The sequence below is a fragment of the Raoultibacter phocaeensis genome (genome assembly GCF_901411515.1).
Classification (GTDB): Bacteria; Actinomycetota; Coriobacteriia; order Coriobacteriales; family Eggerthellaceae; genus Raoultibacter; species Raoultibacter phocaeensis.
This window is the reverse complement of sequence record NZ_CABDUX010000001.1, coordinates 634,385-1,557,130: the sequence shown is the minus strand read 5'-3', so window position 1 is coordinate 1,557,130 and position 922,746 is coordinate 634,385. Positions and strand designations below refer to the sequence as shown.

The 922,746-nt window shown below is 58.9% G+C and carries 728 protein-coding genes, 13 tRNA genes and 3 riboswitches (2 of these 744 only partly in view); of the genes, 329 read left to right on the top strand and 412 right to left on the bottom strand.

Going from position 1 to position 922,746, the window contains the following annotated elements:
• Window positions 1-323, bottom strand: partial view of a MurT ligase domain-containing protein gene (locus FJE54_RS06185; RefSeq protein WP_255467250.1) — the 5' end (the start) only. The gene continues 1,156 nt to the left of window position 1, outside the view; only the first 323 of its 1,479 coding nucleotides appear in the window; its start codon is at window positions 321-323; its stop codon lies beyond the left edge, outside the window.
• A 592-nt stretch (window positions 324-915) separates the two neighbouring features.
• On the opposite strand from FJE54_RS06185, the gene FJE54_RS06180 reads away from it, so the two are divergent.
• Window positions 916-2,061, top strand: coding sequence for a polysaccharide deacetylase family protein (locus FJE54_RS06180; RefSeq protein ID WP_255467249.1), 1,146 nt, complete (start codon window positions 916-918; stop codon window positions 2,059-2,061).
• Window positions 2,062-2,308: 247 nt separating this feature from the next.
• Here FJE54_RS06180 and FJE54_RS06175 read toward each other — a convergent pair whose 3' ends face one another.
• The 8 genes from FJE54_RS06175 to rarD form a co-directional block, all read right to left on the bottom strand.
• Entirely contained in the window at window positions 2,309-3,010 is a 702-nt protein-coding gene (locus FJE54_RS06175) for a pirin family protein (protein WP_139651831.1), read from the bottom strand.
• On the bottom strand, window positions 2,988-3,581 hold the full coding sequence (locus FJE54_RS06170) for a MarR family winged helix-turn-helix transcriptional regulator (RefSeq protein ID WP_139651830.1): 594 nt from the start codon (window positions 3,579-3,581) through the stop codon (window positions 2,988-2,990). Before FJE54_RS06170 ends, FJE54_RS06175 begins: the two co-directional genes overlap by 23 nt.
• 330 nt (window positions 3,582-3,911) lie before the next feature.
• Complete coding sequence (locus tag FJE54_RS06165; protein ID WP_139651829.1) at window positions 3,912-4,790, bottom strand: DUF2797 domain-containing protein; 879 nt, start codon at window positions 4,788-4,790, stop codon at window positions 3,912-3,914.
• A gap of 219 nt (window positions 4,791-5,009) precedes the next feature.
• The gene (gene larC / locus FJE54_RS06160; protein WP_139651828.1) at window positions 5,010-5,561 is read right to left on the bottom strand and encodes a nickel pincer cofactor biosynthesis protein LarC; all 552 of its coding nucleotides are present in this window, start codon (window positions 5,559-5,561) and stop codon (window positions 5,010-5,012) included.
• Window positions 5,562-6,347: a nickel pincer cofactor biosynthesis protein LarB gene (gene larB / locus FJE54_RS06155; protein ID WP_139651827.1), complete on the bottom strand. Its 786-nt coding sequence runs from the start codon at window positions 6,345-6,347 to the stop codon at window positions 5,562-5,564.
• A gap of 2 nt (window positions 6,348-6,349) precedes the next feature.
• Window positions 6,350-7,138 carry an ATP-dependent sacrificial sulfur transferase LarE gene (gene larE / locus FJE54_RS06150; RefSeq protein WP_180326592.1) on the bottom strand — a complete coding sequence of 263 codons (789 nt, stop codon included), beginning with the start codon at window positions 7,136-7,138 and terminating at the stop codon, window positions 6,350-6,352.
• Window positions 7,135-8,295 (bottom strand): aldo/keto reductase, encoded by a 1,161-nt coding sequence (locus FJE54_RS06145; protein ID WP_139651826.1) that lies wholly within the window; start codon window positions 8,293-8,295, stop codon window positions 7,135-7,137. Before FJE54_RS06145 ends, larE begins: the two co-directional genes overlap by 4 nt.
• 389 nt (window positions 8,296-8,684) lie before the next feature.
• Window positions 8,685-9,665: an EamA family transporter RarD gene (rarD, locus tag FJE54_RS06140; RefSeq protein WP_139651825.1), complete on the bottom strand. Its 981-nt coding sequence runs from the start codon at window positions 9,663-9,665 to the stop codon at window positions 8,685-8,687.
• A 239-nt stretch (window positions 9,666-9,904) separates the two neighbouring features.
• On the opposite strand from rarD, the gene FJE54_RS06135 reads away from it, so the two are divergent.
• On the top strand, window positions 9,905-10,603 hold the full coding sequence (locus tag FJE54_RS06135; RefSeq protein ID WP_255467248.1) for a putative ABC transporter permease: 699 nt from the start codon (window positions 9,905-9,907) through the stop codon (window positions 10,601-10,603).
• Between the two features lie 22 nt (window positions 10,604-10,625).
• Here FJE54_RS06135 and FJE54_RS06130 read toward each other — a convergent pair whose 3' ends face one another.
• Window positions 10,626-11,684: a lactonase family protein gene (locus tag FJE54_RS06130; protein WP_139651824.1), complete on the bottom strand. Its 1,059-nt coding sequence runs from the start codon at window positions 11,682-11,684 to the stop codon at window positions 10,626-10,628.
• A 337-nt stretch (window positions 11,685-12,021) separates the two neighbouring features.
• Here FJE54_RS06130 and FJE54_RS06125 point away from each other — a divergent pair, with 337 nt between their 5' ends.
• The 4 genes from FJE54_RS06125 to FJE54_RS06110 all read left to right on the top strand — a co-directional run bounded on the left by FJE54_RS06125 (window position 12,022) and on the right by FJE54_RS06110 (window position 15,485).
• Complete coding sequence (locus FJE54_RS06125; RefSeq protein ID WP_139651823.1) at window positions 12,022-12,711, top strand: YhfC family glutamic-type intramembrane protease; 690 nt, start codon at window positions 12,022-12,024, stop codon at window positions 12,709-12,711.
• A complete protein-coding gene (locus FJE54_RS06120) occupies window positions 12,708-13,139 on the top strand; it encodes a DUF3887 domain-containing protein (RefSeq protein WP_139651822.1) in 432 nt (143 codons plus the stop codon). Before FJE54_RS06125 ends, FJE54_RS06120 begins: the two co-directional genes overlap by 4 nt.
• A gap of 174 nt (window positions 13,140-13,313) precedes the next feature.
• Window positions 13,314-13,389, top strand: a tRNA-Thr gene (locus FJE54_RS06115).
• Window positions 13,390-13,649: 260 nt separating this feature from the next.
• Entirely contained in the window at window positions 13,650-15,485 is a 1,836-nt protein-coding gene (locus tag FJE54_RS06110; protein ID WP_139651821.1) for a P-loop NTPase fold protein, read from the top strand.
• Window positions 15,486-15,635: 150 nt separating this feature from the next.
• Here FJE54_RS06110 and FJE54_RS06105 read toward each other — a convergent pair whose 3' ends face one another.
• The 10 genes from FJE54_RS06105 to FJE54_RS06060 form a co-directional block, all read right to left on the bottom strand.
• Complete coding sequence (locus tag FJE54_RS06105; RefSeq protein ID WP_139651820.1) at window positions 15,636-15,842, bottom strand: hypothetical protein; 207 nt, start codon at window positions 15,840-15,842, stop codon at window positions 15,636-15,638.
• A gap of 40 nt (window positions 15,843-15,882) precedes the next feature.
• Window positions 15,883-17,823: a hypothetical protein gene (locus FJE54_RS06100; protein WP_139651819.1), complete on the bottom strand. Its 1,941-nt coding sequence runs from the start codon at window positions 17,821-17,823 to the stop codon at window positions 15,883-15,885.
• 1 nt (window position 17,824) lies between these two features.
• Window positions 17,825-18,160, bottom strand: coding sequence for a hypothetical protein (locus FJE54_RS06095; RefSeq protein WP_139651818.1), 336 nt, complete (start codon window positions 18,158-18,160; stop codon window positions 17,825-17,827).
• Window positions 18,157-18,756 (bottom strand): hypothetical protein, encoded by a 600-nt coding sequence (locus FJE54_RS06090; protein ID WP_139651817.1) that lies wholly within the window; start codon window positions 18,754-18,756, stop codon window positions 18,157-18,159. The genes FJE54_RS06095 and FJE54_RS06090 overlap by 4 nt, the downstream gene beginning before the upstream one ends.
• 253 nt (window positions 18,757-19,009) lie before the next feature.
• Window positions 19,010-19,930: a ParB/RepB/Spo0J family partition protein gene (locus tag FJE54_RS06085; protein WP_139651816.1), complete on the bottom strand. Its 921-nt coding sequence runs from the start codon at window positions 19,928-19,930 to the stop codon at window positions 19,010-19,012.
• On the bottom strand, window positions 19,927-20,445 hold the full coding sequence (locus tag FJE54_RS06080; protein WP_139651815.1) for a ParA family protein: 519 nt from the start codon (window positions 20,443-20,445) through the stop codon (window positions 19,927-19,929). Before FJE54_RS06080 ends, FJE54_RS06085 begins: the two co-directional genes overlap by 4 nt.
• Window positions 20,364-20,732: a ParA family protein gene (locus FJE54_RS06075; protein WP_139651814.1), complete on the bottom strand. Its 369-nt coding sequence runs from the start codon at window positions 20,730-20,732 to the stop codon at window positions 20,364-20,366. Before FJE54_RS06075 ends, FJE54_RS06080 begins: the two co-directional genes overlap by 82 nt.
• Window positions 20,733-20,743: 11 nt before the next feature.
• Window positions 20,744-21,763: a hypothetical protein gene (locus tag FJE54_RS06070; RefSeq protein WP_139651813.1), complete on the bottom strand. Its 1,020-nt coding sequence runs from the start codon at window positions 21,761-21,763 to the stop codon at window positions 20,744-20,746.
• Complete coding sequence (locus tag FJE54_RS06065; protein ID WP_139651812.1) at window positions 21,744-22,037, bottom strand: hypothetical protein; 294 nt, start codon at window positions 22,035-22,037, stop codon at window positions 21,744-21,746. The genes FJE54_RS06070 and FJE54_RS06065 overlap by 20 nt, the downstream gene beginning before the upstream one ends.
• Window positions 22,024-22,293 carry a helix-turn-helix domain-containing protein gene (locus tag FJE54_RS06060; RefSeq protein WP_139651811.1) on the bottom strand — a complete coding sequence of 90 codons (270 nt, stop codon included), beginning with the start codon at window positions 22,291-22,293 and terminating at the stop codon, window positions 22,024-22,026. The genes FJE54_RS06065 and FJE54_RS06060 overlap by 14 nt, the downstream gene beginning before the upstream one ends.
• Before the next feature lie 174 nt (window positions 22,294-22,467).
• Between FJE54_RS06060 and FJE54_RS06055 the strand changes: the two genes are divergently transcribed.
• Window positions 22,468-22,836 carry a helix-turn-helix domain-containing protein gene (locus tag FJE54_RS06055; protein ID WP_139651810.1) on the top strand — a complete coding sequence of 123 codons (369 nt, stop codon included), beginning with the start codon at window positions 22,468-22,470 and terminating at the stop codon, window positions 22,834-22,836.
• Here the strand turns inward: FJE54_RS06055 and FJE54_RS16430 are convergent.
• Window positions 22,730-23,059, bottom strand: coding sequence for a hypothetical protein (locus FJE54_RS16430; RefSeq protein ID WP_139651809.1), 330 nt, complete (start codon window positions 23,057-23,059; stop codon window positions 22,730-22,732). The genes FJE54_RS06055 and FJE54_RS16430 overlap by 107 nt on opposite strands.
• Window positions 23,060-23,247: 188 nt before the next feature.
• Between FJE54_RS16430 and FJE54_RS06045 the strand changes: the two genes are divergently transcribed.
• Entirely contained in the window at window positions 23,248-23,472 is a 225-nt protein-coding gene (locus tag FJE54_RS06045; RefSeq protein ID WP_139651808.1) for a hypothetical protein, read from the top strand.
• A 19-nt stretch (window positions 23,473-23,491) separates the two neighbouring features.
• On the opposite strand, the gene FJE54_RS06040 is transcribed toward FJE54_RS06045, so the two are convergent.
• Entirely contained in the window at window positions 23,492-23,755 is a 264-nt protein-coding gene (locus FJE54_RS06040) for a hypothetical protein (RefSeq protein ID WP_139651807.1), read from the bottom strand.
• Window positions 23,756-23,913: 158 nt separating this feature from the next.
• On the opposite strand from FJE54_RS06040, the gene FJE54_RS06035 reads away from it, so the two are divergent.
• Window positions 23,914-24,363, top strand: coding sequence for a single stranded DNA-binding domain-containing protein (locus tag FJE54_RS06035; RefSeq protein WP_139651806.1), 450 nt, complete (start codon window positions 23,914-23,916; stop codon window positions 24,361-24,363).
• Between the two features lie 397 nt (window positions 24,364-24,760).
• On the opposite strand, the gene FJE54_RS06030 is transcribed toward FJE54_RS06035, so the two are convergent.
• The 4 genes from FJE54_RS06030 to FJE54_RS06015 form a co-directional block, all read right to left on the bottom strand.
• Entirely contained in the window at window positions 24,761-25,162 is a 402-nt protein-coding gene (locus FJE54_RS06030) for a hypothetical protein (protein ID WP_139651805.1), read from the bottom strand.
• A 149-nt stretch (window positions 25,163-25,311) separates the two neighbouring features.
• Window positions 25,312-26,091 carry a class II glutamine amidotransferase domain-containing protein gene (locus tag FJE54_RS06025; RefSeq protein WP_139651804.1) on the bottom strand — a complete coding sequence of 260 codons (780 nt, stop codon included), beginning with the start codon at window positions 26,089-26,091 and terminating at the stop codon, window positions 25,312-25,314.
• Complete coding sequence (locus tag FJE54_RS06020; protein ID WP_139651803.1) at window positions 26,082-27,332, bottom strand: hypothetical protein; 1,251 nt, start codon at window positions 27,330-27,332, stop codon at window positions 26,082-26,084. Before FJE54_RS06020 ends, FJE54_RS06025 begins: the two co-directional genes overlap by 10 nt.
• A gap of 327 nt (window positions 27,333-27,659) precedes the next feature.
• Complete coding sequence (locus FJE54_RS06015; RefSeq protein WP_139651802.1) at window positions 27,660-27,887, bottom strand: hypothetical protein; 228 nt, start codon at window positions 27,885-27,887, stop codon at window positions 27,660-27,662.
• A gap of 489 nt (window positions 27,888-28,376) precedes the next feature.
• Between FJE54_RS06015 and FJE54_RS06010 the strand changes: the two genes are divergently transcribed.
• The 15 genes from FJE54_RS06010 to FJE54_RS05940 all read left to right on the top strand — a co-directional run bounded on the left by FJE54_RS06010 (window position 28,377) and on the right by FJE54_RS05940 (window position 46,025).
• A complete protein-coding gene (locus FJE54_RS06010) occupies window positions 28,377-28,856 on the top strand; it encodes a YraN family protein (RefSeq protein WP_139651801.1) in 480 nt (159 codons plus the stop codon).
• Window positions 28,857-29,218: 362 nt separating this feature from the next.
• Complete coding sequence (locus tag FJE54_RS06005; protein ID WP_139651800.1) at window positions 29,219-29,962, top strand: hypothetical protein; 744 nt, start codon at window positions 29,219-29,221, stop codon at window positions 29,960-29,962.
• A 429-nt stretch (window positions 29,963-30,391) separates the two neighbouring features.
• Window positions 30,392-32,488, top strand: a complete 2,097-nt coding sequence (locus tag FJE54_RS06000) for a type IV secretory system conjugative DNA transfer family protein (RefSeq protein ID WP_139651799.1) — start codon at window positions 30,392-30,394, stop codon at window positions 32,486-32,488.
• A 14-nt stretch (window positions 32,489-32,502) separates the two neighbouring features.
• Complete coding sequence (locus FJE54_RS05995; protein WP_139651798.1) at window positions 32,503-32,748, top strand: hypothetical protein; 246 nt, start codon at window positions 32,503-32,505, stop codon at window positions 32,746-32,748.
• A 10-nt stretch (window positions 32,749-32,758) separates the two neighbouring features.
• Window positions 32,759-33,667, top strand: coding sequence for a conjugal transfer protein TrbL family protein (locus tag FJE54_RS05990; RefSeq protein ID WP_139651797.1), 909 nt, complete (start codon window positions 32,759-32,761; stop codon window positions 33,665-33,667).
• A gap of 2 nt (window positions 33,668-33,669) precedes the next feature.
• On the top strand, window positions 33,670-34,035 hold the full coding sequence (locus tag FJE54_RS05985; protein WP_139651796.1) for a hypothetical protein: 366 nt from the start codon (window positions 33,670-33,672) through the stop codon (window positions 34,033-34,035).
• A gap of 14 nt (window positions 34,036-34,049) precedes the next feature.
• Window positions 34,050-34,604, top strand: coding sequence for a hypothetical protein (locus FJE54_RS05980; RefSeq protein WP_139651795.1), 555 nt, complete (start codon window positions 34,050-34,052; stop codon window positions 34,602-34,604).
• The gene (locus FJE54_RS05975) at window positions 34,601-35,263 is read left to right on the top strand and encodes a TraC-like domain-containing protein (RefSeq protein WP_139651794.1); all 663 of its coding nucleotides are present in this window, start codon (window positions 34,601-34,603) and stop codon (window positions 35,261-35,263) included. Before FJE54_RS05980 ends, FJE54_RS05975 begins: the two co-directional genes overlap by 4 nt.
• The gene (locus tag FJE54_RS05970; protein WP_139651793.1) at window positions 35,260-37,128 is read left to right on the top strand and encodes a VirB4 family type IV secretion system protein; all 1,869 of its coding nucleotides are present in this window, start codon (window positions 35,260-35,262) and stop codon (window positions 37,126-37,128) included. The genes FJE54_RS05975 and FJE54_RS05970 overlap by 4 nt, the downstream gene beginning before the upstream one ends.
• Before the next feature lies 1 nt (window position 37,129).
• Window positions 37,130-39,139, top strand: coding sequence for a C39 family peptidase (locus FJE54_RS05965; RefSeq protein WP_139651792.1), 2,010 nt, complete (start codon window positions 37,130-37,132; stop codon window positions 39,137-39,139).
• An 863-nt stretch (window positions 39,140-40,002) separates the two neighbouring features.
• Window positions 40,003-40,557 (top strand): hypothetical protein, encoded by a 555-nt coding sequence (locus tag FJE54_RS05960; RefSeq protein WP_139651791.1) that lies wholly within the window; start codon window positions 40,003-40,005, stop codon window positions 40,555-40,557.
• Window positions 40,554-40,928 carry a single-stranded DNA-binding protein gene (locus FJE54_RS05955; RefSeq protein ID WP_139651790.1) on the top strand — a complete coding sequence of 125 codons (375 nt, stop codon included), beginning with the start codon at window positions 40,554-40,556 and terminating at the stop codon, window positions 40,926-40,928. Before FJE54_RS05960 ends, FJE54_RS05955 begins: the two co-directional genes overlap by 4 nt.
• Entirely contained in the window at window positions 40,897-45,243 is a 4,347-nt protein-coding gene (locus tag FJE54_RS05950; protein ID WP_139651789.1) for a SpaA isopeptide-forming pilin-related protein, read from the top strand. The genes FJE54_RS05955 and FJE54_RS05950 overlap by 32 nt, the downstream gene beginning before the upstream one ends.
• Window positions 45,244-45,466: 223 nt before the next feature.
• Window positions 45,467-45,736, top strand: a complete 270-nt coding sequence (locus FJE54_RS05945) for a helix-turn-helix domain-containing protein (protein WP_139651788.1) — start codon at window positions 45,467-45,469, stop codon at window positions 45,734-45,736.
• Window positions 45,729-46,025 (top strand): helix-turn-helix domain-containing protein, encoded by a 297-nt coding sequence (locus FJE54_RS05940; protein WP_139651787.1) that lies wholly within the window; start codon window positions 45,729-45,731, stop codon window positions 46,023-46,025. The genes FJE54_RS05945 and FJE54_RS05940 overlap by 8 nt, the downstream gene beginning before the upstream one ends.
• A gap of 244 nt (window positions 46,026-46,269) precedes the next feature.
• Here FJE54_RS05940 and FJE54_RS05935 read toward each other — a convergent pair whose 3' ends face one another.
• From FJE54_RS05935 to FJE54_RS05825, 24 genes are all read right to left on the bottom strand, one after another.
• Window positions 46,270-46,998 (bottom strand): DUF4013 domain-containing protein, encoded by a 729-nt coding sequence (locus FJE54_RS05935; RefSeq protein ID WP_139651786.1) that lies wholly within the window; start codon window positions 46,996-46,998, stop codon window positions 46,270-46,272.
• Window positions 46,999-47,138: 140 nt separating this feature from the next.
• Window positions 47,139-47,414, bottom strand: coding sequence for a hypothetical protein (locus tag FJE54_RS05930; protein WP_139651785.1), 276 nt, complete (start codon window positions 47,412-47,414; stop codon window positions 47,139-47,141).
• 4 nt (window positions 47,415-47,418) lie between these two features.
• Complete coding sequence (locus tag FJE54_RS05925; protein ID WP_139651784.1) at window positions 47,419-47,649, bottom strand: helix-turn-helix domain-containing protein; 231 nt, start codon at window positions 47,647-47,649, stop codon at window positions 47,419-47,421.
• A 29-nt stretch (window positions 47,650-47,678) separates the two neighbouring features.
• Window positions 47,679-48,722: a DUF5067 domain-containing protein gene (locus FJE54_RS05920; protein ID WP_139651783.1), complete on the bottom strand. Its 1,044-nt coding sequence runs from the start codon at window positions 48,720-48,722 to the stop codon at window positions 47,679-47,681.
• A 75-nt stretch (window positions 48,723-48,797) separates the two neighbouring features.
• Window positions 48,798-50,039, bottom strand: a complete 1,242-nt coding sequence (locus tag FJE54_RS05915) for an InlB B-repeat-containing protein (protein WP_139651782.1) — start codon at window positions 50,037-50,039, stop codon at window positions 48,798-48,800.
• 42 nt (window positions 50,040-50,081) lie between these two features.
• Entirely contained in the window at window positions 50,082-50,669 is a 588-nt protein-coding gene (locus FJE54_RS05910; RefSeq protein WP_139651781.1) for a hypothetical protein, read from the bottom strand.
• 22 nt (window positions 50,670-50,691) lie between these two features.
• Window positions 50,692-51,285, bottom strand: coding sequence for a hypothetical protein (locus FJE54_RS05905; RefSeq protein ID WP_139651780.1), 594 nt, complete (start codon window positions 51,283-51,285; stop codon window positions 50,692-50,694).
• Window positions 51,286-51,289: 4 nt separating this feature from the next.
• Entirely contained in the window at window positions 51,290-52,189 is a 900-nt protein-coding gene (locus tag FJE54_RS05900) for a DUF5067 domain-containing protein (protein WP_139651779.1), read from the bottom strand.
• Window positions 52,190-52,205: 16 nt separating this feature from the next.
• Window positions 52,206-52,493, bottom strand: a complete 288-nt coding sequence (locus tag FJE54_RS05895) for a LysR family transcriptional regulator (RefSeq protein WP_139651778.1) — start codon at window positions 52,491-52,493, stop codon at window positions 52,206-52,208.
• Between the two features lie 62 nt (window positions 52,494-52,555).
• Window positions 52,556-52,819, bottom strand: coding sequence for a hypothetical protein (locus FJE54_RS05890; RefSeq protein ID WP_139651777.1), 264 nt, complete (start codon window positions 52,817-52,819; stop codon window positions 52,556-52,558).
• Between the two features lie 53 nt (window positions 52,820-52,872).
• Window positions 52,873-53,184 (bottom strand): hypothetical protein, encoded by a 312-nt coding sequence (locus FJE54_RS05885; RefSeq protein ID WP_139651776.1) that lies wholly within the window; start codon window positions 53,182-53,184, stop codon window positions 52,873-52,875.
• A gap of 42 nt (window positions 53,185-53,226) precedes the next feature.
• Window positions 53,227-53,385 (bottom strand): DUF5679 domain-containing protein, encoded by a 159-nt coding sequence (locus FJE54_RS15975; RefSeq protein ID WP_180326591.1) that lies wholly within the window; start codon window positions 53,383-53,385, stop codon window positions 53,227-53,229.
• Window positions 53,382-53,717, bottom strand: a complete 336-nt coding sequence (locus FJE54_RS05880; protein ID WP_139651775.1) for a hypothetical protein — start codon at window positions 53,715-53,717, stop codon at window positions 53,382-53,384. The genes FJE54_RS15975 and FJE54_RS05880 overlap by 4 nt, the downstream gene beginning before the upstream one ends.
• A gap of 47 nt (window positions 53,718-53,764) precedes the next feature.
• Entirely contained in the window at window positions 53,765-54,544 is a 780-nt protein-coding gene (locus FJE54_RS05875) for a class C sortase (RefSeq protein WP_139651774.1), read from the bottom strand.
• On the bottom strand, window positions 54,537-55,457 hold the full coding sequence (locus tag FJE54_RS05870) for a class C sortase (protein WP_139651773.1): 921 nt from the start codon (window positions 55,455-55,457) through the stop codon (window positions 54,537-54,539). Before FJE54_RS05870 ends, FJE54_RS05875 begins: the two co-directional genes overlap by 8 nt.
• Before the next feature lie 17 nt (window positions 55,458-55,474).
• Complete coding sequence (locus FJE54_RS05865) at window positions 55,475-56,893, bottom strand: SpaH/EbpB family LPXTG-anchored major pilin (RefSeq protein WP_180326590.1); 1,419 nt, start codon at window positions 56,891-56,893, stop codon at window positions 55,475-55,477.
• Window positions 56,894-57,028: 135 nt separating this feature from the next.
• Window positions 57,029-61,492, bottom strand: a complete 4,464-nt coding sequence (locus tag FJE54_RS05860; protein ID WP_180326589.1) for a carboxypeptidase-like regulatory domain-containing protein — start codon at window positions 61,490-61,492, stop codon at window positions 57,029-57,031.
• Entirely contained in the window at window positions 61,473-62,030 is a 558-nt protein-coding gene (locus FJE54_RS05855) for an Rrf2 family transcriptional regulator (protein WP_180326588.1), read from the bottom strand. Before FJE54_RS05855 ends, FJE54_RS05860 begins: the two co-directional genes overlap by 20 nt.
• 388 nt (window positions 62,031-62,418) lie before the next feature.
• The gene (locus FJE54_RS05850) at window positions 62,419-63,273 is read right to left on the bottom strand and encodes a tyrosine-type recombinase/integrase (protein WP_180326587.1); all 855 of its coding nucleotides are present in this window, start codon (window positions 63,271-63,273) and stop codon (window positions 62,419-62,421) included.
• A gap of 416 nt (window positions 63,274-63,689) precedes the next feature.
• Window positions 63,690-64,358: a hypothetical protein gene (locus tag FJE54_RS05845; RefSeq protein WP_139651768.1), complete on the bottom strand. Its 669-nt coding sequence runs from the start codon at window positions 64,356-64,358 to the stop codon at window positions 63,690-63,692.
• 649 nt (window positions 64,359-65,007) lie between these two features.
• Window positions 65,008-66,006, bottom strand: a complete 999-nt coding sequence (locus FJE54_RS05840) for an Abi family protein (protein ID WP_139651767.1) — start codon at window positions 66,004-66,006, stop codon at window positions 65,008-65,010.
• Window positions 66,007-66,012: 6 nt separating this feature from the next.
• Window positions 66,013-66,717 carry a hypothetical protein gene (locus FJE54_RS05835; protein WP_139651766.1) on the bottom strand — a complete coding sequence of 235 codons (705 nt, stop codon included), beginning with the start codon at window positions 66,715-66,717 and terminating at the stop codon, window positions 66,013-66,015.
• A complete protein-coding gene (locus FJE54_RS05830; RefSeq protein ID WP_139651765.1) occupies window positions 66,714-68,177 on the bottom strand; it encodes a site-specific integrase in 1,464 nt (487 codons plus the stop codon). Before FJE54_RS05830 ends, FJE54_RS05835 begins: the two co-directional genes overlap by 4 nt.
• A 323-nt stretch (window positions 68,178-68,500) precedes the next feature.
• On the bottom strand, window positions 68,501-69,619 hold the full coding sequence (locus FJE54_RS05825; protein ID WP_139651764.1) for an IS1249 family transposase: 1,119 nt from the start codon (window positions 69,617-69,619) through the stop codon (window positions 68,501-68,503).
• Between the two features lie 986 nt (window positions 69,620-70,605).
• Here FJE54_RS05825 and FJE54_RS05820 point away from each other — a divergent pair.
• The 3 genes from FJE54_RS05820 (at window position 70,606) to FJE54_RS05810 (ending at window position 77,190) form a co-directional block, all read left to right on the top strand.
• Window positions 70,606-75,156, top strand: coding sequence for a cell wall-binding repeat-containing protein (locus tag FJE54_RS05820; protein ID WP_180326586.1), 4,551 nt, complete (start codon window positions 70,606-70,608; stop codon window positions 75,154-75,156).
• A gap of 493 nt (window positions 75,157-75,649) precedes the next feature.
• A complete protein-coding gene (locus FJE54_RS05815) occupies window positions 75,650-76,825 on the top strand; it encodes a PucR family transcriptional regulator (RefSeq protein WP_139651762.1) in 1,176 nt (391 codons plus the stop codon).
• 179 nt (window positions 76,826-77,004) lie between these two features.
• Complete coding sequence (locus tag FJE54_RS05810) at window positions 77,005-77,190, top strand: hypothetical protein (protein WP_139651761.1); 186 nt, start codon at window positions 77,005-77,007, stop codon at window positions 77,188-77,190.
• An 84-nt stretch (window positions 77,191-77,274) separates the two neighbouring features.
• Here the strand turns inward: FJE54_RS05810 and FJE54_RS05805 are convergent, their stop codons facing one another.
• The 3 genes from FJE54_RS05805 to FJE54_RS05795 form a co-directional block, all read right to left on the bottom strand.
• Window positions 77,275-79,401, bottom strand: coding sequence for an EAL domain-containing protein (locus tag FJE54_RS05805; RefSeq protein ID WP_139651760.1), 2,127 nt, complete (start codon window positions 79,399-79,401; stop codon window positions 77,275-77,277).
• A 293-nt stretch (window positions 79,402-79,694) separates the two neighbouring features.
• Complete coding sequence (locus FJE54_RS05800; protein WP_139651759.1) at window positions 79,695-80,060, bottom strand: VOC family protein; 366 nt, start codon at window positions 80,058-80,060, stop codon at window positions 79,695-79,697.
• A gap of 94 nt (window positions 80,061-80,154) precedes the next feature.
• Complete coding sequence (locus FJE54_RS05795) at window positions 80,155-83,625, bottom strand: ATP-binding protein (RefSeq protein ID WP_139651758.1); 3,471 nt, start codon at window positions 83,623-83,625, stop codon at window positions 80,155-80,157.
• A 303-nt stretch (window positions 83,626-83,928) separates the two neighbouring features.
• On the opposite strand from FJE54_RS05795, the gene FJE54_RS05790 reads away from it, so the two are divergent.
• Window positions 83,929-85,824 carry an MDR family MFS transporter gene (locus FJE54_RS05790; RefSeq protein ID WP_139651757.1) on the top strand — a complete coding sequence of 632 codons (1,896 nt, stop codon included), beginning with the start codon at window positions 83,929-83,931 and terminating at the stop codon, window positions 85,822-85,824.
• A gap of 84 nt (window positions 85,825-85,908) precedes the next feature.
• Here the strand turns inward: FJE54_RS05790 and FJE54_RS05785 are convergent, their stop codons facing one another.
• The 4 genes from FJE54_RS05785 to FJE54_RS05770 all read right to left on the bottom strand — a co-directional run bounded on the left by FJE54_RS05785 (window position 85,909) and on the right by FJE54_RS05770 (window position 89,683).
• Window positions 85,909-86,091, bottom strand: coding sequence for a hypothetical protein (locus tag FJE54_RS05785; RefSeq protein ID WP_139651756.1), 183 nt, complete (start codon window positions 86,089-86,091; stop codon window positions 85,909-85,911).
• A gap of 128 nt (window positions 86,092-86,219) precedes the next feature.
• Entirely contained in the window at window positions 86,220-86,921 is a 702-nt protein-coding gene (locus tag FJE54_RS05780; protein ID WP_255467247.1) for an acetate uptake transporter, read from the bottom strand.
• Window positions 86,922-87,212: 291 nt separating this feature from the next.
• A complete protein-coding gene (locus tag FJE54_RS05775; RefSeq protein WP_180326585.1) occupies window positions 87,213-88,133 on the bottom strand; it encodes a tyrosine-protein phosphatase in 921 nt (306 codons plus the stop codon).
• Between the two features lie 146 nt (window positions 88,134-88,279).
• Window positions 88,280-89,683: a Sapep family Mn(2+)-dependent dipeptidase gene (locus tag FJE54_RS05770; RefSeq protein WP_139651754.1), complete on the bottom strand. Its 1,404-nt coding sequence runs from the start codon at window positions 89,681-89,683 to the stop codon at window positions 88,280-88,282.
• Between the two features lie 103 nt (window positions 89,684-89,786).
• On the opposite strand from FJE54_RS05770, the gene FJE54_RS05765 reads away from it, so the two are divergent.
• Window positions 89,787-89,870, top strand: a tRNA-Leu gene (locus FJE54_RS05765).
• Between the two features lie 311 nt (window positions 89,871-90,181).
• Here the strand turns inward: FJE54_RS05765 and FJE54_RS05760 are convergent.
• Both FJE54_RS05760 and FJE54_RS05755 read right to left on the bottom strand, forming a co-directional pair.
• Window positions 90,182-91,498 carry a serpin family protein gene (locus FJE54_RS05760; protein ID WP_139651753.1) on the bottom strand — a complete coding sequence of 439 codons (1,317 nt, stop codon included), beginning with the start codon at window positions 91,496-91,498 and terminating at the stop codon, window positions 90,182-90,184.
• 284 nt (window positions 91,499-91,782) lie between these two features.
• Window positions 91,783-92,598 (bottom strand): YaaA family protein, encoded by an 816-nt coding sequence (locus tag FJE54_RS05755; RefSeq protein ID WP_139651752.1) that lies wholly within the window; start codon window positions 92,596-92,598, stop codon window positions 91,783-91,785.
• A 524-nt stretch (window positions 92,599-93,122) separates the two neighbouring features.
• On the opposite strand from FJE54_RS05755, the gene FJE54_RS05750 reads away from it, so the two are divergent.
• Genes FJE54_RS05750 through FJE54_RS05735 form a run of 4 tightly spaced genes read left to right on the top strand, consistent with a single transcriptional unit; the run spans window position 93,123 to window position 96,629 of the window.
• The gene (locus FJE54_RS05750) at window positions 93,123-93,626 is read left to right on the top strand and encodes an RNA polymerase sigma factor (protein WP_139651751.1); all 504 of its coding nucleotides are present in this window, start codon (window positions 93,123-93,125) and stop codon (window positions 93,624-93,626) included.
• A 5-nt stretch (window positions 93,627-93,631) separates the two neighbouring features.
• A complete protein-coding gene (locus FJE54_RS05745) occupies window positions 93,632-94,435 on the top strand; it encodes a hypothetical protein (protein WP_139651750.1) in 804 nt (267 codons plus the stop codon).
• Between the two features lie 9 nt (window positions 94,436-94,444).
• Window positions 94,445-95,395, top strand: coding sequence for an ABC transporter ATP-binding protein (locus FJE54_RS05740; protein WP_139651749.1), 951 nt, complete (start codon window positions 94,445-94,447; stop codon window positions 95,393-95,395).
• Window positions 95,388-96,629 carry an ABC transporter permease gene (locus FJE54_RS05735; RefSeq protein ID WP_139651748.1) on the top strand — a complete coding sequence of 414 codons (1,242 nt, stop codon included), beginning with the start codon at window positions 95,388-95,390 and terminating at the stop codon, window positions 96,627-96,629. Before FJE54_RS05740 ends, FJE54_RS05735 begins: the two co-directional genes overlap by 8 nt.
• 68 nt (window positions 96,630-96,697) lie before the next feature.
• Here FJE54_RS05735 and FJE54_RS05730 read toward each other — a convergent pair whose 3' ends face one another.
• The 10 genes from FJE54_RS05730 to FJE54_RS05685 all read right to left on the bottom strand — a co-directional run bounded on the left by FJE54_RS05730 (window position 96,698) and on the right by FJE54_RS05685 (window position 111,628).
• Entirely contained in the window at window positions 96,698-98,155 is a 1,458-nt protein-coding gene (locus FJE54_RS05730; RefSeq protein WP_139651747.1) for a helix-turn-helix domain-containing protein, read from the bottom strand.
• 184 nt (window positions 98,156-98,339) lie between these two features.
• Window positions 98,340-100,160, bottom strand: coding sequence for a flavocytochrome c (locus tag FJE54_RS05725; protein WP_139651746.1), 1,821 nt, complete (start codon window positions 100,158-100,160; stop codon window positions 98,340-98,342).
• Window positions 100,161-100,704: 544 nt separating this feature from the next.
• Window positions 100,705-102,246 carry a catalase gene (locus tag FJE54_RS05720; protein WP_139651745.1) on the bottom strand — a complete coding sequence of 514 codons (1,542 nt, stop codon included), beginning with the start codon at window positions 102,244-102,246 and terminating at the stop codon, window positions 100,705-100,707.
• A gap of 286 nt (window positions 102,247-102,532) precedes the next feature.
• On the bottom strand, window positions 102,533-105,028 hold the full coding sequence (locus FJE54_RS05715; RefSeq protein ID WP_139651744.1) for an FAD-binding protein: 2,496 nt from the start codon (window positions 105,026-105,028) through the stop codon (window positions 102,533-102,535).
• A 222-nt stretch (window positions 105,029-105,250) separates the two neighbouring features.
• Window positions 105,251-106,717, bottom strand: a complete 1,467-nt coding sequence (locus tag FJE54_RS05710; protein ID WP_139651743.1) for a helix-turn-helix transcriptional regulator — start codon at window positions 106,715-106,717, stop codon at window positions 105,251-105,253.
• Window positions 106,718-106,873: 156 nt separating this feature from the next.
• Complete coding sequence (locus FJE54_RS05705) at window positions 106,874-107,812, bottom strand: beta/alpha barrel domain-containing protein (protein WP_139651742.1); 939 nt, start codon at window positions 107,810-107,812, stop codon at window positions 106,874-106,876.
• 212 nt (window positions 107,813-108,024) lie between these two features.
• Window positions 108,025-108,843 (bottom strand): TM2 domain-containing protein, encoded by an 819-nt coding sequence (locus FJE54_RS05700; RefSeq protein WP_139651741.1) that lies wholly within the window; start codon window positions 108,841-108,843, stop codon window positions 108,025-108,027.
• Window positions 108,844-109,060: 217 nt separating this feature from the next.
• The gene (locus FJE54_RS05695; protein ID WP_139651740.1) at window positions 109,061-109,927 is read right to left on the bottom strand and encodes a TVP38/TMEM64 family protein; all 867 of its coding nucleotides are present in this window, start codon (window positions 109,925-109,927) and stop codon (window positions 109,061-109,063) included.
• 23 nt (window positions 109,928-109,950) lie between these two features.
• A complete protein-coding gene (locus tag FJE54_RS05690; protein WP_139651739.1) occupies window positions 109,951-110,892 on the bottom strand; it encodes a PRC-barrel domain-containing protein in 942 nt (313 codons plus the stop codon).
• 118 nt (window positions 110,893-111,010) lie between these two features.
• Window positions 111,011-111,628: a YtxH domain-containing protein gene (locus tag FJE54_RS05685; RefSeq protein ID WP_139651738.1), complete on the bottom strand. Its 618-nt coding sequence runs from the start codon at window positions 111,626-111,628 to the stop codon at window positions 111,011-111,013.
• A gap of 233 nt (window positions 111,629-111,861) precedes the next feature.
• Between FJE54_RS05685 and FJE54_RS05680 the strand changes: the two genes are divergently transcribed.
• Window positions 111,862-112,248: a helix-turn-helix domain-containing protein gene (locus FJE54_RS05680; RefSeq protein ID WP_139651737.1), complete on the top strand. Its 387-nt coding sequence runs from the start codon at window positions 111,862-111,864 to the stop codon at window positions 112,246-112,248.
• Window positions 112,248-112,871, top strand: a complete 624-nt coding sequence (locus tag FJE54_RS05675; RefSeq protein WP_139651736.1) for an ATPase — start codon at window positions 112,248-112,250, stop codon at window positions 112,869-112,871. The genes FJE54_RS05680 and FJE54_RS05675 overlap by 1 nt, the downstream gene beginning before the upstream one ends.
• A gap of 83 nt (window positions 112,872-112,954) precedes the next feature.
• Here FJE54_RS05675 and FJE54_RS05670 read toward each other — a convergent pair whose 3' ends face one another.
• The 6 genes from FJE54_RS05670 to FJE54_RS05645 form a co-directional block, all read right to left on the bottom strand.
• Window positions 112,955-113,938 carry a D-alanine--D-alanine ligase family protein gene (locus tag FJE54_RS05670; protein ID WP_139651735.1) on the bottom strand — a complete coding sequence of 328 codons (984 nt, stop codon included), beginning with the start codon at window positions 113,936-113,938 and terminating at the stop codon, window positions 112,955-112,957.
• 27 nt (window positions 113,939-113,965) lie between these two features.
• Complete coding sequence (locus FJE54_RS05665; RefSeq protein ID WP_139651734.1) at window positions 113,966-115,231, bottom strand: aminotransferase-like domain-containing protein; 1,266 nt, start codon at window positions 115,229-115,231, stop codon at window positions 113,966-113,968.
• 4 nt (window positions 115,232-115,235) lie between these two features.
• On the bottom strand, window positions 115,236-115,739 hold the full coding sequence (locus tag FJE54_RS05660) for a cyanophycin synthetase family protein (protein ID WP_255467246.1): 504 nt from the start codon (window positions 115,737-115,739) through the stop codon (window positions 115,236-115,238).
• Window positions 115,736-116,530, bottom strand: coding sequence for a hypothetical protein (locus tag FJE54_RS05655; RefSeq protein WP_139651733.1), 795 nt, complete (start codon window positions 116,528-116,530; stop codon window positions 115,736-115,738). The genes FJE54_RS05660 and FJE54_RS05655 overlap by 4 nt, the downstream gene beginning before the upstream one ends.
• A 21-nt stretch (window positions 116,531-116,551) precedes the next feature.
• A complete protein-coding gene (gene serS / locus FJE54_RS05650; protein WP_139651732.1) occupies window positions 116,552-117,832 on the bottom strand; it encodes a serine--tRNA ligase in 1,281 nt (426 codons plus the stop codon).
• Between the two features lie 215 nt (window positions 117,833-118,047).
• Window positions 118,048-120,642: an ATP-binding response regulator gene (locus tag FJE54_RS05645; protein WP_255467245.1), complete on the bottom strand. Its 2,595-nt coding sequence runs from the start codon at window positions 120,640-120,642 to the stop codon at window positions 118,048-118,050.
• Window positions 120,643-120,821: 179 nt separating this feature from the next.
• Between FJE54_RS05645 and FJE54_RS05640 the strand changes: the two genes are divergently transcribed.
• Together FJE54_RS05640 and FJE54_RS05635 are read left to right on the top strand one after the other, a co-directional pair.
• The gene (locus tag FJE54_RS05640; protein ID WP_139651731.1) at window positions 120,822-121,028 is read left to right on the top strand and encodes a DUF6724 family protein; all 207 of its coding nucleotides are present in this window, start codon (window positions 120,822-120,824) and stop codon (window positions 121,026-121,028) included.
• A gap of 130 nt (window positions 121,029-121,158) precedes the next feature.
• Entirely contained in the window at window positions 121,159-122,031 is an 873-nt protein-coding gene (locus FJE54_RS05635) for a PfkB family carbohydrate kinase (protein ID WP_139651730.1), read from the top strand.
• 187 nt (window positions 122,032-122,218) lie between these two features.
• Here the strand turns inward: FJE54_RS05635 and FJE54_RS05630 are convergent, their stop codons facing one another.
• From FJE54_RS05630 to FJE54_RS05620, 3 genes are all read right to left on the bottom strand, one after another.
• Complete coding sequence (locus tag FJE54_RS05630; protein ID WP_180326584.1) at window positions 122,219-122,719, bottom strand: helix-turn-helix transcriptional regulator; 501 nt, start codon at window positions 122,717-122,719, stop codon at window positions 122,219-122,221.
• A gap of 434 nt (window positions 122,720-123,153) precedes the next feature.
• Window positions 123,154-125,070, bottom strand: a complete 1,917-nt coding sequence (locus FJE54_RS05625; protein ID WP_139651728.1) for a serine/threonine-protein kinase — start codon at window positions 125,068-125,070, stop codon at window positions 123,154-123,156.
• A 248-nt stretch (window positions 125,071-125,318) separates the two neighbouring features.
• Complete coding sequence (locus FJE54_RS05620) at window positions 125,319-126,254, bottom strand: LysR family transcriptional regulator (RefSeq protein ID WP_255467289.1); 936 nt, start codon at window positions 126,252-126,254, stop codon at window positions 125,319-125,321.
• A gap of 289 nt (window positions 126,255-126,543) precedes the next feature.
• Between FJE54_RS05620 and FJE54_RS05615 the strand changes: the two genes are divergently transcribed.
• Window positions 126,544-128,094: a flavocytochrome c gene (locus tag FJE54_RS05615; RefSeq protein WP_139651726.1), complete on the top strand. Its 1,551-nt coding sequence runs from the start codon at window positions 126,544-126,546 to the stop codon at window positions 128,092-128,094.
• A 125-nt stretch (window positions 128,095-128,219) separates the two neighbouring features.
• Here FJE54_RS05615 and FJE54_RS05610 read toward each other — a convergent pair whose 3' ends face one another.
• Together FJE54_RS05610 and FJE54_RS05605 are read right to left on the bottom strand one after the other, a co-directional pair.
• Window positions 128,220-128,738 (bottom strand): helix-turn-helix domain-containing protein, encoded by a 519-nt coding sequence (locus FJE54_RS05610; protein ID WP_255467243.1) that lies wholly within the window; start codon window positions 128,736-128,738, stop codon window positions 128,220-128,222.
• A gap of 58 nt (window positions 128,739-128,796) precedes the next feature.
• Window positions 128,797-129,615 carry a HipA domain-containing protein gene (locus FJE54_RS05605; RefSeq protein WP_139651725.1) on the bottom strand — a complete coding sequence of 273 codons (819 nt, stop codon included), beginning with the start codon at window positions 129,613-129,615 and terminating at the stop codon, window positions 128,797-128,799.
• Window positions 129,616-129,799: 184 nt separating this feature from the next.
• Between FJE54_RS05605 and nrfD (FJE54_RS05600) the strand changes: the two genes are divergently transcribed.
• The 9 genes from nrfD (FJE54_RS05600) (at window position 129,800) to FJE54_RS05560 (ending at window position 138,912) form a co-directional block, all read left to right on the top strand.
• On the top strand, window positions 129,800-130,870 hold the full coding sequence (gene nrfD, locus FJE54_RS05600; protein WP_255467242.1) for an NrfD/PsrC family molybdoenzyme membrane anchor subunit: 1,071 nt from the start codon (window positions 129,800-129,802) through the stop codon (window positions 130,868-130,870).
• A gap of 22 nt (window positions 130,871-130,892) precedes the next feature.
• The gene (locus FJE54_RS05595; protein WP_255467241.1) at window positions 130,893-131,867 is read left to right on the top strand and encodes a slipin family protein; all 975 of its coding nucleotides are present in this window, start codon (window positions 130,893-130,895) and stop codon (window positions 131,865-131,867) included.
• A gap of 63 nt (window positions 131,868-131,930) precedes the next feature.
• Window positions 131,931-132,329 carry a GntR family transcriptional regulator gene (locus FJE54_RS05590; RefSeq protein ID WP_139651723.1) on the top strand — a complete coding sequence of 133 codons (399 nt, stop codon included), beginning with the start codon at window positions 131,931-131,933 and terminating at the stop codon, window positions 132,327-132,329.
• Between the two features lie 619 nt (window positions 132,330-132,948).
• Entirely contained in the window at window positions 132,949-135,501 is a 2,553-nt protein-coding gene (locus tag FJE54_RS05585) for a molybdopterin-containing oxidoreductase family protein (protein ID WP_139651722.1), read from the top strand.
• Window positions 135,501-136,124, top strand: coding sequence for a 4Fe-4S dicluster domain-containing protein (locus FJE54_RS05580; protein ID WP_139651721.1), 624 nt, complete (start codon window positions 135,501-135,503; stop codon window positions 136,122-136,124). Before FJE54_RS05585 ends, FJE54_RS05580 begins: the two co-directional genes overlap by 1 nt.
• An 18-nt stretch (window positions 136,125-136,142) precedes the next feature.
• A complete protein-coding gene (nrfD, locus tag FJE54_RS05575; protein WP_139651720.1) occupies window positions 136,143-137,369 on the top strand; it encodes an NrfD/PsrC family molybdoenzyme membrane anchor subunit in 1,227 nt (408 codons plus the stop codon).
• A 66-nt stretch (window positions 137,370-137,435) separates the two neighbouring features.
• A complete protein-coding gene (locus FJE54_RS05570) occupies window positions 137,436-137,795 on the top strand; it encodes a hypothetical protein (RefSeq protein ID WP_139651719.1) in 360 nt (119 codons plus the stop codon).
• Entirely contained in the window at window positions 137,796-138,239 is a 444-nt protein-coding gene (locus tag FJE54_RS05565) for a DUF4405 domain-containing protein (RefSeq protein WP_139651718.1), read from the top strand.
• Entirely contained in the window at window positions 138,229-138,912 is a 684-nt protein-coding gene (locus tag FJE54_RS05560) for a TorD/DmsD family molecular chaperone (RefSeq protein WP_255467240.1), read from the top strand. The genes FJE54_RS05565 and FJE54_RS05560 overlap by 11 nt, the downstream gene beginning before the upstream one ends.
• An 84-nt stretch (window positions 138,913-138,996) precedes the next feature.
• Here FJE54_RS05560 and FJE54_RS05555 read toward each other — a convergent pair whose 3' ends face one another.
• Complete coding sequence (locus FJE54_RS05555) at window positions 138,997-139,716, bottom strand: hypothetical protein (RefSeq protein ID WP_139651717.1); 720 nt, start codon at window positions 139,714-139,716, stop codon at window positions 138,997-138,999.
• Window positions 139,717-139,982: 266 nt separating this feature from the next.
• On the opposite strand from FJE54_RS05555, the gene FJE54_RS05550 reads away from it, so the two are divergent.
• Together FJE54_RS05550 and FJE54_RS05545 are read left to right on the top strand one after the other, a co-directional pair.
• The gene (locus tag FJE54_RS05550) at window positions 139,983-141,191 is read left to right on the top strand and encodes an IS110 family RNA-guided transposase (RefSeq protein ID WP_139650972.1); all 1,209 of its coding nucleotides are present in this window, start codon (window positions 139,983-139,985) and stop codon (window positions 141,189-141,191) included.
• 449 nt (window positions 141,192-141,640) lie between these two features.
• Complete coding sequence (locus tag FJE54_RS05545) at window positions 141,641-143,197, top strand: GMC family oxidoreductase (protein WP_139651716.1); 1,557 nt, start codon at window positions 141,641-141,643, stop codon at window positions 143,195-143,197.
• A 229-nt stretch (window positions 143,198-143,426) separates the two neighbouring features.
• On the opposite strand, the gene FJE54_RS05540 is transcribed toward FJE54_RS05545, so the two are convergent.
• The gene (locus FJE54_RS05540) at window positions 143,427-143,963 is read right to left on the bottom strand and encodes a glutathione peroxidase (RefSeq protein ID WP_139651715.1); all 537 of its coding nucleotides are present in this window, start codon (window positions 143,961-143,963) and stop codon (window positions 143,427-143,429) included.
• Window positions 143,964-144,242: 279 nt separating this feature from the next.
• Here FJE54_RS05540 and FJE54_RS05535 point away from each other — a divergent pair, with 279 nt between their 5' ends.
• The gene (locus tag FJE54_RS05535) at window positions 144,243-145,022 is read left to right on the top strand and encodes a hypothetical protein (protein ID WP_139651714.1); all 780 of its coding nucleotides are present in this window, start codon (window positions 144,243-144,245) and stop codon (window positions 145,020-145,022) included.
• Between the two features lie 170 nt (window positions 145,023-145,192).
• Here the strand turns inward: FJE54_RS05535 and FJE54_RS05530 are convergent, their stop codons facing one another.
• Window positions 145,193-146,197, bottom strand: coding sequence for a formamidase (locus FJE54_RS05530; RefSeq protein WP_139651713.1), 1,005 nt, complete (start codon window positions 146,195-146,197; stop codon window positions 145,193-145,195).
• Window positions 146,198-146,324: 127 nt separating this feature from the next.
• Complete coding sequence (locus FJE54_RS05525; RefSeq protein WP_139651712.1) at window positions 146,325-146,864, bottom strand: AmiS/UreI family transporter; 540 nt, start codon at window positions 146,862-146,864, stop codon at window positions 146,325-146,327.
• A gap of 275 nt (window positions 146,865-147,139) precedes the next feature.
• Here FJE54_RS05525 and FJE54_RS05520 point away from each other — a divergent pair, with 275 nt between their 5' ends.
• The 3 genes from FJE54_RS05520 (at window position 147,140) to FJE54_RS05510 (ending at window position 149,250) form a co-directional block, all read left to right on the top strand.
• The gene (locus tag FJE54_RS05520; protein ID WP_139651711.1) at window positions 147,140-147,406 is read left to right on the top strand and encodes a type II toxin-antitoxin system RelB/DinJ family antitoxin; all 267 of its coding nucleotides are present in this window, start codon (window positions 147,140-147,142) and stop codon (window positions 147,404-147,406) included.
• Complete coding sequence (locus tag FJE54_RS05515) at window positions 147,403-147,765, top strand: type II toxin-antitoxin system VapC family toxin (protein WP_139651710.1); 363 nt, start codon at window positions 147,403-147,405, stop codon at window positions 147,763-147,765. Before FJE54_RS05520 ends, FJE54_RS05515 begins: the two co-directional genes overlap by 4 nt.
• Before the next feature lie 177 nt (window positions 147,766-147,942).
• Window positions 147,943-149,250 carry a trigger factor gene (locus FJE54_RS05510; protein ID WP_180326582.1) on the top strand — a complete coding sequence of 436 codons (1,308 nt, stop codon included), beginning with the start codon at window positions 147,943-147,945 and terminating at the stop codon, window positions 149,248-149,250.
• A 190-nt stretch (window positions 149,251-149,440) separates the two neighbouring features.
• On the opposite strand, the gene FJE54_RS05505 is transcribed toward FJE54_RS05510, so the two are convergent.
• The 17 genes from FJE54_RS05505 to FJE54_RS05425 all read right to left on the bottom strand — a co-directional run bounded on the left by FJE54_RS05505 (window position 149,441) and on the right by FJE54_RS05425 (window position 168,452).
• Window positions 149,441-150,187, bottom strand: a complete 747-nt coding sequence (locus tag FJE54_RS05505) for a formate dehydrogenase accessory sulfurtransferase FdhD (RefSeq protein ID WP_139651708.1) — start codon at window positions 150,185-150,187, stop codon at window positions 149,441-149,443.
• Between the two features lie 9 nt (window positions 150,188-150,196).
• Window positions 150,197-151,366 carry an iron-containing alcohol dehydrogenase gene (locus tag FJE54_RS05500; protein ID WP_139651707.1) on the bottom strand — a complete coding sequence of 390 codons (1,170 nt, stop codon included), beginning with the start codon at window positions 151,364-151,366 and terminating at the stop codon, window positions 150,197-150,199.
• A gap of 11 nt (window positions 151,367-151,377) precedes the next feature.
• Window positions 151,378-151,866: a hydrogenase maturation peptidase HycI gene (gene hycI / locus FJE54_RS05495; RefSeq protein ID WP_139651706.1), complete on the bottom strand. Its 489-nt coding sequence runs from the start codon at window positions 151,864-151,866 to the stop codon at window positions 151,378-151,380.
• Window positions 151,859-152,290, bottom strand: a complete 432-nt coding sequence (gene hycH, locus FJE54_RS05490; RefSeq protein ID WP_139651705.1) for a formate hydrogenlyase maturation protein HycH — start codon at window positions 152,288-152,290, stop codon at window positions 151,859-151,861. Before hycH ends, hycI begins: the two co-directional genes overlap by 8 nt.
• Before the next feature lies 1 nt (window position 152,291).
• Complete coding sequence (locus FJE54_RS05485) at window positions 152,292-153,074, bottom strand: NADH-quinone oxidoreductase subunit B family protein (RefSeq protein WP_255467239.1); 783 nt, start codon at window positions 153,072-153,074, stop codon at window positions 152,292-152,294.
• The gene (locus tag FJE54_RS05480; protein WP_139651703.1) at window positions 153,067-153,597 is read right to left on the bottom strand and encodes a formate hydrogenlyase complex iron-sulfur subunit; all 531 of its coding nucleotides are present in this window, start codon (window positions 153,595-153,597) and stop codon (window positions 153,067-153,069) included. Before FJE54_RS05480 ends, FJE54_RS05485 begins: the two co-directional genes overlap by 8 nt.
• A 13-nt stretch (window positions 153,598-153,610) precedes the next feature.
• Window positions 153,611-155,347 carry a hydrogenase large subunit gene (locus tag FJE54_RS05475; protein ID WP_255467238.1) on the bottom strand — a complete coding sequence of 579 codons (1,737 nt, stop codon included), beginning with the start codon at window positions 155,345-155,347 and terminating at the stop codon, window positions 153,611-153,613.
• A gap of 10 nt (window positions 155,348-155,357) precedes the next feature.
• Window positions 155,358-156,926: a hydrogenase 4 subunit F gene (locus FJE54_RS05470; RefSeq protein WP_139651702.1), complete on the bottom strand. Its 1,569-nt coding sequence runs from the start codon at window positions 156,924-156,926 to the stop codon at window positions 155,358-155,360.
• A 3-nt stretch (window positions 156,927-156,929) separates the two neighbouring features.
• A complete protein-coding gene (gene hyfE, locus FJE54_RS05465) occupies window positions 156,930-157,583 on the bottom strand; it encodes a hydrogenase 4 membrane subunit (protein WP_139651701.1) in 654 nt (217 codons plus the stop codon).
• Between the two features lie 9 nt (window positions 157,584-157,592).
• Window positions 157,593-159,050, bottom strand: coding sequence for a hydrogenase 4 subunit D (locus FJE54_RS05460; protein WP_139651700.1), 1,458 nt, complete (start codon window positions 159,048-159,050; stop codon window positions 157,593-157,595).
• An 18-nt stretch (window positions 159,051-159,068) separates the two neighbouring features.
• Entirely contained in the window at window positions 159,069-159,998 is a 930-nt protein-coding gene (locus FJE54_RS05455; protein WP_139651699.1) for a respiratory chain complex I subunit 1 family protein, read from the bottom strand.
• A gap of 12 nt (window positions 159,999-160,010) precedes the next feature.
• Window positions 160,011-162,035 carry a hydrogenase 4 subunit B gene (gene hyfB / locus FJE54_RS05450; protein ID WP_139651698.1) on the bottom strand — a complete coding sequence of 675 codons (2,025 nt, stop codon included), beginning with the start codon at window positions 162,033-162,035 and terminating at the stop codon, window positions 160,011-160,013.
• Window positions 162,026-162,514, bottom strand: coding sequence for a 4Fe-4S dicluster domain-containing protein (locus FJE54_RS05445; RefSeq protein WP_255467237.1), 489 nt, complete (start codon window positions 162,512-162,514; stop codon window positions 162,026-162,028). Before FJE54_RS05445 ends, hyfB begins: the two co-directional genes overlap by 10 nt.
• Before the next feature lie 135 nt (window positions 162,515-162,649).
• Window positions 162,650-164,836, bottom strand: coding sequence for a formate dehydrogenase subunit alpha (fdhF, locus tag FJE54_RS05440; RefSeq protein WP_139651696.1), 2,187 nt, complete (start codon window positions 164,834-164,836; stop codon window positions 162,650-162,652).
• A 14-nt stretch (window positions 164,837-164,850) separates the two neighbouring features.
• Complete coding sequence (locus FJE54_RS05435; RefSeq protein ID WP_369406386.1) at window positions 164,851-165,396, bottom strand: 4Fe-4S dicluster domain-containing protein; 546 nt, start codon at window positions 165,394-165,396, stop codon at window positions 164,851-164,853.
• 616 nt (window positions 165,397-166,012) lie between these two features.
• Complete coding sequence (locus tag FJE54_RS05430) at window positions 166,013-166,393, bottom strand: helix-turn-helix domain-containing protein (RefSeq protein WP_139651694.1); 381 nt, start codon at window positions 166,391-166,393, stop codon at window positions 166,013-166,015.
• 388 nt (window positions 166,394-166,781) lie between these two features.
• Entirely contained in the window at window positions 166,782-168,452 is a 1,671-nt protein-coding gene (locus FJE54_RS05425) for an amidohydrolase (protein ID WP_180326581.1), read from the bottom strand.
• 426 nt (window positions 168,453-168,878) lie between these two features.
• On the opposite strand from FJE54_RS05425, the gene FJE54_RS05420 reads away from it, so the two are divergent.
• Window positions 168,879-170,102 carry a putative antibiotic biosynthesis monooxygenase gene (locus tag FJE54_RS05420; protein ID WP_139651692.1) on the top strand — a complete coding sequence of 408 codons (1,224 nt, stop codon included), beginning with the start codon at window positions 168,879-168,881 and terminating at the stop codon, window positions 170,100-170,102.
• A gap of 72 nt (window positions 170,103-170,174) precedes the next feature.
• On the opposite strand, the gene FJE54_RS05415 is transcribed toward FJE54_RS05420, so the two are convergent.
• From FJE54_RS05415 to pdxS, 4 genes are all read right to left on the bottom strand, one after another.
• Window positions 170,175-170,666 carry a response regulator transcription factor gene (locus tag FJE54_RS05415; RefSeq protein ID WP_180326580.1) on the bottom strand — a complete coding sequence of 164 codons (492 nt, stop codon included), beginning with the start codon at window positions 170,664-170,666 and terminating at the stop codon, window positions 170,175-170,177.
• 393 nt (window positions 170,667-171,059) lie between these two features.
• Window positions 171,060-172,046, bottom strand: coding sequence for a sigma 54-interacting transcriptional regulator (locus tag FJE54_RS15970; protein ID WP_180326579.1), 987 nt, complete (start codon window positions 172,044-172,046; stop codon window positions 171,060-171,062).
• Window positions 172,047-173,047: 1,001 nt separating this feature from the next.
• The gene (pdxT, locus tag FJE54_RS05405) at window positions 173,048-173,677 is read right to left on the bottom strand and encodes a pyridoxal 5'-phosphate synthase glutaminase subunit PdxT (protein WP_139651689.1); all 630 of its coding nucleotides are present in this window, start codon (window positions 173,675-173,677) and stop codon (window positions 173,048-173,050) included.
• Window positions 173,678-173,787: 110 nt separating this feature from the next.
• Window positions 173,788-174,693 carry a pyridoxal 5'-phosphate synthase lyase subunit PdxS gene (pdxS, locus tag FJE54_RS05400; protein ID WP_139651688.1) on the bottom strand — a complete coding sequence of 302 codons (906 nt, stop codon included), beginning with the start codon at window positions 174,691-174,693 and terminating at the stop codon, window positions 173,788-173,790.
• A 311-nt stretch (window positions 174,694-175,004) separates the two neighbouring features.
• Here pdxS and pdxR point away from each other — a divergent pair, with 311 nt between their 5' ends.
• The 3 genes from pdxR (at window position 175,005) to FJE54_RS05385 (ending at window position 179,361) form a co-directional block, all read left to right on the top strand.
• Window positions 175,005-176,567, top strand: a complete 1,563-nt coding sequence (gene pdxR, locus FJE54_RS05395) for a MocR-like pyridoxine biosynthesis transcription factor PdxR (protein ID WP_139651687.1) — start codon at window positions 175,005-175,007, stop codon at window positions 176,565-176,567.
• Window positions 176,568-177,058: 491 nt separating this feature from the next.
• Window positions 177,059-178,192, top strand: coding sequence for an aminotransferase (locus FJE54_RS05390; protein WP_139651686.1), 1,134 nt, complete (start codon window positions 177,059-177,061; stop codon window positions 178,190-178,192).
• Window positions 178,193-178,200: 8 nt separating this feature from the next.
• Window positions 178,201-179,361, top strand: coding sequence for an aminotransferase class I/II-fold pyridoxal phosphate-dependent enzyme (locus tag FJE54_RS05385; RefSeq protein ID WP_139651685.1), 1,161 nt, complete (start codon window positions 178,201-178,203; stop codon window positions 179,359-179,361).
• A gap of 84 nt (window positions 179,362-179,445) precedes the next feature.
• On the opposite strand, the gene FJE54_RS05380 is transcribed toward FJE54_RS05385, so the two are convergent.
• From FJE54_RS05380 to FJE54_RS05345, 8 genes are all read right to left on the bottom strand, one after another.
• A complete protein-coding gene (locus FJE54_RS05380; RefSeq protein ID WP_139651684.1) occupies window positions 179,446-179,925 on the bottom strand; it encodes a 4Fe-4S dicluster domain-containing protein in 480 nt (159 codons plus the stop codon).
• The gene (locus FJE54_RS05375) at window positions 179,922-180,509 is read right to left on the bottom strand and encodes a 4Fe-4S binding protein (protein ID WP_139651683.1); all 588 of its coding nucleotides are present in this window, start codon (window positions 180,507-180,509) and stop codon (window positions 179,922-179,924) included. Before FJE54_RS05375 ends, FJE54_RS05380 begins: the two co-directional genes overlap by 4 nt.
• Before the next feature lie 37 nt (window positions 180,510-180,546).
• Window positions 180,547-182,973, bottom strand: coding sequence for a formate dehydrogenase subunit alpha (fdhF, locus tag FJE54_RS05370; protein ID WP_139651682.1), 2,427 nt, complete (start codon window positions 182,971-182,973; stop codon window positions 180,547-180,549).
• A 4-nt stretch (window positions 182,974-182,977) separates the two neighbouring features.
• Window positions 182,978-183,559 (bottom strand): 4Fe-4S dicluster domain-containing protein, encoded by a 582-nt coding sequence (locus FJE54_RS05365; protein ID WP_255467235.1) that lies wholly within the window; start codon window positions 183,557-183,559, stop codon window positions 182,978-182,980.
• 1 nt (window position 183,560) lies between these two features.
• The gene (locus FJE54_RS05360; RefSeq protein ID WP_139651681.1) at window positions 183,561-184,415 is read right to left on the bottom strand and encodes a bifunctional 5,10-methylenetetrahydrofolate dehydrogenase/5,10-methenyltetrahydrofolate cyclohydrolase; all 855 of its coding nucleotides are present in this window, start codon (window positions 184,413-184,415) and stop codon (window positions 183,561-183,563) included.
• A gap of 8 nt (window positions 184,416-184,423) precedes the next feature.
• Complete coding sequence (locus FJE54_RS05355; RefSeq protein ID WP_139651680.1) at window positions 184,424-185,038, bottom strand: cyclodeaminase/cyclohydrolase family protein; 615 nt, start codon at window positions 185,036-185,038, stop codon at window positions 184,424-184,426.
• Between the two features lie 136 nt (window positions 185,039-185,174).
• Window positions 185,175-186,842: a formate--tetrahydrofolate ligase gene (locus FJE54_RS05350; RefSeq protein WP_139651679.1), complete on the bottom strand. Its 1,668-nt coding sequence runs from the start codon at window positions 186,840-186,842 to the stop codon at window positions 185,175-185,177.
• Window positions 186,843-186,999: 157 nt separating this feature from the next.
• Window positions 187,000-187,767, bottom strand: coding sequence for a type III pantothenate kinase (locus FJE54_RS05345; RefSeq protein WP_139651678.1), 768 nt, complete (start codon window positions 187,765-187,767; stop codon window positions 187,000-187,002).
• A 102-nt stretch (window positions 187,768-187,869) separates the two neighbouring features.
• Between FJE54_RS05345 and FJE54_RS05340 the strand changes: the two genes are divergently transcribed.
• From FJE54_RS05340 to FJE54_RS05325, 4 genes are all read left to right on the top strand, one after another.
• Window positions 187,870-188,565: a response regulator transcription factor gene (locus tag FJE54_RS05340; RefSeq protein ID WP_139651677.1), complete on the top strand. Its 696-nt coding sequence runs from the start codon at window positions 187,870-187,872 to the stop codon at window positions 188,563-188,565.
• 96 nt (window positions 188,566-188,661) lie between these two features.
• Entirely contained in the window at window positions 188,662-189,621 is a 960-nt protein-coding gene (locus tag FJE54_RS05335; protein WP_139651676.1) for a sensor histidine kinase, read from the top strand.
• A 4-nt stretch (window positions 189,622-189,625) separates the two neighbouring features.
• Entirely contained in the window at window positions 189,626-190,336 is a 711-nt protein-coding gene (locus FJE54_RS05330) for a gamma-glutamyl-gamma-aminobutyrate hydrolase family protein (protein WP_139651675.1), read from the top strand.
• 259 nt (window positions 190,337-190,595) lie between these two features.
• A complete protein-coding gene (locus FJE54_RS05325) occupies window positions 190,596-192,011 on the top strand; it encodes a helix-turn-helix transcriptional regulator (RefSeq protein ID WP_139651674.1) in 1,416 nt (471 codons plus the stop codon).
• 128 nt (window positions 192,012-192,139) lie between these two features.
• On the opposite strand, the gene FJE54_RS05320 is transcribed toward FJE54_RS05325, so the two are convergent.
• The gene (locus tag FJE54_RS05320) at window positions 192,140-193,564 is read right to left on the bottom strand and encodes an SLC13 family permease (RefSeq protein ID WP_139651673.1); all 1,425 of its coding nucleotides are present in this window, start codon (window positions 193,562-193,564) and stop codon (window positions 192,140-192,142) included.
• A 658-nt stretch (window positions 193,565-194,222) separates the two neighbouring features.
• On the opposite strand from FJE54_RS05320, the gene FJE54_RS05315 reads away from it, so the two are divergent.
• The gene (locus FJE54_RS05315) at window positions 194,223-195,665 is read left to right on the top strand and encodes an SLC13 family permease (RefSeq protein ID WP_139651672.1); all 1,443 of its coding nucleotides are present in this window, start codon (window positions 194,223-194,225) and stop codon (window positions 195,663-195,665) included.
• Window positions 195,666-196,343: 678 nt separating this feature from the next.
• Here FJE54_RS05315 and FJE54_RS05310 read toward each other — a convergent pair.
• The 4 genes from FJE54_RS05310 to FJE54_RS05295 form a co-directional block, all read right to left on the bottom strand.
• Entirely contained in the window at window positions 196,344-197,039 is a 696-nt protein-coding gene (locus FJE54_RS05310; RefSeq protein WP_139651671.1) for a hypothetical protein, read from the bottom strand.
• Between the two features lie 101 nt (window positions 197,040-197,140).
• A complete protein-coding gene (locus tag FJE54_RS05305) occupies window positions 197,141-197,476 on the bottom strand; it encodes a 4Fe-4S binding protein (protein ID WP_139651670.1) in 336 nt (111 codons plus the stop codon).
• A gap of 4 nt (window positions 197,477-197,480) precedes the next feature.
• The gene (locus FJE54_RS05300) at window positions 197,481-199,721 is read right to left on the bottom strand and encodes a molybdopterin-dependent oxidoreductase (protein ID WP_139651669.1); all 2,241 of its coding nucleotides are present in this window, start codon (window positions 199,719-199,721) and stop codon (window positions 197,481-197,483) included.
• A 195-nt stretch (window positions 199,722-199,916) separates the two neighbouring features.
• Window positions 199,917-200,351: a rhodanese-like domain-containing protein gene (locus FJE54_RS05295; RefSeq protein WP_139651668.1), complete on the bottom strand. Its 435-nt coding sequence runs from the start codon at window positions 200,349-200,351 to the stop codon at window positions 199,917-199,919.
• A 168-nt stretch (window positions 200,352-200,519) separates the two neighbouring features.
• Between FJE54_RS05295 and FJE54_RS05290 the strand changes: the two genes are divergently transcribed.
• A complete protein-coding gene (locus FJE54_RS05290) occupies window positions 200,520-201,329 on the top strand; it encodes a 4Fe-4S dicluster domain-containing protein (RefSeq protein ID WP_139651667.1) in 810 nt (269 codons plus the stop codon).
• Window positions 201,330-201,392: 63 nt separating this feature from the next.
• Here the strand turns inward: FJE54_RS05290 and FJE54_RS05285 are convergent, their stop codons facing one another.
• The 12 genes from FJE54_RS05285 to rlmD form a co-directional block, all read right to left on the bottom strand.
• Window positions 201,393-202,079, bottom strand: a complete 687-nt coding sequence (locus tag FJE54_RS05285) for a biotin transporter BioY (protein WP_139651666.1) — start codon at window positions 202,077-202,079, stop codon at window positions 201,393-201,395.
• An 85-nt stretch (window positions 202,080-202,164) separates the two neighbouring features.
• Entirely contained in the window at window positions 202,165-203,634 is a 1,470-nt protein-coding gene (locus FJE54_RS05280; protein WP_255467234.1) for an MATE family efflux transporter, read from the bottom strand.
• Window positions 203,635-204,004: 370 nt separating this feature from the next.
• Window positions 204,005-205,450, bottom strand: a complete 1,446-nt coding sequence (locus tag FJE54_RS05275) for an IS3 family transposase (RefSeq protein ID WP_139651430.1) — start codon at window positions 205,448-205,450, stop codon at window positions 204,005-204,007.
• Between the two features lie 518 nt (window positions 205,451-205,968).
• A complete protein-coding gene (locus FJE54_RS05270; RefSeq protein WP_139651665.1) occupies window positions 205,969-206,796 on the bottom strand; it encodes a biotin--[acetyl-CoA-carboxylase] ligase in 828 nt (275 codons plus the stop codon).
• A 12-nt stretch (window positions 206,797-206,808) separates the two neighbouring features.
• A complete protein-coding gene (folP, locus tag FJE54_RS05265; RefSeq protein WP_139651664.1) occupies window positions 206,809-208,128 on the bottom strand; it encodes a dihydropteroate synthase in 1,320 nt (439 codons plus the stop codon).
• Between the two features lie 3 nt (window positions 208,129-208,131).
• On the bottom strand, window positions 208,132-210,576 hold the full coding sequence (ftsH, locus tag FJE54_RS05260) for an ATP-dependent zinc metalloprotease FtsH (protein ID WP_305001848.1): 2,445 nt from the start codon (window positions 210,574-210,576) through the stop codon (window positions 208,132-208,134).
• Between the two features lie 54 nt (window positions 210,577-210,630).
• The gene (gene hpt / locus FJE54_RS05255) at window positions 210,631-211,182 is read right to left on the bottom strand and encodes a hypoxanthine phosphoribosyltransferase (protein ID WP_139652231.1); all 552 of its coding nucleotides are present in this window, start codon (window positions 211,180-211,182) and stop codon (window positions 210,631-210,633) included.
• Window positions 211,183-211,401: 219 nt separating this feature from the next.
• The gene (locus FJE54_RS05250) at window positions 211,402-212,211 is read right to left on the bottom strand and encodes a nucleoside triphosphate pyrophosphatase (protein ID WP_369406385.1); all 810 of its coding nucleotides are present in this window, start codon (window positions 212,209-212,211) and stop codon (window positions 211,402-211,404) included.
• A gap of 22 nt (window positions 212,212-212,233) precedes the next feature.
• Window positions 212,234-213,352, bottom strand: coding sequence for a tRNA lysidine(34) synthetase TilS (gene tilS / locus FJE54_RS05245; protein WP_139651663.1), 1,119 nt, complete (start codon window positions 213,350-213,352; stop codon window positions 212,234-212,236).
• Between the two features lie 132 nt (window positions 213,353-213,484).
• Window positions 213,485-214,441 carry a cysteine synthase A gene (gene cysK, locus FJE54_RS05240; RefSeq protein WP_139651662.1) on the bottom strand — a complete coding sequence of 319 codons (957 nt, stop codon included), beginning with the start codon at window positions 214,439-214,441 and terminating at the stop codon, window positions 213,485-213,487.
• Between the two features lie 52 nt (window positions 214,442-214,493).
• The gene (locus FJE54_RS05235; protein ID WP_180326578.1) at window positions 214,494-217,094 is read right to left on the bottom strand and encodes an EAL domain-containing protein; all 2,601 of its coding nucleotides are present in this window, start codon (window positions 217,092-217,094) and stop codon (window positions 214,494-214,496) included.
• A 39-nt stretch (window positions 217,095-217,133) separates the two neighbouring features.
• Window positions 217,134-218,369 carry a 23S rRNA (uracil(1939)-C(5))-methyltransferase RlmD gene (gene rlmD / locus FJE54_RS05230; RefSeq protein ID WP_255467233.1) on the bottom strand — a complete coding sequence of 412 codons (1,236 nt, stop codon included), beginning with the start codon at window positions 218,367-218,369 and terminating at the stop codon, window positions 217,134-217,136.
• Window positions 218,370-219,223: 854 nt separating this feature from the next.
• Between rlmD and FJE54_RS05225 the strand changes: the two genes are divergently transcribed.
• A complete protein-coding gene (locus tag FJE54_RS05225; protein ID WP_139651430.1) occupies window positions 219,224-220,669 on the top strand; it encodes an IS3 family transposase in 1,446 nt (481 codons plus the stop codon).
• Window positions 220,670-220,970: 301 nt separating this feature from the next.
• Entirely contained in the window at window positions 220,971-221,345 is a 375-nt protein-coding gene (locus FJE54_RS05220) for a phage holin family protein (protein WP_139651658.1), read from the top strand.
• A 221-nt stretch (window positions 221,346-221,566) separates the two neighbouring features.
• On the opposite strand, the gene FJE54_RS05215 is transcribed toward FJE54_RS05220, so the two are convergent.
• The 4 genes from FJE54_RS05215 to FJE54_RS05200 all read right to left on the bottom strand — a co-directional run bounded on the left by FJE54_RS05215 (window position 221,567) and on the right by FJE54_RS05200 (window position 225,182).
• Window positions 221,567-222,184, bottom strand: coding sequence for a DivIVA domain-containing protein (locus tag FJE54_RS05215; protein ID WP_180326577.1), 618 nt, complete (start codon window positions 222,182-222,184; stop codon window positions 221,567-221,569).
• A 41-nt stretch (window positions 222,185-222,225) separates the two neighbouring features.
• Complete coding sequence (locus tag FJE54_RS05210) at window positions 222,226-223,398, bottom strand: iron-containing alcohol dehydrogenase (protein ID WP_139651656.1); 1,173 nt, start codon at window positions 223,396-223,398, stop codon at window positions 222,226-222,228.
• A 21-nt stretch (window positions 223,399-223,419) separates the two neighbouring features.
• Complete coding sequence (locus FJE54_RS05205; RefSeq protein WP_139651655.1) at window positions 223,420-224,214, bottom strand: ZIP family metal transporter; 795 nt, start codon at window positions 224,212-224,214, stop codon at window positions 223,420-223,422.
• A 245-nt stretch (window positions 224,215-224,459) separates the two neighbouring features.
• Entirely contained in the window at window positions 224,460-225,182 is a 723-nt protein-coding gene (locus tag FJE54_RS05200; RefSeq protein WP_139651654.1) for a tyrosine-protein phosphatase, read from the bottom strand.
• A 731-nt stretch (window positions 225,183-225,913) separates the two neighbouring features.
• Here FJE54_RS05200 and FJE54_RS05195 point away from each other — a divergent pair.
• Window positions 225,914-229,069 (top strand): ABC transporter ATP-binding protein/permease, encoded by a 3,156-nt coding sequence (locus FJE54_RS05195; RefSeq protein WP_139651653.1) that lies wholly within the window; start codon window positions 225,914-225,916, stop codon window positions 229,067-229,069.
• A gap of 137 nt (window positions 229,070-229,206) precedes the next feature.
• Here the strand turns inward: FJE54_RS05195 and FJE54_RS05190 are convergent, their stop codons facing one another.
• On the bottom strand, window positions 229,207-230,961 hold the full coding sequence (locus FJE54_RS05190) for an FAD-dependent oxidoreductase (RefSeq protein WP_139651652.1): 1,755 nt from the start codon (window positions 230,959-230,961) through the stop codon (window positions 229,207-229,209).
• 320 nt (window positions 230,962-231,281) lie between these two features.
• On the opposite strand from FJE54_RS05190, the gene FJE54_RS05185 reads away from it, so the two are divergent.
• The gene (locus FJE54_RS05185) at window positions 231,282-232,202 is read left to right on the top strand and encodes a LysR family transcriptional regulator (protein ID WP_255467232.1); all 921 of its coding nucleotides are present in this window, start codon (window positions 231,282-231,284) and stop codon (window positions 232,200-232,202) included.
• Between the two features lie 124 nt (window positions 232,203-232,326).
• Entirely contained in the window at window positions 232,327-233,640 is a 1,314-nt protein-coding gene (locus FJE54_RS05180; RefSeq protein WP_139651651.1) for an NCS2 family permease, read from the top strand.
• 203 nt (window positions 233,641-233,843) lie between these two features.
• On the opposite strand, the gene FJE54_RS05175 is transcribed toward FJE54_RS05180, so the two are convergent.
• From FJE54_RS05175 to FJE54_RS05140, 8 genes are all read right to left on the bottom strand, one after another.
• The gene (locus FJE54_RS05175) at window positions 233,844-234,362 is read right to left on the bottom strand and encodes a ferritin (RefSeq protein ID WP_139651650.1); all 519 of its coding nucleotides are present in this window, start codon (window positions 234,360-234,362) and stop codon (window positions 233,844-233,846) included.
• A gap of 651 nt (window positions 234,363-235,013) precedes the next feature.
• Entirely contained in the window at window positions 235,014-235,385 is a 372-nt protein-coding gene (locus FJE54_RS05170) for a cytochrome c3 family protein (RefSeq protein WP_139651649.1), read from the bottom strand.
• A gap of 3 nt (window positions 235,386-235,388) precedes the next feature.
• Complete coding sequence (locus FJE54_RS05165) at window positions 235,389-237,101, bottom strand: FAD-binding protein (protein WP_139651648.1); 1,713 nt, start codon at window positions 237,099-237,101, stop codon at window positions 235,389-235,391.
• Window positions 237,102-237,439: 338 nt separating this feature from the next.
• Entirely contained in the window at window positions 237,440-245,413 is a 7,974-nt protein-coding gene (locus FJE54_RS05160) for a cell wall-binding repeat-containing protein (protein WP_139651647.1), read from the bottom strand.
• A gap of 111 nt (window positions 245,414-245,524) precedes the next feature.
• A riboswitch (cyclic di-GMP riboswitch) is annotated at window positions 245,525-245,607 on the bottom strand.
• 879 nt (window positions 245,608-246,486) lie between these two features.
• The gene (locus FJE54_RS05155) at window positions 246,487-248,139 is read right to left on the bottom strand and encodes an ABC1 kinase family protein (RefSeq protein ID WP_139651646.1); all 1,653 of its coding nucleotides are present in this window, start codon (window positions 248,137-248,139) and stop codon (window positions 246,487-246,489) included.
• A gap of 101 nt (window positions 248,140-248,240) precedes the next feature.
• Entirely contained in the window at window positions 248,241-248,570 is a 330-nt protein-coding gene (locus FJE54_RS05150) for a hypothetical protein (protein ID WP_139651645.1), read from the bottom strand.
• Window positions 248,567-248,842 carry a type II toxin-antitoxin system Phd/YefM family antitoxin gene (locus FJE54_RS05145; protein WP_180326576.1) on the bottom strand — a complete coding sequence of 92 codons (276 nt, stop codon included), beginning with the start codon at window positions 248,840-248,842 and terminating at the stop codon, window positions 248,567-248,569. Before FJE54_RS05145 ends, FJE54_RS05150 begins: the two co-directional genes overlap by 4 nt.
• 262 nt (window positions 248,843-249,104) lie before the next feature.
• The gene (locus tag FJE54_RS05140; RefSeq protein ID WP_139651643.1) at window positions 249,105-250,754 is read right to left on the bottom strand and encodes an FAD-dependent oxidoreductase; all 1,650 of its coding nucleotides are present in this window, start codon (window positions 250,752-250,754) and stop codon (window positions 249,105-249,107) included.
• A 278-nt stretch (window positions 250,755-251,032) separates the two neighbouring features.
• Between FJE54_RS05140 and FJE54_RS05135 the strand changes: the two genes are divergently transcribed.
• On the top strand, window positions 251,033-252,490 hold the full coding sequence (locus FJE54_RS05135; RefSeq protein ID WP_255467231.1) for a LuxR C-terminal-related transcriptional regulator: 1,458 nt from the start codon (window positions 251,033-251,035) through the stop codon (window positions 252,488-252,490).
• 140 nt (window positions 252,491-252,630) lie between these two features.
• On the opposite strand, the gene FJE54_RS05130 is transcribed toward FJE54_RS05135, so the two are convergent.
• From FJE54_RS05130 to FJE54_RS05095, 8 genes are all read right to left on the bottom strand, one after another.
• A complete protein-coding gene (locus FJE54_RS05130; RefSeq protein ID WP_139651641.1) occupies window positions 252,631-253,857 on the bottom strand; it encodes an ornithine cyclodeaminase, nickel-pincer nucleotide-dependent in 1,227 nt (408 codons plus the stop codon).
• A 482-nt stretch (window positions 253,858-254,339) separates the two neighbouring features.
• Window positions 254,340-254,972 carry an exopolysaccharide biosynthesis protein gene (locus FJE54_RS05125; protein ID WP_139651640.1) on the bottom strand — a complete coding sequence of 211 codons (633 nt, stop codon included), beginning with the start codon at window positions 254,970-254,972 and terminating at the stop codon, window positions 254,340-254,342.
• A gap of 174 nt (window positions 254,973-255,146) precedes the next feature.
• The gene (locus tag FJE54_RS05120; protein ID WP_139651639.1) at window positions 255,147-255,494 is read right to left on the bottom strand and encodes a 4Fe-4S dicluster domain-containing protein; all 348 of its coding nucleotides are present in this window, start codon (window positions 255,492-255,494) and stop codon (window positions 255,147-255,149) included.
• Between the two features lie 11 nt (window positions 255,495-255,505).
• The gene (locus FJE54_RS05115) at window positions 255,506-258,028 is read right to left on the bottom strand and encodes a molybdopterin-dependent oxidoreductase (RefSeq protein WP_139651638.1); all 2,523 of its coding nucleotides are present in this window, start codon (window positions 258,026-258,028) and stop codon (window positions 255,506-255,508) included.
• 131 nt (window positions 258,029-258,159) lie between these two features.
• A complete protein-coding gene (locus FJE54_RS05110) occupies window positions 258,160-259,557 on the bottom strand; it encodes an SLC13 family permease (protein ID WP_180326575.1) in 1,398 nt (465 codons plus the stop codon).
• Window positions 259,558-259,713: 156 nt separating this feature from the next.
• A complete protein-coding gene (locus FJE54_RS05105; protein WP_139651636.1) occupies window positions 259,714-260,982 on the bottom strand; it encodes an MFS transporter in 1,269 nt (422 codons plus the stop codon).
• Window positions 260,983-261,114: 132 nt separating this feature from the next.
• Window positions 261,115-261,462 carry a 4Fe-4S dicluster domain-containing protein gene (locus tag FJE54_RS05100; protein WP_139651635.1) on the bottom strand — a complete coding sequence of 116 codons (348 nt, stop codon included), beginning with the start codon at window positions 261,460-261,462 and terminating at the stop codon, window positions 261,115-261,117.
• A 65-nt stretch (window positions 261,463-261,527) separates the two neighbouring features.
• On the bottom strand, window positions 261,528-263,984 hold the full coding sequence (locus FJE54_RS05095; RefSeq protein WP_139651634.1) for a molybdopterin-dependent oxidoreductase: 2,457 nt from the start codon (window positions 263,982-263,984) through the stop codon (window positions 261,528-261,530).
• A 357-nt stretch (window positions 263,985-264,341) separates the two neighbouring features.
• Here FJE54_RS05095 and FJE54_RS05090 point away from each other — a divergent pair, with 357 nt between their 5' ends.
• A complete protein-coding gene (locus tag FJE54_RS05090) occupies window positions 264,342-265,787 on the top strand; it encodes a response regulator transcription factor (RefSeq protein WP_139651633.1) in 1,446 nt (481 codons plus the stop codon).
• 80 nt (window positions 265,788-265,867) lie between these two features.
• Here the strand turns inward: FJE54_RS05090 and FJE54_RS16425 are convergent, their stop codons facing one another.
• The 4 genes from FJE54_RS16425 to FJE54_RS05070 form a co-directional block, all read right to left on the bottom strand.
• Entirely contained in the window at window positions 265,868-266,113 is a 246-nt protein-coding gene (locus tag FJE54_RS16425) for a zinc-ribbon domain-containing protein (protein WP_139651632.1), read from the bottom strand.
• Window positions 266,089-266,589 carry an FKBP-type peptidyl-prolyl cis-trans isomerase gene (locus tag FJE54_RS05080; protein ID WP_218971895.1) on the bottom strand — a complete coding sequence of 167 codons (501 nt, stop codon included), beginning with the start codon at window positions 266,587-266,589 and terminating at the stop codon, window positions 266,089-266,091. Before FJE54_RS05080 ends, FJE54_RS16425 begins: the two co-directional genes overlap by 25 nt.
• 62 nt (window positions 266,590-266,651) lie before the next feature.
• A complete protein-coding gene (locus FJE54_RS05075; protein ID WP_139651631.1) occupies window positions 266,652-267,140 on the bottom strand; it encodes an oxidoreductase in 489 nt (162 codons plus the stop codon).
• Complete coding sequence (locus tag FJE54_RS05070) at window positions 267,140-269,494, bottom strand: molybdopterin-dependent oxidoreductase (RefSeq protein WP_218971894.1); 2,355 nt, start codon at window positions 269,492-269,494, stop codon at window positions 267,140-267,142. The genes FJE54_RS05075 and FJE54_RS05070 overlap by 1 nt, the downstream gene beginning before the upstream one ends.
• A gap of 860 nt (window positions 269,495-270,354) precedes the next feature.
• Between FJE54_RS05070 and FJE54_RS05065 the strand changes: the two genes are divergently transcribed.
• From FJE54_RS05065 to pknB, 5 genes are all read left to right on the top strand, one after another.
• Window positions 270,355-271,809: an FHA domain-containing protein gene (locus FJE54_RS05065; RefSeq protein ID WP_139651630.1), complete on the top strand. Its 1,455-nt coding sequence runs from the start codon at window positions 270,355-270,357 to the stop codon at window positions 271,807-271,809.
• 54 nt (window positions 271,810-271,863) lie between these two features.
• A complete protein-coding gene (locus tag FJE54_RS05060; RefSeq protein WP_139651629.1) occupies window positions 271,864-272,277 on the top strand; it encodes an FHA domain-containing protein in 414 nt (137 codons plus the stop codon).
• Window positions 272,277-273,506 carry a Stp1/IreP family PP2C-type Ser/Thr phosphatase gene (locus FJE54_RS05055; protein ID WP_139651628.1) on the top strand — a complete coding sequence of 410 codons (1,230 nt, stop codon included), beginning with the start codon at window positions 272,277-272,279 and terminating at the stop codon, window positions 273,504-273,506. The genes FJE54_RS05060 and FJE54_RS05055 overlap by 1 nt, the downstream gene beginning before the upstream one ends.
• Window positions 273,503-276,304: an FtsW/RodA/SpoVE family cell cycle protein gene (locus tag FJE54_RS05050; protein ID WP_139651627.1), complete on the top strand. Its 2,802-nt coding sequence runs from the start codon at window positions 273,503-273,505 to the stop codon at window positions 276,302-276,304. The genes FJE54_RS05055 and FJE54_RS05050 overlap by 4 nt, the downstream gene beginning before the upstream one ends.
• Window positions 276,305-276,383: 79 nt before the next feature.
• Window positions 276,384-278,381: a Stk1 family PASTA domain-containing Ser/Thr kinase gene (gene pknB, locus FJE54_RS05045; protein WP_139652226.1), complete on the top strand. Its 1,998-nt coding sequence runs from the start codon at window positions 276,384-276,386 to the stop codon at window positions 278,379-278,381.
• A gap of 237 nt (window positions 278,382-278,618) precedes the next feature.
• Here the strand turns inward: pknB and FJE54_RS05040 are convergent, their stop codons facing one another.
• Window positions 278,619-279,653, bottom strand: a complete 1,035-nt coding sequence (locus FJE54_RS05040) for an IS1595 family transposase (RefSeq protein WP_139650786.1) — start codon at window positions 279,651-279,653, stop codon at window positions 278,619-278,621.
• 480 nt (window positions 279,654-280,133) lie between these two features.
• Here FJE54_RS05040 and FJE54_RS05035 point away from each other — a divergent pair.
• A tRNA-Arg gene (locus FJE54_RS05035) sits at window positions 280,134-280,209 on the top strand.
• A 103-nt stretch (window positions 280,210-280,312) separates the two neighbouring features.
• On the opposite strand, the gene FJE54_RS05030 is transcribed toward FJE54_RS05035, so the two are convergent.
• The 3 genes from FJE54_RS05030 to FJE54_RS05020 all read right to left on the bottom strand — a co-directional run bounded on the left by FJE54_RS05030 (window position 280,313) and on the right by FJE54_RS05020 (window position 283,771).
• Window positions 280,313-280,681: a PH domain-containing protein gene (locus tag FJE54_RS05030; protein ID WP_139651626.1), complete on the bottom strand. Its 369-nt coding sequence runs from the start codon at window positions 280,679-280,681 to the stop codon at window positions 280,313-280,315.
• Between the two features lie 96 nt (window positions 280,682-280,777).
• Complete coding sequence (locus FJE54_RS05025) at window positions 280,778-282,187, bottom strand: helix-turn-helix transcriptional regulator (RefSeq protein WP_139651625.1); 1,410 nt, start codon at window positions 282,185-282,187, stop codon at window positions 280,778-280,780.
• 105 nt (window positions 282,188-282,292) lie between these two features.
• Entirely contained in the window at window positions 282,293-283,771 is a 1,479-nt protein-coding gene (locus FJE54_RS05020) for a helix-turn-helix transcriptional regulator (RefSeq protein WP_180326574.1), read from the bottom strand.
• Between the two features lie 178 nt (window positions 283,772-283,949).
• On the opposite strand from FJE54_RS05020, the gene FJE54_RS05015 reads away from it, so the two are divergent.
• Window positions 283,950-285,560 carry an FAD-dependent oxidoreductase gene (locus FJE54_RS05015; RefSeq protein WP_139651623.1) on the top strand — a complete coding sequence of 537 codons (1,611 nt, stop codon included), beginning with the start codon at window positions 283,950-283,952 and terminating at the stop codon, window positions 285,558-285,560.
• A gap of 277 nt (window positions 285,561-285,837) precedes the next feature.
• On the opposite strand, the gene FJE54_RS05010 is transcribed toward FJE54_RS05015, so the two are convergent.
• Both FJE54_RS05010 and FJE54_RS05005 read right to left on the bottom strand, forming a co-directional pair.
• Window positions 285,838-287,148 carry an FAD-dependent oxidoreductase gene (locus FJE54_RS05010; RefSeq protein WP_139651622.1) on the bottom strand — a complete coding sequence of 437 codons (1,311 nt, stop codon included), beginning with the start codon at window positions 287,146-287,148 and terminating at the stop codon, window positions 285,838-285,840.
• 966 nt (window positions 287,149-288,114) lie between these two features.
• Window positions 288,115-288,399, bottom strand: a complete 285-nt coding sequence (locus tag FJE54_RS05005) for a twin-arginine translocase TatA/TatE family subunit (protein ID WP_139651621.1) — start codon at window positions 288,397-288,399, stop codon at window positions 288,115-288,117.
• 661 nt (window positions 288,400-289,060) lie between these two features.
• Between FJE54_RS05005 and FJE54_RS05000 the strand changes: the two genes are divergently transcribed.
• Complete coding sequence (locus tag FJE54_RS05000) at window positions 289,061-291,532, top strand: S8 family serine peptidase (protein WP_139651620.1); 2,472 nt, start codon at window positions 289,061-289,063, stop codon at window positions 291,530-291,532.
• Between the two features lie 21 nt (window positions 291,533-291,553).
• On the opposite strand, the gene FJE54_RS04995 is transcribed toward FJE54_RS05000, so the two are convergent.
• The 7 genes from FJE54_RS04995 to FJE54_RS04965 form a co-directional block, all read right to left on the bottom strand.
• Window positions 291,554-292,402 carry a 4Fe-4S binding protein gene (locus FJE54_RS04995; RefSeq protein WP_139651619.1) on the bottom strand — a complete coding sequence of 283 codons (849 nt, stop codon included), beginning with the start codon at window positions 292,400-292,402 and terminating at the stop codon, window positions 291,554-291,556.
• A complete protein-coding gene (locus FJE54_RS04990) occupies window positions 292,399-293,073 on the bottom strand; it encodes a 4Fe-4S dicluster domain-containing protein (RefSeq protein WP_139651618.1) in 675 nt (224 codons plus the stop codon). Before FJE54_RS04990 ends, FJE54_RS04995 begins: the two co-directional genes overlap by 4 nt.
• A gap of 79 nt (window positions 293,074-293,152) precedes the next feature.
• Window positions 293,153-293,830, bottom strand: a complete 678-nt coding sequence (locus tag FJE54_RS04985) for a TorD/DmsD family molecular chaperone (RefSeq protein ID WP_139651617.1) — start codon at window positions 293,828-293,830, stop codon at window positions 293,153-293,155.
• A gap of 58 nt (window positions 293,831-293,888) precedes the next feature.
• Window positions 293,889-294,767 (bottom strand): dimethyl sulfoxide reductase anchor subunit family protein, encoded by an 879-nt coding sequence (locus tag FJE54_RS04980; RefSeq protein WP_139651616.1) that lies wholly within the window; start codon window positions 294,765-294,767, stop codon window positions 293,889-293,891.
• 2 nt (window positions 294,768-294,769) lie between these two features.
• Window positions 294,770-295,342 carry a 4Fe-4S dicluster domain-containing protein gene (locus FJE54_RS04975; protein ID WP_139651615.1) on the bottom strand — a complete coding sequence of 191 codons (573 nt, stop codon included), beginning with the start codon at window positions 295,340-295,342 and terminating at the stop codon, window positions 294,770-294,772.
• Entirely contained in the window at window positions 295,342-298,242 is a 2,901-nt protein-coding gene (locus FJE54_RS04970; RefSeq protein WP_139651614.1) for a molybdopterin-containing oxidoreductase family protein, read from the bottom strand. Before FJE54_RS04970 ends, FJE54_RS04975 begins: the two co-directional genes overlap by 1 nt.
• 472 nt (window positions 298,243-298,714) lie before the next feature.
• Window positions 298,715-299,992: a radical SAM protein gene (locus tag FJE54_RS04965; protein WP_139651613.1), complete on the bottom strand. Its 1,278-nt coding sequence runs from the start codon at window positions 299,990-299,992 to the stop codon at window positions 298,715-298,717.
• A 636-nt stretch (window positions 299,993-300,628) separates the two neighbouring features.
• Between FJE54_RS04965 and FJE54_RS04960 the strand changes: the two genes are divergently transcribed.
• Together FJE54_RS04960 and FJE54_RS04955 are read left to right on the top strand one after the other, a co-directional pair.
• Window positions 300,629-301,093, top strand: a complete 465-nt coding sequence (locus tag FJE54_RS04960; RefSeq protein ID WP_255467229.1) for a MarR family winged helix-turn-helix transcriptional regulator — start codon at window positions 300,629-300,631, stop codon at window positions 301,091-301,093.
• 174 nt (window positions 301,094-301,267) lie between these two features.
• Window positions 301,268-301,362, top strand: a riboswitch (glycine riboswitch).
• A 126-nt stretch (window positions 301,363-301,488) separates the two neighbouring features.
• Entirely contained in the window at window positions 301,489-302,991 is a 1,503-nt protein-coding gene (locus FJE54_RS04955; protein ID WP_139651612.1) for an alanine/glycine:cation symporter family protein, read from the top strand.
• Window positions 302,992-303,061: 70 nt separating this feature from the next.
• Here FJE54_RS04955 and FJE54_RS04950 read toward each other — a convergent pair whose 3' ends face one another.
• The 6 genes from FJE54_RS04950 to FJE54_RS04930 form a co-directional block, all read right to left on the bottom strand.
• Complete coding sequence (locus FJE54_RS04950) at window positions 303,062-304,258, bottom strand: SHOCT domain-containing protein (RefSeq protein ID WP_139651611.1); 1,197 nt, start codon at window positions 304,256-304,258, stop codon at window positions 303,062-303,064.
• A gap of 12 nt (window positions 304,259-304,270) precedes the next feature.
• Window positions 304,271-304,828 carry a heavy metal-binding domain-containing protein gene (locus FJE54_RS04945; RefSeq protein ID WP_180326573.1) on the bottom strand — a complete coding sequence of 186 codons (558 nt, stop codon included), beginning with the start codon at window positions 304,826-304,828 and terminating at the stop codon, window positions 304,271-304,273.
• A gap of 16 nt (window positions 304,829-304,844) precedes the next feature.
• Window positions 304,845-305,102: a hypothetical protein gene (locus FJE54_RS15965; RefSeq protein WP_180326572.1), complete on the bottom strand. Its 258-nt coding sequence runs from the start codon at window positions 305,100-305,102 to the stop codon at window positions 304,845-304,847.
• 195 nt (window positions 305,103-305,297) lie between these two features.
• Window positions 305,298-306,788, bottom strand: a complete 1,491-nt coding sequence (locus FJE54_RS04940; RefSeq protein ID WP_255467228.1) for a hypothetical protein — start codon at window positions 306,786-306,788, stop codon at window positions 305,298-305,300.
• A 130-nt stretch (window positions 306,789-306,918) separates the two neighbouring features.
• Window positions 306,919-307,518, bottom strand: coding sequence for a hypothetical protein (locus FJE54_RS04935; protein ID WP_139651608.1), 600 nt, complete (start codon window positions 307,516-307,518; stop codon window positions 306,919-306,921).
• 71 nt (window positions 307,519-307,589) lie between these two features.
• Window positions 307,590-308,330, bottom strand: coding sequence for a flagellar protein FliS (locus FJE54_RS04930; RefSeq protein ID WP_139651607.1), 741 nt, complete (start codon window positions 308,328-308,330; stop codon window positions 307,590-307,592).
• Between the two features lie 420 nt (window positions 308,331-308,750).
• Here FJE54_RS04930 and FJE54_RS04925 point away from each other — a divergent pair.
• Together FJE54_RS04925 and FJE54_RS04920 are read left to right on the top strand one after the other, a co-directional pair.
• A tRNA-Met gene (locus FJE54_RS04925) sits at window positions 308,751-308,827 on the top strand.
• Window positions 308,828-308,920: 93 nt separating this feature from the next.
• Complete coding sequence (locus FJE54_RS04920) at window positions 308,921-309,715, top strand: amidohydrolase family protein (protein ID WP_139651606.1); 795 nt, start codon at window positions 308,921-308,923, stop codon at window positions 309,713-309,715.
• A gap of 13 nt (window positions 309,716-309,728) precedes the next feature.
• Here FJE54_RS04920 and FJE54_RS04915 read toward each other — a convergent pair whose 3' ends face one another.
• The 3 genes from FJE54_RS04915 to FJE54_RS04905 form a co-directional block, all read right to left on the bottom strand.
• Complete coding sequence (locus FJE54_RS04915) at window positions 309,729-311,057, bottom strand: hemolysin family protein (protein WP_139651605.1); 1,329 nt, start codon at window positions 311,055-311,057, stop codon at window positions 309,729-309,731.
• Window positions 311,058-312,281: 1,224 nt separating this feature from the next.
• Window positions 312,282-313,886: an FAD-dependent oxidoreductase gene (locus FJE54_RS04910; protein ID WP_180326571.1), complete on the bottom strand. Its 1,605-nt coding sequence runs from the start codon at window positions 313,884-313,886 to the stop codon at window positions 312,282-312,284.
• A 187-nt stretch (window positions 313,887-314,073) separates the two neighbouring features.
• Window positions 314,074-314,685, bottom strand: a complete 612-nt coding sequence (locus FJE54_RS04905) for a hypothetical protein (protein ID WP_139651603.1) — start codon at window positions 314,683-314,685, stop codon at window positions 314,074-314,076.
• Window positions 314,686-314,895: 210 nt separating this feature from the next.
• On the opposite strand from FJE54_RS04905, the gene FJE54_RS04900 reads away from it, so the two are divergent.
• Entirely contained in the window at window positions 314,896-316,383 is a 1,488-nt protein-coding gene (locus FJE54_RS04900) for a response regulator transcription factor (RefSeq protein WP_139651602.1), read from the top strand.
• A gap of 172 nt (window positions 316,384-316,555) precedes the next feature.
• On the opposite strand, the gene FJE54_RS04895 is transcribed toward FJE54_RS04900, so the two are convergent.
• Window positions 316,556-317,515 carry a LysR family transcriptional regulator gene (locus tag FJE54_RS04895; RefSeq protein WP_139651601.1) on the bottom strand — a complete coding sequence of 320 codons (960 nt, stop codon included), beginning with the start codon at window positions 317,513-317,515 and terminating at the stop codon, window positions 316,556-316,558.
• Between the two features lie 293 nt (window positions 317,516-317,808).
• Here FJE54_RS04895 and FJE54_RS04890 point away from each other — a divergent pair, with 293 nt between their 5' ends.
• Entirely contained in the window at window positions 317,809-319,392 is a 1,584-nt protein-coding gene (locus tag FJE54_RS04890) for an FAD-dependent oxidoreductase (protein ID WP_139651600.1), read from the top strand.
• 170 nt (window positions 319,393-319,562) lie between these two features.
• Here FJE54_RS04890 and FJE54_RS04885 read toward each other — a convergent pair whose 3' ends face one another.
• The 10 genes from FJE54_RS04885 to FJE54_RS04840 form a co-directional block, all read right to left on the bottom strand.
• A complete protein-coding gene (locus FJE54_RS04885; protein WP_139651599.1) occupies window positions 319,563-319,832 on the bottom strand; it encodes a type II toxin-antitoxin system RelE/ParE family toxin in 270 nt (89 codons plus the stop codon).
• Window positions 319,825-320,115: a hypothetical protein gene (locus FJE54_RS04880; protein WP_139651598.1), complete on the bottom strand. Its 291-nt coding sequence runs from the start codon at window positions 320,113-320,115 to the stop codon at window positions 319,825-319,827. Before FJE54_RS04880 ends, FJE54_RS04885 begins: the two co-directional genes overlap by 8 nt.
• 373 nt (window positions 320,116-320,488) lie before the next feature.
• On the bottom strand, window positions 320,489-321,265 hold the full coding sequence (locus FJE54_RS04875; RefSeq protein ID WP_139652224.1) for a dimethylarginine dimethylaminohydrolase family protein: 777 nt from the start codon (window positions 321,263-321,265) through the stop codon (window positions 320,489-320,491).
• Window positions 321,266-321,420: 155 nt separating this feature from the next.
• A complete protein-coding gene (locus tag FJE54_RS04870) occupies window positions 321,421-322,779 on the bottom strand; it encodes an RNA-binding domain-containing protein (RefSeq protein ID WP_139651597.1) in 1,359 nt (452 codons plus the stop codon).
• A gap of 166 nt (window positions 322,780-322,945) precedes the next feature.
• Window positions 322,946-324,424: a basic amino acid/polyamine antiporter gene (locus FJE54_RS04865; RefSeq protein WP_139651596.1), complete on the bottom strand. Its 1,479-nt coding sequence runs from the start codon at window positions 324,422-324,424 to the stop codon at window positions 322,946-322,948.
• A gap of 117 nt (window positions 324,425-324,541) precedes the next feature.
• On the bottom strand, window positions 324,542-327,433 hold the full coding sequence (gene menC / locus FJE54_RS04860) for an o-succinylbenzoate synthase (protein ID WP_139651595.1): 2,892 nt from the start codon (window positions 327,431-327,433) through the stop codon (window positions 324,542-324,544).
• 69 nt (window positions 327,434-327,502) lie between these two features.
• Entirely contained in the window at window positions 327,503-328,342 is an 840-nt protein-coding gene (gene menB, locus FJE54_RS04855) for a 1,4-dihydroxy-2-naphthoyl-CoA synthase (RefSeq protein ID WP_139651594.1), read from the bottom strand.
• Window positions 328,343-328,441: 99 nt separating this feature from the next.
• Window positions 328,442-329,287: a 2-succinyl-6-hydroxy-2,4-cyclohexadiene-1-carboxylate synthase gene (gene menH / locus FJE54_RS04850; RefSeq protein ID WP_139651593.1), complete on the bottom strand. Its 846-nt coding sequence runs from the start codon at window positions 329,285-329,287 to the stop codon at window positions 328,442-328,444.
• A 66-nt stretch (window positions 329,288-329,353) separates the two neighbouring features.
• Entirely contained in the window at window positions 329,354-331,246 is a 1,893-nt protein-coding gene (gene menD / locus FJE54_RS04845; RefSeq protein ID WP_139651592.1) for a 2-succinyl-5-enolpyruvyl-6-hydroxy-3-cyclohexene-1-carboxylic-acid synthase, read from the bottom strand.
• On the bottom strand, window positions 331,239-332,651 hold the full coding sequence (locus FJE54_RS04840; protein WP_139651591.1) for an isochorismate synthase: 1,413 nt from the start codon (window positions 332,649-332,651) through the stop codon (window positions 331,239-331,241). Before FJE54_RS04840 ends, menD begins: the two co-directional genes overlap by 8 nt.
• Before the next feature lie 311 nt (window positions 332,652-332,962).
• Between FJE54_RS04840 and mscL the strand changes: the two genes are divergently transcribed.
• Entirely contained in the window at window positions 332,963-333,415 is a 453-nt protein-coding gene (mscL, locus tag FJE54_RS04835; RefSeq protein ID WP_139651590.1) for a large conductance mechanosensitive channel protein MscL, read from the top strand.
• A 550-nt stretch (window positions 333,416-333,965) separates the two neighbouring features.
• Here the strand turns inward: mscL and nrdD are convergent.
• The 5 genes from nrdD to FJE54_RS04810 all read right to left on the bottom strand — a co-directional run bounded on the left by nrdD (window position 333,966) and on the right by FJE54_RS04810 (window position 338,926).
• Entirely contained in the window at window positions 333,966-334,316 is a 351-nt protein-coding gene (gene nrdD, locus FJE54_RS04830) for an anaerobic ribonucleoside-triphosphate reductase (protein WP_139651589.1), read from the bottom strand.
• Window positions 334,317-334,550: 234 nt separating this feature from the next.
• Window positions 334,551-334,820, bottom strand: coding sequence for an ACT domain-containing protein (locus tag FJE54_RS04825; protein ID WP_139651588.1), 270 nt, complete (start codon window positions 334,818-334,820; stop codon window positions 334,551-334,553).
• Window positions 334,821-334,969: 149 nt separating this feature from the next.
• Window positions 334,970-335,545 carry a GTP cyclohydrolase I FolE gene (folE, locus tag FJE54_RS04820; protein WP_218971893.1) on the bottom strand — a complete coding sequence of 192 codons (576 nt, stop codon included), beginning with the start codon at window positions 335,543-335,545 and terminating at the stop codon, window positions 334,970-334,972.
• A 905-nt stretch (window positions 335,546-336,450) separates the two neighbouring features.
• The gene (locus FJE54_RS04815) at window positions 336,451-337,116 is read right to left on the bottom strand and encodes a cytochrome c3 family protein (protein WP_139651586.1); all 666 of its coding nucleotides are present in this window, start codon (window positions 337,114-337,116) and stop codon (window positions 336,451-336,453) included.
• Between the two features lie 127 nt (window positions 337,117-337,243).
• Window positions 337,244-338,926 (bottom strand): FAD-dependent oxidoreductase, encoded by a 1,683-nt coding sequence (locus tag FJE54_RS04810; protein WP_139651585.1) that lies wholly within the window; start codon window positions 338,924-338,926, stop codon window positions 337,244-337,246.
• A 337-nt stretch (window positions 338,927-339,263) separates the two neighbouring features.
• Between FJE54_RS04810 and FJE54_RS04805 the strand changes: the two genes are divergently transcribed.
• Entirely contained in the window at window positions 339,264-340,805 is a 1,542-nt protein-coding gene (locus FJE54_RS04805; protein WP_139651584.1) for a helix-turn-helix domain-containing protein, read from the top strand.
• A 9-nt stretch (window positions 340,806-340,814) separates the two neighbouring features.
• On the opposite strand, the gene FJE54_RS04800 is transcribed toward FJE54_RS04805, so the two are convergent.
• The 7 genes from FJE54_RS04800 to FJE54_RS04770 form a co-directional block, all read right to left on the bottom strand.
• Entirely contained in the window at window positions 340,815-341,507 is a 693-nt protein-coding gene (locus tag FJE54_RS04800; RefSeq protein ID WP_139651583.1) for a peptidylprolyl isomerase, read from the bottom strand.
• Window positions 341,508-341,682: 175 nt separating this feature from the next.
• Window positions 341,683-342,543 (bottom strand): nitrogenase iron protein, encoded by an 861-nt coding sequence (gene nifH, locus FJE54_RS04795; RefSeq protein ID WP_180326570.1) that lies wholly within the window; start codon window positions 342,541-342,543, stop codon window positions 341,683-341,685.
• Between the two features lie 161 nt (window positions 342,544-342,704).
• Window positions 342,705-344,285 (bottom strand): nitrogenase component 1, encoded by a 1,581-nt coding sequence (locus FJE54_RS04790; protein ID WP_139652222.1) that lies wholly within the window; start codon window positions 344,283-344,285, stop codon window positions 342,705-342,707.
• Complete coding sequence (locus tag FJE54_RS04785; protein WP_255467225.1) at window positions 344,278-345,828, bottom strand: nitrogenase component 1; 1,551 nt, start codon at window positions 345,826-345,828, stop codon at window positions 344,278-344,280. Before FJE54_RS04785 ends, FJE54_RS04790 begins: the two co-directional genes overlap by 8 nt.
• A gap of 10 nt (window positions 345,829-345,838) precedes the next feature.
• Window positions 345,839-346,960 (bottom strand): ABC transporter substrate-binding protein, encoded by a 1,122-nt coding sequence (locus FJE54_RS04780; RefSeq protein ID WP_139651582.1) that lies wholly within the window; start codon window positions 346,958-346,960, stop codon window positions 345,839-345,841.
• A 72-nt stretch (window positions 346,961-347,032) separates the two neighbouring features.
• Window positions 347,033-347,905, bottom strand: coding sequence for an ABC transporter ATP-binding protein (locus FJE54_RS04775; RefSeq protein WP_139651581.1), 873 nt, complete (start codon window positions 347,903-347,905; stop codon window positions 347,033-347,035).
• Complete coding sequence (locus FJE54_RS04770) at window positions 347,902-348,948, bottom strand: FecCD family ABC transporter permease (protein ID WP_255467224.1); 1,047 nt, start codon at window positions 348,946-348,948, stop codon at window positions 347,902-347,904. Before FJE54_RS04770 ends, FJE54_RS04775 begins: the two co-directional genes overlap by 4 nt.
• A 161-nt stretch (window positions 348,949-349,109) precedes the next feature.
• Here FJE54_RS04770 and FJE54_RS04765 point away from each other — a divergent pair, with 161 nt between their 5' ends.
• Window positions 349,110-350,324 (top strand): molybdopterin molybdotransferase MoeA, encoded by a 1,215-nt coding sequence (locus tag FJE54_RS04765; protein WP_180326569.1) that lies wholly within the window; start codon window positions 349,110-349,112, stop codon window positions 350,322-350,324.
• 113 nt (window positions 350,325-350,437) lie between these two features.
• Here the strand turns inward: FJE54_RS04765 and FJE54_RS04760 are convergent, their stop codons facing one another.
• A complete protein-coding gene (locus FJE54_RS04760) occupies window positions 350,438-351,904 on the bottom strand; it encodes a helix-turn-helix transcriptional regulator (RefSeq protein WP_139651578.1) in 1,467 nt (488 codons plus the stop codon).
• A gap of 427 nt (window positions 351,905-352,331) precedes the next feature.
• Between FJE54_RS04760 and FJE54_RS04755 the strand changes: the two genes are divergently transcribed.
• Together FJE54_RS04755 and FJE54_RS04750 are read left to right on the top strand one after the other, a co-directional pair.
• Entirely contained in the window at window positions 352,332-352,781 is a 450-nt protein-coding gene (locus FJE54_RS04755; RefSeq protein WP_255467223.1) for an FMN-binding protein, read from the top strand.
• 171 nt (window positions 352,782-352,952) lie between these two features.
• Window positions 352,953-354,416 carry an FAD-dependent oxidoreductase gene (locus tag FJE54_RS04750; protein ID WP_180326568.1) on the top strand — a complete coding sequence of 488 codons (1,464 nt, stop codon included), beginning with the start codon at window positions 352,953-352,955 and terminating at the stop codon, window positions 354,414-354,416.
• A gap of 265 nt (window positions 354,417-354,681) precedes the next feature.
• On the opposite strand, the gene FJE54_RS04745 is transcribed toward FJE54_RS04750, so the two are convergent.
• From FJE54_RS04745 to FJE54_RS04675, 15 genes are all read right to left on the bottom strand, one after another.
• On the bottom strand, window positions 354,682-355,470 hold the full coding sequence (locus FJE54_RS04745) for an exodeoxyribonuclease III (protein WP_139651576.1): 789 nt from the start codon (window positions 355,468-355,470) through the stop codon (window positions 354,682-354,684).
• A 66-nt stretch (window positions 355,471-355,536) separates the two neighbouring features.
• Complete coding sequence (locus tag FJE54_RS04740) at window positions 355,537-355,944, bottom strand: type II toxin-antitoxin system VapC family toxin (protein ID WP_369406383.1); 408 nt, start codon at window positions 355,942-355,944, stop codon at window positions 355,537-355,539.
• Complete coding sequence (locus FJE54_RS04735) at window positions 355,941-356,324, bottom strand: hypothetical protein (protein WP_139651575.1); 384 nt, start codon at window positions 356,322-356,324, stop codon at window positions 355,941-355,943. Before FJE54_RS04735 ends, FJE54_RS04740 begins: the two co-directional genes overlap by 4 nt.
• Before the next feature lie 212 nt (window positions 356,325-356,536).
• Window positions 356,537-357,391: a PHP domain-containing protein gene (locus tag FJE54_RS04730; RefSeq protein WP_255467222.1), complete on the bottom strand. Its 855-nt coding sequence runs from the start codon at window positions 357,389-357,391 to the stop codon at window positions 356,537-356,539.
• Entirely contained in the window at window positions 357,388-358,197 is an 810-nt protein-coding gene (locus FJE54_RS04725; RefSeq protein ID WP_139651574.1) for a phosphonate C-P lyase system protein PhnL, read from the bottom strand. Before FJE54_RS04725 ends, FJE54_RS04730 begins: the two co-directional genes overlap by 4 nt.
• Window positions 358,194-359,696: an alpha-D-ribose 1-methylphosphonate 5-triphosphate diphosphatase gene (locus FJE54_RS04720; protein ID WP_255467221.1), complete on the bottom strand. Its 1,503-nt coding sequence runs from the start codon at window positions 359,694-359,696 to the stop codon at window positions 358,194-358,196. The genes FJE54_RS04725 and FJE54_RS04720 overlap by 4 nt, the downstream gene beginning before the upstream one ends.
• 73 nt (window positions 359,697-359,769) lie before the next feature.
• Window positions 359,770-360,714, bottom strand: coding sequence for an ATP-binding cassette domain-containing protein (locus tag FJE54_RS04715; protein WP_255467220.1), 945 nt, complete (start codon window positions 360,712-360,714; stop codon window positions 359,770-359,772).
• Complete coding sequence (locus FJE54_RS04710) at window positions 360,711-361,565, bottom strand: alpha-D-ribose 1-methylphosphonate 5-phosphate C-P-lyase PhnJ (RefSeq protein WP_139651573.1); 855 nt, start codon at window positions 361,563-361,565, stop codon at window positions 360,711-360,713. The genes FJE54_RS04715 and FJE54_RS04710 overlap by 4 nt, the downstream gene beginning before the upstream one ends.
• A 4-nt stretch (window positions 361,566-361,569) precedes the next feature.
• Entirely contained in the window at window positions 361,570-362,739 is a 1,170-nt protein-coding gene (locus FJE54_RS04705; protein WP_139651572.1) for a carbon-phosphorus lyase complex subunit PhnI, read from the bottom strand.
• A complete protein-coding gene (phnH, locus tag FJE54_RS04700) occupies window positions 362,739-363,434 on the bottom strand; it encodes a phosphonate C-P lyase system protein PhnH (protein ID WP_139651571.1) in 696 nt (231 codons plus the stop codon). The genes FJE54_RS04705 and phnH overlap by 1 nt, the downstream gene beginning before the upstream one ends.
• Complete coding sequence (gene phnG, locus FJE54_RS04695; protein ID WP_439653127.1) at window positions 363,431-363,844, bottom strand: phosphonate C-P lyase system protein PhnG; 414 nt, start codon at window positions 363,842-363,844, stop codon at window positions 363,431-363,433. The genes phnH and phnG overlap by 4 nt, the downstream gene beginning before the upstream one ends.
• A 48-nt stretch (window positions 363,845-363,892) precedes the next feature.
• On the bottom strand, window positions 363,893-364,765 hold the full coding sequence (locus FJE54_RS04690; RefSeq protein WP_255467219.1) for a PhnE/PtxC family ABC transporter permease: 873 nt from the start codon (window positions 364,763-364,765) through the stop codon (window positions 363,893-363,895).
• Window positions 364,762-365,616: a PhnE/PtxC family ABC transporter permease gene (locus FJE54_RS04685; RefSeq protein WP_255467218.1), complete on the bottom strand. Its 855-nt coding sequence runs from the start codon at window positions 365,614-365,616 to the stop codon at window positions 364,762-364,764. The genes FJE54_RS04690 and FJE54_RS04685 overlap by 4 nt, the downstream gene beginning before the upstream one ends.
• Window positions 365,617-365,678: 62 nt before the next feature.
• Complete coding sequence (gene phnC, locus FJE54_RS04680) at window positions 365,679-366,515, bottom strand: phosphonate ABC transporter ATP-binding protein (RefSeq protein ID WP_139651568.1); 837 nt, start codon at window positions 366,513-366,515, stop codon at window positions 365,679-365,681.
• Between the two features lie 213 nt (window positions 366,516-366,728).
• Window positions 366,729-367,832 (bottom strand): phosphate/phosphite/phosphonate ABC transporter substrate-binding protein, encoded by a 1,104-nt coding sequence (locus tag FJE54_RS04675; RefSeq protein WP_139651567.1) that lies wholly within the window; start codon window positions 367,830-367,832, stop codon window positions 366,729-366,731.
• Window positions 367,833-368,774: 942 nt separating this feature from the next.
• Here FJE54_RS04675 and FJE54_RS04670 point away from each other — a divergent pair.
• Window positions 368,775-369,932: an Mbeg1-like protein gene (locus FJE54_RS04670; RefSeq protein ID WP_139651566.1), complete on the top strand. Its 1,158-nt coding sequence runs from the start codon at window positions 368,775-368,777 to the stop codon at window positions 369,930-369,932.
• A gap of 49 nt (window positions 369,933-369,981) precedes the next feature.
• On the opposite strand, the gene FJE54_RS04665 is transcribed toward FJE54_RS04670, so the two are convergent.
• Window positions 369,982-370,911 carry a DUF6179 domain-containing protein gene (locus tag FJE54_RS04665; protein ID WP_139651565.1) on the bottom strand — a complete coding sequence of 310 codons (930 nt, stop codon included), beginning with the start codon at window positions 370,909-370,911 and terminating at the stop codon, window positions 369,982-369,984.
• The gene (locus FJE54_RS04660) at window positions 370,892-371,548 is read right to left on the bottom strand and encodes a DUF6323 family protein (RefSeq protein ID WP_139651564.1); all 657 of its coding nucleotides are present in this window, start codon (window positions 371,546-371,548) and stop codon (window positions 370,892-370,894) included. The genes FJE54_RS04665 and FJE54_RS04660 overlap by 20 nt, the downstream gene beginning before the upstream one ends.
• A gap of 397 nt (window positions 371,549-371,945) precedes the next feature.
• Here FJE54_RS04660 and FJE54_RS04655 point away from each other — a divergent pair, with 397 nt between their 5' ends.
• Window positions 371,946-372,923 carry a LysR family transcriptional regulator gene (locus tag FJE54_RS04655; RefSeq protein WP_139651563.1) on the top strand — a complete coding sequence of 326 codons (978 nt, stop codon included), beginning with the start codon at window positions 371,946-371,948 and terminating at the stop codon, window positions 372,921-372,923.
• A 53-nt stretch (window positions 372,924-372,976) separates the two neighbouring features.
• Here the strand turns inward: FJE54_RS04655 and FJE54_RS16420 are convergent, their stop codons facing one another.
• The 19 genes from FJE54_RS16420 to FJE54_RS04565 all read right to left on the bottom strand — a co-directional run bounded on the left by FJE54_RS16420 (window position 372,977) and on the right by FJE54_RS04565 (window position 396,695).
• Window positions 372,977-373,147, bottom strand: a complete 171-nt coding sequence (locus FJE54_RS16420; RefSeq protein WP_369406382.1) for a hypothetical protein — start codon at window positions 373,145-373,147, stop codon at window positions 372,977-372,979.
• Window positions 373,148-373,428: 281 nt separating this feature from the next.
• Window positions 373,429-374,685 carry an MFS transporter gene (locus FJE54_RS04650; RefSeq protein WP_139651562.1) on the bottom strand — a complete coding sequence of 419 codons (1,257 nt, stop codon included), beginning with the start codon at window positions 374,683-374,685 and terminating at the stop codon, window positions 373,429-373,431.
• Window positions 374,686-374,776: 91 nt separating this feature from the next.
• A complete protein-coding gene (locus tag FJE54_RS04645; protein WP_139651561.1) occupies window positions 374,777-376,030 on the bottom strand; it encodes an MFS transporter in 1,254 nt (417 codons plus the stop codon).
• A gap of 20 nt (window positions 376,031-376,050) precedes the next feature.
• Window positions 376,051-376,371, bottom strand: a complete 321-nt coding sequence (locus tag FJE54_RS04640) for a zinc-ribbon domain-containing protein (RefSeq protein WP_139651560.1) — start codon at window positions 376,369-376,371, stop codon at window positions 376,051-376,053.
• A gap of 110 nt (window positions 376,372-376,481) precedes the next feature.
• Complete coding sequence (locus tag FJE54_RS04635) at window positions 376,482-376,823, bottom strand: oxidoreductase (RefSeq protein WP_139651559.1); 342 nt, start codon at window positions 376,821-376,823, stop codon at window positions 376,482-376,484.
• A 12-nt stretch (window positions 376,824-376,835) separates the two neighbouring features.
• Window positions 376,836-379,337, bottom strand: coding sequence for a molybdopterin-dependent oxidoreductase (locus FJE54_RS04630; protein WP_139651558.1), 2,502 nt, complete (start codon window positions 379,335-379,337; stop codon window positions 376,836-376,838).
• 38 nt (window positions 379,338-379,375) lie between these two features.
• Window positions 379,376-379,828: a hypothetical protein gene (locus FJE54_RS04625; RefSeq protein ID WP_139651557.1), complete on the bottom strand. Its 453-nt coding sequence runs from the start codon at window positions 379,826-379,828 to the stop codon at window positions 379,376-379,378.
• A gap of 114 nt (window positions 379,829-379,942) precedes the next feature.
• On the bottom strand, window positions 379,943-381,445 hold the full coding sequence (locus tag FJE54_RS04620) for an MFS transporter (RefSeq protein ID WP_139651556.1): 1,503 nt from the start codon (window positions 381,443-381,445) through the stop codon (window positions 379,943-379,945).
• Between the two features lie 140 nt (window positions 381,446-381,585).
• Entirely contained in the window at window positions 381,586-382,890 is a 1,305-nt protein-coding gene (locus FJE54_RS04615) for a trigger factor (protein ID WP_139651555.1), read from the bottom strand.
• Between the two features lie 384 nt (window positions 382,891-383,274).
• Entirely contained in the window at window positions 383,275-383,514 is a 240-nt protein-coding gene (locus FJE54_RS04610) for a hypothetical protein (protein WP_139651554.1), read from the bottom strand.
• Window positions 383,515-383,627: 113 nt separating this feature from the next.
• A complete protein-coding gene (locus FJE54_RS04605; protein ID WP_139651553.1) occupies window positions 383,628-383,855 on the bottom strand; it encodes a hypothetical protein in 228 nt (75 codons plus the stop codon).
• Window positions 383,856-383,864: 9 nt separating this feature from the next.
• Entirely contained in the window at window positions 383,865-384,200 is a 336-nt protein-coding gene (locus tag FJE54_RS04600; RefSeq protein WP_139651552.1) for a 4Fe-4S dicluster domain-containing protein, read from the bottom strand.
• Window positions 384,201-384,212: 12 nt separating this feature from the next.
• Complete coding sequence (locus FJE54_RS04595; RefSeq protein ID WP_139651551.1) at window positions 384,213-386,537, bottom strand: molybdopterin-dependent oxidoreductase; 2,325 nt, start codon at window positions 386,535-386,537, stop codon at window positions 384,213-384,215.
• A gap of 870 nt (window positions 386,538-387,407) precedes the next feature.
• The gene (locus FJE54_RS04590; protein ID WP_139651550.1) at window positions 387,408-388,526 is read right to left on the bottom strand and encodes an SLC13 family permease; all 1,119 of its coding nucleotides are present in this window, start codon (window positions 388,524-388,526) and stop codon (window positions 387,408-387,410) included.
• Between the two features lie 213 nt (window positions 388,527-388,739).
• On the bottom strand, window positions 388,740-392,456 hold the full coding sequence (locus FJE54_RS04585) for a phosphoribosylformylglycinamidine synthase (RefSeq protein WP_139651549.1): 3,717 nt from the start codon (window positions 392,454-392,456) through the stop codon (window positions 388,740-388,742).
• A gap of 107 nt (window positions 392,457-392,563) precedes the next feature.
• On the bottom strand, window positions 392,564-393,217 hold the full coding sequence (locus tag FJE54_RS04580; protein WP_255467217.1) for a hypothetical protein: 654 nt from the start codon (window positions 393,215-393,217) through the stop codon (window positions 392,564-392,566).
• A 90-nt stretch (window positions 393,218-393,307) separates the two neighbouring features.
• A complete protein-coding gene (locus tag FJE54_RS04575; protein ID WP_139651548.1) occupies window positions 393,308-394,180 on the bottom strand; it encodes a phosphoribosylaminoimidazolesuccinocarboxamide synthase in 873 nt (290 codons plus the stop codon).
• A gap of 85 nt (window positions 394,181-394,265) precedes the next feature.
• Entirely contained in the window at window positions 394,266-395,858 is a 1,593-nt protein-coding gene (locus FJE54_RS04570) for a sensor histidine kinase (protein WP_139652214.1), read from the bottom strand.
• A gap of 126 nt (window positions 395,859-395,984) precedes the next feature.
• Complete coding sequence (locus FJE54_RS04565) at window positions 395,985-396,695, bottom strand: response regulator (protein WP_102380233.1); 711 nt, start codon at window positions 396,693-396,695, stop codon at window positions 395,985-395,987.
• Window positions 396,696-396,931: 236 nt separating this feature from the next.
• Between FJE54_RS04565 and FJE54_RS04560 the strand changes: the two genes are divergently transcribed.
• Complete coding sequence (locus tag FJE54_RS04560; protein WP_255467215.1) at window positions 396,932-398,320, top strand: Tat pathway signal protein; 1,389 nt, start codon at window positions 396,932-396,934, stop codon at window positions 398,318-398,320.
• A gap of 88 nt (window positions 398,321-398,408) precedes the next feature.
• Here the strand turns inward: FJE54_RS04560 and FJE54_RS04555 are convergent, their stop codons facing one another.
• The 11 genes from FJE54_RS04555 to FJE54_RS04505 all read right to left on the bottom strand — a co-directional run bounded on the left by FJE54_RS04555 (window position 398,409) and on the right by FJE54_RS04505 (window position 410,364).
• The gene (locus FJE54_RS04555; protein WP_139651547.1) at window positions 398,409-399,743 is read right to left on the bottom strand and encodes an RNA-binding domain-containing protein; all 1,335 of its coding nucleotides are present in this window, start codon (window positions 399,741-399,743) and stop codon (window positions 398,409-398,411) included.
• 314 nt (window positions 399,744-400,057) lie between these two features.
• Window positions 400,058-401,404, bottom strand: coding sequence for an adenylosuccinate lyase (purB, locus tag FJE54_RS04550; protein WP_139651546.1), 1,347 nt, complete (start codon window positions 401,402-401,404; stop codon window positions 400,058-400,060).
• Between the two features lie 42 nt (window positions 401,405-401,446).
• Window positions 401,447-402,118: a potassium channel family protein gene (locus FJE54_RS04545; RefSeq protein ID WP_139651545.1), complete on the bottom strand. Its 672-nt coding sequence runs from the start codon at window positions 402,116-402,118 to the stop codon at window positions 401,447-401,449.
• An 11-nt stretch (window positions 402,119-402,129) separates the two neighbouring features.
• Complete coding sequence (locus FJE54_RS04540) at window positions 402,130-402,789, bottom strand: potassium channel family protein (protein WP_139651544.1); 660 nt, start codon at window positions 402,787-402,789, stop codon at window positions 402,130-402,132.
• A 152-nt stretch (window positions 402,790-402,941) separates the two neighbouring features.
• Window positions 402,942-403,736 (bottom strand): CMP-2-keto-3-deoxyoctulosonic acid synthetase, encoded by a 795-nt coding sequence (locus FJE54_RS04535; RefSeq protein WP_139651543.1) that lies wholly within the window; start codon window positions 403,734-403,736, stop codon window positions 402,942-402,944.
• A gap of 350 nt (window positions 403,737-404,086) precedes the next feature.
• Window positions 404,087-404,515 (bottom strand): PspC domain-containing protein, encoded by a 429-nt coding sequence (locus FJE54_RS04530; RefSeq protein ID WP_139651542.1) that lies wholly within the window; start codon window positions 404,513-404,515, stop codon window positions 404,087-404,089.
• Complete coding sequence (locus FJE54_RS04525) at window positions 404,515-405,471, bottom strand: PspC domain-containing protein (protein WP_139651541.1); 957 nt, start codon at window positions 405,469-405,471, stop codon at window positions 404,515-404,517. Before FJE54_RS04525 ends, FJE54_RS04530 begins: the two co-directional genes overlap by 1 nt.
• 63 nt (window positions 405,472-405,534) lie before the next feature.
• A complete protein-coding gene (locus tag FJE54_RS04520; RefSeq protein WP_139651540.1) occupies window positions 405,535-406,908 on the bottom strand; it encodes a hemolysin family protein in 1,374 nt (457 codons plus the stop codon).
• A gap of 26 nt (window positions 406,909-406,934) precedes the next feature.
• Complete coding sequence (gene trhA / locus FJE54_RS04515) at window positions 406,935-407,627, bottom strand: PAQR family membrane homeostasis protein TrhA (protein ID WP_180326646.1); 693 nt, start codon at window positions 407,625-407,627, stop codon at window positions 406,935-406,937.
• Window positions 407,628-407,781: 154 nt separating this feature from the next.
• Complete coding sequence (locus tag FJE54_RS04510) at window positions 407,782-409,872, bottom strand: PH domain-containing protein (RefSeq protein ID WP_255467214.1); 2,091 nt, start codon at window positions 409,870-409,872, stop codon at window positions 407,782-407,784.
• Window positions 409,873-409,875: 3 nt separating this feature from the next.
• Entirely contained in the window at window positions 409,876-410,364 is a 489-nt protein-coding gene (locus FJE54_RS04505) for a PH domain-containing protein (RefSeq protein WP_139651538.1), read from the bottom strand.
• 605 nt (window positions 410,365-410,969) lie between these two features.
• On the opposite strand from FJE54_RS04505, the gene FJE54_RS04500 reads away from it, so the two are divergent.
• The 3 genes from FJE54_RS04500 (at window position 410,970) to FJE54_RS04490 (ending at window position 413,954) form a co-directional block, all read left to right on the top strand.
• Window positions 410,970-411,794, top strand: coding sequence for a type II secretion system protein (locus tag FJE54_RS04500; RefSeq protein ID WP_139651537.1), 825 nt, complete (start codon window positions 410,970-410,972; stop codon window positions 411,792-411,794).
• 167 nt (window positions 411,795-411,961) lie between these two features.
• Window positions 411,962-412,405, top strand: a complete 444-nt coding sequence (locus FJE54_RS04495) for a GatB/YqeY domain-containing protein (RefSeq protein ID WP_139651536.1) — start codon at window positions 411,962-411,964, stop codon at window positions 412,403-412,405.
• A 214-nt stretch (window positions 412,406-412,619) separates the two neighbouring features.
• On the top strand, window positions 412,620-413,954 hold the full coding sequence (locus tag FJE54_RS04490) for a purine-cytosine permease family protein (RefSeq protein ID WP_139651535.1): 1,335 nt from the start codon (window positions 412,620-412,622) through the stop codon (window positions 413,952-413,954).
• A gap of 238 nt (window positions 413,955-414,192) precedes the next feature.
• On the opposite strand, the gene FJE54_RS04485 is transcribed toward FJE54_RS04490, so the two are convergent.
• Together FJE54_RS04485 and FJE54_RS04480 are read right to left on the bottom strand one after the other, a co-directional pair.
• Complete coding sequence (locus tag FJE54_RS04485) at window positions 414,193-414,435, bottom strand: hypothetical protein (protein ID WP_139651534.1); 243 nt, start codon at window positions 414,433-414,435, stop codon at window positions 414,193-414,195.
• Window positions 414,436-414,813: 378 nt separating this feature from the next.
• On the bottom strand, window positions 414,814-416,328 hold the full coding sequence (locus FJE54_RS04480; protein ID WP_139651533.1) for an FAD-dependent oxidoreductase: 1,515 nt from the start codon (window positions 416,326-416,328) through the stop codon (window positions 414,814-414,816).
• A gap of 278 nt (window positions 416,329-416,606) precedes the next feature.
• Between FJE54_RS04480 and FJE54_RS04475 the strand changes: the two genes are divergently transcribed.
• Entirely contained in the window at window positions 416,607-418,058 is a 1,452-nt protein-coding gene (locus FJE54_RS04475) for a response regulator transcription factor (protein ID WP_180326567.1), read from the top strand.
• Window positions 418,059-418,808: 750 nt separating this feature from the next.
• On the opposite strand, the gene FJE54_RS04470 is transcribed toward FJE54_RS04475, so the two are convergent.
• The 3 genes from FJE54_RS04470 to FJE54_RS04460 all read right to left on the bottom strand — a co-directional run bounded on the left by FJE54_RS04470 (window position 418,809) and on the right by FJE54_RS04460 (window position 422,425).
• Window positions 418,809-419,642 (bottom strand): nitrilase-related carbon-nitrogen hydrolase, encoded by an 834-nt coding sequence (locus FJE54_RS04470; RefSeq protein WP_139651531.1) that lies wholly within the window; start codon window positions 419,640-419,642, stop codon window positions 418,809-418,811.
• Between the two features lie 102 nt (window positions 419,643-419,744).
• Window positions 419,745-421,328 carry a hydantoinase/oxoprolinase N-terminal domain-containing protein gene (locus FJE54_RS04465; RefSeq protein WP_255467213.1) on the bottom strand — a complete coding sequence of 528 codons (1,584 nt, stop codon included), beginning with the start codon at window positions 421,326-421,328 and terminating at the stop codon, window positions 419,745-419,747.
• The gene (locus tag FJE54_RS04460) at window positions 421,325-422,425 is read right to left on the bottom strand and encodes an S-methyl thiohydantoin desulfurase family protein (protein WP_139651530.1); all 1,101 of its coding nucleotides are present in this window, start codon (window positions 422,423-422,425) and stop codon (window positions 421,325-421,327) included. Before FJE54_RS04460 ends, FJE54_RS04465 begins: the two co-directional genes overlap by 4 nt.
• A 321-nt stretch (window positions 422,426-422,746) precedes the next feature.
• On the opposite strand from FJE54_RS04460, the gene FJE54_RS04455 reads away from it, so the two are divergent.
• The 3 genes from FJE54_RS04455 to FJE54_RS04445 all read left to right on the top strand — a co-directional run bounded on the left by FJE54_RS04455 (window position 422,747) and on the right by FJE54_RS04445 (window position 425,418).
• Window positions 422,747-423,706, top strand: coding sequence for a DUF1177 domain-containing protein (locus tag FJE54_RS04455; protein WP_139651529.1), 960 nt, complete (start codon window positions 422,747-422,749; stop codon window positions 423,704-423,706).
• 18 nt (window positions 423,707-423,724) lie between these two features.
• Complete coding sequence (locus FJE54_RS04450) at window positions 423,725-424,402, top strand: AroM family protein (RefSeq protein WP_180326566.1); 678 nt, start codon at window positions 423,725-423,727, stop codon at window positions 424,400-424,402.
• 71 nt (window positions 424,403-424,473) lie between these two features.
• A complete protein-coding gene (locus FJE54_RS04445; RefSeq protein WP_139651527.1) occupies window positions 424,474-425,418 on the top strand; it encodes an aminopeptidase in 945 nt (314 codons plus the stop codon).
• 115 nt (window positions 425,419-425,533) lie between these two features.
• On the opposite strand, the gene FJE54_RS04440 is transcribed toward FJE54_RS04445, so the two are convergent.
• Complete coding sequence (locus tag FJE54_RS04440; RefSeq protein ID WP_139651526.1) at window positions 425,534-426,085, bottom strand: pyridoxamine 5'-phosphate oxidase family protein; 552 nt, start codon at window positions 426,083-426,085, stop codon at window positions 425,534-425,536.
• Between the two features lie 381 nt (window positions 426,086-426,466).
• Between FJE54_RS04440 and FJE54_RS04435 the strand changes: the two genes are divergently transcribed.
• From FJE54_RS04435 to FJE54_RS04400, 8 genes are all read left to right on the top strand, one after another.
• The gene (locus FJE54_RS04435; RefSeq protein WP_139651525.1) at window positions 426,467-427,084 is read left to right on the top strand and encodes a 4Fe-4S dicluster domain-containing protein; all 618 of its coding nucleotides are present in this window, start codon (window positions 426,467-426,469) and stop codon (window positions 427,082-427,084) included.
• Window positions 427,081-427,890 carry a 4Fe-4S binding protein gene (locus tag FJE54_RS04430; RefSeq protein WP_180326565.1) on the top strand — a complete coding sequence of 270 codons (810 nt, stop codon included), beginning with the start codon at window positions 427,081-427,083 and terminating at the stop codon, window positions 427,888-427,890. Before FJE54_RS04435 ends, FJE54_RS04430 begins: the two co-directional genes overlap by 4 nt.
• A 44-nt stretch (window positions 427,891-427,934) precedes the next feature.
• Window positions 427,935-430,511 carry a molybdopterin-containing oxidoreductase family protein gene (locus FJE54_RS04425; protein WP_180326564.1) on the top strand — a complete coding sequence of 859 codons (2,577 nt, stop codon included), beginning with the start codon at window positions 427,935-427,937 and terminating at the stop codon, window positions 430,509-430,511.
• A gap of 2 nt (window positions 430,512-430,513) precedes the next feature.
• Window positions 430,514-431,080, top strand: coding sequence for a 4Fe-4S dicluster domain-containing protein (locus FJE54_RS04420; RefSeq protein WP_139651522.1), 567 nt, complete (start codon window positions 430,514-430,516; stop codon window positions 431,078-431,080).
• Window positions 431,081-431,082: 2 nt separating this feature from the next.
• Window positions 431,083-431,949: a DmsC/YnfH family molybdoenzyme membrane anchor subunit gene (locus FJE54_RS04415; protein WP_139651521.1), complete on the top strand. Its 867-nt coding sequence runs from the start codon at window positions 431,083-431,085 to the stop codon at window positions 431,947-431,949.
• A 72-nt stretch (window positions 431,950-432,021) separates the two neighbouring features.
• Complete coding sequence (locus tag FJE54_RS04410) at window positions 432,022-432,735, top strand: TorD/DmsD family molecular chaperone (RefSeq protein ID WP_139651520.1); 714 nt, start codon at window positions 432,022-432,024, stop codon at window positions 432,733-432,735.
• 165 nt (window positions 432,736-432,900) lie between these two features.
• A complete protein-coding gene (locus tag FJE54_RS04405; RefSeq protein WP_139651519.1) occupies window positions 432,901-433,614 on the top strand; it encodes a response regulator transcription factor in 714 nt (237 codons plus the stop codon).
• A complete protein-coding gene (locus tag FJE54_RS04400; protein WP_180326563.1) occupies window positions 433,607-434,899 on the top strand; it encodes a sensor histidine kinase in 1,293 nt (430 codons plus the stop codon). The genes FJE54_RS04405 and FJE54_RS04400 overlap by 8 nt, the downstream gene beginning before the upstream one ends.
• A 122-nt stretch (window positions 434,900-435,021) precedes the next feature.
• Here FJE54_RS04400 and FJE54_RS04395 read toward each other — a convergent pair whose 3' ends face one another.
• From FJE54_RS04395 to FJE54_RS04375, 5 genes are all read right to left on the bottom strand, one after another.
• Complete coding sequence (locus FJE54_RS04395; RefSeq protein ID WP_139651517.1) at window positions 435,022-436,662, bottom strand: FAD-dependent oxidoreductase; 1,641 nt, start codon at window positions 436,660-436,662, stop codon at window positions 435,022-435,024.
• Between the two features lie 217 nt (window positions 436,663-436,879).
• Window positions 436,880-437,890, bottom strand: a complete 1,011-nt coding sequence (locus FJE54_RS04390; protein ID WP_180326562.1) for a LysR family transcriptional regulator — start codon at window positions 437,888-437,890, stop codon at window positions 436,880-436,882.
• A 143-nt stretch (window positions 437,891-438,033) separates the two neighbouring features.
• Entirely contained in the window at window positions 438,034-439,062 is a 1,029-nt protein-coding gene (cydB, locus tag FJE54_RS04385) for a cytochrome d ubiquinol oxidase subunit II (protein WP_180326645.1), read from the bottom strand.
• 8 nt (window positions 439,063-439,070) lie between these two features.
• Window positions 439,071-440,525: a cytochrome ubiquinol oxidase subunit I gene (locus FJE54_RS04380; protein ID WP_139651514.1), complete on the bottom strand. Its 1,455-nt coding sequence runs from the start codon at window positions 440,523-440,525 to the stop codon at window positions 439,071-439,073.
• Between the two features lie 576 nt (window positions 440,526-441,101).
• Window positions 441,102-443,282, bottom strand: coding sequence for an FAD-dependent oxidoreductase (locus tag FJE54_RS04375; RefSeq protein ID WP_139651513.1), 2,181 nt, complete (start codon window positions 443,280-443,282; stop codon window positions 441,102-441,104).
• A 185-nt stretch (window positions 443,283-443,467) separates the two neighbouring features.
• Between FJE54_RS04375 and FJE54_RS04370 the strand changes: the two genes are divergently transcribed.
• Complete coding sequence (locus tag FJE54_RS04370; protein WP_139651512.1) at window positions 443,468-445,135, top strand: helix-turn-helix transcriptional regulator; 1,668 nt, start codon at window positions 443,468-443,470, stop codon at window positions 445,133-445,135.
• A 426-nt stretch (window positions 445,136-445,561) separates the two neighbouring features.
• On the opposite strand, the gene FJE54_RS04365 is transcribed toward FJE54_RS04370, so the two are convergent.
• From FJE54_RS04365 to FJE54_RS04345, 5 genes are all read right to left on the bottom strand, one after another.
• Window positions 445,562-445,840 (bottom strand): molybdopterin-binding protein, encoded by a 279-nt coding sequence (locus FJE54_RS04365; RefSeq protein WP_139651511.1) that lies wholly within the window; start codon window positions 445,838-445,840, stop codon window positions 445,562-445,564.
• Window positions 445,841-445,849: 9 nt separating this feature from the next.
• Window positions 445,850-446,662: a molybdopterin-dependent oxidoreductase gene (locus tag FJE54_RS04360; protein WP_139651510.1), complete on the bottom strand. Its 813-nt coding sequence runs from the start codon at window positions 446,660-446,662 to the stop codon at window positions 445,850-445,852.
• A gap of 9 nt (window positions 446,663-446,671) precedes the next feature.
• Window positions 446,672-448,339 (bottom strand): molybdopterin-dependent oxidoreductase, encoded by a 1,668-nt coding sequence (locus tag FJE54_RS04355; protein ID WP_139651509.1) that lies wholly within the window; start codon window positions 448,337-448,339, stop codon window positions 446,672-446,674.
• A gap of 116 nt (window positions 448,340-448,455) precedes the next feature.
• A complete protein-coding gene (locus FJE54_RS04350; protein ID WP_139651508.1) occupies window positions 448,456-450,012 on the bottom strand; it encodes a Fic family protein in 1,557 nt (518 codons plus the stop codon).
• A gap of 334 nt (window positions 450,013-450,346) precedes the next feature.
• Complete coding sequence (locus FJE54_RS04345) at window positions 450,347-451,792, bottom strand: IS3 family transposase (protein WP_139651507.1); 1,446 nt, start codon at window positions 451,790-451,792, stop codon at window positions 450,347-450,349.
• 676 nt (window positions 451,793-452,468) lie between these two features.
• Here FJE54_RS04345 and FJE54_RS04340 point away from each other — a divergent pair.
• Both FJE54_RS04340 and FJE54_RS04335 read left to right on the top strand, forming a co-directional pair.
• A complete protein-coding gene (locus tag FJE54_RS04340) occupies window positions 452,469-453,821 on the top strand; it encodes a magnesium transporter (RefSeq protein WP_139651506.1) in 1,353 nt (450 codons plus the stop codon).
• A gap of 108 nt (window positions 453,822-453,929) precedes the next feature.
• Window positions 453,930-455,210, top strand: coding sequence for an NRAMP family divalent metal transporter (locus FJE54_RS04335; RefSeq protein WP_139651505.1), 1,281 nt, complete (start codon window positions 453,930-453,932; stop codon window positions 455,208-455,210).
• A 103-nt stretch (window positions 455,211-455,313) separates the two neighbouring features.
• On the opposite strand, the gene FJE54_RS04330 is transcribed toward FJE54_RS04335, so the two are convergent.
• Window positions 455,314-455,853 (bottom strand): RrF2 family transcriptional regulator, encoded by a 540-nt coding sequence (locus FJE54_RS04330; RefSeq protein ID WP_139651504.1) that lies wholly within the window; start codon window positions 455,851-455,853, stop codon window positions 455,314-455,316.
• Window positions 455,854-456,488: 635 nt separating this feature from the next.
• Here FJE54_RS04330 and FJE54_RS04325 point away from each other — a divergent pair.
• Together FJE54_RS04325 and FJE54_RS04320 are read left to right on the top strand one after the other, a co-directional pair.
• Complete coding sequence (locus FJE54_RS04325; protein WP_180326560.1) at window positions 456,489-457,133, top strand: 5-formyltetrahydrofolate cyclo-ligase; 645 nt, start codon at window positions 456,489-456,491, stop codon at window positions 457,131-457,133.
• Between the two features lie 130 nt (window positions 457,134-457,263).
• Entirely contained in the window at window positions 457,264-458,700 is a 1,437-nt protein-coding gene (locus FJE54_RS04320) for a helix-turn-helix transcriptional regulator (RefSeq protein ID WP_139651502.1), read from the top strand.
• Between the two features lie 183 nt (window positions 458,701-458,883).
• Here the strand turns inward: FJE54_RS04320 and FJE54_RS04315 are convergent, their stop codons facing one another.
• From FJE54_RS04315 to FJE54_RS04305, 3 genes are all read right to left on the bottom strand, one after another.
• Entirely contained in the window at window positions 458,884-460,431 is a 1,548-nt protein-coding gene (locus FJE54_RS04315; protein ID WP_139651501.1) for an FAD-dependent oxidoreductase, read from the bottom strand.
• Between the two features lie 272 nt (window positions 460,432-460,703).
• On the bottom strand, window positions 460,704-462,377 hold the full coding sequence (locus tag FJE54_RS04310; RefSeq protein WP_139651500.1) for a Na+/H+ antiporter NhaC family protein: 1,674 nt from the start codon (window positions 462,375-462,377) through the stop codon (window positions 460,704-460,706).
• 333 nt (window positions 462,378-462,710) lie between these two features.
• Window positions 462,711-464,453 carry a putative bifunctional diguanylate cyclase/phosphodiesterase gene (locus FJE54_RS04305; RefSeq protein ID WP_139651499.1) on the bottom strand — a complete coding sequence of 581 codons (1,743 nt, stop codon included), beginning with the start codon at window positions 464,451-464,453 and terminating at the stop codon, window positions 462,711-462,713.
• Window positions 464,454-464,719: 266 nt separating this feature from the next.
• On the opposite strand from FJE54_RS04305, the gene FJE54_RS04300 reads away from it, so the two are divergent.
• Both FJE54_RS04300 and FJE54_RS04295 read left to right on the top strand, forming a co-directional pair.
• Window positions 464,720-466,000 (top strand): GGDEF domain-containing protein, encoded by a 1,281-nt coding sequence (locus FJE54_RS04300; protein ID WP_180326559.1) that lies wholly within the window; start codon window positions 464,720-464,722, stop codon window positions 465,998-466,000.
• On the top strand, window positions 465,997-467,241 hold the full coding sequence (locus FJE54_RS04295) for a GGDEF domain-containing protein (RefSeq protein ID WP_139651497.1): 1,245 nt from the start codon (window positions 465,997-465,999) through the stop codon (window positions 467,239-467,241). The genes FJE54_RS04300 and FJE54_RS04295 overlap by 4 nt, the downstream gene beginning before the upstream one ends.
• A gap of 87 nt (window positions 467,242-467,328) precedes the next feature.
• On the opposite strand, the gene FJE54_RS04290 is transcribed toward FJE54_RS04295, so the two are convergent.
• The 13 genes from FJE54_RS04290 to FJE54_RS04230 form a co-directional block, all read right to left on the bottom strand.
• Window positions 467,329-468,864: a sodium:solute symporter family protein gene (locus tag FJE54_RS04290; RefSeq protein WP_139651496.1), complete on the bottom strand. Its 1,536-nt coding sequence runs from the start codon at window positions 468,862-468,864 to the stop codon at window positions 467,329-467,331.
• Window positions 468,865-469,135: 271 nt separating this feature from the next.
• On the bottom strand, window positions 469,136-470,377 hold the full coding sequence (locus FJE54_RS04285; RefSeq protein WP_139651495.1) for a phenylacetate--CoA ligase family protein: 1,242 nt from the start codon (window positions 470,375-470,377) through the stop codon (window positions 469,136-469,138).
• Between the two features lie 210 nt (window positions 470,378-470,587).
• On the bottom strand, window positions 470,588-471,787 hold the full coding sequence (locus FJE54_RS04280; RefSeq protein WP_139651494.1) for a hypothetical protein: 1,200 nt from the start codon (window positions 471,785-471,787) through the stop codon (window positions 470,588-470,590).
• Window positions 471,788-471,827: 40 nt separating this feature from the next.
• Complete coding sequence (locus FJE54_RS04275; RefSeq protein WP_139651493.1) at window positions 471,828-472,394, bottom strand: helix-turn-helix domain-containing protein; 567 nt, start codon at window positions 472,392-472,394, stop codon at window positions 471,828-471,830.
• 10 nt (window positions 472,395-472,404) lie between these two features.
• Window positions 472,405-473,136, bottom strand: coding sequence for a PRC-barrel domain-containing protein (locus FJE54_RS04270; protein WP_139651492.1), 732 nt, complete (start codon window positions 473,134-473,136; stop codon window positions 472,405-472,407).
• A 75-nt stretch (window positions 473,137-473,211) separates the two neighbouring features.
• A complete protein-coding gene (locus FJE54_RS04265) occupies window positions 473,212-473,967 on the bottom strand; it encodes a sortase (protein WP_139651491.1) in 756 nt (251 codons plus the stop codon).
• Window positions 473,964-474,833, bottom strand: a complete 870-nt coding sequence (locus FJE54_RS04260) for a class C sortase (protein ID WP_180326558.1) — start codon at window positions 474,831-474,833, stop codon at window positions 473,964-473,966. Before FJE54_RS04260 ends, FJE54_RS04265 begins: the two co-directional genes overlap by 4 nt.
• Complete coding sequence (locus tag FJE54_RS04255; RefSeq protein WP_255467212.1) at window positions 474,826-475,668, bottom strand: class C sortase; 843 nt, start codon at window positions 475,666-475,668, stop codon at window positions 474,826-474,828. Before FJE54_RS04255 ends, FJE54_RS04260 begins: the two co-directional genes overlap by 8 nt.
• A gap of 147 nt (window positions 475,669-475,815) precedes the next feature.
• Window positions 475,816-477,657, bottom strand: a complete 1,842-nt coding sequence (locus tag FJE54_RS04250; protein WP_139651488.1) for a SpaH/EbpB family LPXTG-anchored major pilin — start codon at window positions 477,655-477,657, stop codon at window positions 475,816-475,818.
• Window positions 477,658-477,798: 141 nt separating this feature from the next.
• The gene (locus tag FJE54_RS04245; protein WP_139651487.1) at window positions 477,799-481,161 is read right to left on the bottom strand and encodes a SpaA isopeptide-forming pilin-related protein; all 3,363 of its coding nucleotides are present in this window, start codon (window positions 481,159-481,161) and stop codon (window positions 477,799-477,801) included.
• A gap of 323 nt (window positions 481,162-481,484) precedes the next feature.
• Window positions 481,485-481,895: a hypothetical protein gene (locus tag FJE54_RS04240; RefSeq protein WP_139651486.1), complete on the bottom strand. Its 411-nt coding sequence runs from the start codon at window positions 481,893-481,895 to the stop codon at window positions 481,485-481,487.
• A gap of 262 nt (window positions 481,896-482,157) precedes the next feature.
• Complete coding sequence (locus FJE54_RS04235; RefSeq protein WP_139651485.1) at window positions 482,158-482,754, bottom strand: 2-oxoacid:acceptor oxidoreductase family protein; 597 nt, start codon at window positions 482,752-482,754, stop codon at window positions 482,158-482,160.
• Entirely contained in the window at window positions 482,747-484,780 is a 2,034-nt protein-coding gene (locus FJE54_RS04230; RefSeq protein ID WP_139651484.1) for a thiamine pyrophosphate-dependent enzyme, read from the bottom strand. The genes FJE54_RS04235 and FJE54_RS04230 overlap by 8 nt, the downstream gene beginning before the upstream one ends.
• 309 nt (window positions 484,781-485,089) lie before the next feature.
• Between FJE54_RS04230 and FJE54_RS04225 the strand changes: the two genes are divergently transcribed.
• Window positions 485,090-485,416 (top strand): TFIIB-type zinc ribbon-containing protein, encoded by a 327-nt coding sequence (locus FJE54_RS04225; RefSeq protein WP_139651483.1) that lies wholly within the window; start codon window positions 485,090-485,092, stop codon window positions 485,414-485,416.
• Window positions 485,417-485,549: 133 nt separating this feature from the next.
• On the opposite strand, the gene FJE54_RS04220 is transcribed toward FJE54_RS04225, so the two are convergent.
• The 5 genes from FJE54_RS04220 to purE all read right to left on the bottom strand — a co-directional run bounded on the left by FJE54_RS04220 (window position 485,550) and on the right by purE (window position 500,454).
• Window positions 485,550-496,031 (bottom strand): isopeptide-forming domain-containing fimbrial protein, encoded by a 10,482-nt coding sequence (locus tag FJE54_RS04220; protein WP_180326556.1) that lies wholly within the window; start codon window positions 496,029-496,031, stop codon window positions 485,550-485,552.
• A gap of 568 nt (window positions 496,032-496,599) precedes the next feature.
• Window positions 496,600-497,562, bottom strand: coding sequence for a PRC-barrel domain-containing protein (locus FJE54_RS04215; RefSeq protein ID WP_180326555.1), 963 nt, complete (start codon window positions 497,560-497,562; stop codon window positions 496,600-496,602).
• Window positions 497,563-497,648: 86 nt separating this feature from the next.
• Complete coding sequence (locus FJE54_RS04210; protein WP_139651480.1) at window positions 497,649-498,776, bottom strand: VanW family protein; 1,128 nt, start codon at window positions 498,774-498,776, stop codon at window positions 497,649-497,651.
• Window positions 498,773-499,702: a hypothetical protein gene (locus tag FJE54_RS04205; RefSeq protein WP_139651479.1), complete on the bottom strand. Its 930-nt coding sequence runs from the start codon at window positions 499,700-499,702 to the stop codon at window positions 498,773-498,775. Before FJE54_RS04205 ends, FJE54_RS04210 begins: the two co-directional genes overlap by 4 nt.
• Before the next feature lie 281 nt (window positions 499,703-499,983).
• Window positions 499,984-500,454, bottom strand: a complete 471-nt coding sequence (gene purE / locus FJE54_RS04200; RefSeq protein WP_139651478.1) for a 5-(carboxyamino)imidazole ribonucleotide mutase — start codon at window positions 500,452-500,454, stop codon at window positions 499,984-499,986.
• 420 nt (window positions 500,455-500,874) lie between these two features.
• Here purE and FJE54_RS04195 point away from each other — a divergent pair, with 420 nt between their 5' ends.
• From FJE54_RS04195 to FJE54_RS04160, 8 genes are all read left to right on the top strand, one after another.
• Window positions 500,875-501,702 carry a helix-turn-helix domain-containing protein gene (locus FJE54_RS04195; RefSeq protein ID WP_139651477.1) on the top strand — a complete coding sequence of 276 codons (828 nt, stop codon included), beginning with the start codon at window positions 500,875-500,877 and terminating at the stop codon, window positions 501,700-501,702.
• Between the two features lie 374 nt (window positions 501,703-502,076).
• Window positions 502,077-502,769: a 4Fe-4S dicluster domain-containing protein gene (locus FJE54_RS04190; protein WP_180326554.1), complete on the top strand. Its 693-nt coding sequence runs from the start codon at window positions 502,077-502,079 to the stop codon at window positions 502,767-502,769.
• A 2-nt stretch (window positions 502,770-502,771) separates the two neighbouring features.
• On the top strand, window positions 502,772-504,901 hold the full coding sequence (locus FJE54_RS04185; protein WP_139651475.1) for an aldehyde ferredoxin oxidoreductase N-terminal domain-containing protein: 2,130 nt from the start codon (window positions 502,772-502,774) through the stop codon (window positions 504,899-504,901).
• Between the two features lie 35 nt (window positions 504,902-504,936).
• On the top strand, window positions 504,937-505,398 hold the full coding sequence (locus FJE54_RS04180) for a hypothetical protein (protein WP_139651474.1): 462 nt from the start codon (window positions 504,937-504,939) through the stop codon (window positions 505,396-505,398).
• Window positions 505,391-506,629: an aminotransferase class V-fold PLP-dependent enzyme gene (locus FJE54_RS04175; RefSeq protein ID WP_139651473.1), complete on the top strand. Its 1,239-nt coding sequence runs from the start codon at window positions 505,391-505,393 to the stop codon at window positions 506,627-506,629. Before FJE54_RS04180 ends, FJE54_RS04175 begins: the two co-directional genes overlap by 8 nt.
• 12 nt (window positions 506,630-506,641) lie before the next feature.
• Window positions 506,642-507,250 carry a hypothetical protein gene (locus FJE54_RS04170; protein WP_139651472.1) on the top strand — a complete coding sequence of 203 codons (609 nt, stop codon included), beginning with the start codon at window positions 506,642-506,644 and terminating at the stop codon, window positions 507,248-507,250.
• 247 nt (window positions 507,251-507,497) lie between these two features.
• Window positions 507,498-507,785 (top strand): type II toxin-antitoxin system Phd/YefM family antitoxin, encoded by a 288-nt coding sequence (locus tag FJE54_RS04165; protein ID WP_139651471.1) that lies wholly within the window; start codon window positions 507,498-507,500, stop codon window positions 507,783-507,785.
• Entirely contained in the window at window positions 507,785-508,081 is a 297-nt protein-coding gene (locus FJE54_RS04160) for a type II toxin-antitoxin system RelE/ParE family toxin (protein ID WP_139651470.1), read from the top strand. Before FJE54_RS04165 ends, FJE54_RS04160 begins: the two co-directional genes overlap by 1 nt.
• A gap of 103 nt (window positions 508,082-508,184) precedes the next feature.
• On the opposite strand, the gene FJE54_RS04155 is transcribed toward FJE54_RS04160, so the two are convergent.
• Both FJE54_RS04155 and FJE54_RS04150 read right to left on the bottom strand, forming a co-directional pair.
• Window positions 508,185-508,919: an ABC transporter permease gene (locus tag FJE54_RS04155; RefSeq protein WP_139651469.1), complete on the bottom strand. Its 735-nt coding sequence runs from the start codon at window positions 508,917-508,919 to the stop codon at window positions 508,185-508,187.
• Window positions 508,919-509,776: an ABC transporter ATP-binding protein gene (locus FJE54_RS04150; RefSeq protein ID WP_139651468.1), complete on the bottom strand. Its 858-nt coding sequence runs from the start codon at window positions 509,774-509,776 to the stop codon at window positions 508,919-508,921. Before FJE54_RS04150 ends, FJE54_RS04155 begins: the two co-directional genes overlap by 1 nt.
• 398 nt (window positions 509,777-510,174) lie before the next feature.
• On the opposite strand from FJE54_RS04150, the gene FJE54_RS04140 reads away from it, so the two are divergent.
• Together FJE54_RS04140 and FJE54_RS04135 are read left to right on the top strand one after the other, a co-directional pair.
• On the top strand, window positions 510,175-510,798 hold the full coding sequence (locus FJE54_RS04140) for an RNA polymerase sigma factor (RefSeq protein ID WP_139651466.1): 624 nt from the start codon (window positions 510,175-510,177) through the stop codon (window positions 510,796-510,798).
• Window positions 510,791-512,644 (top strand): hypothetical protein, encoded by a 1,854-nt coding sequence (locus tag FJE54_RS04135; RefSeq protein ID WP_139651465.1) that lies wholly within the window; start codon window positions 510,791-510,793, stop codon window positions 512,642-512,644. Before FJE54_RS04140 ends, FJE54_RS04135 begins: the two co-directional genes overlap by 8 nt.
• 174 nt (window positions 512,645-512,818) lie before the next feature.
• Here FJE54_RS04135 and FJE54_RS04130 read toward each other — a convergent pair whose 3' ends face one another.
• Complete coding sequence (locus FJE54_RS04130) at window positions 512,819-513,745, bottom strand: LytTR family DNA-binding domain-containing protein (protein ID WP_139651464.1); 927 nt, start codon at window positions 513,743-513,745, stop codon at window positions 512,819-512,821.
• Window positions 513,746-514,011: 266 nt separating this feature from the next.
• On the opposite strand from FJE54_RS04130, the gene FJE54_RS04125 reads away from it, so the two are divergent.
• Window positions 514,012-514,950 carry an AEC family transporter gene (locus FJE54_RS04125; protein ID WP_180326553.1) on the top strand — a complete coding sequence of 313 codons (939 nt, stop codon included), beginning with the start codon at window positions 514,012-514,014 and terminating at the stop codon, window positions 514,948-514,950.
• Window positions 514,951-515,131: 181 nt separating this feature from the next.
• Here the strand turns inward: FJE54_RS04125 and FJE54_RS04120 are convergent, their stop codons facing one another.
• The gene (locus FJE54_RS04120) at window positions 515,132-518,413 is read right to left on the bottom strand and encodes a cell wall-binding repeat-containing protein (protein ID WP_180326552.1); all 3,282 of its coding nucleotides are present in this window, start codon (window positions 518,411-518,413) and stop codon (window positions 515,132-515,134) included.
• Between the two features lie 384 nt (window positions 518,414-518,797).
• Window positions 518,798-519,433 (bottom strand): TetR/AcrR family transcriptional regulator, encoded by a 636-nt coding sequence (locus tag FJE54_RS04115; protein WP_139651461.1) that lies wholly within the window; start codon window positions 519,431-519,433, stop codon window positions 518,798-518,800.
• A 192-nt stretch (window positions 519,434-519,625) separates the two neighbouring features.
• Here FJE54_RS04115 and FJE54_RS04110 point away from each other — a divergent pair, with 192 nt between their 5' ends.
• The gene (locus FJE54_RS04110; protein ID WP_139651460.1) at window positions 519,626-519,823 is read left to right on the top strand and encodes a twin-arginine translocase TatA/TatE family subunit; all 198 of its coding nucleotides are present in this window, start codon (window positions 519,626-519,628) and stop codon (window positions 519,821-519,823) included.
• A gap of 63 nt (window positions 519,824-519,886) precedes the next feature.
• On the opposite strand, the gene FJE54_RS04105 is transcribed toward FJE54_RS04110, so the two are convergent.
• Window positions 519,887-520,774 carry a LysR substrate-binding domain-containing protein gene (locus tag FJE54_RS04105; protein ID WP_139651459.1) on the bottom strand — a complete coding sequence of 296 codons (888 nt, stop codon included), beginning with the start codon at window positions 520,772-520,774 and terminating at the stop codon, window positions 519,887-519,889.
• A 155-nt stretch (window positions 520,775-520,929) separates the two neighbouring features.
• On the opposite strand from FJE54_RS04105, the gene FJE54_RS04100 reads away from it, so the two are divergent.
• Window positions 520,930-521,922 carry a TDT family transporter gene (locus tag FJE54_RS04100; RefSeq protein WP_139651458.1) on the top strand — a complete coding sequence of 331 codons (993 nt, stop codon included), beginning with the start codon at window positions 520,930-520,932 and terminating at the stop codon, window positions 521,920-521,922.
• 39 nt (window positions 521,923-521,961) lie between these two features.
• Here FJE54_RS04100 and rsgA read toward each other — a convergent pair whose 3' ends face one another.
• The 17 genes from rsgA to FJE54_RS04015 form a co-directional block, all read right to left on the bottom strand.
• On the bottom strand, window positions 521,962-522,933 hold the full coding sequence (gene rsgA / locus FJE54_RS04095; protein ID WP_139651457.1) for a ribosome small subunit-dependent GTPase A: 972 nt from the start codon (window positions 522,931-522,933) through the stop codon (window positions 521,962-521,964).
• A 1-nt stretch (window position 522,934) separates the two neighbouring features.
• A complete protein-coding gene (locus FJE54_RS04090) occupies window positions 522,935-523,534 on the bottom strand; it encodes a hydrolase (RefSeq protein ID WP_139651456.1) in 600 nt (199 codons plus the stop codon).
• A 68-nt stretch (window positions 523,535-523,602) separates the two neighbouring features.
• Complete coding sequence (locus FJE54_RS04085) at window positions 523,603-525,129, bottom strand: TrkH family potassium uptake protein (protein ID WP_139651455.1); 1,527 nt, start codon at window positions 525,127-525,129, stop codon at window positions 523,603-523,605.
• A 417-nt stretch (window positions 525,130-525,546) separates the two neighbouring features.
• Window positions 525,547-528,174 carry an ATP-dependent chaperone ClpB gene (clpB, locus tag FJE54_RS04080; RefSeq protein ID WP_139651454.1) on the bottom strand — a complete coding sequence of 876 codons (2,628 nt, stop codon included), beginning with the start codon at window positions 528,172-528,174 and terminating at the stop codon, window positions 525,547-525,549.
• Window positions 528,175-528,243: 69 nt separating this feature from the next.
• The gene (locus FJE54_RS04075; RefSeq protein ID WP_139651453.1) at window positions 528,244-528,627 is read right to left on the bottom strand and encodes a heat shock protein transcriptional repressor HspR; all 384 of its coding nucleotides are present in this window, start codon (window positions 528,625-528,627) and stop codon (window positions 528,244-528,246) included.
• 4 nt (window positions 528,628-528,631) lie between these two features.
• A complete protein-coding gene (locus FJE54_RS04070) occupies window positions 528,632-529,582 on the bottom strand; it encodes a DnaJ C-terminal domain-containing protein (protein ID WP_139651452.1) in 951 nt (316 codons plus the stop codon).
• A gap of 104 nt (window positions 529,583-529,686) precedes the next feature.
• On the bottom strand, window positions 529,687-530,448 hold the full coding sequence (locus FJE54_RS04065; RefSeq protein WP_255467211.1) for a nucleotide exchange factor GrpE: 762 nt from the start codon (window positions 530,446-530,448) through the stop codon (window positions 529,687-529,689).
• A 2-nt stretch (window positions 530,449-530,450) separates the two neighbouring features.
• Window positions 530,451-532,355 (bottom strand): molecular chaperone DnaK, encoded by a 1,905-nt coding sequence (gene dnaK, locus FJE54_RS04060; protein ID WP_139651451.1) that lies wholly within the window; start codon window positions 532,353-532,355, stop codon window positions 530,451-530,453.
• 442 nt (window positions 532,356-532,797) lie between these two features.
• Entirely contained in the window at window positions 532,798-534,048 is a 1,251-nt protein-coding gene (locus FJE54_RS04055) for a Fic family protein (protein WP_139651450.1), read from the bottom strand.
• Window positions 534,049-534,200: 152 nt separating this feature from the next.
• Complete coding sequence (locus tag FJE54_RS04050) at window positions 534,201-534,389, bottom strand: 4Fe-4S binding protein (protein ID WP_102375904.1); 189 nt, start codon at window positions 534,387-534,389, stop codon at window positions 534,201-534,203.
• 468 nt (window positions 534,390-534,857) lie between these two features.
• Entirely contained in the window at window positions 534,858-535,775 is a 918-nt protein-coding gene (locus FJE54_RS04045) for an ATP-binding cassette domain-containing protein (protein WP_255467210.1), read from the bottom strand.
• Window positions 535,775-536,827: a glycine betaine ABC transporter substrate-binding protein gene (locus FJE54_RS04040; RefSeq protein WP_218971891.1), complete on the bottom strand. Its 1,053-nt coding sequence runs from the start codon at window positions 536,825-536,827 to the stop codon at window positions 535,775-535,777. Before FJE54_RS04040 ends, FJE54_RS04045 begins: the two co-directional genes overlap by 1 nt.
• Window positions 536,814-537,476, bottom strand: coding sequence for an ABC transporter permease (locus FJE54_RS04035; RefSeq protein WP_139651449.1), 663 nt, complete (start codon window positions 537,474-537,476; stop codon window positions 536,814-536,816). The genes FJE54_RS04040 and FJE54_RS04035 overlap by 14 nt, the downstream gene beginning before the upstream one ends.
• On the bottom strand, window positions 537,477-538,088 hold the full coding sequence (locus FJE54_RS04030) for a 4Fe-4S binding protein (RefSeq protein ID WP_139651448.1): 612 nt from the start codon (window positions 538,086-538,088) through the stop codon (window positions 537,477-537,479).
• Window positions 538,089-538,177: 89 nt separating this feature from the next.
• Window positions 538,178-539,242 carry a hydrogenase expression/formation protein HypE gene (gene hypE, locus FJE54_RS04025; RefSeq protein WP_139651447.1) on the bottom strand — a complete coding sequence of 355 codons (1,065 nt, stop codon included), beginning with the start codon at window positions 539,240-539,242 and terminating at the stop codon, window positions 538,178-538,180.
• A gap of 127 nt (window positions 539,243-539,369) precedes the next feature.
• Window positions 539,370-539,792 carry a nickel-responsive transcriptional regulator NikR gene (nikR, locus tag FJE54_RS04020; RefSeq protein WP_139651446.1) on the bottom strand — a complete coding sequence of 141 codons (423 nt, stop codon included), beginning with the start codon at window positions 539,790-539,792 and terminating at the stop codon, window positions 539,370-539,372.
• Between the two features lie 3 nt (window positions 539,793-539,795).
• Window positions 539,796-540,050 (bottom strand): dynein gamma chain protein, encoded by a 255-nt coding sequence (locus FJE54_RS04015; protein ID WP_139651445.1) that lies wholly within the window; start codon window positions 540,048-540,050, stop codon window positions 539,796-539,798.
• A 118-nt stretch (window positions 540,051-540,168) separates the two neighbouring features.
• On the opposite strand from FJE54_RS04015, the gene FJE54_RS04010 reads away from it, so the two are divergent.
• Complete coding sequence (locus FJE54_RS04010) at window positions 540,169-540,792, top strand: hypothetical protein (protein ID WP_139651444.1); 624 nt, start codon at window positions 540,169-540,171, stop codon at window positions 540,790-540,792.
• A 416-nt stretch (window positions 540,793-541,208) separates the two neighbouring features.
• On the opposite strand, the gene FJE54_RS04005 is transcribed toward FJE54_RS04010, so the two are convergent.
• Both FJE54_RS04005 and FJE54_RS04000 read right to left on the bottom strand, forming a co-directional pair.
• A complete protein-coding gene (locus tag FJE54_RS04005) occupies window positions 541,209-542,243 on the bottom strand; it encodes an IS1595 family transposase (RefSeq protein WP_139651443.1) in 1,035 nt (344 codons plus the stop codon).
• A gap of 251 nt (window positions 542,244-542,494) precedes the next feature.
• Window positions 542,495-543,910 (bottom strand): phosphohexomutase domain-containing protein, encoded by a 1,416-nt coding sequence (locus FJE54_RS04000; protein ID WP_139651442.1) that lies wholly within the window; start codon window positions 543,908-543,910, stop codon window positions 542,495-542,497.
• 548 nt (window positions 543,911-544,458) lie between these two features.
• On the opposite strand from FJE54_RS04000, the gene galE reads away from it, so the two are divergent.
• Window positions 544,459-545,586 carry a UDP-glucose 4-epimerase GalE gene (gene galE / locus FJE54_RS03995; RefSeq protein WP_139651441.1) on the top strand — a complete coding sequence of 376 codons (1,128 nt, stop codon included), beginning with the start codon at window positions 544,459-544,461 and terminating at the stop codon, window positions 545,584-545,586.
• Between the two features lie 60 nt (window positions 545,587-545,646).
• Here the strand turns inward: galE and FJE54_RS03990 are convergent, their stop codons facing one another.
• Window positions 545,647-546,891: a Fic family protein gene (locus tag FJE54_RS03990; RefSeq protein WP_180326551.1), complete on the bottom strand. Its 1,245-nt coding sequence runs from the start codon at window positions 546,889-546,891 to the stop codon at window positions 545,647-545,649.
• Window positions 546,892-547,184: 293 nt separating this feature from the next.
• Between FJE54_RS03990 and FJE54_RS03985 the strand changes: the two genes are divergently transcribed.
• Both FJE54_RS03985 and FJE54_RS03980 read left to right on the top strand, forming a co-directional pair.
• On the top strand, window positions 547,185-549,677 hold the full coding sequence (locus tag FJE54_RS03985; protein ID WP_139651439.1) for a molybdopterin-dependent oxidoreductase: 2,493 nt from the start codon (window positions 547,185-547,187) through the stop codon (window positions 549,675-549,677).
• Window positions 549,678-549,688: 11 nt separating this feature from the next.
• Window positions 549,689-550,255, top strand: a complete 567-nt coding sequence (locus FJE54_RS03980) for a 4Fe-4S dicluster domain-containing protein (protein ID WP_139651438.1) — start codon at window positions 549,689-549,691, stop codon at window positions 550,253-550,255.
• A 119-nt stretch (window positions 550,256-550,374) separates the two neighbouring features.
• Here the strand turns inward: FJE54_RS03980 and FJE54_RS16385 are convergent, their stop codons facing one another.
• On the bottom strand, window positions 550,375-551,949 hold the full coding sequence (locus tag FJE54_RS16385) for an LCP family protein (RefSeq protein WP_305001717.1): 1,575 nt from the start codon (window positions 551,947-551,949) through the stop codon (window positions 550,375-550,377).
• 159 nt (window positions 551,950-552,108) lie between these two features.
• Complete coding sequence (locus tag FJE54_RS03970) at window positions 552,109-552,759, bottom strand: HAD family hydrolase (protein WP_139651437.1); 651 nt, start codon at window positions 552,757-552,759, stop codon at window positions 552,109-552,111.
• 278 nt (window positions 552,760-553,037) lie between these two features.
• On the opposite strand from FJE54_RS03970, the gene FJE54_RS03965 reads away from it, so the two are divergent.
• On the top strand, window positions 553,038-553,454 hold the full coding sequence (locus tag FJE54_RS03965) for a hypothetical protein (RefSeq protein WP_139651436.1): 417 nt from the start codon (window positions 553,038-553,040) through the stop codon (window positions 553,452-553,454).
• 27 nt (window positions 553,455-553,481) lie between these two features.
• Here FJE54_RS03965 and FJE54_RS03960 read toward each other — a convergent pair.
• From FJE54_RS03960 to FJE54_RS03950, 3 genes are all read right to left on the bottom strand, one after another.
• Window positions 553,482-553,555: transfer RNA gene (locus tag FJE54_RS03960), tRNA-Gly, on the bottom strand.
• A 310-nt stretch (window positions 553,556-553,865) separates the two neighbouring features.
• Window positions 553,866-554,498 carry a phosphatase PAP2 family protein gene (locus FJE54_RS03955; RefSeq protein WP_180326550.1) on the bottom strand — a complete coding sequence of 211 codons (633 nt, stop codon included), beginning with the start codon at window positions 554,496-554,498 and terminating at the stop codon, window positions 553,866-553,868.
• A gap of 167 nt (window positions 554,499-554,665) precedes the next feature.
• On the bottom strand, window positions 554,666-555,286 hold the full coding sequence (locus FJE54_RS03950; RefSeq protein ID WP_139651434.1) for a helix-turn-helix domain-containing protein: 621 nt from the start codon (window positions 555,284-555,286) through the stop codon (window positions 554,666-554,668).
• A 376-nt stretch (window positions 555,287-555,662) separates the two neighbouring features.
• Here FJE54_RS03950 and FJE54_RS03945 point away from each other — a divergent pair, with 376 nt between their 5' ends.
• The 5 genes from FJE54_RS03945 (at window position 555,663) to ku (ending at window position 563,017) form a co-directional block, all read left to right on the top strand.
• Window positions 555,663-556,385 (top strand): DUF5131 family protein, encoded by a 723-nt coding sequence (locus tag FJE54_RS03945; protein WP_139651433.1) that lies wholly within the window; start codon window positions 555,663-555,665, stop codon window positions 556,383-556,385.
• Between the two features lie 123 nt (window positions 556,386-556,508).
• Complete coding sequence (locus FJE54_RS03940) at window positions 556,509-558,854, top strand: hypothetical protein (protein ID WP_139651432.1); 2,346 nt, start codon at window positions 556,509-556,511, stop codon at window positions 558,852-558,854.
• 260 nt (window positions 558,855-559,114) lie between these two features.
• Window positions 559,115-559,909 carry a MerR family transcriptional regulator gene (locus tag FJE54_RS03935; RefSeq protein ID WP_139651431.1) on the top strand — a complete coding sequence of 265 codons (795 nt, stop codon included), beginning with the start codon at window positions 559,115-559,117 and terminating at the stop codon, window positions 559,907-559,909.
• Window positions 559,910-560,457: 548 nt separating this feature from the next.
• Entirely contained in the window at window positions 560,458-561,903 is a 1,446-nt protein-coding gene (locus FJE54_RS03930) for an IS3 family transposase (RefSeq protein WP_139651430.1), read from the top strand.
• A 301-nt stretch (window positions 561,904-562,204) separates the two neighbouring features.
• Window positions 562,205-563,017: a non-homologous end joining protein Ku gene (ku, locus tag FJE54_RS03925; RefSeq protein WP_139651429.1), complete on the top strand. Its 813-nt coding sequence runs from the start codon at window positions 562,205-562,207 to the stop codon at window positions 563,015-563,017.
• Window positions 563,018-563,139: 122 nt separating this feature from the next.
• Here ku and FJE54_RS03920 read toward each other — a convergent pair whose 3' ends face one another.
• A complete protein-coding gene (locus tag FJE54_RS03920; protein ID WP_139652207.1) occupies window positions 563,140-564,789 on the bottom strand; it encodes an FAD-dependent oxidoreductase in 1,650 nt (549 codons plus the stop codon).
• 212 nt (window positions 564,790-565,001) lie between these two features.
• On the opposite strand from FJE54_RS03920, the gene FJE54_RS03915 reads away from it, so the two are divergent.
• Window positions 565,002-566,483 (top strand): helix-turn-helix transcriptional regulator, encoded by a 1,482-nt coding sequence (locus FJE54_RS03915; RefSeq protein ID WP_139651428.1) that lies wholly within the window; start codon window positions 565,002-565,004, stop codon window positions 566,481-566,483.
• A 144-nt stretch (window positions 566,484-566,627) separates the two neighbouring features.
• Here FJE54_RS03915 and FJE54_RS03910 read toward each other — a convergent pair whose 3' ends face one another.
• Complete coding sequence (locus FJE54_RS03910; RefSeq protein WP_139651427.1) at window positions 566,628-567,620, bottom strand: LCP family protein; 993 nt, start codon at window positions 567,618-567,620, stop codon at window positions 566,628-566,630.
• A 74-nt stretch (window positions 567,621-567,694) separates the two neighbouring features.
• Window positions 567,695-568,804: an LCP family protein gene (locus FJE54_RS03905; protein ID WP_255467208.1), complete on the bottom strand. Its 1,110-nt coding sequence runs from the start codon at window positions 568,802-568,804 to the stop codon at window positions 567,695-567,697.
• Window positions 568,805-569,277: 473 nt separating this feature from the next.
• On the opposite strand from FJE54_RS03905, the gene FJE54_RS03900 reads away from it, so the two are divergent.
• The 4 genes from FJE54_RS03900 to FJE54_RS03885 all read left to right on the top strand — a co-directional run bounded on the left by FJE54_RS03900 (window position 569,278) and on the right by FJE54_RS03885 (window position 573,365).
• On the top strand, window positions 569,278-569,541 hold the full coding sequence (locus FJE54_RS03900; protein WP_139651426.1) for a hypothetical protein: 264 nt from the start codon (window positions 569,278-569,280) through the stop codon (window positions 569,539-569,541).
• A gap of 4 nt (window positions 569,542-569,545) precedes the next feature.
• Window positions 569,546-569,833 carry a hypothetical protein gene (locus FJE54_RS03895; RefSeq protein WP_139651425.1) on the top strand — a complete coding sequence of 96 codons (288 nt, stop codon included), beginning with the start codon at window positions 569,546-569,548 and terminating at the stop codon, window positions 569,831-569,833.
• Window positions 569,834-570,610: 777 nt separating this feature from the next.
• The gene (locus FJE54_RS03890) at window positions 570,611-572,434 is read left to right on the top strand and encodes a DUF6020 family protein (RefSeq protein ID WP_139651424.1); all 1,824 of its coding nucleotides are present in this window, start codon (window positions 570,611-570,613) and stop codon (window positions 572,432-572,434) included.
• Window positions 572,415-573,365, top strand: coding sequence for a glycosyltransferase family 2 protein (locus FJE54_RS03885; protein ID WP_255467207.1), 951 nt, complete (start codon window positions 572,415-572,417; stop codon window positions 573,363-573,365). The genes FJE54_RS03890 and FJE54_RS03885 overlap by 20 nt, the downstream gene beginning before the upstream one ends.
• Before the next feature lie 281 nt (window positions 573,366-573,646).
• Here the strand turns inward: FJE54_RS03885 and FJE54_RS03880 are convergent, their stop codons facing one another.
• From FJE54_RS03880 to FJE54_RS03835, 10 genes are read right to left on the bottom strand one after another with little or no spacing between them, the layout of a single operon-like run.
• A complete protein-coding gene (locus tag FJE54_RS03880) occupies window positions 573,647-574,480 on the bottom strand; it encodes an LbetaH domain-containing protein (protein WP_180326549.1) in 834 nt (277 codons plus the stop codon).
• Window positions 574,481-574,539: 59 nt separating this feature from the next.
• Window positions 574,540-575,283, bottom strand: a complete 744-nt coding sequence (locus tag FJE54_RS03875) for an SDR family NAD(P)-dependent oxidoreductase (RefSeq protein WP_139651421.1) — start codon at window positions 575,281-575,283, stop codon at window positions 574,540-574,542.
• Window positions 575,284-575,291: 8 nt separating this feature from the next.
• Window positions 575,292-576,503, bottom strand: a complete 1,212-nt coding sequence (locus FJE54_RS03870; RefSeq protein ID WP_139651420.1) for an acyl-CoA reductase — start codon at window positions 576,501-576,503, stop codon at window positions 575,292-575,294.
• On the bottom strand, window positions 576,490-577,530 hold the full coding sequence (locus tag FJE54_RS03865; protein WP_139651419.1) for a LuxE/PaaK family acyltransferase: 1,041 nt from the start codon (window positions 577,528-577,530) through the stop codon (window positions 576,490-576,492). Before FJE54_RS03865 ends, FJE54_RS03870 begins: the two co-directional genes overlap by 14 nt.
• Window positions 577,523-578,941, bottom strand: coding sequence for an AMP-binding protein (locus tag FJE54_RS03860; RefSeq protein WP_139651418.1), 1,419 nt, complete (start codon window positions 578,939-578,941; stop codon window positions 577,523-577,525). The genes FJE54_RS03865 and FJE54_RS03860 overlap by 8 nt, the downstream gene beginning before the upstream one ends.
• On the bottom strand, window positions 578,925-579,164 hold the full coding sequence (locus tag FJE54_RS03855) for an acyl carrier protein (protein WP_139651417.1): 240 nt from the start codon (window positions 579,162-579,164) through the stop codon (window positions 578,925-578,927). The genes FJE54_RS03860 and FJE54_RS03855 overlap by 17 nt, the downstream gene beginning before the upstream one ends.
• A gap of 15 nt (window positions 579,165-579,179) precedes the next feature.
• On the bottom strand, window positions 579,180-580,142 hold the full coding sequence (locus tag FJE54_RS03850) for a Gfo/Idh/MocA family protein (protein ID WP_139651416.1): 963 nt from the start codon (window positions 580,140-580,142) through the stop codon (window positions 579,180-579,182).
• Window positions 580,142-581,263, bottom strand: coding sequence for a DegT/DnrJ/EryC1/StrS family aminotransferase (locus FJE54_RS03845; RefSeq protein WP_139651415.1), 1,122 nt, complete (start codon window positions 581,261-581,263; stop codon window positions 580,142-580,144). The genes FJE54_RS03850 and FJE54_RS03845 overlap by 1 nt, the downstream gene beginning before the upstream one ends.
• Entirely contained in the window at window positions 581,245-584,127 is a 2,883-nt protein-coding gene (locus FJE54_RS03840) for a CDP-glycerol glycerophosphotransferase family protein (protein WP_139651414.1), read from the bottom strand. Before FJE54_RS03840 ends, FJE54_RS03845 begins: the two co-directional genes overlap by 19 nt.
• 19 nt (window positions 584,128-584,146) lie before the next feature.
• Window positions 584,147-587,995 (bottom strand): bifunctional glycosyltransferase/CDP-glycerol:glycerophosphate glycerophosphotransferase, encoded by a 3,849-nt coding sequence (locus FJE54_RS03835; protein WP_139651413.1) that lies wholly within the window; start codon window positions 587,993-587,995, stop codon window positions 584,147-584,149.
• A gap of 312 nt (window positions 587,996-588,307) precedes the next feature.
• On the opposite strand from FJE54_RS03835, the gene FJE54_RS03830 reads away from it, so the two are divergent.
• Window positions 588,308-590,959: a bifunctional glycosyltransferase/CDP-glycerol:glycerophosphate glycerophosphotransferase gene (locus FJE54_RS03830; protein ID WP_139651412.1), complete on the top strand. Its 2,652-nt coding sequence runs from the start codon at window positions 588,308-588,310 to the stop codon at window positions 590,957-590,959.
• Here the strand turns inward: FJE54_RS03830 and FJE54_RS03825 are convergent.
• From FJE54_RS03825 to FJE54_RS03765, 14 genes are all read right to left on the bottom strand, one after another.
• On the bottom strand, window positions 590,956-592,107 hold the full coding sequence (locus tag FJE54_RS03825) for a CDP-glycerol glycerophosphotransferase family protein (RefSeq protein ID WP_139651411.1): 1,152 nt from the start codon (window positions 592,105-592,107) through the stop codon (window positions 590,956-590,958). The two genes, FJE54_RS03830 and FJE54_RS03825, sit on opposite strands and share 4 nt — an antisense overlap.
• Entirely contained in the window at window positions 592,107-593,300 is a 1,194-nt protein-coding gene (locus FJE54_RS03820; RefSeq protein WP_139651410.1) for a CDP-glycerol glycerophosphotransferase family protein, read from the bottom strand. Before FJE54_RS03820 ends, FJE54_RS03825 begins: the two co-directional genes overlap by 1 nt.
• Before the next feature lie 25 nt (window positions 593,301-593,325).
• The gene (locus FJE54_RS03815; RefSeq protein WP_255467206.1) at window positions 593,326-594,270 is read right to left on the bottom strand and encodes a zinc-binding dehydrogenase; all 945 of its coding nucleotides are present in this window, start codon (window positions 594,268-594,270) and stop codon (window positions 593,326-593,328) included.
• A gap of 74 nt (window positions 594,271-594,344) precedes the next feature.
• Window positions 594,345-595,058 (bottom strand): IspD/TarI family cytidylyltransferase, encoded by a 714-nt coding sequence (locus FJE54_RS03810; protein ID WP_255467205.1) that lies wholly within the window; start codon window positions 595,056-595,058, stop codon window positions 594,345-594,347.
• A 34-nt stretch (window positions 595,059-595,092) separates the two neighbouring features.
• Window positions 595,093-595,899 (bottom strand): ABC transporter ATP-binding protein, encoded by an 807-nt coding sequence (locus FJE54_RS03805; RefSeq protein ID WP_139651408.1) that lies wholly within the window; start codon window positions 595,897-595,899, stop codon window positions 595,093-595,095.
• A complete protein-coding gene (locus tag FJE54_RS03800) occupies window positions 595,889-596,707 on the bottom strand; it encodes an ABC transporter permease (protein ID WP_255467204.1) in 819 nt (272 codons plus the stop codon). Before FJE54_RS03800 ends, FJE54_RS03805 begins: the two co-directional genes overlap by 11 nt.
• 91 nt (window positions 596,708-596,798) lie before the next feature.
• Entirely contained in the window at window positions 596,799-597,785 is a 987-nt protein-coding gene (locus FJE54_RS03795; protein WP_139651407.1) for an LCP family protein, read from the bottom strand.
• A 58-nt stretch (window positions 597,786-597,843) separates the two neighbouring features.
• On the bottom strand, window positions 597,844-598,971 hold the full coding sequence (locus tag FJE54_RS03790) for a glycosyltransferase family 4 protein (protein ID WP_255467203.1): 1,128 nt from the start codon (window positions 598,969-598,971) through the stop codon (window positions 597,844-597,846).
• Between the two features lie 153 nt (window positions 598,972-599,124).
• Window positions 599,125-600,186, bottom strand: a complete 1,062-nt coding sequence (locus tag FJE54_RS03785; protein ID WP_180326548.1) for a glycosyltransferase family 2 protein — start codon at window positions 600,184-600,186, stop codon at window positions 599,125-599,127.
• Window positions 600,187-600,290: 104 nt separating this feature from the next.
• Window positions 600,291-601,280 carry a glycosyltransferase family 2 protein gene (locus FJE54_RS03780; protein ID WP_139651405.1) on the bottom strand — a complete coding sequence of 330 codons (990 nt, stop codon included), beginning with the start codon at window positions 601,278-601,280 and terminating at the stop codon, window positions 600,291-600,293.
• A 111-nt stretch (window positions 601,281-601,391) separates the two neighbouring features.
• Window positions 601,392-601,679 carry a hypothetical protein gene (locus tag FJE54_RS03775; RefSeq protein ID WP_139651404.1) on the bottom strand — a complete coding sequence of 96 codons (288 nt, stop codon included), beginning with the start codon at window positions 601,677-601,679 and terminating at the stop codon, window positions 601,392-601,394.
• Between the two features lie 484 nt (window positions 601,680-602,163).
• Window positions 602,164-602,292 carry a hypothetical protein gene (locus FJE54_RS16240; protein ID WP_255467202.1) on the bottom strand — a complete coding sequence of 43 codons (129 nt, stop codon included), beginning with the start codon at window positions 602,290-602,292 and terminating at the stop codon, window positions 602,164-602,166.
• A 353-nt stretch (window positions 602,293-602,645) separates the two neighbouring features.
• Complete coding sequence (locus tag FJE54_RS03770; RefSeq protein WP_139651403.1) at window positions 602,646-604,223, bottom strand: flavocytochrome c; 1,578 nt, start codon at window positions 604,221-604,223, stop codon at window positions 602,646-602,648.
• Between the two features lie 521 nt (window positions 604,224-604,744).
• A complete protein-coding gene (locus FJE54_RS03765; protein ID WP_180326547.1) occupies window positions 604,745-606,319 on the bottom strand; it encodes a helix-turn-helix transcriptional regulator in 1,575 nt (524 codons plus the stop codon).
• Window positions 606,320-606,493: 174 nt separating this feature from the next.
• Here FJE54_RS03765 and FJE54_RS03760 point away from each other — a divergent pair, with 174 nt between their 5' ends.
• The gene (locus tag FJE54_RS03760; protein ID WP_255467201.1) at window positions 606,494-608,023 is read left to right on the top strand and encodes a GNAT family N-acetyltransferase; all 1,530 of its coding nucleotides are present in this window, start codon (window positions 606,494-606,496) and stop codon (window positions 608,021-608,023) included.
• A 440-nt stretch (window positions 608,024-608,463) separates the two neighbouring features.
• Here the strand turns inward: FJE54_RS03760 and FJE54_RS15960 are convergent, their stop codons facing one another.
• The 4 genes from FJE54_RS15960 to FJE54_RS03745 form a co-directional block, all read right to left on the bottom strand.
• Complete coding sequence (locus tag FJE54_RS15960) at window positions 608,464-608,613, bottom strand: DUF5679 domain-containing protein (RefSeq protein WP_180326546.1); 150 nt, start codon at window positions 608,611-608,613, stop codon at window positions 608,464-608,466.
• Between the two features lie 177 nt (window positions 608,614-608,790).
• Window positions 608,791-611,991, bottom strand: coding sequence for a zinc-binding metallopeptidase family protein (locus tag FJE54_RS03755; RefSeq protein WP_180326545.1), 3,201 nt, complete (start codon window positions 611,989-611,991; stop codon window positions 608,791-608,793).
• 64 nt (window positions 611,992-612,055) lie between these two features.
• On the bottom strand, window positions 612,056-613,348 hold the full coding sequence (locus FJE54_RS03750; RefSeq protein ID WP_139651401.1) for a LemA family protein: 1,293 nt from the start codon (window positions 613,346-613,348) through the stop codon (window positions 612,056-612,058).
• A gap of 39 nt (window positions 613,349-613,387) precedes the next feature.
• Window positions 613,388-616,519 carry a helicase C-terminal domain-containing protein gene (locus FJE54_RS03745; RefSeq protein ID WP_139651400.1) on the bottom strand — a complete coding sequence of 1,044 codons (3,132 nt, stop codon included), beginning with the start codon at window positions 616,517-616,519 and terminating at the stop codon, window positions 613,388-613,390.
• A 115-nt stretch (window positions 616,520-616,634) separates the two neighbouring features.
• Between FJE54_RS03745 and FJE54_RS03740 the strand changes: the two genes are divergently transcribed.
• Window positions 616,635-617,279 carry a hypothetical protein gene (locus FJE54_RS03740; protein ID WP_139651399.1) on the top strand — a complete coding sequence of 215 codons (645 nt, stop codon included), beginning with the start codon at window positions 616,635-616,637 and terminating at the stop codon, window positions 617,277-617,279.
• A gap of 216 nt (window positions 617,280-617,495) precedes the next feature.
• Here the strand turns inward: FJE54_RS03740 and FJE54_RS03735 are convergent, their stop codons facing one another.
• Entirely contained in the window at window positions 617,496-618,452 is a 957-nt protein-coding gene (locus tag FJE54_RS03735) for a D-alanine--D-alanine ligase (protein WP_139651398.1), read from the bottom strand.
• Between the two features lie 454 nt (window positions 618,453-618,906).
• Here FJE54_RS03735 and rlmN point away from each other — a divergent pair, with 454 nt between their 5' ends.
• Complete coding sequence (gene rlmN, locus FJE54_RS03730) at window positions 618,907-619,941, top strand: dual-specificity RNA methyltransferase RlmN (RefSeq protein ID WP_139651397.1); 1,035 nt, start codon at window positions 618,907-618,909, stop codon at window positions 619,939-619,941.
• Between the two features lie 86 nt (window positions 619,942-620,027).
• Here the strand turns inward: rlmN and FJE54_RS03725 are convergent, their stop codons facing one another.
• The gene (locus FJE54_RS03725) at window positions 620,028-621,098 is read right to left on the bottom strand and encodes a ParB/RepB/Spo0J family partition protein (RefSeq protein ID WP_139651396.1); all 1,071 of its coding nucleotides are present in this window, start codon (window positions 621,096-621,098) and stop codon (window positions 620,028-620,030) included.
• A gap of 52 nt (window positions 621,099-621,150) precedes the next feature.
• Window positions 621,151-622,140: a ParA family protein gene (locus tag FJE54_RS03720; RefSeq protein WP_369406381.1), complete on the bottom strand. Its 990-nt coding sequence runs from the start codon at window positions 622,138-622,140 to the stop codon at window positions 621,151-621,153.
• Between the two features lie 204 nt (window positions 622,141-622,344).
• Here FJE54_RS03720 and FJE54_RS03715 point away from each other — a divergent pair, with 204 nt between their 5' ends.
• Window positions 622,345-622,746: an endonuclease domain-containing protein gene (locus FJE54_RS03715; protein WP_139651395.1), complete on the top strand. Its 402-nt coding sequence runs from the start codon at window positions 622,345-622,347 to the stop codon at window positions 622,744-622,746.
• A 126-nt stretch (window positions 622,747-622,872) separates the two neighbouring features.
• On the opposite strand, the gene rsmG is transcribed toward FJE54_RS03715, so the two are convergent.
• The 8 genes from rsmG to FJE54_RS03675 form a co-directional block, all read right to left on the bottom strand.
• Window positions 622,873-623,565 carry a 16S rRNA (guanine(527)-N(7))-methyltransferase RsmG gene (gene rsmG, locus FJE54_RS03710; RefSeq protein ID WP_139651394.1) on the bottom strand — a complete coding sequence of 231 codons (693 nt, stop codon included), beginning with the start codon at window positions 623,563-623,565 and terminating at the stop codon, window positions 622,873-622,875.
• A 124-nt stretch (window positions 623,566-623,689) separates the two neighbouring features.
• Window positions 623,690-624,247 carry a Jag family protein gene (locus tag FJE54_RS03705; RefSeq protein WP_139651393.1) on the bottom strand — a complete coding sequence of 186 codons (558 nt, stop codon included), beginning with the start codon at window positions 624,245-624,247 and terminating at the stop codon, window positions 623,690-623,692.
• A 66-nt stretch (window positions 624,248-624,313) separates the two neighbouring features.
• On the bottom strand, window positions 624,314-625,102 hold the full coding sequence (locus FJE54_RS03700) for a YidC/Oxa1 family membrane protein insertase (RefSeq protein WP_139651392.1): 789 nt from the start codon (window positions 625,100-625,102) through the stop codon (window positions 624,314-624,316).
• Between the two features lie 48 nt (window positions 625,103-625,150).
• Window positions 625,151-625,393, bottom strand: a complete 243-nt coding sequence (gene yidD / locus FJE54_RS03695; protein ID WP_180326544.1) for a membrane protein insertion efficiency factor YidD — start codon at window positions 625,391-625,393, stop codon at window positions 625,151-625,153.
• A 9-nt stretch (window positions 625,394-625,402) separates the two neighbouring features.
• Window positions 625,403-625,741: a ribonuclease P protein component gene (rnpA, locus tag FJE54_RS03690; protein WP_139651391.1), complete on the bottom strand. Its 339-nt coding sequence runs from the start codon at window positions 625,739-625,741 to the stop codon at window positions 625,403-625,405.
• Between the two features lie 15 nt (window positions 625,742-625,756).
• A complete protein-coding gene (gene rpmH, locus FJE54_RS03685) occupies window positions 625,757-625,891 on the bottom strand; it encodes a 50S ribosomal protein L34 (protein ID WP_041239173.1) in 135 nt (44 codons plus the stop codon).
• A 648-nt stretch (window positions 625,892-626,539) separates the two neighbouring features.
• Window positions 626,540-628,168, bottom strand: a complete 1,629-nt coding sequence (gene dnaA, locus FJE54_RS03680) for a chromosomal replication initiator protein DnaA (RefSeq protein WP_139651390.1) — start codon at window positions 628,166-628,168, stop codon at window positions 626,540-626,542.
• A 176-nt stretch (window positions 628,169-628,344) separates the two neighbouring features.
• Window positions 628,345-629,100 carry an ATP-binding protein gene (locus FJE54_RS03675; protein ID WP_255467287.1) on the bottom strand — a complete coding sequence of 252 codons (756 nt, stop codon included), beginning with the start codon at window positions 629,098-629,100 and terminating at the stop codon, window positions 628,345-628,347.
• 1,104 nt (window positions 629,101-630,204) lie between these two features.
• Here FJE54_RS03675 and dnaN point away from each other — a divergent pair.
• The 5 genes from dnaN (at window position 630,205) to gyrA (ending at window position 637,995) form a co-directional block, all read left to right on the top strand.
• On the top strand, window positions 630,205-631,305 hold the full coding sequence (gene dnaN / locus FJE54_RS03670) for a DNA polymerase III subunit beta (RefSeq protein ID WP_139651388.1): 1,101 nt from the start codon (window positions 630,205-630,207) through the stop codon (window positions 631,303-631,305).
• A gap of 18 nt (window positions 631,306-631,323) precedes the next feature.
• On the top strand, window positions 631,324-632,460 hold the full coding sequence (recF, locus tag FJE54_RS03665) for a DNA replication/repair protein RecF (RefSeq protein WP_139651387.1): 1,137 nt from the start codon (window positions 631,324-631,326) through the stop codon (window positions 632,458-632,460).
• Window positions 632,461-632,497: 37 nt separating this feature from the next.
• A complete protein-coding gene (locus tag FJE54_RS03660) occupies window positions 632,498-633,061 on the top strand; it encodes a DUF721 domain-containing protein (RefSeq protein WP_139651386.1) in 564 nt (187 codons plus the stop codon).
• Window positions 633,062-633,217: 156 nt separating this feature from the next.
• Complete coding sequence (gene gyrB, locus FJE54_RS03655; RefSeq protein WP_139651385.1) at window positions 633,218-635,164, top strand: DNA topoisomerase (ATP-hydrolyzing) subunit B; 1,947 nt, start codon at window positions 633,218-633,220, stop codon at window positions 635,162-635,164.
• A 230-nt stretch (window positions 635,165-635,394) separates the two neighbouring features.
• Window positions 635,395-637,995: a DNA gyrase subunit A gene (gyrA, locus tag FJE54_RS03650; RefSeq protein ID WP_218971903.1), complete on the top strand. Its 2,601-nt coding sequence runs from the start codon at window positions 635,395-635,397 to the stop codon at window positions 637,993-637,995.
• A 404-nt stretch (window positions 637,996-638,399) separates the two neighbouring features.
• Here the strand turns inward: gyrA and FJE54_RS03645 are convergent, their stop codons facing one another.
• Window positions 638,400-638,903, bottom strand: coding sequence for a bifunctional nuclease family protein (locus FJE54_RS03645; protein WP_139651384.1), 504 nt, complete (start codon window positions 638,901-638,903; stop codon window positions 638,400-638,402).
• A gap of 130 nt (window positions 638,904-639,033) precedes the next feature.
• Between FJE54_RS03645 and FJE54_RS03640 the strand changes: the two genes are divergently transcribed.
• The 20 genes from FJE54_RS03640 (at window position 639,034) to FJE54_RS03550 (ending at window position 658,546) form a co-directional block, all read left to right on the top strand.
• A tRNA-Ile gene (locus tag FJE54_RS03640) sits at window positions 639,034-639,110 on the top strand.
• Window positions 639,111-639,226: 116 nt separating this feature from the next.
• Window positions 639,227-639,302: transfer RNA gene (locus FJE54_RS03635), tRNA-Ala, on the top strand.
• 285 nt (window positions 639,303-639,587) lie between these two features.
• Window positions 639,588-639,716 carry a hypothetical protein gene (locus FJE54_RS16235; protein ID WP_255467199.1) on the top strand — a complete coding sequence of 43 codons (129 nt, stop codon included), beginning with the start codon at window positions 639,588-639,590 and terminating at the stop codon, window positions 639,714-639,716.
• 355 nt (window positions 639,717-640,071) lie between these two features.
• A complete protein-coding gene (locus tag FJE54_RS03630; protein ID WP_139651383.1) occupies window positions 640,072-640,638 on the top strand; it encodes a J domain-containing protein in 567 nt (188 codons plus the stop codon).
• Window positions 640,639-640,778: 140 nt separating this feature from the next.
• Window positions 640,779-642,590 carry a translational GTPase TypA gene (gene typA, locus FJE54_RS03625; protein WP_139651382.1) on the top strand — a complete coding sequence of 604 codons (1,812 nt, stop codon included), beginning with the start codon at window positions 640,779-640,781 and terminating at the stop codon, window positions 642,588-642,590.
• Window positions 642,591-642,960: 370 nt separating this feature from the next.
• A complete protein-coding gene (locus FJE54_RS03620) occupies window positions 642,961-644,238 on the top strand; it encodes a peptidylprolyl isomerase (RefSeq protein WP_139651381.1) in 1,278 nt (425 codons plus the stop codon).
• Between the two features lie 18 nt (window positions 644,239-644,256).
• Window positions 644,257-645,072: an ABC transporter ATP-binding protein gene (locus tag FJE54_RS03615; RefSeq protein WP_255467198.1), complete on the top strand. Its 816-nt coding sequence runs from the start codon at window positions 644,257-644,259 to the stop codon at window positions 645,070-645,072.
• Between the two features lie 74 nt (window positions 645,073-645,146).
• A tRNA-Ser gene (locus tag FJE54_RS03610) sits at window positions 645,147-645,238 on the top strand.
• Between the two features lie 137 nt (window positions 645,239-645,375).
• Window positions 645,376-645,468 (top strand) — tRNA-Ser (locus FJE54_RS03605).
• 498 nt (window positions 645,469-645,966) lie between these two features.
• A complete protein-coding gene (locus FJE54_RS03600; protein ID WP_139651380.1) occupies window positions 645,967-646,500 on the top strand; it encodes a hypothetical protein in 534 nt (177 codons plus the stop codon).
• A gap of 470 nt (window positions 646,501-646,970) precedes the next feature.
• The gene (gene rpsF / locus FJE54_RS03595) at window positions 646,971-647,264 is read left to right on the top strand and encodes a 30S ribosomal protein S6 (RefSeq protein WP_139651379.1); all 294 of its coding nucleotides are present in this window, start codon (window positions 646,971-646,973) and stop codon (window positions 647,262-647,264) included.
• A 64-nt stretch (window positions 647,265-647,328) separates the two neighbouring features.
• The gene (locus tag FJE54_RS03590) at window positions 647,329-647,784 is read left to right on the top strand and encodes a single-stranded DNA-binding protein (protein WP_139651378.1); all 456 of its coding nucleotides are present in this window, start codon (window positions 647,329-647,331) and stop codon (window positions 647,782-647,784) included.
• A 23-nt stretch (window positions 647,785-647,807) separates the two neighbouring features.
• Complete coding sequence (gene rpsR, locus FJE54_RS03585; protein WP_139651377.1) at window positions 647,808-648,068, top strand: 30S ribosomal protein S18; 261 nt, start codon at window positions 647,808-647,810, stop codon at window positions 648,066-648,068.
• Between the two features lie 15 nt (window positions 648,069-648,083).
• The gene (gene rplI, locus FJE54_RS03580) at window positions 648,084-648,737 is read left to right on the top strand and encodes a 50S ribosomal protein L9 (RefSeq protein ID WP_139651376.1); all 654 of its coding nucleotides are present in this window, start codon (window positions 648,084-648,086) and stop codon (window positions 648,735-648,737) included.
• Window positions 648,738-649,272: 535 nt separating this feature from the next.
• A complete protein-coding gene (dnaB, locus tag FJE54_RS03575) occupies window positions 649,273-650,694 on the top strand; it encodes a replicative DNA helicase (protein WP_139651375.1) in 1,422 nt (473 codons plus the stop codon).
• Between the two features lie 35 nt (window positions 650,695-650,729).
• Window positions 650,730-651,998 (top strand): metallophosphoesterase family protein, encoded by a 1,269-nt coding sequence (locus tag FJE54_RS03570; protein ID WP_139651374.1) that lies wholly within the window; start codon window positions 650,730-650,732, stop codon window positions 651,996-651,998.
• Window positions 651,998-654,187, top strand: coding sequence for an ATP-binding protein (locus FJE54_RS03565; protein ID WP_255467197.1), 2,190 nt, complete (start codon window positions 651,998-652,000; stop codon window positions 654,185-654,187). The genes FJE54_RS03570 and FJE54_RS03565 overlap by 1 nt, the downstream gene beginning before the upstream one ends.
• 108 nt (window positions 654,188-654,295) lie before the next feature.
• A complete protein-coding gene (locus FJE54_RS03560) occupies window positions 654,296-655,615 on the top strand; it encodes an adenylosuccinate synthase (protein ID WP_139651373.1) in 1,320 nt (439 codons plus the stop codon).
• A 167-nt stretch (window positions 655,616-655,782) separates the two neighbouring features.
• Complete coding sequence (gene purD / locus FJE54_RS03555) at window positions 655,783-657,063, top strand: phosphoribosylamine--glycine ligase (protein ID WP_139651372.1); 1,281 nt, start codon at window positions 655,783-655,785, stop codon at window positions 657,061-657,063.
• A 175-nt stretch (window positions 657,064-657,238) separates the two neighbouring features.
• Entirely contained in the window at window positions 657,239-658,546 is a 1,308-nt protein-coding gene (locus FJE54_RS03550) for a coproporphyrinogen III oxidase family protein (RefSeq protein ID WP_139651371.1), read from the top strand.
• 189 nt (window positions 658,547-658,735) lie between these two features.
• On the opposite strand, the gene FJE54_RS03545 is transcribed toward FJE54_RS03550, so the two are convergent.
• Window positions 658,736-659,770: an IS1595 family transposase gene (locus tag FJE54_RS03545; RefSeq protein WP_139650786.1), complete on the bottom strand. Its 1,035-nt coding sequence runs from the start codon at window positions 659,768-659,770 to the stop codon at window positions 658,736-658,738.
• A gap of 716 nt (window positions 659,771-660,486) precedes the next feature.
• On the opposite strand from FJE54_RS03545, the gene FJE54_RS03540 reads away from it, so the two are divergent.
• Window positions 660,487-661,191: a DUF4179 domain-containing protein gene (locus FJE54_RS03540; RefSeq protein WP_139651370.1), complete on the top strand. Its 705-nt coding sequence runs from the start codon at window positions 660,487-660,489 to the stop codon at window positions 661,189-661,191.
• A gap of 24 nt (window positions 661,192-661,215) precedes the next feature.
• Window positions 661,216-663,381 carry a hypothetical protein gene (locus FJE54_RS03535; RefSeq protein WP_139651369.1) on the top strand — a complete coding sequence of 722 codons (2,166 nt, stop codon included), beginning with the start codon at window positions 661,216-661,218 and terminating at the stop codon, window positions 663,379-663,381.
• A 114-nt stretch (window positions 663,382-663,495) separates the two neighbouring features.
• On the opposite strand, the gene FJE54_RS03530 is transcribed toward FJE54_RS03535, so the two are convergent.
• Window positions 663,496-663,726: a hypothetical protein gene (locus FJE54_RS03530; protein ID WP_139651368.1), complete on the bottom strand. Its 231-nt coding sequence runs from the start codon at window positions 663,724-663,726 to the stop codon at window positions 663,496-663,498.
• 160 nt (window positions 663,727-663,886) lie between these two features.
• On the opposite strand from FJE54_RS03530, the gene FJE54_RS03525 reads away from it, so the two are divergent.
• The 9 genes from FJE54_RS03525 to FJE54_RS03485 all read left to right on the top strand — a co-directional run bounded on the left by FJE54_RS03525 (window position 663,887) and on the right by FJE54_RS03485 (window position 676,855).
• Window positions 663,887-665,977 (top strand): hypothetical protein, encoded by a 2,091-nt coding sequence (locus tag FJE54_RS03525; RefSeq protein WP_139651367.1) that lies wholly within the window; start codon window positions 663,887-663,889, stop codon window positions 665,975-665,977.
• Window positions 665,978-666,388: 411 nt separating this feature from the next.
• Window positions 666,389-667,438 (top strand): leucine-rich repeat protein, encoded by a 1,050-nt coding sequence (locus FJE54_RS03520; RefSeq protein ID WP_139651366.1) that lies wholly within the window; start codon window positions 666,389-666,391, stop codon window positions 667,436-667,438.
• Between the two features lie 269 nt (window positions 667,439-667,707).
• Complete coding sequence (locus FJE54_RS03515) at window positions 667,708-670,254, top strand: leucine-rich repeat protein (protein WP_139651365.1); 2,547 nt, start codon at window positions 667,708-667,710, stop codon at window positions 670,252-670,254.
• Window positions 670,255-670,303: 49 nt separating this feature from the next.
• On the top strand, window positions 670,304-670,885 hold the full coding sequence (locus FJE54_RS03510; RefSeq protein ID WP_139651364.1) for a hypothetical protein: 582 nt from the start codon (window positions 670,304-670,306) through the stop codon (window positions 670,883-670,885).
• 97 nt (window positions 670,886-670,982) lie between these two features.
• Window positions 670,983-671,582, top strand: coding sequence for a hypothetical protein (locus FJE54_RS03505; protein ID WP_139651363.1), 600 nt, complete (start codon window positions 670,983-670,985; stop codon window positions 671,580-671,582).
• 118 nt (window positions 671,583-671,700) lie between these two features.
• The gene (locus FJE54_RS03500) at window positions 671,701-672,231 is read left to right on the top strand and encodes a hypothetical protein (RefSeq protein ID WP_139651362.1); all 531 of its coding nucleotides are present in this window, start codon (window positions 671,701-671,703) and stop codon (window positions 672,229-672,231) included.
• A 21-nt stretch (window positions 672,232-672,252) separates the two neighbouring features.
• Window positions 672,253-674,916: an InlB B-repeat-containing protein gene (locus FJE54_RS03495; RefSeq protein WP_139651361.1), complete on the top strand. Its 2,664-nt coding sequence runs from the start codon at window positions 672,253-672,255 to the stop codon at window positions 674,914-674,916.
• Entirely contained in the window at window positions 674,913-675,242 is a 330-nt protein-coding gene (locus FJE54_RS03490; RefSeq protein WP_180326542.1) for a LysR family transcriptional regulator, read from the top strand. Before FJE54_RS03495 ends, FJE54_RS03490 begins: the two co-directional genes overlap by 4 nt.
• A complete protein-coding gene (locus FJE54_RS03485; RefSeq protein WP_180326541.1) occupies window positions 675,239-676,855 on the top strand; it encodes a bifunctional diguanylate cyclase/phosphodiesterase in 1,617 nt (538 codons plus the stop codon). The genes FJE54_RS03490 and FJE54_RS03485 overlap by 4 nt, the downstream gene beginning before the upstream one ends.
• A 111-nt stretch (window positions 676,856-676,966) precedes the next feature.
• Here the strand turns inward: FJE54_RS03485 and FJE54_RS03480 are convergent, their stop codons facing one another.
• Entirely contained in the window at window positions 676,967-677,605 is a 639-nt protein-coding gene (locus FJE54_RS03480; RefSeq protein WP_139651358.1) for a hypothetical protein, read from the bottom strand.
• A gap of 23 nt (window positions 677,606-677,628) precedes the next feature.
• On the opposite strand from FJE54_RS03480, the gene FJE54_RS03475 reads away from it, so the two are divergent.
• Window positions 677,629-677,904, top strand: a complete 276-nt coding sequence (locus tag FJE54_RS03475; protein WP_139651357.1) for a DUF4143 domain-containing protein — start codon at window positions 677,629-677,631, stop codon at window positions 677,902-677,904.
• A gap of 53 nt (window positions 677,905-677,957) precedes the next feature.
• Here FJE54_RS03475 and FJE54_RS03470 read toward each other — a convergent pair whose 3' ends face one another.
• A complete protein-coding gene (locus FJE54_RS03470) occupies window positions 677,958-678,140 on the bottom strand; it encodes a hypothetical protein (protein WP_180326540.1) in 183 nt (60 codons plus the stop codon).
• 826 nt (window positions 678,141-678,966) lie between these two features.
• On the opposite strand from FJE54_RS03470, the gene FJE54_RS03465 reads away from it, so the two are divergent.
• The 9 genes from FJE54_RS03465 (at window position 678,967) to FJE54_RS03430 (ending at window position 701,225) form a co-directional block, all read left to right on the top strand.
• Window positions 678,967-683,457: an InlB B-repeat-containing protein gene (locus FJE54_RS03465; RefSeq protein WP_139651356.1), complete on the top strand. Its 4,491-nt coding sequence runs from the start codon at window positions 678,967-678,969 to the stop codon at window positions 683,455-683,457.
• Between the two features lie 384 nt (window positions 683,458-683,841).
• Window positions 683,842-685,428 (top strand): leucine-rich repeat domain-containing protein, encoded by a 1,587-nt coding sequence (locus FJE54_RS03460; protein WP_139651355.1) that lies wholly within the window; start codon window positions 683,842-683,844, stop codon window positions 685,426-685,428.
• Window positions 685,429-685,481: 53 nt separating this feature from the next.
• Entirely contained in the window at window positions 685,482-691,328 is a 5,847-nt protein-coding gene (locus FJE54_RS03455; RefSeq protein ID WP_180326539.1) for an InlB B-repeat-containing protein, read from the top strand.
• Window positions 691,325-691,885: a flagellar basal body-associated FliL family protein gene (locus FJE54_RS03450; RefSeq protein ID WP_139651353.1), complete on the top strand. Its 561-nt coding sequence runs from the start codon at window positions 691,325-691,327 to the stop codon at window positions 691,883-691,885. The genes FJE54_RS03455 and FJE54_RS03450 overlap by 4 nt, the downstream gene beginning before the upstream one ends.
• 103 nt (window positions 691,886-691,988) lie before the next feature.
• The gene (locus tag FJE54_RS03445; protein WP_139651352.1) at window positions 691,989-692,636 is read left to right on the top strand and encodes a hypothetical protein; all 648 of its coding nucleotides are present in this window, start codon (window positions 691,989-691,991) and stop codon (window positions 692,634-692,636) included.
• Window positions 692,637-692,823: 187 nt separating this feature from the next.
• Complete coding sequence (locus FJE54_RS03440; RefSeq protein ID WP_139651351.1) at window positions 692,824-693,447, top strand: hypothetical protein; 624 nt, start codon at window positions 692,824-692,826, stop codon at window positions 693,445-693,447.
• A 22-nt stretch (window positions 693,448-693,469) separates the two neighbouring features.
• Window positions 693,470-699,004 carry an InlB B-repeat-containing protein gene (locus FJE54_RS03435; RefSeq protein ID WP_139651350.1) on the top strand — a complete coding sequence of 1,845 codons (5,535 nt, stop codon included), beginning with the start codon at window positions 693,470-693,472 and terminating at the stop codon, window positions 699,002-699,004.
• Window positions 699,001-699,600 (top strand): LysR family transcriptional regulator, encoded by a 600-nt coding sequence (locus FJE54_RS15955; RefSeq protein ID WP_180326538.1) that lies wholly within the window; start codon window positions 699,001-699,003, stop codon window positions 699,598-699,600. Before FJE54_RS03435 ends, FJE54_RS15955 begins: the two co-directional genes overlap by 4 nt.
• Before the next feature lie 89 nt (window positions 699,601-699,689).
• The gene (locus FJE54_RS03430) at window positions 699,690-701,225 is read left to right on the top strand and encodes a bifunctional diguanylate cyclase/phosphodiesterase (RefSeq protein WP_180326537.1); all 1,536 of its coding nucleotides are present in this window, start codon (window positions 699,690-699,692) and stop codon (window positions 701,223-701,225) included.
• 725 nt (window positions 701,226-701,950) lie between these two features.
• Here FJE54_RS03430 and FJE54_RS03425 read toward each other — a convergent pair.
• Both FJE54_RS03425 and FJE54_RS03420 read right to left on the bottom strand, forming a co-directional pair.
• Window positions 701,951-702,628, bottom strand: a complete 678-nt coding sequence (locus FJE54_RS03425) for an ATP-binding protein (RefSeq protein WP_139651348.1) — start codon at window positions 702,626-702,628, stop codon at window positions 701,951-701,953.
• Window positions 702,629-702,652: 24 nt separating this feature from the next.
• Entirely contained in the window at window positions 702,653-703,471 is an 819-nt protein-coding gene (locus tag FJE54_RS03420; RefSeq protein ID WP_139651347.1) for an AlbA family DNA-binding domain-containing protein, read from the bottom strand.
• A 1,248-nt stretch (window positions 703,472-704,719) separates the two neighbouring features.
• Between FJE54_RS03420 and FJE54_RS03415 the strand changes: the two genes are divergently transcribed.
• The 25 genes from FJE54_RS03415 (at window position 704,720) to FJE54_RS03295 (ending at window position 737,119) form a co-directional block, all read left to right on the top strand.
• On the top strand, window positions 704,720-706,018 hold the full coding sequence (locus FJE54_RS03415) for an ATP-binding protein (protein WP_139651346.1): 1,299 nt from the start codon (window positions 704,720-704,722) through the stop codon (window positions 706,016-706,018).
• A 144-nt stretch (window positions 706,019-706,162) separates the two neighbouring features.
• A complete protein-coding gene (locus FJE54_RS03410; RefSeq protein WP_139651345.1) occupies window positions 706,163-706,381 on the top strand; it encodes a hypothetical protein in 219 nt (72 codons plus the stop codon).
• Between the two features lie 392 nt (window positions 706,382-706,773).
• Window positions 706,774-707,376 carry a hypothetical protein gene (locus FJE54_RS03405; protein WP_139651344.1) on the top strand — a complete coding sequence of 201 codons (603 nt, stop codon included), beginning with the start codon at window positions 706,774-706,776 and terminating at the stop codon, window positions 707,374-707,376.
• Window positions 707,377-707,495: 119 nt separating this feature from the next.
• The gene (locus FJE54_RS03400) at window positions 707,496-713,540 is read left to right on the top strand and encodes a leucine-rich repeat protein (protein WP_139651343.1); all 6,045 of its coding nucleotides are present in this window, start codon (window positions 707,496-707,498) and stop codon (window positions 713,538-713,540) included.
• 23 nt (window positions 713,541-713,563) lie between these two features.
• Window positions 713,564-714,145: a flagellar protein FliS gene (locus tag FJE54_RS03395; RefSeq protein ID WP_139651342.1), complete on the top strand. Its 582-nt coding sequence runs from the start codon at window positions 713,564-713,566 to the stop codon at window positions 714,143-714,145.
• 100 nt (window positions 714,146-714,245) lie between these two features.
• Window positions 714,246-714,956: a hypothetical protein gene (locus FJE54_RS03390; protein ID WP_139651341.1), complete on the top strand. Its 711-nt coding sequence runs from the start codon at window positions 714,246-714,248 to the stop codon at window positions 714,954-714,956.
• Window positions 714,957-715,040: 84 nt separating this feature from the next.
• Window positions 715,041-715,616 (top strand): hypothetical protein, encoded by a 576-nt coding sequence (locus FJE54_RS03385; protein ID WP_139651340.1) that lies wholly within the window; start codon window positions 715,041-715,043, stop codon window positions 715,614-715,616.
• Between the two features lies 1 nt (window position 715,617).
• On the top strand, window positions 715,618-719,151 hold the full coding sequence (locus FJE54_RS15950; RefSeq protein ID WP_180326536.1) for an InlB B-repeat-containing protein: 3,534 nt from the start codon (window positions 715,618-715,620) through the stop codon (window positions 719,149-719,151).
• Window positions 719,148-719,465, top strand: coding sequence for a LysR family transcriptional regulator (locus tag FJE54_RS03375; RefSeq protein ID WP_139651339.1), 318 nt, complete (start codon window positions 719,148-719,150; stop codon window positions 719,463-719,465). The genes FJE54_RS15950 and FJE54_RS03375 overlap by 4 nt, the downstream gene beginning before the upstream one ends.
• Window positions 719,466-719,467: 2 nt before the next feature.
• Window positions 719,468-721,009, top strand: a complete 1,542-nt coding sequence (locus FJE54_RS03370; protein ID WP_180326535.1) for a putative bifunctional diguanylate cyclase/phosphodiesterase — start codon at window positions 719,468-719,470, stop codon at window positions 721,007-721,009.
• An 836-nt stretch (window positions 721,010-721,845) separates the two neighbouring features.
• Window positions 721,846-722,208 (top strand): Hpt domain-containing protein, encoded by a 363-nt coding sequence (locus FJE54_RS03365; RefSeq protein WP_180326534.1) that lies wholly within the window; start codon window positions 721,846-721,848, stop codon window positions 722,206-722,208.
• A 290-nt stretch (window positions 722,209-722,498) separates the two neighbouring features.
• Window positions 722,499-726,788, top strand: coding sequence for a prepilin-type N-terminal cleavage/methylation domain-containing protein (locus FJE54_RS03360; protein ID WP_139651336.1), 4,290 nt, complete (start codon window positions 722,499-722,501; stop codon window positions 726,786-726,788).
• A complete protein-coding gene (locus FJE54_RS03355; protein WP_139651335.1) occupies window positions 726,785-727,477 on the top strand; it encodes a hypothetical protein in 693 nt (230 codons plus the stop codon). Before FJE54_RS03360 ends, FJE54_RS03355 begins: the two co-directional genes overlap by 4 nt.
• Window positions 727,474-727,878, top strand: a complete 405-nt coding sequence (locus FJE54_RS03350) for a hypothetical protein (protein ID WP_139651334.1) — start codon at window positions 727,474-727,476, stop codon at window positions 727,876-727,878. The genes FJE54_RS03355 and FJE54_RS03350 overlap by 4 nt, the downstream gene beginning before the upstream one ends.
• The gene (locus FJE54_RS03345; RefSeq protein ID WP_139651333.1) at window positions 727,875-728,537 is read left to right on the top strand and encodes a hypothetical protein; all 663 of its coding nucleotides are present in this window, start codon (window positions 727,875-727,877) and stop codon (window positions 728,535-728,537) included. The genes FJE54_RS03350 and FJE54_RS03345 overlap by 4 nt, the downstream gene beginning before the upstream one ends.
• Window positions 728,527-730,221 carry a GspE/PulE family protein gene (locus FJE54_RS03340; RefSeq protein WP_139651332.1) on the top strand — a complete coding sequence of 565 codons (1,695 nt, stop codon included), beginning with the start codon at window positions 728,527-728,529 and terminating at the stop codon, window positions 730,219-730,221. The genes FJE54_RS03345 and FJE54_RS03340 overlap by 11 nt, the downstream gene beginning before the upstream one ends.
• Before the next feature lie 8 nt (window positions 730,222-730,229).
• Window positions 730,230-731,276, top strand: a complete 1,047-nt coding sequence (locus FJE54_RS03335; RefSeq protein ID WP_139651331.1) for a type IV pilus twitching motility protein PilT — start codon at window positions 730,230-730,232, stop codon at window positions 731,274-731,276.
• Window positions 731,276-732,484 carry a type II secretion system F family protein gene (locus FJE54_RS03330; protein ID WP_139651330.1) on the top strand — a complete coding sequence of 403 codons (1,209 nt, stop codon included), beginning with the start codon at window positions 731,276-731,278 and terminating at the stop codon, window positions 732,482-732,484. Before FJE54_RS03335 ends, FJE54_RS03330 begins: the two co-directional genes overlap by 1 nt.
• A 111-nt stretch (window positions 732,485-732,595) precedes the next feature.
• Window positions 732,596-733,006: a type II secretion system protein gene (locus FJE54_RS03325; protein WP_139651329.1), complete on the top strand. Its 411-nt coding sequence runs from the start codon at window positions 732,596-732,598 to the stop codon at window positions 733,004-733,006.
• Window positions 733,007-733,047: 41 nt separating this feature from the next.
• The gene (locus FJE54_RS03320) at window positions 733,048-733,977 is read left to right on the top strand and encodes a prepilin peptidase (protein ID WP_139651328.1); all 930 of its coding nucleotides are present in this window, start codon (window positions 733,048-733,050) and stop codon (window positions 733,975-733,977) included.
• 61 nt (window positions 733,978-734,038) lie between these two features.
• Window positions 734,039-735,031 (top strand): pilus assembly protein PilM, encoded by a 993-nt coding sequence (gene pilM / locus FJE54_RS03315; RefSeq protein ID WP_139651327.1) that lies wholly within the window; start codon window positions 734,039-734,041, stop codon window positions 735,029-735,031.
• Window positions 735,032-735,033: 2 nt separating this feature from the next.
• Complete coding sequence (locus FJE54_RS03310) at window positions 735,034-735,624, top strand: hypothetical protein (RefSeq protein WP_139651326.1); 591 nt, start codon at window positions 735,034-735,036, stop codon at window positions 735,622-735,624.
• On the top strand, window positions 735,617-736,216 hold the full coding sequence (locus FJE54_RS03305) for a basic helix-loop-helix domain-containing protein (protein ID WP_139651325.1): 600 nt from the start codon (window positions 735,617-735,619) through the stop codon (window positions 736,214-736,216). The genes FJE54_RS03310 and FJE54_RS03305 overlap by 8 nt, the downstream gene beginning before the upstream one ends.
• A 289-nt stretch (window positions 736,217-736,505) precedes the next feature.
• Window positions 736,506-736,581, top strand: a tRNA-Phe gene (locus tag FJE54_RS03300).
• Between the two features lie 148 nt (window positions 736,582-736,729).
• A complete protein-coding gene (locus tag FJE54_RS03295; protein WP_139651324.1) occupies window positions 736,730-737,119 on the top strand; it encodes a CdiA C-terminal domain-containing protein in 390 nt (129 codons plus the stop codon).
• A 911-nt stretch (window positions 737,120-738,030) separates the two neighbouring features.
• Here FJE54_RS03295 and FJE54_RS16230 read toward each other — a convergent pair.
• On the bottom strand, window positions 738,031-738,384 hold the full coding sequence (locus FJE54_RS16230; protein WP_255467196.1) for an FAD-binding protein: 354 nt from the start codon (window positions 738,382-738,384) through the stop codon (window positions 738,031-738,033).
• A gap of 18 nt (window positions 738,385-738,402) precedes the next feature.
• Window positions 738,403-739,779 (bottom strand): FAD-binding protein, encoded by a 1,377-nt coding sequence (locus FJE54_RS03290; RefSeq protein WP_255467195.1) that lies wholly within the window; start codon window positions 739,777-739,779, stop codon window positions 738,403-738,405.
• Between the two features lie 143 nt (window positions 739,780-739,922).
• Between FJE54_RS03290 and FJE54_RS03285 the strand changes: the two genes are divergently transcribed.
• The gene (locus FJE54_RS03285) at window positions 739,923-740,816 is read left to right on the top strand and encodes a LysR family transcriptional regulator (RefSeq protein ID WP_139651323.1); all 894 of its coding nucleotides are present in this window, start codon (window positions 739,923-739,925) and stop codon (window positions 740,814-740,816) included.
• 130 nt (window positions 740,817-740,946) lie between these two features.
• Here the strand turns inward: FJE54_RS03285 and FJE54_RS03280 are convergent, their stop codons facing one another.
• Complete coding sequence (locus FJE54_RS03280) at window positions 740,947-742,413, bottom strand: helix-turn-helix domain-containing protein (RefSeq protein WP_180326533.1); 1,467 nt, start codon at window positions 742,411-742,413, stop codon at window positions 740,947-740,949.
• Between the two features lie 528 nt (window positions 742,414-742,941).
• Between FJE54_RS03280 and FJE54_RS03275 the strand changes: the two genes are divergently transcribed.
• The 3 genes from FJE54_RS03275 to FJE54_RS03265 all read left to right on the top strand — a co-directional run bounded on the left by FJE54_RS03275 (window position 742,942) and on the right by FJE54_RS03265 (window position 745,496).
• Complete coding sequence (locus FJE54_RS03275) at window positions 742,942-744,336, top strand: molybdopterin-dependent oxidoreductase (protein WP_139651321.1); 1,395 nt, start codon at window positions 742,942-742,944, stop codon at window positions 744,334-744,336.
• 13 nt (window positions 744,337-744,349) lie between these two features.
• Window positions 744,350-744,850 (top strand): hypothetical protein, encoded by a 501-nt coding sequence (locus FJE54_RS03270; protein ID WP_139651320.1) that lies wholly within the window; start codon window positions 744,350-744,352, stop codon window positions 744,848-744,850.
• Between the two features lie 73 nt (window positions 744,851-744,923).
• Window positions 744,924-745,496, top strand: coding sequence for a molybdopterin-binding protein (locus FJE54_RS03265; RefSeq protein WP_139651319.1), 573 nt, complete (start codon window positions 744,924-744,926; stop codon window positions 745,494-745,496).
• A 76-nt stretch (window positions 745,497-745,572) separates the two neighbouring features.
• Here FJE54_RS03265 and FJE54_RS03260 read toward each other — a convergent pair whose 3' ends face one another.
• Complete coding sequence (locus tag FJE54_RS03260; protein ID WP_139651318.1) at window positions 745,573-746,796, bottom strand: ATP-binding protein; 1,224 nt, start codon at window positions 746,794-746,796, stop codon at window positions 745,573-745,575.
• 244 nt (window positions 746,797-747,040) lie between these two features.
• On the bottom strand, window positions 747,041-750,073 hold the full coding sequence (locus tag FJE54_RS03255; RefSeq protein ID WP_180326532.1) for an EAL domain-containing protein: 3,033 nt from the start codon (window positions 750,071-750,073) through the stop codon (window positions 747,041-747,043).
• A 276-nt stretch (window positions 750,074-750,349) separates the two neighbouring features.
• Between FJE54_RS03255 and FJE54_RS03250 the strand changes: the two genes are divergently transcribed.
• From FJE54_RS03250 to FJE54_RS03195, 12 genes are all read left to right on the top strand, one after another.
• Window positions 750,350-751,843: a response regulator transcription factor gene (locus tag FJE54_RS03250; RefSeq protein ID WP_180326531.1), complete on the top strand. Its 1,494-nt coding sequence runs from the start codon at window positions 750,350-750,352 to the stop codon at window positions 751,841-751,843.
• 270 nt (window positions 751,844-752,113) lie between these two features.
• On the top strand, window positions 752,114-752,590 hold the full coding sequence (locus tag FJE54_RS03245; RefSeq protein ID WP_139651315.1) for a hypothetical protein: 477 nt from the start codon (window positions 752,114-752,116) through the stop codon (window positions 752,588-752,590).
• Between the two features lie 53 nt (window positions 752,591-752,643).
• Window positions 752,644-754,218: an FAD-dependent oxidoreductase gene (locus FJE54_RS03240; RefSeq protein ID WP_180326530.1), complete on the top strand. Its 1,575-nt coding sequence runs from the start codon at window positions 752,644-752,646 to the stop codon at window positions 754,216-754,218.
• 355 nt (window positions 754,219-754,573) lie between these two features.
• Complete coding sequence (locus tag FJE54_RS03235) at window positions 754,574-755,152, top strand: QueT transporter family protein (protein ID WP_255467194.1); 579 nt, start codon at window positions 754,574-754,576, stop codon at window positions 755,150-755,152.
• Between the two features lie 138 nt (window positions 755,153-755,290).
• Complete coding sequence (locus FJE54_RS03230; RefSeq protein WP_139651313.1) at window positions 755,291-756,613, top strand: glycosyltransferase family 2 protein; 1,323 nt, start codon at window positions 755,291-755,293, stop codon at window positions 756,611-756,613.
• An 886-nt stretch (window positions 756,614-757,499) separates the two neighbouring features.
• The gene (locus FJE54_RS03225; protein ID WP_139651312.1) at window positions 757,500-758,414 is read left to right on the top strand and encodes a sulfite exporter TauE/SafE family protein; all 915 of its coding nucleotides are present in this window, start codon (window positions 757,500-757,502) and stop codon (window positions 758,412-758,414) included.
• 48 nt (window positions 758,415-758,462) lie between these two features.
• Window positions 758,463-759,803, top strand: a complete 1,341-nt coding sequence (locus FJE54_RS03220; RefSeq protein ID WP_139651311.1) for a sensor histidine kinase — start codon at window positions 758,463-758,465, stop codon at window positions 759,801-759,803.
• A gap of 302 nt (window positions 759,804-760,105) precedes the next feature.
• The gene (locus FJE54_RS03215; protein WP_139651310.1) at window positions 760,106-762,799 is read left to right on the top strand and encodes a cell wall-binding repeat-containing protein; all 2,694 of its coding nucleotides are present in this window, start codon (window positions 760,106-760,108) and stop codon (window positions 762,797-762,799) included.
• The gene (locus FJE54_RS03210) at window positions 762,742-763,389 is read left to right on the top strand and encodes a cell wall-binding repeat-containing protein (protein WP_180326529.1); all 648 of its coding nucleotides are present in this window, start codon (window positions 762,742-762,744) and stop codon (window positions 763,387-763,389) included. Before FJE54_RS03215 ends, FJE54_RS03210 begins: the two co-directional genes overlap by 58 nt.
• Before the next feature lie 93 nt (window positions 763,390-763,482).
• Window positions 763,483-763,911: a MarR family winged helix-turn-helix transcriptional regulator gene (locus FJE54_RS03205; RefSeq protein ID WP_180326528.1), complete on the top strand. Its 429-nt coding sequence runs from the start codon at window positions 763,483-763,485 to the stop codon at window positions 763,909-763,911.
• A 111-nt stretch (window positions 763,912-764,022) separates the two neighbouring features.
• Entirely contained in the window at window positions 764,023-766,986 is a 2,964-nt protein-coding gene (locus FJE54_RS03200) for a cell wall-binding repeat-containing protein (protein WP_180326527.1), read from the top strand.
• Window positions 766,987-767,249: 263 nt separating this feature from the next.
• Window positions 767,250-768,146: an acetamidase/formamidase family protein gene (locus tag FJE54_RS03195; protein ID WP_139651306.1), complete on the top strand. Its 897-nt coding sequence runs from the start codon at window positions 767,250-767,252 to the stop codon at window positions 768,144-768,146.
• Between the two features lie 74 nt (window positions 768,147-768,220).
• On the opposite strand, the gene FJE54_RS03190 is transcribed toward FJE54_RS03195, so the two are convergent.
• From FJE54_RS03190 to nrfD (FJE54_RS03180), 3 genes are read right to left on the bottom strand one after another with little or no spacing between them, the layout of a single operon-like run.
• A complete protein-coding gene (locus tag FJE54_RS03190) occupies window positions 768,221-769,192 on the bottom strand; it encodes an SPFH domain-containing protein (RefSeq protein ID WP_255467193.1) in 972 nt (323 codons plus the stop codon).
• Complete coding sequence (locus FJE54_RS03185) at window positions 769,182-769,628, bottom strand: GntR family transcriptional regulator (RefSeq protein ID WP_255467192.1); 447 nt, start codon at window positions 769,626-769,628, stop codon at window positions 769,182-769,184. Before FJE54_RS03185 ends, FJE54_RS03190 begins: the two co-directional genes overlap by 11 nt.
• Window positions 769,629-769,674: 46 nt before the next feature.
• On the bottom strand, window positions 769,675-770,565 hold the full coding sequence (gene nrfD, locus FJE54_RS03180; RefSeq protein ID WP_139651304.1) for an NrfD/PsrC family molybdoenzyme membrane anchor subunit: 891 nt from the start codon (window positions 770,563-770,565) through the stop codon (window positions 769,675-769,677).
• Between the two features lie 319 nt (window positions 770,566-770,884).
• Here nrfD (FJE54_RS03180) and FJE54_RS03175 point away from each other — a divergent pair, with 319 nt between their 5' ends.
• The 6 genes from FJE54_RS03175 to FJE54_RS03150 all read left to right on the top strand — a co-directional run bounded on the left by FJE54_RS03175 (window position 770,885) and on the right by FJE54_RS03150 (window position 777,950).
• Window positions 770,885-773,668: a molybdopterin-dependent oxidoreductase gene (locus FJE54_RS03175; protein ID WP_139651303.1), complete on the top strand. Its 2,784-nt coding sequence runs from the start codon at window positions 770,885-770,887 to the stop codon at window positions 773,666-773,668.
• Window positions 773,669-773,671: 3 nt separating this feature from the next.
• Window positions 773,672-774,250, top strand: coding sequence for a 4Fe-4S dicluster domain-containing protein (locus FJE54_RS03170; RefSeq protein WP_139651302.1), 579 nt, complete (start codon window positions 773,672-773,674; stop codon window positions 774,248-774,250).
• A complete protein-coding gene (locus FJE54_RS03165; RefSeq protein ID WP_139651301.1) occupies window positions 774,247-775,113 on the top strand; it encodes a TorD/DmsD family molecular chaperone in 867 nt (288 codons plus the stop codon). Before FJE54_RS03170 ends, FJE54_RS03165 begins: the two co-directional genes overlap by 4 nt.
• Before the next feature lie 321 nt (window positions 775,114-775,434).
• Entirely contained in the window at window positions 775,435-776,148 is a 714-nt protein-coding gene (locus FJE54_RS03160) for a LytR/AlgR family response regulator transcription factor (protein WP_139651300.1), read from the top strand.
• A gap of 241 nt (window positions 776,149-776,389) precedes the next feature.
• Entirely contained in the window at window positions 776,390-777,289 is a 900-nt protein-coding gene (locus FJE54_RS03155; protein ID WP_139651299.1) for a DNA-processing protein DprA, read from the top strand.
• Window positions 777,282-777,950: a type I phosphoribosyltransferase gene (locus tag FJE54_RS03150; protein ID WP_139651298.1), complete on the top strand. Its 669-nt coding sequence runs from the start codon at window positions 777,282-777,284 to the stop codon at window positions 777,948-777,950. The genes FJE54_RS03155 and FJE54_RS03150 overlap by 8 nt, the downstream gene beginning before the upstream one ends.
• Window positions 777,951-777,978: 28 nt before the next feature.
• On the opposite strand, the gene FJE54_RS03145 is transcribed toward FJE54_RS03150, so the two are convergent.
• The 3 genes from FJE54_RS03145 to FJE54_RS03135 form a co-directional block, all read right to left on the bottom strand.
• Window positions 777,979-779,157, bottom strand: coding sequence for an MFS transporter (locus tag FJE54_RS03145; RefSeq protein WP_180326526.1), 1,179 nt, complete (start codon window positions 779,155-779,157; stop codon window positions 777,979-777,981).
• A gap of 753 nt (window positions 779,158-779,910) precedes the next feature.
• Window positions 779,911-780,681 carry a nigerythrin gene (ngr, locus tag FJE54_RS03140; RefSeq protein ID WP_139651296.1) on the bottom strand — a complete coding sequence of 257 codons (771 nt, stop codon included), beginning with the start codon at window positions 780,679-780,681 and terminating at the stop codon, window positions 779,911-779,913.
• 224 nt (window positions 780,682-780,905) lie between these two features.
• The gene (locus FJE54_RS03135; protein WP_139651295.1) at window positions 780,906-782,588 is read right to left on the bottom strand and encodes an FAD-binding protein; all 1,683 of its coding nucleotides are present in this window, start codon (window positions 782,586-782,588) and stop codon (window positions 780,906-780,908) included.
• A 195-nt stretch (window positions 782,589-782,783) separates the two neighbouring features.
• Between FJE54_RS03135 and FJE54_RS03130 the strand changes: the two genes are divergently transcribed.
• From FJE54_RS03130 to FJE54_RS03105, 6 genes are all read left to right on the top strand, one after another.
• Window positions 782,784-784,253, top strand: coding sequence for a helix-turn-helix transcriptional regulator (locus tag FJE54_RS03130; protein WP_139651294.1), 1,470 nt, complete (start codon window positions 782,784-782,786; stop codon window positions 784,251-784,253).
• Between the two features lie 169 nt (window positions 784,254-784,422).
• The gene (locus tag FJE54_RS03125) at window positions 784,423-786,165 is read left to right on the top strand and encodes a phosphoglucose isomerase-related protein (protein ID WP_139651293.1); all 1,743 of its coding nucleotides are present in this window, start codon (window positions 784,423-784,425) and stop codon (window positions 786,163-786,165) included.
• 104 nt (window positions 786,166-786,269) lie between these two features.
• On the top strand, window positions 786,270-788,807 hold the full coding sequence (locus tag FJE54_RS03120; protein WP_139651292.1) for a carbamoyltransferase HypF: 2,538 nt from the start codon (window positions 786,270-786,272) through the stop codon (window positions 788,805-788,807).
• 89 nt (window positions 788,808-788,896) lie between these two features.
• Complete coding sequence (locus tag FJE54_RS03115) at window positions 788,897-789,196, top strand: HypC/HybG/HupF family hydrogenase formation chaperone (RefSeq protein ID WP_139651291.1); 300 nt, start codon at window positions 788,897-788,899, stop codon at window positions 789,194-789,196.
• Window position 789,197: 1 nt separating this feature from the next.
• A complete protein-coding gene (gene hypD, locus FJE54_RS03110) occupies window positions 789,198-790,274 on the top strand; it encodes a hydrogenase formation protein HypD (RefSeq protein ID WP_139651290.1) in 1,077 nt (358 codons plus the stop codon).
• A gap of 513 nt (window positions 790,275-790,787) precedes the next feature.
• Window positions 790,788-791,318, top strand: a complete 531-nt coding sequence (locus FJE54_RS03105; RefSeq protein WP_139651289.1) for a hypothetical protein — start codon at window positions 790,788-790,790, stop codon at window positions 791,316-791,318.
• A gap of 141 nt (window positions 791,319-791,459) precedes the next feature.
• Here the strand turns inward: FJE54_RS03105 and FJE54_RS03100 are convergent, their stop codons facing one another.
• Window positions 791,460-792,212, bottom strand: a complete 753-nt coding sequence (locus FJE54_RS03100) for a hypothetical protein (RefSeq protein ID WP_139651288.1) — start codon at window positions 792,210-792,212, stop codon at window positions 791,460-791,462.
• 30 nt (window positions 792,213-792,242) lie between these two features.
• On the opposite strand from FJE54_RS03100, the gene FJE54_RS03095 reads away from it, so the two are divergent.
• Window positions 792,243-792,572 (top strand): hypothetical protein, encoded by a 330-nt coding sequence (locus FJE54_RS03095; protein WP_139651287.1) that lies wholly within the window; start codon window positions 792,243-792,245, stop codon window positions 792,570-792,572.
• A gap of 120 nt (window positions 792,573-792,692) precedes the next feature.
• Here FJE54_RS03095 and FJE54_RS03090 read toward each other — a convergent pair whose 3' ends face one another.
• On the bottom strand, window positions 792,693-793,901 hold the full coding sequence (locus tag FJE54_RS03090) for an FAD-binding protein (protein ID WP_180326525.1): 1,209 nt from the start codon (window positions 793,899-793,901) through the stop codon (window positions 792,693-792,695).
• A gap of 87 nt (window positions 793,902-793,988) precedes the next feature.
• On the opposite strand from FJE54_RS03090, the gene FJE54_RS03085 reads away from it, so the two are divergent.
• The 4 genes from FJE54_RS03085 to FJE54_RS03070 all read left to right on the top strand — a co-directional run bounded on the left by FJE54_RS03085 (window position 793,989) and on the right by FJE54_RS03070 (window position 800,386).
• Window positions 793,989-795,494 carry a helix-turn-helix transcriptional regulator gene (locus tag FJE54_RS03085; protein ID WP_139651285.1) on the top strand — a complete coding sequence of 502 codons (1,506 nt, stop codon included), beginning with the start codon at window positions 793,989-793,991 and terminating at the stop codon, window positions 795,492-795,494.
• Between the two features lie 647 nt (window positions 795,495-796,141).
• Window positions 796,142-797,170, top strand: coding sequence for a type II toxin-antitoxin system antitoxin SocA domain-containing protein (locus tag FJE54_RS03080; RefSeq protein ID WP_139651284.1), 1,029 nt, complete (start codon window positions 796,142-796,144; stop codon window positions 797,168-797,170).
• A 53-nt stretch (window positions 797,171-797,223) separates the two neighbouring features.
• Window positions 797,224-798,513, top strand: a complete 1,290-nt coding sequence (locus tag FJE54_RS03075) for an amidohydrolase family protein (RefSeq protein ID WP_139651283.1) — start codon at window positions 797,224-797,226, stop codon at window positions 798,511-798,513.
• A gap of 427 nt (window positions 798,514-798,940) precedes the next feature.
• On the top strand, window positions 798,941-800,386 hold the full coding sequence (locus FJE54_RS03070; protein ID WP_139651282.1) for an IS3 family transposase: 1,446 nt from the start codon (window positions 798,941-798,943) through the stop codon (window positions 800,384-800,386).
• Between the two features lie 316 nt (window positions 800,387-800,702).
• On the opposite strand, the gene FJE54_RS03065 is transcribed toward FJE54_RS03070, so the two are convergent.
• Entirely contained in the window at window positions 800,703-802,079 is a 1,377-nt protein-coding gene (locus tag FJE54_RS03065; RefSeq protein ID WP_139651281.1) for a sensor histidine kinase, read from the bottom strand.
• On the bottom strand, window positions 802,036-802,755 hold the full coding sequence (locus FJE54_RS03060; protein ID WP_139651280.1) for a response regulator transcription factor: 720 nt from the start codon (window positions 802,753-802,755) through the stop codon (window positions 802,036-802,038). The genes FJE54_RS03065 and FJE54_RS03060 overlap by 44 nt, the downstream gene beginning before the upstream one ends.
• A 159-nt stretch (window positions 802,756-802,914) precedes the next feature.
• Here FJE54_RS03060 and FJE54_RS03055 point away from each other — a divergent pair, with 159 nt between their 5' ends.
• Genes FJE54_RS03055 through FJE54_RS03040 form a run of 4 tightly spaced genes read left to right on the top strand, consistent with a single transcriptional unit; the run spans window position 802,915 to window position 805,927 of the window.
• Window positions 802,915-803,151, top strand: a complete 237-nt coding sequence (locus tag FJE54_RS03055) for a hypothetical protein (RefSeq protein ID WP_139651279.1) — start codon at window positions 802,915-802,917, stop codon at window positions 803,149-803,151.
• A gap of 27 nt (window positions 803,152-803,178) precedes the next feature.
• Complete coding sequence (locus tag FJE54_RS03050; RefSeq protein WP_139651278.1) at window positions 803,179-804,084, top strand: efflux RND transporter periplasmic adaptor subunit; 906 nt, start codon at window positions 803,179-803,181, stop codon at window positions 804,082-804,084.
• A gap of 8 nt (window positions 804,085-804,092) precedes the next feature.
• A complete protein-coding gene (locus tag FJE54_RS03045; RefSeq protein WP_139651277.1) occupies window positions 804,093-804,770 on the top strand; it encodes an ABC transporter ATP-binding protein in 678 nt (225 codons plus the stop codon).
• Window positions 804,767-805,927, top strand: a complete 1,161-nt coding sequence (locus FJE54_RS03040) for an ABC transporter permease (protein ID WP_139651276.1) — start codon at window positions 804,767-804,769, stop codon at window positions 805,925-805,927. Before FJE54_RS03045 ends, FJE54_RS03040 begins: the two co-directional genes overlap by 4 nt.
• Window positions 805,928-806,003: 76 nt before the next feature.
• On the opposite strand, the gene FJE54_RS03035 is transcribed toward FJE54_RS03040, so the two are convergent.
• Window positions 806,004-806,216, bottom strand: coding sequence for a helix-turn-helix domain-containing protein (locus FJE54_RS03035; protein ID WP_139651275.1), 213 nt, complete (start codon window positions 806,214-806,216; stop codon window positions 806,004-806,006).
• Between the two features lie 182 nt (window positions 806,217-806,398).
• Here FJE54_RS03035 and FJE54_RS03030 point away from each other — a divergent pair, with 182 nt between their 5' ends.
• A complete protein-coding gene (locus FJE54_RS03030; protein ID WP_139651274.1) occupies window positions 806,399-806,686 on the top strand; it encodes a helix-turn-helix domain-containing protein in 288 nt (95 codons plus the stop codon).
• A gap of 70 nt (window positions 806,687-806,756) precedes the next feature.
• On the opposite strand, the gene FJE54_RS03025 is transcribed toward FJE54_RS03030, so the two are convergent.
• Entirely contained in the window at window positions 806,757-807,035 is a 279-nt protein-coding gene (locus FJE54_RS03025; protein ID WP_139651273.1) for a helix-turn-helix domain-containing protein, read from the bottom strand.
• 88 nt (window positions 807,036-807,123) lie between these two features.
• Here FJE54_RS03025 and FJE54_RS03020 point away from each other — a divergent pair, with 88 nt between their 5' ends.
• The gene (locus FJE54_RS03020) at window positions 807,124-807,342 is read left to right on the top strand and encodes a helix-turn-helix domain-containing protein (protein ID WP_139651272.1); all 219 of its coding nucleotides are present in this window, start codon (window positions 807,124-807,126) and stop codon (window positions 807,340-807,342) included.
• Window positions 807,343-807,735: 393 nt separating this feature from the next.
• On the opposite strand, the gene FJE54_RS03015 is transcribed toward FJE54_RS03020, so the two are convergent.
• From FJE54_RS03015 to FJE54_RS02990, 6 genes are all read right to left on the bottom strand, one after another.
• Window positions 807,736-808,296 (bottom strand): 4Fe-4S dicluster domain-containing protein, encoded by a 561-nt coding sequence (locus FJE54_RS03015; protein WP_139651271.1) that lies wholly within the window; start codon window positions 808,294-808,296, stop codon window positions 807,736-807,738.
• Between the two features lie 10 nt (window positions 808,297-808,306).
• Window positions 808,307-810,826, bottom strand: a complete 2,520-nt coding sequence (locus tag FJE54_RS03010) for a molybdopterin-containing oxidoreductase family protein (protein WP_139651270.1) — start codon at window positions 810,824-810,826, stop codon at window positions 808,307-808,309.
• 165 nt (window positions 810,827-810,991) lie between these two features.
• Entirely contained in the window at window positions 810,992-811,681 is a 690-nt protein-coding gene (locus tag FJE54_RS03005) for a response regulator transcription factor (RefSeq protein ID WP_139651269.1), read from the bottom strand.
• Window positions 811,674-813,368: an ATP-binding protein gene (locus FJE54_RS03000; protein ID WP_139651268.1), complete on the bottom strand. Its 1,695-nt coding sequence runs from the start codon at window positions 813,366-813,368 to the stop codon at window positions 811,674-811,676. The genes FJE54_RS03005 and FJE54_RS03000 overlap by 8 nt, the downstream gene beginning before the upstream one ends.
• 143 nt (window positions 813,369-813,511) lie before the next feature.
• Entirely contained in the window at window positions 813,512-814,630 is a 1,119-nt protein-coding gene (locus FJE54_RS02995; RefSeq protein WP_139651267.1) for an IS1249 family transposase, read from the bottom strand.
• Between the two features lie 230 nt (window positions 814,631-814,860).
• Window positions 814,861-814,937, bottom strand: a tRNA-Arg gene (locus FJE54_RS02990).
• 415 nt (window positions 814,938-815,352) lie between these two features.
• On the opposite strand from FJE54_RS02990, the gene FJE54_RS02985 reads away from it, so the two are divergent.
• Window positions 815,353-816,702: a citrate/2-methylcitrate synthase gene (locus FJE54_RS02985; protein WP_139651266.1), complete on the top strand. Its 1,350-nt coding sequence runs from the start codon at window positions 815,353-815,355 to the stop codon at window positions 816,700-816,702.
• 186 nt (window positions 816,703-816,888) lie between these two features.
• Here the strand turns inward: FJE54_RS02985 and FJE54_RS02980 are convergent, their stop codons facing one another.
• Both FJE54_RS02980 and FJE54_RS16130 read right to left on the bottom strand, forming a co-directional pair.
• Complete coding sequence (locus FJE54_RS02980) at window positions 816,889-818,415, bottom strand: putative bifunctional diguanylate cyclase/phosphodiesterase (RefSeq protein ID WP_218971890.1); 1,527 nt, start codon at window positions 818,413-818,415, stop codon at window positions 816,889-816,891.
• A complete protein-coding gene (locus FJE54_RS16130) occupies window positions 818,415-819,074 on the bottom strand; it encodes a PAS domain-containing protein (RefSeq protein ID WP_218971889.1) in 660 nt (219 codons plus the stop codon). The genes FJE54_RS02980 and FJE54_RS16130 overlap by 1 nt, the downstream gene beginning before the upstream one ends.
• Before the next feature lie 359 nt (window positions 819,075-819,433).
• On the opposite strand from FJE54_RS16130, the gene FJE54_RS02975 reads away from it, so the two are divergent.
• On the top strand, window positions 819,434-820,342 hold the full coding sequence (locus tag FJE54_RS02975) for a PGN_0703 family putative restriction endonuclease (protein ID WP_139651265.1): 909 nt from the start codon (window positions 819,434-819,436) through the stop codon (window positions 820,340-820,342).
• Between the two features lie 166 nt (window positions 820,343-820,508).
• On the top strand, window positions 820,509-821,393 hold the full coding sequence (locus FJE54_RS02970; RefSeq protein ID WP_139651264.1) for a CPBP family intramembrane glutamic endopeptidase: 885 nt from the start codon (window positions 820,509-820,511) through the stop codon (window positions 821,391-821,393).
• Between the two features lie 3 nt (window positions 821,394-821,396).
• Here the strand turns inward: FJE54_RS02970 and FJE54_RS02965 are convergent, their stop codons facing one another.
• Window positions 821,397-824,114 carry a cation-translocating P-type ATPase gene (locus FJE54_RS02965; RefSeq protein WP_139651263.1) on the bottom strand — a complete coding sequence of 906 codons (2,718 nt, stop codon included), beginning with the start codon at window positions 824,112-824,114 and terminating at the stop codon, window positions 821,397-821,399.
• Window positions 824,115-824,385: 271 nt separating this feature from the next.
• Here FJE54_RS02965 and FJE54_RS02960 point away from each other — a divergent pair, with 271 nt between their 5' ends.
• Together FJE54_RS02960 and FJE54_RS02955 are read left to right on the top strand one after the other, a co-directional pair.
• On the top strand, window positions 824,386-825,171 hold the full coding sequence (locus FJE54_RS02960; protein WP_139651262.1) for a glucose-1-dehydrogenase: 786 nt from the start codon (window positions 824,386-824,388) through the stop codon (window positions 825,169-825,171).
• A gap of 684 nt (window positions 825,172-825,855) precedes the next feature.
• A complete protein-coding gene (locus FJE54_RS02955; RefSeq protein WP_180326524.1) occupies window positions 825,856-826,797 on the top strand; it encodes a CapA family protein in 942 nt (313 codons plus the stop codon).
• A 180-nt stretch (window positions 826,798-826,977) separates the two neighbouring features.
• Here the strand turns inward: FJE54_RS02955 and FJE54_RS02950 are convergent, their stop codons facing one another.
• The 5 genes from FJE54_RS02950 to FJE54_RS02930 all read right to left on the bottom strand — a co-directional run bounded on the left by FJE54_RS02950 (window position 826,978) and on the right by FJE54_RS02930 (window position 831,066).
• Complete coding sequence (locus FJE54_RS02950) at window positions 826,978-828,528, bottom strand: FAD-dependent oxidoreductase (protein ID WP_139651260.1); 1,551 nt, start codon at window positions 828,526-828,528, stop codon at window positions 826,978-826,980.
• Between the two features lie 191 nt (window positions 828,529-828,719).
• The gene (locus FJE54_RS02945; protein WP_180326523.1) at window positions 828,720-830,174 is read right to left on the bottom strand and encodes a response regulator transcription factor; all 1,455 of its coding nucleotides are present in this window, start codon (window positions 830,172-830,174) and stop codon (window positions 828,720-828,722) included.
• A gap of 109 nt (window positions 830,175-830,283) precedes the next feature.
• Complete coding sequence (locus tag FJE54_RS02940; RefSeq protein WP_139651258.1) at window positions 830,284-830,664, bottom strand: hypothetical protein; 381 nt, start codon at window positions 830,662-830,664, stop codon at window positions 830,284-830,286.
• Between the two features lie 13 nt (window positions 830,665-830,677).
• The gene (locus FJE54_RS02935; RefSeq protein ID WP_139651257.1) at window positions 830,678-830,926 is read right to left on the bottom strand and encodes a hypothetical protein; all 249 of its coding nucleotides are present in this window, start codon (window positions 830,924-830,926) and stop codon (window positions 830,678-830,680) included.
• Between the two features lie 52 nt (window positions 830,927-830,978).
• Window positions 830,979-831,066, bottom strand: a tRNA-Ser gene (locus FJE54_RS02930).
• A 140-nt stretch (window positions 831,067-831,206) separates the two neighbouring features.
• Here FJE54_RS02930 and FJE54_RS02925 point away from each other — a divergent pair.
• Together FJE54_RS02925 and ispE are read left to right on the top strand one after the other, a co-directional pair.
• Window positions 831,207-831,725 carry a nucleoside deaminase gene (locus tag FJE54_RS02925; RefSeq protein ID WP_255467191.1) on the top strand — a complete coding sequence of 173 codons (519 nt, stop codon included), beginning with the start codon at window positions 831,207-831,209 and terminating at the stop codon, window positions 831,723-831,725.
• Between the two features lie 113 nt (window positions 831,726-831,838).
• Complete coding sequence (ispE, locus tag FJE54_RS02920) at window positions 831,839-832,780, top strand: 4-(cytidine 5'-diphospho)-2-C-methyl-D-erythritol kinase (protein ID WP_139651256.1); 942 nt, start codon at window positions 831,839-831,841, stop codon at window positions 832,778-832,780.
• Window positions 832,781-832,792: 12 nt separating this feature from the next.
• On the opposite strand, the gene FJE54_RS02915 is transcribed toward ispE, so the two are convergent.
• Complete coding sequence (locus tag FJE54_RS02915) at window positions 832,793-833,401, bottom strand: DUF308 domain-containing protein (RefSeq protein ID WP_139651255.1); 609 nt, start codon at window positions 833,399-833,401, stop codon at window positions 832,793-832,795.
• A 473-nt stretch (window positions 833,402-833,874) separates the two neighbouring features.
• On the opposite strand from FJE54_RS02915, the gene rd reads away from it, so the two are divergent.
• From rd to FJE54_RS02895, 4 genes are all read left to right on the top strand, one after another.
• Window positions 833,875-834,033, top strand: coding sequence for a rubredoxin (rd, locus tag FJE54_RS02910; protein WP_139651254.1), 159 nt, complete (start codon window positions 833,875-833,877; stop codon window positions 834,031-834,033).
• A 23-nt stretch (window positions 834,034-834,056) separates the two neighbouring features.
• Window positions 834,057-834,515 carry a rubredoxin-like domain-containing protein gene (locus tag FJE54_RS02905; protein ID WP_139651253.1) on the top strand — a complete coding sequence of 153 codons (459 nt, stop codon included), beginning with the start codon at window positions 834,057-834,059 and terminating at the stop codon, window positions 834,513-834,515.
• Window positions 834,516-834,517: 2 nt separating this feature from the next.
• On the top strand, window positions 834,518-835,015 hold the full coding sequence (locus tag FJE54_RS16380; protein WP_139651252.1) for a 4Fe-4S dicluster domain-containing protein: 498 nt from the start codon (window positions 834,518-834,520) through the stop codon (window positions 835,013-835,015).
• 116 nt (window positions 835,016-835,131) lie between these two features.
• On the top strand, window positions 835,132-835,686 hold the full coding sequence (locus tag FJE54_RS02895) for a LemA family protein (RefSeq protein ID WP_139651251.1): 555 nt from the start codon (window positions 835,132-835,134) through the stop codon (window positions 835,684-835,686).
• 184 nt (window positions 835,687-835,870) lie between these two features.
• Here FJE54_RS02895 and FJE54_RS02890 read toward each other — a convergent pair whose 3' ends face one another.
• Window positions 835,871-836,440, bottom strand: a complete 570-nt coding sequence (locus tag FJE54_RS02890; RefSeq protein WP_180326522.1) for a TetR/AcrR family transcriptional regulator — start codon at window positions 836,438-836,440, stop codon at window positions 835,871-835,873.
• Between the two features lie 228 nt (window positions 836,441-836,668).
• Here FJE54_RS02890 and FJE54_RS02885 point away from each other — a divergent pair, with 228 nt between their 5' ends.
• The 4 genes from FJE54_RS02885 (at window position 836,669) to FJE54_RS02870 (ending at window position 843,555) form a co-directional block, all read left to right on the top strand.
• Window positions 836,669-839,563 (top strand): molybdopterin-dependent oxidoreductase, encoded by a 2,895-nt coding sequence (locus FJE54_RS02885; RefSeq protein WP_139651249.1) that lies wholly within the window; start codon window positions 836,669-836,671, stop codon window positions 839,561-839,563.
• A 13-nt stretch (window positions 839,564-839,576) separates the two neighbouring features.
• Complete coding sequence (locus FJE54_RS02880; RefSeq protein ID WP_139651248.1) at window positions 839,577-840,209, top strand: 4Fe-4S dicluster domain-containing protein; 633 nt, start codon at window positions 839,577-839,579, stop codon at window positions 840,207-840,209.
• Window positions 840,206-840,805, top strand: a complete 600-nt coding sequence (locus tag FJE54_RS02875; protein ID WP_139651247.1) for a TorD/DmsD family molecular chaperone — start codon at window positions 840,206-840,208, stop codon at window positions 840,803-840,805. The genes FJE54_RS02880 and FJE54_RS02875 overlap by 4 nt, the downstream gene beginning before the upstream one ends.
• Before the next feature lie 294 nt (window positions 840,806-841,099).
• Window positions 841,100-841,183, top strand: a riboswitch (cyclic di-GMP riboswitch).
• Between the two features lie 92 nt (window positions 841,184-841,275).
• Entirely contained in the window at window positions 841,276-843,555 is a 2,280-nt protein-coding gene (locus FJE54_RS02870; protein WP_139651246.1) for a response regulator, read from the top strand.
• Here FJE54_RS02870 and FJE54_RS02865 read toward each other — a convergent pair.
• Window positions 843,552-844,553 (bottom strand): NADPH:quinone reductase, encoded by a 1,002-nt coding sequence (locus tag FJE54_RS02865; RefSeq protein WP_255467190.1) that lies wholly within the window; start codon window positions 844,551-844,553, stop codon window positions 843,552-843,554. The genes FJE54_RS02870 and FJE54_RS02865 overlap by 4 nt on opposite strands.
• Window positions 844,554-844,811: 258 nt before the next feature.
• A tRNA-Ser gene (locus tag FJE54_RS02860) sits at window positions 844,812-844,902 on the bottom strand.
• A gap of 72 nt (window positions 844,903-844,974) precedes the next feature.
• On the opposite strand from FJE54_RS02860, the gene FJE54_RS02855 reads away from it, so the two are divergent.
• The 8 genes from FJE54_RS02855 to FJE54_RS02820 all read left to right on the top strand — a co-directional run bounded on the left by FJE54_RS02855 (window position 844,975) and on the right by FJE54_RS02820 (window position 853,235).
• Window positions 844,975-846,969 carry a DUF2207 domain-containing protein gene (locus FJE54_RS02855; protein ID WP_255467285.1) on the top strand — a complete coding sequence of 665 codons (1,995 nt, stop codon included), beginning with the start codon at window positions 844,975-844,977 and terminating at the stop codon, window positions 846,967-846,969.
• A gap of 254 nt (window positions 846,970-847,223) precedes the next feature.
• Complete coding sequence (locus FJE54_RS02850; RefSeq protein WP_139651244.1) at window positions 847,224-848,348, top strand: murein hydrolase activator EnvC family protein; 1,125 nt, start codon at window positions 847,224-847,226, stop codon at window positions 848,346-848,348.
• A 182-nt stretch (window positions 848,349-848,530) separates the two neighbouring features.
• A complete protein-coding gene (locus FJE54_RS02845) occupies window positions 848,531-849,160 on the top strand; it encodes a TetR/AcrR family transcriptional regulator (protein WP_139651243.1) in 630 nt (209 codons plus the stop codon).
• The gene (locus FJE54_RS02840; protein ID WP_139651242.1) at window positions 849,157-850,188 is read left to right on the top strand and encodes an ABC transporter ATP-binding protein; all 1,032 of its coding nucleotides are present in this window, start codon (window positions 849,157-849,159) and stop codon (window positions 850,186-850,188) included. Before FJE54_RS02845 ends, FJE54_RS02840 begins: the two co-directional genes overlap by 4 nt.
• The gene (locus FJE54_RS02835) at window positions 850,181-850,978 is read left to right on the top strand and encodes an ABC transporter permease subunit (RefSeq protein ID WP_139651241.1); all 798 of its coding nucleotides are present in this window, start codon (window positions 850,181-850,183) and stop codon (window positions 850,976-850,978) included. The genes FJE54_RS02840 and FJE54_RS02835 overlap by 8 nt, the downstream gene beginning before the upstream one ends.
• 170 nt (window positions 850,979-851,148) lie before the next feature.
• Complete coding sequence (locus FJE54_RS02830; RefSeq protein ID WP_255467189.1) at window positions 851,149-852,081, top strand: DMT family transporter; 933 nt, start codon at window positions 851,149-851,151, stop codon at window positions 852,079-852,081.
• Between the two features lie 193 nt (window positions 852,082-852,274).
• Window positions 852,275-852,790, top strand: a complete 516-nt coding sequence (locus FJE54_RS02825) for a shikimate kinase (RefSeq protein WP_139651240.1) — start codon at window positions 852,275-852,277, stop codon at window positions 852,788-852,790.
• A 76-nt stretch (window positions 852,791-852,866) separates the two neighbouring features.
• On the top strand, window positions 852,867-853,235 hold the full coding sequence (locus tag FJE54_RS02820; protein WP_255467188.1) for a tRNA-binding protein: 369 nt from the start codon (window positions 852,867-852,869) through the stop codon (window positions 853,233-853,235).
• Window positions 853,236-853,352: 117 nt separating this feature from the next.
• Here the strand turns inward: FJE54_RS02820 and FJE54_RS02815 are convergent, their stop codons facing one another.
• Complete coding sequence (locus FJE54_RS02815) at window positions 853,353-853,958, bottom strand: cytidylate kinase-like family protein (protein WP_139651239.1); 606 nt, start codon at window positions 853,956-853,958, stop codon at window positions 853,353-853,355.
• Between the two features lie 217 nt (window positions 853,959-854,175).
• On the opposite strand from FJE54_RS02815, the gene FJE54_RS02810 reads away from it, so the two are divergent.
• The 8 genes from FJE54_RS02810 (at window position 854,176) to FJE54_RS02775 (ending at window position 864,215) form a co-directional block, all read left to right on the top strand.
• Complete coding sequence (locus tag FJE54_RS02810; RefSeq protein WP_139651238.1) at window positions 854,176-855,636, top strand: MATE family efflux transporter; 1,461 nt, start codon at window positions 854,176-854,178, stop codon at window positions 855,634-855,636.
• 266 nt (window positions 855,637-855,902) lie between these two features.
• A complete protein-coding gene (locus tag FJE54_RS02805) occupies window positions 855,903-858,533 on the top strand; it encodes a molybdopterin-dependent oxidoreductase (protein WP_139651237.1) in 2,631 nt (876 codons plus the stop codon).
• Between the two features lie 18 nt (window positions 858,534-858,551).
• Entirely contained in the window at window positions 858,552-859,112 is a 561-nt protein-coding gene (locus FJE54_RS02800) for a 4Fe-4S dicluster domain-containing protein (RefSeq protein ID WP_139651236.1), read from the top strand.
• 71 nt (window positions 859,113-859,183) lie between these two features.
• Window positions 859,184-859,945, top strand: a complete 762-nt coding sequence (locus FJE54_RS02795) for a TorD/DmsD family molecular chaperone (RefSeq protein ID WP_139651235.1) — start codon at window positions 859,184-859,186, stop codon at window positions 859,943-859,945.
• 71 nt (window positions 859,946-860,016) lie between these two features.
• Complete coding sequence (locus FJE54_RS02790; RefSeq protein ID WP_139651234.1) at window positions 860,017-861,672, top strand: ATP-binding protein; 1,656 nt, start codon at window positions 860,017-860,019, stop codon at window positions 861,670-861,672.
• Window positions 861,673-861,675: 3 nt separating this feature from the next.
• Window positions 861,676-862,362, top strand: coding sequence for a response regulator transcription factor (locus FJE54_RS02785; protein WP_139651233.1), 687 nt, complete (start codon window positions 861,676-861,678; stop codon window positions 862,360-862,362).
• A gap of 193 nt (window positions 862,363-862,555) precedes the next feature.
• The gene (locus FJE54_RS02780; RefSeq protein WP_139651232.1) at window positions 862,556-863,884 is read left to right on the top strand and encodes a Y-family DNA polymerase; all 1,329 of its coding nucleotides are present in this window, start codon (window positions 862,556-862,558) and stop codon (window positions 863,882-863,884) included.
• Window positions 863,877-864,215 (top strand): hypothetical protein, encoded by a 339-nt coding sequence (locus tag FJE54_RS02775; RefSeq protein ID WP_139651231.1) that lies wholly within the window; start codon window positions 863,877-863,879, stop codon window positions 864,213-864,215. Before FJE54_RS02780 ends, FJE54_RS02775 begins: the two co-directional genes overlap by 8 nt.
• 7 nt (window positions 864,216-864,222) lie before the next feature.
• On the opposite strand, the gene FJE54_RS02770 is transcribed toward FJE54_RS02775, so the two are convergent.
• The 3 genes from FJE54_RS02770 to bfr form a co-directional block, all read right to left on the bottom strand.
• Window positions 864,223-865,389 (bottom strand): type II restriction endonuclease, encoded by a 1,167-nt coding sequence (locus tag FJE54_RS02770; protein ID WP_180326521.1) that lies wholly within the window; start codon window positions 865,387-865,389, stop codon window positions 864,223-864,225.
• Window positions 865,382-866,560: a DNA (cytosine-5-)-methyltransferase gene (dcm, locus tag FJE54_RS02765; RefSeq protein WP_139651229.1), complete on the bottom strand. Its 1,179-nt coding sequence runs from the start codon at window positions 866,558-866,560 to the stop codon at window positions 865,382-865,384. The genes FJE54_RS02770 and dcm overlap by 8 nt, the downstream gene beginning before the upstream one ends.
• Before the next feature lie 156 nt (window positions 866,561-866,716).
• Complete coding sequence (gene bfr / locus FJE54_RS02760) at window positions 866,717-867,181, bottom strand: bacterioferritin (protein ID WP_139651228.1); 465 nt, start codon at window positions 867,179-867,181, stop codon at window positions 866,717-866,719.
• A 376-nt stretch (window positions 867,182-867,557) separates the two neighbouring features.
• Here bfr and FJE54_RS02755 point away from each other — a divergent pair, with 376 nt between their 5' ends.
• On the top strand, window positions 867,558-868,964 hold the full coding sequence (locus tag FJE54_RS02755) for an MFS transporter (protein WP_255467187.1): 1,407 nt from the start codon (window positions 867,558-867,560) through the stop codon (window positions 868,962-868,964).
• Here FJE54_RS02755 and FJE54_RS02750 read toward each other — a convergent pair.
• Window positions 868,961-869,449, bottom strand: coding sequence for an NYN domain-containing protein (locus FJE54_RS02750; RefSeq protein WP_180326520.1), 489 nt, complete (start codon window positions 869,447-869,449; stop codon window positions 868,961-868,963). The two genes, FJE54_RS02755 and FJE54_RS02750, sit on opposite strands and share 4 nt — an antisense overlap.
• Before the next feature lie 157 nt (window positions 869,450-869,606).
• On the opposite strand from FJE54_RS02750, the gene FJE54_RS02745 reads away from it, so the two are divergent.
• The 10 genes from FJE54_RS02745 to FJE54_RS02700 all read left to right on the top strand — a co-directional run bounded on the left by FJE54_RS02745 (window position 869,607) and on the right by FJE54_RS02700 (window position 880,657).
• Window positions 869,607-869,993, top strand: a complete 387-nt coding sequence (locus FJE54_RS02745) for a metallopeptidase family protein (RefSeq protein ID WP_255467186.1) — start codon at window positions 869,607-869,609, stop codon at window positions 869,991-869,993.
• Between the two features lie 234 nt (window positions 869,994-870,227).
• Window positions 870,228-871,460, top strand: a complete 1,233-nt coding sequence (locus FJE54_RS02740; protein ID WP_180326519.1) for a CoA transferase — start codon at window positions 870,228-870,230, stop codon at window positions 871,458-871,460.
• 142 nt (window positions 871,461-871,602) lie between these two features.
• Window positions 871,603-872,880, top strand: coding sequence for an MFS transporter (locus FJE54_RS02735; RefSeq protein WP_139651224.1), 1,278 nt, complete (start codon window positions 871,603-871,605; stop codon window positions 872,878-872,880).
• 157 nt (window positions 872,881-873,037) lie between these two features.
• Window positions 873,038-874,363, top strand: a complete 1,326-nt coding sequence (locus FJE54_RS02730) for an MFS transporter (RefSeq protein WP_139651223.1) — start codon at window positions 873,038-873,040, stop codon at window positions 874,361-874,363.
• Between the two features lie 12 nt (window positions 874,364-874,375).
• Entirely contained in the window at window positions 874,376-876,064 is a 1,689-nt protein-coding gene (locus tag FJE54_RS02725; protein ID WP_139651222.1) for a class I adenylate-forming enzyme family protein, read from the top strand.
• 114 nt (window positions 876,065-876,178) lie between these two features.
• Entirely contained in the window at window positions 876,179-877,339 is a 1,161-nt protein-coding gene (locus tag FJE54_RS02720) for an acyl-CoA dehydrogenase family protein (RefSeq protein ID WP_255467185.1), read from the top strand.
• Between the two features lie 9 nt (window positions 877,340-877,348).
• Window positions 877,349-878,116: a putative electron transfer flavoprotein FixA gene (gene fixA / locus FJE54_RS02715; RefSeq protein WP_139651221.1), complete on the top strand. Its 768-nt coding sequence runs from the start codon at window positions 877,349-877,351 to the stop codon at window positions 878,114-878,116.
• 11 nt (window positions 878,117-878,127) lie between these two features.
• Window positions 878,128-879,018, top strand: coding sequence for an electron transfer flavoprotein subunit alpha/FixB family protein (locus tag FJE54_RS02710; RefSeq protein WP_139651220.1), 891 nt, complete (start codon window positions 878,128-878,130; stop codon window positions 879,016-879,018).
• Between the two features lie 65 nt (window positions 879,019-879,083).
• Entirely contained in the window at window positions 879,084-880,376 is a 1,293-nt protein-coding gene (locus FJE54_RS02705; RefSeq protein ID WP_139651219.1) for an FAD-dependent oxidoreductase, read from the top strand.
• Window positions 880,373-880,657, top strand: a complete 285-nt coding sequence (locus tag FJE54_RS02700; protein WP_139651218.1) for a ferredoxin family protein — start codon at window positions 880,373-880,375, stop codon at window positions 880,655-880,657. Before FJE54_RS02705 ends, FJE54_RS02700 begins: the two co-directional genes overlap by 4 nt.
• A 141-nt stretch (window positions 880,658-880,798) precedes the next feature.
• Here the strand turns inward: FJE54_RS02700 and FJE54_RS02695 are convergent, their stop codons facing one another.
• Entirely contained in the window at window positions 880,799-881,716 is a 918-nt protein-coding gene (locus FJE54_RS02695) for a MerR family transcriptional regulator (protein ID WP_180326518.1), read from the bottom strand.
• Window positions 881,717-881,975: 259 nt separating this feature from the next.
• Between FJE54_RS02695 and FJE54_RS02690 the strand changes: the two genes are divergently transcribed.
• Window positions 881,976-883,142 carry an iron-containing alcohol dehydrogenase gene (locus FJE54_RS02690; protein ID WP_139651216.1) on the top strand — a complete coding sequence of 389 codons (1,167 nt, stop codon included), beginning with the start codon at window positions 881,976-881,978 and terminating at the stop codon, window positions 883,140-883,142.
• 232 nt (window positions 883,143-883,374) lie between these two features.
• Here the strand turns inward: FJE54_RS02690 and FJE54_RS02685 are convergent, their stop codons facing one another.
• The gene (locus tag FJE54_RS02685) at window positions 883,375-883,818 is read right to left on the bottom strand and encodes a MarR family winged helix-turn-helix transcriptional regulator (RefSeq protein ID WP_139651215.1); all 444 of its coding nucleotides are present in this window, start codon (window positions 883,816-883,818) and stop codon (window positions 883,375-883,377) included.
• 214 nt (window positions 883,819-884,032) lie between these two features.
• Here FJE54_RS02685 and FJE54_RS02680 point away from each other — a divergent pair, with 214 nt between their 5' ends.
• From FJE54_RS02680 to FJE54_RS02660, 5 genes are all read left to right on the top strand, one after another.
• The gene (locus tag FJE54_RS02680; protein ID WP_139651214.1) at window positions 884,033-884,461 is read left to right on the top strand and encodes a universal stress protein; all 429 of its coding nucleotides are present in this window, start codon (window positions 884,033-884,035) and stop codon (window positions 884,459-884,461) included.
• 173 nt (window positions 884,462-884,634) lie between these two features.
• A complete protein-coding gene (locus tag FJE54_RS02675; protein WP_305001581.1) occupies window positions 884,635-884,979 on the top strand; it encodes a DMT family transporter in 345 nt (114 codons plus the stop codon).
• A gap of 242 nt (window positions 884,980-885,221) precedes the next feature.
• Window positions 885,222-886,883: a bifunctional metallophosphatase/5'-nucleotidase gene (locus FJE54_RS02670; protein ID WP_180326517.1), complete on the top strand. Its 1,662-nt coding sequence runs from the start codon at window positions 885,222-885,224 to the stop codon at window positions 886,881-886,883.
• Window positions 886,884-886,994: 111 nt separating this feature from the next.
• The gene (locus FJE54_RS02665) at window positions 886,995-888,524 is read left to right on the top strand and encodes an MDR family MFS transporter (RefSeq protein WP_255467184.1); all 1,530 of its coding nucleotides are present in this window, start codon (window positions 886,995-886,997) and stop codon (window positions 888,522-888,524) included.
• 44 nt (window positions 888,525-888,568) lie between these two features.
• Window positions 888,569-889,906, top strand: a complete 1,338-nt coding sequence (locus FJE54_RS02660; protein WP_139651211.1) for a glycoside hydrolase family 30 protein — start codon at window positions 888,569-888,571, stop codon at window positions 889,904-889,906.
• 41 nt (window positions 889,907-889,947) lie between these two features.
• Here FJE54_RS02660 and FJE54_RS02655 read toward each other — a convergent pair whose 3' ends face one another.
• Entirely contained in the window at window positions 889,948-892,002 is a 2,055-nt protein-coding gene (locus FJE54_RS02655) for a DUF2207 domain-containing protein (RefSeq protein WP_139651210.1), read from the bottom strand.
• 112 nt (window positions 892,003-892,114) lie between these two features.
• Here FJE54_RS02655 and FJE54_RS02650 point away from each other — a divergent pair, with 112 nt between their 5' ends.
• From FJE54_RS02650 to FJE54_RS02630, 5 genes are all read left to right on the top strand, one after another.
• Entirely contained in the window at window positions 892,115-892,702 is a 588-nt protein-coding gene (locus FJE54_RS02650; RefSeq protein ID WP_255467183.1) for a xanthine phosphoribosyltransferase, read from the top strand.
• Between the two features lie 73 nt (window positions 892,703-892,775).
• Window positions 892,776-894,230, top strand: a complete 1,455-nt coding sequence (locus tag FJE54_RS02645) for a uracil-xanthine permease family protein (RefSeq protein WP_139651208.1) — start codon at window positions 892,776-892,778, stop codon at window positions 894,228-894,230.
• Between the two features lie 49 nt (window positions 894,231-894,279).
• Complete coding sequence (locus FJE54_RS02640) at window positions 894,280-895,152, top strand: TIGR04282 family arsenosugar biosynthesis glycosyltransferase (protein WP_180326516.1); 873 nt, start codon at window positions 894,280-894,282, stop codon at window positions 895,150-895,152.
• Window positions 895,153-895,236: 84 nt separating this feature from the next.
• Window positions 895,237-895,536 (top strand): nucleotidyltransferase family protein, encoded by a 300-nt coding sequence (locus FJE54_RS02635; RefSeq protein WP_139651206.1) that lies wholly within the window; start codon window positions 895,237-895,239, stop codon window positions 895,534-895,536.
• The gene (locus tag FJE54_RS02630; protein ID WP_139651205.1) at window positions 895,523-895,900 is read left to right on the top strand and encodes a HepT-like ribonuclease domain-containing protein; all 378 of its coding nucleotides are present in this window, start codon (window positions 895,523-895,525) and stop codon (window positions 895,898-895,900) included. Before FJE54_RS02635 ends, FJE54_RS02630 begins: the two co-directional genes overlap by 14 nt.
• Here FJE54_RS02630 and FJE54_RS02625 read toward each other — a convergent pair.
• The gene (locus tag FJE54_RS02625; protein WP_139651204.1) at window positions 895,890-896,525 is read right to left on the bottom strand and encodes a cysteine hydrolase family protein; all 636 of its coding nucleotides are present in this window, start codon (window positions 896,523-896,525) and stop codon (window positions 895,890-895,892) included. The two genes, FJE54_RS02630 and FJE54_RS02625, sit on opposite strands and share 11 nt — an antisense overlap.
• On the bottom strand, window positions 896,522-897,211 hold the full coding sequence (locus tag FJE54_RS02620; RefSeq protein WP_139651203.1) for a Crp/Fnr family transcriptional regulator: 690 nt from the start codon (window positions 897,209-897,211) through the stop codon (window positions 896,522-896,524). Before FJE54_RS02620 ends, FJE54_RS02625 begins: the two co-directional genes overlap by 4 nt.
• Window positions 897,212-897,333: 122 nt before the next feature.
• Here FJE54_RS02620 and hcp point away from each other — a divergent pair, with 122 nt between their 5' ends.
• The 7 genes from hcp (at window position 897,334) to FJE54_RS02585 (ending at window position 906,597) form a co-directional block, all read left to right on the top strand.
• A complete protein-coding gene (gene hcp, locus FJE54_RS02615; protein WP_139651202.1) occupies window positions 897,334-898,983 on the top strand; it encodes a hydroxylamine reductase in 1,650 nt (549 codons plus the stop codon).
• A gap of 373 nt (window positions 898,984-899,356) precedes the next feature.
• Window positions 899,357-901,039 carry an ATP-binding protein gene (locus FJE54_RS02610; RefSeq protein ID WP_180326515.1) on the top strand — a complete coding sequence of 561 codons (1,683 nt, stop codon included), beginning with the start codon at window positions 899,357-899,359 and terminating at the stop codon, window positions 901,037-901,039.
• A complete protein-coding gene (locus FJE54_RS02605; protein WP_139651201.1) occupies window positions 901,032-901,736 on the top strand; it encodes a response regulator transcription factor in 705 nt (234 codons plus the stop codon). Before FJE54_RS02610 ends, FJE54_RS02605 begins: the two co-directional genes overlap by 8 nt.
• A gap of 275 nt (window positions 901,737-902,011) precedes the next feature.
• Window positions 902,012-904,492, top strand: a complete 2,481-nt coding sequence (locus FJE54_RS02600) for a molybdopterin-containing oxidoreductase family protein (RefSeq protein WP_139651200.1) — start codon at window positions 902,012-902,014, stop codon at window positions 904,490-904,492.
• Between the two features lie 11 nt (window positions 904,493-904,503).
• Window positions 904,504-905,169 (top strand): 4Fe-4S dicluster domain-containing protein, encoded by a 666-nt coding sequence (locus FJE54_RS02595; RefSeq protein ID WP_139651199.1) that lies wholly within the window; start codon window positions 904,504-904,506, stop codon window positions 905,167-905,169.
• A 67-nt stretch (window positions 905,170-905,236) separates the two neighbouring features.
• Window positions 905,237-905,926: a TorD/DmsD family molecular chaperone gene (locus FJE54_RS02590; protein ID WP_139651198.1), complete on the top strand. Its 690-nt coding sequence runs from the start codon at window positions 905,237-905,239 to the stop codon at window positions 905,924-905,926.
• A complete protein-coding gene (locus tag FJE54_RS02585; RefSeq protein ID WP_139651197.1) occupies window positions 905,923-906,597 on the top strand; it encodes a hypothetical protein in 675 nt (224 codons plus the stop codon). Before FJE54_RS02590 ends, FJE54_RS02585 begins: the two co-directional genes overlap by 4 nt.
• Window positions 906,598-906,932: 335 nt before the next feature.
• Here FJE54_RS02585 and FJE54_RS02580 read toward each other — a convergent pair whose 3' ends face one another.
• Window positions 906,933-908,024, bottom strand: a complete 1,092-nt coding sequence (locus FJE54_RS02580; RefSeq protein WP_255467182.1) for a VIT1/CCC1 transporter family protein — start codon at window positions 908,022-908,024, stop codon at window positions 906,933-906,935.
• Between FJE54_RS02580 and mazG the strand changes: the two genes are divergently transcribed.
• From mazG to FJE54_RS02525, 11 genes are all read left to right on the top strand, one after another.
• The gene (gene mazG / locus FJE54_RS02575) at window positions 908,023-908,865 is read left to right on the top strand and encodes a nucleoside triphosphate pyrophosphohydrolase (protein WP_139651196.1); all 843 of its coding nucleotides are present in this window, start codon (window positions 908,023-908,025) and stop codon (window positions 908,863-908,865) included. The genes FJE54_RS02580 and mazG overlap by 2 nt on opposite strands.
• Before the next feature lie 131 nt (window positions 908,866-908,996).
• On the top strand, window positions 908,997-910,781 hold the full coding sequence (locus FJE54_RS02570; protein WP_180326514.1) for a sensor domain-containing diguanylate cyclase: 1,785 nt from the start codon (window positions 908,997-908,999) through the stop codon (window positions 910,779-910,781).
• Between the two features lie 118 nt (window positions 910,782-910,899).
• Window positions 910,900-911,616 (top strand): GTP pyrophosphokinase, encoded by a 717-nt coding sequence (locus FJE54_RS02565; RefSeq protein ID WP_139651194.1) that lies wholly within the window; start codon window positions 910,900-910,902, stop codon window positions 911,614-911,616.
• Window positions 911,617-911,840: 224 nt separating this feature from the next.
• On the top strand, window positions 911,841-912,536 hold the full coding sequence (locus FJE54_RS02560) for an ATP-binding protein (protein WP_139651193.1): 696 nt from the start codon (window positions 911,841-911,843) through the stop codon (window positions 912,534-912,536).
• 151 nt (window positions 912,537-912,687) lie between these two features.
• Window positions 912,688-915,030 (top strand): ROK family protein, encoded by a 2,343-nt coding sequence (locus tag FJE54_RS02555; RefSeq protein ID WP_218971887.1) that lies wholly within the window; start codon window positions 912,688-912,690, stop codon window positions 915,028-915,030.
• 520 nt (window positions 915,031-915,550) lie between these two features.
• Window positions 915,551-916,699, top strand: coding sequence for a serine/threonine protein kinase (locus FJE54_RS02550; RefSeq protein WP_139651180.1), 1,149 nt, complete (start codon window positions 915,551-915,553; stop codon window positions 916,697-916,699).
• 258 nt (window positions 916,700-916,957) lie between these two features.
• On the top strand, window positions 916,958-918,112 hold the full coding sequence (locus FJE54_RS02545; protein ID WP_139651191.1) for a DMT family transporter: 1,155 nt from the start codon (window positions 916,958-916,960) through the stop codon (window positions 918,110-918,112).
• Between the two features lie 173 nt (window positions 918,113-918,285).
• Entirely contained in the window at window positions 918,286-918,846 is a 561-nt protein-coding gene (locus FJE54_RS02540) for a hypothetical protein (RefSeq protein ID WP_139651190.1), read from the top strand.
• Between the two features lie 190 nt (window positions 918,847-919,036).
• On the top strand, window positions 919,037-920,383 hold the full coding sequence (locus tag FJE54_RS02535) for an MFS transporter (RefSeq protein WP_139651189.1): 1,347 nt from the start codon (window positions 919,037-919,039) through the stop codon (window positions 920,381-920,383).
• A 17-nt stretch (window positions 920,384-920,400) separates the two neighbouring features.
• On the top strand, window positions 920,401-920,988 hold the full coding sequence (locus tag FJE54_RS02530) for a TetR/AcrR family transcriptional regulator (protein ID WP_139651188.1): 588 nt from the start codon (window positions 920,401-920,403) through the stop codon (window positions 920,986-920,988).
• Between the two features lie 282 nt (window positions 920,989-921,270).
• Window positions 921,271-922,746 carry the 5' portion of an amino acid permease gene (locus FJE54_RS02525; protein WP_255467181.1) on the top strand. 213 nt of this gene lie beyond the right edge of the window, so only the first 1,476 of its 1,689 coding nucleotides appear in the window; its start codon is at window positions 921,271-921,273; its stop codon lies off the right edge, out of view.

Here is a 922,746-nt window from a genome sequence, read left to right as displayed (position 1 = left end):
ACCCCCCAATCGGCCCGCTTGCCATGGAGAAGCGCCGTTGCTACGCCGCTGTCGAGGTTCGCTCCCGTGCGATTGCAGATAACGCGCATACCAGCCGTTTCTAGCGCGTCGGCGAGCAGGTTGGTGACGGTGGTTTTGCCGTTCGTGCCGCACACGACAACCGAGCCGCGTTCGAGCTTGCGCGCAAGGTCAGCAATGAGGTGCGGATCGACGTACAGGGCGATCTTGCCGGGGAAGTTGGCCGCTGGTCGCTTGAACACGCGCTTGAGCCCGAAGGTGCTTACGGCGCTGATCCCCCGAGCGAGTGCAAGCTGCAAACCCATACCGCATCCTTTCTTCTTTGGAAGCATCAAGTATAAACGCTCCGCCCAAAGCACTGGGGCTTCCACATAATTTTCAGGTAGAATGAAATTGAAGATGAGATAGTAGCTTTCCGAATCGTCCTTTATACTGGACACGGACAAAACCCGACGAGCATCCGCAAGAAGGGGAAACACGATGCCGGAAGCGCCGCACAATCGCTCGAACGATCGCCCCCCTTCGGGGCGCGGCCAGGGTCGCCCCCCTTCCTCAACCGAGCGGTTCACGGTCGACGGACGACCCGAGCGCAAAAGCGGCTCCGCTGCGGAAAGATCGGCGCACGCTTCGGGGCGGACGAGATCTCCGCACGCCGAGCAGAGCGCAGCTTCGTATGGCCGCGATGCCGACACCTACCGCAGGCGCATGCAGGCCGACCGCATTTCAAGACCCGAACAAGCGGCCGGAGCAAGACAGCAACAAGGCCAGAGGCAGCACGTCGCAGCAAGACAGCACCAGGGCCAACGGCAAGCAGCTCCCCCCAGGCAGCAGCGCACGCCCCAAGGACATGCGCAGTACGAAAACGCCAACCGGTATCGGTCGCAGGCAAGAGGCGGTTTGTCGTTTCCGTGGAAGCCCGCTTTGGCGGCGCTCGTCGTGCTCGTCTGCATCGTCGGGGGCGTGTTCTTCTTCATGCAATCGAGACCCATCGCCGTAACCGTCAACGGCCAGCACATCGAACTCGGGGACGGGAAGAATATCGAGGCCATCATCCAAGCCGGTTACGCAACGCCCAAAACCGGCGATTTCGTCGCGGTCGACGGCGAGGTGCTCGAAGCGGGAAAGGGCGAAGCGTTCACCGCCTATGTCAACAGCAAGAAGGTCGATGATCCGCAAACGAAGCTTTCCGCCGGCGACATCGTACTCGTCTCAGACGGCGCGAACACGATGGAGCCTTCGCAAGACACCGTCGAAACGGTACCCTACGAAGTGGTGCAGGAAGGCAATGGGCCACTCCATGTAATCGAGGGCGAGGGCATCGACGGCAGCAAGACCACGAAAGTCGGCGACATCTCGGGCAAAACCTTCGTCGAAGACATCGCGCCGCAGAACCCCGTGTGCCGCCAGTACTACCCTGATACCGGCGGAGAAAAAGTAATCGCGCTCACGTTCGACGACGGCCCCTGGCGCGACACGACCGAACAGGTGCTCGATATTCTCAAGGAAAACGACGTGAAAGCTACGTTCTTCACCGTTGGCAATCGCATCGACGACAATGGCAAGGCCCTTGTTAAGCGCGCTTACGACGAGGGACATCAGATCTGCACGCACACGTTCGATCACGCAAGCGGCGATGGCAAAGGCGTAGATCTGGGCCTCATGTCCGCCGAGCAACAGATAGAAGAAGTCACCAAAGGCTACGATGCCATCCGCGAAGCCATCGGCGCAGATCCGAGCACCGTCATCCGCACCCCGGGCGGCAACTTCGGGGCAGAGGTTCAGAAGAACCTCGCACCGCACATCTCGGCCGAAATCGGCTGGAACATCGACAGTTCTGACTGGCGGCTGCCCGGTGCCGAAGCCATCGCCGAACAGCTGAAGGGCGCATGGCCGGGAGCCGTGATCCTCTGCCACGACGGCGGGGGCGACCGCTCGCAAACTGTCGAAGCCATCAGAGACGCCATTCCTTACCTGAAGGAGCAGGGCTACCGTTTCGTCACGGTCGACGAAATGCTCGCGTACCCGGCGAAAGCGGAAGGGTAGAGGAAGTTCTTGGCACTTGCAACAGGCCCCGATCCCACAGAGGATCGGGGCCTGTTTTCGACTCCATGCCTGCCGTACCAAACTAGGATAGCAACCTTGACGTAAGAACCCTTGGGCAGAGGTGCCGAACGAGTTGGCTTATGTGCGCGTCAAGCGCGCCGTGGCAGTGCGGCATTGGGCTTGGGGCTTCCAACCCGCACCGCCGTGGCACGCTGCCGATTCAGCGATCGGCAGCGCAGGCGATACGCTAAGACTGGTGCATATCGAAAAGGATGTAGTGCGACTTGGTTTTCGCGGTAAGCACAACCTGGCTTTCACCGGTTATCTCGGCGGCATCGCGCTCTTCGAGCGCATGGCCGTTCACCGCACCTTCGCCTTCAATCTGGATGAGGTACGCTTGCCGACCGCGCGCAAGCTCGTATGCGACCTCTTTGCCGTCGTCGAGGCTGATGACCGACACCTTCATATCCTGATTGATCTTCACCGGTGCCGACCCGTTCTGACCCGACGCGATCTGAAGCCACGTATTCTCGCGATCTTCCCATGCGAAGTCATAGTCGCCGTAATTCGGCTCGTAACCCTCTGCGTCCGGATAAATCCAAATCTGCAGGAAGCGAAGCGGTCTGTCGGTGCGGTTGAACTCGCTGTGCAGGATGCCTTTACCAGCGCTCATGTACTGCACTTGGCCCTTGGTAAGCGTTCTGCCGTTGCCGAGACTGTCTTTATGGGTGAGCTCGCCGTCGACCACGTAGCTGATGATTTCCATATCGTTGTGCGGATGGGTCGGGAACCCTCCCCCTGCGTCGAACACGTCGTCATTGACCACGCGCAGCGCGCCGAACTGGATGTTATCGGGATTGTAGTATTCGGCGAACGAGAAATGAAACAGGCTGTGCAGCCATCCGCGCTCGCTTGTTCCCATATCGTTATGGCTTATGACCTTGATCATGCTTTATCTTCCTTTCGGTGCTTTGAGCTTGCCCGACCTTCTTCAGCAGTTCGATGATGGTTTCGATATCATCGTCGCCGAGCTCGGACAGCGATGCGCCGAGCGCTTTCATGTGTCGGGGAAAAAGCTCTTCGATGAGGCTCTTACCGCACGCAGTCAGCTCGACGATGAACGACCTGCCATCGTCGGGGTTCACGGTTCGCGCCACATAGCCGAGCTTTTCGAGGTTGCGCACCACGACGGTAATGCTGCCGCCCGTCGAAAGCACCGCGTCGATGATTGCGTTCACCGTAAGCGGGCCTTTATGCATAAGCGCCTCGAGAACCTCGAACTGCGAGAACGTAATACCGTACTCTGCGACGAGCTTGCGACTTGTGCGGTGTGCGATCTCGTAGCTTCTACTGAGCGCGATCACCAGTGCGCCGTCGAGCCGTTCACGCTTTGCGGAGGCGCTGTGCGTTTCGGTGCGTTTCGCGCCCGGCCCGCTCGGCCTGCTCGGTTCGATCGGCCCGCTCGACTCACTCGGCTCGCGATGCTCGTTCAACCTGCTCGGCTCGCGTTTCGTGCCCATCGTTACCCTTTCGCCTCCGTTGCCCGCTTGGTTGGTCTCCTTTGGTTCGTTTAGTAATATATCACTAATTAGTACTAAATTATAGATGGTACCAATGGCGTCACATTTACGTCACATCGCCATCATGGCAGGCTCATATGCGCAGATCAGGTGTAAAGAATATGACCGATGCGTATCGGGAAACCAGGACTGGCAGGGCCCCGTATGGTACCTGATTTCGATCTGGTGCTCTGCGGAGCCGTGCCGGTATCGGCTTGACGGCGGAAGTTGAGCCCCCACCTGGGCCTCTACCGGACATCGCGGGCGACCCCGTGCAGCCAACGTCGTCCTTTAGAAAAGCGACCCCTGCTCAGGTGGTGCCGAGTACTCCCAAAGCACTTCGCCTTCGCGAAGCTCGATCCTGTGGGACACGTAGCTTTTGAGGGGCGCCGCGTACACCCTGCCCTGCTGACGCATGAGCGCGATGGTTCCCACCATGCCGACGCATTCGCCTGCAACCATCGTGTCTGACGGGTTGTCGGGCGCATTGACCGTCCCTTGGAGAATCGAGGTATCGCGGCAGTAGTAGCGATCGAGATCGATCGGCTCAGTCGGGTCGATCCTAAACGTCTCGCGCACCGTCTTTTCCATGAGAGCGCACGCTTCGTCGTGGTTATGGGTCTCGGATGTCAGCAGGCGGAGCTTCACGCTCGGCAGCAGGCTTTCGTAGATGCCCGGAGCAGAACACAGCTTCGCTTCCCACTCGCGCGCTTCGTATGCGCTCGCGCAATGTTTGAGGATCATCGCCGACCGTGCGCCCTGTTCGAGCAGCCTGAGCTCTCCGCGCGCCTCCGATGTGATGCCAACCTTCAAATGCTGGGGCGAAAAGTACGCGAGATAGACGATATGCGGAGTTTCATTGTAAGCGCGCTGCTGCGCCGAAATGCCGCCGCCGTGGTAGAACGAGGGGTTGAACCCGGTTTTTTCGGCGCACGCGGGACACGAGGTGTCCTTATGATCGGCGGGAAGCTCCTGGCGGCGCTCGCACATCGTGCGCCCCTTGCTCATGAGGTCATACGCACCCACGCAGAAGCGCTCAGGATGCTTAACGATAGTGAACGTTTTTCCTTCAGGGGAAAGCATCGTGCGCTTCCCCGCATCGAGATCGTCGACGGCAAGGTACGGGCCGTCGAATCCGACGCCGAGCAGCGAGAGTATCTGGGTTCCCACGGTTGTTCCTTCCTGCGGCGCGCGGAGCGCGCACGAATCTTTTCATGCTTTAAGTAATATGCGGTTTACTTTTTCAGTGCATATGATACCTGAGAACATACGATACGTACGGAAGAAATGCCCCGCTCAACAGAATACGTACGAATAAGACGCTCGATCCGCACCGGACGACACCGCGCAAGCGAGCATCCGAAACGCGGATTGCGCTCCGAACGCACGTTATTCGAACCGATCGACGAAATGGTAGATGACGGCTGCCGAGGTGGGCGTACAGAGTTCGCCTTCGAGCAACTCACTGCATACGGGAATGCCGCGCGCGATGATGGCGGCGGTTGCAGGTGCCGGAATGTCGAGCACGCCGTGCGCGCACTGCACCGTGCCGCTGCCGGTCTGTACGCACGTTGCGGTGATCTCATCGGGATCGAGTGCTTCGACAGCGAGGCAGATGCCGAGCACGTTTTCAATCGCCTCGCCGTTACCGACTTCGTGGAAGTGCGTTTCCTCGACAGCGCACCCGTGCGCCGCAGCTTCGGCTTCGGCAAGGATGCGGTAGATCGCATGCATGTCTTGCTTAACGTGATCGCTTACCATAAGGCCGTCGATCGTCGCATCGACTGCGCCGAGATCGTGGTGATGCATCAGAGGAACGCCTGCCCGTCGGGTACGTTCGGCGAGTACCGACCGATGCTCTTCGGAAAGGCGGGCAAGCAGATCATCGAGGATAGCCTGCCTTGTGGCCGTGCGGGTCAGGTCGAAATGCAACGTGTTCATCTATCGTCTCGCTTTCACGTGGTTGATCATATGGGCCTGGTACCCGGCACCGAATCCGTTGTCGATGTTGACAACGGAAATGCCGCTCGCACATGAGTTCAGCATAGCCAGCAGCGCTGCCACTCCCCCGAAGCTCGCACCGTATCCGACACTCGTAGGCACAGCGATGACCGGACACGACGCCATGCCGCCGATCACGCTCGCAAGCGCACCCTCCATACCCGCCACCGCGACGATCACGCTTGCGTCGGCGACATCGTCGGCATGCGCGAGCAGGCGATGGATGCCCGCCACGCCTACATCGTACAGGCGCTTTACAGTATTCCCGAGCATCTCGGCTGTGATGGCCGCCTCTTCGGCAACCGGCAGGTCGCTCGTTCCCGCAGCAGCAACGACGATCACTCCGATGCCATCAGGTTCGGGCATGGCACCGACGATGCCGATACGGGCTGCGGCGCGATACTCGAGCGAAGGACCTGTGTCATCCTGTGTCGAATAGAGGAAGTCGGCCACGGCGATCGCCTTCTCTTCATCGAGCCGAGTGATGAGAATGCGTTTTTGCCCCGCCTCGAGCATGGCACCGCAGATGCCTGCTATCTGCTCGGCGGTTTTCCCCTCGCCGTAGATCACCTCCGAAACGCCTTGGCGGATGCCGCGGTGGTTGTCGACCGTCGCATAGCCGAGCTCGGTCACAGGTGCAACCTTAAGCTCATGCACCGCCTCGTCAGGAGAAACCTCACCCGAGGCAACCCGTGAAAGCAGCTGTTCCAAATCGCGTTGCTCCATGCTCAGCACGACCTTTCCCGTTGATTTGCGATGCCGCCTTCGCTCGATCCAGGCTCGCCGCCTGCACAAGCGCGCTTGGCGTTTGCCGTGTTTCCGCTCGATCCGAACTCGCCGGATGCAGAAGCGCTTTGACCATCCGCAGCATCGACGCTCAATCCGAGCGCGCAGGCGACACGGTCGATCTCTTCGCGGGTGATTCGGGTTCCTTCGGGGACCTTGGTGGCAAAGCAGGAGAAATTCGGCTTGTCAGCCGTCGAAAGGCCAATGGCCCGCGAGCGCTCGCGGATGTCGTCCTTCGTGAGGCCCGCCTCGCGCAAAGGCGATCGCACACCCAGCTCGTCAAGCGCCCGGAACCCCGGGCGACGCGCCGGATCGTCGCTCGCGTTCGTGCCATCGACGAGCACCGTCCTGCCGTCGCGGGCCATATAATCGAAAATCGTTCCGAAAAGGTAGCGCTTGCACAGGTAGCATCGATCCCACGGATTCGCGCAGATTTCGTCGCGGCTGAACACGTCTGCCTCGATGAGCTCGAAATCGGCACCGGTCTCTTCAACGACGCGACGCGCGTCTTCGACCTCGAACGCAGCCTGAAACGCAGACTTGACCATGTACGCTTTCACATCGGCACCGGCTCGCATCATCTCCGCAAGCAGATACGACGAATCGCAGCCGCCCGAAAAGGCAAGCCCGTAGCGTTCGTTTGGATCGAAGGCAAAGGGGGCTTCACCCGAACAGCCCGATCGGCCTTCGCCCGAAAGACCTCCGTTTACGTGCATCATATCGTTGCTCATGCGGAAGCCTTTTCGAACAAGTCGACCGCCGTATGCATTTTCTCGACGATGCTCACGCCGAACGGGCAGTTGCTCTCGCAAGCCCCGCACTCGATGCATTCGCTTGCCGTATGGTCGAGCAGCGCATAATGATCGCGCAGCGTATCGGGAACCACTTCTTGCGGAAGCGCCAGATCGACAAACTTGTTGACCTGGGCGATGTCGATGCCGCTCGTGCACGGCGCGCAGTGTCCGCAGTACATGCAGCTTCCCTCGATGGAAGTGCGAGGGCCGCCTGCGATGATTGCGCTGTAATCGCGCTCTGCATCGGTCGCCTTTGCGTACGTGAGCGCCGCATCCATCTCCTCAAGCGTTGACAGCCCGACGGGAACCGACGCAACAGCGGGGCGCGTGAGGCAGTAATGGATGCACTGCACCGGCGTCATTGCTTGACCGAACGGCGAACGTTCGCCGTCGAGCAGCATGCCCGCACCGAGCGCCTTCATCACGGTGAGCGCCACTCCTTCGGTTTCGCACCGGCGGTAAAGTTCCTCGCGCTGGGGATCGATGCCGGTGAGGTCGCGATCGTAGGTACCTTCGGCGAAAAACGAGTTCACGTCCTCGGTGGCGGGCAGCATGTCGTAGGCGGGGTTTATACTGAAAAGCATCACATCGATGAGTCCTGTGCCGACCGCGCGTAGCGCCATTTCGGTGTTATGCGTGGACATGCCGATGCAGCCGATGATCCCGCTCTCTTTCAGCTCCTGTGCGTAAGCGAGCACAGGCCCGCCGAACACCGCATCGAAATCAGCCGGCTCGTCGACGTAGTGGATCATGCCGATATCCACAAATCCGAGTTGCATGCGAGAAAGAAAATCCTCGAACGAAGAGCGGCATACCTCGATATCGCGCGTCCGGTAGTACTGGCCGTCTTTCCACGCCGAACCGATATGGCCCTCGACGACGAAACTCTCCCGCGGATAGCGCACAAGTGCTCTGCCCACGTTCGTGCGTACATCAGGATTGGAATTGTAGATGTCGATGAAGTTCGCGCCACCCGCGATTGCACGGTCGATCAACGCTTCGCAGGCATCGTAGGGCTTGTTCTCGAAACCCTCTCCGCCGATGCCGACTACGCCTACCTCGATGCCGGTCCGTCCTAAAACTCGTTTTTCCATGGATGCTCGTCTTTCGCTGTGCGTCGTTTGCGTTCATTGTATCGCGCTGTGTACCCGCTTCGAAGATGCCGCTAAGAAACCTGCGCGTATTCCTTGTCGATCTTGGTTCCCTGGGGGAATATCTCGGTGCATTGGCTCATCGCACGCTCCTCTTGGTTTTTGCATGGGTGCGCCCGCCCGATTGCAGATGCGCTGGACATCGGGCAGGTTCTCGCGTGCACCCATTGAACTCCCTGGAGTACGCTCCAAGTCAAGGGGCCTTCACAAAATGACGAAAACTGCGGTGAGGAACGGGGTTCGTCGAACCCGCAATGCGCCTTACGCAAAACCGCGAGTATCTGAAGAAAACATCCCTCGACCGGCATACTGAACGGAACACGAAACGGCCGTCAGGCGGAACGGCGAGCACTGCGCCTCGCCCGCCGCACGAACGGTTCGATGCTCACGATGGCGATACCCGCCCACACCAGCGCGAAGCATACCGCATGGGCAAACGTGAAGGCTTCGCCGAACAAAAACACCGCCGAGATGAGCGCAAGCGTAGGGCCGATGTACTGCATGAACCCGAGGATGGTCATCGACACACGATTCGCCGCCGCTGAAAAGAGCAGAAGAGGGATGGCCGTAAGAACGCCCGCTCCAACGAGCAGGGCTGCAAGCAGGGTTTGATCGGTCACGGCCATCGGCGAGGGCATGGGAGGCGTGAACTGCCACAACGCGGGAAAAGCGAAACCGATCGCAAGGATCGCAATGCCGATTACGCCTGTAAGCAGCGATTCGAACGCCATACCGGGAAGCGCTTCGTAGCCGCCGCGCTTCTTCACCGTGCCGTACACGGCAAACGAAATCGCAAGTGCGAACGAAATCCAAATAGCGCCGCCGTGCGCTACGATGAAGAACACCACGCCCGCCGCTGCGAGCGCCGTGGCGATCTTCTGTCCGGTCGTCAGCCGCTCCTTGAATACGACGATGCCGCAGAATATGTTCGCGAGGGGACACAGATAATAGCCGATGCTCGTCTCGAGCACATGGCCGCTGTTGACCGCCCATACGTAAATGCCCCAGTTGAGCGAAACGATGATGCCCGAAGAAAGAAACGTCTTGACCGCCCGCGGATCTCGCGCAAGGTACAAGAACCGAACGCGTTTCACCAGCACACACAGCGCGAGGATGAACACCGCCGCCCACACCATGCGCCACGCGAGCACCTGAAACGCAGGGATGCCCGAAAGGAGCTTCCAGTAGATGGGCATAAGACCCCAGATGATATGGCAGAACAGAGCTTCGAGAAAGCCCGTCCTATCTGTTTTCTGCTGCTCTTGCTCCACGCCGCCCATCCGTCTTCCGCAGATCGTTAAAGCCCATAGCATACCGCTTTTTGTCCTTGCGCACACGTGGTTTGAGCGGCCCTTGCGCCGAAGGCAGGAAAGGGCGGGCGATGCGATGCGCACTGCGGCGAGAACCCGCAGATCATGCTCCGATTTCGTTCAACGCACGGCGGCTCCCTGCGAATCTTAATGAAATCTTTAACGTACCTTGACACTTTTCGAAGATCTATCTCGCAGTATGGTACAAGCAGACAGCATCGCACAAGAAATAGGAGCTCTTCATGGAAGCCGGCATGACCACGCCATCCCGTACCGCACATTCAACCGTCGAGGGAATCCTGCCCTTATTCTGGCTTTTCGTGATCGGCTCGGTTGCTGGCCTTGCAATCGAAACCGTATACCACGCGATCGCGTTTGGCGGATACGAGGATCGGGCGGGGCTGGTCTGTGGGCCGTTTTCCCCTATCTACGGCACTGGCGCGGTCATGCTCACCATTGTGGCGAACTGCCTCACCCATGCGAACTCCCTCGCTGTGTTCGGCATGTCCGCCCTTGTAGGCTCAGCAGTCGAGTTCGCAACGAGCTGGCTTATGGAGGTGCTCTTCGGCGCTATCGCTTGGGATTACAGCGGCACCTTCGGCAATATCGATGGACGAGTAAATCTGGCATTTGCGCTCATGTGGGGCACACTCGGCCTTGCGTGGACGCGCATCGTCATGCCGCTTATGAGTCGCACGTCGCAACGCATCGACTGGCGCAGCACGGCGGTTCGAGCCCTGAGCATTGCGAGCGCGGTGTTCATGGTGCTCAACATCGCTCTCACGGTGCAGGCTTTGGCGCGCGAAAGCGCCCGCATGGATCACGTGCCCCCCGCAACGCCGATCGACCATTTTCTCGACCAGCAGTTCCCCTCAACCTGGATGCAGAATAGGTTCGAGAACATGAGCATATACGGCTCGACGCTGCGCGAACGCATGTGACGTAGCTTTACAGGGAGGAAGCCTATTTTCGCCAAACAGCACAGGTTGGGTTGGCGATCGCGCATCGGGCGACTTCGCCTGCAAGCAAACCGTTCGCCTTGTCGACCTCGAACACCACGACTTCGCAGCTGCGCTCGTTGGCGACGGCAAGTAAGGTGCCATCGGGCGAAAGCTCCATATGACGGGGCCACGAGCCTCCCGAAGATACCTCCGAGAGCTTGACGAGTGCGCCTGATTTGTCAACCGAGAACACGACGATTTGGTTGGGACCGCGCACCGATGCATACAGGTAGCGGCCATCAGGCGAGAACAGAACATGGGCCGCAAGCGCCTCTCCCCCGAATTCGTCAGAAACGAGTCGATAGGAATCGAGCTGCTCCCAGCTCGAAAGGCTCGCGCCATGGCGCCGGTACATGATGAGGTGATTGCCGAGTTCGGTGATGAGCGCCGTAAAGGGAAGCGTGGGGTGATGGGCAACCATCCGGGGGCCTTCCCCGGCAGAAACGTGCAGCACTTCCGCACAAGCAGCTGGCTCGAGCCCGTGTTCGCCGACGGCATAGGACATGAGCGCGTCGGTGCCGAGGTTGACCGAGATCAATGCGGGGGCGTCGGGGGCGAATCCGACCATGTGCACATGGGGGCCTTCCTGCCGCTCGGAGTTGGGACCATGGCCGCTTTGCTGAACCGAATCCATACCGCTTCCGAACAGGCCGTCGGAAAGGATATGGCATCCCACGATCGATCCGCTCTCGTAATTCGCTCCGTACACGTACGGCATGCGCGGATCGAGCGCGATCTGACAGGTTCCCGCGCCGTGCGTGCGATACGTGTCGCGCAGAACAATCGGCCCGTCGCCCTGCGTGGCGAACATCGATACCTGCGCGCATTCCGATTGCTCGTTAGCCGCATAGAGAACGTCGCCGGCCGATACCAGATACGAAGGATTCGCCGTTTCTGCATTCGCTTGCACGATCGAACACGAACGACGGGCTTTGTCGAGCGCGAGCAAGTAGATTCCGCACTCGCCTTCGCTCGGGGGGTACGAACCAACATAGAGCCGGTACTCGTTTTGCTCGCCCATAAGATCGCTTTGCCTTTCTGTCTACGGTACGCTACGCAGTTCGATCTGCGGATACTCTAAATTCACGTAGCAAGCATACGCGCGCCCGTTCAGAGCGGCCCAAATGGAAGGGAAACCTTTGCCATGCGGTCAAACAATGGTTATCTATCATAGGTAAACGCCCATGTGCGGGCGATTTGGCCAATGAGCAAATGCGCATCGTAAAACCGCTCAACAGATAGCGCTACGGCGAAGCTTTCCCGTCGTTCATTCTTTTGTTATACTCAAGATATAACAATCGCGCTTGGGACCCGAGCCTGTGCGCGAGGCATCGGGTCATCGATACAGGAAGGCTTCCATGGGAACGCTTGCCGCGATCGGCAACATACTCATCTGCTTTGGAATTCCGCTGGGGGCTCTTGCGTACTATCTCGCGCGCGACAAGCGCTGCGCGATCGCTTTCGGCCTTGGCGTGATCGGTTTTCTCGTATCCCAGGTGCTTATTCGCCTGCCCTTGCTTTCGATGCTCGGCCAAACTGCATGGTTTACCGTCTTCGCCGCAACCCAACCGCTCGTATACGCGCTCGCCCTTGCGGCGTCGGCGGGCTTGTTTGAGGAAACGGCCCGTTTTCTGTTGCTGCGCACTCAACGCAAGGCACCGTTCGATTTGAAGATCCCTCTCGCATACGGTCTGGGCCACGGCGGGCTCGAAGCTGCGCTCATCGGACTCAACAGCGTTGCGCTGCTGGCGCTTCCCGACCAACTCGCGATGGCCGGTCCCGCCATCATCCTTGCCGGTATCGAGCGCATCGGTGCCATCATGGTACAAGTCGCACTTTCTGTTATCGTTTACGTTGCCGTAAAACGTCGCTCTGTCGTACCGTTTTTGGCTGCGCTGTTTTTCCATACGCTCGTTGACCTCGGTGCACTGTCCGCTTCGATGCCAAGTGTATCTCCCTGGGCATTCGAAGCGGTATTTCTGCTCGTAGCGATACTGTTTCTGCTGGTTACTGTTCGATGGGCACAATCAAGGAGGACTGATGTATGAAAAAGCGTTTAGGAGTACTGGTAACGATGGCGGCTTTGGCGTGCGCCCTTTGCCTGATAGGTTGCTCATCGAGTGGATCAGGCTCGGATGTGCAGGAGGGCTTACCTGACTGGGCGAACGAAACCCAGCTCACTGAGCAAACGCGCGAGCTGATAGACCTGTACACCGCGCGCGACTTCGATGCCGTCGCAGAGAAATGCGAGCCCCTTGGGCTTTCAGCCGAAGATTTCGCTCAAAACGGCGATCCGATCCTCGATCAACTCGGTGCGTTCAAAGATTTCGGCGATGTGGCGTATCTCAACGGCAAAGCCAAAGACGGAACCCCCTACGCCACCGTCGTGCAAATCGCTAACTACGAGAACGGGCCAGCGCAATACACGATCAGCTTCAACGAAGATGATTCGATTTCAGGGTTCTACATCAAGTAAGCTTCTACACGATAAACGGCGATCGAGAACCACGTACCCTGTTCTAGCCGCTACACTGTTTCCGCACCATCGCCGTACCGTCTGCGATTCGTGGATTTTCCTGCGGAATCGCGCTTGCGGATAGGGCGCTGTTTCGCTATACTTCTTGTTCGCGCTTCACGTGTGAAGCGGTGCGCCAACGTGGCTCAGCTGGTAGAGCAACGCACTCGTAATGCGTAGGTCAGCGGTTCGAATCCGCTCGTTGGCTCCAGAAAATGTGCAGGTCAGACGGTGTTTTTCGTCTGGCCTTTTTTCTTTTCAGCGGCTTTTCGACGCCGGGTAAAATCCCGGGTAAAAAGCAGCTTTTTGGGCGAATCCACAGTAAGCACACATTTCGGGCCCATTATAAGCGATGGATCATGCAAGTCGGAACGGTATGGACTTCGAACGCCAAACGGCGAGTCTCGGTTAGTTCGAGCACGCTTTGATGGAGAAACGGGGCTACTGGATCCTGGAAAATGGAGGGGCTTTATGAACGAAGATTCCGTAAAGACCATGGTACGAGACTATCTGGAAGACACCGACAAGTACGCTTTCATGATCGAAGGCGCCTGGGGCAGCGGAAAGACTCACTTCGTCGAACATGGCTTGAGAGATGCGGCCGAAGGCTACAGGATTGTCAGGGTCTCTTTGTTTGGAACTAGCTCAGCGAGCGACCTATACGACAGGCTTTATCTAGGCATCATTAACGAGTACGCCAGTGGAGGCGAAGGTGAAGGTCGCAAAGCGATTGTGGCCGAGTTTGCTCGCGATGCAGGTTTGTCTTTTTTGGGAGGAGTAGCAAAAAAAGCCAAGAAGGAATTGGGCATAAGCTATGAAATAGGAACAAAGGCATTGGCGGAGTTTCTACTCGGGTCGTCGATGCTGCTCGTCTTCGACGATCTAGAGAGATGTCTGATTTCCGAACGGGAATTGTTCGGCATCGTGGATTCGTTGGTGAATGGAAAATCCCGAAAAGTTATTCTCGTATCCAATGAGGCTCACAGGGAGTCGGATCAAGATGACGCGAATAGCCACAAAGCCCTGATGGAGAAGTTGGTCTGGAGAAGATGCACGTATGAGCCCCCTATGGAGGAGATCGTTGGCAACATGATCGGCGCGGAGCTCAGCTCGATTGACCCAAGCGCAGAGAAGGTTTTTTTGAAAGCTCTTGCAAATGCGAAATGCACCAATATACGCACTGTAAAACGTCTTCGTCGATTAATGGGTGATTTGGGGAAAACCGACTTTTTCATGAATCCCGCCGACCGGAGCATTCGCATGTCAGTGTTTCAAGATGTATGCTCGTTCTCGATACGCGCAGCGGAGGGATACTTCCCTCAGCCTTCTGACGTTACGCCCGCGGATCCTGCCGACATAGTGTCCTCGATGGAGTCCGCTCATCGAGCAGACTCCTATCGTAGGTACGAGTCCCTCGCTTTCATTCGAGCACATTTCGAGTGGCATCAGAAGTTGGACGGTAACCAGATGGAAAGCTGCCTGGGTTCATATCGGGAAGCATACTACCCGGAAAGCGAAAAGGTTCGCGATGCCGTCGAATGGATGGACCGATGGAAGAGCCTTATGTTTAGGAACGATGACGTCCCTGCAATGATTGCATGCTTTAAGAAGGCGATTAACCCTCAAGATGGATCTCTCGGACTTCCGTTTGAGAGATACGGTGAGTTGCTCAGAATAGTCAAAAGCATCGGCGAGGCGTTCCCCGACATCCACGATGGAAGCCTGAAAGACTTCACGCAATACATGAAGGAAGCCATAAGAAGAAATCCTGACAAGGCCATGGCATCGGTATGCAGCAATCCCTTTGATTGGCAGGACAGAAGATTCGCGTCACCTCCCATTCCAGGCTTGGAGCCTTTGGAGGAGATAGACGAGCTTCGAGACTTCGCAATGAAATTATCTTTGGAGGACACGGTTGACTCCCTTAACCGATCTCTGAGAGACGATCCAGATAGCTTTACGATGCAATACTATTCTGTTCTTGAAAAAGAGCGCATTGACATAGAAAGGATGGCGATTGTCCTAGCTGGAGTGGAGGAAGCCGCGCTCGCATCAGCCATGCCTTCAATGAGACCGGAAAGCTTACGCAAACTGCATGAGGTGTTTAACGCGAATGGAATGGCGGGCGCCTTTGCCTCAAGAACCCTTTCAGAAGGCAGCTGTAAAAGACTCTCTCGCTGGGCCAAAAAACTAGCAGAATTAACGAAAATAGAATCATCGGAAGAATACGCTGTCCGCAAGTATCTTGGATATCTAAAAAACGATCTCTACGACCTTGCTGAAAGCATGCATTCTGGCACCGATTGATAAAGCTGCATAGAGCAGAGACTTGTCACGCTGCGTCCTCTAAAGATGCTCACGATTCGTTAGCGTGCGACAACGTACTCGATCTATCGTCGGCAGCTCTTGCCTATAATGTCTTTTCAATCGCTGCTGACTGGATGGACGATGGCGATTTCAATGCGTCACGTCCTTATTGTGCCGCCGGTCGGCGCAGTCTTTGAGGTACTCGAGAAGGCCGCTCTCGAGGATGAACTTCCGCCTGTGCACGTTGATGGCGTGCCCCGACTCGTCGATGAGCTTCGACGCGATCGGCCTGCAGAGCCCCGTCATCTCCGAGACGTCCTCGATGGTCAGCAACCTGTCGTTCAGTATTCGCTTCATGATGTCTTTCCCTTCTTCCGGAGTCGGCCCTCGCAGGCCCTCACCTCAAGCCCCTCTCGAGGGCTTTCCTGTCCTCCTGGCCCTCCGACCAGCGGGCGTCCATCCCCGGACTGCGCCTGACGGTCCCTCCGCATAACTCCTGGTCGTGCTGGCTTCTGAGATAGCGCTCGAAAATCGACGCCACCCCGAAGAGCAGGTCCGGCCGCTCGGCCTCCTGGGGCCCGGCCGGGCCTCGCAGGGCGGCGAAGGGGTCCTCCCTTGCCCGAGCATGCACCCTCTCCGCCACTGCTGCCAACGTCTGCCTCTCGCCCGAAGCGCGCACGGCGTGCTGGGCTTCCAAGTCGTGGATACCCTTGGAGCAGCAGATGGCCGCCGCGCGCTCGTCGATGCGGCGCTGCATGGCCGGCGCGGCGACGATGCGCGCGGCGGCCTCCTCGCAGCTCCTCTTGACGTCGGCGGGGGCGTCGCGGAAGCCGGCCGCGCTCGAGCACGCGAGCGCGAAGGCGGCCCTGGCCGACTCCACGAGCTCCCGGCACCCCGAGCGCGACAGTCCCGTTCGCGCGGCGAGATCGCGCTCGGCCCGGAAGGACAGCTCGGCAGGCGACATCAGCCGCCTGTCCTGCTCCTCTCGCAGCGACTCCCGCGCGGCGAGCGTCTCCCGGGCGCGCCTGGCCTCGACCTTCCAGCCAGCCCCCTCCTCGGGCAGCTCCCTCGCCCTCCGCTCGATCCGGGACCGCTCCAAGGAGAGCTCTTCCGAGCGTCGGCGGAGCTGCTCCTCTACCTCGAGCCGGTTCGAGTAGTCGACGACGCCGAAGTTGCCCTTGGCGGCATCCCGGAGCATGATCGAGACGGCCCGATCCCTCATAGCGGCCATGTTCGAGTCGATGTAGCGCACCCGCTCGCGATCCCAGGCCCGCCTGACCTCGCCCCTGTCGGAGAAGCGGGCCGTGCCGTCGACGAACGCCTTGTCGGAATACCCTTTGATGTTCGCCGACACCTCCCAGGTCTGTCTGTACCGCTCCCGCAAATCGGACATCCCCGGGGAGTTCCTGGCGAGGAAGGAGTGGATGTCCTTGGCGATGGCCACGGCCCGGCGGTTGCGCGACAGCGCTCCGGAGCCGCCCTCGAGCGCCGACGCGAGCCTCCGTCGCATCACATCGAGTTCGGCGCGCTTCCCATCGTCCAAATCGTCCCGCATGAGGCGCGCAGGCTCGAGCTCGAGCCTTCGGGACTGGGCCTCGACGCGGGCCCACCTGGCGGCGTCGAGGCGCGCGCCGACGAGGACCTGCACCTTGAGGTTGATGGCGTCGCGCAAAAGGGCCTGCATCTCGTTGCGCGGCTCCATGGCCCGCCTCATCGCGTAGGCCCGCACGATGGAGCCGCCCTCGAACGTGGCCTTCCGACCGACCGTCGTGCCGAACTTGAAGTCGCCGGCCGCCGACCACGTGAACACGTGGACATGGACGGACTGCCGCGCGTCGGTGTGGTAGGCGGCGGCCCACCGCACGTCCTCGCGCCGCTCGACGACGCCCCAGCGCATCACGTTGTCGGTCCACGTCGCGCGCATCATCCGCTCGAAGTCGCGCTTTGTGGCGATGCCGAGCGCACCGGCCTCCGACCGCTTCACGGCCACGAGCGACTCGAGTATGTAGGAGCCCGACGCGGCGGCCGAGCCGACCACCGCCTCCTTCGAGAGGGGGCCGTGCTGGCCCCAGAGCGAGGCGTCGGCCATGAGCCCGTCGCCCTTGCCGGCCCAGCGGCCCTCCCTCGTCGCGTAGTCGACGCGGTCGCCGAGCTCCCTCTCGCACCAAAGCCGTCTCGCCAGCCGCATGTCGTCCTCCGTCGGCGCCCGGTCGATGCCTCCCTTGCCCTCCCATTGCGCCTGCCTCAGGTAGTACTCGAAGGGCCGGCAATGCCCGGCTCCGAGAGGGTCGTGCCGGATAACGACCGCCGACGCCTTCACGTCCTCCCACCACGCCATGCTACCCCTCCGTCCAATCCGTATCCCCCGCCCCGGCCACATGGCCCTCGAGGTCGTCGAGCCTGTCCATGAGCGACACGTACAGCAGGTCGATGCGCTCGGAGACGAACGACTCGATCTCGTGCTCGGCTCTGGCCGACACGGCCTCCGCCACGTCGTGCACGAGGTCTGCGAACACCGACGCGTACCGGCCCTCCTGCGCGAAGGCCAGCCCTATCTCGAGCAGCCTCCTGCAGGCCTCCGACGGGCTGGCCCCGTCCTCGAGGGAGCGGGCGTACCCCTCCACCTCGGCCTTGAGGGAGGCCGGCACCCGCACCGAAATAACCTCGAGCTTCATCTTCCGCCCAGCCTCTCCGCCATGTTGCCCACCATCTCGTCCCATTGCTCCTCCGTGCAGCCGAACGCCGACACGGGGTCGACCCCGGCCCTGCCTATGCTCGCCGCCATCGCCCGCCAGAAGTCAGGCTGCGAGTCGCGCTGCATGAGGCCGCCCGCCCCCCAGAACCAGGCGAGCAGCGCGTTGGTGCCCGTCCCGGCGAGCACGCCGACCGCCTCGTCCGGCCACCCCACGCCGTCGCCGCGCCCCTCGCGGAGCATCGCGGCCAGCACGGGCAGCGCGTAGCAGAGCAGGGCGAGCGACGCGCACGAGGCCTGGACCGACTTGCCGATGTTCTTGCGCTCCACGCCGATCATCGACTGGGCCCTCTCCAGGCTCGCGCACGCGCGCTCCGCCGACTCCTCGAGCCTGCGCGCCATGCCGGCGGCGCGCTCGTCGACCGCGTCCATGAGCTCCGACGCGCTCAGGGGCGCCTCCAGCCCCCGCCTTACTGCGGCCTGGAGCTCGGCCGACGGCTTCGAGCCGCGCTCGGCCGCGCGCCGCAGAAGAAGCTCCTCGACGTCGTCCGGAAGCTTCACGCAATGCTGGCGCGCCATCGCCGGACACCTCTTTCCACCTGCGTAGGATATCCCGGCGAGCCTGCGAGGCTATCCGGGCCGGGCCGCCGTATACGGCCCCCGGAGCCGGCGCGCATGCGCCGGCAGCGCCCTTCTCCAGGGCTTTTCGGCACGCCGAAAATGCTCGCCGTCGCGCAGGCGACTACGGGCCTATCCTGTAACCGGGGCAAGGCCCCCTCGAGGGCCCCCGCGGCGGGCGTCTCCAAGCGTGCGCGCTCCATCCCTTCCCTCCCTAGAACGTGGATCCGAGCCTGCGGACGAGCGAGCGGACGGCGGCCGTGTACTCCGGCCTGCAGGCGACGCCGGCGTCCTTGATGTCGACGGCCCGCCCGAGGGCCCGCTCGGCCTTGGCGAGCTCCGCGCAGAGATCCTCCGCGCTGTAGCCGCGCACGTCCCTGATCGCCCGGCGGACGGCGGCTGCCGACATCCCGGGGTCGAGCTCGAGCGCGTCGAGGAGCGCCGCCTGCCCCTGCGCGTCGAGCTCGGCCGCCGCGCTAGCCACCGAGGCGGGAAGGCCCATGGAGTCCAGGACCTGCCCGAGCGGCACGCTGAGCCCTTGGGAGCGCCTTCCCGCGGCGTCGGATGCCGCCTTGATGGATCGCTTCACCTCCGTCGGGGAGATCGACCGGCCGGTCTGGCGCTGCACGATCTCGGCCACCGCCTCCACCGTGGTGGTGCCGCGGTACGCGTCCGGATCGGCCGCCCGCGCCGCCGCCACCTCCTCCTTGAGCACCAGCAGACGCCTTCCGCGCTCCTCGGCCGTCTCCCCCGGGCGGAACATGTTGGTGACGGCGACGAGGGCGCGCGCCTTGGCGTCGCTGCAGCGCACGTCCACGTTCACGGGGATCGACCGGTACTGGGACTTGCCCTGGGAGGCGAGCAGCTTGTACGCCTCCTTGCGGTGGCGTCCGGATATCGCCTCGTAGCGGCCGCCCTGCTTGGGGCGCACGAGCGGCAGCTGCCCGAGCCCGTCGGCCTCGATGGAGCCGGCCAGCCACTCGACGTTGCCGCGGTCGAGCGGCTCCATCGCCGGATGGTCGTCTATCAGGTCGACGTCCACGACGCGCACTTCGTAGGCGCCGGGGTCCGCCGCCGCGCGCAGGCTCGCGAGCCTGCCCGAGGAGGCCTTGTTCACGGGTCCTCCGACCGTCATCGCGCCACCTCCCCTTCGATCTCCCTCGCGAGGCTGAGGTAGTCGACGGCGACGTTGTTGGCGGCCCACGCCTCGCCGACGCCCATCTTGCGGTTCGCCGCCTCGTCCGCCTTGACCGAGTCGCGGATGTACGTCTCGAGCATCATGTCTCCGAGCGCCTCCCTGAGGTTTGCCAGCCCCTCGGTGTCGTTGGTGGTGCGCTCGCGGACGGCGATGGCGAGGACCTTTATGGGGCACGGCTCCATGTCCATGTCCTCGCGCTCCTCCCTGACCGACATGATGGCCTTGATGAGCCTCTCCTCGTGATCGCCCCCGAACATCGTCGGCGCGATCACGAGGTCCGCCGCGACGCACGCGTTGCGCACCTCGTTGTCGATCTGCGACGGGCAGTCGATCAGGACGTAGTCGGGCCGGTTCGACATCTTCGAGAGGGCTATGGCGAGCCTGGCGTGGTTGGGAAGCTTCTCGTTGCTGCAGTGCCTGGCGAACGCCTCGGACGAAGGGACGATGCCCACCCCTCCCAGCCCGTGGGAAAGGCCGCCTCCTCCATCTCCAGCCTGCGCCCGCACTCGCCGGGGACGAGCACGTTCGCGATGCCGCGGTTCTGCACGAGCGAGGCGTCCGCGACGGTCTCGCCCGTGTCGGGATCGTGCTCGAACCAGTGCGACAGGCTCGCCTGCTTGTCGAGGTCGACGAGCAGGACGCTCCGACCGAGCTCGCACCCGAGCGCGTAGGCCGTGTTGTAGGCGGTCGTGGTCTTGCCCGACCCTCCCTTGTTGTTCCATATGGCTATGGTCTTCATTTCCGTTCCTTTCAGGGGCGCTTGGACAAGCACCCCGCCTTGTCTCTCATCCATCGCTCGTAGGCGAGCTTCTCGTGGGACTTGACGAACGCGTCCCACTCCCTCTGGGCCCCCTCGCGCTCCTCGCGCGTGCCGGTGTCGTTCGCCACGTCGAGCGCGCGCTTGCGCGAGATGTACCCCGGCTGGTCTTTAAGGTACGTGCCGAGGAGCCTGGCCGAGGGCATCTTCTCCGGAAGGAAGAAGGCGACGCCGCCGGCGTTGGCCGGATCGAGCATCTTGGCGATGTTGGGGTAGAACTCCGGAAGCCTCCCCGACGCGCGCAGCGCCTCCTGGTACGCGGCGAGCGCCGCCTCGATCACGGGGTAGGTGTAGCCCCTTGCGAGGAGCCTGCGCAGGCTCGCCTTCGCCTTCGCGGTCACCCACTCCGAGTCGTTGCGGTTCACGGCGATCCGCAGAAGCCCGTCGACCATCGCGTCGACCCCGTCCGGGGCCCCCTTTACGGAAGGTCGGACGGATGGGGGTGAAGTACATTCCTTTTGGTTTTGAGAATCGCCTTCGTGCTTGCCTTTGTCGTTCATTACTTTATTTAGGCACGGCTCTCCAAACGCTTCAAAACCGGCGCTTGAGGGCCCCGCGCTCAACTGATCTGACCCGCCGCCTGTCAAGGGCCGGTTTTCGGCGCCTTGAACCACCTGGGGATTCTCCCCTCCCTCGTTTTCCACAATCGCCTCCTGGGAGAGCCCGTAGACGTCGTAGACGTACTCGTAGCGGTTCGAGGAGCCCTTGCCGGGAGGCAGCTTCGTCACGCGCAGGTAGCCCGCGGCCTTGAGCTCGTCCATGCACCCTTTGACGGAATGCCTCCCCTCGCCGGTCATGGCCGAGAGCCCCCGCACCGAGAAGTCCCAATCGGGCGGGCACGACAGCATCATCGCGAGCACCCCCTTGGTCTTCGCGCTCAGCCGCCCGTCGCGCAGCATCGCGTTGTGGATGTGCGTGTAGGGATCCGGGTGGTTAACCCTGAAAACGGCCATTCGGGGCCTCCGAGGCCGCCGTCGGGCGGGCGCCCTTGCGGCAGCGGTCGATGAAGTAGTCGCGGGCGAGCGGGACGCACACGAGCTTGTTGCGCCCGCGCGGGATGTGCGGGATGGGGTTCGGACCTTTCAGGAGCTCGCGCACGTAGTCTTCGGGGAGCCCGAAGTGCTCGGCCGCGAGCTCGGGGCAGAGGAAGAGGGGGACGTTCGAGTCGCACTCCCCGCACCGGGGGCAGCCCCCGTAAACCGCTTCGCACTTTTTAACGGATGCCATGGCCCGTCCTTTCCTCCGTCTGCAGCCAGCGGGGGCGCTCGGCCCCGAGCCTGGCCCTGCCCGTCAGGTCGTCCAGGGACATGCCGAGGATGTCGGCGAGCGCCTTGGACTCCGTCAGGCTCCATTCGCGTATGCCCCGCCTCTTCCACGAGAAGGTGTTGGGCGCCATGCCCATCAGCCCGGCGAACGCCTCCTGGGTGATCGACTCCCTCTTCATGTAGAGCGTGATGGCGTAGTCGATGTTCGGGTAGTACATCCGCATCTCCAAACGCTACGGTTGCCTTAACATTGGTTCCAGATTCTATGCCGTTTCTTAACATTTGATTAGCCTTTCGGTAGGATTCGTAACTTTTGGGAAGTTCTTTTTAATCATCGCTTCTATCGAGCTCGCTTTTGTTAACCTTGCACTCATGATCGTGAGGAGGCAGACATGGAGATCGGCGAGATACTCGAGTCGCTCATGCGGGAGCGGGGCATGACCCAGGCGGAGCTGTCTCGGGCGTCGAGCGTGTCGGAGGCATTGATATCCGACTACCGGCACGGTAAGAAGAAGGCCGTCAGCAAGCCGACGCTGCTCAAGCTGGCCGATGCGCTCGACGTGACCACGGACCGCCTGCTGGGAAGGGACGGCTCGGGAACCGTCTCGTACCTGGACGAGAGGGCCCGCGGGCTCTGCCGCGGCTTCGACCGCCTCAACGAGGAGGGCAAGGAGGCCGTCCTGGAGATGCTCGAATTCCAGCTGGGCAAGAACGCGAGGGGCAGCGCGCGCTCGCCAGAAACGAATGCCGGATGTCGCTAGTTCTCTTTTCCGGCTCTCGGCTGGAGAGTTCGCGAATGCTGGTCGGCTCCCTCCAAGTGTCGGTATCCCCTTGTGCGGGCACAACGCGCGCATGGGCTTCCGGAGGACAACGGCGAACCACGCCCTCGGCGATCAGATGATTCAAGCCGGCGCCTTCCGGGACATCGCGGGCGTCCCCTGCGGCGCCCCAGTTCTCGACTTGAGCCAATAGGGTCACTTTCATAAACCTCACCTCCCCATCATCAACAAAAATGTTGATAATACTATATCAATCTTTTTGTTGATGCGCAAGCATATGCGAAAAAGATGGTCACCGAATCCCCTGATCTCCAAAGCGGCTATCCCGCGCACAATGGAATCGTTGACTGGGGCGCATCCCTCGGATACGATTTACATAACGAAGGGAGCCTTATGAAAGCCGCCGATGCAGTGCGCACGATAGCGCGGGAGTCCGCAAAGAGTCTCGCCGATCTTGCCAGGGACGAGGGTATATCCCCGCAGGCAGTGCATAGAAGACTGGAGGGCGGGTGCACGGTCGCGACGCTGTGCAAGATGCTCGGAGCGCTCGACTACGAGGTAGTGGCCATGCCGAAGGGGTCGGAGGCGCCCGAAGGATCCGTCCGGATCGAAGGCTAGCCGGACCGGGCCCTCCTTCTCAGTCCTTCGCGAACCTCGGGTTGAAGCCCGGGCGCCTGTCGGCGACCAGCGTCTCGCGCTCGACCTCGTAGCGGTAAAGGAGCCTGACCGCGTCCCTCACCACGCCGCTCAGGTCGCAGCGGCCTCCCCGAGCCTCGCAGATGGCCTTGATCCGTTCCAGGTCGTCCGCATAGAACGACACGTTCTTGCCCTGTCGCCTCTCCTCCTCGCTCTTCCTCGGCCGGCCCGTCCGGCCGTGCGAGTCCGTTCCGAAAGAGTCCATAGAGCCCCCTTGCAATCTGCGTGCCGAGTTTCCGTGGCACGGATAATAGCACGAGGCCCATCCCCACGCGCAAGCCCGCCCGCGCGCCCCGGCGCCGCTACGATCATGGCGTCCATTCGAGCAAGCGCTTGGGCAGCGCACCGATGAAAGGGAGCACTATGAGCATGATGAGCGGTGTGGCGCACGGCCGACTCGCCAACGGCGCGTCGGTCAAGGAGTTCGGCAACGGCAGCGGGAAGGGGGTCGTCGAGTTCACGCTCGTCTTGAACGACTCGTGGGTCGACAAGGATTCAGGCGAGAAGCGGGAGAAGACGGGCCTCGTGAACATGCAGACGAAGGCCATGAAGGTCGAGCACTGCGCGAAGCTCGCCGGGCGCATGACCACGGGGCGGACCGTGACGGCGAAGTTCGCCATGCGGCCCAACCCCTACGTCACCGGCGAGGGCAAGACGATCCTGAACCGCCCGAAGATCGAGTGCGACTATCCGGAGGTCGCGTACGACTCCAGGGAGGACAAGCTCTTCCTCATGCGCAAGGCGATCGAGTCCGGCCAGGTGGAGTCCGCCTATGCGGAAGCCGAGCTGGCCTCGGAAGACTTCAGCTTCTGAGCGGTCTCGGCCGGAGGGCGCCCCGGGACGCGCGGATGCGGCCCCGATCCTGGACGAGGGGTTCGTGGACGACGCCCTGGCGGCTTTCGCCGACGAGATCGTGAGGGGCCTGAGGATCGCCGCCGAGGCGATGCCGAGGGACGGACCGGGCAAGGGTCGGTACTTGCCGCCCTAGCCGCGGGCGACCAGCGGCAGGCGGGCTGCGCGCCGAACCGACGCAGCAAGGGCGAGATCCCCGGGATCCCGCCCTTTTTTGCGCCCGTCCGCGCCTCGCAGGCCCGTCGGATCCTCCCCGCATACCCGGCCCCGCCGCGCGGCTTCCGCTCTGAGCGGGAGGAGCGCGGCGGGGCCGGCCGGGCCGGGGCCCGGCCTGCGCGCCCGCCTGCGCGCCTGCGCGTCACGGGCGCGCGGGATCGCCTCCGCCTCCGAGCTCGACGACGGGCAGGGACGGCTCCGCGCCGCCCCAGACCGGGCAGATGGTGAAATCCGCGACGACGGCCTTCTCCAGCACGTCCCGGACGAACCCGTCGTCGCCCTCCCATGCGAGCCGAACCGACTCTTCCGCCGCCAGCTCGTCCTCGGCCTCGACCGATGCGAGCGCTCGCATGACCAGCTCAACCTCGACCAACAGCCTCCCCTCGCCGCAGCCCTGGCCGGGCTGCGCGCCCTCCAGGAGCCCCTCCAGCTCGCGCATCGCCGAGTCCATGAACTCGAGCCGGTCGCTCCAGCTCGAGCCCTCCTCGAAACGCCCGTAGTCGGCGAGTATGCCCCTGATCTTCTCGATCTCGATCGCTTCCATGGTCTCTCCTATCCGCTTCGTTCGGTCGTCTTTCGCCCCGCCAGCCGCACGGCGGGCGGGAGGTGCAGGAGGGGCCGGCCCCTCCTGCCGGGGGTCCCGGGGCGAGCAGCCCCGGCGGGGCCGGCCGCCGAGCGCGGCCGGCCCGCTCGCTACGGCGCGAGCAGTCCCTCGCTCACCGCCTCCGCCTCGAAGGCGCTCCTGCAAAGCGGCGCGTCTTCGAGGCACCATTCGGCGTAAGGGCACAGGGAGCAAGGCTCGAAAAGGCCGAGGCGCGCCATGTCGGACAAGGGCGCGCCGTCATAGCCTCCCATGCCGCCGAACGAGTCCGCCGCCGATGCGAAGCGCGAGACGTGGTTCAGGTTGGAGAATGCAAGCCCCTCGCGCTCGTGCCAATCCCCCACGGTCGCCACGTTGCCCGCCCCGTCCATCAAAAGGAAGCGCGAGCCTTGGGCGACGCCGCCGAGCAGGCCCGCCACCGACTCGTTGCAGACGAACCCGTCGCACAGGGCCTTGAGGGGGTTCAGCACGTTCTTCGCGAACGCCATGCTGTCGGACACGCTCCCGGAGGTGGCGAGTCCGCGGAGCACGCCGTTGTGCATGAACCCCACGTCCGCGCGCGCCTCCGTCCTGCGCATCGCCGCATAGTCCGCTTTGACAGGGAACGGGTGGCAGCAGCCCGGCTTCACCTTGCCATGCGTCGCGATGCGGAAGTGGAAGGCCACGGGCGCCTCGGCGAGCGCGCGCCCCTGGGCCGCCCCGGACAGCGCGCTCGCGAAATCCGCCCAGCGCATGAACCCCTTGAGGATGGACACCTTCCCTCCCTCCGGGAACATGAAGCCCGCCCCGTCGGGGTTGGTCGCCCAGCAGTCGGCGAGCGTGTCCATGGAGGGCATCGCGGCCCCCGCTTTCTTGTAGACGATCACGCACATTTCGAACTCCTTTCGACTATCAGTTCCTTCTCGACCAGGTACGCTTCCAGTTCGGGCGCTCCGCACGGGCAGCTGTCCATGACGGCGTCGCACAGGTCGTACCATGTCATGCGCCCCAGCTGGCTCGGGTTGCGCTCCTTGAGCGCGCAGCACAGCCCGGCCGCGAACTGGAGGGTGGCGAGCAGGGTCTCCGGCTTGAGCGTGCCCCTGAACATCCGCATCTCGATGGTCGCCTCGTTCTGCACGTTGACGTCGAGGTAGCGCGTCCTGCGCGCGTTCTCGCTCGCGAGGCGGGCCTGCGCCAGCCACCCGCCCGAGCACGCCGGAACCTCGCTCCGCCTCGCCCACTGGGCAAGCTGCTCCGGGCGGCGGCGGGAGAAGATGGCGAGGGGTTCGTGGAATCGGCAGAACACCTCTATCATCTTCGACTCGGCCATCACGCGGGCCACCCGGCCCTCTCCGAAGAAGTCCCGGTTCACGTGGACGTGGAGGCCGCAGGTGCGCGCGTCGTGGCTCCGCAGCCCCTCCTGAACCGCCGAAGCGCACACGTGCTCCCACATCGCGCGCCCCTCGTCGCCGAAGAGGACGAGGGGGCTTATGGGATGCGTCACGAGTTCCGCGCCCATGTGCAAGCTGCCGTCGCTCTTGAAATAGAACCAGTCCTCGCCGTAGCGCTCCTGGATGCGCGCGATGGCGGCCCTCGGGTCAGCGCCGTCCATCTCAAGCTCGACGCCCAGCACGAGCGAGCCGTCCCCCTCCCCCTCGGCTCGGCGGAACAGCGGGCGGGGCTTGTAGCCGTAGGGGTGGACGGGGCGCCCCCTTCTAGCCGCGCGGCAATCCCAGCACACCGTGTCCCCGCCGTCGCTCGACGCGTTCTCGACGCGAACCATCGTCCCGCACTCCTCGCATCGCAGGTAGCGCCGCGCGCACGAGGGGCAGACGACGCGGCCCGACTCCACGGTCTCCCCTTCGTCGTCGTGCCATCCTCCGCAGTCGAAGCAGCGGTAGCCCTCGAGCTGCGCGCACTCCCTGCACATGCGCCGGCCGCTCCCTCCTAGCTCGATCATGGTCTCGCGGGGCCGGATGCGCCCGCATTGCGGGCAATCCTCATAGAACTCGTCCAGGCAGTCGGGGCACACGCCCTCCATGCCGGTCGAGCCGGCGGGAAAGCCCTCCCCGCAGTGTCGGCAGAACGAGATCATGCTCGGCGTGTTACCTGGATCGGTCCTTCTTCTCGGCATCTGTCCTCTTCCTCTCTCTCGGGGGCGATGCCTTGATAAATGCCGACGGCCGCGAGCTCCGCGAGCGGCCTTGCCGGGCGGCCCCCCGGCCGTCAAGGGAGGAAAGCGAAGGCGCAGCCCGCAGCTTTCTCGGAAAAGTTCCCGCAGGGCAGTTTTCCGAGAAAGTTCGCGCCCTTGACGGGCGGGAGGACCGTCTGGCAGGCTGGTAAAGGCAAGGTTCGCCCGCCCGCGCGCTCGGCTGAAGGCCCTCCTCGCGCCGACCGCCGGCCGCTGCGCCGTTGCAGGGCGGATCCCCCGGCCGGGACGGCTCCGCCCGCAAGGGGCCCATCATGCGTGCGCGAGGACGACGAGCCCGATAGTCGGCAGGCTGCACCAGGACACGTCGGCGAGGCGCTTGCCGTCGCGCACGAGCCACGACCGGGCCTCCTCGTCCACGCACACGATCGGATGGAGGCGAAGGTGCTCGTAGCGGCCGTCGCCGCACTCGATCAGCGAGCCGACGAGCGCCTCGACGAACGAGGCGCGGTCCTGCTGCTCGAAAGCCGAATCTTGCATGGCTCCTCCCATCGCCCGCTTTCCGCCCTTCCCCCGCGCCCGCCTCCGCGGGGGCCCTTCGCAACCGGCGCGCGGCCGCAGCCTGCGCCAAGGGCGGAAGGGGAACCCGCAGGGCCCGAGTTTCCGGCGCAGCCGGAAAGTTTCCCCGCCTTTGCGCGGGCGAGCACGCGCGCGACCCTGCGCAGGGCCCCGGGAAGCGGGCGCGCGAAAAGGAGGGGGAAGGGGAAGGGGGCCTCGAAGGCGTCGACGGGAGTGGCCCAAGTTGGGCCACTCGATCCACCTGGGGATTCGCGGCGCGTGCCACCTTATGCGGTACCCGGCGGGAACCGGGGACGAGGCGCGCGGGGACGCCAGGCGGAGAGTAGGATCGAGATGGCCCCCATGAGGGGAGCACTTTGACAAGAGCAGAGCATCGGTTGGCAGCGCCCCGAAAACCCCGGGGCCGAGCGCCCCGTCCAGATAGAGAGACGTCGACAGAAAGGAACAGAGATGAGCCCGACGATGACGATGGAGAAGGAGCGGCGATGCGCCGCAAAGGACGGGGATCGGGACGGCTTCCGGATCCCGCCGATCGAGCGCCCCGTCTGCGAGGAGCTCGATTCCCGCGGGCGCGAGGCGGCCGCAAGGTTCTTGGAACGACGCGGCTACGAGGTGGTCGCGAAGAACTGGACGTGCGCGGCGGGCGTTGCCGACATCGTCGCCATGGACGGGGATGATTGCATCGTGTTCGTGGAGGTGAACGTGGGCTGCGGCGCGGAGCAGGGCATGCCGCGAGAAGGAAGCGGCGAGGCCGAGCGCGATCGGAGGGAGAGGGTGGCGGCCCTGTACCTGCAAGATTCCGAGGTCGTCGACGTCCTCATGCGGTTCGACACGGTGTCGATCGACGTCCTCTCCCACGAAAAGGCCGTGATCAGGCACCATATCAACGCCTTCGATTCCTGCCGATGCTGCTGCCCGATGTCAGCGTGACCGGGCAAGGGTCGGTGCTTGCCGGGCGGGCTGCGCGCCCCAGAGCCGACGCAGCGAAAGGGACGAGCCTCCATGGCCGTCCCTTTTTTGCTTTCGGGCGCAACCGTATCCGGAAACGGGTCCGATTCCGCAAACCGCAGCGCCCCTATCTGGCTGAACGCCCCTCGTGCCACGCTCCCGCGAATCGGCACCGTCCCGCGTGCCGCGGCGAGGCGCCGACGGGCCGGTGTTAGCATCTGCTCGTCCGCATCGCGGACCGCACCTTCAAATCGCCATACGACTTGGCGCCCACGGGAATCATCGCGGGCGCCTGCCGGCATCCGCGTTCACATAGACACGCACGCAAGCAGAAAGGAAGAGAGATGGCGTTCAAGATGATGTGGAAGCTGGTGGCGCACTACCGTCGGGAGAACGAGAGGCTGGCAGACTCGAACTGCGACCTGATGCGGCAGCTGGAGGACGCGCAAGCACGCTCGAAGGCGCTGCAGAGGGAGCTGGACGATCTTTCGAGATCGAACGGCAGGCACGACGAGGCCGTGATCCGGCTCAAGAGGGACAGGTCCGCGCTTGCCGAGGAGCTCGAATCCAAGAAGGTCGAGGCGGCGAGGTACAAGTCCCTCTACCAGCTGGCGACGGCCGGGGACGGCCAGGCCGAGGACGTGCCCAAGCTCAAGGAGGAGCTGTCCGAGCTCCGATGCCGCAGAGCCGCCAAGCTCAAGGACGTCGGGGTGGAGTCCCTGGCCAGGCAGGTGTCCGGGGCGGCCCTCTCGGGCAAGGGGCGCACGATCGTCACGCTCGTCGACTCGGCCGGATCCACCGTGCTCGAGCTGTCGGGCAACGTGTTCGGCCCCGAGGGCGGGACGCGCTCGGCGGCGTGCAGCTTCTCGGGGGCGAAAGGCGGCCTGCTCCGCATGGAGCCGGCGGACCAGACGCTCTTCGAAGGCGGCAGGATCCAGAAGGGGAGCCACGAGGCGCTCAAGGCGTACCTTGCCGAGCACGCGGACACGGTCGTCTTCGACGCCGACTACTGGCCGGAGCTTTCGAAGAAGGCAACCGGCGAACAGCGGCCGAAGCGTTTCGCGAACCCCCAAGTCATCGTGGCGTAGGCGAAGGAAAGACCGGGGCAGGGTCCGTACTGCCCGCCCGACCCGAGGGGCAAGACCGGGCATGGGCTGCGCATGCACCGACGCAGCAAGGGGCGAGATCGCGAGATCCGCCCCTTTTTTGCGCGCCGAGAGCGCTCCCCGAAGCCGGAGGCGCCCGACCGTGGTCGATCGGTAAACGGCACAGGGGAAACATACGCCTCCCGCGCCTTCGACGAGCTGCGAAAACAGAGCCACTTCGGAAGGTATGGGTAAGCGTTGGAGATTCCCGGGCGCTTTTCAAGGCGTTTCCGGGGGCTCGGACGCCATCGGAGCTGCCCGGACGCGGTCGGACGCGAAACCCCCTCGAAGCCCGGCGCCGGCGTGGAAAAGGCCGCGCGGCGATCCGATGTAACCTCGTCGCGTTGAGGGCCGCAGAGACGAGGAGGACGGATGAACGGCACTGGGCGCAGGGGCTCGGACGCGGTCGTCGGCATTGCCGGCGCCGCGGCGCTCGCATGGTGGGGAGTCCCCGCCGCGGCATCGGCCGCAGGCACGGCCGCGAGCCTCGCCTCCCGAGGCGCCCTCGAGGCCGGACCCGTCGTCGATGCGGTCGCCGCCGTGCTCTCGAACCCCGCGAACCCGTGGCCGGCGTACTTCGCCCAGACGGGGTTCGACGCCCAGGCCGCGCTCTGGGCCGGCTACGCGGGCATGGCCGTACTCTACGCGCTTCCCGTCCTGCGCAGGTCGCTCGGCCCCAGGCCCGACGGCGACGACTTCCGCTCCCGCCAGCCCAAGGCGCTCGAGTCGGGCGAATGCGGGTCCTCCCGCTTCAACGAGTCCCCCCGCGACTTGAGGCGCACGACCGACAGTGTCCGGGCGAGCAGGACCGCCCGGCTCGATCGGACCGGCATCTACCTCGGCTGCGGACAGGGGCGCTACTACTACGTCGGCGGCATCGTCCACATGCTCGTCGCGGGGCAGACGGGGGCCGGCAAGACGCGCAGGTGGCTTCTTCCCGCGATGGAGCTTCTGAGCCGGGGAACCCGGGAGGCCTTCGTCATAGCGGACCCGAAGGGCGAGATCTACGCCGCCATGAAGGCGCTGCTCGAGGAGCGCGGCTACGCCGTCTGGAGGATCGACCTCAAGCAGGCCGCGTACTCGGACGGCTACGACCCCCTCGCCATCGTGCGCGAGGCGTGGGACGCGCGAGACTACGCGCGGGCCGAGTCCTACGCGCGAGACCTCGCCGTGACCTTCGTGCCCGACGACGTGCTCACCGGCGACAACATGTACTTCTGGCAGGGCGCCCGCTCGGTCATCGCGGCGGTCATCCTCTATCTCGTGTCCCGGCCGGTCCCCGCGGCTTACCGGACCATGGCCAACGTCTACCGCATCATCTCGGAGTTCGGCGAGCCCGTCCCCGTCAACCCCAAGAACCCCGAGGGGCGCTGCTTCGTGCCCCTGAACGAGATGCTCGCCGAGCTCCCCTTCGGCCACCCGGCCAGAAGCGCGCTCGCCGAGGCGAGGCACGCCGCCGAGGACAACCGGCAGGCCCTGTTCTCGACGGCGCTCTCGGCCATCAAGGCGTTCGGGGACGCCAACATCGCGCGGACGACCTCCTCGGCCGACGTCGACCTCCGCTCGCTCGCGAAGGGAAGGAACGCGGTGTTCCTCATCCTCGACCCCGACAAGCCCGCCTACCATCGCATCGCGACGCTGTTCGTCTCCCAAAGCCACCAGGTGGTCCACGAGGAGGCGGACAGGCTCGGCGGGCGGTGCCCGTACGATCTGACCTACATGCTGGAGGAGGCGGCGCAGCTGCCGGCCATACCGAACCTGTCGGGGCACCTCGCCATCGACCGCTCCTACCGCATCAGGTGGTGCATCGTCGTGCAGGACTACGGGCAGCTGCGGGAGAAGTACCGGGACACGTGGACGTCGATCCGCTCGAACTGCACCTACAAGATGCTTCTTCAGTCCGACGACGTCGAGTACACGCTGCCCTACTTCAGGGACTGCCTGGGGAAGACGACCGTGGCCATGTCGGGCAGCTCGGCCTCGACGAGGCTGTTCAGCATCGTCCCCAACTCCACGTCGGACTCGCAGAGGAGCGGAGCGGCCGACCTGATGCCCGTGAGCGACCTCACGCACTGGTCGGTCGAGCAGGGCGCGCTCGTCGTCCGCCCCAGGCGCTACGCGACCGTGTACCCCCTCCCCGACCTCGCCGACACCCCGTCGGGGAGGATGCTCGGGGACGGCAGCGAGGAGGAGAACGCCCGCCGCGCCGAGCTCGCCCTCAACCCGGACTTCGGACCCGTGCGCGCCGAACCCCTCGCGTTCGTGCCGGGGATGCCGGACTACCCCGAGCGCACCCTCTACGGCCCCGAAGAGCTCGAGCGCGCCCAGCAAGCGTTCGTCAAGGGCCTGGGCGCGCGCCGCGCGAAGAGGCTCGCGAGGCAGACCAAGCCCTCTCCCGAAAAGGCGGAAGCGCCTCGGGAGGGCGCCGCAGCAAAAGGGGGCGGGCGCGCCGCGCGCCCGCTCGGATAGGGAAAGGAACCCGCATGGACGTGCTCTTCTCCGTCCCCCAGACGATTCTGAACAACTCCATAGGGCAGCTGCAGTCGCTCGGCGTGACCATCGCGGTGATCGTGTTCATCGTTGGCGTGATCATCATGAAGGTATCGACCTCGGACGCGGGCCACGGCCGGGGCATGAAGATCATGCTGTTCGCGGCGGTCGCCGTGATACTGATCGCCATCGGGCCCTCGTTCGTGCAGGGCATCTACAGCGCCGCCGGCGGGGCGTAGGGAGGCGGCCATGTCCCTCGCCAAGCTCATGATGGCGGCGGTGCTCACGCTCGCGGGCGACTTCCTCGCGTTCGTCGGCGACGCCTTCGGCTGGGTGCTGGAGTCCGCCAACACGCTCTACGCCAACCCGCAGGTCGCCGCTTGGACGCTCATGGCCCAGGCCGTCGCGTTCGCCTCGGTCGTCGTGGTGCGCATCGTCTACGGCGTCGGCGAGGGGCTCATGCTCTGGGGCGGGAACCGGCAGGTCTCGACGGGCCAGTACGCATTCAAATCGATCATGTCGCTCGTCTTCGTCATGGTGGCGCCGAACCTCATGTACTGGATCTGGGACGTCGGGGCGACCCTGCTCGCCGACACCCGCGCCACCGTCGGCGACTTCTCGATGGCGGCGGCCGTCGAGGCGGTCAAGGGCGGCCTCGTGGACAACCTGCTCGCGGACACCGCGGCCTTCTTCGCCTCTCCGGGGATCGTCACGGCCTCGCTCGTCGTGGTGCTCGTCCTCGTCGTCGTGCTCTGCGTCAACCTGTGGCGGTTCTGCAAGCGCCAGGCGACCATGATGATCCTCTCGATGGCCTCCCCGTTCGTGGCCGTCTACACGGGCACGACCGACACCTCTCAGTTCTCGGACATCGTCAAGTCCATGGCGGCGCTCGCCGTGGCCCAGTCCATGCAGTGGGTGCTCCTCGTGGTCGGCCTGTTCTGCGTGAGCCAGGGGCTCCTGGCCTCGACGACGCTCGACGGCGCGAGCTTCCCGCTCCTCTTCCTCGGGATCGCCGTCATGTCCGCGGCGACGGCGATAGACACCGTGCTCCAGAAGTTCACCGAGGCGCGCGGGCCCTCCGGGGGCTCGATGTTCGCCGTGCTCGGCGTGCGCACGGCGGCCGGCGCCGTCCGCAGCCTCGCAAGAGCGGGGAGGTAGCCATGGACCAGTCGTCGCAGGTGTACGCGTTGATAACGGGCACCGTCACGCCCGCCGCGCTCGGCCTCGTCGTCCTCGCGGCCGTCGCGGCCCTCGTCATCTCCATCATCCGCCATCTGAAGTCCGACGTGTTCGACGAGGACAACGCCAACCTCGCCGCGAACGTCGTGCGCATCGCGCTCGTCGTGGGCTTCATCGGGCTGCTCCCGAGGCTCGCGATCGAGATCGAGAGGACGGTCGAGTCGGACCCGGGGAACGCCTACCTGTCGCAGCTCATGGAGGCGGCGGCGAAGAACGACCCCGACGCCTCCTGGCACGACGACCCCGGCTACGGGGGCGGGTTCGGCGGCGGAGGAGGCGCGCGATGAGGAGGAGGAGGGGCATGGAGCAGAAGACGTACCGGGTGTTCCGGCCCATCAAGGGCCGCGCCGAGGTGGCGCGCGGCGTATCGGTGGGCGCCGCCGCGCTCGTGGTGGCCGTGGCGATGGCCGGGGCGTTCGTCGCGATGCCGTGGGCCAACTCCTTCACGGTGCCGGCGGAGAGGCCGCTCAACGCCCAGGAGAGGGCGGCGCTCTCCCAGGAGTACGCCTCCAAGCTGTCCGCGTTGAAGTCGGCGGAGGCCGCCGACGCGGCCGGCGCCGCGCTCTCCTCCGAAATGAGGGCGCGGGCGGCCGAGGCGCGGGCGGAGGGGCTCGACGCGTCGATGGGCCCGGAGGACGTCTCGGCGCGCATCGACGGCAGGACGGTCGAGGGGGCGGAGCCCGCGATCCCCGCGGCGTGGTCGTTCGCGATCTGCGTCCTCGCGCCCTCGGCGCTCGCCCTGGGGGCGGTCGCCCCGATAGAGGGCCATCCCCTGCCCGCCCACCTGGCCAAGTACGCCCGGAGCAGGTCGCGCGCGGGCCGGTACGTCTACCGAGAAGATTGGAGCCGACGATGATCGATTTCCTCACGCCGCCGTCGAAGAGGCGCGGCGGCCGGTCCCTCGGCGCGTGCGCCCAGGAGAGGGTCCCGCTCGCCAACGTGATGGGCTGCGCCGTCCTGCGAAGCGACGGGGCCGTCGTCTCCGCCGTGTCGGTGCGGGGGGCGAACCTCACGGGCCTCACGGAAAGCGAGCGGGAGAGGCTCGCGAGCGTCACCGAGGGCGCGCTCGGCGCGGACGCCTCGCGGCCGTTCGCCATCCTCGAGATGCCCCGACCGGCCGACCGCTCCGCGAACCACGAGCGCGTCCTCGCCAGGCTCGGCGAGCTCGAGCGCGAGCGAAGGGGCCTCGCAGGAGGTAAGGCCCCCGAGGGCGCGGGCTGGAGCCGCATCGGCGAGGCCGACGCGCTTTTGGCGGACGTCCGCGGCTACTGGCTCGGCGCCTCGCCCGACGCCGGCGAGGCCAAGTACGAGCGGGACGTGTACGTGGCCGTGGAGACGGCGCCCGGCCCCGACGCCCTCGGGAAGGCCTCGGCGCGCGCCGCCGACCTCGCCGAGAGGATCTCCCGATGCGGGTTCTCGGCCGAGGTCGTCTGCGACTCGGCGGCCCTCGCCATGGTGAAGAGGTACGTCTGCCCCAACGAGCCGACCGGCACCTCGGCGGGAGGCGCGCTGTGAGGCGCCCGGAGAGGGGGGCGGGCGCGCCGAACCCCGTCGTCCTGAACGCCGTCTCGCCGTCGCAGATCGCCACCGTCGACGCCGCGGGCCGGCTCATGATGGACCGCATGGTCGTCGACGACAGGCTCGTCCGCGTGCTGTACGTCGCCGGCCGGGGATACAAGACGGAGCAGCGCGTCGGGTGGATGGAGCCGCTTCTGGGCAACCCCGCCGTGTCGGTGACGTTCCGTTTCGAGCCCCTCGGCGAGGGCGGCCTGCTGAAGAGCCTCGCGAACCAGGACAAGAACCTGGGCGCGGGGCTCAGCGTCGGCGCCCGTGACATGGTGGAGGCCGTGCGGATGGAGCACGAGCGCGCGCTCGGGGAGCAGGCGGCGTCGCGCGTCATCGAGGGGGGCGAGCGGTTCTGGAACATGGCGACCTACCTCGTCCTGAGGGCCGGGTCGGAAGACGAGCTCGAAAGGCTCGACCGCGACGTGCGCGGGGCGCTCGCGAACGCCGGGTTCGCCGCCAAGACCGCCTTCAACGCGCAGGAGGACGCCTTCTGGGCGGCGAGCCCCCTCATGGTGCGCGACCCGCACACCTTCGGGCCGGCCGCGGCTCCCGTCCCCACCGAGACGATCGCCGGGGGCCTGCCCTTCGCCGCCATAGGCCTCAACGACGGGGCGGGCCTGGTGGTGGGCACCGACGAGCAGGGCGGCGCCGTGGTCATCGACCCGGCGACCTCCACCGACGACCGCGCCGCCGCGCACATGATATTCGTCGGCAAGACGGGCTCGGGGAAGTCGACGCTGCTGAAGCGCTTCGTCCACTACTGCGTGAGCGTGCTCGGATGGCGCGTGCGCATCGTCGACCCCGAGCGCGAGTTCAAGAAGATGTGCGGCGACCTCGGCGGCGCCTGGGTCGACCTGGGCATCGGCGGCGCCGGCATGACCATCAGCCCCTGGGAGCTGCGGGTGCCGCCCATGGTCGTCGACCCTTCGGACCCCGACGACCTCGGAGAGAGCCCCGAGGCGAGCGCGCTGTCGTACCACATGCCGTTTCTGGTCGAGTTCTTCGGCCGCGCCCTGGAGCTCACGGAGGACATGAGGAACCTCGTCGAGTACGCGGCCTCGAAGGCCTACGAGGGCTACGGCATCGACTACTCGACCACGATCGCCGAGGTGGCCGAGGGCCCCGGGCGCGCCTACCCCTGCATGGGCGACCTCGCCGGGTTCCTCGAAAGCTACGCGGAGGGCCTCGCCGCCGGCCGAGAGAGGGACAACGCCGAGCGCGTGCTCGCGAAGCTCAGGAAGCTCACGGGCGGGCCCTACGCGCGCCTCTGGGAGGGCTCCACCTCGGTCCCGGCCGATGCGGGCCTCGTCGTGCTCGACGCCCTCAAGATGCCCGAGGACCGCGCCCTGGCCGAGGCCCAGTACTACAACGCCTTCCGCTGGCTGCAGTCGCAGTCCGACGCCAACCGCGGGAGCGGGAAGAAGATGCTCACCGCCGTCGAGGAGGCCCACCTCATCACCATGCGCTTCCCGCAGGCCGCGGGCATCGTGGCCGAGGGCTTCTTGCGCGGGCGCAAGTACGGTTCGTTCTGGGCGGTCTCCTCGCAGCAGATCTCGCACTTCCTGCAGGCGCTGGACGAGACCGCCGGCCAGGCGATGTTCGACCAGGCGACCTACCGGTTCGTCGGGCAGACCGACGGCAAGAACCTGGAGGACGCGGCGCGGCTGCTCCACCTGCCCGAGGAGACCGTCCTCAAGATCGAGCGCCTCGACAAAGGCGGCTTCTTCGCCCGCGTCGGATCCTCGAGCATCTGGATGAAGAACGAGCTCGACGACTACGAGCGCGGCCTGTTCGGCAAGGGAGGGGGTCGCTGAGATGGGCGTCCCGGCAGTCGCGAAGGCCCTCGGCGCCCTGTCCTCGCTGCTCTCGCCGTCCGCGGAGGGAGGGCGCGCCGGCGGCCTCGCGGCGCTCGCGGCGGGGGCCGCGGCGCTCCCGATCCTTGCCGGGTTCGCGCTCTTGAGCGCGCCCATCGGCCTGTGGGACGTCGCGACCGACGCGGCCGGCGGGCGCTTCGCCGACGCGGGCGGCGGGTCGGTGCTCCTCGGGGTGCGGGGCGGGGGCATCGAGGCGGACCGCGTCCGGCACTACTCCGAGGAGCAGGAGAGGCTCGAGCGGTGGGCGCGCGGGCGCTGGCCGGACGAGGAGGGATCGAGCGTCTACGAGCTTCCCAGCTGGCAGTGGCTCTGGGCGCTCGACAGCGCGATGTCCGGCAACGACTTCGGCCTCGTCGAGTCGAACAGGGCGCGCTACGAGGCGGTCCATGAGCGCGCCCTCAAGGCCGTCCGGCAGACGCGTGTCGACCTGGTCCCGCGCGAGAGCGCGGACGAGCCCGACGGGGCCGAGGGCCTCGGGGCCTCCTTCGACGAGGAGGCGGGCGTCTGGAGGTGGACCGAGGAGGTGGCGAGCACGTACTGGCGCGTCTCGTGCCGGACGTTCGCGGACATGTTCGCCTCGTCCGGCGGGGCGGAGCTCGGATCGCTCTCGCAGGAGTTCAAGTACTACGCCGCCCACGAGAGCGCCGACTACGGAGGAGGCTGGGGCGACGGCGGCAACGCCCTCGGCTACTACCAGTTCGACCGCCGATACGGGCTCGACGGCTTCATAGCCTTCTGCCTCTCCGAGGCCCCCGGGGCCTTCCCGATGCTGGAGCCGTGGTCCGCAGGCCCCATCGCCCAGGGCGACCCGGCGCTCGAGAGGTCCTGGATCGCCGCCTACGCGGCCGACCCGGCGCTCTTCGCCGAGCTCCAGGACCGCTACGAGTACGATAGCTACTACCTGCCCGGAGAGCGGCTGCTCGGCGAGATGGGCTTCGCGTCGCTGCCGTCCCGGCGCGACTGCGTCAAGGGGCTGGTGTGCGGGCTCGTGAACCTCAACGGGCCCGGAGGGGCGCGGCGCTACTTCGAGGCGGCTGCCCTCGACGACTCGATGAGCGACGAGGAAGTGGCCAGGGCGCTCTGCGGAGCCATGATCGCGAACCCTCCGGGCAACGCCCCGCAGGCGTACGCGAGCCGCTACGCGGCCGAGCTCGAGGAGGTGCTCGACTGGCTCTCGCGGCCCCCCGAGGGCGCGCCCGGAGAGCCCGGCTCCGAGGCGTGGGCCGACCCGCTGTTCACCGCCTCCGAGAAGCAGGAGCTCGCAGGCTCCTACCTGCGGGCGCTCAGATCCGTCGAGGTCGACGCCGCCGGGCGCATCACGTTCAGCGAGCGCGCCTTCTACGAGCTCGTCTCCGGCGGCCCGCCGGCGTTCCAGGGCGAGTGGGTCTACTACAACCAGGGCGACCCCCAATGGCAGAGCCCCGACTACCTGGTGGGAGGCGGGACGATCGGCTCGTCGGGATGCGGCACGACATGCCTCGCCATGGTGTGGGCGACCTACTCGGGCGACCGCTCGATCGACCCCTTGACGGTGCTCTCCATGGGACGGGAGCGGGGCGTCCTCGACTCCGCGAACCTGCTCTACCCCTCGCAGATCCCCGGCGCCTCCGAGGAGTTCGGGCTGAGGGGCTACCACGCGCAGTACGCGCAGGAGGGCGACTGGGAGGCTGCGGCGGACGCCATCGGGCGCGGGGGCTGCGCGATCGCCAACATCGCCTCCTCGGGGCCATCGGAGGGCTACGCCTTCGCCACGTCGGGGCATTTCGTCGTGTGGGCCGGCCTGTCGGAGGACGGGCGGACGGCGTACCTGGCCGACCCCGGCTCCCGCAGCGCCACGTGGTCGGAGATCGAGGACGCCGGCGAGGCGAAGCTCGACATCCCCCTCGAGCTCCTGAAGTCGCTCGTCGCGAAGGCGCCCTACCCCCAGCTCGTGATACTCGAGCCTATGTAGCTGCAACCGGAAGGAGAACGATATGGGAAACGATGCCGTGGCGGTCCTCGCAGCCCCCGAGAGGGCGGGCGAGGTGACGGGGGCCATGGGGAGATTCGGCCCCGCGGCGGTTCTCGCCTGGACGGAGGGCGCCGACGTCGCCTCGACGCTCTCGGCCCTCGCGCGACGAGGGTTCGCCGTCGCGGTGGTGGACGACGAGTCGATGCCGGAGGGCGGACCTTCCGAGGAAGGCGTCCTGGACTACGTGTTCAGCCCGGAGGGCACCATGAGAATCGTGTTCCTCGCGTCGCCGTCCAGGCCGGCCGACGACCCGTACCTCGGAAGGCTCGTCGCCGCGGGGGTCCGCGACATCGTCGTGCCTTCCGCCGGCCACGTCACAAGGACGGTGCTGCCGCGCAGGATCGAGGCCCCGGCGCTGCCGTCCGACGTCGCGGGGTGGGCGGAGGAGGCGCCTGCCCGCCGCAGGCCCAAGCGGCCCGCCGTTCGGCCGCAAGAGGCGCCCGCGCCCCTCCCTGCCCCCGGCGCCTCCCGCGCGCGAGGCCTCCGAGGATCCTGGGAGCCGGAGCCTGCGGCGGCGCTGGCCGGGGGGAGGGAAGGCGCCGAGGACGCGCCGACGGCGGAGTTCGTGGACTACGGGCTGCTCGCCGCGAAGGTCCTCCCTCGCGAGGGAGGAGATCCGGGAAGTCGCGGCCGAGGCGGCCGCCGAGGCCGTCGCCTCCGCGCTCGCCGATGGCGCGAGGCCCAGGCCCGCACCACGCAAGCGTACGCTCGCGGTAGCCGGGGTGCGCCCGGGAGCGGGGGTCACGCACGCCGCCTTCGCCTGCGCCTTCTGGCTCGCCGCGCAGAAGGCGAGGTGCGCGCTCGTGCTCTCCGACGGCGACGAGTGGGCGCTGTACGCCTCGAGCGTGGTTGCGAGGGCCGAGGACCGCTTCAGGCTCCGGGGCGTCGACGTCTTCCGCGGCTGCGCGCCGAGCGCCGCGAAGGGCGACTACGATGCGGTCGTGGTCGACTGCGCGGTCCTCTACTACGGCCGCGACGTGCCGGAGCCCAACATCGCGGCCTTCAACCTCGCGGACGCCCGCGTTATCGTGACGGGCACGTCCCTGCCCGAGGCCGCCGACCTGAAGAGGTTCGCGTCGGAGGCCCCGCGCGACGCCGCCTCGTCGTCGGTCTGGGCCTTCGCCGACTCCAACGCCAAGGCCATGGACCGCACGGCCTCGTTCCTGAAGGACGCGCTCAAGGCCGAAGGGCTCAGGTGGGCCGCCATGCCCCACTCTCCCGATTTGCTGGACGTGGAGGCGGACCTGCCCGACATGGGCCCCTTCTGCGGCGAGCTCGCGCCGAGACGGCGCGGCCAGGGCAGGCCGGCCTTCAAGAGGAAGGGCGCCTCCGAGGCGAAGGGGGGCGGCGAATCATGAGGGACGAGAACCTCGCGGTCGTGTCGGGAACGGTCACCGCGGAGCCCACGTTCGGAGCGACGGGTGGCGGCGTCCCGGTCGCCAACGTCCGCGTCGTCGCCGTCACCGAGCGGGACGACGGGAGCTCGGCCGCGCCGCAGAGGGACTACTTCAACTGCTCGTACTACGCGCCCGACGCCCCGGAGAGGTTCGCCGGGGTCGCCCCCGGCGACAGGGTCTGCCTCGTCGGCAGGATCCGCAGCAGGCGCAGCGTCGGCGCGGACGGGTCGAGCGCGTACCACGCGACGCTGGTGGCGTCGGCCGTGAGCATCGAGAACGACGGCAGGAAAGGAGAGGGCAATGGAACGGACGGAAGCGGGAACGGCGCATAGGCGCTCGCCGAGGGAGCGCGGGAGGAGGGCGCGCGGGCTGGCCGCCGCGGCGCTCGCGCTTATCGTCGCGCTGCAGGGGGCGGCCTTTCCCCCGGCGGCGCGGGCGGACAGCTCCGTGACGGTGTCGAACACGGGCTCCGAGCTCTACGACGGGTTCGGGACGAACTACTTCAGGGCGGACGGGCACCTCGCCTTCTGCACCCAGCCCAACCTCGGCACCCCCGACGGACGGTACGCCTACGACGAGACCAAGGGGTCGGACAGCAGGGGCGCGGCGATCATATGCACGGCCATGATACTCGCGGAGCACGCGGTCGGGGAAGGCTACGGGAGCCGCAACGACGTGGCCGAGGTTGCCTCGCCGCTCTGGCAGCAGACCAGGCGCTGCCTCTCGATGCACAACGAGGACGACAGCTACTACGCGCGGCTGCACGTCATGCTCTCCTACGTGTTCGCCCAGGCATGGAACGGATGGTGCGACCCCTTCAACGGGACCAGCAACCGCGGCGAATGGGAGGAGCAGAGCAGGGCCTTCCACGAGCTCTGCTCGGCGATCGTCGACGGGGACGCGGTCGACGGCGTCGCGCCCGAGGCGGTCGAGGCCCTGCGCGACTGCGCCCGGCAGGCCACCGTCGGGGTCACCCGGGGCAACGGCAGCCAGTGCATCGCATGGCTCAAGTCCGCCCCCTTGGGCGGCTTCATCGAGCTGGTGAAGGAGAGCTCCGATCCGGGCGTCACGGACGGCAACCCGTGCTATTCCCTCGCAGGGGCCGTCTACGACGTGTTCAAGGCGTCGGGCGAGTGGGTGTGCTCGATCACGACGGACGAGAACGGGCGCGCCGGCACGGGGAGGATGCCCTACGGGGACTACTACGTGCAGGAGAAGACGTCCTCCAAAGGGTTCCAGCTCGACAGGGACAGGCACCATGCCACGCTGTCGGGGCGCACGGCCGCCGTCCGCGTCGCGGAGGTGCCCGGGCTCGACCCCGTCGCCGCCCTGCTCGGGAAGTTCGACGGCGAGAGGAAGTTCAACGGGAGCGCGAACCTGCCCCAGGGAAGCGCCGTTCTCGCGGGCGCCAGGTTCGAGGTGAGCTGGTACCCGGGCTACGTTCGGGGGATAGCGCCCGACGGCGAGGGGACGCACGACTGGAGGGTCGAGGCCGTCGACGGCGTCGAGGGGAACTGGGCGGCGGACTGGCCGTCCATCGCCCAGACGGCGCCCGGCCGCACCTGGACGATCACGACCGACGAGGACGGCTGGGCCACGATCCCCTTGGAGGAGAGGTTCGAGAACTCGCTCGGGCAGGTCGGGCTGCCCTACGGCACCCTGGTCGTCCGGGAGGTCGCCGCGCCTGCGGGGTACCTCCCCAACTCCACGGCGTACGTCCGCCAGATCGAACCGGGCGCCTCCGCGCCCAACGTCTCGACGTACGACATGCCGGAGGTTCCCGAGCAGGTGAAGAGGGGCGACGTCTCGCTCGTGAAGTTCGGCGAGACGGAGACGGACGAGGACAAGCAGCCGGAGGTCAAGGTGCCGCTCGCCGGCGTCGAGTTCGAGATCGCGAACCTCAACGGGAACCCCGTCATCGGGCCGGACGGCAAGGAGGCGGCCGAAGGCGGGGTCGTGTGCACGATCAGGACCGACGACGCGGGATGGGCCTCCACCGAGACGCTGCGCGCCCAAGGGGCGTCCGGCTCCCTTCCCGTTGGGCGCTACGAGGTGCGCGAGGTAGCCTCCACCGTGCCGCAGGGCTACAAGCGTGTCGACCCCTTCGAGGTCGAGGTCGTCGACGACGGGCAGGTCCTGCGCTACACGCTCGAGGACAAGACGGGCACCGCGATCCGCGTCGTCAAGCAGGACGCGGAGACCGGCAGGCAGGTGTCCGGCCGCATGACGTTCCGCGTGCTCGACGAGAGCATGGACGTCGTGACGCTCACCTCGCACTATCCCACCGTCACGGTCCACTCGGCCTTCACGACCGACAGCCGCGGCGCCTGCGTCCTTCCCGAGAAGCTCGCGCAGGGCCGCTACTACATCCAGGAGGCGCAGAGCCCGGAGGGCTACGTGCTGAGCCCCGACCCGGTGCCCTTCGCCGTCGACTCCTTCACCGTGGGCGCATGGGACGAGCCGATCGTCGTGACGGTCGCGAACAGCCCCCAGAAGGGGACGATCGCGATCACGAAGACCGACTCCGAGACGGGCGGCGCGATCGCGTCGGGCACGGCGACGTTCGCCGTAGAGGCCGCCGAGGACGTGGTCACGCCCGACGGGACGCTTCGCGCGGTCAAGGGCGAGGTCGTGGCAGAGGTCTCGACCGACGGGACCGGCACGGCGCGTACCGGCGAGCTCTACCTCGGCCGCTATCTCGTGCGCGAGACGGCCGCGCCCGCCCCCTACCTGCTCGACGGGAGCCCCGTCGAGGCGGTGCTGTCCTATGCCGGGCAAGAGGTCCCCGTCACCTCCGCCGCCGTCTCGGTTCCCGACGAGCAGGCCCGCGGGACGATAGAGGTCGTCAAGACCGACGCGGAGACGGGCAAGACCGTGCCCTTGGCGGGAGCCGAGTTCGACGTGGTGGCGACGGATGACGTGCTCGCCGGCGACGGCGCCGTCCTGGTAGAGGCGGGCGAGGTGGTCGAGCGCCTGGAAACCGACGGCTCCGGGCGCGCCGAGACCGGGCCGCTCTACCTGTCCGCCTACGAGCTCGTCGAGCGCGCCGCCCCCGAAGGCTACGTACTCTCCGACGAGCCGGTGAGGGTCGAGCTCGCCTACGCCGGCCAGTCGACGCCCGTCGTGAAGGCGTCCGCCGAGTACCCCGACGAGCCGCAGAAGGGGACGATCGCGCTGCGCAAGCACGACTCCTACAGCGGGAATCCGCTGCAGGGCGCGGTCTACGAGGTGCGGGCGGCGACGGACATCGCCACCCCCGACGGCACCGTCCGCCACAAGAAAGGGGAGGTCGTCTCGACCATGGAGACCGACGCCGAAGGCGTCGCCCGCTGCGACGAGCTCCACCTGGGCACGTACGAGGTCGTCGAGACGAAGCCCCCGGCGGGCTGCGCCCTTCCCGACGGCGACGAGGGCATCGTGGTGACGCTCGCGTACGCCGGCCAGGAGGCCGAGGCCTTCGAGGAGCGCGTGGGCGCCTACGACGCGCCCACGGAGGCGGACGTCGTCAAGACGCGCACCGGCACGGGCGAGCCGCTCGAAGGGGTCTCCTTCGCATGGTGGCCCGCGGAGGCGGAGATCGACGTAGACGCGCCGGAGGGGGCCGGCGCCGTCGGGATCGCGGTCGAGGCCCCGGAAGGCGTCGATGTCGCCGGCGTCTCGCTCGTACCCACCTCGGGCGGATCCGACGACGCCGGAGGAGCCTCCGACGAGGTCGCGGGCCGGGAGGCGGTCGGCTTGGAGGGCAAGGGAGGAGCCTGGATCGCCGAAGCGCCCTTCGGCAGCTACGAGCTGAGGGCCGCCATCTCGAGCGAGGAGGGCGAGCCGGCCGAGTTCGACATCGCGTCCGTCGACCTCTCGGCCGAATCCGACACCGCCGTGCTGCGCGCGTCTGCGTCGTGGGAGGGCGGGCCCGGCGCCGAGGCCCGAACCCTCGCCTGGTCGGTCGAGGAGGCGGACGTGCTCGTGGCCCCCGAGGCCCTGGAATCGGGCGCGACCGACGAGGAGGGCCGCATCGAGGCCCGCTACCTGGAGCCGGGCATCTGGAAGTTCCGGGAAACGGAGGCCCTGCCGGGATACGTGCTCGACGAGGATGTCCGCGAAGTCGTCGTCGACGACGGCGGTCGGATCGAGGGGAAGGCGCGCTTCGAGCTGGCCCTCGAGAACGACTTCACCAAGGTGCGGGTGTCGAAGCAAGACATCGCGGGCAAGGGAGAGCTCGCCGGGGCCGAGCTCGAGATGCGCGACGAGGAGGGCGCCGTCGTGGACTCGTGGACTTCGGACGGAGAGCCGCACATGATCGAGGAGCTGCCGGCGGGCGGTTACGTGCTCGTCGAGCGCGCGGCCCCCAAAGACTACGGGCTGGCCGAGGACGTGGCGTTCACGGTCGAGGAGACCGGGGAGGTCCAGCACGTGACGATGTACGACGAGGCGATCCCCGGGACCTTGGCGGCCCTGCTGCCGAAGACGGGCGACCCGCTGCCCTCGTGGGCGTGGCTCCTAGGCGCGGCGCTCGCAGCCGCAGCGGTCCTCGCGATCGCGGGGCCGCCGATCGGGCGCGGTGACAAGGATCGCCGGGAGCCTGGCAGCGGCGACGGAGAGGATGCGGCGGCGAGCGCCTCTCTGGGCGAGGGACGGCCCCGCCGGTAGGCGCGAGCCCGGAGGGAAGCCCGCCCCCTCCGGGCGCAATCCCTTTGGAGGATACGGAGATCGGGCTGAGCCCCCTCACGATCATGAGCCGCAAACCGCGAAAAGTGAGTCTGCGGGTCAGATTGGTTAGCATGAAAACCCGAAAGCCGAGCCGTGACATACAATGGAGGGACGGCCAAGTGAAATTGGCTTTCCATCTGGCAATATGGAAGGGATGGGAGGTATGGAGATGTACTACCCGAACCTCGATCTGGCTCTGACCGTGTACATGAAGCGGGTCGGCATGACGCAAAGCGACCTGGCCAAGGCGATGCCCATGTCAAGCAACAGCTTCAGCTGGAAACGGCGGGGCATTCGGGACTGGACCCTCCCCGAAGCGGTCAAGATAGCGGACATGGTCGGCATGTCGCTCGACGACCTGACGGGAAGGGGACCTTCGAGAAGAGCCGGGCGCCAGGAAGCCGTGCAGTGGAAGGATCCGAAGCATGGCTAGGAGCGGGCGAGGCGACCGGGGATACTCGGCTGCAGGCGAGGCGAAGAACCTCGAGAAGGCCTGCCTCGAGGCCGATCCCGAGAGGATCTACCTGCCGATGCTCGAGGGACTGCCCTACATGATGAACACCCGCCAGGTAGCCGAGGCCCTGAACGTCACGGCCCAGGAGATCCGCAAGCTGCTCAACGGCGGCGAGCTCAGGGGCACGAGGGTGGGAACGACCTGGATCGTCCCGAAGCCGCAGCTGCTCCGCTACCTGTACGAGAACCACAACTACCCTCGGGATTAGGGAGCCTGCCGAAGAGGCCGACCTGCTGGACGAGAGCACGGCCAACCGAATACCATCGTTTTTTCGAAGACGCCGAAAGGCGCCTTTCTCGTCTTATGGCAAAGATTACGAAATGATCATGTTTGAAAACCAAGGCAGACAGAAAGCCCGACACGGCAAAGAGCGCTGCCGTCGCATCAAGCAAATATGCGAGGGCAGCGCTCTTGCAAATGACGAGATAGCTCGGTCTGGCGATCCGCAACCCTTATCTTCCCATCGGCACCTGCCATTCCAGCGGAGCCTGCGGCTGCGTCCAGTGCGGCGCGAAGCGCGCCACCCAGTGGCCGAACGCGCGGAACACGACCATCTGCATGCAGGCGGAGAGGAGCATGACCGCGTAGGCGATCAGGGCGCCGACCAGGAAGAAGGCCCCCACTCCGAGGAGGACGGCGGGGGCGGCCATCTCCGACCCCGTGCCCGCGAAGCCCGCCGCCGCGAACATCGGCATGATCGCCAGGAGCGCGATCGGCACGGCCACCACCGAGACCGCCGCCGACGAGATCAGCGACGGCGCCCACCAGGCGAGCATGGCCTGCCCCATGCCCGCCCGGAAGCGCGCCCATATCTCCGAGAGGTCGAACGCGGCCCCGAAGCGGCCGGTCAGGCCGATGCGCAGGAAGGCGGCGTACAGGAGCGGGTACAGGACCACCATGGCCGCGAGGGCCAGCAGGCCGAGGATCGGCACGAGGGCGACCAGCCCCACGACCGCGCCCGCGATGAAGCCCACCGCGAGGACGTAGAAGCCGAGCGCGAACGAGCCGTCCCTGAACGTCCCCTGGGGAAGCGCCTCGCGCCGTCCGCGCGCCGCGTCGCATCCCCACAGGAGCAGGTACCCGACGGCGAAGAAGTTCAGCACCGGCACCATCATGACGAGCGCGAGCAGCGCCGCCTTGCCGAGCCAGCCTTTCGAAGCGCGCACGTCGGCCCATGCCATCGACAGGACGCTCGGGACCGGCGGCTGGGCCGGCCGAGGGGCCGGCGGAGGGCAGGGAGCCTGTCCGGCGTATCCCGGAGGGGGAGGCGGCGGGCAGTCCCGAGGCCCTCCGCCGACGTTCGGGTCGTTCTCGTTCTCAGTCATCTCTCGTCCTTTCCTCGGCGCCCGTCGGCGCCCTCGATTCTGGTCCGGTCCAGCGCCTCGGCCAAGGCTCGCCTCGCGGACTCGCAGTCGCCGCGCGCGACGTAGCCCGGGCACAGGTAGGCGCCCGCCTCGTTCCATTCGTCGATCCCGAAGGCCTCGGCGTCGTCGATCCTCCTGATCGCGCTGGCGCAGAGGCCGGGAGCGGCCCGCAGGCTCGAGACGAACGTCGGCGAGGTCCTCAGCACCAGGTAGTCGAGCAGCCCTATCTCCACGGCGCTATCCCTCCCCTCCGGCTTCCCGGTCGAGCCCGGCGCGGACCTCCTGGCCGAGCGGGGTGGGGACGACGCCCCACGGCGCCCTGACGAACAGGTCCCCGCCGAGCTCACCCTCGAGGTCGCGCACGCGCCGGAGGGCCCCCTGGTACGAGATGCCGAGGCACCTCGCCGCGGCGGCGATGGATCCCTTCTCGTATGCGGCCGCGAACACGGCCATGCGCTTGTCGCGCATCTCCCCCTCCTCCCCGAGGGCCCGCCGGCTTACGCGGCCAGCTCCTGCTCCTCGTCGATGATGCCCTCCAGCTCGCTGGAGAGCGCCTCGGTGTTGGCCAAAAGCTCGTCTATCGTGTAGGCCCCTTCGAATACGGCCTGCTTGGCGTAGTGGTACTGGTCGTAGACGACGATCTCGACGTCCGACTCGGCGTCCCCGAGCTCCCAGCCGACGAACACCGGCACGGTCTCGCCGGGCGCGATGGACTCGTAGTTGAACGCGTCCGCGCCCCTCAGGTAGGCGGAGTAGAGCTCCCGGCCGCCCTGGGACGCGGTCGCGCCGAGAGCATCGGAGAACGAGACCGTCTCGTCCGACTCGTTCGTGAAATCCCCCACGAGGACGACCACCGGGGCCTCCGAGTACTCGTCGAGACCCACAACCGCCGTGTCCACCTCGAACGCGTACTTGGACGAGACGTCCGCCCCGCCGGCGATGATCACGTCGTCGGGATCCGCGGCCGAGCCGCCTGCAGATCCGCCAGACGGGTCCGCTTCGGAGCCTCCCCCGGTCGAAGGCCCCTGCGTCGCGGCCGGGGGCTCCGGCAGCGGGTCGGAGCCCTCGTGGATCCCCGCGACCGAGACCGCCCACACGCCCATGGCGATCGCCGCCGCCCAGACCAAGGTCCACAGGGCGCCCAAGCCGATGCCGACGAAGCCGCACACCCGGCCCGCCTTGGCGCGGCCGGCCCTGGGATCGCCCCCGCCGTCCTCGCCGAGCAGCTTCCGGTACGACCCCGCGACCAGGACGGCGGCTGCGCCCAGGGCGATGCCGAGCAGGGGGGCGGCGCACAGCACGATGGCCGCGATGCCCAGGGCGAGCGCGGCGGTCGCCTTCCCCGCGCCCGGCAGGGGCGCGGGCGGGGCGGCGGAAAAGGGCGGAGGAGCCGTCGCAGGCTGCCCGACAGGTGGCGGCGGGGCCGCCCCCCGTCGGGCTTCGGATTCTGCGAGGGGCCCGGGAACCCAGCCTTCCTCCTGGGCGCCACCGACCGAGGCCGGGACGTCGCCGCCGCCCGCCGTCGTCTCTCTGTCTTCCATGGTTCGCTCCGATCCGCCGCTTCGCAGCGGCATTGCCATGAGGTCCTCCTCGCGTCTCGCCTCGGGAAGGATTCGTCACTCGTCGTCCGCTGCGCCTCCCGGCCCCCGCCGGCCGAGCGCCGAGGACGCCGCGAGCGCGGCCGCGGCCGCTGCGGCCGCGGACAGGGCCGCCGGGACCGCTGCGGGGTCGCCCGTCGCCGCGAGCCGCTCTCCCGTCGCTTTCGCGTTCGCCGTGCCGTTCGACGGCCTGCCGTCCGGCTCCGAGGGGGCGCCGGCAGCCGGCTGGCCGCCGTCGCCGACCGGGGGCGCCTCCGTCCATTGCGCGACGAGCTCGAGCGACGCGACGGAGTCGTCCCCCGCGAGCGATTCGACCGAGTCGTCGGGCGCCACCGGCCTGCCCTGCCAGGCCCAGCCCGCGAAGGCGAAGCCCTCCCTCGTCGGATCGGCGCCCGAAACGGGCAGGATCCCCTTGTCGGAGAACCCGACGACCCGGCCGGCCACGGTCGCGGCGCCGTCCAGGGTGCCGCCGGCCAGGTCGTAGGACACCGCGCACTCCCTCGCCTCCCATACGGCTTCGAAGTCCAGGTCGGCCCGCTCCATCCACAGCGTCGGCTCGTACCACGCGGGCGGGCCGGAGGCGGGGCCGTCCATGTCGCGCCAGCCGACCAGCAGGTGACCCGGCCGGGAGACGGCGGGCGGCTCGCCGCGCTCGTCCAGGTAGTGCCGCTCGTACACGGCGACGACCTCGCTGCCCGAGCCCCTGTCGGCGTGGAACGAGATCGTGTAGACGGGCGCCGGGGCGTACTCGTAGCGGAAGGCGAGCGGGAACGCCACCGGCTCGACCAGCCTCATCTTGAGGTTGAAGGCGTCTCCTCCGATCTCGGACTGCCGGAAATGCAGGGCGGTCGCCCCGAGATCGAAGTCCCATGCCAGCAGGGAGGGCTTGCCCTCATCCTCGTCGTAGCGCGCGACCTCGGCGAAGCCCCCGGCGCCGTCGGAGACGGTCACGCGCAGAAACTCGCAGTCCCGGTGCGCGGGCACGCCTGACACGCTCAGCCAGGAGGGCTCCGCCGTCGAGCCGACCGTCACCGAGGCGCGCGGCGGGTCGTCCCTCGTCGCCTGCGGTATGTTCGACGACGTCGGTTGGTCCGGGTGCGTGATCCTCACGCACCCGTTCTCGGCCTCCACGCTCGCCGTCCCGGACGGATCGGCCCACGCCGCGCCCCGGGGCGCCAGCGCTCCCGCGCAGGCCGAGGCCAGCGCGGCCGCCCCCAGGGCCGCGAACGACCTCCTGCTCATGCTCGCATCCTTCTGCATCGATCTTCCTCTCTCCCGCGGAACGCCTCGTCGCCCGGGCCGCTACATCCCGAACATCTGCATGAGCGCGGCCTCGAATCCCGCGCCCGGCTCCCACGTGCTCCCGTTCAGCGCGTAGGGCAGGGTTATGGTCGTCGTCTCCAGGGGCGCCTCGGCCATCGCCTCCATGAACAGCTTGCCCACCGTCGACTCGTCGGCCCCTTCGGCAGGCGCGCTCTCCGCATAGCCCTCGACCTTGGCGTTGAACGCCTCGCCGACGGCCGCGAGCGACTTGCACGTGGTCTCGACCTCGACGGTCGCGGCGGAGCCGGACACCTGCACCTCTCCCACTTGGTAGTCGAAGCCCTCGAGCAGCGCCCGGGCGAGCCCCTCGCCGTCGACGCCGTACTGCTCGAGGCCGGCCGAGCCCGCGGCCATGCCCTCCATGACGTCGTCCCACGCCCCGCCCTCCATGGCCTTGATCTCGGAGAGCTCGGACTCCACGCCGCTGCGGATCAGCTCCTCCGGCGGCTGGCCGCAGCCGGAAAGCCCGGCCGCCAAGGCGACCGCCGTCGCCAGAGCCAGGGCGGCGAGGGCCGCCCTGGCAAGGATCGTCCCGTTGGCCAGGTTCTCGTTCTTCGCGTCTTCCATGTTCTTTCCTTTCCCGATAGGTTCATCTTCCTTGCTCGCTCCGCCCGCCGGGCGCCGCCAGCGCCCGGGCGAGCTCGTCCTCGCAGCCCTCGGCCGGGACCCACGAGCCGCCCTCCAGCTCGAAGGGGAGCTCTGCGGCCACCGTCTCCAAGGGGGCTTCCCTCACCGCCTCCAGGATCAGCTCGCCCGTGCGCTCGGCGGCCTCCTCGGGCGTGGCCGAGAGGAAGGCGTCGCTTCCCCGGTACTCGGCGAACGCGGCGGCGAACGAGGGCATCGCGCGGCCCATGGACTTGCGGGTCACGTCGACGTGTACCGTCGCCCTCGCGCCGTCCACGTCCGCCCCGCGGACCTCGAAGGACAGGCCCGCGAGCAGCTCCCGGCAGAACTCGGCCGCGTCCACCCCGTAGCGCTCGGTGCCCGCCCGTGCGGAAAGCGACGCCGCCGCGGCCTCGAAGGCCGGGCCGTCGAGGCTCGCGACGCCCTCGAGCTCGGCCGCCGCTCGTTCCTCGACCGCGCGCTCGGAGGCGCCGGCCGGCGCGCAGCCGGCGAGGCAGGCGAGCGCGATCGCCGGTGCGAGGAGGGCACCGGCCGCGCGGCGGCATGCGGGGCGGGCCATCCCCCTACGCCTTCGCGCCGGCGTCCGCGGCCGGGGCCTTGCCGGCCCCGGCGAGCTCGATGGTCTTCTCGAGCACCGTGCGCTGGTCGTAGCTCTCCCAGTCGACGGCCCTGAGCTCGACCGGCGAGCCCTCGTCGAGCAGCTCCCAGGCGGCCTGCACCTCGACGCTCGCGCCCTTCTTCACCTTGGCCGTCCTGTTCCCGTCCCTCTCCTCGTCGTAGGAAGGGTGCCGGTAGGGCAGGTAGCCCTGCTTGAGCTCCACGTCGCCCTGGTACAGCTGCACGTCGGCCGCGCTGCTGAACGACCTCGGCTCGTCGGCGTTGTTCGTGAACGTGAAGTCCACCACCACGAGGCCCTTGCCCTCGCCGTCGTCGGCGACCGTCGCGCCGCCCACCTCGAGGTCGAAGCCCGCCTCCGACTCGACCTTCTCGATCCGCGCGGGGTCGAGCGTCTCCCGGTAGAGCTCGACGGTCGACTTGCCGTCGGCCGTCGCGGGCGCGACGACGACCTCGACGGGATCGTCGCCCCTGAGCTCGAAGGCGACCTGGCTCCTGCCTTCCGCTCCGGGGGCCAGGTTCCCGCCCTCCGTCGGCAGCGCGCCCGGCACCTCGGGGGGCAGGTAGCCCTGCGGCAGCGCGGTGGCGCCCTGGGACGCGGTCGCGCAGGAGTACCCCACGTACCCGAGGGGCACGCTCTCCGCCCCGTTGTTCCTGACCGCGAGGTCCGCGACGAGCATCCTCTTGCCGTCTCGGCCCCCCGTCGTCCACGTGCGCTCGACGCGCACGTCGAACTCCGGGCCCGCGCCTCCCGCCGCGCAGCCCGAGAGGGCCGCCGGCGCGGCGATCGCGGACGCGAGCGCCAGGGCGGCGAACGACCGCCGCGTCATCGCCCTTCCTCTTTCCATGCAGATCTTCCTTTCACTAGTCGTTGCGGGGCCTCGGTTCCGGCCCGCGCAGCGAGGAGCCGAACGACTCGCACAGCTCGAACGCCTTGAGCGCCGTCCTCGCGTAGGGGAGGAGGGCCCGCGCCGCGTCGGTGGGGCGCGCGCCCCTCCCGCTTCGGTCGAAGAGCGTCCTGCCCAGCTCCCCCTCGAGGTCGCTCATGGCCTTCGAGACGTTCTGCACCGACATCCCGTTGCGCTTCGCGGCGCCCGAGAGGCTCCCCTCGTCGCATACGTCCGCGAACAACCTCAGCTGCCTTATCTTCATCGGCCTGCCCTTCGTCTTCCAGGCGCCGGGGCGCCGCTTCGGCGGCGCCCCGGGCGGGTCCTCTACAGGTACGCCCCGTAGGTCGCCATGATGCCCGCGAACACGACGGCGTAGAACGCGATCCACGCCACGATGCCGATGGCCATGCCCACCGCCGAGCTCACGATGGCCGACTTCTTGACCGCCGGGGCCTTGTCCTTGTTGACGAGCCAGGCGACGAGCACGCCGATGAGCATGAGGAAGAAGCCGAGGGCTCCGTAGCCGAACTTCGCCCCTCCCGAAAGGGCGGGCATCTCGACTTGGTACTGCATTGGTTCGTTCTCCATTTGGATCTTCTCCTTAGTTTCGCTTGTCAGATCGGTTCTCTGCGCTCCGGCGCCTAGTCGAGGATCGCGGCCGTGCAGGACAGCAGCTCGGACGCCGCGATCCCGGCGAGCGCGAACGCGTTCAGGATGCAGCCGATCGCCGCGGCGCCGGCGGCTTCGTGCGCGGCACCGACCGACCTGGATCGGCCGACGAGCCACGACGCGAGCACGCCTGCCGCGGACAGGGCCAGCCCGAGCGCGAAGAACGCGGCCCTGGCGGCCGTCGGCATGCGCGCGGGCGCCGCCTCGGGGGCGGGCCCTTCGCGCCCCGGCTCCTCGGGCTCCTCGGGTTCCAGCTCGACGAGCAGCCTCGACTCGTTCTCCACGTCTCCTCCTTCGAGGGCTCCGGGGCGGGCCCGGGGCCCCGGCTACTTCCCGTCCGGCACCGCGCCGATGCGGCAGATCGTGGATCCGCAGGCCGGGCAGGTCCCCTTCATGATGTCCTTGCCGTTGCTCGTCTTCCCCGCCTTGGGGTCGAGCATCCGCTTCTTCTCCTTGCACTTCATGCAATACGCTTCAATCGTCATTGCTTGCCCTTCCTTTCTTCTTCCACGTTGCCGGCGCCGTCCGGCGCTTGGCCTTCCTCGATGCGCGCGAGCCAGCGCCTGCCCCTCGAGGTGATGCGGTACGCGTTCTCCCTCTGCCCTCCGTTGGGGAAGTACCGGGCGTGCACCGCGAGCATCCCGTCGGCCTTCAAGGCCCTGAGGCTACAGCGCATGCGGCACTCGGTCGTGCCGAGTGCCTCGCTCAACGCCGAATAGGACAGCGATATCGAGCGGGCGTCGGCCCCCCTGCTCCTCAAAAGGCCGAGCACTCGGGCCTTCCTCTCGTCGAGCTCCCTCTCTGCGGTCCTCGCCATCTCTCCTCACTCCTTACGCGATCGACTTCCTGCACGGTCGGGAGCCCTCATTGCACCCGCTCGCAGCGCACGAGGTAGCGCTGGTAGTTGTACGGGGGAGGGTGGCAGGTGACCAGGGTCACCAGGTCCCTCCCGGGCTGTATGAGCACGGCGTCCCGGTCGCTCGGGTCGATGATCTCGATCTCGGCGACCTCGTAGGCGAGCTCGCCGAACGGGTTCGTCACGTAGACCCGGTCGCCGGGCTCGAGCAGCTGGACGTCCCGGAACATCGCCGCCGTCGACATGCCCCGGTGGCCCGCGATGACGGCGTTCGTGTCCGGGCCCCCGATGGGGACGGACGTCTCGCCGAGCAGCGCCGCGCCGCGCGCCATGTTCTCCGGGCTCGCGCCCAGGTACACGGGGACGAGCAGGTCCATCTTCGGCACCTCCAAATACCCGATCATATCCTCGTCGAAGCCGTAGCCCGCCAGGTCTATGGCGGGCTGCTCGTACGAGAACGGGTCCCGCAGCCCGTCCTGCCCCTCGGCGAAGATGCGCTCGTTGTAGGCCCTCAGGTCCGCCAGCAGCCGGTCCAGGTCGCGCCCCGATGCGCTCGCGCCGCCCGGGCCCGCCCCGCCGTACTCGGCGTCGTAGCGGGCGACCGCCTGCTCGGCGCCGGCCCGGTAGAGCGCCTGCATGGCGAACGGGTAGCCGATCGCGCCGACGCCCGCCGCGATCAGGAGGACGGCGAGCGCGAGCGTCGCCGCGCTCCTCCGCGGCGCGTCCGCGCGGCTCGGCGGCGTGCGCCGCGCGCCGTGCCGCGCCGAGCCTCTCTCCCGCCTATCCAACCCGGCCCCTCCCCGTCCGCCACACCGCCGCCGTGGCGGCGGCCCAGCCCGCGAGCAGCAGGAGCGTCCACCAGGGGAAGGGGTTCGCGTACGCCTGGTCGGCGACGGCCCCCTCGGCCTCGTAGGGCACCCGGGTCCCGCGCACGAGCAGCCGGTGCGAGTTGATGCCGTAGGGGGTGCAGGTGACGAGCGTCACGTGGTCCTCGCCTTCGGCGCGCGCGAGCCCCGCCGTGTCGGAGGGCTCCACCACCGAGATCCGGTCCACCTCGTAGGCCAGCGTCCGCCCGTACACGCGCACGAAGAAGCGATCGCCCTCGGCCAGCTCGTCGAGGTCGTCGAACAGCCTCGCCCCCGGCAGCCCCGTGTGGGCCGACAGCACGCTGTGGGCGCCCTCGCCGCCGATCGGCAGCGAGGTCTGGGGCAGGTGCCCTGCGCCGAGCCGGAGCACCCGCTCGCTCGTCCCGTGGTAGACGGGGAGCTCCACTCCGATGGACGGGATGGACAGGTAGCCCATGATCCCGTCGTACACGTCGAGGATGCCCGCGTAGTCCTCCGCGAGCGACCCCGACCCCTTCTCGGACGAGGCAGGCGCCCCGCCCGAGAAGGGGTCGGCGGGCGTCGCCGCCGCGAGCCCCTCGTTGTAGGCCTGCGCGAGCGCGAGCTGGGCCTCCTGCTCCTGCGAGGGGGCCTCCTCGACCGCCTGCAGGTACGTGCGGACGCTCGCCTGCTGCCCCTCGCGCGCCTGCCACTCCGCGAGCGAGGGGTAGGCGAGAAGCGCTGCGCCCGCGAGCAGCAGGAGCGAGAAGGCGAGGTTGGCCAGGCGGTTCCCCGAGGGGCGCCGCCCGGCCCGGGCGCCTGCGCCCTGCGGGCCCGGCCGGACTTCGTTCGTTGCCTGTTTGGCCGGTCGCCTCACGGACGCGCCTCCTCGGCCTACGCGGCGCTGCGCTTGCGGGAGCGCACGACCAGGTACACGCCGCCGCCGATGAGCAGGATGCCCGCCGCGGCGAACGGGATCACGCCCATGCCGCCGGTGATGGGCAGCAGGAAGGCGTCCTCGCCCTTCATGGTGTTGGTGATGGACAGCTCAACGTCGTAGCCGCCGTCCTTGGCGACCGTGAACTCGGTGTAGGTGCCGTCGGCCGGGGTCTCGTAGCCGGCGGGCGCCTTGACCTCCTTCAGGTAGTACGTGCCCTCCGCGAGGTCCGCGAAGGCGATCTTGCCGTTGGCGTCGGACGTCTGGGTGCCGAACGCGGCGACCTTCACGTAGTTGCCGCCCGCATCCTTGGTGTAGAGCTCGAACTCGGCGCCCGCGAGGACGGCGTTGTCCTTCTTGTCGACCTTGGTGAGGTCGAGGTCGCCGAAGCCGATCTCGGGATCGATCGGCGGGTTCGGGCCGTCGGGGCCGTCGGGGTCGACGGGGTTGGTGCCCGAGTCGCCGCTCACCGTGGCGCCGAGCGAGTTCGTGTAGTCGACGTGCGCCTGGTTCGGGATCGGGTTGCCGTCGATGGCGACGATCTCCGTTTGGAACTTCACCCAGATGGAGTCGCCCGCGGCGACGGCCATGCCGTTGAGCGCGGCCGCGTCGATGGTCCAGGTGACCTTCGCCCCGTCGATCGCCTCGGTGAAGGCGACGTCCGTGGCGCCGGGCTGCGTGGCCCCCACGCCGACGGTCGCGGAGCCCGCCACGTAGGCGAGGCGGCTGTCGATCGTGTCGCTGATGACGAGCTTCTTGCCCGTTTCGTAGTCCTCGGGCACGCCCATCTTCACGTACCAGTCGACCATGTCGCCCACCTGCGCGCCGGGTTCGACATGCCCGCCCTTGTCGACGGGCGGGGCGCCCTCGACGGTGTTCTTGGGGTACACGTGCACCGTGCTCGCCAGCGTGCCGTTGATGTTCATGGGCAGGCGCACCAGGAACGGCGCCGCCTTCGTCGCGACCGCGAGGTTGTCGGTCTCCTCCACGTAGTACAGGCCCTCGTCGAGGCCGGTGAAGCTCGCCGTGCCGTCGGCGGCCGTCGTCTCGGCGCCGACCGGAGCCGCGCCGGCGCCGAGGTAGGCGTCCTTGTTGGCGGCGACCTTCTCGGCCGTGATGTCGGCGTCGGCCTCGTGGCCGGCGACGACCTTGTAAGCCTTGAACTCGACGTTCTCCAGCGGCTGGGCTCCCGCCGGGGGCGTGATCTCCGTGCCGTCGCCGGCGGTGCCGCCGGTCCAGCTCGTGTCCTGGTACTTGTGCACCTCGATGCCGTACGTGCCGGCGCCGAACGCGGCCGCCGGGAGCATCAGGCAGGTCATGGCCGCGGCGAGCGCGAACGCCGCCGCCCGCTTAGGTAGCGATGATGTTTTCATCATGCCGCCTCCTCCTTCGTTTCGTTGTCGTGTCTCTCTTCGCGCCTGCGGCGCCTCCGAGGGCCGCAGGCCTTCCATGTGATCGCCGGGTCGTCAGCCTCCTCGACGGGCACCACCTCCTTACGGACGCTCCGACACCTAGCGGCTGCGGGGGAGACGGTTGCGGCGCAGCCGCAGCGCGAGCGCCGCTCCCGCCATCAAGGCTATGCCCGCCGCAGCGAAGGGAGCCGCGCCGGCCCCGCCCGTCACCGGGAGCTCCGTCGGGTCGGAGATGGGCCCAAGGTCGACGAACCCCGCGTTGACGTGTCGCACGTCGAAGCGCTCGAACGAGACAGCCGTCTGGGCGGTGGCGGGATCGAACTTCGACGAGTCGGGGTCGGCCGGGTCGCCCGACGCCACCAACTCGTAACGGCGGGCAGGCTCCTTAGCCACTTCCAGCGCATAGGCGCCGTGGCTGGGCACGGCCAGGTCGTACGTGCCGTCTTCGGCCGTGACGGCCGACAGCTCCTCGCCGGTCACGGCGTTCGTCGTGGACACTTTCGCGCCGGCCAGCGGCGTGCGCTCCTCGACCGGGGCGGCGGGATCCGCCAGGGTCGAGGCGGCAGGCTGCGACCAGGCGTAGCCGGTAGCGTGGAAGTCGATCAGCGTGTAGGAGTTGAGGGCGCCGTAGCCGCCCGACCCCTTGTACCAATCGGCGGAATCGCCCATCTTGAAGTTGTAGTAGATGCCTCCGTAGGCGATGAGGTCCCCAACTTCCGCCTTAAGCTCGCTCTCGTAGCCGATAACGGGGAAGCGCTTCTCGCGGGGAGCAAGCTCGGGGATCTCGATGCGGATCATCGTAACCGCCGACCAATCGGACACGGCGGAGGCGTCCACGTACGTGCCGACGAATGCGCCCGTCAGGTCGTACGCAGGCGCAGCATCGGTCGAATACGTGACGATCGCGCCGTCGCCCGCGTTGGACACCGGGCCGGTCAGGCTCAGGGAGCAAGCCGAGGGCGACGATTCCTTCGTCACCAGCCCGGAGCCATCCTGTGCTTGGTACTTCACGATCGAACCCTCCTTGGGCACGGGAACGTACACCACCCAGTCCTTGGTGGGATGGTCGATGTGCGATACGATCGAGAGCCGCTGCCCGAACGGGTCGTTGTCGTGCCCCTCCACGTCGACGGACGCGGTCGCATCCGCAGAGGCCAGCGAGTTCGCGCCCACTTCGGTGGCCTCCAGTATCTGGAAGTTCGCCCTGTAGGGGGAGGAGAGGTGGAGCTGCGTGCCGCCCGGCAATCCCAGGTCGCCTGTGTCGTCGGGAACCGTGTTCTGCAGGACGACGGGGCTGTAGCCCGCCTCCGGCTCGCCCGTGCTCTCGTTGAAGTCGGTCCAGACCTCGCTTACGGGCGTGTAGCCCGAGCCGGGGGTGGCCCAGGGTGCCGCGCGCAGGTCGAACTGGAACCTGGTGAGGGTGTCCGTGCGGGAATCGGACTTCGTCCCTACGGAGTCGAGCACGTAGTCGGGGAGGACCACCTTGACTATCGTCGAGCCGTCGGAAGCAACGTGCGTCGTCACTTCGGGATCCCCGAACGAGATGGCGCTCCCCCCGGTCGCCTTGAACGTGCTGTCTTGGAAGGAATAGGAGCTGTCTACCCTGAAGTAGTACACGGGGTTCTTGATCTGATACTCCCCGCCGTACGTCACCGAAGGCTGCGCTCTCACGGTGCAGGTGAACGAATCACCCTGGTAAACCTTGTACGAGGAGGTGAAACCCTCGAACTCGTTTCCCGTGAGGTATGCCGTCGCCTTCGATGAGAACGAGACGCTCGCCCCTTGACGTTCGTACGCGGGCAGGTCGTCGGCTGAGCAGGTGGCCACAATGCGGCACGATGCCGCCGTCGCGGGGAACTCCTCGCCGGAGAAGAACCTGTGCGGATACGTGTCGCCGTCCGGCGTCGTTATAAGACTGACCGTGCACGCGCTATAAGCATCGTAGTATTTATCGGTCGGGACAAGCCTCAGGGAGGTCAGGTACTCGTTCTCAGAGAGCACGCCGGTAAGGTCTACCGTAAGGCTATTGCCGCCCGCCTCGCGCTCTTCGGAGTGCAGGTTCGTCGTATACACGCATTTGAATCGGAATCCGTTGCCGCCCGTGTCGATCTTCTTTACCAGGGAGAGCAGCCGGGAATCGGTTCCCGCAAAGTCGATGGACATGTTCCAGTACTGCTTTTTCCCGGTGCCCGCCGCAAGCTCGACCTTCCCGACGACGGCGTTTCGCTTCTCGTCGTAGGAGCCGAGCCATTTGGGCATGTCGTCCGGGGAGAACGTGGAGGCGGAGCTGTCCGCAACGTTCATGATCTGCTCCGAAGACGCGCGCACGAACTTCGTGCCTGCGGCCCAGCTGCGATCGGGCGCCCCGTCGGCAGAGAACGTCGCGCCCGTTGAGAAGACGCGCCCCTCCAGGTCCGTCCCGTCCGACGGAAGGGTGGCAGGCACGCGGCTGCTGGATTTCAGTTTGACATCGTAGGACAGGTTTATCCCATCGAGCGTCCCGAAGTCGATGGCGAGCCCTGTGAGGTACTCTCCTTCGGCCAAGGGGATGGGCACCTCGACCTCGTCGATCAGACCGCCGATGTCGGCGACCCTGATGGAGCCCGTAGCGCCCGAGCTGGTCGCGTATTCGACGAGCTGCTTGTTGGAACCTCGCGTCATCCTGATCATATCGCATACGCCGAGCACGGCTGGATCATCTATGGCGAGCCTCGCGTTCTGGTACAGCATGGTCGAGTTCGAGCCCTTCAGCGTGTATTGCGCTACGGTTTGATCAGACTCGCCGATGATCGGCTGGCTTTCTCCCTGCCAGTCGATGAACGAGAGGTCGTCGCTCGCGACTCTGATGGATTGCTGGAGGTTAAGGCTGGCGTGGCTCGCTTCGGGCTCGGACGTCCCCGAGGCGGTAACGCCGTAGTAGGCGCTCGCCCCCAGAGGGGATCCGTCCGCGTACGCGGTTCTGACGTCGACGACGAACCCGCTTTCCGTCTCGTACCTCGAACCGCCGACAGGCCCGCGGTAGATGGCTTTGACGACCCATTCGCCGTCGGGCGAGAGCGACGGTATCTCGGCGGCTTCGATCTGCCGGCCCAGATTGGTCTCGTAGTTCCAGTCGACCCCGTCGCCGTCGGGCTGCCCGCTTTTCAGGATGACTTCGTCCGTGATGGTGTAGATCACCTCGGCCTCTTTCATCCAAAGGACGGAGGCGATATGGTCGGGCGGCGCTACGTAGCACGTCACGCTCGCCTTCACGTCTTTCTCGCCCGTTCTTGCTTGCTGCTGGAAATGCGCGGAATCCCAAGAGGCGTTTATCTTCCTCCCCGACACGGCCGTGTCTAGCTTGAGGGTTTTGCCCGCGCTCCAATCGACCGTCGAGTCGTCCCGTGCCGACACGATATCGAGATCCGATAGGTACACTTCGTTGGAATACGCCCTGTCGGAATGGTAGCGCAGCTGATACGAGACCGATTTGTCTCCTCTATAAGCCGGGTTAAAGGAGCTCTCGTATTTGTCGGGCTTGTAGTAGAAATGATCCTGATCCTCCCCGACAAGCTGGGGATTCCCTCCGAACGAAACGTTGACCACGGCATCGAGGTCGAACACGTCACCGGACGACGTTTTCAATTGTTTAGGGACTGCGAGCGCGAAGTCGGCATCGGTGGCAGTCAGCTTTCGCTTCGACAGATCGAGGGTGTACTCCACGTTCGCCGAACCGGACGATCCTTTGACGGCATCCGCGGTAAGCGATGGGTTCTTCACCGAGACCGTATAGCCCGGAGCAGGAAGCTTTTTCGTCTTCATTTCGAACGTGCTCGACTCAACAGGAGTCGTTGCCCCCTGGGCTGTGTAAGAATTGATCGCGAAGGGGGAGACGACATCCGCTTGGGATGCTTTTTGGTAAAGCTCGATGTCGCGTACGCGCAACTTGATATCGAAAATGGTGTCGAGGGAGACATCATCGTTCAAGGTGACCAGCAGCTTTTCGCTGTACGGCTCGCTGCTGACGACGCGTTGGACGGTCGCCGACTCCAAGGATTCGGGCCATGCCGTCATCGTGAACTCATAGGGAATCTCTATCTCGAACCAACGACCCGATGCGCTGGGATCGGGATGGTAGATGACCATGAGGGTGACGTCTTCTTGGAAAAGGTAGTTGTCCGCATCGACGCCCGCGTCGATGCTCGCCTGAGACAGGCGTATCTCGCCCATGCCGGACGCCGCTGTCGCAACGGCCTTTGCAGGGCCGGAGCCTTCCTCGCTGCCGCCCTCTGAAGAAACCGTAGCCGGCTCTTGCGGCACGACATCGTCAGACTTCTCTGCAACTCCGTCCTCGTTCAGGCTTGAAGGCGGGGAAGCCTGCTCCGACTCGGCGTTGCTCTGCTCGGGTGAAACGCCCTCCGCGCTCTCGGGCGGAGCCGCCGAAGGGGCCTCGGAGGCGTCCGCCGCGTACGACAGCTGCACAGGGCCGGCGAGCGCGAGGGCGAGCAGGACGGCGAGCGCCGACCTGCCCGCCATGCTCGGCGAGGGCCTCTCCCTCCTTTTGCTAATCGTTGTCGGTCTCATAGTCCCTCTCCTTTCTTTTCGGTGGCTCTGGGATGCCCTGAACACGGACAGCGTGCGGGTCGGGCGCCGCGGCGCACGCAGGAAAGTCATCGGGGACGGCCGGGCCTTCCCGCCCGAACACCAGCCGCTCGAGCGTCGCCTCCCGAAGGATCCCGTCCACGCGGAGGTTCACGAGAGCCAGGGATCGCACGGCGAAGGCGAGCCTCTCGGCGCCCCGCTCGGAAACGGGGTCGGAGCCGAGCTTTCGGTAGGAAGGGGGCGCCTCGTGAGGGGTGCAGGAGATGGCGGCTTCGCGCTCGCCCATCGCCTCTATGATGTCGAGGAGGGAGACATCCTCGGCTGGCCCAGCCATGCAGTAGCCTCCCTCATGTCCTCGCGCCGAGCGGATCAGCCGAGCTCGGCGGAGCTTCGATACCACCTGCGCGATCATAGCTGCGGGTATTCCGGTGAAGGCCGCGATGTCCTTCGCGCTGCGCGTGCCGCCGTAAGAGGCGAGGCACAGGACGATGAGCACGGCGTATCTGGTCGTTGTCTTCAAAGTGCTGCTCGGCCTTCCCCGGGCTGCTACATAATGCCGATTATGTAGCAGCCGGAATGGGTGCGAAACGCCTCGGCGTTAAGAGCGTGCCGTTTCGAGGTTTGGGCAAAGGCATTTTTGCGCAGAGTTGCCCACCTTGATCGCCGAAGGCGAAGCAGCGATAGCCCCGTTTAGAGCCGGGGTCTAGTTGGCGTGCCCGAAGGCGGGAATCAACGCGTTGCCGGGCGCGCCTGTAAGGCTCCCGTTGAAAAAACGTTTTCTATTTGTCTAATCTTTTGATATGATGCCGGTAGCTTATATTTCGCCAAGGGTGCTCCATGGCGAAAAGACATACGAAATTCGAGCGGGCTGCTACATAATCGGCATTATGTAGCAGCCCGCTCGTTCGTCAGGCCACAAGGCCCAGGTGGGCCAGCTGCTGCCGGCACTCCCTCCCGGACGTCATGGTGTATATCTTGGTGGTGGCGAGGCTCGAGTGGCCGAGCACGTCGCTCAGGGCGCTGATGTCCTTGTGGGCCGAGTAGAACGTGCGGGCGAACAGGTGGCGCAGGTTGTGCGGGTAGACCTTCGCGGCGTCGACGCCGGCAGCCTCTCCGAGCGACTTCATCCTCTTCCACACGTAGGTGCGGTGCAGCGCGACGCCGTTTTTCGAGCGGAACAGCGCGCCGGAGCGGATGCCCTCCCGCTCGGCCAGGGCCTCGAGGCCCGATTTCAGCTCCTCGGGTATCCACGCTATGCGGGCCTTGCCCTTCATGTTGATGCTCACGAAGCCGTCGGCCAGCGCCTCCGCCGTCACGAACTTCAGCTCGCCGACCCGCATGCCGGTGGAGCACAGCGTCTCGAGCATGAGCTTCGCCTTGCCGTCGCCCTGTTCCTCGGCGGCCGCGAGGAGCTCGAGGTAGTCGTCCCTCGTGAGCTCCTCGCTGGTGCCGAGGTACGTGCGCCTCTGGATCCTCAGCTGCTTGATGGAGAGCTCGGGCTTGCCGAGGAACTTGAAGAAGCTGTTGGCGGCGGCGATCATGGAGTTGACGCTCGCCGGGGCGTAGCGCTCCACGAGGTCGGACTTGTACATGAGCGCCGACTTCTTGCTGAGGCTCGGCACGGGCGACGAGGACACGAACTCGAGCATGCGCCGCACGTCGCGGGTGTACTTGCTGACGGTGTTCGGCGCCAGCTCGCGCTCGACGAGCCAGTCGCGGTACCTGCCCAGCAGGGCGTTTTGGAACAACCGCGGGATTAGCATGGGCGACCTCCTTCTGTCGGTTTTTCGCGGCACCTGGGAGGCTACATCTTCGAAGCTGCTGGGTACATCGCGCAACATGGCTGCCGCGCCTTTTGCAGCCGGATATCCGCCGCTCGGTTACCACGCCGACAAGCAGCCCCGCGCCGACCTTGGAAGCACTTTAGCCGACGGGGACATGCGGTTGGAAACTTCATAATTTGGTTGAATGCCGGAGTAGCGCGGCGGAATAGGCTTCGGGGCAGAGGTAATCCCACCGATCGCGCCAGACTATGGCTGCCGTGCATCTTGACGAGTTCGGCACGAGCTCCGCAAGGGTTTCAGGCCGCGGTCTGCCGTCCCCGAAGCGAGGGCATCCTCCTGAAGCAAGATCCCGCCGGCCGCAGGGCCGACGGGATCTTTGCGGTGCCTGGCGAACATCACCCCCGCGGCTTGATGCGGGCCGTGTCGCCGCGCACGTAGTTGTTGGGGTTCCAGCTGAAATCGCCGCCGTGGTCGTACCAGGCCACGTAGGGCATGTCCGGGTATGCGACCTTGCGCCTGCCGTCCGGCATGTCGACCCACACGGGGATGCGGCCCTCGTCAGGTTGACCGAATCCCACGACGGGGAACGCCTCCCACTTCTCGCGCACGCCGTCGCGCAGCCACACCTCGTCGCCCAGCCGCAGCTCGCCCACGGGAACCTCCACCGAGTCCAGGAACCCGCCGAGCCGCAACCGCTCGGGCATGGCCTCGTCGAAGGCGCGCAGCATCTCGTCGAAGTCGTACACCAGCTGCTCCTCGCAGCCGGCGCTCTCGTGGATGCGGTCGACGATCTTCCAGCCTTCGATGACGTAGATGCCGTTGTCGCCGGGGTCCATGCGCCTGTCGGTGGTGTACCTGCCCAGGCCGAGCGAGAGCGATCCCCCGAAGAAGTTGCCCATCACCTGGCACAGGCGCGCCCAGCCGTAGTCGTCCTCGCTCGGCGGGCAGTAGCCTTGCAGCTCGCAGTACCTGAGCAGCGGGCCCACGGTGTCGCGCCCCCCGTTCCAGTGCAGGTAGAGCCCGAACTTGCGCTCGCGCGTGGTGATGACGGCCTGATTTCCCATGACGATCTCCTGTCGTTTCGCGGCGCCCCTCCTTTTCCGGGGCGCCTCCTCGGGGATGCGTCCGCCCGGTGCCGTCTCGGGGAGCAAGGGGGAAAGCGAAAAACCGCAGGCCTGAGCTTCCGCTGGGCAATACAGGTTTCAGGCGAAAGGTTTTTCGCGGCCCTTGCTTCCCGAGACGGCACCGGGCAGCATGCGCCCGAGGCGGTGGCCGGGGGAAGGAGGGGCCGGGTCAGGAGGAGTGCCAAGGGAGGCGGGCATCGCCTTGCGCTGGCGAGGCTTTGGGACATCGGGGACGCCGGACACGAGCCCCTGGCAGGTGCGCAGGCGCAAGGACGGCGACGGCGTTGTCCGGAGAGACGAAAGCACGTGGCTTGACTACAGGCAGATTCGATCGTTTGAGTACGACAGGGGCGAGTGGTACTTCCGGGGAGCTAACGCACGACATGGCGGGCGGCAGCCTCCTTGCACCATTCCAGGAAAGGGTCCGCGCGGAGATCGGGCTTGGCGATCTTCAGGAGCGGCGACCAGCCGGGAGTCCGGCTCTATACCGCGGAAGATGCCCACACAAAATCGGGGCAGAACTGCTTTCGCAACTCTGCCCCGCAAAAACGCCTGAAACGCTTTTTTTATCTGAACTCATTATGGCACGCTAGAACCATGCGTCAAGGAGTTTTTCCAGAAAGTCAAACGAGGACCGGATCGTGTCGTTCTTCTCGTAATACTCAGAATGCTCGCCTATCTTCCCTTTGAGTTTCGCCATCGACTCCTTCGCGTTCTCCCAGCACGTGTCGCCGACGACGAACCGGTTGTACGCCCATAGGAACGTCGCCATCTGCTGCAGGCGGGGGTTCCTCATCTTGGCCGAACGCGCGCGCTTGCCGAGACTCGTTCTCGCCACCGCCGCGCTCACCGTCTTCGATGTGGCGAGAGGGGTGCTCTTTTCGCGAAGGCCCACGAGCATGTTGGACGAGTGGGCGGCGGAGTTTCTCAATGCCTTCACCTGCCGCAGTAAGTAATGCTCCTCGGCCATGGCCTGATCGCCCCATCTCTGGGAGCAGAAGAGGTAGAAGTCGATGAGAGTGCCAAAGCTGACCAGCTCGAGGAGCACCCACACCGGCATGTCGTCGCAGTACTTCTCTACCAAATCGGAGCTGCACGGGTCAAAGCGCGCCATGCCCAGCTCTCGCTCTCGGCGCTTCCTTTCGGCAGGAGTGAGATGCGACAGGTAGTCAGCGACTATCGAGTAGCCGTCCTCTCCGGCATTCGATCCCACTCGGCTCACAACCTTCACCTTGGCGAAATGCTCGATGTCGAGGGTCATGGGCAAGAACGCGTAGCGCATGTGCTGGTCAACGGATGCGAGGTCTTGAAGATAGGCGAACTCCAGATTGGCGTACTCCCCATCGCGCGCTCCTCCGTCCCTGAGCGGGAAGAGCTTGCGGTAGGAGATGAGCTTGAAGAAGGTGTTCTTGTCCGCAAGGTAGAGCATGGCCTCAGCCTCGCTCGTGATGTTGAACCCTACCCCCTTCCTCTTCAGGTGATCGATCTGGGCTTCGGGATCGAGTTTCGGTTTGGCGTGCTCCATATGCGCGTCGGCCTTTCGCGGATCCGCTCCCGCCCTCGTCGTGCGTTTAGATTGCGGCTCCATTATAAGCTACTCCTCCCACGACCACGATCCGTAGGCGCCGTGGTCGGCACCGGCGAGCAGCTGGCTCCGCTGATGCTCCTCCATCGCCGAGGCGTCGGTGCTATGGAACGGGCACGAGCCGCACTTGTACCCGTGGACCCAGCGCGTTTCTGGAGGCTCCGGCTGGGCGGGCTCCGAAGGCGGCGGGACGGGCTCGGGCTGCGGATCCGGCTCCGCCGGCGAAGGGTCGGACGCTGGCTCGGCAGGCGCGGAGGAGGAAGGAGCCCGCGAGGGCTTGCCTTCAGCTGGCGCCCGCTTCGCAGGAGGAGAGGGCGAAGCCGCTGCAAGCGCTTCGAAGCCCTCCTCCTGCAGGCTCTGTTCTTCGCTTTCGATGGCTCCGTCCAATCCGGCCGGCTGTGCCTCAGCCTCGGGCCGATCCTCGTCTGCAATGTGAGAGGTGCTCTTGGCAACTCCGTCCTCGACCGCCTCTTTCGTTGGCGTCTGACCCAGGATTCGGTCCCCCTCCGTCCGCACAGAGCCCTCGCTATCGACAGGGGCCTCGAAAAGGACAGCCACGGCGATCACGGCGCACAGCAGCACGGCACCCGCGAGAATCGCCGCGCACCTCTTGCAGGTGCCTTTCCGGAACAGTCCTTTTTTCTCCGCAGGGGCGCCGTCCCGCCCGCATCCCTCTCCCTTTGCGATCCTTCTCACATCACCACTTCCTTTCATGTATCGAGCTTACACGTTTCGCCACCCCCGATGGCGGCCCTATGCCACGCGGCTCCCCGGCCCCCTCCGCCCGGGTCGCCCACGCCCGTCGGAGCTTGGACGGCTGCCGGGATCCCGATCGGCGCGGTAGGCGGAGCGGGGAGCACTCCTTGCTGCTGGAGCGCTTGCAGGAGGTCGACGAGCTGGGCGAGCGCCCCTAGGTCAAGGTTCGCGGGAAGCGCGGGGGTCGGCATGGCCGGTGCCGTCACCTCGCCTCTGACAAGCTTCGCGAATCCCTCGGCGGCTTGGTACTCGTTTTCCAGCATGGGGTGCGTGTAGTACTTCAACGATGTCCTCGGATCCGAGTGCCGCAGCCTCGACTGGAGGGTCCTGGCATCGACCTTGAGCACGCCGACCAGCTCCGTCGCCTGGATGTCGCGGAACATGTTCGGGCACAGTCCGACGTAGCCGCGTCCCCTCGTGATCGTCTTCCCATCCCGCTCGAACGTCTTCGTCACGACCGTGTACTCCCCGAAGCCGTTGTCGACGCAGAAGTTCCTGAACCAGCGACCGTAGTTGGTCGGGTCGAACCGGCCGCCAAGGCTGTTGGAGGCGATGGGGGTCTCGGGGGTCTGCTCCACCCCGATTCTCTCCAGCTCGTCTTTCTGGATCCTCTTCCAAGTGAGGAGCATCGCAAGCAGCTCGCTGTCGATCACGACCCAGTCGCGGCTGGCCCTGCTCTTCGGCCTCCTCAGCTGCAAGTCATTGGAGTATTGCTCGCCGATGAAGAGCCGGCTGGCCTCCTCGTCGAGGAATTTCCAGCTCGACCCGTACATCTCGGCGGGCCTGATGCCGGTTCTCAGGAGCATCTGGGCCCCGATCACCTCGCCGCACATCGGTAGGGTGCGCAACGCCGTGTTGAACTTCACGAGCCTCTCTGGATCGAGGTAGTCCTTCGGCTCCGGCTCCGGCTTGGGCACCACGACGTCGTCGGCCGGGTTTCTGCGGATCTGCCCCTCCTTGACCGCCTCCTTCAGTATCTGGCGGAGGCGCTTGTTGATCTGGTACAGTTCCTTGTCGAACCTGCCGGAGTCCCTCGCGTCCTTGTAGGCGGTTTTGATCACGCCGACCGTCAGGTTCTTCAGCTTGACGTTCGGAAAGAGCCTCTGTATGTTGCGCACGTCGGATCGCTCACGGTCGGCGGTCCTCGGCGAGCCGTGGGTGCCCTCCCTCAGCAAAAGCCATCTCTCTGCGTAGGCGCCGAGGTAGGCGACATCCTTGTCGGGAATCCCGTACTCCTCCAGCTCGATCCGGTAGGCCTCGAACTGGCTTCGCGCTTCCCACTCCTCCTCGCAGTAGAAAGTGCGCTTGGGAGTGTAAAGGTACTTGCCCGGGCGGTCAGAGTCGGGGCCGAGCGAGAAGCGGCCGCGCCATACGCCGTCGGCGACGTGCTCGAGATGTCCTTTCCCCTTGATCTTCATGTTCCCCGAACTTGCCTCTCGACCTCTTGCGGACAACCGCGATTTTCTTTTACCCGCAGAGTGTATCGCGGTAAAAAATAGGGTCAAAAGCGCTTGGCAACCGAAGTCAATTCAATTCAAATTAGCTTAATGAACTGGGGAAATTTAATAATGATTGATGGTTCGTTTTTCAGGTTTACGTTACCTGGAGGTGCTCGTAATGCGTAGGTCAGCGGTTCGAATCCGCTCGTTGGCTCCAGAAAATGTGCAGGTCAGTCAAGGAAACTTGGCTGGCCTGTTTCTTTGTTTTAGGCTTATAGGACAAAACGTGTGCCCTAGCTTTATCAGTCGTAGTCCATCTTATAACCCCCACTCGAATGAAGCTCGTGCCATGCGACAGCAGTTCCCCATTGGGCGATTGCAGATTCGGTGTCGTTTGATCCTTCAAGCGAGCGATACAGATCGGCTATGGAGCCATCGGTTGGCATCTCTTGCAAGATGGCCGCTGCCGAGGGCGGGTTTTCGGTATGCATGAGGCACCACCACGACACGGCCTTGATACGTCTGTCGATCTTCATGCCGCGGTGGCATCGAAGCATCGCGCGCAGCTGTGCATTCACCCCGCCTTCGATCAGGTTCGTGGTAGCAGGAACGCCGCCTTGCTCGAGCAGGCTCTCATCGATGTAGGTGAACAAGACGTTTGCACGGACAAGCTTCTCGAGTCCTCTCCGGGCGCGTCTGAGCCTTTCGTGCCTGTACTGCATCCTCCCCTCAACCATGGTCTTCTGCTTGAGATAGCTCTCCCACCGCGAGCACCACATGGCAAACTCCGCCGTCCATGCCGCGGCTCCGTCGGCGTCGGCAACGTGCAAAAGACCCTTGGCGACGCCGTAGAGCTCGACTCCCGCCTGAAGCTTCGGTCTTGTCGTAGTTTGCCGTTTCACCTGGCAAAAGGCATGGAAGGTGCATCGCTGCACGCGGGTATGCGGCCACACCGCACGTCGCGCCTTCTCGAATCCGCTTCCCCCGTCGGTCGCTACGACATCGGGCGGAGCGATACGGGCCATGAGGGCCGCCCATGCGCCTGAGTTCTCGCTTCTTGCCGCATGCCATCCGATAACGTGGTCTTTCGTGCAGGCGATGAGCACTACGGCATTTCTGCCAAGCCAAATCCCGTCTACGTATACGACGTGGTGGATCTCGTCGCACGCAGGGGCTATCGGCCATATCTTCCAGAACCTTTCGGCCGCTCTTCTGAAGCTGCGTCCCTGCCCCGGCATCCCGGCTTGGGTCTTTGCAGACAAGAGCCACCCGAGAAAGGCGTCGAGCTTCTTTGCGCCGCTGTCTATCTTGCGCGTTTTAGTCGCCTTGCAGGACATGCACTGCCACCTCTGGGAGCCGGCAGCGGTCTTGCCATGGCGCTTCATATTGCCCCCGCACACAGGACATCTTTGGGAAGTCATCGCCCTATTGAACCAAAAAGCGACCCGAGTGCGGGGCTTAAGTGCTCCGACCTGCGCTGTCAAGCGGATTCGGGGCACACGTTTCGTCCGACCTCGAAGTTGCGCCGAGACAACTCCACGACCAAAAACAACTCTTGCATCAGCGATTACACGGTGATTCGGGGCACACGTTTTGTCCTATAACCCGTAAAATATGATCAATGAGGTCATATACACAGTAAACACACGGTTTTTAGCGCCCTCGGAGCCCGTAAATGCCACTGCACGAAGCGCGCAATAACGCGGCATAAACGTGCACGGACGATTCATGCAATGCTCCAATCGAATGAGTGGCCATGCCCTCATGCTCACCATGGGGGGCAGGCGACACGACGATGGCGGACTCTGGCGTCTGGACGATACGGGGGACAGCCGAGAAGAGGGATGCGCCAGATCGAGCATGCCTATCAGCAGCGATAGAAGCGGGGGTCCGGAAGACTGCGTCTACCAGGCCGTAGCCGAGCCATTTGGAGACGACTCGCGGATCGCCGCGGAGAAAGTCGCAGCCACAAACGAACCGGGCGTACACGTCGAGGCCTATCGAAATAACATAGTACATGAGCGAGCCCCTTCCGTTCATGTGGAATCTGGCCATGAGCCTAGTATCGGCCCTGATCACGAAATGAATACCAGCACGAGCAGGAGCCCACGATGCTTTACTCATATCGCCTCTAGAACCATCGCCCATCGGACGCAAACACCACCGACCGAAGCATTTATCGCGATCCTGTTTCGAAGTCTCCGACCGTAAGCTCCGAGAAGCGTTTCTTGAAAAAAGAAAACCCTTTCCAACCTGACAGCCCAATCGTCTATTGCGCTTATCATCGTATCGAGAGCTTCCACCAGATCAGTCAAAAAATACCGCCAGCGCGCTCTATAGCAATCAATGGGTATCTTTATACTGTATGATGCTGAATGATTATAGCGAACACACTAAAGGGGATAATATGAGGAGCGCAAAACACTTCAAGACACCTCTACTTGTATTATTTAGCGCATGCCTTTTGATAGGCGGTATTTGCGCGAATACCGCCTCTGCATATGCAGACATGGCTGCTGACAGTGGTTTTATCGTCCCGGTAAAACAGAAGACCAATGTGCCGGAAGATTATGTCGGCATCTACACGGCAGATGATTTGAATAGCGTACGCAACGATCTAAAATCCAATTATATTCTAATGGATGACATCGATTTATCTGGTTGGGGGAATTGGCAACCGATCGGATTGAGCGTTGACGCCTTAAACGCATTCGAAGGCCATTTTGACGGAAACGGTCATGTTGTGAAGAATATGACTATCAACGCAAGGGATACCGATTATTCTCTTCCCGCTTCCTCTCACAAAGACGGTGCTGCGCCTCATTTCGGTTTGTTCGCTCGTTTTTTCGACGAAGGAGTTTGTAATCTTGGAATGGTTAACTGCAGTATAACTATCGAGACGAAGTCAAAGGTTTTGGTCGGCTGTATCGCAGGTCGGGCGTCTAGTGATCTCAATGCATCACGCCAAGAAGGTTCGCTCGATAATTGTTACGCAAGCGGGGAGATTGCAGTAACGGGAAATTCCACCGAAGAATACAAATTCCCGGATGCTTACATTGGCGGCATCGCCGGAGCAATAGACAATAACGAAGTCAACTATTGTCGAAGCTCAGTCAATATCTCTGCCTCCATGTACAGCGTTAACGGTAACTACAGTTCAGGCGTCGGTGCTAGCGTCATCGCCGGCGGCATCGCGGGCAATAATGCCGCGTCTTCTTTTAGCTCCATAAATACTGGCTCTCTTTACGCAAAAGCTGTCTGCATCGAAGGCTCAACCAGTATCGATGCAGCTGGCATTAACGGTTCAGGCGATTGTAATCGCTGCATCAATGCAGGCGATATCACTGCAGAAACCACAGCAGGAGATCTAACGCTATGCCAAGTCAGAGGTCTTGCTAATTACTATAGCGCTTATGACAGTTGCAATATTGGCGATATATCCGTTTCAACTAATAAGGACTATCAATTCAAAGTCTCTGGTGCCTCTAACTTTTCTTACAGATGCTATAGCACAGGAAACATCACTACGTCGGGCCCCGTTTACGTCGATTATATCGGTGGTGCAGAAGAAACCGACTATTGGGGCAATCCTGGCCAAAGCTATTATCTGGATACGGCTGTGCTACAGGGGATATATGAAACGTCGACAGGAGTTCCACTCTCTTCAAATGCCATGCAGCAACAATCTTCATTCGTCGGTTGGGATTTCGAAACCGTATGGCAAATGGGCTCGGGTGACTACCCCTACCCCATCCTTCGCATGCTTGCTACTACGCCCCCCGACGACCCCGATACCCCGAAACACTTCGCAACGGATCCGCTCGTGCAGCTTGCAACCTGCGAGCTGGCTGCGTTCAATCCCGGTTCTTCGTGGGTTGGTAAGACGGTCGACGATTTCCTGGCGTCCGCCCCCTTCCAAGCGAACGACAAGGCGATCTGGAAAGGGCAGGACCAACAATACTCGGACTTCTTCTCTTCCGTACTGAAGGGCTACGAATTCGCAAGCGCGAACGGCGAAGGTCCGAAGAAGCACGTGGCTTTGAAAGACCCTGCTACGGGAGACATCGTCTTGGCGCTCGACCCGAAGGGCATCATCACCTACGCCAGCAGCTTCAACTCGCTTTTGCAGAGCGAAACAAAAGGGTGCTTCGACGGCGCCATGGAGGTGTGCCGAGAGGTAAAGAACGCCAATCCGGAAGCCCCGATCCATGTGACGGGCAGTTTCCTGGGCGGTATGGCGGCATCGTACGCATCGATCACGTCAGGCAGCCCTTGCAACGTGTTCAATGCTTCCGCCGGATACGGCGCCAAGCTATCCTGGCTCACGCAGGGCGAATTCGTGGACGGGAACAACTTCGAGGGGATCGACCGCCCTATATGCACCAACTACTACGCCTCTTCAATGAGACTTCTGTACGGGTATGGGACAGATGTTCTCTCTTCCGTTGAGGTGGATGCGAATCCAGGCGGATCGAAGTACCGGCTGAACTCGCTGTACGAAGCGGCGGAAGACGGTTTTGCGCTGTGCTCGGGAACTTCCATCTTTCCAGCTGCTGAGGCCAAAACCTTTTACGTTGCCGATGCGGAAGCCGTTCTGGAGTCAGTCAAGGAATCGGTCAACAACCTTGACAGCGGAAAGCCGGACCTTTCCTTCGCGACGAAGAACACCCAGATTACTTTGGGAACGACGGGGAAAGACGTAAAGCTGACGGGCATGGACGATGCCCTGGGTCCATACAATATGTTCCTTCCCCAGATCATGTACACCGGCTCTGGCCAAGGCGATACCATGCGCGGCGGCCAAACGGCCGACATCTTCGTTGCCGGCGCCGGCTCCTCCCGCTTCACGGGCAACGAGGGATCCGACCTGTACGTCATCGGCGACGGCGCCGACGTCCACATCAGCGACACGTGCGCGTCGGACGGAAACGTTCTCTGCAAGGGGCTTATGGGCGTCATGAAGACGATCGTTTTCACCAACCTCGAGCAGCCAAGCAAAGTAAAGGAAGGACTTGAAGACGTCCTCGACTCAGCGGTTGAGATCCTGACCGACACGAAGCAGGACACCATCGTATTTCGCAATTGCTCGTTCGACGATATGGAAATTTCGCTCGTTGACGCTTCGTTCCCGAACACCGATTACTACGAGATCAAGGCAGGCAGCAGCACCGTCCAGGTGCAAAAGCGCTTCTTCCTGAAGCGCGATTTCCTGCTTGTGGATGCCAGCGCTAGCGGCGAAAACGCCCGCAAGGCGGAGGGTAAGAACCTCGAGGCGTTGTACAAGGAAAAGAACGGAATTGCCAGAGAAGCCTCGCTTGGAGTATACGAAGCGGAGCCGACAGTAGACGCCTCCAACGTTGTCACCGTCCATCTCCAAGGCGTCGATGCGACAGTCAGCGTACGAGACGTAACAAGCGGCAACGAGCTCTTCGCGCTCAGCTCGGCCGAAGACCTCGACTATTGCGATGCATACGGAACCTACACCAGCTGCGCTGAAACGGGCTGCGTCGACGCAGCCTATGATGCCTCGAAAGTGAATATGGTTCTGACGGGCGGAGAGGTATCGCGCATCGCCACGAACACGACGGTAGGGGACATGGAGAGCAGCGTCTCCTACAGGGACTGGGTTTTTCCGAGCGAGCACAACGAGGTTGAGGTGAGAGCCGACGGCGAGGTACGACTCGTTGAGCACGCCAACGGGTCTGAAAATCAGCTTGGTACCGATACCGTTACGGCGGATGATATCGAGAATTCCACCTCGACAGAGGCGAAGGATATCGCTTGGGCGACCATTTCGGAAATACCGGATCAGATATGGACGGGAACCCCCATCGCCCCAACCATTGAGGTGTCTTACGAGGGGATGCCCTTGGAAGAGGGGATCGACTATAGCCTTTCCTTCGAAGGCAATGGAGGTGTTGGCAAAGCGACGGTTATCGTCATCGGCAAAGGACTTTTCACGGGAGAGAAGCGCCTTTCTTTCACCATTTACGCTCCCAATCCCGATCCCCAGCCACAGCCGGCTACCGTCTCCCGCCTCGGCGGCGCAGACCGCTATGCTACCATGGCGCTCGTCTCGCAGGCGGCTTTCCCTGAAAAAGGGTCGTGCGGGACGGTCATCGTGGCGCGCGGCGACGACTTCCCCGACGCTCTCGCGGCAGCGGGGCTCGCGGGCGTGCACGGCGGGCAGGTTCTTCTCACCCAGACGTCCTACCTGACGGCCGACGCCAAAGCGGAGATCAAGCGTCTAGGCGCGGATAGGGCCTTTGTGATTGGAGACAAACACTCCGTTTCAGACAAAGCTTTCGGCGAAATCAGATCCCTCGTCGGAGGAAACGCCTCCCGACTGGGCGGTGCCGACCGGTACGAGACGGCGCTCAAGATCTACAAGGCGGGATCGGGCGGCTGGGGGAAGACGGCCATCGTCGCAATCGGAACCAAGGCCCCCGACGCGCTTTCGGCCTCCCCCGTCGCCTACGCGATGAAAGCGCCGATCTTCCTCGCTGATGGAAACGGCAACCTCTCGCCAGCCGTGCTCGGCGAGATCGCGGGGGGAGGGTTCGACACCGTGCTCATCATGGGGTCGAAATACTCGGTATCCGCCTCTGCCGAGAATTCGCTGAAGAAGTTCGCCGACACGATCCGGTTCTCCGGCAGCGACCGGTACGAAACCTCGCAGCTCGTCGCCGACTGGGCCCTCCGCAACGGATTCACGTGCAGGAACGTCGTCGTAACGGCAGGATACGACGGCAAGTTCGCCGACGCCCTCGTCGCCTCGTCCCTAGGCGGGATGAGCGCATCGCCGCTTCTTCTGGCGGATAACGGCTCCGTCGCCGATCGGCAGATCTCGAAAGTGATAAAACCCAACAAGGGGAGCATCTCGAAAGCCTACGTGATCGGAGACAAAAACAGCCTCTCGAATGCAACCTATACAGCCATACAGAGGGCTGTCTCATGATAGACAGTTAAGGAAAACCTTAGATCGAACAGGTCAGTCAAGGAAACTTGGCTGACCTGTTTTACTTCTTCCTGCCGATACAGAACACGTACCCGGAGCACTCTTGGTACTTCGAGAACAGCTCCACTTCGTAGCGATTCTCCGCAACGAACGCCTCGACGGTTTCATTATCGGGATATCTCTCTTCAAAAGCTTCCCGAGCGCCGCTTCACGCGGGATGAGATACTCGTCCGTCCAGCAGGTTTCCGACAGCGAAAACCGCATCGTGCAGCACGCCGATATTGTGCTCGACCTAATCCAATCCGCTTCCGTCGCACGACTAGAATTAAGCAAGTCGAGTACGGATGGCTGGTCGTCTTTCATAGTGCATAGCTCCTCTCGCGAGCATTTGATCATTCTCAGCATATCGCTCCTCGGACACCGCACACCGTAGCATCAATGGGTATGATGAAGCAAGACAGCCCGTCTGCCAACCAGCCTGAAAGGAGTCCGCATGATCACGGTTGCAGACATACTCGCGCTCCCCGCCTTCGAATGGGTAGAACCCATTGCGCGCTGCCCCGGTGCCGAAGCGCGCGAGGTGCGCAACGTGGGCATCCTCGACTGCTCCCCCGACAAAGATGACGGATACCTGTCCTATATACCCGGCGAGTTCATCGTAACGAACCTTGGTTTCGCCCAAGATGATCCCGAGCTGTCCGAACGATCGCTCTTGGTTTTGATCGAGCGCGGCGTATCGGCTATCGCCTTGAAAAAAGTGTACCGCCCCATCGTAAGCAAGCGCGTCTGTGCGGCCAGCCTTGAGGCGGGCGTGCCCCTGTACTTCTACGACGGAGGCTACCATGAAGTAGTGGCTTATCAGGCGCTTGACCTCATCGGCCGCGATGGCGAGCAGTCAAGTAAAGGACGCATTCTGGACAACCTGCTTTCAGGCCATGATCCCCAAGCAACGCGTGCGGCTCTCTTCGAGCTCGCAGGCACTACGGGATCGACCATGCAGTGCATCGCCGTTGCCCCTCGTGCACTCGATGATTGCTCGCTGTACGCAACGCTTGATGCACTCGCTGCCGTACTGGTCGATTTCCAATACGATTGGGATGTGGTGGATACGGCGTTCGCCTTTCGCTACCACGGCGCGCTGCTCGCATTCGTTTCCTACACGCAGCCGCCTGCACGCGTCCGTTCACGTTCAGAGGGCGATCTTATCGCACGCATACTCGCCATAGGCCCGGTAGCGCTCGGGGTAGGCGAGGAAACGCCGCTCTCTGACGGCGACATAAGCGTACGTGAAGCGCTTGCCGCGGTCAAAACCGCGCGCATCGAGGGAGACGACGTCGTGCGTTGGGCCGATTTGCACCATGACGCTTTTCGCGCCGCAGCAAATGAAAGCCGTCTGTTTTGGCGTACGGCGGCGCTACATCGCGCTCTTCTTGAAGAATGCGACGATGCCAACGGCACGGAGCTTGCGATGACCTGCGAAGCCGTAGCGCGAGCGTACGGCGATGTGCGCCGTGCAGCCGAAACCCTCCACCAGCACCCGAACACCATTCGCTACCGTTTGCGCAAGGCGAAAACGGTGCTGGGAATGGCCGATTCCCCCGATCGGGAATTTGTTTTCTTGCTGGGTCTCGTATTTTTAGATCAGACGAATCCCCTCGTACAGCACTGAGCAACCTGCAAAAGTAGACGGCCTCAAGCCGCGTCTTCCACAGCGCTCGCACATTCCCGAATAGTACACTCCCGTTTTGTCCAATCGGACAAAACGAATGGCCGAGCTTTTCCGATTGTCTCAAAGCTCCTTTCTTTTCGACGCATAAGCTAAGGGCATCGAAAAGAAAGGAGCACCTTATGTTTGGAGATCTGAACGAGGAAGCCACAACCGCCTTACTGTCTTTAGAGTCCGGCGACCTGTCGTACTGCCTCAAGCTTGCAAAGCGCTTCGAGCACCTCGGTATCGAAAGTGAACAGGCCAGCAACGCGCTGTGCACCCTCGTTGCAAGCGACGCGCTCGAAACCATCTACCAAGCGGGATAAGGCTCACAGGGCGAATGCCACGCATTGCAATGAACGTCGGCACAAGATACGCCCGTCTGCTGCACAAGACGCGGATTCGAAACACTACCTCATGAAGCGTCGCTCGAATTCTTCGATGGGCTTAGGCTTTCCTATGCTATAGCCCTGCGCCCGCGTACAGCCCGCCTCGCGAAGCGCGGTCAACTGCTCTTTCGATTCGATGCCTTCGGCAACCGTCTCGATGCCCAAGCCGTTGCACAAATCGACGAGGTTCTGAATCACCTGCATCGTGCGGGCTTCGGTACCGAGGCCCCATACGAGCGACTTGTCGATTTTCAGCACGTCAAACTCAAGTTGGATAAACAGCTGGTAGTTGGCGTTATCGACTCCGAAATCGTCGATGGCGACGCGAAAGCCCGAACTCCTCAGCCCGTCAGCAACGTCGTGCAGCAACGCCTCGCTTTCTTCGCGCGCCGATTCGGTGATCTCGATTTCGATGAACGAAGGATCGAGGCCGTACGATGCCACCGTATCGGAAATCCGCGCAACGAACCCCTCGTCGCCGATCGTGCGCCGCGAGAAGTTCACTGCCAACGGCACGGGGTTTCTTCCCTCGCGCTGCCATCGCGCAATCGTTTCGCACGCTTTCGAAAGCGCGAAGAAATCGACTTCGGCGATCTCGCCCATATCTTCGAGCGCGGGTATGAACGAGGACGGAAGCGCCTGCATGCCCCGTTCTCTATCGCAAAACCGGATGAGAGCTTCTGCACCGAGTATTTCGCCTGTAACAGCCGACGCCTGAGGCATAAGGTGAATGCTCAGCAAACCCGCTTCTGCAGCGCACTTCGCCCCGCCTGGGCGCAACAGCGTGCTCACTGCAGCATCGGAGGCCAGATCGACACCCAGATCGGTTGCCCGATGGCGGCCCCGTTTCGCGCTGCGCATACGGTCGCCCGCAAGATCGAGCAGACCCGCCGTGCTGTCGCACGCGCCATGCCACGCAGACCCGAGGGAAGCATGAATACCCTCGTCGCCGAGGCGCTGCATTGCCCGCACGGACAAATCGGCGAACTCCTCGTATCCGATGGGCGTTGAAACAGCGCAGAACTCGTCATCTCCTACGCGGTACACCCCCTCGCCGAACACACTGTGCAGGCACCGCGCGGTGTCAGACAAAAGCTCGTCGCCCGCTGATCGCCCCAGCTCGCGGTTGACAATCGAAAGCCGATCGACATCGATGAGCGCCATCCCGATGCACTCGAACCTGCCTCGATCGTAATCACGATGGAACGCAGCGCGCGAACGTGCACGGGTGAGGGGATCGTTCCACGTGAGCTCGTCGAGCTGTCGCTGCGTTGCAGCTCGTTTCATGTTCGCCGCTACGAAATACGTCAGACCGACAAGCTGCATTTCGATCGCTTCGAGGCCTCCGACCGCAGGGTTGTCGATCCCGAGATAGCCCGCAAGTCGGCCGTCGATTTCGATCGGAACCGCCACAAGCGAAACGATGTCCTGGGCAACCAACACAGCACGCTCGTCGGCGCGGTCGTCGGGAAGTTCGCGTACGTCTTCGATCACAGCCGCTTCGCCCCCCTTAAACCTCGCAAGCCAATGGTCGATAAGGGAAAGCGGCATATTCTGCAGCTCGCTTTTGTGCGGCTGCACGCCTGCGTTGCACCATTCGTACGTGTTCGACATGCGCTCCCCTTCGATTTCGAACACATACGCCCGATCGGCGCATAGAAACGTTCCGAGCTTGCCGAGCACTTCGTCAAGCGCGAGCGAGAACCCGGTCTCCCTCTCGAGAAGCTTGGCGCTTTCAACGACCATGGCGTTCGCCTCGGCCTGAAAGCGAAACAACTCGCTTTCCCGGGTGCGATCGGTGATGTCGAATGCGATCTCCAGTCGCACGGCACGGCCATCCCAGTCCAGCAGCTTATCGCGCAGCAGATAGTGTCCGCCCGTCGTTTCGTTCGTATGCTCCCACTCGTAGAACGTTTCGAACCCGAGACGATCGTTCGTGCAAAACGAGCAGGGCTCGCTCTTTCCCTGAAGCACTTCGTAACAAGGTTTTCCCACGATGTCGGTGCCGAACAGCTCGACGCCGGCCTGATTGAGGTACACGAGTTCATAGGTTTCGGCATCGCACATGTATACGAGCTCCGATAAGCCCGCAAGAACCGAATCGAAAAAGACCTTGTCGTGCTCGTTCACTCCGCGCGCGATCGTCATCGCTTACCACCTCGGGTACACGAGCCGGCGCACGGGCGCCCAGCTCTGCGCAAACGCATCGGCCGTCAAACGGATGCACCGAGATTCCGATGACGATCCAATTCCAAGCGCACGACATACGCATTCGCTAACCAATCGGATAATAGTATCTTTCAAGATCGGCCCTCGTCAAGGCACCCCAGCTATTTGTTGATCTTCTGCCTGCCTTTACGCCTCGGGGACGCTTCGGCTCGAAAGCATGCCCCTAATGCTGCCTGCACAAGAGAAAACGATGCATCCCGCGGCGCAGCTGCCTACAACGGCACAACTTCGAGCCAGCATCCGTCGGGGTCGGTTATGAAGTAAATGCCCATGGCCTTATTCTCGTGCACGATGCAACCCATGCTCTCATGCAGAGCGCGGGCGGCTGCCATATCGTCTACCGCAAACGCAAGATGCGTATCGTTCGTACCGTTGTCGTACGGCTCCACGCGTCCTTTGTTCCACGTAAGCTCCAAGCGGAAATCAGTCGTATCGTTTCCCAAGTATACGATGGCCCAGCTACCGTCATCGGGATCGATGCGATCCATCTCCGTCAAGCCCAAAGCCTTCTCGTAAAACTCCATCGACGCCTCTATATCGAGCACATGGATGCACTCGTGAACCATCTTTGCTTTCATGTCGCGTCCTTCCTGTGCCGCTGATCGTATACGTTGCGCTTGAGTTACGGCCCTCGTCAAACTATAGCACTTCGACCTGCGCACACGGTTCACCTCATCGCAAGTACTTTCTCATTTTGGCCGACAAATCGTCGATGTCGATCGGCTTGCCCAGATGGTCATCCATTCCAGCCGCGAGGCATCGTTCTATGTCTTCTCTGAATACGTTGGCCGTCATGGCGATGATGGGAACCGCCTTGGCTTCGGGCGTGCCAAGCGCCCTGATCGCTTTAGCGGCCTCGTAGCCGTCCATTTCGGGCATATGGATGTCCATGAGGATCGCATCGTAGCGACCTTGATCGCGCGTGAACAGCTCGAGCGCTACTTTGCCGTTTTCTGCACTATCGATCGCTACCGACGTATCGGAAAGCAGCGTGATGACGATCTCGCGGTTGACGGCGATATCCTCCACAAGCAGCACGCGCTTGCCCGCGAAGGCGCCGTCGCGCAACACGTCGTGGCTCGGAGCATCGTCTGCCATCGCAGCGATTGCACCGGTGGGCTTTGCCGATCCCTTGCCCACGTGCACAACGAACTGGAAATTAGATCCCTCGCCGAGAACCGAGTCGACCCAGATGTGTCCATCCATCATCTCGACGATGTCCTTCGAAATGGCGAGTCCGAGCCCCGTGCCGCCGAAACGTCGCGATATGCTCGCATCGGCCTGCTCGAACGATTCGAACAGCACCGTCTGCTGTTCGGGAGAAATGCCGATGCCCGTATCACGAACGCTGAACCCCAGCGTACACGAATCGCAGTCCTCTTCAACCAGATGCAGGGAAAGGGATATGTGCCCCTCTTCCGGCGTGAACTTCACCGCGTTCGAAAGCAGGTTCGTGATCACCTGCGCTAAACGCTGTTCGTCGGCAACCACGGCTACGGGCACCGCCGAGTCGACCTCAACCGTGAGCTTTTGGCGGCGTTCGTGCACTTTGAAGGTGATCACGCCGAGCGCCCTGCCGATAAGGTGCTCGATCGTGAAATCGGAAGGAGTGAGTGTGAATTTGCCCGAATCGATCTTGGACATGTCGAGGATGTCGTTTATGACACCGAGCAAGTGGTTCGAGGCATCGGCTATCGTGTCGAGGCAATGCCGGGTGCTTGCTTCGTCTTTACTCGATTTCGCTATCTCGGTCATGCCGATGATCGCGTTCATCGGCGTGCGTATCTCGTGCGACATGTTCGCCAAAAAACTCGTTTTCGCCTTCGAGTTCTCCTCGGCTTTATCCTTCGCTTCGCGCAGCTCGTTTTGCGTGCACTCGATTTCGGCCATCTTCGCCTTGATTTCCCGCAGGTCGCGCGTGTAACCGATGACGACGTTCGCGTTCTTGTACCGCACGCGCACAAGCGTGATCTCCGCAGGAACCAGCTCCCCGTTCGGTTTTCGGTGAAGCCACTCGAAGACGCAGCGGCCCTCCGTAAACGCCCTGCGTATCATCCGCTTCGAAGCGTCGATTGACCGCTCGCCGTTGGGCTGGTACTCGGGCGAAAGCTCGTCGAACCGCGCAAGGTACTCCTGCTTGCATGTGAGACCGAACAACGTGACGGCCTCCGCGTTGCAATCGACGGCTTGGGGCTCCTCGTTCCAAAACGTTGCGCATAAAGGCGTTGCATCCATCATGACAAGCGCCCGCTCTTCGGCTTCCTCCAAGCTCTTGCGCAACAGAACCGACGACATGAGGGCGGCGATGGCCTGCATCGTTTCTGCATCGCCTTCGTCTAGGGGAGAAAGGAACGGCGGCTGTTCGACGATACGCCCCGAAACGAGCACATAGGCGAGCTCGCCGCGCTGCACCACAGGCAGCGATACGAAATACGGAAGGGACAGGGCTCTGCGCACCTCGTCGAAGCATGCCGCATCGGATTTTGCATTGACGATCACGGTACGACCGATATCGGTCATAGGAGCCGGCAGCGCAAGCTTTTCTGACGCGACGGCTTTCCGCTCGTCCTCGGGATAGCCCTGCAACACCACAGGTACGAACCGGCCATCTAAAACAGGGGCAAGAACAACCGTGCGCTGCATGTTGAGCGTTGCATTGATGCGCTGCGCCGCCGAGGTGATCACATCCTGCGCATCGTCGCGTTCGAGCAGTAACCCCATCAGATCGGACATGAGCTGAAACCCGCGGCGCTTCCGTTCGAGTTCGTAGCGCGCCACGATCGACTGAGCGTCGAGCGCGAGCGCTTTTGCGGCGCTTTGCTCGCACAAAGCCCTCATCGCATCACCTGATACGTCGCCTTCGGGACCGTGCGTGCGGAAACCGTCACCCTCGAGCATGGGCACGCGGCGCACACTGCGCTTTCGCCCGCCCCCTCGCGCAGAGCTCACGGAGAACAGGCAGAACACGCCCGTCCAATCGAGACCGCGCGGCTCTCCGCCGAGGGGCGCCACCTCGACACCCGCGTACATGCCGAGCAACGGAACGCGGTCGGCCACCACCCGCTGCACCACCAGGGCGTCTTCCCTATCGATACCGCCGTAACCCGCACAGCGGCCAGCGCAGTCGATATACAGCGCGAACACCGGTTCGCGATCGTCTAAACCGCTGAAGAGCGTCTCGATCTTCGGCTCCATATAACCGAGATCGAGCGAGCGGTACATGATCTGGAACTTCGTACCAGGCACCATATCGGGCTCGAACATAACGATGCCGCGCCGCTCGTAATCGACGCCGAAGCACATCCTGCTTGCGTAGTCGTCCTCACCGTAGTCGATCCAACTCGACCCATGGTTGACGCCGAACAACAGAAAGAACGGATACTGGTCGGGAACAAGCTCCGGGCCCAGCAACCCGTCCATGAAGTCGAGCGCCGCAACGCCGTTTATCTCGAGGATCGTCGGACCGTCGGCTTTTGTGACGGTGTAGCATCCCGATGCGGGCCGGCACCCGTGCATGATGGCGGTATCGATGCGAATATCGTCGGAAAACGAGAGGGCGAGCGCATGGCAGCGACCTAGATCGTTCCCTACGAATTGTATGACCGGACTGCATACGTGGTCCCCTTGCATTCCGGCACCCGCGAGGTTCGGCAGGAAGCCGAGTTCCTCCTTCATGCCTTCGAGGAGCCATGTGGCCATGAACAACTTCATGCGAGGGTCGGAATCGTCGATTGCATCATAGAACAGCAGAACCGAATCATCGGGCCTAACGCCCGATTCCTTGAGCTGTGCACCCAAACGCGCTCCGACAGCCCGCTCGCCTTGATCGAGTCCAGGCTCGCACAGTGCATCGCACGTTGCTCCCTCAAGCCAGATGCAGGCGATGCCTACCTGGTCGCCCGCATACCCGAACCGGTCGTTGGTGATGACGCCCACCGCACCTCCCCCGTACAGCGGCACTTTCTCGCCCACGATCGCGGCGACCGCATTCCTCAGCTTCCGAACGTCGTGGGATGCGGTGCAGAAAAGCAGCACCATGTCGCATGCGTCGTCACGGACGGCATTCGACTGCGCGGCTTGCGCCGCCTCAGTTCCCGCTACGGTGCTGTCGGGAGCATCGCTAAAGCCAACACATACCTGCATGGCTCACCTTTCCTTGCATCACGCTGCCCTGTGTAAAGCCGATCGAAGGCTGCTACGGGTATCATGATTGGTAAGAACTTCAGTTATTAATGATAAACGTTATTAATCGCCGTGCAACTGGTTTCGATCCCAAAACGACCATATCTAATTCATACGCTCACGTTAATTGGGGCGTAGTATTGGGCGGTTACACGAAAACGGCAGCGGTATACCAAGGGGATCCAGAACCCAGGCGCGCAAGCGCCTTTTCTATCTGTGGATACAGGCACATCATCACCGCTGCGCAGAAACGAAGGAGCACGTATGGGATTAAGTCGCAAGCAGATCATGATGTTGGCCGTGTTGATGTTCGGCACGTTTGTCACCGTTCTCAACCAGACGGTTGTTACCCCGGCGCTTCCCTCGGTCATGACCGAGATGAACGTCGATGCAGCAACCGCGCAGTGGCTCACAACCGGATTCACGCTCGTCAACGCCATCATGATTCCCATTACGGCTTACCTCACCGATCGGTACTCCACACGCAACCTGTTCGTAGTCGCGATGGGCATCTTCACCGCAGGAAGCCTGCTCGCCGGGTGGGGGCCTTCGTTTCCCATACTCTTGGCGGGCCGTTTGCTGCAAGCAGCTGGTGCAGGCATCCTCATGCCGATGGTCATGACCGTGCTCATGCTGACCTTTCCCATCGACAAGCGCGGCAGCGCGATGGGCATATTCGGCGTTGTCATCGCATTCGCTCCCGCCATCGGGCCAACCGTTGCAGGCCTGATCATCGACAACGCGAGCTGGCACGACATGTTTTTCATCATCGCCGGGCTCTCGGCACTCGTCATCGTCTGCTCGCTGTTCGTGCTCAAGCGCACTCCCGCCCCCGACAAGCAGACCACGCTCGACAAGCCTTCGGTCGTCCTTTCGTCGCTCGGCTTCGGGTGTCTGCTGTATGGGTTCAGCGTAATCGGATCGTACGGAATCAGCATCCAAGCGGCTGTGGCTACGCTCGTTGGCATCGTGTCGCTCGTATTCTTTTTCCGTCGTCAACTCAAGATGGAAAACCCGATGCTGCAGGTTCGGGTGCTTGCCAACCGCAAGTTCCTCATCGGTACGATCATCGGCATGGTCGTGCAGGCGTCGTTGCTGGCCGCAGGCATCCTTCTGCCCATCTACCTGCAATCGCTCATGGGCTACTCGGCCACCGTTTCGGGCCTCGTCATTTTGCCCGGCGCCATCGTCATGGGTGCCATGGGACCCATCGCTGGCCGCCTGTTCGACAAGCACGGTCCGCGCGTGCTGAGCCTTGTCGGCCTTTCGTTGCTCACGATCACCACGTTCGCGATGGCGTTTCTCGGCGACAGCACGGGTGTGGTGTACCTCACAATCCTCTACACCGTGCGCTTGTTCGCGCTCGCGCTTGTGAACATGCCCATCACCACGTGGGCTATGAACGCGCTCGACAATTCGCTCATCAACCACGGCACCTCGGTCAACAACACGTTTCGGCAAGTTGCCGGCTCGCTTGGAACCGCCGTCCTCGTATCGGTCATGACGATCGCAACCAACGCGGGCGCAGGCTCGCTCGACACCGTCCATGCAAGCATCTTCGGCATCAACATGGCATTCGCCGTTGCTGGATTTTTGTGCCTGATCGGGCTCGTACTCACCATCGCGTTCGTGAAGAACAAGCCCGGCGAGGCAGCCTCGACCGATACCGACAACGCACGCCGTACAGTGCTCGAAAGCATCATGAAACGCGACGTATACGTGCTCGACTCCGACGCCACGGTGATCGATGCCATGAAGCTGCTCGTCGACAAGCACATCAGCGCTGCTCCGCTCGTCGATGCCGGAGGCACGGCGGTCGGCTTCGTGTCGGACGGCGACATCATGCGCCACCTCTCCAAACGAAGCCCAATGTACGTCGACCCGGTGGTCATGATCATGCAGATGGGGCGCGACAGCGAGAAGTTCGACGACAAGCTGCGCGATCTCATGGAGATGAAGGCGAAAGACATCGGCGCGAAAGGCATCATCGGGGTGGACATCCATGCGGACCTTCCCGAAGTGTGCCGCGTGCTCGGCGAGAACCACCTGAAGAAGGTGCCTGTACTCGAAGACGGTCAGATCGTCGGCGTGATCAACCGCTCGGACATCACGCAGTACTCGATGAAGTCCTACCTCGAAAACGCTCCCGCAGCAGCCTGATGAGCTGGATGCGCTTCCCGAACCAATGCGAAGAGCGAAGCGCATCGTGGTGTCCATACGCATACTGCACCGACCGAAACGCACTTACTTCTCTGCCCTCTCGGGATGCCCGTGCTCTTTTTGCCACGAGTCCCATTGGCTGTAGCAAATTGCAGCACGTTGCTTTTGATCGGGCCATTTCTCACGATCCTCGTCGGTTATCTCTTCCATACAGCGCGAGATGAACGTCTCCTTCTTCTCGTTTGCCCTCGGTTCAGGTAATGGCATGGGTACACCTCCTATACATAGTTCATTCCAGCGTTTCCAGCATAGGATGAAAATGTGAGGATGGCCTAACGAAGCAGGAGCGCATCAGGTGCGATTCGATAACGCATCGAAAACAATCGTTGATCTTGTTACTTATTTTTTACCCAGAACGCCGTTCCGAGCGGCAGGAACTCTTCGCCGAAATGCTTGTTGAGCACGTTGGCCCCCGCGCCGTAAAAACTCAAGAGCGAGATAGCGAGCTCGCTTACCGCTGCCAGCATATGGGTTGCTTCGCGCGCGATGCCGAAGGAACTGAGTGCAAGCCCGATGAACAGAAAATCGATGGCAAGAAAGATAAGGAAGAGAACCTTCGTCGTCCTGAGCGCGCCGATTGTCATGAACGCGGTGAGTATCAAGTACGCCGTGAACGCAACGCCTGTCTGGCTCGGATCGAATGCAAGCGCCGCCTGCTCGCCGAACATGCCGCTCGAAACCGCCCACGAAAACGCCATGGCGCACCAGAAGAACCCGTATGCGATGAACGCCGTGCCGCCGAACACGTTGTTCTTTTTGAAGTCGAACACGCCGGCTATGAGCTGCATACATCCTCCGAGAAAAATCGCCCAGCTCATAACGCCGGTTACGCCCTCGGTTATCCCGAACTTCTGAGAGCATGCCACAAGCGTGATCACCGCAAGCCCGAACAGGCCCAAGGCGCTCGGATCGGCTAACTGGTCTTTCGATTGCACAGGTTGCTCGGCTACAGCAGCCGGCACAGTAGACCGTTCGCCTGCGACCGCTGATTGCGCAGGTTGTTCGCTCGTTATCGATTGCGCCATTCTCTCACTCATAGCAGTCCCCCATAATTCCTAGCAGAGTTGTCAAAAAAAGTTTCCGCTATGATACGGGGTTATCCGCCAAAATGTACGACAATACCTGATTTGCCACCGAGCGCACCGATTCGTCGGTGTGCGCATTGAGCGTCGGTACCGCTCGCGCTTGCTCGGAGGCTGCATCAAGACCGACCTCTGATGGCCCCCAGGCGGGAAAAGACCGAGGACGTAGCAGCCTATACGCGCCGCAGGCGTGGCAACCTGCACGCGTCGCAGCGAGCAATGGCGCAACCTAAGGGGTATGTTTCGCTATTTCCCGAGGAACTTCGCGCGCAACGCGTCGGCTTTCTCGGGTGTTATCCCGAGCGCCTCTTCGAGGTACGCGTCGAGGTTGCCGTAGCGTTCGTTCACCGCATCGAGGGCGGCACGCAGGAACCGTTCGTCGGCGGAGTTCAGCACGCGGACGCCTTCGTCGAGCTTGCCGGCCATCCCGTAGGCGGAAAGCGAATCGAGGATTTCCTGCGTGCGGGTTTCCATGTACTTGTTCGTAGCGAGGTAATCGGCAAGGATGCTCTCGTAAGGCACGCCGAGCACGTGAAGCAGCAGCACCGTTGCAAGTCCTGCGCGGTCCTTACCGGCAGAGCAGTGCCAAAGCACCGAACCCGTCGCGGGAGATAGTTCGCTATCGTCGTCGATCGGATCGGTGCCGATGGGCGGTTCGTTCTTCAGGAGTTCTTCGAAAAAGCGCCGGTACCCCTGCATGCTCTGCTCGTTGAGCAGCATGCTCGGATAGATGTCGATCATGAGGCCAGCAGGATCGGTATCGATGACCTTGACGGCTTTGAGCAGGCCCTTGATCCCGCCTTCGCGCGTGATTCCAAGGGCTTGGGTGTTGAGGATGGGGATGTCGAGGAACTCGACGCCGTCGAACAGATCTTCCGGATCGGGATTCTTGAGGCGCTCTTCCTCGGTGCGCAGGTCGATGACCTTCGCAAGCCGGTACTCGTCGGTGAGCGCAGCGGCATCGTGTTCGGTGGCTCCCGACAGAGCGCCTGAGCGGATGAGCATTTTCGGCAGAACCGCTCTACCGTCTTCAGTTTTGATACCGCCGAGGTCGCGCGTGTTTGCAAGCCCCTCGAGTTCGATGTGCCCGTCGCCGTCGACGACGGCGCCGTCGGGCAGCGCATCTTCTTCGAGGGCGATTCCCTGCATCGTCGGTATCAAATCCATGGTAATCCCTTTCTCATAGCGCGCCGACCAGCCAAAAAGGCACGGTCGGCGCGCAACCATCTTCGCCATGACTGCCTGCACAGTCCACACGTGTACGGATGCGCGATGCTGTGCAAGCCCTTAGGCTTAGCACTTCGCATATCCGCCTAGAAATCGATCTTCATGAGCCGATCGATCGTGAGAATGTATATTTTGAGCGCCGATTTGAGCATGTCCTCGCTCACGCCCTCGTTCGCGCTGTGCTCGCCCGCAATCCAATCGGGATGCTCGAGCCATGGCATGTTCGGGCCGAAGCTCGCTCCCGAGGTAAACTCGCGTGCATACGTGCCGCCGCCGATCGTGAAGGGCTTTTCGTGCATGCCCGTTGCATCGTTGAACGAATCGAGCAGCGCCTGGATCATCGGCGAATCGGGTTCAACCAGAAACGGCACCATCAAAAGCGTGTTGTCGAACTCTGCACCGATTTTCTTCGCACGCGCGCCGAGCTTTTCAATGAGCTCGTCAGCAGTAATCGACGTGGGATAGCGGATGTCGATCGTCTGAACGATCCGATCGCCGTCTTTTTCCACCGTGCCGCCGATGAGGGTCAAAGGCCCGAAGTGTTCGTCGGAGGTTTTCACTCCCACGCCGCTGCCATCGCTTGCGGAAAGCAGATCGTGTTGCAGCGTGAGAAACGCCCGTTCCTCATCCGAGCACAGGTTGTTTTCGAGCAGGTAGTCAACGATGAGCCCGATCGCATTGATCGTTCCTTCGGGCTTAGAAGCATGGCCGCCGATACCTTTCGCGTCGAGGCGCGCGTTTCCGTTCACATCCGACACGGTAATGCGGTCGGTGTCGGCGAGCGTCGAGGGATCCGCCTTCACGATGGCGTAGGCTTCCGCAGGCACCGCGTTCGTTGCATTGCCGCCGCCGAAATCCACGATCATGGCGTCTCCACCCATCGGCACGCTTTCGAAGCGGCCATCGAATCCGCCCTTTTCGCCGTAGCAGACGGGGAAATCGGCATCGGGCGTGAAGATGAACGCGGGGTCGGCAACATGCTCGCGGTAGTACGCCACGTCGCGCATGCCGCTCTCCTCATTCGCGCCCATGATCATGCGGATCGTGTAGGGAAGCTCGATGTTGTGCTGCGGGAAGAAATGCATGGCGTACATCGCCACGACGCTCGGACCTTTATCGTCGAGCACGCCGCGGCCGATGAGGTAGCCGTCTTTACGCGTGACCTGGAACGGCTCGAAGTTCCAACCGGACCCGGCAGGCACCACGTCGAGATGGCCGATGATGCCGATCTGCGTGTCGCTTTTCCCGGGAAGATCGGCGAACGCAATATGGCCGTCCATGTTGGTTGCATCGTATCCGAGCTTCTCGGCAAGAGCCACTCCGGCTTTGAGCGCCTCGGCGGGGCCTTCGCCATACGGGGCTCCCGGGGCGGCATGGTCGAGGTCTTCGGTGCTCGGTATGCGCACAAGCGTGTCAATATCTTCGACGACCTGCTCCCACACCTCGTCGATGTACGCATCGATCTTCGCGTTCAGCTCTTCATGCTCCATGCCGTCCTCCTGTCGCGTATGCCTGCAAAGGTTTGGGAATTACCCGTGCAGGTCTCGTTTCTTCTTGGCGGTAGCTCGCGCTTCCGCTATACTACTTGCTTGCGCCCGAGTGGCGGAATGGCAGACGCGGCGGTCTCAAAAACCGTTGTCGAAAGACGTGCGAGTTCGACTCTCGCCTCGGGCACCATACCGCATCCGATCGAACCTGCAGCACACGCTTGCGGGTTCGTTTTTCATTACGGCCATCAAAACGCAAGCAGCCCCGCTTTGGGGCTGCTTTCATTATGCGACGCAGCGTGTGCGCCCGACCCATTTGTTGCCGAGATGCAACGAGCGGTTACGGATGCCCCACCTACCCGCAGAAAACCGATACGGGAACCGACGTTACGAATCGCTCGCCATCGGGTTTCCTGCGACAATACGATGCTTGTGCCGTACGCGCCCTCTCACCGCAGGATTCTCACCAGCAGCACGACACCTTCTGCCGCACGCGCCCGTTTACACCGCGGGATTCTCGCACACGCCGATGAAGAGCGGTACACCCTGCGATGAGGTGATCTCGAACAGGAACGGTCGGTCGAGTGTGAACTCGATTTCCTTCAAGCTGTCGGGTGCCGCCGACATCTCGGATATACCTATGTCGGTATACGCGCTCGCCTCTGCCCCGTTTTCATCCCACATGATGTAGCTCTCCTGCTTGATGTAGGAAATGAAAGCCGGCACCTCGGTCAGGTTCGAGAAGTCAGCCGTGTCTGAGAACGGGGTTTTCATGCCGAGCGACTCGAGGGGCGGAATCAGGTCGAACGAGGTATCGAACGTTGCCTTGGGAACGGTGTAGGTGATGTAGCCGATATCCTCGGCATCCTTCGTGAACGCCTCTTCGAGAAGCGCTTCGTTGGAAAGGATGTCGGCCGGATCCGTTTCCTCGGCAGGAAGCACGAACGTCATGCGCGCTCCGCCGACGAAATCAAGGCTCGCACGCGTGTAGCGATCGGTTTGCACGTACTCGCGCGGCTTGTCGAGCCGTTGCGTCATGAACTCGGCCCCCGTGTCACCCCCAGCTGCATGGAAAACGTCTTCCTTAGTCGATGAAGCATCGAACTGGTCGGACCACGAACCCTTGAAATACACCGTGTTGATGATCGACATGAGCTGGTCTTCGCGCGTTTGAACCTGAGGCTCGATCGTATCGTTGGTGTTGGCCGCAATCCAATCGGCAATAGCCTGATCGGCTTCGGGGGTGCCGAACTGCACCGAAAACGGCGTTGCATAGAATTGCTGCGTGGCCGTATCAATGAAGTCCTGCTTGAATTCATCGCCCTCGCGCATCCAGATGGAGTTCGCCAAATCGATCTTCGAGAACGGATCGCCGTACAGGACGCGATAGAGATTGCCCGCCTCGCGTGGTACCGCTGCAGGATCGGGCGCTCCGAGCACGGCGTTCATCTCGTCGGCCGTTTGTCCGGCTGCGCCCTGCGTGGCAAGCGCGAGAGCATAGTAGAGGCTGATGGGCGAATACGTGCTATTCTCATCCGCATCGGCGAGTACCGCCGCAGCGGTTTTGTACGAGAACCCGGAAAGCGATTCGATGAAGGCGGGATCGAGCGGGTTCTCGTCGAGCGTTTTCATCCAGGCGTCGGGATCGTCTTCTGAGGATTCTGCGGGAAAAGCAGGCAGCGCCACCGCGTACGCATCAGCCGAGCCGGCGGGTTGCGCGCCTCCTTGAGACGGTGCTTCCGCATTCGAGCACGCGGCGAGCAGCACGGCGCTCGCCACGCATGCAATCGCGCCGAGCGCGATTAGGCGTCGTTTCATAGGTTGTCTCCCTTCTGACAAAAAACACCCTACCACAGATACGACCCGCCACCGCATATTGTCGGAACCGAATTTGGCGGTCAGGGTGCTAACACTTCGTGCGCACAACGATGCGAGCGCAAGGGACGCACCGACGCTTCGGGGATGCGAGGCGCGTGCGCAGGTCCGCCAGATGCGTCGCCACGGGCGCAGCCCCATGCGCCTCTTGCGCCTGCATCTTTCAGGACAAATCGTCGAAATGCCGCCGAAAAGAACCAGGGACCCTCGCTGTAGCTCCTACCGGTTCAAACGCGCGGCTCCTCGAACACGTAGGTGTGCTCTTCGGACAGATCTTCCCGATAGCGATAATTCGCCACATCGAACGCCCGCACATCGCCTGCGCGCTCGATACGCCGCTCGGCACACCATCGCACCATCGAGCCCCGCGCCGCCTTGGCCGCAGTCGCCCGCTGCTTGAGCCTTCCCTGTTCGATGCGACCGAATAGGCACGTTACAACGTGCAACCCACCTCCGAGCCCACAGGACGGTTGACGCGCCTGCGTTTTCCCCTGTCCTCTTTCCCGAGCATTCAGGTGCGGAAGCACTGCTTTGGCGTACTCGACTGATGCGAGGTTGAGGATTTCGCCTTCATCTTCCGCCACCGCATTCGCCAGATCATCACCCCAGTATGCGTACAGATCGCGTGCACCGCCGACTGAAAGGTTCGCCTGCATTTCAAGGCGGTACGGCACCACGCCGTCGAACGGGCGCAGCATGCCGTAAAACCCAGAAAGGATGCGCAGGTGCTCTTGCAGGTATTCGAGCTGGCTCTGCTCCATAACCGCGGGCGCCATATGCTGGTACTGGATGCCTTCATACGAGAACACCGCAGGACTCAGGCCACCCTCGAGCCCCCGCACATCCATAGTACGAAAGCGCTCGAAGTTGAGCTCGGTGAGCGCATCGCTCGTGCGCCACAGCTCCTTCGCCTCGTCGTAGGTAAGCGTTTTGACCGCCCGCATGAGCTCTTCGGCCCGATCGACGAAACGCGGAAGGTCGCGCCATGCGAACACGTCATCGGCGTTGTTCATCTTTTTCGCCGGCGATACGAGTATCTTCACAGGAAACACCTCCGAACCGAGTCTGTTTGCGATCCGTTCATTTCGATGCCGTTTTCGTTTGCCTCGGTCACAATCTTCCTTTCAGCACGGTTGGGCATTCGGACAGACGAACTGAGGGATGGCGGCAACCGATACCGCAGCCCCATACGAGCGCAACCGCTTTTATGAGTGTAGGTAAATATCATTTGTTTGCATAGGTGCAACAAGCGCTTTTAAGCGATTAACCAAACGGGGCTCGAATACGGTCATGAAGTCTCGGGAGCTCTGTCGCAGCACGTCGTACCGCAATGCTTTAGTATGGTTGCACCAACCACGCCGTCTTGAGCGAACGTGTGCGCGAAACCGCGATCGGCCTTCGCCGCAACGGATACGTACCCCCGTGCCGTCATTCGGCTGCGCATGCCCGTGCTACCGTAACGGTTTCGCCAAATGCAACCGACTTGTGATGCGGTTTCAAAAAAATCGAGAATCGGGCGCACATGCGCCCCCCTTGCTTCGTTAGAGATATCAGGAGGTGAAAAAGCTTGGATCAATCGGATTGCGGAAACACAGGGAGTGCAGAAGCAGCGCGCTTCGCTGAGCTGCATTACGACGACGTGTTTCGCTACTGCTATCGACACATCGGCTCGCGGGAAGATGCACAGGACTTGACTCAGGAAACGTTCCTGCGTTTCGTCCGCAGCGGATCGCGTTATACCGAACGCGGCAAGCCCCTCGCGTATCTGTACACGATCGCCCGCAACCTGTGTGCGGATCGCCACCGCATGCAAAAGCCGGGCACGGTCGAACTCGACGAACGCATCGCCGATCCGCACGTCGAATCCGAGGGCTTCGAGCTTGCCGAGATGATCTCACGGCTTCCGGAAACCGATAAGGAGATCATCGCCCTGAAGTACGACCAAGGCCTTTCGATCATCGAGATAGCCGCCCTTCTCGGGCTTTCCCGCTTCGCCGTATCTCGAAAACTCGCAAAGGCGCTTGCAGCACTTAAACGCTGGATCGAAGATGCCGAACAGAATCGAGAATGATGCAAATGGATACCCGTAAGCTTGAACGAAAGCTCGAATCGCATTTCGAAGCGACGCGCATCGAGCCCGACCCCCACAAGAAAGCCGCAACGGTGGCTGCAATTCGCCGTGCGGCGACACCAGAGAGCACCGCACGCACGCGAAATGCGCATGCCGACGGCGTGACCTTTGCGCGTTTCGTCCAAGGACAAGTGCGCTTCATCGGTGCGCGCACATGGATCGCCCAAGCGGCACTGTTGGCTTTCATGTTTCTCGCTTGCACCTGGACCAACGGCGGACTCGAGAGCTCGCCGATCGTCGCCGCCTTCGGTGCTTTGACGGTGGTCGTCGGATTACCCGAACTATTCAAGAGCAGCGATGAGAACGTTGCCGAACTGGAGTACGCCTGTCGGTTCGATTGTCGGCACGTCACGTTATCGCGCCTTATCATCCTCGGACTTTCGGACATCGTCATGCTTACCTGCGCGATGATCGCCGTCCCCGCTTTGTCGGGAATGCAGCCCGTCGAGGTACTCCTGTTCGCCTGCATACCGTATTTCGGCACCTGCGCGCTCGGCTTTTGGATAGCGAACCACGTCAAGCGCGGCACGAGCACGCAGCTTTCCCTCGTGCTGGGCTTAGCTATCGCGCTTTCCGCATCTGCCGCATGGCAATCGCTGCCGAAAGTCTATCTCATGGCGTCGACGGGAGTCTGGGCGGCGCTGTTCGGCATTGTCGCCGTAGTAGCATTTCTGCAAGCGAAAGAGTACCTCACGCGCGTCGGGGCAGGACTCGATCACCTCAAGCCACTATCCGTTCGTTCTTCATAGGAGACCCTCATGGAACTCAAACTCGACCGGCTTACCAAGCAGTTCGGCAGCGCCATCGCGGTCGATCGCGTAAGCGTGACCTTCTCACCGGGCGTGTACGGCCTGCTCGGAGCCAACGGAGCCGGGAAAACCACGCTCATGCGCATGATCTGCGATGTGCTCAGCCCGACATCCGGACAAGTGCTTTACGACGGACAGGATATCTCGAAGCTCGGCGAAGTCTATCGGAACAAGCTCGGCTACCTTCCGCAGGATTTCGGATATTATCCCGATTTTTCCGCTCTCGACTTCATGCTCTACCTCGCAGCGCTCAAAGGATTCGATCGCGCGCACGCAAAGCGCCGCTCGCTCGAACTGCTCGAACTCGTCGGATTGGAATCCGTGGCGAAAGCAAAGATCAAAACGTTTTCGGGAGGCATGAAACAGCGGCTCGGCATCGCGCAGGCCGTCATCAACGAGCCGGAGGTTCTTGTGCTCGACGAGCCGACCGCCGGCCTCGATCCGAAAGAACGCGTGCGCTTCCGAAACCTCATTTCGGGCTTCTCTCAAGACAAGATCGTCATCCTCTCGACGCACATCGTCTCGGATGTCGAATACATAGCCGACGACATATTCCTCATGAAAAGCGGGGCCATCATGCACTCCGGATCCCCCGAAGAGGTCGTACGGCAAATCGAGGGCAAGGTGTGGGAATGTCGAACCGATCCGCGCGGAGCGGATTCGATGGCAACCAAGTACACCATCGGGAACATCCATTACGACTCCGACGGCCTTGCCGTGCTGCGCATCGTTTCGGATCTGCCGCCGACAAACGACGCCCGACCGCTTCTGCCCACCCTCGAAGATTTGTACTTGTACCTGTTCAGCGACCAGATAGACTACGGTTCCCCGCTGCCAAAGCGGAAGAGCGCCCTACAGGGTGATCCTCAGCCGGAAGCGAAAGGAGGACGCGATGCGTGATCTCATCGGTTTCGAGCTGAAGAAGATACTCGCACGCAAAGTCACCCTCGTATCGGTGCTCGTGCTGCTCGCGTACATGGTTCTTATTTTCTCCCTCAACGTCATCCAGCAATCGGCTGTCGACAACGAGGGCAATCCCGTTACGGGGCTTGCGGCGATCGCCCAGACGAAGGACATCGAGCAGCTCCACGCAGGGCCGGTGACCGACGAAGATGCAACAGCGATGATCCGCGGTTACCAGAGCTTCTTTGAGAACGGGAAGCTCAAAGAGGAGATCGAGCAGTCGGACGAGCTTATGAGCGAGTACCTCGAATACGAAAACACCCATGGCCCGTGCCTGTACCTCGTGCTGTCGCCGTGGATGGTCGGGTTCGAGCTACCGAGCGCCGTCGCCCCGCGCATCGACACTTCGGATACCGTCGACCTGTATGGGATGAAGGCCGCCAAACTGAGTGCGGTGTTAGACGAAGGAATGAACGGTACATGGACGTATAGCGAGGCCGAGCGCGCCTATTGGATCGAAAAAGCCTCGGCCGTATCCGCACCGCTCGAATACGGTTACGCAAAAGGATGGGAGCAGATTCTCGCGTGCACCGGCTTTCTGTTCTTCTGCATTATCGCCGTCGGCATCGGAGTCACCCCGGTATTCGCAGCGGAATATCGCGATAAGACCGATTCGGTGATCCTCGCAACACGCTATGGCAAGAGCAAGCTCGTCGGTGCCAAGATTATCGCCGCATTCGCCTTCGCAACTGGGGTGTTCGCGCTCAGCGCCGTTATCGCACTGGGCATACCGCTTCTGTGCTATGGCACCGACGGAGCGGACCTGCCGATTCAGCTGACCTCGCTTACCGTACCATACGACGTGACGATGGCTCAGGCCGTAGGCGTATGCTTCGGCATAACGTACTGCATCGTGCTGGGCATCACGGCATTCACACTGCTCCTTTCGGCGAAGCTCAAATCCGTGCTGTCCATCTTCGCAATCATCGCAGCGCTCGTCATCATACCGAGCTTCATCCCGAGAACACCGTCGGGAATCGTGAACCATATCCTCTACTTTATGCCCATGAACAGCATCGACTTTACCACATTGTTCTTGCAGCTCGCATCGTATCCCCTCGGGCCGGCGGTTCTCGATCTGCAGTCTGCAACGATTCTCCTGTACCTGCTCGTCGTGCTTGTTTGCGTTCCCTTGGCCGCCCGAACCTTCAAACGGCATCAGGTTTCGTAAGGCCGAACGCCCGCGCCGTCCATTGGTGGCGCGGGCGTTCGCGGCGCAATACCTGCACCCACAACGCATCACTTCTCGAATGAATCGAGCAACTCAAGCAGCTCTTCGCGATTGCCGGTTCCCGTTTTGGCGTAGATGTGGTTGAGGTGGGTTTTCACCGTACTCTTCGATATGAAGAGTTTCTTTTCGATATACGCCCCGGAATGCCCCGTCGCCCATATGGAAAGGACTTCTTCTTCGCGGGGGGAGAGACCGAAGCTCCGGGACACCTCGGCAACTCTGAAGCCGAGATCGCTCCCGCCGCCCGTGCGAGCGCCCGCAAACCCTTTGCCCGAAAATGGCGAACCCATGATCACGAGCAGCGCCGCCATGAGAGAAACGAGGATAGCGATTGTAAGCGCCTCCTGCGTCGGAAGCGCATCGGCGGCGACTTGCCCGAGGCAGCTTCCCAACCATTGCGCGAAGCGCATGAGGGCAAGACACAAAAGCGCGGAAACGCCATCCTTTATAATGGTGTCAATCATAAGAAACCATACGAGGTATTTCACCAGCTCTGCACCCACAAGCGCAACGCAGAACGTCGTGCTTCCCCCAAGTGGGTCGATGCCCGAAGGCAAGAGCGACGCGAGCGCCATAAGGGGAAACGCAATGTAAAACGCAATCAGGGCGTTCTTGCGGTAGAAGAAAAACGCGAGCGCGATGGCAACGAGGCAGCCGAGGGCCGGAACCCCCGCCACAGCGACATGGCCCGCGTCGGATGCCGCGAGGCCACCCATGACGCCGCCGATTCTCGTTGCACCGTAACTGAAGTACGCAAGCGCAATCGCCACGACGAGCTTCCAAGGAATTCCTGGAAGCAAACTCTTCAACCCGGCTGCACGTCCCGCTTTGAGCGATATATCGTTTCGTTCGGAATCAACAGACATCCCAACGGCTCTACAGCCCTGCGTGCCACGGGAGTCAGCTTCGCCCGAAGGCAACTCCGACGGTTCGTTTCTGCGCTTGTTCGCAACGAGCAAACATGCGAATGCTCCGAACGGAAGCGCTGCCGAAACGCCGAGGGCGGGCAGAACCGGCATCAACGATACGATTGCGAACAGAATGAACCCGAACAGATACGCAAGTCCCGCGCAGAGCGCCGTACGCGATACGCCCTGCATGGTCAACCGCTCTTCCCACCCAAGGCGCAGCGTGCTGCCGATGCCACTCAAAGCGAAACCAGCAATCATGTACTCGAACGGAGCGCTCTGGTAGCCGACCAGCGCAGTTGCCACCACAGCAACGCTCGAGAGCACGGCGAAAACACCGAGCAGCGCCTTTCGTTTTTGCAGCGGTGCCGTTTTTCCAACGGAGAGAACGAGCAGCAAAGCGGTGAGCGCCGTCATCGCACCCTGCCACACGAACAGGTTTCCGACAAAAGCGCCTTGGTGTGCGCCTCCGAACAGAAGCGATCCGTTCCAAAACACGAAACTCCATGCGATATAGCAGGCGAGTCCCGCACTATCGAGCAGCACGCTTTTGCTCATGATCAGGCGCGTATTCGGAGGACTTACCGTCGACGAACCATCCCGCCTTTTTTCGGCCGGATTCAAGGAATCTTCCACTGATGGAACGGAGCTCTGCATGAGCAAATCATAGACGATGAGGCCTCGCTGTCAAGCAGCAGGGCCCGCCGAAACCGACAGGGCCCTGCTGCGCCTCACCGCCTCGTTACACGAGCGATGCCGCATTCGCACCAGCGATACGACCGAACACGAAGATGTCGGTGATGGAGCACGATCCGAGGCGGTTCGTCCCCATCTTGTGTCCTGCCTGCTCGCCTGCGGCGTACAAGCCGACGATGGGATTGCCTTCGGTATCGAGCACCTGCGCATCGGCGTTGATTCGCAAACCACCCATCGTGTAATGGACCGAAGGCTTGTAAGCCATGATGTAATAAGGTCCGCCCTCGATCGGATTCAATGCAGCCCGGTAGTTGAAATCAGGATCCGAACCGTCGGCGCAGTATTGGTTCCATTTCTCGACGGTTTTCTCGAGTTCGGCCGCGTTGATGCCGAAGGGTTCGCACGCCTCAGCAATGGTCTCGCCTTTGGTAAGAAGGTTGCGCACCGTCAAGCTGTCCATCTCGGAGGCGTTCACCGTAGCGATGTCGGTTGCATCGAGCCCTTCCTGATTGAAGATCATGTACCCGATGCCATCGGTTTGTTCTTTGATGGCATTTGAAATGACATCGCGTCGCTCCATCTCTTCGACAAAGCGGTCGCCCTCCTTGTTGATGCAGATGGCGCGGTTTTCCAGACGCATGTTACCCACGTACAGCAGAGCTCCGGTTTGCGTGTCGCAGGTAGGATAGGTTTGGATGTATTGCATGTCGATGAGCTCCGCGCCGATCTTCTCGGCCATCACGTGGCAATCGCCCGTTGCGCCCACCGAGTCGGTGGAGAGAATCTTCTCGTCCATCTCAGGGTTGTACTTCATGCGCATTTCGACGTTGGAGCCGAAACCGCCTGCCGCGAGCACGATCGCCTTGCACGAGAAATCATAGGCATCGCCCGTGGCGAGATTGGTCGCCTTGAGACCTGTAACAGCGCCGGTCGAATCCCGCACAAGCTCCTCTGCTTTCGTATTGCGGCATATCACGAGGTTCTTGAGACCCTCGGCACGCCGTTCGAGCTTGCAGATGATGCCGCTGCCTTCGTTGCCTTCGGGGATAAGGGCACGCGATACCGAGTGGCCGCCGAAGAAGCGCTGGTAAGGCTGCCATGAAACGCCGCCTTCGAAGACGAGCCATTCCATCGCGTTGTACGCGCCGTTGCAGATGACGTTCACAAGCTCGGGATCGCCCACATTGTCTCCGCCAACGATCATGTCTTCGGCCATCTTCTCAACGCTGTCTTCTATTCCCTCTTTAGCCTGGAACCAGTTGCCTGGAACCGCCATAGCGCCACCCGAGAGAATCGTGTCGCCTCCCGTAATCCCAAGCTTTTCAAGGAGCACAACCTTCTTGCCCGATAAGGCAGCCGTAAGCGCCGCCGCATAGCCCGCTCCACCAGCACCGACAACTACGATGTCGACATCGGTTTCAAGGTTTTCGGGAGCGAGCGGCACCGCATGGTCGCGCTTCTTCCACTCACTCGACTTCATACCCGAAGCGTCGATCGCATCGGAAACCGCCGTGAGAAACGCCATGCTCGTTACCGTCGCCCCGGTTACCGTATCCACGTTGAGCGTTTGGCTGTTTACGATGAGATCGGAGAGAACGTCCATCGCCTCGGTGCCGACGCCGTACGATTCACGCTCTTCGATAACGTCGATGCGCGAGATGGCGTCGCCTTCAGTGATGACTTCGACCGTCAGGTTGCCACCCTTGCCGTTTGCGGAGCCCCTCCACGCTCGCATTCCTTCGCCTTCGACGGCGTTCGCGGCTTGCTTCGATTCCCCGCTCGGCGCGCACCCGGCAAGCGCAAGCGTTCCGCCTAGCGCAGCAATCGCTCCTGCGGTGATGAAATTCCTTCGCGATAGGTTAGACATAAGTGCCCTCCTTGGTAGATGATCTTCCGAATTTCCCTTGTGTTCGGATGGCTGTACCCTATACCGCACTGCACAAACTGCCATCGCCGCAGAGGTTCGAATGCTGGTTCAATGCGTTTTTCTCCCCTCGAACCTCAGGTACGATGGCGGTTGATCTGGGGCTTTTTCTCGAAATCTGACAAACGCATACGCGCGCACGGTACATCGCGCATGCATACCGCCAAAAACGCGTAGGGTACGATTGTAGGCATCCCGAGCATTCAAACGCCCGTACATACGTCGCATTCGCAACGTTCGAAGCCCCTTTCGCGGTAAGGGCGCGAAAGGGGCTTGCACGGAAAGCTCCTCGGGAAGAAGGAGCAGGAAGGGCGGGTAGCGGCCGGATCGAGGGAGTTGGATCCGGCCGCATGTGCTATGCGTCGGCATACTCGCTTTGTGCGGGTAGCGCCGACGACGGGCCTTGCCTCGACCGATTCCATGCCCAAAACTCAGCAGAAACGGGACATCCTTTTTGATGCTCGAAGAGGATAGGCCAAGGATCTACTTAGCGGATTGCCCCGCCCTTCTTCGCGGCAGGTACCTGCTGACCGGTTGCGGCCATACGCTCTTCGTGCGTCATGCTCGCGAGCCGAACCACCTCGTCAACCGACAGGCCAAGTGCTTCGGCCAAGCGCGTGCCGTACTCGGGATCGGCCTTATAGCAGTGGGCCGCGTGACGCAGCTTGATGTTCTCGGTGACCGGCGCGATATCGGCTGCGGTATTTGCGATGAGCGCGGCACGCTTGTCCTCTTCCATCAAACGATAGAGATCGCCTGGCTGATAGAACGTGTCGTCGGTCGGATCGTCCTTCGGGTCCCATGCGTCCATCGGTCCGAACAGGTCGAGCGGCGGCTCGGCTGCATCGGCCTGCTGCTGCCACTGGCCGTAGCTGTTCGGCTCGTAGCCGATCGTGCCGCCGAAGTTTCCGTCGGTACGCATCTGTCCGTCACGATGGAACTCGGCATACGGGCACCGCGGTTTGTTGACGGGAATATGATTGTGGTTCACGCCCAAACGGTAGCGCTGCGCATCGCCGTACGCAAACAGGCGGCCTTGGAGCAGCTTGTCGGGAGACAAACCGATACCCGGCACAAGATGCGTGGGAGCGAACGCCGCTTGCTCGACCTCGGCGAAGTAGTTTTCGGGATTGCGGTTGAGCTCGAGGATGCCGACTTCGATAAGCGGAAACTCTTTCTGACTCCACGTTTTCGTGATGTCGAAGGGGTTCTCTTTGTAGTTCTTCGCCGTCTTTTCGTCCATGAGCTGCACGCAGAAGCGCCACTTCGGGAATTCTCCTCGCTCGATGGCCCCGAACAGATCGCGCTGATGGCTTTCGCGATCGCCCGCGATCAGCGCGGCGGCCTCCTCGTTTGTGAGGTTCTTAATGCCTTGCTCGGTCTTGAGATGGAACTTCACCCAGGTGCGCTTGTTGTTCTCGTCGATGAGCGAATACGTATGGCTGCCGAATCCGTGCATGTGGCGGTAGCTTGCCGGGATGCCGCGGTCGGACATAACGATGGTCACCTGATGGAGCGCCTCAGGCAAGCTCGACCAGAAATCCCAGTTGCTCTGCGGCGAGTGCATGTTGGTATGCGGATCGCGCTTGACCACGTGGTTGAGGTCGATGAACTTCTTCGGATCGCGCAAGAAGAATACGGGCGTGTTGTTGCCGACCAGATCCCAGTTACCGTCGGGCGTGTAGAACTTCATAGCGAACCCGCGGATGTCACGCTCGGCGTCGGCAGCACCCCGCTCGCCCGCAACGGTCGAGAAGCGCACGAACACTTCGGTTTCGGAGCCGGGCTCAAACACCTTCGCTTTCGTGTACTCGGTGATGTCGCCGGTAACTTTGAACGTTCCGTACGCTCCCGAACCTTTGGCATGCATGCGGCGTTCGGGAATAACCTCGCGATCGAAATGCGCGAGCTTTTCGATCATCCAGTTGTCCTGGAGCATCATGGGGCCGCGCTCCCCCGCCGTAAGCGTATTTTGGTTATCGGCAACGGGATTGCCGACCTCGTTCGTGAGTTTGGTGGTGTCCGACATCGTAGGATTCCTTTCCTCGGCGCTCGCGGTGCCATGAGCGACGGTCCTGTTTGTTACTGGTAGTGTATCAGGATTGGAACCACTTATTGATATTAATTATCAATAAAGATATTGTACTCATAAAATCATCATCGATGCAGCCGCATGCTGCTTTTGAGCCGACGTGATGAAGCAACTCGACACTCGGACCCCTGAGGTGCCTGCTATGCCAAAAAATCGGGTAGTCGACTACTCATCGACCACCCGATCGCAATACACGTACCAAGCTCCTGTACCTCAGTTCACTTTAACGTGCCGACGATTGAGCTTCCACGTCTACCAGCGCAGGGCTCACATAGGTAAACCCGCCGTACTCATCGTTGATGTACTGCGCCGCATTCTTACCTGCCAAGCGGCCGCTCGTCCACAGCCAGCCTTGAGCCACTCCTCCGAAGCCAACGTAGTTGCGGTTGGGATTCAGGAGCACACCCATCGAATCGACCCCGATCGCATAGAGACCTGAGATGGGCGTCGCATGATCGTCCTTCAGAACCCTGATATCCGTATCGACGTCCAAGCCCCCGCACGTCGAGAACGAGGTGTTGAATATCTGGATCGCATAATAGGGACCGCTGGTGAATTTGGTCAGGTACTGAGGGTCTTTCCCGTACACAGTATCGCTTCCGCCCTCGCATAGTATGTTGTATTCCTCGACGGTCGACTCGAGAACCCCGCCGTCAATGCCAATCTGGCTCGCAAGGTCGGCGAGCGTCTCACCCTTCCATGCGATGCCCTCCCCAACGGCGTATCCAAGGCCCTCATACACCTCTGGAACGGGCATGTCTGCGGGAATGTCACCCTGCGCACAGTATCCTTCCCATTTGTATATCTTGTTGAATCCCTCGCTTGCGATTTCCTTAAGCACATCGTCTGACAAGATTGCGTAATAGTAATTGCCCGACGCGAAACACGGCCACGACTCATGATCCTGATCGTCGGCGAAGCTTTCGTACTTTGCCTCGTTCATGTAGCGCCTGCCCTCTTTGTCGATAGCCACCACATTCGCCGAAATGCCGCAGGCGATCGGAATGTTGTTGAGCGTCCACGATTTATACCTGCCCGTACGGCCATCGAGCACATCATCATAGAAGTTGATGGGGTACTGGTGGAGCCAATGATCGATGCTCACGTGCATGATGTTCGGACTCATGCCGATGTTGTAGGTTCCTGCCCCGATGTCGAGCGCCGCCTGTATCATCAGCCCAGTATCCTGATCGGTGCCGATCCGCTTGCGCTCGCCGCGCCACCTCTCGTCAAGCAGCGCGTCAACCATATCGGCATTCGCGCTGAATCCGCCCGTGTTCATCACGACGGCCTTTGCATGAATGGTGTATTCTTTGCCCGTAGCGTGGTTTCGTGCCTTGACGCCAACAACCTTGTCCCCCTCAGTAAGAAACTCGTACCCTTCCGTCTCGAGAAGGTATGCGCCACCCTGCGCGGCAACCTCGGCGAGCATCTGCTTGTAATAAGTATCGAGCACGGCACGCCGGTCTTCGTACGTGCCCACATCGGCATTCGAAGTCAAAGCCACGTTGTAACTCGTCAAACCTCCCGTAAATGGGTTCTTTTTGCCCATATCGCCGAATATCCAACCCATATCGAAAAGCCAATCGACGGTGCGCCCCGACTCTTCGAAATACATATCGATCAAGTCTTCTTTCGCCGTCTGCTTACCGTCCGTAGTTGTGAATTGCTTCCATGTCGCCTTGAAAGCTTCCGCATCGACGAAAGGCTCGCCTGAGTTTTTCGCAACCTGATACTCGGGCGGGTTGATCGCGCAGCCCTCGTGCGTCAACGCCGACTTGCCGCCGTATTTTCCTGCACGGTCGATTCCGAGCAAGCTCACACGGCCTCCCCCGTTGAGCTCCTGTATCGTCTCGCAAGCACTTTTCATTGCCGCAATGCCGCCCGTCCCCATGCCGACCACCAGCACGTCAACATCGAGTTCTTCGGTCTCCCCTGCTTCTTTCTTTTCCGGAGCAATTTGGAACATGCTGACTGCGGCGGCATTCGATCCGCCCGCCACAAGGGCTTCCTGCAATGCTTGCTTGATTGCCGATTTAACCGCATTGCTCGACGCAGTGGCACCAGAAACAGCATCAACCGCGATCGACTGGTTCTCGATAATGCGCGGGAAAAGCAAATCCTTAACGCTTTGGAGGATGACTTCCGTTTCCCCGTGCTCGAACCGATCGGTTGGCACATCAATCTTGAGAATCGATGTTTCGTTCACGGTAATAGTGACCGGTAGATCCCATATCTGCCAATACCCCTTGGCTTTGCCGGTGTATTCGCCCGGCGCCATAATGACCTCCATCGAGCCAGACGAACCCATCGCTTCGTTGTATGCGAGAGTCGAAGCATCCTGAATAGCAGAGGAGGTAAAGGTGGCTCCTGCCACCGTATCGACTTGAATGCTTTCGGTATCGATCATAGTTTGCTGCATCGTTGTTATGGCCCGACCTCCGCGATTCGGTGTCTCGAATTTTCCCTCGATGGCGGCACCTTTCACCGCACCGCTTCCAGTATCCACCGTCAGCTCCACCGCAACATCGCCGCCGTAGCCAGGTGCGGTTGCAGATGCGGTAACCGTACCGCCCGATGCCGTCGCACCCTGGGTGCTGCATCCGGTTAAGGACACGATTCCTGTGCCCAGCGCACCAGCACCGATCAGCCCAGCCGCCGCACCTTTCAAGAACCCGCGCCTCGAGACACCCGTCCGTGCTTCGTAGACTTCTCCCATGGTCTCCTCCTTGTTTGCGGTTGATTATCCGGACATCGGCAAACCGAAGTTCACGTATCCGTTACCGAAGGAGACTATGCAGTTTCGACCATCAAGCTGCATCGACCAGCCGCATGGATTTTGGCGGAAACCCTTGAGATGCTTTCTAGACCAGCTGAGTCTAGACGCTTTTGATCAGGTTCGATACCCTTTACTTGATGGCATCAAAAGCCTGACACGCGGCTATTTTTGGAATTCTTCGACCATTTCAATGAGCTCTTGCTGGGCGTGCACACCGAGTTTTTGGTACACGTGCGTCATATGAGTATGGGCCGTTCCTTTCGAGATGTGCAGTTTTGTCATGATGACCGACAGGTTTCTCCCTTTCGCCATAAGCAGCAGTACCTCCGTTTCGCGAGGAGTGAGCTTATAGACAGCAGCCACATCACGTGCACTCCGCTCGAGTGTCGATTCATGCGATCGGACGCTTTGATCCATCGGCAACGCGTTGAAGAGGTTATCTATCGTCCTTTCAGGAAACAGCCAGAAGAAGCAGACAATCAACGCAAGAATGAGAATCGGGACGAACGTAGCAATCTGGATGACCTGAGCATCGAGTGCCCCGAGCGCAAACGTCGCAAGGACGAGCCCCAGCGCATACCCGAGGTTTTTTGCCGCAGCAAGGAACCCAAAGTAGCGCAACGGGGAAAAACCAAATACCTGCACCGTCTTCGCAATCAGTATCCAGGTAAGGATGTCGAAGAATTTGCGCCTGACACTCGAAACCATGAGAGCGATCTCGCCGAACGTAGCAGGCGAAATGAGGTAGAGCACGAACCCGATAGCCGTAATGGGGAGAATGAGACGAAAGAGAGCAACGGCACTGATTGGCTTTATGAGCAAAAACGAGCAGAGAAGGATAAGCGCCGCGAGCAAGTTAGCCCAGAACCGTATCTGCGATGCTATTTCGGAGGGCAAGGCATCGTAGGTGATTGAAACGACGAGGTTGTAGATGAGGGAAAAAACCAAGCAGCTCAAGAGAATGTTCCCAAGTGCCCTTTTGCTTCGCCTGCGAATATCGCCGTCACCCGTACTCTCCACATCGGTTTTGCCCGCATCCCGATCAATCTCTTTCACCTCGCTTTCGGGAGCTTTGGCGAGCAGGAACGCGACCATCAATCCGAACAGCACAAACGAAACAATAAAGAAACCAGCATGGGGCAGCAAGCCCATTGCTATGCCGAGCAGCGAGGAAACCGCCATGACGAACAACGTGTAAATCTGAATGCCAGACGACGGCAGCTTCGTAAACTTGATTCCCCACACCGTTTCGAAGAACCCGCAGATTCCACCCACGAGGACGAAACCGAAGAAAAATAGCGCATCGATGGATTCGAGCTTCCCGAGCATAACGCACACCATGCCGAGCACCCCCGCCGCCGTACATGACAAAACGATAGAGGTACGGCGGTTGACAGTCCAGCCCGACAAACCGTCTTTCGCCAGCAAAGCTACAAATATTGCGACTGCGGCCGCAGACAGATACAGCACGACCTGAAGGCTAAAGGATGCTCCCGACGTCCATATCTCATTCGCCGAATAAGCAAGAAACCCCGTCACCCACGCGCGGCAGAAGCCGAATCCCAAAAGATCCCATCGGAAGGGAACGAGCACGTTTCCTATTGGTTCTTTTGTTTCGAATACCTTCAAGAACACCCACCTCGTCTCAGACGATCCCGAAGTGCAATGCTAGCACAGAAGTCAAGTCTGCGAATGGCTCACTCATTGCGTAAAGCAACAGCAACGAAAAAGCCCCCTTCCTGAGGAAGAGGGCCTGGCAGCTAAACCACCGATTGAAAGAATGCTCTACAGCGAGAAATCCTCATCGCCGTTGAAGATGTCGAGCGCATCCTCAACCGACATGTCGGCGAGCGTGATGGCGGAAATGGCCTTCGTCAGACGCACCGCCTCATCAAGAGAACGCTGATGGATATTGCGTCCCGTGGCGTTACCGCAAGCGCCGCCCACGTGGATCTGGTCGTAAAGCTGAGTGAGGAACGTCTCGGCATCAACGGTCGAGCCGCCGGCGCACACAAGTCCGCATCTGCCGGAAGCCATCGAAGCGACCTTGAGCGCTTCGGCTGGAGCGGTTCCATCTTCGGGCTTCGGAGGATTCACCTTTACGAAGTCTGCGCCGAGGCAGAGCGCCACACCGGCAGCACCGGCGATGAGCGCAGGATCCTTTTCGGCCGTGACTGCTTTGCCGCGCGGGTAGATCCATAAGACGACGATGAGGCCATTGGCGTGAGCCTGAGCAATAAGTTCGCCTGCCTCGGCCATCATGGTGGCTTCGAACTCGGAGCCCAGATAGATGGTGTAGCCGATGCCCACGATGTTCACTCCCGCTTCGCGCATGGCGAGCACGGCATCGAGATCGTAGAGCTGGGGCGAATAGGGATCTTCCTGTTTGGTACCGACGATGTTGGTCTTGGAGTTCATCTTCACGAGATAGTTGATCTCGGGATAATCGGCCGCGTACTGAGCGATGAGGCCGCGCTGCCCGGCCAAAACGCCGCATACGCCCTGGCTTCCGATTTCGAACAGATGCTCGGGTTTCGCATCGGCGATATCGATGCCCTCACCGTAAAAGTCCGCATTCAGGTGCTCGATCTTCTGATCGCACGCAAACAGCATGAGACGACCCGTCCCGCGCGTTGCCTTCATAAAGTTGTCGATGTACTCTTCCCGCGACTCCGGCATCACGTCGACCGGCACCTTCACCTGATCACGAGTGATTTTGGGCATATCTTCCTCCTTTATAGGAAATCCCTGTAGGAACTTGAAACCATAGCGCCAATTCTATAGGAAAAGCCCCCGTATCGAGGGCTTTTCACAAGAAATATCGGGGACAAGCAGCTGATCGATGGAAATCGGCTGATCAAGGCTGATTCCCAGAAACCGTCGAACTCAATACCGAACAAGTTCGGACGCGACCGTTTCCGAGTACCCTCGACCTCTTAAAACCATTCTCGCTTGTTGAACACGTAGATCTGCTCGAATTCGCTCTGGGACTTTATAAGGTAGAGGATGCCTTCGATGAATGCGATAACACCCATGACCGCAGCGGCCAAGCCGAACGTGAACAACCCGCCCAAAATGGTGACGGCGAGCATGATGAATCCTGCCGTATTGTACCCGAGGTAGAACTTATGAATGCCGAGCGAACCGAGGAAAATGGCCAGCAACCCTGCCGCCACATGGTCTTTCGAGCTTACGACGGGCGCATACGGCTGCTGATAGTAGTACTGCTGCTGGGAATGCGCGTCATAAGGGTTCTGCGGCGGCGCGTATTGGGTGTTATACCCGTACTGGGTGCTGTAGCCGTCCTGCTGGGGCTGCTGCCAATAGTATCCGCCTTGAGGCTGTTCGCCCGCCGACTGCGCCTGACTCTCGTACGAACCTACCGGAGGAGGCGGGGGCGTCTGGTTCTCGCAAGAGCCGACCGCCTCTTGAGGCACAGATTGGGACTGCTCGTCAGGGGTATAGGGAACCCAGTTAGGATCTGCGTTCGAAGCATCGGGAGCAGGCACCGGCTCGGCTTCAAGCTCGATCGGGCCACTCGCGACTACCGTTGCCTCGACGACTTCAGCCTCGATTGTTTCGCTTTCCGCAGCGACGGGTTCTTCGTCGGCTTCTGCCTGCTCGGCGGGGCCTTCCTCAAGCGAAGCCTTCGCCTTTGCGGCATCGAGCCTCTCTTGAGCCGCACGCAATTCGGCTTCGGCGGCGGCTATTTCATCAGCAATCGATGGCTTTGCATCGTTGGTGTTAGTATCCATGATGGACCTTTCTCATTCGAGTTGTTGCCACCATGATACCGAGCGGTATACGCTCTGAGTGGTTCCGTCATGGTATCGTTAACCATGTTCCATGCCCGACAAACTCATTAACGCAAACGGCGTATTTCTTAAGATTTATGATCGAAGGCACACAAGGCGACCGCGGGCACTACAGCGCACGAATGCGCAGGCGGTCAGCGCTTTGTCAAACGAGCAATCAATCCTCTTTGTGCTTGGATGCTTTGCCCACAACTTCCATGATCTTATCCTTGAATACGATGCCGATCACAGCGATGACCGCAGCGACAACGAAGATGATGACGCTTTCCCAAATACGTCCGTCGATCAGGCCATCTGCTGCATACGTCGACACGATGACGCCGGGGATCCGTCCGATGTTGGAAAGCACCACGAAATCCCGCATGCGCATATCGGTAAGAGGGACCAGGTACGTGAACACGTCTTTCGGCAAACCGGGAATCAAAAACAGGATGAACACGATCATCTTGAGCTTGCCGGTTTTCTCGAACGCACGGAATTTCTCGAGGTACTTCGTCGGCACCATGCTCTGCACGAACGGTGCTCCGAGCTTGTGCACGAGTGCAAAGATGAACGCGCTCGATATGATGCATCCGATGAGAATGATGAGCGCACCGAACCAGGGGCCGTACAGCATACCCGCTGCCACCTGGGTGACCTCACCGGGAATAAAAGCAACGACGATCTGCAGAAACTGCAGGCCAAGCAAAATGAACACGCCCACAGGCCCCGCGCCGCGTACCTTATCGATCACACGCTCCACGCCACCCGGTTCGAACAGCTCTTTGATGTAGGGGAATATGAGCACGCAGACAAAGAGCATGACTAGGAAGAAAGCGATGAGGCCGGCGAACTTGATGATGTCGCCTTTTTCAAACGACTTGGTGCCGATCTTCACCGTCTGGTGCGCGCGCTCTTCAAGCTCCTCTTTCTTCTCGTGGAGCTCTTCTCTCTTTTCGTGAACGTCTTCCTTGAGTGCATGAAGCTTGCCCGTCGAGCCCTGCTCTTCGCGGTTAGGTGAATCACTGGTGCGTTTTTGCGTCATATACCTGTTTCTTTTCCGTTTGATCAATCGTCGTGGCGTGCTTTATCGTATTCCTCTTTGAAGGCCGAGAACATACCTTTGGACTTTTTGATCTGCTTGCCGACCGCCTTCGCTCCCTGGTTGACGGCCTTGCCGATCTGCTCGCTCGCCGACTCGGTTTCGACCGTCTCGCCATCAAGCGCCTTTTTCTTTTTCTCGGCGGCGCCGCTTTCCTTCTGGAATTCGTCCTTGAAACCGACGAATCCCTCTTTGGTCGCTTCGGCGCGCTCGCCGACCGCTTTCGCGCCCTTGTTGACCGCATCGCCCGTTTTTTTCACGGCCATGCCTGCTTTGTCTGCAGCGACCGCCGTTGCAGCACCCGCCTTTTCGGCAAGTCCGCCCTCGGCCACGATGTCTTTCGCTTCGTCGGATACGAGGATCGCGCCGTATTCGGTCGTCTCGGTCTGTTCGCTTTCACGACCGGTCTGCGCAATGGCCGCACCCATACCACGGCGAAAACCCGTGATGAGATCGGCGGGGATAACGCGTTTGCCCAGAAGCGTGTTCGAAGTGGCGCCGCCGTCGGTTTCGATGCTTTCCACCGCACCGGTGAGTCGATTGAACGTTACCGTGCCCACAAACCCGAATTCGGTTCCGTCCTCCGACAGAATGGGCAAGCCGATCCAAAGCACGCAGGAATCCCAATCGACGCCGAGCTTTTTGCACGCAGCACGGTCCGTCGCATCGGGCTCGTTGCGTATGCACAGACGCCCATCGATGAGATCGTAACCGTCGATCGAGACGAACTTGTCTTTACGGCGGAACATCCACAAAAGGTCGGGGCGTTTCACAATGAATCCGATAACGCGCTTCTCTTTCGGATGAAACACGAGACGGCGTACCTTGCCGATACGCCGCGTTCCGTTCTTGCCACCGATCACGCGAGTGCCGATGATCTCGTTCGAAGTATATGAGTTTTTCGCCATGCTTCAGTTTCCAAAGGGCACCCGTATGCGGATGCCCTTATTTCTCGTGAACTTACAGGACGCACCGAAACCGATGCGAATCGCTGCTGCACCAGGCTGTATGGCCCGTTGCGATGCGCTATTTGTCGTCAGCAGCGTCTTTCGCGGCAGCCGCAGCATCGGATACCGCGCCGGCAGCCTTGTCGACCGCATCGTCTGCGGCATCGGCCACCTTATCCTGCACGGGAGTACCCGCATCGCTGCCGGAGATCTTCACGGCTACGGAGTCAAGCGCGTCGTGCGCCTTGTCGGCCACGTTCTGGGCGGCGTCTGCGGCCACGGGAATCTTGTCGTTCACAGCATCGTGTGCTGCTTCAGCGTTTTTAGCAACCTGCGATGCAATGCGCTGACGGGCCGCTTCGATCTTTTCGCGAAGCTCGTCGTTCTTTTCGGAGAACACCGGCTTAACGTTGCTGGCAGCTTCTTGAACCTTCGAAGATGCAGCGCTTACGACCTCCTGGCCTTTTGCTGCTGCATTCTGGTACACTTCCTGGCCCTTCGCAGTAGCGTCCTGATAGAACTGCTGCACGTTCTCGGAAGCCTGGGCGCCGAACTCCTGAGCCTCGCCCCAAGCTGCACCGACCTTATCGGACACTATCGCACGGGTTTCGGAACCGCTGCGGGGTGCGTACAGAAGCGCAATGGCTGCGCCGATCACGCCACCGGCCAAAAATGCGCCGAATCCTTTATTGCCCATAATTGCCTCCTCAAGAGTTTAGTATCGATGAGGCACATTATACGGTATGGCGTATTAGGGCTTCGCAAAAACATCCGCCCCTCACGAAACAGTTGCCTACCCGTAACCGATAAGACGATAGGACCCGAGCGATCGGAGTTGTAAAGTATTGCGCTAACGATATAATTAATTGAAGAACACATGATTGCCGGCAGCATTGCCGATGCTGCCGGGTAACAACACGAGGAGCATCTATGTTTACGGTAAAGGATACGGCATGCGAGCTCGGCGTAACCGAAGCAAGGGTGAGGGCTATGCTCTCGAGCGGCATCCTTGAAGGCGAAAAAGTTGGACGCATGTGGTTTGTCTACGAGCGATCGGTTCAGCGCCGAAAAGCCCTGAATCCTCACGCGGGACGGCCGCGCAACAGCGAGACGCATCCTCGAGCAAACGTTTCCAACGCCGATGTTCGAGCGGCACGCAACCTGTACCGTGAATGCGAGGATTTGCTTGCGGGGTGTTATGATGCGCGGTTTCTCGATGCGGCTGCAAGCGATCGCGAAGAACGCTTTTACGTGCATGTTGCCAATTTCTTCCTTCAGGAAAAGCAGCGCGAGCTGATAGAGCACGGTGTTTTTTAGTGGCACCCGAACCTGCAACCACAAAACTCTACACTTTGTTTGCCGGAATCAACGGAGCAGGCAAATCGACTTTGTTCAGATCGAACCTCTGGAGCTCGACGCTCGATGTCAAAAGCATGCCTCGGGTAAATTCGGACGAGATCCTCAAAGAGCAGGGCGGCGATTGGTCAAACCCCCACGATCAGATGGAAGCGGGAAGAGCCGCCATCGGCCTTCTTCGAACATACCTCGACCAGGGAATGTCATTCAATCAGGAAACCACGCTTACCGGCCGATCGATCATTATGCGCATCAAACGCGCGCATGCGCTTGGCTACCGCATCGTCATGTACTACGTCGGCGTCGAAAACCCCGAAATTGCGCAAAACCGTATTGCACGCAGAATCGAGGTCGGAGGCCATGGCATCGATCCTCTCGTCGTTGCGAAAAGGGCGGTAACCTCTCTCGAAAACCTCGTAGAGATTGCTCCGATCTGCGACGAGATTTACCTTTTCGACAATACTTACCTACTTACCCTTGTGGCTCGTTTGGAACAGGGCGATCTTGTGCAGTACGACTGCGGTAACCTTTGCATTACCTGGCCCGACGCTCTCATGAGAAAACTTATCGCGCAGATGGCCTGATACCGCACGCCATCTGCTTGTCGAAGACATCGTTGCGCATGCGGCTGCCGCGCGGCATGGAGCCGTTTGACCGCGCGACGGCTTTACGCGTATTGGCTTACCAGATGATCGAGCACGCCCGAAAGCGACAGGCCCGCCGCCGTGCAGGCGGCAGGGAACAGCGAAAGCTCGGTCATGCCGGGCGAGACGTTCGTCTCGAACACCCGGGCTTGGGCACCGTCCCAAATGACGTCGATGCGGCCCAGGTCACGCAGACCATACGCGCGGTACACTTCGAGCGCGGCGCGCTCGACCTCAGCGCGGATAGCCTGAGCCTGCGCCTCGTCGGGGGAAAGCGATGAAAGCCGCACAGGCGCGAAGAACTCGACCGCATCGGGGTCGAGGCGGGCTGCGGTATCGTACAAACCCGATTTCGGCACGATTTCAACGGGGGGAAGGGCATGGGCATCCCACCCGTCGCCGAGAATCGATACGGCCATTTCCACACCTTCGACCCATTGCTCGATAACGACGAACTCGTCGAATGAGAGCGCATCGAGGATTGCTTCGCCGAGGTCTTCGACGCGATCCACCCGATGAACGCCGAGCGCCGATCCGCCGTGAGCAGGCTTTACGGCAACGGGATACCCGCCGATCACGCGATCTTCCACCAGATCGAGCGCTGTGGCGGCACCCATATCCTTGAACGCATCACGTGCGATGCAGATGCCCTGGGGCCATGAAGCCACCGGATCGTCCCCCGTCATTTCGCGGTAGACCGCCATCGTCGTATGGAGCGAATCTTTGTTCCACGTGCTGCGGCACACCGAAGCGGGCGATCCCACGAAGGGAATGTCGAGGAATTCGAGTAGGCTTTGGATGGTGCCGTCTTCGCCGTGCTTGCCGTGGAGCGCACTGTACGCCACGTTGGGCCGCTCGCTTCGCAGTACCGGCACGAGATCCGACGTGGTGTCGAGCGGCACGACTTTGTGTCCCGCTTCTTCGAGCGCTTCGCATACCCGCTTGCCGCTCGCCAACGAGAATTCGCGCTCGAACGAGCTTCCACCCATCAAAACCGCTACCTTCATGCCGTTCCTTTTCCTTTCACGAGTCCGTCAGGACGACGGAACCTCAATGGCTCCCGCCTGGATGAACGCCCGGTACAACTCGAGCCGCTCCTCTATTACGGCGGCCAGCCGGCGGATCGCCTCGTCGAGGTTTTCGGGCGACTCGAAGCAGAACGCGAGCCGCATGCAATTCTGACCGGCCGATGCTTTCGGGAAAAACCCATCGCCCGGAGTGTAGGTAACGCCCTTCTCAAGTGCGACCGACAGCATCGAGCCGGTATCGACGTACTCGGGAAGCGTGACCCACACGAAGAAGCCGCCTTCGGGGTGCGTCCACGTCGCCTCGGGCGGGAAATGCGCCTCAAGCGCCGCAAGCATCGCATCGCGGCGGGTTCGGTATGTATCGACGAACGTTTGCAGCGTCTTCTGCCACGGCGTATCGGTGAAGTAATGCTGAACGACCACCTGGTTGAATGCGCTTCCGCAAAGGTCGGTCCCCTGCTTGACCAAATTGAGTTTGGCGAGAAAGCCCCTCGATGCCACTACCCAGCCGGTGCGCAACCCCGGTGCGAATACCTTCGAGACCGTTCCGAGGTACACCACATCATCGTCGAGCGCTTTAAGCGGCTTCATATGCCCGCCGTCGTAGCGAAGCCTCCCGTACGGATCGTCTTCTACTACAAAGAAGTCATACTCTTTCGCCAGTTCGAGCAAGCGCTTGCGGCGAGGGGGCGACATGGTCACGCCGCCGGGATTCTGGAAGTTCGGAATGGTGTAGAGGAATTTCGGGCCGCCCTTGCCGATCTTCTCAAGTTCGGCTTCGAGCAGATCCATCCTCATGCCCTCTTCGTCGAAGGGAATGCAGCGCACATCGGGCTCGTATGCCGAAAACGCTTGGAGCGCGCCCAAATACGTGGGCCCCTCGGCCAAGATGATGTCGCCCGGATCGATGAACGCTTTTGCAATCAGGTCGAGCGCCTCTTGCGCGCCGCTCGTGATCATAACGTTTTCAGGCTTGCACCGCACACCGATATCGCGCATGAGGTCGCAAAACACCTGCTTCGTTTCGACGCGCCCATCGGTCGATCCGTACTGCAGCGCAACCGCGCGATCGTCCTCCGCCGCAGCCTTCATCGCCTTTTTGATGGCGCTCGGTGGTAAGAGCGACACATCGGGCATGCCGCCGGAAAGCGAGATGATATCGGATCGGGAAGCCGCCGCGAACAAATCGCGCACAGCCGAAGTACGCATCGTGGTGACGCGATGAGCGACCTTGCCGCCCGTTTGATCGAATATGATGTGCGCGGAAGACATTCGCTTACCTTAGCATCGCGTCGTTGATTTTTTCCGCCGCATCACGAAAAGCCCGCAAGCACACTAAATCGTCGGTGAAGCTCACCTGCACGACCGCTCGGCCCTCCCCCTCATCAATCCACTCGGTCGTACCGACGAAGGTGTCGTCCGGTCGCCCATCGGTGCGGGCCTGCAAATCGATCACGAGGTGTTCGAGCAAGTGCGGCACCGAAGTGCGTTCGATAACATCGCCGAACGTATCGCCTACGTCGTTCACGCAGGCGTGCGAAAGCAGGGTTGGATGCTCGCGAAGCAGTGCGGATGCAAGCGCTGGATCGGTAGTGCGCCGTACAGGATCGACCGTCACTTCGCACACGATTCGTCCGGGCTGCACGGTAATCGAGTCGATGCGCAAGAAAGCGGGCCCGACGCAACCGCTGCAAGGAAAATCCTGCGTTTCGGCATCGGGAAGCGTACGCGCATTTTGAGGGAGTTTGCGGACTCCGCCCACGCCGCCCTCGTCGGTCATGAGGCGGCACCGCGATCGTTGATCGTATCGAACAGCATGCCGTCGCCACCTTGCGCGCTCGCATCCGAACCCGAGCCACCCTCACCGGCGTCTGCACCCCCCTCTTCCCCGCCATCCGGAACAGGAGCAGGCTCGTCCCCATCGCCGCCGACCGTCCCTTCGGCAGAACCGTCAGGTGAGTCCGTACCAGCAGGATCGCCGCCGCCAGAAACGCCGTCTTCGGCTGCCCCGCTTGCGGACTGATCCTGAGACGGCAGGGCAGGCTCGCCGACGTCCTTCTTGGTGAACACGGTCGTCGGTTTGCCTTCGTCGTCGCCTGCCGCGATGTCAAATCCGAACAACAGGAAGAACTCGCGAACGAGATTCACGCTGCCACCCTCGACGACCGTAAGCGTGCGCCGATCGTCTGAGAAACGGTACGTGCCCGAACCCGTGAGTTTGCCGAACGAGAACTCGATCGTTTTCGCACCGGTATCGAGCGTGTACTGGTAGGCGACCTCGTCGGTGAGATGCATCTGCTCGCCATCGATTTCGACCGCAGCAACCTGACCCGCCGCCTGCCAACTTCCCTGGATGTCGGCCGCATCGTCGAACCGAAACCATCGGTCCCACGAAAATGCCGCAAATACGATGACTAGAGCCGCAACGAGGATACCGATGACGATGCGCAGCCACCGGCGCTTTTTCGGCTGATGTGCATCACGCGTGCGCGCACGGCCAGACGAGCCCTTCTTCGAGCCCTTCGCCTTGCTTTTCACGCTCTTGCGCTGTGCCTGCTTCTGCGATGTCACGGTTTTCTTGCTGCAGGCCCTTTAAGCCTTGTCGATAACGGTTACGCCGCCCATGTAAGGCACGAGCACGTTGGGCACCTTAATGGAACCGTCCGGCTGCTGATAGTTCTCGATGATGGCCGCCATGGTACGTCCGACCGCAAGACCCGAACCGTTGAGCGTGTGGACGTAGCGCGAACCCTTGAAGGCATCGGGATCGCGGTACTTGATGTTTGCGCGACGCGCCTGGAAATCGGTGCAGTTCGAGCAGGAGGAAATTTCCTTGTACCCGTTGTAGCTGGGCAGCCACACTTCCAAATCGTAGGTTTTCGCCGCCGAAAATCCGATATCGCCTGTGCACAGGCTGATTACGCGATACGGTAGCTCCAGAAGCTGCAAGATGTTCTCGGCATCGGCCACCATCGCTTCGAGGTCGTCGAAGCTCTCTTCAGGCTTGGCATACTTCACCATCTCGACCTTGTCGAACTGGTGCACGCGGATGAGCCCGCGCGTATCGCGCCCGGCGCTGCCCGCCTCTTCACGGAAGCACGGGGTATAGGCGCAGTACTTGAGCGGCAATTGCTCGGCATCGAGCACCTCGCCGGAATGAATGTTCGTCAACTGCACTTCGGCCGTGGGAATGAGGTAGAGGCCCTCGCTCGTTTTGAACAGGTCTTCCTCGAACTTGGGAAGCTGGCCGGTACCCGTGAGCGTTTCGGCATTCGCCATAGCGGGGCACCACCACTCTTTGTAGCCGCGGGATGCGTGAGTGTCGGCCATAAAGTTGATGATTGCGCGCTCGAGGCGGGCACCGAGGCCTCCGAGCAGAATGAAACGGCTCTTTGCAAGCTTCACCGCACGCTCGAAATCGATGATGCCGAGCTCGGGGCCGAGATCCCAATGAGCCTTGAATTCGAAATCGAAAACGGGCGGCGTGCCCCAGCGGCGCACTTCGGGGTTGTCGTCCTCGTCGGCACCGATCGGCGTAGAATCGGCGGGCATGTTCGGCGTCGAAAGGAGCAGGGCGTTCAGGGCGCTTTCGGCTTCCTCGCGTTTTTCGGCAAGCACGGAAATCTGCTCGTTGACGACGCGAACCCGCTCTTTCGCGGCCTCGGCTTCGTCGGCTTTGCCCTGCCCCATCATCTGGCCGATGGCTTTCGAAGCGGCGTTGCGTTCAGCCTGAAGCGCCTCCTCTTCGGCAATCGCTGCGCGGCGCGCTTCGTCAAGCTCAGAGAAGCGCGAGGAATCCCACGAAGCATTGCGATTCTTCATCGCGGTAGCGACGGCTTCTTGGTTTTCTCGGACAAATCGAATGTCTAGCATGCGACTGCGCTCCTTACGTCTCGAACGAATACGCCCTGCGCCGATAGCCAGCAACAAGGTTCCAACCAGTATAGCGCAGACGAAATAACGGAGATGTGCGTTTTCGTTGACCGTAGCGCGTCATCGAGCAACCCGCTCAGGCCGATCGGTCGAAATTCTCCGAATCAAGAGCTTCCCGTAGGATTCTCGCCGTCGTTCCCACCCATGTCCCCGCTTCAGCCCTTGATCTGCTCAGCGATGGTTGCAAGTACCTGGCCCATATCGATGGGCTTCGAAAGATGCGCGTTCATGCCGCAGCGCAACGACTCCTGAATATCCTCCATGAACGCGTTGGCGGACATGGCTATGATGGGAACCGACGCGGCATCGCCACGATCAAGCGAGCGGATGGTGCGCGCCGCTTCGTACCCGTTCATGATGGGCATTTGAATATCCATCAGCACGACATCATAGGCGCCTGGCTCGGATTGCTCGAACAAGATGCACGCCTGCTCGCCGTTTTCAGCCCAATCGACTTCGAGGCCGGCATCAGAGAGAAGCTCTTTGGCGATCTCCGCGTTAAGCTCGTTGTCTTCGGCAAGCAGCACCCGCAACCCGCTGAAGCGCGCGCTGTCACCTGATTCAGCGGAGCGGCCCGCGGGAGGTATCTTCGAAGCCGGTGCATCGGTGACAAGCAGTCCCTTTTCATCTTCGGTTGCACGCGTGAGCGTGAGCGATACGGTGAACGTCGTCCCCTTGTCGAGCTCGCTTTCGACATGAATATCGCCGTTGAGCATGGTCACGATGTTCTTCACGATGGGCATACCGAGGCCGGTGCCCTGTACCGTCGAGCGGCCCTCCATGACAAACGGCTCGAACAAGTGCTCGAGGTACTCCCCGCTCATGCCGATGCCGTCGTCGGCAACGGTAAACGTAACGTGCATGTAGCGTTTCACGTTGCTCGGCTTTTCGGACACCTCGAAGCGGATATGCCCGCCTTCAGGTGTATACTTCGAGGCGTTTACCAGAAGGTTCAGCAGCATCTGGCGCAGCCTCACCTGATCGCCCATAAACGCATCGGCATCGATTCCGTGGCGCTTGACCGAAAGCGTCTGGCCGCGTGCTTCGCACTGCCCCTTGATCCCCGCTACTACGCGGTCGATCACGTCGGACAGGCTGAACACCTCGTTCGCAAGAATCATCTTGCCGCTTTCGATCTTCGAAATGTCGAGCACATCGTTGATGATGGTCAGCAGATGGTCGGACGCAAGATCGATCTTATCGAGACTCTCCTTCACCTTCTGATCGTCGCCGAGGTTCTTGCGAGCGATCTGAGCCATGCCGATGATCGCGTTCATGGGCGTTCTGATCTCGTGGCTCATGTTTGACAGGAAGTCCGATTTCGCCTTATTGGCCGTTTCTGCGGCCACCATTGCATCGCTCATGGAAAGCTGCAGCGTCTTCTCGTCAGTCGCATCGCGAAACACCACGAGCAGCTGCGCCTTGCCCTCATAGGTAAACGGCGTGACCGAGTAGAATACCCAGCTCGGTCTTCCGCTCCACGGCTCTTTGAAAGAGAACTCCCCCTGTTCGAGGCTTTCAATAGTACCGCGCCGTATCCTGCCGAGCAGATCGCGGCCTTCGGAAGAAAGCGCGATCTTGTCGAACACTTCGGCTTTGCCCATAAGTTCAGCCATGGAAAAGCCGAATATCTCGCTCGCCTTCGCGACGATCGGCGTAACCGTAGCATCGTCGGGCGAGTACATGTTCACTGCCATGTCGAGGCTTTCGGACAAAGCCCCGTACAGGCGGGTTTTCATCTCGACGCCTCGTTCTTGCATGCGCTTGCGATAGAACAAGTACGATACGACAAGCACGATGAGCAAGCAGGTGATCACAAGTGCGAACACCACCTGGAACGCCGCCATCACGGCACTGCCCTCGGCCCTCACGTTGTCGACGGGCACGACGTTGCACACGTACCAATCTCCGATCTGAACGGGGGCGACGCATACGTAACTTTCTTTTCCGTCAATGCTGGCGGTAACGAGGTCGCAGCTTCCGTCGGCCACCGCGCGCTCGAGCTTCGCAACGGAGCTTTTCTGTTGCGCGTTGCGATCGGATTGCAGCAGCGGGTTGCTTTTCTGATCGACCTGCTGCGCTTTGTACAGAAATTCGTATATCTTCGTGTTCGATTCGATGGGAGTCACCGTCGGCTCGGACGGCGCAACGATGATCTCTTCGGTATCGCCATCGAAGAGGATGAAATACCCTCGTCCGTCGAACATGTCGAGGCTATGCTCCATGGAAAACATGGTGCTCGGCACGACAACGTAGAGCGCGCCGACCTGGACGCCTTGTATATACAGAGGGTTCTGGGCAAGCTTGCCGAGCAAGCCATCCCCCACATCGTACGTGCCCGAATAGGAATGCCGCCCTTCTGAGATCGCCGTTTCGGGAACCTTGAGCTGAGCGGTTGAGAACGGCTGTCCATCCGAGTAGATCCCTATGCCGTCCATTCCCGCAAACGCTACCGATTCGAAGCCGAAACGGCTTTTGAACTCCGCAAGCGCGGGCTCCAACTGCGCAAGATCATCGGTTTCGACCGTAAAGGCTCCGATCGCGTTTTGGATATAGCCCATGCGATCCTTCACGTTGGAGGCTGCTTGCTCGGTGAAAGTCGTAACCTGCTGCTCTGCCCCTTGCCGCAGCTTTTGATCGATCGAGCTGAGCAGAACCACCGAAGCGGCAAGCACCGCCGCAATAGCCGCCACGGAAACGATGACGAACAGGACGTGGTTGCTATGCAGTTTTACAGTACGAGACCGCACGTTCTTAACTCCAGCTCATCGTTTCGGGGCCTATCCTGAACTAACGGAGGATTTATGGTGTCACGACGCACCCGCTCTTGATCGGGCATAGTATACTCTACTAAAATACAATTCTGTATGGATGGACCTGTTCGATGACAATTTGTTGATCAGCCTATATGCAAACCTGAAAGGTACTCATGGACCTCGGAGAAATCTATAACTTTCTGTTCAACACCATTCCCGGCATCGGCGTGCTCATCGGGATCGGTCTCGTGCTGAGCATCATCGCAAGCGTCATCATGGAGCGCAGAACCCGCAAGCGGTTCTCCAATCACGAGCCCACCGAAGACGATTGGTCGTTCTTCGACGACGATGATGACGAGGAAGACGAAGACTCGAAATAAACGCACCCCGTTAACGAATCGGTAGCACTTGGCACCGCGCGTTTCGTTTGCGCGGTATCGTGGTAGCTCTTACCGATTCGTCGCGCGTTGCGGTTTCCTGATAACGATCGAGAGAAGAAGGCGAGTTTAGATGGCACTACAAGACCTGCACCTGTACGAGCGCAAAGGCGATTACATCCCCCGCGTTGCCGCGGTTCACGATTTGTGCGGTTACGGCAAGTGCTCGCTTGGCGTGGCAATACCCGTGCTTTCCGCTGCCGGCTGCGACGTATGTCCTGTCCCCACCGGCCTCTTTTCTTCGCATACCGCCTACCCCGGATGGTACATGCACGACACCACCGACATGCTTTCCGATTACTTGGCTGCCTGGAAGAACATCGGCGTCGAGATCGATGCGGTGTATTCGGGCTTTCTCGGAGCACCCGAGCAGGTCGATCGCATCCGCGATCTGTACGGAATGTATCCAAACGCCCTGCGCGTAGTCGATCCCGTCATGGCGGATCACGGCAAGGTGTATCCCACCTATACGCCCGAACTCTGCGATGCGATGGCGGAGCTCGCCTGCGGAGCCGACATCCTCACGCCGAATCTCACCGAAGCGTCCATCATCCTCGGACAGGAGTGGCCCGGCACCGACATCGACGACGATACCGCCAAACGCATGATCGAGGGCCTGCTCGAGAAAGGCGCGAAAAACGTGGTGCTCAAGGGCATCCAGCGCGAGGGCGAGACCTGCATCCACAACTTCGTCGCCGGCGAGAAGTGCGAGCTCTTTGAGGCAAAGAACGAGTACCTCCCCTATATGCTCCACGGAACCGGAGATTTGTACTGCTCGTGTTTGCTCGCCGCCATCATGGCGGGCAAGAGCCTGCAGGAGGCGGTCGTGTTCGCAGGCGACTTCGTGCACGACGCCATGATTGTGTCGAGCAAACAGCCCGACTTCAAGGAGCGCGGCGTAAGCTTCGAACTCATCATCGGCAAGATCGCAGATTTGCTGAAATAACCACACGAGACCACGTGAGCCCGCACGCTGTCATCACGCGATCCTTCGCGGCCCGCTCAGAAACGGCGGGCCGTTTTTTGTTTCCCTCACACTAGTCGAATCCGTTGCGGCAAATGAGAGGCGATGCCGTACGCGGGACTCGTTAGTGTGGCGAGATCGACACGACACTCTTCCCAAAGCAGCCCGCCTATCTTCCCTCGAACAGACCGAGTACCTCTTGACGGGAATGTACCCCGAGCTTTTGGTAGATATGCTTCACGTGCGTGGCTACCGTGTTTTTCGAGAGAATCAACTCGTCGCGGATATACGGCTGGGAGCGGCCTTTCGCAAGGTATTCGAGTATTTGCCGCTCACGCGGCGAAAGGTCGAGCTGCTCGGCAAGGTGCTCGCACTGATCCTTTGTTTTACGTTCGTCGTCGATCGCTTCGAAGCCATCGTGCGCAAACGGCTTTCGTGGCCCCTGCGGTACGAGCATCGTCGCAAACGAGATGAGGCAGATGAGTCCGAGCGCCAGCACGAATACGCCGAGCGACCCCTCAAAAACCGCACGCCCGGCCCATACCCCGAGCAAATTTCCCGCAAGAACTCCGAGCTGCACGAACCCCTGCGTGAGACCGATTCCCAAAACAGGCAACATAGCCTTGCGCTTGGCCAGGCCGATCACATAGATGTACGTAATAACCTGCATGGAGGTATCGGCAATGCGGGCAATCGTTGTCGATATAAAGTTTGGGGCAACCTCCTGCCAGGGAAAGAGTGCGACCGAAAGCACGAGTAACGGAGCCAGCCACCTGAACAACGAGGAAAAATCAATTTGAACGGAGAACATGATGAAACATATGGCGAGTACGAGCCCAAATCGTTAAGGTCCGATCTGCGTTTGGCTTAGATTTATAATCACAGAAACTTGGCTTTTTTACTATTTCCCAGCACAAAATCACGTTTGCGAACGATTTTAAGGTGCTTCCCTGAATTTTTGAAACCTATAGGAAAACAACACGCCTGATCACAAGCCCGACACAGTCCTATATTCTCTGATAAGATCATTCGCAAACGTGATTTCGTACTAACCGGGAGATCGAATCACGCCTTGCGGCCGCCTTGTGCAGCAACCGATTTCACTCAGTCTTCCCAATCCTCTTCACCTGAACGGATGGGCACGCCGAATGCGCAGACGACGGCCATGACCACCCCTGCGCCCATCGTCGGAACAAAGAACGTCCAATCGGGAACCCACGAAGACATGCCCGAAACGAACCATGCGCCGAAGCAGAGCGCCGCAACCATGAGCGCACAAGCAAGTACGATGCCGACGCCCGCAGAGAAGCGCGTTTGCCGACGGCAGAGTAATGCCACAATCGCCGAACTACCGAGCCAGCTTGCGAGCATGCACCAGGTGAGAGGCTGCTGGAGCAGTACGAGCATATTGTGCTGGATATCAATCGCGTCGAAATTCCAGAATGCGAACGCGTTCCAGCCCATGAGGCTTGCCGACCCGAACCCGGAAAGAACAAGGCTCAGCAGAAAGGCAAGCACCGTTGTAGCCACCGCATCCTTCACGCTGAGGAAGAATCCCGACACGAGCGGCGTAACGGGATTGAATCCGAACGCCCCGAACAGCACCGGCGAGAGCACCGCATTCGGCGCCTCGTCGCTCAGACGTCCGACGAAGAACCACCAGAGGCAAACGGCAACGATCAACAGAATGCCTACGACAAAGGCCTCATGGAACATGAGCGCAACCGACAGGATAAGCAACGAAAGCAACGCGCCCAGATGAGGCTTCAAAACCCCCGCCAACACGAGCAGCGCGAACAGGCCCCAAAAGACGGGGCTCGCCCATCCCCCGACCGGCTCGATGTTCGAAAGCGCAACGAACCCGGTAAGGCCTACGCCGAGCGCCGCCCACACGCGCACGACGATCGATTGCAGTCTGCCGGTGCCGATACGGTCGAACAGGCTGATGCGCTCAACAACCTCATCTTCCTCTTCGTATTCCTCGATGGCCGCCTGCCCCACGAGCACCGCAAGCTCTTTATGGCCGCGAGCTGAGTTACCGAGAAAGCGGCTCATCTCCTCGGAGAAGTCTTCGACGTTATCGTAGCGCTCCTCTCGATCGGGATCGAGCGCATAGAACAACACGTCGTCGGCCTCCGGATCAAGACCGTCGTAGCACAAGGAGGGAAGCACGAGCTCGGCATCCTCGATGGCCGCCTCCGCCTTCGCAAGATCAGACGCGATGAACGGATTCGTACCCGTGAGCATTTCGTAGGTCATGCTCGCAAGAGCCCATTCGTCGCAGCGCGCATCGAGCGCTTCTTGGCGCATCTGCTCGAGGGGCATGTAGCCGATCGTACCGCCGCCCGCCGTGCCGAAACCCGACGCATCGGAAAGCGTTGCCAGACCGAAATCGGTCACCTTCACCTGACCTTGGCGATTGATCAGCACGTTGTCGGGTTTGATGTCGAGATGGAGCACCTGGTTCTCGTGAGCGACTTCGAGCGCGTGGGCGACCGACGAGAAGATGGCCGCCATCGCATCGAGCGAGAGCTGGTCGCCGTACTGCTGCAAAAGGCCGGTGAGCGTGGTGCCGTCGACGTATTCCATGATGAGATAGGCCGTGGCACCTTGTATCTCGAAATCGTACACACCGACGATATTCGGGTCTGACAGAAGCGCAGCCGTACGCGCCTCATCGAGGCCCGGCAGGTTTTCAAGCGAGACGGCGAAGGACTCGTGCGGATCGCGGTACGGATCGGCGTCGTCGTGCGCATAGGGATCGCTCGAGGCATAGGGATCGGGGCGGCGAAGCGAGTCGGCATTGCCGTATGCGCCGGCCCCGCGGTACGGATCACCGTACACGGCCTGCGCCTCTACTTGCAAAGCCCTGAACGCCTGGCTTTCGTCAAGCTGGATGCATTTGATGGCCACGCGGCGCTGGATGCGCGTATCCCACGCAACCTGAACCGTGCCGAAACCGCCCGACCCCGCTTGCGCGATCGGCCTGTACCTGTTGAGTATGAGCTGTTCGTTCGCCATGTGCCTTCCGTGCTGCGGTTGTTTCGGGTTCAGAAAGCCTTAACGTCATGGATGATGTTGGGTTAATGATAGCGCATTCGAGAGCGAACTGCACCTGACGCGCACAGCAGGTTACGAAAGCAAAGGGCGTTTCGCGGGGTGCGCGCAATACGGCGTTGCGTGGCCGCAGGCAGCACAGGAGCCGGGCGGCGGCAAGAGGCATCTGCCGCAACCGTCGTTGCGACGCGCTGCCACCTTTCCCCTAAACCCTACCCTACCTCAGGCTGGGGCGATTCTGCTGCACGGTATAAGTTCACGACCATCTCGACGAACAGGCTTTCGAGCTCGGTAAGTTTACGGTCCTTCTTCCAGAAAATGGTAAGCGGCATGGCGTTTTCGCCGTGATCCGCACCGATGATAGGCAAGATGCGCACGCGGTCGCTGCGGGTGGTGCGGGTGGCGTGCTGGTAGGGACGCACCGTGTACTGGCTGTGCCCTATGACGAAATCGATATCGCTGACGGCCCGAATCTGGAGGGGCGAGATGCCCAGCGCGATGCCGTCCTCGCGAGCCTGCTCGATGAAGAAGCTGTTGAAGGCATCCTCTTCGGAAAACAATACGAGATAGCTTGCAGCCAGATCTTTGATGGTAACGGCGTCCTTACTCGCAAAATCCTCATCTGAGCTGGACACGACGGCCGCTAAGGGAAAGCGCTTGAGCAGCACGCTCTCAACTTCGCTTGAATACGAATCCTTCGGTACGGTGATGCCGAAATCCGCTTCTCCCCCTACCACCGCATCGAAGATGGAATCGCCGCGCATCTCGAGGAAGATCGGGGCGGCGTCTTTGTGCGCATCGTGGAATCCAAGCAGATCGTTCCAATCGATCGTGCCACCGTTTTCCCTAAAGCACAGCGAATGGATACCGACGGTAAGCGAGGCGGCATGTTCCTGCTGGTAGCGAGCCGCCATGTTCTGCAGTCGCTCAAGCGATTCGAGAACCGACTTCGCCTCCTCGTAGAACGTTTCACCGAACGAAGTGAGCGCGATGCCGTTCGGCCCCCGTTCGAACAAGCCGACGCCGATGCTTCGTTCAAGCACCTGCACGCCCTTCGAAATGGCTTGCGGCGAAACGAACAGCTTCTTGGCGGCAGACGAGTAGCTTCCCGACGCGGCGGCGGTGACGAAGTACTCGAGCTGTCTCATATCCAAGTTGAGCATCCGGTACCAGAGCTTCCCTATCCCTCGTGCAAACGGCGTTTGCAGGTATCTGAAATCATATCAGATTTCTTACCATTCAGGCATGCGGGAAAGGGCCCTCAGCCTTTGGTTGCAACCCTGCAAACAGCGGTTGCAACGGATGCGAAATGGTTGGGCTGCCCAAATTCTCATTGCTTCACGTACTCGTTCACCAGCCTGTATGCTTAAAACACAGTCAGTCTGTAGGAATCGTCAGAGGGAAGCTGGCATCCGACACTCACGGAAGGGGAACACCATGGCAGCGTTCGTAGGGAGAAGAGAGTTTCTGAAAACGGCAGGCATCGCAGGCGCAGCGCTCGTAGGAGGCTCGATGCTCGCAGGATGCGCGGGCAATCCGTCGGGATCGACAAGCGCCTCAGCTGGGGGCAGCACGCCTGAGACGATCGAGTGGACCGAGGAGACCGACGTCTTGGTCGTCGGATCGGGATTCGCCGGATTGGCGGCAGCCATCGAGGCCATCGAGGCCGGCAGCTCGGCCATCCTCATCGACAAGATGCCCGTCTACGGAGGAAACTCAGCGCTCAACGGCGGCGATATGGCAGCTGCGGGCACCCCGCTTCAGAAAGAAGCCGGAGTCGAAGACAGCGTCGAGCTCATGGAGGCAGACATGCTCCGCGCGGGCAAGAACTACAACCACGTCGACCGCGTGAAGGCGGTTGCCGAAAACTCGGCGGCCGCAGTCGAGTGGTGCGAAAGCATCGGCGTCGAGTTCACGAAGCTGAACTTCCACGGAGGTCACTCGGTCCCCCGCACCAACACGACCTCGAATGCTACCGGTGCCGACATCATCAAGGCCCAGGTTGCCAAGCTCGAAGAGCTTGGCGGCGGCGTCACGCTGAACACGAAGCTCGATCGGCTCATCGAAGATGAGAACGGGCGCATCATCGGCGCCGAAGTGCGCGAGCGCTACAGCCTTGGCAAAGAGGACAGCGGCACCGTAGCCTACATCAAAGCCAACAAAGGCGTGGTTTTGGCTTCGGGCGGATTCTCGAACGACGTGAAGATGCGCACGATCCACGAACCGCGCCTCACCGAAGAGCTGACGAGCACCAACCATGAGGGAGCGACGGGCGAAGTACTGCGCGAGGCGCTTAAGCACAAGGCTATGGACGTGCACATGGATTGGATCCAGCTCGGCCCGTGGACGAGCCCCGACGAACTGGGCTTCGGCTACTGCCCGCAGTTCTGCGAACGTTTGGTTGGATGGGGCCTCATGATCGATCCCGAAACGGGCAAGCGCTTCGTCAAGGAGACGGGCGACCGCAAAGAGCGCGCCGACAAGATGCTCGAGCTCAACCACGTAACGCTCATCATCGGCGACAAACCCGCAACCGATGCCCAGGTGGCACCGCGCATCATGGAGGGCGGCTTGAAGAACGGCGTTATCCTCGAATTCCAAACGCTTGAGGAAATCGCCGACGAGTTCTCCATTCCGAAAGACGAGTTCCTCGCAGAAGTGGCGCGCTGGAACGGCTTTGTGGAAGCGGGCGTCGATGAAGACTTCGGCGATCTGATCCTCGAGGGTGCGGCCCGAATCGCAACGCCGCCGTTCTACGTGGCGAAGCTCTGGCCGAAGGTCCATCACACCATGGGCGGCCTCGTCACCAATCTGCAGGCGCAGGTGATCGACCAGGATTACAACCCCATCCCCGGCCTGTACGCCGCAGGCGAGATCGCGGGCGGGACGCACGGCGCGGTACGTCTCGGCAGCTGCGCGATCACCGACTGCGTGGTATTCGGACGCATCGCCGGGCAAGAAGTGGCGAAGGAAGAAGTGTCGGCGTAACGAATCCGCTTGGTGGCCTGCACAAGCTCCAGATCGTCCGCGTTGATCGACGATACGCTTTACGCTGCGGCAGCGCTCCCATGGGGGCGCTGCCTTTTTGCAGAACGTTATCTTCTACTCCACGTCTACCGTATTTCTATATGAATTGACTTGCCAAGCCCCGCCGCGATGTCCTCCAATAAGCCGATGGTAGGGTTCGCGCGGCCGTACTCTACGCGGCTGATAACCGCCTGATGCACGCCGGTGCGCTCAGAGAGCTCCCGCTGCGTTACGCCCGCCTCGATTCTCGCCTTCGCAAGCTTCGCGCCGATTTCCGCAGAAACCTTCTTGCCCTGCGTTTCGATACGGTCTTTCTGCGCTTCCCCGGTTTCGCCGTGCGAGTCATCAACTTCGCGAATATAGAAATCGTCCTGCGCACACCGTCCTTCGGCTGCCACCAGCAACGCAAACGGTTCATAGCTATCAAGCTCATGCGCCTTGAGTACGGCACCGAGGTTTTGCCTACTCGCTGGAACGATGCGACTTTCAACCCAACGCCTTGCCCAAGCAGGGTCGATATGACGTTCGCCCCGTCGCACGAACGGCGCAAGCATCATGGGCACATCGCGCTCTTGCGCATCGGCGTCTATCTCAATCGAAAACATGTCCTCACCTGGATCATAGCTCACATATCCGCACGGTTTCGCAGAACGCACAGAGCCGTTAAGAATTGCAAAGCGCCTCATAGATACACCACCTTTCCCACACGATCTCCCACATCTTTTCGAAATGAGCAGCAGAAAGCACCCCGTCCAAACCGCCGAACAGCTCGTTTCGATGACGGTATTCGATCGGATGCACCCGTATTGGGTGCGTAACGAATCGACGGACGTTCTCCTCAAGCGAACGTGTTCCCAGATAATTGTTGGCATTGACGTCCTTGAGCGGATCGAATGCACCTGCGCGCGCTTCGTCGTCATAGCACGAGAACACGAACGAGAGTCCGCTATCGAACACAGGAGCCAACCGAAAGCCGCCGTTCACGTTGCGGAGCACTTCGATGTTAGCGCCGTGTCGATCCCGATTCGCAATCAGATAATCGACGAGCATGATCTTCTGTACCTGCTCAAGCCATCCGAATCGCTCGCAAAGGTCGAGCGGCGACTCTCCGGGAAGTTTGTACAAGTCGAAAAACGTATCGAGCGCGAGTTTCTGCTCTTTAGGTTTCCGAAAGCTCCTCGATCGATTGAGCCACGTTTCGAACTCGCACCCGTCGACGGAAACGGATGCGTGTACCAGCCGATACGCCACATGGTCGATGCCAAGGATGCCCATGAGGCGGCTCGCCACCACTTCATTGACGCATTCGTGGCCGTACACCCCTCGATAGCTATCATAACATGACAACTTGTAGTACCACGTGCCCCCGCCCGACACTTCCCGTGCCTTGAGAAAGCTTCCGGCCGTACCCGACGTTGCCCCCCGCTCGGTCCAATCGAGGTGCCGTAGGTCTTGAAGCTTCTTGGTTACATCGGTGCGCATGTTCGAATTCATCCTCCTTTATTATATGATTTATATATCATATAACTTAATGATGCGCTATCTAATATGACAAAAGCGCGTGCAAAATCTCTGGCATCACGATCCCACCACGAACGCAACCAACTTGCTATAATACCTTTGTCTGATTACATTGCGACAAGCTGCTGGGAACCGTTCGGATGCGTTGCAGTACGCGGGCGGGACAAACCCGCTCAAGGGGTATCGGGGGTTTAGCTGGCTCATGTTCTCCCTGTTCGTCACATGCTATCTCTTTCTAGGCGGCACCGGTGCCGGGGCGCTCGCGGTGCTGGGTGCGCTCGAATGCGCCAACGTGCAGCAACGCTTCGGCGGCGTTTTGGGAAACGTGCGATCATTCGGCAGCGGAACCGGCTGGATGCAGAACGGCGAAATTCGTGCGGACACCGCCTCCCTAGTTCGCGCTCGGCGACGCGTCCGCCGTGCCTTCACCGTGCCCGACGAGTTCTTCGCACGCGCATGGCCCCTCAGCTTCGTCGTCCTCGCCCTCGGCATACTCTGCCTCTTCGCCGACCTCGGCAGGCCGGACCGCGTTGTCAACCTGCTCCTGTCACCCGAGCCTTCGGCCATCGCGGTCGGCTCGTACGCGCTCGCTTGCTCGCTTGCGTGCTCGGGTGCCTTCGCGCTCCTCTCGATCCTCGAAACGTCGCGCATCCCCCAGGCTGCGATCGTCGTCCTGGCCGTGCTTTCGATCGCAAGCGGCATCGTGACGATGGCGTACACGGGAATCCTGCTTCAGAGCATGGCTTCGATTCTCTTCTGGCAGACGGCGCTGCTTCCTATCGCATTCGTGCTCTCCTCGCTCTCATGTGGCATCGCACTTCTGTTCCTCGGAACTGCGTTCGTCGAAGCACGCTATCCGTTCATCCGCCCAATTGTGTGGCTGTGCCGGGCGGACAGCGTGCTCATCGTGCTTGAGGGAGTGATCATTGTCGCGTACCTTGCGTGGGGGCTGAGCGGCGAAGGAACGCGAGCAGCAGCCGAAGCGCTGGCAACAGGCAGCCTCGGCTGGCTGTTTTGGCTCGGGCTTATCGTATGCGGCCTCGCCGTGCCCTTTGCCCTCGAACGGTTCGTGACCCACGGCAATTACCGTACGCAGCTTGCGTGGATTGCCCTTGTACTGCTTGTCGGCGGATTCGCGCTCCGTTTCTGCGTGGTCGGCACAGCCGAGTTCGACATAACCCAAATGCCCGACGCTTTGTTCGGGTTGACCGTGTAGCTTGAGAGAAAGGCCTGAGACCATGGGACGACGCACCACCCGCATGATGAAGGATGCCCCGTACGATGTACGTGATAAGGAAGCTGAAATCCGCGCAGCCACCTCGTACGTTCCGCGCAAATCGTCGCGCAACGGCGCGCTCATATTCAGCATCGCCGTGTTCATCGCGACCTGCGCTGTGGTGCTCGGCATAGGCTATGCGCTCGCAGGGGCCATCACGCTCGAAGCGATCGTCGCCATGCTGCTCGTCGCTGTGCTCGTGCTCTCATCGACCCACATCGCGCTCTCCTGGGAGAAGGTGGTCGTGCTGCGCTTCGGCAACCTCAACCGCGTTGTGGGTCCGGGACTATACTTCACCATCCCCATCATCGAACACGGCACGATCCGCGTCGACCAGCGCATCATCGCGACCCCCTTCTACGCCGAGAAGACGCTCACCGCCGATCTCGTTCCCGTGAACATCGATGCCGTACTGTTCTGGGTGGTATGGGATGCGGAAAAGGCCTGTACCGAAGTCGAAGACTACTATGCGGCCGTATCGTTTCTAGCCCAGACGGCCATGCGCGAGGCGGTCGGCCGCTCAACCGTGGCCGAGGTTGCCTTGCGCCGCGACCAGCTCGACGTCGAGATCAAGGAGGATATCGAAAAGGAAGCGGCCGGATGGGGCGTCGACATCATCTCGGTGAAGGTGCGCGATATCGTGATTCCCGACGAACTGCAAGAGGTCATGTCGCTCGAAGCGCAGGCCGATCGCGAGAAGAACGCGCGCATGGCCGTCGCCGGCGTAGAGCGCGATTTGGCCGAGATGTTGGCAGAGGCGGCCGAGGTGTACGGCGATCCCGATGCCGCCATGCGGCTGCGCACCATGCTCATGCAGTATGAGACGGTGAAGAAGTCGAGGGGCACCGTGGTGACGATGCCGAGCGCGCTGAGCGACGGGTTCGTGGACGGATCGGGCGACAAAACGGGCGATGCAACGCGGAGTCCACATGGATAAACGCCGATGGGAAAGCATGTCTGCTATGATGAACACTACTTACTACTCTGAAAGAACATCTTTATGAGCGCACTCGAATCGTTTGAACTGGACTACAGCAGCGGCCTTCCCGTATGGATTCAGGTGAAGAACCGCATCGCCTACCTGATCGGGTCGGGCGAATACAGCGCAGGCGATCGCCTGCCCACCGTGCGCGCACTAGCGGTCGATCTCGACATCAGCTACAACACGGTAAACCGCGCCTACATGGACCTGGAGCGCGAAGGCTACATCACCACGAGAAAGGGCCGCGGCACGTTCGTCGCCGAAAGAAACGACGTGGGCGCAGCGCGGGCAACCGACAGCCCCGTCGAACTGCTGATCGACGATATGATCAACGCGTGCTCCCACGCGGGCTTAAACGAAGACGACATCCTCGCAATCGTGAAGGCTCGGCTAGCGCATAAGAGAATGCCGCGGTAAAGGCTGCGGAATGCCCGTTCGAAAAGATTCTTTGGACCCGCTGCTAAACCACCATTGACATGCGCCCATCCGGAGCGCCGATGCGCCGGATCGCCGCCGGGCCCTGCGCGGGGCCGCGTCAATTCTGGTTTAGCAGCGGGTCCTTGGATTAACACGCGGTTTTTACCGATCGCGAATAAGGAAGAGCTATCGCGTACGCGTATGATGAGGTAATGGGGAGAATTTGCATTTCCATGATTCGATACTCCCCTCACGAAACAAGGCGCTTCCTTTGTACAGGACGATGCTCCTGGGAAACGAGCCGGTAGAGTAGGCTTCACGCTGCTACCGCAGTGGTTGCAACCGTATCCCGCACAATTGCGATTGCCGATAGGCACCTGGTGGAAACCGGATTCTGCGCTTGTTTATGTACGTTATCTATCCTCAAATTGAAATAGTTTGTCATATTGATTGTCGCAATGGATTGCGATAAAGTGACAGTATGAGGATTTGGCCAATTCTTTTCGAGGAGTATCAGGGGGATATCCTGAAGGATTGAGCTTGGGGAAAACCGGGAGTCTGGGCTTTCAATCGAAGCATCCGACAGATGATATCCTGACACGATCTTTGAGGAGGAGAAATGTCAGGAGCGAACAGTCCGCAAGGCGGGCTTACTCGTAGAAGCTTTCTCAAAACTACAGGAGTTGTCGCAGGAGCAGCTGCTGTGTTAGGGGGTTCCGCCTCGACGTTTGCGGCTGTTGCTGCGGAAAGCCCTGACCAAGTAAACGTTGAGAAAAAAGTTACGTACTGCCGCGGTAATTGCGGCGCCAACATGTGTTCATTCGATGTGAAGGTGCGCGACGGCAAGGTGATTCTTGTCGAACCACGTATTCATGCAGACTCTGATCCCGCAACGAAAGGCCGCAGCAAAGGCTGCCTTCGCGGCATGAGCATGATGCAGACGCTTTACAACGATCGCCGCGTAAAGTATCCTTTGCGCCGCGTCGAGGGCAGCGCACGCGGTGCCGGAGAGTGGGAACGGATATCTTGGGATGAGGCGCTTGATGAAATCGTACAAAAGTGGGGCGGATATATGGCCGAGTTCGGCCCGTCATCAATCGTACGATGGTCCATATACGGTTCCACCGTTATGTTGAATGGTTCATATGGCTCCTGGCAGCGCTTATGCAATACCCTGGGCCTAAGCAACTTCTTGCCCGGTGCCGACCAAGCCATGATGTGGACGGTTAACCAACTTTTGGGGCAACTTGGCGTCGGCTGCGACGGTCCTTCTATCAGCAATTTCGCTAATAGCATTATTCTGTGGGGTGGTAACCCCGCAGAATGCAGTCCTCACGAGTTTCGCTTCATTCAGGATGCGCAAGAACGCGGTGCGAAGGTAACGCTTATTGATCCGTTAATCACGCCCACTGCGACAAAAGCAAGCCAGCATATACGTTTACGTCCCTCAACGGATACTGTTTTGGGTATGGCCTGCGCCAAGTACCTCATTGACAACGACATGGTGGATTGGGAATTCCAACTAAAAAGCTCAACTGCTATGTATCTTGTGAAGCTTTCGGACGGAAAGTTCCTGAGGGACAGTGATTTCGGTATCGAGGCAGAACCCAACGGCATGTCAAACTCAAGCACTGGTGTTGCATACGTCAATGATCCAGCCTTTATCTGGGATAACGCTGAAAATAAGGCCGTCCATGTCGAGGCAGCGAAAGATCCTGCCTTCATGGGAACTTTTACTGTAGATGTGAACGGCGAGCAGGTACAGTGCACCACGGCCTTGAGCCTGCTTTATGAGCGTGTTTCGGAGTGGACGCTCGAACGCGCCGCCGAGGTTTGCGATGTCGCCGAGCAGGAGATTATCGATCTGGCAAATGCTATGTGGAATGGGCCGACCGTCTTCGCTTTGCCTAACGGCCTTGGCCATACGACGAACTCCCATACCGCCTACACAGCAGCCATGGCATGCGCCGTGCTCACTGGCAACTTCCTGAAACCAGGTGCTGGTTGGAGCTACTGCGGAGTTACATCCAGCATGGGCTGGGTGCCGGTTAGCTACTATCAGCACATGATACCTCCCGATTCAAAACCAGGCCCTGTGTACTCATCGCTCAAGTTTCCAGAAATCATGGAAGAAGGCAAGTATGCAGGAGAGGATGCCATCATCAAGAGCGTCATCGTCATCTCGGCAAATCCTCTCTCCAACGTACCCGACCGCCAGGCTATGCTGAAAGCATGGAATAAGGTTGACTTTACCGTCACCGTTGATCCGATCATGACCGAAACCGCCCAATACTCCGACCTAGTTCTTCCTGCCGCTCAATGGCTCGAGGAGGAGGATGCCAGCGTAGCTATGTTCACGCCTTACACCCCCTACGGCGAAAAGTGCGTGGAACCAACGTTCGAGCACAAGAGCGATTTCGATATTGCAAAAGAACTTGGCATCAAGCTTGGTCTCGAGGCACTGTATACGCAGTCGTACGAAGAGGTTATCAACGAAATGTTTCACACCTCCATCAACGCATTGACCGGTGGCGAGCCAACCGACATCACGGGTGAGCTCATCACACGCGAGCGCCTGCAGCAAGAGAAGACCATTCGTGTCATGCCCGATGAATACTATGACCCATACTTCCTTTTGCAGGATTATCGCGTATCCTTTTATTTGGAAAATCCCATCCCAATTAACTTCTATGGCGAGACCATCGACGTCGACAAAGAACATTTGCCATATTTCGAGCCGCCCGCTGAGGCTTGGGTCGAAACAGCAGACGAATTCAAAAAAAATCCGCTTGTTGAGAAATATCCACTGATTTACTTTCAAACGCACAACCGATACCGAACTCACACTACCACTGGGTACAATCCTTGGCTGCTCGAACTTCAAGATGGCCCCGTCTTACATATGAACGAGCAAGACGCTGTGGCTCGCGGGCTGGAGGACGGCAATATAGTTCGCGTATTCAACGATCGCGGGTTTGTTGTAGTGAAGCTGCGAGTTGACAATGCAATGCGACCTGGCGTGGTAAATCTTCCACATGGTTGGCAAGCCGACCAATTCATAGCTGGTCATTATCAGGATCTGACCTCATGCATGACGCATCCGTTTGATTGCAACGATAACTATTATGATTGCTTGTGCGAGGTCGAAAGGTACGAAGGGGGCAGTGAATAATGGTACGCTACGGAATGGCTATCGATACCAAGCGCTGCGTAGGATGCCATACGTGCTCAGTGGCATGCAAGCAAGCCAACAACCTGCCACACAATGTATGGTGGAACCGCGTTTTGACAAAACACGGCAATGCGATGGACACGGCTTCGGATCAATGGCCTCAGGGGCGGTTTGAGTTCATCCCCGTCGCCTGCCAGCATTGCGAAAATCCAGCTTGTGTGAAAGTGTGCCCTGTAGGAGCCACGTTTCGGGACGAGGAAACCGGCGTCGTTCGTCAAGACTACGACAAGTGCATCGGCTGCCGCATGTGCATGGCTGCATGCCCCTACACGGGCGTGCGCTCGTTCAACTGGGAAGAGCCGACGTCCTACTTCGATTTCAGTACCGGCGATGACGATGTTCCCTCGCACCAAAAGCACGTAGTGGAGAAGTGCACATTCTGTTACCAGCGTCTGAACAAAGGCGAAGAACCAGCTTGCATGCGAATGTGTCCCGAGAGAGCCCGCCATTGGGGTGATCTCGATGATCCTGATTCCGAAGTATCGAAGCTCATTCGCAGCCAGGAGTATATGCAACTTCTTACCGACCGCGATACAAACCCCTCCGTCTACTACCTCGTCTAAGCAGAAAGGGAGAGAACAATGTCTGAGAACAACCAGGCGACGACGTCGCCCAAGGCTCCTGCTGCCAAGTTCGGGGGCAAGGGCATCAACGTCGGCATCGTCATCGCCGCGATCGTGACCGTGGCCGGCATCGCGCTGTGGGGGGTCCAGCTCACAGGCGGCCTCGTGCAGACGGGCATGCGCAACCTCGACTCGTGGGGCCTCTACATAACGAGCTTCATGTTCTTCGTGGGCCTGTCCGCCGGCGGCCTCATCATCTCGTCGGTGCCCCGCGCGTTCGGCATGAAGGGCTTCGGCGGCATCTCGAAGGTGGCCGTGTGGACCTCGATCTGCTGCACGGTGCTCGCCGTCGCCTTCGTGGTGATCGACCTCGGGCAGCCTTTGCGGCTTTGGGAGCTCTTCGCCTACTCCAATCTGGGCTCGCCCCTCATGTGGGACATCGCGGTCATCTCGATCTACCTGATCCTGTCGGTCGTGTACCTCTGGGCGACGCTGCGCGCCGAGGCGGGGAAAGTCTCCGAGAGGGCGCTGCGCGTCGTATCGGTGGTCGCGCTCGTCTGCGCCGTGCTCGTGCACAGCGTGACCGCCTGGATCTTCGGCCTCCAGCAGGCCCACGAGTTCTGGCACACGGCGCTTCTGGCACCCTGGTTCGTTTCGTCTGCGCTCGTTTGCGGTACGGCTCTCGTGCTCGTGGCGGTCATCGCGTTGCGCCGTGCGGGCTATATGGAGCTCGAGCAGGCAAACGTCGTGAGGATGGTGAAGATGCTCGGAGCCTTCGTGCTGGTGGACCTCTACTTCTTCGGCTGCGACCTGCTCACCTCCGCCTTTCCGGGCGGCTCGGGCGCCGAGGTCGTGGACATGCTCGTATCGGGCCCCCTCGCGCCGTTCTTCTGGGCGGAAATCGTTCTTTGCGCCTTTGCGGCGGTCGTCGCCTTCGTGCCGTCGCTGCGCAGAAACGGCTTGATCGCGGCGGCGTCCGCGGCGGCGATACTTGCGATCTTCTGCAAGCGCGTGCAGCTGCTCGTCGGCGGCTTCCAGATGCCGAACCTCGACTACGCGGGTCCGATGACGCCGATGACGGTGACCGATGCGACGGGTACGCTCGCCAACGCCTACCAGGGCATGGTGTACTGGCCGACGCCGATCGAGTTCGGTATCGCGCTCGGCGTGATCGGGCTGGGTGCGCTTGTGCTGCTGTTGGGGCTGAAATACCTGCCCCTCAAGCCTGCCGAAAACCCCCGCTAGCCTAAGTCCGCCGCGAAAGCCCCCGCTGCTCGGGGCTTTCGCGGCGAGCCGGACGAAGGATCCGCCATGGTAAGGAAAACCCTCATAACCCTGCTGGCCTTCGCAGCGGTCGGCGCGTGCGTGTTCGCTGCGGGCTCGCTCGCCGACCCGTCGGTGGGGATCCCGAAGGCGATCGCCGAAGACTCGCCGTGCCCCGCGACCGCGTGCGCGAGCGGGAGCTGCCACGGGTTCGGCGACGTGCCCGAGCCCGACGGCGTCCACGAGATGGAGTGCCCCGAGGCTTCGTGCGCGAGCGCCGAGTGCCACGCGTGGGACACGCTCGCGACCCGCTACTACCAACCGAGCGACATGAGCCTGAACCTGTGGGTGCTCGCGCCCGTGGCGCTGGTCGTCGGCCTCGTGCTGCTCGTGAAGAAGGTGAAGTAGATGGACCGGAAGCGTTTCGCCGTGGACGCCGTCGCGCTCGCCGTCTACCTCGTCGCCGCCAACCCCGCCGTCACGGGGATCGCCGTGCACGAGTGGCTGGGGATCGGCGCGCTGGTCTTGTTCCTGGCCCATTGCGCCCAGCATGTCGACTGGATCGCCTCGACCGCCCGGGGGCTACGCGGCAGCACGTGGGCCGCCCGCGGCAACCTCGCGCTCGACGCGCTCGTCCTGGTCGCGTTCATGGCGGTCACGGTGTCGGGGCTGCTGATCTCGGGCGAGGTGCTGCCGGCATTCGGGCTGTACGCCGACGGCTACTACTTCTGGGACCCGCTGCACGCTATCTCCGCGAAGGCGCTTTTGGCGCTTTTGCTCGTGCACGTGGTCGTGCACTGGAAATGGCTGTACGGATTGGTGAGAAAGGGAAGAGGCGGTCATGATGAATAGCGTTCCTGACGGTGCAGGGCAGAAGGCCGAAGACCGGGCGGAAGAAGTGTGTACCCTCGCCACCGCCTACGAGCTCCTCGCGTTCTCCTTCCGCTACCCGGGCGCGGAGCTCGCCGATGCCGTCGCGTCCGGGGAGTGGGCCGAGGCGGCCGCCGAGGTCGCGGGCGCGCTCGGCCTCGCGCTTCCGCAAGGCTGGGACGCGGGCCTCGCCGCCTACGCTGGCCAAGAACCCGAATCCCTCCTGCACGCCCTGCGCGCCGAGGCGACACGCCTGTTCGTGGGCGCGCCCGAGCCCGCGGTCAGCCCTTACGAGGGCGTGTGGCGCGCGGCCGACGACGGGGTGCAGGCGCTCCTGTTCGTGAACCCGCACTCGATGGCGGTCGAGCGCTTCATGAGGTCGTGCGGCGTGGGCCGCCCCGAGGGCACGAACGAGCCGCTCGACCGCATAGACGCCGAGCTCGAGCTCCTTCAGTACCTCTGCATGCTCGACGCGGGCCCGGCTGGGGCTCCCGAGGGAGCCGGGCCGCCCGAGGGCGGATGGGCCGCGGCCCGCGAGCGCTTCCTCGAGGAGCACGCGCTCGCCTGGATGCCGCGCTTCGCCGACAAGGTCGCCGAGGAGTCGCGCGAGCCGTTCTTCCGCGCAGCGGCGGGGCTGCTGAAAGCGACGATCTAAGCGCCGCACAAACCTGCGGCGATGCTTGTCAAAACATCCTATCTTGTTCGGAATCCGAAGAAGATTGATCGAAAACCGCATTCGTCAGCGCAATACCCCTGCCGCCACCTCGCCGGTGAACGAGCCCGTAACGGTTACGACATAGGGGCTCTTTCCCTCTACCGACGTTTTGCCCCCTACCACAATGCTCGCAGTCAGGCCGTTTTCATCGACGATCGCTGCACCGGTTTCGGCATTGAGATTGGAAATCGTCGAATCGCCCGTCACGATCCACGTCGAGTGTCTGTCGATGTTCACCGTAACCGGATGATCTGCCGTCAAGCCCTCGGCACCGTCGACGACCGAAACGGTGCCGATGAACGTCGATCCCTCAAGCAGGTAAAGATCAAGCGTGCCGATGGCATCGACTTCGATATCGCGCTCAAGCACGTGATCGGTCCCGGTCAGTATCACAACAGCGTCATCAACGCCTGCGCTGCCCCCATCATTCGAAGCCTCCCCTGCATCTGTCAACAGGCTCGTTGCCTCCGAATCGAGCAGCAGATCTGAACTCGATGCTACAGCGTCTGCCGTCACATTCGCCGCATACTGCACCGCTTTCGAGAAAACCGAGCTTACGTGCACCGAGTCGTCCGCTTGGAGCGAATCTCCGGCAGATGCGTATGCAGAACCCTCGTCGGCAAGCGCGTTCACGGCATCGTAGGGCATGGTGCATGCCGCTACGAGCACAAGGGACAGCACGAGCGCTCCCAGTTTACCGGCAGCATGCTTACTATCGATATGCACCCGTTCGCCTTTCGCCATGCGAGCCTCCTATAGTCTTCTTATCGCTTTTTGACTGTTCCAATCGAATCATTCAGAATGCGATGCAGTTACTGGCTGGGCAGGCATGTCGGCATGTGTCCTGGGGCGTTTCCGACCCTGCGAAGGAGACTGACAGCCTGCCCCATTCGGGGCGGATCGCGGATTAGCTGGATGGCGGAGCCTCATCGAGGCTACCCCGTATCTCCTTCAGGAGGTTGCGAGCCCGTTTGGTGAGCAGGGGCCTGCCGCGTACGGAAGGCGGGACCATGATCTATGCCGGGATAGACATAGCGAAAAACGAGCACGTTGTCGGTGCGACCGACGAGCGCGGCCGCGACGCGGCGAAGCCGATGCCGTTCGCGAACTCCACCGAAGGGTTCGGCAGGTGCGTCGCCTACCTCGAGGGGCTGGCGGAGTCGAAGGGCGATTTGCTGGTGGGCATGGAGGCGACCGGCCACTACTGGCTGCCGCTGTTCTGCCGCCTGCAGGACGAGGGGTACGCCGTCGCTGTCGTAAACCCCATCCGCACCGACGCGATGCGCCGGTTCAAGGGCAGCTCGCGCGTGAAGACCGACATGATCGACTGCGTGCTCGTGGCCGAGACGCTGCGCTGCGGCGACTTCGAGCCGAGCAAGCTGGGCGACGAGGCCATGATCGAGCTGCGCCAGCTCACGCGTCTCCACCAAGAGCTCAAGGAGAGCGTCGCCGACCTAAAGCGTCAGGTCGTAGTCGCTCTCGACCAGGTCTTCCCCGAGTACGGCTCCATCTTCTCCGACACCTTCGGCGAGAGCTCGAAAGCGTTTTTGAAGAGGTGCCCGACACCTGAAGAGTGCCTCGGGGTGAGAGCCGACTCCCTGGCGAAGACGCTCGAGAGGGCCAGCCGCGGCAATCTCGGGCGCGATAAGGCCGACGAGATCAAGGGCATCGCCAGGACGTCGTGCGGCATCAGCGTGGCGGCCTCCGTCTTCTCCTTCCAGATCAAGCTGCTCATCGAGCAGATCGACTCCATAGAGGGGCAGATCGCCGAGGTCGGGGCCAGGGTCCGCAGCGGCATCGAGGCCGTCGAGCCGCTGATTCTCACGATCCCCGGCATCGGGCACGTGCTCGGTGCCCGGATCGTATCCGAGATCGGCGACATTCGCCGATTCCGCAGCGCGCCCGCCGTCGTGAAGTACGCCGGCATCAACCCTTCCGTGAGCCAGTCCGGCAAGTTCTCCTCCAACGAAAATCACATCACCAAGCAGGGATCGCCCTACCTGCGCCGCGCGCTCTACCTGGCGGCGATGGCCCAACTCAAACTGAAGACGCCGTTCTACGACTACTATGCCGAGAAGCGCTCCGAGGGGAAGGCTCACCGCGAGGCGCTGATTGCCGTCTCGAGAAAGCTCGTCCACGTGATTTACGCCGTGCTCTCGAGGCAAGAACCCTACGACCCGGAGGTCGCGAGGAACCCCCTCGCATCGCGTTCCGAGTGATTCGATATGGGACTGTCAAAGTGCAAAAATCTACAAAGTGAAATTCCTCGCAAAACTGCTTTACGGGTCTTGACTACTCATAGCTGGTCTCCTTCGAAAACCGCTGCACCTTCAAACCGCCAAGCCCTACGGTAGGAGCCAACCCTGAAATCAACCTGAATGAATCAAGCCTTGCTCAAATGCCGCACAAGGATTACAAACTTGCGGGGCATCCGCCACGACGAAGGCTTACGCACGGTTGCGGCATCCACTCGCGTCGCAGCACGGCAACAGCTTCGTGAAAAGGCATCAACGGTTATCCGAGCGCTCCCCTTGCCCGCACGCTCCGTGCTACCGTTGGAAAAAACCATTGCTGCGAACCGTGCTCAAACGCGAGACCGCGCGCATGCGACGCTTAACCGTCGATCGCTTTTGCATATTGCACGCAGCACAGATACACGAGGTGAATCATGGAAACGAAAACCTACGACTACATCGTTGTGGGCTCCGGCCCCGCCGGGAGCATCATGGCCAAGACCCTCAGCGACGACGGCGCGGCTTCGGTGCTGCTGCTCGAAGCAGGCGCGAACAACGATGCCGATCCGCTCATCCAAGATCCGAACGCGAACCTCTACCGCCACTTCCCCGAGTACTTCTGGTGGGGGCAATCGATCCCGCAGCCGGGAGCGCAAGGACGCGACTTCCCCGTCACAGGAGGCCGCCTCGCAGGCGGCGGCTCTTCGGTCAACGGCGAGATGTACGTGCGTCCGACCCCCTTCATCCTCGAACGCTGGGCGAAAGTCGCTGGAGCCCAGTGGTCGCCCGCAGAAGCCACCAAGAATTTCAAAGAGCTCGAGAACTACCTCGGCGAGTCGAGCAACCCCGAGGTGCGTGGAACGGAAGGCCTGCTCCATATTCGCCAGAACCATCCCACGCCCCCTGAACTCGTCGACAAGATGACCGTCGCCTTCGAACGGGCTACGGGTCGTCGCGCGGTTGAGGACTACAACGATCCCGCGACCCCCATCGGCCCGTTTCGCAGCTGGCAGCTGTACCAAAAGCCCGACGGTCAACGCGCCAGCGCCTCGGTTTCGTTTCTCGAACCCGCTCTGGCCGATGCGCGCGAGGGAAACAGAAACCTCGACGTCCGGTTCGAATCGACCGCAACGAAGATACTCTTCGACAACACCCGCGCGACGGGCGTGCGCTTTGTCGAGCGAGGCGAGCAGCACGAGGCGCAGGCCTCGAAAAAGGTTATCGTATGCGCGGGCATCCACAGCGCGCAGCTTTTGATGGTGTCGGGCGTCGGCCCGAAACGGGAACTCGCCGAAGCAGGCGTCGACCTCGTTGCCGACAATCAGCACGTGGGACGCCACCTTGCCGACGACGCGTACGTGGGAGCCGTGCTCTCCGTCAACCCCGACGACATCGCCCAGCTCGCCGAAAACGACGCAAATGCGAAGATCCACGGCGGGGCCTTCCTTCCCTCGCCCGAGGGCAAGGGCGAACCGAACGAACGCGCCATCCAGATCATGGCCACCGGTGCAACACCGCAGGCGCTTTACCTGAGCGTACTCTGCGTGAACCCCGAAAGCCGCGGAACGCTTGACATCCAAAGCGCCGACCCACTCAAGATCATGCTCGGCGATTTCGGATTCCTCACCGATGATCGCGATGCGAAAACGCTCATGGCTGCCCTGCGCACCTACGTGGCCCCCATGGCCGAGAAGATGGGCGAACTCGATCCTGCGTATGCGCTCGTTTCGCCTTCGCCCGAAGTACTCGCCGATGACGACAAGCTCGAGGAATACGTACGCACCTCGTTCATCCATACCTATCACGACCAATGCTCGGTACGTATGGGAGCCGAGGCGGGTGCCGCCGTTGACGGGTGGGGCAACGTGTTCGGCACGGAGAACCTCATTGTCGCCGACGCCTCCATCATCCCCTACCACATGGACGGCAACACTTCGGCCTGCGCCTACCTCATCGGATACACGATCGGAAAGCATCTGGCTGAAAAGTAGAGGCACATCGGAAACAACGAGAAGCGGGCATCCGGCATCGGACGCCCGCTTCTTGGTTTCGCGATCGTAAAAAGTTGCGAATGGCAATAAGTCGAATGACCCGCGAATCCTCTATTTCGATAGCGCTGTTCCCTCTATTTTGATAGCACATATCGCGCTCTTTTGATGGATGCAGTCTCGCCGACCAAGCAGCCATCGCCAACGAGGTGCTGCGGCAAGCTAAACCAACCTACCCGAGCGCCTTTTCGATATCTGCCTCGAGCTTTTCGAGCGCATATGCCGGAGCAAAGCGAGCAATCGGATTGCCGTCGCGGCCGATGAGAAACTTGCCGAAGTTCCATGTGATATCACCTTTTTTGGAAAACGGCTTGAGGGCCTTCACTTTCTTGGCAAACGATTCCGCCTCTTCATCGCCTTGCTCTTCGGGTAGCTGCTCCTTGAGCCAGACGAACAGAGGGTCGGCATCCTTGCCATTCACATCGACCTTAGCAAACCGCGGAAACGTGGTGCCGTAGTTGAGCGTGCAGAATTCAGCGATTTCCTCATCGGTTCCCGGCGCTTGCTTGAGAAACTGGTTCGAAGGGAAATCGAGGATTTCGAAACCGCAGTCGCGGTACTTCTCGTAGATCGCTTCGAGCTGCTCGTACTGGGGCGTCAACCCGCATTTGGTCGCGGTGTTCACGATGAGCAGAACTTTGCCGTCGAAGGCTGCGAGATCGACGAGGTTGCCTTTTGCATCTTTCACCTTAAAGTCGTATACGTTCATACCAATGCTCCTTACTGCACCCATTCGGATGCCTCGTTTTTCACCGCCTACCATACCCGACGCACGTGACCAACGTGCAAATCGTTGCCCTTTTGGAGCCGGGCACGCACGGAGCGTACTAAAACGGTTCGTTTACCGCTGGTTTGCGCCGCTTCTACAAACAGCGTTTTGGCGCCACATCGCTCAGCAGGCTCGCTATACTCGTCTCATCTTACCTATTATGACGCACACTGACGAACTATACGGAGCTCGCCAGCAGGCACTAAGGAGCACGTAATCATGGAACATCAGGAAAGCACGATCACCACGCGAGGAGTCGTTATCTCCTGCGTACTCACCGCTGTCATAGTCGTGGTACTCGCCGCACTCATCTCGCTTACCGCACCGCCCGAAGCCAAAGCGACCACCTTCGACTCTAGCGGATTCGATTACTTCGGCCTCCAGGAAAAGACCTCCGCGAGAAACGCCGAAATCAACGACCGCATTCGCGAGGAAGCGCATGCGTCGGCGCTTCGGAACCTGCAGATAACCGACGAGACCGAAGAAGCCGAAACAGGCGAGGCAGACGAGTCCGAAGCAGCAGACCATGTGAGCACCGATCTGCTTGCATTCGACATACCTTCGTACTGGCACGGGCGCGTTGACATCGAGCAGGAAAGCGATGGGGTCGTATCGGTGTATTCCGCCTCGTTTCCCGCCGCACCGTTGATCGCGTTTACGGTCCAGGATGCTTCGGAGCCCGCCGACACGGGAAGCGCCGACTACTCGATGATGTACAGCAAGGTCAACGGGGACAACCAGCGCATCGAGTTGTGGATGACGAATTTCGCGTGGCTCGTGTTCAACCTCAACCGCCCCGACGCCCCCTCGCCCGAAGGCTGGCAGGCCGACCTGCTCGATCCCGAGGTAGCCGAGGACCTCGTTTCGCTGCAGACGCTCGGCACCGTTCCCGCCGAGAAGATCATCCACCCCGCAAAAATCGGCGACACCCAATTCGAAACCCAGGTCGATTGGGAAAACGCCGTGAACGAGATTGTGCCGACCATCGTGGTGAAGTAGACCCGGGGCCAGGCGAAACGATCGCAAACCGAGCGGGCGCTTTAGCAGCCGCCCGGCTTGCGATCGGCAAGAATGCGAAACGTACGATGGCCGCCCTTTCGAACGGCCATCGGCACATAACTTAGCGCATTGCGTCACAGAAGCACGGCTTCCCGACTAGCTCGCATCCTCTACTGGCCGAAACGACCGCCGGTCGTCGGATATCCGTAGATGCTGCCGTCTTTGATCTTCATGTCGTCTTCCCAAGGAAGCTTGTACTTGCCAGCTGCAAGATCCTTGATGTAGGTCAGGCCGGCATCGCTTTCGCCGCCAGGAAGGGCAACGTAGCCGCGATGACCGAGGTTGTAGATGTTGTTCTCGAGGCCCCACGAACGGCGCGCCTGATCTACTTGGCAGGGGAAGATTTCGCCCGTGACGATCTCCCACGGATTGCGATGGCCCTGAACAAGCACGGTGCCGTCGTAATTGGTGATCTGGCCTTCGCCGAAGTAGTAGAACACGTTGTCGTAACCGGCAAGGTTGACGGCCAGCGTGTACATGAGGTTGTGCCATGCATTGGAGCGGTTGGTGAGAATCCACTGCTCGTTAACCTGCGTGCTGTAACCGGAGATGCGGATGTAGACGTTGCAACCCTTGTAAGCAGCCTCGCGAGCAAGCTCGGGGATCATGCCGTCGTGGCAGATGCACACGGCGAGTTTGGAGCCGGCAGGTCCGTCGCAAACCGGCATGCCGAGGTCGCCCGGATACCAAGGCTCGATCGGGTTCCACGGGAACAGCTTGCGGTATTTCAGGCAAATCTCGCCGTTGGGATCGATGATGATCGCGGTATTGTAGGGGTTCTTGCTGGGATCGGGGTTACGTTCCATGATAGAGAAGACGCCGTAGACGCCAGCCTCTTTGCAAGCCTGGCCGAACGTATCGGTCTCGGGACCGGGAACGTCGCACAGGAATTCCTCAGTGAGCCACTTCGCGGTGTTGAGGCCCTGGGTGCTGTACTCGGGGAACACGATGAGCTCGAGACCCGGGTAACCGGCCTTGGTCGCATGGAGCGTGCGGACGATACTTTCGATTTGCTTGTCGATGTCTGCTCGAGAGTTGACGATCGGCACGGGGAACTGAATCAGTGCTGTCAGGAAGCCGTTCTCAGGTTTGTTCATACTTCCGATACTGCCCATAACTCTTTCCTCCAATCTCGACGAAGCTGCGCGCTTCGCCGTCGGTTTCGGCGAGTGCCTTCACTCGCCTTTGATTCCAAGGTAAAGGCTCACCTCGCCTTACCCTAAAACCCAACTTTCGGTACGTTTAGTACAGGAATTGCCACCAGTTCGCCAAGAGCATGTACCCGGGAACCCAACACGTGATAATGCCTACAACTACGGTGTACCAACCAATGAACTTCGGCCCCAGAGTTACCTTCATCTCCGCGCCGGCGAACCAGTACGCCAACCACAAGGTCCCCCAGATGAGCCATATGACTCCGAAGATCGGATCGGCGTCTGCGGTGAACGACAGGAACGCACAGGGAAGCGTGTTGACTGCCACGAACAGGCAATACCACGCAAGCGGCCTTCCGTCGAGCTGGAACAGGTTCGTACATCCCACGAACAGATAGGTAAAACCAAAGAGCATGTTGGTGGCTATCCCGTAGAAATCGGCGCCGATACCGCTAGCCCCCACCGTAACGACCGTATACGCGATGTTGATGGAGTTGATGACTACGAGAAGACCGCCCGTAAAGAAGTTCATGACCGCCATAGCTTTCGGGTCCCACTTCTGAAGGGTTCCCACCCCGTTCATGAACAGAACGCAGCCGACATAGAGCAAACCAAGTCCTAAGGTCATTCGGATTACACCTCCCCCCAATTCAGTTAGGATTCTGATAACGACAGTGCATCCGATGCCCGTCCATTATTACATTGGCTTCAAATGGGTTGTCAAGAAAGGTGTCTTAAAAGCACAGCGGAATGCTTATATTTATGTTTTCCCTGTTTGATACAGGTTTTTCTCTGCGTTTTACCAGTATCGCTCGCTACCCGAAAACCTCGGATTTGTAAATGAATCTTCTTCTTAAATGTAGTACAATCGTGTTACATTTTTCACATTTTACGGGGGGTTTTATGAAAGAAACCATCTTGCACGTCAGAATTGACGCCGATTTGAAGGCCGAATCGGAAGTTTTATTCAATTCCATGGGAACGAGCCTTTCCGAAGCGGTCAGGATCTTCCTGAAGCAGTGCACGCTCGATCAGAAGTTCCCCTTCCAGATAAAAAGCTTCGAGCAAAAGGGGGGCGACGGGGCTTTCGGCTTTCTGAATCAGTATTCCAAACCCATCGCGCGCGAAACGGAGCGCGAATCGTGGATATCGTCATTGGCTAAAAAATGATTACGATCATAGACGAGAGCGTCATCCTGCGCTATCTACTCAATGACGACAAAAGAAAAGCCAAACAAGCAGCAAAGCTCATCGCTGACGGCCATGCGTATTCCTATCCCGAGATATTCGCTCGCGTAGCGGTTACGCTTCGCGACGTGTACGGGGTTCCCCGTTCACTCGTCAGCGAAGCGCTGCTCAACCTCCTTGACGACATCCGCGTCAGCGAGGAAGACATCGTTCGCTATGCCACGCGCCTGTTCGGAGCTAGCATGCTCGACTACATCGACTGCTTGCTTGTGGCACGAAACCATCTGTACAACCACGAAATCGTCAGCTTCGACAAACCTTTGATGAAAAACATGATGTAACCTGCCTAAAAGCACGTTTGATCGTCCGATGCCTGACGCTCTGTGCTATACTGAAATGGTATCTTTTCCGATACAAGCGGCATCCGATGACTATATGTTCCGTATCGACCTAGCGCATATGCGGCCTAGGTCAGAAGGCCTGCCTCAGGGTTCGGCCGTATGCGAAGGAGTAGTACCATGGAGCTGCAATCAGTATACGATCGCATCGATGACGATCGCGCCACCCTCAGCATCACCATCAAAGCAGATGACGTGAATACGCTTATCGATCAATTCACCATTGCGTTGGCCTATCAGAACAACATCGCACCCGAAGACGGCCAGGATCTTGCAGAAGCCGTCACCATCAAACTTGGAAAAGAAGCGGTCGAGAAGCATCTCGAAACATCCGTCATGGGATACTCGTTTCCCTTCGCTGCCGAAGGAAACCATGTAGAGATCGTCGGTAAACCGGCCCTTACCGCGCATGGATCCCTCGCACGCGATACAGATTTTTCCTTCGAAGCGCTCTGCACGCTCAAGCCGTCGTTTTCGCTCTCTTCGTACGATCCCGTCCACATCACGGTGCCGCCTCTCGAGGTTACCGACGAGGACGTCGAGCGCTATCTGAAAACCCTTGCCCAGAGCCACGCGTACCTCGAGGAAGACACGAGCCACGCAGAGATACGAAAAGGCGATCTCGTCGAGCTGGAAATCGAAACGTTCAAAGACGGCGTTCGCTGCGATCAGCTTTGTTCGGAGAGCCGTACCTACACCACCGGCGCAGATATGATGCCCCCCGATTTCGACGAGCAGGTTATGAAGATGAGGGTGGGAGAAACCAAAACCATCGTATACGAGTATCCCGGTTTCACCCTCGATGAGAACTACGAGCCCCAGATCGAGCACTACACCTCAACCGTAACCGCTAAAAAGGTGCAGAAGATGGTCGTCCCCGAACTGAACGATCAGTGGGTTCGCGAAAACATGCCCGACACCGACGGCGTCGAAGGCTTGAGGAGAAACGCACGCGAAACCATCTATGATCGAAAGTCGATCGAGTACCGCCATTACAAGAACCTGCAAAGCGCCAACGAACTCGTCAAAAGATTCGACGGCGAAATCTCGCCCGCGGTATACGAGGCCGTCACTGCCGACATCCTGCAGTCTTTCGAAGATCAGCTCGCTCAACAGGAAACGACGAAAGAGGATTTTCTCCGTCAGCAGGGCATAACCGAGCAACAACTCATGGCTCACTTCTCGAATCAAGTGCGCGAGCAGCTCGTCAGGCAGTTCGCGCTCGATGCCGTCGCCGAGCATTTCGGGCTCGAGGTCGACGATGCGGACCTCGACGAGTATTTCAGAGCAGCCGCATCCCCCGGACTCGAAGCGATGATCCGGCTCGATTTCGAACGAAACGGCAGAATGCCCGAAGCGCGGCTCTCGGCGCTCAGGCTGAAAGCGAACGATTACGTAACCGAGCATTCCATCATGCGCATCGACTGATCAGCCTGCTGACGAGCACCCGCTGAAATCATAGTCTTCGGCGGGTGCTCGTCGGGCGAACCATCCGAATCCGCTCAAGCTCCGGACAGCGGCCGGCTGCCGTTTGCGCCTTCGTCCCGCTGCGCCTTCGATCCCAACATCAGGCACCCCGACGCGCTCTGACCTTATCGAAGGCGGTCGGACACCTCGATCATCTCGACAGATGTTCTGGATGGGTGTAGACGGTAAAGTGCCCGTTTCGGGCAAACGCACAGAGCGTGATTCCCCGCTCATCGGCAAAATCGAGCACCGCCGAAGTCGGTGCCGATACGGTCGAGATAAGCCGGATGCCGAACGTCGAGCACTTTTTCACCAGATCCAGGGCGCATCTGCTCGAAAGATGAACGAATCCGCTTGACGGGTCGACATCGTTTCTCAGCAGGGCACCGATAAGCTTGTCTACGGCGTTATGCCTTCCGATGTCCTCCCGTACAAAGCGGTAGCTTCCCGAAACGTCGGCGAATACGGCCGCATGGGTAGCACCGGTGTTTCGGTGCATGTCCTGAACGCCGAGAAGAGCCGAGCTTGCCCGATGCACCGCCTTGGGCGATATTTCTAGATCCCCCGCAGGACAATCGCCAGCCGGGCAAAGCGCATAAGAGCATTCGAGGGCAAGGTTCGGCCCGGGCGCGCAAACATGCGCTTCAAAACCAACCGTGCACGCAGCGACTTCGACGAGGGATACGTCGTCGAAGGCATCGATTACCCCCGAGGTGTACAGGTGTCCGATAACCAGATCTTCAACATCTTCGGGGGTGCATGATATTTCCTCGACGAACAGACCGTTGCAGTGGATGGCGACAGGCACCTCGAGCGCTACGGTTTCGGTAACCGGCGTCCAGCCGTCTCCTTCGACATACCACGCTTCGCAGAGCGCGCTGTACCCGCCGCGTTCCATACCGCTTCGCTATCGATACGATCTTTGCAGGATGCCGAGTACGTCCTCTTCGGTCAGCGTGTACAGGTCGACATCGGCAATCCCCGTGCGGTTGACCGCCGCATCTGCAATGGCAGGCAGATCCTCCCACGCTATGCCGTAATCCGACAGAGGAAGGCCGCGCACGCCGAGTCGATCGAAGAAACGCGCCAATCCTTCTGCAAACGATTGGCCGGGAAGATGGTTGCACGGATCGACGCCGAGGTACGCACCGACTAGGTCGAGCTCGTCGGGGACGAACGCGGCGATGCGCTTGTAGTATTCCTCTGCAATCATGATCAGGCTCGCACCATGGGGGACCGACGGGAACATGCCCCCGATCGTTTGAGCGATGATGTGGTGCGACGTGGTGTTGATGAGCGATTGCGTGTAGCCGCTGCATATGTCGGCCGCGTACGCGAGCATCGTCCGACCCTCGATGTTGCCCGGCTCCTTCACGACGACCGGAAGCCACGTGAGCACATGGGATATCGATTCTTGCGCGAACACGTCCACGAGCCTGTTTTCCGCCCTATTGGTAATCGCGCATTCCGCCGCATGAAACAGCGCATCGATCCCCTGGTAGATGGTCTGGTCTTCCGGAAGCGATACCATGAGTTCCGGATCGATGATCGACACGGCTGGGTACAGGACATCGGCGGCGAAATCGAGTTTTTCGCCCGTCTCTACGTTCGTGATAACGCTGTAGGGATCGGTTTCGGTACCGGTGCCGGCCGTTGTCGAAATGGCAACAACAGGGGCCGCTTGGAGTATATCCTTCTTACCGCCGCTGCCCGTATAGGCATAATCCCACAAATCGCCGTCTTGCCGCATCATCATGGCAATGGCCTTGGCTGCATCGATGCTGCTTCCGCCTCCCAGTCCGATGACGAAATCGCATCCGGACTCCTTTGCGAGAGCACAAGCTTCACCGACTTGCTCGTTAGTCGGGTTCGGCGTTACGCCTTCGTAGGCCGTTGCTGCAACGTCTGCGCCGTCGAGCAACCCGATCACCCGATCGAGCAAGGCCTTCCGCTCGGCCCTCTCGCTTTTGCTCGTGCAGATAAGCGCATGCGACCCCGGAAGGTCAAGTGCGGCCAGCTCATCGAGCCGACCCGCTCCGAAAACGATTCTCGTGGGCATCTGGGCATCGATCATCATGGTCGTTCCTTTCACCTCGTAGCCATGTCTGGATGGCTTCTTTCATACGCCGGGTACGCCGTAAGGTCGTCCCCGGCCAAAAACCGTTCGTACAGCTCTTCGACCGCCGTCTTAACTGCAGGCGTCAAAGGATTGAAAAACGTTGTATCGGCAGGTTGGATGCCTAAGAAAAGTACCGTTTCCGCCGCCTCTTCCAGCTGGCCGAGCAAAAACGTCATGGGCAGCGCATGGGTGGTGATGAGAAAGCTCTGCGCAACGTCATCCACCCCGAGCCGACGTATCGCACCCGCCTCCAAGCCCATAGCGGCAGCATCGACCACCACAACGACATCAGGCGACAAGCGCCTGATCGTCCGCAGTTCGTCTTCGGGGGTTTGGCCGCCGTCGATAACCGTCCAGCCCGTTTCGGGATCGCCTGACATCATTTTGGCGAGCAACGGCCCTGCAGCGTCATCGCCCCGCAACACGCTCCCAACCGTCAAGAGCACCTTGTCAGTCATCGACCCTCCTCCCCATCAGATACATGGCCGCCTCCTTCTCGGTCGCATCGAGCAGCTGCATGAAATCGCCCATCCAAACTAGTTCGGCCGAATAAGGGTTCGTATCCTTCCTCGTGTACAGCTCGCGCAACGTGCGTTTGATGGCCTGCTTGAGTACGGGCAGATGGCTCTTATCGATCTGGATCTCGCCGAATCGGAGTATCCCCCCGAGTTTAGACCGGGCCTTATCATCGGATATGTTTTCAAGCACCGACGAAAACGTTTCGACCGGGCAGGACAGTTTCGCCGAAAAGCAATCCATGACGCCGGTGTGATGGCCTACCGACAACGTGTAGTACATAATATCCTGCGCGTCCTGCGGGATATCGATTTCGCTATCAACCAGCTTCGCCGTGAGCTGGTATATGATAACCTTGCCGTCCACGCTAGCTCCTCACAGTTTTCGACACGAGCAGATCCTTCAGTTCGGTGAGCACCTCAATTTTCCGAGGGTCATCCTGGGAGGCAATAAGCGCAGCGATCTTCCCAAGAGCATCGGTTCCGCTGCTTTCGAGCGCCTCGAGAAACTCGTCGCACAGATCGCCTCCCTGGCGATAGCCCGATAAACGCCGCGCTTCCCGCTCGAGCTCAACCCGAATACCGTAGGGAACATCGGCGTATCGCACGCAAACGCGCTCGCCTTCGGCTTCGACTTCGTTTACCGCATGCTGCTTCTGGTCGAGCATACCGAGCGCCATGGCGAACCCGTATACCGTTTGCGCCGGAGTCGGCGGGCAACCGGGAATGTAGACGTCCACGGGAAACAACTTGTCAGTCCCGCCCCACACGCAATAATTGTCGTGGAAGATACCGCCCGTACAGCCGCATGCGCCGTACGAGACGATGATTTTCGGATCGGGCGCGGCTTCGTACGCCCGTATGGCGGGAAGCCTCATAGCCCTCGTCACGGCACCGGTGTACACGAGGATGTCGGCATGGCGCGGCGTGGGTACCACTTTAATCCCGAAGCGCTCCACATCGAACACCGGGGTGATCGAGGAGAATATCTCGATCTCGCACGCGTTGCAGCCGCCGCAATCGACCCGATAGACGTATACGGATCGCTTGATGCTCTGCAGCAGCGTTGCCTTGGCCTTCGCGATGTCCTCGCTGAGCTGCTTCGGCTCGAGCTGCGCCTGCAGTTGGGTTGGAGCAGTCCGCTCAACCACGGTTACCTCCTTCGCCGATACGGTTTTCGTACGCGAGCGCATCGTTTCTCTGCTTGCACGACAAGCACAAGCCGACCGAATCGCCCGAAGCGCCCGAGCCTTTGATCCCATCCAACACGCTCGCCACGTACGCGACTTCCTTGCGCGGCGCGAAGTACTCGCCGCAACAGGAGCACTTCTGAAGCCAGTACGTGCACGAGTCCCGAAGATCGTCTTTGCTCATGACGGCTAATTCGAACTCGGTGCCGAGCCTGATGGCATCGACTGGACAAACCTCCTCGCACCGCCCGCAGAAGATGCATCGTCCGTAGTTGATTTCCCAGGTGAGCGTTCCTGCCCCGATATCCAGCTTCATCTGGATGGCATTCGGCGGACACGCCGTTGCGCATGCCGCGCAGGCAATGCAGCGCACGGCATCGTGCTCGGGCTTGCCTCGAACATCCGGTGCTTGTTCGATAGGGGCGAACGGATACTTGACGGTCGCATCGCCCGTCTTCAGGATACCTTTCAGCGTTTTCAGCATAGCTTCTGACTCCTTACCCGCGGCCCGACAAGGGGGAATGGCTGCGATTGCGGCTATAGTCTTCAAGCTCCTGCTTGGTGAGCACCGTCTGTGTCCGTTTCCCTATATCGACGACAGTCACTCGATCGGTGCACGAATAGCACGGATCGATGCTGCCCACGATAACCGCCGCATCGGCAATGGTGTTGCCTTGCAGCATGGAGCGAAGCACCGGCCAATTGCTATACGTCGAAGCCTTGGCTCTCCAACGGTAACACTTTTGGTTATCACCCGTCATCGACCAATGCATATCCTCCCCACGCGGTGCCTCGGTAAAGCCCACCGCGAACCGATGCGGCTCGTACTCCCACGATTCATTGAGAATCGGACCCGACGGCGTATTCTCGAGCCAGCTTTGAATCATGTCGAGGCTGTCGAAGAACTCCTCGACCCGTACGAGCGTCCTGCTCTTCACATCGCACCCATCGTGTACGCGAGCCGTTTTATCGGTTCGTTTGTATCCGGCGAACGGATGGTCGAAGCGCGTGTCGCGGGAGAACCCGCTTCCCCTCACGGTCGGCCCGACCGGACTGAAATCGCGGGCCACTTCGGGATCCAGAATACCGATGCCTGCGGTTCGGCCCTCGAAATTCGCAGTCGAAAGCAGCGCCTCGACAAGGTCTCGGGTTTCCGTGCGCAGTTCGGCGAGCATCTTGATCGTCTTCATGCTCTGATCGCCGAGAATATCCCTTCGCACTCCCCCGATCAGGTTCAGACCGTACGTTTTGCGGGCACCGGTAAGCATCTCCGCCAGGTCCATCGCTTTCTCCCTCACGCGGAAGAAATGCATGAAGCCCGTGTCGAACCCGCAGAAATGGCACACGAGACCTAGGTTGAGCAGATGCGAATGGAGCCTTTCGACCTCGAGCAGTATCGAGCGGATCACCTGCGCACGTTCGGGCACCGCGATTCCCTGCGAGTTCTCGACCGACTCGGCGTAAGCGACCGAATGCGCGCACCCACAGATTCCGCAGATGCGGTCTGCAAGAAACGGGACCGAGTCGTACGTCATACGCGTTTCGGCAACCTTTTCCATGCCGCGGTGGACGTAGAACATCCGGTAGTCCGCATCGATGATATGCTCGCCTTCGACGAACAGCCTGAAGTGGCCGGGTTCGTCCGACGTGATATGCAGAGGGCCCATGGGGATGACCGTAGTCGTGCCTGGCTCGGCCCTGTTCAAAAACTCGTAGTTCTCGAGGTCGGCAGCGAGCTCGGGGCGGTGGCGGTAGTCCATGGAATCCTTACGGAGGGGATAGAGCCCTTCCGGCCAATCGTCGGGCAGGACGAGCCTGCGCTCGTCGGGCAAACCGATTGGCGTGAGTCCGAACATGTCGCGGATTTCGCGCTCGCCCCACACGCATGCTGGAACACGGGCGGCAACCGACGGGAATGACCCCTCTTCGGGGGACACCTCGCTGCGAACCACGCATATGCACGGATCGGTTTCCTCCATGGAGAGCACGTAGTACAGGGCGAACTTGCCGTTGATCGGCCGCTCGTCGTTGCCGACGACCACCGAGAGCCATCCGCCTCTCCGGTAATACAAGAACCGGACGATATCGGGCACCGAATCGGCTCTGACCGTCATGGTTACCTGTTCGTCGGACTGCCACGCTTCGCTCATGAGCGCACCATGGAACTGCCCGCGAACCGCTTTGACGTGCGTCGAGCCGCGCCGCTTATCTCTCGTTCCGCTTCGCTTGGTCACAAGAACCTCCCTATTCGTTCGGTTGCGTTGTCGCATCGGCCGCATGAAGCACATCGCCGAACAGCGGCATCTCGTACAGATTAGATGCATCTTCCTGCATGACTATCGCCGTAGCCGACCCCACTCCGCTTATCACCGGAGCCGGCAAGGCGATACCGAACCACAGCAGCAAGACCATGAGCACCATCTCGGGGACGATCATGGTTGCACCGACGCTCCCCTTTTCAGCGGTATCGGGAGCTTTACCCAATACCGAGCGCAGGAACACAAGGCTGAAAGCCGCTATCACGACGGTGAGCGCCAAGCAGAGGGGAATGACGAGCCAGAGGTACCCGGCGAAGACCCCTGACATAACCATGAGAACTTCGCTTATAAACAACGCGAACGGAGGAAACCCCGAAAGGGCGAACAAGCCCGCCCCCAGCAAAACCGCCGTCAAAGGGGCGATCTGCACGACGCCGATGATTTTCTCGAGGTTGCTCGTCTTGAACTTCATAACCACGTTGCCGGACAGGCAGAACATGAGCGCTTTTGCGAGGCCGTGGAATATGCAGTGAAGCAGCGCGGCGGCGATGCCGAGCGGACCTCCGAACCCAAGACACAGCGCCACGATGCCGATGTTCTCGCACGAACTGTATGCGAGCTTGCGCTTGAGATCGGATTGCGAAAACAGCGCGAACGCACCGAACACGATCGATGCCGCGCCCAAGATAAGCATGACCGTCTGAGGGAATTCAGGGCCGACCGCCTGAACGGCCAAGACGTAGAACCTGATAAGCACAAGCATCGCGCATTTGGCAAGCGCGCCCGACATTAAGCCCGACAGAGGACTCGGCGCCTGGGAATACGCATCGGGCATCCAAGTGTGCATGGGAAACAAACCGGCCTTGGTGCCGAACCCGATAGCGGCAAACACAAACGCTATCCTGATGAGCGCCGAATCGAACTGAGCAGCATAGGGCACGAGGGACGTCCAAAACACCGCCTGGTGCGGGTCGGCCATGATATCGGCTGCGTTCGCGTACACAAGCAGCGTCCCGTACAGGCCGAACGCAACGCCGGCCGTGCAGACGATAAGGTACTTCCACGCCGCTTCGAGCGAGATCTTCGTGTTGTACGAGCCGACGAGAAACACCGTCGAGAGCGTCGTCGCCTCGATGGCAACCCACATCATGATTACGTTGTTCGACGTAACCACGAGCAACATCGTGAATACGAACAAGCTGAAGAAGGCGTAGAAGCGCTTCACCTGGGAAGCATCGAGGCGCCCCTCTCTGCTATCGAAGCGAATATAGGCAACCGAGCAGATGCCCGTCAACAGAACAACGGTGCTCACAAGTCCGAGGAAGATGGCGCTGAGGGCGTCGACCTGGAACCATATGTCGATGGCCTCCACCGAACCGCCGCCGCCGAACACGTGAGCGACGATGAAAAGACTCGCTAAAAACGTCAGGCCGATCGACACGACGTGCACCGTTTCGAACACCGCCCGAGGCATCTTGAGGGGAAGCGCCGCTATCAGCAGACAGGCGACAAGCGGCGTTATCATGGTAACCAGCAGCAAGCTTGAAATGTCCATGTTCTACCCCTTCAGTTCCATGAGGTCGCGGGTATCGAGCGTTTTCGCAGTCCTGTATATCCTCAAAACCATGAGGACCATGATCAGGACGGCGAAGATGGCGTCAGTGGCGATGCCGATCTCGACAAGCTCCGGCGCCTGCGGCGCAAGAAGCGCAAGCGTTACGTGCGAGCCGTTTTCCATCAGGCAATACCCGAATATCTGCTTCACGATGTTGCGTTGCGAGACGATACAGGTCAGTCCGATGAAGAAGTGCGCGAGCGAGATGGCGAGCGCAGGCTTCACTTCAGCGGCGGTGTACAGATCAACGCCCTGTACGGCAGCGAAGCAGATGAGCACCTCTAAAGCTATAAGCGTAATGCTCTTGAACGGAGAAAGGCGCTCGCCAAGGTCCTGCGAATCGGCACCGAGCTTTCTTTGCAAGAACAGCAGCATGCCCGGCACGAGCACGACCTTGGTTATGAAAGCCGATGCAGACCACATGAACAGAACCTCCGAATCGGTTGCAAACGCAAGCGAAACGAGGAGCAGCACGAGGACGAACGATTGCACCGCATAGAGGATCGCCGACCTTTTCACCGATCGGGCGAGAACCACCATCGTCGACGTGACGATGAGCAGGCCTCCGAGCGCGTTGACCCAAGCATAAGCAGACATGACCATCACCTAACCCAACCAAGCTACTGCAATGAAGCCAGAGCAGACCGTCATAACCATAAGCGCCGCGAACACCCAAGCCATGGGCTTCGGAAGCGGATGGGCGTCCTCGACCGTTTCCGACGGCGCTCCCGAAACAACCGAGCCCATCCATTTCAGAAACCACGCGAACGAGCAGAGCGATTCGACGATGGCCACGATCACGATTACCAGGAGCAGGACGCTTTGCGACGAGACTTCGAAACCGCCTGCCAGAATCATGAACTTGCTGAAGAAGGGGCCGAAGGGAGGAAGTCCGCCGATCGCCAGAGCAGCGACGGCGAAGGCGATTGCCAAAAACGGCATCTTCGACGAGAGCCCCCTGAACTTCGTGAGAAGCCGCGTGCCCATCGTGTAGCTGAGGGCGCCGGCAACGAGGAAGAACAGGGTCTTCGCGAACGCGTGGTTGAAAATGTGGGCGATACCGCCCTGCATGGCGAGCTGCGATCCGAAGATGGCGAATCCGAACCCGAGAAACATGTACGAAAGCTGCGCGATGGTCGAGTACGCCAAGAGGCGCTTGATGTCTTTCTGCGGAAGGTACATGAGAAAGCTGAACACCATGGTCGCAATGGCACCCGCAACCACAACCCAGCCGACCTCGACGGGTACCGGCCCCGCGCAGAGAAGCGCCCGGGCGAACAGGTACACGCCCACCTTCACCATCGACGCGCCGTGGAGGTACGCCGACACGGGCGTCGGGGCCTCCATGGCCGAAGGAAGCCACATGTAAAACGGAAGCTGCGCCGATTTGCCCCACGCAGCGATGAGGATTGCGATGAGCACGAACGTCTTCCATCCGCTTTCGAGTTGCGCGATCGCCTGTAATTCGAAAGAGCCTGTCTGCAAGAACAAAACGGCGGCGGCGCAGTACAGTCCAAGCGACGCGATATGCGTGATGATGAGGGCTTTCATTGCCGATTTCTTCGAGGTGTCGTTGTTGTAATAGCCGATAAGCGACCACGAGCACGCACCGGTGATCTCGAAGAACACGAGCTGTCCGAGTATCGTCGAGCTGAACACAAGGCCCGCCATCGCACCGATGAACGCGATGAACACCGCATAGAACCGCTTTCGATGCTCGTCGGGATGTTCGCGGTTTCCCTTATTCAGATAAGCGAACGAGTACACGGTCACCAGAAAACCGATTCCCACGAACGCAGCGGCGAGCAGCGTGCTCATGGCGTCGACCGTGAATCCGAACACGGCAACCGAACCGAACGACAAGCACGACACCGCGTGCGCCTGCATGCCCCCGTACGCGAAAAGCCCCGCAGCGCCCAAGCATGCAAGAAGCGACAACCCCGCGGCAACGGCGCATATCCATCGCGCCGCCTTGCGCGGCGAGGCGAGGATCACCACCGTCCCCGCGAAGGGCACCAGTACAGCCAAGAGAGGAAAGACCGCAATCCCGATCCCTGAAAGCATCCCCATCACTCCTTCCACCTATATGCCCATAACGAGGAACGCGAGCGACAGGACAGAGCAGCCCACCACCATCCACGTATGCTGAGAAAGCAACCTGAACCGCACGCGCACGACCGTGTTCTCGATCAGCGCGCATACGGTGAATACGACCGACATCTTCGCAAAGAACACGAGCGCCCCTACCGCAAGCGAAGCAGGTGCCATGTCGACAGCGCTCCCAAACGGGAAGAAGATGGCAAGCAGCATGCTGATCACGATGATCTGCTTAAGCGACATTCCAAGTTTGAGCAGAGCCAGAGAGGGCCCCGAGTATTCCGCGAGAGGACCCTCTTGAAGCTCCTGCTCCGCCTCAGCCACGTCGTAGGGAAGTTTTCCCAGCTCCATATAGCACGCTATGCAAAACGCGAACGCCGCGACCACCATCGCGATGGGCGAAGTGAACGACAGGGTTGAAAGGGCGTTTCCCATATCGCCGACGTTCGAACATCCCGTCGCAATCGCGACGGCGAACAGCGCGATGATCATCGACGGCTCGATCAAAGCGCTTGCAAGCAGCTCTCTGATGCCGCCGACGCTGGGATACGATCCCGAGCTATCGATCGACGACAGGGCGAAGAAGAGCCGCGGCAGGGCGAGCAGGTACACGATCACGATGAAATCGCCGAGTGCCGGTATCGGGCAGAACCGCGTGATCATCGGCATTCCCATGGCTAGAAGCAAAACGGTCGCCAGGTAGAGTACCGGCATGATTCGAAACGGCGCGCCCGAATCGCACGTACGCACATCCTCGCGCTTGAACAGCTTCACGATGTCGTAGTAGTCCTGAAAGACGCTCGGACCTTTCCTCGTATGCATTTTTGCGCGGAGAACCCTGCTCACTCCCGAGAAAAGCGGAGCGGCAAACAAGAGGACCACAGGTTGCAGAATTGCTAACAGTATCTCGTTCATGGCTTTTCCCGCCTATCCGATCGCGACGGTCAGTATCAGGAAGAAGACGAGCGCGACGACAACGTAGGAGATGTAGACGCGGTAATCGCCCCCCTCGACCTTCTGCGCCATCCGGCTCAGCTTCTCGACGACATTGATGGCCCCGTCCACCAGATACCGATCGGAAAGCGGCTCGACCTTTCTTATTCCCTCGACCAATCGCTCGTACAGGCACAGGACCTTCCCTTTCTGACCGGATGCCACCTCTCGGACCCGGTACAGCGCTTCGAAAAACATCCGGGCAGCGGAGGAGAAACTCGTTGCCGCCGCAAGCATGTCAGACTCGGGAAGGTAGCCGCAATCCCAAGGATCTTTACGCAGGCCGACACCCGATTTGCGGCGGGCGATACCACGCGCGCCCATAACCAGCAGCACGAGCACGACAAGCAAAGCGGCGATGAGGATGAGGGAAACCCCCGTGCCCGCCATGGGGTTCACCAACTCCGATCCCGCAACCACCGCGCCGCCAGCCGTCGTCCCGAGCGCAAACGATGCGATGCCGCCGATCGCCGGAGCGACCCATGCAGCCCCCACACCAAGCCCGATGCAGATAGCGGCGAGCAGCACGCTCGCAACGACCATGAACGCAGGCACTTCGCGCGCCTCCCGCGCTTTCTCTGAACGCGATGCGCCGGAGAACGCGACTCCGTACGCTTTCACGAAACACACGATGGCAAGCGCTCCCGAAATCGCGAGCGAAGCAGCCGCCAGAACGGCTACCGTTTTTACGAGCGGAGCGGCTCCGAATGCAACGTCGAGCAGCGATTGGTAGGTGAGCCATTCCGACGCGAATCCGTTCAACGGAGGTATCGCGCAGATAGCAACCGATGCGATGAGGAACACTGCCGCAGTCCAGGGCATCTTTCGCGCGAGGCCCCCCATCGCATCGAGCGAGCGGGTATGGACTCTGAAAATGGCCGAGCCTGCGCTTAAGAAGAGCGCGCCCTTGAACATCGCATGGTTGACGAGGTGGTACAGTCCGGCCAGAAGGCCCAATGCGGCAACGATCGGCTGGTCAAGCGCCATACCCACGATTGCCGCCCCGACGCCGATCAGGATGATTCCGATGTTCTCAACCGAGCAGTACGCAAGCGTTCTTTTGATATCCCGTTCGGCAACCGCATACGCGATGCCGAACACCGCCGAAACGGCGCCGAACACCATGACGACGAAACCCCACCACAGCTCGCAGCCCGATGCACCGAGCAGATCGAAGCACACCTTCACGATACCGAAGATGCCGATCTTGACCATGCCGCCCGACATAAGCGCCGAAACGTTCGAAGGCGCTTCGGGATGGGCGAGGGGAAGCCACGAATGGAACGGCACCATGCCGGCCTTGATGCCGAAGCCGAAGAATGCAAGCAAGAACACGGTCGAGGCAGCGGCCGGAGCCATCGAAACCTCTCGAAAAGCAGAGAATTCGAAGCTGCCTCCCGCAGCGTTCGCCATCATGAGAAATGCAACCATGATCATGAGAAACCCGATATGGGCCATGACGAAGTACACGAACCCGCCGTGCTGAGCCTGCTCCGACCGGTCGAACACGACGAGAAAATACGAGGTCAGCGACATGAGTTCGAAAAACACCAGGAACCAGAACGCATTGTCGACCGTAACCACGAAGATCATGGAGATAACGAACAGATTCATGTAGAACCCGATTTTGCCGACACCGCGCCCCCGGTACTCGTCAAAGTACGAAAACCCGTATATCCACGCCGCTAAAGCCAAGACGGCGATCACCGCAACGAGCAAGCCCGACAAGGGGTTGCATGAAATCGAAAAGTCCGCGAACGCGAACGGACTGGCCGCCCTGAACAGGTGCGTCGGCCCGCATATCGATACGAGAGCGAAGCCGAGAGAGAACACCGCCGAGGCAACCCCGCAGCAACAGGAGACGATTTTGGCAGCGCTTTCCCGACGGTACAGCAGAAGCGACATGAGTGCGCCCACCGAAGAGACGCCAGCCGCACTCATCAACAACGTCAGACCCATTGCGACCTCCGAACCTTCGAGACTTCTACCGACATGGCCTCAAGCTCCCCTGCCGTCCGATGCCTTTTCTCACGCAGATCGGCATCGACTTTTTCCTGGTCGATTAAGGTAAGCGCACCGGTCGGACACGTTTCGACGCAACGGGGAGCAGTCGACAGCCCCGAGCACAGATCGCATTTCACTGCACATGCGGCAACGCCGATCTCCCATGCGAGCAGAGGGCTCACCGAACCCGGATGCGTCGGCGTCCTGTAACAGACCCCGGCCACACCCGCAACCGAAGTGCCCGAAGGCTGCACGGCTCCGTACGGACATGCGATCGAGCACATCTTGCATCCGATGCACCGCTGCTCGTCCACTCGAACGATACCGTTTACGCGGGTGATGACGCCCGTCGGACACACGGCAAGGCAGGGAGCGCTTTCGCACTGGTGGCACATGACGGCAGCGGAGACGCTCTTCGTCTCCACAACCGTCATGCGCGGGGCTCCTTGCAGACCTGCTTTCTTATGGACCCCGATGCAGGACGCTTCGCAGGTCCTGCATCCGATGCACGCAGCGGGGTCTATGACTATATAGCGATTCACATCCGTCCTCCAAGCGCGTTGCAGCGGCTACTGGCGCTCGCCGTACTTGAGCGAAGGGCCTTCCTGGTGCGCCGCTTCGGCGGCCAGGCGAGCTTTCAGTTCGTTGTAGAGCATCTCCATATGCTGCTCCGCCCACACCTGATCCCCTATCGAAGCGACATCGCAGGAGCTGAATTTGTCTTCCGGCGTGCCTGAAAGGGGGTCGGTGACATGCATCGTGAGATCGTTGCATTTGCCGATCCACCATTGATACGTCATGTACACCGCCCCGGGATTGACCCGTTCGTCGAGCGAGGCGCGGGTGATCACCTTTCCCCGCCGCGAGTACACCCAGACGAGTTCCTCGTCGCGAACGCCCCGCTTGCGTGCATCCACCGGGTTGATGTGCACGTATCCCGGTTCGTCGGCAAGCTGTGCCAGGGCTTTGCAATTGCCGGTCATCGACCTGCATGAGTAATGCCCCACCTCGCGTACGGTGCAGAGCACGAGCGGATACCCCTCGTCGGGCTCTTCCGTCGGGGCGTTCCAGTGATGCGAGAGCAAAAGCGCCCGTCCGTCGAAGGTGTTGAAAGAACCCCCGAGGTACAGATCCGGCGTTCCTTCGCCCTCGATATCGAGAATGGGCCATTGCGCGTATCCGAGGCCTTCCATCTTTTCGTAGGTGGCACCGTAGAACTGAGGACAGAGCTCTCTGACCTCGTCCCATATCTCTTTCGTATTCCGATACCGCATCGGGTATCCCATCCGCGTCGAAAGCTCCTGGAATATCTCCCAATCGTGCTTGCATTCGCCTTTCGGCGGCACGGCAGCGTTAAAGCGCTGGAACGATCGGTCCGAAGCGGTGAACACCCCTTCGTGCTCGCCCCAGGAAGTCGCCGGCAGCACTACATCGGCGAGCGCGGTCGTCTGCGTCATAAAGATGTCTTGGCTGATGAAGAATTCAAGATCCTTGAGGGTTTTCTCCATATCGGCGGAGTCCGGCTCGGTCTGCAGGGGATCTTCTCCAAAGTTGTAGAACGCTTTGATGGTTCCGTCTTTGACCCCATGGGGAAGATCGGTAAGCTTGAAGCCTTCCTTGTTCGACAGCTGCTCGGCATCAAGGCCCCACGCCTTCGCGAACTTCGCGCGCACTTTGGCATCCTCGACCTTTTGATATCCCGGGTACAGGTTCGGAAGCATGCCCATGTCGCAGGAACCCTGCACGTTGTTCTGCCCGCGCACGGGTGCTACGCCGCAATGGGGCTTTCCTATTTTGCCGGCAATGCATGCAAGGGAAGCGATGGCGTGAACCGTATGGACGCCTTGGCGCTGCTGCGTGACGCCCATGCCCCACCCGATGATCGACGACTCCGCCGTGGCGTACATCCTCGCAGCCTTGCGGATGGTCTCCGCATCCACTCCCACGATATCTTCCACTGCCTCGGGAGGGTACTGCAGTATCACGTCGAGCCATGCCTCGTATCCACTGGTATGGGCATCGACAAATGCTTTGTCGATCAAGCCTTCCTCAACGATTGTGAATGCCATCGCGTTCAAAAGCGCCAGGTTCGAACCGTTCTTCATCTGGATATGGATGTCGGCGATCCGAGCCGTCTCAATGATGCGCGGATCGCACACGATAATGCGCGCGCCCTTCTCTTTAGCCTTCACGATCCTACGGGCGACGATCGGGTGGCTGGCTGCAGGATTGTACCCGAACAGCATGATGCACGAAGCTTCCTCGAGCCCAGGAATGCTCACGCTCATGGCACCGCTTCCGATTGTATCCATAAGACCGATGACGGAGGGTGCGTGGCACGTTCTTGCGCAGTTGTCGATGTTGTTCGTACCGATGCACGCCCGCGTGAACTTCTGCATGACGAAGTTAGCTTCGTTGCCCGGTCCGCGGGACGACCCCGTTAGCATAATCGAGTCGGGGCCGTACTGCTCTTTGATTTCGAGCAGGTTCTGCGCCGTAAAATCGAGTGCCTCATCCCACGTCACCCGCTCGAGCTCCGCTCCTTTGCGTCGTCTGATCATAGGGTACAGTATCCTTGGCGTCAGTATTTTCGTGTCGTTCACGAAATCGAAGCCGCTCAGCCCCTTGAGACACAAGTTCCCTTCGTTTGTCACCCCGTCAAGCGGCTCGGCATCTACGATCAAGCCGTTCTCGACAACCAGGTTCATTTTGCACCCGGCACCGCAGTACGGGCATACAGTCATGTGCTTTTCCATAAGGCAACCCCTCGCTATACTCGTGCGTCCAAAAACGATTCCATGAACGATTCGACGGTCTTAGCCGCTTTGCCGTGCTTGATCGCAGCCTCTGTTGCGAAAAACCTGTCATCAGCGAGAAACAACCCGTCGGTCGGACACGCTTCAACGCACGCCGGCCCCGCTTTTCTGCCAAAGCATAAATCGCACTTGATGACGACCGGCGTTTGCCCAGTTTCGAACGTCAGACCCCCGAACAGTTCGACACTCGATTTCGATCCGATGGAAACGGCGCCGAACGGACAGGCAAGCACACAGTTCTGGCAACCGATGCATCGCTCTTCGCGGATGCCGACGCGGGCACCGTCGGAATACAGACATCCCGTCGGACAGGATTTGACGCACGGTGCATCCAAGCAATGATGGCAGCCTATGGGAGCCGACACTTTCATCGTCGTAACGAGCTGGAGACGAGGACCGGTCGTCTCGCTTCCCTCGTGCGACCGAATGCACGCTACCATGCACGTCTTGCAGCCAATACATCTGCTTGGATCCGCAAAGACGAAACTTCTCGCGGCCATACACGTACCCCCTTTTTCACTCGGTGCCTTGCCCCGAAGACAGGCCTACGCCCACATGGATGTCTGCACAGAATGGTGATGATCCCCCGAGCAGGTTTTCACATCTAATCAGCCGCTAACCCCCTTTGTCAAGAATGGGCGCCGATGTCCGACCCCAAGGCAAAAATGTGGGATTTTTGCTGATATTGCCTTATTAATCAGGGTATATACTTGGACCGATGCAATTTCGAATTAGATAGCATGCAAATTACCAGACAGTTTTTGAACAGGATATGCGTATCACGTACGTTATACGGATTGTGGTGATTTGCATGTAAAACGCCCCGATTGGCGCGTGAGGCGAGACCATTCCCCATCGTCTCCAGAGGTTTTTAGAAGAAAGAAGGCAACACACGAAATCGTAGACCAGGCGATCAAGGCGCAACGCGCAAAGAACGCTGAAGAAGCCGCAGAAGAAGAGGAAGCCAAGAAAGCTTCGTGGACGCCGACGCCGACGCCTCACGTGTAACCCTGCTACCGTCGCACCGGTACCCGATGCCGGAAAACCCGTGCATCGGGTACGGCGCTTTCACGGTCAGCACAAACTTTATATCTCGAAGGCTCCCTGTCCGTATCCCTATCCTACGTGCGGAGACACAATCCCGACAACCACAACGGCGGCAAACAGCACGAGAATAATGCCGCCGACGATGCAGAACGCCTTCCACGCCTTGCGCACCGATTCTTTGCCGCTTTCGATATCCCTGTACAGCGAGGCAACCCGTTCGTCGGTGCGGTTCATGTCTCTCACATCCTGCACATCCAACCCCCGGACCAGTTCGTCGAGCGTCATATCGAAATAGTCACTTAAGAGCACGAGGCGCTGGAAATCGGGATACGACTGCCCCGATTCCCACTTCGACACCGTTTGCCGCGACACCTGCAGCTCGAACCCAAGCTCTTCCTGCGACAAACCGCGTGATTTCCTGATCGAGCAAAGCTTCTCGTTGAATTTCATCTTCTACCCTTTCTCTCTACGTCACAAGCCGTCTTGCGACGTAGATCAGTAAAGGAAAAGCCGGCAATATCGGCAACCAACCGTTGTTGGCAATTCGTCAATTTTGGCGAACATCGGGCTTTCTCGCAAAGAAATCGTCCGTAAAAAAACGGCAGCGCAAGAGACTTCGGTGCACATGATCGCCAGCTGCCTAAGGACATCGATAAGCGACAATACCTCATATCGCGCGGAAACCATCCTACGGTCCGAAACCGTCAAGGCTCAGGCTTCGAACGCAAAACCGGCACCTGCCGAACTTCGTATCCCTCGAACGAAGCGGCGGGTGCCGATCGGGAAGAGCAGTACTCTCGCATTCAGCTAATAACGCTACGCTGAACAACTTTCTACATTAGGCCTCATACACTACTTCGCCGCCGAGGAAGGTCTTGGCCACCTTGGTCGTACGGTAGTCCTCCACGTCGCCCTCGATGAAGTCGTTGTCGAACAGGCACAAGTCGGCGAAGTTGCCCACCTCGACCGAGCCCATCTTGTCGTCGTCGTGGCTGAAGAACGCGGAGTTCTTCGTGTACATGATGAGGGCCTGTATTGGCGTCACCTTCGACTCGTCGCCCTTGGAGAGGGTCTTGCCCGTGGTCTCGTCGAGGCGCGTGATGGCGTAGTACATGCCGAGCAGCGGATCGCAGGTGACAACCGGGCAATCCGAACTGCCGCCGGCTATGATGCCGTTTGAGAACATGAGACCCGGCGACTGGAAGCGCTCGACCTGCTCGGGCCAGAACAGGGGCTCCTCGCCCATCTGCGAGACGATGGTCGGCTGTAGGCATACGCCCACGCCGAGTTCCTTCATGATGGGCCACTGATCGTCGTAAGGCAACTGGTAGTGGATGAGGTAGTGGCGCAGCTCCTTCACCGGCCGTATCCTGTTGGCTTCCTGGAACGCGTGCAAGGCTCTGTCTTCGCTCATGTCGCCGATGGTGTGGATGCCGAACTGCCAGCCGAGTTCAGTCGCTTTGCACACAAGAGCCGTGATTTCCTCTTCGCTGTAAATGGTGTCGCCGTAGAAGCCGGGGCGCTGACGGTATTCCTTGCGCTTCATGGCTGCCGTAAAGGCTGCCGTGATGCCGTCGAGGGTGACCTTGCAGCCGTTGAGCTTGAGCATCTCGTCGCCGAAGCCGGTGACGCAGTCCATCTCGTCCAAGCGCCTCAAGTTCTCCTCGAAGGATCCGAACTGCGGGTCGAGGTAGAACATGAGGTTCGCGCGGTAGGTGAGCTTGCCCTGCTTCTTCGCTTCGCCGTAATAGCGCATCTGCTTGTAGTTGAGGTTCGCGTCGATGGCGCTCGTGATGCCGAAGGAGTTGAGACGCCGCCCGATGAGCGCAATGCTTTCGACCTGCTGTTCATCGGTCAGCGGCGGCTTGGCGGCAAACATCGGCATAAGAGCCGCGTTCTCGTACAGCATGCCGTCAAGCTCGCCGTCATCGTAGTGCCCGATGGTTCCGCCCTCGGGCTGCGGCGTATCCTTCGTGTAGCCGACCGCTTCGAGCGCAAGGGAGTTGGCGGCAACCGTATGAGCCGACATATGCAGCAGAATGAGCGGATTATTCGGGGCTATCTCGTCGAGCTCGCGGCGTGTGATAAGCTCTTGGCTGTCTTCCCAGATGAGCTCGTTCCAACCGTCGCCCTCGATCCACTCGCCGACGGGAGTGTTTGCCACCTTTTCTTTCAAAGCGTCGAGAATAGCCTGGCGGCTCGTCACGCCGTTGAAGTCGAGGTTGAGCATCTGCTCGCCAGTCCATTTGCAATGCATGTGGCACTCGACGAAGCCGGGGGTGAGAATCTTGCCGGTCGCGTCGACGACCTCGGTGTGCTCGCCGACGTACTGGTCCATCTCGGAGGCCTTGCCGACGGCTATGATCTTGCCGTCCTTGGCGGCGACGCCGCCGTCCTCGATGATGGGGAACTCGGTTTTTCCAGCTTTGACCTCGTCGCACGTGATCGCGACGGTGTAGATCTTAGGATGCTTGATGACCAGATCGGCTTCGGGATACCATGTTTTCATGCTGTACCTCCTTGTAGGTGTGCCTGCCTGATGCAGGCGTGCAGACAGCATCGATGCGTGCACGATGTGCCGCTCGTAGCAGTTTCCCCTTGCTCCTTGACTGATCTCAGTATGAAGCGGTCCCAGCGTCGAGCACAGTGTCCGAAAGTGTGATATTTTCTCCCATCTCATACCTTGAGCTGTTTCGTATAATCCCTGCGCGAGACAAGGATCCCGCTTATTCTTGGTACGACGAACAGCCCGTTTGGGCATGATAAATCATTCTTTCGGCTCATTGCTTTTCAGAGCTGGACCCGTATGATGAAAACACCCTTTTTCCTTGGCACAACGGCATGACCGCTGGGCCGAATGCTATGCGATCAGCATTGGTTTACCCTGCACAACGCAGGGGTTCGACCCCTTTTTGCATACAGGAAAGGAGTTAGCATGGACCAAAACTCCACCACAACTTCTCGGAAAGAAATATTGCCGGTTTTCATAGGCACGGTCGTCGGCGCGATCGTCTTGTTCGCCGCGATGAACGCACTTCAGCCGATGCTGATGGAAAACAACTACATCCATGATTTCGGCACCATGCTCACCGGCGCCATGGAGGGCACGGTATTCTATAAGGTGATGTGGTACTTCGCAGATTTCACCGAAGCTACCTTCATCGCCTCCGTTCCCGCATCGATCTTCATGATCATCGGTGGGTTCGTTGCCGCCTACCTCGAGCGTAAGAAGTCTCGCTACGCAGGGACCGGTGTAGACGGCCACGGACACATCTTCAGCGGCATGTTCTTCGCTACCGCCGCTGCAATCCTTTTGGGAATGCTGGTCTTCGGCGAGCTGTACCCCGGATGGACGGGATGGATTCCCACGTTCGCCGTAGTCCTTACCGTTCAGGTTCTCGTACTCTTCTTCGGCGTGAGCGCCGCGAAGATCGCGACGTCGGTGCTGCTCGGCACGCTCATCACGTTCCCCGTTGTCTACGTGCTCCAAACGTTCGTCGTGGGACCGCTTGCGCTTCCCCTGTTCGTCGCGGTCTCGATCGGCGTGTTCATCGTCGTACCGCTGTGCACGGCGCTGTTCAAGCTGTTCCCCTGGATGAAGATCGTCGAGCCCGAGACGCCTCCGGCCGAAGAGATCAAAGAAGAGGAAGCGAAGTCCTCGCCGACCTCGTTCTTCCTCAACCGCGTGTTCGGCGATGTGGGCGAGCTCGCCATCTGGGGCAGCTCGATCGCTACGGTTGCCATGTACGTCGGCGCGATCATCGGCTGGTTCCTCAATCCGCTTGAGCCGGCCTACGGCGCAGGAAACTTCCCGCTGCTCATCGCCTCGCAGATCGTCGTTGCGGCGCTCGCCATCTTCATCTATTATCCGAAGTGGAAGAAAGAGGGATGGGCGTTCACCTTCCCGGGTATCGTACTCGTGTCGGCCATCGTCGGCAGCTATGCTGCAACCGGTACGATCAGCGACATCGTAGTGGCCGTGCTCACCATCGCCATCGGAGCCACCATCTTCGCTCCCATGGTCGAAAAGGTCATGGCGCTGTTCCGCTACAAAGGGTCGTACCACGTAATCGCGTTGATCCAGCTCTGCATATTCTCCATCTGCATCATTTGGTCGTTCGTGCTTATGTACGTGATCCTCCCGCTGTTCGCGGGCTGATGAAATTCCACGGCGGAAAGCCCTCGTCGGGTTTTCCGCCGTACTTGATTGCCTTTTGTTCCAGAAAGGGCGCTAGCAACCGCAATAGAATTTGGAAACCAGCGTGGCTCTATTGGCAGCTTTCGCCTTGTCGAAAATCTTCTGCATATGGGATTTGACCGTTGATAAGCTAATACACAATGTCGAGGCAATTTCGGCGTTCGTATACCCTTTGAGAACGAGTTGGAATATCTCCTTCTCTCTCCCGGTAAAAGTCTCGAGGGGAAAACTATCGCTCGCAGCGTGAAGCCGCTCCATCGGCTCGACGCGAATAATGCACGCTTCGTCATTGGCAGGATCGTCAGCTATGCAAATGCGATACTCCGAGCCGGCCGAGGTTTTGAACGTAACGAGCTTGCTCTTACCTTTCGCATCGGCAGGATGTGTTTTCTGCATAGTCGCCTCCTTTTCCGTATCGTAGAACACGAGTGCAGCCGAATGCGGCTGCAGCGTATCCCGCAGGCTATAAACCCGCAGGCATAAGAGACTGTTGGGATCATGCTGCACTTCTTTTACCCACAGCATGGATCCATTCGGACGCTGTTTCCACCCCCTACCGCTCTCGTCCGGCATTGCTGCAGCGACGTCTACGAAAACCTCGAACCGAAGTCGTCGTCTTGTTGCTGCTTTTTCCTCTACCCCATTTCATGCATGAAACGTGCCAACAAACCTCCTGGGAATAGACGCAGGTCACGAACAGCAGTCTCGATAGAGCCGTCTCATTTTTTTTATATGTACGTGCATCGCTGTTTCGTCCTGAGACACATGAGGACAGAAGAAGCGCCGCTGCACGCGTGGGCTACAACTGCGCACGGGACAAGCTACACGAAGGATGCCGCATGCGTTCATGAGGGCTAGCTTCGCGCTGCCGACAGGTTGCAGCCGCGAGTGCATTCGGAGTCGATGCGTGAGTTCGCCTCAGGCGTGTTCGCTTTCGTATTGCCTCAGCCGCCGATACAACGTGGCCCGACTGATGCCCAGCATGTGCGAAGCTTCTTCGACGTTTCCGTACGCGGTTTTCATAGCCAAGGTGATCGCTTGCTTCTCGAGCGCCGCCAAGGACAACGTGCATAGACTGCCGTCTTTGCCGTCAGACCCAGTTTTGAGATTCAGGGAGGTCGAACCACGCACCGATTCCGGAAAGTCATCGTGACTTATTTCGCTTCCCCGAGAAGCGAAATAGGCTGTAAGTACAGCATTCTTCAACTCTCTGACGTTTCCCGGCCACGTATGGTTTTTGATGACGGCCTCTGCTTTGCGGGAAAACCACTTCGGACCACCGTGGTTTTGCTTGCACATGTCTTCGAGAAAACATTGGGCGAGAAAGAGCTTATCGACTCCCCTGTCCCGCAAAGGAGCGAGCTCTACCGTCAGCACAGAAAGACGGTAGAGGAGATCTGCGCGAAAAGAACCGCTTTCGACCATCGCTGCAAGATTCTTGCTTGAAGAAGAGATAACTTTGCAACCGACGCGCTTGTCCATCCTTCCCCCAAAACGCACAGCCTGCCTATCGTCAAGCACGCGGAGAAGCGCACCTTGAGCATCGGGTGACAAGGCGCCGACCTCGTCAAAAAACAACGTGCCCCCTTCGGCTCGCTCGACGATCCCCAGCTCACCGGCGCGTTCGCCCCCGACACTGCGTCCGACTTCATGGCCGATACAACAACCTTCGATGCCTTTCGGAAAGATAGTTGCGCAGTCGATTGTCAGAAACGGGCCATCGCAACATCGTTCGTTGTGCATCGCCTGGGCGAAGAGATTTTTTCCTGTCCCCGATTCGCCGATAAGCAGCACATTCTCTTCCGCGAGCGCAAACCGCTTCGCCTTATCGACCGCACGCGTCATGGCAGAACAAACCCCGTATACATCGGAAAAACGCGTAGCGAAACTCTCGTTCGGTTGCACGGGGGCTTTCGTTCCGATAACCGTACGACGACCCCGATCTCGCTTTCCGCTTTTTCGGGCCGCACCCGTTTCGCATCGGCAGCATGCAAACTGATGCGAAACGGCAAGGGCCGAGCTCGCTATCAATCCGAACGTGCGGGACAAAATCTTTTGAAACCACCTGGGCCAGGGCACTGGGGGAGCATGCTGGGTGAGCAGCAGCGAAGCAACCACTCTGTTGCACTCGTCTACGATCGGTGCCGCACTTGCGACAAGGTTGTGAAGTGCGAAACAATAGTGTTCGGGTCCGATAACCTGAAAGGGAGTCTTGTATTTCATGCACAGCGTATGGGCGTTGGTCCCCATCGTCGCTTCGTCCGAAATCACACGTGCTGCCTTTTGCAGGCAAGGATCGCAACCGCCTTCTTGGACGAGCTTGATTCCGCGCGAATCGATGAGTTCGAACGTGCAGTCTTCGGATAAGCCGAGACGTTTCACCATATCGAGCGCAGGCTTTGCAGCGAGGATCAGCGATGCGTTCTCCCTGATCGCATCCTGATGTTGTTGCTCCGATATAGGGGCGCCCATCTGCTTTTTTCTCGGATCGACCCTTGTTTCGGCACTGCGAATCCACGATTCCGCAATTTCTCGACGCACGAAAGGAGACTCCCGTGGGTTCTGCTCCCCCGTCAGGAAACGAGCTTTCGCCGCAAAGGTTTCGCGCCAAATCGTTGTGTCGGCATGACATCCATACGAAGCCGCAAACCACCGAGCATCTTGTCCGCTGAGCTCTCGAAAAGTCATAGTCGTTCCAAGCCTTCGGCTTCAAGCATGCCTGCAGCCTCTACGAGCCGGCGCGACACGATGAACCGCATACTCGTCAGCAACAACGCGTTCATCGGATGTCCGCGCAGACCCCGGTTTCCCGACCGCACAAGTCGCTTGAATTTATTATTTATCGATAATAGCAGCCGCGATCAGGGGATGCGTGCAACATTTTAATCTTCTCAAATTGAGACAGGCTAGGCGCTTTCGCATGCGAGAAATGCTGCAAGCACCCGATCGTCCTCATCGAGCTCAGGATGAAACGCCACCCCGATCTGGTTTCGATACCGGACGGCCACGATGGCATCGCCGACGCGCGCAAGAGTTTCGACGCCCTTTTCTGCTTCGGTAACGAGAGGTGCGCGGATGAACGTCATGGGCACCTCAGCACCTCCGTCGAACGGCGCGTTTGCATGAAAGCTCCCGAGCTGCCTGCCGAAAGCGTTGCGACGCACGGTTACGGGCAGCGTGGCAAAATCGCGCACTTCGGACGCCGCGCTGCCGCTGCCGACCGATGCCGCATCTTCGATGCGCTCTGCCAGAAGAATGAGCCCTGCGCAGGTCCCGAGCACCGGCATGCCCGCAACGATGCGCTCGCGCAGCGGTTCGAGCATGCCGAGCTCGCGCAACAGCTTCGCTTGCACGGTGCTTTCCCCGCCCGGCAAAACGAGGCGGTTAAACGCCTTGTCCAAATCGCTTGCCCGACGCAGCTCGATGCAGGAACAGCCCAACCGCTCTAACCGACGCTCATGCTCGACGAACGCACCCTGTACGGCAAGAACGGCCACCGTCTGCGCCGCAAAGGACAGTCCCTCAGATACGCTCATTTCGAAAGACGCCCTTGTTTCAACCAGCACGCCCGGCTCACTCGGTGGCCGATGCGCCATACAGTCGCAACCCACGGCGTCAGCCGCAGTTCTCGCATTCAAACCAAGACCTACTTCCCGCGCTCGGCCATGAGAAGATCGATCTCCTGCTCGTTTATGCCCACCATGGCCTCGCCGAGGTTTTCGGACAGTCGAGCGATCATCTCGGCGTCATCGAAGTTGGTTACGGCCTTGACGATAGCCTGTGCGCGCTTGACCGGATCACCCGACTTGAAGATACCCGAACCCACGAATACACCTTCAGCGCCGAGCTGCATCATGAGCGCTGCATCGGCTGGGGTGGCCACGCCCCCCGCCGCGAAGTTCACCACGGGTAGCTTGCCGTTTTCGTGCACGTACCGTACAAGGTCGTAGGGCACCTGCAGCCGCTTCGCCTCCTCGAACAGCTCGTCGTCGCGGAGTGACGCTACCTTGCCTATCTGCGCGTTCATCATCCTCAGGTGCCGGACGGCTTGCACAACATCACCCGTGCCCGGCTCGCCCTTCGTGCGAATCATCGAAGCGCCTTCCGCAACGCGCCTGAGCGCTTCTGCAAGATCGCGCGCACCGCATACGAACGGAACGGCGAATGAGGTCTTGTCGATATGGAAGGTGTCGTCGGCGGGGGAAAGCACTTCGCTTTCATCGACGTAATCGATCTCGATCGCCTGCAGAACCTGCGCCTCCACGAAATGCCCGATGCGGCACTTCGCCATCACGGGGATGCTTACCGCGTGCTGGATTTCCCTGATCATAGCCGGGTCGCTCATGCGCGATACGCCGCCTGCCGCCCTGATGTCGGCGGGAATCCGCTCAAGCGCCATAACGGCGCACGCCCCCGCTTCCTCTGCAATGCAAGCCTGCTCGGGCGTGGTCACATCCATGATCACGCCCCCCTTGAGCATCTGGGCAAGCGCTCGATTGAGAGTGCTTCTGTCTTCGACCTGTTCGTTTGACTGTTTTTGATCCGTTGCCATGCGCTGCTCCTTAACGTTTGCGATGGGTGCCCGAGTCGTTGCGTCGGCTTGGACCCGTATGTGTACAGGGCACGATCCTACCGCTCGCTTGGTCTTAATGGTATTATCAGTTTTAGTAAATTTGTTATTGCCAGTTTATAGCCAGAACCTACCGCGCGCATACGGTGCACCGTCAAAAGAATCGCACGCGTGTTCAGGAGCCGCCAGCCAGTACGCACGTGCGCAGGACGCGGCATCAAAGGATTGGGCGCGAGCCTCGGAGCCGCTGGCCAGCACGCATGTGCGCTTGACGCGAAACGCAAGGAGGACGTTTGCTTACCTATCCGCTCGACCGCCGCGGCGAAGACAGCCTGTACACGTACCTGTACAAATGCATCCGAGCCGACATCGAAACAGGCGTGATTGCCGCACGTGAGAAGCTTCCTTCGAAACGCGCGCTTGCGCGCCATCTCGGGGTGAGTCTTATCACCGTCGAAGGTGCATACGCGCAGCTCATCGCCGAGGGATACGTGTATTCCCTCGAGCGGAAAGGCTACTTCGCAAGCCCGCTCGCCCTCTCGGCGCTCTCTCTGGATGCAACACCTGCACGCCCAAGCGCCACGATCGCACCGAGCGAACAGCCACCGCATCATGCATCGGATTCAGCATCGGCGCAAAACGCCGTGTCGAATGGCGCTTCTGGCTTCGAACCGACGGCAAAGGATATCGTGCATCCGAAGGCAGTCGATACCGCTCACCCACGAACTGCCGAGCGCCCGCTCGTAGCAGATTTCACGGGAAACTCGGTCGCAGCGGGCCTGTTCCCCTATACCGTATGGGCAAGAACCATACGGGAGGCCCTTGCCGAAGAATCGGAGCAGACCCTGCTTGGCGAAGCGGCGGCGGCTGGCTCGCTGCGGCTGCGCGAATCGCTTGCACGGCACCTGAGCGGGTTTCGTGGAATGCAGGTCGCACCCGAACAAATCGTCGTCGGCGCAGGAGCCCAAACGCTCTACACCATGATTGTCCAGCTCCTGGGACGCAACCGACGCTTCGCCGTCGAAGATCCCGGCTACCCGCGGCTCACTCGAATCTACCAGAACAACGACGTCGCGCTCTCGCATGTTTCGATGGATGATCAGGGCGTCGCGATCGGCCCTTTGCGCGCCTGCGAGGCGGACGTGCTCCATATCATGCCGTCCCATCAGTTTCCCACCGGACGCATCACTTCGATCAGCCGACGCTACGAGCTTTTAGGTTGGGCTTCGGAATGCAAGGGACGCACGATCATCGAAGACGACTACGACTGCGAATTCCGACTTGCGGGCAGGCCCATTCCGCCTTTGCAGGCCATCGACGCAAGCGACTGCGTCATTTACACGAACACATTCACGAAAAGCCTCGGTCCCGCTTTCCGCATCGGCTACATGGTACTGCCCGAGCATCTCGCCGCGCAGTTCGCCCGCAAACTCGGATTCTATTCGTGCACGGTGAGCACGATCGACCAGCTCGCACTCGCACGTTTTATCGACAACGGCGACTACGAGCGTCACGTGAACCGCATGCGCAGCCATTACCGCACCGTTCGAAACGAGCTGGTCGATGCCTTGAAAGCCTCCCCGATCGCCCCGCGCATCGCCATCGAGTCGCAGGATTCGGGCCTTCATTTCATCCTGGGAATCGAATCGCCGCGAAGCGAAGAGGAGCTGGCCGAGGCAGCTCTTGCTCACGGCGTCGCCCTTGCACCGCTCACAAGGTTTTACCAAAGCCGTACACGCATGCTCGAACACGCAGACTGCGAGACGCCGCTTTGCCGATTCGTCATGAGCTACAGCGGCATCGCCCGCGAGACTATCGATGCAGCAGTGCAGGCGGTAGCGAAGGCGGTAGGCTAAAAACGAACGGATGTTTCACGTGAAACATCCGAACGGAACAACAAGCGCTCGGCTCAACCTTTTGTTTCCGCCTCCGAGCGTTTACAATGGCATCACCTTATTCCCCCGAGAAAGGACCAGAAGTGAGGTCAGAACAAGTATGGTAACCGGCGGCGTTTACGCCGCCACGATCCGCTTTCTCGCAGATGCGGATCTTGATCCTCCCCTAGCCGATCCGTCGGCCCCCATCGAAGAACCTCCCGCGCGAAAACCGCCGAACTCGGTTCTCGCATATCCGTTCGCGTCTTGCTTGGACACGCGCACTTGCTTGTCGGCAGAAATCCGCCGAGCCCAGGCCGCTGCGCGCACAAAGCGCGTCCGGCATCGATCTTCGAAACCCTTGCCAACAGGAAACTGCCCGTGCAGCGCCAAGACATAAGTCTTCGGCGCGTATCAGCCTGCACGCAACTGCTGCGTACAACCCATCACCCAAACAGCAAAGGAGCACACGTATGAAAATCCGCGACTTCGGCGTCGAAATCTGGATGAACGCCTACGAGAACGACTGCGAATACAATCTTGCCGAAACCTGCGTCAAATCGCTCACCGTGCAGGAGCTCGTCGATTTGGCCGAAAAGGGCGAGAGCGCGTGGGACGATATCCGCTCAATGCAGCTCACCTACGGCGCCATCGAAGGTTCCGACAGACTGCGCACCGGCATTTCCGGCCTGTACAACACCATGGGGCTCGAAAACATCACGATCACCCACGGAGCCATCGGCGCGAACGACCTCGTTCTCAACGCTCTCGTCGAACCGGGCGATCGCGTGATCAGCGTGCTGCCCACCTACCAGCAGCTCTATTCGATTCCCGAATCGCTCGGGGCCGAAGTCAAAATCTGCCAGCTCTCGCCCGAAAACGGTTTCATGCCCGACCTTGACGAAATGCGCACGTACGCCAACGACGGCATGAAACTCATCTGCGTAAACAACCCGAACAATCCCTCGGGTGCAGTCATGAGCGAAGAATTCATGAGAAAGATCGTCGAGATCGCGCGCGGACACGATGCATGGCTTTTGTGCGACGAGGCGTACCGCGGCCTCAACCACGCGCCGTACGGCGAGAACTTCTCCCCCGCCATGGCCGATCTGTACGAAAAAGGCGTGAGCGTCGGCTCGTTCTCGAAAACGTTTTCGCTTGCGGGCTTGCGCCTCGGTTGGGTGGCGGGGCCCCGCGATCTCATCGAGCGCATCAGCCGCCGACGCGACTACAACACGATCAGCTGCGGCATGATCGACGATTACCTCGCAACGCTCGCAATCGAAAATCGCGAAGCGCTTTTACGCCGCAACCTCGCGATCGTCGAAGCCAACGCTGCGGTACTCGATGCATGGGTGCATCAGGAGCCGCGGATCACCTACGTGAAGCCGGCGGCGGGTACGACGGCGTTTCTCAAATACGACGCCCCCCTCGACAGCGTCGAGTTCTGCAAACGCCTGCTCGACGAAACGGGCGTGATGCTGCTTCCCGGCTCGGCGATGGACAGGGAAGGCTGGCTGCGCATCGGCTACTGCTTCGCCGAAGACACCTCGCAGCTTTCGACCGGTCTCAAGCTCGTTTCGAAGTTCCTCCGGCAATTCGATTAGGTGCAGCCATGAGAAGCTTCGTTGCAACGAGCCTCGCCGGCGATCGGGGCCTCGACGAGCTGATGGCGGCATCCGATGCCGCTCAGGCAGGCGAGGTGATCGATCTCGCGCTCGGCGACCCGGATCTCGATACCGACCGGCGCGTCATCCGCGCAGCATTCGAAGACGCCGAGTGCGGGTACACGCATTACGCTCCCGCGCTCGGGGACCCCGAACTGCTCGCGGCGATCCGTACCGCATGGCGCGAGGATTACGCCATCACGCTCGCAGAAAACCAGATGATGGTCACGGCAAGCGGCTGCCATGCGATGTGGCTGCTCCTTTCGGCAGTACTCGATCCGCACGACGAGGTCGTCATCTTCGCACCGTACTTTTCTCCGTACCCCGATCAAGTGCACCTCGCAGGCGGTACGCCGGTTATCGTAGACACCGATCCCGATAAGGGCTTCGTCCCTCGTGCAGATGCTCTGCGCTCCGCAATCGGAAAGCGCACGAAAGCCGTCATCGTGAACACGCCGTGCAACCCCACAGGCGTCTGCCTTTCGCGCGACCAGATGCAGGATCTCGTCAAAGTCTGCGCGGAGACCGAAACGCTGCTCATCGCCGACGAGATCTATACAGCGTACTCGTTCGGAAAACCGTTCGTGCCGTTCATGGCTCTCGAAGGATCGAAAGATTGCGTGGCTGCCGTACGCTCGTTTTCGAAGGACTTCTGCATGAGCGGGTGGCGGCTCGGCTACGTGGTGGCGCCCGCCGCGATAATCGCCGCGATGCGCCAGGTGAACGAAAGCAATGTGTTCGTGGCACCGACCGTGTCGCAACGCGCCGCCCTTCGCGCCCTCGAACTGCGTGCCGATATTCAGGCTCGCGTGCACGAGACGTATCGGAACCGTAGGGCGTACGCGCTCGAGCGCATAGCGAGGATCGATGGCCTGAGCGCCCCGACAACCGAAGGAAGCTTGTACGTGTTCCTCGACATCCGCGCCACCGGTCTCACGGCAAGCGAGTTCACACGTCGCATGCTTGCAGAAGCGAGCGTGTCGGTAATACCCGGCACTGCGTTCGGGCAAGCGGGCGAAGGGTTCGTGCGCATGGCGCTACGCGTGGGCGAAGAAACGCTTGCGCAGGTGTTCGATCGTATGGAGCGGATAGCGCGACCGCAAAACTAGGATGCGAGCCGGCTCGCTACAGGGCGAATCGGCTTCGGACCCACAGGCACCGAGACGCTGCTTGTCCGCTGTGTCTCGGTGCGCCTACCTTCGCATGCCCGCACGCCGCTGGGCGGCCTGCGCATCGCGAATGCGCTTGCATTCAGGGCAGAGCTTCGTCATCGCACGGGCCAGCGCGGCATCGGCATGGTCGAGCTCCGAGAGCAGCGCGTTCGCATAGGCGACCTCCTTGCGCGAAGCGTAGTAGGCACCGCACTCCTCGCACTCGGCGAGGGCGAACACGCAGCGTTTCGGCGGCTCGGCCTCATCGGCGGGATTCACGTCGGGAAGAAGGCCCATGGCTTTCGTCGGGCATACCGGATGGCAGGCACCGCATGACGTGCACAGCTCGAAGTCGAGCGTCCAGATAAGCGTACCCTCGCCCTCGTCGATAACGATGCCGATAGCGCGCGGCTCGCAGGCGACGGCGCATGCCGCGCACGCGATGCACGCGGAAAAATCATGGTACGGCTTGCCGCGTCGAACCGTACCGAAACAGCGAACCGAACCGCCGTGCGCCGTCATTGTGCACCTCCCTGCTCGGCTCCTCGAACCGCCACCAGCATTTTCTCGATAGCGCCGAGGCGCTTCTCGCGCCCTGCCGCCTCAAGAGCTTCCTCATCGACCACGCAAAGAGCGTTCGTCGGGCAAGCAGCGATGCACTGCGGGCCGGCCTTCCCCTTCGCGCAGAGATCGCATACCGCAACGCAGGAATACTCGCCGGCTGCCTTCTGGCGAAGCAGCCCCGACGAGCGTGCCGTCGCCGTTGGCCCGAACGGGATGCCGCGCGAACGGGAACTTGCGGGCATCGAGGGGTACACCGCCCCGAACGGGCACACGATGGCGCAGAGCAAACAACCCGTGCACAGATCCTCGACTACCTGCATACGATCGCCTTCGCTCATGATCGCACCAGCCGGGCACACGGCCATGCACGGAGCGCCCTCGCATTGGTGGCAGGTCACAGCAGCGGATATATCGCGGGTCTGCACAAGCGAGATGCGCGCGGCAGGACGCAATGCAAGCCTGCGATGGCTCTCGCTGCAGGCGACAACGCATGCATCGCAGCCGATGCATCGATTCGGGTTGACGACGACGAACTTGTTCATACCGCTCTCACCTCGCTTACGCTTCGCTCGCGGCCGCCTACACGGCGGTTTCTTCCGATCCCCACGCACGCTCAAGGGCAAGCCGTGCGTTCTGCGTCCCGAAAGCCTTCCGCGCAGCAGCGTCCGCTTCGGCAACCGCGCGCTCCCGAGCCTCGGTGATGCTCGCAGCAGGTGCGCCCGCGCTTTCCGCTACCGCCCCCGATTCGCCGCCTACCGCGTCCGCGCGTTCGGCCGCCGCGCTGGCGTCGAGGGTATCCGCATGCAGGCCGCCGCCACCCGCCCCGCGCGCCGCGCTGTCGTCTGCACCTGCATCCTGATGCGAAGCCTCTTCGAACAAACGGTCCTTGAGATCGGTGTAGAGCTCCTTCAAGCGTCGCTCGGCCCACAGCTGGTCGGCGATGGGTTCGACCTGGCATGCGCTGTACTTGTCTTCCGGGGTGCCCGACTGCGCATCAGTCGCATGCAGCGTGAGCTCGTTGCACTTGCCGACCCACCACTGATAGGTCATGTACACGGCACCCTCGTTGATGCGCTCGTCCACCGCCGCGCGCGCCATGATCTTGCCGCGGCGCGAATACACCCACACGAGCTGCTCTTCGTCGATGCCGCGCGCCTCGGCGTCCGCCGGGCTCAGGTGCACGTATCCCGGTTCGTCGGCGAGTGCGGCAAGCGCCTTACAGTTGCCCGTCATCGAACGGCACGAGTAATGCCCCACCTCGCGCACCGTGCAGAGCACCAGCGGGTACGCGCGATCGGGAAGCTCGGTCGGCTCGGCGTATTCGGCGGCAAAGAAATGCGCCTTGCCGTCGGGTGTGGTAAACACGCCGCCTTCGTACAACTCGGGTGTTCCCGGATGATCGAGTTCGGGAATGGGCCATTGGGCATGCCCGAGGCCTTCCATCTTCTCGTAGGTGGCTCCGAAGAACAGCGGGCAGAGCTCGCGCACCTCGTCCCATATCTCCTTGGTCGAGGCGTATGCCATGGGATAGCCCATGCGGGTGGAAAGATCCTGGAATATCTCCCAGTCGTGGCGGCATTCGCCCTTGGGCTCGAGAGCCGCCTCGAATCGCTGGAACGTACGGTCGGAGGCGGTGTACACGCCTTCGTGCTCGCCCCACGAAGTCGCAGGCAACACCACGTCGGCAAGTGCTGTGGTTTGCGTCATGAAAATGTCTTGGCTGATGAGCAAATCGAGACCTTCGAGCGTGCGCCGCATTTGAGCCGTGTCAGGCTCGGTTTGCAGCGGGTCTTCGCCGAAGTTGTAGAACGCGCGGATCGAACCGTCGGCAACACCGTGCGGCAGATCGGTGAGCTTGCGCCCTTCCTTCGGCGAAAGCTTCTCGATCGGTACGTTCCATGCATGCGCGAACTTCGCGCGAACCGCCTCATCGTCAACGCGCTGATAGCCGGGATACAAACTCGGCCACATGCCCATGTCGCAGGAGCCCTGCACGTTGTTCTGGCCGCGCACGGGGGCAAGACCGCTCGCAGGCGTGCCGATGTGCCCGCAGATGAGGGCGAGCGCCGCGATCGCATGCACGCTTGCGACCCCTTGGCGCTGCTGGGTGATGCCCATGCCCCACCCGATCACCGCCGAATCAGCCGAGGCGTACAGGCGTGCTGCCTGGCGTATCTGCTCGGCGGGAACGCCGATCGCATCGGCCACGGTTTCGGGAACGTAGTGCTGCACAACCTCCCACCACGCGTCGAACCCTTCTGTGTGCGCTTCGATGAAATCCCAGTCGGCTAAATCCTCGGCAATGATCACGTACGCAAGCGCATTGAGAAGGGCGATGTTCGTCCCGTTTTTCTGCGGCAGGTACATATCGGCAATGCGTGCCGTCTCGATCACGCGCGGATCAGCCACGATAAGCGTTGCGCCCCGCTCCTTGGCCTTGACGATGCGGCTTGCCACGATGGGGTGGCTTGCTGCGGGGTTGTATCCGATGAGGAAGATGCAGTCGGTTTCCTCGAGCACGGGAATGCTTACGCTCATGGCACCCGAGCCGACCGCCTCCATGAGCCCGATGACCGAGGCGGCATGGCAGGTGCGCGCGCAGTTATCGATGTTGTTCGTGCCCAAGCACGCGCGCACGAACTTTTGCATAACGTAGTTTGCCTCGTTGCCCGGCCCGCGCGACGACCCGGTGAGCATGATGGCCTCCGCCCCGTGCTCGTCGATGATGGCCTGCAAGCGCCGAGCCGTAAAATCGAGCGCCTCATCCCAGCTCACGCGTTCAAGCTCGGCCCCTTTTTCACGACGGATCATCGGATGGGTAAGGCGGGGGGTGAGGATTTTCGTATCGTTGACGAAATCGTAGCCATAGCGGCCCTTGAGGCAGAGCTCGCCTCGATTCGTTACACCGTCGGCGGGCTCGGCTTCCACCACATAGCCGTTCTCGACTACGAGGTTCAGCTTGCAACCGGCTCCGCAGTACGGGCAAACGCTCATGTGCTTTTCCATAGATCTACCTTTCGCCCAGGTCCTGGTTCAGCTGCAAGCTCGAGTACGCGGCAGTGGCCTTCGCCGCCTCCTTGCGCTTGTTCTGCGCAGCCCGTTCCAAAAACCGCTGGTCGATGAGACGGAGCGCATGAGTCGGACACGCGCTCACGCACGCCGACCCGCTCGCATGGCCCTCGCACAGATCGCATTTGATCACCGTCGATTTTCGGCGGTTGCGCGCACGCTTCGGCTTCTTCCCCTCGGCCTCCTCAGAAGGCTCGGGCGCGCGCAGACGCTCGGTCACGATATCGACCGCGCCGTACGGGCATGCGAGGACGCAGTTGCGGCACCCGATGCACTTTTCCTTATGCACGCCGACGCGTTCGTCGTCGGAATAGAGGCAACCTGTCGGGCACGCTTCCACGCACGGCGCTTCTGCACAATGGTGGCACCCGACCGGAGCCGATACGGTACGCGTGCACACGAGCTGCAGGCGCGGCACGGCAACGTCTCCTTCGACGTCGTGGCGGTGCAGGCATGCCGCCATGCACGTTTTGCAGCCGATGCACGTGCCGGGATCGGCGATGACGAACTTCCTGCTGATCATGCTACGCGTCGAGCTTACGCACGGCAGCTTCCACCGTATGGGCCATGAGCACCGAGGTCGTCACCGAGCCGATGCCGCCGGGCACGGGGGTTATGGCCGCTACGATAGGCTCGACCTCGTCGAAGTCCACATCGCCGCAGAGATTCCCCTCGTCATCGAAGTTGATGCCCACATCGAGCACCGTCTGACCGGCCGAGAAGCACTCCGCTTTGAACATGCGCGGCCTGCCCGTTGCGCATACGACGATGTCGGCGCCGCGCATGACGGCGGGCAGATCGGCGGTACGCGAATGACAGAGCGTCACCGTGGCGTTGCGGCGCAAAAGCATCATAGCGATCGGCTTGCCGATCACGAGGCTGCGGCCCACGACGACGACGTGAGCACCCTCGAGAGCAACGTCGTAGAAATCGAGTAGCTTCATGCAAGCCGCCGCCGTGCACGGCGCGAATCCAAGATCGCGGTCCATGAACACGGAAGCGAGCGCGGCCGACGAAACGCCGTCGATATCCTTTTCGGTTGCGAGCGCATCGCATACCGCCTGCTCGTCGATGCCTGACGGAAGCGGGCGAAACATGAGGCACCCGTGCACCGCTGCGTCTTCGTTGACCGAGCGAATCGCCGCTTCGATGGCGTCCTGCGCCGCATCTTCGGGAAGCACGGTTTTCTTCACCTGAACGCCGAGGGCGCAGGCACGCTTCTCGGCCGTGCGCTCGTACGAAAGATCGTCGGGCCGCTCGCCCACACGCACGAGGGCAAGCCCAGGCGCGATGCCGCGTTCGGCAAGCACCTGACCGTGCGCCCCGATCTCTCTCGCCAACGCTTCGACAACCGGTTTTCCCATCAAACGCTTCGCCATCGCCAACCCTATCTAATCTCGTCTAACACATATGCATACAGTGTATCCGCAAGCGCGCTTGCATCCTCGATGAGCCTTTCCGCTTCGGCGGTGTACGCCTCGGCCCGCTCGCGATCGCAGATATCTTTCGCGTTGATGTAGATGTTGAGGCTCGCACCGAGCAGCGCCGCTTTCCCGAACGCTACCGCAACGCCTACATCGGAAAGCGCCATGCGGCTTCCGTTGTATGCGAGGAATTCGCAAAGCCCGATCACCTGGGCGCACGATCGCATGATCTCAAGCGGCACGTCGCATGCGCCGATAAGCGCGCTTTGCATGGCCTCGTCTTTCGCATCCTGTTCTTCGGGCGTCGCCTTCGGCATGCCGTAGGCAGCCGCAAGCGGAGCGAACGCGCGAGCATCTTCGTCCACGAGTTCGATGAGCCGCGTGCGCAAGGCAGCAAGCTTCTCGAGCACGATGTAGGTATCGGCCTCCACCGCTTCGTAGCGCTTCTTCCCCACGGTGAGGTTACCTACCATCGAACCGAGTGCCGAGGAAAGCGCCCCCGCGTACGCAGACGCCCCTCCCCCGCCCGGCGTAGGGGCCTTGCTTGCCAAATCAAATATAAACGTCGTATCGAGCATGCTTGTCTCCTGTCGTGCTCGGTCGGCTGGTTCTTGCGGGGCCGTGCGGCAGCGGCTTCGGACGGCACCGCGCACTCGTCATAAGCGCTAGCTACCGTCCGGCCGAACGCCCGCTCGGCGCCTGCGTGCTCAGACGCTAGAACAACCCCGAGATGGTTCCCGTTTCGTCCACGTCGATGCGGCATGCCGCAGGCTCCTTCGGCAACCCCGGCATCGTCATGATATCGCCTGTAAGCGCCACGACGAACCCGGCACCGGCGGAAACCTTGACTTTCTTCACCGTTATGCGGAACCCGCGCGGAGCACCGAGCAGGGACGGATCGTCGGAAAAGCTGTACTGCGTCTTTGCCATGCAGACGGGCATGCCGCCGAACCCGAGCGCTTCGAGCTGCTCGAGCTCCTTTTTCGCCGCAGGCGTGAAATCGACGCCGTCGGCATGGTAGATGCGCGTCGCGATTGCCTCGATCTTCTCGGTAAGCGATAGGTCGCTTTCGTAGCTGAACGAGAAATCGTTGGGCTCCTCGCACAGGCGCACGACCTCTTCGGCAAGCGCGACGCCGCCTTCGCCGCCCTTCGCCCATACCTCGGAAAGCGCCACGTTCACGCCGAGCTCTTTGCACTTCTCCTCCACAAGTGCAAGCTCGGCTTCCGTATCGGTGGGGAACCGGTTGATGGCAACCACGCAGGGAAGCTTGTACACCTCGCGGATGTTGCCCACATGCTGGAGCAGGTTCGGAAGGCCGGCTTCGAGCGCTTCGAGATTCTCATCGTTCAGTTCGGCCTTGGTAACGCCACCGTGGTTTTTGAGCGCGCGCACCGTAGCAACGACCACGACCGCATCGGGCTCAAGCCCCGCGAGACGACATTTTATGTCGAGGAATTTCTCGGCCCCGAGATCGGCGCCGAACCCTGCCTCCGTAACGCAGTAATCGCCGAGCGCCATCGCCATGCGCGTGGCCATGATGGAGTTGCAACCGTGCGCGATGTTCGCGAACGGGCCGCCGTGCACGAACGCGGGCGTACCTTCGAGCGTTTGCACGAGATTCGGCTTGAGCGCGTCTTTCAAGAGCGCGGCCATCGCACCCTGAGCGTGCAAGTCGCCCGCGCAGATAGGCTCGTCGGCTGCCGTGTATCCGACCACGATGCGCGCAAGGCGCTCTTTGAGATCGGTAATGGAGGTAGCCAGGCAGAAGATCGCCATGATCTCGCTTGCCACCGTGATATCGAAGCCGTCTTCGCGCGGCATGCCGTTGGGCTTGCCGCCGAGACCGTCGATGACGTTGCGCAGTTGACGGTCGTTCATGTCGACGCAGCGCTTCCACGCGATCTTGCGCACGTCGAAGCCGAGCTCGTTTCCCTGTTGGATATGGTTGTCGATCATGGCAGCGAGCAGGTTGTTGGCAGCCCCGATCGCGTGAAAATCGCCCGTGAAGTGGAGATTGATATCCTCCATGGGAACAACCTGGGCATAACCGCCGCCGGCCGCGCCGCCCTTGATGCCAAACACCGGCCCGAGGCTCGGCTCGCGCAACGCGACGACCACGTTCTTGCCGATACGTGCAAGGGCATCGGAGAGTCCGACCGTCGTGGTGGTTTTTCCCTCCCCGGCGGGTGTGGGGTTGATGGCCGTGACCAAGACGAGCTTTCCGGGCGTATGCTCGACATCGGATAGCAGGTTGTAGTCGACTTTCGCCTTGTAGCTGCCGTACAACTCAAGGTATCGTTCTGGCACGCCTGCCGCCTTTGCAACCTCCGAGATGTGCTTCGGGGTGGTTGCTTGGGCAATTTCAATGTCGCTCAACACGTCGGGCCCTCACTTTCGCATTCGAACTCTTTCCATCACCGACGCCGAGCGCCGGACATGAGGCAATTCTACTTGTTCGGCTCCCGATTCGATCATCTATTCCACAAGTGCACAAGAAGACCAGTGCACGGTTGCCGTCAGATATCCGCAGAGCACCCTAGCGCTGCGCGTCGTATATGAGGCGCAGGCCTTCAAGCGTGAGCTCGGGAACCACCTCGGTGATGGTTTCGGAAAGCCGTGCCACCGACCGGGCCAGGCCGCCCGTAGCGATGACCTGCCCCTCGTAGCCGAGCTGCTTGAATATGCGGCGCATGAGCCCATCGACGCGATCCGCCTCGCCGTACACGATGCCCGCCTGGATGGCCTCTTCGGTAGAACCGCCGATAGCGGTACCCGGATCGACCAGGTCGATGGCCGCAAGCTTAGTTGCGCGGGAGAACAGCGCATTGGCCGACGTTTCTATGCCCGGTGCGATAACGCCTCCGATGAAGTACCCGTCACGATCGATAACCTCGATGTTCGTAGCTGTTCCGAAATCGACGACGATACACGGAGAGCCGAACAGCGCACGGGCGGCAACGGCATCGGCTACGCGATCGGCACCCACTTCGCCCGGTTGGGCGTACTTCGATCGGAACAGATCGCCCGCCTTGCGCGCATCGACCACGAGCGGCGGCTGCTTGAGCATCGCGCACATTGCGGCATGCCACGCCTCGGTGAGCGCGGGAACCACCGAGGCGAGCACCGCCCCGTCGACGCTCGCCGCATCGATGCCTTCCGATTCGAACAGGGGTGTAACCTTGATGCGAAGTTCGTCTGAAGTATGGTGCTTGTTGGTGGCCACACGCCACATGTGCAGCAGCTTATCGCCTTCGTACAGGCCCAATACGGTTTGCGTGTTGCCGACGTCGATAGCAAGTAACATGTTTTTGACAATCCCTTTGCCCGAGGACCAATCTGTCTATAGTGCTATTATAGCAATCACCGAACGCCCCTCGGCGCTGACACCTGTGCAGAAAGGTCGGACATGAACGAATCTCCCAGCCGCATTCTTGTGGTGGACGATGAACCGTCTATCACCGAGTTTGTGAGTTACGCCCTCAAAAAGGAAGGCTTCTACACCGATGTCGTCGACAACGGGGAAGACGCCCTCGCCCTCGCAATGCAGAATGCCTACGATCTGTTCGTGCTCGACATCATGCTTCCTGGCATGGACGGCTACGAACTCTGCCGCAGGCTCCGCGCGAAAACCACCGCACCCGTCCTGTTTCTGTCGGCACGCGATACCGAGCTCGATAAGGTCGTCGGCCTTGAGATCGGCGGAGACGATTACCTCGCCAAACCCTTCGGCGTGCGCGAACTCATCGCACGCGTCCGTGCGCTGCTGCGCCGAGGCACCGGCGGCGATTTCCCCGGTGCGAACCACGCCATCACGGCAAGCGGCATCACACTCGACGAGGATGCGCATACCGCATCGGGCGAAAACGGCGAGATCGATCTCACGCCGCGCGAATTCGAACTGCTCGCCAGCCTCATGAAGAGCGCCGGCAAAGTGGTTTCCCGCGAGGATCTGCTGCGCGACGCATGGGGTTGGGAATACTTGACCGAAACGAAGACGGTCGACACCCACATCAAGCGCCTTCGCGACAAGATCGGTGCAGCTGGATACGACCCGGGCCTCGTTGAGACGGTGCGTGGCTACGGGTACCGCTTCAAGCAGTAACCCGCACGTCGCGCGTCTAGGCTCGCCATCAAGCGGCTGCAAACATACTTTTCGCTTCTTTCAACGCTGTTGACCCTGCTCGCCTGCACGATCGTCGTGCTGGTATGCGTCCTTGCATTCGATGCGCCCGCCGTGGCGTTTCTGCTCCTGCTTCCCGCAGCGTGTCTCACCTTCGTCATCAGCCTGCTTATCGGGCACTTTCTCTCCGAGCCTTTGCGCATCCTGTGCGCGAAGGCAACGGCGTTTTGCGCCGGCAACACCAGCGTGCGCATCGCCCCCGACGGACGGCTACACGAATCCGACTGCTTGGCCGAAAGTTTCAGCGACCTGGCCGAAAAGGCGCTCGTCCAGCAAACCGACCTTGCGAAACGGGAGCGCCGCCAAGCAGAATTCATCAGCGACGTAGCCCATGAGCTGCGCACGCCGCTCACCGCGATCCACGGCAACGCCGAAATGCTGCTCGATCCCGATTTGCCTCCCGAGCTGCACGACAAGTTCTGCACCATCATCATCAACGAAAGCGAACGGCTCGGCCGGCTCTCGAACGATCTGCTTACGCTGCAGCGCATCGAAGACGACAGCATTCGCTTCGAACTGCAGCGCGTCGACCTCAAGCGCCTGTCCCGCGAGGTGCTCGATGCGCTCGACCCCATCCTGCGCGACCGCGGTGCCGAAACCGAGATCATCGGAGAAGCGCCGGATGTGCTCGGCAACCCCGACCGGCTCAAGCAGGTGCTCTCCAACCTCGTGGAGAACGCAAGCCGCTTCATCGAGCCGGGCGGACGCATCACCATCGAGCTCTTCGGCTTGCGCGGCAATTCGGTCATCGCCGTCAAAGACGACGGCGCGGGCTTCGGCGACATCGACCCAAAGCGCCTGTTCGATCGCTTCTACCGCGCCGATTCTTCGCGCAGCCGCGGCACGGGGGGCACCGGCCTCGGCCTTGCCATCGTGAAATCGGTCGTCGAAGCGCACGATGGAACCGTCGAGGCGCTCAACCTGCCCGACGGCGGCGCGTGCTTCATCGTGGCTATTCCCTCGATCGCGGCAGTGTAGCAGCATGATCATCGGCATCACCACAACCTTCACCGATGCAGACGGCCTGGCGATCGAGCGCGTAACCGTCGAATACCTGGCAAGCGTCGAACGCGCAGGCGGCACACCCGTGCTCTTGCCCCCGCAACCCGACTGCTCCCCTATCGCCGAGCTCATATCGCGCATCGACGGGCTCATGCTCACGGGCGGCGGCGACATCGATCCCGGCCTGTACACCGACGAAGCCGCTATCGAGCAGGTAACCCACGTATCGCGCAAACGCGACGAGTTCGAGATCGCCCTTGCGCGGGCGGCCTACGACGTCGGTATGCCCACGCTCGGAATATGCCGCGGCATGCAGATCATGAACGTCGCGTTCGGTGGATCGCTCAACCAGGACCTCGCCGCATGCTCCGTAACCGGCGAAGAGCACCTGCAAGAGCGCCCGTTCGAGAAAGCCAGCCAGAAAACGCTGCTCGAAGCCGGCTCGCGCCTTTCCGAGCTGTACGGAGGCGTTCAGGAAATCGCCGTCAACTCGATGCACCACCAAAGCATCCGCACCCTCGCCCCGAACTTCCGCATCAACGCCCGAAGCGCCGACGGCGTGATCGAGGGCATCGAGGATGCGAGCCAGCCGTTCTTCCTCGGCGTGCAGTGGCATCCGGAGTACCTGCTGCAAAGCAGCGTGCTGTTCGAGGCGTTTTGCAGAGAAGCGGATAGCTTTCGCAAACGGTAGGCGATCTTTGGGCAACGACCGCATCGTCCCTTGTCGCACGCTCATATCGCCCGTCTGATAGGGTATTCGGCAAGGCATACTACTCACATCGGTATCTCCGCCGTTCGGAATAGTGCTCTCGTTGCGTTTCTTGTTCCTGAACCGCCGAGTACCATACCCATATCTTCCAAGGGAACGCGTCGCTTTGCCAACGCGCACGGTCTTGCGGTTGGGCTATAATCTATGAGACGTATCCCCCGATTCAACCTGTGAGAAGCCTATGCCTTTGATCGATATGAACCTCAAGAAGGCCCATGTCAGAACCATGCTCCCCATGGCATCAGCCGGTTTTGCCCTGTTCTGGGCGTGGTTTTACCTTCTCATGTTCGGCCCTTCGGCTGCAGCCCATCTCGGTACCGAGGACTCGCTTGCCGCGAAGTTGGCGTTTCTGCTCGGCATGGTCGCCGTCATGCTGGCCGCCTATCTCAAAAGGAGCATGTTCGATCGCAACAACCCCGATCCGATACCCCTCGTGGCCCTTGCGCTCACGCTGCCTATCGGGGTGCTCAACCTGATATCGGCACCGGGTTCTGCCCCCCTCGTTTTCGACATCGTCGTCTGGGCGCTTGCGGGCGGCGGGTTTTCGCTCATTTTCCTCGAGTGGCCGAAAGTGTTCATGGTCGCCTGGCAGAAAGACGTCGGCGCATTTCTCGCTTCGGGAGCCGCCGCGGGTGCCGTGATCTACCTGTTCTCGTGCAATCTTGCCGCCCCGTACGGCGATATCGCCCTGCTCGTCTTACCCGCCTGCTCGCTCGCAACGTTCACCTACCTGCGCGCGCATATCGCAGGCAGCGGGAAGATGCCCGAAGAGCCAGTCGAGCAGACCAAACTGTTTCCGCTTACGGGTTTCACCGTGGCCATTTTCGGCGCGTTGTTCGGATTCGCGCTGTTCTACCTGTGCCAATACATCGAATACGTCGAACCGGCGCTCGTTGCCCTCGCCATCGTCATCGGTGCCGGGGTGCAGATGGCAAGCACCGTCCTCATCAAGCGCTACGTCACGTTCGGCATTGCGGAGAGGCTCTCGCTGCTGCTCGTGGCCGTCGGCTTTCTCGGACTCGCGTTTCTCGACGAATCGCTGCGCATGGCCTTTTTCCTGTATCTGCTCGGCGTGCTCATCTACTTCGATTTCGCCAACCTCGGCGCGCTCGTCGGGTTCGCGAGCGGGCAGCCCTCCCCGTTCTGGAGAATCGCCCGCGGTCAGCTTGTGCTGCCTTTAGGCATCGCCGTCAGCTGGACCGCCTGCATGGCGCTTACAGCATTCGACCCGTCACTGTTCGAGTTCGTGCCCTTCGTGTGCCTCGGCCTCGTGCTGGCCCTCGCCATCCTCGCAGCGTTCGTGCCGTTCAAGGACAACGCGTTCGCCGACAAGAGCATCGACAACGAAATAGCCGAAGGCGGCCATTTCAAACAGCGGTGCACGAAGGCGGCCGAGCAGTACGGCCTCTCGAACCGCGAGACGGAGATCCTCTCCTACCTTGCCAAGGGAAGAAACGCCCAGTACATCAGCGAGCAGCTGAACATTTCGGCGTACACCGCGAAAACCCACGTCTACCACATTTACCAGAAGATGGGCGTGAATTCCCAGCAAGAGCTCATCACCATCGTGGATTCAACCGAGGTGGTCTTCCAATAACCGCGGGTCTTCGGCGCGCTCCGAAGCTTGGGCGTTTGCGCGAAGCGCGGCACGGTCGATCGAACCGGAGGCTCGCCCGCTCGGCGAGACGGCTCCTGTGCTGTGCCAGCGCATCGCAGCCGCCTCGATCAGTACCCCGCGAGCGCGACAAGCGGGATCAGCACCGTCGCATGCAAGATCACCATCGCGATGGTGGGCACGATGCCCGCCTTGAAGAAATCGACCATCTTCCAGTAGCCGTAGCGGTACGAAAGCATGTTGTTACCATCGACGCCCATGAGAAACGTCGTGGAAGCGTTGACCGCCACGATGACCGTGAACACCACCGGGCTCACGCCGATGGTCGCCGCGATCGAACAGAGCGGAATCAGCGTGATGGCGATGAACGCAGGACCCACGGGTATGATGAGGCGCAAAAGCGGCAGCAGAGCCGCCGACGCCGCTACGATGGCGGCGCTTCCGATCGTCGCCTTGCCGATGGTCGAGCCGAACAGCCAGCTTGCCGCACCCTGCTCTTTCACGCCGCCGGATATCGATTGCACGCAGCCGATCAAGAGTACGATGTTCCACGAAACCGCCGCGACGTACTCTTTCCACGTGAGCACGTCGATGCCCGGCACGAAGAACAGGATGAGCGCGAGCACGGCGATGGCGGTGGCATCCCAACCCGTCCAGTTGCTCGCAATCCACAGGCAGAATACCACGGCCATGATGCCGAGCACCTTCCAGTCGAGCGCCTCGAACCTGCCGACTTCGCTCCCTTTCTTCTCGATGCACGCGATGGTTTTCTCGGAAATGGGCTCAGGCTTGAACACGAGCGTCACCGAGAACCAGCACACGACCAAGAGCACGAGCGCGATCGGCAGGCAGATGAGCGTCCAATCGAGAAACGAGATCGCGATGCCCGTATTCGCTTCGAGCACGTTCATCGCCATGATGTTCATGGCGCTTCCCGAGGGAATCGCCTGGCCGCCGACTACCGACGCGTACGTGATGCCGATCATGAGCGCTTTGCCGAGGTTAGACGAGCCCTTCTCGCAGCCCTCGATCTCAAGAATACTGCTCACCGCGATACCGGCGAACAGCGCGGTGCACGGAAGGTCGGAGATGAAGAACGACAGAACGGAAGCGGCTATCATGAACGCAAGCACCGTTGCACGCGAGTTTCCCTTCGTGAGGTGCATCAGCGTGAAGACGATCTTCGTAGGAATCTTGGTTTTCAACAGCGCTGCCGTGATGCCGAACGATGCCATGATGAAGAAGATGACGCTGCTGATGAAGCCCGACCACACGCCTGCGTTGAACTCGAGGATGCCGAACACCGGCATGAGGATCATGACGACAAGGCCCGATATAGCCACGGGAACCGGCTCGGTCACCCAGAGAAAGATTCCCGCTACCATCAAAGCGAGCGACATCTTTCCAGCTTCCCCGAGCCCCTCGGGCGTCGGCGTCGCCCACGCTGCGAGCACGAGCACGATCGCGATCCCTATGCAGACAACCCGCTTGGTATTCGATGCCCCGTTACTTTTCGCACTCCGTTTTTCACCCATTGCAGATCGATCCCCCTCTTCTCGTCTTGCAATACACCACCATCTGGGCGAAGGTCTCCTTGCGAAGCCTTACCAAGAAGCACGATACCGTTGGAAAAACGGTGCCGAATCAGGCCCGAAAACGGAAAACCGGACCGTCTCATCGGAATATGCGTACTAGGGGGCAAACGGCATATGCTACTACTCGAAGTAGTAGCATGGTTGCCCCAGATTGGAAGTTGTTTTCCCTGCGGCTAGGAGCGAATCGTCCCGCGCAGGCTTGCACCTGCACACGTAACCCCCGTCACGGCAAAGCCGACGTTCAGCATCAACCCGGAAAGAGCTTACCTGACAACATCGCGTACTTCCAGAGCCGCCGTTTCTTTTTTTCGTTTCCAAATCCCGATGGGAGCCGAAGCCTGCAGCGAACAGCAACCCGCAGGCCTGCGTAAAACCCTACTACCGAGAGTAGGAACGCGCTCGTAAACAGGACTCATGCGCATTTTTCGATGAGCACGGCGCATTTTAGTGAGATTAAGCGGATTCGGCAAACAGGAAGATACCCGAGAGTGTATTCACGAGGAAATACGCGCAGCGGCTCTTCGAGAAAGGGGGATGACGGCCGCACCGCGAACCGCCAGTATCCGCACTATCGTAAACAAGGGGGTTGATTGGTCACATGTCTGCAACCGCAACGAAACAAGGCCCGCAGGAGAAATCTCTGGGCAAGCGCCTTGGCTTGATCGCCATCGCAATCGTGATCATCGCCGTAGCTCATTTCCTTCCCGTTCCGGAAGGATTGACCTATGCGGGCAAGATGGCTATCGCCATCATGGTCGCCGGCATCGTACTGTGGGTAACCGAACCGGTTCCCATGGCAATCTCGGGTTTGGCGCTGATGTGCCTTATGCCCGGATTCGGGATATTCCCATACAACGGCGCACCCGGCGTATGGGCTAACTTCATCAGCAACGTTATCTTCTTCATCCTCGCGTCGTTCGGCATCACCTCGGCGCTTCTGAAGACGAAGATACCGACTAAGATCGTGTTCTCCCTCATGCATCTTACCAAGGGCAACGCGAAGACGACCGTGCTCGCGTTCATGGTCGCAACCGGCGTGGTCTCGGCGTTCGTGTCGAACCTGCCCACGACGGCGCTCTTCGCAGGCATCGCCATGAGCAGCATCATCGAGATCGAGAAGGAGAACTCCGATTCCAAGCACGCCGCGAACCTCGGCAAAGCGCTCATGATCGGCATCGCGTACGCATCCATCATGGGTGGCATGATCACGCCCGCAGGTTCTGCGCTCAACATCATGACGCTCAACATGCTCGGCGCGAACGCCGGATTCACCATCTCGTTTTTGGACTGGATCATCATCTGCGCGCCGATCGCCATCATTGTACTCGTTATCAGCTGGGTGTCGGTCTCGCTCATCTTCAAGACCGACCGCATCTCCGAAGCCACCATGCTCGCCATCGAGAAGAAGGGCGCTGCGGTCGGCAAGCTCGACGGGTTCGATAAGAAGGTTCTCGTGATCCTGCTTGCCATGATCGTGTGCTGGATCGCCAGCAACTGGACCGGATGGGACGCGACCGCCATCGCCGTCGCAGGCCTTGCCGTGTTCTTCCTTCCGGGCGTCGATGTGCTCACGTGGAAAGAGTACATCGCAAGCGTCCAGTGGAGCATCGTGCTGCTCATCGGCTGCGTGCAGTCGATCGCAGGCGGCATCAAAGAGCAGGGAGCCGCAAGCTGGCTGTTCGGCGCAACCGTGGGCAAGCTCGCCGTGAGCGCATTCGCCCTCGTAGCCGCTACCGCTGTGGCGCTTCCGCTCATGCGCCTCATCATTCCCGTGGGTCCGGCGCTCATCGCCATCAGCCTCATCCCGCTCGCTGCCATGGGCCCGAGCATGGGCGTTTCGGCAGCCGTGTTCGCCGTCATCATCGCCTTCAACGCCAACAGCACGTTCTTGCTCGGCGTCGACAGCAACAACATGATGACCTTCAAGTACAACCAGTGGAAGATGATCGACTTCTTCAAGGCCGGCGTCATCCCCACCATCGCGATGGTCGTGCTCCATGCAACGATCCTCGCCCCGCTCGTGAGCATGCTGGGGTACTGATCCTCGGAGTTACTAAGCCCAGAGCTACACGAACTGCGCGAGCCCAGATCGAAAGCGATCTGGGCTCTTTCTTTTGGCTTGGGAGTGCCGTGCAGTGGCAAGGCACCTAACTTCAACCAGGGATTCACGGCGCAGCACCGCGTGGATCCGCGCGCCGCCGACGCGCCTACGTTCTTCGAGGAAGTCGAGTGTTATTGATGAAGACCGGTTTCGCGCGCCTATTTGCACGAGATTCTTCGATGGCTATCGCGCATATGCCGACCGCATTTTAGCGGCGGAAGGCTGCCCAAAGCCCAAAAACCGCCGCCGTGAAGCGTTTGACGGGCTTTAAAGCACCAACGGGATGCGTAAGCGAAGGACTGCCGCATGCACCGTGAAGCAGGCGGGGCCTGTGAGCAGGGGTTATCGTTGTCAGGGAATTTCGCCTGCATCGGTAATGCGTTACGAAGCCCTTCACGGCGGCAATTTTTGGGCTTCAGGGCTGCAGCGCTGCGAGGGCTGCACCGCCGAGGGGGGCTCCACCGCTGCGAGGGCTGCACCGCTGCTCGGGACTCCGCCGCCATGGGGGCTGCAGCGCCGTGGGGGCTCCACCGCTGCGAGGGGCTCCGCCGCTATTAAGCCAGGAATAAACCTCCGCTGGAGGCGAATTCCGGCAGAAAGGGCCTGCGCTCTGCCGTGCTACAGCGCGGCCTCGCCTTGAGCTTCGGCTTCCGCCTCGACTCCTTCGACCGCGACGAACTCGAAGCCGGGCTGGGTGCACACCGTGCAGAACGCGGGGCGGCGGCCGGCGACGATGGTGCCGCACGAAGGACAGCGCGACAGGCCGTCGAGGCCCTCTTCGCTTTTCTCCGCAATATCGAGGCAAATGCCCGCATACAGGCTTTCCACTTCCTGGATGCGCTTGTACATGCGCGAAATGTCGCCGTATCCGCGCATGCGCGCCCGCGCAGCGTACTCGGCGCACGGACCGGCGGCCCATTGGTCGGTTTGCCGCGCACATGCGCGCAATGCCTCGTCGATCGGCATATCGGCGATAGGCATCTCGTGCGCATCGACCGCTTCGGCACGGAGGCGTTCGCGGAACGTCTCCAGCTCGGCAAGATGGGACTTCTCGCCTTCGGCCAGCGCCTCAAGCACACCGGCATCGCGCTTTTCCCCAGCGCCATCGGCCTGAGCAGCCAGCTCGTGGTACGCACGCTTCGCGCCGAGGCAGAACGCACGGGTGCTCTGCAGATCGTCGTACACCTCGGCGAGCTGCTCTTTGGTAAACAGCGCCTCTTTCTTCGCCTTATGGCGCTTATAGGCTCTGAATCCGAGGAACTCGAGGGCGACGAATGCCGCTATGACGAGCACGACGAGAACCATGATGTCCATCTTCTACCTCCAAACAATCGGGCACCGCGACCGACTCCATCTGATCGCGATGCCCGCACTTTCATACCGCCCAAGGCGGTCCCCATGCCTTTCGAACAACCCTAGCTGAGGGCGAATACCGCCTGCTTCGGCTTTTCGGCCAGCTTCGCGGAAAGCTCCTCGAGCGTGCCGTATTCCATACACTTCGCCTGGCAGTGCGAAACGCACGTGGGAAGCTTGCCCATCTCGGTGCGTGCGGCGCACAGATCGCACTGGTCGGTCGGTACCGGCATGTATGAAAGCTGCCACACGTCTTCCTCGATCTTCCACGGGCCGATCTCGTTGACGAGGATGCCGGTCTGCCCTACCGGGTACTGGTGCTCCATCTGGCAAGCGAACTCGCAGGTGTGGCATCCCGTGCACCACTCGTAATCAATCAGAATACCGTATTTCGTCATAGGATCACTCACCGTCCTCGATCTTGTAGAGCTTGCAGATGCTCGTCTTGTAGTTCGAACCGAATCCGCTCTTGCCCGGGCTGTACACCATAAGGTTGTTGATGTTGTACTCGAACACATCGAAGAACTTCTCGGGGTCGGCCTCAGGCATCCACCATGCATGGTCGCAGGCGACGATGCGCGGATCGGTGAGGATGGGCGTTTCCTCGATCCTGATCTTGGCGCGGCCGTTCTGGTTCTCGATCCACACCCATTCACCATCGACCATGCCGAGTTCTTTGAGCTTATCGGGATGCACCTGGACAACCGGGTCGGGATGCAGCTTGCGCAAACGCTCGATCTGGCGGTGCTCCGAGTGGAAGTAATTCCAATTGCGGGCGCCGGTCGTCAGCACGAGCGGGTACTGCTCGAACAGCTCGGGCGTGGAACCGGGACCGGGATCGGGTTCTTCGAAGTACGGCAACGGATCGAGCTCGGCGGCGTTGTAGAATGTCGACCACAGCTCGATGCGGCCGGTCGCTGTCTGGAAGCCCGGCTTTCCGTCGTTGCGCATCTTGCCGCTCTTGTACTTGTAGTACTCGACGGGCAGATACACCGGAGCTACTTCTCGCAGTTCCTCGTAGGTGTAGCCGGTCGGCTTCAGAAGTTCGGTGAACATCTCTTCGGGGGTCTCCCACGGCCACGCTTCAGGGTTCAAGCGCTTGCCGAGCTCAAGGTTGATCTGCATATCGGATTTACACTCGCCGATCTGCGTAACTTTGTTGATGACCTCGCCGCGCTGCGAACCGTCGCCTACGCGAATGCCGTTGCGCTCGGCGAACGTCGCCGCGGGCATGACCACATCGGCAAGCGCCATGATCGTCGGCGTCATGAACAGGTCGACCGAAACGATGAAATCGCACTTGCTGAACGCCTTGTACACGCGCTGAGGATCGGCAGCCATGCAGGCAAGGCCGTTGGTGGTCTGGAAGTGCGCGCCGTGAATCTCGTACGGATCGCCTGTCTCCATCGTTTCGATGAGCACGTCGGGCGAAGACTGCTTGAAGCCCATCTGGAGCAGCTTGTAGCGATCGAGGCCGAGACGCTTGGGCTCCTGCTCGGGAGGCAGAAGATCGCGGCCCCAGCCACCGGAGTACGCCATGATTTCAGCAGGAGGCACCATGCCGCCCGGGTTGTCCACGTTACCGGTGATCTGGAAGAGGGCAGCAATTGCCTGACCTGCGGGAATGGCTTCTCTCGTCATGTCGATAGCAAGACCCCACTGAAGCGTTGCGGGCTTGCACTCGGCGAGCATGCGGGCGGCTTTCACGATCTTCTCTTCGGGGATCCAGGTGATCTCGGCGACCCTGTCGGGCGGGAACTCTTGCACGCGCTCTTTGAGCTCGTCGAACCCGTAGCACCACAGATCGACGAATTCCTTATCGTAGATCTCCTCGTTGATGATGACGTTGAGCATGCCGAGCGCAAGCGCCGCATCGGTACCGGGACGGATCGGCAGATGCAGATCGGAGCGGGCCGCAAGGAACGTGACGCGCGGATCGATTACAACCGTTTTCATGCCCATCTTCATAAGGTCGATAACCCAGTGGCCGAAAAAGCCGTCGGAGTTCGCGATGATCGGGTTGTTGCCCCAGATGAACATAACCTCGGGCATGACCCAATCGGGGTTGTCGTAACGGTCGATGTAGTGCTGGGAAACGTCGGCTACCCAGAACGATCCGGTCGTTGCCGCCATACCTGCCACACGAGGCAGGTAGCACGCGTTGCCCGAAAGCACGTTTCCGTAATTCGGAGAACCGAATGACCAGCACAAACGCGATTGCCACGGTGCGATGTCGCGGCCGGTGCCATGGATGAACACGACCGATTCGGCCCCGTACGTCTCTTTGATCTTGGTGAATTCCTCAACGGTGATGTCGTAGGCCTCGTCCCACGTGATGCGCTCCCACTTGTTTTTCCCGCGATCTTCGCGAGCGCGCTTCATCGGGTATTTGAGCCGATCCTCATGGTTGACGATCTCGGGCATGTCCAAGCAACGGACACACAAGCGTCCCTGGGTGAACGGATTTTCGGGGTCGCCCTCGACTTTGACGAGCTTGTCGTCCTTATCGGTATAGAGCAGCACGCCGCAGCCGAGATGGCACCCAGGACCCGACCATGCGCTTCCGCGCGTTACCGTGTACTCGCCCTCCTGGTAACGATACGGCTTCTCATGGGGGACTTTGATGCCTTCTGATTTTTCCATACTCTCACTCCCATCCTTCCTCGTCATGTACGCTGGATACAGCATCGGGCAATAGGGAGGCAGGCGAATCGATACCATGAAGTGAAAAACGGGGGGATGCATACGAAAAATAAGGTGATGGAAGGCCTCGCAGGGCATACTACTCTCGTTAGTATCCGCAGTAAACAACCGTTTGGGCTGGTGAAATCGGTTGGGCTACGAAGAGCTCTCCGTCGAGCCCGACCAATCGCGGATGCCTCCGATATCGCGGACATCGGTGTAGCCGATAGCTGCAAGCTTGCCCGCCGCAAGCTTGCTCTGCACGCCGGTGCGGCAGTATACGAGAATCGTCGCGTGGGAATCGGGGAGCATGCCGAGCTTGTTGGTTCCGATCTCCTCGAACGGTACCGAAAGAGCCCCGGGAATATGGGCCTCGTTGTACTCGGCTTTCGTGCGCACGTCGACAACGGTCACATCGCCGGCATCGATGATGCGCTGCGCCTCTTCGGCGGTAAGACTGCTCGAAAGCGGAGCTATGGGATCGCCGGATCGAGCCGAAGCCTCTGCCGCATCACTCGGCGCGCATCCGCAGAGTATGCATATCGATGCAACTCCGGCCGTGTACAGCGCTGCAAGCAAGGCCCTGTTCATGAACGATCCCATTCTGCAAGTACCTACATATTTTCGTGCTCAACCATACTATATAGCTTGGTTTTCGCGTGTCAACGCGTAATTTTTGATCGGGGTATAATGGATTGTCCCGCAAAGAACGGGCACGGCACGAATCATGCACCGAGGACGGGCGAAAGAAGGCATCGCATGGATGTACGGGTCTACCATTTCAGCGCCACGGGAACAACCGAGCGCATTGCTACCGCTGTCGGCCGAGCACTCGACGAGGATGCCCGCGTCGTCGCACTTGCCGAGCACGAACTGCTCGCACATACCGACGCGCTCGATCTTATCGATGCCGAAGCGCGCGATGCGCAGACGGATGCCGCTTGTGCGGTGTTCGCCGTTCCGGTGTTTGCGGGAAGGGTTCCCCGCGCAGCCGCTGAAGCGATCGGGCGCTTCCACGGAAACGGCACGTGCGCTGCAAGCATCGTCGTATACGGCAACCGCGATTTCGACGATGCGCTTCTCGAGCTGAACGACCTGCTCGAACGCCAGGGGTTCGCCGTGCAGGCGTCGGCCGCTTTCGTGGCGCAGCATTCCATGCTCCCGACCGTTGCCGCAGGACGACCCGATGCCGCTGATCTGGCCGAAGCGGAGTCGTTTGCCCGCAGCATCGCCGAAAAGCTCGCGACGCTCGATGCCAGCGGATCGAACCGGGCCGCCGCGCCGTGCGTTCCCGGCAACCGTCCGTACAAAGAGGCTCCCGCTGCAGGCTGGGTGCCCGAGGTGTCCGGAGATTGCACGCGCTGCGGCATCTGCGCCGAACGCTGCCCCGCTCAGGCCATCCCGCACGACACCCCGAACACGACAGGCGAAGCATGTTTCGAATGCATGCGCTGCGCGATGGTGTGCCCCGAAGGCGCCCGTGGCCTGCCTGGCCCGGTTGCAGCCATGATCGCCGAAAAGCTCGGTCCGATCGCCGAGGTGCGCAAGCCGAACCGCGTGTGGCTATAGGAAGCGACTTCGGGCACGGGGCATCGGTCCGGGATCCGTGACCCCGCTTGCTGCCCGCGCCTCTCAGCGGATGGCCCGCTTGACCGCAAGCGCCGTGAGCACGCCAAGCACCGTCTTGACCGTATCAACGACGATGAACGGGGCTACGGCGGCGGCGAACGCTGCTGCGATGCCCGTACCGGTCACAACCATGAACTGCACGCACCCGAACGCGTACATGATCGCAATGAACACGATCGCACCGATGAAGCGTACCGCAAGCTCACGGCGACCGTACAGGGGTGCTCTGCGTCCCGCCGTACGTCCTTCCGCCACCTCACGGGCTCTCTCCGCGTCATGCAGGCCTTCCGCTTCTGACGGGCGTACCGTAGCACGCGATCCCGTCTTCGCTTCTTTGCCCCACTTCGTCAAAAGCGCCATCAGCGCAAGCGCGACAAACGCGCCGATGAGATATCCCCACAGAAAACCACCCGTCGGCCCGAGGATGACGCCTATGCCGCCTCGCATCGACGAGAATACGGGAACGCCGATAGCACCGAGCACGAGATAGCACGCGATCGAAGCGATGCATTGGCCCGGTGTCAGCGCGATCAGGGCGAACACCATCGCGAACGTCTGCAACGTAAACGGGATGGGGCCAAGCGGTACCGATATCCACGCCGAAACGGCGAACAGGGCAATCGTCAAACCGCAGAACGCAATTGAGCGCGTCCTTGTCGATCGTGTAGTTTTGGCAATGCTTCCAGTCATAGAGCGAACCTCCTCGGGTCAATGCTCGCAGAAGGCGTGCCAGCGCACAAGCGCAGGAATCCGAGCTGGGTGACGCGAAACCCTGCTAAAACTTCGCCGTGATCTCTTTACGCTCGAGTTTGCCGAGGCGTTTCATCTCAAGCATAATGAACACCGCAGTGGTGAAGATGGAGAGGAAATCGGCCATGGGGGCGGCGAAGTAGATTGCATCGAGGCTTGTGAACTGCGCAAGCACGCTCGGCAGCATCTCGGGCAGCACAAACAAAAGCGGAATGAGAAACAGTATCTGCCGCGTGAGCGAGAGGATGATCGATTTAAGCGGCTGACCCGTTGCCTGGAAGTAGTTCGCACCGACGATCTGAAAGCCGATGAAAGGCAGCATCATAAGCTGCACTTTGAGCGCGAACACGGTGAATTCCACGAGCTCGGGGTGCCTGATGCCGAATGCGCCCACGATAGCCTCGGGGAACAGATGCACGATCGCCCACATGACAAGGCCGATGGATGTAGCGGCCGCAATGCCGTACCACAGCGTCTTGCGCACGCGCGCGATCAACTTCGCGCCGTAATTAAAGCCGAGCAACGGCTGGATGGCGATCGACACGCCCACGAGAGGCAGGGTGGCGAAGATCGCAACACGCTGCACTACGCCGATCGAAGCGAGCGCATCATCGGCGCCGATGGGGTTGAGCGCGCCGTACTTCACGAGCATGAGGTTTATCACGAAGTTCACAACAGCCATACCCGCCTGCACCACGAAACTCGCCAACCCGAGCGTGAGGATGGTGCCGATCACCTTGGGGTCGGGCCTCATGGCAACGAGACGCAGCTTCAGCGGTACGTTCTTGGTCATGATGAAGTACCAGAGCACCGTGATGCATGAGATCGCCTGGCCACAGATGGTCGCGAGCGCACTGCCCTCGACGCCCCAACCGAACCTGATAACGAACAGGTAGTTGAACGCCGTACAGGCTACAGCACCGATCAGCATGGTCACGAGTGCGCGATTCGGAGCTCCGGCAGTACGGATGAAGTTGTTCACGCCCATGCCGATGCACTGGAAGATGAACCCGAAGCAGATAATGCGGATGAACGATGCAGCGTAGGGGCGCACCTCATCGGTTGCACTCGAGAGCGTGAGCAAGGCGTCGAGAACAGGTGGGCTCGCCGCGCAAAGCGCGATCACGATTGCGAACAAGATGCTCAGGCTGACCGTGTTGCCCAAGCTGCACTCGGCATCGTTTCTCCTGCCCTCGCCGAGCCTGAGCGCCGCAAGCGCGTTGCCGCCGTTGCCGATGAGCATGGCGATTGCCAAAAATACCGTCATGATGGGGTTCGCTACTGTTGCCGCCGATAAGCCGATTTCGCCCATAGCCTGACCGAGAAAAATCGAATCGATGACGTTGTACGCACCGTTGACGAGCATGCCGAGGATAGCCGGTATGGCGAACTCCGTAATGAGCTTCGGGATGGAATCGGTCCCCATGCGGCTCACTTTGTCGGACTTGACCGGCTCTTCCAATCGAGTCGACGGATCTGATGCTTGAGCTGCCATACGGTGCGCGATTCCTTCCTTACCTCTACGAGATCCCTGTAAAGATATCATTCTACTCCTTGGGAGCTCAAATGAAAGGCGGTCGACTCCCGCCTTCGCCCTCATATCGCTTTGCGGTTGATTTGGCGCGCGGGAGGCTGCCTTCGCAGCGCGGGAGGCTGCCTTCGCACTTGGAAGCGCACGATGCGACGAGAAGGCAGATGCGGCGGCGTGTCGAAACAGGGTGCATGTTGGATGCACATGACGCGCCGATGGCATGGCGGGCGCGAACCTGTTCGCAAAACACGCTGTTTGCCGGTTCCATGTTCCGAACTTCCAAGATCTTGGCACAAAATTGGAGGTTGGGGGTGCGGCAGGATTCTTGGACTGCTCAGGCCGCCAGCCCGAGCCTCCTGCGGCGGCCCTCGATGGTCTCGCAGGTGGCCTTCTTCCCGTTCTCCCTGAACGTCTTGAGGCGGCCGTCATTGTACCACGTGATGTAGCGCGCGACGGCCTCGAATATCTCGGCGACGGGCGCCCCCGCGCGCACGAGCGAATGGAACGCCTCGACCTTCGCCCGGCCGAAGAAGCCCTCGCACGCCGCGTTGTCGGGGCTGTGCCCCTTGCGCGACATCGAGCGCACGAGGCCGGCCCCCTCGCACAGCGCGATCCACCCCTTCCAGCGGTAGTGCCCGCCGCGGTCGGAGTGGATGACGGGACGCTGGCCCTCCCGAAGCGTCGCTATCGCGTCGGCGAGCGTGGAGTTCGCGAGCTCGGCGTTGGGGCTCTCCGAGGCGCGCCAGGCGACGACCTTGCCGTCGAAGCAGTCGACGACGGCGGACAGGTAGCACTTGCCGTCGCGCCCCCGCATCTCGGTGATGTCGGTGAGCCACAGCTCGTTGGGCGCGTCCGCCGAGAAGTCGTGCCTCCCGTGCTCGCCGAGCAGCAGGTTCCCGGGCGCGTCCGACACCTCGCCCGCGTACGAGCTCCATCTCTTCTCCGACCTGGAGCACCGGGCGACGAGCCCCTGGCGCGCCATCGACTCGCGCACCCTGCGCTCGGGCGCGCGGACGCCGCCGGCCTCCAGCGCCGCCTTGAGGCGGCGGTAGCCGTAGATCCCGCCGTTCTCCGCGAAGGCCGCGGCCACGGCCCCGTCGAAGCCCCCGTCCGTCATGCCGGACGGGCTATCGAGCCTCGCCCGGTGGTAGAGGTAGGTGCTCTTCGAGATTCCCAAGAACGTCGAGATCCGGGCCAGGGAGCACCCGCAGTCCCGCCTCAGCCTCTCGCCTAACCCGACGAGCCGCCTCTTCGACAGGCTCGCCGGGCTTGCGGCTTTTGGGTCGCGCATCAGCTCCTTGTAGACGCTCACCTCGAAGAGCGCCTCCTCGAGCTCGGCCCGGAGGGCCTCGATCCGCCTGTCGTCCGATCCCGCCGCCTGCCCCATGCCCGGCTTCGCCCCCTCGTCCTCGCGCGGCGCGCCCTCCGCGCCGGTCTCGGACATGATAGCGCTTTTGCGGGCCTTCCTGCTCCAGACCGATATTATGCTCGCTTCGGCGATGCCGAGGCGGCGGGCGATGTGCGCGGGCTTCTCCCCGAGGCCGTAGAGGCGGACGGCCTCCGCCTTGGTGGCCTCGGGGTAGCGGGAGTGGGGCGCGTGCTCGGCGCGCCCCTTCACCCTGGGCATCTCCGCCGGCAGGGAGCCCTCCTCGGCCTGCTCCAGCCACCGCCTCAGCGACTCCCTGGACGGGGTCCCCCATTTCCGCTCGGCGGCGCGGGGCGTGAGCCCCTCGGCCCACATCGTCTCGACGTAGCGGACCTTCTCCCTTTCCGTGTACATGCGGCTCCCTCCTCGCGGCCCCCGCGGGGGCCGCTCGATCGGTCGTGGACCGCCTGCCGGCGGTCCAGCTTCCTGCCGCACCTCCGGTTTGACAATTAAGGAATACCATACTTTAAATTTTGGATGATGTGCATTTTTCCGACCAGGCGTTTTGCTTCCTGTTTTCTCAAATTCATTTAAGTATCTAGTTATACAATTGTCAAACCTCCAATTTTGTGCCAGAATCAGCGGACTCGGGAACAGAAACTAGATCCGCACGCGAAATCAGGTACACGTGAGCGCCGCGCGTCGCAGATGCTGGCTGTGGCGGATGCTGCTCGTCTCGATTAAAAACGCACGTGGTGGATGCCGCGCGTCGTAAATGCCGGGCGTGGCGAAGCGATTGACGCGCATAACGGACGTTGCGCCTCGCAAGTGATGCCGCACGTGGAGGATGCCGGGCGTTGCGGACGCTGTACGTTTCGAGGAGATGCCGCACGAGCCGCGGGGCGTTTTCGCTCGCAGACAGACGCCCTGGGCTACAAGACCACGTGCGCTTCGCCGGAAGCGATACAATGCTCGCGGCCGTGCTCGTCGAGCAGTACGAGGTTGCCGCGCTCATCCACGCGCACGACACGACCCGAGGCCACGATATCTCCGCTCATCGACGAGATGCCCACACTCCTGCCGTTGAGAAACGCGCAGTCATGGTACTCGCTCGTGAATGCCTCGAAGCCTTCGGCGAGCCACCGCGCATAGCAACGATCGAGCGCGGCGAGCAGGTGCGCGGCAAGCGTTTCGAGCACTTCGTTTCGAAGAGCCTCCGGCTCGCTCAAAACCCGTTTGCCAAACGCTCCAAGATCGCCGACACGCTCTAGGTACGCAGGTTGGAACGCGCCTGTCGTTGGGGGGAACTCATCGGGTGCGAACACGTTGATGCCGATGCCGATACATACGCTGCGATCGAGCGCTTCGAGCGATATACCGCAGAGCTTTCCCTGGTCGCACAGCACGTCGTTGGGCCATTTGACGCACACCCCGCGAGCACCGTACGCGCGAAGCGTTTCTCGGACGGCGAGGGCGACAACCAGGCTGAGCGTGGGAAGCGACCCCTGTGCAACACCGTGGCCGAGAGGGCGCAGCAAGACGGAAAGATACAGGCTTCCAGCAGGACTCGCCCACCTGCGGCCTTGGCGACCGTATCCACCCGTCTGCACGATCGAAGTTACCACCGTTCCCTCGGCGGCTCCCGAAGCAATGAGGCGCTTGATCTCTTCGTTCGTCGACTCGATTTCATCGAAGCACGTGACGGCAAACGGCACACGGGTGCCGCGTACCGCCTCTTCGATCACTGCAGCGTCGAGCATGGTCGGTATCGCCTAAAAGTGCTGATCGAGCTTGACCGCATGGCCGACCTCAACCGTCTGCTCGCTTACTGCCGTTCCGTTGGCAAGCACATGGCCGGGTCGCAATTCCAAAAGCGGCTTCACTACGAAATCGCGTTCGGTCAAAAGCGGATGCGGCAAGGTGAGGCGCTCGTCGTCACACCGGTAGCACTGATAATCGAGGATGTCGACATCGCAGGTTCGGGGACCGTTTTTCACCGTGCGGGTGCGGCCGAAGCGGTTCTCGATCGCATGCGCGTACGCGAGCAGATCGTGCGGACCGATACCCGTGCGAATAAGGGCGACAGCGTTTACGAACGGATCTTGATCTTCGAAGTAAGCAGGCTCGCTCTCGTAGAAGCTCGACACGTCGATGAGCTGAGAATCGGGAAGCACGGCGAGATTTCCGATCACCTCGTTGAGCACGGCGATCTTCGCTTCGCGCTCCTCGCCCGCTTCGCCCACAAGCGCAACGTTCGATCCGAGACCCAAAAAACAATAGGGTCGCAGATCCTTGAGGGCCTCGCAGGTGAGCGCAACGTTATGCGTGCGCACGACGCTCGCGCCGAGCTCGACGGCCTCGAGCGCCTGTTTCGCCGAAACCTCGTCGCGGTCCTTCGGGTTCTCGATGCCGTAGAGGGCACCGATGTGGCTCTTGCGCGACACGGCCACCATGAGCGGATACCCGAGGCGTGCAAACTGGTGCATGTTCAGCAGAAGCTCGTTTGTCTGCTTCGGTGTTTTTCCGAACCCAGGGCCAGGATCGATGCAGATGCGTTCGTGTGCGATGCCCTGCGCTTCGAGCTCGGCGGCCCGGTCGCGCAGGTAGCGCTTCACATCCTCCACCACATCGTCGTAAACGGGATTGTCCTGCATGGTTTTCGGCTCGCCTTGCATGTGCATGACCACGAGCCCCGCCGAACACCCCCGCGCGACTTCGACCATCGCTGGATCGCGGAATCCCGACACGTCGTTGATGATCGAGGCACCGGCCTCGACGCATGCGCGGGCAACTGCAGCATGACGCGTATCGATGCTCACGCATACGCCGTGCGCGGCGAGCTCGGAGACGACGCGCACCGTGCGAGCAAGCTCCTCGTCGATCGAGACTTCGGCAGATCCGGGGCGCGTAGACTCTCCGCCCACGTCGATGATGCGGGCACCCTCTTTAACCATGGCAAGGGCCCGCTCGACTGCGACGGCAAAATCGGCGTGGTCGCCGCCATCGGAGAACGAATCGGGCGTAACGTTGAGGATGCCCATCACGGTGGGCATCCTGGTATCGAATTCGAATTCTGCGCAGTGCCAGATCATCGGTTACTTATCGCCGTCTTTCTTCTGGTCGTCGTCGGTTTTTCGCTCAGGGTCGGGATCGGTCGCGGTGTCGGCCCCGTCCGCTCCGCCCGACTTGGGCGTCTCATCGGCCTTGGCCGTGCCATCTGAATCCTTCGTGCTGTAGCGCTCCGTCGGCACGCTTTTGCCGTCTGACGGCTTCTTGGCATTCGGATCGACCGCCGATTCGTCGAGCAGTTCCTGGAAACGATTCTCGAGCTCGGCGAAGAAGCTCGATCCGCCGCCCGGGGCCGCAGGACGGCCCGGATCGTTCGGATCCTGATCGCCCGGTGCGACTTCCTCGCTGCGCCAGTTCGGATCGGTGAGTTGCGCCTGCTCTTCTGATTTACGCGCCTCTTCGGCGGCCTTCATGGCCTCTTCGTCCTTGCGACGTGCTTCGGCCTCTTCGGCCTCCTTCTTGGCGATGATGTCCTTCTCGCGATTGAGGTAATCGGACCAGGTGTTGTTGAGCAGCGCTTCGCACGCTTCCCCTTCGACGGTTTCGCGCTCCAAAAGCACGCTCGCCATGAGGTCCATCTGCTCGCGGTTCTTCGAGAGAATTTCATAGGCGCGATCGTGCGCGTTCTTCATGATGCGCGCGACCTCGTCGTCGATGCGCTTGGCGGTTTCCTCGGAGTAGTCCTGCGTATTGCCGTAATCGCGCCCGAGGAAGACCTCGTGGTTGGGCTGCCCGAACACCTGCGTGCCCAGCTCAGAGCTCATACCGTACTGCGTCACGATAGCACGGGCCATCTTTGTTGCGCGCTCGAGGTCGTTCGAAGCGCCCGTCGTGATGTCGTCGCAGAAAATTTCCTCTGCAACACGGCCGCCCAAGAACACTGCGAGTTCGTCGTGCATCTCGCCCAAGCTGTTGAGCACCTTGTCCTCTTTCGGGATGGACAGCGTGTAACCGAGCGCGCGTCCACGCGAGATGATCGAGATCTTATGTACCGGATCGGCCTTCGGGAGCAGGTGGCCGATGAGGGCATGGCCGCTCTCGTGATAGGCGATCGTGCGCTTGGTCTGCTCGTCCATGACGCGACCCTTGCGTTCGGGACCGGCGATAACACGCTCCATCGATTCGCTCACCTCTTGTTGGGTGATGATCTTCTTGTTGCGGCGCGCTGTGAGAAGGGCACTTTCGTTCATGAGGTTCGCCAGATCGGCACCCGTGAAGCCCGGTGTGAGCTTGGCGACCTTCGCAAGATCGACGTCGCTGCCGAGCGGCTTGTCTTTGGAGTGCACCTTGAGGATCTTCTCGCGGCCCTTCACATCGGGTGCGTCCACGACGATCTGACGATCGAAACGACCCGGACGCAGCAGCGCGGGATCGAGGATGTCTGCGCGGTTCGTCGCTGCAATGAGCACGACCGAATCGTTCGAATCGAAGCCGTCCATCTCGACGAGGAGCTGGTTCAAGGTCTGCTCGCGTTCGTCATGGCCACCGCCGAGGCCTGCACCGCGCTGACGGCCGACCGCATCGATCTCGTCGATGAAGATGATGGAGGGCGAAGAGTCCTTCGCCTGCTGGAACAAGTCGCGCACGCGCGAAGCGCCCACGCCAACGAACATCTCGACGAAGTCGGAACCCGAAATGCTGAAGAACGGCACACCGGCTTCGCCTGCAACTGCGCGAGCCAGAAGCGTCTTGCCTGTACCGGGAGGTCCCACGAGCAAGCAACCGCGGGGGATCTTCGCGCCCATCGATTGGTATTTCGCCGGATTGGCGAGGAAGTCCTTAATCTCGGTCATCTCCTCGACGGCTTCATCGACGCCTGCAACATCGGAGAATTTGACATCGGGGCGCTCCTCGGCTGCCTTTTTAGTCTTCGCCTTGCCGAACGACATCTGCGAGTTGTTCGCTTTCTGCATCGACGTGAAGAAGAAGATCAGCAAACCTGCGAGGAGCAAGAACGGCAAGAACGTTCCGAGAAGCTCGAGCAGGCCAGAGGGCAGGCGCACTTCGTACTGGATGTTGGGATGAGCGGCCAAAAGCTCGCCGAGCGAATCCTGCCCGACGTAGGTGGAGGTGTAGTTGCGCTCGTTGCCGAGCGTGGAGATCGACAGATCGGTGGTGCCCACCCCGGCAAGCGGTTTACCGTCAAGCGGGTTTTTCATCATGCCCATCTTCGCGTTCATCGCCTCGAACGCGCTGTTGAACGCGGCGGCGGCAGTCGAACCGGAGGTGATGGCGGGATAGTACGTACCGGATACGGTATAGTCGCCCGCATTGTAGATGACCTTGTTGACGCGATCCTGCTCGACTGCCTGGACGAATTCCGAGGTAATGAGCGTATCGGTCTGGGTCGTATTCGACATGTTCATGAACTGGCTGCCGACGAAGAAGGCAACGATCATGAACAGCACGACCGAAATGATGGTCGTCCTTGTGCTGGGCGGCTGCGGTTGTCTTTGCTGTTGGTTTGCCATGTGGTCTGTATCTTTCTATTGCCGAGTTTGCCCTGACAAGTCAGGTGTATGAGCCTAATAAACTTCGGGTTTCAGAACGCCAATGTAGGGCAGGTTGCGGTAGCGCTCCGCAAAGTCGAGCCCGTAGCCGACTATGAACTGGTCGGGGCATTCGAATCCGATGTACTTGCAATCGATCTTGGCCTGCTCGAGCGTTTTCTTCCGCAGAAGCGTTGCGACCTCGATCGATGCTGGATTGCGGGAAGCAAGGTTTTTCAGCAGGTACGTGAGCGTAAGCCCGCTGTCCAGGATGTCTTCGGCCACGATGATGTGGCGGCCTTCCACCTCCGACGAGAGGTCCTTCAGAATGCGAACGACCCCCGAGCTTTTCGCCCCGTTTCCATACGACGAGATGGCCATGTAGTCCATCTCGAGCGGAAGCTCGATCGTGCGCGCAAGATCGGCCATGAAGATAGCTGCACCGCGCAGAACCGAAACGAGCACGATGCCTTGACCGTCCCGTTCGACGGCAGCGGCGTAGTCCTTCGTTATCTGAGCACCGATTTGGGCAACGCGCAAAGCGATTTCCTCTTCGGAGAACAGCACTTCCTGTATGTCTTCGTGCACTGCAAGCCTTCTTCGATGGTGGTGGACCGACGTCTCGTCCAATCCCTCGGAACGGCACTGCGGACCTGCGCAAAACCGCAGCTCCGACATGAGACGCCCCGCCTTCCTTCACAAGCGATAAGTGTAGCATTTAGAAGGTGCGAATAAATCACAATATGGTAACACGGCACCAGGCCCCATGATTTTCACATTTCGGGGCGTTACCTTACTGTGCTGGGCTTATTCGGCGACGAAGATGTCGGGAAACTCCCTCTGAAGGCGCCCGACGGGAAGGCCGATCACCGTATCGAGCTCGCCTTCAACCAGCGTTGCGAGCTTGGCACCCTCACCCTGGATCGCATAGGCCCCGGCCTTGTCGAACGACTCCCCGCATTTCAGGTACGCAGTGATTTCATCGTCGGTGAGCTCTTTGAATGCGACGCGGCTCGTGTCGCAGAACGTCCTAAATCCAAGTGACACCTTTTCGGGCTCAGGTGCCATGACCATCCACACCGATACGGCGGTGAGCACCTCGTGGGTTCTGCCCGAAAGCTTGCGAAGCATGCCCTTCGCATCTGACAGGCTTTTGGGTTTGCCGAAGATCGTGTTGTCGAGCACTACCATGGTGTCAGCGCCGAGCACGACGGCCGCGCCGCGGTAATCGCTCGCAAGCACCTCCTGCACCACCGCGCCCGCTTTGCGCTCGGCGAGCTTCTTAGCCGCCTCGGAAGGTTCGGCGAGAACGTCGGCGTCGAGCGTTTCGTCCACCTCCGACACATGGACGGTAAAGCGGATGCGAGCTTCTTCGAGCAGCTGCTTGCGGCGGGGGCTTCCCGAAGCGAGGATGATGTCAACGTGATCGGGCTCGGGAGCAGGCTCGTGCTCGGCTGCGGGTGTGTCGTGCCCGTCGGGTGTAAGTTGTTGGCCTGCTGCAGCCTCCGACGCGACCTCGGGTTGCCTCCCCTGCGCAGCGCGCTCGTCGGCCGCAGCCTCGACGTCGGTCGGGTTGCCCGCAAATTCGGTGTTTCGTTCGGTATCCATGGTTGGCATTGTAGCGCACCTTCCCGCGCGTTCAACCGCGTTTTCGGCGGGCGCGATAGGCGGCCATCGGCTCGATGCGAACGCCACGCTTGTTTGCGCTGACGGCGAGATCGCCCTGGATGTTCGCGGTGTAGCCGCTTACGGGCGCGCCTTGTGCAAACCCTGCGAGCACGTGTTCAACCGAGACGGTTTCCACTCGCGCATCCGCACCTAACATGAGCTGGAGCACCTGCATGCACGCACGGCGCCCAAGCGGTGTCGGCTCGCTCCCGAATTCGGGAGCGAGCACACATCCCGCGCCGTAATCAATTCCGAGCGCCTCGGCGGCGTTGAGCCATGCGACCGTGCGTTCGATGATCTTCGCAGCCTGCGCATCGAGCATATCATCCTCATCGGCGATCAGGTTCATGGTGCGACACAGCGTGTCGAGCAGCTGCGGGTTGCGCTCTTTCGCCCGCGTCACGATCTCGTGGCGGACGAAGGCTCGGAACCGATCGGTGTGAGCGTTCGTCGCATCTTCGCGCCAGAGCGCTCCGTGCTCGTCGCGCTGCACAGAATCGCCCGCTTCGGCGCGTTTTTCGAGATACGTACGCAGATCATCGCGACTCGTATCCATGAGCGGACGGGCAATAGGGCCGTTGCGGTAGAGCATCGAGCGAAAGCCTCCCGGTCCCGTGCCCACGATCGAGCGCATGTAGAAGTTCTCTACACGATCATCCTGGGTGTGCGCTGTGAAGATGCGCCCCTCGGAAAGCGGGGTTGCGCTATGCATGCACAGGCTTTCGAGCGCCTCGTTTGCGGCAAGGTAGCGCTCGTGGCGCGCCACCGCTTCGACGTTCTCGCCCGTCCTGCGCGCCTCGCCCGCGATGTCGATTTCGCAAGAAAACAGCGGGATGTCGAGCAGCTGGGCAAGGCTTTCCACAAACGCCTGATCGCCGTCCGCATCGTCGCCGCGCAGCTGATGGTTGACGTGCAGCATGGCAAGAGGCCCGATAGCCCCGGCTTCGTGCAAGGCGTTAGCCGCATACGCCAAGGCAGTCGAATCGGAGCCTCCCGAAACCATGAGCAGCACCGGGGTATCCGCACACGCAAGATCGTGCTCGGCAATGGTGCAGGCGATGCGGGAGTGCAGGTCTTCAGCGTATCCCATGTGTTCTTCCTTTCCGTTCACTCGATTTCCGTCCACTCGAACCTTTCCGATATCCGCAGCATACGCCTGCGCCCGCATGGTGCAGACGCATGGTCGCGCTTGAGCGCCTCGGAACAGGGCGCGCCGACAGCGCTATCCGACGCCTTCGAACAGCGACGTTGAGATGTAGCGCTCTCCCGTATCGACTGCGATCGTCACAACGGTTGCGCCAAGGGCTTCGGGATGGTCGCGCACGAGCCTGCGAACGCCCGCGATGTTGGCGCCCGACGAGATGCCGACGAGCAGCCCCTCTTTGGAAGCGAGCCACCGCGCCTGATCAATGGCCTCTTCCGTAGAAACAGCGAGCACCCCGTCGAGGGCGGCGAGATCAAGCGTTTCGGGAATGAAATTCGCTCCGATACCCTGTATGCCGTGCGGAGCGGGTTTGAGCGCGTCGCCGGCACGAGCCTGTGCGATAAGGGGGCTTTCGGCAGGCTCGACGGCAAAAGCGCGCGGCGGCTTTCCTTCTGCCCTGCAGCGCTTCGCGAAATAGTGGGCGATCCCCGATATCGTGCCACCCGTTCCCACGCCCGCAACCACAAAATCGGGTGCGCAGCCGAGTGCGCGTTCTATCTCGGGAGCGGTATGCTCCTCGTGCGCACGGGGGTTGTCCGGGTTCGAGAACTGCCCGACCAACCAGGCGTCGGGGTTCTCGCTCACGATCGCGTCGGCTCGGGCAACCGCGCCCGCCATGCCTTCTGCACCCGGCGTCAATACGAGCTTCGCCCCATACGCAGCCAAGAGCGCGCGGCGCTCCCTGCTCATCGATTCGGGCATGGTGAGGACCACCTTGTAGCCGCGCGCGGCGCCGATCATCGCAACGGCAATGCCGGTGTTCCCGCTCGTAGGCTCGACGAGCACGGTTTTTCCCGGGGCGATATCTCCCCGGCCTTCGGCGTAATCGATCATCGAAAGCGCGGCGCGGTCTTTGATCGAGGCCCCGGGGTTGGCCGCCTCGTATTTCACGTACACCGACGCGCCGGTTTCGGCTGAAAGCTTTTCGAGTTTGATCAGGCGGGTGGCGCCGATCGCTTTAGATAGCTCATCCATGAGGACTCCTCGTCTTTCGAAGCCATCATTGTACCGCAAACGAGAAGCGTGCTTACGACAGGAAGCGGTGGCAAAACTCGTCGGGCGGATACGGACGCCCAAACAAAAAGCCCTGGATGTAGTCGAGGCCCATGGAGCTGACGACCTCGAGCTCCCCATCGGTTTCCACGCCTTCGAGGCACACTTCGATACCCACATCGTGGCACAGTTCGACAACGAATTTGATGAACGTCGCGTCGAACGTGCTGGCCTGGATGCCGGCCACGAACGCGCGGTCGATCTTCACGATATCGGCCGGTGATTTCTTCAGCATACCGAGGGCCGAGTACCCCGTTCCGAAGTCGTCCATGGCGACTCGGACGCCGAGGTTTCTGATCTGGTCGAACACGGCCTTGACCGGCTTGTCTTCCGAAACGAAGTAGCTTTCGGTCATCTCGATGACGAGGTTTTTCGGGGAAAGTCCCGAGAGGTGGAGCACCTCTTCGATGAACGGCACGAGCGAATCGCTGTCGATTTGGCGGTACGAAAGATTGACGCTCATGACAAAATCGGGTTTGAGCTCGGTCCATGCCCTGCACTGCGTCGCGGCGGTCTTGAGCACCCACATGCCCACCGGTATGATGAGCCCCGTTTTCTCTAAAAGCGGGATGAACTCGATCGGCGACACAGCCCCCAGCCCGTCGCACGTGAACCGTGCAAGCGCTTCGGCTCCGGTGACGGATGCGTTGCGCATGTCGATTTGAGGTTGGTAGCACAGGCTGAATCCCGCGAACCCGTTTTCCACGCTCGAGCGCAGATGCTCGACGAGCTTCAGCTCGCGTGCCCGTTCGTCGAGAATGTCCTGCGTGAAGCAAACGCAGCGCCTCTTGCCATGGGATTTGGCGTATTCGAGCGAGTATCCCGAGTATTTCGCAAGGTCAAGATAGGTTTCGGCATCTTCGGGATAGCAGGCGCATCCTGCGGAAAGTGCGCAGTAGAACCGTTTGCCGTCGAACTCCTGCATGCTCTGGCAGCTTTCGTCGATCACGCCGTAGAACCGGTACAGCGCTTCCCGATCGGCGTTTTCGAGTATCACGCCGAATTCGTCTCCGTCGAGGCGGTACACCGAAGCGCCCGGTGGCAGCAACGATTGGATTTTCTGGGCCGTGATGCGGATGACCTCGTCGCCGAAGGTGCGGTCGTGCAGATCGTTGACGTGGCGCAAATCGTCGATGCCGAGCTCCATGATGCCGAAGCGCCGCCCGGGATCATCCGCGATGCGGCGGTTGATTTCTTCCTCGTACTCGTACTTGGAAAGGAGCCCGGTCAGATGATCGATTTTCTCTTTTTTGCCCAGGTTTGTGATGATGCCCGCGAACAGCTCGGGAGCGCCTGCGGAATCGAGGATAAGGTGGCCGCGGCACCGCAGCCACACCCATTCGCCGCGGCGGTTGATCGCGCGGTATTCGACGCAGTGCGAAGTCGTGCGCCCATCGGCGATCTCCTGGTTCGACTCGAGAAACACCCGCTTATCGCTCTCATGTACTTTTGCGCCCCAGATGGCAGCAGCGTTCTCGATGACCTGCCCCGGCAATCCGAACTCCTCGACCATCGTTTTCGGGTAGCGGAACACGCCGGTTTTCATATTGCATACGTAGAGGTAATCGTCGGTGCTCTTCTCGAGTGCATCGAGCAGGCTGTCCTTGTCGTATTCGAAATCTTCGACATCGGAAACGTGCGGTTTTTCGGTACGAGCCCTTCGCTCGTTCTCCTCGATGTGGAAACGGCGCTTCTGATCGTACATACGCTGATCGGCGCGGGCGATAATCTCGGTCGAGGTGAGGTCGCTTCCCGGCAGCACTTCGACAATGCCGTAGCAGAACCCCACGAGGTACGGATACGCCTGCGTACGCGATACCGCGGCAAGTTCGGCGAGGGCATCGTCGATGCGGCGTTTTGTCTCCGCTGCGTCGGCGTGAATGACTCCGACGAACTCATCGCCGCTCAAGCGGAACCCGAAATCGTCTTTCCTAAACGCCTTCGATGCAGCACGCGAAACGGTGCGGATAAGCCGGTCTCCTTCGGCATGGCCATAGCGGTCGTTCACATTTTTGAGATGGTTGATGTCGTACAGGCACACCGATACGATCCTGTTTTCTTCAGCTGCTTTGTTCAGCGTCGCACGCAAAGCCGATTTGCCTGCACGGCGGGTCATCATATCGGTCAGTTCGTCGATGTTGGCGGTTTTCCAGTCGGTCGTGTCGATCGATTGCTGTAGATGAACGAGCGATCCGTCAAGCCATGTGATCAGGCTGTCGTAATTGGTGTACGTTCGGCCCGTGAGCGCGTTCTCCTCTTCCCATTGAATAACCGACGGCGCATCGGGGCGCGAAAGCTCGTCGATCGGGCAGAACAGGCAGCGCTCGCGCAGATCCTTCTGCAGGATCTGCCAGCACACCGCACCTTCGGGGTGTTCGATTCCGAAATCCTCTTTCATCTTCTGATTCATGAAGAGGATCCGATCGGTTTTGGGATCGGTGATATAGACGTTCGAACTCATGTTGTCCATGACCGCATTGAGCACGAAGCCCTCCACGGCATCTCCGCGGCCCTCGCCGCCTGAATCGATCAACTCGTTCGCCCGTCGTTCAGCGCCCGCTTCGCCTTCCGCCATCGCAACGCCTTCCACACCGCCCACCATACCCTGACCATTTTACGCATGGTTGCAGCATACCACGATATTCTCTATGTGCTCGGTGTGGGGGAACATGTCCACAGGCTGCATCGCCTCGACCGCATACCCCCGCTTAACCATATAGGCTACGTCGCGCGCCTGGGTCTGGGGGTTACACGAGATGTAAACCACCCGATCAGGCGCAAGCGCGACGAGCGCATCGAGGAAGTCTTCCGACGCGCCTGAGCGCGGGGGATCCATGAGCACCACGGTTCCGTGCTGGTCGCCCGCCCCTTGATCGGTGATGGCTGAATCGGCGCTCGTCGATTTCGGAAGGGGCGCTTCGCCTTGAGCGAGTTTGCGCATGAACGAACCGGCATCGTCGGCGACGAACGTGGCGTTTTCGATGCCGTTATGCATTGCGTTCGCCCGCGCGTCGCGGATGGCGGACGGCGTCTCGTCGACGCCGATGACGTGCGCCGCGCAGCTTTTGCCATCGATACCTTTGGCCGCCACGAGCCCGATCGTGCCCGTACCGCAGTACGCATCGATCACCGTTTCTTTTCCGCTCAGGTGCGCAAGCTCGATCGCACGGCGGTACAGCACTTCGGTCTGGGCCGAATTCACCTGATAGAACGACTGAGAAGAAATGCGGAAGCTCAGATTGCAAAGCTTATCGAGGATGAAGCCCGGGCCGTAGAGGCGCAGCTCGTCGGTTCCGAGGATCACGTTGGTTTGCCGCGTGTTGACGTTCTGTACGATCGAAGTGATTTCGGGGCAGCGTTTCACGAGGTCGCGCACTAGCCCCTTCGACCCGGGGAACTGCCGTCCGTTCGTCACGAGCGTCACGAGCACCTCGCCGCTCGTATGGCCGACGCGGACGATAGCGTGGCGCAGAAACCCCGTGTTCGCATCCTCGCGATACGGTTCGATGCGATAAGCCGGCATAAGGTCTTTGATGGCAAGGATGATCTTCTTGGCCGTTTTGTTTTCGATGAAGCACGAGTCGGATGCAATGATCCGATGCGACCCCGCGGCGTACATTCCGCAAAGGATCTCATGCGTCGGCGCCTGCTTCGAAACGCGTCGGCCGTCTCGGCTGGCTGCACCTTTGGCGTTTTTCGCACCCGCGTTGCCGGTCGCCCGCGGTTTGATGCGCCTGCCGGGAGCATAGGGCGAAACCACCTTGTTGCGGTAGAAGAACGGCTCGTCCATCCCGATGATGGGATGCATGACAGCCGCTTCACCAGCCACATCGGAGAACAACTCGATCATCGTCGCTTGCTTGTCGGCCAGCTGGCGCTCGTAGGGAACGCTGAGCAGCTGACACGCGCCGCATGCGTGTTCCACCGGGCAGAACGGGTGGCGGCGCGGCTCGCATCGCGCAGCTTCAGTACGCGGCGCACGGTTCCGGCCACCTCGGGATCCGCCCTCGTTAGGATGCGAGCTGCAAGCGTTCGCGCCAGGCCGCTTTGCGGCGGACGGTTTTGTTGCCGACGGCTTGGCGCCGGGTTGCTTGAAGGCTGGCGTCTTGGCGGCGTTCGGGTTCGCAGCGCGCGACTTGGCACCGGGCTGCTTTGCGGCCGGCGGCTTTGCGTGATTCCGCGGGCCCTTGGCGTTTGCCTGCGCCTTGCGCCGCTGTTTGCTTTTCTTATCATCCATGTCGGCTATTGTGGCATAAAAGCACGCACTGCACCACGCTATCCGAGGCGGCTCCTTTTTTTCGTGATAAGCGGACGGCTCCCTTGCGTCTTTTCCTTATGAGGGCACAATCCAATTCACGATTCATCGACTCTACACGCCACAAAAAGCACTGCTTCGTCTCGTGCGCTCAACCGCAGCGACGGCCCGCCATCTACGACAACAGGCCGCAATCTACGACGTTTGTGTTCCGGAGTTCGTCAAATCGGGCACAAAATTGGAGGTTTGACAATTGTGCAAGGAGATACCTATTAAAATCCGAATGCGAGGCTGAAGAAATGCCTGGTCGGAAATTTTTCAACCTCCGAAATATAAATATAGGATATTGCATAATTGTCAAACCGGAGGTGCGGCAGGAAGCTGGACCGCCGGCAGGCGGTCCACGACCGATCGAGCGGCCCCCGCGGGGGCCGCGAGGAGGGAGCCGCATGTACACGGAAAGGGAGAAGGTCCGCTACGTCGAGACGATGTGGGCCGAGGGGCTCACGCCCCGCGCCGCCGAGCGGAAATGGGGGACCCCGTCCAGGGAGTCGCTGAGGCGGTGGCTGGAGCAGGCCGAGGAGGGCTCCCTGCCGGCGGAGATGCCCAGGGTGAAGGGGCGCGCCGAGCACGCGCCCCACTCCCGCTACCCCGAGGCCACCAAGGCGGAGGCCGTCCGCCTCTACGGCCTCGGGGAGAAGCCCGCGCACATCGCCCGCCGCCTCGGCATCGCCGAAGCGAGCATAATATCGGTCTGGAGCAGGAAGGCCCGCAAAAGCGCTATCATGTCCGAGACCGGCGCGGAGGGCGCGCCGCGCGAGGACGAGGGGGCGAAGCCGGGCATGGGGCAGGCGGCGGGATCGGACGACAGGCGGATCGAGGCCCTCCGGGCCGAGCTCGAGGAGGCGCTCTTCGAGGTGAGCGTCTACAAGGAGCTGATGCGCGACCCAAAAGCCGCAAGCCCGGCGAGCCTGTCGAAGAGGCGGCTCGTCGGGTTAGGCGAGAGGCTGAGGCGGGACTGCGGGTGCTCCCTGGCCCGGATCTCGACGTTCTTGGGAATCTCGAAGAGCACCTACCTCTACCACCGGGCGAGGCTCGATAGCCCGTCCGGCATGACGGACGGGGGCTTCGACGGGGCCGTGGCCGCGGCCTTCGCGGAGAACGGCGGGATCTACGGCTACCGCCGCCTCAAGGCGGCGCTGGAGGCCGGCGGCGTCCGCGCGCCCGAGCGCAGGGTGCGCGAGTCGATGGCGCGCCAGGGGCTCGTCGCCCGGTGCTCCAGGTCGGAGAAGAGATGGAGCTCGTACGCGGGCGAGGTGTCGGACGCGCCCGGGAACCTGCTGCTCGGCGAGCACGGGAGGCACGACTTCTCGGCGGACGCGCCCAACGAGCTGTGGCTCACCGACATCACCGAGATGCGGGGGCGCGACGGCAAGTGCTACCTGTCCGCCGTCGTCGACTGCTTCGACGGCAAGGTCGTCGCCTGGCGCGCCTCGGAGAGCCCCAACGCCGAGCTCGCGAACTCCACGCTCGCCGACGCGATAGCGACGCTTCGGGAGGGCCAGCGTCCCGTCATCCACTCCGACCGCGGCGGGCACTACCGCTGGAAGGGGTGGATCGCGCTGTGCGAGGGGGCCGGCCTCGTGCGCTCGATGTCGCGCAAGGGGCACAGCCCCGACAACGCGGCGTGCGAGGGCTTCTTCGGCCGGGCGAAGGTCGAGGCGTTCCATTCGCTCGTGCGCGCGGGGGCGCCCGTCGCCGAGATATTCGAGGCCGTCGCGCGCTACATCACGTGGTACAATGACGGCCGCCTCAAGACGTTCAGGGAGAACGGGAAGAAGGCCACCTGCGAGACCATCGAGGGCCGCCGCAGGAGGCTCGGGCTGGCGGCCTGAGCAGTCCAAGAATCCTGCCGCACCCCCAACCTCGGATTTTGTGCCGAGATCTCGGAACTTCGGAATAAAAACCCCTGCCGCAGCCTTTCGCACAAAGGCTTTCACCCAAGGGTTTTCGGTCCCACGCCCTTTCGGTCCAAGGCCTTATGACCCACGCCCTTTTGGAACAAGGGCATTCGGACCCACGCCCTTTCGGTTGCGCGGGTAAACCCCGATCATGAGGTAACGGGAAGAAAACCGAACGCCCTTGTTGCTGGACCGCGATGGCATACTACAAACGATCATATCGGAGGAGGTTTTCATGAGGTTCATCATTCGCTGGCTCGTCACCGCTATCGCCGTCGGCGTCGCTGTTTGGCTCGTTCCCGGCATGGATACCGTCGGCGGCAACGAGGCATGGGTCTCGATCGCCATCTTCGGCCTGATCCTCTCGCTCATCAACATCAGCATAAAACCGCTCATGCAGGTGTTGAGCTTGCCAATATCAGTACTTACGCTCGGCATCTTCTATCTTGTCGTGAACACCCTCATGCTCTATATCGCCGCATGGCTTGCAAACGGCATTTTCCAATCGGGCGTTGAGATTGAAACGTTCGGCAGCGCTTTCGTGGCGAGCATCGTCATCAGCATCGTCTCGGCAATCGTGAACGCCATTTTGGGCAACAACAAGGACTAACGCGAGCCTACCGACCAAGCGCATCGCAAGCGCGTTCCGCCAAGAAATGCATCGAGCCATCCACAAACACGAACAAATGTTTCACGTGAAACATCGCAGCGTTATCGCACCGCGCATCTCGGATACGAACACCGATTAAGCTCGCATGAGCGCCCGCCGCTTCCGGCGGAGCGCACCGGCCAAGGCCATCCGCATTCCAGCAGCCTGGTCGGGCACATGCGCTACAGTGAGGCGCTCTCCTTGAGCTCGGCGAGCAACTCCACGATCTGCGTGAGGTTGTCGTTGGCGACTTTGGCTTTCGCATACGCAGTGTCGGTATGGCTTTTCACATCGGCTTTCACCTTCACCTGCGTTTCGAGAAGCGCGGAGATCGATTCCCGCAGCACGCGCTTGGATTCTTCGGCTTCCCGCTCGGCTTCGTCGCGTGCACGGGCACGTTCGCTTTCCGACTCGGATCGCAATCGAGCGGCTTCGTCCTTTGCGTTCGACATGATCACGATGGAATCGGCGGTTGCCTTTGCAAGAATGTCTTCCGCATCGGCTGCCGCGTTATCGATGAGCTTCTGGGCTTCTCGCTCGGCCCGAACGGTTTTCTGGCGCGCTTCCTCATCGGCCTTTGCAAGCATGGTGTCCTTCATGTTCTGCGCCGCGGTCATGAGCTGACGAACTTCTGCCTGGCGCCGCTCGTAATCGGCGGCACGCTCCTCGGCTGCCCGCATGCGTTTCTCGAGCCGATCGAGCTCCGCTTGATACAGCGCCGCAAGCTCGTGGATCTTTGCGAGAGCATCTTCCTCGTCGCATCCGCCGAAGTTCTTCTTCTTGAATTCGAGGGCCTGCAAATACGATTCGACCGCTGCGGGCTGCCCTATAGCTACCTCCGTTACAACGCCAACCGGTATATTTCGCGCGCATCGTCCATGGTCAGCTTCTTAAAGCTGCCGAACGGCTCGCCTTTGTTCTCTTTGAGCGTGGGAATCATGCGCTCGATATCATCCTCCTCGATGCCAAGCTCGCAAAGCGTCGTCGGCATGCCGAGCGAGGCGAAGAAGCTGCGCGTTTCATCGATGGCCGAAAGCGCATCGTCTTCTGCGCTACCCGTCGATGCAAGGCCGAACACCTCGCGGCCATAGAACGCGAAACGGGCGGGGTTCTCGGAATAGACGTACTCCATCCAAGCAGGGAACATGACGGCAAGGCCTGCGCCGTGCGTAATGTCGGGGTCGAGCGCTGAGAGCTCGTGCTCGAGTCCGTGGGTCGCCCAATCCTCATGGCGACCGACGCCCGCGAGACCCTGGTGGCAGAGCATACCTGCCCACATGACGTTTGCACGCGCATCGTAGTTGTCGGTTTCAGCGAGCACGCACGGAGCTTCGGCACGAACGGTTCTCATGAGTGAAAGGTTGAGGTTGTCGGTCACGGGAACCGCACCCACGTCGTCGAAGAAACGCTCGAGCAGATGGCAGAACATGTCGGTGAGGCCCGCCGCCGTTTGGTACGGCGGAAGCGTAAACGTAAGCTCGGGGTTCATGAACGCGAGCTTCGGACGCTGCGCATTGTTAGGATAGCCCGATTTGAGGCCGAGCTCGTCGTTGGAGACGACCATGTTCTTGGACGCTTCGCTGCCCGCGGCGGGGATGGTGAGCACGACCGCGATCGGAAGCACGTCATCGGTCTGCCGTTTCGTCTCGAAGAAATCCCATACATCGCCGTCGTAGTGCGCACCCACGGCGATGGCCTTCGCCGAATCGATGACCGATCCGCCACCCACGGCGAGCACCCAGTCGATATCGTGCTCCTTGCACAGCGCAATGCCTTCGCGCACGAGCGTGATCTCGGGATTAGGACGCACACCGCCGAGCTCAACCTGCTCGATGCCCGCATCGTCGAGCGCAGCCTTGATTCGATCGATAAGCCCGCTCGCAACGGCGCTCTGGCCGCCGAAATGAAGCAGCACCCTCTTCGCACCCCGCTCGGCAAGCTTGGCTCCGACCTGCTTCTCAACTCCATGTCCGAACACGAACTGCGTCGGCGATACGAACTCAAAATCTTCCATGCGCTTCCTTTCCCGGTAGTGCTAGCCCAATGCCACATCGAGGATCATCATGACGAGGAATCCGATCATCACGCCCAGCGTGCCGACGTTCGAACGGTCGCCCAAGTGCGCCTCGGGGATAAGCTCCTCAACCACAACGTACATCATAGCGCCTGCAGAGAAAGCAAGCATCCACGGCATGTACGGAGCTATGATCCCGGCGAATAACACCACAAGAATACCGAAAACCGGTTCGGCCAATCCCGAAAGCGCACCCATTGCGAACGATTTCGGGGCACTCATGCCCTCCTGCAAAAGCGGCAACGAAACCGCAGCGCCTTCGGGCACGTTCTGGATGCCGATGCCGATGGCGAGCGCAACGGCCATGCCGAACATGGCAGGATCGCCGCCCTGCTGCGCCGCCATCGCGAACAAGAGGCCCACGCTCATGCCCTCGGGTATGTTGTGCAACGTAACGGCCGTGAACAAAAGCGTCGGACGGTTCCATTTGGAGGGAAGGCCCTCGGGATCTTTCTGCCCGGGATGCAGATGCGGCAAGAGCGCATGGAGCCCCATGAGAAATGCCACGCCGAGCGCGAATCCGCCTGCTGCGGGGATCCAGCCGATCTGACCCGCCTCTTCGGCCGATTCGATAGCGGGAATCAGAAGCGACCACACCGAAGCCGCGATCATGACGCCGGCGGCAAATCCGAGGAAGAGGCGTTGAAAGGTGAGGCTATCTTTCTTGCGGAAAAGAAACACTGCCGCCGCACCGATCGTCGTCATGAGAAACGTGAACCCGGTCCCTGCCGCAGCCCACACAAGCGCATTTTGCACCGCCGCACCCCTTTCCCGTGCTCGTTGTACGTGTTTTGGAAAGTGTACGCCTTTTCGAACGTCGAGCGGCGAGCTTTTACCCTTGCGTTACCTGCGCTTTGCAAGCCGTGCGCGCTTCGAGGGCACCAGGCGACTTCGGGTGGCTTCGGGCGGACAGGCGCGGATCGGCTCACCGCAGAAAGCGAACGTTGCATCAGCCGAACGCACAGAAACGAACGCTGCGGCGGCCAAGCGCATGGAAAAAACTACGCGCCCATCCAAGCCTCGAACGAGCCGTAGCGTTCGTCGATGGCGCAGAAGAACGCCTCGAGGTACTCGACGCGTGCTTCGAACATGGCAGCGAGCACCTCGACTTCCTCGGGCTGCATGATGCCCGCGTAGCGTCTGAGGTCGCGCCGGTTGATTGCGTCGTTGCACGCGTTGGTAATCAGGTAGTCTTCGACGATCTGCCCGTACGGCACGCCGCAAAGCTTCTGCACGCTCGCGCACACGACGCCGACGCGGTCCTTGCCGTTTGCGCAGTGCACGAGCACGGGCGCTTGGGCAGCGGCGATCGAATGGACGATCGAGTACACCGCGTCGGCATGGGCAGCCATGATGCCGTACAGATCGACCATGCGCTGGCCGGGTTTCCCGTAGGCTGCTTTCACGTTGGGGGCGATGGTCGCACGCGTGCGGTTCTTATCGTTTTGCAGATCGACGGGACAGGTTTGGACCTCAAAGGCCTCGCACACGAGCTCGGGTTCAGGCGAGAGGTCGCGCTCCGCCTGCTTGCGCAGATCGTACACGGTGGCAATGCCAAGCCCGCGGAGGGCGGCAACGTCACGCTCATCAGCTTCGGTGAGTTCGCGCGAGCGGTACAGAACAACCTCGCCGCAACCGACGCAACGGCGCAGTCCGAACTTTTCGCGCAGCGCTGCAGTGTGGTCCGACTGCACAGTCTCTTCCCCGTTTTCCCTCTTCAGCATCAAGCCCCCGACACTCGTCCATCGTTTTCGCCCCGCACAACAAGGCCGGGCTCGCTAAAGCCCGGCCTTGCCGAAAGGAATACCGACAGTACGCTTGGCTTACCCTTAAGCCTACCAGCCTCCGCTTGCGCGGATGTTTGCAGGATTTAAAGCCTCAGACACTAACTTGGCGAAGATAGTCTTTGTTTATAAATCTGCGTTATTTGAAACACTGTCGGACGCGTTGATTATAGCCCGTTTCCGTGTGAACCTAAACACCTAACGTTCATTTTGTTACTTCGCTCAACCAAACCGTTGCTCGGGCGATGAGCGTTGGCGGCCTCTCGCACGGTCGGTCGGCTCCTGTCGCGGTGTGCTGCACGGTAGAGCGCCTCGCCCCCAACTTTCGATCGCGTTTCGAACGTACAGCGGACAGGCTAGGAAAATTGTCGGGCGAAAAACACGGTTTTTGCGCCTAATCCGTGTTTTTCGCCCGACAATCCGTGTAGGCCAGAGGCACGCACGCACTTCGCCGCAGTCCACACGAACCGCTGAAGAAAAGCAGCGGTTCGGTTACAAAAAGGCTACGGTTCTGTGTAGTTTTACCACTCATGAGTAAAAGTAGTTTAGCTACTAAACTGTTCGGTTTAGGATGAAATCCAAGTTCTTGAGGAATTCAATTCCCGAACAACGAATCCGGCTGTAAGGCCGGTTGACCATATACGAGTGCGCACAGCCGGAAAGGCATATCCATGCTCCAACTCATCGACATCCGCAAGTCGTATACTACGGCGAGCTTTTCACAGGTCGCCCTCGACGATATCTCGATTTCGTTTCGCGATAACGAGTTCGTGGCCGTGCTCGGTCCCTCGGGATCGGGCAAAACGACGATGCTCAACATCGTCGGCGGCCTCGACCACTACGACTCGGGCAACCTCGTCATCGACGGCATTTCAACCGAACAGTACAAAGACCGCGATTGGGACACCTACCGCAACAACCGCATCGGCTTCGTGTTCCAAAGCTACAACCTGATTCCCCACCAAACAGTACTCGCCAACGTGGAGCTTGCCCTGACGCTTTCGGGCGTTTCGCGCACCGAACGACGCGAGCGCGCCACGGAAGCCCTAAAAAAGGTCGGTCTCGGCGACCACATGGACAAGAAGCCGAGCCAGCTTTCGGGCGGCCAGATGCAGCGCGTTGCCATCGCACGCGCGCTCATCAACGACCCCGAGATCCTGCTTGCTGACGAACCCACCGGTGCACTCGACTCCAAAACGAGCGTACAGATCATGGCGCTTCTGACCGAGATCGCAAACGATCGTCTGGTCATCATGGTCACGCACAACCCCGAGCTCGCCGAAGAGTACGCCACCCGCATCGTAAATCTCTCCGACGGCGTAATCACCTCCGACAGCGATCCGTACAATCCCACACCCGAGGAAATCGAAGAGCATCAGAGCGAGAAGGCCCCGCGCCGCACGTCGATGTCGTTTCTTACGGCACTTTCGCTTTCGTTCAACAACCTCATGACCAAGAAGGGCCGCACGCTCATGACGGCGTTCGCGGGCTCCATTGGCATCATCGGCATCGCCGCCATCCTCGCGCTCGCCAACGGCGTGAACAACTACATCAAAAGCGTCGAGGAGGACACGCTTTCGCAGTACCCGTTGCAAATCCAGAGCACGGGTCTCGATCTGACATCCATGATGATGGGCTCGGCAGCGGGCGTGACCCAAGACGACGATGCGGGCGACGCCGAAGGCCAGATACACGAGACCAAGATGATCACGCGCATGTTCTCGAGCATCGGCAGCAACGACCTGGCATCGCTCAAAGAGTACCTCGATAGCGGCGAAAGCGATATCGAGCAGTACGTGAACTCCATCCAGTACTCCTACGACGTGACGCCGCAGATCTTCAGTTCCGATACCGAAGATGGCGTGCGCCAGGTGAATCCCGACAAATCGTTCTCGGCCCTCGGCCTCGGTTCATCCGCCAGCTCAAACAGCCTCATGTCGATGTCTATGAGCACCGACACGTTCTACGAGATGTCCGACGACCGTCGCCTCATCGAAGAACAGTACGACGTGGTGGCGGGCGCGTGGCCCCAAAACTACGACGAACTGGTGGTCGTGCTTACCGGAAACGGCAACGTGAGCGACTTTCTGCTTTACACGCTCGGGTTGCGCGACCCCGACGAGCTCGCCGATATGGTGAAGAAGTTCGCGGCCGAAGAGGATGTGGAAGTGCCCGAAGACCGCTTAGCAGTTTCGTACGAAGATATTCTCGATGTGACGTTCAAGCTGGTCAACCCAACCGAGTACTACCAATACGACGAAGAATACGGCGTCTGGAAAGACAAGACCGACGACACGGAGTACATGAAGAAGATCGTCGGGGACGGCGAAAACATCAAAATCAGCGGCATTGTGATGCCGAAGCCCGATGCCACGATCACCGCGCTTTCGACCGGCATCTACTACACATCGGATCTGACTGACCATGTGATCGAGCAATCCGCCGATACGCAGATCGTAAAAGACCAGCTTGCCGATCCGACCATCGACGTGTTCTCGGGCAAGTCGTTTACTGAAGAAGACGAGGAAGCCGACAACGGCTTCGACATGAACTCGCTGTTCACCATCGACGGCGATGCGCTCCAATCGGCGTTCGTCATCGACGAGAGCGCATTGGCCGTCGACATGTCGAACTCGCTCGATTTGCAGAGCGCTGCCGCGAATCTGCCCGATGCACCGCAGCCCGACATGGGGTCGATCATCGATTCGATGAACATCCAGATTCCCACCGACCAGGTGGCGAGCCTGATGGCTCAGATCATGCAAGGCTACGCCGCGTACTTGCAACAATACGCTACCCAGGTGCCGCCGATGATAGCCAATCCCGACGACCCGACAGGTGCGCCCATACCCAACCCCGATTACAATCCCATGACCGCCGAGCAGTTCCTCGCAAGCCCCGAAGTGCAAGCGCAGATCGCGGGTGCTATGCAGGGCATGGTGGACACCGACCAGCTCGAGGCCCAGGTTGCCACTGCGCTGCAAAGCTACGTGCAGACCACTATGACCACGTACATGAACCTCATGGCCCAGTCGCTACAATCCCAGGTAACTTCGGCGCTGCAGCAGTCGATGAACCAGATGGCTTCCAACATGGCCAACGCCATGCACATCGACGAGGAGGCGTTCAAGGAAGCCTTCCAGATGAACATGGACGAAACCGAGCTCACCGAACTCATGATGTCGCTTATGCGCGTCGAGGAGCACTCGTACGACAACAACCTGAAGAAGCTCGGATACGCAAGTTTCGACAAGCCCTCCGGCATCGACATCTACCCCATCGATTTCGAGAGCAAAGCGAAGATCATCGACATCCTCGACGGCTACAACGAGAAGATGAAAGCCGACGGCGAAGAAGACCGGGTGATCACCTACACCGACTTCGTGGGGGCGCTCATGAGCTCGGTAACCGACATCATCAACATGATCAGTTACGTGCTCGTAGCGTTCGTAGCCATCTCGCTTGTGGTATCGTCCATCATGATCGGAGTTATCACCTATATCAGCGTGCTCGAGCGCAAGAAGGAGATCGGCATCCTGCGCTCCATCGGCGCAAGCAAAGGCGATATCAGCCGCGTGTTCAACGCTGAAACGCTCATCGTAGGATTTGTGGCAGGCGCCATCGGCATCGGCGTGACCGCGCTCGCCTGCATTCCCGCAAACGCCATCGTATACTCGCTCTTCGACGTAAAGGATGTGGCATCGCTGCCGTGGCAGGCCGCGCTCATCCTCGTGGCGATCAGTATGGCACTCACGTTCTTGGCGGGCCTCATCCCCTCGCGTGCCGCAAGCCGCAAGGATCCGGTCGAGGCGCTGAGAAGCGAATAGAGTCATGTCTCCGAAGCGGTGCCGGCCGCTTCGGAGACCGTTAGAGAAAGGCGGCCATGTAGACGGGGCAGTACGCCACCTTACCCTCAACTTCAAGGTTGCCCTCACACAGCACTACTGCTTCTTCGATTATTGCCCTACGAGAACTTCCCGGCGGCGAGATCGCGCCCGAGCAGATACCCGAACGTTAAGCAGTTGATGCCGTAGCTGTTGCCGGGAATTGCGAAATTATAGGTGTTCGCATACATATCCCCTACCATGGCACCGACATTGAACAGGCCGGGTATCGGCTTGTCGTTCTCGTCGCACACTTCCATATCGACGCTCGTGCGCAAGCCGCCCATGACAGTCATGAACATGGCGTAGTTCTGCGCTGCATAAAACGGTCCCGCCTCGTCGATCTTCACGAGGAAGTCGGGGTTCTTGTAGAAGTCTTCGTCAACGCCCTTGTCACACAGTTCGTTGTAGCGGGCAACGACGTCCTTGAGCTTCTGGGCATCTAAGCCGAGCTGCTGCGCGAGATCGTCGAGCGTATCGGCTTTGTAATACGATCCGTCTTCGGCACCCGCGTCCCACATGGCCACCAGCTCGTCGGGGGTGAGCGGCGGTAGCGTGTAGTCCATGCCGAAGGTATACCACTCGTGGCCCTTGTCGAGAATCGCCTGCGGATAGTTGGCCGTCCAAATGCCGAATGCGATGTGCTGCGGCTGAGAAAGCAGGTGGTTCGAGCTGTAGGGAGCGGAGATGTCCTCGCGCTGATAGCGCTCGGTGTTCATGTTCACGTTGAGGCCCATGTGGAACCCGCACGGTTCGTGGCTGCCGCCCCACGCACCCTGCATCATCGGCGCGTTCGGATAGGCGTGCTGCCACGCAGCCCCAACCCACAGACCCATCTTCTGGCCGTCGCCACCGTAGATGCCCGTGAGATTGAAACTCGTATTGTAGTCGATTTCGCCCTGCTCATAGCCCACAAGCGGAAGCACCATCGGGCAGTACGCGGCAAGCATCTCCTTGTTGCTCGAAAAGTCGCCCGTAGCAAGCACAACCGCCTGCTTCGCGACGAACTTCACGTAGCTGCCGTCGGACATCTTCGAGGCGATGACACCCGTGACGCGACCTTTGTTGTCGTCCTCGCGGATGAGCTGCTCGGCTTTCGTATCGTAGATGATCTCCACGCCGTATTCCTTGGCTTTCGCTTCAAGCGCTTCTACGGCACCCTGCTGCCCCGTCGACACCATGGCGCTGTTTCCGAGCGTGGAAAACGCATGGGCATAGTTCGGTCCATGATCGAACGTGTTATCGCGCTCCATGATGACCTCAAGGCCGCTTTCGTGGGCGATGTCGATCAGCCAATCCATAGCCACTTCGGATTCGTTGTAGCCACGCATCCATTTACGCTGGTCAATGGCGAACGAAGCCGCTCGCATCTCGTTGTAGTAAAACGGCACCGGATCGAACGGCTCGATGCCGAGCTCTTTCATGACCTTCGAGTTCTTAGAATAGTTCGAGCCGCCGCGCGAAATAGGAGCGCTTGCCGCCGAGAACAGCGTTACCTTCGCTCCGCTTTCCGCAGCCGACACCGCCGTCGTGAAGCCCGCCATGCCGCCGCCTACGACGATGATGTCGTTTTCGACCGTCTCGGCGATCTGATCATCGGCGATCGGCTCGGGCGGGATCATGAACGACCACTTCGGCATCGCGTCGGTTAGAGCGAGCACCGCATCCGACGAATTGACAGTACCGCCAGCCTCGACCGCCGCCGAGCCCTGTGCCGGCTCGCTTGCGCCTTTCGCAGGCGAGCAGCCCGCAAGCCCCGCAGCCGCAGCTCCTGCAGCACCAACCGCACCGAACTTCAAAAAGTCGCGCCGCGAAAATTCCCGATTCTTTCCCATGGTATTCCTCCCTGATCGTGGACCATCCGTATCGGAGAACGGGTCTTGCCGCCCGAAGTCACCATCCTGCGCAGTTGTGCGATCCGGTTCGGACGCCGCATCGACCTCTTGCACGGCTGAGCGATTCTGTTCCTCAGACGCCGAATCAATCCCATGCAGAACTCTGTAATTCGGATCCTCGGGCGCCTTCGTCCTCCGTTTTGTATCGTACGCGCCGATCAGCGTGCAGAAAAGCAGTTTCGCGTTACGCCCCTGCAACCTAATTTTGCTTATCCCCTGCCGTTGGGTATCAAAACCAAAGAGAAATGAGGTATGCTAGCGTGATCGATACGAAACGGCTTCTGGGAGGGACCGTGGAAATTCGGCAGATCGACTATTTCGTTGCCGTCGCGCAGCGAAAAAGCTTCACCAAGGCCGCCGACGAATTGTACCTGTCGCGTCAAGCGCTCAGCAAAGCCGTGCGAAACCTCGAGCACGAACTGGGCGCGAAGCTGCTCGCCAATCGGGAACACCACCTCGAACTCACCGAGTTCGGCACGGATTTCCTCAACGATGCGGCACCGGTCCTCCAGGCGTACAAAGAACTCGAACAGCGCTATACCGTAGCTTCCGGGGAAGCGCCTCTTACCTACGCGCTTTCCGTAGCGTTCTCCCACGGAACCGCCCTATCGCTGCCCGAGCGTACCGTCGATGCGTTTCGGGCCAAACACCCCGAAATCATGCTCTCGGCCGAAGAGGTTACCACCGAGGAGGCCATCGGCATGATCCGCTCCGGGGAATCCGACATAAGCCTAGTCGGATCCGCTCCGCGATACCTTTCGGAGTTCGATATCGCACTCGTCGTGGAAACCGGGGTGTTTGTCCATGTGCCGATCGGCGACGCCCTTGCTTCGCGCGATCGTCTCAGCCTTGCCGATCTCGATGGGAAACCGTTCATCACGTTCGGCAAGCGAAACCATCTGCATCGGTATTTTATGGAAGCATGCGAGGCGGCAGACGTTTGCCCCACCATTCTCATGACCACATCAGACGTCGATTTACTCGTGCGAAGCGCCGATGAGCAACAGGCATTTTACTTCGGGTTCCCCCCGAATGTGCTCGAAGACGAGAAAGAACAGCGCGTTCTTATCGCCGTGGACATGGGCCGCGACGATGCCTTCGGCACCTACGCCATCAAGCGCAAAGGCTCGGTGCTTTCATCTTCCGCCCGGGCTTTCTGGGATTACCTTGGACAGCTTTAGCCCGCGCTGAGCATCTTCGCTTTGCCATCAACCCGCGAAAAGCAAAAATTCCTCCCATAAAGGTATCGGCTTCCCTATAATAGGAGCGTTGTTGTTGGGGACTTCTTGCAAAGGGTGATTTACGGTGGATAAGTTCTTCAAAATTTCAGAACGGGGCAGTACGATTTCTACGGAAATAATCGGCGGCCTTACGACCTTTCTCGCCATGTCCTACATCATCGCGGTGAATCCGGCGATGATGGAAGCGGCAGGCATTCCATTCAACGCCGCCCTCACGGCTACGTGCTTCGGTGCCGCAATCATGACGGTCGCGATGGGCCTGTTCGCCAACCGGCCCATCGCGCTCGCTTCAGGAATGGGCATCAACGCGATCGTAGCCTATTCGCTGTGTCTCGGCCTCGGTGTCGATTGGCGCGTAGCGATGGCGGTCATTTTTCTCGAAGGCATTCTCATCTTGCTGCTCGTGCTCTGCGGACTGCGACAAGCTGTCATGGACGCTATCCCCGTTGCACTCAGACGAGCCATCGGCATCGGCATCGGCCTGTTCATCGCGTTCATCGGACTCAAAGGAGGCGGGTTCATCGCCTCCGACGAATCGACGCTGCTCGCACTCGGCGACCTTACGAGCCCAGCCGCAATTGTTGGCGTCGTATCCATCGTTGTAGCTGTCATCCTCACGGCGCTCAAACTCAAGGCGGGCTTGCTCATCTCTATCGTCGTGGCGACGATCGTGGGCATTCCGCTCGGCGTGACACCGCTGGGCGGCGACTTTTCGTTCTTCCCGGACTTCTCGGCGTTCGCAGCGCCCTTCCAGACTACGCCCGACGGCATGATCGCCCTTGTGGAAGTGTTCTTGCAACCAATTTTGCTTCTGTTTGTATTCAGCCTGCTCATGAGCGATTTCTTTGACACGATGGGAACCGTGGTGGCCGTGGGCAGCCGCGCCAAATTCGTCGATGAGAGAGGCAATGTGGAAGACATCAAGCCGATCCTCACGGTTGACTCGACCGCTGCAGCGGTCGGCGGTTTCATCGGTGCGAGCTCCATTACCTCGTTCGTCGAGTCGGTGTCCGGCGCAGCAGCAGGAGCGCGCACCGGCCTCTCGAACATCGTGATCGGGATCGCGTTTCTGCTCTGCGCGTTTCTCGCTCCCTTAGTCGGCATGGTGAGCGGAGCTGCCACGTGCGGAGCCCTCGTCGTCGTCGGCTACCTCATGATGACCGAAATCGGCGAAATCGACTGGTCGGACATCTCGTCGGCCTTCCCCGCGTTCATCACGATCGCAGGCATCCCGCTTACGTACTCGATCGCCAACGGCATCGGATTCGGCTTCATTTCCTACTGCATCATCATGGTCGTCCAAGGCAGAGCCCGCCAAGTCAAGCCGCTCATGTGGGTAGCCGCCGCAGCATTTCTGGTCGCGTTCATCTTTACGTGATGAAGGCAGCATCTAAAACGACTCCCATACTCTGCACGCGAAGGAAGCCGGCGTTCGAAGATCGCCGGCTTCCTGAAAACTACCTTCGCCATTCGTATGTCCGCACGTTGCATCCGTCGTCTCAGCCTTGCCCTACACAATCGCTTACCTTGCGGAGCAAGCGATTCTCAAGGCGGCTTCGCTTGCTCCGCCCGAGACTACCTCTATTCCGCAGCGGCGAGCGGGCTCGGCACAGTATAGGTGCGAGCTGCGTACTCCTGATCGAGCTCGTAGAGCGCCTTGGTATCCTGGCCGAACAGCTTCATGCGCGTGATCATATCGTCGGCGGTCGCCTCTTCCTCGAGCTGCTCGTCTATGAACCAATCGAGGAATTTCATCGTACGGTAATCCTTCACGTCGTGCGCGGCGCTGTAGATGTCGTTGATGAGCGCGGTCACGTACTTCTCGTGCTCAAGCGCGGCCTCGAGCGGCTCGAGGTAGGCCGCAAACTCCTTGTCGGGCTGATCGATGGCCTTGAGCTTTACCTTGCAGCTGTTGTCGAGCAGGTAGTTGCGGAAGATCAGCGCATGGTCGCACTCTTCGGCAGCCTGGATCATGTACCAGTTGGCAAATCCCTTGAGGCCCTCGTCCTCGTAGTAGTCGGCAAACGACAGGTAGAGGTACGCCGAGTACAGTTCCTTGTTGATCTGATCGTTCAGAAGCTCGTAGACTTTTTGGTCCATCGCTCATCCCTTCCTTTCGGTGTGATCTTACAATCACGTCTTTCATCTGCATGTTTACCTCTTAATGATACATGTTATCGTTAATATGTAAAGCATGCGGCACAATCATCACCGGAAGCCCAAAGATGAGGATTGCAAAAGAGGAGCAATAACCTCCGGCCTTCGACGACCAGGCAGAGCTTGCAGCTTGTTTACACCTCGCGTATTCGAGATGCTAGAAGTCGCTGCCATGATCGCTCGTGCTCGGGCCCCGGGCCCTCGGGTCCTCGGATCCTCGGCCCGTTTCTCACTGGCAGAGCTTCGCAACAATCGTGCCATATGGCACAATTTCGGTCCCGCTGCCTTCTCTGCGTTCAAACAAGCGAAGGCATCTATGAGTAATGCCTGATCAGAGGCTTATGTCTCACATATGAGGATATTATCCTCGGTCACGAACCGTGCCATATGGCACGATTTTTGTACGAGCGTATCGTGCTCTGGACGGTTCCGTTCAAAGGTCTGGCTTTCAGCCGAGACGAGCTGCCGCCTGCTATCGGCTTGGGGCACCTTGCTCTTTTCGCGACGCCTCACCTGAGCAGCAACGACGAGGCCGCCGGAAACACGCTTCCGGCGGCCATCGATTCGCTCGCACCGCATTATGCTTACAGCCGACTACGCTTGCGCCTGATCGGGTGCATAGGCATGGCAGTGGCTGCAGTAGTTGTCGGTGATTTCCTTATCCTTCGCGTGGCAGTTCTGACAGGAGTTGTAGCCGCCGTGGATCGAGTTGTGGGGATTCCAATCGCCTAAATTCGACGTGGTTTCGGCAAGGGATTCGTAGCTGGCACCATGGCAGCTCAGGCATTGCTCGTCGGAAACGTATTCGCCCGCAACGCCCGCCGTCTGTGTCGAGGACGAGGGAGTTTGGGAGGAAGCCGGCTCGTCTGAGCTTTGCGGGGCGCAGGCTGCAAGGCCGAGGATAAGGCAGAGCACAATAGCAGCGATCATTACCGCTGCAAGGGGATAGCGTTTAACGGACTGCATGGGTTACGCTCCTTTCACGGCGTGTTCGGCCGCCACAAAGCCGAACGTGACCGCACGGCCGATCGAGGTTCCAGGGATATGGCGCGGGTAATTTCCTGCGAAGAAACTGCCCGACACGTTACCGACGGCATAGAGCCCCTCGATGACCTCGTCGTCGGTATCGAGCACGCGGCAGTTTCCATCGATGGTCAGCCCGCCCCCCGTAGCGAGAATGCAGCTGTTCGTAGTGAGCGCGTATATCGTCTCGCCTGCAAACGGAGCGGTCGATTCCATAAAGCGATTGAAATCCCTATCCTTCTTGGCATCCCAGTATTCGTTCCATGTGGCAATGGTCTGCTCGAGGCCGTCGGCATCGATGCCGCATTTTTCGGCGAGCTCACGAGGACTCGACGCGGAAAACGCCCATCCTTTCTCGATGAACTCCTCCATGGCGGCTTTCGCGCCCGCTGCTTCTTCTTCGGTTGCGCCGAGCATACCGTCGTCGAATATCTGCCAACAGTTAGCACCGTACCCAGGTTGCGCGTTCTGCGCGTTGGAGACCGCCTGGAACGGCAAATCTTCGTTCACGTAACGCGCGCCCTTGCCGTTCACGTTGATGGCGAGCCAAATAGCCGTCCACACGCGAGCATCGTAGAACGAATCGGGATTGCCCCAGCGAAAGTTCATAACGGGATGCGGCAGCGAATCCATGTCGGCCCCCACCTTGAGGCCCATCATATGGCCGTCGCCCGTGGTTCCCCAGCCGGGATTCCACCAGCTCGAAGTCGCGTAGTCTTCGGGGCGCACCCACGCCTCCATCATCTCGGGGTTGGCATCGTAGCTGCCCGTCGCAAGGATTACGCCTTTCGAGGCGTTGATCTGCACGTACCCGTCGGCGCTTTTTGCGATGACTCCCGTGACCCGTCCGCCGTCTTCACGGGTAAGCTGCACGGCGGGCGTGCTGTAACGGATGTCGAGGTTGTCGTAGCGAGTAGCCACCTCGGCCATTTCCTTGCATACGTATATGCCCGAAAGTCCCGAGCGAACACCGGCGTCGGGTGGCAGTGACGGACTGTCGTAGAACCCGAGCTCGGAATCGATCAGCGGCATACCGTTGGTGTTGGGGGCTTGTTCGACCTTGGTGATGACGAAGCCGTTTTCGCCCTTGTCGAGCATCTGCTGCCAGAAATCGGTCGCCTCGCCCGAACGGAATACGTAGGTACGCGCGGGCTCGGGGCGCGTGCGCCAGTAGGCGGAGCGGTAGATCTCGTCGAGCAGCTGCGCGGGATCGACCTCGACTCCGGCATCTTTCTGCGCTTGGGCATCGTACGCGCCGAAGCACTCGAAGCAGCCGCGACCAGCGGTCATCTTCTCGATGCAGATGACACTGGCACCCTCTTCGGCCGCTTTGAGCGCTGCGGTAAGTCCTGCAATACCCGCGCCGACCACGAGCACTTCGCATTCCTCGGTTGCGATAACTTCCGACGAGGCGATCTCGCGATCCTCGAACGCGATAGGTCCCCGCGGGCCAGGGCACTCCGCCTTTTTGAGCGGCAGCAGATTCGTTTCCCCCGGCATGATGGTCTGATAGATGTTCGCTGCCTCCTCTGATGCCGCGGCGGCATCGTCGGCGAACGCGAGTCCCGCACCTCCGAAGATGCCGAGTGCCCCCGATGCAAGCCCGACCGCGCCGGCCCCTTTCAGGAAGTCTCGCCTGGAAAATCCAGTTCCTCCCATTGCTCCTCCTTGCGTTGCGTTTACTTTACTGTGTAAAGTGCATGATAGCGTGCTTTCTTTACGGTGTAAAGCAAAAATATGTGCATACGCTCTAGGGAATGGGTGCGAACGGTTTGGCTAAAAGGCACCATGAGCGAACGCTCCGATACATCGAGCGTTACGTTACCCGAGAGAACCGAGGCCCGGAAACCGTCGTCCCCGGGCCTCTTCGGTGAAGCAGAGCGCACGGTACTTGGATCCCGTGCGGGAATGGGTGAGAGGCGGCCGTACGACCGCCGAAGGGACCCCCGCCGAAGCGGGGGTCCCGGAGCCGGACGGGCTGGCTTGCCCGCTTTTAACTACTTGACGGCCTTCTCGATGGCTGCGAACAGCTCGTTGGACACGGTGTACTTGTCGCCGAGAACGTAGGCGTTCTCGACCTGCGCCTTGTTGGGGGCAAGCACCTTGTCGATACACGTGGTCGCGCCGTCATCGACGAGCAGCAGCACCGAGAACGACTTGCCGCTGAGCGACGAGGCAACGAGGGCGTCAGCATACTTGCCCTCGCGGCCCGCCGTAAGCGAGACGACTTCGCAGCCGAATCCGTTCTTCAGAGCCTGCTGGGCCGTGAGCCGCGAAGTCTCGTAGCGGTCGGCCCCGCCGATGCGCTCGGTGTTGGAGACAAGCGCCTTCACCTTGTTGAACGCGGAGTTGGACACCGAGTACTTGTCGCCGAGCACGAGGACCTTAGTGAACCCGCCCTTCGCAATCGCATCGAGTGCGGCGGCGGACAAATTGCCGTCGTTGTCGGCGAGGAAGATCGGAGCCTTCGCCGCGTAGGATATCGGCGACACCGAAAGCGAGTCGGCGGCCTTCTTGCCCGTGGCCACGATAGCCGTCGTTCCCCAGCCGCCCTTGCCCGCCTGGTAGATCTTGAGGGCGGTGTCCATGCGGTCGGCTCCGCCGAGGCGCTCGGCACTGCCAGTGATTGCCTTGATCTCGTTGAACGTGCGCGCCGTGACCGAGTAGGTGTCGCCGATCACGTAGGCCTTCTGAGCCCCGAGGCGCTTGATCTCGGCCTTGGTCTCGGCCGTGAGCGTACCGGTCTCGGTGAGGAGCACCTGTCCGCCCGTGACGCCCGCGAGGCCTGCGGCGGCCAAAGCGTCGGGGAAGTTGTCGCCGCGCGCGACGATGACCGTCGAGCAGGAGCCGTTTTCGGGGAAAGCGGTCTGCGAGATGAGCGCCATCGTCTTGTAGCGGTCGGCACCGCCGAGGCGCGAAGCCTGCGCGGGAGGCTTCGGCACGTCCTTGGCATTGACGGTGACAGCGCACGTGGCCGTCTTATCGCCGGCTTTCGCCGTAATGGTTGCCGTACCTGCCTTGACGGCGGTGACTACGCCGCTTGCCGACACCGTGGCCGCTGCCTCGTTGGAAGACGTCCACGTCACCCTCTTGTCGGTTGCATTATCAGGCGCCACCGTTGCTACGAGGGTCGCAGTGCCGCCCTCGGTAAGCTCGAGGTTCGTCTTGTCGAGCGTGACACCGGTTACGGGGACGACCGCCGTCACCGTGTAGAGGCCGTTCTCAACCGCCAGCACGAACCCAGAACCGGCTACGATGTCGCCGGGGGTGAAGCCGCCCGCGTCAAGCGTGAACGAGACGGCCTTGGAAACGGTCGCGCCCGCAGCGTTCTTCAGGAGCTTGATGGTCTGGCCGTCGGTTACTGCGTTAACGGCAGCCTGCAACGTCGTGTAGTTGGTCCCGCCGATCGAAGCAACGCTTTCATCAGCGGTGGTAAGCGTGAACTCGCTGAACCCGTTGGGGTTCGTGAACGTGGCGGCAAAGCCGGCGGTAGCATCGCCGCTTACAACCGCTTGATACACATACGCGAGATCGGCGCTCTTAAGATGCTTCGCAAATACAGGATCCGTCGTCGCGTTGACAAAACCGGAGGGCAGCGGCACGGAGATGACCGTGGAGCTGGTCACGTTGAGCGTCTGCTCGTCGACCACGACGGCGTTCTTATCTCCAGCCGTGTTATCGGTCTTGATGTCCTTGGCGTCAGTCGCCGTCGACGCCACTACGCGCGACTTGGGCGTGATGTCGACCGTAAGCGCTTTGGTGCTGCTCGCAGAATCTTCGACAAACGCCTTTGGCTTGATCTCCACGTACGTTTGGACGAAGACGGTGATGGTATCGGTCTGGCCGACGGAAACCTCTTGCTTGAGCGCTTCCTTGGCACTGTCGACCGTCGTCTGCGTCAGGTTCTCGGCCGCTTCGTTCGCGTACGCGTTGAGGCCTTCAACCTGCGTTTCTGCGACCTTGTCGACGATCTCTTGCTTCGCCGTCTCGTCACCGAGATCTGCATCGGGATCGACCGTTACGGTCGGCTCGGTCACAACTGGTTTCGCATCGGTCGTAGCCTTGCTTTCTGCAACCATGTTCGGGTAGCCGGCCGTATCGCTTGGAAGCACGACCTTCTTGGCCGCAAGGTACGCGCTCGGATCGGCCGTGAAGTAGCCGCCCGAAACGCTCAGCTTGTCAACGCCTTGCGCTGCGCTGGGACCGACGAGATTGCCGTTGTTGATGCCGCCAGAGAAGTAACCGCCGGCGATCGTGAATTCGATGTTGTTGGCTGCTGCGATCGCTTGGTCAACGATCTCGTTTTTCGCGGCGATCGCATCGCCGTTGGCGTTCGTGAACGTGCCGCCGTTGATCGTCACGTTTACGGCACCCTTGTATGCTTTGTCGCTCGTGCCCTTGTGCTTGACCGCGACGATGGCGCCCGTATAGGCACCGGTTCCGCCCGAGGTGGCCGTCGCGTTCTGCAGGCGGGGAGCCGTGGCAGTGAACGTACCGCCGTCGATCGTCAGCTGGCCAGCCCTTATTTCAATCGCGCGGCCGGTACCTTCGAGCACAGGCGTGCCGGAGATGTTCGTGGTGCCCGCACTCGGGAGGTACAGCGTCTGCTCGCCGCCCTTGAGCGTGCCGCCCGTTATGTCGAGCCGGTAGCCCGCATACGTGGTGGTGCCGTTGCCCGAGAGGCAGATGCCCCCGTCGGTTTCAGTGCCCCACTGGTTGTCGAGCGTGCCGCCTTCGATGGTGGTATGGGAGGCGGAGCCGTACATGGTGGCGAGGTAGTAGACTCGCTCGGCACCCGTGATCGTTCCGCTTTCCATCGTGAATACGCCGTAGTTCTGGATGAGCGACAGAAGCGAGTACGTATCCCCCGCAGGAGACGTGGACTTGATGATTCCGCCTTCGCCGCTATCTTTCACGGTCAGGCCGGCACCTGCGGCAATGTAGATCAGGCCGCGCTCGTCGGTGAACGCGTCTGCCGTCGTAACGCGGTTTGTTATATCGCATTTCGACTGATCGAAGGTGATCGCCCTGCCCGCGAGGTCGAGCGTGATGCTCTTGCTGTCGACCTCGGCGTAGAACGGCGAGTCGTCCTTGGTGTTCATCTTGATCTGCGAAGCGTCGATCACGGCATCGTTGATCATCGTCACCGTATCGCCGTCCCCGGCTGCAACAATCGCCGCGTCGAGATTGGCGTACTGTATGCCTTTGACTTCGGCGACCTTGGGTTTCTCGCTCACCTTGTAGACGTCGCCATCCTGCACGCACTGATATTCGCCTTCGCAGTACGCGGTCACATCGCTCGAGTAGGAGCCGCCGGTGATGAAGCCAGTGCAGTCCGCACTGTAGACGGCTTCAGCGCCGGCTTCCTCCGAAGTTGCGGAGAATGATCCGCCCGCGATGTCGAGGGAGACCTTGGCGATGTCCTCGGCGCCGTTCCCTTCCGGGTTGCCCTCGTAGAAGGCGTACGTGCCGCCCGAGACGGTGCCGGCCGAAACATGCACCTCGACGGGCTGCTTGGTGATGTGCTGAGCTACGGCGATGCCGACGCCGTTGGTGGCGCCGCCGTTTGTGTTGCTCTTGGTGCTGAACTCGCCGGAGCCCTGAATGGTCGCATTGTCGGACGCATAAAGCGTACCTGCACGCATTTCGACGCCCGTAGCGCCGGAGATTTCACCACCGGTGATGGTGAGTTCGCCAACCTGCGGATGATAGACAGCGGGGCCGTCGGGTCCGGTAGCCTGAATTACGCCACCGGAAACGGCGATGCTCGTGCCGTAGTTTTTGGCAAATCCGTTTCCGCTGATCGCCCCGAATTTCGAATCGTGCTTAACGGTACCGCCGGATACCTCGAGTACAGCACCTTTGCCAAAGACCGTAACGGTTGCTTCAGCCAAATCGGCTCCCCCATTGGGAGACTCGATGACCGCATTGCCCGTGATCTCGACAGTCGCAGGATAGCTCGCGGCAGGAAGCGTATTGTCGTCAGCACCCTGGCAACCGTAGATGGCGATGGACTGCTTGCCACCGACCACGGTGCCGCCGGAGATTACTGCAGAAGTTTCGGCTCCGGATTTGCCGGATACCTGTACGCCGATCTTCGACGCTCCCTCAACGCTGCCTCCCGTCATTGAAAGGCTGGCTGCTGGACCGAAAAGCCAGACGCCACGCGTTGCGCCGTTAATGGAACCCTTTTCGAGAACAATTTTGCCCCCGGGTACGAAAACGGCTGCGTTCGCACTCGTATTGGTGTTTTCGATTGTGCCGCTGGTTGCGGAGTCCGTGATGGTCAGCCCGCCTTGGACAAGAACCGTCTGCTTGGCGCTACCCGTCACCTTTTTACCTGCTAGGTCGAGATTCGTCGTAGCACCCGTCGCAACGGTTGCTGCCGTAGCCCCAAGATCGACGTTGTCGAGCAGCACGACGGTTTTGCCCTCGGTCGCTGCATCGAAGGCTGCTTGGAGAGTTTCGTAGGCCGTATCGCCAACCTGCGCAACTTTATGCGATGAAACGTGGAACTTTCCTTCAGCCTCAGCGCAATCGTACCCTTCTGCAACGTACGCTGCCGGGTCCTCGGTATACGTTCCACCGGTGATAGCTATGGATTTGTTCGTACCGTTGCCGCCCTCGCCGATAGCGCCCGTATAGTCCCCTCCCTTAAGGGAAACGACAACCGCGCCCTCAGGATAAGATGTCGCATCGAGGTCTGCTTTAAGGACGCCCTTAGCTCCCTGGAATGTACCGTCGTTTACGTCGAGCGTGCCTCCCGAAGAAAACACATACAGCGCCCATCCATCGGAAACGTACGTTCCTCCGTTGACAATCGCTTTTCCGCCGTTGCTCACGCTTACGCAGGTGCTTGTCCAATCGAAGTAATGCTTTTGGGTAAACGCGCAATCGTTAAGGACTGCCTCCGCCTCGGGATGCGCCACCTCGATGCCGCCACCGTACTCTGATTCGATTACGACATTCGTCAAGTTCGCCCTCGCAGCACCGCTGAGCTTGACGTTCAGCCCCCACGGCCTTCCGTTCTTGAGCGTCACGCTCTCCATGTCGAGCGTGCCGCCCTCCAAGCGGAGCGTACCGTACAACCCGGTACCGGAAGAAGCATCGGAAGCCTGAACGCCAGTCGGCTCGCCTTCGGCGACCATCGTACCGTTTGTAATAGTCAGATGCCCGCTTAAAAGCTTGATGCCGCGATTGTTGATATTGCTGCCGTCGGTTACCGTAAACGTCTTGCCGTCGAGATCGATCGTAACATCTTTGGAAATCTCGATGCCGTCGGACTGAGTAATGTTGTCGAGGAGTTTCACCGTGTCAGTTGGTCCTGCTGCATCGATCGCCTTTGCGAGGCTCGAAAACTGATCGCCGCCGACGATTTCGGCAACCATCGGTTTAGCAGCAACGGTATAGGCGTCATCGTCTTGCGTGCAGTTATAGCCTTCGGCAACGTACGCGCTCACGTCGCTCGAGTAGGTGCCGCCGGTGATGGAGATTTTCTCCGCCGCCTGAGCCCACTCGGTCGCCTCGTACGCGTCGCCCGCACCTTTTTCCCACGTGTACGCGAGGACCGCATCGTTGTTAGCCGACGTGAACGTGCCGCCGTTGATGGTGATCGAAGGCGTGCCACCCGGATAGCCGCGGTTCACAAGCGAGAGCGCGGATCCGTCGCTGACGAGTCCGTCGCCTGTCTTGATTGCGCGCTCATCGACGCCAACGCCTTTGACCGTTCCGCCGTTGAACTGGAACTCGGTGTTGACCGTACCTTCGCCGGAGCAGAATTGGATGCCCGTCGTACCCTCGAGGGTACCGCCGTTAAGCGTCAGCGTGCCAGCCTGCGGATGGTAGATCGCGGCGGAGCCGGTGCTGGTGATCGTGCCGCCGTCGATGGTGATTTCGGTTCCATGATAGGTACCGTTTCCGGCAATGGCGTAGCCCATCGTATTGATAGAAACGCCTTCTGCGATCGTAAGTTTGACCTTGTCGGCAACTGTTGCTGCGTTCGTGGTCGTTCCGATAAGCGAGATGCCGACTGCACCGTACGTCTCGCTCGTGTTCGACGCGTTATCGAGGTTTGAAAGCTCGGTGCCCGCGCCAAGCGAGAGAGCTTTCGCATTCGTGTCGTCTTTTCCGCCTGCATAAATCAGGTAATTGTAGTTATAAGCCGTATCGGGCTTATAAGCCTTGATGGCGACATCTTGGGTAGCGAGGTTCGCCTTGTTCGCTACATGAACGGTCTTCCAACCTGCCGTCTGGTTACCGTTGCTGCGCTCATCGAGAAGCGTGCCGTTCTTGAGAACGTTTTCGCCCTCCCCCGCGAACTGTACGCCGTAAGCGGTAGCAGCCGATTCGCCCGCGATCGTCAACGTGTGGCCGCCGAGATCGACGGTCACATTGTTTGCAAACGTGACGGGTTCGGACGTTTGATCGACAGTAAGCGTTACCGTGTCGCCCGCTTGCGCCGCTTGAGCTGCGGCGGCGAAATCGGCATAGCCCTTCTCGCCGATCATGACCGAATAGCCGTCGTACGTAGCACCGTTCAAGAGCGACAGCGCGGTGCCCTCGGGGAGGGTCGATGTCTTGGCCGTATTTTCAACGTTGCCGTTTTTCTCGTCGATCGTCGTGGTGCGAATCCGCACGGTGCCGTCTACGGTGATCGTCTCGGGATACGGGGTGACGGCGCTCCCCGAAACCGCTTCCTTCCCGCACCCGCAATCGAGGTGGGCGCGCGCGATGGTGCCCGCGTTGACCACGTCGGTGTTTCCGTAGGTGGAAACGTTTGCGCCATCGGGCAGGAGCGTGAGAACGCCGATGCTCCCGTTGTTAACGAGGCTCGTATCGCCGATGTAGCCGCGCATCGACATGTAGAGGAGGCCAGTGATCTTCCCGTTCGCACCGACGGTCATCGACGCGTCGCCGCGGAAGCCGTTGGTGCCCGCGATGGCGCTGTACGATCCGGTGAGCGTTCCGTTCAGCTCGCACGAGACCGTGCCGACGCCGCCGTAGGAGTAGCTTCCGCCGAAGTAGCACGCCGCCTCGCCGTTGATGGTGACCTTCGAGGAGCCGACGAAGTTCTTCGCGGTGGTTTCTGCAGGCTTGTCCGCGCTGAACGTCACGACCTCGTTAATCGTCGGGCCGACCGATGCCATGCCGCCGGCGTAGACGATGCCGGCCTTGCCGTTTACGGTAACGGTCGAAGCGGTGGTCTTCGCGGTGCCCGTCTTGTCGCCTGCGGGGGTCAGGCCGCCGCCGTAGATGGTGCCGGCTTCGGCTCCCTCTTCGACGACGACGGTCGCCGTCCCCGCGTAGTCGGCCTTGTTGCCGCCTGCGAAGATGGCGCCGACCTTCGCGCCGCCTTTCACGGTGATCGAGGAATCGCCGGTCGCAGCGCTGTCCCCACCCGCGAAGATGGTCAGGCCGTCGGTCGCACCCTTGAAGTACGAAGCCGAGTTGTTGGCGAAGCTGTACGCCGTGCCGTCGACGGTCACCTTGAGCCCTTCGGTTGCGGGCTCGACGACGACGTTCTTGCCGTTCGCGTAGAGCACGTTGTAGAATTTCTTTTCGTTGTCGGGCTTGGCGGGATCGGCGCTCTGAACGGGCCCGACGACCTGGAGGGTGTCGAGCGCTTCGAGCGTCGAGACGGGTGCCGCCACGTTGCCGCCTTCGCCTTCGGCTTCGGGAACAGCCTGTTGCTGTTCGGGTGCCGGAGCCTGTGGCTGCTCGGGCGCTGCCGGCTGCTGCTCGGGCTGAGTCGGCTGCTCGGGCGCGGTCGTCCCGGTCGCCACGTCGCCCGTGCCTTCAACGGGAGCCGTCTGGTCCTGCTCGGATTGGGCGGGCGCGCCCTCGGGCTCGTCGGCCCACGCCGCTTGGGGGATCATGAGCGTCGCAGCCATGACCAGCGCCATGAACAGCGACAGCAGCTTTCTCGATCTCGCCTCCTTCGTCGTGCTTGAGGCTTGCTGGGTCATTGCCATTTCCCGACTCCTTTCCCTTGCGGTTCCGGCATCCAAACGCAAAACGGCCGAATCGCGAGGATTCGGCCGGCGAGGTGCACGGGTCCGATTCGAAGGGAGAACCTTCCGTAGACCTGCAACTGGCTGGCCGCCTCCGCGGGTGGGCCCCTATAGCTTTGCGCCGCCGCCTTTCGACGGGTTTGCATGGTTCGGACACGTTCCATGACCTGCGAGGTCATAGATATAATCGCAATAATGCCACCCCCCCCCAACAATTGTCAAGGTCAATTGAAGCTTGAATATCGCGAATGGCATACTTTATTGCCGACGCTTTTTGTAGGGGTTGATAAGCTGCCGCTCAGCTTTTCCGCTCTAGTCCGATAAAGCTTTCCTCATTGCATGCATCACTGTGCCGCGGCGCTTTCGGCGACGCTTCTTCGCTCGAACCTGTTCGCGACGGCATTCCTTGAATCGTCGAACCGAAAAAGATCCCGAAGCGAGAGCCTGGGAAACTTTCGGTCTGCCGGTTTTGGATGGCGGACGTCGCCCGCCGCCCAAAAGATAAAACCTTTTTTGGAAGCTCGGCGATTGACTCGAAAAGGCGTGGTCGGGCGTGGGTCGACATCCCCGCCGATCCGCAGCGAGGCGGTTCTATCCGCAGCGGAAGGTTTTTATCGATAATGCTTTTCTGCGCGAAAACGGCCTTCCGGTGCAGGCGAACCGTCGCTTTGCGAAATATCGGCGGCGCCTCGGGAGTCCGAGAGGCATTGTGCGCCGCTAAATCGCCTGATCGCGGTTTGCCGGGGCGAACAATCCGGCTCCGACGGGGGCTTCCGAGGGCGCCTTCGCGTCGCAAAGTGACGGTTCGCCTGCATCCGAGGGTCGTTTCCCGACAAAACCTCAGGGAACGGACTGGGAGGGACGCGACGCGCCCCTGCGAGTGGCTGCCTAAGGATCGCGGCACGCCCCTGCGAGTGGCTGCCTAAGGATCGCGGCACGCCCCTGCGAGACTACTGGCTAAGGTTCGTAGCAGCCCCCTGCAAGATGGCCGGAGCTTGTGCGCCGAATCGCCAGGGTGCGCTTATCGGCGTCCGCTATTTGATCTTCTCATCGTTCACCTGTTGATGGCGGATCGTGACGGCGCGGATGATCACGTACACGCCGAGCACGAAGGCTCCAAGGTAGCCAAGCGCACCCAAAAGCGGTACATCAAATATCTGCGGCCGCATAGGGGTGGTGCACACGATGCTCGAACCTACGAACAATCCCGCCGATATGAGTGAGAGGGCAAGCAAGCTCGCCACCTGGTAAAGCGTGCCTTTCACATCGTGCGGCAGCTTCATGTCCATGGATAACTTGAGCTGACCGCGGTCGAGCATGTCGAGCGTGTTCGAGAGTTGCGTTGGCAGAGTAGTCATGGCTTCTGCGGACGCGGCCGTGTTTTTGAACAGGTCTTTCGCCTTCCCTTCGAGAGAGGAAAACGAGAGCATCTGCTTCTTTACATGCGCCGATACGATATCCACCACGCTTATGGAGGGCGCGATTTCAGCGAGCACGCCTTCGAGCGTGAGAAATCCGCGTGCGAGCATCGTAAACGACGAGGGCAGCGAAAGATTCTGCGACCTGAGTATCTCTATGACGTCGACAAATGCCATACCGACGTTGATCTCAGACAAATCGACCGCTGTGTAGTTGGAAAGCATACTGCTCATCTGCTCCAAAAGCATGCTGTGATCGACCGGTCCGTCGGCTTTCGCCAAGCTCAGAAGCGCATCCTTGAGCGCGTAGGGGTCGTTTTCCGCAACGCCGCGAAAGACCTTGTTCACGATGGAGCGCTCGCTTGCGGTGAGTGAGCCCGTCATCCCCAGATCGATCCACACGATCCCGCGCTCGTTGATCATGATGTTGCCGGGATGCGGATCGGCATGGAAGAAACCATCGTCGATCACCTGCGTCACGTAACTCTGCGCAATCTTCTTGCCGATGGCGGCAAGATCCTTGCCTTGCGCGATCAAACCTTCTCTATCATCGAGCAGCGTTCCGGTGACGTACTCCATGACCAGCATGGAATCGGTGCTGTACGCGGGAAACGGCAACGGGCTCGTCACGCCGGCTTGGTCTTGGATTTCATCGTGGAAGCGCTTGAGGTTGTTGAGTTCGGTGGTGAAGTCGACCTCTTCTGCCGTAGTCCGCTCCAATTCGGACACCAAGTCGTCCGCCGTGAGCACGAGGCTGTCCGGAGCGATGTTCGAAAACTCCGCGAGGGCGAGCAGATGCTTCATGAGCATGATGTCCTCGGCCATCTGCTGGGCGATGCCGGGCCTTCGCACTTTGACCGCAACCACCGTGCCGTCATGCAGCACGGCTTTATGCACTTGCGCAATCGAGGCAGAGCCGAGTGGCTTTTCTTCGATGGCCGAAAACACCGTTTGCCACGGCGCATCAATCGAGGCTTCGATACGCTCTAGCACTGTCGTAAAGGGCATCGGCGGCACATCGGCTCGGAGTTTCTCGAACGCATCGCAATATTCTTTCGGCAGAAGGTCGCTGCGATTCGAGGCGATTTGGCCGATCTTTACGTACGTAGGCCCGAGATCCTCGAGTACGGCCACGGCCTTTTCTGGCGTCAGACCCGACGCGACACGATGTTTCTGAAGAATGTGGCGTATCTCCTTCATGCGTTTGCCCGAGGTCTTGTCCTTCACTGTTATCTCGGCAACGCGCAGAAACTCCTTGAATGTGGCCATGGTGTACCTTTCCTCGTTTCGAGAAATGGTACCACGGGCAAGAAAACACGTCGCGCTTCGTAAACGGAAGGTTTTATGCACCTGTTTTAGCTTGATAATGGCTAAGCTGGGCCGAATCTCGCCATCGGGTCGCGCCGTTGGTCCTCGATGTAGTATACATACACGATTCGCTCTTCTTCCAACACCTCGTAGTAGATGCTGAAATGTCCAGCATAGGCAACCATCACGTCCTTAGGCGGCATCGCGGCCTCGTACAGAGGATCGTAACCTCTGCCGATATCGGGCACGGTATCAAGCACGCTCAGCACTCCATCGATTCGCTTTCTGTCGGCACGGGATCTCACATCCCACATCACTTGTTCGGCGACTGGAGACAGGACGACTTCGTAGGCCACCTCGTCATCGTTGGCAGGCGCCTCTTCCTCCCTCACAAACCCATCTCCCGACGAATCTCCCGATAAGGTCTGCCGAGTCCGCGGCGAATCTCATCGCGCCCCTGCATGATGCCGGACAGAGTGCGCATCTCCCGCTCGTAGACGAGATCCCTCAGATCCATAGCGGCCTCAAACGCCGCGGCATCCATTATCACGAGGTCGGCAACCCCGTTCTTGGTAAGGTACACCGGCTCGCCGGTCTCGTGGCAGACGGCAGACACTTCTCCCATGTTTCGCTGCAGGTCGGTTGCGGTCCTTGTCAATGGCATCGCAGATCCTTTCTCTCTTCGTGTTTTCATTGTAGTACAATATCTGATTATTATCAGATTGAGTCTGAGAAATTTACATACAATACCTGACGCCCACATGCATCTTACCGTCCGTACCATCTGAAATAATCGAGTACGCCGGATGCAGAACTCGGACACACAAAACCGCCCGGCAGCCGGAGCTGTCGGGCGGATATAACCAGGAAGCGCGCGACAAGAGGGAGGGAGGAGGTTGTCTGCGCTTCGTCGGGAAAGCTGAGAACTAGGCGTCGATCTCCTCGACGGCGTACATGCCCGCCATGCGTCCGCCGCTGTAGGCGCACATGAGCGAGTAGCCTTCGTAATCGCAGTACGGAGCGCTCATGAGCGTACCGTTATCGGCTCCCGCCACGTAGAGGCCCGTGATCGGCATGCCTTCGGCGTCGATTGCCTGAAGACGGTCGTTCGTGCGGATGCCACCGATGGTCACCCACGCGCTCGGCTCGTACTGCAGCGCGTAAAACGGACCAGTCGCCACGGGTTGGAGGAAGCACGCAGGCTTGTAGAACTGCTCGTCTTTGCCAGCATCGCAGTACCCGTTGTACGTTTCCAGGGTATCGACGAGCTCGGGGGCGCCGATTGCCTCGGCGAGCTCTTCGACCGTATCGGCCTTGAACGCCCAGCCCGCTTCGACGGCAGCATCCATGTTCTCCTGCACGTTCTCGAGCGGCTTGTCTTTAAGCGTCATCATGCCGGTACGCCAGTTCACTTCGTCGGAGCCGCAGAGCGTCCACGCATCGGTACCCGCATTCAGCCCGTCGACGTACGCCTGGTCAACGACTGCATAATACTGACCGCCCACCAGAGAGATCGCTCCGCCGAGTGCGAGCGGCAGGTTTGCGAACTTGCCCTCGTTCGAGAAGCGACGGCCTTGGTTGTTCACCAGAAGGGTGCCGTAGATGCCGATGGTGAACGCTGCGTTGCCGCGCTCGTAAAGCCCGTCGGCCTTCTGGTTGGAGCCCGTGAACTCGTTGCCCGCGATGCCCCATTGGGTGGAAAGCTGGCCGCCTGCGGCCTTTACCATGTCGATGCCCTCGCCCACCGAAAGCACGTTGCCAAGCGGGTTTACGAAGGTGCCGAAGTGCTCGAGCATCATGTCGGTGTTGCCGAGGAAGCCGCCCGTTGCCACGATGACGGCCTTCGCCTTCACGTCGACGACTGTCTTGCCCTGTTCGCACTGCACGCCCGTGCATACGCCGTTTTCCATGATGAGGCGCTTGCCAGCGGTATCGAAGAGGAATTCGCCGCCGTTGCCCTCGACGAACTCCTGAAGCGGCTTCATGCGCTCTTCGCCGCGCACCTGAGCTTCAGTGTCGCCCTGGAAGTTCGCACGAACCGATGCATGGCCTGCACCGTAGTTATCGGGACGCAGCCCCGTCGGGACGCCGAAATCGTCGGTGAACTGATCGACCGTTTCGCCCGAGAGTTCGACAGCGCGCTTGATGGCTGCCGCGTTCGTGGCCCAGTGGCCGTACTCCATGATGTGGTTGAAAGCTTCCTCGACGGTGAACTCGACGCCGGCCTCCTGCTGCAGCTTCGAACCCACCATGAACGGGCCACCTGCGAGCGAACCGTTCGCCACGCCCACATTGCCGCCCTTCTCGATCACGATGACGCTCTTGCCCGCACGGACCGCCTCGACGGCAGCCCAGAGGCCAGCGCCGCCCGCACCGACGATCGCGATGTCGCATTCTTTCGTTTCGTCGGCCGTCGCCATAGCTGCAGCGTCGGTCGGCTCGTCGGCATCAGCCTTGCCCTCCGACGAAGAAGCGCTCGGAGCGCATCCTGCGAGTGCGGCCGTGCCCGCCAAAGCGGCCATCGAGCCGATCGCCAAGAAGTTCCTGCGCGTTAAACCTTTGGTTTCTTTGGTCATGTCGATCCCTCCTGAAGGATTCCCATCGAATCGCCCAGCGGTGCCGGGCGATGTGCGCCGTGCTTTCGACGCACCGCCATCGTGCACCGAGCGAGTCGCTTTGTCGCGGGTGAACGTGCCGCCTCGGGGGTGATTTGCAACTCACCCCTGCGTTCACCCCGTATCGCGCCTGATCAGTGGGTCGCTCTTCGCTTAAGTCCGACTGTCTGCATCGTCCTGCGATACGCGCCGGACGATGCGGTACAATGAAGCGGTCATCGATTCCGGAAAGGACGGGCGTGGATTCCAACGAGGTGTCAAAAACGCTTGCAGCGGAAGGATCTTTCGCGGAAGACCAAAGCTTCCCGTACGCCCTTGTACCGCTCCGTTTCCTCGGAATGGGAGTCTTCATCGCGTGGCTCTGCTGCACCCATGTCGTAAGCATCTTTCCCGGTAGCGTCGATGCGCCCTCCTTACGCGCTACGTTCGATACGAGCATGCGATTCGGCGACATAGCAACCTTTCTCGTGCTCGCCATCGCCGCTTCGCGCATCGGGCCGATCAGCCGGCATTTCCGGATCAATGCTGCCCTGGTTGCCGTCACGGCCATCGGAACCGTCATCGTCGGGCTCGCGCTCATACCGGGCCACGCGCCCGAATCGGCCGTAGCCGCCGTTTCCTTTGTTACCGCCATCGGCGGAGCGCTGCTCTTTTGCCTGTGGGCCGAAACGTACTGCCAGATGGGCACGATGCAGACGATTGTGTACGGATCGCTCTCGTGCATCGCCGCCGCCGTCGTCTCGTTTCTCATCTCTACGATGACCGAACCGTATGCGATCATCGCGACCTCGCTTCTCCCCCTCGGATCGTTCGTCTGCGTAACGCTCAGCTTGAAAATCGTCCCCGCGGAGCACGAGAAGCCGAACGGGGTGCGCTTCCCTGTTCCCTGGAAACTCGTTGCCCTCATGGCGTTCGCCGGTCTCGCTTCGGGACTTGCCGGATCATTGCTCACGAATGCAGACGGAACCGGTGCCATACACCGCGTTGCCGCAACGGGGCTTGCAGGCGTCGTGATCCTCATCATGGTGTTCGTTCGAAAAAACCGTTGCGATGTGCGGTTTCTGGCAAAAACCGTGCTTCCCGTGAGCATCGTCGCATTTGCGCTCGTGCCCTTCGCGGGCCCCGTGTGGGCGTTCGCGGTCTCGTTCCTCATCAAGCTCGCCTACGTGTGGTTCACGTTCTTCGTGCTACTCATGCTTGCGAACATCTCGTATCGCTTCGAGGTGCCGAGCTTGCGCCTGTTCGCTATCGCGCGGGCCGCGAGCGAAGGTGCGCTGTTCGTGGGCGTTGCGGTTCGCCGATGGGTGCAGCAGACCGAACTGCTCACGAACGACTCGTTTCTGTTCGCCGTCGCCATCGTGGGCATCGTGATGATTCTTGTATGCACGCTCATCTGGACAAGCGAACGCTCGGTGAACGCCGATTGGGGCGCATCGGGCATCAGCCTCAAAGACAGCGTGCACGTTCCCGGCAAGCGCGAGCGCCTGATCGTGCGCTGCGAGCAGCTGAGCGAGGAATACGGGCTCACCGCTCGCGAAGCCGAGATCCTCGGCCTCATCGCCCAAGGCAAGAGCCGCGTCGAAATTGAGCAGCAGTTGTTCTTATCACAGAACACCGTAAAGACCCACGCACGCCATCTCTACGCGAAACTCGGCGTGCACTCGAAAGAGGATGTGTATAAGCTGTTCGGGGAATAGGGAATGGGTTCGAATTTGCGCCATGCGTGTGCGCCCAAGCGATCAGACGCTCACGCTGCCCGACTCGCGCACGCAAGACCGTACGTGCACACGAAATCGCATGTACAGCGGGCTTCTCGATATCCTTGCCGCGACCGGCCTTAGCACCCCAGCTCGTCAGCCAGAAGCTGTAAGAACAACCCGACATCGGTCACAATGCCGATCGTCTGCATGCTGCCGCGGTCTCCAAGCTTGGTCACGGCGGCCGGGTTGATGTCCACGCACACGGTGGTTACCGAAGCGGGAAGCATGTTGCCGACTGCGATGGAATGGAGCATGGTCGAAAGCATGATGCACGCCCCCGCCTCCTGGCACCATGCGCGCATGGCCTGCTGAGCTTCGATCACATCGGTGATCACGTCGGGCAACGGGCCGTCGTCGCGGATGGAGCCCGCAAGGATATAGGGCGTTCCCGATTTGACGAGCGTGTACATAAGGCCGCTTGTAAGGATGCCGCGCTCCACCGCATCGGCGATGCTTCCCGCAGCCCTGATCTGGTTGATAGCGCGCAGATGGTGTTCGTTTCCGCCCGGCACGGCGACTCCGCTTTGCATATCGATGCCGAGCGATGTTCCGTACAGCGCGACCTCGATGTCGTGGGTGGCAACCGCATTGCCTCCGAACAGTACGCTCACGTAGCCCGCCTCCACAATACGCGCCAGATGCTCGGCAGCTCCGGTATGCACGACCGCAGGTCCCGCAACGGCGATGGTCTTTCTACCGTCGTCGTGGACTTCGCGGATGATCGAAGCAATCTGCTTCACAATCTGGGATTTCGGCTTTTCGCTGCTCACAGTGGAGTTCATGAACTCGAACTCCGTCTTTTCGCGGGCGCGCTCCTGCGTGATCACACGCAGGCCCTTTTGCCCGACCACAAACAGATCGCCCGCACGCACATCGGAGATCGGCACGCCGCACGCGGTCTGCGTCACCTCGTCCACCCGCACGCCCAAATCCATTTCGGTTCCCGTAACGCGCAGCCATTGGCCCCCGAGACGAATATAGGTTTCAAGATTGGTGGTGGAGTAAAAATCCTCGGGAAACACGCCGTCAGCCGGTGCCGGTTCGAGCTGCACGTCCTCGAGATGGAGCGGCACGACGCCGAATTCGTGGATGGTTCGAAGTATTTCGGAAAGGTGCTCTTTCGTGCGCCCGAACACGCGCATGGTCAGCGTGGAGGGGTTTTCGTTTCCCTTGCCGATGCTGAGCGAAAGCACCTCGAACGTCCCGTCCAATTCGACGATGCCGTTCATGATACTTGAGAGGATGTTCGAATCGATCAGATGCCCTTCGGCGGTGACATCTTCGTGCAATCGTTGCTCCGACATTCTGGGCCTTTCCTCGGTGGCGAGCCATTGCGCAACTCGCGAAACGCACTGTTGCATACGATGGTACCATGTCGCATCGCTTTCTCTACCGCGAGGTTTTCCAACGCATGATTCTGGGTGATGGCGGCTGTCATCGACCTGCCGGCTGCCGTGCACGTAAACGAGCCTCATTCTGGCCAATTGTCTCGTCTGTCCCACGGTTCTTCCTCCGTAGCCGAAACGTCTAAAGCGCAGCTCGCTCCTGATCAGGCCGTATGGATTTCGGTGCGACGCGATGGCCTGCACGAGGAGCTCTTTGCGGCCCTTTTTGTGGGACAGACGAGACAATTGGCCAGAACCGACCCGTTTTCCGTGCACGGAGTTGTGTCTGGATCCGAATCGACACACGGTAAGCATCCTGAAAGAACGGGAAGCCGTCTTGTCGTTTCGGGGCTTATGGAACGAAAGCGCCGCAACCCCGGCCTTCACGTGCTCGAAGCGCTTTACCCTCGCTCGGTCCAATCATGAAAGCGTTCCCTGCACCGTTCCTGCAACAAAGCAGCCATCGTTTCGAATGTGCGCTCATCGAGTTGGAATCGCGCAAGCCAGGTCAGACCCTCAATGAATACAAGCTCATCGGTCACGTACACGCCGGCGATATCTTCGTAGCGCTTACTGCGCGTCTGCTTGATCGAAGTCTGCGAACCGAACTGAACCGTCACGCTCTGTTCCGTGAAACGCACGTCGAACACCCGCTTCGTCACCGATCGGGTCGCCGCGAATTCGTTGTCCAAAAGCCGTCCGAAGTGCTCTTTGCAGTACCGCTCTGCCGTAACCATACGATAGGCGAAATACAATCCGATGCCAAACAGCGCGATCCCCATGGCAAGAAGGATTACCGCGAATATCGATGACGCGTTGATCGCCATAGGGATAGCGAGCAGCACACCGCCGATGCAAAGCGCTAGAAACAAGATGCGGTTTCGCGACCGAGCCCGCGCAACCAGCCGGGCTAAGGCTTTCTCTTTGAAGTACCCCGCATAAAACGTCTCGAACAGATCAACATCGCGGTCGACCGTACCCTCGGTACCGTATGCGATTTCGAACACGGTCGATTCGTTGTTCGCTTCAGCCATATTGGGCCTCCTCGGTTGTCGCAGATCGCACCACTTGCTACGAGTTGCATGGGAGCGCGAGCCCTACCGCCTGCGCACGGGCTGTGCCAGTCGCGGCACAGCCCGCCGCATTTCGTAGTCGAGCCGATTATCGAAAACAGCTCGCCGTTCGTTGTTGCCGTACGCTTTACACCCTTACCGCTCCTGCGGCACGAGCAGCGCCCAGCGCGTCTTGCCGTCGATCTTGGCCGCGAGCTCGGAGACCTCGCCCGAGTACATGCACCACGCCTGGCAGTGCTGCACGCACAGGGGCATCTTGCCCTTCCCGGTGCGGTCGGCGCACAGGTCGCAGGCCTTCGTGAGCACGGGCAGCCACGACCACTCCCACCTGCCCTCGCCGGCCTTGCCCGCGTACTCGAAGGGGCCGGTCTCGGTGAGCTTTATGCCGAACTCCCCCTCGGGAAGCCCCAGGCGCTTCTTGCAGGCCACCTCGCAGGAGTGGCAGCCCGTGCAGTACTCGTAGTTGATCAGAATGCCGTTCATTTCGCTACCCCCTAGCTCACGCCGCATGGCGGAATCTCGCGAAAGCCGCCTTTTTCCAGAATCTGAACGCTCGGAAGCGTATCGCCGTCCTTGACTTTGTAAATGCGGCCGACAATGCTCTTGTACGGAGCGCCGATACCGCCTTCACCTGTCTCGAACGAATACGTCAGATTGTTGATGTTGCAGTCGAACGAACCGAACAGGCTGGGTGCGTTCCCGTCGCCCTCAGGGAACCACCAGCCGTGCTCGGCCACGATGTACTGGGGCTGCAAAGCCGGATTGATCTTCACGCACTGCTTACAGCGGCCGACGTGGTTCTCGATCCATATCCACTCGCCCTCTGCCAAGCCGTATTCTTCGGCAGTCTGCTTCGAAACCTGCACGTAGGGCACCGGGTGGAATTCCCGCATGGTTTTCTGCTGGCGGTTTTCGGAATGGAAGAACTCGTAAGAGCGGTTGCCGTTGATGATGGTGAACGGATACTCCTTGCGATATGCTTCATCGGTCGTCCACTTGGATTGCGCGACGCTCTCGTAGTGCTTAGGCCACGGATCGATCCCCCACGCTTTGAAGGTTGGCGAAATGAGCTCGATGCGGCCGGAGGGGGTGGCGAAACCGGGCGTACCGTCCGATCGGAGCATGCCCTTGGCGTACTTCTCGTACTTGTCGTTGAATTCATCGTATTCGTAGCCGCCTTGGCTGACCAAATCCATGAACGTGCCTTTACCTTTGTGTTTGCGATAGAACTCGGTATGCGCATCGGCAACCACATCGGCTCCGGCTTTGTTTCGCCCGGCGGTTTTCAACCCCGATCCGTCTTCGTTGATGAGGTTGAAGCCGGTGTCGAGGTAGTCCTGAATGAAATGATCGATATCGGGCCAACGTTTGTTGAACAGTTCGGGATTCAAGCGATTGCCGAGCCACACGATGATTTCTTCGTCCGATTTGCATTCGCCGAACGTCGTGACCGCTTTCATGGCACGCAAAGGCTGCCACCACACGCGCATCGAATCGCGTTCGATGCTCATCTTCAGAGGCAGCAGGATGTCGGCAAACGCCGCCGCCGTGGGAGTCATGTACGGATCGGCCACCACGATGAACTCGAAGTTCATGATGTTACGGTATATGCGGGCAGTGTCCAATCCGTTGCACGTGTACGTGTTGGACCCTTGCACCCAGAGCATTTTCATCGGATAGGGCTGCTGCGTTTCCATCGCATAGCACATGGCGTCGCAATCGGCCATGCCGATGAACGGCTCGGCTTTGGGTTCTTTGCCCTGCAGCTGTTGCAGCGTCTTGTAAGTGCACTTTTTCGCGGCCGCCTCGGGATCGGCATACATGCTCGCGGTTGCATATCCCGGGTTGATCTCGAACGCGTTGCGCACCAGCAGGTTAGTGCCAGGTCGATCGATGTTGCCGCATACGGCCATCAAATCGCAGACGGCCAAACACGCATGCATGGAGTCGACCTGGGTATCGAACGGCAACCCCCACTGAATGGCTCCGCGCGGGGCTTCGGCATACATACGGGCGGAAGCGATAATGACGTCTTCGTCGACGCCGGTCACCTTCGCTGCCCACGCGGGCGTGTACCCTAAACCGTCGTTGTTTTCGCTCGGAGTCTCAAGATAGGCTTTCAGCTCGTCGTAATAAGCGCACCAGCAATCGACGAACTCGTGGTCGATGAGATCTTCCTGCGTGATAACGTACAGCCAGGCCAACGCTATGCACAAATCGGTGCCAGGGCGAAGGTCGAGCCAGTAGGTAGCACGTGCGCCCCACCAGGTGAGAATCGGATCGATCGAGATGATCTTGGTTCCCATCTGCACGCACTGTACGAGCCAATGACCAATGTAGCCGTCAGCGTTGGAGCGCAAAGGTTCGCACCCCCACACCACGAGAACATCGGGATTCGTCCATTCGGGGTTGCTATACCGATCAGGATGACCCATAGACGCATCGACGATGGGGAAATCGCCCATGGGAGCCGCCGTGCCGCAAACGCGGGGCAGGTAGCACGAGTAGCCGGAAAAGCCGATTGCCCCCACGTTGGACGTGCGCAAACACGCACCACCCAAAAACGGAACCTGGTAGTTGATGTTGCGCCCGGTCCCGTGGTTCACCATGATGGATTCCCTGCCAAGGCCCGCTTCATCGATGTTTACCGTGATCCAATCCTCGATGATGTCGAGCGCCTCATCCCACGTGATGCGCTCGAAGGCATCCACGTTGCCACGGTCTTCCCTCTTGCGCTTCATCGGGTATTTCAGGCGGTCAGGGTAGTTGGTGGCCTCGGGCAAATTAAGGCATCGCATGCACAGCTTGCCGTTCGTGCACGGATCGAGCGGATCGCCCTCGACCTTCACGAGCTTGTTGTCTTTGGTATAGGCGAGGATGCCGCACGAATCATGGCATCCGGGGGCGGAATAATTGTACGTGCGCGTAACGGTGTAGCCGTCTTCTTCCCACTGCCATTCGCCCTCGTGGTAAGCCGCGCGATCGATGGTATCCAAGAACTCCTGGTAATCAGCCATTCGTTTACCTTTCTTTCGTCTTGATGAATTCCCACTCGCACCGCTCGCGGTCACGGATCTTTGCTACCTCCCTTATGCGATTCCAGCATGAAACCCCCTTACCTGCACCCTCACGACGAGACCCCGTCAACTTATATGCCCAAAACTCCCACGATGAACGGTGTCCAGAATGCATCAAGCGCGATGAGGACGAGCGCCGGAACGATCCCCGCTTTGAACAGATCGCCGAACCTGAAGTAGCCATAGGCGAACGCGTACATGTTGAGCGGGTTGATGGGCAGAAGAAAATTTCCGCCGAACGCAAACAGAATGGCGAACGGAGCAACGGTAGGCGATACGCCCGACTGTACGCAGAAGCCCACGAGCACAGGGACGAACAGGGCTTCCCACACGCCCCCGACGGGGCAGAGTGTGAAGATGCCGTATGCGAACAGAAGGTACAAAAGCAGCGCCGCGGGAAACGCCAGCGTGAACATACCCGTTGCCGCAACGATCGATCCGATGAAGTCGATGACGCCCGTCTTCACCATGAGGCTGCTCATCGAAAAGATGGACCCCACCATAACAAGCACCACCCATGGTACGGATTTCTGATACTCTTCCCAGGTGAGCAATCTGATGCCGGGAAGAAACGTTGCAACGAGGCCGAGCAGCGCCACCACGGTAACGTTCAAAACCGGTATCCAGTTGCCCGCAATCCACAACACCGGCATACCAACGACGAACCCGAGCGCCTTCTTCTCGTGCGCCGTCGTCTTGCCGGCGCTTTCGGTTTTCTCGATAATCGCCGCAACGGTCTTGCGCTCGAACCGCTCGGGCGGAAAAGCCCTCACAAGGAAGAACCAGCATACGGGAAGCATCGCAAGCGTCACCGGCAGGCCCACCTTCATCCAGTCGAAGAAGCTCACGCTAATTCCCGAGATCTGGAGTACCGCCATATTGTTCGGCCCGCCGGCAAGCGTTGCGAACCCGCCGACGATCGCGCCGTACAACAACCCTATGAACAAACAGCGCCCGAAATTGGATTCTTTAGGTTTGCACCCGAGTGCATCGAGTATACCCTTGGCAAACCCCACGAACATGAGCACTGCTGCCGTATCGGACATAACGCTCGAGAGCAGCGCGGCAGCGGACATGAATGCGAGCACGATCAGCCGGGAATCGCCGTGCGTCTTCTTCATAAGAAACACGACAAGACGCATGCCGTAGCTTGTTTTTCCCAAAACAGCCGAAAGCGAGAACGCTGCGAGCAGGTAGAACATCGTCGGTGTCGCAAAACCGGAGAACGCCTCGCCCAAAGGAGCGATGCCGAGCATCGTCGCAAACGTCAGGGCAAGCAAACCGGTTATGCCGACAGGAAGCGATTCGCATATCCACAGTATTGCCGCCATGCCGAACACGCCGAGCATGAGCACACCTTCGCGCGGAAGAGCTTCCGTACCCGGTATGAAGAGCGAGACCAAAAGCGCAAGCGCAGCGGCACCAATCCCGATGTTCTGCTTGGTAAGAATGCGTGATGAAACGACCATGAACTCGCCCTTTCTCCTTCCCTCACGCATCGGTTCACGCGAGGTCTTCGAGTCGGCGTGCATGCTTTGATCCACGCACGCCGACAGCAGGTCCCCAGCGAATCCGATCGCGCTCTCACAGAGCACGGATTGCCGAGGTCATTTCCTGAAAAGGTCCTACTCTTCCCACACAAGCTTCTTCGCGGTTACCTTGGCCACGACGATCGCAAGAATCGACACGGCAGCCAGACCTGCACCGAGAACCATGATGGAATCGAACGAACCGGTCGTCTCGCCGACGAACGCAATAAGAGATGTGGCGAACGCGCCGAGGAAGTTGGCGATTCCGTAAGCCGTTGAGTATATCTTCGAATGGTCTTTCGCGCCGAACAGTTCACGTATTACCAAAGGAATAACCATCTTCATGTTCGCGCTCTCGAAACCGATCAAGAAGCACGAAGCCAAAACGATGGCCTCGACGTTGTGGAAGAACAGCAAGCCGAAGAAGCCGACCATGATCAACGCAAGGGTGAGGATATTGGTTTTGATAGCTCCTATCTTGTCGATGATCCAGCCGATGATGGGCATGCAGAACTTGGCAGCTGTGGTGAACGAGATCATGGTAGCGCCGAACATCAAAGCCCAGTCGGCTCCATGAAGCGCAACGTAGCCCCACGCTTCGGACTGCGCGATGTTCGACCAGTTGCTCTTAAAACCACCCATATTGCACATGGCACCGGCAGCGATGACCGCGGCAACGAACGCAACGGAGAGAAGGGCCTTCTTATATGGAACGCCCGGACCCGTCACTTCCTGGTTTTCAGATGCAACAGTTTCGCCCTCAACATACCCGTACGGCCTCAACCCGAGTTGTTCGGGCTTGAACCGCACGACAAACAACGTCCACGGCAGAATCATGACCGCAGCAACAATCGCCAGCACCAAATACGCCGTGCGCCAACCCACTGCGGTAATGACGGCCGCAATAACAGGATTGAGAATAGCCGATAGGATGGCGAGCAGCATGCCGTACATGCCGACGGCAAAACCCGTACGCTTCTGAAACCAGTTTGCGATGAAAATTGGGGCGCCGATAATGAAGATACCACTGCCGCCGACACCGTACAGAAGACCCGCCAACCACCATTGCCATGACGCTTGACCGAAGCTCAGCTGCGCATAGCCCACGATGACGATAGCCGCCATGGCCGTCAGCAAAATACGCGAATCGATCTTGGGGAACAAGCGACCGGCAATCGGGGCGGCAAACGTCAACGTAATCGTACACACGGTCATCATGAGTGCGATGGCGCTGACAGGAGAGCCGATACCGTCGGATACGGCCTTGAAGAAGTTCGATCCGCCGATGAGAATGAGTTCGATCGATCCCGCAGAAATGAACGCCCATGCAACGACGATGAGCCACGGGTATACCTTTTGCTTCATTGCAACCTCCTTACCTCAATGATCCGAATGAGCATGCGCGAGCTTTCCCCCTTTCTTGCATGCCTCGTGGTATTCGGGTATGTCCCCAAGGCCGCCGAGCGTGCCCCTTTCGGCGGCCTTGTTGGTGGGTGATTACCGTTCCTGCGGCACGAGCAGCGCCCAGCGCGTCTTGCCGTCGATCTTGGCCGCGAGCTCGGAGACCTCGCCCGAGTACATGCACCACGCCTGGCAGTGCTGCACGCACAGGGGCATCTTGCCCTTCCCGGTGCGGTCGGCGCACAGGTCGCAGGCCTTCGTGAGCACGGGCAGCCACGACCACTCCCACCTGTCCTCGCCGGCCTTGCCCGCGTACTCGAAGGGGCCGGTCTCGGTGAGCTTTATGCCGAACTCCCCCTCGGGAAGCCCCAGGCGCTTCTTGCAGGCCACCTCGCAGGAGTGGCAGCCCGTGCAGTACTCGTAGTTGATCAGAATGCCGTTCATTGTTCCTCCTCATCGCCGCCTGAAGCGGCTTATCGCACAGGCGGCAAACCACCCACGCATCGTTGCTAATCGACTTTGCTTCCGCGCATCACACCGACGGTATAGTCTCTCCAGCCGCCTTTGCGCGTAACTTTTTCGCCAGGCAACTCATCACCTGCGTTGTACGGGTAGATGCGGCAGATCATCGACTTGATGTTCGTACCTATGCCGCCCTCCCCTGTCTCGAATGCGCGCGTGCAATTGTTGGGATTGGAATCGAAGGTTCCGAACAGGCTTGGCTCCGCAGCGTCCTCTTCGGGGAACCACCAGCCGTGCTCGGCATGGATGACGCCGGGCGCAACGCGTGGCGTCACGGTGACGATCTGCTTGAAGCGGCCGTGACCGTTCTCGATCCATGCCCACTGCCCATCTTCGACACCGTACTTCTCAGCATCGGCGGGATTCACCATGACAAGCGGCCACGGATGGAACTCGCGCATCGTGGGCATCTGACGATGCTCCGAGTGGAAGAACTCGAAGGAACGGCCCCCGCACGAGAGGATAAGAGGGTACTCTTTCATTTTTTCGGGCGTCGTCACCGGGCCTTCGGGGGGTTCGGTATGAAACGGCGTAGGCGTAAGACCCCATACACGGTACGTATACGGCGCAAGCTCGATGCGTCCCGACGGCGTTGCGAAACCGGGGCTGCCATCGTCGCGCAGCATACCTTTGGCGTATTTCTCGTATGTATGGTTCCAATCGTCGTAGGCGTAGCCGCCTTTCTCTGATAGCTCTTGAAACGTCATGCCAACGCCGCCTTTGGCCTTCTCGGATATGTTGCCCTTGACGTTGGACGACGCTCCGTGCTTCTTACCGTCGCCGCCCGCGAGGTACCAATCTGCGATGTCGGTGTCCTTCGTCCATCCGAACGCCTCGGCGGCCTCGGGGTTCAAGCGCGGCATGAGATCGACGACGATCTGTTCGTCGGTCTTGGCTTCGCCCGCAGGCTCGACCGCCCGATATATGGTGCGCACCGGCGTCCACCAGGTACGTGCCGAGTTGCGCTCGCAGCTCATAGCAACCGGCAGCAAAAGATCGGCCACGGCCACCGATAGCGGCGTGAGGATCGGATCGGCGTTCACGATGAAATCGACCGTCTTGAGTGCTTCGTAATCGCGGGGCGCATCCATGCCGGCGCATGCAAGCGAGTTCGAGCTCTGGAACCAGATCATCTTGATGGGATACGGATCGCCGTTGGGCAGCTCGCCCGCTTCGATGCAGTGTAGAATGCCGTCGGTACAGGCATGGGCGATGAACTCGCCTCCCGTGATGCCGGTGCCGCGCGCTATCGTGAGCTTGCGATCCTTCGCCGATTGCGGCGTGAAATCCTCGCCCGATGCGTACCCAGCGTTGATCTCGAACGAGTTGCGCACGAGAATGTTGCCCCCTGGACGGTCGATATTGCCGCAGATGGCCATGAGGTCGCAAACCGCCAGGTTCAAGGCCATGGCGCTCATCTGCTGATCGAACGCCAAACCCCACTGGATGGCGGAATTGTTGCCCGATGCGTAGAGGCGCGCCGAAGCCGTGATGTCTTCGGCGGCGAGCCCCGTGATGGGGGCGGCCCACTCGGGAGTCATATCCTTGATGCCCTCCCATAGCTCGTCGAGGCCGCTTGTCCAACAGTCGACGAACTCATGGTCGTAGAGATCCTCCGAAATGATGACGTTGAGCCATGCGCATGCAAGCGCGGCATCAGTACCGGGCCGCAGCTGCAAATGGTAGGCGGCGCGAGCACCCCACCATGTCAAGCGCGGATCGATAGAGATGATTCTGGACCCCATCTGTACACACTGCACGAGCCAGTGTCCGATGTAGCCGTCGGCATTTGAGGCAAGCGGCTCGTTGCCCCAGACCACGATAACCTCGGGTGCCTTGAACGACGGATCAGCATAGCGCCTCTCATGCCCGACAGCAGCATCCGCAATGGGAAAATCACCCAAAGGAGCCATCGCACCGCACACGCGCGGCATGTAGCAGGCAAAACCCGTGAAGAACAACGTGGAGATGTTCGGCGTCTGGAGCGCCGCCTGCCCGAACAAGGGCACGAGCCAGTTCACGTTGCGGCCAGTGCCGTGCACGCATACGATCGATTCCGAACCGAATTCTTCGCGAATGCTTCTAACCTTCTTCTCAATGATGTCGTACGCTTCGTCCCACGTGATACGATCCCATGTGTTCTCACCGCGCGCGCCCGCACGCTTCATGGGATAGAGCACGCGATCGGGATGGTTCACGATTTCGGGGAGATCGAGGCAGCGCATGCAGAGCTTGCCGTTCGTGAAGGGACTTAAGGGGTCGCCCTCGACATGATCGAGTTTGCCGTCCTTCGCATAAAACAGCACACCGCAACTGTCATGACAACCGGGGGGAGAATATTGGTAGGTGCGCGTAACGGTGAAGCCGTCTTCCTCCCACGTAAGCTCGCCTTCGTGATAGGCTGCACGGTCGATGCCGTCAAGGAATTCTTTATAATCCGCCATAGCTCCTCGCTTTCTCTCATCTTGACGAAAACGAAAGGCCGACCCGAATCGGATGCATCTTTCAAATCCCGCAAGACGGGTCGAACGGACGCCCGCGTCATCGATGCATGGCTCGATTCCGATGATGGTCGAGCACGCTCGCCTCTCGTGGCATGAAAGATAGCGCCCTGGGCTGAAGTTGGCATTATCCGATAAGGTCTCTTCGCGCAAAACAGCACGTTTTTTCATAGACCTCAGAGGTTTATTTCGGTAAAACCCCAGTAAAAAGGGGGTTTGCCATACAGAGAATTCACGACGGAAAGTACGGGTATCCCGTTAGAATGGTCTTGAGCGGCGATACATCACGGGGGTGGTACTATGATCGCACAGAGCATTCAGAAAAGCTTCGAGCGCTCCTTCGGAACCGCATGCTTTCTCGCGTACTTTGCACTTCTGTTTTTCAGGCATACCGAAGAGATGACCGGACAGTATCTGCCGTATGCAGCAGCAGTTGGAATATTGTTCGTGATCGTGTTTGCAGCGTGCGCTCATGTTTCCGACACCTTGGACAAAATCGGACCTGCGCGCCTCTCGGTTGTAGCCTGCGCTCTGTGCGCTGGCGGAGCGGTTCTGCTCGAAGGGGCGATCGCTTCGCCGCTGGTCTTGATCGGCGGATTGCTTTCGCTCCTCGGATGCGTCGTGTTCTTCTTGATCTTGGGAAAGAACCTGGCATTCTACGACCATCAGGAACGCATATGCCAGCTCGCTGCTGCATTCATCGTCGGCGCGGCTATCATCGCAATTGCATCCACACTCACCGATACGGCCATGTTCATCATTGCGCTCGTATTGCCCGTGCTGACGGCGCTTCATCTCTGTACGCTTAAGCCGAATAAAAGCAGCTTTTCGTTTGCAAGCCTCGCATCGTCGCGCAAGAACCACCGCTTCTCGGTTACCACGTTGTTCACCACCGCAATGACGGGATTCGTGTGGGGCATCGCCTTCTGCCTCATCGCCAAACCAATGCACCCTACGGTGGCCGCACCCCTGTACTTCGCCCTACCGTTCGCGCTCGGGGGATTGATCTGCATGGTCGACCTGTTCAAGTTCAAGAAGATATCGGAACATTCGCTGCTTCGCTGCTTTGCGACCGCAGCGTTTGTGGCAATCGCCCCTTTGCCCTTCGTTCCCGAATGGGTTCAGCAACTGTGCGGAGCCTACCTGTTCCTCGTGTTCTCGTTTGATACTATCGTGTGCTTTTCTGCTATGGGCGAGGTGGCGCGCTTCAATCAGATTTCGCCGTATTGGGTGTTCGGCATCAGCCTTGCATACTATTTTTCAGGGGCGTTCATCGGGTATCTCGGATTCGAATGGGCGATTTCCCAAGAGCAAACGGTGCCGTTGCTTGCGGCGTGCTTCTTCACGCTCTTGCTCATCGTGTGGTGCAGCAACTTCGTGTTCCAGGATAGCTATCCGTCGGGCGAATCGTTGGCCGATCTGGCCGAAGCGAGCACGAGTTTGCTGAAAAACGAAAGCAGGCCCGCTCTATGGCAGCGCAAGATCGACCGCATCGTCGAGGAATACGAGCTGACGGCGCGCCAGCAGGAGGTATTCCGCATGCTCGTGCGCGGGCGCAACGCCCAGTACGTTGCCGAGAAGTTCTATATCTCGAACAGCACGGCGAAAGCCCATATCCATAACATCTACCGCAAGCTCGACATTCACTCTCAACAGGAGCTCATCAATCTCGTTGAGAACGCCGAAGCCCCCGCCCCCGAAGCACCTCCGGCGGGCCAGAAAGCAGACATGTCGTCGGCACGGTAACCGAAGCAAGAACGCGAAAAGGACCCCGTCCGCCGCACGATGCGAGCGGACGGGGTCCTTTTCGCGATGCCCCGAACCGGTTACTTTCCCGGTGCCCCGGGTGCTTTCGGTGCACCGGGAGATCCCGGAGCCCCTGGTGCCTTCGGTGCTCCCGGTGCTCCCGGTATCCCAGGCGCACTCCCGACGCCTGGTGCACCGGGCGCACCGAAGGCACCTGCAGGCAGCTCTGCACCGCATTGCGCGCAAACCGTTGCCGACGATTCGTTCTCGGCTCCGCACTCTGCGCACGTTTTCTTGATTTCTACCGCTGCGGGTCTAAAACACATGATTGATCCTCCTTGCTCGTTTTTTCGATATCGTCTACCACATCGACCAGCTTGAACCAGTACTCGAGATCCTTTCCCGCAAGCAGATGGTTGAAATCGATGGTCACGACATCCTCCATCGCTTCGATGCAAGTGACGGGAACGTTTTTACCCGATACGGGATGGCGCCACGCAAACACCGTCCCTTTCTCAAGCTTGTCTCCTCCTGAGATGAAGGTACGCGGGTAGCGCTGCACGCCTTCGGGGTCGTGGCTTCCGTACGCTTTTTCGTAGGGGATGACCACCGTGCGTTCTTCACCGATGTCCATGTCATAGAGTACCTCGCTCACCCCGCGGGGGACCTCGCCGCTACCGAGCAGAATGCGTTCGGGTTCTGCTTGCGCATCCGGCGAGTGGTCTTCGATAACGGCTTCGCCAAGAGCGCCTCCCCGATAGTACACCAAAGCAATGCGCCCGTTATATTCGTCGTGCCTCATACCTATCACCTCCGACGGGCATCCGCCAAAACAGGCGGCGGACGCCCGTTTCGAATTACGGTCTAATCGATGCCTACATCGGTTCGGCTGTCGCTTCGCTGGCTGCTCGTCGTGAAATGCTCGTTCTCCGTCACTTCGATAGCGGCTGCATGATGCACCTTCCCAGAAAGCTTGTTTTCCGGAACGAACGCACCGCGCGCCTCGATCGGCTTGAATTGGGGCACGAACAGCACCTGCTTGGATTTCTCGGCCAACTTCGGTGCGAGCTCGGCGACGGTGCCGTAGTACATGACGTTCGCCAGGCAATGGTGCACGCACGTAGGTTCGCGGCCTACCGCAGTACGTTCGGCGCACAGGTCGCACAGGTCGGTTGGAAACGGAAGCTTGTTCCAGTTGACCATGTGCTCCTCGATCTCCCAGGGGCCGTCGTCGTGTACGCGGATGCCCCACTGCCCAACCGGGTAGTTATGTTCTTCCTTGCATGCCACCTCGCACGACTGGCAGCCCGTGCAGTATTCGTAATCGATCAGGAGTCCGTACGTCGCATCCATTACTGATCCTCCCTCTTGAATGTTTCCCAGATCAGCTGCATATCGGTATCGTAGTTTTCGGAAATGGGCTTGATGTTGCATAGCAGGCATTTGAACGGAGCACCGAATCCGAGCTTTCCGAAATGGAAGTTGGGAACGAGATTGTTGATGTTCGAGCGGAACGTCCCGTACAAGTTGGGCTCGTTCGGATCGTCCTCGGGGAACCACCAGCCATGCTGCGCGTGGATGGTGTTCTCGTCGACAGCTATGGTCACGTTCGCCTTAAGCTTTGCCGACCCGAATTGGTTCCACACCTCGCACCACTGGCCGTGCGCGATACCGAGCCTCGCCGCCGTCTTCGGATGGATCTCCACGAGCGGATCGGGGTTGAGCTCGCGGCAGAAGGGAATCTGGCGGTTTTCCGAATGGAAGAACGCATAGGCGCGCGCTCCCGTTGTGAGCACGAACGGATACTCCTCAAGCAGCTCGGGGGTGTTGAGCGGACTGTACTGCGGTTCCTCGTAATACGGCAGCGGATCGTCTCCGAACTGGGCGAACATGGTCGACCAAAGTTCGACGCGCCCTGTCGGCGTATTGAAGCCCGGCTGGCCGTCTTTGCGGAGATGCCCCGTTTCGTATTTGTAGTATTCGACATCCTTCTGCACGTACACTTCCTTGCACACGTCTTTGAAGTGGTGGTTGTTGTGCAGACGCAAATCGTCGATGAAATCGTATACGTCGTGGTAATTCTCCCAGAGCTGGGGATTGAGCCGCTTGCCCACGATCATGCACGTTTCCATATCGGTTTTGCATTCGCCCACCGTAAGCGCCTTGTTCATGAAACCGGTGCCCACCGGAGTTGCGCCGTAGTGCGCGAAGTCGACGCCGTCTTCCTCGGCAGCCGTTGCAAGCGGCAAAAACACGTCGCATACCGCCTGCGCCGAAGGCGTCATGAAGCACTCGAGCGTGAAGCAGAATTCAAGCGTCTTGCACAGGGCGTCATGCCAGCGCTTCGGTTCGGCGGACGTGCAGGACATGAGGTTGTTGCCCGCGAAGAAGCCCATCTTGATGGGATACGGCTCGCCCGTCTCCATCGCTTGCAACGTCAGATCCGCGTGAGCGTCGAGAATGGTGTTGGCGTAGGCTGGGTATTCTTTAAGGCCGATCATCTTGCTGATGAGCTCCTGGCCGAGCGCCTCTTCGAACCCGAAGCCCGTCTCGTTCTGCCCCGAGCTCGCGTTGCCGAGGATCTGGCCGCCCGGCACGTCGATGTTTCCGGTAATGGCCATGAGGCAGATCGCAGCATGCGAAAGCTGCATGCCGTTCGCCTTCTGATCGAACGCGAGACCCCATTGCAGCGATGCCGGCTTGGCATTGGCATACATGCGTGCAGCTTCCTTGATATACTCGGAATCGATGCCGCAGATCTCTCCCGCCTTCTCGGCAGGCATATCGGCTACCCGCTCCGCCAACTGGTCGAAACCGTAGCACCAGTACTCAACGAACGCGCGATCGTACAGATCTTCTTCGATGATGGTGTCGAGCATGGCCATGGCAAGCGCAGTATCGGTACCGGCGCGCAGCGCGAGATGGTAATCGGCGCGCGATGAGAGCCAGGTGATGCGGGGGTCCACGATGATGAGACGCGCACCGCGGCGCATCATGTCGATGACCGCATGGCCGAAGAAACCGTCAGGGTTCGAGGCAAGCGGAGCTTTTCCCCAAATCATGATGCATTCGGGATTCACGAACGCCGGATCTTCGTAGCGCCCCGGCAAACCGCCCGCATAGTCGATTTCCGGATACGGGCTTCCCAAGTTGTACGCCGCAGCCGCCATACGCGGCACGTAGCAAGCGTATCCCGACTGCGTATAGCACATGTTGGGCGATCTCAGCATATAGGTGCCGTACGGGCCGAGCGTGCCGCCCTCGCGTCCGGTACCCACGAAGAAGACGACGCTTTCACATCCATACTCCGCCGTGATGCGCCGATAGTTGTCTTCGATGATGTCGAGTGCCTCTTCCCACGTGCAGCGCTCCCATTTATCCGCCTGGCCTCGATGCTTCGGGTCGCGCTTCATGGGATAGGTGATGCGACTCGGATTGTACACGAAATCCTTGAGCGTCAAGCAGCGCACGCACAGGCGGCCCTGCGTGATCTGCTGGTTCTCGTCTCCCTCGACTTTGACCAGCTTGCCCTCGTCGTCCACATACAGCTTGACGCCGCATCCGACCGGATGGCACCCTGGCGGCGACCACGGCGCACTGCGGACAACGGTGCAGCCGTTCTCTTCCCACTTCCACGGTTTCCCCAGATCGTTGGTCTCGCCGAGCGTCGGAAGAGGAACGGCGGGTTTCGCCTTCATGTCTTCCATGGCTCCCTCCTTTTCTTACAGTCAATACAACCGGCATAGGGATCGGCCGGCTTCGCGCGAGTTCCGCTGGCCGTCCGTTGGTTCACGGTAGTATGGAAGCAGTTGGTTTGGCTATTGGCCCCGTCGGTCAAAATGCGGTCTGACCCTGAATTCGCGTAAACCCGAGAGGTTTATTTTGGCTATCCGCCGAGAACAGCGCCCAAAGCGTATTCTTACAGAATGCGGCGGCGTGGCGGACATCGGCAGGCTTTGCACGCGGGAGGGCCCTGTTCTGGCCAATCGGCTCGTACCGCCGTTATATCAGAATCGACATGCGCCCGTTCGGAACGCTAGCTTCGGATCGCCATCGGGCGCCATGCGAGGCCGCATCAGTACAGGCTCGGTGGAGGAACGGCCCCAGTCTGCACACTTTCTCGCGTTGTGTTGCGTTTTAACGATCTGCGCTCCTTTCGATTAGGGTATTCTTTACGAGCCATCTGCTAAAACATCCCGTGAGTCCGCGCTGGGCGGTGGCCGTTCTGCAACATCAGGGTTCCGAGCGCAACACAACGCGAGAAACTGTGCAAAAAGAGGAGAATCCTCTAACAGCGGACAACTCGCTTTCCGCACACGACGCGGTATCTCATCATGCATAGGGCATTCGAACGCACTCCGAACTCGGATGCAGGCAGATGCGAACGACTGCCGCAAAGGCAAGTGGGATGGTCCCGAATGCGAATGAACGTGCGAACCAACCCTTCTTCATAAAAATGACGATTGCGTAAAGTATGCGCACTCAGCTCGCGTTTATGGCAAGATGGAAGTTCCTTGTATCGACATGAAACCGAACCCGAAACGCACTGGTCAGTAAGTGAGGAACGATGGGCTTTTTCTCAAAATTCGAGGGCCGCATGGAAGATGCCTTCGAAGGCGCAGCCGATAAGATGTTCGACGCGCCTATCTCTCCCGTGCAGATAGCGAAAAAAGCAGAGAAGATGATGCGCCGCGAAAAGATGGTCGGTGCAGGCAAGCAGTATGCGCCGACCCTGTACACGGTGCTCGTGAACCCGGATGACGATCAGCGCCTGTTCGGGTACTACCCCACGCTCGCCGGCGAAACCGAAACCTACCTCGCCGCGAAAGCCGCAAACGAAGGCCTCGTCATGGACGGTCAGCCACTCGTGCGCTTCATCGTGGACGACGAGCTCAAGCACGGTAAGTTCGACATCATCGCCGAACCGGTTGCCGCCCCCATCATTTCGCAGCTGCGCGCCGAAGAAATGCAGCGCTACGGACTCGGCGGCGCTCCCGCACGCGGGGCTGGCGCGGGTGCAGCGGGGGGCTTCGGCCAACCAGCGGGTGCAGCAGGAGGCTATGCCCAGCCGGCTCCCGCCTACGGCGCCCCACCGCAAGCCGCCGACCCGTACGCACCCGGCCGCGGGCTCGACCCGTACGCTCAGGCGGCACCGGCAGCCTATGATCAGCAGCAGTACGGCAACGCTTACGACCAACCCGAAAACAAGCCGCCGTTGCCCTACGTCCCCGAAGATGAGATCGATTACTCGGTCGATTACGGCGAGTACACCTTCGACAGCCAAGACTTCGACGACTACCGCGAAAACGGCGTAGCCGCTCGTCCTGTCAGTCAAAACGGCGGGTTCGACGGCTACGAAGACAACGGGTACGCAGACAGCGGTTATGGGGCCGGCGAATATGCGGCGGACGGCTATGGCGAAGCCGGCCAGGAAGGCTACGCCAACGACGGGTATGCCGCCTGTGGCCAGCCCGATTACAGATACGCTGACGACGGGCACAACCGATTCGGCGCATACGAAGACCGCCACGCCGTCGCCTCCGCCCCGTTCGACGAGCACGCGGGCATGAACGCGGGCATCGCCGGAGCCGCGGTAGGAGCTGCGGCCGTCGGCGGCGCGGCAGCAGGAGCGCACGCAGGACACGCTGCCCGACAGGCAGCCCCGATGGGTGCCCCCGACACCGTCGTGTTTGCAGCCGGGGGCGGAAACGCCGCACCGGTCCCGAGCGTCGGTGCCGTGCGCGCGCGCCTTGTCAACTTAGGCGACAACCGCGCCTACGACCTCGCAACGGCGCGCCTCGTGCTCGGGCGCGATCGCAAAAGCGACATTGTGGTCGACGACATCAACGCAAGCCGCACCCATGCCGAGCTCCGTTTCGAGCCGCAAGGCGTCTGGGTGCTCACCGATCTCGGCTCAACGAACGGCACCTATGTCAACGGCATCGAAATTACCTCGCAGCCCCTCCGCGGCGGCGATCGCATAACCATCGGCATGACGAACTTCGCGTTTTCGGCATCGTAGCAAGCCGCATGCCGTGCTAAACCGTTTAGGACAGCTGGACATAAGGATATTCTTGTGATTGATGTTGCATTGCTGATCGGGCGTCTTCTGTTCGTGGCCCTGCTCTATCTGTTCCTGTTCGCCATCATGCGGACGGGAATCGGGCTTGTGCGCGGTCAGCGTAAAAAGGAGAAGAGCTGGAGCATCTCGGTCGAGCGCGGTCCGAAGGAACTGCGCGGCATCCAGATCGCGGTGCACGGCCCGGTTATCGTAGGACGCAACCCCGGCTCTGACATCGTGATCGGTGCGGGCTACGTTTCCGGTCGCCACGCGCGCTTCACCCTCATGGGCCAGAATCTGTTCATCGAAGACCTCGGATCCACGAACGGCACAGCGGTAAACGGCCAGCCTATCACCGAGCCGACGGCGTTGCGCAACAACGATGTGGTCAACGTAGGTGACGTGGCGATCAAGGTGAGGTACGCGTAATGGCGCGATCCAGCTCGACACCCACCTTCGGCAGCCGTACCGATATCGGGTGCGTGCGCGATCACAACGAAGACAGCCTCGTGGTCACGCCGCCCCTGTTCGCCGTAGCCGACGGCATGGGCGGACACGCAGCAGGCGAAGTAGCCTCCGAAATCGCCGTGAATACGCTCGCCGAATACGCCCCCGATCACGCCGACAGCGAAGCGCTCGGGTTCGCGGTTGTCGAAGCGAACCGCGCCGTGATCCGCGGCGTACAGGAAGGTATCGGGCGCGAAGGCATGGGCTGCACGATGACCGCCGCGATCCTCGAAGGCGAACGGCTCGTGCTCGCCCAGGTGGGAGATTCGCGCGCATACCTGCTCCACAACGCGAATCTCCAGCAGCTCACGCGCGATCACAGCCTCATGGCCGACATGATCGAAGCGGGGCAGCTGACCGCCGAAGAGGCGCGCTACCACCCGAACCGATCGGTCATAACCCGCGCCCTCGGAAGCGATCCGCACATGGCGGCCGATCTTTACGAGCTGAACGTCGAAGCGGGCGATCGGTTGCTCATCTGCTCAGATGGCCTCACCACCATGCTGCAAGACGATACGATTAAAGAAATTCTCATGCGCGTCAAGGATCCACAACGGTGCGCGAGCACGCTCGTCAGCGAAGCGAACGCCGCAGGCGGCTACGATAACACCACCACTATCGTCGTCGATGTTACAGGACATGCAGAAATGCGGCAGAAGAAATCCGCGCGCAAGGTCAAGATCTCGATGGTAGTAACCTTGCTTTTGCTGGTGCTTGTGGTAGCGGGAGCCTTCTTCGGATTCCGCTCCTATGCGAATACGGTCGCCTACCTTGCCAACGACAACGGCAAGGTGGCGGTGTACCGCGGCATTCCCGGAAGCTTGTTCGGCATCCAGTTTAACGAACTCGATCACACAACCGATGTTTCGGTGTCCGATCTGCAACCGGGCGTGGCAAACCGCCTGAACGACAGCATCCGCGTCGACAATCTCGATGCGGCTAACGCGCTCGTAGAAGAGTACGAGGCGGAAATCAAGGAAAAAGCTGCAACGCCCGCCGGCAGCGATGCCGAGGGAAGCTCGAGCGCTACCGACGGCACAGAGGGAAGATCCAGCTCGGGCGCAGCCGGTAGCTCGGGTTCGGCTGGCGCATCCGGTTCGGGCACATCCGACGGCTCGAGTGCCAACGACGAAGGCGCGGCCACCCGATGACGAGACGCACCATAGAACTCATCCTCTTATGCGTTGCCGCGCCCATCGTGGTGCTCATGTTCGCCATGATCGCCGTCAACCAGGGCCAAGCGCTCAACATGAACACGCTCGGAGTTCCCGTAGGCATCTTCGCGGCGTTCGTCATCGCCCATCTGGCCGTGCGCAAGTTTGCTCCAGGGGCCGATCCAGCCATCCTGCCCATCGTGTTTGCCCTGTCGGGCATCGGCATTGCCTTCGTCACGCGCATCGCGCCGTACTCGGATTCGACGAACATGGCGACAAACCAGGTCATGTGGCTGTTCCTCGGCGTCGTATGCATGGTGCTCGTACTCGCGTTCTCGAAAAACCTCGACAAGATCGCGAACTACAAGTACACGTTCATGATCGTCGGTTTCGCGCTGCTGCTCTCCCCGCTCATCCCCGGCCTCGGCCAGGAGATCTACGGCAGTCGTATCTGGCTGAACATCGGCGGCGTCTTTTCGTTTCAGCCAGGCGAAATCGCGAAAATCGTAATCGTGCTGTTCTTGGCGGGCTACCTCGCCCAGAACCGCGAAATGCTCTCGGTGTTCACCTGGCGCGTGGGGCCGTTCAACCTGCCCGACATCCGCACGCTTCTGCCCATGATCCTCATGTGGGTGGTCGCGTTGCTCATCGTCGTGTTCGAAAAGGATCTCGGCAGCGCGCTCGTGTTCTTCTTCATCTTCCTCATCATGCTCTACGTGGCCACCGGCAAGAAGTTCTACCTCGTCGTCGGCGGCATCATGATAGCCATCGGCGCCGTGGCCGCGTGGTCGCTGTTCGGCCACGTGCAGGATCGCGTGGACATCTGGCTCGATCCATTCGCCGATCCGAGCGGCAAGGGCTTCCAGATCGTCCAATCCATCTACTCGATGGCCGACGGCGATCTGTTCGGCGTGGGAATCGGGCGCGGCATGGCGGGCGGTCTCGACGGGTTCGGGCGGCTGCCTGTCGTCGAAAGCGACTTCATCTTCACGGCGATCTCCGAAGAAACCGGTCTGCTCGGCGCTGCGGGCATGCTGCTTTTGTACCTGTGTTTCGCCATCCGCGGCATCGTGACGGCGGCCCGCGCGAAATCCGACGTGAGCTCGTTCATCGCCGTCGGCGGCACCGCCATCATCGTGCTGCAGGCGTTCATCATCGTCGGCGGCATCACGCGCCTCATTCCGCTTACCGGCATCACTTTGCCCTTCGTGAGCCAAGGCGGCTCATCGCTTCTTGCGGGCTTCATCATCGTGGGACTTTTGCTGCGCTGCGGCGATGAGGGCACGGGCGTCGGCACCGAGATGAAAACGGGTACCGCCGCAATCAACCCCAACGGCGTGCTCGGTCGCGTATCGCTCGGCAAGCGCCTTACGAACGTCATGCGCATCTTCGCCGTCATGTTCGCGCTGCTCGTGGCCAGCCTCACGTTCATCATGGTCGTGCAAGCCGATTACTACAAAAACCTGCCTGGCAACAACCACACGATGGCGCGCGAAGCCCAAACCGAGCGCGGAACCATCTCCACGTACGACGGCACCGTGCTCGCGCAGAGCGTAAAGAACGAGAACGGTACCTACGAGCGCGTATACCCCGCCGGAACGCTCGCAAGCCACGTCGTCGGGTACTATTCGCAACAGTACGGCACAAGCGGCATCGAGGCGGCGTACAATTCGACGCTCAAAGGCCAGCAGAACTTCGCCACCCTCACCGACGTTATCAACGCTGCAAGCGGTATCAACACCCCTGGCAACGACGTGAAGCTCACCCTCAACTCGAAGATCCAGCAGGCGGCGCAAGACGCGCTCGGCGGGAATGCGGGCGCCGTCGTGGTGCTCGATCCCGAAACGGGCGCCGTGCTCGGCATGGCTTCCGCCCCCACCTACGATGCCGCCGATGTCGAAACGGTGCTCGAACAGGCCGCAACATCGGATTCGAGCGCGCTCATCAACCGCGCCACCCAAGCGCTCTACGCGCCCGGCTCCACGTTCAAGGTGCTCACGCTCGCAACAGCGCTCGCCGGCGGCGTAGCGACCGAGGACAGCGTGTACAGTTCGCCTTCGAGCATGGACATCGGCGGTGCGAAGGTATCGAACTTTGGCGACATCGACTACGGCGACATTACGCTCGCCCGCGCGACCGAAGTGTCTTCGAACGTGGTCTTCGGGCAGGTCGGCGTCGAGATCGGTGCGGATCGGCTCGTGGCGGCCGCCGAAGAATACGGCTTTAACAACCTCGTCTCGTTCGATTTGCCGCTTGTTGAGTCGATCATGGCCGATCCGAACGAGATGTCGGAATGGGAGACGGCGTGGGCGGCAGACGGCCAGCCGGTTGCCGGAGGCGATGCGCCCCAGGAAAGCCAGCCCGGCCCGCAAGCCACCGCCTTGCAGATGGCTATGGTGGCAAGCGCGATCGCCAACGACGGCACGATCCAGACGCCGTATTTGGTCGACAGCGTCTACAACGCCAACGGCGAGAAGAGCTTCACCGCCTCGCCGAAGGAATACGGTCGGCCGATTTCGAAAGAGATCGCAAACCGCGTAACCGACGTCATGGTCGATGTCGTGAAGAGCGGCACGGGCACGGCGGCGGCGATTTCGGGCATCGACGTAGCCGGTAAAACGGGTACGGCGGAAACCGGCAAGGCGCTCGACGACAGCTGGTTCATCGGGTTCGCGCCCGCCGACAACCCGCGCGTTGTCGTAGCGATCGTGATCGAGGAAAGCTCTGAGCGAGACGCAGCTCAGAAAGCGCAAAATGTGTTAAGAACGGCTTTGGAAGTGCAAGGCCTTTTGTAAATACGGTATGCTGTTGGCACTCGTATGACGAACCGCCAAACGCATGTGGACCAAGAGGAGCAAAAACGTGACCGGAACCATGATAGGCAAGGTTTTCAACAACCGCTACCAGATTACGGAGCGCATCGGCATCGGGGGGATGGCCGAAGTGTACCGCGCTCAGGACAACGTGCTTGGTCGACTCGTTGCCGTGAAGATCATGCTGCCCCAGTATGCAGCCGATCCGAGCTTTACCCAGCGCTTCAAACAGGAAGCGGCCGCAGCCGCGAACCTCCAAAGCCCTTACATCGTGAACGTGTACGACTGGGGCCATGACGACGATACGTATTACATCGTCATGGAGTACGTGCGCGGAAGCGACCTCAAAACCGCCATCAACGAGCGCGGAGCCATCAACCAACGCAAGGTTGCCGAAATCGGCTCGCAGGTGTGTCAAGCCCTGAGTGTCGCCCACAAGCTCGACATCATCCACCGCGACATCAAACCGCAGAACATCATGGTCCAGCCCGACGGCAACGTGAAGGTCATGGATTTCGGCATCGCCCGCGCGAAGAACTCCGTGAAGACCCAAACCTCTTCGGTGCTCGGAACCGCGCATTACATCTCGCCCGAGCAGGCCCAGGGCAAGGAGCTCACCTACGCAAGCGACATCTACTCGCTCGGCATCGTGCTATACGAAGCGGCAACCGGTCGGCTTCCCTTCGACGGTCCCGATGCGGTCAGCGTCGCCATGAAGCAGGTGAACGATCTTCCCGCGCCGCCGCGCGAGATCAACCCCGACATCGATCCTACGCTCGAAGCCATCATCATGAAGGCGCTCGCGAAAAACCCGCTTGAGCGCTTCGCCACCGCAAACGATATGAAGCAGGCCTTGAACGACTATTTGGCCGGCCGACCCGTAGCGCTTGGCGGCGGTGGCTTCGGTGCCGCTGAAACCGCCGTGCTCGGAGGCATGGCCGCAGGTGGAATGGGTGCTGCCGCCATGGCCGACGGAACCGCCGTCATGCCTCCGGCGGCAAACGGCGGCGTGAAGCCCGTCAACACGCAATCGAACTACCGCGCCTCGGATACGACCAAGACGAAGAACAACAAGAAAACAATCGGCATCGTGGTGGCCATCGTAGCCGCCCTCGCCGTCATCGCCATCGGAGTGTTCGCGTGTTCGGGCATGTTCGCTTCGGGCGAACCTATCCCCGACGTGAAGGACAAAACGGTCGAGGAAGCAACGCAGATTCTCGAGGACGAAGGTTTCAAAGTAGGCAAAACGACCGAGGTGTTCGACGACTCCGTTGAAGCCGGCTACGTTGTGGGCACCGATCCAAAAGCGGGCGACAAACGCGAGAAGGGATCGACCGTCAACCTGCTCGTTTCCAAGGGAGCCGAGGAAGTGACGGTACCCGACCTCAAGAACAAGACCCGCGATCAAGCAGAAAAGTTGCTGAAGGAAGCGGGCCTTGAGGGAAGAGCAGGAACGCCCGCAAACAGCGATGATATCGAGAAGGACCACATCATCAGCCAAGATCCCGAAGCGGGCGGCAAGCTGGCAAAGGGCAGCACCGTCACCTACGTCGTCTCGCTCGGCAAAGGCAACGTCGAAGTTCCCGATGTGCGCGGCTACAGCGAAGGCGATGCGAAAGCTACGCTTGAGGGTGCAGGCCTCGTGGTGACCACAAGCGAGTCTACGAGCGACTCGGTAGAAGCCGGCTTGGTCATCAGCCAGAACCCGAGCCAGGGTTCGAGCGTAGCGAAGGGCACGACCGTCAACCTCACCATCAGCACGGGCAAGAAAACCGCCACCTATTCCGTCTCGGTCAATTCGAACGGAGGCGGCACGATTACAACATCGGCTTCCTCGGTCGAAGAGGGTAGCACCGCAACGATCAAAATCACTCCGGACAGCGGCTACGAGGTGGCCTCCGTAACCGGGTTGGGTCAAGACGTGCAACCGAACGGCGGAACGTTCACTATCACCGTAACCAGCAACGTCACGATCAACGTGACATTCAAGGAAAAGACGCCGACGCCCGACCCGCCGGAAGGCGACGGCAACCAGCAGCAACAGCAGCAGACGACGTAGCCCCAAGCGAATATTCTGCATCCGACTTGAACCGGACCGCCCTCGCTGCGGTCCGGTTCGTTATTTAGCTACGTCTTCACAGGGCTTTTCTTCGACCTGCATTGGAACCCCCCTCAAACGGTAGCTCGGTTTCCCAGAGCATACGAACGCCCGCAGTGCAGCGGTCGAGCCAATGCGGCGAACCGACCACGTCCCAAAGCGAAAAATCACGCCCGTTGTAACAGATTTTTGGCTGTGTTAGACCACTGTTGACATATTCCAGTACTCTCCGAAGGGAAACGGAGTTGAAGGATAGTTCCTTCTGGTCGTCTCGTATGTTCCGCTTATGGCATTTGAGTACAGCACCTCACGACGGTCAGCATCGCTTTTCCTGAATTGCTCAACGTAGCAAAACCAGTCAAGGTAATGTTTAAGGCGCCTTGTGGAAACACCTTTGAACGGGAATAGGAAATCCCTCAAGCGTGAATGGAGAGCATTGACCATGTTGATCTTATACCCCTTACCCGATGATGTGCAATAACGCCTATGCCCCGCACCGATCGATGCCAAGGCTTTGGGGTAAGCTGCATCCCAGTCACTTGATACGATGGCCCCTTTTTCGACCTTGCCCTTTAGGAGCGCCTCGATATCTTCGATGCTCGATTTGCCCCGACAGCACACCTCGCAGAAGCAGTCTCCCCGGTCACTGATGCCGGTTAAGATGCTGATCCTTTCCCTGGACGACCCCGAAACATGTATGGCGTTCCCCCGCTTATGGGGTTTTCTCGGTAGCGAAACAGACCCTGATCTGGTCCAGTTCCCCGAGAGATTCTCATTGACTATGGTTTCATCGATCTGGCAGGCTGACCCTTTCCCGACACGAAAAGGCATGAGTCTTTTCGCCATCACCTCACAAAGGCGGTGGCGCATGAACCAGGCGGTGGAAAGGCAGGTATTGCAACGCTTGGCAGACTCCCGAAGACTCAATGCATCCACCATGCATGCGGCAAAGCTCATCCACGCCCCTCCGCTGAGCTTCGAGTTTGCCAGCAGTCCTTTGGTCGCACCGGAAAAGGTCCGCGCACAGCCGCCGCAAAGCCATCGTTGTTCTCTTGAGCGGCCATGGCCCTTCTTGGTGAAGCGCGCACAGCCGCAGTGCGGACAAACGGAAGGTCCGTTGCCTTCAGAGCTAACGATCAGCTCTTCGGCAATGGCTTCTTTTAGGTGGGCGAGCATCTCGATTTTCTCAGCGCGGGTTAGCTGGGGCAAAAGTTGGTGTAGAATCTCAAGCATAGGCTCTTCTCCTTACTGGTCGTCTGATAACTTTCAGTATAGTTGGAGAGCCTTTTTGGTACAAGTGTTCTTGTCAACAGTGGTCTAACACAGCCAGATTTTTGCGACTTGTGCACGAATGTACGTTTGCGGTTGCCGTCGTTTTGCATCATCGACTATCACATGGATAGCTCGCGCTGCGTTTTCCCAGATGGCAAAATACCAGCTTACAGAGCGCAGCCCGCAACAGCCCTCAGCCTACCCTTTCGGATGCACAAGTCGAAAAAATCTGTTATTCGAAACCGTTTTTTCCGCCCGACGGTGCTCGCTATCGCCCACTGTATGCGGTCAAACAGTCTCGCTTCCTCGGAACAACCTCCAAGCGGCAGCTTATTTGCTTGCGCATCTGCTCGTCCGCTTATCTGCGCCGATTCTGCATATGGACATCACAAGCCAGCTTCCCGCAACGCGAGGGTAATGGTAGAATACGAAACGCACCACGCCTCCGTAGCTCAGGGGATAGAGCATCGGTTTCCTAAACCGAGTGCCGTAGGTTCGAATCCTATCGGGGGCACCATAAACACGCAGGCCAGCCGCACAACGCGACTGGCCTGTTCTTCGAGCTAAGGAAGCAGAACGACTCTCGGTAAGCAAGCAAGGCGACTCTCTGCACTCGCCCTTTACGCGTTCAACACGCAGGACGAAATGATGGCATCGAGCTTTCTGATATCGATTCCCTTTTTCAGATTCACCTTAACGTGACCGGCACGCGTCCAGAACTCCATCTCCGTGTTGATGTCGATGTGACCAGCACTCTCTGACGACCACATGTCCACCGATTTCCACGGCAGCGAATAGATTTCGACCTTCTTACCCGTAAGCCCCTGCGCATCGCGAACGATCAAGCGTCTGGTTGTGAAAATCGCCGAATCACGAAAGGTTTTATAGGCGGCGATCGGATCTTCCCCTTGAATGAGCAAGCTTTGCACATCGTTGGGAATCGGGCATTCGGATACGAGCGTCCATTCGAGTTGTGCACCTATTTCCATACTGATCTCCTTTGCAAGGATGCGGGTAGATGTTCGCATCATGCCGCCGCCCAAGTTACGGCCGTGCATCAATGATGCGCATGGTTCAGTATAACCTTAGCACCGCTTCCCTTCGCTCAGATCGATGAGTTCCTGGCGGCTGTGCACGCCCGCTTTCGCGTAGATGCGACGCAGGTGCGTGTCGACCGTGCTTTTGGAGATATGCAGCTCCTGGGATATGCGCTCGCTCGTACGCCCCCTGAGTGCAAACGGGAGTATCTCGCCCTCGCGCTCGGAAAGACCGTATTCCTTCGCGATCGCCGTGCACGCATCTTCCAGGGAATCGGTGCTCGTCACGATTTCGGAAAGGTTCGCGAAATCGCGTTCGGTGAACAGAAACACATAGGAGAACAGCACGAGTATACCCGCGAACACGACCACCGAATACGGCGTCACGTAGCCGGGTTGCGCGTAGTCGAACACGTTTGCAACGGCAACGCCCACAAGCTCTCCGCCGAACAGCGCCGCGAAACCGCGTGAGAACGACAGGGTCGCATCGGTGCCCGTGAGCTTAGCCAAAACCAAAAACAGCGAGATGAGCACCGCCGTGAGCCCCAGGTGCCCCGCAAGGACCACCGCTTCGCCCGGCATGAGGGATTCGGAGAATTGCGGCACGGGGATAAGCAGGTAGCCCGTCATCATGATGAACAGCGCCAGGCGGTACGCTTTGTTGAGCGCAGCGCCGCGCCCAAACCCGTCGGACCGCAAGAGCGAAAGCGTTCCGAGCGCAAACGCCCCGAACAACAGCAAACTGACCGGATACGATGCCATCGCCGCAGACCCGGGATCGGTATTGAATGTTTCCATGAAGCCGGCGGCCATGCCGAACAGAGCCGTGCCCGCGATGATCTTGAGCGAGAGCATAGCCGTGTCGCCCGTTGCGTCGGAAGCCGGTGCGATCGCAGCCGGTGCGGAAGCTGAAATGGAAACAGTCATGAGCGCCGCAGCGCTTCCGAACGGCAGCAGATGGAGCACGAAAGCGCTCCCATCGAACGGAATCAATGATACGATGAGCCCGACGAGTGCGCCCACGGCCGATCCCACGAACACCTCGGGCGCCGATATCTTGGTCGACGTTTCGCCGAACGTGCGCCCCCATGCAGCAAGCAACAACGCGCACGGCAACCCGATAAGCGCCCCTTCGATGGGAATCCAGTACGCAGAAGGCGAGCCGAGAAACAACGGTATGAACGAGCCGAGTACGCCCATGCATGCATACACGAGAAACATCGGCTTGGAAAACAGCAATGCGCGGGTTTTCGGCGACACGAGCCTCAAAACGATGAAGCCTATGACCATGAACAGCAAGGTGCCGAACAGCTCGGCCCGCTCGAAATTGTACGATCCGATCGTGTACGCGCGGTTCGAGCCCATGTAGAACAGATAGAATACGAAGCCCTGATTGCAAGCGAACCCGAGAATGCGGCGCAAGGAGAGGTTTCCGGTTGTCTGCACCGCTGCTCCCATCGCATTCCTCCTGCCGCCTTAAGTTTCCGTCGCATCAATGATAGCAGGAGATGCGCCCCATCAGGCTCATCGACGGCAAACCGACAACGGCTCCACGATTGGCGATCAGCGCTCTTCCATCACACGCATGAGTTCCTCATCGACGATATCCATGAGAACCTGCTGCGAGCTTATCTCCATCTTCTGATAGATATGCATGATGTGGGTGCGCGCCGTCCCATCGGAAATTACGAGCGCTTCGGCGATATGGCGCGCGTTGCGTCCCCGCGCCAAAAGCACGAGCACCTCGCCCTCGCGCGGCGTGAGCTGGTAGCGTTTCGCCACGCGCGAGCAAGCTTCGGAAAACGCGATGTCGGTGTTCGCTTGAAGCTCCGATGCTTCCTTCGCCTTGTCGAGCCGACGGGCGCTGTTGCGTCGGTACTGGAGAAGCCTCACGGCGCTCGATATCAGCAAAACGGTGAAGGCGGCAAGGATGATGCCCGTCTCGAGCAACCCGCCGCAGCGCTCGGGAAGAATCATGATCCCGTATACGCCGAGCGCCCATCCCGCGCGGTACGAGAAGTACGCAATGCAGGTGAACACGAACGGCGCGTTGCCCTTGCGGTAATTCCTCGGGACGGTCCACACGAACAGGAGCAGAATCGAATACGCCACGGCAAGCGGCACGAGGTACAAAGGAACGCCCGCCGCCCCGAACTGCGCCGAAATGTAGAGCGCCACAAGCACAAGCGGCAGCGCGAGAATGCGCAGCAGTTCGAGAAACTCCGTCTCTTGCAGGTAGCGAAGCAGCGCGTAAAACACCGCTCCGGCAATAACCGTGCCGATACCCGATGTCACCTGGATGGTAAACGATGCTCCCCCGCTGTCCTGCGTCATGATCACCGTGCTGTGAAGCGCAATAAGCAGCACTTCGAGCAGCGCGATGCTGATGCAGTACTCCCAGAACGGATAATCGCGCGCGAACCCCTCGCTGTCGCGCACTTCGGCTGCAATGTCCTCCCGCTCGGCCTCGCGCGCGCTGTCGAGGTAGCGGCTATCGGACCACATGAGCAACCCCACCGATACGGGAGCGAAGAAAAACAAGATACCCACCGCAACCGAAAAATCGAATGCGAGCACCGCTATCTGCATGATTCCCGCCCCGGCGATGCCGAATGCGAATGCGCTCACCGCTTTGCGAACGCCCACGTCGAGAAAGAACTCTGCATACAGGACGAACAGAATGCTTGCGCAGTGCATGGCAACCGACACGGCAATACCGAGCGGCTCGGAAAGCTGCACGCCTAAAGCTTGGGCGCAGCGCCCCGCGAGTCCCGCCGTTTGAACTGCGGCAAGAGCAACGAGCAACGGCTTGCTGCGGTAGAAGCGCCTCGGCGTTGCAAGCGTTCGATTGATCAAAACCGCAAGCACCGCGGCAATGAAGACGACGATGGATGCAAGCTCTGCTGGGCTGCGCGTCTCGAACACCCACAGCGCCGTATACCGTTCGTACTCGGTACTGGCAATGCAAAGCGCCAAACCGATCGTTGCCGCAACGAGCCATCGTGCGCTGCCGCTCGTCTCGCTGTTCCCTCCCTCGGCCACCGGGTCTCCTTCCGTCTCCGACAGCATATCTGCCTCGATCACCCGAGAATACGATTGTAACGATGATGTCACGAGACAAATCAGATTTTACGTCTGATTCGCTCAAACCTTGCGCAGCGTAGCTTCGTAAGCACACGGACCTTATCCGTGAACAGGTTTTCCAGGAAGGGAGAAAATCATGAAAGAATTGACACGGAGGAATTTCCTCCTCGGCTCAAGCGTGGCCGCAGCGGGGATCATGGGCGCAGGAGTGCTTGCCGCATGCAGCCCCGGCGCCGAAGCCCCGACGACGGAGGCGAAAGCCGAAGAACCCGCGCTGAAGGAGGCAACCCAAACCAAAGAAGCCGACGTGGTGGTTGCCGGACTCGGTGCGGCAGGCCTGCTCGCCGCATACGGCGCCGCGAGCAACGGGTGCACGGTCATCGCCGTCGATGCCGCTGCATCGATGGACGGCACCACCAATACGCGCACCTCGGCAGCGTTCGCCGTTGGCTCGAAGCTACAGGAGCCGAGTCCCGAGCCGCTGACCATCGAAGAGTTCATGGCGTACGTAAACACGGGAACGAACTACCAATCCAATAATAAGGCGCTTCGCGCAATCATCGAAGCGTCGGGCAAAGCCGTCGACGTGTTCGTCGATGCCGGCATGCCGTTCAACGTCGATTTCACGAACAGCACCTCGGCCGACCCGATGATGGTGCGCGGCGGATGCGTCTACGGCGTTGCCGGCGAAGAGCGCGCCGCGTACTTCACGAAAATCGTCGACGACGCAGGCGTAGAATGCCTGTTCAACACCGCGGCAGAAAGCCTCATCGTCGAGAACGGAACCGTCACCGGCCTGCAGTGCATTTCGGGTAAAGACGTCATCGACATCAAAGCGAAAGCCGTCGTTCTCGCAACCGGCGGCTTCCTCGGCAGCGAAGAGGAGACCGCAAAGCATTTCGCCGGTGCGAAAATCGTCAATATGGGAAACATCCTCAATACTGGGGCCGGCATCACCATGGCCATGGATGCAGGCGCGCAGATCGGCAAATGCTTCAGCATCTCGATGAACGAGTACGGCGGAGCGAACACGAAGGCTTCCCCCACCTACTCCTTCCGTCCCACATCGGGCACCAACGAAGCCATGCGCCTGCCCGTGTTCGGCGGCATCCTGCTCGACGGCGAAGGCGACCGCTTCGTCAACGAGGGCGTCATGTGCGAGAAGACGATGTTCTGCTGCGAGCCGCTCGTGCGCGAATCGTACTACTACGCCGTCTGCGACGAGGCGTTCATGAAGCGCTGGGAGACCGAACCGTTGCCGACCTTCTTAGGCGACGAGCGCATGAAAGGCATGTTCGCCGACGTCGTGGCAACCGACATCCGAGAACAGTTCGACAAGGCCGTCGACGAGGGATGGGCGTTCAAGGCCGATACCTTGGCCGAACTCGGCGAGCACTTCGGGCTTTCGAACCTCGAGCAGACGGTTGCGCAGTACAACGAATACTGCGCCACGGGAGCAGACGAACTGTTCTTCAAGGACGCGAAGTACCTCACTCCCATCGAGGAAGGGCCCTTCTACATCGTCGAATCGATGCCCGCAGGATGGCTTTCGCTTGGCGGCATCAAGTGCAACGCCCGCTGCCAGGCGGTCGATGCCGACAACAAGGTTGTTCAAGGGCTCTACGTTGCGGGTGCCGATGCGGATCTGTTCACCTCCCCGTACTACGCCGCTGGATCGGCGAACGGCTTCGCGGTCGGCTCGGGGCTTATCGCGGGCGAAGAAGCAGCGAAGACCGTGAGGGGCTAGGCAACGAAAGCCGAACACGCAGTGCGAAAAGCCGTCGCAACGCTTGCGGCGGCTTTTTCCGTTGCGCGCCGCCGAGGAGCACAGGGGCACGCGCCTTCGCGAAGAGCCATTGCACCGAGCGAGGCCCCGAACGCTGGCATCGGTTCGTCTGGGAGCCGTTGTCGTTACACTCCGTTGCCGCCGCCTTAAAGCGCAAACGCGACCTAGCCCACCGATGTCTGGAAGCCGTTGTCGCTGCACTCCGTTGCCGCCGCCGCTGCCTGCAGAAACAAGCTCCTTAGCTCACTGATATGTCTTTGAGCGCGGGGTTGTCGAGCACGGTTCCGTTATCGTCGAACCGCGACCCGTGACACGAGCAATCCCATGAGCCTTCCGCATCGTTGTGCGTAAGGCCGCATCCCATATGGGAGCACCGCTTCGTAGTCGGGCGCAGCATGCCTTTCGCCGAGGCCAGACCCCTGCGCGCCACCTCGCCGAGCGGCTTCTTGCGCCGCGGGGAGACGACCTCGTCATAGGGGCTTTGCCCGTCAACGAGCAGGTCGCGCAGCACAATCGCCGCGAGCATGGCGCTCGTCATCCCCCATTTGCTGAACCCGCTCGCTACCAAAAGCTCCGGCGCGCTGTTTCGATGAATGCCGGCGTAGGGCGCTCCGTCGAGGCTCATGCAATCCTGCGTTGCCCACGCGCCTTCTTCGGTGGCCCGAGGGCACACAGCTTGCACGAATTCGCGGAGCTTTCGGTACTGGCCGCCCGCTTCGCCCGTTTTATGTCCGCCCCCGCCTACGAGCAGGTAGTCTTTGTACGTGCGGAAAGAGAAGCTCCCGCTTTGGGCACCGATGAACATGCCGTCAATCGGAAACGCCTGCTTGAGCGCGAGGATGTAGGATCGGTATTGGTTGAGCTTGATGAAGTACCATCCGGGGATGTTCACGAGCGGATAGCGAGTTGCTAAAACGATATGATCGGCGGTGATCGTCGCACCGTCGTCCGTGAACGCGCGGTTGCCGTCTACACCGATGACCTTCGTGTGCTCGCATACGGCGAGACCGGGTGTGAGGCCCCACAGAAACTTGAGCGGGTTGAACTGGCTCTGCTCGGGAACACCGAGAGCGCATGCGTGCTCGAAGGGTAGCGGAGCGTCGTCGAGCAGGTGGTAGGGCATATCGAGCGCCTCGTACGCGGCCGCCTCGCGTTCGAGCACCGCACGACCCTGCGTGCTGTATACATATGCGCTTCGGTATTCGTGATCGCACGAAACGGCATCGGCCATCGCTTGCATCTGCAAAAGAGCGTCTTGCTGCGCATACTGGTACAATCGGGTCCGTTCGAGTCCGATGCGCTCGATCATATCGGCGTATTCGAGACCGTGTTGCAGCGTCACCTTCGCCGTCGTGAGCCCTGTGGCTCCTCTTCCGATACGACCCTGTTCGACCACGAGGCATTCGAGTCCCGCATCGGTGAGCAAACGCGCGCAGAGAATACCTGCCAGCCCGCCGCCAACGATGAGGACCTGCACTCTCGTATCGCCCTCTAAACGCGGATACGCTATCGTACGATCCTGTACGCTCTCAGTCCACAGCGATTCCATACGCTCATCTCCTTTTGCGCCGGGCACCTTTCGTTTTCCCGATTGTAAAGAAGAGCGAGCCGCTTAGCCTTATCCGTGAAAGAGGCGTTTGCGTTTTGACAGCGTTTCGAAGCATGCAGAAGCGGTGCGAACCCATGCGGCCTGCGGAGCCCTTCACAAAAGCGAGTCCCCACGGCGGAAAAGCCGTATGACGGCGCGCGCGGCCGAACACAGGAGGAGGTCCCTGTCCGAGGCGGGAGCCCCCAAAAGCCCAATAATTGCCGCTGTGAAGTGCCCTGTAACGAATTACCGATACAGGCAAATTTCTCGGAAACGATAACCCCTGCTCACCGGTTCGTCGGTTTCTCGGTGCATGCGATGGCCTTCCGCTTGCGCACCTCGTTGGTGCTTTTAAGCCCGCCGAACGCTTCACGACGGCGATTTTTGGGCTTTTGAGCGGCTTTTCCGCTGTGAAACCTTCCGCTTGACGCGCAGCATTCTCTCGCTGAGAACGGAAAAGTCCCGCGGCGTCGGGCGCGAGCTGCTCGCAGCAGCGCGCCGCCACCCTGATCCTGCACCGCGCAGATTCGCCCGGCAACAGAACGATCACTGTTCTGAACGTGGAGGCTACCGAGACGGCATGAAGCTTCTTCTGAAACGCGTACGGTGCATTCCGACAAGGGGTCGAAATAGACTATCTTCTCTAGCGAAAGAGAGTCGTCTTGATAAAACCCAATCCGTAAACGCAGTGATTAGGAGTACGCTATGAACGCCGTATCTTTATAAACTGCCATTTTTAAAAATTGGATTTCGTCTGGTATGCGCATGAGCCCTTACGTACGCAGGTTAGGGTGTTATTCAATTGCATCAGTAGAAAAAAGAAACCGATGCGCCGGCACTGAGGGAGGGAAGGGATGCAGTGCGGGCGCATCGGCTGATATCACCCCGCGAGGGTGCGGGGCCAACCATGAGGAGGGTTTTCAAAAGCTAGTCGACAACTGCTGCTTTCTTCGTTGCGACTTTCTTGGCGGTCGTGGTCTTGACGGTTTTCTTGACGGGGGCCTCTTCTTCGATTTCCTCGTCTTCTTCCATCTCGATGATTTCATCGGAAGCGTCTTCTATCTTCTTGTCGCCGCCGAGGCCTTCGCGAAGGTTCTTCACCGTCGAACCGACTGCCGCACCGAGTTTAGGGAGGTGCTTCGGCCCGAAGATGAGCAACACGACTGCCAGGATAATAAGGAGCTCGGGAACACCCATGCCGAGAATTTTCATTTGCTGTGCCTCCAAACACTCTTTCGTCTCGCAGCCGCATTCGCGCTGCCATATTGTAAGCGGTTCGCCCGACGTGTGGTCGAGCACGAGACGTATAGTGCCCCGAAAGCTCCGATTCGCCTATCCTGAAAACTACTGATTTTCAAAGTTCGGGAAAAACGTGCGTGTCATGCAAACTGAGTACACTTGCTGATCTGCGCTTATTGTACGTGCGCGCACTAAGGAAGTATAGCGACTCACACATACCCCACTCCGCCTCCACCAAATCCCGATCATTTCTGAATAGAGAATCATACACACGTTGAGCTTCGCGCACCCACGCGACACGCCGCCTCAGTCGCGCGCGCACACGAGGTGGCGGCGATCCATCAAAACCTGCGCTCGAAAGCTGCTGCAATGCAGAGAAAGCGGCGCTGCATACAGGTACGCTGCATTCGGGCATTAGCCTGAGTTTATTGGCTGCGCAAGCCATCTACGCTTTGCGAGGTATGGTTTCAAGACATTTGGACTTAATTGTCCAGTATCTTCCTATGATTTACGAGCATAGGTCATTCATAAGAATGTTAGTATGTCAATAGGATTTATATAAAAAATATAAGTTCTTTCACAAACCAGAGTCCGCTCGTACGCAGCCGAATACGACGTTTGAAAGGAGCAGCATATGGCACGGAACAACTCTGCGAGGCTTCTCGCTTCTCTGTTAACGTTTGCACTGGTGGCCCTCATGCTGCCCCCCGTTGCGTGGAGCGCCGAGGAGCACGGAGAACCTCCGACCGCCTCGGGCACCCCGCCCTTGCGCGATGCAGCCTATTATCAAGAGTACTTCCCCGAAGTCGATCTCGACGCCCATACGGCAAGCACGGCAGTCGATGCATACGTCGATTCGGGCATACGAATGCTCAGCGCCGATACGGTACCGTTCTATGGCGACGGGTACTTCGCCCAAGAGCTTATGGTATGGACGATCCCCGGAATCGCCGACGGCGAAGTGAGGAGCATCATCGCCCCCTTGATCGATTCGGAGCTTCTCGGCATAACGGGCAATCTCGAAGACGGATTGTCGATCACGGTACGGTTATCCTCCGAGACATCCGTTGCCGAAGCGGCGTCCCTACTCGAAAGCGATGCGCGCGTACTTTCAGTGGAAATGAACAGCTATATCACCATCGACGAAGCGGAAACGATTTCGCCAGCCGCATCGTTCGAGCCGGCAAGCAGCACGTACGCGCATTGGGTTGCAGGCGTGCACGCGCCCGAAGCGTGGGAGATACTCGAACCGCGCGCTTCCGTCACGGTTGCCGTAATCGACACCGGTATCGACGTCGAAAACCCGGTGTTTTCTTCCGGCGTAATCGATGGCGCCCACAGCTTCGATACGCTCACGAAGAGCGTGGGCTCGTGTCCTGACGACCACGGTCACGGAACAGCTGTTTCAGCCGTGATTTCCGGGGAATACGCAAGCGGAGGCGAGTTCGTTCACGGCATATCGGACGGCGCGACCATCCTCGGCATCAAAGCCGGCTACAAGGATCCGAAAACCGGCAAAGGCCTCATCCCCACCGCAAACCAGCTCGCCGCATACGACTTCCTTGCCGCAGAGGGAGCAACGCTTGGGGTGCGGGTGGTGAACATGTCGTTCTCGGGCGCGTTTCTTGGGAGCCCTTCGCATGAAAGGATGATCGATCGGCTGACGGCGGAAGGGATGGTGTTCGTTGCAGCAGCAGGCAACAATGCATCCTCCGCAGGGTTCTATCCCGCTGAATACCAAAACGTCATCTCGGTGTCTTCCCTTACGCAAGACGATCAGCTCGCACCGTTCTCCAACTACGGTGCAGGCGTCGAAATCGCGGCACCCGGCGTCGATATACTCGTTCCGTGGAACGGCGAGTTCGGCCACTACCAGGGAACGTCGCTTTCATCGCCCATCGTTGCCGGCGTCGCAGCGCTCATTCTTTCGGAGAACCCCGAGCTTAGCGCGCAGGAGACGCGAGAGCTCTTGCGCCGCTCGACAGCCGATGTCGGCGAGCCGGGATGGGATGTAATCTCGGGCTCGGGAAAAGTCGATGCGTTCTTCGCCGTAAGTGGCTTGACCTCGTTGCGTTTCGACGGCGTGGATCGCTACGATACGGCACGCCTGATCGCGCAATACGGGTTCGGCTCGGTGGATACGGCCATCATCGTGAGCGGCGCCGATCGGCACTTCCCCGACGCGCTTTCCGCCTCGGGACTTGCCGGACTGCTGGACGTCCCGATCATTCCCACCGCACCCGACTATCTTCCTACGGCCACATCGGAAGCCCTCGTATCGCTCGGCATACGAACCGCAATCATCGTCGGCGGAACGCCCTCGGTTTCAAGCGGAGTCGAAGCAGCAATCCGCGCGCTCGGCTGTGTCCAAACGATCGAGCGCCTTGCGGGAGACGATCGTTACCACACGTCCGCCCTCGTATACGAGTATGCCGAATCCCACGGGATGAGCTGGACCAATCCCGAAGGGTACGAACGTGCGGGATACGCTTCGGACCATACGTGGAAAAACCCAGGCGGGAAGAAGACGGCCATCTTGGCAACTGGAGAGAACTTCCCCGATGCGCTCGCCGCGTCGTCGCTTTCCGCCTCTGCGCACCACCCCATTCTGCTTGCAACCCGCACTGCCTTGCCCACCCCCGTCAAGGCGATCCTCGGATCGGGTGCATTCGACGAGCTCATCGTACTCGGCGACGACAACGCGATCTCGCTGCGCGTAGCCCAGGAGGCGGCAACGCTCGTCAAGCCGGCAGCCTTGTCGAGTCAGCCGGCAAAACGGGATTGGTACGTTACCTGCGCGGGCGCAGATCGGTTCGAGACGGCGTTTCTAATAGCGGAGCAAGCGGTGCTCGAGGGCATTTCACTCGATGCGGTGGTTATCGCTTCGGGAACTTCGAGCATCGATGCCTCTACGGTTTCCACGCTCAAAAAGCCGATACTGCTCGTCCATCCTACAAACGAGAACGTCACGCACTATGCGGGTTCGTTTTTGTACAGCCACGCGTCTGGAACCAAAGCGGTATTCGCCGCGGGAAGCATCTGGTCGGTCTCGCAGAAAACGTTTGAAACCTGCATCGCCTACCTCATCGGCGGCATATACGGGTAGCCGCTTGACAGCTGCACGCGCCTAGTCCGGACGTACCGCTATCGATTTCGTCGGACAGTTTTCGACGCAATCGAGACACATCGTGCATGGCTCGAGATCGGAGCGGTCGGCGGATGCTACGTCGATGTTCTCGGCGCATACCGTCGAGCACGTAGTGCAGCCTTCGCGCGAGATGCAGGTTGCGCAGTTCGCCTGCGGCCGAAGGCCCACCTTGAGTTTTGTGCGCGCTTTCGCCATAAGGGTGAAGAAGAACCCGAGCGGGCAGATCGCCGAGCACCACCGCTTGAACAAGAACAACTCGGCTACGAGCATGAGGGGGAAGACGATGAGCTCCCATCCCGGCTCGAGCAGAACGAACATGCGGTTGACCGCCCAGAGCGAGCCGAACACAAGCCCGATCGGGCAGATGAGACAGAACACAGGGAACTTGACGACAAACGAGACAACGAGCAGCACCCCGAGCACGATCGCCTGAGCCGCGATGCCCGAGGTGCCCGTCGAGCATGCGGTGCAGGCGGGCTTTTCGCCCTCAGGCTGCCTGCAGCCCTTCTCGGGCACCGTGCAGCGCTCGCCCGAGCGCCCGATGAGGCCGCGCGGCGTGTGTCCGCCGAAAACGTTTTTGAGCAGCGAAGACGGGCAGAGCCAGGCGCAGAACGCGCGCCCGAGCGCAAACACGATGAGGAGCACGATGAGCACCCCGGGCAACAGCGGCCAGGGAACCGATCCCGATGCTACCGCGATTTGAAGAAACCCGGCAGGACACAGGGCGCAGAGCGTGCCGATAGCGGTGTCGAAATGAAATCCGACGAGGGCCACCGCCAACACGGCGAGCCCGGCAACGATGCGCAGCGTGCGCATGCGTGTCTTCATCGCACATCACCTTCCCTCACGTACCGTCCATCGCGCAGCGTCGCCCCTTCGATGGGACCCTCGATGCGCCCGACAACGCTATCACGCGATACGACAACGATGCCTTTCTCCTCGACCGCGTTGTTGTAAGCGCGCAGCGAAGCTGAAGGACACACCTCCTCGCAACGACCGCAGCCATCGCACAGATCGGCATGGACCACGGGCCGCTCGTGATCGTCGAGCGTGATGGCGCCTTCGACGGGACATTCGTCCTTGCAGACCGTACACCCCGTCCAGTCCCACGCTACGCAGGCATCCTTGATGACCTTCGCAACGCCGATGTTCGCTTCGGTGGGAGTACCCAAGCGAAGCGCTCCTGTCGGGCACACGTCGGTGCAGAGCATGCAGAAATCGCAGTACCCGTGCGTGAAATCGAGCACGGGGGTGCCGTAGGCCACCAGGTTCTCGCCAAGCGGCAACGGCGTGATGATGTCGTAGGGGCACACCTGCAAGCACCGCTGGCACCGATCGCACCGCGCGATCAGATCGGCCTGCGATTCCATGCCGGGCGGCCTCACGTACGCCGCATCGGCTTGCCTGGTCGCAAGGCCGATGCCCCCTAAGCCCACCATCGCAGCGCTCACGCACCCCGCTGCGAGAAACCCCCTGCGCGATATACGCTTTTCGGACATATCCACCATCCACCTATCGTCTTTCCCCTGCACGGCTCATCCCACAAGGCTCAAGCAAATGCACGCGCACCCGCCTTGTTTATCCGAGCACTTCCCCAAGCGCTGCCGCATCGGCTTTCAAGAACTCCTCGGTGAACGTCGCAAGGGAGCAGTAAAAACCGCTTTCGGCCGATTCTCTCGCATCGGCGGCGAACCGCTCTATCCAGGTAAGCAGGTGCTCTTCCAAAAACGCCCTCTGCTCGGTGAACAACCGCTCCGCTTCCTGTTCGTCGCCGCTTGCCAGCGCCGCCGCAGCGCGTTCGCACAGGTTCTGCATGAACGCGAACTCCACGGCCAGATGGTCCTCGGGCTCGGGAAACGCAGGGTTCTTCGCAAGCCGCTGTTCGCGGTAGGCAGAAACCGCTCGAGAGTACGCCTCCTGCATCATGAGTCCCTCGGAGCTCGTGTACACCGATTCGTACGGAAACGCTTTCTGCGCCGTACGCGGACCCATGCCGAAGAACACGCGATTGAACACGACGGCGAGCTCTTCGAGATGCTCTGGGCTCTGGTCGGCAAGATCGCGCTTCATCGCGTCGAGCGCCTCGGTCAGAACCGGATCGTCCGACGAAAAGGTAAAGCGCTCGGCTACCTGCTCGGCAAACGCCGCATCGATTTCGACCTCGTAGCATCGGGACAGAAACCCGTACACGTTGCCGCGGTTTTCGGCAAAGGCGATGAGGTTCTCCGCAAGGGAGGCGGGCATGGTTGCTTCCATGGTTGCTCCTTAACCGGTGGCGGCTCCGCATCCAATCGACACGGAGCCGCCGTATCGCTTACTTATATATGAGTTGTTCGACGCTCGTGCCGACCGCGTACATGATCATACGGATGGCCACGGCACCGACGGCCGTGCAGGCAAACGAGGCGAACAGATACGTGCTCAAGCTCTTCGGGTTGGCGATGCCGGTATCTCCTTCGCCCTTGGTTGCCTTGACGCAGGCGAGCGCCGTGAGCGCCACGGGGGCGACCACGCCGATCACCACAACGCCCAACCAGAACATGAGGGCAAGATCGCCCGAGATGAGCCGCTCGATCGAGCGCGACGGCGCCTGATAGGGAGCGATCGCGATCCAGACAACATACGCGATTACCGTGATAGCCATGATGATCACACCGGCAAGTGCGAGCTTAAGAGCGAAGCCTCCCTCTTCGGCAGCCTTGCCCTTGAGCAGCACGAGCGCGGCCATGAGCGTGAAGCCGAGCGCGAGACCCGCCCCGAGATACATGAGCGGCAGCGCGATCGAATCCCATGCGGGCCGAGCGGCGATCAGGTAACTCGCACCCGCAATCGGCGAGAGCACAAGGCCGATGATGCCGCCGATGACGCCGAGCACCTTCGATGCGCCGGGGTAGTCTTTACGCGAGAGGATCAGATACGCGATCGCCACGATACCCATGATGGCAACGGCGAAGAGCTCTTTCGAAAGCCCCGAGCCGAGGTTGCCGAGCAAATGCAGCGCGCGTTCGGGATGCCCCATGTGGAGCACCGACACGCAACCGCCCACAGCCAGGCACACAAGCGCGATGAGCGCGCCGGTGAACCGGACTTCTTTGAACTTGCCCTTGAGTTCGCCGACCGCCAAGAAGATGAAGACGCCGGAGGTGATACCGAGCAGGACGCTGAAGATCAGCAGAGGCCATTGTACTTCCATGCTTACTCACCGCCCTTCCAGGTGAACTTGTCGAGACCGTAATCGACACCCGGATGGTTGCCGACATCGGTGAGCTTGTGAACTTTCTTGGTAGCGCGCATTTTCGAAGGCGGCGATTCGGGATCGTCCAGATCGCCGAACAGGCGTGCCTGACCGGGGCAGTGCTTCACGCACGCGGGCTGCTCGCCTTTGTCGATGAGGTGCGCGCACATCGTGCACTTCTCGATGACGCCCTTATCGCGGCCCTCGTCGTAGGCACGGACGCCGTAAGGACAGGCCATGACGCAGTACTGGCATCCGATGCACTTGCTGTGATCGACGAGCACCACGCCGTCTTCGCGCTTGTAGCTCGCGCCCGTCGGGCACACGCTCACGCACTCGGGGTTGTCGCAGTGCTGACAGGCCACAGGCAGATAGTACATTTCCAGATCAGGGAACGTGCCCGAGGGACCCACTGTGAGCACCTTGTTGTAGTAGGTGCCGAGCCCTACGCCGTTTTCCTGCTTGCACACGACGGCGCACGAATGGCACCCGATGCAGCTGTCGAGATCGACTGAGATGATATTGCGGGTCATTACTGCGCACCTCCCTTGACCGTTACCTGAGCCACGCCGTCGGCCTGATCGTCGGAGGCGATCGTTTCAGCAGAAAGCGGCAGGAATATCTTGAGGTCCTCTTCGTTCATGCAGATGTTCTGGGGTGCACCCTCTTCGGCCTTGTATATCTTGCACAGGCCGCCGTAGTTGTCGGTGCCGACCGCCGGATCGTAGGGGCCGTTGTTCTCGAACAGCACGTTGCAGTTCGAATCGAACGCGCCGTGCAGATCGTCGGTCGCCTCGCGCTCGGGGAACCACCAGTCGTGCTCGACGTGGATCATTCCCGGCTTGATGGCTTCGGTGAGGTTCGCACGCTGACGGATGCGGTCGACGTAGGTCTCGATCCACACCCAGTCGTCCTGCTCGATGCCGTGCTCGGCGGCGGTGGCGGGGTTGATATCTACCGTCGGGAACAGGTGCACCTCGCGCATCCACGGGCTGTTGCGATACTCGGTGTGGAAGAACGCGTGGGAACGGCCGCCCGTAATGAGCGTGTAGGGGTACTCATCGAGCATGTCGGGACGCGCAAGCGGCGTGATCGGCGGCTCGATGTACATCGGAAGCGGACCGTTGCCGTAGAGCAGCAGATCCTCCGACCACATTTCCATCTTGCCGTTATCCGACTGCGGATGCGCAGGAATCTGCGTGCCGTCGGGCAGCGTCGTGCCGGGGAACCGATAGACCGAGCCCATCTTGTTGCCGCGGAACATCGTGTTGAAGCCAGGTCGGAAATCGCTCGTCTTGCGCATGAAGCCCGTCTCGTACTTCGGAGCGCCCTTGACGTCGCTCATCTGCACGCCGGTCACGCTGATGCGCTCGCGGAACTCTTCGAAGCTTGCGCACGAAAGCTGCGGCGGCAGGGTTTCGGGGCCCTTCACCATGTAATCGAAAAACTCGTACTTGTCCTTCCAGAACATGTCAACGTCCATGTACTTCGCAAACTCGAAGCAGATGTCCATATCGTCCTTCGCCTCGCCGAGCGGCGCATGGAAGGGCTGGCGGATGAGGTAGGTATGGCTCGTCGGATAGCCGTGACCCGAGTGAGCCCACTCGACACGATCCACCTCGTTGGGATGGGCTGCCGGCAAGATGATATCGGCGAGCTCGCCCGACGGCGTCATGTAGATGTCGACGTTCACGAAGAAATCGAGGTTCTTGAACCCTTCGACGATCTCGTGGCCGCCCTCGATGGAGAGGATCGGTTCGCTCGTTTGCTGCCAATAGCCGTAGATCTGGAACGGGTCGCCTTTGGCCATGGCTTTCGTGGTTGCCGCACCGAAGCCGCCCTGCTGGCCATAGATGACCTGGCCGCCGGAGTTCTGCGTGGTTTCCTTCAGTTCTCCCGTTGCGTCGTCCGCCACGAGGATCTGCTGGTAGCCTGTGTTCTGGCAAACCGAGAGCTTCTTGATGTTCTTCGCGGTTTCCAGACGACGTTTGCCCATGCGGCCCTGCTGGTTGGGTACGACGTCGAACATGAACGAGTCGTAGCCGGTAGCAGGCTCGCGGCCGATATTCTGGCCGCCTTTCGTGTCGAAGTTGCCTGCGAGCGCCATCATGATGGTGAACGCCTGCGAGATGCCCGATGTGTTGATGGAGAACTCGACTTTCTGCCCGCGGCAGAAGCATGCAGCAGGGCTCGCGTCGATGTATATCTGGATGGCTTCGCGGATGCGATCTTCGTCAAGCTCGCAGAATTCGGCCGCGCGCTCGATCGTCCACGGCGTCACGTGCTCAACGAGGATGTCCCACGAGGTGCGATACGTTTTACCGTTGATTTCGCGGCTGCCCGTAAGCGCCGGCTTCGCATCGGCCACGATATTGCCTTGAGCATCGAGCCACTGGAACGCCTTCGGCCCGCCAAGCTCCTGCTTGTTCTGCCAGTCGCCCGACCAGAAGATCAGCTGGTCGTGTGCCTCGTCCCATGCGGGATACAGCTCGTCGGAGCCGCCTTCCTCGATCATCGATTGGCGCAGCTGGTAGCCTGTGCCGTCTTCGTCGATGAAGAACGGGGCGTTGGTGTAGTAGCGCGCGAAATCTTCGGCGCACTTATCTGAATGGATGATCTCGTTGACGAAGGCGAGCACGAGCGCCATATCGGAACCCGGCCGGATAGGCAGCCACAGGTCGGCCTTGGACGCCGTGCACGTGAACCGCGGATCGACGCAGATCACTTTCGCACCGCGCTCCTGCGCGCGCTTGACGGTGAGCCAGTCGTAGTAGCCGCGGCTGCGCTCCTGGCGGCACCAGATGAGGATGCAATCGGTATTGTTGCCGTCCCATCCCGTGTACTGTGTCTCATCGCCGTACAAACGCTGGCTCGTGAAGTACGACCCGACCCAGCACAGGTTGCCCACGCCGAATGTAGCCGTAGAGCCGAGTTCGAGCCACAGCTTGTTGATGGCCTGGAACTGCAGCATGTCGCGGCCGGTACCGTATTGGTGGGCGATCGTGTGCCAACCGTGCTCCTCGCCGATCTTCGTGAAACGCTCGGCCGCTTCCTCGTACGCCTCTTCCCACGTGATGCGCTTCCACTGCCCTGAGCCCTTTTCGCCGACGCGCTTCTGCGGGTAGCGCACGCGCAGCGGGTTGTAGATCTCCTGGGGAATGGCGAACGCGCGCGAGCACAGCGTCCCTTCCGAAAACAGATCGGGGTTGCCCTCGATCTTGACCAAGCGCCCGTCCTTCACATGTCCGAACAGCGCGCAGCGGCCGTAGCACTGGCGGCACGCACTCGGAATCTTCTGGACGTCGTCGGCAGAGGTGGTGGCGGCTTCATCTTCAGCGAACGCTGCTTGGGACATTGAGCCCAGCAACAACGTCGAAGCGGAAGCCACCGCCGAGGCTTTCAAGAAGCCGCGGCGACTCATCTTCAATGACATCTCTCCTCCTTTATTGCTCCTGCCTTGCGCAAGCACGTCCACTTCCCTCATGCTTAGTGGACTTATACTTGTCATGCTAATTATATTTAGTGAAACTATTAGTGCAATATGTATTTTTATTCTACTTTAGGGATAATTAGTGAGCCCAAGTGCCACGAGGAGGGAGGGGCGGAGGCGAGTCGGCGGGCCTGCGCGGGACAACAATCGTGCCATATGGCATTGATCTCAACGGTGAACAATATCCTCACAATAGGGGTATACGCCTCTGAACAGGAGTTACACGAAAGCGACGTTCGTTTGCCGAAATGCGGTGGGAGCAGCGGGACAGAAATCAAGCCATATGGCACGATTGTTGTCCCGCACCCAACGACGAGTTTTCGAACTGCTTCTTTGCTGTCCTCACTCGTCCCACCTGGGACCGTTAATGGGCGTTGCCGAACACGTTGACGGTGACGATGCCCGCAACGAAAGGCTAGCGCCTTACGGCCTCGATGCCCACTTCGCGCATGCTCACGTCCTCGGGAGATGCTTCGAGCACATTGAGGCTGATGCCAAGCTCGGCATTTGGCACGCAGCGCACAATTTCGTCCACGCACCCATCGGGAAAGCTCAATACGCCGCCTTCAAGTGATGTGCGCATCTCATCGTCGGCTAGGAGATCGCCGAGCGCGCGCTGCACGGCCCCCACCGAAGGACCGAACGCCTTCGCGCATTTGATGAGGTAGTCCTCTTCGTCGAACCGATATTCGAGGTAGCGGCCTGTCGCATGCTGCAAACGTCCGAGCATCCGGTTTTGCTGGAAAAGCTGGCCCGTGTTCTTATTGTCCGACGAGCAGTAGTGCACGCCGAGATCGAGGTCGCGCTCGCGAGCGAAACGCAGCAGCTCGAGCGCCTCCGCTTCGCTGCCCGCCACGGGAATGCCGCCCGCATACCAGTAGTTGTACAGCACATCGAACGGTTGCCTGCGCAGATCGAACCCGCGCGCGGCGAACGCATCGGCGTTGTTGAGCGGAAAGCAGAACTCTAAAAGATTGATGCCTTTCGCGCCCCAACGAGCAAGCTTTACGAGCAGATCTTTCATCTCGTCGAGGGCGCCGGGGATAACCGGCATTTCCACCATAACGTCTTCGATATGATCGACCGCGATGCGGATGCGCTCCTCGACCATGCGTCGCTCATGCTCGTTATCTTCGAGTTTCACGCTGAATCGTATTTCGCGCAGCCCGCTTCCTTTCAAAGCATCCATCGCAGCGGCATCGAGGTCGTATCCGCTCGTGTAAAGCCTCAAATGGGCATCGGGAAACAGTTCGTGCGCCCGGGCAAAGAACGCCTGGGTCTTCTCGAAATGCAGCATCGGCTCTCCCCCGGTCAGGGCAATGCAATCGAAGCGCGCTCCCGCAGCATGAGCTCCTTCGAGCTCGCCGAGCGCATCCCGATCCGTGCGGCAGTACCGCTCGTAATCCTCCTGATTCGGATTGAAACAGAAATAGCAATTCTTAGGGCACGCAAGAGAGATGAAGAACGTCACCGTCTTCTCGCCCGTCCGGCACGCGATGCATCCGGGAGAAATCCAACCGTTGCCACCGATAAGGCTTTTGCCGCAGTTTTCGCACGCCCAGGTAGGGTCTTCGAACCGTTTGCCGCGCGGCTGCGATTCTTCTCGCTCGAAGGCGAGGCCGAACGACGACACGGTACGTTCGTATTCGGCAGCGACTTCGGTAAACGCAGCCTGGTATGTCTTCAAATCCATATGAGCCCCCAACGGTTTGCGCCTCGCTGACCACGACAGCTTCGCCTGAGACGCCCTAGCAGTTGCGCTCTCGCCTGAACAGCAGCGGCGCGGTTCGGCTGTGCTTTGAATCTGGTACCCCAGACTCAAACTCAGCCATCACGTCCGACTGCGTCCACATCGCCTCGTTAGCATGTAACAGTCATCTGCCCGAGCGCACCTTCGCACCGCGCATACAGCCGCACGTATCCCGTATATGGTAAACCACGTACGCTCAAATCGTTGCGGCAATGCCGCCACTAAGCCGCATGAGACCGAATCTTTCTCATGCCGTTCACAACCCTGCGCGCACCGAGTTTGCACGATCGTGCATCTGTGAGTTCTCGGGCATCCGCCCAATGGAAAACCGCTTTCGCACGATCGCGCACCAGCGAGCTTTCGGGCATCCGATCCCAATGGAAAGCCGCCTGCGCAGCTTCACCTTGCGGGTGCCGCCCGCATGGATTTTTGGCCGATATAGGCGGTCACCGCTTGACGGCGCAAGTTCGATTATGGTTACTTGATGGGGTACGTATTCCCCGACAATCGTTTTGCCTCAGAAACCCTTGCCGAGCGGATAACCTCGTTGCCGTCAAGCGGCTCGCGTGAAAAAAGGTCATGATGGTTGGCAAGCACAATCAGTTTATCGGGTACAAGGTTTACGATGCTCAGCGTCTGACGCATCGTACGCTCGAAGTGGCCCTGAAGCAGTACGATCTCACGCCTGGACAGTGGAACCTCCTCAACCAGCTCGACCGCGCTGGCGCCCTCTCGCAACGAGCGCTTGCCGAGCGAACGCGTAAGGAACAGGCAACCATTACCCGGTACCTCGATACGCTCGAGCGCAAGGGCTTCATCGTGCGCACCCGCGATGCGAACGATCGGCGCGCGCACGTGATCACCCTGACCGACCAAGCACGGGATCTCCTCAAGCACGTTGAGCCCGTTGCCGAAGAAGCAGCTGAGCAGCTTGTCGACGGCATCGAGCAAGCGGATATCGATACGTTTCTCAGCGTACTCGACCGCCTCAAGCAAAACGCCGAAACGTTCATCGAGGAGAAAACGTCTTCGCGCTCGGCTTGAGCGAACCGAAGCGGCACCTGCCAGCAGTCGCGCTTGTTTTCTGCTTGCACTCGCCTGTGATCCCCCCCGAACGATGACCTGTTCACAACCCGTTCGGTACCTGCTACAATGCGTCTACACAACTTCATAGCGTCACCCCGTTGATGCGTCCTGAATCCATGCGAGACAGGGCGAGAAGGGGCCTCTGGAGAATTCCGGGTTCGACCCGGGTGCCGAAGGGGCAAGGCGGAAACGCCGAAACTCTCAGGCAAAAGGACAGAGCATGAGCTTAAGCTTGACGCGTGCGTTCGCTTCCTGCGCATCGCACGCCTGCGCTTTCCCTTCCAATCGCCTTCTCACATCTGCGGGTTTCGCAGAAGCGGTGCCTGGTTCGGCATACGAAGGAAGGAAAACCGGTGGAAGGCTTTTTCGACACAATCAATTCGGCACTCGTTGTCATCGACGATTGGATATGGGGCATCCCGCTCATGGTGCTCATCCTGTTCGGCGGCATCCTCTTAACCGTACGTCTTAAAGGCGTGCAGTTCCGTCAACTCCCCCGCGCCCTGCGCTACATGGTAAAGAACGAAACAGGCGGGGAAGGCGAAGTTTCCAGCTTCGGCGCGTTGTGCACCGCACTTTCAGCCACCATCGGAACGGGTAACATCGTGGGCGTAGCGACTGCCATCGTCGCAGGCGGCCCCGGCGCCATGTTCTGGATGTGGCTGGCAGCGCTGTTCGGCATGGCGACCAAATTCTCCGAGGGGCTGCTCGCCGTCAAGTACCGCAGCGTCGACAAGAAGACCGGACACGTACTCGGCGGTCCGTTTTACTATATCGAACGTGGCATGGGCAAGAACTGGCGCTGGCTCGCGAAGATCTTCGCGTTTTTCGGCATGTGCGTGGGTCTGTTCGGCATCGGAACGTTTACGCAGGTGAACTCGATCTCAACGGCTATCACCGGCTTTTTCGATCCCGAGAAGGCAGCAACCGTGAGCATTCTCGGGATGGACTACTCCATCGCCACCGTGATCGGCTCGCTCGTGCTCGCCGTGCTCGTAGGGCTCGTCGTGATCGGCGGGCTCAAACGCATCGCGAAGGTTTCCGAGCGCGTTATCCCCGCAATGGTAGTTGTCTACGTGGGCTTTTCGCTCGTGCTCATCTTCACGAACCTCGATAAGCTGCCCGGTGCGTTCATGACGATCATCGAAAGCGCGTTCGGACTTCAAGCGGTTGCAGGCGGCATGCTCGGTGCGATCATCGTCGCCATGCAGAAGGGCATCGCGCGCGGCATCTTCTCAAACGAAGCGGGCTTAGGCTCGGCCCCCATCGCCGCGGCGGCTGCGCAGACCAAGGAGCCCGTGCGCCAGGGCCTCGTCTCGATGACCGGCACGTTTCTCGATACCATCGTCGTCTGTTCGATGACTGGCCTTGCGCTCGTGATGACGGGAGCCTATCAGGTGCCTGGCCTCGAGGGAGCGGCCGTCACGACGGCAGCGTTCCAAGCGGGGTTGCCGTTCGTTCCGCCCGAGGTGGTATCGTTCGTGCTTATGGCGTGCCTCGTGCTGTTCGGCTTCACAACGATCCTCGGTTGGGATTACTACGGCGAGCGCTGCTTGGAGTATTTCAGCAACGGCAACATGAACTCGGTCAAGGTGTATCGCTGGCTCTACATCGCCGCCGTGTTCATCGGCCCCTACATGACCGTAGCCGCCGTATGGACCATCGCCGATATCTTCAACGGCCTCATGGCCATCCCGAACATGATCGCCCTTATCGCCCTCTCGGGCGTGGTGGCGAAGGAGACGAAGGATTACTTCGCGCGCCTCAAAGCCGCCGGCGACGAAGAGCACATGGAGCCGCACCTGCCCGGTGACAACTGGGATATCCCACCCATCGATCCGATCACGGAGCGCTAGGGGCATCGAGCGTGAAGGCCGGAGCGACTATGCGACGCATGGGTGCTCCGGCTTGTGCGCCGCCAGCACGCTACCCGTCGAGCACCTTTGCCTTCGCTGCATCGAACTCTTCTTGCGATATCACACCTTGATCGAGCAGGTTCTTCAGCTTGGCGAGCCGCTCGTAGGGATCTTCCCCCGATGCAGCGTCGGTCGGCGACGGTTGCACTGCCGAATACCCCGGCGCTTGGTTCGGCTGCTGCATCGCCCCGGCCGCACCGCCGGCCGCTTGCATGCCCATGCCCATGAAGCCCATGCCCAAAGCCCCGCCGTCCGGGTTCTCGCCCGCGGCCCGCAGCCCGTCGGCGAACGACGCCTGCAAATTGGCGTTGCCTCGCGCCCCCATGAGCGCATCGGCCTGCTGTACCTTTGCGAGCAGTGCCTTGGTGCCCTCGTCGTAATCGATCGCCATGACGGTTGCCTTGACGATCTGCAATCCCCTGTCGTATCGCCAGTGATAGGCCTGTTCGACCGCCTGCGAGAGCGATTGGGCGAATCCGACGGAATCACTCTGGATGGCGGTGATCCTGTGCTGCTTGCCGCTTGCGTTCACGTAAGCGCTGAAAGCTCCCGCGAGCGATCCGACCACCTCGGAGAACAGCTGGTTCGCAGCGGCGTTGTTGAAATCGGTGAAGTAGAAGGGGAAGGCACCGGGCGCGTAGTACTGAACCGGCACGAAGCCCTTCAAAAACAGGATGGGATCGACGATCCTCAACGTATACGTTCCGTGAGCCCTCGCGCCGACCTGCGTGTTGAGGTACGCGTCGTCGAAGTAGATTTCGCTCTGAGTGCCGAATTTGTTGTTGGGAATCTCTTTGAGGTTCACGAAGAGGGCCACCTGCGCCGCAGCAGGCGGACCGCCGTATTTGAACCGCTCCCATGACTGCTTGACGATCGCGTCCACAAAACCCGAATCGGCGAAATACGAGCGTGCGTTGATGTTGTCGGACGTCCACTGATACCCTCCGGGGTCGGACACGAACCCGGTTACCGCACCGTTCTCCATCGTGATGAGCGCGAATCCCTCGGGGACGAGGATGAGGGATCCGTTGGTGATGACGTAGTCGCTTCCGCTGGTGTTCGAGGAGCGCTGGGCATCCGCACCGCTTCTGACGGCCGAACATACTCCCACGGTTCCCGATAGCCCCGCAGGCACCGTATAGAAATCCCTCCATTGATCGGCAAACGCTCCGCCGAGCGCTCCGCTGAAAGCCTTGAAGAAGCCCATGATGCCCCCTGTCTAGTTCCCTGGCGAGTCTTTTTCGATGACCACGGCGTTCCCGTTCGCGGTAACCCCGAATACGTAGGGAAGGTAAACCGTTTGCCCGGCCGTGCCCACCGTTTCGGGCTCGAGCGTCAAGTAATCGAAATCGACGCCGATCACCGCGTTGCACCCCAGCTCGTATGCAGCTTCTTTGAGCTCCGCGAGCGCGTTTCTGCGAATATGCACGATCGAGCTCATCAGCGCGCTGCTCACATCGGTGCCCTGGCTGAACAACCCGATTTTTCCGCGATCAACCTGCACGGCATCGTCGCCCGAGATGTAGCCCGAGTACTTTTTGATCGTATAGCCGTCGAACCCGAAGCCGGACGTGATCAGTATCGATGCCATCGCCTTCTGCTTTTCGGCCTGCTGCTCGAGATGCCGGTGAAAACCGTTCACGATCGGCCCGACATCGGAATCCCGGATGGTCTTTCTGGTAAAGCTCGGCTTTATCTCAAAGCCCGCATCGGCGATAAACGCCTCGATTTGGTTGACGTCGAACCCGTACATTGCCGCAAAATCGTCGAGATACATGGATGCCTGCCTTCGTCTACAAATACCAGCGCGCCTCTGCATTGCTTGGGTCGATGTCGAGTACGAGGTTGGCGTACCGGCTCGCCTGAGCTGGGTTCTCTCTGCACTTCTGGAGCAGCCGCGCAATGTCATCGTGCAACGCGATGTGGGAGGTGCGCGGCGGTGCATCCGACTGCTGAATCGCGTATCTGGTTCGGCAATAACAGCACATCCTGTAGCCGTTGACCTCGATGATTTCGGTGCTCCCGCACTTCTCGCATACCAACATTTTCATGCGCGCCGTTCCCCTGATTGCTGCAAGCCGGCATGATGCCGCCGGTCTGCGTTTCCGGATGAAGACACTTTAGCATAGGGAAGATGTGAATGCTTCGGGGTGTTGCAATGAGAAAGCGGGGGCAGTCGGATTCGCTTGCGAGCTCGGCTAGGCTCAACTGAAGAGCAACGCTTTGCGCTATTCTGGATGGCAGTTTCAAGACACAGCAGACACAATCCAGATCATGGAGCCGTAGGTAAACCCGGCATCGCCTGCGGCAACCACGGCATTCAACAGCTTTTTCATGCCGTAATCGGTGAAGGTGCCATGCCACACGAGCTGGGTACCTCCGTCCCCCGCTGCAAGAACGACCGGCTGATCGAACGACACCTCGAGGCCGAGCGGCGTGAAGCGAGCGTTTTGCACGAACGTCGTCGCACCGTCTTCCGTTGTAAGCGCCCACACCCCGCCTGACATATCCATATCCGCCCGCTTAAGTCGCGCGCCGGTAAGAGCCACAACGCGGTCGGAGTGATTCGCGGCCATGACGGGGATGGTGGCCGCGTTCGGGCCGCCCTCGCCCAGCGTCATCGACACCGATGACGGAATGGTGATACTGATTTGGGCGGCTTGTTCTTCGGATGAGGCTGACTCGGAATCAAGATCAGGTTCGGGAACCGCTTGTTCCGCTGGCGCCGCAGGGTCGGGTTCGTTAACCGCCTCCCCTGCCGACGTCGCCGGATTAGGTTCTGCGTCGTCAACCGACGGAACTTCATTCGGTTCGCTCGCCGTATCTTCTGCAGGATCGCTCGCCTGTTCGCCCAACGGTTTGTTCGCTGGATCGTTCGCAGGCTCGTCCTGAGACCCGCCTGTCGATTCGCCTTCGAGCCCGTCCGCAGGTTCGTTCTCGAATTCTCCTGCCGATTCACCCGCCTGCTCGCCCTCGGATTCTTCCGTGGAAGCCTCGGGATCCTCCGGCTGATCAACCAGCGGCGGCTGCGGTGCATCGGGGTTGACGAGCACGCGCCCATCGGCCTCCCATGCGTACGAGAGCACGTTCTTGTTTGCACCACGGTAGATCGTGACCAGCGGTTCCTCGCTTGGTTCGGCGAACCCAAAGCATTCCTCGAGAATTGCGTCGTCGGCAAACGCGAGTTCGTCCGGCAGTTCGACAAGGTTCGGGCACTCGTAAAACGTGCGCGTAAGGTCTTTGGTCGTTGCTGGCACGTTTGCGATTTCGCTCAGGTTCGAACAGCCTTCGAACCAGTGAGCCAGACTTTCGGCTTCAACCTTATCGGCGAATATCACGCGCTCGATATCTTCGGCCACGCCCGCCGCGAGCCAAGGAACGTCCCCGGCGTTGTCGAACGAACGCACCGCCCCCGCCCCATCGACCACAAACGTGCCGTCAACCCACAGTTCAGCCACGACCGTCGAAGGTTCGTCTGCGCCGATGAACCAGGCCTTCTCGTATTCGGGAACCGATGGCTCCGCAGGGGGATCGGCAGGATTGGGAGTGGCGGGGTCGGTCGGGGTCGTCCCAACGACGACGTTGTCCACATCGTCAGCAGGAGCCGTCGGCGCAGCGAAGGGCCCGCCAAATTCTGCAGGCTCAGGCGCCTTTTCAGAAACCGTTTCTGACGAAGTAAGATCTTCGCCAGAAACGGTTTCCGAAGCCGCAAACGAATAGGAAGCAGGCCGCAGCATACCGAATACCAGCGACAAGCAAAGGGCCAAGGCCGCACCCCCAAAGAGCGCGGCCTTGCGAAATCGTACTATGCCAGATGATGGCTTCGTCATGAATGAAGCTCGAGCCTTTCAAGCGTAGTTGACGCGATTAGAAACCGACCGTCCACTTGATCCCGAATGCTTTCGTGGCCGCAGTCGAATACTTGTTCAAGAACGTCCCATCGATCTCACCTTTTTCAACCGTCATGTCAACACTCAGGTTTCCAGGAGTACTCGCATCGGTAGCACCTGCGATCGCCCAATCGAGATCGGTAGCTGCTGTCGATTTAACAACTGCCTTCACATCGCCGGTATTCGTTTTGTCGGTCACCGTCAGACGTATCTGGTTCTTCTCGGTAATTGCGGTATCGTCCTCTTTGATGGTTAATCCGTTGCCATCCACAACGTCGGTGATTTGAACCGACTTGAGCGCAATACCGTAACCGACAGTCGTATTGTCGAGAGTAAAGGTGGGGGCAGTAAACCCGCTGGAATTCAGCGTCAACGGGATGGTCGTAGGAACCGTAGCGGATATCTGAATATCGGATTTTACCGTAACCTCGCTTGTGCCAACCCCGCCAGTAGTCGCAGTATTGCCCTCCGTCAGAGCCGCAAACGCCGGCGTCGCGCAAAGCCCTGTCAGCAATGCTGCGGCGCACACTCCTACCAAACCTTTTTTGATGCACGTGAAACGTCCTGTTTTCTCCATTGTCTTTCCCTTTCCTGATGTGCCCTTACGTTGTCTGACATGCTCTGCTTATCCTCCTATTGAAGGTTATCCTAGCCTTCAACGTTCAAAACTATATTGGCGGCCGCTTGGCCAGTTTGCTTGTGGGTCTCGCGATCGTAGCCGGTGAACGTGGCTACTGCGGCGTATTCGCCAGGATCGAGGTCGCGTAGCAGCGTAATAGTCTGGATGTGCTGATCGGGCGCAAGGGCGCCTGATTCGTAGACCGTCTCGCCGCTATCGGCAAGCGTTATGATTACTTTCTGATCGACGGGGTTCGCAGCAATGTTCTCGATACGCGCCTCGCCCTCGGAAGCGCCGTCGGGAAACGTGATGACGGCGGCGATGGAGATGTTCATCATGCCCTTCGCCACCTCTTCGTTCAAGGCGGCTTTGATCTCCTCTTTCGACTTGCCTTCGAATTGGCCCTGCGCTGCGTTCGAATCGTACCAGTCATTCGCAGACGGTTGTTGCGTCAATACCACGCCGGCCGTTACGGCAATCGCTACAACGGCTACGGCAACGAGACCAGCGAACACATGCTTGGACATGCCGAGAATCTTGCCGGTTTTCTTCGTGGCTTCGGCAACACCGTTTGTTGCAGTGGAATGTGAATCAGAAGCTCCGGTAACGGAGGCCTGTTCGGCAGGTGCCGGATCAGGAGAAGCATCAAAACCCTGCGCCCGCGCAACGCCATCGGCGATGTTCTCGCCACTTGGCTGGTGCGGGAGGTTATTCGGTTCGATGCTGTCTACTGGAAGGCTCTGCGTGCTCTGACCGTCTTGCTCGCTCATACGTAATGACTCCTTATATCAAGCTCCTCGCAAACTGGGGAGCTCATTTGACTAAAATACGCCAGGGGGTATATACAAGTCAAGAAGTAATATTTAAATAGAAGTTGAAGATAGAACAGCCCCGCCGTACTTCCTTGCAACGAAAATGCCCTCGGCAAGAACGCATCCGAAAACGGTTTTGCACCTCCCACATGGCAGCTTGTCGCAAAGACAACTCGCGAAGACGTGGCTCCGCCTGGGAGACCGCGAGGTGCTTTGCTGCGTTCATACTGCGGATATGGCGTGCGCAGCGCCGTATCATTTCGTGTATTTTATGGAGAAGAAAACAGTTGTTGCCAAGAGGGGGTTCGCGGAGTAATATATCTTCTTGCCGCTTTTCCTGTTCTTGATATATCGAATGGATGCAAGTTGGCACCATAGTGCGGGGTGGAGCAGTCTGGTAGCTCGCCGGGCTCATAACCCGGAGGTCATCGGTTCAAATCCGGTCCCCGCGACCAAAACTCCAAGTCGGAGGCCGAAGCGGCTTCCGACTTCTTGTTTGTCGTGGTGCGTTGTAAGTATAGGTACGTACAACCGAATCAGAGGTACCAATGACCGTCATCGACATCCATGCGCACATCTACCCCGAAAAGATCGCTGCAAAGGCAGTCGATGCGATCGGGGCCTTCTACGATACAACCATGTACGGACAGGGCACGGCCGATCATCTGCTTTCCGTGATGGAGCACTCCCCCATCACGAACTTCGTCGTCCATTCGGTCGCCACCAACGCACGCTCAGTCGAGAGCATCAATGATTTCATCGCGCGCGAATGCGAAGCCCATTCTGAATTCATAGGCTTTATGGCCATGCACCAAGACTATGCCGACCCCGAGAAAGAGGTCGAGCGAGCCATTGCCCTCGGTCTCAAAGGCATGAAAATCCACCCCGATACGCAGGAAATAAACCTCGACGACCCGCGGCTCATGAACGTGTACGAAATCATCGAGGGACGCCTGCCCATCATCATCCACATGGGCGATTACCGTCACGATTTCTCTCATCCGAGACGACTCAAAAACGTTCTGCGCACGTTTCCCGACCTCGTTGTCAACGGTGCTCACTTCGGCGGCTGGTCGATGCCCGAAGTGGCCTTTGACCTCCTCGGCGAGGAGCGCTGCTTCATCGATATGTCGAGTTCGATGTTCTGGCTCGGCGCGCGCCGCACGAAAGAGCTGTGCCGCCTGTATGGCACCGATCGCGTGCTGTTCGGATCGGACTTTCCCATGTGGGATCCCGTTTTGGAATACAACACATTCGCAAGCATAGACTTCTCTGATGACGAACTCGAAAACATGCTCTGGCACAACGCCGAGCGATTCTTGGGCGAAAAGATCGGGTGCTAGATTCGGCGGTGGGCTATTCCGAGACCGTGCCGTCTTCTTCAGGCACCTGCTCGACCACCATGTCGATCTTGTCGATACGGCGCACGTCCATCTTCTTCACAGTGAACTCGACCTTCGTTGTGCCGTCAACGGTTGACACCTTATCCCCCACCTCGGGAATCTGACCGAACAGATCGAACAGAAGGCCGCCAGCCGTTTCGCAATCGGTGGCCTCTTCTGGCTCGAAGCCCATGAGCCCCGACAACTCGTCGATCGGCAGCGATCCATCGACGAGATAGTGGCCCTCGGAGATTTTCTTCACTTCGTCGGTGTCGTCATGCAGGTACTCGTCATCGATCTTGCCGACGATTTGGCCCATGATGTCGCTCATGGTCACGATGCCCGACGTACCGCCGTGCTCGTCAACCACCACGGCGATCTTCGTGCGCTTTTCCTGCAACGTTTGCAAAAGCTTCGCAATCGGAATGCTTTCGGGTACCGCGTGGATCGTACGTATCTTGAGATCGTCCATCGTAGAACCCGCGGGCAGGCTGTACAGGTCTTTGATGTGCACGAACCCGACAATGTCGTCTTTGTTGCCGCGGATGACCGGATAGCGCGTGTACTTGTACTGCTGCATCGTGCGAATGTTCTCTTCGAAAGTGTCTTCGAGATCGATGCAGACGAGCTCTGTGCGCGGAGTCATGATGGCTTCGGCATCCTTGTCGCCTATATCGAAAATGTTGTCGACATAGGTGTTCTGATCGGCATCGATGAGGCCGCTTTCCGTGCTCTCGTCGATGAGCAGCTTGATCTCCTCGCCGGTATACACTTCATGTTCATTAGCGATATCGTGCCCGGCAAGCTTCATGACGCCGTTCGTGATCGAGTTGAACAGCCACATAATCGGGTACGTGATGCGATAGAACCACACGAGGGGCGCCGCGGTTAAGAGCGCGTATTTCATGGTGCTGAAGATAGCGAGCGATTTGGGGATGAGCTCGCCCACTACGATGTGGAGTGCTGTAATGATGATGAAGCCGATTGCAACCGCGATAGCCGAAATGGCGGCATCGGGCAAGCCGATTGCTGCAAGCAGCGGATGGATGAGTTCAGAAACGGCTGGCTCACCCAACCAGCCGAGGGCAAGCGATGCGAGCGTAATGCCGAGCTGGCAGGCGGAAAGATAGGCGTTGACGTTATCGGCAACGAGCTTCGTGTACTTCGCGCCGCGCTTTCCCTCCTCGATGGCAATGTCGACCTGGGATTTCCTCACGCGTACAAGCGCGAATTCCGAGACAACGAAGAATGCATTCATCAAAAGAAAGAACAGGACAAGAAAAAGGCTTAGCGCAACGGGCATTAAAGCGGGTCTCCTTACGTCGGTTGTCAAGACTGCCGTGGGCGGTTCCTCAACACCGTCCCTATGCAATAGCAGCGTTTTTGATTGTCCTTATCCTTTCTATCAGGTTGTCGGCCTCTTTGCAGCCATATCGCGCAATATCCAGAAGAGTTACAGCGATTCGCTGCAGTCGGGCAGAGCGTATCGCAGCGAGCCACATTTGGTCACATCTTTTTTGATCTCTCGAACCTCTCTATGTTCTCGAATTCCTCGATTCAGGCACAAAATTGGAGGTTTGACAAAACAGTACTATCTTATGTACATCTCATCAAATGCTATTAAAATCTGAACAGGCATTATGGAGGCTGGTGATCTGATAATTAAATGTATGTAGTTTCACAATTGTCAAACCTCGCAATTTGTGCCGCAAGGTCGAATTTCCGCTGTTAGACCGCCATTGACATATGCCCGCTCGGAGCACTTATGCGCCAGATGGCCACCGGGCGCTGTGTCGGGCCGTGCCTATATCGGTTCAGAAGCGGTGGAATCCCTCGCAGAGGCGGAGTCCCTCGATGCGGCGGAGCCCCGAAGCCCAAAAACCGCCGTCGTGAAGGGCTTCGTAACGCATTACCGATGTTAGCAAACTCCTCGATAGCGATAACCCCTGCTCATCGGCTCGTCGGTCTCTCGGTGCATGCGACATCCTATCGCTTGCTAGTCCCGTCGGCACCCTAAAAGCTCGCCGAACGCTTCGCGACGGCGATTATTGGGCTTCGGAGCGGCTTTCCCCCGCAAGTCAGTCGTCGGCGCATGCCCGCGCCCCTCGCGTCCGCCCGCCGATGCGGCCCCCGACTCGCCGGTTCACGGGTCGCGCTTCCAGCGGGATGCCCCCGACAGGCCCCCCCGGCCCGTGGCCCTCGCGGGCCCCTTCACCCGATGCCCTTCCGGCAGCCGCGCCGTAGGGCGGAGCCTGCTTCCCGCGTCCTGGAAGGGCGCTGTGTCGATCCTGATTTAACGGCGGACTTGAATTTCGGGAACACGGCGCGCTACCACTGCACCACAGACGCCTGTACCGCGACCAACCAACATCTCTACCGATCAGGCAAGGCCAATCCCGCAATACGGATGCCACATCATGCGATGTGGCATCCGTAGAAAAGACCGCTGTTCTGGCGCAGACGCAGTTGACGCAGACGCAGTTGACGAGAGCGTAGCTGGCGCAGGCGCAGTTGGCGTGAGCGCAGGTTACTTCTCGGCGCCCGCTGCGCTCTGGGCATACGCAACCGAAACCTCGCCCGAGAGCTTCCCGAGCACCGAATAGCCGCTCATGACGCACCAGTAGTCGCCGTTCATGATGCCGCCTGCGGCGCCGGGAATCGCATAGAGGCCCGCGATCGGCTGCGCATCGGTGCCAAGAACGTGTGTTTCGGTATCGATCTTAAGACCGCCGAACGTAGCCATGATGCCTCCCACGACCGGGATCGCGTAGAACGGCGGCGTGGCAAGCGCGGTGGCTGGCGTTACGCCGAGGTGCGGCACTTCGAGAGCACCCGCAGTTCCCGCATTAGCCGCATCGTTGTACTCCGCAACTGTCGAAAGCAAGTTGGCCGCGTTGAAGCTCACCCCGTCGGCCGTTTCGGCAACGATCTTGGCCCCGAGATCTTCGAGCGTATCGGCTTGCACGACCGTCATGCCTTTCTCGATCATGTGGTCGATGCGGTCACCGCCGATAACCGCGGCGTTGCAGAACGGCGTCTGGCGAATAATCTCGCGTACGCCCTCGTCGAGGATAAGATAAGCGCGCGCCATGTGCTGCTGCATGACCTCCTGGTTCACAAGCGACGAGCCGAGGCCTTCGTTGACGAAGCGCTTGCCATCGGTGTTCACGTAGATGCCCATGCCCTGGATCGAGTGCTCGGTGGTGCCGTAATATAGAACATGCACGTCATCGACGTTTTCAACCGCTTCGTAGCCTTCGGGCGTATCGACGCCGTTCAGGTAGTTCATCGGCCACGGTTGCGGATGACCGTAGAACGATCCGAAACTGCGGGAAAGCTGCGCGCCCACTTCGACGCCCATCTTGATGCCCGATCCGTCGAGGTATGGAACGCACTGCGCCTGACCCAGATCAGCGTGGCGGCCGATGTACTTCGTGCACATCTCCTTATCGCACTGCCACCCGCCCGTTGCAAGGATGACGGCCTTCGCCGCGATGGCGAAGGGGCCGTCGGCGTCTTCGGCGATAAGCCCGGTGACCGCCCCCGTATCGTCGGTGGTAAGCTTGACCGCTCGCGTGCCAAGCAGCGTCGTGCCGCCCTTGTCGGCGAACACCTGGCCGAATTGCTGGAGGTACTCGTCGGTATAGCTTTTCGATCCCTCTTCAGCGGGACGTTTACCACCCATCCACACGTACGGACTGCCCGGTGCGAGCTCTTCGGTCGCAAGGCCGAGCCCATCGATCCATTCGAGATACGGGGCCCACAGATCGCACACAAGCTTGCCGAGTTCCGGATCGGACAGAGGTGCCTTCGCGTACGCCGCCTCCCAATCCGCCCCAAACCGCGGTCCGAACGCGCCCGCCGCAAAGCGGCTCGTGCCGCCGACGCGCTTCGACGCTTCAACGAGAATGACGTTTGCGCCCTGCTCGGCAGCGCTCACCGCTGCAGCCAATCCGCCGATGCCAGCACCGGCAATCACGACATCGCATTCGTGCTTGGTCTCGAACGCCCCCGCAGATTTCGCATCGGGCTGCGAGCTGCACCCCGCAAGCGCACCCATGCTCGTAAACGCCGCCGCCCCCGCCACTGCGAGTCCGGCTCCCTTGAAGAAATCCCTTCGTGTCTGCTCCATGATATTCTCCCTCCGTGATTCCCGCTTAGTTTGCCAAACGGGTTCAATCCTTTTTGTTTTGCCGCCGCGCGATTCCGCGCACCAGCGCTCTGAGTACAGCAATCGTGCACGTTTCCTCACCATGCCCGAACGCGACCCACAGGGTGTTTCGAATGCGAACGAAACCACCCGACAAGGAGCTTCACCGCTAGTGACACGTGTTGCACTCGTACACACCGGCGTGGTGGCAGCTCACGCACGTATCGGCGGCGTTCACCTTGGCCTTGTGCATGGTGTGGCAATCCGTGCACAGGATGTCGGCATGCCCCGCGGTCTTTCCCATGACCTCGTGTGGATTCACCTGCGTGCCTTGTGAGTCGGTCAGATCGGCGACGTCTGCCGTGAGAGCGAGCATCTCGTCCTGGCTTTCATCGTGGCACCCTGCCGCTTGGCAGGTCTTCGCATCCACGGTGGTCGCCTTGAGCTTCTTCGGCATTGTATCGGTTGCTGTCGCGCCCTCGTGCACGCCGGCGAGCGAAGCCTCGTCCGTATGGCACGTACCGCACACGGCCTGCGCTTGCTGCACGTGGGTGCAGGCGCCCATCGCACCGTCTTCCATCGTTGCGCCTTCTGCCGTGTGGCATGTCGTGCAATCCATATCGGGCGACCACGCAACCTGTACGGGTTCGCTTGCGTTCGCACCGTTTTCAACAGGCTTGTCAGCCGCTGGCTGTTGCGACGAGCAGCTTGCCAAAACCACAGCAACCGCCACGGCAGACAACACGCAGAACGCTTTGCGAATCGGTAGTGCTTTGTCCATGATTCCCCCCTTCCGTATCCCCTTAAAACCCGCGATCACGGGTGTTCGACGGCGTTCATGCTAGGAAAAAATCGCCAGCTTGCCATCGAAGGAAAGATGTGAAATAGTTTTTAGGGGGAACAATGACAACGCTATCTGGTGCTTTTGACGTGGTGTTTCGTACTTTAGGGGAGAAATTCACTAGTTTCTAGTGAGGTTTGCGAGGGATGTATGGGAACAAAACGGAGAACCGACGCAAGAAAAAACGACGAAGGCTCCATCGGATCGCGCTTTGTCGTCGAATTGGGGCAAGCGAATATTCCGATGACGATAGGATTCGCCCTCTGCCAGCTTTGGCTCACACTTTGCTTTTTCGCACCGCAGCTCTTTCCCGACAACGCGTCGGTCAGCGTGTACGAGATATCGCTCGGCGTATGCGCGGCTTCGCTGCTTCCCGCCCTCGCATTCGCAAAGCGATTCGAGGAGCTGCTCGAAAACCGCACCGTCATCGTTGCGCTTTCCGTGTGCGCAGGCATCGGAACGTTCATGATCCCCTTTTCGGCGGGAGGCTCGTTCCTCTCGATTGCGCTGCAGGTTTGCGCGGGCATACTCACAGGCATTGCTTCAGGCTGGTTTTTCGTTGCGTGGTACCAAGCGTTCTGCAAAGCAAACGATTTGGTCGGGTTCGTCCTGAGTGTACTTGTGAACAGCTTGTTCATGTATGTGTTGACCGCTGTAGCCTATCTTCCCGAGCTCAGTCCGTGGATCATCGTGGGCATTGCATCGATCATGCCGGTAGGATCAGCCGTTCTGCTTGTAAAAACACCGCGCAACGAAGAGTTCATCAGCGAACCGAAGCTGCCTCCGAAGCGGACCGGGCAGCGCAAAGCGCTCTTCTTACTGTGCTGCAGCATCTTCGTCATCAGCTTCATCGACGAATTCATGCGCAACTATTACCTGCAAGGCTCCGATTTACTGTTCTACTCGGGCGGGCTCAACCTCGTGCTGCTGATCGTCAAAGTCGCCTGCTCCATCATGCTCGTGGTCATCATCACCGATCACAGCCATCGCATGTCGCTTGTGTACCGCATATCGTTTCTGCTCACCATGATCGCCGTGCTGTTCATGCCCTACGCTCAGCACAACCTCGACCTCATGTACGGCATCACCAACTTCGGCGCGTTTCTGTTCAAGATCATGATCATGATCATCGCTTTCAACTTCTGCCAGCGCTACCGCACGTCGCCCGCACTCGTGTTTTCACTGACACGCATCGCGTTCTCGCTCGATCTGCTGCTCGGATTCGGCATGTTCCATGCGTACCGCCATTTCGAGGCGATACTTCCCGACCTGCTCGGCATTACCTCGGTCATCCTCGGCGTTCTCGTCGTCGCTACGTATTCGTTCGTGTTCACCGAACACGGCAACGTTCCCATCTTCGTCAAAGTCGAAGCGCCGGCTGAAACCAGCGGATCGCTCGATGATCGATGCAAGCGGCTCATCCGCATCGGCAAGCTATCGGGACGCGAATCCGATGTGCTCAAACTCATGGCGAAGGGAAGATCCGCGCCGCGCATCCAAGAAGAGCTGCACCTTTCGATGAACACGGTAAACACCCATACGAGCCACATCTACCAGAAACTCAAGGTACACTCGCGTCAAGAGCTGCTCGATCTGCTGGAAGAGACTGCGCCTGACGAGGAAGATAGCCAAGGTTGAACCTGCTGGGGCGGTTGCGGCCAACCCGCAGTGCATTTCCCGATTCTGCCGGGAACTACCCCCGATGAGGGCGACGGCAAGGGTTGAACCAGCGGTCATAGTCATCCTGCGGTGCATACCTAATCGCAGCCACCCCGCAGTGCGTTTCCAACGAACGCACATCTCGCGCTCGTTATGCCTGGCCGCTCCTTGCTGCCGATTTTCCGCCCATCGGCTTGTGCTCGGCGAAATACGCATCGAGCTCGTCCTGCTTGCCCGATGCCTCCAAAAGCTTGAGCGCGACCGCACGCGCTGCGTCGTTCAGATCGGCGCGAAACACGAACGTCGAGTCCATCTCGATGGGGGCGTTGACGAGCGGCCGCATGCACACCTGGTCGGTTACTAGATCTTTCGCGTACTGAGTTTGGATGATGAAGCAATCCTCGCTCGTAGACACCCGCGCGAGCATGAGGTTTCTATCATGCAGAAGTAACTCGGTTTCGATACCGTGATTTTTGAACGCCGTCTCGTACAACCGACCTTTGTAGGGGCTCGTCTGGATGACGGTCTTGCCGCGCAGATCCGCCTTAAAATCGATGCAGGCTTTTTTGGCCAACGGATCGTTCACGCTGAGCAGTACCGCAAGGGTGTCGTTGGCAAGCTTGATCGTCGGAAGGCCCATGTCATCGGGCGGGCTGATCGTAAACGCGAAATCCATCTCCCCTGCGGCAATAGCCTGCCAGAACGCGTCGTGGTCGCCGTCGACCACCTCGATTCTGATGTCCGCATCATCCTGAAAACTCGCGAACAGCTCACGCTTCTGCTCGTATCCGACGTACATACTGAGCAAGCCGATGCGAATCGACACCGGCTCCGCTTCGCTCGCCTCGCGGATATCGGCCATGCACGCATCCCAAAGCCGATCGTCTTCACGGATGTAGCGGAGCAGCACGCGCCCCGCCTCGGTAAGCGTGACGCCGTTCTTGCCGCGCTCGAACAGCTGCGCCCCCACATGGCTTTCGAGCGCCTTCATGCTTTTCGACAAGCCCTGTCGCGAGATGAAAAGCGTCTGCGCCGCTTGCGTTATGTTGCCTGTCGAGCAAAGCGTGCAAAAATACCGTCTCTGATCGACATCCATCCGAAATTGTGCCACAGCATCCCCTTATGGCGAATTCACTCCCAAGGCACTCGAGATCCGACTGCGCTCGGCGACTTCGTTTCCAGTATAGGCAAATCGGCCGCTTCCTCAATGGCACGATTGCGCTCGCCGCAGTGACTGGTGCCGACAAGACTACACAACCTACTACTTGACGTGGGATTTTACTAATTCGCAAACCTTCAGTTGACGGATAAAGCAATAAAAGAGTTTCTTTTCTCCCCTCGCAACGCTTCGTATAGTGCCCCCTATCGCGGGTAACACCGCAGCCATCGAGGAAGGGAACGAACATGGGAAACCTTACCAGAAGAGATCTGCTCAAAGGGTTGGCGATCGGATCGGTTACGATCGCCTCTGCAGGAGCGCTTTCCGCCTGCGCCCCGTCCGAAAAGCCGACCGATAGCGCTGCCACCTCCGGTACTGGGCAGAGCACGGGAAACTTCGCTTACGCCAAGCGCAAGAGCGACGTTGCGAGCATGCAGCTCAGCGAAACCGACGTGCTCGTGATCGGCGGCGGGGGTGCAGGCATCTGCGCCGCACTGAGCGCCGCCGAGCAGGGCGCCCAGGTAATCCTTTGCGAGAAGACAAGCACACTCGGCGGAGCCACGATGCTCTCGAGCGGCAAGATTCCCGCCGTGGGCACCAAACAGCAAACCGAGATGGGCGAAGCCGACAGCATCGGCGCGTGCGTCATGGACATCATGCGCCCGAACAACTACAGCGTGCGCCCCGACCTGGTGTATACCGTCACCGAGCAGTCAAAGGACATCGTCGAATGGACCGAGGCTCACGGTGCCGTATGGACGATCGACCAGGCTCTGTACTACGGCCAGACGGCGCACCGCATGCACACGACCAACGACGCCGGCAAAGGCCTCACCGATGCGCTCATCGCAAGCATGGGTAATGAAGCGAACATCACCCAGATGCTCTCGTGCGAAATGCTCGGCCTTGTGCTCGCCGACGAGGACGATACGGTCGTCGGCGCCTACGGCAAGAGCGGTAAAGACGAAATCGCCGTTATCGCCAACAACACCGTACTGGCTTCAAGTGGATTCGCCAACAACGCCGATATGCTCGCGCAGTACTGCCCCGAAGCGGTCGACGCGGTCAAAGTGGTGGCACCCGGCGCGACCGGCGAAGGCATCCTGTGGGCCCAGGAACTCGGAGCCGAGTTGCAGAACATGGGAGCGTACCAGGGCCACGCGTTCCACGGCGTCGACAACGGTCAGACGCTCGAGCAAGGCGTTGCCAACAACGGCGGCATCATCGTGAACCAAGAAGGCAACCGGTTCATGAGCGAGTACGGCGGATACTCCGAGCTCTCCCCCCATGTGCTTGCCCAGACCGACCACATCGCGTATCTGTGCTTCACCGACGCCCAGATCGAGAAGAGCGCGAAGTACGCCGGATGGGAAGAAGAAGGCATTGTCATGAAGGGTGCGGACGCAGCCGAACTCGCCGCAGCCATCGGGGCCGATACGGCAACGCTTGAGAAGACGATTGCGGAATACCAAGAAGCGATCGGCAAAGGCGAAGACAAGTTCAACCGCGCCCATTTGCCTGCCAGCTTCGATGGTCCGTACTACGCCGTCAAGATCACGGGCGAAATCCGCCATACGCAAGGCGGCATGGCAACCGACGTTGCGGGGCATGTGCTGCGAGCCGACAAGAGCCTCATCAAGGGGCTTTATGCTGCAGGCGGCTGCACTGAAGGCTTCTCATCGCGCGGCGGCGCTGCCTATATGAGTGGCAACGGCCTTATCCAGGCGCTCGTGTTCGGAAAGATCGCCGGCGCCGCAGCGGCTACCGAGGACACAGAATCAGCAACGCTCGTCGAATGGACGAAGAGCGAGAAGGATGCGTATCTGTAAGCTAAGGCTTGACGAGTTCGATTATAAAGGTGCCCCCAAAATGCGGGGGCACCTTGCACTGCTTGTCCGCTTATCGCACCAGGCGACGGACTTGTGCTCGAGCCTCAAGCTCAAGCAGCTCAGGCCCCCGTCGAGCTTGCGGTATTCGGACGTGTCGACCCAAGACCCCATCAGAAAGCCTTCCGCTGATGCACCAATCCATGGACAAGAATCAAATCCCCGTTATCCATATATTCGTATATCACCAAAAAGGGTGCTACGGACATCTTTCTGACGGTATCGCCGAACTCTTCCCTGATCGCCCGAGGCAGCCGATGGCTGCCAAGCGAAGGAACGGAAAGCAGCAAGTCGATGCAATCATAGATTTCATGTTGCTTGCTCTGGAGTTCGACGTGCTCCATATCTTGCAAAAAGCGCTCCGTATAGATGATTCTAGTCATTCGAGCTGTGCCTTCTCATGGTTTCAGCCCTTGCAGCTTCTGTTCCCTCAATATATCTTCCAGCCTTGTAATCCTCACGGCCCTGCTTGATGGCGTTCCGGATGTTTTGAAGCATCATAGCTTCTTCAACCGCTTCTTGGATTTTGTCCTCGAACACTTCTTCCGAGCAGAATACGAAAGCCGCCGACCCATGCTCTGTGATACGTACAACACCTTCTCTGGCAGCTTGCTTTACTTTTGCCTGCTCTTTAGCGAGAGCAGTTGATGGATAAATGACTTCCATTTTTCTCCTTCCTTTATTAATCATAGAATACTATGAAAAAAGAAGATAATGAATCTCAATAATAGTATTTTAAAATGCATATGATGATGCATATTTTATACGTGTCGATCATTTTTACATGAAGTCGGATTTCGAAGATCGAGCTTCTATCCCAAAGAAAGCTCCGCACATGCCATCCACGGAAACCGACGATCCCTTCGTCATTTCGTGCTTCAGGATGACCCGCCTATACTGGGTACAGAGCGCGGCTGACACCCGAACGCCAGGCTCCAGGCCTGCGGCAGGAACCGCAGGCCCCAAATCAGATAAGCAAAATGCCCCCATGCGGGGGCATCCGAAAAAGAGCGCATATAAGGCGGTTTGAAGACGTATCTTAGAACCTCAAGCTCAAGCAGCTCAGGCCCCCGTCGAGCTTGCGGTATTCGGAGGTGTCGACCGTGATGGTCTTGTAGCCGGCCTCCTGGATCTTCTCGAGAACGGTCGGGTAGCCTTCGGGCACGATGACGGTGCCGTTCACCCAGATGCAGTTGGCGGCATACGCCTCGTCCTCGGGTATGACGATCTTGTTGTACTCAGCGAAATCGGGCTTCTCGATGAACTCGCCCGACACGAGCATGTTGTTGTCTTCGATATAGTTCACGCCGGTTTTGAGATGAAGCACGTGCTCGAGCGGCACTTCGGAGCCAGTCAACCCCCAGCCTTCGAGAATCTCGATGAACTGGCGGATGCCTTCTTCGTTCGTGCGTGCGGAACGTCCAACGAAGAAGTGATCGCCCACCATCATGACATCGCCACCTTCAAGCGTGCCGGGCGCTTCGATGTAGGCGATATGATCGTCATCGAAGAATTCGCGGATCGTCGGCTCCATAGCTTTCGCCTCGCCGTTGCGCGTCCCAGCACCGGGATTGTCGATGATCGCACCTTTACGCGTGATGACAGCGGTATCTTCGACAAAGCAGGAATCGGGGAACTCTTCGAGCGCCGGCAGGACCGTCACCTTGACGCCGCATTCTTTGAGCGCGGCGATGTAGTCGTCGTGCTGCTTAAGCGCCAGATCAAAGTCAGGCTTGCCCAGTTCGGGAGCCGAGGTGATGCCGTCTACGAGCGACTTGCTCGGACGCCTGACGATCACGTTTTCAAACATTGCGATTCCTCCTTCGCCCACCGCCGAAGCGATGGATAGGGCAGCCTGTTGCGGCTATCGATTATCCGCCAACTCCAAGAAATTGGAAGCTTCGCCACGGAGCGGTTTCCGAGTTGTTATCAGCATATCCGAGCATGAGCAACACGGCAGGATTTTCAACGTCACATGCTATAGCGCGTATTCTTTCCAGTTCCGGTTTTTCGTAAGCTTCCGTTAAGCATCAAAGCATTCAAAAGCCTGATGGCTGCAGATTGGGAAATGCCCAATGCTGCTTGAATGTCTTTGCGCGCAACGCTGCCGTGCGCTGCAACCAGTTCCAGTACAGCCTCTCTTGGATCCCCTGCAACCGATACGTTTGGCGTTTCTCTAGATCGATCGTGGAAAACAGCAACGGATTCCCTCTCGAATCGAGCCGCCTCGACCGCTTTCTTACCATCGTGCACCAGAGACGGCAATGTCACCTTGAACGCATTGTCGCTCACGAGAAACGTCGGCGACTCATCGCTTCCTCCGTAGCTTTCCATGATCTTCGGAATACCCGTACCGTATGACTCGATCCATTTCAGTTGATAGAGCACACGGGCAAGCTTTGGATTGCGCTGAAGCGACACGCCCATCATCATGTCTCGCTCAGATATACCCGAGGGAAGGCCTCCCAAATTCAAAAACTCTGTACGGTCATCGAATACGCTGATGAGAGCAGGACCAGCAAGCGAATAATCTCTATGGACCACCATGTTCAGAAGCGATTCGCGAACAGCGTATTCTGGATACGCCCGCTTATCGATACGCTTCATATCATCGCCTATCGTCGAAGCTGTTTCGTTATATCGATCGATGAAATCTAACACTTCGCGAAATTGCCTGAAGAGCGAGCCTGTAAATTCGTAGCGATTTCTGAAAACCGCCTTCGTTGTCCCTTGGAACACCGCAGCTTTCGTCGTCGCGGGACATTGATCCGACAGCAGCAGCGCAAGGTTCGTAAACGTACCATCCTCGGCGATAAGTCCGAGCGTCCTCATATGCCGCTTCTCGAACGCGATGCCTTCCGATGAAAAAACTTCGCTCGCCTCTTGAAACGTGAGCTCTTGTACAAGCGAGCGAGCATCCTCGTACGCGTCACCTGACGATTCTTTGATCATCGAGAGAATTGCCGCTTCGGATGCCGGAGCAGACAAAGCACCTTGTCTCACGTATACGCCCGTCGGTCGAAGCCCCTTATCCGAAAGATAGTACGGACGAGACGAGCCGCGTTGCACCTCCACGGCAACCACGTTTTTGCTTTCAACCTGTTCGATGCGAATTTGCGTGAATAGAGACACATCTGGCTTGATGGCGTTCCCAATCGATTGCATGATGCTGACCATGCATTGATCGGGATCCTCGACGCCGATTATCTCGCCATCGTCGGTCACGCCAACGAGCAAGGTACCGCCTTTTGTATTGGCGAACGCCACAACAGTCTTCTTCGCCGCGTCCGACCACTCCCTTTTGAATTCGAGCTCGACACCCTCTTTCATAGCGTTCCCTTCATGCAGCCTCTTTCATTCTAACCGATTCTAACCGATTCTAACCGATTCTAACCGATTCTAACCGATTCTAACCGATTCTAACCGCTGCACCGCGTGTACGGGTGCAGCGGTTAGCCACGAAACAGAAACCCGGGTCGAACGAAGCACGATCGAGCTACAAAACCACCGTGCCCGTTACCAGCAGGACTATCGAGGTGACGGCGGCCACAAGGATGATCGCCACAACCACCTTGTCAACCGTACTCTTGAGGTACGGCTCACCGCGTTCTTTCTTCCCCTTGATGTACATGAGGATGCCCGGCGCGTACAGAAGCGACATGAGGGTAAGTCCCACGGCACCCGATGCCCATGCGAGAAAGAAGCTGTAGACGACGCCGAAGATGCCGAAGATGCGCCAGAGCGCCAGGCTTCCACCGAGCTTTCCCTTGAACGCGTCCGGCTCGGTAAATGTGATTTTGGCGAAATACGCAGCGGAAAGCAAGTACGGCAAAAGGATCATGCCCGCTGAAAGCGTGTAGAAGAACTGGTAGGTGCTGTCAGAAAACAACATGATGATGTAGAAGATCTCGACGATGATGTTCGTGACCACGAGCGTGACGATAGGAGCGCCCTTTTTGTTCGTCTTGGCGAACGCCTTGATGAATACGCCCTGCTCGGCGGCTTCATAGGGCGATTCGCTCGAGAGCACCGTATAGCCGAGCATCGCGCCCACAAGCGAAAGCACCACGCCGCCGTTGATGAGAATGGCACCCCACTGCCCCACCGCGTGCTCCATAACGCCGGCAAGCGCAGGGTTCTCAAGCTGAGCCAACTCCGACATCGGCATAACGCCCATGGAAAGCACGCTCACCATCAGATAGATCGAGAGCACGCACACGAACGCGATGATGGTTGCCTTGCCTACATCGCGCTCTTTCTTCGCACGACCCGAAATAGCTACTGCTCCCTCAATGCCAACGAACACCCAGATGGTTACCATCATCGTGCTGCTCACCTGATCGAAGAACGGCATGCCGGGCACAGCGCCCGTCGTGAAGTTCTCCACGAAGATGGCGGGATTGAACTTCTGCAAAAAGATGATGGCCGTGATGGCCACGAAGATGGGAACGAACTTCGAGATGGTGATGACGGCGTTCACGCCGGTTGCCTCTTTGATGCCGCGCGAGACGAGGAACACGTAGAACCAGATGAGAATGCTCGCACCGATGATCGACGGCAGGTTCGTGCCTTCGCCGAATATCGGGAAGAAATACGAAAGCGCACCGAACAAAAGCGCCGAAAAGCTCACCGTGCACAGAAGCGCGCTGATCCAGTAGCCCCATGCGCTGTTGAAACCGAGGAAGTCGCCGAAGCCTGCGTTGGCATAGCTGTAAATTCCACCTTTGAGCTGAGGCTTCACGCGCGAAAGCGCAAAAAACGTCATGACGAGGCACAGCACGCCTACCGCCGAAATGCCCCACGCCGTAAGCACGGCGGCACCGCTCGCGCCGCCCGCTGCCTGGTCGCCCGCAAGCGTGAACACGCCGCCGCCAACGATGAGCGTGATAACCGTAGTCACCAGACGGAAGATGCCGAGCCCGCCCTTGTTCGTAACGCCGGCCTGGTCGGCTTGGGACGCTGATGGTTCGTTCATGGTGTATCACCCCGTCTGGTAGATTAACGGCATACATGATACTCGAAACCGCATAGAAACCAAGATGCATGCACCGCGTTGTAATAAATCGGATACGAACCTCGTGCCGCCGCCGAACTAGCAGCGGTAGTCTCGCCGCTCAACGAGCACGTTTGCAAGCGCATCGTAGTCGAGCTCGCACCCGAGGCCCGTTTCGTAGCCTTTCTGGTTGAGCACGACCGACCCCTGTTCAACCGTAAACGGGGGAATGGTGATATCCTGTTCGAAATAGCGCGCTGTCTCGCTGATGTCGCCCGGGATGTTCACGCCGAGCAGTGTTTCAAACGCCGCGTGAAGCTGCTTGGACACGCCCGTCTCGTACATGCCCGCCATCCATAGCTCGATGCCGCGCGCCGTCGCTTCGCGGTAGAAGTCGAGAGAGGGCTGTACGCCTCCGAGTTTGCCGATCTTCACGGCATAGCAGGTGAGCTCGGGCTGAGCGAGCGCGCAGGCGAGATCGTCTTCGGTCACCACCGATTCGTCCAGACACACGCGCATGGAGAGTTCGCGCTGTAAACGGGCGAGGCGCGCGAACAGATCGGTCGGACCGTGTGCGGGAACGCGAGTGGGATCGAGCGGCTCTTCAATGCAGCGGACACCGAGGGTATCGAGGCTCTTGAGCGCCGCAAGATCGTGTTCGGTGTAGCTTTGGTTTGCATCGAGCATGATCGTAAGCTGAGGATAGGCTACCCGTACAGCTCGAACGCGCGCATAATCGTCGCCCGGCTTGACTTTGAGCTTCACGCGATCGTAGCCTGCTTCGACATAGCGCCCCACCTGCGCAAGCGTTTCTACCACCGACATCATGCCGAGCACGACGCCTGCGCGGACCTCGGCCGTCGCGAGCGTCTGCACCGCCGGGTCGACCATGCTCGCATGCGTATCGCGCTTAGCCCGCGCTCCGCCGATAAGCTGCCAGAGGGGCTTGCCGACGATGTTTCCGTACAGATCCCAAAGCGCCGGTTCGAGCGCCCCGCGCGCAAGCGGATACGCCTTCGCCGAGCCGCATTCCGCAAAAGCGGCTGCGACCTCGCTCGGATGCAGGTACACCTGCGAAAGCACGAGAGGAATAAGATCGTTTTCGAGAACCCGCATATCTTCGCCAAGCGTTTCGGGAAGATACCAATCGGTCGGGAAGGCAACGCACTCGCCCAGCCCGATTCTGCCCGCATGGTCTTCCACCTCGACGATCACCGATTCGCGCGTGCGCATGACGGTTTTCGCTGTCATGAACGGCGTTGCAAGGTTCTGCTCGATACGGTAGAGCGTAACCCGTTTCAGCTCGATGCGCTCATCGAACGCATGGCGAAGCGCAACCCGATCGGTCTTGCCCACCCCTGTGCGCGGGAATTCATCGAGCACGAAGACGTGTTTGGGCTGGTACAGCTTCGAGACACGGCGCGCCAGGCTCTCGCGCACCGTTTCGGCGAACATGCGCGGCGAATCTGCCGCCCCAATCCCTTCCGCACGCGTGCGCTCGACGAACGCGACGGGTCTGCGCCCCCATACAGGGTCCTCGGCTCCGAACACGAACGCATCACTCACCTGTCCAACGTGCATGATCTTGCTTTCGATTTCGGCGGGATACACGTTTTCGCCACCGGAAACGAACAGGTCGCCCGACCGCTCGAACACCGTAAGCCTGCCCTGCTCGCACGAGGCGGTGTCCCCCGTGAGAAAGAACCCGTCGGCCGTGTAGGGCGTTCGTGCGTTAAGGTATCCCGAGAACACGCCCGGCCCGCGAACGGCCAACTGCCCGGCACCGCTTTCATCGGGATTCACCACCCGTGCCTCGTAGCCCGGCAAAAGCGTCAGGGCGGTAGTTTTAAAAGCGCCTACCGGCGACGATGCGATCTGGCTCGACGTTTCGGTCATGCCGAAGCTCGCATACACGCGCGCTTCGGCGGCAACCGCGCGTTTGAGCGTTGCCGGGTTCGGCGCAGCACCGCCCAAAAGCAGGCAGCGGTACTGCGAAAGCGTTTCGCCGTCATCGGCTGCAAGCAGATCCTGCAGCATCTTATCAACCACCGAGATATGGGTCGCTCCGTAGGCGCGGGCATCGTCGAGCACGCGTTTCGCCTTGAACGCGCGGTACAGGATGAACGGCGTCTCGTTGAGTACGCTGCGCACAACGATCTGAAAACCCCCGATGTGGAACAGGGGCAACGCAGCCTGCCAAAGCCCTTCGCCATGGCGGTTGAGCGTCGTGTTCGACGATTCGGCCGATCCGATCAGGTTTTCCCACGTAAGGGAAGCAGCCTTGGGCCGGCCCATCGTGCCGCTCGTGAACATGACAAGCGCCCTCGCTTGCCGATCGAACCCGACGCGCGCCCGCTCCGCGAAATTGACGACGGATCTCGAATCGATGTCCCCCTCAAGAGCGCCCTCCCCCTGACGAGCCGATTTCCGGGATCTTGTCGCAGATGCGCCGTCGTCTTTGCCTCGCAACCGAGCGAAGAACCCCTGCTTGTGATGGGTCTCCGCGTGACCGCGTGCGCCGCCCGCATCCAGCTCGTGGCGATACGCTGCGACGGCGCGGGCCCCCGTCGTCGTCCCCATGGCGGCTTCGAGCCGGTAGGCTTCGTCGTAGCCTCCGGGGACTTCGCCGAGCATCGCGATCACATCGCGCTCGGTAAGCGTCACCGACACGTCAGCGCCCCCTAAAAGGCGCAGGTCGGCGATTCGAGACGTCTTCTCGTCTTCGGTTAAGCGGTGGTTGAGCGCGATCAGCGTGAACCCGCCGTAGCCGGCCGCAAGCGCCATGAACACGAACTCCGGGCAATTGGGCATGTCGACAGCAACGCCCGATCCTCGCGCAATCCCCCTATCCCGCAAAAGAAGCGCCAATCCTGCCGCGAAGAACTTCGTTTCCTCGTATGAGTACGCATGGCGCACGCCCGCATCGTCGACGTATTGGAAGAACACGTCGTGCGGTCGTTTCCTCATCGTCTGTTCGAACTGCTGTATCACGCGCTCGCTTCCGGTCTCACATCGAGAATACGCGCTTCCGTAAGGATGGCGGCCCACCGCCGCCGACTCTTACGGGAACTTGGGAAATTGGTCGAAGTCGGGCTGGCGCTTCTCTTTGAACGCGTCGCGCCCTTCCTTCGCTTCATCCGTCGTGTAATATAACAGGGTCGCATCTCCTGCGAATTGCTGCAACCCGGCTAAACCATCGGTTGCTGCATTGAAAGAGGATTTTAAGAATCTCAGCGCGGTCGGCGAGAACTGCAGCATTTCCCGTGCCCACGCGACCGTTTCCTCTTCAAGCTCCTCGAACGCTACGACTTTGTTCACGAGCCCCATCTCGAGCGCTTCGGCAGCTGTGTACTGACGGCAGAGATACCAGATTTCACGCGCTTTCTTCTGCCCGACGATAGCGGCCAGATACCCTGCGCCATATCCCGCATCGAAGCTGCCGACCTTCGGCCCCGTCTGGCCGAACTTCGCCGTTTCCGCTGCGATCGAGAGATCGCACAGGATATGGAGCACATGCCCGCCCCCGATAGCGTAGCCGTTCACCATAGCGATGACGGGCTTGGGCACCACGCGGATGAGCCGCTGCAGATCGAGCACGTTGAGGCGCGGTATGCTGTCTTCGCCCACATAGCCGCCGTTGCCGCGCACCTTCTGATCGCCGCCCGAGCAAAACGCCTCGTCTTCATGGCGGCCGCCGTGGTTCGCGCCCGTCAGCACGATGACACCGATCTCCCTATCGTCGCGCGCAACGGTGAACGCGTCGTAAAGCTCGTTGACCGTAAGGGGGGTGAAGGCGTTGCGGCGCTCGGGACGGTTGATGGAAATCTTCGCAATCCCCTCGCAGGTCTCGTAGATGATCTCCTGATAGGTTTTTCCCTGCTTCCACGCGATGGCGCCCATATCCATCCTTCCTCATGCCGTCGGACGTGCCGATCGGCATCCCGTGTCTCACGTGTTCGGCCCCGCGAGCGCAGCGATTCGCATACCCGAGCGAATGCGCTAACGGCCCGCGCGCTTTGCCTGTTTGTCCAAAAACATGCTCACCTGCGCGGCGAACGTTTCGGGATCTTCGAGGTGGGTGTTGTGCCCCGCATTGAGCAGCACGCATGAGACGTTCTCTCCATGGGCAAGATTCTCCGCTATTTTGAGGTATTTTCGGTCAAGAATTCCCGCAATGTACAAAATCGGCATGGGAAGGCGGCCGATTTTCTCCGAAAAATCGACCATGGCGTGCTGACCTGTACCGCGCACCGTCAAAGCAAGCGCCTTGGAATCGTTTGCCACCCGCTCGGCGCGCACGCGCTCTCGCACGGTTTCGGGCAGATGCTTCTGGGATTCGAAGAGCGAAAACCCTTCCCACCAGTCCATGAACGATGCGATGTCACAGGCAAGCAGCCGCTCGATCATCTCCGCATCGCGATGCTGCATAGCTGCATGCTGCTGGGCTGTTTTCGGCCCCAGCCCTGCGCTTTCGAGCACGAGCATCGAGACTTTGGTCGGATACCTGCAAGCGAAGGAAAGCGCGATGCGGCCCCCCATCGAGTAGCCGACAAGCGCCACCTTGCGCTTGAAGCGATCGCGGAGGAAGGCGAAGAGCGCGTCGAGCACCGCATCCATCTCGTAGACGGTCGGATCATCGGGCTTATCGCTTTTCCCGTGACCTACGAAGTCGAGGGCTATGACGCGGCGTTTGGCCGCAAGCAAGGGGGCGACGACGCTCCACGTGGCCACGCTCTGGGCGAAACCGTGCAACAGCACGACGGGCAAAGCATCGGGATCGCCCCACTCGACCACGTGATAGCGTATCCCCCCGTATACGAAGTAGGTTTCCCGCACATCTACCATACGCGCATCACCTCGATTCGGCGTGCGGATGTACGTACGAAGCGGCTTTCCCGCGCACCTGCCATGCTAGCGGCACCGCCCGAACCGCTCCCTGAAACCGTCAAGCGCGAACGGAACCTCGATCAGGGTTATGCCCGGAGTCCCCCGCATCGTCTCGTAGGCCAGCTCGAACTCGTCTGTCGTGCTGGCGAGCGCGTGCGGTACGCCGAACGCCTGTGTCGCCTGCGCAAAATCGACGGAGTGCGGCGTAAGGAACAGCCGCTCGAAGTACGGTTCTTCCGATTTCTGCGGCAGGGTATCGAAAATGCCGCCGCCCCGGTTGTTGAGCAAGACGATGACGATGCTCGGTGCATCGCTTCCGCCGTGGTGCTCGATGAGCTCGCGCTGCAAGGCGAGCGCGTTGAGGTCGTGCAGCATCGTGAGATCGCCCGTAATAAACGTGGTCTGCGCAAACAGCTGGGCGGCTCCCAGAGCCGACGAAACCGTTCCGTCGATGCCGTTCAGCCCGCGGTTGCACAACACGGTAAGGCGCTTGTTCGATTTGAGGTACACCGCATCGATCAGACGGACGGACATCGAGTTTGCAGCGAACACGAGCGAGCCGTCAGGCGCGAGCTCGAGCGCTTTTGCGACAACGGCGGCCTCGTCGGACGGATGCGCAGCGAGGGCGCGTTCGGTACGTACACGAGCCGCATCGTTGCACGCCTCCCATGCGCGAGCACTCGCTTCCCGCACGTCATCGACAAGGACGTCTCGAGCAGCCCTTCGCATCGCGTTGACGAAGGCTAGGGGATCGCAGCGAACGAACAGATCGGTCGCTGCGTTGAAATCGCGTGTTTCCACTGCATCGACGACGATCTGCACAGGACGCTCGCCACCATCGGGAAGATCGCGTACGTCGGGTGCCACACTCGACTCCGACACGCCCGATGCGTCCGCATTTGCAGCCGATGCTTTCTGCACCCCCTGCGTGGCCGCGCCCGAGCACACCGACGAAAAGCAGCTTTTCGAAACGGGGTAGCGGCCGAAGCGGATCACGCACTCGATACGCGGCTGTTCGCCGTGTGCGAATATGCTGTCGTATGCGTCGATCACCAGCGTGTCGTCTAAGGAGCGCATTCCGCTGAGCGGATCGGCAAGAAGCGGAATCGAAAAGCGGTGCGCCCAATCGAGGAGCGCTTGCGCATCGGCGCGGCTGAAACACGTGCCTTCGCCCACGAGCGCGACCGTCCGTTTGCCTTCGATCGTTGCGATGATGCGCTCTGTCTGATCGTCGGCCAGCGAGGTCTCGGCAACCATGCCGCGGTCGCCGATTTTCGCCCGGGTTCGACCAACCGTAAACAACCCGCTAACCGAAAGATCGGGTTTGAGCGGCTCATCGAAGGGGAAGTTCACGTGCACGGGCCCCGCGTTTCCGGCACATCCGTAAAAGGGCTCGCCGCCGTCGCGCTTTTGCGCGGGAAAACCCGCCGCCTTGAAGAACGCGGTCTTCGCCATCTGACGCGCGAACGCGATGTCGCGCGGCTCGGCGCTCGGAAGCGGCATCTGCTGGAAGTGGCGTACATGGTCTCCGTACGCTTTGAGCTGATCGCAGGTTTGCGGAGCTCCGAGGTTCTGCAGGCGCGGCGGCCTATCGCCCGAAAGCACGATCAGCGGCACGCGCGACGATTCCGCTTCGAGCACCGCCGGGTAGTAGTTGGCTACCGCCGTCCCCGACGTGCAGATGATACACACCGGCCTCCCCGACGCCTTCGCAAGCCCCAGCGCAAAGAACGCCGCTCCGCGCTCATCGATGTCCACGTACAGGTTCAGGCTGCTTTCGTGGGCAACCATGGCAAGCGGCGTCGAGCGCGATCCGGAACTCACCACCACATCGCGCACCCCAGCGCAGGCGAGTTCGTCGAAAAACGCGGAAAGGAACAGCGCAGATGCACGGGGCGTGTCGGTGCAATCAGGCATCGGCACCTCCCCTCGTGCTCGGTTGACGCTCGCCGCCGCGGGGTACACCAGGTGCGTTTTCGCTCCCGGCAGCTCCGTTCTCGTCGCCATCGAGCGCGTCGCAGTTCACCCCGGCACCTTCGCCGCCTTCTCCATCGAGCGCATCGGCCGCACGGCTGCCCCCATCAAACGCGCTCAGGATGGTCTTGAGTTTCATGTCGATCTCGTCGTACTCATCATCGGCAGCGCTTCCCGCCACGATGCCGCATCCGGCGTACACCCACCCGATCTCGCCATCGAACACGCCCGTGCGCAGCGCAACGGTGAACTCGCCGTTGCCGTCGCCGTCCACATATCCCGCCGCGCCGCCGAAGAACCCGCGGTTGTACGCCTCGATCTGCCGGATCAGCATGAGCGCTTCGCCGACAGGCGTACCCGACAGTGCAGGAGTGGGATGCAGTTCGGACATGAGGCCCATGAGCGTTTTGCCTTCGAGCACCTGAGCCGTCGCAGGCGTGTAGAGGTGCTGGACGTGCTGGAGCGCAAGGATGCCCGGATCACGGGGAATTTCGACATCGTGGCAGTTTCGCCTGAATACCTCGCGGATGAAATCGACCACGTAGGCGTGCTCTTGGAGGTTTTTCCCGTCGCGCAGAAGCTCCGAGGCCAAGCGTTGGCGCTCTTGCTCGCTTGCGCCGACGGAGGTGGTTCCCGCCAGGCACATGCTCTCGACCGACGGGCCGTTTTTGCGCACGAGCAGCTCGGGCGTGCAACCGCAGAAGAACACATCGCCGTACCGGTACAGAAGCACGGTGCCCCGCGCTGGCCCATCGATGAGGTTCACGAGCAGATCTTTCGAAGAGAACGGGTGCGCCGCCACAATCTTCTGCCGCCTCGACAGCACCACCTTATCCACCCTGCCGGCTTCGATCGCGGAAAGTCCCTCGGTCACTGCCTGCGCCCACGTCTCGCGCGAATCGCGCTCGAGGGTAAACGGGATCGTCGTGCAGGTGCGCGGCTTCGCTTCCTCGATGTGTCGCGAGAATCGAGCAACCCGACCCGCATACACAGGCCCCAAGCTGTTGATCTGCAAAAACTTCCCATGCTCGTTTTCGATGAGCACCACTTCGGGAAGCATGAGCGACAGCCGCGGAAACGATGCGAACAGCTCGTCAGCGGGCTTGGGGTTGTCGGCATCGAACCGATTGAACGAGAAGAGGATCGGCGGCTCGGCACCATCGCCTTGCAGCTCGTATTCGACCTCCCGCAAACTCGGCAGCGCAATGCACCGGCCAAGTCCCAGAAACCGCGCCTTTCTCGCTTTGTCGTAGAACACGAATTGATCGGTAAAGCCTTTTTGGAGCACACAGAACGCATCGACGATATCGGCGTCGACGGGTTGCGTATACGTATAGATTTTCGTCACTGAATCACCGCGTCTCCGGACATCTCGGACTGTTTCGAGCAAAAGTATCGGTTCGCTAAACGTTTTACCATTCTACCATTGCGTATTCTATACTGTGCCCCGTTGGCTGCCCGCGGTCAACATCATAGGCGGCCTGCAACGGATGAAAACGAAATCGCTGATTGCGCTCGGTCGCTGCGCAGACAGAACCAGACCGCTGCCGGCAGAGAGCCATTGCGCTGGCATAGTGCATGAAAGAGTACTCCGAGACAGACCGCGCCAGCTTGTTCCCAGAGAGCCGTCGCGCAGGCAGATCGCATGAAAGGGCATCGATGAAGAAGTTTTTCGAAGAGTTCAAAGAGTTCATCAACCGCGGCAACGTAGTCGACCTCGCCGTCGCCGTCGTCATCGGCGCTGCGTTCACGGCCATCGTCAACTCGGTCGTATCCGACCTCATCATGCCCATCGTCGGAGTGGTTACGGGCGGCATCGATTTCACCGACATGAAGTGGACCATCCCCATAGGTGCCGGCGAATCATCCATCGCATACGGTAATTTCATCAACGCCGTCATCCAGTTCCTCATTATCGCGTTTGTGGTGTTCCTCATCGTTAAGGCGCTCAACAAGGCGAAGGGTCTCACGGCCAAGAGCAAACACGATGAGGACAAGAAAGCCCCGAAGTGCCCGTACTGCCTCGAAGAAGTGGCCGAAGGCGCAACCCGCTGCCCGCACTGCACCGCCGAGCTCCCCGAGCCCGCGAAGGCGACGGTGAAGGCGAAGTAGACGCTTGACTCGGCTCTATCTCGTCACTATCTCTGCAAAATCTCGTCATATCTCTGCATTATCTCGTCATTATTTCGCTAGAGCACTCCGAAACATGCGGACGATTTCTTCGCTACCCCAAATCCTGCCTTCGACCAAGTTTACCGTTGGCACTGAAAGTTCTGTCCGAATAGGGCCTCGAAATGGCGGCGAACCGTCGCTTTGCGAAGCATAAAAGCCTCTTGAAGCATAAAGACGTGAAAAGTTACAAGATATCGCCTGATCGCGGTTTGAGAAGGTAAACTTATTCGCCGAAAAATGATGTCGAATCACGTTCGAGCTTCGCAAAGCGACGACTCGCAACCATTTGAAAGTCGTTTTCGTGCAAAACCTCCGCAAGAGATATCGTGCGAATCACGATGAGTCGTAGTTGCCTTAGCGCAGAAGGCATAGCACCCTTCGAGTTTACTCCCGATGCAAGCAGGACGCTCGTCGTCGTGCTTGCCGTAAAAAAGACGGACACCTGTCAAACAGGTGCCCGCCGCACACAGATGCCTCAAAGACTTAGACGCTAGCACCCGTTCGAACACGCGAACACAGCCTCGCTGCGATCGGTGCCGTGCTTCACGCGATCGTGCTCTTCAGCGCTTTTCGCGTTGTTCCAACGATCCATGGTACCCACCAGATAGCCTGTTATGCGGCGGATGCGATCGAACGGCACGGGAGCAAGGCCATAGCTGATGCCGATATCTTCCCCGTCCACTTCGAGCTTGAGCCACTCGAGCGTATCGGTAGGATAGAGTTCGTGCGCACGGGCGATATACGCGTTGATTTCCTTTTCGGATACCGGAGCATCGCCCTCGTTCTTGTACTCGATGCTCACGTCGATTCCAGATACCTGCTGCATAGTCGCCTGTGCCATGATGCTCTCCTTTTGCTATATTTATAGTAACAATTAAGTGTTTTGTCATGCTACCACAGCAGTACGCCGCAATCTACCAGATTTTGTTAACGCTTAGGTAAACAACACCTAGATGGTGTGGGGTGCTAGCAAAAGCAACCGCATAAGCAAGCTTTCAACGAGCACCTCGATGATAGCCAGCTCTTCGATCGCTTCGGCATTTATCCGCTAAACGAACGCCAGCCGCGCAAACGGCTACACCTTGTACATATACTGAAAGACATCCTCGCGCTGGGTGATCACTTGAACGCCGAGGTCCTCGCCTACCGCAGTGAGCTTCTCCTGCACCGTATTGAAGTCGGCAGCATCGGTGTCGATGGTCACAAGCATCGTCATCGAGAAAATGTCGTCGAGAATCGTCTGGCTGATGTCGTCGATGTTGGCCCCGCACTGCGCAAGCACGTTCGACACGGCAGCTACGATGCCGCTTCTATCTTTGCCCAAAACCGATACGACGCATTTCATGTGCTTCCCTTTCGCTGAACTCTCAATCACATCACTATACCGCATTAGGTGTGCGCCTTGAACCTCTGTCGGTAGTCGCCTCTTGTCGATGCGGTTAGCCGCTTTGTTGCCTACGACACACTTGCCGCCCGCACATGCGCAAAAGCTTTTTACATCGGACGTTTCGGCGCGAATATGAGCGAAAGCGCCTCGTTGCGTGTTGCCTGGCTACGCTCGAAACTACCGCGAACCGCACTTGTGGTCGTGCGCGCTCCCGGCTTCTTCACACCGCGCATGCTCATGCACATGTGCTCCGCCTCGAGCACCACGATCACGCCCTGAGGATGCAGATGCTCGATGAGCGTGTCGGCAATTTGCGAGGTCAAGCGCTCTTGCACCTGAGGCCGCTTCGCAAAAGCATCGACCAGCCGGGCCAGTTTCGACAACCCGCAAATGCGGCCGTTCGCGGCGGGTATGTACGCCACGTGCGCCAATCCGAAGAACGGCACAAGATGGTGCTCGCACATCGAGTAGAAGGGGATGTCGCGCACGAGCACCATTTCTTCATGATGTTCGTCGAAGAGCGTCTCAAAATGCTCCGAGGGGTCTTCGGTCATGCCCGCGAATACCTCTTCGTACATTTTCGCCACGCGCGCGGGCGTCTTTTGCAACCCCTCGCGATCGGGATCCTCCCCGATCCCTTCGAGTATCAGCCGCACTCCCTGTTCGATTTTCGCTGCATCCATAGGTTGTCTGCTTCGTCCTTTCACCTTCGCTGTTCGCATCCGAGCATCATACCACGGAGAGCGAAAGGACCTGCCGGTGCTTCCGTAATGCGCACACTCGATCGGTTCATTGACGGGCGACGGGCGACGGGCGACGGGCGACGGGCGACGGGCGACGGGCGACGGGCGACGGGCGACGAACCAGCTTATGCCGTAGCACCTCAGCGATTCGAAGGGTTTTTCACCAGCGAAAAAATCGACGAGATTGCCCCATGTTGGCTGAGATTTGCGATAGTGAACTCATAAATGTAAGGTATTTAATAATTGACCTGCGCTTATCGTGCATGCGCACAATATAACTAACCTAAAATGTGCCCTCAATCCTGGTTTTCGAGTTCAGGATCGTAAATCTCAGCCAACAATCATCGATTTTCGTAAAAAAGGCAGATCGGATTTTGCCCTAACCCCTACATCGCCGAATCGGAAGGCACGAGAATCAGACCGCGGGAAAACCTTGGGCAGTCAGTCACAATGCTTGCCGAAATAAATACGCCACCACCGCAATAGGCAACAAAAAGACCCGGCAGGGAGGGATTGCCGGGTCTTTCGCGAGGGGTGGTTCATATATCGCTTTCGCGAGAGGCGTTTCTTGGTTTTAGCACCCTCGCGCTTCCAGCAGGGGTGTATCGACCAAGTGCGGAGCGGGCGGCTTGGTCCGCTTCTCAACGGGCTTGGTTCGCTCACAGCACACCGGCCTCGTTTCTCGACGGACTGGTCCGTTTCGCGAGAGACCTTGCCTGATCCGGTTTCAAAAAGCAGCTTTCGAATCCGGACGTGCCGCTCGTGCCCTACACCGCGACCGCATCACGTACCTCAACTGCTACATCTGTAGCAGTGCTGCATTCGTTACGTTGCCGCCATTGCTCCTACACAGCGCGTTCGCGCAGTTCGTGGCAGGTGCCGCACTGGAAGACGCCCTTGTGATGGCACTGTGCGCACCACATCATCGCATCCTTCTGGAGGTTGTCAGAGTGGATGTTGTGGCAATCGGTGCATGTCGGGTTCATCAAATCGTGCTGTTCGTTGCTCGGGTAGTCGTGCGGGTTCTGGACCTTGCCCTTTTCGTCCTTGAACTCCTGGTTGTCAGCCGTGATGACTGCCATTTCCTCCATGGTGCCGTGGCAATCGGGGGTCTGGCACGTTTCGGCATCGACCGTGATCACCGTCGGCTTGGAGGCGGGCTTGTCGGCGTACGTGACGCCTTCGTGCGCTGTCTTCAGCACGGCTTCCTCGGTATGGCACTGGTTGCACTGCAGATCGCCATGCTCGGAAGCCTGCGGGATGCCCGCATCGGCCATGGATTCGGTCTCGGTGGTATGGCAGGTCTTGCAGTCGATGTCCATCGTCCATTCGACCGTCTGCGAGGCCATCGGATCTTCCTTCGGCGTCTGCTCCACGGAAGCGGCAGGTGCGCTTTCCTGCGGAGAGCACCCGACAACCGATCCGAGAACGACGGCGAGCACCAGCATCATGACCGTGACGGCCAAAGCGGCAAGCGCCTTGTTGGTTGGTTTCGTAGTTGCGTTCGTCATTGCTATCCTATCATGCTCGAAGTTCGGCCGGCCGAAGCACCCATCCAAAGATGGAAGTCTCTGGCCAGCCGAACCTTTTACCTGGTGCGAGGCCGAATGCCCGCACGTTCACTCACAGTCGTTCGTCTTACTTCTTGTCGGCTGCATCCCACGGCTCGAGGCTTGCGCAGTGGCGTCCGCCGATGCGGCCCCATACCATGTTCTCGGAGTTGTTGCCGCCGGTGATGCCGTAGCTGTGGGCCTGGAAGTTGCCGAAGCTGCCTGCCGCGTACAAACGCGGAATCACGTTGCCCGCAGGATCGAGCACCTGGGCGTTTGCGTTCTTCTTCGGGCCGCCGAGCGTCGAGCAAGAACCAGGATAGATCGAGATGGCGTAATACGGTCCCTCTTCGGTAAGCTTGTTGTCCTCGACCGTGAGCTCGCGATCGAAACGCGGGTCTTTGCCGGCGTCGCAGTAGCTCTGGTACTCATCGAAGGTCGCTTTAAGCGTCTCGTAGTCCATCCAGTGATCGAAATCTTTGATCTTCTTGGCAAGATCCTCAAGCGTATCGCCCTTGAGCACCCAGCCGCGCTCGATCTCGTACTGGTTATCGTCGGTCCAGCCGTCCCAGTCGCGCAGCTCGTCGGGAAGGTCGGTCGCGTAGTTACCGCACTCGAACCAGCCGCCCTGCTGCGTGCCCATCGGGCCGCCGTCGATGCCCTTCTGGTCGAAGATCTGCCACGACGGAATACGGTCGTAGTCGTCGATGGCGTCGCTGAACGACATGAGCGTATGCCAGCCGTTGTGCGCGGTGCCGCCGGTCTTCGATTCGTTCTGGAAGCGCTTGCCGAGGCGATTCACCGTGAAGAACGCATCGGACTGCGGGCCGGCGAAGATGGCGAAGTCGAACTCGGGATCGCGAGTCCACATGGCGGTCGTGGAGATGACCATGTTCATGTGCCAGAGCTTCGCGCCCACTTCTTCTACCATGCGGATGCCGTCTCCGGTATTGAAGCGCCATCCCTCGAACTTGAAGGGATAGATGCTCAGGTAGGTGTTCTTAAGCTCCTCGTTGAACTCGAAGCCGCCCGTGCACATGCACACGCCCTTGCGAGCTTTGACGGTTTTCTCGGTGCCGTTCTCGAGGAACTTAACACCGACGATTTCCTTGTTCTCGGGGTTCTGGATCAGATGCTCATCGGTGCAACCGAACAAAAGCGTGATCGGAAGGCCGAGCTCTTCGCGCTTCGCCTCGAGCTCATGGAACGTGGTCATACCGAAACCGTCTACCGCAGCGACGCCGATGCAACCAGCGTACTTGCCGTCGTCGAGGAACCAGTACTCGGGAATGGTGCCCGCAAGTGCCTGCTCGGCAACCTCGTAGGTCATGCCGTACTTGTCGGCGTACTCGGTGTGGCGCACGCCTTCGGCGATGTAGGCGTCGATCATATCCTCTTCGATCATACCGTGACCGAATGCGACGCAGTAATCGCGGAATACCTTCTCGTCTTTGATGACCGTCCACTCACCGTTGTTGATACGGCTGTTGCCGCCGCCCTCGATGGGAGCTTTTTCGAGGATGATGACCTCGGAGCCGCCTTCGTCGGCAGCCACGAGGGACGACCACATGCCCGCTCCGCCGTAGCCGATGACGACAACGTCGGTCTCGTAATCCCACGAACTCGGCAGCCAATCGCCCGAGGGGGCCGCGGAGCCCGATGCGCCCGACGCTCCCGACGAGCAGCCGGCCAAAGCGGCGGTTCCAGCAAGTGCGGCACCGGCGACAGCAGCGCTCTTCAGGAAATTACGACGAGACAATCCTTCGCTCATAGTTCCTCCTTGTTCCACGGGCAGACTCTTCATGATCGTCGCTCCCTCGCGACGACGTCCTCCTCCTTGTCAGACGATCTGCCCGGCGATGGCGCAATTGTAGGAAGCGGTGCCCGATTGCGCACCGCATGACGAATGTGATTTTTTATTTTTTCTTATTCCGCTCACTGATCAGCGGTTTTATAGGCCTATCGGATCGATGATCCGAGTGATAAAATCTCGGTATCCGTTATGATTCTGGGAAGAAGCCGAAGGGAGTCGCGGAAATCAGGTGCCTTTTCGCACCCGCATTCCCGCAGGGACGGCTTTTCGCATACACGGTACAACAGGGGAGCACATGGACGAGCTGCGAGGGAAGCCCACCGCCGATAAAGGACTGTGGGACGTAAAGGGAAACATCGTCGACTACGTGCTGGTCATCGTAGGCTTCGGTCTGTGCAGGGCATGGATCGTCTCATGCCTTTCCGCATCGATCGCAAGCGTGGGTTCGCGCACCGATTGGGTGTTTCTCCTTGCCGGAGCCGCATCGGCGGCGCTCACCGCACTCGTGCTCACGCGTTTCGTCGGCAGCCTTCCGCGGATGCACGAGAAGCTGACCGATGTTATGACGGGACTCATCCTCGGATCAGCGGTGTGCATACCGGCCGCCGCATGGCTCGATTCCCCCACCCTGCTGATGCTCGGCGTGATCATCGGCGGAGCGGGCGCGGGCTTGCTTCAGGTTACGTGGGGTGAGCGGTTCGCGGCTCAGAACCTGTTCTTCTCGCTCACCTGCGCACCCGCCGCAGCCATCGTTACGGGCATCGTGCTCGCCATGTCCTCGACCGATAACCAACTTACGTTCGTCGTGCTGCCGATTCTCTCGCTTGCGCTTCTTGTCCTCGAATGCAAGCGCTGCAAGATCGAATGGAAAACCGGTCTTCCCGAAGGCGTCGTCGAAGAGGATCTGGAAGAAACCGTGCTGCCCACCGATGCGAACGGCAGGCCCCGCGAGCGCGTGCGCCTGAACAAAGACTCGGCGAAGCTCATGATTTCGATCATGGTGTTCTCGTTTCTGGTCCGCGCGTTCGACGCGTTTCCCGTAAGCGGCGACGATCCGTTCGCTATGGTCGGCGGCAGCGGCGCGTTCAGCCTCGTCATCGTAGGCGCGATATTCCTCGGCATCTCGTTTCTGCTGAAAGATCGGATGAACGTCTCGTTCGTGTACCGGCTTTCGCTTCCCATCATGATCGGCGGGCTGATCGCGATCGCCTTGATTTTCGAGCACCGCAATTACTTCTCGGTACTCGCCATCAGCATCGGCTACGAATTGTTCGACATTCTCTCGTGGGTGCTGTTCAGCGAGATCGCCCGCCGCGGCGGTCGCCAAGCCGTACCGTATGTGTTCGGAATCGGTGTGGCGTACACGTTCATCGGCATGGCCGCCGGATACGTGCTGAGCGCCGTACTGAGTCCGATGGTGGCAACGGGCGATATACGCATCGGCTCGGTCGCGCTCATCGCGATCCTCTGCCTGGTCATCATCGCGTTCATGGTGCTACCTGAAAGCGCCATTTCGTCGATCCTCTCTATGAAGAAATCGAGCAAGAAGGTCGAAGCGCCCGAGCCTGCCACCGAAACGGAACAGGAACCGGCGGCAACGCTCGAAGAGAAATGCTGCGGCATCGCCGAAGAATGCGGGCTTACCCCACGCGAGGAAGAGGTGCTCGCGTTTCTCGCGCGGGGCCGCACGCTCAACATCGTCGCGCGCGACCTGCACATCGCGAAAAACACAGCCCGCACCCATATCGAAAAGATCTACCAGAAAACCGACATACACAAGCAGCAGGAACTCATCGACTACGTGGAGGCATGGGAGCCGCAGCAGCCCGAAGCGTAACCGACAAACCTAGATGGCCGCTTTCTTTCCGAGCATCCTCCCGAGCGCCTGCATGGCCAGGTAGTCGGGATTCGGCACTTCGCGCTCGCCTTCCTCGGCATCTTCGCTTGCGACGGTGATGGTTTCGGGAAGCTCGCTGTCATCGGGAAGCTCGTGGGCTCCCTCGATGGTTATGCGTTTGATCTCGTCGCCAATGCGCAGCGCATGGACGACATCGAACCCTTCTGTTACCGTTCCGAACACGGTGAACTTGTCGTCGTACTCGGGATGATCGGCGAGCGAGAAGAAGAACTGGCAGCTGCCGCTATCGGGCTTGGCCTTGTGCGTGAGCGATAGCGACCCCTCGAGATGATGGTTATCGGGATTGTTCTCCCACTCGTCTTTGATCACGTATCCCGGATCGCCGACGCCCGGATGAATGCCGCGCAGCTGCTCGCGCACCCCCATGCGCACCTGCTGGGGCATGAGCGGACGCGTGACCGGGCATCCGCCCACCACGACATCGCCCTCCTGACGACCGTGGAAGTTCAGTCCGTCGTAGAATCCCTTGAGCGCCAGTTCGACGAAGTTGCCCACCGTCAAAGGCGCGCCGGTGCCGTTGAGCTTTGCGCGGATTGTCCCTTTGTTCGTCTCGATAACGGCCACCTCGGTGCCCGTTGGAACGTAGCGCGGCGTATAGAGCGGTTTGATAACCTGAGCCATGGTTTCCCTCCTCGTGCTTGTTTGTACGGGAAAACCATAGCGCGGTACCGTCGCCGATGCATCGGATCGATAATCCTATTTCATGCAGGCATCCGTATGAGGGGGTTTTCACCTGCGCCCGCCCACGAGGGTACGCCCTAAGGCGCTGTACGGAGGTCTCGCGAAAGGGCTTGCCTCACGAAAGCCGCACGCTCTCTTCAGCGATGGAAAGAGCCATCTCGCGCAACCGCTCGCGGGAAAGCGGCGTCGGAACGGCGAAGCGCTCGTTCGCCTCGATCGCATGGGCGAGGGCGCGGTACGCTTCGGCCTGCGCGCTTTCGGGCGCATACTGGATGACCGTCTGTTTGTTGAGCTCGCTTGCCTGCACCACGTTGTCGCGCGGGATTACGCCGACAACCGAGCTGCCGAGCTCGTCTGCGAAGGTGCGCACCAGCTCGACCTCGCCGGCGACGTTGCGGCAGTTGCAGATGATGCCGCCGAGGCGCGTCTTTCCCGAAGCGGCAAACTTGAGAATGCCCGTCGCAATATTGTTCGCAGCATAGAGCGACATCATCTCACCACTCGTGACGAGGTATATCTCCTGCGCCTTGCCCTCGCGGATAGGCATGGCGAAACCGCCACACACCACATCGCCAAGCACGTCGTAGAACACGTAATCGAGACCGTCGTGGATGATGCCCTGCCGCTCGATCAGTTCGATGGCGCAGATGATTCCGCGCCCCGCACAGCCCACGCCCGGCTCGGGGCCACCCGATTCCACGCACGCGATGTCGGCGAATCCCGTATGCACGATGCCCTCAACAGGCGCGTTGGGCGCGGCGTTGCGCGATTGGGAGCGAACCTTCTCGAGCACGGTTTCCTGAAAGAGCTCGCCCGTAAGAAGCGAGGTGCAATCGGCTTTGGGGTCGCAGCCGACCACAAGGAGCGCGCGGCCCGCCTCGCCGAGGGCCGCTGCGATGTTTTGGCTCGTGGTCGATTTGCCGATGCCGCCCTTTCCGTAAAAAGCGATCTGCCTCGGGTTAACCCCCATGCTCATCCTACATCCTCCTTCGTTTCGTACGTGCGCGGCACACGGTCGCAACAACAACTGCACGCATCGCTTGACCTTTGTGCTCGGCGACAATCGCAGCCGTACGGCCCCGCGCGCATCGTTTCGCGTATACGGCAGCATGGTGCAGCTGGCCGCAGGTGCGCAGCTCAGAAATACCGCGAGATCGAGAGGTCCTCGGGCGCTTTGCCTCGCTCCTCCTGTTCGCAGAATGCCTCGACGATGCGCCGAAGCAGCGAAAGCGCGCCTGGGTATCCCGCAATCGGCTCGGTATACGAAAGCGGGCGGTCGACCACGGGGAATCCAATGCGCACGAGCGGCACGCCCGCGCGTGCAGCGAGCCGCTTGTTGCGCGTATCGCCGAGCACGATATCGATCGGGTGCGCGGCTACGTGCTCTTCGACGGCAAGCCGATCGGCGCCCGCTAGCACAACGCACGCTCCCGGAAGCGCCACCTCGGTACGCACGTGCTCTTCGAAATCGGGCAGCGCATCGCCCACCGCGATGCAGCTCGGTACCATGCCGACGTCGACCGCAAACGAAGCGACCGCGCAGGCGAGATCGGCATCGCAGCATACGAGCACCCGCTTGCCGTAGATCTGGTCGGCGACCTGCATGAGGCAATCGATGAGACGGGTGCGCTCCTCGGCTATCCATGCGGGCACGGGACGATCCGCTCTCGCAGCAAGCGCGGCGATCAGGCGGTCGGTCGCCGCGATGCCTATGGGTTGAGGCAGCTGCACCACATCGGCAGACGGAGCTGCTTCGCACACCGCACGCACGCTTTCCTCCGTCGCCTCACGCCCGAGAGCCACAGCGCATGCGCACGAACCGATGCCCTCGATCGCCTCGCGAGGCGTACCTCCGGGCGCGTAGCGCGTAGGATCATCGGGCGTTTTGCGGTCGAACACGTCCCGCACATCGGGGAGCACCGTCACTTCGTCGAATAGCGCCTCGGCCAAGGAGACTGCAATGCCGACATCGCAGGGATTCATCCACCCGGGAAGCAGGCAGAGACGGCTTTCGCACAACAAGCCGCCCGATGTAGTATCGCTCGCTCGACCAGCCGGGCCTGCTTCGGGCGAATCGCACTCGCGCACAAACATGTCGGCCGGGGCAGAACCCGCCTCCTTGACAGGTTCCGATTGCACTACAGCAGCTCGGTTCGTTGAAGTTGGTGTTCGCTCGGCACTTCCGTCAAAGCGGCGAATGAGCGCCGCAACGGTCGCATCGAAGCCAGCAAGCTGCGAACCGGCATATCCCGGCGTCGACGCCCATACCACCGCTTTGTTCGGCGGCACCTTAAGGCGCTCGACGATACCGCCCATGTCATCGCCGATCGTCTCGGAAAGACACGTGGTGCTGATCACGAGCACCTCGGGATCGTACAGGCGAAATACGTTTTCGACAGCTTCTTGCACCTCGGCTTCCCCACCGAACATGGCGGCCCGGTCGCGCAAGAGCGTCGAGGGCACATGCACGGTTTTCTGGAAATGCTTCGCAAGCTCCATCCGCTGAAAGCGGCAGCAACCCGAAGCGCCGTGCGAGAGTGGCAACCCGCCGTGCACACCGAACGCAGCGTACATCGCGCCGATGGGCGCGCACGGATTGAGCGGATCGACGCACAGCGAGCGGACTTCGCGAAACGTCGCCTCGCCGCCCGATACGCAGGCGCACTGACCCGACTCACCTGTAACAAGCACACCGGATGGTGTCGAATCATCACGCATCACAGACCTGCTCCTTCCACCATGCCGGACGCTCGAGCAGCCAATGCGACAGGTCGCGCGCCTGCGCCACATCGTTGGCGTAGCGGGCAAGTCCGTCGAACCCCATGTAGTCGGTCCCGCGTTCGTCGGAAAGGAACTTTTCGGAACGAATACGCGCCCCATCGTATCCGAAACGCTCTTCGATACCCGCAAAGCACAGATCGGGAGCAAGCTCAGCGAGCAGATCGCTCACCTGCGAGCGGCTCATCTGCACGCGAAGCCATGCGAATTCACGGCCCGGGCAATCGAGCTCGGGACACCCTGGCAACCTCGACACGACAAAAGCCGCATCGATGCCGAACGCTTCTTTGCGCCTGGCATCAAGCCCGCCGACAAGCGCGCAGGGTACATGCACGGTGTACCCTTCTTCGGTGTACACCTCGGTCTCGTAATCCTGAGCGACCATGATGACGTCCATCCCAAGCTCGCTTGAGAGCACCGCAAAATCGTTGCTGCGGAATATGTCTTCGAATACCGCTGCACGCACACCCCCGAATTCGCCGAGCCATCGCGTGCGCTCCGCTTCGATGCGCGCGAACTCTTCTTCGATCACCTGCTCGGTCTGACGCATAAGCACCTTGTCGCCGAAGAACGCCGCCATCTCCCTGAGCGATGCTGCGATAGCGCCCATTCCCGTAAGGTTCACGCGCATGAAGCCCGAGCCGTATCGGCGCTGATACAGCAGCGGCACTTCGTCGATCGCCTTGCCTGAATCGAGTACGATCAACTGCGCCTCATGGCTGCGCACGATGTCGCGGTACGTCGTGATGCCCATGAGCGAGCACACCACATCGTAGCCGATGCGCTCGAAAAGCTCCTTCATTTCGCGGGCTCGGTCATCGCCGCACGCTTCGCTCATGAAATGGATAGGGAAGGCTCCCGTGCCGCGGCTTTCCCGCCCGACCCAGTTGTCGAGAATCTGCTTGCCACCGTGCAGCCACCCGGGTTCGGCCTTGAAGCCCTCGCACGAAAGCGGCAGCACCTCGATGCCGTGCCGCTCTTCCGCTTCGCGCGCAACCTGCCCGATATCGTCGCCGATAAGGCCGACAGGGCACGTCGCGCAAACGGCGATGGCAGCGGGCGCGTAGCGTTCGACCGCTTCGTCGATGGCACGAGCGAGCTTGCCCTCTCCCCCGAAGATCACGTCGGATTCGCTCATATGGGTCGAGAACGTTCGAGCGATGAACGGGGGGCGCGGCGCGTCGGCCGGACCTCGGTAGCCGTTGATGCCCGAGAAGTACGCGCAGCCCACCGGGCCGTGCGTGATGAGCAGCACGTCTTCGATGCCGCTCATCATGAGGCCGCGGCAGGCCATGTATGAACATCCGCCGCCGTAGAACACGCCGGGAATGGCCATGAGCCGTCTCGCCTGGCATGCTGCTTCATCGGGGCGTGCGTCCGACCCGTCCGCAGGCCCGCCGAAAAACGGCCCCGCGGACGGCGGATCGACCGGATGCGGTGCCGCAACGGGCACTGCATCTTCTGGCACTGGAGTAGATTCCATCACGCGGCTTCTACTCGAAGCTCAGCTGATTCTGGTTCATGAGCTTTTCGAGCTGCGCATCGGTCAGATCGACCTTGTAGAACAGCTTGTAAAAATCCTTCACTTCCTGGTTGATATCGATGTCGATATCGGGATAGCACACGGTCGCGAACCACTCGATGCCCAAAAGGCGCATGACGTTCGGCGGGCGATCGAACCAGTTGAACGGAACGGCGGGCGTCGTGTACACTTCGCCGTCCTTTACAGCCTGGATATCGGCCCACTGGGGATTGTTCATGATGTCATCGGCAAGCACGAAGCCCGAATGGCACAGGATGAGTTCGGGGTTCCATGCGATCACCTGCTCGATCGACACCTCCGTGCGGCCCTGGCCCGACTTCATCTCGACATCGGCCACGTTTTTCACCTTGCAATAGTCGAGCACCTCGGTGTGCGACGATCCGGTCGGATCGGTAGCGAGGCCATCGGAGTTCTCGGCGTAGTACACCGTCGGACGCTCGGATTCGGGAATCGCATCGATCTTCTCAAGCGCTTCGGCGAACTTTATCTCGTAGTACGTCGCCAGCTCTTCGCCGCGGTCGGCCTCGCCGATCCAATCGCCGAGCGTACGGTACACCTCGGGCGTACGCTCGAGCGCACTCGATGCGCAGACAACCGGGATGCCCGTCTCCTTCTGAATCTGGTCGGGCACATCGTCGTTGCCGAGCGTGCCGTCGGTTCCCACGTAAATGATGATGTCGGGATCAAGCGTGATGATGTCTTCCATATTGGCCGTGACCTGCTGGCCCATCCAGCCGCCGATAACCGGCATCGAGGCGAGGTTTTCGGGCAGGTACTCCATAGCCGCGGCGCTCGGCTCGTTCACCCAGCCGATGATCTTGTCGGGCGAGAGCGTTGCCACCATAGCCTCGCCGGTGGGAACGGCGCAGTACACCGAGTTCACTTCGGTCGGAATGGTAACCGTGCGACCCGCCATGTCGGTGATCTCGCGCTCGGTTGCCTGCTGCTCGACAGGTTGTTGTTGTTCGCTCTGGTCTTCGGCGGGCTTCTGCGCATCGGTACCGCCCGAACAAGCGACCAACGGCAGCGCCAGCACGCACATCAAAGCGAGCGCCCATAGTTTGCGTTTCATATACGATCCTTTCGTCTCTCCCTTGAGATAGCGCTTCTTCGGTGAATCGCCGCGCGCCTGCCCAGCGCCCACCTATGCACACACGGCCACGTGACGCTGCGACCGCGGGATGCCTTCTTCGCCGATCGGTATCGCCCGAGCGGCGTCCTTGTTCTCGGCCGCGAATTCCACAATGGGAACGCAGCCCTTGAGCGTACCGCACTTGCAGGTGTGGTCTTTTACGATGCGCACATCGACGCCGTAGGTCTCCTTGAGCGAATCCTCGGTAACCACCTCGTCAGGCGTGCCGAAACGCACCCACTCACGCGTGATGAGACCGACTTTCGTTGCGCACAGAAAGGCATGATCGGGGAAATGGGTGGTCATGATGACCGAGATGCCCTCTTTCACCAGATGCGATATCTGGCGAAGCACCTTGACCTGATTGCCGTAATCGAGGCTCGCCGTAGGCTCGTCCATCACGAGCACTTCGGGTTCCTGCGCAAGCGCGCGGGCGATGAGCACCATCTGGCGCTCGCCGCCGCTCACTTGGGTGTAGAGCTTGTCGGCCAAGTGGCTGATGCCGAGCCGCTCGAGGCACTCGTGAGCTTTGTCCACATCGTGGCCCGACGGCGAGGATATCGGGCTGATGCGCGAAAGCCGACCCATCGTCACCACATCGACGACCGGATAGGCAAACGGCGGCGTATGGTTCTGGGGCACATAGCCGATTTTCTTCGCAAGCGTACGCGACGACCACGTGGAGATATCATCGCCATCGAGCGTGATCGAGCCGCCGAAGGGCTTCAGAAACCCGAGCATACTGCGGAACAGCGTCGTCTTGCCCACGCCGTTCGGCCCGAGCAAGCACAGCGCCTCGCCCGATCCGATGGAGAACGAGACGTTCGAAAGCACGGTCACGTCCTTGTACCCGCAGGTTACGTTGTCGAGCGCGAATTCCCTCATGTCCAAGTCTTCCTTCCCCGCGTGAGCAAATAGATGAAGAACGGTGCGCCGATGATCGCCGTGAGCACGCTCAAAGGCAGTTCGATGGCGAACAAGCAGCGGCACAGATCGTCGATGATGAGCACGTAGAGGGCACCGAGCAGAAGCGACGCCGGAAGCAGCACCTTGTGGTTGGGCCCCACGATCATGCGCGCCAAGTGTGGTATGACGAGGCCAACCCATCCCACCATGCCAGCCGCCGCCACCGAGGCAGCCGTGACGAGCGTGGCGCAGAAGATGAAGAGCGCCCTGATGAACTTCGTGTTCACGCCGAGCGCACGCGCCTCTTCATCGCCGAACGAAAGCGCATTGAGCTGATTGCGGAACAGGAGCATGGGTATGATGCCCACGACCACGGGCACGAGCAGCATGGGCAGATCTTCGACCCGCATCGACGAGAGACCTCCCATGAGCCAGTACGTGATCGAGGGGAGTTTGTCATCCGGGTCGGCAACGTATTTGGTCATGGTGATGAACGCCTGGAACAAGGCCGTCACCACCATGCCGGTGAGCACGAGCGTCAGCGTCATCGAATCGCCTTTGCTTACCGCTGTGCTCACAAAGTACGTGAGCAGCACCGCCACGATGCCGCAGACAAACGCCGAGAGCTGGACGACGTACATGTTGCCACCCATCAAAAGCGCAAACGATGCGCCGAACCCCGCGCCGGCAGATGCGCCCAAAAGGTCGGGGGAAACCATCGGGTTCTTAAAGAGTCCCTGGTAGCTGGCACCTGCGGCAGCAAGCGCGGCACCGATTACGAGCGCGGCGATCACGCGGGGAAAGCGGACCTGGGTAACCACGGTGATGTGAGTGGATTCGGAACCTGTGTTCATGCCGAGCAGTTGGTTTGCCGCAACGTTGAGCACATCGAGCACCGTCATATCGTACCGACCGAGCGTAAAGGAGATGAGCACCGCAGCAACGAGAACGATCGTCAGAATGACGATCACCGGAGCGGCTTGTAATCCGCTCCACCCCGAACGTTTGACTTTATCCCCCACGGTACCTCCAGCCGTCACCGGCATTTCTCTTCCCCGTCTTATTTCCTTATGAGGATAATATATCTTGATGAGTATAATATTTCAAGATGAATTATTCTCAAACTTGGAGTATTCTAGGGCGAACAAGCTTGTTGTACCCATGCAAGACGATAGGAGGAGCCGTGGGAGAGAAGATCATGGAAGGGTTTCCGTCGAGGGAAGAGGCGCTTAGCGATTTCTTCAAGGCGTGGGAGCCAATGCGGGAAACCGAGTTGGTAGTGCTGGACGACGCAGTCGGACGTGTGCTCGCTCGCGACATGGTTTCTTCGAACACGTTGCCCGTCGTTCGCGCTTCGTCGTTTGACGGCATTGCCGTCAAATCGGCTGCGTTTGCAAACGGCTTGCCCGATACGAGCGCGTGGAAGCGCGGCGTCGAGTACGTGCGCGCCGATACCGGCGATGATTTTCCCGACGAGTACGACGCCGTCATCATGATCGAGAAGGCGGCCATCCAGCCCGACGGATCGGTTGTGCTCGACGATGATGTTGAAGTGGAACCGGGTTCGGGCGTGCGCCCCGCAGGCTCGACGCTCAAAGAGGGAACGCTGCTGCTCGATGCCGGCAGCATCATCCGCCCGACCGATCTTGCCGCCCTCGCCATGGGCGGCGTCACGATGGTGCCGGTGCGCCGCAAGCCGCGCGTCGCGTTCATCCCCACCGGCAGCGAGCTTGTTCCCGCCGGCATCAAGCCGCGCCGCGGTCAGAACGTCGATACCAACAGCCTCATGGTCAAGCACCTGCTCATCGAGTACGGCGCCGAGCCCATCATCTTCCCCATCGTCTATGACGATCCTGCCGAGCTCGAGCACGCGTTCACCGAGGCTCTTGCCGTCGCCGACGCCGTGGTCGTAGGCGGCGGGTCAGCCATTGGCGAGGAGGATTTCAACGTACGCATGATCGAGAAGCGCGGCACCGTCGTACACCACTACATCGCCGCCGTACCGGGACGTCCGCTCATGATGGCGGTCGCCGCCGGCAAGCCCGTGATTGACTTGCCCGGTCCCACGCTTGCCGCGTATTACGGAAGCGAATGGTGCTTGCAGGCCATCACGGCGCGCATCCTCGACATTCCCGTGCATCGGCATCCTACCGTTTCGGCAAAAGCCGATGCGACCTCGGGCAGCGTGCCCATCATGGCCAACATCGGACGCTGCGACCTTACCCGCTCAGACGACGGCTATCGGGTGCACTTCCACAACTTCAAGGCGGGCGAGCTTGTCGAATGCATGACCTCGAACGCACAGCGCATCTCCCCCATCGGCGAGAAAGGCTGGCAGGAAGGCGACGTGCTCGAGGTTGAGCTGCTGCGCGGCGAAGAGTGCATTGGGGAGGCGTAGAGGCCAAACGCAGAGCGTACGGTCAGGTGCCGTGTGCCGAGCAAGCACAGAGACCCACCGACTCCGGGATCGAAAGACTCCCTTTCGGAGCGATCCGACGGTGCCGAGGACGATCAGACGTCGTCTTCGAGGTACGAGCGCAACAGTCCGATGAGTTCTTGGCGGCTGTGCACCGACGTTTTGCCGTACATGTTGCGCAAGTGCGTGCGCAGCGTACTTTCGGTGATGCACAGTCGCTCTTGGATGACGGCGTTGTTCTTGTCCTTCATCACCAGCTCGGCTATCTCCTCTTCGCGCTTCGACAGCCCGTATTCCTGGGCGGCGCACCGGATGCAGTGCCGAAGCGATTCTTCCGAATCCTCGGCTTTCTTCTTCGAAGCCTTGCGCTTCCCGAAGAAGCGGCTGACATCGCTTTCGCTCATGATGAACGCGGAGGTGCATACGGCGAGTGCGAGAATCGCCGATATCAACACGGGAAACGGTATGTTTGCCACGGGCAGCACGGCATCGCATACAACTTGTGCCGCGGTGCTGCACGTGGTCAGCGTAAACTGCCCGACTGCAAAAACGCAGGCAGCCGGAGCATGCGAGCGCAGAGCTATGCTGCACCACAGCGTCCAGCTGAATATCCGGAAGAACACCCAGCTGACCCCGATCACGAACGCCTCGTACTGCTGATTGCCGCTTTCAAGCGTAAGGACGAGGATCACGCTTGCAATGGTGAGCGGCGTGAGCATGCGGTACAAACCCGTGAAATCGAACTTGTCGCTGCGACGCGTTGCGACAGCGGCGATGCAGAGGGAGACGGCGAGCCCCGCCAGAAGCGTGTTCAGCTCGGCGGTTGCAGGAGATTTCGATTCGGAAAAGGTATTGACGAACAGGTTAACCGCGCCGAAAAGCCCCACGCCGAGGAAGAGTCTCCACGGCAGGCGGGGCAGGGCTTTCGCTCCTTGCGGCTGAGCGCCCTGCAACGCGTAGAACGAACGGTCGCTGCGCAGCACGAGAAGCGCGCATCCCGAAAGCAAGGGGAGCACCGAATGCGTGATCAGAGCAGGCATGGGCTTCAAGCCCGCCACCAGCAGGCACAGCGCGAACACTACCGCATACGACAAGGATACGCACAGAAGCGTATCGCGAAAACGCACCCGGCATAAACATTCGGCCCACAGCAAAAGAAACGCGGCCTTCGACGCTTCGCACACGGTACCCAGCACCGCCCCGACAGGCAGGTCGAACACCCAGCCGCATACGTACGTGCATGCGGTAGACACACAGGTGAGCAACGCTGCTGCGCAGATGATCGACGTGCGGGAAAACAGACTGCCGCGTTTGCGGACGAACCACGAGAGCGCGAGAAGCAACGCGAGAAACAACGCGGTTTGCAGATAGTTCGCCACCTCGAGCGCTCCGGCGCTTCTGATCTGAGGCTGAGGGAACAGCGTGGGAGAAATGCCGACCGTTTGCCATCCCATGTACAGGCCGAGCCCGCACACGAGCAAGGCGAAGGTAGGGGCAGGCAGAGCGCCCATTGGGCGGGCATCCTGCACGGTAGCCGCTTCGACCATAATCCTCCCATCCAAGGATCGTACACCCTTGCCGCCGAACGGCGTCCGGCAAAAACGGCACCCAACCGTTTCGCCCGCATTGCATCCGCCTCACCGCCGACTGCGTACATAGTACCTCAAAATGCCAAGCGGCACGGGCACTTCGTTTTTTCGTATGGGCTTGCGACGTGCGGATATTGCGCCCTACCTCATCGATACCTCAACGCTACCACACTGTTTTTGGGAATACCTCACACAGCTGATTGACGTTACTCCAACGAACTCGCTTAAATACGGGCGGTCGGACCGAGCGGTCGTCCGCAGCGCCGAGATGGGATATGAAGACCGAGCAGGCTTCTAAACGGTCGTGGGCCTACGGGAGCCCGGGACACGGCCTCGAAGCCCGAGCACCAACCCTAGGCGCAGAGGGAATAACGGGAAACAACAAGAAAGGATGATGTCCATGAAAAGGCAGATAGCCTTTGCCGCATGTTGCCTTGCGATGTCGGTGAGCCCCCTGCTTGCAGGCTGCAGCCCCAACGCCGATGCAACGTCGGAGCAGCCGGAGGCGGGTGTCGAATCCAGCCAAAACACCAACGCTTCAGGCGGCGACTCCAAGCAGGAGGCTCCCAAGAGCACCTACAAAGACGGCACGTACGAGGGCGAAGGCAAAGGCATGCACGGCCCCATCACCGTGACGCTTACCGTAGCCGACGGCGTCATAACGGTCGACGAGCTCACCGGATCGGCAGAAACCGCTGGCGTCGGCGGCAAGGAAGCCATCGAAGACGGTACGTTCAAGGCCCAGATCGAAGAAGCCCAATCGCCTGAGATAGACGGCGTGTCCGGTGCGACCATGACCTCCGGCGGTGTCATGAAGGCCGTCGAGGCAGCGCTTGCGCAAGCGAAGTAAGCACCAGCGCCGCATCAGGCCCGGCCGCACCCGACCTCTCGCAACGGGCTCGGGAGCAATCAGACCCGCCCGCGCCCGGCCTCGCTAAGGGGGCTCGAGAGCAAATAACCGATGCAGCTTCCGAAAACGGGAGCTGAGGGGAATGCAACAAACAAAGAAAAGGAGAACAGGATGAATATCAATCGTCGTCAATTCTGCGCGCTCGGCACGGCCGGTGCCTTGGCAGCCATCGCGGGGGGAGTTACCGTCGGGTGCTCGTCCGAGAACGCTTCCGCGAAAGACGGAGACAGCGCACCTGCGGCATCCGCTATGGCCATCGGGGATGCGAACGTGAACTTCAGCAAAGAGGTCGACGTCCTTATCGTCGGCGCCGGCATTTCGGGCATGCTCGCTTCCATCGACCCTGCGAAAGCGGGCAAGAGCGTCCTTATCGTCGAGCAGAACGGCACCTACGGCGGAGATGCCATCTATTCCGCAGCTTGCCAGATGTGCACCACCGCCGAACTCACGAAGGAAGAGCGACCCGACAAGTATTCGAGCGCCGATCAGATCCGCGAGAAGTTTGCCCCGTACTACGAGGGCAACGAAGCGGGTCTCGAGCGCACGGTACTGCTCCAAACCTGGGGTGGCAAGTTCATCGACACCATGCACTACGATTGGGGATACGAGTTCCAAGAACTTCGCGAGAGTCCGTATCATCAGGCGTTCTTCCCGAAGAACGGTCTCTGCACCATGAAGGACGAATTCGAGCTCATGAACGAGAAGGTCACCGAAGCCGGAGCCGAGTACCTGTTCGAGACCACCTTCAAGACCCTCATCACCGATGAGGCCGGCACGATCGCAGGCGGGCGTTTCACCTCTAAGGACGGCTCCATCGTCGACATTAAGGCTAAAGCCGTGGTTCTGGCTGGCGGCGGCTACATTTCCAACCAGGAATGGATGGTGAAGTACGCACCCGAATGGGCATTCATCGGCAACATCGTTTCCGGCCGCAAGGGCGATACCATCGCCGCGGGCGTTGCCGCGGGCGGCACGCTTTCGGGCATGATGGCCTCGAGCAACCTCAATCCGATGTACGAGGCGGGTCACATGCTCGCCACGTTTTACCCGCTGATCGGCCTGCTTCCAAACGGCAAGCGCTTCTACTGCGAAACCGCCGTGCACAACGCCGCCACTGGGTGCCTTGCGGCCGGCTACAACGAGTGGTACAGCATTTGGGACGGCACGGCTCAAAACGGCATCGACCAAGAAGTCATCACCCATGCGGGAGATGCCATCCAGACGGCTGACTCCATCGAAGAGCTCGCCGAGAAGATGGGCATGGCGCTTGAGACCGTCCAAGCCGCTTTCGACAACTACGACACCATCTGCGACAACCAGGAAGACCCCGAGTTCGGCAAAACCCTCTTCCTCCAGAAGCTCGTTCCCCCGTACTACTTCCTGCGCAACGTTCCCGTGCGCTACAAGAGCTGCGGCGGCCTTGCGGTGAGCGACCGCATGGAAGTTGTCGATGCCGACGGCAACCCGATTCCCAACCTCTACGCCGCCGGATGCACCGCCGGCACCGAGGACATCGTTCCCGCCGCCGGCTCCGGCCTGCTGCTCGGCACGGTGCTCGCGGAGGATCTCGCGTAGTTCGAATTAAGGATGGCGAAAAGCACTGGTTGCTTTTCGCCATCCAGCCGTTTAGAACGGGAGCCCGCTTTCGGTTTTGGGGCGCTTCGTTTGTCCGTCAACCGTCGTTAGGCGACATTTTTTCAGCACATTTGCATGATTCAAAATGTACGAACAGGCTATATTCAGTTCTTGAAAAAAAGAACTGTCGTTTAGCGGCGGTTGACGGACAGCGATGTCGCCCAACGACGGCAAAGCGCCGCAGTCGGGCGACATTGCTCCCTGTCTAGATGTCCAAATCGAGGGCGACTGGGCAGTGGTCGCTTCCGAACACTTCGTTGTAGATGGTGGCGGCCCGAACGTGAGGGACGAGTTCGTCGCTCACAAGAAAGTAGTCGATACGCCACCCCGCGTTGTTGGCGCGGGCGTTGAACCGATAGCTCCACCATGAGTATGCGCCCGTAAGATCGGGATGGATGTGGCGGAACGTATCGGTGAAGCCCGCATCGATAAGCTCGGTGAACTTGCCGCGCTCCTCGTCGGAGAACCCGGCGTTGCCGTGGTTGGGGCCGGGGTTCTTGAGGTCGATCTCCTGATGAGCTACGTTGAAATCGCCGCACATGACAACGGGCTTCGGGGCGGCTGCCTGCGCACCTGCAGGCAGGCTTCCGAGCTCCAGCCCTTTGCAGAACTCGCGGAACGCATCGTCCCACTCCATGCGGTGATCGATGCGAGCGAGTTCGTTTTGGGCATTCGGGGTGTAGACATCGACGAACCAGAATTCCGGGAACTCGAGTGCGACCACACGGCCCTCGGTATCGAGATACGGCATGCCGAGCCCGTGGATGGACTGCAACGGCTCCTCTTTAGCGAACACCGCCGTGCCCGAATACCCTTTGCGCTCGGCGTAGCTCCAAAAATCGTGGTACCCGGGCAAATCGAGCTCGACCTGCCCCGCCTGCAGCTTCGTTTCCTGCAATGCGAAGATATCGGCGTTCAGCTCGGCTACAATCTCTTCGAAGCCTTTTTTCATGACGGCGCGCAAGCCGTTGACGTTCCATGACACGAATCGCATGAGCACTCCCGTACCTCGGTTTTCGATCGGCACCTAGTATACCGAAGAACTTCTGAGGTCGCAGGTCTAAAACTCCACCTCGCACACGCAGTTGATACCCATCCGCTCGCAGAGGGCAACAAGCTTTTTGTCAGCAGAGAACAACGTGGCCGCATTGCGGCGGGCAAGCGTTGCGTAGAACAGATCGTACACCGGATGATCCTGCCGAACGGCTTCGGCGAACGACTCCGCAGCGTTTTCTTCGAGGGGGACGAATTCGTCTACGAGGGCAAGAGCTTTCCCAATGAGAGTTTCAGCCTGTTCGATGGGCAGCAACCCTACGCGCACGTATTTCCAAAACGCATTGCGCGCTTCTGCGCGAAACATATCAGATGCGACAACGTGCTCGTTTTTCAGAAGCAAGCAACGGAATCCGAGGCCGAGCGCCGTACCTCGCACCATCTCCACCGCTGCGCTGCAATCTAAGACGATCATTGGAAGGGAGTTAATGCGGACATGATCTGCTCGGTGCGCTCTTCGCGCATCTGACGGATCAACTCGGCTGGCTCGGGAAAACCATCGGGCACCTCGAATTTCGGCATAGCGTCAATCTCTTCGAACACCTTTTTTCGGCGCGCGATGCGCTCTTCGGCCGTTTCCTCGGCACGGCTCTTCGCACGCGTCGGCGCTTCGGGCTGCTCGACGGCAGGGCGCACTGTCCACGTGGCCGAATTGCCTCCCCGCCGGTAAGCGCGCAGATATTCGCGCAGCACGTGAACTGTTTGCTGAGATATGTTGCGATCCTGCGCCGCCGCGCACTCCCGAAGCTCCTCGTACAAGTCGCTCGGAAAGTCCTTCACCTGTAAAGCGGGCATAGTATCCTCCTTTTAGCATGAAAGTTCATGCTTATAGCATGATACCATGAATTCCGGCATGTCGACAGAGGCAAAGCAGAGATACCTGCGGATACACGAAACATATGCGATGTTTCACGTGAAACATATGTTCGTATTTTATACTGAATGGTCGGAAAGCTGCAAGCGAGCTGCGGCAGCGAGTCCCCGTTGCCGCAGCCCATCCTACCGGTCTATCCCCGAAACCCAAGGTGCGGTATCCTGCCGAAGCGGCCGTGGTAGTCTGATCCACCCGTGCACACGAGATCGTAGCGGTCGGCCAGCATCGCGCACGCAGCCCAATCTTTCAGCCCGTGATCGGGATGGTACTTCTCGATACCGCGCAACCCGCACGCTACGAGGTCGTCGGCGATGGCATAGCTGTCGAGCTGGCCGGGATGTGCGAGCACGGCAACGCCACCGTCTTCCACGATCGCAGCTACGGCATCGCATGCATCTACGTACTCGATGTCGCGCGCGCAAATGCCGCTGCCCTTGAAAAGCATGCGGTACAGCGTCTGGTATGCATCCGATCCGTACGGCTCGCTCGTAAGCGCTGCCATGAGATGCTGCTTGTAGAGTGCCGTCGAAGCGAGCGCGTGCTCATGGACCCGATCGGCATCGACGGCATACCCAGCCTCGAGCATGCGATCGAGCTGCCACTGCGAATTCTCGCTGCGCCGTTTCAGCACGGGAGCGCAGAGCGCCTCGACAGCGGGCGAGGCGCTTGTAAGCCCCAAACCGAGCACGTGCACCTTGCGCTTGCGCGCTGCATCCCATGCGCTTATCTCCACGCCGCCGATCACCTCGACACCGTACGCTTCGCCGAGATCGATCGCAGCGTCGAGACCGCACGTGGTGTCGTGGTTTGTGAACGCGACATGCGTAATATGGCGCATCGCCGCCTGAGCGAGCACTTCGGAAAACGTATCCGAGCCGTCCGATACCGTCGTGTGCACGTGAAGATCGGCGCAGATCGTCGCCGAATTCGCGCGCTCGAGGTAGGTGAGCAACTCTTCGGTTTCCGAAGCGCCCGCATGCGCGTTCATACCATCGCACCTTCCTGCATATTGAACTCCTTGTCGCACAGGCCTTCCATGAATTCGAGGTCGTGGAAGATGCCGAGCATGGTCGTGCCCCGATCCTTCAGCCGCTCGATGAGCTCGCGCACCTTTACCTTCGATGCGTTGTCGAGCGAAGCGGTCGGCTCGTCGAGCAAAAGCAGCCGCGGCTCCTTGATCATCGCCGCCGCTATGTTGAGCCTGAGCTTCTCGCCGCCCGAGAACGTCCGCGGATACACGTCCCACAGATCTTCGCCGATGTCGAAATGGTGCAGCATCGCTTCGGTCTCGCGGCGGCACTTCGCCTGGGCGTTGCACCCGTACGTCTCGATCGCGCTCTGCATCACGATATCATAGGCGCTGCGTCTCGGCAGCACGCTTAAAAACTGCGATACGTATCCGATTTCATGGGTTCGCAGATAGATCACCTGCCGCTGCGTCGCCTGGGCCAAATCGAGCCTGCCAAACGCTGCGGAATCGTAGAGGATCGACCCCGATTCGGGCAGGTTCGTCCGGTAGATGCAGCGCAGGATCGTCGATTTTCCGCTGCCGCTCTTGCCCGTAATGCCGACGAACTCGCCCGGCATGATGGTCAAATCGATGTCGGCGCATCCCCTGATGTGCCGATCAACCGCATGGAGCGTGAAGGATTTGGCAAGCCCGCTGATTTTGAGCAGCGGAACCGAATCGTCTGCCGCCTGTCTTCTGCCCGCATGTTCTTCGGGCAAACCTGCGGCCTCCCGCAAAGCCCGGCCTTGCGTTGCGACCGCCACCGCCTCCGCAAGCGCCGTCATCGAGCCACCTGCACGTTCTCGATGTGCGTTTGGGCAGCATCATCGTGGGCAATCGCCTGCTCAGCCGCATACCGGTCGGCAGCGAAATCGAGCGATTCGCATGCGCGCTCGGAAAAGAGCGGATAGCGGCTTCGGTGAATGCAGCGTCCGCCGACAAACGCATCGGTGACGACTGGCACTGCGTTCGCCGACATCTCTTCCGAAACGGGAAGTTCCCTCACCATGATCAGATCGGCGCGCTTGCCGACCGCGATCGACCCGATCTCGTCGTCGATGCCCGCCGCTTTCGCGGGATGAGCAGACACGAGCGCGAACGCCTCGGCAAGATCGAGCTTTGCTGCACGATGAAGCACGAACACGGCTTTGAGCAGCGCGGCAGGATAATAATCGCTGCACAGCATGTCGATCGCGCCCGCCGCCACCGCTTCACGCGCGGAAAGGTTGCCCGAATGCGAACGCCCCATCACGACGTTGGGCGCTCCAGCAAGCGTATGCATGCCGCGTGCGCGGGCGCTTTCGGCCACATCGAGCGTGATCGGAAACTCGGAGACGGCCACGCCGAGCGTTTCCATGCAATCGAGCTTTGCACACGAATCGTCGTCATGCGAGGAAACGGCGATGCCCTTCGCATGGGCAAGGCGTGCGAGCTCGGCCATCTGCCCCAGCGTGAGCTTGTCGCTTTTCTGCTGCAGCTCAATGATTTCGGCCACGTCTTCGTTCGTCAGGTCGCGGTAGCCTTTGAGCGTCTCGCCGAACAGCGCGAGATCGGAGTACTGCCCTTGGCCGGGGGTGTGGTCCATGAACGAGAGCATATCCACGCGGCCCGCTTCGACAAGCCGCTTGATCTCGTCGTAGCGATCGACCGAATCGAGCTCGACGCGCACGTGGAGACGATGACGGATGAGATGGTTGTGCTCTTCGGCACGCTTCGCACGCGACACCTCGTCGATGAGCTTGATCACGTTTTCGAAGTTGCGGATGGGCTTGTGATCGAACACCGAGGTCCGGTACACCGAAAGCGAGTGGAACATCGTCGTGATACCGTGCGCCGCAAGCTCGCGGTCCGCCTCGACAAGCGAAGTGCGGAAGTCCATGACAACGCTTGGACGGGGGCTCGCCACGCTTTCGATGTAATCGGAGTGCACATCGACCATGCCCGGCGCAACGTAGGCACCGCGCGCATCGACGATCATCGGCATTGACGCCAGAGCTTCGCCGCCTGCCGCTTCGGCGCTGAGCGCCTCGTCGATGATGGTTTGCGCCGAGTCGACAAGATCGCGCTGCTGGGCAGGAAGGTTTGCGCCCAAAGCAGGTTCGCCGGCATGCGACGGCGCGTCCGTCGAAGCGCCAGCGCCGCCACGCACCGTGCGGGCGCTCGCATGCGCGCTCGGCCTGATAGCGGCGATGCGGCCGTTTCTCACGTACACGTCGTGGTCGGGCAGCACAGCATGCTCGCACACCACGGTACCGCCGGATATGATAAGGGTTTCGTCGTTCACGATTCGGTTCCTTCTTTCTGTTGCGGTCGTTCTCGTTGGTATGCGATGCGACGCTTTCTGCGCCGCATCGCAATCACAGCAGCGAGTACACCAGCTGCTGGGTATAGGCGTGCTGGGGATCTTCGAGTATCTGGTCGGTCAGCCCGGCTTCGATGATGCGCCCGTCGAGCATGACGACGGTGCGATCGGCGAGCATGCGCACGACGGCGAGGTCGTGGCTCACCACGAGCATACTCACGTTGAGATCGCGGCGAATCTGCTGGATGAGATCGAGCACGTTCGCCTGCACCGAAAGGTCAAGTCCAGTCGTCACCTCGTCGAGCAGAAGAATCGGGGGGTTGTTCGAGAGCGCTTTGGCAATCTGGACGCGCTGCTGCATGCCGCCCGAGAACTGCTTCGGCGGATCGGTCTTGCGGCGCTTCGGAATGTTGACACGGTCGAGTAAGTCTTCGCCGCGCTCGCACATGTGCGAAACGCTGCGGTCGCCCGAGGCGATGAGCTGCTCGGCGATGTTCGAGAGCGACGAATACTCCATGCGCAGGCCCAGATACGGGTTTTGATACACCATGCCGAACATGGTGTTTCTGATGCGCCGTTTCTCCTGGGACGACAAGCCGAGAATGTTGCGCGCTCCCTTGTCGTAGGGCTGCACCCGGATATCGCCCGCGCTCGCCTCCTGGTCGAAGTACAAGCATTGCATGAGCGTCGATTTGCCGCTTCCCGATTCGCCCACGATTCCCACGATCTCACCTGGGTACAGCTCGAGACTCACATCGCGCACCGCATGTACGGTTCCGCATTGCGGGCACAGGTTCCGCTCGAGCTTCGCCTGCGGATCGGCGCAGTACGCGCACCCCTCGCCGAATCGGCGCGACAGATGTTCGACTGCGATGCACGGCGCTTCGGTCATGCGCTTGGCCCGCACGCTTACGCGAGGCAGAAGCGGGCGCATGGGACGCGTTTCCTGCTTCGGTATCGCAATTGCTTCGCCGGTTTTTGTACGTACGCTCGTCGTCATAGCACGCCTCCCTCGCTCGCGCGTTTCGCCCGCGCGGTGCACCAGGCGGTATCGTTGCAGCAGTAATACGTTTCTCCCGTGCCTTCGTCCACCAGCTCGTCAAGATACGTGTCGGTCGCGCCGCAGCGAGCGCACGATGCGCCGGCAAAGCTTTCAACCGAAAACGAGTAGTCCGCGAAGTCGAGCGGCTCGACGGTCGTATACGGGGGTACGGCGTATATCTTCTTCTCGCGCCCCGCGCCGAGCAGCGTGAGATGCTCGCTCATGTGCAGCTTGAGCGTGTCGAAGCGCGGTATCGGCGATGGTGCCATGATGTAGCGTCCGTTCACCTTCACGGGGTGGTCGGCTCCGGTCGTGGTCGTACCGAACCGCACGATCTGATCGAACAGCCCGAGCCACGCGCCCGTGTAATCCGCTTCGGCATGCAGCGTGCGAGTCTTGGCTTCGCTCGGCTCGAACTCACGCAGAGGTTCGGGGGTGGGCACCTGCAACACGAGGATCTGGTTTTCGCTCAAAGGCTCTTCGGGAATGCGATGGCGCGATTGGATGATGCTCGCCCGCGTGGTTTCGGAGGTCGTCTCGACATCGGTCGTGGCGCACACGAGTTTCTTGATGTTGACCGCGTTCACGCTTTCGTCGGAGCCCTGGTCGATCACCTTGAGCACGTCGTTCTCGCCGATGAGGGCAAGCGTAACCTGCAAGCCCCCTGTTCCCCATCCGCGGCCGATCGGCATTTCGCGCGAAGCGAAGGGAACCTGATAGCCCGGGATGGCAATGCCCTTCATAATCGCACGCCTGATCTCGCGTTTCGATGCCTCGTCGAAAAAGGCGAAGTTGTATAGCTGATCCATGGTTCTACCTCGCACTTTCTGCCGCACGCACCGCAGCCGATGCGGGCTCCCGTGTTTTGCGCACGCTTGAGAGCTTCGATTGAAACGTCACGTAGTGGGGAAGCTTGAGGTGCGAGATGAAGCCGGTCGCCTCGATGCCGTCGACGTGATACAGCACGAACTCCTCATCTTGGGTCGGGAATCGCTTATCGCCTTGCGTGAGACAGTTGTCGAGCACGCTCATCGCAATCGCTTTCGTTTCCGCACCGCCCATGACCATGCCGTATCCCACATCGAAGCTCAGCTCTTCGGTGCCGTCACCCTTTTTCTCATGCGATTCAAACAGGCTTTCCACCTCGGTCACCGGCATCGATCCCACGTAGTAGGCTTCCTCGGGATTTCCCGAGCAAAGCGGAGAATCGAGAGCGATCTCCACGAGGCCGTGGCGCAGCTCTGCAACGGTGGGGTGCGCGGGGCCGAACCCGCGAATGGCCGCATAGCCGAGCGCATTGACCGCCTGCGTCATGCCGCGCGCAAGCGTTTGGAGCCGCGCCGAGCGGGGCGCGGGAAACACAAGGGGTTCCATCGTCACGTCGACCGGTTCGGTATCGTCGCACGCATACGTTGCGAGCAGACCTTCGCTGCGCACGTACTCGGCGACCTTGGGAAGCGATCCGCTGGTTTCTGCTGCGTCTTCGCGCCGCGCAGACGCCAGCTCGGCCTCTTCGAGCGCTTGCTTCTTCCACGTGCGCTTCAGACGCTTTTTGGCCTCGCGCAGCGAATCATCGTCTTCCTCACGCAGATTGAAATCGATGAGGCGATGGCTGTAGTCGCGCGTTGCACCGAGAATCTGGCCACCGGGAACGTCCTTGAAAGCCGCCGAGATGCGTCGGTCGACCTGCATGAAACGAGTCTCGACGGCTCTGCTCACGTACGGTCGCTCAAGAGTGGAACGAAATGCCCGCAGCAGAAACACCGCCTCTTCGGGAGAGCCCTGCGCCTGCTTCAATGCAAGGGCCGCAAGTTCGGGCGCGTACAGCGAGCTCTCACCCATGACCTGATCGATCAGATCGGGAAAAACCGCCTGTATGGTTTCGACGTCCACGCTTTTCGTCGTGTGGACCCGTTGCCATTCGAGCAGGATCTGGCTTTCTTCGATGGCCTCTTGACCGCCTCGTACCGCTACGTACCCCATTACTGCGCCTCCTTTCCTGCCCGAAGCGAAACGAACGAGGTACGCGGAAGGGCAACCACGCGACCGGAAGGATCGGTCAGGATGATGTCGATCCCGCAGGGAAACTCGTCTTCGCGACGGTTGCGAGCCCACACCCACTCGATGCGATCGACGCCGAAGGTATGGGAATCCTTGACGCCGGGGCCCTCGACCGACACCCAGATAAGCTCGGGTTCTTCCGAAGCGTCGTAAGCGGAAGCACGGTGCGCCGCGTCCGAACCGAAAGCGCGCTGCGCTTCTCCGTCGGATGCGATGCGGTCGCACTCGATGAGCACGGTTGCTCCCGTTTCGGGTGATTCGAACGTGCCGCCCGCAGCCTTCGAAACCGCATCCTCTGCACACGCTTCCCCGGCTGCCTTCGGCACCACGACGAACGCCGCGCGGTCGGCCGGGCGTGCGTGCGCATGGGTTTCGGCGGCAAGCGCCTGCTCGAGCGCCGGCATATCGGACGCAACCGCAACCGTGGTCGCCTGATCGACGAACAGATCGATCAGGGTCGCAAGCGAGGCCGACACAGCCGGATAGCGCACGTCACCTTCGCCTTCGTTCTCGGCAAAAAGCGGCATCCTCGTCACGGTCCCCGGACGAGCCATTGCGCTCAGTGCTGCCCTAAACGCACGCTGCATGCGCAGTATCTCGCGTTTCGAAGCGCTCACTGCACACCACCGTCCATCGTGGAGAAATCGACGCGTGTGCGCTCTACGAGCGCCTGGCTTTTCAACTGCCGCTCGTACAGGCGTCGGGCCTCCTTCTCGATGCGCTGCTCCCACCGCTGCTTGCCCTCGAATGGGCGCTCCGAGCGATACGCCGCATCGACGACCGCCAAGTTGTACGCTGCGTTTCGTTTGCTGCCGAGCACGTATCCGAAGCCCATGGCATCGCCGATCCGTACGCGGCACGAGCACATGAGCGCTTCGCCGAGGTAGAACAGGCTGTTGCGGGAGCTTTCGCGCACCTTCACCATCACCAACTCCTCGCGCGGCGCATCGAGGACTTTGACCTCGCAGGCCTCTTCGACCTCGGCCGCTATCTCCTGGGCAAGCGCTCCGTCACCTTCGACGAGCACTCGCGTTCTTTCATACCGATTCACACTACCGCCCTTCAGCTCAGGTATTTACGAATTGACGATGTAGCGACGGCGCAACCTCGTCGCAATGATTTCAAGTACGACGGCCACCGCAAGGCACAGATAGACGATGAGCCCCACCTCATGGATGTTGTAGTAGAAGCTTCCCGCCAAAAACAGCTGGTAGCCGATGCCGCCCGCCCCGGCAACCGCGCCTACGGCCACCGCGTTCACGAAGTTGATCTCGAACCTGATGAACGTCCACGAGAGCATCTCGCTCGCCTTCTCGGGTACAACAGCCGCGAACACGGTTTGCCACCACGAGGCTCCGCATGCGCGAAGCGCTTCGAGCGACCCCTTGTCGATTTCCTCGAAGCTCTCCGAATACGCCTTTACCAGGTAAGCGATGCTGTGGAACAGAAGGCCGATCACCGCCGCTTCGGGCCCGAGCCCGATAGCCACCGTGAACACGAGGACCCAGAGAATCGTCGGCACGGCACGGAAGAGTGACATGAGCGCCTTGATCGCGTTGCTGAGCGCCTTGTTCGACAGGTTGACCGCTGCAAGCAGGCTCAGGACGAACGCGATGACTGCGCCGATGAACGTGGTAAGCACCGCGAGCGCGAGCGACACGAACAATCCCGTCACCACATCGGCAAGCGTGAAATGCCCCGCAAGCCCCGGTTGCAGCATCATGATGAGGAAATCTTCGCATGCCTGCGCAAGCGCAGCGAAGAACGCGACCTTGCCGTAGTTCATCGTGACGAGCGCGAACACCGTCAGGGCCGCCAACGCGCCGAGCACCACGGCTACCACGGCGTTCTGCTTGCTCATCCTGCGCGTTTTGATCTTTCCCGAACGGGTGAAGCGCATCGCGCGGGTTGCATCGGACCCGATCGATGCGAGCGCCGTTTCCGTCATATGATCTGCCTCCTCACGTAGTTCGAAAGCGCCTCGCATGCGATCACAGCAACGACGATTGCCAAGATGACCAGGCCGGCAACGTCGTAGCGGAAGCTCTTGTAGAACAGGTCGAACAAAAATCCGATGCCCGTTCCCGTCAGGATGCCGATGAGCGTTGCATCGCGGATGTTCGTCTCGATCATGTACAAGACCCAGCTGATGACCGACGTGATCGTCATTGGGATGACCGCCTGCACGACGATCTGCGCATAACCCGCACCCGTCGCACGGAGCGCTTCGACTGCGCCAGCGCTCACCTCGTCGATGCTCTCGAGATAACAGCGGGTCAAGTACCCGAAGCTCGTGAGGAACAGGGCGAAGAACCCGGTGAACTCGCTTTGCTTGAACGAGAACAAGAGGACGAATGCCCATGCCACCACTGGAATGTTGCGGAAGAGCGACGCGATCCCGCGCACGACAACCGACACCGGTCCGCCGATGCCGACCGAGCGCGAGCCGAGCACGGCGAACACGAAGGCGATGAGGGCCGCCGTGCAGCTTGCCGCGATCGATACGAGAATCGTGGAACCGAGCGACGAGAGGATTTGCCCGAGCTTGGCGAAGGAGTCGGCTGTCGGAATGAAGTTCGTTGCCATCCATACGATACCGGCCGGTATATCCACGATCGAAGCGACCGGATCGAAGCCGACGTAGCTGCCTGCAAGCGCGTTGAGTCCCACGAACAGCAAAAACAGCCCGACCACGAACAGGCTGCGCTTGCGAAAGAACCGCTCGCCCGCCTCGCCGATGATCCCCTGCGATGACATCGCAGCATCGATCGCGCCAGCACCTGCATAGGCGAACGCCACCTCACCGGAACCTTCGGGGCACTCGGACCCCCGTTCGGCGCGTAACCGGTTTCGGATCCCGCTCATGAAGCAACACCCGCAGTCGCCAGCACGTCAGCCTCGACCGCATCGGAGAAATCCCGGATGCGCGGCGCCTGTTCCTTCACGTACGACGTACCGTAAATGTAGGCGATGGCTTCGGAATCGAGCTCGGCAGGCGTTCCGTCGAACACGAGCTTGCCGTCCTTCAAGCCAATGATGCGATCCGAGAACTCGATGGCGCAATCGACCTGATGGAGGTTTACCAAGCACGCGATGCCGAGGTCGTCGGCGGCCCACCTGAGGTATTCCATGATCGTGCGCGACGCCTTCGGATCGAGGCTTGCAATCGGCTCGTCCGCCAGCATGAGCAGCGGCTCCTGTACGAGCGCTCGTGCAATGCCCACGCGCTGCTTCTGTCCGCCTGAAAGCTGATCGCACCGACGGTACGCGAACTCTTCCATACCGAGCCGCGTGAGCGTTTCGAACGCAAGCACCTTTTCCTCTTCGCTGTACAAACCGAATACCCCAGCGATGCTCGATTTGTAACCGAGGCGACCCTGCAACACGTTTTCGATGGTCGTCGAGCGAGAAACGAGATTGTAGTGTTGAAAAATCATGCTGATGCGTCTGCGCACCTGCCGCAACTGTCGTTTCCCGAGCGCAAGCACGTCGCTTCCATCGAATTCGATGCTTCCTTCGGTTGGGTCGATAAGCCTGTTCACGCATCGCAGAAGCGTCGATTTACCAGCCCCCGACGATCCGATGACCGAAACGAACTGGCCGCGCTCGATTTCCATAGTCACATTGTCAAGCGCCCTCGTTTTGCCGTTGTAGCTCTTCGACACCGACTTCATTGCCAACAGTCCCTCATGAGACATGTGATTTCTTCCTTTCTGCCCGATCGCTTCCCGCGCATCCGCTAACGGCAGCTCGGATGTTTTCTGCCCAACCGTTTCCCCGAGCTCTCACTGCCGACAGCTCAGGTGCAGCCGCAGACCGCGTTGGACACCGAGGCTCGTCGTACGCGGCCCGCACACCGCAAAGCCCACCGATCGTCCGAGATCGGCGGACTCGCTGGACTGCCGTTACGGCTAAGCGCCGAGTTTTCTAATGGGTTCGTACCAGTCGTCGGTTACTTCAACAAAACAGGTCTTTTCCGAATCCTTCTCGAAAATGCCCTGGGCGTTCTCGTCCTCGGGATCGACGAAAATCTCCTTGTTGTCGGCAACCGCATCGGAGCAGAAATAATCGACGATCTTCGTGCGCGTATCGTCATCGATCGCCTCTTCGTTGAAGCACACGGGCGCGTTGAGAACCGGGGTGATGGCGATGATAGTGAACTGGTTGCCGCGCACCGTGTCGAAGGGAGCCTCGGCATCGTCTTTCGCCTTGTACACCGCCCCGACCGTATTGGCCTCGCCCGATACGAGATCGAGGTACATATCGACATCGACGTCGTCGAATGCTGCCGCTTCTGCATCCCCTGAAAGCAGGTTTACCGCCGATCCCGCATGCGAGTTGCCAAAGAGCACTTCCGAGAAGAACGCGCCCGCCTCGAGCAGCTCGTCCGAGGAATCCAAACCGAACTCCGCGACGATAGCGCTCGACGGCACTTTGAAACCCGAGGTCGAAGTTGCCGTTACGAACGAGAACGGCTTGCCCTGTATGTTTTCGAGGGAGTACTCGCTTCCGCTTTTGTACTGTTCGGCATCTTCGGTGCGCACGCAGATACGGCTGTAATAACACGCGCCGTCGAGACCGCCCTCTTCGTCGCTGTTGGTGAACGCGGCAAGCACATGGGGATTCTTCTTATTCGCCTGCACGTACCCTTCCGCTCCGAGAAGCGCCATCTGAGCGCTGCCCGACGCGATGGCCTCGATGGCAACGTTGTAATCGGTTGTGGTCATAAGTTCGGTTTCGCGCCCGCATGCCGCAGTGATAGCATCGCCGATGGCCTGACGAGAAGCGGTAAGATCGGCCGATGAATTATCGGGAAGCCATACCATGGTGATCTTCTCCGCAGCGGTCTGCCCGCCTTCCGCGTTCGAACCGCTCGCGTTCGCCTGGGCGCTCGCAGCTCCCGCAGCCGAACCGCTCGCAGCCGTGCAACCCGTCATGAGGCCGAGCGCTCCTGTTGCGAGCACCGCGGCACCGCCGATGACGAACTGCCGCCGGGATATCGTGCTTTCAAACATGCAACTCCTCTTTCCTGTCATCCTTCATCGTTTAGAAAGCGGAGGCCGAAGGCTCGAGAAGGGAATCGCTCTGGGAGGGGGTTGAACGCCGCCTTCGATGCCTTCCGCTACAACGACTATGCTAGGCATGCTCTGTTTGGGCGAGGTCAGGCGGAAATCAAGCTTGCGTCAATTGTTCGCAAACGGCAGGTCATGGTTTGTTCATGCAACAGTAAAGGCGCAGGTGGTAAGCGACTTGCCACCATGTGCCGTTCTGAGTGGACTAATCTCGCAGACTCGCATTGCGATGAGCTTCGATAGTCCCGATTGTCTCGGCATTTCGAATGTTCCCCGTGTTCCAGTTGGTCCCGATCTTTTCGATATGCTCCGATACTCCCAATGCTCTCGGTGATGCAATGCTCCAAATGTTCCCGATATCCCGAATTCCGGCACAAATTCCGAGGTTTGACAATTGTGTAACACCATAAGTATCTAAATACGAATTACCAGAGCGCAAAATGCCTGATGGCAAAATTCTGAATCATCAAAAAATAAATGTATGATACTCTCTAATTGTCAAACCTCGGATTTTGTGCCAAGATCGGCAACTTCGGGAACGCAGAAAGCACCCCTCACTATAAAAAGGAATGCGCCTGCGTTCGATATCCTCATGCGCACCTTCGAAGCAGACCTCCTCAGTCAGCCCGAACCCATGCTTCAAAGTCGACCCCTTGGTCAGCCCGAACCAAGCGCATACTCAAAGGCTTCGAAACAGCACGCGTACGGTGCTTCGCTTGGGGCGAAAACTCGACGATAGCCGCAGTGTTTCAACTGTGCCATTATAAACATTGCGCCTAAGAGCAAGCGCACTGCTGCTTTCCGAAAGCAACCATACTGCGTCTGTACAAGGCTGCCTGAAGAACCGGCAGCTCGATGCCGCAAAACGCAAGGTTAGGAACCGCTATGAACATACTCGACTATCTCGCAACCGAATTCGCCACATTCGAAGAGAAGCCGTTCAATGAGATCGACGCGCTCGTGCTCTCGGAAATCTGCATGGTGCGTTTCGATGACATAGCACCGGGACTCAAAGAAAAGAGGCTGTTCGCAGACATCGGTACGATCGTTGAGAATCTGCTTTCGCCGGGCGGCCGCGGCGTCGCATTCCGCGATGCGCTCAGAGCCGAGCACTTCGACCGCATGTTCACAGGGCTTGTGCCCGATCGGACAAAGAGCCTGCTTTTCGCCCTTGCCGCGAGTCCCCGCTTCCGCGAAATCGTCATCCGCGACTATCTGAGCTTGTTCGACATCGAGCGCCAAACGCAGTTCGCTGCGATGGCGTTCGTCCACAAGCGCGAATTCGCGTTCATCGGATACCGCGGCACCGACAGTTCGTTTACCGGGTGGAAGGAAGATTTCAACATGGCCTTCACCTGCCCGGTTCCCGCCCAAGACCAGGCTGTCCGCTACCTCGAATCGGCAGCGCCCGGCCTGCCGAAACGCCTGATGCTCGGCGGCCACTCCAAGGGTGGCAACCTTGCCGTGTTCGCCGCCGTCAATGCCAACGCCAAGGTACGATCGCGCATAGAGCGCGTCTACGATTTCGACGGACCCGGCTTCAAGCCTTCGGTGTTCACGAGCGAAGAGTACGCGAGCATCGAGGGGGGCGTCACCAAAATAGTGCCGACCGATTCGATCGTCGGCATGCTCATGGAATCGCACGAGGATTACCGAGTCGTCGAAAGCGATGCAAAGGGCATAGCGGCCCACAGCGGTTTCACCTGGCAGATCGAAGGCGATCGGTTCGTCTATGCCGATCGCATATCCGACAGCGCCCGGTTTACCGATCAGGTGATGACCGAATGGCTCGGATCGTTTACCGACGACGAACTCGCCGTCATCGTGGACGCGATTTTCGAAGCAGTGCAGGCGTCAGGCGCCGAAGATGCAACCGACATCCTAAGCGGCGGCGCGAAAACCGTTCAGCTGCTGCTCGATGCGAACAAGAACACCCTGGAGCCCGCCCGCTCCATCCTCGCCAGCGCGATCAAACGCCTTTCCGAGATCGTCGTGCGCCATGTCGGTCGCGACGTAGGAGCGATGCTGGGGGGAAGGAAATAAGGCACTCCGTATCGTAGGACTGCTCAAGCAGCCGTGCAGACGTTAGTCGCTAGAAACGCAAGAACACTCCGGAAAGCCCCTCGCCCGACGGCATTCCGCTGCGGGATGCGAGCCGCATGACGCGCGGCAGCAGATCGACTGCCGTATCGGTTACGTACTTGCGCGTGCGTTCATCCTCGATGGCAAGCGCATCGCACGCCAGGCAGGCTGCAGACGCAAGCATGCTGCGCACCTGCGAACGCGTCTTTTCCGCTACCTTCTCGACAATACGCATGCGATCCTCATCCGTCACCCGCAACGATAGGACATCGCCGCCGGCAAGCGCAAGCCCGATCGCGTTCGCGGCGATCGGCTCGTACAGATTGATGATCAGCTCGCGGTATGCCGGATGAACTGCTCGCAAGAGCGCGGCGCACCGATCCAGCTCGAAACACTGCATGACCGCGTTCTCGATGAGCAACCGCTCGAGGTACTCGGTCACGTAATCCACTCCGAGCATTGTTTCGGGAACGGGATGCGCAAGAGGGTAATCGATATCGCACGGAATCTCGTGGGCGAAATATCGGTACTCGTAGCGCGCCGAAAAGTTCCGCAGGCTCTCAAGCGTATCGCGCAACGCCGTGCTCTCGAGAAGCGGCGTGCTCAGGCAGACCGACTCCCAGAGCCCCTCGACTCCCTGCGCCTTCGCTTCGACGTCCTTCATGCGACGCTCGAACGCGTCTGCGACTTGCTCCCGGAGCAGCGAACGGACATCGCGCGAACACAGATCGGCAGGATTGAGGCCGAGCGTGAAACAGACCGAATCGAGCAGCCGCTTCGCCGTCAATTCAGGGACCGAGCTGCTCTCGCCCATCGTGTAGAGGGCGGTGCGCTTCGCGAGAAGCCCCCAGAGTTCGGACTGAAACGCAAGCTGCTCTTCGACCGTCAGCTCTTCGTCTTGCGCGGCAACCGGCGCGAGCTCACCGAAACGTCGATCCACCGATTCTGCTGTTCGCGTCGAACCCAGTGCGGTACAGCTCGTTGTACTCGTCGTAGAACCCGGCCGCATACGCTTCGTCGGGCCGTTCGCATCGGCTCGCCTCGTACACGCGGTCGAGCCCGTCTCGCTCGCCGCTTCTTCCTGCTTCGACATCGCCGTCCTTCCCCTCGTACGCTTCCGCTTCCGACCAATCCTCGTTCTCGTCTCGATGACAAGCTTCGGCAAGCGCAACCAGGCGCTCAACCGCCATGTTGCCGAGGTGTTCTACCGAGCCGTGCGCCTCATGGTCGAACGCTTGGCGCATGGCATCGATCAAATCCTGATCGGCTATTTGCTCGTGTGAATCCTCCTTGAACCGGTAGAAGGCATCCTGCAGATCAGCAAGCGTTTCATCGTAGGTAGCTTGGAAAAGATAGGGAGAATCGCAAAATGCCGCAACGAGTTCCACAAGCACGCCGCGCCCGAATTCCACACGGCCCGTTGCGCACAGCGCCTCGACGCGTCGCTCGGCAAGTTCTTTCATCTGCTCCCCGGTGAGCGAAAGACCGTAGCGCTCGCTTTTCGCGTTGCACAGAGCAAGGTCTGCCCGCGCAGGTTCGCCCCGCGCCCCCAAGCTCAGCATCATGTCGATGTCCAATGCGCATCACCCTTTCGTTTTGGCGGAAAAAGAAGGATACGCCTCTCGGCAACGATATACAGGACTCGACTTTTGCTGCGGTTTGTGGTAATATATTCCCAGTTTGAAAGGGAAAATCGAAAGATTCACCCTTTTTCGTCTTATGGGGCAAGCCTCATATCCGGGCAAACCGAACCAGAACGCATACTGCATGTTCGTTTGAATCCGAACGCGAACCGAAACCGCAAACCCTCGGGTAGCAACAGCACACCGTTACCAGCGCAACGAACCGCGAAGCGAATCCGCTCTCGCCTCGGTCCACGCAATGCACGCTGCTTCGCCGACGCGCGCGTTCGGCCCTGCTTATGATGCTACAATATGAGCGAGCGAAGATGGTTTTACTAAGGGGGAGTCTGCATTGAAAATCGAATCCCTGTACGAGTTCATCGTTCTTACGCACTATCTGAATTTCACCACTGCGGCGAACAATTTGAACATGTCGCAGCCGACTCTGAGCAAGCACATTTCCGAACTCGAACAAGAACTCGACGTTGAACTGATCACGCGCAGCAAAGATCTCGAAATGACAGCAGCAGGGGCTGCGTTTCTCAAAGATGCCATCCAGATTCACCACCTGTACAAAGATTCCGTTAAGCGCGTACGCGACATCGCCCGGCAAGACATCGAAACGCTCACCATCCAAGAACCCTACATCGTCGATTTGATGAGCGAAATTCTCTTCAAATCAGTCTCTCGATTCAAACTGGCGAATCCGTACATCATGACCAAGTACTACACCGAGCGAGGCAGAAAATCGATCGAGCTGCTCGAGCAGGGTAAAATCGATATCGCGATGGTCATCGATTGCAACGCTGCCGATCGCATCGACAAGGTGAGCGAAAAAAAGGGTCTGATCTTCTATCCCGTAATACAAGAACAGCTTTGCGTATGGTTGCACGAAGACCATCCGCTCGTTTCCAAAGAAGCGCTTATGTTGGAGGACCTCGTACATGTGCCCATCAACATGACTTCGACACGCAGCTTCGACCCCATGAGGTTTGCCATCCTCGATCTTTTCAGCAGAACGCTCGGCGTTCGGCCGAACCTGCAAACGTATTCGAGCGAAACGCTCAACGAGTTCTTCATGAATACGCACGATCGCAACGCGATATTCCTCGTTTCGCCTGCCGTCGCTGCTTCGCCTTTGCTCAGCATGCAGCGTCACATGACGAGCCGTCTCATCGACGACGAGCGTGCACGCATCACGTCGTATCTGGTTTTGCGCGAGGATTATCAGAAAAAAGCGATCGACCAGTTCTTGGAAACCGTCGAGCTTGTCGTTTCAACCGATATCGAGCACCACGACAAAGTCGCGTACTTGGAGGAAATTGAATAGCGAAATGCGCCTACGTTCGTCGCGGCGGCATCTAACACGCACACCATCGACTATCAGGTACGCTTCTTTAGCCGAGCGCTCCCCGGAGGCAGGGGCAACCGCCATCCGCACCGTTCGCACACGGGATGCTCTTCGGAAAGCACCGTTTTGCATTTCGGACAGCGAATCTGCGCTTTGGGAAGCTTCGCCCCGCATTTTCCGCAATTCACACAGGGATAGCACATGCGATCACCTCTATCGATGTCGAGCCTTCCATTCATCCCAAGCCTGTTTGCGTGCTTGTTCGCTTATCGGCTCCTTACACAACGGACACGTTTTGAGATCCATGAGCGTACGGGCACCGCAGTTCGAACACACGACCATCTTCGGCTTGCAGTTTTCACAGGTTGGCAAACACATATAGCAATCGGGCATGAGACGCTCTTTTCATCAACGCCAAGCTTTCACTACGCCCAAGGTTTTGCGTGCTCATCTTCAAACACGGCACACGACGTGCGCTTCGCCGTCAATCGATCAGATCGTCGGGAACAGGCCCGTCGAGATAATTTTCCCTCGCGAAGAACCTGCAGTGCACGCACTCGATCGCAAACAGCACTGCGCATCCCGCCCCTGCGACAACCATCGACATATCGGCACCCGCCCCTGGTCCGAACAGCAGATCCTTCACGCCCTCAATCACAATCGGCGATACGGAGAAGCCGAGCGAAGTCAATGCCAGTACAAGCGAAAGAGCCATGGAAACAACGCTCTGATCGACCGCTTTCGACGTGTTGTAGAGCGTCGTAACGTACTGGATGCCCGCACCGATGCCGAAAACGGTTCCGCCGATGAGCACCACGACCATGCTGGGTGCGCAAGCGACCGTCAGAAAGCCTGCGGTGAGCAATGCCAACCCGGGAAGCAGCACGTATTTTCGAAACAGCTTGGTGATTTGACCGTACAAAACCCCCACCGCAAACGAAGCTATCTGCAGGATCGCCGTAATCGCAGCGATATCCACCACATCACCGAACCCCTTTTCGTTGACGAGCATCGCGATGTTCGACTGAAAGGCAAAATTGAACAGCGAGACCGTACAGAACATAAAGCATGCATACGCCAAGGCAGGTGTCAGTAGCTTCTTCATACCGGAAAACAGGTGCCCTCGATTGATCAACCGTTCTTCTAACTGGCCTTTCGGAAGACGGATAGCCGTGATAACGAGGACAGGAACCACCCCGACGTATATGAGATAGGCGAAGTTCCACTGGGCAAGGGCAAGCCAGCCCACCACGAGCGACACCGCGGCGGCACCAAGATAGTTGATGGCCTGCTTAAAGCCGAGCACACGGCTGCGCTCGCTCTTGCTTTCCCAATATTGGCAGACGAGCATGCTTGCAAGGGGGTGCAGCAAACCCTGCCCGATTCCGATGAGCGCACTGCTTGCGAACAGAAGGCCGATATGGGGCTCCTCGATCGCCACAGGAAAAAGGCCCCCCACCAAGAGGAACACCAGCGCAACTTCCGCAATCGTCTTCTTATGGACGAACGACGTCAAAAGTCCCGTCAACAAGGTAGTGGGAATGCTCGCAAGCGAAGGCACAGCGAGTATCATCTGAATCCCCGCGCGCGAAACATCAGGGTACATCTCCCACAACACCGCCAAAACGGAGGAGAATGCCGAAAACACGCTATCGTAGACCGCGAAGGCTCCAATCGGAACCAGAAACAGCACATGCTGAACCTTAAAATAGCCAGCAATGCCTCTAAGCAGCTCTTTCATCTCAGCCACCTCGCTGAATAAGCATCATGGTTACATAATTGATCGAAGATTTCCGAAAAACCGCAGCAAAAGCGATTTGGACGAGCCACCCTCACGGACGACTCTTAGCTGCCCCTTTCGCCGCATTTCGCGAAGTGAAAGAAGCGGATCGCTTTCTCATAAGCAGGTACAGAACCAGCGCACCCAGCACAAAGCAGAAGCACACCGTATACATTGCAGATACCCCCCACGTTTGCATGATGATCCCCCCGACAAACGGACTCATTCCCATATTGATATCCGGCCCGATGTAAAACGTATTCGAAGCTCTTCCAAGCTCCTGCTCATCGGCACCGCGCACCGCTTCCGCCTGCAGCGCAGAATACGCCGAACCTTGCCCAATCCCAACGAGCATCCCCGCCAACGCTACCGCGCCGAGAGAATCCATGGCTATCAAAACCCCACACCCCACCAATTCTACGAGGAGGACGGGCACGATCACAACGCCGAAGCTTCTCGTATCGCTTAAGCGACCCGCAAGCGGGCGGGCGACAAGCGCCGACACAGCGTACAGCGTGAAATACAGCGATACCCCGGCGATGCCTCGGAACTCGCCGACGGTAAGCAGCAGTGAAACGTTGATGCCATGCGGAACCCCCGACAGCGCGGCCATAGCAGAATAGGGAACGGCGGGAACGTATACGAAATCGCGCAGGGGAAACCCAGGTGCACGATACTGCCCCTTCCGACTGCGCATAGTGCGGTGCCGTACGCGAATATCCTGCGGAGCCTTGAACAAAACCGCAAGCACAAGCCCGGCAGCGAACAAGCACCCCGCTATGACGAAACATCCGAAATACCCGATCTGCGATCCGAGGGCCGCCGCAACTGACGGAGCGATCGCGCACGACGCCGTGGTGACCACACCCACCCAGCCAACTGCTCGTCCGATATGGTCATGCGCGACCACGACCGAAACAAGCGAGACGACTACGGCGGAGCGAAATGCGAACGCAACACCTTGCACAATGCGGAACAAGCCCACGCCCCCTACGCTCTGCGTGAACGCGCATCCAAACGCGGCAACCGTAAACAGCAATGCCGAGAGCACCAAGAGCGTCGTCTTGCTCAAACGGTCGGCGACCCATCCCGTCACAGGACGCACCGCCAATGCCGAAGAAGCAACAAGCCCCGCAACGAATCCGCCGACTGCAAGCGATGACCCTAAAGCGATAACGTACTGCGAAATAATCGGGTTGATCAGATACGTCGCAAACTGGAACACCGCTTCGATGAGCAGCAGGTGGACGAATCGGATGTTCCAAAGCTTGTTGGATACAGGGCGGCTGTCGGTTTCGCTCGACATTGCAAACGCGCTGCCAAACGCTACTTCGAAGGTGCTTTGGGGGCGGCAGGGGCGCTCGGTGCGGAAGGAGCCTGCGGGTTTGCAGGAGCGTGCGATGCTGCGGCCATCGACGCCGACGGGGCGCTCGGTGCCGGGGCGGCTGCAACAGCCGGAAGATCGCTCCCGCATTCTGAGCATTCCGTGGCACCCGCAATGTTCATTTCGCCGCAATGCGGACACTTGATGCGGTCTTCGGGAAGCTCCACTCCGCATTTGATGCACTTTTCCGCAACGGCGGGATTGATCATGCCGCATTCAGGGCATGTTTTCGGCGTCGATGCAGCTGCTGGTCTAAAACACATGGTCCGTCCTTCTTTCTTCCATACGAAATCGAATCGGCGTCGGAAAATCGGCGCATCCGAGTCAATCAGCGTCGGGGCCGCGCGCCGCACGGCCCCGACGGAGCCGTCACCTACGGGATGAGCAACGTGGTCCTGCGATCGCGTTCGGCCATCTTGGCCGCCAGATCCTCAACAGGCCCGTACTCGATAGCGCTCGCCAGGCAATGGAGCTGGCATGCCGGCATGCCGCCTGCGGCAACACGGTCTTCACACAAATCGCAGTACGAGGTGATAAGCGGGTAGTACGTGTGCTCCCAGGTGCCTTCCTCCATCAGTTCCCACGGACCGAGCACGAGCATCTTGATGCCGAACTGCCCAATCGGATAATCGTGTTCGTTTTTGCAGGATACCTCGCACGAATGGCAGCCGGTGCACCAGTAGTTGTCAATGAGTAAGCCGTATTTCTGAGCCATGATTCATACCTCCTATTCGGCCATGAGATTCTGAAGGGCGGGATCGTTTTTGATGGAACCGGGGAAGTTCTGCACGCTCGGAAGATCTTGCGGGGCATGTTCGACAAGCGGTACGTGATCGGCCTTGCTGAGCCTGCCGATCATGCATTTCATCGGCGCGCCGAAGCCGTAGTGGCCGACAAGGTTGTTCGGGATGAGCTCGTTGATGTTCGATTTCCACACGCCGCCGATGTTCGGCTCGCTCATATCCTCCTCGGGATACCACCACCCGTGATCGGCCATGACCACATTCGGCTTCAGAATAGGAGTGATCTTCGCCTTCTCGTAACATTTTCCCCACGGGTTTTCGATGCACACCCATTCGCCCTCGGTTACGCCGATCTTTTCTGCCAAATCGGGGTGCATGGCCACAACGGGATACGGCTTGATCTCGCGCAGCATCTTGGATTGGCGATGCTCGGAATGGAACGACGCCCAATTGCGCGCGCCCGTCGTGATGGTGATGGGGTACTCTTCCTTCCAGTTGGGGTGCTCTTTGGTGTATTCGGACATGAAGCGCGAAGCGGCGCAGGAATGCAGCTCGTCGGCATCGTCTTGCCAGTACTCGCTGAATATAGGCTCTTCGTAGTACGGCAGAGGATCCCCGCCGCACGCGGCGAACATCAGGCTGAACAGCTCGACCTTGCCTGTCGTGGTGTTGAAGCCAGGTTCACCGTCGGGCCGGAGCATACCGCGCTCGTATTTGCGGTACTCGGTTTTGCGGCATACCTGCACGTGGTCTTTGAGGTACTCCCAATCATGATCGAACCCGACCACTTTGGTAAGGTCTTCAGAGATGTAACGCTCGATGCTCTCGACCTTGCTCTCGCCGTCCACGTAGAAGTTATCGCGGAATGCCGGGCGCTGCGCCAAATCATGGACGATTTCGAATTCGCTCTTGCAATCCCCCACGGGAGGAACAGCCTTCACCATGGCGGCTACGGGACCGGGATGCTCGCCCATGAGCTGCGTGATGTACCCATCATGTTCGAGCCACGTGGCAAGGGGCAAAAACAGATCGCAGCACGAAGCGATAGTGGGGTTCATGAAGATGTCCTGCGCCACCACGAAATCCATGCGTTTGAGCGCTTTATGCCACCGGCTCGGCTGAGCGGTGTTCGTAGGAGCTACCGGATTGGTATGCAGGATCCAGCAGAAACGCACCGGATACGGCTCGTCGGTCTCGAGTGTCGGCAGAAACTCATCAGGCACCGCTTTGCCGAGCAAGAGCTTGTAGATGGGGTATACGTCGAGCCCAACCGTACTGTCGCGCTGTTCCTGGGTAACCGGGTTCGGCGGCACGGTTTCCCGCTTTTTGCTGCCTGCAACGCCGTCGACGTTGTCGAACTGGTTTCCGCCGAAGTCGAGCGTAATGTTCCACCCGATGTTCGTGCCGCCGGGAATGTCGAGGTTGCCCGTAATGGCAACGAGGGCGTACAGGCAGTGCACGCTCTGCACGCCGTTGGGATTTTGGTCGTTGGCGAGGCCCATGTTGAGACCCCACGGCTTCTCTGCCAAGCAACGGGCAACCGCGCGGATGGTCTCGGCGGGAACCTCGGTCACTTCGGCAGCCCATTCCACCGTGTGCTCCATAACGCGCTCTTTGAACTCGTCGAAACCGTAGCACCACTTCTCGACGAACTCATGATCGTACAGATCCTCCTCGATGAGCACGCGAAGGAGGCCGAAGGCGAGCGCGGTATCGGTGTTCGGACGCAGCTGCATGTAGTACAGCGCGCGGGTCGAAAGCCAGTTCACGCGCGGATCGACGTTGATGAGCTTGGTGCCGCGCTTCAAAAGCTCGATGATGGAATGGCCCCAGGTGCCGTCGGGATTGGACCGTAGAGAATCGCGACCCCAGTTGAGCAGGTACTTCGGTTGCACGTATTCGGGATCGTCGTAGCGTCCGGGCAATCCGTTCGCAAAGTCGTACTCGATGTAGCCCGCGCCGCCGATCATGGAGCACACCGTATCGCGCGGAGCCATGCAGGAGAAACCCGTCTGCGTATAGCACTGGTTCGTCGTCACACAGATGCGCGCAGACGTGTTCGTCATGTACCTGCCAGCTTCGCGCCCGGTTCCGGTGAGCACCGTCAGACTGTTCGGGCCGTATTGCTCTTTGCACTTGTTGATTTCTTCTTCGATCTTGTCGTAGGCCCAATCCCACGATACGACCTTCCAAGCATCGGCGTTGCCTCGGTCCTTCGGATCGCGGTACATCGGGTGCACGATGCGATCGGGATGATAGATCAGGTCGAGCACGCGCAAGCAGCGCACGCATAAGCGCCCCTTCGTAGTGGGATGATCGGGGTCGCCCTCGATCTTTATGCACTTTCCGTCTTTCACATACGCAAGCACCCCGCAACCCATGCCGTGGCAACCCGGAGGAGACCACGGGGACGTGCGGTGAATTTCGGTGCCGTCTTCCAGCACACGCACCTGGGGAGCGGCGTTTTCGTCAATGTAAGTAGCCAACTCTGATACCTCTTCTCTCTCGTACTCGTCTTATACCTTCACCCGAACATGCCCATTGCAAACAGCAAGAGCACAATCCCAACGACCGACACCGAACAGCCCAGAAGATGCATGTACGCAAACCGCTGCTCGCCCGATGTGACGTACATGGTTGGTTGAGCAGGGTTTACATAGATGCAGTACGTTTTACCGCCCAAAAACGGCACCGCCAGCCGACCTGCCCTCAGGTAGAGATGGAAAAACACGTTCGCGCTTTTCCCCTGATACGTCTTCCCTTCGTACTCATAGCGAAATTCAGGTACCGCTAAGACGAAAAGGCCTGATGCTTTGTTCGACTCGCTTTGATCACGTGCACCCTTGTCGATGTACTCTGCGGGAGTTTCGTCCTGACAGAAATCGGTCTTGCGGGTAGCCACCACATCCACGAACAGAATCGCGCATCCCGCAAACGTTATGGCTATGGCAACTGCAAGAAGTACGATGTTCATCATGTCATCCTGCTCTCGTCCGTCGATCGCCTTGCATATCGGGCATCGCTCGTGTTTTCAGATGCTCCCGATCCGGATCCGAAGGTAGGCCCTGTCGGATCCGGATGACAGGTCGGGTTATTCGGCCTTACGCTTGGCCAGGCCCTCTTCCGCTTCCTTCATCTGAGCAGAGGTCAGACGGTGCAGGAAGAAAAAGACCACGAAGCAGACGATCATGGCGATAGTGGGAACCATGAAGGTCATGAACGTGATGCCCTGAACCATTGCCTCGGTGACCACTTCAACCGATGCGCTGTAACCGATCGATGCCAAACCGAAGCCGATGATGGCACCTTGGAACATCTTGCCGATGTTCGGGCACCATTGGATTGTGCCCATGATGAACGCTTTGGCGCTTTCGCCCTTCTTGTATTCCTGATACGTGATGGCGTTTGCCATGCAGGAGAACTCGACCGCCATCATCATGTTGCCGCCGAAGAAGCTGACGACGATTGCGACGGTGAACACCAGCGTCGAGGATGCGGCGCCGAAATAGCCGAAGATCATCGAGACGATCACGATGGCAATGCCAGTCAAATACGTGATGCGATTGCCGAGCTTGCGGGCGATCGCTTCGCCGCAAAACGTGCCGACCAAGCCGGCGGCGTTAGCCAGCGTGAGGCAGCCAGCGTAGAGCATTGGCTGGTCGAACACCACGGTGCAGTAGTACACGGCCATCGCACCGAGCAGCATCGACCAGATGGCGCGGCCGACTTCGCCGATGAACAAACCCAGAGCGGGAAGGTTCGTGAAGAAGTACTTGAGGCACTTCCAAATGGACACCTTCTGTATATCGCTTTTGACCTCTTCGGTCTTTTTTCCAGCCTTCTTCGCCTCGTAGCGGCGGCGACAATACTCCTCGGTCGGATCCATACCCTTGAACATCTTGAATAAATACACGTACGCAAGCACGAACACGATACCCCAGATGAACGCAGTGATGGTATACCCGATTACCGTATCGGGACGCGTGTTGGAAGCAACGTCGCCGCCCGCGAAAAAGATGATCATGGGAAGCGAAACGGCCGCGAACAGAAGCTTAATAATCAGGTTGCCCTGAGCTTTACGAGCAGACATCAGCGCACGGTCGGCTTCGGTCCGCGAGGCAACCGTGATCATGGACGTCGCGGAAATCATGAACAGGTTGATGAAGAACTGGCCGATAATGTAGCAGCCGCCGATCAACACGGCCTGAGCCACACTGCCGGTATCAACGCCGATCCACGTCCAGTCGGTCCATGCGCCCATGATGAAGATCAAGGCGCAAACAGGAGCGAACAGCATGTACGAGCGGTATTGACCCCAGCGCAGCCATACGCGTTCGATGATGACGGCGGCGATGAACACGATGATCCACGCCATAAAGCTCGATATGGTAGTCATGGTTCCCATCAGCGCAGGATCCATGCCCACCGCGTTCGTAAGGAAGTAATTCCAGTACGAACTCAACATCTGATTCCACCCAGAGAAGAACATCATACCGATGCCGTACATGAGGCCCATTTTCTGGGATATGGCATTAGTGATCTTCCCTACTGCACCCCCCTGAGGCTCGGGAGCGGAAATCGTCGTTTCGGTCATGGTGTAACCCCTTTTCCTCCTCGCACGCACAGGTGCGATGCCTTCGATGTCACCTGCATCTATGCGCAAATTCCCTTGCGCATGCCACCTCCTCACCCGATGCTTTGCGGGTTCGCCCAAGACGAAAGCCCGCAATCGATCTAGTTTTCAACCTGTGCCGTTTCCATCAACCATGCCAGGGCTTTCTTGCGGCGAATGCTTTCACCGAGCGACGAAGCAAACCCGCGCCGCTCGAACTCCTCATCCGACAGGGCTGCAAGACCCGCAGGAAGCGCGCCTTTCGCAGCAGCCACGTCCTCTGTCGCAGCCGCAATGCCCCGCTCCCGTGCCAGTACGTCGAGCGCAAGGTTTTGACGGAGCGTCTCGGCAGCTTGCATGAATGCCTGCATGGTGAATTCGTCTTTGGTTGTGCCGTGCTCTTCGCAGTACGCTTCGAACGTTTGGCCCTGCGCTTCGATTTTGGCGAGGGTCGTTGCCATCAACGAGTCTTTCGCTTCTTGGTACATCTCGTCGGGAACAACGCCGACGAGCCGCTTTTCCAAAGCAGAACGAACCCGCAAAACCAGCTCTTGCTGTTCGACTTTCGCTTTCTGGGACTCAAGATCGGCGCGGATGTGCGCTCGAACCCCCGCCACATCGCCGAACTGCGGGAGCACGCGCGCCACCCACGCGTCATCCACAACGGGAACCACGCGCTCTTGCACTTCGTAGAGCCTGACGGCAGCTTCGTAGCGATCGGTCTTTTCGCCGTCTTCTGCGGGCACCGAAAACGAAAACGAACGCTCTTCGCCTGCGCGCATCGAAAGAACGTTCTCGATGAATGCGACAGGTAACAGGCCTTCGGATATCTCGACGCGGCGACGCAGGCCCGAGAGGTCCTTGCACGGCTTTCCGTTCTTTGTCATCCCGATATCCATAACGGCATAATCGCCTCTACGGATTTCTCCATGAGCGGAGGCCTGGTACTCGGCGCACTGCTGCGCCGAGTACGCAATCTGAGCGTCGATGTCGCTTTCATCGATCGAGACAATAGGTCGTTGCACCTCAACGGGACCTATGTCGGTAAGCGAAAGGCGGGGGCGCGGAGTAAGGCTCGCCGTGAACGAGAAATCCCGATTGAAGCATGGCGGATCGTCGGCGTGGACACCCGGCGTGAGCACCGTATCGATGCCGAGCTCGCGCACAGCCTCCATCGTGAACCGATTGAGCAGGAAATCCTTGCTCGCAGCTTCGACTTCCTGGGCGCTTATCTCTTCGGCAAGGCGCTCTTTCAGGGACAGTCGATCATCAGCCTTCGCACCCATTCCCCTCACCTGCGCCATCAAACGATAGAATTCGTCAAGCGTTTCATTGACCCGTGCGGCATCGACCACAATTTCGATTTCGATGCGCATGCCGCCGTCTTTCTCCTCGGCGACGAGCTTCTTGAATCCTGTCTGACCCATGACGATTCCCCCTTGTTGATCCCCGCTCTACCGACGTACACCCACGCACACTGCCCGCTCCCGCATTCCCCGCGCACAGCCTTCGCTGTAAACCCGTTACTGTGCGCCGGGAGCCTTCGGCGCTCCGGGGGCTGCAGGTGCTCCCGGGGGTTTCGGAGCACCTGGCGCGCTCGGAGCGCCAGGCCGTCCGGGAGCGCCCATGGCAGGTGGGCTGCCGGCAGATAGTTCTGCCCCGCACGCCGTGCACTTCGCGTCGAAGTAGCCGTTTTCCGCTCCGCATTCTGGGCATTGCTTCTTTGCCGTTTGCGTATCTGCTGGTCTAAAACACATGGTGAAACTCCTTATGCTTACCTCGCACGGGCCATCCCTTCGACGGACTCGTGCTTACTTGACTTTCTCGCCGTTTTTCTGGGCCTTGTAGTACCTGCCCAAAGGAACGATCTCGCCTTTTGTATCGGGATCTTCGTCGCCGGCGAGACGGTAGTACACAATTTCGGGCATCATTTCGACTTCGTTGAGCCATTCGTAGCGGTAGTACAGCGCACCGTCGAGAAGGTACGCCTCCACCGTCGATTCGGCAGCAAGCAGATCCGCGTAGCGTTTCTTGATCTCTTGAGGCTCCATCACAACCCCTTCCGCCTTGCCGCCTGAATCAACCGGCAAGGGCTTTCGGTCCTGTATTCACCATCAGCGAACCTGCGCCCGGGCAAACAGGCTTCGGGCGCAGGTCCATCCGCCTATTTCAATTTGTCGCCCTTTTGAGCTTCGTGGAATTCAACCGTCGTCACCTGCACGGGCTCCGAAACGCCGTCGGTTATCTTGTTAAACGTGATCTGCCCTGGCTCGGTTACCGGATCGGCTGCATCGTAGCGGTAGTACAGATCACCGTCCTTGATGTAGGCTTCCACGCAGAACCAATCGCTCACCAGTTCGCCGTACTTTTCTGCAACGTCTTCTCTGTTCATGCCTGTCCCCTATTCCTCACACGGTACGAACAGCACCATGTGCGACGACGTCATCTGCTTTGCCAGCTCGTCTACCGGGCCGTATTCCATGCACAGGCCCTGGCAGTGATGCACGCATGTGGGAAGGCGTCCTTCCTTCACACGATCGGCGCACAGGTCGCAGCGGTCGGTCGGTGTGGGTATGAAGTTGAATTCCCACGTGTCGTCTTTGATGAGGTTGGGACCTTGCTGGGTAAGCTTGATGCCCCATTCCCCCTCTTCGAAACCGTGTTCCACCTTGCACGCCATTTCGCAGCTATGGCAGCCGGTGCAGAAGTTGTAATTGATAAGCAAGCCGTTCAACATGTCTCCTCCCTTCTAGCGGTTCACGACGTCGAATTGGTTGCGCCCGACGTTTTCGGGCATATCGCCTTGCGGCTCGGTCCCATCCTCGACCTTGTAGACTTTGCACATTTGGGTTTTATAGGACGATCCGTATCCCGCTGTCGCCATGTCGTTTTGGATGGTCAGGCAGTTGATGTTCGAATCGAATGCGCCGTACAGGCCATCTTCGAGCTTGCCTGAGCGTTCGGGGAACCACCATCCGTGCTCGGCCATGATGGTGCCCCTCAGAATGCCGTCGGATACCTCGGCTTTCTGCATAACCTTGCCCCACTGGTTTTCCAGATACACCCAATCGCCGTCGTTGATACCAAGCGCTTCGGCATCCTGCGTATTGATTTCGCACAGAGGCCATGGATGGAATTCGCGTATCGATTTGAGCTGACGATGCTCGGAGTGGAAGAACTCCCAGCTGCGGCGGCCTGTGGTGAGCACGAAAGGATACTCTTTGGCCTCTTCGGGAGCCGAGATGGGACTGCACGTAGGCTCCTTGAAGCTCGGCAAGGGATCGATGCCCGCCGAATCGTACATGGTGCAGTACAGTTCGATGCGCCCCGTGGTCGTGTTGAAGCCCGGCTGCTTGTCGAAGCGCATGTCGCCCGTCTCGTACTTGCGGTACTGGAACTTCGGGTATACGAGTGTTTTCTCCTGCAGCTCTTCCCACGTGATGTCGAAGGGCATCGAGGAGAGGTTCTTCATCACGTATTCGTTCATCTCGGGTACGGTATCCCAGAAGAACATGTCAGGATTGAGGATCTGGCCGAGCTCGAGCATGATCTGCTCATCGCCGCGAGCATCGCCCGCTTGGAGTATCTTGTTGATGGCGCGCAGCGGGGTGAACCAGGCGCGGATACCCCAACGCTCGCACCCCATGGCGATCGGCAGCACGATATCGGCGCAGCCGGCAGCCGTCGGCGTCATGAACAGATCGCACACGACCACGAACGGAACCTTCTGCCACGCCTCGTAGACGCGCTTGGATTCGCCTGCCATGTTGATGAAGCTGTTGGTGGAGCAGAGAAAGCCCATCTTGATGGGATAGGGCTCGCCGGTTTCCATGGCGAGCAGGATGTCGTCTCCCATGGAATGCGGCCCGAAACCGACCGTGCGCAGCGCGTATTTGCCGTCGCCCAGACGGCCTTCGCGCACCTCTTTGCCCATACCCTTGCAAATGTTCTCGCGGATATCGGACTGCACGTGGCCGTACTTCACGTTCACGAACCCGCCGGGTACGTCGATGGAGCCCGTAAGGACTTCGACAGCGGCAACGGCGAGCGAAGCGCCAACAGCCCATTTCGTCTGGTCGAGCGGCAATCCCCACTGCAAAGCGACCGTGCCCGCTTGCCCCAGGTAGCGGGCTGCTTCGACGATCTTTTCTGCGGGAACCCAAGTGATCTTCTCAACAACTTCGGGCGTGTAAGCAGAAGCGCGCTCCTCTAAAGCCTCCATGCCGTAGACCCACTTGTCGCAGAAATCTTTATCGTAGAGGTCTTCTTGCAGCATCACGTTGCAGATGCCCAAAGCGACCGCGGCGTCGGTGCCGGGACGCAGCTGCAAGAAGATGTCGGCATGAGCAGCCATCCACGTAACGCGGGTGTCAACCACGAAGAGCTTGGAGCCGTGCTGCATGCAATCGATGATCCAATGTCCGAAGAACCCATCGGCGTTGGAAACGACCGGATTGCACGCCCAGTTGAGGATAACGTCGGGACGGCGATACTCAGGATCGTCGAAGCGCTCTGCAGAAAGCTGGGCGCAGTCGGCGATGAAGTCGGAGCCGAAGATGGCGTTCATAGCCTGCAGGCGGGGCGTGTAGCAGCAGTCGCCCGAAAGCATACCGGCCGTATCGTTAGGCGTCTTGAACCCAGCGAATGCGAGCGAAGACGTCTGCCACGTGGCGTTGCGCCCTGTACCGATACCGGTAACGATGGACTTGGGACCGTATTCTTCGGTAACCTCGCGCGCCTTTTCGGCGATGATGGCGTATGCTTCGTCCATCGTGATTTCTTCCCACTTGTTCTCGCCGCGCTCGCCCACGCGCCTGAGCGGATGCAGGATGCGGTCGGGATGGTTGACCGCCTCGACCATGGCGAGGCAGCGCATGCACAGCCTGCCTTCGTTCACTGCCGAACGCGGATCGCCCTCGATTTTCACGAGCTTGTCGTCCTTGGTGTAGAACAGCACGTTGCAGCCTTGATGGCATCCGGGTCCAGACCACTGGCAACTGCGCGTGACCGTCATATCCCCTTCTTGCCATTGCCACTCTTCGCGATAGAGATCAGGATTCATTCCCTTTCTCATGCACACTCCCTTCTCTCGTCTCACAACCGTCTGCGCTGATGGCCGTGTAAAAACCAAGCAGCAGAGACCGTCGATCTACCCCGTTGACCAGCGATTATAAAAGGGTGTGAAGGCATACGAAAAAGTCCGATGCGCATGCAGAAGCGCTTGAGGATGGCATGGGATGGCTTCCGGCTTCGCTTGTGCGCGAAACGAAAAGACCATCGCAACTATGCCGAAAGGGAATGGGGGCTATTCGGTCGTTTTACACAAAGAGATCGCGGCAAGGACAAGCGAACCGCTAGCACCGCCACAGTGCGAAACCAGATGTTTCACGTGAAACATGTGTTCGTGTTTTCTGTTAACTTCTCGACCGATAGTTGAAAAACAAACGAGACGGCGAAGGGGCAGACCCCATCAAACACTTTTTGGATTTCGTCAAGAAAGGGAACTGCCCTTCTATGGCCTGGGATCCTGGAAACAAAACGCGGCAATCGCATCTGCCAGCAGGAATAAACTGTAGGACTTCTGCCTTTCATCTTCAAAGTTAAAAAGGAATAGGGGTTTGGATAGCTCTGCGTGATGACACGATGCATCTCTTGATACATGCGGTATGTTTTCACGCAGCGACGAACCCAACTCCCGTGTTTACCATACCGCGTGCGGGTGGCTGGATGGATCCAAGCGAAAGACTGCGCTCGAACACAGCAAGACTATCCTTTTCGAAAGTTTCTTTGATCTTTCCAGCAACGGCTGCACGAAAACGATACGCCGAAAAAATTCTATCTTGCCATTCATTGTGTCAAGGTTGGTTTATATCTTGTCAGACAGCTTGGCAAAGATGGTCGGTTTAGCATCTTATTTGCTGGAGTACGCTTGAATGTCCGATCCCTACACCACATACAAAATCGCGTACAAACCGAGTAGCAGCGCGAGCATGACGGCGTTCGCCGCCCCGAACACGAGCATGAACCTCCCAATGCGCGCTCCATCGACATGCAGATAGATGCGCAGCGAAATAAGACTCGCAAGCGAGGCGATGGGAGTGCCCAATCCTCCGAGGTCGACGCCGATGAGCAGGCTTTGCCACGTCTCCGTGAAACCCGACAGAAGCACAGCAGCAGGCACGTTGCTGATCACCTGGCTTGCGGCGACGGATGTTATCAGGGGATGCGTGCCCATGCACGCTTCGAGCAGCTCGCGCACCGCTTCGATCCGCCCCATGTTGCCTGCGAACACGAAAAAGCAGACGAACGTGAGCAGCAATCCGTAATCGACGCGCCTGAAAACCGTGCGGTCGAATAGCGCAAGGGCGCATACGACCACCGCAAGCAGAACGATCGGCTCCACAACGCGCAGCACCGCCAGCAGCGAAAGCGCGAAAAGGATCCCATGAAGGGCAATTCGTTTCGTTCCACCCCGCGATAGCGAAAGGGGAAGCGACACGTCGGTCGATCCGCCGCCCGTCGCCATCGATGCCGCTGCCAGCACAACCAGCGAGAGCACGCCGAACGGAAGCAGCGCTCGCAGGAAATCACCAAATGTAATCGAATAATAGGTAAATAGGTACAGGTTCTGGGGATTGCCGATCGGCGTTACCATACCGCCAAGGTTCGCAGCAATCGTCTGCAAAACGATAACCCAGGCAAGATGGCGCGTCTGCCCGGCATGGGCGAGCACGAGCACAGCGAAAGGTACGAACGCGATAAGGGCAACGTCGTTAGTAACGAGCATCGACGAAAAGAACGGAAGCATGACGAGCGTGAGTGCTATCAGCCGCATCGGTCGTTTGCTTTCGAGCAGCTTTTGTGCAAGTATCGAAAAAAGTCCGCATTCCTTGAGACCCGACACGGCAGCCATGAGGCTAAAAAGCAGAATGAGCACCCGCGTATCGATATAGGTAGCATACGAGGCGTCGGGGGGAACGAACGCCATCGAAGCAAGTGCACACACGGCCGCGATGCAGAGCACTGCTTCAGTACGGAAAAACGTGATCAACTTATCGAGCATAGGAAAATGCGGCCTTCCGAGCACTCTAGAAGACACAGTATCGAGCACATCATCTCTGCCAGATGCCGTGTTTCACGTGAAACATTTGTTCGTGTTTTGAATGGTTGAATGGTGATCGACCACTCGCGCTTGCAGCTTTTCAACCGGCAATCGAAATAGGCGGAAATGCGGGAAGTTTCCGAACATCAGCCGAAAAACTTCCCGCAGCGATTCTTAATCGGTGAAGTACCCTACGCCGCCTTCGAAGATCGGGTGGTACAGATTGCCGGGAACGTTTTTGTACAAGCCGTCGCCGCTGCGCTCCACGTGGCCCATTTTGCCGAAGACGCGGCCGTCGGGACTTGTGATACCCTCGATGGCGAGCACCGAGCCGTTGGGATTCACGTCCAAGTCCATCGACGGTACGCCGTTCGCATCGACGTACTGCGTGGCAATCTGGCCAGCGTCTTTCATCTGCGCAAGCATTTCGGGACTCGCCACGAAGCGGCCTTCCCCATGGCTGATGGCAACCGTATGGATATCGCCCACTCCACAGCGCGAAAGCCACGGCGAAAGGTTCGACGCTACACGTGTGCGCACAAGGCGGCTCTGATGGCGTCCGATGGTGTTATGGGTGAGCGTCGGGCATGTTTCGTCCATAGGGCGAATATCGCCGAACGGCACGAGGCCGAGCTTCACGAGCGCCTGGAACCCGTTGCAGATGCCGAGCATAAGGCCGTCGCGGTTCTGCAAAAGGTCGCGCACCGCTTCGGTGACTGCGGGAGCACGGAAGAACGCCGTGATGAATTTGGCCGAGCCGTCGGGCTCGTCGCCCCCCGAGAAGCCACCGGGCAACATGATGATCTGGCTGTTTTTGATAGCTTTCACCAACGCCTCGGTGCTTTCGGCAACACGGTCGGGCGTGAGGTTGTTCACCACGAACACATCGGCCACAGCCCCCGCACGCTCGAAAGCGCGCACGGTGTCGTATTCGCAGTTGTTGCCCGGAAACACCGGAATGATCACGCGCGGCTTGGCAATCGAGCCGCTGTAGGTGAGCGGCAGCGCATCGGTAAAGCTCACCGTTTCGACCTCGTCGCCCGCGGCGCGGTACGGGAATACCGGCTCAAGCTTACCCTCCCATGCTTCCTGCAGCTCGGCAAGATCGATCGTCTCGCCTGCAGCCGAAAACGCATAGGCTTCGGTAGTCGTGCCCACGACGCCCACGCATACCCCCTCGCTCGCATTCGGAAGCGGGGCATCTGCGGCAAGTTCCACGAGGAAGCTCCCGTACGAGGGCGAGAACAGTTCCTCGGCCGTCACGCTTGCTTCCATCGCAAGGCCGATGCGATTGCCGAGACACATCTTGAACAGCGCTTCCGCCGTGCACCCGTATCCCGGGGTCGATACTGCGAGCGCTGACCCTTCGCCGATGAGCCCTTCCACGATTTCGAGCGCTTCGAGCAAGCCCTCCGCCGCAGGCTTCACGCCGTCATAGACGCTCGGGGCTATCCGCACCACGCGGCTTCCCACCTGCTTGAACTCGGGCGACGTCACACGGTCGACCGACCCCACCGCCGTTGCAAAGCTTACGAGCGTTGGCGGCACATCGAGATCCTCGAAGCTGCCCGACATGGAATCTTTGCCGCCGATGGAGCCGATACCCAGATCGATCTGAGCCATGAGCGCGCCGAGAACCGCTGCTGCGGGCTTGCCCCACCGCACGGGTTCGTTGCGCAAGCGCTCGAAGTACTCCTGAAACGTCAGGTACATGTCCTTACGCGTGAAGCCTGCGGCTGCAAGCTTAGAAACGCTCTCCACGACGGCGATGTACGACCCGACGTAGGGGTTCGCCTCGGTGAGATACGGATTGAAGCCCCACGCCATGCCGCTGCACGTGGTCGTCTCCCCGTCGACGGGCAGCTTGGCCACCATAGCCATGCTCGGCGTGAGCTGGCGCGATCCGCCGAAGGGCATAAGCACGCTCGCCGCGCCGATCGTCGAATCGAACCGCTCGGAAAGGCCCTTGTTGGAAGCCACATTCAAATCGGTCACGAGCGCATGCATGCGCTCGGTAAGCGTCGTGCCGGGCCACGTGCGCTCGTATGCGCCGCCCTCGGCCACCCGCACGCTCTGCTGTTTCGGTGCACCGTTCGAGGCAAGGAACGCGCGGCTCACATCCACGATGGTCTCGCCGTTCCACTCCATGCGTACGCGCGCCTCTTCAGTCACCGTGGCGATCGGCGTGGCCTCGAGGTTCTCCTCGACGGCAAGGCGCAGAAACGTATCCACATCTTCGGGCGCAAGCGCCACGGCCATGCGCTCTTGGCTCTCCGAGATCGCGAGTTCGGTGCCATCGAGACCGTCGTACTTCTTCGGCACGCGGTTCAGATCGATATGCAGGCCATCGGCCAGCTCTCCGACTGCAACCGACACGCCGCCTGCCCCGAAATCATTGCAGCGCTTGATGAGCTCGCAGGCGTCTTTCCGGCGGAACAGACGCTGGATCTTACGCTCGACAGGCGCGTTGCCCTTCTGCACTTCGGCACCGCAGCTCTCGAGCGATCCGAGCGTATGCGCCTTGGAAGAACCCGTGGCCCCGCCGATGCCGTCGCGACCCGTACGCCCGCCCAAGAGCACGATCACATCGCCCGGTGCCGGCGTCTCGCGACGCACGTGGTCGGCAGGCGTCGCCCCCACAACGGCGCCGATTTCCATGCGCTTGGCCGCGTAACCGGGATGGTACAATTCGTTCACCTGGCCCGTTGCAAGGCCGATCTGGTTGCCGTAGGAAGAATAACCGGCGGCGGCCGTGGTTACGAGCTTGCGCTGCGGCAGCTTTCCCGGCAGCGTTTCGGAAACCGGCACGAGCGGATCGGCCGCACCAGTCACACGCATGGCTTGGTACACGTAGCTGCGCCCTGAAAGCGGATCGCGGATGGCACCTCCCACGCAGGTTGCCGCGCCGCCGAACGGCTCGATTTCGGTGGGATGGTTGTGCGTCTCGTTCTTGAAGAGGTACAGCCAATCCTGCTCCTCGCCGTCCACATCGACCTTCACGCGCACGGTGCAGGCATTGATCTCCTCGGACTCATCGAGTCCGGTTAGAATGCCCTTCGCCTTGAGGTAGCGCGCGCCGATCGTGCCCATGTCCATGAGGCACACGGGCTTCTCATCGCGTCCGAGTTCGTGGCGCATGGCAAGGTACTTCTCAAAAGCGGTGCGCACGGCCTCGTCGTCGATCGCCTCTACCGAAAGCTCGGTGCCGAACGTGGTGTGACGGCAATGGTCCGACCAGTACGTATCGATCATTTTGATTTCGGTGATCGTGGGGTTGCGGCCTTCTTCGGCGAAGTACTGCTGGCAGAACACGATATCCGCCAGATCCATCGCCAGACCGCGCTCTTCGATGAACGCGGCAAGCCCCGCTTCGTCAAGCTCCAAGAATCCGTCGAGCACCTCCACCATGGCGGGTACCGGCTGAGGCATCTGGAGGGTGTCGCGCACCTCAAGCGACGCCTCGCGCGCTTCGATCGGATTGATCACGTAGTGCTTGATGGCGGCAATGTCGCTTTCGGTCAAATCGCCTTCGAGCATGTACACTTTCGCGCTGCGCACGACGGGGCGCTCGCCCTGGCTGATGAGCTGGATGCACTCGCTCGCCGAATCGGCGCGCTGGTCAAACTGGCCGGGAAGATACTCGACCGCGAATACGTACGCGCCGCACGTCTCGGGCATCGCGGTCGACGCGATATCGGTCTGCGGCTCGCTGAACACCGTCGGAACGCACTGTTCGAAGAGCGTCTCCGATATCCCCTCGACATCGTAGCGGTTCACAAGCCGCAAGCCGCGAAGCCGTTCGATTCCCAAAATGCTTTGCAGCTCTTCGTGCAGCTGCTGCGCCTCCACGTCGAAACCGGGCTTTTTTTCCACGTAGACACGAGAAACCATGAATAGGTCCCTACCTTCCTCATGCAAACCGAAGCGGCCAGCTCAGAAACCACGGGTACTTCATACCAACTTGACCCCGACCCCTCGCTCGCCGCAAGAAAACTACTTTATTTGGACGAAGCGTCCGTTTCGTCCTTCTGAGATGCCACCTCGACCTTTTCCGCCTTCTTGGCAGTCTTGTCGGCTTCGGCCTTCGACAACCTGAACCCGCTACCGAACAAACTGCGCTTCTTCGGCGCCTCAACAGCCGGCTTGTCGGCTCCGTCGTCCTTCGCAGCGGCCTTCTTCTGCAGCTGTTCGGCCTTGGCCTGCTTCTCCATGGCGCGGACCTCTTTGGTCTTCTTCGCTTCCATCTCTTCCTGATAGGCGCGGCGCACCTTGCGGATCTTGGAGAAGTCGATGTACAGAGCTGCAATGATCAGCACGTAGGCAAGTCCGAGTGCAACGAAGCTCACCATTTCGGTGTTGGGGAACCACGAGCGTGAAAGCCACGAGAACGCCGTCATGGCGATTGCGCCGACAAGCAGAATCCACCACAGACGACGCAGCTTCTTGTACTGCTCGGTCGGGGGGTTGTAATACTTGCGATCGATCTGCGACTGCTTTTGGCGTGCCGCTTTCTGCTCCGCCTTCTTCTGCTGTTTCGTCTTCGTGGTGCTTTGGACGCGCACCGATGAGGCCGCTTTCGATTTCGGCTTCATCGTTGCCGCGCTCTTGCGCGTTTGCCCCTTGTGGTCGTCGGTCGTGTAACGATCGTTCATCGGGTTTCTTTGGCTCATTGCGCTTCTGTCTCCTTGTTGTGCCTGCCTGCGTGCCCACCTGCACCCTGCCAGACGGGCGTCCGCGGCGATTTACTTCTCGAACGTGCGCCCGGTGATGCGCTCGTAGGCTTGTATATACTTCTCGCTCGTCTTATCGATGATGTCCTGCGGAAGGCGGGGCGGATTGCCCGTGCGATCCCAGTTGTCGTTCAGCCAGTTGCGCACGAACTGCTTGTCGAAGCTCGGCTGCTCTTGGCCGGGCGCATACGTGTCGGCCGCCCAGAACCGCGACGAATCGGGGGTAAGCACTTCGTCGGCCAGGATGATGCTATCGCCCAAACGCCCGAATTCGAACTTCGTATCGGCTATGATGATGCCCTGCTCAGCCGCATGGTCACGCGCCGTCGAATACACGTTGATCGACAGGTCGCGCAGCGCTTCGGCATCCGACTGGCCGATAAGCTCGGCGGTGCGCGCGAAACTGATGTTCTCGTCGTGATCGCCGATTTCGGCTTTGGTCGAAGGCGTGAAGAGGGGGTCTTCGAGCTTGGACGAATTCACCAAACCCTCGGGCAGTTCGATGCCGCACACGGTGCCTTCGCGCTCGTACTCTTTGAGGCCGCTACCCGCAAGGTAGCCGCGCACGATGCATTCGATCGGGAACATGTCGGCCTTTTTCACGAGCATGAATCGTCCGCGCAGGTAGTCTTCATAGGGCTTGAACTGCTCGGGCAGATCGGCAACGTCAGCCGAAATCAGATGATTCTCGATCACGCCGTCAAGCAGTTCGAACCAGAAGCACGAAAGCTGCGTGAGCACCTGGCCTTTATAGGGAATCTCATCCTCGAGGATGTAATCGAACGCCGAGATCCGATCCGATGCGACGAGCAAGAGCTTGTCGCCGAGATCGTACAGATCGCGCACTTTTCCCTGCGCATCGGGTTTGATATCGATTCCGGTCATGTCGCTTGATCTTCCTTCCTTGGGCCTGTGTCCAAACCGTGCAGTATTCGCACGCTACCGCAAAAGGACACGATAGCATGACGGGCTACTTCTTCGAACGCGACTTCGACTTTTCCTTGTTTTTGGTTCGGTTTTTCACCCTGTTTTCATCGTAAAGCGGAATGTAGATCGTGAACGTCGCTCCCTCGTTCGGTTTGCCCTCGACGTGCACCCATCCGCCGTGACGATCGACGATCTCCTTCACCACCGCAAGTCCTACGCCGAGCCCCCCGCTTTCGCGGTTGCGGCCTGCATCGGCACGCCAGAAACGCGAGAACACCATCTTGGCTTCTTCGGGCGAAAGGCCGATGCCGGTATCCTTCACCGCTATCGACGCCATGATGTCGCCCTTCTTCACGCTGACCGTAACATGGCCGCCTTCGGGCGTGTAGCGCACCGCATTGGAGATGAGGTTCGCGGTAGCCTGGCGAATCATGTCGGCATCGCCGTACACGTACACGTCGGGCTGCGTTTTGAACTCCATCGTGAGACCCGAATCGTTGACGAACGCCTCATGCGTGGAAACGATGCCCGCGATGAGCGATCCCACGTCGACAACCTCTTCTTTCATGGGCGTGGAGCGGTTTTCAAGCCGCGCGAGCTTGAGCAGCGCGTCAACGAGACGGCTCAACCGCTGCACTTCCGAGTTCACGGTTTCCAAGCGCTCGGTATCGGCCACGAACACACCGTCGACCATCGCCTCGACCGTCGACTGGATGGCCATGAGCGGCGTGCGCAGCTCATGAGCGACGTCGGTGGTAAGGCGCCGTTCGAGCTCGCGATCCTTCTCGACCGATTCCGCCATCGCATCGAACGTCTCGCCGAGACGCGAAATCTCGTCGTCGCCGCGCATGTTGGTGCGCGCCGACATATCGCCCTCGGCAATGGCTTTCGCGGTCGTGGTCATGCGGTTGATCGGCCGCACGAGATTGCGCGCGAAGAGAAAGCCGATGCAGAGCGAAAGAATGATGGCGATGGCGGCCGCGAAGATCATGGCTTGGTAGGACTTCTCGCGGAATTCGATGTCCTGCGTGGTCAGAAGCGTGCTCGATCCGTAGAGCCATACTGAAACCGAGCCGACCACCTCGTCGCCAACCTTGATGCTGGCATCCACCCGCTCGCCTTTGCTCGGCACGCCGAATATCTCTTGCGAAAAATTCGGCGCTTGGGCTCCTGCTTGCGCCTCGGGCTGGCCGTTTGCTGTGCTATCATCCTGTGCGGGCTGATCGTTGTGATCTGCTTGCCCGTCGGTCGGATCGGCCGTATCGTCCTCACCTGTTTGCGCATCGACCGGGGTATTGTCTGAAACTTGAGCTTGTCCTTCGGCCTTGGCATCATCCTCGCCGTTTTCCGTCTTATCGGCAAGCGTGCTGAACCAGAGCGGCTCGGGATTGCCCTTCTCGAAAACGGCAATGCCTAACCCTTTGGTTTCCGAATCGTTGTACTTGTCGATAGCGGGCTTGACCACGTATTCACTTAGGCTGCCGTCATCGGTATAGAAGCCCCCGTTTGTGGCGAACCGATCGGCGATCTGAATCGCGACTCCGTTTGCAACAACCTTCTGATTGTCGCGCGTGTAACTCTGAAAATGCTGCTCCCACACAAATGAGAGCACGCCGATTGCCACGAGCGCCGTCATGGCGGCGATCGCGGCAAACGATACGGTTAAGCGGGTCGTGTAAGTTAAGTTCGACCAAACGCGGGGGTGGCGCGCACCGCCGTCGGGATCGGCGGCTATATTCTCTCGTTTGACCACCGAAGGTTCTTACTGGCCGGCTTTGGTGGGATCTTCGAAGCGATACCCCACGCCATGCACGGTGTGCAACCATTTGGGATTGCGCGGGTTATCGCCGATCTTGGCGCGGAGGTTCTTCACGTGGGAATCGATCGTGCGCTCGTAGCCCTCGAAATCGTAGCCGAGCACCTTCTCGACAAGCTCCATACGCGAATACACACGCCCCGGATAGCGGGACAGCGTGGTCAGCAGCTTGAACTCACTCGCCGTCAGATCGATCTCCTCGTTGTTGACGAGCACTTTGTGGCCCGACACGTCGATCGTGAGCTCGCCGAACTCGAGCACCTCGCGCTGCGGCTCGGAATCGGCATGCACGCGGCGCAGAAGCGCACGGGAGCGGGCCACGAGCTCGCGGGGGCTGAACGGTTTCACCAAGTAGTCATCGGCACCGAGCTCAAGGCCAATGATGCGATCCTCGACTTCGCCTTTTGCCGTGAGCATGATGATCGGCACATCGGAATTGTCGCGAATAGCGCGACATACGCGCTCGCCCGGCACACGGGGAAGCATAAGATCGAGGATGACCAGATCGAAGTGGTGCTTAGAAAACTCTTCCAGGGCCTCCTGGCCGTCGCCAACCGCCGTGACCCAATAATTCTCGCGCTCGAGGTACGCGGTGACCGCATCGCGGATCGCCTTCTCGTCCTCGACCAGCAGGATACGTCTCGTTTCGTTGCTCATGGAAATCTCCTCAAGCTCATCGGTTCAGTCTATTCCGCCTAATCCGCAGGAGTACGAATGCGGGACCGTGTTTGCGTTTATTGTAGCAATTGATGTGTTTTGGCCTCTAAGCTGTACGGTAAATGACACAATAAACGTGCAAAGTAACTCAAACGGAGTACGGGGTCATTTGCCGAGTTCAGAGGCTTGCCCACGCGAATCGCGCACCAATCCCCGTTATATAGAAAGCGTAGACCGTGCCCGAACGCAGACCGACACACGCGAAGCGCGCTCACGCTAAGCAGATGAATGCAAAGCGCGCCTACACAAGGAAGAAGGCTGCACCGCCTTCGCGGACGCCCGCGCCTTCGCCCTCGCGCCCTACCCACGGCCAAACGCTCCTCACACGCCGCCATTTTCTCTACGGAGCGCTCGGTATCGGTGCGGCGGCGGCGCTTGCGGGCGGTGGGTTCGCCGTGTACAACGCAACACAGAGCGAGGATCCCGAAGAAACGGTCGCAACCCTTCAGGTGCCCGTCGACGCCGTTTCGCTCTCGGATAACTGTACCGCCATCGACGAAGCGGAACTCAGCAACTACGTCACGCTCGTCGGAAGTTTCGAGCTTCCGTACGGAACCCTTCTCTGGACGAACAACGACTCCGTTGCCGCATGCCTGCTTCCCACCGAAGAATCGGCACGGCCCCTCACCCAGGTAGCGCTTTTGTACCTGGGAAGCGGCGAACGCACAACCGTGCTCGAGGAAGCCGTGGGGCAAGCGGAGGGCTACGACATCTACGACGTTCGCACAAGCGAGCAGGGGGTTATCTGGACCGAGTCGAACATCCTCGACGGCATGTGGCGCATCTTCGCGGCATCGCTCTCCGATGGCGCGCTCGGTACACCCACCTTGCTCGAAGAGGGCTTGGCTGCCGATTGGGAAACGCCGACGATCGCGGCGGTCGGCATGAACGCGTTTTGGCAGGTGCTTCCCGCGCTCGGTGGTGAGCGCACCACGTCCGATTCGCTGCTCAAACGCTCTCGGTTCGGCTCGAACGGCGCAATCGACACCGTATACGCGTCAACCGGCCGCATGAGCACGCCGCCCTACCCCACGTCCGACAGCCTCGTCATCACGCCCCGCACGAACAGCTCGGGCGTCAACCACCAGCTCACGCTTATCGATGCCGATTCGGGCACCGTCCTCGACAAGGTTGTGCTGCCCAGCGCCATGAAGCCGCTCGAAGCGGGATACGGCGCAAACGGATTCACGTTCTCGTTCGATGCGTGGTACAACTACGGCGACGGCATTGCGAAGATCGGCACGTACACGCCCGCGCAAACGCACGCAGCCGAAGCGTACGACGGGCTTCCCTGGTTTTCGTGGACCCGCAGCCCTACCGCAGCGCCCGCGTGGTGCGGCAGCTGGTTCATCGTGAAATCGACGCGTGCAGTGTGCGGCGTCGATATCGGATCGATGACGTATTTCGCGCTTCCCACCGAAAGCGGTAGCGGGAAAGAGGGCGACTACCTCGCCACCACGGGCAGCACGTCGACCTTCGTAACGTATGCAAGCGTGAACAACACGAGCATCGACGGCACGACGAAGAAGGTCTGCCTTGTGCGCGTATGGGCGCCGGTTGCGTAAGGCTCACTGCAGTTTGTGTTTTTCGTTGTGTTCAAAAGCGTAGACATACGCACGCTCACAGTACAGCCGTTTTCCGGAATGGTTTCGTTTACTCTGCTACCAGCACACGGTACACACGGCGACGGGTGTTGCCTTCGGCGCGTACGAGCCCCTTCTCTTCGAGGCGCTTGAGGATGCGCAGAAGCGTAGCTTGCGAGAAATCGAAGCGCTCCTGAAGCTCGCTGCGCTTGAGCGGCCCTTGCTCTTCGATGACCGAAAACACGAGACGTTCTTGATTGCCCAACTCATCGCCACCGTGGATATCCCGCCTGCCGCGCTCTTCACCGTCAGACGCATGGGTTGCATTTCGATTGGGCAGCACAACCTTGAACACGTGTTTTGTGATGTCGAAAACGGGTCCGGTTTCACTTCTTTCGTACGCCTCGAAAATACGTGCAATACCGGTACCGTACGCCTCGATCAGCCCCAGCCGGTAAAACACGTGGGCGAGCCTCGGATTGCGCAGCACCGAGACGTCCATCTGGAATTCACTGAGCGAATAGGAAGCCGGCAGCCCGCCATGCGACACGGTTTCGAGACGATCTTCCAGAACGCTCACGAGCGGTGGTGCGCCGCTATCGAAGTCTTGGTGGACAAGAGCGTTTACCAGCACCTCGCGCACCGCATCGGGCGGATAGTCATCGTAGTCTTCCCGCCTCATATCGACGAACCGCGTTTTATAGTGCGTGTGTTCTGCTAAAAAATGGCACGCTTGATCGAATTGGGCAAGCAACGATCCCCTCGTTTCCAACCGATCCTTAAAGGTGATGCGCTTGGTGCCGAAGAAATGCGCGAGCTTGATCGAGCAGGTGCACTGATCAGACAACAACCAGGCAAGGTTGGTGAACTGGCCGTCTTCATCGACGAACCCGAGCGTTCGCAGTTGTGCATCGCCGAATTCGAGCTTCTGGTTTTCGAAGGCTTTGCTCGTCTCTGAAAACGTGAGCGCTTGATGCAGGCATCGGCGCGCTTCGAACGAGTCTTTCTGGGAGGCTTTCAACATGTCGACGATCTCGGCTTCTGTGGCCATGAACGAAGCCGAACCCTGACGAATGTAGACGCCCTCTGGCCGCATTCCCTTATCGGCCATATAGTACGGTCGGTTAGCGCCCCGCTCGACACGGATGCCGACCACATGCTTCCCGTTCATCTCCATGCGCTCGCACTGCACGATCATCGAAGTATTCGGCTTGATCGAGCTCCGAATGGAATTGGCAGCCGCGAGCATGGTGGCATCGGGGTCTTCAACGCCGCAGATTTCGCCATCGTCTTCGATACCAAGGTATACGATGCCGCCACGCGTGTTGGCGAAGGCGACCACCGTCTTGAGCGTCGTTCGCGAAAACTCGCGCTTGAATTCGATAACGTCGCTTTCCGAAAACATGGTGGCTCCTTTCTCGTTTTCTTATCAGTTTATCATCATTCTAATCATTAGATGGTGTAAATGATTAGAATAAGAAAGCGAACAAATGTTTCACGTGAAACACTGCGTGCAGACTGATGCATTCAGGCTATTGCAGCAGCGCACCGAAGCAAAAGGCGATTTCGTACTCGAAGCCGGAACGCACGCGGGCCCATCGGAACTCGTATCCCGATGGGCCCGCAACGATTCTGATCAGGCTCGCAGCCTCAAATTTGCGCCTGCAGCCAGCCCAACCGCTTAGCGCATGGCCGACCAGCCACCACTTATGCAATCAGCTAGAACTCCAGCCCTTTCAGGCGATCGAACACCACGTCTTTGCGCGTGAGGAAATCCCACGGGTCAAAAATCTCATCGAGCACCGCTTGAGTGAGGGCGGCGGCATCGGGATCGGCCTCCAACCGCTCGCGGTACGTGGGACCGTCTACGGCATTCTGGATGTCCTCCCATACCTTCATGGCGTTGCGCTGTACGATCACGTACGCATCCTCGCGGCTGATGCCCGTGTCCACAAGCGCGAGAAGCACCTTCGACGAGAAGATGAGGCCGCGCGTGCGCCACAGGTTGTGCTCCATCTTGGCAGGATAGGTTTGCAGACCGTCCAGCATCCACTGCATTTTTCCGAACATGTAATCGAGTGCGGTGAAGCTGTCGGCCAAGGCCACGCGCTCGGCGCCAGAATGCGAGATGTCGCGTTCGTACCACAGCGCCACATCGTCGAGGGCCACCTGGGCGTTGCTCTTGACCACGCGGGCGAGGCCGCAGACGCGCTCGGCGGTGATGGGGTTGCGCTTGTGAGGCATGGCTGAGGAGCCCTTCTGGCCTTTCGTGAACGGCTCTTCCGCTTCGATGACGTCGGACTGCTGGAGCAGGCGTACCTGCAGGGCGATGGATTCGAGCGTGGAAGCCGTAACCGCAAGCGCCGCCATAACCTGCGCGTGCCGGTCGCGGGCAAGCACCTGGGTCGAGAGCGGATCGGGAGTGAGCCCGAGCTTTTCGCATACGTACTCTTCGACGAACGGATCGATACTCGAATACGTTCCCACAGCCCCCGAGATGGCGCCGCATGCCGCAACCGCGCGCGCCTCTTCCATGCGCGTTTGAGCGCGCTTGAGCGCCCACGCCCACGAGCCGAACTTCATCCCGAACGTCATCGGCTCGGCGTGGATGCCGTGCGTGCGACCCACGCAGAGCGTCTCCTGGAACTCGAAGGCGCGGCGTTTGCAGGCCTCGCCGAGCTGCTTGATATCGGCGATGATGATGTCGATGGCTTGGGTTATCTGGTAGGACAGCGCCGTATCGCCGAGGTCCGACGAGGTCATGCCGTAGTGCACCCAGCGGCTCGGCGGCTCCTGGCCTTGCGGCACGTCGGCGTCGATGTACTCGGCCATGTTCGTCGTGAACGCGATCACATCGTGGTTCGTCACCTTCTCGATCTCGTCGATGCGCTCGACGGTGAAATCGGCATGCGCGCGAATCCACGCAGCTTCCTCTTTCGTGATGCCGGATTTCCCCAGTTCGGCCTGCGCTTCGCACGCGAGCACCTCGATTTCCTTCCAGATGGAAAACTTGTTTTGCATCGAGAAGATCGCACCCATCTCCGGACGCGTGTAACGATTGATCATGTACTGCCCTTTCTTACGATTACGATCTGATACTGGAAAACACTACAAGGTTTTGAACACCAAGCGGACTTCGTCGATTATGTTGCTGTCGGCGACCACGATCGCCTTGTCGCCCGGATACAGAAGCGTGCCCGGCGTGGCCACCTCGACATCGTCGGGCGTTGACACCGCCGCGATGAGGCTGCCTTCGGGAAGCGGCACATCCTCGACCGCGATACCCAACTCGTTGTTGTGGTACTTCATGCGGGGCACGGCCACTTCGGAGAGCATAACGTTGCCGTGCGAGAGCGACGAGGCGATGCTCACGCTGCCAAGCAGCGCTTCCTCCTCGATGAGGTTCGCGATGAGCGTCGTCGACGACACGCACTCAATGCCGACCTCGCGAAAGATGCGCAGGTTCTTCGGGCTGTTCACGCGCGCGATGCAGCGCGGCACGTTGAACACGCGTTGCGCGATCTCGCACGATACGAGGTTGTCGTCGTCTTGACCGGTGGTGGCTACGAAGATATCCGCTTTGCGGATGCCCGCATCCTCCTGATATTTCGAATCGCACCCATCACCGTGGATGACGAGGTAGCGACCCTCGAGCGTCACCGACAGGCGATCGGCGGTCTGCAGGTTCTCGTCGATGATGGCGACGTCGTTTCCGCTTTGGAGCAGCACGTTCGCGAGATACTCGCCCACTTTGCCGCCCCCCACGATCACGATATACATAGCGCAGGCTCCTAATCTTGAATGTACTGGGAAAACGATTCGATAAGCTCGTGGCGCACGCAGGCGAGCACGGTATCGCCGTGGTAGAGGATGCTATCGCGCGTGGGAATGGAGCTTGCCGAACCGTCGCCGCGCTCGAACGCGATGATGCGCACGTCGTGATCGCGCTCCATCTCGGACACGCGGATGGTCTTCTTGCCGAACCCGTTGAGGTTAAGGGAGAAGCGCAGCACCTCGAACTCGCCGAAGGTATCGAGGTGGCTTCCGTGCCCCGCGACGACCTTCGAGAACACGTCCTCGGCCACAAGCGAGGTTCCGCACACGTAATCGATGCCGAGCTGCATATATGCGCGTTCGTGATCGGGGTTGTACAAGCGCGCGATCACGTGCGGCACGCCGTATAACCGGCCCGCAACCTCGGCTACCATGAGGTTCGTGTTGTCGAGCTGGGTGACGGCCGCCAGCACATCGCATTCCTCGATACCGGCCTTGACAAGGGTTTCCTCATCGAACCCGAGACCTTGGAGCACCGAGCCGTTGAAGTTGCGGCCGAGGTTCGCGAACGAATCGGGGTTGCGGTCGATCACGCAGACGTTGCTGCCGTTATCGGATAGCATGTTCGCAAGCTGCGAGCCTACACGGCCGCACCCGACGACGATGACGTTGCTCATTTCCATCCTTTCGCTTGCGCAGCCGCCTCGGGCAGATGCGCATACCTCGCAACCGCCTTGCGCATGGCATGCGCTCAAGCGGCTTTGCACCAGTATAGGACACGCAAAAGCCCGCTTGCGCGGGCCTTGTACATTTCGTTATTTCTTCGTCGTTAGATGCTCTGCATCTGACCGAGCGTATCGCGGAACCAGTTATCGTAGTTCGGCGGGCAGTACTTCTTGGCAGCCCAGTACGTGATGGTTTGCCCGTACCCGTTAGCCAAGCCGGCCACATGGGTGTTGATAGCCTCTTCCCAGCTTGAGAACGAAGAGCTACCCCAGCCCCATGCGTTGTAGGGAAGGAAGCACACCGCGCCCTTCGAGCTTTCGGTGTTGGAGATAGCGGGTGACCAGCGCGGATCGACGCCGTTATCCCAAGCGGCCGTGGCAAACGTCACGCCCTGACCGGCAAGCGGGGATCCGGCGAGGTACGCATCGATGCGCCCGGTCCACTCGGCGATAAACGCTTCCTTGCCAACCGTCCAATCAACTTCGCTCAAATCAATGGCAGGAGGATTATTGGCTTCCTGTTCGGCCTTCTTCTCGAGGGCCGCCTGAATCTTCGCCTCTTCTTCAGCGCGCGCAGCCTCTTCGGCGGCGATGCGATCGGCCTCTTCCTTGGCCTCAATCGCTTCGATGCCCTTCGTGATATCGCGTTGGGCGGAATTGGACAGCTGAGTGCTCTCGCGCACGCTCGTATCGGACGGCGCGCCGAGCACGTCGGTCAAAGACGCATCTTCGGAAGCAACCGCATCACCCAAACCGAACCCGGAGGTGTTCACGCCGCCGGCGCCGGCGAACGATGTGCCGATTCCGATCGTGACGCACACCGTAACCACAAGGCACGCCGCGAATCCGGCGATCACCGCAGGGCGTCTGTGCGATTTGCTGTATCGTTTCTGTGCCAAAGCCTTCGTAAGCCTTTCGTTTTACAGCGCAAAACTAAGCCGCCTATGGCGGTGACAGCGTAGTAAGTTGTAAGAAGGATTGCTGTCCAGATAGCTCTATGCTGTTTTGACTTGTTGTATTCTACTCCAAAACGCACGGCTCAGCCAACTTTTTGAGGTCGAGATATGGAGGCCCTCCACCGTTTGTTCTATAAATGCAGGGGGCCGTTCATAAGCAAAACACGAACGTAGTATGGTGTACAAGAACCTACCTTCGCAGGTCGCGAACTTGCATGCGGAAACCCAGACGAAAAACGAGCGAAAGATATGCACGCCTTGCCGTCCGCTATCAGTCGGTGAATCGAACGGTGTTACAACTCGGGGATGAAGATAGCCGCAACAAGATAGGCAAGCACGGTAAACACCGGCATGATGACGAAGAGGATCACCGCAAGCACGCGCACGATCGTAGCATCGATGCCGAGAAACTGCGCGATGCCGCCGCACACCCCGGCAATGCGCTTATCGGTGACGCTGCGCCCAAACGGCTTTTTCCAATCGACGTCGGAAACGTTCTTGAGCCGACCGGCCCGCGCAGCCCACACCACGTAGAGCCCGGCACAGATGAGCGCGACGGGCCACGCATACGAGAACACCGTTCCCACCGTTTTTTGAATGGCCGTCCACCACCCGTAGCCAAACGCCACGCCGAGAAGCCTCCATACGCCGAACAGCACGCACCCGACTCCGATGATGATGGCAACCTGCGCCGATTTGGGATAGTGCGAGAACTTGTTCATCAGCGTCTCTCGTCCCACGGGTTGATATCGATGACCACGGTTTCCTTGAACGGAATCTCCACGGTCAGAAACTCGGTCGGTCCCGGCGTTGTGAACCACACAAGCCCGATCACGCAGAACGCGACGAAGCACGCGCCTCCTATCAGTTCGAGCAGCGGGCTTTTCAAGGCATTGGACAGGATGAAGAATCCGACCATCATGACAAGCAGCGGCCAGAGATTCTCGACCATCGGGATCACGCTCGAAAACGTCACAACGCCGAGCGACATGCACAGCAGCACCGCACCGACGGCTATCTCCATGATCCCGTTCACGAACTGCGACATGCGCTTGCCCTTTTGGGCGGGAATGACGATGTTGCCGATGCCCACGATAACGAACAGCACCGGCCAGAACTGCCACCACGACACATCTTGGATGAAATGCCCGAGCAGGGCTGAAAATCCAATGAACAGGCAGATAAAGCCGAACCAGAGCGCTACGCGTACCGATTTACCCGAAACGGGTTCTGCGGGGGGCGCAGGCTGGACCTGCCCGGCAGCCTGAGGGGGCACGTGCGCTTCGCCGTAGCTCGTCGGGGGCTCGGGCGGAACATGCCCTGAGGTCGGGTAGGAGTGCGTGGCATCCGGATAGGTGTAGTACGGTCCCTTTTCCGTAGGCGCATGCGAAGCGGCTTGCTCGGTAGCCGGGGGCGCCTCGTAATACACTGGACCGTACGTCTCCGAATGAACCGATTCGGGCTTCACCTCAACGGGAGCCGTCGGATCGGGGGCAAGCGGCAGGATGATCCACAGCGCAAGGTAGGCGATAGCGAAGGTTCCCGCAGTTGCCAGCGTGAGCACGACGGCGAGGATGCGCGCAACGATGGGGTCGATGTCGAAGTATTCGGCAATGCCCGCGCATACGCCGCCGATCAGCGCATCGCGCGAACGGTACAATCGTTTGTCTGCTGCCACCGTGCCTCCCTCCGTCTGCGGCCCGCCGGAGCATCGCCGCCTTACGGATAAGCGAAGCACCTGCTAGCTGGTTTTATCTTCCGTCTCGCCACCCGGCGAGTCGATTCCACCCGTTTGTCGTGGCTCGGTTCCACCCGAACCGCCCTGCGCGTTATCAAGCTTCTTCACCCTGATGGACGATATGCGCCTTCGTCGCATCGACTGGATTTTGAACGAATATCCGTCGATCGTGAACTGGTCGCCGATCTGGGGCACTGTGTCGATCCGATCGAGCAGCCATCCGGCCACCGTCTCGTAATCGTCCGATTCCGTGACCGGCCAGCCGAGCTCTTCAGCCTCGTCGGTGGGAAGCCGCCCGTCGATCGACCACTCGTTTTCGGAAACCGGGATCACGTACTCGCTCTCCGAATCGGTTTCGTCGGTGATTTCGCCGACGATTTCCTCAACGATGTCTTCGAGGGTAATTAAACCATCGGTGCCCCCGTACTCATCTACGACGATGGCCATCTGTTGCCGATTTGTTTGCATCTCTGAGAGAAGCGGGTAGATATCCTTCGATTCGGGTACGAACATGGCCTCGTAGGCGTATTTTCCCACCTCTTCATCGGCCTTGCCGTCCATCAAAGGCGATACGAGATCTTTGTAGTGGGCGATACCCACGATGTTATCGTAATCCTCGTGGTACACAGGCAACCGCGAATAGCCGGTCCCCCGCATGCGGTCAAGTGCCTGCTTCACCGTTTCGACGTCTTCGACGAGCATCATGTCGACGCGGGGCTGCATGACTTCGCGCACCGTCGTGTCACCGAGCGCGATGATCTCATGGATCATGCGCTTCTCGTCGTCGAGCAGCTCCTTGTTGTCGGTGACCATGTACTTGATTTCCTCTTCGGACACATCTTGGCGCTCATCGGCGCTTTTGATGCGCATGAGCTTTGCCAGTCCGTTTGCGGAAGCCGAGGTGAGCCACACGAGGGGTTTTGCGATCGTGCTGAACACGATGATCGGGCGGGATACGCTTTTCGCCACTTTCTCAGCGTCGGCGAGCGCGATGCGCTTAGGCACGAGTTCGCCCACTACGATGCTCAGATAGGAAACCGCAAGCGTGATGAGCACCGGAGATAGGGCTGGTGCGATAAACGTAAGCCACCCGATACCGAAGCCGGAAAGCCACTGCGACAGTGGATCGGAGAGGTTCGTGGCCGCTGCGGCGGAAGCGAAGAACCCGACGAGCGTGATAGCCACCTGAATGGTTGCGAGGAACTGGCTCGAATCGGACGCAAGGCCCATGGCGAGCGAGGCGCGCGTATCGCCCTCTTCGGCATCCTTTTCAAGCAGCACGCGTTTCGCGTTGACGAGCGCCATCTCCGACATGGAGAAATATCCGTTCACCAGCACGAGGATAAAGGTGACGACGATGCTTATGCCAACATCCATACCGTTACTTAGGTTCACCCCTTAGGCTACAGCACGTACAGTGCGATGGCGAGAAACTGCAGAATGCTGCCTGCCAGCACCCACAGATGGAAGATGGAATGCATGTAAGGGATCTTCTTGAGTACGTAGAAGATGCACCCGATCGTATAGCAGATACCGCCGCCGACCAAGAGCCACAGACCCGGTGCGGGAATGGCCGCGATGAGCGCCGGAAGAAACCAGATGACGCACCATCCGAGCAACAGGTACAAAGCCGCCGAAATCCAGCGCGGTCGAAACACCCAGAACGCCTCGCAGGCAACGCCCACGAGCGCCACTGCCCACACGAAAACGCACAGCCACACGCCGCCTGAATCGGCAAGCGATACGAGGCAAAACGGCGTGTACGAGCCTGCGATGAACAGATAGATGCAGCTATGGTCGAGTATCTTGAAGATGCGTTTAGCCTTCTCGACCGCGATGGCATGGTACAGCGTCGACATCGTGTACTCGAGCACCATGGTGACGGCGTACACGATCGCCGCGAACAGGCGGATGCCGCCGCCATGTCCCACCGCGACCATAACGAGGATGGGAATAGCGGCTATGGCGAGCGCGATGCCGATGCCGTGCGTGATCGAGTTCGCGATCTCTTCGCCGAGCGTATACTCGCGCACGTTATGCTTCTTGCGGTTGGCGTTGCCGTACGTATTCGTGGGCCCGCCCGCACGGGCGCGCATACCCGCGAAATCGTTCGGCTTGAACTGCGAAGGCGTCCACGTTCCCGGTTCCGAGAACGGGCTCAGCTCGTCGTGCGCCGTTTGAGGAGCTTCAGACGGAGCCGGACTTCGGCCTTCCTTTGAATCGGTATGTACCAGCGTATCCATGATGCGATTACTGTACCATACTTCCGCCGGGTTTCACCCAATCAAGCCAGGTGTTTGCATCCTGTTCGGTTACGTCAAGCAACCGTAACGTTGTGCCCCCGATACCGGCCGCCGTGCGTGCATTGATCGTTGCCACGCGGGCATTGCGCTGAAACGGGTTGGTCTTCGTGAAACCGTACTGGATCTTCTTGCGGGGGAAGCTGACGCTCTCGCGTGAGAAGCCGCCGTTGGATATCTGCATGAAACGCTGGTTATAGGCGAATCCCGATCCGCGGTACCACAGCACGGCTCCCACTATGTCGAGTACGAGCAAGAGCACGCACAGAACGTAGAGCACGATGGCGCCTGTGTTCACGAAGAACAAGATGTTGACGGCATCGGCATTAGTAGGCGCGACAAACAGGTTCGCGAAGAACTGCGTGATGGCCACGACGATGGCGAGCCAAAACCCGTTGCCCTGCAGGATGCCGCGGCGGATGATGGCGCGTCGGAGCGCGACCTTCGCCACCGGCCTGTTTTCGGTAGGCACGTCGGCGAACTCGGGCACGAGTCCGGCAAGAATCTCGGGGGCACGGTTCATCTTGACGAACGGATGGATCACAAGCCCTTGCGGGTTGAGGTTTTTCTGCTGGTCCTGCTCGCTTTCGGACATGGCATCGATCTTGCCGAGCGAAAGCTCGCAGTAGCCGAGCAGGCGCCTGATGAAGCTCTGCTTGATGATGACCGACTGCACGCGGTCGATGTCGACGCCGTGGAACTGGTGCTGCAGAAGGCCGCGTTCGACCTCGATGCGGCTATCGCGTCTGCGCGCCTTGAAACCGCCGTATGAGATGCACGTTCCGATGATCGAGAAGAACCACACGACCACGAACACCGCGACGACGATGCCGGTGATGGCCCAGATGGTATTGCCCGCGAACGATCGCATGACGAAATTCACGCCGCCGTCGACGATCATGCGCCCGATGGCGGTTGAGAGAATCTGCTCGGCAAGGCCTGCTACCGAGCCGATGGCGGCGAGCACGATGAGGATGAAGCCGGTGTTGTTGGAAAGCCCCGTGAAGATGAGCTCCTTGTTGCTCATGCCGTATTCGTAGCTCACGCGGCCCGTCTCGACAGCCGCTCCGCCGAATACACCGCGCACATCGGTGAAGATTTCGGCTGGCATGTCGAGTACGTTGCCCGCCTGAGGATGGCCTGCGGGATAGACGGCTCCGGGCTGTCCCGCTGCCGCCACGACCTGCGCCTGGGCCGCCGCTGCGGCTCCCGACGCACCCGAGAGGATCGCCTGTTTGCGCGCGAACAGCTCGGTGCGCAGGCGCTCCGCTTCGGAGTTCTGCAAATACGGAATCGTAATGGCTTTGTTCGCCGATCCTCCCGCAGTATCGATATTGACGGTGCACACGCCTGCCAGACGCTGCACGATCGTCGCCTTCTGGTTCACCGATTGGATGCGCTGATACGGTACGTGCACGCGCTTCTTATTAAAGATACCCGAGTACAGGTTGAATTCGTCGGGACCGAGCTCGTAGTAGAGGTGCTTGTACGAGAGCGTCTGGAAGAGCGCCGTGATGCCGACGAGGACGATGATGCCCACCACGATGACGATGCCGATGATAAGCAGTAGGGGACCGTCGCCGCGCCCGATCGTCTCGCCTTCCGCAAACGCCCCGACGATCGAGGAGAACCCGGAGAACAGCGCGACAAGAACGAGCATGCCCGCCACCTGCAGGCTGCCGAGCCAGATATAGCTGTGATGTACCTTATGCCTGATCGGCTGCGAGGGATCCGGCATGGGCTGCTGCATAGGTTGTTGCATGGGCTGCTGCCACGCGTTCTGATCGGGGTATCCGCCGGGCACAGGCTGGGGCTGGCCCGGATAGGGGTAAGGCATAGGCTGCTGGCCAGGCTGCGCGCCCGAGGGCGGCTGTCCTTGGAAGCCTTGCTGGTTTGGCACCGATTGCCCGTAGAAAGCCTGATCGGGATACGAACCGGGCGCGGGCTGCTGCGATTGCTGGCCGGGCTGCGCCTGCTGCGGAGCCGCTCCGGGAGGCACCGGCGGCATGCCGGATGCTTGGGGACGTTGCTCTTCGCTCATGGCCTACACGTCCTCTTGCGCGATGCGGGCGAGCTCGGCCGCGCGGTCGCGCAGCTGTTCGGCAACGTGAGTCTCAAGGCCGGGGATTTCGTGTTCGCCCGCCGCCGTGGAGACGGTCACGCTCGACAGACCGAATGCGCGCAGAATGGGTCCCTGGCGCGTATCGGTGTTCTGCACGCGAATGAACGGAATGATGAAGCGCTTGCGCCATACGATGCCGCGCGCGATATCGAGGTAGTCTTCCGAAAGCTCGTAGCGCCACCGCACGAACCTGATCGGCGGAAGCACGGCAAGCCATACGATGAGACCGACCGCGTACAGCGCCGCGATGACGATGAGGACGATGAGGATCCACGAAGCGGATTCGACGAAGAAGGCGATAAGGAACGGAACGAAGCAGCACAGGAAGACGACCGTGAGCCAAATTGCGTCGTTGATACGCCAAACGTTTTTGATTTTCGGATTCAGTTGATCCTTGGGAAGGTCTCTCATGGGTTTCTTTCTCACGTGGAACGGCAAATGACCCGTCTATGATACCAAAGAACCTACGATTCCTTAGATGTTCTTACAAATATGTAACGCAACGCGTGGCCGCGCTACGCACCATACGGACCCGGCGAGAACAAACGGCCACCGAGTTGCAGACAAAGCAGCCGATGAAGGGCGCCGTCCCAACTCCGCTCGCTCGACGATCGCAACGGGAACGGATTAATCGATAATGCGTTGCTCGAAAACGCCCTTCCGACAAAACCTCGCACCCGATAGCCAGTAAAGCAGGGGTTGCAGCGCGCCCCGTGCGACCGAACTCAGCCAAACGCACTTGAGGAAGTCCCCAAAACGCCGGTGCGCCGGGCGATCTACCGTGAAGCGAGGCAAGGGCCGCCTCGCAAGGCAGTGCCGACAATGCGGGGCTTTGGGAAAGGGCATGTTCGCTCGATTCTTAATGCAGAATGGTTGGATGACTTTGCTCGGCAGCGCTGTCTACGCTTTTATGAAAGGATAAGTTCTTCATGTTGCTTATACATGATGAGTTTAGTACTATTTCATGCATACGCAAAAATGCATGATGAACTGCACGAATCTAAAACGAGGACTTGATGGGCGAGCAATCCAACCAAAGGCGCAACGCTGGCTTTACGCTGGCTGAGCTGCTCATTGTGGTTGCGATCCTGCTCGTACTCATCGCCATCGCCGTTCCCGTCTTTTCCGGCGCGCTCGGAGGCAGCGAGGAAGCGGTATGCGATGCGAACCGCCGCTCGATAAAGTCCACGTTTTACACTACGTACACGCTCGGCACTGATAAGGATTCTACCAGCGCGTTCAACACGTGCATCGCAGAGATGAAGGCAGAGAACAAAGACGTCACCTGCCCGTCGGGCGGCGCGTTCACCATCGAACGCGATGACGGCGAAGGGCATATCGTGGTTGCGTGCAGCAAACACGGGCTGAGCATCGGCGAAAGCGCGCTTGCCTGGGTAAAGAATGCCTATAACGGCAGCTGGTATACCTTCACCGATCCGGACGGAAACAAGATTACAAGCGACCAGCAAATCAGGGAGCAGTACATCAAGCAGAACGGACTTACAGAATGGCCTGCGGTTGAGGGTATCGGGAAAAACGGGCAAAAGGACACGCTCTACATCGAATTCAAGAGCTACGGCAACAGCGCCGACACCACGTTTCTCTACGCTGGAACGAACAAGAACCCGAGCCAATCCGATTGGTCGGCGTACTATATCTGCGACACCAACGGCCTGCTCGGCGAGGCGAGCGTCGGACAGTGGTACCGCGTTTCCAATCCCGTTAACGGCAACATCTCCGGGGCACCTGATAAAACAGGAGCGTACGTCAAGAAGCTCCTTGAGGAAAATCAGAACAACAAAGTAAGCCTTGTCGGCGACAAATTCGTTGAATCTTCCTGATCAAAGCCAAATCATCGGGCATCCCAGTACGGTTCGCCAACCAGTCCTTCATGATGCAACCCAGGCGAGCTTTCCGTCGGCAACCCGTAAACGCGCATGATAGTAAAACCTGTTTTTCGTGCGATATACTACTTGGAAAACAAGCGGCGAATGCGAAAGAGGGCATCATGAACTACACCGAATTACAAGACGAGATCAAAACCGCGATGCGAGCCAAGGACAAGGTTCGCCTCTCCATCCTGCGCCAACTGCACGGCGAACTGAAGAACATCGAGGTGAACGAACGCCGCGACATTGCCGACAAAGACGTCGACGACATGCTCAAGCGCCTCATCAAGCAGACGAAGGAAACGCTCGACGGCTCCATCAAAGCCGGCAACGATCAGGAGCGTACCGACACGCTCACCGAGCAGGTGGACATCCTCGAAGGCTACCTTCCCGAGCAGGTTTCGGGCGAAGCGCTTATCGCGCTGATCGACCGGGTGCTCGAGGAAACGGGTGCTTCGACGAAAAAGGACATGGGCCGCGTGATGGGCGCGCTCACCCAGGCAACCGGCGGCAACTTCGACAAGGCAGCGGCTGCCAAAGAGCTTGGAAGCAGGCTTTCGTAAGCCGGCCCGCCGCAACTGCCGCCACGCATGCGATGGCGCTGCTGCCAGGGTCGCTCTATCGCTTCCCGTTTCCTCTCGTCGCTTCGAATGGTTAACTTTTCATTTCGTACGCTTTCCGAACGCGTATCAAGGTATAATTCCCTGCTAACTTGCATCGGTGCGCTTTTTGCGGGGCGATGCGAATCGCAAGGTGTACGGATGAAAGGTAATACAAATGGATAACGATTATTCGTTATCGCGCGTACCTGATGAAGCGAAACAGCCATTTTGGAAGATTCTCTTCATCAGGATCGGCGCGATCTGCTGCGTCTCTCAGCTCATGTTAGGCGCCGCACTCGGCTTCGGCATGACGTTTTGGGATGCGTTTTTGGCAACTATGCTCGGCTCGGTGCTGTTGCAGGTAGTCAGCTGGGCGCTCGGTACCGCCGCCGCCCACGAGGGGCTCTCGACGAGTTTGCTCTCGCGGTGGACCGGGTTCGGCAAAGGCGGCTCGGCGCTGTTCGGCGGCGTCGTGGCCATCTCGATGGTAGGCTGGTTCGGCGTGCAGAACGCGGTGTTCGGCCAAGGCATGTCAGACATCATCGGCTTCACCGATTTCTTGGGTGATCTCGAGTATCCCGTCTGGGCGATCGTCACGGGCATCGGCATCACGCTGCTCGTCGTATTCGGCATCAAGGCCATCGCGAACTTCGCGACGATCTTCGTGCCGCTGTTCATCGCCGTCGTCATCTTCGCCACGTGGGTCATCTTGCAAGACCACACGCTCACCGAGCTGGTAACCATGGCACCTCCGGGAGCGGCGCTTTCGCTTGGAGCCGCAACAACCATGGTCGCGGGCGGCTTCATCGCGGGTGCCATCTGCACGCCCGACTACGCGCGCTTCCTCAAGGGCGGCACGCAGGTGTTCTGGATGACGCTCATCGGCACGTTCGTCGGTGAGCTCGGCATGAACCTGCTCGCCGTCATGCTCGCTCATGCCACGGGCACCGAGAACGTTGTCGACCTCATGATGGCCACCTCGGGCATCGTCGGCGTCATCATCGTGGTCGCCTCCACGGTCAAGCTCAACGACATCAACCTGTACTCTTCGAGCCTCGGCCTCGCCACTATGCTCAACGCGCTGTTCAACAAAAAAGTCAGCCGCAATGCGCTTGTATGGGCACTCGGCATCGTGGGCACGATCCTCTCGGTCATCGGCATTATCAACTACTTCACGAACTTCCTCACCCTGCTCGGCGTGGCCATCCCGCCCGTCGCCGGCATCATGGTGATCGACTACTACGTACTGCGCCGCAGCCGCAAGAAGCTCGACGAATCGCGCGCCAAGGGCGAGCTGCCTTCGAAAGTGGAGAACTGGAATCCCGTCGCGATCATCTGCTGGGTTGCCGGTTTCGCCGTCGGTCAGATCACGAGCATGATGAACATCGGCATCCCCGGTTTGAACTCGCTCGTTCTCGCGGGCGTGCTGTACTGGGTCATCATGAAGATCTACGGCAGCGTGAAGAAGGTCGACGTAGTGGAATTCAAGGAGACCGATCAGGTTCTGTAGGACCCACTCGCTGCTTCGCACTTGAACGAAAAGGCGCGGGAACCACCCTGCGCCTTTTTCTATGGACCGGGCTACCGACGCTGCGGTCCTTGTTCGATCGAGCTACCGACGCTGTGATCCGTGTGCGAGCACGAAGGCAGGCGGCACGAGCCAGGCGTGCTGCACAAGACGATGCAGCGCCACCCGACTTGCTTTGCGGCTGCGTAAGACGCGGACGGCGGGCAGGCTGTCAAGTTGCTCAAAGCATGGAAGGGTTTCGCTGAGCATGCACGAGAAGCAGGCGTTTGCATGCTTCCGAGTCGCACGGGGGATTGCTCTCGGGAACCAGGTATGCTGCCGCTTCGTGCCACTCTTGCTGGGAATAGCTGTCAACAGGAGTCGATTCGACAGCGGCAAACAAGGGATATCGTTCGGGATGCAGTTTAAGCTCGGACAGATAGCCGCACCGGGCTTTTTCAGCAAGATCGTCGATCAATCCCATCCCCGCGCCCCTTTCGCCTATCCGTTCGACTATCCACGTGCTCCCGAGCACCTGCAAGCGCCTCGCCCGATGTCGGTTTTCTTGTCATGCGAACAATAGCAGAGACGCCCCCCCCCGCAAGTTTTTGGTAAGGAGTTAGATTAAAACACCTGGTAAAGGGGCATGGGTTGTTAAGGCGAACGGCTGCATCAGATGCAAACCAGCGCGGCAGGTTCGGCCGATGCAGATAGGCAACCGAATCGGCCCGATGCGCCTTCGCACGCAAGGGCACCGAACCAACAAGCGAACGGGGCCCGGTTATCCGGACCCCTTTCGCATCTTTTTCACACTCCGCTCTTCGCTGTCGCCGAGCACCTGTGGGACTTCCACATTGTCAGGTTATGAAGCAATGTAGTCGGAAGCGCTCTTGCCGCCGATGCGACCCCACGTGAAGCAGTTGGAAAGAGTGAAGCCCATGTAGGCGGAGTTGCAGCTTGCCTCGCCACCGACGTACAGTCCAGGAATCGGCGTACCGTCAGCGCAGATAACCTCGCCGTTTTCATTGCGGGCGATGCCGCCGTACGTGATGATCTCACAGGGCACCACCGGCAGAGCCACGAAGGGCGGTACCAGCTTAACGGTAGGAAGCCTTCCGAATTCCGCATCGAACCCAGCGTCGACCGCGGCATTGTAGGCATCGATCGTCGCCGCAAGATTTTCGGCATCAACGCCCATGTTCGCAGCAAGCTCAGCCGCATCGGCCCCCTTGATGTACTCGAGCCCTTCGCCGCGCTTGGTCTTTCCGTCGGTTGCCGTGATCGCCGCCTCGTCGGATACCTGCCACACGAATCCCTTGTTGTCGCGATGCATCTGATCGAACACCGGCCCATTGAAGTTCTGGCTCATAAAACCGCCGTCGCCTTCGTTCGTGAAACGCTTGCCTTCGGCACCGACGAAGATCACGTTGGGCAAAAGCGTGAACCCGTTCACGTTCGCCGAAGCCGAGGTGCCCTCATGCTCGCTCATGATGACATAGTCTTTGAGGACGCACATCATGTCGTTGGTGTGCGAGGTGGCCGCCCCCGCGTTCGACGCGGCGATGAGGCCGTCGCCCTCGGAGCCGAGATACCCGATGCCGAACGTGCCCGCCTTTTCGGGGTCGAGACGGGCTGCCAATTCGGGATTGTACGCATAGCCGCCGGTAGCGATCATGATCGCCTTCGCCTGGATGCGCACTGTTCCCTTTTTTCCTTCGGCTACCGCACCGGCGACGCGGCCTTCGGTATCGAGCAGGATTTCGACGAGCTTGGTTTCCTTCTCGGTTTCTACGCCCAGCTCGTCAAGCCTGGCGCCGAATGCCTGCGCAAATCCCGCACCGCCTTCTTCGACGATATGCATCATCTGCAAAGGCCCGTAGTACACGGCGACATCCTCGGTGAAGGGAACCTGCACGCGGTCGATCAGCCAGTCTATGATTTCGCCGCAGCGCTCGACCGTAATCTTGGTGAGCGCGGGATCGAGATGGTACGTCGCGTTGTTCATGAGGTTCGCATACATCTCGTCGTAGGTGAGCTTGATGTCCTGCTTCTTCTGTATCTGCGTGTCGAACCCGGCGATCATGCCCTGCGAGGTTGTCGTCGTGCCGCCGACATTAGACCGCTTCTCGATGATCAGCACGTTTTCGACTCCGTTATCTTTCGCTTCGATGGCGCAGGCCATGCCGGCACCGCCGCTGCCGCAGATAAGCAGATCGGTGGACATGTCCCAGGTGCCGCTATCGGGCGATTGGCCTGCACTGCTCGAATCGCCCGAACTCTCCCCTGGCGAGCAGGCTGCAAGTCCCCCCGCCGCCATGGCCGCCGCCCCCAGTGCCGCCGCGCCAATGAAGTTGCGTCGTGTCAGTTCTTTTCCCATGTGTCCTCCCATGTCGATCGGGCCCGAATAATACATCGCCGCCAAAGCCGTCTCCCCGACTGCCTTGTTTCGGCCTTCTCGACGGACACTGGCCCACTTGTGCCGCCGATATCTGAAACGCTACCTGCTGGACGTGTTCGGCGCATCTCGCAGAGTGGGTTTTTCGCCTCCCCCATTTTGTGGTAATCGACGAAACGACAAGGTTTTGCCGCCGCATTCGGTTGACAGATCATGGCCGCTGAAGGTTAATGGGTACAGGAGGTGGGCAGGTGTCGAACATGGGGATCCTGGGTCGCACGATGAATGCGCGCGGAGGACTTTTGATCGCGCTCGGGTTTGCGGCGTTCAAGATCGTGCAGACGTATGTGTATTCGACGGCGGTCTTCAACGTCGACGTCTCGTTCATCGTCGTCTCGGGCATAAGTTTCAGCATGCTCTCCGCCTGCGTTGTCATCGCAGCTGACCTGCTCGTTGTGGTGCTCGTGTTCTCCGGGTGGCTGCGCGCTTTCCGCATGCCCGTTGCATTGCCCGCCCTTGCATTGGCCACCGCGATGATCGCATCGTTCTTAGGCCTTCTCGATCCCCTCGATCCGCTGGCCCGGCTCGCGATCGTATCCGGTGCCTATGGTGCGGCAAACGTTGCAATAACGCTTGCGTGGGTTGCCGCCTTTTCGCGCATGGAACCCGGCGGGAGCATGAAATCGCTTGCATTCGCGATGTTGCTCGCCTCGGGCGCATCCCTCTTTCTGCAGGATCAGGATCGAACGCTCGTGCTGGTGGTACTCCTTATGCTGCTCGCATGTTCCGTTTGGCTCCATCATGCGGTCGTAAGGGGAAGTGCGCGTACCGACGGGGGCGATCGCGCGCATGCGGAGCAGGACGGACGTTCGGCAAAGCCTGCCACGGTCCAGCGCCCCTCGTTCCGCACGCATCTGCGTTGCCTTGCGGCGATCGGAGAAGGTCTCGCTTCCCTGCTTGTGCTCGGTTGCACGGTGGGTATCATCAATGGATTCATGGTGGCCGAAAATTTCAGCTACGAAGGTTCGCCTGGCGCCTCCCTCATCGGATCGATTGTCGGAACGATAGCGTTTTTCCTGCTCGCCTTCACGTTTCCGAAGGCCTACAATACGACGAAGGCCTACCGCATCCTGTTTCCCATACTCACGGCGCTCCTTATCGCGTGGCCGTTTCTCGATTTCAAGTACAGCTACTTTTTCAGCGTGGCTTTTCTTGCCGGATACAACCTCATCTCGATAAGCGTCATGTACCTAATTATCAGCGAGACGCATAAGCGACACCTCGATCCGTATGCATTTATGGCAATTGCGATGGTGTTCATCAGGCTTTTCTCTGCTATGGGCATTGTGGTCGGAGCTTCGGTATCTTCTCTGAATGAGCCGTCGTCGTTCAAGACCATGCTTGTCGTTGCGATCGGGCTGTATCTGCTTTCCATGGTGCTGCTGCTCATGCTTCGAGGGCGCAACGGGAGGGCCTCAAAGGAGTCGGGAGAAGTGGCGTTCAACCGCACCGCTTCGATGCTCGCCCAGAAAAACCACCTGACCGAGCGCGAGACGGATATTCTCAAGCATATCGCACGCGGGAGAACGGCTGCCTACATCGGACAAGAGCTGTACCTTTCTCCGCATACCGTGCGCTGCCACATGAAGAGCATATACGCCAAGTTAGGCGTGCACTCGAAACAGGAGCTGATCGACCTGTTCTTCAAGTAAGCCGTGCGTGATGCGCATGGGATTCGGAGTCTTTTCGTGCCACGATCTCTTGCGTTGCCAGCCGCCGAACACTTCGCATGACAAGCCATGCTTGTCGGCTTCGGTGCGAAGGTGGTTTTCGGGGTATCGGCGAGTATGCACGCGTCTTCGCCCCGTGCGCAGGCGTGACGGCTGATGCCCGACCGTCATGCTCTTGGTCCGAAGTGGGAACGCGCAGGACCAAGGGTGAAGGGCGTCGGTCTGCCCAAATGGACCAGCGTTATGATTGCTGTGTTCCGGGTTTGCGAAAATTTGGCACAAAATTGGAGGTTTGACAATTATAGAATATCATACATTTAATAATCAGGTAGTTCAAATTTTTTCATCAGGCATTTTGCACTTCGGTGATTCAAAATTCATTACTTATGGTATTATATAATTGTCAAACCTCCAATTTTGTGCCAGAATCCGAGAACTTGGGAACACGAGCTGCGCCCATTCGGGCCGCAAGCACGGTTGGGTGCACTGCCGCGCTGCATGCATAATAAAAAGCGCACTCGATCTCATCGGATGGATCGAGTGCGCTATGGGATGGACTGGGTACGTTTTCCGATGGAACAAGCGCGCGCTTTAGTGGGTCGGGCGCGCCTTTTGGTGGATCGAGCGCGCTATTTGATGGGCCGAGCACTTCCTGGTGGGCCGAGCGCTTCCCAACGAATCAAGCGTGCCTCCCGATGGAATAAGCGCGGTTCGAGCGGCACACTACTTGAATTACGGCCAGAGCTTCACCTCGTCGTACAGCTCGGGGCGGCGATCGCGCAGATAGGGGCTTGCGGTGCGGAACGTCTTGATCTGATCGAGCTCGAGATCGGCGTACAGGATGCCCTCGGCTTCCTCGGACAACTCGGCGATCACGGCACCGCGCGGATTGCAGATGCGCGTGTGGCCGCCCATGTACAGATCGTCTTCGCGCCCATGCCGGTTGACCGCGGCCAAAAACACGGTGTTCTCGAGCGCACGGCACTGCGTGTTGTAGTTCCACACGTCGTGGTCTTCCTCGCACCAAGCCGAAGGACACACGAGAATCTCGGCTCCCTTGAGCGCGAGCATGCGGGCAACCTCGGGAAAGCCCATGTCGTAGCAGATCATGATGCCCACTTTGCCGAACTCGGTATCGAATACGGGAAACGAGTTACCCGAACGGAAGTAAAAGCGCTCGAGCGCCCACAGATGCGCCTTGTCGAACGTGCCCATGAGCTCGCCCGCGCGGTCGATGAACACCGAGCTGTTGAACGCCACCGCCGGAAGCTGCTCTTTGACAAGAGCGAGCCCCGCGATCACGTACACGTTGTTCTCGCGCGCCGCCTTCCGCAAAGCCGCAACGGTGGGGCCATCGACGGGCTCGGCCAAGTCGAGGATGCGCGGACCCACGATATCGAGGTTGTAGCCCGTCGAGAACAGCTCGGGCAGCACCACAAGATCGGCCCCGCCCGCAGCCGCTTCTGCGATGAGTTCGCAGGCATGGGCGGTGTTGGCCTCAACTTCGCAGACCGCTCCCTCGAACTGGACGAGCGCGATCTTCGGCGTGCGGTTGGTCGTTTCCATCGGTACTCCTCACCGTATCGGTTGTTCTTGGTCTCGCACACTCGCCGACGTCGGCGAGTGTGCGGCGTCGGCACGTTTCGGCAGCCGGCAAGCCCCGGGGCGCTACAGTTTCAAATCACCAACGGCTTTTACGCGGATGCAGAGCGCATCGCCCAAATACGCCATCGGAATATCCTCGACATCGATGACCTCGACGGTATCGGGATCGGCGCCCGCCTCGATGGCCTCGGCGCACGCGCGCTCCTTCGACTGGGCGATGGCCTGATCACGCGGCGTCTCGGAAAGCGAGAACACTTTGGCGATCTGGCCCGACACCTGTGCGATGGCCGAACCGATGGCGTTTGCCACGCCGAAGTTCTCAGGCTTGAGCACCGGATCGGCACCCTCGAGCGTGCTCGGCGCGAGAATGGAGCCGCCGCCCACGAGGATTACCGTCACGTCGCCCGCCGAAGTCTTCATGGCATCGACCGCATCTTCGATGATGCGGGTGATCTCCCTGTTCGCCGCATCGACGAGTTCGGCGTCCAAGCCAGCGACAAGCGCAGGATCCCCCACTCCCCCGACGAGGCCCTTCGCCACCACGATGTCGGTTGCGGTGAGCGTGGAGCCGCCGAAGCACAGCGCCTCTTCGGTGACCTTGTAGCCTACGCTGTCGGGGCCCACCGTCACACGGCCGTCTTCGTGCTTGCGCACGATCGAGCCGCCGCCGAGGCCCACCGAAACGAGGTCGGGCATGCGGAAGTTCGTGCGCACATCGCCGATTTCGACCGCCACCATGCTCTCGCGGGGGAAGCCGTGGGCGAGAACGCCCACGTCGGTCGTGGTGCCGCCGATATCGACAACCACGGCGTCTTTCTCTTTTGTGAGAAACGACGCGCCGCGGATGGAGTTCGTGGGGCCGCAGGCGATGGTGAAGATGGGATAGCGCTTCGCATAATCGACCGACATGAGCGTACCGTCGTTCTGGCCGAGGTACACCGCTACATCATGAAGGCCTTCGGCCGCAAGCGCGGCTTCGAAGCTCAAAGCCGTGGTCTGCGCCACATCGTGGAGCGCGGCATTCAGGATAGAGGCGTTCTCGCGCTCGAGAAATCCGAGCGACCCGATTTCGGACGAGAGCGTGATGGGGAACTCGTCGCCGAGCTCCTCGCGCAGGATAGCTCCCGCACGCTTCTCATGGGCATCGGATACCGGCGAAAACACGCTCGTCACCGCGATCGACTCGAAACCCTCCTCGCGGACGGTGCGGGCGACCTCGCGGATCTCGTCTTCGCCGAGTTCACTGATCTCGCGACCGTCGAATTCGTTGCCGCCGTGCACAATGAAATCACGCACGCCCATGGCGCTTTTGAGCTCCTCGGGCCAATCCGCCATGCAGCTGATGGCCGTGGTGGCCGGAGCGCCGATGCGCAACGCGACCACCTTGTTGAGGCGCTTGCGCTCGACGATGGCGTTGGTGCAGTGCGTGGTGCCGAGCATGGCGAACCCGATGTTGGCCGCGTCCTCGGGTCCGATCTGGGTTACCACTTCGTGCATGGCGGCCTTGATGCCGCCCATCACGTCTTCGGTCGTCGGGCTCTTCGTGGCCGCGACGAGATTGAGATCGCCGTCGATGATGACCGCGTCGGTGTTGGTGCCGCCGACGTCGATGCCGAGGCGCCAGGTGCGTGTCGTCTGAGCCATCATGCCTGGCCCCCTTTCGCCGCCATACGTTCTTCCACGGGAATGTAGTCGACATCGTAGCCGAAGGCGCGCGGCCCTACCACGGCCAAGCCTTCGGGCGTGCGCCACTGCGGCGCGCACGGCATGCCCACCACGACCACGCGGGCTCCGTACTTGAGGCCCTCGGTAGTCACGGGCGTGCCCGATTCCATATCGAGCGACATGATGAGATCGGGGGAGGTGGTCACGGGCTCGCCGTCGCGCAGTGCGATAAGGTTCTCGTTCTGGAACTCGATCACCATCCGGCTGCCCTTGTCCTCATCAAGGCCGTCCACCACAGCTTGGCCGCGCACGAACATGCCGTCGGTCTTACGCTCGACATCGACTACCTTGCCGCGAAACAGGCGGAATCCCTTCGTCACGTCGAGCACTGCATCGATGGGGTCGGCATGCTGTTCGCGAGCCTCGCGCAGCGTCCTGCCGATCTCTTCGCAGAGCGTCGGCGTGTTGGGAATGCAGAAATCTTTGAGTTGCTTACCCGTACAGGGGTACGAGGCCAAGATGGTATAGCCGCCCATTACCGAGGTTGCCTGGCGAGCAATGCGCTCGAGCCACCTGTCGTCGATCCCGCGCACCGTGACCGTGTTGCCCTTTTCGTCGGCGAGCACCGCAGGCAGGCCCTTGACCCCGTTGATGCTGAGCGTAACCATCTGCAGCTCGGGAAACGCACGTCCCATAAGGTCGCAATCAACCACGGGGATACCGCGCGTGGCAGCAAGGATGAACGGGATCGTGGAGTTCACGCCTCCCGCTTCGACCGCGTAGATGGCGTAGGGCTCCTGGCCCAGTTCCTTCACGAGCTCGTCGTAGGTGGCCATGGGTTCGGCTCCGCTGCAGATTTTCTCCACCATGATGGTGGGTGCGCCCATCATCTGCGACACGGCCACCAGCGCGTCGTCGGGAACCTCGTCGGGAGTGATGAGCTCCACTTCGCCGTAGCGCCTGATGGCCTCGATGGCCATCAATTTGCCGACGTAGGGGTCTCCGCCACCGCCCGCGCCGAGGACGGTTGCGCCGAGCGCCATGTCCTCGATCTCTTTGACACCGATCATCCTTCTCATTGCTATCTCACCTTTCATGAGGTATCCGCCTGCGCGGATGGGTTTCGAGGTTCCGCAGCTTTCTTCCGGTGCATGTCCGGCAGGAAGCCGTTACGTTGCGTGCGTGCGAACCGCATGGCTTGCAGCGCTCGACTTGCCGCTGGACATGAATGCGCCCGCACGGTTCGCCGTCTATCGCGGATGCGCCCGCACGCACGCAACGATGTATGTACCATGAAATTGTATAGAAGGTTGCGGCAAGAGCAAACGAAGATCGGTGAATTACGAGGTAAAATCAAGTATCTTTCAGTTGATGAACCGATAGGGACACGAGGAGAAGCGATGTTGCTCAAACACCTGCTCGATCTGTACGAACTGCTCGACTCGCCCGATGCAAGCGGTGATGCGGTGAAAGAATTCCTTGCACCGCTCGATTCGTCATGCAGCATCGAAACGTATGCACTGACAAGCGCCAAGGGTTCGACCGACATGGTGCGCATCCGCATCCCCGGCTCGCGAGGAAAGGCGGCAGGGGGCGATGCTCCCACGATAGGCCTGCTCGGCAGGCTCGGCGGACTCGGTGCCCGACCTGAGCGCATCGGGTTCGTATCGGACGGCGATGGCGCACTCGTAGCGCTCGCCTGCGCCTCGAAGCTCATGAGCATGCACGCCCGCGGCGATGTGCTTGCAGGCGACGTGTTCATCTCAACGCACGTATGCCCCCACGCACCCACTATGCCGCACAAGCCCGTTCCGTTCATGGGTTCGCCCGTGGCGACGGCAGCCGTGAATAAGGAAGAGGTGACCGACGAACTCGACGCGATACTCGTCGTGGACACCACGAAGGGAAACCGCATCGCCAACACGCGCGGATTCGCCCTTTCCCCCACGGTGAAGGAAGGTGTGATCTTGCGCGTGAGCGAGGATCTGCTCGATCTTGTGGAGATCGCCACCGGCAAGAAGCCGAACGTGTTCGCGCTTTCCCTGGCCGATATCACGCCGTACGGAAACGGCCTCTACCACCTGAACTCCATCCTGCAGCCGTGCACCGCAACCTCCGCGCCCGTGGTTGGCGTAGCCATCACCACCGAAACCGCCGTACCCGGCTGCGCGACGGGAGCGACCCATCTCACCGACCTCGACGAAGCGGGCACGTTCATGATCGAAGCGGCCAAGGCGTTCGGCGAAGGAACCTGCGCGTTTTACGACGAAGCGGAGTTCGAGCTGTTCGGCAAGCGCTACGGATCGATGGCGCACTTGCAAACGATGGGCGCCCTGCCCGCCGAAAACGAGATAGCATAAAGCGTTATGGATGCGATCATGCGAAGAGCGATCGGGGCCGTCACCATCGGGCAGGCCCCGCGCACCGACGTCACGTTCGACATCGTTCTGCTTTTAGGGGAAGGTGTCGAGCTGATCGAGGCCGGGGCACTTGACGAGCTCGATGCGGAAGGCATCGCATCACTTGCTCCCGAAGACGATGAACCGATGCTCGCCTCGCGGCTGCGTGACGGAAGGAGCGTTGTCGTAGCGGAACGTGCGGTCATGCCCCTCGTACAACAGGCGCTTGATCGAACGGTCGCGCAGGATGCACGGGCGGTCATCCTGCTTTGCACGGCAACGGCCCCCTCATCGCTTGCATGCGAGGTTCCCGTCATTCATCCGAGCATGGCGATCGCCGAAGCCGTACGTGCACAAGCTGCCAACGGCGAGCTTGTTGCCGTCATGGTTCCCGATCAGGCGCAGGTCGGCGACATCGGCGCGCACTGGAACCAGATGCTCGGTCGTCCTGTCGACCTGTACGCTGCATCGCCGTACGGGCCCGCCGATGCCCGCATCGCTGCGGCCGAGCAGATTGCACGCACGGGTGCATCGCTCATCGTGCTTGACTGCATCGGGTATTCGGTGGAAATGGGCCGCGAGATCGAGCGCATCAGCGGCGCTCGCGTCATAGTGCCGCGCGTCGTGCTTGCCGAGGCCGCACGGGACGCGTTGTAACGGTGAATCGCACCGCACGGTGGCGGTGTTTTGCGTGGAATATTTGTTCGCTTTACGATGGGAGTACAACAATGGAGCTGATCGAACGGGCCAAGCGCATCATCACGGACAGCCTGTGTCTTGGCAAGGGGGAAACCTTGCTCGTGGTGACCGACGACCCCACCGCCGACGTGGGCTTCCTCTTCTATCGCGCAGCCCGTGAGCTCGGCCGCACTGCGCTTGTCATGCAGATGCCCGAGCTCGACGTTGCCGGACAGGAGCCGCCTGCCGCCGTTGCCGCCGCCATGCGCGAAGCCGACGTAGCGCTCTGCCCCACTGCCAAATCGATCACGCACACCACCGCGCGCATCGAAGCGGCGAAGACGGGTACGCGCGTGGTCACCATGCCGGGCATTACGATGGACATGCTACGCAAGGGGGCATCGTGTGCCGACTACGTACGCGTCGAGAAGCGAACGCTGCGCCTCACCGAGAAACTTACGGCGGCGAAAGCAGCGCGCATCGAGAAGGACGGCCATGTGCTCACACTCGACCTCGACGGGCGCGACGGCATTCCGAGCCCCGGCGTCTATCGTGAGCGCGGTTCGAGCGGAAACTTTCCCTCAGGCGAGGCGTACATTGCGCCGGTTGAGGGAGCAGGCGGCGGCACAACAGTCATCGACGGATCGATGGTAGGCATCGGAAAGCTCGACAGTCCGCTCACCGCCGTCATCGAAAACGGCCGCCTCGCACGCATCGAGGGTCCGGGTTCCGATGCGCTCGACATCCTGTTCGCCCGACCCGAGAACGGCGTCGTAGCCGAGCTCGGCATCGGAACGAACGACGAGGCGATTCTCTCGGGCATCATCCTCGAGGATGAAAAACTGTTCGGCACCGTGCACATAGCGTTCGGCACGAACACGTCGTTCGGCGGCACGAACAAAGCTGATTGCCACTACGACGGCATCATCCTCGAACCGACGCTGTACCTCGATGACGAGCTTGTCATCGACAAAGGCGTGTTCGTAGGCGAATAGCCGCGTTCAGCCCGTTCGCTTGCCGAACTGCACCCGTCATGCGCCCGTGGGCGAACGGGCGGAGCGCGGCGCCCGAGTTTATGGACCGGCGCGCCCCGCTAGGAACGCTGCGCGCTTACGCTTCCGCGCTGTCCTCTTCCTCACCCGCGTGGCCGGCACCACGGGCACGCACGAGCTCGATGGCTTCTTTCGTACTGAAGTAGTCGAGATCGATCGCGATGACGCAGGTGTGATCCCACTCGCCTTTGATTTCGGTATCGGCAGCCTCGTCCAGACCGGGCGAATACTTCTTTGCGAGCAGTTCGAGTCCGTGGCGCTTTTCTGCATCGTCGGACACCACGCGCGCGACGCCGAACGCGATGACGCTGCGGAATTCGGTTGTGAACTTCTCGGGCACGATACGATCCCGATCGATCACGCAAAACGATACATGGTCGTTGCGCCCGATCGATTCGAGCTTGTGGCCTTTCGTTGCGCAATGGAAGTACACGGTGCCGTACAGCGCGCCCGGCTCACGCGATTCCTCCTCGTATGCGTAGCTGATCGGGACACCGTACGGGTAGACCTCGTCATGCAAGCTCAGCACGCCGGCTGTGTTGCGATGGAGTATCGCCTTGCCTTCCTCTGCGGGAAGCGCTTGCCGACTTCTGCGTATTTCTCGGAACATGATGGTCCTTTCCAGCCGTCGTACAGACGGCGTTATTTCCTCCGCACACCCCTCACGCGGTGTGCGGTTACTCGCCATTATAGGGAACGCCATACTACCTAATCGGCGAAATCCTGGAAAGGGCCAAAATGTCTCCTTCGCAGATCGCTGGTGAAAATACGCCCCGAAATGTACGGTCCGAAAGTCAGGGTTAACGGCTGCGCGATATTTGGCCAGCCGATGCAGCACGTCGCCGGTCCACGGGCGGAGCAACCGTGCCCAGCCGATCCGGAGCAACACGCAAACAGAGCCCGCAACGCAGCATACCCTCGCCCTTAAGATGGAATTAAGATTGGCCCCCTATCATGCATCCAACAGACGATCCAGCGCATAGGGGGAAATATGGCCGCTGTGTCTCGAAGGGGGTTCATCGTATCGGTTGGCGTTTTCGCTGCGTTGGTTGCAACAGGCGGAACCGCAAACGCACTCGCGCAGGACAGCGTTTTTCTTCGTCCGCCGGGAGCCTTGGACGAATCGGCATTCCTGGCACGCTGCATCCGATGTCAAAAGTGCACGTCGGTCTGCCATGCGAACGTCATACAGCCCCTTTCAGTCATCGACAGCATCAAGGGCACCTCCACGCCAACCGTCGATTTCACCCTCGCGTATTGCGATTTCTGTGCCGAAGCCAACGGAGGGGTTCCCCACTGCGCCGAAGTCTGCCCCACTGGAGCGCTTGCGGTGCCCGAGGAAAAGCCGACGATCAACGGGGTAGCCGTTGTCAACGAACCTAGCTGCGTGGCATGGGATTGGAAGGGCTGCACCGTGTGCGCCGACGAATGTCCGCAGGAAGCGATCTCGCTTGACGATATGCGTCGGCCCGTCGTTGACGAAGCCCTCTGCGACGGATGCGGATTGTGCGAACTCATCTGTCCGAGCACGTCGCTGCGCTCGTACGGCGGTGCCCGAGTCGAATCCAAGGGAATCGTCGTCATACCCGAAAAGAGGGAAGCACGATGAAAAGTTCTCCGCGCAAACCTGTAACCCGCATAGTTCGAACTATTGTTGCGCTTGCCGTTTTGCTGCTCGCCATCGTTGGCATCGCAGCGAAGACGGACTTGGGAACGCTGTGCGCCTGGTGCCCGCTCGGGTTCGCACAAGCGTCGCTCGCCTCAAGAGAAGTGTACGGTGCGATCGTTTTCCCGTTGATTGTCGTTGCACTCGCCGCTTTGCTGTTCGGCCGCGCGTTCTGCTCGTGGGTATGCCCGAGCGGCCTCGTCAAAAAGAAATCGCCTCGGTATAAGATGCAAGCGACCCGCCCCATCCAGCGAAGCAGCACCGTCAGCAGCCTCGTGCTCGTTGCGGGCGTGCTCGCCGCCTCGTTCATCGTCGGATTCCCCCTATTCTGCCTATTCTGCCCGATCGGACTCGTCTTCGGGTTCGTATACGCGGCGTTTCGCACGCTCACTATTTACCAACCGAGCTGGGATCTCGTGATCTTTCCCGCCCTTCTGCTCATCGAACTTCGCCTCTTCGGCTCGTGGTGCACGAAGCTCTGTCCGCTCGGTGCCGCAGCGAGCCTGGTTGCTCGCGTAAGCCCGTTTAGGCTCCGCATGAAGGCCGACCGCCTCTCCTGCAACGTCGACGCCTCGTGCCGCGCTTGCGAGCAGGTATGCCCCGAGCATTTTTCGGCATCCGCCATAACCTCGGGTTCGGAAGAAAGCTGCACGCTCTGCCTCGAATGCAAGGACGCGTGTCCGAGCCGAGCCCTCTCGCCCGCACTGCCCCGTAGCCCGAAAGCAAAGGAGGATCCACCCAACGAATGACCGCTCGACACCACAAGACGCATGAACAGAAAGGAAGCACCAGCATGAACGCACCGACAAGACGATCGTTCGTCAAAGCGATGGCGGCTTCGGGCGCTCTCGCAGGAGCCGCAGCGCTCGGCCTCGACGCCTGGCAGCCCCTCACCGCGCTCGCGCAGGATGACGAGAAAGCTGCCGAAAACGACGCCGTCACGACCATCCGCAGCGCCTGCAGAAACTGCTACGGCCGCTGCACCATCAACGGCATCGTGAAGAACAACCGCCTGATCCGCGTTGAAGGTCGACCAGGCACGTACTCCGAAGGTACCGTATGCAGCCGCGCCTTCGCCATTCCGCAGCTCGTCAACAGTCCGCTGCGCATCCGCTACCCCATGAAGCGCGCAGGCGAGCGTGGCGAGGGGAAGTGGGAGCGCATCACCTGGGACGAGGCATGGGAGATCATCGTTCCGAAGTTTAAAGAGGTAATTGAACAGTACGGCGGGCATACGATCCTTGCTAACAACGGAACAGGGCGCGACCAGTTGAACATCTCCGTTCTGCAGAAGTGCTTTTACGAAATGGGAAGCGTCGGGGGGTTCGGCGTCGGCAGCATCTGCAAGATCGCCGGGGATTTCGTGCAGCGTACCACCATCGGAAACCCCTGTCAGTTCACGGGATGGAACCCCGAGGAAACAAACCTCATCGTCATGTGGGCGCGCGGCATGTTCTCATGGGGCTATTACGACTGGATCTACATCAAGAAGGCGCTCGACCGGGGCGCCAAGCTCATGGTGGTGGATCCCCGCCACACCGCAGCTGCCGCAAAGGCCGATCTGTGGGTGCCCATCCGTCCAACGAGCGATATGGCCCTCATCCTCGCCATCATCAACGAGATGCTCGTGTCCGAACGTTACGACAAGGCGTTCGCCGCTCAGTGGACGAACGCTTCGTTTCTCGTGAACGATGCGACCGGCCTGTTGCTCCGCGAAAGCGACCTTGCCGAGGGCGGCTCGGAGAACAAGCTCGCCTATTGGGACGAAACGGCCGACTCGCTCCAATTCTGGGACGCCAAGGAGCTCGCTTGGAGCATCGAGGACCCCCACCCCGCATTGCTCGGTTCGCACGAGGCAAACGGCACCGCGTATCAGACTTCGCTGCAGAAACTCGCTGACACCGTTGCCGAATGGACGGTCGAGAAAACGGCGGAGACCACGTGGCTTTCCGTCGAGCAGGTGAAGGAAGCGATCGAGCTGTTCATAGAAAGCAGCCCGGGCGCGTGCTTTACCCGTGGGCAGAAAACCGACTTCAGCGACAACAGCAGCGGCGTTTCGCACGCATTCACAATCATGATGGCGCTTGCCGGCAATTACGAGATACCGGGCGGCAACAGCGTCAAACCCGGCACACGCATAAAAGGGTCTGCGGTCTTCGACGCCATGCCCCCGAAAGGCGATGTACGCCAGCAGGTGGAAGCGAATCTCAAGGATTACAGCATGTGCCCCGATGTAGGTAAAATCTACGGCATACGCGACGGCGTATATTCGGCCGCAACACATGCGCTCACCACCGGCAAGCCGTTCAAACCGCGTATCTACTGGGGCATGAACTCCGATCCCATCGTGAGCTGCGCTGACAGCAAAGAGGTCGCCGAAGGCCTCAAGAACATCGACTTTTCCGTCTGCGTCAGCTTACTCATGTCCCCCACTACCGAATTGGCCGACATCGTATTGCCGGCTGCGCATCAAAACGAAATTGACCGCATCGAGTACCCGCAATCGGGCCATTGTTGGCCAGCGAACCACACGGCTACCATCCGCCAGCCTTTCACGGAGCCCCAGGGCGAAAGCAGAGACGAGGTAGACATTCTGTTCGAACTTGCACAGCGCATCGGTGTGGATATGACGTGGAAAGACAAGTACGACTGGTTCAACTTCGCCCTCAAGGCAACCGGCATGACCTTCGAGGAATTCCGGGAGCAGGGCGAAGTGGTAGACGAAATCGTATACGGACAACACGAAAAAGGGTTGCTGCGCAAAGATAAGAAACCCGGCTTTGAAACCAAGACGGGCAAAGTGAACATCTTCTCTGAAGAACTGCAGGTCAACGGTTGGTCGGGCATTCCCGGGTATCGCGAGCAACCACAAAGCCCCGTAAGCGAACCCGACCTTGCCGCCGACTATCCCTACGTCATGCTTACCGGTGGCAGAAATCATCAATACTTCCATAGCGAATACCGTGAATCAGCCTATATGCGTTCGATCCGTCCCTTCCCGCTCGTCGAAATCAACCCAAACACCGCGCGGGAAAACGGTATCGAAGACGGCGATTGGGTATGCATAGAATCCTCCATGGGATCGATCAAGCAGGTCGCCCATCTAACAGCGGGCATCGATCCGCGCGTCGTCCACTGCGATCACGACTGGTGGTTCCCCGAGAAAAGCGCACAAGCCGGACTCCATGGGGCGTTCGACTGCAACCCGAACGCGATTGTTGACAATGACAAAGTGAGCGATCCGGCAACAGGAACCGACAACTTCAGCACACTGTGTCGCATTTACAAGGCACCTGACGGGCCGCCCGAAGGAGTATACACGGCCCCCGATGAGCTCAACGCCTTTATAGGCGACGGAAAGGAGGCATAGCCATGACGACCTATCGCATGATCATCGACCTCGATCGATGCATTGGCTGTCATTCGTGCACCGCTGCCTGCATGCAGGAAAACGACATCGATCTCGGGCGTTTCTATACCAAAGTAATCAACGTAGGGCCGACGGGCGAATACCCCAACATTGAAGAGTACTACCTTCCCGTAAAGTGTCAGCACTGCGAAACGCCGTCGTGCGTGACGGTCTGCCCTACCGGCGCCTCGTATCGACGCGACGATGGCATCGTGCTCGTCGACCACGACAAATGCATCGGGTGCGAGTACTGCATCATGGCCTGTCCCTATGGCGTCAGAGCGCGCAACGACCGCTTGGGCGTAATCGAGAAATGCACGCTCTGTGCGCACCTCGTAGATGACGGAAAGAAGCCCGCGTGTGTCGACATCTGCCCGGGCCACGCGCGCATCTTCGGCGATGCCGACGATCCGTCTTCAGACGTCGCGCAGCATCTCGCTGCAGCGGGCGATCATCTTCACCGCTTCGCCGACGTGGGCAACACGCCCGGCGAAGCGTTTATCCTGACCGGCCAGACTTGGAGGAGCTAACTATGGACGTACAATGGCCATTACTGATTTTCGGGCTGCTCGGCGGGTTGAGCATGGGCTGCCTCGGGTTCGTCTGCGCTTCGATCCTCACGGGTAAAGCCGCCTCGCTCAGGCTTTCGGGGCTCGTCGTGTCGCTTATCGCCCTCGTCGTAGGCGGACTTGCCTCGGCACTGCACATGGGCAACCCCGCCCGCATCTTTCACATCCTCGCAAACGTGCAGTCGGGCATCGCGCAGGAGCTCATCGCCTGCGTCGTTGCCGGCATCGTCGTACTCGCACTGCTGGTGCTGGTGGTCAAGCAATCGTCGGGCGCGGCGATAAAAACGGTCGCGGTACTCGGGCTGATCGTGGCGGTCGCGTTCCCATTCATTACTGGCAAAGCGTACATGCAGGGTGCACGTCCCGCATGGGACACAGTATTTCTGCCGATCATGTTCATCGGAGCAGCGGCAGCCATGGGTGCGTTCGCCCTCTATCTGATCGCAGCGATCAAAGGCGCGGATACCGAAGAAAAGGCGTTCATCGGAAAAGCGGCCTTTTTCGCAACCGTCACCTTCGCTGTCACGATGGCGCTTTATCTGGTTGCCATCGCCGTTGCACCCTATCCCGATCCATCACGTTCGCTTTCGCGGCTGCTCTCTGGCGACCTTGCGCTCATGTTTTGGCTGTTCGCCGTGGTGCTGGGACTGGTCCTGCCTCTGCTCGTTTCGGGCACGCAATTGTTCGCGGGCAAAAGCGGTGCCGGGACGGCGGCGTTTTCAAACTCGACGGTTATCGCCCTCGGGCTGTGCGGCGTGCTTGCGGGTTCGGCTGCCATCCGCATGATCATGTACCTCATGGGGAGCAGCATCCAATCGTTCATCTACTAGCCGAGCGCGCGAGGCGCGGTGGACAGTATCCGTGCGCATGGGGCGCACCGGATCGCACGGAAAGGGATAGCCATGCAGTACTGCACCGATATCGAACTAAAGCAGCTTTCCAGCGCTCGCTATAACACGTATTCCCTGCTTGCCCGCGTATGGGGTCATGAAGCCGACGAAGCTTTATGGGAAAGCCTTGTGCATCTCGCATCGGAACTTCACGGAGCGGGGGTGCTTGCCGTGGACGGATACGGGAGGCTCGCGCGATACACGCAGGCTCATTCAGAGGCACCCCTTTCCGAGCTTGCCGTCGATTATACGGCGACGCTTCTCGGATTCGGCCCTCGCCGCGAAGGCGCCTACCCGTACGAATCGGTATATACGAGCAACGAAGGACTCATGCGGCAGGAAGCTCTCGATACCATGGTGAGCATCCTTCGCGCCGAGCATCTGACGAGCACCCTCCCAAGCGTTGTCGACGACGATCACCTTGCCACCGAACTCGCGTTCCTCGCTTACCGCTCGAAACAGGTTTTGCATCGTCTTGCCCAAGGAGATAGCGAAGGCGCGTGGCTGATTGAGGAACAGAGGGCTTCGTTTCTCTACGCGCATCCGCTGAGATGGATGCTGCTTTGCTGCAGTGATGTGGAACGACTTGCCCAGACTGATTTTTATCGGGCGTTCGCCGAGATAACTCGCGAGTTTTTGACCTTCGATGAAGAAGCTACCGCCGCGTTCGGATTCGCTGCCGATCCGAGCAATGCGATAGGCGCACCAAGCGCATGCGTCGGTTGAGGGACTGCCGGAGTTGCGCAGACGTCGAAATACCCGCAAGCGCAGGGACCTGCCGAGCAACCAAGCACACGAAGAGCAGCTAACTTGAATAAGCCCCGCATCGTTTGACGAACGGTGCGGGGCGATGGTACAACGGTTCTACACGGTTCGGCAAAGGAGGCGTGCATGAGATTGCTGATCGCCGAAGACGATGTGCTGCTCGGTCGGGCGATAGCGGACGCCCTTGTGCAAGAAGGGTACGAAGTCGATGCGCTACCCGACGGAGCGGACAGCTTCTTTTACGCGTCACAAGGCATATACGACCTGCTCGTCCTCGATATCACCATGCCCGGCATGTCGGGACTCGAAATCGTCGAGAGCCTTCGAGCGGAAGGCTTTGACACTCCGGTGCTGTTCGTAACCGCGCGCGACACTATTTCAGATCGGGTTCGGGGGTTGAGCATCGGGGGCGACGACTACCTTGTTAAACCGTTTGCCCTCGCCGAATTGATCGCGCGCGTTCATGCGCTCTTGAGGCGTAGCGCCGGAGAATCGAGTCGCAAACAGCTTGTATACGGTGCTTTCGAGCTCGATTTGCTACGTCACGAGGCGCGCTACAGGGAAAACGACCTTTCGCTAACGGTGATGGAGTTCGAATTGCTGGAATTTCTCATCATCAACAAGGGATCCATCGTAACGAGGGGCCAGATTTCCGATCGCCTGTGGGGATACGATTCCGACATCGGGTTCGGCATTCTCGATGTGCATATCCACAATCTGAGAAAAAAGCTCGCAGCCGCATCGTGCATCGATGCGATTAAAACGATCCGAGGAGTCGGCTACCAGTTCAAAACCGCACTCGAAATCGAGCCGAGGGAAAGCGGAGAAAACGTTGGCTAGACAACGCAGGTACGTAGCGGGGGAATCGTCGCAGCACATCGTCAGGAAACTCACGATTGCAAACCTGAGCGCAATGCTCGTACTGTTCGCTCTTTGCCTCGTCTTCCTGAACGTGTTTACGCAGCAGAGCTTGACGAACCAGACTGACCAGCGACTCGCTCGCGATCTTGACGGCTTCTCGCAATCGCACCTGTCGCCCGAGCTGCATTCCGCACGGCTTCCCTCGGGGCTGCTTCCCATCATTTTCTTCCACGACCAGAGCGAGGGATATAGCAACCCTCATCCTGCCGACCATATGATCCCCTCGGACACCGATGCCATCCTCTCCCGAGACCTCCCTGAAGGCTATTCGACCCAAACGGTCGACGATCGTACATACCGCATATACCGCGTCACGCACGAGGAGCCGCTGCAGTTTTGGGAGCAAGGCGAGTCATTCATCGTGGACGAAACCGTTTCCTTTTTGTCCATAACTTCCGAAAAGGCCATGATCGACTTGCTGCGTATCGCAAGCGCGGCGAGTCTCGTTGTCAGCATAGCCGTATTCGGAGTGTTCTGCTATTGGCAAGCGCGCAGAACCATCGTGCCCATCACCGAAGCATGGAGCAAGCAGCGGCAATTCGCTGCCGATACCTCGCACGAGCTGCGCAACCCCCTTGCTTCCATACAGGCGAACGCAGAGCTGCTGCTTGTGAACCCCGACCACACGATCGAAGAGGAAAGCAGGCACGTTGCAGCCATTCTCGAAAGCTCCCAACGCATGTCATCGATGCTTTCGACGTTGCTTACGCTGGCGCGGGCCGATGCCGACCAGGACGAACTCACCTACGAGCAGGTTGATCTCAGCGCTTTGCTCGACGGGCTCATTGACCAGTTCGAGCAGATCGGATCGCTTCGGGGCATTGCGGTTTCGGGTTCGATCGAATCTAGTGTGGTGCTTGTCGGAGACCGCGAACGTTTGACCGAACTATTCTCGGTGCTGCTTGACAATGCGATTCGGTACACCGGGCCGGGAGGAAACGTTCGCCTAACGTGCTCGGTCGAACGCGGGTACCCTCGTGTTGCCGTTGAGGATACCGGCATCGGCATCTCAGCAGCCGAGCTGGATGCGGTGTTTCAGCGGTTCTACCGCAACGGTGAAGCACGTTTCGTCAACCCCGAAGGAACCGGTCTCGGCCTCTCGATCGCTCAGTGGATCGCCGAACGGCACAACGCGGAGCTTTCGGTGACAAGCAGCGAGGGGAAGGGAAGCTGCTTTACCGTGACGTTCCCAAAGCAAGGCTAGCTTGGTTTTGCGAGGCGTTTGCGAGCTGTATCGCACGTGGGCAAGGGCGAAGGCCGGCTTCGTCAACCAAAGCCAGCCTTCTTTTCGAACTGGAGCGTTTAGCTGCCGCGCTTCAACAAGCTCTATCCTTTCGCGTACTTCACCGCGTTCTTGGCGCTGCGACGGCCGGTCGAGAGCGAGATGCCCTGGCATGACGACGGTACGGTGATGCCGTAGGTTTCGCCCTGGAACCCGCCGCATTCGACGCCTGCGGCGTACAGGCCGGGAATCACCGTCTGGTCCTCGCGAACCACTTCGACGTTCTCGTTGATGTGAATACCCCCAAACATGTTCACTTTAGAACCTTTGACCCTGAACGCATAGAACGGGCTCGTTTCGATTTTATCGGTAAGGTAGACGGGCTTCTTGCTGTGGAGCACATCTTCGCCGGCGTCCACGATTGCGTTGTACTCCTGAACCGTCTTCTCAAGCGTCGCGGCGTCCATTCCGAGCGCAGCGGCTAGATCTGCGATCGACTCGGCTTTAAAAACGTTTTCGCTACCTCGCGAAAGCTCCTGCTCAAGCTCTTGCGGCGCATCCGTAAGCGGTGTTCCCTTCAACACGTAGTATCCCCATCCAACGTTCGGATCGCCATCGGAAACCAGTCGGTCGAACAACGCTTGATCGACAATGGAGTACGTTTTGTATTGCGACTCGACTGCGTTCGCCGATGTGGTGTATGCACGCGTCAATCCTTCGTCGGTGAAGCGGATGCCATCTTGGTTCACCCAGAGCACGTAGGGGTTCATCGCGCCGAGGGAAGCCAGATGCGATGCGACGCCGAGCGGCTCGACTGTGGTGCCCACGATGGGAGCCATAAGCCTGAACGGCTCCCCCATGCCGGCCTCGACCGCCATTTTGATGCCATCGCCCGTAAGACCCGGCGCTCCGCACCATGCATATTTCTCCGAATGGCGCGTCGTGTATCGGTCGAACAACTCGTTGTTCTCACCCGCGCTGCCGGTTGCGAGGATCACGGCTTTCGCGTTGACGTTTATGATGTCTTTACCGCTTTCGGCCTGCACACCCACGACTTTTTCACCATCCATGAGCAGATGCGTGGCAGGCGTGCTCTTGTGGATATCGACGCCAAGATCAAGAGCTGCTTCTTCAAGCTTGGCTATCATGTTGCTCCCGCGGTGATCGACGTACATGTGTTGCGTTCTGATGCCCGCATACGGGCCGTCGCCGAGCTCGACGAACTCCACGCCATGATCGATGAGCCACTTGAGGTTCTCTTCAGCGCCAGCGACCACGAAATCCCATAGCGTGTAGTCGACGATATAACGCTGGAATTCGAGCTCGAGCTTGATGAGATCGAGTAGATTGCCGTTGACACCAGCTTCTTTCTGCAGGTCGGAGCCCATGCCGAACACTCCTTCGGCAAAGTTCGTTCCGCCTCCGAGAATGCTCTGCTTTTCGAGCACAACAACGTTTGCACCCTCTTCAGCCGCCGTGACCGCCGCCGACATGCCCCCCATGCCGCTACCGACGACCACGATATCGGCCTCGATGGTTTGCGTCGGCTCCTTGAGGGACGGAGCAGCCTCGATGTCTTCTTCTGCCTGAGACGGTGCCGCATCCTGTCCCTTAGGGGAAGAGCATCCCGCCATACCGGCCGCAAGCGCCGTCGCGCCGAGCCCAAGCCCCACAAGCATCTGACGTCTTGAGAGCATCATCGGGTTTTCGTCGCGGTTGTTGTAGTTCGATCCCTGTTCAGCCATTGCTTCCTCCTCGTTTTCGCGTAAGGCATCCGCTCCCCCGCGGGCGCTTCACGCTTCACTGCAATCGATTTCAGCAAGGCCTTGCTTGCTTCGCACTGTACATGACGCATGGCGCATGGGGAATAAGCAGTTGGTTGATCGATTGAGAAGAATGCGTTGTAATCGCTGATAGATGAGGCGTTCTTTTCTATACGGATAGATACGGACAAGTCGCTGTTTATGAGAAACGGCGGCGGTTTTTCTTGTAGAACTCGCTTGGATCGTTCTTCTTCATATACGAGGGTATAAGGTGCGCAAGCAGGTTTTGCATGAACAAGCAGAAGCTCTTGGCGTGCTTGTTCTCAGGCGAACCGAGCGCACCCGTCACGAACGAAGCCTTAGGCTTCGGCTCGATGGCGACGCCGTTATACGTCTTTTTCCAGTTCCGCTCCCCAAACGCAACCGGCAAAGACGCAGATATGCCGATCATGCCCGATTGGTTAATGGCAGTGCCGATCAGCTCGGTGTTTGAAACTTTCATTCCAACGTTCCCCCTGCGACAGGTGGGGACATACCGGCCGATCACCTTGATGAGAAACGGGTCGTCGTGGCAAGCGATTTGATCCGCAGTAAGGTCGGTCCACTTAATAGTATCTTTCGCGGCGTAAGGGCTGAATTCGGAACACTTGATAACGAAGTTAGAAAGCACAAAGGGATGGAATATCGCATACTCCTGAAGCGCCAGCCTGCAAAAGCTCGGCGACAATTCTTCAGATGCTATTTCGAGGTCAAGGGGAAGATCGAGAAGATAGAGCGTATCGTTATCGAGGGTTTCGAAGCCGCGTGCGATTTCGAAAGCGTTTTTCTCAATAACCTGCACTACGGCGTTGTCGTTGGAATATGCCGCGTAATCCTGAATGACCGCCGTGAGCGTTTGCCTAACAAACGGCGTAGCCACCACCTTGAGTATGTCCCGGCTTGCAACCCTGTTGTTCTGCATGGCTACAACCGATTGCATTTTCTGGTAAGCAGCTACGACTTTCTGCGCTTCATGCGCAACTTCAGCGCCCTGTTGCGTCAGCTCGATACAAGCGCCTGTTCGCTCGAACAGCTTCATGCCAAGCTGCTTCTCGAGGGCCTTGATTGCAGAGCTCGCTCCCTGAGGCGTGATGTACATCTTTTGAGCAGCCTTGGTGATCGATCGAGTTTCGATGACCGTTAAAAACAACGAAAGGGATTCGATCTGCATTGCGCACCACCCTTGCTTCGCCCTCCCACGTATTCCCCACTTTTGGGAATGTACCATGCGTGCTGCGCGGCGGCAATCCCCCATGCGCAAAGGAGCCGCCCGAGGGCGGCTCCTGCCTGTACGAAGTCGGGCGCGGATTTCGCTTAGTAGTGCCCCAGATCCTCATCCTTCACACGACCGCGGAACGTGCGGTAGATGATGAAGTGGTAGATGAGCACGAGCGGCAGGCCGACGCACGTGATGATGGTCATCCACATGAGCGCGAGTTCGGAACCAGCGGCGCTCATAAGCGTGATCGACGGGCCTACGCTGTCGGGCGACGCCACGACGAAGTTCGGGAACATCGATGCGGCCAACAGCGCCACGAGGAAGAACGCGGCTGCCGACTGGCACAAAAAGCCCCACAAGTCGGAACCTTTCTTCAGCATGACCATCGAACCGACGATACCCACAAGCACGATCGCCGCAAACAGGAAGCGCACCACGGTGAGCTCGGGCGCCATGGCGGGCTGGATGATGAAGTGGCCGTAGACGGACACGATCACGAACAGCACGAGCGCGGCGATCTGCACGGGAAACGCCACCTTCGCCGTACGGTCGCGCAGCGCGGAGGGCTTCGGTGATTTGAGCGTGAGCCATGTCGCGCCTTGGGCGATGAACATCGCAAGCCCGAGCAAGCCGGTCAGAAGCGTGAACGGCGTGATGAGGCCGAGAAGCGGGATGCCCGTGTAATCGCCGTTCATATCCATGGGGATGCCAGCGTAGATGTTGCCGACCGCAACACCGAACAGAAGTGCGGGCAGCGCCGATCCGACGAAGAAGAGCTTGTCCCAGGTACCGCCCCACTTGGGGTCGTGGCCACGGAACTCCACAGCCACCGCACGCACGATCAGGCTGAACAGCACGAGCATGATGGCTAGGTAGAAGCCCGAAAACGTGGTTGCATATGCGGGGGCGAACGCCGCGAACAGCGCACCGCCCGCCGTGAGCAGCCACACCTCGTTGCCGTCCCACACCGGCCCGATGCTGCGGCGCACGATGGCCTTCTCCTTATCGTTTTTCGCGATGAAGGGGTACAGCGTGCCAGCACCCAGATCGAATCCGTCGAGCACGAAGTAGCCGCCGATGAGAACGAAGATTAGAATGAACCACAGAACTTGAAAAAAGGTCATTTCCACGACTACTCACCACCTTTCGACGTCGAGCCTTTGCCATCGTTTTCCGGCGCTTCGGTTGCCGCCGCGTTGCCCGCATCGACGGGAGCGAGCACGGGGCCCTGCTTCACGAAATGCGACACGACGCGCACCCACGCTACCGCGATGAACGCGTAGACGAGCACGAACAGCAGAAGGGTGATGATGATCTCGACGTTCGACACCGACTGCGACACGCCGTCGGGAATGAGCAGGCTCACACCCTCGGGCCCGGTGGTCGAAGGATAGACAACCCATGGCTGACGGCCCAGCTCGGTGGTGAGCCACCCGGTTTGGATAGCGATGAACGGGAAGACCGGCGAGATGAGCAGCAGTGTTTGCAACCACCGCATGTTCTTGATCTTGCCCTTCCTGAACGAGAACACAAGGGCGAGAATCACGCAGATCATGATGAGACCGTACATGGCAACCATGATGTGGTAGCTTTGGAACACGGCGTTCACCGGCAACGAATCAACATCGAGATCGGCGTACTTCGCAGTTTCCGCCAGCTGGTTCAAGCCCATATACTCGGTGTCCCACGTGCCCGTGGCGAGGAAACTCGTTCCGCCGGGAATGGAGAACGGCGCGAGCACTTCACCCGTTTCCTCATCGACCCAGCCGAACGCGTAGAGCGGCGGCACTTCCGAATCGTACATGCCCTCCATCATGGCAAGCTTGGTGGGCTGCTCTTCGGCAACCACGACAGCGGAAGAGTGCGCGAACACGAGCATCAGGCAGCTCGATACGATGCCTACGGCGGCACCGATTTTCATCGTCTTCATGGCGAATTCGGTGTGCTTCCCTTTACGCAGGTAGTACGCCGAAACCGCAATGGCGAAGAACGCACCCATGATGATGAGCGCATCGACGGTGTGGGTGTAGCGCGGAAGCGTCGAGGGATTGAACGCTGCGGCGAAGAAGTCGGTTATGACCGCCCGCGTGCCGTCGGCGTTGAGCTCGGCTCCCGCAGGCGTCTGCATCCACGAGTTCGCGATCAGGATCCACAGCGCCGAAAGCGCCGAGCCGATGAACACAAGCCACGATGACACCAGGTAGAACTTCGGCGAAACCTTGTTGCGACCGAAGAGCAGGATGCCCAGAAACACCGACTCCAAGAAGAAGGCGAGCAGCGCCTCGGCAGCAAGCGGAGCCCCGAAGATGTCTCCGACGAACCGCGCGTAATCGGCCCAGTTGGTTCCGAAGGAGAATTCCATCGTGATGCCTGTGGCCACACCGACCGCAAACGTCGCGGTGAAAATCTTCACCCAGAACTTGGCCGACGCAGCGTCTTTCTCGTTGCGGGACCTGAAGTACTTTGTTTCGTTGATGGCTAGGATCAATGCGATTCCGACGGATAGCGGCACAAAGAAAAAGTGATACCCGGCGGTCAGGTAAAACTGAATTCGCGCCAGCATGACCGGATCAGAAAAGATTTCCATCGCACACCCCCTTTTTACCTCGAGCATTGTTCCCGCATGATTCGCAGTTCGGGCGGTGGGCACTCGATATGCTCCCAACGCACGAGCGACGAATCGCAGCGGCGTTTCCCCTTGGAAACTTTGACGCTATTCTAGCACCGAAACCGTCTCTTGTGTCCGTAATTGCTACTTTTTTTATACCATTTTTCGCATAACGGCTTTTGTCATCCCGTAAAACGGTTTCTGTAACATCATAAGATATGCGCAAAGAAGATTCTGAGCAGGGGCGAAAAGGCATCGTCTCGGTAGCGCTGCCGTTACCTTCGCGTTACCGATATGACAACTCCCGCCGTTGCACTTGCACGACGCGGTTGGTTGGGTTGTTAGCGTGCATGCCTGCGCATTGCACAATGATTATGTTTCACGTGAAACATTGCTCACGGGCACAACGGCGCGAGCGCAGGAGAGATGCAACGGCAGCGCAACAGAGGCCGCACCGTTTCCGATGCGGCCCCTGAATCAGCAAACCTACTGTGCGATTTCGTATTTTGCGCGGGGCGCGCCCATCTGGCTGCCCGAAACAAATAAGTCGATCGGCTAGACAGCGCGACCTGCATCGTTGCCGCCGCGGACGGCTAGCGCGATGTTGTACGGCTCGGCGCAATCGCCAACCGCGTAGGTTTCGGCTACCGATACGCCGTCGATGAGCGCGGTATTCGGAAGCATGTCTGCAGCGTTTACGATGGCATCGCAAAGTATCGTTGTCTCGGTGCCCACCTCTGTTGCAACGGTAATCTGCCCATCGCCAATTTCCTTAATCGAGGCATTCGGCCAAACGCGCATGCCGAGCGAATAGAGTGCCGAGGTAATGAAATCCTTCGCATGCTCGGATTGCTGTTTATCGATATCGGCGAGGGGGCTCGGCGTAACCATCGTCACGTGCTTGTTGTGAACCGTCAGCCACAGCGCACAATCAAACGCTTGGGCATTCGATCCGTACACCACCACGTTTTCGCCCATCTCTGTTGTCATAAACTGATCGAGCTCGATCACCTGCACCGAATCGGACCCGCTTACACCGAGCTCGTCGCGCAGACCGCCCACTGCAAGGATCACGGCATCGGGCGCTTCGGACTCGACAAGCGCCGAATCAACCTCGGTATTCAAAACAACGTTGACGCCGGTGAGTTCGAGCTGTTTTTCGAGATAGGCTTTAAAGTCCTCCAGATTCTCATGCGGGCCTTTCACGCTGCTCGCGAAATCCAAAAGCCCCCCGAGCGATCCTTTCTTTTCGTACAGCGTCACCTGGTGACCTCGCTCTGCCGCGATGCGAGCAGCCTCCATGCCGCCAGGGCCACCACCGATAACCATCACGTTCTTGGGCGATTCAATAGGCGGAAGTTCGTAGGTCGCCGGGCCGTTTTCTCGCATAACCCGTTGCGTCAAAGCGTTTACGCGGCAATATCCACGATCGGCATTGTCTTGGTTGCCCGCGATGTGGCAGTGCAAACACCGCGTACAAGGAGCGATTTCGTCAATACGACCCTCGCGTAGTTTGTTCACGTAATCGATATCGACGGTAAAGGGGCGATTCATCAAATAGAAATCGCACTTACCATCGGCGAGCGCCTGTTCGAAGAAATCGGGGGCATGGGCAGGATCCATGTATGTTACCGTTCCGCACGGGATGCTCAACGCCTCTTTGTAGCGCGCGACCACGTCGAGCAGCATCCCCGCGCCGCTGTGATCGCCGATGAGCTGGCCTTGCCAATGCCGATTGAAATCCCACTGCGTGCCGAATCCAGTAGCGCCCTCGATACCGTTCAGAAGGAAGTACAAATCGCTTGCGAACTGGCAGGGATGGTAGCTCAGCGGCCCAAGGCGCAGGTGCATGGAATCGGCTCCCGCCGCTTCGAACAGCTTGGCGAACTCGATGCCTTCTTCGCCCGATGTCACCTTGGCGTCGTTGCCAAGATTCGCATCATCGGCCTCGATGCAGTTGATGAGCACCTGAACGACGAAATCATCACCGCAGGCTTCTTTGATCTTCTCTATGAGCTCGACCACGTACCTGGCACGGTTCTCGAGAGACTGGGGGCCGTACTCATCTTCACGAATGTTTTGGACCCGCGAAAGGAACGACTCCCCGATATTGAATCCGGCAGCATTGATTTCGAATGCTTCGAATCCGTAATCGTGCACCATTTTGCACACATTGACCACGCTGTCTTGAAATGCATGAATCTCGTCGACGGTCATCTCATTCGCGCTTTTCGGCGTGAACGCGTAGTTCTGGTACCCCAGATGCGATCCGTGCTCTTTGCAGCCCGCAACGAGTTTCCGGGCGAATTCCTCGGCCTCGGGAGTCGTTTTGCCCGACATGGGGGCGAGCTCATCAACCATTTCAACCCAGATCATCTCAACGCCACCCTTGGCGAAGTTCACGTAGTACTCGTAAAGCTCATCGGTCAGGCCGGCAAGGTAGCAGGCAGATCCCGCCGCAGATTTCACCATCCGATGGCTTAACTCGATCGGGCCGATCGCAACAGGAGAGAAAAGCGTCTTAAGCTCGGTTGTATTCTGGCGGTACTCGTAATCTTGAGGATTGAGCGATGCAGCAGCGATGAGTCCCGTATCGGGCGCAGCGGTCGCTCCCGAAGCAGCCGGAGTGCTCTGGCCTTGCGTTGACGATGGCGAGCATCCTACAAGCCCCGCACCTGCTGCGGCGACACCCGCCACACCTACGCCCGTTAGAAACTGTCGTCTTGATAATGCCATGTTTCCCCTTCCCTTGGCTTGAACATATCGTTCCGCTTCGATCGGAACGCGCTGCATGGTAACAAGCCTCTCTTCCTTTGCGCCTCACATACTTTTGGTGAAAATGGTTTCGGTCGACGTTTCACGAGGAAACGCCCAGCATCGATGATGCAAGGTATGCGATACTACAGGTATTTTGGGGGAACATGGGAGCTAGCGGCGTTGCGGGAGGTGCAATGATGCCGGGCGTTTCTTCAGCACAGAGGCCTACGGCTAGACGAGTGCGCATCATCGCGTGCCTCGGTTATGCGTTGTTGCTTCTCTCGTCTCATCTCACCGTGTGGGGAGGTTTGCGCATTTCTGCCCGTACGGGTTTCGACATCCTCTCGCTGCTTACCTGGTGGTCAACGCCCTTGCTCGCCGCCATAGGAATAGTGCTGCTTATATTAGGTACGTGTGCGTTCTTTCGGCAATCAAGCGGCGACGGTTTGGATAAGGCAGCGAAGCGAGTGGAGCGCATCGTCGCTTGGACGGCATGCGTGCTCGTATTTCTGGGATACGGAGTGGTTGTTGCGGCACCTCCCGCAAACCCGTTTTCCGTATGCTGCGGAGCTCTTTTGTTGGGCTTCGGTACGGGAATGCTCCATATGGGATGGGCTTCGTTTTTCTCCCGCCTTTCCCGCCGCGAGGTAACTGCACTCGTTTTGCTATCGCTCGTCGTATGCGCTTTTCCGCTTGCCGTGCTTCCGTTTCTGCCTTCTCTCGTTCCTGATTTCGTTTTCGTCGGCGCAACCCTGAGTACTGCTGTTTTCCTTTCGTTAGCACCGCGTATGCCCAGGACAACCCAGGCGGATGCCTTGCAGGCCTTCGATTTGCCCTCTTCTCAAAGGGAAGAACAGACGGCAGAAACCCGCTTCGGATGGAAGCGACCTCGAACCGCAAAAGACCTGACCCGAAAGGCGTTGCGAACGGTTCGGACTCCCCTTTTCTGTGCGGCCGCAATCGCATTCGCATCTGCCATCACCCGACTCATGACGCTTTATACGCAACCGAGATCATCTGATGCAATTGCCGTTGCGGGTGCCATATTCATGGCTCTTGGAGCCGCTGTTCTCTTATTCGTACTCGGTAAAAAACCGAAGGAGAGCTCTTCCGCGCTTACCATCCCGACGCTGTTTCGCATCCTGTTTCCCGTTGTTGCAACCTTGCTTCTCGTACTCTCCCTCGGCGTGGGCCAGCTCGGAGCCCCGGCAAGTGCTGCCGTGTTTTCGGTCTACATGATCATGTCGGTGCTTATGATCCCAGCATGCATGAGCACCGCAGAAAAGAACAGCTTGCGCGCGGAAGCCGTGTACGGTTTGTTCGCTGGAATTGTATACGCGGTCTTTGCGGCTGCAACGCTCTTCGGCGTGCATCTGTTCGCCGAAAACGGCGGTTTTGGCGCCGCCACATCGCTTGTTGCGATACTTCTTGTATTCTACGTGCTCGCAATGGCATACGCGCTGATGCAGCGCCGCGCCGCAGAAGCAGGCGCGCCATCCGCATCAGTCTCGATTCCATCGGAAACGGAAGCTACACTCGAAGCTACACTCGAAGTCGAGGTTTTTGTTCCCATCGAAACCGCTCCAGCTCCTGACCCTATCGAGCAGCGATGCCTCGTGGTCGTGGAGCGCTACGGATTGAGTCAACGGGAGACCGACGTGCTCATGGGACTTGCTCACGGGAGAACGGTCATGCATTTGGCCGATTCGCTTTGCCTCTCCCCCAACACCATCCGCAGCCATTGCAAGACGCTGTACACCAAGCTTGGGATCCACAGCAGACAGGAGCTTATTGACCTGGTGGATGCCGCCGACGCTTGCTCGAATCGGTAGGAGAGCCTGCGTTCACATCTTTTCGGAACACGATCTGGGCACCGATAGACACGCACAATGATTATGTTTCACGTGAAACATCGCCTGCGTACGGCGATAACGCGGAGGCGCGACAAGCGTCGTGACGGGCGGCAACGGGCGAAACGGCGCGACCAGCGTTGTGACGGGCGGCAACGGGCGAAACGGGGCGAGCGGCGCGGCAACGGACGCGATAATGGGGCGCAGATGCAAACACGCGGGGGCCGCATCGTTTCCGACGCGGCCCCCGAATCAGCAAACCTACTGTGCGATTTCGTATTCTGCGCGGGGCGCGGGCGCGCATACCCGAGCACCCCGCCCGAGCGCACCTCCCGCCCACGCGCACTCTCGCCCGAACGCACTCCCGCCCGCACGCATCCCGCACACGCACGGGCGCGCGGCCGTCGGTCATGCGGCGGTGAACTCCGCTACATCCGCAAGGGGGCTTTCCTTCCCCTCGCTGTTCACCGAGCGAACGAGCAGGCGGTAGAACCCGGGCTTTTCGGGAGTATACGAAAACGTCCAGTGCACCCAAAGCTCAGAAGCGGACTCGGACACATCGTAGGAAGTCCAATGCTCGCCGTTGTCGAGCGAGAACTGCACCGATACGATCTGCTTGCCGTAGTCCTCGGCGTAACCCGAAAACGTTACCGGCTTACCCACTTCCACCTCCAAGGGAGCGATCATGTCATGCTCCTATTCCTGAACGCCCGCAAGGACGCCGGCGTTGGGGCTGTTGGGATGCTCGTCTCCCTCGCCGGGATTGGCAGGCGCCTCGTCTTCGGTCGACACCACGATCTGCACGACGTCGCGCACGAAATAGTTCGCAGGCGTTTTCGTCATCCAGAGCTGGTTGTTGCCGCCGACTGAAGCCGAAAGGTCCTCGTCGTTGATCTGGTAGCTCAGCACCGCATGGCGGCCGATCAGGTACCCGAGCGGGAACACGACCTCGGTGCCGTCGGCCGAAACGAACGTGACTGCGTTCGCACCTGGGTTCGCCCCGGCACGCGCGAGCAACGATTCGATCGGAATGCCCTTCACGTCGGCCGTGATGATAGCCGCACCGCCTGCGGGATTGCCGCCGCACGTGCACGTCATCACCTTGCTGACCGATTCCTCGCTCGCAAGGTCGCCGACCGATTCGGTGAACTCGTTTTGCACGTCGCCCGTAACCGTCAGCTCCCAACCAAGCGGGTTGTCAACTGCAAAGTCCACCGTCGATCCGCAGAGAGCCTGCGTTGCGCGCTGGAAGAACTTCGCGATCACCTCGTTCGGCGTGATCGTGGTCTGATCGTAGGCGAACTCGCCCGCAACCGCAGCTTCGGTCACCTGAGCACTCTCAGCGGCGACACCGTTCGCTTCCGCCGCAGTGCCCTCGGTGGTCCCCGAAGGCCCGTCAGCAGGCTCCCCGGCTACCGCCAAAGCGGGTGTCGCGACCATCGAAACGGCCATGGTGAGTCCTGCAACAGCGGAAAGAGTAGTGCGGCCGTAGCGCTTCGTTGTCTTCATGGCTTCCCCCTACTCTACCGTAAACATGAACTGGGTATCGTACTGACATACGCGGTCTGCACCATCGGGCGTGATGGAGGTGGTGCGGATGTCGAGCAGATAGGCTCCCGTCGCTGGGGGCGTGAAGTCCATGCGCCAATACGTCCAGTTGTCCGCGTTGTTATCAGGCGTTTCGAGCACGGTCCAGGTGGCACCGTGATCGAACGAGTACTCGATCTTCTTGATCGGCTCGTCCCACGCATCGGCGAATCCTTCGAGATGCACGGTTTTCGCCTCGTCGCCCGTAAGCACGACGCCGGTCGGGTAGTTCAAAACGCCGCTGTTGGGCTTGGAGTAGATTTCACCAGTCTTATCGTCGGTGAACTGGCCCACGTAAAGCTGGTTGTCCAGATCCGCCTCGTCCTTCGTCATGAACGTCAAGTTGGAAATGCGCTTGGTGAAGTTGCCGCCCGATGTTTTGTTCACCCAGATCATGCACGGATATCCCTGAGTGTTGGGCAGAACCTCGCCGTCCATCTTGGTCACGATGATCGCATCGTTTTCAAGCAGCCAGTCAATGCTCATCTGAGCGTAATCGTAGCCGTCGGAGCCGATCGGGCTCACGGTGTTCGCGCCTGCCTTCGGCTTCGCGTACTCGATGATGGCCGAAAGCGGAATGCCCTCGACTTCGCTTTGCATGATGGTTGCCTGACCGACGCCGTTAATGGTGCAATCCATCTTCATGACCTGCTTGACGGTGCCGAACTGCTCGACCATCTCGGGAAGCGTCATCTCGGCGGGGTTCTCGCAATCGCCGTCGATCGAAATGACCCAATTCTCGTAAATCGAGGGATCGACGTTCGCGTCATCGGTAAGCCATTCGCTCGGCTCGTCTTTGACGGTTTTGAAGATGCGGTTCTCGGCTGGGGTAATGGTGGTCTGGTCGTAGCTGATGTCGGCCTTAAGATCATCGGCCGCTACATCGGTAATGCCCTTGTACAGGTTGTACTTCACTTCGTCCCACCGCTCGAACTCGCCGGTGTCGGCGCTGATGTGGTGGCACGATTGGCAATCGCCGCTGTAATCTTCGTTGAACATGGTGCTCTCGAAATGCCTCGTGTGGGTGATGTCGGCCAGGCTGATGCCCGAGTACGACTTAGAATGACACGCGATGCAGTTCTGGTAGCTTTGTTCGGTCGGATAGCCGAAGAAGATGAGGCGATGGTACGTGGGCAGCGTCATGAGCGCATTCTCAAGTGAATGACATGACGTGCACCCGCGATTGTCGGCATCCAGATACGTGTTGTTCCAGCTGACCGGATCGGACGGCACGGGCTGCACCGTAAAGCCGTTGCGATCGGTATAGCGGCGCGGCGCCTCGGCTTTCGCGTTCGCTTCGTTCTTCTCGGAATTCTTATAGAAGTCGGGAAGCGAGACTACCCCGTCGACGAAGCGGCCTTCCGTGGGAAACCCGCTGTACGTTGCAAGTCCGTCGACCGCATCGGGATCGACCGCAGTTTTGGCTCCCTCGCTGCTTTCCTCTTTGGCGCCATCCGGTTTCGGTTCAGTTGTCGATGCTTGGGGACTGCACCCCCAGATAGCCGCCGATGCGACCAACGCAAAAGCCACCAGCACCAGAACCGCTTTGATGTTTACCCTCGGACGCATCCTGGCGCCCTCTTTGGCACTGTCTTTCATTCGTCCTCCTTGTCTATGAGAAACAGATCCCGCACTTCCTCCTTTCTCGCACCCTCATCCTTCCTCGCCTCAGTGCATGCAGGCCACAGCCACACCATGATCGACCGCGGCGCCCCTCAGCCCTTCGGCCGGGAACGCCTGTGCGGTCCATCGCAGTCGGCTATGGGCGTGCGGCGGAAATCGTAATGCTCAACGTACGTCTTATCGAGCAGGGACTTCTCGTAAAAGCCCACGCCTTTGTTGTATTCGGTTGCCGCATCCTCAGCGCTTCTGAATTCCTTGCGCAACGAACCGTCCTCCTGGTAGTAGCGGTAGAACGCTTCGGGGCAGTGCTCTTTCAGATACGCGAGAAACGCATCCGCGAATACGTCGGATGCGAAGAAGAAATGACGGATGCCGTCGTCGTGTTGTTTCAAGAATCCCAGATCGAGCAAACGGGAGAAGTCGCTGCGAGCACAGGGATACGATACGTCGTAGCGCTGTTCGTGGATGGCGTACGTAAACTCGGCGTTACTGTGAAGAATCGCTTCGAGCAGGACTTCCTTCTGCCGGAAGTTCATCGTCTCATCGGTGTCGATGATGGTGCGGAAGCGCTCGCGCCGCTTGCTCATGCCTTCGAGCTTGGTCATGGTCCAGCGCTGTTCGCCGATAACGCCCTCGACCGCGCGCTCGAAAAACAAGCTCCAATCGCTGTAGCCGTCGCACTCGATAGCGAGCTCTTGGGGATCGCATCCCAAACCGCACCGCTTCCCATCGCGCTTCTCGCTGCTATAGAGCACTTTCATCACCGGCACATGCGCGGAGAAGTGGTATCCCGCACGATGTAAGATGATAACGTAGAGCAAGTACGCGAGCACGTTGTTGCCCGCAGGAAACGGACGGAAGGTTTTGAAGTAGTACAGGGCTATGAGGGCGTTAACGAGCGTATGGTTGCCGCATCCGTTGCGCCCGAGTCGAGCGACATCGCCGAACAGGGCAGACGATTCGGCTTCGCAAGGCCATACGCATTCGCAGAACGATTCGAGCGCTTTGTAGCGCACGGCCCCGACCGCCTTTTCGCGCGCTTCAGGCTCGCGGACCTCTTTGATGGCGATGCCCTCGGTAAGCTTCGCATACAGATCTTCGATAAACGACGCCGTGAGGGGTTCGCTTCGATGCGTCTCGATATCGATGAGAATCTTTCCCGCGTTCGATACGAGCAGTTCAAGGCCGCTCATCGGTTCGCAGGCATGCACGCACACCCGCATCATCTGTGCAACGTCGATCGAATCGTTTTCCAGCTGTACCGCTAAAACCACCTCGCTCGCCGCGAGGTTAAGCTCGTAGTGACCGCCTTCGGGTTCGGTGAGAATGGTCTCGTAGTGCACTGCCAGGCCCTCGTTGATCTGGAATTCTTCGAGAAGCTTTTGCAGACGCCACGTCGGTGCGTACCAGTTTTTCGAGTGCTGATGGGCGTCGGATATGCCCTCGAACGCCACGGAATCGATCGGGACCGGCAGAACATGCCCTTGGCGTTTGCGAAGTTTGTTGACCATAAGCCAGTACAGCGAAGTCTCTTCGACGGACACCTCGAGCGCCGCCGCAAGCGATCCGAGCGTTTGAGCGCTCTGGGTTGCCAGCGAAAAAGCGCACTCCAGCAACGAGCCGTCATCTGCCCTCAGCTCAGATCTCATCCATCCTTCTTCCCTAACCCTGTCATGTGCATGATTGCAAATGTAAGCGCAGGTCTGCAAGGCTTGACGGGTTGACTAGAAAGAATTTACTAGGACAGCGCGTTCTCAGCAGCCAGTGCCGCCTATTGCTTTCACACACACGGCCAGCCCCGCCATACCGATAGAACGGTTACTGCGAAACGCTCGCGTACTCCAATATCGAAAATACTTCCCTTCGTGGCAGGTATCGAAAGACACCTTCGTCATCCTGCTCCCGATTTGCCCACGCGTTCCTAAGTCCCAGAATTTCGGCACAAAATTGGAGGTTGGGGGTGCGGCAGGATTCTTGGACTGCTCAGGCCGCCAGCCCGAGCCTCCTGCGGCGGCCCTCGATGGTCTCGCAGGTGGCCTTCTTCCCGTTCTCCCTGAACGTCTTGAGGCGGCCGTCATTGTACCACGTGATGTAGCGCGCGACGGCCTCGAATATCTCGGCGACGGGCGCCCCCGCGCGCACGAGCGAATGGAACGCCTCGACCTTCGCCCGGCCGAAGAAGCCCTCGCACGCCGCGTTGTCGGGGCTGTGCCCCTTGCGCGACATCGAGCGCACGAGGCCGGCCCCCTCGCACAGCGCGATCCACCCCTTCCAGCGGTAGTGCCCGCCGCGGTCGGAGTGGATGACGGGACGCTGGCCCTCCCGAAGCGTCGCTATCGCGTCGGCGAGCGTGGAGTTCGCGAGCTCGGCGTTGGGGCTCTCCGAGGCGCGCCAGGCGACGACCTTGCCGTCGAAGCAGTCGACGACGGCGGACAGGTAGCACTTGCCGTCGCGCCCCCGCATCTCGGTGATGTCGGTGAGCCACAGCTCGTTGGGCGCGTCCGCCGAGAAGTCGTGCCTCCCGTGCTCGCCGAGCAGCAGGTCCCCGGGCGCGTCCGACACCTCGCCCGCGTACGAGCTCCATCTCTTCTCCGACCTGGAGCACCGGGCGACGAGCCCCTGGCGCGCCATCGACTCGCGCACCCTGCGCTCGGGCGCGCGGACGCCGCCGGCCTCCAGCGCCGCTCTGAGGCGGCGGTAGCCGTAGATCCCGCCGTTCTCCGCGAAGGCCGCGGCCACGGCCCCGTCGAAGCCCCCGTCCGTCATGCCGGACGGGCTATCGAGCCTCGCCCGGTGGTAGAGGTAGGTGCTCTTCGAGATTCCCAAGAACGTCGAGATCCGGGCCAGGGAGCACCCGCAGTCCCGCCTCAGCCTCTCGCCTAACCCGACGAGCCGCCTCTTCGACAGGCTCGCCGGGCTTGCGGCTTTTGGGTCGCGCCTCAGCTCCTTGTAGACGCTCACCTCGAAGAGCGCCTCCTCGAGCTCGGCCCGGAGGGCCTCGATCCGCCTGTCGTCCGATCCCGCCGCCTGCCCCATGCCCGGCTTCGCCCCCTCGTCCTCGCGCGGCGCGCCCTCCGCGCCGGTCTCGGACATGATAGCGCTTTTGCGGGCCTTCCTGCTCCAGACCGATATTATGCTCGCTTCGGCGATGCCGAGGCGGCGGGCGATGTGCGCGGGCTTCTCCCCGAGGCCGTAGAGGCGGACGGCCTCCGCCTTGGTGGCCTCGGGGTAGCGGGAGTGGGGCGCGTGCTCGGCGCGCCCCTTCACCCTGGGCATCTCCGCCGGCAGGGAGCCCTCCTCGGCCTGCTCCAGCCACCGCCTCAGCGACTCCCTGGACGGGGTCCCCCATTTCCGCTCGGCGGCGCGGGGCGTGAGCCCCTCGGCCCACATCGTCTCGACGTAGCGGACCTTCTCCCTTTCCGTGTACATGCGGCTCCCTCCTCGCGGCCCCCGCGGGGGCCGCTCGATCGGTCGTGGACCGCCTGCCGGCGGTCCAACTTCCTGCCGCACCTCCGGTTTGACAATTATCTAAGTAATTATATATCGAAAACATGACTAAGGGAGAACAAAACACCTGTTCGCAAAATATCAAAAAGGAGAAATCGAGATGTATGATATTCCATAATTGTCAAACCTCAAGATTTGTGCCAAGATCCGGCACCTCGGGAACATAAACAGGTCGATCGGCGCACATCGGGCACCTACCGCCCATACACCGCCGATGGAGCTCTGGCAGCTTAAGGCGTCAACGGTTAATCAACTACAGTAAAATTCTTGTGGCAGATTCTGGCCGTTCGTCTGCAGCGGTTGACGGGCTGTGTTAATTCGCCTATTATCAACAATGCCTCTGAACAGGCTTTGCCCGCAACGATTGGTCAACCCAGCACGTGCGGCTTTTTTATTGGCTCAAGGAAAGGAAATTACTTGAAGGTTCGAAAACCGAAACCTCACAGTAATTAGCCTTCGACTTCCCTTGTCGGCAGTCGAAGGACGACTGCGACAAAAACATCGGTACGCACTGCATTATAAACTCGCGCAGATATGTCTGCGCTCAAGCATGTTCGCGATGCGCTGCGAGCCGATGCCGAAACGGTAAGGGAAAACTATGCTCTATCTATCTCAAATGCTCGGCCGCCCCGTGGTCGACTCAACAGGCGAGAAAATCGGCACGATCGCCGACCTCGCCATTTCAACCGGCGAGGTGTTCCCCCGCATCACGAGCCTTGCCTTCTTAGGTCCCGGCAAAACGCCGTTCATGATCTCGTGGCGCAAATACGTGGAAAGCTTTGACGAAGACGGCATCGTGCTTGCCGTTGAAAGCCACAACATCCGTTTCAGCTATCTGCAACCCGAAGAGATTCTGCTTGCACGCGACCTGCTCAACCGCCAGATCGTGGACACGCAGGGCATGAAGGTCGTGCGCGTCAACGACTTGAAACTCTCCGAATCGGGCTCGCAGCTGCGCCTGCTGGGTGCCGAGGTGGGATTCCGCGGCATCCTGCGCGGACTCGCCCCTTGGCTTGAGCGCGCAGTCGTCGCAACGGCGAAGGTGTTCGGCAAGAAGATTGACGAGCAGATCATCGCCTGGAACTACATGGACCTTCTGGACCGCGACCTCTCCGAGGTGCAGCTTTCCGTCACGCACAAGCGCCTTGACGAGTTGCACCCCGCAGACGTTGCAGACATTCTGGAGCAGCTCGATCCTCAGCAGCGCGCGAACGTGTTTCGCCACCTCGATGAGGCGCAAGCCACCGAGGCCATATCCGAGATGGAAGACGAGTACCAGGCCGATTTCATCGAGGACCTCGACGAGGCACAGGCGGCGGGTCTGCTCGGCAACATGGACCCGGACGACGCCGCCGACATCGTCCGCGACCTTCCCTACGAGAAGGCCGAAACGCTCCTGCGCCTCATGGGCGTCGAGGATGCCACGGAAGTCCGCAGGCTACTAGGGTATAAGGACGGCACCGCAGGCGGCATGATGACCACGCAGTACGTGGCCGTTCCCGAAACCTATACGGTCGGCGAAACGATCGAGGTGCTCCGCGAACTCGACGAAGACCATCCCACCGTCCACTACGTCTACGTGCTCGACGAATACGAGAAGCTCGTGGGCGTGCTCTCGCTGCGCACGCTTGTGCTCACCGACGACGGTACGCTCATCAAGGACGTCGCCTATGAAGACATCTTAAGCGTTGCTCCCGACGAGACCGAAGAGGACGTAGCGGCCGACATTTTCAAGTACGACATTCCCGCCATGCCCGTGGTCGACGAGCACGGCAGCCTCCTCGGCATCGTCACGGTAGACGACGCCTGGGATGCCATCGAAGAAGACGTGAGCGGAGATAAAACGAAGAAACTCGGGCTCAAAATTGCAGGCATCGTGCTGGTGGCCATCCTCATTCTCGCTTTGTACACCCTGGTATTGCTCCAGATCATCGGATACGAGTGGGGCTAGCACATGACACCCAGGAACCGCTCCGATAAGCCAACACGGGAATGGGGCATCTTTCGCACCGGAAGAATCGCATCCCCTACCCCGGAAAGTCCGTCGAATCAGCAAGGTATGACGACGAGCGAACCGACCGCGACCGAACGCACCGCGAAAAAGCCGAGTAAGCTCTGGCTCATCCTTGCCGCCATGGGTCCGGGTATCATCACGGCCATGGCCGGCAACGATGCGGGCGGCATCTCAACGTACTCGACGGTAGGCGCGAAATTCGGCTTCGCAACGCTGTGGGTCATCCCCATCATGTGCGTACTGCTGGCCGTCGTACAGATGACGGCTGCACGCATGGGAGCGGTCACCGGCAAGGGCTTCGCCGCGCTCATCCGCGAACGGTTCGGCATTCGCTTGACCGCGCTCGCCATGCTCGCGCTGCTCATCGGCAACGTGGCAACGACGTTCTCGGAATTCGCTGGCATCGCAAGCGGTATGGAGATGTTCGGCGTGTCGAAGTTCATATCGGTGCCCGTGGCCGCCGGAGCCGTATGGCTTTTGGTTGTGGGCGGCAGCTACAAGCGCGTCGAGAAGGTGTTCCTCATCCTCTCGCTCGTGTTCGTCACCTATATCTTCGCCGCGTTTATGGCTCGCCCCAACTGGGACGACGCGCTCATTTCGACCGTGGTGCCCCATGTGGTGAACGATACGAGCTTCGTTTCGCTCGTCATCGCGATGATCGGCACGACGATCGCACCTTGGATGATGTTCTTCGCTCAAAGCAACGTCGTGGAGAAGGGCGTCGGCGTGAAGGATTTCTTTTCGCAGCGCGTCGACGTTATCTCGGGAACCGTTGCCGCATGCCTCGTGGCCTGGTTCATCATCGTGACCACCGGTGCAACACTGTTTCCCGAGGGCATCGAGATTACGAGCGCCGCCGATGCAGCCCATGCGCTCGCGCCGTTCGCAGGCCAGTACGCCGAGGCGCTGTTCGCTATCGGGCTCATCGCCGCATCGTTTCTCGCCGCCTGCGTGTTGCCGCTTACGACTTCGTTTGTGATCTGCGAGGCGTTCGGCTGGGAAGCGGGCGTCGATTTCAAGTGGAAAGAAGCGCCGCTGTTCAAGGGCATCCTCACCTTCGTGATCATCTTCTCGGCCGCAGTCGTCATCATCCCGAACATCGACTTGTTGGGCGTCATGCTCACAGCTCAGTTCGTGAACGGCATCATTCTGCCGGTGCTCCTCGTGTTCATGGCCATCATCGCCGCAGATAAGCGCATCATGGGCACGTTCAAGAGCAAACCCGTCTCCCGCATCCTCATCTGGGCGACCGTCGCCATCGTCACCGTGCTCACCGTGGCGCTCCTCGTGATGCAGGTACTCGGCATCGGGGATGTGGCGGTGTAGCGCCTCGGGGCAAAAGAATGCCGGCCTCGGAACCATCCGGACCGGCATTTCTGCAAAGGCACGCTTTGAGGCATATCGAGTGCGTCACATGCGCGATGGGCTGCTAGGCGGCCTTATCCGCAAGGCGCTTGCTCTCCTCAGAAAGCTTCTTCGATAAGTATTCGATGCTGCAATCGGCCTCGCGGGCGCAATCGAGCAGCAGATCCACCGTCAAGCTGTTGAGGTACGCGTTGAAGCTCTCCTGGATGAGCGCGTAGGAGCGGCGCACCTTGCACGCCTTCTCGCTTCCCTCGCTCTTGCCCGATGCGTCTTCCTCGGGATAGAACTGGTTGCAATCGGCTGGATCGCGATCGCAGGTGTCCTGATCGCCCGAGCACTTCTCTACTTTGATCGAATCCTCCATAGCGGTAATGATCTCGAGCAGTGTAATATCAGAAGCATCGCGCGCAAGAGCGTATCCGCCGTGCTTGCCCGGACGAGCTTCGATAAGTCCCGCATTGCGCAGCAGCTGCGCAAGCTGGATGAGGTAATCACGCGGAATCGACATTTCTCGAGCGATTTCCTTCGATGATCGTACGTCTTTCTCCGCGGCTAGATAGAGGATGGCGCGGATTCCGTAGTCCGTCGATGCCTTCAACTGCATCTTTTCCCCACTTCCTGTCGTTTCCGACGTAATTGTTCATGCCCGCCTCTTCCCAGGCAGGCACGGCTTCCGCGTATGCAGAAGCGCAATCGTACGGGTTGCGCGTCTTTGCGATATCGATGATCATATCGCTTAGCTTTCGCATTAAAACGACGAGAGACGCCGCAGCGTCCCCCGATCAACCGCATGCCGTGCTTTTCCCTTTCGGCAGCAGCTGTATAGTAATGCGAGTTCTCAAGCAACCTTTCCTTACCCTATCGAAGTCTACACGTAATGTAAGTTCTTCCGCAAGAAATTTCTCTCATTTTGGCACAAATAGATGGGAAAGAGTTACATTATTAGCAATATCTCCATAAATATGAGCGGATTGGTAGGATATTTCCTACCTGGGTGTTGGGCCCCGCGCATACCGCACCTGCACGTGCGGCCGCAAGCTTTCTTCGATTTCCGAACCGCGCGCTCCCGTTGGAAGCAAGCGCGTAGACTTCCCTTGTCAATACACGCTCGATCGGTCCGCTGCCAAAACACGAACGGATGTTTCACGTGAAACATCCCGTGCGCCGACAGGTGTGTTCGCTCGCTTTCCTCAAAGCGCTTGAACCGTTATCCTGTATGTGATGGCTGGAGGTAAGGAATTGGATAAAACATCTTTGCGAACGCTCGCGCTCGGGCGGAGGGACACCATCGCCGCCCATCGACACGACGCTAAATGCAGTGCGATATGCGCCGAACTCGTGCGCACGCTCGACGACGTAATCGATGTGCGCACAAACGTAGCGCACGACCCTGCTGTCTGTTATCGACACGAGCCGCTTTCTGTTGCAGTGTACCAGGCTATGAAGAGCGAGGTTTCGATCAGCTGCTTCATCGATGCCGTATACGAGCGCGGCATGACCGTATGCTTCCCCTGCATGATGAAATCCCCCCGAACTCCGGAAGAAAAGAGCGCTATGGTGTTTCGTGCGGTACCGCGTGAGCGTTACGAATGCGGCACCGTGCCCTTCCTCGATCACCCGCTGCGATCGTTTCAGCCAAACGATCCGGACCTTGCACCCTATCCGCTCGTCGATGCGTCGTTGCTCGACTTGGTAATCGTTCCCCTTGTGGCCTTCGACGAAAGGAACAACCGCCTCGGCTACGGCGGCGGCAATTACGATCGGCTTCTTCCCGCATTGCGCGACGACGCACTTGCAATCGGCGTCGCGTTCGAAGAGCAGCGCCTCGATGCCGTGCCCTGTGATCCGCACGATCAAGAGCTTCCCAGAATCATCGTGGCATGACAGCGAACCGCCCGCAGCAGCGCAACGGTAACGACATGGTGAGGGGAACGGTGCGCGAGAAGAAGCTTGTGCTACACTCCTCGACGTGCGCGGTCGGCGCACCGCCCGCAAAGAACCGATAGGCGAATTCATGGCTACACAGGGGTTATTCGACAAAAAGATGATGACGCTCGCCGTGGTGGCGACCGTCGGCTTCGGGTTTCTCCAAGGTGCACGCCTGCTCGATCTCAACTCCGGGCCGTACAACCCGGGGCCTTTCGCACTCGTCGGCCTTACGTTCGACGGCTGTACGTTCCTTGCGGTCGCGCTTCTTTCCTATTTCGGGCGCTTCGAAAACACGCGCAAGCTCTTTTGGGTCGGCATCGCCGTGGCGGTCGCATACGCGGGACTCATCGCTTCGGGCATCCAAAACGACCTTACGTATTTCCTCATGCAAGCAGCCTCGGGAACAGGCTGGTCGCTCATCATCCTCTGCTGGATGCAGGTGTTTGTCAGCTACCGCCCATTCCATTCGCTGCTCATGATCGCACTCGGATACTTCATCGACACGCTGATCCAACCGCTCTCAAGCGCACTATTTCCCGGCCAGCGCCAACTCGTCCTCCTCGTCGTGTTCGCCGCTTCCGCAGCTATGTTGTACTACTGCCTTGTGCACAACGAAACCGTAGCCCAACGCATGAAGGAAACGGTTGCGCCTACGACCTCCATGGCTGAGGCGTTTTCGCGTACGCGTCGAGCGGTAGCGGGTACGCTCGTGTTTTCGGCCGTATGCGGCTTCATCATCCAGATCGACATCTTCTCCGATCTGCAGTACGCGCAAACCGATTTGACCGCTTGGCTTGCCATCGGCGTGTCGCTCGCCATGTGCGTCGTGCTTGCCGCGCTGAAGCTCAAGAAAGCCAACATCGACTACATTTGCCCGATCGCCGCACTCTGCCTCGCCTCTATTCTGCTGTATCGCAGCTTCGAAGCGGGAGACAGCTACCTCGCCGGCGCAATGATGACAACGTTTCTCATGTCGTTTTACGTGCTTTTGTGGCTCACGTTCATCAGCGAAGCATACGAGCGCAAGCTACCGGCGTTTTTCCTGCTCGGTCTCGCACTGGGCATTGCCCGCCTTTCCGTTGCCGGGGGGCGCTTGCTCGCGCAGGCTACGTACGAGCCGCTGGGACTCGATCTGCATTACGTGCTCATCATCGCCATCTGGATTCTCGTTGTCACCGTCTCGCTCATTTTTGCCAGCTACCTCCGATTCACCTCGAAACAGAAAGCCCATCGCTTCGACGAGGTGCCCGACGAGCTAACCGATCCTGCCGCCGCCGAAGCCGATGCGACCGAGGGCGCGCTTGACCTGCTTCGCGCAACCTATGGGCTTTCTGATCGCGAAGTCGAGATCATCCGCGAGTTCTCTGCCGGCCGCAGCGCCCGCTACATCGCCGATTACTTCGTGCTTTCAGAGCATACGGTGAAGACCCATCTTCGCAGGGCGTACACCAAGCTCGGCATCCACTCGCGCCAAGAGCTGCTCGACCTCATCGAGGAAATGGAAGCGCAGCTGATGCGGTAAGGGGCCTGAACATTCTTGTACTCGACGGAATAGTTCCGTGCCGACCCAGCCGCACGACCCGTTCGCGGGAGTAAGTCACCATCGTGGCTTCTGATTCGCATCTGACCCCACACAAAGCAAGCCGCCGCAGCTTGTTGCGCTGCGACGGCTCAAAGGGAGGAAAGAATCGGATTGTCGATTTTTTTACGCTTCGGCCAACGCGGTACCGGTCAAGCGACCCATTGTGAGCGCGCTCGAGTTGGAGCAGTGACGCACGAAGCTGCGGTTGTACATGAAGCGATGCGTGCATTCGCCGATTGCGTACAGGCCCTCGATGGCGGTTTCGTCGTCGCGAATCGCCTGGCACTCGCCGTTGGTACGCACGCCGCCCATCGTTGCAACGAATGACGGAACAAACGCCACGAGGTAGTAGGGGCCTTCACCGTACGGCACGAGCATATCGGCCTTTTTGTTGAACTCGGCATCGGAGCCCGCCTCTGCGGCTGCCTGATAGGTTGCGAACGTCTCGGCAAGCAAAGCGGTACCCGCCGCCGTTGCGAGTTCTTCTATGCTCTCGGCTTTGAACACGTCGCCCGTGTCGATGCCCTTCTCGATAAGTGCAGCCACATCGGCATTCGAACTGTCGAACAGCACGTAATAGGGACCAGCTGCGTTGTCGGTCATCGAAGTTGCAAGCGCCGTAACCGGGCCCGCCTCGTTCACGAAGCGCTTTCCGGAAGCGTCGATGAGCATCTTTGCCGACGTCGCAGCGCCTTCCATACCGGTATCGCAGAGCTTCGCGAAACCAGGCTCGGCCTCGGTGAGCGTGCGGGTGGGCATGATGACGTTCGGTATGACCCAGCAGTCGTCGTAGACGGCCGCGCCGATTTCTTTGGCCATGGTCATGCCGTCACCGGTATTCATGGCGTTGCCGAGATACTGGAAACCGACCTTGTTGATGGCGGGCACCAACTCATCGCGATACTCGTCGCTGCCGCCGAAGCCACCTACGGCAAGCACGACGGCCTTCGCCATAATGTCCTGTTCCTTCTTGCCATCCTTCACCGTAATGCCCACAATCGTTTCGCCGTCCTGGATGAGCTTGGTCGCCTCGGTGGACAGCATAATCTCGACACCGAGGTTTTCGAGCTCGGCCTGAAATGCATCGGCAACGTCCTGACCCGCCTTGATGGACGGATCAGCGGGTGCGTCGGGCTTCACCGTATCGGTTCCCACCTGCTCTTTCGTGAACGACTCTTTGAAACCGATGCCGAGTTCGTTCACCCAGTTGATCGTCTCGCAGCTTTCTTCCATCATATGCTGCATGCGCTCGTAGTCCGGATACGGCGCATCGATTTTGCCGATCTCGGTCATGTTCTTGTAACGCTCGGTAAAAGCTTCCATCGTGTCGGCTTCGCCGTCTTCGAAGACCCAGAACTCCTTGTTCTCGGGCACCTGAGCTATCGACACGTTGCCGAGCGAGGTAAGAAACGTCGACATGTAGAACGGTGCTTTGTCGACGAGGATCACGTTTGCGCCACCGAGCGCCGCCGCACGGGCGCATGCCGAGCCGGCAAGGCCCGAACCTACGACAACGATATCGGTTTGCTTTGCTTCGGATCCCGAATCGCCACCGCTGCTCGCCGTGCTCTCAGTCTTCGGATTGGCACCGCATGCGGTGAGCGCAAGCGAACCGCCGAGCACCGCGACGCCTGCGACGAATTGTCTTCTGCTGAACAGTTTCCCTCCCATGGGAATCTCCTCTCGATTATGCGTACTATCGGGTGCCGCTACGTCGTAACAGCGATCCGAACTATAGACCCAGCCGAGGAAACGCCTGTCGCACGAAAAGGTTCAGGACTGTCGCACGAATCGTAGTAATCGCGTGTTTTTGCTGATCAAAGGCACTGCATCATGTGGCCCGGGCGGCCTGCCCCGCGCCGACCGAGCGCGCAGCGCACAAAAAAGCGGCTGCCGAATCTCGACAGCCGCTTCGCACGTACTCGTTGGATGCTCTTCGCGCTTTAGGCTTCTTTCTTTCCGGGAAGCTTCACACCGGTCTTTGCAAGCACGAGCACGGCAAGCACGATGGCCACCGCGCCGATGACAAGCGGAATCCACGGGTTGCCCAAGAAGGCTGCGATGATGTAGCAGACGAAGCATACGACCATAACGAGCGTCGCGTACGGAATCTGCGTCGCAACGTGGCGCAGGTGGTTGCACTGCGCACCTGCCGAAGAAAGGATGGTCGTATCGGAGATCGGCGAGATGTGGTCGCCGTATACCGCGCCGCCGAGCGTTGCGCCCACCGCTACGAGGAACAGCGATCCGTCTGCGGGGAACACGCCGATCACGATGGGAAGAATGAGCGCGATCGTACCCCACGAGGTGCCCATCGAAAAACCGATGAACGCCGCCACGAGGAAGATGACCGCGGGCAGAAACGCTAAATCGACGCCTATCATAGTGAGAAAGTTGCTCACGAACTCGCCCGTGCCGAGCATGTAGCGGCACGTGCCGCCCAAACTCCATGCGAGCACGAGGATCATGATGGCTCCCACCATCGAACGCACGCCCTCTGCGATGCCCTCCATATACCCCGCAAGCGTGGTAAGGCCGCGCGGCAGAAACATCGCTGCCGCAACCACAAGCGCCACGCTCACGCCGATGCACAAGCCCGACACCGGATCGACGCCGACCGCCTCAGCGAACTCGACTCCTTCGAAGAATCCGCCCACGTAGAGCATGCCCGCAATCGAGAAGATGATGAGCACGACGATCGGGATGATGAGATCGTACACCTTGCCCTTGTCGGACACCTTGATGCCCTTGAAATCATCAATCGTCTGCGCTGCAGCGTCGAGCACTTCGCTCTCTTCGGCCACCACGGTGGGCAGATCGTTCTCATAGGGCGGCGTATTGTCGGGGTTGGTTCCCTTCGGGATGCCGGCCGTAGCCACCGACTTGAGCGCCCCGCTGCCAGGGATGCGCTGCTTTTCGGCCAGGTCCCTATGCGCTTCGGCTTCGGCCGTTTTCATCGGCCCGAAGTCAAACCCAGTCGCGCACATGAAGAACACGAACCCAATCGTGAGGAGCGCGTAGAAGTTATACGGGATCGAGGCCACGAACGTGGTGAATCCGCCTTCGCCGAGATAGCCGCCGACCGCCACCGCCCATGAGGACACCGGTGCGATGATGCACACGGGTGCTGCCGTCGAGTCGATGATCCAGGCAAGCTTTTCGCGGCTGATATTGAAGCGGTCGGTCACCGGACGCATAACCGCGCCAACCGTGAGGCAGTTGAAGTAGTCGTCCACGAAGATGATGATGCCGAGCGCCGCGGTAAGGATCTGCGCCATCTTCGCGTTCTTGATGTGGGTAGAAACCCACTCGCCGTACGCCTTGGAGCCGCCAGCCGTCGCGATGACGACGACAAGCGCCCCCAACAGCGCAAGGAATAAGATCAACGCCGCATTCCCGGCTATCTGTATAGCCATGACCTGCGGCACCGAAGTAAACGATGCGACAAGCTGTTCGAAGCCCGCTCCGTTGAGCGTGAACTGGTAGATGATCATGCCCACAAACACGCCGATCGCCAAAGACGAGTACACCTCTTTGGTGATGAGCGCGAGGCCAAGGGCCAAAATGGGCGGAACGATCGACCATATACCAGTACTGATAAGGTCAAAACCTTCCATATGTTTCCCCTTAATCGATCCGGTACCGGCGCGCGAACCTCACAACCGATTTTCCTTTCGGATGCCGCTGCGGCGGCGCGACCCAAATACTGCGTCATCCGAAACGCAAAGCGGTTACTGCTGAGGTTCGCACAGTTCAATGCGCATAAGTATAGCGGTCGAACGAGCTCGCCGATACGAGAAACGCCGCTTTTTGGGGGCAAGCGCTCGGGATGGGGGCAATCGGACGTGAGCGCTCGGAGTAGGACGATCGAGAGCAGTTGCACAGCAGCGAAGGACAATCGGATGCATTCGCGAGGCAGTGGGGGCAATCGGGCGTGGGCAAACGCAACGTTACCGCTCGAACAGTAGGCGCTCGAATTCGGATAACGGAACGGGCCGATGGAACACGTAGCCCTGTACCATCGTACAGGCCGTATCCCTGAGACGCTCCACCTGCACCGTTTGCTCGATGCCTTCGGCGACGGTTTCCATATCGAGCTTCTCGGCTAAATCGATAACCGATGAGACCACCGCCCAGCCGCGATCCTGGATGTCTTCTTCGCTCATGAAGAAGGCGCGATCGAGCTTGAGCACGTCGACATCGATATCTTTCAACGTGTTGAGCGACGAGAATCCACTGCCGAAATCGTCCATAGAACAGCGATACCCGAGCGCATGAATGGCCGCGACGATCTCCTCGAACTCCTCCACCCCGTCGAACACGATCGACTCGGTGAACTCGAATTCCAAAAAGTGCGGAGCCACTCCGTAGCGCAAACGGATTTCTTCGTAGCGATCGAGAAAATCCGGCTCGTTGAAGTGAATGCGCGACATGTTGACCGAAATAGGCACCGGCGATCGGCCTTGGTCGATCCACCTGCGCAGAGCTTTGCATACCTGCTCGAACACGTACAGATCAAGCTCCACGATAAATCCGTTGCGCTCGAACAGCGCAATGAACTCGTTCGGCGGCACGATGGTACCTTCGGGTTCGATCCAGCGTACAAGCGCTTCCGCCCCCGCGATCTCCCCGCTGGAAAGCTGCACTTTCGGCTGCAAGTACACGCTGAACTCCCCGCCGCCGAGCGCATCGTACATGCGGTTTTCCATACCCTTTTCGCGCACAAGCGCAATGCGGTCATCGTCGCTGTAAAACGCAGCGTTGATTTCCTGCTCGCGCAGGATGCCGTGAACGTTTTTGCGGGCGACGTTGGCGCGATCGCGCACAACCGTCACCGAAAGCGACGGTCGGTCGATCACGTAGATGCCCGCTACGAACGTGAGGTTGAAAGGCTGATCGACGCGGCTGTTGTGGTCGTTCATGGCACGAGCCATGGCATCGAGCCGCTCGACGGTTTTTTCGTCGCTTTCGTACGCCATAAGAATGTTGAACTCGTCAGATGCCATACGGCCGACGAGTTCGCCGTCATGCAGATGAGCAGCGATGCTGCGGTTGATATGCGCGAGCATTAAATCGCCGTTTTCGATGCCGAACATATCGTTGAGCAGTTTGAACTTCTTGAGATCGAGCGACACGAGCGCGTATTCGTTCGGCTCGGACTGGTCGAGAAGGGTACGGACGTCGATGTCGAACCGCGTGCGGTTCAGGCCCCCTGTGACGGGATCGACGAAAGCGAGCGTTTCGAGTTTTCTGCGTTCCTCCAAAAGCTCGTGCTGCGTGTTCATGAGATCGCCAACGTCGGTCATCACCGTGTAGGCGACAGGATATCCGTCGGCAGTGAGGCTGGTGAACGTGCCGATGAGCTTGATCCATTTGCTCGATCCATCCTTGCAGGGCATGGAAACGATACAGGAATACGATGCGTCGCCTTGCGCGAGCGCTTTTCGCACTATGACGCCGATGCGATTCCACTCGTCTTCGTATCCGACGAAAAAGCGGTCGCACTGGTTCTCGAACAGCGCTTCGTATTCTGCTTTGGTGTAGCCGAAGAACGAGTAGTAATTGTCATTCGCCCAAATGACGGTAAAATGCTCGTCGAGCAGATGTCTGCTGACGCTCACGCCGAGCGAGTTGATAAGAATGTCGTATTCGTCATCGACCGTATCAAGCTTTACCTGCTGCGGTTCTGGCATGGTCGTCACCGTTCTTGCCGGGGATCGCGATCTGTGCTAAGTGTATCGCTCATAGTTGATAATACAAGTCATGAAACAAAAGGGTGCTCGACGAGCGCTAAACCACACGACGCGCGCACGCCCGTACCCTGCGCGATGTACAGAGCGGCTTGCATGCGGTTTCCCCGAAAAAGAAGAGCTGTTTGCTTCGGTATATACTCGTTATTCGGTTATAGTTGCTTTACCATAGGGTTATGGTCTTTTTCACACGAAGGGACGCGCGCTACATGGAGCTTGCTTTCGGCATAGGTACGTCTATCGTCGTGGTGGTTCTCGCCCTGATCTTCGTGGGCACCGATGCGCGTTTCGTGCGGTCGCGAACCTCGGCTGCTCGCTACAGCCCGGCCGTGTCGGTCGCCGTCGTCATCTTCTGCGTGGCACCCTTCTTGGTGATGGCGCTCGTTCAGATTCCGTATGTGGTCATGTACTGCGGCATATGGGTTGCCTGCGCCGCCGCAACGCGGCTTGCAGAAGGGCAAAAGGGATGGTCGTGGCTCGTTCCGAACATCACCGCTTCGCTGATCATGCTCTCGCACCTTGTTGTGAGTGCGGTTTTCGCCGTATGCACGCACTCGACGCTGCACCACGTAGCAGGCGATCCGTTTACGCGCTGCCTCGTGCTCGGCATCACGGTTGCCGTTGTGGTCATCGTGTTCCGCGCGCTTCAGACAATGCTTGACAACGAGGGAGGCTCGTTCAGCGGATCCACGCGTGCGCTTACCTGGTTTTCGTGGATGGCCCTTGCCTACATCGCGTTCGACGCACTTTCGCTCGACATCGCCGCCGGCTCCGAAATCCTCTCGCTCTTCTCGCTTTTGAGCGGGGTGCTGGTCGGCATCGGCATCGTCGCGTTCTTGATTTCGGCTTCGAGGCTCGGCCGAACCGCCCATCTGGAACAAGAGTATCTTCGGCTTGCGAAAGAATCGAAAGCCGAGGAGGAAAAAGCTGCCGACCTGCGTCATCGTGCGTACTCCGATGCGCTGACCGGGCTTGCTTCGCGTCGCAGCGCCATCGAGACGATCCAATCGCTTCTTTCACAGCAGAAGCCGTTCACCGCTGTGTTCATCGACATGAACGACCTCAAGTCCATGAACGATGCGCTTGGGCACACCATCGGCGACGCCTGCCTCATCCGCTTGGCCAGCGCACTGCGCGGCGCGTTCGGGTCCGATGCAAACATCAGCAGAATCGGCGGCGACGAATTCCTCGTGGTGCTCGACGGGCATAACGTCCCCCTTGCCACCGCATGTGCTCGCACAGCGCTCGATCTGCTCGCCTGCCCGAACGAAACCACCCCCGCGCTTTCGTTCTGCTTCGGAATCGTTGATTCAGCCGACGGGTTCGACTCCCCTTCGCAGGTTCTCGAACGATCGGACCTCATCATGTACGAGTACAAAAAACGCTACCATCGCGACGCTGACGGCACCGCGGCTGTGGCAGGAGCCGCCGACGGTACCGCTGCTTCCGCCACAGCGAATCAGGGTTCGGACGAAGGCGGTCTTGCATGAGCAGCGATCTCATACCGGCACTCGAACTCATAGGCTCCCTCGTATGCTACTTTTTCTTCAACGCCGCATTCTTCACGTTCGTCGTGCGCCAAAGCGGCGTAGGCAAGGCGAAAGCACTAACCCATGGACTGCTCTTCGCCCTCAATTACGTGGCTTTCATCGTATTCAGCATGCTAGAACTCAACCTGATGGTCAATTGGACGCTCGTTTTCGTCTTGTTCGCGCTCGAGGTTCGCATCGTGTTCTCCTTGCCATGGTCGCACGCGATGAGCTATGCGATCTGCGGCGCTGCGGCTGGACTTGCCCTCACGATATTCGCCCGATCGCTGTTTTCGATACTGCTCGACATACCCCAAAGTCGCCTCAATAACAATATTTCCGGCGAAGCGAACCTTAAAGCCATCCCCGTTGCGATCGGATTCGTTTTCGGTGCCGTGCTCTTTTTCTGCGTGAACCGATTTGTCGGAACAAACCGCATGGCCACCGTATGCGCCAACCGCCAATCCCGCTCGCTTTTCCTCACGATGGCCCTTTTCGCTTTCTGCTATCTGTGCACGGTCCTTCTGCTGTACTACCTGCCGGACAACGCGATCATTCTGAAGCTGTGGGGTATGAAGGCTGCAATCAGCGCGCTTCTCATGCTGAGCCTCTCGCTCTACTACGCGTATCGGGCGGCCTACCTCATCCAATGCGGCCAGGAAAGCCGGCGGTTGAGCGAGACGATCGAGCGGCACCGCAAAGAGAACGACGAACTCAAAGCGCTTGCATCGCATGATTCGCTGACGGGATGCTACACGCGCGTGTACCTGGAAGAAACGCTGGGCGACCTGCTCGCCTCCCAAGGCCCGTTCGGTATCGCCTTCATCGACATCGACAACCTCAAGAATGCAAACGACACCTTTGGCCACGATGCCGGCAACGATTACATCCTCACCGTAACCGATGTGCTTTCCGATTTCTGCCACGGCAATGACGACGAAAAGCTGTACCGTTACGGGGGCGATGAGTTCGTGGCGGTATTTCCCCGTCTCGACGCCGCGCGCACGAGAGCGCGTCTTGAGGAAGTCGCACACCGCCTGAGGACCGAAAACGAGTCGGGCAGGTTCCCGTTCCCGCTTTCGATCAGCTACGGCGTGATTGAAAGCAGGCTGGGCGAAACGGCTGTATCGGCCCTCGCCCGGGCCGATACAGCCATGTACGAACACAAGAAGAGAAGCCGCGAGGATGCCCCGAAAGCGTAGCACCGCGCTTTGCTTCGCACGAGCCGCCTCCCGCGCGAACGGTGGCTTGGCACTCGACGCTCGCCCGGAAAACGTAGCGAAGCTGCGCTACGCATCGATCTCGTGCACGTATTCGCGATCGATTGCGCCTTCAGGATGCGGCGGATCGACTTCGAACGGCACCTTGGGAGTGACTAAACTCACGAGCGGCACGATCACGAGCGAGAGCACCATGGCGAGCGCTCCGCAGTTGATGGGCGATGCGATGAGCGGCGTGCCGAAGAATCCCGCGATCATGTTGCCTGTGGTGAGCCCCACGCCCACGATGAAGCTCGCCCACACGGCGGCTTTCGAGATGCGGCCCGAGAACAGGCCCCAGAAAAACGGGCCGAGGAACGATCCGGCGAGCGCGCCCCAGGAGATCGACATGAGCTGCGCGATGAACGTGATCGACGAGTTGTACTGCACGAGCGCGATGATCGCCGAAATGACGACGAACGCCACCAGCAGCACGCGCATGTAGGCGAGCTGCTTCTTCTCGCTCATATCCTTCACGATGTTGTCCTTGATGAGGTCGAGCGTGAGCGTGGAAGATGAGGTGAGCACGAGCGAAGAGAGCGTCGACATCGAGGCCGAAAGCACGAGTACGATCACGATGCCGATGAGCAGGTCGGGCAGACTTGAGAGCATGGTGGGTATGATGCTGTCGTAGACAGGCGTTCCCGCAGCCGTCATTTCGACCTCGCCTGCGTACAGGCGGCCGAACCCGCCGAGGAAGTAGCTGCCGCCTGCAACCACGAGCGCGAACACCGTGGAGATGATGGCGCCCTGTTTGATGGCCGGCCCGCTCTTGATCGCGTAGAACTTCTGCACCATCTGCGGCAATCCCCACGTGCCGAGGCTCGTGAGTATGATGACGCCGATGAGGTTGAACAGATCGGGTCCGAAGAAGCTCACGAACGGCCCCGCCATCTCGGAGGTTTCGGCGGGGATGAAGGAGAGCTGGTTGATGGCTTCGGTGAAGCCGCCGTTGTTCACGAGGCCCGCCACGATAACCGCCACGATGCCGAACAGCATGACGATGCCCTGGATGAAATCGTTCATGACGGTGGCCATGTAGCCGCCGAGCACCACGTAGACGCACGTCACCACGGCCATGCCGATGACGCACACCTCGTAGGGCAAGCCGAACGCCATGCCGAACAAGCGCGAGAGACCGTTGTAGACGCTCGCGGTATAGGGAATGAGGAACACGAAGATGATGGCGGCGGCGGCCACGCGCAAGCCCTTGCTTTTATAGCGCTTGCCGAAGAACTCGGGCATGGTTGCCGCCCCGAGCCGGTGCGTGACTTCGCGCGTGCGCGGGCCGAGCACCCACCAGGCAAGGAGACTGCCGAGCACGGCGTTGCCGATGCCGATCCACGTGGCGGCAAGGCCGTACTTCCATCCGAATTGGCCGGCGTACCCGACGAAGATGACCGCCGAGAAGTAGCTCGTACCGAACGCGAACGCCGAAAGCCACGGGCCGACGTTGCGGCCTCCGAGAATGAACCCGTCGACGCTCGACGTATGTTTTCGACAGTAGATGCCGACGCCCACCGCGACGCCGACGAATATGAGGACCATGAGTATTTTTTCGATCATCAGAGAACCCTTCTGGTTCGACTACGGACAGGTCGAGCCAACGTCAGCGAGAGCGGTTGCAGTGTCGATACTCGGCCCGTCATGCGACCGAGCGTGCTTTGCACGCGAGGGAACGCATGAGAAGGGCGAGAATCGGCGCTGCAACGGCTCGCAGCGTCGGCTTGTCCCGCTGTTCTGCCGAACAGCGGAAACCGCGGGCGCACATGACCTCGTCGGGACTTTGCGCGCTGCAGCTTGGCTTTGCGAAAAGCTCCGATGAACCCATGTGCTATTAATATCGGCTGTCGAAGATGCGCTTGGTTTTCTTCTCGCTACGCGGAAGCTCGCCCATGGGTACGCCGAGCGCATCGGGCGTGCACCCGCACTTCGCCTTGAAGATGAGAGCGAGCTCCTCTTCGGCGCGCTCTTTCGCCTCGCCTTCGAGCGGCGTTTCGAACAGCACCGTGAGCACGTCTTTGCCGCTGATGTTCTCGATCATCACCTGGTATTCCGAACTGGTTCCGTCGGTCGCGGCGATGACCTCCTCCACCTGGGCGGGGAATATGTTGCAGCCCTTCACCTTGAACATGTCGTCGGTGCGGCCGGTGAGCGTATCGATGCGCGGATGGCGGTGGCCGAAGGCGCAGGTGCACTCGCCGGGGATGATCCGCGTGAGATCGTGCGTGCGGTAGCGGATGAGCGGCGCGCCCTGCTTGCGAAGCGTCGTCAGCACGAGCTCGCCCACCTCGCCGTCGGGCACCGGGGCCCCGGTGTTCGGATCGACGATCTCCACGTACACGTAATCGTCCCAAATGTGCATGCCGTGGTGCGCGCTGCACGAGATGCCGATGCCCGGGCCGTACACTTCGGTGAGGCCGTAGATGTCGAATATCTCGACGCCCAGCTCGTTGGCGATGCGCTGGCGCATCTTATCGCCCCATCGCTCGCTTCCGATAACGCCTTTGCGCAAACGCAGCTGATCGCGGATGCCGCGCTCGGCGATCTCCTCAGCCAGCAGAAGCGCATAGGAACTCGTGGCGCAAAGCACCGTGGACTTGAGGTCCTGCATCATCGCGAGCTGCTTTTCGGTGTTGCCCGGCCCCATGGGAATGGCCATGGCGCCCAGCCGCTCGGCACCGAGCTGGAACCCGATGCCCGCCGTCCACAAGCCGTAGCCCGGCGTGATCTGGATGCGGTCGGTTTGCGTGATGCCGGCCGTTTCGTAGCACCGCGCGAACTGGATGGCCCAATCGGTCACATCCTGCGCGGTGTAGGGAATGATGACGGGTGTGCCCGTGGTGCCGCTCGAGGAGTGGATGCGCACGATCTCCTCGTCGGGCACAGCTTGCAGGCCCAGAGGATAGGCGTTGCGAAGATCGTCCTTCTCGGAAAACGGAAGTTTCTCGAAATCCTCCTGCGTCTGCACATCGGAAAGGTCGATATCCCCGAACTTGCGGGCATAGAAAGCAGAGCGCTCTTTCAGCGTTTCGAATTGCTCTTTAATGAGCGCGAATTGTTCCGGCGCGATGTTCATAGCGATTCGTTACTTTATCATACGAGAGTGCCATGCACGAGAAGTTTTTCCAACCGAATCGTAAAACGGGGGAATTTCTTCTGCTTTGCGAAACGGGGCGCGGCGAAGCGCTACGGGAACCGCAGTGCACGGGTGACCCCCGACCAGGAAAGAGCGACTCGTCGGCATACGCGAGAAAAAACACTGCGAGCACGCTGCATCCGCCCGCACTCACACCCCGATGCCCGCGAGCATCGAGAGCATCGCATCGAGCTTGAGCTGTTCCGCCGCCGTAAGCTCGCATTTCTCCCGCATGTCGGCTGCCTTTATCAGGGCGTTGTCCTCGTCGCCTGCCTTGACGTAGCAGGATATCTCCTCGAAGAGCGCCCGCGCGCGGTCCTTAGGATCCTCTGCGAGGGCGGCGCTCTGCTCGAACAGCCGCGCTGCGACCACGAACACGCCCTTCCCTTTCAGGGAGGCTGCCTTTGCGAAGCACTTTCCGAACGTCATCGCGCTTGCTGCGGTTTCTTCCGGCACAGGCACGGGTTCGGCCGCGTGCACAGCGGCAACCGGCTCGCGCGATCTCGGCGCAGCCGCTTCTGCTGTAACACGAACCGGCTCGCTGCGATCTCGTGCGGCTTCCTGAGCAGCCCGCTGCACAGACTCACGCTTAGCTGGAACCACCTCGACTGCACGCGGCTCCTCGGGCTCGAACGCGATCTCTTCAATTGCACCGCCCGTTTCGCTCCTGAGCGCTTCAGCTGCTTTACGCTCCGCTGCCGTCTCCGCCTTGATCGGCGCTGTCTTTGCGGCAGGTCGTTCGCTGTCGCTCGGGATGGATGCGCGCTGCTTGCGGGGCGTGACGGCGGGCGGCGCTTCGGCGGCGCTTTCGCGGTTCTCACCCTCGCGCTGCAGGATCTGCACTTTGTCTTTCAGCAGACCGCGCAGCTCGTCGGTAACCGGCAACGCATCATGCTGCGCGTTCCGGGGCCGCGAAGCAGCGGGATCTTTGCGCCTCTTTGCCACCGCCGACGCATCGGCGACAGGCTCAACCGAGATGCGCGAGGGCCCTTCGGCTACGACAGGTGAAGCGGGTGCGCTCGCATCGCTCTTTTTATCCTTCTTCTTGGAATGCGCCCCGTCCTTACCCCATGACGCAGCGCCCTCGTCGGGTTTCCCGAGCGTGTAGGCTACGTAGTACACCGCAATCGGCACGAGCACGAAGCAAGCCGCATAAATGGGCAGCGCCCATCCCTGCTCGAATTGCACGACGTCGATGTAGAACAACGCCGCAGCGAATGCGAGGTAAGCGAATGCTGCAATGGCAGCCATGCGCTGCCGTCTGTTGCTGATGAGCCTGAAGCACAGGATGGCGCCTATGGCGATAACCGCCACGAAAAGAACGAGCACCGTCCACACGTTGAAATCCATCGCTGTATTCCTACTCTTTCCTACTCGCGTTCAAGGCGTTTCAGCCGTTCGGCGCACTGTCGTCAACGGGAGCGAAGTCGGACATGCGAGGCGATGCGATAATCGTCTCGAACGCATCGAGGGTAGTGACCATTTTCTTTATGTCGATCCCTTCGACTTCCCGCTCGAGAAGCGTTCCGAATGCGACCGCGAACTGCCCAAAGCTTTCGGCCGCTTTGCGTCCTTTGTCAGTAATGTACACGCGCAGCATTCGCCCGTCGACCGAATCGGAACGCACTGCAAGAAACCCGTTCTCGTCCAGTTGCCCAAGAATCCGTCCGCAGTTCTGCGTGCTTCCCGCATTGTCCATCTCGGTGAGCTCGGTGAGGCACGGAGCGTGGTCGAGCGAAGCGAGCGTCCACAGAAGGCGGGCGCGGCGGACGGTAAGCACGCCGTCGATCGTGAGGCAATTGAACTTGAGCAACGTCGAATTGAAATCGATGAGTTTCGAGACGAGCGTACTTGGTCCGTATTTTTCCTGTTCGGATACGGATTCGGCCACTTCTTCGAATCGGACGAGCTTGCCCATAGTATTGTTCGAGCGTTCCTGCTCGACTGCAGTGTTCATCGTCGCCCGATCATACGTCGACGCTCATGGTGAGAAGCAGAACGGCCTCGTGCTCTTGAGCCTCGGCAAGCACGTCTTCGGTGATGACGGAGCCCTTCGATAGCTTGAACTTCCCATCCTTGCTGACGATATCCTCGGTCACCTTGCCGCCGATCAGCAGCTCGCGAAGCGCCTGGCTCTCGTCAGCAGTCTTTGCAGGCTGGACGGGCTCGCTCGCAGGCTCGGGCTTCTTCGGTGACTGCGGCTCCCGGACGGCCGATTTCGCGGCTTGAGCTGGCTCGCCCGAAGCCGCTTCGGAGCTCCCGTCGGTGACGAACACGTGGTCGGGCGATATGAACAGGACATTCTCGGCGGCGTACGACCGATCGGCCGTATCGATGCGGGTGATGCGCCCCGTTTCCGTATCGAATTCGTATCCCGCAACGGAGCCGACTCGGTTGCCCGTCCGCGAGAACACTTCGGTACCGACCAACCGGCACCCCTCTTCGATCAGCTTCTTCGACGCGCGGTTCTCGGGCGACACCAGGACAGCCTCGCTGCCGATGGTCACGAACGAGTCGCCCACCCCGATGACCTTGTCGCAGGGGAGCAGGCGCAGGTTCGACAAGCTTGCATCGCCTACGACGTAGTGGCTTACCGCACTCCGATCGCAATCGACGCACAGATCCTTAACCGACCCGATCGGCTTGCGGTCCTCGATCGAGATGACTTCGCGCAGCAGTATCGTTTTATTCGTTTCCATCGCATAAACCTTTCTCTCTGTTTGGCTTTGCATTTCGGGAGCTTCGGTGGCGTGCGGCCTGCCGCAGCGGAATTCCTATTGCCCGTCCTCTACGCGCTCGCCCCTCACGATGACGCGCTCGTTGCCCGACGCCGTACAGGTCAGAAGCGTTGCAAGATCCTTATCCCGCTCTATGAGCAAGTCGGACGTATCGGTCGGCTGGATGATCTTCTTCGAGACGACGCGGTACGTTAAAACGCCGGTGCTGTTGCGTATGTAGAACAGATCCCCCGCTTCCAGCCGCTCGATGCGGGTGAACCATTCGTTCGTCACCGTATAGCTGTGGCCTGCGAGCACCGTATGGGTGCTCGCGCCCCCGACCGGCAGCGAAGTGCCTTCAAGGTGAGCCACGCCCTTCTCGAGGTTGTCGTCAGTCGAGCCCACGTAGATAGGCAGCTCGAGCTCGATCTTCGGGATGAAGATGCTTCCGAACATGTCATCGTCGGGCGCACCGTACGCAACCCCGGGCGCAACGGCCTCGTCGCCCTCACCTGCCGGCATGTTTTCGACGGCCTCGTTGAACGCCGCGACGAGTTTCGTGGCGCTCACGCTGTTGATCTCTTGGGCGACGTACGGATACAGGCTTATCCCGACGCCGAGCAGGAAGATGAGGATCGACAGCAGGTTGCCGAGCGCCCCAGAAGATCGCTTCTTCGGATCGCGCGCAGGCTGCCGGCGGCGCGAAGACCGTTCGTCCGTTCGGCGTCCTTCGCGCGCGAAGCCGACGGACGAATCCGCCTGGTACGCGCCCGAGCCTTCCCCCCATCCGGCTGATGTTCCAACCCGGCTCATGCTTCCTCACCTCTTTTCTTCAACGTTCTCCACGGCTTCCAGAGAACCAGCACGAGCACTGCAACAAATGCAAGGACAGCAAGTCCCGTGAGCGCGAGGTCTCTCTCCCCGGCCGTGAGCGATTCGAACACGCCTTCTCCCTTGGCCTCGGCAATCGCCTCAAGCTGCCCCGTGTACGGGATGCGCTCTCCGATCACGAGCAAGCGGTGGCTGTTGACCATGTATGGATGGCACGTTAGAAGCGTCATCCGATCGGACCCTTCCACAACGGCAAGCTCCTCGGACTGATCGGGATCGATCACTTTGGTGGCAATCACCCGGTACGCGAGGATCTCGTTGCCGGTGCGCACGAAGAACTCGTCGCTTTCCTCAAGCTTATCCAAATCGGTGAAGAGCTTGGCCGTAGGGAGTCCGCGATGGCCGGTCAGAACGCTGTTCGTCGATTCGCCGCCGACGGGCAGCGAAGTTCCTTTGAGCCATCCGATTCCCTTCTGCAATACGTCTTCCGACGTTCCTTCGTAGATGGGGGCTTTGATGTCGATCTTCGGAATCTGCACGTACCCCATGACCTCGCCGACCGTAAGGAAGCTCACCTCGTTGTGCTCGGCGGGCTCGACCTCGCCGAACGGATCGACAACCTGCGCTTGGTTGCCGACGAGCGATTCGTTATACGATCGGGCAGCCTCGAGCGATTTCGCACGATCCTCATCGGTTAGCGCCGCAACGGCCTCTTCGTAATTCGTGATGGCCGTCGTCTGGGCACGTTCGTTTACGTAGTTCGACAAAGCGGGATACACGAGCACCCCGGCGCCGATGACGAACACGAGCGCTGCAACGATTCCCTTGACGATGCCGAACCTACTCATGGGCATCACCCGAAACGACCGCGGTTATATCGACCGAGCCCTCGTTGCGCTTCCTGAACCTGCGCCGCACGAACCACACGATGAGCACGAGCGCCGCGAATGCTCCTACGATAACGAAGTACTCGATGTATTTTTCAAAAAAGGATATCTTGTTCTGCTGTGCCTCTTCGACAACCTCGGGCACGTAGTCGACCCGATGCCCCGTCACGAGCATGCGGTGGCTGTTGACCATGTACGGATCGCACGTGACGAGCGTGCACAGGTCGCGGCCTGGCTGCACGCGCAGCGATTCGACTTCGTAGGGCAGAACCGTCTGGATGCTCTCGACCTCGTAGGCGATCTTGTCGCCGAGCGTATCGATGACGAACACGTCGCCCACATCGAGCTTGTCGAGGTCGCGGAACAGGCGCGCGGTGGGAAGACCGCGGTGTCCCGTGAGCACCGCATGGGTCGATTCGCCTCCAACGGGTAGCGAGCTGCGCTCCAAGTGCCCGATTCCGCGCTCGAGCACCTCATCGCTTGCGCCGCGATAGATAGGCAGCTCGACCTCGATCTTGGGAACCTCCACGTAGCCGATGGCCTCGCCGGTCGCAAGGACGCTCATGTACACGACTTCGGTTGCAGCCCTTTCATCGGCGGTCAGCTCGTCTGTCACGTTGCCCTCGAGCCCCGCGACGTACGCGTTGTAGCTTTCGGCCTCTTCGAGCAGCCGCTGCCGTTCCCGCTCGTCGAGCGCCCTCATCTCCTGTTCGTAGTTCGAGATGACCCTCGTTTGCGATTGCAGATTGATCATGCTCGTGACGAGGGGGAACGCAAACGCCAAGGCGCCGACCAAGAAAATGCAGACGTAGAGGTACTTGCTCAGTACAAGCGATTGTATGTTCCTCGCGCCTTTTATGGTCGGTCAGCCTTTCTTCGGTGGAATAGCCCGCATGCGCGGGCTATTCCCTTTGATTGGTTATTCGGAAGTGCGCCCTATCCCCTATTCAGCGGAGGCAGCGCCCCTCTTCTTGCGGAACAGTACGATCGCGGCGCCCATAAGCGCGATGCCGACAATCGTGAACAGGATCGTTCCCATGCCACCGGTTTGCGGAATCTGCAGCCCGGAGTTATTCTCCACAGACATCGTGCTCGTGTCTTCGTAGCTCGTCTGAGTGATCGTGAACGGAGCAGGATCCCTCAGCAGGTTGTACTGGGTACCGCCTACCGTGGGGGCTTTGGTCTCAACGAGGTAGTACGTACCGCCCTTGAGGCCCTTGATTTCGAAGACCCCATCGGTGCCGGACACCATGACGATGTCGCCGCCGACAGTTGGGCTCACAAACTTGCTCGGATCGTTCGCGTCCAGAAGGTCCTGCGTCCAGGTGAGGAACGTAGTACCCGAGGCATCGCTTGCAATCTTGAACTCGGCGCCAGGAAGCGGAACCGTCGTGTTGGAGCCATCAACCTTCTTGAACTTCGCACCGCCCGTCCAAACCGTCGGGGTGACAGGAGGCGTGACTTCGCCAGGCTCGGTAATGTGACCGTGGCCGTTGTTGAAGCTAAGCTCAACGTTATTCGGAATCTCTTCGCCCATAACGGCGGTTTCGTTGATCTTCGTGTTGTACGTGACGATAATCTGCTCGCCTTCGAAGGCTTCGAGGGCCGCAGGGGTGAACGCTACCGTCAGCACACGCGTAGCATCGTCGTACGAAGCGGTGTAGTGCGTCGAGCCGAGCGTCGTGGAGCCGACCTTGGCAACAACGCTGTCGGCAACGTAGTCGAGGCGCGTATCGATCGTGTCGGTCATATCGAACTTGACGTAATCTTTGATCAGCGTGGGAACATCGAGCGCAACTTTCCAGGTTACGAGTTCGCCGACGCGCTCGGTTCCCCCGTTTTCCTCGGTCTTGCCGACTTCGGCTTTCTTGGTGAATTTGACCGTGATGAGCGGGTTGTCGCTGCCGGTAGCATGCGTGAAGCTCGCCATGGGGCTGTTCGGGCTGTCGAACGTAACAACGCCGGCAGAAACCGTGAACCCTACCGGGCGGTTGTCGATGACGTATCCGGTAGGAGCTTCCGTATTAACCAGCTGGTACTTGCCCGCCGGAAGATCGCCGAGCTGCACGAAACCGCTCGGAAGCGTGATCGTGCCGCCGGTGCCGATGCCCGTCACCGTCTCGTAGGCGCTCGTAGAATCGTTCCATTTCTGCACGAGGAAATCGGTGCTTCCGATGCGCGCGCTCGTATCCGCGTCGACAGATTCGACATCGAGGCCGGGCATCTTCTTGACGTTCTTAGGATACACGTGAAGCGCATCGGCGCCGGTACCGAAGTAGCCTGTGCCGTCGGTCTTCATCTGAGGCAGTTCGAGCAAAAACGGCACGCCGATGTACTCGGAAACATTCTCGGATGCTCCGTTGATCTCGGCGAACAGGTATTTGCCTTCAGCTAAGCCGTTCACGTTGACGATACCCTGAGCGTTCGAGGCAGCCGTTTCGGTTCCCCCGGTCAGAATGCCCGGATTGGCGGTAATGAAGGCGTCGATGGCCTCGATGGTGCTCAATCCCTGGATCTGCGCCATCTGGGCAGGTGTTGCGCTCGGCGAGATCGTCCAGTACTTGAAGATAATTCCCGAAAGCGGGGTCGCATCTTCGAGGTTCGTACCCGTAGGATCGGTGATTTCCTTACCGTCGTGGTCCTCAAGGGCCGTACCCGTTTCGACCTGCATTTTGTGAATGACGAGGTCGGTGCTGATCGGATCAGCCGCCGATGCCATCGCCGGTACCAAGCCCATCGTCAATGCAACTGCGAAGAGCATGGATATAAAACGCTTCTTGGTCATGTGCTTCTCCTCCTTTGCTTCTATTCGTTGAGGTATATACTCATACTTATATAATTTCTTACCTGTTTGTATATACGTAACCTCCTTCTACCTTCGCCCGTATATATGGTCCGATCAGTGATTCGGTTGATCGCGATGCAATCAGCTTGCAGTTGCGCCCTTCGCGATGCGGTTTCTCCTATGCAGCAGGAAGGCCGCCATAACGAGCACCGCAGTCGACAGTATGGTGAGGAGCATCGTTCCGATACCGCCCGCCTTCGGCAGTTCCGAAGCCGTCTTGTTCACGACGTTGAAGGCCTTGGCGTACTGATCCGCTTCGGCTCCGCTGAGCGCAACCTCTTCGAGGTCGATGCTACCGAGCTTTGCGGTTACCGTCCCATCGGCAGCAATGGTCACTTCGATAGGCATGGTCAACAAGTTGTACCCGCCCGGCGCCTTCGTCTCCGTGAGATGGTAGGTCCCCGGCTTCTGGATGGGCATCGCCACAAACGGGCTCGAGGAGCTCGTCGAAAGCGTCACGCTGTCCTGCTCAGCACCCGCCGCATCGAACACTTTCCCGCCCGATGCCGCGTTCGTGAGGACGAACGTCGCAATGTCGCTCGTAACTGGATCCTTCGAGGAATCGACCTTGTTGAACTTCACCGGTTTGAGATCCAGCGTGTTCGTGATCACGATGCCGGTGAAGTTCTCGTTGGACGGAACCGGACTCGGCACGGGATCGGGGATGTTCGTATAGACGACCTCCGTCGTGTAGAACGAGATCGGCGTCTCCACCACTTCGTAGGTGTACTCGTAGGATTTGAACGACGTTCCGAAATCGAAGGGCCAGCTGTTGCCGCCACCGCCGGGGGCGCTCACCGTGATGGTCTTCACATCCTGGATGAAAGCACCCTTGGCACCGGTTGCGGTATCGCGCTCGTACTGCTTGAGCGTGAGTTCGATGCTATCGGGCCTGAACCCGAACTTGTCGCTGTCATCGTCCCAAGTCTTAGTGCCGTCGACCTCGGTCCAGTTGGCATTCGGCTCGTACTGGAAAGGATGGACGTGCCCGGCTGCATACGTGTCGTCGTCTAGGCTCAACTCGAGCTCTTTGGGCTGGGTAATCGTTGTTCCTGGAGGATCCTCGATCTGGTCCTTCCACTGCCAGTAGTTGGTTATCGAGCTTCCGCTCGGATAGCCCGCGCTCTCGTAGCTCTTGATACCCACCCGATCGTATCCGTAGGTAGGCGGCTCGGTAGACGTGCCTATGGTGGCACCGTTCGCATCAAGCGGCAGACCGTAGAGCGTCGTGTCGAGAGCCTCGCCGGTATGGGCGGAGTCGTCGTTCAGCTTCGATACGGTATCGTTCGTCGCAGCATAGACTTCCTCGGTGGTGCCGGAGGGATTTTCGCCCTCGCCTTTGTGATGGATGTCCGTTTTGGTGTACACATTGTCTGCAAGGACGACGGAGAACAGGGGATCCTTGTTGGAGTATTCGCGCGTCACGCCTCCGTCGTTAGAAACGTAGCGCTCATTTGCGCCGTACACGATCAACCTGCCGTTCTGCGGCGCGTTTACCGTGTAAGAGAGATCCTGGACAGTCGATGTCGACTGCAGCGGGGCGTCGAGCAGCTCGCCTTTCACCGTATAGGCGGCGTTGTTGTAGATGGCCATGAACTCGGCTTCGGTCAAGGTGCCCGCATCGACGTTGAAATTGGGGTCGGACGTATCGTAGGGAACGAATACGTACTTCAGCTCGTTCAGGTCGGAATAGACGTTCGAACCGAGCGCTTCGTTGAAAGATGAGGCCGGTATGTGCACGTTCACGGTGACGGGGTTGGTCGCATCCTGTCCGGCTTCCGTATAGACCTTCTTCTCGATCCTCGCACCGATCGAGATGTTGTCGATGGTGGGAGCGCCGCGCATGTACATCACTTCGTACGTGTAGCGGTTGTACAAGCCGCGCACCAAATCGCCGTCCTGATCGTATTTGTCTTTATCCCAGCCCCACGCGATCGAGCCCGAGCCATCGTAGCCCCACTTGTAGATATTGCCATCGGCATCGAGAATGGTATAGGCCGATCTGCTCACATACATTTCCGAGACAAAGGGCATCGGCTGAAGCCCCAGCCTGATCCATGTCCATTCATCGGGATCGACTGCGGGCATGCCTTCAGTGGCAGGTGCCGTAATGGCGTTCGCCGATCCACCAGCAGACCGATAGTATTTGCCGACCGTCAGCCCCGATACGCCGTTCATCGTCGCTGACGTGGCATACCGTAAAGGATTGCCCGCCTCATCGACGACGTTGCCGTCCGAGTTTTTCAGCATGTACTTCTCATCGTAGATCGTCGGGTGAAGCGGATCGATTCCGTATCCGAAATACGTGGTATTCGCCGTCTTTGTGCCGCCCATGTAGACGGGGGTTTTCGGGCTGTAATCGTAGCTTTGCGTATCGCCGTCGCCGATAACCTTGGGCCATTGCTCGGCAGCCTCTGCCTTGACCCTCTGCGCCGTATAGTGCGGGATGTTTCCGCCCTCGTTGCCGAACGCGTAGTAGCGACCATCGCCCCAAGCCCACGTCCTGCCGTGCTGGTCAATAACGTAGCTGACGCTTTCACCTGCAACGATGCGCTGGGGAACGGGCGTATACCCGATAGAAGCAACTTCGCTTGCGCTGAACCCGATGGGCCGCGGCGTCGACTTGACGGTAATCGCTCCCGATGCGGCCGTCTCGCCGAAGGTAGCGCCCCATTCGTATGCCTTGTGGGCTTCGTCGACTATGCCGCTTCGGCCATAACAGGCGCTTACGCTGATTACTTTCCCGATTCCGTTCGACGCGCGATCAAGCTTTGCGAAAGTCCGCTGAGTGGCGGTTGCACCCGTTCCGTCGGTCGTTCTGCCATCGCCAAGACGACCCTGGTAGGTGCTGCCAGCAAGCCAAATCTCACCGTTGTCATCGAGTATGATCGTATGTCGGTCGCCGGCAGCGATGTCGACGATAGCGCCCATTTCGGCAGGAAGGTTAACTTGCTGCACCGAGGTAACTGCGGTGTTGGTGGTTCCGAGGCCGAGTTGGCCGTAGGCGTTATAACCCCACGCCCAAAGCGTGCCGTCTGTTGCGAGCGCGAAGTTGAACCCCATGATCTCGGCGTTGTTCGAGAAGATACGCTCAATCGGAGGAAGGCCGTTCACCTTGATCGGCGCTTGGGGGGCTGCGTTTCCAACGCTCGTTGTGCCGTTGGCTGCTTGGCCATATCCGTTATGGCCCCATGCATACACGTCGCCAGCGGTCGTGAGCGCAAGGCGGTTATGGTAGTTGGACTGAATTTCTTTGATGGTGATGCCGCTGTTGGAGAAGTAGGGGATCCTCTTCATACCGCCGTAGTAGAACTCCCCTGAGTGGGGCGGCTCGGTACCGATGCCCAGTTCGCCGTGGCCGTTCCATCCCCACACCCAGACATAGCCGCTCTTGTCGAGCGCCATACCGCCTAAGTGTCCAGGGGCGACCGATTGGAATTTCACGAGAGAAATCTGCCCGTACTGCGGGGCGTCGTTCGCGCTACCCGAAGGCCCGTAGGCGATGCCGCCGGAGAAGGGAGCTTGTGCAACTTCTAATTGGGGGATTTCGAGAGGCTCTTGAGTAGCCTCGCTCGCATCGGGTTCAACCGGGGTTTCGGATCCCGTCGAGGATTCAGATTCGGATGCCGGAACTTCGAACTCTATCTCGATCGCACCTGAAGAAAGGTTTTCCGGATCGATCGTTTCGACCTGTTCGTCGAAAACTGCAGTACCGCTGCCTTGCTCATCGATGGTCGCCTTTCCAATCTGCGTACCATCCTCAGAAACTAAAGGCGCGTTGAGCTCCCCCCCCCATGGATTTGCCCCATATCGAACGAGAAATAGTCGCCGTTCGAAATGACGTGGGTTTCATCTTCCAAAGTCCACGTGAGAACGGCCCTCATCAAAGCCGTGCCATCCTCGATAGATGCTTGTACCTGCCCTGGATCGGACTCGACCCATGTACCGTCTTCGGCCAATGCCTGATACGACAGCTCGGTTGCCACGGCATCGGTCATGTCGGTGCCCGTCGGCACAGCCTGTGCGCTGCCTGAAAGCATCGGCACTCCGGTTAGCGCCAGCACCGCCGCTAAAGCGAGCAGAACAAGTGCCCGTATGGGCTGTTCAGACGCTCGCTGAATCGATGCCGCAGATGTCGAAACACTGCCCGAAGCGCCGCTTTTCTGTTTGAGGTGCAAGGTTGCCCCCTCTCTATGCGTATCCCAATCTATATTGCTACTTGGTGAGTGCCACTATGTTGCTCGGGAGTATAGCATAGAAATAGAAGAAACTACACTTTTTTCTGTATGTTCTTTTCTTTTTTTGAAAAACGACTCTGGGCCTATTGTGGGTTTCCGCAGGTAGCTACCTTGAAATTCCTGACATGATCGAGATCGACCAGACTGTATCCGTTGCTCCCCGAAATGCCCCTTGCGGTGCGATCGCCCTGCCGAAAGGTGCCTACGCCTTCACCGCGATATCGATGGCTCGCAGGTTCATGTCCACGAAACGCTCTTTCACGCACGACGAGATCGCTCGCTTGAGATCGTCAATAGTCAGGCCGATGTCGCCTTGTGCAAGCGCCTGTGCGATGAGCATGACATTGAGTGCCTTGCGCGTACCCACCTCTGCTTCGAGTGCCTCGTCGTTGACGGCAACGAAGCGTCCCCGTGCGGCTTCGACGCTCGATGCGAGCTTCGCAAGCACGTCATCGGCGCGATACGGGGTGTCGGAGAGCGCAGCAGATACCGGCTGAATTGCTGTCGAAGCGCTCACGAGCGTGCCGCCGAGCTTAAGATAGGGAAGCACCCGTGCCGCTTCGGCAGGCTCGAACGCAATGATAAGGTCAGCTGTGCCGAGCGCGATGAGCGGAGCATGCACCTCTTCACCGAAGTTTCCCATGCGCACATGCGATACGACGTTGCCGCCGCGTTGCGCCATGCCGATCGTTTCGGCGGTTCGCACGTGCCAGCCCTTCTCTTCCGCCGCCTGCGCGAGCAGCTTCGCAGCGAGCACGGTTCCCTGGCCGCCAACACCCGATAAGAGCACGTTAAGCACGGCAGCCTCCTTCCGTCGCGGGAAGCTCGATTGCATGGAAGGGACATACTTGCACGCACAGGCCGCATCCGTCGCACAGGCTCTGGTCGACAAATGCCTGCCCCCGCTTCCCGCTCTTCAGACCCGTCGCCTGCGCATCGAACCCGATCCCGGGACAGCCGATTTCGGTGATACACCGCTTGCAACCCGTACACGCGTCTGTGCTGATGGCAGCCGGGGCGTCGGGTTTGGTCAACTGGATGCACGGTCCTTCGTAGATGACGGCCGACGGCCCCCCGAACTCGATGGCCTCTTTAGCCGCCGCAACGCTTTCTTCGAGCTTGAACGGATTCGCATGGACGATGCATTCGAATCCGACTGCCCGCAACACGTTCTCGATCGAGATCGGCTTGGTTTTCGGCCCCATGAGGGTAGCCCCGGTGCCTGGATGAGGCTGCGATCCGGTCATGGCGGTTGTCGCATTATCGAGCACGACCACCGTGATGTCATGCTGGTTGTACACCGCGTTCACGATGCCGGTGAGACCGCTCGCGAAAAACGTCGAATCGCCTACGAATGCAATCGCTTTCTTCTCGGGTTCTGCCACCGAGAATCCTTGCGCCATTGTGATGCCCGCCCCCATGCACAGGCAAGTATCCACCGCGTCGAGCGGCATAGCGTTGCCGAGCGTGTAGCAGCCGATATCGCCGCAAAGCACCGCGGGCGTTTTGCCGAGTGCGCGCTTGACGGCGTAGAAGCTACCGCGATGCGGGCACCCCGCGCAAAGCACGGGGGGACGAACGGGCAAAGGACCATCGAACGCGAGTGACGCGGCACCAGACGGGGACTCGCCGTCCTCGCCGCATGCCGCGATCGCAGCTAAGGCCTCTTCGACACCTAAAAAGCGCGCGAGACGTTCGTACGCATCGTCCACCGTGTTTTCGCCGCGGTCGCGCGTGTAACCGTTGAGCTTGCCGAATACGCTGTAGCCCGCGTGCAACTTGCCGCACAAAGCAAGCAGCCCGTCTTCGAGCACATGGTCGAGCTCCTCGAGCACGATGATCTGATCGAGCCCTTCCGCAAACGACTCCACAGCGCTTTCAGGGAAGGGAAACGGTGTTCCCACCTGGATAAACCGATACGAGGGAAGCGCAACGTTCGCCGCTTCGCACCGCTCGGCCAACAGGGAAAGCGCCTCGCGCGCATACATGGCGCTCACGCCGCCTGTCATGATGCCGAGGCGCGGTGCTTCGCTGGCTGCCGCAGCGGCGTTTTCGCCGTTGTCGACCGTGTCACCAGCAGCAAGGGCCGCACTGCCGTCTGCCGCCGTACCGCCACCCTCGAATACGGGATTGAACACCGCAAGCGAACCGGTCGAGCACTCCTCGGCGATTTGCACAAGCCGCTCGTTGATCTCGCCGTGCGCTTCGAATGCACGCCGGGGAAAGATGACCCACTTAGGATCGCGCTCGAACCCCTCTTCGGGCACGTCGCGCGCTACGGTTGCTTCGGGAACATCGAAGAAGGTAGATGCATGGCAGATGCGCGTAGTCGGTCGTACGATAACGGGCGTGCGATAGGCCTCCGACAGCTCGAACGCCGCTTTGATCATAGCGCACCCCTGGTCGGGCGTGGCGGGATCGAACACCGGCACCTTTGCGAAACTTGCGAACCGGCGCGTATCCTGTTCGGTCTGAGACGAGATGGGACCGGGATCGTCCGCCACGAACAGCACGGTGCCGCCTTTGACGCCCACGTAGTTCAGGCTCATGAGGGCATCGCTCGCCACGTTGAGGCCCACCTGTTTCGCCGTGAACAGCACGCGAGCACCCGCGTATGCCGCTCCCGCCAAAAGCTCGAGCGCCGCCTTCTCGTTGGTGGACCACTCGACATGGATTCCCTGCGCCCGCCCTGCCGCATGCTCCGCGGCGATTGTCTCGATGACCTCGGATGATGGCGTGCCCGGATATCCAGCCGCCACACGCACGCCCGCCTCGAGCGCTGCGTGCGCGAACGCCTCGTTGCCCATCAGTAGTTGCTTCTGCATAGCCTCGCCTGTTTCGCTTTGCTCGGATCCATGATTCGTTGGGCTCATTGTACCGCAGATGCGTTTTCCCACAGCGAAAGATGCCCATCGCCTCGGCGAGCCGCACAGGGAGAGCACAAAGGGACGGTCCTTTTGTGTTCCCTCTTTTCTCACAGCAAAACCCGTCTCGGGGAACGCAAATCTCCGACACAAAAGGACCGTCCCCTTGTGTTCCCTTGTGTTCCCCTGTTCCTCCCGTGTTCCCTCGCCCTATGTTCCTTCCTGTTATAATCCGTTTGAACCGCACCCGATACGAGAGCAGGTGATCCCTTGAAATGCCCCCTTTGTAACGTCAACCTCGTCATGAGCGAGCGCCAGGGCATCGAGATCGACTATTGCCCCCAATGCCGCGGCGTCTGGCTCGACCGCGGCGAGCTCGACAAAATCATCGACCGATCTGCCGAAACGATGCCCGCGCCTCAAGCCACAGCGCACGCAGCGCAGCCCCAGCCACAGCGCTCGGAACCGCGCTACGAGGACCGTCGCTATGACGAGCGGAAGTACGACGACCGACGCTATAACGACGATTACTACCGGAAGGGAAAGAGGAAGAAGAAGGAAAGCTTTCTCGGCGACCTCTTCGATTTCGGAGACTGACCTGAAAGGCAACAGGATCAGCCTTTCCGCCCTGCTGCATCACCCGCTGAAACGCATGCAGTCAACGCAGCGCCCGCAGTATCGCGGGCGCTGTTGCATACAGGAACACAAAAGGACCGTCCCTTTGTGTTCCTTATGCTCTGCGTCGGCGGGTGCGCGATCTCGATAGATAGCCGGCTGACGCTGCAAGGCCACCCGCCATGAGAACGACCAGCGCCAGAAGCGATACGAGGTTGCCGTTTGCATCGCCCGAACGCACAAGCGCCGAGCTGTCCCACGGGATGAGCGGGCGCACGATGGATGCGCCGCCCTCGACCCCCTCGTCAACGCCTCCCGGATCGCTTCCCGACACGACCACATGGTTCACCACATCGCCCTCGCCGAGCGAAAAATCGAGCGTGCAGGTGTACACGACCGTGTACGTTTCGCCGCCGAGCACATCGCCCACGAAAACGCTGAGTTCGCGGGTGCCTTCGTTGTACGCTTCGGGCGCAACATCGGCGAACACCTTGTCGGGGCCGGCTATCCTGATGGATTTCGCATCGAGTTTGAGCCCCAGGGGCACCGTGTCGGTTACGGCGACGCCGTACCACGCCGATCCAGGCCGGGCGTTCGCCACGGTGATCGTATAGAGCACCTCGTCGCCGTTATCGTAGGAGCCATCGCCCGCAAGATCCTTGACCGTTTTATCGACCGACGGATCAGGATCGGCAAGCAGCACTTCGCCCTCACCGTTTGGAACAACAGGGTCGGTCGGTGCGGGGTTCGGCGTGACGGGACTATCGTCCAAGTCGGGCTCTGCCGGCTCGGGCACCGTATCCGGATCCGGTACGCCGGGGTTTGCGGGCACAGTCGGATCCGCTGGATCGAGCGTGCCGACCATCGCAACGTTCGCAATATCCTCGCCAACCGCCCGCTCGGGAATTGTCGCCTCGAACGTCACGACCGCCGAAGTTCCGCCGACAATGCGCCCGACAGAAACGATGAGTTCGCGGCTCGCAGGATCGAAGCAGTCTGCCACTGCATGGACCGAACCGTCCGATGCCACGAGCGTCAGCGTTGCCACATCGATATCGAGTGCAGCGGGAATGCGATCGTAGATGTAGGCGTTGTCCCACGCAGCGCGCGGGTTCGGCTCGCGGTTCTCGGCCGTTATCGTGTACCTGATGCGGTCACCCACCTGCACCACATCGTCGGCAGGGTCGGTCAAATTCACCGCCTGTTTCGAAAGCGCCTTGTCGGAAAGCGGCACCGGCGTGGGAACGGGGGCCAACGCTTCCTCGATGATTTCCGTACCCCCATCGGGCGAATAGCCAGCCGATTGCACGCGGTTGCGCAGATGGGCGTCAACCGAATAATCGTCACCGGCGATGATCTGCGTGCGGTAGACAAGCTTTGCCTGCTCGCCTCCGCCGATATCGCCTACCTCGACGCGAAGCGTCCTCGCTGACGCGTCGTAGGCCCCATCGAGCTGAACACCATCGACGGATCCTGGCGCCGTATACAGCACGGGCTCACCCTCGGCAAGTTCGAGTCCTGCAGGCAAAACATCGGAAAGCACGACTTCGCGCCACAGCGAGGTGCTGTTCGTGTTGGCTGCGACCACCGTGTATTCGAGGATATCGCGGTCGAGCCAGGTAGTCGGATCGTCGGCACCCTCGCGTCCTTCAGCTTCGGCCGTCACGTTGCGGACGGTCTTTTCGGCGGTCGTCTCGGGATCGGCCTCCGTCACATCGGTCGTAACCGGCGATACGACTGCCGGCACCGTCGATTCAGATTTACCGTCGTAGGTTTGGGTCGCCACGTTCACGATGGTTCCCGTTGCCGCCTCGATCCTCACACCGAGCTTGATCTCTTTCGTAGCGCCAGCGGGCACATCGACCGTCCAGGTGATCTTGTTGGTCTTCGTATCGTAGGTGCCCCCATCGCTCGCGTCCATAAACGAGGTGTTCATCGGAAGCTTGTCGGTCACGACTACGCCGTTCGCGTCGGCATCGCCAGTATTCGTCAGCATGATGGAGTACACCAAACGGCCTCCGGCTGGAGCCTTATCGGTTTTGGCCGACTTCGTGATATGCACATCGGCGCGCTTTTCGGGATCGGTCACGTCGATGGGCGGATCGACCGGCGGCACCACTTCGTTGCCGCCGTCGGGGTCGGTTACCGATACGCTGTTCTTGATCGTCGCACCCACCGCTCCGGTTACCCGCACGACCACGGTACGCGTGACTGAAGTGCCCTTGAGCACATCGGCCGTCCACGAAACCTCCTGGCCGTTCACCGCAGCAGCCGGGGTGCTCGACACGTAGGCGAGACCCTCGGGCAGCACATCGACGATGCGGTAGCCGAGCGCATCGCCGTCTCCGGTGTTGGTAACGGTGATGAGATAGGGAATCTCGGAACCCTGAGCCGCCTGGGTGACGGGCGTTGTTTTCGAAACCGAGAGCTCGGGCGTTCCCGGCCCTGCGGAACCAGGAGTAACCGTCGTGCTCACCGATTCGGACGAAGCAGTCGTGCCGGCGTGCGAAGCGAGCGCGACGTTGGTAAGGGTACCGGCTTTCGCGGTGACGGTAGCCTTGAGCGTGCGCGTTACCGTTGCCCCCGCAGGCACGTCGACCGTCCACGCGGCGGTACCGTTTTCGAACGCACCGCCGTCGGAAGCTTCGACGAACTGGAGTCCTTGGGGAAGCGTATCGCTCACCTTGACGCCGTTCGCATCGGCCGTACCGGTATTGGCTACGGTAACGGTGTAGGCCACTTCATCGCCGTTTTCGGCGGCATCCTTATCCGCCGTTTTAGAAATGCTGATAAGCGGTTTCGCCTCGTCGTCAGGATCGATGATCGGCGTATCGGGATCGATCGGGGGCGTAACGGGTTCATCGGGATGGGCGGGATCGGTTACTTCGACCGTATTGGCAACGGTACCCGTCGCATCGTCGGCCACCTGCGCAACGATGGTGCGCGTGACCGATTGGCCCGCGGCAAGCGCGTCGATCGTCCAGGTAACCGTGTTCGCGCCGCTATCGTGCACGCCAGCAGGACTACTCGATACGTAGGTAAGCGAAGCGGGAAGCGTATCGGTCACCTTGAGGTTCGCCGCATCGCCGTCACCGGTATTGCGCACCGTGATGGTGTAGGGGATCTGAGCTCCCGGGGCCGCCTCGGTCGCCGACGTGGTTTTCAACACGCTGATCTTCGGCGTGCCCGTGCTCGAGCCGTCGGTGAGCACCGTGGTCGACACCGGAGCAACCGCGATGGTCTTGTTGTTGTGAATGAGATCGGCTGAGCTTACAAGCGAGCCGCTCTGTGCCGTCACTTTAGCCGACACCACGCGCGTGACCGACGATCCGGCAGGCACGTCCATCGTCCAGGTAACCGTACCGGCATCGTTGTCGACGTCGGCCGCAGGTTCGCGCGTATCGGCAAGTGCGGCGCGCTCCCCGAACGCGGCGGGTGCTGCGGGTGCGGTGTCGGGAGCGTAGACGCCGCCGTCGCTCGCGGTCTGGAAGCTCACGCCGACGGGAAGCCTGTGCACGGCTTTCACGCCGTCGGCATCGGATTTCGTCGCGTTCGTAACGGTAAGCGTGTAGCGGACGGTATCGCCCGTTGAAGCGGTGCTCGCATCGACCGACAGAACGGCGCTCGGCTTCGCCTCTTCGGGCACCGTGATCTCCGGTTTCTCAGGAGGCTCGATCGGATTGTCGGGATCGTTCGGATCGGTCACGGTAACGCTGTTTGCGATGCTCTGCCCATCGGTTGCCGTCACGCGCGCGTTGAGCATGCGCACAACCGATTCGCCCACCTTGACGGTGACCTTCCAGGTGATTTTGCTGCCCTCGACCTTACCGGTCGGACTGCTCGATACGTACTCGAGCCCCGAGGGAAGCTCGTCGACCACCTCGACGTCGATCGCATCGGCGTCACCGGTATTCGAAACGGTTATCGTGTAGGGCACCACCGAACCGGGCTGGGCCTGGGTGACCGGAGTGGACTTCGCAACCGAAAGCTGCGGCTTGCCCGCATCGCCCGCATCCTCTTCCTTCACGGTGGTCGTCACCGTGTCGGATTTCACGGTCGTATCGCCTGAAACGGCCTGCGCCGTGTTCATCATGCTGCCGCTCGAAGCGGGTGCGTCGATGGTGACCGTCACCTCTTTCTGCTGCCCGGCAGCCACGTCGAGCGTCCAGGAAACCATACCGTTTTCGCACGCGCCGCCGTCGCTTGCCATCACGAAGCTCGATCCGGCGGGCAAGGCGTCGGTGAGCGCCACGCCTTCCGCATCGACGGTTCCCGTGTTGGTAAGCGCAAGCGTATAGGTGATCTGACCACCTGGCACCGTGGTCGAAGCGCTCGCCGTTTTAGCAAGCGAGATGCTGGGCTTCGCACCGGGGTCGGGGTCGGTCACATCGACCTGCGGAACGTCGGGCGGCGTGACGGGATTGTCGGAATCGTTCGGGTCGGTCACCGTAACCGAGTTCTCCAGCGAACCCGTTGCCCCCTCGGCAACGCGGGCCGTGACCACGCACACCGTCTGGCCGCCCGCCGCCACATCGACCGTCCACGAAACGGCGTTGGTCGCCTTGTCGTACGTTGCAGCCGGGGTGCTCGATACGTATTCGAGCCCGGAAGGCAGGTTGTCGACAACGGCCACGCCTTTCGCATCGCCGTCGCCGGTATTCGACACCGTAATGGTGAAGGGCACGAGGGATCCCGGTGCGGCACCTTCGACATCGGTCGTTTTCGTAACCGAGAGTTCGGGCTTGGTGTCGGGCGTGGGTGTATCGCTTGTCACGGCAACGGTTGTCGGATCGGAGGTAACCTGGGTGCCCTCGTGAGTGGCCACCGCCGTGTTCACCAACGTCGCGTTTTTAGCGGCCACCTCGGCAACGATGGCAAACGACGTGCTCGACTGAGCGCCGACAGTACCCGTCCACGAGACGGTGCCGTTTGCAGCAGTTGCGCCTTCGGTTGCCGACACGAACGAAAGCCCCGCCGGCAGAGCATCGGTGACGGTCACGTCGACAGCCTCTTTACCGCCCTTGTTAAAAACCGTCACGGTATAGGTGATCTGATCCCCGGTCTTCGCCGCGTCGACACTCGACGCTTTCGAGATGGAAAGGTCGACCGTTTCCTTAGCGTCTTCGGGATCGGTCACATCGACAGTCGGGTTGTCGGGGGGTGCAATCGGATCGCCCCCGTCGGGGTTCGTCACGCTTACACCGTTTTCGATGCTCGCCCCCACATCACCCGTCACCCGCGCGACGATCGTACGCACGATGGTTTGACCCGACGCGATATCAACGGTCCAGGTAACCGTGTTGCCCTCGACGGTCGTAGCAGCAGGCGAACTCGATACGTATTCGAGTCCCGCCGGCAGCGCATCCACGATGTCGATGCCGGTCGCATCGCCCTTGCCCGAATTCGTGACCGTGATGGTATAGGGAATCTCGCTACCCTGCGCAACAGACGTTGCATCCGTCGTCTTCGTCACCGAAAGCTGCGGCTTGTCTTCGACGATCGGCTTCTGGGAAACCGTCGTTTGCACCGGTTCGCTGACATCGGCTTTACCCGCATGCACCGAGGTTGCCATGTTCACGAGCGTTCCCGTTTTCGCCTGTACTTTGACGGTCAGGTTCAGCTGTTTTGTCTGACCAGCCGGCACATCGACGGTCCAGGCACACACGCCGTTGCGGTACGTTCCGCCGTCGCTCGCGCTCATAAAGAGCGTGCCCGCGGGCAGCTGATCGGTCACGGCAACGCCCGTCGCATCCGCAGCACCGCTGTTGCTCACGAAGATCGCGTAGGTGAGCTGGCTTCCGGTAAGTGCGGTATCAGCGCTCGCCGTCTTGGCGATGTGTACATCGGGCGCATCGGCGCCCGGCACGACTTCGATCGGCGGGTCGACCGGAGGCGTTACAGGATTATCGGGGTCGGCGGGATCGGTTACCGTCACGCTGTTCGCGATGGTAGTGCCCGCGGTGCCCGTCACGCGCGCCATGACCGTGCGCGTGACGCTCATGCCCGCGGGTACCGTGAGCGTCCAGGAAACGTTCTGCCCGTTCACCTGAGCTGCGGGCACCGACGACACGTAGGCGAGCCCCTCGGGCAGCGCATCGGTGATGACCACGTCTTTGGCGTGCGCGTCGCCCGCGTTCGACACGGTGATGGTGTAGGGGATGATGCTTCCCGGCGATGCCTCGGTCACGTTCGTCGACTTCGCCACCGAAAGCTGCGCCTTACCCTCGCCACCCGGCCCCACCGGATCGGTCGGATCGGGATCGGGGCTGTCGGGGTCGGGATTGTCGGGGTTGGGTTTCGGGGGATCGGTCACGTCGCCCGGATTGTCGGGCGGATCGGTAGGGTTGTCTTTGCCGTCGGTTACGGCCCACGCGGTGTTCTTGATCGACTGACCGACCGCATCGGGCGACACGATCACGTCAAAAGTAAGCGTCGCTTTCTCCCCTGCTTTAAGAACGCCAGCCGAAACGGAGATTTCGCCTGTAGCCTTATTGTAGCCCGTAGGAACGATGTGCTCATGCATCCCCTCGGTGCCGTCTTCGAGGGGATGCGTCATGGTGATGCTCGACGGATCAACCACCAAGCCCGCAGGCACCTTGTCGTAAAACCATGCGTTTTCCCACCGCGAATTGGGATCATCGCTCTTGTTGCCCAGCTCGACGGTGTATTTGATGATATCGCCGACTTGCGCCGACGGAGCGCCCGGATCAGTGAGGTTGGCGGCGTCTTTGGAGACCCACTTGTCTGCGGGAGTGAATGCCACGTACCCGCTTCCCGGTAGCTTCGCTTCATCGGTCGTCGCGGCGACTTCGTTGCCATCTTCATCTGTTCCATCGACGGTCGCCGAATTGAGAATGCCCGCCCCGGCGCCAGAGCTCACGTACGGCGCGTCGTCGTTGATTTTTACCTGAAATGAGAGCAGGTACTCGTCGTCGGTATCGAGCGTTACATCCATCGTGTGGATGATGGAACCGTTTTCGCCTTCTGCCTCGTTGTACACGCTGTTCGGAAGGGGTTGAGGATCTTCGCCTGCTTTGGCAAGCTGTATACTGTCGGGCACAACGTCGATGCCTTTCGGCAGCTCGTCTAAGATCTTCGCATTCTTCCACTTCAGCCCCGGCGAACTGTTCTTGATCGAAATCGTGTAGGTAATCAGATCGCCCACACGGTTAGTCACGTGGCCACCGATATCTCCCTGCGTCTCGTTGTAGGCGCTTATGTTGGCGGAGACGACCGTGCCAAACGAGGGGTACACCACCACTTCGTTGTCAGGCACGGTATCGGTAGCAGAAACATACGTCCCGATGCGAGCATCACCGAGGCCGCTTTCGATTCGCCATCCCAAGAATTCCGATTTGCCCGCCACTACCTGATCGCTGAACAAACTTTCTTTTCCGTCGAGTTCGGCTAAAACGCCTCTGTCGAATGCAGAAGTGATCGTCTCCTTCACGGTGCCGTTCTTACCGTCCTTGATGACGATGTTCTGCGGATGGGCCGACCATGTCGCAAGAATGGAGATATTGGTTTCGGTGTTGCCTAAGGCATCGGTTACCGCCGTAATGGGGGTATCGGCATCGAAGGAAATGCTCGTATCGCGGTTGTACACCCAGCCCGAAAAATCGTACCCGTAGCGAGTGGGGGCCGCGGGAAGCTTTGCCGTTTCGGGATACAGCTGCGCACGTTCGGTGATCGTTTGCGTGTTCTGATAGGCTCCGGGATCTTTCGTATACAGATCGTCGGAAGAACCCGACGGTACGTACCCAAGATGATACGAGAGAGAAAGCGGAGGCACAACCGTCAGGTACTTTGTGCCTTCCGCCTGCGTGCTCGTCTTCGTCGGATCCATCCATGAATAGCTGAGCAAATACGTTCCCGTTTCGCTCAACTCAGCCGACCGTTGTTTTGTAAACAGATTCTTGAGAGAATCGGTCCACTCGAGCGGAAACGAGTACGTAGGAGGTTGACCCTCAACAGTACTCGGAATCACCTTGCAAACCGACAGGCGGACAACTTGCTCGAGCGTGCCTCCCCCCGCGTTTTGCAGCCTCACGACGTAGTCGAGGTTGGTTTTATTGTCAACCGAAACAGCCGCGTTGAGGTTCGGATCCGCGAAATCGGTGCACCCGATGTCGTGTGCGGCCATCTTTTCTTCCAAGGAAGCGTAGCCTCCGTCACCGACGGGCTTCGGATCGTCCATGAACGCTTGTAGGTTAACCGAAGTCGCTACGATAAACTTGATACCATCGCGATGGTCGAACCGCGTCAAGGTTTCTTCGAGCGGTTTGTACTGAGGATCGGCGCTTGTAGCCTGCGCATACACCGTAGCATCCGAGCCTACGATGGCTTTGTTGTCGGTACCGATAGCTACCGAAGTGGTCGGCACGAGCCGAAGATTGCGCGTACCCACCACGCCATCGTAGTCGGTATACACGCGGAGCCACCCGATGCCCGAAGCAACTGCTGTTACGCTTACGTCGTCCATTGCCGGCTCGCCTTGCGCAGCCGAAAGGGTGATGATCTTGGTGCCGGGGTTCAGCGGACTGTCGTTGGGATAATACGCACTGTTATCGGGATCGTACACCCACGATGTCTTGATTGAGGAATTGTTGACCGACGCATTGTTCGTCAAGGGGAAGGCGTAGCGAATTTTGCGTACCGTATCATAATCGGTTGCTGCGGCGTCAAACGTTGCTTCGTTGCACGGATAGAGGAACACGGTCGATACCGAAGCCTGAGAATAAGCACGGGCAAGCTCGCCGAGTTTCGCACTGCCTCCCCAGGTGCCTGTGGTAAACACCGACAGTTGCGGATAGGTGCTTCCGTCGTTCGAAAGAGACCAATCAGAGCCGATATTGAGCGTCGAAAGGGATTTGGTCAAGAGACCTGTCACACGATTGTCGGGTTGGTTTGCGATGGCCTTTTCCGCTGATCCCGTCGTTTGCTTATCGTAATAGCAGGCATTGTAGACCGCCGTCGTCGATACGCCCGCAAAGCCTCCAACATCCGACACGGGCGTGCCATCGTCGTTGACCGCCGTACCGTCTGGAAGCGATTTCAGGGTTCCTACTTCGCCGGCTGCATAGCAATTGGTAAAATGCAGTTTAGGCGTTGTGCCACTATAGCTTTCGGTCGAACCTACAAAACCGCCCATCACGGCTGCAGACGAAGACATGCCGACCATCGACGTTGAATAGCAGTTCTCAAACGTCGAGTCGATAGCGTCGTGAGCTCCCAGCCCGCTCACAAATCCGCCGCTATTCCTAACGCCCTCGACTTTGCCGCTTGCCCAGCTGTCTTTAATCTGCACGTTGTTGTGAATGACCCCGCAAAACACGCCTGTTTGGTCGTATCCGTAGCAATCAAGGTTAGAGAAGCAGTTGGTAACAACGGTTTGGCCCGTGCAAGAAATGAATCCCCCAGAATGGCCGCTGTTCGTTACGATAGAACCATCCATCGCAGCGGAATTCTCGATAGTGATCGTAGAAGTATCGGCAGTGCCCCTCGTCCAACCTCCCTCATAGAAATTTGCGACACACCCGGTGCCCCTTGCATGGACGTTTTTCGTGTAAGAATTGCGGATGAAAATCTTACCCGTCGAAGGCCAGCCTGCAGAATCGAGCATCCCGCCAATCCCGTAGAGGGAAAGCGACCCGTTTTCGTTTCTCGGCCCTACAAGCGAATTCTCCAAACCGCAGCCTTCTACGGTTCCTGCTTGTAAGCACGCGATCATGGTTGCCATGCGCCCTGGCTGCGTCTGATTGGCCGATTCGCATTTGCAATTCGACATCGTGAGGTTTTTCAGGACGAAATCAGGTGAAGAAATGGTACCGAGAAATCCGACTGGTTCGTTTCCTTCGGTCGCGTCACTGTAAGAGAACATGTTCCAAATCGTATAACCGTTACCGTCGATCACCACAGCGGTATCGATGGAAACCGCTGCCCAGTTGATGCCCTGTGCGCCACCGAGATCGATATCCTGCATGAGCTGACACGATGCTTTGTTCACCAAAGCGTACCGAAGCTCGTTCGCCGTGTACACCTTGTAGGGGTTGCCCGTGGTTCCCTCGCCTTGGGCAGGTTTGACTCCTGCGAGGTTTCCGTCCCAAGGAGCAAGCGCGCCTCCCTCGTTTCCTTTCGCTGACGTATCAGCCCATACGCTCGCGCCGCCGACGCCGGTTTTCTTCACTTTGTCGATCGCATCGTTCCATCGCGCATCGTAGTAGGCTGGAGTACCCGGCTTCAGATCGGATGCGGCATACACCTCTGCGAGCTGGGCCGCCGTGGCTTCTTCGCCGCCGTCATCGGCTGACAGGGCGGCGGGTTCGTTCCCACCGGTTGCCTGCTTCAGGTACTCCTCGAGCGTCGGCATGCGGTGCTCGAGCGATTCGGCGCTGAGACCTGCGGCATCGCTGCTTCCCTCAACCTGAATGGTGACGCTCGCCGACGCCTCGCCGACCATGTCGCTGCCCGAGCCGTCGCCCGAAGCGCTTTCGGCTTCCTCGCCGCTTGCAAGCTCAAGCGTGCTGGGAAACAAACCCCCGAATACGAGAACGACGGCAAGCGCGGCGGAAAAAGCAACCCCCCCCCGACGCTTCATGCGAGCGCGCACGTGCTCCGTTCGGAAACGCGGATCCGGCGCTCGATGCGCCCGCTTTTTTGTAGATGCAGAGGGTCTCGAAGACCTGTTTTCTCGTATGTTGGTTCGCCAATACAGCCCTATGCCGAACACGGCCAGCAAGATTGCCGTCGCAATCTTCACGTCTGAGATTTGCACGTCTGCAACTTTCTCTTCAGTTATGTTCTCTCGTGTGAAGTTGAGTTTCCAAGTCTGACTCAACTTAAACTTAAAGTTAAGTATAGCAATAATATTAGCAAATGGCATCATTTTCCCATGTTGCTGTGGAAAATAGCGAATGCCCCTACCTCATATAGGGGTTGTCGGCGCGTGATTGACGCGAGAATGGGAACACAGGGGGACGGTCCTTTTGTGCTCTCTTTTCTGGTGCTCGCTCATGACGAGGCCGACGTTGCAAAAAGGGCATTTCAAGAGGACAGGAACACAAAAGGACCGTCCCCCTGTGTTCCTGTGCTCCCTGTGCGCAAAAAAGTGCCCCGCTCCTCGATAGGAACGGGGCACCGATTCGTATAAACTCTCAAGCGTGCTGCTATTCATCAACACTCATCGTAAGCAAGAGTACCGCATCGCATTTCTGAGCATCGGCGAACACCTGCTCGGTGATTTCCTCACCGGCTTCGAGCACAAGCGAACCATCTTGGCTTACCACGCGCTCGTTGAGTACCTTCCCCACGAGAAACGAACGCAGCTCGGCATCGGGATCATCCTCAGCCTCTTCGGCGGGATCCTCTTCGGCTTCAGCTTCCTCAGCAGCCTCGTCTTCGACGGGCTCTTCGCCAACCCCGCCATCCTCGACGGGTTCTTCAACAAGCTCGTCTTCTTCGCCTTGTTCAAGCACTTCATCGACGATTTCGGCTTCTTCCGCCTCGTCCTCGGCGACCTCCACCATACCCTCGTCGGCTCCTTGCTCGATCTCTTCGACAGCTTCGGCGTTATCCGGCTCGACAGCCTCTTCTTCGTCGGCCGGTTCAGCTAAAGGGGCCGAATCCTCGGCTTCCTCATCAGAGCCGTTTGCCGCTGCAGAGCGAATGTCGGCATCGGTTTTCGTGCCGTCGTCGACAAACACGAATTCCCGCGCGAAGAACACGTAGCTGTCCGACTCGAATGAGCCGCCGTCCTCAAGATCGATTTTCGTGATGCCGCCGAACGCGGTATCGATGTCGAAACCTTTGACAACACCCAAATGGCTGCCGGCGCGCGAGTAAACGTCGAGGCCGACCAGATCGAAATTGTCCTCGAGAGCGCCGCGTGCCGTCAAATCGGTCGTTGCGAGAAAATCATCGCGGCTTTGGATGGTCATGAACGTATCGCCCACGGCAAGAGATTTCTCGAACGGAAGAACGAGCGAGGAATTCGTGCTCGAACTCGAAATGATGTAGTGGCTCACCCCGCACGAGTCGCAGTCGACGATGACCCCCTTCACCTTGCCGACCTGCTTGCGATCGTCGATGGAGACGACCCCCTTCGTCAGAATCGATTCGTTCGTTTCCATGCCCATCCTTTCCGAGCCGCGCCGTCGCGCCGCCCTGCTTTCACCCAAGCTCTTCGCTGATCAACTCGGCGATCAGACAGCGCTTACTATTTTGAGGGGTCGACGCCGCCTTCCCCTACCAGCACATCGGACTGCACCGAAACCTGATACGTATCGGTCGACAACAGATCGTTCGACACCATCACGCCATCGCGGTACAACACCCGATACGATTCCGCCACGTAATACGTAACGGGATCATCGGGACCGAGCCCAAGTTTACTCGGATCGATGTAGACCTCCGAGGCCGGCACATCAAAACGATCGATAATCTTCGATGTGGCGTCGATCGATTCGTTCTCGCTCGCCTTCACGCCGTAAATCTTCACCTCAACCGTCTGCCCGAGCGCCGTCGCACGGACGAACATGCTCTGATCGGTGTTATTCTTGATGCGCAGATCCTTCTGCCCGTAGGCAAGCGTTGCATCAAGGCCGATCGGAGCGTAGTCGCACACGATAGTATGAGGGTATCGCTCAACTATTTCAAGATTTGCTTTAAGCGACGCGATGTAGAGCGCCGTTGAAACCTGGCACACACCGCCGCCGCGCCCCTGCTCGATGGTCGTCCCGTTAACCACCGAGGTAACGAGATAGCGCTCGTCTTTCGAAGTGTCGCCGAAAAGTTCGTTGACCGAAAGCGTTTCATCGGGCTTGATCTCTACGCCGTCGAGCTCCTTGGCGGCCAAATCGATATTCGACGCCCGGTCGGGGTCGTCATCTTGCGAAATGGCTTTGTATTCACCGAGGCAGACGAGATCGGCCGCGCTACCCTCTTCGCCAACCACTTCATCGATGAACTGATAATCGTCCGCGTCGGTTCCTGCAGCATACTGATCAGCCATGGTTTCATCGGCCGTTTTCCATAACACGGGATTGCCGAACGCCATGACGGCGGCGACGAAAAGGCTGCATGCGATCGTGAGCGGGGCCAAAAGCCACGACGGTCGGGGGCCACGCACGGGTTTGGGGGATCGCGCAGAGGCGCCGGCCACTCGGGGCGAGACCGGCGCTGCGGCACCGGCGGCTCGGAGAGGCACCGGCGCTGCGGGCTTCGGCTCCGTCGGCACCGCGACGCGCGAAACGGGAGGCGCCGAGGCGCGGGAGGCAGACGAGGCGCGAGGCGCGGAAGAAACCGACGGCCTCACGGTTTTGCGCTTTGCGTGCTTTCCGCTCATCGAGGCGCCATCCTCAACACGGCATCGACCTTCATGGCTTCGACTGCCGTGAGATCGGAGGCCGACTCCTTCAGCTCGATCGCTCGGCGCTGGGCCTCATCGAGCTTGCCGGCTTTCACATAGCAGGCGATCTCTTCGATGGACGCCTTGCGCACCGTCGTGCGGTCTTCCGCGCGCTCGGCGCATTCGGCGTACAGCTTCGCGGCAACCGCGAACAGGCCCTTGTCGCGCAAGACCGTGGCCTTGGCGAAGTAGCTGGCAGGATCGAACACCGTGGGGGCGGGGGGCTTGGGAGCAGCGACGGGCTCGGGCTCTGCGACGGGCTCGGGCTCTGCGACGGGCTCGGGCTCTGCGGCGGGCTCGGCCTCGGGTTCGGGCGCTGCGGCGGACTCGGGTTCCTCTTCCCGCTCCTTGGCCGCAGGCGATTCGTCGAACGCTTCGACGGGCTCGGTACCGAAGGCGGTCTCTTCGGCTTCCTGCGCGTGCTCGCCCTGATCGCTGCGGAGCTCATCGCTTTCATGCAAAGCGGGGTCTTCGCACTCCGCTGACAGTATCTGCGTTTCCGGCATTGCCGGGTTCGGCTGCGGCTGCTGGTGCGCTTGGTTGGCGCGACGGGCCTCCCCGGATGCACCGCTGACCGACCTTCGGGTACCTTGGACAGGCGACGATTCGCGGCTGCGCCGGTTTTTCGAAACGGCCATAGTGATGAAGTACACCGCAAGGGGCACGATGATGCTCGCGACCGCACAGGCGGGGGCCGCCCACCGCTGGGATGCGACGATGACGATCGCGCAAAACGCGACGACGGTGGCGGCCAAGGCCGCAAATGCAAGAACCGTAGCCTTAAGCTGCGATTTCGTTCCACTTTGCTTGCATCCGATGACGGCACCGCCGATGACCACCACAGCCATCATGCCGATGCCCAACCAAGACCCTTGCACGCGCCATCCCGTCCGTCATTGCCACTGTTCAATCGCCGAAAACCTAATTCTAAGCATTCGATTGCGCAAATGCATTGCCATAGTATCTCATTTGACGGAGTTTTCCCACATCGGCAAAGGATCAATCCCCATAATACCTTCAGCGGCGGTTGAAGAACCGGTTGAAACGCGAACGGATGTTTCACGTGAAACATCCGTTCGCAGTACGGTCGGGATTTCGCGGCGGCCGCACTGCGGAGACGCTTCCCGCGGGGCGGGGCGAAAGCCTACGCCTCGGCCATACCCGCTTTGAAGTCGGCGATCTTCTGGCGCGCCTCGTCGCAACCGGTACCGAGTATCTGCACGGCGAGGATAGCCGCGTTCTTCGCGCCGTTGATGGCAACGCAGGCAACCGGCACGCCGCTCGGCATCTGCACCATGGAAAGGAGCGAATCGAGACCGCCCAGATCGCTCGTCTTCATGGGCACGGTGATGACCGGATTCGGGGTGTACGCCGCAACGACGCCCCCGAGATGGGCCGCCTTGCCGGCCGCCGCAACGATGACGCGGATGCCGCGATCGACCGCCGTCGATGCCCATTCGTGCACTTCGGCGGGCTTGCGGTGCGCGCTCGCCACCTTCACCTCGTAAGGAACTCCGAACTCTTCGAGCTGCTTCATGCACGGCTCCATGGCGGGCATATCGCTTTCCGATCCCATGATGATTCCGACAAGCGGGGCAGTGGCTTCAGCTGGCATTCAAACTCCTTTTCGCACGAAACGCTTCCGATGTGATGGAAATCAGTGTAGCGAACCCCGTGCGCTGACGCTACTTCCAATCGGTTGAGAAGTAATCCAGAGGCGCTTTGAACCGATCCTGCGCAGCGCAGCACGGCGGGTGTCGAGGAGAAATTCCCTCTCTTCTCGGTATTTGGGGGTCGACGCCAACGGATCCCTTCGCCGAATTCGAACCTTGACCGCCCCGCTCGCCTATGCCGTTCAACCGTGAGCTGAATTTCCGAACACCGTGCGCGCGTCACAACTACAATGAAACAGGGTTGTTTTTCTCTTAACGAAGCGTTGGGATACGAGCAGGTTTTTTAGTAAACCACGGACATCGATGCTGATTCGCACTTTCCTGAGGGGGCATTCTTCGTGAACGTCAAACCAAGGTTCGGGATGAAGGAGATTTGTCAGTTCCTCGGCGTGTCCTCAACCACCATTCGCAACTACGAGCGCTATCTGAAAGAGCGGCGCTACGAAGTGCTGGACTCAGGGCACCGGAAGTTTACCGGGTCGAGCTTCACGCAGCTGTACGATCTTCGCTTCATGTCGAAAATCGGGATGAGCATCCAGGACGCGGCGGCAGTCTGCCAAGACGACAGCATTGCAGCGAGAATCCAAGCCTACGTACAGGGCGAGCAGGAAATACGATTGCAGATCCAGTATTTGAAGGCTTCTCTGCGGGAGATCGAAGAGGTGAAGAAGTGCCTCGGGGCGCTTGAACCCGGACAGGCCAGCTACTCTTTCACCAACGTGCCGGGCTTCTTCTACCTCGAGTGCGAGCGCGACGGTAAGCTGTTGAACAGACCCGACGAGATGGAGCTCATGAAAGAGTGGACGGCGAAGATTCCCGCCGTGTACTACATGAACCGCGACGTGATGGAGAATTCGAGCGGCAGCGAGTGGAGCTATCGGATGGGGCTCGCCATATCGGAAGAGCATTCGTTCCTCGTCCCCGTCAACCACAGGGCGGTTTTGCATATACCCGCCAAGACCTGCATCACCGGCATCGTCATCGACGAGAACAGCCAATCGCTTTCCAGCAGCGATTACCGCTTTTCGGGAACGTGCCTGAGAAACGCGTTGGAATACCTGAAGCAGAATAACCTCGAGCTGGCCGGCCAGGTTTTCCATCGCATGGTCGGCAGCATGCTCACCGTAAAGGACTCGAAGGGAAACGTGGTTACCGGCGACCTCTGGTACGGGCTCTATCCTGTGAAATAGCCTACCTTCCGCACCTTTTCGCCCTGGCGGCCAACGGCCGTCAGGGCTTTTCCAACGCCGCCCGAACACCGTCTGCGCAACGGATTATCAGGCATGCTCGCACACGAAAAAGCAAACTCGGTTTGCATTTCCCTCATGCGGGATCACGTCGCCTTCCGCGGTCGGACAAAGGGGCGGCAATACCCGAACTTCTCGAGGAATAGCTGGTTGCAGCTTGTTTTTCTCTCTTGGCTCAGCCGCCGCCCATCCGTGCAGGCATGCACTCACTGTATCCGAAGCAGGATAAACGGGCCCCTTGCTTCCCAACGTGGTTCGGGGCGCACACTGTATGCACTGGGTTCCCAGCTAAAGGAGACGAAAGGAAGAGAGGTATCATGGCGGACGAATCAGTTCAGTATCCCGTGTCAAAGGGTTTCCTGCTCATCGACACAAAGAAGTGTTCGGGCTGTATGAGCTGCATGATGGCGTGCACCTTGGCCCATGAGGGCGGAATCGATCTCTCGCATGCAAGGATTCAAATCAAGAAGAACGTGTTCGGCACCTACCCCGACGACGACATCGAGCAGTACGTGTGCAAGCAGTGCGCCAATGCGCCATGCGTCGACGCCTGCCGCTTCGAAGCGCTCACGGTCGATCCCGTATCGGGCGTTCGCATCATCGACGCGGAAAAGTGCACAGGATGCCAGTTGTGCATACGGGCATGCACGTACTCACCCTCGCGCATCGTTTACGACTACGACAAACGCATCGCGCTGAAGTGCGACCTCTGCACGAACACGCCTTTCTGGAAGGAAGAGGGAGGCGTGCGCGGAAAGCAAGCCTGCATCGACGCCTGCTCGCTGTGCGCAATCGCGTTTTCGCGAGACATGCCCGAAACGGAGGCCGGGTACGAGGTCAACCTTCGCACGAGCCTGCATTACGCCCGAGCGATGTTCCCCATCGACGACGCCGGCATGCAGTCGCCACGGGAGGCGCTCGAACAGGCGGGCTTGCGACCGGTTGGCAAGGTGGCGGGCGTCTACGACAGCGCCGTCGAGACCGACGTCGTAACGAAAGGGGAAGAATAGCTATGGCGACGAAAGGCTGGGCAGGAAAGATCGCGCATGTCGATCTGACAATCAAAGAAGTCAGGATCATCGAATCAGACCCCTATGTGGAATGGTTGGGCGGCCATGGTCTGGCAAGCGCGCTGTTCTGGGATTTCTGCGAAGACAAAACCGTTAAGCCGTTCGACCCGGAAAACCTCATCGTCGTTGCGGCCAATCCGCTTTCGGGCACGCTCGTTCCCACGGCGGGCGCCCGCGTCGAGATCACGGGCATCGGCGCGTTCGCCGATCATGAATGGTATACGCGTTCGAGCATGGGAGGCCGCATTGCCGGGGGCATGAAGCGCGCTGGATTCGATGCCTTCATGGTTACGGGCGTCTCCGAAGAACCCGTGTGGATCAACGTTGTCGACGGCGAAATCACCTTCGAGGACGCGTCGAAGTGGTGGGGCTCCGAGAAAGACGCCTGGGGGATCCAGAAGGACATCATGGGGCAGCTGACCGGCGGCGCACGCGACGACGAATGGTACACGGTCCCCGGTTCGAAGCGCAAGACCCTGATCAGGCCCGCCGTCATGTGCATACCTCCGATATGCGAACGGCTCGGGCGCGTGGGCGGCATCATGCACGATGCGAACCACATTGCCGCGCAGACCGGCTTCGGCGCGGTATGGGGATCGAAGAAGCTGAAGGCCGTCAGCTTCACCGGTACCCAAACCTTCGCTATCGCCGATCCGACCGAGCTGCTCGCTTTGCGCCGCGAAGTGTACCTGAAGCGCGACTACAAGATAGACCGACCCGACGAGGTGCCCTACGATCCCTTCGTCGAGTACCATCAGTACAACATTCCCGGGCAGGGAAACGTCATGGAATGCCTCGACTACCTGCCGCACCGTCCCGAAGCATGCGAGGGCTGCCCCACGGCGTGCCGCTCCATCTTCCCCGACTCGCTGGGCAACGAATCGTATTGCGTCGTCATGGCCTGGGGCAGGGGCAGCGAGGACACCGCTGAAACCGGGCGCAAGAACGCCGACATATTGAACAGGCACGGCATCAACGCATGGGAAGTCGGCACGCCCGCCTACGTGTACTCGCTTTACAAGCGCGGGCTGGCTGGACCGGGCAAGAAGATCGATACCCTCGATCTCGACTTCACGAAGGTCGGCACGCACGAGTTCAGCGCACGCTTGCTCGAGATGATGATCAAGCGCGAGGGGCTGGGCAACGAGCTCGCAGACGGGCTCGCGCGCGCCGCCCATGCGTGGGGAACCTGGGATGAGGATTCGACCACAGGCGAACTCACCCATCCGCAATGGGGCTACGGCGAGCACTATTCGCCGCAGGTCGAAACCGACTGGAGCTTCGGAAGCATCTTCGGCGAACGCGACATCAACGAGCACAGCTTCAACCACTGGATCTACTGGATGCCCATGGCCACCATCAAGCTGCTAGGAATTCCCCCGCTCCTGACCGCAGAAGACCTAGTGGATACCATCTCCCGTACGGCGAACGGCCTCGACCCGCGCTGCTGGGACTACAGCGAGGAGAACTGTTTCAGCGATTACCGCCGGGAATGCGTGTACTACTACCGCCATTGGACGCGTGTCTGGGAACAGTCGCTCACCTTCTGCGACTGGGGCTGGGCCGGCGAGCGCATCAACATGAACGATCCGTACAAAGATTATTTCATCGACTTGGACGATTACGGTTGCAGATTCTACACCGCCGTAACCGGCTTGCCGCTCACGAAAACGCAGTCGTACGAAATCGGCCGCCGCATCTGGAATCTCGACAAGGCGATCTGGACCCTGCAGGGCCGCCACCGCGACGACGAGGTGTTTGCGAACTACGTGTACGAGCGCCCGAACCCCGAAGACGGGTTGTATCCGATGTACCTTGACGGCGAGTGGGTCTACGCTTCCGGCAAGGGCCGCGTACTCGATCGCGACAAGTTCGAAAAGTTCAAGGGCCGTTACTACGAGCGCGAGGGTTGGGATCCCGAAACCGGTTGGCCGACCCGTGCCGCGCTGGAAAACCTCGGCCTCGCCTCCGTAGCCGATGCCCTCGAAGAGGCGGGGAAACTCGGTGACGACCACGGCAAGCCGCAACCGGAGAAGGCTGCCTGGCAGCTTGCCGAAGACGACGCGAACTAGCGCAGGCCTACCAGGGACGATCGAAAGAGGACACGATGAACGACGCGAACGCCCTTCCCTTCGCCGAACCCCTTTCCGACAAGGGCGGGCTTTTCATGGAGTACCCGACGGTCGAAGAGGTTGCACGGTATGTGCGCGATCTGCCCTTCGAGCAGCGCCTGACGATTCTTTCCCAAGGATTTCACCGCGGGCCGGCAGAGGTCCATTGCTATAACCTGAAAGAATTCGTCATGGCGCTCGCGAAGCGGGAGTTCGACAACCCGGCGGGCGGTGTTCGCGTACTCGATTTCGACAAGGTCGTCTTGTGGCTAAACGATACGATCGGAGACACCGCTTTAGCGGATGCGGTTCGGTCAATTGCCGACGATGCGCCCAATATGGCCGAAGCGACCGACCGGACCAGATTGACCGTGTTCGTACGCGTCGAACAGTACAACGAGGTCCTCGAAGCGCTTTCCGACGAAGAAAGGGCCGAGCTGGGGGGATGGCATGCTTGACATCAAGGATGACTTCCCCCTGCTCGCAAACTACAATGAGCAAGGTACGCTCATCTACGTCGACAACGCCGCGACGACGCAGAAACCGCGCTGCGTGCTGGACGCCCTCATGGAATGGCATACCGTGCGCAATGCGAACCCCCACAGGGGATCCTACAAGCTGGGGTCGTTGGCGACGGATCTATACGAGCATTCCAGAGAGAGCATCGCCAACCATATCAACGCCAAAAAAGACGAGGTCGTCTTCTGCCGTAACACCACCGAAGCGCTCAACCTCGTTGCCGCGAGCTTCGGGCCGACGGTGCTTGAGGCAGGCGACGAGATAGTGCTTCCCGTATCGGAGCACCACAGCAACCTCGTTCCCTGGATGCAGCTTGCGCAGGCAAAAGGATGCCGGCTCGTCTATCTGCTGACCGACAAGCTGGGCAGAATTTCCAAGGACGAACTCGACAAGAAGATCACGCCGAGGACGAAGATCGTCGCGCTCGCAGAAGTGTCCAACGTGCTGGGCACGCGTTTTCCCGTAAAGCAGATCGCGGAGCGCGCCCACGAGGCCGGCGCCTACGTTGTCGCCGATTGCGCGCAGAGCTTTCTGCACTACGGCTTGGACGTCCAAGACCTCGATGTGGATTTCGCCGCGTTTTCCGCCCACAAAGCGTTCGGCCCCGATGGCATCGGGGTGCTCTGGGGCCGAGAAGCGCTGCTCGAAAAGATGCCTCCGGTACTGTACGGCGGCGAGATGGTGCAGAAGGTCACCTGGGGCAAAGCGACCTTCGAAAAGCCTCCGCTTCGATTCGAAGCCGGAACGCAAAACGCTTCCGATGCCTTCGCCTTCATGGCTGCCGTCGGCTACCTCGAACAGATAGGGCAGCAGGCCATCAGGGAGCACGAGGATGCGCTGACGGCTCGCCTGCTTGAAGGCATACGCGACATCGCCCCTTTGCACGTGTACGGCAACCCCTGCATGGCCGACGATAGAAGCTCTATCGTCGCGTTTAACTTCGAAGGTCAGGATCCACTGCTGATCGGCAGGTTCCTCGACTCCCACGGCATAAACATCCGCGTGGGCACGCACTGCGCGGAGCCCTTGATGACGTATCTCGGGACAGGCGCAACCTGCAGGATCAGCCTCGCCCCCTATAACACGCTCGACGACATAGACGCGCTGATCGATGTGCTCCGCGACGCCCCGAGAATGATCGTCAGATCGGTATTGAAGAAGAGGAAATGAAAGGAGATCCCTATGGAAAACGCTGAGAATAAAGAAGTGGTCGTCAAAGGTTTGATTCCCATCGGCAACGTGGGCGGAGGCTTGGGTTTCGGGTACGCCAGCCTCTGCGTCGCCTTCGCGGCGAATGCGTTCGGTTTCTGTTTCGCCGACGGGTTCGCCATAGCGATCGGCGTCGTGCTGCTCGGCTTCTTCGTAATCTACCTCGTGGGCGGCCTGTATTTTTTGAAACAGGGAAACACGCTCGTCGGATCCATCTACATCGCCTTTTCGGTAGCGTTCGGCCTGTACGGAGGTGCCGTGAACATTGCGGGAACCATCTGCGCCGCTTTGGGCATACCGTGCGACTTCACCATTGCGGCCTTCGCCAACCTCCTCGGCGGAGCGTACCTGCTTTTGCTCTTGCCTGCGATGAAGGGCTTCTCGAAAGTCGATTTCATCTGCTTTTTGTTCTCGGGCATCGGCGTGTTCTCGTTCGGTTTGGCGGGACTTGGGTTCGCCCCGTTCAGCATGGTGGGCGGCGCCTCGTTGGCGGTAGCGGCGGCGACGGCCTACTACGGAAGCGTGACGACCTGCTACGCCTCGGTCGGCAAACAGCTTCCCGTGGGCAAGCCTTTCTTTTAAGGGAATGCGAAGAGATACGCGCTCGCAAGGCTGCCGTACCGCACGGGCACGGTAGCCTTAGGCGACAAAAGCTACGTCGCACATCCGCATGCATGCGTGCGGCTTGCGCACGCTTTGGCGACCATGCTTCCATGGAGCGAATAGGTACTTCCTTGTCACTTCAGAGATCGATAGTTTTACATGTTTTAATATGTAAAACTATCGATCTGTGGTACAGTGTATATGCGAATTGAAAGGAGCCCATGGTATGCCTGAGGTTAAACCGATTACCGAACTGCAACGCAACTCCGCAGCACTCGTCGACGAAGCGATGTCAACAAAGGAACCGATTTATCTTACGCGTCACGGTCGATCGGTTGTCGTAATGGTGGATGCCGAAGCCTACGATAAGCAAATGGATCTGCAGAAGCGCATTTTCGATCGCGAAATGCGCGTACTAGACGGTATCATGAGAGGGCGCGAGGAGATAGCGAGAGGGGAAGGCATTCCGCTCGAAGAAGTACTCGCGGATGCAGACAAACGCTGGAGTCTTTGATGCCTGATCCTGTACGCGTTGTCCTCTCCCCTACTGCAGCAAATGCCATACGATCAATCAACTCGCAAAGCGACTATGCCAAAGTGAGGAAAAGACTTCGTGTCCTTCCCTACGTTCCCGAAATGGGTCATCCATACGACCCCATCTATGAAGCCGCAAGACCTCCTTGCGATGTACTTGTAACCTATGCAGGTCACTATGGAATCTACTACACGTATGACGAAGAAAACGGCATCATTGCCGTTGAATACGTTTTGAACCAAAGAACCGATCCAAATACAAGGTTTTCCAGTTAACGTATCATAGCGATAGCGAAAGACGCCCCGGCCCGACGGCCGAAACGCCTTCGTTGTTTGGACATCGGAGAACGGCGGGCTTTCAGCCGCGCGCCCGAAAGCGCTAGTTATCCTTCCCGAGCTTTTTGAATGCCAGCACGAACGCCACGGCGCAGATGACGATCCATGCGAACATCGACACGAGCGGCATGATCGCATCGGGCGTGAACAGCCTTCCCTCGTACAACAGGCCCAGAAGATCGTACATGCCGCCGCAGGGAGAATAGCTCGCAACCATCCGGAAACCGTCGCTGAACATGCCGAACATGGGCAAAAGGGCGATTACAAGGACCGGGAGCGCGTACACGCCCGAGCTCACCATGTCGCGCGACACGAGGCCGAGCACCAGGGAAAACAGCACGGTCGATGCCGAGCCGACGATGGCGATTGCCAAATACGGCACCACGAGCGAAACATCGAGGCCGATAACCAGGAAGCAGACCAGATCGACAAGCGCGATCACCACGAGCGAGACGAGCACCTTGGCCGCCATGACCTGGCTGCCGCTCACGTTGGCGAGCATGAGAGTGCGCAGCGTGTGCTTCTCCTTCTCTTCCGAAAGCGCGTATATGATGGTCATCGCGCTGACCATGCCCACCGTGAAGCACGGAGCCGTGCCGAGCAGGAAACTGTCGACGATCGCGTGCTCCTGGCTCGCAATGTTGGCGAGCATAACGTAGCGGTACAAGAGCATGAAGCCGATCGGCATGAGGGCGCACACGGCGATGGCGGGATTCCTGAAAACGTCTTTGGCGTCCTTGACCGACAAGGCGCCGATTTTGCGAAGTGCAGCGTTCATTATTCGAATTCCTTTCCGGTCAGGCGGAGAAACACATCGTTCAAGCTCGGCTCCTCCGAGTGGATCGACAAAACCTTGCCGCTTTCGAGCGCCTCTGCAATGATAGCGGCTCCCGCGGCGTCTTTGGTAGTCTCGATCGCCACCGCATCGTCCATCACCATCATGATTCTATTCTCGGCGAAGCGCATCTTGAGCTCCATGGGAGTATCGCACGCAACGAGGTGCCCGTTGTCGAGAATGCCCACGCGGTCGCACAGCGCCTCGGCTTCGGACATATCGTGCGTGGTGAGGAAGATGGTCGTGCCGCGGTCGTGAAGATCTTTGAGCATGCGGTGCACCTCGAGGCGCGCCGCCGGATCGAGCCCGCTTGTCGGCTCGTCGAGGAACAAGAGCTCCGGATCGTGGATGAGCGCCGCAAGCAGCGTCGCACGCTGGCGCATGCCCTTCGAGCATTTCTTGATGAGCGTCTTGCGATCGTCGTACAGGCGGACGCGCTCGAGCAGCCCGGGAATGCTCGCATCGGACATGCCGCGGATGCTCGCGTAGAACTTCAGGTTGTCCTCGATGGACATGCGCTCGTAGAGGCTGCTTGTGTCCGAGAGGATGCCGATGCGCTCGTAATCGGCGTCGTGGGCGTTTTCGATGGGGCGGCTGAACAGCTCGATCGTTCCCGAATCTTTGCTGAGCTGGCGGGTGAGCAGCTTGATGGTCGTGGTCTTTCCCGCACCCGAGGGTCCGAGGAAGCCGAACGTCTCGCCGCGCCTGATTTCGAACGTGAGGTCGTTCAGCACGAGCTTCTGCTTGAACGAGAGGCGCACGCGGTCCATCATGAGCAGCCGGGTGAGCATGGGCGTCATGGGTATCTCCTTGTCTTTCTGTCTTTTCGAACGAGGTGGTCCGTTTGGTTTCGGCTCGGGAAGACTATCTCACGAGCGAGCGGGCGCAACAATGCATCGCGCCTGACGGGAGATGCGGCGGCGACGAAAGGAGCGAGGGGCGCGACGGGAGGAGCACGGCGGGCGGGGGTCGGGCGCCGCGGGCGGGCTTCTGGCGGGCGGCGGACCGGGAGGAGCACGGCGGGCGGGAGGCGGACCGGGAGGAACACGGCGGGCGGCAGGCAGGCGGCGCGGCGCAGCGCGGGCAGGCTTCTGGCGGGCGGCGAACACACGGGCCATGACGGGCCGTGAATTTTTTCGAAGAAAAGCGCAACGCGGGCGATCGCTTCTCCGTATTATGAGCGAAAGGAGATCTGCCTATGGATGAAACGAACGTGGTCCGCGCAGGGTCGTGGACACCACCCGTCGCTCAGCTCAAAAGCACGCGGGTTCGCGCGCGGACAGACGAAAGGGAATACGTGCAAGCATGCTGCATCGACATCGAGCGCGCCGTCGAACAATGGGGCGATACCGTGCTGCGCCTTGCCCGGTGCCGGTGCAACAACGCCGCGGATGCCGAGGACGTCGTGCAGAACGTGTTCATGAAGCTGTGCCAAAGCACCAAGCCCATCAAAGACGACGAGCATCTGAAAGCGTGGCTTCTGCGCGTCACGCTCACCTGCTGCGCCGACGTGCACCGCAGTCCGTGGAAGAGCCGCCGCGCGTCGGAGGGAGAAACCGCGCAGGCCTTCGAGGGCGCTGCGGTCGATCGCGAGGACGTGGCGTTTTGCGACTCCGAAGAGGCGACGACTGCCGAGTCGGTGCATGCGGCGGTTGCGGCGCTGCCCGAGAAGCAACGCGTTGCCGTGCATCTGTACTACTTCGAGGACTATTCGACCAACGAGATCGCGCAGATAACCGAAGAGAATCCCGCCACGGTGCGCTCGCATCTTCACCGTGCGCGGGCTGCGCTTAAGCTGACGATGGGAGGCACCGATGAATGAAAACGAGTTCAGGGATGCATACAAACGATCCCAGGAACGGATTGCGCTTACCGAGGACCAGAAGAGGACGATAGCCGAAACAGCCTCGGCACCGCACGTACGCGCCGCCGAGACAGACGGAGGTGCGCGCGCCGGGGCTGCGAAGGCAGCCGCTCGGGCAGCCGCACAGGCGGATACTCGTTCGCGGCGTTCGACAGCAAGCGGGAAAAACGGCTCCGGCGCGCCGAGGCCGTCGGTGCACGCAGGGAGTTCGAATCCATCGAAGCGGCGCTCTCCGCTTGGAAGGTTCGCGCTTCCCGCGGCCGCCTGCCTCGTCGTCGCCGCGCTCGCGGTCGGGCTGGCAGCATTCTCATCAAGCGGCGGCTTGCTCGGGCCCGGAAACGCGACGCCCGATTTCGCCGTGCAAGCCTATGCGGCCGACCGCGATTCCATCCTCGAGATGGGAACCGACAACCAGATCATCTTCAGCCGCAACGCCGATATGACCCTCGCCGGATCGAAGGAAGACTACCTTCACTCGGAAGGCTGCTATACCGGATGCTTGTTCCGCGTTGAAGGCGAGGACATCACGCGCATCCAAGCCTCGGTGTCCACCGGCATGCTGTACCGGCAGACAACCGAGACCGTCACCGCCGGCGAGGATCCCGAGCGCTTGAGCGAACTGGCGGGATGGAAGCCCACGGCGCGCGGACTCGGCGAATACTACAGCGGATACGACGAGGTGAGCATCATAGGGTCACCCGACAGCTTGGCGAAAGACGATCCCGACAAACAGTGGCTCGTATCGCTCACCAAGAAACTCGGTTCCACCATCGACGTGCCGGTTACCGACGATGACGAGTACAGCTTCGGATTCTGGACCAACGAGGATTACGGCGACGCCGAGGGCATGAACGCCTTCGACGTCATCATCGACCTGTTCGACGGCGCCACGCTCACCATCACCGCCACGTTCGCCGACGGGCACACGACCACGCAGGTCATCGAGCTGCACGCCGCCGACGTGAAGGCCTCGTTCGGCCAAGACGAAAACGGCTTCTACCAAATCGAGCTCACCCCCGAAATCGTCGACCCGGCGGGTCTCGAGCAGTACGCCGACTACGTGCACCCCCTCTACGGAACGGTCAAGAGCACGAGCCATGAACCCTTCCCCGGATCGCTCGAAAACGCCAACGAGTTCGAGAACGTCGTGAGCGAGCCTTTGGGCTTCGAGCGGCAGCCGGTCTTGAGGCCGCTCGGAGACGATGCGGTCATCGACGAGAAGAACATCCGCAGCGCGTCCGAGAGCATGCCGTTCTCGCTCGATGCGGGAACCTCGTTTTCGCTATCCGACGTGCGGATGCTCGAGCGGAGCACCGCGCTTCCCGACGGTTTGACGCTCGGCGATCTGCGCACGGACATGCAAAGCTGGGAGTACTTCAACCGCGTCGTGAGCCAGATCGACGGGTACACGATCGACGAGAACGGCACCATAGCGGCACAATCGGAAGGCTTCTCGTGGGTGGTCATGGAAGGCACCGTCGAGAACACCGGCGATACGGCCACGGAGCTCACCGGCGACGGAGGTTTCTACGGCGAATACGCCGTCATCACCGACGATGAAGGCCACGTGTCGACGGCGCTCTTCCGTTCGTTTGCTTTGGTGAACGGCGAAGGATGGAGCGGGCTCGCGCCCGGCAGGTACAGGGATTTCACGCTCGAGCCCGGCGAGAGCGCGACCGTGCGCTGGCTCGCCATCGTACCCGACGCGGCGCTCGACGACCCGAGCCTGTTCCTGTTGGGCGGGGCGTTCGACGATCCCGATGACATCGTGCTTGAGGGGCTGAAGCTCGAACTGCCCGCATAAGGAGGCTCGCAGAACGCGGGTCGTTGGACCCCGGCTGCAAGGAGACGCGTCGGGGACCCGCCCCGCGTGCTGCCCGGTCGCCGGCTCGCGGGGCGCGGAGGCGCTGCGGAGGTGCCGACCAAGGAGCGCTGCGCAAAGCCGCATCGGCAGATCGTCGGTGCGGCTTTCCTTCGCCTACCAGCCGAACCGGGCGCGCAGTTCGTCGGCGCGCCCCTTCGCGAGAGGAATGCTCGATTCGGGGGCGTCGTTGAGCGTGAGGTTGAAGCTGTTGCGGGTGTAGCGTTCCACCTTCGCCACCTTCTGCACGTTCACGATGTAGGAGCGATGGCAGCGGAAGAACCCGAAGCGCACGAGCTCGCTTTCGAGCTCGTCCATCGTGAGCGAGGTTTGGTAGAGGCTGCCGCGCACCGACACGTAGTTCACCTTGTTCATGCTTTCCACGAAGTCGATGTCCTTCGGATCGAGCAAAAGCGTCGCGCCTTCGGTCTTGGCGGGAATCTTGCAGATGCGCACTTCATCGCCTAGAAACACGTCGCCCGCTTCGGCCTCTTCCGCATCGTCTTCCACGTCTGCGGCGATGAAGCGGCCGTCCTCGTACCAGTAGGCAGCACCGGGCATGAGCAGCGCTTCGCGCAAGGGCTCGGCGGTCGTGACGAACACGGCCCCCTGCTCGGTTCGCTGCGCCATCCACGCGAGCGCCGCGCGCCGACCCTCTGCGCCGAGGTCGGAAAGGGGGCGCTCGAGAAAGCACGCCTCGGCATCGGCAAGGCTCACGCGGGCGATGTCGACGAGCTTGCGCTCGGCGCGCGTACACTCCTTCAGATGCTTCTTCGCGAGGGAGGAAAGCCCGAAGTGGGCGATAGCCTCGTCCGCAGAAGAGCGCCCGTGCCCCGCGATGCGCGCGAACAAAACAAGGTATGAACGTACCGTTTCGCGCTCGAAACCGTTGTCGTCGTAGATGAGAAACGCGCATCGGCGGTTCGCGTAGCGTTTCTCCACCGCCTCGCGCACCTGCTCCGATACAGCCATGCTGCATTCGATGTGGATGTTGGTCGACTCCCCTGCCGCAAGCAGCGCGTCGATCGATTCGTATTCCTTCATGGTGCGGGTACCTTCATGTTCGCGTCCGATCGGAAAAGTCTAGCACGATGGGCTGGCGAGCAAGGCAGCCGTCTGCGTTCTCCGCAGGGACAGCATGGCGCCGCAGCGGGAGGCTTCGTCGGGCGCGCTCGCGGGTTTTTCCGACAGCTTGGAAACCGTTGGCGGTTTTCCGCTGGTGAAGCGGTACCATTGCGGTCGACACCGCATGAAAACACGAACGGATGTTTCACGTGAAACATCCGTCGCTTGCGCAGGAAAGGCACCCCGTGAGCTTCGAATCGATCGAATCGCAGATGGTCATTCTCTTTGTGGGCATCGTGCTCGGGTACGTTGCGCGCAAAACGCGCATCATGAACGATCGTTTCGACGCGCAGTTTTCGAAGCTCTTGCTCAACGTAACGCTGCCCTGCCTCATCATCTCGTCGGTCCTTATGAACGACAACCTGCCCGATGCGGGCACAGTCGGCATGATTTTTCTGCTCTCCTGCGCAAGCTACGCCATCATCTTGGCGATCGCTTTTGCCGTACCGTTTGTCCTGCGCTTCCCTAAAGACAAGCGAGGAACGTACAGCTTCATGATCGCGTTCGGCAACGTGGGCTTCATCGGATTCCCCGTGCTCTCCTCCATCTTCGGCGACGGGGCAATCCTCTACGCCGCCATCTTCAACATCCCGTTCAACGTGCTTGTATTCACCGTGGGCGTGTTCATGATCTCGGAGCGGGAAGGCACCGTGAAGGAGCGGCTCGCCGATGCCGCGAAGCACATAGTGAGCCCCACCCTGCTCGCCTGCTTCGCAGCCATGGCGCTCGCGCTCATGCGCATCACCGAATCGGGCATCATCGGGCAGTCGCTCGAGGTCGTGGGGCAGATGACCACCCCGGCGGCGCTCCTCATCATCGGCTCGGCGCTTGCGAAGATGCCGATCCGCGAGATGGTATCGAGCGCGCGGCCCTACATCGCCTCGGTGTTCAGGCTCGCCGTCGTGCCCGTTGCCGTCTTCTTCATCTTCCGCATGTTCGTGAGCGACCCGATGCTTCTCGGCACCATCGTCATCACCTCGGGCATGCCCGTCGCCACGAACGGCACGCTTTTGTGCCTCCAATACGGCGGCGACCTCAAAACCATGACGAAGGGAACGTTCATCTCGACCGTCATGTCGCTCATCACCATCCCGCTCGTCGCCATGATGCTCGTGTACCTCTAACACTGCGAAGGGTCGCGACGCGCGGTTCCGAATCCGAAGAGTATGCACCTCCCAGCTCTCAAGAGCCACCACAACACATACGGGTCGCAGAGCATGCACCGTATTCCCGCGCACATGAAGGCGGGCGCCTCCGAAGAAGCGCCCGCCTGGTTTCGTGCTGTACTGCGTGCCGCCTGAACGATTAGCTCAGATCGATCTGCACGCTGTCATCGGGACGCCACACAATCGTGTCGTACGTGAGGGCGTTCACGAAGCCCTTGATGACATGATGCGCAATAGCGTATTCGTCGCCGAAGAAGCGGATCTCGGTGACGGTACCGTCCTGCGCCGCAATAAGCGGATGCGCCTCGGGGCCAACCTCGTTGGTCGGGGTGAGCAGGATGACCGAACGATCGCGTCCCTGCAGAGCGCCACCGGTCAGCGAATCGGGATGGAGATCGCCGCGGGCAATCGCCGGTTTCTCCCAATTGAGCTGCTCGGACGCTTCGCGGTCAGACGAAGTGGTCCATTCCGCGATCATGCTTGCCGTCTCGTAGCGATGGTCTCCGCCAATGCGGATAACCTGGCTGTCGGACAGCCCAGCAGCCACGCGCGCCTCTTCCTGGGCATTCGCAGATACCGCATACTCGTCGCCGAGCACGAGGATACGCTCGAACCCGCCGGCAGCAAGGGCTGCTTTTGTTTCATCGGTCAGGGTATCCAAGCCGAACTCGGTGAGGAAGATCGGGCTTAAGGTTACTGCGGCGTACGGCGAGATGGTCAGCGAATCCGGGAAGTCGTTGCACCGCGCGATAATCGCCGTTTTGGATGCGCTGCCTTGAATCTCCTCGAAGATGAATTCAGCCGTTTCCTGACGATCGACACCACCGATGCGATCGACGATCTCGACCGTCGAAAGCGCGGCAACTTGAGCAGCAACCTCATCGGACACTGCGTACTTGTCACCGATGATGATAACGTGCTTCGCTTGCAGTTCGTCTTCGATCGCCGCACGAGCGTCTTCCTTGAGATAGGAATAATCCGTCAGCACGATCGGTGCGTTGTCCAGATAGCCCGACAGCGACGATGCTGTCAGCGCATCGGGGAAGTGGTAATCGTTACCCGATGCGAGGATGACGATATCCTCGTCCGCGGCTTCGCGCTCGTAGGTGGAAACCTGGCGCGAGGTGCCGTAGCGGTCCGCGCCGTACAGACGCGCAACGTTCAGGCTAGTCTCGGGCTCGGGAGGCTCGGGAGCACCCCACACCGCATAGTACACGCTGCACGTATCGCCTTCACATCCGAGCACCGAGTCGCCGATTGCATGGAAGTCGGCGTCGCCAGGCTGAGTGGTGGGAGTTGAGCCCCATCCAAGCAGCGTCGCGTCGGTGGGAACAGCCGAGAACATGGCATCGCCCGGAAGCGCGATGTTGCTGCCCGTATCGCATGCGATATAGGTGTACTCGCTGCCTGCACCGTCAGAAGCCGACACCATACGCGTCGTGTCGTAATCACCGACGACGGCGCTGTCCCAGGTTCCCCCGTTGGGATGGAGCCTGATCCAACCGATGTCGACCGCACCCGAATCGGGCTTAGTAACATGGCGGGAAACGTAGCGCTTGTCCTGCGCAGTCGCGTTGGCCGTAGCAGCCGCGTCGGCATACAGGCCTGCGGTCGAATCGAGAACGGGAGCGATGTACAAGCTCGGCAAAACCATTCCGTCAGAAGATAGACCCACCTGCGTGCTGCAACCGTTTACCTGCAACGTCGGCGCGGCGGTTCCAAACACCGTTTGCGCCGAGAATCCTGTGGGAAGCGCGGTTCCGGCATCGAAACCGATGTTACCGCCGCTGTTGGTAAAGCCACTGCTGCCCGAACCGCCCCAACCGGCTACGTTGTTGACGTTGGTGCCTTTCGTGCCAGTGTTCTCCGCGAACAGGCAGTTCTCGACCGTCACGGTCGGCCGCACGGGAAGAAAGCCGCCTGCAAGGCTGCCACTCAAGCCGATGGCGCCACCGGCACCGTTGCCTGCAACGTTGTTGTAAAACGTACAGTTCTCAAAGCCAACACGAGCCTTGCTGTAAATCTGTACGGCGCCACCAGCCACACCGGTGGAAAGCTGCTTGCCTTCGTTTTCGACGAACGTCGAGTTGCGGATCGTCGCATTCACATTGATGGACGCAGAACCGCTCGACACGCCCTCGATCAGAAGAGCGCCACCGTCGTCGTTGGCGATGTTGCCCTCGAACACGCAGTTGTCTATGGTAGCTTCGGCGGAACGTTCGGCTGCGTTCATGAAGACGGAAATGGCACCGCCGTCGTTGCGCACGGTCTGGTTTGCCGTTGCCATGTTGCCCTTGAAGTACGAGTCGACGACCGTCAGCTTGCATTGATCGCTGTGATACACCGCGATCGCGCCGCCGCATCCACCGAACGTTCCGGCCATCGGAGCTTGATTACCTTCGAAGTAGCATTGCTTCACCGTCAGCACCACGTTGCTCATCTGGTCAACCGAGATGGCGCCGCCAGCGTAGCCTCCACCGGACGTGCCAACGTTGTCGTTGATCGTGCAACCCGTAAGCGTCACCGTCGTGTTCGCTCCAGGAAGCAGTGCCGCACCGCGGTCACCCCGATTCGCCTTGAGCAGCGTATTGGTTACGATGATCGATTTCGCGTTGCCCGACGTTCCTTCGATGGCACGCGAGCCGTTTGTAATGGCGCTGTTCTTGATTTCGACCGTGCCACTCGCAACGCCGACAGCTTGTGCACCCGCGTGGCCGGTAATGGTCACGTTGTCAAGCACGACCACACCTGCAGCCGAACCGCTCGCGGTAACTCCTGCACCCGATCCGCTAAGCGTCATGTTCTTAAACGTGATGCTGCCGCCATTCGGATTGGCAGCCGAGAAGAACCTGTTGGCGCCAGCACTCGCGAGCGTCTGCGAGCCGCCGTCGATCACCAGCTCGTATCCGTTCGCGTTGTTGAGCGCGATCGTGGCGTTTTTGCCCGCCATATCGGCGGCAAGCGAAGCCGAGAGCGTGATCGTACGGTTTTCACCCGCGTTCTCTACGGCGTCGATCAGATCGTCGACCGTATCAACCGCGATGTCGCCCAGGGGATCGACTGCTAAGAGATCGATGCCGTCCGCCTCATCGGCTTCAAGCTCTTCGGTTGCAGCAAGCGGCGCAGCTTCGCCCTCGGCTCCCGCGTTTGCGGAACCGTTCGAGCTGTCCTCCTGCGTGCCGCCGCCCTCGGGCTGGCTGTTTGACCCCTCAGTTCCTTCTGATGCGGGAGCTCCCGTCTCGCCGTCCGATGCGTTTTCGCCCGTATCGGTTTCCGTAGCGTTTTGCTGAATCGATCCTTCCGGCGGGTCAGCCGACGGATCAGCATACGCTGCGGGGATCGTCGAAAACGATCCTCCGAGAGCCAGCGTCAGCGCAAGCAATACTGCAAGCGGTGAACGCAACCCCTTCGATGCTTCCATAATGCCTCCTGTCACTGCACCGATATCACGTTCTTCTGTGCGCCGAACAGGATGACAAGCAGCTCTGTACGTATATATAAGATCTTTCGTCATCTTTAGCCCAAAAAAGACGAAAGACGCCCGAGGCGTCCTTCGATGTATGCGATATCGATTGTCAAATAGCTGGGATTAGATTGATACCAATCCCATGACAATTAGTTTACAGAAAGGTAACTTCCTTTACAATAGCATTTACATAGGTTGTTCTATAATTTCCATAACTTTTTACATAAATGGAAGCGGCGAGACGTTTTCGCGCCGAAGAATAGTTTGCATAGCGTCGTCTTAAAAGGGAAAGGTGCCAACATCGGCGCAGGTTAAACCCTGTAAACTGGGAATGAACGGTTATCGCCCAAGCAGGGATCGAAGCACCGCTTCCACCTCGCTTGCACTCATCAAAGCCGATCCTTGTCGCTTCGTTGCCTGATACAGGGCGAATTTCGCCGCCTCAAGCGCATGGGAAACCACGGCGCTCGCCTCGTCTGCTGCATCGAGCGTATCGGTGCAGGCGCGCAACTCGTCGTGCTGCGCAAGATATGCCGCAACGCTCGCGCGAAAGGCGTCGACGTACTCGAAGCTGTTGTTGAGGAAAAGCTTCATGAGCTCAGGAGTTTCCTTAACGAGTTCGATGCGTAGCTTCGCAATGTCGCCCTCCCAATCGAACCCGCGCACGATGTCGAGAAACAGGCTCAGCACCGCGTGGAAGAGCGTCGCCGGCATATATCGGTCGAGCGCAACGAACACCGCCTCGTCGTTGAGGCTGAAGATCCCCATGCCCACGATGGCTGCATCCTTCGTAGGAAAATAGTTGAAGAACGTTCCTTGGGATATGCCAACGCGAGCGCAGATATCATCAACCGTAACCGCAGCATAGCCGCGCTCCCCGACAAGCGTGATGGCAGCGCGTTCGATGGCTTCGCGCGTCTGACGGCGCTTGCGCTCCCTCAATCCCTCGCTCTTGCAGTCGCGTTCCGAATCCACCTTCGCACCTCATTTGATACTCGCCTCGTACCGTACCTAGGCATTATACGAAACGGTTCGGCATTGTGCGGTATGTGTCCTATAATTTTATAGTGACTATAAAATTATTGCCACTCTAATCTATCTGTGCTTTAATGGCTCAGTGGCGACGGCTGCAAGAACCGCCGCATGCCGTATGCGAAAGGAGCTGCCATGAAACTGTTCGGACTGGGCATACCTGAGCTTGTGCTGATCTTAGTGGTAGTGCTGCTTATCTTCGGACCGAAGAACCTTCCCAAACTTGGGGGAATGCTCGGCCGTTCGGTTAAGAAACTGCGCGCCCGTACTGACGAGAAGTTCGATGACGAAACCGATGCAGACGATGCGGAAACGAAAGCGCAGCCTGCGTAAGATCCCAGGGGTCAAAATCGTTTCTGCACGAATACAAGCAAACTTGCCCCTACGCACACTTTTCTATAAAGCGCACGCCTCGAGTTCGGCGATGAGCCCGCGGAACTCGTCGCTAAAGAAGCTCCCTTTGAGCCAGATGAACGTCATGTCATGGGCGATCGGCGTATCTTCAAGCTCGACGATACGCAGCGTACCCGCTTCGCACTCCATCCGCACCGCCGGCTCGTAAAGAAACGCGATGCCGTAATCGGCTTCTACGAGCGTCTTAATGATACCCAAGCTCGTTACCTCGGTCGTACGCGCGAAGCTGGCGGGAACCAGGTTGCGCGCGCCGAGGGCATGTTCGAGCACAGCACGCGTGCCCGAACCACTCTCCCGCACCAGCAGATGCTCGCCGAGCAGATCTTCGAGATACTGCGGCGTTGCAGCAAACCGATGGTTCGGTGCGCACACGGCCACGAGCCTTTCGGCGCAGAACACTTCCCAATCGTATTCGTTCTTATCGAAGAACCCCTCCACGAACGCGCAATCAAGCGTGCCGTCGCGCAGCATGCCAAGAAGCCGATCGGTATCGGACGCGACGATTTTTGCCTGCAGATCGGGCCGCTGTTTGAGAAACCGTGCCAAGGGCTTCGCGATAACGTACTCCCCTGCGGTCATCGTCACGCCGATCCCAAGCGAGCGCCGACCACCCGACAGCGATGCGATAAGCTCTTTCACCAGCCGTTCATCGTGCACCATGACCGCAAGCGCATCGCGCAAGACCTTGCCCGCATCGGTCAGCTCGAGCCGTCGGTTTCGGTACCTGAACAGCTTAGTGCCGTACGCGCTCTCAAGAAATGAAATATGCTGCGATACCGCAGGCTGCGTAATGTTGAGCCTTTGTGCGCTCCGTGTGTAGCTCAGGGTCTCGCACACGTCAAGGAAGGTCTCTGTCCTAAAATCCTGCATGGGGTATGCCTCGTCATCTCAAGAACGCGTCTATAAGCTCTGCTTATGGATACATAATATATAATAAGTTTAACTTTTGCCAGGGCAGTGCGACAATAGCGGACGACACATCGCATGCAGGATCGATTCGCGCAAGCCAGGTTAGGAGAACAACCGTGAAGAGCATCATTCAGAAAGTACCGATTCCGACCGCTGGGGTTGCGCTCGGCCTCGTTGCGCTCGGCATCCTGTTACAGCCGCTTTCCGAGGTGTTCCACATCGTCGCAGGTTCTTTGAGCTTCGTCATGGTGCTTTTGCTTGTCGCAAAGATCGTCCTGTTTCCCCGCATGATCCGTGAAGATCTCACCAACCCCATATTCGCCGCCGTCAGCGCTGCGCTGTTCATGACGTGCATGCAGCTTGCTACCTACCTCGCACCGGTAGCCTTTGACGCCGCATTCGCGATATGGGTTTTTTCGGTGCTCGGCCACTTCGCCCTCATGGGATGGTTCACGTACACGTTTACGATGAACTTTCGTTTGGAACAGGTATTTCCCACCCACTTCATCGCATACGTCGGCATCATCGTGGCATCGCTCACCTCACCGGTGTTCGGCATGGAGCTCGTAGGTACGGCTATCTTCTGGTTCGGGTTCATCTGCTACCTGGCTCTGCTTGTCATCGTAGGCCTCCGCTACGCGAAGCACGAGGTTCCCGAGGCGGCAAAACCGCTTTTCTGCATCTACGCCGCCCCCATGAGCCTTTCGCTTGCGGGCTACCTTGCCGTCACGCCTGAGCCCAACGCGTATCTGGTGGGCGCGATGGCGGTGCTCGCCCAAGCCTTCTTAGCACTCGTGCTGAGCCAGTTGCCGAAGATCCTCCGCATCAAATTCTATCCGAGCTACGCGGCCATGACCTTCCCTTTCGTTATCGCAGCATCTGCCCTCCTGAAGGCGGTAACGTATTTCGAGGGATTGGGCTTCAGCGGCCCGGCATTCGCTGCCATCCACGTGCTCATCTCGATCGAAACCATCTTCGCCAGCGTGATGGTGCTCTACGTAGTGGGCCATTATGTGCGCTTCTTCTTCCGGCGCGTCGAAGGCAAGCCCACCGAACTGGTGCTCACCTCTGCCGAGGTCGCCCGATTTGCTGAAGAGATCGGCGACTAGGAGCCTTTCGCCTCGCGACCGGCATCCAGGGTCGAAAACTTACGTGCGCCGCCTCGGGTGCCCCCGACGCGAGCGAATGCGAGAGGCCTCTTCGCGGCGCTCTTTGATCTCTGCCGTCTCGGTGCGAAGGGCGTGGTAGGAGTCAAGCCGCACCGGCGAAAGCTCGCCCGCCTCGACGGCACGGCGCACAGCGCACCCGGGCTCTTCTTCGTGACGGCAATCCCTGAACTTGCACTGCTCGGCGAGCTCCTCGATATCCGAAAACGCCGCTTCGATACCGCTTTCGGCATCCCACAGGCCCAAGCCCCGCACGCCGGGCATGTCTACGACGCACCCACCGCCAGGCACGTCGATCATCTCGCGGCTCACGGTGGTATGCCGCCCCTTACCGTCGACCTCGCGCACTTCGGCCGTTGCCTGTACCTCATCGCCCACCAGCAAATTCACGAGGCTCGATTTTCCCACCCCGCTCTTGCCGATGAGCACCGTCGTAGTCTTCGGCGCCATGAGCTCGCGTACAGCAGCAATGCTTTCAGGCTCTTCGGCCGACACGACGAGCACGGTATCGTTCGCGCCCACGAGCCCGCGCACCTCTTCTGCAATGCGCTCGGCATCTTCGTCGCTTGCAGCCAGATCAGCCTTCGTAAGCACGACGGCCACCTCGACCCCCGTCTCGTGAGCCAGTACCAATTCACGCTCGAGCCGCCTCATATTGACATCGGAAATCGGCTGCGCAACGATCACGCGGTCGAAATTAGCGGCGAGCACTTGGGGAAGCGCCCGCTCGGTCGGATCCTTGCGCACGAACACGGTATCGCGCGGCAGAATCTCTGCGATGATGGCCTTGTCGTGCCCTTCGGGAACATCGATGAGCACCTTGTCGCCGATAACGGCCCTGACCTTCTCGCCCTTCACGAGCGCCGTCGCGTGCTTGCAGCGAAGCTCGTCGCCTTCCTGCGTACGAACAAGCGGAAAACCCCTGTCAAGCTTGACGACCTGGCCTTCGACCACGCTAGCGCCGCCTCTCCCGCAGCCAGTAGAACATACCTGTGACCAAAAGCCCGATCACAACGAGCACCGCCCCCGGTATGAACGCGTTCGGATTGAGTTCGTCGGGATGGTGCTTGCCCTTCTCGACCACACTCACATGCGTGGCGTGGAGGTCGGTAAGGCCGCTATGCTCGGGGCACACAAGGTAGAACGTGCCGCGCACTTGGAGCATCGTACCTGTCGTGCCGTAGCGGCCGAACGTGTCGATCCGCTCGGCCTGTTCGTTGGTCATGAACACCGAAACTGAGGCGTTCGAATCGGAGTTGGACGACATGAGCGTGATCCACTTATGCCCGGGATCGCCCTCGACCGCGATGGCATCGCCGACCGCCTCGCCGACTACCTGAACGGTCTGCTTGTCGAAATACGAATCGGCGGAGTTGAGATCGGTGATGCTCGTGTCGAAGATGAACGAACTGTCGGGAAGCTGCTGGGGATTCACCACGTTCTCGTCTTCCTCCCCCTCGGCGAAGGCGAACGCGGGCGAAACGAGCATCACGCAAGCGATCAGCACTGCGAAGGCGAAAACGGCAACGGCCGATGCGCGGTTCGGACCCGTCAAAGCATCACATCTGCGCTCGGAAGGTGCACTTTGGCAATCGCGCGTCGTTTTGTCGATACGATACAACCTCACGAGGCATTCACCTTCATTCTGCGCCGCGGCTTGAACGACACCACGATCTCGACGATGAGCGCAAGCAGCGTCACGAATTCGAGACGGCCCGCCCACATCTGGAAGATATACACCACCTCAAGTGCTTTCGGCATATCGGGACCCACGATACCTGACGTCACGCCGCCGTTGCTCGTCATAGCAACCGATTCGAAGATGGCCTGCGTCGCATCGTAGCCGTACGCGATACCGACAAGCGAGCCGACGGCATAGGTAATGATGTAAAGCGTGAACACCGTCATGGCGTTCTTCGCAAGCTCGGGCGAGATGAGGCGACGGCCGATATGGTTGTAGTCGACCACGACGCGCGCCGAATCGGGTGCGAGCGCCTCTTTAATGGTAACGACGATCGACTTGGCGATCACACCGATGCGCTGGAACTTGATACCGCCCGACGTGCTGCCCGAGCTGCCGCCGACGGCCATAACCACGGCGATGACAAGAAACGCACCCGAAGAGAACACGGTAGTCAGCTGATTTGTCGTAATGTTTTGGAAACCCGTCGTCGAAAACGCTGAGATGATCATAAAGAGTCCGCGCCGCAGCATCGCTCCAAGATCCGAAAACGACGAGGTTGCTGTAAGCGCGGCAGCGAACACGAGCGTCATGATGGCAAGCCATACGACCATCGTGCGGATTTCGAGATCGCGGAAAAACGTCGCGGTACGCCCGCGCAGAATCTCGGTATACAACACGAAGTTAATGGTGCCAATGATCATGAGCACCATAAGCACGACCTCGATGCCGATCGAATGGTAGTAGAGCACGCTCTCGCCCATCGGGGCAAAGCCTCCGGTTGTAAATCCAGAGATAGCGAGCCACACGCTCTGGAAGAAGGCCCGCAACGGCTCCATGCCGAGCAGCAGACACAACACCGTGAGAATCGCCGTTGCCGCTATGATGACTGCAAGCGAAATCTTTGCGATTACCTGCGTCGTCTGCACAACGTTCGGCACGACGTGCTCGCTTCGCCCCTCCGACGAATACAGGCTCGCCCCGGCTCGCTTGCCGAACAGCCCAAACGATAGAGCCACTACGACAAGTCCCAAACCGCCGAGATAATGCATGACGAAACGCCACGTGTTGTCGGCGTTCGAAAGATGGTTGAGGTCCTGGATGACCGTCGCGCCGGTTGTCGTAACGCCCGAAACGCTGTCGAAGAATGCGTCGAGCGGATTGGCGTAGTGCCCCGATAGATGAAGCGGTATGGCGGCAACAAATGCGGTGACGATCCACGCGAGGCCGGTGACAGCGAGCGCTTGCTGTCTGTTCAAGCGGCCCGGCTCGATGCGCAGAAACCTGAGCCCGCTTCCAAGGATCAGCGCAACGCCGATGGCGATGAGGTAATGGGTGGCCGGCTTCCATTCACCGCATGCCACCGCAACGACCAACGGAACCACGAGCGCGAATGAAAAGAACAGGATCAGAACACCGAGGTAGTGCCCGATCACCCGAACGTCATATAAGGTAAAACGCTGCCACATGCTCTATTCCGCACGCAGCTCGCCTACAAGGCTCGCCGCCGTTCCCTTCTCGTACTCGTCTCCATAGTTACCCGAGCACCACGCGCGTGAGCACGATGAGAATGCACAGGAACAGAAGAAACGAAAGAATGCTCGACAGCAGCACGCTGAACCCCAGGACAGGGGTCTTCATACTCCGATCGATCTTTCTCGTCCGTTTCCGCATGAGGGTATTCTAGTACAAGTGCACGCGATATGCGGTTTTGTGAAAAAACAACAGGACGGGAGATCGCATCTCCCGTCCTGCGCACGAACAAATGGTTCGCCAGAAACATCGCGTGGTCTAATTTCCGACTTTCGGTTTGCACCTGCCGCTCCGAACGGACTTACTCGGCCCTGTTCGCGTGTGAATGGCCGGGCCCGGGTATCCGAGGCGACTTACTCCGAAAGCGCGTTCTGCACAACCTCGGATGAGTAGTTGCCATCGCGATCGATGTCGATGACGATCGTCGATCCGTCGGGCAGCTTGCCCTCGACGATCTTCTCGGCGACCACGTCCACAACCACGCGCTGAATGAGCCGCTTGAGAGGACGAGCGCCGAAGATCGGATCGTATCCGTCGATCGACAAGCGCTCCATTGCCGCCGGACGCACGTCGAGCGTGATCTTACGCTCGGCCAAGCGGTCGCGGACCTCTTCGAGCTGCAAATCGACGATCGGCTCGATGTTGCCCATGGTAAGCGCCTTGAACACCACCGTATCGTCGATGCGGTTCAAAAACTCGGGGCGGAAGGTCGCGCGGAGCGATCCTTCGATGGCCTGGTTCATGGCTTTCTCGTCGCCGTGCTCGGCGAACTCGCGGATGAACTGCGAGCCCACGTTGCTCGTCATAATGACGATCGCATTCTTGAAGCTGACCACGCGGCCTTGGCCGTCGGTCAAACGCCCGTCGTCGAGCACCTGCAAAAGAATGTTGAATACATCCGGATGCGCCTTCTCGATCTCGTCGAGCAGGACCACCGAGTAGGGCTTGCGGCGTACCGCCTCGGTGAGCTGACCGCCCTCGTCGTATCCGACGTATCCGGGAGGCGCTCCGATGAGACGCTGCACGCTGAACTTCTCCATGTACTCCGACATATCGATGCGGATCATGGCCTTCTCGCTGTCGAACAGGTATTCCGCGAGTGCTTTCGCAAGCTCGGTTTTGCCGACACCCGTAGGCCCGAGGAACAGGAAGCTCCCGATCGGCTTGTCGGGATCGGAAAGCCCTGCGCGGTTGCGCCGGATGGCGCCCGCCACCGCCGATACCGCTTCGTCCTGGCCTACTACGCGCTCATGCAGCTTGTCCTCCAAATCGACGAGCTTCGCCATCTCGCCCTGCATCATCTTGGACACGGGAATGCCGGTCCAGGTTGATACGACTTCGGCGATCTCTTCGCTCGACACCTCTTCTTTGAGGATCGCACCCATCTGCTGCCGGACGTTGAGCATCTCCTCGGCCTCGTGGAGCATGCGCTGCAGCTCGGGTATGCGGGCGTAACGCAGCTCGGACGCTTTCGAAAGATCACCCTCACGCGTGGCGCGCTCCTCTTCGAGCTGAGCGCCTTCGAGATCGGCCTTGAGGTTTTGCACGTTGACGATGGCATCCTTCTCGTTCTGCCATTCCGCTTTGCGCTTGTCGAGGGCTTCGCGCGCCGTCGCGATCTCCTGACGCAGGGCCTCCAAGCGCTCCTTGCTCGGCTGGTCCTCTTCCTTCATGAGGGCCTGTTCCTCGATCTGCATCTGCGTAAGCTTGCGCTCGGCGGCATCCACCTCTTCGGGCATGGAGTCGATCTCGATGCGCAGACGGCTTGCCGCCTCGTCCATGAGGTCGATCGCCTTGTCGGGCAGGAAGCGGTCCGAAATATAGCGGTTCGAAAGCTCGGCTGCCGCCACAAGCGCGGAGTCGGTGATGCGCACGCCGTGATGGATTTCGTACTTTTCTTTAAGACCACGGAGAATGGCGATGGTGTCCTCGACGGTGGGCTCACCCACTAACACCGGCTGGAAGCGCCGCTCGAGCGCCGCGTCCTTCTCGATGTACTTGCGGTACTCATCGAGCGTGGTCGCACCGATGGCATGGAGTTCGCCGCGCGCGAGAGCGGGTTTGAGCATGTTGCCCGCATCCATCGAGCTGTCGCCCGCGGTACCGGCGCCCACGATCGTATGAAGTTCGTCGATGAACAGGATGATCTGTCCGTCGGAATCCTTCACTTCGCGCAGCACCGCCTTCAACCGATCCTCGAACTCGCCGCGGTACTTAGCCCCGGCGATCATAGCCGGAAGGTCGAGCATAACCAGATCGCGATCCTGCAGTGACGAGGGTACGTCGCCTGCAACGATGCGCTGGGCGAGGCCTTCGACGATGGCCGTCTTGCCGGTGCCGGGCTCGCCGATGAGCACCGGGTTGTTCTTCGTACGGCGCGAAAGTACCTGGATGGTGCGGCGGATCTCGTCGGCACGACCGATGACCGGGTCAAGCTTGCCCTCGCGCGCCATCTGGGGAAGGTTCTGGCCGTACTGCTCAAGCGCCTCGAATTGCGTTTTGGCCGCTTGGTCGGTCACGCGGGTATCGCCGCGCAGCTCTTCGTAGGCCGCTTCGATGTTCTTGCGCGTTACGCCCGCCACGGAAAGAATCTTGCCCGCCGCGCCCTTGTCTTCGGAAAGCGCGATCAGCAAATGCTCGCTTGTGGCATAGCTGTCGCCGAGCTTCTCGGCGATCTTCACGGCCCTGTCGATCAGGTTCATGAGATCGGGGCCCGGGATGCCGCTCATCATCATGGTGTTGCTGCTGCTCACCTTCGGCATGCGCGCGATCTCCGCATCGGCGTTCGCAAGCAGCTGGAAGGGATCGGCACCGATGCGCTTGACGATGGCCGAGAGATTGTTTTCCTTCGATTCGAGCAAAGCCTTCAGCATGTGAATCGGCTCCGCTTGGGAAGCTTCGGATTCGGAGGCTATGGCGATGGTCTGCTGCAGCGCCTCCTGTGCAGTGATGGCCAGCTTGTTTAGGTTGCCCATATTCATATGGCTTGTCCTCCTTCGCTTTTGTCCAATGGCAAAAGCCATGCAGTGTATTCAGTGATAAGGAATGTATTAGGGAAGCCTGCGCAGTGCGAGCGAGCCCGGCTCCGCCCGGACGAGTGAGTTCACGCTTTCGCGCGTCTCCAGTTCGTGGACGCGATCGGCGAGGCGGCGCACCTTCTTGTGCAGGTCGTCGAGTTCGGTATCGCGCTCCTCGAGCCTTCCTTGAAGATCGAGGATGCGAATGACGCCCGCCAAGTTGATGCCCTCGCCGGTCAGTTCGTTGATGAGCTCGAGCCGCTCGATGTCGGCTTGCGAATACATTCTGGTGTTTCCGCTCGTCCGCTGAGGGGTCACCAACCCCTTCTGCTCGTACGTGCGCAGCGTTTGGGGATGGACCCCCGCAAGCTCCGCAGCCACGCTGATCATGTAGAGCGGTCTGTTCCTGTCAGTCATCGCGCTACCAGCTCCTGATATCGTCCTTCGTTGCAGCCAGGAAATCTTCCATGGCCTGTTTCTGGTCGTCGTTCATGTCCTTCGGAACAACGACGCCGACTTTGATCTTCAAGTTTCCGTGGCCTTCGCCCTTCACCTTGGGGGCTCCTTTGCCCTTGATGGTGAGCACGGTGCCGTCCTGCGTTCCCGCAGGCACCTTCACGCGCACCTTCGTTTTGTCGGGTGCGGGTACGACGATGCTCGCGCCGAGCGCCGCTTCCGCCACGCTGACCGGCAAATCCACGTACACGTCAGCTCCGTCGCGGGAGTAGTACGGATGCGGCTCGATCTTGGTAGTGATGAGCAAGTCGCCGTTCGCTCCGCCGTTCTCGCCAAGACCGCCCTTGCCCTTGAAGCGCAAGCGGCCTCCGTCGACAGCACCTGCGGGCACTTTCACGGTAAGCGTTTCCTTGTCGGCCTTGCCCGGCACCCGCACGGTGACGCGCTTTTCGGTACCATTGAAGGCGTCGTCGAAACTCACGCTGAGCGTGACGTTCATGTCTTGCCCGCGTTGGGGCCTCGGTTGGGCGCGCCCGCCGAAACCGCCGAATCCGCCCAGGTCGCCGAAATCCCATTCGGTCCCGAACGCACCTTCGCCGCGGCGGATGCTTTCCAGAATATCGGACCAGCCGCCGAACCCCTCGCCGCCGAACGGGTTGCCGCCTTGCGCGCCTGCCCAGCCTTGCGGGATATGGTTCTCGTTAGCCGTGCCGTACTGATCGTAGAGGTCGCGCTTCTTCTCGTCGCTCAAAACCTCGTACGCCTCGTTGATTTCCTTGAATTTCGCCTCGTCGCCGCCGGCATCGGGATGATGCGTGCGGGCGAGCTTGCGATAGGCCTTTTTGATCTCGTCGGCCGTCGCGTTCCGTGGAACGCCCAGCGTTTTGTAGTAATCCGGTGTCGTTGTCGTCGCCATGCGTCCACCTCGCTTTCATCGTTCTTCGCCGCCACTCGGGCGACGTGTGAATATAGGATAGAAGCAGAAGCGGGCCTTGAATCCGCCCGCTTGCCGCCTCGTCGTTACTTTTTCTCTTCGGTCTCTTTCGGAGCCTCCCGCTTCGGCCCGCCGGTTGTTACCGTTACCATAGCTGGCCGGAGCACCTTGTTACCCATTTTGAAGCCCTTTTGATACACATCGGCCACCGTCTCATCGGGAACCGATGTATCGTCGACCGTCGCAACCGCCTGCGCTTCAAGGGCGTCGAACGCTTCGCCTTTCGGGTCGAGGATGATCACGCCGTCCTTCACAAGCGTATCGACCAGTTTCGCGTGCACCGCTTCGACGCCGCCGAGCAATCCGGTCTCGCCGTTTTTCTGGGCGTAGTCGATCGTGCGCTCGAAATCGTCGATCACGGGAAGCAGGCTTTCGACGAGCTTCTCGTTTGCGCGCGCCTTTTCGGTTGCGCGTTGTTCGGCTGTGCGCCTGCGGTACGTATCCCATTCGGCATGCAGGCGAACGAACTTGTCCTGCCATTCCGCCGCTTCGGCCTGAGCTTGAGCAACCAATTCCGATTCGATTGCCGCTTCGGATCCGTCGCTTTCGGGGTCGAGCACCTCGGCTTCGACGGCTTGGGCGTCTTGTTCTGCATTCGACGCCTTGTCGGCACCGCCAGACGTGCTTGACGCTTTCCCGTCCGCAGCCGGCTCTTTCGAACCGGCTGCCTGACGGGTTTCGTCGTTGGCGGCAGCCCCGGATGGGGGGGTATGGGGGAAGGGGCTTCCGCCCGGGTTTGCGTGAGGGCGGGAAGTTCCAGTGACCTTGTCCTTATCGGGCATAGCCATGATTACTTCCCTTCTTTGTCGTCTTCTACAACCTCGTAGTCGGCTTCGATGGTGTCATCGGCAGGGGTAGACTCGGCAGCGGTTGCCGCGTCGCCAGCCTCGGCGCCCTGGGTGGAGTACACCACTTCAGCGAGCTTGTAGCCAGCAGCCTGCATCTTCTCGGTTGCAGCCTTGATAGCGTCCATGTCGGAGCCCTCGAGTGCGCTCTTCGCCTCGGCGATGGCTTCCTCAGCCTGCTTCTTGACGTCCTCGGGAGCTTTATCGCCCACCTCGGCAAGCGTCTGCTCGGTTGCGTTCACGAGTGCATCGGCGTTGTTGCGGATCTCGACCTCTTCCTTGCGGCGCTTATCCTCTTCGGCATGCGCCTCGGCATCCTTGACCATGCGATCGACTTCGTCGTCGTTGAGCGCGGTGGAGCCGGAAATGGTGATCTGCTGCTGCTTGCCGGTGCCGAGATCCTTCGCCGACACGTTCACGATGCCGTTGGCGTCGATGTCGAAGGTGACCTCGATTTGCGGAACGCCGCGACGGGCCGCCGGGATGCCGGTGAGCTGGAACTTGCCGAGCGTCTTGTTGCCGGCAGCCATCTCACGCTCGCCCTGGAGGACGTGCACTTCGACGGAGGTCTGGTTGTCGGCCGCAGTCGAATAAATTTCGGTCTTGCGGGTCGGGATCGTGGTGTTGCGCTCGATCATCTTGGTCATCACGCCACCCATGGTCTCAACGCCGAGCGAAAGCGGGGTCACGTCCAAAAGCAGGATGCCTTCGACATCGCCGGAGAGAACGCCGCCCTGAACAGCCGCACCCATGGCAACGACCTCGTCGGGGTTGACCGACATGTTGGGATCTTTCCCGGTCATCTGCTTCACGAGTTCCTGCACGGCGGGCATACGAGTGGAGCCGCCGACCAGGATGACTTCGTTGATATCGCCCTGCTTGAGACCTGCATCCTTGAGCGCTTGTTCGACGGGCTTCTTGCAGCGGTCGAGCAGATCTTTCGTGATGCGCTCGAATTCCGCACGGGTCAGCGTGTAGTCGAGATGCTTCGGACCCGATGCATCGGCCGTGATGAACGGCAGGTTAATGTTGGCCTGCGAGGTGGAGGAAAGCTCCATCTTCGCCTTCTCGGCAGCTTCCTTCAGACGCTGCAGAGCCATCTTGTCCTGACGCAGATCGATGCCGTTGTCGGCCTTGAACTTGTCGGCCATCCAGTCGATAACGCGCTGATCCCAGTCGTCGCCGCCGAGGTGGTTATCGCCTGCGGTGGAACGAACCTCGAACACGCCGTCGCCGAGCTCGAGCACCGACACGTCGAACGTACCGCCGCCGAGGTCGAACACGAGGATCTGCTGATCTTTGTTGGTCTTGTCGAGACCGTAGGCAAGCGCCGCTGCCGTGGGCTCGTTGATGATGCGGAGCACTTCGAGACCTGCGATCTTGCCGGCATCCTTGGTTGCTTGGCGCTGCGCGTCATTGAAGTACGCGGGAACGGTGATGACCGCCTGGGAAACGGGGCCGCCGAGCTGCTTTTCGGCGTCGTTCTTAAGCTTCTGGAGCACCATTGCCGAAATCTCTTCGGGGGTGTAATCCTTACCCTCGATGTCGACGACGGCACGGCCGTCCTTGCCCTTTTCGACCTTGTAGCTTACGGTTTTCTGCTCTTCTTTGGTTTCGTCGTAGGAGCGGCCGATGAAGCGCTTCACGGACGATACGGTGTTCTCGGGGTTGGTCACTGCCTGGTTTTTGGCAGCCTTGCCGACGACACGCTCGCCGTCTTTGCGAAAGCCCTCTACCGAGGGGGTGGTACGGTCGCCTTCGGCGTTCACGAGGATTTCAGGCTCGCTGCCCTCCATGACCGCCATCGCCGAGTTGGTGGTTCCTAAGTCGATGCCGATGATCTTTGCCATTATTGCTTCCTCTCACTCTGAGCTTGTTGCTTTTTCTTACGTCTCAGTACGTCGCTTTTCTTCATATATATGCAAAGGTCCGCGCATGCGAACCTTCTCGATGGTTAGTACTATATAATCTAAGTGTACTGTTGTCAAGTTTCCTTACTCATAACTTTTGAGAAATTCTCAATTGTCACCTTCACGTTACTTTCGCTTCATACCCGTAGGGAACATGAGCGCTCATTCGCAATGCATGCGTTGGTCTCCGCCTCACGAAAGCTCAGCCGTTCCGCGTGAACTTGGTTACACCTTATACTTTTGGAACAAGGGCGCAAGGACGTTCACCGCTTTGTTGCCGTGATACAAGAGTTCCGTTGATTCGATTTCAGGATGTATGGACGAAAGGTGAAACGGACGGCGGGCCGAAAGCACCCGGAAGGGCCCAAGAAGCAGCCCGCCGTTACGAACCGAACGGCACAGGGCGTTCAGGTTTACGTACCGCCGTATCGTCTGCTATCGAGGCAAGGTTTCGCTCGAAGCTCGTGAACGCCTCGATGATTCCGATGGCCTCAAACGCCCGATTCCTTTTCCCTGCGTTGACTTGTTTCACGAATCCAGCTTTTTGGAACCGCTCAATCGACGAGTTGACGGCGGGCATGGTTTTTCCCGTAGCCTGCATCATAGTCGTTGCATTGAAGAGGGGCTGCCCTGCCATGGCATCGGCCATCAGAAGATCGGTCGAAGTGGCGGCTTTCCCAAGCGCCCCGATCCAGCCCGACTTGATCGTTTCGATTCGACGCTCGAACTCCAAAGCGTTTTTACATGCATGTAGGGTGCACGAAGCAAAGAATGACAACCACGAGTTAAGCCCCTCGACTGCATCGCTATCCGAAAAAGACCCTTCATGCCGAAACCGCGCAAGTTCCTTCACGTATTCTTGCGCGCGGGTTGCCAAGGCGAGGGAGATAGGGGGAACGACGTTCGGGCTTAACCCGCGACGCCTGAGAACGACATGCACGAGCGCACGACCCACTCGGCCGTTTCCGTCTACGAAAGGATGTATCGTTTCAAACTGAGCATGGGCTACGGCAGCCTGGGCAAGGGGGGAAAGAGCGTTGTCGTTGCAGAACGATGCAAGATCCTCAAGAAGGGGAAGCACACGCTGCGGAAGGGGTGGCACATAAGATGCGCCGCAGGGATTGTACGCATTGCCGCCCAACCAGTTTTGCTCGGTGCGTATGACCCCGGAAAACCTATCGATCATCGTCTCCTTTGTAAGCGCGCGATGGATATCGCACAGAGCGTCGACGGTGATCTCGGATTCCAGAGCATGCTCGAGCGCAACCGACATGGCGTTGATATTGTTAAGCACCTCTTGGGCTGTCGCATCAGCGCCCGCTCCCCCAAGCTCGGCTTTCAGTATTCTGCGCGGCCCGATCACCAATCCCTCGATGCGGGATGACGAGAGCGCCTCCGCGCGCAAGATCATTCGTGCAAGCGCTTCGGTGTTGCGCAGTGCGGAAGCCGTACCGTTCAGTCGAAGTATCTCGTGTTCGGCATCGGCTATGTCGGCAGCTGTTTCGCCTTGCAGCAAGAAACTGCGGCCCGCGAGGACGTCCGGTTCGTACGCACGGTATAAGCCGCCTTTCCGTTCGCGGCGGGACAACCCCTCGTAATCGCCTTTCCAATGAAGGTCAACGTACCGAGCCATATACGATCCTTCCTTTTTTACCTATACTACACCTATAATTAAATTAATGGAAGAAATTTAATTATAGACGGTGGCATAGTAAGGCATGGAACGAAAAAATCCCCGACCGCAAAGCAGCCAGGGATCCTCTTTTTGCAGTTTGTTGGCAGTAGCTAGTCTTCGATAACCTCGGGGATCGCGCCCATGGGGCACTCCTCGACGCAGTCGCCGCACGCGATGCAGGCATCCTCGTTCACGACCTCTACGACGCCGCCGACAACCTCAAGTACTTCTTGCGGGCATGCATCGACGCAAATCCCGCAGCCAACGCACTCGTCGGCTTCAATAACCGGATGTGACATATGACTCCCTTTCTCGTCTGAAAGATCTTTTAACTGGGGGCACCCTCACCATCCCAAAAACTTTCTGCCCGCAAGATACCATTACCTACTCGAATTGCAAGAGAAATTGCTGAATTTTCAGGTTACGGCTGATATTGCGCTTCAACGACATGAAGCCCACATAAAGCGATGGGGAACCTGCGCGAAGGACCGACGGGTTCGCCCGGCGCTCGCTGCTCCTTTGTACTGATACTGCGTTTCTGCACGAAAACGGTCATTCGATGGCGGCGAACAGCCGCTTTGCGAAGCGCGGCGAGTCATTCGAAGCCTGCGGACGCGAAAAGCCCTTGCATATCCCCTGATCGAGGTTCGTCGAGGATAACATTCTTGGTAAAAGAAAGCGCCGTGGCGCTATCCTTTGTCGCAAAGCTCGCCTTCGCCGCCATCGGGGGCCTGTTTCCCGACAAAACCTCGAAAAGAATCCGGGGTTTAGCCGTTGATGAGCTCCTCGACGAACGAGTCGGCCGGGTGTTCGACCAGTACGCTCGGTGATCCGAGCTGGGCGATGCGGCCATCCTCCATCACGAGCACCCGGTCGCCGAGCTTGAGCGCCTCGCGGATGTCGTGGGTGACGAGCATGATCGTAAGGCCCAAGCGCCGTTGCAAATCGAGCAGCTCGTCTTGGAGTGCGCGGCGCGTAATCTCGTCGACGGCACCGAACGGCTCGTCCATGAGCATGATGAGCGGTTTCGCGGCAAGACCTCGGGCGATGCCGACGCGCTGACGCTGACCGCCCGAGAGCTCACTCGGATAGCGCGATGCGATGGCGGGATCGAGGCCCACGGTCGCAAGCAGCCGAGCCACTTCGTCGCGCTCCTGCGTCTTGGACCACGCATGGGTGAGGCGCGGCACGTAGGCAACGTTTCGAGCCACCGTCATGTTGGGAAACAGACCGACGCTCTGGATGACGTAGCCGATCGAGCGGCGAAGCTCGACGCGGTTCTTTTCCTGTACCTCTTCGCCGTTGACGAGCACGCGTCCACGATCGGGGTATTCGAGAGCGTTCACCATCTTGAGCAGCGTCGTCTTACCGCACCCCGACCGTCCGACGATCGTAAGGAATTCGCCGCGATGCACGGCGAGATCGATACCGTGCAAGACCTCGGTCTCGCCGAACGATTTCTCGACGTGATCGAACTCGATGATCGTATCGACTGCGCGACCGCAGGAGGAAGCGGGTTCGGGCATGCTCGCGGTTTCGGGCACGCTCGCAATCGCGGGATCCCCCGCGACCGCACCTCGGCTCAGAGGCGATCCGGCAGCAACCCCGTTTGCGGGCGCACACCCCTCCGCAGTGAGCGCATCGGCGCTGGCAGCGCTCCCCCTTATGCCAGATGCGCGTACCATCAGCTTGCGAGCACGCCCTTCGCCACGAGGAAATCGCGGGCAACCGTCGCCTCGTCCTGGCCTTCGACCTCAACCTTGTAGTTGAGCTCCGCCATCTCCTGATCGCTCAAGATGCCGTCCATCTTCATGAGCGCCTCTTCGAGGCCCGGATGGCTGTCGAGCGCATCCTGGCGCACGACCGTCGAGCAGAAGTAGTTCACCTGAAGGTGCTTGTCGTCCTCGAGCGTGGTCACGCCGCCTGCCGCAAGCTGCGCGTCGGTCGTGAACCCGTTCGTCACATCGATGTCGCCACCGCGAAGCGCCTGGTATTTAAGGCCGATATCGATGTCCATAACCTGTTTGAAGGTAAGGCCGTAAGTTTCGGTGAGCACCGGAAAGCCGTCTTCGCGCTCGATGTAGTCGGGGTTGCCGCCGAAGATGAGTTCGGGCGCAACCGCCGCGAGATCGCTCGTGGTCTTGAGGTTATGCTGCTGGGCAACCTCGTCGCGCACCGCCACGGTGAACGTGTTGTTGAAGCCGTACATGCCCACCCAGGTCATCCCGAAGTTTTCCTGGTACTCCTTTTTCAGGCTTTCGAGCATCTCGTCATCGTCCATACCCTCGGCTTTATGGTTCAACACGAGCACCCACCCGCTCGACGTGTACTCGGGATACAGATCGAAATCGCCGCGCTCCATCGCAGGCTGGATGTTGTTCGTGCCGCCGCCGATTCCCTTGGTCACGTTGGCCTCATAGCCCGCGTCCTCCACGAGCGCTTTGAGCATTTCGCCCAGAATGAACTGTTCGGTCATGGGCTTGGTGGCGATCTCGATGGGATCGGCCGATGCGGTAGCACCCGCATTGCCGCCGTCGCTTGAAGCTGGAGCGTCCCCGCTTGTGGAGCACGCCGTCATAACGAGAAGCACAAGGGTGAAGGCCGCAACGGCGGCGAAAAACGCCCAGCGCATAGTTCCAGGGGAAGGTTTCGCGCAAAGAGCGGCTTCTATAGTCGGTTCTAAAGTCGGCTGCATACGGGCCTCGCTCTGCGCGCCTTTGTTCCTAATGCTTTTCATGAATCAGAAGTCTCCTTTTCTTTTGGTAGCGTCTCTCGGCGAAACCGAGCAGCAGGTCGGCCACGAACGCGAGCAGCGCAACGAGCACGCTGCCTGCAAAAATCATAGGGAAATTGTTCATCGTGATGCCGCGGTAGATGGCGGCGCCGAGACCGCCCGCCCCGATGAACGAGGCGATAGCCGCCACCGAAATGGTCATGACCACCATCGAACGCACACCCGCGAGGATCACGCTCGTTGCCATGGGCAAGCGCACATGAACGAGTGTCTGGAAGCGGGTCGATCCCATGCCGCGAGCCGCCTCGATGATGTCGGGGTCGATATCGGTGAGGCCCACATAGGTGTTGCGCACCATGGGCATGAGCGCGTAGATGATGAGCGCCACGATAGCGTTGGTGCCTCCGATACCCAGAAGCGGAATGAGCAGGCCCAGCAGCGCGATCGACGGAATAGTGTAGACCACGTTGCAGATGCCGATAACGAGCGGTGCGAAACGCCGGTATTCGGAGATGAGGATGCCGAACAGCAACCCGAGCACCCCTGCGATGACAATGGCAATAGCCGAAAGGACGATATGCTCCACAAGCAAACCGCCGAACCAATCGGCCCGCTCGATGAAGAGCGTTACCACTTGCTGAAGAAAGTCCATTTACGGATGAAGCCTTCGAACAGCGCCCGAGGGACACGTCTCGAAACACGCGCCGCACTGCAGGCAATGTTTCCATTCGATACGATACGGCGAGCCTTCCTCTATGCATTGCTGCGGGCACGTGGCAAGGCACGATCCGCACTCGATACAGTCGTCGGTGATGAGAAATCCCGGATGCTCCTCCTCGGTTCCGCCGTATGAGAACGTTTCGCGGCTGATGGGATGATGGAGCAGATCGAACCATTCGCCCTGACCTTCGTACACGTGGAAGGCATCGAGAATGGAGCGGGTTGTACCGGGATACACCTCGCGGATGCCAGGATTCTCGTCGAAGATCTTGTCGACCCACTCCTTGCCGACGATGCGGCATTTACCGAGGAACTTGAGGCTTTGGCATTCGGGGCACATGGCGGAAAGCGCGACCTCGCCCGTTTCGACCATCTGCTTGTAGAAGGGTTTCCCTTTGCTTGCAACGAGGTACATGCCCGAATCGTCCGCCCAGAGCACGTTGACGATGCGCGTGCGCGGATGCCCTTCCTCATCGACCGTGGCCGCCGAGGCTATCTTCACCGATCGGAACAGATCGACGTACTGCTTCGCCTTCTCATCCATACCCAACTCCTTTTGCCCTCAGTATACCCAGAATCGACCCTGCTTTAGGCGAAACCGCCCAAGCAGACCGCAGTGCTTGCGAGCGGCGGCTAACAGATGCGGGGTAGCTGCTCGCCGACAAGCATATCGAGGATGCGGGTCGAACCGAACGCAGTGCGCAAAAACACCTTCGGACCGCGCTCGGCATCGCTCGGCGCCACTTGGCCGATGACGGCGGCGTCGCGCCCGTATCGGTTCGCGCGCATGGCCGCAAGCGCCGCATCCGCCTGATCGGCTGGAACTACGCACACCATCTTGCCCTCGTTCGCCACCTGAAACACATCGTAGCCGAGCATTTCGCAGGCGCCTAGCACGGCTGATTTCACCGGGACGGCTTCCTCATCGATGGTGATATCGGTATCCGATTGCGCCGCAAGCTCGTTCAACGTCGAGGCGAGCCCGCCGCGCGTGGGATCGCGGAAGCAGCGCGTTGCGGGAGCGGCTGCGAGCACCTCGGCGATGAGGTGGTTCAAAGGCGCCGCATCCGACTCGATGTCGGCGGCGAAGGAAAGCGATTCGCGGCAGCTCATGATGGTGATGCCGTGATCGCCCATCGTTCCGGTAACGAGGACCTTATCCCCCGGCGCGCACTTCTCGCCCCCGAGATCGTATCCCTCGTAGCACAGACCGATGCCGCTCGTGTTGATGTAGATGCCGTCGCCGTGACCGCGGTTGACCACCTTCGTATCGCCCGTGACGATTTCGACGCCCGCCTCGCGCGCAACCTCGGCCATCGAGGCGCAGATGCGTTTGAGGTCGTCCATAGAAAAGCCCTCTTCGAGAATGAAGCCGCAGCTGAGGTATTTCGGCTCGGCACCTGCCGTGGCCACATCGTTCACCGTACCGCATACCGCAAGTCGCCCGATATCGCCCCCGGGGAAGAAATGCGGGTCCACGACGAAGCTGTCGGTGGAAAACGAGAGCTTTCCGCTGTACGCGAGGCGCCCGCCATCGTTTGCGCCCGCGCGCGCACTCGTGCGCGGCGACGGCAGCACCGCCGCATCGTTTCCGGCACGAAGCTTCTTGCCCGCGTACGCCTCGAAGAACACCTCGTCGATGATGCGCTTCATCATCGAGCCGCCGCTGCCGTGACCGAGCAATACCGTATCGTCCATGTACCCGTTCCTTCTCTTCATGCCGCTCGCCCGCCGACGCTCGCGCGAACCGTCGGCGGCCGCCGCACCCGCCGGGTGCAAACCGTCCGCGCCGCCGCACCCGCCGGGGCATCGCAGGCGGGCTTCGTCAGATAAACTGGCCCGTCGTCGTTACCACGAGACGGCCGTTCTTCACGCCTTTCGTGCCGAGGATCATGTTCGCCACATCCTGCACCACGCCCGTCTCTCCCCGCAGCACGATGACCTCGAGGCAGTTATGCTGGTCGAGATGCACATGCGTCGAGCAGATGATCATGTCGAAAAATTCGTGCTGGATCGCGTGGAGCTTGTCCTGCAGGTCGCTCGCGTGGTGGTTGAACACGATGGTGAGCGTGCCCACCACCTCGACGCCGGGGGTGGCGCATTCATCTTCCACGAGCGCATCGCGCACGAGATCGCGCACCACTTCGCTGCGGTTCTTCGCCAAGCCGCGGCGCGCGACGAGGTGGTCGAAGCGCACGAGCAGATCCTCGGGCATCGCAACCGAGAACCGCATGAGGTCGTTGCTCATGGGCTACACCAGGTTGACGGTCACGCCGCTCGCGCTGCTCGCATCCTTGTCGAGCGCGTCTTGCGCATCGGTGAGCAGAGCGCGTGCCTCGTCGAGCAGCCCCTGGATCTCCTTGAGCGTCTCGGCGGTTTTGGCGTACTCGGCATCGGAAGCGGTATGGTAGAGCTTGTGGGTCCAGCGGCGGTTGAGCGCCACCTGGTCGTCCATCTGCTCGAGCATCATCTTGAATTGGGAAACGTTGACTCCGTTGGTGCACATGGCGCTGTCCCTTCTGTTTGGACGGATGACGGGTGGATCGCATCTTGTTCCGACATCCGTTCTTTCTTGCTATTATGGTTCTTTATACGGCGAAAGTTCGAGAACTTCAAGGAGCGGTGTGAAAAATTCCGCAAATAGTAACATGTACGAGGTTTCGCTTGCCGAAACATGGGAGCGCTTCGGCGCCCGCCTTCAGGGAGCGTACGAATGCCCTGTGCTCGTGGTGAGCAGCGCACCCCTGCCCGATGCAGCGAGAACCGCCTTGGCAAACTCCGCAAAAGCGCTCGGATACGGAAGCGCCGCGTGCACGTTTCTCGTACTTGGAGGCGATTCGAATAGCAAGGGCGATCGCGATTCGGATGCGAATGCACGCAAGGGCACCGAAATGCGCGACGGGGCACGGGGTGAAACCGATGCGGGGGCGGCGTGCGGACCCCTTTCGGATGCGGGTGCGGCGCGCGCACTTCATGCCGAGGCGGATGCGGCGTGCGGGTTGCTTTCCGATGCCGATGTATTCTCGGTTGTAGAGGGCCTCGATCCGCTTGCGCTGGTCATCACCGATGCGGGGGCGGCAGATGCCTGCTCGCGAGCGTATCGAACGCCCATCGCCACACCCGACAAGAGCAGATTGCTCGGACGCGACGTGGTTGCGTTTGCGGATTTCGCCGCCATGCTCGAAACGCCTGAAGAAAAGCAGCGGGCCTGGGGCCTGCTCAAACGCCTGCCCAAGCTCGACTCATAACGGACTTGCATCTCCTTTTGGCTTCAATGGGGCTCATCGGGAAACTTTGCACGATGGAAAGCGGTACGAAACCGCCTCTCTCATCCCCGTACGGCTTGTCAAGCGCTTGCATGCGGGCGACAAGCTACCGCATGCCAGGTGGGGCATGCCCACTTCACGCCTTCCGCGCTTTACGTCTTTCGCACCCTGCGAAATTTGTTTGGCATCCGGATACGAGCGACAGATGCTCTTGGTGTGGAAAACCCATATAGGTGCAAAAAATTACGGTTTAGTAAACGCGCATTGTGGTCTATGAGGCACATATAAAGTGCAAGGCTTGGATCGACTTCTCCGACCTGGGAAAAAGCCCAACGCCATCGACCAAAAACGCGGAACGGGGTCTTTGCGATTTACCAAACCGTAATTTTTTGGCTGTGTTAGACCACTGTTGACATATTCCAGTACTCTCCGAAGGGAAACGGAGTTGAAGGATAGTTCCTTCTGGTCGTCTCGTATGTTCCGCTTATGGCATTTGAGTACAGCACCTCACGACGGTCAGCATCGCTTTTCCTGAATTGCTCAACGTAGCAAAACCAGTCAAGGTAATGTTTAAGGCGCCTTGTGGAAACACCTTTGAACGGGAATAGGAAATCCCTCAAGCGTGAATGGAGAGCATTGACCATGTTGATCTTATACCCCTTACCCGATGATGTGCAATAACGCCTATGCCCCGCACCGATCGATGCCAAGGCTTTGGGGTAAGCTGCATCCCAGTCACTTGATACGATGGCCCCTTTTTCGACCTTGCCCTTTAGGAGCGCCTCGATATCTTCGATGCTCGATTTGCCCCGACAGCACACCTCGCAGAAGCAGTCTCCCCGGTCACTGATGCCGGTTAAGATGCTGATCCTTTCCCTGGACGACCCCGAAACATGTATGGCGTTCCCCCGCTTATGGGGTTTTCTCGGTAGCGAAACAGACCCTGATCTGGTCCAGTTCCCCGAGAGATTCTCATTGACTATGGTTTCATCGATCTGGCAGGTTGACCCTTTCCCGACACGAAAAGGCATGAGTCTTTTCGCCATCACCTCACAAAGGCGGTGGCGCATGAACCAGGCGGTGGAAAGGCAGGTATTGCAACGCTTGGCAGACTCCCGAAGACTCAATGCATCCACCATGCATGCGGCAAAGCTCATCCACGCCCCTCCGCTGAGCTTCGAGTTTGCCAGCAGTCCTTTGGTCGCACCGGAAAAGGTCCGCGCACAGCCGCCGCAAAGCCATCGTTGTTCTCTTGAGCGGCCATGGCCCTTCTTGGTGAAGCGCGCACAGCCGCAGTGCGGACAAACGGAAGGTCCGTTGCCTTCAGAGCTAACGATCAGCTCTTCGGCAATGGCTTCTTTTAGGTGGGCGAGCATCTCGATTTTCTCAGCGCGGGTTAGCTGGGGCAAAAGTTGGTGTAGAATCTCAAGCATAGGCTCTTCTCCTTACTGGTCGTCTGATAACTTTCAGTATAGTTGGAGAGCCTTTTTGGTACAAGTGTTCTTGTCAACAGTGGTCTAACACAGCCAATTTTTTGCACCTACTTGGCGATCGAGCACCAAAACGCCCACGCGAAGCGCTCTTTCGGGAGCTTTGTTTCTGCAAGGCAACCTCAAGCGGACGAACATGCTTGAAGCGCACCGATCCCGAGCTGGACCGGTGCGCTTCTAGGCATCGACCTCGGTTAAGCGCCGACGATCTGCGCGGCGGCATCGAGCAGTTCGTTCACCTCGTCAGTCGTGGCGGCTTCGGCGTATACGCGCACAAGCGGTTCGGTACCCGAGGGGCGCATCATCACCCACGCATCGCCCTCGAGCAAAAACTTCACGCCATCGCGTCGATCGACACCGACAACCTTCTTGCCGCAAATCTCATCAGCTTCGTACACGGGCATGATGTCGGTACGGAAGGCATCCATCTGCCCCTGGGAAAGCGACAACCCGCGACGCGCGAACTCGAGGCGGCCGATCTTCTCGAACATATCGTCGACGAGAGCGCCGAGGCTCATGCCGCGCTGTGCCATGGTTTCGGCAAGCAAAAGGGCCATGAGCAAGCCATCGCGCTCCATAACATGCGAGGGTATGCCGATGCCGCCCGATTCTTCGCCGCCTATCATGACGCCGCCTTTTTCCATTTCGGCATAGATCCACTTGAAACCCACCGGCGTGCTCACGAGCTCGAGGCCGAGCCGCTTGCACTGACGCGCGAGCATGGCCGATGCGGTGATGGTGGAAACGACCTTGCCCGATTCGCCCTTGTCTTCGGCAAGATGGGAAACCAGAAGCGCGATGATGCGGTGCGGGTTCACGAAAACACCGTTCTCGTCCACCGCACCGATGCGATCGGCATCGCCGTCGTTGATGAAGCAGGCATCGAAGCCGAGTTCAGTGACCTTCGCGATGCCGCGGTCGACCCACGGGGGGATGGGCTCGGGATGCAGCCCGTCGAACGTCGGATCCTCGGCGTTGTTGATCTCGACGACTTCGACACCGAGATCCTCAAGCAGGCCGGCGAGGTACTTCCGCCCTGCGCCGTACAGGGGATCGACCACCACGCGCAAGCCGGCGCTTCTGATAGCGTCCTGGTCGACGCGGTTCTTGAGCGCTTCGAGATAGGGTGAAACGAGATCGACTTCCGTATAGCTTCCGCGCGCCTCGGTCGGCTCGGCCGTAAGCGCCGCTTCCACGCGATCGGTGAATTCTTTCGAAGAAGCGCCACCGTCTGCCATGCGAAGCTTCACGCCGAGGTACTCGGCGGGATTGTGGCTGCTCGTGAGAACGATGCCACCCACTGCATCGGCGTCTTGGCTGACCGACCAGCACAGCGTGGGAGTCGGACAGTAATCGGAGCTCAGCTTCACGCAAAAGCCGTGCGAGGCAACCACTTCGGCGGCGAGCTGCGCGTACGCGTGCGCATCGCGCCGGCAATCATGGCCGATGATGATGGTTCCGGGCTTCTCGCTTGGGTAGCCGGCTGCAAGCGCTTCCTGCTTGAAGACCGTTGCCGCTGCATCGGCGACGCGCACGAGGTTCTCGTCGGTAAAATCTTTCCCTATGATGGCTCTCCAGCCGTCGGTTCCGAACTGTATCGCTTCTGCCATGAAGGCCTCCAACCATAAGCTTGTATGCGATGCGAGCTGTCCTCTTCCGGGCATCGCGAGCTGAATCGTCTTACGTATTATAGCTACCCGATCTCGTACGCGGCCAAAAAGCACCGAGCTTTCACGGTGCCGTCAACCCAACGACAATCCGAACCTCGGGCACGACGCTGCAACAGGGCTTGAGAATAAAGAAAGGAACCCCGAGGAAGGGCTCCTTTTGGACGAAGTGGAACCACCAGGGGGATGGCGGTTCCTGCAAGACGAGTAGAAAGGAAGGATACCGGTCTACTGGTACGCAGTATACAAGGCTATTTATCCTGTATCAAGAATAATCTTGCACGAATACAATAAAAGAGCCGTGAGCCTATCGCGGGAGTCTCGGATGCCCTTTGATGCACTCGAAATACGGACGTGATGAGAGCGTCCTCGCATGGTTTCGAACAGATTTCTTCACCGTGGGCGTTTTTTGTCGAAGTGGCACGGCAAGCGCGAGGCTGCTACTATGATCCCATTCGAAATCGCAGATGAGATCGTGCGGAAGGAACACCATGGCACACATGAGCTTGGCGAAAGACCCTCGAGACACTACCGTCCTCGTAACCGGCGGCGCCGGCTTCATCGGCAGCCACACCTGCGTCGAGCTGCTCGACCAGGGGTACAGCGTGGTTATCGTGGACGACCTGAGCAATTCGAGCGAAAAGGCGGTCGAGCGCATCAAAGCGATCACGGGTGCCGACGATGCGCGCGTTGCGTTCTACAAGGCGGATATTCTCGATCGCGCAGCGCTTGAACAGGTGTTTTCCGAAAACGACATCGCGGCCATCATTCACTTTGCCGGATTCAAAGCGGTAGGCGAAAGCGTACAGAAGCCGCTCGAGTACTACTGGAACAATATCGCCGGGACGCTTGTGCTGTGCGAAGTAGCCCGCAACCACGGCGTCAAAAACTTCGTGTTCTCGTCAAGCGCCACCGTATACGGCGATCCCGAGTTCATCCCGATCACCGAAGACTGCCCGAAGCACCAGGCCACAAATCCCTACGGCCAGACGAAAAGCATGCTCGAGCAGATCCTGACCGATCTCTATATCGGCGACAACGAGTGGAACATCGTACTTCTGCGCTACTTCAATCCTATCGGCGCGCATGAAAGCGGCCTCATTGGCGAAGACCCCAAGGGCATTCCGAACAACCTGCTCCCTTACGTGGCGCAGGTAGCCACTGGCAAGCTCGAGAAGATCGGCGTCTTCGGCGACGATTACCCCACGCCCGACGGTACGGGCGTGCGCGATTACATCCACGTGGTCGACCTCGCCCGCGGGCATGCGAAAGCGCTCGAATGGATGGGCGGCAAGGTGGGAACCGGCGCGGCCATCGGCCTCGGAAGCATCGAGGGCAAGCCCGACGGCGACGGCACGCGCCACGGCGTGGGCATTTTCAACCTGGGAACCGGCACGGGTACGAGCGTGCTCGACGTGATCCATGCGTTCGAGAAGGCGTGCGGCAAATCGCTGCCCTACGAGATCAAGCCCCGTCGCGCGGGCGACATAGCCGAAAACTACGCTTCGTCGGCAAAAGCAGAAGCAGAGCTGGGATGGACGGCACTGTACGACCTCGACCGCATGTGCGAAGACAGCTGGCGCTGGCAGTCGAAGAACCCGAACGGGTACGGGGACTGAACAAAGTATTTTCGAGCTGCTAAGCGGCTGATCAGAAAACGCTAAGACGATGCGATTATCTCAGCCGTTTTGAAAAGAAACGCTCTGATATGAAAAATCATCGCGACAAGGTGCGTCGTCTGGAAACATGCTGGTTTCAATCCAATCGAATAGGGCTATGATATCCGGAGCTTCGAATAGCCTGTTTCTTTTTCCTGTACTGATTTGCCTTGCAACGCCGCTTCTGATCAGCTGATTAATCGCGGTATTGACAGCAGTAGAAGATCTTCCCGTAGCAGCTACCAAGTAGTCTGCGTTGAATATCGGCATGGCGAGAATGGCGTGCATGACAATCTTTAGTGCAGAATCCGGACGCACCCTGCCAAGCATCGAATCCCATCTTTTCGTGATCTTCTGGATCTCACCGATAAGCTTGAGCGAAATGCTTACGGCATAGTCAGCGCAGACGCAGCAACCGTTTAGAAAGTCTTCGACGGCACGGTTCACAAAATGCTGGCTCTGCTGCCGTTTTGCCTTGTAGGGAAAAAGATTGTTTGAGTGCATGGCAACATGTATTGCAGCGTACATGCCGATGGGAACGACAACATGCGATTCAAGCCCTCGATTCATGATCACCGCGTGTGAAAGAAGGCGCCCCATGTAATCTGATCCGTTTTCGAAAGGATAGATCGCTTCGAATCTAAAATGTGCAAGAGCCGTTTGGACAAGAGGCGTTGAATAAGAGACGGTGCAGAAATCTAAAAGGTTTTTCAAAAGCAGAGCTACCTCGTCAGGACGAGCGGGCTCGTACAGATCAATTCCTTTTTGTCCACTCTCGCCGAAGGACACCCCGCTCGTCCGAAGGCCCGACTTGTCGCTTGCCGGAAGGAGACCTTCGTATACCTCAAGCAAGAAGGCGAGATCCATTTCGCCCTTATGAGCCTTAAGGAAAGAAAGGCTCTTTCTGTAACCCTCAACATAGGAAGCAGAGAGATCGGGACGGTTGATTTCGATAAATTCGGGGATTTCTTTGTTTGCGTTCGATAGCGTTAAAAAGAAATGCCAGAAAAAAAGATCACGTAGGGAAACTCGTTCCCCCGAAATACGCCCTGAAGCTACCGCGTCGAGATCCATCAGGTACCCGCTTACGATGTCGCTGTATTCGTGAAACCGCAACCGTTCGTCAAGACGCGCAAGCCCCTGTTCGGCATAAGCTACTTTCTCTAAGCAACTTGGAGAAGGACGATACTCGAACGTTTCAAGTGATTTCGGACTAAAGTCGATGGCTTTGCCAGGATCCACCTCGTACGTACTGTTTTTTCCCATTGCATCCCCCATATCAGCCAAAAAGGACGCATCTTGCAGAAAACAAAAGCCCTACCGACGCAATTCCTTTTCGAGATATACCCTTTCTTATTATACGTAGATTGGAGAAATTCTGACATGAAGTCAGACTGGTTATTCCGCCTTTTCTGAAATCCTGTTTTACAGTTTTTCAGGATTGCTCAAGAACCTTATCTAGCGATGAAGCTTTCTCTTTCTGTCGGTATCCTTTACTTCGGTTGGGTGCTTCTTTGCACCGAAGTACGGTATGGAAGCAGAGGGAAGGAGCAAGAAATATGGGTAGCAGGGGATTTGAATATTTTCATAAAGACGGGAAGCTGTCACGCCGAACCTTTGTCAAAGGCGTCGGCACCATCACAGTTGCCTCGGTGCTTGGAACGGGCATGGCGGGTTGCGCTAGCGAAATTCCAGAGCAAAACGCCGGCACCGCGCAATCCGACGCTGCAGAGCAGCGAATCGTTCATGGATTCTGCTCGTACAACTGCAACTCGGCCTGCAGTTTGCAAGGAACGATCCGTGACGGCAAACTCGTCGCAATCGAACCGGGGCAAATGCCCGGTCGCCCTGATTACGCCAACTGCTGTTTGCGAGGCATCTCATACATTCAACGCATTCAAGACGAAACGGTACGCACCATGTACCCCATGAAGCGTACGGGCGAGCGCGGTTCAGGAGACTTCGAACGCATCAGCTGGGACGAGGCGATCGATACAATCGCTGAAAAACTCAATGCCGTTCTCGACGAAGATCCGAAGCTTGCGACGTTTTACTACTTCACCGGCAACATGGCAAAACTCGCATGGGAATCGCCCATGCGTATGGCGAATTGCTTAGGAGCCGCCATTTGGACAGTGGAGGGGATTATGTCCGACCACGGAGCTTCCGTTGCCATGGACATGATGTATGGGGCACAACGTGCCGGCCACGACACGCGAGACTACATGAATTCGGAGCTTATCATCTGGTGGGGCGGCAATTCTATGGACACCCACACCTCCGAGGCTAAGTATCTGCTAAACGCAAAGGAGAACGGAGCGAAATTCATAGTCATCGACCCTAGGTTGAGCTCGACTGCCGCCATGGCCGACCAATGGGTCCCCATCCGACCCCAAACGGACCCCGTTCTCGCTTTAGCGATGATGAAGCTTATCATCGAGAACGATCTTCACGACAAAACTTGGCTTGCAAATTATTCATGCGCGCCCTTGCTTGTCGATGACGCGACCGGGGAGTATCTCCATCCCAACGAGGGAACATACGTTGCTTGGGATACCGCAGCGAACGCAGCCATCGAGATCGATCCTGCTGACGCAGGAGGAAACGACGATGGAACCTCGGGACCCGAAAGCACCCTCGCATTGAGCGGCTCGTTTGTCGTCGATGGCGTTGCCTGTCATCCAACTTTTGATGATCTGCTTAAAGAAGTTGCTGCCTATGACCTGGGAACGGCAAGCGCTATCACCGGCCTTGCGCAAGATACGATAGAAACGCTTGCATATGAATACGCTTCCGCAAAACCCGCGGGTATTCGCATGACGCAAGGAATCCAGCGCGTAAATTACTCGTTCCTCCCTTTCAGAGCCGTAGGAACCCTGGCTGCCATCTGCGGAAATATTGGTAAAAGCGGCGGTGGGGCAAGCCATATCTACTCTCAGGGCATTGGAAACCCCCTCAAACCAGTCGATTACACAGGAAGTGCGCTCAACTTTGAAAGGTGGATGGACACAGGTGGGGACAGTAGAGGACCCGCTTACCTATCGGCAGTGCAAGTAGGAAACCTGGAACACAAGACTTCTGAGTTTTACGATAAAGCTATTGAGGGGAAAGTCAAGTTTCTGTGGTTCGCTACCTCCAACTTCGTCAACATGAGTCCTGATTTGCATAAGATTGTCGACGAGGTTCTTCCTGCCGTTGATTTTATCGTTACCTGCGATCCGTTTTGGACCATGACGGCAAAATACTCTGACATCGTCCTCCCCGCCACCACCAATTGGGAATCCTGGGACATTAACGATCGTGTACCGTGGATTCAACTCAATCAACCCCATATCGCTCCCTTGGGCGAAAGCAAGACAGACTGCGAAATCATGACGATGCTCGCCCCGAAAGTCGGCGTTGAAGAATATTGGCCTTGTACCGATGAAGAGTGGATCCGCGAATTCGTCACAAGCGATCACCCAGGAGTAAAGAATCTCGATTTTGAAACCTTCAAGGAAGACGGCATTTACGGCCGTGAGGACGGTATTTTCGAACCAGTCTTCAACTGGGGTGACAAAAAGTTCTTAACCGACTCAGGGCGCTTCGAGTTCTATACCGATTCTCTTGCTCAATTCGGCCTTCACGTTCCCACGTATCGCCCGCCCCACGAAGATCCTCATGGCGAACTGGGCGAAAAGTATCCTCTTGTCTTTCTCCAATATCACGATAGGATCACTATTCACACCCAGCATATGCTTGCCGATTCGCTTAAAGCAGTAGGAACCGAGCCGCAGCTTCAGATGAACACGAAGGACGCCGAATCACGTGGCATACAACACGGCGACGTCGTACGAGTGTATAACGACAGAGGCGAATGCAAAGTAAGAGCTTTTCTGACCGAGGGGATCGTCCCTGGCTCGGTTGCCATACCCCATGGATGGACGCCTGACCATTTCATCGAAGGCAACTATCAATATCTGACACATTACAAGAAAAACGAAGCGGAAGAATTCTACAGCCAGTCAAACGCTGCACTATACGATGTGCTCGTTGAAGTCGAAAAAGCATAGGGGGAAGAACAATGAGCGACATTCAATACGGCATGGTTATCGACACCACTCGTTGCTTCGGCTGCCAAACGTGCGTGGTCAGCTGCAAGGTATGCAACGAAATCACAGGCGATCGCTACTGGAACCGCATCGAGAGCCTTGATGGGGACACTCTCTATCAAGCGACCGGGACATTTCCAGACGTCCGTCTTTCATTCCGTCCGCTCGTATGCAACCATTGCGAAAAACCATCGTGCGTTGCCAACTGTCCCACGGGAGCCATGCAAAAAGACGAATCGACGGGAATCGTCTCCAACGATGCTGAAGTGTGCATAGGATGCGGCACATGCGTTGCTGCATGCCCTTACTCAATGCCCGTCGTCGACGAAGAAGCTAACCTCTCCACCAAATGCAATTTCTGTGCCGGGAGAGTTAGCACCGGGGAGCTTCCCTTCTGCGTCGAATCCTGTCCTGGTCAAGCGCGGTTCTTTGGCGATATCAACAATCCCGAGAGCGAAGTAAGCAAGCTGATCATGAGCAAAAACGGACACCAGTGGAAGGAAGAAGAGGGAACAGGTCCTTCAGTATATTATATTTAGGCACAAAACCTCGAAATCAGTAAACGCCCCCGAGTGTCGGGGGCGTTTCTCTTCGTCCGTAATACCAGGGGTTTGCTACACGAAGATTACAATTACAGTAAGAACAGCGCGATACGAGCTTAAGCAGCGTTCGCGACTCCTGCTCCGTCGCCGCCGCTTGCAACTGCATCGCCTGACGAACCGCTCGGTTGTTCGACCGCGCCGCCGCCTTCTGCCGATCCGCCGCCCGATGATCCGCCGTTCGAATCGTCACCACCCGAATAATCGTTGCCACCTGTACCAGAGCCGCCCTGATCGGGGTAACCGGATCCTCCGCCGTAATCCTGGTAGCCTCCGCCGTCGTTGTACGAATAATCGTTGCCCGAATAATCTTCGTAACTGTAGCTGTCGTAGCTGTTGCTATACGATTGCTCGCCTCCCCCGAGACCCGAGGGAATCATGGACGCATCGAAAGCAGGGGCAGGATCGATCACGCTCGGATCCTCCCCTGCTTCGACAAGCTTCATCATCTCCGCGAGCGACGTGCCGTCGGATACGACATAGGACACTCCATCGATCAGATACGGCACGATGGCTGTAGGAACCATAGCGGAATACATGGTGAGCTTGCCAAGGTCTTGGAATTGCGTCGCAAGCGCAATAATGTCCGACACCGATAAATCGGTGGTCACGCAGCTGGCAGCCTTCTCGATGACGCCGGGCAGATCGGTCACCGGCAACGAAAGCACCTTCTTGACGATGGCTTCGATCAGCTCGCGCTGGTGCGTGGTCCTCGTAAAATCACCGTCGACGAACATGCGGCTGCGCGCGTATACGAGAGCCGCCTCGCCGTTGAGCGTTTGCAGCCCCGCCTCGATGATAACGGGGCCGGCATCAGGATCGTTGATTCGATCCTGCACGTCGATTTCGACACCGCCGATCACATCTACCAGTTCGATGAGTTTCTCGAAGTTGATCTCAGCATAGTGCGAGATGTCGACGCCGAGAAGCTGGTTGGCCTCTTTGATGGTTGCACTTGCACCACCGTAGTTGTACGCCGCATTGAACTTGTTTCTGCCGTACCCATCGATGTCGATCATCGTATCGCGGGGGATGGACACAAGGCTCACCACGCACGTAGTCGGATCGACACGCACAACGATGTTCGTATCGGAGCGCTGCCCCATCTCATCGCTGTCTTCGCGTGCATCGGAGCCGATGAGCATGATGTAGAACGGCTCGTTAAAGCTCTTTTTCGGAGCGAGCACGTCCTGAATGGCCATTTTCTCTTCTTCGCTCTTATCGCCTTGAAGCGCATTGTTGATGTTGTTGACGTAGAGCGCCATGGCGGTGCCTCCACCCAACACCAAGACCAGCAGCGTGCATACCACGCCGATGGCTATCTTTTTCCCGCGGCCCTTCTTCTTTGCCGCTTTCGAATACTGGGGGTTATTGCGGGAGTACTGACCCGAAGCAGGGGCTTGGCGAGCATAGGCGCTGTTTGCCCCCTTGCCTTGCGAACCTGGCGTGTATGCCGAGCGATACGCCTGATGGCTCGTCGGGGTATCGGGGTCTTGCCGGGCAAAGGATTGCGCGGCCGACTTAGAAGCGATGCGCCCCGACTGAGCGGCGCGTGCCGAACGGGCGGCGCGAACCGAGGGCGGTGTATGCGAAGAACGCGGCGGACGGTTCGATTGAGGATTCCGTGATGCCATGTACAAACTCCTAGGTATGCAACTCGACACCGAACGAGCATGCCGATTCCGAGCTTACTATTCTACCATCGAACGCACAATCCCATAAAATAGCCACGTGAACGGGACGGTGCTTCCATATGAGACCCCGCTGCACTGCCCAGAGTACGCATGCTCGCCCTACGCAAACGCGAGGATTTCTGCCGGCTCGTGCACGATTGCGAGCGCACCGTTTTGCTGCAGCTCATCGACGGAGCGATATCCCCAGGAAACACCGATCGCGAATACACCCGCGCGATGCCCGGTGAGCATATCGCTTCCCGAATCGCCCACGTACGCCGTCGTTTCCGGGTTCGCCCCGAGCTCTTCGATGGTGTGGAGCAGCCCTGCGGGATCGGGCTTGCGGGGAATGTCTTTGCATTCGCCGTGCACCACATCGAAGGTATCGGGAAAGAACAGGGGGATGAGGTCGCGCACCCCTTGATCGAACTTGTTCGAGAGCACGGCAAGCTTTTTCCCGCGCGCCTTAAGCTCGGCAAGCAACTCGGCGATGCCGTCGTAAGCTACGGTGAGCTCGATGCCGCAAGCTGGGTACAGCTCGCGCCACAGCTGCATAGCTGCCTCTGCAGCCGCCGGCTCGGTTCCGAGCGGAACGGCCTGATCCATCAGGGCTCGGACCCCGTTGCCGACGAAGCTGAGTATCTCGTCTTCGGTCCGCGCGGGAAAGCCCGAATCGGCAAGCGCCCGGTTCGTCAGCGCAACGAGGTCGGGGAGCGTATCGAGCAGAGTCCCATCGAGATCGAAGATGAAGGTATCGAAGCGGCGTTGCATGAGATGCTCCTGTCGGTTTGGCGGGAGGCGAAAGCCCCCGCACGCAGAGCGCACAGCTCCGCGGTGCATGGTTACAACAGGCATTCTACTACGGGATGGGCAACACGGCGAAAACAGGCTGGATACGGTTTTAGGTATGAGATTACGATATAAGGCCGCGAATCGAATAGGCTGGATTGCCCGAGGTGGTAGAATCCTTCCGCCCGACCGCGAAAGGAACGCCCGTGAAAAAAACCGTAGCAACCTTGATAGAGAAGATGCCCGAAGCAGCCCGCACCATGAAGGTGAGCGCGTGGATACGCGCGACGGCGCTCAGCAGCGGTCTTTTAGCTGGAGCGGTCCCTTGCTACGACGAACGGTATCGCGCGGCCTTCGAATCGCTTGACGAGCAGGATCGCTTCAAGCTTGAAGCCGCCTTGCGCGCTGCGCACGCTCACTACAAAACGGCGAGCGACATATTCGGCGTGGTCGGCATTCCGCTGTTCCTCGGTTTATTTGCTGCAATCGGCCTCACTGAGGTGCGGCCCGAAGCTCTCGCGGCATACGGCGGAATCCTCCTCTTTTATTTTTGCGTATACAGCTATTACCGCATGATGCAAGGAACCGCCGAATCGCTTGCCGAAGTGGGATCCTTGATCGCGGAGGCACGCCACGGTACAGAGTCACACGCACACGGGCGAGAGAAAGAAAAATAGCCCCGCTTGGGGCTATCCGGCTGCATATGGAGCGGGCGACGGGAATCGAACCCGCGTTGTAAGCTTGGGAAGCTCAAGTTCTACCATTGAACCACGCCCGCATGGTAATGGATTATAACCTTACATGCGCCTTTCTTGACCGAAATTCAGATAATATTTCATCTCTATCCGCTGCTTTGCAACGTCAGCCATGCAGCCATCGAGACAAGAACAGTAAGCCAGCAAGATTGCCCGTTGCCTAATTGCAGATTGGCACGCGCAGAGGAAGCGGGCGGCGTTATGGAGACAGGAGCTCGCGCTGGCTGCGGCCTACCTCCGCTTCCGCAGATAATCCGCGTTTCGAGGCTAGACGGACAAGCTGGTCAGACGCGTGAACTCTGTATACTCGGGATTGAGTGAGAGCCCCTCTGTTCAGTCGGCATCCTGGGTTCGCGCGTGCGATGGCAATCGTCTGGTGTGATACGACCAACCAGCACGCACCAGCAACCACGCGAGCACCGCCGCCACAACACCGACGATCATTGCCGCGATCACGTCGGATGGGTAGTGCGCCATGAAATACAGACGCGAAAGGGCCATCGCGCCGACTGTTGGCACGGCGGCCCACAGGTATCGGGGACCGCCCGCAAGCACAAGCGCCGTCATCGCCGCAGCGGCAGCGGTCACGTGCCCCGAGGGAAACGATCCTCCTGATTCTTCGGGAGCTCCCACGTACTGCCACCATGCGTAAAAAGCCCCCGCCTCGTCAACGAACGGGCGCGGTCGATCGATCAGATCTTTCAGGATGATGTTCGTGAGCAGTGCGCCGATGCATACAGCCGCGAGCATGCACAGGCCCCAAACTCTTGTCTTCTTATACACGACAAGCACGATGCCGAGTATGAAGAACACTACGCCCTTTTCTCCAATCAAGCTGATAAGGCCGAAAAACGGCGTAAGCACCCATCCGGCCGCTTCTGCAAGGTGATGCAGCACCTGCAAAACGGCGTAGTCAAAAGGACCAAACGCCATGTTGAGCCATAGGGCTTGCGCGGTAAGCTCCATACGGAAACTCCTTCCATCGATTCGCCACTGGGGCACATTCGCACCCAGGGCTTTCACGTTGCAAGAGTTTCGCATTGCTGCGCGCAGGGCAAGAACCGATTCGTGTCGCATGCCCGCGAATCGACGCGCACGGCGACACCATGCGGGGCGAACGCCTCGTCAGGCGCTTATCGTCTCACTGGATTTCTGTGGGCTGCAAAGAGCAGAGCTGTTTTCACGGCAAAGAATATGAACAGAAACACCGTTACGTACGGTTGCCTCGATGCCGCGAACAGCATGATCGCCACCGCCTGGATGCCGAGCGAGGCTGCGGCGCTTCTGGATCGCATGCGGCTGCTGCCGAAGGCACCGGCAACTAGCTCGACGACGCCTGCTGCCGCCAACGTTCCGAGGAGAACGAAGTACCCAACGGTAAAGCCCGTCGCTTCATAGTATTCGACGAGCGAGACGGCTCGAACGAACGATCCTTCCGGAATTCCCGCAAGGGGAAGGAAGGCAAACGATAGCGCCAGTATGTCGAGCAGACCCGCAACCAGACACTGGGTGCGCTCGAGATTCGCACGGTTCTCCTTTGTCGCAAGCGTGATGAGCTCATCGCCCGAGAGCAGTTCGTCAACCGTCACCCCATACAGTGCGGCAAGCGCCTTGAGCGAATCGAGATTGGGGCATCCGTTTCCCGTCTCCCATTTCGAAACAGCCGTACGCGACACGTAGAGGCGATCGGCCACCTGCTCCTGCGTAAGCCCCTGCCGCTTTCGCAGGGATTGAAGTTTTTCGGAAAGCTCCACCGTGCCCCCTTTCTTCGTTCATTGTGGCGAAGGAGGCCGAAACGCGCAAGACACGAAGCGTGTCTCCTCGTTCGACCAGCAGAAAGTACAGCTTTTCAGCAGGTCTCCATAGAACTGGACTCTTGCGCCCACGGTGGTGGAAGCTGCGATTCTGTGGCAAAGATCCCTAGAGCGTCACGCACGGAACCTGCGCCCACGGTTGTGGAAGCTGCGATTCTGTGACGACGCGGCACCCTTGTAGCCCTCGCAGCCCTGCAATCCGCCTCAAGCCGAACAATCAGGTGATCTTGTCGGCATGCGCGTGCGGGCTTCCCTTCAAAGCCAAGTCGCGTATGCTGGAATGCCGATGCCTGCTGATACGAGAAAGGCTCTGCCGATGAATTGGGACCCCTGGACTGGTTGCCACCAAACAAGCGAAGGCTGCACGTACTGTTTCTACTACGGCCCTTACTCCAAGCGGCACGGCCAGAACACGATTGCAAAAACCGCCGAGTTCGACAAGCCAATCGCCCGAAACGCAAAGGGTGCCCCCCGCATCGCAGGCGGGAAAACCGTGATCACGTGCTTTGCGAGTGATTTCTTCCTCAAAGAAGCCGACGAGTGGCGCATCGATGCCTGGAGCATGATGCGCGAGCGCCCCGATCTCGAGTTCCTCATCCTCACCAAACGCATCGAGCGCTTCGAGGTCTCGCTTCCCGACGATTGGGGAAACGGGTACGACAACGTCACCATCGGCTGTTCCGTCGAAAACCAGGAGATGGCCGATGCGCGTCTTCCCCACTTGGTTTCGCATCCCATCAAGAAGCGCTTCATCGCGTGCTCGCCCCTTCTCGGTCCGATCGACCTAAGGCCGTACCTGGATGCGGTCGATCACGTAACCGTCGGGGGCGAAACCAGCCGCGAGGCACGGGTTTGCGATTACGAGTGGGTGCTCGCCATCCGAGATCAATGTACAGAGGCAGATAAAACGTTCTGGTTCAAAAACACCGGCTCGCTGTTCAAGCGTGACGGCATCGTGCAGAAGGTCAACCCGTTCAAGCAAAGCAGCCTCGCCAAAGAATGTGGCATCTCGGTTTTGAACGGGAAGAAGCTGTTTTAGACAGCACGTTAGTCTATAACACCCTATACATAGCATTATGCCATTAAGTGTTTGTTTTAATGTTATTCGTTGACTTTACTGGTAATATATAGCTTATTAGTTGTCGATCGCTAAGGGGTTATTGTGGGGCAAGCAATCATTCCATTTTGTCTAATTCAATTGGTTGGCCCTTCTATTGTTTTTACTGGTATTGTCATTAACGGCATGTTCGATTGGGGGATTTTCGTAGTTTATTCGGGAATGGGAGCAACAATTTCTCCTCTTACTACCATTCTTTTATCGGCTTGGAAAAAATCTTTTACAGCAGATCAGTTCCGCGAAAATAGCTCTTATTTTTCCTTAATTTTTGCTATTTTAATTATCATAATATATTTGATCCTTACTAATATATGGCTTTATGAAACATTATTACCTCAAGTCTTGTTTCTCTGCGTTTTAGCGCTTATGGCGTTGCTTGCACGAAGAATTCTGAACAAAAGAATAAATGATACCAATAGCTATCTAAAATGGCGGGAACCAATCTTGGTTTCTCTTTGTTCATTGGTCGCGTGCTGTATATACCTTTATGCCACTATTCTTTGGCACATACGCGATGGTAACGAGCCGATCTGGTTTCTTGTTCTTTCAGTTTGCCTGTTAATTGGGTTTTCCTTGCTCGCAGTATGGGCCTATGTGCACGAAGTGTCTCAGGTCAATAGGTGGGTGTTCTCAAGAGTAATCGAGGAGGAACAGTTTAAAAAACACTTTCAAGGGCCCTTGAACGATGCCGTAAACCTAGCATCGCATCACTGCGCTTGCGCTACTGGCGATAATTCGAAAACGCACGATGTGGATTTCTTTTTGTCAATGTTGATGAGGCCAGCGGTTTATACAAAAAGACTACACGAGGATATATCTCCTTCTAGAGGTTTCTACCGTATTAAATCAAAAATGGACATTTGCATACCTATAGATAGTGCATCCAGAAATAGCATAATTATCCCTGTTGTCCTTCGAAGCAAGAAAGAACTGACCTCGGAATTAGAATTTATTGACACTGACGGCAATCCGCTATATCGGCTCAATGATGCCGAAACGGAAGATGTTTTAGCTGAATCATTGTCTTGTCTTTTTTGTACAGAAGGAAATTGCTCTGGAGCAAATCAAAATAAAGCAAAGGAATTTGCTGCGTTCATAATGAATGATTTACCAAACACCAGTTCACCAATTGTTGATTCTGACCTGGACTGTGAAACACAAGCCATCCTTGAGGAGCTATTGTTAATGTTTGAAAGAGTTAAGCCAGTTTGCGTAAGAGCCATAATAAGAAAACATTATCAAGGAAACGAGCACTCCGCTTTTCCAGAATTAGCTGATCCAAATCTCGAATGTTCACTCACAGTGATTCGCAACACCCCTCTTGTTCCCCTAGTTCGTGAAACAGATAATAAAAAAAGACTGATTGTTATGTGGATCAAAAGGCAGTTTACCAAACATAGGTTGGTTTATTACTACAATCTAGGAAATGCAGATAGAGCGCAGAGCTACCATCTCACATTTTCAGGTCCCGAAGGCTCATACTTTACCGGCTCTAACTTACGAAGTACGGACCCTGATAGAGCTAAGCATTTCATTGCTTCCAAAATGACCATGACCAATCGCTACGACCAAAAGAATTCTCGTGTCTATATCAAGAATGGAAGGGGCTTTTGCAATGCCGCTCTTAGGATTGAATACGAGGATAGAGACCATAGAGCACTGCAGTCATTGTGCATAGCTTCGGCACTATCATTCGCCCTCCTTACATACGCTGGTGTATCATATATGTATAGCGATGGTTCGGAGGGTAACGTTGGGCTCATCAATTTATTCAATAACTTCCAATATATTGCGGCTTTCTTTGCTGCGATAACATTTGCTGGACTAATGTCAGTATGGGAAACGTTAAGAACCAGCCATAGCGAAGAATGGATGTGGGTTTCTGCGTTCATGATAATTGCCTCATCCTTATTAGCACTAGGCTTAGTAGTTATACTGCAAATAACTAGTGTTGCCGAAGGCGTAGACCAAAGTGGCAGCATCATTGTTTCTAATAAAATAGTTAATAATTACGGAATAGCCATTGACTTCACCTGGATAATTCTTATGGTACTGTCATTCGGCGCTTTCTTTTGCCTTTCTCTGATACTATTCGAAAAAATAAAAAAACATGGGTCGTTTGTATATAAAGTTCCTGCAACAAGATCAATGCACGATAAATGGACAATACCAATAATTCCACAAAATGGCACGATAGGATACGAAAGCTCTATCAAAAATGGGGGAAGAGATCTTGATGTCTATGAGGGACTATTTTGCCTAGAGTGGTCAGACGGTTGGCTTGTTCCTATTTGGTCTTCTCTCTGCAACACGCATCGAACCACTGATGCTTGTTTCGTAAAAGCAGTTAATGAAACCGCTGAAAGTAGAGTAAATGATTATGCTAACTAAGTTTAGCCTTCTTATAAAGAGTACACATCCAACGGTGAATAGCGCAACCGAATGGTGTGAAGTTGGATCAATCTACAGCTCCATCTTTTGATGATAATCGCTTACAATTATACTCACTCTTAGCGATCCTTATAGCAAGTTGTTAGAATAATTAACATATCAATTTATCACTAACCATAAATCCCCCGTTGACATTCCCGTTAGGGCATACCCCATACTGAAGCTCGAACGTTCGACCAAGCATGAAAGACGGCTAGCCTATGTTGACAATCGGAGAGTTCTCCCGGACTTGTTTTGTAACGAAGAAAACCCTGCGCCATTACGACGACATCGGGCTTTTGCGGCCTGCCCACGTTGCCGAGAACGGGTATCGCTATTACACAGTCGGCCAAATCCGCACGATGCGCTTGATCCTTCGGCTCAAGGCATACGGGTTCTCGCTGCCTGAAATCGCTGCGCACTTGGCCAATCCCGATAGTACTGCCCTTTCCCAAAAGCTCGTTGAAAAGCAGCGCCTCATGGAAAGCGAACGCGACCAAACCGAACGCGTGCTGCGTCGTATGGAGCAGGACATTGAAAAACTCGAAAGGAATGTAGATATCATGGAACAGAACATCACGGTAACCACCGTCGAACGCGAACCGCAAACCATCTTCGGCATTCGCAAGAACATCAGCGTGCAAGATTTTCAGGAGTTGTTCGGCGAACTGTATGCCGCAGCAGGGAAGAAGGGCCTCCAGCCGCTCGGAGGTCCGATGGCCTTTTATCACGACGAGGATTTCAACGCTGAGCACACCGATATTGAAGTTGCCCTTCCCGTGGCTGCGGGCACGCCGGGTTCTCGCGAGCTCGCTGGTGGCTTGCATGCGTGCTCGACGCTCGTCGGACCCTACGATTCGGATGCGTTCACGGCAATCTATGCAGGTCTTATGCAATGGATCGACGAGAACGGCTATCACGTTGCCAACAGTCCGTTCGACTCGTATGTGAAAGGCGGCCCCGAAGTCGATCCGAAGGATTACGTCACCGAGGTGTACTTCCCCATCGCGAAATAGGTTTCATCCGGCGGCTGCCGGACGGGTTTTGACTGGTCTGATTTTTGAGCTGCTTTTGCATGGCGCGGTTGGGTGGTGCTTTCTTGTAGCGCCCCGCCACTTCCGGTGGGGCGCACCTGCCAAGCCCACCCCGCCGCATTGGAAAGGCACGACTCAGAGGATACTGCCGACGGAGGTCGCAGATTCACCTCACGGAACATGCTGGTTGCATGACGCTGCGTCTTGGTTGTGATACGAAAGGCGTGTTCCCGAGATAGCCAATTTGTGCACGGGATTGGTGCTATGTCACTCTTGAGATGCGCTTTCTGTTCCCGAGTTTCCCGATTCGGGCACAAAATCCGAGGTTTGACAATTATGTAGTGAGATACATAATACTTTCTGAACTTTTAGCGTATAAAATGCCTGATGGCGAAATTCAAAATCATCAAAACTCAAATGCATGATATTCCCTAATTGTCAAACCGGAGGTGCGGCAGGAAGTTGGACCGCCGGCAGGCGGTCCACGACCGATCGAGCGGCCCCCGCGGGGGCCGCGAGGAGGGAGCCGCATGTACACGGAAAGGGAGAAGGTCCGCTACGTCGAGACGATGTGGGCCGAGGGGCTCACGCCCCGCGCCGCCGAGCGGAAATGGGGGACCCCGTCCAGGGAGTCGCTGAGGCGGTGGCTGGAGCAGGCCGAGGAGGGCTCCCTGCCGGCGGAGATGCCCAGGGTGAAGGGGCGCGCCGAGCACGCGCCCCACTCCCGCTACCCCGAGGCCACCAAGGCGGAGGCCGTCCGCCTCTACGGCCTCGGGGAGAAGCCCGCGCACATCGCCCGCCGCCTCGGCATCGCCGAAGCGAGCATAATATCGGTCTGGAGCAGGAAGGCCCGCAAAAGCGCTATCATGTCCGAGACCGGCGCGGAGGGCGCGCCGCGCGAGGACGAGGGGGCGAAGCCGGGCATGGGGCAGGCGGCGGGATCGGACGACAGGCGGATCGAGGCCCTCCGGGCCGAGCTCGAGGAGGCGCTCTTCGAGGTGAGCGTCTACAAGGAGCTGATGCGCGACCCAAAAGCCGCAAGCCCGGCGAGCCTGTCGAAGAGGCGGCTCGTCGGGTTAGGCGAGAGGCTGAGGCGGGACTGCGGGTGCTCCCTGGCCCGGATCTCGACGTTCTTGGGAATCTCGAAGAGCACCTACCTCTACCACCGGGCGAGGCTCGATAGCCCGTCCGGCATGACGGACGGGGGCTTCGACGGGGCCGTGGCCGCGGCCTTCGCGGAGAACGGCGGGATCTACGGCTACCGCCGCCTCAAGGCGGCGCTGGAGGCCGGCGGCGTCCGCGCGCCCGAGCGCAGGGTGCGCGAGTCGATGGCGCGCCAGGGGCTCGTCGCCCGGTGCTCCAGGTCGGAGAAGAGATGGAGCTCGTACGCGGGCGAGGTGTCGGACGCGCCCGGGAACCTGCTGCTCGGCGAGCACGGGAGGCACGACTTCTCGGCGGACGCGCCCAACGAGCTGTGGCTCACCGACATCACCGAGATGCGGGGGCGCGACGGCAAGTGCTACCTGTCCGCCGTCGTCGACTGCTTCGACGGCAAGGTCGTCGCCTGGCGCGCCTCGGAGAGCCCCAACGCCGAGCTCGCGAACTCCACGCTCGCCGACGCGATAGCGACGCTTCGGGAGGGCCAGCGTCCCGTCATCCACTCCGACCGCGGCGGGCACTACCGCTGGAAGGGGTGGATCGCGCTGTGCGAGGGGGCCGGCCTCGTGCGCTCGATGTCGCGCAAGGGGCACAGCCCCGACAACGCGGCGTGCGAGGGCTTCTTCGGCCGGGCGAAGGTCGAGGCGTTCCATTCGCTCGTGCGCGCGGGGGCGCCCGTCGCCGAGATATTCGAGGCCGTCGCGCGCTACATCACGTGGTACAATGACGGCCGCCTCAAGACGTTCAGGGAGAACGGGAAGAAGGCCACCTGCGAGACCATCGAGGGCCGCCGCAGGAGGCTCGGGCTGGCGGCCTGAGCAGTCCAAGAATCCTGCCGCACCCCCAACCTCCAATTTTGTGCCAAGATCAAGGCACGCGGGAACACGCAGACCACATGTCACCTCCTTTTGTTCGAACAGCATCGCCCGAAGGCTTCCCGTATCTCCGAAGTGAAGCATCGCCCGAAGGCTTCCAAACGCATGAAGGGAAGCATCAACCTGCCTCGATGTATCCATCCGGCAACAGCATCGCTCCCATTCGGTACGACGCACTGCGCATACGCGCACGCAATGCTACGATCAACCTACCTATCCCCTACCGAACAGGCAGGTGACCGACATGGCCGCATCGAAAAAGGGCGCTATCGCGTTCGGCCTCGTCTACATACCGGTGGAGCTGTACGCCGCAACCCGGCAAGAGGAAATCCGCTTCAACCAGCTCGCGAAAGAAAGCATGAGCCGCGTGCGGTACGTGAAAACGTGCCCGAGCTGCAAGGGCGAGCTCGAGCCCGAGGACATCGTGAAGGGGTATCAGTACGAGAAGGGCAAATACGTCGTCGTCACCAACGAAGAGCTCGACTCGATCAAAACCGAAAAAGACAAGGCCATCGCCATCGATCAGTTTGCCGACCGCGACGAGATCCCGCCTATCTACTACCAGAAATCCTACCAAGTGGTCGCACAGGACGGCGGCGAAAAGGCACTGGAACTTCTGCGCCGCGCGATGGTCGAGAAGAACAAGGTGGCCATCGGAACAACCGTGATGGGCAACTCCGAAGACCTGTTCGCGCTCGTTCCTTACGGCGACGAGCTTGCGCTGATCACGTTGTTCTACGAAAGCGAAATCCGCGACATGCCCAAAACCGAACGGCATCCCGAGATTTCCGACAAGGAGCTTACGCTCGCCGAAAATCTCGTGGAACAGCTCGAGCGGCCGTTCGACCCCTCGGAGTACAAGGATACATACCAAGAAAAGCTTCGCGACCTCATCCAGGAGAAGATCGAGGGCAAAGAGGTCGTGGCACCGAAGGAATCCGGTGGAAAGCCTTCGAACGTCATCGACCTCATGGATGCGCTTTCCGCAAGCTTGAAGGAAACGAAACCCAAGCCCAAGCGCTCAGGCGGAAGCAGGAGCAAGAAGGCGGCTTCGTAAGGGTTGGGCGCGGGAAGGTAGCGGGAACAAGCGCGAAAGTTTCAGCAGGCTTTGCACTGCTTATACAGAAAGACCCCGCTCCGCAGACGCGGTGCGGGGCCGATGCCGCTGAACGATAAAATTTACAGCAGGTTTTCTGCAGCATGGCGCGCAGCCACAAGTCCGGAATGGAGCTCGTAGGCGACGGCGCTTCCGGGAAGCTGGAAGTAGTACATCTGCGTGTAGAACGGGAAGCTGTCCACGCCGATGACGTAGAGCCCCTTGATGGGATTCCAGTTGACGTCGGCAGCCTGCATCTGACGGTTGACGCGCACCCCGCCGATGGAGCAGAGCGGGCTCACGCCGAGCTGCGTGGCGAAATAGGGACCCTCGCCAATGGGCACGAGTCCGTCGGCGTACTTCCCGAAGTCGACGTCCTCGCCCGCAGCGCACACTTCGTTGTACCGATCGATCGTCGCTTTGAGCGTCGTGTAGTCGATATCCATGGCCTTCGCAAGGTCTTCGAGGGTGTCGGCCTGGAACTTGGTGTTGAACTCGTTGGCGCTCAGCATGAGATCCATGCAGTCCTGGCCGAGCATATCCTGGATCGCCTTGTCGATGATGGCAAAGCTCTTCCGCTGTGACATGATTGCGCCCGTAGCCCAGCCGGCAATGCCGCCCTCAGGCTTGGCAGCCGATTCGTCAGCGAACCGCTCGCCCTCTTCGTTCACCCAGATGCACTTGCCCATCTTGAGAATGTTCCACACCGGATGCTCGTCGTTTCTATTGGGCGAGTACGACGAATCGAGCTTCTGCTCGCGTGCCTTCTGCTCAGCGAGCCCCATTTCGGCGAACGCCGGCTGCTCGATGAACCCGACCGAGCCGAGCATGTCGAACGCACCGGCTTTCATGGAAAGCGTATAGCCGTCGCCCGTGGTTCCCGGCGAGAAGGTGTAGGGGGAAACCACGCTGTCGGCGCGCCCCACCTTGGTCATGAGTTCCTCGCTCGCGCAGATACCTCCCGTTCCGAGCATGACCGCCTTTGCGTTCACCTGGATGTAGTTGCCCTTGGAATCCTGCGCGACGACGCCCACCACGTCGGCACCATCCATGACGATATCGACTGCCGGCGTGCTCGTGAGGATTTCCACACCGAGCGATTCGGCCGTCGCCTGCATGCCGGCAATGTACACGGTACCCGAGCCGACGCGGCCGCGAACGGGGTCGATCGTACCGCCATCCTCGCCCCAGTAGTGCATGGTTGGGTTGCCGCCTTTGTAGTTGTCGACCACACTTGAGATGGGAACGCCGTGCTCGGCTACCCAGTCGATGTTGTCCGATGAAGCTTCGGCCATGTCGATGTAGTAGCGGATGTTGGGAATGTAGTTGAACATGCGCTGATCTTCCACCACTGCTTCGCGGTAGTCGTATTCAACGCCCGCTGCTTTGCTGTATTTGGTGTCAAAGCCGCTCGGTCCGTACGTGTGGTTGCCGTTGCCGCCGAGAATGGCCTCCTTCTCAAGCAAGAGCGTCTTCGCGCCTAGGCTTGCCGCCTCGACTGCAGCCGCCATGCCTGCGTTGCCCGAGCCCACGACTACAACGTCGACGTCTTTGGTTTCCGCTATCTCGTATGACGGCGCACTCGCACCATCGGCAGGTACGTTTGCGTCTTCGTTAGCAGCGGCCGGCTTGTCCTGCCCCCCAGCGGCACATCCGCCTAAAACGCCAGCTGCTCCGAGAACACCGGTGGCGAGCGCACCCTTGAGGAAGTTCCTTCGATCCAAATTGTGCATGGTAATCCTCCGTTTCGTATCCCTTTTCCCCGTCGTGTTTCCCACGGATATCCGTTTCGAAGCACGACCAAAACGATCCTGTCACGAGCGAGAAAACTCAGATACCGTAAGGGAGGTGATATTGGGCGTTAGCTTCACCTGTTTTAGATGAATCGGCACGGTAGTGCTATGGTACGGTAGTATGGGTGGATGTGCGCAGTGCGAGGGGTTCCATGAAAACAGTCTCGATTGAAATACCCGCAGCCAAGATGTCGATCAGCCCGAGTTTGAGCATCGGCTTTGGGCTCCATTGGGTATGGGTTTACTGCATCATGTTTGCAACGGGAAGAGTGCTCAGCCCAGCGGTCGAGGGCCTTGAGTTCTCACCGCTTGCCGGGTTTGCCTTTGGTGTGTTCTGCAGTATCTGCATCACCTTTCTTGCCGCTGGGTTGTTCGGAACGGGCTTCGAATCGCTTGATCGCAGAAAGCGCGCGATCGCCATCGCAACCGCACTCGGCGTTGCAGCAACCGCCGTTCGCTTCGTTTCCCTCGCACTCGATACCTACGATGCCCTGTACGCGGTCGGCATGGCGGGAGGTATGCTGGGAGGAATTGCCACCGGATATCTGCTCGTTTGCTGGGGAATTGCGTATCGAAACCTTGATAGCGGCTCAGTCGCTTTGAATACCGCGTTAGGCTTGTTGCTTGCCATCGTGGTCTATTTGGCACTCCTTGCGCTTGGAAACTCCCTGATGCTTATCGTATGCACCGTGCTTGCCATCGTCGGCGAAGGGCTTTTGTGCCGCATCGCACAAAAGCCGCTGCAGGAAGAAGCGGCGCTGCACCCGTTCGCACGCCGCAAAGAAAGGCTTCGTACATACGCCAAGCCGTCTTTCGTGCGGTTTGCCCTTGTCATGCTGATCTTTGGATTTGTGGACAGCATTTTGAGGGAGCTCGCACTGAGCACGATCGACGCGGGGCAATCGCTACCCGGTTCATTGGTGGGGCTTTTCCTCATCGCAACCGGTTTCGTTACCCTGTTTTTCTTCGTCTACGTAATCATGCAGGCGCGATCCTCTGCCGAAGGCACCTATTCGTTTGCCACCCTGTTTGTAGTCGGCGTGGCGGTGGGGCTTCTGTTCTTCATGGATACCTCGTTCGGCTTCGTCTACCAGTTCGTATGCGTAGTCGTGTACCTCTTGTTCGAGCTGCATGTATGGACGCTTCTGTCCCATATTGCCTGGAATCGCCACGTGCCTTCGAGCATCCTGTACGGTTTCGGGCTGTTTTTCTTATTCGCGGGGCAGTTCTTGAGCCCCATTGCGAACGGGTTCGTCGCCTCGCTCGCCCAACCGCTTCAATTGGGAAGCGTGACCGAACCCATCATCCTCATGCTCGCGTTGTTGACTGCGGTGGTCCTGCTTGCGACGGGATCGGCCCGAAGCGGCTCGCTGTTTGCCGAAGACGACGGTGTTGCGGGGGCGGCGGCCGATGACGAGCTTGCGCACAAGGTGGATACCATCGTGCAGAGATACCTGCTGACCGAGCGCGAAGGCGAGATACTCTCGATGCTTGCGAAGGGCCGAAGTTTTGCGAAGATCAGCGAGCGCCTCTACGTGTCCGAGAACACGACGAAGACCCACGTGAAGAACATCTACCGGAAAACCGGTGTCCACTCGAAGCAGGAGCTGATGGATCTGGTGGATGGGATGTAAAGCGATGCGGGGATTGGCGCTAAACGGAGGAACACAGGGGGACGGTTCTCTTGTGCTCCTCTTGTGTCCCCAACAAAAAGAGTGCTTGGGGTTTATCCCAAGCACTCGTATGGTACGCATTGAGCGAAGATACTCTGCTTCGGTTTACCCCACTGGCACGATGGTCGGCAGAGGCACTACCGTGGTGGGGTCGCCGCCTTCTTCGACGACCCTCATGACCTCGCTCCACGTTGCCTCGTCGCGAGGAATCAGCCAAAGGCCGCCGGCGTTGTCATCGAAATCGCCCGAGTAGGGACCGGTGCCCGATACGAACGTGATTTCGCTTGCATGGTCGATGAAATTCATAACCGTTGCCGTCAAGCCATCGGCGGGCCAGTTGGTTTTCGAGTGGCTGGAAAGCGCCGCAAGCGCCGCTGCCGCATTGGCGGGATCGGAGGCAACCTTGTTAATAGCCACTTCGACAATCTGGCGATCCTGGATCTGGCGGCACGCATCCAGGTCGTATGCGTACAGTTTGCGTACGCGGGCAAGCACGAGCGATTCAGCGCCGTTCAGATCCTGCGACCCCGCAGCAAGCTCGATGTTCTCGCCGCTCACGATATCCTGCAGGTGCATGTCGATCGGTACGTTAGCCGTGATGCCACCTAAAGCGTTCACAAAGTTCTCGAACTCGACAAAGCCTGTATCGAAGTAATACTTGATCTTCACGCCAGTCAGGCTTTCGACCTCTTTCTCAAGCCCTTCGATACCCTTGACACGGTACACCTCATTAAGCTTGTTCGTCGATCCATCCAGATCAACCGCCGTATCGCGGGGCACCGTGACGAGCGCAACTTGGTAGGTAGTCGGATCGATGCGTGCGAGCATGATGGTATCCGCGCGCCCGGTGCCATCCGAGTATTCGCCCTTGTCAATCTCAACCGTACCTGTACGGGAATCGTTGCCGACAACAAGCACGTAGAACGGCTCTGTTTCGGCACCGACCGTCTTGTCAGCCGTAGTCTCCTTCATCGCTTCGGTATCGCTTGGCTCTTCCGGTTTTTCTTGCTGGCAACCGGCCAATGCGAATGCACATACAGCGCAGAGAGCAACCAGCGCTACCTTGAACCAGCGTTTCATGTCCTTTGCCTTTCCCATAGTTTTACGTCTCCCTTGTTCGCACATGAAAAGAAATGCATCTGTGTGCACTCAGCTTATTTCGTTTGGATATTCTAAGCCGCAGAAGGAATAATGGCAGTACTATTCACATCAAGTCCACTCGGATCATCGCCCGATTCGACGACCGCCATGAGATTTGCCCAGCCTTCCGGGTTTTCATAGCACAGCCAAATACCGCCCGCCGCTTCATTTATATCGCCATCAGTTGGCCCTGTACCGCTGTACATGGTCATACTTCCCGAGCCTCCGGCATACTCCATTGCCAAGGACACTAGGTCAGACGCGTTGAGATCGGTTCCCACGCTCTCTGCAAGGCTCAGCACGGTATCGGGCAATTCGTAGAAGGGCTTCTCGAGAACCTTCGTGATGATAGCCTCGAGCAACGTTCTAATGTTGTTTTGACGATGAGCATCTTGATCGGTCTCGTACTCATGGCGGGCGCGGGCGAATATCTGCGCTTGCTGCCCATCGATGGTTTGTACGCCTGGCTCAAGCGTGATCCATTCACCCGTGAGCGCATCCTTGTACGAAAGCTCGACAGGCACGTCCACCTCAACACCGCCGAGCTTATCAACAAGCTCTTGAAACTCCGAAAAATGCACCTCGGCGTAGTGGGCAATAGGTACCCCGGTGAGCTCTGAGACAGCCTTGATCGAGTATGCGGCACCCCCGATGTTGTACGCTTCGTTGATTTTCACGATAGTACCGTCTTCGAGCGAAAGCGGTGTATCACGCGGAATAGACACCATGGTAACCTGCTTGTTCTTCGCATCGACGCGAACGAGGATCATAACGTCGGATCGTTGGTTATCGCCCGATTCGGCTGCATTGCCCGATGTGCCTGATCCTTCTCGAGAATCGGAGCCGAGTAAAAGCATGTAGAACGGCTCGCCCGCGATAGGAGACGTGAGGGCATCGTTTACCGCGGCATCGGTCTGATCGCCCATGGAAAGCCTCTCGTTGAGCGCCCCTGAGAACCAAAGCGCATAAGCCCCGACAGCGAAGACAGCGCACAGGATGAGAGCCCCCGCGACGACGAGCGCCTTCTTCCATGGGGGCGTTTTCCGCTTGCGGCTCTTGTAATTCGGGTTGCCGGTGCGGCTGTACTGGGCGAGCTGCTGGTTGAAGGCAGCCTGTTGCGAAGAAGCCTGCCGCGCTCGCACGTTGGTCGCCGATCGCGTTGTTGCAGCCGAAGCGCTGCGGGGACTGCCTTGGTGGCGGGATGTGCTGTGGCGAGCTTGGGGGGTGGTGCGCTGGGGGGCTGATGCGGCTCTGCGACTGCCCTGGGAGGCTTCGCGGCTGGATGACACCCTACCGCGAGCCTGGTCTTGCGGCGGGTTTCGGTACGCGGCATCGGGCTGAGTGCGACCCGGTTGCCGTTTCGAGTGCGCGCCCTGCCGGGGACCATCGCCTGACCGTACATGCTTTGCAGCCACGAGTACCTTCCTGAATGAGCAGTATCCAAGGAATAATAGCACAGCAGCGTACCGCACTTGGATTTTCCAAGGGGAATTCACGCGGTGAGTCGCTCGTTGACAATACAATAGCCGAAGCCACCCTCACCAACAGTGGGAGGTTTTGAAGCTATATTAATTTCGTGTTACAATTCGGTTAGCATAATTATGGAAGGCTCGGAATGGACGACGTTTACGTGCACGAGCACGCCCTCAAATACGGGCTCGACGAAGACGAGATCATCTACGCTTGGACTAACTTCGTCAGAAGCCAGCAGAGACGGACTCCTCGGGAAGACCAGATCGTAAGAACCGGCTACGGGAAGAAAACCGCCCGCTCGATTCAGATGATAGGGGTCGCAGCGTCTTACGGCACGCTCATAATCCACGCCATGAACCCTGTGCAGGACTCGATAAGAAGAGAGCTCGGATTGCCACGGAGGTGACACCATGAAGACCGCGAAAGAACTGGAAGAGATGTTCGGAATTGCTTCCGACAGGATTGAGAAAATAGACGAGGATGCGAGCAAGGGCATCCTTCAGGGCTCCGTCGTTAAAACCGTAACGGGCCCGGGCCGTCCCCCTCTGTTCGACGAGCCGATGCAGCAAGTCGCCTTCAAGGAGCCGCGCGGTAGGGTTCGCGCCATAGACGCCCGAGCGGCGCAGCTGGGACTGGCCAGGTCAGACTATCTTCGCCAGCTCGTAGAGAACGACCTCGAGTGCGCGGGCATGGCTTGATTGCTTTCCAAAGACTCGAAGGGGTTATGGAACTTTTGACACACTGCCTGTCCAACTCAGCAATACCAACAAGATCAGTCGCTCGAACAAGCACTGATAATAAAGGATTATGCAATACATCCGGTAGCGGGATTGCCTTCATAAAGCTGGTACATTGATCGCCGACAACCCATTGCTGCAGTCAATCAATTCGATATAGCGCGATTTCAACTTGCCGTCGAAACGTTGGTTCTCGCTATTGGACGGATGGTATTCTTTTGCCTAAATGCTTCGCATCCTCCAGAAAGCTATCGACTCCTGAAAACTATTTGATCAACACCGCATCAAAGCGAATCAACACCGTGTGTCAAAATCAGATAATCAAGACTGTCAAAAAGCGTCCGATGAAGCAGATTTTTTCGATACCGCTCAACCTCTTAATAGAACCCCGAAATGCATCCCCGCCTCTTCAACGTGAAACGATATGCTGTGATATCATGTTTGCATGTTTACCAAGTCAACAACATATAGATCTCTTTTTTCAGCATTCAGCGCATTGCTTACAGTGTTTGCTTGCGCTATGCAGACAAAAGTTGCAAAACCGCTGGGAATAGACCTTCAGCCTGTTTATGGACTGGATGCGGTTTCATCTGTTCTTTACAGGCTGCGTGACATCTTCACCATCGCATTGAACCCCCCCCCAGCGGCGCACTCTGGCTTGTAGCTTTTATCGCGCTTCTCTTTTTCTACCGAAAAACATTTTTTCAGAAATCCTGGACATTTGATAAAACGGCAGCAGTGCTCGGTTTGTTTTTATCGCTTTGTTTGTTATTAGGTGCCAGCTATTATGTTTACGATTCGTGGAAATTTCTCTTTCACAACAAGTTCCAGATCGCGTGCTTCATTGTTGCGGCATGTGGCTATTGGGTTCTTCTCTACGCCTGCCTCAAACATCTTTATAGAGCGCTTGACGCAGACCATAAAAAAGAAGCGCACAACGTTTCGACGTTATCGGGTTTATGCAATAAAGTAATAGATTGGTTTTTTAGGCATCCCTTTTTAGCTCCAGTTCTATGCATAGGCAGTACATGGAGCGTTGTCTTCCTCATCTTTTTTCCTGGCTCAGTTACTTGGGATGGCCTCTGGCAGCTCAACCAGTATTTCCAAGTACCCATGCCAGAGTCAGGCTCCCCCATTTATTTTGAACCGTCAAACCATCAGCCGTATTTTGCCACATGCATAATCGGATTCGTGATGCAAATTGGAAGATTGGTTGGATCCGATACCGGAGGAGTGTTCCTCGTTGTTTTTATTCAAATTACTCTGTGCCTCTCTGTGTATGCCTCGGTAGTTGCCCACGAAATCAAACTTGGCATGCCACGATCGATTGCCGTTGGAACAACCGCTTTTTTTGCTTTATGCCCTATTTGGGCATCTTATGCCCAAGCGGTAGGAAAAGATGCGCTCTTCGCTGCATTTTTCTGTTTATTTACCCTTTCTCTTTTCGACGTAGCTCTCAATAGAAAAGCGCCTGAACGTATAGACCGACGTACATGGATTCTTCTTGCTATATCAACGCTGATGGTTTGCTTGTTCAGAAATAACGGGCTTTGGGCGGTATTGCCCACCTTAATTGTTGCTTGCATCGCGCTCAGGACTGTACGAGTTAGCCTTCTGATCAGTATGGGGTCGAGCACGTTGCTTGCATGCGTGTTGATGTTTGTTGCTCTTCCTGCAATGGGGATACCGAAGGGAAGCAGCGCAGAGGCATTGAGCATACCTTTTCAACAAACTGCTCGGTACCTCCTTGAGTACCCAGAAGATGTTACCGACAAGCAGATGGCTGTCATCGATGCTCTATTCTCCGGTAACGATCTTGCTTCGCTGTACAACCCCGAGCTCTCCGATCCAGTAAAAGGAACGCTTAAGCAAGACGCGTCGATCGATGAATTCGCATCTTACGGGACCGTATGGTTTGAGATGCTTTTAAAGCATCCAGATTCATATTTACAAGCGACACTCAATAATACCTACGGTTATTTTTACCCAAGCGGGGTCTTTGACGACCATGTTGACACGTATTTCTTTGCCACCAATACAAGCCCCGTTATTAACACAGGATTCTTCGACTTCGAATATGTATTCGATTCAGGCGAACACGTTCGAAACGTCGTTTCAGATGCCTCTTATCTACTCGAACGCATTCCTTTACTCGGAATTGTTGTGTCATGCGCGACATATGTATGGGCGTTTATCATTGTATTCGGGTATGCTGTATCGCGGAAAAAGAAAGTCGCACTCTACCTCTGCATACCCAGCTTAATCACTCTGCTGATCTGCCTAGCCTCTCCGGTTAATGCCTGCATCCGCTATTTTCTTCCCGTCATGGCCACCCTGCCCGTTATCATCATGGCATGTACTCTTCACAAATCACGTACTTTGTCAGAGCCCATTGATGACCACGAATCCAATCGAAATGCAAATCATGCTTCTGATAGAAAAGTTGCCGCTCGCCACCGAAGAAAGCTTGGCTCTACCAACCGATTTAATAACCTACTAAAACGCACAAAAACAATTCTGGAAGAAAAGGGCGGTAATCGTCGTGGATCCGAGTTCCAATAAAGTCGTCGCCGTGCTCATACCGTGCTACAACGAGGCCGTGACGATCGGCAAGGTGGTCGACGACTTCAAACGCGAGCTGCCGGGCGCCGAGGTCTACGTCTACGACAACAACTCCTCCGACGGCACCGCCGACATCGCGCGGGCGCACGGCGCGACCATGAGGATGGAGCCCAGGCAGGGCAAGGGCAACGTCGTGCGCCAGATGCTGCGCGACGTCGACGCCGACTGCTACGTCATGGTCGACGGCGACGACACCTACCCCGCCGAGGCCGCGCGCGCCCTCGCCGCGCCGGTGCTCGCCGACGAGGCCGACATGGTCGTGGGCGACCGGCTCTCCAACGGCACCTACGGCCAGGAGAACGACCGGGCCTTCCACGGCTTCGGCAACGACCTCGTGCGCGCGCTCATCAAGTGGATCTACGGCTTCGAGTACTCCGACGTCATGACCGGCTACCGCGCGTTCAACCGCGTGTTCGCCAAGACCATGCCCGTGCTCAGCCCCTCCTTCGAGATCGAGACCGAGCTCTCGATCCACGCCGTCGACAAGCGCTGGCGCGTGGCGGAGGTGCCGGTGGCCTACCGCGACCGGCCCGAGGGCTCGGAGAGCAAGCTCGACACCTTCTCCGACGGCGCGAAGGTGCTTTTGACCATCGGCTCGCTGTTCAAGGACTACCGGCCGCTCGCGCTGTTCTCGTGGGTGGCGCTCCTCCTGTGCCTGCTCGGCCTCATCGCGGGCGTGCCCGTGATCGTGGAGTTCGCGCAGACGGGCCTCGTGCCCAAGCTCCCCTCGGCGCTCCTCGCCGTCGCCCTCGTGTTCGCGGGGCTTCTGAGCTTCTCGTGCGGTCTCGTCCTCGACACCGTGGTCAAGGGCAGCCGCAAGGCCTACGAGCTCGAGGTGACGAGGGTCTACGGGGAGATGCGGAGAAGTTAGCCGAGCATTATATTTGGGCAATTTGCGGGCGATAATCACCAAGCATCCACAAAAATAGCCTTTCGTTTAATGAAGTCGTAAAGTGCTTTTACGTAGGAGGCCCATGCTCGTATCTGTCATTGTTGCAATGGCATGACCGATTACGGCGAGAACGATAAAAAGCAAATTTCAAATTATCGGTATATGGCAATCGCCCAGAATTACTATTCGGCTCATCCCGTTTCTGCCCATGCCTATCTCTTCGATAATGCGCTATTCCCCTAAGGGCAAAGCCCCGTGTTTTACCGTGGCATACCGTACATACCTGAAGCAGAGGTTACGTCCTTGGCAATTCGAGAGCCCATACTGATTTGTGCGTCGTCTGTGAGAGTAACCAGCTGTTTGATGGTAGCATTAAGGCCGACATATGCATTCGCTCCCGTTTTGTCATATCCCCCAAGTGTTGCAGCTGCAGCAATGATGGTATTGCTTCCAAGGTGCACGTCGTGCCCGACGTGCACGTGATCGTCAATCTTGACATGATGAGACAGGGTAGTATCGGTATTTTGTCCGCGGCAAACCGTGGTAAAACTACCCACTTCAACGTGATCGTGAATGCATACGGCTCCGAGACACGGAATGCGCATTTCGTTGCCTTCTTCGTCTTGAACCATGGTAAAGCCTTGAGCGCCGATTTGGGCATGCTCTTTAATCAGGCACTGGGAGCCGATGGTTGCATGCTTGATCACGGCATGCGTCAAAACTATTGTGTCATCGCCAATACGAACGTCGTGACCGATAAACGCCCCTGGCTCAATATAGACATTGCGGCCGAGAACAACCCCTTCACCCCGGTAATAACCTTCGTCGGTCATCACGATCTTTCTTTCCCTACCGCTATTGAACTCCCTCGTGGCAATCTCTTGCGCATACCGTGCGTATTCAAGTACAGGGTTGTCCGAAAATCTAAACTCATGCTTTGCTCGTAAAGACTCGGAAGGAGTCATACCGCTTTCTACGAATACCAAACAACCTTCAACTGCTTCAAGGTTTTGCAGCTTGTTCTCGAGTTTAATACCGACGTATAAAACAGTGTTGCTTACTGGCTCTCCAATGAAAGACGCCTTGGTAACCACGTTACTCCTCACCTCTGGGCTTGCTGTCATCTCTGTCCTCGCTTTGTTCGCATATCGTACTACACAACCATGGCTCCATCGACGCCGATGATTTGACCCGAGATGTATAAAGAATCATCAGATGCGAGGAAGAGACACAACTTTGAAACGTCATCAGCTGATCCAACGCGATGCATTCCGACTCTATCAACGAGCTCTTTTGCGAACTCGTCACCAATTTGATGAAACATATCGGTATCAATTATTCCTGGCGCTATAGCGTTCACTCTGATATTGAAGGGGGCGAGCTCCTTCGCAGCCGATTTTGTCACCGCGACAATCGCTCCTTTTGAACCCGCATATACAACTTGATTCTTGTTGCCAACAACGCCCATTATGGAGGCCATGTTAATAATACTGCCTGATTTTTGCCGTACCATAAGCTTACACGCATACTGAATCAGATTGATAACTGCGAAGACATTAGTTGTAAAAACTTCTTCGGTCATTGCATGGGAAATCATTCCAATAGGAGCATCCTTCAGTATGCCCGCATTGTTTACAAGAACATCGAGCCGCCCTTGCTCTTTTCTTATTCTCTGGATACAGCTCTTTACCGAAATCTCATCCGTGACGTCGAAGTAGGCCGGGACAACCTTCCCAGGCCCTTCGTTCGTAAGCGAATCCGCCCACTCGTCCAAAGAGCCCTCATTACGACCATTCGCATACACCGTTGCGCCTTCTTTGCAGAAACGCTCCACGGTTGCACGCCCTATTCCTTTGCTGGCCCCAGTTATGAGGCATATTTTACTGTTCAGTCTCATATGTTTTCCTATCTTATATCGATTATCCGAGACATTTCTCCAACTAGATCGTATCCATCCCATATGATGTCGATATCCATCGCTGCCCCAATGGGTACGATTCTATCTATGCCGAAAGACCCGAGAGATTGAATTAGTTCGCCAAGCTCATGCGCCGTAAAACCATAGTAGGTTAAGGTTTGGGTCTTTTCCGACACAAGCAGAGCGAAATCATGTAGCTCCACATCGTCGATTTGATAAAAATACCCCCCCTTTCCGCGCAATTGCTCGACATTCTCGGGAAGTGATTCGAGGTTTACGGCCACTAGCAACCCGTTAAATTCAATACCTTCTATTACGTTTCCGCGTATCGCGTCTTCGCATAGCTGTACATATTTATCCATCACCACTGCCGGCTGCAAATCGTACTCGAACTCGGCGACGTTCTCCACGGCTTTCCAAAAGCTTGCTTTTATCGCATCATCGGCACCTTTCCAAATAATCATATGAGGAGATGAACAGGCGTTTTGATCCATCAGATACGTATCATTATAGAAATCACGGGCTATCCGCCTCATAACGTCACCTGGAACCGATTCGAGTTCCTTGCCGTTTATAAAAGCAAATGAGTATCTGTCGGAGAAAACAATATCCTTGCAACGGGGCTTTGACGGACACAAACGCACCTCCGCAACAGTCTGATCACCACCCCATATTATTCGAACATCGGCGCAAGCGCTAAATGCTTTGGTCGCTTCGCTGCTCGATGGATATGAAACAAACGCGGTTCTTTTGCCGATTTCTGGATGTTTTTTTAGCAGTCCGCGTATTGAGCGAAGAATAAACTCGACTTGCTTAAAAGGCTTTGATGGCACACGCACTATGTTTGCATTGCCTGCGAGAAGCGAAAAAACAAAAGAGAACGCGAAGTTTACAGGTACGTTAGACGGGGCTACGTGAAAGGCCAACCCCCGTCCGACGCGAAAGCATGCTTCGCCAATTCCGTTTAACTGCTGTTTTCTTTTCATTACATTCGCTTTGCGACACCAATATCCGAACGAAACCACATCTGGATACGATCTCGTTTCGGGATCGTTCATAAGAGCTTTTGAAAGATCCGAAAGAAATGCAACTGCCTCATCGGAGTAAACGGGAAGGGGACGCTGTTCCACGTTGGCATTTCCTAAAAGAAAATCGACTAGCATACCGTTGTCAATGACGATTTCTCTATCGCTTTTCATGTGTATCGCTGCACCCCCTTATTTCTGCACCACGCATTCTTCCGTAGATAGAGAAATACCTTCCTTTTCTTCCGCATGGGCAGTCGTCGACCCCGAGTACTTCTCCTTCGTCTTCGGTAAGAAGGATGTGGCCAGGGTAACTTGTAGGCAGCAGCGAAACGCAACCTACCACACCTCGCCCTTCCGTCTGCTGCAAGGTCAGCGGATCTAAAGTAAACACATCAGAAAAAACCGACGCGTGGAGATGTCCTTCCTCGCATTCCATAAAAACCGACCCGGTCTGCTCAACCATCCCATAGTAGTTGTGGATCTGCTGTATCCCCGATGTCTCGGCAACAATTCTTTTGAACTCCTCGTTGGTGACGCTCTCCGTGACAAGCTTCTTCCAGCCGCCTCCGTGGATCATGATTCCTCTCATGTCGAGCATTATGCCTTTTTCGAGCAACGCTTGACAAAAATACTGCCATATCATGAAAGTAAAGCCGAAAAGCAAAACACTCTCGTCGCGATGTCTTTCCTGAAAAGATTTAATAGCTTCAATATCTAAGTTCATGTTTTCATCGAGGGCGTATGTCACATCTCTGCCAAAAACCGAAAATCCCAATATTCCTGCGCCACGTGCCGAAAACATTGCTCTGTTTTTTACCACCGCACTCGAATCAACAATAAGCATCGGCATTCTCTTAGAGCCAGTAAAGCTTGAAACGATTTTTGCTAGGGCTTTTGTTTGCCGAGCCGAAGTGGATCGATCAAGGTATATCTTCGATACTCTTTGGCCTGTTGTGCCAGAAGATGTCATTGTTTTTACGATATCAGATGCATCAATGCTCATCAGGTCAAAATCTTTGAAAAGACGTACGGGCAGAGCAGGATTATCTCCGAGCACGTTCACGATCCTTTGGTAGCTTTCACACGAAAGGCAATGGTGACGAGAAAGCTCTGCCAGCCAATGATTGTACAGGTTCTCTTTTTCTTTTTGCTCAAGCCCAAACGGCTCCAACTCGAAAAGCGCTTCGTAATCAAGCATTTTTCGTTGCCTCCAGCTCTGCGTATAGGAGCTTGCCTGCTTCATTGCGAGGAAGGGCAGTGATGGGCCTTACCTTGAACGCACCTTTATACAGTCCCAGTTTATTCGCTAAGAAGACTTGCGCAGCTTTAGCGTTTTCCTGATCTCCCTCAACGTAAACGCTCATACTATCGTCTCTACCCGCACAAGCTGCCACGTACCCCTCTTTAGACAAAATTGCTTCGACATCGTCGAGGTTCACGCGGTTGCCGTACAGTTTAAGAAACCGTTTCTTTCTTCCGACGATCCGATAAAACCCATCTTCGTCTCGCATAGCAACATCGCCGGTCTTAAGCCACCCATGGCGCTCGTCGCCGAGGCCGAGATCGGCACGACAAGTTGCATAGCCCAACGATACATTAGAACCCTTATAGACAAGTTCCCCCGCCTTATTGGCTTCCGATATCGCATTCCCTTCTTCGTCGGCTAGCATAATCTCTCCACCAGGAATTGGTACTCCTATGCTTCCGATTTTTTCTGAAGCATACTCCGCTGGCAAATAAGTTAATCGCGCCGTGGCTTCAGTCTGTCCATACATCACAAAAAATTCGATGCCCTTGCTCATGCAGATCTCAGCAAATTCGTGCTGCAATTCTTCGCTCAACCGACCGCCTGCTTGCGTTATGTATCTGAGAGACGGTATGTCCATGCGTTCAAAATGCAGACGTTTCAGCATTTCATAGGTATACGGCACACCGCCAAACGAGGTTGCTTCCTTTTCCTTTAATAGATTCCACAGCCCGCGATCGAATAGTGTCCGCTCTGTGAGAATTATTGAAGCTCCCGAGATCAAATGGCTGTTGATAATCGATAGCCCATACGAGTAGGAGAGCGGCAGCGTGGTTATCGCTCTGTCATCTTCCGTAATGCTAAGGTACTCGGCTATGGCCGAAGCGTTGCTCTTGACATTCTCGTATGTCAACCTTACGTATTTCTGGGTTCCAGTAGACCCCGAAGTTGTTAAAAGCAGCGCTAGGTCGGAATTAATCTCTGATGCGCTTTCGTACGCTGTCTCGGTAAGCCGATAATCCCCATACACAGCCGCAGTTCTGCCCGGAAATCCATCAATGTCTTTGTGCCACACATATTCGGGTTCGTACATTTCAAGCAAGGCGTTAAGCTCGTCTTCACCAATAGAGGAAGACACCATCAAAGGTACAATACCTTTCCTCATAAACGCGACATAGCCGACAACGCATGCGACGGTGTTAGAAGCTATAAACAATACGACCGTACGCGATTTCAGCCCTTCGGTTACAGAATCCGCTGCCGAGCAAAGCTGAGAGAACGTTATGGTCTTCTCTTCGTCGACAAGAGCTACTCGATTTCCCCAAACCTTGTCCTGTCCGTATTCTCTAGAATTCAACGCCATACTTTCTCAAGATGTCTTTTCCTACAGAATACGAAGTGAAATCGATTATATCGTCGGTATCTAGCATAATATCGAAGGCATCTTCCAGCGCCGAGGTAAGCTGCATATGGCCCACGGAATCCCAGTTGGAAACAGATTGGTATTCCAAACCATCCCCCAACTGCTCTTCCTCCAACTCAAGTGTTTCAAGGAAAATCTGGTCGTATGTTTCAGAATTGCTCACGATGGCCTCCTTATGTTAATTGCCCAACTGGGCCTTTTCGGTTATCTCAAGGCAAAGCGCAAGTGCCTTTTTACCCATCTCCCCGCTGGTTGCTACTGGTTCGCCTGTCTGAATGCAGTTGGCGAAATGCTGAAACTCCGCTCGTAAGGGCTCGTTAGACGGAACAAACACTTGCTCGATAATGTTTTCTTGCTTGTACTGTAAGCTGTAACCAACATCAAGTGTAAAGTTCGTTTTGCGAGATATTCTAACCGACCGGTTAAGATAATCAACAGCTATGAAGGCGTTGCGAGCGTTGATTTCTGCACACCGTATTTTCGTCTCGGTGATTCGGCTCGCCGTTAAGCTGGCAAGAAGGCCGTTTTCAAACTCGACCAAAGCCTGGGCATAATCGAGCTTATCGGTATACACATTCGCACCTTGACCGACAACACGTTTCACAGGAGAATCCGCAATCGCATTGAGGACATCGATATCGTGAATCATGAGATCCTGTACAACGCTTGCATCGGACACACGTCGATCAAAAGGACTCATGCGGCGAAAATCAACAGACAAAACTTCCTCTTGTTTTAGGATCTCAAGCAATGTCGTTATGGCAGGATTAAATCTCTCCACATGCCCAACGCAGAGTCTGACGCCAGCACTCTCGCAAGCATCGATTATGTTTTGGGCAGCCTCAAGAGTTAAGGCGATGGGTTTTTCGACGAGTACATGACAGCCCGCCTTGGCGGCTGCTACAGCACACTCTTCGTGCAGGAACGATGGGGTAACGATATGCACCTCATCAACTGCATCGAATAATTCTTCTTGCGAGCGAAACGCTTGTATCCCATAAAGCTCTGCTTGCTGTTTCGCAGACTCAAAGTTAACGTCGAAACAACCAACGAGCTCGTACTCGTGCATGGAGGAGAGAACCCTTAAATGATTCCGCCCCATATTCCCGGTGCCGAGTACCCCTACCTTGAGCATTTCCATTACAGGCTCCCTTTTATTGCGTCAACTACCTTGTCCATGTCTTTCTCGTTAAGGTATGGATGCATGGGAATACTGAACACTTTTGATGCGAGAGCCTCACTCACGGGCAAACTAACGTCTTCGTAACCCAAATTTCGATACGCCGTTGAACGATGTATGGGTACAGGATAATATACTGCCGAGGGAACGCCCTTCTCCTTCATTCCGGAAAGAATCTTGGTTCGCTGTTCTGCATCTTCTGCAACCAAGGTATACTGCGCCCACGCCGAAACAGATTGTTCGGGTACCGTAGGAGTACGTAGGATATCAGAGAGATGTTCCGTATAGTACTGCGCAACTTGAGCGCGCCTGATCAACTCGTCTTCAAAAACTTGAAGCTTTGCCAACACAATGGCAGCCTGAATGGCGTCGAAACGACCGTTCACGCCGATGCGAACGTTGTCGTACTTATCCACACCTTGTCCATGCACCCGAATCGACATGATAAGAGAAGCCAGCTCATCATCATCGGTAAATATTGCGCCACCATCACCATAACAGCCTAAAGGTTTTGCAGGAAAGAACGACGTTGCCCCTACGTTTCCAAACGAACAAGCACGTTTTCCGCTCAAAGATGCCCCGAACCCCTGACATGCATCCTCGATCACAAATAGATCGTACTTGTCCGCAATGCGCCATATCGCATCGTAATCCGCCAATCGTCCGAAAAGATCTACAGGCATTACTCCCCGAGGCTTTAACTTCCCCTCGCCAAGAACCCGCTCTATCTCGTTTTCTAAGTGCACCGGATCGATGTTGAATGTGCTTTCATCGATGTCGACAAAAATAGGAGTTCCCCCCGCAAGGGTGATGCTTTCTGCCGAAGCGAAAAACGTAAACGAGGGAACGAAAACGGCATCAGATTCGGCAAGCTCGTACGCCATCAAAGGAATGACGAGGGCGTCCGTTCCGCTCGCGCACGTGAAAGCGTGTTTCGTACCGGCAAAATCAGCAAGCTGCTCTTCGAGCTTCTGAACCTCTGGGCCCATAATGTAGCGCTGGCTACGTAGAACGGCGTTCACACGGGTTATAACGTCCTCCTCTATGCGCTCGAATTGAGTTTTCAAATCAATGAACTGCATGGCTCCTCCGTATCGGCTTTCTCGCTACCTATGTCTGTGCAACAATCATTGTCGGCCGTCTTTCCATTAAGCAAGTGGTCGACCAGCAAAGCACACCGCGGTTTATTGGGGATGAACATGAAAGACCCCACTCGTTTTACATACTTGTCTTCCATAATACATCCACACTCAACCTGACTGATTATTGCATGTACCGCTTCACGTAGTCCATAAACAACCGGGCCAAAACCATCAGTGTAATAATCATAATACCCAGCAGAATACGCCTGTCCATCATAAAACGTTTCTTTATCGAACTGAACATAGATTATCGGTTTTTTGAAGAGAGCGAAGTCAAACGCTACGCTTGAGTAATCGGTAACCAAAAGGGCACCACGTTGGAATGCGTCGGGATAGGATGCGTCGGAAACAACACGCACTGTCTCGTTTTCTTGAAAGTCGTCCTTCTGCTGCCGCATCGCAGGGTGAAGGATGAACTCCATCTTATACCCTGCCTTCTTGAGACCTCCAAGGAGTTCCTCGTCATTTATCAAAGAATTATAGAATTTGAAATACTCTGAGCGCACAAAACCGTCGCTCCACTGGCGTACCCCCAGTTCCTGATCGTAGGAATCAACCGTATCGGAGCGCCACGTCGGCATCAGCAATACGATCTTATCAGCAGGGCGCCCCGTATCGAGGTAGTCATGGCGTGGAAACCCCGTGAGCGCGATATTATCCTCTTTGTATCCATAAGGGGCTTTTAAAAACGCTTCCTTTTCTTTTTGTGCCGCGCTTACTATGCATGCAATATTTTTATTGAACCGATTCAGCCACTCTGACAAATCATTTGTGGTAACACCGTGCTGAAGGAAGACAAAACCGAACCGATACATATCTCTCATAAACGGCTCCGCCTTATCAAAATGATGGATTACCGAATCTTCGGCTGCTGATGAAATTACTTTATCTGCCAGTAAAAAAAGATAGTCGTATTCTTGCGAGGCGCGATCCACCACGGGCCCGATTGCTTCAAGAGCATTGAAGTCAGAGGAAGAACGTGAAAGGACAAAATAGGGATCTACGCCTGCTACGGGGTTCATCATAAGATAGGTAAATAACGCTCGACCGTTATCATCCGCTCGCAAAACCGAGTCACTAATAAGCCAGATGCGTTGCCCGCAGTTTTTGTAACGGTGTTCTATCACGCGTTTTCTTAGCGTAATCTGATACTCGCTCAAAGCCCCTTGCGGTACGCTTTCCATAAAACGCCGCTCCAAAGATTGACACTCCTGATAACTCGGTGCGTCTCGTTTTATTTCAAGAAAACCACCGTCCTTGGTAACGCTTAGAACATACTCGTCTTCAATCCTGTACGAGCTTTCAATGGATAGACCTGAAAAATGGCAAAATCGCGCTGTCCATTCGTACGGTTTGCCGTCTACCACCACTTTCATATGCACTTTTGCAGAGTCGGTATTTAGTTGATGAGAAAAGAAAAAGCAGTGCCGATCAAGAAAGCCTTTTTCAAAAAACGACCTCCCCCCTCGCGCGTAAGCCCTCGAGAACAAAGGAGTCTCGTACACCTCGTCGTTCACCTGTACTTCCAAGCGAACTCTTTCGCGCGGAAAAAGGTTGTCGATATCTCCTTCAATAACCAACTCTCCATCGGATGAAATCGAAACAAACCGTACAAGCACACGTTTCTGTGAGGCCATTGTTCCAATGCGAACAGGTTTAAGACCAGAAAAAGGCAGAAAAACGAGATTCTCGGCTTGGGCCGATAATCGATTTTGAGCATCAGGAAACTCGATATCGTACTTTTCGCAGTATACGTATAGTTTTTGTATTTCGTTCAAATCGCGCTGCTCAGCAATAATCTCATCAGATATGTCCGGAAGAAAGCTTCGAAGCAATAATCGGTATGCGGCTTCGCGACCTTCATCAAGAAACCCAGGATTGGTGTTCCGTACTATTCGCCATTGGAGATCATACATGATGCAAAACTGAACGTAGCGAGTTACTTTTCCATATTTTCTAAACGAGGCTTCGATTAGCTCTCTATAGCACAGCTCCGGGGTTGTGAAATACCATGAAGTACTACAAAGTCCGGAATTGAGCGCCGAGTCGGCAGAGAGGCGTTTTCTGTAATAATACTTGCCATGGGAACTAACACCGTAGCAACCGTGTTCGAGTATAGTTTGCGTTAGGAGTTTAAAATCCTCGGATATGGTCAGTCTTTCGTCAAAGCCTCCTGCGGGAACAGCCTGTAAACGCACTATCGCCCCCCCTATTGAAAGCTGAGGGCAATCGTATTGATCATGAACCCATATGGTGGTAGTTTTAGAAAACTTGAAATTTAAAACATGGTTTCCTTCTTTTGCTTCGAAAAAAATCATTCGGAACGCAACGAGTGGTACGTTTTTGTGGGTAAAAAGAAATACATAAGCTTCCTCAAAAGCATCCTCGCTCCATTTGTCGTCGGCGCCCATGAAGTTGACGAACGCGCCGCGCGCATGCGATAAGCCGACGTTGCACGCAGCGCTCACGCCCGCGTTCTCCTGTTCGACGTACACCACGTTCTCGGGGTACCGCCTCAGGTACCTCTCGCATATCCTCCCGCACCCGTCCGGGCTGCCGTCGTTGACGAGCACGAGCTGTATGTTCTCGCGGAACCCGACGGTCTGGCAGACGATGCTCTCGAGCGTCTCCTCGAGGTATGGCTCGACGTTGTATATGGGCACCACGACGGTGAAAAGGTAGTCCGCGCCGGTCTCGGCAAGCACCCGCCGCTTGCCGCGCAGAGCTAAGCGGTGCAAGCTCGGTGCAAGCTTTTGCTTTATCACCCGTTTCCCGATTCTATCAATTCGCCTAAGCATTTTCATTCAGCCCATCGTCTTCCGATCAAAGCTGTGTCAACGACTGAATGGCTTTTACGACGTTGGCACAGCATGTACCTGGAGATACGAATCCGAACGATTCCACTCGTTTATCGTATTTCTCCTCCCTGACGCAATTATTCTCTATATATGCGCAAACCGTTTCAACAAGCACATTTTTGTCTTCACATATTGGGCCGAACCCTTGCTTTTGATAATCATATGATTCGTTGTTTCGATCGGGCGATTCGAAGTATTCCGCATAGTCAAAATGGTTATAGACAACGGGCTTTCCTCGTAACGCGAAATCACAAGCAACACTTGAGTAGTCGGTAATCAGCAGACAGGCTTTGTTAAACATATCCGCATAGTCAAACTCTGAGAGGACAGAAACCGGACCGCCCGCTTCAAAGTCTTCCCTCTGCTGAGTCAAAGCGGGGTGCAAGCATAAAACCATTCGGTAGCCGTTACGGCACAGAGTGGCATTGATCTTCGTGTCATTGAAAAAGTCATTGTAAAATCGACAGAAATCCGATTTGGAGAATTGCGGGTTCTTTCTTCGCCCCATGCGTTCTTCCCCATCGTCTTCGAACGGCAGTACGAGTTCGCTCCTCCATGTCGGCATGACAAGAATTAGCTTCTCTTGTTTTTCTTTCGAAACGATCAAATCAAAACGCGGCTGTCCAGCAAGCCTTACATCGTGCTCATCGTAAAGATAGTTCCCTTTTACAAGGTTCTCTCTTTCAACTTCTGACGAGGCAAAGAACGCATCGATGCCGCTAACCGTCTTTCTCAGGTATTTCGAGAGATCGTGCAAAAGCACCCCGTGCTGCAAAAACACGAGTTTATAATTCTCGATATCGTTCATATAGTTGTTAGCATGAGAGAAGGGACGATACACGAATTCATCATTGTGCGACACAATAACCTTATCGGCATCAAGAAACAACTCTTTGTAGCGCAAAGAGTCTCTATCGACTACATTTTTCTTGTGCTCCAGCTGCTTAAAGTGTGGAGATCTTTTCGATAGAGCAAAGTATGCGTCAACGCCATCAACGGGATGCCTTTCAATGTATTCAAAAAGAATTCTGCCATTATCTCTCGCATCAAAAAGATGATCCATTATGATCCACGTCTCACGCGAGGATCCTTTGTGCCGCCGCTTGATTGCATCTTTTCTCATCCTTTTAAGCTTCTTGCTCATAATGTGCTCGGGGATGCCGCTAGTGTAGCGTTCGTCAAGCGTAAGCTGCTCCTGATAGCTGAGCTCACGTTTTTCTATCTTAATCCCCAATCCGTCTTGCGTACGCCTTACCAAGTAGGGGCGCTCGTAATGATAGGATTTAATTGTCGATAGGAAGGTGAATCTGCAAAACACTGGGGTGGAATCAACCCACTTTCCAGCTACATTCAGCTCAAATGAAACGACCTGATGATCATTGATCGGAACACGCACATCAAAGCTTGGAAAGCAAAAGTAGTTATTTTCCATAAACGAGCTTATTCCTCCGGTATGCTCCCATTGAACAAGAGGAATCTCGACGTATTTTTCATCGACCCCCATTCTTAACTTAAGCTTGTCTATGGGGAGCAGGCAGTTTATGGTGCCCATGACACGCAAGGTGTTGTCGCGTAATTCCGTTGTATGAATGATGGATTTCGTTGACTCTTTTAAGCTTGTAAGCGCCGTCATCGGCGAAGGCTCCCCGACAGGGGTTGCTATAGGCGGAAGAAAATAAACATTCTTGCCTATCACCTCAATGCAGGATTGAGCCTGTTCAAATGTCAACCCATGGCGCAATGCCATAGCATAGAGCTTATCGCAAAGAGAAATGTTTCTTTGGGTATTGATCACTTGGTCGGATGTCAACCTTAAGAGATTGACCATCAGCTGCGTGTACTCCTTTTTGAGACCGTCGCTAAGGTTCGATACAAACGAATCGTAGCCCAACCGCCACTGAAGATCGTACATGATAAGAAATTGGACGTATGGTATTACTTCGCCGTAGAGTTTTTCCGACAGCTCGATCAGTTCGTTAAAGCATCCGTGCAACGAGTTGAAATGCCACTCGTACCCTCGCGTGCTACTATCCGTAGCCGCCGTTGCCGCCAAGCGCTTTCGATAATAATACGTCGACTTGGACAAAGCCCCATAGCAGCCAGATGTCAATATGATGCTGGAAACAAGTTTCGTGTCTTCCTGGAAAGCCAACTCGCCACGGAAAGCATCTTCGGGAATCGCACTACGCAGCATGATCGTCGGCCCGCCCTCCATCTGGGGGCAGTCAAAACGTTTTCTTATGTCGATAAGCTGGGTACCGTTTGCATACTTAAAGTTGAGGATGTGGTCACCGCCGGCTGCTTCAAAAAAAACCATGCGGTAGGAAACCAAGGTTACGTCTGGATGCTCGTTAAAAAACTCCGCGGCCTCCTCAAACGTTCCCTCGCTCCATTTGTCGTCGGCGCCCATGAAGTTGACGAACGCGCCGCGCGCATGCGATAAGCCGACGTTGCACGCAGCGCTCACGCCCGCGTTCTCCTGTTCGACGTACACCACGTTCTCGGGGTACCGCCTCAGGTACCTCTCGCATATCCTCCCGCACCCGTCCGGGCTGCCGTCGTTGACGAGCACGAGCTGTATGTTCTCGCGGAACCCGACGGTCTGGCAGACGATGCTCTCGAGCGTCTCCTCGAGGTATGGCTCGACGTTGTATATGGGCACCACGACGGTGAAAAGGTAGTCCGCGCCGGTCTCGGCAAGCACCCGCCGCTTAAAATCAGCGAGCTTTTCACGCGATTCGTCTTTATCCTCTCGTTTCGCCCTCACCCTTCCCGTTCTGCGCACAAGTGCGGCGTGCAAGCGATTTGGGTCGCCAAACATAAAGGAGCGGAGCGTCTCTTTTCTCGACAAAACTCTTCGCTGGCATTTTCCACGAAGTCCGGGGAAGGCTCGCGCCACGCACAGACCGCTTCGCCAAGAAGGATCATGGTTGCGGATATAGTCGTAGTACATGTCAAACACTTGCTCTCGACAATCAGAGAGCCTGGGGTTTAAGCAGGAAAAGGCAAACCGGGTGAAAAGAAGCTTGACGCTTCCAAAAAGCTCCTTTTTTACTGATTCATACAAACCCTTCGCTCTATATAGGTCGCACACAGAATCGACAGCTTGTGGTAGGCCGAGAGCCTTGCTGCCTATCATGAAATCATACTCATTCTCTTCTGCATTTAGAAGTCTGTTGTATAAAAGGTGCTCGTCAGCAACCGTTGCCTTGGAACAAGCTTGACATTGCTTCAAAAACACAAACCCACAGAAAGCTTCGTAGCTACTATCAAACCGAATATCGTTCTCGTCGAGAAATGATTTCGAATAAAGCTTACCGGTTTCACTAAACCCTGCGTTACGGAGAAGCCATGGCTCCTCTTCCACATTTGTTGCTTTCAAGGTCTTTTTCGCTGAAAAGATACGGGAGCGTCTCTTTCCTTCATAAAAATGATAATCCATAGAAGAGCTATATACTAAATCTCCTTCATGCTGAACAGCGGATTCCAAAAGCACATCCAAAGCATCCGATCGCAGCGTATCCTCAGCATTTAGAAACATCAGATATGAACCGCGTGCCAGGCTGATAGCCTTATTCAAAGCCTCACTCCGCATACTTGCCAACGCATCCACGCTGATGATGCGTTGATTCGATCGTTTCTCTATCTCTTCGATGAAGTTTCGGATAGGCGCACTCGAGCCTCGATCGACGATCAGCAATTCGAAATTGCGGTAATTTTGATCATAAATCGATTGCAGGCACTCTCCTAACGCTTCCCCTTCGTTGTCAATTGTCACAATAATTGAAATAACTGGGCTGACTTGATGCTGCACGGTTTCATACCTCTTCTATGTAAACGTAAAACCTTTGGAGCTCGCCCTTGCTGAAAACACCACCATTTTCTAAGCTAACGCCGAGTAAAAGGCAAAACTCTTACCGCTCTTCTAGAACTAAACTATTTTATTTAATGATACCCCATATTTAATACGCACATCGACTGCTAGCAGCTATTCCTGCTTCGATATATCGAACAAAATTACCGTGTTTGCTTATATAAAGGCTCTTTTTTTACAAAGTACAATATAATTGTAGTAATGTCTGCGTGGAACTACCTATTTGTTTTCGATAGCTTCAAGAGGTAATTCATGGGTTCTAATCGTCCGAAAGTTAGCGTAATTGTTCCCGTTTATAACAACGAGGGCTATATCGGAAAGGCACTAGAAAGCTTAGCAAAGCAAACACTATCAAGTAGCCAACTTGAAGTCCTCGTCATCGACGATGGATCCAACGACGATACGGTCTCAATATGCGATGAATATGCTCGGAGATTTTCTAATTATATTGTTATCCATCAAAAGAACAGCGGCGTCAGCAAATCACGCAACCGCGGACTCGAGCTCGCAAAGGGAGAATACATTGCCTTCTTGGACAGCGATGACACCCTTGATCCCTCGACGCTCGAATCGGCTGCTCTTTTCTTTGACCAGCATTATGCCGAAACAGATGCTGTAGTATATCCTATGCGATTGTTTAACGATGTCCGCGAGTGGTCTCATGTACGCGAAAAGATTCTTACGGAGTCTGGTATATACGATTTATCGAAAATTCAACACGCCTTTGCTCTTGTCACCAACGTAAACGTTATGGTAAAAAACACCGCTGATCTCCCTCGTTTCCAAGAGGATCTCCTAGTCCACGAAGACGAACTTTTCTTCATGAACGTTTTGCTCGGAAAGCTAACCGTGGGATTTTCCAAAAAAGGATGTTATCGCTACCGGCAAGAGGGCGGCAGTGCAATCTACACGAAAATGCATCCGTACTATCAATTTGAAGAGAATATAGAATTTTGGGAGGAACTATTCAGCAGATATCCCGAAAAACCGCCGCTTTATCTGCAGGCATCGTATCTTAACGAGCTGCTTTGGAAGTTAAAAAAAGACTATGTCTTCCCCTATCATTACCGAAAGACCGATTTCGACACCGCCTGCAAGCGGATACGGGCACTCTTGAAGCTCGTCGATGACGATCTGATTGTGACAGCCCCGCGCTCAGACGAGTATTTGCAGGAGTTTTTTCTTTCGTTGAAGCATGGCCGAGCCCTCTCATGCAAGGTTTCGGAACAGGGTTTTATTCTCTCAGCCCATGATGTCCCGATTCTTTGCCGGAATCACATAACGGCAGAGGTACTTCGTACATACGGGAAAAACTCCCACTGGCACGTCGAAGGCTACCTGAAATCGATTGCATTCGGCCTAATCGGCGAACCCGAGTTTACCGCTGAGATCGAGCCTGTTTCCGGCGAGACGATTTCGGTTCCAATTCGCCTTACCGATTCGTCGAGAAGTAGACACTTGTGCCACATACAGACCAATACTTTTTGGGGGTTTTCGCTCGATCTTCCACTTGAGAGAGACGCCCGAGTAACGCTTCGAATCAAGCTCGGCGATACCCCTGTGCCAATCACAACACACTTTACGAACCGGGCGTCGCTCAACAGTGAGGCGGGCATTCTCGCGTGCTTTTATGGAGAGTCGGTCATCACCGCACATCCGAGCACTGCTTCATTTACGATTTGTGCAGAGGCAACCAGGCGCCAAAAAACTATAGTGTTGGAAAAAAACGACGCATCGGTTCTGAAGAAAAATAAGAAGGGTTTTGTACTGCGCCGTCTTGTCCGACTCCTCCCCAGCAAAAGAAGGATCTGGCTTTATTACGATAGAGCCGGGGTGGGTAAAGATAATTCTTATTATCAGTTCATTCACGATCTCGAAAAACAGGACGGGGTTGCAAGATTCTACGTTACCAATAACGATGAGCAGACAAACAAACGGTTGTTTTCTTTGCAACAGATGAAACATGTCCTTGCGTTTTCTTCGAACAAGCATCGGCTACTTCATTTGAAGGCCGAGAAAATTCTTGCGTCGTACATCGAGCCCGAAAATTGGAGGCCATTTTATCAGAAGGCCCTTAATGCTGTAGCCGACCTCGTAAACTATGAGCTCGTATACTTACAGCATGGCGTACTTCATGCGCACATGCCCTGGAAATACTCAGCTGATAGGTTGCTCATGGATAAAGAAGTGGTATCGACGCACTTTGAAATCGAGAACCTCAAAACTACGTACGGCTTTTCCGATGAAAAACTCATACGAAGCGGAATGCCGCGCTTCGACCACATCGACACCGAAACGTCTCCTAAGAAAAAAATACTGTTTGCCCCCTCGTGGAGAAAATACCTGATCGATGAAGTATCGCCTCTTGTGTTTAAACCGAAGCGCCGAGCGTTCGAAGAGTCGACTTTCTGGATTGAAACCAACAAGCTCCTCACGAGCAGGCCGCTTTTAGAGGCTTTGGAGCACTATGACTACTCTCTCGACATCAAGCTTCATCCCATATTCAAAGAATACGCTCCGTATTTTGTTAGTCCAAGTAAGCGAATAAAGCTTGTCAACGATGTCGCTGGCAGCGATTACCAGATTTTTGTGACCGACTATTCTTCGTGGGTGTTTGATTTTGTGTATCTCAAGCGCGCCATAGCATACTTCTTGCCTGACAAAGCCGAATTTGATGCAGGGTTGAACGGATACAGAAAGCTCGACCTGCCTTTCGAGCAAGGCTTTGGGCCTTTGGCAACAAAAGGCGAGGATCTTGTGAATAACCTCGTAAGCATAATGGAAAACAAGGGCGCACCTGAGACTCTTTACGCACGCCGTATGGAAGGGTTCTTCCTCCACTACGACAATAAGCAATGCGATCGACTGTATGAAGAGTTGAATGATTCTTTTCTCAAACTTTAGTCTAAAGTCGTTTTCTCGTATTTATCAATAGCGAAAGCCGCGATTCGTTTCGCGGCACCAGGACGACACTGGGCAAACGTATCGCCAATGAACGAACTAAAGGCATCGTAAGAGTATTCTAACGACCCACTTATCAAATCCGTTAAAAACCCAATAAGCTCCTCTTCGGAAGTACACGTGATTCGTGGCGATTCTACGAGAGGATCCCTATTGAGGCCCGGCGATTCACGATATACGTCAATATCGGGAACATAGAAAACAACTTTTTTGCCGAGCACATATGCCTCGTACACGATACTCGAATAATCTGTCACCACGATATCGGCTTCACCGAGAACCTCCGGAACCGATCCAGGAGCACACTTTCCCTGTTCAAGAGGATGGAACGACCAAACAAGCCGTCCGGGCAATCGAAAAAGCTTCGGCGAATCATGCAAGTCATAAAACGGATGCTCGGAAGCGCTGCTCTTTCTCAGCGTTGGTGCAAAAAGTACCGTGGGCGTGCTTTTTCTTTTGTCGCGTCGAAAGCTTTTCGCCTTTTCTATCAGTGCGTCGTATTCTGGGCGGCAGAGAGGAATCACTCTTTCGACGGGATAAGCAAACGCTTCTGCATACACTGCGCGGTCACGTTCGCCCGTGCAAAGAATCCAGCTGTAATTGCGATGGATGTCAAAAAGTTTGGCCGTCTTCGACGAATGCCCTTCTAGCGTATCGAGGGATTGGTATCCGAAGCATTTGTATGATCCAAACGCATGCCATATCTGTATTACAACAGGAGCTTTCGGGTATTCGTAATGATGCATCGGTTCGACCCGCTCGACCCGCTCGCATGAGAAATCGAGTAAGCTGACGACGGGATCGTATCGATCGAGTATGCACACCTTGCAGCGCGCAAGATGATATATCTCTACAGCCACATGTATAGCGTACGATATTACTGTTTTTCTCGATAATTTTTTTGTGTGATACACGGGGATCCAACCACAAGCTAGAAACTCTTCTCCGATGGCCACGAAATCATCGTTCGGCTCGTCGGCTTGCCGCGATACGAAGAGCACCTCGTTTTTCCGCGAAAAGCGATCGAACAGCGCGTAGAGAATATTGAATATCACTTTTGATAGGGAAACAAAAACTCTTTTTGCTTTCATTAATGAGTCTCGTTTTCGAACACAGCCTGCATGATTCGGTCGGTGGCACGCCCGTCGCAAGCGCTCATAAACCTCTTTTTGAACTCAACTACACGTTGCGCATCAAATAAACGCTCGACATTACCGAGGTAGTCGATGAGCTCTTCGTTGGTGGTTACGATAGGCCCTGGAGTTAGTTCCTCATAGTCGTAGTAGAACCCTCGCCAGTCTTTATAATCCTCGATATCATAAGCGAAAAAAACTATGGGACGGGTAAACAAAGAGTACTCGAACACGAGAGACGAGTAATCAGAAATGCATATGTCGGATGCGGCCAAAAGTATTTCGATCGAAAGCCCCGAGAAGCTGACGTCAACCGCAAAGTCCTCGCAACCGTCTGGAATGCGCGGCGTATCAACGACGTAAGGATGATGTTTGATTACGAGTACATAACGATCTCCGAGGATGCGTTTAAGCCCTCGTATATCCAACTCGTTTGGTCCTTTTGCGCCGATAACGCGCCCGCGGAATGTTGGTGCATAAAGAATTATTTTTTTGCCTGCTGCGAACGGCACAAGCTTATCGACTTTTTTTCGCGCCTCTGACAAAAAAGATTGATCAAAAAACACGTCCGTTCGACTTACGCCGAGAGGCTTTACAATATCCGGTGTATCGTCGAGAACCATGGCCTCAACATACGCCCAAACTACATCGGGGCTGCTTACCGTTACCAACGACAGATTCTCGTAAAATGGATGCTTAATCTTCTGTTCCCTCGAACCACCGAACTGAAGATCCGCCGTACTCATACCGAACTTTTTGAAAGCGCCGCAGGCATGCCACAGCTGCACGACACACGTATCGCTTTTCAAAGGCAGACAGCTTATCACCTCGGAGGCATCGTCGAGAAACACATAGCCCGCAGTTGCAACCTCCCTCGCAAGGCGAATGCAGTTGACGCAGTAACGCGGGTAGGCTACTTGGTACTCGTACAACATTGTCGTCTCAAGGTGCCAAGCTCCTTCGTTTTCGAGACGAGCGTAAATAAGCTTGAAGTTATCCGAAAGCGCCGATCCCCTTCTTTGTACAAACACTACTTTGTTTTTCTGAAGCTGCCGGCGCTTGCTCGCACGGGTATACACAAAGGGATACAGCCATCCGAGCAATATATCCTTTATCAAATCTTTTACTGTTTGTTTTATCGTGTCGGCCACATCGCTTCACCCTGCCACTTTTAAGCTAGAGGTTCCATAGCATAATAGTTTTGCCCATCGTTTTCCGAATGTCCGCCTCAAATGCCGTAGCTATATCCGAAATGGCACTAACCGGTTTCACCTGTCCGACAAGAGCTTCGAGATAGTTCATCATCGTGGGATGCGCTTGGTACAGCTTAACCGTCTCGAGGAAATCCTTCCTGCCGCTTCTACTGCTTCCAAACATCTTCAAACCCTTTTCAAGAACCATTCGCGTATTAACGGGAATGGGCCCTTCGGAAACGCCAAGCAACGAAACAGTGCCTTCTGGATTAATCCTGTCAATGATTTGGTCGATAGCTTGGGATGAACCTTCTCCACCGCAACATTCAAACGCGTGATCGACGTGAGTATCGGAAGGTATGTCATGTACAAGATAGGTTTCGTCCACAAAGGTAAAGTCTTCGAGTTTGAATCCGTTCCGCCCAAAAACAATTATGCGCGCGTTGGGGTACATAACGCTTAAGATCAGCGAAACAATAAACCCCATATTTCCATCTCCCCACACTCCAATGGCGTCGCGGCGGGCATGGGAAAACAAACCGAACCGAGTTATAGAGTGAACCGCTACACTTACCAACTCGGTAAAAGCGGCGACGTTTTTGCTAAGGGATTCAGGCAATGGAACAACGCGATCAGGCGCAAGCCCTACGCACTCCTGCATAAACCCGTCATATCCGCTCCCGCAGAACTCACTGCTTCTAAGGTAGTTCTCAGCTATAAGCGGGTCTGTTTCGTGCGGATTATTCGGAAGCATGACAACGCAATCACCCCGTTTGTACGTACCGGAATCGTCACGCAAAACGGTGCCGATTCCTTCGTGAATCAAAGCCATAGGAAGTTTCGAAGCGAGCACCTTTTCGCTGCGCGTTCCTTGATAGTATCGCTGGTCGGCGTTGCAGATCGACAAGTGAGTGGGGCGCACCAACACGCTATTCCTCAGCGACCCCAGCTCGATCTGGATCGGCTCGAACGCTCGAGGAGCGACCAGTCTATACACGCAGTTTAGCATTCGTCGACTCCAAGCATCGCGTGAGCAACGCGCATGTCATGGGGGTAGGTTATTTTGAAGTTAGCAGTATCCCCTTTGACTAACTCCACTTTCTGCCCGCGCAAAACAAAAGCCTTGCATGCGTCGGTAAGAACCGCTTTCTCGTCTTCACTGAGTGAAGAAAGAGTTTCCTTGAGCTTGACTATCTTAAAGCTCTGTGGGGTTTGCCCAAGATAGAGGTTCCGTCGATCAGGTATTTCCGAAATCGTTGTCGCATCCTCGCTCATAACGATAGTATCAGTAGCAGGTACGACGGTATCGCAGGCGTCGAACCGCTTAGCCGCTTCAACATTCTCTTCAATAATTCGCAGCGAAACGAACGGACGCACCGCATCGTGCGTGACGATTATAGATTCCTCGTCGATGCAATAATGCGCATCAATCCACGCAATAGCATTGAGTACGGTGTCTGTTCTGGTCAGCCCGCCTGTGGCAACCTGAACCTCGTTAGAGTGTTCGGAGCAAAACCGCGCAATCAAGTCTTTCGTTTGCTGCAGCCACGTTTCTGGGCATAAGACTAACACCACATCGAACCGCCCTGAGGCGCAGAACTTCTCGATCGTATGGATGAGCACGGGTTTACTCCCAAGCTGGTAGTATTGCTTCGGCTTATCTGGATTGCCCATACGAACCCCGGATCCACCAGCTAATATAGCCGCAACTATCACTTCGGCCCCTTTCGATCTTTTTACCCAGGTTGAACTATTGTTTCTGTTGCTCGACAGGTTCTTCGTAATAAGCAACAGCCGCATCGATTGGCCCATCGAACATCTTAATCCCCTCGCTGAGCACAATGCCTCTTGTACAGAACTCCTGGGCTGCGTCCGATTCGTGGGTAACGAAAAGAACGGTCACGTTTTCGTTCGACATGATTTCCCGCATACGCTCGATGCATTTCTTTCTGAACTCTCTATCTCCTACCGAAAGGGCCTCATCGACTACAAGGATATCAGGATCAATTGACGCTGCGAAAGCAAATCCAAGACGAGCCTTCATGCCACTTGAGTACGATTTCATCGGCTGATCAATATAGAGCCCTAGTTCGGCAAAATCGATCGCTTTTTCTTCGATCTCCTTGTATTCCTTTTTGCTCATACCTAACACTTGACTCCGGAGGTTCAAGTTCTCTCGTCCTGTTAGTTGTCCGTCAAACCCAGCATTAAGCTCCAGCAGTGCGCTTACGCGCCCATTTACGGTTACCGTTCCTTCTGTCGGGTAGCTGACACCTGTAATCATTTTAAGAGCTGTCGACTTTCCTGCCCCATTGCGTCCGATCAGTGCGACCGCTTCTCCTTTTTTTACTTCAAACGATAAGTCATTGTTCGCATGAACGATACCTACGAGTTCTTTGTTGTTTCTACTGAAAAGACCAAGAAACCTACTCCGATCGTTTTTGTACAACTTATAGGTTTTCGTCACATGATCGAATTTTACCGCAGGCACATCGCTCACAGCTGAACGTGGTCCCAATGATTCCAACAAATTGGACTCGGTAGGATTAAAGGACATCAGCGACCTCCTCATGGAAGTGCCGGTACACGAGCGTCATCGCAACAAGCGTTGCTGCAAAGGTAACGACGAAGCAACCGAAAAACACCGGATCTTCCCAAAACCAAACCTTATCGCATAGCGCGTCGCGAAACGCCGTAACAAAAAAGGTAACCGGATTAAACAACATGACGTTTGCAGCCCAGCCAAAACCCGATTCGACCAGCATATTCATATTAAATAAAATACCAGACAACCAAAAAATCGGCTGATTGAGGGCCTTCATGAGCTGACCGAAGTCTTTACTGATACCCGATAGTTGAGACGTCAGTATAGAAACCATATCCCAAAACACAAACATGAGCAGCATGAGAATGGGAACTTGGATGAGGTAAATATCCCATGGCATGCCGTATGCAGCATAAATAATAAACAGGATGATGAACAATGCAATGTTTACGATAAGGGTTGAAAGGGAATACAAGGTAGAAATACCGCTAAGCGGGAACTTCACCTTATTGACCAGATAGGCATAGCGGTGCAAAACGTCGGATCCTGTTCCAAACATGTCCGACATGTAGAACCAAGGTATGAGCCCGGAAACAAGCCAAACAAAATATGGATACGTTGTATCCGCCGCACCTGCACGTAGACCGAATTCCAGCGCAAACCAAAACACCACGATGAACACGATGGGCTTTACCGCGAGCCATGCCCATCCGAGCACTGCGCCGCGGGCTTGCTTCATCAGCTCGAAGATGGCAAGATGGCCGATCTGCTTGCGCCATTGCCAGTTGTCCTTCAAAATAGTTGCGAGAGTACTGAACAACGTCCGCCGTCCTCTGTATTAGACACAATTCCAAGCGCTCAATATAGCACAATCCTGATTTCCCTCATAATGTATGTAGCCATTTACGGGCCTACGACACAGGAAAAGACGGCAAAGGAACGATTCCCGAAGGGTCCTCCCCCGCATCGACTGTTTCCATGATCAGCGCCCACGCTTCCTTATCCTCGGGTACAACCCATAAGCCGTCATCGTTAACCGAGCCTTTATGGGGGCCGGTACCCGTGTAGATGGTGACCTCGCTCTTATGCAGGATGAACTCGGCAACGAGTGAGGCGGCCAGCCCGAAATCCATATTGGTCGACGTATGCTCTTCAAGGTACGCAAGCGCCTCGTCGGCACCATTCGGGTCGGACATAACCTTCTCGATGATAGCCACTTCAATGTTGCGTACGTTCACCTGGCGAAGAGCATCCTGATCGTCCACGTATTCTTTGCGGGCGCGGGCAAGCACAAGCGTTTGCGAGCCGTTGAGCAGCTGCGATTCGCCGGGTTTCACCGTAACGTCTCTACCTGTCGAAGGATCGTCGGTCGTAATCTTCAGTGGCACGTCCACCACGGTTCCGCCCAAATCGTCCACGAGCGATTCAAACGAGGTGAACGTGGTCATCATGTAATAGTCGATCGACGTGCCTGTCAGGGTTTCAACCGCTTTGACCACCTCGTTGGGATCTCCGCCCGCTAGGGAATCGTTGATCTTGCCGCTTGTTCCCGCAAGCTGCGTGTCGCGCGGGACGGTAACGAGCGTAACGGTGTAGGTTTCCGGATCGATCCGCATGAGGGTCATGATGTCGGAATGCTGATCAAGCTGAGCGTGCTCGTTCGCCTTGCCGGTGTAGAGCGCTGTGCCCTTGCGCGAATCCGAGCCGATGAGCAGCACGTAAAGCGGATCGGAAACGATTTCGAGCTGGGCGTTGGCGGCTTCATGCCCGCTTTGGGCGTTGTCGCTGGACAGCAAGCAAGCGATGCCGATGAAGGCTGCTGCAAACACGGCTACGCACAGCACGGCCAAAGCGGCCATCTTGCGCGAACGCGCTACGATGTCAGGCGAATTGCTCATCTTAGTAGTATACCATTCGGGGAAACCAGAGCTGTGCGGTTAGAGAAAAGCGTGCTCGTTACTGCTTATGTCGCGGTGTGCGGGGGCCGTGTTTGCCCTTGTTGTCGTAATAATGGCGAAGAACGGGCTTGAACAGGCCGAATTTCCAGATGATGAAGAAGATTACCACAGCCAACCCAAAGAAGATCGCCCAGCGGACGGGACCGGAGAAGCTGCCCAACATGCACCCCACGAGCGCGAGCGCCGCCGAACAGATCCACAGAACTGCCACTGCCCTTCGCTGGCCGAGCCCTGCGCGAAGCAGGCGGTGGTGGATGTGACCCATGTCGGCCTGCCCGACCGGTTTGTGCCCACGGCTTCGCCGGATGATCGCCGATACCGTATCGAGCAAAGGGATGCCGGCGATTACCAAAGGCACGAGCATTACCACGAAGCTCTGGGTACGCACGACGCCCGTGATCGAGATAATGCCCACCATAAGACCGAGCAAGAGCGATCCCGAATCCCCCATAAAAACGGATGCGGGAAAGAAGTTGAAGCGCAAAAACGCAAGGCACACGGCAATGAGCGCTATGCAGGCCAGCGCAAGCGTCGCACTGCCCCGTTTAAGTACGAGGTACAGCAAGCTGATCGCAACGATGGTGATAATGCCCGTAGCAAGTCCATCGAGCCCGTCGATCAGGTTCGTAATGTTCACGAACACGACGAGATAGAGTACCGTAAGCGGAAAATCGATCCACGCGAGATCGACGTAATCCCCATCGACCATCGAGCGAACCGTTCCGATGGTGATGCCCGCAAGCGCAACGACAGTAGCAGCCACTATCTGGCCGATGAGCTTCGGGAGTGCCGACATCTGGATGATGTCATCGACAAGCCCCACAGCAAACATAAGCGTGATGCCGATGAACAGGAGGATGAAGTTGATATCCTGGAGCACGTACAGATCGACGAGTTCCCACCCGAAAAACCTTTCTGCAATGATAACGGTAAGGCATCCCGCAACAAGCCCCACGTACAAAGCGATCCCGCCGCAACGGGGAACGGGATCGGTATTGAGGCGGCGGTTGCTCGGATAGTCGATCGCCCCGATGGCAACGGCGATTTTCTTGGAAACGGGCACCATGAGGTACGTGACGATAAACGCCACGAAAAACACCGTCAATGCCTGATGTATCGCTAACAACTCGCATCCCCATGAATAAATGTGCGTGGATCATCATAGTATCAGATATCACATCATAATTAATACACGAAGGAGTTTACGTATTTCTTGGTCGGCGGCGAAAACCAGGGCGGGGGACGGAGACTCACGCACACAGGCGCCCAATCGCCGATTTCACCCGCGCTCTTCCCGGTACGCTTTCTCTCCCCGCATGTGATCGCGAACGCGCCTCGGCACGCCGAGGAGCGCGTTTCCCACCTGGTACGTTCGCGACGTGCGGATGTCGTCCTCGAGATCGCGAAGCGCTGCACCCGGATACACGACCTCCGTATAGAAATCCAGCTTCTCGGCGGGATCGAGCTCATCGAGATACGCAGCTTTATCGGCCTCGTCCACCTCTTCGAACCAGATGTGCGCTGCCACGAGCGCGTAATCGACCATCCGGCGGCTCGCCGCACGTAGAAACCTGTCCTCGAGCTCTTCCGCGTGAGCGCTCACCCACTTCCGCATTTCACGGACACATACCCAATGGCCGCGCACGTTTGCGATGGTTCGTTTCGCGGTCATCGTCGAATTTGCGCGAATCCGGCGCATGTATAGGGGCTCGTTTAAGTATGAGGATCGCTGCGAATGCACGAGCGTTTGGAAGGTGAACAGCACGTCCTCGTGGATGATGCCCTCGAAAAACCGAATACGGTGCTGCTCTACGAGCGAGCGCTTCACCATGCGAAGCGCGGCATGCGGCAAAAACTCGCGGTGTTCTTCGAAGTAGGCGAACAGCTCTTTGCCCGTTGCAACCTCTTCGAACGCAGGGCGGTTGCCGTACTCCTCGCGCACGAGGCCGAAAAGCTCTTTCGATTCGTAGAATGCCTGCGCCGAAAAATAGAGATCGTCGAGGTTTTGCCTATCAGCGCGGGCGACGAGCTTTTCGAGCGCATCGGGTACGAAGTAGTCGTCGGCATCGAGCAGCACGATGTAGGTGCCGTGCGCATGATCGAGCGCCACGTTGCGCGCCGCGCTCTGGCCGCGATTCTGTTCGAGTTTGAAAAACCGGAAGCGCGGATCATCGGCCGCTGCGGCCTTCGCACCAGCGAGGGAATCATCCGTCGAGCAATCGTCTACGCACAGTACCTCGAAATCCCCAAACGTCTGGGCCTTAAGCGATCCGAGGCATTCCTCGATGTACGGGGCGCAGTTGTACAAAGGCACGATGACTGATACGCGAACGTCTTCCATGATGTGCTCCATTCCGCCGCCCTATGCAGACACGCATGCACCATACGAGCAATGTTTCACGTGAAACATTTGTTCGTGTTTCATGCGCTTTGCCACGGTTCAGCCTAAAACGTTTCCGGGTGGGCTTGAGCGAATGCGGCGGCTCCACGCTCAAGTAATTCGGTCACCGCGCTCCAATCACGCTCGCTGAAATGCTCCTTTGCGAGCTCGCCCGCATCGCGCGCGCTTCGGTACTCCGCCGCCATCCGCTCGGCGAATTCTTCGTGGCACGCCTGATCGATGCGCTCGTAGTTCCAGCGGTACTTGCCCCACTTGTCCACATGAAACCACGGTATGAACCGCTCGCACCTCTTCGGTCGCTCGTGCAGGAAGCGTTCGCTTTCGGCGAGCTCGTCGCACACCACGAAGATGCGGTTCGATGTCTTCACCGACGAAGACGGGTTATCCATACGATAATGGAGCAGCGCCTTGCGTGAAAGTACGCACCGCCTGGCCGCAAACCACGTTTTGAGCACGAACGACGTATCTTGAAACGCCGCCCCGGGTGTCTCGCGAAACGCTATTCCCTCGTTTACGAGCATCGAGGTACGGTACAGCCCGGTCCAAATCGAGGGGATCGTGCAGATGATCCGAGGTTCATCGGCGGGATCGAACGGCTTTTTCACGGGATAGCCCTGAAGGTTCCGGTTCTTGCGGTTGCGGCCTTCGGCATACTCGTAGAAGTTCGATTTCACAAGGTCGCAGTCATGCTGTTTAGCAAGCGCGTACAGGGTTTCGTACATGGTGCGTTCGGCGAAGTCGTCAGGCTCCGCAATGGCCAGGTACTCGCCGCGAGCCTGCTCAATGCCGATGTTGAGCGAGGCGCCGTAGCCCGAGTTCTCCTTGTCGATAATCGCAACGCGCGGATCGCGGGCGGCGAAATCGCGAAGGATAGCGGGCGATCCGTCGGTGGCACCGTCGTTGATGCAGATAATCTCGATGTTCTCGAGCGTCTGCGCGCAGAGCGAATCGAGGCACTGCGAAAGATAGCGTTCGACGTTATACGTGGGCACGAGTATCGAAACGGCGGGTCGCTCGTTTTGATTGCTCGACATGGATGCCTCCGCTCTGGATTGCTGAACCGGGGTTTGCTGCGAATACTGTTTCCTCATTATACCCGAGTGCAAACAACGTGCATCGAACCCGCTGTTTGCAGCACGCAGCCTTCATTGATGCGAAGCTTGTGCAAGATCCCGGTCCACAACCCATCGGAGATAGTCGGATCGTTTCATGCCGAGGTTTTGAGCGCGGCGGTCAATAGCATCAATTTTGCTTTCTGTTTCCTTGAACCCGACAAGACGGAGCTGGCTGCCGAATTTCAAAGGACGACCTACCGTTATTTCCCCCGTCGGCTTGCCCGATGTGCCACCATTTTCCCACGGAGCAGCAAGTTTTTCGATGTCTTCGGCACGTACCCCAAACAGTCTTTCTAGCTCTTCTGCCGATTTCATCATCTCATCACCTCGTCAATCTAAGCTCTTTGAGCACGTTCTTGGTAGGCGGAGTCATCGCATGATACACGAGAATTCCCTGATCGGCATCTCGTCCAACCATTTGAATAAGACGGCCTAGCATGTCGTATCCTACCGTGAGAATTTTATCTTCCTCGGGAGATTTCCGATGTTGCTTCCGTACGAAATGCTCCCATGCAAAGCGGATATCGTTTTCGGTTAACCCGTGCTTCAGCGCATGAGGGTGGACATACACGTTCTTCATACGCAATCACTCTTTTCGTATAACGAAATTGTATAACGAAATATGGAGATAGACAAGCTCAACTCTTTACAAATACAGGGGCGATGCAGGACCGCCGCGCGGTAACTCAATTCGCATACAAACCACTCCTTGGAAACGCTGCTGGATTCCCTTATAATAACGGTCGAGCCGCACGGAGCTGGTTACTCCGCACGGCTCTCGGATCGCTTCGGCGGTTCGGGTTTAGGTTTTGGGCTCCTTGTCCAACGCTTCGTTGGACGGGAGCCGGTCGAATTTGTCGATGATGAAATCAACGACCCGTATGACCAACTCGGCAAGAGCAATCACAAGCATCCAAAACTCAACCGTCATAGGAGCCACCCCCTTTCTGTTATACATCAGAAATGGTCTGTGAGGGGGTGTGCACCCTATGCCGCCTCGGCTTCCTGCCATGCATTGTAACGGGTGCGTCTTGCACCTCGACGAACCGAGAAGGGCGCGAAGTTCACGCGGATTGCGCACGCGAGAGAACCGAATGCTACACGGTTTCACATGCAGTTCTACTCGAAGCGCGCACGAGAACGAACCTTCAAAGACCCATCGTGGATGCTTTCGGGAAGCGCTGCGGAATTCGCTTCGAACAGGCAACGGGCGCCCGGCTGTGCCTCGGCGCCCGTCGTGGGTGGATCTGTCCGGCAAAAAGTCGCGTCTGCGTATGCTGTCGCTTACGCGCTTGCCTCGTTGCCCGCTGCCATCTGGCCGGCAAGACGGCCGTTCACCAAGCAGTCAGCCGTTGCGCACGAGCCGAGGCGGCAAGCTCCGTGCACGCCGCCGGTCGCTTCGCCTGCAGCATAGAAGCCGGGGATGGGGTTCAGGTTGACGTCGAGCACTTGCGCATCCATGTTGGTCTTTACGCCGCCCATGGTATGGTGCACTTTCGGCCAGATGCGGGTGATGTAGTAGGGGCCTTCGCCGAGCGGTTTGGCATCTTCGGGGATCATCTTGCCGAACTCCTCGTCGTTGCGCGCCTCGACGTAGCCGTTGTAGCGATCCATCTGGGCACGGAACTCGTCGGGAAGATCGTATTCAGCAATGACCTCTTCGATCGTGTCGAATTTCTTCGTGATGCCGGCATCGATCGCGGGTTGCAGATTCGCATCGTAGTTCCACTTGGGAATGTTCTGCTCATCGACCACCTGGATCAACGGCACGCCGTTGGCAACGATCGCATCCGAGTACACGCGGCGGTCGGCGAGCTCGCTAACGATGCGCTTTCCGGTTTGCGGGTCGATGCTCATGCCGTAGGCAACGTTTGCGTCGATGTAGCTCGGGCCTTTGCCGTAGCCGGTCTCGTCGGGACTGCACCACGGTCCGAGCTGGATCCAGTCGAGGTGCACGGTGAGCGCTCCCGCTTTCATGGCCGCCGCAAGGCCTTCGGCCGTCGCGCCGTCCTGGTTGGTGCAGTCGACGGTATCGCCGAGCCGCGGATCGTGCTGCGACCGCCAGGCAACGTCTTTGCCGAACCCGCCGCTTGCAAGCACGACGCCCTTGTTTGCTTTGATGTAGAGGGGCTGTCCGCTCGTCGGGTCGTTGTTCTTCGCCTTCTCGTTCACCTGCACGCCAACTACGCGGCCCGTCTCATCACGGAAGAATGCAACAACCATGCGGCCCGTCTTGATCGGAACGCCCATTTCGCCGAGCTTCTCGGTCAAAGGCGTCGTGATGGCGGAACCGTGGCCAAGCGCTGGGTGAATCGTGCGTACGGTGTTATGGCCGCCGTAGGGAATCACGTTGATGTTGCCCTCTTCGTCGGTATCCCACTCAACGCCGAGCTCACTCTGCGTCCACTCCCACGTCTCGTTCGACTTCTCGGCGAGTACGCGGCACTTCTCCTCGTCGTTGAGTCCGAGTCCCGCAGTCATCATGTCGGCGACGTACTTGTCAACTGAATCTTCGATCCCCTTCGCCTTTTGGGCGGAAGACATGCACACGGCGAAGTCGCCGTCAGCGATGGCGGAGTTGCCGCCCGTCGTGGGCATTTTCTCCACGATCATCGTATCGGCACCCGCTTTGGAAGCTTCGTACGCGGCGGCAAGTCCCGCATAGCCCGAACCGATAACGAGTACGTCGCACTCTTCGTCCCACTTCTCGGGAAGACCGGCACCCGAGACGGTTGCGGCGTTTGCTGACCCTTTCTGCTGCGGTGCGCACCCCGCAAGGCCCGCCCCTGCCACGACGGCGGCAGCCGATCCGAGTGCAAATGTTTTGAGGAAGCCCCTTCTGTCCAGCGATGTCTTCTCCATGATCCTTCTCCCTTCGAATCCCGTCCCCTGGTTTCGTATCGTGCGATTCCCGCACGCTTTGCACGGTTTGTGCGTTCTGTCCGAGGACGCTTCGCATCATAGGCCGCGTCTTGAAACGGCGTGTACCTCCAAAGGGACTATTTGGGTGTTTTCACGGGTAGAACAAAAAGAGGTATATTGTCGTTTCCCCAGGTTAGAAACTTGCTACGACAGGGTTTGCGCTCAGGTTTTTGAAGATAGCGAACAAATGTTTCACGTGAAACATCGTCGTATACGGCGGGTGCGCAGCGTAGGTGCGGTAAAGGGCTGCGCGACAAATCAGGTGCGGCAAGTGCGGCTAGGGTCGCGCGACGCGGATTGCACGACAAACCAGGTGCGGTAGGTGCGACGAGGGTAGCGCAGCGCAGGTGCTGCGAATGCGGCAAGCGCGACGGAGGTTGCGAGGCAGGCACGACATAGGACGTGTAGCAGGCACAGTGCGGATAGAGCGACGGGCCCCGTCCGCGTTGCAAGCAATTGCTTTAAGCGGGAGGCAGCTGCCCCTTCCACACCATATCGAGCAGCTCTTGGCGCGAATGAATGCCGAGTTTCGCGTAGCAGCGGCGCAGATGCGTCTTGACCGTGTAGTTGGAAAGGTACAACTCTTCGGCTATGTACACGGCGCTGCGCCCGCTCGCATACATCATGAGGATCTCACTCTCGCGCTCGGTGAGACCTGCGCCCTCGGTCGCCTCGGCGAATTTGCGTTCGTAGAGGTTCGCATCGGCTGAAGCGGTATCCGCTGGCAAGTCGGGCTCTTCTCTCCCCGAGGCATTCGCCGCTTGAGCGGGGGCAGCTCCCTTGGTCGTCGGTGCAGCGCTTCCCGAAACGGAGAATGCGGAAGGAGCGCCTCCGTACATAACCGGTACGTCGCCGATCCCCTGCGCACGCGCTTCCTCATCCGCCTCGAAGGGAGTCGTTTCGGCGTTTTGCCGCCTCAGAATGATCGCCACGGTTACGAGCACGCCGATGAACAGCGCCCACAGCCCCACGATGGAAACGAGGTTCGCCGTCGCATCCGAAATGCCGATGGTACCCGAAAGCACTTCGACCGACCCGCGGCCAAGCAGCAAACCAAGCCGCATCGAGCCAAGTCCGAACGCGAACAAAACAAGCGAGTTCGCCTTGCTTTCATACCCCTTCCAGGCGAACACGATCCAAACGAGCTGGCCGAAGAAGTTGAACAGGGCGAGCGGTAACCCGTTCGCGAAAAACGACTGCCCCTCGAGCACGGCGCGTGCCATGAGCACCGTCGCAAGCGCGAGCGGAACCACCACGAGCACTCTGAACTGCATGCGCATGCCGTCGCGCAGCACGTAGAGGAGAAGCGCCACCGAAACGGCGATCGTCGCAGCCTGCGCTTCGGGCGAGACGATGTAGCCCGAAGCTCCCTGCACGATGTCCATCTGCATGATGCTGCCGAAAATGAACGAGAACGCCACCGTGGCGATCACCGGCTCCTTCACGCCGAACAAGAGCGAGCCGAAGGATGCCGGGCTCTCTTCGGGCGTATAGCGTTTCTGCTTCGAACCGAAATCGAGGCGCGCCAAGCAGAATCCCAGGATGACGAGCGAGGCGAGCGGAAACAGCAGCCGCAGCCCCGTCATCGCGGGTGAATTATCCGTCGTGATCGAGAAGAGAAGCGAACACGCGCTCCATATGATGTACGAGCCGATCACGAGCACCATCGAAACGGAGGGTTTGAACGAGGCGAAGCACACGCCCCAGCACAGGTTGAGCAAAGCAAGCGCGATATACACGACAACCTGCAAGGCGATAATCGCTTCGAAGGGCAATTCGACGGCGTACAGCAGCACGCACGCAACGACCACAATGACGAAGCAGACGGCGTACAAGCGGCGGTTCGTATAGGCTCGCAGGCGATACACCACGTATCCGCCGAGCAGATACGCAAGCGTCTCGGCAGCAAGCAGGTAAAACGGTGTGAGTCCGAATCCGAAGAAGTTCGGCGAAGGAACTTGGAGCACGACGAACAGTCCGTCGCCGATGATGACCGCCCACAACAACCATCGCGGATATGGCGAATCCTTAAACACCCATCGTCCCTCTCGCTGCGCGTCGGCCCCGCACCGCGATGCGGAAGCCTCGGTTACTTCGAATGAACAGTATAACTCGTTTCGCGGAATCGCTCGCTTGCGAAACGCGTGCTTCCCTTTCGGCTTCGCATGTTCTAGGCTGTACGATGACGGAAAACGGAAGCGAGGAATGCGTTGAGCAGGGGTAAAACGGGCGAAACGACGAGCCATGTGGTTCGGGGCATCATCTGCGCGGCTGCAGGCGGCATCTGCTGGGGCTTTTCAGGCACGTGCGCGCAGCTGCTCACCACCGGATTCGATATACCCGTAGCTTGGATCACGTGCGTGCGCCTGCTGTCGGCCGCCGCCATTTTCCTCGTCATCTGCGTCGTCAAAGATGCGAAGAGCCTGCTCGCCGTGTTTCGCGACCGCGCCTCGCTCATTCAGATTGCGGGGTTCGCGCTGCTCGGCGTGTTGCTGACGCAGATGAGCTACCTTTCGGCGATATCGTATACGAACGCCGGCACCGGCACCGTGCTGGAGAGACTCGGCCTGCTCGTCATCATGGTGTACGTGTGCATCCGCACGCGGCGCCTTCCGCATAAGCGCGAGCTGGTCGGCCTCGTGCTTGCCATGGCGGGAGTCTTCCTCATAGCGACCAAAGGGAACTTCTCCTCGCTCGCCATCCCCCCGGAAGCGCTGTTCTGGGGCGGAATCTCGGCGATCGCGCTCGCATTCTACACGCTTCTTCCCGTGAAAGTGCTCAAGAAATGGGGCAGCCTCATCGTCACAGGGCTCGCGATGCTCATGGGAGGCGTAGTCGCAACCGCTTTCGTGCAGCCTTGGACTATACCGGTTACGCTGAGCGGACCCGTGATCCTCGTCATGGCGCTCATGACGCTGATTGGAACCGTAGCCGCCTACGTGCTCTACCTTCAGGGCATCACCGATGCGGGCCCGGTTCGCGCCGGACTGGTGGGGTGCGTCGAGCCGGTAGCCGCGACGTTCATTTCGGCGGTGTGGCTGCACACGCCAGTCACGCTTATCGACATCGTCGGCGTGGCCATGATCGTCGTCATGGTTATCCTCGTAACGAACCGCGACGAAGACGAAGCCCAAGAAGAGCCGACTCCCTACGACGGGAGTACCGACGATCTTCCCCTGTTCGAAGGGCGCGCTTCTGTTTTAAAACGCTTTTCAACGAGGAAGGCAACGCACGACGATTACGTGCGCATCAAAGCACTGCTCGCCTGCGGCCATGCGCGGCTTAAGGAATTGGGCATCGTCGAAGGATTGAAGAAATACCCTTCGGCGCGGCGCGTCATGAAAAGCATCGAGGGCGGTTCCTGTTACGTGGTGGGAAACGAATGCGACGTTATCGGGATGTTCGCGCTCGATTTCAACGGCGATCCCCATTACAAGCTCGCTTTACAGGGATCGTGGTTGATCGAAGGATCGGATGGAAGTCCTGTGTACGCAGCGCTTCATTGGGTCAACGTCGCGCCCGAAGCACGCGGGTGCGGAATCGGATTGTTCATCCTCGAAGAAGCCGACCGATTGGCGCGTGAAAAAGGAAAAGCGAGCATCTGCGCCGATATCTATCCGGCAAACGAGCCGATGCGCAGGCTTTTGCTCAAGCACGGCTACAGCGAGTGCGGCACCATCCGGATTAAGGATTATCTCGAACGCGAGAAAACGCGGGCGGTGTTCGAGAAGCTTTTGTAGTCTGCGGGGCCGTTTTTCAAGCACGGGGCTTTCGGCGGCGGCCACTCATTTGCGAGCCAACGCGAGCGGACACGAACGGATGTTTCACGTGAAACATCGCGGCGACCGCAAGCGTCTTAGCTGCCGGGGTGCTGGGTGGCTGCGCCGGCCGCCCCCGTGTCTGCCACCTCGCCGCATGCCGTCGTTCTGCTGCGCGCCGCATCCGCCGCAGACCGCAGCAGACCGCCGACTCTGCCGTTCTGCTGCGCCACCGCTGCCTCCGCGCTTCCATCACAATCCCGTTGCCGCTAGAGCCGCCGCTCTGCTGCGCGCAGTGCCAACCAACCCGGCTTCGCAACCCGCTCATTCGCTCAAACGCAAAAACGGCGACCCGAAGGTCGCCGCGTACGATTGCTTTGTTCTTTCGGTATCAGGATCGAACAGAGCTATGCGCGTCGGTGCTATTTGGCAGCGCCGATACGGCAGATGGTGGTGCCGCAGTCGGGGCAGGTGCCCTTAGTGATCGGCTTGCCGTTCTTCGTGGTGCTCTCGACGGGGTTCTGCATTTCCTTCTTCGCCTTGCACTTCACGCAATATGCTTCGATTGCCATGGTTGATAAACCTCTCTGTTCATTCCTTTGGGCCGAAACCCTTGTTCCTACGGGCTATAGCCCTCTTTCTACTATGACTGCATAGGTCGTTTCCGCTCTGGGCGCGTTTCCTAGTGGTCATTGCTGCGGACATTATACTGCATGCGTCTTCAATACCTGCAACTTTGCGTTTCCTCGCTATATATTCTTGAGTAATTCCATAACGAAGTCGGCGTTCTGGTACAGGGTGTCGGGATCGATGTTTTCGAGCACATCGTCTCCTTGGGCGAAGTACGCGGGCTTTGCTCCGTTCATGCCCACGATGCTCATGGCCTGGAAACCATGGCGAAGGGCAACCGAAGAAGCGCTTTCCGACCAAGTGATAGAAGCGGTCGTGGAATCGAGACCCGTAGCCTGGCTCGCTTTCTTCATGTAGCGCTTCATGCGCGACGAAGCGGACACGCGGCGGAACTTGCCCTCCTTCTCGATAAGGCTCAAGTCGCCCGCACCGAGCGCGTTGAGGTTGATGATAACCGATCCGCGCAGCTCGGTACCGTGTTCGGCCAGAAACGCCTTCATACCCGCGTTGCCGGCGAGTTCTGAGCCGAGGGCCACAAACCACACCTCGACGTTGACGTCGGGATGGCGGAACTGGTAGATCTGCTGCATCTCGCCCGATGCCGAGGGAACGGAGGGTGACAAAGGCGCTCCCTGCACTTCGGGGGCATCATCGCTATACTCGTCTTCCGCCTGCTGGTCGACAAGGCGTCTGCGCGAGAACGCACCGCCCTGCCAGGGACGGTTTGCTTTGCCGAACTCGTCTTCCTCGTATTCACCGAGCGTATCGGCCTCGTCGTATTCATCGTATCCGTCGTATGCTTCATCGCTCTCGCTGTAGTCCGTTTCCTGGAAGCTCTCCCAACCGCCGCGGGCGGCACCGACGCTGCGAGCATCGAACTCGCCGTCGATGTCGAGCCATTCCTGAGCGCTCACCTCTTCGTCGTTCTTCTTCTTTCCGAAGCGATCGAAGAAGCGGCGCACCCGCGATTTCGGCATTTCCACATACCCCGGCCCGGCGTACGCACCCGTTTCGGTGACGCCGCCCGCGTAGTCGGAGTCGTCGGCATCGTCGACGTAGAGGTCGTCGGGATCGACGTTCTCGATGAGCTCGTTTCCAACTGGGGCGAACGTTCCGGTCGCTCCCATCGACGCGAAGGACCCGGCCTTGCTCACGGCACCCGTCCCCTGGGCCTGCTCGGTTACTTCATCAGCGGGTTTGGATATCGCACCGCTCAAGGAAGGTAGCGCCGTCAGATCAGGCTTGGCATCGGGTGCTGTATGATGCACCTCGGCAGGATCCTTCCCCTCTTTCTCGGCAGCCACCTCTTCGGCCCCGATGGTGGGAAGCATCGTGAGCAGGCTCTTCGCCGCCGTCTTGCCCGATTGCTCTGCCTCGGCGAGCGGCGCACGCTGTTTTGCCATCTCGACAACCGGCGGAAGGCCCGTTGACGAGGCGCCAATATCGGGAAGGACGATGGGCGGTTTGGGAGCGGCGGCGTTCATGGCGCCCATATCTTCAGCGAGCTGAGCTCGCAGATCGTCTACATCGATCGGGGGCATCGAAGTCGTCGAGCCGGGCATGGCTGCGACCGATCCCAATCCGACATCGTGCTCATCCGTTTGAGTCTCGAACGGATGGGGCAGCGCTTCAGCGTCGAGAGCCTGCTCGCGAGAAGGCAGCGTACCAACGGCCGGGACGCCAGACGTCCACGGATCCGCCGCCGGCTCGTCCGCCGGGGCAGGTGTGCCTTCGGTTGCGGCACCATCGCCGAAAGCGGCAAGGTCGCCAGCGGGAGCGTGCGGCGTTTCGGTTTCAGGTGCGCTCGACGCGGGTTTTTCGGCCATGATGCCCTCGCGCACGCGCTTCAAGCGCTCTTCGGTATCGAGATCGACCATGCGCTTTTCCTGTTCGGCGCGCGCCGACACTTCGGCGACGGCGGCGGCACCCGCATCGGCGTATCGCGAACGATGGATTTCACCCGGCTGAGGCTCGCGGGATTTCTTGGCGTTCTCCTGCGCTTTCTTGAACCAATCGGGAACCGACGTGGAACCGTCGTCATTCGAAGGAGAGGTCGCCGCCCCTTGTGCGGCGAGGGCTGCGACGTCGCCCGCTTGCTGGATACCCTCAGCAGCGCCGGCTTCGGCTGCAAGGGCCGCAGAAGCACTTGCGGCTAAAGCATCTCCCGCCAGAGCGGCAACACCTGCTTGGGCACCATCGATTGCAGGGGCACCTGCTGGGGCGACCTGCTCCCCTGCCGGCGCACCGCTCAGCGCTTCGCGCGTTTCATCGCGCTGCTCGCGGAGGTCTTCTTCGGTCGGCTGCCCGATGGGCGCTTCCTTCACCTGCACCAGATTGTCGGCGATATCTTTCACGGGCTCGCTCTGGGGGACCGGTTTACCCGTAAGCGCGGCGATGGCCGCCTTCGCAGCGGCAAGGCGCGCTTCTTCGGTTTGGGGAGCGGGCTCGGGCGGCTGCACGCGGGCTGCCTCGTAAGCGAGCTTCGCACCTTCGGGCACCAACCCCGAAGCGAGTGCCTCCTCTTCGCCATGGATGACGGTTCCGTCCGCTTCGGCGCGGGCAGCGAGCTCGAATGCGCTTACGCGGCCACGGCCGATGCGGCGCGCGACATCGAGGAGCACTGCGGTACCGGCAGCGTTCGCGTTAGCTGCTTCGTTGTACGATGAGAATTTGTGGACAAGGGCGAAAATGAGCGGCAACGCAGAAAACACAAGGAAGATAACGATCAGTACGAGAAAGACGATCGCTGTGATGCCTTCGGCGTGCAAGAAGAACAGGTTGCGCACGATGAGGAGGATCGGGAGCAGCACCATGGACACGAGCGTCGCCCATTGGATAAAAGGCAGAACGCCCAAAACGGGCGCTTTGAGTTCGGGGCGTACTTTTCCGCTATCGTATCGGGCGACGAGGATGACCTTCCTTCGGCGCGCGCCGCCCGCATCGGCAGAATAGCCGGGTTCGTACTTCGCCACAACGTTTTGGCTGACGCCGCGGGCGAAGAACCGCGAAATGAGCGGATGGCCCGTCGCCTCGAGCGCGTACAGGATCCCCGCGAGCGCAGTGAGGATCATCGCCGGAATGGCAAGGACCGCAAAGAACAGCGACGCGACGGTTATCGCCACCGTAACGGCGCAGCAGATCGCACGCGGGGTCTCATCGTTCGAAGCGCTGTTAAAATCTTCTATCACCGCTGAAAGACCCGCGTCTTTTTGCATCTGCTCGGTTATGTAGAGGGCAGCTTGCTGCTCCTCTTCGGTTCCGGCAGGACGAGGACCGATTTCTTGCGATAGATACGCAACATGATCCATTAGTTCTGGCATATGCGTGCCTTTCGTTCTTCATCTGGTCATAGTTTCATGCAGGCATACAGTAGGTAAGTATACGCTATTTGCCGTTTGACCCCAAATAATCATTAATAAACGAATCTGCGGTTTCTGCCTTCAAACGTGCTTCTCCGTATACCTTGCTTGCTTGCTCGGTTTCGCGCAGATACGCACTGCGCACCGATTCCGAAGGATTGTCGGGCAGCGTCTTTGCCAGCTCGGCCGCTTCGGCATCGACGGCGTTGTACGCATCGTTTTGCGTTGCCGCCTCCTCTTTGTTGTACGCGAGGATAGCGTCGTCCGAAGCGATCGCGTGTTCCATGGCGGCAATCCTCTTCTCGACGTAGGCTATCTGGTCCGACAGATCGGTACTCGGGTACTGGTCTGCCGCCGTCCAAAGCTGGGACAACGCCCCAGCGAACAGCTCGTTTGCCTCGACACTCTTGTCTCGCGACGCCTGCACGTTTTCCATCGTGGTGTCAGCGATGAGATCCGCCGCTTCGCGGGCAACCTTATCGGCGCCGATTACCTGCGCCCATGCCGCTTCGACGGTACCCGCTGCCTGCGTTGCCGCAAGCGCGGCATCCATGAGCGTGGGTCCCTGCTCGATCATGACACGCCGCGCCTCGATCGCCGCGCGCGCACGGATGACGGCCTCCTTCTCCTGAGGGGGATTGGAATCCGACTCGGCAGCAACCAGTGACGCTTCGGCGGAATCAAGCAGCGCGATCGCCTCGCCGAGACGATCCTTAACCGCGGCTGTCTTCTCGGCTGTCTGATCGTCAACTTCCGCCGTGATGATCGCATCCATCTCCACGGTGATCTCGCTTGCGCTCGTCAAATCCGCAAGCGCACGATCGAGGTTCGACACCCTCTCGGTATGGGCGGTGTACTCTTTATAAAGAAACGATGCGCCCGTTGCTGCGAGCGCCCCCACAATCACGACCGCTGCGGCAATGGCAAGGCCGTTGCGGACGCGCCGCCTTGTTTTGCGGCGTGCGATCTCGTCGACGGGCGGCTCGTACTTCGGCCGCGCAGCCGATGCGGCAGGTTCGGAAGCGACGGGAAGCGACGGGGTCGGCTGGCCCGCCATGCCGACAGGTCCGCGGCTCGACAGGGCGATGAGCTCATCTTTCTGCGGCGTAGTCGGGGGCTTCTTCTTTCCCGGAAGCGTGAACAGCGGAATGCCGCCGAATCGCGGGACATGCGCCTTGGCATCGCGCCCTTCCTCCGCATCCGCAGCGTTTTTAGCGGCGTCGAGCACGCTGAACGACAGCTCGTTGGACGTACCTTCGGTATGCCGTTTGATATGCGCGGCGTGCGACAGTTTCGTATGCTTGTTCTTGCGACCCATGGTCTGCCTATTGTACGGTATCGGCGCGCGGAGGACGGTTTAGGTCACAGAATCCGCGCCTTGGTGCAGGTTTCGCGGCGTCTCGTGCGCCCCGCAAGCCCCGTCGCCGTGAGCTGATGGATCTTCCGCACCCCGTGCCTGTTCGTTTGCAGCGCACGCAGCCTCTTCCCCAATGCAGCGGATAACCTCGGCGGCCGAACATACCTTGATCGACTTGCTCGGCAACGAGTTGAGGAACGCGCGGCCGTAGCCTTTGGTTATCAGCCGCTTGTCAGCTAAGATGAGCGACCCTGAATCGGTCGACTTGCGAATGAGCCTTCCTGCGGCCTGCTTGGTTTCAAGCACTGCCGCCGGCAGCACGTAGTGGCTCCACGCATGCGGATCGCGATCGGAACGCTCGCAGGAAAGCGGGTCAGTCGGCTTCGAGAACGGCAGTTTCGGAATGACCACCCCTTTGAGCGTCGCGCCGGGGGCGTCGAACCCTTCCCAGAAGCTCTTGAGCGCGAACAGCGAAAGATGCTCGTCGACGAGGAAATCATCGCGCAGCCCCTTCACCGACACGCCCCATTTCTGACAGACGAGTCTCAGATCGTCCGATTTGAGCACAGGCTGCACGGCATCGAAGCACTTTTCCATCTCTTTGCGGTTCGTGAACAACGTGAGCATCGAACCTTGTTGCGCGCGGTGCACGCCGATGAGCAGGTTTTGCAGCGCGTCGAGATACCCGGGTGCGCTCGGTTCGGGCATATCTTCGACCACGTACACCGTCATCTGGTCGTCAAAGTTGTAGCTCGAAGGCAGCTCGCTCACCGCTGTGTTCGAGAATTCCGTACGGTTGCAACCGAGGGCCTGTTCGAACGCCTTGAACGTGCCGTCGACCGTCATCGTCGCGGAGGCGAACACGACCGAGTGGGTGTTCGCGTACAGCGTTTCGTTCATCTTGTCGCCGACGTCGATGAGAAGCGCTTGGAGGTTTTCGGCCACCCGCTCGCTCTTCTTCGAAAGCGTGGCGGCATAGGCGTAGGTGGGCGGAGCCGTGAAGAGGATCGTTTCCGCGGCGTTCATCATTTCTTTCAGGCTTATCGCCGTGGACGCGATCTCGCGCTGCAGCTCGGCCGCCTCGTCGAGGTCCTCCAAGTATGCGACGAGGTCCTGGCACGCCTTGACGAGCTTTTCCGCCTTGTCGGTGAATATCCGTGCGTATGAACAGAGAGTGGCGAAGGTGTCGCTTGCGCGAATCTGATCGTTGATCCACAGCTCCACGAATTCGTAGCCCTTGCTTCTTTTGCTCGGATCGAAGTACAGCAGATCCTTCATATGCGCGGTGAATTCGGTTGCCGCCTGCTCGAACTTCTTGCCGGCCCCGCGGGCTTTCGCCGTGAGGCCGAACAGAAGCGTCGAGCCATCGGGCGATTCGCCGAGGCGGCGTTCAGTGCGGATGAACACGTTGCGCGAAACGTCGTCTGCGGCAACGCGAGCGGCAGTGCGCATGATCTCGTCGGCGGCGAGGTTAACGGAGAACGCTTTGCGCGCTTCGGACTCGGCACCGTGAGCCTCGTCGACGACCCAGTAGCGGATCGGAGGCAAAAGCCCCCCGTCGGCCACAAGGTCGCAGAACAGAAGGCTGTGATTCGTCACGACGATATCGGCCGATTCCGCACGGCGGCGTGCGCCGTGTACAAAGCACATCGTACCGAAAAACGGGCATTTCCTGCGCAGACAGTCGGTGCTTGTGGTGGTGATGGTGTAGCGCGGCATCGTGCGGTAGTCTATTTTGAGCCCGTCGATGTCGTCGTATTCGCTCTGTTCGATGAACGAGAGCAGCCCCGCGAGCGAAGGCGCCTGCGGCACGTCGCGGCCGGCGACGTTGCGGGTTTTGGGACCAGCGACGACGATGCGGTTGATGTTGCGCAAGCAGGGATAGTGCGAAAACCCTTTGAGAGCAGCGAAATCGATGCCCTGCGGCGGTGCAGCGGTCGCTCCCTCTTCCCCGTCTCCTCCCTCAAGCGTGCACGCTTGAGCTGCACGGGCGCGCAGCGCTTTGTCGAGCAGCGGAAGCTCCTTGTACATGAGCTGATCGAGCAGCGCGTTCGTCTTCGTTGCCACACCGATCGCGATGTTGTTCTCCTTCGCGGTCAAAGCGGCAGGTACGAGATACGCCATCGATTTACCCACTCCCGTACCCGCTTCGACGGCGAGATTCGTCGAGGATGCGAAGGCAGCGCGCACCGCTTCGGCCATCATGACCTGCTCTACCCGCGTTTCGAAATCAGGATAGAGCGAACCTACGATGCCGTCTGCAGAAAACGCCTGCTCGACGGTTTCAGCGGAAGGGAACGCGAGCTCCCGAGCCGGATCGGCAGCTAGGGCGTCCGCATCGGTCTTCGCTTTACGCTCGATCGCGTTTACCCTGCTTGAGCGCATCGAACGCAATGAGAAGGGCACAGGTTCGCTTTGCTGGGCGAAATGCGCGAACACTTTCACGGTTGGCCATTCCTCCACCGTCGCCATGCCGGCGATCTCGCCCACAAGCGCAATCGGCATAGCGTCGACGGCTGCAAGGAGAATGCGGTACACCGCGCAGAGCGCCTCCACATCGGCATCGGCTCGATGGGTCGAGATCGGCGCGCCGAACGCCCGCACCAGATCGATGAGGCGATGGGATTTAAGACGCGGCAACGCGATGCGGGCGAGATCGAGCGAATCGATCCAAACGTTATCGGCGAGCGGGGTTCCGTACATGTTCTTCGTCGTGAAATTACGGTCGAATTCGGCGTTGTGGGCCACAATGTCGGATGTACCCACGAATTCGACAAGATCAGCGAGCGCCTGGGCGGGCGTTGGAGCGTCGGCAACATCCTCATCGTGAATGTCGGTCAGACGTGCAACGTCTTCGGGAATGGGCTTTCCCGGATTGACGAAGGTGACGAACCATTCGACGATTTTCCCGTGCCTCATACGGGCAGCTGCGATCTGCATGAGTTCGTCGTGGTTGACTGAAAACCCCGTCGTTTCCGTATCGAGCACGACCACATCTTCGTCGAGTACGCCGAAATCGGTCGTACCAGCCGCATCGGCGAGTCCCGCATAGCGCGCGCGGATATCCTCGGGAGTTCCCTCTACGATGTAATTTTGCAGAGTATCTGTCTGCTGAGCAGTATAGTTTTCCATACTATGAAGCCTATCATCTATCATGATGTCGCACAAACCGAAAGATCGGGGCGCGGAATAATCGCATAACCGATGCGGCGCACGGATCGATCAGAGCCGACCACGAGGAGAAACCATGTCTGACATTCCCTATTTCGGAACCTACGCCCGGTTCAGCACGGCATCGAAGAAGGATGCGGCGGCACTCATCGGCGCAGACAACCTCGTCGGCGATATCTTCTCTATCGAATTCATCACCGAAGACGGCGTGCGCACCGCGTGGATGAAGAACCGCTTCGGTGCCCTCATGGGCTTCTTCGATCCCGGAACCTCGCGCGAATTGAGTTTGTACGAGGCGAAAGGGTACACGCTCCAAGCGCTCCTTTCATTCGTCGCGTACAGCGAATCACCTGATCCAGGCGAGTATTGGGGTGAAGCGGCGATCATTTGCTACGATCCCAACTTTGCGGAGGCGCTCGAATGTTTCACGGGAAACATTGCGGCGCGGCTTATGGACGGCATCCGCCCCGAAGTCGATTTAGGCGAACAGGGATTCGCAAAGGTGATCGAAAGCAACGGCACGTGGAAGCCGACGAAAACCGTTCCGTTTCCTTCGAAGAAGGCTGGCTCGGCTCTGCTGAAAACACGTCGCAGCATGTCGGAGAAGATGATCGAGCAGGGACGCAAAGGCAACAAGGGATGCTACCTTATAAGCTGGCTGTTCTTGCTCGCGCTCGTCGCCGGCGCAATGTTCGGCCTGAAATCGTGCGGAGTTTTCTAAACTCGCTTTGCTGATCATCGTGGTGCGGATTGGTTTCCGCAACGCACGGTCCGGTTTGCGCTTCCGCGCGGATGCGTACGCGGAAAAGATGTTCTCGCCGTTGATCGGTGACCAAGGGAACTAACTTGCGCTTCCGCGCGGGCGTGCGGACCGCTTGGGGATAGAAGGCCAGCCCGACCGCTTGAATGCTTTGCGGGTTGCGCCCCGTGCGCTTCCTTACCGCTCGAGCGCGAGTTTGATGAGCTTCGTGCAGAGTTCGGGGAAACTCATCCCCGCCGCTCGCCCCGCATCGGGAAGAAGCGATGTTCCCGTCATCCCTGGTATCGTATTCGTTTCGAGCAGCCAGAACGCTCCTTCGCTATCCAGAATAAAATCGCTGCGCGATACGCCTCTGCAGCCGAGCGCCTTATGCGCGTCAACGGCCATGCGCTGCACTTCAGCCGTTTGCTCGTCCGAAAGCGGCGCAGGGCACAGATGTTGCGATCCTCCCGGCGCGTATTTCGATTCGAAATCGTAGAATTCGTTTGTCGGAACGATCTTGATAACCGGCAGCGCTTCGGGCTCGTCGTTCCCGATCACCGCAACGGTGAATTCGTCGCCCTCGATATAGGTTTCGACGAGCACTTCGCTGTCGATCTCGAACGCCTTCTCGATAGCCGCCGCGATTTCCGCTTCACCCGTCACGATGAACACGCCGAGCGCGCTTCCCTCCGTCGCGGGTTTAACGACCGCACGCTCCCCCACCGCCGCCGTGATTGCTTTATGCGGCATTTCGTTTTCTACACGATCTGCGGCATACAGCGTGACGGAACGGGGCGTCCTCAAACCCGCCTGCTCGTAGAACACCTTCGACTTCGATTTATCCATGGCAAGGGCACTCGACCACACATCCGAACCGATGTAGGGCAACCCGATGATCTCGAGCATGCCCTGCATAGTGCCGTCTTCGCCGTATTTCCCGTGTAAGCAGAGAAATGCCACGTCGAAATCGCCTTCAATCAGCGCGACGAGGTCTTCCCTCTTTGCGGGATCGATGCTCGTAACGGGGAATCCCGCCTGTTCAAGCGCTTCTTTGGCACCCTCGCCCGATGCGAGCGATATCTCACGTTCCCCGCTTTTGCCGCCCGCGATCAACGCGACCTTGCACGTGTGAGGTGTGAAGGTTTTCGTCATGGACCCTACTCCATTCGTACTCTTTGCAATATCGGTATGCGATGCGGAGCGCTTCCCTGTCGGTTGAGGCACATGTTCGATGCATCGCCGATTCTCGTGCTGTGCACTGTTTGCTCGCCTTTCGCTCATCCCCAAATCTCACCTGATTCGCAAATACAGCACGGCAGCAGCAAACGGATGCAGTATAGCAAACTTTCACCTGTCGTCCTCATTTCCAAAAAGTCACCGTTCACATTCCGAAACTTTGGTGAGTATGCAAACCTTCGGATCCGTTCCGCGCTCCGCGTCATGTTTCGTATTGTGCTGAATAGCATTGCGTTTTTCATTCACCTCGGCTTTTGCGTTCTCATTCGTGCGCAACGACCCGCACACCAAAAAATGTTTCACGGGAAACATTTGCGCCCCGTTACCTCCTATGGAGCGAACCTGGCATGCGAACGTCTATAATGTTCTTATGGAACGCGACATCAAATCACTCGATCTAGACGAGCTCGCCGAACTCGTGCAATCGCTTGGACAGCCTGCATTTCGCACGAAGCAGCTGTTCCAGTGGCTGTACGGCCATCATGTGCGATCGTGGGACGAGATGACGAACCTTCCTGCCTCGTTGCGGTCCGAACTCGCCTCATCATATCCCCTGCGCACCGGCTCTGTAGTAAACCGCCAGGTGTCGAAAGACGAAACGCGCAAATACGTTATCGAATTCCACGACGGAGCGTGCGTCGAGACAGTTGCAATGCCGACGTTTTCGTCGGATGCCCCCGATAGGCTCTCGATATGCTTCTCTACCCAAGCGGGATGCGCGATGGGGTGCTCGTTCTGCGCGACGGGAAAAGAGGGGTTCACCCGCAATCTTACCATCGGCGAGATGATCGATCAGATCGTCATCGCGCAGCAGGACCTGGGTATGCGCGCGAGCAGCCTTGTCGCGATGGGCCAAGGAGAACCCTTCCTCAACTACGACAACACGATCGCCGCATTGCATATCGCGAACTCCCCCCAATCACTCAATATCGGTGCCCGTCATATCACGATTTCAACGTGCGGCATCTTGAAGGGCATTCAGAGCCTCTCTCACGAGCCGGAGCAGTTCACCTTGGCAGTTTCTCTCCATTCCGCAGAACAGCAGGTGAGAGACCGTCTCATGCCCTCGATGGCCTCTGTGCCGCTCGAGCGACTCAAGGAGGCGCTCAACGCGTATCGAGAGAAGACCAACCGGCGTGTCACGTTCGAATACATCATGATCCACGACGTCAACGATACAAAACAAGCGCTCGAGCATCTCGTTTCGTTTTGCAGCGGTATGCTCTGCCATGTAAACCTGCTGCCCATCAACGAGATCGTCGGAAGCCCTTATCATCCAAGTTCGAGCCGTACCATGAAACATTGGGTGGAAACGCTTTCCCGTAACGGAATCGAGACTACCGTCCGTCATTCCCGCGGTTCCGACATCGCAGGAGCATGCGGACAACTGAAGAATTCCCTTTGATACATTACGGTTCAACCAACCAGCGCATGAAAAAAGGCACCGAGCGAACACGACGGTGCCTTTCATGCGAACGAGAATCGGTAAAACTATTCGTTCTCTTCTTTGAATGACGTCATTGTAGCGAACAAACGTTCTAATTCTTCTTCATCTTTGAATTCAATCTCAATCTTGTTCTTACCCTGCACCGTTTTCACGCGCACGTTCGTGTTCAACGATTCGCGCAGTGCACGGGCAACCGATTTGAACACTTTCGGCGTCGGAACTCGTACCGGAGCTTCACCTTTATCCTGCTTGCCTGAGAACAAGCGGGCAAGGGTTTCCGCCTCGCGCACCGAAAGCTTTTCTTGCACCAGTTTCTCGGTGAGTTTCTCGCGGCCTTCCTTAGTCGGGATGGACAGGATGGCGCGCGCATGGCCCGCAGAAATTTTCTCTTCGAACAGAAGCTGCTGGGCATCTTCAGGAAGCTCGAGAAGGCGGAGCGAATTTGCTATCGTCGAGCGTCCCTTCGATACCGCTTGGGCAACATCGGATTGCGTCATCCCCTGGCGCTCCATGAGCCTGCGGTATCCGTACGCCTCTTCGATCGGATTGAGATCGGACCGCTGGATGTTCTCGACCAACGCGAGCTCGAGAGCTTTATCGTCGTCGGCCTCTTTGATCCTGATCGGAACTTTCTTCAGCTTGAGGAACCTGCATGCCTGCCACCTCCGCTCGCCGGCGATGATCTGATACTTGCCCTCGCTGATCGTACGGACGAGGATGGGTTGCAGCAATCCGTCCTTTTCGATAGAAGCCGCCAGTTCCTCAATCTCATCTTGTTTGAAGTTCGTGCGAGGTTGATCGGGATTTGGCTCGATCGCAAGCAGATCGACTTCGTCAACCCGTTTTTCTTTAACTTCCCGCGCCACAACTCCCTTTATGGTTACGTGGTCTTCCTCTTCCCCATACGGTTGAACACGTTTTTCTTCCGAACTTGATTCCGACCTCGCCGTTTTCGTCTGTTCTGTGGTCTTAACGGGAACTGGATCCTTCTCAACAGGAATCCGAACAGGCTGCTGTTCCTTCGGCTGAGTACGTTTTTCTCCCAACTCTTCTCCTGCATCTACCATCGTCCGCTGTTTCGATGCAGACGGTTCCGCAGGTATCGCCTCTTCCATGCTACCGCTCAAAAGGGAATTAAGTCCGCGGCCAAGACCGCTTTTGTTCTGTTTAGCCACGGTGAATCACTTCCTTAGCAAGTTCTATATAAGATTGGGCTCCTTTGCCCGTTGGGTCGTACTGTGTGATAGGCAATCCGTAACTCGGCGCTTCTGAAAGCTTGACAGTACGGGGGACAAGCGTATCGAAAACCGTTTTCCCAAAATACGATCTCACTTCGTCGACTACCTGGCGGGAAAGCGTGGTGCGGCCGTCGTACATGGTGAGAAGGACGCCATAGATATCCAAACTCGGATTAAGCAGGCTTTTGACACGTTTCATCGAATCGAGAAGTTTTGTCACGCCTTCGAGTGCATAGAACTCGCATTGTATGGGGATGAGGAGTTTATCCGCAGCAACTAGGGCATTGACGGTAAGCAAACCAAGCGAAGGCGGGCAGTCGATGAATATGAAGTCGTATTTACCGCGCAGCGAGCCGACGGCGTCTTTCAACCTGTTCTCTCGTGCCATCTCCGACACGAGTTCGACTTCTGCGCCGGCAAGGTTTATCGTTGCAGGAATTACATCCAAACCCTCGCACACGTCGGGAATAATCACTTCCTCAACGGGAGTCTGATTGAGAAGCACATCGTAAATGCAGTGTTCTACCTGGCTTTTTTCGATTCCCAACCCGCTTGAGGAATTCCCCTGCGGGTCTAAGTCGATCAAAAGCACCTGTTTGCCCATCTCGCCCAGCGCTGCAGAAAGATTGATGGCAGTCGTCGACTTCCCGACGCCACCTTTTTGATTGATTATTGCGAGAACCTTCGTCTGGCCAATCACGTGTTTTACTGGATCTTTCTCTTTGTACGTCTTCATAGGCTTGTGCGGTGCTGGCTCGATTGTTTCACGTGAAACATCGCGCTCTACCACCTCGACATCCTCAATATCGATTTCCTGAACCGACTGGTCGACTATGGAGCTTTGAGATTCGTCTTCATTTTCAGATGGGATAGTCTCTGCTGCCTTTTTTTCCCGTTTAAGACCATCGAATAAGCCCACGACGCCCCCTTTCCTATGTAATCTGCATCAGTATAGCGTAAACATTCTATTGGTAGTCGATAAGTACGATGTTTACGAATGTTTCACGTGAAACATTTTGTGTTTGAATTCGTGATCGAACGTAAATCAGGTAAGGTTTTGATCCCTATCGCATCATCGAAATGCAAGGTGTGTTTGCTACGATATAGGTGGAGGTGAGGTTTTATGGGGTTGCCACGAAAACGAAACTTATCGGTATTGGCTCATCAGCTTCGCGTAAGTGCAACGAGAGAGGAAAAGAAGCTTTGGCGTGATTTTCTGAGTACATATCCTATTCCTTTTAGACAACAGAAAGTCATCGGAGTATATATCGTCGATTTCTTTTGTAATAAAGTACGGCTTAGTATTGAGCTTGACGGTTCTCAACATTATGAAGAAACAGGACGCACCCGTGATATGTACAGGACTCGATATCTTGAACTTCTCGAAATCAAAGAGTTAAGATTCTCTAATTATGATATCTGGTTCAATTTCGAAAGTGTGTGCGAAACAATCCACAACGAAGTCACCGATCGACGAAACGACCTCGTTACACAATCGCTCGATCGGGTGAAAGACAAACGCTGAGCGCATTGTTTCACGTGAAACATCACTCTACATAGGAATTTAGAAACACATCAGTGTTTCACGTGAAACATGTAGTGCACCCGTGTACGCTGCGAGTGTTTCATGTGAAACACTCGCATGGATCCTCTAGAGCGGCTTCTTCTGAGCCATTCCAACTTTTCGTGGTAAACATAAACTCGGATACCCTGATTTTTCGAATACGATAATGCGTCGGTTTGTTATTTCATCGCTCAGCATGAAATTTCTATCATGTATTAACTTCATTCCAAGTTGCGTATGAAGAGATTTCACGTGCTGTAGTTCCTCGTCGCTCACATGCGCTTTATAGCAGATCAATTGTCCACCTTGCATTAGCAAGGGACTTGCTAATTCCATTAAGGAAGGAAGCGAGCTTAATGCTCGGGCAGTTAATACGGCAAACGAACCTTTCATTTCCTTCGAAAGGTCTTCAATTCTTTCGTCGTAACCGGTTATCTGACCTTCTAAACCAAGTTCCTCGATGATTGTTGATAGAATTGCAACTTTCTTCTTAACTGAATCGACGAGCATAGTCTGTCTGCCAGTCGCAATTGCCAAGGGAATTCCGGGGAAGCCGCCGCCAGTTCCCAAATCTCCGTATAAACCAGCTGGAGCGCTCTTTATTTCTTGAAGGCCGGATAGTGAGTCTTCAACATGGAGAAGCATTCCACTTTCGTATGTTTCGATCCGCGTCAAGTTGGTTGTCTTATTCGCCTCAATAACTTTGAGAAGATGCAATTCGATAAGACGATATTGATGTTCGTCCAATCCGTATTGGCAAAAAAGGGCAGGTGTATTCATAACGACAGCTCTCAATCAGGTTATATGCGGGTAGGACAAGGTTTCGGTTGTCGAATGTTTCAGGGCAAAAACAAAGGATGTTTCACGTGAAACATCCTTTGGTCAACATCATGGATTATTGTGGTTACTGAGGGATGATTACCACATGGCGCGCACTGCCTTCGCCTTCGGACGCGGTTTCCACCCGATCATCGTCGCGCAAGGTGATGTGGATAATACGGCGCTCATAGGGAGTCATGGGACGCAGTTTTATGCTGCGGTTCTGCCCAGCAGCGCGGTTAGCTGCCGAACGGGCGATCGACTCGAGTTTTTGGCGCTGACGGCTCTTGTATCCTTCGACATCAACAACGACCGGATAGCGGAAGCCCATTTTGCGCACAGTGACGGCCGATACCAAAAACTGCAGCGCATCGAGCGTCTTGCCGTGGCGTCCAATGAGAACGGCGAGATCGTCGCCGGTGATATCGAGGATAAGTTCGCCTTCGTCACCCTCATATTCGTCGATGGTCACTTCGCCGACGTTGAAGTACTTGAGAATATCCTGCAGAATAGCAATTGCCGTATCGGCGACGGCATCGAGTTCCTCGTCGCTCAGTTCGGGAATTCCACCATCGTCGACTGGATTACCCTCTTCGGTATCTTCTTCTTCGAAATCAACGTCTTCGAGAATCTCTTCCGCCATGTCAACGCTCCTAACTGTATGAAAGCATATTATATGCCAACACCTGCTACAGGTGCGGTCTTCGCGTTACTTGCCCTTCTTGGTGGGGCGCGGTTTCTTCACCTTGCGGGTAACGTCGACCTCAATAGGCTTGACTTCGACGTTTTCCGCGGCCTCGGCGTCGCGCTTCTTCATGATGCGCATCGAAATCTGCTGCTGAGCGACTCCGAGCAGCGAAGAGGTACCCCAGAACAGAAGCACGCCTGCAGGTGAATTCCAGCTGATCCAAAGCATGAAGATGCTCATGACGCCGCTCATGATGAGCATCTGTTTCTTCTGGGCTCCTTCGTTGCCGCGCTGCTGCAGCACCATGGGGAGGAATGTTGCCCCTGCGAAGATAACCATGAGGATGACGTAGGGTATGAAGGTCATGATACCTTCGGCGAACGCCTGGCTCGGCGTGGTGATGAGGCTCGGAACCAGATTGTAGAATTCATAGGACGAACCGTGGGTACGAGTTCCCATCTCCTGAAGCACTTGGAACAACGCGATAAAGATAGGCATTTGCAACAGCATCGGAAGGCAGCCGGCAAGCGGGTTGAACTTCGCTTCGGCGTAGAGCTTCTGCATCTCTTCCTGTTGGCGAACAGGGTCGTCAGCGAATTTCTTCTGTATCTCCTGCATAAGGGGTTGGACCTTCTGCATCTGATACGAGGATTTAGTTTGCTTGTGCATCAGGGGGGAGATGAGGATGCGGAAAATGACGGTAACGATGATGATGGCCATGCCCCAGTCGCCGCCGCCCGCTTCACCTCCGAGAAGGTTGTAGAAGAACTCGATGATCCAAAAGATTAGATCCTTAAATGCATCCCACATATTCGGTAATCCTTCCTATATACCAAAGAAACCCCTGATCAAATGCCATTATGGCACAGGATCATACCCGTGGGGGCCTCCCGGACGACAACGTAATATCCTCTTTGCGGTAAGTTTGAATCCTTTGAAAAAACCGTACCGTTGGAACGCAATTATTCCGTACTGAGAACAAGTTGGTTCGAATCGGCAACATGAGGGGAACAACGGGGAGATTGCAGCTTGATAGAACGTAATGAGAAAGACCGCGACACGGCACGGAACCTTCTGTATAAAACGTACTATCTTATCCATCTCACAACCTTATTGAGAGGTTTGGAAGCCAGCGCCGCTCAGGGCCTTTTCACATGCACCGAGCACTTTACTATACTTCGCTTGGGTTGTTTGCCGTTTCGCGAGAAATATCACATCGTAGTCGGGCCACGGTCCGCCGAGCTCGCGGCAGATCGCCCTCATTCGGCGCTTTGCCCGATTTCTCCAAACCGCGTTACCAAGCTTTTTACCTGCAACAAAAGCAACACGACCTGCTTGGCCGTGTTGCTCTGCGTTTCGCAATACAATCAAGGTTGCAAAGGGAGTACTCAAACGCTTTCCATGCGTGAAAAGATAGGACACTTCGGTGCTGGATTTGATGGTTTCCAACACGGGATCCTATCGTTACACGCAGAGGCGCTTGCGTCCCTTTGCGCGGCGTGCAGACAAGACGGCGCGGCCGCCCTTTGTCGACATACGTGCACGAAAACCGTGGCACTTCGCACGCTTACGAGTGTTAGGCTGATAAGTGCGCTTCATTTCACAATCCCTTCATGGTTCAAGAGTAACTTCCAAAGTATATACCGAAGGCAAGCAAAGTCAAGCCATTTACGCAGGTAATTCTGCATAGTTTCACGTGCTGGCACCAATCCAACGAGCGTATCCAGCATCTAGTAGCCTGCCGACGGGGAACCTCTAGATGTGGGTTGAAAAAGGCAATTACAAGAGCTGGTTAGAGGTCACTGAGGTCGAGGGCGATCAAACGGGTTGCATCGGAGTCACGTTGATCGAATGGGTTGAACGGGTTGAGCAGATCAACTTGACTAGAAGACCACATACGACGAAGAGTCAAGAGAAAGCAGACCAGGCTAATTGACCCGGCCCGGATTGTCCAAGCAACCAAAGCATGCAGAGCGGATCGACCACCTATTGTTTCCCCCGTGCTCTTTACTATATCTATCTTATTTATAATCTGATAACAACAATAATAAGGACGGTGGAATTGTTGAAAACTACCATTGTCGCAGATGATATGCTTGAAAGTGAGTTTTCGAACATGTTGAGAACGGGCTCCCGCTTCCCACACGTTTTATCGCTTTGATTATCACTACCCTGCTATCAAGAGGTTTTGCACGGGTTTTAGCACCCAAGGCAAGCCTGCGGAGAAATCCTAAAACGCCCGACGCCCTATATCTCGCGGATGAGCTGTTTAAGCGCTTCGAGCTCCTCGCGCAACTCCCTGCTCTCCTTCAGCTTCTCTTCGACGTTCGTAACCGAGTACATGACCGTGCTGTGGTCGCGGTTGAACTGCTTTCCGATATCGTTGAAAGGCAGGTCGAGCAGCTGCCGACACAGGTATATCCCAATCTGACGTGCGTAAATGATGTTGCGGGTGCGCTTCTTGCCGATGAGCTCGGCGTGACTTATCTTATAGAACGTCTCGACTTCCTTCTGGATGTCGGCGATCGTAAGGCGCTTAGAGGGACCGCCCGAGAAATGGTTCTCGAGCAGGTGGCGCACGTCATCGAGGTTCAGGTCGGGTTGGTTGAAGAACGTCATCTGATATATGACCTTCGTCACGGCGCTCTTGAGTTCGCGGATGTTCGAACTCGAACTTTCGGCGATGTAGAGTTGTATGTCTTCGGGCATGGTGAGTTCGCGAATACCTTCGTTGACCTTGTATTCCTCGACGAAGCTCTTCACGATTCCGAGTTTCGTTTCGATCTCGGGGGGCTGGATGTCGAAGGTACCGCCCGAGTTGAACCGGCTTTTATACCGCTCGTCTATGTCGATGTTCTTGGGCGCACGGTCCGCCGACAGCACGACCTGCTTTCCCTTGCTTGTGAGCTTGTTGAATATCTGGAAGACGATATCGAGCGTCTGCTTTTTGCCTTGCAGATACTGCACGTCGTCTATGAGCAGCACGTCGGCGTCTTCGTAGCGCGTTTTGAAGTTCTTGTAGCTCGACTTCTCCTTGTCGTGGGCAGCCGACGCTTCCATATAATCGCTCAGGAGTTCGGCCGAATCGACGTAGATGGTAGAGAGGTGGGGGAGCGTTTCGATGATGTAGTTCTGGATGGCGCGCAGAAGGTGCGTCTTTCCAAGCCCGCTCTTGCCGTAAATGAACAAGGGATTGAGATGGGCTTTACCAGGCATTTCAGCAACCGCGACCGCCATCGAATACGCCATGCGGTTGGAATCTCCGATGACGAAGTTCTCGAACGTCAAGCTCGACGTCGGTTTTCCGAGCTCGTCGACGTCGGTACCTGCACCGCTCTGCAAGCCGCCGGCGTACGAAGCGATTTCCTTCGTATCGAGTCCGTTTGCTGGGGAAGCAGTCTGCGGCGCATCGGCTCCGTGAGAGAGCGGCGGCGTGGATCCCGAAAACCCGGCTGCGAAAGAGGATGCTCCGGCTGAAGCCGTTGAGGAGATTGCAGACGGGGTCGCTTGTACGGGTGCGGATTTCTGGGGTGCACGCTCAACCTGCTCCGCCGATACACATGCGGAGGAGGCCACAGTTGGGGCAGAATCGTTTCGAACGATAGGTTGAGCTGCGGAAACATCGACCTCGATGACAACGGTAAACGGAAGATCGTTCAAATCGAGCAGCGCTTGCTTGATGACCTCGACGTAGTGCTTCTCGATCCATGTTTTGATGAAATCGTTGTCGGCGGTGAGCATGAGGAATCCATCGCTCATTGCCTGAGGATGCAACCTCGAGAAGAACGCGTTGATTTGGGTCGGGTCGATGTTGTTGTAACCCTTCACCTGGGAGCAGATGCGCTCCCACTCCTTTTCGAGCATTTCGCTATCCATGCCATTCATCCTCTACCGTAGTGTCGGGTCCGACCCGCCAAAGCGCCGCCGCGGTACGTTTGGATTCGGCACGTACGGATCCGAGAAGCGTATGTGAAACCCCTCGGCGGCGGAGTGCAACAGATTATACACGCACGAAGCGATTGTACTGAAAATACGCAGAGCGGGCAAAGAACTTACAGCGAACTGGCTACTTGGTAGCCTATGTCGGTGAGGATGCGCTTCTGGCCGACCGTCTTTTCGATGAGTCCGTATTCCTCGAGTTTCTTCAGCGTCACATACGTGCTCGATTGGGCGATACCGGTCAGGTTGACCAGGTCGGTTACGCCGAGCGCTCCCTCATGGAGGAAGTAGGGAAGGAACTCTTTTTCACGTGCGCTCAAAGGAGGAGTAAGCGGCTCTATCGTGGGCTGGTGGCGATCGTTCGCAGGCGGCGTCAAGCTCACAGTGACAACCGAGCCAGATTCGAGGTTGTCTTCGATGGTGATGGTGCCGTTGGAGAAGTCGAGGTAGTCCTTTACGATGGGCAATCCCGAGCCGACGCCGCGTATGTAGCGTTTCATCGGCTCGATTGCCGATGAAAATCCGGGGAGTTGAGCTTTTTCCTTATGGGCGATGCCCGGACCTTGATCGGAGAACCGGATAGTTTTGCCTTGGTCGAGGATGGAAACGATGATCTCGGCGAACTGTGCGTGAATGAAGTTCTCGGACACTTCGCGGATGACGGTGTAGGGGATGGTTCCCCCCGCGAGCTTCGCTTGCTCGTATATTTTCGAAGCAAGGTTCTCGATGAATTCCGCCGTGGTAGCCGGTTGAATTTCGATGACGCGGGGAGCGCTCCTGAGATCATCGTACACCGCAATGCGCGCGATGGTTTCAACGAATGCGTAATCAAAATTCGCTTTCGTATCATCAGCGAATTTAGAAGAGATGTTCTGGTTTGTCGATTCCGTATTCAGGAATATTCCTCAGTTTTTTCAGCGGGTGTCTTAAAATTATTCAGCATTTTTCAATGCTTTTCACGCAATTTAGAAGCATTTTAGCATTATCGGGGTAATACGGTGCATATTCAACGATGTATTCAGAATTCTTCAAAGCAGAAACAATGGATTACAGGCACTTTTCCGACTTATCCACTTTTTATTCAAAAATTGTTGAAAACTCGGAAAACGCATCGTGAAAATTCTGAAACCGAGTGAAGAAAACAGAGCAAATTGTTGAAATTCGTCCTTGACAATTACGTAAATCAAGTTTTCCCAGATGGTGAAAATTAGCCTTGTCCAAATATCAAATCTTTGTTCGCTTTTTTGCTTTTACGGTGAGTTTTTAAATCATTATAAGCTGCTGTGAATAAAATAATACCTGATCAATGGCGTGTTTTAAGAGAAAACAACGGTGATACACCACAAAGGTGTTGATGTAAAGATTTTCAAAAATGGTTGCTTGACTTTACGTGAAAGTAGAGATTTCCACAGGGTTGCGCGAATGAAAAAATAGTTTTCCCCATTTTCCACAACGTAGACGATGAGAATTGTTGAAAACTAGGTAAGGGAGGTACCTGTTTCTTTCTTTTCATGGAAGAAAGAAACAGTTGGGCCGGTACGGAAGCAACCAAGCGGGTGGTGCGAAAAACCGCTCGGGTAAAACGGGTGCGGACCGCAATTCGAGAACGGGAATGAGAATATCGAGGGAGCCCTGCGGCCCAGCCCGTATGAGGGCTGGGCGGAATAGGTCGCAAGGTGAACCCCGCGCGGTTTGCCCGCGCGAGGCCGGACGCGGCCCGCATGCCGCATGCCGCGACCGCCACAAATTGCGCGTGCCACATGCCATGCGTACCATATTGCACGCAGCCCGCGGTTCCCACCCGCAGCCGGATTTGCCCGCGCATGCTGCCCCGACCGCCGCGCGCCCATCCGTCCCGCTCGGGTTCATCCCGGGCGGTTCGAGATGGTTTGGAAGCGCAGATTGCCGAATCGTATCGCGCAGACGCGCGATATTTGAGATACTAGGGAAAAGAAGAGCGAAAGGGAGCCGCAGTGAAATTCAGCATAAACCAATCCGAGTTGCAAAACGCACTGTCGATCGTCATGAAGGGCGTTTCAACCCGCTCCACCCTGCCGATCTTGTCGGGCGTGTATATTCAGGCCCGCAACGATTCCCTTACCATGCAAACGACTGATCTCGAGCTGTCGATCCAGTACACCGTCGATGCGCTCGTGGAGGAAGAGGGCGAGACGGTGGTGCCGGGCAAGCTGTTCGGCGAGATCATCAAAAACCTTCCCGACGCTGCCGTCCATGTGGCAGGTAACGAAGAAGCGGTCGTTGTGACCTGCGACGCTGCTTCGTTCTCTCTGAAAACGCTCGACCCGCAGGATTTCCCTGGCTTTCCCGCCGTCGACGTGCATCAGAGTATCAACATCCCGTTTGACCAGTTCTCTTCCATGGTCAAGCGCGTCGCTCGCGTCGTCTCCAAGGACGAATCGCGCGCGATCCTCACCGGTGTGCTCATTACGCTCGAAGACAAGCTGCTCAAGATGGTGGCCACCGATTCCTACCGTTTGGCGGTAACCGAGGCCGAGGTGCCTGACGACATGGCGGGCGAGTTCAATGCGGTCATCGCAGGTTCGTTCATGCAGGATATCGCCGCGCTTCCGAAGACCGACGAGCCGGTTTCGCTTTCGCTCGCCGATAACCAGATCGTCGTGAAGTACGCGAACACGGTATTCGTGAACCGCCGCATCGAAGGCAACTTCCCGAACTACAAACAGCTGCTTCCCGACGGATACGTAACCCGCGCGGCGCTCGACGTGGGCCACCTCGTCGCTGCGGTCAAGCGCGCTTCGCTGCTCAGCAACACGGCGACGCCGGTGAAGTTCGACATCAACATCGACTCTCAAACCACGCTGCTGTCGAGCACAGCCCAGGATGTCGGTTCGACGCAGGAAACGCTCGCGTGCGAAGCCGAGGGCGAGGATGTCGAGATCGCGTTCAACTACGCGTACCTGCTCGACGGGCTCAACGCGGTCACGACGGGTAAGGTCTACCTCGAAGCGCAATCGTCGATGAAGCCGGGCATATTCAAAGCAGAGGAAAGCGAGAATTTCCTCTACCTCGTCATGCCTGTGCGCATTTCATAGGAAACAGAGAAGCCGCCCATGAGCGATACTCCCGATACGTCGGACCTTCGCATCGCGTCGGTCGGTTTCACGCATTTTCGGAACTACCCGTCGTTTGCGCTCAATGATATCGGGCCGCTCACGGTGTTCGTTGGCAGAAACGCAGTGGGGAAGACCAACATCGTCGAGGGGATCGAACTTCTCACGGCGTTGTCGTCGTTTCGCAATCCTACGGCGCGCCAGATGGTCGAGTGGGGAGCCCAGGAAGCGAAGCTTTCCGCCTCGTTCAAAAGCGCCACGCGCGATCTTACCCTCGAGCTGCGCGTTTCCGAAGGGAAGCGCGGCTATGCACTCAACGGCAAGCCGAAGAAAATCCAAGCGCTCAAAGGGTTGCTTCCCTCGGTGGCCTTCACGCCCGACGACCTCGACCTCGTCAAAGGGTCGCATGGGGGAAAGCGCGCTGCGCTCGATGCACTGGGATCCCAGCTCTCGCCGAACTACTACGTAATTAGAAAAGACTATGAGAAGGTGCTGCAGCATAAGAACAAACTGTTGAAAGACGAGGGTCCTGCACCGTATCTCGATGCGCTCGATCAGACGCTGCTCACGGTCGGAACGCAGCTGTACTGCTATCGCAGCTCGCTGTTCGCGAAGCTCGCCCGCGTGATCGAGGGCTACTACCGCGATATCACCGGCGGCCGCGAATCCATCCAGGTCGCTTACGTTCCCTCATGGGAAGAACACGATCCCGAAAGCACTGCGTCGTTTGTGGTCGATAAATCAGAAGCCGCCGTCCGTCTCGAAGCTGCGCTTGCCGCCCGACGCGAAGAGGAGCGCCGTCGTCGCCATGCAGTCATCGGGCCGCATGCCGACCATGTGGAATTTTTCATCGGGGGTAAGAATGCGCGCGTGTACGGAAGCCAGGGCCAGCAGCGTTCGATCGTACTCAGCTTCAAACTTGCTGAAGTGTCACTCATCCAGGATATGCTCGATCAGAAACCCGTGCTCTTGCTCGACGATGTGATGAGCGAGCTCGACGCCGAGCGCCGAGGTGCCCTGATAGGGTTCATATCCGGAGACATCCAGACCTTCATCACCACCACGAACCTGCAGTATTTTTCCGATGACATGCTCTCGCAGGCGCGCATCGTCGAGCTCGGGGGTGCCGGGCAATGAAAAACGCTGCGTCCGCCGCGCGTCGAAGGCGGCCTTCATGAAGAAGCTCTCCAAAAGCATGCCCTCAGCGCTCAGGGATATGGGCGGCAAAGACGCCGACGCCGCGCGCATCGCCCGCCGCACGGCGGCGGTTCAGCAGATGTGGGCCGAGGCGGTGGGAGCCATGTGGCGCAACCCCGATGCAGCTGGCATGATCCTATCCCATACGAACGTCGTGGGTATCGTCGAAGAAGAGAACCATCGGGGCGAGCGCTACAAGAAGCTGTTCGTCTATGTGGACGACAGCATCGTGCTCACCGAGCTCAACGCGCTGCGCGAGCGCATTAAGCTCTTGTTCCTTACGAAATTCCAGGAAGATGTGCAGGAGTTCGACATTCGCATAGCGCGCGGCAACCGCAAAAAGGATCACCCCTACAAAGAAGAGGAACCGCCGCACTACATCGATACGACGCGTGCGGTGCCGCTTTCGAACGCCGAGCTCGCCGACGTGGAAAGCCGCGTCTCTGCTATCGAGAACGAAACGCTGAAGCAGTCGCTCCGAAAGGCGATGATCGCTGATTTGCAGTGGAAAAAGGGTAAAACCGATAAAAATGACAACTAAAGAGCTTATCGGCTCTTGTGTACGTTCTCTGTAGCCTTAAACGCGCTCAAAAACGATTTCGTCTTACTACTATATATGGTATAATTTGCAGGTTGTCATACCAATCGTCTGGCAACGCAATCAAACGATACAAATGCAGTACAAAAGGAGCAGTACGTGGCGCAGAAAAATCCTGAGCATTACGATGGTTCGGATATTCAAGTCCTCGAAGGCTTGGAAGCGGTTCGCAAGCGTCCCGGCATGTACATCGGCTCGACGGGCCCGCGCGGCCTGCACCACCTCGTGTACGAGGTGGTCGACAACTCAGTCGACGAGGCGTTGGCGGGATATTGCGACAAGATCGAGGTGTGGATCCACCCCGACAACTCCGTGACCGTAACCGACAACGGGCGCGGTATTCCGATCGACAAGCATCCCAAGGAAAAGATTCCTACCGTCGAAGTCGTTTTGACCATCCTGCACGCCGGCGGTAAGTTCGGCGGCGAAGGGTACAAGGTGTCGGGTGGTTTGCACGGCGTCGGCGTGTCGGTTGTGAACGCGCTTTCGTCGCGCGTCGAGGTGTTCGTCAAGCGCGACGGCGGCGAATACAAGATCGCGTTCGACCACGGCAAAACTTCCGAGAAACTCACGAAGATCGGCAGCGCGAAGGGAACGGGTACCAAGACCACTTTCTGGCCCGATCCGACCATCTTCACCGAAACGACTGAGTTCGATTACACGACGCTCGCAAACCGTTTCCGCGAGATGGCGTTTCTCAACAAGGGACTCAAAATCGTTTTGCACGACGAGCGCGAACTCGACGACGAGGGCAATCCTAAAACCGAGACGTTCCAGTACGCGGGCGGCATCCAGGACTTCGTGAAGTTTCTGAACGAGGGCAAGGAGACGCTCAACAAGCCGATCTATTTCGAGGCCGAGAACGCTGACGGTACAGTTGAGGTGTCCATGCAGTGGTCCACCTCGTATTCGACCAATTCGGTGCTCGCCTTTGCGAACAACATCAACACCCACGAGGGCGGCACGCACCTCGACGGCTTTAAGCAAGCGGTAACGCGCACCATCAACGAGTACGCGCGCAACAAGGGCATCTTGAAGGAGAAGGATCCGAACCTCTCGGGCGACGATACCCGCGAGGGTCTTGCGGCCATCATCTCGGTCAAGCTGCACGATCCTCAGTTCGAGGGCCAGACCAAGACCAAGCTCGGCAACACCGAAATCCGTCCGCTCGTGCAAAACGCGGTCACGCAGGGCCTCGCCGAGTACCTTGAGGAGAATCCGGCGCCCGCGAAGCGCATCATCGGCAAGGCCACTCAGGCGCTCAAGGCGCGCGAGGCGGCCCGCAAGGCGCGCGAGATGACGCGGCGCAAGGGCGTGCTCGATTCGTTCGCGCTGCCCGGCAAGCTTGCCGACTGCTCGAGCAAGAAGGCCGAAGAATCCGAAATCTTCATCGTAGAGGGCGATTCCGCAGGCGGCTCGGCCAAACAGGCTCGCGACCGCAAGTACCAGGCGATCCTCCCGCTTCGCGGCAAGATCCTCAACGTCGAGCGCGCAGGGCTTCACCGCTCGCTCTCCTCAGACACCATCTCGTCGCTCATTACGGCGATCGGCACGAACATCGGCGAGGACTTCGACGCCGACCAGGCGCGCTATCACCGTATCATCATCATGACCGACGCCGATGTTGACGGGGCGCACATCCGCTGCCTTTTGCTCACCTTCTTCTACCGCTACATGCCCGAGCTCATCACCCGCGGCTACATCTACATCGCGCAGCCGCCGATCTTCGGCCTCAAGAAGAAGAATTCGCGCTCCCCGAAGATTGAGCGCTACATCTACGACGAGAGTGCGCTTTCTTCTACCCTTGCCGAGTACGACAATCCGGACAAGTTCGACGTCCAGCGCTACAAGGGCCTCGGCGAGATGGATCCCGATCAGTTGTGGGAAACGACGATGGAACCGGAGACACGCACGCTTCTCCAGGTCAACATCGACGATGCGGCCGAAGCAGAGCGCGTGGTGAGCGAGCTCATGGGCGACCAGGTGGAGCCCCGTAAAGAATTCATCCAGAAGCACGCACGCGACGTGCGGTTCCTTGATATTTAAGGAGAAGGTACGTGACTGACGAAACACAAGATTTCGATTCCGCCGACGAATCCGAAGGCGGCGAGGGAACGCTGCCCGAGGATATCGATCGGCTGCTCGAGCGCGCCGAAGAGGATGACGATTCGGACGACGACATCCTCGCCGACGTGGAAGATAACGAAAAACCCCGGCGCGGCGAGATCGGCTCGGTCGTTTCCGAGGAAATGATGGCGCGCTCGCTCATCGCCGACATGCCGAGTGCCCACGGCGAGATCGTCGAGGGTGCCAACGGCGGCAACGGCACGATTGTGCGTACCGCCTACCTCGGCAAAGAAATGCAGACCTCGTTTTTGGAATACTCCATGAGCGTTATCGTCGCCCGCGCCCTTCCCGACGTGCGCGACGGTTTGAAACCGGTGCACCGCCGCATTCTCTACGCCATGAACGAATCGGGCTACACGCCCAACCGTCCGCACATGAAGTCGGCTCGTACAGTCGGCGACGTGATCGGCAAGTACCATCCGCACGGTGACTCTGCGGTCTACGACGCGATGGTCCGCTTGGCCCAGCCGTTCTCGATGCGCCTTCCGCTCGTCGACGGCCACGGCAACTTCGGTTCGATCGACGGCGACGGCGCAGCCGCCATGCGCTACACCGAATCGCGCCTCGACAAGTCGGCGATGGAGCTTCTGCGCGACCTCGACAAGGAAACGGTGGATTTCCAGCCGAACTACGACGAGAGCTTGGAAGAGCCGAAGGTTCTGCCCGCGCGCTTCCCGAACCTGCTCGTCAACGGCTCGAACGGCATCGCAGTCGGTATGGCCACCAATATCCCGCCGCACAACCTCGGTGAGACGATCGATGCGACATGCGTCATGCTCGACAACCCCGATGCGACCACCGAAGAGCTCATGGCTGCGCTTCCCGGCCCCGACTTTCCCACGGGCGGCATCATCATGGGACGCAAGGGCATCCTCGATGCGTACGAGACGGGCCGCGGGTCGCTGACGATCCGTGCGAAGTGCGAGGTCAAAGAGGGGAAAAACGGCCGCAGCACCATCGTGGTCTCCGAGATTCCCTACCAGGTGAACCGCCAGCGTCTTCTCGAGAAGCTCGGCGAACTCATCCGCGACAAGAAGCTGCCCGAGGTGTCGAACGTCCACGACGGGGCCGACCGCCACGGCATCGACATCATCATCGACCTCAAGCAGAATGCGATTCCGCAAGTCGTGCTCAACAAGCTGTTCAAGCATACGCAGCTTCAGGTGGGCTTCGGCGTGATCATGCTTGCGCTCGTCGACGGCGTGCCGCGCGTGCTTTCGCTCAAGGAAACGCTGCATTACTACATCCAGCACCAACAGGAAGTCATCGTGCGCCGTACCCGCTACGAGCTCGCGAAGGCGGAGGAGCGCGCCCATATCCTCGAAGGTTTGATAGTCGCGCTCGATAACATCGACGAGGTCATTTCGATCATCCGCTCGTCGCAGACCGACAGCGAAGCGAGCGAGCGTTTGACCGAGCGCTTCGGCCTTTCGAAGAAGCAGACCGACGCCATCCTCGAAATGCGCCTGCGCCGCCTCACCGGTTTGGAGCGCAACAAGATCGAGACCGAGTTGAACGAGCTGCTCGAGAAGATCGCGTACTATAAGCGTGTGCTCGGCGACGAAGCCCTTGTGCGCGAGATCATCAAAGACGAGCTCCTCGAGATCAAGAAGAAATTCAACACCCCGAGGCGCACTCGCATCACCGAAGCGGCCAAGGACTTCGACGTGGAAGATCTCATCGCCGAAGAAGATATGGTGGTTACGGTGACGAAGGCCGGCTACGTGAAGCGGCTGCCCGTGAGCACGTACCGCCAGCAGAAGCGCGGCGGCAAGGGCATGCAGGGCGTGAACCTCAAAGACAGCGATTTCGTCGAGCACCTGTTCATCGCATCGACGCATGCGTACATGCTGTTCTTCAGCACGGCGGGCAAAGTGTACCGCCTCAAGGTGTACGAGCTTCCCGAGGCTTCGCGTCACGCACGCGGAACGGCCATCGTGAACCTGCTTCCGCTCGCGAAGGGCGAGACGATTTCGGCCGTCATCGCGACCAAGGACTTCCCCGAGGAAGAATTCCTCATGTTCGCCACCGAGCACGGCATGGTGAAGAAGACATCGATGAGCCTGTACGACCGCACGCGCCGCGACGGCCTCATCGCCATCAACCTCAAAGACGGCGACAGCCTCATCACGGTGAAGCGCGTTGCCCAGGGCGAGAAGGTCATGATGGTGTCGTCGGCCGGTAAGGCCATCATGTGGGACGAGAGCGAGGCCCGCGCCATGGGCCGCGATACGATGGGCGTGCGCGGCATGACCGTAGCCCCCGGCGTGCGCGTGCTCGGCATGGAGATTGCAAAACCCGGTACCGAGCTGTTCGTGATCACCGAGAAGGGCTTCGGCAAGCGCACCCCGGTTGCCGAGTATCCCGAGCACCATCGCGGCGGCCAGGGTGTCTTCACGATCACGATGACCGAGAAGAAGGGTCTGCTTTCGGCCATGAAGATCGTCCGCGATACCGACGAACTCATGATTATCTCCGAGGACGGCGTGGTCGTGCGCACTCCGGTCAAGGGCATCTCGCAACTCGGCCGCTCGACGCAGGGCGTCTGCGTGATGAAAGCGTGCGAGGGCGATAAGGTGACCGCAGTCGCCATTTCGACCGCAGGCAAGAAGCGCAAGGCAGCGAAGGCCGTCGACGAGCCCGAGACGATCGTGGATGCGCAAGACGATATCCACGCGGCGCTCGACGGCGATATCAGCGAAGCCGACATCGACCTCGACGACGACGAAGGCGACGACGACGAAGAGTAGCCAACACATAGCTTGTATTCGCACAGCAACGAGGCCCGGACAAAGCGCATGCGTCCGGGCCTTTTTACGTCCCCGCACGCCGCGTACCCCCAAAAAAAACGGAATACGAAATGTGTTATTCCGTATGATGAAAACGGGGTCGTCGCTCATTCGAACGAGGCGCCCTGCCTTCAAGCTGCGTGCCCCCGGCCTTCGAGCACCATGGCCCCCATGCCCCCGCCTTCACGCAGGATGCCCAGCCTTCGAGCAGCATGCGAAAAGGTGTTGTTTTGCAGGGTGGATAGCGCGCAGGTGAGGATGAACGCATGGAGTGGGGATGTGATGATACGCGAACGGATGTTTCACGTGAAACATCCGAGTGCCGCACCTTGTTTCACGTGAAAAGGCGGAACTGAACGCGTGTTTTAACCTTCGAAATCCTCCGGCGCGAGGCCTTCGACGAAGTGGCGGAACTCCTCAACTTCGGTTTCTGCATCGGGGCTTGTTTTGAACACGTAGGGAAACGAGGCTTTCTCAAGCACGTCCTCATCGATGTAGATGGGAACCTCTTGACGGATGGCAAGGGAGAGGGCATCGCTTGGACGGGCATCGAGCTCGATGAGGCGATTGTGCTGGCGCAGCACGAGTTTAGCGAAGAACGTGGGGCCATTCACGTCGTTGATGAATACGTGGTCGATGCGGGCATCAAGGTTGGTGAGCGCGTCGAGAAACAGATCGTGCGTCATCGGACGCGAGAAGCGGGCTTTTTCGAGTGCGATGCCCATCTGCGTTGCCTCGTTGACGCCGATCCAGATGGGAACGATGCGAAACTTGTTCCCTTGCGGTGCCTCTTCGACGGGCTGGAGCACTATGATGGAAGGCGCCGGCGCACTCGACACGATGAGGGTCTGGACTTTGACGGGTATCATGGCACCTCCGGGTGGTAACGGTATGGGTAGCTGGGCTTGTATTCGCCCGAAACCATGATAGTATAGTATCAGAAAAAAGTTCTTGACCTGATAACTCGACTTGTTATACAGTGTTCAGGCACTTTTTTTCGGGCCCGTAGCTCAGTTGGTTAGAGCGCACGCCTGATAAGCGTGAGGTCGCTGGTTCAAATCCATTCGGGCCCACCATTTTTTGCGATAAACGCTCCACCGTGAGCCGAGTTTGCCGGTGGAGCGTTTATTAATGAGAACCGAAAAACGTGCACGGCGCCCAGCGCCACCCGATGTGTTCGGGATTCACACGTGGGGCTTTAGCTCAGCTGGGAGAGCGCGGGCTTTGCAAGCCTGAGGTCAGGGGTTCGATCCCCCTAAGCTCCACCATGAACGACCAAGCAGGTACGACAGCGTACCTGCTTTTTTTGTCTTTCGATTCGCTGCGAGTTCCTGCATGTTTCGTTTTGCAGGCGATTTGCGTACGAATGCAGTCGAATCTCCGTAATGCTTGATTCCCTTACGTGCAACATCTGCGTAAACTTCGCGTCTCTTTGGTTTCTTCGAAGTGCAAGACGCGCCCGCTAAGATACCCCGTAGGAAGCTTAGGCGGCATAGGGCGCACTCCCCCTCACGACCATTTCTGATCTTTAAAGCAGAAGGGGGGTGGTTCCTATGACGGCTGACGTTTGGGTTTTGATCATCGCTCTTATCGAGCTTGTCATGCGGGTCGTTGACTTTGTCATCGACAAAATTGAAAAGCTCCCGTCCGACGACCAATCGGACAAGGAGCCCCAAAAATAAGCCCGAACCGCCGAAGCGATCCGAGAGCCGTGCGGAGTATTCCCCTCCGTGCGGCTCGACCGTCATTATAAGGGAATACGATAGTGTTTCCAAGGCTTAAAATCGATACGGAGGTGATCGTGTTTTGATCGTATTTCGGCTCCCGTACGCGATCAGCCTTTCATGCTTTGTGCGGAACCCGCGACGAACGGGACTAAAGCAACACAGAAGGACCGTCCCTCTGTGTTCCCTCTGTGTTCCTCTGTGTTCCCTCGTTGTGCGGAAGCTGCGTTGGGCGTTCCTTGTCGATTCGCGGGTTGTCAGGCGTGGTAAGATACCTTCTGCACCTAACCGCTGAGCGACTACAGGATACTGAATGAACCGGCTTGAAGCGTTGCGCATCCTCGGACTCGACGAAGATGCTACCGTCGACGATATCAAAACCGCATATAAGGAAACCGCGCAGATCCTTCACCCGGATCGCTTCGCCACGAACAAGAAGCTGCAAGAGCGCGCTACCGAGCAGTTCAAGAACCTGCAGGAAGCATATGAGTATCTGACAAGCGGCAAAGGGGCGAGGGGCGCTCGCGCAAGTGGTTCCCCATCGCAGCGCAGCTCGGGCTATTCGGCAGAAAGCCAACTCGAGGCTCGGCTTGCGGGCATCGCCGCAGCGCGCGTTCAGTTGGTCGCCCAACGCGATGTCGTGCTCGATGAGCGTCGAAACGGCATCCTCATGACCGTCATCGGCGGCATCGTCGCCTTGTTCACCGGTCGCAGGCCTTTCGGACTGTTCGGCGTCGTGGCAGCCATCGCCTCGGCGGCAGCGGTCTGGGGCATCGTTTCGATCGTGTCGGCGCAGCGCACGCTCAACAACCTCGACGAGCACATCCAGGAACTCAACGCGGAGCAGCGCCGCATCATGGGAGAACTCGACGACCTCTAACGGGCAACCTCGGGCACCTCGCACGGGATCGCAGCCATTGAGCCTCGATCCATCGCCCGCTTCGATTCCACTTGCGCCCTTCCAGGCGCTTTTCCTCACGGTAACCAGAACCATCGGTTCAGACGATAGAAAGAAGCAGCATGAAACAAGAGAACATCCGCAATGTCGCGATCATCGCGCACGTCGACCACGGCAAGACCACGCTCGTGGACCGTCTTCTGTACACGAGCGGCGTCTTCCGCGAAAACCAGCAGGTTGAAGAACGCGTACTCGACTCCAACGACCAAGAGCGCGAGCGCGGCATCACAATCCTTTCGAAGAATATCTCCGTCACGTACAACGGTGTGAAGATCAACGTCATCGACACGCCCGGCCATGCCGACTTCGGCGGGGAAGTGGAGCGCGTGCTCAACATGGCGGACGGCGCGCTGCTCATCGTCGACGCGTTCGAGGGGCCGATGCCCCAGACACGCTTCGTACTGAAACATGCGCTCAACCTCGGGCTACGCATCGTGCTCGTCATCAACAAGATCGACCGCCCGGGTGCTCGTCCCGAGGAAGTGGTCGACGAGGTGTTCGATCTCATGGTGGAGCTTGAGGCGTCCGACGAGCAGCTCGACTTCCCGATCATCTATGCGAGCGCCGTGAACGGGTATGCCCGCTATGCTCCTGAAGACGAGAACATGGACATGCTGCCGTTGCTCGACACCATTCTCAAAGAGGTGCCCGCCCCTGATTGCGAACCCAACGGTCCGGTTGCGTTGCAGATATGCACGGTCGATCACTCGAGTTTCGTCGGACGTATCGGGGTGGGGCGTCTGTTCTCGGGAACCATCCATAAAGGCGAGCAGGCCCTCGTGATCAAAAACGACAACACGCGCTACAACACCGTCATCAAAGAGGTGTTCACCTTCGAGGACATGGGCAAGAAAAAGCAGCTCGAAGTGCATGCGGGCGATATCGTCGCCGTAGTGGGCGTCGACGATGCCGATATCGGCGACATGGTGACGAGCCGCGAGCATCCGGTGCGTCTCGACCCCATCGAAGTGGAAGAGCCCACGATGGCCGTGGTATTCGAAGCGTCGACGAGCCCGCTTGTAGGCCGCGAGGGAGATATCGTTGGTGCCCGCCAACTCAAAGAACGCCTCATGCGCGAAGCGGAAAGCAACATATCCATGCGCATCGAAGAGCTCGAGGATAAAAGCGGCATCGAAGTGGCCGGTCGCGGCGTGCTCCACCTTTCGGTGCTCATGGAGACCATGAGGCGCGAAGGGTTCGAGTTTCAGGTGGGCCGCCCGCGCGTACTTATTAAGAAGGATGCGAACGGCAAGAAGCTCGAACCGATTGAAGAGGCAACAGTCGACGTGCCGAGCGAGTACGCCGGCAAGGCCATCGAAGTGTTCGGCAGCGCCGGCGGAGAAATGGCCGACATGTTCCAGCGCGGCGACCAGACGCACCTCGTGTTCAAGATCCCCACGCGCGGCACGATGGGTTTGCGCACGCGCCTTCTGAATGTGACGCGGGGCGAGGCGACGATGTTCCACCATTTCTCTGAATACGGCGCGTATCGCGGTGATTTCAACGGACGCAAAAACGGTTCGATGATCTCGATGTCTACCGAGAAGAGCGTCGCGTACGCACTCGATACGCTGCAGGAGCGCGGGCGTCTGTTCGTGGGTCCGGGCGAGGATTGCTATGAAGGCATGATCGTGGGCGAATCTGCCAAAGAAGGCGACATGGTGGTGAATATCGCGAAGTCCAAGCAGCTCGGCAACCAGCGTTCTTCAGGAGCTGACAAAGCGATCCAGCTGACGCCTCCTATCACGTTCACGCTTGAAGAAGCGCTTGAATACATTGAGGATGACGAACTGGTTGAGATTACTCCGCAGTCTATCCGTCTGCGCAAGCGCATTCTTTCGGCGGTCGAGCGCAAGAAGGCGAACAAGAACTAGCGCGAACCCCTGAGCGAAACTGGTTTTTTGGGAACGGGTCTGCGATGCGGGCTCGTTCTGCATTTAAACGCGGTACTTCATCAAGCCGTACTTCAGCTGGAGTACGGCTTGCCTGTATTGGCGGTTTCTGCGACTGTCTCGCCGAACCATCTGACTGCTTTTTATATACAAGTACCTGAACTGGTGCGACGCTTTCCCATCGGAATGCGTGCATCCGTGCCCCGCATGTCGCGCGCCATACCTGTATACAGGGTATGAGAATCGAAGATGGGCTTCTTGTGCAGGGCTTCTGCCCCTGTAGAGCGCTGTGCGAAAATAGCTGATGCTAACAAACCATCCATGCCGATGGGCATGTAAGAGGGAAGGTACTATGAGAGCATCTACATTAGCCAGGTTCGTCTGCGCAGCGGGCATCGCCTCTGCATGCATATTCGGCCTCGCCGCCTGTTCCGATTCCAATCCGAGCGGACTCACTGGCGGCACGGCGGCAACCGTCAACGGAACCGAGATCGCCGAAGATACCGTTACCACGTACATCCAATCGTTCCGCGCTTCGAAATCGCTTGACACCGAAGATAAATGGGGCGAGTGGCTCGCTTCGGGCGATATGACTCCCGAAACGGTGCGCGAGCAGGTTATCGATTACTACGCAAGCCAGGAGCTCGTGAAACAGGGCGCGAAAGAAAACAACGCCGAAGTGAGCACCGAGAAAATCGAAGAAGTCATCAGCAGCATGCGGGGCAAGTACGATTCCGACGAAGCGTGGCAGCAGGCCTTGACCGACGCGGGAACAACCGAAGAGGCGTACCGCTCGTCGGTCGAACTCGCTTTGACCGAGCAGGCGCTCAAAGAAGCCATTGCAGAAACCAACGCACCAACCGATGAGGAACTGTTCGAGTACAGCGCGATGTACGACGGCGCGCGCCGCTCTTCCCACATCCTCTTCAACGCAGAAGATGAAGCAACCGCACAGGAAGTGCTCGATAAGATCAACTCGGGCGAGCTCGATTTCGTTGAAGCGGTGAAAGAGTACTCGCAGGATTCTGGCACCGCCGAGAAGGATGGTGATGTGGGCTGGGATAAGATGAGTTCGCTCATCTCTGAGTACACCACTGCGCTCAGCGAGCTCGACAAGGATCAGGTCAGCGGACTGGTCGAGAGCCAATACGGGTGGCACATCATCAAATGCACCGATATCTTCGAAGTGCCCGAAGAGGGTTTGACGAGCACCGATCAGGTTCCGACCGAGATCCTCGACAGCGTTCGCGCGACGCTTGAGCAGCAGAAGTTCAACGAGTGGTTTACCACCTACAAGGAGGAAGCCGACATCGTGATCAATCCCATGCCCGAGAGCGTTCCGTACAACATCGACATGTCGAAGTACCAGACTGACGAGGGAACCGACGAAGGCGCGACCGACGGAACCGAAGGCGGCACCGACGCGGGCGACGGTTCGACCGACGGGGCAGACGCTGCCGACGGCTCGGCCGATGGCTCGGCCGACGGTGCCGATGCGAACGCGGCCGACGGCGGCGAAGGATCCGATACGCCGTCCGACACCGCTGACGGAAGCGAAGGCTCGGCTGAGGGCGGAACGGATTCTGGCGAGGGCGCTTCTGGCAACCAGCAGCCCGCCGAAGCCGTCTAACGCGCATCCGACAATCCGGTGAAGCGCGACGACGCACACAAGAACGCAAAGCAACCGCTCCTGCAGTTTACAGGGGCGGTTGTTGTTCGTTCGGGCAACCCCATCCTCTCCATCGATTCGTTCACGCTGCACGAGAGAGAGAACATCGCCGTGCTCGGGCCGAACGGGTCGGGTAAATCGACGTTCATCAAGCTCATCACACGAGAGGTATTTCCGCTTCATCGCGAAGAGCCGCCGATTCTGTTTCGCGGAAGCGAGCGCGTGCTTTTGACCGAGATCAAGCAGTGTATCGGTGTGGTCTCGTCGACCATGCAGGATCAGATAACCGTACATCTGCCGGCGATAGAGGTCGTATGCGGCGGCTTGTTCGGCACGCTCGGGGTGTTGCCTCATTGCGAAGTAACCGATCAGTCGAGGGAACAGGCGATTCGCGCGATGGACCTTATGGGTGTGGGCGATCTTGCCGAACGCGATATCAAAACACTTTCAACGGGCCAAGCCAGACGTGTCCTGTTCGCACGCGCTCTCGTGCACGATCCCGATGTGCTCGTGCTCGACGAACCGTGCACGGGGCTTGACCCCGAAGGCATGTATCACATCAGGCAGAGCATGCGAACGCTCACTGCGGCGGGCAAATCGATCGTGCTCGTTACTCATTATCCCGAAGACATCATCCCCGAGATTTCGAGGCTCGTGTTGCTGAAAAACGGCACGGTATTTGCCGACGGGCCGAAAGAGAGCCTACTTACCGACGAAACGATGACCGCTCTATTCGAGGTACCTTTGCAGATTCGGCGGAGGGATGGGTATTATTCGCTTGTGAGCGAATACTAGCTGATGTATACTACGTATCCGCTGCTGCTTTTACGGGTTCTGAAAGCCATGCGGATGCGGCCCAGCGACTCACTGGAGAGATGACCGAGCTGGCCGAAGGTGCACGATTGGAAATCGTGTGTGCGCCAAAAGCGTACCTAGGGTTCGAATCCCTATCTCTCCGCCAGTTGAACCCGCGCTTCGGCGCGTGATCATAGGGTGCATGCACCTAAGGTGGCGAAAGCCGCCTGGCAGAACGTCGGCGACGGCGGTCTGCCGAAGCCTTGAAGGTCGGCTCATAAACCGAGGCGGCCTGCCCCATGCGGAGGGGTGGCAGAGCGGTTGAATGCGGCGGTCTCGAAAACCGTTTCACCGGTTACCCCGGTGACCAGGGTTCGAATCCCTGCCCCTCCGCCACGAATAAACGAGCGCCTGCGGCCATCGAGCCCGGCGCTTTTTTGTTACCCGAAACCCTGGCTTCGGACTTATAGACCAAAATGTGTGTCTACCTTCTAGCCGTAGTTAATTCGAAGCGAGAAACGCTGCGTGCGACGCGCCGGATCGTTGGGGATGGTCTTGCGGGCGGCGTGCCGAAATCTCTACCGGCTGGCATTTGAAACGTGCCGCCTGGCAAGGGATTGTGAGTCTTTGCCTTTCGCGTATGCGGTAAACCGTTCGAACAACCCTTTTGCATAACCATGTGGATAAAGCGCTAGCGGTAAAAGAGACGCCCATCATTCTGCAAACGGAATCAAGCGTTTGCTTCGAACGAGCTTTACGCGAACCGCTTCCGTGCCGTCCTCGTACAATCGCCCAACCGTTGGTTCTCGCGTCGCGTACTGTGGCATAATACGATCAACATCCGCAGAGCTGAAAGTCTCCGGGAGGAGACGATGAACGAATAAGAGGCCGCACATGGTAGATCGCGTTGTTGAAAGCAGCGAAACCGAGGTCCCCGAGATCCCGGAAACGCTCGAGAAGGTTTTGCTCTTCACCCTTGATGAGGCTAAGGAGAAGATGAACCAGGGAGCCGACGTCGTGCCGTTCACGGCGCTCGTGGTTAAGGAAAACCTGTTCATCGAGAACCATCCAGGCGAGTCGGCCGAAGAATGCTTCGCGTTCGCACGTCATACCGTCGAGGGCGCGCGCGGCGCCGAGGCTTACGGCTTCTGCTACGACGGTTACGTCGAAACCGATGCGGGCACCCAAGACGCTCTCATTGCAGAAGGCGGGGTTCCCGGCGAAGATGAGGGATACGCGATTGGCTACGTGTACAACATCGTCGACGACAAACCGGTGTTCGAAGCCGATCCCGCATTCATCGGCGCCGCCCCGAACTTCATGGCCGGTCTCAAAGATGCCGAAGAATACGGTGACGAAGAGATCGACGACAAGTACCTCGATGAAGAATTCGACGAGGAAATCGAAGTCGACGGTGAAGAGGAATAGAGCTGCAGAAATACCCGCTTGAAGATACCCGCCCTCGTGGCGGGTATCGCACTTTATACGGACCTTTGTGCCCTTCACGTTTCGTCCGTGCTTCCAGATTGTGTGGAGTTTACTTCCCCCGCACCTCCCTTGCGCTTCCCGCCCGCATCCTGCTCGAATCCCTTCCGTCTCCCTCGCGCTTCCGAATCGTGTAAGGTTCACTTCGCTCAGGTGTAAGGTTCGGGCGAGGTTCGGAACGCTTTTTTCAGATCGAAAGCAGACATCATGCGGTGTACCATAGCTGCAAGCTCGAAGGGTTAAGCGCGGACCGCGCGGCTCGTCAGGTGTGTTCGAAGCATGGACGCTCGATCTGCAAGGGGTTTTATTTGTTGCGCGGCAACAACCCCTCTGCTAGAATATGCAGGCTAATCCTGCTTCGGGTACGTGCCTTCAACAGCCCCGAAGCCGTAAAGTCCAGAGGAGGTGAGCTGATGAAGGCTTATGAATTGTTGTTTTTTGTGTCTCCGTCAATCGACGAAGAAACCCGTGCCGCAACCATGAAGCGCGTTGAGACCACCATTGCCGCAGGCAATGGCGCTATCGACAACGTTGACGAATGGGGCAAGCGCAAACTCGCTTTTGAGATCAACGGTTTGACTGATGGTGATTACACCCTGGTCGATTTCCATGCTGAACCCGAGAATATCGCGGAACTGGATCGTGTGCTGCGCATTACCGACGCTATCGTGCGTCATATGATCGTCAAGCGTACGGATCGCGACTAAGTGAGCGAATGACACGGGCGGCATCTTATACGATGCCGTCAAGCATGAGAAGAGGTGGAAGAATATGAGCATCAACCGAGTGATTATCAGCGGGAACCTGACACGCGATCCCGAACTGCGTTCTACGGCCTCGGGACTTCCTGTGCTCGGCTTCGGCGTGGCGGTCAACGACCGCCGCAAGAACCAGCAGACAGGCGAATGGGAGGACTACCCGAACTTCATCGACTGCACCATGTTCGGTGCGCGGGCGGAAAGCCTCAACCGTTTCCTTACGAAGGGCACCAAGGTGGCCATTGAGGGGAAGCTTCGGTGGAGCCAATGGGAGCGCGAGGGACAGAAACGCAGCAAGATCGAGGTGATCGTCGACGAGCTCGAGTTCATGTCGAGCCGCGATAGCGGCGGTCAGTCGCAGTCGTACGGTTCTCAGCCTTCCTCGGGTGGGTACGCACCCGCTCAGGCGGCCCCGGCCCCGATGGTCGATGCCTCTTCTTCGGTCTATGATGAAGACATTCCGTTCTAGTAGGTACGAAAGAGGTTAGTATAATGTCTGATTACGCAAAGCAGCCTCGTCGTAAGTACTGCCAATTCTGCAAAGAAGACGCCAAGTACATCGATTACAAAGACACACAGATGCTGCGTAAATATGTAACTGACCGCGGAAAAATCAAGCCTCGTCGCGTGACCGGTGCATGCACCCAGCACCAGCGCGACATCGCCGCCGCCGTAAAGCGCGCGCGCGAAATGGCTTTGATGCCGTACGCGGTTCCTGCCGTCAGTGGTCGTGGCGACCGCCGCAGCCGCTAGGCAAGGAGGTAACTGATGAAAGTTATTCTGCTCCAAGAACTGAAGGGTAAGGGAGGCGAAGGCGACGTCGTCGAGGTTAACCCTGGATTCGCCAACAACTACCTGTATCCTCAGAAGATCGCTATTCCCGCTACCAAGGGCAACCTGAAACAGCTCGAACAGCGCAAGCACAACATCAAGCTGCGCGAGGAAACTCGTATCGGCGGTGCTGAAGAGTTCAAGAAGGCCATCGAAGGCAATGTTGTCAAAGTTGTTGCCAAGGTGGGCGAAGAGGGCCAGCTGTTCGGCTCGGTCACCTCGGTCATGATCGCCGACGCGATCAAGGAGAGCCTCGGACTCGATGTCGACAAAAAGCGCATCGATCTCAAGGCTCCCATCAAGACCGCAGGCGAGCACGAGGTTACGATCTCGCTGTACCGCGATATCAAGACGACGCTGAAGCTGTTCGTCGGCGGTGCCGAAGACGAGATCCCCTCGGAGGAAGCCGCTGCAGCCGTCGAGGCTGCCGATGACGCCGAGGCTCGCGAAGAGCTCAAGGCCGTCGAGGACGCCATCGTCGAAGAAGCCGCTGCGAGCATCGAAGACGCTGACGCTGCAGGCGATGCACAAGCCGCCTCCGAAGCAGCCGAAACCGCTGCCGAGTTCGTCGAAGCCGAGGACAAGCAGTAAAAACTGGCTGTGTGTACGGCAGCAGTTTCAGCACGTAAGAGATTTCATACGAAGGGGTTCTCGAACCAGCAGTTCGAGAACCCCTTCGATCTTTCGAAACTGAGATGTTGCGCATGGGCATGTCGCTCACCTACCTCCGGCGCTTTCTTATTGTGGTGCCAATCTTCTTCTTATGTCTGCTCAAAAAGCTATTCAGGCAAACCCCTTTCTTCCGCATCGCGCTATGAAAGGGTGCAGCACTGCCGTTTGCCGTCCATTGAGCTATACGAGGTGCTCCTGATTACATGGTGACGCTGCTGCCACCTTGGCTCGGCTTGATGGTCGCCGCTCCCAACCAATTTTCTTTTCCACCGCCTCTTGCGGTGGAAAGTGTGGAAAACAGCCTTCGAAGCAGGTTGAAACGGTGTGCGGGAAAAGCTTGCTGTGGAGAACGGAAACCACGGTTTCACCACACCGAAATACACGGGTGAACAGCGGTTATTATAGTGTACTATACTGATGCTGACGAGCATGGAAGCTGGAAGAGAGGAAGGGCATGCCCGCTAACCAACAAGGTTCGTACCACAATCCTGATTTTGCACCCGAAGAGACGAGCGTTGCCGAAAAGCGCAAGTCGCTGCCGCAGAACATCGAAGCCGAGAAGTCGGTTCTGGCTGCGTGCATGCTGAACCAGGAAGCGGTCGAAGAGGTGGCGACCAAGCTCGTTCCCGATAATTTCTTCCGCCCGGCGCATCAGCGCATCTTCCAATCGATCCTCGATCTGTACGTTCGCCACATCCCCATCGATCAGATTTCTCTGGCTGACAACCTCAATGCCACCGGACAGCTCGAAGCAATCGGCGGCAAACCGTACCTCGTCGAGCTCGGCGACAACACGTTTGCGCTCACCAACTGGCAGAACCATGCCGAAATCGTCAAGCGTACGGCCATTCTGCGCGAGCTCATCTACGCGTCGACCGAAATCAATGCGCTCGCCTACGATGCTCCCGACGACCTCGACGTCGTGGTGGAAGAGGCCGAGAAGACGCTGTTCAACGTAACCGAAAAGCGCGTTTCTTCAGCATTCCAGAAAATGGACACGCTGCTCAATGATGCGTTCGAAGAGATTTCCGAGCTTGCAAGCCGCCAATCGCACATGGCGGGTGTGCCGTCGGGCTTCAAGGACGTCGACGACCTGTTCCACGGTTTCCGCGGAGGCGATCTCGTTATCCTCGCCGCCCGTCCTGGTGTCGGCAAGACGTCATTCGCGCTCAACCTCGCCGTCAACTCGGCAAAAGAGGGCACGACGGTAGCCTTCCTTTCGCTCGAAATGAGCGCTTCCCAGCTCGTGCAGAGGATTCTGTGCTCCGAAGCGCGCGTGAGCTTGTCGAGGGTGCGAAGCGGCCAGCTGCAAGAATCGGATTGGACGGCCATCGCCGATGCGTGCGGCACGCTTGCAAACCTCGATTTGTACATCGACGACACGCCGGCGCTTTCGATTCTCGAGCTGCGTGCGAAAGCGCGCCGCGAGCTGCGCGATAAGAAACAGGGTATGATCATCGTTGACTACCTGCAGCTCATGCAGCCGCCCCAAACGCGCCGCGACGGCAACCGCGCCGTCGAAGTCGGCGAGATATCGCGAGGTCTCAAGGTGCTCGCGAAGGAAATGGACATGCCCGTGGTGGCGCTTTCTCAGCTGTCCCGTGCCGTCGAGATGCGCGGTAAAAAGCGCCCGATGCTTTCGGACCTTCGTGAATCGGGTTCCATCGAACAGGACGCCGACATCGTCGCCTTCATCGACCGAAGCATGGACGAGATCGAAGCGGAAAGCGACGATCGGCCCGATTTGGGTACTGCAGAGCTCATCGTGGCGAAGCATCGTAACGGTCCCACGCGCGATATCCCGCTCGCATTTAACCCCGAGTTTACGAAATTCATGAACTTTGTCGACGATTCGCGCGCGGCTGGCTACGCGTAGGGCCGCTGTTGCCGCTTTCGCGCTACACTGTGCACATGCCGAAACAGGTCACATTCATCCATGCTGCGGATCTTCACTTGGGAGCTCCGTTCAGGGGGCTGCGCGCGCTTTCCGATACGTGGGCCGACCGCTTGCTGAAAGCCATCCCCGAAAGCTACGACCGCGTGATCGAAGCAGCGCTCGAACATGCGGTGGATTTCGTGGTCATGCCGGGCGATATCTTCGATTCGGCGCGCGCGTCCTACGGCGATTACCTCCACTTTTTCGAAGGCCTACGCAAGCTCGATGAGGCGAACATTCCCGCCTACCTCTGCACGGGCAACCACGATCCGTACACCTCGTGGAAGCACGACTTCTTCGCGTTTCCCGAAAACACCGTCATGTTTGCGGCCGACAAGCCGAGTTTCGAGGTATACGAACGCGACGGCGAGCCGCTCGTGCTGCTCGGCGGGCGCGGCTACTACAACCAAACCTGGCCGTTCGACCGCGACATAGCCGAAGGCGTCACCCGCGCGGCGGCCGAAGCGGCTACGGGCGTTTCAAGCGCACCGTTCGCCGTGGGCGTGCTGCATACCGGGCTCAACCTTGACAACACGAAAGCGCCCACCGATCCGGTGAAGCTTATGCGCTCCGGCATGGATTACTGGGCACTCGGTCACATCCACAAGCGCTACGCCGTTCCCGAAGACAATCCCACGCTCGTGTTCTCCGGTTGTATCCAGGGCCGCGACATCAACGAGACGGGCGAGCGCGGCGTGTGCAAGGTTACGCTCACCGAAGGTGCGCCGAACAGGATCGAGTTCGTTCCCACGGCCAGCGTCGTCTGGCAGAAGATGCGGGTCGATGTGTCCGATTGCACGAGCATCGCCGAAGTGAGCGAAAAGATTATGCGCGAGCTGTTCCGCGAAAACGGCCACTCGCGCTGCGAAGAGATGTGCGTGCGCATCGAGCTTACCGGCAAAACGACGCTGCACCGGTTCCTCGAATCGCCTGCGCTTCTAGCCGATTTACGCAAAAGCATCAACGACGCCTACGCGTTCTTTTTCTGCGACGCGCTGATCGACCGCACCGAGCTGCCGATCGACAAAAAGGCGCTTGCGAGCGAAGGGCTGTTTCCCGCAGTGCTTCTGCAAGTGGCCCAGGCACAGAAGGCGAACGCCGAAGAAACGTTCGGGTACGTGCAAGACGAGTTCATGAAGAAAAACCTTACGGTATCGCGCGACGTCGAACGCTCGCTCGAGGCGCTTTCCGACGAGGCGGAGAACCTCGTGCTCGATCTGCTTGGGCAGAGCGAGGCGCGCTGATGGGGGAGCGAATCGGCAGCTGGTATCTCAGCCGCATGAAAATCATGAGCTTCGGCACGTTCTCCAACCGCGTGATCGGCCCGTTCAAGCCGCACCTCAACGTGGTGCACGGCAAGAACGAAGCGGGAAAGACCACGTTGAACGCGTTTGCCACCGGCGTGCTGTTCGGGTGGGAAGATGCGCGCGGCACCAAGAACACCTACAAGCCCAGCAACGCCGAGCGCGCGGGGTCGCTGTTCTTCACCGACGAGGAAACCGATGAGGAAATCGAGCTTTCGCGTGTGAAAAACGTTGACGGGCTGCAGGGTCCTTCCGAGCTGCTCGACGACATCGACAAGGAAACCTTCCTGACCATGTTCGCGCTCACGAGCGACGAGCTGCGCAGCCTGCGCAACACGACCGACGTCACGGCCAAGCTTTTGACCGCCGGATCGGGTACCGAGGCATCGCCAGCACAGGCACTCGACGAGATACAGGGTCGCATCGGCGAGTACACCTCGCGTGCGGCGGGCGCCGAGCACTCCATCACGCAGCTGACCGCCCGCCAAGACGAGCTTCGCGCCGAGATCGCGCAGGCGGGCGAAGAGGTGGAGCGCTTCAAGCACCAGGATAAGGAATTCCACGACATCGCACCTCAGCGTGAAGCGCTCAACGCTTCGCTTCAAAAGCTCAATGCGGAGATCGAGAAGCTTTCCGCAGGCAAAGCCGCCCTCGAGCGGCTTGACGACGAGTTGTCCCGCACCCTCGACAGACGCGACGTCCTGCTCGAAGAAGAGCAGGCGCTCGTTTCCGAACATCGGCTTCACGAGCAGGAGGTCGATCCCGCCCTCGCGTCGATCGCGCCGACCGAAGAGCACTCGCTGCGCGATCGCATCGATACGCTTTCCGAAGAGCAGAGCAAGCGCCAGCACAGCGTCGACCTCGCGAAAGACAACTACACCGATTCGAAGTCGAATTACGAAGCGCTGCTCGAAGCCCCCGATTTGAAGGAGCTCGAAGAGCGTGCGCGGCGGCAGCGCCACGTGCAGATTGCGCTCTCGGTGGCGCTTCCCGTCCTGTTCGTTTGCGCGGGCGTGCCCGTGTTTATGCACGGCCGCGAAATCACGAGCCTCTCGTTCACGGCGCTCGGCATCATCCTCGTGGTATTCGCCCTGTTCCTTGCGGGTGCCGCACTCGTGATGCTGTTTCGGCCGACCAAAACCGAAGAGGCGCTCAATCAGCGAAAACAGGATGCCCAATGGGTCATGCTGCAGGATAAGAAGAAGCTCGAGGCCTGCGAGGAGGGCCTTCGCGCGCAGAAGATGCAGACTTCCGCGTTTCTCGATCGATCGGGCCTCGGTGCTGCACAAGGTTCGCTTCGGCGCGCCCGCACGCTGCTCGACGAGGCGAAAGACGCTCGTGCGGCATCGAGCTTGTTCGTGCAAAAACAGCAGGCGCTCGTGGCGCAGCTTTCCTCGGTCGAAGAGCGCCTTGCCGATATCCACGGGCAGAAAGAAGCGCTGCAGAGTCGGTTGGGGCTTTCGCCCGATGCGACGATGTCCGATATCGAAACGCTCATCGAGCAGAAGGCGCACCAGCGCTCGGGCCTCATCGAAACGAGTGAGAACGTGAACCGCCGCTTCGGCGAGCTCAAGCAGGAACTCGCGCACGCGAAGCGGATCAAGCGCTTCGACGCGCTCAAGCTCGAATACCAGCAGGTGACTACGCGTCTTGCCGATAGCGAGAAGGATCTCGCGCGACTTCTACTTGCGCGGCACATGCTCGAAGCGGCCATCACCGCCTGGGAGAGCAAGAGCCAGCCCGAGGTGTACCGCCAGGCGAGCCGTCTGCTCGAAACGATGACGGCGGGCGCATGGGTGCAGGTGCGCATGAGCGAGGAAGGCAGGCTGCAAGTGGTCGACCAGGTGAAAACCGTGCGCGAACCGGTACATCTGTCGCTCGGCACCTGCCAGCAGCTTTACCTGAGCCTGCGCATTGCGCTCTTGATGACAGCCGAGAACGTGGGCCGGGCCATACCCATCATGGCCGACGACATTCTCGTGAACTTCGACGAGGATCGCCGCCGCGGGGCTGCGAGCGCGCTCAAAGAGCTGGCAGCGCGCAGGCAGGTCATCCTCTTCACGTGCCACGAGGAAATTGTAAGGCTCATGCAGGATGCCGATTCAGAGCTGAACTTGGTGGAACTGTAATATAATCGGAATTTGCTGAGGTAGGGCGAGCAGTGAGGCTCGCATACGCGCGACCGCTGCGTATCGGGAAGAATCCCGAGCGGGCGGCCGAGGAAAGGAACGAACGACATGCCCAGTACGGTTCTCGTCGGCGCCCAGTGGGGCGACGAAGGAAAAGGCAAGATCACCGACATGATCTCGAGCGATTACGATTATGTCGTCCGTTACCAAGGGGGGAACAACGCGGGCCATACCGTCATCCACGGCGATCGCAAGCTGGCGCTGCACCTCATTCCGTCGGGCATCATGTACGAGAACGCGGTGCCGGTCATCGGCAACGGCGTCGTCATCGATCCTGGCGTGCTCGTGGAAGAAATGGCGATGCTCGAGAAGGAGGGCATCTCGTGCGAACGCTTGCTCATCTCGTGCGACGCCCACGTTATCATGCCCTACCATAAAGATTTCGACGGGGCCGACGAGAAGCGTCTCGGCGAGAACAAGATCGGAACCACCAAGCGCGGCATCGGCCCGTGCTATCAGGATAAAGCGGCTCGCAAGGGCATTCGCATCCAGGACCTGCTCGACGAGAAGATCTTCCGCCTCAAAGTGGAAACCGCGCTTGCGCAGAAGAATCCCATCCTCGAGAAGATCTACGGCATGCCCACCTACACGGTCGAGCAGATCTGCGAAGAGTACCTGCCCTTCGCCCGCATTCTGAAGCCGCACATGACCGAATCGGCTCAGCTTTTGAACGATGCGCTCCGCGAGGGTAAGAACATCCTATTCGAGGGTGCGCAGGGAACGCTTCTGGACATCGACCACGGAACGTATCCCTACGTCACCTCGTCGTCGTGCTGCGCAGGCGGTGCGGCAACGGGCTCGGGCGTGGGCCCCACGGCCATCGACAAGGTGCTCGGCATCCAGAAGGCGTACGTCACCCGCGTGGGCGGCGGCCCTTTCCCGACCGAACAGCGCTATGCCGAAGACGGCGGGACGCCCGAAGAAGCTGAAGTGGGCGAGACGCTGTGCCAGGTGGGAGGCGAGTTCGGCGTGACCACGGGGCGCAAGCGCCGTTGCGGATGGTTCGATGCGGTCATCGGCCGCTATGCCGCCGAGGTGAACGGCTTGACCGACGTGGCGCTCACTAAGCTCGACGTGCTTTCGGCGTTCGACACCATCAAGGTGTGCGTGGCTTACGAGTGCGAGGGCAAAACCTACGATTACTTCCCCATGCAACAGAGCGTGCTCTTCCACGCGAAACCCCTCTACAAGGAGCTTCCCGGTTGGAAGGGCGAGGACATCACCGCGTGCACGAGGTTCGAGGATCTGCCCGAAAACGCGCAGCGCTACGTCGAGTACCTCGAAGAGATTACCGGCGTGCGCATTTCGATCATCGCGGTCGGCCCCGATCGCGATCAGACCATCATGCGCGGATGGGAAAGCGTGTAGCGAACGGGGCCAGTGAGCCGAACGCGAGCGGAAAGCGCGGATGAGGCGGACCGATTCGCCGTTTGCGAACCAGAGAGCCGCCGCCTGAGCAGGGCGGCAGCGTAACAGGATTCAACATGTTTCACGTGAAACATTTGTTCGTGTAGAACATGAGGAAAGGACAGGCAGTGAACATCTTGGTTTTGGGAAGCGGCGGGCGCGAACATGCGATTGCCTGGGCGCTTGCGAAATCACCCAACTGCGACGAGCTGTTCGTTGCGCCCGGTAACGGGGGTACGGCTCAAATCGCCGAGAACATAAACACGCTCGACGTCAATTCGGGATCCGCCGTGCTCGGGTTCTCGCGCGATCACGATATCGATATGGTGGTGATCGGCCCCGAAGCGCCGCTTGTCGCCGGCGTTGCCGACGTGCTGCGCGAAGCGGGCATTGCCGTGTTCGGCCCCGATGCGCAGGGCGCGCGCCTCGAGGGGAGCAAAACCTACAGCAAGCAGTTCATGGAGGAAAACAACATTCCGACGGCGCGCTACGCGAGCTTCACCGAGCTCGAGCCGGCGCTTGCTTACATCCGCGAGCTCGGCGCTCCCATCGTGGTGAAGGCCGACGGCCTTGCTGCGGGCAAGGGCGTGTTCGTGGCCGAAACCGAAGAAGTTGCCGAGGATGCGGTGCGCAGCTGCTTCGACGGCGCGTTCGGCGATGCGGGATCGACCGTGCTCATCGAGGAGTGCTTGGAAGGCCCCGAGTGCTCGCTGCTCGCGTTCGTCACCGGCGGCCAGGCGTTTTGCATGACGACGGCGCAGGACCACAAGCGCGCGTTCGACGGCGACCGCGGCCCGAACACGGGCGGCATGGGCGTGTACTCGCCGGTGCCGATCGTGACCGAAGACGAGCTGGCCGAGATGCAGCGCATCATGCAGGTGTCCGCCGCGGCTACGGCGAAAGCACCGTTTGAGCACGATTACAGAGGCGTTCTCTACGGCGGGGTCATGCTCACGCCCGAGGGCCCGAAGGCCCTCGAATTCAACGCACGCTTCGGCGATCCGGAAACGCAGGTGGTGCTTCCGCGCCTCGAAAGCGACCTGGTCGAGATCATGTACGCGGTAGCGCAGGGCCGACCTCAGGATATCGAGCTTCGCTGGTCGGACACCTGGGCGGTCTGCGTGGTGCTGGCGAGCGAGGGCTATCCCGGATCGTACGAGAAGGGCAAGGTCATCCTCGGCATCGACGAGGCGGAAGATCTCAAGGGCGTGACGGTGTTCCATGCGGGCACCACGTTCAACAACGATGAAGAACTCATCACAGCGGGAGGCCGCGTGCTCAACGTGGTTGCGCTCGGCGAAAGCTTCGACGAGGCGCGCGAACGCGCTTACGAAGCCGTCGACCTCATCAACTTCGAGGGCAAGCAGCACCGCACCGACATCGGCAAGCGCGCCGCGTCCGGGCGCTAGCGCATTCCGCCGTTCTGCCGAACGGCGGGTCTGCTCGACGCTGTGAAGCACCGATGCACCCCGCCTTGCCGCTTGTTCGCTTGCCCTCACGTGCGCAAGCACGCTCGGCCGCGAACCACGGCAATGCGGGGCACCTCGGTGCTTCTCGCTGACTTTTGCGAACAAGGGAGTTTGAATGCTATCTGAACGAATGCTATCCACCGTTGTGCAGCAGTGCACGAAGAGCTACTTGAAACTCGAGCCGACCGACGACGCGTTCGTTCCTGCGCCCAAGCCCGGGCAAGCGTACATGCTCTATATGCACGTGCCGTTCTGCGAGCGGCTGTGCCCGTACTGCTCGTTCAACCGTTTCCCCTTCAGCGAAGATCGTGCGGTTCCGTATTTCGAGAACCTGCGCAAAGAAATGCTTACGCTCAAAGATCTCGGCTACGATTTCGAGAGCCTGTACGTGGGTGGCGGCACGCCCACCATCATGATAGACGAGCTGTGCGACACGATCGATCTGGCGAAGGAAACGTTCTCCATTCAGGAAGTCTCGAGTGAGACGAACCCGAATCACCTGATCCCTGCCTACCTCGACAAGCTGCAGGGTCGTGTGCAGCGGCTTTCGGTGGGCGTGCAGAGTTTCGATGACGGCCTCTTGAAGCAGATGGACCGTTACGACAAATATGGATGCGGCGAAGAAATTCTCGAGCGCATTGGCGAGGCGAGCCCGTACTTCACCTCGCTCAACGTGGACATGATCTTCAACTTCCCCGCGCAGACCGAAGATATTCTCATCAGCGATGTGGAACGCGTGGTCGAAAGCGGCACGAGCCAGACCACGTTTTACCCGCTCATGGCTTCGCCCTCGGTGGCCCGTTCGCTCGCCAAGACGGTGGGCAAGGTGGATTATCAGCGCGAACAGCGCTTCTACGGCATCATCGACGAGCTTTTGGCAGGCGGTGCCAAGCCTCTGTTCAGGCACGGCAGCGCGTGGACGTTCAACAAGATCGGCACCGAGGCGGCGTCCGATGACGCTATGATCGACGAGTACGTGGTCGATTACGAAGAATACCCCGCCATCGGATCGGGCGGCATCACGTATCTGGGCGACACCCTCTACGTGAACACATTTTCGGTGCGCGAGTACAACCAGGCCATCGAGTCGGGCAAGATGTCGCTCATGGGCAAGACCACGTTTTCGAAGCACGACCGCATGCGCTACCGCTTTATGATGCAGCTCTTCGGCCTGCGGCTCGACAAGCAGCAGTTCAAGCGTGATTTCGGCTGCACCGTCGAGCGCGGTCTTCCCGTGGAGATGGCGTTCATGAAGACGGCGGGTGCGTTTGCAACCGACAACGAGAACGAGCTCACGCTCACGCCGCGCGGTCGCTACCTCATGGTGGTCATGATGCGCCAGTTCTTCATCGGCGTGAACAACCTGCGCGATCAAGCCCGCGCAGCCCTCACTGGCGAAGAGCGCGAACTGATTTTCGGATAGGGCAGGGCGCCTCGAATGCGCCTGCCGCGGGTTTCGCGACGGGCGCAGGCGCTGCCCGGTTCTAGTGTCCCCTGGGGCTTAAGCGTCGGGGTGCGATGCGACCGGTTTCGCAGTGCTTTTGGCGCGAAACCCAATCGGTACTATCTTCCCGCTATCCAAGAGCCCATCCAGCGCAGATTTTTGGCTGTGTTAGACCACTGTTGACATATTCCAGTACTCTCCGAAGGGAAACGGAGTTGAAGGATAGTTCCTTCTGGTCGTCTCGTATGTTCCGCTTATGGCATTTGAGTACAGCACCTCACGACGGTCAGCATCGCTTTTCCTGAATTGCTCAACGTAGCAAAACCAGTCAAGGTAATGTTTAAGGCGCCTTGTGGAAACACCTTTGAACGGGAATAGGAAATCCCTCAAGCGTGAATGGAGAGCATTGACCATGTTGATCTTATACCCCTTACCCGATGATGTGCAATAACGCCTATGCCCCGCACCGATCGATGCCAAGGCTTTGGGGTAAGCTGCATCCCAGTCACTTGATACGATGGCCCCTTTTTCGACCTTGCCCTTTAGGAGCGCCTCGATATCTTCGATGCTCGATTTGCCCCGACAGCACACCTCGCAGAAGCAGTCTCCCCGGTCACTGATGCCGGTTAAGATGCTGATCCTTTCCCTGGACGACCCCGAAACATGTATGGCGTTCCCCCGCTTATGGGGTTTTCTCGGTAGCGAAACAGACCCTGATCTGGTCCAGTTCCCCGAGAGATTCTCATTGACTATGGTTTCATCGATCTGGCAGGCTGACCCTTTCCCGACACGAAAAGGCATGAGTCTTTTCGCCATCACCTCACAAAGGCGGTGGCGCATGAACCAGGCGGTGGAAAGGCAGGTATTGCAACGCTTGGCAGACTCCCGAAGACTCAATGCATCCACCATGCATGCGGCAAAGCTCATCCACGCCCCTCCGCTGAGCTTCGAGTTTGCCAGCAGTCCTTTGGTCGCACCGGAAAAGGTCCGCGCACAGCCGCCGCAAAGCCATCGTTGTTCTCTTGAGCGGCCATGGCCCTTCTTGGTGAAGCGCGCACAGCCGCAGTGCGGACAAACGGAAGGTCCGTTGCCTTCAGAGCTAACGATCAGCTCTTCGGCAATGGCTTCTTTTAGGTGGGCGAGCATCTCGATTTTCTCAGCGCGGGTTAGCTGGGGCAAAAGTTGGTGTAGAATCTCAAGCATAGGCTCTTCTCCTTACTGGTCGTCTGATAACTTTCAGTATAGTTGGAGAGCCTTTTTGGTACAAGTGTTCTTGTCAACAGTGGTCTAACACAGCCAGATTTTTTCGACTTGTGCATGTTTTAGCTTTCGATTCGGCCTGATTGCGTGGATTGGATGCACCTCGTTCGGCTCCGGCTCAGAGTATAGCCTGATGGCGAAACGGGAATTCATTCCATTGTTGCATTGCCGAGCTCGCGGCAATGCACAAGTCGAAAAAATCTGTTTCCAGAAGCCTGATATTCGGCCTTGAGATCATCCGTGGAGCTTACTCCGAGCCGCAGAACGTCCGCCGCCATGCCCGCTTTGCTTGCGACGCATGCATGCTGAGCGCGGCGTGTCGTGTTTCGTGCTTCGTAGCCCCGCGCTCGTCTACTCGTCTTGTGTCTCGCAGCCGTTCCCGTTTTGGATGCCCAGCGCGCGACCCAGGTGCCCCGGCCCTCGTCCTCGTTCGATCGCGCTCAGGCTCAGCGACATTTTTTCGTCCATCGCCCAGGCTCCGCGTGTTCCGTTCCATATAAACGCGCTCGCGTTCCGCACACCTTACTGCACCTTTGCGTCTTGCGTTCGTGGCGAGTTGCCGCGTTCGGCCACTTTCTTCTTTCCAAAATCGCGCAGCCCGTATATCATAAGCAAACAGCATATACTTTGGGACATACCCACCGAGAGCAGGCCGCCGAATGCAATACGAATGTTGCACTCGCCGCCCCCGTTCATTCAGGGTGGCGGTCGCTGCAATCGTATGCTTGATCATCGCGGTTGCAGCATCGAGCGGAATCGTTCCAGCGTATGCCTCAACTCCCTCTTTAGGTTGGCTCGATTCGCATTACGTCGACACGGGCGACGCTTCTTCCTCGGAAAACGACTCCGATAACGGTCAAGAAACCGGCGACGGCTCTGCCGAATGCGAGGGTTCGCAAACCGAAACGCCATCCGGTAACTCCAGTCCGGCAACCGTGTACGACGAAGGCGGTTCGTCCGCTGCCGAACGTCCCGGGGGAGAATCGAGCACAACCGCGCGAACCGATCCGAGTTCCGACAGTGCTGACTCGCCCGATCCCGCAAACAGCGCAGATACCGCAAAGCCCTCAAACCGCTTGGGTCCGTTGATCCTCATCACCGATGCCGAAGCCGTTGCCGCAGCGCAGCAGCAAGCAGCGCGCGATACCGCGAGCGAAACGTGGCGTGCGAAGAAGGATGCCGCAGCACTCGAGCGCGAACCAGCCTGGGACCAGGTGTTTACAAATGCGCTTGTTGCGAGCTCGGTTATTGGGGCGCTGGCGTTTGCGATCGCTGGCAGCCTGCTCGTGCGCTCGTCTCGCGCGAACCACCCATCAGGAAACCGACGACGTGCGAAAGCGCAGAGCCCGACCAAACGTCGTTAACAAGACTACGAAGGAAAGAAAGCCATGTCAGAAGAACGCCATACATACGAACCATCGGTGCACGAACCGCACTATCAAACGGAAGGCGACGACCGTGCGATAGGGGCGGAGCTTGAAGCGGACGGGTTTTTCGTCTCGCTCGACGGGTTTCCCAGCCAATCGGATGAAGAGGAAGCACCCTCTCGTCAAGATCAGCCTTTCGAAATCCAGGATGCGCTCGCTGCGGATTTCGTTGTGCTCAGCGTGGCAGAAGCGGAAGAAGAACGGACCGAAGCGACGGTGTCACCCATGCCCGAGCTCTCGTTCTTCCAAGAAATAGGCGCATCGGTCGAGATGGGTATTGATAACGGCGAATCGGATTCGGAAGAAGAAGCGTATGCATTCGATCCGTTCTTCGCTGCGCCGCCCGAGAACAGCAAGTCGGGTGCCGAAGGCAAGCAGATTGCTGCTGCGATGGCGATGAGCGAAGCGCAGTCCCCAGACGAGAAGCGAGAAATAAAATCGGCTGACGAATTCTTTGTGGCAGACGTGGGGCAAGCGGCCAAGTCCGCCGAAGAAACGCGAGTGGCAGACGATGAGCAAGGGGCTGAGTCAGTCGAAGAGGCTCGGGTGACAGACAAAAAGCAAGAGGCCAAATCGGCTGGCAGCATTCTAACGGCTAGCGAGCAGCAAGAACCCCAGTCGGCTAGCAACATTCGAGTAGGAGAAGAAGCACAAGAGGATGCGAAGACTGAGCCATCTGCGAAAGCGCCAGTCAAGGGACGCTACGCTGAGGTGCCGGTCACCAAGCCGGCAGGCGAACCAGCGGATGCTGCCGCAAAACAGTCGCAGGGCTCAAAAGGCAAGCTGTTGGAAGAATCGGATGCCGGCATGTCCGAAGAAAGCGCAACGACGCAATCCGAAAAGCGCAGAACTGGACCTGATCAGAAGGCCCTCAATGAACGTCGCGAAGCTGGAAAGCAGAAGCCGGTGGCCACGCGCGTCGATGATACAGCGGCAAAACCCGCAACTGCGCACGCTGACGATGCGACACCAAAGCCCGCGGCGGCACGCGCCGACGTTGCAACACCGAAACCTGCGACTGCACAAGCCGATGACGCGACGCCGAACCCCGCGATTGCTCGTGGCGGAAAGGCAGCGTCGGAACCTGCACCCGCACGCGCCGATGACGCGACGTCGAAACCCACAACCGCACGAGGCAGCGAATCCGAGCGAAAGCAAGCAGCCGAACAAACCATTCCTGCTGCCTCCGCAGACGCAAGAAAAGCGAAACCGGTAGCGGCGCAGCCGCAGCCCGATGATAAGGCAGCCATCCAATCAGAGGGCAAGGCGTCATCTCAATCTGAGACGGCACACGGCGCATCTGCTGCGGCCTCCGATGTCCTCGGGCAAACCCAGACCAACGAAGCGGGCCGTACACCCGATGGTGCAAAAGAGCCCGAACGCAACGACACCGCACCTGCCGAAAAACCCTCGGTTCAGAGCGCTGCCGCAAAAGCATCGAAGCCGAATGACGCCGGCCAAACAAAAAAGGAAGACGGAGCCAAAGAAGCTCCGAAAGCGTCGTCGCCCGCATCGGTTGACCAGGCGTCGGCGCAACCTGAGGATACGGGAAAGAACCCCCCGGCAATCGCAAACCATCCCATGCCCAACACCGCTCCTGTTCCGGTAAGGCCCGCAATCGAGCAGGAAGAGCGGAAAGACAAGAAAGCGGTTAAGAAGGCTGCGGGAACCGCACTCGTGATCATTGCGCTCGCGCTTGCGTGCGTTGCCTGTGCGGCGGTGATGCTCTCGATGGGGTCCAACCAGGCGCAGGAAGAAAAACCGTCTCAAGCTGAGACGGGCCAGGCAGCAGATGAAGGCGCTGCCGGCAGCGCCGATGCGGGTACCGAGACCTACCGCTACAGCGTGGCAGGGCCCGACGGTGCGATGTGCCAGGCAACGGAAGAGGCGCAGTTCGACGAGCAGGGCATCTTGGAGAAGAGCGTCATCACGGTAGAGCTTGCATCGCCTGAACAGGCAGAAGAGTTCCTCGAGACCACCAAACTCGATTTTGGGGATGCGTTTCTCGACGGCTCGGTCGAGGGAGCCACGACGGTTGTCGAAGTGAAGGCGACTGCCGAGGATATGACGCGGGAAGCCTACGCTGCCGTTCTCAAAAAGAACGCATCGGATTTCGAAATTATCTGATCGGAAAAGTGGAGTTGTCGCTGACGTAAGAATTTTGTGCGACGAGGTTCAAGTTGAACTTGAGGATAAGGCCGTAAAAAGCCCAGCAGCGCTGGCCTTTTTACGTGAAGCGTGCTACTTGTCGAGGGGCTTCATCTGCGAAGACGCATCGACGAGTGCAGAGTACACGTCGGGATCGAGCATGACGCAAGACACGTGATTGTCGGTAACGAGCATCTTGATCTTGTCCGACTTGATGCTCCTTACGAAATCCGCCTCCTTCGCCCTTCCCAGGTCATCGGATGTGATGAGCAGTTTGGATAAGGTGTCCAAGCGGGGAACGTTGAGCGCTGTTCCGTTCGACATCGGTTTCTCCTCTCTTTTTTCGAGCCGATAATGGGAACGAGTATAGCGAATCAGAGCCGAAATTAAAACTAAAACGCGTATATAACGGGAAATTACGACCCGTATGGATATATTTCAAGAGCGCCTACATTTTTTGCGGCCTGTTTGCTATGCTGTGAGGATGCCAAACGAGCAAGACATAGAGAAATCGCAGGTTAAAGCCCAAGTTGAGGAACCTGAGCAGAGCGGGCAGGCGGAGGAAAGCAAGCCGCTGCTGTTCGATTCCTTGTTCGAAACCGTGTACGTTTCGGTACCGGAAAGTGCGCCCGTCGAGCCTCCTGAGCCAAGCGAGCCGCATGCGGACGATGAGCCGTCTTCGGCACCCGAAACCGCCGTTGGCGATGAGGCCACCTCAGAAGCAGGCGAGCCAGAAACCTCCCAGGGCGAACCCGCGGCGCAGGCTCAAAGCGAGCCGGACCCTTCCCACGACGAATCCTCCGTCCGCGATGACCGCGCATCCGAAGTGCCCCCTGGCGCATCGGCTGTTGACGGGCATGGGGCACCCGAGAACCCTCGTCAAGAAATGCACAGCGAACCGGAAGCGTTCTTCAGCTTCGACCTGGTTGCGACCATCGGAATAAGCAGCGAACCGGAGCCGCCAACCGAAAGCGACAAGGCGAAGGCAGAAGCGAACGCGCCTGAGCGCAAGAAAAGCGACGCGTCCGAACCCAATGCGCCGACATGTGCAACCGCATCCTCGGATTCTGCCGATGCCGATGCGGCGGCATTGATCAAATCGATGCCCGTGATCCCTTCGGCACTGCGGGCTTCCACACCCGAAATCCAACACGACAACGCTGTTGCTGTGTTGGATGAAGGCAGCTTTGAAGATGTAGCCTCAGACTCGCAAACGCCGAGCATGCAGCAAGCCCCCAGCCTGTGCAACAATCAGTCTGCGGCAAGCGTCGAGGCAGCACAGCCCAGCAAAGAAGAAACCGCCGTCTCTGCCGCTGCGCGCGCTGCGGCAACCGAATGGCGGCGTCAAAAAACAAAGCCCCAAGTCGAGCCGAAGGCAAAACCGCAAGCTCAATCGCAGGCTGAATACCGGGAAAGGCGCAGCGTGCAGCCCTCGCAGCCTGCGCGCGCCGAACAGGCGTCGCCGCTGCAGGCTTCCGCAGGAAGGCAGCCGGCAGCTCGGGAATCCGCTGGCCAGCAGGCGATCGGCTCATCGGTGCCGAGACGGCAATCGACAGCCCGGTCGAACTCGAACCAGCAGCCAGCTGCCCAACCGAACGCAACGCGGCAGCCGGCAATCCAACCGACTCCGAACCAACAGCAAGCAGGCCGGCAGAATTCGAACCAGCAATCGGCAGCCCAGCCAAGCCCGAACCAGCAGGCGACGCCTCGCGCGACGGCAAAGCGGCCAGCAGCAGCGGTGCCCGCCGACCAAGCGCTTGCGGTCGAGCGCAGGAACGGAAGGCATGCGCGCGACCATGACGATGACACCCTCGCTCAAAGCGCACGGCGCATACGAGCCGCCGTTGCTACGGTAAGCGGTGTGCCTCTTGAAAACTGCATGCCCCAGGTGTCGGTAACGCCCGAGAACGTCGAGCACGTACGCCCTGCCGAGCCCCCCGCTCAGGAGAACGGCGCAGATGATCCCGATGCGAAGTTCTTCGCAGCTGCTATGTCAATCGAAGAGGGTATGGAAAAGGCCGACAAGGCGCATGCCCGTTCTGTCAAAGTGTGGGCTCGCATTGCCGCTGCTGCGATTCTGGTGGTTGTGGGGATAGTTGGGTTAGCGGCTGCCTTCAACCCGTCGTCCGACATAGCCCAGGTCGCGGGGGACACCAAACCCGCCTCCCTGACCGCCCCGACCGTTCCCGACAACGCGCAAGACGGCGCGCCCGTTTCGCCCAATGAAGAGGCGAAAGAAGAAAAGCCGACAGGCAGGGCGGGAACGGTCGTGTACTCCTATACCGGGCACGTGGGGGAGGGCGGAACCTACGTGGTCACCGAAACCGTCGAGTTCTCCGATGACGGAACCAGCGCGCAAACCACCATCGAGGGCACGTTCGGCGATGCAGCGACGGCCGAGCAGTTTCTCGGGGCGGTGAAGCGCGATTACGGATCGGATTTTCTGGAAGGCAGCGCCGATGGCCAGAACGTGGTCGTGAAGGTCGACATAAGCAAGCTCGGACTTGACCGCGAGGCGTACGAAGACGCGCTCCGCGACAGTGTCGATGATCTTAGGGTTGTCAAAAAGTCATAAATGTGGTAGACACCAGTATTCACGCGAAATTCTCATTAGCTTATCCTAAACCAATGCTTTAGTCTGGGATTATAATCCCTGCTAAATAACTGGGAATATAAAGAAAAGCCGCATTGGACCTAGCAGTGCCCCAAGAATCGAGCCATCAATCAACGCTAAAACTCCCGCCAAAGATGCCCTAAATATGTAGATTATGTAAATCAAAGAGTAGCAGCAACCGCAATCGGATGCGCTACAACTTGTGGTTTAAGCAGGAGAATATGAGTAAAGAGGTTCTATATCGTGTGGGTTTGCCAGCAACGCTCCTGATTAAAGCACTGTTTACAAAACCCAGCCGAGCGATATATTGGGCTTGCTCAATAGAGCGCACCACGTACGGGGATTGGTTTCACAGGGCAAGAGGAAGATCAAATGCAGCAAAAAAGCAGGCTTAAAGAGCTTGGCGAAAAAGCACTCGCCATGGTCATATCGTTTCTTTTGGTTATCGGATCGCCGATCGGTTTGATGTCCGAACCGCTTGCGTTCGCGGACGACGCAGAAAACAACGCCGCCCAAGATGCGAACAGCGCAACTGAAGAAAGCGCTGCCAATCCTCAAGAAAAAGTTGAAGTTCCCGCTCAGATCATCCAAGAGGTACCGATTGCCAAGAACGATTCCGCCGATGGGGAAGGAGCGCCCGGGTCCTCAGAAACGCCCGAGGTCCCTGGTGCCTCCGCAGTGCCCGAAGCGCCGAGTGACAGAGCCGATGCGTCTGGCGTCATCAACGATGAGGTGCCGCTTGACAAAAACTCTGTTGGAAAGCCCGGCTTTATCAACAGCGAAGTGCCGCTCGGGCAAGAATCCGCGAAGCCTAACGCGGGCGTGCTAATGTTCGAAGGCATGACCTATACGCTTCGGCCCGACGGGCAAACCGTCGTCCTCACCGGGTACACCGCCGCCCCCAAGGGCGATGTTGTCGTGCCTTCGGTCATATCGAGCGGTTCAGACGTGTACGAAGTGACCGCCTTGGGCGAGAACGCGTTTTCCAGCTGCGCAGAGATGACCGGCCTTTCGCTTCCTGCCTCTATCGCGCATATCGGAAACGGTGCGTTCGAGGGCTGCGCTCAGCTCGCCTCAATTTCGGTCAACGAAGAAAACACGGCGTTCTCATCCTGCGACGGCCTTCTGTATGACAAACAGCAGCAAGCCCTCGTGCACTGTCCCGAAGGAAAAACAGGTACCGTGCGCTTACCCGATTCCGCATCAAGCGTTCCCGCGGAAGCGTTCGCATCGTGCGCGCTCGTGGAGGCGTTCGAGATCGGTGAGGAAAACCAAGCGTTTTCGACCTACGGGGGTCTTTTGTACAACAAAGATCGCTCGACCCTTTTGATCTGCCCTGTTGGGGCACCCGAGTCCGTTACCCTTGCGCCCGAAACGCGTACCATCGCAAAAGAAAGTTTCGGGGGGGGGCGCATTTTTTAGCCTCTCTCGTTTCGCCCGGGTACGTTGAAACCATAGAGGAAGGTGCGTTTTCAAAATCGGTTTTATCGGAAGCGACCGTCGTGCTTCCGGCGGGAGACGATTACGCCGACCGCAAGGCGGTTTGGGAGTCTGCTGGATTCACCCGTTTCAAAGAACCCGCGCAGCCGGGGCTGACGGAAGAGCCCGAAGAGCAGGCCTCCGGCTTTGTATACACCTTGCTCGATGATTACACGCTCGCTGTTGCATGGGCGGGCGAAGAAAACCCGCCCATGCAGGTGGAAATTCCCGCGACGGGCGAGGTCGACGGTGTTCCGTATCGCGTTTCGCAGGTAGCCTCGCATGGTTTCGAGGGCCAGCCGATCGAATCGGTGAGCGTGCCTTCGTCGGTCACCGCTATCGGCGAGGCGGCCTTCCGGAGTTGCAGCAGCCTTGCATCGGTTTCGCTCTCCGAGGGGCTCGCCTCTATCGGTGCGTCCGCCTTCGAGGGCTGCGGCGTCGATGCGTTCATGTTGCCCGCATCGGTAACCTCCATAGGCGAGCGCGCGTTTGCCGATTGCTCGTCGCTTGCATGTATCGTTGCGCTCTCTGAGATTCCTGCTGTCGCGGATTCAGCAATCGTCGGCTGTTCGGGCGTAAGCATCGTTTGCCCGTACAGCGATAGCGGCGAGTACGCGTGGAATCCCGGCCTCGTTGCTAACGGCAACCATATCGATCCGTATGGGTTGAAGCTTTGCCCCGACCCGCTTACGCTCGAGGTCGGCCAAAGCGCCGATCTGTTCGAGGGCGGCGTGTGCGAGGTTCCCGAAGGTGCCGAGCTTGCATACGCGTACTCAGCCGTGCCGCTTTCGGTGGATGCCGGAGTGGCGACGGGCAAGAAGGAAGGCGCGACCGAGGTTGCCGTGGCCCTTGAGCTTGATGGTGTCGAGCTCGATCGGGAAACGCGTACAGTTGAGGTGACATTGGCAGGCGGCGACCCAGCCCCTGCGCTCGATGACGTAGCCGAACCGAATCCCCTTCCCGATGAGCCTGCCTTGTTGTCGGGCGAGGCTATAGCGCCGCGTGCGGTTGGAGATACCTTTGCATCTTCCGATAAGAAAGTTGTATTTCAGATTACAGACGAAAATCTTCATACCGCTAAGGCCTATAAGTATACTATTGGCGGAGTTCCTAACTCAAAAGGAGATATTGTAATTCCCTCCAGGGTTCAGAATCCAAATACTGGGCTTTGGTATACGGTTACTACAATTGGTCAGTTTAGCAATTGCTCAGATATTACTTCCTTCACTATACCGAACTCGGTAACATCGATTGAACCTACAGCGTTTTTCGGTTGCTCTTCGCTCACTTCGATTTCGATTCCTGACTCAGTGACGAGCATCGGTTACACTTGCTTTTATAACTGTACTTCACTTGCTAGTGTGAAGCTTTCTAATTCTTTGTCAGTTATTCCGCGCACCTTATTTTCTGGCTGCACCAGTCTTTACTCGGTTGCTATCCCAAGTTCGGTGACAACGATTGAAGAACGATCGTTTGAAGGATGCGCCGCTCTAACCCAGGTTGTTATTCCCGACTCGGTGACGAGCTTCGGGTATAGAATCTTTGAGAACTGCTCATCCCTTTCTTATGTGGGTCTCTCCAACTCCATGACATTGCTTGATCAAGAAGTTTTTGCGGGATGCCCAAAGTTGCTATCTATCGAAATTCCCAATTCGGTGAAGACCATTTACTCCAACGCATTTTATAAGAGCAGCCTTCAAACCATCGTATTAGGCTCTGGGGTTCAAGACCTTGGTGAAATCATCATTCCGTTAGCATTAAAGGACATTTATGATCCGCATGTCGCCATTGCCTCAATGAATGTCAACACGAGCATTAATGGAGTGAACCTTGCAAACGTAACAGTCCACTTGCCGAACAACGCGGCGAATCTCAATGTGTGGAAAGGCGCAGGGTTTACCAAAATCGATGCAAGCTTCACCGTTGCTTTCGATATGCAAGGGGGAACTCCTGCAATTGCACCGAGGCTCGTGAAGTACGGTACGACAACGGCAGCTCCTGCTGTTCCGACGAGAAACGGCTATACGTTCGGCGGCTGGTATAGAGAGCAAGCCTGTACGAACCGATGGAATTTTGCAACCGATACAAATTCGGGACCAATGACGCTGTATGCCAAGTGGACAACTGTACCATACGGCATCACCTACAACCTCAACGGCGGCAGCGTCGCGGGCAACCCGGCCTCCTACACCGTCGAGACCGCCGCCTTCACGCTCAAGAACCCCACGAGGGCGGGCTACACCTTCGCGGGGTGGTCGGGGACCGGGCTCAACGGGACCGCGAACCAGACGGTCACCGTCGCCCAGGGCTCGACGGGCGCCCGATCCTACACCGCCAACTGGACGCCCGTGATTTCGGGCACCGTGCCGCTTGCCGCAACGGTAGCAGTCGGTCCAGGAGGCGAAGTGATGGGCACTTCATGCGAAATCTCATCGACCTCTGTCGTGCCCATCAAGGTCGATTCGATCGCATGTGCCGAAGAAGTGGGGGCAAAAGACGTGTTTCCCGAAGATGCCGAGCGTGCAGCAATTGCCGTTACGCTGAAACCGGGAAATGCCGCCGCCGTATCGGTGGGTCTTGGAGGCCTGCTGCAAAGGGAGCGCTTGGGCGATTTTGCCATCGGCGCCAATAGCACGCTTTCAACTGCAATCGGCCTTGCGCTCCCCGATGAGGTAACCATCAATCCGACGGCAACTGATGACGATCCTGATGCTTCGAAAGCTTTCGCGCGCCTTACGTACACCCTTGCGCTCGCGTAGGAGCATCACGCAAACAGTCCAAATGACTTAGAAAAACGAAAGAGAAACGATGGAGAGAAACGAACCGAAAACCGAACCCGTACCGATCCGTGCTTCTTCGGACGAAGCAGCACAAGGCGATGCAGCCAAACCTTCGCGCACCCGCAAGAGGGTACTTATCCCCGTGATCCTTGTGTTGGTGCTTGCCGCCGCAGGCGCTGCAGTATGGTTCCTCGCGGGCGCGCCCGACGACATCTTCGATCCGAACGCTCAGACTGGTCAGGCCCCGTATAAGACCCAGGAGGAAATCCAGGCAGAGCTCGACCGCGTGGTGGAGGAGGGCATGTTCAACATCTCCATTGCGAGCCTGATTGAATTTCCGGATGGCACGTCCCCGGGCATCGCCTACATCGAGAACGTGCCGGGTAACCGCTACCTCATGCAGGTGAAGATCGTTCTCGACGATGCGGGCGAAACCGTTTACGAGTCAAAGGCCATCAAGCCTGGTAGCTATATCGAGAGCGTTATCCTCGCGGCAGATCTCGAACCTGGTGATTATGCGGCCACGGCTACCTTCTCCGCGCTCGACCCCGAGACCCGCGAGTCTGTCGGCCAAGCGGCAGCCAAGGTGACCCTAAGCGTGAGGGGGTGACTCGCATGGCGTCGATAGGTGATCGGGGCGGTTGACCGTAGTCGACTGCGTATCGATAGCATCACACCGTACAAGCAACGATTAAGGAGGAACTACCATGAAAAAGACAAAGACAGGACTAACCGTGCTTGCGCTTACCGCGGCACTCGCTTTAGGCGCGGCCCCAGCTGCGCTTGCAGTGGAGGGCGACGCGCAGGTAAACACCACCGGGAACATCGCAGCCGACGGCACCGCTTCAACCACGCTCAATGTGTACGCGACACAGTCCCAGATCCAAGCCACGATTCCCGTAGATATCACAGTAGTAACGCCAGCGAGGGGCGGCATCATCACTGCTCCCACGGCCGAGGCCTACAGGATCGTAAACAACGGTTCGGATGCGCTCAAGGTCACCGAAATCCGCGGTGTGGACGGCAGTGGTTGGAAAGCTGTAACGACTCTTACTGAGAACGTCGCTGACATCACTGCAACCACTGGGGAACTTGCAATGACCGTAAAGGCCGGATCGTCTGCTGCTTTGCCCGTTGACTCTGCGGCTGCGACAACGATCGCGGGGGCGAATGCCGATTACTTCACCGTGGCTGCTAACGGTGGCACCCTTGGCCTTACGCTGGCTGGCGAGTCCAAGGTGAAGAGCACGCTCACGGGCGACACCGCCTACAGGGCGATCCAGATCGCTTACACGGTTTCCGTGTAACCCGCACTTCCACCGGCACGTAGTTGCCGCACCCCCATCCGGGCGGCCTTCCCGTGAAGGCCGCCCACGGCGAACCGGCGGCAGCCGCCAACACCACCTGAGACCGAGAAGGACAAGCATGGAGACCAGCGAAAACCCCCAGCAGGCACGCACCCGCAGGCCGAAGAGCTTCTACGTGGCCGCGGGCCTTGCGCTGCTCGTCCTTCTCGGTCTCGGGGGGTTGTGGCTTGCGACGCACAACGCGGAGCCCGCGCGCGATCCCAACGCCGCGCTCGGCCAGCTCGAAGGCAAGACGCAAGAGGAGATTCAGGCCGAGCTCGACCGTAGGGTTGAGGAAGGCATGCTCTCCATCTCCATCGCCTCGACCGTCGAATTCGCCGACGGGCAGGCGGAAGGGGCGCTCAAGATCGAGAACTCGCCCTCGAACCACTACCTCATGAGGGTGGAGATAACGCGCGACGATACGGGCGAGACGGTGTACGCATCGGGAATCATCGAGCCGAATCATCACATTCAAACAGCGAAGCTCGCGGTCGACCTCGACGCGGGCGAATATCCGTGCACGGCGGCCATACACGCGCTCGATCAGGATACGGAAGAACCCGTCGGCCAGGCGGCCGCCAAGATGACCATCGTCGTGCACAACTAGGAAGGAACCAGGGATAACGTCATGGCTATGAGAAGGCATACTCACACATGGTTGGCGGCGCTGCTGTGCGCATGCCTGCTCATACCCACGGTTTCCGCGAATGCGGTGGCAGCTCAGCCCTCGGTTGGGGCGAGCGGCAGCATCGGCGGGGACGGCGTTGCGTACACGAGCGTGAACGTGCTCGCCGCGGCCGATTTCTCCGTGCGGATAAGCGAGGACTTCGCGGCCACCGTTGCCGAAATCCAGGCCGAGCCCGACTTCTACGTGCTCAAGACATCGGTATCGGGGCAGTCGGGAACGCTTTCGCACGCATGGACCCGCACGATCGACGGAACGCCCGACGAGGCGTTTTCGTGGGACGGTGCCGAAGTGCGGCTCGCCGATTGGATCGGGGCGCAGACAGGCGGCATCGAGGACAACCGCGAGTACGTCTACGCCGTCGAGGTGACCGATGCGGCGGGGCATTCCGCGAATGCGACGGTCACGGTGGCCACGTTCGACGGGTACGCCTGGGGCACTCGCACCGAGGGCGGCGTGACCGTCGAGGGAACGATGGCCCGCGATGCGGTGCTCGCCGCGGGCGGGCTCGATCCGGCAACCCCCACCTACGCGCACCTGCTGGCATCGGCCGACGGCAAGCGCATCGCGGGGGCTTGGCAGGCCGATCTTGCGGGCGGCACGGCTGACAGGCCCGCTCATGTTGGCATGCTTTCCGTCACGCTTCCCGCGCCCGGGCTCGCCGACGGCACCGAGGTCACCGTCATCGCACTCTGCCCGGACGGTTCGCTTTCGCGTTATCCGGCAACCGTTTCGGGCGGAACGGTTACGGTTGAATCATCCGTGCTCGGAGCGTTCGCCGTCACGGTGGCCGATCCCGATTCGACCGCGTTCACCGTGACCGCGACCGCAGACGAAGGCGGCCAGATAACCCCGTGCGGGAAGGCGGCCTACGCTGAAGGCGCGACACCCCGCTACGTGGTGCTCGCCGATTCGGGCCATGTTATCGATGAGGTGCTCGTCGACGGCAGGCCCGTCGAGCTTGCAGGCAACTCCTATACGTTCGAGCCTCTCCGCGCAGACCATACGATCCGCGCAACGTTCAAAGCGATCGAACCCGACAATGAGACGACGTACCGCCTCGCCGCCATAGTGGACGGCGGACACGGCCGCGTGTCGGTTGCGGGCGGCGACGCTGCGACGTCGTTCGAAGCCGAGTTTATCCATGGCTCGTCGGTCCAGGTGGAGCTTGTGCCCGACGAGGGCTACACGGTGGGATCTCTTACGGTGAACGGGCAGGAGCATGCGGTGCTTGGAAGTTCGTACCTCGTTGCGTGCCTGACCGCCGACACCGAGCTGCGCGTGACGTTCGTGCCGGGTGTTGCGCCCCCGCTTCCCGTGCATACCGTGGAGGCTGCGGTCGCGGGCGGCGGCGGTACCATATCGCCCGAGCGCGCGCTCGTGCCCCACGGCAGGTCGGCCTCTTTCGCGCTGGTGCCCGACCAGGGCTACGAGCTCGAAGCGGTCGCCCTCAACGGCGGCGACGTGACGCACAAAGTCGAGCGGGCGGACGGCGCGACGCTCGTGCTGGAAAACGTGGTGGCCGACCATGCGCTTTCGGCCACCTTCAAGAAGACGGGCGGCGACAACCCCGATCCGGGCCCCGATCCGGGCCCCGGCCCCGATCCCGATAACCCCTTCGTCAACGTCACCGTGAAGGTCGAGGTGAGCGCGGAAGGTGGGGAAGGCGGCATGGTTTCTCCGTCGGGCGAGCTTGTGGTTGCTTACGGTGCGTCGCAGACGTTCTACGTGTTCCCCGAGGTCGGCTACGATCTCGACCAGGTGCTCGTAAACGGCGAGCCAGTCGTGGCGCATCCGCTTACCCCGGCGACGCTGTACAACGCGCGGTCGGTCGCGGGTGCGGGCGGCGGTTATTCGTTCACGGTGAGCGCGGGCGAACAGGATGTTTCGGTGCACGTTTCGTTCAGGAAACTCGGCGAGGGCGATCCTGTGCCGCAGCCGGTGGCGGTGCACACGGTTTCGGCTTCGGCCACCTCAGGCGGCATGCTTTCCCCCGAAGGCGAACTACTCGTTCCCGACGGCGGCGAGCTTTCCTTCGCGCTCAAAGCCGACGAAGGCTTTTCTCTGGCGGCGCTTCTGGTGAACGGTGTCGATGTTGCCGATCAGGTGGAAGGCTTCACCTACAACCTTGCGGGGATCGTGGGCGACGCGACGGTCGAGGCGGTGTTCGAGCCCCGGCAGCTGCCCATCCCGCCGCCCGTCGGCGAGTTTTTCACCATCGAAGTGGCCGCGGGCCCGCACGGCACCGTGTCGGACCTCGGTGGCGCGAAGGCCGCGAGCATACAGGTGGAAAAAGGGACGGACAAGGCCTTCTTCTTCCTGCCCGAAGCGGGCTACACGGTCGGCTCGGTGAAGGTCGACGGCGCGCAGGTGCCCGCCCGATCGTGCTACGTATTCGCCGACGTGCAAGCCGACCACACGCTCGAAGTCGAGTTCAAGGCGCAGGCGGCGCCCGTGCCGACGGGTCCCGGTCAGGCTATCGGAAGGTTCGCTCAGACAGGTGATGCGCCGTTCGCGTTCGCGGCACTGTTCGCGGCGTTTGCGGCCGGGATTGCGGCGCTCGTTTCATGGCGTCTCAGCAAGCGAGAAAGGATACCGCGCACATGACGGTCAGCATCGAGAAAAGGCCCGCCCCGTTCGCTTCCGTGCAAAAACCTCTGACTATCAGGCAGATAGAGTACTTCGTCACCGTGGTGGAGTTGGGAAGCCTTACGGCGGCAGCCGAGAAAAACGACATCACTGTACAGGGGATATCGCAGGCGATGGCCGATCTCGAGCGCGAGACGGGCGTTCGGCTGCTCACGAGATGCAAGGCGGGTTCGACGCCGACGGCGCTCGGCGCGGAGTTCTACGCGAAGGCCAAGGAGCTGCTCGTCCACTATGCCGAGCTCGATTCGTTCGCCCGCAGCTGCGGGCGGGGATGCGAACGGTGAGTCCCGTCGGCCCGACGGGTTCGTTCGCTCCACTCGCCGTGGCGACGGTGATCATAGGTGCCCTGGTTGCGGCGGTGCTTGTGCTTGCCTTCGCGATTGAACGCGCATCCCGTCGCCGCCTTGCCCAGATCGCTTTGTCCGATCCGGTGACCGGGGGCCTTTCGTGGCCGCGGTTCGAGGGGGCGGCGGCGAAGGCCATCCGCACCTCGCCCGCGGGCACCTACATGCTCGTGACGCTCAACCTCGTCGGCTTCAAGCTGGTGAACGACGCGTTCGGAAGCGAGAGGGGCGATGCGGTGCTGCGCCACATCGCCCGGTCGACCGAGGGGTACCTGTGCGAAGGCGAGCTCATGTGCCGCACGTTCGCCGACCACTTCATTCTGCTCGTGAGGGCGCAGACGCGCGGCGAGGTGCTTGCAAAGGTGGAAGGCCTCGCTTGTGACCTCAACCGCTTCAACGAGGGGGCCGCCCGCACGTACTACCTCGCCCTGTCCGTGGGAGCCTATCCGATCGACGATCCGTCGCTTCCGCTCGTGCAGATTCGTGACCGTTCCAACGTGGCGCGCTTGAACGCCGCGGACTCTGAATCCGGAAGCCTCTACACGTGCGGATTCTACTCCGACGAGGACCGCGTGAGGTTGAGGCTCGAAAAGGAGATGGGCAACCGCGAAGCAGACCTCGTGGAAAGCGGCGAGCTCGTCGTGCACTACCAACCCAAGCTCGATTTGCGCACGCGCAAAGTCGCGGGCGCCGAGGCGCTCGTTCGTTGGAACGTGCCGGGTCGCGGCCTCGTGCTTCCGGGAGCGTTCGTGCCGTTTTACGAGAAGAGCGGCTACGTGGCGAGAATCGACCTGTTCGTGTTCGAGCAGGCATGCGGGCGGCTGCGCGCGTGGATTGATGGTGGGGTTGAGCCCGTGCCCGTGTCGTTCAACCTGTCGAGGGCGCATTTGGGGGACCCCTCGTTTCTGGATGCGTTCGAGATGGTGAGGAAGCGCTTCGGCGTGCCCGCGCGTCTGCTCGATTTCGAGCTCACCGAGACGCTTTTGGCCGGCAGTCCCGAGGCCGCCGCCGCAGCGCTTGGCCGCATTCGGGATGCGGGATATCGCACCTCGATCGATGACTTCGGTAGCGGCCTCTCGTCTCTCGGCATGTTGAAAGACGCGCCCGCCGACACCCTGAAGCTCGACCGTGAGTTCCTGCGAGGCGCCGCGCCCGCCGGGCCGTGTGCCGCGGCCGCCGCCTCGGGTGCCGCGCCCGCCGGGCCGTGCCTGGCGCCCGCGCACCCCGACCAGTCTCGTTCCGCGCGCTCCGCATTGCCGCGCGCTTGGTCCGCACCTGTTCCGCCTCTCGCCTCTGATACGGCACGCCCAGGCGAGCCGCGCCTGGCGCCCGCGCCCACCCTCGATCCTTCCCGTGCCGCCGCCGTGGTCGAGTCGGTGGTCGCCATGGCCCGCCGCCTGGGCATGGAGGTGGTGTGCGAGGGCGTGGAGTCCGCCTCCCAGCTCGACCAGCTCGCCGCCATGGGCTGCGACCTCGCCCAGGGGTTCGCGGTGGCGCCCGCGCTTCCGCCCGACGAGTTCGAGCGCATGGCGTTCGGGAGGGTCGTGGGGTAGGCGGGCAAGCGCCCACCTGCGCGCACGGCCCGCGACCTTCTGTGCAACCCCGCGAGCCCCGCCCGCAGCCCGCCGCTCGCGTCCTCCCGCCGCCAGGATTCCGCCCGAGATTTATTGATAATGCGTTTCTGCGCGAAAACGGCCTTTCGATGGCGGCGAAGGCGAGCTTTGCGAACTGCTGTGAGCCGGCAGGGGCTTTTGGGTGCGAAGCGCCTCAAGATAACCACAGATCGCGGTTCGCCATGATGAACTTTCACGTCGAAAAAGACCGCTCGAACGCGACTTCGCTTCGCAAAGCAGGCCTTCGCCGCCATCCAGAGGACGTTTTCCGACAAAACCCTGAAGCGCAACCTTGCAAGAGATGACCGCCGCGGGTTGGTGATCCCTTCTGAAGCGAAGCTCGGACTGCGGTTCCCCGAGCTTGAGATGGAGTGTGACAAGGCGAATGCGGCAAACGTCCAGACGGGCGTTGCGATGCGCGGTGGTAGACGCGCAGATGCGGTGCGGATCGACCCGTTCGATTCCGTCAGCTTCGATTTTCGTTACCGCGCGATACGTACTATCGTGCGTTTTGCCTTCTGCTCGGATTTCAGTGGCATCGACTATGTTGTGGGTCTTGTTGGGCGGCTTTTCCCGAGGCCGATTGCGGCTGTGATCTAACTGGCCTTCCTTACCTTTTGCACAGGCATTTTCTTTAAAACGTGGAATAGTAACCGATTTATCTATACAAAAACGTGGTAAGTATACCAATATTCCTATACAAAAACGGACAGGTGGGTTCGGCGCATTACTTCAAAAACGAGCCGACCCGTACAGAAATCGACTTCGTCATCGACGGCAACAGGCTCGATCCGAATGCGATTCCCGTCGAGGTAAAGTACGGGACGAATCTCAAGGCGAAAAGCCTGACGGCGTATGTTAAAAAGTACGGCCCCGATGTAGCGTTGAGGGTTTCCGCCACCTCGCACGCGTATGGCGGTTCGATAGAGGACGTGCCCTTCTACGCATTCGGTTCGTATATGAGGAAGAACATCACGGGAGCGGTTTAGCACCTATCCTGTTCTTGAGGATCTTTGTCGGCGCATCTTTTGACCCTGATGCTTTACAGGCAAAAACCCATGTAGAGCGGCAGGTATACGCGCTCACCCTCGACTTTGAGCTGCTTTGGATGAAGCACGTACTGAGATCCTACGCGCTTGCCGAACTTCTCCTTGAAGCGGTCGAGCGATTTCGTGCCGTATTGTCGCGGCGACTTCACCTCTATAGGGCACACGCGCGGCTTCATAGCACGATAAGTCGTTCGTATTGCTTCCGCTTTAACATGCTTGACGCCTTTCTTGCACGATGCGCAGAACTTTACAACTCGAACGATGCACGATGAGCAGAACTTTACAACCATGATATGCCATCCGCTGTCAGAACCAGAGTTAACGTGGCGCGTCGTCACCGCTGGGCACCGTGCGAGGTCATGTCAAACCAGGTTTAACGGCAGAGCTTCGACTATGCCTGGGGTCTCGCTGGGCGACTTATCCCGAGGTCGATTGTGGCTGTGATCCGACTGCTGCTCCCCCTGCGTTCTGATGGTATGCAAGGGTGCTGCACGGCCATGGGCCTCAGCGAACTCCGAAAAGGCTTCGATTGCATGTTTACCGCTCGCAGCCGCACCTCGCCTGTCGCCTGCGTCTCGCAATCTGCCGCCGCCGCTCCGCCACACACCGCGAGCCTGCCTGCCGAGTGCCATACGTGAAGAAATTGTGAAGGTGCAGGTCGCACACCACCTTCCGCGTCTCATTCATTGTTATGCAAATTATCAGCCTGTTTATCACCATTCAACTGCACGTTGCATCGCCCCCAATACTCAACCTCTACTTGAGAAAAGGAAAGCAACCTGCGATCAGGGACTACACTTTGTCGCACTTTATATATAAGAGTGCTCCCGAAACGCAGCTGAACAGGACACGAGGGAAAGCAATCGCGTCACGCACCTCCGGGTGCTGCAAAGCCGCGCACTTCGGGAAGAACGGGCAGGCACGTCGGCGCGCGAATTCGGCTCGGCGAGACGCTTCGTTCAGCGTGTGTGCACCGAGTTGGATCAATAAAGGATGCGAAGGATGAAACGCAACATACGGGGAAGAGGGATCAATCGTTCGACTGCGAGCGTCGTGCTTTCGGTGGTTCTGGCTATCGGTCTTGTCATGGGCTCGGTTCCGCTTGCGGCGGCGGATCAATCGCTGCCGGTTGAATCAATCACAGCTTCCGATGCCGCCACTGATTCGGCAACCACCACCGAAACCGATCCCGCACCGACGCAGGACGCCCCCGACACCGGCACTCCCAGCCCCGACGCCCCCAACTCCGAAGACGCGCCCGGCCACATCTCGAAAGACGTTGCCCTCGAGCCGGCGCCCAACAAGCAAGGCCCAACCTCAGGCGATACAACCGATCCCGCCCAACAGGGCCAGCAAACCGAGAACGCACAGCAAGGCGGCCAGACGCAAAACGACGTCCCGCTTACCAACGATAAACCCAAACCCGCCGTGGGCACGATCGTGTTCGAGGGGCTCGAGTACACGCTCAACCCCGACGGCGAAACGGTCACGCTGGTGGGATGGTACGGCGAGGCTCCCGCAGGCGCGCTGGTCGTGCCCTCCAAAATCGTGAGCGGCGAAGATACGTATGCCGTCGAAACCATCAGAATCGCTGGGGGGGGGAGCGAATCTCAGCGCGCTTCTGAGGTAACTTCCCTCACGCTGCCCGATACGGTCGGATCCATCGATGTAGAATCGCTCGAAGGCCTCACGGGCCTTGTTTCCATTTCCGTCAGCGAATCGAACGCTGCGTACGCGTCGTTCGACGGCATGCTCTTCAACAAGGGCTTGACTGAACTCCTGCTCGTTCCCGAGGGCAAGGAGGGCGCTGCCACCATTCCCGACCAAACAGTTTCTGTCCTGGCTTCGACGCTTTCGCATAGCGCGAAGCTTACTTCTGTGATGGTCGGGAACGGCAGCGCCGCATTTACCTCGGTGGACGGTGTGCTGTATAACTTGGATAAGACGAAGGCCCTCTACTGTCCCGCCGGTGCGGGCGATGCGGTTGCGCTGCCCGCGGAGACCGTAGAGATCGGCCCCGGCGCGTTTGCCGATGCGCCCCTGGCATCCATCGTGGTGTCTGGGTACGTGAAGACGATCGACCCCTCAGCGTTCAGCGACGATGCGAAGGCGAACGCCGTCGTGGCGCTTGCAAGTGGCGAAGACTACGACGCGCGCAAGGCGGTATGGGAAGGTGCGGGTTTCTCGCAGTTTGCAGAACCCGCGCAGCCGGGCGATACGACGTCGCCTGGAAGGGGTGAAGATGGGGAAGAGCCGGGCTTTGCCTACACGCTGCTCGATGACTACACGCTTGCGGTTTCATGGCAGGGCGGGGAAGGGCCCGGGGCCGAACTCGTCATCCCGGCGTCAGCCGAGATGGGAGGCGCAACCTACCGCGTGTCCGCCATCGCAGATGGCGGATTTCGCGGTTTAGGGGAGATCGCGTCGGCGGTTATCCCGTCGGGTGTGACTACTATCGGCGATGCGACGTTCAGCGGATGCTCGAGCCTCGCTTCGGTTTCGCTTGCGGAAGGGCTGCGCTCGATCGGTGCACAGGCGTTCGCGGACACGGCGATCGAACAGGTGAAGGTTCCTGCGAGCGTTGCGAATGTCGGCAGCGGCGCGTTTGCCGATTGCAGCTCGCTTTCTCGTATCGTCGCGCATACGAATGCCGTTGAGGTGGCGGGCGATGCGCTTGCCGGGTGCTCGAACGTGGCCATCTACTGCCCCTTCGAGGAGTCGGGCGAGTACCCTTGGAACCCCGGCCTCGTCGCGAGCGGCAACCACGTCATGCCCTACGGCCTCGCGCTTTCGGGCGAGCCGCTTGTTCTGGAAGTCGGCCAAGAAGCCGACTTGTTCGAGGGAGGCGTGCGCGAAGCGCCCGAGGGCATGGAGCTTACGTACAGCTATTCCGCCACCGTCATGTCGGTCGACGCCGGCGTTGTGACGGGCAAGAAGGCGGGCACGGCCGACGTGTCCGTGGCGCTCGAGATGGACGGCGAAGCGTTCGCGCGCGCAAGCAGGACGGTTGAGGTGGCGAAGGCGGCTGAGGACGAGCAAGCGGATGAATCGGAACCTATCGTACCGATTGGTGCCGCATCGATATTTCAATCAGACAAAGCGATTGATGAAAGTGCGGTTAGGAAGCCTTTTGACGAGGTTGCCGTACCGAAAGCTGGTGTGCGCGTGTGGTTCGATCGTAACGATGGTACAGGCAGTCCCTTGCTGTATGTGGATGGCGTGGAAGGCGAGGTAGTGACACCGCCGGTTGTCACGAGGCCGGGCTACACGTTTGAAGGTTGGTACACCGATCCCGTACGTGGTTCCAAGTGGGATTTCTCACAGCCGTATTGGGCCAATTATTACTCAACGTACTACGCGCGTTGGGCGCCACTCGCGTCCTGCACGGTAACGTTTAACTCTAACGGCGGGAGCGCAGTCGCAGCGCAAACCGTGTCTTCTGGCTCGGCTGTCGCGGCCCCGGCGAACCCCTCGCGCACGGGTTACGCGTTCGCCGGCTGGTTCACTGCGCCCACGGGCGGGGCCCCGTACAACTTCGCCTCTGCGGTAACCTCCAACTTCACGCTCTTCGCCCAGTGGACGCCTAACACCTACACGGTGTTGTTTGATTCCAACGGCGGGAGCGCCGTGGGTCAAAGGTACGCGACACACGGTTCGGCCGTCGCCGCCCCGGCGAATCCGTCGCGCCTGGGCTACACGTTCGCCGGCTGGTTCACTGCGCCCACGGGCGGGGCCCCGTACAACTTCGCCTCTGCGGTAACCTCCAGCTTCACGCTCTACGCCCACTGGACCGCCAACGCCTTCGCCGTCACGCTCAATCCCGGCACGGGCGCGGGCGTCGCCGCGAGCCGTAGCTACGCCTACGAGGTTCCAGGCCAAGCTCTGCCCTCGGCCGCTTCGCTCGGGTTCTCGAAGAACGGCTACGCGTTCAAAGGCTGGACGGTCGCCGCCGACGGCTCGGGCGCGCTGATCGCCGATGGGGCCGACGCCTCGAGGCTTTCCACAGGGGCGCCCGTGACGCTGCACGCTCAATGGAAGGCCAACTCCTACACCGTCAAGTTCGACGCGGGCGAGGGCTCGCTCGGGTCGGTGCCTGCCCAGATGGCGGCAACCTTCGACCAGGACGTTGCGCTGCCCGCTGCGAAACCCTCCCGCAGGGGATACACCTTCCTCGGCTGGTCGAGCGCGGCGGGTGCGGCAACCGCCCAATACTCCGCAGGTCAGGTGCTCGTCAAGCCCAACTTCGCGTCCGATCCCGGCGGCACCGCCACCCTCCACGCCGTATGGCAGGCGAATACCTACACGGTGCGCTTCGACCCGAACGCCACGGCCGGACAGGGGCTCTCGGGCGGACCCATGCCCGACCAGACCTTCACCTTCGACGCCGACCCGCAGGCCCTCACCGCCAACGCCTACTCCCGCACGGGGTACCGCTTCGCGGGCTGGACGGAGAACGCAGACGGTGCGGGCGCGGTGCATCCCGACAAGGATCCGGTAAGGAACCTCGCCGAGTCGGGTACCGTGACCCTCTACGCCAAGTGGGAGGCCAACGCCTACTTCGCCATCTTCTTCTCGAACGCCCCCGAGGGCGCGACCGTCACCACGTCTGGGCCCATCATGCAGCAGCTGACCTACGATGCGAAGGCCGCCCTGCAACCCACTCCCTTCTCGTGCTCGGGCTACTCCTTCGTCGGCTGGAACACGGAGGCCGACGGGTCGGGCACCCCCTACGCCGACGGGGCCGAGGTGCTCAACCTCACTTCGGCGCACAGCGGGATGGTCTCGCTCTACGCCCAGTGGCGCGGCTCGGCCTACACGGTCAAGTTCGACAAGAACGCCGCGGACGCCACCGGCACCATGGGAGACCTCGAGCTCAACTGGGGCGTGAGGGCCGACCTGCCCGCAAGTCCCTTCAAGCGCGACGGCTGGTCGTTCGCGGGCTGGAGCACCGAGCCCGACGGCACCGGGAGCACCTACGCCGACGGCGAGAACGTGCGCGACCTCCCGCCCGCGGGTTCGAACGAGGTCGTGCTGTACGCCCGGTGGACGCCCGTGATCAGCGTGACCGCGCCGGTGAAGCCAGTGCTCAAGGTCACGGCCGATGCGCTTTCGGGCACGTGGGTTTCCGCCGCACCCGCCGAGTCGCAGTTTGTCTCGCGCACGCCCGTGAGCCTGCGAATCGCTTCTATGAAGTGCGAACCCTTGAGTCGAAGCACTGAGTTGGTGTTCCCCGACAAGGGTACGTGGCCCGGGGTTTCCATCGGCATGGATGCGGGCAACGGTAACAGGGTCCAGGTCGCGCTCGGCAACGACCTCATCTTCGGGTCGAGCCCCTCGTTCGTCATCGGGGAGGGTTCGGTGGAAGCGCCGTCGACCTTGCCAGTGAAGCTGAGCCTTGCTGCCGATGACAAAACGCCCGTCCACGTAAACGACGATGCGGTTCCCTTAACGAAGATCACCTACACCTTCGAACCGGTAAAGGAGGCGTCGTGAGGGCTCAAACGTCTGCCGATGCGCCCCACCAGCGCCTCGCCAAAGACCATCTTCCGTAGCGTTCAGCCGCGTGAAGCACTAAAACGTAACAGCATCATGTCAATACGTGCCAAGATTGTGAGGGGGTGATTGCCCGAAAAGCGCGGATAACCTGAAGATATGGAGAAAGCATGAAGTAATTGTCGATAGCTCCAACCTGCTTCAACAGGTAGTTGGCTAAATATCAGCAGGTTTATCATAGATAAACTTGATACATGTCCTATGCCATTTTAAACTATGGCTTGAGGAAGCCCAGCTACGCCTGTGACGTGGGTTTACACTGCAACCGTTCCGCAAGGGACGCCCTCGGGAAACGCAGTTTAACAGGAGTAAAAGGACTACATCATGCGACAGAGAAACCTGTACCTCGGGTACGGGAGGAGGGCTTGCGCCCTGTTCCTCGCGTGCCTGCTTGTCGTCGGCTCGTATACGGGCCCGGCACCGGCATCGTTAGCGTACGCCTCAGATGCAGAAGCGGGTGCGACGGAATCGCCCCAGGCTGATCAAAAGGCCAATGCATCGTCGGACGTCGAAAGCGAAGGTGCGCAAACGGAAGCGCCGCCAGCCGAAAGCGATGCTGTGGCAGGCGACGAAGCAGGTTCTGCAACCCAAATCTTCGAGGAAGTACCTCTCGTCAAAAACGACGCGGAACCTGACGGTTCGAAAGAGCCCGCTCAGAGTGATGCAGTCGAGCCCGAACGGGTTTCGACCGACATTCCGCTTACCGAGGGAGGTGCATCCGCCGCGGCAGGAACCATGATGGTGGACGGCCTGAAATACCGCGTGAACCCCGACGGGGCCACCGCATCCCTCACGGGCTGGCACGGCGCGAAGCCGGTCGGCGGCGTAAGCGTTGCTTCCAAAGTTGTCAGCGGCTCCGACGAGTACGCAGTCACCAAAATCGCCGAAGGCGCGCTCAAGGATTGCAACGAGATCGCGAGCATCGCGCTTCCGAGCACCCTCAAGGAAATAGCCGAGGGAGCCTTCGCGGGGTGTACCTCGCTCGCATCGTTCTCTGTAGGCGAGGGCAGCGCTTCGTTCTCCGTGCACGACGGCATGCTGCTCGACGCCGCGGGAAGCGCACTTGTCCTCTGCCCCGAAGGCAAGGCGGGCGTGGCGAACGTCCCTGACCAAACAAGCGACATTCCCGTTTTGGCGTTCAAGGGCTGCTCAAAGCTCACCGGCATCGCGGCCAGCGAAGGAAACGCGAGCTACACGGCCGTTGGCGGAATCCTCTACAGCAAAGATCGCTCCGAGCTTATCTACTGTCCGGCGGGCGCGGGCGAGGCGGTAACCGTTTCAGCCGATACTACACGCATCGGCGCCAGTGCGTTTGCGGACAACGCAGCCATCGCGTCGATCACCGCCCTTGGTTTCGTCGAGACGATCGATGCAACCGCGTTTACGGAAGAAATCAAGCAAGCGGCAACCGTCGCGCTTGCCGCAGGAGAAAACTACGAAGCGCGCAAGGCCGTATGGACCGAAGCGGGCTTCGAGCATTTTGTCGACCCGGCGGTCTCGGGCGAAGTCGAGTGGCCCGAGCAAGGGGCGAGCGGCTTTGCCTACACGCTGCTCGACGATTACACGCTTTCGGTTTCGTGGGAAGGCGAAGAAGATCCCGAACCCGACCTCGTCATACCTTCGGCCGGCACGGTAGCGGGAACGGAATACCGCGTTACCCGGGTGGCCGACTACGCGTTTGCGGGAAGGCCGCTTACCTCGGTCGAGATTCCGTCTTCGATCGTATCGATAGGCGAGGGCGCGTTTAGAAGATGCGCCTCGCTCGCATCGATCGACATGGCGGAAGGCCTCCAGTCTGTGGGGGCTTACGCGTTTTCGGGCACGGCTGTCGAATCGGCCGAGCTTCCCGCATCGGCAAATTTCTGGGGGGGGGAGCATTTTCTGACTGCTCTTCCCTCAAGCGCGTCTTAGCGCATTCGAACCCCGCCGACGTTGCGGGCGACCTCCTCTCAGGTTGCTCGAATGTGGCCATCTACTGCCCCTTCGAGGAATCGGGCGAGTACCCCTGGAACCCCGGCCTCGTCGCAAGCGGCAACCACGTCATGCCCTACGGCCTCGCGCTTTCGGGCGATCCCCTAGTTTTGGAAGTCGGCCAGGAAGCCGACCTGTTCGAAGGCGGCGTACGCGAAGCGCCCGAGGGCATGGATCTTTCGTACAGCTATTCTGCGACCGTCATGTCGGTCGACGCCGGCACGGTTACGGGCAAGAAGGCGGGCACGGCAGACGTGTCCGTAACGCTCGAGATGGACGGCGAAGTGCTCGCGCGTGCGAGCCGCACGGTCGAGGTGGCGAAGGCGGCAGCGGATGAGGATGGCGAACAGCCGGAAAGCCTTGCTCCGCCTATCTCGAGCTTGAAGGCAGAGCCGCTCAATTTCACGGCGCCTTTGAGTGGAAAGGCGAATGAGGGAGAAGAACCAACACCTTACGCGTCCTCTTACTCCATAACCTATGATCTTAACGGCGGCATGTTTCTTTCGGGCAATCAGAACCCGACGAGCTACTCGATGTCGAGCAGCGACGTAACCGTGCAGTATAGTCCGGTTAAGCCGGACTGCGAGTTCCTCGGCTGGACGGGCTCCAACGGGACGGTACCCCAGAAGACGGTCACCATCCCGGCATTCTCGGCGGGCGACAGAACCTACAAGGCCAACTGGGCGAGTCGCTATACGATCGCCTTCGATGCCAACGGCGGCACGGGAAAGATGTCGTCGATGTACATGACGGAGGGCACGGCCCAGAACCTCACGGCGAACAGCTTCACGCGTTCGGGCTACAGCTTCGCGGGCTGGGCAACTTCCTCTTCGGGGAGCGCCCAATACGGCAACGGAGCTTTGGTAGACATCCGTCCCCCGGGACCCGGTGTCACCATCTATCTCTACGCGAAGTGGGCCCTTTCTCCAAGTCCTGCTTTCAAAATAACCTACGATTTGGACGGTGGGATGTACTCGATGGGCAACCCGAACCCACCGAGCTATACGATGTCAAGTTCCGATATTACTTTTTCAGGCGGTCCAGTTAAGCCAAACTGCACGTTTCTCGGCTGGACGGGCTCCAACGGGACGGTACCCCAGAAGACGGTCACCATCCCGGCGTTCTCGGCGGGCGACAGAACCTACAAGGCCAACTGGGCGAGGAACTACACGATCGCATTCAACGCCAACGGGGGCACTGGTTCCATGGCATCGATGGCGATGGTGGAGGGCACGGCGAAGAACCTCACGGCAAATAACTTCTCGCGCTCGGGCTACAACTTCGCGGGTTGGGCAACCTATACCTCGGGGAGCGCCCAGTACGCCGATAGGGCTCTTGTAGACATCCATCCCCCGGAAGCTGGCGCTACCATCACCCTCTACGCGAAGTGGGTGCCCGTTCCGGGTTATACTTTTACCATAACCTACAACCTGAACAGCGGTACGTACCCGTCGGGCAACCCCAACCCGGCCACGTATACGTACGAGAGCGCCGATATTGTCCTTCAGCCTCCGACCCGCGCGAACTGCACTTTCGTGGGCTGGACGGGCTCCAACGGGAGCACGCCGCAGACGTCAGTCACGATTCCGAAGGGTTCGGATGGCGACAGGTCCTACTTCGCCAATTGGAAGGCCAACTACACCATCGCCTTCAACGCCAACGGCGGCACAGGCACGATGGCCTCCATGTCAATGGTCCACGGCACCGCGAAGAACCTGACCGCCAACGGCTTCACCCGCACGGGCTACGCCTTCGCGGGCTGGGCGACCTCGGCTGACGGCAGCGTGGCCTACTCCGACAAGCAGTCGGTCAACAACCTCACGACGACCGCGGGCTCCACCGTGACGCTCTACGCCAAGTGGACGCCCGTCACCTACACGATCGAATACGACCTCGGCGACGGAACGGCTACCGGCAACCCGGGCGCGTATACGATCGAGTCGGCCGCCATCGCGCTCAAGGCCCCCACAAAGGCCAACTGCACCTTCGCGGGCTGGACCGGCTCGAACGGCACGACGCCGCAGACCAGCGTAACCATCCCCGCGGGCTCTACGGGCGACAAATCGTACACCGCCAACTGGAAGGCCAACTACACCATCACCTTCAACGCCAACGGCGGCACCGGTTCCATGACGTCGATGTCGATGGTCGAGGGCACCGCGAAGAACCTCACGGCGAACGGTTTCACGCGCTCGGGCTACACCTTCGCGGGCTGGGCCACGTCCTCCGCCGGCGCGGTGGTCCACTCGAACGGGGCGTCGGTGAACAACCTGTCAACCGTGCCCGGCGCCACCGTGACGCTCTACGCCAAGTGGACGCCCGTCGCCTACGCGATCGAATACGACCTCGGTGACGGAACGGCGTCGGGCAACCCGACCTCATACACGGTCGAGTCGGCGGCCATAACACTCAAGGCCCCCACGAAGGCGAACCACACGTTCCTCGGCTGGACCGGCTCGAACGGCACGACGCCGCAGACGTCGGTGACCATCCCCGCGGGATCGACGGGCGACAAGTCGTACACCGCCAACTGGGCGAACAACTACAGCATCGCCTTCAACGCCAACGGCGGCACGGGCACGACGGCGTCCATGTCCATGGTGCACGGCACCGCGAAGAACCTCACGGCCAACAGCTTCACGCGCTCGGGCTACGCCTTCGCGGGCTGGGCGACCTCGGCTGACGGCAGCGTCACCTACGCCGACAAGCAGTCGGTCAACAACCTCACGACGACCGCGGGCTCCACCGTGACGCTCTACGCCAAGTGGACGCCCGTCACCTACACGATCGAATACGACCTCGGCGACGGAACGGCTACCGGCAACCCGGGCGCGTATACGATCGAGTCGGCCGCCATCGCGCTCAAGGCCCCGACGCGCGCGAACCACGTCTTCGTCGGCTGGACCGGCTCGAACGGCACGACGCCGCAGACGTCGGTGACCATCCCTGCGGGATCGACGGGCGACAAGTCGTACACCGCCAACTGGAAGAGCACCTACACGATCCAGTTCGACGCGAACGGCGGTACGGGCTCGACGGCCCCCATGTCCATGGTGTACGGCACCGCGAAGACCCTCACTCCGAACGGCTTCACCCGCACGGGCCACACGTTCACCGGGTGGAAGGACGACGCGGGCAGAACCTACACCGACAAGCAGTCGGTCAACGAGCTCACGGCGGTCGCCGGGGCGACGGTCATGCTGCGCGCCCAGTGGAGCGCCAACAGCTACGCCCTCGAGTACGTCTCCGACGGCGCGACCCAGAAGACGGCGACCGTCCCCTACGGCTCGCTGCTCGCGGACTCCTACGCCCCGCCCTCGGTGTCCAAGAAGGGCCACACGTTCCAGTCGTGGAACCAGCCCGACGGCAGCGCGTGGAACTTCAGCTCGGGCACCATGCCCGCCGACGCCCTCACGCTCACCGCGTCGTGGAAGGCCAACACGTATACCGTCGCCTTCCACGCCAACGGCGGCAGCGGCACCGGCATGGCCGACCAGGGCATGACCTACGGCGTGGCCGCCAACCTCTCGCAGTGCGGCTACTCGCGCACGGGCTACACGTTCTTGGGCTGGTCGACCGACCCCAGCGCGACGACGGCCACCTACGCGAACGGCGCCCAGGTGCGCGACCTCTCCGAGGTGCAGGGCGCTAAGGTGACGCTTTACGCCGTGTGGGAGGCCAACCCCTACACCGTGGTATTCCATGCCAACCACCCGGGCGACTCCTCCACCTCCACGCAAAGCTTCCGCTACAACGAGACTACCAAGACGCTCTCGCCCAATGCGTTTGCGCGCACGGGTTGGACGTTCGACAAGTGGAACACGGCGGCCGACGGCACGGGTACGAACTACGCCGACAAGGCCCTCGTGTCCTCGCCCCTGGCAACGAGCGGCCAGTTCCACCTCTACGCGCAGTGGACGCAGAACGAGTACAGCGTGGCGTTCGACTCCAACGGCGGCTCCGACGTCGAGGGCCAGACGGTGGGCTACGGCGAGCTCGTCGCTGATCCCGGCGCGCCCGCCCGCGCGGGCTACACGTTCGGGGGATGGTACGCGAGCTCCTCGTTCGCAGGGAGCGCCTGGAACTTCGCATCCGACACCGTGCCCGTGGACGGCGTAACGCTCCACGCCAAGTGGACCGCCAACTGCTTCACGGTCACGCTCGACCCCGGCGCGGGCGCGGGCATCCTCACGTCGCGCTCCTACACCTACGAGGCGGCCGGCCAGAACCTGCCCGCGGTCGCCGAGCTCGGCTTCTCCAAGACCGGCTACGCGTTCGCAGGCTGGACGGTCGCCGCCGACGGCTCGGGCACGGTCTTCGCCGACGGGGCAGGCGTGGCCACGGGCCTCTCGACGGGCGCGCCCGTGACGCTGCACGCGCAGTGGTCCGCGAACTCCTATACGGTGAAGTTCGACGCGGGCGCGGGCTCGCTTGGCGAGGTCCCCGCCCAGATGGCGGCCACCTTCGACCAGGACGTGACGCTGCCTTCCGCCGAGCCGTCGCGCAAGGGCTACGCCTTCCTCGGCTGGTCGGAGACAGCGGGCGCGACGGCCGCCGAGTACTCCGCGGGCCAGACCCTGACAACGCCCAACTTCACGAGCGACCCGGGCGGCACCGCCACCCTCCACGCCGTGTGGCAGGCGAACACCTACACGGTGAAGTTCGACCCGAACGCCACGGCAGATCAGGGCCTCACCGGCGGATCCATGTCCGACCAGACCTTCACCTACGACGCCGACCCGCAGGCCCTGGCCGCCAACGCCTACGAGCGCACGGGCTACACGTTCAAGGGCTGGGCGGAGAACGCCGACGGCACGGGCACCCTGCGCCCCGACAAGGACCCGGTGAAGAACCTCGCCGAGTCGGGTACCGTGACCCTCTATGCCAAGTGGGAGGCCAACACGTACTTCGCGTTCTTCTTCCCGAACGCGCCGGAAGGGGCCACGGTGTCCACCACGGGCTCGATGACCCAGACGTTCACCTACGATACGAAGGCGAACCTCGCGCCCACGCCCTTCTCGTGCTCGGGCTACGAGTTCGCCGGCTGGAACACGAAGGCCGACGGCTCGGGCGACTCGTTCGCCGACGGGGCAGAGGTGCTGAACCTCGTCTCGACGACGAGCGCGTTTTCCCTCTACGCCCAGTGGCGCGGCTCGGCCTACACGGTCAAGTTCGACAAGAACGCCGCGGACGCCACCGGCGCCATGGATGACCTCGAGCTCAACTGGGGCGTGCGGGCCGACCTGCCCGCGGGCTCGTTCAAGCGCGACGGCTGGGCATTTTCGGGCTGGAACACCGCGGCCGACGGCTCGGGTAGCGCCTACGCCGACGGGGCGAACGTGCGCGACCTCCCGCAAGCCGGGCAGAACGAGGTCACGCTGTACGCGCAGTGGACGCCCGTGATCAGCGTGGCCGCGCCCGTGAAGCCGGTGCTCAAGGTCACGGCCGACGGCGAGACCGGTGCGCTGACGTCCGCCGGGCTGACCGACGCCGCGTTCGCATCGCGCACCCCGGTCAAGCTGCGCATCGCCTCGATGACGTGCGATCCCGATGAGGCGGGCGCACCGCTCGCGTTCCCCGACCGCGCCTCGTGGCCCAACGTGGCCGTGAGCATGGATGCGCTCGACGGCAACAGCGTGCGCATCGCGCTCGGCAACGACCTCATCTTTGGGTCGCGCCCCTCGTTCGTCATCGGAGCTTCGAGCGACGACGGCCCCGGCACCCTGCCCGTGCAGTTCGGCCTGACGGCTGGAGCGGGCACCCCGGTGACCCTGCTGGACGAGGCGGTGCCCCTCGCGCACCTTACCTACACCTTCGAACCGATAAAGGAGACTCTGTGAGCACGTCCGACTTCGAACAAGACCATGATCGCGAACCCGCGCATACGCACGATCGCCCCCGCGGTTCGCGCAAGCGCATCCTGATCGCCCTGATAGCGGTACTCGTCCTCATTGCGGCGGGCGTTGCGGCATGGCTGTTTCTCGGCCAGCCGAGCGACATCTTCGATACGAACGCCAAAAGCGGGCAGGCGCCGTACAAGTCGCAGGAGGAAATGCAGGCCGAGCTCGACCGCATCGTCGAGGAGGGCATGTTCAACATTTCCATCGTGAGCGTGATCGAGTTCGCAGACGGCGAGTCGGCGGGCAACGCCTACATCGAAAACGTGCCGGGCAACCGCTACGTCATGAAAGCGGACATCACGCTCGACGATACGGGCGAGACCGTGTACGAATCGAAAGCCATCAAGCCCGACAGCTACATCGAAAGCATAACGCTCAACCAGGATCTCGAACCCGGCAACTACGTGGCCACCGCCACGTTCACCGCCCTCGATCCCGATTCCCTCGAGGAAGTGGGCAAGGCCGCCGCCAAGGTGACCTTGATCGTGAGGAAGTGATGCGTATGGAAGATCAACTCGTGCAGGATCGGGGTGGTTGATGGAAGAACCCGAACCGATACCAGCACAGAAAGAGAACGTGAAGAAGACCTAAGGAGGAACAATGAAACTGAAGAAGACAGCAACCGCAGTGGCGCTTACCGCCCTGCTCGCCCTTGGAGCCGCTCCCGTGGCGTTCGCGGCCGACGGCAACACCAATGCCGACACCTCGGCCGACAGCAACATCCAGGGCGACGGCACGGGTGACACCACCGTCATGGTGGAAACCGTGGCAACCAACATCTCGGTTACCGTGCCGCTGCAGATCAAGGTAGTCGGCCCCGCCGAGGGCGGCGCGCTTTCGGGCGTGCCCACCAACTACAACATCGTGAACAACTCGGTGTACCCCATCAAGGTGGCTAGCGTGATCGCCACAGCCGACGAAGCTGGCAACTGGGGCATTTCCGAAACCGCCTTGACCGATCAGAGCGAAAGCACCGCCAAGATCGGCGACATCAACCTGACGCTGCAGATGACGGGTGCGGCTGCGCCCCTTACGGTGAAGACCACCTCGCAGGATCTGACCGACTGGATCGTCGACGCGAAAACCGCCGATGCGGGCACGACGAAGAACATCGCCGTCGCCGGATCGCTCTCGCAGATCAAATCGGTGAAGGATGCGGCTACCACGGCCGTGAAGGTGCAGTACACCATCGCCGCGACCTCGGTTGCCGAGCCCGCTCCGGCTCCGGATCCCGATCCGGTTGCATAAACAGCTCCCGCCCGCGGCGCTCTCCGGCTCACAGTCGGCGCGCCGCGGGGTTGCCGGGCTTCAGCCCGACTGCGAGCCCCAACCGCCCGCACGCCGCGGCCCCCGGCCCTCGACCCGCGCAAACACGAACGGATGTTTCACGTGAAACATCGCACGATGAAAACGAAGTAAAGGAATCAAAAACGCCATGCACGCACCAGATGACGGGAACCAGCAGATCGAACGGCCCGAGCCCGCGCCGCGAAAGCACGCGGCCGCGCCGCTCAACCATAAGCCTCCCACGCCCTCGGCTGCGCCCGACCCGCAGCAACGCCGTCGCCCGATCGGCTTCTACGTAGCCGTCGCCGTCGCGGCGATCGCGCTCATCGTCGCGTGCGTGCTGGTGTTTCGCTCCTGCTCCGATACCACAGGCGCGCGCGACCCGAACGCCGAGGTGGGGCAGCTCGACGGCAAGAGCCAGGAGGAAATCCAGGCCGAGCTCGACCGCGTGGTAGACGAGGGCATGTTCAACGTGGCCATCGCAACCACCGTGGAGTTCGCCGACGGCGCTTCCGAAGGCGAGCTGCGCATCGAGAACGTGCCCGGCAACCGCTATCTCATGAAGGTTGAGATCGCGCGCGACGATACCGGCGAGGTCGTGTATGCATCGGGCCTGATCGAGCCGAACCGCCATATCCAGAAGGCGGCGCTCAGCGAAGACCTCGATGCGGGAACGTACCCCTGCACCGCGGTGTTCTATGCATTTGATACGGAAACAGAAGAACTGATCGGCCAGGCGGCCGTGCAGATGACGATTTTGGTGGCGAACTGACATGGGTAGAAGGATGAATGCTATGAGAAGACACCTACACAAGGGATTGGCGGCACTTCTGTGCATGTGCCTGCTCATATCGTACGCGCCTCTGCCCGCATCGGCTGAGGCGGGCAACACGGTAACCGCGTCGACCGACGTGCAAGTGCTCACGGTCGAGGGCTTCAAGATCTACGAGCAGACGCCCGACTTCGCGGCAACGGCCGACGAGGCGAAGGGCTTCGAGCTCAAAGTGGCGTTTGCGGGAGGCTCCGCGCCGTACTCCTATACGTGGAGCCGCACGGTAAACGGGCAGCCCGACGCCGCCTTCGCCGACGAAGGTACCACGAGCGAAACGGCGCTTGCCCGTCCGCTTGCAACCGATACCTTCGCCGATGAAAGCGAGTACGCCTACACCGTCGAGGTAACCGATGGCGCCGGCAAAACGGCCAGCGCGACCATCACGTTAGTCGTATCGGACGAGTACGCGTACCGAACGCTTTCCGATGGCGACGTGGGCGTGGCGGGCTACATCCACAAGCAGGCGTCGCTTTCCGCCTACGCGCTCGATCCCGCGTGCGCCGCGTACGCCCACCTGCAGCAGGCTGCCGAAGGCGCGCTCGTTGTGGGCGCATGGCATGCCGTGGTCGCAGGCGCTCCCGAAGGCAAGCGGGCGCTCGTGGGCCGGGCCGAGGTGACGCTTCCCGCGCCCGGCGCGCCGGAAGGCGAACACGTGCAGATCATCGGCCTCGACGCGTCGGGCGAGCTCGCCACGTACTCCGCTTCCGTTTCCGGCGGCACGGTCACGTTCAAAGCGGACGCGCTCGGGGCCTTCGCCGTCGCCTACGATCACCCTGACAAAGAGCGCTTCACCATCGACGCGTCGGCGGGCGAGGGCGGCCAGATCACGCCCCTCGGCACCGCGACCTTCGCCGAGGGGGCGAGCCAAACCTACGTGGTGCTGCCCGATTCGGGCTACGTGGTCGACGGGGTGCTCGTGGACGATGCACCCGCAGAGCTTACGGGCAACACCTACACGTTCTCCTCCATCGATGCAAACCACCGCATCGCCGTAACGTTTAAGCAGGAGCCGCGCGACGAGGCCACCGACCATGCGCTTCATGTGGTCGTGAACGGCGGCCACGGCACGGTGTCGGTGGGGGGAGGCGCGCCCGCCGCTTCGGTCGATGCGACGATGAAGCACGGCGAGCCCACGCTCATCGAGCTTCTGCCCGACGCGGGCTACACGGTGGGCTCCCTGACGGTGAACGGGGTGGCGCACGCGGTTCTGGGCACGTCGTATCTGCTGCCGTGCATGACCTCGGATGCGACGGTGGAAGTGACGTTCGCTCCCGGAGCCACGCCGCCCTTGCCCGTGCACAGCGTGCAGACCGAGGTGCTCACCGAGGGCGGTTCCATCTCGCCCGAAAGCGCGACGGTGCCGCACGGCCGCTCCGCATCGTTCGCGTTCGTGCCCGATGCGGGCTACGAGCTCGATGCGGTCACCTTGAACGGCGCCGATGTCACGCACCGGGTCGCCCAAGGCGATGGCGCGACGCTTGCCATCGAGAACATCGTCTGCGACCACGCGCTTGCAGCTTCGTTCGCCCGCTCGTCGGTCGTGCCCCCCGATGATACGTACTACGCGGTCACCGCAACGGCCGGCGAGGGCGGTACCATCTCGCCCGCAGGCACGACGCGCCTGGCCGCCGGTGCGAGCCAGACGTTCTATTTCATTCCCGACGAGGGCTACAAGCTCGACGAGGTCACGGTGAACGGCGAAAAGGTGCAGGTAGCGGGATTTGCCTACACGCTTGCAAACATTCGGGCCAACACCGCTGTTCATGCATCGTTCAGCACTGTGACGCCGGGCGAGCCCGACCCCGACGTGCCTCTTGTCCATACGATCGATGCTTCGGCAGGATCGGGCGGCACCATCTCGCCTGCAGGTAAGGTTTCGGTGCTCGACCAGGGCTCGATGCTGTTCTCGTTCATACCTTTCGCAGGCTACGAGCTTGATCAGGTGCTCGTCGATGGCGCTCCCGTCACTGCGCAAGCTGGCGCGTACCGTTTCGACGGTGTGGTTGCGAACCACACGATAGCTGCAAGTTTCAAGGCGAAGTCGGGCGAAGACGGGCCCGAAACCGTGTTCCATACCGTGAGCGCCTCGGCGGGCGAGGGCGGCTCCATCTCGCCTGCGGGTAGCGTGCTCGTGGCCGATGGCGGATCTCAAACGTACTCGCTCATTCCGAATGATGGCTACGCGGTGGACGAGGTGACCGTGAACGGGAGCCCCGTGCAGCCGACGGGCAACACCTACACGCTCGCCGAGGTGAAAGCCGACGCTCGGATAGCGGTGTCGTTCAAGGTGGAACCAGGTGCCGTCACCCCCGAAACCTTCGCCATCACGTCGAGCTCATCTGCGGGCGGCATCGTCTCGCCCGACGGGTCCACCTCGGTGGTTCGAGGCGGCTCGCTGAGCTTTTCGTTCGTGCCGTTTGCGGGCTACGAGCTGTTCCGCGTGGTGGTCGACGGCGCCGACGTGCCGCTTGCGCAGATAACAGACGGCGCCTACCGCTTCGACAACGTGGAGGCAGAGCACAGCGTTCGCGCGCTGTTTGCGAAAGAGGGAACCGTGCCGGTTGATCCCGACGATCCCGACAACCCCGATCCCGACCCCGATCCGGACCCCGATGTGCCGACGCCCGCCTACGCCACGGTGCACGCGAGCGCGGGCGACGGCGGCTCCATCTCGCCTGCGGGTGATGTGCGTGTGGCCTACGGCTCGGCGCAGATGTTCTTGTTCGAGCCCGACGAGGGATACACGCTCGACGAGGTGCGCGTGGACGGCCAGAAGGTCGAGGTGACGGGCTTCACCTACACGCTGTTCAACATCAAAGCCGACACGACGATACACGCGACGTTCCGCGAGCTCGGCAGCGGCGAGCCCGATCCCGATAAGCCCGTCGTGTACACCATCGCATCGAGCGCGAGCAGGGGCGGCTCCATCTCGCCTTTGGGGGAGACGCGCATGGCCGCGGGCGGCTCGGTGCTCTACACGTTCGTCGCCGATGCGGGCTACGAGCTCGATACGGTGAAGGTGGACGGCGTTGATATTACCGCCACGCTTGACGGCATGTCCTACCGCTTCCGCGATCTCGCGGCCGATCACACCATCGAGGCCGCGTTCGCCCCCGCGTCTGGCGGCGGGGATAATCCGCTCGTCTTCCACACCGTGACGGCCGAAGCCGGGGAAGGCGGCACCGTTTCGCCTGCGGGTGCGGTGCTCGTGCCCGACGGGCAGTCGCAGACGTTTACCTTCCTACCCGATGCCGGCAAGAAGGTGGCCTCGCTCACGGTGGCAGGTCGCACGTTCGCCTTCACGGGATCGAGCTACACCCTGTTCGGCGTGAAGGCCGATACGACGGTTCGGGTCGAGTTCGCCGATACCGACGATCCGCCGATGCCGATGCTCACCCATACGGTGACGGCGTCGGTCGAGGGAAGCGGCGGCTCGGTTTCGCCCGAAGGCCCCGTAACGGTGCTCGACGGCGCGAGTTTGCTCGTCGCCCTCATCGCCGACGAAGGCTACGAAGTGGATGAAGTCAAGGTAGACGGTTCGACGGTCCAGCTCGGCGGCACGTCGTACCGCGTTTCAGATGTGCGAGCCGATACCGCCGTGACCGTTTCGTTCAAGCAGGTCGATTCGCCCGTGCCCGACGACCCCTTCATAAACGTGAATGTGAAGATCGAGGTTGGCGCTGATGGCGAAAGGGGCGGCATCGTTTCCCCCTCTGGCTCGCTCGTTATGGCGCACGGATCGTCGCAGACGTTCTACGTGTATCCCGACCAAGGCTACGACCTCGATGCGGTGTACGTGAACGACGAGCCGACGGTTGCCCATCCGCTCACGCCGGCCACCCTGCTTTCGGCGCGCTCGGCTGCGGGTGCGGGCGGTGGCTACTGGTTCACCATTGATTCGGTGACCGAAGACATGCTTGTGCGGGTGACGTTCAAGAAGCTCGCCGAGGACGATCCGGTACCGCCCCCGGTGACCGTCCATCGCGTGACGGCTTCGGCAACCACGGGCGGCATGATATCGCCGTCCGGAACGGTGCGGGTGGCCGATGGCGGAACGGTCTCCTACGCGCTCAAGCCCGATGCGGGCTACCATCTCGAATCGCTCACGGTCGGCGGCGTCGAAGTGACCGATCAGGTGGCAAACTCGACCTACACGCTGACGGGCGTATCTGCGGATACCGTCGTGCATGCGGCGTTCGCTGCCGATGCGGGCAGGCCCGACGATCCCACCTATGCGACGGTTAAGGCAACGGCGGGTGCGGGCGGCGCCATCTCGCCTGCGGGCGAGATCCGCGTGAAGCGGGGCGAGAGCCTTTCGTTTACGCTGCTGCCCGATGCGGGCTACACGGTCGACGAGGTGACAGTTAACGGAAACCCCGTGGTCCCGATCGATTTCGTGTACACTCTGTTCGATATTGCGGGCGATACCGAGGTTGCAGCCACGTTTCGCGCTCTTGGGCCCGACGAGTCTGATCCGGTGCTGCCCACTGTGCATTCGATTACGGCAAGCGCCTCTGCGGGCGGCACCGTCTCGCCTCTGGGCGAGGTGAAGGTGGCGCAGGGCACATCGGCGCTGTTCACCTTCGTGCCCGACGAAGGATACGGGCTTTCGCGCGTTGAAGTGGACGGCTCGCCCGTTGCAGCCGATGTGTTCGCGGGCGGCTCGTACCGTTTCGAGAACGTCGATGCCGGCCATAGCATCCACGCCGTGTTCGCGCCCAAATCGGTCGATCCTCCCGTGCCGAACACCGTGACTGTGAGCGCTTCGTCAAGCGAGGGCGGTGCGATCGACCCGACGGGCGAAGTGATCGTACTGCGCGGCGAATCGCGCGTGTTCACGATGGTGCCCGATACCGGCTACGAGCTCGATACGCTTACGGTCGACGGCCGCACGTTCGAATACAGCGGCTCCACCTACACGCTCTTCGACATCACGGCCGATACGTCCATCCACGCCGCGTTCAAGCAAAGCGGCGGCGATCCGGGTCCGGGACCTGGCCCCGGGCCTGACCCTGGGCCTGGGCCTGATCTGGATCCCGATCCTGACCCAGATCCGAACCCCGATCTGAACCCCGATCCCGCCGGCACGTTCTTCACCATTAACGTCACTGCGGCGGGCCAGGGATGCGTGTCCGATCTAAGCGGCGCTTCGTCGGGTGCGGTCAAAGTGGCGAAGGGTGCGAGCAAAACCTTCTCCTTCGTTCCCAAGGCTGGCTTCGAGGTCGGTACGGTGAAGGTGGATGGCGCAGAAGTGCCCGCAGCAGCCGGGTACACGTTTGCGAACGTGCAGGCCGACCATACGCTCGAAGTGGTGTTCGAGGCGCAAACCGCGCCCGTACCCAACAGCCCTGGTCAGGCTATCAACCGCTTCGCGCAAACAGGCGATGCGACGCTTGCACTCGTTCTGCTTGCGATAGGCGCTGCGGCTCTGGCGGCGGGCGTTGCCGCCGTTGCGTGGCGTCGTTCCTCGACACGGGAAAGGACGGTTCGCCGATGAGCACGCAAACGCCTCCACGGCCTGCACCTGCGTTCATGAGTCCGGAAGCTGCCCTGCTGTTCGGGCAGAAAAGCCGCGTCGGCGGGCAGACGCACACAGGCCAGATCGGCCACGGCAGTCGCTTTGGCCAAGCGGGGCAGCACCCGCACGGCGACGATCGCGAAACGCAGGAAGCGCAGCATTCGAGCGGCCGCGAGGCGCAGACGGGGCAGCGTGCGCATGGCGAGCGTGAGGTGCAGCACGCGCGCGCCCGCGAGGCACAGCCCCAGCAGCGCGCGCACGCCGGTCAGGCCGTGCACGGCGAACCCGCCAAGCGCCGCCCGCTCACGATCAAGCAGGTAGAATACTTCGTGGCGGCGGTGGAGTGCGGAAGCCTCACGGCCGCTGCCGAGGAGAAGGACATCACGGTACAGGGCATATCGCAAGCGGTGGCCGATCTCGAGCGCGAGATCGGCACGCTGCTGCTCGAACGAGGGCGGCAGGGAACGGCGCCGACGGCATTCGGGTTCGAGTGCTACGCGCGGGCGAAATCGCTTCTGCTGCATTTCAACGAATTCGATATGTTTCTGCGTAGCCAAAAGCGTTCTCCGCGGTGATGCACGGCGCAATACACACAGCAGCGTTTGCTTTTTTGGTCGTAGGCGCACTGTTTGCGTACGCCACGTATCGAAGAAGAAACCGTCGGTTGAGAGAGCTCGCGTACGTCGATCCGGTGACGGGCGGGTACTCGTGGATCCGCTTTGAGGCCGAGGCTGTCGAGCGTATCCGATCGGCTCCTGCAGGAACGTACGTGCTCGTGACGTTCAATCTTGACGGGTTCAAGCTCGTGAACGACGCCTTCGGAAGCGAGCGGGGCGATGCAACGCTTCGCCACGTGCACCGCACCATCGCGCGTTTGATGGACGAGGGCAATCTGCTCTGCCGCACGTTCGCCGACCATTTCATCCTGCTGTGCACGGTGATGCCCGAGGCAGAGATCATACGGCGCATGGAGGTGTTTTCCCGCGAGCTCAATCGGTTCAACGAGGGCGCTTGTGCAAAGTACTACCTTTCTACGAGCGCGGGTGCCTACGTGATCGACGATCCCTCGCTTTCGCTCGTGCAGATACGCGACCGCTCCAACGTGGCCAGGCGCAATGCGAATACGGCGGGATCGGACTCCCTTTGCCGTTGCGGCTTCTACTCCGATGCCGATCGTCTGGGGCTTCTGCGCGAGAAGCAGCTTGAGAACAGGATGGGCGATCTTGTGGAAAGCGGCGAGCTCGCAGCCTACCTCCAGCCCAAGCTCGACCTGCAAACCCGCACGGTGGCGGGGGCCGAGGCGCTTGTGCGTTGGCAGGATCCCGAGCAGGGCCTTGTCATGCCCGACGAGTTCATCCCGTTCTTCGAGAGGAACGGCTACATTGTGCGGATCGATCTTTGGGTGTTCGAACAGGCATGTCTCAATCTGAGACGGTGGATCGACGCGGGCGAAGACCCCGTACCGATTTCGGTAAACCTGTCGCGCGCGCATTTGGACGATCCGCGGTTCCCTGCGCCCCTGGTAGCAATCCGCGAGCGTTACGGCGTGCCCGCGCACCTGCTCGAATTCGAACTCACCGAGACGCTCGCGGCTACCGCCCCCGCCCTCGCGGTCGAGGCCGTCGACCGCATCCGCGCCGCAGGCTTCAAAAGCTCCATCGACGACTTCGGCAGCGGCTACTCGTCCCTCGGCATGCTCAAAGACGTCCGCGCCGACACCCTGAAGCTCGACCGCGAGTTCCTGCACGGGGCGGGTGACGAGAAGGCCGCCGCCCCTCAACCCGCCCTAGATCCGGGGGCGCCGCCTGGCCCGTGCTCGGCGCGCCCCGCCCAGCCCGCAACGGCCGCGGCTACCGATCTCGCACACCCTGCTACGTCCGCGGCTACCGATCCCGCACGCTTCGCCCCGCTAGCCGCCGCACCTGCGCTCGCCGCGCCGCAGCCCGCCCAGCCCGCAACGTACCCGTCGTCTGACGAGCCGCAGCCCGGTGGCTCCCCCCGCGCCTCGGCCGTGGTCGAGTCGGTGGTCGCCATGGCCCGTCGCCTCGGCATGCAGGTCGTCTGCGAGGGCGTGGAGTCAAAGGAGCAGCTCGAAGCGCTCGCCGCCATGGGCTGCGACCTCGCCCAGGGCTTCGCGGTCGCCCCAGCCCTCCCGCCCGCCGAGTTCGAGCGCATGGCCTTCGGCCGGGCCGTGGGGTAGGCGAACCTGGCAACCTGCGACCTACTCGCCGCGAAAACGAAGGCTGCGGCCCGTGCGCCAAAATCGTGCCAAATGGACGATTTCTGCCACGGTCAGTCGGCTCTTTGCCGCCGCGTTTCAAGCGCATATTCATCGTGCCTGTTCAAGGCTGCCTTGGATGGGAATCCTTCGATTATTCTCGGCAAAGATCATCCATTTGGATCAATTTTGGCTGGCTTGTTTTCGGCGGGGTTGCAGGATTTCTGCTCACAGCTCCCGCGCCCGACTGTCGCCGGGAGCCCGCCCAAGATTTATTGATAATGCGTTTCCGCACGGAAACGCCCCCAAAATGGCTGCGAAGGCACGCTTTGCGAAGCGCTGCGAGCCGGCAGGGGCCTCCAGTTGCGAAATGACTCGAGAAAATCCCAGATCGCGGTTCGCCGAGGCAAACTTTCAAGCCGAAAAAGACCGTCCGAGCACGACCGAACTTCGCAAAGCGTGCCTTCGCAACCAATCCGAAGCCGTTTTCCGACAAAACTCGAGAAACAATGGTAGCGTCCCGATTTGTGGTGCACCAAGGGCCATCGCCGAGGGGTCGTCGGCGCAAGCGGGAGCCGCAGCAAGTTCTGTCACGGCGCAAGCGCGGGCCGCAGCACGTTCTCTCATGGCGAGGCCTTCGGATGCCTATGCGCCAATGCCGAATGCGCCAGCCGTGCAACCGCATCGGTGCGACAACGAGCATCGTCCTAGGCGCCGCCGAGACGGTACATCCTGTTGTGTGTCGTGCCTTCCGCTTGTATCACGCCTTCTTCAACCATGCTCTTCAGTATCTCGTTGGTGCGAGTTTTGCCAAGGCCGATGGCTGCCGCGATATCCAAGGAGCGAGCCGTGTCTTCGTTGTCCAAGTATTCTATGATCGCTTTCCTGTTTGCTTCGTAGCGTTCTTTTCGGATATCCGAAGCGCCTGCTTTTTGACCGCTCTTTTTGACCGCTCTTTTTGACCGCTCTTCGACTTTCGTTTGAGCGGTCGAATCGGAGGCGCTTTGATCTGCCTTTATTGTAAGCGGCAGTGTCAGAGTTGTGCGGTCAGGTCCGAACTCCTCTTTGTAAAACGGGCTAAGATAGCCGCACTCCGCCCAGCCTCTGAAAATCTTCGGAAGACCGCTACCCGCGCGTTCGCCAATGTCAACGAGTGCGAACATCTTCATAAGCGTTTCGTTTCGCGGATCGGATACACCGCCCCTCATCGCACGTTCGATGTCAATGCGGAAATCGCCCGGATTCGCGAGGCTCAGCGCATTTTGCTCCCTCAGGCACACGATTCCGCGGCGCTCATAGTAATTTGCGTTGGTAAGGCAGTTGACAAGGGCTTCGCGCAGGGCACGATGCGCGGGCGTGTCGTCTACACGGTAGGTTCCTTCCATTTGAAACGGAACCTTGAGCGCCTGCTAGAGTTTATTGTAAGCGCGCTGATAGAAGTCGAATAAGTTGCCCGACCAGTCTCCAGTCTGGGATGTGATGCGGTCTTCCCAACGATTGCTCGGATCGGTTTCTTGACGGTAATCGAGAAAATAGTGGGGAAACACCCTCACGATGTTCCACTCCTTGCCGAACATGAGCAGTCCGGCACCTGTGGGTAGCAGCGTACCAGTCTCTTCTTCAGCAGCCGCTCCGATACAGCGAAGGAACTCTTCGTCGGAAAGTCCATTCCATGGATGCCCTACATGCTTTCCTTCGTAGACGTTTCGATAGCGCCTGATTGTGTCCTGATCCAGCTCGTCCAATCGCGCCTCTACGATCTTGGCATCCTGGCTTTCCGATGCCGCATCTCTCATCATGGACTGAACTTCTTCGTATCTGCAATGGTAATCGCCCGCATGGTTGCGCCTAAACGTTCCCGTAAGAAGATTGTTGTTGATGAAGACCGGTTTCGCACGTCTATCTGCACGAGGTACCTCGATGGTTATCACGTGCTTGCCGTTGATTTCGCGGACGGCCACATCGCTCTCAACAAGGATGTTCGCGCTCACTTTCTGGGAATTGTTGATGGTGTTCCACAGGTCGTCTAGCAGGGTTTCTGGCTTGCCGACGCCAACAACGCGCAACGTGCGGTCGCCTTTCTCTTCGATGCCGAGAAGAATGGTGCCGCCTTCGGTGTTGGCAAAAGCGGAATACGTCTCCCACATGCTTTTAGGCAACCCGCCTCGAGCGTCCTTCGCCTCCAGACGATTTGCTTCCCTCAAGTTCTCGAAATCTGAAAGCTCCACTGCAAGCGCCTTTCTCTATTATCGGCGGTTGGGCATATGGTTTTGGCCGGTGCTCGATTTCCGTCTTTGCCAGACATTCATTTTACTGTAACAGACATTTGTTTGACAGCACATCATGGCTCTGATGCCCAACTAGTATGACGGGGGATTGCGACCCGTATACGCTCGCTTTGCATGCCAGCGGATCGCGGTCCGATTGTCCGTCAAGGCTCGCTAAACGACATTTCGAAAGAGGCGAACACGCACGTATTTCCTGCGATCAGGCAAAGGGAAGGCCATGTATTATTTTGAGCCGCATAATATGTCGTTTAGCGAAGGTTGGCGGACAATTCGCGTTCGGTTCGCCGGTAAACCATCGTTGACGTGTGTCCGCTCGGAGCACTGATGCGCTAGATGGCCGTCAGGCGCTATGCCGGGTCGCGCCGATATCGGGTCAGAAGCGGCGGAGGCCCCCACGGCGGCGGAGCCCCGAGCAGCGGCGGAGCCCCCCGCGGCAGCAGAGCCCCCCGAAGCCCAAAAACCGCTGCTGTGAAGGGTTTCATAATACATTACCGATACAAGCAAATTTCTCGATAGAGGTAACTCCTGTTCACCGGCCCGTTGGTTTTTCGATGCGTACGGCAGCCTCTCGCTTGCGCGTCCCGTTGGTACGTAAGAGCCCGTAAAACGCTTCACGACGGCGGTTTTTGGGCTTTCGGGCGGCTTTCCGCCGCTAAACTGCCGTCTGCATATGCCCGTACCCACCGGCCGGCCGCCCGTCGATGCGGCGGCCTCCGAGCGCGTCGGGTGGGGTCGCGCTTCTCGGCGGGGCGCCCTCCGTCCGGCCCATGATTCCCACGGCGGCCCCTTTCCCCGATGCCCTTCCGGTGGTCGCATCGTAGAGCGGGGCACCCTTCCACGTCCCCTACAGCGCCTGGCAGCGATCCGGCGCATCCGCCGCGCGCGCCGCAATCGTGCGGCCGATCCGGGTTCGACGGCAGAACAGATTTGTGATTCGTGCCTCCTGGTGGTTTGATGGTACGCTGCCACAGATTATTCCTACATTTTCGGAATTAAATCTACTACAATTTCGGAACAGCTAAGCAAAGGATAAAAACATCTGGCACCATTGCCTTACATTCGGAAAATGCGGAATGGAAAACTCGGAATTTCACGAATGGAAAACTCGGATTTTCACGAATAGTGCTAGAATCTTCGCTAAGGGAAGAGTAGAATACCCTTATTCGTCCTTCCGAGCGAGGAGGCCCCATGATCGACCCCCTTCCCGACCTTGCAGATTACATCCCGCGCATCGTTGACGCGCAAGTGGAACGTTACCTGGATATCTTCGGCGCGGTGGAGGTGGCGGGCACGAAATGGTGCGGCAAGACATGGACTGCATGCCGACACGGTCGAAGCATCAGCTACGTGGATCGCGCGCTTGACCTCGCCCAGTCGGATCCGCAAGCTATGCTCGAAGGCACTCGTCCCCACGTCATAGACGAATGGCAACTTGCCCCCAACATCTGGAACACCGTTCGCCATGCCGTCGACCAAAAGCGCGGCCTACGAGGCGCATGGCTTCTCACAGGATCCTCCACGCCTATAAGGAAAGACAATCCCGAGGCGAAGTCGCTTCACAGCGGTGCAGGCCGAATCGGGCGGGTTCGAATGCATCCTCTCAGTCTTGCGGAGTCGGGCGACTCGTCCGCCGAAGTTTCGCTTTCCGCCCTGTTCGAGGGGAAGTTCAAGCGTGCCGTCGCCATTCCCGACGCCGCCTCTCTTGCAGCGGCGGCTTGCCGGGGAGGCTGGCCGGAGGTGCTCGATCTGACTCCCTCTCAAGCCCAGATAACAGCAAGGGAGTACCTCAGCCTTCTCTTCGAGGAAAGCGTCCCCCGCCATGGGAAAAGCGCCGGGACGGCTCGACGAGTGGCCCAATCGCTCGCACGCACCCTTGGACAATCCGCCACGCACAAAACCATCCTTGCTGATCTCTCCAACGGAGAAGAGCCCTTCATAACAGCGGAGACCCTTGCCTCGTACCTCGAGCTTCTCAAAGCGCTCTATTTCGTAGAGGAAGTGCCTGGGTGGGTTCCGCAGCGCCGTTCTCCGAAGCGCTTTTCCGTCAAACCGAAGCGCTATTTGGCCGATTCCTCTTTGGCGGTTGCCCTCCTCGGTATGAACGAGCGCTCCATCTTGGAAGACTGGCAGACCTTTGGGCTCATCTTCGAGAACCTTTGCATCCGCGACCTCTCGGTTTACGCCCGCGCCCTGAACGAAGCCGCCTCTACCCCCATAAGGTATTACCGCGACGACAGCGGCCTGGAGGCCGACGCCGTGATAGAGCTGGCCGACGGTCGCTGGTGCGCATTCGAGTTCAAGCTGGGAAGCGTCAAAGCGGATGCGGGAATCGCCTCGCTGAAGCGGCTGCGAGCGAAAGTGAGCGAGAACCCCAAAGCGCGCATGCGTCCCCCGGAATTCTTGGCCGTGCTCACCGGCATCGGCGAATACGCCTATCAAGCCGAGGAAGGCGTGTACGTTATCCCTCTCAGGGCATTCGGCCCGTAGGCAAAAGCCTTCCGGTTAACGGGAATGGTCGGCCTCCGCCTCGAAGCGTTCAGGTTCGCCGTTTACCCGCGAACATGTGCTAGTATCCCAGCCCAGAAAGCACGACAGGCCGGCACCGGGCCGCAGCGCGAGGACATGCACCGCATGCTAGAGCCCGAGTACGGCACCGCCGCCAAGATGCTCGACGAGTCGTGGGGACTGCGCGAAGTGGCGCGCTACGTCACCGAGGACCGCGTCCTGTGCCTCGACGCGGCCGATGCCGCAGAGCGTGCCGCTGGAAAACCCCGCGCGAAGGCTAGCCGCTTCCGAAACCGCAGAGTATGCCGGAGCCTCCCTGCCCGAAGTGCAACTTCCGAAACCTAGCGAGGCGTCCTCGGGATCCGATGATGGCCGCTCCGCCGCGCGCACCACTCGTTCCCGACGCCCTTTGCGAGCCTGGACAATGTCGCCGCAAGGCACCCCCAGCGAGCCCCGATGCGCCCGCCGCAAGGCGCCCCGCAAAATGTGTAGGAATTGTGAATTCGTCTAAATCCGAGGAACCGACTGGGCTAAAGAACGGGCAATAGCGCCTGATGGGCTGCTGTTTCGTAAAACTCCACCGAAACCATGGGTTGAAGCCATCCCCAAGCGCTCCCCACTTCCATGTGCAAGAAAAAATTGAATTGACACCGATCTAATTCGAACCAATTATGTCATCATCGACCCGCTAGGGCCGCAGCGAAGCAATTACCAAGGTTCTGCAAGGGATGAGTACAATGAAACGCAATACAATGGGGAAGATATCGGCCCGCAAGGGCGCGAAAGTCGTACTATCCGTCGTGCTCGCGTTTTCCTTGATGGTGACCGGCGTGCCGTGGGCCATGGCCGACGAGGGTTTGGGCGCCGCGTCTGGCAAGGCCGCTCCCGACGCTTCCGCACCTCCCGCCGCCTCGGACGACTCTGCGAAGGAGCCCGTCCACGAGCCTGCAGCCGAGCCCGAGCAGCCCGCCGAAGAAGGCACACCGGCAATTACCCCCGAGCGCATCTCCGAAACCGTCGAGCTCGGCAAGGCCGCCGAAAAGTCGGCAACCGCTGACGCCGCTGGCCAAGCCGGAAAAGCGCCCCAGCAGAGCCAAGCGGTAAGCGAAGTGCCGCTTGCGTCCGAGGCCCCGAAAGCCCAAGTGGGCACGCTCGTGTTCGACGGCCTCGAATACAGCGTGAACCCCGAAGGCACCACTGTCACCCTCACGGGTTTCTACGGTGATCAGGCCCCGACCGAGGTCGTCGTGCCGACTGAAATCAAAACGGGCGACGATACGTACTCCGTTTCGGCCGTCACCATTCGGGGGGGGGCGCAAATCTCAGCGCATCTGAAGTAAGGTCGCTCTCGCTACCCGGAACCGTCCGGGACATCGACATCGAATCGCTCGAGGCGCTCGCGGGCCTCGAATCCGTCTTCGTCGACGAGAAGAGCGAAACCTACGCGAGCTTCGACGGCATGCTCTTCGACCGGGGCCTCGCCGAGCTCCTCTTCGTCCCCGCGGCAAAAAAGGGTGTCGCGTACCTCCCGGATGAGACAACTTCCGCCGACGCCTCCGTGTTCTCGGGAACCGCCGAGCTCGCGGCCGTCTCGGTGGGCGAGGGCAACCAGGCGCTCGCGGCGCGCGACGGCATGCTCTACACCCGCGACCTCGCCGAGCTTCTGTACGCGCCCGCAGCGGGACGCGAATCTGCGGTCATCACCCCCGAAACCACTATGATCGCCGAGGCGGCCTTCGCAGACGCGACGTCGCTTTCGACCATCGTCGCTCCGGGGCACGTGGATTCCATCGACTCCGCCGCGTTTGCCGACGAGACGAAGGCGGAAGCCACTGTGGTGCTTCCCGGCGAAGAGGCCCGCGCCGAGCGCAAAGCCGTATGGGAGGAAGCGGGCTTCGCGAGCTTCAAAGAGCCTGCCGCACCGACCCCCTCCCCCGACGGCGAAGGCGAACCGGCCGCCCCGCCGGAGCCCGACGAAGCGGGCTTCGCCTACACGCTGCTCAATGACTACACGCTGTCGGTTTTCTGGCAGGGCGAGGGCGAGCCGGAAAGCGAGCTCGCCGTCCCCTCGACGGGAACGGTCGACGGCGTGACCTACCGCGTCTCCGAGATCGCCCCGCGCGGCTTCGCGGGAACGGGGATAGCGTCGGTGGCCGTGCCTGCCTCCGTAACGGCCATCGGCGAATCCGCGTTCGCAGGATGCGGGAACCTCGCGGCGGCTTCGCTCGAAGAGGGCCTGCGCACCGTCGGCGCCTCGGCGTTCGAGGGAACGGCCCTCGAAGACGTCGTGCTTCCCGCGTCGGTCGAGGCCGCGGGCGAGCGCGCCTTCGCGGACTGCGCGTCGCTTGCGCGCATCGTCGCGCTCTCCGAGGTCGATGCGGCCCCGAGCGCCGTCGAGGGATGTAGCGGCGTTTCCCTCTACTGCCCGGCTACTGAAGCGGAAGGCTACGCGTGGAACCCCGGCGTCGTGGCAAGCGGCAACCACGTGCTGCCCTACGGCGTGGCCCTTCCAGCCGAGCCCTTGACCGTCGAAGTCGGCGAGACCGCGGACCTGTTCGACGGCGGGACCCTCGAAGCGCCGGAAGGCGTGGAGGCGTCGTTCGCCTACGCGGCCAAGCCCCTCTCGGTCGACGCCGACGGCACCGTCGAGGGCAGGAAGGCGGGCGCCACCGAGGTGGCCGTGTCGCTCGAGCTCGACGGCATAACGCTCGCCCGCGCATCCCGCACCGTCGAGGTGGTGGAAGCATCCGCCGAAGAGCCCCCCGCAGAAGGTGGGGAAGGCACCGAGGGCGATAAACCCGCGGACGACGGGACCGAGGGCGATCCCGAAGCTCCCGCTGACGACGGGACCGAGGGCAACGAAGGCGACGCACCTGCGGAAGGCGAGCCGGGCGAGACCCCGGAAGGCGAAGAGCCCGCGGAAGGCACCGAACCCGAACCCGGAACCGAGGAGCCGGCCGAGCCGGTGGTCCCCGACTACGCCATCCTGCGCTCGACCGCCGCGCTTTCGGCCGAGCCCCTCGCGACGGCGGAGGTCGCCCCCCGCGCAACGGGCGACACGTTCGTGAGCGGCAACTACACCTACACCATGCTCGCCGACGGCACCGTGTCGATCGGGCAGGCGAGCGCGAGCGTGCCCAACAGTACGTCTCTCGTTACGTTCCCCTCATCGGTGTCGTACGGCGGCAAGAGCTACACGGTTTCGGCCGTGACGGCCCGAGGTTTCGCGGGCAACACGGGCCTTCGGCGCGTGAAGCTCCCGAGCACCATCAAGAGTATGGGGGCGCAGGCGTTCAAGGGCTGCACGGTTCTCGAGCGCTTTGACTTCTCCGCAACCTCCGTGCCGTCCATCCCCGACAGCTGCTTCCGGGATACGCCCAAACTCAGCTGGACGTACTTCAAAATGCCGACCACGCTGACATCCGTCGGCCCGAGCGCGTTCAGGAATTCGACGTACATGCGTGCCGTCACCATACCCGAAACCGTTACGAGCATCGGTTCCTACGCGTTCGCCGGCTGCACGAATCTGGCCAAAGACGTTGACGATGCGAACACGAGATTCTTAAGAATCCCCTCCGTCAAACGCATCGAAGAGGGAACCTTCCAAGGCTGCACCGGCATGCAGTGGAACCGCGTCAAGCTCGCGACGGATCTCGAGTACATCGGCCCCCGAGCGTTCGAGGGCTGTTCGAACATGGGTAGCGTCAAGAACCTTCCGGACACGCTCACCTACATCGGGCCCTATGCTTTCGCGAATTGTACGAAGGTAAGCCACGTAACGCTTCCGTATCAGATCCATCGAATCGAAGTGGGAACCTTCCAAGGGTGCACAAGCCTTTCGTGGAACGGCTTTACGGGTAATTCGGGCTTCACCATGGAAGGCTCGTTGCAAAGCATAGGCAACAATGCGTTCAAAGGCTGCGCCAGCCTCGGCGGAACTTTGACCATCAGCCGGGCTAACGGCAAGCTTTCTGTGGCAGACGGCCTAACGATCGGCGACGCGGCGTTCGAGCGAACGGCCATCAAAGAGCTTAACTTGCCCTACGGTACGGCGAGCGTAGGCGCATGGGCTTTCAAAGACTGCGCATCGCTCACAACGGCGAATATTTCGTCTGGCGTCACCGAGCTGAAAGACGAGGTATTCTACGGCTGCGTCAAGCTCAAGTCCGTTGTTGGCATGGACAAAATTTCGTCAATCGGCAATTCTGCATTCTACGGATGCTCTGCTTTGCCGTCCATCGACATCTCAGACAAGGTGACCATCCTCGGCAACGCAGCGTTTTCGGACTGCACGAGCCTTGCGACGGTGAACGGTGCCGAAAACGTGACAACCATCGGCGGTTCGACGTTCAGCAACTGCACATCCCTTACGGCCTTCGAAGCGCCGATCAAGCTTACGACGATCGGCTCGTACGCGTTCAACGGCTGCACGAACATCTCGAAGGTCATTCTCGGTCCAAACGTTACGAAGGTGGAAGACAACGTATTTAGGGGCTGCACAAAGCTTACAGACGTGCTCAGCCTCGGATCCGCCGCTCCATCAGGAGGGAACTCGCCATTCGGGGGCGTTCTGCCCACGGTGTACAGCCCGAAGAGCGCTGTTGCCGGATGGGCGACGAAGGTAGGCACCAGCAAGGCTAAGCCCATAACTGTGTCTGCAAGCGTTTCCGAATTGAAGCTTACCTATAGAGTGTCTTCTGATCCTAAAGATGTGACTGCGACGACCAACTTCTCTACGTTGGGTTTTGGCTCGGTTCAGGCGAGCATTCCTAGAACAGCGCCAGATGGGAAGGTTGCAAAATACGTTGGGCCTGGTATAGACGACGGAAGTGGAGTAGGTTCCTCAAAAGTGTACGGTTATCTGCCGGTCAATGTCGGAACAACCACAGTCAAGTTTACCCTCAATTGCACGTATCGCGGAGTGACGATAAACAATGTAGCTGAGACTTCTTTCACGATCAAAGTCGAAGGTTATACGTACAAGATCGTGTACAACGCAAATGGCGGCAGTGGCCCAAGTCCTTACGTTCAAACGGTTACCTATGGGCAATCGGTATTGGTGCCCAATGTTTCGACCTGCGGATTCTCGCGCCAAGGGTATACGTCCACTCAGTGGAATACGGCAGAAAACGGTAGCGGTACATCGTACAGCTCAAATCAATCGCTAAACCTTGATCCGGGGCCAGATGCTACGGTTCCGCTCTATGCGCAGTGGTCGATCGTAAAGTACAACATCGTATACAACGGCAACGGCTCCGACTCTGGCTCAGGGCCAGCTAGCCATACCAATATTAACTACGATGCAAACGTCACCCTATCGAGCTGCGCATGGGGGAAATTCGGCTACGTATTCAACGGCTGGAACACGCAACAAAACGGATCGGGCACCTCGTATAAAGCAGGCCAGGTGGTCTCGAAGCTCTCCGCAAGCGACAAGGCAACCATTACGCTCTACGCCCAATGGAAGGGTAGAACATACACGGTCGGTTTCTCCAAGTACAGCATAACAGGCCCCGAAGGCGTTTCGGGCGATTACCCGATTGCCGATAGTCCGACGTGCTATTACGGCGGGAAGGTGACCGTGCCGCAGAACCGGTTCACGAAAACGGGCTACAAATTCGTTGGCTGGAATACGCGCTATGACGGCAAGGGCACCACCTACAGCGTAGGGGCTTCCGCCAACGTAATTAGCGTGCTTGCGGAAAACAACGAGGGCGAGACAACAGGAAAGGTCTCGTTCTATCCCGTATGGGAGCCGATCACCTATTACGTGTACTATGACGAGAATTACGGAGCAGGTTCGCGCCCAGCGCAACAGACGGTCAAGTACGACCAGGACCTCACGTTCTCTGACAAAGGCTCGCTCAATCTTCCCGGCAAGACGTTCACTGGCTGGGGTACCGAGCGCAACGGCGGCACGATCTATCAGCCAGGTGCGAAGAAAAGAAACCTTACCGCTACCGATGGAGCCCGCGTGACGCTCTACGCGCAGTGGCGCTTGAACAACTACAGGATCTCCTTCGGTGCAAATGGGGGTTCGGGAAACGCGCCCAGCTCTATCAGCACTACCACTTCAGTCAACGTGACCATGCCGGGGGTTGGTAACCTTGCTCGAGAAGGCTATACATTCGGTGGCTGGAACACGCAGGCGGACGGCAAGGGCGCTACCTACGAAGCGGGAAAGGCGTATGCGAATCTTACACTGCAGGACAACGTAACCGTTTCGCTCTATGCCAAGTGGGTCCCAAAGCAGTACAAAGTGAGGTTCAACCGCAATGGTACCGATGCGACGACGGGAACCGACCCCCAAGAACTCACCGTGACCTACGATGGAACCATAACGATGCCCAATAATCCTTATTTCCGCACGGGATACTGGTTCAGCGGATGGAACACGCGACCGAACTGCCAAGGCACTACGACCGCTGCAAGTGCTTCCATGAAGGTTGTTGATGTGTTAGCCGAACAGCCCGAGGCCGACACACGCGGAGGCATCATCTACCTGTACGTGCATTGGCAGCATAACAAATACACTATCACTATGGACGGCAATTATCCGACATCGGCCGCTTGGCGCGACACCATGGAGGCCGAATACGATCGAGATGTCACCATCCCCCAGTTCCCGCCGACGACGGAATGTTGGAAAACGGGCTACACGGCAACGGGCTGGACCTGTAACCATGCCGACGGCAGCACCTCGGTTCACCAACCCGGCGAAGTGGTGAAGAAAGCGAACTTCGGTACGGGCAATCCGGGTGAGCCGAAGGATGCGGTATGGCTTCTCATCCGATGGACCGCCAACCCCTACAAGCTCCACTTCGACGCGAACAAGCCCGAGGGCAGCACGCTGTCGGGCAGCATGGCCGACGTCGACATGGTCTACGACACGGCCAAGAACCTGCCGAAGAACGCGTTTGTGTGCACGGCGGACGGCAGGCGCTTCGCGTTCACGGGCTGGAACACGAAGGCCGACGGCTCGGGCGACGCGTTCGCCGACCAGGCCGAGGCCAACAACGTCACCAGCGAGAAGAACAAGACGGTCACCCTGTACGCGCAGTGGCAGGAGCTCCTCGTCATCGACGTGACGGCCCCCATCAAGCCGTGCATCGGCATCGAGGCCTACACGGGCGAGGTGAGCGCGGCCAAGGGCGCGTTCTCGTCGCGCAGCTCGGGCGACGTGCGCGTGGCTGCGGCGGCGTGCACGGCGGCAGCAGACGCCGAGAAGGTGTTCCCGCAGGGCTCGGCCGACGTCGAGCTCACAATGAGCGACGGCAAGGGCAACGATCTCGCGCTCAAGCTCGGCGGCGAGGCGTCGCTTGCGGCGGGCGCGGCTCCCGATTTCGTGCTGGCCAAGGGGACGCAGACGAACCCCTCGACGCTCGACGTGGAGTTCGGCCTGACCATCCCCGAGGGCGTCGAATGGAAGCCGCAGGACGGGCCGCAGAACTTCGCGGGAATCGTCTTCACCATCGAGGGTGCGGGCGCATGGCAGGGCAAGTAACGGGAAAGGGAGACAGGCGAACCATGGCAGATACGGACGTACAGGATCAGGCAGGCTCGGAAGGGCTCGAAGGCGCGCAGCTCGCTGCAGAGGGCGATGCGGGCGAGGCGAACAAGAAGCGCAAGAAGCGCATCCTCATCGTGCTCGTGCTGCTGCTTCTGCTCCTGATCGCAGGTGGGGCGGCGCTCTTCTTCGCCGGCGGGGACATCTTCGACCCGAACGCGAAGACGGGCCAGGCCCCGTACAAGACGCAGGAGGAGATCCAGGCCGAGCTCGACCGCGTAGTGGAGGAGGGCATGTTCAACATCTCCATCGCAAGCGCCATCGAGTTCGACGACGGCGCATCGCCCGGAACCGCCTACATCGAGAACGTGCCGGGCAACCGCTACCTCATGCAGGTTGCCATCACCCTCGACGATACGGGCGAGACGGTATATGAGTCCAAGGCCATCAAGCCCGACAGCTACCTCGAGACCATCGAGCTCATCCAAGACCTCGACGAGGGTAACTACCCGGCCACGGCGCTGTTCACGGCCCTCGACCAGGACTCGCATGAAGAAGTTGGCAAGGCTGCTGCAAAAGTAACGCTGATCGTGAAGGGGTGATGCCGATGCCGGAGCACGAAGCCCGTGGCCGCGGCAGCTGAACCCGGCGGCCGGCGCTACGGGGGAGAAACCAGAAGGAATACGACAATAGGAGGTACCCATGAAAAAGAAGAACATAGCCCTGGCGACCGCCCTCTCGGCCGCACTCGTGCTCGGAACCGCGCCCGCGGCGTTCGCAGCAGCGGGCGTGGGCACTATGAACACCAGTCCGCTCGAAGTGCCCGACGGCAAGGCCGAGGCTCCTGCGAAGACCGAAGTGCTCGTGGAAACGTTCGCGGCGCAGATCGACGTTGCCCTGCCCCTCACCATGACCGTCGCCGCGCCCACCGTCGGCGGCACCACGACGGTTCCGACCGCGGGCGTGTACAAGATGGTCAACAAGTCGGCGCTCCCCGTCAAGGTGACGAAGGCCGAGACTAAGGTTGAAAGCGGATGGGCCCTGAAGGACACCGCGCTCACTACGGCCAGCACGAGCACCGAGACCTACGGCGATATGAACATGAAGCTCACGCCCGGGACCGGCACGGCATGGACCGTGACGGAGACCGCGACCGACCTCGATTGGAAGATCGTCGCCAAAACGGCGGGCGTCGACGGTGCGGAAGACGTGAACGGCGAACTCGCCTTCACGGTCGCTGCAACGAACTCGCAGCTCAACAAGGCGCTCAGCACCGCGACGAAGGCGTTCACCATCACCTACACGGTGGCACTCGACACGACCGAGCCCAGCACCCCCGTAGTTCCCGATCCGACCCCCGATCCGACTCCCGACCCGGACCCGACCCCGGATCCGGACGCCCCGACCGCCTAACCGCGCGGCATACGCATGACGGCCGGCCCGCTTCCCCCGCAGGCCGGCCGCATCGACTGAACGAACCGAGAGGAGGAGCGAACCATGAACGAGCCGAACGGCACCGCATACGGCGAGCAGCCAAAAGACGGTGCGCCCGACGGGCAACAAACCGAAGAAGCCCGCCGCGCGAACATCCGCCGCAGGGTGCTCATCGGCGTGGCCGTCGTGCTCGTCATCGTCGCGCTCCTTCTCCTCGTCCGATCGTGCACGGGCGGTTCCCTGCGCGATCCGAACGCAGAGTTCGGCCAGCTGGAGAACAAGACGCAGGAAGAGATACAGGCCGAGCTCGATCGCGTGGTGGAGGAGGGCATGTTCAACATCTCCATCACCTCGAAGGTGGAGTTCGCCGACGGGCTCTCCGAAGGCGAGCTGCGCATCGAGAACGTTCCGGGCAACCGCTACCTCATGCAGGTGGACATAACCCGCGACGATACGGGGGAGCTCGTGTTCCGCTCAGGCATGATCGAGCCGAATCACCACATCCAGAAGGCGAAGCTCGATCAGGATCTCGATCCCGGCGAATACGAATGCACGGCGCTGTTCTCGGCCCACGATCCCGAAACCGAGGATCTCGTCGGGCGGGCAGGCGCGAAACTCACGATTTTGGTGGCGAATTAGCATGGCGAAGAACAACAACGGTATGGGAAGACGCTTTCACAAGAGATTGGCTGCGCTGTTGTGCGTGTGCCTGCTCATATCGTGCGCTCCCGTCGGGGCCGCCTCCGCGTTGACGGGAGCGCCCGGCCGGGGATTCGCGTTCGCGCAGGCGGGCGCACCCGGCCAAGGCCCCGCATCCGTCGCGGTTGGAGTGCCCGGCCAAGGCTCCGCATCGACGGGCGTGCCCGGCCAAGGCTCCGCTTCCAAATCCGCTGCGGTGGGCGTGTCGAGCGAAACCGCCACTGTCGATCCCGCCACGAACCAGGTATCCACGTCCGTCGAGGTGATCACCTTCTCGCCGCTCGTGATCGTATCCAAAACCCCCGATTTCGGGTCGACGAAGCACACGATCGCCTCCGAGGGCTACGATCTGCGCGCAAAAGCCGAGGGCACAGCACCCTACGCGTTTTCTTGGTCCTACGTCGCCTACGGCGTACATGGCGAAGAAGTGGCGGCGAACGAGAGCTTTTTCGCGGGTGAGAGCGCCGACGGGGCCATCTCGCTTCCGCTGAACGAAGATCCGTACAACGCCGAGCTCGTCGACGAGCGCATCTACGAGTTCACCGTATCCGTGACCGACGCCGCAGGCGACAAAGCCGAAGAGACGATAACCGTCGTCACGAGCGACAACTACAGCGAGCAGACGCTCATCGACTCGCCGAGCGGTGTGATCGTGCACGGGAAATGGATATGGAACCTCGGGTTCCTTTCGGTGAGCGCCTACGATAAGGAAACCATTACCTACAGTCTTCTGCAGCAGGCGGCTTGCGGTAAGGCGGTCGAGGGCGTGTGGCAGCTCGATCTGGGCCGCTACGACGTGTCGAACCTGCCACTGTTCCTCGGTTCCCTCGACGTGTCGATCCCGCTCGGCGACGCCGTGCCTTCGGATGCGGGCACGGTTTCGGTCATCGGCATCGATGCGGCGGGCGCCATGCGCACCTACGAGGCCGCCGTCGAAACAGACGAGCACGGCAACCGCTTCGCCGTGTTCGCGACCGAAACCTTCGGCGGCGCGTTCGCGGTCGTCTACGACAGCGGAAAGGACGTGTTCGCGGTCGAGGCCTCGGCGGGCGCGGGCGGCCAGATCACCCCGGTGGGCACGAGCCGGCTCCCCGCTGGCAGCGATCAGACGTACTTCCTGCTGCCCGACAAGGGCTTCGCCGTGGACGCCGTGTACCTCGACGGGGACGAGGCCGGAAACCGCATCGAGCTTTTGGGCGCGAACTTCTACACGCTTTCCGACGTGCGCGCCGACCATGCGATCCGGGCCGCGTTCAAGCCCGTCGACGCCCAAGAAGAAACCGTGCTCGTATCGGCGCAGGTGCTCAACGGCCACGGCCGCATCAAGCTGAACGGCGGGGAAGCTTCGGCGCTGGATTCCGCCGTGCTCGCGGTCGGCACCGATGCGACCGTCGAGTTCGCAGCCGACGAGGGCTACACGGTCGATGCGGTCACGGTGAACGGCGTGCCGGTGCGGCCTGCGAACTCCCTGTTCAAACTGGGTGCGATCGCCGAGAATACGACCGTCACCGTCACGTACAAGCCCGGCATGACGCCGCCTGTCCCTGCGCGCACGATCGACGCATCGGCAGGCGTCGGCGGCACCGTCTCGCCCGAAGGCGAGGTGCGCGTGCCCAACGGCCTCGACCAGACGTTTGCCTTCGCGCCCGACGCGGGCAACCGGATCAAGGCAGTCACTGTCGACGGCATCGATGTGACCGATCGGGTCGAAGGCTCCGCATTCACGTTCGAGAGCGTCGTGCGCGACCACAAACTCGAGGTCTCATTCGAGAAGGATGAGGCGGAGAAGCATATCATCACGGCAGCGTGCGAGGGCGGCGGCGCGATCTCGCCATGCGGCGAGGTTCAGGTCGAGAAGGGCTCCACGTGCACGTTCTCGCTCGCCCCCGACGAGGGCTTTGAGCTGGCGAACCTCGTTGTCGATGGTACGGTCTGCTACGACAACGACACGCGTGCCGCCGCAAACGCCCCGTCGGTCTACCGCTTCGACGACGTCGATGACGACCATACCATCAAAGCCGTGTTCGAGAAATCCGAGGGCGGCATCGTCGATCCCGACGACCGCGACGCCCATACGGTTACGGTCGGGGTAGGGGCTGCCGGCGGCGGCACCGTTTCGCCGTCCGGCGAGACGACGGTCAAAGATGGCGATTCGCTCCTCATCGAGATCGTTCCGGACGAAGGCTGGATCACCGATTTCGTGACCGTTGACGGCAAGGCCCTGCAGATGGGCGGTTCGAGCTACCTGCTTTCCGACGTGCGCGCCGATACGCGGGTCGAGGTGTCGTTCAGGAAGGCGACCGAGCCCGATCCGACGGTTCCGCTCGTGGATATCAACGTGCGCGTGAAGACGAACGCGGTTTCGGGGGGCGGCGGCACGGTCACGCCCGATGCCATCAAGGGCATGAGCGGCCTGTCGCACACCTTCTATGTCTACCCCGACGAGGGCTACGATCTCGTGCGCGTTACCTGCGAGGGCGCAGAGATTCCCACGTACCCCATCACCGACGGATCGCTGTTCGCGCGCACGGCCACCTCGGCAGGGGGTTACTGGTTCACGCTCGACAACGTGACGAAGGACCTTGTGGTGGAAGTGGAGTTCAGGAAGCTCGGAGAGGACGAGCATACCCCGCACCCGGTCGATTTCTGCGAGGTCAGCGCGTCGACCGAGGGCGAAGGCGGCATGATCTCGCCTGCGGGTACGACGTTCGTTCCGCTGAGCGGTTCGGTGGAGTATACGGTGAAGGCCGACGAGGGCTTCCATCTGAGTTCGCTTGCGGTGAACGGCGAGGACGTTTCGGGCTCCATCCAAAACACCGGATCGGCGCGGTCGGGCGAGCCCGTCTCCATCGGCACGTACGAGCTTTCCAACGTGACGGCGGATGCCGAGGTGGTAGCCACGTTCGAGGCCGACGGCCAGGCGGCGTCCTGCATGATAACCGCTCGGGTGAACGGCGGCAACGGCACCGTTTCGCCCGAGAGCGCGACCGTCGAGCGGGGTTCGGGCGCTTCGTTCTACTTCTACCCCGACGCGGGGTACCGTGTCGAGAGCGTGGCGGTCGACGGCGAGCAGCTTTCCCCCGCGCCCGATAGCTACGCGTTCTCCAACGTCCAGACCGATCACGAGATCGAGGTGACGTTCGGTGCCGTCGCCTCGCCCAAGCCGGCCGATCCCGCCGACGCCATGGCGAAGCGGCTCGCGACCACGGGCGACGGCGATGCCTTCTCGCTCGTCGGGCTCATCTTGCTGCTGGCCGCGCTCATGCTCGCCGCAGCATGGCGGCTCTCACGGAAGGGCGAGCCCGACGGCCCGGGTGACAGCCCGGGAGGCGGGCGGCGCGGAAGCGGTTCGGGCGGCAGCGGGCCCAGCGACCGTCGCGTATCTGTCGGCAGCGGCGGACGGCCCGGAATCGGCGCGACCCGCCGGACGGCCGTCGGCCGAAACCGCGCGCGCAAAAGGACGGTGCGCCGATGAGCACCTCGGTGATTCTCGAAACGGGCCAGGGAAAACGGAGCCCGGTGACGATCAGGCAGATCGAGTACTTCGTCGCAGCGGTGGAATGCGGCAGCTTCACGGCCGCCGCCGAAGAGAAGGACATCACGGTGCAGGGCCTGTCCCAGGCGGTCGCCGACCTCGAACGTGAGATCGGCGCGCGCCTGCTCGTGCGCGGCAAGGAGGGTACGAGCCCGACGCCGTTCGGCCGTGAATGCTACTCGCGGGCGAAGATCCTCCTGCGGCAGTTCCGCGACTTCGACGCGCTCATCCATGCGCGCAGGCGCCTGTCCTGACGATGGGCGGTGCGTTCGCTGCTGCGGTTCTTGCGCTTTCCCTCGGTGCTGCATTGGTCGTCTACCAGGCGTATCGGAAGAGGAACAAGCGCCTGTACGACCTGGCCTACGTCGATCCGGTTACGGGCGGCTACTCACCCGCCCGTTTCGAAGCCGAGGCGCTCGCGCTAATCCGTGCCGCCTCGCCGGGCGACTACATGCTCGTGACCGTGAACCTGGCCGGGTTCAAGCTGGTAAACGACGCGTTCGGAAGCGAGCGCGGCGATGCGACGCTGCGGCACATGCACCGCGCCATCCTGCACGTGATGGACGAGGGCGATCTGCTCTGCCGCACGTTCGCCGATCACTTCGTCCTGCTCGTGAAAACGATACCCCGCGAAGAAATCGCCTGCCGCATGAAGATGCTGTCCGAAGAACTGAACCGGTTCAACGAGCGCGCCGAGCGCACATACTACCTCGTCGTGTCGGCCGGGGTGTACGTGATCGACGATCCGTCGCTTTCGCTCGTGCAGATGCGCGACCGCTCCAACGTGGCTCGGCGCAACGCCACGGAATCTGATTCCCGCGCCCTGTACGCGTGCGGCTTCTACTCCGACGCCGACCGCTGCAGGCTCCAGCGCGAGAAGGATCTCGAGAACAGGATGGGCGACCTCATCGAAAGCGGCGAGCTCGCGGTATTTCTCCAGCCGAAGCTCGACGTGCGCACGCGCCAGATAGCGGGGGCAGAGGCGCTCGTGCGCTGGATCGATCCCGAACGGGGCCTCGTCATGCCCGACGATTTCATCCCCTTCTTCGAGAAGAACGGTTTCGTCGCCCGAATCGACCTGTTCGTGTTCGAGCAGGCGTGTTCTTACGTGCAAAAGTGGACCGACGCGGGAGTGGGCCCGCTGCCGATCTCGGTCAACCTCTCGCGCGTGCACTTGGACGACCCGGATTTCCTCGCGCAGTTCGACGAGGTGCGGAAGCGCTACGCCGTGTCCGCGTGCATGCTCGACCTGGAGCTGACCGAAACCCTGGTGGCGAAGAACATGGACGCCGTGCCCGCCCTGGTCGACCGCATTCGCGCGGCGGGCTATCGCTGCTCCATCGACGACTTCGGCAGCGGTTACTCGTCCCTCGGCATGCTCAAAGACGTCCGCGCCGACACCCTGAAGCTCGACCGCGAATTCCTGCGCGCCGCCGCCCCTGAACCAGTCGCCACACTTGCCTCTACCCCCGAATTTACTGCAGGTCCGGGGGCGCCGCCTGGCCCGTGCTCGGCGCAACCCGCCCAGCCTGCCGCTCCCGCACCCGCAGCAGACCCGCGCAAGCCGCCCGCCGCGCCGCAGCCAGACGGCTCCCCCCGCGCCTCGGCCGTGGTCGAGTCGGTCGTCGCCATGGCCAAGCGCCTCGGCATGCAGGTCGTCTGCGAGGGCGTGGAGTCAAAGGAGCAGCTCGACCAGCTTGCCGCAATGGGTTGCGATCTCGCCCAGGGATTCGCGGTCGCCCCAGCCCTCCCGCCCGCCGAGTTCGAGCGCATGGCCTTCGGCCGGGTTGTGGGGTAGAGGCGCGTACGCCGATAGTGATTTGGCGGCGGAAGGCCGCTAGAAGCCCAAAAATCGCCGCCGTGAAGCGTTCGGCGGGCCTTAAAGCACCGACGGGACGCACTAGCAAGAGCCTGCCGCATGCACCGAAAAACCAACAGGCCGGTGAACAGGGGTTATCGTTTTCAGGGAATTCGCGTACATCGGTAATGCATTACGAAGTCCTTCACAGCGGCGATTTTTGGGCTTTTTGGGGCCCCGCCGCCATGTGGTCCACCTCTGTGAGGGACTCCGCCGTCGTGAGGGGTTCTGCCGCTTTTAAGCCGATGTTGACACGATCCGGCATGGCACTTGGCGGCCGTCCGGCGCACGGTGCTCCGAACGGGCGCATGCCGATCCCGGTTTGACGGCGGAGCGGCGTTTCTGGCCAATTGTCTCGGCCGTCCCACGTTCTCCTGCCACAACCGCAGCGACCGAAAGCGCTGCATCCTCCTGAACTGGCCATACGAATCTGGGGGCAATGCCATGAGCAGCCCATTAAACCTTTCGCGGCCCTTTTTGTGGGACGGCCGAGACAATTGGCCAGAACAGGCCCCTTCCGCGTGCAAGCTCCCGCCTCCTCGGTGCAAAGCCTCGGGCAGCCACTTACCGCTTACGCATAACACCCATGCAACCGTCGAGTGACAAATACTTGACAAACAGGGGCTTCGTGCAGCAGTGCACCAGCGCGGCCTTATACTGAAACTTCCATGCCCGTGTATCGTAGCGAGGCGGTGGCGGTGTGCCATGCCCGTGCTCGCACCGTGCACGAGGATGGCTCAGTCGGACAAAAGACAAGCAGGAAGCGAGACTATCGTATGCTGGACGAAACGCAGATCGACGATCTGATCGCGCATGGCGTCGATTATCGCGGCGGCGTGGAACGCTTTGGCGGTAACGCAGCCATGTTCGAAAAGTTCATTTTCCGCTATCTCGACGACGATCATTACGAATTGTTGGTCCAAGCAATCGAAGCGGGCGATGCCGAAGAGGGCTTCCGCGTAGCCCATACCCTCAAAGGCGTTGTCGGCAATCTCTCGTTCGCATCGTACTTTGAACTGCTCGAGCCGCTGACCGAAGCCCTTCGTGCAGGCGATATCGATGCTGCGCGTCCCCTCATGCCGTCGGTCGCAAAAGCGCACGAAGATGTGACGGCGGCGCTCGAACGCACGCGCTCCTAAGCAGCAACGCGACACATCTCAAATCTCAACCCATCCCGCTTCTGACAGGAGCCGTTCCGCTCACTCCGAATGAGTGCCGTTGTCCGTAATCCATAGGGTGCACGTGTGGGTGCTTCGAGCGTGCCTTCGCGTGCAGAAAGCAAAGGAATCCCAGATCACTTTGCGATTCAATCATTCGTTGAACAACTTGTGCAAATGCATGAATAGTTACACTGCTACTAATATATGATCAACCATATCGGTTATACTGGGTGCTCCCTCGTTTTTCAAGATGGAGTTGACCGTGGGACATGGTAGATCGCGCACACGACATACGTGGCTTCACGCTCGCTGAGCTTCTGCTTGCCATAGCGATTATGGTCGTGCTCTTTGCGCTCGCGGTACCCTCGATTTTCTCCATACAGAAAAACATGCGGATGGTCGAACTGGACGCCGCCGCAAGCGATATCGCGATAGCCGCTCAACACCAAATGACGGCCATGAAGGTGTCCGGCACTTGGGTGGCGCTGCTCGACGAGCATTCCGAACTGACAAAAAACGAAGCGAAGGCAACCGGCGTTCCCAGCCAGGTTACCGACGCTCATCCCGAGCCGAACGATCTGTACTACCTCACCGCCGCTCAAGCGCGCGATCTCGGCATCCTTCCCTCAGGTTCGATCGACGACACGGTGCGCGATGGCGATTACATCATCGAGTACAGCGCTTCGACGGCATCGATTTTCGGCGTGTTCTACACCGACGGGAAAACGGGGTTCTTCCAGACGCCCACGGGTGAGCCCAAGGCGCAAGAATACTACCAAATCGAATCAGCGACAAAGCGCACGCAGCAAAGCCGCATGGGCAACGATCCTTTGATCGGATACTTCGGCGGAACGCCTGCCGGAGCGACCAACGCGGTTGCGCTCGCCAACCCAAACATTTGGGTGAATGACCAAGGTCGGCTCTGCATCCAGGATCCGAATCTCTCGAAGCATTCTGAATGGAATACCTATCTTGAGGTACTCATCGAGGGACAGGACGGCACGTCCAAGACCCTCGCTTTGGCGGGCTTGCAGGCCAGCGGCGGGATGATGACGTATGCAGCAGGTACGAGCTTCGAGAAAGACAGTAACGGCGAGGGAGGCCTTACCGTTTTCGACAATACCAACGATACGAAGCTCTACGAAGTTCAGGAGCGCGATCAGTTCAGCGCGGGTGCCGATGTGTACGTGTTCGATCTCGATATGTTCACAACAACGTCGTCGGAAGCGCTGCGGGAGCTCGGCCAAGGCTTCGATTCCGGCAAACCCATCAAGGTGACGGCTCGCGTCGCTACTCACGAGGTGCCCTATACCCCGGCGGAATCGACCGCGTATATGGAGTGGCCCAAAACCGTCACGACCGTGCGCGTGTTGGTGACGGATCCTGCAACCGAAGAGAATAAGGCGGGCGGGACACACATCAAGGGGACGTACTCGGCACCCGAAGTGAAGCTCAGGCTATCCGGGGGGGGGTCGTTTGTCGGCGATAACCATTTGGAAACCTTCCGGGAGTCGCACGCGATACAATCGACCAACGGCAAGCTGATCGAAGAGAATGCGGAATCTGCCTGGCAACGCTACGTTGGGGGGCAGATCGAAGTCGGGCAAGCGGTGCAAGATCGAGTGAACATCGAGGCAGCCGTCGGTTTTTATACGAGCTTGACGACAAGAAAGGTCCATTGGTACCAGGTTCAGGAAATTTGGCTCGGGGTGGGGGCTGATCCGGACAAGAGCACGAAAGAGCGGATCGGCTATTTGACCGACAACGCATGGCGCTGGGTCGGATCGGGCACAACGTTGAAAGGCTGCATCGGCGTTTCGGTGCAAGGAGAAACCGACGGCATCGTCGAAGGCGAAAATACGAACGGCATACTGCAGCTCATCGTGGATACGGAAGAACTGGCCGAGGCTGCAAAGGAATTGAATATCGACGGCGAAGTCATCTCGATCTATCTGCGCACGGCTCCAAACGTCGATGAGACGCGCCTGTTTTTCACCGGGAAAGAGAGCGTGTACGGAGGCTCGTACGAAAAAAATACGATGCCAGGCGGTTTGCTCGACGACATCATCGCAGGCATGACCACCAACCGAACGACCGGTGCCCGCGGCATCAACCACGGTAGCGCGTTTCGTGCGGCTTTCGAAAACGAGTTCGGGTGCGCTTCGTCGGTGTCCATGTGGACGATTGCCCGTCAAACTCGATCGGGACAGTACACCTACGACGATAAGCCATTCCCGACAGACCATAGGGATATACGCATTTACTACGGAATAACGCCTGCTTACGGCTTCAGCGACGGGCTCACGGCGAACAGCCTCACCGATCCGAACTACGAATCCACCAACGCGGCGCTCTGGTACTTCTCGCGATCCGAGAACCGCGTGTATCCCCAGGCCATGGTAGATAACCATGGAGATAGCAGCCCTCAAAAGGGATACTATCTCCATGCGACGAAGGATGGCCAGAGCATCGTTGCCGATTTCGAGTTCAAATACGATCGGGACGATTTGTTCTACCGATTGCTCACGTTCTACGGCCAGACCGGCGTCGACGGCTCTTACGCCGCTCTCGGTACCACTCCGCAGTACGTTCCCTTCTCGCTTCAAGACGATAGGAACGTTGCTACGATTCCTTACGGCAATGCAATCGAGGACGGATCGGGGAACATCGCAAAGGTGTTCGACCGTTGGACGACCGAAGAGACGCGCCCCGAAGCCTTCGAGCTTTCCCTTTACGCAGACGAGGTGCTCGGAACATACGAAGAGAACCTCGCGTACGTTGGTACCTCGTTGTACGCCCAGTATCGAGATGTCGGCATCGGCATGATGTATCTGGAATTCGGCGCACAGCCGGGGCCCGATAAAGCGGGCAGTGCTGTCAATGAGCAGGTGATGGGGTATTCCGGGTATTTAACACCTGGTCAAAGTAGACTTGAAAAGTTGCTCGACAACAGTACGGCAATTCAGAGCTGGGGATACTACGTCCTTGTTCCCGCAGCCAGTGATACCGGCGTTGCTCCCAAAGCAACGGGCAGCGACGTTTCGATTGCGAAAACCCCGATCGACGTGACTATCGGCGGCGGGCGGTACAAGGCCTACCAGGTGACCGCACGGGGGAACAAGAACAGGGTGGGCAATCTCCAGGCCTCGTTCTTCCTTACCGGTGATGCCGACAAGAAATACTCCTACGTCATCAACGTCAACTTCGCCTGTGCGGTTGCAACGAATTCGACAGATGTCGGCGCCTGGGGCGAAAACGAGTCCCCCTGGAAGGTGCGTTATGCTACGCAGTTCCCCGGGGCGCTTCCCCTGAACGACAAGGTGCAGGCGGCGTATGCCGGGCATGCTTTCGAGCAAACGCATACCCTTGATATGGCGGATGCGAAAACCATCAAGTTCGACAACGTGTTCACGGGGTCCTACGATGGCGGCAGCGAGGCGGGGTGCACGGTCAAGAACGTGCAGCGCTGCCTGGATGTGAGCTACTACGTGGGTGATTCGTCGAATACAAGCGTATCGCGCGGCAGCGGCATGTTCCCTAAGATCGAAGGCACAAAATCAGAGAGAGCCGAAATCAAAAACATCGCAATCGAGATCAGCGGTTCTGATTTCGGGGAAGACGCAGGCGGCGTATACCGATGGAGCACGAACAGTCCCTATGCCCATGTGGGCATACTGATCGGCACGATGGAGTATTGCGATGTGCAGAACTGCTCGATCGTGGGGAGCGAAGAGAGCGTACCGACGATAAACCTGGTTCTTTTGTCGGGCCAGGTGCGGGGCTGGGGCGTGCTGTTCGGCGGCGCTGAAAACTGCACGGTCAGCTCCTGCAGGGTCGAGTCGATCACCTTTGTGGCATCAAGGAATTCCGAGGGAGTTTGGAACGGGAGCCCCCGCATTGGAGGTCTCGGCGGACAGGCCATCTCGACAGCGATCAACGAGTGCACCGTCGAAAACGTTACGGTGGGAACGACGCACATAACCGAGGAAGTCAGGCAGAATCAGGACAAGGGAGTCGTGTACATCGGCGGTCTTGTCGGCGAAATTACGGGCGAAACAAGTACGTGCACGCAAGTAAAGGCTCACGATGTTACGCTGCGCGTTGCCGCCGAACAATACGATGCTACGTGGAAGCGCGGCTTGTACTTCGGAGGGCTGGCAGGAACGAGCGAAGTCGCGTTGGGAGAGTCAGACACCTTCGAGACCATCTCGCTCGAAGCGGGGGACGGGAAGCATGAGGTTGCCGAGGCGGCCGGAATGAAGCCCGAGCCGGCTGATCCCGCGTCAGTCGAAGCAGAGCAAATCGCCGATCTCGGGCAAGCGGGTGACCTCGGGCAAACGGTTGACCCCGAGTTTACGCCCGCCCCCGAAGAAGGCTCCGCCGCAGAGCGTGATCCCGGCTCGGAAGGCGGACCTGAGCCTGAGGGCGATTCTGGCACCGAATCGCCGACGGACCCCGATTCCGGTCAGCAGGGCGAGCCCCCAGCAGCGTCCGACGATTCGCCGGCCGAAGCGCCGGCAGCCTCCGATCAGGCGCAAGGGGGAGGTGCGCCCTTATGAAGCAGCAACGTATGCGTATATCCGCATCCGCCGCATCGCCGCGCCGCGCTTTGCAATGCGGCTCGAAACTGATCGACACCTCCGGCTCGTCGATCATCCTTGCGCTTGTATTCTTCTTGATCTGCGCGATTGTCGGCAGCATCGTGCTCACCGCCGCATCGGTGAACTCGAAGGCGACCTCCACGTACCAAGAGGCGCAGCAGGCTGAATACACCGTTACCAGTGCGGCCGATTTGCTGGGAAGCATGCTCGCGGGAACAAAGGCAACGTGGGCCTACGATGGCGAGGGCAAGCCGATCTTTTCCGAAAGCGGAAGCTATCAAGATGCGTTCGGCACCATTGCAGGAATATGGCAGGAGTACGGAAATGATATTTGGGATATGCGGACGACCCAGAGTGCGCAGGTCAAGCCGTACACTGTGCCCGAGACGCTGACCGTTTCAGCCGATTCTTTAGACGAGGTGCATGCCACGATCGAGTTCGACCGCGACCTGAACATCACCGTGACGCTTTCGCTCGATCCCGATGCCGAGGCTGCCAGCGGCTATTCGATGCTGGTGAGCCTTCAAGCGATTCCGGAATTCGATCGGACGGGAAAGCTGCTTGCGGTCTCGTGGGATTCGTATACCGTTGCCAAAGCCTCTTCCGCCACCGAGCAAAATCCCCCGACCGGGGGTGATGCAGTATGAGCGTCAAGCGCAAGCTCCCGCAAAGGACCTCGGTTATCGCTCTGCGCAGGTGCGCTTCGCAGATGCATACCTGCATACGGGCGAAGCTTTCGTCCAATTCGGGCGATACATTCATCGAAGTGCTTTCCGCCCTTATGATTACCGTAATCGCAGTTGTGCTCATGGCAACGATGCTTGCTGCGGCAGCCAACATCACCGCAAAAAACGAAGCTCGGATGAACACTCTGTTTGCTGCTCAGACGGCGCTTGCGACACAGCCTGAACCTGAGTTTCCCACGGGATTGGTCACCGTAGATGGGGGCGCTCTGGGAACCAATACGTATAAGGTGTACGTGTATTCGCAGGATGGCCTTACCCGCTACGAACCCAATTTTGGAGTCGAGAACGGTGATGTGTCATGAGTCGCTTTCTCTCTTCGCAGACTGCGTTCAGCGCGCAACCGTATTCTACGGATGCATGCGCGTCGCAACAAACAGGCCCCGTGCGTGCAAAGCTTCGCGACACGCACGGCTTCGCGCTCGCCGAGCAGCTTATCGGCATTTTGTTCCTCGGATTGCTTATCGTGGTCATCGGGGCTGGGCTGAGCGCTGCCATGCAGGCGTACCGCACGGCGAACGAATCCACCCGCGCGAACGAGCTTCTCACGCGGGCCGTGCAGGAGGTGGGCGACGAGCTTGCGTTCGCTTTGTCGGTCAAGACGGTTGGCGACGACCCCATTTACGTGAGCCCTACGACGAAGACGCCGGTGAAGATCGGCAACGCCGAGAATGGAAAGGGCATTGCGCTCATCGCGCAGACCGACGCTGAGACACAGACGAGCCTTGCAGTGGACGCATCGCCGACAACGCTGCTCGTCGCCTCAGCGCTCGACCCGATACAGGCTTCCAGCACCGCAGGACTTACGGTGTCGATTTCGAACGTAGCCTACAGCGAAGATGAATCTGCAAGCGCCAAAGGCATATGGACGTTCACCATCGAGGTGCGTCAAAACGGACAGAACAGGGTTTTAGCGGCTACCGACATGTCAGTAGCGCGGATAGGGAACGAACATGGCTTATAAACGACTGGGCGACGTGCTTATCGATGCGGGTTTGATCAGCAACGATCAACTCGAGCGTGCGCTTGCCCATCAAAAGGGCACGAACCGCCGTCTGGGCGAAGTACTTATCGACGAGGGGGTTATTACCGAAGCGGAGCTCATCGAGGCGCTGCAGATGCAGCTCGGCATCGAGTTCATCGATCTGTCCCAGTACGATATCAATCCCGAAATGAGCCGCGTCGTATCGAAAAACGTCGCGCGCACCTACAGCGTCGTGCCGGTGAAATCCACGCCCGAGGAAGTATACCTTGCGATGAGCGACCCGCTGAACTTCCTTGCAATCGAAGCGGTGAAAACCGCCTCCCGCAAGCGCGTCGTTCCCATGGTTGCCACACACGATGCCCTACAGCGCGCCATCATGACGCTATACGGCAACGAGGGTGCTGCCCGTGCCATCGAAGAGATGAAGCGCGAGGTTAGGCAGGGCGACGAAGAATCGACGTTTTCTTCGGCAACGCTCGGCGACGATGCCGATGCCCAGAGCGCTCCCACGGTGCGCCTCGTAAACAGCATCATCGAGCGGGCGGCCACCGAACGGGCAAGCGATATCCACATCGAGCCGCGCGAGACCGACGTGCATGTGCGCATGCGCATCGACGGTATCATGCGCACCATTCTTACGGTTCCCAAAGAGCTGCAGCAAAGCGTGATCGCGCGCCTCAAAATCATGGGAACCATGAATACCTCGGAGCGCCGCATCCCGCAGGACGGGCGTGCAAACGTGCGCATCAAGAAGCAAGACATCGACCTGCGTATTTCAACGTTACCGACGATCCACGGCGAAACGGTGGTCATCCGCTTGCTCGACAAGGACGAAAAGCTGCTCGAGGCCGAGGGCATCGGGCTTACGGGCGATGATCTTGTGAAGTACCGCACGCTCATAAGCTCGAGCAACGGGATGGTCCTCATCGTGGGGCCGACCGGATCGGGCAAGAGTTCCACCATGTACACGATGATCCGCGAGCTCAACACCGATGCGGTCAATCTTGTGACGCTTGAAGATCCGGTCGAGTACAACATCGACGGCGTGAACCAGGTGCAGATCAACGAGAAGGTAGGCATGACCTTTGCCGGTGCGCTGCGGGCGGTCTTGCGCCAGGATCCCGACATCGTTGCCGTCGGCGAAATCCGCGATGGGGAAACCGCCGAAATCGCCACGCGGGCTGCCATCACGGGCCATCTCGTGCTTTCCACGGTGCACACCTACGACGCGGCTTCCACGATCGATCGCCTCATCGACATTGGCGTGGAACCCTATCTTATCGCGAGCGGCGTGCGCGGCATCATCTCGCAACGCCTCGTTCGCTGCGTCTGCCCCCACTGCCGCGAGGCCTACATACCCGATCCCGAGGAATTCGAGGCGATCGGCATGGTCTACAATTCCGAAACCCGTTTCTACCGTGGCGCTGGCTGCCCCATGTGCTTCAACACGGGGTATCGCGGACGCACCGGCGTGTTCGAGATCCTCATACTTGACCGCGACCTGCGATCGCGCATCACGGGGGGAGCTACGCGTGCGGCACTGCAAGAGGCCATCGAATCAACGGGCAAGCACAAAAGCATGCTGCACGGATTGCAGCGGCTCGTGCTCGAAGGCACTACCACCGCCGAAGAAGCCCGTAAAACGATGACGGCGATGGAATAGGGGCGCACATGGATATCCGCGAACTCATAGCGTTGGCACACGAAGCGAACGCTTCCGACATTCACCTCGTGTGCGGCATCCCCCCGAAATTCCGCGTGAACGGAGCACTCGTTTCTGCGATCGATGAGCCGCTTACGCACGAAGACTGCGAGCTGTTCGCCCGCGAGCTTGCGGGCGGCCGCTACGACGAGATGAAGACGATCGGGGAGCTCGATCTTGCCGAAACGTTCGAGGGAGTGCGCGTGCGCATCAACCTGTTCCGCGCGCAGGGCAGCGTGAGTATAGCGTTGCGCCTGTTGTCCGATGCGATCCCCCCGCTCGAATCGCTCGGATTGCCTCCTGCGGTCAGTGAGTTTTCCAGCATGCAGCGCGGCCTCATCGTGGTCACGGGTGAAACGGGCAGTGGCAAATCAACCACGCTCGCAGCGCTCATCGACCGCATCAACCACACGCGGGCCGAGAACATCATCACGATGGAAGATCCCATCGAGTACGTATATAAGCCCGACCAATCGATCATCTCGCAGCGCGAGATCGGACAGGATACGGAAAGCTACCACAACGCGCTGCGCGCCGTGCTGCGCGAAGATCCTGACATCATCCTGATCGGCGAAATGCGCGATCTCGAAACCATCCAGACCGCGCTTACCGCAGCTGAAACCGGGCACCTCGTGCTCGCGACGCTCCATACCAAATCGGCGGCCGAATCGATCGATCGTATGGTGGATGTGTTCCCCGAAGGCCTGCAGCGCCAGATTCGCATGCAGCTTTCGACGTGTCTGGTGGCGGTGCTCTCCCAGCAGCTTCTTCCGAGGCGCGACGGGCAGGGCCGCTCGCTCGCCTGCGAGCTCATGATGGTGACGCCCGCCATCCGCAACCTCATCCGCGAGGGGAAGACTCCGCAGATCGCAAGCTCGCTTGCCACCTCGGCGGCTGCCGGCAGCGTGACGATGGACAACGCGCTTCTCGCCTTGTACCGGGCCCGCGCCATCGATGCGGCAACGGCTCGCGAGAACGCGCACGATCAGGACTACATGAGAAAGAACACGATGTAATGCCGACCTTTACCTACAAAGGAATCACTGCAGGCGGAATGCCGGCGAACGGGGTTGTCGAAGCGTTCGACGAAATCGAGGCGATGGAGCTTGCGCGCGCCCAATGCCGGGTGGTGCAGGAAGTCAAACGGGTGCGAGCGCGCACGAACCTGCTGGCAATCAACATCACCAAGCCCAAGGCAAAGCTCAAGAACCTCGCGATCATGTGCTCGCAGTTCTCGATTATTCTAAATGCGGGGCTGCCCATCGGACGCGCGGTTGCGCTCGTGGCCGATCAAACGACCGACAAGTACCTCAAAAGCGTGCTTGCCGATGTGTCTTCCGATGTTGCGGCGGGCCACAGCCTTGCAGACAGCCTTGAGAACAAGGGCGATACGCTGCCCACGATGTTCATCGAGACGATCCGCTCGGGCGAGGAAAGCGGGCACTTGCCCGAGGCGTTCGCGCGTCTGCATACGTATTTCGACAAGCGTTCGAAGATCGCGGCGAAAGTGGCAAGCGCGCTCACGTATCCGATCTTCGTCGTGATCATCGCGGTGGTTGTGGTAGCTGTCATGATGGTGGCGGTCATTCCTGCCATGACGGGCATGATCTCGTCGCTGGGAACCGATATGCCCTGGATCACGCAGCTGCTCATCGATTCATCCGATTGGCTGCAGGCGAACATCCTCTGGGTCGTTCTCGTGATCGCGCTCGTGCTTGCGGCCCTCAAGCTCTATGGCCGAAGCGATTCGGGCAAATCGGTGTTCGCGCTCATGAAGCTCAAGGCTCCCATTGTAGGCGTGATTTCGGTGTATTCGGGCGCGGCGGAGTTTGCGAACTCCATGGCCACGCTCATTGCCGCGGGCTTGCCGATGACGCGCGCCGTCCAAGTGACCTCGCGCGTGCTTGAAAACTACCTGCTTTCCCGAGAAACGGGCGCGATGCTCGCAGGTCTGACCGAAGGCAAAAGCCTCGGCGAATGCATGGAGGAAACGAATTACTTCCCGCGCACGCTCATCGAGATGGCTACGGTGGGCGAGCAGACGGGCGAGCTTGAAGAAACGCTGCAGACGATCGGCGAGTTCTACGACAGCGAAACACAGCGCGTGACCGACCGCGCCCTATCGCTGTTGGAGCCTGCGCTGCTCGTGCTGATGGCGCTGTTTGCAGGTGGCATCGTGGTTGCTCTGTACCTGCCGATGTTTCAGTTGTATGCGTCGATGTGAGGTTGTTCGGCTGCAAGCCGACGATCATGCACCGTGCAGATAGAAGAAATCTGGCCATAGGGCCGGGGATAGGTATCCGATCGATACGGCGGATGCGAGAAAGGAAGAGATATGAAAGAGATGGTTAAGAGGGTGCGCGAGGAGAAGGGCGGCTTCACGCTGGCCGAGCTCCTCATCGTCGTGGCGATTCTGCTGGTGCTGATCGCTATCGCGGTCCCGGTGTTCTCGGGCGCTTTGGGGAATGCTGATGATGCGGTGAAAAGCGCAAACGAGCGTTCAGCAAAATCCGAAGCGCTTTCCGAGTACATGCTTGCAGGAAACACGAATCAAACCGTGGTCTATTATGCTGGATACTCTGACAAGGGCGATGAACTGTACTTCTTCTCTGGAGATACGGGTACAAAGGACGCAACCGCCAAATACAAATACAAGATCGAAGTCAAACTAAATGGAGAAGGAGAGAACGCAAAAGTGCAGGCAACTGTGACCGAGGATGGCGGCGAAGGTGGCGGCACGGCGTAAAGCCAACCCATGTCCCCACGCTGACATCCACCCACGACCCCATGAGCGCATCGACTCTCATATCGTTCCCGGCACTCGCGGCGTACCTGCTGGTCATCGCCGCGGTGCTGGGGGCGTGCATGGGAAGCTTCATGAACTGCCTGGCGTGGAGACTTGTGGCGGGTGAAAGCGTTCTCTCGGGGCGCAGCCGCTGTCCGAGCTGCAACGCAACGCTTACGGCGCTCGATCTCGTGCCGATCGTATCGTGGATGGCGCTGCGGGGAAGGTGCCGGCATTGCAAGGCGAAGATCTCGCCGCGCTACCTGATCGTTGAAATCGTGATGGCTGCGGTGTTCGTCTTGCTTGCGCTTCGCTACGGGTTCACGGTGCAGGCCCTCGCCTATGCGGCGCTCGCCTGCATTTTGTGCGGGGTGGCGCTCGTCGATTTCGACACGTACACGATCCCCAACGGGTTCATCCTTGCGGGGATCGCGGTATGGGCGGCAACGGTGTGGTTTTTGGCTCCGCCTGCCAACGGGTTCGGTCCCGGCAGCGCGTTTGAGGCTCAGCTCGGCAGCGGCAATCTGGCGATGCTTGCAGACGGAGTTGCGGGCGGCGTTGCGCTCGGCGGCGGTGTGCTTGTGCTCTCACTTCTGTTTGAGTGGGTGACCAAGCGAGAATCGCTCGGCGGCGGCGATGTGAAGCTGCTTTTTGTGGCGGGACTGTTTCTCGGAGTTCCGCTCGGATTGTTCGCATTGCTGCTCGCCTGCATCATCGGGCTTGTGCTCGCGTTTGTCCTGAGGCTTTCCGGCGGCTCGTCCAAATCGAAACCAGGCGCCCCCGTGCGCGAAGGTCGGTCAAGCGGGCCAGGGGAGTCGGAAAGCTTCAGGACAAGGGCGATACCGTTCGGTCCTGCAATCGCTCTGTCGATTGTGTTGACCCTACTCATCGGCCCTGCGTGCGTGACATGGTACGTGGGACTTTTGGTATAGCCCGAAAAGCGCACGAAGATATTCTGCGCATACAGTTGTTTACGAAACGAAAGACTGAAGTATGGGAAAAACGTACACGGGAATAGACATCGGCAGCAGCACGCTGAAAATGGCGGTGTGCGATGGTACCGATGTGGGTAAGATCGTCCTCGAGACGCTGCCCGACGGGCTCATTGCCGAAGGGCGGATCACGAGCTTCGAAGCAATGGCCGATTTCATCAAGGCCTCGGCGAAGCGGGCGGGCGGCGTTGCGAAGCATGCGGCGTTCGTCATTCCGCAAGCCGATTGTTTGACTCGGCGCGTGCAGGTGCCAGCTATGAGCGTGCGCGATCTCGAGACGAATCTTCCGTACGAGTTTCGCGATTACATCGCGCAGGGCAAAGATAAGTACTACTACGATTACGCGGTCCTTGGCATGCAATCGTTGCCCGACGGGACGCCCGATACGATGGACCTTTTAGCGGTTGCCGCATCGAAGGAGGTCATCGCCCAGTACACGACCATGTTCTCGCGTGCGGGCATGAAACTTGCGGTTGCGCTGCCTGCTGCTGCGGCACTGCAGAACCTGGTAAAGGGCAACCCGGCTGCTCATGCGAACTGCTGCATCATCGATTTTTCTCACGCAACCACGCAGCTGCACTTTTTCGCCGACGGCTCTTACGACGTATCCCGTGCCATCGATATCGGGCTTGCCGACGTCGACCGCGCCATCGCCGACGCGAACGGCATCGATGTGCACGTGGCGAGCGGCTACCGCCAGACAGGGTACCAGGATTCGCAGATGAGCGAAGCTGCGCGCGGTGTGTACGAATCGATTGCTGTCGAAGTCGGGCGCGCGCTCAACTTCTACGGGTTCAATAATCCGAATACGGTGATCGACGTCGTGTATACGTGCGGCGGCGGGTCACAGGTTGCACCGCTTCTTGAAACGGTTGCCTCCCATATCGAGCTCGAACAGTACAGCATCGCAGACATTATGCCTGTAAGCTCAAGCGATCCAGCATACGCTGCGCAGTGCCCCGCCGCTGTGGGCGCGACGATGGGCAGGGGGTAGAGATGAACCTGCAAAAAGAGATATCGTTCGGTGGCGCCAACAAGAAAACGGCCTACCCGACGAAAACGTCCATCAACCTCATGAAAGCGGAAACTACACGCGGAAACACCGCAGCGAATGTCGCTCTGTTCCTTATCTTTCTGGTGCTTTTGGGCCTGTTTGTGAAGTTCGCCGTCGTCGATCCGCTGTCCTCGGGCATGCAGAGCAGTCGCGAACTTGAAGCGGCGGAGGAAGAGCTCGCCGCGCTAACTGCGGAAAACGAGAGCTACACCGAGCTGTCCGAGCAGTATGCGCGCTACGTGGTCACCGGCCTCACCGAAGAAGAACTTAACCTGGCTGATCGCGACGAGCTCATCGATCTGTTGTCGAGCACGGTTTTAGGCGCGACGCATCTATCGTCAATCAAGGTTGTCGGTAACGCGGTTACGGTCACGTGCGTCGGTGTGGGTTTGCAGGATGTATCGGGGATCGTGCAAGAGCTTGAACAGGACAGCCGTGTCGAATACGTCACGGTATCGACCGCTCAAGAAAGGGACGGGGTTGCATCATCGGCAACTATTCAGATAGAGCTCAAGGGGGCGGGCAATGAATAAAAGCATCCTGAGCCGTTCGTTCAGCACGCGCGAAAAGGCCCTCATCCTTACACTGGTTGTCGTACTTCTGGTGGCAGCGTATTATTTCTTGGTTGTCCGCAACGTGGCCGAGACGCGTGCGGCGAATGCGACGGCTATCGAAGACGTGCAGACCCAAATCGAAGTGCAGAAGATACTTGCACAAGGTCGCGAGAAGATGCAGCACGAGCTTGACGAGCTCGGCACGCTTGCCAACCTTCCCGAGGTTGCCGTCTACGACAACCTGCGCAACGAACTCGATGAACTGAACGGCATCTTGAGGTTCACGACATCCTACGATCTGAAGTTCTCAACACCCGAGCTGGACGGCACTACGATACGTCGGCCTGTGAACATCACGTTTTCGGTGCCCACGTACGCAGAAGCGCTCGGCATTGTGGACAGATTGCAGAACGGCGCGTATCGCTGTGACGTGACCAACTTCTCGTTCGATGCGACCATGACGGCCGACGGTACCGTGACGAATGTAAATGCGGTGCTTGAAGTGACGTACTTCGAATCGCCCACGGGAGCCGAAAGCCTCAACGGTCTGGTAGAGAAGAAGACGCAGTAGCCGACTCGGCTATGCGCCGCAAGTTGTCGTCGGGTGCCAGTTATCCGGGTGCCCGTCGCCACAGTAGCTGCCAGCCGCCGACTGCCGCCCGTCGCAGTAGCCGCCGACAGCTGCCGATCTTCGACCGCCACGCTAAACCGCCGAGTGCGACTGCTGCGGCCCACAAATTGCGCATCGATCGGTGCGTGCTGCGGATATCCGATCGGATGCAGAATAAAACTTGACCGCGCTGCATCGTACAGGTAAAATAATGCCCCGCGTCTCGAACAGCAGGTTCGGGAACGTACATGGTCGGGTAGCTCAGTTGGTAGAGCAGCGGACTGAAAATCCGCGTGCCGAGGGTTCAAGTCCCCCTCCGACCACCATTTACACCATGCAGGCTCCTACGGGGGCCTGTTTTCGTTTCGGACTTCGTTACACTTGGCTTATAGGCAAAACGTGCCGTGAATGCGTTTCGAAAAGAATTGCCATCAGCAGGCATTAGCGCGTGCAAAGCAGAGTACAATGCATCCTATGCCTAAGAAAATTGGAAAGATCATCGTCCCTGGCGACGCCAACGTGTGGCCTCACGAGCATAAGACGGCTCAGGCCATCGCTCGCGCCGGGTACGACGTGGAGTTCGTCAGGAAGAGCGACGCGCTGTATGCGACTTCGGCCGACGTGCTGATCAACGGGAAGCAGTGGGAGATGAAGTCGCCGACGGCATCGAGTCTCAAGGCCGTCGAGCGCAACCTGAAGCGCGCCCGATGGCAGTCGGGATGCATCATACTCGACTCCCGTCGCATGAAGGGCGTTCCCGATGCGGCGGTGGAGCGCGAGCTTCGCAAGCACGCATCGGAGATAGACGGAGTGGTGCACGTGCTTTTCGTGAACCGTCGCGGGGCTGTCATTGACATAAAGTGATGCGCCCCGTATAGTGATAGATGCTAAGCGCCCGAACGGTACGCAGTTACCTCCCTCGGGCGTTTTGCATTGCGGCTGACAAGTTGAGTGTGGACAAACTATAGCCAAATTCACGGTTCGGAGCTTCCTTTAGCAGTACGCAGCTTCCCAAATCGTGATATAGCTTCTTGATCAGGGGAGACATGCCGAGGGTTCAAGTCCTCCCGACCACCATGTACAGCATGCAGGTTTCTTCTGGGCCTGTTTTCATGTCGAACACCCACAATTTAGGGAAACTGGAAGCCATTGCCAAGTTGCCGGTTTTTGCTCCGATTGGGTTTATAGGACGCCCCGAGGTCGGAAGTGGAACTCGAACCTGGCCCGAACCGTTGATGCGCGAACCTCGACGAGAAAGCGCCGTTCGAGGCCCGAAAGCGGTCCCTTCCCGCCAACTTGGCGGCGAACGGGGTCCAAATCCCAAAAAGTCGAGCTGTGAAGTGCTATGTACTGCATTACCTTTTCACGTCGATTTGGTATTTCGAAAAGCTCCAGTTCAGCGGCTTGCGAGTTCGACAGCTTGCAAGCCAGCAGCCCCGTGCTGCCCGAAACGTGTCGGAAAAGGCGGCTGGACGCTTCACGACTTGACTTTTTGGGCTTTTCGGCGGCCTCAATCGTTGATTCGGGTACCGCATGAAGGGCGTCCCCCTATGAAGTGATAGAGCGCAAGGCTGGTCATGCGGCCGACTGCCCGTTTCCTATCGAGTTACCTTGTCGGTTGCAAGAAGCATAACTCCCTTGTAGCCAGCATGATTCACCTTCCAGCGTTCAAGGCTTTTACTAACTGTAAGCGCACACGCGTTCGACACGCAAAAGAAGGCGGAACCGAATCGGTCCCGCCTTCATGTGGCTTCCAGCGTACGCAATGCTTGGGATTACTCGTTCTCGTTGATGTAGCGAACAGCGTGACGGCCCTGGGTCATGGTGCGGCCGACTGCGCAACCGACGAGGTACTCGGGATAGTTGCCCGAGAACATGCTGCCGCTGCAATCGCCTGCAGCATACAGGCCGGCAATAGGCTCCATCTTCTTGTCGAGAACCTGCATATCCGCGTTGATTTTCAAACCGTCAAGCGTGGTGAGAATGGAGCCGCCGAACCAACAGCCATAGAACGGAGGCGTATGGATTCCCGAAAGGCGGAAAGCCTCTTTGCCATAGTCCTCGTCGTCCTGCTTGTCGTAGAGCTCGTTATAGCGGTTGACTGTGGCAAGAAAGGAATCTTTGGGCACCTCAAGGAGATCAGCCAGCTATTCGAGGGTGTCGGCCTTGAAGAAGGCTCCCTGCTCGAGCAGCTGCTGGCCACCCGGAAACGCGCTGACGGCTTCTTCCGGGGAGGCGGATTGCAGCAACTGCGAGGCGATTTTCGCGCAACCGACAACCTGGAATCGTGCAACGTCGGCAGCGATGTTGGCATCGAAGACGGAACACCACACGCCGCCTGGTTGGTTTGCCGAAGCATTGGCGCACCAATCATACGGAGCGGACTCGTTGAAGAAACGCTTGCCGTGGCGATTGATTTTGAGGAAAGGCAAGCTGCCCAGAACATTTTCCGAGCAGACGCTGGGGAAGTCTGCATCCATGCCCTCGCCCACAAGACCGCAATCCACGCCGGGAAGAACGGCACCGCGGTCGAAGATCATCGGCGCAGATTCTGCATCCATCCGAGCGCCAGCCCAGATGCCCGCTTTGATGCCATCCCCGGTGCAGTTCGGCATCTTGTCGATAGCGGTGCAGGATTCCAAGACGGCAGGGGAAAGCGCTTCGAGCATCACCGGGTTCGCTGCATAACCGCCGGTGGCAAGGAGGACGCCCTTGGTTGCGTTCACCTGAACATACCCGTCACGGGTTTCGAAGACCGCACCGGTAACGCGACCGCCTTCTTCGCGAACGAGCTTCGCCAGCGTATAGCCGAACGCAATCTCGTTGCCCTTTGATGCAATGTAGTCTGCCAAGACTTTGTTGCGGGAGAATCCGGCCTCCGCGGAAGCATTGCCCCAAAGGGCGGGGGGAGCGGCTTCGGCAACGTCAGGGAGATACCACATGTGCTGTTGGGGCGGCATATAGTAATCAGTGCCGCCGGTCGGGTGATCGTAGCCGTCCGTATCCAAGTATATATCCATACCGGCAGCCGCCATGATGTCATGCACGTACTCGAACGTCTCGCCGCTCTCATCGATCCAAACCTTCCATACGTCCTGGGAGCATTTGCCCGAAGCGTAGCGGGTCAACTCGTTCAGCAGTTTGCCCTTGTCGGTTTCAACGCCGGCTTCTTTCTGCCACTTGCTGTCGATTGCGCCCGCGAAGTGACGGGTTGCCTGCACGGCGCCCGCCTTGTCGCACAGCTTGAAGTTCATGCCCAAATCGGCAGCGGTCGCTGCGGCCACCATGCCGGCATTGCCTGCGCCCACGATCAGCAGATCGGTGGATTCGGTTCGCGCAATCTGCTCTTCGGTGATCTCAGGAGCCTCGCCCAACCAGGAAGCAGACTCCTCCTTGGCGTTCGATTCGTTGCCTGCCTGCGCTTTCGGCGCTTGACACCCCATAAGGCCCATAGCTGCAAGAGCGCCTGCGCCGATACCCGCGATGGACACGAACTGACGCCTGTTCATTTTGGTGCTGTTCACGATATCCTCCTCAAGTGTTTTTCGGATTGGTTCCCCCCAAAACCCGTTGCCATAAGTTAACAACCCGCCAAACAAAAAGAGAAATACCGATTTGAGTATGATTTATAATGGTTTGGTATGAATGGTAGCTGAAAGAGGTGTCTATGCGTACCGAACAGCTCAGAAGCTTTATCGCTCTCTACGAAACGGCGTCCTTTACCGCAGCCGCTGCGCAGCTCTACACCTCCCAACCAGTAATCACCAGGCATCTGGCGCATCTGGAAGAGGAGCTGGGCGGGCCGCTTTTCACCCGCACGACACGAAGCGTTGCACCTACGAAGGCGGGGGATCTGTTCTACGAAAAAGCCCGCGAGGCAATCTTCCTTATCGACAAGGGGATCGCAGAGTGCAAAGCCCTGAACAACTGCAACGGCAAGCTCTCCGTTGGATATGAGTACCTGTATATGGATCAGATCACGACACCCTGGCTCGAGGAGTACGAATCGAACTGCGGCGAAAGCATCGTGGTAGATGTCGTCGAGCAACCTTCGCCGCAGCTTTTTGATGCGCTCTTGGCGGGGAGCCTCGACTGTGTTTTCGTTGGCTTGACCAAAGAAGAACTCATACTGGCTTATCTGGAAAAGCGCCGCGTTGCATCATCAATGGGAGAAAACATCTTTGTAGGGAAGACGCATCCGCTGGCAACCCGTGCATGCATCACCATCGATGACCTGCTGGACGAGGATTTCGTGTATCCGCTTACCAAGCCCACATCCCGTGAAAGCGTCGTCGCTCGAGACTTCGAGGAACGGGGAAGGACCCCTCATTCCACCGTTACCCTCCACCAGCCAAGTGCTTTGAGCGTGGCTGAACGCGGAAGCGCAGTCATCAACCTCCCCGAAGGATACGGGATCGAAAGCCCCAACCTGGTTCGGATTCCGTACAAATCCAACCATCACATCGACTATTTCTTCGTTTGGAATCGCGGTAACGACAACGAGGCCTTCGAGCAGTTCCGCGCATTTATCGAGCAGAAGATCGCTGAATTCAAAGGCTGAGAAAAGGCGCTTCGAACCAAGCCCTTGCTTTCGAAGAATGGGCAGAACGGTCGGGTAGACGAGGGTTCTCGCTTTCTGGGAGCTCGTTGGTATGTGCCGTGCTAGCGGCAGGCTATGGCCGATTGCGTTTTCATGCGGAATCGATTTCTTCTACCACCACTTCTTTCATCATCGTACGAAGCTCTTTAAGCGAGTGTATATCGAGCTTCGTATACAGGTGCTTGATGTGGGACCGCACGGTGTCGACCGACACGCTAAGATTGTCTGCGATTTCCGGGGCGCGCATTCCCTGGGTGAGATAAAGCAGAACTTCGCTTTCGCGTGCCGTCAACCCGTATTCTTCGGCGACTTTGTCGGTTTTCAGCTGGATCATGAGATCGTTGTACTGCTTCGGCGAGAGGTTCTTTCGCAGGCCCCAAATCTTGCGGATCTGCTCGTCAGAGCCGACCCAAAACGTCGCAACGGTCAACAAGAAAACAATGATGACGGGGAGAAGGGTCGGATAGAATCCTTCAAGAAGGTTTCGTTCGTAGGCGTAGCGGGCCCAGAGGATTCCAATGCTGAAACCGATGTTCTTGTACAGAAGCCCTTTCGCAATGATCGCGCGGGGATCCACGTAGGTTTTACGCATCAGGACAAAACAACCGATGAAGAAGATCGCGTTGTACAGCAAGTTGCCGGCTTCCGTGAGCGCTAAAGCGGCGTCGCTGTTCGAGACGAGGGGGATGAGCAGATACCCGATAACGCTGAGCGGGAAAACTGTCGAGCGAATTTTTGACCATATCTCATGGTTGCTCTTTTTTCTCAGGAACAGAAAGGCAATGCAGGCAATCGTTACGATACATGCGAAAAAAACTGCCACGTTGATGCTGTGGGGACCCCTCGCGATGGCACCTCCGATTACGTGGAGGATTCCGAACGCCAAACCGTAAATGCAAAGATGTGCGACCAGCGGAAGAGGCGTTCGCACGCTGCTTTCCCTATTCGATTCGCCAAGCTTGAAGCTTTGGGCGGAGAAGGTACGCGATAGGGCAAATGCTGCAACGAGTGCGAGCAAATACACGAATGCGATCAGCGGCAGGGGAGCGGAAAGCAGGAAATAGGGAAAGAGGAAATTGTTGCATACGCCGAAGCAGGCAATTGCTCCTATGACAACAAACACGATTTCGCGGTTTTCGAAGTGCCTCATCTGCAGGGCTATGAGAATGATGGACAAAATGGCGAAGAGGGAAATCACGACGTACACGAAGCATGCGGGGAAGAATTGACGTGAACCGATCAGAAGATAGTACAGAACATGCAATGCGATTTCGATGGCGAACAAGCATGCTGGAAGTCGTTGGACGCTAAAAACCTCCTTGCGGTATCGCAACAACGCGCAGATAGCTATGCAGCCTATGACCACGCCGACTTGTTTCGAAAAGCATGAAACGGTTGAGTAGCGAAGAAAAATGGAGTCGAAGGGCAGCGGCATTTGCATGAAGAACCGACCCGCTTCGTGAAACGAGTCCCACCAAATCCAGAACATGCCGGCAACAAGTGCCATCGTTATCGATTTGCGAGATTGCCACAGCTTGAAATCGCATAGTGTTTGCATGCCTGCAAAAACCCCTTCCGAACGGTCGATACCCCGCATACCCTGAAAATACTCTACCTCACCGAGGGTAAAACACGCTCCCCAATTTTTGGGGAATTCGGTGTTTGACAAGAGGTTATACCAATTTTTTCTCACACATTTCTTTCGGGCTGCCTTCGCGGCACGTCAGGTAAATACCCAACTATTGGGGCATACAGAACACGGCCCGTTTCGTACCCTTGGATTCGAAAAGCTCGTTGCTTTTCCCTGAGAGGCGAAGGAAAGCAACGGGGAAGTTCGATGAGAAAGAAATGAGGTGCAAAGATCGTGTTTGACGATACAGGGAAGAAAAAAGCTTCGGTTTCGCGTAAGCCGCGGCGCTTCGGATCATCGAAGAAAGGGATCATCCTGCTTTTGGCATGCGCTCTCTGTTGTTGCTCGTTCGTTTTGCTCGCAAGCTGTCAGCCCGCTTCCAACGGAGGCGGCAATGCCAGTGAAGCCAAAACGGATAGTTCGGAAGGCAGCAATCTTGAAGAGCCGGGCAACTTCATGAACCTGGATTCAGGCGCTTGGGGCGACACGCAGTACGCTCAGGCGATGAATGCCGGCAATCGAGGCTGCAACGCGTGCCATGCGGATTTGTTTACCGTACTGCCCTCGGGCATGAACAGCAAGGGCCTCCATGAGGTCGATAAGGCTCCAGCGTACGGGAAGGTGTACACGTGGAACGATTGCACTACCTGCCATGTGCATGCGCCGGGAACCGGGTCTGCGCTCGGGGGGTGCGGTCCCTACATGGCACCGAGCATTCACGGGTACCATTTTTCGAACCAGGAGTTCGAAGATAAAGGCGGGAACTGCTTTAGCTGCCATGAGGTGGATGTGGTTACCGGAGAACTGGGCATGTGGGACGAATTGAAGTACACGAAAATGATCGGCATCGGAAACACCGCTCCGGTCGAGAAATTCGAAACATGGATCGGCGGTCGCGGGTATTCTACGGGCACGGTTACGGGAGGCGTCGTTGAACGGGATGTCGTGCTCGAAAACGTAGAGCTCAGTCAGGATCCCTCGAGCCCGGACGATCTGTATAGCGCAACCAACCTTGACTATCCTGACCCCGACATCGTAAACGAAGAAAACTGGTCGTTCACGCTTAAGGGCGTCGTGAACGAAAAGACCTACACGCTCAAGGATCTGCAGGCGATGCCGCAAACCGAGATTACCTACACGAGAGCATGCGCAACGAACGGAGCAGACGGCGGTTGGTACATCGCCAACATTCCTGCGAAAGGCGTTCTCGTAAGCGATCTTATTGAAGATTGCGGTGGCTTGCTCGATAGCAGCATATCGTACGGATGGCTCGGCTACGACGGATGGCTTGGCGGAAGCACTCCGATTATGGGCGAGTTCCCTTTGAGCTATCTCGATCCGAACGCTATGGTTGCATTCGAGTACTGGGGCGAGCCTATCGACTATATGGATGGTGGGCCTGTTCAGTTCATTCAACCTGGCGGCCCGGCAACAACCATGGCCAAGTGGCTCAAAGAACTTGTTTTCACCAACGGTCCCAACCTCAATCCCGATCGATCCTATGTTCTCAACGGCGCATTCCCGAGCATTTGGGCGGGATGGTTCAATCCTGCTGTTGACAATACAGAGATCAAGGTAGGCGAGACCATCACGCTTGAGGGCTACGCATGGGCGCTTCCCGAGCAGGGTAAGAATAAAACGACATCGGTTCAAATCAGTGCCGACTACGGTGATACGTGGACGACGATAGACGTACCTGAAACTTTCGACGCTGATCAGTGGGTTCTCTGGTCTGCCGATTGGACGCCCGAGGTGGCTGGGACGTACTGCCTCACCGTTCGCTGCGGCAGCGATCTTACCGATGAGAAGCCGATTACCGACGGCCATGTGATTATCACGGTTACGGAATAGGGGTGAGATGACAATGGGAAAGCAAACTGCGAAAAAAGCAGGAGCCGTGGTCGGAGTAGTGGCTCTTGCAAGCGCTGGGATTGCAGGCGCGATGCCCGCATTGGCAAGCGAGAACCCCGCTGCGATACCTGCCGTGCAGACGACGGAAGCGGCCGTTTCAGGTGATGCAGCTGCAAAGGGTGTTGCCAACGTACAGGGAACATTCGGGTTTGATCAGGCAACGGTGAGTTCGAATGCGGGCATCACGCAGGTGTTTGCTAAGGCTTCGGCAATGCTGTGCAACGGTCTTCCGAATTACGGCATGATGACCATGGCTCAATCGATCATGGTGTCCGGCGATGTGGATACCGCATTCGCTGCGACGGTGTCAGAAATGGCAGAGAAAACCGAAGCAAAAAGTCTGCTTATGGCATGCGCCTGTGCATCGAACATTCCTGGAGGTGGCGCGATCGTCAACGCAGAGGTTTCGGGCGTGACGCTTGAATCGCTTGCGGCCATGGCGGGCGCGCAATAACGGTCAGGTAGGCAAATCGGGTGCTGCGCGGGTACTCCCTCGCTCGCGTGGCACCTCAGAAGGACGGTTCGCGATGAAGTGCAATACGGTTACCTTTACCGCATCGGATGGCCATAGGGCCTCTTTTCCGCTCGAGTTCCTCATCGAGCGCGGTGCGGTGATCGCCGACAAAGTCAACGGCGAAGACATCGCGGCGCTCATGGGGTGCGCTAATCAGCTTTGGATCCCGGGTTTTCCCGCCAAGTACTTCGTACGCGACATCGCGTACATCGAGTTCACGGTAGAAGAAGAGCCTCCCGCATTGCCGGATTTCGTCGACGACGGACACGACTACACAAACCGTCCGAACGTTTCGTGCAGGGCTCCGTTTGTCGGACGGGTGGGGGAAGCTCTGCTCTTCGAAGGCTGGGCGGACGATTTCGACAAACGGATCGTCGCGGTGGAGTTCTCGCTCGACGGGGGAGCCACGTGGACGCGCCAGGCGACGCCGAACACCGATGCCGTTCGGTGGGTATGGTGGAGTTTCGAGTGGAAGCCCGAAGCCGCTGGCAGGTACACCATGCGGGTTCGCGCGGTGAACGTGGACGGGAAGGCATCCCCACATCCGGCAGAGCATCAGTTCACTATTGCAGAGTCGGGCAGCTGAGCAACTTTGCCAGTCGGAGGTAGCGCGGCGAGTAAATTGCTTCCAAGTGGCAGCATGCCCGTCTGTTCGCAATCAACTACGTTAGCAGCTCGCTTTCGCCCAGCAAAAACTTGTAAAGGTTTATATGCTTGACAGAGCCGTGAGAGTAGTCTGCTGTATCCTTTGTTATCAAGATGCGGGGATACCCGTCTCTAATGTATGAGAACGGCGCAATCTCCCGTTCAAGCACCGCCTCATCCAAAACGGATTCGCTCACTTGAATGTAAAAACGCTCTCCCTTTTTTGTCGCAACAAAGTCAATTTCCGTGTCGATTCGTGAGAATACCCCGACTGAAACGGCATAGCCTTTTCGAAGCAGTTCCAAGTACACCATGTTTTCGGTCATATGTCCGCGATTAGTCCCGCTTTGCCCTAAAACACGATTCCGTAGACCAGGGTCGACAACGTAGTATTTGCCGTTTGTGCTGAGGTGCTCTTTCCCGCGGATGTCATAGCGATTGCACTGGTAAAGCAAATACGCCTTGACCATGAGGCCGAGATAGTTATCCACAGTATCGCTTTTTATTGAGTGGTTCTGAGCTTTGAACGTCTTTGCAATCGAGTACGCCGACGTTTCGTTTCCTATGTTGTCAAGCGCAAAGCGCGCAACGCGAGAAAAGGCCATCTCGTCTTTTATATTGCCGCGAAGGATGATGTCGCGCATGAAAATCGAATCGAAAAGCCCATCAATCAGCGATTCTTTGAGAAAAGGATCTTCGGCTAAAACTACTGCCGGAAAACCACCCTCTTGCACGTATCGATCATATGTCTGCTCATAGTCAACACCAGAGCCGATCTCGAAGTTTTTGAATTGCAGATATTCGGAGAACGAGAGCGGGTAAACGTCGATTTTGATATAGCGACCGGACAAGTAGGTCAGATGCTCTCCAACGAACATGCGAGAATTAGATCCCGTTACATATATGTCGAGGTTAAACTCCGCTCGGATACCGTTGATCGTTTTAGCCCACTCGTCAAGCTCTTGCACCTCGTCTACGAAGACAAATTGGATCTGACGCTTCGCGCACTGTCCTTTTACGTAGCGGTAGAACTCTTGCGGATTCCGCAACTCGCTGAATTCTAGACGCTCAAAATCGATTTCAATGAACTTGTCTTGGTCGTAGCCCTGCGCAACAAGTACATTTTTGAGAAGCTTGAGAAGATAAGATTTTCCGCAGCGCCTTACCCCTGTTAGAACTTTGACCACTCCGCCGCCTTTGGCTGCGAGCAGTTTTTCAAGGTATGTTTGTCTTAGAAGCATGGCCTCCCTTTCGCTATGTGCAGAGTTTAGCAAATTATTCCGTCATTAACGGAAAAAAATGGAAATATAACAAGAGTTTCCATCATTAACGGGAAAACTTGTCAATTCGGGTATACTTTGCTGAGCGGAAAGCCGGGTAAAATGCTGTTGCTTTGACGCGCCAGGCGACGCCGAGCACCGATGCCGTGCGGGCGAAAGCCCGAATAACCATCCACCGTCAATCGTCCAGCGTCAATCGTCCTTGCTATCCCCCGTACAGGCACGCCCGGTTCTTCCCTTGCTCTTTGGCAAGGTACAAAGCGGCATCGGCACATTTGAACAGGCTGTAAAACGTCGTACCGTCGTCGGGGAAGCACGCGACGCCCGCGCTTGTTTGCAGGGTGACATCGCTTTCTTCCGAAGAGCATGTCCGATCGATCCGCTCGATGATGCCCGTTCCGAACGCGAGGGCATCCCCTACCGCGGCCTCGCATGGCTGCAGCACGACGAATTCGTCGCCGCCAATGCGTCCGACCAAGCCTTCGTCGGAGACCGAGCTTTTCAGAACCTCGGCAACAAACACGAGCATCTGATCTCCCGTAAGATGGCCTGCGGTATCGTTGACGGTTTTGAAGTTGTCGATGTCGATTACCGCGAACGCAAAGCACGCGTCGGGTTGTGCGTTGTCGAGCACCTCCTGGATCTTTCGCTCGATGGTGATCTTGTTGTATACGTCGCACAGCGGATCCGATTGCGATTCGTGTACGAGCTCGTCGCGCTTGCGCTTTTCCGAATCGACGTTTCGCAGTCGACCGAAAATAGTCGAGGGCTCGCCTTCGGATGTTTCGGCGCAGTTGAGCGACAGGGCGCACCAAACGTACTCGCCGTCGTCGCGCGGGGAAAGGCGGATCTCGAGCGGTGCAGGCACGATTCCGCGTTTTGCCTCTTCAATGGCCTCTGCAACAGCCGTTCTGTCCGAGGCGGGGGAAAGCGCCAATTGCTCGGGAAGAGAGTGTTTCGGCGGCGCGTCGAACTCTTCCTCGTAGTTGTCGGTGAACTCGATGGTATCCGTTTTGAGGTACAGGTTGAATAGGATGTCGCCCCAGCGCTCAGATGCCGTTTGGAAACGGTTTGCCAAAAGCAGGCTTTCGCTTTGCGCGTCGGGGCCTTCGACCTCGACGACGACCGATACGAAATCGCTCGATCCATCCTCGTTCGCCTCGCACAATTTGGTTTTGGTGCTGAGCCACAGCATGCTTCCGTTTCCTGCACGCACGCGGTAGCAGAGGTCGAACGCATGCCCGGGCCTTGCTTTTTCCTGCACCGTCGCGACGGCGGGCGCAATGTCGTCGGGGTGGACCAAGCTCACATAACGGTTGTCGAAGCGCTCGCGCACCTCTTCGCGCGTATATCCGATGATCGTGAGAAACTCGGGGGAGAGGTACTTGATCGTGAACTGGTTGTCGTATGCGATGCACTTGATCGCGATGGGGGCGTTTTCGAGAATGTGACCGGCAATTTTGAGGTTCTTTTCCGTTTCGAGGTTCGCGCGTTTGATGCGGTCGGTGTCCATGATGACGACGACGAGATACGGCGTTCCGGTCTTCGGCCTCACGACACTGCCCGTGCCGGTGATCCACAGCGATTGCCCGTCGGCCCTCACGACCCTGAACTCGATGAGAACGGTATCGCCCTGCCCCAGTTGGCGGCGTATTTCCTCGTTGACATACTCGGTATCGTCGGGGTGCACGATGGCGAGCGCGCGGTTGCCGAGCTTTTCCTCTATTTCGGGCGCGGTGTAGCCGAGCATACGGCGATACCCCTCGTTGCACGTAATGAACGAGAAGTTCTCGTCCATGGCCACCTGGAATACGCCGGCGTATGCGCGGTCGATGAGCTCGCTGGGTGGCAGCGGCTGCACGGGCTGCGCTTTGGCGTACACGATCGACGGTTGCGAAGCGGCGGCAGCTTCCCGCACATCGAGGGGTGCCAGGTATTTCTGCTCGAAGACGGGCGCGGAAAGCGGCTGGTCGTAGAGGTAGCCCTGGATAAGGTCGGCTCCCAAGGTGCGCACGAGATCGAGTACCTCGCGCGTTTCGACGCCCTCGACGCATACCTTCAAGTTCATGCTGTGGCAAAGGCTGATGATGCTTGCGACGATGCGCTGATCGTTCACGTCGTAGGTGATGCGCTCAAGGAAGCTCCGATCGATCTTGAGCTCGTCGGCGGCGATGACCCGGAACAGATTGAGCGAAGCGTACCCGGTTCCGAAATCGTCGAACGCTACGCCGAACCCCTGGCTGCGCAGGAAGGCGAACGTGTCATCGAGTCCTTCCGCATCGGTTATCATGCCGCTTTCCGTGAGCTCGAGCATGATGTGGTGGGGATCGACGCGGTGCTTCTTCGCGGCTTTCACGATGTGGAACCTGAACAGTGGGTCTTCGAGCGTGTATTTGGATATGTTGATGTTCATGATGAATGCGGGATCGATGTCGATCCACTGGCGCGCCTGTTCGAAGGCGACATCCATGAGCCATGTCGTTGCCGCGGTGATGAGACCGCTTTCTTCGAGATAGGGGATGAACTCGAACGGCGTTACCCCCTCGGGGAACAGTTCGTCGCCCCAGCGCATGAGCACTTCGCAGCCGTGGATTTCGCCCGTGTCCGCGTCGGCTACCGGCTGGAAGCGGGCCGAAAAGCCTCTGAAGGAAGCGGAAATGCAGCGTTGGAGCGTTTCCATGAGCAAGAGCGCTTTGCGCGAATCGGCGCAAAGCGATGGCGTGCAGACGGTGCAGGATCCGCCTGTTCGCTTGGCATCCGAAAGGGCGATGCGCAGATTGCGGTACAGCTCATCGGCGCTGTCTCCGTTGTCGGGGTATAAGCAGATTCCGCCGGAGATTTTGAACGAAACGGCAGTACCGTCGATGGCGAATCCTGAAGAGGTGAACTCAAGAAGACTGTTGAACAGGGAAAGCAGTGCTTCGGTATCGCTTGTATCGGGAAGGATTATGCCGAAGCAATCGCCGTCGAACCTATACGTTCGTTGGGGGGGGGTGCGAATATCAATGAAATAATTGAGCGTATCGAGCACCTCGTCTCCGAAGGCGTACGAATACAGGTTGTTGACGCGATCGAAGTCGTCGATGCCGATCGCAAGCACGCCGAAGCGTTTTTCCGAAGCCATGAGCTCGCCGAAGCGCTCGCGCATCGCGCGATTGTCGTTTATCTGGTTGGCCCCCCGCGCTACCGAAGAGGTTCTTGCCGTCGTGCCGTGCGGTGCAGAAGTCGTCACTTCCATGAAATCCCTTTCGACCGTTGCGGTGCCAAGTTGTGCAGCAACGTGAGGCGGGCAATGCATGCCCCGCAAACCATACTATAAGTATAGAGATAATAAATAGGTATCCGCAAGCTATTTTGGCAGATAGAAGCGGTACAGCGGAAGAAATGAGAAAAAACTAGCTACGATTGATGCTTCTTGCCGATGCTTTCCAGGGTGGATTTCGACCGAAGATTCCCCCGCTTCTTTTCGTCGATCGAGCGGTATTGGTTGTTCGTGCCACGGTATAATCTTCCCATGGAGAAACTTCTCGACAGATTCACGGGCAACATATCTCCCATCGCATTGCTCGTGTCATCGTTTTACTGGTCGTGGTTCGACGTCGTTCCTTTCAGCCCCGCTCTGTTTTCGGCTGCGGGAGCTCCCGCCGACGCTTTGCCGCTTGCCCTTTCCCTGGCGGTGAGCGTGATCGTGCTCGGCGTGCTTGCGCTGCATGCCCCGTTACGCTCCCGAATCGTTACCGCCAAAGCGTTTGCACTGAATTCGCTTGTCTGCGGTGCAGGCGGATCGCTCCTTCTGTATCTCGGCGCTCAAGCGGCTTCGGTGCCGTTGCTTGTTGCGGGCAGTGTCTTGGTCGGCATCTACCAGGGAGCAGGAATTGTCACCGTCGGGGGGCTCATCACGTGCGAGGGGACCACGAACGCTCTTGTGCACATTGCAACGGCATTGCCGTTCAACCTGCTTGCGATCCTTTTCGTCATGTTCCTCCAACCGCTTCCCTCGGTGGTCTTCGCGCTTTCGCTTCCCCTCGCCTCTGCCGCCTGCTATGCGGTTTTCACCGCGCGGAAGCGCAACAGGGCGCTTGTCGAAGCGCTCGCGAATGAGACTATGCAGCGGAAACGAGCTGTACGGGCCCTAAACGGCACGGGGCTCGCGCGGTACAATCCGCGTTTCCTTGCTATCTTGCTCGTCGTGTGCTGCTCGTTCGGGTTCGTAAACTACCGAACGGTTTTCGAGGGCGGCTTAGGCGGGTCCGATCTCGACTACCTTTCCCTTGGCATACGGGCGCTTGTGAGCTTTGCTGTACTGGTAGGATACATTCGCTACTCGCAACGTCCGTATTCCATCCTGCGATACGCGCTTTTGTTCATGACGCTCGGACTTTTGGCAAGCCCCTCGCTAGCGATGCTCGGCGAAGTGGAAACCGTCGTACCAGAGTGCTTGTTTCTTGCAGGCTATACCTGCTTTGACCTTGTGATTTGGGCGATCATTATTATTCTAAGTAAAAAGGCAAATCTGTCGCTTCTCAAAACCATCTGCATTGTGGATACGCTCGACCAGTTGGGGATATTCATTGGAACCGCATTCGGCATCACCTGCGAAGGAAGCAGCACGGCGCTTGTGGCATGCATTGTGCTCGGTGGGCTGCTGCTCATGCTCATGCTGGGCTTCACCGAGAAGCGAGATCCCGTCAACGATGACCTGAATGCTCTTGAAGTCGGGTTCGCACCCTCCGCAGAAGAGGGCAAAAGCAGCACGGCGCCCGAGCCTTCGCCACGGGGATCGGCGATTTCACCGAATGAGGCGATCGAGGAATTGGCAGGCCGACACTTCCTTACGAAGCGGGAGGCGGAGGTGCTTTCGTACCTCATCGAAGGACGCAGCGGGCCCTATATTTCGGAAAGGCTGTGCGTATCCGAAAATACGGTGAAAAGCCACGTGCGCCATATCTACACCAAGCTCGACGTGCACAATCGCCAAGAGCTCATCGATCTCGTGCTCGACCGGTGACGCGGGCGGCTTGGCCCGTTTTGCCCCGCCTTGCAAAAGCGCTAACGGACGTTCTCGTGCGTTTTTGATCCATCGATTTCGCGCGCGTACGGCAACGTGGTCGCTCCGGTACGTTTTACCTTGTCGTCTCTCATCACAATCGGGTGATTTATTGGAAACCGCCCGCAACTGATGAAGAAACCCTTCTTGCGATTGCATTCAATACGGGCATGCCGCAACCCAAATGTTCGGGATGCGCTGCAAGGGATGGAATCAAGGAAAGGGAAGATTATGAAACAAGATGCAAGAGGCAATGCACGCACGCGCTTGGCCATGATTGTGGCGCTCGCGATCGTTGCGGTCCTATCGTTCGGCATGCTCGCAGCGTGCAGCTCGGGCTCTGGTTCAGGCGGTTCGAGTTCGTCGGGTAGTGCTGCCGCGACCGACGAGACGACTATGACCACGAAGACGCTCGTGAAAACTGCCGCAAACGAGCTTGCCCTCGTCGAGTGGGATGTGTCGGCCGACGACAGTCCGCTTACGATATCGAGCGACGATGCGACATACGCCGACTATATCGCCGACCTGGGCAAGATCACGGGCTTCAATATCGAAAGCCTTACTATGACCGTCGATATTGCGACGACGCAAGGTGCAGAAATCGGTGCAACCCATGAGTTTACGATGCAGAATACCTACACCATCAAAAGCTTGAACGCGGTGGTCGATTCAAAGGACATCGCATACGCCGACGGCGACTTCAAATAGGCTCCATTACTGCTGATATGACAATCGCTCCGTTTCGAAAGAGGGAAGAAACCATGGCTGAACTTACCAGAAGGAACTTTTTGCTCGGCGCAGGCGCTGCAGGTGCGGCACTTGCAATGGGTGCTGCAACAACCAGAGCCTATGCTGCTGGAAAGAAAACCGACGAAAAGGCCGATTATGCGAACCAAGTGTCCGAAGAGCTTTCCTGCGATGTGCTTATCATCGGAGGCGGGCTGTCGGGCACGTGCGCTGCCGTACAAGCGGGCGAGAACGGCGATAGCGTCCTGTTGATCGAAGGGCAATCCGCGTTGGGCGGCAACGGCACTGGCGTCGAATGCACGAACGCCTACGGCCTCCATCCCAATTCGTCGGAAACGACGCTCGGCGAAATGGTTGCCTTTGAAACCAAATCGCAGGCGTATACCATCAACCCGCTGCTCGTTCACGACATGGTCGGCCATGCTGCCGAAAACGTACAGTGGCTCATCGATCACGGTGTCGAATACGAGGCTATTGAGGATCTTGACCCCGCGTATCTCGAAATGTACAAAGCGGGACGCTACCGTGCCGAATTCAGCTTCGACTACGTGTACAAGGGTGGAGCCGCCGGAGTCGGGTACTTTCCGGCTATGAAGAAGAAGCTGCGCGAGTACGGCGTAAACTTGCGGCTCAATACGCGCGGACGCGAGCTTATCTTAGATGAGTCGGGCAACGTCGTCGGTGCATACGCCACCGATACGTACGGCGATACCATCAAAATCAACGCGAAAGCCGTTATCATCGCGACGGGCGGGTTCGGCGAAGACGAAGAGCGCATGGGCAAGTACGGCGTCGATCTGAGCGACATTCGCATCATCGGAACGCCCGGCCACTATGGCGACGGCGTGACCATGGCAATCAACGCAGGCGGCATCGAACACGGGGCATCGGCTTTCGGTATGACCAACATCATCGGTTCGGCTGGCCCGTGGGGTCCCATTTGGGACAAACTGTGCTGGGGCGGCCCGAGCTTGTGGGTGAACATCCACGGCGAGCGTTTCTCCGACGAGGCGTGCTCGGCGTATACGCACAACATGGAATTGCAGAACGTGCCCGTACGCTTGAACGGTGGCACCTGCTGGACCATCATGGATGCGAAGATCCTCGAAACCATGCTCGACGGCGACGAAGAAGCCGCCCAGCTGTGGGACGAGATGATCGAGAAAGGCGACGACGCTTACAAGGCCGATACGATCGAAGAGCTTGTGGACATCATGGGTGTCGACAAGGATCTGTTCCTCGAAAACGTGAAGACGTACAACGAGCATGCGGCCAAGGGCGATGATGGCGATTACGGCAAAGATCCTCAGTACCTGATGGAAATTTCCACGCCTCCCTTCTACTGCGGTCTCATTCGCGGAGCGCTCGAGGGCCTGTACTCCGGCGGCGTGAAAACCGACCGTCAGTTCCGGGTAATGAAGCCAGGCCGCGACCAGGCCTTCGATAACCTGTTCGCCATCGGCGCCGACGGCGGTATGCTCTACAACCACGTCTACGGCCTCGACATCAACGGCTCGATGAGCTGCCACGGCATCAACAGCGCTCGCACGGCGGCGAATACGGCTCACGAGTTTATAAGCGGGAAGTAAGCAAGAGCCACAAGCTGCGTGATGGACGCGCCTCCGAGTTGAATGCTCGGAGGCGCTTTTTGGTGGGAAGCAAGCATGGTGAGAAACCGAACAAATGTTTCACGTGAAACATTGGCGTTCCATGCGGCTGGCGCACGAGGGCCAGAACGTGATTTTGCGATATTGGGAATCAGTTTGCTGCCGCGACACGGCAAGTGATGTCTGCTATACTGCCACCTCGTGCCGCTCGCTCGGTCGCGGAATTCCGCGCCGCATGCGCTTCGGCACCCGCGTTTGCATCGATGGGCCCTGCACTCGCGGTTTATTCGTTGCCCATAGCCCGCGGCTTGAGCCGTGAGGAAAAAAGGAGCATACCGTGAGAAACAAAAGGACGTCATACGTCGCCCAGGCGGGCATGATCGCAGCAGTGTACGCAGCTGCAACCCTCATCACCATGTTCTTACTGCAAGGCCTTGCGTGGGGGCCTGTGCAATTCCGCATTTCGGAGGCGGTTACCGTGCTCGCGGTGCTCACGCCAGCAGCAGTTCCCGGCCTCACCATCGGCTGCATCATCGCGAACCTCGTCTCGCTCGCCATCAACGGAACCGGTGCGCTCGGACTCCTCGACGTGGTGTTCGGCAGCTTGGCCACGTGCGTTGGGGCGCTGTGGTGTTGGAAATTCCGGAGCCGTCCGAAGATCGCGCTATTGGGTCCCGTGCTCGCTAACGCGCTTATCGTTCCCGCATACTTGCCGATCCTGCTTCAGGGGCTCGGGTTCTACACGATTCCCTTCACCGACGTTAGCCTCGACGGGGCGTATCTTCCCATGTATCTGTTCGGCGTGCTCGCTACGGGAATCGGCCAAGCGCTTGTGATCTACGTGCTGGGGCTCCCGCTTCTCACAGCGCTCAAGCGTTTCGGCGTTGTCGATAAACCGCAGCCGAAGAGCGTGTGATCTCTCGATGGCGTCCGCCGCGCTTCCGCTGCCTGTTCTGCCGTAGGTTGAACCCGACTGCTATTTCGATGGAATGGCGAGAAGAGACCTGTAAAACGGCTACAATATCGGCGTATATCCATCGTTATAAGGAAACGAATGAACCCGGTTATCGTCATACCGACCTATATATCGGCGCGCCGCAGGAAAGAAGGCGGCAACATTCTCTCAACGTACGACCATACAACTCCGCTCACGCAGCCCGGTGAACTGGGGAGATGCCTCGAGTCTTTGCAGAAGGTGCAAGGTCTTGGGCAAATCGTCATCCTCGTAGTCAGCGAACCCTCGATCGAGAATCAGGCAGCGGAGAAGGTGCAGGCCATCGCATCGCAGTTCCCGAGCCTCAACATCGTGGTGGTGGGCGCCCCCGAGCACGCTTTGATCCAGCAGCGCATGGAGCAGCTCGGCCTCGGCCGTCTCACCAAGGAGATCGGGCTTTCGGGCTACGGAGCGGTGCGCAACCTCGGGCTCGTCGTGGCAAATACGCTCGGGTTCGATTCGGTCGTGTTCGTCGACGACGACGAGATCGTCGAGGATCCCGGATTTCTCCAGAAGGCCATGTACGGCATCGGCAAGCTCACGAAGAAGGGCATTCCGATTCTCGCCAAGACGGGCTTCTATTTCAACTCGGAGGGCACCTACCTCTCAAAAAGCATGGACAAGTGGTACAACCATTTCTGGCAACAGGGCAAAGCGTTCAACAAATGGATTTCGAAGGCCATGAAGGGTCCGCGTCTTTCCCGTTCGAATCACGTATGCGGCGGCTGCTTGGCGCTTCACAAGGAGGCGTTCAAGCGCGTGAGTTTCGATCCGTGGATTCCGCGCGGTGAAGACCTCGATTATCTGCTCGGTTTGCGCATGTACGGCTCCGATATCTGGTTCGACAACCAGTGGAATCTCGTGCATCTGCCCCCCGAGACGCCAAGCGAAGGAACGCGCTTTCGCCAGGATATCTTCCGCTGGCTCTACGAATACCGCAAGATGGAATATAGCCGCACGCAGATCGATCTCATGCAGGTGAAACCCTCTTCGCTCGAACCGTATCCCGGTCCGTTCCTCGAGCCGGGCATCATGAGCCGCATCCGCACCACGGCGTTTCTGCGCAGCCTCGCGCGCCCCGACAAGAAGGCGTACCGCAAGGCGGCGAAGGCTGCAGCGGGCGAGGCAACTACGTACGCGCAGCGCAACTGCTCGAAATACTTCGAGTTCCAGTTTGTCTGGCCCGAGCTCATGGCGCGCATCGAAAACGACAAGATCCTGCACACGGCGCTTCTGCAGTCGGCCGCAAACCGTCAAGCTGCGGGGGCTGAACGTCCTGGCCAACAGCGTCCGCACGCGGCGGGCATGCAGCCGGCCAACGTTGCCGCTGCTGGCATCGATCCGGGTTCGACCACCGAGATTCGCCTGAACATAGCCGATTAGGAGCACAGCGTGGTTCGCTTGTGAGTTCCCTGGCACGATCATGCTGGGAATCGACATACGCCCGTCCGGGAGCTGATATGCAGGATCGCCATCGGGTGCCGCGTGGGGGCGCGTCGATCTTGGCTCAACAGCGAAAGCTCTGCCAGATGCGCGTTTTTCCGCCTTTGTGTTGCGGAATCGGGCCCCTGAGCCGCCCCGGAGGTTCGCCGTCGCCGCTTCCCGTTGGCGAGTGATTGGATGCGGAGCTGTGAACAGGGGATTCGTTCAGGCTGGCAGGAGCGGCCCCGAGCACGCGAGCTTTGAGCGCAACACAAAGAGGAAAACTGTGCAGAACGGGCCGTCTCCGCTGTTAGTTCAATAATGACCTGGCCCCGCAGAGCACCCGACAATCCGGCGCATCGGCCGTCCGGGAGCCGTAGCCGCGCGGCTGCGGAACGGGCCGAATTTGGCAACTTTTCACCGATTTCGGAACCCTGCGCGCGAGCGGCGCGGTGTTCGTCTGACGTTCGCCCGCCGCCCGGGAACCCCGCCTTTCCGACCTGGGGGTTCGCGTTGCGGTATTCCGCCCACAAGATTGTGGGTGCTCATGCACCCCGCCGACATTCCGAAATCGGTGGGAAGTTGCCAGAAATGCCGCGGGGCCCGATGGCGAATCGGGGCATCGATGCTCCGAGCGAGCGTGCCGATTCTGGTTTTAACAGCGGTACATGGCCGTCGCTTTGTTCGTGGGCGGTACCCGTCCGAAAACGTGTTGGTTACGGTCGGGAAAAGCGAGGCGGGTGCGTGCCACAATCGAACAGGATTGCTCTTGACTCTTGCGCCGCAGGTTCAACAAGGGTCGTGCGATAATGGGAGCAGCGGTAACTCTGAAAGAAGCGATCGATCGATGGATATTTTCGTAGCGTACATAGCGCCGGTACTTGTGGGCATCGGCATCGGTATCTTGTCGGGCATGCTCGGTATAGGCGGAGGAACGGTGCTCGTGCCGGTGTTTCGGCTTGCGTTCGATATGAGCGCTATCATGTCGACGGCAACTTCGCTGTTCACCATAATTCCCACGTCGATTTCCGGAGCCATATCGCATGTAAGGGCGAAGACCTGTATCGTCTCGCTTGGCGTTGCGGCAGGCATCGGGGGTGCGTGCACATCTCCTCTTGGCGTGTGGCTCGCGACGATCTCGCCCGGATGGGCGATCATGGCCGTTGCTGCGCTGATCATCGGATATTCTGCCGTGAGCATGCTGCGGAAGGCCATCATGATGAAGCCTGCCCCTGGCAACGCGAGCGCGGAAGGTGCGGCACCCGGCAACGCGAACTCGGTTGGCACGGTCGCACGGGCGGCCGACGCGACAGCGAAAAGCGGCTCGTCCTCGGAGGGAAGCACCCAGGTGGTTGCGCCAACAGCCGATGCCCCCGTCAAGCTTACGCGCAGGCAGTTGGCCATCGGGGTCGGGATCGGCCTTATTGCGGGTCTCGCTTCGGGGTACGTCGGCGTGGGTGGCGGGTTCATCATGGTACCGCTCATGCTTTCGCTCATCGGGATTCCCATGAAGCAGGCATCGGGCACATCGCTCATCGCAGTGATGCTGCTCGCTATTCCCGGCGTTATCGAGCAGGGGATGCTGGGCAATATCGACTACATGGCGGGCATCCTTGTGGCAATCGGCTCTATTCCCGGCGCGGTTATCGGAGCGCGGCTCGTTCGCAAAGTGCCGGAGCGTATACTGAGGTTCATATTCGGTGGCTTCCTTATCATTGCGGCGATTCTGCTTGTGCTCAACGAAACGGGCGTCATCGCGTAAACTATGCGATAAAGCCATCCGGCTGCGACGTTTGGAGGAGATGCTCCCATGGCCAATGAACCCGAGAGCGAAAAGACCCGGCAATCAACGCTGCCCCGTTTCTTTACGCTCGAGATGCTCATGTTCACGTTCGCGGTGCTTTCGGGCTTCGCGCTCGTCTGGTCCATCGTCATGCCGAACAAGAACATCGGCGTCATGGTGGTGGCGGGCATTGTGTTCACGTTCTCGCTCGTGGTGGTCATTCGCCTGCTCATGGATCCCGACAACGTGCGCGCTCGTCAGTCCGACGCGATGCTCAAGCTCGCCAGTCAAACGCTTGCGTGCATGAAGGAGGGGCTCAACCGCTCGTCTGCGCAAAAGGTTTGCCATCTGCTGCTTCCTTCTACCGCTGCCATTGCGGTGGCTATCACCGATAAGGACCAGATTCTCGGCTACGCCGGCGTGGAAGAGGATCGTAATCCTGCCGGCAGCGAAATCCGCACGCACGCGACGCACGCGACCCTGCAAGATGGCAAGATGCGCATCCTCCTTTCTACCGAAGACATCGGTTTTCCCACGGAAACCACCATCAAAGCGGCCATAATCGTGCCGCTTGCCATAGGCGGCCATGTGGAGGGCACCCTCAAGTTCTACTACCGTCGCTCGCGCAATATCAGCGAAACGCAGAAGTCGATCGCCGAAGGTTTCGGCAAGCTGCTTTCGACCCAGATGGCGGCCGCGGCGCTCGAGCAGCAGACCAAGCTTGCGACAAGCATGGAGCTCAAAGCGCTGCAAAGCCAGATCAACCCTCACTTTTTGTTCAATACGATCAATACGATCGCCTCGCTTATCCGCACGAACCCCGAAAAAGCACGTATCCTCTTGCGCGAGTTTGCGGTGTTCTACCGTCGTACGCTCGAGGATTCGGCCGAGCTCATCCTGTTCGCACGCGAGCTCGAGCAGACGCTTCGGTACTTCTCGTTCGAGGTAGCGCGCTTTGGGGAGGATCGCGTATCGATCGACGTCGATGTCGAGCCTGAGGTTGAAGACATGATGGTGCCGCCGTTTCTTATCCAACCGCTCGTGGAGAACGCCGTTCGCCATGCTATGCCGTCGGAGGGCATGCTCGAGATCGAAGTGAGCGGCGTGCGCGAAGGCGACGACGTGTACGTGCGGGTCAAGGACAACGGGGTGGGCATGACCGAGGAGGCGCGGCAGAACATCCTGCATCCGCACTCGTCGAAAGGCCTCGGCATCGCCGTCAAGAACGTGAATGACCGCATACGCGGATACTTCGGCCCGGGAACGCGTATGGAAATCGAAAGCGAGCTCGGGGAAGGCACGGTAGTCACCCTCGTCCTCAAAAACGGCGCACTTCGCGATTTTCCGACTATCGAAGAAACCCAGTAGCCGCAACCGAAACCGGGAACCGACTTTCCCCGTCGGTTTCTTATGAAATCCTAGAAAATCACTACCATTTCCAACAAAAAATATGAAAGTACTTGCATTTTTTTAATAATATAGGTAATTTATTAATTAACCTTTACCCGTCGGTGATCCGGAAAGGAATAAAACATGGTATCGAAAGCGGCGAATCGCATAGCCGTTGTGCTTGCAGCATGCCTTGCGCTGGGGGGGGCAGCATTTTTTTGCCCTCTTCCGCTTACGCGGAACATGATGTAGGTACCGACGCACGTGCGAGCGCATCATCCTTGGCGGGTTCCCGCCTTTCCCTTGAGCAGCAAAACGATCTGCTCGCTCCTATCGATCTTGGTTCGATGTCGGGCGGCATCGAAATCGAAACTCCCGGCTGGGAGGAAGTTGAAGTCGGCGTAGGGTTCTCAGAGGCAGCCGGTATGCAACCAGCCGAAGCCTCCTCGTACATTGCTCCGCTCGCTGCGGTTCAGGTTGCATCCGAGGCGCAACTGCAGGCGGCCCTTTCAGCGCAAGAGCCTGAGATCGAGGTTACGGCAGACTTCCCCATCACCTCCACGAATACCGTACAAGCAAACTACGACGTCCTGATCTTCAGCGATGAGGCCAGTCCTGCCGTGCTTTCGCGCGGCAGTTCGTTTCTCAGCGAATTTTTCTACGTGACGGACGGCGGTAAGCTCACGCTTCAAAACATCACGCTCGACGGCGGCGGCACTGCTGTAGCGGGAGTCACGGGTTCGCTTGTCGAGGCGAACGATCGCGGGACGATCGCACTGAACACGGGAGCGACTTTGCGCAACAACGTGAAGACCGTCGGTAACGGCGGCGGGCTCAACGCGATCGTCGATTCGACGGTGTACATCAATGAAGGTGCGGTTATCGAAGACAACAAAGCAACGTACAACGATGTATCGAACGGCATCGGTGGCGGCGTGTATGTTTCGAGAACGTGGCCCGAGGGGGACACCTCGAAGCTGTACATGAGCGGCGGTACCATCCAGAGAAACGAGTGCCCGAACGGCGGCGGCGGACTTGCGCTGGGCTCGTATACGGGCGAAGTCCATATGACCGGTGGTGACATCGTCTACAACGCGGTAACGCCCGATTACCTTGGCGGAGGCGTCGTTACGAACGGTCTGTTTGCCTTCGCTGGAGGATCCATCTCCCATAACACTGGTACTCGCGGCGGGGGCGGCGTGTACATCAGCGACGGCGAGTTCACCATGACCGATGGAACCATCTCCGAAAACATCGCAACTTCGGGCGCGGGCTGGGGCGGTGGCATCTGGCAGGGTGCGGCAGGTTATACCCAGATTCTCGGCGGATCCATCTCGGGGAACGAATCGCGCTACGGCGGTGCGATCTATCATGAATACTACGCTCCCTATCGAGCGAAAACAGGCATCGTCGTTTCCGGCGATGCGGTCATCAGCGACAACAAGGCATCGGTGACAGGCGGTGGCATTGCCGTTGTCATGCCCGATGCAAGTCCCACGAACAAGCGCGTGATCGAGCTTTCCGGCAATGCAATCGTAACTGGAAACTCAGGCGACAACGTCGGCGGCGTCGTTGTGCAGGCGATGAATGCGAACCACAACGCCGACATTACGTTCGGCGGCAACGTCGAAGTGTCGGGGAATGCAGCGGCGAAGCAGGGCGGCGGCATGTACCTCTGCGGCATCGATGCGGAAATCACCGACACGTTCACGGTTTCGGGCAACACTGCCGTCTATGGCGGCGGTATCCGGTTAATGCCTGCGAGCGCGACGCTTTCCACCTCGCTCGCGCTCAAAGACAGCGTATCGGTCTCAGGGAACGAAGCGGAGCTTGGGGGAGGCGTCTGCCTTTCGAGCAACGTCTCGCTCGCTGCTTCGGATACCGTTTCGATCAACGGCAACACCGGCGATTTGGGTGCTGGCGTGTTCCTGCTCGGCAGCGAAGCAACGGTGGGTGGATCGGCAACCATCGACAACAACAGCGCGAGCCTGGTCGGCGGAAGCACCGAGAACAACGCAGCAGGCGGTATATATCTGGCCGAAAACTCGGATGGCGATGCTGCTGTTGCGAACCTCACCGGATCGGCAACCGTTACCAACAACACCGCCGTCAAAGAGACGGGCGGCATCATCGTCGACGAAGGCGGCACGCTCAACGTGTCTGGCTCCGTACAGGTGAGCGGCAACGCGCTTGCAGGCGGCTCTTCCGGAATCGCCGTGTATACGGGAGCCGAGCTCAACGTGTGGGGAACCCCGCGGATCGGGACCTCGGACGCCGACAACGGCGCGTACCTGGGTTCGGGCACGCACGCAGCCGTGCCCGCCGGAGAGAACCTGCTCGCCGGCGCGCGCGTGAACTTCGAGGGCCTCGAGGACGGCGCCGCGGCGGGATCGCTCGTCGCCAAGCGCGCCGACGGGTCCGAGGCCGCCGCGGACGAGGCGGCCCTCATGGCCTACACGCCCGGCGGCTTCGACGTCGTCCGCAGCGCGTCGGACGTCTCCGAGTACGTGCTCGAAGAGGCCGCTCCCCCCGTTCCCGCCAAGTCGCTCTCGATCGCGCGCCTCTACGGCGCCGACCGTTTCGAGACCTCGGCGAAGGTGTCGTCGTACGGGCGCGACGTCGCGCAGGCCCAGACGGTGATCGTGGCCTCGGGCGCCGACCGCAACTTCCCCGACGCGCTCTCGGCGAGCGCCCTGTCGGGCGCGAACGGCAACGCCCCGATCGTGCTCACCGACCCGGCGGCGCTTCCCCCGACACCCGGCGGGTGCTTTCGCAGGCGGCCTCGGCCTCGAAGGTGTACATCATCGGCGACCGGTACGCGGTGTCCGGCGCCGTCGAGGCGGAGATCGCGTCGGCGCTTCCCGGTGCGAGCATCGTGCGCCTCGGCGGCGAGGCGCGCCAGGAGACCGCAGAGCTCGTGTTCGCGGAGCTCGGGGCCTCGGCGTCCAAGACCGCCATCCTCGCGCGCTCGATGAACTTCCCCGACTCGCTGTCGGTCTCCCCGTGGGCGGCGCACACGAAAAGCCCCATCTTCCTGACGGGCTTCGACGAGAAGTCGCTCACCCAGGGCACTCTCGACGCGCTCGCCGCGGGCGGGTTTGAGCGCCTCTTGGTGCTCGGCGACGAGTACTCGGTGCCGCCGTCGGTCGCGAGCCAGGCGCGCTCGGCGGCGGGCCTTCCCCTGAACGCCGTGGTGCGCCTCGCGGGCGACGAGCGCGTGGCGACCTCGCTCGCGATAGCCGAGTGGGCAACCGACCCCGCGCGAGGCGCGGAGGCCCTTTCCCTGGACAACGTCGCCATCGCCCGCGCCGACAGGCATCCCGATGCGCTTTCGGGCGGGGCGCTCCAGGGCATGCACGGCGCCGCCGTCCTGCTCACGTGGCCGGACGAGGTGCACGACGGCGTGGCCTCGATGCTGTCGGGGGCTTCGGACTCCATCTCGGAGATCCGCTTCCTCGGCGACGAGTACTCGGTGTCGGTTCCGCTCATGCGCGCCTACGTGGGGGCGATCCAGTTCGACCAGCACGACTGGAAGCCCGACGACTCGGTGGCGTTCGACCTGTAACCATGCAAACCGTTCGCCCGAACAACGATTCGGGCGAACGGATCGACGGCATCCAGGTGGATGCCAGTAACCCTACGACGATTGGAGCCCGCAATGGAAGAACTGCTCGCTCTGAAAGCCGACATCGACGCAATGCTCAGAGCAAAATACGGCCCTTTGACGGGAAGAGAATACCTCGTGCTATTGGCCGTTGCCGCTCGCAAAGGGCACGCAACGCTTACGGATATAGCGCGTGCGAACCGCTGTTCCACGCAGGCAACGAAAGCGTTTGTCGAGCGGCTCGAGGCACGCGGCTACCTCGTAGTGTCTGAGCCCGATATCGGCGACAAGCGAACGATCGACATAGCGCTGACCGAAGCAGGCGAGCGCGTTGTCAAAAGCTGTCCCCTCGACACCGGGCAAGAAGAGCACGGTGTCGAAGTACCGGCGCAGGCGCAGGAAGCAGTGTCCTCGGCCGTACATTTTTTCCACGAATGGGGCTCGGTGGACGAATCCGAACATCGCACGTTCGAGTATTTCTGAAAGGATACCTATGGCAAAAGTCAATCTGGAATAAGGGAGTAGCTTACGAACGCGGGTAGAGCCGCTCGTGCAAACGAAGCGGGCGGCTCTACCCCATCAGAAAGGATGACTATGGAAACAACACGACCGAGAAACGCGCTTGCGTTTTTCATCGCGGCGCTCCTTGCGTTGTCGCTCGTACCTTTTGGGGCGGCGGCATATGCGGAGCCGGGTGGCGAAGACGGTTCTGCCACCGATCCTGCCGCAAACGAAGATGTTCTGCTGCCTGAAGGCGGCGACGATGCGTCCCCCGAGACGCCCAGCGAGGCGGACCAACTCCCAGCGGCGCCAAGCGCTCCGCTCGCGGCTTCGGAAGAATTCGGAACGCGTGCACTCGCCGATGCGACCGTGACGAGTTTCACCGAATTGCAGGCTGCCATTTCCGCCATCACCTCTGACGCGGATCCCAAAGGCACGATCATCATTGCAAACGATTTCTCGTTCGACAGCATGATCGAAATCAACCAGCCCTGCGAGATTCTCATTCAAGGTGGCAACAACACGCTGACTGCCGCTGCAAGCCGTCATTTTCAGATTTCAGGGGGTGCGAAAGTCACCGTCGAGGATGCGATATTCGACGGGGCAAGCACCGCAGGCGGCATCAACATCATCAACAAGGGTGAGCTTGCGATCGAACGCACGACGTTGCAGAACTGCAGCGCTCCTTCTGGTCAAGGCGGCGGCGCGATGCGCACCTACGGCAACACTGCAGCGAATGCCGTGAAGCTGACCATTTCCGACAACTGCGTGTTCAAGGACAACGTAGCGAATGCTCTGAACCCCCACAATGCAGGAGCGCTCGAGCTTAGCCGGAACACGACGTTTACCATGGAGGACTCTTCCTTCGAGGGCAATGCGGCCCGCGGCACGGGGGGAGCCGTGTACGCCATCGGCGGATCGACAACCCAACAGGTCGATGCGACCTTCACCAACGTGACGTTCCATGATAACGAAAGCATTGAATCGCAAGGTGGCGGCATTGCCATCAAGGATTATGCGACGGTGGTCTTCGATACGTGCACGTTCACCGAGAACAAGGCGTATTCGAGCGGCGGCGGTCTGTTCACCGACCGCTATTGCGATATCACCATCACCGATTGCGAATTTCTCAGAAACAGTGCGAGCGGCTCTACGTATGCCGCTGCGGGAGGCCTCGGCGTTGCTCTGTACGACAATCCGGCAACTTCTTTCACTATGACGGGCACGCTCGTTGACGGTAATACCTCATCGCGAAATGCTGGTGGGATGTCGTTCAATACGTTTACCCAGTACGAGATATCCGATTGCACCATTACGAATAACTCGGCAGCGCAGCAAGGCGGCGGTGTGTATGTGGGAAGCGCCGTATCCGGCACAGAGCCTACCTCGTTGACGCTTACCGATTGCACCGTGAGCGACAACACGGCACTGGTCGGAGGCGGCTTGTTCGGCGGTAGCTATACCAACAGCTCGCAGGTGGAGTACTTCTCGGAGATCAAGCTTCAAGGTACAACGGTTTCCGATAACGTTGCCACGCAGGATGGCGGCGGCGTGTACATGGAAAAAGAACGGTATGCCTACCTGCATGCCGATGCAGCTACCACGTTCTCCGGCAACACGGCGGCTACGCTGCATGATCTCACCGATCCTGCGCTCATCGCAACGCATGCTGCCAATATCCTCACGGCTACCCGTTCGACGACGCATGTGAACTTTGCGTACAACAACTACGATGTGAACCAGGTGGTCGGACCGCAAATCGTGCTGACAACGATCGAGTACAAGGCGAACGGCGGCACTGGAGCCGACTTCTCAGAAACCGTACTCGCCTCTTCAACGTACAACGCGAAGACCGCTGCCGATGTTGGATTCAGCAAGGGCACCGACGAGTTCCTCTATTGGACCACGACGTCCAACCCCGAAGACCCGGCTGCCGTGCGCTATAACGCGGGCGAAGCGGTTGCGCTTCCGAGCGACGGCTCGACGGTGACGCTGCACGCGCAGTGGAAAGCGCCCGTTCCCGCCAAGTCGCTCTCGATCGCACGCCTTTTTGGGGCCGACCGGTACAGCACCTCGAAGCAGGTAGCAACTTACGAACGCGATGTGACGACTGAGCCTGTGCTGATCGTGGCCTCGGGTGCCGATCGCAACTTCCCCGATGCGCTTTCGGCGAGCTCGCTGTCGGGCGTGAACGGCAACGCTCCGATCCTTCTTACCGAGCCAACCGCGCTTTCCGCCGATACGCGTGCCGTGATTGCGGCGGCAACGTCGGTGACGAAGGTATACATCCTCGGCGATCAGTATGCGGTGTCCGATGCTGTTGAAGCAGAGATCGCATCGCTCGCTTCCGGAGCGCACATCGTGCGCATCGGCGGTGAAGGACGTCAGCAGACGGCCGAGCTCGTGTATTCCGAACTCGGAAGCTCTGCCTCGAAAACGGCAATCATCGCGCGCTCGATGAACTTCCCCGATTCGCTTTCGATATCGTCGTGGGCGGCCCTTACAGCGAGCCCCATCTTCCTGAGCGATTTCACCGAGCAGGGTTTGATGCAAAGCACGGTTGACGCGCTAGTCTCGGGTGGATTCGAACGGATTCTCGTGCTTGGAGATCAGTATTCGGTTCCTGATGCGGTGGTGAACCAGGCGCTTGCAGCAACGGGGCTCGATGCTTCCAAGGCGGTTCGTCTTGGCGGCGACGACCGTGTTGAAACCTCCCTCGAAATCGCCGAATGGACAACTGATGCAGCGCGCGGTGCTACCGAGCAGCTTTCCTTCGACAATCTGGCCGTAGCGCGTGCCGAAAAGCATGCCGACGCTCTTGCGGGCGGCGCGCTTCAGGGCAAGCACGGCTCGGTCGTTCTGCTCACGTGGCCCGAAGAGGTGCACCCAAGCGTGGTTTCTGCGATAACGGGTGCTTCGAGCGACATTTCCGAGATCCGTTTCTTCGGCGACGAGTACTCGGTGTCGGTTCCGCTCATGCGCGCCTACGTGGGGGCGATCCAGTTCGACCAACACACCTGGAAGCCCGACAACTCGGTGGCGTTCGACTTGAACTAGCCGACTGTTGGCATACAGAGCTCGATCGGACGCGCTCTTCGGGGCGCGTCCTTTTTGGTGCACCGAGCATGCGCACGCTTCTAATAGGTGAAAATCCCTAGCGGGCGGCATGGAAACCGGGTGCCGTCGAAAAAGCAAGTGACGCGAAAACCGTTCACGGGTATCCTGAGTAGAGAACGAAAGTGCCGCCGGATCCCGCATCGAAGCATATGCGTGTGCGAACCGTGCCTTGCCCAAACAAAGCCGAGCTGTAAGGAGCTGCCATGAAAGAGTTGAGCGACGAGAAAACCCTGTTCGCCTTTGCCCAAGGGTTGGAACCTGCAATGACGGTCGAATCAGGCGAAACCGTGCGTATTCGCACGAAAGACTGCTTCGGCAACCAGGTGCGCAGCGCCGACGATGTGCTCGACGAAATCGACTGGGACGCCATCAATCCTGCTACGGGACCGATTTTCGTAGAAGGAGCTCAGTCGGGCGGCGTGCTTAAGGTGGAGATTCTCGACATTGAGCTCGACGATCAAACGGCATCGTGCACCGGCAAGGAAGAAGGTGTGTGCGGCGATTTGTTCGGGGGATGGAGCACGCATCTGTGCGCCATCGACGGCGATTCGCTCGTATGGAACGAATCGCTGTTGATCCCGCTCAACCCCATGATCGGTGTGATCGGTGTAGCACCTGCAGGCGATCCCGTGAATTGCGGTACGCCCGGATCGCACGGCGGCAACATGGACAACAAGGCCATCACTACAGGGGCCACGCTGTACTTTCCCGTTGCCGCCGAAGGGGCCCTGTTCGGGTGCGGCGATATGCACGCGGCTATGGGCGATGGCGAGATCAGCGTGTCGGGAGCCGAAGTGGCGGGGGGGGCAACGGTGCGTCTGACCGCGCTGCCCGAGATGCACGTCGAAAACCCCCTCATCGAAAACGAGACCCACATAGGCGTGATCGCCTCGGCTGAAACGCTCGACGAAGCTGCAACCATCGCCGTACACGACATGGTGAAATTGGTAAGCGATGCCACGGGGGCTGGCGAAGACGAGCTCGTCATGCTGTTTTCGTTGGTGGCCGATGTGCAGGTATGCCAGATGGTCGATCCCGAAAAGACAGTGCGTTTCATGGTGCCGAAATACGCGCTCGACGCGTACGGGTTCGCTTTGTAGACACCCGGTAGCTCAAGCACGCTCGCATAAGCCGGGCGCCTGCCGAGCAATCCGCCGGTCGGACGCACCGTGGCTTAGCGCTCGCCGAGTGCCCTTCCCAGGGTCTCGGCGCTTTCGTCGGTGAATCCTTCGGCATAGGCACTCGGCACCACGACAGCACCTTTCGACTCCTTGATGCCTTCGTTCAAAAGGTGCATCTGCCGCAGCTTGAAAGCGATCTCGTCGTCGCGGTAGATATCGCTTGCGTTGTGCAGCATTGCGGCGATATCCTCTTCGACTTCCGCGAGCATCACGCGGGCGTCTTTCTCTCGCTCGGCGCGGGCTTCTGCCGACATGGCTTCCTGCAACTCCTTCGGAATGACGATGTCGCGGATTTCTACGAACAGGATCGAAACGCCCCAAATGCTCGTCTTGTCTTCGATGGAGGCTTTGAGCTCTTCGTCGAGCTGGATGCGGTGGATGGCCACGTCGGTCACGTTTTTGCGGCCGATCGCATCGCGTAGGGCAGCTTGCGCCGCAAGCGCCACTGAATCGTAGTAGTCTTCAACTTCCATGCAGGCTTTTTCGGCATCCCAGACCATCCAGAATACCGCAGCATCTACGTTGACGGGCACAAGGTCGGCCGTAAGCGTTTCTTCGGCACTAAACCCCGTGAGCATGACGCGCTGATCGGCTCGAAGCGCGATGTGCTCCATGAAGGGGATGGTCCAGTACAATCCCGGGCCGACCGTCCGGTTGTACTTGCCGAACCGCAGGATAACGACCTTCTCCCATTGAGGTGCTATGCGTATGGTGAACACGGCTAGCACCGCTACCGCAAGGGCGAGCGTTATGACCCAGATGGTGATGGTGCCGATTGCGAAGAAGCCGACGGCGGCAATAGCAAGCGCAACGGCGACGAACAGGAAAGCGGAGAAGATGATGCCCGCGTTCTCGTCGGTGTGGCGCGTTTTCGGCGAGTTGTAGTTCTCTATCTGCAAAGGCTCTTGGCGTTCGACGCGGCGCGAACCCATCGGCGCGGCGCTTCTCTGCTTGCTACCTCTCATCGGTGTACTCCATTCTTTCCTCTTGGGCGGCGGCGGTCTTGTCCGCCATATCCTGCGCTATATCGTAGAATCGCGTCATGATGTCATCGTAGGTGAGCCCGAGCGCCCGGTACTGGCGGATGCAATCTTCCATCTGCACGTCGACGGCAACCTCGGCCGGTTCGGCTTCGCCCGGAATGTTCTTCTGCACGTACATGCCGCGGCCTCGCACGGAAACGATGAGGTTCTCAAGTTCGAGATCGCGGTAGGCTTTCGTGACCGTGTTGTAGTTGATCTTGGCGTCCGCTGCAAGGCTTCGCACGCTCGGCAGCTGTTCGCCGGGTTTGAAATGCCCAGTACGGATGAGGTAGGCGAACCGATTGCGAAGCTGCACCCAAATGGGCAGGTCGGACGTTTCGTCTACTACGAAAAGACTCGTTTGTTTCTCGGCGGTCAAAACCACAGGCTCCTTTCCCGCTGCGTTCTGTCGTTGAACGGAATCATCAGTGTGCCCCGCAGAGAACGACGCAGTAACGCAGGCAAAAACTGCCGATAAGGCAGATGACATCGGACACGGGAATGGTGCGGCATTCCTTGTGCAACAGCGAGTTCACTTCGAGGAGAAACGGTATGACGATGCCCATGCCCACGACGCCCACTAAGGCGGTCGAGAGCATGGCGGGTTCGGTGAGAAGCGCGACGGAACCTGCGGCGGCCGGTTTTTGCAGCACGGCAAGAACGAAGATCGCAAGTGAGACGCCTTCGAGCACGAGGCACGCCACATGGGCTTTTTGCAAAGGGCGCGCCGCGCGGAGCAGAAGCGTTTGCCCTTGGATGAAGTAGTCGATGAGCAATACGACCGATACGCCCGATGAAAGCGCCGAGAAGAAGAACAGCGCCACGAGCGACCACTCGTTCCAGAAGGGAACGGCAGCCTGGTTGGCCAAGAGCACGCCGGTATATCCCATGACCGCAACCGAGCAAACGGCGCAGAGCGCTTCGAGCACGCGCTTGATGCGCCCGTCGATGAAGGGGATTTTGAAAACGTTCGCAAGTGCCAGCAGCAATCCGAGGATCGCTTCGATGGCAAGCGCGTAGCCTCCGAACGTCAAGGGCGTCGGGCGGGGGCGAAGGAAAAGCAGCAGCGCGCGATCAGGGTATTGCAGGTCGAATACCAAACACGCCATCGAAACCGCCAGTATGATGAAGCTGATGGTGTATACACGGCCCTTAAGCGCTTTGAACGCCGAACGCAAGCGCACGTGATGGCGCTCGGCGCTATCGGAAACGTAGAACCCGATGCTCCAAACGGACATGACCAAAAACGTCCCGGCAGCTGCTCCGCCAAGGAACAGGTACGCGATGATCAGCGGTCCGAAGAAAGACGTTTCCATGAGGTGCTTGCGTGCGCTCCTGTTCCGTGAGGCTTCTTGTGCGAGGACGTGCCGAAGCAGGCAACGCCTTCCGAGAGTCCTGTTCGCATTTGTACGGTCTGCTGCTCAAAAGCGGGACCGATGGGGCAGATCGGGTAAACCCAACACCTCCATTATCCTTCATTTCACACGAAAGTGGAATACCCATTGACTGAATTGGTGAATCGGTATAATATGACACTAAGTCGGGTAGGCAGATGCAATCACACGTACCTGCAGGCGTGTGGATTTGCACCTGTATCCAAACCCGCTACTATGGAATTAAGGCAAAGGGGGATATATGTCTTTACTGGATGGTAGTATCCGTCGTCGCGACTTCTTGAAAGGCAGTGCCGCAGCAACCGCGGCGGTTGCTGCCATGGGTCTTATGGGTTGTGCGCCGAACGGCGGCAGTGGCGAAGGCTCGAAACAATCGGACGGCAACGGGATGAACCCGCATGTCGTGGAATCCGATACGGCTATTTTGGAAGAGAACGGTGAATGGGTTACGGTCGATTGCTGGGGTAATTGCGGTGGCCGCTGCATAAACAGAGTATTCGTGAGCGACGGGGTCGTACTTAGGCAAAAAACCCATGATGATTTCGAGGATAGCGTCGAGACGCCTCAGCAGCGTTCCTGTCCGCGTGGCCATCAAATTCGTCAGCATGTGTTCAACGTCAACCGCGTAAAATACCCGATGAAGCGCAAAAGCTGGCAACCGGGCGGCGGCGAAAATGCTCACGGAGAATTGCGCGGCGAAGAAGGATGGGTGCGCATTTCATGGGACGAAGCGCTCGACTATGTTGCGCAGGAGCTCAAACGGGTGTACGACGAGTACGGTCCTCGCTCGGTAGTATGCATGGGTACGGATTGGCCTGTGCTCAATCTGCTGGGTGGTCGCCTGCAATGGAACGGTACCGAGTCATACGGAAACTGGTATAACGCTCCCATCAGGATGGGGGGCAACATCGGCGGAGGTTTGCCCGATTGCATGCTCAGCAACGATCGACTTGACCTTCAGAATGCCGACACCATCGTGTTTTACGGAATGAATCCCACGTGGCACAGCGCGGGCAATCCCATGTACTACTATCGACTAGCGAAGGAAGCAGGAACCGAGTTCGTATACGTTGGCCCCGAATACAACGTGTCGGCAGGTGTGTTGGAGGCACGATGGATTCGGGTGCGCCCTGGGACGGATACCGCGTTTCTTTTGGCGGTAGCTTATGAGATGATCAGGCTCGATGGCGAATCTGGTGACATCATCGATTGGGACTTTCTTCATACGTATGCCGTAGGGTTTGATGCTGAAAGCATGCCCGAAGAAGCTGAGCTGGACGAGAATTTCCAAGCATACGTTCTCGGCGAATATGACGGTACTCCGAAAACGCCTGAGTGGGCTGCTGAGATATGCGGCACGCCGCTGGAGGACATCACGTGGTATGCGCAGGAGATGCAAAAGTCAAAAAACGTGATGCTGCTTCATAACTATGCTCCCTCACGGTATCGGGGGAGCATCGATCTGCCCCAGCTATTCCTTACGATTGCCTGCATGGGTGGCCACTTGGGCCGTTCAGGCAATGCCGTGGCAGCGACGTTTTCTATCGAATCTGCGAACAGCGGCACGAAGCTGGTGAAGCTTGGCGATCCGGCCGTCGGGGGAGTTAAAATCGGAGCTGGTGTAACCAGTGTCGTTGTGGCAAAGAACACACTCGAATACTCCCAGCTTCCAAAACCCACGATTTGGAAGGATATGGACGAGGGTCACTACACGTGTTATGGAGATTACCGCAACGGCTCGCCCGATAACGGATGGGTCAAAGAAGATGGGTTCTTGCCGTCGAAGGAATTCGATTTCGATCCCAAGATTATCGTCAACGACTATCATAATCCGCTTCAGGCAACCGAGGACATCAACCGTGGCATCAAAGTTTTCAAGAAGATGGACATGGTTGTCAACATCGAGTATCGCTACACTTTGACCAGCCAATACTCCGATATTCTTCTGCCGTGTTTTACCGCATGGGAAGGAAATCTCGATCCCGATCAGGGAGATCTTCAAGTAGCAACAAATGGGATCATGCGGCTGTCTCGTGCCCAATGCAATCGCGATTATGCGCTCTTTCCTCGGCCTGCAGTGCAGCCTCTGTTTGAAACAATGAACGAAAGCTGGATATACATCGAGCTCGCCAAACGACTTGGCTTTGAGGCTTCTGACGTCTACGGCGTAAGCGATATGCAGGCCTATTTCAACAAGATCGCCGGTGCTCAGGTTATGGACGAAGACGGTACAACGTACAAGACGCTTGTTACCATCGAACAAGAAGATATCGATGCATGGGGTGTTGAGGGTGAACCTCAGCAGGGTGAGATATCCTTGAAAGAGCTTCTGAAGCAAGGGTACTATCAAGTACCGCGAACGGCCGATGACAACCATAGCTTCTTCGGGTATAAAGACTTCATTGACGATCCTGAAGAAAATCCACGGTCGAGTGCGAGCGGGAAACTCGAAATCTACTGCCAGAGTAAAGCGGACGCCATAAACTGGCTCGGATTCGGCCCCGAGCAGCTCAAGCCGTATCCGACGTACCACACCACAACGTACGAAGACAGCTTTGCTGATTGGGAGGCACGGGAAAAGGGCACGCATCCCTTCATCATGTACCAACCTCACTATCTACGTCGAGCTCACACCTGCTTCGATGAGGGTGCCTGGATTCGGGAAGCATGGCCGAACCCCCTGTTCATCAGTGTTGAAGACGCAAAGGAAAAGGGCATCGCGACAGGCGATACCGTGCTTGTGCACAACGACGCTGGCAAGATGCTGAGAATCGCATCGGTCACCAACACGCTTATGCCCGGATGCGTTGCCGCGCCCCATGGTCCGCGTAGCTACATCGATCTTGAAACAGGTATCGATCTTGGTGGAAACGAGAACATGCTCGTCGACCATAAGACTCAGGATGAGTTTTTCCCGCAATGCGATGCGTACAACAGCTGTCTCGTCGATTTTGAAAAATACGACGGTGAACCGCTTGCTTTAGACTGCATGTTTGAGCCCGCTCTTTGGATAGAGGAGGAGTAAGCGATGGCGCTTGGATTCTATTTCGATTCATCTCGTTGCACGGGGTGTCGTGTATGCCAGATAGCCTGCAAAGATCGCCTTGGCCTCGAATCAGCCGGCCCGCTTCCTCGTCGGGTGGCAACGTTTGAGGTTGGAGTCTACCCTGAAGTTTCAGTATTCAGTAACTCCATTGGCTGCAACCATTGCGAGATGCCGACGTGCGTCGCAAATTGCCCGACAGGCGCTATGTACAAAGATGCGAGCGGGATTGTGCTCCATGACGACGATGTATGCATTGGTTGCAAAACGTGCATCTCATCGTGTCCATACGATGCCCCTCAGTTTGCTGAAGAAAAGGAGCTCATCATCAAATGCGATAGCTGCAAAGCGTTGCGCGACGCGGGGATGAACCCTGTATGTGTCGATGCCTGCATGTCGCGTGCGCTCGACTTCGGTGACATGGATGAGCTGAGGTCGAAGTACGGTAGCGACCTTGTTAGCGAAATACCCTGTATCGGGGGTGCCGATGTTACAGTTCCCAATCTGCTTATCAAGGCGTCGACAGCTGCGGTAAGGGATGATTGTCAGGAGATTCTGCTATGAGCAGACAGTCGGATTCGTCCATCGTGCATGCTGAAATTCAACACGAGCTGCTTTCGCTCGAAGCACTGTTGTTGAGTCGATGCTACTTGTATGAACTGTTTCACAAATCGCTTGGAGGCGAACCGAGTGCGCAGTTACTGAGCATACTTGCTTCGCAAGCGAGCGTCGATGTGGTAGACGAATACGCCTATGCAGACGAGACGATGGCAAAGCTCAAGACGTTTCTGCGCATGATGGAAGCGAAGATTGATGACGAGAGGTATTTCGAAAACATTGCGTCGGAGTATGCCAGGTTGTTCGAAGGTCCGGCTGATCTTCCTGCGTATCCCTGGGAAGCTCCGTACATCAGCCACGAGGCGACGGTGTTTCAAAAGAGCACCCTTGCAGTTCGCGATGAATATAGAGCCTGTAACCTGCAGGTCAAGCGCTTTCGGCGTGTTCCTGACGACCATATTGCCATCATGTGCGCTTTCATGGCGCATAGGGCACAAGCGGCGCTCGATGCGTTTCGCGAGGGCAGACTAAACGTTGTACGTGAACAATTGGTTGGCCAGTACCGGTTTGTGCGTGATCACATGAATACGTGGCTACCAGAGTATGCGGAACTTGCGTCTTCGTCCGGGTCTGCGCACTTGTATCCCCAGCTTGTAAAAGGGCTTGAGGCTTTTACATGGCTAGACGAAGCTTTTGCTGTCGAAATGCTTGCATGGCTTGAGGATTCGGTCGAAGAGAATTTGATCGGCGCAGTTGGCTCTTCGGGCCAGAAGCCCCCTTCGTTCGAAATGGTTGAAAAGGCACTCGTGCAACTGCGTAATTTGGAGCTTTCGGGCCTTGAAGATAACGAGCTTATTGCTGTTGCCTAAAAAGATGCAATAAAAGGAATAAGGGGGTCGAGCGATCGGCCCCCAAAACCTATTAGCAAACCCTTACAGCTTTCACTCTGAGTTTCACGACGCATGCTTTCTTCGGAACACGTCTGCTCCTTCTTTTTCCCTGCAACACCAATCCGCTCGACGCTTCAGGTTGTAGGTAGGGGATTTCGAGGACGCTTATGGAAGTTCCGCTCCCGTTTACCGCCCGCCTCATTCCCGATTCTTTTCGTTGCCGTGAATCTCATGTGAACGCCGCAACTTGCTCTATAATGGGCTTGTTACATCAGCCTTGCGCAGTGAGTTGGAGGTACCATGCTAAAAGCAATGATCGTTGACGACGAAGCGCCTGCGCGGTCAGAACTCAAGTACCTGCTCGATGAACTCGGACAGACCGAAGTGGTCGCCGAGGCTGCCAGCGTGCGCGAGGCCATCGAGAAGCTCAAAGAGTATCCGTGCGACGTCATGTTCCTCGATGTGAACATGCCCGAGGCCACAGGATTGCAGTTGGCCGAAGCGCTTCAACACCTGAAGTTTCCACCTGCCGTCGTATTCGTGACGGCATACAGCGAATTCGCGCTCGATGCGTTCAAGGTGAGCGCGATCGACTATCTTGTCAAGCCGGTTGAAACCGAGCGGCTTTCCCAGGCCATCGCGCGCGTGCGCGAGCACGTATCGCTTCACCTGAAGGCACAGCGCTCCGAGCGCATTCCGGTGGAGAAGGGCGGCAAGAAGATCCTCATCGGCATCGACAAGATCCGCTTCGTCATGGCCCGCGACGACTACGCGTATCTGCAAACCGATACCGACCGCTATTTCTCTACGGTAAGCTTGGCGCAGCTTGAAAAGCGTCTCGACGGCCACGGATTCTTCCGTGTGCACCGCGGCTACCTCGTAAACCTTTCGCTCGTCGAAGAGATCGAATCGGTTTCGGGCGGCACGCTGCTGTTAACGCTCGACGGCACCGACGAGAAGATCCCCGTTTCGCGCCGCCGCGTATCCGCGCTGAAGAAGGCGCTGGGGTTGTAGGTTCGCGGTTGCGAGCATCCAAGCTTATACGCATAAGAGCGACAGTTTTTGAACGCTCTGATAGAGTTCGCCCGACTACAATTTGTGGCAGCACGTACGTAAAGCCACGATTGCGCCTAGGCGCATAGGCGGCATTGTGATACTATAGAACAAATGTTTGCGTTTTGTTCTTAATGAAGGCTTACTTTGGGAAAAGCGGCTTGGGCCAATTGTTTTGTTGCGGCATGAAGGAGGTGTCTTCATGGTTGATGACTACATTGCGTGCGATTCTTTCGTATCGCCTTACGATGAACTGATAGCACACGAGTGCTTATACGCATACGATGGCGCTACGCTCAAAAAAATCGCTTCCGAGACCGTTCTTTCCGGGGCCTTGCCCACTGAAGCGTTCCGCAATCGCAGGGGGCTTTTGCCCGATGAAGACCTTATCGATGCAGTAAAGAATGTTGTCGATAAGAAGCTCGGTAGCTTTTCGATAGTTGTGAACAGCACTTTCGCATGGCCGAAAAAACTTGCTGATTCCGATCGGCCGACTCCTCTTTTATACTACCAAGGCGATCTCGGGCTTATCGAATCGGCAAGTGTGTCGGTTGTCGGATCCCGCAAAGCAACTGAAATCGGTCACAGCAGGGCACGTCGTATTGCTAAAGAGCTGAGTTCGGCGGGAATTACCGTTGTTACCGGACTTGCTCGGGGTATTGATACCGATGCAGCTCATGCGGCAATTGAAGCAGGCGGGCGCGTCATCGGCGTTATCGGAACGCCGATCGACGAAGTATATCCGAAAGAAAACGCAGAACTTCAAAATCGTGTTGCGAAGGATCACCTTCTCCTTAGCCAGGTACCCTTTTACCGCTATGCAGAAGAGCCTTTCAACGCTCACCGAATTCATTTTCCTGAACGTAACGAGCTTATGGCGGCTGTTTCGGATGCAACGGTGATCGTGGAAGCTTCCGACACCTCAGGTACCCTTTCGCAAGCGCGTGCGTGTGTGCAGCAAGGACGTCCACTGTTCCTTATGCGATCACTCTTGGACAATACAGAAATCACATGGCCTCAAAAGTATATTGAGAAAGACAACGTGTACATTCTCAAGGACACAAGCCAGCTTTTAGATGTAATCAGGGCACGCCATGGCTGAAGGCGGCTCCCCGCGTTGGTGGAAAATCGACCGCATAGAGATAGCGAACTATCCTTATCTCTGCACGGACGATCTCTGTTACTACTATCTTGAGCGCTCGCATGGCACATGGAAAGAGAGCGAAGCAAACCGCATTGTAAGCAATTTCCAACGCAGTGTAACGAAATACCATGATCGTGCTGACGTCCTTTGTTACAAGGACAACGCAATTCGGTTTTTTGCCGAGAGGATCGCTAATCTTATCGCAAAGAAAAAACGCGCTTGTCCGCTTGTCATCGTGCCAATGGTGACTTCGAAGCCGAAAAGTCATTGCTGGTACGATGATCGTCTGGTGCGCACAGCCCAGACTGTTGCGAGTCTTCGACCAGGTGAAGTTGCTGTATGCGACATCCTCGATGTCGTAACGGAGACCTCCAAGGCAAAACTTGGCGGATCACGAAACCCCGAAGAAATTGAGCGCAATCTCGATGTGGGGGTTCCTGATTGCCCTGAAGCCGAGGTAGTCTTTCTCATAGACGATGTTATCACGACGGGAGGGCATTTCGCTGCATGTCGAAATGCCATTCGGCCGCTGTTCCCCAAGGCAAAGATTGTTGGGGTATTTCTCGCTCGGCAAAAGTCTGGTTACGAGTACTCCGTGGTGGAGTTTCCCTACGAATAACTGCTCGAATTGGAGACGGGTCTCGTCGTTAGCCGCTCGTCTCTTTCAAACTCGGCGGCTTACGCTTGCGTGCGAACGTGAGAAACGCCGCCGCTGCCACAAGCGGCAGCACGGCAAAGCAAAGGTACATTCCCGCGTACCCCGCCACGGTTGCGAGTGCTCCTGCAACGAGCGAGCCTGCGCCGATGCCGCAATCGAATCCGACAAGAAACGTCGCGTTTGCGGCACCGCGATGCTCGGGTGCCGCATCGGCAACCGCCATCGTTTGCAGTGTCGAGTGGCACGCTGCGAATCCGAGCCCGTACAGCAGCGCTGTGAATATAAACAGGGGTAGGGAGTCGGCTTGCGACAGCAGCACAAGTGCAGCGGCGACAAGGAGGGCACCTGGTAGCAGCACGATCGCATAGCCTTTGCGATCGACGAACCGCCCGAGAAAAGGCCGCGAAAGCGCTACGGCGACGGCGTATGCGGTGAAGAACAAGCCGACGTTCTCGACGCCTTGCGCTGCTGCATGAACGGCGAGGAACGTGACCAGCGAGCCGTAACAGGCTGCAAGGAAGAACATGATGGCGGCTGGCAAAATTGATGCACGATTAAGCATGCTTTCAAGACGAAGCGTCGCCTTCTTCTCGATGGGGCGGTAGCGAAGCAGGCACGCGAACACGAACGCAACGGCGAGTGCTCCAACGGAAATCGCCACAACGGGTACGATGCCGCCGACGTTGAAGCTCTCGAGCGCCACGCCGGGCGCGATGGCAAACGCGAGGCTTGCCGAAAGTGCGAATAGCCCCATGCCCTCGCCAAACCGCTTCGGCGGGATGATGTCGCTTGCGACCGTTGAGCTTGACGTGCTCGTGATGCCCCACGCGAGTCCGTGCACGAAACGCATAGCCAAAATGATGCCGATAACGGGAATGAAGGCGAATGTTGCCGAAGCAAGGCCCATGAACGCGATGCCGGCAAGGAATATCCCCTTGCGACCGAATCGATCGAGGATGATGCCGCAAAACGGTCTGACGAGCAGCGCCGAGATGGTGGTAATTGCGGTAACCCAGCCGAGCACGACATCGTCGGCTCCGAGCTCTTGCAGGTAAACGGGAAGCACGAACGGCAATGCCTGCCAGCTGCAGAAAATGAGGAAGTTGACTGCGGCGATCAAGACGAAGTCTTTCGTCCAGAGCGTTTGTGCCTTTCCCGTGCCCGTCACGGCGTTCCTTCCTGCGCTGCGTATCGAGATGCGATTGATTATAGTGCCTGCTTATGTCTTTCCACGCGCCGTTTTCAAGGATCCCACCCACGATGCCATTTTGTGAAGCGCGGTCACAATCCGACAGGCTTGTTCTCGGCGGACCCAGATCCGCTTGCAGGCTGTCGGTATGGTGGCAAGGGCAAAAGGGTATATAACCCACGGACCCTTTCCGGCATCCGAAGAGACACGGCGCTGGTGCGCAGCATGGCTCTGGGCGCCTCTTCTCTCTCGCTGCCCGGCTTTCGAGCGCGTGCGCCTGCGCTTTATCAGACTCCGAGGAATGTTCCTGAAAGAGCCAATTGCGGCACAAAATCCGAGATTTGACAATTAGAGAATATCATGCATTTTAGTTTCAGATCACCAAGCATTATAATGCCTGATCATCTTTTGCGAGCATCGGATGCAGTATGCGTAAGGTAATACTGTTTTGTCAAACCTCCAATTTTGTGCCGCAATTCCAGATTCCGGGAACATGAAAGTCCTCCGTCGACGAGCGAGTTGGCGTATCCGCTCAAAAGCTCCAGCCCTGTTGCGGCAGCCTCTCGTGAAACGGTTCTTGCAACCTGCGTATCTCCGCGCCCGACCTCGTGCTAGGCCTTGTCGGTTCTCGACATGCGCTAAAAAGCCGGAACCTGCGAGATGCAGGCTCCGGCTTACTGGTCGGTAGTATCGTGTCAAACGCTCCTTGGCGAGACGCTGACTTCGTGAACCCTAGTACGCGGTAAACGATTCCTTGGGTGCCAGGCAGATGGGGCACGCGGTGAAGTTCTCGCCCTTATGAATGTAGCCGCAGATGGGGCAGAGGTAGTACGTATCGTCGGACGGGGTGTCGATGGTGTTGTACGCATCGAGGTACCGCTCGGCATGATAGGCCTCAGCAAGCTTCGCGCGGGTGAACACCTGCACGGCTTTCTGGTTGTCTTCCTCCTGGGCCTTCTTGATAAACGAGGGGTACATGTCGGACGTCTCGTAGATCTCGCCGTTCGCACCGGAGATGAGGTTCACGCCCGACCCGTGCGGCTCGATGGTAGGGGGCTCGGGCTTCTCGGTAGCGGGATCGATCTCCTTAGCGAGGTTGTACTCGAGCTCGATGTGGATCTTCTCGGCATCGGCCGTGCAGCGGAACAGGCGCGCGATCTGATCGAAGCCTTCTTTATCGGCGGCCTCCGCATAGGCGGTGTACTTCGCGGTGGCACCCGTTTCGCCCTCGATGGCAGCAAGCAGGTTCTCGTAGGTGGTGCCGACGGTGGTGATGCTGTCGGGCATCGCTTCGAAGTTGCTCGCCGTATCGGCGCTCGGTGCTTTGGTTGGCGTAAGCACATCGGCTGCGGGGGCTTGGGTTTGAGGCTCGGCGTCGGCCTTCGGCTCTTCGGCGGCGGGTTTTGCCTCCGATGCGCATGCAGCAAGAATGCCTGCGGTGGAAAGCGTCGCTGCTCCAAGCGCTGCGCCTTTTACGAACAATCGTCTTGATACGTCTGCCATGTAGTGCTCCTCCCTTTGGCGGATATCCGCCTCGTCTCGCCAAGGCCTCCTCTTGCTCTGGCGTCGTGCGGCTTAAATAGTATCAAATACTAAATAGAAAGTAAACCTAATAAAGAAGATTTTGCAACGGGCTTTGAGAACTCGGGGTTTTGAAAGGCTTCTTGAAAAAGGCAAAGCCCGAACCGTACGAGGGTTCGGGCTTTGCGATCATGATGGTGCAAAGGTTAGGCGATAGCTAAAACATCCTCTTCGGTGATCGGTTTCGAAGCTTCGAGCTTTCCGCCCGTTGCCGCTTGAATGCCGCAAATGCGCCCGGTCATAACGCAGTGGCCGGCAGACATGCCGCCTTGGTACATCGACCAGTCGGGTGAGCCGCAGAGCTGCCCTGCGCTGAACCCGGTCACCCAGAGGTTGGGGATGACGGCACCCTCCTTTGAAAGCGCTTGGTAGTTCTCGTTTACCGTTACGCCCGCGCAGAGGGCGGAGACGCGCACATGCTTATGGATGCCCCAGAACGGCGCTTTCTCGATCTTCTTAAGATACTTCTGAGCTTTGCCGAAATCGGTATCGAAACCGGCGTCGCATAGCTCGTTGTAGCGCTCGACCGACTTTTTGAGCGCGTCGGCGGGGATGTTGAGCTTTTCGGCGAGCTCGTCAAGCGTGTCGCAGCGATAGGTGTCGATGAGCCCCTCGATAACGTTTGCGCCGCTTTCTGCCGAGCGGTCCATCTCGACATCGGGCATGTAGGGTTCCATCTTCTCTTTCTCGGTGGGCTTGCCGCCCCATTCGGTTACCGTCTCGAAGTAATCGTCATCGAATATCTGCGAGTACCAACCCGGTTTCGGTTGGTTGCGCAGAACGCAGTTGATCTCTTCGAATACGCAGTCTTCGTTCATGAAGCGCTCGCCGTTTTCGTTGACGTAAAGAAACGGTTCGTTGAACATCGGGCCCGAATCGAAGTCGTGCATCATATGCGAATGTCCGACGGGAACGAAGCCTGCTCCGATCGCCATGCTCATGAGAATGCCATCGCCCGTTTTGTTGACTTGCTTGCGGTCGAATTCCTTCACGTCGGGGCAATACCGCTCAACGAGGCTCTGGTTGTTCTGGTAATCGCCGGTTGAGAGGATTACACCCTTGGTGGCGTTAAACTTGATGTAGTTGCTGCCCGATTTGCCCACAACGCCCGTGACCGCACCCGAATCGTCGACGATCAGCTGCACGCCGGGGGTCGAGTAGAATATCTCGACGCCCTGTTCGGCAGCGTAATCGGCGAGGTGTTCGACCATGGTTCCGTTGTTGTAGGGCTTCGGTCCGAACATGATGCTGCGGCGCGAGCAAACACTTCCGTCGTCGTACGTGGTAACCGCGGTGGGGCGAACGTTATAGGGCGGGAATCCAGCTGCTGCGCTGCGTACCTGCAGCCAGCGAATCGCTTCCCCCGAATACTTGCAGTAGGTTTCGGCGAGCCCGCGGTCGGCGCGCCAGCGGCAGTCCTCCAGATACCCCTGCAGGTAGTTTGCCACACCTTGCTCGTCGCTTTCGTCGAGCAGGACGCCCGAACACGTTCCGCCTTGCGCGATGGCTTTCGACTCCTTCTGCAAAAGCGCGACGCTCGCGCCTTCCTCGAGTGCGGAAAGCGCTGCGGGAACACCGCCTGTGCCGGCTCCGACAACCACGACGTCGAAGGTTTTCTCCTCAGAGAATTCGGTAATGGGTGCGATTTCTACTGCTGATGCTTCAAAATCCTGAGCAATCAATCCGTCAGGATATTGAGCTGCTTCCCCCGCTTCCGTACCGTTTGCTGCGTTGCTTTCGCCGGGCGCGCAAGCAACCATGCTTGCCCCTGCGGCAGCGGCTCCCGCCACCAAAGCGCCTTTGAGAAAATCACGTCGATTGAGTTCCATGAAACTTCCCTCCTCGTGCAATGCCTGTCATGATGTGGGAGTCCGGCCATCGGTGCCATTCGCGCATTGAAGGTCCGAACCCGCTTTCAAAGCTATCAAGCGCTGCAGATTTTTTCCTACCACAAACGGTATGAAGTTGATTGCACCGTTCGAAACGGACGGGGTTTTCTGGTATATATGACGGTGGGAGGAAAGATGATCAAACGCTTTTTCGCCACGACTCCGCGCGTTGGGCTCGCCATAGCCGGGTTCGCTTGCGCACTGCTCGTCCTCGAAATACAGCGGATGCCGGCGGTTCACCCGGTTACCTTCTCCATGTTCGCGCCAATGCCGTACTTCATCGAAGTGGCGGTCATCCTCGTTCTCGCCGTGCTGTACGGGAAAAAGAGAACGCTGCGCCTGTCGTCATCTCGAATAGTTCGCACGGTAGTGGCGCTAGGAGCCCTCGTATGCACGCTTCTTGTCGTTTCAAACGGTGCTTTGCCCGGCGAAGCAGCTGTTCTGGTTGCGCAGTCGCTCTACCGGATATGCAGCGCGTGCCTTCTCATCTTCTGGGGAGAGCGGTTTGTCGAACTAGGCGCTCGGCGGGCCGCCTTCGTGTTCGCCTTCGCGTGCCTTTCGTCGGGTGCGATAACGCTTGTCCTCTCGGTTCTCGACAAGTCTCTCTCGTATCTCGCCGTATGCGCTCTGCCGATCGTTGCGGGAGCATGCTTCGTTCTTTACGAACCGAAGACAACGCAGAGCGACGATGAGGCGCACCGAAGCGTCGATTCCGAACTCTCGCAGTATCTGCCGAGATTTTCGAGTGAAAGCAAGAAGCAAGTTTTTGTTGCCTTCGGCCTGATAGCCCTCCCGCTCCTGTGCCGCGGACCCTTTGTCTCGATCCAATCGGCTTGGATGCCGTTTCAGGGCGATTATCTCGTCTCGTTTCTCATTCAGCTGAGCATCGGGTGCGGGGTGATCGTCGCTGGAATCGTAGCGCTGCTCGTCGTGCTTCGTGTGTGGAACCGCAACTTCGTGCTCGTGTTCGAGCTGTTCGTTCTACCGATCACGTTTCTTGCGTTCTACGCGTCGCAAGCATCGGCCGATCTGTGGTTCATCTACCTTCTCATTGTCGATGCTACGTACAAGGTTACACTGTTTTATCTGTTCGCGACGCCGTTTCTGTTTTCAGAGACGAGAAACCCGCTCCTTCCTCTCTTGCTTTCCTTCGCCTTGATGATCTTTTCGCGGGCGGCATTCTCGGCGCTGTATGCAGTGCTGCCGCCGGCGGTGTTCGCGGCGATCGCCTCGGTGATCGTCCTCGTGACGTTTATCGGGGGAGGCGTGCTTGCGTTTCTCGTGATTCAGAAAAATACGGCAACAAGCCGGTTTGATTCGGATGGCGCAAAAGCCGATCGGGAAGACGTGAGCGATTCGTGCGCCGTCCTCGCCAAACGGTTCGGATTGACGGCGCGCGAGGAAGAGATACTCGGGTTGCTCGCTCAGAAATACCATGCTCCGTACATCGCAAAGAAGCTGGTGGTAAGCCAGTCGACGGTAAAAACCCACATGAGGAATCTCTATGCGAAACTCGATGTGCATTCGCAAGCGGAATTGTATCTGCTCCTCGACCGTGTTGGGGGAGAAGTTGAAGTTCTCGATGCGGGGAAGCCGGCATCGTAAGGTGGGCAAAATGACAGAGCGATATCGCTTTTCGCCTACCTGCCTCCGATCGAATAAAATACCACGTCAGAACTAGGAAAATGCCCCTCGTTTCGGAGGATATGCGGAGATGACCCTTAACCTGAGCACGTCTGATAGAATAGGGGGACTTTCGCAGAAAGAAGGCCTTATGTTAATCGGTGAAGTTGAGAAGCTCTACCCCTCTGCAAAGACGCTGGTGAAGGAAAAGGTTGCCAGCAGGGTTCTTGCAAAGGATGCGAGCCTCTACGAGTTTTCTGATGAAGCGCGCGAAAGCGCTGCTGACTATATGGGCTGGACCGATTTGGCCAGCAACCCCCCGTATCCCCTCGACGAGATTCAGCAATTCGCCGATGACGCCATCGCACGCGGGCTCAAAACCGTCGTGCTCATCGGGCAGGGCGGCTCCACGCAGGCCCCCATGACCATTACCAAATACAACAAGGTCGATTCGAGCGTCGTATCCTTCAAGACGCTTGACTCCGATTCGCCGGTGCGCGTGCGGGGTATTCTCGCCGAGGCCAAGCCCGAAACCACCCTGTTCATCATCTCCTCGAAAAGCGGCGGCACGATAGAGCCGCGTCTTGCTTTGCGCGCCGTGCGCAGCGAGCTTTCCGAATGCATCAGCGACGAGGAATTCGTCAAGCGCCTCGTGGCTATCACCGATCCAGGTTCCGAACTTGAGAAACAGGCGAAAGAGGAAGGCTGGCTTGCGGTGTTTCCGGGCGAGCCGACCGTAGGCGGGCGCTTCTCGGCGCTTTCGGTGTTCGGCCTTTTGCCGGCGGCGCTTGTGGGCATCGATCTGCATACGCTCATGGATCATGCCGTCGAGGCCGAGCGCCGCTGCAGCGAAGATGCCATCGACAACCCCGCGGTGGGTCTTGCGGCGTTTCTCTACGATAACTACCTGCAAGGACGCAACAAATTCTCGTTTCTCACTCCAAAGCGCGGGCGGGTGCTGGGCCTGTGGATCGAGCAGCTCGTTGCCGAAAGCCTCGGCAAGGGCGGCCAAGGCATCCTGCCCAACATCGAACTCGATGCGCTTCTGCTCAACAAAGATACCGGCGATCGCACGGCCATCGTCTACCAGACCAAAACCGATCTGTGGGACGAGCGCAAGAACTTCGAGATGAGCCTTGCGTACCTCGACCCCGCTATTCCGCGCCTCAACTTCAAGATCGATAACGCGGCCGAACTTGCCGAGCATTTTGTCATGTGGGAATACGCCATCGCCATGTGCGGCTACCTTATGCGCGTGTGCCCGTTCGACCAGCCCGACGTAGCGTCGGCGAAGCAGGCCGTACTCGGCATCCTCGCCGACGGACAGCCCGACCCCGATTTCATCGAGGACTACATTGGCGAGGTCCATACGGGCGAAGTCGAGGTTACGGTCGCGCCGATGTTTTCGGATGCGAGCGACCTGCGCGGTGCAGTGCGGGCGTTGCTTTCGAGCATCCGGCCGGGCGATTACTTCGCCATCAACGCGTTTCTCCCGTTCACGGGCGAAGGGCGCCGCGAAGCGCTCGAGACCATCCGCCACAGCGTGGGCGTTACCTGCCGCGTCGTGTCGTGCCTCGAAGTGGGTCCGCGTTACCTTCATTCCACAGGCCAGCTCCAAAAAGGCGGCCCGAACGACGGCGTGTTCCTCATCCTGTCGTCGGACGAACTGAAAGACATCCCGCTCGAACAAGAGGCCGAGAGTCTTGGCGCGCTTGCAAAGGCTCAGGCTGCAGGCGATCTCATGACGCTCGCCGATCGCGGAAGGCGTTGCATCCACATCCACCTGCCCGACCATTCGGGCGTGACGCTGCGCGCGCTTTCCGAGTTGGTGGTCGAAGTGCTCGAAGAGCTCGAGCAGCAGTACGAGCGCGAGCACCCGAAAGCGGCCGAATAGGCGGGTGCAGCCGCTTTGCATAAGACGGCTGGTCGCTCGGCTTTCTGTCAAAGCGAACGCGCAGAAGACCGCCGCCGCGCCATGATCAACAGAAGGGTAATGCGATGATCGAGGCATTGGACATACAGGTACGCGGTATCGTGCAAGGGGTGGGTTTCCGCCCCTTCGTCTACCGTATGGCTAAAAAATACCTGATCAACGGATGGGTGCTCAACGCCACCGACGGCGTGTTCATCCATGCGGAGGGGGAGGGTAAGCTGCTCGACGAGTTCGTATTGGAGCTTTCCGAGAACCCGCCCGCCGCCTCTCAGGTCGATGAGATCGAGTTGAAGGAGGTACCGCTCGAGGGATTCGATTCGTTCGAGATCAGGTTTTCAGACGCGGGCGCGGTGGAGAAGACCACGCTCATTTCGCCCGACCTCGCCACCTGCGAGGATTGCGTGCACGAGCTGTTCAATCCCAACGATCCGCGCTACCGGTATCCGTTCATCAACTGCACGAACTGTGGGCCGCGCTTCACGATCATCGAGAAGCTGCCCTACGATCGCAAGAACACCTCGATGAAGGAATTCCCGATGTGTCCGCGCTGCCAGAGCGAATACGACGAGCCGCTTGACCGTCGGTTCCATGCGCAGCCGAACGCCTGCTTCGAATGCGGGCCGAAGGTAAGCTGGCGTGTGACAGAGGCGGGCGGCGCATCCGGGGCGGAAGGTACCGGCGCAGGTGCACCCGCAGATGCGCGCGCGGGCGACCCATCCCCCGAATGGGGGACCACGCGCGAGGAAAGCGATGCCATCTTCGCGAAAGCCGTCGAGTTTCTGCGTGCAGGCAAGATTCTCGCCGTCAAGGGATTGGGCGGTTTCCACCTTGTATGCGATGCCGAAAACGAGCAGGCGGTCGCCGAGCTTCGCCGTCGCAAGCGCCGCGAGGGCAAGGCGTTCGCCGTCATGATGAAGGATATCGCTTCGGTACGCGAGGTGTGCAGGGTCAACGAATCGGAAGAACGCCTGCTTACCGGCTCGCAGCGGCCGATTGTGCTTCTGCGCAAGCGCCCTGATGCGGCGTTCGTGCCGGGACTCGCCGACGGGCTTGCCGAGCTCGGCGTCATGCTTCCCTATACGCCCGTACAGCATCTTTTGCTTCACGATTTCGATGGGATGCTTGTTATGACGTCGGGCAACATCCACGACGAGCCCATTGTGACCGACGACGACGAAGCGTACCGCGTGCTCGGCTCCCTCGCCGATGCGATCCTCGGCAACAACCGTGCGATCCGTGCGCGCTACGACGATTCCGTAATCCGCGTGCTCGATATCGGGCAGGCGGGATGCGTGCTCCAGTTCGTTCGCCGCGCCCGTGGCTACGCGCCGATGCCGCTTGCGTTGCCCGAGCTTGCAAGCGGGCCGGTCGATGAGGAAGCATCGGGCGAAGCTTGCGCCGATAAGGCGGATGAAGCCCGCTCGGCTTCGGCGGACGGAACTCCATCGGCGACCGCAGCAATCAACCCCCCCTCGATCTTCGCCACAGGGCCCGAGCAGAAGAACACGTTCTGTCTCACGCGCGAGAACGAGGCGTTCGTCTCGCAGCACATCGGTGACATGGAAAACGCCGAAACCTACGATGCGTGGCTTGCTGCGAAAGCTCTGTACGAGCGGCTGTTCGAGATAACGCCCGAGCGCATCGCATGCGATCTGCATCCCGAATACCTTACGAGTAAGTGGGCTCATGAGCAGGATCTTCCCGTGGTTGAGGTGCAGCATCACCATGCCCATATCGTATCGGTCATGGCGGAGAACAAGCTTTACGAAGCCGTCGCCGGTTTTGCGTTCGACGGCACAGGCTTCGGCGCCGATGGCACCATCTGGGGCGGCGAAGTGCTGCTGAGCAATCTTTCCGCATACGAGCGCTTTGCGAACTTCGCATACATCCCCATGCCGGGCGGTGCGGCAGCTATCAAGAATCCGCTGCGGATGGCCTACGGCGTGCTGTGGGCGTTCGATCTGCTCGATCATCCCGCTGCGTCTGCGGCTATTGAAGGGCTCGGCGAAGCGGCAGAGGTGTGTGCCCAAATGATCGAGCGTGGTTTGAACACGCCGCTCACCTCGTCGGTCGGACGCCTGTTCGACGCAGCATCGGCCATGCTCGGCATCTGCACCGAACCGAAGTACGAAGGCGAGGGAGCGATTCTGCTCGAGGCCGCTATTTCATCGGGCAACGGCGAGCTGTTTGCTACGTACGAATCGCCCCAGGAGGCTTCCGGGCGGTACGCAATCGACATCGTGAAGAACACGGCAACGGCAAAAAGTACGGCGCTCGATACGTCGGTCGTGCTCTACGATGCGGCATCCACGTTCAAGGCGCTGCTCGACGATCTGGCCGACGGCGTTCCGCGCGCCCTGATCGCGCAGCGTTTCCACGATGCGTTCGTGATGGCGATCGTGCAGGGTGCGCGCCTGATCCGAGCCACTTACGGCATCGATGTCATTGCGCTGTCGGGGGGCGTGTTCTTGAACCGCTACCTTATGGAGCATGCGATTCCCGCGCTCACTGAGCAGGGATTCACGGTGGCCGTCAACCGAGATCTGCCGCCGAGCGATGGCTGCATTTCCTTCGGACAGGCTGTGGTAGGATTGCGCTTGTAAAACGAGAACGCGTATCGCAGCTCGCTATGCGCCTCGCGGCTTGCACGCGGGAGGCATCGGCGGCTGCTTTGTATGAAAGAAGGCAAGCTATGTGTCTGGCAATTCCCGCAAAGATCACCGAGCTGAAAGACGACCATATGGCCACCGTCGATATCCTCGGTGTCACCCGCGATATTTCGCTCGACCTCACCCCGCAGGCCGTCGTAGACAATTACGTGCTTGTGCATGCAGGATTCGCCATCGAAGTGGTCGACGAGCAGTTCGCTCAGGAGACGATCGATCTCATCAAAGAGTTCCCTGAGCTCGCGATGGACGACGTGCCCCAAGGGGAGGAAACTCGGCAAACGCCTGCGGGCGCTTCTGCTTCGCTCGGATCGCTGGGGCTGTAGCATGGACCTCTCGCAATTCAAGGATCCGAGCCTCGCGCGCGGCCTCATCGACTCGATCAAAGCGCTCGCTCCCGAGCAGGCGACGATTATGGAAGTGTGCGGAACGCATACGGTTGCCATCGCGCGCAACGGCATCCGCGCCCTTATGCCCGAGGGCATCCGTCTCGCATCGGGGCCGGGATGCCCCGTGTGCGTTACGTCGAACCGCGACATCGATACGGTGATTGCGCTTGCTCGAGAAGAAAACGTGACCATCGCCACGTTCGGCGATATGACACGCGTTCCTGGTTCGACGTCGAGCCTGCTTAAAGAGCAGGCTGCGGGACGCTCCATCCAGATCGTCTACTCGCCGCTTGATGCGTTGAAGCTCGCGCAGGATAACCCGGGCCGCGAGATCGTGTTCGTAGGCGTCGGGTTCGAAACCACCACGCCGCTTGTGGCAATGTCCATCAAACGCGCGAAAGCGATGGGGCTTACGAATTTCTCGGTGTTCGCTGCACACAAGAATATGCCTGGAGCGCTCGAGGCTATCGTGAACGACCCCGAGCTCAAGGTCGACGCGCTTATCCTTCCCGGTCACGTGAGCACCATCATCGGTATGGAGCCGTATCGATTCTTGGCTGAGAAATACGGCATCGCCGGCGTGATCACCGGGTTCGAGCCGGTGGATGTGCTGCAGGGCGTGGCCATGATCATGCGCCAGCTTCACGAGGGTCGCTCCGAAATCGAAATCGCCTACGCTCGCGGCGTGATGGCCGAGGGCAATCCGACGGCGCTTGCGGCTATCGACGAGGTATTCGATACGTGCCCCGCAATATGGCGCGGGCTGGGAGAAATTCCCGGATCGGGATACCGCATTCGCCCCGAATACTCCGAGTTCGATGCCGTGTTGCGCTTCGATCCTGCAATCGAGCCGACGCAAGACCCGAAAGGCTGCCGCTGCGGCGATGTGCTTCGCGGCATCATGGCTCCGAACGAGTGCCCCCTGTTCCGCAAAGTGTGCTCCCCTGAGAATCCCGTAGGTCCCTGCATGGTCTCCAGCGAAGGCAGCTGCGCCGCGTACTATCGGTATTATTAGGGATTTGAATTGAACTCTGGCTTGCGGGGTGGTGCGTAACCCAGCAACGTATGTATTGATAATCCAAATGTATATTTGTGCATTATGAAATTAGGTTGCTTGAGACCGTCCATCGTTTTTTGCTTGTGCGGCTTTGCTGATGTCGGCATCTAGATTTCTTAGGTCGAGATTTCTTTTCAAAAAAAGTACTTCATTAATCGTTTATCGTTGAATGAAGTATGCAAGGAGATATATACTAATAACGTATGTTCGTAGCGGTGGATGGAAAATTTAGGAGGTTGAAAATGCTTTTTTACGCTGATGGGACAACGTACGGTACTTGCACTTTGATTGGCTATGGCAGCATTTGTTTTGATATCGGTTTTTAAATAGACTGAATATGTTTGCCAACTTGTGCAGGGATCAGTTTCTGGTTCCTGCACAGCCTTTATGAGCATCTGATAAAGTGTTCTCGTAGGCTTTTAAAGCTTGTTGCGTTTCGATTGATTTGTGGTTTCACTTTGGAGGGATTCAGTGATTAACGAAGATGTTTTAGAAACAGAGCTCGCCTTCAATCGATTGAAGAAGATAAGCAAAGGCATACGGCTTTTACTCATCGTACTTGCTTGTTTTGTGATTGTTCTGCTTGCGATCAAATTAGGGGCTGCACTATTTGCAACTCCGACGGAGTCTCAAAATGTTGCTGCAGTTTTGTTTACCGTTGTATCCGATCTCATAGTGATGGCCTGTCTTTTCATAGGGGCCAGCGTATTTTCTGCTCTTGGCAAAGGCGAAGATCCGTTTTCGAAGCGCCAATCAAGGATCATTCGAATAGCTGCTTTGTTAATGCTGCTTGATGTTATCATAGGCATATTTGCATCAGTTGGCTTCCCTCTGGTAACCGATTTTGGTCAAGCTTCGGTTGGCCTTTTACCCTCGCAGGGTGGTCGCACAATCGTATCTATCAATGCTGGCGAACTTGTTATTGCTGGAATTCTCGTAGGTCTTTCTGTCATTTTCGACTACGCAAGACTTCTTCAGAAATTATCAGATGAGACGCTGTAATAGCGCGTTGATCTGCTGCTGAAGCAAAGCGCAAGAATCATTGTATCGACAATAGAGATAAAACCACCCCTTTTTGGCGATAGTTCCCGTTGTACGATTTCACCGTGCAAAGTCTATCCACAAGGAGCGTTCGCCATGCAATCATGCAACCTGTTCATCAGCATACCGTTCGTCATAGGCGAAGCGAGCTGGTACGATGCACCCCTGTTTCCCAACACGCCACCCGCGGCTAAGCGCTCGTACCTCGATGCCGTACTCGCCGAAATGCAGGGATTCGCCGACGAGGCCGCGCACCTTGATATTGCGTCTGTCACATTCGGAACGGGTTCGCTCAGCACGATTCCGGAAGCCGATCTGCGGGACTTTCTTGCGAACATGCGGAAAACGTTCACCATCAAGCCCGACACGCCGGTCTTCGCTACATTTGATCCAGGTCTCGTTTCGATCGGTCAGGTAAACGAGCTGAAAGCGTTCGGGAAACCGCGCCTCGAGTTTCGGTATTTCACTTCGAATACGCATGAAGCAGATGCACTCGGAGTGCCAATGGGCGAAACCGAAATGAAGAAAACCGACATCGTCCTGGAAAACGCAGGACTCAAAAATGTAGGTATCGAGGTAGCTGTCGGGGTTGAGGGGCAGACGAAGGAGTCGCTTGAGAAAACCCTGCGCGATGCGAATCGCTCGATAGTCGATCGGTTCGAGTTGTTCGTTTTGCGGGAAGGGCACGCGCATGCGCTTCCCGATGACGAGGCAACATCGTTGTTCGGATTTGCATGCTCCTGGCTTGAGCAGCATGAGTTTCGACCTGCGACTCCGGTTCGGTTCGTCCAAAAAGGCGCTGAGGAAAGCCCCATCCGGGTCTTCCGTTTCGCGGCAGGAGCCGAAGAAATCCAAGGGGCGATGCTCTCATTCGGGCCATCGACCATGTCGGTGTTCGATGGCATGCTTTGGTCGAATACGGACGATTTGGCTACGTACCTTGCAAAGAGCGACGATCCTGCAGCTGTCACCAAAGAGGTCCTTCGGCTTGATGATCACGTCAGAGCTGCGCGGCACCAGATTGACACGCTGTATCGTGGATGCGGCAGCGTGCCCTATGACGAAGCAGCACACACCCCGCTGCTTGATGATGGGCTTCTGGTCTGCAAGGAAGAATGTTCGCACTGTGGCGAAATGAGCAGCGTGCGGCTTTCCGAAAAGGGAAGGATGCGCTTTGCGCAGGTGTTCGACCGATTGGCGCATGCTTTGATATAAGGTTCCTTGCCGCGAGCAGACCCATGCGAGGCGTCTTCCAGGTTCGTGGCGTAATCCTCTGGACAACAGACATGCGGCGCACGCCTCCGTGCACCGCATGTCCACGTGCCACTTAAAGGTTTACAGCCCGGGAGGGCCACCAGCCGGTTTGTTCGCGGTTTCTTCGGCCATCTTTGCGAGCTTTTCGGCGTACGCATCTGCCGCCGCCTTGTCGGCTTCGAGATTCTGGGCGATGTGCTCACCCGCAACGTAACCCTGCGTGGTCGCAACACCCACGGAGTTGCCGGCCATGAGCGTATGGTACTGGATCGCGTAGCGTCCGCCGCAATCGTTACCGCAGGCGTAAAGGCCCTTGATGATGCTGTCGTCGAGGCGGCGCACCTCGAAGTTATCGGTTACGAGGACGCCCGACATCTGTACCATGCCGCTTGAGATGCGGCCTTTGTCGGTGTTGCCCGCCATACCGAAGAAAGGCGGGGTGTCGAGCGGGTTCATGAGGTCGGCGTCGCGGCCCCAGTCGGTGTCTTTGCCCGCCGCGCACATCTCGTTGTAGTGTGCGATCTCGTCGAGCAAGCCCTGCTTCGCTTCGCCTTCGTAGCCGAGGATATCGGCGAGCTCTTCAAGCGTTTCGGCAGCGTACATCTTTGATTTGCTCATACCGTAGCCGGTGAATCCGTACACTTCGAAGCCATCGGGACCCGTTGTGTAGTTGGCCAGATCCTCCTTCACGAGATCCCATTCGCGGGCGCAGGTGGTCGATGACATGTTGTGCTCGTAGCCTTGGTTTTGGATGTTTTCTTCCCACTTGCCGTCGGCGATGGTGCACAGAAGTTCGCCGCGAGCGCGACGCGCCATGAAACCGAGGCCGCCGAACTGGAGCTGCGCATCGTTGTAGAAGCGCTTGCCGTCGGGGCCGAACACGGGATAGTTGCCGATGGCGGTAAGCCCCGGCGTCCCCATGCCGTTGCCGAAGTTCATGGCTGCGCGCGGCCCGGGCTCCATTACGCCGCCTGCCCAGCACGCGAGCTTGTGGCCCATGCCGTCCTGGCCCATGCCCATGAAGCCCGAGGGATCGGTGGTGTCCAGGCCGCTCGCTTCGGCGAGCTCGCGCACTTCGTCGTTCAGCGCGAGCACCATCTCGCCGTTGCCGGAGAAGTCGCCGCAGGCAAGCAGGACGGCATCCGCGTTCACGCGCACGTATCCATCGGGACCTTTGCCGTACGCGCCCGTCACATCGCCTTCGTCGTTTTGAATGAGCACGACAGCCGAGGTGCTGTAGAGCCATTCCGCACCGTTTTCCTGCGCAATGTCGATGCTGTGCTGGAGCACGGTGCCCCATGCCGGCTGGTTTTCGCCTTTGCCGAGCGTGTTGTTGAAGTCGCGGTACGATATCGTGCCGGGAAACGATGTGTAGCCATGAATCCGCTTACCATCGGGTTCGCCCTGTTTCTGGTGTGGCAGAATGCTTCGCTTTCGTTTTTGTTTCCCAGTTCTGCGGATAAAGCGATCTCGCCCTTGCTCGTGGGCAGCGTGAGCGTCGCGTTCCTGCTTGCGTTTTGCGTGTTCAGCTACAAGCGCGATGCGGGTACGTTCACACCTGCGTGGTCGATCGGCCTTTCGTTTCTCGCTACGGTCGCGGCGTGCGTCGCAAGTGTGCTCGTAGCCCAAACGCTGCTTCCGCTTTGGGGAATCTACGTTGCCGCAGCAGTGCTCGGATTCGTTGCGGCCGCTGTTGCATTCGTGTGGGCGATGGCGTTTTCCGAGCGATCCTCGAGCGATACCCTCATCGGCGTCTGCTTCGCGTTCTTCCTTTCAAGCGTGATCGACCGGATTGCCATGAGCAGCGGTTACTTCACCATCCCCGTCACCGTGGTGGCGTGCGGGGCCATTTCATGGATTTGCTACGTTCTCGCGATACGCGCCAAGCCGCTCGACGAGCGCCCGCTTTTGGTGCGCCCCACGAACACGCTGGAGTTCGTGAAGCTCGGCGTCGGCGTGGCAATTTTCGCCGTGGCCCTCGGCATCGTTGCGGGTACGACGGCCGATGTCGCAACCGAAGATTCCATGCGCGGGCTCAACGCCAACACGGCTACGGCGGCCATCGTCGTTTCGTGCGCGTGCTTCGTTGCCGCAGTGGTTTTTCGAAAGCGCATCGAGGCGATTTCGCTCATCAAGGTATTCGCTCCATGCCTTGTCGCGGTGATCCTCTGCAACATCGTCGATCTCGGCCGATCGGATATCTGGCTTGCGCTCACGATATTCTCATGGGCGTTTCTGCGCCTTTGCGTATTTCTCGTGCTCGTCGAAATCGATCGCCATCGCATCGTCGGCCTTCCGATGGTGTTTCCTGCGGTATGGACGGCGCTGTGGTGGGGCTATGCGGGCGGCGTGTTCATCGGGCAGAACATCCTGCCTTTGGCGGGAAGCGGTACGCAGGCGATCATGAACAGCGTGGTGCTGGTGGCGGTGCTTGTGGTGCTCGGCGCCGTGCTTTTGGTGGGAAGCCGCCTGACCATGCGGTTATCCGAAGACGAGGCTTCCGATGGGGAAGCGCGGGCAGCGCAAGGGCAAAGCGGCGAGCGTATCCGGGCTGGGGAACAGGACGAGAGGCGCGGCGTCCCCGGCGCCAACGCCGTTGCCGAGGTGAGCGGTCTGCCGTTCGATGCGACCGGCGTACCTCGCGATACGGGTGTTGTCGAATCCCTTGAGGATCGGTGCGCACGCATTGCTGCAAAGTTCCAGTTGTCAGCCCGAGAATCCGAGGTGTTCGTCCTGCTTGCGCAAGGCCATACCCGTGCGAGCATCGCGAAGAAGCTCTTCGTATCCGAGAACACCATTCGCGAGCACGTGAAGAACATCTACAAGAAGCTCTACATCCATTCACGCCAGCAGCTCATCGATATGGTGGATGCACGGCGGTAAAAGCCCTATTGGGGTGGAGCGATATGAGCCCCGCCTCTTCCGGTAGGGCGCCTCGGCCAACTCAGTAGGATCGGTCGCGTGTGAGTATTGAACACATTTAGAAATTAATGTATCATTGATACATTAATTGTGCACAGGACGGAGCACCATGGGAAATCTTCTCTATCCACTCGAGCTTACCGAAGAAGAAAAAAAAGTCCATTGTGGTGCCCGATTATTCAAGCGATTATTACTGCATGGAGTATCGATATGAGGAAATATGCTCCTATACGCGTATGATTCATGCTTGCATACGAAAAGGATCGTTCGTTGTGCTTAAGGGCGACCCCCTTGGTAGGGGGCAATCCCGACAGAAGAATTCTGACTGCATGAGGATTTACGGTTTATGGCGAAAAGAGCAGCAGCAAAAGCTTCTCTTAAGCGTTACAGCGGACGAATTCTGCCATACGGTGAAGAGCGGCGATGGAAGCGTGCTGTATGTGTATTGTGCCGATCGGGTACTGTATAAAGCAGCAAGCGGGTACCGCGAAGTTCGACTCTACATAAAACATGACTGCCAAAGAAGAAACGGACCTCATGACATCGTAGTATCGCTTCACGAATTAGAATATCCGATTCTGAGAGCCTTTGGAGAATAGGTGATTACCATGGTAAAAAGCGCATATTGTCCCACCTGCGAACGTGATGTTTCTTTCAGCGTAAAGGAAGTCGAATGCACAACGAGTCTCGATGGGGTCGAATATGCGTATTGGGTAAAGCAAGCGGTTTGCGAAAAGTGCGGTGGCGAAGCGGTTTACGAGCCATTCGAGGAAGAGGCTGGCCGTGCGTTCAACGAAGCGGTTCGCGAGAAGAAAGGACTTGTCTCGCTTGCTAAAATTCGAGAGATGCCGAAACGTTACAACATAGGAAAACGCCCTTTGTCTCTTCTGCTCGGATGGGGCGAGATAACCTATACGCGTTTTATGGATGGTCAAGCTCCCTCTCAAGAGTACTCGGATGTAATCGAGAGGCTTTACAGTGATCCTGCTGCATATTATCGAGTGCTCGTTAAGGGAAAAGACCGTATTTCAAAAATCGCGTTTCGAAAAAGCGAAGAAGCAGTTGCATCTGTTTTGGATAGCGATTTCAAGTCATCTGAAAAGATTTACGAGGTCGCCGATTACTTCTGTATTTTGTCAGAAGGCGATATAACCACAATGATGCTGCAAAAACTTACCTATTATGCCCAAGGGTTCAGCTACGTTTTTCTTGACTCCCCTCTTTTTGAGCAATGTCCGATGGTGGGCGACGCTGGTCCTGTGTACGGGCAGCTCCTACAGGAGTATCAAGGAAAAGATCTCCTTGTCGAATATAGTAATCAGGGGCAAGCAGAAGCTAAGCTTGCGGACGCGTTCGAAGGTGTCGAAGAAGAGCTGCTTAAGGCAGTTTTCAACAGCTTCGGTCGATACAGCGGAAGCATTCTTACGCAAATGGTCCTCAATGAGGATCCTATAGCGAGCAGAAATGGAACAAGTGTGAAAACGCAAGAGAAACCCGAGCACGATACCGTTCCAACGAACGACATGAAGAACTACTTTAGAAGAATAGCCAATGCCTTTGGGATGAAAAGCAGCAAGGATATTGCAAAGTACGCTGATGAGGCGTTTTCGAAAAGCACGTTGGCACCTACGGGATAGCGCAGTATCGCAGTATACTGAACCAAACGCGAGCGACTGAAACGAGGCCGACTATGAAGTACGTGCTTTCCAACTGCATCCTGTTCGACGGAACCGAAGGCGAAGAGAACCTGCGCGAGCACGTCGACATCTTCGTGAACGAGGGAGTCATCGAGGCGATTGCCGATCACGGTGAGGCCGTGCCTGGCTATGAAGTTGTGGAGTGCACGGGGAAGTACGCGATTCCCGGACTTATCAACCTGCATGTGCATCTGTTCGGTTCCGGCAAGCCGAGCAAGACGCTTTCGGGCGGCGGTAGCGCGCAGACGCTCATCAAGATCACCAAGACGGCGCTCGGTGCGAAAATACTCGACTCGATGGTGAAATCGGGTGCGCAAACCCAGCTTGCTTCTGGTGTGACCACGGTGCGGGCAGTGGGCGATTTCCATTGGTCCGATGTGCGTTTGCGCGACCGCATCAACGCGGGGCATGTCGTCGGTCCGCGTCTGCTCGTATCGGGGCCAGCCATCACGGTGCCGGGCGGTCATGGCGATGGCACGTTTGCGGTGACGGCAACCGATGAGCAAGGCCTGCGCGCGCTCGTGCGCGAGCACAAAAAGCACGGGGTCGACTTTATCAAGATATGTGTGACGGGCGGCGTGATGGATGCGAAGGTGAAGGGCGAGCCCGGCGAGCTCAAGATGAACCTCGAACAAACGGCGGTCGTATGCGACGAAGCTCACAAGCTCGGTTTCTACGTGGCGAGCCACACCGAAAGCACCGAAGGCGTGCTCGTCGCGCTTGAAGGAGGCGTGGACACCGTCGAGCACGGAGCGCCTGCGACAGCCGAGATATCTGCGCTCTACCAAAACACGGGGTCGGCCGACATCTGCACCATCTCGCCGGCCATCCCCCTGTGCAAGCTCGATCCGAGCGTGACGCTCATGAACGAGTTCACCCAGTTCAACGCAAACGTGGTGCTTGAAGGCATCGTTCAGGGCGCACGCGGTGCGCTCGATGCGGGCACGCCGGTGGGCCTCGGCACCGATTCAAGCTGTCCGTTCGTCACGCAGTACGACATGTGGCGCGAGGTCTGTTACTTCGCGAAGTACGTCGGTGTGTCGCCGGCCTTCGCCATCCATACGGCAACGCTTTTGAACGCGCGAATCGCGGGCATAGCCGAGGATACGGGTAGCATCGAGGCAGGCAAATGCGCCGACATCGCGCTTTACGACGCGAACCCGCTTGAAAACCTCGCCGCGCTTCGCACGCCGAGTATGGTTGTCGCACGCGGCCGACGCCTGGATCGCCCTTCGCCGAAGCGCGTGAGCGCCGTGGACGCAGAGCTCGACAAGCTGCTGTAGCTTCGAAGTTGTCGAAAGGCGGCCCATTGCCACGTAAGAAAGCGTAAGATGCTACGGTTGCCCTTTTGCCCTGTGTGACTTCGCTGTAGCAGCTTGCCCAGCTTGGGCGCGCGAGCTTGCATTAATTTGGTTGAGTCCTACCCTGCATGCATAAGGCTGCATCGACCTAGGAGTGCAAGAAAACGTGTTCTCGAGAACCTGAATTCTGGCACAAAATTGGAGGTTTGACAATTATGGAATGTCATACAATCGGGTTTTGCCATTTTGAAATTTTGTGACCAGGCGTTTCTCTGGCTGTATAGGCAAAATTAATTATGTATCTAGTTATACAATTGTCAAACCGGAGGTGCGGCAGGAAGCTGGACCGCCGGCAGGCGGTCCACGACCGATCGAGCGGCCCCCGCGGGGGCCGCGAGGAGGGAGCCGCATGTACACGGAAAGGGAGAAGGTCCGCTACGTCGAGACGATGTGGGCCGAGGGGCTCACGCCCCGCGCCGCCGAGCGGAAATGGGGGACCCCGTCCAGGGAGTCGCTGAGGCGGTGGCTGGAGCAGGCCGAGGAGGGCTCCCTGCCGGCGGAGATGCCCAGGGTGAAGGGGCGCGCCGAGCACGCGCCCCACTCCCGCTACCCCGAGGCCACCAAGGCGGAGGCCGTCCGCCTCTACGGCCTCGGGGAGAAGCCCGCGCACATCGCCCGCCGCCTCGGCATCGCCGAAGCGAGCATAATATCGGTCTGGAGCAGGAAGGCCCGCAAAAGCGCTATCATGTCCGAGACCGGCGCGGAGGGCGCGCCGCGCGAGGACGAGGGGGCGAAGCCGGGCATGGGGCAGGCGGCGGGATCGGACGACAGGCGGATCGAGGCCCTCCGGGCCGAGCTCGAGGAGGCGCTCTTCGAGGTGAGCGTCTACAAGGAGCTGATGCGCGACCCAAAAGCCGCAAGCCCGGCGAGCCTGTCGAAGAGGCGGCTCGTCGGGTTAGGCGAGAGGCTGAGGCGGGACTGCGGGTGCTCCCTGGCACGGATCTCGACGTTCTTGGGAATCTCGAAGAGCACCTACCTCTACCACCGGGCGAGGCTCGATAGCCCGTCCGGCATGACGGACGGGGGCTTCGACGGGGCCGTGGCCGCGGCCTTCGCGGAGAACGGCGGGATCTACGGCTACCGCCGCCTCAGAGCGGCGCTGGAGGCCGGCGGCGTCCGCGCGCCCGAGCGCAGGGTGCGCGAGTCGATGGCGCGCCAGGGGCTCGTCGCCCGGTGCTCCAGGTCGGAGAAGAGATGGAGCTCGTACGCGGGCGAGGTGTCGGACGCGCCCGGGAACCTGCTGCTCGGCGAGCACGGGAGGCACGACTTCTCGGCGGACGCGCCCAACGAGCTGTGGCTCACCGACATCACCGAGATGCGGGGGCGCGACGGCAAGTGCTACCTGTCCGCCGTCGTCGACTGCTTCGACGGCAAGGTCGTCGCCTGGCGCGCCTCGGAGAGCCCCAACGCCGAGCTCGCGAACTCCACGCTCGCCGACGCGATAGCGACGCTTCGGGAGGGCCAGCGTCCCGTCATCCACTCCGACCGCGGCGGGCACTACCGCTGGAAGGGGTGGATCGCGCTGTGCGAGGGGGCCGGCCTCGTGCGCTCGATGTCGCGCAAGGGGCACAGCCCCGACAACGCGGCGTGCGAGGGCTTCTTCGGCCGGGCGAAGGTCGAGGCGTTCCATTCGCTCGTGCGCGCGGGGGCGCCCGTCGCCGAGATATTCGAGGCCGTCGCGCGCTACATCACGTGGTACAATGACGGCCGCCTCAAGACGTTCAGGGAGAACGGGAAGAAGGCCACCTGCGAGACCATCGAGGGCCGCCGCAGGAGGCTCGGGCTGGCGGCCTGAGCAGTCCAAGAATCCTGCCGCACCCCCAACCTCGGATTTTGTGCCGAAATTCTTGATCCTCGGAACGTAAAGAGGCCTTGTGTCGTGGTTTGGACCGAGGGCAGCGGTTGGCAAAGGGAGCGGTGGTTTGGACCGAGGGCAGCGGTTTGCGAGATGGGCGGCAATCCGCCAAGATGGGCGGCAATCCGCCAAGATGGGCGGCAATCTGGTAAGGGGAGCGGCAGTCCGCCAAGATGGGAAGCGGTCTGGCAAGAGAAGCAACGGTCCAAACAGAAGGAGCGGGCAGGGTGTCGATGCGCCGTAGCGGGTCGCTGGACTACCGCGGTAGTTCCACGATAGCGGCGATCCCCTTCGGCTCCACGTTCTCCAAGCGGATGGAGCCCCCATGGGCCTCAACGATCCCTTTTGCGATGGGAAGGCCGAGTCCGGCTCCCCCCGTCTCGCGCGAGCGGGCCGCATCAGCGCGGTAGAAGCGGTCGAACACGCGCGCGAGATCGCTCTCGTCTATACCGATGCCGGTATCCGTCACGCTGATGACCGCCCCGCATCTTTGGGAGGCTGCGCGTACCGTGATGCTGTCCCCCTCGCCTGTGTATTTGAGCGCGTTGTCGAGCAGAATGGCAAGCACCTGGCGAAGCTTGTCGCGATCGCCGCGCGCCGATACGCCGTCTTCCGTCTCGAAAAGAAGCGTTTTGCCCTGCAAGAGGGCGAGTTCTTCGTACGCCGTAACGATCTCTTCGCAAAGCTTTCCGATATCCGTATCGCTCATCTCCAAGCCACGCTGTCCCGCATCCGAAGCGGTAAGCTCGAGAAGGTTTTCGCTGAGACGTGAAAGCCGTTCGGCTTCTTCGATCGTCAGGGTTATGTCCTCGAACTTGTCGACGATGCGCGCGTTGGGATCGCCGAGCAGCAGTTCCTGGGTGGTACGGATGACGGTGAGCGGAGTACGCAGCTCGTGCGAGGCGTTCTGCACGAATTCGGTTTGCTTTTCCCACGCGACTGCGATGGGGCGCAGCGTCATGCGCGACAGCAGGTAACTTGCAGCGGCACAAACCAAGAGTGCGACAACCAGGCCCGCGACGAGCATCGTAGTGAACTGATCGAGGATCGCGATCTCGGAATCAACGTTTGCAATGGCCTGCATGTAGGCCACGGTGGAATCGTTGCTTTCAAGCAGGTAGTTCACGGCTCGGTAATGGTGTCCGTCCTGGCCTATCAGATACGGGGTATCGAGGATGTTGGAATCGAACGGCAAATCAGCGATGAAATCGGGATAGGTTGAGTAGAGGCCGTACGTGTCGGTAGTCGTGCCGTTGCTCGCACGAGCAAGGAGTATGGTTTGCGGGTTGTCCTTGATGGTTGCATCGATGCTCTCGCTCAAGGAAAGGGCTCCGATGCCGGGGCCTTCGTTGATTTCAAAGTCTTCATCGGCAGATCCCGTGCTTGACGATTCGATGGAATAGGTTGCAGAAGATGCCACATCGACGGTTGCCCTCGAGCTGGGAACGAGCAGTTGCTCATCGACAGCTCTGAATATGTTCGAGCTCACGGTTTGGTACACGAACATGCCGAGCAGAGCGAAGATGAGTCCGAACACGACGAAGAACAAAGCGGTGTAGCGGATCGATTCGCGCTTTAGGTGGTCATTTTCAATCGGCGACGGTGTTGCGGATATCTTCTTCCTCAGTATCATGGGTAGCTTCCTCCGTGAGCATGTATCCGACTCCGCGGATCGTTTTGAGGTACGTATCGTAGCCGAAAGGCTTCAGCTGCTTGCGGATGCCGCTCATGTACACGGCGACCACGTTTGAAGAGGTATCGGACATGAATCCCCACACGCGATCGAACACCTGCGTTTTCGAGACGAGACGACCCTGGTTTTCTACCAGGTATTCGAGCGCGTCGAATTGTTTTCCCTTGAGGTCGAGCTGGGTTTCGCCGATTTCGATCGTGCGGCGCGAGCGAGAAACGACGAGGTCTTTGAATGCGAGTGCTTTTTCCTCGTAGCGGCCTGTCGTTCTGCGCAGGATTGCCTCGATGCGCATGAGCAGCTCGTCGCGGTGAAACGGTTTCACCAGGTAGTCGTCGGCACCTGCTTTGAATCCACGCGCCTTATCGGCGAGCATGCCCTTTGCCGTTAAGATGAGCACAGGGGTGAAGATGCCGTTTTCGCGCAGCCGTTCGAGCACGGTGTATCCGTCCGTTACGGGCAGCATCAGATCGAGGATGATCAGGTCGTAGATGCCTTTGCTTGCAAGAAAGTAACCCTCTGCTCCATCGAACGCTTGGTCCGAGTCCAGCGAGGATGCAAGGCATCGCTTGATCGCGTGCGATAGGTTGCGGTCGTCTTCGACAATGAGGATCTTCATGCATGCACCTTCTTCGCGCCCATTCTATCATCCGCTTCGTTAAGCGAAGGTTAAACCGGCATGGAGATATTTCCACGAGCGGGGATTGCGGTTTCACGTTTCTTTAAAGGTCGGTTCGCTAGGATGCGAACACATTGAAACCGAGGAAGGAGTTAATCGATGTACGCGAAAAGCAAAGCGTTCAGAAACCTGGTTATCGTGCTGGTCGTGCTTATCATGCTGGGTGCCGGTTTGGTGCTGCTCAAAAACCTCAATGCTCAGGGTCTCATTGGGTTCGGCGATTCTGCCGGCAGCCCGGGGACGTTCCAATACAAGGACGGGTCAGGGGGAGACGCGGCTGCCGATGTGATCGTGTCGCCGTCGGGATCGGCATCCGAGGGCGAAGTCTCCGAATAGGGCAGGGTGAGAGAAAAGGATACGAATATGGTGAAAACCGTAGGAAAGGCTCTCGTCATAGCGGCGCTCGTCGTTGTTTTGGGCGCGATAGTCTATCTGCTGGTAGGGCAGAGCAGCCCTATGCCGGAAGATGTCGAGGAACCTTCGACGTTGCCGACCGCTCAGGTCGAGCGAGGTACGGTTGAAAAGCTCGTGACCGGGCCGGGCGAAGTGAAGCCCTCTGAAACCGAGAAGCTCAAAATGGCGAAATGGCGTTACTTCAAGTCATCCGACGTACCGCTCAACGAGCGCATCGCGGCGGGTACGGTGCTTGTCGAGTACACGTACGGCGAACCGCTCATCGCTCCGTACGATTTAGTGGTGTTGTCGAAGAACCTGCCCGAGAAAGAGCGCGACGAGCTTACCGAAGAGCATTACGTTGAGGTCGCACGCGTTGATACGATGCACGTCGAGCTTGAGGTACCCGAAACGGACATCGCCGCCTTGTCCGTGGGGCAAGAGGTCGAGGTGAAGCTGGCTGCTCAAGAAGACGCTGTCTATGCCGGTGCAGTAAAGAGCATCAACGAGGTAGGCACGTACAGCGCGACCGGCTCGAAATACAAGGTGACGATCGAGATACCCAACGATGGAAGCATGCTCATCGGCATGTCGGCCAACGCGAGCATCAAGGTGGGCGAAGCGGTCGATGTGCTCACCGTGCCGGTAAGCGCCGTGTCCGATGCGGGCGACCAAACCCGGTTCGTGCTCGTGCAAAAGCCCGACGGTGCACTTGAAACGGTCACGGTGCAAACGGGTCTCTCCGACGGCACGAAGGTCGAAATACTCGAGGGGCTCAGCGAAGGCGATACGGTAATCGTGAACGAGACGGCACCTGCCGAACCGAGCGATGGAGGCGATGGCGTCACCTTCATATCGCGCTCCGCAGTGGGGTGAGGTGCGCCATGATCGCTATAACTGGTTTGACCAAGCGATACCGTATGGGTGATACCGAGATACGTGCGCTCGATCACGTCGAGTTCTCGGTGAAGCGCGGCGAGTTCGTTGCCATCGTAGGTCCTTCGGGGTCGGGCAAGTCGACGTTCATGAACATCCTCGGGCTGCTCGATACGCCCGACGAAGGAACGTACCTGCTCGGCGGCGAAGATGTTTCGCGTATGTCGGATAATCGGCTTGCCGCTTTGCGCAATCGTAAAATAGGCTTCGTTTTCCAAAGCTTCAACCTCCTCAAAACTATGACGGCGGAAGAAAACGTAAGCATGTCGCTCATGTATCGGGGTATGCGCGCCCGGCAGGCGGACGCCATCGCCCGCGCGACGCTTGCCCGGCTCAGCCTCGAAGGCCGCGAGCGGCATCTGCCCTCGCAGCTATCGGGAGGTCAGCAGCAGCGCGTTGCCATTGCGCGGGCGCTCGTGGGCACCCCTGACGTTCTGCTTGCCGACGAGCCGACGGGTTCCCTCGATTCGAAGAAGAGCATCGAGATCATGGCGATGTTCAAGAAGCTCAACGAACGGGGGCAGACGATCGTGCTCATCACCCACAACCCCGAGCTTGCCCGTGGAGCGAGCCGTGTCGTGGAGATGGTCGACGGCGTGCTGGCCCAAGGGGCGGGGTTAGCATGAAGTGGCTGCAGGTTGGCAAGGAAGCTGTCAAAAACGTGGCCCGCAACAAGTTGCGCACGGCTCTCACCATGCTCGGACTCGTCATCGGCATCTCGTCGGTCATCGTGTTAGTGGGTATGAGCGAGGGATCGAACCGCCAGGTTGCAGAGCAGATGAAGGCTCTCGGCGGCGATATCGTATCAGCGTATCTGTTCGACGGGGCGCTCGGGTACGACGATATGAACGAAGTGCGCGCGCTGCCCGGTGTGGCGGATGCAGCACCGTCGAAGTACCTCGATGCGCAGGTGAGCGCTGGTACCGAGAAAACGAATCGCGCGATGGTCGAAGCGTCAGACGAGCATTATTTGGCCGTTCGCAACCTCGAACTTGCCTCAGGGCGCAATCTCTCGTCGGTCGATCGAGAAAACAAGTCGAAGGTCTGCATTATCGGCGGTGCCGTTGCGCGCGATCTCTTCAATACGACCGATGCGCTCGGACGAACCGTCAAGCTCGCCGGCGATGAGTTCACCGTCGTGGGGGTGCTTGAGGAAAAGGGAGAGTCGATGGGTCTCAACACCGAAGGTTTGGTGCTTGTCCCGTACCAGTCGGCGGACACGTTGGGATCAGATGGGAAGATCGCGACGATCTACGCCCGCGCAACGGGTGATGATGCCGTGCCGATGGCCAAAGGATCGATCTCGGGTTATCTCGAGCACGAGAAGCGCATCGCGCCCTCGCTTTTCTCCGTGAACACGCAAGACGAGATATTGGGCGCTGGGGGAACGGTGAACGAGACGATGACGCTTCTGCTGGCCGGCATTGCGAGCATCTCGCTTCTGGTCGCGGGAATCGGCGTTATGAACGTCATGCTCGTATCCGTAGCGGAGCGCGTACGCGAGATCGGCATCAAAAAGGCGCTCGGTGCCAAGCGAGGCGACATCCTGCTCCAGTTCCTCGTGGAAGCGCTCGTTCTGAGTTTGTTTGGGGGAGCACTCGGAATCCTGTTTGGGATTGCTCTGTGCGCGGTGGTAGAGTATGCGGGCGTTTCCTGTGCCGTGTCTTTGCCCGTCATCGGCATCGCCGCAGGTGCCAGTATGCTCATCGGCGTCGTGTTCGGCATCTTTCCCGCCTACCGCGCTTCGCAGCTGCACCCTGTCGTGGCGCTTCGTCAGGAGTAGATGGCGGGCGTTCTGCTTCTTGCAAAGGCCTCCGGCACAAGCCGGGGGCCTGTTTGCGTTTGAGTACCGGCGGAATCTAGAGCCCGCTCATCAAATCTCCGACGGTGGTATCGAGCCCTTCCGCAAGCCTCAGTATGGTATTGAGAGTGACGTTTCGCCTGCCCACCTCGACATCGCCAATGTACGAATGCGATACTCCGAGCTTCTCGGCGAACGCGCGCTGCGAATAACCGAGTTCTTCTCGGCGCGCCTTGACTCGCAATCCGAACTGTACACGTATATTGCCCATGCAAATATGATCATCTAAATCATCATTGCACGTGGACTATTATGAGTGTGCAATCTGGGTTATTCAGTGGTATCTTTACTGAATATATGATCGGATATATCAGAATTTGCGGTCCGGAACGAAGCCTCGCAGTCTTTTCTCCGTCACTCGCGAAAGGCAGAGCTTGCAAGGATGGTGTCGACGTGCCCATAGTCGTAAAACTGAGCCATATGATGGCAGTGAGGAATATGTCGCTCAAAGAGCTTTCGAGTCGCGTTGGGCTTTCCAACGTGAACATGTCGCGCATAAAAACCGGCAAAGCGAAGGCGGTTCGATTTACGACGCTCGAGCTGATCTGCGAGGCTTTGGACTGCGGTGTCGGAGACATACTCGAATACGAGCGAGCGGACTCAGAGCCGGGCACCTCAGACGATGGCGAAAAAACGGCACGGCGAATGGAAGATGCAAGGGATGAAGACGCGCGGGAATAACGCACAGACCTTTGCGGGCGCCAGCGGGGCGACGTCGCCTGCTTATCTCGAGTGATCGAGCGTTTAGCTTTCAGGTACGAGGGGCGTTGCTGCTTGCGTCTTCGGGAAAGCGCTTGTCGGTAAACAGCATGTAGGGTTCGATTCCGAGGGCATTGGAGAGTTTGATGAGCGTATCGACAGTTGCGTTGCTCCGTCCTAGCTCGATTTCGTTGAGTATCGTTCTGCTTACACCTGACATAAGTGAAAGCTTACGAATCGACAATCCTTCCTGAGTCCGCCGCGCTCGCAGCCTGTGGCCGATATCGATTTTGGTATCGCTGCTTGCTTGTACGAACTTATCTTTTTCCATCCAAATAGGGTATGGCTTTCAGGGTATACTATGGCCCGTTATATAGTGACAATCGGTCTATACCGAACACGAGAGTGGGCTTGAGAATATGGCGATCGTCGTTACTCTTGATGAGGCGCTTCGAAACAGAGGAATGAAGCTGCATGAACTGTCTCGATCGGTTGGCAAAAGCACGGTGAATGTATCGAGGCTGAAAACTGGGAAGGTGCGGGCGATCAGGTTCAGCATGCTCGATGGAATATGTGAGGCCCTCGATTGCCAGCCGGGGGATATCCTGGCTTACGTTCCCGATGCGGAAGAGCCTTGAGGGTGGTTTTCAATTTGTGATGAGCGACGGACGGTCGCTCGTTTGCCAGAAATCGTCCATATGGACGATTTCTGGCATGGATGCGCGTTTCGTTCTAGCCGTTTCGAAAAGCCGCGGGCATTGTGCCTGTTCAGGAATTTGACGGCGCAGCGCCCCCCGATTGTCCTCGCCAAAGATCATCCATATGGACGATCTTTGGCGAGGGCGAATGTCTATTCTGGTTCAATAGCAGATTGCGAGGATGCTGTCCGCGAACCGACGCTACACAACCTTTTCAAAGGCTTTTTTCTAGTGAGAAGTTTTTTAAACAGGATTTATTCAAATTTGGCATATTGTAGCTGTCGTATAGCGGGTCTTGCCGGGTGTACGGCGGTACACCCGGCCGCAAAGTCGCTATACGATATAGAACACGGAGGGATTCGTGCTGGCCTCCGGCTTGTAGACCTCCGCATCATGCTCGGTGATCATGGTCGAAATCTCGCTGTCGGGATCGTTGATGTCGCCGAAGTAGCGCGTACGGGTTGGACACGCCGCCACGCAGTACGGCAACTCACCATCTGCGACGCGGGAGGCGCAAAAGTCGCATTTCCCCGCAACACCCTCGTTTTTGATAACGATAGGAATCTCATACGGGCACGTAACCGCGCAATCGCCGCATCCGATACAGAGCTCCTTGTCGATTGCCACTATCCCGGTTTCGGCATCCTTCGCGATCGCGCCCGTCGGGCAATTGGCGTAGCAGACTGGACTCTCGCAATGGTTGCAGAGCGTCGGACGGAACTTCATCTTGACATTCGGGAAGGTTCCCGTTGCTTGGTAAAGGACGTCGCCATCCAAGCTGATTACGTGGCTGTAAAATGCATCGCCCGGAACCTGGTTGGACATTTTGCAGCTAACTACACAGGTTTGACAACCCGAGCAGTAGCGCGTATCAATAAGCATTCCGTAGGTCATCGTTGCCTCCTTACGCCTTCTCAACTTGAATGCGGACATCGTTGAACGGGCTGCTCGTGGCGCTTATGAACTCCTCAACCGCGTTCTTGGTGTAATGTGTCAGCATCTGGTAGTGACCCTCGATAAACTGCTCTGGCGTCCAGCCCTGCGACATGCCGGTAGTGCCCGTGATGATGCCGTCCGAAACGAACGCGCGCAGCGTCATGGAACCACGATCGTTGAATGCGCGCACTACGTCGCCGTGGGCGATTCCGCGCGCATCGGCGTCGACGGCGTTCATCACCAGATACGGCTCGGCCTCGATAGCTTTGATGGCCGTAGGCAGCATACCCTGTGTGTGCACGGCAGCGCGGCTATGCCACTGGATGAATTGCAAGGGGAATTTGTCTTTAAAGGCGTCTTCGGGGTTGTCATCGACGCGCTGGCATGTGGGAACCTGCTCGCCGAAGGGAACCAGGTCGTCTCTGTAGAATTCGATGCGTCCGGTCGGGGTGCTGAACTTTTTGTCGCCGAACGGGTAGGAGGGACCATACACTCCGTCGTCGCGAGCGAAGATGCCGGTCTTCATCATCTCGTCCATATCGAAAGACTCCATGCCTGGATGCTCGCTGCCTTCCAGGAATGTACGCACCCATTCCTCGTCCGTTTTGCTCCAGTAGTCGCCAACGCCCACCTCTTGGGCGAGGAGCGAAAAGATTTCGCAGTCGGACTTGCTTTCGCCCATGCGCTCGATCTGCGGCTGGTTCATGCGCACGAAGGGGCCGTCATTGGTCACGTCCCAACATTCCCAGTAGGTGGCAACGGGTAACACGATATCGGAGTACTCGGTTGTCCAAGTCCAGAACGGGTCAGCCGTTACGATGAAGTCGATAGCCGGAAACACCTCGTTGATGATCTTGTTGGCATCGGGGCTCTGGTTGATAAAATTCGAGATGGCAATATAGAGAAAGTCCACCGGCACCGGATTGCCCGTGAGGGCGGCATCGTAAAATTCGGAGGATTTGAACGCGTTGCCCGCGATAAGCTCGTCGGCCATGAGGCTGTAGGGTCCGAGCAGCACTTCGTAGAATGCACCGAAAGCATCGGATTTCTCGCCCACGTCGTACCATTCGCCATCGTTGAAGATGGAGCCGGCGCTGATAAAGTTCACGGCATCGCCTGTTGTGGCAATGGGAACGCCGAGGTGCTCTCGGCCCACACCGCCACCGGACTTGCCGATGTTGCCGCAGACGGCGCCCAATGTGACTGCCGCACGCGAGGTGGCGTAGGTGTAGCGAGTGCGGTTCGTGCCCTGTGTTACCTGGATGCCCGCTGGTATAGCCTGCGCGTAGTCCATGGCCAGTTGCTGAATAACCTCGGCGGGAACTCCTGTCACCTCGGCGGTGCGGTCAACCGGCCATTTGGCAGCCTCGGCTACCAGGTCGTCCATGGCGGGATGGCAACTTACCCCGTCAACGTTGAAGGAGCCTGTGAGCGCAAGGGTGCTTTCGGGACCAGAAGTCTGGTCGTCGTTGCCGCCGGCATCCGCGGGATCGATCTCGACCATGGCATCGGTTGCGGTATCCCAAGCGCAGTACGTGTCCGCAGACGGATGCAGGTATTCGCCAGTCTCGTCGTTGAGCAGCAGCGGCGCACACGTGTAGTTTGCCAGATAGGTCTTGTCATGCAGGTCGTTCTGGAAGATGAGGTTCATCATGGCCAGAATGAGAGCAGGGTCGGTGCCAGGATTGATAGGAATCCATTGATCGGCCATTGCAGCCGTAGAGCTTAGGCGCGGATCGACAACCACCAGTTTGGCACCACGGCGACGCGCTTCGGCGATGTGGCGAGCCACGGGCGTGTAGGTATCCACTTTGTTGGCGCCGAAGAACAGCAGATACTTCGAATTGTACCAATCTTCGCCATCATGGCCAGGAGCCGGGTCGCCGCAGGTCATGAACATGCCGATCGACTCGCCGTGGTCTCCCATGATGTGTTCGGGCTCCCAAGTAGACGCACCGACGTTAAAGGCGAAACGGTTCACGGACTGGTTCGCCAACGTCGTCAGGTTGCCGGTCATTCCCCAAAAGCTTGCAGCCTGCGGGTTCTTCTCCATGACGGCTTTCAGCTTCGTGGAAATCTCGGAAATGGCTTCATCCCAACTAATCTGCTCGAACTGGCCAGAACCACGCTCGCCCGTGCGCCTCATGGGATGCAGGATGCGCGCGTTCTCGTCCTGAACCTTCTCAACGAACGCCATGCAACGTGCGCATGCGTTGCTGTTGCCAGGGCGGTTGGGTAGCGGACCTGGCTCTACGCCGATGATCTTGCCGTCCTTAATCTTGCCCTGCAGGTAGCAATACGAGCAGTTGTATCCGCTCGCAACGCCCACCGTTTTCACATTGGCTTCGGCGACAGTTTCTGCAGCCTTCTCGGTCTGGGCGGCAGGTTGGCAGCCGGTAAGTGCCAAGCCAGCAACTCCGGCTGCTGCAGCGACAAAACCTCTTCTGCTTATGCCCATCTTGGATGATTTGAGGCCAACATCACTCATATGACCCTCCTCCTAACTAACGCTCTCCCTAGCGTTTACTCGTCAGGGATAGGCTATCAACGCGGCCAATGCCAGATATTAAGGGATCCATTAAGAATTATTACGAATGATTAAGTCGGGGTAGAGCATTGGGCTCATCAAGCCCTGAGATGACCTTGCCGACGCTCACACAAGGCGGTAGCCATACCCCCATTCGGTTAGCAGATGATGCGGTTTGGCTGGATTCTCCTCAATCTTTTCCCTGACCTTGCGGACTACCACCGCAACGACGCCGGAATCGCCTATATAGTCCTCTCCCCACACGCCTTGCAGAAGGCGTACGCGTGAGATTGCTTCTGTCGGATGCCGTGCAAGAAATGCCAGCAAATCAAACTCCTTTGCCGTCAGAGGTACTTCCGCACCACGTACGACCACGGTTTTCGAGCTCAGGTCAACGGAGAGATCGCCTAAATCGATTACATTCGAATCCTTCCTTTTCGCAGGAAACGCATCGCGTCTGCGCAGGCAGGTCCTTATCCTCATGATCAGCTCTTCGGGTTCGAAAGGCTTTGTCACGTAATCGTCTGCCCCTAGCTTGAACCCCATGCCCTTATCGACCAGATCGCCCTTCGCCGTAAGGAAGATCACGGGAACCCTCATATCAACATCGCGGATTGCCTCGCAAACCTCGAAACCGTTGAGTCCTGGCATCATGACATCCAAGACGACCAGATCGGGAGATGCTTCCCGGAATATGCGCAGGGCCGCCTCGCCATCGGAGGCGGTATCGACTTGATAGCCGTTCTTCTCCGCATAGTACTTGACTATCTTGAGCACGCTGAGCTCATCGTCAGCCACAAGGATCTTGCTAGGCATCGCCTTCCCCTTCCTCCTCGGATACCACAGCGATATAGGGAAGGATGACCGTGAAGAAGCTTCCTTCACCGACCGTGCTCTTTACATGGATGGAGCCGCCATGCAGCTCTGCGTATTCCTTTGCCAAAGCAAGCCCTAGGCCACTTCCGCTTGTAGGTTTGTCCATATGATCGCTTGCCTGCACGAACTCCTCGAAGATTGTGCGCTGTTCCTCTTCCGGTATGCCCGTTCCATTATCGATAACGCGGAATCGTATGGTTTCGTCCTTCTTGTGGTGATACGCTTCGATGACGACGCAGCCATTGCCGGGCGTATGCTTGATGGCGTTGCTGATCAGGTTTTCCAAGATATGGGATAGCTTGATCGAATCCGCAAGAAACAACGGCATTTGCTTCGATCTGAAGAACGATAGAGTAAGATTGCGCTCCGCAGCTAATGATGCCAAAGAGGATTCCAGATGATAGAACACCTCATCGGTATCAACTACTTGCATTTCGAGCGAAGCCCTGCCCGCCTCGAGCTTCGCTGATTCCAAAATATTCTCGATAAGCCTTAGCAGGTCACGTGAGTTACAGGCGATGGCTTCTATCGCATCCGCATCAAGGTCATCTCCCGAAGCATTCGCCTCGCGAAGAATATTCGCATACGCGATGATCGCCGTAAGGGGCGTCTTGAGTTCATGGCTCATCATGGTGAAGTAATGCGATTTGTATCGGTTGTCCGCCTTCAGACGCCCGTTCAGAGCCTCCAGCTCCTCGGCCTGCGAGACCAGTAGCATGTTTGCGGATTCCAAATCGAGGGTTCTCCTCGAGACCTCTGATTCGAGCCCTAGATGAACAGCCTCGAGCTTCTTCGAGGCGTCGTTGAAGAAGGAGACCAAGCTGTTTATTTCCCCCTTGGCACCGATTGCATCGGCGTTGAGCTGCTCATACGACTGATCGGTGCCGTATCGCTCGATTGCGCGCTCCAGCCTGCCTAATGGCTTCGATACGTATTTCTGGATGAACCAGTAGCTTGCGAGTATGCATCCTGCCGACAGCACCACGAGAAACACACCCTGCAACAGTGCATTGTCGAAGTAGTTTTGCTCGAACTGCCTCGTAGGCGTGGCGATGCTGATGATGCCAACGAGATCCCCGTCGACGAAGCCTTCTTTCGGATATCCCGTCTCGTCGATTTCACCGGCAACGCCTCCATGGCAGCTCTCGCAGGTATCATCCATACGCAATGGGGCGGCGTATCGGAAATAGCGGCCCTCCTCGCCTTGCATTTCCCCGAAAGCCGTATACTCTTCGATGCTCGGATCGTTTGCAAAGGCAGCGAGCGCCTCTGTCTCGAAGCCGTCGGCGCGGTTCTGTTCGCTTCTCGGATTCAGTGCAGCATAGCTGATGACGTAATCGGTGCGTTTTGAGAACAGCGCGCCGACGGACAAGCCCGCTTTGGAGCAATAGAGCCCTTTCTGGTTGTAGACGCCATCCCTGTCATAGTTGATCCTGCTCTGATTGACTGAGATGAAATCCCAGATGGCACTCATGTTCTGAGAGAGAATATAGGCCTGATCCCGCATGGTGTCTTCGGCCTGTTTTCGCTGAAGAGACGAGCTGAGTGCGATGTTCACCAGCAGCAATACTACGATGATTGCTGTAACCGGTAGCGCCAAATGGTAATGAAGTCTGTGTTTCTTCAACTGAGCGACCCCGCTCCCTTTGCCCCTTTACCCCTGCACGCAGAATGACAGACATGGAATGAGAGGTCAAGAAAAAAGCATATCGGTCGTGAAGTACTTACAGATAGTTTTGGGCTTAAAGGACAAAACGTGTACCCTAGGCTCTAATCCCAGTCACTTCTCCAAGTACCGCTCGTATGCAAATCGCTCCAAGCGACTGCGCGACCCCATCTGGCTACAGCGACTTCGCTTTCTTTGGCGTTTTCCGCTTCTCGGTAAAGCGCTGCTATGCTTTCGTCGGTGGGCATCGTCTGCAATATGGCGGCTGCGGGAAGCGGGCGCTCGGTATGCAAGTAGCACCACCACGATATCGCTTTGATGCGTCGCTCTAGCCTCATACCCCGATGGCGCCTGAGCATTTCGCGCAGCTGGGCGTTCACGCCGCCTTCTATCCGATTGTTCGTGGCGGGAACAGCTCCGCCTTCCAGCAGCTTCTCATCGAGGTAGGTAAACAACGTGCCGGCGCGGGCAAGCTTTTCGAGGCTGCGGCGCGCCTTTCTCAGCCGCTCGTGCTTGAACTGCACCCTGCCGTCGATGACCGCCTTCTCCTTGAGGAAGGCGTCCCACTTGTTGCACCAGCCCGCGAAGGCGGCCAGCCACTCCGCTGCCTCATTGGGGCTTTCCACATGAAGGAGGTCTTTGGCTATCCCGTAGAGCTCGGCTCCTGCCTGGAGCTTGGGTCTTGTCGTCGTGCAACGCTTCACTTGCTCGAATGCGTGGAAGGTGCACCTCTGCACGCGCGTTGTCGGCCATACGGCGCGCCTTGCCTTCTCAAAGCCGCTGCCACCGTCGCTCACCACGACATCGGGAGGGGCAATGCGCGCCATGAGAGCCGCCCATGCCTGCGAGTGCTCGCTTCTCGCCAGATGCCAGCCCACAACGCAGTCCTTCGTGCAGGCGATGAGCACGACCGCCTTGCGCCCAAGCCAGATGCCGTCAACGTGGACGACGTGATGCATCTCGTCGCAAACCGGCGCGACGGGCCATATACGCCAAAATCTTTCCGATGAGCGCCTAAAAGAGCGCCCCGCCCCCGGCATATCGGCTTGACGAGACGGTGAGAGCAGCCAGGCGAGAAAGCCCTTGAGCTTTTTCGCGGTGGTATTCACCTTGTGCGTTGTGGTCGCGGCGCACGACACGCACTGCCAGCGCTTCGTGCCTTTTGCCGTCTTGCCGTGACCCTTCATCTTGCCCCCGCACACAGGGCATCGTTTAGCAGCCATGCCCCAAATTGAAGCATATAGCTCAACTCTACCCCTTGACCTGCGGTGTCAAGGGATTTTAGGGTACACGTTTTGTCCGACCGCAAAGTTGATGCCTATCAACCCTAGACAGCAAAATTCAACTTCTTATCTGGTAAAACACAGCAAATTAGGGTACACGTTTTGTCCTATAACCCTAGTTTTGCCTAGGAGAATAAAAAACGAACCCGGAGGTTCGTAGATGGTGTAAGTGGTGCGCCGTGAGGGATTCGAACCCCCGACGTACTGATTCGTAGTCAGTCCCTCTATCCAGCTGAGGTAACGGCGCACGTAATTCGACAGCTCGATTATTCTCCCAGTATTGCCGTTGATTGTCAAAGGGTTTTTGTAAAATGATGCAAAATGTTTGCTTTTGCTATTTGCCCCTTTCAGAGGGCAGAATTAGCCGCTCTTGGGTGTAGCGAGCGGGGTTGCAAACGCAAAACCGCAGGACGCTTATCGAAAAACGGCAGTTTCGTATAGGCGGGGCGTTCTCGACGCGCTACAATAACCCGATATATCTCGAGGACTCCCACTGCTCACCGATCAACGTGTCACCACAGGGAGGCGCCGCATGCGGCGCTCGAGGAAGCGCAGCCGGAATCGGCGAGCACGCAGTTCGCCATCGAGCCGGGCATTATGCGAATGCGAACGGTCGCGCATATGCGGGAACACCCTGCGCATGCAGTCAGAAAGGGGTTTGGATGAACGAAGAAGAGAAAAAATTCGCGCTCTATCAGAACTTTCAGAAGGTCAATTCCATCGATCCGGAATTTTTCGAACAGTATCAGGTAAAGCGCGGTCTGCGCAATCCCGACGGCACGGGCGTCGTTGCCGGCGTTACGAACATAGCTAACGTGCACGGCTACGTGGTTTCCGATGGCGTGAAGACTCCCGATGAGGGGCAGTTGCGCTACCGAGGCTATGATCTGTACGATCTGCTTGAAGACGATTCGAGTGAGCGCCGATTCAGCTTCGAGGAAGTTGCCTATCTGCTCTTGATGGGCGAGCTACCTACGCAAGAGCAGCTCGACCGCTTCGTCTCGGTGATCGACAGTCAGCGCGAGCTGCCCGACGGATTCACCGCTTCGCTCATCATGCGCAATACGCCGCCTGACATCATGAACATTCTTTCCCGCTCCATCCTTTTGCTGTATGCGTTCGACGAGGATGCCGAAGATCGTTCGCCGCAGCATGAAATCCATACGGCTATCTCGCTCATCTCGCGTCTGCCACGCATCATGGTGCTCGCATACTACGCGCAGCGTGCGAAATATTACAACGAATCGATGATCATGCACCGCTTCGTTCCCGGCCAATCCACTGCCGAAACCATCCTCTCGATGCTTCGTCCCGACCGCTCGTTTACACCCGACGAGGCGCGCATGCTCGACATCATGTTGTGCTTGCATGCCGAGCATGGCGGCGGTAACAACTCCACCTTCACCACGCGCGTCATCACGTCCGCCGACACCGATGCCTACTCCACCTATGCGGCCGCCATCGGATCGCTCAAGGGCTGGAAGCACGGCGGAGCGAACCATCAAGTGCTCGCCATGCAGAAGGAGATCAAGGAGCACGTGGCCGATTGGTCGGATGACGGACAGGTTGCCGACTACCTCGCGAAAATCGTCAACAAAGAGGCGTTCGACAAGACGGGCCTCGTGTACGGTATGGGCCATGCGGTGTACACCATCTCCGATCCGCGTGCGATCATCTGCAAGAAGTTCGCCGAGCGTTTGGCCGAAGGCACCGAGTTCGAGGCGGAGTTCAATCTGCTCAAGAGCATCGAGCGCTTGGCGCCTGAGGTCATTTTGAAGGAGAAGGGCACGAGCAAGGATATGTGTGCGAACGTGGATATGTATTCCGGGTTCGTGTACTCGATGATGGGCATCCCTGAAGATCTGTTCACGCCGCTGTTCGCCTGCGCCCGCATGTCGGGTTGGGCGGCGCATCGGTTCGAAGAGATCGTGTCGGGCAAGCGCATCATCCGCCCTGCGTACAAGACCACGCACTCCGGCAAGCGCGCGTACAAGGTGATCGGGGAGCGGTAAGGCGTTCCTGCGTTACTGCGCAGCGGCGAGCTTTTCTGCTCACCGAATCTTCGGATCTTATCAGCTCGCCGATATGCGTGACTGAGAAGGTCGCTTATACGCAGTGCAACTCTTTTAGACAAAGCGGCGCGTCGATTGCGAGAGTCGGTGCGCCGCCTTTTGTTTGCGCAGCATGCCAGGTGCCGTTTACGCGGTGCCGAACGCGAGTTTTTCGAACTCCTCGAGGGGGGCGGGCCGCGAGTACAGATAGCCCTGGATCATGTCGCATCCTGCTTCGGCGAGAAACGCGCGCTGCCGTTCGGTTTCGACGCCTTCGGCGACGGTTTTCATCCCGAGCCGCTTTGCGAGTTCGATTGCTATGCCTACGATGTCTGCACCGCGGCTGTCTTCCATATTCGGCTCGTCGAAGAAGACGCGGTCGAGCTTGAGCGTGTCGACGGTGAGGTTCTTCAGCACGTTGAGCGAGGAGTACCCGCTGCCGAAATCATCCATCGAACAGGTATAGCCCGCCGCGTGGATGTCGTCGATGACCCCCGAGAGCATCTGGGGATTCTCGAACACGAGCGTTTCGGTCAGCTCGAATTCGATGAGCGAAGCAGGTACGGCGTATCGCTGCCGTATGGCTTCGAAGCTATCGAGGAAGTGGGGATCCCTCAGGTGCATGCGCGAGAGGTTCACTGAAATCGGGATGGCGCGTTTTCCGTCATCGTGCCATGACTTGAGCAGCGAGCACGTCTGCTCGAACATGTAGAGGTCGAGTTCGACAATGAAGCCGTTGCGCTCAAACAGCGGGATGAAATCGTTCGGGGGAATAAGGCCGTTTTCGGGATCGTTCCAGCGCACAAGCGCTTCGGCTCCGGCAACGGTGTTGGTCTGCAAATCGAGCTTCGGTTGCAGGTAGGCCACGAACTCCCTGTTTGCGAGCGCTGTATGCATCCTGCTCTCGATGTCCTTGTCCTTCGCAAGCTTGATGCGATCGTCGTTGCTGTAGTAGTGGAACAGGCAGAGTTTGTTGACGCGCTTGTCGCCTGCCTTCTTGCGCGCGACGTTCGCGCGATCCTGTATCTGCATCATGGGCAGATCCGGTTCGTCGATCAGATAGACTCCGGCGGTTACGGTAAGCAGGTAGGCGTGAGCGGTGTCGATCACCATATGCCGGTTCGCATCGGCGACCATGCTCTCGATGCGCGCCTCGAGACGGTCATTGGACTCGGCTCTGATCAGGAGGTTAAATACGTCGGCAGAGATACGCCCGGCGAACTCGCCTTCGCCGATGCATCCGGAGAGCTGCTCGTAGAGTGTTTTCAGCACCGCATCGCCTTGGGCGAGGCCGAACTGATCGTTTACTACCTTGAATTTGTCGATATCGATGGCCACAAGCGCATAGGAATTCGGGGGAGCTGCCTGTATGGCGGCCCCGGCATCTGCCTCGAAGCTCGTGCGGTTGCGCCCGCCGGTGACAGGATCGACGAACGCGAGGTCGCGCAGTTCGAGCGCAGTCTTTTCGGCGCGATTGCGCTGTTCGATGGCTTCGGTTGTGTCGAGATAGAGTACAAGGTACACAGGATCGCCTTCGATATAGGAAACGCAGTCAGCGAATATGCGGAAGAAGGCGTGCTCGCCGCGGATGCTGATCGCTTCGGCCTCGAACGAAAGCGAGGCTCCCTCGCGCATAGCGGGGTAGTGCTCTGAAATGACTTCATCGTTGAGCATCACGTTGCTTTGCAGCAGTCGTTGCATCTCGGGCGTACCGATGGGGCCGAAAACTCGGCGAACCGATCGTTGCCGTACAAAAGCGAAAGACCGTGTTCGCCGACGCGGTAGCGGGCGATGAAGCCCGGTATGTTGTCGTATGCGATGGAGCGCTCTCGTTCTATCTGCACGACATCGTCGACGTTGGTAAAGGTGGAGTAAATGACGGGCATGCCGTCGATCAGCTCATTCGTGAACTTGCCGACCACATGGATCCAGGTAAACGAATCGCCCTTTTGGCGCATATGCAAGAGGCATTCGTATCCAGGCTCGCCCGCTTCAAACGCTTTCATGACTTTGGCAGAAAGCTTTGCGTATTCTTCGGGATCGTTCTGAAAGTACATCCCGCAGCAGTTTTCGAAGAGGCGCTCGTACTCTTCTCGCGTGTATCCCGTCATCGCGTAATAGAAATCGTTCGCCCATACGACTTCGAAACGCTCGGTGAACAGATGCTTGCTTACCGATACGTGCAGGGCGCTCATGAGCATGTTGTATTCTTCAAGCAGCGAGTCTTCGGTTATGCACGCAAGTTCCTGAGCGCTTCGCGACCCGTTTTGAAAAACGCTGTCGGCAGCAGCTGTCTTAGGTGTACGCGCGCCGTCGTTTGATTGCTCGAGCATGGTCCCGCCTTTGTCGAATGGACGTTCCGACCTGCATAGCAGAAATAGCGTAAAGTATAACCTGAATAGTCACAAAAAGACCGGGCTTTCGCCGTAGGGAAACGAACGGTATTAATCTTCTTTCGGGATAGATACGAGGCGTCTCTGCGAAAGGTAGGGACGTGGGGATGCGTAGGTGCCTTGCGAAGCCATCCGAGCGCCTTTCCGTGCTGCTGAGAGCCTTGTGGTTTTCGCCGATGCGTTTACGGATCATTGTAAGGACTTCACTATAATTGGACTGGTACGCTGGTGGGTACGTACACAAATCAGGCGGCATCGGGTGCAATCGGTTGCATCGGTGCATGTACGGGTGCGGGGTTATGGATTTTCCTACAACGGTAGTCGAAGCGATCAAGAGACAATACGAGGCAACGAGCACGTGCAGGGCGTTCGGCGGATGCGCAAGCGAGGCTATGGCCCCGTACTACGTTATGCATCTCGAAGACAACCTTATCGAACCCATGGCCCCGTGCCATCGCGAAGAGTACGCGCTCGGTGCTGGGATCGAGCTCGATGAGAAGATGCGTGCGCTCAGATCATCCTCGGCGATGACGTTCAATCTGCTGGGAAACCATCGTGTCGAGGTGTCCGATCCGCTGCTCGCGCCCGTCGGCCGCTACGAGGTGAACTACGAGTACCAGCTTTCCACCTTGCGAAGCAATCCGAACAAGGCGAACCTCGATGCGCGGCTGCTCGCCGAAGATCGGAGTACGGTCGTGTACTGCGAGATGAAGATGGCCGAATGGATGCTCGGATGGATGAAAATGCTTCGCGCATCGTATCTCGATCCTGCTCGGTATCTGATACCGCGGTGCGAAGCACAGGTGTTCATCGATCTGTTCGAGCAGCTCGTTGCCGGGCATCCGAACAGGAAAGGCTCGCGCAAGACGCGGTTTTCCCGGTTCGACGCGCTGCAGATGGCAAAGCACCTGCTTGCGATCTACAGCAACCTCGATGCCGAAGAAGCTTCTTCGATCAAGCTGATAACCTGTATATGGGAGGTGCGCGATACGTCTGTATTGGCCCCCTACGAGCGCAAGTACGAAAGCTGGCTGGCCATCGAACGGCGCGAGTTCTCGGAATTTGCCCGGGCGGCGTTGCCCGTACTCGCTTTGTTTGAAAAACGCGGGTTCGATTTGGTGATCGAGTACGTACCGTTCGATCGCTTTTTAGCCTGCCTGAGCAAAACTGACGAGCAGCAAAGAAAGCTTGCGCGGTATCTCATGTGATGTTTGGCATTGGGATATAGGATGCGGTCGGCAAAAGGAATGCTGGCGAGAGCAATTCCGATCCGAGATCCCTGCCGTGCCGAATATGTTTGTGTTCTAGGTTCATTTATGGGCGGACGGATGAGTCAGGTATACTGATACCAATCGACGACAGGGGCTGATCTTCATGAGTACGAGGGACTTTGGTATACCCGAACAAACGGCGCACGTGCCGCAGATGCAGACCCCCTTCCCGCCCGCATCCGTTCCTCAAAAACGGGAGGGCATCGGCATCAGGCTGTGGCGGGCGGCGTATCCTGTGCTGCTCGTGCTCGGCGTGCAAGCGGTTGCGGGGTTCGTGCTCGGCATGCTGATCGCCGCGAATCCTCAGCTGTACCGCATGACGAGCGACTTCGACCTCCTTTGGCTCGTTCTCGTGGCCACGGTTGCTTCGCAGATTGCAGCGGTCCCGTTTCTCGTCGCGTTTCGCATCATGGACGAAAATCGGCTTCGGGCAAAGGGCGTGTGGAAGCGCTACCGGCTGCCGAACTTCGGCTACCTCGCGTTGTGCTTGGGGATCGGAATCGGCATGGCGCTTCTGGCCTTGTGCCTGTTCGAGCTGATCGGGCTCGGAGACGACGGAACGCAAGTGGTCATGTTCGCCTCGCACCCCTTTGTTTCCATTCTTGTGATCGGGCTTATAGGCCCCGCAGTTGAAGAGCTGGTGTTTCGCGTTCTCTTATTCGGAAGGCTTCGCGAATGGATGGGCCCCGTGTCGGCTGGCTTACTTTCGGCCCTCGTGTTCACGCTTGCTCATGGCAACGAGATCCAGGGGGTCACCGCGTTTTTCTACGGCCTTGCACTCGCGTTCGTGTACGAGAAGTTCAAAACGTTCTGGGCTCCGTTTCTTCTGCATGCGGGCGTCAATTCGACGGTGGTGCTGACGGCGGTTGTCGGCCGCGGGTTCCTCGTCGGGGCGACGCTGCCGTTTGTGGCCCTAGCGAGCGCGGCGGTGGTCGTTGGTTTGGTGTTCGTTGCCTATCGCGCCCGCCTTCCGAAAGAGAGGGAATAGCACCTACAAGCAGAAGCGCTCGTCGTCGATGTCGTGCTTCACGACGCGACGGCGGTATGCTGCTGACTCGCAGCGGTTATCCCAGAGCTTGAACAGCTCGGCCACGATTGTGGGCACCACGCTCAATACGATAACCACGAGCCAATCTACGGGCCCGATGGGCAGGATGCCGAATATCGCACCGAACGGCGGGATAAGCGCCATGAGGGTGAACAGCGCGATCATGGCAAGAGCGCTATAGAGCATCGTCATGTTGTCGCGGATCGTGCGGCGAAACACCGAGCGGCGCGTGCGAACCGTGAAGATGTGCAGGATGCTCGTGAACGCGATCACGAGAAACGCCATCGTCTGGCCAACCTCTTGGGAGGGGGCAGTGCCGCCGGGAAGGTGCACGAACGAGCCGAGGTAGTACGCGACAAGGCCCACCACGGCAAATGCAAGCGCCTGCTGCACGATGACCTTCGTAAGACCGCCGCTGAAGAAGCTTTCGTCACGTGCGATGGGCTTGCGGCACATGAGACGGTCATCGCCCTCTTCGCGGGCGAGGCTCAAGCCTGGTATGCCGTCGCCAAGTACGTTTATGAGCAGCAGCATGACGGGGGTGAGCGCGATGCCCCAACCTGCAAGCTGGGCTCCCAGGATGATGGCGATTTCCGACATATTGCACACGAGAAGGAAGTACAGCGTTTTACGGATGTTGTCGAACACGTTTCTGCCTTCTTTGACGGCGGCAACGATCGTGGCGAAGTTGTCATCGGTAAGCACGATGTCGGAGGCGCTTTTCGCCACCTCGGTGCCGGCCTGGCCCATGGCAACGCCCACGTCGGCTGCCTTGAGGGCGGGGGCGTCGTTCACGCCGTCGCCGGTCATGGCGACCACTTCGTCATGCTCCTGCCATGCTTCGACGATACGTATCTTGTCCTCGGGTGACACGCGGGCGTACACCGAATAATCGCCGATGTTTTCAGTGAGCGTCTCGTCGCTCATGGCGGAGAGTTCGCGGCCGGTGACCACCTTGTCGTTCGCGCCGATCAGCCCCAGCTCGTGCGCGATCGCGCCTGCGGTTGCCGCGTGGTCGCCTGTGATCATGATCGTGCGGATGCCGGCCCGCTTCGCTACGGCGATGGCCTCTGCCGCTTCAGGGCGCGGTGGATCGATGAGGCCTATGAGGCCGCCGAACGTCAGGTTGCGCTCGAGTTCTTCGAAGGAGCCGTCTTCGGGCAGCTTCTCGACATGAGCGCTTCCGAGTGCGATGAGCCGAAGGGCGTCGTCGGCGAAAGCATCGTGCATCGCCGTGCGTTTGGCGGCGGCTTCGGCTCCATCGTCGGCAAACGGCAGTCGGTCGAAGGCGCCCTTGGTGATGACGAGGTATCCCCCCGAAGGGCATTCGTGAATGCTCGACATCATCTTGCGATCTGACGAGAACGGCACCTCGCCGATGCGCGGCCAGGCACGACGCAGCTCGCTGAGGTCGATACCCTTCTCGATCAGCAGGCGAATAATGGCGCTTTCGGTGGCATCGCCGACGATACGGTAGGGTTTTCCTTCCTCGGCATCTTCGCTACCTGGCTCGACGGGCTCGATCGTTGCGTTGCTTGCGAGGGCAAGGCGTTCAAGAAAACGCGCTTGTTCGTCGGAAAGAGGATCTTCTGCGGCGAACGGATCGGCTCCCGGAATCCAAAGCCTTTGGACGGTCATGCGGTTTTGGGTAAGCGTCCCCGTTTTGTCCGAGCAGATGATCGAGGTATTGCCGAGCGTCTCGACAGCGGGAAGCTTTCGTACGAGCGCGTGCTGGTCGACCATCTTGCGCACGCTATGGGTGAGCGAAAGCGTGACGATGAGCTGCAGCGTTTCGGGGACGGCGGCAACGGCCAACGATACAGCGGCAAGCATGAGCATCCAGAACTCTTCGCCTTGCCGAAGTCCGACCACTACGAGCACGATCGCCGATACGATGGCGACGATCGTGATCATGCGGCTCACGCGGTTGAGGCGTTTCTGCAAGGGGGTTTGGATCTTCTGGGAATTGTTGAGGAACCCTGCGATCCTGCCCATTTCGGTATCCATACCCGTGGCGGTAATGACGGCGATCGCGTTTCCGGCGGTAACCAGGCACCCAGCGAAAACCATCGAGGTCTGATCGCCGAGCGGCGCTTCGTCTTCATCGATCGGCGCACTGCTCTTCTCAGCGGGTTCGCTTTCGCCCGTGAGCGATGATTCATCGACGAAGAGCCCCGTGCTTGACACGATGCGCGCATCGGCGGCGACGAAGTCGCCCGTGCGGAGTATGAGGATGTCTCCGGGGACCGCGCTTGCGGTTTCGATCTCGACGCGCGATCCGTCGCGCAGCACGTAACACGTCGGATTGCTCAGGCTTTGCAACGCTTCGAGAGCCTTTTCGGCTCCGCGCTCCTGTGAGACGGCGAGGGCGATGTTCATGACGATGATGGCGAAGATGACTATGGGTTCGAGGTAGCCGTGACCTTCGCGAATGGCAAGGGCGAGCGAGAGGAAGCCGGCGAGCAGAAGGATCACGTTCGCAAGATCTTTGAACTGGGTGAGCACCATCTTTACGATGCCATCCTGCTCGGGCTTTGCATACTCGTTCGGTCCGTACTGCTCGTACCGCGCGCGTACTTCGCTTTCGGTTAATCCGGTATCGGGATTGGCGTTTAACTCCTCGAGAGCGGTTTTCGCAGGCGTGCTGTACCAGGGCTTCATCTATTTGTCTCCTCGCTTCGGTCGTTTCCCCATGGTAAAAGCCGCGGTACGTTCCCTGGCTTCGAAACGGCAACGATACGTAATACATTCGGTATCGATGCTGATCAGTCCTCCCATGCTGAGACGTCGCAAAGTGAACCGAACGGCTACGGTTCGTCAATCGCTTGTCAAAGGTCGCTTGGTGCCGCACGGTCGTGCTTGCCCGAGGTGGTACAACGAAACGAACCACCGCAATCAGGTCCAGATGATAATTCGTTGAAAGGTTGCAGCCATGTACACTGATCTCAAAGGGAAAATTGCCGTCGTAACGGGCGGATCGAAAGGGCTCGGCGCTTCGATGGCCGAGCGATTCGGCGCTGAAGGCATGTCGGTTGTCGTGAACTACCATTCCGACGAAGAAGGCGCGAAGAAAACGAAGGAACTCGTCGAAAAAGCGGGCGGCAAGGCCTGCGCCGTGAAAGCCGACGTGGGAACGGAAGAGGGCATCAAAGCCCTTCTCGACAAAGCGCTTGAGGAATTCGGCGGTTTGGACGTTTGGGTGAACAATGCGGGCGTCGAGAACAAGGCGGCCACCGACGAGCTTTCGCTCGAAGACTGGCAGAAAGTCATCGACACGAATCTGACAGGCGTGTTTCTTGGCTCACAGTGCGCCATTCGCTATTTCCTCGAAGAAGAAAAGCAGGGCTCGATCATTAACATGTCTTCGGTGCACGAGAAGATTCCGTGGCCGACGTTCGCCCACTATGCGGCGAGCAAAGGCGGTGTCGAACTGTTCACCAAAACGATTGCGCTCGAGTACGCCGATCGCGGCATCCGTGCGAACTGCATCGGGCCCGGTGCCATCAACACGCCCATCAACAAAGAGAAGTTCGACGATCCGGAGCAATACGAGAGCACGGTGTCGATGATTCCGATGGGTCGCATCGGCGATCCGGAAGACGTGGCAGCTGCCGCAGCATGGCTCGCGTCCGATCAGGCGCGTTACGTGACGGGCACGACGCTGTTCGTCGATGGCGGCATGACGCTGTATCCGTCGTTCCAGTACGGCGAAGGCTAAGCAGGCGCTTCGGCACGCGGCGAAAGCCCGTACTGTTCACGACCTTCCAGCAGTTCGGCGACTGAAAAGAGGCTCAAATCGAATGCCTGCCCGACGTACAATGTCTGAGGTAGGCATTCGTTTGGGCGAAACAGAAGATGCAGGTTGGACGAGATCGATGTCAAACATCGCAAAGCGCCGTTCAGTGTCGTAGCCTGCGAAAGAGTTTCTGATATGTTCCAAAAAGTGTATTCTGAAGCATTTTTTGGAACCAAAAAAAAATGCACTATGGAACATTTTTTAACTCGTTCAAGCTATCCGGTTGTCTGCGAAGAACTTCGGATATGATGGAGTCGTAAGAAGCATTCCCCCTTACGCAGTGTTCTACATCGAAGGAAGTTGATACGAGGAAGCTATTCGAGGTTGCCTATGCCGACTACGCAGCGTCCCGCAAAGCGCCCCACTTCTCGTCGAGCCGACTATCGGGCGAGCCGTCCGACGGCTGAGGACTTTCGGGTGCCACGGCCGTATCGCGTACGAAACGCGTCCTCGCGCCGTTCCCCGATGGTGATAGCCCTTCTTATTCTAAGCGTACTCTTAGCGGGGGGAGCTGTCGGCACGTACGTATTGGTGCAAAGCGCTGCGCCGCATGGGGGCGGCGCTTCTGCGGGCACGGATCCGTTTGCGGTATCCGAGAGCACGTTCGTGCCTCCCGAACCAGAGGCGGAGCCGACGCGCATCACCATGACGTTTGCGGGCGATTGCACGCTCGGCACCGAGGAAAGCTTCGACTACGAATCGAGCTTCACGGGTGTCTACGATGCGCAGGGCCCCGATTACTTCTTTGCCAACGTCAAAAGCCTGTTCGAGCAGGATGACCTTACCGTGGTGAATTGCGAAGGCGTGCTTACCGATTCCACCTCGCGCGAGGATAAGGAATACGCCTATAAGGGCGATCCAGCCTACGCAGACATATTCGCCCGCAGCAGCATCGAGGCCGCTTCGGTTTCGAACAACCACATCTATGATTACGGATGGAACAGCCGAGGCGATACGATCAATGCGCTTACCGAGGCGGGCGTTTCTGCGTTCGGCGATGAAATCGTGGCGTATCGGGAGGCGAAGGGCGTCAAGATCGCCCTCATCGGGGCGAACATGCTCAGCTTGGGCCTTGGCATCCAAGACAGTATGACGGCGAACATTCGCGCCGCTCAGGATGCAGGCGCGCAGATCATCGTCGTGTTTATGCACTGGGGCACCATGAGGGAATACGATCCAACCGACGACCAGATTAAGCTTGCGCATGCCGCCGTCGATGCGGGCGCAACGATAGTTGTAGGCTCGCATCAGCATGTGCTGCAGGGCTACGAGACGTACAACGGGCGTTCCATCGTGTACGGTTTGGGCAATTTCTGCTATGGCGGCAGCCGAACGCTCGGAGATCCCGATTGCTATATCTTCCAGCAGACGTTCACGATGGGGGAGGACGGCGTTGAACTCGACGCTGCGGCCGAGGTGATCCCGTGTCTCATCTCTTCGGACAGCGAGCGCAACAACTACCAGCCCGCTATAGCCGAGGGGGCCGACAAGACGCGCATCGAGGGTAAGATAGCCGAGAGCAGCACCGGTATAGCGGGACGAGGATAGGCGGCCGATCGCAGATCAGGCTACCATGGGACGCGACCGTGCTGTTTTCGGATACCCCCGAAGGAGATTGTTAGTTTTTCAGGAACGGCCTGTTTCGCGGCCTGGTAGTTCATGTTGTTCAGCACAACAGCGGGCTATCGCATAAGCACGATAGCCCGCGAGATTGAAGTTCGAGCGTGCTTACAGGTTTGCAACCGCATCGCGTGCCGCAACACGTCCGGAGTTCACGTTATTGGCGTTGCATCCACCCGAAACGTTGATGGTGTAGATGTTGTTCCAGAGCATGGCCCCCTCGACGCCCACCACGTAGAGGCCTTTGATCGGCTCGTAGTTTTCGTCGATCGCGTGGAAGGTGCGATCGGTTTGCAGAGAGCCGATGGATGTGTTCACCTGCGGGATCACGTGGATCGCATAAAACGGACCGCTTGCAAGGGGCATCATGACCTCGGACGATTTGCCGTAATCGAGATCGGCCCCCGATTCGGCGAACCCGTTGTAGCGCTCGACAGTTTCCTTGAAAGATGCACCGTCGATGCCAGACTGCGATGCGAGTTCTTCAAGCGTATCGGCTTTGAAAATCTCGCCTTCGCCGATGGCGTCTTCGAGCTGCTTTTGGGCATCGGCATCGCCGTTCAGGAACATCTCTATCATCGGCGTATCCATCACGATGTAGGTAAGCTCGTTTCGCCAGGTAGGAAGCGTCATGGACATGGCGTTCGTCGCGGTGAAATCCTCATTGATGAAACGCTCTCCTTTTTCATTGACCCATACGGCAAACGGAGCTGCAACACCGATGACGAAGTCGAACTTTCCGTTGTCGTAGTAACCGGGAGTCGTGGGCACCTTGAATGCGGCAAGCATCGCCGTATTGCCGCGGTTGTCGCGCACGCCGGCATCGATGCCCATCTGGTGTCCGAGGCCGTCGTGGCCGGGTACGCCGCCGATCACGTAGCTTTGAGGCTCAAGCCCGCATGCTGCCATGTACGTTTCGTTGTCGGCGAAGCCTCCTGTGGCGATAATGACGCTTTTCGCGTTGATCTGGATCGTATCGCCGCTCTTCGTTTGGGCGTACGCTCCGGCAACCGAGCCGTCCTCCGCTTTGACTAGTCCCGTGCCTTCGGTTTCGTACAAGAAGGTAACGCCATTCTTCTCGGCTGCTGCCACCATCGCCGGTACGTAGTCCTTTCCGCCCGACCCTGCTGCGAAGCGATGGAATACCAGGATATCGCCTTTGTCGACATCGACCTGGCCGAAAGTGACGCCGTTGTCCAAGAGCCAGTCGATGTTCTCGCCCGAGTTGTGCACCATGTCCACGTACCCGGGTCCGCTGCACCGGTACTGACTCTGCTCGATTTCGAGGCGAATCACTTCGCCGGGATCGACGTCGATGCCCTCTTCCTTTTGCATGCGCGACCCGACACCGAAGCATCCTTCGACGCCGTTCATATTGCCCCCGGCAACTGATTGGCTCTCGATGCAGATCGTGTTTGCGCCCACCTCGCTCGCCTGAACGGCAGCAGCAAGTCCCGATGCGCCCGACCCGATAACGAGGACGTCGCACTCTTTGGTCTCGCTGACATTGTGCGCTTCTTCTTGTGCGTTGGCTTCACCGTTCTCGCTGGTTTCGTTTGCTTGCGGTTGCGAGCAGCCTGCAAGCATGCCTGCCATTCCCGCAGCGGCAAGAATGCCGGCTCCTCCGATGAACTGCCTACGATTGATTCCTGCTTTCATGTTCTCTCCTATCCCTTGGTGTTGTCCCCCCGCTGTGCAATGCGCCGAGCCTTTCGCGGCTTAGCCGATTGCTTGGGATTCCGAAAAGAACTATGGGGGAAACGAGAGGCGCTGTATTCATACAATCGAGGCGTTTTTGCCTCATACAAATGAGGTGAGGCTATTGTGACCTGCTCATTTAAGGCGGTTGCTCACGTAAGGTTCTCGATAAACGAGATAAGCTCGTCGCGACTGTGCACATCAAGCTTCTGGTAGATGTGCACGATATGGGTTTTGACCGTATTGCGGGAAAGATAGGTCTCCGAAGCGATTGCGGGAACGCTTCTGCCGCGCAGAATGTACTGGAGCATTTCCGTTTCGCGAGCGGTAAGCGAATAGTCCGTTACGGCTCGGTCGATTTTCTGCTGCATGGTAGCCGATAAGCCCGAAGGCGTTTTTGCACCGCCTCCTTTGCCGCCTTCGTTCAAAATCGATTCCGTGGGAAACCGCGATAGCAGCAGGAAGCCGGCCAAGGCGACAACATAGACGACGCCGAGCGTCACTTCGAGGTAGAAGCCTCCGAGGAGGGTGACGGATAGTTCGCCGACGAGCATTCCGAGGATGAAGCCGCCATCGGTGAGGCACACGCCGAGCGCGAAGATCTTCGCCGGACTCGTGCGGCCGTTGTGGGCGAGCTTGGCGAACTCGGAATAGAGCAGGATAGTGAGAAGCTGCTGCGCCGAGTACACGAGGATCCCCGAGATCGCAGCTCGCTCATCGCCGAATGTGGCGATGAGGAGCAGTCCTCCGATTGCGATGGGGATGACTGCTTTCGGGATAAGCGAGGTGTCGCGCTTGCTTGTCATGTAGCCGTCGATTGCCACAATGACCAGAAGAAATGCGAACGAGAAGCCGATGGTCGTGATCCAGCTTGCTGCCGTGTCGTTCGACCCGAAGAGAAACCTTACCTGGAAGAAGCCGAGGGGAATGGAGTACACGAGGCAGAACAGCGCAAACCGTGGCGAGAGCTTTCCCTCGTCGGTACTTCCCGCTTGCGGTTCGACAACGGTTCTCTTCAGGCCGAGGTATACGCAGAGCACCGAAAGCAACGGCAAGGCGAAGAGCACGGCGATCATTGCCGGGCGCGGCAGAACGGCGATAGCGAGAAAGACGAGTTCGGACACGATGATGCCGACCGAGAGGACAAGCCGCTCCTTGTTGCTGCTGTAGAGCGACGAATAGAGCTCGCACCAACAGACGAGCTGTCCGCTCGTTCCGACCCCAACGGTAATTGCACCGAACATCAAAGCCCCATTCAATCCGCCGCCAAGCGCGTTTGCGTACAGGATCATTGCGAATCCGAGCATGGATACGAGCGGCGAGCCGAACAGGATAGCTTTGTTGTTCGAATACGGGGAATACTGTTTCGCCAGCGCACCGAGAAGGGTCAGGGCCGCCATATGGCCGAGCGTCGACCAAAACCAAGCGCTGTCGAAGACGGGGGAAGAGTGGGCCTTCGAGAAAAACCCCGTGAGCAACACAAACAGAAGCCACGTCCAGTAGATGCTGAACCCGAGGGCGCAGTAGAGGGATGCAAGGTGCTTGTTCTTTGAAAGCAGCTGGATGGCTTCTCCTGTCCACGTGTCTGCTTGGCGACTGTTCGGCATTGTAGCATAGGGGTTTTCTGGGACGGTTCGTCCATTGTTGTTTGCAGGCATGCGTTTTTAAAACGCTCGGTGTATTAGACTTACTTGAGATACGTTGACGGGCGGATTTCTACAGTCCTTTGACCAGATCTAGGGTTTGCATGATCCACTCGCGTGCTCCGGAAAGCCGATAGCCCGTGAATCCTGCTTCCACTAAGAGAGTCTCGACAGTGCCTTCGGATACGTCGAGGTTCGCGAAGGTGCGAAAGCCTATCCCGCGTGCGGCGATGTCCTGGATGTGATCCCAGTACGTGCCGACGGGCCCAAACGTCGTCGCATGTTCGATGGGATCGGCGATGGCGGCGAGCACCGTATCCTCGGTGTCTTCGTAGAACAGGCTGCGGCCATTGTCGTACAGCGGATAAAACGATTCACCCTGTCCGGCTATCTTCAACGCTGTGTTCGACAGATGGCGATCGTCTTGCCGTGTGACGAAATCCAGGAGCACCATGCGGTAGGCGATTTTAAACGCATCGTACTCGGAAAGGCCGCATCTGAACAGAAGCTTTTTCGATGTCGCGTCGCTCAGGGCTCATGATGCGCTCGGAAAGAAAATCGAGAAAATCGTTTGCGCTCCATGAAGTCGATCCGTGCGTATAGAGCGATAGCGTCGGGTTGTAGTCGGGCTGTTCGAAGGAGACTGACAGATCGCGATGCACGATGCCGACGACATCATCGGCCCATTTCAAATACCGATAGGCTTTGGTATCCATGGATCGTCTCCTGCCCGTGCGTTCGGGCCTCAGGTACAAGATAAACGCATTATGGCGGAGGAAGTAGGATTCGAACCCACGAACGCGTGAACGTTAACAGTTTTCAAGACTGCCGCCTTCAACCACTCGGCCATTCCTCCGCGCGTTGCGATTGCGCAAAAGCGCTGCATTAGGATAGCACAGAATGCCTTTGGGGCGAAGAATCGTTTATGCGCAGAAGGCACGCGTCGAGCGAATGGCGACCATCTGCTTATCTCTCGGCTAGGCGTCGGGAGTGCGCTTGCCGTATACTGTACTCATGACCGACGAAGACTACATGGAACTCGCAATCGAACAAGCGCGCGCGGCCGAGGCGCTCGACGAGGTGCCCATCGGGGCCGTAGTCGTCTATGCGCCCATCGATCCGGCAACCCGCCGGCCCCTTGCCGAGCCGCGCGTGATCGCCCGAGCATGCAACCTGCGCGAAAGCACGCAGGATCCCGCCGGCCACGCCGAGTTCCTTGCCCTGAAGGCCGCCGCCGATACGCTTGGCGTATGGCGGCTGACCGGTTGCACGGTGTACGTAACGCTTGAGCCGTGCATCATGTGCGCGGGGCTCATGCATCAAGCACGCATCGACCGCTGCGTATACGGTGCGCCCGATCCGAAAGCGGGTGCGCTCGGCACGCTGTACCGCATCAACGAAGACGAGCGTCTCAACCATACCTTCGAAGTGCAAGCAGGCGTGTGCGAAGAGGAATGCGCGAACCTGCTGAGCTCGTTTTTTGCAAACAAAAGGAAGAAGAGCAAACCGCAATGACAGAACACGCCAGTCCGAATCCCTCAGCGTGTGCCCCCGAGCAGTCGGCACGCGCTTCTGCACCGAGCACTAGCTCCAATCTATCTGCGCACGCCGCAAGCACCTCAGCTCCCATGGTTGTTTCCGATCCGCTTGCAGCCTTTGAGCGCGACGGTATGGTCAAGCTCGTTTCCCCTGCGAAGGTGAACCTCTACCTCGACATCGGCGCCAAGCGATCCGACGGCTACCACGAGGTGGTCACCGTCATGCATTCGCTTGCCCTGCACGATATCCTGCACATGGATATCGAGGCGACGAGTGAGGGTGGTTTGCAGATCGAAGTGCTCTGCTACGCGCGCGAGGGGCTCGAATCGCTTGCCATCCCTTCTGAGGAAAACATCGCTTACAAGGCGATCAGCCTTCTCGCTCAAAAGATCGGCCGCACTGAGAACGAGCGCATCACCGTGCGCATCGAAAAGCATATTCCTCACGAGGCGGGCCTTGGGGGAGGGTCATCCAATGCTGCGGCTGCGCTTGTCGGCGCGGCGGCGCTCTGGGGCATCGACGAGCGGGCTCCCGAGCTTCTGGAGGCGGCAGGCGAACTAGGTGCCGATGTGGCGTTCTTTTTGTTCGGAGGCTGCGCTTGCTTGACGGGTACGGGAGAAGTGTTCGACCATGCGCTCGAACCCATGAAGAAAACTGCCGTGCTCGTGAAGCCCGAAGGGGGTGTATCTACTTCGGCGGCCTATGCGGCGTTCGACAGGAGCCCGGTGCTCATCGATTCCGAAACGCGCAACGCCGCGCTTGTAGCGAAGCATGCCGAAGAGGTGCCGCTTGCGAACAACCTCGTGGCCGCCTCAAAATCGCTCATGCCCGAGCTCGCTGATCTGCTTTCGTGGCTTGCGCAGCAAAGCGGCGTTGAAAAATCGCTCATGTCAGGGAGCGGATCGTCCGCTTTTGCCGTGTGCGCGACGTTCGATGACGCCTGTCGCATCGTCGCTGCCGCCCGCAACCGCGGCTGGTGGGCACGGACGACCGCGTTCAGCTCTGCCCGTGCCATGGCTCTTCCGCGATAAGAAAGGCGGTTGTTACGCTTCCGCTTCGAGCGTGAATTTGCCATTGTCAGTTCGGTCGATCTTGAACGGGTAGGTGATGAGTTCTAGACCGAGCAGAATCATGTGGTGGTCGATGCTGGAGAACGGGTGCAGGATGAGCAGCACCGAAAGCACGAGTTCGAAGATGGAGAACGCGAGCTTGAGCACGAATCGGCGACCGTTCTTGATGCGATGGATGATCTCGTCGAACTCGCCTGCAGCTTTGAAGAGACCGAGCAGTCCCCACATGACGCCGACGAAGCTGATCGACGAGGCGCCGTGCACGAGAATGACTGCGCCGAGCACGCACATGACGATCGAGGTTCCCGCCGTCTTGTGGTCTTTGCGACCGTCTTCGCTGCCGCTCTGCGCATCGGCGTTGCCGTCGCCTTCCTTGCGTGCCCTGCTGACTTCGACGATAATACCGCCGATTCCCGAGAGCACCATGACACCGCCGAGCGCGTAGGGAAGAAAGTCGGCAGATTCTTCCGGCCAGAATAAGCAGAGAAGCCCGAGCAGTGGCAATACGAGCAAAGCGACAATCGAAAGCTTCCCTGCGTTGCTCTGGCTGCGTAGCTCTTTGATCGATCGAACCTCGGTCATGGGCGTTGCTCCTCCTTGCGCGCGTCGGTATTGCTTGCCGAACACCGCGCTCCCATTCTGGCCGCACGGGCTCCCGCAAGATGGTGCATCATACTAGCATCCTGGTTTTGAAGGTGGGAAGCAAGACACGCAAGACACAGAGGAGACACAGAAGACACAGAGGGAAGACACAGAGGGACGGTCCTTTTGTGTTGCGGATTTGCTTTCTCCGAGGCGGATCTTTGCCGAAAAGTAACCTGTGTACTGCAACACAAAAGTGCAACACAAAAGGACCGTCCCTCTGTGTCTCTGTGTCTCCTCTGTGTCTTCTGTGTCTTGCATCCCAAAGCTTCGGTTCGCATTCTCGCTTTCATGCCGCTGCCCGCATATATTCGCCCGCCCGAAACGGCTTATTGATATTAGGTCTCAATAAGTATATACTGTATCTTAGCGGCTATCATAAGACGAGAACAAATCGAAAACGAGGTGCTCACATGAAGAAATACGTATGCTCGGTTTGCGGATACGTGTACGACGAAGAGGCGGGGGATCCCGATAACGGCATCGAACCCGGTACGAAGTGGGAAGATCTGCCCGAAGATTGGGCATGCCCGTTGTGCGGCGCCGGCAAAGACATGTTCGAGGAAGAATAAGCAAGCTCACTCAGGAGAATGCCATGGATGCAATGAAGGAGCTCTCGTACGGAGAGCTAAGTGCTCTGTGCTCTAATTTAGCGAAAGCTTGCGAGAAGCAGCAGCTCTTCGAGCAGCAGAAACGTTTTCTCGAGCTTGCCGACTATTATGTCGGGCACGCCGAACCGGTTAGCGATGCAAGCATCGAAGCCGTCAAAACGCTCGTCAAGGGCGATCTCGAATCAGGTTTCGGGCCTGCTTTCGACCAAGCGCATGCCGATCACGATAGGGGCGCATTGCGTGCGCTTACGTGGTCGCAAAAAGCCACCGCGCTGCTCGATTCCCTGCTCAAACGTTACGACAGCAAGGGTGATGCGCTTGTTGCGGGTACGAGCGTGTACGTATGCGAGATCTGCGGCTTCATCTTCGTCGGGGATAATCCGCCCGATATCTGCCCCATCTGCAAGGTACCGAAATCCAAAATCATCAAGGTGAGGGGGTAGCCATGTACGCACCCGAAACGTACGCGTCCCGCAACATCGCGTTGTGCACCAAGGATTGCCTGTGTTTGTTCGTTTGCCCAACTGGTGCAACCGACACCGAGAACGGTCAGGTGGATGCTTCGAAATGCATGAGCGGCTGCCGTCTGTGCGTTGACGCGTGTCCCTCGCACGCGCTTTCGCTCATGTATCGCAGCTACCCAGCTCAGCAGGAGAAAACCGACAGGGTCGTAGAGAAGCTTATGGCTCTTGCGAATAGCAAGGTTGCACTCGAGGGAACCGCCCGCACCCTTGCCGAATCAGCCGAGTCAGCCGAACAGCGAACGCTTGCAAAAGCGATCGCCCTTTCTGCGCGCATTTCAGCGGAAGACCTTTACCGCGAGGCACGGTATATGCTTCCTCAAAGCGATGGGGCGAAGGATTTGCTCAGATTGATGCTCGATGAGGAAACGGGCGCAGACTTTCCGAAAGAAGCTGCCGAGGCGCTCCTTGCCACGCTTTAATCCTTTGGTTACAACCAGGTGACGGTTTCCTGTGATCGCTCCCTCGTGGCGTTCGGACCGCGAGGGAGCGTGTGCGTGCGTGGTAGAATGGCGCTATCCGATCAGTTAGGAGAACCATGGAAATCGTATTGATTGTCATCGTGGCGATCATCGTTATCCTCGTGATTGCGGCCATCGCCCTGTACAACAACCTGGTGAAGATGCGCAATATGGTCGATAACGCTTGGGCGCAGATCGACGTGCAGCTGCAGCGCCGTCTCGACCTCATCCCGAATCTGGTGGAAACGGTCAAGGGATATGCAACGCACGAGCAGGGTACGCTCGATCAGGTTACCCAAGCACGCAGCGCTGTTATGGGCGCCACGAGCCGCGAAGGCAAGATGCAGGCCGACAACATGCTCACGGGAGCGCTCAAGAGCCTGTTCGCCGTCGCCGAGGCTTACCCTGACCTCAAGGCCAACGTCAATTTCCAACAGCTGCAAAGCGAGCTTTCGAACACCGAGGACAAGATTTCGTATATGCGTCAGAGCTACAACGATACCGTTATGAAGTACAACACGGCCATCCAAACGTTCCCGGCGGTCATCTTCGCGGGCATGATGGGATTTCAGGCACGCGACAGCTTCGATGCGGTTGCCGGCGCCGAAACCGCACCGCAGGTGCAGTTCTAAACACGGTTATTTTCGCGCAGTACAGGGCCCGCTTTCCAAAGGTGAGCGGGCTTTTTCGCGGCTGGGACCGAACCAGGTAAGCTGTTCGACCGAGGGCCGCACAATCCTGCAGATGTAAAACGAGCTTTGCCCTCTGCTCTTTTCGGTTGCCCTTAGCATCAAGGTGCACGGCAAAAGCTTTCTATTAACCGTTCTGTTCGTCGAGCTGGTTTTTTAAAACATCCCAAGATGCGAAAGCCCAGCGATTGATGTACTGGGTCATCGTTTTCGGATCGGTTGTGCCTTCGTATTCCGTCCACCATAACAACATTATGAAGGGGTACCATGCGTAGAGATACGAAACGAAGTCGTTTTCTTCGGTGTCGCCAAGATAGCCTTCGTAAACCTTTTCATTGAAGGGTCTCACGTGATCCAAAAAGGTTTTCAAGAGAGAGTAGTGTCCTTTGTAATGCATTACCGCACGGTAGAATTCTCGATTTTCGTGAAGCGTTTTCGTCGTCATTTCCATCATGATCGGCCTGAGGGATTCGGTTTCATCGACGGGTAAGAGTTCTCGTACGCTGCACGACGGAACTATTATGTCATCGTCGATTATCTGATCGACCATTTCATCGATATTTTCAAAATGCTTGTAAAACGTTCTCCTTGAGACCTTCGCTCTAGTGCAGATATCGGATACGGTAATCTTTTTGTAAGGTTTGCTTTTCGTCAGTTCCTTCAATGCTTGCTTCAGCGCATCTTTGCTGTCTTCCATTGTTCCTCCCGTATAGCACGCTGCCCCCAGAAGCGCATACGAAACGAGTCGACATACGTGCCGCAATCGTTTCGATCCCGAAACGACGAGCGTCTTTCCGTTTCGGGATTGGTTCATTCCCCCTCGGTTCGTAAAGAACAGGTTACACCGTGTCCTTTTTTGGAAATTGAACCGGTCATTATTATCTGCCATAAATCTTTTTGGGTAAATCCAAAAAGAGGAGGAGAGATGAATAACGAAAGCAGCATGATCTCACGACGTTCTTTTGTCAAATGGGTCACTGCGACGGCGGCTGCTGCAGGTGTGGCAGGCGGACTCACCGCATGTGCACCTTCGGGTGGGGAGGAGCCCGAAACACCGCCTGATGTCAGCAGCTTGTCGGGGGGCGAATGGGTTACCGTAACCTGTCCGGGATGTGCGGAATTCCAATGTGTCAACAGGGTATACGTAGTGGACGGTATTCCTATTCGGGGAATGACCGACGAAGTGGGACCCAATTCGCCTGAACAGCCCCAATGGCGTTCCTGCATCAAGGCGCGTGCTGGGCGCTGGGCTTTCTTGAGTCCGGCACGAATTAAATTCCCCATGAAACGAAAAAGTTGGAGCCCCGGTGGTGGCGATGGCGTGAACGGACATCTTCGCGGCAAGGATGAATGGGAGCGCATCTCTTGGGACGAGGCGCTGCAAACCGCCGCTAACGAGCTTAAGCGGATCGCCGAGGAATACGGCACTGGGTCGGACGATTACGGAAACGGCTTGCCTATTCTCGATCTCTGCTATTCGGTGGGTGTCGAAATGCGCTGCCTCAACCAGGCGGGCATCGGCGTCAATCCGATTTGGGGTCAGAATTCCACCGGCGGTTGGCCGGTGCCCACCAACAAGATGGTCGGAGACGGAGTTATCGCGACCGATCGGTATACCACCATGAAAGATTCGCAGCTCATTGTGCTTTGGGGTTGCAATCACGGCTGGTCGCAGTACGGTGCGGCTCCTATGGCGTTTCGGTACGCTAAAGAGCGTGGGGCAAAAATCATCGCAATCGATCCGTGGTTCAATCCAGGAAACAATGCGTACGCCGATGAGTGGATTCCCTGCCGCCCGGGAACCGATGCGGCCTTGATGCTTGCCGTCTGCCATGAGCTTATCATGCAGGATCTTGTGGATCAGGAGTTCTTAGACAAGTACGTGGTCGGCTACGACGAAGAGAGCATGCACAGCAAAGGGCTTTACGACAAGGAAGGCAATCCCATAATGAAGCGCACCCTCCGTCGTGGAGAATACGATGCCGAGGGCAAGGTTATATGGGATGAGGAATCGGTCATCGAGGTTGTCGACGGCCAAGAGCGCCATAAGTTTGCAAAGGACAATTTCAAGGATTACGTGCTGGGCACCTATGACGGGACTCCCAAATCGGCGGAGTGGGCGTCGCAGATATGCGGCACGCCAGTTGACCGGATCAAGTCTCTGGCAACCGACATGGGAACCATCAAGCCTATGAGCCTGATTGCTCAGCAGGCTATGGGCAGGCACTACTACGGAGCAAACGTTGCGCAATGTTTCTTCGCGATGGGATGGATGACGGGCAATTACGGAAAACCAGGGGCAATCGTCACGAATGGCGGCGGTTTTGCCGGTGGTGGATACAGCGGTTTCATCGGGGGTTTCTATCCTGGTTCGAATTTCTATTTCGGAATCTCGGCCGGTGAAGAAGCGCGCGTCAACCTTGCGCCCGAAGGGTTTATGATGCAGCCTCCCAATCCTAAGGCAGATGTATCCTACGGTGCGATCGGTTATCCATGGGACATTCAGAGCAACTACGAAGAAGAGCGCTATTACGGCATCGCGTTTGCCGAAGCATGGGATGCTATTCTCGAAGGGAAGTCACATAACTTCGTGCACGGCATGAAAGATCAGAACATCAAGGCGATCGTGAAGCTTTTCAACGGAAACTCAAGCAACCAGAATGTCAACACATTCAAGGCGATTCAGGCGCATCGCGCTGTCGAGTTCGTCTTGGCTATGGATATGTTCATGAACACCACTACGCGCTATGCCGACATCGTGCTTCCCTGTACGAGCTGGTGGGAAGTAGATGGCAACTATAACATGCTCAATCCAGAGATGTTCTTGGGAAACGCAAAGCGCATCGTCGAGCCTCTGTTCGAAAGCAAAGCCTCCTTTGATGTCGATGCTGCGCTGTGCGAGCTGTTCGAGGTCGATCCTGTGGGTGCTTATCCGAATGGCCTGTCTTACAAAGAGAACAATTTTACAGGAATCGCGAACGCATGGGTGATCGGTTCCGACGGCCAAAGCCATGATCCGCTTATCAGTTTTACCCAGGAAGACCTTGATGAAATCGGCATAGAAGGTGTTGATGCTGCGGTGCTCGCCGACGGTCGTATCACGTACCAAGAATTCAAGGAGCAGGGTTTTTACAAGATAGAGATGAATGACGGTCTCAAACGATACGTCAGCCAATTCACCAAGCTGATGGAAGATCCCACCAAGCCCGAAAACAAACTTTCCACCCAAACGGGCTACTTGGAGATATACAGCATGAACTTGGAAAACTACTATCAGGTTTTCGGCTTCGACCATGCCGTCAAGGCTACGCCTACCTATGCAGCCTCGGGCCAAGGCAGCTATGAAGAATCAACGCGAGGAGAATACCCATATCAATACATAAACGTGCATCCGCATCATCGAGTGCATTCATCGAGGCTCGATTGCCCCGAAGTACTCGAATTCTTCGATGACGTGTTGTTCGTCAATCCGCTCGATGCCGAGGCGATCGGACTGGAAAACGACGATACGGCATTGCTTACGAGCGAGGCCGGAAGGCATCTTCGTCGCGTGACGGTTACAACGACGGTTATGCCTGGAGTTATCGTCGGTATCGAGGGCGCGACGGCACGTCTGCTCGACGACGAGAAGACGAAGGACGACACCGATTGGGATGAAGTCATCGACTACGGAGGAGCTTCAAACGTACTTGCTCCTACGTATCTCGTGGGGCAGGGTCATCAGGCCTACAACAGCATCATCGTGAACGTTGAGAAGTGGACCGGCGAACCCTTGAAGCCAAACTACCAGTGGCAGCTCGACGTCGTAGATTTCGAATAGGAAGGAGGCAATCATGAGTCAGTTGGCTTTTTTTGTCGATTCGGACACATGCATCACCTGCAAAGCTTGCGGCTTGGCATGCAAAGACAAAAACGATCTGGCGCCTGGTCGCAAGTTTCGCAAGGTGTATTCTCAGAGCGCCGGCAGCTGGAGCGTTGACGACGTCGGAGTAGCAACCCCGATCGATGTATTCTCCTACTCCATCTCGCTCGCATGCAATCATTGCGCAATGCCTCTCTGCCTCGGCGCATGTCCTGTGCAGGCGATCGTCAAACGCGACAATGGGATTGTTTACATCGACCAAGAACTGTGTACGGGCTGCAAAGCTTGCTCCGAAGCCTGCCCGTACGATGCACCTTCGTTCAATGCCGAAACGGGCGTGATGGGCAAATGCGACCTGTGCAGGGATCTCATCGATTCGGGAGATACTCCTGCATGCGTTCGGGCCTGTTCGATGCAGGCTCTGGAATTCGGCGAACTTGACGAGCTTATGCAGAAACATCCCGAAGCCGTACAGCAGGTTGATCCTTTGCCTTCTCCCTCCGAAAGCCAACCATCCCTGCTTATCGCCCCGCGACGAGGCTATAAAGACGGCATGGAAACAATAAACTTTAACATGCCCGAAGAGATCAAGGCAAGCGAATGATGGATACCCAGGCTGCATCGGTTTTCTTTCGACTGCTCGGCGAGCTTGTCTACTGCGAACCAAACTCTCAGGATATGGGAATGCTGCAAAACCAGAGACTTTTCGAGGAACTGCCGTATGCAGCCTGTGACGAACGTGTCATCCAAGGACAAAAGCTTATGAACGACTGGCTTGGTCGTGCGTCTGCGGACGAACTGACCCGTGCTGCCAAAAGCGATTGGCTGCGGATGATGATGGGCATAGACGACGTGATTGCCCCCCCTTGGGGGTCTGTGTACCTCGATAAGGAGAATCTTCTTTTTACCGAGCACACTTTGTTTGTCCGAAGGTATTACGAGCACTATGGCTTCGAACTGAAGAAGAAGCACCATGAGCCCGATGACCATCTCGGTTTGGAGCTTGAGTTCGTATCCCGGCTTCTCGAAGAAAACAAGATGGTGGCTGCCCGAGAGTTTGTCGAAACCTATATGCATCCTTGGGTTGATGCATGGATGCAAAAAGTGCAAGCTCATGCTCAAACAGACTACTATCGTTCATTGGCCTGTTTGGTCGCTGGCGGTCTGCGGTGTTTCGTCGAAGATGCGGTTGCAGCTTAACGGTCCGTACAGGGTAATGAAGCAAAACCCATTGCAGCGGACTTCAAGGTAGCATCCGAACCAAGGCCCGTTTGCTTAGGCAAGCGGGCCTTTTAGTGGCTTCGCGCAGCGCATTAAGTCGGGGAATGTTTTTTGGGGCGACCCGACGCTTGCCGCCGGATGGGCTGTCGTGACCGATCGCGGCGGTCGGCACAGGGGTGCATTCCGGTCCGTTCGCCGCTCGGCTAGAATTCTTCGGGTTAATGCTTGATAATTAAAATTAATCGTTATATATTAGTTACCCGATAACAAAATAGGACTAATCGGCAAACCCGGCGAAAGCCGGCGACGCAAAGCTACAGGGGCCTCACCAGAAATGGCGGCTAGCCAGTTGCAAACGTTTTTGCAGCCGGGTATTACTCGGCTGTTTGCGTGTCGTGCTGCGCGGTAGTGCCGATTGCGAAGACCATCGACGAAAGCGGTGCCGCCGTATGCGCAATGCAGCCGAACCGAACGGGCACGAGGAGCACTGGGACAAAACAAGAACGTTGTCGGCCGTCACCGCGACGGTGCTCATCCTTCTCCTCGCCGCCTTCTACGCTACGACGTTGCTCAATATGAGGGAAATCGGGCAGCAAATCGACCTGATCAAAGATCACCCTTATCCAGTTACGGTTGCCGCAGGTCAAGTCGAAACTTCGCTCGGTCAACTGCAAACGCTTGCCGAACGGCTTGCCTACGTGCGAACCGACCAGGCGATCGATAGCGTCGAGCGGTCGTTCGACGCAATCGACGGCGACCTATCCGAGAGGATCGCCTTCATTAAAGATCGGACGCTGACCGGCAGCGACTACGCCGATGAGCTGCGAAACGGCTATGACGAGCTGAGGGTGGCGCAGGCTGAGCTTTTATCCCTGTGCCGCGACGAGACGGTATCCGACGAAAGCATCGACGCTTTCGTCGAAAAGCGCATCGATCCCCTTATCGCTGATTTGCTCGGGTGGAACAACGCGGTTCTGGACGGCGCGTCAAGCATGTTCGATACGCTCTACGACGTCGTTGGCAGCGTTATCTTCAAGACCATCATGTCCGCGAGCATTATCATGGCAGCTGTGTTGGTGGCGTTGGGTATCTATCTTGCGGTGCTGCGGAGAAAGCGCCTGCTCCGCCTTAAGCTGCAGCGCAATCTCGAAGAGGCGCTCGCATCGGCCCAGGAGGCAAACGCCGCTAAAACGCAGTTCCTATCGAACATGTCACACGATATCCGCACGCCGCTCAATGCGATCATCGGACTCACGGCTATCGCAGGCACTCACCTCGAAGATCCGCTGAGGGTGAAGGAGTGTCTGGGGAAGATAACCGTATCGTCAAGGCATCTGCTCGGCCTCATCAACGACGTGCTCGATATGAGCATGATCGAGAACGGCCGCATTGCGCTCAACTGTGAAACGTTTTCGTTTCCCGAACTGGTAAACGGATTCGTCACGATCATTCAGCCGCAAGCGAAGGCGAAACAGCTTACGCTCGATGTAGTAGTCGGCAATGTAGACAAGGAAACCGTGATCGGCGATCCCATGCGGGTCAATCAAATACTGCTCAATCTGGTGGGCAATGCAATCAAATACACCCCGGCAGGGGGAACCGTGCGAGTGAAGATCGCCGAGCTTCCCACCGATGAAGAGGATAAGCTCACATTCAGGTTCGCTGTCGAAGACGACGGCATCGGCATGACACAGGAATTCGCCAACAAGATATTCGATCCGTTCGAACGCGAGAAAAACTCCATGACCAGCAGAGTCGAAGGTGCAGGTTTGGGGATGTCGATCACAAAGAACATCGTCGACATGATGGGTGGCACCATCGAAGTTGAAAGCAAGGTGGGAGTCGGTTCGAAATTCACTGTCGAGGTGCCGCTGATGGTTGCGAAGACGGATGACGAAGAGTTTGCACCCATCGATCTTGCCGAAGCGAGGGTGCTGCTCGTCGATGACGATCCGGATATCTGCGAAAGCACGCTCGACATGCTTGCGAGCATAGGCATCTCGGGTGATCAGGCGCTGTCGGGTGAAGAGGCGGTAGAGCTTGTCGTGGGAGCCCACCGTGCGGGCCGCGATTACCACACGATTATCGTCGACTGGGTCATGCCCGGCATGGATGGGGTTGAAACGGTGCGTCGCATCCGTGAAGCCATCGGCGACGAGACGCCCATCGTGTTGTTGAGCGCCTACGATTGGTCGGAAGTGGAAGAGGAGGCGCTTGAGGCGGGTGTGACGGCTTTCCTTTCGAAGCCGCTTTTCAAATCGAAGCTATACTTCGCCATGAAAAGCGTGTGCGGCGAAGGCGAGCCGATCGACTACATCATGGAGCACGAACAGGCTCCCGATTGCTCGGGCAAACGGGTTCTGCTTGTCGAAGATAACGAGCTCAATGTGGAAATTGCCCTGGAAGTGATCGGGAGAACAGGCGCAGAGGTGGACTGCGCATGGGACGGAGTCGAGGCAGTCGAGAAGGTTCGCGAGGCTCCAGTCGGATACTACCAGCTCATCTTCATGGACGTCCAGATGCCTCGCATGGACGGCCTGGAAGCTGCCCGCACGATCTGCGACGAGGCAAAACGGGACGGGCGTGCGAGACCGCCCATCGTTGCCATGTCGGCGAACGCTTTCACCGAAGACAGGCGCCAAGCGATGGAGGCGGGTATGGACGGCTACCTTACCAAGCCCATCGATTTTACTGAGGTAGAGCGCATCCTTAAGCGGGCGCTGCTCTAATCTGCGGTATCGGGAGCATGGCGAATCGTAAGCACGATCTTGCCATTTTTCCCGTGTTCGGTGACCGCCTCATGGGCTTTGCTGGCATCTTCGAGTGCGAAAGCCCGATCGACCACAACTTCCATACCGGTTTCCAGGGCCGCACCGAGCGCGTGCATGACCTGAGAGAGTTCAGCTTCACTCATGTTTGCGGCTCCCATGCCGAGCACGGAGGTGTCGGTGCGCATCGTTGCCCGGGGATCGAATTCGATTGTGCCGCGGCTTCCGACTACGACGATACGACCCCGATGGCCCGTCATCGAAAGGTCTTTCATAAGATTGATATGGGCGTTGGTTTCAAGGATCGCGTCGACTCCGCGGCCGTGGGTGGCCGCTACGATGTCGTCGATGTAGCCTTCCTCTCGATGGTTGAACGTGCGGTGGGCGCCAAGCCGGGCGACGAGGGCGAGGCCTTCCCTATCGCCTGCTGTGCCGAAAACAATCGCGCCGCGTCTGCGCGCGAGCTGCACCGCAAGCATGCCGACACCGCCGCTGGCTCCATGGACGAGTACGATCTCGCCGGGCTTTATGGCTGCCCGAACGAAGAGGGCATCACCTGCCGCAAGACCCGGGGTGCCGAGCCCTGCGCCCGCTTCGAACGAAAGAGCATCGGGAAGCGCCTGTACGGCCGACGCGTCGCATACGACGTATTCTGCGTAGGTGCCCGTGTTCCGCTTCGCAAGAGCGGCAGCGACGAATACGCGCTCGCCTTTTTCGAGCGATTCCACCCCCTCGCCGACGGCGTCGACAACGCCTGCGCCGTCGTTGCCGGGTGTGTAGGGCAGGGAAGGAAGTCCCGGATAGTCTCCCGACCTGATGTAGGTTTCCACGGGGTTCACCCCCGCTGCGAACAGCTTGATGCGCACCTCGCCTTGTTCGGGATGGGGGAGAGATATGCTTTGTTCAACCAAAACGGTTTCGTCGCCGAATTCAGAAACGACGATGGCTTTCATATCCATGCGAGCTCCTCGGGTCGTGAGCGGTGTTTTCTCGCCCGATGATAGCCGATCGGCGTCGACTGAACTTCGCTTGGGGATGCGTTGGCAAGGATCTGTTGCCGAACCATAAAGAACGGTTCGGTGAGTATTTGCTAGACAGCCAGTAGGTACGAACGGCGCGTTGCACGGGTATGATGCGGCGATTGGGATGTGGCAGATGTGTAACGCCGTATATGCCGAACGCGGCGCCTTCCGGCATATACGGTACAATGGCAAACGTGGCGGAGAGCCGGGGATTCGAACCCCGGACACGCTTGTGGCGTGTACTCGCTTAGCAGGCGAGCACCTTCGGCCTCTCGGTCAGCTCTCCGCGAAATAAAGGTGCGGTTTGCAATGATACCGTTTGGGCCATCATCTGGCAAGGAGGATGAACGTGCAAAACATGAGCCGTCCGCAAATGGGAGGAAGGATGTTTCCTGCCGTAGCTGCGGTGTTTGCGCTGTGTCTGTTCGCTGCTCTAGCGGTGATTTCGGTGGTGCCCGAGCAGGCTTTTGCGAAAAGCTATACGTGCCCGAAGGTCGATATAACCGCCAACGCGACCACCGACGGTTCGCTCGATGTCGTCGAACAGCGCACGTTCGATTTCGACGGCGATTTCACGGCGCTCTGGTGGACGTTCAGCGCTCTTCCGAGCGACGCCCATCTCAAAATCAACGGCGTGAGCCTTACCAAGCTCGGCGCAGACGGTATGCCTTCGGGTGAAACCGTTCAGCTTAAAGAGACTTCGTTCAATCTCGAATGGCGGGAGGCCGGCGGCCCCGGCACCGATGCGTACTCGGTCGACTCGCCTAAGAACAGCGTATACGTGTTCTTCAACGCGTCCGATGAAAAGATGGTGGTTACGCTCGATTACACGATCGTAAACGAGATACTAGCCTACCAGGACGTCGCCGATGTGTACTGGCAGTACGTGGGCGATCAGTGGGAAGTAGCCTCGGAAAACGTCACGATGACGCTTTATCTTCCGGTTCCAGCGGACGCATCGGTCGTGGCGGGGGAAACCGTGCGCGCATGGGGACACGGCCCGCTTGACGGCGTGGTGGAGATCAACGGCGACGGCTCGGTCGTCTACACCGTTCCCAAAGTGAACGCGGGCCAGTACGCCGAAGCGCGCGTGGCGTTTCCCACTGCGTGGCTTACGAATCTCGGCAGCGAACAATCAACCGCCACGCGCGACCAAAACGGTCTCGATACCATTCTCAAGGAAGAGCAATCGTGGTCCGATCAGGCGAACCGCATGCGTGTATTCTCTCTCGGTTTCGTTATTGCGTGCGGCATCGCGGCGGTGCTGCTCATCGCATGGGCGTTGCGTCTCTACTTCAAGTACGGACGCGAACATAAGCCTGAATTCACCGACGAGTATTGGCGCGATGTGCCTTCAAAGCAGGATCACCCGGTAGTGATGGCGCGTTTGTGGCGCTGGAATAAGGAGAGCAACGACGATCTCACGGCCACGCTCATGTACCTCTCGCATAAGGGTGCGATCCAGATCAACAAAGGAAGCTATGAGCAGCCGGCATCTTTCGGGCGCACGAAAATCGTCGAGGACTACTACCTGACGCGCGTTTCCGCCGTGGCTTCTACGCTTACTGATCCGATCGACACGGCGGCGATGGATCTTTTGTTCAACAAGGTGGCAGGCGGTGCTGATTCGCTGTGGTTCAGAACCATCGAACAGTACGGCAAAGATCACGCCGAGGAGTTCGTGGATGCTCTGAGCACCTGGCAAGGTATCGTGACAGCTGCTGTAAACAGGCGTGACTTCTTCGAAGCGAAGGGCGAGCGCTACCAGTGGATCATCCTCGGCGTTGCCATCGCATTCGGTGTGATAGGCGTCGGGCTTTCAATCGTGACGGGGAACTTCATCCCGCTCGTGTTCGTGGTACCCACGGTGATAGCGCTTCTGGTGATCGCCAACTACATGCCGCGCAGAAGCCAGGAAGGAAGCACGCTCGACGCGAAGTGCAAGGCGCTGCGTGCTTGGCTCAAAGACTTTTCGGCTCTCGACGAGCGCCCGCCCACCGATGTGAAGGTGTGGGGCGAATTCATGGTCTACGCGTTCATCTTCGGTATCGCGCGCGAGGTTATCAAGGCGCTTGAACTGAAGGTGCCCGAGCTGTTCCAGGACGACGGCATGATGTACTCGGCCGGATACGTGCCTTGGTGGTTCTGGTACAGCACATCGTACGGTGTTCATGGATCGGCCATGCCAGCCGCGAGCGATCTGTTCCAAGCGTCGCTTGCCAACACGGTGAACACCGCGCAAGCTGCAATGTCGGCCGCTCAGGGCAACTTCTCGAGCGGCGGCGGTTTCGGCGGCGGCTTCTCGGGCGGCGGCGGAGGCGGTTTCGGCGGCGGAGGCGGCGGCGCGAGATAAGGCTTCGACGTGCGTTCGGGAGCCGATGCGCCGGCGTCGTCGCGCGCCGTGCTGAGTCGTGTCAATCTCGGTTTAGCGGCGTAGGTGACAGGCGCAGGTTCCCCCACCTGAAGTTCTGCACTTTATGTCAATATATTACATAATTCGTTTACGTACGGTATACTCATCATCTGCTACGGTTTGAGTGGCATTATCAAACCAGCTTGCATACAATTCCAGGCGATCAGCCTGCTAGAGGTGAGTTGAGGTTATATATGACACATGCAACCGAAGGGCGCGTGTCGAGGGCTTTGCTCGGCATGATGCTCTGTTTTTCTGTGCTGGCGGGAGGTATGGCGTTATCCGTGCAGCCGGCTTACGCCGATGTCGATGCAGCTTCCAGCTCCGGCGCCCTTGCTGTAAAAGAGCTCCAGGCAAGCGAGCTCATGAGTTCCATCGATGCGCTGCAGACGCAGCTGAATGAAGCCAACGACGAGTACGATCGCGCTACCGAAGAATACGAAAGGGCCACTGCGGCAGCCGAAGCCGCAACCACTCGCCTCGAAGAGGCGAACAAGGAAGTCGAAGCACTCCAGGAAAAGCTTTCGGAATGCGCAGCGGGCATGTACAAGAGCGGAGGCACGCTTTCTTTTCTCAACGTGCTGCTCGGCGCGGAGTCGTTCGACGATTTCATTACTATGTGGGATTCGTGCGAGAAGATTACCGCAAACGAAGCCGAACTCGTGCAAGAGAGCAAGGATGCGCGTGCTCGGGCGGAAAAAGCCGAGGCAACGCTTTCGGCGGAAAAAACGAAGGCAGAAGAAGAGGCCGTTGCCGCGAAAGCCGCCCGCGACGAGATAGAGGCAGCAAAAGAAGAGCTCGATGGGCAGCTTGCAAGCGTGAACGAAGAGCTCGTGATGATGAAAGCGACCGAAGAGACGGAGCGCCTTGCAGCAGAAGAGGCGGTGCGCCGTTTGCAGGAGGCCGATAACATCGGCGGCTCGCTCGGCACGATAGCGGGATGGACGCATCCGTGCCCGTCAGGCCCTGCAGTGACGAACGAATTCGGCTGGGCTGGTGCGTGGGACGGTGAATACCATAACGGCATCGATCTCGGCGCTTCGGAAGGTACCCCCATCGTAGCCGCCGCGTCGGGCACCGTGAGCTATGTCGGTGATTACGGAAGCGGCGGAAAGGCCGTGAAAATCAACCATGGCAGCGGGCTCGTGACCATCTACATGCACATGAGCAGTCAGGCGGCTTCGATAGGGCAGCAGGTTTCGGCCGGCGATGTGATCGGATACGTGGGGTCTACTGGCTATTCTACAGGTCCTCATCTGCATTTTCAGGTTGAATACAACGGCACTCCCGTCAATCCGCGGCTCTTTGTGAAATTCTAGTCTCTGCGCTGTTTGCGAAGCGTACTGAGGGCTTGCATCTCATCCGAAATAACTTCGCGAGGGGTCTTCAAAAAAATAGTCAATGGCATAGTATGGGCTTCGCCCCGATTAACCGCATGGTCAATCGGGGCGAATAGACGGGTTCGCGCGGAAGCTGCGAGCGCACGCGACGAGGATGTGCCATGGACGACCGCTATGAAAAATTTGAAAGCTTGTCCGAAGAGCGTCAGGAGGCGATCGTCAATGCCGCTGTCGAGGCGTTCGGCAAAAGCGAGTACAAAGGCGCTTCGACTGAGGAAATAGCACGCAAGGCGGGTATCTCGAAGGGTCTTTTGTTCTTTTACTTCAAAAACAAGAAAGAGCTCTACGTCTATCTGATCGAGCGGCTCACAGATATGATGACCAAGCTTGTTGTTGATGAAGCGTTCTACGAGATCGACGATTTCTTCGAGCTGCTCGCCTACGCTGCGAACAGCAAGCGCGCGGTGCTCGAAAAAATACCCCATGTGCTCGATTTCTCCATCAGGGCATACTACCCCGAACACAAAGACATCAAAGACACGATGGACGATTGGACGCAGCGCCAGATCGACTACATGTTCAAAACGTACTTCAAAAACGTACGGTTCGACAAGTTCAAAGACGAGGTCGATCCGAAATACGTGCTCAACATGCTGATCTGGATGGCCGACGGCTACATGCACCAGCGGCGCAGCCAGCGCAGACCGGTGGATATCGACGATTTGATGGACGAACTCAACCGATGGTGCGAAATGTTTCGGCTCTATGCCTACAAGGAGGAATACCTATGAGTGCGGTACTGGAGTTACGGAGGCTCACGAAAGATTACGGCGGCGGGCGCGGCGTGTTCGACGTCTCGTTTGCGGTTGAGGAAGGCGAGGTGTTCGGATTCCTCGGGCCGAACGGGGCTGGCAAAACAGTTACCATGCGCAATCTTATGGGATTCGTGCGGCCCGATGCGGGCAACGCCACAATCAAGGGGATGGATTGCTTTAACGACCGCGCGTGCATCCAAGACAGGCTTGGGTATCTTCCAGGAGAAATCGCGATTATGGACGATATGACGGGGCGTGCCTTCCTCGAGTTCATGGCACGCATGAAACGGCTCGAAGATCGTTCGCGCGCACGTGAGCTCATCGAGATGTTCGAGCTTGATCCGTCAGCCAGGATTCGCAAGATGTCGAAGGGCACAAAGCAAAAGGTGGGGCTTGTGTGCGCGTTCATGACGCGGCCTGCCATCATCCTGCTCGACGAGCCCACAAGCGGGCTCGATCCGCTCATGCAAAACCGTTTCATCGACCTCGTGCTTGCCGAGAAGAAGCGGGGTGCAACGATCATGCTTTCATCGCATCTGTTCGAAGAGGTGGAGCGCACGTGCGACCGTGTTGCATTCATCCGTGCGGGGAAGATCGCTGCCGTAGAGCGTATGGACGATGTGCGCGCCTCGCGCAAGCGCGTGCTTGCGATCACGTTCTCGAACGAAACCGAACTCGCGCACTACCGTGCGGCGCACCCCGAGGCGAGGCAGGTGGGGCAGGCGCTCGAAACGACGGTTGCGGGCGACATGGATGGGTTTGTGAAGGATCTCGCAGGGTACGGAGTCGCCGACCTGACTGCGCGCGAGCAAACGCTCGAAGAGCTGTTCTTGCACCTGTACGGCATCGGGGAACAAGACGGTGCGGCGTCGGGCGAGCGTTGCCTCGAGAGGGCTACGGTCGAAGGTATCGTTACGGCGGCCGCGGGGCGCCCCGGGCAGTCGGCGGGTGAGGGGCGCTTTGCACAACCGGCCCCCCGCGAAGAAGGGAATGGCCATGAATAGGACGCTTTTTGCCAAGGAGGTCAGGGCGAACCTGTTCGTGTTCGTCGTCATAACTGCGTTGCTGGCCATGTACGTTGCCGTCATCGTGAGCATGTTCGATCCCGAACTGGGAAAGAGCCTCGATATGATGATGGAAAGCATGCCCGAGCTGTTCGCAGCGTTCGGTATGGCAACGCAGGGTTCGACGATGATCGAATTCCTGCTGAACTATCTCTACGGCTTTTTGCTCGTACTGTTTCCGCTTGTGCTTATTCTCATCATGGTCAACAAGCTCGTGGTGCGCTATCTCGATCGCGGTACGATGTCGTATCTGCTGGCGACGCCCAACAGCCGCGCGAAGATCATCCTCACGTTAGCGGGCGTGCTCGTAGCATTGCTCGCCGTGCTCATGGTGGTCGTGGCGGCACTTGAGATCGGATCTTCAGAAGCGCTGTTCCCCGGGGAGCTCGATAGGGCGGGGCTCATGCAGGCCAACGCAGGTTTGTTCGGATTGTGGCTCTTCATGGCGGGTCTCTGCTTCCTCTCGGCTTGTGCGTTCTCGAATGCCTCCGTCGCGCTGTGGGCGGGAGGCGGCGTGTGCATCCTTGCGTATCTGCTGCAGGCGGTATCGCAGGTAGGCGAGAAGCTCGAATTCTTGAAGTACGCCACGCCCCTGACGCTGTTCGACTCGTACGGTCTTGCGGCAGGGGAAGCTTCGGCGATCGCGGGCGCGGTGAGCTTGGGCGCGATGGGCGTCGTGTTCTTCGGGGTCGGCATCGTCGTCTTCTGCAAGCGCGATCTGTCGATTTAGGGTTCGGCTCGCCGTGCGCGGACGGCGTACGCTCGGATGCGTTCGATCGCTCGATTTTGCCGTGGATTGGGCATCGTGCATGCATTCGTGCAGCCGCCCCGTTATAATGCCGCTCTATGAGTAGTTCGGAGAACAGAAACAACGGGGTGTCCCCTCAAGGTAAGCGCGCGGTGCCGAGCTTTGTGTACAAGCTCATGATCGTGGCGGCTACCGTCATCTGGGGCTTGAGCTTCGTCGTCATGAAAGACGCAGTCGATGTGGTGCCGCCCGCATACCTGATCGGCATGCGCTTTTTCGCGTGCGGCATTATTCTTTGCGCTATCTTCTTTAAGCGGATGCGCGCGAACTTCGATCGCGCCCACATCGTGAACGGCTGTGTGCTCGGCCTGCTTATCTTCCTCGCGTTTTGGGTGCAGACGATCGGGCTTACCGATACCACACCGGGTAAAAACGCGTTTCTCACGGCAACGTATTGCGTGCTCGTTCCGTTCATCTGGTGGTTTACGGCTCGCAAGCGTCCGACGGCGTACAATATCGTCGCTGCGGTGCTGTGCGTGGCAGGCGTCGGGCTCGTCTCGCTGCAGGGGTCGCTTGCCATGCGCTTCGGCGATTACATGACGCTTCTGTGCGCGGTGCTGTTCGCCGTTCATATCGTGTATGTGGCGAAGGTATCGAAGGGTCGCGATATTCTCACGCTCACGGTGTGGCAGTTCTTGTTCGGGGGCGCATGCGGATTCGCGGTCGGCGGTGCGTTCGAGGTGTTTCCGCCCGTTGAGGCTCTCGCCGATCCGGCGTTTCTGTTCAACATGGCCTACCTCGTCGTCTTCGCTTCGTGCGTGGCTCTCGTGTTCCAAAACGTCGCGCTTGCGCACGTGCCACCTGCGCAGGGCTCGTTGCTTTTGAGCCTCGAATCCGTGTTCGGCGTGCTCTTCTCCGTTTTGCTCTACGGCGAAGAGCTCACGCTCAAGCTCGCGGTCGGGTTCGTGCTGATCTTTGCAGGCATCGTGTTGAGCGAGACGTTTCCGCTCAAGCGTAAAGGGTGCGGCAGCGAAACCGTCGGCGACATCGATGTGGTGCTCGAGCGCGAGTTGCAAGAGGCGTAAACACCGTTCGCGAAGGCCTGGGCCCTAACGAGCGAGCCCGTCTGCGTTTCATCCCCTTTACGAATCGCCGGTAAGGACGCTTCCCCTGCTATAATCTCACTGCTCCGATGGATGCTGCCCACTGCAGAACAGCACAGTCGCTGCCAAACATCCGACAGCGAAAACGCGCATCCGATCGATCGAAGGGATAACCATGGCAGAAGAAAGAAAAGACAACATCATTTTGATCGGCATGCCGGGTGCCGGCAAATCGACGCTCGGCATCGTGCTCGCGAAGATCCTCAATTACGATTTCATGGATGCCGACCTGGTCATCCAGAACCAGTGCGACAAGACGCTGCAAAAGCTTATCGACGCTTGCGGCCCCGAGGGCTTCATCGAAGTGGAGAATCAGATCCTCCAAGACATTGAAGCCACGAAGACCATCATCGCAACCGGGGGTTCGGCTGTGTACTCCGATGAGGCCATGAAGCACCTCTCATCGATCGGGCGCGTGGTCTATTTGCAGATATCGTTCGAGGAGCTCGTAAACCGCCTGCATGATCTGCAGGAGCGTGGTGTTGTGCTCAAGGGGGGCATTACCATGAGCCTGCGCGATCTGTACGACGAGCGAAAGCCGCTGTACGAACGGTATGCCGATATCACCGTCAATGTAGACCATCTGTCCATCACCGCTGCGGCGCGCAAAGTTGCCGACGCGCTCAAGTAGCATTCCCTTGAACAAGTCCGACGATGCCCGTAGCATGGGCGGTTCGCTCGGGCAATCCGCATGAAGGAGGCCGCCTGTGTCCGATGCAATCGAAACCGCTCCCGTCAAACCGACCATCACGATCGACGATCTCGATAAGATCGATGTGCGCGTAGGGCGCATCGTGCAGGTCGAAGACGTTGAGAAGTCGAACAAGCTCATCAAGATGACGGTCGATTTCGGGGGCTTCACCCGAACAATCCTCTCGGGCATGAAAGAGGAACGTGAAGATCCGAAGGCGGAGCTGACGGGAAAACAGGCGCTGTTCGTGGTGAACCTCGCTCCGCGTAAGATGGCTGGGGAGGTGTCGGAGGGCATGATCTACGATATCGGCTATGAAGACGGTATCCTACCCGCGCTCGCTGTCCCCGAGCGCGAGGTCCCCGATGGCGTGCGGCTGGGGTAGGCTACGAGGCCAAAGCCCCTGCCTGCTCGTAGAGTCCCCGAACCATTCCATGGTGTCCTGACCGCACTGGACAGCAATCACCCAAAAATGTACGGTAGCTGTCCCGTGCGCCGCTCTTTATTGCATCCGCTCGATGTAGGCGGTGATGACGGCTACAGCATCGTCGGCAACGGCCATCTTGCCGCTGTTGATGCAGAGGTCGTAGTTGTTTGCACCGCCCCATTTCTTATCGGTGAAGTAGCGGTAGTAGTGCGCGCGGTCCTTGTCGATCTTCGCGATGCGCGCTTTAGCCTCGTGCTCGTCGATGGCGTTGCGGCGCATGACGCGTGCGATGCGGTTTTCCATCGGGGCGCAGACGAACACGCTCACGAGGCCGGGGTATGCTGCGAGGATCGAATCGGCGCTACGTCCCACGATCACGCACGGGCCTTCATCGGCTGCGGTTCGGATCGACTCGATCTCGGCAGCGTGGATGGCCGCTGCAATGGGTTGATCGAGATCGGCGCCGGTAAGAAACCGGTTCGGCGTGAACAGGAAACGGTTGACGACCTTCTCATCGTGGGCTTTCACCACGTCATCCGAAAGGCCGCTCTTCTGCACGATGCGGTTGATGAGTTCTTTGTCGTAGTACGCGATGCCAAGCGTTGCCGCGAGATTCTCGCCTATCTCGCGGCCGCCGCTTCCGTATTCGCGGCTGATGGCAATGACGAGGTTGTCGTTCATAATCGATATCCTTCCGATGTGATCGTATTAGGATACCGCAGTTGTCAAGCAAGCGCATGGTTGTCATGCACCCGTTGCGCCCTGAACCCGTTGATGTGCCTTTTGCGGCTGCGGATCGCAAAAGCAATGCAGTGCGGCCGTTCATGTGATACTATAGCGCGTCGCACTCATTTCAGTTTGCGTGATAGTTTCCGAAAGCGACGCGAAGCAGGACAGCATGTCAGAACCAGAAAGCATACAACAACAAGCCAAGCAATCACCCGACCGCCTCGGCACGATGAAGATCGGAAAACTTCTGCTGGAGTTCTCCATTCCGGCGATCATCTCGATGATATTCAACTCGCTGTACAACGTCGTCGACACGGCGTTTTTGGGCCATGCCGTCGGCGATGTGGGCATCGCGGTCACCACGCTCGCGCTGCCTGTCATGACCATCCTCATGGGCTTTTCGATGCTCGCCGGTCAAGGCGGCAACGCGCTCACGGCCATTCAGCTCGGCGAAGGCCGCAAAGATCTGGCCGAGAAGACGCTTGGCAATTCGGCCACGCTGCTCATCGGCATCGCTGCTATTGTTGCGGTATCGGCGATCGTCTTCATCGATCCGCTCTTGATGGTGATCGGCACTCCTTCCGACCTTGTCGGTCCGACGAAGGCGTTCGTGCAGATCATCTGTTTCGGGTTCATCTTCCAATCGCTCGGTATGGGCCTCAACAACTTCCTGCGTACTGCGGGCAAGCCTAACCTCGCCCTGTATACGATGGTGTTCGGCACGACCATGTGCATCGTGCTCAACTACTTCTTCGTCATGCTGTTCGGCTGGGGCGTCGAGGGAAGCGCGGTCGCCACGATCCTCGGCCAGGGATGCGGCATGGTGCCAGTCATCTGGTACTTCATCATGAATAAGAACGCCGCTTTCAAGCTGCGTCTTTCGTGCATGGTGCCCGACGTGCGGCTCATGGGCAAAATCCTCTCGCTCGGCCTCGCATCGTTTGTCATGCAGGTTGCAGCTACCGCGGTAACCGTCGTGCTCAACCAGCTGCTTGCGATTTACGGCGCACAGGATCCGCTGGGGGCGGAAGGTGCACTTGCGGCCATTGGCGCTGCTAACAAAGCGATCATGTTCGCCATCATGCCGGTTATCGGCCTCATCATGGGTTCGCAGCCGATTATCGGGTACAACTACGGTGCCAAGAACTGGCAGCGCGTGCTCGATACGCTCAAGTGGGCGAGCGTGTGGGCGACGGGCCTCACGATCTTCTTCTGGGTGCTCGTGCACGTGATACCCGGCCCCATCATCGGCGTGTTCGGCATTTCGGGCGACCTCGAGGAATTCGCGATCACCGTACTCAAACTCGACACGCTCGTGCTTCCCGTGGTGGGCTTCCAGATCGTCGGCTCGAGCTACTTCCAATCGAGCGGCCAGCCGCTGAAATCGGCCATTCTCGAAATGACCCGCCAGGTGATCTACCTGATTCCACTCTACATCATCTTCCCGATGGTGTTGCCGGGGCTGGGCTGGGGCATATCGGCGCTCGTGGCGATCGTCGTTGCCGTGCCGACGGCCGATTTCCTCGCGTTCATCACCACAGTGTTCTTCGTGGCGCGCGAAGTGAAGAAGCTCAGACGCAAGCGCGACGAAGCAAGGGATGCGGTGCAGGCGGTTGCCGCACGGCTGTAAGGAGAGCACAGAGGTAAGGAGAGCACAGAGGGACGGTCCTTTTGTGTTCTCCTTTTGTGTCATCCCGCCTGCAATGAAGTCATGCGTTCGATATAAGCGAATCGATGTTGTTAACTTTTCTTAATTCTGTTTCAGCAATCTTAAGCGTCCCATGAATTGAAAACCTCCCAAAGCCCTCGCATAATAAATCGCGCAATCGTGCTGAGCTCGCCCGGGTAGCGGGCCTTCGATGCACAACAAGACGAGAAACGAAACAGGGAGGAATTATGGGGAAGATTCTCGATTCCACCATCGGCGGCGATATCAGCCGAAGGAAATTCTTGGCGATCTCCGCAGGAGCGGCGGCCCTAGCCGGGACGGGTCTTGCGGGATGCAGCCCGAAGAAGGAAAGCGAAACGACGGTGACCGAGCACACCGATCCCATCGACGCCGAAGAGGGCGCTACGTGGGTGACCGCCGCCTGCTGGCATAATTGTGGCGGTCGATGCCTGAACAAGGCGCTCGTAAAAGACGGCGTGGTTCTGCGCCAGAAAACCGACGACACGCACGAGGACAGCCCGGACTACCCGCAGCAGCGAGCATGCCAGCGCGGCCGTTCGCAGCGCATGCAGGTGTTCGGCGCCGATCGTTTGAAGTACCCCATGAAGCGAAAGAACTGGAGCCCCGAAGAGCCCCATGGCGAGCTTCGCGGTGAAGACGAGTGGGAGCGCATCAGCTGGGACGAAGCCTACGAGCTCGTCGCCACCGAGATCAAGCGTATCTACGATACCTACGGACCCGAATCGGTGTTCGTGCTCGGCGGCTCTGAGCTTCCGCGCGTGTTCCAGCTCATGGGAGGCTACACCCCAAGGTGGGGCCAAGTATCCTGGGGCGCATGGCCCGATGCGTACGCGATGGTAACCGGCAGCCCCGGGTATTCGTCGGATGCTCCCGACCGCCTGACGCTGCGCAAGCAGAAGCTCGTCATCCTTTGGGGAGCGAACCCCGCCAACTCGAGTGCAGGCAATCCCACGTACAACTACCTGCAGGCTAAAAAGGCGGGCACAAAGTTCGTCGTCATCGATCCGCGGTACAACGAAACCGCCGAAGCGCTCGATGCCCAGTGGATTCCGATCCGTCCCTCAACCGATACGGCGATGATCCTCGGCATGATCAACCACATCATCTCGCAGGGGCTTCACGACCAGGAGTACCTCGACACATACTGCGTCGGTTTCGACAGCGAGCATATGCCCACAGGCGAGTACCCCGAGTACACGTACAAGCCGCTTGAGCGCAACGAGTTCACCTTCGCCTCCGAGCCTGCAGATCCCTCCCAGAACTTCCGCGATTACGTGATGGGCGAGGGCGCGTTTGCGGCGGAAGGCGCCAAAACACCCGAATGGGCTGCCGAAATCTGCGGCGTCGATGCCGAGACGATCAAACAGCTTGCCGAGGAATACGCGACCACCAAGCCCGCGACGATCTTCGCCGGCGGCGCCCCCGCACGCATCAACGAGGGCGAATGCTTGCCCCATGCGATGCTCGCACTCGGCATGGTATGCGGCCAGATCGGTCGCGACGGCGCATCGGTCAGCGGAACCATGCACAATTCCGCCTCCAACGGCGGCGGCGCGCTTGTGTCGCCGGGCGGTGCGGGCGTCAAGGTCGAACTCCCGGCTAATCCGTTTCCCCAAAAGCAGTATGCACTCAACAACGGTGAGATGTGGAACGCCATCCTCAACGGTTCGCATACGATGTATAAGGGCGAAACGCGCGATGTGAACATCCAGATGATCTATCAGGGCATGGGCGGCGCACTCAACCAGCGTCAAGCCATGACCCAGGGCATCGAAGCTCACAAAAAGGTAGAGTTCGTGCTGACGATGAACTACGTGCTCAACACGAGCGCCAAGTACGCCGATGTCGTACTGCCGGTTACGACCGAATGGGAACGCCCTGGCACCCTACTTACGGGCAACCGTGAAATCCTCATCTACGGCCAGCACATCACCGATCCTTTGTACGAGGCTAAAAGCGACCAGGAAATCGCCATCGGCATTGCCGAGAAACTCGGCTTCAAGGCCGAAGAAGTGTACGATATCGACGAGACGCAGCAGCTGTTCAACAAGCTTGCAGGCTGCACGGTGCTCGGGTCTGACGGTGCAACGAAGGAGCCGCTCCTCACCATCACCCAAGAGGACATCGAAAGCATGGGCGTGACCGGCGAGCCGCAAGAGGGCAAGATCACGCTCGCGGAGTTCACGGAGCGCGGTATCTACCAGGTCGAACGAACCGATGGCGATGCGTACACGAACCTCCCGTTCGCCAAGTTCATCGAAGATCCTGCGGCCAATCCGGTTGCCACGGCAAGCGGGAAGTTCGAGATCTGCTGCCAATCGCTTTCGGCTTACATCGATCATGTGGGCTTCAGCGAGAAGGATCCGCTGCCGAAGTACGTCCGTGTGACCGAGGGCTACGAAGACGGCATCGAGAACGACCGTCCCTACCAGCTGCTCACTCAACATTACCAGCGCCGTTCGCATCACGTGTTCGATAACGTGAACTGGCTGCGCGAGGCATGGCCGCAGGAACTGTGGATCAACGCCTCCGATGCTGCCGAGCTCGGTATCGAAAACGACGATCCGGTGCGGCTCTCGAGCCCCTATGGCTCGGTCGTGCGTCCGGCGTTCGTTACGCAGCGCATCATGCCGAAGACGATCGGTCTCGGGGAGGGCGCTTGGGCCGAACTGAATGCAGACGGCGACGACATCGCAGGAGCCACCAATACGCTCTCTTCGCCGATTCCGACCGGCCAAGGCCACACCGGATTCAATTCGAACAACTGCATCATCGAAAAGTACACAGGCGAGCTTGACCCCGACTGCGAATGGCCGCAGCGAGTCATCTTCGAATAGGCCGGGAGGAGTACAACCATGGCACAGATGGGATTTTATTTCGATCAGACCGCCTGCATCGGCTGCAAGACGTGTCAGATCGCATGCAGGGATAAAAACGCCCTGTACAAGACCGGCGAGATCTTTCGCACTGTCGACACGGTCGAAGTGGGCCAATACCCCTCGGTCCGCTACTATAGCGTTTCGGTTTCATGCAATCATTGTGCGATGCCGGCTTGCGTGGCAAATTGTCCGTCGGGGGCGATGTACAAAGATGAGGAAACGGGCGTCGTGCTTCACGACGACGACATGTGCATCGGTTGCGAAACGTGCGTGAGCGCATGCCCGTACAGCGAGCCGGTGTATATGGAAGACGAGGGCATCGTGAGCAAGTGCGATTCGTGCTATGCGCTTCGCGCGAAAGGCGAGAGCCCGGCGTGCGTAGCGGCATGTCCTATGCGTGCGCTTGACTTCGGCGACCTAGAGGAGCTGAAAGCGAAATACGGCAACGATCTCGTATCCGACGTCAACGGGCTTCCCGATTCTTCGCAGACCACACCGAGCCTGCTCATAAGTCCGCGCGATATCGCGGTGCAGTAAACCGTAAAATCAAGCAGCCCCCTGATCCGCCCGTGTTGTATCATAGCCACGGGGTCAGGGGGCTTTGCTGCATGAGGGGACCGAAGACGATCCTGCAAACGAGCATCTTCGGGATGCAGGTAATCGATGGGAGTGAGACGATGGAAGCTACCGTATGGGACGTGGTGTTTGTTGCGCGGATGTATCTCTACCGTGCGTTTCAGACCGTGTTCGGCGACGAACCGACCGAAGCGTTGCTCGAGACGCTGTTCTCGGATGTAACCGATGATGCCCTCGACTGTTTCAGGGGTGCCGAATCGGGAGCGCTCGAAAGCGCGATATGCGATCTCGGTGAGCTGAAGAATCGGTTCGAGCGCGATAAGGCCGGATTCCTTGAGAGGGCGAAGCGCGACTTTGCCCATGTGCTCGTAGGGCCTCACGAGCTGAAGGCACCCCCGTGGGAGTGCGTGTACCTAACGAAAGAACGGGTGCTGTTCCAAGAGGCCACGCTGAAAGTTCGCGAGGCGTATCGCAGCGAGAATATGCTGCCGAGCCAGTATCCGCGCGTGTCCGACGACCACATCGCCATCGAACTCGACTTCATGGCGAAGCTTTCCGAAAAGAGCTGTACGGCGCTCGAGGCGAAAGATCGGGAAGAATGCCAAAGGCTGCTTGCCGTCCAGCGCTCGTTTGTCCGCGAGCATCTGCTTGCATGGGTGAGCGCCTATGCTGCGGATGTTGCCGAAGACGCACCGGGATCGCTGTACGCCTGCGCAGGTTCGCTCATGGCGGCGTTTCTCCCAGTTGATGACCAGGTGCTCGGCGAACTGCTCGATGATGAGGCTTGCGGGTAATCGTTTCGGTTAGATGATCGAACAGTGGTTCGTTTCGGGTGGGTTCGCATGAGCAAAGCGGGTGATTCGTGATGAAGAACATGAAGCTTCGCGGGAAGACTACGATCGTGCTGATCGTGCTTCTGGTGGTGTCCGTTGCCCTCAACGTTGCCTGGAGCGATATGACCCAACGCGAACAGGCTGAGGCCGAGATGCTCGAAAAGGCGCGCATCCTTGGTAGCGAGATGGATGCTGTCTGGGAGTTCATGGACATGAATCAGGCGCGCATCGACACCGATTCCGACGGGACCTACAATTTCAAAGGGCTGTACTGCGCCATTGCAGGCAAGAGCATCGCCAAGATTCTCGAGCGCGATACGAACTACGTCATCCGTTACACCAATCAGGACCCGCGCAAGAAAGCCTCGATGTCCGACGAGTACGAAGCCGATGCCATCCGTATGTTCAAGGACGGCACAGCGAGCGAGAAGTACGGCATCGAAACGTTCGAAGGCCAAGAGGTGTTTCGCTACGTTTCTCCAATCTACCTCGAAGAATCGTGTCTCGATTGCCATGGTGACCCTGCGGGCGAGCTCGATGTGACGGGCTATCCTAAGGAGGGTATGGATGTCGGCGATCTTATCGGCGTCACGAGCATCATCATGCCGATCGATATCTACATGTCGGGAATCCAGGATAACGTTACCCGCCAGATCGGGTATTTCTCATTCATTATAATCATGGTGATCCTTGCCGTGTATTTCCTCATCACCCGCATGATCACGCATCCGCTCACGCAGGTCGAGGATGCCGTCGAACAGATCGAAGGCGGCAACTTCGAGGTAAACCTCGAAAGCATTCAGGCGAACGGCGAGATCAAAGACCTTGCGATGAAATTCGATTTCATGGCTGCCGAACTGCGCGATCTGTACAGCAACCTCGAGCGGCAGGTCGAAGTACGTACCGCTCAGCTCGAATCTGCCAACGAAATGCTCGAAGAGCAACGAAGCCAGCTTGCGAAAGTCAACGAAGAGCTGCAAGCGGAAAACCAGTACCAGTCCGACTTCCTTGCGATCATGAGCCACGAGCTGCGCACCCCGCTCACTTCGATCATCGCATTCACGGAGATATGGCAGAGCGCGAATGCCGCACGCAGTGACGACGAAGCGGCAGCGGTGAGAGAGGTCAAGGAGAACGGCCAGCTACTGTTGCAGATGGTGAATAACATACTTGAGATGGCACGGGTCGAGGCGGGCCGAACGGAGCTGATCGTCGAACCGTTCGACATGATGGATCTGATCGGCCTTGTGGAGCGGAGCCTCGGATTCCTTGCCGAACAGCGTTCGATCGAGCTGACCGCCGTCGTGCGCCCCGACGTTCCGATCATCAATGCCGACTGGGAAAAGATCAGGCGAATCGTGGAGAACCTTGTTTCGAACGCCATCAAGTTCACACGCAAGGGTGGCCATGTTCGCATCGAAGTGAAGTACGATCGGGTGCGTGAGCAGCTTTCCATCGAGGTATCCGACGATGGCGTCGGCATCAAGGAAGAGCACCTTTCGGATATTTTCGAACGGTTTACGCAAAGCGACAAATCGTCGTATCGCCGCTACGGCGGCAGCGGGCTTGGACTGGCAGTTGTCAAGGAGCTCGTAGAGATGCACCACGGGAGCATCGAGGTGCACAGCGTGTACAAAAAAGGGAGCACGTTCACCGTGTTCATCCCGACGGGCAACGAAAAGGAGTAGCGCGTGGCAAAGATCCTTTTAGCCGATGACGAGCCGAGCATGCTGAATCTGATCCGCCGTATTGTGGTGGGGGGCGGATACGAGTTCTGCTATGCAGCCGATGGGGACGAGGCGATCGAGGTGTATCGGCAAGAGCAGCCCGATCTCGTCATCCTCGACGTCATGATGCCGAAGCTCGACGGATTCCAAGTATGCCAAGCGCTGCGAAGCGAAGGTGCCATCATTCCGATCGTGTTCTTGACGGCGAAGGGAGATATCGTCGACAAAGGGGCGGGTTTCAACGTCGGCGGCGATGATTATCTCGTAAAACCGTTCGATCCGGAGGAACTGCTGCTGCGCATCGATGCCCATCTCAAACGCAACGAGCGCATCATGCCCAAACAGCAAGGCGACTGCGTGATGCTTGAGGGGCTTGAATTCGATACCAAGCGATCTCGCGTAACCATCGAGGGGAAGCGCATTGACTTCACGCCCAAGGAATTCCAGATTCTGTTCTTGCTCGCGAGCCATCCGGGCGAAGTGTTTACCCGCGAACAGCTCATCGAGGCGGTGTGGGGGGAGGAGTTTGTCGGCGAGACATCGAGCTTGCCCGTGTTCATACGCAAAATCCGGGAGAAAATCGAAGAGGACCCCTCGCATCCGGTGTATCTGCAAACCGCGTGGCGCTCAGGGTATCGTTTCGGGAACTAAACGCTCATGCGGAAACGCTTCGATAAATTCGTTTAGCCCGCAGCCGCGGCGGGCACGCTTTGCGAAGCTCCTGTGAGTTTCGGTGCAGCGAAGCGGGCGCATCCGTTTCACGTCCGTTGAACGCTTATGCGAACATATGATCCTTTTTGTGCTATGCTCGAAGGCTAAGGCCGCTATCGAATGACAGGAAGCCATGAGCGAGGACCGCACCTATGTATGCATCGACCTGAAGACGTTTTACGCTTCGGTAGAGTGCGTTGCGCGCGGACTCGATCCTTTTGCCACCAACCTCGTCGTAGCCGATCCTGAACGCACGCAAACCACCATCTGCCTCGCTATCACTCCTGCCATGAAAGACCTCGGAATTCGCAACCGCTGCAGGTTGTTCGAAATCCCCGAAGGCGTGCGCTACATCACGGCCAAGCCGCGCATGCGCCACTACATGGAGGTCTCGGCCGACATTTACGGCATCTATCTGCGCTACGTCAGCGCCGAAGACATACACGTGTATTCGATCGACGAATGCTTCATCGATGCGACCCCGTACCTCTCGCTATATGACGTGACGGCGCGGGAGTTCGCTGGCATGCTCATGAACGCAGTCTTCACCGAAACGGGCATTTGCGCGACGGCAGGGGTGGGAACGAACCTGTTTCTGGCGAAGGTCGCGCTCGACATCACGGCAAAGCACGCAAGCGACAACATCGGGTATCTCGATCAGGCTGAATTCGAGCGGCTCATTTGGGATCATCAGCCGATTACGGATATCTGGAATATAGGCCCTGGCACCGCGAAGCGCCTCGCAAAGTTCGGGGTGCACGATCTACGCGGCGTATGTCGGCTCGACGAAAGCGTTCTGTACTCGGAGTTCGGCGTAAACGCCGAGTATCTGATCGATCACGCTCACGGCATCGAGCCGTGCACCATCGCCCAGATCAAGGCCTACGAGCCGCAGGGGCGATCGATGTCGAACGGGCAGGTTCTACCTGGCGACTACACCTACGATGAAGCGCTCGTGGTGCTGAAAGAGATGGTTGATCAGCTTGTGCTCGAACTGGTAGAAAAGAGTCTTGTTGCCGAATCGATCTCGCTTTCGGTCGGTTACGCACGCGAGACCGCATCGGAGGATCGCGGAGAAGAACAGGCCTTCCAGGGCGAGCATGGCAAACGAACAGGATGGGGCGCTGGTTCGCGGACAGGCGGTACGCGCAAACTCCATGAGCGAACGAATTCCCTGAAACGGCTTCTTCCTCGTTTTGAAGAGCTGTTTGCCGATACGACCGATCGTGCGAAGCCCATTCGTCGTATCCATGTGGGATTCGGGTCGATTCTGTCCGAAGATTTCGCTACGGTCGATCTGTTCACCGACATCGAAGCCGAGGCGCAGGAGCGAAGCTTGCAGAACACGGTTCTCGCCGTCAAAGACCGTTTCGGCAAGAACGCGCTTGTGCGGGGTACGAGCCTTACCGAGAAAGCAACTGCGCGCGAGCGCAACGAGCAGGTGGGAGGTCATCATGCGTGACGACCGCGCCGACCGCGCCCAGCAATTCATACCGTTCGCCGCATTGAAGGGCTACTACGATCTTGTACGCCAACGTGAACGCACGCCTGAACCGCGGCGCGAGCAAACCGAAGAGCATGCGCTGCGGTTGTCGCGTAAGCTCGCACAGGTGCGTAAAGGCTCTATGGTTGCCGTCACGCACTACGACAAGGACGCTTACTTGACTACGCGAGGGATCGTGACGGACATCGATACCGTTTTCCGCACGCTCACCGTGGTGAAAAAGCGCATGGCGTTCGAAGATATCCTCGATATCGAAGGAGAAGGCATTGCGGAGGACGAGGAGTACTAAGCGAAGATCAAAACCCTTGTTTTTCGAGCACGATGGAAAGGAATTCCTCGAAGGTGATGACGCCGACGAAATCGGTCCGAGGATAGTCTTTGTGATACGGTTCGGGAACGACCAAGGTCAAATGATGTTCGTGCATTTCCTTGAGCTGATTGGGCGACACCCCTTGCTGAAGGGTAAACAAATACTTCTCTTCGATCCTATCGGCTTCGTTGATCACCTGTCTCCATCGATCCTTGCAGGTGGTTTTTGCTCCAAGAAACGTCAGTCGTTCGGCAGGGAACTCAGGATCGTGATATGCCTCCTCTGAAGGAAAAATGAAATCCGGTCTTTTGTTCAGCTCCGTGACAGCTTGCTCTTTGAATTTGATGCACCTATCGTTAAAAATGGCTTTCAAATGATGTTCAAGCGATTTTCCTGCACGAGACTTGCGTCGATTAGTTATTTCCAAGCCGATTTTGACGAAGGCCTCAAGGCTTTCCGTAGGCTCAAGCAAGAGAAATTCGTAATGAACCTCTTCGATTCGGCGGAACAGCTTGTATTCCGCATCGATCCATCTGATGATCGTTTCATCAGCAGTGAGGCAAACGTCTTCCCCCCGAAGTATCGCTTCAATTTCTTGGGCTGAACGAGCCATGGTCTGTGTATCGGGAAAATCGGTGCCAAAAGCCTTGATGTAAACGGTAAACGGATCTTTTGAGCCTTCGCCATCTTTTGCTGCCTCGTTTTTTATCAAGCAATTAACTTCAGTAGGAGAAATCGAAAAAGCATCAAGAAAACCTTGGATGCTGTCGTCATCCGATAGAACATATGCGTAGTACTTCTCGTCGTTTTCCTTACAAATGACGAGAAGGTCGCCTGTGTGATCGGGCTTTAGTAGCGTGAAGCCACGACCGAATTTCGTTATTCGATATTCGTTTCGGGTTCCCTGCCCATAGTAGATGAAACGGCTTTTAGTGCTGGATTCTTCATTCCATAAGATCTCCGCTTTGCGATCCCGATTCGTTCCCTTTTCGAAAAGCTCGTCGAAGATCAACGGCACACTTGATTTTGGGATATAGATGCCGCACTGATGACCGCCAGTGAGCCCTGTATCGTTGGGAGACAAGAATTTTGCAAATACGATGCTCGATAGCACCGTCCTATCGATTGCCAGAGCGAGAAGATCGTTATTCACCGGTGTTCTCCAACTCCTTGAGCTTGGCGCTGATAAGCTTTGCCACTTGGGCAATAAGGGGAACGACTACCGAGTTTCCAAACTGCTTGTAGGCTTGCGTATCCGAAACGACGATTCTGTATTCATCAGGATACCCCTGGAGTCGTGCACATTCTCTCGGAGTAAGTTTTCGTGGGTTCTTCCCTTCTTGGGGAATGAGGATTTCTGATCCGTCCTTATAGTATCGTGCGCTCAAAGTCCTCGTAGTTCCTTCAAGATTGGGCATTCCGTAGCCAAACCCGTTACCTTTCGCTCTGTGCTTTTCCGCATAGTTTTGTAGGTAACACCACAATTTGTCTGAGAGTGTGTACCGATCTACATCGGTGGTTTCTAATATGTCTTTGAGAACAGGTGCTTTTTTTGGGCGACTAATATTAAACGTAAACTCGATGCTGTCCCCGTAGCGCCTTTTGTCGAAGCCCACGATGAGGATTCTTTCTCTGTGTTGGGGAACGAGTCCCTTTCCGTCGATGACATCAACGAACAGTTCATAATCAAGGTTCCGAAGCGTCTGCTCGATGATGCACCATGTGGTCCCTTTGTCATGACTTCTGAGATTCTTAACGTTTTCTAGCATAAATGATTTCGGTCTTTTGGCTTCAATGATGCGCGCGACGTCGAAGAACAAGGTACCTTGGGTCTTGTCGAGGAAGCCCGTTTCTTTTCCAAGGCTTTTTTTCTTGGATACTCCTGCAATGGAGAAAGGTTGGCAAGGAAATCCTGCGACCAAAATATCGTGATTCGGTATTTCAGTTTCGAGGACTTTTGTTATGTCGCCGTGAGGTGTTATACCGAAATTATGCCGATACTGTATTTGGCAGTACTTATCCCACTCGGAAGAATATACGCATCTTCCGCCAGCTTCTGAGAATGCAAGATGCATACCGCCTATTCCGGCGAATAGATCGATGAAGTCAAACGCATATTCGCCATTGTCCGCCTGTGCGAAAGGGGCTTCGGGTTCAAGATCCTGAACGGCGTACAGGTAGATATCTGCCGGTGTCGATTCTCCCGTTTCCCAGCGACGGACGCTTCGCTCTCCGTTTCGCCCAAGTCGTAATATTTGTGCAAATTGCCGTTGGGTAAGGCCAAGTTCTTCTCTTTTTTCTTTAATTAAAACTGAAGCATTCATGAAACCTCTGGGATTTTATTCGGACAGATTGACCGCATTTTAACACATTATTATTCAAACAAAGGTAGAGAAAGTGCCTATAAGAATACCCGCACACCAATGGCATACGGGTATTACTCGGGCTATCAGAAGCGCGATTTAAGGTTTTGATAAAAGCTAGTTCTGTGTCGAGAGGAAGGTCTGCAGCGTCATCTGCTCGATCTGGTCCTGGAGCTCTTCGAGCTCGTCGAGATGCTGGTCCTCGTCGTTGAGAATTTGCACGAGGACGTCGCGGGTGGCGTAGTCGAGCACTTCTCCAGCGAGCACGATTGCCTCGTTGTAGTCCCGTACGGTGTCCATTTCGAGCGCATGGTCGTTTTGAACCTGCTCGGGAATGGCTTCGCCGATGTTGATGTCGTTGAGGTTGGAAACGATGGGCGTGCCCTCAAGGAACAGGATGCGCTCGATGAGTTTCTCGGCATGCTTCATCTCGGTGATCGCGCGGGTCTTGAAGTTTGCGCTCAGTTTGCTATAGCCCCAATCCTCGCACATTTCCGCATGCACGAAGTACTGGTTGATGCCGGTCAGTTCGCCTGCGAGCAAGTCGTTAAGCGTGTCGATGAGTTTGTCGTTTCCCTTCATGGTAAAGCTCCTTTTGTCGATGACGATGGCTGAGTAGACCGATCTGTTGGGGATCAGTAAGCGTAGCTCCTATTTTTGCAGATGAGCGTGTAGAACTACAAGGGTTGCTCTGTACCGTGGGTTTCTTGTCACGGTACTGTAACCTTTGGCGGCGCGCTTCAGGTGGCAAAGATGGTGCTGCTGGGCGAGGAGGCGGTAGCGAGCGCACGGATTTTAAGGTAGCGGGTCTCTGCGGTAAGTTCAGAAATCTCATTCATCGGTTCGGCAACCGATGCGTTGCGTGATCCTAACGAAGGCTGCACAGATTCAGATTGAGCAGAACAGTAAGGTACTATCAAACGGTTGAAAGCAGTGCATAAAGCGAGAAGGCGCGAGAGTGAACGCAAAATCACAGAAGACTTCGGAGAAGAGTAGGGCGATGTTTCCCGTGCTGCTTGGCTGTTCGTTCGTCGCTTCGTTTGGGGAAAGCATGATGAGCATCGCGCTGCCCGAAGTGGCGGACACGTTTTCCCTTACCCTCTCTATGGCGAACTGGCTTGTCACAGGATACCTCGTCGTTGCGGCTACGACAGTTACGCTTGCAGCGTTCCTGCTCAAAAGGCTAGGGCTTCGCGTCGTTTTCTTCATCGGAATCGGAGCGCTGGCTATCGGAAGCGGATTGGCCATGCTCGCCTCCGATTTCCCAACGCTCTTCGCGTGCCGTCTTATCCAGGCGGTTTGCACGGGCCTGTTCTTCCCGCTCGTTACCGGCACCATCATGGCAACGTCGCGCAAGGATCGACTCGGGTTGCACTTGGCCATGAACAGCGGGATTATCGCCTTCGGCTTGGCTATCTGCCCTGTCGTATCGGGGTTGCTGCTCACCTACGTTGGGTGGCGGGCTATGTTTGCCGTCCCGCTTGCGTTGGCTGCCGTGTTGCTGCCCCTCGGGTTTTACGTGCTGCGAGACGCCGAAAAAGGCGAGCGCGCCCGCATCGACGTTTTGAGCGCAGCGCTCAGCCTTGTCGGGTTGGGTGCGCTCATGTACGGACTGAGCGAGTTTACCCATGATGTTGTTCCGTCCGTCATTGCTCTTGGCATCGCCGCCGTTGCGATAGCCCTGTTCGTTTGGCGTCAGCTTGCTTCTCGATCACCGCTTTTGAATCTTCGCCCGCTCGGACATCCGAGGTTTGCAGTGGGGCTTCTGATGGTTATGGTCGGCACCATGACCTCGTTTTCGCTGAGCGTACTGCTTCCTTTGTACTTCGAGGGGGCAATCGGGCACACGGCCTTTTTTGCCGGCTTGCTTTTGCTCGGCCCTGTGCTGGTCAACGCGGTGTGCTCGCTTTTGGGTGGGAGGCTGTTCGATCGTCGCGGTGTTTGGCCGATGCTTCCGATGGGGTTGGGTTTGGTGCTTGCGGGGTTGGCCGGAGTGTTCGTCTCGGCAGAACACATGCGGGTTGATCTGGTTGTTGCGGCAAGCGCCGTTTCGTACGCAGGTCTCGGGTTCGTGGTCACGCCTGCGAAAACGGCGGCGCTCGATCACCTGCCCGCCGAGCTGTACGCGCACGGCGCCTCTATCAATTCGACGTTCGTGCAAATCGCTTCGGCACTCGGTCCATCGCTGTTCGTCGGAGTCCTGTCCGCGGACGTGCTGCGGGAAACTGCGGCGGGTTTGTCTAAGGCCCACGCGTATGCGCTGGGTTTTTCGCATACGCTCACGATTGCGATCGGCATCTCGCTGGTCGGTTTGATTATCGCGCTTTTCTATGCGCACGCATTGAGGAAGAAGCCAGGGCGCTAATCCTCGATGCCCCAAATCTTTTTCAGCTCACGGTTGATTTCGTTTGCGTTCGGAGGTATGCCGACGTCGCGGGGCAGAGGCGCTTTCTTGTCGCGCGCTTTCTTGGGCTTGGCGTCTGCAAACAGGCGCTCGGCGGGAAGGATGTCCACCCCGTGAGGGGCGGCAGAACGGCAGCGGTTTGCAAGCTCATTGTCTGAGGTCACAATGCCGATGCGCTCGGTTGCGCGGCGCACCTTCGCAACGATCGCATCGTCGGCGGTGGGAAGGCGCGTATACTCGGAATCCCGATGCGCTGCTCCGGTGGGGTTCACGGTACCGATTCCCCCGGAGGCGTCCCAGATGATCGTGTACGTTGCTTTCCCGAGAAGCACGGAGCTTTTGATGCGTAGGCGGCTTTCGAGTTCGAGCCGCTGTTCTTCAAGGAGAAGGTTTTTGGTGGCGGGATCGCGGCGAGTAACGTTGTAGCCGTCTATAAGGTAGTGCATGCTGTGTCCGTTCGTCGGTTCGTGCGCGCGCATCGGTTCCAGTAGGGAAAGGCTGCAAACAGGTCAAGGCTTGCGTACCATGGTATCATGCAACAAAACGTGCCGCAGCTAATGTAGGGCGGGAGTCTATTCGACGGGAGACGATCTGATGTATCGAATGAGCGACGAAGAGTTCGAAGCCGTCATCGAAGAAGCGCTCGATTCGATCCCCGAAAAGTTCATCGAGGCGCTCGAGAACGTGGCGATCGTCATGGAAGACGAGCCCGACGACTACCACCTCGAAACGCTCGAATCCCCCGATTCTTTGGGAGCGTCCTATTGTGACGACGAGCTTTTAGGCCTGTACGATGGCATTCCTCTTACTGAGCGGGGAGAATACTACGACGGGGACATTCCCGATGTCATCACTGTGTTCAAAGGCCCTCATGAGCGCTGCTTCGGCTCGCGCGAACAGGTGGTCGAAGAGATCGGGAAAACCGTCATCCACGAGATAGGGCACTATTTCGGCATCGACGATGCACGACTTCACGAGATGGGGTACTAGACGTGCTGCCGATGCTATAAAAGTCGCAGAATCTCCCTCGAGGATCGAATGCCGGAATGCGAAGGAAGCTTTCTATTCTGGAAGACGGACTCCTTTTTTCGGTAAGCGGGAAAAAATTCGTAAAACATGCTTGACCCTCAAGCTCCTTGGGGGTTTATCTTTCGTGCTAAGCCTGACGTCGGCTGTACTGAATTCATTATGTCAACGAGGCAACTGAATCAGAAAGGGGAACGCATGTGGCATAACGAAGCGTTGCCGGAGTTCGGAGTGCTTTCCGGTCTCAAGGTAGTCCATGCTTCATCTTCGCTAGCAGGTCCGCTGGGACCGACGATTTTTGCGGAGTACGGTGCCGACGTCGTATGGATCGAGAACGCACAAGCGCCCGATTACACGCGTACGCTGCACAACATTCAACCCGAATCGGAGCGCCGCAACCAACGTGCCGTGGGCATCAAGATAGGGTCTCCTGAAGGTCGGCAAATCGTGCTTGATCTCGTCAGGGACGCCGATGTGTTCATTGAGTCTTCGAAGGGCGGGCAGTTTGAGCGCTTTAACCTGTCGGACGATGTGATGTGGGAGGTCAACCCCAAGTTGGTTATCGCCCATATATCCGGGTACGGACAAACCGGCCTGCCCGAATACGTCAGTCGCGGAGGCTTCGATGCGACGGCTCAGGCCTTCTCGGGATACATGTGGGAGAACACGAACGGAGGGGCTACACCGCCGTATGCGGTAGGTCCGTATGTGGCCGACTACATTACGGCGCTCTGGACGGCGCTCGCCGTGCTTGCGGCAGTGCGCAAGGCCGACGAAACCGGTGTGGGCGACAGCCTCGACATCGCTCAGTACGAGCTTATGATGCGCGCATCCATCTTTTCGGTCGACTACTTCACCTTCCACAAGGAATTCCCGAAAACGGGAGAGAAGTCGATGATCGCAGGCTGGGGAGGTTTCCCCTGCAAGGACGGTAAGATCCTGTACTGCTGCTTCTCGGGAGCGAGCGTGCTCAAAAAGGTGTGCGAGTTGCTCGGTCTCGATTACGGTTCGGATTTGTTCCCGGCAGAGGTCGGTCTGTACAATGTTGAAACCGAATCAGGTAAAGCGTTTGAACGGGCCGTTGTAGACTATCTTGCAAGCAAAACCGTTGACGAGGCCGAAGCCGAAATGCTCGCTGCCGGACTGCCCGTATCGAAGGTCAACAGCTGGGAAGACGTCGAGAACAATCCACATGTTCAGGCGCGTGGCGTGATCGAGGAGTGGGAAACGGTCAAGGGCACGAAGCTCCGTGCCGTAGGGCCGCTGCCCAAATTTAAAAAACATCCTGGTCGCGTATGGCGTCCCGCACCGAGTTTCGGCGAGAACAACGAGGAGATATTAAGCGAGCTCGGCTATTCGCAAGAGCAGATCGCCGATTTCTACGATCAAGGAATCATCAATAAGGATTTCGATCTCAAACTATCCCGCTAGATTGGCGTATGCGCTGTCGGTTCCCCCGATCGGCAGCGCCGCTGCACGCACCGTATCGCTCGGGGGATACCGCTCGAAGGCTTTGGGATGAGTTTCTGTGTGGTATTGCTTTGACCTGCAACTACTTTAAAAAGGGGTATCAATGGCTGCATCAACTAAGAAGCTCCACTATGGCTGGTTGGTTATGGTGGCGTGTTGTCTCATCATGTTCATGCCGTGCTGCTTCACCTTCAATGCGGCATCGGTGTTCTACAGCTCGGTGGCCGAGGCGATGGGGGTGGGTACCGGCCAGGTTGGTCTGTACATTTCCATCGTGTACATCACCATGTTCGTAGCGCTTTTGTTCATTGGCAAACTATTCGAAAAGAAAGATGCTCGTGCCGTTCTGACGTTTTCGGTCATATGCATCGCCGTCGCCTTTCTCATCATGGCAGTTACGCCGACGATTTTCGGGTTTTACGGGGCAGGCGTTTTGCTTGGACTCGGCAACGCGGTCGTTCTCTATCTCATGGTCCCTGTGCTTATCGGGCGCTGGTTCAAGAAGAACGTCGGCCTCTTGATCGGCATCGGCATGGCCATGACCGGCATCGGCGGCATGCTGTGGAGCCCTGTTGCCACGTCTATCATTTTGTCGAGTGGCTATCAAACCGCCTACCTCATGTACGCAGTCCTCTCGGCTGTTGTTGGGATTCCGTGCGCATTGTTCATCATTCGTAGTCGCCCGAGCGATAAAGGGCTCGAGCCGCTCGGCTATGACGCTGCTGCAGAGGCGGCCGCCCAAGAAGTTGCCGCTTCCACAGCTGTAGAGGGCGTTTCGGTTCAAACCGCCCGTAAGCAACCGGCGGCGCTCATACTGATCGCCTTGTATGCCGGCCTTGTCAATCTTGGGCTGACCATGAATTTCTATCTGCCCACCTACATCAATTCGCTTACCGTATTCGGAGACGCCGCAAGCGCTGCCATCATCGGTGCGACGCTTGCGTCGGTAGTCATGTTCGGCTCGCTCATCGGTAAAGTCGTGCTTGGTTGGACGAACGACCGGAGCGTTCCCGGTTCGGTCATCTTCGGCCTGGCATCGGGCATCATCGGTCTTCTGCTTGTACTGTTCGGCGTCAACATCTCCGTATACCTGGTGTATGCGGGCGGCGCTCTGTTCGGCGTGTTCTTCGCCTCCGCTACCACCACAACACCCCAACTCACCCGGAAGGTGTTCGGCAACAAAGATTACGCGCAGATTTACTCTTATGTGACGGCCGTGTGTGCGTTCTTAGCTGCGTTCGGCTCCGCCATTTGGGGATTCATCTACGACTTTACGGGGTCTTTCTTCGCGACGTTCGCAATCGACATGGGGCTCATGGCCTTGTGCTTCGTACTCGCTTTTGCCGGCATGGCCGTCGGTAAAAAGCTTCCGCGCGAATAGCCGTTCGGCTTCGAATGCGCCCGAGGGCAACAAACGCTACCCTCGGGCGTTTCGAAGATTTTCCAAGCATGTTTTTCCAGCCGAATCCGATGTATGAGCGGATGTTGTACTCGGAAAAGCATGCGAAAGCAGGTTTCTCTCTGGTTAGGAATATAACATGGGAAGCAATGCTAAAAAACGCGTCCACTTCGGATTCTTCGTTCTGTTCGCCTGCTGCGCCATCTGTTTTTCAACGGTGACGCTGTCGTTTAACACGGTAGGCATCTTCTACGTTCCCGCAAGCGCCGAACTGGGAATTGATGCGGGTCGATTCGGCACGTACATCTCGGTCCAGTACCTTGCAATGAGCCTTGCCATGATTTTCGGGGGAAAGGTGCTGTACCGGTTTAACGCGCGTGTGGTACTTTCGGTATGCGTCGCCATGGTTTCTCTAGGGCTTCTGAGCATGTCGACGTTTACCGCTCTTTGGCAGTTCTACTGCGCTGGAGCAATTATAGGAGCGGCAAACTCGATCCTCTTATACCTGATGGTTCCGACGATGATCGACCGTTGGTTTAAAGAGCGCGTCGGTTTTTTCGTGGGCGTAGCGTTGTGCTTTACGGGTATCGGCGCCATTATCTTCAATCCTATCGGAGGTTTTTTCATCGATAGTTTCGGATGGCGAGCCGGGTATCTTGCATTCGGTCTTATCTCGGCCTGCATCGGGTTTCCGTGTGCTGCTTTCCTCATAAGAAACGCACCTGCCGACAAGGGCCTTGTGCGGTATGGCGAGAAGGCAAGCGCTCGACTAGGCAAAAGCGGGGATACCGTTCTTGAGGGCGCGACGTTCAGTCAAGCTCTACGGACACCCGTCCTGTACATGGTCGCCCTCTATGCGGGCGTAGCCGACATAGGGCTTACCCTCAACTACTATCTTCCGGCCTATGCGACTACGCTTGGGTATTCGGTGCTGGTGGTGTCGAGCATCGCATCGGCGGTTTTGGTCGGCCAACTGCTCGGCAAGCTTCTGCTCGGCTTCATCAACGACATCAGCGTAAAGGCGGGCGTATTCGCGGCTGTCACAAGCGGTATCCTCGGCATCGGCATCATGACGTTTCTCGGAGGCACGGGCCTGATCGCTTTGTACGTGGGAGCGTTTCTGTTCGGCGTGTTCTTTGCGAGCACGACGGTTACGACATCGCTTATGACGCGCGGGATCTTCGGAAGCCGCGATTACGGGCGCATCTTCTCCGTGGTTGCTACGGTGGCGAGTTTGAGCTCCGCATTCAGCTCTGCGATCTGGGGTGCCCTGATCGAGGCAACGGGTGGATACTACGCCATGCTCTATGGGGGATTGGGCGTCATGTTCATCGTGTACATAATCGGTTTCGCTGCGCTTGCCATGGGAAAGCGATCTCCTTGGGTGAACGGATCGTGCGCTGCCGAGCAGACGGTTAAGGCAGAGGGCTCTGAGGTTTCAGCCGTCGACGACGTTTCTTTGTGAGGAGCTTGTGGTATGAGTGAGGGTAAGCGTGCGGATCTCGACAGGGCTGCACGGGAATACGGACGGCTTTGGAGCGAAGCGTATGACGAGTGTGTATCGCGCACGTTCGAATCGACTCATCGGACTATCAAAGAAGCCATGCTCTCGCATCTTTCGGGGGCGGGCGGTGCGCTGCCGCTTATTCGATACAAGGATACATGGATATCGCGCTCTCAAGCCGATAAGGAAGCGTGCAGGCTCGCAAACGCGCTGCTCGATTGCGGAGTCGTGCCAGGAGACCGCGTCGGCATCGTCGTTTCGAACAGGCCCGAGAATGTCATATCGTTTATGGCGTGCTACAAGGCAGGGTTTGTTGCCGCTGCGTACAACCAGCGATGTACGGCGCGGGAAATCGTCGGCGCTCTCGAGGGAGTCGAAGCGTCGGCGCTGATCATCGAGCAAGAGCACGTGTCCAAGGTGCTTTCTGCCATCGGAGCGGGCAAATGCCCTGATCTCAGCTGCATCGTCGTGATCGACAACGACGATGCGTGGGCGGATGCGGGCGGTTGTTTAGAGCTGCACGGGTACGAACCCTTGCTGCGCACGGCGAGCGATCTGGAGCCGGCAATTGACGTTTCGCCGCACGACGACGCCATCCTGCTTTTTACCGGCGGGACGACGGGGGTCAGCAAAGGCTGTGCGCAAACGCACGAAGCCATGGTGTGGGAACTCCAGGCAATGCGTTTTTGGACCGCTTCCGCGCTCACAACACCCGATCCGAGCTTTCTCGTGTGCATGCCCATGACGCACATCATGGGGATCAACTACGGAGTGAACTGGCAGCTCATCAACGGGGGGAGCGTGGTCATCGCCGAAGGCTACAAACCGCCCGACATCATTGCGGCTCTTGAGCGGTATCGGCCGACCGCATGGGCGGCGCTCCCGACGCTTTTGCACTCGGTAAGCACGTGCGAGACTTTGGCGGCAAGCCCCTACAAGGATCTCGAACTCGTCATATTCGGCGGTTCGTTCGTTGCGAAGAACATGCTCGAAGACCTTGCGTCAAAAACGAGAGCGCGGTTTGTCGAGAGCTACGGCATGTCGGAAAGCTTCGGGTTCGTCACATGCAATCCCGTGGGATCCATGGGGAAAATGGGCAGTATCGGGCTGCCCATAAGCAACACCGATGTGCTTGCGGTCGACCTCGAAAGCGGCACGCAGGCACTCGCCCCCGGCGTATGCGGTGAGATTGTATTTCGCGGCCCTCAGATAATCCGCTCGTATTGGGCGAATCCCGAAGAGACGCAACGCGCTCTGCGCGGCGGTTGGCTCTACAGCGGCGATATCGGGTATATGGACGAAGATGGATTCTTCTACCTTGTTGACCGCAAGAAGGACACGATAGTCGTAAGCGGCTTTAATGTTTTCCCGAGCGAAATCGACGAGGTGCTCATGTCTCATCCCTCGATTCTCGATGCCTGTACGATCGGTGTGCCCGACGAGCACTCCGGAGAGAGGCCCAAATCGTTCATCGTCGTGCGCGGCGGGGCGGACGTTGCTCTTTCCGAGATCGAGTCTTTCTGCAGGGAACGCCTTGTCGCGTACAAGATTCCGCACTCTATGGAGGTACTCGACGAGATTCCCAAAACAAAGGCGAAGAAGCCCGATCGAGCGTTTTTGAAGCGTGAAGAAGCTCGAAAGCGAGGCGTGCAAAATCATTGAAATTTCTCGTTGACTCTCAAGAACCTTGAGGGACTAGCATGCGAGGGGAGGAACTCATCCCAACCTCGAAAACGATCATCGAAAAACGTATGAATCGCATTAAAGGAGGAAATTGTGATAGATTTCAGCATCACCGACGAACAAGAGCTCATGCTCGAAAACCTGCGTGAGTTCTGCGCACGCGAGTGCACCGAGGAGCGTATCCAGAAGTGGTACGAGCAGCGTCACATCGACCGGGACGTGTGCAAAGCCTATCTCGATGCCGGTTTCGGCTACATGTTCATCCCCGAAGAATACGGCGGAGTCTCGTCCGACGCTGTAACGCTTGCGCTCGTTGTTACCGAGCTCATGCGCTGCACGAAGGCCACCATGCCGTTCATGTCCTACGGTCTTGCCATGTACGATCTCTCGGAGTTCGGTACGCCCGAGCTTATGAAACAGGGTATGGAACTGTACGAGGAAACCGGCGAGCAGTGTTTCTCGCTTGCGCTGTCCGAGCCGTGCGCCGGCTCGGACAACATGTCCATGCAGACGGTTGCCCATTGGAACGGCGATGGCACGGTCACGCTCAACGGCGTGAAAACCATGGTTAGTCTTGCAGAGACCGCGCCGTTCATGCTCGTCATCGCCAAAGACGAGGATCCGGCTCGCGAGAACAAGAACATGTCGATGTGGATGTTTCCCACCGACACCCCGGGCATCAAGCTTTCCCCCTTGCATAAAATCGGACAGGAAATCACCAACTTCTCCGAGGTGTATCTGGACAACGTGACCATTCCCGAATCGAGTTTGCTCGGCGAGCGCGGCAACGGCTTCATCCAGCTCATGCAGAACTTCGAGCTCGAGCGCATCATGCTTTCGTCCCATAGCCTCGGCCTTGCCAAGGCGGCGCTTGAAGAGGCGGCATCGTACGCTGGCCAGCGCGTCGCCTTCGGGAAAACCATCGGCAGCTTCCAGCTTATCCAGGAGAAGCTTACCGATATGGAAATCAAGGTTCAAAACATGGAGAACCTGCTTTTGAAGACCGCATGGGAATTCGACAACGGCATTCCGATCCGCTTGGACAGTGCGCTTGCGAAGCGCTATATCTCCATGGCGGCAACCGAGGTGTGCTCCGAAGCCATGCAGATCATGGGCGGCATCGGCTACACCACCGAGTCGTGTGTAGGGCGCCTGTGGAAAGACGCGCGCGGTTCGCAGTTCGGCGGCGGCACCGATGAGATCATGGTGCATATCTCCGGGCGCCAGATCATCAAAAAGTACGCAAGGAATTAAGGGGCGGCCATGAATGTCGTTACTGCGATCAAGATCGTTCCAGACGACCAAGACATTCAGGTCAACGCCGACCGAACCCTGAATTACTCCAACGCCCGCCCCATCGTAAGCACGTACGACCTCAACGCTATCGAGGGTGCAGCGCTCGCCGCGAAAGAGCAGGGCGCGAAGCTCTTCGCCGTGACAGTGGGCGATTCCTCCGTGCTTGACAGCAAGGTGGCGAAAAACGTGCTCGCACGCGGCGTCGACGAGTACGTGGCCGCTGCGGACGATGCGTTCGTCGGGCTTGATGCCCGTGCGACTGCGGCAGCGCTTGCCGCTGCGATCGGAAAGATCGAAGCCTATGACCTCGTAGTATGCGGAGACGGTTCCGCGGACATCTACGCCCAGCAGGTCGACGTGCAGCTGGCAGAAGCGTTGAACGTGCCGGTAGTGACGGCAGTGAGCAAGATCGGGTTTGAAAACGGTGCCATCGTGTGCGAGCGCACGCTCGAGGCCGAGAAGGAAGTCGTCGAGGTACCGCTTCCCGCCGTTGTTTCGGTGATTCCCGATATCGCACTGCCTCGCATCTGCGGCATGAAGGACATCCTTGCTGCTGGTAAAAAACCCGTAACTTCGTATGCCGCCGCCGACCTTGGCGTGGATCCCGTACACGCCATCGAGGCTGCCAACGTGCTCGCTCCCGAGCCGACGCCCCGCAAACGCGAGCTCTTTGATGCATCCGACGAAGCGGACGTCGACAAGTTCGTCGCCGCAATTCTCGAATCGATTCGATAGGGGGCTGTGCAATGGTTTTCGTTATTGCTGAAACTCAAAAAGGCGCGCGCGATCTGTGTGCGGGAGCTCGTACGATGGGGGGAGGCGTTTCGCTTGTTGCTCTGAACGACGAGGCGGTGCAGACGGGTATTGCCGATGTGGTGTACCGTGTCGAAGTGCCCGTCGATGCCATGGTTGAATCGGCCGCCGCGACGGTGATTGCCTTGTGCAAGGAAAAAACGCCGGCATCGGTGCTTATCGAGCCGACGCGCCGTATGAAGGTTATCGCGGGGAAGCTTGCCGCCGCATTCGACACGGCCGTCATGACCGATGTCGCCGCGTTCGACGGCGATGTGGCGAAGAGCATGTTTTTCGGCGGTATCGCTACACGCGATCAGAAGAGTACGGGCTCTATCGCTATCTACACGTGCTCGAGCGCTCCTTTCGGAGATACCGAGGCCGCAGGTACCGATGTTGTTCAGACTGTCGGCTTTGCGGCCGATGAATCGGGTGCGAAGCTGCTCTCTCGCGAACCCCTGCCGAAATCCGATGTTAACCTGGCTGCTGCTAAGCGCATTGTTGCAGCTGGCCGTGGATTTGCGGCTGAAGAGGATTTGCGGATGGGGCGCGATTTTGCGGCTGCTATCGGCGGTGAGCTCGGGTGCACCCGCCCCCTTACCGAAGCTGAAGACTGGATGCCTCGTGAAGCGTACATCGGCATATCGGGACTCATGTTGAATCCCGAGGTGTATGTGGGCATCGGCGTGTCGGGCCAAATGCAGCACATGGTGGGGGTGAATGGCGCAAAGGTGGCTTTCGCCATCAACAAAGACAAGAACGCCCCCATATTCGACCAAGTCGATTACGGCTTGGTGGGGGATATCAATGCGGTTTTGCCGACGATAAACGAGAAGCTGAAATAGGCTCGGCCGGTTTCGCTGAGGGCACCCGCAACGGGTGCCCTTTATACGAGGAGAGGAGTAGGGTTATGTCCGATGATGCTTTCGACGCGATAGTCGTCGGTGCCGGATGCGCCGGATCCGTTGCGGCCTACACGCTTGCCAAAGCGGGCAAGTCCGTGCTGGTAATCGAGCGGGGGAATTTTGCCGGTTCCAAGAATATGACAGGGGGACGCATCTATGCGCACTCCCTCAAAAAGGCGTTTCCCGATTTCGAGCAGAATGCACCGCTGGAACGCAAGATCACCCATGAAAAGATTTCGTTTCTTGCTCCCGATTCCAATTTCACCATCGATTTTACGGGGAAGAATCTCGGCCAAGAGGGCAAAGACGCCTACAGTGTGCTGCATGCGCAGTTCAATCCTTGGTTGGCCGAGCAGGCGGAAAACGCAGGTGCCAATTTCGTCTACGGCATCCGCGTCGATGAGCTGATCGTACGCGATGGGAAAGTGCGCGGTGTGAAGGCGGGCGACGACGAGCTTGAAGCTCGGGTGACCATCGTTGCCGACGGATGCAATTCGCTTCTGGCGCAGAAGATCGGCCTTGCCGAAGAGCCGCAGCTTGTTGAAATGGCGGTCGGCGCGAAAGAGGTCATCGAACTTCCGGCAAACGTTATCGAGGATCGATTCAACTGCAATCCGGGCGAAGGCGCCTCGTGGCTGTTTGCGGGCGACTCGACGCATGGCCATGTAGGCGGCGGCTTTCTCTACACGAACAAAAACTCGATTTCGCTCGGTATCGTCGCTACGCTGTCGGACCTCATTACGGCTGAAACGCCGGTGTATCAGATGCTCGAAGATTTCAAGAACCACGAGGCCGTGCGTCCGCTTGTGAAAGACGGCAAGGTGATCGAGTATTCGGGGCACCTCGTACCCGAGGGCGGCTATCGTATGATTCCGAAGCTCGTGGGCGACGGCGTGCTTGTCACCGGCGATGCGGCTATGCTGTGCATAAACCTGGGGTATTCGGTTCGCGGCATCGATTTCGCCATAGCTTCAGGTGAAATGGCGGGTCAAGCGGCTTCAAAAGCTCTCGATGCGAGCGATGTATCCAAAAACGGGTTGGATTCCTATATAGAACTGCTCAAGAACAGCTTTGTGATGAAGGATTTGGAGCAGTTTCAAAAGTTTCCCCACACAATGGAGTCGACCAAGCACCTGTTCAAAGGCTATCCGGAGATGGTAAGGGATATGATGACCGCCCTGTTCGTGGTCGACGGGCAACCTGTCGAACCTATCAGGAGGAAACTGATGCGGCCGGTAAAGGAAATCGGCCTTATGACAGTTGCCAAGGAGATGATGGGGATGGTGAAATCGCTATGAGCACCGTTAACGTTGATGCGAAGCTCTCCGTCGACAAGTTCCACGTCGACGAGGAGAACGCCCACATCGAACTTGTTGAGAACCCCTCGAAAAGTGAGTTCGACAAACTGGTCCTCGCTTGTCCTGCGGCGCTGTACAAGTACGGTGACGCGGGAGAGATGCTGTTCGATTACGCGGGGTGCCTAGAATGCGGTACGTGCCGCTTGATCTGCGGAAAAACAATCATTGAAAAGTGGGAGTACCCACAGGGCACGATGGGTATCGAATATCGCTGGGGCTAAACGGTGAGGCCGAGAAGCAGCGTGCTGGCCGAAGCGAGAATCGCACAACCAGCCATAAAAGGCCTGTCTCACATTGAGGCAGGCCTTTAAGCTTTTTGATATAGGGGCATTCTATGGCGACGAAACGACAAACCATGCACGCTATTCAATGTGGTCTTCTGTTTTAGGAAATCGGATCGCATTCGGATCTATGCACGACGGTGCAGTAGCGCTGCCTTTGGTTTTCGGGGGTGGCGGGGGAGAGCAATACTCGCAGTCTCCTTCGAAGGGAACCCATCCTTGATACAGGCTGTGATACTCTCCTCTGTCATCGCGCGTCATAAGCACCGCTCGTGCAAACGGATCTCCGGTAAGCTTCAAACCCTTGTTTTCCATGAACTCGAAAGCAGGTTTGAACATATCGATGCAGAGCTCTTTTTCCGATCCCGATCTAAAAAACGTTGTAAGGCATTTTTTGGCAGGAATTGAAATAGTGTCGATGAAGAGGGCATCGCGTGGATCGCAAATGCTATCGTCCTCAACGATCAGTCCGTAACGGAGTTTATTGCCGTTGATGGCTTCGAAAATTCCACCCGATGAGGCAAATGGTACCATGTTGATCCATGTTCGATACAAATCAAGCTTGCTATCCATTATGTCGTAGCTTTCCTGTGTTTCGATTAAGTGCAAAGCAGGACTGTTCTCGATGCGGTATTTTCCAATATTGGTATTTGCATCAATAATGGCAAGTCGATCATGTTGCATCTGCTCCAAAAGAAGAAGCTGTTCTTCGATGCTGTGCTTAAGCTCGATTTCTTTGTCATGAAGCAGCTCTGTTATTTCCGAAACATCCATCTGATCAAGAGCTCGGACGATTTCTGCAAGCGTAAATCCGTAACGACGATACGCGCGTGTTCTGATGAGGATGTGGAGATCCCAGGCGCTGTACATGCGATATCCCGAAGTTGACGATTTCTTCGGAGATACTATCCCCTCATGTTCGTAGTAGCGCAGTGCTTCGGAAGTGAGACCGGTCAGTTCAGAGATTCTTCCGATTTTATACTCTTTGCGGCTCATCATAAAGACCCCCAACACCATGTGCGAGCTTAAATCCCCTACCTTAATTATACTGTAAGGGGCTCTTGCATAGGACGCGATGAGTCCTTAGCCCTGGAAAAACAGCATGAGTTATTCCTACGGTTTCCAGCACATGCCTGTTTGGAAAAAAGAGGACGGAAGCTCTTGACTTGGAGTGCGCTCCAGCGGTTACGCTGCAAACTATGAAAACGCTTTGGCTGCGAGCCATCGCCCATGCAACGAGAACCGATCGGAGAAAACCATGCTCGGAACCTTTACCTATTCGAATCCCACACGCTTGCATTTTGGAAAAGACTCACTTGAAGCGCTCAAAGAAGAACTGCCGAAATACGGCGACAACGTGCAGCTCGTCTACGGAGGGGGATCGATCAAGGAGATCGGCCTGTACGAAGAAGTTATCGCGATGCTCGAGGACGCGGGCAAGAACGTGTTCGAAGACGCGGGCGTCATGCCGAATCCGACCGTCGAAAAGCTCTACGGGGGATGTGAGATCGCACGGGGTAACGACGTCGACCTGATTTTGGCTGTCGGCGGCGGATCGGTATGCGACTATGCCAAGGCGGTTTCGGTGTCTGCCTATTGCGATGAGGACCCATGGGAGAAGTATTACGTGCGCATGGAGGATGTGGACAACGATATCATTCCCGTAGGCTGCGTGCTCACCATGGCGGGTACCGGGTCGGAGATGAACGGCGGCTCGGTCATTACCAATCATGCAACCAAGCAGAAGATCGGCCATGTGTTCGGCGACAACGTGTTCCCGAAGTTCTCGATCCTAAATCCCGAACTCACCTTCACCGTGCCGCGCTATCAAATGGTTGCAGGCATCTTCGATGTGATGTCGCACATTCTCGAGCAGTACTTCTCGGGAACCGATGACAATATCTCGGATTATCTGAGCGAAGGGCTCATGCGCTCGCTCGTACACAGCTCGCGCATCGCCGTCGAAAACGAGCGCGATTACGAAGCGCGCAGCAACATCATGTGGGCGGCAACCTGGGCGCTCAACACGCTTATCGCCAAGGGCAAAGAAACCGATTGGATGGTGCACATGATCGGCCAGTCCATCGGCGCGTACACCGACGCGACGCACGGCATGACGCTTTCGGCTATCTCGTCGGCGTATTATCGCCACATCATGCCCTACGGTTTAGCAAGGTTCGTGCGGTTCGCCGAAGTCGTGTGGGACGTCGATGCCGCCGGCAGATCCGACGAGGAGGTGGCATCCGAGGGCATCGAGCGCATGGAAACTTGGATGCGCGAGATCGGCCTTGTGATGAGCATAGCCGAACTCGGCGTGACCGAAGACATGCTCGACGGCATTGCCGAGGGATCGTTTGTCATGGAGGGCGGCTACAAGGTGCTCAACCACGACGAGATCGTCGGGATTTTGAGGGAAAGCTGGTAGCTCTTCTGAGACAAGCAAATCGACGAACTGCGCTTCATCCCGCTTGAGAACGAGGCGAATGCGAGATTCGATGTTGGTGCACTGTGGCTGCGTGGAAAAAACGAGCAGCTCGTCGAACCGTTTGTCGAGGCGCTGAAAAGAAGTTCCAGCATAGTGTGCTAGCCCGAAAAGCACCTACTTTGCTCCATGATCAGGACATGTGTGCTATTCAAAGTATGCTGGACGCGAATCGTCAGAGCAATTCGTTGAGGCCCTCTCGCAAATGCTCAACGACTCTTTGACACGTTTCGACGTCTTCTTCCGGTATGGTGTCGAAGAGCTGCGCAACGAATTGATCCATCTTGGCTTCGTAAAGCTCCGAGAATTCGAGCCCTTTTTCGGTCGGCTCGACTAAAAGCGCGCGGCTGTCGGTTTCGTGGGCGAGCAGCTTGATGTGTCCGGACTTCTCAAGCTTGAGGAGAATCTGTTTGATGTTCTGGTGCGACGCCCCGTTTGCCTCGGAAAGCTCAGTGAGCGTCGGGCTGTGGTCAAACGAGCACAGCGAAGCAAGAAGGAGCAGTTGGCGCCCTGACATGCCCAAGAAACTCTGCCGCTCGACGAACTTGAGCCTTATGCTGAAAGACGAAAGACTTCTCAGCAGCTGTCGCTGAGTCGAGTCGGTCGGATTGGGGTGCATGAAGGCTCCTTTCGCGTTTGCGCTACGTCTATCAATTAGAGAATAGTTTACGTAACAAAAGTATGCAAGGGCTTATTTATTAATCCAGAAACCGTAGCTGTGTCGTTGGTTTATGTTGCCCTGAACGGGGTATACTGATGCTATGCGCTACAGTATGCGGGTCGCGATCGGCTCTTTGCAGCGTATTACCGCTGGCCGCGAAGAAAGGAAACGTATGGCTCTCAATAAGATTCTGGTGGCATACGATGGTTCCGAACTGTCCGAGAAGGCGCTCGATTTGGCGATCGGCATTGCGCTTCCCAATGAGGAAACCAGCCTTGATATCGTCAATATCGTGCCCATACCGCTTCTCAATGAGTCGCAGGTTTCCAATTTGAAGGACATCATCGATATGATGATGGAGGATGGCAAGGAAACGCTGTACGCCATCGACGACAAGATCGCTTCACTAGGCGAGCGGGCGAACACGCTTTTGCTTACGGGTACCGCTCCTGCAACCGAATTGCTCAAGCTGGCGAATGGCGGCGAGTACGACCTTATCGTGCTCGGTAATCGCGGTTTGTCGGGGCTCAAGGAGTACATGGGAAGCGTGAGCTACAAGGTTTTCCACGCATCCGAGATTCCCGTGCTCGTTGCGAAGTAACCTCTAAGCTGAGCTTCGATCAAACCGATCTGTGCAGTTTTGGCGGACACTCTGGTAGGTTAATACCTAATACCGTACAATCGCATGATCATGACATACTCTGCCGCCGGGTAGACCAGGAAACCAAGCATGTGCTCCCCTATCGTTAGGCCTTAGAAGATAGGGGACGGCGCATGCTTTTAGTTTGGGTGAGAACAATGAACTGGGTTATCTTGATCATCGCTGGCTTGTTCGAGACGTTTTGGGCGTATCAGCTGAAACTTTCGGACGGATTCTCTAAGCTCATGCCGAGCATCCTTACGATCATCGGCATGATTATCAGCTTCGGCCTTCTGGCCCACGCGCTCAAAACGCTGCCTTTGAGCGTGGGGTACGCAGTTTGGACGGGTATCGGCATCGTCGGTGCGGCGATCCTCGGAATCGTGTTTTTAAAAGAGCCTGCAAGCGCCGTGAAGATCGTCTGCATCCTGCTCATCGGTGCGGGCATCATCGGACTCAATCTGACAACGCACGAATAACGGCTACCGAAGCGTTTCGTGGTTGCCTTTGCGGGCCGAGCCGCTTGTGCGCGGCTCGGCCGAAGTGCAGACGCGATCGTTGCGAGACGTTTGTCGAAGCGCGCGCTTCTCTCCATGTAACCGTGAGATAATGTAACCGTATACGCTAGAAGCTGATGCACTTGGCAGGTGCCAGTTGCGAAATCGGCGGCGTTGGCGCCGAAGTGCGGTGTTTCGGGAGAAGGGTGCGAGGGATGGTAGGCATGAAACGAAACCTGTCGAAAAAGCTACTCGCTTTCGTATGTGCTTTCGCGCTTGCAGGGGCGATGCTTCCGATTGCCGGCTGTGCCGCACAAAAGCCGGCGCCTGATCAGGAGCCCGAAGCGGCTGCCAAGCTCGCCATCATCCATACGAACGATACCCATGGCTACGACATGGCGGCAGAGCCGACCGACTCAACTCCCGGTGCTTTGGGAATGGCGGCGGTTGCCCAGTTGAAAAAAGATTACGAAGCGCAGGGCTACGAAGTGCTGCTGTTCGATGACGGCGATGCCATTCAGGACAACGTACTCGTGAATCTTTCCGAAGGCGAAGCGGCCATCGATTTCATGAATACGGCAGGATACGATGCCATGTCGATCGGCAATCACGAATTCGATTGGGGTGCCGACAATCTCGAAAAGCTTATTGCCAGGGCGAAGTTTCCTGTTCTCGCGGCAAACATCACTATCGATGCAACGGGGGAGTCATTCGCGCAGGATCAGGCTGTATTCGATATGGGTGACGGGCTCAAGGTCGGTGTGTTCGGCCTTGCCACCCCCGAGACGCAGACGAAATCGAGTCCCAAGAACGTCGCGGGCCTTTCATTTGCTGCGGGCGAAGACCTATACCGATGTGCGCAAGATCAGGTTGACGAGCTTAAGGCGCAGGGGTGCACCGTGATCGTGTGCCTTGGGCATTTGGGCAGTGTTGGTGCCACGGCGCCGAATCGTTCGATCGACGTGCTTGAGAACACCGAGGGCATCGATGTGTTCATCGACGGGCATGACCACAAGGTGGTGAACGAAACCGTTAACGGCTCGCTGCTCGTAAGCACAGGATGCCATACTGAAAATATCGGCGTTGTGCTGTACGAGAATAACTCCTTTTCAGAGCACATGGTCGAGTACGGATCGTACGAGGGGAGCGATGCGGCTACCGAGGAACTCGTCGTGAAAACGCACGACGAGGTGAAGGCCCAGCTTTCGCAAACCATCGGCACTACGGAGGTTGCGCTCGACGGAGAGCGCGATCCTGGTGTGCGCACGCAGGAGACGAACCTCGGCGATTTCGCTGCCGATGCGATGCTCTGGCAGGCTCAGCAGGCGAGCGATCAAGCCGTTGACGGGGCCATCGTGAACGGTGGCAGCATCCGGGCTTCCATAGGCATCGGTGATATCAGCATGGAAACGCTCACGACGGTGTTCCCGTACAACAACAGCCTCAACGTGGTTACGCTCAAAGGCTCGGAACTGCTTGAAATCCTTGAAGCGGCAACGTTCAGCCTCCCCGAGGCTACGGGCGGATTCCCCCAGGTAGCAGGTATTGCCTATCGGATCGATACGATCACGCCGTACGAAAACGGCGAGCAGTATCCCGATTCGACGTATTTCGCACCGATGACACCCGGGTCGCGCATTACCATCGACGATGTGGGCGGCAGGGGCTTCTCGCTTGAAGACGAATACGTGATTGCGGCATCGAGCTTCATCACGTCGGGCGGCGATACGTATTATGCGGCTGCGGAAGCGTATGAGAAGACGGGCTACATAACGGGCTATACCGATACCGACGCCCTGGTAAACTTCGTGCGAACCGAGCTCGAAGGCGTGATCGGCGAGGCGTACGCGCAGCCGAAGGAGCGCGTGCTGATCGCCGTCGAATAATCGGTGCAGAGAAATCAACGATTACGGTTCGGTGTCTCTCGGCAACAAACGGGTTGAGCGGCTGCATACGGGTGGATACTCCTTGGCATCACCGACCAAGGAGATTCAGCCGTGGATGCAGCTCAAAAACATAAGCGCGATATAGCCGCTATTTTCGCCGGTCTTCTGCTCGCGATGTTCGTGAGCTCGCTTTCGGAAACGGTTACAGCAACCGCGTTGCCGACCATCGTCGGCGACCTCGGCGGGGTCGACCATATGGAATGGGTGACGACCGCCTATGTGCTTGCAGCCACCATCATGATGCCCATTTACGGCAAGCTCGGCGATATCATCGGCAGGAAATACCTGCTCATTTCTGCGCTCGGCATCTTTGTGGCTGGATCGATCACCTGCGGGTTCGTGACATCGATGGACGGTCTCATCCTCGGTCGAGCCATCGAGGGCCTTGGCGGAGGCGGACTCATCATCCTTTCGCAGGCGTCTATCGCCGACGTGATACCCCCGCGCGAGCGCGGCAAGTACATGGGCGTGATGGGATCGGTGTTCGCTCTGTCTACGGTGATCGGTCCGCTTCTGGGCGGCTGGTTCGTCCAGGTAACGGGGTGGCGATGGCTGTTCGGATTCAACGTTCCGCTCGCTCTGCTCGCCATTGCAGCTGCGGCTAAATTCCTTCCGAAGCCGAATCCCCACGAAGGCAAGCTGTCGATCGATGTTGCGGGCATGGCGTTCATGGTCATCTCGGTTTCCTCGCTTGTGCTGCTCACCTCGTGGGGCGGCGACACGTATGCGTGGGATTCGCCGGTCATCATCGGGCTTGCTATTGCGTGCGTGGTTGCAGCGGTCATTTTCGTGTTCGCCGAGCGGTTTGCAAAGGAGCCGATCATTCCGCTCTATCTCTTCAAAAACCGCAACTTCGTGCTCTGTACCGTGACGGGCCTGCTCATCATGCTCGGCATGATGGGGACGACCACTTACCTTCCCACCTATTTCCAGATCGTCGACGGGCTTTTGCCCGAACAAGCAGGTCTCATGACCGTGCCGATGATGGGCGGCGCCATGCTCATGGCCATCACGACGGGCTTTCTGGCATCAAAGACGGGTAAGTACAAGTGGATGCCCATTGCGGGTTGCCTCGTGATGGCGGGCGGGTTCTTCCTGCTCTCACAGCTCGCCCCCGCGACGCCGCTCGTTATAACAGGGGTGTCGTTGTTCGTGCTCGGTTTCGGCATCGGGCTCGGCCAGCAGATCCTCGTCCTCGTCGTGCAGAACGAGTTCCCCGGCGAAATCGTCGGCACGGCCACGGCGGCTAACAACTTCTTCCGTCAGATCGGCTCGACGCTCGGCGCTTCCCTCGTCGGCGCAGTGTTCACCTCGCGCTTAGCGACCGAACTTGCGAAGAATATTCCTGCTTCGCAGCACATCGACGTCGATACGATCACACCCGAATTCGTCCATGGTCTCTCATCAACGTTGCAGGAAGGTATCAAGGCGTCGTACAACGATGCGCTCATTCCCATCTTCGTGTACATGATTCCGCTTTTGCTCGCAGGTGCGATCATCATGCTGTTCTTGAAGCAACATCCTTTGGCCACAAAAGTCGATCATACTGGTACCGGATCAATCGATGCCGAAGCCCGCTGATCGCCGTTTTCGGCGGGGACGCTGTCGCTTAGAAGGATGCCGCTATGATCGAGCGCTATACGACCGATACCGAAACCGCCATGCGGCGCACCGAGCTGCCATCGCGGCGTGATCCTCGTGCTGAAATGGATCTCGTGAAGGTGTATCCGCAGAAAACCTACCAGCGCATCGCGGGGTTCGGTGCGGCGCTCACGGAATCGGCTGCGTATACGTTTGCGCTCATGCCGCCCGAGGTGCAGGATCGGTTTCTGCGTTTGTGTTTCGGACGCGAGGGAAACGCCTACACGCTGTGCCGTACCCACATCCAGAGCTGCGACTTTTCGCTCGGAAGCTACGCGTACGTGTCCGATAAGCGCGACACGGAGCTTGCGTCGTTCTCGATCGAGCGCGATCGCGAGCTTCTTATCCCGTTCATCCGATGCGCCCTGGCGCTCGATCCCGCGATCGAGCTTATCGCTTCGCCCTGGAGTCCGCCTGCGTTCATGAAGTCTTCGCATACGATGGCGTTCGGGGGAAGGCTCCGTCGAAAGTACTACGATCGATGGGCTGCGATAATCGCTCGCTACGTTGCCGAATACGCTCAGGAAGGCATCGCGATCTCGCGGGTCACCGTGCAAAACGAGCCGATGGCGCGCCAAACATGGGAGTCGTGTTTGTTCACTGCCCAAGAGGAGGCGGAGTTCGCAGCGGATCACTTGCGGCCTGCGCTCGATGCAGCGGGGCTGGGCGGCGTGCGCATTCTCATCTGGGATCACAACAAAGATCGCATCGTGGAGCGCGTGGACGAGACGCTCGCCGATCCCGCAGTGCACGAGGTAGTGGACGGCGTGGCATTCCATTGGTATTCGGGCGATCATTTCGAGGCGCTTGCGGCAACGATTGCCGCGTACCCCGAGAAGGAGTTCCTGTTAACCGAGGGGTGTGTGGAGTATACGCGCGACCGCGAGTCGACGCAGGAGCGCAAAGCCGAACAGTACGCCCACGATGTGATCGGTACACTCAATGCCGGTGCACACGGCTACATCGACTGGAACGTGCTGCTCGACGAGCAGGGAGGTCCAAACCATGTGGGCAACTTCTGCGAAGCACCGCTCATGTACGATCGCGAGCAAGGCGAGCTCATTGTCAACCGATCCTTCTGGTATCTTGGGCATTTCTCGAGCTTCATAAGCCGCGGCGCACGACGGTTCCTTGTTTCGCGGTGCAATGACCGTATCGAGTGCACCGGGTTTGCGAACCCCGATGGCGGACGGGTGGTTGTTGCGCTCAATAAAACCGATGCAGAGCAGTGCTTCGTCCTCTGCGAGGGTGACCGCGTGGCCGATGTCTCGCTAGCACCCCACAGCATCGCGACGCTGTGCTGGACAGAAGGAAGCTTCTAACACGCACGCGCCGTGGACGCGGGGAGCGGGCGTCGGCCGCTTTACCGTGCACCGCCCCGCCGCCACCTCCGCCCCGCCACCGCTGCTTCCGCCCCGCTGGAGAAGCCGCCCCCGCCCCCGCTTCCGCTGCTGCTCGAGGTGGTGAACGAAGACGATACGGTACTCCTGAACGCATCGAAGGCCGAGCCTGCATCAAGGCTTGAAACCGATCCCCCGACGCTATGGGTGTCGGAGACCCAGAGGCCCCAGTTCGAGCCGCTCGCCGTCGATGCACTCCCCGTTGCCTCCCGATACACGTCGGGCAGGGTGACGCGCAACTCGCTCATCACCTTGTCGGCGATGCCGAAAAGGGTCGCGTACACCATGAACTCGCCCCATACCTTCACGTCCATCGGAAGGCGCTCGTTCAAAAGCGTAAAATCCTTCAGCCAGTTTTCCAGGGCTTCGGCTTTTGCGTGCAGTTCTGCACCCGCTTTGCTGCGTCGGGGCATGAATCTGATCACAAGGATGTTCGCACCGATGGCAACTGCTGTTCCGATGTAGAACACGGGGTTCATAGAGCCCAGGAACAAGCCCGCCAAACCAATGATCCACGAGAGCGCTTTGAGCACGCGTCCAAGCGCCTTGCCCGGCTTCTCAATGAAGTGCCCTGCAGCCGCTTCCGTCTTGACCACCTCGACCCATCGCTTGAACCCGCTTACGGCGGACTCCTTGTTGCGTTCGGCGTACAGATCGATCGAGTCGAACCAAAGGGAATCGGCTCCACCACCGATCTGGTTGAACAAGAGATCGAGCGCTGCGCGATCGATCGGGCTCGTTACCTCGTTCGCTTTCGGGAGTCGGGCAAGGTAGTAATCCTCCACGGTGACAAGGCCGCCTTGCGACATGCGCTGCTGCATGGCTTGCTCGCCGAACAGCATAGCGCCGATCGACTTGAACGTTTCGGGAATGCTCGTCGCGGGTTTCGTGTAGGCACCAGTGCCCAAGTAGACGGCTCCGGTTGCGGTGAGATGCATGAGCTCGGTTGCGAAATCGTTGGTTGTGATCGAACCCCAGCTTTCGACGTACTTGACGACGAGCGGGTGAACCTGCCTATCGGGCGCATCGCGCCAATACTGCTCTGAGAACGTCGTTTTGTGCTCACGGCCGAAGCGGAAGAACAGGATGAGACAGATAACGAGGAAAACCGCGCAGGTGCTGAAGAACCCGATGTAGAGTGCGTTGGTAGCCGCCCGCTGCCGGTTTGCTTCGTCTGCCTGCTTCGTCTCTTCCTTCACGATGGAGTTCAGCGCGGGGAAGTTCCAGGAGTCAACGTTGGCATCCGCTGCAAGCCATGAAGCGGGAAAGAGCACGCGTGCTTCGGCGTAGGCCCCCGAATCGATGCGCGGCACCGTGAAGGTCACGGTGCCCTCGTCGCCGAACGCGACATCTCCGTCAAGCGGGCCGTGGCCCCATGCGCGGATATCTTCGCCGGCTACGGGGTTTGCTCCACTCGGTTGGGGCAGATGAAGCGTCATCTGCACGTCGCGCGACGGCTCGGCCCACTCCGATCCGACGAACTTCCAGTAGAGTTCGCCGACGTCGGAGTATTTCGTCACCATGCCCTCGACGCGGTAGTTCAGCGTCACCGATACGGTCTCATGCGCTGCCTGGAAAAACACGTACACGCTGTCGTACACCTCATCGACCGCGTAGGCGTATCCGCCAGGTCCGCCCTCATAACGCCAGCTGGTTACGAAATCGGTTTTCGCGAGAGTGCGCGTGGTTCCGCTCTGTTCGAGCGTGACCGATTGCACCGTCATGTCGGCGTTGGATCCAAACGAGTCGAACTCCCACCATACGCAGGTGAAATCGCCGTTGAACTTGAACGATCGGGTTTCGGTTACGTTAAGCGTGCCGTTGTCGTCGAGCACGGCGTCGATCGTCGTTTTCGGCATGTCGTAACTTTTCGCCCAAGCTGAGGGGGCTGCTGCGAGCGCGTATACTATCGTGCAGACGCACGCAAGCATGCAGACGAGAGCGAGCAGTGCGATCGGACGCTGGATGCGAAACCGCGTTGATATCGGCGGGTTGGCGGCATTGCCGGTAGTTTGCATGATATTCCCTTTCCTGAGCTCAAACCAGTATAAAGGAAGCACCTCTTTTTTCGTTCATGTACTTGGTTGGTGTTCGAGCTTCGGGTACACTTTGGATCATCATGGTTGGGGTATGGAGGCTGCTTTGAAGCTTTTAGAGGATCGCATCAGGCGCGATGGAATAGTGAAGGACGAAGGCGTTCTGAAGGTCGACAGTTTTCTGAACCATCAGCTCGACATCGATTTACTCGATGCATGCGGCGCTGAGTTCAAGCGGCTGTTTTCCGATGCGCTCATTACTAAGATCCTCACGATCGAGGCTTCGGGTATCGGCATCGCATGCGTGGTCGCGCGGCATTTCGGGGTACCGGTCGTGTTCGCCAAAAAGGCTCAGAGCATCAACCTCGAGGGCGATATGTACGTGACCCGCATCCAATCGTATACCCACGGACGCATCTTCGACGTAATCGTTTCCAAGAAGTACATCGGGTGTGACGATCACGTGCTCATCATCGACGATTTTCTGGCAAACGGATGCGCGCTCGACGGACTCATCGATATCTGCCAGCATGCGGGTGCGGCCATCGAGGGCATCGGCATAGCCATCGAAAAAGGCTTCCAACCGGGCGGTGCCTCGCTGCGCGAACGTGGGTTTCGTCTCGAATCGCTCGCCATCGTAGACAATATGGATCCGGCAACGGGCACCATCGTATTCCGATAACGTACAAAAACCTGCGTTCGGCCGAAAAGCCCGGGGGCTTTGTGCGTGCCGCACCTGGGAGAGAGGCCGATGCGTGAAAGCGTTTCCCACTGAAAACCTGTTCAAACTTGATGCTCCTGTGCCGATTCTGCGCTCGGTTCCCTATGGCATCCAGCACGTGCTCGCCATGTTCGTGGCGAACCTTGCTCCGATCGTCATCGTTGCCGGGGCGGCGGGTCTTTCCGGTGCCGATACGGGCACGCTGATCCAAAGCGCCATGCTTATTGCCGGCATCGGGACGCTCATCCAGTTGTTTCCGCTCGGTCGCATCGGCTCGGGGCTGCCCATCGTCATGGGTGTCAGCTTCACGTTCGTGACGGTGCTCTGTTCCATCAGCGCAACTTACGGCTACAACGTGGCCATTGGCGCGATCCTTGTCGGCGGAATCATCGAGGGCTTTCTCGGCTTGTTCGCGAAGTACTGGAGGCGCATCATCTCGCCCATCGTTGCGGCGGTGGTGGTTACCTCGATCGGATTTTCGCTTTTGGGGGTGGGTGCCACCTCGTTTGGCGGAGGCGATGCTGCGGCGTCCGATTTCGGCTCGCCCGAAAATCTCATTCTCGGTACGGTTGCGCTCGTGTCGTGCATCGTGTTTCAGGTGCTTGCGAAGGGCAAGACCAAGCAGCTTTCAGTGCTGTTTGGGCTCGTGATCGGCTATGCGCTCGCCGTGTTCATGGGTCAGGTCGATTTCGGCGGGTTTGCCGAGGTGCAGCCGTTCGCTTTGCCTGCGCTCATGCCGTTTGCTCCCGAATTCAACATCGGTGCGATCATCTCGGTGACGCTCATCTTCCTCGTGTCCGCCACCGAAACCATCGGAGACACCTCGGCGCTCACCATGGTAGGTCTGAATCGCGAGGTCAAGGAACGCGAACTATCGGGTTCCCTTGCGTGCGACGGTTTTGTGAGCTCGCTTTCCGCGTGCTTCGGATGCCTTCCCATCACCTCGTTTTCTCAGAACGTCGGCTTGGTTGCCATGACGAAAGTGGTGAACCGCCGCGCTATCGCCACCGGGGCGGCGATTCTCGTGCTCGCTGCGTTTCTGCCGGTCATCAGCGTCGCGTTCTCTTCGCTACCGGATGCTGTGCTCGGCGGTTGCACCATCATGATGTTCGGCAATATCATCGTGAGCGGGTTTCAGATGATCGCGCGCGCCGGATTCACGCAGCGCAACATTCTCATTGCGGCGTTGTCGCTTGCGGTGGGCATCGGGTTCACGCAGGTGTCGTCCATCTTCACGATCTTCCCCGAAGTCGTGCAGAGCGTGTTTGCGCAAAACTGCGTAGCCGTCGTGTTCCTTGTGGCGGTGATTTCCAACCTCGTGCTGCCCAAGGATGCGAAGATCGAAGGGCCTCTTGTGGGAGGTGAAGCCGCGCTTGGTGTGCAGGTGGGCACCCAAAAGCCTTCCGCATCTGCGTCTCGCGGCGAAACCGCTGTTTCGCGCGATGCGTCTTCCGACGAGCCTTCGACGGCAGTGCCTGTCGATGCATAATTGCGTATAATCAACCGTGTTCATGTGAGTCGCTATGAAGGAGAAACACGTGGCCATTCGGAAAAACGCGCTGTTGCTGTTTAGCAAGCCCCCTCTACCTGGGCTCGTGAAAACACGATTGACGAGGCTCAAAGACGGCATTTTCGAACCCGAGGTGGCTTCGGGGCTCTACCACTGCATGCTGTTCGATGTGGCGGAGATATGCTGCGATGCGCTTGCCGAGCTCGAAGCGCGCAGCTCTGCCGGTGGCGAAAGGCTCGACAACGAGGCGGCGTGCATCGATGAATACGAGCTCATCATTTCCACCACGCCGAAGGAAAACGTCGAGGTCATGCAGCGTTTGTTTGACGAATCAGGCGAGTGGCCCCGCCCGATTCGCATCATATACGACGAGGGTGCATCGTTCGACGAACACTACAACCATGCCTTCGAGCAGGTATTCGCGATGGGTTTCGACACTATCCTTTCGATGGGGGCCGATATGCCGGCGCTGCCGCGCGCTGCGGTGGTCGAAGGCTTCGACAAGCTCCATGCTCTCTGCGACGTCGAAGGCGGCGGTATCGTGCTGTCTCCCGATCAGGAGATGGGCGTGTCCATCATCGGCTGGACGCGCGAGACTCCCATGAGCCACGACGGTGTGTTCTACAATAAGGACGGCCTGACCGTGCTTCCCGCCTACATCGAGAAGGCCGCCGAACTCGGGCTGCCAGCGCTCTATCTTCCTGCCGTCGTCGACGTCGACACGATGGGCGACTTGTTTCACAACATCACGCTCGTGCAAGCCATCGAGTACTGTGCGAAGTTCGACGACCTCTCGGTTCCGTGGCGCACGGCGCATGCGTTGCGCGAGATGGGCTTTTCCGAGGTGCGCGTTCCCCCGAATGATCTGCATGACCCGCGCGAGGGGATCGACGTCGGATAGCAGCACCTTGAGCGGCGGGTTGCAAACGGTTCAATTGCCCCTTACACGCACCTGTTATACTGTAGATAGGCGAAAGGAGGACCGATGGTTGATATTGTCGTTATCGGAGATGTCTTATCGGACGTCCTTAAGGATTACGACATACGAGAAGCGTACGTATACGGTTCGTATGCTCGTGGCGATCAATCTGACGAGAGCGATATCGATCTTCGGTTTCTTTGTGGGGAGGATATGAGTTTCGCACAGCTTCTCGACATTCAAAAGGAGCTTGAGAACCGCTTGGGCAAATCGCTCGACATCGCTACTGCTCCCCCTCACCAGATGCGCCCTTCGTTCTACAATCGCATTAAAGAAGACGAGGTATTGCTGTATGAAACCTCATGAAAAAGATGCAGCAATAATCGAGCGCATTTTGGAAGATATCGAAACCCTGCAGAAGCGCGTAGATCATTTCGGTCTTACAAAAGAACGCTTCTGCAACGACCTTTCTTTCGAAGGTGAGATTGCCTACGATGCGGTTATGAATCCGTTGTACCGCATTGTGGAGGATGCCGTGCATCTTTCAGACGCCGTTGTATCAGCGTATCCCGAGTGTTCTTGGAAAGAGATTCGGGGGTTCAGAAACTTTATTGCCCACGGATATAGCGCCATCGACAGAGGCATTGCCTGGGGTGTTATCGAAAACGATGTGCCGAAGCTAAAGAGGGTCCTTGTTGCCTATATCGGGGCTGATCAACCTACAAACTAACGCGCTTTCTGTGCTCGCTGACAATATCGCGGATCGAAGCGAGCCCCTCGGTGCAGAAGGTATCGACGTCGATCACCTGCGCTCCTATATGCGCCATGTCTTCGATGTTCGCGGCCTGCACTTCGGGGGTGCGCGAAGAGGTGCAATCCTCGATGATCACCACGTTGTAGTTCAGTGAGAGCGCATCGTAGCAGGTGGTGCGGATGCAATTGGGGGTGGTCGTGCCGATGAGCACGACGGTGGTTATGCCTGCGCTGCGCAGCGTCTCGTCCAGGTCGGTTCCGAAAAACGCGGAGAAACGCGGCTTCACGACAACGCGATCATCTCCCTTGGGGGCAACAGCAGCGGGAAACCCGAGCGAATCCGGCTTCGCACAGGCTTTCGAGATCGGCTTGCCGCCGGAAAGCCATGTTTCGAAGCGCGTCGATTCAACATCGGAGCCGTCGGCGGCATATTCGCGGCATACGTGGAACACGGGAATACCGAGTTCGCGCGCGCGGTCGAGAGCACGAGAGCAGGCGGGAAGTGTGGCCTTGGCACCAGCAATGCACAGCGACGAATCGCGTTCGATGAAACCGTTCTGCATATCGATGATGATGAGCGCGGCGTTGTTCGGTTCGATCATGGCGTCTCCTCGCGAAGCTCGGTTGGGTTGCAGATGGCAAAGCGGTTCTTGTCGAAATCGATGATACCTTCTTTACGCATGTTCGACAGTTCTGCGGACATGGCGCTGCGATCGACCGATAGGTAATCGGCAAGTTCTTGGCGGTTGAAAGGGATCGAGAACGTGCCCGATCCGGCGCTGTCCGCCTGATCGGACAAGTACGACAGCAGCTTTTCGCGCGTCGAACGGCGCGAGGTGTGTTCGATCTTGCGGGTGAGGGCGTAGGCTCGCTTCGCCACCGAGGCAAGCAGGTTGCGCACGAGCCTCGTGTGGAATTCGCAGGCAGAGGTGCACATCGTGGTAACGCGCCGCACATCCATGAGCAGTGCAACGCAATCCTGTGCAGCGATGACGTTGACGTCGAGTGGAAGTTCGGGTTCGCATGCGTACACTTCGGCGAAAAGCTGTCCGGGCTCGGCTTGTGCAAGAATGCTTCGATTGCCCCAGTAGTCTTCCTTTTCGATGCGCACCGATCCTTCAAGTACCATGCCCATGGTCGTGGTGGCTTCGCCGACGCGGAAGAGGTACTTGCCTTTCTCGAACGTCCGTGTCTGGGCGTTGAGACAGGTCAGCATAGCCTCGATTTCGTTGTCGAGTATTCCCTTGAAAAGGGGAGAGCGGCTGAGTATCGGAAGATAGTCTTTCATTCGGGCCTTTCGTTGTAAAAACAACTGATGGGTTGTAATCAGTATCGTATGGTTGCCTCAATAAGGCAAGTGCCGTATCGATGGTCGGCTGGTATAGGGAAGCCGATCGAAGGAGGAAGACCATGGGCAAGATGTTTTGCTTTCAGTGCGAGCAGACGGCGGGGTGCAGTGCATGCACTGGACACGCAGGCGTATGCGGCAAGGAGGCCGAGACGGCTCTGCTGCAAGATGAGTTGACGGGAGCGCTGATCGCGCTTTCCGAAATGGTGCAGAAGGCAACGCTTGAGAGCGTCTCTGGGGGAGCGCCCGACCGCATCGAGGCGATGGGCGAAAAAGGCAAAGCGAAGCCGCCTATCCGCACTGAAGCTACGGACGATTGTGCGATGGTGGCTCTGTTCGCCACGCTTACCAACGTCGATTTCGATAATGCGGATATCGAGGGCATGATCGAGCGTGTACATGCCGAGAAAGACCGAATGGCTCGAGACGCGGGCGTTGCGAATGTTCCCGACTATCCTATGGCCCAACTGTGGGAGGCCCAAGAGGATATCCGCTCACTCAAATCGCTCATTTTGCTGGGCCTGCGCGGCATGGCCGCCTACGCCTACCACGCTGCGGTGCTCGGGTATCGCAACGAGGGTGTGATGGCGTTTATCTACGAAGGCCTTGCCGCGGTTGCATCCGATGCTGGCCAAGACGTGCTGCTTCCGCTCGTGCTCAAGGTCGGGGAAGTGAACTTCACCTGCATGGAGCTGCTTGACAAAGCGAACACCGAAACGTTCGGCACACCGACTCCCACCGAGGTGACCATGGAGGTGGAATCGGGGCCGTTCATCATCGTTTCGGGTCACGATTTGCATGATCTCAAGCTGCTGCTCGAGCAGACCGAAGGCACTGGCGTGAACGTGTACACGCATGGCGAGATGCTGCCCGCACACGCGTATCCCGAACTCAAGAAATACGCTCACCTGAAAGGCAATTTCGGAACCGCGTGGCAGAATCAGCGCACCGAATTCGCCGATGTTCCGGCACCGATCCTGTTCACGACGAACTGCATTATGCCTCCAGCCGAGTCGTATTCCGACCGCGTGTTCACCACAGGGGTGGTGGCGTATCCGGGCATGGAACACGTAGGAGCCGATAAGGATTTCTCCATCCTCATTGCTCGGGCGCAAGAGCTCGGCGGATATTTGGATAACCGCACGTTTACGGGAATCAACGGCGGCACAACGCTGTTGACTGGATTTGCGCACGGGACGGTTCTTTCGGTAGCCGATACGGTTATCGATGCGGTGAAGCAAGGTGCCATCAGCCATTTCTTCCTCGTTGGAGGCTGCGACGGCGCGAAGCCGGGGCGCAACTACTACACCGAGTTCGTGAAGCGCGCCCCTGAGGATTCGATCATCCTCACGCTTGCCTGCGGCAAGTACCGATTCAACGATCTCGATCTCGGCACCATCGGCGGCTTGCCGCGCATCATGGACATGGGGCAGTGCAACGATGCCTACAGCGCCATTCGCGTAGCTGTCGCCCTTGCCGAAGCGTTCGAGTGCGGCGTGAACGATCTGCCCCTCACGCTCGTGCTTTCCTGGTACGAGCAGAAGGCAGTCTGCATCCTTTTGACGCTTCTGTACCTGGGAATCAAGGACATCTACCTCGGGCCGACGCTTCCCGCGTTCGTTTCGTCCGGCGTCCTTGACGTGCTCGTGCGAGAGTTCGGCATCCGCCCGATCAGCACTCCCGAAGAGGACTTAGCGGCAATCTGCAGGTAAGCATCTCACGGATTTTCCGCTCGGGGCGGCCGGAGATCGACCGCCCCGAGCTGCTCGTGCTAAAGGAGAAGATTTGCTACCGCCCAGTTCGGCGAACGTCGATAGGACACCGCTTTAAGCGGGCCGGTCGGGTATTATGTAGTCGATTAAGATGTTGGTATCGAGGAGGATTTAGTCACGGTGCGCTAAAGCCCCCTAATGTCATCATCGGTCATGGTAACAAGCGGCATGCCTAATAATAAAAGTGTGCACGTTCTATTCTCGGGCGCATGATCCATCCGATCCCCATGCTAAAAAACAGTTGGAATTCCCCAGCATTTCCGCTACCGTAGAACATCCAAGGCTCTTCAACGGGCGGGTGGGGGTGCACACTATGTTGAAATTCTTGAAGAACATGAGCCTGAAAACGATCTATCTCGGTGCTCTAACGGCGGCGTTTGCGATCACGTTTTTTATGTTCGCGGTGTTCGATATCCATTCTCAGCAGCAGCAAACCGAGGCGGCGCTGCTTGAAGAGGCGCGCACGTTCGCGCGCGAAATGGACGCTGTTTGGCAGTTCATGGACAACTCGCAGAAGAAGATCAACTACACCTCGGACGGCATCTACGAGTTCAAAGGGCTTCACTGCGCCGTAGTCGGCAAGAGCGTCGGCGCGCTGTTCTCGCTTGGGAGCGAGTACACCATTCGCTACACGAACTTCGAGCCGCGCAACTACCAGGGTACGCCCGATGAGTTCGAAGAGGTGGGGCTTGCTACGTTTACCGACGACGCTTCGACTAAGGAATACTACGGCATAGCCGATTACCAGGGCACCGAACGATTCCGCTACATGCAGGTGCTCGAAGTAGACGAAGGTTGCCTTGAATGCCACGGCAAGCCCGTGGGCGAGATGGACATCACCAACCATGCGAAAGAGGGCTGGACGCTCGATTCGATCGGTGGCGCCATCAGCATCGTCATTCCGCTCGATCAACAGCAAACGATCATGCGCAACAACGTCATCCGCGACATCGCCTTCTTCCTTCTGCTGACAACCGTCATCGGCATCATGGTGTACGCGATCACGATGCTCTTCGTAACGCGCCCGCTCAACCGCATGAAGGCGGCATTTGGCGAAATGCAGGAAGGCACGCTTGCCGTGACGCTCGACGAACGGCGCTCGGCGAAAGAAATCAGCCGCTTGATGGTGCGCTTCAACACGATGGCCGAAGAGCTGCGGACCATCTACACGAATCTCGAGGATCAGGTGGCCGATCGAACGCTCGATTTGCGGAAGGCCAACGAGGCGCTCGAACACCAGCGAAGCAACCTCGAGCAGCTGAACCACAAACTCGAAAAGGAGATGCAGTTCAAATCGGACCTCCTTTCCATGGTGAACCACGAACTGCGCACGCCCCTCACCTCTATCATCACCTTTGCCCAGATAGCGCGCGAGCGCAGTCAATCGGGTGATGAGACCGAGCGGAAATCGTGGGAGGAGATCGAGAAGAACAGCCAGATTCTGCTTGGCATGATCAACAACATGCTCGACATCGCACGATCCGACGCGGGAAGCGTAAGGGCGACCTGCGAGCCGATGGACTTGGGAGATGTGGTGGCTTCTGCGAGAGGCACCATCGCGCCGTTGGCACGCAAATACGCAGTCGGATTCGGAACGAGCGTTGCGCCCGACGTTCCACTCGTGAACGGTGATTACGAAAAGGTACTGCGCATCCTTGAAAACCTGGGAAGCAATGCGATAAAGTTTACACCCGATGGGGGCGAAGTCAGGCTTATCGTCGAATGCGACATGGAAACAGGTGGGGTTCGCATTGTGATGAACGATACAGGCATCGGCATTGCCGAGGAGGATCAGGAGCGTATCTTCGAGCGATTCTTCCAGGTAGACAGCACGTCGACGAGGAAATACAACGGAAGCGGGCTTGGGCTTGCCCTTGTGCGCGAGTATGCGGCCCTACAGGGGTTTGCGGTTTCGGTTGAAAGCGAGCTCGGGAAGGGCAGTTCGTTCATCATACGAATTCCCCGTGAAGCGATCGTAGGAGAACACGATGTATAAAGTGATGCTGATCGATGACGAGGCGAACCTCCATACGGCCATACAGGAGCTGCTCGTAGCAAACGGATACGAGTACTGCGGAGCCGTGAACGGCGAAGAGGGTCTTGTGGCACTCGGAAGCGAGAAGCCCGACCTGCTTTTGCTCGATGTGATGCTGCCGGGCATCAACGGGTTCGATCTGTGCCGGAAGATACGTGATCAGGGCAGGCGCATCCCGATCATCTTCATCTCGGCTAAAAACGACATCGTCGATAAGAGCATCGGGTTCAAAGCGGGCGGCGACGATTACGTGACTAAGCCCTTCAACGCAACCGAGCTCTTGCTGCGCATCGAGGCGAACATTCGCAGGCATAAGGATACGATTGAGTTCGCGCACTGCTGCAATCGCGAGGGCGTGGCGAAGATCGGCGATCTCGAAGTGCACTTCGACGAATACCAGGTGTTCGTGAAGGGCAAGCCGGTGCAGCTCACCACGAAGGAGTTCGAAATCGTTGCGTTTCTGGCCACCAACCCCGGCAAGGTGTTCACGCGAAGCCAGATACAGGAGTACATTTGGGGCGACGCCGATGCGAAGGATACGAACAGCATCACGGTGTTCGTCCGCAAGATCCGCGAGAAGATCGAGGAGAATCCTTCCGAGCCGAAATACCTGCTCACCGTGCAGCGTGTGGGCTACAAGATGGCGGATACGTTGTAGGGCGTCAATGGGCAGATCTCGTGGGGATCGGGGATCATGCAGGTCAAGATGGGGACGAGCGCGAGCCTGCTTCTCGTTAATATCGGGTTAATAACTTCTTAACCTAAAACTTATTTTCGGTTAATCGCAATAAGCGCCTCTTCTCGATAGAGTACAAGTATCGAAAAACCGGGGGAACAGGTTCTTCGGTCGATCGCTGGCACACCTTTCTGCACGAAGCGAATCCGGCGAGCGAATCTACGGTCGATCGACGACGTAAGGGAGAAGGAGAGAGCATGCAAAACGAGAACACGCATGGTTTTACCCGAAGGAGTTTCATCAAGGGAGCCGCTGTTCTAGGCGCAGCGGGAGCACTCGTAGGCTGCAGCCCGCAAGCCGAGAACATGGAAGAAGTGAAAGAGCCCGATGCTGTTCCTGCTGAGCAAATCTACGCAGGTGTTTGCCGTGCGAATTGCTTTGGCGGATGTCTTCTCAATATCCATGTTCGTGACGGCAGGATCGTGCGCACTTCGGCAGGGGATTTTCCTAACACCGAATACAATCGTATTTGCACAAAAGGTCTCACGCAGCCCGCGCGCGTCTACAGCGCAGATCGCATCCAGTACCCCATGAGGCGTACTGGCGAAAGGGGTGTTGGAAAGTTCGAGCGCATCAGCTGGGATGAAGCCATAGATGAGATTGCAAACAAGTGGAATGGCTATATCCAGGAATACGGGACCCACTCCATTGCAACGTTTATGGCTTCAGGAAACTTCGGGACGCTTGCTGGGGGTGGAATGGCGGGCATCATCCCTCGATTCAATGCGGTAATGGGCTTCTCGTCTATATCGAATGATGTCGATGCAGCACAGGGATTTGCGGCAACGAAAATTTTCGGAGGAATGACGGAAGCTCAAGCGAACAACGAACCCACCGACTATGTGAATACCAAAACGTTCATAAACTGGGCGTCCAACCCTGCGATCTCGCAACCGCAGATTTTTCACTTCATAATGAAGGCCAAGGAAAATGGTATGCGGTTTATCGTTGTCGATCCCGTCTATAACGCAACGGCATCGAAGGCGGATTGGTACATTCCCATCAATCCTGCAACTGATGGCGTTTTGGCCATGGCTATCCTCAACGAAATTGTTACGAACGGTACGGAAAACGAGGATTTTGTCCGCACTCATACCGAGGCGCCGCTGCTTATCAAAGAGGATGGTATGTTCCTGCGGATGAGCGATCTAGGTGTTGAGCCAATGGAAGGAGACGTCGATCCTCTTACTGGTAAACCTACGGTAATTGATCCATACGCTGTTTGGGACGAAAGCACCGATGCCGTCGCATCCCTTGAAGAAGCAAAGAGCCCTGCTTACAAGGGAATATCCTCTGTTGAGGGCATCTCCGTTCAAACCGTATGGGAGAATGCGGCGCAGCAAGTGGCAGCCTGGCCCGCTGAAACGGCATCACCTGTATGCGGCGTGTCCGTGGAGGACATCCAAGAGCTTGCCCGCATATACGTCGAGGATGGACCAGTTAACACCTACGTGCAACTCGGTGCAGACCATTACGTCAACGGCCATTACAACTATTGGCCGATGTACGCCATTTCTGCTGCAACGGGTAATATCGGCAAACCTGGTGCTGCATGTGGACCCATATGCGTCTTGCCGACAATGGTGCTGAACTTCATGGTTTCGGCTCTACCGACTGACACTGCAGGGAATCCCGCCCAAGGTGGCGGTCCATCGTACAACATGAATACGCTTCTCACCATACTAGAGAATGAAAAGTACGGCGATCAAGACGCCGTCCTAAAAAGCATCTACGTTGCGACGGCGAATCCTGCAACTGTATGGGCTGATCATGCGTACGCCGTCGAGTGCTTCAAGAAGATTGATTTCCTTGTGGTAGCCGACATCACCATGACCGAAACTGCAATGTATGCCGACATCATGCTACCCGTAGCCCACTGGTTCGAAGTGACGGACTTGCACACCAACTGCCATACGCATCCCTATTTTGTATGGCAGGAAAAGGCTATAGAGCCACAGTTCGAGTCGAAGAGCGATTTCGACATACTCAAAACGATAGCCGAGAAGATGGGCTACGGTTCCTTCTTCGAGTTCGATGGGGAAGAGTACATTGCCATGGGGCTCGAGAATGGCAACGCCAAGGCGTTGGGGCTTTCCGTTCAGAGGCTGAAAGAAGAGCATGCTGTTCGATTTATGTCGGGTGAAACGTACATTTCTTTCGAAGGCGGTAACTTCCTTACTCCAACTGGAAGGGCGAGCTTCTACAAAGAAAGCGTTGCTCCGGCGTACGATGTTGGTCAGGAGATCGATTTCAGTAAAGAAACGAGCTTATATTGGGAGCCGACGCTTGAGGCGGATAAAAATAGCGCTGTTCGTGCCCAGTATCCTTTCCACTGTATTTCCGAACACATGAGAACGCGCACCCACAGTCAATGGTATGACGTCGAACATCTTAAGGATTATGATCCAGAACCGATTGTCAGAATAAATCCTGAGGATGCGGCTGATCTCGGTATAACCGAAGGCGATACGGTGAGATTGTACAACGATCGCGGTTCGGTGGTTATGAAAGCAACCTTAAGCGCTGGATATCCTCGTGGAATTGTCGGCAGCCCTCGGAGCTATCGCGAGCGAGAGTTCATCGAAGGGCACTTTGCGAGTTTGTCGACCAAGCAATATAACCAAGTGTGTGCCAATCAGCCATTCAACGATGTCGCTGTTGCGATTGAGAAAGCGTAAGGTGATATAAGATGACTCGATATGGAATGGCAATCGATCTCAATCGCTGTTTTGGGTGTCAGACGTGCGCCGCTGCCTGCAAAATGGCGAACAATCTCCCGAAGGAGCTCTCGTACAACGTAGTGTATACGAAAACCGATCGCGACTTCAGCACGCTTGGCACCGCGGTTGCCAGAGGCGCTGTCGCAAACGACAACGCCGGAGGATCGTTTCCCGATTGCGAGCTGGTGTACCTTCCTTTTGCGTGTCAGCATTGCGAAGTACCGGCTTGTCTTGAAGTCTGCCCGACGGGAGCCACCCAGAAGGACGAGGCAACCGGCATCGTAACCGTGGACAGCGAGCTGTGCATCGGCTGCGAATCATGCATCCAAGCCTGCCCCTATGAGGGAGTGCGTTCGCTGATCAAAGGCGAGCCAGAGTACTACCTTGAAGCGGTAGTCGGCGAAGCCGATGCTCCTTCCCACCGGGGTGGAACGGTTGAGAAATGTACGTTCTGCAAGAACCTGATCGACCGCGGCGAAGTCCCTGCGTGTATGCAGCTATGTCCTGGTCGCGCACGGTATTGGGGCGATCTAGACGATCCGGAATCCGACGTCAACAAGGCCCTTGTAGGCCGTGAAGTTCTGCGCCTTCACGAAGAGGGAAAAACGGAACCCAACGTCTACTACCTTCAATAGGCTGAGTGGCGAGCCGACTCAGGGCTGTTACCTGGGTCGGCTCGCCAGGCTATGACGGGAGATACTTATGAAAGTGGAGATGAGTATACGGGAAGCTGTGGGCAGAGCGGATATGTGCGAATTGCTTGCACGTACTTTTGCCTATCCTGATGACGAATTGGCTTATGCGGTGGTGAGCGGATCGTGTGTCGACGATCTCCTCTCGTGCCTTGCCGATGCCGGTTGTGAAGACGTGAGCGACATAGGATCTCCCGTATCTTCCCATAGTGAAGCGCAAGAGATGCTTTCTTGTCTTCGCAAGGAGTATACGAAGTTGTATCTGAATCCGGCAGGCGTCCTAATCTATCCGTACGAAAGCGCTTTTATCCATATGAAATCAGGACATTCGGGTAAACCTATTCTGTTCCGTACTCCAATAACGCTTGATGTTGAAACTCAGATGCGTGATGCTGGCATTGTTCCGAAGAATGCGCTGAAGGAGCCATGCGATAGTGTGTATCAGGAATTCGAATTCCTTTCATTTCTTTATGGCAGTCTGGCATTGGCGATCCAGCAAGAGGATTTCGAGTCTTCAAAGGCTTGGAGTGAACGTATTGAAAGATTTCTAAGTGATCATGTATTGCATTGGATCCCGCAGTTTATGGAAGACACCATAAGGATTTCGAGTGGAAGCGTGTACGGATCGTTTGCGCGATTTGTAATCGGCTTTCTTGCATGTTTGGGATCCGATGCACATTATGTGAGGAGTTCCGTATGACCTTCCTTTGGGTACTCGCCCTTGCCATAGTTCTCACCGCAGTGCTCAAGAAGCCCATCAAGAAGTTCCCCGTGCTCTTCTACGCAATCGCCATCGCAATCGACGTGCTGTTCATCATGAACTCGTACGTGGCGTTTCCGCGCGTCGTGTCGAGTGCGTTGTTCGTCTTCGTCCATAAGTGCACGTTCTCGCTCGCGCTTTTCGCCATCGTCATGTACATCGGCGTATTCGCGCAGGGGTCGAAGGTAAAGACCTACCTGCTTCCCATCCGCGCCGAGCTGTCGATCATCGCGTGGATACTCTCGCTCGGGCACATGGTTGTTTACCTGATGGCGTACGTGCCGCAGGTGCTCCACGGGATCGAGCACATGAGCGGCATCGTGCTCGGCTCGCTTACGGTGGCGCTTGTGCTGTTTGCGCTCTTACTTGTGCTTGGCGTAACCTCGTTTGCGGTGGTCAAGAAAAGCATGAAGCTGCACACGTGGAAGCGCATTCAGATGCTCGCGTACCCGTTCTTTATCTTAGTATACGTGCATCTGCTGCTCATGCTGCTCCCCGCAGCCCTCAACGGCGGAGGCGTCGCGCAGACGAGCGTTGCGGTGTACTCGGTCGTATTCGTCGGCTATATCGTCTTGCGGCTGCGTCGTGCTGTGTTGGACAAGCGGCTGTAGGGTGACGGTGTGGCCGCGGAGCGGTAGGGATGCCAGAGCTGCCGCAGTGCTGTAGCTCGGCGAAGGATCGCAGGATGCTTCGCGTTCGCCGCGTGCGCTAACGCCTGCCGCATCGACAACGGTTCTCGATGTCCGCCAAGGCCCGCTAGACGACTTTTTTTCGGAAAATTTGCGGTGCTGAAAGTGACTGAACAGGCTTTATTCGGGTTTCGCATATAGAAAATGTCGTCTAGCGGGCCTTGGCGGACAAATCAGCATCTTCCATCGTTGTATTAAGGCGATGGGCGGACGCGCGGGGCTCGCTCGCTGCGACCGACCCGACTCAGCTGTATCTCCTAAATATCTACGCCTAAGAACTGCTTCACGACGATGCCGATCACGAACGAGAGCGCGGCAACGCCGAGGCTGATGCCTGCCATCTGCCCGAAGCGCTTCTTGAACGGCAGGCCCTGTGCAACCGAAAGGTAGTAGTTGAACGCCACCAGGATCAGCAACACAATCACGATCATCGTTCCGAGCGCCCAAAGGTAGTGCGCCTCGTCGAACAGAAGGTAGGGAAGGATCAGGAGTGCAACCGTAATCAGGTAAGCGACGCCCGTGTAGCTTGCCGATTTCAGCGCATCGGTACGTCCCTCGCTTTTCGATGAGAGGTATTCGCTCGAAGCCATCGAAAGCGTCGCCGCGATGCCGGTGATGAGGCCCGATAGCGCAATGAGGCGCGTGTTCTGCATGGCGAGTGTGAGACCTGCGAGCGTGCCGGTCATCTCGACCATCGCGTCGTTCATGCCGAGCACCATCGAGCCTACGTACGAAAGCCGCTCTTCGTCGAGCATTTCGAGCAGCGCCTGCTCATGCTCGATCTCGTCGGCGCGTATCTCCATCGCCTCGGGCACTTCTGCGGCGAGCTTCTCGTACTTGTCCTGCGCGTTGCCCTCGCCGTTTTCCATGAGTTTCACAGCGAACGTAAACCCGAATATGCGCGCGATGAGCGTATGCCAGAACACCTTATGGCCTTCCGGTTTCATTTCCTCGCCGGTATAGCTCTGCCACCGCTTGGCGTGAAACGTCTCTTCTTCGGCGATACGCGTGAGGGCGGTTTTGTTCTTCTCGTCTTTCGTGCGAGCGGCTATGCGGCGGTATATTTCCGCTTCGGTAACCTCCCCCTGTTGGAACACCCGTATCTGCGCAAGCGCTTCGGGGGAGACGGCGGATTGTGCGGTGTTGGCGATATCGGCCACGGTTGCTGCCTTTCTGCGGTTGAACGGGAAACCTATAGCATAGCTTGGGTTGCCGTTCGCTTCAATGGTTTTGCGGGCGATCGATCGGGTGCGAATCAAACGCTCGTCGACACCGATCCAAACGAGCGCACCCTTTTTCCCGAAGGGCGTTATACTCGTACCCGAACAAACGACGACGGGAGCATACATGGCAAAGCATTCTGAGTTCAACGCGTTCGTGGAAACGATCGCCGCGCTTCGAGCGCCCGACGGGTGCCCGTGGGACCGCGAGCAGACGCATGCGAGCATCGCGAAGAACATGATCGAGGAAGCGTACGAGGCGGTAGACGCCATCGAGTCGGGCGACGTCGCCCATCTTCGCGAAGAACTCGGAGATGTGCTCTTGCAGGTGGTGCTCCAAAGTCAGATCGCGGCCGACGGTGCCGAGTTCACAATCGACGATGTGTGCCGCGATGTGAACGAGAAGATGATTCGCCGCCACCCGCACGTGTTCGGTGAAGCCAAGGCCAAGAGCGCAGGCGACGTGCTCGAACTGTGGGATGCCGTCAAGCTAGGCGAGCTGGGTGCGTCCGACACGCAGGCCGAAAGCCCAGGTAGGGCGCGTGAGGGTCTGCTCGACGGGGTGCCGACGAGCTTCCCATCCCTCATGCAAGCTCAGAAGATATCGCGCAAAGCCGTTTCGGTCGGATTCGAGTGGGAAACAATCGAAGACGTATGGGGCAAGGTTGCCGAAGAAACCGCGGAACTCAAGCAGGCATTCGCCGCTGCCCCGAAAACCGACAAGGGTACCGTGGCCGAAGAGGCGAAAGCTGCGGTCGAACTCGAGTTCGGCGATGTGCTGTTCTCGCTTGTGAACGTAGCGCGCAAGATGGGCATCGATGCCGAGAGCGCCCTGCGGGCAACCTGCGGCAAGTTCCGTCGCAGATGGTCGTTTATCGAAGGTGCTGCCTGGGTGCAGGGACGCACGGTCGAAGACCTCTCGATGGGCGAGATGCAGGCGCTGTGGGACGAGGCCAAGGCGCACGAATAACGGGGGAGACCCGCTGGATACACTAATCGTCGCGGTGGGAACATCGATTGTAGCGAAGTTGCTCTGAGAGCGCTATGATAGATGAACTTATTTGGTAGCATATGCGCGAAACGCGAGGAGGCGGTACACCGATGGGCACCATGCGTAAATCGGGTGCACCGCTTCGCAATCTCTGGAACCGAGTTCGAGCGCTGGCGGGGAGTCGTGCTGCCGAACAGCATAAACGCGATATGGAACGCTACGCGAGCGTGCTCTGTTCTGTGTACGACGAGGTAGTGGAATACGATTGCGTACGCGGGCTCTGCTGCGTGATCTATTCGGCTCATCAGCCCGTATCGCAAATCGAGCAGAAGCCTTTGGCAGAGGCGCTCGAACGATGGCTTTCCCATATTCCCGACCAGGCAGATCGCGACGGGTTAATTGAGGCAATCGATGCGTGCGCAGAATCGTCCCGAGAACAATCCCGCACCTGTTCGTATCGGTTCCAGGTGGGCGAGCGCAGCGTGTGGTGCCAAACGACGTTTCTCAGGGTGTCTCACGAGTATATTCTGTGGTGCAACAAAGATGTTAGCGAGCACATGTTCGACGAGGATCGGCGTGCGTCGGCCCGCATATCCGATATCGTCAGCAAGCTTCCGGTCGGGGTGGGCGTATACCGGTATTTCGAAGGCGGATCGTATCCTCTGTACTTAAGCGACCGCATGTGCGCGCTATTCGGAAGGTCGCGCGAGGAATACAACCGGATAATCGCTTCGGGCGATCCACTTCTCTTGACCGATTCGCTCATCTCCTTTGATCAGGCTTTCGATATGGAAGCGGCGCTGCAGAACGGTATGGATTACGAGTTCGAATTCGAGCGCGCAGGGGAAACGGTAAACGTGCGCCTTCAGGGTCGTGCGGTTCGCGAGTCCGATGGAGGCATCGAGGTCCCCGAGGGCCACGTTATCCTCTACATCGTTGCAACCGATGTGACCGATGAGGTTCGCACGCGCAAGGCTGCATCGTGGAACAACGAGCGGTACCGCATTCTCAGCGAACTCACGCATGCGATCAGCTTCGATTACGATGTGGATGCCGATGCGGTTCTGCTTTACTTGGACCGTACTGGCAAGGGCATGGAGGCGCAGGTCATACCCTCGTATTTTGAAACGATGCTCGAAAAGCGACGGGGAGTCGTGCATCCCGACAGCGTCGAAGCCGTGCACACCATGTTCGCGCGGGTGCGCGAAGGCTCCGACGGGGGAGCGATCGAATACCAAGCTGATTACTACGGCCTCGGGTATGCATGGTACCGCACCAATCTGTTCGTGGTACACGATGCTTACGGATCGCGGCACCTGGTTGGTTTGATAGAAAACATCCAAAACGAGTTCGATTTGAGAAAGCGCGCCGAGCTCGACGAAACGACCGGCCTCACTAATCATGCTACCGCCAAAGAGCTCGTCAACCTTGCGCTTGCCGATCCGGCTACGCGAACGAACAGCATATGCGCCGTACTCGATATCGACGATTTCAAACTGGTGAACGATACGTGCGGACATATCGAAGGAGATGCGCTTTTGCACGAAGTCGGTTCGGTGCTGCGCTCGAGTTTCAGGGAAACCGACGTGATCGGCCGCGTGGGCGGCGACGAGTTCGTGCTGCTGCTCAAGAACATCGACCTCGACATCGCCCTTTCCAAGCTGCACAAAGTGACCGAGCGTGTTGCCGCGTATGCGCTGCCCTGTTCGGGCTACGTTCCCTCGCTCAGCATCGGCGTGTACAAGATCAAAAGCGACGATATGACGTACCGCGATGCATTTGTGAAAGCCGACGATGCGCTGTATCGTGCGAAGCGTGCGGGCAAGAACCGCATCGTCGTGTACGGATTCGGAAACGATGATGCGGTCGAATCTGCGCCGTCTGCGGATTCCTAAAGATTTGCTGACGTTTGCACGCGTAGCAGCTCCCCTATGCGTAAGTTCGCTATCCTTGTCCTGCTGACGCACAATGCGGGCACGCGTTTTACGGCGCGGTGGGACGATAGGCGGATATATGGGAAATGCGGCAACGGTCGATACGGAGCTGGGTCGTGCGGTAACCGACGGGAGCGAGATACTCAAATCCCGCAACCTGACGATCGATGACATCAAGCGGTTGCGCGACCTTGAGGGGGCAACGCGCGACATCATGCAGAAGTACCAGGCGGCCATGCGCCAGATGGAGGTCCGGTTCGAGATCCTCGACCAGTCGCTCAACGCGCAGCAGAACCGCAATCCCATCCACCACATCGAGTCTCGCCTGAAAAAACCTGCGAGCATCTTCGAGAAGCTCCAGCGCTACGGCAAGCAGACTACGATCGAAGACATGGAAGCCTACATCATGGATATCGCGGGCATTCGTGTGATCTGCTCGTACGTCAACGATGTGTACAAGCTGCTCGACCTCGTAAAGCGGCAGGATGATCTGGCGGTCATCACCGTGAAGGATTACATCGACGAGCCGAAGCCCAACGGTTACCGCAGCCTCCATATCATCGTCAAGGTGCCGGTGTACTTTCTCGACAAGAAGGAAGAGGTGCCCGTCGAGGTACAGTTCCGCACCATCGCGATGGACTTCTGGGCAAGCCTCGAGCACGATCTCAAATACAAAGCCGTCCGCACGATCGAGGGGATCGATTCTTACGACGAGTTGAAAGACTGCAGTCACATCATCGAGGATGTCGAAGCGCGCATGCAGATTCTCGCCACGGCGCTCGAAGCCGAGGAATAAGTAGGTGTCAGGCGAAGACGAAAGCGCATCCGAGGCAAGCAGGCGGCCCGAAGCGAATCTGTAGCTAGCCGAAACGGCAACGGGCGTCGTCCAAAGCTGGAACGGCACGAGTCTTGTCCGCCCATCGTGCAGCGTTGGAAATCCAACAGACGGCGATGCTTCGGCGGTGTACGGTGGGTCGAACACGTACTTTGAGAAGTTCGGGAGCATCAATGAACCAGGAAATGAGAACCATCATCGCAATCGACCAGGACCTCTGCACGGGGTGCGGGCTCTGCGTCGACGCGTGCCATGAAGGAGCGATAGCGCTTGTAGACGGTAAGGCGAAGCTCATGTTCGAGCATTACTGCGACGGTCTGGGCGATTGCTTGCCAGCTTGCCCCACGGGTGCCATAACGTTCGAGGAGCGTATGGCGGCCCCCTACGACGAGGCCGCCGTCGCCGAAGCGGCCGGGGCTGCTCCCGTGCAGCACATCGGTTGCCCTGGGGCCGCCGCACGCGCATTCGAACCGCGCACAGTGTCGGAAAACGAGGGCGCGCAGCGCGCTGAAAGCGCGAGCGAGCTTGCCCAGTGGCCCGTGCAGATCAAGCTCGTTTCGCCGTCGGCACCGTATTTCAAGGGAACCGACCTGCTCGTGGCCGCCGATTGCACGGCGTTCGCGTACGGGGCTTTCCACCGCGATTTCATGGCGGGCAAGGTTACGATCATCGGATGCCCAAAGCTCGATGCGATCGATTACGCTGATAAGCTCACCCAGATCGTTGCGGCAAACGACATCGGCTCGATCACCGTTGCACGTATGAGCGTCCCGTGTTGCGGTGGAATCGAACGCGCGGTGCGCGAGGCGGTCGCTGCAAGCGGCAGGTCGGTGCCGATCTCGGTGCGCACCATCGACACCGACGGAGCATTGCTCGAGTAACCTACAACCATACGTTGAAGCAGCCTTTGAACGTATGCCTGAAACCCGTTAACCAGTATCATTGCAGTGAACAATGATGGGTATCCTTATAAAAGGGGGTTTCGCGAGGCCGCTTCGGGCGTGCCGCGCATCGGCAAGCATGAGAAAGCGCATGTTCGAAATCGTCCAGAGGGCGCAACCGGGCGATGGCCTCAGCCGCGCCTACGACATCTTCATCGTATTCGTTGCATTCGCGAGTTTGGTTCCGCTCATGTTCAAGGAGCAGGATACGCTCCTCACCATGCTCGACGTAGTGACGGTTTATATCCTGTTCTTCGATTACATCATGCGGTGGATCACGCACGATTTCAAAACGGGGAAGAAGGGCTGGAAAACCTTCGCGAAATATCCGTTCACCCCGCTTGCCATCATCGATCTGCTCGCCATCCTTCCTTCGCTCGGCATTCTGCCGCAAACGTTTCGGTTCTTGCGTGTACTGCGCGTCGCGAAGATTTTCCGCTATTCCAAAAACCTCATGATCGTGACCAACGTGCTCAAATCGGAGCGCCGCACGCTGCTTGCGGTGCTCGTGGTGGCCATCGCCTACATCTTCGTGTCGGGGCTCATCATGTTCGTGAACGAACCCGATACGTTCAACACGTTCTTCGTCGCGCTCTACTGGGCGACGACGGCGCTCACCACGGTGGGCTACGGCGATATCGCGCCCCATACCGATCTCGGCATGGGGATATCGATGATTTCCTCGCTGTTCGGCATAGCGGTCATCGCGCTTCCCGCCGGCATCATTACGGGAGGCTTTCTCGAAGAGGTGCGCAAGAGCCAGGAAGATCGCGTTGCGTACTTCCACTCGGCTACGCCAGGCATGTACAAGGGCCGCTCCCTCGGATCGTATGCGAGCGTGGGCGCATACGCGAAAGCCCATCCCAAGGTGGTCTTCTATCTCAAGTTCATGGTTCTCGGCATCGTGCTCGATATCGTATTGTACAACCTTGCTGCATGGTCGGGCTTACCGTTATGGCTCGATACTGCGGGTACCGCTCTTGTGGCGATTATGCTCGAGCCGGCTGCGGCGCTCATCGTCGGGTTCGTGAACAACATGTATCTGGCGGTCGTGTTCCAGAACGCGGGCAATCTCTTGTACTTCGCGCTGTCGGCGATTGTCGCACTCGTGTACGGTATTCTCTTTGCGCGGGGCAGGAAGATCACGATGCGCTCGATCGGGATCGCCCTCGTGTTTCTTGTCGGGGTGAGCGCCGTGATCTCGTTGGGGTTGTGCTATGCGTTCGATGGCGGTGTGCCCACGACGGCAGGAACCGTCGATTACTTCGGCCTTCTGGCTGGTTGGGGCGTGCCTGCGCCGATCGCTTGCTTCTGTGCGCTCGCATTCGACAAGCTCGTCGATGCGGTCGGGGTATTCGTGCTCGTGATGGGGGCACGTCGGCTGTTCAAACCTCGAAGCTTCGACTCGGGTGAAGCGGCGGATGCCCCTTGCCCCGAATGTGAGGACGGGCCAGACGTGCTGCGAAAGACGGCCGACGAATCGCTCGAAGAGGGAGCCGATGCGGTACTCGGCATCGATGTGGGCGGTACGTCCACTAAAATAGGCGTATTCACCGAAGACGGAAAGCTCGTTGCCCGCTCTACGTTCGCAACGGCTCCCGTGCGGGCGGACGGCTCGTCGGCTAAGCTTGCCGAGGCGTACCAGATGATGCTTGCCCGCAACGGCGTAGCTGCCGAACGCATCTGCGCGATCGGGCTTGCGGTGCCCGGCATGGTGGCGGCCGAAGAGTCGCTGAAGCTCTGCCCGAACGTCGATCTCGACTTGCGCGCTTACAAAGCGTTTCTTCGTGCGGAATTCCCGCGTGCTACGATTCACGTCATAAACGACGCCGATGCGGCGGTGCTCGGCGACCAATGGGCGGGAAGCGCCAGGGAATTCGGTGCGTCGACGTTCGCATTGTTGACCTTAGGAACCGGAGTCGGGGCGGGCGTGGTCGTAAACGGAAAGCTGGTAACCGGTTCGAACGGCGCTGTCGGCGAGATCGGCCATCTGTGTGTCGAACCAGGAAGCGATATCGTGTGCGGGTGCGGGCGTACAGGATGCCTCGAGCAGTTCGCTTCGTCGCGGGCGCTCGTGCGCATGGCGGGCGAGTTCGCGAGCGACGGGTGCGGGGGTTACGAAAGCGCAAAAGATGTGTTCGATGCTGCAGCTGCAGGGGACAAGGCGGCGAAAGCGGCTGTCGAGCGCTTCGCAGATCGGCTCGCTTTTGGTCTTTCGCAGGTGGCCTGCCTCGTCGATCCCGACCTGTTCGTGCTCGGAGGCGGCATGGCCGCCTCGGCCGATGTCTATCTCGAAACCATCCGCGAATGCTACAAGCGCTACGCCCTTGAGGTATGCCGCAAAACCCCTATCGTGGCGTCTACGCTCGGAAACGATTGCGGCATGTACGGAGCGGCGTACCGCGCTATCAGAGAATCGAGGGTTTCGCACTAGGGAACGGCGCGCGTCGGTCAAGCGGGTGGCCGATCGGCTCGAGCAGTGCAGGCGCGGCTCTCGCTGGATGTCCTTTGTGCAGCGCGCTGCTCGAGTTCGCAAGGCTGCGCGAGCCGTTCTATGTAAAAACGAAAGCCCCGTATTCGTTTTTCTCCCTTAGGGTCCGCAAGTTTTCTCCCCGATATCCAATAGTTGAGCATTTTAAATACAAAACGATAAGGCGTTTAGTCATCATTTTTGTGCACTTGAACAAAAATGATATGCAAAGTGAACAAAATCATTCGTAAAAAAATGATGCACGTGAACAAAAATAGTTCTTGCACTTGAACAAAAATGATGGTATACCTTAGGCAAGGGCAAAACTGACAGGGAAATGTCACGGAGGAATCGGGCGGTTGCCATAACCAAGATACTCCCAAACCCGTGTTCTTTCAGCCGCGACACTCATGTCGGTACGCTGCAGTACGTAGTGCGCCACTTTTAATCTTGGAAGGCGCCGCCTTCCGGAAAGGAGACTGTCATGGCGAAGATAGTCAGCTCTTGGAACGACTGGGACCCGCTGAAGCACGTCATCGTGGGCAGGTGCGACAACTCGATGATCCCGCCCGAGGAGCCCGCGACCTCCGAGAAGGTGCCCGTCGACTCCGAGATGCGCGGCATGTGGGGCCTGCGCCCGCTGGCCACCGTCGAGCGCGGCAACGAGTGCCTCGAGAACCTCGTTAAGATCCTCGAGGACCGCGGCGTGAAGGTCGACCGCCCGACGCCCCTGCAGTGGAACCAGGCCATCGGCACGCCGGACTTCCGCAACGACTCCATGATGACCTGCATGCCGCCCCGCGACATCCTGCTCACCGTCGGCAACGAGATCATGGCCTCCGCGAACTCCTTCCGCTGCCGCTACTTCGAGTACCTGGCCTACTGGCCGCTCATGAAGCAGTACTTCGACGAGGACCCGGAGTTCAAGTGGACCCAGGCCCCCCGCCCGCGCCTCACCGACGCGTCCTACAAGCACAACTACTACGACGAGAAGATCACCCTCGAGGAGCGCCTCGTCCGCACCGCCAACAAGGACTTCGTCACCACCGAGGTCGAGCCCATGTGGGACGCCGCCGACGTGATGAGGATGGGCAAGGACCTCTTCATCCAGCACGGCCTGACCACCAACCGCGCCGCCATGGACTGGTTCCAGCGCTACTACCCCGAGCTGCGCGTGCACGCCGTGAACTTCCCGGGCGACCCCTACCCGATCCACATCGACGCGACCTTCGTGCCGCTGCGCCCGGGCCTGATCATCAACAACCCGCACCGCAAGCTCCCCGAGGAGCAGCGCGCGATCTTCGAGGCCAACGACTGGCAGATCGTCGAGGCCGCCCAGCCCGCCCACGACGAGCCGCCGGCGCTGTGCTACAGCTCGGTGTGGCTGTCCATGAACTGCCTCGTGCTCGACCCCAAGACCGTCATCGTGGAGGCCTCCGAGGTCTACCAGCAGGAGCAGATGGACAAGCTCGGCATGAACGTCATCCCCTGCGACCTGCGCGACGCCTACCCGTTCGGCGGCGGCCTGCACTGCTCCACCGCCGACGTCTACCGCGAGGGCGACTGCCTCGACTACTTCCCCAACAGGGTCAAGGACCCGACGCTCGTGCGCCCGGAGATGTGGAACGACTAGGGCGGATATAAGGCTCGTCATACTACTACCGATTCAAGACTAGTCGATAGAAAGGGGGTTTGGCTCGCAAAGGCGACCAAACCCCCGTTTTGTTTTAGGGGCATACCACCCCTTAGGTCGTTGCATGCCTTTTCCCATCGCATGCCGAAGGCGAGGAGGCTTACAGGTCGAACCTCGATTTCGCCTTGCGATGGACGGTGCCCGGCACTGAGCATCCGACGGCCAAACCATTCCCTGCTACTGGTTTAAGGAGGACCAATGGCGGAAAACACTGATCTCAAACCTACGGGGACCGAGAAAACGAACGGAAACGGCAAAGACGGCTCGGGCAACTATAAGATGAGGCTCGGCTTCGGCACCATTGCCATGCTGATCTCCGCGACGGGCATGGGCCTCGTGCCGCTGTTCAGTCGGTGGGCAACGCGCACCGATATGTTCAACGGTGCGGAAGGCCTGAATGCCGGTGACAGCATCGGCGCGCTTATGGCGGTCGGACGCATGGGCATGGGCGTGATCTTCTTCGTGATCCTGCTTCTGGCCACCCATAAGGTGCACGTGTTCAAAAAACTCAAGCTGACGCCGGCTATCGCGCTCGGTGGCCTGATGATCGGCCTGTCGCTTGCATGCTACGTCACGTCAACGCTTTTGACCACAGTGTCGAATGCGGTGCTCTTCATCTATATCGGCCCCGTTATCTGCGTGCTTCTGGCCCGTATCTTCCGCAAAGAGCCCATGTCGAAGCTGCAGTGGGTATGCCTGCTCGCAGTGTTTATCGGCATGCTGTTCGGAAACAACCTCATGGGCTTCAACGAAAGCGGCTTCTTCATCGATTTCAACCTGCAAACCGCAACACCCGAGTTCCCCCAGAAGGGCATCGGCGATGCGTTCGGCCTCGCTTCCGGCGTGTTCTACGGCGCATCCATGTTCTTCAACGGCTATCGCAAAGATGCCGACACCACGGCCCGCGGCGTTTGGAACTTCATCTTCGCGGTACTCGGAGCCGGAGCCGTCACCATAATCCTCAACTCGCTCGGCTCGTCGCCTGAGATGGCCAACTGGGCGCTTAACGTGCACTTCACGCCCTTCAACTGGATCGGCGCCGTTTTGTTGTGGATCATCTGCGGTCCTATCGCGCTCGGCTTCCTGCTTGTCGCCGGCCGCAACCTGCCCGCCGCCGATTACGGCACCATCGCATATTGGGAGGTTCCCGTTGCGATTTTCGTCGGGCTCGTCGTGTTCGGCGAGGCGCTTACCATCAACACGATCATAGGCGGCATCCTCATCATCGGAGGCGGTGCCGTGCCCTCGATCAAGGGCATGATTGCCGGTCGCAAGCTCAAACAGCAAGAAGAGATAAGCGAGAAGCTTGCAGCTCACCTCGAAGAGGAAGAAACCAAAGAAGGATTACTGTAGATTCTGCGATACGCACTCGGCCGCGTGTCCCTGCTTACGGTGAACGAGACAACAAAGCGCAGGCGGGCAGTCAGCCGACGGGACGGTTGGCTGCCCGGCAGAATCCTGTGCGGGTCGTCGGAGGCTGAGGCGTTTTTACGTATGCTCGGACGAGCAGAAAGAAGGTGTGTCATATGAAGATGACGACCAATCTGACCCACATTGCTACCGAAGTCGAATTCGAACCCGCTTTAAACGAGGACGAGCTGAAGGCGGCATTCGAACGGCACGGTATCCCCGGGTTTCCCGCTGAACTCGATATCGCGGAGCGCACCGAAGACCATGTGCAGATGATGGCGCTCGAATCGCTTCTCGAATTCGCGAAAGCGAACGGCGTCGGTGCCGTCACCTACGACGTCACGTATTTCCCCCATGCCGACGATGCCGAAGTGGCGTATCAGCTGCGGCAGCTCGCTCACGATTTGGAGATCAGCGCCGAGGTCATCCGCGACGTATGCGCAGACGAGATTAGAGAATACCTTGCGCTCGATGCAAAGCGCAACGCCGATCTTCCCGTACACAGCATCGTGGAAGCCTATGTGGGCGGCACGGCGTTTGCCTGGTACGGCATGAACGAGTATCCGAGGCTGAAGCGCGTTATCCTGAGCAAGCTCGCCAAGGGTGGCCAGAAGGCGAAACGCTCGTTTATCGACCGTGCGAGCAAGGCTCAAGTCGAGCTGCTTGAAGATTACTGATTGATTACAAAACAGGTCATCCAGTCGCAGGTATTGTTACATGATGACGAGAATCTGCATTTTAGAGGTATCATGCTCTGAAGGCAGGCAATCCATTCCCGTCTTGGAAGGAGGCTTCGCATGCACCATGCGCTCTGCGGGCGGCTCCGTGCGCACATGAATGAGGCCGTACATTTCTTAGGGGATTACCATGAATGTTGAAAACGCTCTACCGAACGAACCGCTGCGGGATTTCTCAGAAGAAGAGAAGCACAAGACGCTGAAAAAGGTGACGTTCTCGTCGTTTCTCGGGAATTTCATCGAGTGGTTCGACTATGCGAGCTATTCGTATCTGGCAACGGTGATCGCGCTCGTGTTCTTCCCAGGCGAAGACCGCTTGGTCTCGGTCATGAGCACGTTCGCCGTGTTCGCCCTCTCGTTTCTCGTGCGTCCGATCGGCGCGATATTCTGGGGGAACATGGGCGATAAGAAAGGCCGGAAGTGGGCTTTGTCCGTATCCATTCTCATGATGAGCGGCGCAACGTTTCTGATCGGGTGCTTGCCCGGCTACGCCGTGCTCGGCGTCGGCGCGCCGCTTCTGCTCTTGCTGCTGCGCATGGTGCAGAGCTTTTCCGCTGCCGGCGAATATGCGGGAGCTGCGACGTTCATCGCCGAATACGCACCGAAGAATCATCGCGGATTCTACTGCTCGATGGTGCCGGCTTCGACGGCGACGGGCTTGCTTGTGGGTTCGCTGTTCGCCACGTTCATGTTCGGCGTATGGGGAGCTGAGTCCGCTTTCGTAGTCGACTGGGGCTGGCGCATACCGTTTTTGCTTGCTCTGCCGCTCGGCTACATCACCCATTACATCCGCACCCATTTGGAGGACTCCCCGGTTTACGAGGAAATGCAACGCACGTTGAAGCAGATGGGATCCAGCGTGAAAAAGCCCATCCGCACGCTGTTCAAGAAGCATCTCCGTGTGCTCATCATCTCGTTCGGAGCGTGCGTGCTCAACGCAGTGGGTTTCTACGCGGTGCTCACGTATCTGCCGAACTACCTTGAAACGACGTTGAACTACGATCCCGGTTTGGCGTCGATCATCACCACGATCGTGCTCGTGTTCTACATCGGCTTCATCTTCTTATCGGGGCGGATATCGGATCGTTTCGGCCGCAAGAAGATGCTCATCATCGCCTGCGTGGGATTCATCGTGCTTACCATACCGGCGTTCTTGCTGCTAGGGACCAAGAGCTTCGTGGTCATTCTGATTGTCGAGCTCGTCATGTGCCTGCTCTTGACCATCAACGACGGCACGCTTGCGAGCTACTTGACCGAAACGTTCCCGACCGATGTGCGCTATTCGGGGTTTGCCTTGAGCTTCAACTTGGCGAACGCGATCTTCGGCGGCTCGGCTTCGGTCATCTCGTTCTGGTTGATCGACGTGACCGGAAACGATATCGCTCCGGCGTTCTACATGGTGTTCATCGCTGTACTCGCCCTGGTTGCTATGATATTGTCGCATGAGCACACCGGGAAGGATCTGTCAGAAGTTTAACGAGTACGGGAGGTTGCATGGGCGAATCGTCGCAAACGCCGAAGTCGCTGAAGGCTCAGATTACGCGGGCTTCGCTCGTGCTGGCTGCTGCGGCCCTTCTGAGAGAGGAAGGGCCGAGCGCCGTTACGTATCGCCGGGTGGCGAAGTGGGCGGGAGCCGCTTCTTCATCGGTCGGCTACTATTTCAACTCGGTCACCGAGCTTTTGCACGAAGCCGGCCAGCATAACATCCAAATGTGGGCTCAGCGCGCCGAGCGTGCAGCTGACGGAGCCGAGGCCATGACGCCCGAGGAGTGCCGCGAAAACTGCGTCGATCTTCTGGTCAAGGCGTGCTTGCCCGAAGAGTCAACCGTGCCGTCCGCCCACTACGCGCAGCTTATCGCCGCAGCGGAGTCCGAGGTTGTCACGAAGGCGTACCAGAAGGGCAGACAAGCCCTCGATGCCGCCGTGAAACGTATCCTCGATCGAGCCGGGGTGCCCATGTCGCCCCGGCTCGTGTACGCCATCGTTGACGGGGCGGCCGTGGCTGCCATCTCCGAGGGTTACGACGTGCACGACAACGCCGCAACGCTGCTTGCCGAGGTTGCCGAGGGGTATTGTTCGTAGTTTCTGTTACTTTTCTTTTTCCAAAACGAGCGGCAAACGGTCTATATTGCTCCTTAAACGGTGTCAAACCGCCCGTAAACGGTTGCAATCTCACAGTCACAAACTCAACGATAACGGCGACGTTTCAAACCGTTAGCGAGACCTTCACGAGTCGGCCACGCGCGGGTTAACGATTGCTCGAAAGTCTTGCGCATCTTTTCTCAGACGGTATAACGGGGAAGTACTTATTTTTGTGAGCGCCGATCGCGACGCACACCCGTTTATTGAGAGGAGATGATGAGCATGGGCAAACCCAACGATCCATCCGCAGTCGTTCCGGCGGACAACGCTCCCGTCGGTTCGGTGAGCAGACCGAGCTTCACGCGTACCTTGAGCTTCTTCGGCTTCTTCGCCATCACGGCTTCGATGGTCATGACGGTCTACGAGTATCCGTCGTTCGCATCGTCAGGGTTCCAGCTGGTGTTCTTCCTGATCGTCGGAGGCCTTCTATGGTTTCTGCCGGTCGCATTGTGCGCCGCCGAAATGGCGACGGTAAAAGGTTGGGAATCAGGCGGCATCTTCGCCTGGGTCGGCAATACGCTCGGCAGGCGCTGGGGTTTCGCAGCGCTGTTCTTCCAGTGGTTCCAGATCACCGTAGGCTTCGTGACGATGGCGTTCTTCGTTCTTGCGGCGCTCGCGTACGTGTTCAAATGGGACGCGCTCTACAACAACCCGCTCGTCATGTTCGTCGGCGTGGCGATCATCGTGTGGGGTCTTACGTTTACGCAGCTCGGCGGCACGAAATTCACCGCCCGCATCTCGAAGGTAGGCTTCCTGGGAGGCATCTTGCTTCCAGCCGCTATCCTGTTCATCGGGTTGGCCGTGTACTTCCTCACCGGTGGCGTTTCTCAGATCACCATGGATTTCAACACGCTCATCCCCGATTTCAGCAAAGTGGATACGCTCGTGATCTTCGCCTCGTTCATACTCGCCTACATGGGCGTTGAAGCCTCGGCTTCGCATATCAACGAATTGAAGAACCCGACGCGTAACTACCCGCTCGCTATGATCGTGCTCGTCGTCATGACAATCGTGCTCGACGCGCTCGGCGGCTTGGCCGTTGCGACCACGCTTCCCGCCGAAACGCTCGACAGCAACCTTTCGTTCGGCGTTATCGAGGCGTTCAAGGCGATCTTTGTAACGCATTTGGGGGCCGAATGGGGCTGGCTTGTGTACGTGGTCGCCATCCTGCTGGCACTCGGCGTGCTTGCTGAGATTTCTGCCTGGATCGTCGGTCCGTCGCGTGCCCTTTTGGACACCGCGCACGACGGCATCCTTCCTCCGACGTTCAAGAAGGTCAACAAGCACGGCGTTTCCGTGAAAACGGTTGTCATCCAGGCGATTATCGTGACGATCTGGGATGCGGTCCTCTGCGGATCGATCGCGCTTTCGGGCGGTTCGAGCTCGTCGGTTGGCTATCTGACCGCAATCGGCCTGACGGTAGTCATCTACCTTGTGGGCTACGTGCTCTTCTTCCTCGGGTACTTCGTGCTCGTGTTCAAGAAGAGGAACCTGCCCCGTAAATTCCAGCTTCCGGGCGGCACGCCGTTCAAGGCTATCTTTGCCGGCATCGGCATGATCATGACTATCGGCACGCTTATCATTTCGTTCTTCCCGTCCTCGGAGCTGACCGATCAAGCGAACACCGTCTATCAGATGACGCTGTTCATATGCTTTGCAATTTCGGTTGCCTTGCCGTTCATCATCTACGCCTTCAGG

What these genes read in the sequence shown, in the direction of transcription:
- FJE54_RS06175 (WP_139651831.1), bottom strand. Translation starts at nt 3,010, where the DNA reads ATGATCAAGGTCATAAGCCATAACGATATGGGAACAAGCGAGCGCGGA.
- FJE54_RS06170 (WP_139651830.1), bottom strand. Translation starts at nt 3,581, where the DNA reads ATGGGCACGAAACGCGAGCCGAGCAGGTTGAACGAGCATCGCGAGCCG.
- larC (WP_139651828.1), bottom strand. Translation starts at nt 5,561, where the DNA reads ATGAACACGTTGCATTTCGACCTGACCCGCACGGCCACAAGGCAGGCT.
- larB (WP_139651827.1), bottom strand. Translation starts at nt 6,347, where the DNA reads ATGGAGCAACGCGATTTGGAACAGCTGCTTTCACGGGTTGCCTCGGGT.
- larE (WP_180326592.1), bottom strand. Translation starts at nt 7,138, where the DNA reads ATGAGCAACGATATGATGCACGTAAACGGAGGTCTTTCGGGCGAAGGC.
- FJE54_RS06145 (WP_139651826.1), bottom strand. Translation starts at nt 8,295, where the DNA reads ATGGAAAAACGAGTTTTAGGACGGACCGGCATCGAGGTAGGCGTAGTC.
- rarD (WP_139651825.1), bottom strand. Translation starts at nt 9,665, where the DNA reads ATGCTATGGGCTTTAACGATCTGCGGAAGACGGATGGGCGGCGTGGAG.
- FJE54_RS06135 (WP_255467248.1), top strand. Translation starts at nt 9,905, where the DNA reads ATGGAAGCCGGCATGACCACGCCATCCCGTACCGCACATTCAACCGTC.
- FJE54_RS06130 (WP_139651824.1), bottom strand. Translation starts at nt 11,684, where the DNA reads ATGGGCGAGCAAAACGAGTACCGGCTCTATGTTGGTTCGTACCCCCCG.
- FJE54_RS06125 (WP_139651823.1), top strand. Translation starts at nt 12,022, where the DNA reads ATGGGAACGCTTGCCGCGATCGGCAACATACTCATCTGCTTTGGAATT.
- FJE54_RS06120 (WP_139651822.1), top strand. Translation starts at nt 12,708, where the DNA reads ATGAAAAAGCGTTTAGGAGTACTGGTAACGATGGCGGCTTTGGCGTGC.
- FJE54_RS06110 (WP_139651821.1), top strand. Translation starts at nt 13,650, where the DNA reads ATGAACGAAGATTCCGTAAAGACCATGGTACGAGACTATCTGGAAGAC.
- FJE54_RS06105 (WP_139651820.1), bottom strand. Translation starts at nt 15,842, where the DNA reads ATGAAGCGAATACTGAACGACAGGTTGCTGACCATCGAGGACGTCTCG.
- FJE54_RS06100 (WP_139651819.1), bottom strand. Translation starts at nt 17,823, where the DNA reads ATGGCGTGGTGGGAGGACGTGAAGGCGTCGGCGGTCGTTATCCGGCAC.
- FJE54_RS06095 (WP_139651818.1), bottom strand. Translation starts at nt 18,160, where the DNA reads ATGAAGCTCGAGGTTATTTCGGTGCGGGTGCCGGCCTCCCTCAAGGCC.
- FJE54_RS06090 (WP_139651817.1), bottom strand. Translation starts at nt 18,756, where the DNA reads ATGGCGCGCCAGCATTGCGTGAAGCTTCCGGACGACGTCGAGGAGCTT.
- FJE54_RS06085 (WP_139651816.1), bottom strand. Translation starts at nt 19,930, where the DNA reads ATGACGGTCGGAGGACCCGTGAACAAGGCCTCCTCGGGCAGGCTCGCG.
- FJE54_RS06075 (WP_139651814.1), bottom strand. Translation starts at nt 20,732, where the DNA reads ATGAAGACCATAGCCATATGGAACAACAAGGGAGGGTCGGGCAAGACC.
- FJE54_RS06070 (WP_139651813.1), bottom strand. Translation starts at nt 21,763, where the DNA reads ATGGCCGTTTTCAGGGTTAACCACCCGGATCCCTACACGCACATCCAC.
- FJE54_RS06065 (WP_139651812.1), bottom strand. Translation starts at nt 22,037, where the DNA reads ATGGCATCCGTTAAAAAGTGCGAAGCGGTTTACGGGGGCTGCCCCCGG.
- FJE54_RS06060 (WP_139651811.1), bottom strand. Translation starts at nt 22,293, where the DNA reads ATGTACTACCCGAACATCGACTACGCCATCACGCTCTACATGAAGAGG.
- FJE54_RS06055 (WP_139651810.1), top strand. Translation starts at nt 22,468, where the DNA reads ATGGAGATCGGCGAGATACTCGAGTCGCTCATGCGGGAGCGGGGCATG.
- FJE54_RS16430 (WP_139651809.1), bottom strand. Translation starts at nt 23,059, where the DNA reads ATGAAAGTGACCCTATTGGCTCAAGTCGAGAACTGGGGCGCCGCAGGG.
- FJE54_RS06045 (WP_139651808.1), top strand. Translation starts at nt 23,248, where the DNA reads ATGAAAGCCGCCGATGCAGTGCGCACGATAGCGCGGGAGTCCGCAAAG.
- FJE54_RS06040 (WP_139651807.1), bottom strand. Translation starts at nt 23,755, where the DNA reads ATGGACTCTTTCGGAACGGACTCGCACGGCCGGACGGGCCGGCCGAGG.
- FJE54_RS06035 (WP_139651806.1), top strand. Translation starts at nt 23,914, where the DNA reads ATGAGCATGATGAGCGGTGTGGCGCACGGCCGACTCGCCAACGGCGCG.
- FJE54_RS06030 (WP_139651805.1), bottom strand. Translation starts at nt 25,162, where the DNA reads ATGGAAGCGATCGAGATCGAGAAGATCAGGGGCATACTCGCCGACTAC.
- FJE54_RS06025 (WP_139651804.1), bottom strand. Translation starts at nt 26,091, where the DNA reads ATGTGCGTGATCGTCTACAAGAAAGCGGGGGCCGCGATGCCCTCCATG.
- FJE54_RS06020 (WP_139651803.1), bottom strand. Translation starts at nt 27,332, where the DNA reads ATGCCGAGAAGAAGGACCGATCCAGGTAACACGCCGAGCATGATCTCG.
- FJE54_RS06015 (WP_139651802.1), bottom strand. Translation starts at nt 27,887, where the DNA reads ATGCAAGATTCGGCTTTCGAGCAGCAGGACCGCGCCTCGTTCGTCGAG.
- FJE54_RS06010 (WP_139651801.1), top strand. Translation starts at nt 28,377, where the DNA reads ATGAGCCCGACGATGACGATGGAGAAGGAGCGGCGATGCGCCGCAAAG.
- FJE54_RS06005 (WP_139651800.1), top strand. Translation starts at nt 29,219, where the DNA reads ATGGCGTTCAAGATGATGTGGAAGCTGGTGGCGCACTACCGTCGGGAG.
- FJE54_RS06000 (WP_139651799.1), top strand. Translation starts at nt 30,392, where the DNA reads ATGAACGGCACTGGGCGCAGGGGCTCGGACGCGGTCGTCGGCATTGCC.
- FJE54_RS05995 (WP_139651798.1), top strand. Translation starts at nt 32,503, where the DNA reads ATGGACGTGCTCTTCTCCGTCCCCCAGACGATTCTGAACAACTCCATA.
- FJE54_RS05990 (WP_139651797.1), top strand. Translation starts at nt 32,759, where the DNA reads ATGTCCCTCGCCAAGCTCATGATGGCGGCGGTGCTCACGCTCGCGGGC.
- FJE54_RS05985 (WP_139651796.1), top strand. Translation starts at nt 33,670, where the DNA reads ATGGACCAGTCGTCGCAGGTGTACGCGTTGATAACGGGCACCGTCACG.
- FJE54_RS05980 (WP_139651795.1), top strand. Translation starts at nt 34,050, where the DNA reads ATGGAGCAGAAGACGTACCGGGTGTTCCGGCCCATCAAGGGCCGCGCC.
- FJE54_RS05975 (WP_139651794.1), top strand. Translation starts at nt 34,601, where the DNA reads ATGATCGATTTCCTCACGCCGCCGTCGAAGAGGCGCGGCGGCCGGTCC.
- FJE54_RS05965 (WP_139651792.1), top strand. Translation starts at nt 37,130, where the DNA reads ATGGGCGTCCCGGCAGTCGCGAAGGCCCTCGGCGCCCTGTCCTCGCTG.
- FJE54_RS05955 (WP_139651790.1), top strand. Translation starts at nt 40,554, where the DNA reads ATGAGGGACGAGAACCTCGCGGTCGTGTCGGGAACGGTCACCGCGGAG.
- FJE54_RS05950 (WP_139651789.1), top strand. Translation starts at nt 40,897, where the DNA reads ATGGAACGGACGGAAGCGGGAACGGCGCATAGGCGCTCGCCGAGGGAG.
- FJE54_RS05945 (WP_139651788.1), top strand. Translation starts at nt 45,467, where the DNA reads ATGGAGATGTACTACCCGAACCTCGATCTGGCTCTGACCGTGTACATG.
- FJE54_RS05940 (WP_139651787.1), top strand. Translation starts at nt 45,729, where the DNA reads ATGGCTAGGAGCGGGCGAGGCGACCGGGGATACTCGGCTGCAGGCGAG.
- FJE54_RS05935 (WP_139651786.1), bottom strand. Translation starts at nt 46,998, where the DNA reads ATGGCATGGGCCGACGTGCGCGCTTCGAAAGGCTGGCTCGGCAAGGCG.
- FJE54_RS05925 (WP_139651784.1), bottom strand. Translation starts at nt 47,649, where the DNA reads ATGCGCGACAAGCGCATGGCCGTGTTCGCGGCCGCATACGAGAAGGGA.
- FJE54_RS05920 (WP_139651783.1), bottom strand. Translation starts at nt 48,722, where the DNA reads ATGGAAGACAGAGAGACGACGGCGGGCGGCGGCGACGTCCCGGCCTCG.
- FJE54_RS05915 (WP_139651782.1), bottom strand. Translation starts at nt 50,039, where the DNA reads ATGCAGAAGGATGCGAGCATGAGCAGGAGGTCGTTCGCGGCCCTGGGG.
- FJE54_RS05910 (WP_139651781.1), bottom strand. Translation starts at nt 50,669, where the DNA reads ATGGAAGACGCGAAGAACGAGAACCTGGCCAACGGGACGATCCTTGCC.
- FJE54_RS05905 (WP_139651780.1), bottom strand. Translation starts at nt 51,285, where the DNA reads ATGGCCCGCCCCGCATGCCGCCGCGCGGCCGGTGCCCTCCTCGCACCG.
- FJE54_RS05900 (WP_139651779.1), bottom strand. Translation starts at nt 52,189, where the DNA reads ATGGAAAGAGGAAGGGCGATGACGCGGCGGTCGTTCGCCGCCCTGGCG.
- FJE54_RS05895 (WP_139651778.1), bottom strand. Translation starts at nt 52,493, where the DNA reads ATGAAGATAAGGCAGCTGAGGTTGTTCGCGGACGTATGCGACGAGGGG.
- FJE54_RS05890 (WP_139651777.1), bottom strand. Translation starts at nt 52,819, where the DNA reads ATGGAGAACGAACCAATGCAGTACCAAGTCGAGATGCCCGCCCTTTCG.
- FJE54_RS15975 (WP_180326591.1), bottom strand. Translation starts at nt 53,385, where the DNA reads ATGACGATTGAAGCGTATTGCATGAAGTGCAAGGAGAAGAAGCGGATG.
- FJE54_RS05880 (WP_139651775.1), bottom strand. Translation starts at nt 53,717, where the DNA reads ATGGCGAGGACCGCAGAGAGGGAGCTCGACGAGAGGAAGGCCCGAGTG.
- FJE54_RS05865 (WP_180326590.1), bottom strand. Translation starts at nt 56,893, where the DNA reads ATGATGAAAACATCATCGCTACCTAAGCGGGCGGCGGCGTTCGCGCTC.
- FJE54_RS05860 (WP_180326589.1), bottom strand. Translation starts at nt 61,492, where the DNA reads ATGAGACCGACAACGATTAGCAAAAGGAGGGAGAGGCCCTCGCCGAGC.
- FJE54_RS05850 (WP_180326587.1), bottom strand. Translation starts at nt 63,273, where the DNA reads ATGCTAATCCCGCGGTTGTTCCAAAACGCCCTGCTGGGCAGGTACCGC.
- FJE54_RS05845 (WP_139651768.1), bottom strand. Translation starts at nt 64,358, where the DNA reads ATGGGAAATCAGGCCGTCATCACCACGCGCGAGCGCAAGTTCGGGCTC.
- FJE54_RS05840 (WP_139651767.1), bottom strand. Translation starts at nt 66,006, where the DNA reads ATGGAGCCGCAATCTAAACGCACGACGAGGGCGGGAGCGGATCCGCGA.
- FJE54_RS05835 (WP_139651766.1), bottom strand. Translation starts at nt 66,717, where the DNA reads ATGAAAGGAAGTGGTGATGTGAGAAGGATCGCAAAGGGAGAGGGATGC.
- FJE54_RS05830 (WP_139651765.1), bottom strand. Translation starts at nt 68,177, where the DNA reads ATGAAGATCAAGGGGAAAGGACATCTCGAGCACGTCGCCGACGGCGTA.
- FJE54_RS05825 (WP_139651764.1), bottom strand. Translation starts at nt 69,619, where the DNA reads ATGACTTCCCAAAGATGTCCTGTGTGCGGGGGCAATATGAAGCGCCAT.
- FJE54_RS05820 (WP_180326586.1), top strand. Translation starts at nt 70,606, where the DNA reads ATGAGGAGCGCAAAACACTTCAAGACACCTCTACTTGTATTATTTAGC.
- FJE54_RS05815 (WP_139651762.1), top strand. Translation starts at nt 75,650, where the DNA reads ATGATCACGGTTGCAGACATACTCGCGCTCCCCGCCTTCGAATGGGTA.
- FJE54_RS05810 (WP_139651761.1), top strand. Translation starts at nt 77,005, where the DNA reads ATGTTTGGAGATCTGAACGAGGAAGCCACAACCGCCTTACTGTCTTTA.
- FJE54_RS05805 (WP_139651760.1), bottom strand. Translation starts at nt 79,401, where the DNA reads ATGACGATCGCGCGCGGAGTGAACGAGCACGACAAGGTCTTTTTCGAT.
- FJE54_RS05800 (WP_139651759.1), bottom strand. Translation starts at nt 80,060, where the DNA reads ATGAAAGCAAAGATGGTTCACGAGTGCATCCATGTGCTCGATATAGAG.
- FJE54_RS05795 (WP_139651758.1), bottom strand. Translation starts at nt 83,625, where the DNA reads ATGCAGGTATGTGTTGGCTTTAGCGATGCTCCCGACAGCACCGTAGCG.
- FJE54_RS05790 (WP_139651757.1), top strand. Translation starts at nt 83,929, where the DNA reads ATGGGATTAAGTCGCAAGCAGATCATGATGTTGGCCGTGTTGATGTTC.
- FJE54_RS05785 (WP_139651756.1), bottom strand. Translation starts at nt 86,091, where the DNA reads ATGCCATTACCTGAACCGAGGGCAAACGAGAAGAAGGAGACGTTCATC.
- FJE54_RS05780 (WP_255467247.1), bottom strand. Translation starts at nt 86,921, where the DNA reads ATGAGTGAGAGAATGGCGCAATCGATAACGAGCGAACAACCTGCGCAA.
- FJE54_RS05775 (WP_180326585.1), bottom strand. Translation starts at nt 88,133, where the DNA reads ATGGATTTGATACCGACGATGCAGGGAATCGCCCTCGAAGAAGATGCG.
- FJE54_RS05770 (WP_139651754.1), bottom strand. Translation starts at nt 89,683, where the DNA reads ATGGAGCATGAAGAGCTGAACGCGAAGATCGATGCGTACATCGACGAG.
- FJE54_RS05760 (WP_139651753.1), bottom strand. Translation starts at nt 91,498, where the DNA reads ATGAAACGACGCCTAATCGCGCTCGGCGCGATTGCATGCGTGGCGAGC.
- FJE54_RS05745 (WP_139651750.1), top strand. Translation starts at nt 93,632, where the DNA reads ATGGATACCCGTAAGCTTGAACGAAAGCTCGAATCGCATTTCGAAGCG.
- FJE54_RS05740 (WP_139651749.1), top strand. Translation starts at nt 94,445, where the DNA reads ATGGAACTCAAACTCGACCGGCTTACCAAGCAGTTCGGCAGCGCCATC.
- FJE54_RS05735 (WP_139651748.1), top strand. Translation starts at nt 95,388, where the DNA reads ATGCGTGATCTCATCGGTTTCGAGCTGAAGAAGATACTCGCACGCAAA.
- FJE54_RS05730 (WP_139651747.1), bottom strand. Translation starts at nt 98,155, where the DNA reads ATGAGCAAAAGCGTGCTGCTCGATAGTGCGGGACTCGCCTGCTATATC.
- FJE54_RS05725 (WP_139651746.1), bottom strand. Translation starts at nt 100,160, where the DNA reads ATGTCTAACCTATCGCGAAGGAATTTCATCACCGCAGGAGCGATTGCT.
- FJE54_RS05720 (WP_139651745.1), bottom strand. Translation starts at nt 102,246, where the DNA reads ATGTCGGACACCACCAAACTCACGAACGAGGTCGGCAATCCCGTTGCC.
- FJE54_RS05715 (WP_139651744.1), bottom strand. Translation starts at nt 105,028, where the DNA reads ATGGGAGAAGTCTACGAAGCACGGACGGGTGTCTCGAGGCGCGGGTTC.
- FJE54_RS05705 (WP_139651742.1), bottom strand. Translation starts at nt 107,812, where the DNA reads ATGCCCAAAATCACTCGTGATCAGGTGAAGGTGCCGGTCGACGTGATG.
- FJE54_RS05700 (WP_139651741.1), bottom strand. Translation starts at nt 108,843, where the DNA reads ATGGATACTAACACCAACGATGCAAAGCCATCGATTGCTGATGAAATA.
- FJE54_RS05695 (WP_139651740.1), bottom strand. Translation starts at nt 109,927, where the DNA reads ATGACGCAAAAACGCACCAGTGATTCACCTAACCGCGAAGAGCAGGGC.
- FJE54_RS05690 (WP_139651739.1), bottom strand. Translation starts at nt 110,892, where the DNA reads ATGGCGAAAAACTCATATACTTCGAACGAGATCATCGGCACTCGCGTG.
- FJE54_RS05685 (WP_139651738.1), bottom strand. Translation starts at nt 111,628, where the DNA reads ATGGGCAATAAAGGATTCGGCGCATTTTTGGCCGGTGGCGTGATCGGC.
- FJE54_RS05680 (WP_139651737.1), top strand. Translation starts at nt 111,862, where the DNA reads ATGTTTACGGTAAAGGATACGGCATGCGAGCTCGGCGTAACCGAAGCA.
- FJE54_RS05670 (WP_139651735.1), bottom strand. Translation starts at nt 113,938, where the DNA reads ATGAAGGTAGCGGTTTTGATGGGTGGAAGCTCGTTCGAGCGCGAATTC.
- FJE54_RS05665 (WP_139651734.1), bottom strand. Translation starts at nt 115,231, where the DNA reads ATGTCTTCCGCGCACATCATATTCGATCAAACGGGCGGCAAGGTCGCT.
- FJE54_RS05660 (WP_255467246.1), bottom strand. Translation starts at nt 115,739, where the DNA reads ATGACCGACGAGGGCGGCGTGGGCGGAGTCCGCAAACTCCCTCAAAAT.
- serS (WP_139651732.1), bottom strand. Translation starts at nt 117,832, where the DNA reads ATGCTAGACATTCGATTTGTCCGAGAAAACCAAGAAGCCGTCGCTACC.
- FJE54_RS05640 (WP_139651731.1), top strand. Translation starts at nt 120,822, where the DNA reads ATGGACCTCGGAGAAATCTATAACTTTCTGTTCAACACCATTCCCGGC.
- FJE54_RS05635 (WP_139651730.1), top strand. Translation starts at nt 121,159, where the DNA reads ATGGCACTACAAGACCTGCACCTGTACGAGCGCAAAGGCGATTACATC.
- FJE54_RS05630 (WP_180326584.1), bottom strand. Translation starts at nt 122,719, where the DNA reads ATGCAGGTTATTACGTACATCTATGTGATCGGCCTGGCCAAGCGCAAG.
- FJE54_RS05625 (WP_139651728.1), bottom strand. Translation starts at nt 125,070, where the DNA reads ATGGCGAACGAACAGCTCATACTCAACAGGTACAGGCCGATCGCGCAA.
- FJE54_RS05620 (WP_255467289.1), bottom strand. Translation starts at nt 126,254, where the DNA reads ATGAGACAGCTCGAGTACTTCGTCACCGCCGCCGCGTCGGGAAGCTAC.
- FJE54_RS05615 (WP_139651726.1), top strand. Translation starts at nt 126,544, where the DNA reads ATGGCAGCGTTCGTAGGGAGAAGAGAGTTTCTGAAAACGGCAGGCATC.
- FJE54_RS05610 (WP_255467243.1), bottom strand. Translation starts at nt 128,738, where the DNA reads ATGTTTTCGATTGAGATAGACGCCGATGCGCAAGAGCGCGATGTGCCC.
- FJE54_RS05605 (WP_139651725.1), bottom strand. Translation starts at nt 129,615, where the DNA reads ATGCGCACCGATGTAACCAAGAAGCTTCAAGACCTACGGCACCTCGAT.
- FJE54_RS05595 (WP_255467241.1), top strand. Translation starts at nt 130,893, where the DNA reads ATGGGACGACGCACCACCCGCATGATGAAGGATGCCCCGTACGATGTA.
- FJE54_RS05590 (WP_139651723.1), top strand. Translation starts at nt 131,931, where the DNA reads ATGAGCGCACTCGAATCGTTTGAACTGGACTACAGCAGCGGCCTTCCC.
- FJE54_RS05585 (WP_139651722.1), top strand. Translation starts at nt 132,949, where the DNA reads ATGTCAGGAGCGAACAGTCCGCAAGGCGGGCTTACTCGTAGAAGCTTT.
- FJE54_RS05580 (WP_139651721.1), top strand. Translation starts at nt 135,501, where the DNA reads ATGGTACGCTACGGAATGGCTATCGATACCAAGCGCTGCGTAGGATGC.
- nrfD (WP_139651720.1), top strand. Translation starts at nt 136,143, where the DNA reads ATGTCTGAGAACAACCAGGCGACGACGTCGCCCAAGGCTCCTGCTGCC.
- FJE54_RS05570 (WP_139651719.1), top strand. Translation starts at nt 137,436, where the DNA reads ATGGTAAGGAAAACCCTCATAACCCTGCTGGCCTTCGCAGCGGTCGGC.
- FJE54_RS05565 (WP_139651718.1), top strand. Translation starts at nt 137,796, where the DNA reads ATGGACCGGAAGCGTTTCGCCGTGGACGCCGTCGCGCTCGCCGTCTAC.
- FJE54_RS05560 (WP_255467240.1), top strand. Translation starts at nt 138,229, where the DNA reads ATGATGAATAGCGTTCCTGACGGTGCAGGGCAGAAGGCCGAAGACCGG.
- FJE54_RS05555 (WP_139651717.1), bottom strand. Translation starts at nt 139,716, where the DNA reads ATGGCGAAAGGCGAACGGGTGCATATCGATAGTAAGCATGCTGCCGGT.
- FJE54_RS05550 (WP_139650972.1), top strand. Translation starts at nt 139,983, where the DNA reads ATGATCTATGCCGGGATAGACATAGCGAAAAACGAGCACGTTGTCGGT.
- FJE54_RS05545 (WP_139651716.1), top strand. Translation starts at nt 141,641, where the DNA reads ATGGAAACGAAAACCTACGACTACATCGTTGTGGGCTCCGGCCCCGCC.
- FJE54_RS05540 (WP_139651715.1), bottom strand. Translation starts at nt 143,963, where the DNA reads ATGAACGTATACGACTTTAAGGTGAAAGATGCAAAAGGCAACCTCGTC.
- FJE54_RS05535 (WP_139651714.1), top strand. Translation starts at nt 144,243, where the DNA reads ATGGAACATCAGGAAAGCACGATCACCACGCGAGGAGTCGTTATCTCC.
- FJE54_RS05530 (WP_139651713.1), bottom strand. Translation starts at nt 146,197, where the DNA reads ATGGGCAGTATCGGAAGTATGAACAAACCTGAGAACGGCTTCCTGACA.
- FJE54_RS05525 (WP_139651712.1), bottom strand. Translation starts at nt 146,864, where the DNA reads ATGACCTTAGGACTTGGTTTGCTCTATGTCGGCTGCGTTCTGTTCATG.
- FJE54_RS05520 (WP_139651711.1), top strand. Translation starts at nt 147,140, where the DNA reads ATGAAAGAAACCATCTTGCACGTCAGAATTGACGCCGATTTGAAGGCC.
- FJE54_RS05515 (WP_139651710.1), top strand. Translation starts at nt 147,403, where the DNA reads ATGATTACGATCATAGACGAGAGCGTCATCCTGCGCTATCTACTCAAT.
- FJE54_RS05510 (WP_180326582.1), top strand. Translation starts at nt 147,943, where the DNA reads ATGGAGCTGCAATCAGTATACGATCGCATCGATGACGATCGCGCCACC.
- FJE54_RS05505 (WP_139651708.1), bottom strand. Translation starts at nt 150,187, where the DNA reads ATGGAACGCGGCGGGTACAGCGCGCTCTGCGAAGCGTGGTATGTCGAA.
- FJE54_RS05500 (WP_139651707.1), bottom strand. Translation starts at nt 151,366, where the DNA reads ATGATGATCGATGCCCAGATGCCCACGAGAATCGTTTTCGGAGCGGGT.
- hycI (WP_139651706.1), bottom strand. Translation starts at nt 151,866, where the DNA reads ATGACTGACAAGGTGCTCTTGACGGTTGGGAGCGTGTTGCGGGGCGAT.
- FJE54_RS05480 (WP_139651703.1), bottom strand. Translation starts at nt 153,597, where the DNA reads ATGCTGAAAACGCTGAAAGGTATCCTGAAGACGGGCGATGCGACCGTC.
- FJE54_RS05470 (WP_139651702.1), bottom strand. Translation starts at nt 156,926, where the DNA reads ATGGACATTTCAAGCTTGCTGCTGGTTACCATGATAACGCCGCTTGTC.
- hyfE (WP_139651701.1), bottom strand. Translation starts at nt 157,583, where the DNA reads ATGTCTGCTTATGCTTGGGTCAACGCGCTCGGAGGCCTGCTCATCGTC.
- FJE54_RS05460 (WP_139651700.1), bottom strand. Translation starts at nt 159,050, where the DNA reads ATGCTTTCAGGGATCGGGATTGCGGTCTTTCCTCTCTTGGCTGTACTG.
- FJE54_RS05455 (WP_139651699.1), bottom strand. Translation starts at nt 159,998, where the DNA reads ATGAACGAGATACTGTTAGCAATTCTGCAACCTGTGGTCCTCTTGTTT.
- hyfB (WP_139651698.1), bottom strand. Translation starts at nt 162,035, where the DNA reads ATGGGTCTGACGTTGTTGATGAGTGCGGCTGGCGTCTCTTCGGTGGGC.
- FJE54_RS05445 (WP_255467237.1), bottom strand. Translation starts at nt 162,514, where the DNA reads ATGACGGTTGTGGAGACGAAGAGCGTCTCCGCTGCCGTCATGTGCCAC.
- fdhF (WP_139651696.1), bottom strand. Translation starts at nt 164,836, where the DNA reads ATGGAAAAGCACATGACTGTATGCCCGTACTGCGGTGCCGGGTGCAAA.
- FJE54_RS05435 (WP_369406386.1), bottom strand. Translation starts at nt 165,396, where the DNA reads ATGGCCGCGAGAAGTTTCGTCTTTGCGGATCCAAGCAGATGTATTGGC.
- FJE54_RS05430 (WP_139651694.1), bottom strand. Translation starts at nt 166,393, where the DNA reads ATGAAATTCAACGAGAAGCTTTGCTCGATCAGGAAATCACGCGGTTTG.
- FJE54_RS05425 (WP_180326581.1), bottom strand. Translation starts at nt 168,452, where the DNA reads ATGAAAACATGGTATCCCGAAGCCGATCTGGTCATCAAGCATCCTAAG.
- FJE54_RS05420 (WP_139651692.1), top strand. Translation starts at nt 168,879, where the DNA reads ATGGACCAAAACTCCACCACAACTTCTCGGAAAGAAATATTGCCGGTT.
- FJE54_RS05415 (WP_180326580.1), bottom strand. Translation starts at nt 170,666, where the DNA reads ATGCTGTGGGTAAAAGAAGTGCAGCATGATCCCAACAGTCTCTTATGC.
- pdxT (WP_139651689.1), bottom strand. Translation starts at nt 173,677, where the DNA reads ATGAGCGTATCTGAGGGACTGTCCTTTGCGGCGCAGACGGTGGCCGTT.
- pdxS (WP_139651688.1), bottom strand. Translation starts at nt 174,693, where the DNA reads ATGGCAACGGATCAAAAACAGTCAAACGAACAGGTCGAAGACAGAAGC.
- FJE54_RS05390 (WP_139651686.1), top strand. Translation starts at nt 177,059, where the DNA reads ATGAAAATCCGCGACTTCGGCGTCGAAATCTGGATGAACGCCTACGAG.
- FJE54_RS05385 (WP_139651685.1), top strand. Translation starts at nt 178,201, where the DNA reads ATGAGAAGCTTCGTTGCAACGAGCCTCGCCGGCGATCGGGGCCTCGAC.
- FJE54_RS05380 (WP_139651684.1), bottom strand. Translation starts at nt 179,925, where the DNA reads ATGACGGCGCACGGCGGTTCGGTTCGCTGTTTCGGTACGGTTCGACGC.
- FJE54_RS05375 (WP_139651683.1), bottom strand. Translation starts at nt 180,509, where the DNA reads ATGAACAAGTTCGTCGTCGTCAACCCGAATCGATGCATCGGCTGCGAT.
- fdhF (WP_139651682.1), bottom strand. Translation starts at nt 182,973, where the DNA reads ATGGAAAAGCACATGAGCGTTTGCCCGTACTGCGGAGCCGGTTGCAAG.
- FJE54_RS05365 (WP_255467235.1), bottom strand. Translation starts at nt 183,559, where the DNA reads ATGATCAGCAGGAAGTTCGTCATCGCCGATCCCGGCACGTGCATCGGC.
- FJE54_RS05360 (WP_139651681.1), bottom strand. Translation starts at nt 184,415, where the DNA reads ATGGCGAAGCGTTTGATGGGAAAACCGGTTGTCGAAGCGTTGGCGAGA.
- FJE54_RS05355 (WP_139651680.1), bottom strand. Translation starts at nt 185,038, where the DNA reads ATGCTCGATACGACGTTTATATTTGATTTGGCAAGCAAGGCCCCTACG.
- FJE54_RS05345 (WP_139651678.1), bottom strand. Translation starts at nt 187,767, where the DNA reads ATGTTACTTGCTATCGACGTCGGCAACACGCAAACCGTATTGGGCCTG.
- FJE54_RS05340 (WP_139651677.1), top strand. Translation starts at nt 187,870, where the DNA reads ATGAACGAATCTCCCAGCCGCATTCTTGTGGTGGACGATGAACCGTCT.
- FJE54_RS05330 (WP_139651675.1), top strand. Translation starts at nt 189,626, where the DNA reads ATGATCATCGGCATCACCACAACCTTCACCGATGCAGACGGCCTGGCG.
- FJE54_RS05325 (WP_139651674.1), top strand. Translation starts at nt 190,596, where the DNA reads ATGCCTTTGATCGATATGAACCTCAAGAAGGCCCATGTCAGAACCATG.
- FJE54_RS05320 (WP_139651673.1), bottom strand. Translation starts at nt 193,564, where the DNA reads ATGGGTGAAAAACGGAGTGCGAAAAGTAACGGGGCATCGAATACCAAG.
- FJE54_RS05315 (WP_139651672.1), top strand. Translation starts at nt 194,223, where the DNA reads ATGTCTGCAACCGCAACGAAACAAGGCCCGCAGGAGAAATCTCTGGGC.
- FJE54_RS05310 (WP_139651671.1), bottom strand. Translation starts at nt 197,039, where the DNA reads ATGGACATCATGGTTCTCGTCGTGCTCGTCATAGCGGCATTCGTCGCC.
- FJE54_RS05305 (WP_139651670.1), bottom strand. Translation starts at nt 197,476, where the DNA reads ATGACGAAATACGGTATTCTGATTGATTACGAGTGGTGCACGGGATGC.
- FJE54_RS05300 (WP_139651669.1), bottom strand. Translation starts at nt 199,721, where the DNA reads ATGGAAAAATCAGAAGGCATCAAAGTCCCCCATGAGAAGCCGTATCGT.
- FJE54_RS05295 (WP_139651668.1), bottom strand. Translation starts at nt 200,351, where the DNA reads ATGAACAGGGCCTTGCTTGCAGCGCTGTACACGGCCGGAGTTGCATCG.
- FJE54_RS05290 (WP_139651667.1), top strand. Translation starts at nt 200,520, where the DNA reads ATGGATGTACGGGTCTACCATTTCAGCGCCACGGGAACAACCGAGCGC.
- FJE54_RS05285 (WP_139651666.1), bottom strand. Translation starts at nt 202,079, where the DNA reads ATGACTGGAAGCATTGCCAAAACTACACGATCGACAAGGACGCGCTCA.
- FJE54_RS05280 (WP_255467234.1), bottom strand. Translation starts at nt 203,634, where the DNA reads ATGGCAGCTCAAGCATCAGATCCGTCGACTCGATTGGAAGAGCCGGTC.
- FJE54_RS05275 (WP_139651430.1), bottom strand. Translation starts at nt 205,450, where the DNA reads ATGTACACGGAAAGGGAGAAGGTCCGCTACGTCGAGACGATGTGGGCC.
- FJE54_RS05270 (WP_139651665.1), bottom strand. Translation starts at nt 206,796, where the DNA reads ATGCTCGACGCTGCAGTGATCGAAGAGGCGGTACGCGGCACCCGTGTG.
- folP (WP_139651664.1), bottom strand. Translation starts at nt 208,128, where the DNA reads ATGATCTGGCACTGCGCAGAATTCGAATTCGATACCAGGATGCCCACC.
- ftsH (WP_305001848.1), bottom strand. Translation starts at nt 210,576, where the DNA reads ATGGCAAACCAACAGCAAAGACAACCGCAGCCGCCCAGCACAAGGACG.
- FJE54_RS05250 (WP_369406385.1), bottom strand. Translation starts at nt 212,211, where the DNA reads ATGCCAACCATGGATACCGAACGAAACACCGAATTTGCGGGCAACCCG.
- tilS (WP_139651663.1), bottom strand. Translation starts at nt 213,352, where the DNA reads ATGGGATACGCTGAAGACCTGCACTCCCGCATCGCCTGCACCATTGCC.
- cysK (WP_139651662.1), bottom strand. Translation starts at nt 214,441, where the DNA reads ATGGATGAGCTATCTAAAGCGATCGGCGCCACCCGCCTGATCAAACTC.
- FJE54_RS05235 (WP_180326578.1), bottom strand. Translation starts at nt 217,094, where the DNA reads ATGGCGGAAGGCGAAGCGGGCGCTGAACGACGGGCGAACGAGTTGATC.
- rlmD (WP_255467233.1), bottom strand. Translation starts at nt 218,369, where the DNA reads ATGATCGAGTTGTTCTCCGATGTGGCTGGTGAAGCGGCTGTCATGCAT.
- FJE54_RS05225 (WP_139651430.1), top strand. Translation starts at nt 219,224, where the DNA reads ATGTACACGGAAAGGGAGAAGGTCCGCTACGTCGAGACGATGTGGGCC.
- FJE54_RS05220 (WP_139651658.1), top strand. Translation starts at nt 220,971, where the DNA reads ATGAGGTTCATCATTCGCTGGCTCGTCACCGCTATCGCCGTCGGCGTC.
- FJE54_RS05210 (WP_139651656.1), bottom strand. Translation starts at nt 223,398, where the DNA reads ATGGAAGATTTTGAGTTCGTATCGCCGACGCAGTTCGTGTTCGGACAT.
- FJE54_RS05200 (WP_139651654.1), bottom strand. Translation starts at nt 225,182, where the DNA reads ATGCTGAAGAGGGAAAACGGGGAAGAGACTGTGCAGTCGGACCACACT.
- FJE54_RS05195 (WP_139651653.1), top strand. Translation starts at nt 225,914, where the DNA reads ATGCTCCAACTCATCGACATCCGCAAGTCGTATACTACGGCGAGCTTT.
- FJE54_RS05190 (WP_139651652.1), bottom strand. Translation starts at nt 230,961, where the DNA reads ATGGGAAAGAATCGGGAATTTTCGCGGCGCGACTTTTTGAAGTTCGGT.
- FJE54_RS05175 (WP_139651650.1), bottom strand. Translation starts at nt 234,362, where the DNA reads ATGGACCAAAAAGTCTACGAGCTTCTGAACGATCAGATCAACAAGGAA.
- FJE54_RS05170 (WP_139651649.1), bottom strand. Translation starts at nt 235,385, where the DNA reads ATGCAGTCCGTTAAACGCTATCCCCTTGCAGCGGTAATGATCGCTGCT.
- FJE54_RS05165 (WP_139651648.1), bottom strand. Translation starts at nt 237,101, where the DNA reads ATGGGAGGAACTGGATTTTCCAGGCGAGACTTCCTGAAAGGGGCCGGC.
- FJE54_RS05160 (WP_139651647.1), bottom strand. Translation starts at nt 245,413, where the DNA reads ATGGCAATGACCCAGCAAGCCTCAAGCACGACGAAGGAGGCGAGATCG.
- FJE54_RS05155 (WP_139651646.1), bottom strand. Translation starts at nt 248,139, where the DNA reads ATGGCCACATTCAAGGAGTTTCTGCGCGTTGCCGAGATAACAGTGAAG.
- FJE54_RS05145 (WP_180326576.1), bottom strand. Translation starts at nt 248,842, where the DNA reads ATGCCATTGACAAGGACCGCAACCGACCTGCAGCGAAACATGGGAGAA.
- FJE54_RS05140 (WP_139651643.1), bottom strand. Translation starts at nt 250,754, where the DNA reads ATGACCAAAGAAACCAAAGGTTTAACGCGCAGGAACTTCTTGGCGATC.
- FJE54_RS05130 (WP_139651641.1), bottom strand. Translation starts at nt 253,857, where the DNA reads ATGTCGGAGCAACGATTGCACGAAGATGTCACCGCCGAAGGGCATCTG.
- FJE54_RS05125 (WP_139651640.1), bottom strand. Translation starts at nt 254,972, where the DNA reads ATGGCTGAAGCGAACAACGAATCGACCGTGTTCGAAATCGCATACGGT.
- FJE54_RS05120 (WP_139651639.1), bottom strand. Translation starts at nt 255,494, where the DNA reads ATGAACGGCATTCTGATCAACTACGAGTACTGCACGGGCTGCCACTCC.
- FJE54_RS05115 (WP_139651638.1), bottom strand. Translation starts at nt 258,028, where the DNA reads ATGGCTGATTACCAGGAGTTCTTGGATACCATCGATCGCGCGGCTTAC.
- FJE54_RS05110 (WP_180326575.1), bottom strand. Translation starts at nt 259,557, where the DNA reads ATGGTCGTTTCATCACGCATTCTTACCAAGCAGAACATCGGGATTGGT.
- FJE54_RS05105 (WP_139651636.1), bottom strand. Translation starts at nt 260,982, where the DNA reads ATGAAGCAAAAGGTATACCCGTGGCTCATCGTCGTTGCATGGGCGTTC.
- FJE54_RS05100 (WP_139651635.1), bottom strand. Translation starts at nt 261,462, where the DNA reads ATGAACGGCATTCTGATCAACTACGAGTACTGCACGGGCTGCCACTCC.
- FJE54_RS05095 (WP_139651634.1), bottom strand. Translation starts at nt 263,984, where the DNA reads ATGGCGGATTATAAAGAATTCCTTGACGGCATCGACCGTGCAGCCTAT.
- FJE54_RS05090 (WP_139651633.1), top strand. Translation starts at nt 264,342, where the DNA reads ATGATCGCACAGAGCATTCAGAAAAGCTTCGAGCGCTCCTTCGGAACC.
- FJE54_RS16425 (WP_139651632.1), bottom strand. Translation starts at nt 266,113, where the DNA reads ATGTGTTTTAGACCCGCAGCGGTAGAAATCAAGAAAACGTGCGCAGAG.
- FJE54_RS05080 (WP_218971895.1), bottom strand. Translation starts at nt 266,589, where the DNA reads ATGAGGCACGACGAATATAACGGGCGCATTGCTTTGGTGTACTATCGG.
- FJE54_RS05075 (WP_139651631.1), bottom strand. Translation starts at nt 267,140, where the DNA reads ATGGATGCGACGTACGGACTCCTGATCGATTACGAATACTGCACGGGC.
- FJE54_RS05070 (WP_218971894.1), bottom strand. Translation starts at nt 269,494, where the DNA reads ATGGAAGACATGAAGGCGAAACCCGCCGTTCCTCTTCCGACGCTCGGC.
- FJE54_RS05065 (WP_139651630.1), top strand. Translation starts at nt 270,355, where the DNA reads ATGGGCTTTTTCTCAAAATTCGAGGGCCGCATGGAAGATGCCTTCGAA.
- FJE54_RS05055 (WP_139651628.1), top strand. Translation starts at nt 272,277, where the DNA reads ATGGCGCGATCCAGCTCGACACCCACCTTCGGCAGCCGTACCGATATC.
- FJE54_RS05050 (WP_139651627.1), top strand. Translation starts at nt 273,503, where the DNA reads ATGACGAGACGCACCATAGAACTCATCCTCTTATGCGTTGCCGCGCCC.
- pknB (WP_139652226.1), top strand. Translation starts at nt 276,384, where the DNA reads ATGATAGGCAAGGTTTTCAACAACCGCTACCAGATTACGGAGCGCATC.
- FJE54_RS05040 (WP_139650786.1), bottom strand. Translation starts at nt 279,653, where the DNA reads ATGCTTGAGATTCTACACCAACTTTTGCCCCAGCTAACCCGCGCTGAG.
- FJE54_RS05030 (WP_139651626.1), bottom strand. Translation starts at nt 280,681, where the DNA reads ATGGAAATAGGTGCACAACTCGAATGGACGCTCGTATCCGAATGCCCG.
- FJE54_RS05025 (WP_139651625.1), bottom strand. Translation starts at nt 282,187, where the DNA reads ATGGGAGCAGCGGTGCAGACAACCGGAAACCTCTCCTTGCGCCGCATT.
- FJE54_RS05015 (WP_139651623.1), top strand. Translation starts at nt 283,950, where the DNA reads ATGAAAGAATTGACACGGAGGAATTTCCTCCTCGGCTCAAGCGTGGCC.
- FJE54_RS05010 (WP_139651622.1), bottom strand. Translation starts at nt 287,148, where the DNA reads ATGGAATCGCTGTGGACTGAGAGCGTACAGGATCGTACGATAGCGTAT.
- FJE54_RS05005 (WP_139651621.1), bottom strand. Translation starts at nt 288,399, where the DNA reads ATGAAAATTCTCGGCATGGGTGTTCCCGAGCTCCTTATTATCCTGGCA.
- FJE54_RS05000 (WP_139651620.1), top strand. Translation starts at nt 289,061, where the DNA reads ATGGCACGGAACAACTCTGCGAGGCTTCTCGCTTCTCTGTTAACGTTT.
- FJE54_RS04995 (WP_139651619.1), bottom strand. Translation starts at nt 292,402, where the DNA reads ATGAAGACACGCATGCGCACGCTGCGCATCGTTGCCGGGCTCGCCGTG.
- FJE54_RS04990 (WP_139651618.1), bottom strand. Translation starts at nt 293,073, where the DNA reads ATGTCCGAAAAGCGTATATCGCGCAGGGGGTTTCTCGCAGCGGGGTGC.
- FJE54_RS04985 (WP_139651617.1), bottom strand. Translation starts at nt 293,830, where the DNA reads ATGGAAGCAACCATGCCCGCCTCCCTTGCGGAGAACCTCATCGCCTTT.
- FJE54_RS04980 (WP_139651616.1), bottom strand. Translation starts at nt 294,767, where the DNA reads ATGGAAGTACAATGGCCTCTGCTGATCTTCAGCGTCCTGCTCGGTATC.
- FJE54_RS04975 (WP_139651615.1), bottom strand. Translation starts at nt 295,342, where the DNA reads ATGACCCGCAATATCATCTCAGTCGATCTCGACAGCTGCATCGGGTGC.
- FJE54_RS04970 (WP_139651614.1), bottom strand. Translation starts at nt 298,242, where the DNA reads ATGTCATTGAAGATGAGTCGCCGCGGCTTCTTGAAAGCCTCGGCGGTG.
- FJE54_RS04965 (WP_139651613.1), bottom strand. Translation starts at nt 299,992, where the DNA reads ATGGATTTGAAGACATACCAGGCTGCGTTTACCGAAGTCGCTGCCGAA.
- FJE54_RS04960 (WP_255467229.1), top strand. Translation starts at nt 300,629, where the DNA reads ATGATGGTTGGCAAGCACAATCAGTTTATCGGGTACAAGGTTTACGAT.
- FJE54_RS04950 (WP_139651611.1), bottom strand. Translation starts at nt 304,258, where the DNA reads ATGGGCTTCTTCAAGGCTTTCAGCGGAGCGCTCGGCGGAGCGTTTGCC.
- FJE54_RS04945 (WP_180326573.1), bottom strand. Translation starts at nt 304,828, where the DNA reads ATGTATCTCGACGATTTTGCGGCAATGTACGGGTTCGACGTCAACCAA.
- FJE54_RS15965 (WP_180326572.1), bottom strand. Translation starts at nt 305,102, where the DNA reads ATGAAAATGTTGGTATGCGAGAAGTGCGGGAGCACCGAAATCATCGAG.
- FJE54_RS04940 (WP_255467228.1), bottom strand. Translation starts at nt 306,788, where the DNA reads ATGCTGCGGCCTGCTTCCTATTCGTTTGCGGCTTCGGAAACCGTTTCT.
- FJE54_RS04935 (WP_139651608.1), bottom strand. Translation starts at nt 307,518, where the DNA reads ATGGAGAAAACAGGACGTTTCACGTGCATCAAAAAAGGTTTGGTAGGA.
- FJE54_RS04930 (WP_139651607.1), bottom strand. Translation starts at nt 308,330, where the DNA reads ATGAGCGAGCAAGACGGTCAGAGCACGCAGAGCCTTCCAGTAGACAGC.
- FJE54_RS04920 (WP_139651606.1), top strand. Translation starts at nt 308,921, where the DNA reads ATGACCGTCATCGACATCCATGCGCACATCTACCCCGAAAAGATCGCT.
- FJE54_RS04915 (WP_139651605.1), bottom strand. Translation starts at nt 311,057, where the DNA reads ATGCCCGTTGCGCTAAGCCTTTTTCTTGTCCTGTTCTTTCTTTTGATG.
- FJE54_RS04910 (WP_180326571.1), bottom strand. Translation starts at nt 313,886, where the DNA reads ATGGAGCAGACACGAAGGGATTTCTTCAAGGGAGCCGGACTCGCAGTG.
- FJE54_RS04905 (WP_139651603.1), bottom strand. Translation starts at nt 314,685, where the DNA reads ATGGACAAAGCACTACCGATTCGCAAAGCGTTCTGCGTGTTGTCTGCC.
- FJE54_RS04900 (WP_139651602.1), top strand. Translation starts at nt 314,896, where the DNA reads ATGGGAACAAAACGGAGAACCGACGCAAGAAAAAACGACGAAGGCTCC.
- FJE54_RS04890 (WP_139651600.1), top strand. Translation starts at nt 317,809, where the DNA reads ATGGGAAACCTTACCAGAAGAGATCTGCTCAAAGGGTTGGCGATCGGA.
- FJE54_RS04885 (WP_139651599.1), bottom strand. Translation starts at nt 319,832, where the DNA reads ATGACTAGAATCATCTATACGGAGCGCTTTTTGCAAGATATGGAGCAC.
- FJE54_RS04880 (WP_139651598.1), bottom strand. Translation starts at nt 320,115, where the DNA reads ATGGAAGTCATTTATCCATCAACTGCTCTCGCTAAAGAGCAGGCAAAA.
- FJE54_RS04870 (WP_139651597.1), bottom strand. Translation starts at nt 322,779, where the DNA reads ATGAAAGAGGGTGTCGAGCTCGAATTCAAAAGGGAGTGGTCGGACGCG.
- FJE54_RS04865 (WP_139651596.1), bottom strand. Translation starts at nt 324,424, where the DNA reads ATGAACGAACCATCAGCGTCCCAAGCCGACCAGGCCGGCGTTACGAAC.
- menB (WP_139651594.1), bottom strand. Translation starts at nt 328,342, where the DNA reads ATGGGCGCCATCGCGTGGAAGCAGGGAAAAACCTATCAGGAGATCATC.
- menH (WP_139651593.1), bottom strand. Translation starts at nt 329,287, where the DNA reads ATGGTAGATGTGCGGGAAACCTACTTCGTATACGGGGGGATACGCTAT.
- menD (WP_139651592.1), bottom strand. Translation starts at nt 331,246, where the DNA reads ATGCCTGATTGCACCGACACGCCCCGTGCATCTGCGCTGTTCCTTTCC.
- mscL (WP_139651590.1), top strand. Translation starts at nt 332,963, where the DNA reads ATGAAGAAGTTTTTCGAAGAGTTCAAAGAGTTCATCAACCGCGGCAAC.
- nrdD (WP_139651589.1), bottom strand. Translation starts at nt 334,316, where the DNA reads ATGGCACAGGCGACTATGCAGCAGGTATCTGGAATCGACGTGAGCATC.
- FJE54_RS04825 (WP_139651588.1), bottom strand. Translation starts at nt 334,820, where the DNA reads ATGAAATGCGTCGTATCGGTTTTGGGCAAAGATAGAAGCGGCATCGTA.
- folE (WP_218971893.1), bottom strand. Translation starts at nt 335,545, where the DNA reads ATGGATGCAGCGAAAATCGAACAGGGAGTGCGGCTGATACTCGAAGGG.
- FJE54_RS04815 (WP_139651586.1), bottom strand. Translation starts at nt 337,116, where the DNA reads ATGACGAACGCAACTACGAAACCAACCAACAAGGCGCTTGCCGCTTTG.
- FJE54_RS04810 (WP_139651585.1), bottom strand. Translation starts at nt 338,926, where the DNA reads ATGAGCGAAGGATTGTCTCGTCGTAATTTCCTGAAGAGCGCTGCTGTC.
- FJE54_RS04805 (WP_139651584.1), top strand. Translation starts at nt 339,264, where the DNA reads ATGGACGAGCTGCGAGGGAAGCCCACCGCCGATAAAGGACTGTGGGAC.
- FJE54_RS04800 (WP_139651583.1), bottom strand. Translation starts at nt 341,507, where the DNA reads ATGGCTCAGGTTATCAAACCGCTCTATACGCCGCGCTACGTTCCAACG.
- nifH (WP_180326570.1), bottom strand. Translation starts at nt 342,543, where the DNA reads ATGAGCATGGGGGTTAACCCGAGGCAGATCGCTTTTTACGGAAAGGGC.
- FJE54_RS04790 (WP_139652222.1), bottom strand. Translation starts at nt 344,285, where the DNA reads ATGCGTGATGATTCGACACCATCCGGTGTGCTTGTTACAGGTGAGTCG.
- FJE54_RS04785 (WP_255467225.1), bottom strand. Translation starts at nt 345,828, where the DNA reads ATGGAATCTACTCCAGTGCCAGAAGATGCAGTGCCCGTTGCGGCACCG.
- FJE54_RS04780 (WP_139651582.1), bottom strand. Translation starts at nt 346,960, where the DNA reads ATGAAACGCAAACTATGGGCGCTCGCTTTGATGTGCGTGCTGGCGCTG.
- FJE54_RS04775 (WP_139651581.1), bottom strand. Translation starts at nt 347,905, where the DNA reads ATGAGGGAATTCGCGCTCGACAACGTAACCTGCGGGTACAAGGACGTG.
- FJE54_RS04755 (WP_255467223.1), top strand. Translation starts at nt 352,332, where the DNA reads ATGAAAAGGCAGATAGCCTTTGCCGCATGTTGCCTTGCGATGTCGGTG.
- FJE54_RS04750 (WP_180326568.1), top strand. Translation starts at nt 352,953, where the DNA reads ATGAATATCAATCGTCGTCAATTCTGCGCGCTCGGCACGGCCGGTGCC.
- FJE54_RS04745 (WP_139651576.1), bottom strand. Translation starts at nt 355,470, where the DNA reads ATGCGATTCGTGTCATGGAACGTCAACGGCTTGCGCGCCGTCATGAAA.
- FJE54_RS04740 (WP_369406383.1), bottom strand. Translation starts at nt 355,944, where the DNA reads ATGATCGTCTTAGATTGCAGCGCAGCGGTGGAGATGGTGCGAGGTACG.
- FJE54_RS04735 (WP_139651575.1), bottom strand. Translation starts at nt 356,324, where the DNA reads ATGCCCGCTTTACAGGTGAAGGACTTTCCGAGCGACTTGTACGAGGAG.
- FJE54_RS04730 (WP_255467222.1), bottom strand. Translation starts at nt 357,391, where the DNA reads ATGAACGCGCATGCGGGCGCTTCGGAAACCGAAGAGTTGCTCACCTAC.
- FJE54_RS04725 (WP_139651574.1), bottom strand. Translation starts at nt 358,197, where the DNA reads ATGACGGCGCTTGCGGAGGCGGTGGCGGTCGCAACGCAAGGCCGGGCT.
- FJE54_RS04715 (WP_255467220.1), bottom strand. Translation starts at nt 360,714, where the DNA reads ATGACGACGAGCGTACGTACAAAAACCGGCGAAGCAATTGCGATACCG.
- FJE54_RS04710 (WP_139651573.1), bottom strand. Translation starts at nt 361,565, where the DNA reads ATGGATCAGCTATACAACTTCGCCTTTTTCGACGAGGCATCGAAACGC.
- FJE54_RS04705 (WP_139651572.1), bottom strand. Translation starts at nt 362,739, where the DNA reads ATGGGGTACGTAGCGGTACGAGGCGGTCAAGAGGCCATCGAAGAAAGC.
- FJE54_RS04690 (WP_255467219.1), bottom strand. Translation starts at nt 364,765, where the DNA reads ATGACGGAAACGGCGCTCGCATCGATCGGGTCCGATGCAACCCGCGCG.
- phnC (WP_139651568.1), bottom strand. Translation starts at nt 366,515, where the DNA reads ATGTCTCATGAGGGACTGTTGGCAATGAAGTCGGTGTCGAAGAGCTAC.
- FJE54_RS04675 (WP_139651567.1), bottom strand. Translation starts at nt 367,832, where the DNA reads ATGTTTGAAAGCACGATATCCCGGCGGCAGTTCGTCATCGGCGGTGCC.
- FJE54_RS04670 (WP_139651566.1), top strand. Translation starts at nt 368,775, where the DNA reads ATGAACATACTCGACTATCTCGCAACCGAATTCGCCACATTCGAAGAG.
- FJE54_RS16420 (WP_369406382.1), bottom strand. Translation starts at nt 373,147, where the DNA reads ATGTGCTATCCCTGTGTGAATTGCGGAAAATGCGGGGCGAAGCTTCCC.
- FJE54_RS04650 (WP_139651562.1), bottom strand. Translation starts at nt 374,685, where the DNA reads ATGAAAGAGCTGCTTAGAGGCATTGCTGGCTATTTTAAGGTTCAGCAT.
- FJE54_RS04645 (WP_139651561.1), bottom strand. Translation starts at nt 376,030, where the DNA reads ATGTCGAGCGAAACCGACAGCCGCCCTGTATCCAACAAGCTTTGGAAC.
- FJE54_RS04640 (WP_139651560.1), bottom strand. Translation starts at nt 376,371, where the DNA reads ATGTGTTTTAGACCAGCAGCTGCATCGACGCCGAAAACATGCCCTGAA.
- FJE54_RS04635 (WP_139651559.1), bottom strand. Translation starts at nt 376,823, where the DNA reads ATGGCTCAGAAATACGGCTTACTCATTGACAACTACTGGTGCACCGGC.
- FJE54_RS04625 (WP_139651557.1), bottom strand. Translation starts at nt 379,828, where the DNA reads ATGATGAACATCGTACTTCTTGCAGTTGCCATAGCCATAACGTTTGCG.
- FJE54_RS04620 (WP_139651556.1), bottom strand. Translation starts at nt 381,445, where the DNA reads ATGACCGAAACGACGATTTCCGCTCCCGAGCCTCAGGGGGGTGCAGTA.
- FJE54_RS04615 (WP_139651555.1), bottom strand. Translation starts at nt 382,890, where the DNA reads ATGGGTCAGACAGGATTCAAGAAGCTCGTCGCCGAGGAGAAAGACGGC.
- FJE54_RS04610 (WP_139651554.1), bottom strand. Translation starts at nt 383,514, where the DNA reads ATGGAGCCTCAAGAGATCAAGAAACGCTACGCGGATCTGCTTGCTGCC.
- FJE54_RS04605 (WP_139651553.1), bottom strand. Translation starts at nt 383,855, where the DNA reads ATGAACAGAGAAGACGTTGCAGAAAAGTACGGCGAACTGGTGAGCGAT.
- FJE54_RS04600 (WP_139651552.1), bottom strand. Translation starts at nt 384,200, where the DNA reads ATGTTGAACGGCTTGCTTATCAATTACAACTTCTGCACCGGCTGCCAT.
- FJE54_RS04595 (WP_139651551.1), bottom strand. Translation starts at nt 386,537, where the DNA reads ATGAGAAAGGGAATGAATCCTGATCTCTATCGCGAAGAGTGGCAATGG.
- FJE54_RS04590 (WP_139651550.1), bottom strand. Translation starts at nt 388,526, where the DNA reads ATGCTCGATAAGTTGATCACGTTTTTCCGTACTGAAGCAGTGCTCTGC.
- FJE54_RS04585 (WP_139651549.1), bottom strand. Translation starts at nt 392,456, where the DNA reads ATGGTTTCTCGTGTCTACGTGGAAAAAAAGCCCGGTTTCGACGTGGAG.
- FJE54_RS04580 (WP_255467217.1), bottom strand. Translation starts at nt 393,217, where the DNA reads ATGAACGATCGTTACACGACCGACGACCACAAGGGGCAAACGCGCAAG.
- FJE54_RS04575 (WP_139651548.1), bottom strand. Translation starts at nt 394,180, where the DNA reads ATGACCGGAATCGATATCAAACCCGATGCGCAGGGAAAAGTGCGCGAT.
- FJE54_RS04570 (WP_139652214.1), bottom strand. Translation starts at nt 395,858, where the DNA reads ATGACGGCGCTCGTGGCAATCGGCGTGCTCTCATTTGTGTGGGAGCAG.
- FJE54_RS04565 (WP_102380233.1), bottom strand. Translation starts at nt 396,695, where the DNA reads ATGAGCAACGAAACGAGACGTATCCTGCTGGTCGAGGACGAGAAGGCG.
- FJE54_RS04555 (WP_139651547.1), bottom strand. Translation starts at nt 399,743, where the DNA reads ATGTTTTCGGAAAGCGACGTTATCGAATTCAAGCGCGAGTTTTCGCGA.
- purB (WP_139651546.1), bottom strand. Translation starts at nt 401,404, where the DNA reads ATGATCAATCGTTACACGCGTCCGGAGATGGGTGCGATCTTCTCGATG.
- FJE54_RS04545 (WP_139651545.1), bottom strand. Translation starts at nt 402,118, where the DNA reads ATGTATATCGTGATCGTGGGGGGCGGCAAAGTGGGCGAGTATCTCGCG.
- FJE54_RS04540 (WP_139651544.1), bottom strand. Translation starts at nt 402,789, where the DNA reads ATGAGCAACGTCATCGTCGTCGGGTGCGGCCGTGTAGGCTCGCAGCTT.
- FJE54_RS04530 (WP_139651542.1), bottom strand. Translation starts at nt 404,515, where the DNA reads ATGAACAAGTTCTCGCACTATCCCAAATCGGCGCAGGTTGCCATCATC.
- FJE54_RS04520 (WP_139651540.1), bottom strand. Translation starts at nt 406,908, where the DNA reads ATGGATGTTGGCATAAGCATCGTCGTCACCTTTATCCTCGTGCTGGTG.
- trhA (WP_180326646.1), bottom strand. Translation starts at nt 407,627, where the DNA reads ATGCGCGCCCGTGCGGGCGGGCCCACGAATACGTACGGCAACGCCAAC.
- FJE54_RS04510 (WP_255467214.1), bottom strand. Translation starts at nt 409,872, where the DNA reads ATGAGCGAAGAGCAACGTCCCCAAGCATCCGGCATGCCGCCGGTGCCT.
- FJE54_RS04505 (WP_139651538.1), bottom strand. Translation starts at nt 410,364, where the DNA reads ATGAGAGACCTTCCCAAGGATCAACTGAATCCGAAAATCAAAAACGTT.
- FJE54_RS04500 (WP_139651537.1), top strand. Translation starts at nt 410,970, where the DNA reads ATGGGCGAGCAATCCAACCAAAGGCGCAACGCTGGCTTTACGCTGGCT.
- FJE54_RS04495 (WP_139651536.1), top strand. Translation starts at nt 411,962, where the DNA reads ATGAACTACACCGAATTACAAGACGAGATCAAAACCGCGATGCGAGCC.
- FJE54_RS04490 (WP_139651535.1), top strand. Translation starts at nt 412,620, where the DNA reads ATGGATAACGATTATTCGTTATCGCGCGTACCTGATGAAGCGAAACAG.
- FJE54_RS04485 (WP_139651534.1), bottom strand. Translation starts at nt 414,435, where the DNA reads ATGGGATTGATCGACGATCTTGCTGAAAAAGCCCGGTGCGGCTATCTG.
- FJE54_RS04480 (WP_139651533.1), bottom strand. Translation starts at nt 416,328, where the DNA reads ATGGGAAAAGAACTGACACGACGCAACTTCATTGGCGCGGCGGCACTG.
- FJE54_RS04475 (WP_180326567.1), top strand. Translation starts at nt 416,607, where the DNA reads ATGGGGATCCTGGGTCGCACGATGAATGCGCGCGGAGGACTTTTGATC.
- FJE54_RS04470 (WP_139651531.1), bottom strand. Translation starts at nt 419,642, where the DNA reads ATGGAAACGACCAACCGCACGCCGAAGATCGCGCTCGTCCAGTTCGAG.
- FJE54_RS04465 (WP_255467213.1), bottom strand. Translation starts at nt 421,328, where the DNA reads ATGATGGCTCAGACGACACGCACCTGGCGCCTCGGCATCGACGTCGGC.
- FJE54_RS04460 (WP_139651530.1), bottom strand. Translation starts at nt 422,425, where the DNA reads ATGAGAAGGATGATCGGTGTCAAAGAGATCGAGGACATGGCGCTCGGC.
- FJE54_RS04455 (WP_139651529.1), top strand. Translation starts at nt 422,747, where the DNA reads ATGTTGCTCAAACACCTGCTCGATCTGTACGAACTGCTCGACTCGCCC.
- FJE54_RS04450 (WP_180326566.1), top strand. Translation starts at nt 423,725, where the DNA reads ATGCGAAGAGCGATCGGGGCCGTCACCATCGGGCAGGCCCCGCGCACC.
- FJE54_RS04445 (WP_139651527.1), top strand. Translation starts at nt 424,474, where the DNA reads ATGGAGCTGATCGAACGGGCCAAGCGCATCATCACGGACAGCCTGTGT.
- FJE54_RS04440 (WP_139651526.1), bottom strand. Translation starts at nt 426,085, where the DNA reads ATGTTCCGAGAAATACGCAGAAGTCGGCAAGCGCTTCCCGCAGAGGAA.
- FJE54_RS04435 (WP_139651525.1), top strand. Translation starts at nt 426,467, where the DNA reads ATGGCCGCTGTGTCTCGAAGGGGGTTCATCGTATCGGTTGGCGTTTTC.
- FJE54_RS04430 (WP_180326565.1), top strand. Translation starts at nt 427,081, where the DNA reads ATGAAAAGTTCTCCGCGCAAACCTGTAACCCGCATAGTTCGAACTATT.
- FJE54_RS04425 (WP_180326564.1), top strand. Translation starts at nt 427,935, where the DNA reads ATGAACGCACCGACAAGACGATCGTTCGTCAAAGCGATGGCGGCTTCG.
- FJE54_RS04420 (WP_139651522.1), top strand. Translation starts at nt 430,514, where the DNA reads ATGACGACCTATCGCATGATCATCGACCTCGATCGATGCATTGGCTGT.
- FJE54_RS04415 (WP_139651521.1), top strand. Translation starts at nt 431,083, where the DNA reads ATGGACGTACAATGGCCATTACTGATTTTCGGGCTGCTCGGCGGGTTG.
- FJE54_RS04410 (WP_139651520.1), top strand. Translation starts at nt 432,022, where the DNA reads ATGCAGTACTGCACCGATATCGAACTAAAGCAGCTTTCCAGCGCTCGC.
- FJE54_RS04405 (WP_139651519.1), top strand. Translation starts at nt 432,901, where the DNA reads ATGAGATTGCTGATCGCCGAAGACGATGTGCTGCTCGGTCGGGCGATA.
- FJE54_RS04395 (WP_139651517.1), bottom strand. Translation starts at nt 436,662, where the DNA reads ATGGCTGAACAGGGATCGAACTACAACAACCGCGACGAAAACCCGATG.
- FJE54_RS04390 (WP_180326562.1), bottom strand. Translation starts at nt 437,890, where the DNA reads ATGCAGATCGAATCCCTTTCGTTGTTTTTAACGGTCATCGAAACTCGA.
- cydB (WP_180326645.1), bottom strand. Translation starts at nt 439,062, where the DNA reads ATGACCTTTTTTCAAGTTCTGTGGTTCATTCTAATCTTCGTTCTCATC.
- FJE54_RS04380 (WP_139651514.1), bottom strand. Translation starts at nt 440,525, where the DNA reads ATGGAAATCTTTTCTGATCCGGTCATGCTGGCGCGAATTCAGTTTTAC.
- FJE54_RS04375 (WP_139651513.1), bottom strand. Translation starts at nt 443,282, where the DNA reads ATGGCATTATCAAGACGACAGTTTCTAACGGGCGTAGGTGTGGCGGGT.
- FJE54_RS04370 (WP_139651512.1), top strand. Translation starts at nt 443,468, where the DNA reads ATGGGAGCTAGCGGCGTTGCGGGAGGTGCAATGATGCCGGGCGTTTCT.
- FJE54_RS04365 (WP_139651511.1), bottom strand. Translation starts at nt 445,840, where the DNA reads ATGATCGCTCCCTTGGAGGTGGAAGTGGGTAAGCCGGTAACGTTTTCG.
- FJE54_RS04360 (WP_139651510.1), bottom strand. Translation starts at nt 446,662, where the DNA reads ATGAAGACAACGAAGCGCTACGGCCGCACTACTCTTTCCGCTGTTGCA.
- FJE54_RS04355 (WP_139651509.1), bottom strand. Translation starts at nt 448,339, where the DNA reads ATGAAAGACAGTGCCAAAGAGGGCGCCAGGATGCGTCCGAGGGTAAAC.
- FJE54_RS04350 (WP_139651508.1), bottom strand. Translation starts at nt 450,012, where the DNA reads ATGAGATCTGAGCTGAGGGCAGATGACGGCTCGTTGCTGGAGTGCGCT.
- FJE54_RS04345 (WP_139651507.1), bottom strand. Translation starts at nt 451,792, where the DNA reads ATGTACACGGAAAGGGAGAAGGTCCGCTACGTCGAGACGATGTGGGCC.
- FJE54_RS04340 (WP_139651506.1), top strand. Translation starts at nt 452,469, where the DNA reads ATGCTCTATCTATCTCAAATGCTCGGCCGCCCCGTGGTCGACTCAACA.
- FJE54_RS04335 (WP_139651505.1), top strand. Translation starts at nt 453,930, where the DNA reads ATGACGACGAGCGAACCGACCGCGACCGAACGCACCGCGAAAAAGCCG.
- FJE54_RS04330 (WP_139651504.1), bottom strand. Translation starts at nt 455,853, where the DNA reads ATGCAGTTGAAGGCATCGACGGACTACGGAATCCGCGCCATCCTCTAT.
- FJE54_RS04320 (WP_139651502.1), top strand. Translation starts at nt 457,264, where the DNA reads ATGGCTACACAGGGGTTATTCGACAAAAAGATGATGACGCTCGCCGTG.
- FJE54_RS04315 (WP_139651501.1), bottom strand. Translation starts at nt 460,431, where the DNA reads ATGGGAGGGAAACTGTTCAGCAGAAGACAATTCGTCGCAGGCGTCGCG.
- FJE54_RS04310 (WP_139651500.1), bottom strand. Translation starts at nt 462,377, where the DNA reads ATGGAAGGTTTTGACCTTATCAGTACTGGTATATGGTCGATCGTTCCG.
- FJE54_RS04305 (WP_139651499.1), bottom strand. Translation starts at nt 464,453, where the DNA reads ATGCCAGAACCGCAGCAGGTAAAGCTTGATACGGTCGATGACGAATAC.
- FJE54_RS04300 (WP_180326559.1), top strand. Translation starts at nt 464,720, where the DNA reads ATGGAGCTTGCTTTCGGCATAGGTACGTCTATCGTCGTGGTGGTTCTC.
- FJE54_RS04295 (WP_139651497.1), top strand. Translation starts at nt 465,997, where the DNA reads ATGAGCAGCGATCTCATACCGGCACTCGAACTCATAGGCTCCCTCGTA.
- FJE54_RS04290 (WP_139651496.1), bottom strand. Translation starts at nt 468,864, where the DNA reads ATGATCGAAAAAATACTCATGGTCCTCATATTCGTCGGCGTCGCGGTG.
- FJE54_RS04285 (WP_139651495.1), bottom strand. Translation starts at nt 470,377, where the DNA reads ATGAACATCGCGCCGGAACAATTCGCGCTCATTAAAGAGCAATTCGAA.
- FJE54_RS04280 (WP_139651494.1), bottom strand. Translation starts at nt 471,787, where the DNA reads ATGGATTTCAACGTGTGGACGGTGCTCGTTCTTTTCGTGGCGGTTATC.
- FJE54_RS04275 (WP_139651493.1), bottom strand. Translation starts at nt 472,394, where the DNA reads ATGAACACTGCAGTCGAGCAGGAACGCTCGAACAATACTATGGGCAAG.
- FJE54_RS04270 (WP_139651492.1), bottom strand. Translation starts at nt 473,136, where the DNA reads ATGGAAACGAATAAAACGATACTGCTGCGCGAAGTCATCTCGATCGAG.
- FJE54_RS04265 (WP_139651491.1), bottom strand. Translation starts at nt 473,967, where the DNA reads ATGAGCCGGGTTGGAACATCAGCCGGATGGGGGGAAGGCTCGGGCGCG.
- FJE54_RS04260 (WP_180326558.1), bottom strand. Translation starts at nt 474,833, where the DNA reads ATGAGTAGGTTCGGCATCGTCAAGGGAATCGTTGCAGCGCTCGTGTTC.
- FJE54_RS04250 (WP_139651488.1), bottom strand. Translation starts at nt 477,657, where the DNA reads ATGACCAAGAAGCGTTTTATATCCATGCTCTTCGCAGTTGCATTGACG.
- FJE54_RS04230 (WP_139651484.1), bottom strand. Translation starts at nt 484,780, where the DNA reads ATGCAGAAGCAACTACTGATGGGCAACGAGGCGTTCGCGCACGCAGCG.
- FJE54_RS04220 (WP_180326556.1), bottom strand. Translation starts at nt 496,031, where the DNA reads ATGAAGCGTCGGGGGGGGGTTGCTTTTTCCGCCGCGCTTGCCGTCGTT.
- FJE54_RS04215 (WP_180326555.1), bottom strand. Translation starts at nt 497,562, where the DNA reads ATGGAAACGAACGAATCGATTCTGACGAAGGGGGTCGTCTCCATCGAC.
- FJE54_RS04210 (WP_139651480.1), bottom strand. Translation starts at nt 498,776, where the DNA reads ATGAGCGGAAAGCACGCAAAGCGCAAAACCGTGAGGCCGTCGGTTTCT.
- purE (WP_139651478.1), bottom strand. Translation starts at nt 500,454, where the DNA reads ATGCCAGCTGAAGCCACTGCCCCGCTTGTCGGAATCATCATGGGATCG.
- FJE54_RS04195 (WP_139651477.1), top strand. Translation starts at nt 500,875, where the DNA reads ATGAAGGAGATTTGTCAGTTCCTCGGCGTGTCCTCAACCACCATTCGC.
- FJE54_RS04190 (WP_180326554.1), top strand. Translation starts at nt 502,077, where the DNA reads ATGGCGGACGAATCAGTTCAGTATCCCGTGTCAAAGGGTTTCCTGCTC.
- FJE54_RS04185 (WP_139651475.1), top strand. Translation starts at nt 502,772, where the DNA reads ATGGCGACGAAAGGCTGGGCAGGAAAGATCGCGCATGTCGATCTGACA.
- FJE54_RS04180 (WP_139651474.1), top strand. Translation starts at nt 504,937, where the DNA reads ATGAACGACGCGAACGCCCTTCCCTTCGCCGAACCCCTTTCCGACAAG.
- FJE54_RS04175 (WP_139651473.1), top strand. Translation starts at nt 505,391, where the DNA reads ATGCTTGACATCAAGGATGACTTCCCCCTGCTCGCAAACTACAATGAG.
- FJE54_RS04170 (WP_139651472.1), top strand. Translation starts at nt 506,642, where the DNA reads ATGGAAAACGCTGAGAATAAAGAAGTGGTCGTCAAAGGTTTGATTCCC.
- FJE54_RS04165 (WP_139651471.1), top strand. Translation starts at nt 507,498, where the DNA reads ATGCCTGAGGTTAAACCGATTACCGAACTGCAACGCAACTCCGCAGCA.
- FJE54_RS04160 (WP_139651470.1), top strand. Translation starts at nt 507,785, where the DNA reads ATGCCTGATCCTGTACGCGTTGTCCTCTCCCCTACTGCAGCAAATGCC.
- FJE54_RS04155 (WP_139651469.1), bottom strand. Translation starts at nt 508,919, where the DNA reads ATGAACGCTGCACTTCGCAAAATCGGCGCCTTGTCGGTCAAGGACGCC.
- FJE54_RS04150 (WP_139651468.1), bottom strand. Translation starts at nt 509,776, where the DNA reads ATGACGCCCATGCTCACCCGGCTGCTCATGATGGACCGCGTGCGCCTC.
- FJE54_RS04140 (WP_139651466.1), top strand. Translation starts at nt 510,175, where the DNA reads ATGGATGAAACGAACGTGGTCCGCGCAGGGTCGTGGACACCACCCGTC.
- FJE54_RS04135 (WP_139651465.1), top strand. Translation starts at nt 510,791, where the DNA reads ATGAATGAAAACGAGTTCAGGGATGCATACAAACGATCCCAGGAACGG.
- FJE54_RS04130 (WP_139651464.1), bottom strand. Translation starts at nt 513,745, where the DNA reads ATGAAGGAATACGAATCGATCGACGCGCTGCTTGCGGCAGGGGAGTCG.
- FJE54_RS04120 (WP_180326552.1), bottom strand. Translation starts at nt 518,413, where the DNA reads ATGGAAGCATCGAAGGGGTTGCGTTCACCGCTTGCAGTATTGCTTGCG.
- FJE54_RS04110 (WP_139651460.1), top strand. Translation starts at nt 519,626, where the DNA reads ATGAAACTGTTCGGACTGGGCATACCTGAGCTTGTGCTGATCTTAGTG.
- FJE54_RS04105 (WP_139651459.1), bottom strand. Translation starts at nt 520,774, where the DNA reads ATGCAGGATTTTAGGACAGAGACCTTCCTTGACGTGTGCGAGACCCTG.
- FJE54_RS04085 (WP_139651455.1), bottom strand. Translation starts at nt 525,129, where the DNA reads ATGTGGCAGCGTTTTACCTTATATGACGTTCGGGTGATCGGGCACTAC.
- clpB (WP_139651454.1), bottom strand. Translation starts at nt 528,174, where the DNA reads ATGAATATGGGCAACCTAAACAAGCTGGCCATCACTGCACAGGAGGCG.
- FJE54_RS04075 (WP_139651453.1), bottom strand. Translation starts at nt 528,627, where the DNA reads ATGACTGACAGGAACAGACCGCTCTACATGATCAGCGTGGCTGCGGAG.
- FJE54_RS04070 (WP_139651452.1), bottom strand. Translation starts at nt 529,582, where the DNA reads ATGGCGACGACAACGACACCGGATTACTACAAAACGCTGGGCGTTCCA.
- FJE54_RS04065 (WP_255467211.1), bottom strand. Translation starts at nt 530,448, where the DNA reads ATGGCTATGCCCGATAAGGACAAGGTCACTGGAACTTCCCGCCCTCAC.
- dnaK (WP_139651451.1), bottom strand. Translation starts at nt 532,355, where the DNA reads ATGGCAAAGATCATCGGCATCGACTTAGGAACCACCAACTCGGCGATG.
- FJE54_RS04055 (WP_139651450.1), bottom strand. Translation starts at nt 534,048, where the DNA reads ATGGCTCGGTACGTTGACCTTCATTGGAAAGGCGATTACGAGGGGTTG.
- FJE54_RS04050 (WP_102375904.1), bottom strand. Translation starts at nt 534,389, where the DNA reads ATGTCACATCCGGTTATTGAAGCCGACGAGTGCGTTGGCTGCGGGATT.
- FJE54_RS04045 (WP_255467210.1), bottom strand. Translation starts at nt 535,775, where the DNA reads ATGGTACGCGCATCTGGCATAAGGGGGAGCGCTGCCAGCGCCGATGCG.
- FJE54_RS04040 (WP_218971891.1), bottom strand. Translation starts at nt 536,827, where the DNA reads ATGAAAAGCATTAGGAACAAAGGCGCGCAGAGCGAGGCCCGTATGCAG.
- FJE54_RS04035 (WP_139651449.1), bottom strand. Translation starts at nt 537,476, where the DNA reads ATGGACTTTCTTCAGCAAGTGGTAACGCTCTTCATCGAGCGGGCCGAT.
- FJE54_RS04030 (WP_139651448.1), bottom strand. Translation starts at nt 538,088, where the DNA reads ATGGATGAGAAGGCGAAGCAGTACGTCGATCTGTTCCGATCGGTGAAG.
- hypE (WP_139651447.1), bottom strand. Translation starts at nt 539,242, where the DNA reads ATGGACGATACGGTATTGCTCGGTCACGGCAGCGGCGGCTCGATGATG.
- nikR (WP_139651446.1), bottom strand. Translation starts at nt 539,792, where the DNA reads ATGAGCAACGACCTCATGCGGTTCTCGGTTGCGATGCCCGAGGATCTG.
- FJE54_RS04015 (WP_139651445.1), bottom strand. Translation starts at nt 540,050, where the DNA reads ATGTGCACCAACGGAGTCAACGTTTCCCAATTCAAGATGATGCTCGAG.
- FJE54_RS04005 (WP_139651443.1), bottom strand. Translation starts at nt 542,243, where the DNA reads ATGCTTGAGATTCTACACCAACTTTTGCCCCAGCTAACCCGCGCTGAG.
- FJE54_RS04000 (WP_139651442.1), bottom strand. Translation starts at nt 543,910, where the DNA reads ATGGCAGAAGCGATACAGTTCGGAACCGACGGCTGGAGAGCCATCATA.
- galE (WP_139651441.1), top strand. Translation starts at nt 544,459, where the DNA reads ATGGCACACATGAGCTTGGCGAAAGACCCTCGAGACACTACCGTCCTC.
- FJE54_RS03990 (WP_180326551.1), bottom strand. Translation starts at nt 546,891, where the DNA reads ATGGGAAAAAACAGTACGTACGAGGTGGATCCTGGCAAAGCCATCGAC.
- FJE54_RS03985 (WP_139651439.1), top strand. Translation starts at nt 547,185, where the DNA reads ATGGGTAGCAGGGGATTTGAATATTTTCATAAAGACGGGAAGCTGTCA.
- FJE54_RS03980 (WP_139651438.1), top strand. Translation starts at nt 549,689, where the DNA reads ATGAGCGACATTCAATACGGCATGGTTATCGACACCACTCGTTGCTTC.
- FJE54_RS16385 (WP_305001717.1), bottom strand. Translation starts at nt 551,949, where the DNA reads ATGGCATCACGGAATCCTCAATCGAACCGTCCGCCGCGTTCTTCGCAT.
- FJE54_RS03970 (WP_139651437.1), bottom strand. Translation starts at nt 552,759, where the DNA reads ATGCAACGCCGCTTCGATACCTTCATCTTCGATCTCGATGGGACTCTG.
- FJE54_RS03965 (WP_139651436.1), top strand. Translation starts at nt 553,038, where the DNA reads ATGAAGGTGAGCGCGTGGATACGCGCGACGGCGCTCAGCAGCGGTCTT.
- FJE54_RS03955 (WP_180326550.1), bottom strand. Translation starts at nt 554,498, where the DNA reads ATGGAGCTTACCGCGCAAGCCCTATGGCTCAACATGGCGTTTGGTCCT.
- FJE54_RS03945 (WP_139651433.1), top strand. Translation starts at nt 555,663, where the DNA reads ATGAATTGGGACCCCTGGACTGGTTGCCACCAAACAAGCGAAGGCTGC.
- FJE54_RS03935 (WP_139651431.1), top strand. Translation starts at nt 559,115, where the DNA reads ATGTTGACAATCGGAGAGTTCTCCCGGACTTGTTTTGTAACGAAGAAA.
- FJE54_RS03930 (WP_139651430.1), top strand. Translation starts at nt 560,458, where the DNA reads ATGTACACGGAAAGGGAGAAGGTCCGCTACGTCGAGACGATGTGGGCC.
- ku (WP_139651429.1), top strand. Translation starts at nt 562,205, where the DNA reads ATGGCCGCATCGAAAAAGGGCGCTATCGCGTTCGGCCTCGTCTACATA.
- FJE54_RS03920 (WP_139652207.1), bottom strand. Translation starts at nt 564,789, where the DNA reads ATGCACAATTTGGATCGAAGGAACTTCCTCAAGGGTGCGCTCGCCACC.
- FJE54_RS03915 (WP_139651428.1), top strand. Translation starts at nt 565,002, where the DNA reads ATGAAAACAGTCTCGATTGAAATACCCGCAGCCAAGATGTCGATCAGC.
- FJE54_RS03910 (WP_139651427.1), bottom strand. Translation starts at nt 567,620, where the DNA reads ATGGGAAAGGCAAAGGACATGAAACGCTGGTTCAAGGTAGCGCTGGTT.
- FJE54_RS03900 (WP_139651426.1), top strand. Translation starts at nt 569,278, where the DNA reads ATGGACGACGTTTACGTGCACGAGCACGCCCTCAAATACGGGCTCGAC.
- FJE54_RS03895 (WP_139651425.1), top strand. Translation starts at nt 569,546, where the DNA reads ATGAAGACCGCGAAAGAACTGGAAGAGATGTTCGGAATTGCTTCCGAC.
- FJE54_RS03875 (WP_139651421.1), bottom strand. Translation starts at nt 575,283, where the DNA reads ATGAGACTGAACAGTAAAATATGCCTCATAACTGGGGCCAGCAAAGGA.
- FJE54_RS03870 (WP_139651420.1), bottom strand. Translation starts at nt 576,503, where the DNA reads ATGAAAAGCGATAGAGAAATCGTCATTGACAACGGTATGCTAGTCGAT.
- FJE54_RS03865 (WP_139651419.1), bottom strand. Translation starts at nt 577,530, where the DNA reads ATGCTTGATTACGAAGCGCTTTTCGAGTTGGAGCCGTTTGGGCTTGAG.
- FJE54_RS03860 (WP_139651418.1), bottom strand. Translation starts at nt 578,941, where the DNA reads ATGGCGTTGAATTCTAGAGAATACGGACAGGACAAGGTTTGGGGAAAT.
- FJE54_RS03850 (WP_139651416.1), bottom strand. Translation starts at nt 580,142, where the DNA reads ATGGAAATGCTCAAGGTAGGGGTACTCGGCACCGGGAATATGGGGCGG.
- FJE54_RS03845 (WP_139651415.1), bottom strand. Translation starts at nt 581,263, where the DNA reads ATGCAGTTCATTGATTTGAAAACTCAATTCGAGCGCATAGAGGAGGAC.
- FJE54_RS03840 (WP_139651414.1), bottom strand. Translation starts at nt 584,127, where the DNA reads ATGAAAATGCTTAGGCGAATTGATAGAATCGGGAAACGGGTGATAAAG.
- FJE54_RS03830 (WP_139651412.1), top strand. Translation starts at nt 588,308, where the DNA reads ATGGGTTCTAATCGTCCGAAAGTTAGCGTAATTGTTCCCGTTTATAAC.
- FJE54_RS03825 (WP_139651411.1), bottom strand. Translation starts at nt 592,107, where the DNA reads ATGAAAGCAAAAAGAGTTTTTGTTTCCCTATCAAAAGTGATATTCAAT.
- FJE54_RS03805 (WP_139651408.1), bottom strand. Translation starts at nt 595,899, where the DNA reads ATGTCCTTTAATCCTACCGAGTCCAATTTGTTGGAATCATTGGGACCA.
- FJE54_RS03795 (WP_139651407.1), bottom strand. Translation starts at nt 597,785, where the DNA reads ATGAGCAATTCGCCTGACATCGTAGCGCGTTCGCGCAAGATGGCCGCT.
- FJE54_RS03785 (WP_180326548.1), bottom strand. Translation starts at nt 600,186, where the DNA reads ATGGAAGACGTTCGCGTATCAGTCATCGTGCCTTTGTACAACTGCGCC.
- FJE54_RS03780 (WP_139651405.1), bottom strand. Translation starts at nt 601,280, where the DNA reads ATGTCGAGCAATCAAAACGAGCGACCCGCCGTTTCGATACTCGTGCCC.
- FJE54_RS03775 (WP_139651404.1), bottom strand. Translation starts at nt 601,679, where the DNA reads ATGATGAAATCGGCAGAAGAGCTAGAAAGACTGTTTGGGGTACGTGCC.
- FJE54_RS16240 (WP_255467202.1), bottom strand. Translation starts at nt 602,292, where the DNA reads ATGACGGTTGAGTTTTGGATGCTTGTGATTGCTCTTGCCGAGTTGGTC.
- FJE54_RS03770 (WP_139651403.1), bottom strand. Translation starts at nt 604,223, where the DNA reads ATGGAGAAGACATCGCTGGACAGAAGGGGCTTCCTCAAAACATTTGCA.
- FJE54_RS15960 (WP_180326546.1), bottom strand. Translation starts at nt 608,613, where the DNA reads ATGGCAATCGAAGCATATTGCGTGAAGTGCAAGGCGAAGAAGGAAATG.
- FJE54_RS03755 (WP_180326545.1), bottom strand. Translation starts at nt 611,991, where the DNA reads ATGCCAGAACTAATGGATCATGTTGCGTATCTATCGCAAGAAATCGGT.
- FJE54_RS03750 (WP_139651401.1), bottom strand. Translation starts at nt 613,348, where the DNA reads ATGGGTCGCAAGAACAAGCATACGAAACTGTCGCACGCCGCGCATATC.
- FJE54_RS03745 (WP_139651400.1), bottom strand. Translation starts at nt 616,519, where the DNA reads ATGGAAAACTATACTGCTCAGCAGACAGATACTCTGCAAAATTACATC.
- FJE54_RS03740 (WP_139651399.1), top strand. Translation starts at nt 616,635, where the DNA reads ATGTCTGACATTCCCTATTTCGGAACCTACGCCCGGTTCAGCACGGCA.
- FJE54_RS03735 (WP_139651398.1), bottom strand. Translation starts at nt 618,452, where the DNA reads ATGACGAAAACCTTCACACCTCACACGTGCAAGGTCGCGTTGATCGCG.
- rlmN (WP_139651397.1), top strand. Translation starts at nt 618,907, where the DNA reads ATGGAACGCGACATCAAATCACTCGATCTAGACGAGCTCGCCGAACTC.
- FJE54_RS03725 (WP_139651396.1), bottom strand. Translation starts at nt 621,098, where the DNA reads ATGGAAGAGGCGATACCTGCGGAACCGTCTGCATCGAAACAGCGGACG.
- FJE54_RS03715 (WP_139651395.1), top strand. Translation starts at nt 622,345, where the DNA reads ATGGGGTTGCCACGAAAACGAAACTTATCGGTATTGGCTCATCAGCTT.
- rsmG (WP_139651394.1), bottom strand. Translation starts at nt 623,565, where the DNA reads ATGAATACACCTGCCCTTTTTTGCCAATACGGATTGGACGAACATCAA.
- FJE54_RS03705 (WP_139651393.1), bottom strand. Translation starts at nt 624,247, where the DNA reads ATGGCGGAAGAGATTCTCGAAGACGTTGATTTCGAAGAAGAAGATACC.
- FJE54_RS03700 (WP_139651392.1), bottom strand. Translation starts at nt 625,102, where the DNA reads ATGTGGGATGCATTTAAGGATCTAATCTTTTGGATCATCGAGTTCTTC.
- yidD (WP_180326544.1), bottom strand. Translation starts at nt 625,393, where the DNA reads ATGGATAAGATAGTACGTTTTATACAGAAGGTTCCGTGCCGTGTCGCG.
- rpmH (WP_041239173.1), bottom strand. Translation starts at nt 625,891, where the DNA reads ATGAAGCGCACTTATCAGCCTAACACTCGTAAGCGTGCGAAGTGCCAC.
- dnaA (WP_139651390.1), bottom strand. Translation starts at nt 628,168, where the DNA reads ATGGATAGCGAAATGCTCGAAAAGGAGTGGGAGCGCATCTGCTCCCAG.
- recF (WP_139651387.1), top strand. Translation starts at nt 631,324, where the DNA reads ATGAGCGATACTCCCGATACGTCGGACCTTCGCATCGCGTCGGTCGGT.
- FJE54_RS03660 (WP_139651386.1), top strand. Translation starts at nt 632,498, where the DNA reads ATGAAGAAGCTCTCCAAAAGCATGCCCTCAGCGCTCAGGGATATGGGC.
- gyrA (WP_218971903.1), top strand. Translation starts at nt 635,395, where the DNA reads ATGCCGAGTGCCCACGGCGAGATCGTCGAGGGTGCCAACGGCGGCAAC.
- FJE54_RS03645 (WP_139651384.1), bottom strand. Translation starts at nt 638,903, where the DNA reads ATGATACCCGTCAAAGTCCAGACCCTCATCGTGTCGAGTGCGCCGGCG.
- FJE54_RS16235 (WP_255467199.1), top strand. Translation starts at nt 639,588, where the DNA reads ATGACGGCTGACGTTTGGGTTTTGATCATCGCTCTTATCGAGCTTGTC.
- FJE54_RS03630 (WP_139651383.1), top strand. Translation starts at nt 640,072, where the DNA reads ATGAACCGGCTTGAAGCGTTGCGCATCCTCGGACTCGACGAAGATGCT.
- typA (WP_139651382.1), top strand. Translation starts at nt 640,779, where the DNA reads ATGAAACAAGAGAACATCCGCAATGTCGCGATCATCGCGCACGTCGAC.
- FJE54_RS03620 (WP_139651381.1), top strand. Translation starts at nt 642,961, where the DNA reads ATGAGAGCATCTACATTAGCCAGGTTCGTCTGCGCAGCGGGCATCGCC.
- FJE54_RS03600 (WP_139651380.1), top strand. Translation starts at nt 645,967, where the DNA reads ATGGTAGATCGCGTTGTTGAAAGCAGCGAAACCGAGGTCCCCGAGATC.
- rpsF (WP_139651379.1), top strand. Translation starts at nt 646,971, where the DNA reads ATGAAGGCTTATGAATTGTTGTTTTTTGTGTCTCCGTCAATCGACGAA.
- FJE54_RS03590 (WP_139651378.1), top strand. Translation starts at nt 647,329, where the DNA reads ATGAGCATCAACCGAGTGATTATCAGCGGGAACCTGACACGCGATCCC.
- rpsR (WP_139651377.1), top strand. Translation starts at nt 647,808, where the DNA reads ATGTCTGATTACGCAAAGCAGCCTCGTCGTAAGTACTGCCAATTCTGC.
- rplI (WP_139651376.1), top strand. Translation starts at nt 648,084, where the DNA reads ATGAAAGTTATTCTGCTCCAAGAACTGAAGGGTAAGGGAGGCGAAGGC.
- dnaB (WP_139651375.1), top strand. Translation starts at nt 649,273, where the DNA reads ATGCCCGCTAACCAACAAGGTTCGTACCACAATCCTGATTTTGCACCC.
- FJE54_RS03570 (WP_139651374.1), top strand. Translation starts at nt 650,730, where the DNA reads ATGCCGAAACAGGTCACATTCATCCATGCTGCGGATCTTCACTTGGGA.
- FJE54_RS03565 (WP_255467197.1), top strand. Translation starts at nt 651,998, where the DNA reads ATGGGGGAGCGAATCGGCAGCTGGTATCTCAGCCGCATGAAAATCATG.
- FJE54_RS03560 (WP_139651373.1), top strand. Translation starts at nt 654,296, where the DNA reads ATGCCCAGTACGGTTCTCGTCGGCGCCCAGTGGGGCGACGAAGGAAAA.
- FJE54_RS03550 (WP_139651371.1), top strand. Translation starts at nt 657,239, where the DNA reads ATGCTATCTGAACGAATGCTATCCACCGTTGTGCAGCAGTGCACGAAG.
- FJE54_RS03545 (WP_139650786.1), bottom strand. Translation starts at nt 659,770, where the DNA reads ATGCTTGAGATTCTACACCAACTTTTGCCCCAGCTAACCCGCGCTGAG.
- FJE54_RS03540 (WP_139651370.1), top strand. Translation starts at nt 660,487, where the DNA reads ATGCAATACGAATGTTGCACTCGCCGCCCCCGTTCATTCAGGGTGGCG.
- FJE54_RS03535 (WP_139651369.1), top strand. Translation starts at nt 661,216, where the DNA reads ATGTCAGAAGAACGCCATACATACGAACCATCGGTGCACGAACCGCAC.
- FJE54_RS03530 (WP_139651368.1), bottom strand. Translation starts at nt 663,726, where the DNA reads ATGTCGAACGGAACAGCGCTCAACGTTCCCCGCTTGGACACCTTATCC.
- FJE54_RS03525 (WP_139651367.1), top strand. Translation starts at nt 663,887, where the DNA reads ATGCCAAACGAGCAAGACATAGAGAAATCGCAGGTTAAAGCCCAAGTT.
- FJE54_RS03520 (WP_139651366.1), top strand. Translation starts at nt 666,389, where the DNA reads ATGCAGCAAAAAAGCAGGCTTAAAGAGCTTGGCGAAAAAGCACTCGCC.
- FJE54_RS03515 (WP_139651365.1), top strand. Translation starts at nt 667,708, where the DNA reads ATGCAGGTGGAAATTCCCGCGACGGGCGAGGTCGACGGTGTTCCGTAT.
- FJE54_RS03510 (WP_139651364.1), top strand. Translation starts at nt 670,304, where the DNA reads ATGGAGAGAAACGAACCGAAAACCGAACCCGTACCGATCCGTGCTTCT.
- FJE54_RS03505 (WP_139651363.1), top strand. Translation starts at nt 670,983, where the DNA reads ATGAAAAAGACAAAGACAGGACTAACCGTGCTTGCGCTTACCGCGGCA.
- FJE54_RS03500 (WP_139651362.1), top strand. Translation starts at nt 671,701, where the DNA reads ATGGAGACCAGCGAAAACCCCCAGCAGGCACGCACCCGCAGGCCGAAG.
- FJE54_RS03495 (WP_139651361.1), top strand. Translation starts at nt 672,253, where the DNA reads ATGGCTATGAGAAGGCATACTCACACATGGTTGGCGGCGCTGCTGTGC.
- FJE54_RS03490 (WP_180326542.1), top strand. Translation starts at nt 674,913, where the DNA reads ATGACGGTCAGCATCGAGAAAAGGCCCGCCCCGTTCGCTTCCGTGCAA.
- FJE54_RS03470 (WP_180326540.1), bottom strand. Translation starts at nt 678,140, where the DNA reads ATGAAGCCGCGCGTGTGCCCTATAGAGGTGAAGTCGCCGCGACAATAC.
- FJE54_RS03465 (WP_139651356.1), top strand. Translation starts at nt 678,967, where the DNA reads ATGAAACGCAACATACGGGGAAGAGGGATCAATCGTTCGACTGCGAGC.
- FJE54_RS03460 (WP_139651355.1), top strand. Translation starts at nt 683,842, where the DNA reads ATGCGACAGAGAAACCTGTACCTCGGGTACGGGAGGAGGGCTTGCGCC.
- FJE54_RS03445 (WP_139651352.1), top strand. Translation starts at nt 691,989, where the DNA reads ATGAAACTGAAGAAGACAGCAACCGCAGTGGCGCTTACCGCCCTGCTC.
- FJE54_RS03440 (WP_139651351.1), top strand. Translation starts at nt 692,824, where the DNA reads ATGCACGCACCAGATGACGGGAACCAGCAGATCGAACGGCCCGAGCCC.
- FJE54_RS03435 (WP_139651350.1), top strand. Translation starts at nt 693,470, where the DNA reads ATGAGAAGACACCTACACAAGGGATTGGCGGCACTTCTGTGCATGTGC.
- FJE54_RS15955 (WP_180326538.1), top strand. Translation starts at nt 699,001, where the DNA reads ATGAGCACGCAAACGCCTCCACGGCCTGCACCTGCGTTCATGAGTCCG.
- FJE54_RS03425 (WP_139651348.1), bottom strand. Translation starts at nt 702,628, where the DNA reads ATGGAAGGAACCTACCGTGTAGACGACACGCCCGCGCATCGTGCCCTG.
- FJE54_RS03415 (WP_139651346.1), top strand. Translation starts at nt 704,720, where the DNA reads ATGATCGACCCCCTTCCCGACCTTGCAGATTACATCCCGCGCATCGTT.
- FJE54_RS03410 (WP_139651345.1), top strand. Translation starts at nt 706,163, where the DNA reads ATGCTAGAGCCCGAGTACGGCACCGCCGCCAAGATGCTCGACGAGTCG.
- FJE54_RS03405 (WP_139651344.1), top strand. Translation starts at nt 706,774, where the DNA reads ATGAAACGCAATACAATGGGGAAGATATCGGCCCGCAAGGGCGCGAAA.
- FJE54_RS03400 (WP_139651343.1), top strand. Translation starts at nt 707,496, where the DNA reads ATGCTCTTCGACCGGGGCCTCGCCGAGCTCCTCTTCGTCCCCGCGGCA.
- FJE54_RS03395 (WP_139651342.1), top strand. Translation starts at nt 713,564, where the DNA reads ATGGCAGATACGGACGTACAGGATCAGGCAGGCTCGGAAGGGCTCGAA.
- FJE54_RS03390 (WP_139651341.1), top strand. Translation starts at nt 714,246, where the DNA reads ATGAAAAAGAAGAACATAGCCCTGGCGACCGCCCTCTCGGCCGCACTC.
- FJE54_RS03385 (WP_139651340.1), top strand. Translation starts at nt 715,041, where the DNA reads ATGAACGAGCCGAACGGCACCGCATACGGCGAGCAGCCAAAAGACGGT.
- FJE54_RS15950 (WP_180326536.1), top strand. Translation starts at nt 715,618, where the DNA reads ATGGCGAAGAACAACAACGGTATGGGAAGACGCTTTCACAAGAGATTG.
- FJE54_RS03375 (WP_139651339.1), top strand. Translation starts at nt 719,148, where the DNA reads ATGAGCACCTCGGTGATTCTCGAAACGGGCCAGGGAAAACGGAGCCCG.
- FJE54_RS03370 (WP_180326535.1), top strand. Translation starts at nt 719,468, where the DNA reads ATGGGCGGTGCGTTCGCTGCTGCGGTTCTTGCGCTTTCCCTCGGTGCT.
- FJE54_RS03365 (WP_180326534.1), top strand. Translation starts at nt 721,846, where the DNA reads ATGCTGGACGAAACGCAGATCGACGATCTGATCGCGCATGGCGTCGAT.
- FJE54_RS03360 (WP_139651336.1), top strand. Translation starts at nt 722,499, where the DNA reads ATGGTAGATCGCGCACACGACATACGTGGCTTCACGCTCGCTGAGCTT.
- FJE54_RS03355 (WP_139651335.1), top strand. Translation starts at nt 726,785, where the DNA reads ATGAAGCAGCAACGTATGCGTATATCCGCATCCGCCGCATCGCCGCGC.
- FJE54_RS03350 (WP_139651334.1), top strand. Translation starts at nt 727,474, where the DNA reads ATGAGCGTCAAGCGCAAGCTCCCGCAAAGGACCTCGGTTATCGCTCTG.
- FJE54_RS03345 (WP_139651333.1), top strand. Translation starts at nt 727,875, where the DNA reads ATGAGTCGCTTTCTCTCTTCGCAGACTGCGTTCAGCGCGCAACCGTAT.
- FJE54_RS03340 (WP_139651332.1), top strand. Translation starts at nt 728,527, where the DNA reads ATGGCTTATAAACGACTGGGCGACGTGCTTATCGATGCGGGTTTGATC.
- FJE54_RS03335 (WP_139651331.1), top strand. Translation starts at nt 730,230, where the DNA reads ATGGATATCCGCGAACTCATAGCGTTGGCACACGAAGCGAACGCTTCC.
- FJE54_RS03330 (WP_139651330.1), top strand. Translation starts at nt 731,276, where the DNA reads ATGCCGACCTTTACCTACAAAGGAATCACTGCAGGCGGAATGCCGGCG.
- FJE54_RS03325 (WP_139651329.1), top strand. Translation starts at nt 732,596, where the DNA reads ATGAAAGAGATGGTTAAGAGGGTGCGCGAGGAGAAGGGCGGCTTCACG.
- FJE54_RS03320 (WP_139651328.1), top strand. Translation starts at nt 733,048, where the DNA reads ATGAGCGCATCGACTCTCATATCGTTCCCGGCACTCGCGGCGTACCTG.
- pilM (WP_139651327.1), top strand. Translation starts at nt 734,039, where the DNA reads ATGGGAAAAACGTACACGGGAATAGACATCGGCAGCAGCACGCTGAAA.
- FJE54_RS03310 (WP_139651326.1), top strand. Translation starts at nt 735,034, where the DNA reads ATGAACCTGCAAAAAGAGATATCGTTCGGTGGCGCCAACAAGAAAACG.
- FJE54_RS03305 (WP_139651325.1), top strand. Translation starts at nt 735,617, where the DNA reads ATGAATAAAAGCATCCTGAGCCGTTCGTTCAGCACGCGCGAAAAGGCC.
- FJE54_RS03295 (WP_139651324.1), top strand. Translation starts at nt 736,730, where the DNA reads ATGCCTAAGAAAATTGGAAAGATCATCGTCCCTGGCGACGCCAACGTG.
- FJE54_RS03285 (WP_139651323.1), top strand. Translation starts at nt 739,923, where the DNA reads ATGCGTACCGAACAGCTCAGAAGCTTTATCGCTCTCTACGAAACGGCG.
- FJE54_RS03280 (WP_180326533.1), bottom strand. Translation starts at nt 742,413, where the DNA reads ATGCAAACACTATGCGATTTCAAGCTGTGGCAATCTCGCAAATCGATA.
- FJE54_RS03275 (WP_139651321.1), top strand. Translation starts at nt 742,942, where the DNA reads ATGAACCTGGATTCAGGCGCTTGGGGCGACACGCAGTACGCTCAGGCG.
- FJE54_RS03270 (WP_139651320.1), top strand. Translation starts at nt 744,350, where the DNA reads ATGGGAAAGCAAACTGCGAAAAAAGCAGGAGCCGTGGTCGGAGTAGTG.
- FJE54_RS03265 (WP_139651319.1), top strand. Translation starts at nt 744,924, where the DNA reads ATGAAGTGCAATACGGTTACCTTTACCGCATCGGATGGCCATAGGGCC.
- FJE54_RS03260 (WP_139651318.1), bottom strand. Translation starts at nt 746,796, where the DNA reads ATGCTTCTAAGACAAACATACCTTGAAAAACTGCTCGCAGCCAAAGGC.
- FJE54_RS03255 (WP_180326532.1), bottom strand. Translation starts at nt 750,073, where the DNA reads ATGGAAGTGACGACTTCTGCACCGCACGGCACGACGGCAAGAACCTCT.
- FJE54_RS03250 (WP_180326531.1), top strand. Translation starts at nt 750,350, where the DNA reads ATGGAGAAACTTCTCGACAGATTCACGGGCAACATATCTCCCATCGCA.
- FJE54_RS03245 (WP_139651315.1), top strand. Translation starts at nt 752,114, where the DNA reads ATGAAACAAGATGCAAGAGGCAATGCACGCACGCGCTTGGCCATGATT.
- FJE54_RS03240 (WP_180326530.1), top strand. Translation starts at nt 752,644, where the DNA reads ATGGCTGAACTTACCAGAAGGAACTTTTTGCTCGGCGCAGGCGCTGCA.
- FJE54_RS03230 (WP_139651313.1), top strand. Translation starts at nt 755,291, where the DNA reads ATGAACCCGGTTATCGTCATACCGACCTATATATCGGCGCGCCGCAGG.
- FJE54_RS03225 (WP_139651312.1), top strand. Translation starts at nt 757,500, where the DNA reads ATGGATATTTTCGTAGCGTACATAGCGCCGGTACTTGTGGGCATCGGC.
- FJE54_RS03220 (WP_139651311.1), top strand. Translation starts at nt 758,463, where the DNA reads ATGGCCAATGAACCCGAGAGCGAAAAGACCCGGCAATCAACGCTGCCC.
- FJE54_RS03205 (WP_180326528.1), top strand. Translation starts at nt 763,483, where the DNA reads ATGGAAGAACTGCTCGCTCTGAAAGCCGACATCGACGCAATGCTCAGA.
- FJE54_RS03200 (WP_180326527.1), top strand. Translation starts at nt 764,023, where the DNA reads ATGGAAACAACACGACCGAGAAACGCGCTTGCGTTTTTCATCGCGGCG.
- FJE54_RS03195 (WP_139651306.1), top strand. Translation starts at nt 767,250, where the DNA reads ATGAAAGAGTTGAGCGACGAGAAAACCCTGTTCGCCTTTGCCCAAGGG.
- FJE54_RS03190 (WP_255467193.1), bottom strand. Translation starts at nt 769,192, where the DNA reads ATGAGAGGTAGCAAGCAGAGAAGCGCCGCGCCGATGGGTTCGCGCCGC.
- nrfD (WP_139651304.1), bottom strand. Translation starts at nt 770,565, where the DNA reads ATGGAAACGTCTTTCTTCGGACCGCTGATCATCGCGTACCTGTTCCTT.
- FJE54_RS03175 (WP_139651303.1), top strand. Translation starts at nt 770,885, where the DNA reads ATGTCTTTACTGGATGGTAGTATCCGTCGTCGCGACTTCTTGAAAGGC.
- FJE54_RS03170 (WP_139651302.1), top strand. Translation starts at nt 773,672, where the DNA reads ATGGCGCTTGGATTCTATTTCGATTCATCTCGTTGCACGGGGTGTCGT.
- FJE54_RS03165 (WP_139651301.1), top strand. Translation starts at nt 774,247, where the DNA reads ATGAGCAGACAGTCGGATTCGTCCATCGTGCATGCTGAAATTCAACAC.
- FJE54_RS03160 (WP_139651300.1), top strand. Translation starts at nt 775,435, where the DNA reads ATGCTAAAAGCAATGATCGTTGACGACGAAGCGCCTGCGCGGTCAGAA.
- FJE54_RS03155 (WP_139651299.1), top strand. Translation starts at nt 776,390, where the DNA reads ATGGTTGATGACTACATTGCGTGCGATTCTTTCGTATCGCCTTACGAT.
- FJE54_RS03150 (WP_139651298.1), top strand. Translation starts at nt 777,282, where the DNA reads ATGGCTGAAGGCGGCTCCCCGCGTTGGTGGAAAATCGACCGCATAGAG.
- ngr (WP_139651296.1), bottom strand. Translation starts at nt 780,681, where the DNA reads ATGGCAGACGTATCAAGACGATTGTTCGTAAAAGGCGCAGCGCTTGGA.
- FJE54_RS03135 (WP_139651295.1), bottom strand. Translation starts at nt 782,588, where the DNA reads ATGGAACTCAATCGACGTGATTTTCTCAAAGGCGCTTTGGTGGCGGGA.
- FJE54_RS03130 (WP_139651294.1), top strand. Translation starts at nt 782,784, where the DNA reads ATGATCAAACGCTTTTTCGCCACGACTCCGCGCGTTGGGCTCGCCATA.
- FJE54_RS03125 (WP_139651293.1), top strand. Translation starts at nt 784,423, where the DNA reads ATGTTAATCGGTGAAGTTGAGAAGCTCTACCCCTCTGCAAAGACGCTG.
- FJE54_RS03120 (WP_139651292.1), top strand. Translation starts at nt 786,270, where the DNA reads ATGATCGAGGCATTGGACATACAGGTACGCGGTATCGTGCAAGGGGTG.
- FJE54_RS03115 (WP_139651291.1), top strand. Translation starts at nt 788,897, where the DNA reads ATGTGTCTGGCAATTCCCGCAAAGATCACCGAGCTGAAAGACGACCAT.
- hypD (WP_139651290.1), top strand. Translation starts at nt 789,198, where the DNA reads ATGGACCTCTCGCAATTCAAGGATCCGAGCCTCGCGCGCGGCCTCATC.
- FJE54_RS03095 (WP_139651287.1), top strand. Translation starts at nt 792,243, where the DNA reads ATGTCGGTGTTCGATGGCATGCTTTGGTCGAATACGGACGATTTGGCT.
- FJE54_RS03085 (WP_139651285.1), top strand. Translation starts at nt 793,989, where the DNA reads ATGAATCCGCTTACCATCGGGTTCGCCCTGTTTCTGGTGTGGCAGAAT.
- FJE54_RS03080 (WP_139651284.1), top strand. Translation starts at nt 796,142, where the DNA reads ATGGTAAAAAGCGCATATTGTCCCACCTGCGAACGTGATGTTTCTTTC.
- FJE54_RS03075 (WP_139651283.1), top strand. Translation starts at nt 797,224, where the DNA reads ATGAAGTACGTGCTTTCCAACTGCATCCTGTTCGACGGAACCGAAGGC.
- FJE54_RS03070 (WP_139651282.1), top strand. Translation starts at nt 798,941, where the DNA reads ATGTACACGGAAAGGGAGAAGGTCCGCTACGTCGAGACGATGTGGGCC.
- FJE54_RS03065 (WP_139651281.1), bottom strand. Translation starts at nt 802,079, where the DNA reads ATGATACTGAGGAAGAAGATATCCGCAACACCGTCGCCGATTGAAAAT.
- FJE54_RS03060 (WP_139651280.1), bottom strand. Translation starts at nt 802,755, where the DNA reads ATGAAGATCCTCATTGTCGAAGACGACCGCAACCTATCGCACGCGATC.
- FJE54_RS03055 (WP_139651279.1), top strand. Translation starts at nt 802,915, where the DNA reads ATGTACGCGAAAAGCAAAGCGTTCAGAAACCTGGTTATCGTGCTGGTC.
- FJE54_RS03050 (WP_139651278.1), top strand. Translation starts at nt 803,179, where the DNA reads ATGGTGAAAACCGTAGGAAAGGCTCTCGTCATAGCGGCGCTCGTCGTT.
- FJE54_RS03045 (WP_139651277.1), top strand. Translation starts at nt 804,093, where the DNA reads ATGATCGCTATAACTGGTTTGACCAAGCGATACCGTATGGGTGATACC.
- FJE54_RS03040 (WP_139651276.1), top strand. Translation starts at nt 804,767, where the DNA reads ATGAAGTGGCTGCAGGTTGGCAAGGAAGCTGTCAAAAACGTGGCCCGC.
- FJE54_RS03035 (WP_139651275.1), bottom strand. Translation starts at nt 806,216, where the DNA reads ATGGGCAATATACGTGTACAGTTCGGATTGCGAGTCAAGGCGCGCCGA.
- FJE54_RS03025 (WP_139651273.1), bottom strand. Translation starts at nt 807,035, where the DNA reads ATGGAAAAAGATAAGTTCGTACAAGCAAGCAGCGATACCAAAATCGAT.
- FJE54_RS03020 (WP_139651272.1), top strand. Translation starts at nt 807,124, where the DNA reads ATGGCGATCGTCGTTACTCTTGATGAGGCGCTTCGAAACAGAGGAATG.
- FJE54_RS03015 (WP_139651271.1), bottom strand. Translation starts at nt 808,296, where the DNA reads ATGACCTACGGAATGCTTATTGATACGCGCTACTGCTCGGGTTGTCAA.
- FJE54_RS03010 (WP_139651270.1), bottom strand. Translation starts at nt 810,826, where the DNA reads ATGAGTGATGTTGGCCTCAAATCATCCAAGATGGGCATAAGCAGAAGA.
- FJE54_RS03005 (WP_139651269.1), bottom strand. Translation starts at nt 811,681, where the DNA reads ATGCCTAGCAAGATCCTTGTGGCTGACGATGAGCTCAGCGTGCTCAAG.
- FJE54_RS02995 (WP_139651267.1), bottom strand. Translation starts at nt 814,630, where the DNA reads ATGGCTGCTAAACGATGCCCTGTGTGCGGGGGCAAGATGAAGGGTCAC.
- FJE54_RS02985 (WP_139651266.1), top strand. Translation starts at nt 815,353, where the DNA reads ATGAACGAAGAAGAGAAAAAATTCGCGCTCTATCAGAACTTTCAGAAG.
- FJE54_RS02980 (WP_218971890.1), bottom strand. Translation starts at nt 818,415, where the DNA reads ATGCTCAACGATGAAGTCATTTCAGAGCACTACCCCGCTATGCGCGAG.
- FJE54_RS16130 (WP_218971889.1), bottom strand. Translation starts at nt 819,074, where the DNA reads ATGCTCGAGCAATCAAACGACGGCGCGCGTACACCTAAGACAGCTGCT.
- FJE54_RS02975 (WP_139651265.1), top strand. Translation starts at nt 819,434, where the DNA reads ATGGATTTTCCTACAACGGTAGTCGAAGCGATCAAGAGACAATACGAG.
- FJE54_RS02970 (WP_139651264.1), top strand. Translation starts at nt 820,509, where the DNA reads ATGAGTACGAGGGACTTTGGTATACCCGAACAAACGGCGCACGTGCCG.
- FJE54_RS02965 (WP_139651263.1), bottom strand. Translation starts at nt 824,114, where the DNA reads ATGAAGCCCTGGTACAGCACGCCTGCGAAAACCGCTCTCGAGGAGTTA.
- FJE54_RS02960 (WP_139651262.1), top strand. Translation starts at nt 824,386, where the DNA reads ATGTACACTGATCTCAAAGGGAAAATTGCCGTCGTAACGGGCGGATCG.
- FJE54_RS02950 (WP_139651260.1), bottom strand. Translation starts at nt 828,528, where the DNA reads ATGAAAGCAGGAATCAATCGTAGGCAGTTCATCGGAGGAGCCGGCATT.
- FJE54_RS02945 (WP_180326523.1), bottom strand. Translation starts at nt 830,174, where the DNA reads ATGCCGAACAGTCGCCAAGCAGACACGTGGACAGGAGAAGCCATCCAG.
- FJE54_RS02940 (WP_139651258.1), bottom strand. Translation starts at nt 830,664, where the DNA reads ATGGTGCTCCTGGATTTCGTCACACGGCAAGACGATCGCCATCTGTCG.
- FJE54_RS02935 (WP_139651257.1), bottom strand. Translation starts at nt 830,926, where the DNA reads ATGGATACCAAAGCCTATCGGTATTTGAAATGGGCCGATGATGTCGTC.
- ispE (WP_139651256.1), top strand. Translation starts at nt 831,839, where the DNA reads ATGGTTGTTTCCGATCCGCTTGCAGCCTTTGAGCGCGACGGTATGGTC.
- FJE54_RS02915 (WP_139651255.1), bottom strand. Translation starts at nt 833,401, where the DNA reads ATGACCGAGGTTCGATCGATCAAAGAGCTACGCAGCCAGAGCAACGCA.
- rd (WP_139651254.1), top strand. Translation starts at nt 833,875, where the DNA reads ATGAAGAAATACGTATGCTCGGTTTGCGGATACGTGTACGACGAAGAG.
- FJE54_RS02905 (WP_139651253.1), top strand. Translation starts at nt 834,057, where the DNA reads ATGGATGCAATGAAGGAGCTCTCGTACGGAGAGCTAAGTGCTCTGTGC.
- FJE54_RS16380 (WP_139651252.1), top strand. Translation starts at nt 834,518, where the DNA reads ATGTACGCACCCGAAACGTACGCGTCCCGCAACATCGCGTTGTGCACC.
- FJE54_RS02895 (WP_139651251.1), top strand. Translation starts at nt 835,132, where the DNA reads ATGGAAATCGTATTGATTGTCATCGTGGCGATCATCGTTATCCTCGTG.
- FJE54_RS02890 (WP_180326522.1), bottom strand. Translation starts at nt 836,440, where the DNA reads ATGGAAGACAGCAAAGATGCGCTGAAGCAAGCATTGAAGGAACTGACG.
- FJE54_RS02885 (WP_139651249.1), top strand. Translation starts at nt 836,669, where the DNA reads ATGAATAACGAAAGCAGCATGATCTCACGACGTTCTTTTGTCAAATGG.
- FJE54_RS02880 (WP_139651248.1), top strand. Translation starts at nt 839,577, where the DNA reads ATGAGTCAGTTGGCTTTTTTTGTCGATTCGGACACATGCATCACCTGC.
- FJE54_RS02875 (WP_139651247.1), top strand. Translation starts at nt 840,206, where the DNA reads ATGATGGATACCCAGGCTGCATCGGTTTTCTTTCGACTGCTCGGCGAG.
- FJE54_RS02870 (WP_139651246.1), top strand. Translation starts at nt 841,276, where the DNA reads ATGCGCAATGCAGCCGAACCGAACGGGCACGAGGAGCACTGGGACAAA.
- FJE54_RS02865 (WP_255467190.1), bottom strand. Translation starts at nt 844,553, where the DNA reads ATGGATATGAAAGCCATCGTCGTTTCTGAATTCGGCGACGAAACCGTT.
- FJE54_RS02855 (WP_255467285.1), top strand. Translation starts at nt 844,975, where the DNA reads ATGAGCCGTCCGCAAATGGGAGGAAGGATGTTTCCTGCCGTAGCTGCG.
- FJE54_RS02850 (WP_139651244.1), top strand. Translation starts at nt 847,224, where the DNA reads ATGACACATGCAACCGAAGGGCGCGTGTCGAGGGCTTTGCTCGGCATG.
- FJE54_RS02845 (WP_139651243.1), top strand. Translation starts at nt 848,531, where the DNA reads ATGGACGACCGCTATGAAAAATTTGAAAGCTTGTCCGAAGAGCGTCAG.
- FJE54_RS02840 (WP_139651242.1), top strand. Translation starts at nt 849,157, where the DNA reads ATGAGTGCGGTACTGGAGTTACGGAGGCTCACGAAAGATTACGGCGGC.
- FJE54_RS02835 (WP_139651241.1), top strand. Translation starts at nt 850,181, where the DNA reads ATGAATAGGACGCTTTTTGCCAAGGAGGTCAGGGCGAACCTGTTCGTG.
- FJE54_RS02825 (WP_139651240.1), top strand. Translation starts at nt 852,275, where the DNA reads ATGGCAGAAGAAAGAAAAGACAACATCATTTTGATCGGCATGCCGGGT.
- FJE54_RS02815 (WP_139651239.1), bottom strand. Translation starts at nt 853,958, where the DNA reads ATGAACGACAACCTCGTCATTGCCATCAGCCGCGAATACGGAAGCGGC.
- FJE54_RS02810 (WP_139651238.1), top strand. Translation starts at nt 854,176, where the DNA reads ATGTCAGAACCAGAAAGCATACAACAACAAGCCAAGCAATCACCCGAC.
- FJE54_RS02805 (WP_139651237.1), top strand. Translation starts at nt 855,903, where the DNA reads ATGGGGAAGATTCTCGATTCCACCATCGGCGGCGATATCAGCCGAAGG.
- FJE54_RS02800 (WP_139651236.1), top strand. Translation starts at nt 858,552, where the DNA reads ATGGCACAGATGGGATTTTATTTCGATCAGACCGCCTGCATCGGCTGC.
- FJE54_RS02795 (WP_139651235.1), top strand. Translation starts at nt 859,184, where the DNA reads ATGAGGGGACCGAAGACGATCCTGCAAACGAGCATCTTCGGGATGCAG.
- FJE54_RS02790 (WP_139651234.1), top strand. Translation starts at nt 860,017, where the DNA reads ATGAAGAACATGAAGCTTCGCGGGAAGACTACGATCGTGCTGATCGTG.
- FJE54_RS02780 (WP_139651232.1), top strand. Translation starts at nt 862,556, where the DNA reads ATGAGCGAGGACCGCACCTATGTATGCATCGACCTGAAGACGTTTTAC.
- FJE54_RS02775 (WP_139651231.1), top strand. Translation starts at nt 863,877, where the DNA reads ATGCGTGACGACCGCGCCGACCGCGCCCAGCAATTCATACCGTTCGCC.
- dcm (WP_139651229.1), bottom strand. Translation starts at nt 866,560, where the DNA reads ATGAATGCTTCAGTTTTAATTAAAGAAAAAAGAGAAGAACTTGGCCTT.
- bfr (WP_139651228.1), bottom strand. Translation starts at nt 867,181, where the DNA reads ATGAAGGGAAACGACAAACTCATCGACACGCTTAACGACTTGCTCGCA.
- FJE54_RS02750 (WP_180326520.1), bottom strand. Translation starts at nt 869,449, where the DNA reads ATGCACTACCTTATAGACGGCTACAACGTTACTCGCCGCGATCCCGCC.
- FJE54_RS02745 (WP_255467186.1), top strand. Translation starts at nt 869,607, where the DNA reads ATGAGCGACGAAGAGTTCGAAGCCGTCATCGAAGAAGCGCTCGATTCG.
- FJE54_RS02740 (WP_180326519.1), top strand. Translation starts at nt 870,228, where the DNA reads ATGTGGCATAACGAAGCGTTGCCGGAGTTCGGAGTGCTTTCCGGTCTC.
- FJE54_RS02735 (WP_139651224.1), top strand. Translation starts at nt 871,603, where the DNA reads ATGGCTGCATCAACTAAGAAGCTCCACTATGGCTGGTTGGTTATGGTG.
- FJE54_RS02730 (WP_139651223.1), top strand. Translation starts at nt 873,038, where the DNA reads ATGGGAAGCAATGCTAAAAAACGCGTCCACTTCGGATTCTTCGTTCTG.
- FJE54_RS02725 (WP_139651222.1), top strand. Translation starts at nt 874,376, where the DNA reads ATGAGTGAGGGTAAGCGTGCGGATCTCGACAGGGCTGCACGGGAATAC.
- fixA (WP_139651221.1), top strand. Translation starts at nt 877,349, where the DNA reads ATGAATGTCGTTACTGCGATCAAGATCGTTCCAGACGACCAAGACATT.
- FJE54_RS02710 (WP_139651220.1), top strand. Translation starts at nt 878,128, where the DNA reads ATGGTTTTCGTTATTGCTGAAACTCAAAAAGGCGCGCGCGATCTGTGT.
- FJE54_RS02705 (WP_139651219.1), top strand. Translation starts at nt 879,084, where the DNA reads ATGTCCGATGATGCTTTCGACGCGATAGTCGTCGGTGCCGGATGCGCC.
- FJE54_RS02700 (WP_139651218.1), top strand. Translation starts at nt 880,373, where the DNA reads ATGAGCACCGTTAACGTTGATGCGAAGCTCTCCGTCGACAAGTTCCAC.
- FJE54_RS02695 (WP_180326518.1), bottom strand. Translation starts at nt 881,716, where the DNA reads ATGATGAGCCGCAAAGAGTATAAAATCGGAAGAATCTCTGAACTGACC.
- FJE54_RS02690 (WP_139651216.1), top strand. Translation starts at nt 881,976, where the DNA reads ATGCTCGGAACCTTTACCTATTCGAATCCCACACGCTTGCATTTTGGA.
- FJE54_RS02685 (WP_139651215.1), bottom strand. Translation starts at nt 883,818, where the DNA reads ATGCACCCCAATCCGACCGACTCGACTCAGCGACAGCTGCTGAGAAGT.
- FJE54_RS02680 (WP_139651214.1), top strand. Translation starts at nt 884,033, where the DNA reads ATGGCTCTCAATAAGATTCTGGTGGCATACGATGGTTCCGAACTGTCC.
- FJE54_RS02675 (WP_305001581.1), top strand. Translation starts at nt 884,635, where the DNA reads ATGCTTTTAGTTTGGGTGAGAACAATGAACTGGGTTATCTTGATCATC.
- FJE54_RS02670 (WP_180326517.1), top strand. Translation starts at nt 885,222, where the DNA reads ATGAAACGAAACCTGTCGAAAAAGCTACTCGCTTTCGTATGTGCTTTC.
- FJE54_RS02660 (WP_139651211.1), top strand. Translation starts at nt 888,569, where the DNA reads ATGATCGAGCGCTATACGACCGATACCGAAACCGCCATGCGGCGCACC.
- FJE54_RS02655 (WP_139651210.1), bottom strand. Translation starts at nt 892,002, where the DNA reads ATGCAAACTACCGGCAATGCCGCCAACCCGCCGATATCAACGCGGTTT.
- FJE54_RS02650 (WP_255467183.1), top strand. Translation starts at nt 892,115, where the DNA reads ATGGAGGCTGCTTTGAAGCTTTTAGAGGATCGCATCAGGCGCGATGGA.
- FJE54_RS02635 (WP_139651206.1), top strand. Translation starts at nt 895,237, where the DNA reads ATGGTTGATATTGTCGTTATCGGAGATGTCTTATCGGACGTCCTTAAG.
- FJE54_RS02630 (WP_139651205.1), top strand. Translation starts at nt 895,523, where the DNA reads ATGAAACCTCATGAAAAAGATGCAGCAATAATCGAGCGCATTTTGGAA.
- FJE54_RS02625 (WP_139651204.1), bottom strand. Translation starts at nt 896,525, where the DNA reads ATGATCGAACCGAACAACGCCGCGCTCATCATCATCGATATGCAGAAC.
- FJE54_RS02620 (WP_139651203.1), bottom strand. Translation starts at nt 897,211, where the DNA reads ATGAAAGACTATCTTCCGATACTCAGCCGCTCTCCCCTTTTCAAGGGA.
- hcp (WP_139651202.1), top strand. Translation starts at nt 897,334, where the DNA reads ATGGGCAAGATGTTTTGCTTTCAGTGCGAGCAGACGGCGGGGTGCAGT.
- FJE54_RS02610 (WP_180326515.1), top strand. Translation starts at nt 899,357, where the DNA reads ATGTTGAAATTCTTGAAGAACATGAGCCTGAAAACGATCTATCTCGGT.
- FJE54_RS02605 (WP_139651201.1), top strand. Translation starts at nt 901,032, where the DNA reads ATGTATAAAGTGATGCTGATCGATGACGAGGCGAACCTCCATACGGCC.
- FJE54_RS02600 (WP_139651200.1), top strand. Translation starts at nt 902,012, where the DNA reads ATGCAAAACGAGAACACGCATGGTTTTACCCGAAGGAGTTTCATCAAG.
- FJE54_RS02595 (WP_139651199.1), top strand. Translation starts at nt 904,504, where the DNA reads ATGACTCGATATGGAATGGCAATCGATCTCAATCGCTGTTTTGGGTGT.
- FJE54_RS02590 (WP_139651198.1), top strand. Translation starts at nt 905,237, where the DNA reads ATGAAAGTGGAGATGAGTATACGGGAAGCTGTGGGCAGAGCGGATATG.
- FJE54_RS02585 (WP_139651197.1), top strand. Translation starts at nt 905,923, where the DNA reads ATGACCTTCCTTTGGGTACTCGCCCTTGCCATAGTTCTCACCGCAGTG.
- mazG (WP_139651196.1), top strand. Translation starts at nt 908,023, where the DNA reads ATGGCAAAGCATTCTGAGTTCAACGCGTTCGTGGAAACGATCGCCGCG.
- FJE54_RS02580 (WP_255467182.1), bottom strand. Translation starts at nt 908,024, where the DNA reads ATGTATGCTCCCGTCGTCGTTTGTTCGGGTACGAGTATAACGCCCTTC.
- FJE54_RS02570 (WP_180326514.1), top strand. Translation starts at nt 908,997, where the DNA reads ATGGGCACCATGCGTAAATCGGGTGCACCGCTTCGCAATCTCTGGAAC.
- FJE54_RS02565 (WP_139651194.1), top strand. Translation starts at nt 910,900, where the DNA reads ATGGGAAATGCGGCAACGGTCGATACGGAGCTGGGTCGTGCGGTAACC.
- FJE54_RS02560 (WP_139651193.1), top strand. Translation starts at nt 911,841, where the DNA reads ATGAGAACCATCATCGCAATCGACCAGGACCTCTGCACGGGGTGCGGG.
- FJE54_RS02555 (WP_218971887.1), top strand. Translation starts at nt 912,688, where the DNA reads ATGTTCGAAATCGTCCAGAGGGCGCAACCGGGCGATGGCCTCAGCCGC.
- FJE54_RS02550 (WP_139651180.1), top strand. Translation starts at nt 915,551, where the DNA reads ATGGCGAAGATAGTCAGCTCTTGGAACGACTGGGACCCGCTGAAGCAC.
- FJE54_RS02545 (WP_139651191.1), top strand. Translation starts at nt 916,958, where the DNA reads ATGGCGGAAAACACTGATCTCAAACCTACGGGGACCGAGAAAACGAAC.
- FJE54_RS02540 (WP_139651190.1), top strand. Translation starts at nt 918,286, where the DNA reads ATGAAGATGACGACCAATCTGACCCACATTGCTACCGAAGTCGAATTC.
- FJE54_RS02535 (WP_139651189.1), top strand. Translation starts at nt 919,037, where the DNA reads ATGAATGTTGAAAACGCTCTACCGAACGAACCGCTGCGGGATTTCTCA.
- FJE54_RS02530 (WP_139651188.1), top strand. Translation starts at nt 920,401, where the DNA reads ATGGGCGAATCGTCGCAAACGCCGAAGTCGCTGAAGGCTCAGATTACG.